This window comes from Pseudomonas sp. B21-015 (assembly GCF_024749285.1).
Lineage (GTDB): Bacteria > Pseudomonadota > Gammaproteobacteria > Pseudomonadales > Pseudomonadaceae > Aquipseudomonas.
In genome coordinates, this window is the sequence record NZ_CP087196.1 from 2,918,578 (window position 1) to 3,841,323 (window position 922,746).

The window sequence follows — 922,746 nt, forward strand, 5'->3', positions numbered from 1 at the left end:
GTGCCGGAGTTCTCCGCTGCACGACGCATGCTCGACCTGGGCGGTGGCCCGGGGCTGGTGGCCATTGCCCTGGCCCGGGACAATCCGACGCTCACCGGCGAGGTGTTCGATTTCGCCCAGACCGTGACCGTGGCTGCGGATAACATTCGTCGGGCCGGTCTGGAGGCGCGTCTGGATGTACGTGGTGGCGATCTGGCGAGCGATCCGATCGGTGAAGGCTACGACCTGATCTGGTGTTCCTCGGTGCTGCATTTCGTCCCTGACATGGCCGCCACCCTGGCCAAGATCCATGCGGCGCTGCGCCCTGGCGGGGTACTGGTCAGCGCCCATGCGGAAATCCCCACAGACCCGGAGCAAGCGCGGCGGGTCATGCCTTATTACCTGTCGATGCAGATGCTCGGACGCCCGGTGACCTACGCCGGCGGCATGAGCGAAGCCTTGCAACAGGCCGGTTTCGTCAATATCGACAGTTACCCCGAAGTGGCTTTCGCCATGACCCCGGTGTCGGTGCTGGTGGCGCGTCGGAGTACCTCATGAACCGCCAGAGCGACGCCGGCGCCTGGCGTCTGCAACTGCTCTTTGGCTGGCTGAGTTTCGTGCTGGCGGTGCCGAGCATTTATCTGCTGCTCGGGTTGCCGCTGGTGATGCGCGAGCACGGCTGGTCCGGCACCGATATCGGCCTGTTCCAGCTGGCCGGTTTGCCGGCGGTGTTCAAGTTTCTGCTGGCCTTGCCCGTGCAGCGCTATCGCTGCGAACGCGGGCATTACCGAATCTGGGCGCTGGTGCTGTGCCTGTTGCTGGCGCTGTTGCTGGTAGTGGTCAGCCAGCAGGCGATCACGGCCCATCGTGGGTACCTGTTTGGCCTCGCGTTCGCCGCCGGGGTGCTGGCGACCTGGGCGGACATCCCGGTCAATGCCCTGGCGATCAAGTTGCTGCCCGAGTCCCAGCGGATTCGTGCCGGCGGTGTCCGCTCGGCGGCGCTGTTTCTCGGCGCCATTGTCGGTGCCGGAGTGATGTTGCTGGTGCACAACCGCTGGGGTTGGCAGGCGCCATTTCTGTTGATGGCTGCCGGCCTGTTGCTGGCGTTGCTGCCCCTGGCCTGGTTGCGCGAAGGCAGCGTCGAGAATGCAGCGCCGATCAGGCCCTCTCTGGCCGACTGGTCGGGCTATTTCCGCCAACCCGGTGCGCGCCTGTGGACCTGGGTACTGCTGAGCAGCTTTCCCTTTGTCGGCGCCGCCTGGCTGTACCTCAAACCCTTGCTGCTGGACCAGGGCATGGCCGCGCAGCAAGTGGCCTTGATTGCCGGCGTTGGTGGCGGCGTGGTGGGGGCCCTGGCCAGCTTGCTGGGTGGTCGCCTGATTCGGCGCCTGGGGCCGGGGCGGGCGATTCCGCTGTTCATGGTCTGGTCCTTGTTCGCTCTGCTGGCGCTGACAGCGGCGGTGGGGTTGCAGGCCGGGATGATCTGGCTGGTGGCGGCGGCTTTTGTGCTGGCCACGGCCATGGGCGCGGTGTCGACGCTGGTCTTCGCCCTGATGATGTTTTTCTCCCGCGAGCATCGGCAAGCCGCCGACTACGGGCTGCAAGCCAGCCTGTTCGTGCTGACGCGCCTGCTGGTGCCGATTGCCGCCGGGGTGCTACTCGACCACGGCGGTCATGTGGGGATGCTGGCCGGTCTGTCCTTGGCGATGTCCGTGGTCTGTGCGCTGGCCCTGGTGGCCCGGCGTTCGATCGCGGCGGCCACGGCCGGCCTTTACAAGGAGGCGCCAACAAGGCGGTTGGCGCCCCGTCCGGTTCGAGCAGAGGCCCATGGGCCTCAGCCACGAGCCATTCAATCGTAAGTCTGACTTGAGTAAGGATGAGTTAATGAAGGCAACCTTAGGTATCTGTCTGGTTACCCAGGCCGAGCCTCTGATCGAGGATGTGACCTTTGTCATCGAGCAGTTGCAGGCCGGCTTGCAGCCGCCTGCCACTGCCGCTGACTGGCCACTGACGATCGGAGGCTGCGAAGAGATGCACCGGGCCCTGGGGCCGCGGCCCCGCAGCGAGGCGGTGCTGGAAGCCCTGATGGTCCAGGCCAGGAGCTATCTGCAGGGTGGCCCGGCAAATGCCGCTGCGCTGCCCGATCTGTGGTTGATGACCTTCGAATCGGTCGAGGCGGCGCAATCGCGGTTGCGTCACCTCGACCCGCGACTGTCGAGCGAGCTGTTCATTCTCGACCTGAGCGAGCAAGCCCAGGCCGGCGTCGAAGACCCTTTCGACGAGCTGATCGCCGCCGCGCCCAACCCGCGCCTGTCGCCTCATTCGGCGCTGCTGTATTGCGCCTTGTCGGCCTTGCCGGAATGGATGAACCGCATCGGTGGCAATCGCCATCTGCGGGTAGCGGGGGAGGATCGCGCGGCGCGGCGTGCGGACTTGTTGCGGATCGTCCTGGATCACCTGGAACATGCCTACTTCAACCGTCTGCTGGCGCGCTCCATCAGCGGTCCACTGCTGTCGGTGAGCCTGGCCACGGAAGTGACGCGCTTTATGCGCAGTCGCTGGCAGGAGCGTTGGGACTTTCATTCCTACACCGGTTCCATGGTGGCCGGGATGATTCAGTCCATGCAACAAAACGTCGCCGGCACGGGCGTGCGTTGCCTCAGTGGTTGCAACGAACACAGCCTGGCGGTAAGCGCCATGGCTGGCTGGCAGCTGTTTGGCCGGGCCTACGTGATCACCGTGACCTCGGGCATGATCGATGAATTCCGTGGCACCCTGGCCAACCTCAAACGTCTTGGTGCGCCGGGGCTGATCATCTGCGCCGACAGCCCGGAAAGCGTCTGGTACGCCTTCCAGGGCACCCATGACGGTGACAACGATGGGCGCCGGGTGATCGAGGCCAAGGGCCTGCGCCAGGTGTTCATCCGCAAGGTCGAGGAGATCGGTGCCTGCCTGGAGCAGGCCTTCGCCATGCTTGCCGAACGGGCCGAACCGGTGTTCATCCTGGCCACTCAAGGGGTGCTGGAATCCCGGCCTCTGGTGCCGCTGGATGTGCGCCTGCCCGAGCCGCCAGCGACCCCGGCAACCCAGCTCAGCAGCACCCAGATCGAGGCGCTGGATCAGGCCCTGGACCTGATCAACCACCAGCCGCTGCACCTGCTCTGGCAGTGCGGCAAGCTCAGCGATCAGCAGCGGCAACGGGTGCACGCCCTGGCTGAACGCGGCGCCATCGGTCTGGCCGACAGCATCACCCAGCCCGGCAGTGTCGGCCCTTACCACGAGGGACGACGGGTACCGCACTATCTGGGGCCGTTGTCGTTGTATGGCTTCAGCCGACGGGTCTATCAGTTTGTGCACACCGACCACGAGTTGAACGGGCCGCAAAGCCATTGCGTGTTCTTCCTGAAGGGCAAGGTCGATCAGGCCGCCACGCCGTTCTCAGAAGGCAAGCTCAAGCGTCAGTTGCGGGTGGTGCAGGTCAACCATGAGCCACGGCACCTTTCGCCGTTTACCGACCTGGCGCTGGATGTGCCGCTGGATGTGTTCCTCGATCACATCGAGAGGGGGTTGCAGGTCGAGCCACAGATCCTCGCCTTGCGTCGCGCCAAGCTTGACGTGCTGTCGGCCACCAGCGAGAGCGTGGCGGCGGACCACATCGAAACCCTGCCGATGACCTCCAATTACTTCTTCCACCGCTTGGGCAACCTGGTGCGCGAACTGATCGAGCAGCAGGACTATCGCTATGTTGGCGTCTATGACGTCGGCCGCTGTGGCATCTCGGCGATGCGCAATGTGCCGCGCACCGATCCGGGTTTTTCCGGCTGGTACGGGCGCGCCCTGATGGGCGATGCGCTGATGGCCTTGCCCTATATCGCCATCACCGGCACCGGCAATGTCCTGGCTTTTATCGGCGACGGCGCCCGGGCGCTGGTGCCGGATATCGAGGCACGGCTGGCCCAGGGGCTGGCCGAGGACCCCGAGGCGGCGAAGCGCAATGTGACCCTGTTCTACCTCACCAACGGCCTGTTGTCGCTGATCCAGACCTACCTTGACAAACGCTACGCCCACAATGGCGCACAGCAGGTTTCGGTGACCAGTGCCGCACCGTTGGCGGCACCGCTGGAGCGCGTCGGGCCGATCAGCCTGCACCGCGAACGCCTGGTGAGCTTCGATGAAGCACGCCTGCGCAGTGCCCTGACGCGCCCCGGACAATTGAATATTTTCGACGTGTTGTTGGCCCATAACTCGGAAGGCGACGGCTTGAGCCTCGTCTCCGAAACCGCCTGGAACCGTCAATGAACCTGCACTCAGGACAGCCCCCCATGAAATTCGGTTTTATCGCCCACCCAACCTCCATCGCCCTGCAACGTCAGGTGAAGATCATCGACCTGTTGGACCGCACCCTCGCCGAACAGGACCGTGGTTATCAGGCCCGACTCTGGCAGCCGCGCAACCTGGTGCCGTTCGCTGACTTCGGGCGCATCGTCAGTGCCAGCGGCGCGACCTGCGAAGGCATCCTGCATTACCTGCCGCTGACCGCCGAGCAAATGCTCAGCCAACCGCGAACCATTGCCGGACGCGTACTCGAAGGCGTGCAAAGCCTGAAAGAGCAGGGCGCGCAATTGGTTGGCCTGGGCGGGTTTACCGCCATCGTCGGCAATCGCGGTTTGCAGACCCTGGACCGTAGCGGCGTGCCGGTGACCACCGGCAACTCGCTCACGGCCTACGCCGCCTACAAGAATGTGCTGGAAGCCATGGCCCGCCTGGAAGTGTCGCCGGCGGACAGCGAAGTGGCCGTGGTCGGTTACCCCGGCTCGATTGCCCTGGTCATCGCCAAACTGCTGGCCCGGGACGGTTGCCGCCTGCGTCTGGTACACCGTGGCAGCGCCGAACAGGGCCGCGAAAGCCTGGCGTATCTGCCGGCGCAAATGCACGGCCAGGTACGCATGACGGCGGACATCGACAGCTGTTACGACGAGGTGCGCTTCTACGTCGCCGCGACATCCAGTGGTGGGGTGATCGATCCCTATCGGCTGGCACCGGGTTCGGTGGTGGTGGACGCCGCGTTGCCGCGCGATGTGCTGCCGTTCCAGCATGATCGCAAAGACATCCTGATCATCGACGGTGGCCTGGTGTCGGCCAGTGAGGCCCTGCGCTTCGGCACCGAGACCCTGGGGCTGGCACCGAAGAAATTCCTCAACGGCTGCCTGGCGGAAACCCTGGTGCTGGCCCTGGAGGGGCGTGCCGAGGCGTTTTCCATCGGCCGCGAACTGCCCGAGGAGCGGGTGCTGGAGATCGGCCGGATCGCCGAGTTGCATGGTTTCTCTCCATCGCCCATGGCTTCCTATGGCGAGCGTCTGCGCGAAGAAGATTTCCAGGCCTTGCGCCGTTTCCATCGACGGCCCACGGCAACCCCGACCGCCGACCAGCCGGCCGCGTTGCGCGCCGAAGCCTTGCGTTGTTTTGGCGAGCACATCAATCCGGTGTTGCGCGAGTTCTATCAGTTCAACCATATCGAGCGAGTGTTCACCCACGGCAGCGGTTGCTGGCTGACCGATCTGGACGGTGGTCGCTACCTGGATTTCGTCGCCGGTTATGGCTGCCTGAATACCGGGCACAACCACCCGCGGGTCAACCAGGCGTTGCAGGCGTACTTGCAACAGCAGCACCCGACCTTTGTCCAGTACGTCTCGGTGCCGCTGCAAACCAGCCTGCTGGCGCAGCGTCTCAGCGAGCTGGCGCCAGGCAACCTGGAGCGGGTGTTCTTCAGCAACTCCGGCACCGAGGCGATCGAGGCCGCGTTGAAACTGGCCATGGCCGCCATGCGCCGCCCACGGGTGCTGTATTGCGACAACGGCTATCACGGCAAGACCCTGGGCGCGCTGTCGGTGACCGGCCGCGACAAACACCGCGACCCGTTCAAGCCGCTGTTGTCGCGCTGCGATTCGATCCCCTTCGGCGACCTGGCCGCGTTGGAGGCGGCCTTGAGCCTGGGCGATATCGGCGCCTTTATCCTGGAACCGATCCAGGGTGAGGGCGGGGTGATATTGCCGCCGGCGGGCTACCTGAAACAGGTCCGGGAGCTGTGCAGCGCCCATGACTGCCTGTTGATTCTCGACGAGATCCAGACCGGCCTCGGGCGTACCGGCAAACTCTTCGCCTGCGAGTGGGAGGCGGTGGTGCCGGATATCCTGGTGCTGTCCAAGTCCCTCTCCGGCGGCGCCGTGCCCATCGGCGCGACCCTGTCCAGCGCGGCGCTGTGGGATCGCGCCTACGGCAGCATCGATACCTTTGCCTTGCATACCTCGACCTTCGGCGGCGGCAACTTCGCCTCGGCCTCGGCCCTGGCGACCCTGGACGTGATCGCCGATGAAGACCTGGCCGGCAACGCCGCGCGGGTCGGCGGGCAACTCAAGGAGGCGCTGCGCGAGGCGGTCAGCGGTTACCCGTTCATCCGCGAGGTGCGAGGCATCGGGCTGATGATCGCCATCGAGTTCGAGTACAGCTTCCACGGAGGGGTCGAGGCGTTCGTGCGTGAGTTCGCCAGCCGTATTCCGGGGAATGCGGCGGGCACTTATCGCATGCTGTCGGGCAAGGCCAAGCGGCACATCGAGGAGGCCATCAGCGAGGTGGAGAAAAACTTCGAGGAGATGTTCGTGCTGCGCTTCGTCAGCAAATTGTCGAGGGAGCATGGGGTGCTGACGTTCGTCACCGCCAACAACAACCGAGTGATGCGCATCCAGCCGCCGCTGGTGCTCAGCGACGCTGAGGCGCGGCATTTTGTCGAGGCGTTCAGCGCTGTGTGCAAGGACATGTCGACCTTCCTCGCCTGAGTCAATTGACCGCCCATGAAAGCCCTCGAAAGAGGGCTTTCATCTATTCGTCATAAGTTACCGACGATTGTTTAAATGCATACAAAAACGTGGCTTCTGAATATGAAAATCCGGGGCCGTTGAATTGATTAATTGAAGTTGCTGCCTGAGAATCGGTTGCATTCAGTAACAGAGATTCACCATGAAACTTCCTGCTCTTGTAGAACCCGTTGCAAGCCTAAGTAATGAAGAAATAACCCGCTACAGTCGGCACTTGTTAATTCCCGATGTCGGCCTTGAAGGCCAGCGTCGCTTGAAGAGCAGCAAAGTGCTGGTCATCGGTGCGGGCGGCCTGGGTTCACCGGCCTTGTTGTATCTGGCGGCGGCCGGCATCGGCACTCTGGGTATCATCGATTTCGACCGGGTGGACGAGTCCAATCTGCAACGCCAGGTCATTCACCGGGTGGCCACCGTCGGCCAATTGAAAGTTGAAAGCGCCGCCGCGGCGATCAAGGACCTGAACCCCCATGTGCAGGTCAACCTCTACGACCAGCGCCTGGAACCGGAAACAGCAGTGCAGTTGTTCAGCCAGTACGACCTGATCCTCGACGGCACCGACAACTTCGCCACCCGCTACCTGGTCAACGATGCGTGCGTGCTGGCCAACAAGCCCTATGTCTGGGGTTCGATCTTCCGCTTCGAGGGCCAGGCCTCGGTGTTCTGGGAAAACGCCCCCGGCGGCGTCGGTCTCAATTACCGCGACCTGTACCCGGAGCCGCCCCCCCCTGAACTGGCGCCATCCTGCTCGGAAGGCGGGGTTCTGGGCATTCTCTGCGCCTCCATCGGCGCGATCATGGCCACCGAGGCGGTCAAACTCATCACCGGCATCGGCGAAAGCCTGCTGGGGCGCCTGATGGTTTATGACGCCCTGGAAATGTCCTACCGGCAGATGCCGCTGCGCCGTTCACCCGGGCGCCAACCGATTATCGCCCTGAGCGATTATCAGGCGTTCTGCGGCCTGACCGCGCCCAAGGGCATGCAGCCTTCGGACATTCCGTCCATCAGTGCCCGGGAGCTGCAAGCCTTGCGCGAACGTGGCCAGGATGTGCTGCTGATCGATGTGCGCGAGCGTACCGAGTGGGACATCGTACGTATCCAGGGTGCCCAGCACATCCCCAAGGGACCGAATACCGCCGCGCTGATCGAGACCCGTTTCGGCAAGCACGCCAACCTGGTCCTGCACTGCAAATCCGGGGCGCGCTCCAAGGCCGTGTTGCTGGAATTGCAGCAATTGGGCTTCAGCAATGTGCGCAACCTCGAGGGCGGCGTACTGGCCTGGGTGCGGGACGTCGAGCCGACGTTGCCGAGTTATTGAGCGCAGGCGGGGCGAACATGTTGAGTATTCGTGCCGGCCTGCTGGAGGCCATGCTGGAGCAGGCGCGACGGGATCATCCGCTGGAAACCTGCGGCATCATCGCCGCGCCCGCTGGCGCCAGAACCGCCGAGCGGCTGATCGCCATGGACAACGCGGCGCGCTCGCCGACCTTTTTCAGCTTTGCACCGAAACAGCAATTGTCGGTCTGGCGTGAACTGGATGAGCGGGACGAGGAGTGCCGGGTGATCTATCACTCCCATACCGCCAGCGCGGCCTATCCCAGCGCTGAAGATGTGCAGTACGCCGGTGACGCTTCGGTGCACTACGTGATTATTTCAACCCTGCCGGATATTGATGTGGCGGTGCGCAGCTTTCGAATCGTTAATCGTAAAGTTACCGAAGAAAGTATTCATGTCGTGCGCTGAAACTGGATGTCGGCACGGCGTTAAACAAGATCAATTAATTAATAAAAACAGCCTTATTCAGGCTCAGGGAGTTCTGCATGTCGATTTCCGTCATGGTGCCAACTTTGTTGCGCTCTTTTACTCAAGACCAGAAGCGCATCGAAGTTCAGGGAAGTACGGTGCTTGAAGTGATCGAACAGATGGAACGGGAGTACCCCGGCGTTAAGGAACGGCTGATTGGCGACGGTCAGGTGCATCGTTTCGTGAACATCTACGTGAACGATGACGACATCCGTTTTGCCGACAATCTGGCCACCCCCCTCAAGGCCGGTGATGCCATCACCATCCTGCCCGCGGTTGCTGGTGGTTGATTGCTGACTGATCGTTCCGGGCCTGCGCGGCGTACCTCACCCGAGGCCGTCCGCGCAGGGTTATGCAACCACTCTGGCGAATGTTTTATGTCCCGTCTTTTACATGGATGTAGCCTCAGCGGCTCCTTTGCCTCTTCACCTGCCGGGTTCGCCCCGCTGACCGCGTCACTGCGCTACCAGGCGACGACGCTGGGCCTGAACCCACAGACCACAACCGACGATCCGGCACACGGAGGGTTGAGCTTCACCCTGCATCACCCCGATCTGCAACCGCTCACCGGGCTGATTCATGGCTGGCCCGACGGCAGTTGCGCAGGTATCACCGAACACACCGTGCAGGCGGCCTGCGGGCTGATGTCGGTGCATGGCCGGGCCAGCGGCAAGGCCCAGGGGTTGGGGGTGGATTATGTCTCGACCCTGAGCGCCAGCCTGGCCCTGCAAGGTGCGTTTGCCGCAGCGCTTGGGCAGTTGCGCGGTGGCGACTTCAGCACTGTGACCACCTCCATGGCCGCGGCCGGGGTGCTGGGCATTGCCCAGTACCTGGCGGGTGCGACCGCGGGTGCCGAAGCCGAACGCCTGTTGCCGGGTGCCACGTGCGCGAAGAATCGTCCGCCGTTTGTCTCGGCCGATGGCGTGCACTTCGAACTGGAAACCCTGGACGCTGAACCGTGGCGGCGCTTTTGGGCGGAGGTGGGCATCGACGGCGAGCAGGCCGGGCAGGGCTGGAAGGCCTTTCTGCTGCGCTATGCCAAGGCTGTTGCGCCGATGCCGGCGATGTTTCGTCAGGCCTTGGCGCGCTTGTCCATGGCACGGATCAGCGCCCTGTGCGACTTGAGCGGTGTTGCGCTGTGCCCGATGCGCAGCCTCGCCGAGCGTCGGGCTGACCGCGATCTGCCGGGTCAGTTAGAGCAGGGCCCCTGGGCCTTCGACGCTGTCAGCGCGGGCGGCAAAGCAATGCCTGACCTGGATGGGCAAATACTGCCCTTGAGCGGCCTGACGGTGATCGAGTCGTGCCGGCGGATCCAGGGCCCGCTGGCCGGGCACCTGTTGGCGCTGCTGGGGGCCGAGGTGATCCGCATCGAGTTACCCGGTGGCGATCCGTTGCGCGGTATGCCGCCTTGCGTCGATGGGGTGTCGGTGCGCTTTGACGCCCTCAATCGGCACAAACAGGTCCGTGAGCTGGACATCAAATCCGCTGCCGGCCGTGAAGAGTTGTACGAGCGGGTCAGGGAGGCTGATGTGTTCCTGCACAACTGGGCGCCGGGCAAGGCCGCCGAACTGGCCCTGGATCGTGCCGATCTGATGCGGGTCAATCCGGGGCTGGTGTACGCCTATGCCGGCGGCTGGGGCCATGACCGGCCGGGCGAATCGTTGCCGGGCACTGACTTCGTGGTCCAGGCCTGGTCCGGCGTTGGCGAACAGATCGGCCTGACCTCGGCGACGCCGGGCGGTTCGCTGTTCACCGTGCTGGATGTGCTGGGCGGGGTGGTCGCGGCCCAAGGGGTCAGCGCTGCGTTGCTGCATCGCGCGCTCAGCGGGCAGGCGGTACGGGTCGACAGCTCGCTGCTCGGCGCCGCCAACCTGTTGTGCGCGCAACAACTTCAAGGGACAGGCACCGCCGAAATCAGTCTGCTCAAGGGCGTGTACCCGACCCAGACCGGGCTGCTGGCCATCGACTGCCAGACCCCGGCCCAGCTTCAGCAACTGGAAATTATCCTCGCCTGCGATCTGCACAGCGACCCCGAGGGGCGTGACGGGCTGATTCACAGCGCCTTGGCGTCGCAGTCCGCCGCTACCTGGCAACAGGTGCTGGGCGACGCCGCGATACCGGCCGCCGTGGCCGTAGAAGACCTGTCGCAGCTGGCTGAAGACAGGCGATTGAAGACGTGTTTAAGCGTGAATACCTATACCTCGGTCAACGCTCACTGGAGTTTTCGATGAATAGCGCAGGCATTATTGATCTGGTCCCCGCTGATGTTCGCAGTGTTTGGGAACGCGACGGCACTTACCCCAACCGTTCGGTCTATCAACTGTTCCGCGAGCACGCGCAGCGCGCTCCGCAGAAACCGGCGGTGCTCTCGCCCGAAGGCACACTCAGCTATGGCGAGTTGCATGACGCGGCGCTGCGCATGGCCGCGAGCCTGCGCGCCGCTGGCATCGTCGCCGGCGATGTGGTGGCTTATCAACTGACCAACAGTTGGCGCAGCTGCGCCATTGACCTCGCCGCCGCGGCCCTGGGCGCGGTGGTCGCGCCGTTTCCACCGGGACGCGGCAGCCTGGACATCCAGGCCCTGGTGCGCCGTTGCGATGCGCGGGCGGTGATCGTTCCGGCGCAGTACGCCGGCATCGATCTGTGCCAGGTCATCGAGGCCCTGCGACCGAGCCTGTTGTCGCTGCGGGTGCTGATCGTTGAAGGTTGCGTCCGGGACGGCTGGATGAGTCTGCACGACATGCTCCAGGCCGAGCCGTTGACGCAAGCGCAATTGCCCGAGGTTTGCCCCAACTCGCCGGTGCGCTTGCTGGTGTCTTCCGGCACCGAATCCGAACCCAAGCTGGTGGCCTATTCGCACAACGCCCTGGTGGGCGGGCGCGGGCGTTTCCTGCAGCGCGTCCACCCCGAAGGCGAGACCTTCCGCGGGCTGTATCTGGTACCGCTGGGCTCGTCCTTCGGTTCCACTGCGACCTTTGGCAGCCTGTCCTGGCTCGGCGGTTCGATTGCCGTGCTGCCGCAGTTTGACGTGGGGGCGGCGATCGAGGCCATCGAGCAGCTGCGTCCGACCCACATACTCGGGGTGCCGACGATGCTCCAGCGCATCGCCGCCGACGCCCGCCTGGAACAGGTCGACAAGTCCAGCCTGTTGGGGCTGATCTGCGGCGGTTCGCTGATTGATGAAGTGACCGTGCGCCGCTGTATCGAGGCTTTCGGTTGCGGCTTTATCAGCCTCTATGGTTCGGCGGACGGGGTGAACTGTCACAACACCCTGGACGATGCCCAGGACGTCGTGTTTTACAGCGTCGGCCGGCCCAACCCGGCGGTGTGCGCGATCAAGATTTGCGATGAGCAGGGCATTGAATTGCCCCAGGGCAGCGTCGGCGAAATCAAGGCCCGGGGCCCGCTGAGCCCGATGCAATACGTCAACGCTCCGGAACTCGACGCGCAGTACCGCGATGCCGAAGGTTGGGTCAACACCGGCGACCTGGGCTACATCGACGCCGACGGCTACCTGATCCTGGCCGGGCGCAAGAAGGACATCATCATCCGTGGCGGCGCCAATATCAGCCCGGTGCAGATCGAAACCCTGGCCACCGCCCACCCGGATGTGGTCAGCGTCGCTTGCGTGGCCGTGCCGGACCCGGACCTCGGCCAGCGGGTGTGCATCTGCGTGACCCTGCGCGACGGCGCGCCGCGCTTCTCCCTGAGCGAACTGACCGACTACCTGCGCGAGCAGGGCCTGGAGGTCAACAAACTGCCAGAGTACCTGCGCTTCTACCGGCAGCTTCCGCTAACCCCGGCAGGCAAGATCGACAAGAAATCCCTGGCCGCCGAAGTGGCGTTTCTCGAGTGCGGGGCGGGCATCGCATGTTGAGTGCACAGCCATTGGCCGCCGCCCGGGACAACGCCGAGTTGGCCCGGGCGGTGCGGCGTTTTGTCGACGAGCGCATTATTCCGCTGGAGACCGAACTGGCGGCGGAGCCCCGACAGGCCGCCGGGCTTCTTGCCAAGCTCAGCGCCGAGGCACGGGCCGCCGGGCTCTGGGGCAGTTTTTACCCTCAGGCCCTCGGCGGGCGTATCGCCAGCCTGCGCGACTACCTGGCGGTGGCCGAACAGGAGGGGCGTTCCGAGTACGCCCCGGCGATTTTCGGCGACGATGCCACTCTGGATCTGCACATGCTCACCCGGCATGCCAGCGAGGACATTCGCCAGCGCTTTCTCGCGCCGTTGGCCGCGGGGACGCTGGTTTCCAGTTATGGCATGTCCGAGCCTGACAGCATCGGTTCGATCCCGGCAACCCTGAACAGCCACGCCGAGTTCGTCGATGGTCATTGGGTATTGAACGGGCGCAAATGGTTCATCTGCCGCGCCGAGCGCGCGGCCCTGGTCACGGTGATTGCCCGCACCGGCGCCGGCCCTCTGGAAAACGGGCTGTCGATGTTGCTGGTGCCCAGTGATGCGCCGGGCTTTCGGGTGGAGCGGCCGTTGTCGATCCTCGGCCGGTTCTCCGGTCAGGGCGAGTTGTCCTTCGATCAGGTGCAGGTCCCGCCGAGTCATGTGTTGGGGCAATCGGGGCAGGGTCTGGCGCTGATGCAGGAACGCCTGGGGCTGGGGCGGATATTGCGCTCGGTGCACTGGCTGGGCCTGGCCCAACGCTGTTTCGATCTGATGTGCGCACGCATCCACTCGGCCCGTGGCCAGCAGGCGCGGCTGGCGGATAAACAACTGGTGCGCCAGCGGGTATTCAAGGTCTATCAGGCCATTGCCAGCGCCCGCGCGTTGCTGCAGGACGCTGCCGGTAAACACGATGCCGGGGTGGCCAACAGCATCGAGGTCAACATCGCCAAGGTCGCGGCGTCCCAGGCGTTGAGCGAGGCGGTGGATTCGGCGATTCAGATCATGGGCGCCGAGGGCCTGAGCGAGTGGTCGCCACTGTCGGGGATTTACCGCACCGCACGCACCACCCATATCCTCGACGGCACTGACGACGCGCTGATCAGCGCGGTGGGTCGGCAACTGCTGGACAGTTGCGACGATGCGGGGCTGGATTTCGACTGGCCGTCGCGGGTACCGGGAGCGGGCCGATGACTGAGCAAAACGCCCCGCATGGCTGGTGGTTGCGGGGGGTACTGACCGCGGCGATGGCCTTGCCGATGCTGATCTTCTACGCCGTCGGCACCCTCGGCCCGTCAATCGTCGCCGACCTTGGCGTGCCAACCCATTGGCTGGGCTGGCTGATCACCAGCGCTTTCGGCTTTGCCGCGCTGTTGTCGTTATGGGCCGGGCCGCTGGTCAACTGGCTGGGCACTCGACGGGCCATGGCGGTGTTGTTCTGGAGCACGGTGGGCGCCTATGGATTGCTGGCGAGCCTGCCGGGCTTCGTCGGTGTGGTGCTGGCCCTGGCAGCGTGCGGGATTGCCCAGGCGCTGGCCAATCCGGTGACGAATCTGCTGATCGCCGAGCGCGTCGAACCCCGGCACAAGGCGGCGGTTGTCGGCTTGAAACAATCCGGGGTGCAGGTCTCGGCGCTGTTTGCCGGTTTGCTGCTACCGACACTGGCGGTGAGTTTTGGCTGGCGTGGGGCATTGGCGAGTTTGCTGATACCGGCCTTGTTGCTGGCGTTTCTGGGGCCGCGAGTGGCCCCCCGGGAGCATCAGGGTAAACCGCTGAGCCTAGCCGTTGCCCGACCCAACGGGCGGCTGGCGCTGTTGATGAGTGTGCAACTGTGTGTGGGCATCGTGCTCTCGTCGTTCGTGACCTATCTTGGGGTGTTCGCCGCGTGGCAGGGGATGCCGGCGACCTTGATCGGCGGCCTGATCGCCGGCTTCGGCGTCATGGGCATTGTTGCGCGGGTTTTCCTTACGCCTTTGGGCGCGCGCATGACCGATGAGTCCTGGTTGTTGCTGGTGTTGTTGTTGCTGTCGAGCCTGGCCTTGTCGCTGACCTCCCTGGCCGCGCCGGGCAGTCACTGGGCCTTGTGGGCGGGTGCTCTGGGCATGGGGCTGACGGCGGTGGCGACCAATGCCATCGCCATGAGCATGGTCTTGCGCGACCCAGGCTTCGGTAGCCCGGCGCCGGCCGCGGGTTTGCTGTCGGTGGGTTTCTTTGGTGGTTTTGCGCTGGGCCCGCCGTTGTTCGGGCTGGTGCAGAACGGGCCATGGGGTTTTGCCAGCGCCTGGCTGGCGCTGGTCGGCGTGTTGCTGCTCGGCTGTCTGCTGTGCCTGTTGTTGACGCGGGTTCGGCAGCGCCAGAGAAGCAGCGCTGTGGAACCGTCCGTGAGGGTGGTCAAATGAACGCTTTCGAGGTTCCGGATCAGCCCCTTGAGACCGCTGAAGTTCGGCGCGCCATCCAGGCCATCTTCACGCGACTGGAGCAGATCGACGCCGCTTGTGGCCAAGGCTTTCCCCTGTATCGCACGGGGGACAGCGAGGCATGGAAGGTGTCTGCCAGCGGCTCCTGGCTGGGCGGGTTCTGGGCTGGTCTGTGGTGGTTGCGAGCCCATTGCACCGGGCGCCGGGCGGATCTGCAACAGGCGCTGTGCATCGCCGAGCGGCTACGGGACAAGCTCGACAGCGATACCCATCATCGCAGCCTGATTTTCTGGTACGGCGCCGGGTTGGGCGCACGCCTGTTGGCCAACCCCCAAGCCGAGGAATTGGCGGAGCAGGCGGTGCAACGCCTGGCCCGGGCCTTCGATCCGGTGCTGGGTTGCATCCCCCTCGGCCGCGAGATGGGCGGCGGTGAGCACGGTGACAGCCGTTTGAGCATCGATCCGCTGGCCGCGACCTTACAGCTATTTACCCTGAATGCCGAGCCACGGTTGTTGGGGCTGGGTCGCCAACAGTTGCAGACCTCCTTCCGTGCCTGTGCCGGCGCGGACGGTACCTGGAGCAGCCATGCGCGTTTTGACCTGGGGCAATGGCAGGTCGGTGACGCCCCGGGCAATTGGTCCCGGGGGCAGGCCTGGGCCATGCTCGGCCTGGGTACGGGCGCCCGCTTGTACGGTGCGCCGTTCAGCAGCGATGCCGAAAGGGCAAGCCAGTACTGGCTGCACAGCCGGGGCTTGTCCGTCCCGGCCAATCGCCTGGATCAGCCCCAGGGACCGAGCGACCCTTGTGCCGCGGCGATGGCGGCATTGGCCCTGCAAGGGCAGGCGGTGGGGGCCGTCGAGTCGGCGTTGCCAAGGCAACAGGCCGGCCAGTTACTGGCAGCGATCGTGCGCAGCGCCGACTTCGAGGATGGGCGATTTATCGGCCATTGCTATCGCACCACGGCAACGGTGGAGCAGAAGGTCGAATCGGTGTGCGGCAGTTTCTTTCTGTTGGCGGCGCTGCTGGCCTGGACCGGGGAGATCGACCCGCGCTGGATCTGAGAAAAGGGCGTGCGCGTGGTCGTCAATCCTTCATAGCGAGGCCCTGACCACCAATGGGCAATCAACGGGCTGGGCTCCCGATACCTCCAAGGCCTCGATCAGATGCCGGGCAGCCTGGCGACCGATCTCGTAGTACGGCAGTTGCACCGTGGTCAGTGGCGGGATGAACAGTTTGGCGATACCGATCATGTTGTCGTAGCCAAGCACCGCGACATCGTCGGGAATTTTCAGGCCTCGGCCCAACAGCAGCTGATAGGCACAAAAAGCAATGCGGTCGTTGCCACAGATCAGCATGTCGAATTGGGGACGACCTTCGATGATGTGCCGGTCGAGGATGGCTGCGGTTTCACCATAGGCGTCATGATCGGAAAGGTCATATTGCAGGAGTGCGTCAGGCGTCAGCCCGAATGCCTGGCAGGCACGTTGCAGGCCTTGTTGTCGCAGCCCCCAGGCCAGACTCTGTTTTGGCAGATTGATACACAGAGGGCGCCGATAGCCTTGGCTCAACGCGTGATGGACGGCTCGATACTGCCCCATCTCGTCGTCTGGCACATAACTGACCAGGTGACTGTCATCGGCCAGGCAATTGGCGAGTACCAGGGGTTTGCTCTTCAAACGCTCGGGAATGCACACCTGGCGCAACCCCATGGCGCTGAAGATCAACCCGTCGGGACGGTGCGACAACATCAAGTCGATGTTCTGGTCGGTGGGCGGATTGCTCAACAGGTTGAGGATAAATACATTCCAGCCGGCTTGCTGCGCGGTCTGTTCGATGGACAGCAGCAACTCGACCGCGAACGGTGTGGTCGCGGTGTCTAGCGCGAACACACCGATGGTTCGCGACTGGAGGTTGTCGCCTCGCATCCTGCGCGCCGACAGGCTCGGTACGAATTGCAGTTCGTCAATGGCGCGACGCACCCGCTGAAGGGTTTCGGCGCTCAGTTTTTCCGGATTGTTGAGCGCTCGAGAAACCGTCATCAGGGACACGCCGGCCAGCTGTGCAACATCTTTCACTGAAGTCATGCGAGGTGAGGCCGGTCAGGTTGACGAAGAATCATGACACAGGGTCCGGGCTTTTCGCGACTCGAATGCGCAACTCACAGCCATCCCGAGGCGAGCGACCATGCCCGGCGAATGGAGACGCGCCCGCCACTCCCGCAGGCAAGAAGCTTCACCCCCAGACTGTCGGGACGGGGATAGAGGCGACTGCTGAGGCTGAAGCATCCGTTTTCGTCGAACACCTCGATGGATGAGCGATCAAGAAATACACGCAGTTCCAGTCGCTCCAGTGTCGGGGCTATCGGCACGCTGCGCTGACCTGCGACTTGCGCACCCGAGCGGCTGCGATCAAGTACCAGGCGCTGCAGCGACGCATCGTAGTAGAGCAGGGTTTCTTCATGGCCATCGTCGCTGCAGCGCAAGGCGATTCCCAGATGCCCGTCGACGTAGTCGAGCAAATCCAGACTCACATGGATTTCGAGCATATCGCCCTTCACTTGCGGCACCCGCCAGGCTCCCGCCTCATCCCACCAGGGTGTGCTCGGCATTGACGCCTTGCGCAGAGCGGTGAGTTCACGTGCCGGGTACACGCAAAGGCGGTCTGCGTGCAGTTCAAGTTCACGCGGCAATCCGAGCATGCCGCACCAGTGATGGGCCTGGCTCGGCATCGGGCTTTCCCACATGTCGAGCCACGCCCAGACAAGGCGCCGACCATCGGCGGCCAGCAGTGTTTGCGCGGCATAGAAATCGTGGCCGTTATCCAGCTCGATAAAAGGCCCGCCCGTGAAATGCCATTCACTGTCGAGTCGGCCCACTCTGTAACCTGTCTGGTACTTGTTGAGCCGTTCGTAACCCTTGGGTTGCATGCCCTGGGGGGAGTACAGCAGCACATCGCGTCCGTTCAGTCGGAACAGATCCGGGCACTCCCACATATAGCCATCGCCCTCACTGCCGCTGGACACATAGTCGAGAAACTCCCAGGTATGCAGATCCGTGGAGCGGTACAGCGGGAGCAGCGGCACATCGCCCAGACGTGCCCCTGCAATCAGATACCAGTGGTCATCTTCCTTCCATACCTTGGGGTCACGAAAGTGCATGATCGTGTCTTGCGGCGCGGTCTCGATGACGGCGCCATGCTTGACGAACCGGATGCCGTCGGTACTGGTCGCCAGGCACTGGACTTGACGGATCGAGCGCTCGTCGCCCACATCCCCCAGCCAGGTGTGCCCGGTGTAGATCAGTGCCAGGGTATCCCCACACACCACCGCGCTACCGGAAAAACAGCCGTCACGGTCGAAGTCGTCGCCAGGCGCCAGCGCAATCGGCAGATGCTGCCAATGGACCAGATCGGCACTCTTGGCATGCCCCCAATACATCGGGCCCCACTTCGCTTCGAAGGGGTGGTGTTGATAGAAAACGTGATATTCGCCGCGAAAGTACACCACCCCGTTAGGGTCATTCATCCAGCCTGCCGGGGGGGCAAGGTGATAACCGGGTCGGTAATCGTGGATGACGCGAGACAGGCCATCACTCAGCGCACGCTGCGCCAGGTCAAGGGAAGAAGACATTGGATCGCTCATGGTATTCAAAGGCAAGGTCATAGGGCGTGTACTCGTACCGAGCGCAGAGAGACGCCATCGGGCACGGTTTCGGTGTGTGGGTGACGCCTCAAGGCCGTGCCGTCGGCGTCGAACAGGTGCAGGTTGTCGATGTCCAGCTGCAGCTCGACCCGATCGCCCGCCTGCCATCCGGCGTTGACCTCACAACGACAGATCAGTGGCTCGTCCTGACCTGTCTCGAGGTGCACATAGGTTTCGCTGCCCAGATATTCGACTCCGGTCACGACGATGCCGGCGCCCTGCGCCGGCTTGAGCGACACGTGCTCCGGGCGAATCCCCAGGCTCAGCGAGGTGCCCGCCGCCAGGTTCGAACTGTCGAAGGGCAGAGACGTCATACCCAATACGAGGCTATCGACCAGACTGGTTTCGCCTGGCGCCTGCAGGCGCGCCTGCAGGAAGTTCATTCTCGGCGAACCCAGAAAACCGGCGACAAAGCGGCTGGCCGGGCGCTCATAGAGTTCGCGCGGTGAGCCGACCTGCTCGACGCGACCGCCATTGAGCACGACAATTTTGTCGGCCAGGGTCATCGCTTCCACTTGATCGTGGGTGACGTAGATCATGGTCGAGCCCAGTCGATCATGCAGCCGGGCGATTTCGTTGCGCATCTGCACCCGCAAGGACGCGTCCAGGTTGGAGAGCGGCTCATCGAACAACAAAATGTCCGGCTCTCGCGCCATGGCTCTGCCCATGGCCACACGCTGACGTTGCCCACCGGACAATTCCTTTGGCTTGCGTTGCAGCAGTTTGTCCAATTGCAGGATTTGCGCGGTTTTCAGCACTCGCTCGCGCAGGCTGGTCTTTTCGGTCTTGGCCAGTTTGAGGCCAAAGCTGATGTTGTCGTAGACGCTCATGTGCGGGTAAAGCGCATAAGACTGAAACACCATGCCGACGCCACGCTCGCGCGGTTCCAGGTCGTTGACCCGGCGCCCGTCGATCAGCAGGTCGCCGCCGCAGATCGAATCCAGTCCGGCGATCAGTCGCAGCAGGGTTGATTTTCCGCAGCCCGAAGGGCCAACGAACACTACGAATTCACCCGCCGCAATCTCCAGGTTGACGTCACGCAGAATCCGCGCGCCGCCCAATTGTTTGTTCACTTTATCCAGTTTCAACTTGATCACGATGCTGTTCCTTGTAGTTGTCGGGCATCAACCCTTTAACGCGCCGGCAGTGAGACCGGAAACGATTCGGCGCTGGAAGATCAGCACCAGAATCACCAGCGGGACGGTGACCAGCACCGAGGCGGCCATCAACAGCCCCCAAGGCAGCTCATGGGGGCTCCCGCCGGAAATCAAGGCAATGGCTACCGGCACCGTGCGTTGGGTGTCGGTGAGGGTGAAGGTCAGGGCAAACAGGAACTCGTTCCACGCCGCGATGAAGGCCAATAAGCCAGTGGTGACCAGGGCAGGCCAGAGCAGCGGCAACAGCACGCGGGTCAGCGTGACCCATGGGGACGCGCCATCCATGATTGCCGCTTCTTCCAGTTCATGAGGCAATTGCCCCATGAACGTGGTCAGCACCCAGACGGTGAAGGGCAGGGTGAAAATCGTGTAGCTCAGGATCAACGCCCAGGAGGTGTTGTACAAGCCCAGGGCGCGGATCACCTCGAACAGCCCCGACAGCACCGCGACCTGCGGAAACATCGACACGCCAAGGACCATCATCAAGACCGTGCCGCGCCCACGAAACTTCACCCGGCCCAAGGCATAGGCGGCGGTCAGACTGAGGAACAGCGCCAGTGTCACCACGCTAAGCGCGACCACCAGTGAATTACCGATAGCCCGCAGGAATGAGGCTTGGTTGAGCACCGCCGCGTAATTGGAGAAGTCGGGATTTTTGATCCAGTAGCTCACCTCGAACAAGGCGCTGGACGGCTTCAGCGACGTGACGATGGCGTAGTAGAAAGGGAAAACCGCATACAGCAGCAACACCCCGATCAGGCACCAAAACCCGAGGCGCAACAGTGCTTTTTTCAGTAGGCGCAGGTTCATGACCGGACCTCCAGTTGACGGCGTCCGAGGTAGAGATAAAGCATGGCGATCACCGCAACGACCAGAAACAGCAGGGTCGAGGCCGCGCTGCCGTAACCGACGTCCTGGAACTCCACCAGGTGTTGGCGGGCATACACCGACATGCTCATGGTGCTCGACGAGTTCGAGGTCAGCACATAGATGACGTCGAATACCCGCAGCGAGTCGAGGATGCGGAAGATCGCCGCCACCAGCAGTGCAGGCATCAATAGGGGAAGGGTGACACGCCAGAAGACTTTCAGCGGATGAATGCCATCGACCCTCGCGGCTTCGTAGCAATCGCTCGGCAACATCTGCAGGGCCGCCAGCATCAGCAGCGTGACAAACGGCACGGTCTTCCAGACGTCGACGAGGATCACTGCCCACATCGACAGGTCCGCATCGGCCGTCCAGGCCAGGGGTGCGTCAATCAGGCCGAGGCTCAGCATCATGTGATTGATGATGCCGAACTGGTCGTTGAGCATCCATGACCAGATCTTTGCCGAGACAATGGTCGGAATCGCCCAGGGAATCAGAATCATCGCCCGCACCAGAGAACGGCCGGTGAACTTGATGTTGAGCAGCAACGCCACCAACAGTCCCAGTACAACTTCCAGTCCCACCGACACCACGGTGAAATGCAAGGTGTTGCGCACCGAGTTCCACCACTGAGGATCGACCAGGATGCCCGACCAGCTGGAGCCGTTGTGGAACAGATAATTGCTCAGGCCGACGAAGGATCCGCCACCGGTGTCCGACAGACTGGCGTCGGTCAGGCTGAACCAGAATGTGCGCAGTAGCGGCCAGGCTGCCACCAGGGCCAGACACAACAGCATCGGCGTCAGAAACAGCCAGGCAGCGCGTACTCGGCGACGTTGTACGGGCGTTTCCCTGGTGAGCAGAAGCTCGTCACAGGGGACATGGGTAGTAGAGACAGACATGGTGATTTTCTTCCTTGTGGCTTACCAGTTCCGGCGTTTGATGCGCGTGAGTTCGCTTTCCAGTTCGGCCAGCGCCTGATCGACAGGCAACTCGCCCGCCAGCACGCCATGCACTCGATCGAAGAACGCATTGGAGACCCGTGGATAGCGATCGGCAGTGATTGAGGCGGGGCGCATCACCCCATCGTTGAGAATGCTGTGCAGCTGAGCGTAATAAGGCATTGCCGCGAGCAGTTCAGGATCTTGATACAGCGACTCGATAACCGGGTTATAGGCGCCTATCAGGGCACGCCGTTTTTGCTCTTGGGCAGTGGTCAGGTAACTCACCAGCTCTGCGGCAAGTTTTGGATGGGCGCTGTAACGCGATACCGCCAGGCCCCAGCCACCGAGGGTGGATGCATGGCTGCCGGCCTCGCCGCCGCGGGGCAGGGGAGCGACTCCGACCTTGTCTTTTACAGCGCTGTCCTTGCTTTGTACCAGGGCCCAGACATACGGCCAGTTACGCATGAACAGCGCATTTCCCGACTGGAATACGCCACGGCCTTCTTCCTCGGTGTAATTGAGCACGCCACGCGGGGAGATGTCTCCTACCCAGCTTTTCGCCAGGGTCAGCGCCGTTCGCGAGGCCTGGCTGTTGACCACGATGTCGCCTTGTGGATTGACCAACCCGCCTTGCGGTTGGCTGCTGATCCACTCCAGCGCATTACACGTCAGGCCCTCGTAGGCGCGCCCCTGAAAGATGTAGCCCCAGGCGTTGGGGTTCCCGGCAGCGCGCTCGGCCGTTTGAATATTCCTGGCGGTAGCGGTCATTTCCTCCCATGTCTGGGGAACCTGTTGGTTGTACTTCTCGAGCAAATCCTTGCGGTAATACAGCAGGCCCGAGTCGGTGAACCACGGCATCGTCACCAACCGCCCGTTCACCGTGGCGTTATCCACTTGTGCCTGGAAGTAGCCCTGGGTCGCGTTGGCGGGAAGCACCTCGCGCAGATCCATCAGGTGTTTGGCCAGCATTCCCGGCCACACCATATCGATTTGAATGATGTCGATGTCGCTGGACTGCGCACTGAGGATCTGTTGGTAGAACGACAACCTCTCGGTCGCCGAGTTAGGCGTGGAAACCACCTCAACGTTATTGCCTGTCTGTTTCGACCACGCCTCGACAGCCTCCTTGCAGAGTTGTAATTCCGCACCCACCGCACCGCAGGAGATCGTCAGATCGGCTGCGCTCGAGAGAGATGGAAGCCCGGCACAGAGGGTAAGCAGTGCTGCTGGAAGGAGAGATTTCAGCTGTTTCATAAAGCCCTCTTTATTTTTGTTTTAAGAGAAGTTAACGTTAACATCGTCAAATGTAGCAGCGAAATTGCCATGAGGCATCCCTTTTTTTTGTTGATTTGCACAATTCACAACTCACGGAAAAAAGCTCGCTCGCAGGACAAAACAATAAAAACAAAACAGGAAATCCCCATGCAGAAAGCATCAAGCTGGCTACTCGCAGGTGTACTCGGCACCTCGGCGGTGAACTCTCAGGCCGCGACTCTGGAAGAGCGCATGGCTGCATTTGAAGCCCGTGCCAGTGCCGCGGAAAAGCGTGCGGCCGCCGCCGAACAGCAAACCCAGGCGCTCGCCAGGGAATTGCAGCAGATCAAACTCACCACTCCCGCCTTGCAGCCCGCCGCGTCCACTGCGGCAGCCAATGTGGCGCCCACTTTGGATACCCGGCTGGCAAAACTCGAAGCCCGTCAGCAAAGCATGGAGAAAGAGGGCAGTACAGGACACCTCACCGACGGGTTCAGCTTCAAGGGTTACGCTCGCTCCGGATTGCTGATCAACGATGGGCTGGGTGGTGGGCGTGGCGGCCCTTACACAACCCCGGCCGGTTCAGTCGGTGGCGCCGTCGGGCGACTCGGTAACGAAGACGAGACCTACATGCGCATCGACTTGTCGAAAGAAGCCTATGCGCAGAACGGCACCCATTCCAAATTTACGGTTTCCATCGCCGACGGCGTGGAAAGTTCCAATGACTGGACGGCCGACGAAAGCAATTTGAACGTGCGTCAGGTATTTACCGAACTCGATCATCTGGCCGCTTTCAAGGGCAACTCAGCGTTCGAAAACTCCACCCTGTGGGCAGGCAAGCGATTCGATAGAGATAACTTCGATATCCACTGGCTGGACTCGGACATCGTCTTCCTGGCGGGTACGGGAGGTGGTATCTACGATGTGCAAATGAACAAGAACTGGCGCTCGAACTACTCCCTGATCGGGCGTAACTACGGGGACTTCAGTGAGGGCGGTGTCAATGCCGATGTGGAAAGCTACATCCTGACCTCCAACCAGTTCTTCGATAATGGTCAGTGGCAGTGGATGTTCAATGGCATCGGTTCGAAGAAAAACGACTTTGGCACTCGCACCAATGAAGCGGGCCTGACGCCTGCGGATTCCGGCTTGCACAGCATGCTGGCCAATCACCAGAAAAACTTTTTCGGCAGGGAAGGCTTCTTCAAAACGGCACTGCTCTACGGGCAAGGTCTGGGGGCAGAGGTCAAGAACATCGGCTCGGATGGCGAGCTGATCGACGACGCCCGCGCGCTGCGTCTGGCCCTTTACGGCGAGACGCCCATTGCACCGGGCTGGCGCATCGGCCCAAGCTTGCTGGCCGAACAAAGCAAGGACAGATACGTCAAGGGTGACGATTACCGCTGGATGACCCTGAACGTGCGGTTGGCCAATGAAATCAACAGCAATTTCGAGATGGCCTACGAAATGAGCTGGCAAACCATGAACCTCGACCCAAAAGGCTACCTGCAACGTAATGCGGTCGACGGTAACTTCTGGAAGTTCACCATCGCCCCGACATTCAAACCCGACGTTGGAGACCTGCTCACACGTCCCGAATTGCGAGTGTTCGCGAGCCTCATGAACTGGTCTTCGGACCTGGACCGATACAGCACCTCTGATAACTTCGGCAAGTCGGACTTCAACGCCGGTGGTGTATGGCAGTACGGCATACAGATGGAAACCTGGTTTTGATCTCCGCGTTATCGGCGACAGGCTGCGTGCCGTAACCCAGGCCGCCTGATGGCTGCTCCGCCGAGGCTCAAAAGGTCTGCCCCATGGAGAATTGGAACACTTGGGTGTCGGCGTCTTCGGGCTTTTTGACCGGAAACGCCAGGTTGAAACTCAAGGGCCCCATGGGGCTGTACCACGTGACGCCGACCCCGACGGAACTGGCTAACTGGCCGAGGTCGACACCGTCGCAACCCTGGGTGGTACTCAGGTAGCACTTGTTGGAGTAGACGCTGCCGACATCCCAGAACACCGAGGTGCGCAGGGATTTGTTGTCTTTGATGAAGGGCATCGGGAACAGGTACTCCACCCCGCCGGTGATAAGGATGTTGCCGCCCAATGCATCGGTGTCCCGATCGGAGTAATACGCCTGGCCGGCACTGGCATACGTGCCGGTGGCCGGGGTGTTGCGCGGGCCGAGGGTGCCGCTTTCAAAGCCACGCACCGAACCCTCGCCACCGGCGGTGTAGTTTTCATAGAAGGGCAGGCCATCGGTTGAGCCGTAGCTGTTGCCATAGCCGAGCTTGGTGTGGAAACGCAGCGAAGTGGCGTCGCTGACTGGCAGGAACGTCTGCCCGGTGTAATCGATCTTGTAGAAACTCAGGTCACTGCCAGGCACCGTCACCATCAGGTTGAGGTTCTGCGAATGCCCGCGAGTGGCCAGCACGCCCTTGTTCAGGGTCGATTCCGACCAGCCGAGGTTGGCCTTGAAGTTGTTGAACTCCTTGCCCTCGCGGTCGATGAAATCGTAGATCTCGTCGGCGCTGTAGGTGCCTGGCTCGATGCTGTCATGTTGCACGGTCAGGCCGAAACTCAACCGTGAGGTTTCATTGATCGGGTAGCCGAGTGTGGTGCCGGCGCCATAACTGTTGATGGAATAGTACGAAACCCCGTCATCGTAGTAGTCGCTGTAGTCGGTGGCGTTGTAGAACAGGTTGTAGCCCAGGCTCACCCCGTCCGGCGTGAAGTAGGGGTTGGTAAAACCGAAGTTGTACTTGCTTTGGTATTCCGAGCGGGTCAGGCCCAGGCTGGCGTAGTTGCCGGTGCCCAGAAAGTTGTTCTGAGTGATCGAACCCCCGAGGATCAGGCCGGCGCTCTGGGAGAAACCGACGCTGGCGGTAATCGAACCGGAGGCCTGTTCTTCGACGCTGTAGTTCACGTCAACCTGGTCGTCGACACCCGCCACGGCCGGCGTCTCGACGTTGACTTCCTTGAAGAAACCCAGACGTTCCAGGCGCGTCTTGGATTGATCGATCAGGTAGGTCGACGCCCAGCCGCCTTCCATCTGACGCATTTCACGGCGCAGCACTTTATCGTCGGTCTTGGTGTTGCCACGGAAGTTGATGCGGTTGATGTAGGCACGCTTGCCCGGGTCGACCACGAAGGTGATATCGACCGTGTGGTCGTCATTGTTCGGGGTCGGCACCGCGTTGACATTGGTAAACGTGTAACCCTCGTTACCCAGGCGACGGGTGATCAAGTCCGAACTGGTGGTCATCAGTTTGCGCGAGAACACCTGGCCTTTCTGAACCAGCAGCAGGGATCTGACCTGGTCTTCAGGCACTTTCAGGTCGCCGCCGAGCTTGACGTCACGAACGGTGTACTTTGCGCCTTCGTTGATGTTGACGGTGATGTAGACGTGTTTCTTGTCCGGGGTGATCGACACCTGGGTCGAGGTGATATCCATGTTGATATAGCCGCGATCCAGGTAATAGGAGCGCAGGCGCTCCAGGTCGCCGGAGAGTTTCTCGCGAGCGTACTTGTCATCGTTCTTGAAGAACGACAGCCAGTTGCTGGTCTTGAGGGTGAATTGATCGATGACGTCTTCATCAGGAAAGACAGTATTACCCACCACGTTGATGTGCTGAATCGCCGCGACAGAGCCTTCGTCGATCTTGATTTTCAGGCCCACACGGTTGCGCGGTTGCGGGATTACCTCGGCATCGACCGACGCCGAGTAGCGGCCCTGAGCGACATATTGGCGCAGCAGTTCGTTACGCACCCCTTCGAGGGTGGCGCGCTGGAAGATCTCGCCTTCGGCCAGGCCGGATTGTTTGAGGCCCTTCATCAGGTCTTCGGTGGAGATCGCCTTGTTGCCTTCGATCTCGATACTGGCGACCGACGGACGCTCGACCACCGTGATAATCAGGACATCACCGTCGTGCCCCAGTTGGATATCCTGAAAGAAACCGGTCTTGAACAATGCACGGGTGGATTCCACCAAGCGGCGATCATCCGCTTCATCGCCGACGTTCAACGGCAAGGCACCGAACACGCTGCCGGCGGAAACCCGCTGCAGGCCGTTAATGCGAATATCGGAAATTTTGAAGCCTTGGGCGTGCGCAAGAGTGGCATTGAGCAGCAGTGCAGCCGAGCAGAGCAGGCGCGAAAAATTCATCAAGATCTTATCCAGAACACATCGACAAGCAGCGTAGGCGGGCGCGGATATCTCACAGCAAGACGAGTTACCGCGAAGCGAGCAGGCTGGTGGAGGTGAAGCATAAAAGCTCGGTGCGTTTGGTGCGGTTAACCAAGTGTCAAGTTAGGTAAAGGTTGACCGGGGGCGATGACGCTGTGCGGTGCAAGGGCGATAATGCGCGGGCCCCCACTCAAGAGCCCGCCAATGATCTGCGTATTGCTAGTCGACGATGACCAGGAACTGACTGGAATGCTCAGCCAATACCTGGAGCGTGAAGGCTTCGAGGCGACGGCCGTGCACACGGGCGAGGAGGGCGAGATTCAAGCGCTGTCCGGGCGCTACAGCATTGTGGTGCTCGACGTGATGCTGCCGCGGCTGTCGGGTATCGAAGTGCTCAGGCGCATTCGTGCCGTCAGCCAGGTACCGGTGGTGTTGCTCACGGCCCGTGGCGACAACATCGACAGGATCACCGGCCTGGAACTGGGCGCCGATGACTATGTGCCCAAGCCCAGCTCGCCAGGGGAACTGGTAGCGCGTTTGCGGGCAATCATGCGCCGGGTGCAGCCGGCGGATCAGCCCACCACCGAAGTGATCAGGACCGGCCCGCTGGTCTTGTGGCCCGGCAAGCGCCAGGCCCTGTGGCAGGGGCGCGAGCTGGGGGTGACCAGTACCGAGTTCAGCTTGCTTGAAGAACTGGCCCGCTGTGCCGGGCAGGTGGTGAGCAAGCAGGATCTGTCGCTCAATGCCTTGGGCTGTCCCTTGACCCGCTACGACCGGCGCATCGACGTGCACATCAGCAGCATTCGCCAGAAGCTGGGCCCACGCCCCGACGCCAAGGCCTGGATTCAGAGCGTGCGTGGCCTCGGTTACCTGTTGATCGCCGAATGATGAAACCCAGCCGGTTGTTCTGGAAACTGTTCCTGGCGTTTTGGCTCGCCACCAGCCTGACGTTTCTGGTCGGGTTGGGCATTCTGGTGCTGGGCAATCACGGGCCTGGCGATCCTCACCTGGAGGCCATCCTGACCAGCGAGGAACAGTTGCTGCGACAGTTTGGCGTCGAGTCGGGAAGGCAATTTCTGGCAGTGTGGCGGCACCCCGGTGACGAAACCATTGGTGTTTATGACAGTGCCGGTCAACGGGTGGCTGGGTCGCCGGTTCCGCAGCCGGCCTTTGAACGATCGGTCATCAGCAAGGACGGTCTGACCCTGTCGCTCAGATCCTCACAGTCCCTTGGCAAAGAAGGTGACCGAGGGCCGGGGCGTTCGATTCCGCTGATCATTGGCACGGTGATGAGTGCGCTGTTCAGCGGGTATATGGCGTATTACCTGGCGTGGCCGTTGGCCTATCTCAGGCGGGCGATGAGTGACGTGGCCCAAGGGCGCTTCGAAACCCGGGTCAAGCCGATGATGGGCGGGCGCCGCGATGAAATCGTCGATCTGGCCGAGGACTGCGACCGGATGGCCAACCAGTTGAAACTGTTGGTGGAGGCCCAGCAAGACTTGTTGCACGACATCTCTCACGAACTGCGCTCACCGCTGACGCGCATGCAAGCGGCCATCGGGCTGTTGCAGCAGGATCCGGCCCGACAGGAAATGGTCGAGCGCATCCAGCGCGAATCGGTGCGCATGGATACGCTGATCGAGGCGTTATTGACCCTGGCACGCATGCAGGGCCGGCCCGAGAGTATCGAGCGCGAGCCACTTGATATCATCGAGTGGCTGGCGATGATCGTCGAGGACGCTCAGTTCGAGGCGGGAATGAAAGGTTGCCGGGTCAGTCTGCAGGCGTGCCCGGCCTTTGTCAGCCGGGTCAGCGGCGAGTTGCTGTATCGGTGTTTCGAAAACGTCATTCGCAACGCGGTACGCCATACCAGGCCGATGACAGCGGTTGTTGTGTCGGCTGAGGTCAATCTCGAAGCAGACTGCCTGACAGTACGGATCACCGATCAGGGGCCGGGTGTTGAAAACGAGCGGCTGCAGAGCATCTTCCACCCCTTCGAGCGCGGCCTGAACGAGGCCAGTGCCGGTTTCGGCCTGGGCCTGGCGATTGCCTCAAGGGCCGTGGAAATGCACGGCGGCACGATCGTGGCGCGCAACGAGCCGTCCGCTGGGCTGACCGTGGAAATCAGCTTGCCCCGTCAGGCGTGATCTTTACACGATATTACATTGGCTTGACGGCTCTGTACGCCTCGCCTCAGTAGACTTCCCGCTCAAACTTACTCAGCGTTTGCTGATGTTTTAGCGTGGAGGTGGTCATGTTTCTGGTTCATAAAAAGGGCTTCGTTTCCGGCAAGAAAATGGTCGACGGGCTGGTGCCCTACGACTTCTTTTGCGAAGACAATCCGGCCATCAACCTGTTTGTGTTTACGGGCTCCACCGCGAAAGGCAAAACGGTCGAGGAACAGACACTCTGGGGCTTTACCCGTCTGGAGCGTTTTGAGGCGCTGACGGGCACCCTTGTGTCGAACAAAAAGAATGAAGGCTGGTTTCAAACGGTCAATGTGCTCACCGGGCCTGCCCAGAACGGCACCCTGAGCGTGAAGTTTCAGCGGGTGCTGAAAATCATCAAGCATGCCGATGTATCGGGCCGTGTCGCCAGCAAGGCGCAGTACGAGATCCACACGGATGAAGGCGACACCTACTTCACCCGCCAGCCGGCAGCGGCAGACAGCGCGCAAACCGTCATCTATGCGGCGGATCAATAACCCGTTAGCTAATAGTTGGGAGGGTATTTACTGGAAATACGTCGCATCATACAATGAGAATCATTACTACTAACTCATCGAGTGCGACGTCTTGAGCCAACCCCACCCCTTTGCCCGCCGCAAAGTCTTCATGAAACACGCGTTGCCAACACTCTCCTGCGTCATGTTTGTCAGTCCTTTGTGGGCACAGGAAGCCATTGAACTGCCGAGCACTGATATTCAGGCAAGCCGCGTCAGCCAAGACACGAGCTACACCACCTCCCAAGCCAGCACGGCGAGCAAAAGCAATGTGCCGATCAAGGAAGAGGCGCAATCGATCAATGTGGTCACTCAACAGACCCTGGCCGACTATCAGGTGCGCTCGCTGGGCGACGCCATGAAGTTCGTCAGCGGCGTCAGCCAGGGCAATACCCTGGGCAATTCTCGGGACTCGCTGGTCAAGCGCGGTTTCGGCACCAACGATGACGGCTCGATCCTGCGCGATGGCGTGCGTTCCAATATGGGGCACAACTTCAGTGCTACCACGGATCGTATCGAAGTGCTCAAAGGGCCTGCTTCGATGCTGTACGGCGCGCTGGAGCCCGGCGGATTGATCAACGTGATCAGCAAGAAGCGTGAATACACCCAGAGCACAACCCTGAGCGGCTCGGCCTATAGCGAAGGCGGCGGCACCCTGGCGGTGGACACCACCGGGCCGCTGGGGGATACGGGCCTGGCCTATCGCCTGATTGCCGAACGCGGCCATGAAGATTACTGGCGCAACTACGGTGTGAATGAGAGCACCTTGGTCGCGCCATCGCTGACCTGGACGGGCGAGCGCGCCAGCCTGACCCTTAGCTACGAATACAACGATTATTCCAGCCCCTTCGACCGCGGCACCGTGTTCACCAACGGTCATCCGGCGGACATCGACTACGACAAGCGCCTCGACGAAAAATGGGCGAAAAGCGTCGGTATCCGTGAAGTGGCCACCGCGCGTTTCGAGTATCAGCTGAGTGACGACTGGAAAACCCGCGTCACCTACGGCTGGAACAACGACCGCTACAGCCTCTCGATTGCCCAGCCGAGCTCGTTGACCGGCAACAATCTGCGACGCGCTGCCAACGGCGCTCACTACGACGATGAAACCCGCTACGCCAGCTGGGATTTCATCGGCCAGCAGGAACTGTTCGGCCAGCGCCATGACCTGCTGGTCGGCGCGGACACCGAAGCGTCCGACCAATTCCGCGGCAAAACCTACCGCAATACCGCGCAATCGGGCTTCAACATCACGTCGCCGGTTTATGGTCGTCTGGCCGAGCCGAGCCTCGTCAGTGCCACCCAGAGCGACTTGAGCAACCAGCTGACTTCCAGCTCCGTGTACTTCAAGGATAACTGGCACCTCGATGACCGTTGGATCCTGGTCCTCGGTGGTCGCCAGCAGCATTACGATCAGTACAGCGATCAGGGCCGCGGCCGCAGCTACACCGTCAACCGCGACGATAACGGCGACGCCTTCGTGCCGTTTATGGGCCTGGTCTACAAAGCCACCGATACCTTGTCGCTGTACGGCAACTACAGCCGTTCGTTCAAGCCCAATACCCAAGTCGACGATGCTGGCAACACCTTTGATCCGGAGGAGGGCCGCAGCTACGAGGTCGGCGCGAAATACGACCCGCTGCCGGGGCTGAACATCAACCTTGCGCTGTTCGACATCGAAAAGAAAAACGTCGTGACCACTCAGACGGTCAGCGGCGTCAGCCTCTCGGAAGCCGCAGGCAAGGTCGGTTCACAGGGCCTGGAACTGGACATCACCGGGCGTGTGGCCGAGCGCTGGGACCTGATCGGCACCTACGCTTACACCCACACGGAAATCCTCGACGATCCGGATGACGAAGGTCACCGCCTCGCCGATGCGCCGAAGCACACCGCAAGCCTGTACCTCACGCATCACCTGAACGTCCCTACAGAGTTCGGAGCCTGGCATACCGGCGCCGGTGCGCGCTACGTCGGCGAGCGGGCCGCGAACAACGCCAACGATTTCTGGCTAAGCAGCTACACCGTGGCCGATGCGTTCGTGCGTTGGGAGTCGCCGATGTTCGGGTACAAGACCTCGCTGCAGTTCAACGTCGACAACCTGTTCGACAAACAGTACTACCCGTCCTCCACCGGCAGCCAACTGGCGGTCAATGTCGGCGAGCCGCGCACGGCACGCCTCAGCGCCAGTGTGACATTCTGATCGCACTGCCTTGACGTGCTGTCCCGTTCTGCCGGTGTAGCTGGTGGAACGGGGCGGTGGTCCTTCTCAATTTCGACGACGTTTCAGGTGTCGGCGAGCTGAAACCGATAACCCACCCCATACAACGATTCGATCGGATGCTCCCCCGGGCAGGCCTGTTCGAGCTTGCGCCGCAGATTACGGATGTGGCTGTCGACCGTGCGATCGGTGACCACCCGGTGATCGGAGTAGATCCGGTCGAGCAACTGATCCCTGGAAAACACCCGTCCCGGAGAGCGGGCGAGGGTGTTGAGCAGGCGCAGTTCCAGCGGTGTCAGGTCCAGCGCGATGCCGTCGAGGGAAGCCAGGTATTGCTCTTCGTCAATCTGTAGACGCGGTGGTGCAGTCGTTAAAAGCTGCGGGCTGCGCCGCAGGATGGCTTTGACCCGGGCCACCACTTCGCGGGGGCTGAAGGGTTTGCAGATGTAGTCGTCGGCGCCCAGGTCCAGCCCGAGCAGGCGGTCCACTTCCTCGACGCGGGCGGTGATCATAATGATCGGCACGGCACTGAAGCTGCGCAGTTCCTTGCACACTTGCAGACCATCGCGGCCAGGCAGCATCAGATCGAGCAGGATCAGTCGCGGCTCGCGGGCACGTACCGTCGGCACCACCTCCAGCCCGTTGTCCAGGCACTGGGTCGTATAGCCGGCGGCGATCAAATAGTCGCGCATCAACGCGGCCAGTTTGGGTTCGTCTTCGACGATCAGGATCGGGCTGTCGTTGGCCATGGTTCAGGCGTTCCGTGGCAGGCGCAGGGTCAGCCAAAGGCCACCCAAAGGCGAGTGATCGGCACTGAGGCTGCCGCCGTGGGCCAGGGCGATGCTGTGACAGATGGCCAGCCCCAGACCGGCGCCACCACTGGCGCGGTTGCGTGAGGTTTCACCGCGGTAGAAACGCTCGAACAGCCGTGGCAACTGATCTGCTTCCACCCCGGGGCCGGAATCAAGGAAATCGATGCGTACGACGTCGCCATCGCTGGCCGCGCGAATGCGCAGCACACCGCCCTCATCGGTATAACGCACGGCGTTTTCCAGCAAATTGCCGAACAGTTGTTGCAAGCGCTTGGGGTCGGCCTCCAGCCTTGGCGGTGGTGTCGGCAGCTCTAGCTCCAGTCGCAGATGCCGGGCATTGCAGCGTTCCTGGAACATTGCCACGCAACTGCCCAGCAGCTCGTTGAGATCGCATTCGCTCTTGCGGTAGGTCAGCGCGCCCACATCGGCCAGGGACAGTTCATACAGGTCATCCACCAGTTTGCTGAGCATGCCGACTTCGCCTTGCAGCGATTTCATCGAGGATTGATCGAGGGTGCGCACACCGTCTTCGATGGCCTCCAGCTCACCGCGCAATACCGACAGCGGGGTGCGCAATTCGTGGGAAACATCGGCCATGAACTCCCGGCGCATTTTTTCGTTGCGCTCCAGCGTATACGCCAGCTGATTGAAGTCACGGGCCAGCTGACCGACCTCGTCATTGGAGGACACTGCCACCCGGTTGCTGTATTCGCCTGCGGCCAGTCGGTGCGTGGCCGCGGCCACTCGCTTGACCGGGTCAAGCAAGGTGCGGGCGATCCACCAGGCGATCAGCATCGCCAGAAGCAACGAGAACACGCCCACGGCCAGACTGGTGCGCAACAGGTACAGGCGAAAGCGTTCGCCGCCCGCTTCGGTCACGTTCTGGAACGGCGTCACCGCCAGCCAGCCGACGGTTTTGCCGGCGACCTCGATCGGGCGCATCAGGGCGTCGTCGGCAATCGCCGCGTAGCCTATGACGAGTTGCTTTTGCGGGTCCAGCAGGGCGATGCGAAATACCGCGCCGGTCAGGTCGGACGTGGGCAGGTTCGGCCGCTGCGGGTCGGTGAAATCTACGCCTGGCTCCGGACGCATGAGCTCGAACCAGCGATCCGGCTGGTTGCGCAGGAATTCCCAGCTGCCTTCGCGCTCGTAGGCGTTGGCAAGGCGCGGCAGCACCGGCGTCATGCGCACCAGGGCCTGTTCGTTGAGGTAGTCGAGAAAACCTTTGCCAAAGCTCCAGCCGTTGGCCACCCCCATGCTCAAAATGACAAACAGCACGCTGGCCAGTACGGCAATAAACAGCTTGGTGGAAATGCTCAGTTTCATGGGCTCGGGCAGGTCGGTGAATGGCCCGCCCATTTAGGCCCTGACGCGACGAAGATTCAAGCTCGCGGGGCAATCTTCAATTTTCCTGCACATTTGCCTCGCAGTATGGCGCCTGACTTGCTCCATCCCGTCTTGCAGAGGCATTTATGTCGACCAAAATATTCGCCAAATCCCTGGTGACCGCCGCGGTTCTTTTTTCGTTGATCGTGCTGCTCGTGTTGAGCGGTTGCTCCCCGGGTCAATCCGCGCCAGTGATCGAACCGCCCAAAGTGTCAGTGATCACGGTGCAGCCCAAAAGCCAGGCGCTGACCACGGAGCTGGCCGGGCGCACGCAGGCGTTCATGGTCGCCGAGATTCGCCCGCAGGTCGGCGGTATCGTCCAGCAGCGGCTGTTTGTCGAAGGTGCCGAGGTCAAGGCCGGGCAGGCGCTCTATCAGCTGGACGCGTCCTCTTACAAGGCCGCGTTGGCTGAAGCGCAGGCGACTCTGGCCAAGGCTCGCGCCACGTTGAAGTCGGCTCAGGCCACCGCCAAACGCGATGCACAGTTGGCGAAGATCGATGCCATCAGCCAGCAGGACAACGAGGATGCCCAGGCCAGTCTGCTGACCGCCGAGGCTGAGCTGCAAGTGGCCCAGGCCGGCGTGGATACCGCGCGCATCAATCTGGCCTATACCCGCATCAGCTCGCCGGTCAGCGGACGCATCGAAACCTCGACGGTCACCCCCGGTGCGCTGGTGGTGGCCAATCAGGACAGCGCACTGACCACGGTGCAGCAGTTGGACCCGATCTACGTTGACGTCACGCAATCGACCACCGAATTGCTGCGCCTCAAGCGCGACCTGGCCAGCGGCGTGCTGCAAAGCAACGGCGAGGGCGAAGCGCGGATCAGTCTCAAGCTCGACGACGGCAGCACCTACGCCCATGAAGGTCGCTTGAAATTCAGCGGGGTCAGCGTCAATGAGGGCACCGGCACCGTGACCCTGCGGGCGGAAATCGCCAACCCGGACCGGCTGTTGCTGCCGGGCATGTATGTGCGGGCGGTGCTGGAACAGGCGCGGGACGATCAGGCCATCCTGATTCCGCAGCAGGCAGTGACTCGCAGCGCCAGTGGCGTGACGTCGGTGTTGCTGGTGGTCAACGGCAAGGTCGAGCAACGCGTGCTGACCATCGACCGCGCCGTGGGCAACCAGTGGTGGGTCACCTCCGGCCTGACGGCGGGTGATCAGGTGATTGTCGAGGGCGGGCAGAAAGTCCGGGTCGGTGCCCCGGTGCTGGCGCAGAACCCCGGCACTCGCAGCCGCACGCTGCACTCGGCGCCTACCGCCATTGCGCAGGAGGGTTGAGCATGGCGCGGTTCTTTATCGATCGACCGATTTTTGCCTGGGTCATCGCCATCGTCATCATGCTTGCCGGGGCCTTGTCGATCAGCCAGTTGCCGCTGGAGCAGTACCCGGACATCGCGCCGCCGACGGTGCGGATCTCCGCCACCTACACCGGCGCCTCGGCCAAGACCGTGGAAGACTCGGTGACCCAGGTCATCGAACAGCAGATGAAAGGGCTGGATAACCTGACCTACATGTCGGCCTCCAGCAGTTCGGCGGGCAGCGCCAGCATCAGCCTGACCTTTGCCGCCGGCACTGACCCGGATGTGGCGCAGATGCAGGTGCAGAACAAGCTGCAACAGGCCGAGTCGCGACTGCCGCAATCGGTGCAGAGCGAAGGGCTGACCGTGACCAAGGGCGGTTCGGACTTCCTGATGATCGCCGCCCTGGCCTCCGACAACGAGAGCGTCACCGGTACCCAGATCGGCGACTACATTTCCAGCACCTTGCTGGACCAGATCAGTCGCATCGATGGCGTCGGCGACGTGCAAACCCTCGGTTCGGGATATGCCATGCGCATCTGGCTGGACCCGGCCCTGTTGGAAAAGTACGCGCTGATGCCGTCTGATATCAGTAGCGCCCTGGAAGCACAGAACACCGAAGTGTCCGCCGGCCAGCTCGGTGCCTTGCCAGCGGTGGCCGGGCAGCAACTGAACGCCACTATCAGTGCCCGCAGCAAGCTGCAAACCGCCGAAGAATTTCGCAACGTCGTGGTCAAGTCCACCAGCAAGGGTGCCGTGGTGCTGCTGGGGGATGTCGCGCGGGTCGAACTGGGCAGTGAAAGCTACGACGTGAGTTCTGCCCTCAACGGCAAACCCGCCGCCGCCATGGGCGTGCAGCTCGCCGCCGGGGCCAATGCCCTGAGCGTGGGTGAAGCCGTGAAGGCCAAGCTCAAGGAGCTGGAGCCTTTCTACCCAACGGAAATGCAGCTCAAGAACGTGATCGCTTACGACACCACACCCTTTGTCAGCCTGTCCATCGAAGAAGTGGTCAAGTCCCTGGGGGAGGCCATCGTGCTGGTGGTGCTGATCATGTTCCTGTTCCTGCAGAATCTGCGGGCCACGCTGATCCCGGCGATCACCGTGCCGGTGGTGCTGTTGGGCACCTTCGGCGTGCTGGCGCTGTTCGGCTATTCGATCAATACCCTGACCATGTTCGCCATGGTGCTGGCCATCGGCCTGTTGGTGGACGATGCCATTGTGGTGGTGGAAAACGTCGAGCGGGTGATGGGCGAGCAGGGGCTGTCGGCCCTGGCGGCGACGCGTCAGTCCATGGCGGAAATCACTAGCGCGCTGATTGGCATCGCGCTGGTCCTCAGCGCCGTGTTTATTCCCATGGCGTTTTTCGGCGGTTCCACCGGGATTATCTATCGGCAGTTTTCGGTGACCATTGTGTCGGCGATGTTGCTGTCGGTGCTGGTGGCGATGACGCTGACGCCAGCCTTGTGTGCAACCTTGCTCAAGCCGTCCGATGCCCTGGGCCATGGCGCGCAAAACGGCTTCTTCGGCTGGTTCAATCGCAGTTTCGAACGCAGCGCCAAGCGCTATCAACAATGGGTGGGCGGCATTCTTCAGCGCGGGCGTCGGAGCCTGCTGGTGTACGGGGTGATTCTGCTGGCAATGGGCGCAGGTTATGCCAGCCTGCCCACCTCGTTCTTGCCGGATGAAGACCAAGGCATCCTCATGGCGCAGATCCAGTTGCCGGTGGGCGCCACCGATAGCCGCACTCAGGCGGTGATGAAGCAGTTCGAGGGCTACATGCTTGAACAGCCGGAAGTCGAGGCGCTGATCAGCATCAGTGGCCTGGGCATGGGCGGCAACAGCCAGAACACCGGCCGGGCTTTCATCAAGCTCAAGGACTGGAGCGAGCGATCGGGGAAAGGCCAGGATGCGGCCTCGATAGCCCAGCGGGCGACCCAGGCGCTGGCGAGCATTGGCGATGCCAACGTGTTTGTCATGCAGCCGCCGGCCGTGCGCGGCCTGGGGCAAAGTTCGGGTTTTGATCTGCAACTCAAAGACCTCGGTGGTCTGGGGCATGACGCCCTGGTCGCCGCGCGGGAGCAGTTTATCGAGTTGGCGAAAGAAGACCCGCGACTGCTGGGGGTACGCAGTATTGGTCTGGACGATACACCGCAGCTCAAAGTCAGCATCGATGATCGCAAGGCCGGCGCCTTGAGCCTGAGCACCAGCGACATCAACGCCACCTTGTCCACGGCGTTGGGCGGCACTTACGTCAATGACTTCCTCAATCAGGGCCGGGTGAAGAAGGTCTACGTGCAGGGCGAGGCCTCGGCGCGCATGCAGGCGGCCGACCTGGAGCATTGGTTCGTGCGCAACAGCAACGATGAGATGGTGCCGTTTTCCTCGTTCGCCAGCAGTTCGTGGAGCTATGGCTCGCCGTTGCTGGAACGTTACAACGGCAACGCCTCGCTGGAGGTGGTTGGCGATCCGGCGCCGGGGGTGAGTTCCGGGGTCGCCATGGACGCGGTGGAAGCGATCATCAAGCAACTGCCCGAAGGCATCGGCTACGAGTGGACCGGGCAGTCTTATCAACTGCGCCTGTCCGGCTCCCAGGCACCGCTGCTGTACGGGATATCGGTGCTGTTTGTGTTCCTCTGCCTGGCGGCGTTGTACGAGAGCTGGTCGGTGCCGTTCTCGGTGATGCTGGTGGTGCCGCTGGGGGTGGTCGGCGCGGTGCTCGCGACCCGTTTCAGTGGTTTGAGCAATGACGTGTACTTCCAGGTCGGCCTGTTGACCACCGTGGGCCTGGCGGCGAAGAACGCGATTCTGATCGTCGAGTTCGCCAAGCACCTGCAAGAGCAGGGCAACAGCCTGCGGGACGCGACCCTGACCGCCGTGCGCCAACGCCTGCGACCGATTCTGATGACGTCTTTAGCCTTCATGTTCGGCGTGTTGCCACTGGCGTTGAGTTCCGGCGCCGGTTCCGCCGGGCGCCAGGCCATCGGCACCGGTGTGCTGGGGGGCATGTTCAGCGCCACGGTGCTGGGGATCTTCTTTGTGCCGTTGTTCTTCGTGCAGATCCGTCGCCGTTTCGGTCGCGTATCCACCGCATCGACCGCCCACCCAACCGTCCAGAAAGGTGATGCATGATCAAGTTTCATTGGCCATTGTTGGCCGCTCTGGCGTTGCTCAGCGGCTGTATCAACCTGGCGCCGCAGTATCAGCGCCCCGAGGCGCCGGTTTCCGGGCAATGGATGCCGGCGACCCGTATGCCTACAGGCGATGCGGCGGCGGATATCCACTGGCAGCAGTTCTTTACCGACAGTCGCCTGGCGCGCTTGCAGACCCTGGCCCTGACCAACAACCGTGACTTGCGTCTGGCCAGCCTGAACATCGAAAAGGCCCAGGCTCAATACCGCATTCAGCGGGCGGCGGCGTTTCCCGCCATCGATGCCGGCGTCAGTGGCACACACAGTCGCACACCAGGCTCGGTGTCCAGCAGCGGCGCGGCGAGTACCAGTCATGAGTACAGTGCGCAACTGGGTTTGAGCAGCTACGAGCTGGATGTGTTCGGGCGGGTGCAGAACCTTCAGGACGAAGCGCTGGAAGACTACCTGGCGCTGACCGAAACCCGGCGCAGCACCCAGATCAGTCTGGTGGCGGAAGTGGCCACGGCCTGGCTGACCCTGGCGGCGGACAACGAGCGCCTGCAACTGGCCGAAGAAACCCTGCGCAGTCAGCAGGCAACCTACGAACTGACTCAGCGCAGTCACGCCTTGGGTGGTTCTTCCGGTCTGGCCCTGGCCCAGGCGCAAACCACCGTGGAATCGGCCCGGGGCGATGCGGCGGTCTACGCCAGTCAGATTCTCCAGGACCGCAATGCCTTGCGCTTGCTGGTCGGCAGCGATATACCCGATGAGCTGCTGCCCGGCGCCAGTCTGCAATCGGCCGCGCTGCTGGTTCAGGTGCCGGATGAGTTACCGTCCAGTCAGTTGCAACGGCGCCCGGATGTCCTGGCCGCCGAACACACGCTGAAGTCGGCCAACATCGATATCGGTACGGCCCGTGCGGCGTTCTTTCCGAGCATCAGCCTGACCGCCAATGCCGGTTCCGCGAGTTCGGCCTTGTCCGGTCTGTTCAAGGCCGGCAGCGGCGCCTGGACCTTTGCCCCGAGCGTCAGCCTGCCGATCTTCGATGCCGGCAGCAATCGTGCAACGCTGGATGCGGCCAGGGTCGAGCGTGAAATCCAGGTGCAGACCTACCAGCAAACCCTGCAGACAGCCTTCAAGGAAGTGGCCGACGCCTTGGCGGTACGCAGCACCCTGGACCAACGTCTTGAAGCTCAGCAAGCCTTGACCGACGCCAGCCGTAAAAGCTTTGAACTGGCCGACGCGCTCTATCGCGGCGGCTCGCAAAGTTACCTCGAAGCCCTGGACGCCCAGCGTTCGTTGTACAGCGCGCAACAGGACTTGATCACCCTGCGACTGGCCGAGCAGAGCAACCGGGTAAGTTTGTACAAGGTGTTGGGGGGTGGCTGGAATTAAAGGTTGATGCCAGCCACGGTTGCCCTACAAACCGCTTCCAGGCCCAGAGATACCCAACCCTCTGAGCCTGGCAGCAGCGCTACTGCGTTTCCAACAACAGATGCACCTCTATGGTGGGGTTGCCCATTAGCTTCTGCGGGAACCGATCACCGATGAAGTCCTTGTTCACGGGTTCGACCCAGACGCTCAGCTGGCCGCCCTGTACAGCGGTTATCGGCAGTTTGAAATCGAAGTGGGCCAGGGCGTTGGCCACGCAGTTGGCGCATGTCTGAACCTCCACGGGCTGAAACAGTGCTTTGGAGGCGATGGTCTTTCCATCCTTCTGCAAGTGCACCGAGAAGCTGCCGGGGATCTTCAAGCGGTTCACGCCGCTGACCCGTACGTTGACCTGGTCGGCTTCGACCGAGAACCCCCTGGACGCAGCGAGCGTGCGCTGGGTCTTGGGCAGGAAGTCTACCGGCGAGGCCGCCGCTGGGGGGGCGTAGTCGACGTCGAGCTGATTCACCGAGTCAATGATCGAGAGCGTGTTCAGTTCCGGTGGGTTGCTGGTGAACGGGTTCAGGGACTGTAGCGCGGCATCGTTGAAGATCTGATAGCTGAGGGGATCGGATACGCCGTTGATGGTGGTGAGCAGGCCATGCAGGTCGGTGGCCCCCATCTTCTTCTGCCATTCCCAGAACAGCCTGTCCCAGTTGCAATGGAAGAACCAGAACACCGGGTCGAAGGCCGCCACTTCCTGATGCTGCATGGTCAGGCCGATTGAGTTGTGGCCACTGTCATGGGCGGCAATGATGGTGTCGTAGTCGGCATCGGACCAGTAACCGTGAAAGTCTTCCCAGTCAGTCTTGCTCATGGCCCGATTGATGTCGGCAGTCACGCCGTATTGCACAAGGTTCTGGGCAATCTGGTCATAGTCAAAACGTGTGGTGACGTAACCCTCGGGATACTTGGGGCCTACCGCTTGCGGCAGTATGTACTGGTCGAAGGGCGGGCTCTTGAGTACGTCGGGGAAGGGCGTGGTGATATCCCAGTAGGGCAGGGTCACGCTCTCGCAGCCGGGCACCGACCTCAGGGCGTTTTCGAAGCTGATCAGATAGGCCCGGTGCCAAGGGTTGTAGCCCGGCACATGGTGCATGCAATACGTATTGGGGGCTGGCAACCAGTGGTATCCGGCCTGCACGAAATAGCTGTTCGGGTCGCTGGGATCCTTGTCCAGGAGGGCGGAAAACGCTTTCTTGAGCAGATCGAGTTCGTAGCTGGACAGCGTGGTGATGTCCTTGCGGACCCTGCCGACAGGTGCCGCGACGCTGAACAGGGACCTGGCGGCGAAATTCGTTTCGGTGGCGTTGGCGGGGGGCGTTCCCTTTGGGTAGCCATTGTTCATCCAGTTGAGAAAGGTGCCCACCCAATCGGCAGGCCAGGGATTGCCGCGCGGCATGTTGCCCGCCGCTACCTGTTGATAGATGTTGCCGGCGTGGTCCATCATGACGTTGTAGCTGGCCAGATCAAGGCCTAGCCTGGCCATGTGTTCTCTGTCTACGGAGGTAAACAGATCGCGGATCTGCCCGTACCAGGTGGGGTTGGTGACAGGGGCTGTTGTGGAGGTAAGCGTCATGACCGACTCCTTGTCGTCAATTTTCGTGCAAAGGGATCGCCCATCAGTGCTGGTGGGTGTCCGACGGTTGATTCGAGGCGTGCTTCATACCTGCCATGCCAATGCCGCCGCCCTTGGCATTGAGGTCTGGAACGATCTGGATGTTGGTCATCATGCCGCCGTCTTCGTGGTCGAGGATGTGGCAATGGATGACGAACTCACCGATGTAGCGGTCGTAGTGCGTGCGCACCAGAACCTGGTAGTCGTTCTGCACAAAGAGGGTGTCCTTGAACTCATGCCACATGCCGCAGTACTGGTTTTGTAGCCCCAGCTCGTCGGCCGGCACCAGGCACTCGCCGTTGGGGCCGAAAATGCTCTTGGGTTTCTCGCCGGGTTTGGCGTAGAGCACGTCCATCACCTGGAACGGGTTGACGTGAATGTGAAAAATGTGGGGTTCGCCCTGTGAAGTCAGGACCCAGTCGTCTGTCGTGTTGACCTGGCGGGTGAAGTCGATGCGGTCCGGGTCATAAGACTTGTAGTTGATGAAAAATCCGAACGCACCGGTCCAGGGATCTCCCGGCTTTTGGGGGGCTGTGGCTGGCGGCGAGGGCGGGAAGGGTGGATGGCCGATGAAGAAGTCGACCTTCTGGATGTCGTCGTTGATCACCGCGCTCTTCAGATCATCCATCCCGCGCCAGGGTTTCAGGTCGCCGGTTCGCAGTCCTTCGAGGGCCGCGACAGGGAGCGATTTGTCCGCTTTGTTGGCGTCGTACAGCGCTTGCTGGATATAGCTTTGCGGATCGTCTGTCACGGCCTTGCCGCCAGACACGATGACCGTGGCCAGCAATTGAGTTTCGTTCGGGCCTTGGCCGCCCGGGCCGCCTTTGGGGCCGGCATTGGCGCGTTCAGCGGGTGTCGCCGCCTGGTTCAGCACACAGTAGGTGCCGTCGCGGGGGAACATGAGCAGCACATCACTGCGATAACCGGGTTGCAGGAAGTTGCTGCCGATGCCGCCGCTCACGCTCTTTTTGTTCACGCCGATGGGGCGGATCGCGGTGCGCGTGAGTCCGTCGGCGGCGATCTCGAACTGAGGCACGAGTTCGACCGGCTTGCTGGTGTCCGGCACGGTCGCCGGGCACAGGTCGGCGATCATGGCGGCCTGTTCCTTCGGCGTACCGCTGAGCACACCTTTCAGCGCGAGCAGGGCTTTTGGACTGGTTGTATTCATGGGCACGATCTGCAGGTTCACAGTGTCGTGGATACCCCCATGAATGAAGCGCCAGCGTTGTATTTCTCCCGCGGCGATGCCCTCAAGCGTCGGCTGGACCACGCCGTTGATGCTGGTGAACCGACCGCTCTCGTCCCAGACCGTGGCCGAGGAGAGCTGCGCATCGAAGTCTTCCACCACGCCTGTTTTCCCGCTGGGGCACGTCCAGGTGCCATCCTTCTGCATGATGTCTCCCTTGTCGTCGAAGCAGGCATAGGGGATTTGCTGGAACAGAAAGACCTGCTCGGTAATGGGGCGTCCCGAAGCGTCTTTGAGAATGGTGTCGATGTCTCCTGGCTTGCCACCGGTGTAGGGACGGTCGCCGCGGACGATCAGGGCCCCCGCGGCACCGCTGGCGACTTGCAGCGCAGTGGAGCCATGTCGATGGGCGTGGTACCAGAAGGTACCCGAAGGGTGATCGGTGGGGATGTTGACCTCGTACTCGAACCTGGTTTGCGGAGCAATGTTCAACAGCACGTTGTCACTGTTGCCCGAAGGCGAGACGTGCATCCCGTGGTAATGCAGATTGATCGTGTTGAAGCAGCCCGGCTTGCCATTCGCCGGGTCGCCTCCGCCCGGACAGCTTGGATCGTTTTTTTCCAGTTGGTTGTCCAGGTGCACACGCAGGGTGTTGCCCGGCCGCACATCGATGAGCGGCCCGGACAGGCAGCCGCCATAGGATCGCAGTTTGACCTTGTCTTTCGCGCCATCGGGATTGCCCGGGTTGTAGATCTGATTCTCGCGTTTCTGGACTTGCAGGTTCAGCTCGACGGTTTGACCGTCGCGGGTGATGTCGCCCGCGGGGTTGCAGCCTGTTTTCTCAAGCGCCAGCTCGTTCGCCTTCAGCGTGCCCGGAGGTCCTTTTTCAAGGAGTCTGGGCGGTGCCAGGAAAGGTTGTGGAGCAAGTTCGGCGAGTGCTGCCGAGGATGTCGTACAGACCATCAGCCCGGCCAAGACCATGCGAAGCAACGTCATGTTGTTCTCCCTGCGCCATTGCGCGAATGAATGCGACAGCCTGTTCGGCCGCGTGTCCTTTGATCATCTGACTTTCGTGGGGACCGGCATCAACCCTGCGGTTGCTGCACTTTTTACGGCGGACAACCTTTGCTCTTGAGCACTTGCGTGACGGTCTCGGCCATGCCGGAAAATTCACACGTGCTGCCGGCGCCAGGGGTATAGACAGGTGGCCGGGCGACGGAGGGATCGCCGCGGGTGAAGGGAGGACAAGGGTTGTACTGGAGGGTCAGTTGCACCTTTTGGGCAACGACGTCGCTGGAAATCAAGGCGATGATTTTCAGCGCCTCATCCAGTCCCGACGAGATGCCGTCGGTGATGCGTTGTCTGTCGACGACGTAACGTGGATGACCTCCACGGCGCATGGCCTGGCTGTTGCGACAAGGCGAAGCGGCGGATTTTGCCGTCTCGGTCTGCGAGGGTGCGCTGCTGGCGTACCGTCCTGGTGCGGGCATGGCTCCCTCCTTGGGGAACACCGCGCGGCGAACGCGTTTGCGTCGCCAAGTGATGAAGCTTCCTGCTAATCAGCGATGCGATGCCCGGACGGCAAGACCGGAGGTCCTGCTGCCCGGAGCCAATGTCCTGCGGGGCAGCTCTGGGGAGCATAGCCCGCACCCGTTCACGTGCAAGGTGTTTTCGTCGGCTGGTAGCCGTGCTTTTCAGAGCGGCACCCGACGCAGTCGACCGCTCAACGGGACGACGTTGTCGTCTGGCGTGGGCAGTGGCCGGCCGGCTAATCCCATGCCTTCGCTCACCAGTACCGCCCCCTCCAACAGGCACAGGTTGGAAGGGGTATCCAGGCCGCGGGCGAGCACGGCGACCTGGGCGGTTTGCAGGTTGCAGCTCAGCAGTCGCCCCGTGAAACGGGTGAAGCCTCCATGCAGTGGTTCGCCGTTCCAGTCCGGCGGCAAGGGTTGCTGAAGGCGGTCGCACAGCTCCAGGACCAGTACATTCCCCTTCGGGCACAGCGCCAGTCCGGTGGGCAGTTGCAGGCCGCGAATCAGGATCTCGATCTGCCCGCTGGCAGGCCAGACCCGAATCACCTGGCCGGCCTTATCGGTAAAGTCGATGCCCTTGCGCGAGGGGTCGCCCTGCAGCTCTCCGGAGAACAGACTGATCAGCACGGCGTCTGTCGCCGGTTCGTACACCAGGGTCACGGGGACGGCTTCCTGGCCCTGGTCCAGTTCGGGCAACTGGACCAGCACATGCTCGTCCTGTCCTGTGGTGAACTCCACCAACTGGTTGGTATCGGGTTTGACCGCCAGCCAACTGCGACGGGTCGGGTGATAGCACAGCGCATTCAGATTGCCACGGCTGTGAAACACCGGTTCGGGCGGTGTGAATTGCAGGTCCAGCAGTTTGGAACCTTCGACGTAATCGGTCTGGCTGACCAGACAGCGCCCGTCACCACAGGCGATGTCCGACAGCCCCATGATTTCATCGCGCAGCATGCGGGCCTGCATGTTCATGGCGCGAAAACCTTGCGCCAGTGTTTCGCGGGGCAGGTAGGCGCCGGGCCTGTGCGGATCCGGCCGAAGTCGACTGATGCGGCCGCTGAAGGGCTGGTCCGGCAGGCCCGAGCCGGCTTCGGTCAGCAGCAGGCTGCCATCGGCCTGCACACAAATGCCCCGAGGGTTCAGCAGGCCCTCGGCGATGATCGTGCTCGGGCGCAACGTTTCAGTCGGTTGCGCCGGGATATGAACGGGAACGGGCATAAGGTCTCTCTCCATGGACAAGGGGGCACGACTACTGCGGCGGTTGCCACGGTTCACCAGTGAGATACGCCCGGAGCAGTGCCCGCTGGCAGGGCGACATCGAGCGCACCACGGGCATGAACAGGGTGGTGCCTTTGTAGGCGTCCGAGGTGCGGGCGAGGATGGGGTTCTTGGCGCCCATGACCGCGTCGGGCTGATTGAGCGGGATGTAGCGCGACATGGCGGGGAAGGCCAGGTAGTGAAAACGCAAGACGTTCGGGTACATCAGCTCCCAGGTGATGGTGGTGCCCGCGGGGATGCCGAAGTCGGTCTGTGCGTATTTGCGAAAGCTGGTGAAGTAGCCACCGTTTTTAAAGCCATTGATCGCGTAGGTCAGCGCGACAAAGCCCGCTTGGGCGGCAGTACCCGGTTTGACGGTGACAGGGAAACTGACTGCGAGCTGGCCGGGTTCTACGGTCAGCGAGGCCGGAAACTCGAGGAAATTCCAGTACTGCGGATTTTTGTATACCGCAGGTGGACTGGCTTTCAGGTCGATTTCGGTGGCTTTGGTGACCGGGACGCCCAGACACCTCACCTGCAGGGTGATCGACAGGCCATTGGGGTAGTCCTCCAGATAAACGTTGCGCTGATCGGCATACACCCGATAAGTCGATTCGATTGCGTTTAGCGTGGTTTTGGCAACTTCGTCGGGTGCGGTGATGGCCAGCTCGTTGGTCCGCGCCGCTTCCTGTTGGCTAGTACTCAGGGGCAGGTCGACGATGCCGCCATACACGTAGTAGTTGAATAACGGACTGGTTGTCGGGTCGAGGGTGGTCAGGGTGGTTGTGCCTGCAGAGATGGTGACGAGACCGTAATCCGCGTTGGGCCCGATGGGGCTGGTGATGTCGTCTCTGACGGCCCTGAAGGTTTGCTTCGGGATGACGTTCACCATGTCGATGCTCAGGATGCCGCTGTCGCCCAGATCGGCATAGCCAGTGCTCTTGGTGCTCTGGTTGACCAGCTGCCGGCCCGGCTGACAGTTCTTCGGTTCGTCCGCGAAAGCCGGAGCCAGTGTACCGATGACCCGGCCGATGCTCGGGTTGGGGGTGTATCGGCCGGCGGCGTAATCGGCATCCAGTTGCTCGGTGGTCATCGTGGGGCACATCTCGAACATGACAAAGCGCAGGACAATGCCTGTCGCACCCGGCGCCTGGATGATCGATCGCAGGCCACTGCTGTTCTCGTTCCAGCTGACGATGCTGCTCAGGGGAAAGGTCAGCTGAAACGTGCCGCTGAGGCGGAAAGAACCCGGCGCATCCATCTCCTCTGGCTCCAACACCCGCTTTTTGACATCCAGGCTGCTGCAGACCGTGTTCGCGCGAATCAGCAATTGGATGTCGCTGTTACCGCCAATTTGCAGACCGCCAACGAATATCTGGGTGGTGTTTGTGGCGGTGGGGTCCAGGTCCACCATCATCGGGCCGGAAACGGGGCCCTGTCCGGTCACCGGGTCCACCGAGCCGAGCAGATAGACCGGCTGGCCCACCATATCGCCGGTGGTGCTGATGCTGCCCGGATTACCCTGGGAACTGATCAAGGCGTTCTGCATGTCGACGACGTGCTGCCCGTAGTGATTCCAGCCGCCGGCGGTGTAGTAGTCGCCGTCGGGCGCGTTGATCATGTTGTTCAGCTGATCGTCGGTGTAAGACTGGGCACTCGGTGCCAGGGTCGAGGTGGTCAGGTCGAAGAGCGGCCATTCCTCATCACCGTCGTAAGGGATGGTGGGTGAGTTGTTCGGCAAGCTGACGTCCGTGCGGATGCCGCCCCAGAAATTCAGCCGTGGTCCATTGAGTATGCTCATGATCTATTCCTCGTCCTTGGTGGTTTTGCCGACAGGCGCATTGGCGAATTTGAACAGGTAGGAGTAATCGGACTTGTAGGGGCTCTTGACCGGTGTCGCCATGGAGTGGCAATTCATGCAGCTGCTGTTGGGCTGGATGTAGCTCTCCATGGTCACGTTGGCCGACAGGGAGGGTGTCGGCTGCCCCAGTGGGTTGCTGGGGTTGTCCGGCATCAGCGGGCGTTGTGTGGTGATGAGCTGGTAGTACTTCAGCACGCTTCTTTGCAGGTCCGGGTCGGTGCGGTAGTTGGTGTTGACCCCGTTGGTGACTTCGGCAATCGGGGTGACCCGGTTCAGCGGGTTCGGTGTCTGGAACGTGGTGCCGGGTTTGGGCACGCAGACCAGATGCGCGCCCTGAGTCTGCCAGTCGCAGGGTGATTGGTTGAGGGAGGCGGCGGGGGCGGCGGGGTTGAAGTAGGAGTAGGCTGTGCCGGATGTTGGCTGGTCGACCCACTGGCCGTTCACCAACGCCTTGGGCGCAACGTTGTCGATCTGCTCGAAAGTCGACCAGATCCACTGGGGATAACCGTTCGCCTTGGTGATGATGTGCAGGCCCACCAAACCCAGGTAAGCCTCGGTGACGCCGGTGCGCTGGCCTTGGTCGTCGAACTTGGCCACGCGCGCGAGCATGGTCAGGTAGTGACTGGCGTTGTCGTTGGGGGTGAGGATGCGCCAGCTCGATTTGACCTCGATGACCCCATAGGGAAAGTTGATGTTGTTGGCTTTGGAAACGACATCGGCGTTATAGAAGCTGTTGTCGACGATGTAGTTATAGGACGTCTCGTTGGCCGAAATGTCGTAGTAGGTCGGGTTACCGGCCTGGTCGATCAGCCAGCCGCCGACAGCCTGGTCGACGGCATTCACCTGAGTGCTGTTCTTCAGCGCGGCGATATTGATGATGCCCAGGCTTTTGGCGGTCTGCGGGGTATTCCACGGGCCAGGATCGGCCCCCCTCGGCAGAAAGATTTCCTCCACGGTCTTGTAGGTCTGCCAGACGGTGTAGCCGGGATCCCCAGGCTGTTTGGCGCAGTCCGGATCACCTCGCTGCCCATCCTGTGCGGGCCAGTTCAAGGCGATGAACATCTGCCAGCTGTATTGATCGAACAGGTCCTGACTGGCCGTGGCGGCCGGCGCGGTGCTGGGGGGTTGGCAATTCAGGTTGCTGGTCTGTGTCGACGGCATGGCCTGTTCCCGGGCCAGTGTCGGCAGACTGGCCAGGCCCAGTAGCATCATGGTGAGACTGAGTGTGGTTTTCATGGCGATCCTTCGTCGTTGTTCAGGGTTTGCGCTGCATGAGCTTGTTCCACTGCGCCTTTTGGCCGTTGCTCTGTGACGCCGGTGGCTCGAACAATTGGCAGGGCGGCGGATTCGCCGGGCACATGGCGGCCACCTGCGCCCAGGTCTGGGCCGGGTCCGGTTTGGCGATGCGGAAGTTGGTGTAGTTCTGGCTGACGATGGGGGCATTGGCGACGCTGGTGTCACCGGAGAAAAAGAACGACTGGGGATGCCGGTAGGGCGGTTGTCCCGACGGTTTTTTGTAGAAGGCATAGCCGAACAGGATCGGACCTTGCGGTGATTCGAGGTCCAGAGCGTAGGCCTGCACGCTGCCATCGAGGTTTTTGCTGCGCTCGGCGCTGTAGGGCAGGTGCTGGATGAAGTCTTGCCGCGGCGGATGATTCATCGGCGAAAACATGCAACAGGCCGGCATGTCTTTGGGGCGGTCTTGCGGGTAAGTCAGGAAGTACGCCTTGTTGCCCAGGGACACGAAGGAGCAGGTGTAGTTGTTGTTCTTGATCGGGAAGATCGGCAGGCAGTATTTCTCGTAGTGCTCCATCATGGCGCCGAAACCGTCGCCATCCGGCGGGATGTAGGCGGTGTCGTAGTAGCTGGTGCCTCGGGAGACGGTGTAGTCCGCCGGGGTGAGTGTTGTGGGTGGATTGCTGTAGGGCGGCGGGTTTTTCTCGTAGTTGTGCATCACCCGGTACATGGTCCAGTCGCTGATCCAGTACGCCGGGAAAAACGGATCGGAAGGGTCGCCCGGTGCTCGTTTAGCGATGCAATTGCCGTTCTGTTCATTGCACCCCTCGGTGTTGTGCACCCCCATGGTGAAGTACACGGCGCCGCTGTCCGCCTGGGCGAATAGAGCTGGGCTGAGCAGCAGGGTCAGCAGCAACAATCGGTTCAAGATGCTGGCTTTCATATGACACTCCTGTGAAGTGCCGGGTGACAGGCTCGTCACCCGGTGGTCCTGCGTGAGCGTTGTTGTTATAGCCTTACTCGTAGTCGCTCATGTCGAGCGGGAAGGGTGGGTATTTCTGTTGCACCAGGGCCTGCGCCCAGAGCTCCAGTACTGCGCGTCGGCTTTGTGACATGTCGCGGGTGATGGGCATGGCGAGTGTGCTTTCTTCCTGGTACTCCTTGCTGATCAGCACAATGAGTTGGTCGACGGCACCCTCTATCCGTTCCAGCGAATTGAGCGGCATGTATTTGCTCATGATCGGGTACAGGTAATAGAAGGGCTGCAGGATGCGCGGGTAGATGAAGCTTTCCCATATCAGGACCCGGGCATCGGGTTTCGTGCAGATCTGGTTCCATTCGTCGACAAAATCCTGCTGCATTTGGGGCTCCAGCGGCAGGACCCGCAACGGTGCGAGGAAGTCTGTATAGGCGCTCATGTAGTTGAAGCTGAAAGGGATCTCGGGCGGCTGCTCACCTTCCTGCACGAAGAAACGCAAGATCGGGAAGCCCGGAGCCTGTGCCTTGACGGTCAGTCGTGCGATGCCATCGGCGTCGGTCTGAATCTGCGTCAGGCAGTAGTGCACGGTGCTGTTTGGGGGATCCTGAAGAACACCCTCCATGAGGATGGGGTTGTCGAACGACAGGCAGGGGCTCAGGGCGACCGAGCCGGCTGTCGGCAGGTATTTCTGATAGCTCACCGGTCTCCCGGTATCGGTATCATCTGCGGCCTGAGTTGCCATGAGCCGACGGCCAGCGCCCTCGGTCACCAGGCTTTGTACCGCGCAGGTACCGGTAAATTGCGGCAGGTTGGAGCTGTTGTTGGCGCGATTTTTCGGATGGTCTTGGAACAACGCAAAGTCGGCCGGATTGCTGAACGCCAGATAGTAATCAGTCGTGCACATCATGTAGGCATTGCCATACTCCGCCACCGATAACACGGTGCCGGCCGGTGCCGGCCGGCCGTCATATTGCACCATGATCTGCAGCGTCTTGCTGTCGCCCACGTCGATGAAACTTGCGCTCTCAACCACTTCGGCCGTCCACATCTGCTGGGTCGCGGCTTGCAAGGGGGTTGTTCCCTCCAGTTGCAGCTCCAGCGATCCGGTTTGCAGCTTTTTCTGCGCGTCGGCGCTGAGTGGCAGGTCAAGGATGCCGGAGCGTTTGTCGAACGCCGCCTGTTGATAGTCCTCAAAGCCAAAACTGGCCAATGGGGTGAATTGTCCGTCCTGGCGTATCCCCAGTTGGTAGTTGCCGGCATCGTATTTTTCGGCCACCGGGATGTCGGCTGCCTTGTCGATCGGATAGCACGGGAAGGTGTTGGTGAGGTCCAGCGACAAGGTATCGCCATGGGCCTGTGCCGAGATCACGCCCAGCGTCATTGGGGTGGCTTTGGCACCGGGTTTTTGAAGAGGCACAGCCTTGCCGGGGACCAGACGCCGACCTGCCGGTGCGGTGGGGAACTCGTCGTCAAACCACAGGCCCAGGGTGCCTACGGTGCGGCTGTAGGCGGGGTTGAAGAAGATGCTGGCGACGTTATCCAGTCCTTTCTGGTACATCTCTTGTACATAGGCCATGTCCGTCGGGGTGGTGGAGTGGGAGTTGATGTAGGGGTAGTTGTTGAAAATGCCGTTTCTGTCGTAGCAGGTCAGGTAGGTGGAAAACCGGAACATCAGGCCTTTGGCTTTTTGTAGTTCCATCTGTTCCTGGAGGTTTTTCAGCAGGGCCGAATTGCTGATCGCCCAGGTCAGGTTTTCTTTCGGGAAGCAGGTTTGCCAGGTGGTGGTCACATAAATCAGGCCACCCAGGTTTGCCCAGTTGAAGTTCAGGAAGCGATCGAGCATCCGGTGTTGACGCTTGAGCGTCAGGCCGCATTGATCGTCGCCCAGCACCAGTTTGTCGAAGTACAACGCTGTGAAGGTGTTCTGCCAGGGGCTGACGTCGACAAAGCGGGCCGGAGTGGGGCCCTTGCTGCCAAAGGGATTGCCGAGCAAGTTGTAGCTCTGGTTAATCAGGGCATCCTGATCAACGTACCCGCCGGTCGGGAGTTCGCCGCCGATGATGACGGACTGGGTCTGGTTGTAGCTGACGGTGCCACAGGCGTTGTCACCGAACAGGTTCCATTCTCCGGGGATCATCGTTGGAGGATTCTGTTTGACATTGCCCGGCACCTGCGTGACGTAGTCGGGCGCTTCGTGTAACACCCGAGGGGCGATAGTCCAGGGCATCAGTGTGCTGGCGGCATTCTCTGGCGTGATGTTGTAGTAATCAAGAAACCGCCAGTTCATCTGCATTTTTACCGCATCGTAGAGCGGGTACATATCGTTGTTGTTGGCCGTCGGCGGGTTCCAGAACATGTGGCCGTTGAGGTAGATACGGGGGAAATTCAATACGCTCATGTCATGCTCTCCTTAGCGTTGCCACTGGGCGCGTTTGAGCGACCAGACGAAGTCCAGTTTGTTGTAACCGGTGAAGGCCGAGTCCGGCAGGGCGGCGGTGGGGTAGACGATGCCGCCCTGTTCTTTCATGGCGAAATTGAAGTAGCCCTTCTTTCTCGAGTACGCGGCGGTGTCATGGCAGGCAAAGCACGACGACTGGCTCTGAAAGGCGGACTCCAGCTGAGAGTTGGCCAGCAAGGTCGGGTTGGTTTTGGACTGGACTGCGATCAGTTCGTACTTCGACAACCCGGGATATTGAGCCTGGAATTGGCTATTGACGGGCTTGGCAGCGGCTGTCGGCCCGGTGCTGTTGGTTATCGGGGTGGGCGGGATGGCGTTGGTGACGGTGTACTTGCTGTTGTTGATGTTTTCGAAGGTGGTCCAGACCCAGCCGGGATTCAGCTTGTTGACGACGTGCAAGCCGCTCAGCGCCGCATAACCGACCTGGTAGTTGCCGTCTTGCAGGTAATAGGCCTGGCCGATGTAGTAACCGTCGTTTTCCAGTGTCTGTTTGTAGGTCGTGTCGGAGCCGATCCACAGCCAGGCGGATTTCAACTCCCAGGCGGTGGAGGGGAACTCCAGGCTGCTGGTCAGGGCAGCCTGGCCGTTCATGTTGTAGACCTGGCGTTGCACGATGTAATCGAAAGTTCCCTCGCCCATCAGCAGTTGAAAGCGCACGGGTTGGCCAATTTCTGTCGTCGGCACCGCACCGCCCATTTCCAGAATCAAGCCATCGACCTGTTGCGTGGCGTTGATGTTATGGAAGGTTCGGGACAGGTCCATTCCTTGTGTCTTCTTGGCTTTCGTCAGCACGGCGTCCGGGGGCGGCACGGGCGTGCCGTAGGCGGCGGGCTTGGCACCATCGGCCAGGTAGACCTGGTCGGAGGGCTTCATGGATTCCCACTCGCGGTTGGGGCTCCCCGCGGCGGCGGGCTGGTTCAGGCAGACGAACCAGTTCCAGGCCATGGTCTCGGGACTTTGCGCAAACGCAGTCCGGGTCTTGTCGACGTCTCCTTCAAACTGCAGGAAGTTGTTGCAGTCAAAGGTGTTCGTGCTCTGAGCCTGAGCCAAACCGGCCAGGGCAGTCAGAACTGTTATAGAAATGGCTCGCCGCATGGAAGCTCCTTGGCATTGGCCGGGTCGGTGTGTGGGTGCCCCAGGAAGTGTTCCAGGAGCAGTTGCTTCACCGCCGTGGCCGCAAGGCGCTGGGGCAACGGCAGATCGCAATTGGTGATGAGCAGCGGGCCGGTCTGTTCGCTTTCGGGCAGGCGGCCATGGCTGCCACGGACCAAACGGGTGTCCAGCGGAATCAGGTCCATGTAGTAGCGAAAACCGAGTTTTTTCTGCAGCAGGCGACGCGCCACTTTCAATTTCGGGAAGCGAATGGCCGGGTCGATGAACAGCTCCAGTGGGTCGTAGCCAGGCTTGCGATGGATGTCCACGGTGCGGGCAAAGTCGGGTGCCTTGCGATCGTCGAACCAGTAGTAGTAATCGAACCAGTAACCCGGCGCGGCCACGGTCACCAGCTCGCCGCTGCGCGGATGATCCAGCTGCCAGGTCCGTTGTTCGGCTTTATCCAGCACCTGCTCGATGCCGGGCTGGCGTTGCAACAGCGCTTTGACGCGAGGTATGTCTTGCGCCTGCTTCACGTAGATATGAGCAATCTGATGATCGGCCACGGCAAAGGCCGCGCTGGCGCCGGGGTCGAGCAACTCCCAGGTCAGCGATTGGCGCACCTGCAACAAGCCTTCCGAGCGCAACAGCCGGTTGATGGAAACAGATTGCTGTACCGCTTCGATCCCGTACTCGGACAGCAGCATCACCGCCGCGCCTTGCTCCTGGGCAAAGGTCAGCAGGCGACCGACTTCACTGTCGATGGCCCGTACCTCGTCGGCAATCGACGGATGATCAGGGCCCAGTCGCTGCAGGCTGTAGTCGAGATGGGGCAGGTAGACCAATTGCAGGTCGGGCTGATCGAGCTGGAATTCGGCGATGGCGCAGTCGACGATCCAGCGGCTGGATGCGATGCCGGCCGCCGGGCCCCAGAAGCTCGGAAAAGGGAATTCGCCGATCTGCTGCTCGATACGCTCGTGCAACGAGGCCGGTGTCGAATACAGGCCGAACATTTTGCGGCCATCAGCCGGGTAGTGAGGGCGTGGGGTGATGGCGGCATCCACGTCCGCATACATGTTGTACCACCAGAACAGCTGGCTGCAGCGAAACCCGGGGAGCTCACGCTTGAGCTGCTGCCAGACTTTTTCACCCTGGATCAGTGCGTTGGGTTGCAGCCAGAAACGCACTTCGGCCTGGTCGCGAAAATACCAGCCATTGCCCACAATGCCGTGTTCCGACGGCGACAGACCGGTGAGGATCGAGGACTGCACCGTGGACGTGACGGCCGGAAACACCGGTTGCAGGCTGGCCATTTTGGCCGTTTTCAACAGGGCATTGATGTGCGGTGTCGCCGGCCCCAGCAGCGCCGGTGTCAGCCCGACCACGTTAATCAGCAGCAGCGGTTGACGCGGTTGATCAGAGGGCATCGGCGTACGCCTCCCACGATTGGGGTTGCAGCAATTTTCGCTGCCGCAATTGGTCTTCTACCCAGTGCAGTTCCGCAACGATTCCCTGGAGTTGGGCGTGCTCGGTAGTGGGCCGCAGTTGGGCGGGCAGGACACCCCAGCTGTAGGTTTCCACTTCCAGCACAGGACGAAAATCCCCATGGTCTGCGAGAAAGTCGAAGGTCTGCGACAGGGCGATCTGGCTGCCGCTGAGCTCCGGCAGCAGCAAGTGTTCGCTGAACAGCGGAATGTGGAAATGAATCCGCAGTTCGGGGTATTGCCCCAGGTTGTTTGCGCAATCCTCTAGCGCTGCGGGAAGGTCGGCCCAACCCGATAACCGCTCCTGCGCATCACGGGCTTTGACTTGATGCAGGTAGGTGGTTTCGGCGAAGTCGCTCAAGGTTTTGAGGACGTGTTCGCGTCGGTTGTCGTTTTCAGCGGGCAGGCGACAAATCAGCGCGTTGGACAGCTGAATCTTGCCGACGGGCACTCGGGCCTGACGCAGCTTTTCCAGCGACTGATAGCAGTGCTCGAAGACCACGGCCTGGTGGCAAACATCAAAACACAACGCCAAATAGTCATGGTGCGGGTCCGTGGCTTGCCAGCGGTGGAAGAAGGCGATGGCCTGGTCGGTGTTTTCCAGCACGCAGTCCGGCTCCATCTCCAGGCAGAACACGATCTTCTTGCCTGTCTCCAGGTGCAGCCTGGCCAGCGAAGCGGTGAGTTGGCGCAACAGATGCTCGGCACGCTGCTGTAACTGCGGGTTCCAGTTGGCGGCGTAGCCCAGCGGCACGGTGGAAATTACACCCTGGGGACAGTCCGGCGGCAGGGCATCGGCGAGGATCCGCGCCAGATTCAGGCTGTACGCCAGCCGTTCAGACTCGGCCCAACTCGGCAAATAAACCTCGGCTTTCACCGCGCCCTGATGAAACTGGCCGTAGGGAAAGCCGTTAAGGGAGGTCAGGCGCAGCCCGCTGCGTTGCAGCAGGTCCAGGAAGTCCGCGCGAGCCGATGGCTGCTGTAATTCGGCCGCGGCGAGGGCGCTGATCCACAGTCCACTGTCCTGCTCGTCCAGCCCGCGCAGTGTTCGCACGCCCTGAAAATGCTGTTCGATGGATGACCGTAGCCCCGCCAGGTCACGGGTCGGGTGCACATTGCTGCAATAACCGACCTGCGCGGCAGCCCAACCCGTGCCGGCACTCATTTGATCACCGGTTCCTGGCCGCGCAGGGCGGAGTTGTCCTGCCACTGCCGACGCTGGTCGATGGGCAGCGGAGTGCTGACGAGGGCTTTGTCCAGTTGGCCGCTTTGGGCAAAAAAGTCCACGGGGTTGTGGAACAGCACCTGTTCGACCTGGGCTTCACTGAACCCAGCAGCCAGCATCGCCTCGCCCGTTTTTGGCACCTTGAGCGGGTCGCTGATCCCCCAGTCGGCGGCACTGTTGACCACCATCTTCTCAGTGCCGTACTCCTTCAACAGGGCGACCATGCGCTGTTCCGACATCTTGGTGTTGGGGTAAATGGAGTGGCCGCGCCAGCAGTCGCTGTCCAGCACCAGCGGCAGAGTCAACTCGTTGAGGTGGTCGATGATCACCAGATGCTCGGCAATCCCCACTTCGCGAATCACCGCCAGGGTGCGTTTGGTACCACCGATCTTGTCGCGGTGCGGAGTGTGCACCAGCACCGGCAAATTGAATTGTTTGGCCAGCTCCAACTGAGCGGCGAGAAAGCGATCTTCCTCGGGGGTGATGTCGTCGTAGCCGATTTCGCCGACCGCCACGACGCCGTCTTTCACCAGGTAGCGCGGCAGAATCTCCAGCACTTCATTGGCCACCGACAGGTCATTGGCCTCCTTGGGGTTGAGGCCGATGGTGCAGAAGTGATGGATGCCGAACATGCTGGCGCGAAAGCGTTCCCAACCCAACAGCGTGTCGAAGTAGTCAATGAAACTGCCGACACTGGTCCTGGCCTGGCCCTGCCAGAAGGCCGGCTCGATCACCCCGGTGATGCCGGCGGCCGCCATGTTCTGGTAGTCATCGGTGGTGCGGCTGACCATATGAATATGCGGGTCGAAGTACTTGAGCATGGTGAATCCTCGTCAAGGGGCGGGAGCCGTTGTGCGTTAGTTCAGTGGGGGGGCGGCCAGATGCTCGTGCCATTCCGGTGGCAAGCGTTGCTGCTGGCTCAGGTTGACCAGGCGCTGGCGTTGCGCCGGGCTGAGCAGGTCGAAGGCAATCACCCGGGGCAATCCCGCGGACACCGTTCGTTCGGCTGCGAGCTGTTCGTCCAGCAGGTCGAGGGCCAACTGGTTGAGGGCGACGCTGTGTCGTTGGGTCAGGCCGATCAGGCGTCGCACGTCGAGCCCCATGCCCAGCGCCTTCAACACCAGTTGGTGGAAGGCCCGTTCGCTGTAGTGACGCGACGGGTAGAGGGTGTCCAGGGCGAGGGCGGCGAACACCTGGCTGTTACTGGTTCGCCCGGCCTGCAATGCCAACTCCACACAGAGCCCACGGCTATCGAGCCAGTCGAGGGCCTTCAAGGTGGCGATCTTTTCCTGATCGTCGCCCCACAGAAACAGCTGGCGCAGCAAGGGCAGTTGCCCGGCGAGGGGTTGTTGCTCCAGGACCTGAGCCAGCAACAACGCCCGCGCCAATTGGACCTGATTCCAGCCATTACTGTCGGGCAGTGCCGACGCCTTGAGGCTGCGCTTGCACTGGCTGCTCAAGAGCGCCGCGGTGTTGGCGTCCGGGCGTTGGTCAAGCTGCTCCTGCGCCTGACGCCACCATCGCAACTCAGCATCATCGAGCTGCTGAGTGAGGGCCAGGCGTTGTTCGGCGAGGCAGTCGTGGCGCATTTCGAGGGCCGCCGATGGCGGCGCAGCGACGTCCATGTTCATGTCGGTTTGATCCAGCGCTGGAAGTGTGGAAGCAGGAAAAACACCAGAACACATAACAGGCTGCCCAGTGGCTGGTTGGCCACGGCCAGCACCAGGGCATCGAACAGCGGCAGGGCCGCCAGGCCAGCGCCGATAAAGGCACGAACCTGCCGTTGCTGCGGGTTGGCCAGGTTGTGCCAGTAGTGCCAGCCCAGCCAGCCAAGCCAGAGCATCAGCACGGGCCAGAACCAGACATTGTCGGAATAGATCGCCAGCGCCAGTGGGCTCAACATCAGGAGTAGAGGGAGGCGGCTGAGCAACTGGTTGCGATGTTCCTGGCGGGCCAGGTAGGTCAGGCCGCTGATGTAGACGCCGAGCAACATGGCGCAGAGCCAGATTGGCTCCGGTGGTACCGCCAGGCTGGCCGCCGCCGTGAGGTAGAGGGCCGAGCGGCAGGCGCCCATCAACCAGACGCTATGGGCGTATTTCTTGTGCAGCAGGTTGTAGCCGAGAATGCAGCTCACCAGCAGGGTGACGCTGCCCAGCAACCAGTGCGGCTGGTCGATCAGCCGGCTCAGGCCCAGCACCGAGGCCGCGGCCAGTATCAGCAACAGCACAGTGGCCAGCCCCACTTGCTGGCGGCTGACCAGGCCCAGGGTGATGGGACGGGGGTTATGGTGTTGTTGGTCCCAGTCGGCGTCGAGCCAGTCATTCAATAACATGCCGGCCAGATACAGCAGCGACAGTGCGGCCAGCAGCAGGATCCACACCAGCGACGACGGCGGCGCCAGGGCACCGGCGCTGCTGGCCAGCAGGGCGGCGGCCAGGGTGTTGGTCCACACCGTGGGCAGGTTGGATACCCGGCCGAGGGTCATCCAGGTCTTCAGGTTCAGCGGTGTCTGGCTCATTGCGCGCAGCCCTCGCTCAAGCCGAGCACCGGGTCGATGCGGGTGGACAGCCGTTGCAGTGCTTGCTCCATCCGCGCGGCATCGATTTCATGCAGGTCCACCGACTCGCCAATCCGGCTGAGCATGGGGATGGAGAGTTGCCCGCCCAAGTGTTGGCGGAACTCCTCCAGCCCGAGCAACACCTGCGAGCGTCCCTGTGCATCTTTCAAGGCCAGTTCCGGCGGGCACAGGCTGAAGCCGAGCTTGAGCAGCAGGTTCAGAACCCGTTCAGTGTCGGCATCGCTCAACAGCCCCAGGGCATTGGCATAAAGGCCATCCAGGGCCATGCCCACCGCCACGGCTTCACCATGGCGCAGCCGGTGTTGGCTGAGGTTTTCCAGTTTGTGCGCGGCCCAGTGCCCGTAATCCAGTGGTCGCCCGTTACCGCGTTCGAAGGGGTCGCCGGCACCGGTGATGTGCGCCAGGTGCAGTTCGGCGCAGCGGCGGATGGCATAGCGGCTGGCCGGGTGATCGAAGTGGGCGAGGGCGTCGGCCTGTTGCTCCATCCATTGGAAAAACGCCTGGTCCTTGATCAGCGCCACCTTGACTGCCTCGGCCAACCCGGCGATCTGGTCACGGCGGGTCAGACTGGTCAGCAGCTGGAAGTCGTTGATCACCGCGGTGGCGGGGTAGAAGGCGCCCAGCAGGTTTTTCTGGCCGAAGGCATTGATGCCGTTTTTCACACCGATGCCGGCGTCGTTCTGCGCCAGCACGGTGCTCGGGATGCGGATCAGGCGAATGCCACGGTGGAAGGTGGCGCAGGCGTAGCCCACCGCATCCAGCACCGCGCCACCGCCCAGGGCCAGCACATAGCAATGCCGGTCCAGCCCATGGTGCAGCATGTCGGTGTACAGCTGCTGCAACACCTGTGAGTCCTTGCTCAGTTCGCCGGCCGGCACCGCAATCGGCGCGGTCTGCAACCGCAGGTCCGCCGCATGGGCAGCAAAGTAGGCATCAATCTGTTGCAACAGTTGCGGGGTGCTTTGCAACAGGTGTTCATCGGCGAACACCAGCACCGTCACCGGGCCCCTGTGCTGTGGGGTGAGTCGTGCGGTGAGTTGGTGATGCAGGCAAGGATTGGACGGATCGAACAGGTGATCGGTAAACACCACCGGATAGTCGAAACGGACCTCGAAACGTCCATGCAGCGGTTGCTCCGCGTTGTGCCGACGCAAGGTCTTGAACAGGCTATACCCGGCGATAAACAGCCCGGGCAATACCATGCTGGCGAGAATGGTCACCAGCAGCGCGTTCTGCTCGACGAGGAAGGTGCCGATCACGCTGTAGGCCAGCGCCAGGCCGGCATTGGCCAGGGTAGTGACCAACACAAATGCGCGCAGCGGATAACGTTGCATACCAGCGGCCACCACCGAGGTTTCCGCCAATACCGGCACGCCGCGCAGGCAGATCAACGACAGCGTGCCCAGCCGATACGCCAGCTGCCCAGGTTGGCGCTGATGCAGGCCCAGGCGGCCAGACAGCAAGCGAAAATAGCCGGCCCCCAGCGCATAACCCAGCCCGGCACCCAGGCACAGGCCAATGAAAATCACCAGGTAGCCGCCAAGACTGCCCAGCATGGCCACGGCCAGCAGCGCGACCATGCTCGAAGGTACCGGCAGCACCACGTCCAGCGCCAGCAGGGCGATCAGCAACAGCGCCAGGTTGAGTTTCTGGGAAGGCGTGGAGGGCAGGTACAGGTTGAGATGGTTCAGGAAGTCCTGGATCTGTTGTTCGAACAACAGAAAGCTGACGATCACCAGGCCCGAGAAGCAAAGCAATGAAACCCAGAAATGTCCGGCTGGCCCTTTTTGCGAGAACGCACGATACCCACGGCTGCGCTTCATCAAGCATCCCTCTTCATTGTCATGACTGATTCCGTGTCAGTAACTAAAAGCAGCGTCTGGTGTGTTTTAGATCAATGGACTCTCTCGCCTGAGGGGCTGGTTTATGTACGGTTTGGTTGCGCCTGTAGAGATAGTTCTGAACTTAGACGGTCGTGGTGTTTTTGCAAGGTAGCCTGATGGCAATCTGACTTTTTTCACCTGCGTGAACGCGACCTTGTAGCGGCAGTCGAGCTTGCGAGGCTGCGTTCGGCTGCGCAGCAGTCGTAAAACCAGACATTGCGATGTATCAGGCAAATCGCGTCAGCCGGATTCACGACGGCTTCGCCGCCGAACGCAGCCTCGGCAGCTGCTACAGAGCGCGCGTCGCGGCTATCGATGCTCCTGAGTCAATGTTAAAAAATGTTATTTTAAAAAAATACTTCACATAATCTGATCATTGGAGGGGGGGAGTGGGGGTACGCCTTGGCCAAGCCTCGGTGATCCTGGCCAGGCAATATGGTCTGGAAACGGTGGTGTCATGGATCATGGGTGCGAACAAGCCGAGCCAGCACATCGTTCAGGCCATCGGCGCGCGTCTGTGGGCGCGCCTGCCGAATATCGCCCGATTCGGTGAAACCCGTGCCGATGTCCTGCTGTTTGGCTTGCCGCTCCATGAAGAGCTCTCGAGCCCGCTTGTATGGTAGGACTTGAAGGGAGGAGGAGGGACAAAGCCCGATTCTGACTGTTGACGCAGTACAGATCCGTGGGAGATTTCGCCCCTCCTCCTTTCACCCAAGCGCCGATAAAGAATGCATCTGGCTAGACCGACGATAGGAACAAGCCTGCGCCTCTGAGTGAGCCCTTCAAGTGTTCAAAACCATATCCCGGAGGAAATACAATGGCAATGCCGGTTTCTGTCACACAGCCGATCGTAGGCGTGGATGTCGCCAAGAACGAACTGGTGATCTATCGCGCCGAACTTGACCTGCTTGAAGAGATTCCCAACAACAAAGCAGCCATCAAGACGTGGTTGAAGGCCTTGCCAGGGACAGTCGCGGTAGCTATTGAATCGACCAATATCTATCACCTGGAGTTCGCTGATCTGGCCTATGAGGCCGGCTGCACGATTTACATGGTGGGTGGCTATGAGCTCAGCCATTACCGCAAAGGGGTGAATGTCCGTGCCAAAACCGACGCGCTGGATGCCAGGCTGCTCGCTCGCTATCTGAAGAACGAAGGTGATGATCTTCATCCATGGACCCCGCCATCACCGCTGTACCGCCAGCTCCTGAGCCTCTTCCGTCGTCGCGCAGCCTTGGTTCAGGCGCGGGTCGGCCTGGTGCAAAGCTGGGCGAATGAGCCACTGTTGAAGACAGCTTTTGCCGAGCAAGTGAAATCCATGCAGCAGCTTGAGGCGCTGGTCGAAAAGACGATTAATAATCATCTGAAGGAAGCCGGCTTGCTCGGTCAGTTGAAGCGTTGCGTGAAAGTTGAAGGCATTGGATTTTTGACCGGAGCCCGCTTGCTCACGGCGTTTCAGCGGGGCGACTTCAGAAACGCGGATGCCTTTATTGCCTTCCTGGGAATGGATCTGCGCGTGTCGAAGTCAGGACAAAAGGATGGTCGTCGGAGTCTGACCAAGCGAGGTGACCCGGAAGCCCGCCGGCTTTTGCACAATGCAGCCATGTCGGCCAGCCGTACGCCTGCCTGGAAAGGCTTTTACGAAGAGCAAAGAGCTCGGGGCTTCAGCACCACTCAGGCGCTGGTGATACTGGCTCGCAAGCTTGCTCGGATCGTATTCGCTCTGCTGAAAGGGCAGAGCGAATACCAACCAAAAGCCGGTTGAGGGCTTCCCCTCAACCATAGAATCTCCCACAGGGGATTTCGGTTGAGCGTTTAGCGTCACTATGCAGGGGTCAGTCTGAACGCCGGGTTGTCCGGGTTATAGCCTTTCGCGGCGAGCGCGGTTTTCAGCTTTTTCTCCAGCGAGCCGCTGCTGCGATCACTCAGCGCCATTTCGATGATGGCTGCTCGTGACGTGCCATGACTGGTCGACTCACCCTGGACCGATTCTGCATAGGCAGGGCCTCGACACTGGTAAAGCGCGATTGCACGGGATTCATCCACGCACCTCACGCCAGCCTTTGATCCAGTCGATCAGCGTCGCGATTTCGCGCATCAATACCGCAACGCTCACCTTTTCCCGGGCGATGCTTTGATAGGCAAAATACAAACCGCTGCCGGCATCCCAGCCGAGGCCCGGACCGGCGCTGACGAGGGGGTTGAGTGCGCCGCCCAGCAAGCGCTGCAAGGGCAGGTCTTTTGGCGTCTCGAGCAAACCGATCAGCAGCAGGCGCTGGTGAGGGTCATTGCATGCCAGCTTCAGTGGATAGGTGTCATCGATGATCAGATCGCACATTCCCCGGGCGTCGAACGCCAAGGGCTGCATCTCGAGGGCGGTGGAAAGATCTTTGAGCAAGGTTTTGTAGAAGAGGCCACTCATGGCTTAACCCGTAAATGATGGACATAGGGGCTAAGTGGTGCGGCGGGTGCTGTCGGTTTCGTTATTGCGGCAAATAGCTCTTTTGTATACGTGCCAGGGTGCCGTCTTTGCGAAGCGTTTCAACCGCCTCGCGCAAGTCTTGCACCAGTTGAACGGAGCAAAGTTTGGAGCACGCCAGATAGAGTTCCGCTCTGCTCATGACGGGGCTCATCCGCAGTTTTTGTTCCGACACCTTCGTCCAGATGTATCGACTCTCCGGGATACCATTGAACCAGGCGTCGATGCGACCTTTCAGGAGCATCTGCGCGGGGTTGTCGCCAATGGTCAGCGGGTAGATCTGATCATCGCTGAAGCCTTGCGTACGCAGGATTTCCTCCTGAGCACTGCCCAGGCCGACGCCGATCACCCGGTAGGTTTTCTTCGCTTGTTCGAAGCTTTCCACCGGCCGCTCAAGGCTGAAAAAAGCGCGCTCCATGGGCATGATCGACGCGATCCAGGTGAAGCGATCCTCACGTTCTGGCGTGCGTGACAAGGGCGCGATCAGCATATCCTGCTTCTCGCTGACGTGTTTCTGCGATCTGGCCCAGGGCAGCCCATGGACATGAGCGACATAGCCGGCGTTGGCGATGGCCGTCAGGACGGCTTCTCCAACCATGCCGTGGCCTTGGGAGCCATCGACGAACGTCAGTGGCGGAGCATCCGGGATATACAGTTCGAGCGGCAAGGATGCGCCACACGCGTTATAGGCAATCAGCAGCGATGCTGACAGACAAAACCCGCAAAGCGCCTTTGGATAGGCAGTTAATACCCGTGAGCTCGCGCTCATGGTTGATCGTTCAGGCATTGAAGGTAAAAGGGCGCCACAATTCACCAGTGGTGTTGATCACAGGGATGATGAGTCTGTTTTTCTATTGGATCCGGTACGGACACGGCATTCTACGCAGACTTTTGGCGGGGGCACATCCTCCCGCAGGTGAATGTGTCAGGCGGGAGCCGCGACCCTATGGCAGGGTCGCCTGTTACTCGTTGGTCAAACCTCTATTTGCGCAATCAGTGCGCACAGATACGCAGGCCCCCTCTCACCGATCGCGTTGCGCAAAGTCCTCTCGCTTGCCGTGACCGCGTTATGGTTGGCTGCCCGGCAAAATCGATACACCAGATCCACGGTTTTTTGCGGGTCCGGCGCCTGCTGTGCGTGCGCATCACAATGGGCAAGCAGCAGGTAGCGCAAGGTCAAGGTCTGGATGGCCAGTGTGGTCGCCCACTCGGTCAGGCTCACGCCGTAATCGACCACGGCACTGGTACTGGAAATGAACGGAAAACCCGTGCGAGTCATTTCGGCGGCAATGAAACGCTTCAGGATCGGCTCGCTGCAGGCTATTGACGGTTCATATTCTGCCGCCAGATTGGGTAGCTCTTCGGCCCAACCGGCATAGGGTAACGTTGTCAGCCGAGCGGCGATCCAGTGCAGGCGCAGCAATACCTGGCCGGTGGACAGTTGCGACGACAGCGCCATCTGCAACACAAAGCCGACCACTGAACGCCATTGCGACGAGTCCAGGCCCGCAAACGCCTGGTTACTGGCCCCGTAAAGATGGAAGTCGTCTTGTTGGCTTTCCTCGATATGGTACGGGTCATCGCCATACAGCCCCAGACGGGCAATATCCGGGCAGCTCAAGGTCGCAGACTTCACCAGTGCGCCATTGATCCGGCGATACATGCGCGGGTAGTTGGCACAGGTATCGGTGAGTACCTGTTCGCCCTGCTGCGCATGAGCGAGCAAGCACCCCAAGCGGTAGAGGTCTTGCTGGCCGAAGCCCGGCCGGCGTTTGTGGAGTGGTTGCGAGTGGTCAACCAAATGATCAACCTCGAAGAACGAATGAACCAGAAGGCGGCGGCGCAAGCACGCGATGTCGCGACAAGCTTCGACGCGCTGAAGTGGGCGCTGGCACTCGGCGTGATTCTGCTCAGTGCGGTGATGGCATGGCTGCTGACGCGTAGCATCACGCAGCCACTGCGCCAGGCTTCAACGCTGGCCCAGGATATTGCTTCCGGTAATTTGTCCGGGGTGGTCAATATCAAGGGATGCGATGAGCTGGCAGGGTTGCTCAATGCACTGGTCGGCATGCAATCGAGCCTGAGTGGCACGATCAGGCTCATCTCGGACACGGCAGACAAAGTCGCCATCTCCGCAGAACAGATGCAGGCGGCTACCGAGAAGAATACGCAGCACATGCACAAGCAGAGTGATGAAGTGATCCAGGCCGCCACGGCGGTCAACCAGATGAGTACGGTCGTCGATGATGTGGCACGCAATGCCGCGTCGACTTCAGATTCATCGGTCATCGCCAATCGCTCTTCCCGCCAAGGGCGGGAGCAGGTGCTTGCAACAGTCGGCGCGATTCAGAATATGGCCGATGAATTGGGCCAGACCTCGGTATTGGTCCTGGGGCTGGCCGATAAAAGCCGGGAAGTCGGCCGGGTGCTGGATGTGATCCGTAACATTGCCGATCAAACCAATCCATTGGCACTCAATGCTGCCATCGAGGCCGCCCGTGCCGGCGAAAGTGGCCGAGGTTTCGCCGTTGTGGCGGACGAGGTGCGGGCTCTGGCACACAGAACCAGAGCGTTGCAGGCTCAGAGATCAAGCACCAGCATTGCGCTTCTGGAGCGTGAGCAGCAAGGTGTGAATTGATCATTGAGGGCCTGTTCCTCCTCGGTCAGGAACAGGTCGCGATGCTCCGGTTCGCCGGCCAGGACGCGAGTCAGGCAAGTGCCGCAGATGCCTTGTTCGCACGACATGGGAATGTCAAAGCCTTTGCCCAGCAGCACATCGATCACCCGGGTGTCGGCGGGAATCGACAGCACCTCGCCGGTACTGCTGATTTTCACTTCAAAGGCGCCATCCGCCGAATGATCCATCGGTGCGGCGCTGAAGTATTCACGGTGCAACCGCTCCTCGGGCCAGCCTTGGGTGCGGGCGCTGGCCAGAATGTACTCCATGAATCCCCCCGGCCCGCAGACGTACAGGTGGGTATCCGGCTCGGGGTTTGCCAGCACTTCGGCAGCTTGCAGCTTCTGCGCATCGGTGCCGCTGTCGTAATGAATCTGCACTTGCCCGGCAAACGCTGCCTTCGCGAGGCGCTCACCGAAGGCGGTACGCTCCGCTGAGCGAGTGCAGTAATGCAGCGTAAAATCGGCACCGATGCTGGCGAGTTTTTCGGCCATGCAGAGGATCGGCGTGACCCCGATGCCACCGGCGAACAGCAGCGTGCGGCGAGCATTGTGGCGCAGTGCAAAGAGGTTGCGCGGTTCACTGATCTGCAATACGTCGCCGACCCTGAACTGCTCGTGGATATGGCGCGAGCCACCCCTGGAGTCAGCATCCTTGAGCACCGCGATCTGGTAGCGATGCTGCTCGTGGGGAGGGTTGCACAAGGAGTACTGGCGGGTCAGTCCATTCGGCAAATGCACATCGATATGCGCGCCGGCCTCGAAGGCGGGCAGGGCGCCTCCATCGGCCAGTGCCAGTTCAAAGCTGCAGATATCCAACGCTTCGGTGTGTCTGGCGACTACTTTTACTTCGAGCATGGCGGCACCTGTTGAAAGATCCGTTAGGGGGCTGACTCAGGCGCTGGCGATCAGCGTCGAGGGGGCGGTCGGTCCGGCGGCTGTTTCCTGGGCGATGTACCTGTCAAGGACGCGCCGCGCCTGCACGCCACCGGCATCGATATTGAGCTTGAGCAGGCTGCGCTCGGGATGCGCGAGCAAGTTCTGTTGCTGGCGTTCGAGCATTTCCAGGTCTTCGGAGAAGATCTTGCCCTGGCCTTCGCGGATGCTCTCGGTGAGCGCTTGGTCCTGTGGGTTGAAGTTGCGCGCCATCCCCCAGAAGTACCAGATCGAGGTGTCGGTTTCGGGAGTGATGAAGTCAACCACAATGCTGGCGGCCTTGTGGGCGGGGTCGGCGTTGTAGCCACCTTTACCGGCGTGCGCTACACCGACTTCGATCATCACGTGGCTGGGAGGGGTGAAGCGGCAGATCTGCCAGCGGTCTACCGGAACGTCGTCGGCCAAGCCGTTGCCACGCAGGGCCATGCGCCAGAACGGTGGTGCGCCGATGTTTTCCATGTGGCGACTGGTGACCACCAGGTCGCCGTCGACAGTGGTCTTGGGCGCGGCTTCGTCGATTTCCTTTTGACCGATGCTGCTGGCATGGACGTAGGTCTCGTGGGTCAGGTCCATGAGGTTGTCGATCATCAAGCGATAGTCGCAGTTGATGTGAAAGAGCCCGCCGCCGTAGGCCCAATCCGGGTGGTCGGCCCATTCCAGAGGGTGAATCGAGGTGGGGTCGGCAAGGGCCTGGTCACCGGTCCAGACCCAAATGAAGCCGTAGCGCTCTTCAACGGCAAAGGCGCGGATGGCGGGGAAACCACGGACACGCTGCCCCGGCATTTCCAGTGTTTTTCCGTCACAGCCCATGGTCAGGCCGTGATAGCCGCAGATCAGCTTGCCGTCCTCGACAAAACCCAGAGACAGCGGAGCGCCACGGTGTGGGCAGAAGTCTTCAAGGGCCGCCACACGACCCTCCGGGCCACGGTAGAAAACGATTTTCTCACCACAGATCTGCCGGCCCAGGGGCTTTTCCTGGATTTCATCGGGCGTGCAGGCAACGTACCAGGCATTTCTCGGGAACATGATGAAGGTCTCCTTGGGGTATTTGTTTTTATTGGCTCAATAGTTATATATGGTAACTATGTTCGTCAACCTAAAGCCCGGGCCGATGTCAACGACCCAGGTGCCGAAGAAGAAAGGCGCTGATCTGGTCCAGTGCGCGGCGGGCTTCTTCGAGTTGATCGCCCATGCTCTGGAAGACATGAATCATCCCCGGCCAGACGTCCAGGTGTACCGCCACTTCGGCGGTGGCCAGGCGGCTGGCGAGCCGGGTTGAGTCGTCCAGCAGGCATTCCCGACTGCCGACCTGGATCAGCACTGGCGGCAGGCTTTGCAGGTCGCCGTATAGAGGGGAGGCCAGCGGATTCAGTGGCTCGGCGCCCTGCAGATAGGTGTCGGACATCAGGGTCTTGCCAGCAAGCGGGCCGAGCAATGGATCTCGATCCTTCTGCAAGTTCCAGGACTCACCGGTCTGAGCCATGTCCACCCAAGGCGACATCAGTACCGCAGCCGCCGGCAGCGGCAAACCAGCGGCCTTGGCGGCCAGCATCAGGGCCATGCACAGACCGCCGCCGGCACTGTCGCCGGCCAGTACCAGGTGCTCGGCGCTCACACCTTTTTCGAGTAGTGCGCGGTAGACCCCCAGAGCGTCCTGTATGGCGGCCGGAAAAGGGTGTTCCGGAGCCAGGCGGTAATCGATGCAAAGGGTACGAATCCGGCTGCGGGCCGCCAATTGGCTGATGAGCGGGCGATAGGCCCGGGCACTGCCGAATGAGTAGCCTCCGCCATGCAGGTACAGCAACACGAAGTCAGGCCGGGTATCGGTGGGAATGGCCCAGAGCCCGCTGACGCTGGCCAGGCTGGCGGACTCGAAGGTCACGCCCTCGGCACAGGAGGCGGCACCGAAGAGCTGTTCGGCCTGTTGACGTTGTTGATCGGTCGTCAGCGAGCTGAGGGGGGGCAGTTTGCTGAGTTGTTCGATGAGGCCGTCGATGTTGTTGTTAGGGGGCATGTGGTCTCCGGGGCGCGCTTTGTGGGTTAAACAAGTTAGCTGTGATAATAGTTAATTGACATAACTAAATTAGCAAGATAATTTCGCTTCATCCACAGCGAACAACAACAGAGGGTGTGTGAAATGAGCAATTACGAAGGCCGTTGGCAGACCGTTAAGGTCGACGTCGAAGAGGGCATCGCCTGGGTCATCCTGAACCGACCGGAAAAACGCAATGCCATGAGCCCGACCCTGAATCGGGAAATGGTCGAGGTGCTCGAGGTGCTTGAGCAGGACGCGGATGCCAAAGTGCTGGTGTTGACCGGTGCCGGCGAGGCCTGGACGGCGGGGATGGACCTCAAGGAGTATTTCCGTGAGGTCGATGCCGGGCCGGAGATTCTCCAGGAGAAGATCCGTCGCGAGGCGTCGCAATGGCAATGGAGGCTGCTGCGCATGTACAGCAAGCCGACCATCGCCATGGTCAATGGCTGGTGTTTCGGCGGTGGTTTCAGCCCGTTGGTGGCGTGCGATCTGGCGATTTGCGCCGACGAGGCCACCTTCGGCCTGTCGGAAATCAACTGGGGCATTCCACCGGGCAACCTGGTCAGCAAGGCCATGGCCGACACCGTAGGCCACCGTCAGTCGCTGTACTACATCATGACCGGCAAGACCTTCACCGGGCAGAAGGCTGCCGAGATGGGGCTGGTCAACGAGAGTGTGCCGCTGGCGCAGTTGCGTGAAGTCACCCTGGAACTGGCTCGGAACCTTCTGGAGAAAAATCCGGTGGTGCTGCGCGCCGCGAAGATTGGCTTCAAGCGTTGCCGCGAGCTGACCTGGGAGCAGAACGAGGATTACCTGTATGCCAAGCTTGATCAGTCACGTCTGCTCGATACCGAAGGCGGACGCGAGCAGGGCATGAAACAGTTCCTCGATGACAAAAGCATCAAGCCCGGCTTGCAGAGCTACAAGCGCTGATCGCCTTCCCCGGGCGCATCCCGGGGTTGACCAAGCTGTTCGAATAATCACAAAAACAAGCTGTTCAACAAGGTCATAACAAGCACAAGGTAGCGGCCTGGCGCCGCAATGCGCTGCAGATGTCCCGCTCTTGCGAGCCGGCATGAATCGCAGCGCGACCCTTGATGGAGGAAGGCGAAGTGAGTGTCGAGCCCCAATCGCAGTCGGTTTTGTCCACCGCTGCCCAGCCGATTTACCGCCGCGTATCCATCGGCCGTGCACCGATTCAGGTGCGCGAGGATGAGAGCGGCATCCTGCATATGCAAGCGTTGGAGCCATTGAGTCCGCTGCCTCAACGCTTGCTGGATCGTCTGGTGCACTGGGCCAGTATCTGCCCGGAAAAAACCTTTATCGCCGCGCGTCAGCAAGGGGGAGAGTGGCGGCACATCAGCTATGCGCAGATGCTTCAGAGCACCCGAGCCATTGCCCAGAGCCTGCTCGGCTACGGGTTGTCCGCCGAGCGGCCGCTGGTGATTCTTTCAGGCAATGACCTGGAGCACATTCAGTTGGCCTTCGGTGCGATGTACGCGGGCATTCCCTATTGCCCGGTGTCGCCGGCCTATTCCCTGCTGTCGAAGGACCTGGCCAAGCTTCGGCATATTGTCGACCTGCTGCAGCCGGGGCTGGTGTTCGCGGCCGACGCGCAACCGTTCCAGCGGGCCATTGAAACCCTGCTAGCGGATAGCGTTCCCCTGATCTTCACCCAAGGCCGATTGGCCGGTCGCCCGTGCGTCTCTTTCGACAGCCTGCTCAGTGAACCGGGGGGCGCCGAGGCCGATGTGGCGTTCAGGGCGACCGGGCCTGACAGCATCGCCAAGTTCCTGTTCACCTCCGGTTCGACCAAGCTGCCCAAGGCGGTGCCGACGACCCAGCGGATGCTCTGTGCCAATCAGCAGATGCTCCTGCAGACCTTTCCGGTGTTCGGCGAAGAGCCGCCGGTACTGGTTGACTGGCTGCCCTGGAACCACACCTTCGGTGGTAGCCACAACGTCGGCATCGTCTTGTACAACGGTGGCAGTTTCTATCTGGACGACGGCAAACCGACGGCTCAAGGGTTCGCCGAAACCTTGCGCAATCTCAAGGAGATTTCACCGACGGCTTATCTCACGGTGCCCAAGGGCTGGGAGGAACTGACGCGCGCGCTGGAGAACGACGGTGAGTTGCGCGAGCGCTTTTTTTCCCGGATCACCTTATTCTTTTTTGCCGCCGCCGGGTTGTCGCAAAGTATCTGGGATCGGCTCGATCGGGTTGCCGAGGCCCATTGTGGCGAACGCGTGCGCATGATGGCCGGGCTGGGCATGACTGAAGCCGCGCCTTCTTGCACCTTCACTACCGGACCGTTGTCGATGGCCGGTTACATCGGGCTGCCGGCACCAGGCTGCGAGGTCAAACTGGTCCCGGTGGATGGCAAACTCGAGGGCTGTTTCCGTGGCCCGCATGTCATGGCCGGGTACTGGCGCAACCCTGAACAGAACGCCGAGGCGTTCGATGCACAAGGCTATTTCCGTTCGGGTGATGCGCTCAAACTGGTCGATGTAAACAACCCGCAACTGGGGCTGATGTTCGACGGCCGCATCGCCGAGGACTTCAAGTTATCGTCGGGTGTGTTTGTCAGCGTCGGCCCGTTACGCAATCGTGCGGTACTGGCGGGTGGGCTGTATGTACAGGATGTGGTGGTCGCCGCGCCTGATCGAGAGTGCCTGGGATTACTGGTTTTCCCCCGGTTGGCGGATTGCCGGACACTGGCCGGACTGGCCCGCGATGCATCGGATGCCCAGGTGCTGGCGGCAGCGCCGGTGCGCAACTGGTTCTCCCATTGGTTGCACCGCTTGAACGACGAAGCCACGGGTAACGCCACGCGGCTGCAATGGATCGCTCTACTGGTGGAGCCACCTTCGATCGATCTCGGCGAGATCACCGACAAAGGTTCGCTCAACCAGCGAGCAGTCCTGCAATGGCGTGCGGCGAAGGTCGATGCGCTGTATCGCGGTGAAGACGACAGCCTCATCTACGACGGTAACGGTTTGTAGCCGTATCAGCTGAGCCTGTGGGAGCGGGCTTGCTCGCTCCCACCATGGGATCCTCACTCAGCGTTTTCGTTGTGATAAACCTTGTGCAGCAACGCCAGCAACTGCTGGCGTTCGACCGGACTCAGGCTTGAGGTGGCGGTGATGTCACTCTGGGCTGCGATCTCCTTGAGTTGTTTGAGGAGTACTTCCCCGGCTTTGCTCAAAAAGATGCCGTACGAGCGCTTGTCAGGTTTGCAACGAACCCGCACCGCCAGGCCACGGCTTTCGAGCTTGTTCAGCAACGTAACCACTTGTGGCGGCTCAATGGTCAGTGCGCGGGCCAGATCGGTTTGCATCAGCCCTGGCTCACTCTCGATGATCACCAATGCAGAGAACTGTGCCGGGCGCAGGTCGAACGGGCGAAAGTCTTCGATCAACTGCTGGAACATTTTCAATTGCGCGCGGCGCAGGGCATAGCCAATCAGCGAATCCAGAGAAGCGTCCAGTGGAACGTTCTCGTCAGGAGCGGCAAGCGCTTGGGTGGTGGCGCCAGGCTTTCTGGGCATGAGGTGAGAATCCTTGAGCTTCATAGTTAACATCGTTAATCATTTTCGCACTGTTCACCGTGCACTGACCAGCCTGAATCAGGCCGAGGCTTGTCGGTACTTCTTCAGTCGGTAAGCAAACTGCGCGCGGCTCAGCCCTAGCAGTCGCGCGGCGGCGGCGAGATTGCCTTCACTCTTTTGCAGCGCTTCGTCGATCAGGCGCGACTCAAGCCCTTCAATGGAGAAGCCGTGTTCCAGGCGAGCCAGGGTTTCCAGCAAGGCTGGATGCGGCTGTGTGCCGGCGGGACTTTGGTCGATTGCTGCGAGGCTGCCATTACCGTCCAGAGAGTACGCCTCCTGCGGCATGGGTTCGTTGCGAAACAGGTGGACCAGATCGATGGCTTGACCGTCTTCGCTGGCGATCAGGCCGCGCTCCACCAGGTTTTGCAGTTCCCGTACGTTGCCCGGGAAGTCATAGCGCAACAACACCTTGAGCGCGCGCATGGTCAGCCCGGCGGGCTTGCGGGCATAGGCCTGACAGAAGCGCCGCAGGAACGCGTTGACCAGCAACGGGATGTCGTCGCGACGTTCGCGCAGTGGCGGCAGGGTGATGGGGTAGACGTTCAGCCGGTAGAACAGGTCCTCGCGAAAGTCTCCCGCCGCCACGGCCTTGCGCAGGTCGACATTGGTGGCCGCCACCACCCGGACGTCAACCTTGATCGGCTGACTGCCGCCGATGCGCTCGATCTCGCGCTCTTGCAATGCACGCAGCAACTTGCCCTGGCCCGGCAGGCTCAGGCTGGCGATTTCGTCGAGGAACAGGGTGCCGCCATGGGCGCGCTCGAAGCGTCCGGGGCGCGAATGGCTCGCGCCGGTATAGGCGCCGCGTTCGACACCGAACAGTTCCGCCTCGATCAAATTGTCCGGGATCGCGGCGCAGTTGAGGGCCACGAAAGGCGCTTGATGGCGGGGGCTGAACTGGTGCAACTGACGGGCGAACAACTCCTTGCCGACCCCGGACTCGCCGCTGAACAGCACCGTGGCAGGCGTCGGCGCAACGCGCTGCAAGGCGAGGGTCGCGGCGTTGAAGGCTGCGCTGGCGCCAATGGGTTTTTGCCCGCCGGATAGTTCGCTGTCGTCGTCCTGGGGGGCGGGCGCCGGGGCTGGACGTTGTCTGGGGGCGACGCCGGAGGGCGAGGCGGTGAGATAACTCAGGTCCTGTTCGACATCGCCCCATTGCTCGGCGGTCTTGCCGATCACCCGGCAGCACTCATGGCCCATGCCCCGGCATTCGGTTTCACGGAAGATCACCAGACGGCCGAACAGCCCGCTGACATAACCGATGGCATAGCCCAGTTCGGTCCAGCACACCGGGTCCTGACCGATCCCGTACGCGGCGATATGTTCATCGGCCTCACAGGAGTGGTGCCAGAGGAATTCACCTTCGTAGAAGCCTGAGTCGGCGTCGAATTTGAAGTGCAGGGGTTCGACCTTGGTCATGCCTTCGAGTGTATGCAGACGCGTGCCGGCCGAGAAAATGGCCGCGGCGTCGGCGTCTGGCCAGCGCTCGCGGATCAATCGCGCATCCCGTGCGCCGGACAGATAGCCGGTGCGGGTAAACAGACCGCGGGTTTGCTCCAGCCCCTGGCGGTCGATGATCTCCCGCCGCAGCGCGCCGAAGGATGAACTGTGCAACAGCAGCATGCGCTGGTCGTTGAGCCAGATACGTCCGTCGACGGGGGAAAAGAACAGGCACTCGGCTAACTCGGCCAGGGTCGGTGAGTTGCCCTCGGCCAGTTGCGTGCTGTCTCCTCGGGGCGAGAAATGCTCATCCTGCACCGTGAGATGAGGAAGCAGCGAATGGGGATTATTCATTGTTATGCCCCTGAGCGAGTCGACTGATCGAAATGATCAGTTAGCAAAACAGTTATTAAACATAACTTTATCATTTGGACAAGTGGCGGGATGCCACCCCTGCGCCGAACACCTTGTCCTATTTGTCAGTGCTCCTCCCAAGCCAGCAGGCCAGAGCCTTCGCCACCTAAAGCGCGGCGCAATGCAGAAAGTCGGCACAGCCCTTGCTCTACAGCTTTCACGACGCAGACGACCTACATCGTTTAGTAAGGCCGCGTCAGGCAATTACAAACACAAGAGCCGGGAGACCGAAATGTCGGTAAGTGAACCATCTGATTTTCTGCGGGACGAGCTGTGGTGCGAGCGCATCTTCAATGGCGACTGGATACGTCCTTTGGGCGGCAGCAACAGCGTCATCGAACCGGCCACCGGTGAGGTGCTGACCGTCACAGGTTTGGCCGATGCGGCGGACATCGCGTTTGCCAGCCTGAACGCTGCCCGTGCTCAACCGGCCTGGGCGGCCTTGGGGCCACGGGAACGCGCCGGGATCTTTCGCAAAGCCGCAGCACTGGCCCAGCAACACTTTGCCGAGCTGGCGCTGTACATCGCTCGGGAAAGTGGCGGCAGCCTGTTCAAGGGTGAACATGAAGTCCGTGAGGCGATCGTCTTGCTGCATCAGGCTGCCGGCCTGCTGTCGCAGCCCCATGGCCTGGTCCTTCCCAGCGAGGCGGGACGTTTGTCTTATGCGCGCCGGCTGCCCCATGGCGTGGTCGGGGTGATCTCGCCCTTCAACTTTCCTCTGGTGCTGTCCCTGCGTTCAGTGGCACCGGCGCTGGCGGCCGGCAACGCCGTGGTGCTCAAGCCCGATCCGCAGACCCCGGTCAGTGGCGGTTTCATTATTGCCCGGTTGTTCGAGGCGGCCGGTCTGCCCAAGGGGCTGTTGCAGGTTTTACCGGGCGCCGCAGTGGCCGGTGAGGCCCTGTGCCGCGACCCGCATGTCCGGATGATCGCGTTCACCGGTTCGACGGCGGCCGGGCGCAAGGTCGCGGAGGTGGCCGGGCGTCATCTGAAAAAAGTCGCCCTGGAGCTGGGCGGCAAGAACTCGCTGATCGTGCTCGAGGATGCCGATCTCGAGCTGGCAGCCAGCAACGCCGCGTGGGGTGCCTGGCTGCACCAGGGCCAGATCTGCATGGCCACCGGACGCATCCTGGCCCATGAGTCAATCGCGCAAGAGCTGATTCGCCGGCTGGCAGAGAAGGCACGGGCGATCACGGTCGGCAATGCCGCTCGTGGCGAGGCGGTACTGGGGCCTTTGATCAACAAGCGGCAGTTGCAACGCGTGCATGAAATCGTCACCGAGAGTGTGAAGGCCGGGGCAACTCTGGAAGCCGGCGGCGAGTTTGAACGGCTCTTTTACCAACCGACGGTACTTTCCGGCGTGCGCCCGGGCATGCGCGCATTCGACGAGGAGATCTTCGGCCCGGTCGCCACGGTGGTGAGTTTTGCCAGCGACGAGGAAGCCATCGAATTGGCCAGCCACACCGAATATGGCTTGTCCGCGGGGATCATTTCGCCTTCGGTCGGGCGCGCGATGGCGATTGGCGAGCAACTCAATTGTGGTCTGCTGCACATCAACGATCAGACGGTGGCCGACGAGTGCATCAATCCATTCGGCGGACGCGGCAGCTCGGGAAATGCCGGCAGCGTTGGCGGCCCGGCCGACTGGGACGAATACACCCAATGGCAATGGGTGACGGTCAAGGACACCGCGCCGCGCTACCCGTTCTGACGGGCCAGCTTTTTTACCGGGGCCGACGAGATGGGTCGGCCCACCGAGTGCACAAAAATAATAAGAGGACTCAACATGAAACTCGACAACAAGATGGTGCTGGTGACCGGAGTCTCCTCGGGTATCGGCGCCGCCACTGCAAACCTGCTGCGCGCCCACGGCGCCCACGTGATTGGCGTGGATCTGAAGGCCCCGCACATGACCCTGGACGGTTTTGTGCAAGGTGATTTAAGCAGTGCCGAGAACATCGACCGGCTATTGCCGCAGTTACCGGCACGGATCGACAGCCTGTGCAATATCGCCGGGGTGCCGGGCACCGCAAACCCGCAACTGCTGGCGAAGGTCAACTACCTGGGGCTGCGTCACCTGAGCCGCGCATTGCTGCCGCGCATCAACGCTGGCGGCAGCATCGTCAATATCGCCTCGATCCTCGGCGCCGAGTGGCCGTTACGCCTGGAACAGCACAAGGCGTTGGCGCGCATCGAAGAGTTCGCCGCCGCGCAAGCCTGGCTGGCCGAGCACCCGGTACCGGACGAGACCTGCTACCAGTATTTCAAGGAAGCCTTGATCGTCTGGAATTACCTGCAGGCCCAGCCCTGGTTTCTCGAACATTCAGTGCGCATGAACAGCGTGGCGCCGGGCCCGGTGTTCACACCCATCCTCGGCGACTTCGTGAGCATGCTCGGTGAAGCACGGACCCAGGCCGATGCCCATCGCATGAAACGCCCCGGTTATGCCGATGAGGTGGCGGCGGTGATCGCTTTCCTGTGTGCCGACGAGTCGCGCTGGATCAACGGCGTCAACCTGGCAGTCGATGGCGGACTGGCCTCCACCTACATCTGAAACGCTGTGGTGAGGGGGCTTGCCCCCGTTCGGCTGCGAAGCAGTCGTAAAACCGGCACACGAGTCTCTTGAGAGAACTCGTTGCCTGAATTCAGGGCCGCTGCGCGCCCCAGCGGGGCAAGCTCCCTCGCCACACGTGCAAAGCCATGCCAAAAAATAAAAATAATGAGGAGCGTCCATGAACAACGTTAAACGTTGCTTTCGTTTCAAGCATTGCGCCCTGTTTCTGGCGTTATGCAGCGCAGGCGTGATGGTCGAAAGGGTCGAGGCCATGCAAATGGAGCTCGGGGATTCCGACTGGAAACTGCGTTGGGACAACACCATCAAGTACAGCCAGGCCTGGCGTCTGCAAGGTCAGGACAGCCGATTGGTCAACGCGCCGACCGCCAACGGCCTGTACCCCTCTATCCAGAGTCAGGGCGATAAAAACTTCAGCAGCGGCCTGGTCTCCAACCGTCTGGATCTGTTCTCCGAAATGGACCTCAGCCGGAAAAACTATGGGCTGCGCGTGAGCGGCGCGGCCTGGTACGACGATATCTATAACCAGGACACCGACAGCAGCGAGCAAACCCATTTCCTCAGTGAAACCCGCAAGCTCCACGGTCGCGACGCTGAAATTCTCGACGCCTTCGTGTTCCTGCGCGGTGACCTGGGCGAAGACTCCCAGGGCGTGGTGCGTCTGGGGCGGCACAGCCTGATCTACGGTGAAAGCCTGTTCTACGGTGGCAACGGCATCGCCAATGCCCAAGGCCCGACCGATGTGGTCAAGTTGCTCAGCGTGCCGGGCACCCAGTTCAAGGAGATCCTGCGTCCGGTCAATCAGATCTCCGGGCAGTTGCAGATCAACCCGCAGTTGTCGGTGGGTGCCTACTACCAGTTCGAGTGGGAGCGCTCCAATCTGCCCGGTGCCGGCAGCTACCTGAGCGATGTCGATGCTATCGGCTACGGCACCGGTTCGCTGCGCGAAGTGTTCGGCAACGACACGGTGAATGGCGGTGATTTGAAACCGCGAAATTCGGGGCAGGGCGGTATGCAGATTCGCTTCAAACCCACCGGGACCGAGCTGGAGCTGGGTTTCTATGCCGCGCAGTATCACGACAAAACCCCGATTGGCCTGTATGCCTACCTCGACGGTGCAGCCGCGGCGGCCACCGGGTTGCCGATCCTGAGTTCCTATCGTCAGGTCTACGCCGAAGATATCAAGACCGCCGGCGTCAGCTTCTCCACCGCTTATGGGCCGTTCAACTTTGCCGGTGAAACCTCCGTGCGCTGGAATGCGCCGCTGGTGAGCAACCTGCAAGTGGTGACCCCAGGCATGGAGGCCGATGGCGGCGATGACTCACTGTTTGCCCGGGGCAAAACCGCTCACGCCAACCTGTCGGCGATTTACCTGCTATCGCCGACGGCTTTCTGGGACGGCGGCTCGGCACTGGCCGAACTGGCGTGGAACCGCACCCTGAGCGTCACCGAGAACGCCGCCGCGCTGGATGCCAACACCACCCGCGATGCCACGGCGCTCCGGGTATTGGTGGAGCCTGCGTACTTCCAGATTGTCGACGGGATCGACCTGACCGTGCCGATCGGCATGGGCGTGGTGCTCGACGGGCGTTCTTCGGCGGTCAACAAGTCAGGCTTCGGCAATACCCATTCCGGCGACTGGAGTGTCGGGCTCAAGGCCACCTACCTGCAGCGCTGGGATGTCGGCCTCAACTACGTGAACTTCTTCGGCGCACCGAAAGCCGGGCTGCGCGAGGACGGCAATTTCAGTTACGGGCAGTCGCTGGCCGACCGCGACTTCGTCTCGCTCTACGTGAAAACCTCATTCTAATAAGGTGGATTCGCCATGCAGAACAATGCTTTCCTGAACACTTGCGTCCTCACCCTGGCCCTGGCTGGCATCAGCCTGGCGCAGGCAGCGGTATCGCCTGAGCAGGCTGCACGTTTGAAGTCTGAACTGACGCCTCTTGGCGGCGAGCGCTCCGGCAACGCCGATGGCAGCATCCCGGCCTGGGATGGCGGCTACACCAAGGCCGCGCCGGGCTACAAACCGGGTGACAAACGTCCTGATCCATTCGCCGGCGAGAAGCCGCTGTATTCGATCAAGGCCTCGAACATGGAGCAGTACGCCAGCGTGCTGGCCGAAGGCACCAAGCTGCTGCTGAAGAAATACCCGGACTATCGCCTGGACATATACCCGACCCATCGCTCGGCGGCAGCCCCGCAATGGGTGTATGACAACACCAGCAAGAATGCCACCCGTGCCACGCTGGATGTGGAAACCGAAAAAGTCGCCAGCGCCTATGGCGGCATTCCGTTCCCGATCCCGGAGAACGGCGCGCAAGTGCTGTGGAACTACCGGTTGTCCTGGCAGGGCGGCGAGACCATCAGCTCGCCGTTCGATACCTGGCTGATGACCGCCGGTGGCAAGAAGGTCCAGGCGACCCGAGCCCTGTTCAGCTATCAGTTTCCCTACTACTCGGAAAGCGGCAGCCTGGAAAATTTTGCCGGCAAGTACCAGGTTGGCAAGCTGCTGACCGAACTGCCGTCATCCAAGGCCGGCGAAGGCTTGATGACCCATTGGGACATGGACCCGGCCAACCGTGCGGCCTGGCAGTATCTGGTCGGTCAGCGCCGGGTACGCCGAGCGCCGAACATCGCCTACGACACCCCGGACTTCGTCACCTCTGGCGTCGGTCTGTTTGACGAAGCGTTCATGCTGTTCGGGCCTACCGACCGCTACGATCTCAAGCTTGCGGGCAAGAAAGAACTGATCGTCCCCTACAACAATAATCGCGCTGGCCTTGCCAAGAGCGACGACTTGGTCAAACCGAACTTTCTCAATCCTGATCTGGTGCGCTGGGAGAAGCATCGGGTCTGGGTGGTCGAGGCCACGCTCAAATCCGGCAAGCGCCATGTGGTGCCGCATCGAACCTACTACGTCGACGAGGACTCCTGGCAGATCCTGATGGTCGACGGGTATGACGCCCAGGGCAAACTGGGACGGCAGATGTATTCGCTGACGCTGCTGGCGCCAGACCTGCCGGCGCTCACTGCGCAAGTCATGTGGGGCAGCTACAACCTCGATACCGGCGCCTACTTCCTTAACTCTTCGAGCAACGATCTGGCGGTCCAGTACCAGACGATCGCAAAACCTTCAGCTTCCTATTACACACCGGACGCCATGGCCAACGAAAACATGCGTTGAACCATGGAGCGCCGTGACGAGCGAAAAGCTCGTCGCGGTCGCTAGCGATTTTCCAGGCAGGATAAAGACATGAACGTTGAAAAAATCTTTGCGAGTTTTGGTCTGCGATGGAGTGCCTGCGCGCTGGCGTTGTGTCTGTTGGCGAGTACCTCCATCGCTGCGCAGGCCGTGCCGTTCGCGGTACTGCAGCAGCCGGCACTGCCGACCGCCAAGGCCGCGCGTGCGGTATTGCTTGGGTTGGCCCGGGCTGGAGAGCGCCTGGTGGCGGTCGGCGAGCGCGGCATCGTGCTGCTCTCGGATGACTCTGGAATGACTTGGCGCCAGGCCCGTGTGCCGGTCAGCGTCAGCCTGACCGCGGTGCAATTCGTCGATGCCGAGCAGGGCTGGGCGGTCGGTCATCTGGGCGTGGTGTTGCACACCGAGGACGGTGGCGAAACCTGGCACAAGCAACTCGACGGTGAGCGTGCCGCCGCGCTGGCGGTGCAGGCCGCGGAGCGCGATGCCGATCAACCGGGCGGTGCCAGCAACCTTGCGCAGGCACGGCAGATGCTCGACGACGGGCCGGATAAACCGTTTCTCGACCTGTACTTCAGTGACCGCCTGCATGGCTACATCGTTGGCGCCTACAACCAGATCTATCGCACCGACGACGGCGGGCAAAGCTGGCGGCCGTGGATGCTGCATGTGAACAATCCGCAGGGCCTGAACCTGTATGGGATCCGCGCTTCGGGTAACGACCTGCTGCTGGTGGGGGAGCGCGGTTTGCTGTTGCGATCCTCCGATGCCGGGCATTCGTTCCAGGCCCTGAAGTCACCTTATGAAGGCAGCTTTTTCGGTGTGCTCGGCACTCGCGGCGGAGCCTTGATTGCCTATGGTTTGCGCGGTAACGCCTGGTGGTCCGATGACCGTGGTGGCAGTTGGCGACGGCTCGACACCGGCATCGAATCAACGTTGGCGAGCGCCATCGAACTGCGCGATGGCAGCCTGCTGTTGGCCAGCCAGAGCGGTGAATTGTTGTTCAGCCATGACCAGGGTCGCAGCTTCGACAAACGTCAGAGCCGTAGCGGCGGGACGGTCGCCGCCCTGCAACAGGCGGCCGACGGCAGCCTGGCCAGCGTCGGTTTGAGTGGCGCGGCGGCTGACCAGGACCCGCGGGCCTCCGGCAAACCTTGAAACTTCACGGTGTAGCGCTAGCGGGCCATGGCCCGTGCAACAGGAGTCAGACTTGAAAGACGACAAAACCCAAACCGTGATCGGCCGCCTGGAAGACTTCGACCAGGCGTCGGGCAACTTCGCTGAGCGGATGATCTTCAATCATCGGCCGCTGGTGATCCTGCTGTGTCTGCTGGTGACCCTGGTGCTCGGCTGGCAAGCCACGCGCATCGGCATCAATGCCAGCTATGAGAAGACCATCCCGACCGGCCACCCCTATGTCGCCAACTTCCTGGAGAATCGCAGCGAGCTGAGCGGCCTGGGCAACGCGTTGCGAATCGCCGTGGAGGTCAAACAGGGCAGCCTCTTCACCAAGGACTACCTCGACACCCTGGCCCGGCTCAACGACGAGCTCTATCTGCTGCCGGGTGTCGACCGGCCTTACATGAAATCGTTATGGACCCCGACCACGCGCTGGACCGCCGTGACCGAGGAGGGGCTCGATGGGGGCACCGTGATCCCCGACGACTACGATGGTTCGGCGGCCAGTATCGAACAGGTGCGAACCAACGTCGCCCGTTCCGGTGAAGTGGGTCAACTGGTGGCCGGTAACTTCAAGTCCAGCGTGATCTTCGTGCCATTGCTTGAAATCAGTCCGCAGACCGGCAAAGCCCTGGACTACGGCGAGTTTTCCCGGCAGCTGGAAGCCCTGCGGGACAAATACCAGACCGATGACCTGCGAATCCACATCACCGGTTTCACCAAGATCGTCGGCGACCTGATCGAGGGGCTGACCCAGGTCTTGTTGTTCTTCGTGATGGCGGTGCTGGTGACTGTGGTGGTGCTTTACGGCTACACCCGCTGCGTGCGCAGCACTCTGGTGGTGGTGACCTGTTCGCTGGTGGCGGTGCTCTGGCAGATGGGCCTGCTCGCGATGCTGGGGTATGAACTGGACCCATACTCGGCGCTGGTGCCGTTTCTGGTGTTCGCCATCGGCATGAGCCATGGCGCGCAAAAGATGAACGGCATCATGCAGGACGTCGGTCGCGGCACCCACCGGGTGGTGGCCGCGCGTTATACCTTTCGCCGCCTGTTCGCCGCCGGCATGACCGCTTTGCTCTGCGATGCGGTGGGTTTCGCGGTGTTGCTGCTGATCAACATCCGGGTGATTCAGGATCTGGCGATTACCGCGAGCCTCGGCGTGGCGGTACTGATCTTCACCAACCTGATTCTGCTGCCCATCCTGCTCAGCTACATCGGGGTCAGCCCGGCAGCGGCGCAACGCAGCCTGAGTTCGGAAACCGCCGAGTTGCAGGCGCAGATCAAGCATCCGTTGTGGCGTGTGCTCGATTTGTTCACCCAACGGCGCTGGGCCATTGGCGCCATGCTGGGCGGCCTGCTGCTGGCTGCGTTCGGTTTTGCCGTGAGTCTGCACCTGAAAATCGGCGATCTCGATCCCGGCGCCCCGGAGTTGCGCGCCGACTCGCGCTACAACCAGGACGCACTGTTCATGACCCGCAACTATGCGGCCAGCTCGGATATTTTCGTGGTCATGATCAAGACGCCGGAAGATCAGTGCACGCGCTACGCCAGCCTGTCCGCGGTGGACGCGTTGGCCTGGCGACTGGAGCAACTGCCAGGCGTGGAGTCGACCACCTCGATGGCGGCGCTGAGCAAGATCGCCACGGCCGGTTACAACGAAGGCAACTTCAAATGGTATGAGCTGATCCCCAATGACGGTGCGCTGGGCGCAGTGCAGACCAGGGCCCCGCGGGAGCTGTTCAATCAGGGCTGTTCGATGCTGTCGCTGTACGTTTACCTGGCCGATCACAAGGCCGATACCCTGAATCGGGTGGTGGAGGCCAGCGAGAAATTCATCAGCGAGCATCAGGTGCCAGAGGTCAAGTTCATGCTGGCCGCCGGCAGCGCCGGGATCGAAGCCGCGACCAATATCGTGGTGAAAAAATCCATGCGCGAAATGCTGTTCTGGGTCTACGGCGCGGTCAGCCTGTTATGCCTGGTGACCTTCCGCAGTTGGCGCGCAACCCTGTGCGCGATGCTGCCACTGATGCTCACCTCGATTCTTTGCGAGGCGCTGATGGTGGGTCTGGGCATGGGGGTGAAAGTGGCGACACTGCCGGTCATCGCACTGGGCGTGGGCATTGGTATCGACTACGCACTCTATGTCTTGAGTGTGATCCTGGCTCGAATGCGTGCCGGTGACACCCTGGCTCAGGCGTATTACCAGGCACTGTTATTCACCGGCAAAGTGGTCTTGCTGACCGGCATGACACTGGCGGTCGCGGTATCGACCTGGGCCTTCTCACCGATCAAGTTCCAGGCCGACATGGGCATCCTGCTGGCCTTCATGTTCCTGGTGAACATGCTCGGCGCCTTGATCTTGCTGCCGGCACTGGCCTGGTGGCTGCTGCCGCAGAAGGTCTTTGCAAAGAAGCCTGAAACGAACCTGCTTGCGCAGTTAGTCAAGGAGCGTTGAAGGGCTGAGGTAATGCCGGTCAGTTAAGCGCAATCCTATGTGGGGGCGCTTAAGTGAGCAGCATTATGGTCGGATGCCGAGCTTTATGGGGGCTGCAATTCTTGCAGGCAAAAAAGAGCCTCGAGGCTCTTTGATGGGGAGGAAGTAGAGCCCAGAGGCTCAAGATGCGCATGAAACAAGTGGTGAGCTTATTGGGGTTCAGTTCACCCACCACCTACGCAACGGCTTTAACCTCCAACCGCTGCGTATCATCATCGTAGGAAGCCACGGGTTCGCGCTCAAGTACCATTAGTCTAATCCCCCCGGCCATGACTCAACGTCAAAAGATCGCAGCCTTCGGCAGCTCCTGCATTGGAATCGCGTACACCCGTGAAATATCGGGGCGGGCACAAATTCTGTGAGCTGCCGAGGGCTGCGATCCTTTGATCTTCAATTAACCCTGCCTGAACACCAACGCCTTCAACCCGCACTCAACATCGGCATCGGGAAACTCCGGCGGATTGTCCAACCGCTGCTCAAACCGCAGGCTCGGCGCTTCGCGGGTAACGCCGTCGATGAGAAAGTCCGCACCAAAGGCCGGGTCGTTCATGCAGGCCAGTACCGTGCCTTGCGGGCTGAGCAATTCCGGCAGACGGCGCAGTACGCGCTGGTAATCCTTGGTCAACAGAAAGCTGCCTTTCTGAAAGGACGGCGGGTCGATGATCACCAGGTCGTACGGGCCCTTGCCGATCACCTTGCCCCAGGACTTGAACAGGTCGTGGCCGAGAAAACTCACTTTGCTCAGGTCGTGCCCGTTGAGCCGGTGATTGTCGCGACCACGGCTCAGGGCCGGGCTGGACATGTCCAGATTGACCACCTGCGACGCCCCTCCCTCGATGGCCGCCACCGAGAAGCCGCAGGTATAGGCGAACAGGTTCAACACCCGCTTGCCATGCGCATTGGCCCGCACCCAATCACGGCCGTAGCGCATGTCGAGAAACAGGCCGGTGTTCTGTTTGCGGCCCAGGTCCACCCGATAATGCAAGCCGCCCTCGGTGATCGTCATCTCGTCGATTGGCTCCCCGAGCAGCCATTCGCTGGTGCTTTCCAGCAGGTAGCGATGTTGCAGCAGCAAGGTATGCGCGCCGGATGTCTTCCACGCAGGCGATTGCGTGATCGCCATCAGCCGCTGCTTCAAATCATCCAGTTGCGCCGCTTGCGGTTCCTTGAACACGCATACCAGGACCACGCCCTGCAGCCAATCGACGGTCAACTGTTCCAGTCCCGGCCAGCAGCGGCCACGGCCGTGGAACAGCCGACGGGTTTCTGCGGGGGCGTCCGCAAGCGCGGTCAGCAAATGGTCGTGAAGGACGGAGAGGGCGTCTGGGTTCATCGGGCAAGGTCGGCAAAGTAGAAGGGGCGGCATTTTAACCACAATTATGCGCTGACAAACGGTCGTGTTTGTCGGCCTGGACGCAGAATGTCCAAGTCAGGTGTATCAAAAATGAATTTCCGCGCAGTCCACTGCTCATACCTGTAGGGGGCGGGTTTGGGCCTGCGAAATCATTTACGTAATCAGGGAGTGGCACAGTCATGAGTCCAGTATCGACGGCGGGCAAACACTTGTCTGACGATTTGATTCTTGTGGTTGAGGACGACCCGTTGATCCTGGAGTTTCTTTGCGAAATTCTTCAGGAAGAGGGCTTTGCGGTTGAACCGCAGGTCAGCGCGGATGCTGCGTCGCAGTTTCTGGAGCAACACGCTCCGCAGGTGGGACTGCTGCTGACGGACATCACCATGCCGGGCAAACTCAATGGCGCGGACTTGGCCAATCAGTTTGGCGACCGTTGGCCAGACAAACCGATCATGATCATGTCCGGCTTCGAAACTCCGAAAAGTGCCGGGGTCAAGCACCCGGTTTCGTTCATCAAGAAACCCTGGGCGGTGGGGCAGTTGCTCGATTGTGTGCAAAGCGCCTTGCAGTCGAGCCGCACCTTGTAGGAACTGCCGCAGGGGTGGTGTACATTGGCCGACAATACTTGCCTGGTTCTTGCGAAAGGAAGTCGCCCTTTGTCTGTGAACACATCCCTGCTCAACAGGTCATACCGAGCCTTCTTGTTCGATATGGACGGCACCGTCCTCAACTCGATCGCCGCCGCCGAGCGGATCTGGACGATCTGGGCCCTGCGCCACGGCGTCGATGTCGAGACCTTTCTGCCGACCATTCATGGCGTTCGCGCGATCGACACTATCAACCGTCTGGCCTTGCCCGGGGTGGACACTGAAGCTGAAGCCGCATGGATCACCGAGGCGGAAATCGACGATGTGGAGGGGGTTGTCGAGGTGTCCGGCGCGGCGAGTTTCCTCAAATCGCTGCCCGCCAACCAATGGGCCATCGTTACCTCCGCGCCACGAGCGCTGGCCCTGCGCCGAATGGCGGCGGCCGGTATTCCCGAGCCGGATGTGATGGTCACCGCCGAAGACGTCAGCGCCGGCAAACCCGACCCTGCGGGCTATCGGTTGGCCGCCCGTCGACTGCAAGTGGAGCCCGCCGAGTGCCTGATCTTCGAAGATGCCGCCGTCGGTATTCGCGCAGGCGAAGCGGCGGGTGCCAACGTCATGGTTATCACCGCGACGCATGTCCATCCGCTCCAGACCCCGCATGCCACCCTGGCCAGTTATGACGTGGTCGAGGCACGAGTGGATATCGACAACCAAATCAGCCTGTACACAATCTAATGTGGGAGCGAGCAAGCCCGCACACAGTTGATGGTGATCGGTCAGTAAACCCCGGGAATCAATCGCCAGCTACGGGCGCAGTAAGCCTCGTATTCACTGCCGAACTGCGCATGTAACAGGGCTTCTTCGGAGCGAATGCGTGCGATCAGCGGGATCAACGTCAACGCCACCAATAGCAACCCGACACCGGAACGAAAAGCCAGCGCCCAACCCACGGCATTGATCAGCAGGCCCAGATAGCTAGGGTTGCGCACGTTCCGATAAATCCCGTCGGTGACTAGGCGGTGCCCCGGTTGAATCGCCACCAGTCCACTGAAACGTTTGCCCAGCACAAACACCGGCCACATCCGCAGCGCGCCGCCGCCGATGAACAGCAGCGCCCCCAGCCAACGTACGCCCTCACCACCGAAGGTCCAGACGTCGATCCGGTCGGTGTAGGCCGGCAGATACCCGCTCAACAACCCAAGCACCCCGAAAACCGGCAGCACCCAGCGATTGGCCCGGTCTTCACGTTCACCGGAGCTCAGGTTGCCCTCGCTGAACAAGGATAAAATTGCCATCACCAGGGTTGCCAGCGCAATGACCACCAGCGGCGGGTGGGAGAAAAAAACCGCCAACCCGCCCAGCCCGAACACCGCGAGAGCGAGGTAGGCAAGGGTGGTGGTGAGGGTGAAAAACGCGAGTTTGGCCGAAATTTTCATGACTGACTTCGCAAAAAGGGCATATGACCAGTGTAGGAGCTGCCGAAGGCTGCGATCTTTTGATCTTTCGGGCGGTGTTGGTAGGTGCAAATCAAAAGCAGAATCAAAAGATCGCAGCCTGCGGCAGCTTCTACGGGGGGCCGCGCGTTATGAGGACGGTAGTCGTGAACTAAGCTTGGATAAGGATGAGCCTGTCCGTTCCCCCCCTGGCTTGTTGAAAGATCTCAACGAGCCGGTGCTGCCACAAGGAGCACACGATGCTTCACATCAGAACGCCTCTGATTCTGCACCCAGGCCTGTCGACCCCGGCCCGGCGAATCTGGCTCAAGCTGGAAAACCTGCAACCCAGCGGCTCGTTCAAACTGCGCGGCATGGGCCTGCTGTGCAGCCAGGCAGCGGAGCAGGGCAAGCGCAAAGTCGTCTGTCCTTCCGGTGGCAACGCCGGTTTGGCCACCGCCGTGGCCGCCGCCAGCCTTGGGCTGAAAGCCTGCATTGTGGTGCCGAACACTACCCCGGAAACTACCCGCGCCAGGATCAGGAAAGCCGGTGCCGAGGTGATTGTCCACGGCAAGGTCTGGGACGAAGCCAATCAACGGGCGAAAGAACTCGCACAGGGTGCGGACACCGAATATGTGCCGGCCTTCGATCACCCGGTGTTGTGGGAAGGACACAGCACGATGATCGATGAAATCCTCGAGGACTGTCCTCAGGTCGATGTGTTGGTGACGTCGGTGGGGGGCGGCGGATTGCTGGCGGGTCTGCTCACCGGACTGATCCGTCATCAGCGCATGGATTGTCGAATCGTTGCGTGCGAAACCCAGGGCGCGGCGTCTTTCGCGGCCGCCGTCAGTGCCGGGCACCCGGTCAGACTGCCGCGTATCGACACCGTCGCCACATCACTCGGCGCGGCGCAAGTGGCCGCCTGGCCGGTGCAGCACATCCTTGATTTTACGCACGAATGCGTGGTGCTCAGCGATGATGAAGCGATCATGGGGGTGGTTCGTTACGCCAACGACCTGCGGCAGTTGGTCGAGCCGGCGTGCGGTGTTTCATTGGCGGTGGCGTACCTCGACCACCCGGCGATTGCCGACGCCCATGATGTGGTGATTGTGGTGTGCGGCGGCGTCAGCATCAGCGCGCAGTTGGTTGCCGGCTGGGCACGCCTGTCCGTCGGGGTCGAGAAAAACAGCGCTGAAGCAAAGTAGGGCTGGAAACGCTATCCAGCCCCTATCGCTTACGTTTGCAGACGTTAGTTACCTGCTGAAATGCCTTCCTGAACGAGGATCGCTCTGGCCAGGTCTTCGTCGCTGGCCTTGAGGCCGGGATGATTTTGGCGAATTTCCTTCAACACCGACTCCAGGTAAACGCCACGGATCGTACCGCCACTGGCGACGAAACTGGAGGCGTCATCCCGGGCGGGAATGGCCATTTTGTGATCCTTGAACGTCGAATACAGCGATGCGGAAACCCCGGCCGAGGTGGCGACATCGCCCGCATCCACACGGGCCATGGCCGAACCAAAGGGCAAACAGAGCACGAGTGAAGAGACTAATAGCAGACGGCGCATGACGGTGTCCTCTGAAAGCGTGAAGCGTAAAAGAATTACCACATATTTTAGGATTCCTGGTGGCGGTCAGGAGTTCCCTGGCGAAGTCATGTATGCACCAGCGGCACGTTCACCCGTCAGTTCGGTCGTCATGCGATCCGTAGCAGCCTTCGGCAGCTGCTACGCAGATCGTTTGTAACGGTGATGTGGTCATGATCGCCCGTTAACGAGGATTCCGGTGATCGGCGGCTGCGATGCCGATCGCCACGGGGCTATTCTTGGCAATGCGCCCATCGACATGGGAGACCTCTGATGATCAACGTACGCACTGCCCGCATGCTCACCGATTACAGGCGCTGGGCCGATCAGCGACTCTTCGACAGCCTCATGGCGCTGCCACCTGAGGAGCTCAACCGCAAACGGTTGTCGGTGTTCAACAATATGATCGGTACCTTGAACCACATCTACGTGGTGGACTGCATCTGGCAAGCCCACCTGGAGGGCCGGGGGCACGACTTCAAAACTTCCCATGACCTGCTCCATACCGAGCTTGCCGAGCTGAGAATGGCGCAACAGGAGATCGATCAATGGTTCTGTGGATGGAGCTCGGCCCAGACCGATGACTCGTTGGATGAACCCATCGAATTCACCTCCGTGTCGGGGGAAAACGGGGTCATGAGCGCCGGTGCCATGCTGTTGCACGTGGTTAACCACGCCAGTTATCACCGGGGCTGGGTGATCCAGATGTACTTCGAGATTCCGGCGATGCCGCCGATCACCGACCTGTCAGTGTTTCTGCGCGAGGTGCCAGGGTATTGAGTCTTGGGGCCTAAGCAAATCCTGTGGGAGCGGGCTTGCCCGCGATAGCGGAGTGTCAGGCGACATAATTTTCTCTGTCAGGCCGCCATCGCGGGCAAGCCCGCTCCCACAGGTTATGTGTCAGTTCAGGAGATTTGGGTCAGGCCTGAGAAATCAGGCTCTGCCGGCAATCGAGCACCAACTGCGCGCCACCCAGCTCGCTGCTGCCCACTTCCAGCGTAAACCCATGCAGGCTGACAATCGCCGCGACGATCGACAGCCCCAGCCCGAAACCGCTTTGCGGGTTGCCACCTTCGGCGCGATAGAAACGCTGAAACACCGCCTCACGCTCGGCCAGCGCAATGCCGGGACCGGAGTCGAGCACTTCAATCCGCGTGTGCCCAGCGTCATTCACCCCACGCAAAATCACCTGGCCACCCGGCGGCGTGAACTTGATCGAGTTGCTCAGCAAATTCGCCACGGCCTCGAACAACAGCGCCCGGTCACCGTTCAGTCGGGGCAGGGATTCGGGCAGTTGCAGTTCAAAGGTCAACTCACCTTCTTCCGCCAGCGGCAGGTAAAAGTCATGCAGCTCTTGCAGCAACGGCACCGGGTCCAGTTGCACGAAACCCGAACGACGCTGGCGATCTTCCAGCTCGGAAATCCGCAGCAAGCCACGAAACCGCGCCATCAAGGTATCCGCCTCGCCGAGCACGGAATCCAGTTGCACGGCCAGCGTCGATCCGTCATCGGCCTGCTGCTGAATCCGGTACAGCTGGGCCCGCAGGCGCGTCAGCGGCGTGCGCAGGTCGTGGGCGATGTTGTCGCATACGCCCTTGACCTCGTGCATCAAGCGCTCGATGCGTTCGAGCATGGCGTTGACGATGGCGGCGAGCATGTCCAGCTCGTCGCGGCGATTGGACAGTGGCAGGCGTCGGGTCAGGTCGCCGGCGACGATGGCTTCGGCGCAGGCCTGGATCGCCCGGATCCGCCGCAGCGGGCGCCGCCTTAACAAATGCCAACCGGCGATGCCGGGCAGAATGGTCAGCGACACGCCCCACAGCAGCGCGTGCAGGATGATCCGGGTCACGGCAAACAATGAACCGTTTTCCCGCACCAGCACCAGCCAGCGCCCGTCCAGGGTGCGGGTCGCCACGGCGTCGCAGCTGTCGGAGGGCAGGGTCGGGTCGTCGGACTCGGCGCAGTCGCCAAGCATGTGAATCTTGCCGTCCAGCGGCAGGCCTTCGGGGATCTGGCGCAGGGCACCGCTGAGGTAGCGCTGCTGGTCATCGAACAGGCCATAGGCATCGATGCCGCGAATGTCGAAGGTCATGCTGGCGGCGAGGGCGTCCACCAGTTGCTCGCCCTGGAAGCGTGAAAACAGATGCTGACGTTGCATCAGCGAATGCTTGGCCAGGGTGTCGAGGTAGCTGGACACCTCGTAGTACATCACCCCCATGAGAATCCCGCTCCAGGCCACGAACAGCGAGCTGTAAAGCGCCAGCAAGCGGCTGCTGGAGGAGCGCCAGCCTTTAGAGGGGTTCAGCAATGACATAACCCGAGCCTCGCACGGTCCGAATCAGTGGGACTTTGCCTGGCGGGTCGATCTTCTTGCGCAGACGGCCGATGTGCACGTCGATCAGGTTGGTGCCAGGGTCGAAGTGATAACCCCAGACTTCTTCGAAAATCATCATCCGCGACAGAATCTGCCCGGTGTTGCGCATCAGAAACTCCAGCAACTTGTACTCGGTGGGCAATAGCGTCAGCAACTGGCTGTCGCGGCTGGCTTCGTGGCTGATGAGGTTCAGCTCCAGATCGGCCACGCGCAATGTGGTGGCCTGGGCCGTCACGGTGTTCTGCCGGCGCAGCAAGACTTCTACCCGGGCGGCCATTTCATCGGTGGCGAACGGCTTGGTCAGGTAATCATCGCCGCCGGCGCGCAGGCCGCGAACCCGTTCATCAACGTCGGAGAGGGCGCTGATCATCAGGATCGGCGTGGCCACGCCCATGGTGCGCAGGGTGGTGACAATCGCCAGGCCATCGAGCTCCGGCAGCATGCGGTCGAGGGTGATCAGGTCGTAGTCGCCGCTGACCGCACGCGCCAGGCCTTCACGGCCATTGTCGACCCAATCCACGTCAAGGCCGTGGCTACTCAGTTCGGCGACGATTTCCCGGGCGGTCACAGCGTCGTCTTCGATGGTCAAGATGCGGGTCATAGGGCTTGCCTGATAATCGGTTCAATACGAGGTGGAACTCATTTTGCCAAGAATTACGCGCGGCTTTTTAAATTAACTTTCATGTTGCCTCGTGAGCCTGGCTGGAACGTTGATATCATCCGGCCATAACTCTAAAGGGAAGCTGCACTGTGCGCACTTTAATGGTTCGTGGCTGGATGCCGATGTTGCTGCTGTTGTTGTGCATGTTCGGCTCATCCGCCTGGGCTGCCAACACGCCGTGTTCAGGGAAGAAGGGCGGTATCGATCGTTGCGACGGCGATCTGTTCCTGTGCAATGACGGCTCCATCAGCGGCTCGAAGAAAAGTTGCTCGGCGATGTTTGGCAGTAAAAGCCAGGCGCGACCGCAGACCCTGTTACAGGATACCGATGGCTGTGCCTGCGGCACCGGTACGTTTTGCACTGGGCCAAGAGGCGGGGTGTATTGCCTGACGCCCAGCGGCAACAAGAGTTACAAGCGCAAGTAGTTCGTTTGCAGCCAAAAAACGCTTAGCGCAATGCTTGGCGACGATGTTGCCTGCCATGCCGTTTTCACGAGCGAGCCTGCTCCCACATTAGCCCGTGGTGTTCGCAGATGTGTGTGCGCCCCAAAACCCCTGTGGGAGCGGGCTTGCTCGCGAAAACGGTCTGCAGTCGTCACGATGCTGGATAGGACGCAGGCGTTTTCACTGGCCTGGATCAATATTTCCTTCGGCGATGTTCCCTAACATAAAAGATCCAGCCCCATCGCTGATGTGCTGTCGGAGTACCCGCGCAGACCTTCTCGTTATTATCAGGTGGCCCGCAAGGTGTAGTGCAGCATGGAGCTGAAGAATCTCACCTGAACCCTTCACGGATGATCAATCGCAATGCAACGCTTAGACAGAACCTTCGATATCCAGCCGCTGATGCAGGCGGATTTGACTGTGCGCATCAATGGCCAAACCGTCAGCGCCGCCATCGGCGAAACCGTCCTGACGGTCATTCAATCACTGGGCATTCGCCAGGTGGCCCGTAACGATCACGATCAAATCAGTGGTGCCTATTGCGGCATGGGTGTGTGCCAATGCTGCCTGGTGAAAGTCAATGGTCGGCACAAACGTCGCGCCTGCCAGACGATCGTGCGTGAGGGCATGAGCGTCGAAACCCAGGTCAACCGTATCGCCGGGCAGGAGGTGTCATGAGCCTGCGTCCGGTGATCGTCGGCGGCGGGCCGGCGGGTATGGCCGCGGCCATTGAACTGGCCCGGCACGGTGTGCGCAGCACCTTGCTTGAAGAAGCTTCGCGGCTCGGTGGGGTGGTCTATCGCGGCCCCTTGCGCGATAACGTTCAGCTCGACTATCTGGGGCCGCGCTATTCAGAAGCGCTGGCCAAACTGCATGGGGAGTTCCAGGATCAGTCGAGCCTGATCGATGTGCGCTTGAACCATCGCGTGGTCGGTGCCGAAGGCACTCGCGCACTGGTGCTGCTGGACGCCGATGAGCGTTTGCAAGAGGTCGAGTATCCGCAGCTGCTGTTGGCGGCCGGTTGCCACGAACGCAGCGTGCCATTCCCCGGCTGGACCTTGCCCGGCGTGATTCTACTGGGTGGTTTGCAGCTGCAGATCAAGAGCGGCGTCGTTAAACCCCAGGGGCCGGTAGTGATCGCGGGCACCGGCCCGTTGTTGCCGCTGGTGGCCTGCCAGCTGCACGCGTCGGGGGTGAGCGTCGCCGGGGTTTACGAGGCGTGCGCGTTCGGCAAGATCGCTCGGGAAAGCCTCGCGCTGTTGAACAAGCCGCAGCTGTTTCTCGATGGCTTGAGCATGCTCGCGTACCTGAAACTGCACGGCATCCCCATGCACTATGGCTGGGGTGTGGTCGAGGCACAGGGCGAGGGTGAGTTGAATTCAGTGACCGTTGCGCCGTACTCCAGTACCTGGGAGCCAGACCTGAGCCGCGCCGTACGAGTGGCCGCGCAAACTCTGGCGGTCGGCTACGGCTTCATTCCACGCACCCAACTCAGCCAGCAAATGGGCCTGAACCACGGCTTCAGCGATGACGGCTATCTGCGGGCCAGTGCCAATGTCTGGCAGCAAAGCAGCGAGCCCCACGTGCATCTGGCCGGTGACATGGGCGGAATTCGCGGTGGGGAGGCGGCCATGCTCGCGGGAAGGATTGCGGCCGTGTCGATCCTGCTGCAACGGGATGTGATGGACGCGGAACTGGCGCGGGTCCGGCGTGACCGTTACCTGTCGAAACTCAAATCCATCGTGCGTTTTCGCGCCGCCGTCGACCGCTACACCGAACGGGGCGCCGGGCAGACCGCTTTGCCGGCCGCCGACACGGTGATCTGCCGCTGTGAGCACGCGACTCGTGCCGACATCGATCGGGCGCTGGAGCAGGGCGTGCAAGATCTGGCCAGCCTGAAAATGCGCACCCGTGTGAGCATGGGCGATTGTCAGGGGCGCATGTGTGTCGGGTATTGCTCCGATCGTTTGCGCGAAGCCACCGGGCGGCAAGACGTGGGCTGGTTGCGACCGCGGTTTCCCGTCGACCCGATTCCTTTTTCAGCGTTCCAGTCTGTCGGCACGGAGGCCGCAAGTCATGAGTAAGTTCTACGACGTGGTCATCGCTGGCGGCGGTGTGATCGGGGCGTCCTGCGCCTATCAATTGTCCAAGCGCAAACACTTGAAAGTCGCGCTGATCGACGCCAAGCGTCCCGGCAACGCGACTCGCGCTTCGGCCGGCGGCTTGTGGGCGATCGGTGAATCGGTGGGCCTGGGGTGCGGGGTGATCTTCTTCCGCATGATGTCGGCCAATCGCAAGCGCGAAGCCCAGGGCGCGGCAGTGGCGGTGGATTCCAGCACGCCGCACATCCTGCCGCAGTCGTTCTTTGATTTCGCCTTGCAGTCCAACGCGATGTACCCGGATTTACACCGGGAGTTGCAGGAAAACCACGGGATGGATTTCAAGTTCGAGAAGACCGGATTGAAATTCGTGATCTACGACGATGAAGACCGGCTCTACGCCGAGCACATCGTCGCTTGTATTCCGCACCTGGCGGATCAAGTGCGCTGGCTCGATCAAGCGGCGCTGCGCGAAGCCGAGCCGAGTGTCAGCCATGAGGCGAGGGGGGCGCTGGAGTTTGTCTGCGACCATCAGGTCAGTCCGTTCCGCCTGGCCGATGCCTATACCGAAGGTGCTCGGCAAAATGGCGTGGATGTGTATTTCAACACCAACGTCACCGGCGTGCTGCACCACGGCGCGCGGGTCAGCGGTGTGCAGACCGCCGAGGCCGGAGTGTTCCATTGCGACACGTTGATCAACGCCGCCGGCGCGTGGGCCGCCGACCTCAGCGAGCAGGCCAGCGGGATTCGCATTCCGGTGAAACCGGTGAAAGGCCAGATCCTGCTGACCGAGCGCATGCCGAAAATCCTGCGCGGCTGCCTGACCACCAGCGATTGTTATGTGGCGCAGAAAGACAACGGCGAAGTCCTGATTGGCAGCACCACCGAAGACAAGGGGTTCGACGTGACCACCACCTACCCGGAAATCAGCGGCCTGGTGCAAGGCGCGGTGCGCTGCATTCCAGCACTCGCCGACATCAATTTGAAACGTTGCTGGGCGGGGTTGCGTCCTGGCTCGCCGGACGAGCTGCCGATTCTCGGGCCGATGAAAGGGGTAGAGGGTTACCTGAATGCCTGCGGACATTTCCGCACCGGCATCCTGACTTCGGCGATTACCGGCGTGTTGCTGGACAAACTGGTGAATAACGAGCCGTTGCCACTGGATATCACACCGTTTCTGGCGGATCGGTTTGAAGTGGCGCCGCAGATCGGACTGACGGAAATGCAAATGGCCTGACCTCAACCTCACCACAGACGCGCGAGTGCTGTGGTGAGGGCACTGGCGCGGTCACTCTTTAACGCTCATGAACTCCTTGGCCCAAAGAATGTAGTCTTCCGGCTTTGTATAGGTATGAGTCAGTTCGGTCGCGTTCAGGTCGCAGGCCTGGGTGAAAATCTGGCGTTGTTCGCGCAGGCTGTCGTAAGTGGCTTTGATGGCGGCGAAATAGGCGCCATGGCCGTCGATCGTGACGCGTACGCCCAATTCGGCCAGGCGTTTGTCGTCACGCAACAGCGGGTTGCCGTAGGTGACCAGCATCAGTGGCACGCTCAGGTGCTCGGCTATCTGCTCCAGTTGGTCGAAATCCTGCACGCCCACCATGCAAATTCCGTCGGCCCCGGCCTGCTGGTAATGCCGGGTGCGGCTGATGATTTCCTGGATCGGCAAGATCCCCGCGTTGGTGCGGGCGATGATCGCCATTTCCGAATCTACGCGGGCTTCCAGTGCCGCGCGAATCTTGCCGACACCTTCGGCAACCGTGATCAGATCGGTGGACTTACGGCCGAATTGCGCCGGCAGCAGGGTGTCTTCGATGGTCAGTGCGGCTACACCGGCGCGTTCGAGCTCGACAATGGTGCGCATGACGTTGAGCGCGTTGCCGTAGCCGTGGTCGGCATCGGCGATGACCGGCAATTGCGCCACTCGGCCGATGCGGGTGGCCTGTTCGGCGAACTCGCTGAGGCTGATCAAGGCAAAGTCGGGGGCGCCCAATACCTGCAACGACGCGACCGAACCACCGAGGATCCCCACTTCAAAACCCAGGTCGGCGGCGATGCGTGCCGACATGGGGTCGAAGACCGACGCCGTGTGATAGCAGGTGTCGGAAGCCAACAGTTGGCGGAAATTACGGCGTAAATCTTGATGAGACAGCCTGGACATATGAGTTCCACCATACAAAGGAATGGAAGGGCTTGAGCAAAGGTGTCAACGCCGAAGGAACAAAAGGCTATCACGCGGGCGGGTAAAGAATGATGACGAATTTGCAGGCGAGGTGGACGCAAGATCAAAAGATCGCAGGCTTCGCCAGCGCCTACAGGGTGTTCAACGATCCAATGTGGGTGGGTGTTGTCTCGAAGAATGAACGACATCCCAATGCAGGAGCTGGCGAAGGCTGCGATCTTTTCCGATCACGCCGCCACCGCCTGTTGCTGCTGGTTGAGCAGCGGCACCGCGCGCACCGAGTTGCCGGGTTGCAGTTGCAGGCGCTTGGCGGTGAGCCGGTCGACGATCAGGTTGTTGCCCACTTGCCGGGCACGGGCGGCGGTGATACGGCAACTCTCGAGGCGGCGGTTGTGGATCAGCCATACCGGAGCCTGATCATCGGGCGTGCCGATGGCCAATACCAGCGGTTGGCTGTCACGCACGGTGCGGATTCTCGATACCGGGGCTTCGATCACCGGGCCTGCGTCGAAGATGTCGATGTAACCCTTATGGGCAAACCCCTCGGCGGTGAGGATCTTCAGCGCAGGTTCGGTGTTCGGGTGCGGTTTGCCGATCACCGCCTGGGCCTGTTCGGTGAGCAGGCAGGTGTAGAGCGGCTGGCGCGGCATCAGTTCGGCGATGAAGGCTTTGCTGCCCAGCCCCGACAGGTGATCGGCATGGCTGAAATCCATCTTGAAAAAGTGTCGGCCCAAGCTGTCCCAGAACGGTGAACAGCCCTGTTCGTCGGCGCTGCCGCGCAGTTCGGCAATGAGCTTGTCACCGAACAGGTGGGGGAATTCGGCGACGAACAGCAGGCGCCCCAACGACAGCAGTCGACCGTTACTGCCGTGACGTTGATCGTGTCGCAGAAACAACGAGCAGATTTCCGATTGCCCGGTCATTTCGTTGTTCAGGAACAAGGTGGGGATCTGACGCTGAATGCCCAGGTCTGGTGACGAGCTGACCGTCAGCCCGACCCGGTAGTTGTACCAGGGCTCCCGCAGGCCGACAGCCCCCAGGAGCGCACTGACGCCGACCACTTGTTGATCGTCGTCTTCGAGTACAAACAGGTAGTCGGCATCCGCGCGCTCGACCTGTTCGGCGAAGGTCCGCTGGGTCCAGCGGACTCGATGGGCCAGGCGTTCTTCGTTGGCCGGCAGGGTGGTGAACCCGGGGCCGGCCCGTTGCACCAAATCCAGCAAGGCGGGCAGGTCGGTGACTCGAACCGGGCGGACAATCATGATGCAGCTCCTTCTTCGCGCCTGTTCGGGCGCTGTCGTTGGGCACGGGGCCGATGGCGGCTCACAGGGCGATCAACCGGATCTCAGCGGCGTCGGTCACGTTCAGGGCCGCGCACATCTCGGCGCTCAAGGTCACGGGTTGCCCGGCGTGGTAGTCCAGCTCGGCGACGATGGCGCGGTAGTCCTTCAACGAATCATTGCTCACCAGATAACTGCCGCGGGCATCGATGGCTGAGCCCGTTTGCGCCGTACCGATATGGCTCTGGGCGATGGAGCGAATGCTTGAGGTGCGGGCATACAGTGTCGGGCCGCCGTCGAACAGGTCGATGTAGCTGCCGGTCTCGAAGCCTTCGCGTTCCAGAATGTCGAAGGCCTCCTGGCCATCGGGGTGGATTCGACCGATGCAATCTTGCGCAGCCGGCGGCAGCATCGGCACGTAGATCGGGTATTGCGGCATCAGTTCGGCAAGGAATGCCAGGCTCTGCAGGCCGCAAAGCCGCTGGGCCTCGACGTACGGCAGGTCGAAGAAATGCTTGCCCAGCGCATCCCAGAACGGCGACTGCCCTTGTTCGTCGCTGTAGCCCACGATCTCGGTAATCACCGCTTCGGCAAAGCGCGTCTTGTGGGCGGCGATGAACAGCAGCCGCGCCCGGGACAGCAACTCGGAAAATGGCGTGCGTTCCAGCGCCGGGTCGATATGGAAACTGCACAGCAATGAATGGCCGCTGAGGTCGTGACACAACGACAACGCCGGCACCCCATGCTCGATGTTCAGCTCCCGTGAGGCGCTGGTGAAATGGCGGTTGCGCAAACTGTAGAACGGCTCGCTGAAACCTGCGGTGGCGAGGATTTCCGAGCAACCCGTCAGACGGCGGGTCGTCAGGTTTTCCAGCACGAAGAAATAGTTCTCCGGGCCGTGACTCTGGACGTCTTTTTCGAATGACGCGCAGGAGCCAAGAATTTTCTCGCGCAGGTGTTCGGTGTCGTCTGGCAAGGACGTGACTCCCACCAGGCTGTCACGCGCCAGTTGCTGCAACTGGGGCAGGTCGGCTAACTCGACTGGACGTAAGACCAGCATGGACATACTCCTGTATCAAAGGGTTCGGCGGCTTGCACCGAACCTGACTATCACTGTCGGTTTCCACGCATTAAATCGGCACTCGCCTGAATTCATGTCAGACGTTGCTCTTTTTCTTGTCAGCCGTTGCTTGGGTCGGGCAGTACCGTACTGGCACCCTGTCTGTTGAGGAAGAACAGATAGACCAGGCCCAGGGCAATCCAGATCAGGCCGAGTTTCTGTGCATCGACGCCCATGTTGTACATGATGGCTGCGACGATGATGAAGCCGATGACCGGGCAGACCAGGTGACGGATCACCTGGCCGGACTTCTGCCGACGCCAGTAGTAATTGATCACGGTCAGGTGCAGCAGCATGAAGCCGCTCAGGGCGCCGAAGTTCACCAGAGAGGTGAGGGTGTCCACCGAATTGATGAACAGGTAGCAGATCACCAGCGACAGCACCGCCACCAGATAAATGCTCAAGTACGGCGTGTTGTGTGTCGGGTGCACTTTGGCCAGCACTTTCGGCAGTTTGCCGTCCCGGGCCATGCCGAACAGCAGACGCGAAACCGCCGCTTGCGAGGTGATAGCGACCGCCACGCCCCAGGCCAGCGCGGTGGCCACGGCGGTCAGGGTTGCCAGCCAGCTGCCAGCGGCGATTTCGGCGATTTCATAGAACGCGGTGTCGGCGGACTTGAAGCCCAGGCCGGCGGCCAGGTCGGTGGCAATCCAGGTCTGCACGACGAAAATCACGCCCATCACCAGTAGCGTGATCAGCGCAGCCTTGCCGACGCTGCGGCCGGGATCGCCCTTGATCTCTTCGGCGAGGGTGGAAATCGCATCGAAACCGAGGAACGACAGCACCGCGATCGACACCGCTTGCATCAGCAAGGCGAAGTTGAACGTCTCGGGGTTGTACAGCGGCGCCAGGGTCAGTTGACCGTTGCCGCCGCCGCTGTGCAGGGCATTCCAGGCATAGAACAGGAAGATCCCCAGCACCACCAGTTGCGCCAGTAGAAAAACGATGTTCATCCGCGCGGTGAAGGTGATGCCCCGCAGGTTGACGAAAGTGGCGCTGACCAGAAAGGCCAGGATGAAGCCGACTTTCGGGATGTCCGGGTAGAGGTGATTCAGCGCCATCGCCGCGTACACGTAGAGCAGCGGTGGAATCAGCAGGTAGTCGAGCAGCATCAGCCAGCCGGCGATAAACCCGACATGGGGGTTGAGGCCGCGTTGTGCGTAGGAGTACACAGAGCCCGCAATCGGAAAGGCCCGGGCCATGCTGCCGTAACTGAGGGCCGTGAACAGCATCGCCACCATGCCGATGATGTAGGCCAGCGGCACCATCCCCGGTGCTTCGGCGTTGACGTAGCCATAAACACCGAACGGCGCGATGGGGATCATGAAGATCATCCCGTACACCACCAGGTCCGTCAGCGACAGGCTACGTTTCAACTCTTGCTTGTAACCGAATTCTTCAATTTCCATGAAGCCCTTCTCCTTGATATGAAAGCAGCTGCACGCTGCAAGTTTGAAGCTGTTTCTATAGCAGCGGTGCCAGATAGCCGGTCCAGCGACCGACGTCTTCGGGCGTGCGCAGCAGATCGTTGCGCACCTCGATCAGCACCGAGTCCAATCCTCGGGCGTCACCGTGAACCGGCACGGTCATGTCACCCCGCGGATCGACTTTGTATGGCTGATTACCGACGACTTTCAATGGATGTCGACTCAGCCCCTCAATCACTCGCTGGGCGTACTCCCTGGCCTGCCCGTACAACACGCCGACTTCCATCGGCCGTGGCTGGCCGAAATAAATTGGCGTGAAACTGTGAATCCCCACCACTCGTACCGGCCGACCGTGCGCCACACGGGCGTCGATCAAGGTTTGCAGGCGTGCATGAAACGGCTTGAACAGGCAGTGCCGGCGGTACTCGCGGGTGGCCTCGTCCAGATTCCGATTGCCCGGCACCTGATAAATCTCACTCTGCAACGGAATGCTGTCCGGCGCATGGCGCGGGCGGTTGAGGTCGACCAGCAGCCGTGAATAATTGGCCGCCAACAGGGTCGCGCCCAGTGCTTCGGCCAAACGCTCGGCCAACGCCAGGGCGCCGATGTCCCAGGCGATGTGTTCGCGGGCGGCCTCATCGCTCAGGCCCAGGTCATTTAACTCGGCCGGGATAAAACGACTGGCGTGTTCACACACCAGAATCAGCGGGTGCACGGAGGCTTCCCGGCTCAGGGTGTACGCAGGCTGGGTGTAGAGGCCCCGTTCGGCGGATTCAGTACAGGCGCGCATAGTGCTCGCAGAGGGTGGCGGACGAGAGCTTTTCCGTCAGCGTCAGTTCCTCGGTTTTCAGGGCGAAGTAAGTGTCCAGCAAGGCGCTTGGCAGGGCTTCGATCAACGCTTCGCTGTGGCGCAGGCAATCCAGGGCCTGGGACAAGGAAGCGGGCAGGGCGACGATGCCGCGGGCCTGGCGTTGCTCTTCGTTCAGCGAGTCAGGGATTTCATCGGTGATCGCGTTCAAGGCCAGGCGCTGCTCGATACCCAGGCGCCCGGCGATCAGCAACACGGCCATGGCCAGGTGCGGCGAGGCCGTGGCGTCCATGGCGCGAAATTCCAGGTTGTATTGCGCCGCCACGGCTTTGTCGCCCAGGCTCACCGTCGGGCAGATCCGCAGCGCCGCTTCGCGGTTGCGTTGGCCGAGGCAGGCGTAGGAAGCGCTCCAGTGATGGGGCCGCAAGCGTTCGTAGGAAACCGGTGTCGGCGCGGTAAAGGCGCAGAGCGCCGGCAAGTAATGCAGAACACCGGCGGCCCAATGCTGGCCGAGGGTCGACAGGCCGTTGGTGGTGCCGGCGTCATACATCACCGGTTGGCCGGCCAGGTCCTGCAGGCTCATGTGCAGATGCACGCCATTGCACACGGCATGCTCGGACGTCTTGGGGGCGAAACTCAGGTCCAGGCCCATTTGCCGGGCGATCTCACGGGTGATCTCACGCACGTTCACCGCGCGGTCGGCGGCGGCGACGCCGAGGGCCGGGCGGCAGGTGATTTCGTACTGGTGTTTGCCGTATTCCGGCAGGAACATTTCCGGCTCCACACCGCCGGCACGCAGTGCACTGAGCAGCCAGCCGCCGAATTCGGCACCCTGGCGCTGGGCCTGCAGGGAAAATGCCAGGTGCTCCGCCGCGCCGCTGCCGAGATTGAATTCATGTTCGAACGCGGCGTTGACCTGCAAGCCCAACTCGTCGCGATAACGTTCCACTTCGTTGCGCAACAGCGTACGCGGGCAGGTGCCCCACGGGCGGCCATCGGTTTTACGAATGTCGCCGTGAATGAAGTCCAGCGCCGGGGCATTGGCGTCCGGGCCGTTGTTGACGGTCACGCGACTGCTCAAGTCGGGAATCAACCGTAAATCCCCATAAGCGCCCCATGGGTTGCCGGAGGCGATGATGTCTTGTGGGGTCAGGGCGCTGTTGGCCGGCACCCAGCCGCAGCCGGCCACTTGATAGGCATCGAGTTCGTCGGTGGGAAAGGAGCGGCCGCGTGTCACGCCGATCAGGTCGGTGGTGACGATCGTGGTCATGGGCAGCGGCGACAGGCGTTCATTCATGGCTGCATCTCCTGCAACCGGCTGAGCACGGTCTGGGTGTCGGTGATCCAGCAGTAACCCTTGATGGCGTTCAGGCAGGCGTGATGCCGTTGTTCGGTGTAGGTGGCGCAGGCGTCTTCGACCAGCGTCACCAGATAGCCACGGTCGGCGGCGTCGCGCACGGCCATGTCGACGCATTGGTCGGTAACGATGCCGGCGATGATCAGATGGCGGGTTTCCAGGTTGCGCAGCACGTAGTCGATGCTGGTGGAGTTGAACACTCCGGAAGAGGTCTTGGGCAGCACGATTTCGTTTTCGAGCGGCGTCAGGTCATCGATGATCTGCGCTTGCGGGCTGCCCTTGGGCAGGTGCATGTCCGAGAGTTTGTGATCCAGCGAGCGGTCGCGGCCATCGGCGGTGAGGCTTTCGATGAGCGTGTGCAACACGTTTTGCCGGGCGCCGCGAAAGGCACTGAGCAGCCTGCGTTGATTGGGCACTACCTGCATGTGGGCGCGGGTCAGAAAGTAGTCGGCATCTGGCGCGTTGAGGTGCGGGTCGAATTGCGGTTCGAGCCAGGCACGCTGCATGTCCACCAGCAACAGCGCGGTGTGGTCGGCGGTAAACGGCAAGTCTCGGGGTGAGTGGTGGGGGAGTGCGAACATCCTTATTTTTCCTCCAGCAGATGGGTGTCGAAATCGGCCCGCAGGGCGTCGATGCCTTCCAGGCGATCGGCCAGATCGGGGCTACGCAGGGCCAGGCAGGCAATCAGCGCTTCAACCTGGGCCAGCGCCGGCACCATCGAGTCGAAGGCCGACGCCGACTCTACCGGTGCGCTGATGATCAGGTCGGCTATTTCCCGTAGCGGTGATGCATAGATGTCGGTGAACAGCACGATTCGCGCATGTCGGCTCTTCGCGGCATTGGCGACCCGCAGGGCCTGGGACTGGTAGCGGCGATAGTCGAAGACCAGCACCACGTCCTGGCGTTGCACGTCGAACAAGCGGTCCGGCAATTGTGCGTTGTCTTCCAGGGCGAAACAGCCGGGCCGCAGCAGGCGCAGATGGTTGAGCAAGCAGTGGGCGAGGAAACTGCTGAAGCGGCCGCCGAAGCAATGGATCTGATGGCGGCTGTCGAGCAGCCACTCGACCAGAATTCGTACATCTTCGGGTTGGGTCAGCGCCTGGGTGTCTGCCAGTGCCCGATGGCTGTGCGCCAGATAGTGGCTCCAGGGGTCGTCTTTCTTGAGATGGGCGCGAGGTTGCAACAGGGTACTGGGGGAGCGCAGGCGGTGGTCCATGTCACTGAGCAAGGCTTCCTGAAAGTCGGCGTAACCGCTGAAGCCAAGCTTTTTTACCAGCCGCACGATGGTCGGGTCGCTGACGCCGGCGTGTTCGGCCAGACGTGACATCGGGCCCAGTCCGTTACGCGGATACTGGTCCAGCAAGGCTCGTATGACTTTGCGTTCCGATGGTGTGAAGTCCAGGCCGGGATCGGTGATCAGGTCTCTGAGAGGGGGCATCCGGGCTCCTGCTGGATGAGTGTGTCGATTTTATTTCATAAATCGCTAAAACAGTATTTATGTAACGTGCGCTACATGTCTAGCGAATTTTTGTGTGGATTTTCAAAGCACTGAAATGGAGCGAAACCCCTGTGTATATTGGGCTACGCGGATATCGACTGACCTTGTAGGACATTGCCCATAGTCGTGTGAGATATCGACCCTGCCAGTCAGTTAAGTGAAGACCAAGCCCCCTCGCCACAGGTTCTGCACTTGGCACGTACTTTTCAAACTGACTGGCATTAGGCTGCGAGCCTGATCGGCCGGTGGAAACGAAACGCGCCGGGTGGCGCTTCTTACGGCACAATGAGTCGGTTACTGGCGGCCTCGTGCCGCTTTTTCTTTCCGTCGACAGAGTGATCTTCCGTGCAGGCGACCCGCTTGACCCTGATTTGCCACGCTCGAACCGTCGCACAGAAACTGGCGCGTTTTCCTACGAATGAGCCCGTGGAAATGGATTGGCAATCGGCGAAAGGCTCGCGCTGCAGGCAGTTCAAGCGAGCGCCACGTTTACTCTGCGGCCCGGAACTGCGGACTCGGCAAACCGCTGAGCTGTATGGTGACAGCGTGGAAATTGTCACGGCGCTGGAGGAGTGCGATTTCGGACGCTGGAAAGGCACGTCGATCGACGACCTGCAACAATCCGAGCCCGCGACGCTCCAGGCCTGGCTCGATGACCCGGCCTCGGCGCCCCACGGTGGAGAATCGGTGGTGCAACTCGGTGAGCGTGTGGCTGCGTGGTTGAAGACCCTTGAGGCGACACCGGGGCATATCGTTGCCGTCACCCATCCGTTTGTCATTCGCGCTGCGCTGATGCAGGTGTTGCAGGGCGCGGCATTCAACCAGATCGACGTCGAGCCGTTGTCGGCCATCGAGTTGCGGTTCAACGGTCACTGGCGGCTACGCTTGTTGGGCTCTGACCCTGAAGGAGCGCTTTGATGAAAAAACTGTTGGTTATCGGTGTCGGCGCCGGCAACCCCGACTACATCACAATGCAGGCGGTGAAGGCACTGAACCGGGTCGACGTGTTTTTTCTCATGGACAAGGGCCAGAGCAAAGACAAACTGATCGAGCTGCGCCGCGAGATCTGCGAGCGCTATATCACCGATCGTGACTACAGCTTTGTCGAAGCCCATAGCCCTGAGCGCGAGCGCGGGGATGTGGACTACAACGCCAGCGTCGAAGACCTGAACCGCGCCAAGCAGCAGACCTTCGAGCGGCTGATCAACGAGGAAATGACCGACGACCAGTGCGCCGGTTTTCTGGTGTGGGGCGATCCGGCGTTGTACGACAGCACCCTTCGGATCCTGCAGGCGATTCTGGCGTCAGGTCGTTGTGTGTTCGAGTTCGAGGTGATCCCTGGCATTACCAGCGTGCAGGCGTTGGCGGCGCAGCATAAGGTGGCGCTCAATCGCATCGGTCACTCGATTGAAATCACCACCGGCCGGCGGTTGGCGGCCGGGCAGGTGAGCGATGCCGACAGTGTAGTGGTGATGCTGGATGCGCAAGATGCCTACCATCAGGTGGCCGATCAAGAGACGGAGATTTACTGGGGGGCTTACCTGGGAACACCGGATGAAATCCTGATCCACGGCAAACTCAAAGACGTGGCAGATGAGATTGAGCGGGTGCGCAAGGCGGCGCGGCTGGCGAACGGGTGGATCATGGATACCTACCTGTTGCGCAAGCCTTGAACGCCGCAACGTGATGGTCAGTGCTCTTTGGCTTTCCTGATCCTGATCAAAATGAACAGCAGGATACACAGCGCGAGCGGGGTCATGGCCAGCATGGCGTCTCTGGCGGAAATGTCCGCGCCCATGGTGTGCAGACCCGAGTAGAACAGCTTGAACAGGCTCAACAAGTAATAGGTGATGGCGATAATCGACAGGCCTTCGACAGCGCGCTGGATTTTGATTTGAGTATCGGCGCGGGCGTTCAGGCTCTTCAGGATTTCCGAGTTCTGCTCTTCCATTTCGACCTGTACCCGGGCCTGCAGCAGGTCTCCGAGGTTGGCCACGCTTTTGGAGATGAAACATGTGGGCGGGCTCGTTGAAATACAGAGAAGGGCGCGCGTGCAACTCGTTGTGCAGGGGCAGTCTTTGCGGATGCATGCTATCGATGCCATGTTGGAGTTGTTTGTTCTTGGGACTGGGTGCCCAATTCCCGAGTCACAAACAAACCCCGACCATCGACCAATGCCAGTCAGTCAAGCGCAACTCATGTGGGCGGGCTCCTTAAGGCAATGCGGATGTAGGGCCCGAGCCCGGCACGGGATGCACAGCACCGTTGTGAACTATTCTTTTCAAGTGGCTCCTTCAGGAGTTGATTTGAATCGAGGCCTACGATTGCCGATGGGCGGTGATCGGCGTCGAGGACTAACCTGTCTGGAGACAGATCATGAGTCAGTATCAACGCTTATTACTGATCATCAACCCGCTCCTGCGTCATTCTCCTGCGATCAACCAGGCCGCTGCCGTGGCCAAGGCCAGCGGGGCGAGCTTGCACATTGCCGCGCTGATTCCGTCGTTGGACATTCTGTCGTTGCTTGAAGAAGGCGACCGGAAAATGGCTCGGGCAAGCTATCTGCAGGAACACCGCGACTGGCTCAAGGAGCAGGCGCAAAAGATGCAGGGCAGGGGGATCAAGGTCACCACCGAAGTCGCCTGGGCCGACAATATGCGCCAGGACATTCTTGATCACGTCACGGAAATGCAACCCGATCTGTTGATCAAGCAAGTGCAGCATGAGCCCGTGCTCAAGCGCGCGTTCTTTACGCCACTGGACTGGCGTTTGTTGCGCCATTGTCCGGTGCCGGTTTATCTGGTCGGTGCCGAAAGCCATGCCCTGCCGCAGAAGGTGGTGGCCGCGGTTGATGTTACAGATACAGAGCCTTCTAACAGCGAGCTCAATGACCGGATCATCCTGCAGGCTTCCAGCCTTGCGATGCAGTGCAATGCCGAGTTGCATCTGCTGTACGCGTGTGACATTTCGGCCGCTTTTCTGGCGGATATAGGCGGTGGTCTGCCGCTGGCGGAGCTGACCAGGGAGTTGCGCAGCGACCTGGAAACGTCATTTCTGAAGCTGGCCGCCCGGTTCGGTGTGCCCCCTGAGTGTCGGCATTTCATCATGGGGCAACCTGTCTCGGTGCTGAGTGAGTTCGCCCACGAGCATCAGGTGGATGTGGTGGTGATGGGCAGAGCTCAGTACAGGGGCCTGGAGAGGCTTCTCGGCAGCACGACGGAACATATTCTGTATCAGGTGCCTTGCAGCGTTCTGGCGGTGTAGTCACGAGCATCCTTGCCAAGGTTGGCTCGCCCGTTTTTGGGGCCCCGCCCCAGGGAGGTTTTCAGATGAATCATAGTCCTTCATTGCAAACCATCTTGCATGACCGGGTTGATGCCGGCCGAAGCCTGGTGGAGCCGTTGCGTAAATACGCTAAAAGAGCCGATGTCATCGTCCTGGCCTTACCCCGTGGCGGCGTCCCGGTCGCCTATGAAGTGGCCACGGCCCTGGAGGTTCGCCTGGACCTGATGCTGGTCCGCAAGCTGGGGGTGCCGTCCCACCAGGAGTTCGCCATGGGCGCCATTGCCAGCGGTGGCATACAGATCGTCAATGACGATGCGCTGCGGGCCAACGGTATCGATCAGCGCACGCTCGATGGCGTGGTTGCGCGGGAAACGCAGGAATTGTTGCGTCGCGAGCTCGTATACCGGGCCTCGCGCATGCCTGTGGCACTCAAGGATCAGGTGGTGATCCTGATCGATGATGGCCTGGCCACAGGGGCCACGATGATGGCCGCGATACAGTCCGTGCGCCTGCAAGCGCCGTCGCGCATTGTCGTTGCCGTGCCGGTGGCACCGCTTGAGACGGCAGAGGCGCTGCGTGACGAGGTGGACGAACTGATTTGCCCGCTCATCCCCGATTGGCTGATCTCGATCGGCCATTGGTACACCGACTTTACTCAGACGTCGGACGAAGAGGTCATCGATCTTTTGCGTCGGGCCTGGCAGAGAGAATCAGCGATGAAATGAGGCAAACTGCTGGCCCCCAGATCTGCGCTTCGTTGTCAAACTCGCTTTCTTTTCAGAAGGTTAGGCATTGGCGATATGCGGACTTTGGTGTGGATGGCTGCAACGTTTGTCCTGGTGGCTTTCTCGCTTGGGGCTCAGGCAAAGGAACTGAGCAAGAACTCTCGCTATATTTGCAGCTGGGGCGCGGAAATAGCCGAGGGCGCGCAAGCCTCGAAGCTTTCCGGGCTTACGCTTTACGGGGCACGCAGAAAACTGCAATCGCGCAAATTTCCCCGGCCGTGGATGCGCATGACAGCCATGGGGATCACGGAACAAACCTATAACAGCTCTTCGCGTCTCAAGCCGGCCGGCATCAAGCAAACGTATTACGAGCAATGCATCAACCATGAATTGGCGCAACGGTAGTCCGCCACCGCTCTGCATGTGCACCTAGCGCGGGTTGTAGGCGCTGCCGCAGGCTGCGATCTTTTGACTTTGGTGCCTGTTCAGGTAACGAGTGGCCCGTTGGAAAGATCAAAAGATCTCAGCCTGCGGGATATTTGCAGTCGACCACGAGGTGGAGCAGGCCTTGGTCTTGCACTCGACGGCGCCGTTCGCCTATGGTTTCAACGCGAAGGACGGCTTCTTGAAGCCGTTGCAGGTCGTGACATCAATTTTTTGTTTCGGAGCCCATGATGAGTGCTATTTCCCCTGCGGTTATTGATGACCTGGCGCCCGATGGTGTGCTGCGTGCGGCGATCAATTTCGGCAATCCGGTGCTGGCGCAGCAGGGTCGGGACGGAACTCCCCAAGGCGTCTCGGTGGCGTTGGCAACGGCTCTGGCGCAAGAGCTGGGCGTGCGTCTGGAAATGATCACGTTCGATGCCGCCGGCAAGGTGTTTGCCGCGCTGGAGGAGGGCGCATGGAACATCGCGTTCCTCGCCATCGAGCCGGTGCGTGAACAACAGATCGCGTTCAGCGAGCCTTACGTGATCATCGAAGGCACCTACCTGGTGGCGGCCGATTCGGCTTATACAGCGGTCGATGATCTGGATCGGCAAGGATTGCGCCTGGCGGTCGGCAAGGGCGCGGCCTACGACCTGTTCCTGACCCGTACCTTGAAACAGGCGCAACTGGAGCGGGCAGAAACGTCCGCCGCCGCCGTCGACCTGTTCTTCGACAAAGGCCTGGATGCGGCGGCGGGTGTGCGCCAACCGCTGGAGAAGGTCGCCGCCGCTGATCCACGTTACCGGGTCCTCGAAGGCGCCTTTACCGCCATACGCCAGGCGATGGCCGTACCCCGCAAGCGTGAAGCGGGGGCGGCCTATGTGACGGCTTTCGTCGAGCGCAAGAAGGCCGAAGGATTTGTCCACGCCGCCTTGCTCGAGAGCGGGCAGGCCGATGTCACGGTGGCGCCATAGGTTGGCGGCTTGGATGTCCGGATGTCACAGGCTGTTATCTGGACGCCGGCGTGAACTCAACGCGGGTCATGGGGGGGGCGAGGGCTGGCGGAACCGTTGCGCGATGTCATCCGCAAACGGATAGAGCGAAAACCAGGGCCTGGCTTCGTCGATCACCCGCTGGAATGACGGTCGCTGTATCAACCGGTCGAAATAGGCGCTCAAGTGCTGGTAGTCGTCGGGGAACGGCAATAGCGTGCAGGCATAGAAAAGTGCCGGGGCCGCGGCGCAGTCGGCCAGGCTGAAGTCCGGGCTGGCCACCCAGATTCGGGACGCCATCCGGCGCTCGAGCATTCTGTACGCCGTTTCTAGCGTGGCCCGTTCTCTGGTCAAATCACCGTTGGTCGCGTGTAGTCGATCGCTGACAATCCGTTGGATCGGTGTTTGTAGATAATGGTCGAAAAAGCGGTCCCATAACCGCACCTCCAACGCGGTCTCCCAATCGTCCGGAAGCAGGCGCTGTTCACCTGGATACAGTCGATCCAGGTACTCGATGATGATGATGCTGGACTCCGGCAGATCACGTTGCCGAGCAGGGTCGCGAATAACCGGGAATTTTCCGATTGGCCACAGAACCTGAAGCTCTGCGCTGTCGGCAGCGTCTGCGAGATCGATGATTCTTCTTTCGAAGTCGGTCCCGTTTTCGTAGAGCGCGATGAGCACTTTATGGCAGTACGACGCCAGCGGATGGTAGTAAAGCGTCAGCGACATTTTTCAAGGCCTCGTTGGACGTGAGGGGCGGGCCGCACAAAGCTGTAAGCCCTGAGATGAAAAAGGCGGGGGGCAATTAACAATCATAGGCGGATGTCGGCAGAGCGTCTGGGCCGTCACTTTCAAGCGTGCGTGCTTGTACGCGGGAAAATCCCTGCTTAACTGAGAACCACTGGTCGGTTAGTGACTTATTGGTCATGGCGCTCATCTCAGCGCCCTTGTACCGTTGTTGGTTCGTGCTGTCAGGCTTGACCGGAGGACGCCGGGTAGCCGATCACGCTGTGTGCCTGATCCAATTTGTTCAAGGAATAGAATGAAATGATGCTGAAGACTGCCATCGTCGAGATTGGTAAGAAGTACAAGGTTTATACCGAGCACTATCTCAACACCGCCGCTGACAAGACCATCATTCTGGTCAATGGCTCGTTGGCAACGACCGCATCCTTCGCGCAAACGGTGCGCTACCTGCGGCCACGCTTCAATGTGGTCCTCTACGATCAGCCCTACGCCGGTCAGTCGAAACAACACAACCTGCATGACCAGCCGATCCGCAAGGAAGACGAGGCTGAAATACTGCTGGAGTTGATCGAGCATTTTTGTGCACAGCATGTGCTGTCCTTTTCCTGGGGCGGGGCGGCGACCCTGGTGGCACTGGCTCAGCGGCCGCGCCTAATCGAAAAGGCAGTGATCAGTTCATTCGCCGCGCGGATCAACACGCCGATGCGTGATTATCTGGAGAGCGGGCGGGACTTTCTCCAGGCGTGCGATCGTCGCAATGTCGGGCGTTTGATCAACAGCACGATCGGCAAGCACCTGCCGTCACTGTTCAAGCGTTTCAATGAACGCCATGTCATCAGCCTGGACGAACACGAATACCGGCAAATGCATTTTCACGTCAATGAGGTGCTGACCCAGGACACTCACTGCTACGTTTCCTGTGCCGACGCCATCGAAATCCCGCTGCTGTTTATCAACGGCGAACGGGATGAGTACACCTCGGTGGAAGATGCCCGTCTTTTTGCAGCTCATTCCCGTCAGGCTCAGTTTCAGACCATCAAGAACGCCGGGCATTTCCTCGATATGGAACACCCGACGGCCTGGCATGACACCCAGCAAGCCTTGCTGGGCTTTCTGCAGCCGGCCTCCAAGGTGCCGAGCCAGCCCCGTGACTTGGCTTTCAGTAGCAAATCGTCAGTGATTCCGCCTCTTCGGTCAGCTAGCTGGGTGCGGCTTTAACTGGCGCAGCAACTCGATCTGATCCGCCGGGACCCGCGTGCGCAGGGCTTTATACAATGCGCGGGTTTCAAGCAGGTTCCAGACCCGCAGCATGGTTTCCAGGGCGTCCAGTGGCTTGCTGATGAAGTCCTTGGCGCCGAGCGCCAGTGCGCGCAGGCGGGTATCTCGGGTGGCGTCGGCGGTGAGCACGAGGATCGGCAGGTATTCGCCGGCCGGGATGCGCCGGTTGAGCTGTTCAAGTACGGCGAAGCCGTCGAACTCCGGCATGTGCAGGTCGAGAATGACCAGGTCAGGCTCGAAGCCGTTGAACAGGTCCAGAGTTCGCAGTGGCTGGGTGCTGCTCAGTACGTTGCTCAGCCCCTCGCGGACAAGCAGCTGCTCCATCAAATCGAGATTGGGCCGTTGGTCGTCGATGATCAGAATGCGCAGGTCGGTGTTCACACGGGCTCCGGTAGGTGCTGGTCAAGATGGGCGAGGAATGAAGGAATGTGAATCGGCTTGGTCAGCACCGCGGTCGCTCCCGCCTCGAGCAAGGCCAGGTGAGTGAGGTCGCTGGCATCGGCGGTGATCATCAGCACTGGAATGGCACGGGTGATGGAGAACTGACGCAAGCGTTGCAGAACGTTGAAACCATCCAGGTCCGGGAGTGCCACGTCCAGCAGAATCAGTTGCGGTGCATGTTGACGGGCCAGGTCCAGGCCCATTTGCCCTTGCATGCTTGAGAGTAACTGGATGTGCGGTCGCCGTTGCAACAGGGTTTCGATCAGGGCCAGGCTCGACAGATTGTCTTCGATGCACAGCACTTTGCCCAGGTAATCGGGGGCAGCGCGGGCGGAAGTGGCCGTAGGGGCGCTGATTCGTGCAGTCGCGGGCTCAGTGGCTGGCTGCAGGCGCACGAAGGGCAGCTCCAGGGTGAAACTGGAGCCTTCGCCGGGCCGGCTTTTGACCGTCAGGCTACCGTTCATCATTTCCACCAGACTCTTGCTCAAGGCCAGGCCCAGACCGGTGCCTTCCACGTTTGGATCGGACTCCAGGCGCTCGAACGGTTTGAACAGTTGATCCTGTCGATCGGCCGCAATGCCCTTGCCGGTATCGCAGACCGACACGGCAATTCGTTGTTGAAGAACCTTGACCTCAATGTGCACCCGACCCTGGGGCCGGTTGTATTTGATGGCGTTGGACAATAGGTTGAGCAACACCTGAACCAGGCGTTGCCGATCGGCGACGATCCCGCTGTCGGCGGTTAGCATCGGCAGTTCACTCAGATGGACGCCGGCGTCGCAGGCCATGGGGGAAACCAGCGTCAGGGCTTCTTGCAGCACCACCGCCAGGGGCACGGATTCAACATTCAGTGGCAGGCGCCCGGCCTCGATCTTGGCGATGTCCAGCACTTCGTTGATCAGGGTCAGCAGGTGTTTTCCGGCCCGCAGGATGTGACCGATCTGCGCTCGTTGCCCCTTGGGTGAATCCATCTCCAGCAGTTGCGCGAAGCCGAGAATGGAGTTGAGGGGGGTACGCAGTTCGTGACTCATGCGCGACAGAAACTCGCTTTTGGCGCGGCTGGCGCGCTCCGCCTCTTCCCGTGCGGTGCTCAGCGCGATCTCGGCCGCACGGCGGTCGGTGATGTCGCGGGTAATCTTGGAGAATCCACGCAAGGCACCACTGCTGTCGTATTGCGCGGTAATCACCACGCTGGCCCAGAAGCGGCTGCCATCCTTGCGGCAACGCCAGGCCTCTTCCATGTAATGGCCATTGCGAGTGGCCTCGCGCAGCGCCATGTCGGGATGCTGCGGGCACTCTTGCGGCAGATAAAACATCGAGAAATGCTGGCCGACGATCTCCTGTTCCGTATAGCCCTTGATCCGTTGGGCGCCCGCATTCCAGCTGGTCACGAAACCTTGTGTATCGAGGGCGAAAATACCGTAGTCCTTCACCCCGTCGATGATCAACCGCAAGCGTTCTTCATTGTCGCGTATTGCCCGTTCACGTTCGGCCAGCAACAGCCCGGCTTCGACCAGACGCGTACCCAATTGACCAATTTCATCGTTCTCCGGAGGTTGTGGCAGCAACGGCTGACCGAGTGCCAGCCGTTGTGCGTTGCCCTGAACCTGCTGCACCCGGGCGACGATGCCCTTGGACAGGAACAGCACCGCCACAATGGCACCAAACAGCCCGCAAACGGCAGCCAGCAGGGTGGAGAACAACAGGCGTTGTCGAGTGGAGGCCGCTGCTGCGGTGCGTTCGGCCAGCAGGGTGTCCTCGAGGGTGCGCATGGCGCTGATGCGTTCGCGTAACTCGTCGAGGATGTGCTTGTTGCTGATCAGGATGGTGGTGATCGACTCAGGAGTAGCGTTGCGATCATCCAGCAGTTCTACCAGGCCCTCGACCTTGGTTTCGATCAGCGGCGTGATCGCTTCCAGATGCTTGCGCACCCGCTCATCGCGAACGTTGCTGTCCAGTCGCTGCAAGGCCGATTCGATCAAGGGTCTGGCTTGCCGATAACCCGGCAGGAAATCCTCGCGGCGCGTCAGCAGATAGCCGCGCACGCTGGCGGCGGCCTCGGCGAGCAAGGTATGTACGGTCTGGATATCACCCTGTACCAGCAGCACGCGGCGCACGTCTTCCTCCGCGCGAGCCGTCTGGCGCTCGGTGGTGTAGATCAGCACCAGCGAGAGCAACAGAATCACCAACGGCAGGGAAATCACCACGAGGGCTTTGCCGCGTAACGGCAGATCGGCCCAGCGGCGGGCGTTTGACGCTTTCATGACTGGGTCACCAGGCCCAGAGCAATGCCACGCACAGCGGCCTGGGTGCGGTCGGCGGCGCCGAGTTTGCCAATGACCCGTTCCACGTGGGCTTTGGCCGTGCCGGTGGTGATGCCGAGTTCTTCGCCGATTTCACGGTTGCTCATGCCGTTGGCCACCAACCCCAGTACCTGGCGCTCCCGCGGGGTCAGGGCATCGGAGGCCACGCCGCTGGCATTGCGCTCGGTCATGCGGCGCAGCAATTGGGCACTGACTGAGCTGTTGAGGGCTTGCTCGCCGGCGGCGACACGTTGCAACGCGTCGATCACCTCGAGGCGGCTGGCATCCTTGAGCAGATAGCCCACGGCGCCGGCGTGCATGGCGGCTTCAAGGTGGTCGGGGCTGTCGTCCATGGTGAACATCATCACTTTCAGGGCCGGCAGGCGCTCTTGAAGCATGCGTGCCGCGCCCAGCCCGTTGAGCACCGGCATGCGGATGTCGAGGATGACGATGTCGGGTAAAAGACGCTCACACAGGTCCAGCGCTTCCTGGCCATTGCAGGCCTGGCCGACCACTTCGAATTGCGTCAGGCCGGCCAGCAACGAGACAAAGCCGGTGCGCGTGACTTCATGATCGTCCGCGACCACCAGTCGTATAACGTGAGTCATTGAGGGGGTCCATTCAGGCCAGAAGGGACGGTGGCGCGCAGTTGCGTTCCGCCGTGCGCATGGCTGATGCAGGTGAAATCACCGCCCAGCAGGCTCGCGCGTTCCTGCATCGCGGCAAGCCCCAGGTGCCGGGCGCCGCAGGTGTCGAGGGGTTGTTCCATGGCAAAGCCCTGGCCGTTATCGTCCACCCGCAGCGAGGCCTGGCCTTCGTGCAGCTCCAGCGCCAGCACGACGTGGCTGGCCTGCGCGTGTTTGAGAATGTTGTTGATACCTTCCTGGGCAATCCTGAACAGGGCGATCTCCACCTGGCTGGGCAAGCGTGCTTCGCAACGCGCATTCCAGCTGACTTTGATCCCGGCTTCGCGCAGGCGATCGGCCTCTTTGTCGACCGCCTTCAGCAAGCCAAAATCGTCGAGCACCGTCGGGCGCAGGCCGCTGATCAATTGCCGGCCTTCACCCACGCAATGTTGGGCCAAAGCAAGAATCGTTTGTAAGTCCGCGCCGAGTTCGTCGGGCAGTGACGGGCAGCGGCCGGCAAAACCTTGCAGGCGCTGATGCAGCCCGGCAAGGGTTTGTGCCAGGCCGTCGTGCAGGTCGTAGGCCATGCGTTTGCGTTCGTCTTCCTGTGCTCTGAACAGCCTGTGGACCAGATCGGACATGGTGCGTTTGCGCGCCACCAGTGCGTCCAGCAAGCGCTTGTTTTCCAGGTGCGCGGCCAGCAGGGTGGCGAGTAATTGCAGGGATTCGAGGTCTTCGGTGTCCGGTGCACTGATGCTGACGCTGTTGGCCAGCACCAGCGCACCGAAGGCCGTGCCATCACCGCCGCGCAAAGGCACCCGCAGCACATTGGGCAGGACCGCGCTCGGCTGCTCCTGCCATTGGGGGGTGCTCATCGCGGTATCGGCGAGGCGCGCGAGATTGTCTAAACGCTCGCGGCTGCCTTGACTGGCGGTGGTCCTGACTTGCGCATCCACGTCCCATTCCAGCAGCAGCGCGTGGTCCATCGCCAGGAAGGCACAGGCCCGTTGCAGCACGCGTTGGCGCATGGCCTCGGGAGCCAGTTGGGTCAGTTCCTGGCCGGTATCCACCAGCAGCCGCAGCCGCGCGGCGCGACTTTGCGACTGCCGATACTGGGTACGAATGGCCAGGGCGCTACCGGGGTCATGATCAGGGTTTTGCATGGGCAGGTTCCGGCGCGGGCACGCCCGTTCGGGCAGGGGCGTCATTAAACCTTGTTAACGGGGCAGGGCGCTATCTGCCGAATGGCATAGGCAAATGGCTCCGGTTGGCCGATGGCGGGCGGCGTTCCGGACGGCACAGTGAGCCCATCGACCACCATTGGAATAGCGCAATGACATTCAAGACCTCAACCATCGCCCTGTTGTTCGCCCTGACCGCCCCGCTGGTTCAGGCATTGGAAGCGGTGCCTTACGTTTACAGCAGCGTGGCGCAGCAACCCACCAACGTGAAGGATCGTGAAATCGCCGCCCTGTTTGACCATTGGAACAGCGCGTTGAAGAGCGGCAATGTTCAGAGCGTGGTCGACCTGTATGCGCCGAACGCCGTGCTGCAACCGACGGTTTCCAATCAGGTGCGCACCACGCCGGCACAGATCAAGGACTACTTCGATCACTTCATGGCGCTCAAGCCGGTGGGCCAGATCAACTTCCGTGAGATCCGCCCATTGGGCGCCAACGTGGCCATGGACAGTGGCGTCTACACCTTTACGTTGACCGAAGCCGATGGCAAGACTCGTCAGGTGCAGGCGCGCTACACCTTTGTCTATGAGCAGGTGGGCGGTCAGTGGAAGATTCTCAACCACCACTCTTCGGCGATGCCGCAAACGCAGGTGTTGCACGCAGGGAAATAAAAAGAGGATGTGCAAGACTGACGGAGCCCAATGCCAGTCAGTTAAGCACAAGCCCGCACAGGTTCCGCATCACCGACACGGCCCACTTTGAAGTGGGCCGTGTGCGTTGTGCTCAGTTCAACGCCAGGTCGTCCTCAGGCTGCTGACCGCGGGCCTGCGCCGCGCGTTGCAACCGGCTGGCAATCAGAGTGTTCTTCAGCAGATAGGCAATGGTCATCGGCCCGACGCCACCGGGCACCGGGGTGATCGCACGGGCGACGGTACGGGCGCTGGCGTAGTCGACATCGCCCACCAGACGGTTGCCGGACTCGTCGGTAACTCGGTTAATGCCAACATCGATCACCACCGCGCCGGGCTTGAGCCAACTGGCGTCGATCAACTCGGGCTGCCCCACCGCCGCGACCACGATATCCGCCAACCGACACAACGCCGGGGCATCGACACTGCGCGAGTGCACCACGCTGACCGAACAGTTGGCCTGCAATAGCAAGGTCGCCATCGGCTTGCCGACAATGTTCGAACGACCGATGACCACCGCGTGCAAGCCGCTCAAGTCAGTACCGCAGGTTTCGTACAACAGGCGCATACAGCCGCTGGGCGTGCACGGGGTCAGAACCTCGATGCCTTGCACCAGCCCACCGACGTTTTCCCGATGAAAACCGTCCACGTCCTTGATCGGGTCGATGGCATGAATCACTGCCTGCTCATCGATAGCGGCGGGCAAGGGCAGTTGCACCAGGATGCCGTTCACCGCGGGATCGGCATTGAGTTGTGCAATCAGTTCCAGGACCTGGACCTGGCTGGCGGTTTCCGGCAGGCGGTATTCAAGGGAGCGGATGCCGACTTCCTTGGCGCGCAGCAGTTTATTGCGTACATACACGTGGCTGGCCGGGTCGTCGCCGACCAACAGGACCGCCAAGGCGGGATAGATCTGCTGGCCGGCCAGGGCCAGAACCTCTTCCCGGACCTCGTCGAGAACCTGGGCAGAGATGGCTTTGCCGTCGATATCGCGGGCAAATGCGGGGGTGCTGCTGATCAAAAGAGCCACCGTTGTCTTGATTGAAAGGGGTGAAGTGATCACCGCGTCTTCGCGCGCCGATGATCCATCAGAGACATGCAGGCAAGGGGGCTCAGATTATCAGGTGAGGGCAGGCGAATACGACAAAAGATCACATTCTGCCGCTACAGGGATCGCATTTGATCCTCCTTGCGGGTCAAGATCAGACTCAACAGCACCGAAGTCAGAATGATCCCGCCAACAACGGCCAGCGACCATTCAACCGGCATGTGAAGCCACGGCATCAGCGTCATCTTGGCGCCAATGAACACCAGCACGATCGCCAAACCGTATTTGAGCAGGTGGAAGCGGTCAGCCATGTCGGCCAGCAGGAAGTACAGGGCACGCAGGCCCATGATCGCGAAGATGTTCGACGTGAATACAATGAACGGATCGGTGGTGATGGCGAAGATCGCCGGGATGCTGTCGACCGCAAACATCAGGTCGCTGGCCTCGATCAGCACCAGCACCAGAAACATCGGCGTCGCCCAGTGCCGGCTGTCTTGCACCACAAAAAAACGCTCGCCATGAAACCCGTTGGTGACGCGCAGATGGCTGTGTATCCAGCGCAATAAGGGGTTTTTATCGAGGTCAGGCTGCTGATGGGCGAATACCAGCATCTTGATCCCGGTGATAATCAGGAACACACCGAACACATACAGCAGCCACGCGAACTGAGACACCAGCCACACACCGGCGAGAATCATCGCCCCACGCATCACGATTGCCCCGAGCACACCGTACAGCAACACTCGGCGCTGCAGCTCTGGCGGTACGGCGAAGTAGCCGAAAATCATCACGAAGATGAACATGTTGTCGATCGACAGCGACTGCTCGATCAGATAGCCCGTGAGGAATTCGAGGACTTTGCGCTGGGCGATTTCGGGCCCGAACTCGCCATTCAAGTACCACCAGAGCAATCCCGCGAAGGTCAGCGTTAGCGCGCACCACGCAATCACCCAGCACGACGCCTCGCGCACCGATACCCGATGCGCCTTGCGCCCGCCGAAAACAAACAGATCCACAGCCAGCATGGCGATGACGAAGACAATGAAGGTGACCCACATCCAGAGTTCACCGATGTTCAGGGGTTGCATGTCGTTCTCCCTGTCTGGACTTGTTCTGGAGCCGACAGAGTCATGCTAGCGGGGAGATTGCCGCGAAGGAAAATCGAATATTCTTTATCAATAATTCGTTATTTACGAAGTGTCGCTGATAATTCTCAGCGCGATGCAGCTCTGCAGGCGGAAAAGTTGCAAGGCTGCTGGGGGCATGCCGGCTCCCATAATAGAAAACTGGCATTCCACAAAAGGCGTTCTTTTATCCTTCTTGCGAGCGGTTATTGACCGCTGCATGCACTTTTATAAAGCGCGATGCCATAAAAACGTGCACCCGCCGCGAGCCGTGCACCGAGTTTTCTCCTCTGCCAGTGTCCACATCCGCTGTTGCCGACGATCCACGCGACCACTTCTGAAAGACCGTCCTCTCCCGCCAGAACACGCCTATCCCAAGGTCGCCAAGCCTATTCGCCAATTGTTCAGTCGTGAGGTTTTCAGCGCGAGTGAAGTATCAAACGGCCGGCTGGCACAAAGACTGCATTGATCACCTCAGGTCCATCGAAAACAGATGGACAGCCCACTCGATCAACGAGGATCGACCGGCCGAGCAGGTCGTGGGCAACATCGGTGGATCAGGCGAAGGCGCCAGGTCGAACACCGCGAAGAACAGGCAAAGACGCCTGAAACCGAGAGGTTTCAGGCGTTTTTTTTTGCTTTTTTAACCGTGATTGGCTTTGGCTGGGTGCTTACTATGAATTCCAATGTTGCCGCATTGAACAAACTGCAAACACTGATCGTGATCGGCAATGGCATGGTCGGACATCATTGTGTCGAGCAGCTCATCGAGCGCGGCGCCCTCGAGCAATACCGCCTGCATGTCTTCAGCGAAGAGCCGATGCGTGCCTACGACCGTGTGCATCTGTCCGAGTATTTCAGCGGTCGCGATGCCGAGTCGCTGGCCCTGGGCGAAGCCTCCCTGTACCAGACGCCAGGCGTCACCTTGCATCTGGGCGTGCCGGTGCTGGAAATCGACCGCGCCCGGCGTCAGGTGATCACCGCACAAGGCTGCGTCGCTTACGACAAACTGGTGCTGGCCACCGGTTCTTATCCGTTTGTGCCGCCTATTGAAGGTGCAGAAGGCGACTCGCGCCTGGTGTATCGCACCCTTGAAGACCTCGACGCGATTCGTGCCGCGGCAGCCAATGCCCGGCGTGGCGTGGTGGTCGGCGGTGGCCTGCTCGGCCTGGAAGCCGCCAATGCCCTGAAAAGCCTGGGCCTGGAAGCCCACGTGGTGGAGTTCGCCCCGCGCCTGATGCCAGTGCAATTGGACGAGCAGGGTGGTTTGGCGCTGAAGGCGCAAGTCGAGCGGCTCGGCGTAGGTGTGCACCTGTCCCGTGGCACGCAGTCGATCAGTGCCGGCGAGCAGTACCGCTACCGGATGAACTTTGCCAACGACGAATTTCTCGAAGCCGACCTGATCGTGTTCTCCGCCGGTATCCGCGCGCAAGACGCGCTGGCCCGCCAATGCGCGCTGGACATCGGTCCGCGTGGCGGCGTGGTGATTGATGACCAATGCTTGACCTGCGATCCGAATATCTACGCCATCGGCGAGTGTGCCGCCTGGAATGGCAGCCTTTTCGGTCTGGTCGCCCCCGGTTACCAGATGGCCCGTGGCGTCGCCTCGCTGCTGTGCAATCAAGTGGCGGAGCCGTTCCAGGGTGCCGACATGTCGACCAAGCTCAAACTGCTCGGCGTCGATGTCGGTTCCATCGGTGATGCTCACGCCCACACGCCGGGTGCACGCAGCTATCAGTTCATCGATGAAGCCACGGCCAGCTACCGTCGCCTGGTGGTGGATGCTGACAGCAAGCGTGTGCTCGGCGCGGTACTGGTCGGCGACAACAGCTATTACGACACCCTGCTGCAATACATGCAGAACGGCATTGCCTTGCCGTCGGAACCGGCCAGCCTGATTCTGCCATCGTCCGCCGGGGCGCCAACCCTGGGCCCGGGCGCGTTGCCCGAGTCGGCAACAGTGTGTTCGTGCCATAACGTCACCAAGGGCTCGATCTGCTCGGCCATCGATGGCGGCTGCACCGACCTGGGCCTGCTCAAATCGCAAACCAAGGCCTGCACCGGTTGCGGCGGTTGCGCGGGGCTGCTCAAGCAAGTGTTCGAGCACGAACTGATTGCCCGTGGCGTCAGTGTCGACAAGAGCCTGTGCGAACACTTCGCCTACACCCGTCAGGAGCTTTATGCGCTGGTGCGGGTAGAAGGGGTGATCACCTTCGAAGAACTGCTGGCCAAGCATGGTCGTGGTCACACCGGTTGCGACGTGTGCAAGCCGGCGGTGGGCTCGATCCTCGCCTCGTGCTGGAACCAGCCGATCATGGACGCTTCGCTGGTGCCGTTGCAGGACACCAACGACACTTTCATGGCCAACATGCAGAAAAACGGCACCTATTCAGTGGTGCCGCGCATCGCTGGCGGTGAGATCACGGCCGACAAACTGATCGCGATCGGCGTGGTCGCGAAGAAATACGACCTCTACACCAAAATCACCGGCGGCCAGCGGATCGACCTGTTCGGCGCGCAGTTGCATCAGTTGCCGGACATCTGGTCCGAGCTGATCGAGGCCGGTTTCGAAACCGGGCACGCCTACGGCAAATCGACTCGCACTGTGAAGTCTTGCGTGGGCAGCACCTGGTGCCGTTACGGCGTGCAGGACAGCGTGAAAATGGCCCTGACCCTCGAGGATCGCTACAAAGGCCTGCGGTCGCCGCACAAGCTCAAGTTCGCGGTTTCTGGCTGCACCCGTGAATGTGCCGAGGCGCAGAGCAAGGACGTGGGCGTGATCGCCACCGAGAACGGCTGGAACCTCTATGTGGCCGGTAACGGCGGCATGCGCCCGCGTCATGCCGAGCTGTTCGCCACCGACCTGGACGATGAAACCCTGATCCGTTACATCGACCGGTTCCTGATGTTCTACATCCGCACCGCCGACAAATTGCAGCGCACCTCGGTCTGGCGCGAAAGCCTGGAGGGAGGCCTGGATTACCTCAAGGACGTGGTCATCAACGACAGCCTGGGCCTCGGCGCAGAACTCGAATCGCAGATGCAACTGGTGGTCAACCGCTACGAATGCGAATGGGCCAATGCCCTCAAAGACCCGGAAAAACTCAAGCGCTTCCGCACCTTCGTCAACGATCAACGCCCGGACCCGGACATCCATTTTGTTCAGGAGCGTGGTCAGCGCCGGCCGATCATGGCCACCGAACTCAACCTTATCCCTGTCACCGAGGAGAATGCCTGATGAGCCAGCCCACTACCCAGCGTGTCGATGCCCTTGCCGCCGCGGCCAATGCCCAAGCCTGGCAGGCGGTGTGCAGCCAGCAGGATCTGGTCAGCAACTCCGGTGTCGTCGTCTGGCTCGACGGCGCCCAGGTGGCGCTGTTCTATCTGCCGCAGGCTGAAGGTCGGACCCTCTACGCCATCGACAATCATGATCCGCAATCCGGCGCGAATGTTATCGGCCGTGGATTGATCGGCAGCCTCAAGGGCGATCTGGTGGTGGCGTCGCCGATCTACAAGCAGCATTTTCGTCTTGAAGACGGCAGTTGCCTGGAGTACCCGGAGCAGCGCCTGCGGGTCTGGCCGGTGCGCCTGAATGCCGGGGTCGTGGAAGTCGCGGCGGCTTGAGCGCCGCCCTGAACCGTATCGGAGAACGTTGATGAAAACAGCCGCACAGTTACTGAAACTGAAAGTCGTGCAAAACCAGCAGGTGCACAGCATCGCACCGGATCAGATGGTCCTCGACGCACTGAAAATGATGGCCGAGAAGAACGTCGGCGCGTTGCCTGTCATCGAAGACGGGCGGGTGGTGGGCGTCATCAGCGAACGCGACTATGCGCGCAAGGTGGTGCTACAGGGCCGTTCTTCGGTCGGTACGCCGGTGCGCGAGATCATGAGCGCACCGGTGGTGACAGCCGACAGCCAGCAGAGTATCGAGCGCTGCATGGCGGTCATGACCGACAGCCATTTGCGCCATCTGCCGGTGCTGGAGAGCGGCGAACTGATCGGGCTGTTGTCGATCGGCGATCTGGTCAAGGAAGCCATCGTCGAGCAGGCCGATTTGATTCGCCAGCTTGAGCACTACATTCGCGGGCATTGAGCCCGCTGCATCGCCCGAATCACAAGGTCAAACGCGAAAAGGTATACCGCAGGTCGAAAAAATCGGCTCAAGTGGAAATAAGCCTCAGTAACCGGTTGAAACAGTCGATAACCCTAACAGCAGGCAACTAGCCGACCACGCACATGCCGCCAGGGGAATCACCGAGTGTCCATAAAATTACGTTTGATCTTGTTGATCGGCACCAGTTTGCTCACCGCCCTGATCGTGAGTCTGGTCAGCTATGTGGGCAATACCCGGATGGCTGAAGCGGTGAATGACAACGAGGTCAGCATGACCGCGCTGCGCAACCACCTCGAAGCCGACATGATGCACGATGCGCTGCGCGCCGATGTGCTGTCGGCGATGCTGGTAGGGTTGGGCAAGAGCCCTAGCAGCAAGGCCGAGGTGCGCAGTTCACTCAATGAGCATGCCGCGCATTTTCGCGAGATGCTCGGTGACAACCTCAAGCTGCCGGTCAACGACGCCCTCAAGGCCGCGCTGGACAAGATCAAGCCCAGCCTCGATACGTACATCAGTGCCGCCGAGCGCATTGTCGGGCTGGCGCTGGATGATCCGGATTCCGCACAGCAGCAACTGGGCACGTTCAATAACGCGTTCAGCCAACTGGAAGACCAGATGGCCACCCTCAGTGAGCTGATCGAAACCAACACCCAACAGACCAGCGCGGGCACTCGGCAAACCATCAGCAGTGCCAACTTCACCCTCGGCGCCGTACTCATTGCCAGTTTGTTGCTGCTGCTCGCCCTTGGACGCTCGGTCATCCTGAGCATCATGGGGCCGTTGCAGATTGCCAGCCGGATTGCCGAAAGCATCGCCCATGGCAACCTGAGCGAACCTATCGTCGAGCCCACTCGCAAGGATGAAGCCAGCACGTTGATTCGCAGCCTGGCAACCATGCAGCGCGACCTGCGCGGCATGATCGAGGTGGTTCGCAGCAATGCCCATGGCGTGAGTGGCATGAGTCAGCAGTTGAGCAGCGGCTGCCATCAGGTCGCGGGTAGCAGCCAGCAGCAAAGCGTCGCCGCCAGCACCATGGCCGCGGCGGCCAGTGAAATGACCGCGAGCATCGAGGAAATCACCCGGCATGCCGAGCGTGCACTGAACATGGCCAACCAGGCCGAGGAATTGGCGAAGGACGGTGGTCGGGTGATTCATCAGGTGGTCAGCGACATGGACGGGATTGCCCGTTCGGCGCAGCAGTCGGCCCAGGTGATCCGCACCCTGGACAAGGAGTCCGAGGGGATCTTCAGCATCATTCAGGTGATCAAGGGCATCGCCGATCAAACCAACCTGCTGGCGCTTAACGCCGCCATCGAGGCCGCCCGCGCCGGCGAGCAGGGCCGTGGTTTCGCCGTCGTCGCCGATGAAGTGCGCAGCCTGGCGGGACGCACCAGCGCCTCCACCCAGGAAATTGCCGCCATGGTCGCGCGCATCCAGCAAAGCACCCGTGAGGCGGTCAGCAGCATGGAGGCGGGCGTTGCGCAGGTCGACAAAGGCATGGCAGTGACCGCCGACGTCGAGCGCGCCATCCGCGAAATCCTCCAGGCCACGCTCAACACCACTGAGTTGGTCAATGACATCAGCCGCACGATCGGTGAGCAGAGCCTGGCCAGTAACGAAATCGCCCATCAGGTGGAAATGATTGCCGGCATGTCCGAAGGCAACAGCAAGGTCATCAACCAGACCGCCTCGACCACCGATGAGCTGTCCACCCTGGCTGGACAGCTCTCGCAATCAGTGGGTCGTTTTCGCCTTTGAGGCATTGGCTGGCCCTGTTCCCGGGGCCAGTCAACTCATCCAGTTGCCGCCATCGACGTTATAAGTCTGCGCCACGATGTAATCGCTCTCGGCCGATGCCAGGAAGATCGCCATACCGACAAGATCGTCTGCCGTGCCCATGCGCCCGTACGGTACTTCCTGTCCCGCCAGTTTTTTCTTCTCCCCGATCGGCCGGTTTTCATAGCGGGCGAACAGCGCATCGACGCCATCCCAATGCTCACCGTCCACCACCCCCGGCGCAATGGCATTCACGTTGATGCGATGGGGAATGAGATTGAGCCCGGCCGATTGCGTGAGGCTGATTACCGCCGCCTTTGTCGCGCAATACACCGCGACCAGCGCTTCACCGCGCCGCCCGGCCTGGCTGGCCATATTGATGATCTTGCCGCCGTGGCCCTGGCGGATCATCTGTTTGGCCGCGGCCTGCAGCGTGAACAGGGTGCCGGACACGTTGATCGAGAACAGCCGTTCGTAGCTGTCTCGAGCAATGTCCGTAATCGGTGCGAGATCAAACAGTGCTGCGTTGTTGATCAGGATATCGAGCTTGCCTGCGGTTGCGATGACCGTGTCGAGGGCTCCGTCGATTGATTGCTGGTTGGTAACGTCCATCTCCACCGCATAGGCATTTGGACCCAACTCAGTTGCCGTGGCTTGCGCACGCTCCAGGTTGATGTCTGCGATCGCAACCGTAGCGCCTTCGCGGATATAGGCTTGCGCGAACGTTCTCCCGATCCCTCTGGCGGAGCCGGTAATAAGGGCGCTTTTTCCTTCCAGACGTTTCATTTTTTCCATCCATTCGTAAGAGCCTGTTGAGGGCATTGCAGTGTGTGAAGCCCCCCCCTGTGGAAGCGGGCTTGCTCGCGAAGAGGCCGGCACATTCAACATCGATGCCGCCTGACCCAGCGCTTTCGCGAGCAAGCCCACACACACACACACACAGTGATTGCATCAAGCCGTCGCTACTTGGGATAACCGGCGGGTTTCATCTCGCGTTCGGTGATTTGCTGGGCAGAGGACAGCACGGCGGACAGAAAGAGCGCGCTTGGAATGTTCTTCATCGTGTTCTCCGCTCTGCGCCTTGGGCGGCAGAAGCTCTTATTTTTGTTGTAATCCACGGTGCGAGTCATATCCGCAACGGGATGACCACAGGATTACAGCTACCCAAACGGTGAACAAATGAATGGCGTACGCGGCGCTGATACTTGTTTGACCGTGGAAAAAAGTATCAGTGGGCGTCATGTAGCGCGCTAGGCACCGGGTGTCGTTAGTGTGAGTCTCATGTCGGCGTCCTGAGACTTCGACTCGTCCCAGGCTTCGCGCTACCTTGATAAAACCAACAAAAACGGAATCGCCAGGGTGATGAACCATCACGTAACCGCAGACAAGCCGCCAGCGCTTGAAGTCATTCTGAACGAGCCGCAGCACAGCTTTCGTTCCTGGGCAAAGGGGAGGTGATTGCCGGCCGTGACGTGGTGTTGCAGTTCGATGGTCAGATGCTGATGCAACTGCGCGACAAGGTTCCTGAACTCAGCGAGTTGCAAAGCCTGTTTCGCCAGGCGGCGCAGGGCATCGAGTTTCACGGTGTTACCCGCAAAAAAACGGCCCGACTGCTGGAAGACATCGGCCGGTGCCACGGGGTGCAGCGGTTGTGCCTGTTCCTGTCGTTGTTGCAGTTGCTGGCATCGGCCCCTGACAGCGAGAGACAGACGCTCGCCAGCCTGCAATATGCGCCCATGCTCGATGCGTTGACGGCCCAGCGCATGAGCATTGTCTTCGACTACATCCTGAACGACCTCGCTTACGAGCTGCGGATGTCGGTCATCGCCCAGCGTCTGGATATGAACGAACCGGCCTTCTCCAAATTCTTCAAGCGCGCCACCGGCCACACCTTCGTCGACCTGACGCGAAAACTACGGGTCCAGCGTGCCTGTCGTTTGCTGGCGCAAAGCAGTTTCAGCGTTGCCGATATCTGCTTCGAAGTGGGTTATGCCAACTTGTCGAATTTCAATCGACACTTTCGCCACGAAATGCATGAGACGCCCAGTGAGTATCGGCAACGGTTGCAACGGGCGGTGGCGGTCGGACATTGAAGGTGGAAACAAGATCAAAAGATCGCAGCCTTCGGCAGCTCAAGGATCGATGTTCACCGAAATATCGCGGAGGAACGCCGCCCTCTGTAGGAGCTGCCGAAGGCTGCGATCATTTACGGCCATTCCCGCGATAACGTATCTGGAATTATTTTCCTCCAGTTCTTGACATGCCTTTCGATCCAGTCCAGAATTGCGTCCATTCCTGATTCAGGAACAAGAAAACCCCTTAGATTTCAAAGGGTTGGAAGCTAGATTAGAATCTTGTTTCCAAGTGCGAGTTTACACGTTTGATGTTGCGCTACAGAACATCAGATGTTTGAGGCCGAATAGCAAAATGGTTATGCAGTGGATTGCAAATCCACCTACGCCGGTTCGATTCCGACTTCGGCCTCCACTTTAAACAAGCTCCGTAGATCCATGATCTACGGAGCTTTTTTATTTTCGCTGTCCTGCAAGATTTAGTCTTGAAAAGGATCTTTGCGAACTTGCTTCACCGGGGCGGGATGTATATATTTCCCCCTCTGTTGCACAAGCGTCGGAACTGCCAGATCGTATTGGTCAGTCTCCAGACAGCTTTACCGCGCTACCGCCCGAATGGCGAAACTGGTAGACGCATGGGACTTAAAATCCCCCGCTCGTAAGGGCGTGCCGGTTCGATTCCGGCTTCGGGCACCATGAATATCAAGGGCTTGCATGACATACCTCATGCAAGCCCTTAGTTCTTTTTTCCGCAATCAAAAAAACTTTTCCGCAATTCGCGACCGTCAGTCACTTCGTAGGGGTTACCTTCAAGCCCTTTCGCATTCGGATGTACTGCTCTGTCATCCCAACGGTTGTATGTCCCAACTGGTCCCGAGCTTCGCGGATGCTCCCTGTTGACTCCTCTTTGTCCGTTGCCGCTTTTGCTCGTAAGTCCCGCATCTGAAATTCTGCTTTCGGAATCCCGGCTGCCTCTCTGGTGTCATCAAACCTTTTCCTGAGCATGCTCGTCGTCATCGGCTGTCCAGAATCGATTACCACCAGGCGTGTTGATCTGATTTTGTGGCCAGCCTTTCGAGCCATGATTCGGTCTATTACGATTTTGAGCTCTCCAATAATCTCGATCCTTCGTTTGGCACCAGTCTTTCCCTGCTGGACGGAAAGCTTTCCGTCTTTTATGTCTCGCTCATCCATCTTCAACGTGTCGGCCACCCTTTGACCTGTCAGATAGAACAGATCCAGTGCATCTCTCAATGGCTGATCGGCATGCTGATAGGCTTTGGCAAGTACGTCGTCTTCGACGTATACGTCGCGACCAGTTTCCTTATTGCCCTTTACCCCGGCGCAAGGATTTGCCAGAGATGTGTAACCATTCTCACGAGCAAAGTTCCAAATGGAGCTGAGTAACGCTTTTTCTCGATTCGCACGAATAGGTGCTGTTTTTCCCCGATGACGAAGGTACTGACTGACATGCTTTGGTTCGATTGCCTCAAGCGGGGCAGGCGGATCGTTGAAAAACAACAGAAGGTTTTTTAGTTCGCGCGCATTGTCCTTTTGGGTGGCATGGGCTTTGGTTGGTACGACCTCCTTCATATAGAGCTCGGCAACGTAGGCAAAGGTTAATACTTCTTGCGTTAATGCCTGAGATACACGGCTTTTCTCCAGTTTTGCGTACTCTAAGATGGCAAGGCCATAGTCAGTGCCCAAGGGGATTTCCTTGCGCGGTTTTCCACCAGTGTCGTACAGGTAGTAGGTTGTTTTGCCGCGCTTTCTTTCACGCAAGCGGGGAATACTCCCCGGCTTCGTTGGTCTTCGTCCCATCTATCCCACCAAACGTGGCTGCCACTTCGGCGTTTCCGATGCGGTGGCAGTTAGTCCTGTCAGCGCAGAAGTAACGACGCAGGGCCATCCATTCCTTTTTATGGTATGGCGGATACCATTTCGCTTTAAAACAGTTATCTGACCTGCTTTGGTTTTGGCGCCGGTCAATTCGCATACCTGCTCATGGCTTAGAAACTGGATAGTCATGCTGCCTCCTTGCTAGGTCCTAAAGCGTGCCTCAAATGTGCTTGCAGATCGGTGTGTTCGTCGTCTAAAGCCGGCGACAGGCTTCCAGCCATCGCAAGAGCCTGTTCGCGAAGGGACCGAGCATCACGTTCAAGTTTCTTCCCGGTACGAAAGGCGCTGAAGGTCTTGGCCGCGATACGTAGCAACTCGCTGATGGCGATCAACGCCTGGTGCTCGCCCGGGCCGAAGAGCGGACCTGCTTCAAGTCGTTTGCAGGTTTGTGCCAGACGCGTGTGATCGGCACGGATGAACTGCAGGGAGGCCTGAAGCTCGCGGATGGTTTTGGCGCTTGCGGCGCGCTGGATGTCTTCACCCTCGCGAAGGCCGGTCTCCACACCATTGCTGCGGCCCATGATGTAACCGCCCCAAAGCAGCAGGGCGGCCAGAACTATCAGGGTGACGAGTGCACCGATTTGTATTGGGGTCATCATGTGGTGTACTCCTGGGATTGTCGTTGGCTGGTGGTGACAGCCGTCAGTGGTGTGGGGGCAGCATGGCGTTGGCCGTCCTGCTGTCGCTGCATGTCTTCATCAGCCTTGTAGGCGCGTATGTCGATCAGCGAGGCAACGTGGCGGATGTGCGCGTACTTCAGCGCCTTGCGGCTGGTGTCCAATGTGGTGATCGGAAGCTGGATTCGGCCGCTGTTGATCTCCGTCACGAACGACTGTTCGTTGAGGTTGCGAAAGTATTGCTCGCGTACTTTTTCCAGCGGGATCAGGACGTCACCGAAGATGCGATAGAGCAGTTCGACGGTGGCCGATTCGGGCGCCGGATGCAGGCGAAGCGGATTCTGTGCAGCGTTACTCATGGCCTTGTCGAGCCTCCTTGCGTTGTTGTCGTGCCGGGTGGTTCCAGGCGTTCAGGCAGTGGCGTCTGGTCAGCTCGCGCAGATGTTCGGGCACTTCGAGAAGCGCGGCGTTGCGCTCCTCGCGTGTGCGCATGGCGACGATCTGGCGGGCGTACTCCCTAGGCCACGTCACGGCGGTCTGCCGGGATGGCAGGAAGATCGATGTCCAACTGGTCCGCCAGCCAGCGGATGCCGGCTTGCTTGACTCGTGTCGACTGGCTGTACTGCATGCCGTATTTTTCGTGATACCACTGGCCGTCTTTGACTCGCAGGTACTCACAGTCACGGGTGGGGTATGTCGGCAATCGACGTTCGTTGAGCAGACCTTTTTCCTGCAGGAGAGCAATCAGTTGTGGCCGGGTTAGGCCGAGCTGGGTTGCGGCTTGAGCAAGAGTGCGTTCCATGACTTGCTCCTCATGCCGCGTGCGCTGCAGGGGTTGCCGCTGCAGCAAGGTGGTTGATGGACTCGGTGACCTTGCCGTAGATCTCGACATCGGAGCCGCATGCGGTGAAGCACCTCGTGCGTGGGCTCTTTTTGCCAATGCTGAGGATGGCGGTGACGCAGGTGAGCGTGTGCTGGCGATGCACAACGACATGCAAAGGAACATCGAAGCCCATGTCGAGGCTCAGCACGCCGCCAGTGCGAATCAGCTCGAATACGCGCTGCTTGTCCTGGACTTCAAAGCGGCCGTATTGGCGATCTGCGTGCGGGCGATGCACTGCGTCGCTGGTGTTGCTCGCGTCGAGCGGACCGTTGGCGATCTCTTCGATGAAGTCGGCCAGCTTGAGGTGCATTTTCTTGTCGTTCTGCAAGGTCAGCGTGTGGCGTTCGCTGCCCAGTTCGACGACAAAAGTGCTTTCCACTGTGCCGCGCTCAGCCTTGAGACGGAATGCCAGACATTCACGCTTGGGCGCTGTTCGCAGGACATGGTTGAAGGTCTCGGTCAGGTTAACCTGGGCGTTGAGCAACTGCAGGGTGCGGTTGTCGATCTTGTACTTGATCATGCCGCGTGCCCTCCATCGTTCGGATCGAGAGGAGAGGGCTGGCAAGTTTTGGCAACAAGCTTGGGTTTGCTGTTATGAATGACGACCAGACAGCCCGTGGCGAGCTGCAGCTGTTCGATCAGTTTGCGATTGCTGACGCATGCCGGATGGACATGCAAGGTTGCGGTGGTGCGCATAGGTGTTGCCTCGCTCTGTGGTAAAGAGTGAGGCAAATATCACGCAGTGTGCTTGTTTGTGTCAACACATAATGTGATTAAAATAGTGCGGCACTGTGTAGAAAGCGTGATGACTTCAGTATTCCGCCTACGAGATGGATTTCCTCCACCTCTTGTTCTGCTATATGAAGAGTTTCTTGGTCGGTATTGACGCTATCCAACCGGTACATTCCGTCGCGGAGATAAATAAACTCTTTGATCATGGCTTTGCCGGAGGATGTTCGAACTATGACCTCGTCACCGCTACTGAAGCGTTTGTTCGGCTCTATAAGCACAAACTCGCCATTCTTGATGCGGGGCATCAGGCTATCGCCCATGACTCTTATGCCATAGGCATCTGGGTCATCGCTATGTATGTTTAGGTAGCCTTCACCTTGACCAGGTGGCGGTTCTACCGTGTCGAAGAAGCCCTCATTCCCCAGCTGTGCGTTTGATAGCACAGGCACCTTTCCATCCTTAGCCCAGCCTACAAGGCTGCTAACAGGTTGGTCTTTGTCTTTCGATCTTCCGTAGTCCCTCACAAGACGGTCTTCAGACCGAATCCGACCTTGAATGGCGTCTGAGTACGACTCGACGTCGGAACGATTTTTTCCTGCTACCAGGTCTGGAAAAGACACTCCCAGTGCTGTCGCTATCTTTTGCAAGTCGTGGAGGTTGGGCTGGCGAGCCCCTTTCTCGTAATTACCTATCCGAGACTGGGATTCCCAGCCGCAAGCGTAAGCAAGGGCTTGTTGGCTCATGCCCTTGGCTTTGCGGTATTGCTTAATACGTGCGCCGAGTGTGTTCATGTGCTTTTTTTACCACGCTATGAAATTATTTATCATCACTTTGCGTGTTGAAATATCTACGATTCGTGATTAAGATGGCTGCGGCTAATTGGAGGGCATCATGAATCTGATCGCTGAACATCGAGAGAAAGCTGGGATCAAGCAAAAGGAACTCGTTGTAGCTCTTGGGTGGACTCAGGCACGTATAAGCAATTACGAAGCAGGACGTCGAATCGCAGGACTTACGGAGTGCAGAGCCATAGTCAGAGCGCTCAATAAGTTAGGAGCGCCGTGCAGTCTTGATGACGTATTTCCTCCGGAAATGGAAGAGTCCCAAGCCGCATAGAAAAAAGGCGACCCAAGGGTCGCCCAGTTTCTCCCGACAGCATCACCACAATGCAGTCGGGTCGCGATGTCGGAAGGCGAGCACACCACATGCCGCCGACTTTCATCGCGTTTCCAAGGCTCGGAAGCCTTGGTGTTGCTGCCGTTCTTACCACAGAGCTGGCAGCTGTTGCGCCAGGGGTGAACAACGGATTGTTCGCTCCGGCACGGTGCCGGTGTTGGTCTTACGAACCTAGCCGGCGTTTGGGCCTCTCCAGACCACGCGGCAAATGTATCACCAACGTCTGTCGCGCGGCACTGGCAACTTTTAGGATTAATGCCATGAGCCGAATTGCTCTCAGTTCTCTGGAACGGGCGCAGCGGGAAATCCTGCCGCTCGATTTAGCGCTTTACCATGCTGCTCGGGATTACCCGGGCGGTGCCGCCGCCATCGCGGCTACCACCGGCCGCAACCCGACCACGCTGCAGCACAAGCTGTCGCCGACCCATCCAAGTCACGCGGTCAACATTCAGGAGTTCGGCGAGATCCTCGAACTGACCAAGGATCGCCGCATTCTCGATGCGGTGCATGCGCTGGTCGGCGACACGATCTGGCAGGAGCTGGCCGACACCTACACCAATGACATGCCCGAAACCCTCACCACGGGTATCGCCGAATACTTCCGGCAGGTTGCGGATCTGGCCGAGACCTGGGCTAAGAGCATCGGCGACGGCGTCGTCACCGATCAGGAACTGGCAGCGATTCGTCTGCAGGTGTTCCGTGGCATTCAAGGGCTGCTGGGTTTGTTCAACCGCGCCACCTACGTCAACCAGACGACGCGAGGTGCTGACTGTGGCTGACATCGCCGATTTCGCCAACGATCTGGTGCAGGAACGCATCGATCAGGCCATGGCCGCGCGCAGCGCTGCCAAGGCAGAAAACGCTGCTCACTCCTTGCTGTTCTGTGAAGCCTGTGACGATCCGATTCCGGAAGCTCGTCGCTTGGCCCAACCGGGTTGCTCGCAGTGCATCAGCTGTCAGTCTCTCTCCGAACGAGGGATTCAGCATGCTCGATGAGGTATTTGGGCAATTCGCCGATTACGGTCTGGAGCCGGCGCAGCCGCTGGTGTTCGGCAAGCTGACCCGCTGCAAGACATCGCAGGACAAGGGCAAGGAAAAGAACGGCTGGTACGTGGTCCACGAGCAGCGCACGGAGAAGGGCGACACGCTGATCTTCGGCGCCTTCGGTGACTGGCGTTCGGGTGAGACGCAGAAGATCAAGGTCAAGGCCGGGCGGATGTCGCCGGAAGAGCGTGAAGTGATGCGCGCTCGCCAGGAAGAAGCCAAGCGCCGCGCCGCGGAAATAGCGAATAACGCTGCGCGGCGGGCCGCGAAAAGGGCGCAGGGTTTGTTCGAGCGCATGCCGACTACCGGGCGCAGCGACTACCTGGACCGCAAACAGATTGTCGGTATCAAGGTGCGTTATGCGCCGCGCACCGGTGCGGTGCTGGTGCCGATGAAGAACGCTCGCGACCAGATCATGGGTCTGCAGGTGATCTTCCCGAGCAAGCAGGAAGACACCGGCCGCGACAAATCCTACTGGCCATACGGGATGGCGAAGGAGGGCACGTTCCACCTGCTCGGTCCGCACCCGGAGCCGGGCGAGCCGGTGCTGGTTTGTGAGGGCTACGCCACCGGCGCCAGCCTGCACATGGCGACGTCGCTTGCCGTGGCCGTGGCCTTCGATGCGGGCAATCTGTTGGCCGTGTGCAAGGCCATGCGCGAACGCTTTGCAGGCTGCCCGCTGATCATCTGCCGCGATGATGACTGGAAGACCACCAAGCCCAACGGCGATGCGTGGAACCCGGGCGAGGAGAAGGCCAGCAATGCTGCCCTGATCGTCGGTGCTCAAGTCGTTGCGCCGATCTTCTCGATCGAGCGCCATGATAAGTGGACCGACTTCAACGACCTGCACGTCGCCGAAGGTCTTGAAACTGTTCGCCGACAGGTGCTGGCCGTGGTCCGTCCCCCGGCGGCCGGTGGCTGGAAAGATCAGCTCGCTCGCAGTGAAAGCGGCGCCCTCATCGCGCACATGCAGAACGTCGAACTGATCCTGGCTCACGATGAGCGCTGGGCCGGGGTGATCAGCTACAGCGCGTTCAGCTCGAAGATCGTCAAGCTGCGTGCCGCGCCGTATGGCGGTGGTACCGGCGAGTGGGCCGACATCGATGACGTGCGCGTGATGAAGTGGCTCGCGCAGCAGTACAACCTGCGTGTGAAGTCCTCGCATGTGATCGAGGCCGTCAGTGTCGTGGCACACGACCACGCGTTTCACCCGGTGCGCGAGTACCTGAAAAAGCTGGAATGGGATCGCGTGCCGCGTCTCGAAGCCTGGCTCACCGACGTAATGGGTGTACCGGCCTGTGACTACACCGCCAAGGTCGGCAAGCGCTGGATGATCTCCGCCGTGGCGCGGGTGATGAAACCCGGCTGCAAGGCCGACTCGGTGATGATCCTCGAAGGTGCGCAGGGCGCCGGTAAGTCGACCGCCATGAGCGTACTCGGCGGTGAGTGGTTCATGGACACGCCGTTTGCCCTCGGCGACAAGGACGGCTTTCAGGCGATCCGTGGCAAGTGGATCGTCGAGCTCGGCGAGCTGGACAGCTTCAACAAGGCCGAAAGCACCAAGGCCAAGCAGTTCTTCTCCGCGTCCACCGACACCTACCGCGAGAGCTATGGCCGCAGAACCATGGACGTGCCACGCCAGTGTGTGTTCGTCGGCACCACCAACCAGGACGAATACCTCAAGGACGCCACCGGCAACCGCCGGTATTGGCCGGTTGCCTGTACCAAGGTCGACGTGGCGTTGCTACGCGAGATCCGCGACCAGCTCTGGGCCGAAGCGGTGTTCTGTTACGAGGCCGGTGATCTCTGGTGGGTGACGCCGGACGAAGCGCCGATGTTCGCCGAAGCCCAGGATCAGCGTTTTGTCGTGGATGAATGGGAAGGTCCAATCCTGACCTGGCTGGAGGAATCGCAGATCGGCGAGACCGCCACCGGCAGTGAAGTGATGAGCCAGGCACTCAAGCTCGATCCCGGGCATTGGGGCAAACCGGAGCAGATGCGTGTCGGCGCGATCATGCACCGGCTGGGCTGGCGACGGTTCCGGTTGGGCGCCTTGAGCAAGAGCGGCCAGCGGCCTTGGGCGTACAAGAAACCGGAGCATTGGGGCAGGGCGCCTGCGTTGCAACGGGACGAGTTCGAGGAGCCGTGCTTCGATGATTAAGGCAATCGATATGGCCCTCAAACAATGGGCGCAGGAGCTGCACAGCGACGAGGTGGCGGCCGGTTACTCGGGCGGCAACATGGTCGCGATGATGATGGAGAGCGGTGGTCAGCTCGTGCGCGGCAGGCGCGGGAGCAGGGTGCCGCTGGAAGCCTCTTTGGACATCGAGCGCATCGTCAAGAAACGCCTCGCTCCCGAGTTGATGGCGGTGGTGCGAGTGCATTACTGCCAACCCGATGCGCCCTTGGCGGCGCGTCTGGCGCAGAGCGGCTGCACGCGCAACATCTACTACCAGCGCCTGCATGACGCCCACATCGTGGTCGAGCACTTCCTCCTGGGGGAAGCGGCTTGATCGTGGGCATCCCTCTGGCTCACGCCGTCCCACCGGCCTGCCTCCGTCCCACTGCCTTTTGCGGTGGTGGGACGGGCGCAGGCCGCGTCGTTGTTGGGCTGTCCCACCGTCCCACCTTTTTCATGCCTCCCGCCCGTGTGTGCGTAGCGGGTACAGGTACGCGCGTTTACGCGCACGCGTGCTTTTTAAATTTCTCTCTTTACACGAGAAAAGAGAGAAAAAAGTAGGACGGTAGGGCAAAGCCCCAATCTGCGGGGCTTTCAGACGTCCCACCTAGTTGCAGAGAGGTGGGACGCATGGGACGCCACCAAAGCAAAAGACAGCCGGGATAGATATTCACCGACATTCGCCAGCCGTTCACCGGGCGTAACCCACACATTCACCGGATGGCATTAATACGGTCTTGCTGCCACCAGAATCGACCTGTAAAAAGGGGCCATCTTCGATGGGTGCGACCGCAAAGCGCGGTAGGCAATCCACCACCTGACCCCGCCATTGCGCCGGGTCTTTTTGTTTAAGGGGCAGGGGAATGACGAACGAGCAACAGGCACTCGCAGAGACGCCGATCTGGTTGGTGATTGCCCTGTCATTGGTTGGCGGCGTGTCCGGCGAGATGTGGCGCGCCGACAAGGATGGAGCGCGAGGCTGGGCGTTATTGCGCCGCCTCGCACTTCGCTCCGGTGCCTGCATCGTCTGCGGCGTGTCAGCGATGATGTTGCTGTTCGGCGCGGGCCTGTCGATCTGGACGGCGGGTGCCCTGGGTTGCCTGACCGCGATGGCCGGCGCGGATGTCGCCATCGGCCTGTACGAGCGCTGGGTGGCTAAGCGGCTGGACCTGAGCGAGGCCGAGCCGAAGGCATGAGCCGGGGAGGCCGGGCGGGGCGCCGATTTTTACGGGTCCTCCCTGAAGGCCGCCCCCTACACAGGTTATCGAACTCGCGGATTCTCTCTAGCTGAAAGTTTTGCAGGGATGTCCGTCTTTCCAAATGGAAGACGTCACTCAGCACTGATAGCGATCACGTATGTGTTGGTTGTAGTAGGAGCCTTTCGACACAGCGGCTATCAACCCATTGTGTATGGCCACTGGGACATTGCAGAAATCGTAAGAGTGACCTTGTTCAAAGCGGATCCTCATTCGTCTCGTTGCTGGATCGTAGCCAACGGCGGCCATCGCACTGGAACGCACGGCAATCATTTCCATAACATCTCTCCCCCTTTGACAGATCGTCATCAGATACTAGTCGAGCGAAGCGGATCTGCAGCCCAGGTCATCGAAAAGGCGCCGGGGACCCTGAAGACTTTGAAAGGACACGGGGTCGGAAACCCGCGGGATCGTGTTAGTGGCTGGTCCGCCAGGTTACTGAAATTTCAACCTTTGAAATCTTGAAAAAGCTCTTTGAAAAAGTCGCTGAATACGAAGGGCTGGTTTCGCCTGACTCTGTTGAAAAAGTAGCTCCTCTGTCTGGCCTGCGGCAAAATTCGGCATTGGTCACCAGGGAAGCGCACAGCATCTTCGCTAGCGTTTTGGTGGAGTGTCGCAAAGCTGTAGAAGCCAGTGATCGAGGCGGCGCGAATCTTTATCTGGGTACATTCCTAATTGATGAGCGGTGAACACCAACTGGTTAAACGACGTGTGATGGTTCCACTAGGCGTGGATCAAGGCCTGGCAGGCTGACACAGCTCGTGCCGGCCTGCCGGTCTTCAAGCCACGCTCAGCGGCTGACCCCAGCGGTTATGACCCGTAAGTTGCGGGTCTTCGCCCGGGCAGCGCTCGGAGCTCATGCGGGCTTTCTTCTCCACATCGCAACCGCACAAAGCGCAACTGGCCCGGGTCTTCATCAGCTTGTGCAGAGCATTGGCGGCGCTGCCTGAGGACCTCAGGTTGGGGCAGGCAAGGCAAGCCCCCAAGCGCTGCTCGAGCACCTCGTCGTCCACTACTGAAAACCCCACCGTACCCCAGCGCGCTAATGCACCTGAGGCCTCCTTCATCAATTCCAGTGTGCCTTTGCCGGACCCCGCTTCCTGCGGCGGCGAGCCTACCGGGTTGGCAAGCAAAGTCGCAAGGAACACCGGTGTCCGACGGCAGATCAGCAGGTTGCGGGCATACTCCTCGGACTGCAGTGCCGCGATCAGTACCTTGGGCGCAACCGGGGCCTGCAACTCGAGAATGTCGGCCAACTGCCGACAGCCGTCCTCGATGGAGCGCAGGCGGATGCCGGCAATGGCTTGTAGTTCGCTCATGCTGACAGCCTCCCAGGCTACTTATGCGACATGAAGCTGAAGCTGGCGCTGTTCTGCTCCCCGAGCACCGAGCCGCCCGCCGACCAGACATCGGTCAGGTAGACATTGAACTCTATGTTCAGCGGCGACTGCACATGCAGGACTACGACAGAGGCGGCCTGGGGGCTGATCTCCGCCGATAGCACCTTGGGCAGCCTGACGCCGGGGGCCTGGCTGTTGGGCGGTGTGAACTTGAAGTTGTACAGATCCTTGACACTCAAGGGGGCGATGTCCTTGTTGAAGTTCAATTCCAGGCGCAACTGGTGCGGGTCGGAACTGTCCGGATCAGCACTCAGTAGGGCCAGGTCGTTACAGGCGCAGGGCAGCACACTGCCGCCGAAGATGCCGGTGTTGATCGAGCCGATGCGACACTTGATCGAAGGATCATTGGCCAGGTTGTCCGGATTGCCGACGGCATTGGCCGGCGAGATGTAACCGAAGACGGCCTTGATCTGGTCCAGCGAGTTGTTGAATAGGTCGTCGGAATCGAGGAAGAAGACTTCGCGGAAGATCGATGAAACCGCGTAGAAGTCAGCCGCCGCCGCATAGGTGAAACCGTCCTGGTCTTTCGGCGTGCTGCCCAGGAGCCGGGCAATGCCCTGGGCGATGATAAATTTGTAGCCATCAGAATACAGGCCGTTGAGCCGGGTGATTTCTCCGCTGATGACCAAGTGCTGCTGCCCGTACATCTCGAACCCGTAGGTATTGAAGTTGGGGTTGGCCGTGTCGACCAGAATATTGATCGAGGGATAGAAGGCCTTGAACACTTTGAGCAGGTAGTTGACGGCGTCGATGCCTGAATCGCTGGTCAGGTCGAGGAAGCTCGCCTTCTTGTTGTTGACTATGTCGCTGGCCTGGGCGTCGGTGAGGAACTGCGCCGCACCGGCCGGAATATACATACCGCCTTCGGGATTGAAGGCGCTGAAGCCCTGGGGCAGGGCGACATTGGACAGGATCTCGCCGCTCTTCAGCGCCGAGGCGCGGGTCACGGCCAGATGCGGATTGGCGGCGGCGAACGCCTTGCTGCCGAATGCCGGGCTGGTTTCCGGGGCGTCCATCAAGCCCATCTTGATCAGCTCGTGCTGATTGATCTGCAGGCAATAGTCGCCGGAGACCACGCCAGCTGAATTGATCAGATGGCCGTTGAGCGAACCGTTGAAGTGCATATCGGTGGCAATGTGATGTAGACCCTTGTCCCAGGTGCCGGACAGGCTGCTGAGGATGTCCAGCGGCGTGCCCTCGGCGCTCATTAGCTGATCCTTGTGGGGCACCAGGCGATCTGCGCGTTTAAGCTTGCCACTGGCGAGAAAAAACAGGTGATCGACGGAGGCGATTAGCTGCTTGTTCCCCGCAAATTCGATGAACATCATAGTGTTCTTCCACCCGGCGTCGCTGCCACTGGAGAACTTCACCGACCCGGTTTTCCACGACAGCTGGTGTGCGTTCCAGTCACCGACCGTGACGGCGTCGCCAATGGCGAACTGCTCGATGGCCTTGACCCCTTCCGGAATGGCGATCGGCGTGCCATTGGCCAAGCACGAACAGCAACAAAAACAGGTCTGAACACGGTAGTTCCCGGGGCAATAGTAGTATTCCCCGTCGGGATCGTAGGTCGGTTCTATGATGTCGTTGGGATTGTTTGGGTTGACACATTGTGCGGTCGACACCGGGTATAGCGGGTGCCCTTGGCCGTCGGTGTTGCAGGTACTATGGAAGGTGTCTGTTTCGGTGAAGCTGTCACAATGCTGCGTGGAACAGACTTTGTTCTTTGGGTTCACGTGTTGCACGGACTCCGCGCATCCGGGAAAAATCGATCCCATTTCTATCTCCTTTAGTTCCGGTGGACGATCCGTTGAAAGACAACTTTCGGTTGTGTGCCGTATAGCAACTCATCAATTTGCGCTTACGCAACTGGGTAAGGGCTTGCCAAATATGCCCGAGGTGATTGCGTTGAACCTACAATGGATACCTGGATTGGCAGCTAGGTTTCCCGGGGCGGGCGCTTGGTTCGGGAGCGATATGCCTTCCAGGAATAGGGTTTTGAGTTGGGTTTCGATTCCGCTAGGCAGGTCGCTGTTGTCGGAAGCAGAAAGGAACACATACGAGAGCAGGGTGCCGGTGGTGTAGTAGTCGGCCACCCCTACATAGCTCAGGCCGTTGGCATCCACCGGGGGCTGGCCGCTGAAGCGAGCCACGCATTGCCCGACGATAAAGCAGAAGGCTTCGTAGTAGAGGCTGGCAATGCGCACCAGGGCGCCATGTACCACCACCTTCTTCCGGTTATCGATGTAGACGAAGCTGCGCGCATTCGGCGTCAGGTTGGCCCAGTCTAGGTAAAAGTCGATATCCGGATAGGCCTCCTTGAAGGTACGGAAGATTTCCTCCATCAGTTGCGGCACCACCCGGTCATCGACGGATCGGGCCGGTAACCGTGCCAGGTCGCTGGCCTGGGCATCGGTCACGAACTGTGCGTAGTTGCTTGCGAGGTTGGGAATGCTCGCGCTGACAGCAATGCTCAGGGTGCTGGTTGCCACCAGCAGTGGTGTGCCTTCGCCCTGGCCGCTTTCGTACGCCTGGAACTGGTACTGCGCCGACATCGCGATGGCCGGCAGCTCAATCGCCAGTTGGCTTTTGGCCAAGGCCGCGGCATCCAGGTCCCAGCTGGCGCCGCTCTGCAGGCAGGTTAGGGTGGCGGTGGACACTGAGTCGGAGACCCGCCAGTTGAGCTGCACACTGTCTCCGGGAGCGCCCGCGCTTTCAGTGGCCCAGAACGCAGCGATTGCCGGATTGACGGTGATGGGATAAACGCTGGACTGGAAGGTGAACGAGGTGTCCGCATCTTCAGCGGCCTTGACGTGCAGGTAATAGACACCGGACGTCTCGACGGCGTCCAAGGTGTAGATATAGGTGCGCGCCGGGATGTTAACTATCGTGGTCCGGCCACCGACGCTGTAGCTGATGCTGTAGTTTGCCAGATGTAGGTTCTGGCCGGTCCACACCAGGGTCACGCTGTCGCCTTGGTTGATGATCGGCGTGGCGCTGTAGAAAGCGCTGAGGCGGAAGTTCTGCGGGAACTTGGGCACCGCCAGGGAGCCGCGATTGGCTCGCGGCTCGCCGCCCACCTCGATATGTTCGGTGATGGCGATCAGCGCCGTGCCGACCATGGGACTGACCGTGAGATCAAAGACGAAAATCAACCCGTCACGCCCGATGGTGTAGGGCGCGTCCGGCGACATCGAGAACTTGCCGCCGCTTGGGCTTGGATGCGACCAGCCATCGGGCAGGCTCGGTGTAGTGGGGGCCAAGCCGTTGGCGATGTCCCGCGCTCCGGTGCCTTGGGTCAGCACGAAGTCGATGCCCTTCAAGGTCAAGGGCGCCCCGGCATTTGACACGATGATGGTCAGGCGCGCGGTATTGCCCGCTTGCAGCACACCCGGTTCAGTCAGGAACGAATAGGACAGTAGAAGTTCACTCATCGGCGGCATTCCTATCGAGATGGGTCAGAAACCTCAGCCAGCCGTCCTGAACGACCATGGACGGCGCTGACAATTGGGCGTTGGGCGAGCTGAAGTCCACTGCACTGGAGGAGAACTGTGTGGTGCTGGAATGGCTGATCCACGACCATTCGCCGTTCTGCTCCGCCAGGCGTGGGATCTGGATCGACGCCGCCGAGGTCAGCAGGGAGCCCACGCTGAAGGTGATCTCCATATTGCTCAGGGTGCTTTCGAAAAGGCGGTTGGGCAGCGAGATGTCCTTGACCGGCAGGATTCCGGTGCTGCCGTGCAGCGTGCCCCTAGGGTCCATCAGCAGCGTGACGAAGGCCGGACTGCCATCGGCCGTCAGCGACAGATAGTTGCCGGCCTTGCCGCCGATCGGCTTGACGTAACTCGAGCCGGCGTCCAGGCCGTCGGGGTAGTGTACTGAGTTGAAGGCCTGGAAGGCTTCGTCGGCGTAGTAGCCGATCAGCCCGTCTTCGCGCACGGCCAGGCTGCCTAGGCGCAAGGCGAAGGCGGTCTGGCCCACGGCGTTGTCATTGGTGGCGAAGGTGTCGGCCCAACTCTGGTTGGTGTAACGATCGCCCGCCAGCTCCAGCGCCAGTTTCAGGCGTAGCACCGCCAGAGGCCGGCCGATCAGCACGGCTAGGTCCGGGTCGGTGCGCGGGCCGAGCGGGTCCACCAGCCATAATGATTCGTCGATTACCTTCAGGAAGTTGTCGAAGGTGCCGGCGGCTTGTCGCTGTGCCGCCATCAGGCCACTGACCACGCCGCGCAGATGCAGATTGGGAATCTGCTCCGGGTTGGTAATGGGGTTCGGGCTGTCGGGCGCCGGGAACCAGGCGACCATCTGCCGGTTGAGGTCCTCGCGCACCTCGCCTAGCAGTTGGCCCTGTTGGTCATAGATGACCAATGCCGCGTCCAGATGGTTGGGCAGGACCCAGCCGCACACTGGGTTGGCATCGGCCACCAGGCCCACTTCATTGGCGTCCTTGTCGGCGTCCACCCAGCGCATCGCCAACTGCCCGGACTGCACCAGGCCGAAGGGCTGTTGCACGAATTGCGCAGGTGTGTAGTCTCCGACAGCGATGTTCGGGTTGGCCGGAGTGACTTGCCTGGAGCGTATGGGGGTGAAGGCAGAGGTCTTGCCGCCCGTAGGGTTGTTGTTGGCTCGCAGCAGGCTGACGGCCTGGCCGAAGCTGTCGATCACCTCGATATCGTCGATCACGAAAAAGCCGCCCATCTGCGGGAAGAACGTCGGCGAAACCGGGCCGTAGTCATAGTCCTGGTCGCCTTTACTCGGGTCGGGCGCGCTCTGGTACTGGTTCTGCACCAGGGCGGCGATCTCGCCAATAGGGGGCCAGGACTGGCCCGCCGAGCGTGTCGCGAACTCGCCATGCAGGCCGCTCAGGCGCTGCGACATCACCCCCCAGGAACGGATCGCCTTGAGTAGGGCATCGAGTTTTTCCAGCTTTGGCTGCGGGGTTCTGGATTTGCCAATGTAGTCGCGCAGGCGGTTCTCGAAGTTGAACACCGAGTGTGACGACAGCACCGTGCGGCCGCTGTAACCGACCATCAGGCGCTCATCCAGGTGTACGCCGGTCCAGTTGTAGTCGTCGCCGTCGAACTGCCATTCATTGCGATTGAAGTGCCACGGCGAGTTGCCATCCTTCTGGCTGTAGGTGGGGAACCACTTGACGCTCCACTCCAGGAACAGTGGATTCCACGGCTGCACCCAGGGCGCCACGGACAGCGCCAAGGGCGCCTGGGACTGGGTATCGGCCCAAGAACCCCGGGCGATGGCGGCGCCGATATCGGCCGGCTGTACATTGCCCATGAACAGGTTGTTGGCGATGTTCGGCCAGTTCGCCGGATCGAGGAAAAAAGCCTCCTTACACAATGCATACACCGCCGGCGGGATGCCCGGGTTCGCCAGGGGCAGGGGGATCAGAGCCGCCGCGTTATCGGCGGTCACCGTCTTGCCGTTGATGCTCAGGCCGCTGACGATCTGCGCCAGGGTGCGGCACACCAGTGCCTGGCTGGAGCTGTCGTTGTCGGGGTTGGCGATACCGGAAACCACTAGCACCGGGTCGTTGGGATGCCAGTAGCGGGGCGCGTTCTTGGGCTTGAGCAACAGCGAGGTCGGCAGCTTGAGCACATTCCGGGCGTATTCCTCGATCGCCTCCGCGTCGCTGTAGAGTGGGACGCTACCGCTGCTGAATGTTACAGCGATGCTTTGCTGCAGCTGTTGGATCTGGCTGACCAGGGCCTGGCACTCGGGGGAGCTAGGGTCCAGCGCGCTGGCGATCTGCGCCATGTTGTCGGGCGGGTTGGCCGGCCCCAGGCCCAGCACGTTGTAGTTCTGGTTCTTCCACCAGCGCGCATACAGCGTCCATTGCAGCGACACCAGCTGGCGCTGGCTGGCATTCAGTGCGGCCTGGGCTTGGTTCAAGGCCGCGAGGCCCGCAGCGTAGTCGGCGATATCCGCCGGTTCGCTGGCATTCAGGGCCGCGCCGTTCACTTCCCGGGCGCGGATCTCCCAGGACTGGCCGCCGGGGGTGGCGCCGTAGCGTGCCTGGCGCGCCTTGTCCGCCACCAGGGTGCGCCCGCCGACTTGGTCCAGGGTGTCCAGCGAGCCGTATTGCAAGGCCTCCAGCAGCGTCAGGTCTAGGTCCTGATCGCCGCTGGTCACGCCGACCAGCGCCGCCAGGGCCTCCACCGAGGTATTACCGATGGCCACCTTGACGCCCTCGCCAATGTTGTCCGGCACCTGGGTCTGATTGCCCGAGGGCATGATCGCGGTCTGCCAGACCAGGGAATGGCGCATGCCATGCACTATGCAGCGGGTAGCCAGCAGCCCGGTGTATTGGCTGAGGTCGGAAACCCCGGCAATGGCCCAGTTCAGGTTGTCCAGTTGCGCGGTGAAGGCGGCCAGCTGTGCGCTTGAATCATGCAGCGGGTCGTAGTCCGGGTTGGCGTACCAGCCGGCTACCAAATAGCTCAAGGCGGTGTTTTCCGGCAGGTTGGCGGCATCGCCGTCGACAAAGCTGAAGACGTTCTGCGCCGCCGGCGCATAGGCGCAGAAGGTCACATCGCCCGGCCCTATGGCGCGCAGGAACATGGCGTCGCCGGCGGCGCTTTCGCTCCAGCTGGCGCTGAGCCGTTGGGACTTGCCGATCTTGGTCACGGCATTGGGACTGCCCAGGTTCTGCGCCTTGGGGTCGAGAAAGGACATCGAGCCCGCGCTGGCGTTCAGGTAGTCGCTCTCGATGATCCAGGAGGTCGGTTCGACTTTGCTCGCGCCGTGTTGGAAGCGGATCACCAGCCAGCGGTTGGGTACCTCCGGAAAGCTGATCTGCGCATCGCTGACTGCCAGGTACTCAAGGTTCGCCGTATCTTGCTTGAGTTCGATGAGGTAGTGCCGTGCGTTGGCCCAGTCGATCAACTGCCAGCCGTCGTTGCCGGTGTCTGCCTGGGGGGCCACCGAGACGCCGCTGATCGCCAGCGCTAGGCCATTGTTGCTGAAAGCGGCGAGCAGGTCGCTGCTCAGCTGGTTCTTGTCCAGGGCACGGGTAATGGCGGCGACCGCCGTGCCGATGCTGAACAATACTGCTCCTGGCCGGCCATGCTTCAAGGCCTGGGGCAGTTGCCAATGCAGATGGATGCCCTGTTTCGGTGAGTCGCCGCCGTCCTGAAATGGCGCCGGCGTCGGGCTGTCCATGTTGTTGACCAGGTAATTGTAATTGTTCCGCCAGCGCCGGAACTTGCTGCCGTTGAGCACCGGCTGATTCACCAGCATGACCTGCAGCGCCATGGGGATCAGCAGTTGGGTCGTCCCTGTCATCGTTTTCACCTGGCCGTCTGTGCCTGATTGGTAAACACCATCTGCTCGGGCACTTTGACCAGCTGCAGCGCGAGCTCCGCGGCATTCAGCGTCGTCTTGCCCAGCTTCGCGGCGAGTGCCGCGTTCAAGTGCTTGATGTTCAACACGCGCTCGGACTGCGGGCCGCGAAAGTCCGCCACGCTGTCCAGGGTATAGATCACGTCGGGCAGTACCTCGCCGTTATGTGGATCGCGAAGGGCGATTTCCAGCGTCTGTTGCACGGGTTCCACGCCGAAGCACAGGCCCTCGCTGGGCTGGTCGAATTCGATCCAGGCCGGCGCATCGGGAAACAGGCAGATCAGCACGTTGGGCGACAGCCGGTCCAGCCGCAGAATCTGCATGCGATCGATCCCCAGCGGCGCGCCATCGTCATTCTTGCCGACGGCCCGGTAGCCTTTGATCTCTATCCCCGGGTACTGCACCAGTACGTCGGAACGCAGGAGGAAGCCGGCGATCACCCCATCCGTCGGGTCCTTCTCGCTGGGGGGCAGCCCCAGCAGTCGTTCGCGAATGCCCAGCGTTAGTCGGTCGAGGGCATCGCGGATCAGGTTCTTGGTTATCTTGTAGTAGTGGCTGTCCTTGGACGATTGCACACCGATGCTCATGGCCCCGTCGACCAGGCTGTCGATCCAACTGCGATCGAGATAGAAGAAGCGGATGGATTCGATCGGCAGCAACCGCGGGTCGGCCACCAGGTGATCGAAAGGCACGTCATACAGCAGCGAGGTGCGCGCCAGCCATTCCACTATGGTTTGCAGCTCTTGCCCCTCGACGTCATTGAGCAGCGCCGCGACTTGGTCGTTCTGCAGGAGCTTTTGCAGCTCCTTGAGCAGTTGTGGCGGCAGCTCCGTCTCTGCGTTCAGGCTGCTGGGCGGCGGCGTGAAGCTCACTGGATGGGTATTGAGGTTGGGCGCGATCAGTTGGGAAAAGTCGTCGAGCATGAAGTCCAGGAAGCCCTCGGTAATCAACTGATCGTGGAAAAACTGGTTGATGTCTCCATCGTAGGTGTCGAAGAAGTTCTGCAACTGGTCCTCCTGCGCCAGGTTCGCCAGCAGGTCGATGATGTGGTTCAGCTTGCGCCGCCAGTCCGTGAGGCTGGTGGCAAAGGCGCGATTGCTCAGGGCCATGAGCCGGCCGGTCTGCCAGGCCACCGAATACGAGAGATCGAACAGGCCGGTCTGAGGATCGAAGATCACCGCGTCGGACGCCGACCGGAACGTCTGCATTTCGGCACCACGGGTGAACTGCTCGGGTTTGCACGGCGCCAGGGGGCTGCGGTACCAGGACAGGGTTTTGTCGCCATAGAGCGCGTTGTACAGCAGCGGCACATAACCGTTGCGCAGGGCCTTGCTGGCAATCTTGCCGGGGGAGCCGTCCCGGGCCTCGGCCTCGGGCGTGACCGGCAGGTGCAGGCTCAGGCCGGTGTTCTGCTGGCTGCCGGCGGACACCAGGTTGAGCATGAAACTGCTGAAGCTTTCGCCGTGGTCGGGCAGGCAGGTGAACGACCAACTGTACAGCGAGATCAGCCTGACACTGATAATGCCCGCGGGGAACTGCGCACCCTCGGCAAGATAGGGCTTGAAGCCTTCCAGCGACACGAGGTGGAGCAACTGCCGGGTGGGCTGGTCCGGGTTGATTGGGAAGCGGTTGCCGACGATCAGCGAAAACCAGCCCGAGTGGGTCATGTCGAGGATTTCCTTGTGCTCCATGTTCACCTGGCGCACATGGGCTAGGCTGCACAGTTCGCTGCTGGCCGGGGCGTCGCTGTCGAGGTGAGGCACCAGGGACAGGAAGGTCGCGGTGGTAATGTCGATGGTGCGTACTATGTCCGTGTCGCTCTGTCCGTGATCCAAGTGGGCGATCTTCGGGCCCAGCAGCCCGCCGTTGTCGAGGTTGCGCACCTCCGCCAGTGGCAGTGCCGCCGCCAGAGTCTGGGAGGGCGCGGCGACGCTGTTTTGCGGCACGCTGATCTGCGTAGGGTCCAGCACCAGCAATGCCATCCACGGTGCACCGCTGGTATCGCCCGGTTCCAGCAGGTGCTCCCAGGGCAGGGCGCGCTTGTTGAGGACGATTTGCGGCAGGTCGTTTTCGAACTTGCCGCTGCTGCCATTGGCTGGAAACACCGATTGCACGTCCTTTTCCGCCAGGCTGAAGCGTGGCGCCTGCACGGAAAAGTTCTGTGTGCGTTGCAGCTGTTGTTTTTCTGACCCGTAGGCCAGCTCCTGGGTAAAGGCGATGTTGTAGTCGCCGGCCATCAACGGCGGCACTATTTTGTCGAAGAACTCGATGGTGCCTGGTTCAAGGTCGGCGCTGCGGCGAATAGGAGTGGCACTGTTCATCTTCTCTCTCATTCCACTTGTGCAAGGGCCAGTGGGCCGATCAGCGGATCGGTGGCGAAATTCGACTGCGCATCAAAGCCGCTCAGGGCCTCGTCCAGCACGGCAAAGCCGCAGAGGCCGTTCAGCGCCGCGACTATCTGGGTGCGTGCGGCCGTGGTCTTGGCGATGGCCGGGTTGATCACCGCGCTGCGCGCATCCCGGGTCACTACGGCGCTATTGGGCACTGGCGCCGCGCTGGCCGAGATCGGCAGCCAGGGCAGGGTCGAGCTGCCTGCGGGGTAGAGGGTGAAGTAGGTGAACGCCTGGACAATGTCGATCAGCCCGGTATGCGCCGGCTGGTAGGTGGACAGTGCGGACAGTCCCTGGACCCCTACCAGGCAGCCGTCGATCAGCTTGGCGTTGGGGTCGACGTTCGACGGCTGGTCCACTGGAGCGCCCCACAGGGCTTGCGGCAGGGCCCGGTTAAAGGGGCGCGGCGCCTTCCAAGTGATGGGGTTGCCGTCTTCCGAGGTGACGATCAGGCTGGCCACCGAAGAATTAATACTGCCAACCCGCATCGGTCGAATCGCCAGAGGTCCCGCCTGGGACTGCAGGGTGTTGTCGGCCATGCTGAGCTGAGTCATGGGCACGGCCGAGGTGGCATCGAACACGAACTCGTCGGCGCGCACCAGCCAGCGAATGCTGCCATCGCTGTCCTGCACCTGGTTTAACAGGCCATTGCTCACCGTCAGGTGGCACAGTTCGGCCTGCATCTCGGTGTTGCGGGCTTGGTCCTTGGCCGAGAGCGCTGCGCTTTGCCTGGGCTGGGCTAGCATCGCCTTGAAGTCGCTCCAGCCCAGTTGCTTATCCCCCGCGCTGTCGCTGGCGCCAAAGGGCACGCTGAAGGAGATGATCCACAGGTGGATATGCACGATACCGCCCGTGGGCGGACCATGCAGGGCCACGGTGGCGCCCAGCTCGAAGTGCAGGGTGGTGCTGACGAACAGGAAGTGCACGTGGTAGGAGACGCCCACGTCGACGCCGATGCCCGCGGTGAAATAGAAGGGTTTCCAGTAGATCAGGAAGTCCGCGTAGGCGGTGAACCAGGCTCGCAGGTTGCCCGACTGATAGACCGCCTCAAGCCCGCCGCCGGCCATGATGCATGAGGGTGTCAGGGCAAAATAGGCGCCGCCCTTGATCAGTACCTCGCTGGATACCGGCCAGTTGAAGCCCAACCGGGAAACCACAGGGTAGTAGTCGGGCTGCTTGAAGGCCGGGTGATAGCCGCCGACGGCGAAGACGAAGTCACCGGCATGGTCGTTGTTGCCGAACCAGCTATAGAAGGCGAAGCCGCCGGTCAGATGGCAGTTCTGATCCAGCACATAGGAGTTGGGCGACAGCACCGCTTCGGCCTTGAACAAACCGGCATCGGGCTGGAACACCACTTCAAGATCCAGCTCGACATAGCCATAGGTCACCCCCGTGGGCGGGAAGGAGCCGTAGGATTTGCCCAGGACCAGGATCTCGAACTCCTTGCCGACCTCCAGCACCGCCACCACATTGGAATGGATCAGTTCGAAGGAGGTGAACTGGATACCGGCAGCAAACCAGTACTCCCCCAGGTCGGGCTGGATGTATTTGTTGACCTTGGCCAGCACGTTCTGCAGCTGCGACGCTGCAGGCAGGCCACCGCCCGGCAGGCCCAGTTGGGACGGATCGTTGAGCCCCGCCAGCAAGGGGAAGGTACCGACTTCCGACACCGCCGGTGCCTTGACCGAGCGGTTGTAGCCAAAGCCCGCCGACAGCCCAGTGACGAAGAACGCGGGTGGCCCGCCTAGCGCATGGTCGAGGAAGGCGAAGCCGAACAGTGAGTTGTCGGTATGGCCATTGCTGGCGATCGAGGTGAATGAGCCCAGCGCCATCAGCGCCAGATCCGCAGTGCGGATCTGCAACGCGCCGTCGTATTCCGGGCGGCCGTTCTGCTCACTGATCAACAGGCCGCCTTCGATAGTCAGTGCCGCCGTGGAAAAGGCCACGTCCAGCCCCTTGAGCCCCATCTTGATGTCGTCGAAGCTATTCAAGCCGAAGATCGGCACCGTCGCCGACAGTCCGCTGAGTTCGACGCTGAAGGCCGAGGTGGCGAGGCCCGCGTCGAGCAGCACCTGAATCTCGTCGCCGATGCAATTGAAACCGATACGGCCGATATGGATGGGCCCTATGGATTTCTGGATGTTGATCCAGAAGATCGACCCCGGCGGCACGTTTTGCGGGGTGGCGCCACTGTCCGGGGCGGCCACCAGAGCTTCAGAAACCGGGGGATTGGCCGAGCCGGACAACGGCAGCTTCAGATGGCTGATGGTATTGCCACCCAGCACCAGCGTCAGCTCCAGTACGAACTGATCATTGTCGGTCTGGTCGGCACCGCCGATCGAGTGCTCGAAGGCCAGTTGGAAGTCCTTAAGCACCACAGCGGTGTCGGCGAAGTCCTGATTCACCAGCGGCAAGTGCCGGGAGAGCACCAGGTCTTCGACCTTGAAGCCACCCTTGACCTTCAATCCCTGATCGTCGTATAGCCCGAAGAACAATGTGCCCGGCAGAATGACCGGTGATACCTCGACCGAGGCAATGGTCGTCTGGTCCGCCGTTGTCAGCTTGGTGGGGGTTGCCATCCTTGGAAGCTCCTGATTGTGCGCCGCCTGGTGGTTTGCAGGTTATGCGTCGTATTTGATCCAGCCACCCCAGCCGGGCACCCGCGGGAAGCCGGTGGCGCCAAGCCAGGGGTAAACCGGAGGACGTCCGGCGTAGACCGTTGCATTCAGGCGTGTCGCGAGTTCCCGACCGAGGCTGCAGCAGCCCAGGGGCAGGGCGCTGAAGCAGATCATCAGCTTGATAATGGGCGCCCGCCCCTGAGCCAATCTGATGTTGGTGAGGTAGTTGGTCAGGTAGGCTTGCCCGGCAAGAAACTGGGCAAAGTCTGCCTTGGCCATGGGCCGCGAATAGTCCACCCGGTTGCCTAGCGTGTCGAAGTGGGTCAGGGCTGGAAACACGAAACGCCCAATGCCGTGCACGCCGAGCACCACATCAGCCCTGCGGGCAGCCGCCGGGGCTGCGCCGCCGACGTCCTCCAGCCAGAACAGCCGTTCACGGCGGCCTATATAGTCATTGTCCATCTTGCTGAATTCGTCCCATTTGACCAGGGCCACGGACAGCCCCTCATTTGGCGTTGCCGCAGCGTCATTGAACTTGGTTGCGTAGACCGCCATCGACCAGCCTGGCAGGGGGGCCGGGTACCCGAGGTTGGGATTGGGCAATGATGTCGCATTGTTCATGACCATAGGTTGCACGGCGGCCAGGCCGTTCAGGGCATGCAGGTTGGCATCTGCCAAGGACAGCGGCACCGGTAGGCAGGCGCCGCCGCTCAGGCCGCCCATGAACTGTAGGCCGCAGCCCATGGCGCCACCGCCTAGTCCTCCGATGGCGCCACTGGTCAGGGCTAGTGGGTCGTTGAAATCCAGCTTGCCGGTCTTCGCGTAGTTCTTCACCAAGGCTGCCACTACCGCGCCGCCGCCGGCGCCCAAGGTCAGCACCGAACCGGTCATGATCAGCCGCAGTTTCTGGATCCGCGCCGATGGTGAGGCCCCACGTTGCGCCCACCCGGCAAAAAGCTTGTTACCGAGCAAGGTAGAAATGAAGGCACCGGAGAAACCACCGGCGAAGCCCGAAATCAGATCCCACTGCACCTCGTCGGCATTCAGGTTCTGCAGCATGCCGAACAGCCCTTGCGAGATACCCGCCGCTACGCCGCCGACCATGGGCGAGGCAATCAGTCCGGTGCCGAAACTCAAGACCCCGGCCACGCCGATGATCAGGGTCGTCACCCCCGACAGCGCCGCGGCCACGCCCACCCGCCAAGCCGGGGGGGCCGCGGCCAAGGCCAGCTCGGTGGCGACGTCGGACGCCGCCAGGCTCATCAGCGCGAGATCGGCGGCGGTGCGGGGAGGGTTGACCTGGGTCGACGAGCCATTAATCAGGGCCACCAGCGTTGCCGGGGCACCGGTGAACTGGGCGAGGCTTTGCGGGTCGCTGAAGACTGCCTGGAACTCGCTGGCTTTGCCCTGTACTTCAAAGGCGACAAAGCCCAGCAAGGCCCCCAGGAAAGCGATCAGGTCCACCACGGCGAACGTCTTGCCGGGGAAGTAGTGCGCGTAGAGAGCATTGAAAAAGGCGTTCTGCACGGGTTGTTGCAGGTAGTCTTTCAAACCCAGTTGACCGATCAGTGAGGAGAACTGCCCAGAAGCCAAGACCCCGTGCAGGGCGTTCATGGCGTCATCGATCTTGAACAGCTGGAAAAAATCGCTGATCACGCTGGAAAACGGCTTTGATCCGGACACCGCCTGCAGCAGGTCGCTCACCCCCATGTTAGTTAGCGAGACCAACTGTTTGGCATTCAACAGATTATTGAAGGGTTCGAACAGCTTGCCCAGGGCTTCAAAGGGGTCGATGCCATCGCCGCTGACCCGCACCTCCAGCGCGGGCATCGCCAGGGCTTCAACCGGCGGCGGGGAAAAGGCATCAAAATAGCCTTGCACATTCAACTGCCGCAAAAACAGCCGGCGCAGCCCTGGCCCCGTACCCGCGGCGCTGGCGTCAGCGGCGCTCGCCGAACGGAGCAGCTCGACGGACGCCGCCGAGACACCCTGATTATGCTGGGCAATGAAGGCGGTCAACGGCTTGTCGAAAACCTTGTCCAGATTCTGCTGCTGGGTTTTTATCTCGGCGCCAAGGGCCTTCAGAACCTTCTCGCTCGCGGTTTTTTCAATGGCCACGGCCATAGCGGGCAGTTGATCACAGAGGTTGTTGAGAAAGGTGGCGATGGCGTTCTTGGCAGCGATCACCTCGGACAAGGGATCGTCGGCCGCGGAGGAGGCCGCAAGCTGCACCGGCTGCGCCTGCGGCGTGTTGACCTGGACATATTGCAGGGCCTGATCAGCGGTACTGACCAGCACGCCATCGCCGGTGTGGGTGATCTTGCTGATGGCCGCGGTGGAGCTGATGAGTGTGCGAAAAGCCCTCAGGCGCAGGCTCTGGGTGACGATCAGGTGCTGGCTGTCTTGCACCTGCGCATGCAGTACCTTGTGGCGTTCGCCATCGGCCACCACTAGGCACAAATGCACCGTGCCCGAGTCAGGTCCCGGCGCCTGGGTGCAGGAGATGACTCTGGGATTTCCAGGTTCGAGGCTGATCCGGATGGCCGGCCGGGCCGTGGCGGCAGATTGCATCCAGAGCAGCCCGTCCTGAGAGTTGAAAAGGTACTCACTTGTCTCAGCAGCATAGGCGGCCATAGTCGTCCTCCAGTGACAGTTGCTTTGCGTCCATGCTGCCCTCGCACAAGCGTGAGCTGGCCAGTTGCCTGCAACTCTAGACGCTAGCCTTCGCTCGTCAAGCGTCGCCAGGACACGGCCCGATCTAGCGGCAAGAGGCGGCAGAGCGTTACGGACGAGGCCCGGCGATTGAGGTTGAGAAAAATGAAGCACTTAGCCCGATAGCAGGCTTTGGTGGGCATGGCAGTAATCGCTGGATGGAATAGCGATTCGCTAGTGCAATCGCAAATGGGTATGTTTGAGCCAAACCGTTTAGTAAAGCCAGAATCGCCTAAAAGTGGCAGGCCAAGATTGCTTCATTGACATTCAGATCCCGTCTTTCGGCAAAGCCGGGGTCGCCCGCAAATGCGCCGCAGCAGTGTTGTAAGTGCGGCGCGCTAGATAACGTGCCAAGAATTGACACTGGCTAGAAAAAATTAAGTGGCGGCCAGTGGCTACTTCTTCCTCGTGTGTCTACGCTGGAACGTGATCACGAAGAAGCACGGGCGCAACAACAGCATGTAGTGATTCGTAAAAGATTAAAAAAGGAGAACAAAAAATGGAATCGTTGCTTACAGTGCTCGGCCTGCTATTTTTTATGTTGCTCGTACTGGCTGCATCGGTCGAGGCAATTTTGGAAATGTTTCGTGGATTGCTTGAGTCGATAGGTATCACATTTCTTAAGGGAAAATACTCTGTAGAAGACGCCCTCAAGCTTGCTGGGGAGTTTGCGTCAGGAGATGACGCCATAAAAACAAAACTAGAAGCTGTTAAAGGTGTTGCGCAGCAGCTAGGCGCCAAGGTTTCAACAAGAATAGCAGAGCTTGAAACCCTAAAAGCAAATATTTCCAGCACTGCCGGAGTTCCAGTGGCGGATGCTGCCGCTATTTTGAATAAAATAACAACGGAGGTGCAAAGAGCTCTCGATAGTAGCGAAAGTACACGAATATTCATCTTGCGTCTGTTGCCCCAAAGGTACGTTTCTGAGCCACTAAACAGCTTTTTCTCCAAGTACATTCTTACCAAAATGGTGAATTTTCACTACTTGTTGTTATTAATAAGGGTATGATCAGTGTTTGAGTTGGCGCGAGATGAGGTGATAAAAATTGTGCCTGTGGCCTCTGCTGCACTAATTGCAGTACTAGGCTGGGTTGCTACTTATTTTCACAAGTGGCATTTCGACAAAAAGGCCAGTAAGCTAGACCGTGTTAACAAGCAGCTGCGTGAGCTTTATGGTCCACTCTATGCCATACTTATGGCTAATAATGCCACATGGGAAGCTTTTTGGAAGAATTACAGGCCGTCTCATGGTAAAAATAGTTACTTTGGCAATAACGTAAATGTTACAGACGAAGAAAAGGAAGTTTGGCGGAATTGGATGGAAAATGTTTTCGAGCCTTTTAATGCAGAAACAGAAAAGTTAATACTGAAAAACATAGATCTTTTAGAGTCAGATCATATCCCAAACTCTTTTATCGGTGCCTTAGCGCACATTGCCGCCTACAAGGCAGTCCTATCAAATTGGCAAAGGTCTGATTTTTCAAATCATGTGTCAGTGAATGAGTGGCCAAGCCAGGAACTACTAGCCACAGTAAAACCAGAATACGAAAAGCTGCGCGCACTCCAAAGAAAATTGATGGGGGCGTAAAAAAGCGCCCAACGCAGCTATAGCCTTAGCATGCGTACAGGTGCATGCTCCACCCTCGCTGACAGCTACATGCCAACCGTTACCAGTATCGGTGAAGGTGGGACGGAATATCTATTTGGTCGATTTCTGCCCGTCTAGACAGACAGCAATCGGTCCAGAGTGTGTAAAAACGCTTTCGCAAACCCTTGCTATGATTTCTGAGGATTTCATCGCAGGGACCGCCCATGAAGCGCTTTATCCAAGGTGAACATCGAGGCCAAGGTACCTTCCTTCCGGAGAGCCTCGACGATTACGTCAGCGATACCAATCCGGTGCGCGTAGTCGACGTCTTTGTCGACGAACTCGACCTGGTCAAACTGGGTTTCGAGGGCGCCATACCGGCTGATACTGGCCGGCCTGCTTACCACCCCGCGATCCTCCTGAAGATTTACATCTACGGCTATCTCAACCGCATTCAGTCGAGCCGGCGCCTGGAGCGAGAAGCCCAGCGTAATGTCGAATTGATGTGGCTAACCGGGCGTTTGATGCCGGACTTCAAGACCATCGCCAACTTCCGAAAAGACAACAGCAAGGCCATCCGAGGCGTCTGTCGCCAGTTCGTTGTGCTGTGTCAGCAGTTGGGACTGTTCGGAGAACATCTGGTCGCCATCGATGGCAGCAAATTCAAAGCAGTCAACAACCGCGACCGCAATTTCACCAGCGCCAAACTGAAGCGGCGAATGGAAGAAATTGAATCGAGCATCAATCGTTACCTGACGGCACTCGATGCTGCCGATCGGCAAGAACCAACAGCTTCCGAGCCCAGTGCTGTGAGGCTGGAAGAGAAAATCGCCAAGCTCAAAACTCAAATGAAAGAGCTTCAGGCGATCGAAATCCAGCTCAATGAATCTCCGGATAAACAGGTCTCACTGACCGATCCAGACAGCCGCTCCATGATGACGCGCGGCACGGGAATCGTCGGCTACAACGTGCAAACAGCGGTCGATACCCAGCACCATTTGATCGTTGCCCATGAGGTGACCAACGTCGGTTCTGACCCGATCAACTCAGCTCGATGGCCAAGCAGGCCCGCGAAGCGATGGCGTCAGAAACGCTTTCGGTAGTGGCTGACAGAGGTTACTTCAAAAGCGAAGAAATCCTGGCTTGCCACGATGCAGGTATCACCGCCTATGTGCCCAAGCCGATGACCTCTGGAGCCAAAGCAGACGGGCGTTTCAATAACGATGCCTTCATCTATGACGCGGCAAAAAACGAATACATTTGCCCGGCTGGAGAGGCGCTGATCTGGCGCTATACCAACGTTGAAAAAGGCCTGACGTTGCACCGTTACTGGAGTTCAAAATGCCGGGGTTGCGCAATGAAACCGCAGTGCACACCGAGCACGGAACGGCGGGTTCGACGCTGGGAGCATGAAGCCGTCCTGGAGGAAATGCAGAACAGGCTGAGCAACGCGCCGGACATGATGCGGATCCGAAAACGGACTGTTGAGCATCCCTTCGGGACGCTCAAACAATGGATGGGTGCAACGCACTTCCTGTCGCGCAAGCTCAACGGGGTCAGTGCAGAGATGAGTCTGAACGTGCTCGCCTACAATTTGAAAAGGGTCATGAAAATCATCGGCACCGCTGGTTTGATGAAAGCGTTAGCGGCGTAAAAACCGCTCTTTTTGCCCCATCCAAAGGACTTTCAGAGGTTGTTGAGCCGTTTAGCTGTTCCTCAAAACGTCGTGATGTTGATCAGTTTGCGAAACGAAAGCACAGGCTGCTGACGTCGATACAGAAAACTCAATCTGACGTTTTTACACACTCTGGGCCAAAAGCGGTCATCCAAAATGCTAATACCTGCCACACAGGAAGCAGCGACTCTAACTCCGTGCAGCGTTCAAGCTGCTTGTGGTAAAGGCTATGTGGAAGAGCCGACTCTTCGCTCTGAGTTAACGAAAAGCCACTCTCACGAGTGGCTTTTCTTTCTGCAGATTACTCTGAGCAGGGCGCGTCACAGCAGGGACTTCATACCGAGTACGATGCCGCAAGCGAGTGCTCTCGCATCTGTCGATACCCCCAAATAGTTACTAGCAATACAGCGGCTCCGGCTGCCAGAGCAACGCTAAACCCATAGCGAGCACCTTCCATATCCACGAGTTGGCCCGACGCCGCAGCACCCATCGCCACCCCAACATTCAAGCCTGCCAGTAGCCAGGTCATGCCTTCGGTCAATTGTCGTTCCGGCACAATTCGCTCAACCAAGGACATTGCCACAATCATGGTGGGCGCAAAGAATAACCCGGCCACCAACACTGCTCCCGAGAGGCTGGCAATGTTACCAGCCATCAACAAGGGCAGTGTCGTTGCGGCAGTTGCAAGGCCACCCAACAGCAAGAGTTTGTGCAACGGCGTTTTCAGTTTTAGCGCACCGAACAACAAGCCCGCGGCGCACGAGCCGATGGCGTAACAGGACAACACAATACTGGCCGCCGCCGGACTGCCCATTTGTTCAGCGAACGCGACACTCACGATATCGACCGTTCCAACGATGACGCCCATCGCGACCATCAGCAATGTTAATAGTCGGACGTCCGCCAGACGAAAGATTGAGGTTGTTCGCGTGCTCTTTTGTTCAGCGGATTCTACTGGCGGATCGGTGGATACTTGTGCTGCCAAAGCAAGTGCGCCAATCGCCAGCAGTACAACTGCCGCTAACGGTCCTGCCTGGGGGAAGACGGCCACACTCAAACCAACAGAAATCGGGGGGCCTGCAATAAATGTCACTTCGTCCAGCACGGTTTCGAGTGAGTAAGCTGTTTGCAGGTGCGGCTTGCCCCTGTAGATCGCAGTCCAGCGAGCGCGGACCATGGCCGACATGCTCGGCATGAAGCCCGCTAACACAGCGGCCACGAACAAAGTCCAATCGGGCGTATGCCAGTAAGTACAGGCAAGCAGTAGAAGAATACCCAAAACGCTGATACCAGCAGACAAGGGCAGTACCCTGCGCTGACCGTATCGATCCACCATGCGTGAAACTTGCGGTGACATCAATGCATACGTCAGGACGAAGGTGGCAGAAACCGCGCCTGCCAGTGCGTAGCTGCCCCGCAACTGCGAAAGCATGGTGATGATGCCGATACCTGTCATGGGGAGCGGCAAACGGGCGAGGAGGCCTGCCAGGGAGAATCCCTTGGTGCCGGGGGCTTGGAACAGTATTCGGTACGGATTGGCCATGCTCGATACTCCTTATCGAATGAGTTCAGCTTGTCGGGGCGTCGCTGAACTGTGAATATACATTCACTGCGTATGATTAAAATCCTATAATCATACGCAGTGAATGTAAATGGCTTGTTGGTCTGGGAGATATCATGGTTCGACGTACACGCGCTGATATGGAAGAAACACGTACCACGCTGCTGAAGACCGCGCGCCAGGTTTTCAGCGAACATGGATATGCCGAAACGTCCATGGATGATTTGACAGCGCTGGCTGGCCTGACGAGGGGCGCGCTTTACCATCATTTCGGCGACAAGAAAGGTTTACTCACGGCTGTGGTCGCTCAAATTGATGCGGAGATGGACACGCGGCTACAAGTGATTTCGGACAGTACAGACAACGCATGGGAGGCTTTCAGAGACCGCTGTCGCATGTACCTGGAAATGGCACAGGAGCCTGAAATACAGCGCATCGTATTGCGGGATGCGCGCGCTGTTCTGGGTAGCTCCCCACCAGAAGCGCATCGGCACTGTGCAGCCTCCCTACAAAAGATGCTTGAGCAACTGATGCTGCAAGAGACGGTTGTACAAACCGATCCCGAAGCATTGGCGATGCTGATCCATGGTGCCTTGTGCGAAGCAGCATTCTGGATCGCAGAAGCTGAGCCAGGTTCAGGCAGGCTGTTGCAGGCCCTGGGGGCACTTGAGCTTCTGCTTAAGGGCGTCCGTAGCTGAAATCAGGAGCATAGGGGGCGGAGCCCAGTGTGGGTAATACAGTGCGGTTGATAATGGGGTGTTCTTCCCAGACGACGAATTCTTCATGGAGTTTTCGTGGTAGAGCAAAAAAGAAGGGCGTAATCATTGCATCAGCATCACACCGAAGTGGCCTAACACCGATATCCATCTAGACGCAGATGGCAACATCTACATGCGAAAAGAGAGCGGTACTGACGTAGACAGGTTGAAAGAGTGTCAATGGGGCCGAGCCAAGCCTTAGGTTGATGCCTGTGTTGCGGGCTGAAGTAAGCTGGCTGCTCGCTCACACCAAAGAACTGTCATCCTGCGCGGCGGTAAAACGGAGGGTAAGAGCGAGTGAATTCTACGGTATGAGTCGTCCTTGATTTAGTAGACACCTCCGACCGGCGGCTAATGGCTGACTCCGGCCTGTTGTGACCGGCAGAAGTCGACCACAAGCAGTCGGTGGACAGGCTAGTGGCAAATAGGTGGTGTCCTGCTACCCTCTTTACCGTAGTCGGGCTTGCCGTCACCCCAGTCGCGTTTCCCCCCGATAGATCTCGCGCTTACCGCGACAAGATCGCGACAAGATCGCGACAAGAAACCCGACATGGCATTTCACCTAATTGTAGTTAGGCATTCAAGGAGAAAGTATGTCGACGCATTTAGACACACTGGCATTCAGTTTTTTCAAGCTTTTCGCGCAATATGAATACGCATTGAAAGCAATGCAGTTTGCTCGTTCTGGTTCCGGTGGCCAAGCAGAGCCAGATTGGGATAAATTTTCTAATGAAATTGGACTCTTGGTATTGGGCGAAGCGAGCGAAGATCTCACAGGTGCTATTAATTATCTATTCGAGCACCCGCCTAAGAAGCAGGTGATCTACGAGGGAGCTCTTTCTTGGCAAGAAGTACCAAACAACGAAAGATCACCACAAGTACTTTTCTCCCACATCAGAAGAGTTAGAAATAATTTATATCACGGTGGTAAATTCAATGGTCGGTGGTTTGACCCGGATCGTAGCGAACAGTTAATTGGTAAATCCTTAGTCGTGCTTAGAGCGCTACAAGAAAAGCATGCTGAGTTGGCTGAGGCTATTCATGGCAATCATGCCTGACAAACGGTTCAAGACGTTCGCTTCGCTCACTCGGGACCGCGTTCCGCGGCCCCTTAACCTGAACGTTAGCCTACAGAGAGAGTGTTAGGATAGCGCCATGAAATCTCGATGCCCTAGCTGTGGTTGTATCGCAGACAAGCTTCCGCCAAGCCTTAGGTGTCCTAAATGCGACGATTTTTCCCACGACTGGCTGATTTATGATTGGGAAAGCTTTGCTTCAATGAAGCGTCGACATATTAGATATAACCTATTCATTATTGGCATAGCTCTAATTAATTTATTTGTGGCGATCACCTTGAAATCAACAGATGCGTTTCAATGGTTGTTCAGCTTATTATTTATTCCAGCCATTATCAGTTTGTTTTATTGTCGAAAACAGCTTGAAAGTGAATCGGAGTATGAGGGGCATAGAGGCAGGGCTTTACTTTTCTGGCTTTTCGGTTTCGGGAGTATCTAAAGCGGCTAACAAGTCGTATATGGACTCTCCCCGCACTTGGTAAGTTTCCAACCCTTGTCGTCAGAGTGATTACATTCGTCTATCTGGCCGGTGTTGGGCTTGCTCGCCCTGGCCACTCTGTAGTTCGCGCAACGGGGGCCAGTCGTTCATGGACGATGGCAGGTAGCTTCCAGCAGTGAACGACCGTAAAGGGCCGTTATCTGCCTGTTGCATCTCTGCCGCCTACTAGTCAAGTCGGACGCAAGTGATGGTCAGCACACCGGGTGGAGTCAGTGACGACAGAAGGACTAGCTCACCTCGTACGCATTACTCGGCTCAGTCGGATTGGTCAGGATCACTTTGTCCCAACGATGATTGAGGAGCGGAAAGGTTCGGAACTCCTCCTTTTCTTCATCACTTAGCCCATGGCTAATATAATCCAGAAGAACAAGCCACCATACTTTGTACTTTTGGCGATAAGGCGCGATCTTTTCTTCTTTTTCAGTGATCACGATTGCCAAGTTACGGTGGAGCTCGGACAAGACAAATCCGCCAGCATCAAGGTCAATTACAGAGCCCACCCGAAATGTTGAAGGTAAGAGCTGGCCCGCTCGCTTGAGGTCAATTTGCATGGTAGGTGTGACCTGAATCTTTCGGGGAAGACACTCTGGCTCCCGAAGGAATTCTTCAAGAGAGCGCCGAATTTCCGGTGCAAGCTTTCCCCATGGTTGCAAAGGGCGACTAATTTTAAAACGGACAAACCATGACTCCTGAGGTGGAGTGGGGCCGATCGTATCCAAGAGCTTTTCTATACCTTGCCAGATAGGAATGGACACTTCCTCTAAGCCTTGCTTTTTCCCCGACTTAATGACGTGGTTCTGATTAAGGCGGCGTACTTCGACAGCGATACTTCCGTTGATAAGGAAGTCAGGTGGAACTTTTCCATCAGGCTCGTGGACTACATTCTTGTAGCCAAGCGAGTTAAGGTACTGTTTAGCGAGGATTTCGTCCTGATTCATAAAAGTATCTCCCTTGAGTCACCATAGACAGAAATCGTACCACTCTGCTCGATCAATTCCGACATCAGACCAAGCAGCTATTCATTCACCAAAGCAGGCGCTGACCACGGATGGAAATCGCCTCTATACAGGTAATTCGAGGTCCGGCGCAGGGCCATATACGGGAGGGGGGGCGGATTGGTCGTTGCTCCGTAACTCGCCACCAGGCAACGTAACCTAGACAGTTGGTGCTGCTCGATAAAGCCATGGGTAGGGGAGGTCAAAAGTCTGGAGCCTTCGCCTCAAAGACCGGTCCCTGCCGGTTTCAACCATAAATTCGTAGTTTTTTTGGAAAATCGCCGTCTTGGATGAGCATGAGGGAGTGCCGGGAGGTGCTGCGTCAAAAGTCTGAGCGTTCGCAGTATCGGCTTGCGCGCCCAAGCTATTTTTCAATTCTCTTCAAAATTTGCATTCCTAACCACCATCCCAAAACGGGGAGAGCGATTATGATCACAAGTGCCACCTTGCGACGGCGAAACGGGGGGAGGGCGTCGGCACGATAAGCGACCGGCTTGGAGGCGGAGAAGACGAGGGTACTTCCCGTTTTAGGTATACGTTTAGGTATACATACTGAGATGAATAATAGATAAATCCAGTAAAATAGCGGCCTTTAGGCGGTATGTTCGACCCCGGCTTCGGCACCATCTAAAATCAAGGGTTTGCGGGCGAAAGCTGATGCAAACCCTTGTTTGTTTCTGGTCAGCTATTTTGGAGTTGGTCCGCAATTCACTTGGCAGGAGTGACTTTCTTGCCCAAGCGATTACGGATGTATTGCTCTGTCATCATCACGGTCGGATGCCCAAGTTGATCTCTCGCCTGCATGATGTCACCAGGAGACTACGCCGCGCCGTTTTGGCCACCAGAGCCGATAGCGACCGTAGTTGTGGCTGATCCTGAGGCCCGATCCGCCCAGCAGTGTGAACGATGGCTAGGCCAAATCATGATGGGGGGAGGGTTATGTCGGTGTGTGCCTGAAGCCTTACCAGTTCAGCGGTTGGAACAAGAGCGCCCCAAACTTTGCCTTGCTGCGACCACGGTGATTGATCGGGAGTGGGGTTATGAAGGTGTTGTTGATCGGGGTGATAGTGGCACTGGTGGGATGTGCCAGCCGGGAACCGGAAGTGCGCTGGCTGAGCGTCGGCAGCGCATTGGATACGAGCGGGACCTGATTGCAACGGCTGACGCCTGCCGCAATATTCAGGCGGGCTGGTAGTGCTCGGCAGCGTGCATTGCCAAATAGGCTTTGAGGTTTTCGTCACTGCGCTTCGAGATTTGACCCAACGCATGCTCAACGAATTGTCGGAATCACCAACGATGACCAGCATCATGTAAGATGCTGGTCACGTAGTGCATGCGCTTGAAGTTATTCAACGCATTTTTTGATGTTATTGATTGTTTGATGCGAGCGGTTTAAGAGTTTGACCACGATCTTTTACAAGGTTGTCTTCTATGACGATTTGACTGTCAAAGGCAACGTAATAGATGCCTGATTGGGCGTGTCCTTTTATAGCCATCAAGTAACCTCTTGGATCGTTACGTCCCCATGTGTCACCGCTGCCGGGCTCTAGTGGGTAATAATTGTCACTGCCGCCTCCTGCCCATACGCTGACTGCAACTTGAACCGTTCTGCTTGCTCCGTTTGTGATCGAGATGCTCATATTTATATCCTTTTTGGATTGAGTATTCCATGAGTTGGCTCCCTATTTTTAAAATATAGATGCAGACTTGCCACTGCTACAGAAAAATCAGTAGTTAGGTTAACTCATTGAAACTTTCATGTATTACAGATATTTTTATTGATCAGTGTTGGGTGTGTGAGTTCGTGGGTTAACATTTTTTATCTTGTCTCAAGTTGAGGCAAGAATTCAGTCAAGCCTGTAAACGCGCAAATGCAAGGTGCCCTCACCTTTATGAGTTGACGATTCCGACGAGTGGTAAGGCCTTACCGATCGTCAGCGACCAATTGAGCAATTACCTTATTATTCGGATACTGTGTTTATATCCAGTCTCGAGCAAGAAATGCATTTCCTGATTGCGCCCATGAGAGAACGCGGCGTCGCCAGATCCCAAAGGGATATAGCCAGTGCCGAGCCTGTCACGGGCGATATCATTTTCTCCAGTGCGCCGTCTGACATCCTCAAAAGAACGTCCAGCGCCGTGTCTCTGCGACATGGTGCCCTGGCCAGGTGATGTGCCACCGCTTCGACCGCTTCTTGATGCTCGTCTGACCAGAGGTCGAGAATGTTCTGTACGCGCAGTCTTGGTACTGCAGGGAGATTTGATTGTTTTCGGTCGGCAGAACGCCGAACCACTGCAGGAATATCCAACGCTAAGTTGTTGATACATCAATAGCTTGCATTGGTTTTACGCTCTTGTAATTGCGTCTTGAACGGTAAAGTGCTGTTTGAAGCCCATGCTTTGAGCTGAGCCTCGGGGAATGATTTTGTGATGCCGTTAAATATTCGAGTGTAAATCGGAGTCTTGGCCCTGCCGAGTATGCCGGCTGCATATAAGTATTCTGAATACATCCGCTTCGGACTTCTGATGCTTGACAAAAAGCGCAATGTTGAGATATCAGTGTATATTTCGGCCTTAACTAGATCTACTCTACGATCAGGCAGACTGAAGTTTTTCTCGATTTTTAGATTCTTTGCGTGCATAAGTTCATGATAAAGAAACAATACTTGTAAAGCCCAAAACAATGATTCGCTATCTTCTTGGCTAATGCCGGATGGGGTTGAACCAAAAAGTATAGCGCTCTGTGGCGGTTTTCTAGGTCTGCTTCTGCACTTCTGCACTTCTGCACTTCTGCACTTCTGCACTTCTGTCCGTAGCAGTAATGTTGATAAAGTTGATGTACTTGCAGATGTCAAGGTTCGCTTCTTTCAGCTGATCAAACACAGCCTTCATTACCAATGGTTCGCTTTGAGGTTGCATCTTTTATCCTTTAGTTGAGTCGGTTCTTCCCAGTGTCTTAGCTTTTTCACCGGCATTGATTTCCCTTGCGGGCGAAAGCTGATGCAAACACTTGTTTGTTTCCGGTCCGCTATTTTGGATGGCTTGAGCAGGCAAAATCCGAAGGGTCGAACCGATCGGTCGTGTCCATCCGAATACTTCGCAGGCCCACCGTTTCCAGGTGTGATGCGTATAGAGGCTCCGAAAAATAACTCATCAGGATGGAACGACGGCGTGCGCCGATGGCGTTCAGACTGCCCGCATGCACTAAATCCACATCAAACACCAGGATGTCACCCGCGGAGCCTGAAAGCTGCACAGACCGGGACTCGTCATTGAAGTCGAATGGCGGCTCTCCCTGGTCAGGGCGGTGGCTGCCGGGAACGATACGTGTTGCGCCGTTCTCGGAGCCATAGTCGTCGAAATAAGCCAGGGCGTTCACAATGTCGCCTGGCCGCAGGGCCGACAAGTCGCGGTGCAGCTGCTGATGACCGCCACCTGCAAGGGGCTCGCGACCCTCCACCTGCGAGAGGAAGAACCGTTCTCCAATCAACTCACCAACCACCGCCAGCACCTCCGGCAGACGACACACAGCCTGAACCTTCGAATCAGCGTCCAGCAGCGAATGGCGCCAATCCATGCCACGCGGCACTGGCCATTGGTCCGCCGGCTTCACGCCCGCATCGAACACGGCACGAAGGTCACCCAGCCACTCGGCCGGGATCGCTCGACGAAGCAGCGCATAGCCATCTCGATGGAGTTGCTCGCGGTCAGTCATGGATTCCTCAACTCCCTTACCACCAACGCGTCTTGCAGAACGGCCCGAAGCCAGGCAACAGCATCGGGCAATTCAGGCACCGTCCCTGAGCAACTGGCTGAACGCCTCCAGTTCACTTTTCTCCACATCGGAAACCAGCACGAAACGCATGTGGTTGGCTTGCCAGGATACTACGTTAAAGCCACGAATCGTCTGGGTCTGCCGCGGCTTGTCTGCCTCCGGCATGGGCAGGATAAACACATTGATGATGTGCCTGGCCCTCCCGTAACTGAGGGCTGCCGTGGTCTGGTGTTGTAGATAATCCAGCCGCCCGCCCAGTAATGGAAATCCCTGCGCCGAGTAATCGAATACCGGCGGCGAGAAGTCGAGTTTGCCGGTGAACCAGGGCTTCACGGTGTGACGGTCGGAGGACGCCACATCGTTCAGATGCTCGCCCATCAACGAGCGGACATGGCTGGAGACCGCCTCGTCCATCAGCGGTTGTTCGCTGCCCGGCGTCATCACATAAAACACCACCGCCAACGATGCCGGCGCCGGGTAATACGGCGCCTGGCGCTTCACACTGACCTTCAGCAGTTTCACTTCATCATGCAGCCGCGCGCACTCGGCGCATGCGGCCAGATGCGCAGCCACATCCGCAGCCGTCGCAGGATCGAGTTCCTGATCCAGATAGCCATGCCGAAACCAGGCCTTGGCGTTGCCATCGGCGAAACGCTGCAAAAAGCTGAAGGCGCGCAGGGCGCTTTCCTGCACGACATCGCGTGCGGCGCTGTCGTTGCCGGTGAGCCAGCGCGCGAGGTTGTAAGCGGCGTCCAGATGGGGCGCAATCAGTTCCTCAAATCGCTTCATAGTGGTTTCCGCACCGTCACCCCCTTTTATAACCGTGATGCGTCGTCATTTATTCCCTGAAAAAATTTGTTTTGCGGCGCGGAATAAACACTCGTCCCGCAAGGTTTACCTCGTGTCAGCTACATCACTGTAGTCCGCCAGCGAGGACCCTACCGATGGACATTCAATCAAAACACCCAGTGCGCACCGACGGCTTGCTGAACCCTGACCGCCGAGCGCTGCTCAAGTGCTCGGCGTGGGCCGGGGCAGGGGTAATCTGGGCCCTGAGCGGCGGCATTCCCAGGGCCTTTGCGCTGGATGAGGCAGGCAATGTCGCCGACCCCAAGGCACTGGCCAGCACGTTTCACTTTGTGCAGATCAGCGACTCGCACATCGGCTTCAACAAGGAAGCCAACCCGGAGCCGGCAAAGACGTTACAGGTGGCGATCGACAAGGTCATCGAGCTGCCAAAACGGCCGTCGCTGATCCTGCATACCGGTGACATCACGCACCTGTCCAAGCCTGAGGAGTTCGACACTGCGGCACAGTTGCTCAAAGGCCTGCCGTCCACCGTGCATTACGTGCCGGGTGAGCACGACACTCTCGACGAGGGCGGCGGCAAGCTTTACCTGGAGCGTTACGGCAAGGGCACCAAAGGTAATGGCTGGTACCGCTTCGACGACCACGGCGTGCATTTCATCGCGCTGGTCAATGTTTTCAACTTCCAGGCTGGCCATGAAGCCACCCTTGGCGCCGATCAACTGGCCTGGCTGGCCGATGATTTGCGGGCGGTGACGACCAGTACACCCATCGTCGTGTTTACCCACATTCCGCTGTGGACGATTTATCAGCCGTGGGGCTGGGGCACCGAGGACGGTGATCAGGCGATCGCGATGCTGCGCAAGTACGGTTCAGTGACGGTATTGAACGGGCATATCCATCAGGTCATCCAGAAGGTCGAAGGCAACATCACCTTCCACACCGCCCGTGGCACGGCCTATCCGCAACCTGCACCGGGTGCGGCACCAGGGCCGATGACGGTGGCTGCCGATCAATTGCGCAATTATCTGGGGATCACCGATGTGCGAGCGACACAGGGCGATCATCCGCTGGCGCTGATTGATTCGACACTGGTCTAGGGGAGGGCGGTCAGATGAAAACGCGACTGTTGGCGGTGGTGTGCCTGATGCTGTCGATGCCGGCGTGGGCTCAAGAGGTGAAGATCGATATCAAGGCGTTCATGATTGAACCCAAGGATTTGACCGTGGCCGTGGGCACCAAAGTGACGTGGGTGAATGATGATCAGATTCCGCACACGGTGGCAGAAACCCACAAGGTGTTTCGCTCGGGGGCGCTGGATACGAATGACAGTTTTTCCTGGGTGTTCAATACGCCGGGAGAGTTCGAGTATTTTTGTGCGCTGCACCCGCAGATGATCGGGAAGATTGTGGTCACCCAGTAAACAGAGGGCGCTGGAAGGTCAATAGCCGTGTAGGGCAGCGTTGCGCAGATGATCGAAAAAATGCAAAAACGATCCGCGCGGAGGCAGCAGAGAAAGCCAAATCCCGGAAATGACAAAGCCCTGAATAATCAGGGCTTTCATTGCACGTCACTTGCTGCGCCCGAGTCATAAGCCAGGCACGGCCAAACGTGTCAGTTACACAAATGGCTGGCCAGTAAAACCACGCGGCAGTCGTTGCAAACCGGGCATCTCGATCAGCCGTTGCATCCAGGCTGCGCGCCAGTCACTGGCGGTGTGGGTGGCTTTGGCCTTGCGTGCGGCCCGACGTGCGGCGTTGCGTTCGTCTTTGCGCGCTTCTTTGAACGCGTCGGTGTTGCGGCAGCTTCTGCATTTAACTCGAGTCAATATGCTGCTTGAGGTCAGGTTGCTGCCTTTGTGCCCGCAGGCTAGGTGCCCGCCGACTTTGAAGTGAGTGACCATGAGACATCTCCTTCGTGATGTGTAAACGTTCGACACCCGGCGAATGAGGGCGTTCGATCGCGGTACAGCAGGCAAAAAAATGGCCCGCATGCGGGCGGGCCAGGGGGGTTCTTCAAAGGAGCAAGTGAACTGTAGGAGGTGGCTTGTGAAGGCGGTGTGAAATGGGCGAAGGGTCCGCAAAAAAAATCGGCAAACTGGGCAATGCCAGTCAGTTAAGTGCCCGCTCCCACAGGTTCAGCAGCTTGACTGACTGGCATTAGGCAAACCGGGTAGCACATGGCGAGCAGGCAGGCATATGCCTGGTGACGACGATGTCACCGTTCAGGTGTCCTGAATCGGGCTCTGCCCCTGGTTTGAGTACCTGGGTCGACTCATCTGAACCGAGGCAGCGGCGGCTCGACAGGTTTGAGCGCAGACAGCGCGCTGCGAATCTGCGGCGTGTCTTTCTCGATGTCGTTCAGACGATCGCGAATCCTGAGGGCTGTCGGGTGCCCCCCTTGATTATCGACCCAATCGGCGATCTCCTTGCACGCGGCGGCAAGGCGCGCCTGACGGGAGTCAAGCAGGGTGAGCAGAGTGGCGATGGATTCTTTCTCGGACATGACAAACACCTCCGTTCAAAGAAATCGGCTAAAGGGCAACAAAAAGCCCGCGGGGGAGCGAGCTTTCTGCCGATGGGTCGCTGGTCCTTCAGCTCCTTCAAGTATAGACCCGAAAAATGGAAGGGGCCGGCTTCAGGCCAACCCGTGCGACGCCTGCGAACTGACCGCGTTAAGCCTGCGACATTCGCGTTCGGCGTCCTCTTCAAGATCGAAGCCGTCACCGATGAAACCACGAGTGCGGGTATCGACGATGCGATACCAGACGACGGTGTCGGATGGCGGGTTATCGGCTTCTCCGGCCCGGCGGCCATGAACGATGATCTTGTTGCAGCGTTTCACAACGAAAATGTCTTCCATGGCGTCACCGAAGCTATTCGTGTTCAGATCAAGCATAGAAGCCCGTTGCGATCATGCAAAAAACTGGCGGGGCAGTTCGTCGGTTCAGTACGCCTTTGAATACGTCTCGGCGACGGGGTCAGGCCAACACCGCCACCGCTTTGATCTGCGCCCAGAGTGGCTGGCCGGGGTGCACGCCCAATTGGTCCCGGGAGTAACGGGTAATCCGCGCCAGCAGCGGTGTGCCAGCCGCGTTCAGGCGGATCAGTACGTGGGCGGCGTTGTCGGCGCCGATTTCACTGATCACCGTGACCGGCAGGCGATTGAGGATGCTGCTTTGCTCGACGCCTTGCAGGCTCAGGCTGACATCCCGCGCCTGGACCTTGCAGCGCAGTGCCTGACCCTCAGCCATCGGCGAATGGGCGACCCGAATGCTCAGGTCCGTGTTGGGCAGTTGCAAGGTCAACAACTGGTAGTCGGCGTCATAAGCGCTGACGTGTCCTTCGATCACCACGCCGGCGTCGTCGCCCAGGGCCAGCGGCAGATCGAGCCGGGCCAGGGTTTCGCCGATGGGACCGCTGGCCAGGGCCTTGCCGTCGCTGAGCAGGACGAGGTGGTCGGCGAGCCGCGCGACTTCATCCTGAGAATGGCTGACGTACAGCACGGGGATGTCCAGCTCATCGTGCAGTCGTTGCAGATAAGGCAGGATTTCGTTTTTACGCTGGGTATCGAGTGCCGCCAGCGGCTCGTCCATCAGCAACAGCTTCGGGCTGGTGAGCAGCGCGCGAGCGATGCCGACCCGTTGGCGTTCACCGCCCGAAAGGTGCTGCGGATCACGGTCGAGCAAATGGCCAATCCCCAGAAGCTCAGTGGCGTGGGCCATGTCGACCCGACGCTGTTGGCGAGGGATGCGCTTGAGGCCGAACTCAAGGTTGGCCCGCACCGATAGATGGGGAAACAGACTGGCTTCCTGGAAAACGTAACCCAGGGCGCGTTTATGCGGCGGGACGAAAATCCCCTTGTCGCTGTCCTGCCAGACTTCATCGTTGACCTGAATAAAACCCTGCTCGGCCTGTTCCAGACCGGCGATGCAGCGCAGGCAGGTGGTTTTGCCCGAGCCGGAATGACCGTAAAGCGCCGTCACCCCGCGGCCGGGCAGTTGCAGGTCGACATCCAGGGCGAACCCCGAATAACTCAGTTTCAAGCGCGTTTGAATCATTGATCAGCTCCAGACCGTTTTGGTTTTACGGCTGGAGTAAAGCGCCAGCAACACCGCAAAGGAGAACACCAGCATCGCCCCGGCCAGCCAATGCGCCTGGGCGTATTCCATGGCTTCGACGTGATCGTAGATCTGCACCGAAACCACGCGGGTCTTGTCGGGAATGTTGCCGCCGATCATCAGCACCACGCCGAACTCGCCGACAGTGTGGGCGAAACCGAGAATGGCCGCGGTGATGAACCCGGGGCGGGCCAGCGGCAGAATCACGCTGAAGAACGTGTCCCAGGGATTGGCGCGCAAGGTCGCGGCCACTTCCAGTGGGCGTGTGCCGATGGCGGAAAATGCATTTTGCAGCGGTTGGATCACGAACGGCATCGAGTACAGCACCGAGCCGATCACCAGCCCCGCAAAACTGAAGGTGAGGGTGCCGAGCCCCAGCGACTGGGTGAAGTGGCCGATCCACCCGTTCGGGCCGAGGGCCAGCAACAAGTAAAAGCCAATCACCGTGGGCGGCAGCACCAGGGGCAGGGCGACGATCGCCCCGACCGGGCCGCGCAGCCAGGAACGGGTGCGCGACAGCCATAACGCAATCGGAGTGCCGATAACCAACAGGATGACGGTCGTCAGGGACGCCAGTTTCAGGGTCAGCCAGATGGCGGAATAATCGGCACTCGATAGCGTCATTTAGAGTTGGTAACCGTAGGACTTGATGACTGCAGCGGCTTTCGGACCTTTGAGGTAGTCAACCAGTGCCTTGGCGGCCGGGTTGTCCTTGCCCTTGTTGAGGATCACCGCGTCTTGTTTGATCGGGTCATGCAGGTTGGCCGGAACGATCCATGCCGAACCGCTGGTGACTTTGCCGTCTTTGTAGATCTGCGACAAGGCCACAAAACCAAGTTCGGCGTTGCCGGTGGAGACGAATTGGTAGGCCTGGGTGATGTTCTGGCCTTCCACGATCTTGTCTTTGACCTTGTCGGTCAGGCCCTGCCTGGCCAGTACCTGAGTGGCAGCCAGGCCATAAGGCGCTGCTTTCGGGTTGGCGATGGACAGGTGCTTATATTGATTGTCGCTCAGCACCTTGCCCTTGGCGTCGACGTAACCTTCCTTGGCCGACCACAGCGCCAGGGTGCCGATGGCGTAGGTGAAGCGCGAGCCCTTGACAGTGTCGCCTTCGGTCTCGAGTTTTTGCGCGGTGGTGTCGTCCGCCGAGAGGAACACTTCGAACGGTGCACCGTTCTTGATCTGGGTATAGAACTGACCGGTTGCGCCATAAGCGGCCACCAGTTTATGCCCGGTGTCTTTTTCGAAGTCGGCAGCGATGACCTGGATTGGCGCGGTGAAGTTGGCGGCGACGGCGACCTGGACTACATCCGCCTGGGCGGACCCGAAAGCGAACAGGCTGAACAGGCACGCGGGGACAAAACGTGAGGCACGAACGATCATGGAACGGCTCCGTGGTAGGCGAGTGCAACGAGGGACGAAACGCTATATAGCGGAATATATAGCGAATTGCCTGTAAACGGAACTTGCCAGATACAGAGTACAAGGAGGGCTGGACCTAACGCTGGTCGGTATAGGCGCGGAACCTGTGGGAGCGAGCCTGCTCGCGATGGCGGCAGCAAAGCCAACATTGATGTCACCTGACACACTGCCTTCGCGAGCAGGCTCGCTCCCACATGGATTGCGCTTAACTTGCCGGCATTAGGGTTAGCCCCTTCAGGGTTTAGCGGTGAGTCAGTTTGGCCAACGCCTCATCCGCCAAACGCCGGGTCAACTCGGCCGAAGTCATTTCAACACCCAGCGTGAACGCCTGCCCGGCCCAAAGGCTGCTGAAATCCTCTTCTGCCTTGGCCCGCAAGGGCATCAGCGCGCCGCCCGCCAAGGGGAAGGCCGGTGCCTTGGCGCACATCGGCCCCAGTTCACGCATCACCCGATTGAGAATCCCCCGCGCCGGGCGCCCGGTGAAAATGTTGGTGACCGCCGTCTCGCTTTCCTTGGCCGTGCGCAACGCCTTGTGGTGAGAAGCGCTGATCTTGGCCTCCGGGGTGAACAAGTAAGCCGTGCCCACCTGGGCCGCCGAGGCGCCCAGCAGAAAAGCCGCCGCGACGCCCCGCGCATCGCCAATCCCGCCCGCCGCAATCACCGGCACTTTCACCGCGTCGACGATCTGTGGCACCAGCGCGAAAGTCCCCACCTGGCTGCTCAGTTCATCACTGAGGAACATCCCCCGGTGGCCACCGGCCTCGTAACCCATGGCGATGATCGCATCGCAGCCATGCTGCTCCAGCCAGATGGCCTCTTCGACCGTAGTGGCCGAGGAGAGAATTTTCGCCCCGGTGGCTTTTACCCGAGCCAGCAAGGACTTTTCCGGCAGGCCGAAGTGAAAACTCACCACTTCGGGACGAAACTCTTCGATCACTTCGCAGGCTGCATGATCGAATGGCGCACGATTGGACACCGGTGTCGGTGCGTCGAAATCGACACCCAGTTCCCGGTAGTAGGGTTCCAGCAGATTCTTCCAGTCCTGGGCGCGTTGCTCATCGGGTGACGGAGGTTGATGGCAGAAGAAGTTGACGTTGAACGGGCGCTGGGTATGTTGGCGAATCGTTTTCAGCTCCTCGCGCAACTGCTCGATGCTCAGCATTGCAGCGGGCATTGAGCCCAGGCCGCCAGCGTTGCTCGCCGCAATCACCATGGCCGAAGTCGTCGCGCCCGCCAGGGGGGCCTGGATGATCGGCAGCTCGATCCCGAGCAGGTCAAGAATACGGGTATCTGGCCATAGGCTCATTTGCAGTGTTCTCCGACGTCGAAACAGGGCAGGGACGGTAGAAGCGAATTTGTATCAGTAATGACTGACGCAAGGCCAGTTGAGTTTTGGGGAATGGCTTAAAGTCGGGTGCGGTGATGTGCTTCCATGTGTTATTTCAGCGGCACGACAACTGAGCGATTCCATCGGGAGGCAGTGATGTTCAAAGGCATATTGATCGACAAAGACGACAGCGGTTACCGGGCCACACTGCAAGAGATCAATGACAATCAATTGCCCGAGGGCGATGTGACGGTGCGTGTGGCGTACAGCACGCTGAACTTCAAGGATGGCCTGGCGATCACCGGCAGCAGCCCGGTGGTGCGCAAATTCCCCATGGTGCCGGGGATCGATCTGGCGGGCACTGTCGAAGTCAGCAGTCATCCGGACTACAAGGTGGGTGATCAAGTCCTGCTCAATGGCTGGGGCGTGGGTGAAGGACACTGGGGCGGATTGGCGCAGAAAGCTCGCCTGAATGGCGATTGGCTGATCCCGCTGCCCAAAGCGTTCACCGCTGCGCAAGCGATGGCCATTGGCACGGCCGGTTACACGGCGATGCTGAGCATCCTGGCGCTGGAGCACAACGGCGTGAACCCCGAGCAGGGCGAAGTGCTGGTGACGGGCGCCAATGGCGGCGTAGGCAGTTTCTCCATCGCGCTGCTGAGCAAACTCGGCTACCGCGTGGTGGCGTCCACCGGCCGCACCTCGGAGCACGACTACCTCAAGCAATTGGGCGCCAGTGAAATCATCGATCGCGCCACGCTGTCCGAGCCGGGCAAACCGTTGGCCAAGGAGCGTTGGGCAGCGGTGATCGACTCGGTCGGCAGCCACACACTGGCCAATGCTTGCGCCAGCACCCGGGCCAACGGTACCGTCGCCGCCTGTGGCTTGGCCCAGGGCATGGATTTTCCAGCCTCCGTCGCGCCGTTCATTTTGCGCGGTGTGACCTTGGCCGGCATCAACAGCGTGACCCAACCCAAAGCCAAGCGGATACTGGCCTGGAATCGTCTGGCCAAGGACCTGGATTTCGCCTTGCTGCCGCTGATCAGCCACGAAATCGGCTTGAGCGAAGCCATCGACGCTGCGCGGCGCTTGCTCGCCGGCCAGTTGCGCGGTCGGGTGGTGGTCGACGTCAATCGTTGATCATCTCAATGCCAATCAAACAGACAAACTGTAGAAACAAGGAAACATCGACAATGGATGTAAAACTGCGTGAAGTGCTGCCCTTTAGCGTCTCGGGTTTGCAGGTGCGAACCCTCAATGCCGCCGAGCAGCAGCCCGATACCGCGCGTATCGGCCCGATGTGGGAACAATTTTTCGTTGAGGACATTTTCGACAAGATCGCCCACAAACAGCCGGATTCCTTCATGTACGGCGTCTATTCCAACTACGAGTCCGATGCTTCGGGCCCGTTCGATGTGACGGCGGGTGCGGCGGTCACCGCGCCCTCCGAAGACTTTGCGCTGGTTCAGGTTGAGGGCGGCGATTACCTGGTGTTCAGCGCCAAAGGGCCGATGCCCGATAGCGTCATTCAGACATGGGGCCTGGTCTGGTCTTACTTCGAGGATAACCCGCAGGTTCGCCGCAAGTTCGCCACGGACTTCGAGGTCTACACCGGCCCGGAGTCCGTGGCGGTCTACATCGGCATTCAGGGCTCAGCCGCGTTTTCACGTTCCAGTAACTGACGCTTGCGCTCCACGCCCCAGCGATAGCCCGACAGGTTGCCGTCGCTGCGCACCACGCGATGGCAAGGGATCGCCACCGCCAGGCTGTTCGCGCCACAGGCCTGGGCCACGGCGCGTACGGCTTTCGGTGCGCCGATGCGCTGAGCGATATCGGCATAACTGGCGGTGCTGCCAGCGGGAATCTCCCGCAAGGCTTGCCACACCCGCTCCTGAAACGCCGTGCCGCGTACGTCCAGCGGCAAATCCAGGCCGAGCGCCGGGGCTTCGATAAAACCGACGACCTTGGCGATCAACTGCTCGAACTCATGATCGGCACCAATCAGGTTGGCGCGTCGAAACTTGTCCTGCAGATCACAGACTAATTGATGCGGGTCGTCCCCCAGCAGGATCGCACAGACGCCGCGCTCACTTTGTGCCACCAGAATCGCCCCGAGGGAACACTGGCCGACGGCAAAACGAATGTCGTTGTTCTGCCCGGCCGCGCGGTAGTCGCCGGGTTTCATGCCCAGCAATTGATCCGCCGCCTCATAGAAACGGCTGTTGGAGTTGAAGCCGGCGTCATACAGCGCGTCAGTGACCGTGCCGCCGTCTGCCAGGCGTTCGCGAACCTTGCGCGAACGCTGGGCGGTGGCATAGCCCTTGGGTGTCAGGCCGGTGATGGCCTTGAACACGCGATGGAAGTGGAAACTGCTCAGGCCGGCCGCGTCCGCCAATTCATTCAGCGCCGGCAACGTTTCGGCGGATTCGATGTGACGGCACGCGGCGGCCACGGTCACGGCGTGTTGTGCGGCGACATCGCTTTGATCCTTCGCGGCCCGTTTGCTGGGGCGATAACCCGCCGCCTGGGCTTGCTCGGCCGTCTCGAAGAACTCGACGTTCTGCGGTTTCGGCAAGCGTGCCAGGCTGCTGGGGCGGCAGTAGATGCCGGTGGTTTTCACCGCATACACAAACTGCCCGTCGGCGCGGGGATCGCGTGCGACCACGGCGGCCCAGCGAGGATCGTTTTCGGTGGCGATTGTTGTCGATTGAGTTGTCATGGCTTCATGTCCGTTGACCCGTTTCATGCAGATTAAACAGCGGGTGCAGGCACCGCACTCCGGGTCTTGCGGTCGAATTCGAAAGCTTCATCCCGCGGTACGAAAGGTGAAGTTGATCCGTTGTTCGCCCAGTCGCGGATGTTGGCCATCCTTGATCGGCAATACGCCGTGATAGCGTAAACGGTCCACGCCACCCCAGACCACGATATCGCCGTGCAACAGCGGCACTCGCTGGCTTTTGGCGCTGCGTTCGAAGCCACCGAACAGGAACGTCGCCGGCAACCCCAAAGACACCGACACGATGGGGGCCGCGTAGGAACCTTCGTTTTTGTCCTGATGCAATGACATCCTGGCACCTGGAACATAGCGATTGATCAGGCAGGAATCCGGTACGAAATCCATAAATCCCGCCTCTCGCGCCGCTGCTTGGGCCAGTTCGAAAAACACCTCGGGCATTTCAGGCCAGGGCGCGCCGGTCTGCGGATCGTTGCGGGTGTACTGGTAGCCGCTGCGGTCGGTTGTCCAGCCCCAGGTGCCGCAACTGCTCAAGGCCACCGACATGGTAAAACCGCCGGGCGTGATCATCTGCCGAAAGGGCGCCGCTGTCAGAACCGCCTCCAGTGCCGGCAGCAACCGGTCGAGCCAGGGCAGGGCAAAGCCTCTCAGAACGCAGGATTGTTCGCCGATCTGCTCACGCCGGGGCTGCTGCTCGGGTTCGGCGTCGGCAAACAGATCGAAGGTGATTGGGCTCATGGGGTCATAACGCATCGTGAAAGATGATTCCAAGGGTATGCCGTTTTCCACTGTGCAGGCGACTCACCCCGTGACGCATGGTCACTCGGTAATAACCGCGAACGCCTTTTACCGGGCGCAGGTTCACGGCAAAAATCAACGCATCGCCTTTCTTCAGGCCGATGACTTGCGGGCGTGACTGCATCCGTGGACGTTGTTCAGTCAGCACAAACTCGCCGCCGGTGAAATCTTCCCCTGGTTCTGACAGAAGAATCGCCACTTGCAGCGGGAAGACATGTTCGCCGTACAGATCCTGATGCAAGCAGTTGTAGTCCTGCGGGCCGTATTGCAGCAACAAGGGGGTCGGGCGTTCCTGACCGGCGGCATGACAGCGCTGCAGAAATGCTTCATGCGACTCAGGAAAACGGGTCGGCAGGTCCATGGATTCGTACCAGCGATTGGCGATTGGAACCAGTCGAGGGTAGAGCGCACGGCGCAACCGGGCCACCGGACCCGGCAGCGGGTATTTGAAGTATTTGTACTCGCCACGGCCAAAACCGTGGCGAGCCATCACCACTTTCGATCGAAAGGTCTCGGGCCGGTCGTACAGGGCGCTGATTTCATCGCAGGTTTCATGGCTTAAAAGCGACCTGATGATCGCGCAGCCATCCTGGTCGAGTTGTTGCTCGAGCATGGCCCAGTCGAGGGCATCGTCGTGAATCGGGTAAGTAAACAAGGGCTCTGACTCCTTGACCAAAAGGTCGAGGCGGCCAGCTTAGTGAGCGCTGCGGGAGTGGACACTCCGGTGCTTGCGGTCGAATTTCAAGGCTGGGAGCAGACGTCCATGTTGTCGCTCCACAGGGTGTTACAGCGCTTTGCTTACGCTGATTTCACTGATGACGTCTTCTGTCTGGCCATGAATGACGTCCAGTGCTGCCTTGGCTTCTTCTACCGTGCCGTTTTCAAGCTGGGCAAATTCGAAGCGGCGCTCGCCGTTGAGTTTATATTTGATGACGTACTTGGTCGTTTGGGCCACGGTCATTTCTGCCTGTATTCGTGTGGGCTCAGCTCAGTTTCGAGCTGGAGCGGCGGATGATCTTGATCGAGTGCGTCAGGGTCGGTTTGCGGGTCACGCTGATCGGCCGGCGGTTGACCGTGTCGATGGTGATGTTCCAGAAACCGGTGCTCGGCGCGGTGATCCGGGCTGGGAAGGTGTCGAAGGCGCCGCCGTGGTAAGTATGACGACCGCCGTTCTTGAAGCTGCGGAAGTTGGCGTCGTTCATCAAGCGGATGTTGCACATTTGGGAGCACTGGATGACGACGATGTCGTCTTCGTTGAGGTGCTCGCGCTGGTGGATAAATTTCATGAGGCGCCTCCAGAAGGGCTTTTTCTACAAAATCAAAACGATAGCATGGGCGATTGGCGCAGTTTATCAGCCCGAACAGGTTATTATCTGGCTGTCGGGGTTCGCTTTGACAATTAAAAACAGTTATTCGGAATTCTATGAGCGATAAAAGCAATGAGCCTCGGAGAAAAACAGCAGTTGTGCTGTCGGAGGGTCTTTATCGGAGGTTTTGTATGAAGTGGGGTGTTCTGGTCGTGCCGTTGGCATTGGCAGTGGGTGGATGTGCGACGGTCTCGGACATCAATGAGTCGCTGCCTACCATGAGCGTGATTTCAGGCAAGAAGCCCCATGAGTACGCGAAGTGCCTGGAGGAGAAACTGGCCGATAGCCGTGGAGCCCTGCAAGTCGAGCCGCAGAAGGACGGCGTGCGGGTTATCGTGCCGCAGAAGTTTTCCTCGGGGCCGGCAGCGGTGTTTGACATCGAAGACCGCTCCGGCGGCAGCAGCATCAAGCTGCATGAACGCATCTCCAACGTGCCCTTGCGCCCATGGGATGTGCGCAATGCCGCCACCGCGTGCATATCCGGCTGATAAACTACCCCCGGTCAGCATCGATGCCGTCAAAGTCGCGCTTTGACGGCATTGTCATTTCTGGAGTCGAGCATGAAGCGAGAACAGGTGCGGGAGCGCCATGCAGAGGGTCATATCTCTGCCACCCATGTGATTCAGAACCCGGCGAATCCGGGAGAATGGATCGTGTTTTTCAAGAAAAGCGCCGGGCGCAGTTATTTCCTGGTGGATGACAACGATGAAGTCGAGTCCTTTAGCCGCCTCGACGAATTGATCGAGACCGTGCGCGGGCTCGGGATCAAGTTCGCTGAAATCCATATATAGGGCAGGGGGAAGCCCTAATGCCGGTAAGTCAAGATACGGAACCTGTGGGAACGAGCGCGAAGAATGTACCGCGGTTTTTCAGGTATTACGCGTCATCGTTCTTCGCGGGCAAGCCACGCTCCCACAGGATTTGCGTAGCTCAAGTTTCTTGATTTATCGGTATTGGGAACCCTACTTGCAGACCACCACCACGCTGCGGTTTTTGTAATTGCCGACGTCGACGCCCAGGGTCTTGTCGCTTTCCCTGGTCGACGGTGTGCCGTCGGTACCGACAATCCGATAGCCGGTGCCGGCGCAAGAGGCATCGGCTTTTTCGTAGCAGCTTGCCCAGTCGTTGGCCTCCCCGGAACAGTCGATGCTCAGGCCTTGTTCGCCATTTTTCAGGTAAGTCGTTTCGGACGTGGCGCAGCCGCTCAGGGCCAGTACCGCAATCAGTGGCAAAAATCTATTCATGTCGTGGTCGTCGTCAAGTGATGGGGGCTAAATGCTGTGACAGCGGCGGCCGCGAAAGATTATAGCTAATGGCCACTTCGCTGGCGGCAATCACAAAAAAGCCCTGCACAAAGGCAGGGCTGCGGTCATGTCTGGTTCAGCTCAAGACTTGTCCTTGCCACGACGCTTCGGGGCTGGGTGTTCGAGCTCCAATACGGATGCTACTTCAATCGCCAACGCCTCGGTCGGGAAAGGCCCGGCAATATTCTCGCCGCTTGCACTGTCTACCCACCACTGGCCGTCTTTCGCCTGATTGATCAGGAACCCGTTGACACTTTTTGCTACCGACATCTATCTGCCTCGTTGGCTGGTTCAATCGGGCAATGATAGCGCCAAATGCCCGCAACGGGTGCCGAAGGGCGTAGGGTGGGGCAGATTGTGTTTCGGCTGATGGTCGTGCAAATCTGCCGATCTCTGCTATCTATAAGAGGTTATGCAGATTATCTGCGGAACTATCCATCAGAATATTTCTCTATGATGGCATCGGTTAGCCAGTGCGGGGCATTGTAAGGTGCACGCCGCCTGATTAGACTGCGCCGAAACTCGTACACACAGCCCTTTCAAGGACTTATATGATCAAGAAATGCTTGTTCCCAGCAGCCGGTTACGGTACTCGCTTCCTGCCAGCGACTAAAGCCATGCCCAAAGAAATGCTGCCGGTGGTAAACAAGCCACTGATCCAGTACGGCGTCGAAGAAGCACTGGACGCTGGGTTGACCGAAATCTCCATCGTTACCGGTCGCGGCAAGCGCGCCCTGGAAGACCACTTCGACATCAGCTACGAGCTGGAAAACCAGATCAAGGGCACCGACAAGGAAAAATACCTGGTCGGCATCCGTAAACTGCTCGACGAGTGCTCGTTCTCCTACACTCGCCAGACCGAAATGAAAGGCCTGGGCCACGCGATCCTGACCGGTCGTCCACTGATCGGCGACGAACCCTTCGCCGTGGTGCTGGCGGACGACTTGTGCGTCAACCTGGAAGGCGACGGCGTACTGACCCAGATGGTCAAGCTGTACAAGCAGTACCGCTGCACCATCGTGGCGATTCAGGAAGTTGACCCATCAGAAACCAACAAGTACGGCGTGATCGCCGGCGACCTGATTGGTGATGACCTGTACCGCGTACGCAACATGGTTGAGAAGCCTGCCCCTGAAGATGCGCCGTCGAACCTGGCAATCATTGGCCGTTACATCCTGACACCGGATATCTTCAAGCTGATCGAAGAAACCGAGCCAGGCAAAGGCGGCGAAATCCAGATTACTGACGCCCTGATGAAGCAAGCCAAAGACGGTTGCGTGATTGCCTACAAGTTCAAAGGCAAGCGTTTTGACTGCGGTGGCGCTGAAGGCTACATCGAGGCAACCAACTTCTGCTTCGAGAACTTCTACAAGACGGGTAAGGCTTACTGATAGCGCCTGAGCTGCTTGTACTGAAAAGCCACCTTCGGGTGGCTTTTTCATTTTCCGGTCCCATATCGTTTGCGATACTTGCCCAAAGGACACCCGCAGGTATGCTGGTGACCTGCCGAGGAGATATAAATGGCCTACGATTTTGACTTGTATGTGATTGGCGCCGGTTCCGGCGGTGTTCGGGCTGCGCGGTTTGCGGCCGGTTTTGGCGCGAAAGTCGCTGTGGCCGAGAGCCGCTACCTGGGCGGTACGTGTGTAAACGTCGGCTGCGTGCCGAAAAAATTGCTGGTCTATGGCGCGCACTTCGCCGAAGACTTCGAGCAATCGCAAGGTTTTGGTTGGACCCCGGGTGAGGCGAAGTTCGACTGGGCGACGCTGATCGCCAACAAGGATCGCGAGATCAATCGCCTGAACGGCATCTATCGCAATTTGCTGGTTAACAGCGGCGTGACCTTGCATGAAGGCCACGCGAAAATCGTCGATCCGCATACCGTCGAGATCGATGGCGAACGCTACACCGCCAAAAACATTCTGATTGCTACCGGCGGCTGGCCGCAGATCCCGGAGATTCCGGGACACGAGCATGCGATCAGTTCCAATCAGGCGTTCTTCCTTAAAGAGCTGCCCAAGCGCGTTCTGGTGGTCGGTGGCGGTTACATTGCGGTGGAGTTTGCCGGGATTTTCCACGGGCTGGGGGCCAAAACCACACTGCTGTATCGCGGTGATCTGTTCCTGCGTGGCTTCGACGGTGCGGTGCGCAAACATTTGCAGGAAGAGTTGACCAAGCGCGGCATGGACCTGCGATTCAATGCTGATATCGAGCGCATCGACAAACAAGCCGATGGCAGCCTGAAGGCCACCCTCAAGGATGGTCGCGAGCTGGAAGCAGATTGCGTGTTCTACGCCACCGGTCGGCGTCCGATGCTCGACAACCTGGGGTTGGAAAACACCGGCGTCAAACTCGACAAGAAAGGTTTTGTCGAGGTCGATGAGCAGTATCAAACCGCAGAGCCATCGATCCTGGCCCTAGGCGATGTGATCGGTCGAGTGCAGCTGACGCCGGTCGCGCTAGCGGAGGGCATGGCTGTAGCCCGGCGCTTGTTCAAGCCCGAGCAATATCGCCTGGTGGATTACAAGATGATCCCGACCGCCGTGTTCAGCTTGCCGAACATCGGCACGGTCGGCCTGACTGAAGAGGAGGCGCGAGAAGCCGGACACGATGTGGTGATCTTCGAAAGCCGATTCCGGCCGATGAAGCTGACCCTGACCGAGTGCCAGGAACGTACCCTGATGAAGCTGGTGGTGGACGCCAAGACCGACAAGGTCTTGGGTTGCCACATGGTCGGCCCGGATGCCGGTGAGATCGTTCAGGGGCTGGCGATTGCCCTGAAGGCGGGCGCGACCAAGCGCGACTTCGACGAAACCATCGGCGTGCATCCGACGGCCGCTGAAGAGTTCGTCACCATGCGCACGCCAGTCGGGGGTTAATCGCCTTTTTGCGGCGTTGATGTGTCTGGCCCTGTCGCAACGACAGCGGCCAGGCGCACGCTTTCATCCAGGCTCGCCTGCAACTTGATCAGTTCAACTTCCAGCGCTTTGTTGATGTGTGACTGTTCGTCGATGTTCTGCTTGAGTGACTGGCTCTCCAGCAAGGCAATGCGCAAGCGTTCCTGGAGGAGGGTGCGTTCACTGTCGATACGGTTGACCTGTTCCAGCAGCTGATCCTGTCGGCTGTTGGTGTGCTTGAGTTGCTCTTGCGACAGGCTCAACTCCCGCAGCGTTCCGCGGTTTTCCGTCAGTAAGCGCTCGTTATCGCGATGCAGCTGGGTGATTTCATCCTGGCGAACCAGTGCGCTTTGCTGCGTCTGGCGCAACTCCATCTGAATCTGCTGTACCTGACCTTCGTGGCGGCGCTGCTCCTGCTCGCGCTGATCTTTGACGGCGTTGCGATAGTGTTCCAGCGCTTCGCGGGCGTGCAGATGCTTTTCTTCCAGCGAGCGGATCTGCTCGTCCTTGTCCTGCAAGCGTAATTCGAAATCCGCCAACGCCTGGTTCAGGCCGGCGTTGCGGGTTTGCTCGGTTTGCAGCATGGAGCGGGTGTCTTGCAGCTCCGTCGATTCCTGGGTCAGCGCCAGGCTTTGAATTTCGTATTGCTGCTGCAATTGGGTGTTGGTCTCGCGAGCCTCGTGCAGCTGGGTTTCCAGTTCTTTTCGTTGTTGCTCGAACTGTGCGCGCGCCTGGTCGATGGGCTCTTGCGCCTGCTCTTTCAGGCGTTGCGCCAGCCGCGACACCAGGCTTGTCAGCTCATCGTCGATAGGCTCGGAAGGTGCTTGCGCGGGTTCGGCACCGTCATCGAGCTCCTTCATATAACGATGGATCGTGGTTTTTGAGCCGGTATTGCCCATCTCGATTCGTACCGCGTCGATGCTCGGGTGTTCGCCCCGGGCAAGGATCGCCGAGCGTGCCGCCTGCACCAGTGCCTTGTTTACGCCGCCACGTGCCATGTGTTCTCCTACGATTTGATACTGTGGTACGTACCACTAATATGCGCAATGTACCACGGCACGAATAAACTTAAAATATCGTGATCCATCATGCGGGATATACTGGTATTACCCCGCGTGATAAACCTGACAGCGGGTTTTCAAACACTCACGCGGTACGTTTTCGAGAACTGAGGCCATGACCGAGCTGGATCGCTACCTGCAAGCCGCCACTCGCGACAACACCCGTCGCAGCTATCGCGCGGCCATCGAACACTTCGAAGTCAGTTGGGGCGGGTTCCTGCCGGCGACCGGCGATAGCGTGGCACGCTATCTCGTGGCTCACGCGGGCGTGCTGTCGATCAATACCTTGAAGTTGCGCTTGTCCGCGCTGGCGCAGTGGCACAACAGCCAGGGATTTGCCGACCCCACCAAGGCGCCTGTGGTGCGCAAAGTGTTCAAGGGTATTCGCGCACTGCACCCGGCCCAGGAAAAACAGGCCGAGCCGTTGCAGCTTCAGCATCTGGAGCAAGTGGTTGCCTGGCTGGAGCAGGAAGCGCAAACCGCCAAGGCACAGGGCGATCAACCGGGTTTATTGAGGGCCAGGCGCGACACGGCGCTGATCTTGCTGGGCTTTTGGCGCGGTTTCCGTAGCGATGAGTTGTGCCGTGTGCAGATTGAACATGTGCAGGCCAGCACCGGTTCGGGCATCACCCTCTACCTGCCACGCAGCAAGAGCGACCGCGAGAACCTCGGCCAGACATACCAGACGCCGGCCTTGCAGCGCTTGTGTCCGGTGCAGGCCTATATCCAATGGACTACTGAAGCAGCGTTGGTCCGCGGGCCCGTGTTCCGGGCTATCGACCGCTGGGGCCATTTGAGCGAGGAGGGCTTGCACGCCAATAGCGTGATCCCGTTGTTGCGTCAGGCACTGGAGCGCGCCGGCATTGCGGCCGAACACTACACCAGTCACTCCTTGCGTCGTGGCTTTGCCACTTGGGCCCATCAGAGCGGTTGGGATTTGAAGTCGTTGATGAGTTACGTGGGCTGGAAGGATATGAAGTCCGCCATGCGCTATGTTGAAGCCAGCCCGTTTCTCGGGATGACCCGCATCGCTGAAAAGCCGTTGATGCCGTAGATCACATTTTCTTCTATTAATACGCTCTGCTAATAGTGAAAACCAATCAGTAGCATCATGTTTGCCAATGAGCCATCCGTCCGTCGAGTAGGTAAAGTTCACTCCATCAACTTCTTAACCCCTGACGGAGAGTCAACGATGCCTATCATCAACAGCCAAGTTAAACCGTTCAAAGCTACCGCCTACAAAAATGGCGACTTCGTACAAGTGTCGGACGCTGACCTGAAAGGCAAGTGGTCTGTCGTTTTCTTCTACCCGGCTGACTTCACCTTCGTTTGCCCGACCGAACTGGAAGACCTGGCTGACAACTACGCCGAGTTCCAAAAACTGGGCGTCGAAATCTACAGCGTTTCCACCGATACCCACTTTGCCCACGCTGCCTGGCACAACACTTCGCCAGCCATCGGCAAAATCCAGTACACCATGATCGGCGACCCGACTCATGTCATCTCCCGCAACTTCGACGTGCTGATCGAAGAAGCTGGTCTGGCTGACCGTGGCACCTTCGTGATCAACCCGGAAGGCCAGATCAAAATCGTTGAACTCAACGACGGCGGTGTAGGCCGCGACGCTTCCGAGCTGCTGCGCAAAATCAAGGCTGCCCAGTACGTTGCTGCTCACCCAGGCCAGGTTTGCCCAGCCAAGTGGAAAGAAGGCGAGGCCACTCTGGCTCCGTCCCTGGACCTGGTCGGCAAGATCTAAGTCTGTGACGCGCTTCACCAGGGCGGAACTCCGCACCTCTTAAGTAAGCTGCACCGCCCTCAAAAACGCCCGGGCGAGATTCGCTCGGGCGTTTTTTTATGTCTGATCAAAAGAATAGGAAATCGCCCGTATGTTGGACGCCAATCTTAAAGCCCAGTTGAAATCGTACCTGGAACGGGTCACCCAGCCGATCGAGATCGTCGCATCCCTCGACGACGGTGCGAAATCCCAGGAAATGCTCGCGTTACTCAAAGACGTTGCCAGTCTTTCCACCCAGATTACTTTGCTCGACAACGGCGACGATGCGCGTAAACCATCGTTCTCGATCAACCGCCCGGGTGCCGATATCAGCCTGCGTTTCGCCGGCATCCCGATGGGTCACGAATTCACGTCCTTGGTGCTGGCCCTGCTGCAAGTCGGCGGCCATCCATCGAAGGCCAGTATCGAAGTGATCGAACAGATCCGCTCGCTCAAAGGTGAGTTCAACTTCGAGACTTATTTCTCGCTGTCCTGCCAGAACTGCCCGGACGTGGTCCAGGCGTTGAACCTGATGGCCGTGCTGAATCCGAACATCCGTCACGTCGCCATCGACGGCGCGCTGTTCCAGGCTGAAGTCGACGAACGTCAGATCATGGCCGTGCCAAGCGTTTACCTGAACGGTGTGAACTTCGGTCAGGGCCGCATGGGCCTGGAAGAAATCCTCGCCAAGATCGACACCAGCGGCATCGAGCGTCAGGCCGAGAAAATCAGCGCCAAGGAAGCCTTTGACGTGCTGGTCGTCGGCGGTGGCCCGGCCGGTGCTTCGGCGGCGATCTACGCTGCTCGTAAAGGCATTCGCACCGGTGTGGCGGCGGAACGTTTTGGTGGTCAGGTGCTCGACACCATGGCCATCGAGAACTTCATCTCCGTGCAGGAAACCGAAGGGCCGAAACTGGCCGTGGCGCTGGAAGAGCACGTCAAGCAGTACGACGTGGACATCATGAACCTGCAACGCGCCGACAAGCTGGTGCCGGGCAAAAATGGCGAACTGCACGAAATCCATTTCGCCAGCGGCGCTTCCTTGAAAGCCAAGACCGTGATCCTCGCGACTGGCGCCCGGTGGCGTGAAATGAACGTTCCGGGTGAGCAGCAATACCGCAACAAGGGCGTGGCGTACTGCCCGCACTGTGACGGTCCGCTGTTCAAAGGCAAGCGTGTGGCGGTGATTGGTGGCGGTAACTCCGGCGTCGAAGCGGCCATCGACCTGGCCGGGATCGTGTCCCACGTGACCCTGTTGGAGTTCGACGTACAACTGCGCGCCGACGCGGTGTTGCAGCGCAAGTTGCACAGCCTGCCGAACGTTACGGTGATCACCAGTGCGCAAACCACTGAAGTGACCGGCGACGGCCAGAAGGTCAACGGCCTGCGTTACAAGGATCGTCAGTCGGACGAGTTGCGCACGGTCGAGCTGGAAGGGATCTTCGTGCAGATCGGCCTGTTGCCTAACACCGATTGGCTCAAAGGCACTATCGAGCTGTCGCCGCGCGGCGAGATCATCGTCGATGCCCGTGGTGAAACGTCGATGCCCGGCGTGTTCGCGGCGGGTGACGTGACCACCGTGCCGTACAAGCAGATCGTGATTGCGGTGGGCGAGGGCGCCAAGGCCTCCCTGAGCGCATTCGATCACTTGATCCGCACTTCGGCACCGGCATGATCCGACGCTGAGAACACAAAACCCCATGAGCGATCATGGGGTTTTTTATGTCTTGCACATTGGATATTGGGTGGGGCTTACAGCGGGGCCGGCTGAATGATCTCGACCCAGTAACCATCCGGGTCCTTGATAAAGGCCAGGCTCTTCATGCGGCCGTCGTTCAGGCGTTTCTGGAAGTCGCAGCCCAGCGCCTCGAAGCGTTCGCACGCGGCGCGAATATCCGGCACCGAAATGCAGATATGACCGAAACCGCGCGGGTCGGTATTGCCATTGTGGTAGGTGAAATCCGCGTCGTTCTCGGTGCCGTGATTGTGGGTCAGTTCGAGAATGCCGGGGATCGATGACATCCACTCGGTGCGAACTGCGGCATCGGCCGGGATCTGGTTTTTATCGACCAGCGCCAGGAAGTACAGGCTGAACTCGGCTTCCGGGAAATCGCGTTTTTCCACCAGCGAAAAACCCAGGACGCGAGTGTAGAAATCCAGGGATTGGGTGATGTCCTTGACCCGCAGCATGGTGTGGTTGAAGACGAACTTCTGGGTGGCGGTATCGGGTTGGGCGGTCACGCCGGGAAAGGTATTGAGTTCGTGCAGGCTCATGGGCCCTCCGGAAAATAAGTGGGGCTACGCAATGATACGCAAGGGCTCTGGCATCGCCAAACCAAAACCGCACGCTTGCCTGACAGCCGGGCGAGGCTCAGACTTTGCGCCTCAATTCGTGAGTGTTCATTGCAATGATCCGATTCTGTCAATCGATGTTCGTCCTGATGTGTTTGCTTTCAGGTGTTACCGCCGCTCATGCGGAGGCACCGGTCGTGACCTGGCCCAACGGATGGACCGTCGAGGCCGTTCCGCAAGACGAGGCCAAGCCACAGGTTTCCCGGCAGCGCGCGGTAAAAAATGGTCAGGACGGTACACCGGTAATGGTGATGGAGTTGACCATGACTCAAGTGGAAAGCGGTCACCAGGTGAATCTGGAGGGTGTGTTGCTGGAAATGCGCAAGTCGGTGCAGAAGGATTTTTTCCAGGGGGGATATCAGAGCGTTTGCACCCAAATTCACCCGACTACCTTGAGCCGGCTATCGGCGCTGGAAACTACCTGCACGATTACGCAGAACGGTCGACATGTGCTGTCTCAAACATTGGTCGCTGCGGTGGACGCCGATAAGGCCTATGTTCTTTCCTACGCGGGGCAGGCTGAGGTTTATAAAGCAAGTCAGGACGACATAGAGGCTGCTCGAAACAGCTTGAAACTTTAGTTTGAGGTTTACGTATCCGCAGATTTCAGCACGCTCGGCATTTTTTAGATAGCCAAAGGGATTAAGCAAAAAGTTGGTCGGCATGTAACGAGTTGATCGACGACTATCGTTGCATTTAGACACCACCCATGAAAAAGCCCTGCATTGGCAGGGCTTTGTTATTGCCGTGAGTGCTTAAGCACGCAGCCAGGAATCAACGGTGGCTGCACCGTATTGTTCCTTCCAGGCTTTCAGGCCACGGTGGTTGCCGCCCTTGGTTTCAATCAGTTCACCGGTGTGCGGGTTCTGATAAACCTTGACCACACGAGCGCGGCGGGTTTTAGGTGCTGCTGCCTGCTGCAGGCCGGATTTTGCCGGGTTCGGATCGAGGATGGCGATGATGTCACGCAGGCTCTTGCCGTAGGTTTTCATCAGCCCCTGGAGCTTTTCTTCGAATTCGATTTCTTTCTTGAGCCCGGCATCGTTCTTCAGCGATTCCAACTGCTTGAGCTGTTCTTGAAGGGCCTTTTCAGCTGCACGGAATTCAGCGAGTCTGGACAATATCTTTACTCCAATAGTGTGTTTGGCTGATACCAACCGCAAACAAAGCTATAAGCCAAGAGCCTTGAAGCGACTCGGTGATAATGGCTCACCTGCCTATTTTGCACAGGTATGAAAAATTGTAGTAGTTAATCGACCAAGAGTAAATCCTGACTTTTCTTCATGTAACAAGAGTAGTCTTTTGATTCAATTTGGTGCTCATCATCATGATCTCGGCGCTTAAAGTGGTTAGTTAATGATCACTTAATGCACTAATCAATTCTGCGCCGGGCATCGGCCGACCGAACAGATAACCTTGCAGGAAGTTCACTCCGTTGCCGCTTATGCCGCTCAGCGATCATTCAGGCTCGAAGCCAGTTTGATAAAGGCCAGCGTTGCAGGTGATGACTGACGCTGATCGAGGACCGCCAGGCCAACCTGGCGACTGATCGGTGGTGACAGCGGTTTTTTCACGTAGCGACTGTCGTTGTCGTCAGGCAATGACCCTTCGGCGACGACGGTCAGGGCATCGCCACGGCCTACGGTGTCCAGCGTGCTGAGCAACTGCGAGCAACGATAGCGAATGTTCGGCGTCAACCGCGCCGCATTGAATAACCGCGACACCAGTTCCGAAGACCCGGCTTCGGTCAATACGAAAGGGTCGTGGCACAAGTCGCTCAGGCTCAAGCTGTCGCGACCGGCCAGCACATGACCGGCAGGCAGCAACGCGACCATCTGGTCCTCGATCAGTGCAACGGTGTCGAAACGCTCTTGGGGCAACACCACAAAGCCGATGTCGATACGCCGCTCTTCCAGCCACTGGATCACCTGGCGGTCCGGACCTTCGTCGATGTGAACCTCGATGCCAGGGTGGGCGGCGCGGTAATGCTGCAAGATTCTCGGCAGCAGTTTGATCGATGAGGTGGGGCCGAACGAGCCGATGCGCAGGGTGCCGCGCTTCATTCCACGGGCATCGGCCGCTTCCTGGCGCAAGGTGTTGGCCAGCCCGAGCATCGCCCGGGCGCGCAACAATAGCTGCTGGCCGATGTCACTCAGCTCGACCTGGGACTGATGCCGACGCAGCAGTTCGACGCCCAACTCCTGTTCCAGCGACTTGAGCGCGTGGGAGACCGCGGATTGAGAGATTCCCAAACGATGGGCCGCCGCCGTGAAGCCGCGCAGTTCGGCCACCAGCGAGAAAATCTCCAGCTGAGTCAGGGTCATGAGTATTTACTCATTTTACGATGATCAATCATTAGTCAAATGATACGCCATGTGCCCAGTTTCTGGTGGTGGAGACTTATGACTACGTGTGAACAGACCCTTTCGAGTCCTTCGGATGTATCGGTTTATCTAAAACTGGCGGCGGTCACCATGATCTGGGGCGGGACGTTCGTCGCCGGGCGGTTTCTGGCCGACAGCCTCAGTCCGTTGTTGGCGGCGAGCCTGCGGTTCTTGCTGGCGAGCATGGCGTTGCTGCTATTTGTGCTGTTGGCGCGGGTGCCTTTGGTGCGGCCCAGCCCTCGGCAATGGCTGCAATTGGCGCTGCTGGGTTTTTTCGGGATCTTTTTCTACAACCTGTGCTTCTTTTATGGGTTGCATTACATCAACGCGTCACGGGCGTCCTTGATCGTGGCGCTGAACCCGGCAGTGATCGGCCTGGCGTCGTGGTTGTTGTTCAAGGAGCGACTGAGCGGGGCGAAAGTGGCCGGGATCGCGATCTGCATTGCCGGTGCCAGCCTGGTGATTGTCAGCCGCAATCCGCAGCTCTTGGCCGGCAACGCCGATGCCTGGATCGGCGATCTGTTGATCTTCGGCTGTGTGCTCGGCTGGGGCATTTATTCGCTGTTCTCCAAAGAGCTGAACCAAACGCTGGGGCCGGTGCAGACGGTGACGTATTCGATTTTGCTGGGCACGCTGATGCTCTGGGTGACCAGTGCCGTGCGGGGTGAGCTGAGCATCGCGGCGCTCACCGAACTCGGCACGCAACAGTGGTTGAGCCTGATGTACCTGGGCGTGCTGGGTTCGGCGTTGGCCTACATTGGTTATTACGACGGTATCCGCAAAATCGGCGCGACGCGTTCGGGCGTGTTCATCGCCCTGAACCCGCTGACGGCCGTTCTCCTCGGCGCATTGTTGCTGGGTGAGCAACTGACTCTGGCGATGTACCTGGGGGGCGGGCTGATCCTGGCAGGGATTTTTCTGTGCAACAAACCGCTTGCGCAAGCCACGAAAAGGGGGATTTTATAAGAAGGCGGACAAACTGATTTACGCTGTGTAGAATCCAGTTACGCATATAAGAATAATCGTCTTCTGGCAGCAGAAGCCTCGCCCGCAAAAGCCTTGGGTCGACAATGAAGATATTTGGGTTTCAATTGATCTACGGTGACTTCCTCGCCCGCAGCGTACGGGGCATCTCCTGCGCGCCACCCGCCGGTCTCAGCATTGCTAGCAACTAACATTCGTTAATTGATAAAAATGATGAGGCGCCAAAATGGCAGATTTATACGAAAACCCAATGGGCCTGATGGGCTTTGAGTTCATCGAATTCGCATCGCCGACCCCGAACACCCTGGAGCCGATCTTCGAGATCATGGGCTTCACCAAGGTCGCGACCCACCGCTCCAAAGACGTGCACCTGTATCGCCAGGGCGCGATCAACCTGATCCTCAACAACGAACCCCACAGCGTGGCCTCGTACTTCGCGGCCGAGCACGGTCCGTCGGTGTGCGGCATGGCGTTCCGCGTCAAGGATTCGCAAAAGGCCTACAAGCGAGCCCTGGAACTCGGCGCCCAGCCGATCCACATCGAAACCGGCCCGATGGAGCTGCATCTGCCGGCGATCAAAGGCATCGGCGGCGCGCCGCTGTACCTGATCGACCGTTTTGGTGAAGGCAGTTCGATCTACGACATCGACTTCGTGTTCATCGAAGGCGTGGACCGCAACCCGATCGGGGCCGGTCTGAAGATCATCGATCACCTGACCCACAACGTGTATCGCGGTCGCATGGCCTACTGGGCCAACTTCTACGAGAAACTGTTCAACTTCCGTGAAATCCGCTACTTCGATATCAAAGGCGAATACACCGGCCTGACCTCCAAGGCCATGACCGCGCCGGATGGCATGATCCGTATCCCGCTGAACGAAGAATCGTCCAAGGGCGCCGGGCAGATCGAAGAGTTCCTGATGCAATTCAACGGCGAGGGCATCCAGCACGTGGCGTTCCTCAGCGACGACCTGATCAAGACCTGGGATCACCTGAAAAGCATCGGCATGCGCTTCATGACACCGCCGCCAGACACCTACTACGAAATGCTCGAAGGCCGTTTACCGAACCACGGCGAGCCGGTCGATCAACTGCAAGCGCGGGGCATTTTGCTGGATGGCTCGTCCGAGGCGGGCGACAAGCGTCTGCTGCTACAGATTTTCTCGGAAACCCTGATGGGGCCGGTATTCTTTGAGTTCATCCAGCGTAAAGGCGACGATGGCTTTGGTGAGGGTAACTTCAAGGCACTGTTCGAATCCATCGAGCGTGACCAGGTTCGTCGGGGTGTGCTCTCCACTGACTAAGCTGGTTCAGCTGTAGAAAAGCCCGGTCAGCAGCAATGCTGGCCGGGCTTTTTTGGGCTGACGCAGCCCGCGCACAGGAGGCGTCATCGCTTGGCTTATCGTCGAAGACGCATCAAATGCTTGAACCCTTCAAACACCAACACCACCACCGCCAGCCAGATCGGAATGTAGGTCAGCCATTCGCCGGCCTTGATGCTTTCCCCCAACAGCAACGCAACGCCGAGCAACAGCACGGGTTCGACGTAACTCAACAGCCCGAACAGGCTGAACGGCAGCAGCCGGCTGGCTATGATGTAGACCACCAGTGCTGAAGCGCTGATCACGCCGAGCAGCGGAATCAGCAGCGACAGCCACGGATGTTGGTCGAAGACGCCGAAGCCTTGTTCACCTCCCAGCACGAACCAGAGCGCCACCGGCAGCATCAAGGTCATGTCCAGCCAGAGCCCGCCGAGGTTGTCTGTTGCAAGGTGCTTGCGCAGGATGAAATAGATCGGATAGCCGACCACCACCAGCAAAGTCGCCCAGGAAAAACCGCCGACCTGATACAACTCATTGAGCACGCCGAGACTGGCGAAGAACACGGCTATTGTCTGCAGGTAGGAAAGACGTTCGCCATAGGCGATTCGCCCGGTCAGGACCATGGACAGCGGCAACAGGAAATACCCGAGCGACACATCAAGGCTATAGCCGTTGAGCGGCGCCCACATGAATAGCCAGAGTTGCAGGCCCAGCAGCGTTGCAGAGCCGATCAGGCCGATGATCAATTTCGGCGTGTTGATCAGCCGGCCAAGCAGCTCCACCACACGCTTCCATTCGCCGGACACCACCATGAACACAGTCATGCACGGCGCGGTCAGCAGCATCCGCCAACCGAAGATCTCCACGCCGCTCAAGGGTGAAAGCAGCGAAGTGTAGTAATACATGACGGCAAACAGCATCGAGGCTGTGACCGATAGAGCGATGCCTTTAGACAAACTGCCCTCGCGAGGTTGAACGTGAAACGGGTGCGGAGGATACGTGGTTTTCGAAGCGAATATTGTCCGAACGATCAACACCCAACGAGTGTGGCAGAAGCACAGGCAAATGGTGGATGCAAAACCGCCATCGCGGGCAAGCCCGCTCCCACAGTTGATCGTGATTGACTGTAGATCTGGCGGGCCACACAAAACCCTGTGGGAGCGGGCTTGCCCGCGATTAATCTCAAGCCGTACGCGGTTTACGACCTGACACAAAGTGGCTGACGTCATTGAACCCCGGCGTCGACGAATGCCCTGGTGTCACCAACGAATCAATAAACGCCTCGTCCTCAGCCGTGATCTTCACTGCCTGCGCCTTGGTGTAGGCGTCCCACTGTTGTTCGGTGCGCGGGCCGACGATGGCCGAGGTGACGGCGCTGTTGTTCAGCACCCAGGCAATGGCGAACTCGACGATGCCCACGCCACGACCCTGGGTGTACTCCTGGATCTGTTGGGCAATGCGCAAGGACTCGACCCGCCATTCGGTTTCCAGAATGCGTTTGTCCTGGCGACCGGCGCGGCTGTTGGCGTCCGGTGTCACATCCGGCGCGTACTTGCCGCTGAGCACACCGCGCGCCAGCGGACTGTAAGGCACCACGCCCAGGCCATAGCTTTGCGCGGCGGTGAGCTGCTCGGTTTCCGCCTGACGGTTGACGATGTTGTACAGCGGCTGGCTGATGACAGGCCTGTCGACACCGAGTTTGTCGGCGATGCGGATGACTTCGGCGATACGCCAGCCACGGTAATTCGACAAACCCCAGTAGCGGATCTTGCCCTGGCGGATCAAATCGCCGATGGCAGACACCGTGACGTCCAGCGGCGTGTCGTGGTCTTCGCGGTGCAGGTAATAGATGTCCAGATAATCGGTGCCCAACCGCGTCAGGCTGGCGTCGATGCCGTTGAACAGGTGCTTGCGGCTCAGGCCGCTACGGTTCGGCACGCCGTCCACCGGGCCGTAGCCGACCTTGGTGGCGAGTACCCATTCGTGGCGGCGGCTGGCGATCGCTTCACCGACGATCTCTTCGGAGCGGCCGTTGGTGTAGACGTCCGCGGTGTCGATGAAGTTGATGCCCTGGTCCCAGGCCTTGTCGATGATTCGCAGGGAGTCTTCGGTGCTGGTCTGTTCGCCGAACATCATGGTGCCCAATGTGAGGGTCGACACCTGTAAACCCGAATGACCCAGCGTGCGATAGCTCATGAGGAAATCCTTTTACCGGTCAGAAAGGCCTAATCAAATACCAGAACCGTGGCCGGGAGCAATCTGAATTATCGGCTCCTACGCTGGATAGGTGGCAATAAACAGCAATGTTTAAAAGGCATCGATGGATGCTCTCAGAGGCTACGCATTCTTGCGCCGTTGCCTACGACTGCGCCAGAATCCGCCGGCTAGTGCGCCTTGAGCCCGGGCTATATCGTTTCCTTGTCGCTGAAAAACAGCGATCGGGTTTGGTAGCCCGGGTCTCTATTTTCAAAGCACGACCTTTCGCCGAGATTTTTCGTCTCGTCTTTATGGTGGTCATGCGCAGGGCGCCTTCGGGCGCGCCGTTTTCCTGGAGCCCGGTCTACCAACCTGCGTCTGGCCACCACCCTTCGTTTGGTAGCGAGAGTGATGGCTCCTTTTAAGTGCTTTAGGAGTTTCATCTATGTTCAAACCAACGCCAAATCCTCCGGAAACAGACGACGTTTCCCCCTACGAATCCCTCGATTCCAAAAAACTCCACGAAGCCGCCGACCGCGCCCTCGACCACTACCTCAAACCCCCAACTCCCCAAGACACCAAGCGCAAACCCAGCACCATTTACCATGTCGGCGCGAAGGTCGATAACGAAACCCTGCTGGTCAACGCCTGCGAATCCCTGGCGTCAGCGAGCGTGATGCTCAGTGAGTTCGCCGGGTTGATGGATATGCCTCATCGCAACATGATGCTGGGGATTCAGCAGGTGGTCATGCTCGGCGAGTTGGCGGTCAACCGGGTGCTGGATAACCTCGATCCTCAGAACTGAGCGATCCACTGTGGCGAGGGAGCTTGCTCCCGCTCGGCTGCGCAGCAGTCGTAAAACCAGCGAATGCGGTTTATCTGATGCATCTGGGTTGAATGGTTTTGGGGTCGCTTCGCAACCCAGCGGGAGCAAGCTCCCTCGCCACAAAAGCATTTGCATATGCCCGAAATGAGAAACGGCCCGAAAGGGCCGTTTTTGTTTTTGCTGAACCTTAAACCCGCAACGTCCGCGTCATCCGCAACGCCAGCAAACTCCCGCAAACAATCACACCCGCCAGCAGATACAACGCCGCATCGGTCGAACCGGTGCTGTCCTTGACCCAACCCACCAGATACGGGCTAAGGAAACCCGCCATCTGCCCCATGGAGTTAATCAACGCCAACCCACCGGCAGCCGCACCGGCGCTGAGCATCGCCGTCGGCACCGGCCAGAACATCGGCAAACCGGTGAGGGCGCCCATGGTGGCGAGTGTCAGCCCGAGGATGGCGATGGCCGGGTTGGCGGCGAAGTTCACCGCGATCAGCAGACCGACTGCGCCCATCAGCATCGGCACCACCAAATGCCAGCGACGCTCTTTGCGCAGGTCCGCCGAGCGACCCACCATCAACATGAACACCGCCGCCAGCAAGTACGGAATCGCGCTGAGCCAACCAATCACCAGGTTATCGCTGAAACCCAGGTTCTTGATGATCGACGGCAACCAGAAGTTGATCGCATAGACGCCGCTCTGGATGCAGAAATAAATCAGGCCGAAGGCCCAGATCGCCGGGTTTTTGAACACCGCGCGCAGGGAGTCGGTGGTGGTTTTCGGTTTGCTGGCCAGGTCTTCTGCGTGATCGGCCTCAAGCACCGAACGCTCGTAAGGGGTCAGCCACTTGGCGTTGGCGTAACTGTCGCTGAGCAGGAAGTAGGCGAGGGCGCCGAGGATCACCGTCGGAATACCTTGCAGCAGAAACATCCACTGCCAGCCGGCCAAACCTGCCTGGCCGGCGCCGAAGTGGTTGAGGATCCAGCCGGAAAACGGGCTGCCGAGCAGGCCGGACACCGGGATCGCCGACATGAACAGCGCCATGATGCGGCCACGGCGGAACGTCGGGAACCACTGCGAAAGGTAGAGCACCACGCCGGGGAAGAACCCGGCTTCGGCGGCACCGGTGAAAAGGCGCAGGGTGTAGAACTCGGTGGGTGTGGTGACGAACAGCAGGCAAGTAGAGAGCATGCCCCAAGTGATCATCATCAGCGCGATCCAGCGTCGCGGGCCGAATCGGGTCAGGGCCAGGTTGCTCGGTACGCCGCACAGTACGTAGCCGATGAAGAAGATTCCGGCGCCTAGGCCGTACACGGTTTCGCTGAATTTCAGCGCGTCGAGCATCTGCAGTTTGGCAAACCCGACGTTCACCCGGTCGAGGTAGTTGAACAGGTAGCAGATGAAGATGAAGGGAATCAAACGCAGGGTAATGCGTTTGTAGACGGCGTTCTTGTCGTCAGCGTTGGCCAGGGTAGCTGTGGCGCTCTGTGACATGGCGGGCTCTCTCTTTATTATGATTTTTTGCGATGCGAGGGTAACGTTGATCGCCCAGTGAGTCTCGGCCACCCCTTGGGTGGTTGTCTTTGTGCCTGAGCACAGGGTTTGCGACCAAGGCCTGTGCGGGTGAACAACCCGCTCCATCACGTTTTCAAGGACCCGCGCTATGTTCGAACTCGATCACGACCTGGCCCAGGACATCGTCGACCGGGCGATGGCCATCCTGCCGTACAACGTCAATGTCATGGACAATCAGGGGCTGATTCTCGGCAGCGGCGAGCCGGAACGCATCAACACCCGCCATGAAGGCGCGCAACTGGTGCTGGCCAACGGGCGCGTGGTGGAGATCGACGCGCAAACCGCGATTCACCTCAAAGGCGTGCAGCCGGGGATCAACCTGCCGCTGTTACTCGATCGGCGTTTGATTGGTGTGCTGGGTCTCACCGGCGAACCCGAGCAATTGCGCACCTACGCCGAACTGGTGCGCATGACTGCCGAGATGTTGGTGGGCCAACGCAATCAACAGGCCGAGCAGCAATGGCGGCGCCAGCGTTGCGACGATCTGCTGGCGCTGCTGCTCAGCGAAGCGGGGGATTCGCCGCGGTTGCTGGACGAAGCGCAGCAACTGGGGCTCAAACCGCGGTTGACGCGGGTGCCGTACCTGTTCGAGTTGGGCCTGGAACACGGCCCGGGCCAGACCGTCGAAGCGCTCAGCGCCTGGTTGATGTCGCGCTACCCGGACAGTTGGTGCGTGAGCTCGGCCAAATCTTCGTTGCTCTGGTGCCGACCGGCCACGCCTGCGGTCGAGAACGAGCGGCTGCTGGAGAAACTCGATGGCCTGGGCTGGAACATTTTACGCATCGCCGTGGGCGGGCAGGCTGATGGATTGTCGGGGTTGCGCCGCTGCTATCGGCGGGTCGGTGATTTGCTGGCCTACGGACGTGATGTGTTGCCGCACTCGCGTTTGCTGACCCTGAACCGTTATCGGTTGCCAGTGATGCTCTGGCGGCACCGCAACGACGATGCGCTGGATGAACTGCTGCGGCCGCTGCGCAAAGTCATCGCCAAGGATGGTAACGGCCAACTGCTGGCGACCCTGCGCAGTTGGTGCGAGCACGACGGCCAGAGCCAGGCCTGTGCCGATGCCCTGGGCATCCACCGCAACAGCTTGCGTTATCGCATGGAGCGGATTGCCGAGCTCAGCGGCGTTGATCCGCTGAAGCTGGACGGGATGCTCGCGCTGTACCTCGGCGTCCAGCTCCTGCCCCAGGCAGACGCCAACCCATGAATCACACAATTCCCTGTGGGAGCGGCGGTGCGGCGATCCGACTTACCCGCGAAGAAGCCATCACGTCCAACATGCTTGGTGACTGACACACCGTCATCGCGGGCAAGTCGGATCGCCGCACCGCCGCTCCCACAATGATTTGTGGTGGTGCACAGATTTGTGAACGACGCTGCATCCGCAGGGTTTTGTGGAAATGAACAATAATCCTCATGGCCGCTTGTGCAACGGACCGGCGTTATTGTTCATGGCGGCTGGCAGCATGGATGCATTGGAACTGGAGAATTCGCATGAAAATCGTCATCGCCCCCGATTCGTTCAAGGACAGCCTGAGTGCCCAAGGTGTGGCCGAGGCCATTGCGTTGGGATTGGCGCAAGTCTGGCCGGACGCGCAATTGCTCAAGTGCCCGATGGCTGACGGTGGGGAAGGCACGGTCGAGTCGATTCTGGCCGCGTGCGATGGAGAACTGCGCCGCACCCGTGTTCGCGGGCCATTGGGTGCAACGGTCGATGCCGCTTGGGGCTGGTTGCCGCAGAGCCACACTGCAATCATCGAAATGGCCGAGGCCAGTGGTCTGCAATTGATCCCGCCTAACCTGCGCGATGCGTGCACCAGCAGCACCTTCGGCACCGGTGAATTGATCCGCGCCGCGCTGGATGCAGGGGCGCAACGGGTGATTCTGGCGATTGGTGGCAGCGCCACCAACGATGGCGGCGCCGGGGCAATGCAGGCCCTGGGTGTGAAACTGCTGGACGCTCAAGGCCAAACCCTGGCGCCGGGCGGTCTGGCCCTGGCGCAACTGGCCCGTCTCGATCCGAGCGACATCGACCCGCGTCTGGCCAAGGTGCGCTTCGACATCGCCGCCGACGTCGATAATCCGTTGTGCGGCCCTCACGGCGCGTCCGCGATTTTCGGCCCGCAGAAAGGTGCGTCGCCCGAGCAAGTCCTGCAACTGGACCACGCTCTCGGGCATTTTGCCGAGCTCTGCGCGCAACCCCTGGGCAACGACGTGCGCGATGAACCGGGCAGCGGCGCGGCGGGTGGCTTGGGGTTTGCGGCGAAGGCGTTTCTCGACGCGCAATTCCAGGCCGGTGTGGAAGTGGTCGCCGAACTGGTGGGGTTGGCCGAAGCGGTCAAAGGCGCCGACCTGGTGATCACCGGCGAAGGTCGTTTCGATGCCCAAACGTTGCGCGGCAAAACGCCGTTTGGCGTGGCGCGCATTGCACGCCAGCACGGTGTGCCCGTCATTGTCATCGCCGGCACCTTGGGCGAGGGGTATCAGGCCCTGTACGAGCATGGCATCGATGCGGCCTTTGCATTGGCGAGCGGGCCGATGACATTGGAGCAGGCCTGCGCCGAGGCACCGCGTTTGTTGCGTGATCGCGCCAGTGACATCGCACGGGTTTGGCGGGTGGCTACCCGAAGCAATTGAACACCGCAGCGCTTGTGGGAGCGAGCCTGCTCGCGATAGCGGCGGGTCAGCCAATATTGATGTTGAATGTGCCGCCGTCATCGCGAGCAGGCTCGCTCCCACAAGGGCTGCATCTCGCGTGGCATGTGTTTCACCGCTGAAACACTTCTGTTCCCCATGGAAAATATTTCTCCAGCCCTCTGCAAAAAACCTCAACTGCGGCCGATACAACGAATAGGCGGACACACACCTATTACAACAGTGGCGCCAAACTGAAAGGCACGCGCCATCGCCCGCCCGACAGTGATCACGGCAAGGATGCTCGCCGCTTCAATTACCGAGATCATCCTATGTCACTGCGTAATCTGAACATCGCGCCTCGAGCTTTCCTGGGTTTCGCCTTCATTGCCTTGCTCGTTATCGTGCTGGGTGTGTTTGCGGTGAGCCGCATGTCGATCATCCGACAGGCCTCCGTGGACATGCAAAGCAATCAGCTACCCAGCGTCGGCTTCCTGGGCACCATGACCGAAAACGTGCTGCGTCTGCGCATTCTCTCATTCCGGGTTCTGGTGAACCGTGAGCCCGCGAGCCTGCAAGAAGCCGAAACCCGAATCGGGGTGCTGGTGGACAAGGTCAAGCAAGCGCAGGCCGGTTATGCGGCATTGCCGGCTGACGGTGAGGAAGCGGCGTTATTCAAGACATTTTCGGTCACGCTGGACAAATACCTGCAAGCCGTGCGCGAGATGACGGATCTTTCGCGGCAGAACAAACTGGAGGAAATGCGCAACCTGATCAATACCCGGGTCAAGGAAGGCACCGATCAGATGGGCGAGCAGTTGAACAAGCTGATCGCCATCAACAAGGCTGACGCGACGGCGGCCGACGTCGAGGCCAACGAGCAGTATGCCTTTGCCACCAACGGCATCATCGTGGTCTCGGTGGTTGCGGCCTTGATGACCGTGCTACTGGCCTGGCTGTTGACCCGCAGCATCCTCACGCCGCTGAACCGTGCTGTGCTCGCAGCCGAAACCATTGCCGGCGGCAACCTGAGCAAAGTCATTGAGGTCGACGGCAACGACGAACCGGCCCGTTTACTCGGCGCCTTGTCCGCCATGCAGACCAACCTGCGCAAAACCATTGAGCAGATCGCCGGCTCCGCGACGCAACTGGGTGCGGCCGCTGAAGAACTCAGCACCGTGACGCAAGAAGCGTCCCGTGGCCTGCAACAGCAAAACAACGAAATCGAACAGGCGGCCACCGCCGTCAACGAAATGACTGCCGCGGTGGAAGAAGTGGCGCGCAATGCGGTGTCGACTTCAGAAGCCTCGAACCAGTCGACCCAGGCGGCACACGAAGGTCGTAACCGGGTGGTGGAAACCGTCGACGCCATTCAGACCATGACCCACGACGTGCGAAACACTGCGCTGATGATCGAGGGCCTGGCCGCTCAGGGGCGCGACATCGGCAAAGTGCTGGACGTGATCCGCGCCATCGCCGAGCAGACCAACCTGCTGGCCCTCAATGCCGCGATTGAGGCCGCCCGTGCCGGGGAGGCCGGGCGTGGCTTTGCGGTGGTGGCGGACGAAGTCCGGGCGCTGGCCCATCGCACCGCGCAATCGACCCAGGAAATCGAGAAAATGGTGGCCGGCATTCAGAACGGTACCGGTGAAGCGGTTTCGTCGATGCAACAAAGCAATCAGCGCACCCAAAGCACCCTGGAAATGGCCCGCGCCGCAGGTGTCGCCCTGGAGCAGATCACTCAATCGATTCAGCTGATCAACGAACGCAACCTGGTGATCGCCAGCGCTTCGGAGGAACAGGCTCAGGTGTCCCGTGAAGTCGACCGCAACCTGGTGAACATCCGTGACCTGGCCACCCAGTCGGCCGCCGGTGCCGATCAGACCAGCGCCGCCACCCACGAACTGTCGCGGCTGGCGGTAGATTTGAACGCAATGGTGGCGCGTTTCGTGATTTGAGATAGGGTTGAGACTGGACCTCGCGCGTTAGGAGAAGTACATGCGCTATTCAGCCTTGACCCAACGAATCTCCGGTGACGGAGCGGCAGCCTGGAAGATTCATGATCGAGCGCTGGAGCTGCGAGAGCAGGGCGTCGACGTGCTGCTGCTGTCGATCGGCGATCCGGATTTCGACACCCCGCTGCCAATCATTCACGCCGCCATCGACAGCCTGCTGGCCGGCGACACCCATTATTCGGATGTACGCGGCTCCCACACACTGCGCAGCAGCATCGCCCGCCGTCATCAGCAGCGCAGCGGCCAGGAGGTGGATGCCGATCATGTGATCGTGCTGCCCGGTGCGCAGTGCGCGGTGTATTCGGTTGCGCAGTGCCTGCTCGATCCGGGTGATGAAGTGATCGTCGCCGAGCCGATGTACGTCACTTATGAAGGGGTGTTCGGCGCCTGCGGGGCTCGCGTGGTGCCGGTGGCCGTGCGTCCGGAGAATGGCTTTCGGGTCGAACCGGCGGATGTCGCGGCACTGATCAGCCCTAAAACCCGGGCTATTCTGCTCAACAGTCCGAACAATCCTTCCGGTGCCAGCCTGTCGTTGAAGAGTTGGCAGGCGTTGGCTGCGTTGTGCATGCAGCATGATCTCTGGCTGATCAGCGATGAGGTCTACAGCGATTTGTTATTTGAAGGCGAACACATCAGCCCGGCCAGCCTGCCCGGCATGGCCGAGCGCACGGCGACCGTCAATAGTCTGTCCAAATCCCATGCCATGACCGGCTGGCGAGTGGGTTGGATGATCGGCCCCAAACCGCTGGCCGACCACGTGATGCATCTGTCGTTGTGCATGCTGTTCGGGATTCCGGATTTCGTCCAGAACGCCGCGCAGGTGGCGCTCGATAAAGACTTGCCTGAAGTGGCGCTGATGCGCGAGGAGTATCGCCAGCGCCGTGATCTGGTGTGCGCGAGCTTGAGCGGTTGCCCGGGCATTCGGCCGATCAAGCCCGATGGCGGGATGTTCGTGATGGTCGATGTGCGCCAGACCGGCCTTGGTGCCCAAGGTTTCGCCGAGCGCTTGCTGGAAGGTTATGGTGTGTCGGTGCTGGCCGGTGAAGCCTTCGGGCCAAGTGCGGCGGGGCATATTCGCATTGGGCTGGTGGTGGATCAGGTGAAGCTGGCGGATGCGTGTCAGCGGATTGCCTTGTGTGCGGTGGATTTGTTGCAAGTGCGGCGGGCTTGAGGGATTTGTGTTGTTTGGGCTGGCCTCTTCGCGAGCAGGCTCGCTCCCACAGGGGATCTGCCTTGGGCACAAATTCGGTGTGCGCCGCAGATCCAGTGTGGGAGCGAGCCTGCTCGCGATGGCTATCTGAAAAACACCAAATCCCTTAACCCTTCCACGCTCGCCCATTCACCAGATTCATCGGCCGCTCCCCAGCCAACGCCGCCAACAGATTATCCACCGCACACCGGGCCATGGCCTCCCGTGTCTCATGGGTCGCCGAACCGATATGCGGCGTCGCCACCACGTTGCTTAACTGCAACAGCGGCGAGTCATGGTTCAGCGGCTCACGCTCGAACACATCCAGCCCGGCAGCGCGAATCCGGTTCTGCTGCAATGCCTCGATCAGCGCCGCTTCGTCCACCACCTTGCCCCGGGAAATGTTGATGAAGATGCTCTGCGGGCGCATCAAGGCGAACTCCCTGGCGCCGATCAGCTTTTCGGTTTCGGCGGTCAGCGGCAAGGTCAGGCAAATGAAATCGGCCTGCTGCAACAACTCGGTCAGGCTGCGGTATTGCGCATTGAAGCGCTGTTCCACCGCCGGTTTCGGCGAATGGCTGTGATACAGAACCGGCATGCCAAAACCGAAGTGCCCGCGTTGCGCCAACGCCTCGCCAATCCGCCCCATGCCGATGATGCCCAGCGTTTTGCCGTGCACATCGCTGCCGAAATGCGCCGGGCCGATGTTGTGGTTCCACTGGCCGGCGCGAACCATGTTCGCCAGTTCCACCACGCGCCGGGCGCTGGCCAGGATCAGCGCGAAGCCGGTGTCGGCGGTGGTCTCGGTCAACACGTCGGGGGTGTTGCTGAGCAAAATCCGCCGTTCGGTCAGGTAGCCGATGTCGTAGTTGTCGACGCCGACGGACACGCTGGCAATGGCTTCCAGGTTCGGCGCCAGATCCAGTAACCCGGAATCCAGTTTCAGGCTGGCGCCGAGCAACCCTTGGGCGCGGGGCAGGGCGTGGCGCAGCTTGGCCAGGCCCTCGGCGTCGAGGCTGTCGATCAACGTCACCTCGGTCTGCTCATGCAGGCGAGCCATCAGCAGTGGCGAGAGTTTCTTGTACAGCACCACCTGTTTTTTCATCGTCGTCATATCAACATCCATTCAGGAATGAGTCGCCATCGGCCGGGCCGTCGCAGCCTTGGCCACGCCCCGGTCACTGGCGCCGGGCTTGAGGAAAATCGTCAGCACCACCGACAGCAGCAACGCGCCGCTCATCAGCAGATAGGACGCACCGGGCGATCCGGTTGAGCTGTTCAGGTAACCGACCAGATAAGAGCCGCCAAACGAACCGAGTGCGCCCATGCTGTTGATCAACGCCATGGCGCCACCGGCCACGTTGGCCGGGAGGATTTCCGGGACGATGGCGAAGAACGGGCCGTACGGGGCATACATGCAGGCGCCGGCAATCACCAGCAGGGTGTAGGACCACCAGAAATGTTCCGCGCCCAGGGCGTAGGAGCCATAGAACGCAATCGAGGCGATCAGCAGCGGTGGCCAGACAAAGCGTTTGCGCTTTTGCAGTTTGTCCGAGCCCCAGGACACCAGTAGCATGCCGATCACCGCCGCCAGGTACGGCAACGCCGACAGCCAGCCGGCCTCGATCATGTCCATTTGCGCGCCGGCCTTGAGGATCGACGGTAGCCACAGCACGAAACCGTAGACGCCGATGCTCCAGCAGAAGAACTGCAAGGCGAGGATGATCACCTTCGGCGAACGGAAGGCTTCAGCGTAGTTTTTTACCGCTTTGATGCCGACTTGCTCGGCGGCCAGGGCGCTTTCCAGGTCCTGCTTCTCCTGGTCGTCGAGCCACTTGGCCTGAGCCGGACGGTCATCGGCCAGACGCCACCAGATAAACGCCCACAACACTGCCGGCAAGCCTTCGATGATGAACATCCAGCGCCAGTTGAAATGCTGGATCAGGTATCCCGACACCACCGACATCCAGAGCATGGTCACCGGGTTGCCGAGGATCAGGAAGGTGTTGGCGCGCGAGCGTTCGGCACGGGTGAACCAGTGGCACAGGTACACCAGCATCGCCGGCATCACCGCGGCTTCGACCACCCCGAGCATGAAGCGAATCACGATCAGCCAGTAGGCGTTGGAGACGATCCCGGTCAAGGTCGCCAGGCCACCCCAGAGGATCAGGCTGACGAAAATCAGCTTCTTCACGCTGTGTTTCTGGGCGTAGATCGCGCCCGGGATCTGGAAGAAGAAATAGCCAAGGAAGAACAGCGCGCCGAGCAGGGAGGACAGGCCTGGGGTGATCATCAGGTCCTTGGCCATGCCGGAGGCGGCGGCGAACCCGTAGTTGGCGCGGTCCAGATACGCCAGGCTGTAGGTGATGAACACGATGGGCATGATGTACCACCAGCGGCGGGTGGCCAGTGTTGCGGTTTTCATAGTGGTGCTCCTGAGCTTGTTGTTTTTGTCGCAGCAGGTAACGGTTTTAAATCTTCAGTGACTATGCGGGCCTCATCGCGGGCAAGCCCGCTCCCACAGGATTTGCGCGAATCCCTGTGGAAGCGGGCTTGCCCGCGATGGCGGCCTCGAATTCAACGGATAACTCCCTTCGATCGGGCAACCCCTCCATATCCCCACGGCTCTGCACCGCGCGGCTGCCGATCCAGTTGGCACGCTGCACGGCGTGGGCAACGCTGTAGTTTTCCAGCAGGGCGCTGATCAGGCCGACGGCAAATCCGTCACCGGCACCGACCGTATCGACCACTGTTTTCACGGGTACGCCTGCAACGAAACCTTCATCGTGATGCGTGCGGTAATACGCGCCGTGCGGGCCAAGCTTGATCGCTACGGCTTCAACGCCCTGGTCGAGGTAAAACGCCGCGATGTCGGCGGGGTCTTCGAAACCGGTGAGCAAACGCCCTTCACTCAAACCCGGCAGCACCCAATGGGCGAGGGCAGCGAGGCGGTTGACCTCGGTGATCATCTGTTGCTCGCTGGCCCACAGACTCGGACGCAGGTTGGGGTCGAACGACACGCTGCGCCCGGCATCGCGCAGGCGGGTCATCAGTTCGAAGGCCATGTCCCGGGCCGATGCAGACAGCGCCGGGGGAATGCCCGTGGCGTGCAAGTGCCGGGCCTTGAGCAGCTCCGGTGCAATCGACCGCACCGACAAATGACTGGCCGCCGAGCCGCGCCGGAAGTATTCGACAACCGGATCGCTGCCATCATCGGCGCGGGATTTGAGCTGGAACCCGGTAGGGTGTGCCGGGTCGATGTCGACATGGCTGCAATCAAGGCCTTCTTTTTTCAGCGCATCGATGACGAACTTGCCGAGAGAGTCCGCGCCAACCCGGCTCAGCCAGGCGACGTTAAACCCCAACCGCGATAAGCCAATGGCGACGTTGCTGTCGGCCCCGGCAATGCGTTTGTGGAACTGGCCGACGTCGGCCAGTTCACCGTGCTGCTCGGCGACGAACATCGCCATGGTTTCGCCGAACGACAGGATATCGATCTCAGACATGCGCAGGCTCCAGGCAGGATTGACCGAGGCGGGCGAGGGTGGCGACATGCTCGGTGGTCAGTTGCACCAGGTCGTCACCTTGCAGTGGATATTCCGCCGCACGCATCACGCACTGGGGCATGTGTTGCAACAGTTGTCCCCACAGATGCAGGTCGCTGGCGGCCGGTGGCACCGCCACCCGTTTGCCGTCGGCCCGGCGCGCCACCGCTTTGCAGTGCACATAACCGACGTGCCGACCGAGCAACCGCGCGGCGCTGGCGGCCGACTGGTCCTGCCATTGCCAATTGCCGATATCGAAGGTCATTTTGATCGGCAGGTTGTGTTGCTCGACGTCGGCGAAGAAGCGCTGGAAGGGTTCGATTCGGCCACCGTGCAAGGTCTGGTCGTTTTCCACCAGCAACTGTACCGGGCTCTGTTTCAGCTGAAGGGCCAGCGTCTGTAGATCGTTGTTGTCGGTGAAATAACCCAGGGAGACTTTCAGCCATCGGGCGCCGAATGACTCGGCGCGCTTCAGGGTCCAGAGCAGTTCAGGGTTGGGTGTCGAGTGCCCGGCCAGCCACAACTCCAATGGTGAGGAATACACGCTTTCGAGGCCCTTGGATTGGCTGGCATCTGCCAATTGTGCAGGGACTTCGAGGGTCAGCAGCTCTTCGCGCCATTCAATGTGTGTGGCGCCGGCAGTGGCCAGCATCTGGACGAAACTGCCTTGGCCGCGTTGGCGAACAAGGTCTGCGCCGTAGCTGGACAGGCTGATGGAAACGGGTGGTTTGTTCATCGTTATGCACCTCTGAAACCGGTTTCATTTTTAGTCAAAAAAATTTGGTTTGCGTTATGTGGTGATTTTCAGGGCCCCATCGCGGGCAAGCCCGCTCCCACAGGTTATGTGAACGCCACAGATCCTCTGTGGGAGCGGGCTTGCCCGCGAAGAGGCCCGAACATTCACCGAAGATTCCCCAGGGTCGACCCCCGAACAATCAACCGCGCCGGAAAATCCAAAGTCCGCGCCGGCCCGTCATCACCTCGCAAGCGCCTGAGCAAACACTCAAACGCACTCGCGCCAATCTCCGCCGTCGGCTGGGCGAGGGCGGTAATCCCGCTGCCCACCAGCGGGTACCAATCCAGATTATCCAGGGCAATCAGCCCGACATCCTTGAACAGATTGCACTTCAACTCACGCAACGAATGGGTGCTGGCCAGCGCAGCGATACCGTTGGCGCAGAACAGCGCTTTCGGGCCAGGGCCAGAGGTTTGCAGAAAAGTTTTCAAGTAGCCGGTCAGGTCGCTGCCCGTTTCGACCACCGCGCCTGAGAGCGCCGGGCGCTGCGCAATCTGAGCCTTGAAACTGCTGACCCGCTCGATCCGCGAACTGGTGCCGTCATAAGGCTCGGTCACCAACAGCACATCGCGATAACCGCGTTCCTCAAGGTGGGCAATGGCGATCTCGACGGCAGCCGGATTATCCAGCCCCACCAGGTCGCTATCGAGCTGCTCGACCTTGCGATCCACCAGCACCATGGGCATTTCGCGATGCAGTTCGCGCAGCTCATCCCGATGGTGGCCGAGGGTGTTCACGATCAAGCCTTCGATGTTGTACGAGCGCAGCAACGCCAGGTGTTGGCGCTCCTGCTCGTCATCGCGATCGGTGTTGCACACCACCAGGCTGTAGCCGTGCTGACGGCAGGCGGTTTCCACCCCGTGCATCACGGCAATCGAATAAGGGTTACGGATATCGGCCACCAGCATGCCGATCAGGCGGGTACGCCCGCGTTTCAGGCCGCGGGCCATCTGGTTCGGGCGGTAGCCCAGTTCGGCAATCGCCTGTTCGATGCGCAAGGCAATGGCATCGGAGAGCAGGGCGCGGTCATCGCCGATGAAGCGCGAGACGCTGGCCTTGGAGACCCCGGCGTGTTCGGCGACGTCGAGCATGGTCACGCGGCTGCGTTGGGCGGCGGAGAAATCGTTCACGGTGGGTGTCGACCTTGTTATTGGAACTGAGTTTGTCTGGTTCTGAAACCGGTTTCAGATAACAACAGATGACTGCGAATCGTCAAGACATGGAACCCGACACAATGATTGGAACCGGGTAAAACAGACAAACGGTAGTTCTACCTGTCAGAACTGACAGTTGGAAACATTAACTAACAAGCGTCTAATTTCCCCGCCAAGCAACAAAAAACAACGAAGCCAATACCCGAGCAATCCACATCAATCGGTGAGAAAACTATGACCCCGATGCCGTTGAAACAATACCGCGACATTGCCAACGGTCCACTGGCGAAGCCGCTTTCCGTGGAGGGCGTTGACGATACCGACCTGGAAGGACATATCTCTCGCGAGATTCTGCGTAACGGTACTCGTATCGTCATTCCTTACTGGAGCGAACCAGAAGACGACGATGAACTCTGGGTGATGTTGCGTCAGAACGGTGTGGTAAACAGGCTCTACACAGTCTTTTATCCAAAACCACTGAGCGTTTCTTTTTTATATTTCGATTTGACGTCACAACACTTGGCAGCCGATGGCATTGCGTGGGTGTATTACAAAGTCTGGAAAGGTTCGGGTGGTAATGATGACCCCTCGCCCGAAAGACAACTCACTATAGATCACACACCGCTTTTAACTTTGGAAGAGCCGATGTTCCCTCACGCCACACCTTGGGGGTATCTGAATAACAACACGAAGCCGCCATTGACAAGTGGCGCCACAGTTGCAATGCCCGCTTCTACTAATGTCGCCTTGCCCGGGGATTTGGCTAAGGTTTATTGGCAGGGGTATCCGAGTCTGAATGGCAGTGGTGTACCGGTGCCGGAAACTTATGGCGTGTGGGATCGGCTGTTGTCCGAGCAGGATATAAAAAACGGATATGCGTTAGTTGTACCGTTTGAGCCGCACATAAGAACGCTATTTGATAATGACTCGGCAGTTGTTACATGTAAGTTGTTCAGGTCGAAGCGACTTATTGCAGAATCAAAAAAAGGCTTGGTGAAAATTGACAGGGTAATACCTGGTGAAAGTGGCCCGTCCGGGCTTAATGAAGGAGATAGGGAAATGACAGCACAAGAGAAGTTACCACGGAAAGTAAGGGCCAACCCTCCGAGGATCGGTGAGGAATAGATTGGTATACAGGCGACATCCGTTAGCGTCGACAAGCTGGCTGATGAGTCTATAGCGATCAGTGTTCTGGATTCGGGAGAGATGACTTTCAAGTTGGCTCGTTTCACCGAGGAGGATGATCTCGATGAAGTGGATGTTTACTTTGCAAAAACAGGCGACGCCATGGCGCTGCTGAAAGGTTTCATTCCGCTTGGGCCGATCGCTGGCCGTGATCCGGTTGCGATGGAGATTAAGGTTCCGACAGATGAATTCAAAGAGCTATCCCAGCCGGCTACCCCCACGGGCTATCAGGTGCAGTTGGTCGTTTACAAAGGTAGTGCCGGTAACGACGACCCTTCGAACATTGTAACGTTCAACATCGACCGTACTGCGCCGTTTGAGGTCAAGTATCCGACACGCAAAAAGAATCCACCGACGCCTGCTCCCACCTTTGTCAATGCCCCGGTGGATGCTCAAAGGCTTGTCAACGAAAACTGGATAAAAGATCCTGCGAACGCGGATTTAAAATTCACTGTGTTTGTCGGTTATCCATTGCGTCGTCTTGATGATGAACTTCGTGTTTTTCTGACGTCGGGCAGTGTGAAGCTAGAGGTGTTCAACGGTACCGTTAACGCTGCTGGCGAATTCACGGTACCCAACACTGTATTGCGCGATCTCCCGAATGGGCGGGTCACGATCTCTTATAATTGGACAGACCTGCCTGGGAACTTTAGTGAAAATTCCGTTCCAGCTGCCGTATTAACTCTCGGGCTGGCGTTGGATCCTAAACTGAACAAAGGACCTTTGGTTCCGAAAACCGATCCGAATCGAACCACGCCGATCTATCTGGACGACATGGTGGCCAACGATGTGTTTGCGATTGTCGAGCGCGCGTCCATTGATAATGCGGAGCCGGGCGATCAGATTACTGTCTATGCCGAGGATCCGAATGATGTGACGAATTTCGTGGGCTTTGGTACTCAACCACTTGCAAGTGTGGATTTGAGTTTTCAGCTCACTTACAAAGATAAACTTGAAAAAATCTTTGATTCGTCGACCGAGACCAAAAAAATCAAACTCTGGTTCGAACTCACCCGGGGAGGGGAAATGTTTTCTTCGCCAGATACCTACATCTGGCTGGCATTTGATCACGCAGGGGGAGTCAATCCGGCTTTACCTGACTTGACGAACCCCGACGCCGTGTTGCCCGTCGTCACCGGAGCTTCCAAAACGCCAAACGAACTACTCCCCGGCGATCGTGACCAATCGGGCGAATTCAAAGTAACTCTAAAACTTACGGATCCAGCTATTACGTCAGCGGAAACAGCCAAGTGCTATTTGAATAATCAACTTGTGGGTGAATTTTCACCTTTTGTTGACGCGGTAGAGTTCAGTGTTCCCATCAGCGCTGACATTATATCCAGACTGCCCACTCCCACGGTTCCAGCCTATTGGACGATTCAGAAAACGGGCGTTGACAAGAACGTAATCAAGTCCTTGCCCGAGACCGTGAAGGTCAATGGCAAGAAAATTGATTTGTTGCCGCCGACCATCAGGATCCGCAACCCTGCGGTCAAGAATCAAATCGATTGTTATGCAATGAACAATGCCACTACCAACTGGCGACTTGCGGTGACCATCCCCAAGGATCCGGTCAATCTGCCGCAAGGGAAAATCATTACGGTGCATTTTGCAGCCTACAGTGATGCTGCTGGTAATAATTTGATTTCCGACACAGAGGATTCCCAACCTTATACCATCCAGGCCGCCGGGACTGTTGACGTTGCAAGTGTTGCCAGTGCAGCCGTATTCAAGGCAGCTCAGCCGCGTCTGGGTACAAGGGCATTTGGCAAGTATTGGTACACAGCCGATATCGGCGGTTTGCAAACTTCGGTGCCGATCATCAAGCCGCTGGACACGATTACTTCCAGTGGTGAGTACTGTGACCGGTTGGCTGTTCCTCCAGCCACGCCTTGATAATTAGATATTGAAAGAGGTCTATCGCGAGGGAGATTAATTTCTCTCGCGATATCGATATTTTTCTGTGAAGTAGCAAGCCATAAATCCCATCGATTTGCAGATAATTCCTACTGGGCCGAGGAATATTCCTACATCTAACTTTCAGATTGCTGATTAGTCTGTCAGACGTTTTTTGGGGCGATTTTTCGTTACGTCAGAAAAATCGCTTTCGGATTTGTTTGCAGTGCGGAGTTCTCATGCCCCTACCATCAAGTTTCAAACATTGCAAAACTACAGGATGCTTGTTTACCGCAATTGTCCTCGGCACACCCGCGGCTCACGCCAGAACACTTCTTCCTGGTGAAAGCGCGACTATTACCAATCCACCTGCGCCAGAGGCATGGGTGGTATCCCAAGGTGGGACACTAACGATCAACGGTGCCAGCGCTCTGTCGATCAGTTCGCAAAATGCCACTGTCATTTTCGACGGTGGTCAAAGTGCGCGGATCGAGGGCCGTGAGGGTTCCAGGCTCGCACTGACAGGTGCGACAGTGAACAGCGCATCGGGCAGAGGAGCCATTGCGCTTAGTGACAGCTCTGCCACTATCGATAACAGCACCATCACCAGTACCAACAGTTTTGGACTTCTTCTGGGACGTAACATCAATACTCCGACATCGTCCAGCGCGACGGTTACGGGCAATAGTGTAATCACCGGCGCTGCTGGGGGCGCGAATGCCGTGGGTTTTGCGGTGTTGAACCTCGAAAACTCAACTGTTCGTGGCACCCGTGCAACCAGCTACGGCGTCCAACTGGGCGGCGCAACACTCTCTGCGACGGGCAGCACCATTTCTGGCGGGCTGGATGGCCTGCAAATCATCACTGACAATACCGGTGTCAACGCCAGCACCGTCACGCTGAACAGTACCCGCGTGACGGGGGAGACTGGCTCGGCGATCGTATTGGGTTCATCCGGCAGTGCCGGAACCGTCGCGAATATCGAAGTGCTCGGCGGTAGCGAGTTGATTGCCGGCAACGGTACGTTGTTACAGGCGAGCAACCGCTCCACGGCCAACCTTAAAGTAGATGCCAGTGCGTTGAGCGGCAACGTCGTTGCCGATACCGGCAGCACGGTTGCGCTGCTGATGCAAAATGGGGCTTCCCTTGACGGTAATTTGCAGAACGTCACTCAGACCCGGCTCGATACACGCAGCACCTTGAACGGCAACGTGCAAGCGGTAGCTGGCACTGGAGCCACGGTCAGCCTCGACAATGGATCGGTGATCGACGGCAACCTCGACAACGTCTTCAGCTTGTCGTTGAACAACGGTAGCACCTTGACCGGCGACGTACTCACAGACGCCAATGGCAGCGTAGTGCTGGACAATGCCTCGGTGCTGACGGGGCAAATCAACAACTCCACCCACTTGAATATCAACAACGCCGCACAATGGGTGTTGACCGGCGAGAGCACTGTGCAACGTCTGGTGCTGAATAACGGCGTGGTGCGCATGGGCACGAACGAGCAGTTCCAGCAACTGAACGTAGGCGACCTTTCCGGCAGCGGCACCTTTGTGATGGGCACCGATTTGGGCAACGGCAACACCGACTTCCTGAACGTGACGGGCAACGCGAGCGGGCAACATCAATTGCAGATTTCTGCGACTGGCACCACCCCGGCCACTGCCGAACCGGTGAAAATCGGCAATATCGCCGCCGGCGATGCGAGTTTTTCGCTGGGCACGCGTGAAACCGTGGACGCGGGTACATTTGTATACCGGCTGGCAAAGGACGGTCAGGGGCTGTACCTGAGTCCGGACAAGGAAACGGTGAGCACTTCAAGTAATACGGCACTGGCTCTGGCGGGCAGTGCGCGTAGTGTGTCGAATGCCGAAATGGCCATGCTCAATGATCAGATCAGTGATCGAGGGCTCAGCGCCCGGCCTGATGCATCGCTTCGCGCGGCCAGCGACAGCAACACCACTGCGCTGAGCAACAATGTCTGGGTTCGTACTTACGGCAATCAAACCAATGTCGATAACGCCTATGGCGATGGCTATACCCAAAACCAGACCGGTATCACCGGCGGTGCCGATACATTGGTCGAGCTTGGCGGTCGCTCGTGGGTGTTGGGCGGGTTTGTCGGGAGCAGTCGTACCTACATGGATCTCAAATACGGATCCAGCGCCACCGTCGACAGCCTGAATGCCGGTGTTTACGGCAGTACCTTCGATGTTGAAAGTGGTGTGTTCGTCAACGTCATGGCCAAGATCAACCAGTTCGACAACAAGGCAAAAGTCACCATGAGTGACGGCACGCGGGCCAAGGGCGACTACAAGGCTTTGGGCGCCAGCGGTTCGGTGGCCGTGGGCAAGCATATTCGCCTGGAGGACAACTACTTTGTCGAGCCGCAAGTCCAGGTTGCTGCCGGTGCCACTCAAAGCGACAGCTACCGACTCGACAATGGCCTGCAAGTCAAAGCCGATACCATGCGTTCATTGCAGGGCAAGGTGGGTGTCAGAGGCGGGCGTGTCATAACCCTCGACAATGGCAGCCTGCTGGAACCCAGTCTGTCGTCGGCGGTTAATCATGAGTTTGTGAACACCAATGAGGTGAAAATCAATGACGACCGCTTTGATGATCACCGCGCCAGTAGTTCGATCGAGTATGGAGCGGGTTTGAAATGGACACCGGCTCAACGCAACTGGCAAGTATCCGGCCAGGTCGGTGGCAGTAAAGGCACCACTGTCAGCCAGGAGTGGAGCGGTAGTTTGAGAGTGAGCTATTTCTTCTGATGAACGTTGTTTCTATGAAATGACCTAAAAAATGCCCCCGACAATAGTGGGGCATTTTTTTTGCTTTCTGATTGAGTCGAGATCACGCCAGTGGCAGCCATCAGCCAAACAGGCCCGCCGCGATATTGATCGAAAACCCGAGAATCGCCGTGTTGAACAGGAAACCGATCAACGACTGCGCCAGCACGATTTTGCGCAAGTCGCGGGTGGCCACACCTACGTCCGCCGTTTGCACGGCCACGCCGATGGTGAACGAGAAGTACAAAAAATCCCAATAATCGGGCTTCAACTGCCCCTCGGCAAACCGCAGTGCAGGCTCCTTGCCTTCCCAGGTGTAGAACAGCCGCGCGTAATGCAGGCTGAAAATCACCCCGATCAGCAACCATGAGCCGATCACCGTCAACCCGGTGAAGCCGTAGTGCAACAGCCGGTGATAAGTGTCCAGATCCTTGCTGTCCGCCAGTTGGAGGGTGATGGCGGCGAGGCTGGCCAGTGCAGCCATGCTCACGGTGAACAGCACCAGCCCGGCGTTCTCGTCCTCGACTTCGGCAATGCGTTTCACGTCATCGGCTTTGGAGCGCATCGTCAGCCAGACGATCAGCACCAGATACGTCCAGACCCCGGCGTTCCAGCCGATGAGGATTTTGCCGAGGATCGAATCGGCTGGCGCCAGAATGCCCACCGCGATACCGAACGTGGCAGCGGCGGACAGGCGAGGGTGGGTGCGGGCGAGTAGGGGCATGGAGGCTCGATGCGTCTGGGCTTTGCAAACACCATAGCCCAGCGCAGACTGTTGTGACCACAAAGCTGAATCCAATGAGATCGAATGTGGGAGTGGGCTTGCTCGCGAAAGGGCCGTCACATTCAACATTGACATTGATTGACACGCCGCCCTCGCGAGCAAGACCGCTCCCACAGTTGATGAGTGTTTGGTCAGGTGTTTTTATGGCGTTTGCGCACCAGCTTCATTACCACCACAAAAAACACCGGCACAAACACCACCGCCAGGGTTGCGGTGATCATCCCGCCGATCACCCCGGTACCGATGGCTTGCTGGCTCGCCGAACTGGCCCCGGTGGCAATGGCCAGCGGCACCACGCCAAGAATGAACGCCAGCGACGTCATGACAATCGGCCGCAACCGCAGGCGCGCAGCTTGCAGGGTGGCGTCGATCAGGTCGTGGCCTTCGTCGTACAGGCTTTTGGCGAACTCGATGATCAGGATCGCGTTCTTCGCCGACAGGCCGATGATGGTGATCAGCCCGACCTTGAAGAACACATCGTTGGGCATCCCGCGCAGGGTCACGGCCAACACGGCACCGAGTACCCCCAGCGGCACCACCAGCAGCACCGACGTCGGAATCGACCAACTCTCGTACAGCGCCGCCAGGCACAGGAACACGATCAGCAGCGACAGCCCGAGCAGAACCGGTGCCTGGCTGCCGGACAAGCGTTCCTGCAACGACAACCCGGTCCATTCCTGACCCAACCCCGCCGGGCCTTGCGCCACCAGCCGTTCGATTTCCGCCATGGCTTCGCCGGTGCTGTAACCGGGTGCCGGTTCACCGGAAATGCTGATGGCCGGGTAGCCGTTGTAACGAGTCAACTGCGCTGGGCCCTGGGTCCAGTTGGCCCGGACGAAGGCCGACAACGGCACCATTTTCTCAGCGTTATTGCGCACATGAATCTTCAGTAGATCGGCCACCTGACTGCGTTGATCGCCTTCGGCCTGGACCACCACCCGTTGCATCCGCCCCTGGTTGGGGAAGTCGTTGATGTAGGCCGAACCCACGGCGGTGGACAGCACGTTGCCGATGTCGGCAAAGGAAATGCCCAACGCGTTGGCTTGCTTGCGGTCGACTTCCAGTTGCACCTGTGGCGCTTCGGCCAGGGCGCTTTCGCGCACGTTCATCAAGATCGGGCTCTTCTCGGCGGCGGCCAACAACTGGCTGCGCGCCTGCATCAGCGTGGCATGGCCGAGGCCACCACGGTCTTGCAAGCGGAACTCGAAACCGCTGGACGTGCCAAGGCCATCGACCGGCGGTGGCAGCACTGCAAAGGCCACGGCGTCCTTGATCTGGCTTAGAGCCATGTTGGCCCGGTCGGCAATCGAACTCGCCGAGTCGTCGCTGCCCCGATCTGACCAATCCTTGAGCGTGGTGAACGCCAACGCGGCGTTCTGCCCGCTGCCGGAGAAGCTGAAACCGAGAATCACCGTGCTGTCGCCGACGCCCGGCTCGGTGGCATTGTGGGCTTCGATCTGCTCCACCACATTAATTGTGCGGTTCTTGCTCGCGCCCGGTGGCAGTTGAATGTCGGTGATGGTGTAACCCTGGTCTTCCACCGGCAGGAACGAAGAGGGCAGGCGACTGAAACACAAGCCCAGACCGACCAGCAGCACGCCGTAGATCAACAGGTAACGACCGGTACGCTTCAACGCATAGGCGACCCAGCCCTGATAACGCTCGGTCAGTTGTTCAAAGCGCCGGTTGAACCAGCCGAAGAAGCCGCCCTTGGCGTGATGCTCGCCCTTGGCAATCGGTTTGAGCAGCGTTGCGCACAGTGCCGGGGTCAAGGTCAGGGCGAGGAACGCCGAGAACAGGATCGACGTGGCCATCGACAGCGAGAACTGTTGGTAAATCACCCCGACCGAGCCCTGCATGAACGCCATCGGAATGAACACCGCCACCAGCACCAGGGTGATGCCGATGATCGCGCCGGTGATCTGCTTCATCGCCTTGCGCGTCGCGTCCTTGGGCGACAGGCCTTCGGTGGCCATGATCCGTTCGACGTTCTCCACCACCACAATCGCGTCATCCACCAGAATGCCGATGGCCAGCACCATGCCGAACATGGTCAGCACGTTGATCGAGAAGCCCAGCGCGAGCATGGTCGCGAAAGTCCCCATGAGCGCCACCGGCACCACCAGCGTCGGAATCAGCGTGTAGCGGATGTTTTGCAGGAACAGGAACATCACCGCAAACACCAGCACCATTGCCTCGCCGAGGGTATAGACCACTTTGGTGATCGAGACTTTGACGAAGGGCGAGGTGTCATACGGGATCTTGTATTCGACGCCGGCCGGGAAGTAGCGCGCCAGCTCATCCATCTTCGCCCGCACCAGCGTTGCAGTGCTCAGGGCATTGGCGCCCGGCGACAGTTGCACGCTGACGGCGGTTGACGGTTTGCCGTTCAGCCGCGTGGAGAACTGGTATTCCTGACTGCCGATCTCGACCCGCGCCACATCGCCGATGCGCACGGTGGAGCCGTCAGGATTGGCCTTGAGCACGATGTCGGCGAACTCTTCAGGTGTCGACAACTGGCCTTTGACCAGAATGGTCGCGGTGATTTCCTGCGCGGTGCGGGTCGGCAAGTCGCCGATGCTGCCGGCGGAAACCTGAGCATTTTGCGCAACGATGGCGGCGTTGACGTCAGCCGGGGTCAGGTTGAAGCCGATCAGCTTCTGCGGATCGATCCAGATCCGCATCGCCCGTTCGGCACCGTACAACTGGGCCTTGCCAACGCCGTCCAGGCGCTTGATCTCGTTCATCACGTTGCGCGCCAGATAATCGCTGAGCGCTACATCGTCGAGCTTGCCGTCGCTGGAAGTGAGGGTGATCAGCAACAGGAAACCGGCGGAGACTTTCTCCACCTGCAAGCCCTGCTGGGTGACGGCTTGCGGTAAACGTGACTCGACCGCTTTGAGGCGGTTTTGCACATCGACCTGCGCCATCTCCGGATTGGTTCCCGGCTGGAACGTCGCGGTGATGGTGGCGCTGCCGAGGCTGCTCTGGGATTCGAAATACAGCAGGTGGTCGGCGCCGTTGAGTTCTTCCTCGATCAGGCTGACCACGCTTTCGTCCACGGTCTGCGCCGAAGCGCCCGGGTAGGTGGCATTGATTTCGACTTTCGGTGGCGCGACGTTCGGGTACTGCGCCACCGGCAATTGGCCAATAGCCAGCGCGCCGGCCAGCAGGATAAACAAGGCGATCACCCAGGCGAACACCGGGCGGTCGATAAAGAACTGCGGCATAAAAAAGCGTCCTGCTTACTGACCAGAAACCTGGGCAAGTGGAAGAGGGGTGTCGTCGATCTGGACTTTTTCACCGGGGCGCGCATGTTGCAGGCCTTCAGTGACGATGCGGTCGCCGGGTTTGAGACCGCCGGTGACGATCCAGCGATCGTTCTGCACCGCGCCCAGTTCTACCGGTTGCTGGGCGATCCGCTGTGCGGCGTCGAGCAACAGCACTTGGGCAACGCCGGCGCTGTCACGCTGGATGGCCCGTTGCGGCACGCTGATGCCTTGCTGATTGAATGCTTGCTCCAGACGCACGCGAACGAAGCTGCCTGGCAGTAGGTCGAGGTCGGGGTTGGGGAATTCGCTGCGCAGAATGATCTGACCGGTGCCCGGGTCGACAGTGATGTCGGTGAACAACAACTTGCCCGGCAATGGATAGAGGCTGCCGTCGTCCTGGATCAGCGTGGCTTTGGCCTGACCTTGGCCCACTTCCTTTAACTGGCCGGAGCGGAACGCGCGGCGCAGGTCGTTGAGTTCACGGGTCGATTGCGTCAGGTCGGCGTGGATCGGGTTCAATTGTTGAATCAGTGCCAGTGGCGTGGTTTCGTTCTGCCCGACCAGCGCGCCTTCGGTCACCAGCGCTCGGCCGATGCGCCCGGAAATCGGCGCCGTGACGGTGGCGTAACCCAGGTTCAGCTTCGCCCGTTCCACGGCGGCTTTGTTGGCGGCGACATCGGCGGCGGTCTGGCGGGCATTGGCTCGGGCGTTGTCGTAGTCCTGAGCGCTGATGGCGTTGCCTTCGATCAACTGGGCGTAGCGCTGCTCTTGCAATCTGGCCTGGAACGCATTGGCCTCGGCCTTGCGTAGCGCGGCTTCGGCGCTGTCCAGGTCGGCCTTGAACGGTGCCGGGTCGATACGGAATAGAACGTCGCCTTTTTTTACGTCGCTGCCTTCGCGAAAGGAACGTTGCAACACCACGCCGGCGACACGGGCGCGGATTTCGGCGATGCGCGGGGCGGCAATTCGACCGCTCAATTCGCTGCTGATCGACAAGGGGCTGGCTTCGATGGTTTCGATGCGCACTGTGGCAAGCGGGGCCTGTTCTTCGGCGATCGAGGGCTGGTCACAAGCGCTCAGCGTCAGCGCCAGTGCAATCAGGCTGAGCCGGGCAAGCAGATTCTTTGACATGGAAATACCCCAATAATGACCGCTCTTATCCTACGGGGGGCCGGCGAGGGTAGCGGTGAAGCTTTGTAGGCGCTGTGTGAAATTGTGTAAGGGTTTTGCTCATGGGCGTGTGAGGGCGTATATCCTTGGCGGCTTGATTCCTTTGCGCCTGGTAAATCGCTATCGCGAGCAGGCTCGCTCCCACAGTGGTCCGGTAGTGTTCACAGAATTTGTGTCCACATGAAATCCCTTGTGGGAGCGAGCCTGCTCGCGATGACGGTCTATCCGGCGCCACCGTCTGGAAACACCCATGCCCAACATTCTCCTGGTCGAAGACGACACCGCGCTTTCCGAACTGATTTCCAGCTACCTGGAACGCAATGGCTATTCGGTCAACGTGATCAGCCGTGGCGATCACGTGCGCGAACGGGCGCGGATCAATCCGCCGGACCTGGTGATCCTCGATCTGATGCTGCCGGGGCTCGACGGCTTGCAAGTCTGCCGCTTGTTGCGGGCCGATTCGGCGACCTTGCCGATCCTGATGCTCACCGCCCGCGACGATAGCCACGATCAGGTGCTAGGCCTGGAAATGGGCGCCGACGACTATGTCACCAAACCCTGCGAACCACGGGTGTTGCTGGCACGGGTGCGGACCTTGCTGCGCCGCAGCAGCCTCAGTGAACCGCTGACCGCCAACGACCGCATCCTCATGGGCAACCTGTGCATCGACTTGTCCGAGCGCACCGTGACCTGGCGCGAGCAACTGGTCGAGCTGTCCAGCGGCGAATACAACCTGCTGGTGGTGCTGGCCCGGCATGCCGGCGAAGTGCTGAGCCGCGACCAGATTCTGCAACGCTTGCGCGGTATCGAATTCAACGGCACCGACCGCTCGGTGGACGTAGCCATCTCCAAGCTGCGACGCAAGTTCGACGACCACGCCGGCGAGGCGCGCAAGATCAAGACCGTGTGGGGCAAGGGCTATCTGTTCAGCCGCTCCGAGTGGGAATGCTGAACCCATGTTCAGAATCCTGTTTCGTCTCTATCTGGTGACCATCGTCTCGTTCAGCGCGGCGATCTACCTGGTGCCGGACCTGGTGATCCAGGTTTTCCATGAGCGTTTTGTCACCTACAACCTCGATTACTCCCGAGGTTTGCAAACGCTGATCGTCAAGCAGTTTCGCGCGGTGCCTGTCGAACAGTGGCCAGCGCTGACGGCGGAGATGGACAAGGAGTTCCAGCCGCTGCACATCGTGCTGGCCCGCAACGACGACGCCGAATTCACTCCGGACGAACGTGAACGCTTGCAGCGCGGTGAGAATATTGTGCGCATCGGCGACTGGGGCTGGCGCACCCTGGCTGTGGCGCCATTGAACGAGCGGATGGTGGTGGAAATGGTCGTACCGCCGGACCCGACGGACGTCAGTTGGTTGTACTGGAGCATCAACGTGCTGATCGGCGCGACCATGCTGGCCTGTCTGTTGCTGTGGCTGCGCCCGCACTGGCGCGACCTGGAGCGCCTCAAAGGCACCGCCGAACGCTTCGGCAAGGGCCACTTGAGTGAGCGCACGCAGATTTCCCCGAGTTCCAACATCGGCAGCCTGGCCAACGTCTTCGACACCATGGCCGGCGATATCGAAAACCTGCTCAACCAGCAGCGCGATCTGCTCAATGCGGTGTCCCACGAACTGCGCACGCCGTTGACGCGGCTGGATTTCGGCCTGGCCCTGGCGCTGTCCGACGACTTGCCAGCCACCAGCCGCGAACGTCTGCAAGGTCTGGTCGCACACATTCGCGAACTGGATGAGTTGGTGCTGGAACTGCTGTCTTACAGCCGATTGCAAAACCCGGCGAGCTTGCCGGAGCAGGTCGAGGTGTCGCTGGATGAATTCATCGACAGCATTCTGGGCAGCGTCGATGAAGAGCTCGACTCACCGCAAATCGTCATCGATGTGCTGCTTCATGGCCAGCTCGAACGCTTCTCGCTGGACCCGCGATTGACCGCCCGGGCGATCCAGAACCTGCTGCGCAACGCCATGCGCTATTGCGAAAAACGGATTCAGATCGGTGTGCAGGTGTGCCCCAAGGGGTGTGAGATCTGGGTGGACGACGACGGCATCGGCATTCCGGAAGAAGAGCGCGAGCGGATTTTCGAGCCGTTCTATCGGCTGGATCGCAGTCGGGATCGAGCCACTGGCGGGTTTGGGCTGGGTTTGGCGATCAGCCGCCGGGCGCTGGAAGCGCAGGGTGGAACGCTCACCGCGCAAGCGTCGCCCCAGGGTGGGGCGCGGTTCCGACTTTGGTTGCCGACATCGGTTTAACGCCTGTCCTGGAGTCACTCCTTTGCGGGTTTTACTCGATCCAAATGTAGGAGCGGTATAAGTCGCCATGCAGGGGGGGCAACGGGGGCAAGCCCCCTCGCCACAAGGCATCACCAGCCACAGTTTTTTGAGTGTTCAGTCGAGTAATTCGGTTGACTCAATCAACCCGACCCCCGCCACCTGCATCCGCTCAATCGCCGCCGCCAGCGAGCCTTCCAGATCAATCGCCCGACAAGCATCCAGCACCACAAACGCATTGAACCCCGCCGCCCGCGCATCCAGCGCGGAGAACATCACGCAGAAATCCAGTGCCAGCCCGACCATGTAAACCGTGTCGATGCCGCGCTCTTTCAGATACCCGGCCAGGCCGGTGGTCGTGGTTCGATCCGCCTCCAGAAACGCCGAATAGCTGTCGATGTCCGGGTTGCAACCCTTGCGGATGATCAATTGGGCGTGGGGCAGGTCCAGTTCCACATGGAATTCGGCGCCGGGCGTGGCTCGCACGCAATGCTCAGGCCAGAGTGTCTGCTCGCCGTAAGGCAACTGAATCACATCGTAAGGCTTGCGCCCCGGATGGCTGGACGCGAACGAGGCATGGCCCGGTGGGTGCCAGTCCTGAGCAATGATGACCTGCTTGAATTGACGGCCGAGACGGTTGATCAGGGGCACAATCAGGTCACCTTCCGGCACCGGTAGTTGACCGCCGGGAATGAAGTCGTTCTGGACGTCGATGACCAGTAAGGCCGCGCGTGAAGAAATTGGCATGGGTAGGTTCCTCCTTGGAAAGTCAGGCGCAAGCGTAGTGACAATTTCGCTCATGCGCTAAGCCGGCTTCGCAATAATTTCGGTGGTGCGGCCAATCGCGAGCAGGCTCGCTCCCACAGGGGATGTGTGAACGCCGCAGATCCAATGTGGGAGCGAGCCTGCTCGCGATAGGGCCGGCACGGACACCATGGAACTCAGACCAGTCCCGCATTTGGCCGAACCGCTGCCTTACTGCCTGCACGGATGCCTTGTTATAGTTCGGGCCTCATTCTCTGCCGGGTAAAGGATCACTGCCATGTCTCAATACACCGCCTTCAGCGTCGAACTGGCCGATAACATCGCCCATGTGCAGATCAACCGTCCGGAAAAAATCAATTCGATGAACGCCGCGTTCTGGAACGAGATCATCGAGATTTTCCAGTGGGTCGACGATACAGACGAAGTCCGGGTGGTGGTGCTCAGTGGCGCCGGCAAGCATTTTTCTTCCGGCATCGACCTGATGATGCTGGCCGGTGTGGCCAACGAACTGGGCAAGGACGTGGGCCGCAACGCGCGCCTGCTGCGTCGCAAGATCCTCGCGCTGCAAGCGTCCTTCAATGCCGTCGACAACTGTCGCAAACCGGTGCTGGCGGCGATCCAGGGGTATTGCCTGGGCGGCGCCATCGACCTGATTTCGGCGTGCGACATGCGTTACGCGGCCCAGGACGCACAATTTTCCATCAAGGAAATCGATATCGGCATGGCGGCCGATGTGGGCACTTTGCAACGCTTGCCGCGGATCATCGGTGACGGCATGCTGCGTGAACTGGCTTACACTGGTCGCACCTTTGGCGCCGATGAAGCGCGCAGCATCGGTCTGGTCAATCGCGTCTACAGCGACACCGCCAGCCTGCTTGAAGGCGTGATGGGCATTGCCCGTGAAATCGCCGGCAAGTCGCCGATTGCCATCACCGGCACCAAAGAGATGATCAGCTACATGCGCGACCATCGCATCGACGACGGCCTTGAATATGTCGCCACCTGGAACGCCGCCATGCTGCAATCCTCCGATCTGCGCGTGGCCATGGCCGCCCATATGAGCAAACGGAAACCCGAATTTCTGGATTGATTAACCATGACTTTACGCTGGACCACCGCAGTACTGGACACCGATCAACCCGGCGGCTGGGCCGTGGCGCGCAGCCCCGAAGGTTTTTTGTTCGATGACAATGGCGCGCTGTTTCCACGGGAATGGCTCAAGCGTCAGGACTTGTCGGTTCTTGCCGAGCACGGCATCGGGCACCTCGATGGTGAACCGGTCTACCTGCTGGAGCTGCGCAGTCACAGCGAAGTGCCGGGCTGCAACTGGAAAGGCCTGCGGGCGTTCATGCTCGAGGGCGATCACACCGTCTACAAGATGCTCGGCTATGCCGCGCAAATCGGTACCTGGGCCCGCGAGCATCGCTTTTGCGGCAACTGCGGGCTTGCGATGATCCAGGTGCCGCGTGAACGGGCGATGTACTGCGAGCCGTGCGATTTACGCCACTATCCACGGATTTCACCGAGCATGATTGTGCTGGTGACCCGTGGCGACGAGGTTCTGCTGGCCCGTTCGCCACGCTTTGTCACCGGGGTCTACAGCACGTTGGCGGGGTTTGCCGAGCCGGGTGAGTCGGCAGAAGACTGCCTGATTCGCGAGGTTCGCGAAGAGGTGCAGATCGAGGTCAAGAACGTCCAGTACATGGGCAGTCAGTGCTGGCCGTTCCCGCATTCGATGATGCTCGGTTTTCATGCCGAGTACGCCGGGGGCGAGATTGTCTGTCAGGAAGACGAGATCGAAGACGCCCAGTGGTTCAACGTACGCGAACTGCCGCCGTTGCCGGCATCACGCTCGATTGCCCGTTACCTGATCGACGTTTACGTGGCGCGGCGCTTAGGTCACGCTGAACCAGTGCTGCCAGGCTAAGCGCACGGTCAGGCCGAGCACCACGGTGATGAACACCGGGCGAATGAATTTCGCACCGCCGCTGATGGCGGTGCGCGCGCCGAAGAAGGCGCCGACCATCACCGACAGGCCCATGCTCAGGCCGATGATCCAGTCCACCTGGCCTGACAAGATGAACACCGACAGCGCCGCGATGTTGCTGACGAAGTTCATGCTGCGCGCCACGCCGCTGGCCTTGACCAGGTCGATGGGGTAGAGCAACAGGCTGCTGACGGTCCAGAACGCCCCCGTTCCCGGGCCGGCCACGCCGTCATAGAAGCCGAGGCTGAAGCCTTGGGTCGATTGCCACTTTTTCTTGATGGGTGCGTCGCTGTCCAGCGGCGCTTTCGGCGTGCCGCCGAACAGCAGGTACAGGCCGCAGGCGAAAACGATCACCGGCAGCATCTTGTTCAGCCATTGCGCGGGCAAGTAATGAGCGACGATGGCACCGGTGAGTGCACCGATTAACGTGCCGACGATGGCGTGCATCCATTGCCGTGGATGGAACAGCTTGCGCCGGTAGAAGGTGAAACTGGCCGTGGCCGAGCCAAAGGTCGAACTGAGTTTGTTGGTGCCCAGCACCAGGTGCGGCGGCAGGCCGGCAGTCAGCAGCGCCGGGGTGGTCAACAGACCGCCACCGCCAGCGATGGCGTCGATGAAACCGGCAATGAAAGCGACGAGAGCCAGAACGGCCAGGGTAGTGAGGTCAACACTGAGTTCGAAGGGCATGGAATGGGCTTATTCGGCAGGTCGCAGAAGAGGGCTGCGGGGAAGGGGCGGTATCTTACCCATATCCAAACTCTGCGGCGACCGGTCTGCCATCATCGCGAGCAGGCTCGCTCCCACAGGGGATCTCTTACATAGCACAGATCAATGTGGGAGCGAGCCTGCTCGCGATGGCTTACTGGTAGGCGCTACATCACTTTCGGTCGAGCCCATTACCGATCTGCCACACAAACGGCGGTTCAGTCCCGTTAATCGCCCAGTCCCCGACAATCCGCGCCTTGTAGATCAGCGGATTGTGCGACGACACGGTTCGCGCATTGCGCCAATGCCGATCCAGCGATTTGCCTTCGCGCACATCCGAAGCCCCGAGTGCATTGAACAGCGCCGTGGTCGCCCGCTGGATCAATTCCGCGACTACCACCTGAGCCCTGGCCGATTCGATTTCCGCCGCCACATTCGCCGCCCGTTCCTGCGCTTCATCCCCCGAGAACCGCGCCAGATAAGCCCGCTGCGCCGGTTGCGCAGCTTTCAGGGCACTGGCTTCGGCGGCATATACCCACGCCGCCACTTCACCGACAACCTGCTGCACTTGTGAATCCTCGCTGACCCGCTGTGCATTGCCATGGCTGTAGATGCGCTTGCGCTCGCGCACCTGATAAGCCACATCACGTAACGCGGCGCGGCCAATCCCGGCCAGGGTCGCCAGCAGCACCAATTGATAAAACGCCGTCTGGTATTTGAAGCGGGTGGCGAAGTCGATGATGTTCTCGGCGTCCACCTCGGCCTCGATAAACCGCGAGGTGCCGCTGCCAGTGGTGCGTTGGCCGAAGCCGTCCCAGTCATCGCTCTGCACAATCCCCGGCTGGCGTGTGCGGACGGCGGCAATCACATCGCCGCCGGTATCGCTGCGCTGGGCATAGACGTCGATCCAGTCGGAGAAAAGGCTGCCAGTGCTGTAGAACTTTTCACCGTTGAGCCGCCACTGATCGCCGTGGGGCGAGACTTTGGTGATCACATCGCCGATCGCCACGGTGCCGATCTCGGTCCAGGCATTGCCGACGATGTCACCGTCGACAAAGCGTTTGAACCACAGATCCCGGCCCGGCCCCGGCGGTGAGTTCAAGCGGTCCTCGACAAAGGCGAAATGCCCGCGCAGGGCCTGGGGCACGTTGGAATCGGCTTCGGCCAGTTCGATCAGCAGCTCGAACAATTGCGGCAGGGACGCACCGCCACCGCCGTATTCAACCGGCACCCGCACGGCGCCGAAGCCAGCCTCCTTGAGCCATTGAATCGGCTCGTAAGGCAGGCTGCGGGTCTGTTCGCGCTCAACGGCACCGGCGGCAATGTGCTGGAAGATCGGCCGGAATCGCGCGGCCAGCGCTTCGTAGTCAGTGCCAATGGACAGCGGGTTGATTATTTGGTGTTCGGTCATGGGACAGCTCCTTGGAACGGCAGTGAGTGTCATAGGGGATTGCACGGTCCATGCCGACATTCATAGTCCTGTCATTGCGGGTTGGTATGTGGGTTATCCCCACTGCAACTGTTGCCGTACCAACAGTGCATCAGCAAATTGCTTCAGCTACAACCGAATTCCTGTGGGAGCGAGCCTGCTCGCGAAGGGGCCATCAGACTCAGCATGGATGTTGGCTGAGACAGCGCTTTCGCGAGCAGGCTCGCATTTCACTTGGCTTAAGGCGGTCGTGTCACAGCGCTGGCACGGTTGCTGCTCTGGCTAAAGACTTCCCTGAAAACCCGAGGACATGTCAATGAGTCAGCAAGCCGTCAAATTTGCCTACTGGGTGCCGAACGTCAGCGGCGGGCTGGTGGTCAGCAAGATCGAGCAGCGCACCCACTGGGGCATCGACTACAACCGCAAACTGGCGCAACTGGCCGAAGAGGCCGGGTTCGAATATGCCCTGACCCAGATTCGTTTCACTGCCGGTTATGGCGCCGAGTTTCAACACGAATCCGTTGCCTTCAGCCATGCGCTGCTGGCCGCGACCAACAAACTGAAAGTCATCGCGGCGATCCTGCCGGGGCCATGGCAGCCGGCGCTGGCGGCCAAGCAACTGGCGACCATCGATCAACTCACCAACGGCCGGGTGGCGGTGAACATTGTCAGCGGCTGGTTCAAGGGCGAGTTTCAAGCCATCGGTGAACACTGGCTGGAGCACGACGAACGTTATCGCCGCTCCGAAGAATTCATTCGCGCGCTCAAGGGTATCTGGACCCAGGACAATTTCACCTTTCGCGGTGACTTCTACCGCTTCGACAACTACAGCCTCAAACCCAAGCCGCTGGGCCAGCCGGAAGTCTTTCAGGGCGGCAGTTCCCGGGCGGCACGGGACATGGCGGCGCGGGTTTCGGACTGGTACTTCACCAACGGCAACACCCCCGAGGGCATCAAGGCCCAGGTCGACGACATTCGCACGAAAGCATCCGCGAATAATCACGCGGTGAAGGTCGGGGTGAATGCTTTCGTCATCGCTCGCGACACCGAAGAAGAAGCACGGGCGGTGCTGGCGCAGATCATCGACCAGGCCGACCCGGAAGCGGTGAATGCCTTTGGCGATGCGGCGAAGCAGGCGGGAAGGGCGTCGCCCGAGGGCGAGGGCAACTGGGCCAAATCGACCTTTGAGGATCTGGTGCAGTACAACGATGGCTTCAAGACCAACCTGATCGGCACACCACAACAGATTGCCGAGCGGATCGTCGCGTTGAAAGCGGTGGGCGTGGATTTGGTGCTGGCGGGGTTTCTACACTTTCAGGAAGAGGTTGAATACTTCGGGAAGCGGGTGTTGCCGTTGGTGCGGGAGCTGGAGGCCAAAGTGGCTATCAAGCATCAGACCGCGGTCGCCTAAACACCATAAGACCTGTGGGAGCCGGGCTTGCCCGCGATGACGGTTTCACATTCAACAAATAAGTCGTCTGTGACATCGCCATCGCGGGCAAGCCCGCTCCCACATGGATCTCGGTGAGGTTACAGGCCCAGGTCGGACAAGCCCGGGTGATCATCCGGCCGACGACCCAGCGGCCAGTGGAACTTGCGGTCGCTTTCCTTGATCGGCATGTCGTTGATGCAGGCATAACGGTTGTACATCAAGCCGTTCTCGTCGAACTCCCAGTTCTCGTTGCCGTAGGAACGGAACCAGTTGCCCGAGTCGTCGTGCCATTCGTAGGCATAACGCACGGCGATCCGGTTGTCGCCATGGGCCCAGAGTTCCTTGATCAGCCGGTAGTCCAGTTCCTTGGCCCATTTGCGGGTCAGGAAAGCTTTGGCTTCTTCGCGGTTGTGGGCGAATTCGGCGCGGTTACGCCACTGGGTGTCCAGGGTGTAGGCCAGGGACACCCGTTCCGGGTCGCGGGAGTTCCAGCCGTCTTCGGCCAGGCGAACTTTCTCGATAGCGGATTCACGGGTAAACGGCGGCAATGGCGGACGAACTTCGGCAGTAGACATATAAAGTCTCCCTATCAAATTAACGTTCAAACACGTTGTCGGGCTTATCAGAAGTGTTACAGGTCCAATAACTTTCGCGCCATGCATTGCGCATTATCGGCGGCACTGTGATCACCCATCACAAGCGCTACGGTAATGGCACCGTCGATCAGGATCAGCAGCTGCTTGGCCAGCGTCTGCGGGTCTGTGGCGCCATGTTCGGTACAGAGCTCGCGCACGTAGTCGAGCAGCTTCTGTTTGTGGTCTTTGGCGACCAGGCGAACCGGGTCTTGCGGGTCGCCGGTTTCGCCGCTGGTGTTGATGAATGCGCAGCCACGAAAGCCCTCTGAGGCGAACCAGGCCTTGAGCACGGTAAACAGGTTGAGGAGCCGCTCGGCCGGGGTTTGCGCCTTGCCGACTTCGCTCCGATACCAGTGCATCCAGCGCACATCACGGCGTTGCAGGGCCGCGACGACAAGCTCCTCCTTGTTGGCGAAGTAGCGGTAAATACTTTTTCTGGAGACGCCGGCGGTTTTCACCAGAAGATCCATGCCGGTGGCAGCGATGCCACTTTTGTAGATCAACTTTTCGGTGACATCCAGAATGATGTCGCGTGTGTCGTTGCTAGTGATTTCGTTCATGTGGCCAACAGTAGAATGATCGTTCTCCTTGGTCAAGAAATTATTTGTGGTGACTGTGAAGTTGCCGTCGCGAGCAGGCTCGTTCCCACATTTGAAATGCATTCCCCTGTGGGAGCGAGCCTGCTCGCGAAGGGGGCTTTACAGACACTAACAAGACCCAAGGCAATCCATGGTGTAAGCTCTCGGGTTCTTCGGATTCGACCTTTTGCGAGCCCTATGCCGTCGCTTTTCAAACGCTCTCTGCTGCCTAAACTGCGCAGTTTTCCGCTGACCGCCGATGCCGTCACCATCCTCTCTGGCGCTGCCGAGTTCCGTCGTTGCCTGCTGGAACAAATCGCTCAGGCAACCCGGCGTATCTACATCGTCGCGCTGTACCTGCAACAGGATGAGGCCGGCCAGGAAATCCTCGATGCCCTGCACGCCGCCAAACTGGCGCGTCCGGAATTGGACGTGGTGGTGGTTGTGGACTGGCTGCGCGCCCAGCGCGGCTTGATCGGCGCCGGCAAGCAGCCGGGCAACTCGGCCTGGTATCAGGAAACCACCCGCACCCACCACAGCGTTGTGCCGGTGTACGGCGTGCCGGTGCAGACCCGCGAGTTGTTCGGTGTGCTGCATTTGAAGGGCTTCGTGATCGACGATTGCGTGATTTACAGCGGCGCGAGCCTGAACAACGTTTACCTGCACAAATTCGACAAGTACCGCTTCGACCGCTATCACCTGTTGCAGAACCAGGCGCTGGCCGATTCCATGCAGCACCTGATTCAGCACGGTCTGATCACTTCCAAAGCGGTACATCGCCTCGACCTGCCGAACCTGCCGACCACCCGCAGCCTGCGCCACGACATCGGCGACCTGCGCAGCCGTCTCAAGCACGCGGCGTATGACACCACGGCGGGCAGCACGGCGAAGGGCGGTTTATCGGTCAGTCCGTTGCTCGGGGTGGGCAAGAACAACCCGTTGAGCCGGGTGATCTGCGAGCTGATCGCCAGTGCGCAGCATCAGCTGACCATCTGCACGCCGTACTTCAACCTGCCGCTGGCGGTGACCCGGGAAATCAATCGGGCCCTGGCGCGGGGCGTGAAGATCGACATCGTCGTCGGTGACAAGACCGCCAACGATTTCTACATTCCGCCCAGCGAGCCGTTCAAGGTGATCGCGGCGCTGCCATACCTGTACGAGATCAGCCTGCGACGCTTCGCCAAACGTCATCAGCGCAGCATCGACAGCGGCAAGCTGAACCTGCATTTATGGAAGGATGGCGACAACACCTATCACCTCAAGGGCATGTGGATCGATCAGCGCTACACCTTGCTGACCGGCAACAACCTCAATCCGCGGGCGTTCCGTCTCGATCTGGAAAACGCGTTGCTGATTGATGATCCGCAGGGCGAGTTGCTGGAGCCGCGTGGCAAAGAGCTGGCGGAGATCTTCCAGCACACCCAGCGCATTGAGCGGTATCAGGATCTGGAGACGCTGCCGGATTATCCGGCGGGGGTGGCCAAGTTCCTCAAGCGCGTGAGTCGGGTGCGGATCGAACGGTTGTTGTATCGGATTTTGTAAGGGGTAACACGGCGGGGCGGGTGTGTTGCCGGTGAGTACGCCTTCGCGAGCAGGCTCGCTCCCACATTGGAATTGTGATCGACATAAATCTTCGCGGGCAAGCCCGCCCCCACAGGATTTAGGCTGCCCACAGGGATCTGCGCCGGGCTGGTGGCTGCGCTAATATGCCCACCACTTAAACAAGAACAAGGCTCGCCACGGTCAATGTCGGAAAAAGACACCATCTCCATTCAACTGGTGCGTGAGGCGCTGTTGCAAAGTTGCGCCCCGGGCGCTGCCACCGAAGAGGTGTTGAACAAGGTCGACATCGATCCGGCGTTGCTGGAAACCAACGACGCCCGTGTTCCAGCCACCGCCTATGCGCGCCTGTGGCGATTGCTGGCGCAGCGCCGGGACGATGAGTTTTTTGGCATGGACCCGCGCAAGCTCAAGTCCGGCAGCCTGGCGTTTCTGTGTCGCTGCTCCATGGTCCAGCCGAGCCTGGCCGCCGGGCTGACCTCGGGCCTGAGCTTTCTGTCGTTGATGCTTGAACGCCTGCCCGCACAACTGGTTCGGCAGCAAAGCCTGGCGGAAATCGTCCTGTTGGAGGACGACGAAGACCCGCGCCGCGCCTTCACTTATTTCACTTACTGGATGATCGTCCACGGCGTGGCCTGCTGGCTGGCGGGGCGGCGGATTCCGATCCTGGCCATCGAGTTGCGCTGCCCGGCGCCGGATTTTTGCGATGACTATCGGGTGATGTTCTCCGAGAACCTGCGATTCGACCGGCCGCGCACGCGGATGATTTTCTCGGCCGACTGCCTGGATTTGCCAATCAAGCGCAGCGCCGAAGAGCTCAAGCGCTTCCTCGCCCATGCGCCGGCCAATATCCTCGTCAAGTATCGTGATCCGGAGAGCCTGGCCAGCCGGATCAAGCACGATCTGCGGCAACTGCCCGCCGAGCACTGGCCGGAAACCGAGGCGCTGGCGCAGCAACTGTGCATGTCGGCCTCGACCCTGCGTCGACGCCTGGCCGAAGAAGGGCAGACGTATCAGGGGCTCAAGGACAGCGTGCGCAAGGAACTGGCCATCGTCTGGCTGGCCGAGCCGGCCATCAGCTTTGCTGAAATCGCTACACGTTTGGGGTTTGCCGATGCCAGCTCGTTCTACAAGGCGTTTCGCAAGTGGTCGGGGTCTAATCCGGGACATTATCGGAGTTTGATTCTTAACGAACCCAGTTGATCCGGATTCTGTGGTGCCTGGTCTGGTGCCTTCGCGGGCAAGCCAGCTCCCACAGTGATATGCGGTGACCATAAATGTCGTACACGCCGTAAAACCTGTGGGAGCGGGCTTGCCCGCGATGGCGGTCATCCGGGCGCCGCATCCTTCAGCCCTTGGCCAAACCAGTCACACAACTTGATAGCTTTGACCATTGTCCCGTTCCCCGCGCAGAGCGAGTATTTCCCAGTTATTTACGGTTCCCCAACCTAATAAAAATACACAGGGACTCTGGCAATGCGCGATTATTTGTCTGCCACGTCACAGTTCAATTATCAGCACGCCGTCGATGCCGCGCTCACGGGGTCGTTGAGCGCGCTCAACGCCTGCGTCGAATGTTGCGACCGGCATGCCTTGCCGGGGCGCATCGCGCTGTTCTGGGAAGGCCGCGACGGCGCCAGCGCGACCTACACCTTCAGCGACTTGCAGGACAAAGCCGCGCGCTTCGCCAATTTCCTGTTGGCCCAGGGCGTGAAGAAGGGCGATAAAGTCGCCGGCCTCCTGCCACGCAATATCGAATTGCTGATCACCGTGTTCGCCACCTGGCGCATCGGCGCGGTCTATCAGCCGCTGTTTACAGCCTTCGGCCCGAAAGCCATCGAACATCGCCTCAACAGTTCCGGCGCCGCAGTCGTAGTAACCGACGCGGTCAATCGCCCGAAACTCGCTGAAGTGGCCGACTGCCCGACCATCGTCACCGTTGGCGGTCCCAAGGGGCAGGGCATCGTGCGTGGCGATTTCAGTTTCTGGGCCGAACTGGCCAATTATTCCCCTGAATGCGAACCGGTATTGCTGACCGGTGAAGACCCGTTTCTGCTGATGTTTACCTCGGGCACCACCGGCCCGTCGAAAGCACTGTCGGTGCCGCTCAAGGCCATTGTCGCGTTCCAGAGTTACACCCGTGACGCGGTGGATTTGCGCCCTGAAGACGCGTTCTGGAACGTCGCCGATCCGGGCTGGGCCTATGGCATTTATTTCGGCGTCACCGGCCCGATGTCGATGGGGCATCCAATTACCTTTTACGATGGCCCGTTCACCCTCGAAAGCACTTGCCGGGTGATCAACAAATACGGGATCACCAACCTCACCGGTTCACCGACCGCCTACCGTTTGCTGATTGCCGGTGGCGACGATTTCGCCCGTTCGATCAAGGGCAAGCTGCGCATCGTCAGCAGCGCCGGCGAGCCGCTGAACCCGGAAGTGATTCGCTGGTTCGCCGATAACCTCGGTGTGGTGATTCATGACCATTACGGCCAGACCGAACTGGGCATGGTCCTGTGCAATCACCACGGCCTCGACCATCCGGTGCACGTCGGCGCCGCCGGTTTTGCCTCGCCGGGCCACCGCATCGTGGTGCTCGACGAGGAATACAAAGAACTGGGCGTCGGCCAGCCGGGCATTCTGGCCATCGACCGTACCCAATCGCCGATGTGCTGGTTCAGCGGTTACGAAGGTGCGCCGACCAAGGCCTTCGTCGGCAACTATTACCTGAGCGGCGACACCGTGGAATGGAACCCGGACGGCAGCATCAGCTTCGTCGGCCGCAGCGACGACGTGATCACCACCTCCGGCTACCGCGTCGGCCCGTTCGACGTGGAAAGCGCACTGATCGAACACCCGGCGGTGGTCGAAGCCGCGGTAATCGGCAAACCCGACCCGGAGCGCACCGAGCTGGTGAAAGCCTTTGTCGTGCTCAGCCCGCAATACCGCGCTGAGCCTGCGTTGGCCGAAGAGCTGCGCCAACACGTGCGCAAGCGTCTGGCGGCGCACGCTTACCCCCGCGAAATCGAATTTGTCAGCGAATTGCCGAAAACCCCAAGCGGCAAATTGCAGCGCTTTATCTTGCGCAACCAGGAAATCGCCAAGGCTCAAGAGGCCAGCGCGAAGAACGTTTCAGCTTGAATCCAAGGAAACAATGATGCAGATCGAAAACAAGATTTTTCTCGTCACCGGCGGTGCATCCGGCCTCGGTGCCGCCACTGCGGAAATGCTGGTGGCGGCTGGCGCCAAGGTGATGCTGGTGGACATGAACGCCGAAGCCGTCGCGGCCCAGGCTGCACGTCTCGGCGCGCAAAGCGTGGTGGCGGATATCAGCAACGAAGCAGCAGCCGAAGCGGCGGTGCAGGCGACGGTCAAAGCGTTTGGCGGCCTCAATGGTCTGGTCAATTGCGCCGGCATCGTCCGTGGCGAGAAGATCCTCGGCAAGAACGGCCCCCATGGGTTGGCCAGTTTCAGCCAGGTGATCAACGTCAACCTGATCGGCAGTTTCAACATGCTGCGCCTGGCGGCGGCGGCGATTGCCGAAACCGAAGCCGATGAAGACGGCGAGCGCGGCGTGATCATCAACACCGCGTCGGTCGCGGCCTTCGACGGCCAGATCGGCCAGGCCGCGTACTCGGCCTCGAAAGGCGCGATTGCCAGCCTGACCTTGCCCGCCGCCCGTGAACTGGCACGCTTCGGCATTCGCGTGATGACCATCGCACCGGGCATTTTCGAAACCCCGATGATGGCCGGCATGACACCGCAAGTGCGCGAGTCTTTGGCCGCTGGCGTGCCGTTTCCACAGCGATTGGGCAAGCCGGGCGAGTACGCCGCGCTGGCCAGGCATATCATAGAAAACAGCATGCTCAACGGCGAGGTGATCCGTCTCGACGGTGCCTTGCGCATGGCCGCCAAATAAGGAGTATTTGTCATGACACTGTCCAACGATCCGATTGTTATTGTCAGCGCCGTCCGCACCCCGATGGGCGGTTTCCAGGGCGAACTGAAAAGCCTGACCGCGCCGCAACTGGGCGCCGCCGCGATTCGTGCTGCCGTAGAGCGCGCCGGTATCGCCCCTGAGTCCGTAGAAGAAGTGTTGTTCGGCTGCGTGCTCTCCGCCGGCCTCGGTCAGGCCCCGGCGCGGCAAGCGGCACTGGGCGCCGGGCTGGATAAATCGACCCGTTGCACGACGCTGAACAAAATGTGCGGCTCGGGCATGGAAGCCACGATCCTGGCCCACGACATGCTGATCGCCGGCAGTGCCGATGTGGTGGTCGCTGGCGGCATGGAAAGCATGTCCAACGCCCCGTATCTGCTGGACCGTGCCCGCAGCGGTTACCGCATGGGCCACGGCCGGGTGCTCGATCACATGTTCCTTGACGGTCTGGAAGATGCCTACGACAAGGGCCGCCTGATGGGCACCTTTGCCGAGGATTGCGCTGAAACCAACGGCTTCAGCCGCGAAGCTCAGGACGCCTTTGCCATCGCCTCGACCACCCGCGCGCAGCAGGCGATCAAGGACGGCAGCTTCACGGCCGAGATCGTGCCGCTCACCGTGACCGTCGGCAAAGAGCAGGTGCTGATCAGTCACGACGAACAGCCACCGAAAGCCAAGCTGGACAAAATCGCCTCGCTGAAACCAGCGTTCCGCGACGGCGGCACCGTGACGGCGGCGAACTCCAGCTCGATCTCGGACGGCGCGGCGGCACTGGTGCTGATGCGTCGTTCCGAAGCCGAAAAACAAGGCCTGAAACCGCTGGCGGTGATTCACGGCCACGCCGCGTTTGCCGACACACCGGGGCTGTTCCCGGTGGCACCGGTGGGCGCGATCAAGAAGTTGATGAAAAAAACCGGCTGGTCCCTGGACGAAGTCGAGTTGTTCGAAGTCAACGAAGCCTTCGCGGTGGTGAGTCTGGTGACCATGACCAAACTGGAAATCCCCCACGAGAAGATCAACGTCCACGGCGGTGCCTGCGCTTTGGGTCACCCGATCGGTGCTTCTGGCGCGCGGATCCTCGTGACCTTGCTCTCGGCCCTGCGCCAGAAAGGCTTGAAGCGCGGCGTTGCAGCGATCTGCATTGGCGGCGGTGAAGCCACGGCCATGGCTGTGGAGTGCCTGTACTGAGGCTAATGGGGCGCAACCTGTGTGTGGGGCTTTTGTGGCGAGGGAGCTTGCTCCCGCTGGGTCGCGAAGCGGCCCCAAAAGCTTTGCGACTGCTGCGCAGTCGAGCGGGAGCAAGCTCCCTCGCCACACAAGCCCGCTCCCACAGGTCTTGCGTTTCAACTCGATTTTTAAGGACTTGGCATGATTCCCAATGACGAACAACTTCAGATCAGCGACGCGGCCCGGCAGTTTGCCCAGGAACGGCTGAAACCGTTCGCCGCCGAATGGGACCGTGAACATCGCTTCCCCAAGGAAGCCATCAGCGAGATGGCCGACCTGGGTTTCTTCGGCATGCTGGTGCCGGAGCAGTGGGGCGGTTGCGACACCGGTTACCTGGCCTACGCCATGGCCCTGGAAGAAATCGCTGCCGGCGATGGCGCCTGCTCGACCATCATGAGCGTGCACAACTCGGTGGGTTGCGTGCCGATCCTCAAGTTCGGCAACGACGACCAGAAAGAACGCTTCCTCAAACCGCTGGCCAGCGGCGCGATGCTCGGTGCGTTTGCGCTGACCGAACCGCAAGCCGGCTCCGATGCCAGCAGCCTGAAAACACGCGCCCGGCTGGACGGCGATCACTATGTACTCAACGGCTGCAAGCAGTTCATCACCTCCGGGCAAAACGCCGGGGTGGTGATTGTGTTTGCGGTGACCGACCCGACTGCCGGCAAACGCGGGATCACCGCGCTGATCGTGCCCACCGATTCGCCGGGCTATAAAGTCGCGCGGGTCGAAGACAAGCTTGGCCAACATGCTTCCGATACCTGCCAGATCCTCTTCGAGGATGTGAAAGTCCCGGTGGCCAATCGACTGGGTGAGGAGGGCGAAGGCTACAAGATCGCCCTGGCCAACCTCGAAGGCGGCCGCGTCGGCATTGCCTCGCAATCGGTGGGCATGGCCCGCGCCGCGTTCGAAGCGGCCCGCGACTACGCCCGTGAACGCGAGAGTTTCGGCAAGCCGATCATCGAACACCAGGCGGTAGCCTTCCGCCTGGCAGACATGGCCACCCAGATCGCCGTGGCCCGGCAGATGGTGCATTACGCGGCGGCATTGCGCGACAGCGGCAAGCCGGCGCTGGTCGAAGCGTCTATGGCCAAGCTGTTCGCTTCGGAAATGGCCGAAAAGGTCTGCTCCTCGGCGTTGCAAACCCTTGGCGGTTACGGTTACCTGAACGACTTCCCGCTGGAGCGGATCTACCGCGACGTGCGGGTGTGTCAGATCTACGAAGGCACCAGCGACATTCAGCGCATGGTCATTTCGCGCAATCTTTGAGAAGGAGCCCACCTATGAACTACGAAACGATTCTGCTGGAAACCCACGGTCGCGTTGGGCTGATCACCCTCAACCGTCCGCAAGCGCTGAACGCGTTGAATGCCCAACTCGTCAGTGAACTGAACCACGCCCTCGATGGCCTGGAAGCCGATTCGAACATCGGTTGCATCGTGCTGACCGGCTCGAAAAAAGCCTTCGCCGCCGGTGCCGACATCAAGGAAATGGCCGAGCTGACCTACCCGCAGATCTACCTCGACGACTTGTTCAGTGACAGCGATCGCGTGGCCAACCGCCGCAAGCCGATCATTGCCGCGGTCAACGGTTTTGCCTTGGGCGGTGGTTGTGAACTGGCGTTGATGTGCGACTTCATTCTGGCGGGCGACAATGCCAAATTCGGTCAGCCGGAAATCAACCTCGGCGTACTGCCTGGCATGGGCGGCACCCAGCGCCTGACCCGTGCAGTGGGCAAGGCCAAGGCCATGGAAATGTGCCTGAGCGGGCGTTTGATTGATGCAGTGGAAGCGGAGCGTTGCGGCATTGTGGCGCGCATCGTGCCGGCGGATGAGCTATTGGAAGAAGCATTGAAAGTCGCGGCGCTGATTGCCAAGAAGTCGCTGCCGATTGCGATGATGATCAAGGAAAGCGTCAACCGCGCCTTTGAAGTCAGCCTGTCGGAAGGTGTGCGCTTTGAACGCCGGGTGTTCCATGCGGCGTTTGCGACGCAGGATCAGAAGGAAGGGATGGCGGCGTTTATTGCCAAGCGTGAGGCGGAGTTCGTCGGCAAGTAACCCACACTGATCGTTCCCACGCTCTGCGTGGGAACGATCATGTCTGCGGCGACGCTCTAGACCAGGTAGTGCTTGAGCTCCCGGGCAATCACCATCCGCTGTATCTCGCTCGACCCTTCATAAATCTGCGTGATCCGCGCATCCCGGTAGTAACGCTCCACCGGGTAATCCTCCAGATACCCGTACCCGCCATGAATCTGTATCGCCGACGAGCAGACCTTCTCGGCCATCTCGGATGCAAACAGCTTGGCCTGTGAAGCCTCCGACAGGCACGGCTTGCCAGCACTGCGCAAGCGCGCGGCGTGCAGGATCAGCAAGCGCGCGGCGTTCAACCGGGTGTGCATGTCGGCCAGCATGTTGGCGATGCTTTGGTGCTCGATGATCGGCTTGTCGAACTGCACCCGATCCCGCGCGTAGGCCAGCGCCGCTTCGAATGCTGCCCGGGCGATGCCCAAGGCTTGCGCGGCGATGCCGATGCGGCCGCCTTCGAGGTTGGAGAGGGCGATGGCCAGGCCTTTGCCGCGTTCACCCAGCAAATTCGCCTCGGGAATCGTGCAATTGTTCAGGGTGACAGCGCAGGTATCGGAAGCGCGGATGCCCATCTTGTGTTCACTGCGGTCGACGATGAACCCCGCTGTTTCGGTCGGCACCAGGAACGCCGAGATGCCGCGTTTGCCCAGCTCCGGATCGGTCACGGCGAAAACGATCGCCAGTTTCGCCCGTTTGCCATTGCTGACGAATTGCTTGGCGCCGTTGATCACCCACTGGCCGTCGCGCAGTTCGGCGCGAGTGCGCAGGTTGTGGGCTTCGGAACCGGCCTGGGGTTCGGTGAGACAGAAGCAACCGATGGCCTGGCCGCTGGCAAGGTCCGGCAGCCATTGCTGTTTCTGTTCTTCGGTGCCGTAATTGAGCACCGGCCCGCAGCCCACGGAGTTGTGGATGCTCATCAGTGCGCCAGTGGCGCCATCACCGGCGGAAATCTCTTCCACCGCCAAGGCGTAGGCCACGTAGTCGACATAGGTGCCGCCCCATTCCTCGGGCACCACCATGCCCAGCAGACCCAGTTCACCCATCTTCGCCACCAGACCGTCATCGATCCAGCCAGCCTTTTCCCAGGCCTGTGCATGGGGCGCGATTTCGCCGCGGGCAAAATCCCGGGCCATGTCGCGGATCATCACTTGCTCTTCGCTCAATTCGATATCGTGCATGGCTCAGCTCCAGCTTGGGTCGTACCCGGTGAAAAAACTCGCGACGTGCTCGGCGTCCAACGCCTGCAAGGTCGGCGGGTTCCAGCGCGGGTTCTTGTCTTTGTCGATCAGCAAGGCGCGCACGCCTTCGATCAGGTCACCGCGTTCGAACCACTGGCGATCCAGGTGCAGTTCGAGGGCGAAGCACTGTTCCAGGCTCAGGTGCCGACCGCGCCGCAGCATTGCCAGGGTCACGCCCATGGCCAGCGGTGAACGGCTTTCCAGCAAGTCGGCGGTGGCCATGGCCCACTCGTGGCTGTCGGCGACGGTCACTGCACGCAGTTGTTCCACCATACTCGGCACATCGGGCAGGGCGAAGAAGTGATCGATAGCCGGGCGCAACGCAATCAATGGCGCATCGGGCAGTTGTTGCACGGCGAGTTTCGCCAGCACACCTTGAAGATCCTTGAGCGGCGTGTTGTGCCATTCGAGGTGATCGAGTTGCTCGTCCAGCGTGCCCAGTTTTTCGCTTTCCAGGTACCAGTCAGCGAGGCCGCAATAGAGCGCATCGGCGGCGCGAATCTGTACGCCAGTGACGCCGAGATAAATACCCAGCTCACCGGGAACGCGTGGCAGGAAGTGGCTGCCACCGACATCCGGGAAATAACCGATGGCCACTTCCGGCATCGCCAGACGGCTGCGCTCGGTGACCACCCGCAAATCGGCGCCTTGCACCAGCCCCATGCCACCGCCCAGCACAAAGCCGTCCATCAAGGCCAGGACCGGTTTGCGATAGTGATGGATGGCAAGGTCGAGGGCGTATTCCTCGACGAAGAAGTCTTCGTGCAGGGTGTCGCCGCTTTTGAAACTGTCGTACAGCGAGCGAATATCGCCGCCGGCACAGAACGCTTTCTCACCGGCACCGCGCAACACCACCGCGCGCACTTGCGGATCTTGTGCCCAGGCATCGAGCTGCTGTTGCAGGCTGCGAATCATCTTCAGGGTAATGGCGTTGAGGCCGGCGGGGCGATTGAGGGTCAGGTGACCGATGTGATTGCGAACCTCGGCCAACACTTCGTTTTGCGTGGCATCCATGGGCTGTGTTGTCGGGGATGAAACCTGAGCAGTCATCACTAACTCCCTGCTTTTATTGTTCTTTATAGAGAAGCTCGCGCGCGAGCGATGCTGGATCGTATCAGTGCAAATTTGTGATGTACAACCGGGATACGTGCAGGTGCTGCTTGCATTTTTACCTTAACGTAAAATCAAAAGATCGCAGCCTGCGACAGCTCCTACGCAATCGGTGCTCATATGTGAATACGGTCAATGTAGGAGCTGCCGCAGGCTGCGATCTTTTGATCTTTCCTTTGATCTTTAACCCCCCCTCCGACAATCAACGACAGAATCGGCTGTGAAAGGCCTTCGTTCAGCGCACTTGAGCTGTCTGAACAGGGACTTACGACACCCGTGCCGTCCGGGCAATTGGCATTCTGGCAATCCATTTCAAGCACTTGCGATCAAGAGCCTGGAACGGACTGCACCCCGACGACTGATTAGACCCAGTCGAAAACAACAACAAATACGGCTGCGGTGAATACCGCATCGACTCTCTGCCCCTGTCAAAAAGTGTGGTGCGGCGCAGGCGCCAAGCCGCGATAAATCCAAATAATCCGGGACTCTAGAAGATGAACATCAAATGGCTGACCTTACCGGCATTGGCTTTGCTGTGCTGCTCCACCGGAGCCAGCGCCAAAGAGTGGAAAGAGCTGCGATTCGGCGTCAACCCCAGTTACCCGCCGTTTGAATCCACCACCGCCGATGGCGGCGTGCAGGGGTTTGGCGTGGACCTGGGCAATGCGATTTGTGCCGAGCTGAAGTTGAAGTGCGTGTGGGTCAGCAATGACTTCGACGGGCTGATCCCGGCCCTGAAGGCGGGCAAGTTCGACGCCATCGAATCCTCGATGACCGTCACCGACGCGCGCAAAAAACAGATCGACTTCACCGATCGCCTGTATGCCGGGCCGACCGCCATCGTCACCCGCAAGGATTCCAGCTTGTTGCCCACTGCCGAATCGCTGCGGGGCAAGACCATCGGTTACATGCAGGGCACGATTCAGGAAACCTATGCCAAGGCCAAACTGGGGCCGGGCGGGGTGAAACTGCGCGCTTATCAGAATCAGGATCAGGTCTACGCCGACCTGGTTTTCGGGCGCCTCGATGCGTCGATCCAGGACAAGCTGCAGGCGCAGATGAGCTTTCTGACGTCGCCGCAAGGGGCGGACTTCCAGAACAGTGAAGGCATCAGCGACCCATTGGTGCCGTCGGAAATCGCCATCGGCATCCGCAAGGACAACGAAGAGCTCAAAGGCATGCTCAATGCCGCCATCAAGGCCCTGCATGAAAAGGGCATCTACGCACAGATCCAGCAGAAGCACTTCGGCGATCTGGACCTCTACAACAACTGATCCTCGCGCCCCGAGCGCTGCGTCCTGGTAACAGGCGCAGCGCTTGAAAGCGGGCGCCTCAAGACAGGTGACTGGCGTGAATTCCTTCCTGAATCTGATCGGGGTCGATCTTTCGGCCCTGCAAGGCTATGGCCCTTTGTTGCTGCATGGCACCTGGGTCACCCTCAAATTATCGGCGCTGTCGCTGCTGGTGAGCATGGTGCTGGGGTTGCTCGGCGCGGCGGCCAAGCTGTCGCCGCTGAAAATGTTGAACCTGCCCGCGACCTTCTACACGACGCTGATTCGCGGAGTGCCGGACCTGGTGCTGATGCTGCTGATTTTCTACAGCCTGCAAGGCTGGCTGAGCAGTCTGACCGAGGCGATGGACTGGCCTTACATGGAAATCGATCCATTTGTGGCCGGCGTCGTCACCCTCGGCTTCATCTACGGCGCGTATTTCACCGAGACTTTTCGCGGGGCGATCATGAGCGTGCCACGCGGCCAACAGGAAGCCGCCGCCTGCTTTGGCCTGAACCGCTGGCAGCGTTTTCGCTTCGTGGTCTTTCCGCAAATGATGCGCTTCGCCTTGCCGAGCCTGGGCAACAACTGGCTGGTGCTGCTCAAGGCCACGGCGCTGGTGTCGATCATCGGTTTATCGGACCTGGTCAAGGTGGCGCAGGAGGCCGGCAAAAGCACCTTCAACATGCTCGATTTTCTGCTGCTGGCGGGGGCGCTGTACCTGCTGATCACCAGCGCGTCGAACTACGTATTACGAGTGCTCGAACGGCGTTATAACCAGGGCGTTAGGGGGATGGCGCGATGATCGAGTTGATTGCCGAATACTGGAAACCCTTTCTGTTCAGCGACGGCTACAACCTCACCGGATTGGCGATGACCTTGTGGCTGCTGGTGGCGAGCATTGTGATGGGGTTCTTCCTGTCGTTGCCATTGGCGATCATGCGCACTTCGCGCTGGGGCCTGCTGCGCTGGCCGGTTCAGCTGTTCACTTATGTGTTTCGCGGCACGCCGCTGTATATCCAGTTGCTGATTTGCTACAGCGGGATCTATGGCATCGCTGTGGTCCGCTCGCAACCGCTGCTCGAAGCGTTCTTTCGCGATGCGATGAATTGCACCTTGCTGGCGTTCACGCTCAACACCTGCGCCTACACCGTGGAAATCTTCGCCGGGGCGATTCGCAGCATTCCTTACGGTGAGATCGAGGCGGCCCATGCTTATGGCATGAGCGGCTGGCGCCTGTACCTGCGGCTGATCCTGCCTTCGGCGTTGCGCCGGGCGCTGCCGTATTACAGCAACGAAGTGATCCTGATGTTGCACGCCACGTCGGTGGCGTTCACCGCGACCATCCCCGACATCCTCAAAGTTGCCCGTGACGCCAATGCCGCGACCTTCATGACCTTTCAGGCCTTCGGCATTGCCGGCCTGCTGTACCTCGCGCTGTCGTTCGGGCTGGTCGGCGCGTTTCGTCTGGCAGAGAAGCGCTGGTTGAGCTTCCTCGGGCCGGCGCACTAATTCCTCTTTTCATCCAGGGCAGCGTCGCAGCAGGCGCTGCTGGAGACTTATGCATGTACAAACTCACGGTTGAAAATCTGTACAAACGTTTTGGTGACAATGAAGTGCTCAAAGGCGTCTCGTTGAACGCACGGGCCGGCGATGTGGTGAGCATGATCGGTGCCAGCGGTTCGGGTAAAAGCACCATGCTGCGCTGCATCAATTTTCTGGAGCGGGCGGACGAGGGCGCCATCGAACTGGACGGTGAGCGCGTCATCACTCGCTCGGGTGCTGGCGGCATGCGAGTCGCCAACCCGGCGCAGTTGCAGCGCTTGCGCACGCGTCTGGCGATGGTGTTCCAGCATTTCAATCTGTGGAGCCATCTGACCGTACTGGAAAACATCATACTGGCGCCGTGTCGGGTGCTGGGCGTGAGCCGCAAGGCAGCCGAAGAGAGCGCGCGGGCGTATCTGGACAAGGTCGGTTTGCCGCAACGGGTGGCTGATCAATACCCGGCGTTTCTGTCCGGCGGGCAACAACAGCGCGTGGCGATTGCCCGGGCGTTGGCCGTGGAGCCGGAGATTCTGTTGTTCGACGAGCCGACCTCGGCCCTCGACCCGGAACTGGTGGGCGAGGTGCTGAAGGTGATTCAGGCGCTGGCCGAAGAAGGCCGGACCATGTTGATGGTGACCCACGAAATGGGCTTTGCCCGGCAAGTCTCCAGCCAGGTGTTGTTCTTGCATCAGGGGCGGGTCGAGGAGCAAGGTGATGCAACCATCCTCGACCAGCCAAAGAGTGAACGTTTACAGCAATTCCTATCGGGTCGTTTGAAGTGAGGCAAGACGTACATGGCGGATATCCGCGATCTGTCGATCGTGCTTGATCGTATCGATCAGGCAATTATCGAAGTGCTGCGCCACGAAGGGCGCATCACTTATCAAAAGCTTTCCGAGCGCGTACACCTGACGCCCAGGCCGTGCCTGGAACGGGTGCGCAAGCTCGAACAGCTCGGGGTTATCCGTGGCTACGGGGCCATTCTCGATGAAAAAAAACTGACCCCAGGCCTGTCTTTGCTGGTGTTGGTTGCGCTGTCGAATCAAAGCGGGCGGGCGGCGCAAAAGGCTTTTGAGGCCAAGGTTCGTGGTTGTCCGCAGGTGCTGGAATGCCGCTTGATCAGCGGCGCGTTCGACTACAGTTTGCGCATGCGATGCCGGGACATGGAACATTATCGGGTGCTGACCGAAGTCTGGTTCGACGACCCGGAGTTGCACATCGACAAACTGGTCAGCCATCCGGAGCTGGCGATGGTCAAGACCTCGATGGAGTAAGTGCGACCGTTAAGATCAAGATCAAAAGATCGCAGCCTTCGGCAGCTCCTACGAAATTGGTGTTCATACGCACAAATGGCGGTGAACCGGATCGGTGTTCATACGCAAAAAGTGCGGTGAACACGGTCCATGTAGGAGCTGCCGAACGCTGCGATCTTTTGATTCTGGCTCTCGCCGAATCGGCTGAACGTTTCTGAATTTTCAGCCGTTTCCATCACCCTCCATTCCCTTAACAACCGGGTTTTTCCATCACCGAAACAGACAATGAGTACCTCTCAACCCTCATTGAATCTGTGCCCATGCAAACCACCAATACCGTTTTGATGATTCGCCCGACACGTTTCTCGTTCAATCAGGACACGGCGGCGAACAACCGTTTCCAGCGCCCGGCCGATGTGTCCGAGGACGTGCAGCTCAAGGCCTTGCAAGAGTTCGATGGCTACGTCGCCGCGCTGCGCAGCCACGGCGTCGAAGTGCTGGTGCATAACGACCTCGAAGCCCCGCACACCCCCGATTCGATCTTTCCCAACAACTGGTGGAGCAGCCACCCCGACGGCACGTTGGTGCTGTACCCGATGCAAGGCCACAACCGCCGTCTGGAGCGCGATAAAGGTGTGCTCGACTGGCTGCGGGACGAATACCGCGTCGAGCAGTTGTTGGACCTTTCCAGCCTGGAACAGCAAGAAGTGTTCCTCGAAGGCACCGGCAGCATGGTGCTGGACCGACAGCAGCGGATTTGTTACGCCGGCTATTCCACGCGTACCCACGCTCGGGCGCTGGATCAACTGGTCGACCATTTGGGTTACGAGCTGTGTGCCTTCAATGCGGTGGACCGCCAGGGCGTGGCGATTTATCACACCAACGTGATGATGAGTGTCGGCACCCAGCTGGCGATTGCGTGCCTTGCCTCCGTCACTCGTCCGGATGAACGCCTGGCCCTGCGCTCACGGCTGGAAGACAGCGGTAAAAAGGTGATCGCTCTGGACTGGGCGCAGCTGGAGTCGTTTGCCGGCAACATGCTGGAAGTCCACAACGCTGCGGGCGAACCCTTGCTGGTGATGTCGCGCGCGGCCTGGCAATCGCTGGATGTCGCTCAGCGCCGTTTGATCGAAACCCACACCACGCCGCTGCCGGTGAACATCGACACCATCGAACGCATCGGCGGCGGCAGCGCGCGCTGCATGTTGGCCGAAGTCTATCTATCTAAACGTCAGTCCCAACCTGCCCAGGAGCAAGTGCGATGATCGTCCGTCCTGCAACACCAGCAGATTTGCCGGCCCTGTTGGCCCTGGCCCAAAGCGCCGGAACCGGTTTGACCACCTTGCCGGCCGATGCGGCGCGCTTGACCCAGCGCCTGGAATGGGCGGCGAAAACCTTTGCAGGCGAGGCCGAGCGCGGCGATGCCGATTACCTGTTTGTGCTGGAGAACGACCAGCAAGAAGCGGTCGGCATCTGTGCATTGGCGGGTGCCGTCGGTCTGCGCGAGCCTTGGTACAACTATCGATTGGGCCTGTTCGTCGCCGCGTCGAAAAACCTCGGAATCAATCAGCAACTGCCTACGTTGTTCCTCGGCAATGACATGACCGGCCACTCGGAACTGTGTTCGCTGTTTTTGCATGCCGATCACCGCAGCGGTCTGAATGGCCGCTTGTTGTCGAAGGCGCGGTTCCTGTTTCTGGCGGAGTTTCGTCAGCACTTCGGTGACAAGGTGATCGCGGAGATGCGCGGTTATTCGGATGAAGAGGGTGTATCACCGTTCTGGGAAGGTTTGGGGCGGCACTTCTTCAAGATGAATTTCGCCGACGCTGACTACCTCACGGGCCTTGGCAACAAAACCTTCATCGCCGAACTGATGCCCAAGTTTCCACTGCCGACCTGCCTGTTGCCTGAGGCGGCGCGCGCGGTTATCGGTCGCGTGCACCCCAACACCGAACCGGCACTGGGCATGCTCAAGGCTGAAGGGTTCGAGCACCGGGATTACATCGATATCTTTGATGGCGGGCCGCTGATCGAATGCGCCACTGGCGACATCCGTGCGGTGCGCGACAGTCAGGTGTTGCAACTGAGCATCGGTACGCCAGGAGAGCAGGCGGCGACGTACCTGATTCACAACCGCCAGTTTGCCGAATGCCGGATTACCGCTGCTCCCGCGCGCGTCGCCGCCGGGACCTTGATCGTCGATGCGCAAACGGCGAAAACGTTAGGGTTGAGTGCCGGGGCGTCGGTGCGTGCGGTGAGCCTGGCGGTGCCGGTGCGGCAGCAATCGGCTGCGTAGATAAACCGTAAAAGCAAAAGATCGCAGCCTTCGGCAGCTCCTACAGGACCGGTGTTCATGCGCAAAAACTGCGCTAAACATGGACCTTGTAGGAGCTGCCGAAGGCTGCGATCGTTTGATCTTTCTTTTGATCTTCAACCCTTGCTGGAAAACACATCCCCGATGCTGCGCCGCTTGGCATGCAACTCACAGGCATGAATCAGTTGTTCGAGGTCTTCGGGGGTGACGTCGTAGAACGCTTCCATGTCGGTGAGGGCCAGTTTCAGATCCGCGGCAGTGATCGCCTGGCTGGCGGGGACGGGCATCATCGGCACCGGCTCAGCGGGACGTTTTGGGTAACGAATGCGCGTCAGGTTGTTGTACGCCAGTGCGCTGAACAGCATCGTCGAGCCACTGAGCATCACCGGGCCGAGGGCTTTCCAATCCAGGGCAATGGTCGCCGGGTCCGCCAGCACCAACAGCAATGCCAGCGCTCCGGCCGGCGGGTGCAGGCAACGCAGCCAGCACATCAGAATCAGCGACATGCCCGCCGCCAGGCAGGCGCTGCCGAGGGTGCGTCCGAGCACGTGAGCGACCAGCAACGAGACCACCCCGGCGCTCAAATAGCCGCCAAGTATCGACCAAGGCTGGGCGAGGGCGCCCGAGGACACAGCAAACAGCAATACTGCGGATGCACCCAGCGGACCGATCAGGTGCTGCGCCACTTCCATGCCAAATACCTGACTGCAGAGCCAGACGCTGAACATCGTTCCCAGCGACATGCCGATAGCGGCGCGGCTCCATTCTGAAGGACGGGTATTGATGGCGGCAGGTAACCAGCGAGCGAACATGAGGCAAACGATCCGTAGAAAAATCGAGGCAAAAAAAAAGGCTTAGCTGGGAGACCCAGAAAGCCCTTGAAGTAGTTCCAACTATTGGGGGAGGAACGCCGCACAGTGTGCCGATCATTCCAGATACTGACAAATTCATATTAATGCAGTTTCAGTGCATTATTTTTGCAGTATAGCCACCCGCCGACCACTCATGAAGCAGAGGAAACCGCCCATCGCCGTCAACGCACTCAGCGCATAGAACATGGTGGGCGCAGGCGAGTGCATCAGCAGGAAGCCGCAGATCACCGGGCTCAGCGCACCGCCGAGGGCCGCGAGGTTCTGCGCGCCGTAGTAGCTGCCACGCAGTTCTTCCGGGGCCAGGGTGTCGACGAAGAGGAACTCGGCCGGGTAAATGATCATTTCACCGAGGGTGAAAATGAACATCGCCACGCACCAACTCACGAGGCTGTCGGCCAGGCTGAAACCGATCAACCCGAGGATGAACAGGCTGGTGCCACCGGCAATCCAGTAACGCAGTTGTTCACGTTTGAGGAACCGGCCGATCTGGTATTGCAGCAAGATCACGCTGATGGCGTTGCAGGCGAGCAGGGCGGCCATGGTTTCCAGCGCTCGCTTGGAATCGTGGGTCACCAGCAGGTATTGCGACAGGTACAGGGTAAAACGACCGTGCACCACGGTGCTGAGCAGGCAGCCGCAGGTGAACATGATCAGTGTGCGGTCGTTCTTCAGGGTGATCAGGGTTTTGAGAAAGCTCTGTGGCTGGCCGATGGCGGGTGTCTGGGCCGGGTCTTTGGGAATCCCGCTCATCAGGAAAATACTGAAGAAGGCGATGCCACCGGCAATCAGGAACGGCGCCAGCGGCTGCACCCCGGCGATCACCACACCGAGCATGGGACCGGTGGCGTAGCCGATGTTGGTCAGGGTGTAGCGCAGCGAAAAGGCTTTCGCGCGCTGACCCACCGGCAGGTTTTCGCTGAGAATCGCCTTGGACCCGATCAGGAACAGCGCCGAGGCGGTTTCGGTGATCACCAGGGTGGCGGTGGTCAGGTACAGGTTTTGAGCGAAGGTCAGCAACACGAAGCCGATGGCGCTGGAGAGCATGGCCAGGATCAGCAGTCGACGCTTTTCAAGGCGGTCGATGATGTAACCGCCATAAAGGGCGAGCAGGGTGGCGATAAACACCGCGATGCCCAGCAGCAGGCCGACGTCCTGTTGGTTGAGGCCGAGTTTGTTGCTCAGAAACAGGGTGAGCAACGGGCTGGTAATGGCGCGGCTGACGACGATGGTCAGCGAAACGATCATCAAGCGGCGAATGACGAGGGAGTAAGTGGCCACGGTGGGGGCAAATGTCCTTATTCAGATTCTGTGGTATCGACGCGATACCGAGTTGCTGCCAATCGCGGGCAAGCCGGCTCCCACAGGCTTTGTGTCGAGCATTTAATCGTGGCTCGACGTGAACCTTGTAGGAGCGAGGCTTGCCCGCGAAGAGGCCCGCACAGACATCGCAACATTCAAGTCTGCCACCGATTCAAGCGCTTCCAGCCGCCACAACTGCGCAAGCAATTCTTGCACTTGCTGTCGCGGCATCACCCGCCCCGCCAGGCTGAAAAACTTCTCCTCCAGCGCCTCATCGCTCAGCGGATTCCCCGGCGCACCCAACGGCACCTCAACACACAAACTAGCGTGCCGACCATCCACGGTCTGAACGCTGACCACAGGCTCGCCATCCTCCGACAGTTGCGGGTCGACTTCAAGGCGAATGCGCGACATCCAGTGTGCAATCCGCGGGTGGTGGCGCTGTTCGTCGTCGTAGGCCTCCAACCGGCAATGACCATGGACCAACCGGGCCGCGAGGGCATAAGGCAAGCTCATCTGCGCCGCCGCCAGGCCGTTGATGTCCTGACCGCCACACATGTCTTGCAGGAATCCGCACAACGAAACCTCAACGCCCTCGACCTGATCCGCGCTGACCTGCAATTGATTCAGCAACAGGCCCAATGCATCGATCGCCGAATGCGTTCCCCGGCATGCCGCGTAGGGTTTGAGCGAGCAGCGGGCGAGTTTCCAGACCTGCCCCAGTTCGGCATCCAACGCCTCAGGCACGGCGGTATCCGCCGCTAGGGTCTTGAGAAAACCGCCCCAGACATCATCGAACAATTTGGTCGGCCCAGTGATGCCTTGTTGAGCAAACCGCGCCGCCAGCAATCCACCTTCGGCGGCCCGACCGCTGTGGAGTTTTTTGCTTTGCGAGCCGTCATGGATGAAGGCCCAAAGACCGCCACTGAAGCTACCGGCGATGCCCAGGGCCGCCAGGGTTTGCTGTGCATCCAGCCCCAGAATTCGCGCGCTGGCCGCTGCCGCACCAAACACCCCGCACGTCGCCGTGGAGTGCCAACCGGCGCCGTTATGGGCCGAGTAACTGCCGCAGGCTTCGAGCACCCGACGGCCGATTTCGTAGCCGATCACTATCGCGGTGATCAACTCGCGGCCACTTACCGGTGTTTCAGAAACCGATAGCTCAGACATCGACACAGCGGCCATCACCGCCGGCAGCACCACTGCGCCGGAGTGGTCGCAGCCGCCGGTGTCGTCCAGTTCCAGGGCATGCGCGGCGATGCCGTTGAGCATGGCGGCCTGCGCCGCGCCGACCCGCTGATCAGTGCCCCAGATCAGCGTGCTGCCGGCTTCACCCTTGAAGACCTGACGCGCTTGTTTCGCCACGTCGCTGTCAGCCCCGGCCAGCGCCGCGCCGAAGGTGTCGATAATGTGCCGCCTGGCTTGTGCGACCAACGCGGGTGGTAAATCTTCAAAGCGAGTATCGACGCAAAACTGCGCCAGCCGCTCCATCCGCATCACCCCATCGTAGGCGCTGCCGAAGGCTGCGGTCTCTTGATCTTTCATACGCCGTAATCCCGATAATGACGTTCGTACACCGCCGCCGGGTGATCCTCGCTCACGGGCGCTGCCGACTCGGCCCACCATCGGGCGACCTCGGCCCCGGTGGCGATCCAGACGTCGTCGTGCTGTTGAATGCTCTGCAGCAATTCCCGCAACACGCCGATCCGTCCCGGCGTGGCGATGATTTCCGGGTGCAGCCGCAGTACGTAACACAGCCCGAACCGATGAAACCCGGCGAAGTCCATTTGCAGGTTGCCCAAGGTGTGGCTGTAGGAGGCGATGCGCGATTGCGCAGGCGGCACCGCCGGGCTGAGGTTGAAGGCGAAGTAGGGTTCGTCTTCCAGTTCGTAGTGCAACGGCAGCTCGATCACGTCGCATGCCGTCGGGTGAGCGAAGGGCAAATCATCGCCGCGCCATGACGAATCCCAGCGAATGCCGTGATCGCGCAACGCCTCGATGAAGCCCGGCGCACCGTTGCCGGCGGGGATGCGAAAGCCTGTCGGACGTTGACCGGTCAGCGCGCTCAAGGCCGAGCAGCCCTTGGCGACTTCGGCGCTTTGCTCGGCCAGCGTCAGGTTGTCGTAGTGCTGATGGCGATACCCGGCGCAGGCAATTTCATGCCCGCCGGCCAGGATCGCCCGGATGTGCTCCGGGTTTTCCTCGGCGACGATGCCGGGAATGAACCAACTGCTGGAAACGCCCAGGGCATCGAACAATCCGAGCAAACGCTCGACACCGCGTTGCGTTCCGTAGCGCCACACCGATAAGGTCTTGTCGCGCCCGGCGACTTCCGGAGCCTGGGTGAGAATGCCGTGGATGTCGTTGTAATCGACGGTCAGCACCACGGCACAGCGGTAGCCGTCAGGCCAGACAGTGGAATCAGCCATGGTGATGCTCCTTCAGCCACCAGTGGGCGACGTCGCGGCAGGTGGCGAACCAGACGTCGTCGCGTTGGCGCATGTGTTCGAAGAGTTTTTCCAGCAACAGGATGCGTCCCGGTTTGCCGGTGATCTTGGGGTGGAACAGGGTGGTCAGGCACAGCCCTTCATCCATGGCGCCGTCGAACTCGCGGCACCAGTTGTCGAGGGTCAGCGCGTAGCTGGCCGTGCGGTCGAGCCCCGAGGGAAAGTCTGGCGCGCGGGTGTAGGCGAGGGAGGCATAGTCGTCCATTTCCCAGCGACCGGGGATTTCCACCAACGGCGTGTCGAAACCCGGCACTTTCACCAGGTACGGCCGGTCGTCGCCGCGCATGCTGCTGGAATAGGTCACGCCGGCTTCCACCAGCATGGCCGGGGTTTCGGCTCGCCAGTCGCCGGATGGCGTGCGAAAACCTTCGGCGCGGATGTTCAGGTATTTCCAGAACACCTCGCGGGATTTGTTCATCACGTCCTTCTGCTGCTCCAGCGTCAGGGCGTAAAAGGATTCGTGTTTGTAGCCGTGGTACGCCACCTCATGCCCGCGCTCGACAATCGCCTGGCACTGTTTCGGCCAGTTTTCCACGACCCAGGCCGGGACGAAAAACGTGGTCGGGATCCGGAACTCATCCAGCACGTCGAGAATCCGCGGCAGCGCCCGATAGGGGCCGTAACCACCAAAACCGAAATACTCGGGCTTGCGCCAGATCGAGCCGTTGAGCATCGCATCACCGGTCGGGCCATCAAGGTCGAAGGCCAGGGCGAGGCAGGCTGTGTGCTGGTCCGGCCAGGTCGGTTGTAGCGAGGAGGACATGTGGTGCTCCAACTATTTATAAGTAAACGCCAGACCCTGTGGGAGCGAGCTTGCTCGCGATGAGGCCGGTACATTCAACATGCGTGTCGCCTGACAGACCGCTATCGCGGGCAAGCCCGCTCCCACAGGTTTTTCGGTTGGCCACAAAATTGTGATCGACCCGGGTTCAGTGTGGGAGCGAAGTTTGCTCGCGAAGAGGTCGGTACATTCAACATCTATGTCATCTGACAGACCGCTATCGCGAGCAGGCTCGCTCCCACAAAGGCATCACACCGATCCATTATTTCCCGGCGTTAATGGTCACGGTCTTGATCGCGCCCAGTTCCAGGTCCCACTTCTTCAGGATCGCCTGGTAGCTGCCGTCATCGACCATGCTCTGCAACGCGACTTTCACCGCTTCACTCAGCTCAGGCTTTTTCTTGCTCACACCCAACCCGGTGAACTGCTTGGAAATCGGCAGGCCCACGGTTTTGTACATGTCCTTTTCCTGGGTCTTGAGGTACGGCAGGGTTTCGCTGCCCTGCATGGCCGCGTCGATGCGGCTCTGGCGCAGCTGTGCGCGGGCGTCGGCCGAGCCTTCGGTGCCGATCACGTTGATCGCAGGCTTGCCGGCGGCTTCGCAGTTGGCCTTGCTCCACGCGGCGATTTCCGCCGGGAAGGTCGTACGTCGGCTGGTGCCGACTTTCTTGCCGCACAGGTCGATGATCTCGTTCGTTTCCTTGTTTTTCTGCAAGGTGTAGAACTGCGGACCGCTGGTGAAGTAGTCAACGAAGGTCACACTGGCCTGACGCTCGGCGGTGTCGGTCATGCCCGACATCACCATGTCCACGCGGTCGGTGGTCAGCGCGTTGATCATTTGCTCGAAGCCGGTTTCCTGCCATTTGATCTTCACGCCCAGACGTTCAGCCAAGGCGTTGCCCAGGTCATAGTCGAGCCCTGTAAGGGTGTTGGTGGCCGGGTCCTTGAAATCCATCGGCGGGTAGTTCGGCATGATTGCCACAACGACCTCGCCTTTGTCCTTGATGCTGGCCGGTAGCTCGGCGGCCCAAGTGAAACTGGAAGCCATAACGCCTGCGAGTACTGCGGGGATAACAAAATTCTTCATGGTCGTTCTCTTATGAGTGTTGTGAGGTCCGCTCTTGGTTTACGAGCCAGGGCCTAGGTTCGAACGGCAGAAATGAAGCTTTGGGTGCGTGGGTTTTGCGGACTTATTAGTATTTCTTCGGGGCTTCCAGCCTCCACGATCTGCCCGCCGTCCATGAACACCATGCGGTTGGAAACCTCGCGAGCGAAGCCCAGTTCATGGGTGACGACGATCATGGTCATGCCGGTCTGCGCCAGATCTCGCATTACCGACAGCACCTCACCGACCAGTTCCGGGTCGAGTGCCGAAGTGGGTTCATCGAACAGCATCAGCTTGGGTCGCATGGCCAGCGCGCGGGCAATCGCCACCCGTTGTTGCTGGCCGCCCGACAGTTCGATCGGGTAGCTGTTGCGCTTGTCGGCCAGGCCGACGCGCGCCAGCAATTCCAAGGCTTCTTCGTGCGCTTCTTTGGGCGAACGCTTGAGCACCTGGCACGGCCCTTCGATGATGTTTTGCAGCACGGTCATGTGCGGGAACAGGTTGAAACGCTGGAACACCATGCCAGTGGCGAGGCGCTGGCGGGCGATCTGCGACTCGTTGAGCTCGTGCAGCTTGTTGCCGGCGATGCGGTAACCCACCAGTTCGCCGTCGACCCACAGGCCGCCCTTGTCGATCTTTTCCAACTGATTCACGCAGCGCAGCAGGGTGCTTTTGCCGGAGCCGGACGGGCCGATGATGCACAGCACTTCGCCTTGCTCGACCTCGATGTTGATGTCCTTGAGCGCGTGGAAATGGTCGTAATACTTGTTCAGGCTCACGGCCTTGACGATGCTTCTCATGTGGGGGCTCCTCAAGAACGCTTGCCGGCGCCGCGAGCGAAACGACGCTCCAGACGGCTTTGACCAAAGGACAGGACGGTGACGGTGGCCAGGTACCAGATACCGGCGACGATCAGCAACTCCATCACGCGGGCGTTGGCGTAGTAGATGTTCTGGGCGTTGTAGAGCAGTTCCGAGTACTGGATGACACTCGCCAGGGACGTCATTTTCACCATGCCGATGAACTCGTTACCCACCGGCGGAATGATGATCCGCATGGCCTGGGGCAAGATGATCCGGCGCAGTGCTTGCAGGCGCGGCATGCCGATCGACTTGGCGGCTTCGTACTGCCCGGTGTCCACCGAGAGCAGACCGGCGCGCACCACTTCGGCGGTGTAGGCGCCCTGGTTGATGCTCAAGCCGAGGAGGGCGGCCACGAACGGCGTCATCAGGCTCACGGTGTCCATTTCGAACAGGCCGGGGATGCCGATGGTGGGGAAGATCAGCGCCAGGTTGAACCACAGCAGCAGCTGCAAAATCAGCGGCGTACCGCGGAACAGCCAGGTGTAGGTCAATGCCACATAGCGCAGGATCGGGTTGGCCGACATGCGCATGATTGCCGTGATCACCCCGAAGACAATACCCAACGCCATCGCCAGCACTGCCATGACGATGGTATTGAGCAGGCCCCACATAATGGCCTGTGAGGTGAGGAACTGGCCGATGTACGACCATTCGATCTTGCCTTCGGCGAAGGCCCGCACCAATCCTATGATCGCGATGACTATTACGGTGGCGAAAAAAATCCGTCCGTAGTAACGCCGTGGCACGTGCTGGTACTGGGTGATATCGAACTGGTTTTCCGCCAGTTTGCGCTCCGCCTGGAGTCGTTCTGCCTGAGTCTGGCTCATGTTGTTTCTCCGTACGCCGCGCTCAATCAAGACGGCGCGTGTTGTCTTTCATTTCCAACACAATCCCTGTGGGAGCGGGCTTGCCCGCGATGGCGGCATTACATTCAACATCAATGTTGGCTGACACTTCGCTATCGCGGGCAAGCCCGCTCCCACAGGTTTGGTGGCGTTGTTTCAGAGACGAAAACCCTGATAGTTCTCGGTCCATTGCTGCTGCGCAGCGAGGGCGGTTTTCAAACGGCCGATCTGCTCGCGCACCTGTTGCGGCGCGGTACCACCCCAGCCACTGCGGGCGGCGATAGCGGCTTCGAGGGTCAGGCTGTCACGCACTTCAGGCTTGAGGCGCGGATCGATCTCGGCCAGCAGCGCCGGGGACGCTTCCCACAGTTCGATGTCGTGCTTCTCGCAGGCCTGGACCAATGCGCCGGTGATTTCGTGAGCTTCCTTGAACGGCACGCCGCGCACCGCCAGCCAGTCGGCCACTTCGGTGGCGAGGGTGAAGCCCAACGGTGCCTGACGACGCAGCTCTTCAACGTTGACCTTCATGGTCGCAACCATCCCGGCCATGGCCGGCAGCACCAGCAGCAGGGTGTCGACGCTGTCGAGCACACCGTTTTTGTCTTCGCTGAGGTCACGGTTGTAGGACAGCGGCAGGGATTTGAGGGTCGACAGCAGACCGGTCAGGTTACCGATCAGGCGGCCTGCCTTGCCTCGGGCCAGTTCGGCGATGTCCGGGTTTTTCTTCTGCGGCATGATCGAACTGCCAGTGGCGTAGGCATCGTCCAGTGCGACCCAGCGAAACTGCCGCGACGACCACAGGCAGAATTCTTCGGCGAGGCGAGAAATGTTGATCCCGAGCATGCTGGCGATAAACAGGAATTCGGCAACGTGATCGCGGCTGGCCACAGCGTCGATGGAGTTTTCGCAAACACCGCTGTAACCCATTTCCTTGGCCGATTGCTGCGGCAGGCGAGCGATGGCGGAGCCGGCCATGGCCGCTGCACCGAGTGGCGACAGCGAGGTGCGCACATCCCAGTCCACCAGACGCTGCACGTCGCGCAGCATCGATTGGGCGTGGGCCAGCAAGTGATGAGCGAAGACGATCGGCTGGGCCTGTTGCAGGTGAGTGAAGCCCGGGCAGATGCTTTCGACGTGTTGCTCGGCCTGCTCCACCAGTGCCTGCTGCAAGGCCAGCACTTCAACGGCCAAAGTACGGACGTGATCACGCAGGAACAGCCGCAGGTCGTTGGCGGTCTGGTCGTTGCGCGAACGGCCGGCGCGCAGCTTGCCGCCCAGTGCGCCGAGGCGTTCGGTCAGCAGGCGCTCGATGAAGGTGTGGACGTCTTCGTCGTCCAGCGTCGGCGCGATGCTGCCGGCACGGAAGTCATCACCGATGCGTTCCAGAGCGTCGAGCATGGTCTGGGTTTCCTGCTCGCTCAACAGCCCTGCGCGCTGCAATTCCCGGGCATGCGCCTTGGAACCGGCGAGGTCGTACGGGGTAAGGCGGAAGTAGCGCTCGGGGCAACGGGACAGGGCCGCGAGAGCTTCGGAAGGGCCGCTCTTGAAACGGGCACCCCAGAGACGGTCGGTGGTTTGAGACATTGTTGTTTTCCTCGTCATTGCTCGGAAGTTAAAAAATCGGGTGTCAGGCCAAAGAGCTTTGCCAGCAAGCCGGATCGCCGCACCGATCGCGCCTACAGGTCGAAAAGATTCAACCGGGCGTGGTTAGGCCAAAGCAGTTTTCAAGAGGGCAGTTACGAAGTGGCGAGAGCTGATCGAGGTGTCAGCTTTTAATAGTTCGAAATCAGTGAGTTGGCACTGATCTGTTGAATTTATTAACGGTTGCCAAGCCTTGTTTTCTGTGTTCATTATTATTGGTCGGCTATGTTTTTGTTGTTGGACACAGATTGTTGAATAGGGCACCTGAGGTAAATAAGCATTATGGAAACCCCACTTTCCAATTCTGGAAACCCGCCGCCAAAAACGGTACATCGGGCACCACTGGCCCTCAGCGGTCTGGACTTCAAACTGCTCAAAGTGTTCAAGGCCGTGGTCGAGGCCGGTGGTTTCAGTGCCGCCCAGAACGAACTGAATGTGGGCCTGGCGGCCATCAGCAAACAGATTTCCGACCTTGAAATCCGCATCGGCATGCGCCTGTGTACTCGAGGACGAGAGGGGTTTCATCTGACCGAAGAAGGGCGTCTGGTGTATCAGGCCTCGATTGATTTATTTGCCTCGGTCGACAACTTTCGTGATCGGCTTAGTTCGGCGCAGAACGAACTTATTGGCGACCTTGGGGTAGGCGTTATTGACAATACGATCACAGATTCAAGTTCGCCGTTAGTTGCTGCGCTTAGAAAAATAAATGAAGAGTCACCGAAAGTAAGGTTTCAAATTCAGGCATCTCAATTAGATGAGGTGGAAAGAGGCGTCGTCGAGGGACGGTTAGTGGCCGGGATCGTGCCGGTTTATCAGAAAAGAGAGGAGTTCGATTACTTCCCGCTCTATGAAGAGCGCTCGTACGTGTATTGCGCCGTCGGCCATCCTCTGTTCTCAATGCCAGAGGCGGACATGGGCGGCAATGTGCTGGAGGATTACGAGTGCATCAACCACCGCTACGCGATCCATCGGGACAAACTGAATTTTGCCCGCTACGACAGCTTTTCGGCCTCGGCGACTCAAGTGGAAGCCGTGGCGCTGCTGGTCAAGACCGGCCGTTTCGTGGGTTTTCTGCCCGAGCATTACGCCGCAACCCTGGTGGCCCAAGGACAGTTTCGGGCGGTGCGGCCGGACCTGATCAACATCGTCACGCCGTTCAATCTGATCCTGCGCCACAACACCGTGCGCAGTCCGCTGGTGAAGGCGTTTGCCCAGGCGTTGGGGGTGGATTTGAAGGCGCCGGCTTGAGGCTAACGCAGCTTCAAACGCATCGCACAGCGTCGCTCCCCTGGCAAACCGTGGTTGATTTCGTTGTTCAACACCGACGTTAAACGTGGGCCGATTTCAGCCGGGCTCAATGTTTCAAAGCCGAACCGCCGATAAAACGGTTCATTCCAGGGTAAGTCGCGAAACGTGGTCAAAGTCAGAGAGTGGAGTTCTCGTTTGTCTGCGTGTTCGAGTGCCGTTAACAACAACTTGCGGCCAGCGCCCTGGCCCTGAAACTGTTGCCTGACAGACAGTTCATGAATATGTAGCTCCATACCGGGCTTTATGTAGGAGCTGCCGCAGGCTGCGATCTTTTGATCTTGATCTTCAGCAACATCGAAGCGGCCAAAAAATCGCGACCTTCGGCAGCGCCTACAAGGGGGGCGTGTGCAGCAACACGAAATCGTTTTTATCGAAACGCCCACTCAACACTGGTTGCAAGTTGCCCAGGCGAGTGCCTTGCAGGGCCTTCAGGTCGTTGCGGTCCATCATCAACCAGGCCGAGCCGGGCAGGGCCTCCAGTTCCTGAATGGATTCTGTGAACACCGGTTGCAAATCCTGCTCGATATTGACCATGAACTTGATCGCCTTGGCGTCCTTGCCCATGCCGTGCAGCACCAGCGGCGCCGGGTCTTTCTGTACCTGTGCGAATGCCGCTCGACTGAAGGTTTGTGTGTCGTAAAGCTGACGCTCGACCGGTTCAAATACCAGGATGTACACCGACCACAGTGCCAGAACCGCGCAACAGGCCAACACCTCGGCCCGCCAGTGGGTGCGGAACCACGCCGTCAGCGCGATGATTTGCAGGGCTGCAAGCACGATCAATACCGGCACGAAGGCAGGCGGTTGTGCTGGCAGACGCCACAGAGCGATCAGCAATGCGACGATCAACACCCCCGGAATCAACAACCATAGCCCTTGCATCAAACCCCGCAACCAACCGAACACCCGACCCTGTGCCACCTGAAACGGGTACGCCGCAATGATCGCCGCCATGGGCAGCATCGGCAGCAGGTAACGGGCTTTTTTCGCTTGGGGAATCGATAAACCAATCATCACGATCAACCCGGCTGCCGTGCAGTATTGCAACAGGCGCAATGCCGGACCGGCCCGCCGTGGGTTCGTCAGCCAGACCGCGGCCAATGCCAGCAGCGCCAGCGGATAGGCGAGCGCATAGTTGCCTAACGACGCGGTGAAGTAATACAGCGAACCACTGACGCCTTCACTGCCGTCCATGCGCCCCATGAACTGCATGCGCACCACGTCCTGCATAAAGGCCGTTCCACCACTGGCTTCGGCCAGCCACAGTAATGCGCCGACGCACACCGGCAGCAACACCGCCGCCAACAGACCGAAACCGAACAACCGCGACCACTGGCGATTGAGCAGGTAGTAGCTGCACAGCATGCCGGTGGGGATTACCAGCCCGATCGGCCCGCGAATCCCGAAACCTAATAACAGTAACGCAAAGATCAGCGGCCACCGACGGGGCATTGCGAAATGATCAGCGGCGTACCCAAGGTAGAACACCGAAAAGGCGACGGCCGCCAGCATCAGGTCCTGGGACACGGCACGGGTTTCAGTGACAAACGTACTGGTGAGCAACATCAGCGCGATGCTCAGCAGCGCCCAGCGTGTGGAGCAGGGCGCGAGCAACCGGTACATCAACGTGACGATCACCGCGGCGCCGATGGCGCTCGGCAACCAGGCGCTGAGGCTGTTGACCTGCCCGAACGGCAGCGACAGCAACCAGACGAACAACGTCGACAGCGCCGAGTAATCAGCATAGGGCTGGCCATAGGTGGTCGGGAAAAACGACGGCCCGTGGCGCAGCATCTCCTGGGCGAACAGCACGAACCGCGAATCGAAACCGATCGCCGTTTGCTGATACGCCCCGGCGATGAACAGCATCAGCGTCAGCAGCCCGAACCCTAAGGACTGCCGACGAATGCCGGGCGATACCGCACTCACGCGACGACTGAGGCCGCTGGCCATTGCTGATGGGGAATCGGTAACTTGCACGATTCACCGCGGCCCATCGGGAAGTACAGGAAACCGCTGCGGGCCAGGCGCTCGGCGTCGTACAGGTTACGCCCGTCGAAAATCACCGGTGCATTGAGACGTTGCTGGATCAGGTCGAAGTCCGGCGCCTTGAACTGCTGCCATTCGGTGCAGATGATCAACGCGTCGGCCCCCGTGAGGACCGATTCCGGCGTGCCCATGAGCATCAGCTTCGGTTCGTCAGGATAAAGGTGTTGGGTTTCCTGCATGGCTTCCGGGTCGAACGCCCGCACATTGGCCCCCGCAGCCCACAGCGATTCGAGCAGCACCCGACTCGGCGCATCGCGCATGTCGTCGGTGTTGGGCTTGAAGGCCAAGCCCCACACGGCGAAGGTCTTGTCGCGCAAATCACCCTTGTAGAAGGCATTGATACGTTCGAACAGTTTGTGTTTCTGCCGCTGGTTGATGGCTTCCACCGCTTGCAGCAGGTCGCTGTTGCAATGGGCTTCTTCGGCGCTGTGAATCAGTGCGCGCATGTCCTTGGGGAAACATGAGCCGCCGTAACCGCAGCCGGGATAGATGAAGTGGTAACCGATGCGCGAATCGGCACCGATGCCCAGTCGTACCGATTCGATGTCGGCACCCAGGTGTTCGGCCAGTTCGGCGATCTGGTTGATGAAGCTGATTTTGGTCGCCAGCATGCAGTTGGCGGCGTATTTGGTCAGCTCGGCGCTGCGCAGGTCCATGAACATGATGCGGTCATGGTTGCGGTTGAACGGTGCATAGAGGTCACGCATCGCGTCGCGCACCTCATCGCCTTCACAGCCGATGATGATGCGGTCCGGGCGCCGGCAATCGGCCACGGCCGAACCTTCTTTCAAAAACTCCGGGTTGGAAACGATATCGAACTGCAATTGCCGGCCGGCCTTGAGCAGGTACTTTTCGATATGGGCGCGCAGCGTATCGCCGGTGCCCACCGGCACCGTGGATTTCTCCACCAGGATTACCGGCTGTTCACGATGACGCGCCACCGCTTCACCCACGGACAACACGTATTGCAGATCCGCCGAACCATCCTTCCAGGACGGCGTGCCGACGGCAATGAACAGCACCTGGCCATGTTGCACCGCGAATTTTTCGTCCGAGGTGAAGTGCAGCCGCTTGGCTTCCAGGCTTTCACGCACCAGGCTGGCCAGCCCCGGCTCGAAGATGCTGACGTGGCCCTGTTGCAGCAACGCAACTTTTTTCTCGTCAATGTCCATGCACACCACGTCATGGCCGACTTCAGCCAGGACGGCAGCTTGCACCAGGCCAACATAACCGCTACCAAATACACTGATTTTCATGAAGCACTCCTGATAGTGGGCGCGCGAGCAGGTCGAGAGTTGATAGTGATAACGCCGAGGATGACCAGCGCCACCCCCAGGGTTTTTGAAAGACTGAAGGCTTCGTTGAACAACGGCAGGCTGGCAGCCAGCACATACACCAGCGCGTAGCTGATGCTCAGCAGCGAATAGGCCCGGCCCAGGGGCAAATCCCGCAGGGCGGCGAGCCAGGTAAGCATCGACACGGCATAGGCGAGAATGGCGGCCAGCACGACGGCCACGGCGGACACATTGATGCTGCCGTTGCTCAAGGCAGGTAACCATTGTTCGGGATGCGGCAAGCGGGTCATGCTCCAGCGCATGCCCAACTGTGCGGCGCTGCCCAGCAACACGCTGCTCAGCGCGAAGGCGAGTCCGCGACGCAGGCTCATGCCTGCTGCCCCAGCAACGCCACGCCACCGATCACCAGCGCCACGCCCAACCAGTGACGGCGGTCGATGACTTCGTGAAAGACGAAACGGGCGACCAGTGTGATCAGCACGAAATTCAGGCTGAGCATGGGATAGGCGATTCCGACTTCGAGACGCTGCAACACCAGCAACCAGACCAGCAAGCCCAACCCCAGAGAGACGAGCGCCAGCCACAGCCAAGGCGAGCGCAGTTTCTCGCCCCAGCCCAAGGTCTTGCCACGCCAGCTTTCCACGGCGTACTTCTGGGCGATCTGGCCCAGGCAAGTCAGCAGGCAGGCGGTCAGTAGCAGCAACAGGCTCATGACGCGTCCCGAGGGAAGATCAGAATCACCAGGTTACCTTGTTCATAACGTTTGCCATCCTTGGGCAGCCGTTCGATTTCTTGCAGTTCGTCATCCCCCTTGACCCGCATCACCACGCCGACCGAGCCACTCTGGCGCGCTTCGCGCATCCACTGTTGTACGTCATTGAGGTCGACCCGCCGTTGTATGCCGTCAGGATAGGCAAGGCCATATTTCAATTCTCCTATCGTGTTGTACAACGCCACGTCGGGGCGTTTCAGGCGCCAGGCCAGGGCTGAGGCGGCGCCCAAGTCATTGCTCAACAGCTTGCCGGTCTGCGCCAGCTCCTCGACGTGTTCGAGGATGAACTGATCAGGCATCTTGTTCGCCACCACCGAGTCGGGCAGCCCGGCCGGCAGCAAGCCGATCAGCAGCAAACTGCCAAGCGCCGGTGCCGCCCAGCATTGCAAAGGGCGGAAGGCTTGCAGGAGGTTGGCCATGATCCAGCCGATCAACCCGATGAACACCAACACCAGGTTGTGCAGTTCGTGGGTGTACAACGGTTTTTTCAGTTGCAGCCAGACCAGCGCAATCAGGACGATCAGGCCCAGCGTCAGGTTCAGCAGGCCATTGATCCCCAGCACTCGGCCCTGCTCCAGCTTCAGACGATCCGCCAGGGTATGACCCAGCAGCAACGCCAGGGGCAGCAGGCAGGGAATGATGTAGGTCGGCAGCTTGCCGTTGCTCAAGCTGAAAAAAACCAACGGCATCAGCAGCCATAGCAGCAGGAAAGCGATACTGGCTTGACGCCGGGTCTGCCAGGCCTGTTTCAGCGCCGATGGCAGCAACGCCGCCCATGGCAGGCTGAACGCCACCAGCAGTGGCAGGTAGAACCACCAGGGGGCATCGTGTTGGGCGTCATCCCCGGCGAAGCGGCGAATGTGTTCGTGCCAGAAGAAGAACCGCCAGTAATCGGGTTCCTGTGAGTGCACCGCCAGGGCCCAAGGCAGGCTGACTGCGATGGCCACGACGATCGCCAACGGGCCGTAAACCAACAGTTCACGCCAGCGTTTTTGCCAGAGCATCCAGGGCAGGGCGACCAGCACTGGCAACAGCCAGGCGAGAAAACCCTTGGTCATGAAGCCCATGCCGCAGGCCAGCCCCAGCACCGTCCAACCGAGCAGACGCGGGCCACGGTTGACGCTGTCCAGCGCAAACCACAAAGCCACCAGACTCAGATTGACCCAGAAGGTGAATTGCGGATCGAGGTTGGCGTAACCCGCCTGGCCGGCAATCACGGTGAAGCTCATGTACAACAGCGCGCAGGCGAAACTCTTGCGCGGCTCGTTCCACAGCCGGTGGGCGATCAGGTAACACAGCAACACGCTCAGCCCGGTGCTCAGCACCGAGGCGATACGCACGCCAAACAGATTGTCGCCAAACAGCGCCTGGCCGATGGCGATCATCCAGTAGCCCGCGATCGGTTTTTCGAAGTAACGCAGGCTCATGAAGTGCGGCGACACCCAGTTACCGCTCAGGAGCATGTCCTGGCTGATCTGGGCGTAACGGGTTTCGTCGGGAATCCATAGGCCGTGAGAGCCCAGCGGCAACAAGTACGCCAGCGCCAGAACGACCAGTAATAACGGTAATGCCCAGGGTTTGCTCATGCGCCTTGGACCCCTAGCCAGCCTTCACGCCCCTCAAGGGTGCCGCGTACGACCCGGCCCTTCGGCAAAGTGGCGGGGGCCTCGGGCAGCAGATCGCCCAAGGGTTGGAAGTGAATGTCACGTTGGCGAGCATCGGCCAGTAGCTGGCGAAAATCGTTGGCCATCAGAATCCCTTCTACTTCGGCATGGATAGTGTAGACGTTGAGTTTTTGCGGGGAAAACCGCTCAAGAATGAAGGTGTTGAAGTCTTTGGCTGCGACGGTCGGGCCGACCACCTCATCGAAGGTCGGCAGGTCCACCGGAATCTGCGGTGCCCCCGAACTGCCATCGGCCAAGGTCGGCCGGAACAGGCCCTGGCCTCGACAATCGCTGTTGTAGCGAAAGCCGAAACCCTGCTTGGCCTCGATCACACGCTCGTCCGCACGCCAACCGGCAGACGCCGAGCATTCGACTTTTTGCCCGAGGATGTCACTGAGGCTGTCGACGCCACGGCGAATCTGCTCGATCAGTTGCGCCTGGCTCCAGCGTCCGGCATTGGCCTGCCAGCCGTGGTGATCCCAGGCGTGCAGGCCGACTTCATGCCCGGCCGCCTGGGCCTGACGCATCAGGTGCCCGAGGTCGCGACCGATCGGTTTGCCCGGCCACGCGGTGCCGGCTAGCAAAATGTCCCAGCCATACAGGCCGGCAGCATTGGAACGAAGCATCTTCCAGAGAAACTGCGGACGGATCAGGCGCCACAAGTGGCGCCCCATGTTGTCTGGTCCGACGCTGAAGAAAAACGTCGCCTTGACCTGTGCTTCATCGAGCATTTCGAGTAACCGAGGCACCCCCTCACGGGTGCCTCGGTAAGTGTCGACATCGATTCGAAGGCCTGCCTGCGTCAACGTTTTTTGTCCGCGATTTCGAGCATGGCTTCGCGCAAGAAGAAGTCCAGCGTGTTGCCGATGGTCTCGCTCATCTCCACCGTAGGTGCCCAGTCAAGCAGACGTTTGGCGTTGGCGATGCTCGGTTTGCGGTGAGACACGTCCTGATAGCCCGTGCCGTAAAAAGCCTTGCTTTCCACATCGCGGAACCCGGCGAATGGCGGGAAGTTGTCACGCAGCGGGTGAGCATCGAACTGACGCAGCAGTTCTTCGCCCAACTGGCGAATGCTGGCTTCGTTGTCCGGGTTGCCGATGTTGATGATCTGACCGTTACAGGCGTCGTTGTCGTTGTCGATGATCCGCGCCAGGGCTTCGACGCCATCGGCGATGTCGGTGAAGCAGCGTTTTTGCTCGCCGCCGTCGAACAGGCGAATCGGCGTGCCTTCCACCAGGTTCAGGATCAACTGGGTGATGGCCCGGGAACTGCCGATGCGCGCCGAGTCCAGACGGTCCAGGCGTGGTCCCATCCAGTTGAAAGGGCGGAACAGGGTGAAGTTCAGGCCTTTCTGGCCGTAAGCCCAGATCACCCGGTCGAGCAGCTGCTTGGAGATCGAGTAGATCCAGCGTTGCTTGTTGATCGGCCCGACCACCAGGTTGGAGCTGTCTTCGTCGAAATTGGCGTCCTGGCACATGCCATAGACTTCGGAGGTCGACGGGAAGATCACGCGCTTGTTGTATTTGACGCAGTAGCGAACCAGTTTCAGGTTTTCTTCGAAATCCAGTTCGAATACGCGCAGCGGATTGCGGGTGTACTCGATCGGCGTGGCGATCGCCACCAGTGGCAGGACCACGTCGCATTTCTTGATGTGGTATTCGATCCACTCCGAGTGGATGCTGATATCGCCTTCGACGAAGTGGAAATTCGGATGGCTGCGCAGGCGCTCGATGGCGTCCGAGCCGATGTCCAGGCCGTACACTTCATAGCGGTCGTCAAGCAGCAGGCGCTCGGACAGGTGATTGCCGATGAAGCCGTTGACGCCAAGGATCAGCACTCGGGTGCGACGCGGTGCACGGCCCGATTCGGCGCCACGCAGCACCGAGCCATCGACCAGCCCCAGTTCGTTGGCCAGTTGCGGGCCGCTCAGGTACAGACCGTTGTCGTTACGCTGGCCGGCGTTGATCACCAGCGAGTCTTCACCGCAGGCGATCCGCAACGGATCGACGCTGATGACCCGGCCCGGGGCGTGGCCTTCGTTGCCCTTGACGACGTCGGCGCTCCAGACAATCAGCGTGTGCTCGCCCACGGCACAGAACGCACCCGGGTAAGGCTGGGTCACGGCACGCACCAGATTGAACAGCTCTTCGGCGGGGTTTTTCCAGACCAGTTTGCCGTCCGCCGGGGTGCGACGGCCAAACACCGTGGCTTTGGATTCGTCCTGTGGGGTTTCGCTGGTGTTGCCCTGAAGCAGTGCGGGCAAGGTGTCGCGCAGCAGATCGCTGGCGGCCAGGCGCAATTTGCCGTGCAGGGTCAGCGCGGTGTCGGTGCGCTCGATCGCCACCCGTTGCTGGGCGATGATTGCGCCGGCGTCGGCACGTTTGACCATGCGGTGCAGGGTCACGCCGGTTTCGGTTTCACCGTTGACCAGCACCCAGTTGGCCGGTGCCCGGCCACGGTAACGCGGCAGCAACGAGCCATGCAGGTTGAACGCGCCTTTGCTGGCCGTGGCCAGCAGCGGTTCGCTCAGCAGATTGCGGTAGTAGAACGAGAACAGGTAATCGGGGTTGAGCTTGCTGATGCGCTCGATCCACAGTGGGTGATTGGCGTCTTCCGGGGCGTGTACCGGGATGCCTTTGCGGGCGCACAGTTGGGCAACAGAGCCATAGAAGGCGTTTTCCTTCGGATCATCGGCGTGGGTGAACACGGCGGCAATCTCGAAACCCGAGTCGAGCAGGGTTTCGATGCCGGCACAGCCAATATCGTGATAGGCAAAGACAACAGCTTTTACACTCATGCGAGAACCTGACCTGAAGAAGTGGAAGTGAGACCGTCAACGGTGACAACGGGAGCAGGGGCAGCGGGGGTGCTACGCAGAACCTTTTCAATGAAGAACCGTGGGCGTGCCCGAACGTCGCTGTACATGCGGCCCAGGTACTCACCCAGCAGGCCCATGCCGATGAATTGCCCACCGGTGAAAACGAACAGCACGGCGAACAGGACGAACGTACCGCCGCCGGCCCAGCCGGCACCGAAAACCAGGCGCAGCACAACCAACGCGATGGCGAACAGCACGCCGAGTGCCGCCATGCCGAAACCAACGATACTCAGCAGGCGCAGGGGCGTAGTCGTCATGCAGGTGATCAGGTCGAACATCAGGTTGATCAGGCGCATCGGGCTGTATTTGGATTCGCCGTGTTCGCGCTCGGCGTGGGTTACCAGAATTTCGGTGGTGTGCCGGGCGAAGCTGTTGGCCAGGATCGGGATGAAGGTGCTGCGTTCGCGGCAGGCGAGCATGGCGTCGACGATGGTCCGGCGATAGGCGCGCAGCATGCAGCCGTAATCGGTCATGGCGACGCCGGTGGAGCGCTGCACGGCCAGGTTGATGAGCTTCGACGGCCAGCGACGCAAGGCCGAGTCCTGACGGTTGTTACGCACTGTGGCAACCACGTCGTAGCCCAGTTCGGCCTGAGCCACCAGCCGCGGGATTTCTTCCGGCGGGTTCTGCAGGTCGGCGTCGAGGGTGATGACCACATCGCCCTTGCACTGTTCGAACCCGGCCATGATCGCCGCATGCTGGCCGTAATTGCGGTTGAGAATGACCGCCACCACCGGGCTGCACTCGCGACTGGCAGCGTCCTCGAGGATTTGCGCCGAGTTGTCGCGGCTGCCGTCGTCGACCAACACAATTTCGTAGTCCTGGTGCAGTTGCTGGCACGCCGCTTCGGTGCGCCTAAGCAACTCGGGCAGGCTGTCTTGCTCGTTGTAGACCGGGATGACGATTGATACGCAACGGATCGGATAAGGTTTCACAGGCTTCTGTCCAGTGTTTTTTCAATGGCGCCGACGACACGATCGACATCGTCGGTGGTCATGTCGGGGAACAACGGGATCGAACACAGCCGCGCCGAATTCCATTCGGTGTTGGGCAGGTAGATGTTGGGGAAACGCTGGCGGTAGTAGGTGTGCAGGTGGGTAGCGATGAAGTGAATGCCGGTGCCGATGTTCTGTTCCTGCAAGGCCTTCATGAACGCCTTGCGGTCCAGCCCGCAACGTTCGGTGTCGATGCGCAGGATGAACAGGTGCCAGGCGTGCTGCTGGGCATACGCTGGAATGGCCAGCGGTTGCACCGGCAAGCCTTCGAGGCGTTGCAGGTAGGTCTGGGCCAGTTCCGTGCGCTTGGCGTTGATCGCGTCCAGACGTTCCAGCTGCACCAGGGCGATAGCCGCGTTGATGTCGGCCAGGTTGTACTTGAAGCCGGGCTCCATCACCTGGGCCTGGGGTTTGCGGCCGTGGGTCAGGCGGTCGTAGGCGTCGACGCCCAGGCCATGAAACTTGAGCATGCGCACCCGAGTGGCCAGCGCTTCATCATCGCTGACGAACATCGCGCCTTCGGCGCAGGTCATGTTCTTGATCGCATGGAAGGAGAAGATCGCCGTGCCCTGAGCACCGACGTGCCGACCTTTGTAGAAGGTGCCCGCCGCGTGAGCCGCGTCTTCGATAACAGCGATGCCGTGTTTGTCGGCCAGTGCGTAGAGCGGATCGAGGTCGAATGCCGCGCCGGCGTAATGCACCGGAATGATGGCCTTGGTGCGCGGCGTGATTGCCGCTTCGATGCTCGCCAGGTCGCTCATCAAGGTGCCGCGATCAACGTCGACGAAAACCGGCGTCGCGCCGAGCAGGCAGATCATGTTGGCGGTCGACACCCAGGTCTGCGACGGTGTGATGACTTCGTCGCCGGGACCAATGCCCAATGCCAGTAACGTGATATGCATGCCACCGGTGGCCGAGGACAATGCGACGGCATGCCGACAGCCGACATAATTGGCGAAGTGTTCTTCCAGTTGCAGGTTTTTCGGCCCGGTAGTGATCCAGCCGGAGCGCAGTACTTGCTCTACCGCAGCAATTTCTTCCTCGCCGATACTGGGGCGAGAGAAGGGGAGAAACGCCTGACTCATGGGCACCTCGGAACTGAAAAAATAAATAGCCTGGCAGGCGAAAATGTTGGATCCAAGATCAGCGTAGACGATAAAAAAAAAGCGGCATCAAGCAGTTGCCAGAAATTAGTGATAAATCACATTGCTTGATTTTTCTTGTCGTGACCGGCAGGTTCGACGCTATCAAGGCGCCATCTCGTATCCATTGAGGTTAAGCGCGATTTTGTGAAAGGAACATGAAAACCCGGTAGGTGATTCGTTTATTTGAAACCCATACAGGCACTGTTCAGGCTTCTACCGTTTATCGCGCTTTTTGTAGGAGAGGGCGTACAGAAGTGTCCGCCTTAATGGACTTGTGCTGCGTTGCTTAGTTGTTTTTTGAACAGTTTTTATTCAAGGCGATTTCGTTTGACTGACCTGTTACCGATTCAATCGCTTAATAACCAACCCGTTAACCCCAATGCCAGTCAGTCAAGACGCGGTCCATGTAGGAGCGGGCTTAAGGTTCGCTCAGTACATGGGCATGGCCGATGGTCGACACATGAACCTCGCTGCCAGCGGGTGGCGCGTGCATGCCGGAACTGCGCACCAGCAATGAACGACCCGGGCGTTCTGCCGCTGCCAACGACTGCAATTCCACGGTCAAGGTGCAGGTGTTACCCCCGAAATCGCATTCGGTGACCACACCGCGACAGCCGTCCGATTGCGCCAGCCCCTGGGGTGCGCTGGTCACCTGAAGTTGCTCGGGGCGCAGCATGATTTGCGCTGATTTGTTATTTCTGTGGTTGTTGACCGGTATACGACCCAGATCGCAATGGGCCCAGCCCGCTTCGATTCTGGCCGGCATGACCACGGCATCCCCGAGAAACAGGGCGGTTTGTTCATCGTCGGGATAGCGGTAAAGGTCCAGCGGATGACCGGATTGCACTAACCGGCCCTGACGCATCACCGCCAACTGATCGGCGAACGACAATGCTTCACTTTGATCGTGCGTCACCAGAATGGTCGTGACACCGGCGTCTGCCAGAAGCCGTGCGACCAATTTGCGCATGGCGGCGCGCAAGCCGGTATCGAGCGCCGAAAACGGCTCATCCAGCAACATCAACCGTGGTTGTTGCGCCAGGGCCCGGGCCAGCGCGACACGCTGTTGCTGGCCACCGGAGAGTTCATGCGGCCAACGCTTGGCCATGCTCGAATCCAGCGCCACGCTGTCCATCAACTCAGCGACACGTTCCTGCTTGGCAACGCCCTTGGCCGCAAGCCCGAAACCGATGTTGGCGGCTACGGTCATGTGCGGGAACAGTGCGCCATCCTGCGGAACATAGCCGATCAACCGCTGATGCGCGGGTACCTCGTGGGTGCTGTCGACCAGCATCTGGCCATTGAGCGAAAGGCTGCCCGAGTCCGGGAATTCGAAACCGGCGATCATTCGCAGCAAGGTGGTCTTGCCCGAACCGGACGGGCCGACGATAACCGTACGGCTTCCTGTCGGTACCGACAGGCTGATGTTCTCCAGGGCTCGGTGAGAACCGTAGGACTTGCAGATCGAGTGGAGTTCAAGAGCGTTCATCGGCCAGCCGTGCGTTTGGATTGGTGATAAAGAAGTCCGGTCAACGGAAGCGACAGCAGAATCATGAGCAAGGCATAGGGCGCAGCGGCGGCATAGTCGATTTCACTGGTCATTGCCCAGAAACCGGTGGCCAGGGTGCGCGTGCCATTGGGGGCGAGCAGCAGGGTCGCGGTCAACTCATTGCTGACCGCCAGAAACACCAACGCGGCGCCAGCGGCAGCACCGGGTGCGGCCAGACGCAGAGTGATCAGCCACAACGCCCGACCGGGCGAACGGCCGAGGCTGCGGGCCATGTTCTCCAGCTCCACCGGCGCCTGGGCGATGCCCGCGCGCAAACTCACCAGGGCGCGGGGCAAAAACATCAGTAAATAAGCCAGCAGCACCGTGACGGTGGTCTGGTAAATCGGCCGGGCAAAATGAATCGTCAGGGTCACCAATGCCAGCGCAACGACAATTCCCGGCAACGCGCTGGTAATGTAGTTGCAGCTTTCCAGCACGCGCTGCAACGGGCTCGGCGAGCGAATCGACAGCCAGGCAATCGGGATGGCCGCGCAGGTGGTAATGAGTGCGCCGGCAGCTCCGAGCGTGAGCGTTTGCTGTAGCGCCGGCAGAAGTTCGCTTAAGTGCCAGACTTGCGCGCCACCGGCTATCAGCCACTTGCCAAGGGTGACCAACGGCACACCGAGTGCCAGAACACAGGTCATTCCTTGCAGCATGAGCGCGAGCAGGGTGGTGCGTACATTCAGGCGCACGATCCTTTGTTCGCGCGCGCTTCCCGACCCGACCCGGGCGTAACGCGCCGTGCCGCGGGCAGCCGACTCGGCCGTCAGCATGGCCAGGCAGCAGAGTGCGAGGACGCCGGCCAGCATATGGGCGGCAGGCCCGTTGAAGGTGGACTTGAACTGATCGAAGATGGCCGTGGTGAAGGTGTCGAAGCGGATCATCGCGTACAGACCGTACTCGGCCAGCAGGTGCAGCCCCACCAGCAAGGCACCGCCGCAGATGGCCAGGCGCAATTGCGGCAACACCACGCGAAAAAACACTGCCCAGGGCTTGAGCCCCAACGACTCGGAGACATCTTCGATGGCCGGATCGAGCCGGCGCAAAGTCGCCGCTATCGGTAGGTAAAGAAACGGGAAATAGGCGATGACCGAAACCAGAACGCCGGCAAACAGCCCATGAATTGGTGGGACCAGGCTGACCCAGGCATAGCTGTGTACGAATGCCGGTACCGCCAGCGGCGCCGTCGCCAACAGCGACCACCCGCGTCGTCCCGGCATGTTGGTGCGTTCCGTCAACCAGGCCAGGGCCAGCCCGAGTGCGATGCACAAGGGAATGGTGAGCAACACCAGCAACACGGTGTTGATCAGCAACTCGCCGACGCGTGGGCGCCATACCAGCGTCACAAGCGTCGCCCAGCCTGTCTGCACCGACACGCCGATGACGAAAGCAATCGGCAGTAACGCCAGCAACGACATCAGCACCGACAAACCAATCACCCATGCGCCACCGCGGCCCGCGAAGACACCGCGAGAACGTGCGCGCAAGTTTGCAGAGGTCGGCGCAACGACCTCTGCCGGCAGAGTTTCGGGAAGCAATTTAGAGCAACCCGGCCTGGGTCATCAGCTCTACCGCCTTTTTGCTGTCGAGTTTCGAGACGTCGACAGTCGGGGCGTCGAGTTGCTGCAACGGTACCAGTTTCGGATTGGACTCTGCGTTTTTGCCCACGGCGTATTCAAACGAGTTGCCAGTCTTGAGGATCGCCTGGCCGTCTTTGCCGGTAATCCATTTCAGGAAGGCCTGGGCCTGTTCCTTGTGTTGGCTGGAAGCCAGAACACCGCCACCGGACAGGCTGACGAAGGCACCTGGATCCTTGTGTTTGAAGTAGTTCAGCGAGGTGTTCTTGCTGTTTTCGCCAGTCTTGGACTGATCGACGAAGCTGTAATAGTGATAGATCACGCCGCTGTCGATCTGACCTGCATTGACCGCCTTGAGCACAGCGCTGTTGCCCCGGTAGGCAGTGAAGTTGGTTTTCATGGCTTTCAACCAGTCGAGGGTAGCGGCTTCACCCTTGAGCTCCAGCACGGCGGCGACGATGGCCTGGAAGTCGGCACCGGCCGGCGAAGCGGCCCAGCGGCCTTTCCAGTTCGGCGCGGCGAGGTCCATCAGCGATTTTGGCAAGTCCGCTTCGGCCAGCTTGCCCGGGTTGTAGACGAACACCGTGGAGCGTGCGGCAATCCCTACCCATTTGCCATGCGCCGGACGATAGGCCGCGCCCACTTGTTCCAGCGTGGTCGGCGCAACCGGTGCAAACAGCCCCGCGTTGTCGACCAGCACCATGGCCGGGGAGTTTTCGGTCAGGAACACGTCGGCCGGGGAGCCTGCACCTTCCTGCACGATCTGATTGCCCATCTCGGTGTCGTCGCCATTGCGCACGGTCACTTTGATGCCGGTTTCCTTGGTGAAGCCTTCGACCCAGGATTTGGTCAGGCTTTCGTGTTGAGCGCTGTAGACCACGATACCGTCAGCCTGCGCGGCGGCATACACGTGACCGGCGCTGAGGAAAGCAGTGGTCAGCAATGCTTTTTTAAGGAACGAGGGGATGCGGGAAATCATTCTGTAGACGGCTCCTGTTTTTTTAGTCAGCACGCGCGGATTCACTAGCGGAACAATGCGAATCATTTGCATGTTTGAGTCGCCGCGAATGTAGAGCGCCAAATGAGAAAAAAACGTCAAAAAAACCTTTAATAGATGTCATTTTGATTTCAACGGAAAAACCCGAACCGACGCTGTAGCGGACAAATTTCCAACGATATTGTCGATCAGAATAAGGTTTTCTGTAGGGAGGACCACGTCAGGGTTGGCTTAGCGGGAATATCAGAATCTCCAGGTTGCCGCGCTGGTAACGCTTGCCATCGATGGGCAACAGCTCGACTTCCTGTATTTCCGCGACACTGTTAACCCGCATCACCACGCCGACCGCGCCTTTTTTGCGGGTCGTCCCAGGGGCGGCGGGGTGGGGCAACAAGTTATTGGACGTCATGACTCGACCTTGGCACAGAAGGAGGTTATTCCGCTCGGTGCACGCTTGAACTAGCGAAACTTCTTACATAAAGCAACGCAATAACGATTTGGACTACAGAAGTTACGCCAGCCATCTAATGGTTACGGACTAGTTATAGTCCGCCCGAACAAAAACACTTTCTTGGTATCGACGTTTCTTGCCACGGTTATTGTTTCAAGGCTTTATCGTGCAACAGCGTCTGCCAGTCAGTGGCATTCACAATGCCGAGTACCTGAGGTTGCCCATCGGCGGTAATTTGCACGAACAAGGCACTGCCATACTCACTGGTCGTCGCGTGCTCGAAACCGGTCTGGGCTTCGAAATCGCTGATGCAACCGCTGTGCGTGACCAGCACCAGATTTCGATGGGCTTGCTTGTGCGCCACCACATCGTTACGCAGGGTTTTGCCACAACTGACCAGCCAGTCCTGGGTAACCGCGTCTTTGCCGAACATGTAGTGCGAGGTTTGCGCCGTGCGGGTAGCCGGGCTGCTCAACACATCGGTCTGCGCCATGCCCAACTGCATAAAACCTTGCCCCACGGCTGTTGCGGCAGCACTGCCGATTTGAGTAATGCCGTCGGCGGGGCCAAGGCACGGGTTGCCGGAGCGGTCGCAACGCTCGGCATGACGAACCAGCGCCACCACTTCACCGGCTTGCCAGCGATGGACCAGACTGCTGGTCACTCCGGATCCGGCAGTCCCCAGATTGACCGGAGATCTGGGCCACCAGACAAACCCCATCACCAGCGCGGCGATGACCAGAGCCGCCGCTACTGCAACCAGTTTGATGAGCCGCGATGTAATGATTCGTGCCGTTGGCAGTTTGCGCGATACATAATTAACCACGTTTTGTTCATCCGTCGGTACGCAATAGAGAACAACTTTCAAATACGACCCTGCGTAACAACGCTTGAAGGGCAATGGAAAGACACTAGTTCAAGGCAGGTGTCGGAGTAGTGAAAGGGATGTGAAAATTTTGCGTAGAGGAATTTAACTGCTTATTTGGTTGGTTGGTTGTTGCAACACTTGTCTTGTACACCACGTACAGTGGTCGCCGGGTGGACCCATCAGCCGGAGAAGGACGAACTGTTTTTCATCCAGGACGGCCCGGGGGCGATGGCGCTGGATACAGAACTGGCGGCGCTTGCACCGGGTTTTCAGGAAATCCTCTACGCGGGTACGAAGTACTACGCCATGGTGAACATGGTGGGCGGTCGCAAATACGTTTTGTTGCGAGACCGGCGAAGCGTCGAACAGCGTGAACAGGTGCTGTTCTCGGTGGTGGTCGTCGGGTTCGTCTTGAGCAGCCTGCTGGCGGTTGTGTTGGGGCGGTTGCTGGCCAGGCGCGTGATGGCGCCAGTCATTCGTCTCGCGCGCCAGGTACGTCATCGCGATCAGTTGCTGGAAATGGACCCTGCGCTTCATCCCGACTATGCGGTTGACGAAGTGGGAGAGCTGGCGCTGTCCTTCGATCAGACCCTGGGCCGGTTACGTGAGGCGCTGGGCCGGGAAAAACGCATCGAGTTCATCTACGACGACGAACACATTTCGTCGGATCGCCATAACGTGACGTTCCTGCAATCGGTCATGGGCAATTTGCTGCGCAATGCCTGGCATTACACCGATCACGGCTACATCCGCCTGACCTTGCGGGCGCACGGCTTCAGCGTCGAAGACAGCGGCATAGGCATCCCGAAAGAAAAACGCCAAGCGATGTTTCAACCCTTCGTTCGCGGTGACGAGCGCCGGGGAGAAGGCCTGGGGTTAGGTCTTTCATTGGTCCAGCGGATTTGTACCCATCAGAATTGGCGAGTGGAACTCAGTAGCCTTCAGCCCAACGGCTGTTGTTTCACCGTCGAGCTGGAAGGCGCCTGATGACCGTTATTTGACCGCCGGACAGTTTCTCGATGTGCTGGCGACGGCTTGGCTGATGGTGGCAGCCAAGCGTTTCACATTGTTCTGATGGGCCACCACCAGGTCATCGATACTCGCGCCGGAAGGGGTCTGCAAGGTGCTGCGGCAGGTGACCGATGCGGCATCGCCTTCGCCGAGATTGCGCAGGCGCCATTTGACGTCGATCAATGCGTACTGACCGGGTATCGAATCAAAACGCTGAACCTCCAGTCGCAACGATACTTTGCGCTGCGGGTTACTGTTGACCAATTGATCGACCAGGGCACTGCGCAATTCATCCGACAGGCTCGCGCCCCACCATTGTGTTTCGAGGATTGCCAGGCCGGCGTTGCCCTGACGAATGACGATCTGCGGGCGGTCGACCTGGGGCGGCACTGTGATGCTTTCGATCTGGATGTCCGCTGCGCCGCTTGCACCACTCGGATGAGCCGGGGTCAGGGTGTGGAATTGAATCGGATCACTGCGGCAAGCGGTGAGCAACAACAACGCAGTGACCAGCGTGATCTTCAGCGAAAAAGCCATGGTGTAGCTCCTGTGGTCAGTTGCGCGGTGGCCCTTGCAGATCCATCGGCGCGGCATTGTCGGGGCGGCCGCGAATCAGCGATTCCGGATGCCGGCCCATGTAGTCCAAGAGTTCACGCAACGAGCGCGACATGCGTCCGAGTTCGTCCAGGGTCTGGCTCAGTTGTTCCCTTTGCGGTGAGTCCTCGGCGAGGGTCGAACTGGCCGATTGCAAGGTCTTGCTGACGTCCGCCAGGGTAGTCTGCACGCCGGGCAGGGTCCTGGCGTTGAACTGTACGAGGCCCTTGCGCAGTTCGACGAGGTTGCTGTCGAGGTTGCCGGCAATGCGTTCGATGGGCAGTTGGTTGATCTTGTTGATCATGCTCTCGAGTTTTTCCTGCAACTGCTCGAGGCTGCCGGGAATGGTGGGAATAACGACGGGGCGGGCGGTCGGATCGAACACGACTTTCTCTGCTTTGGGGTAGAAGTCGAGCGCGATGTAAAGCTGACCGGTCAACAGATTGCCGCTGCGGGCCTGGGCTCGCAGGCCGTTGTCGATGAAGCTGCCCATCAGTTTTATGCTGGCGGCTTCGTCATTGGGATCATGATTCAAGGCCTTAAGCATCTTGGTGTGGGCCTGGCCGAGTCGTTGCGGGTAGATCACGATGCCGACATTGAGCGGAAAGCTGCGTTTCTTCGCGTCGAAGTCCAGATTGATCGCCACGACTTTGCCAATTTCGACGCCGAGGAATTCCACCGGTGCATCGACCTTGAGCCCGCGCAAGGCCTGATCGAAACGCAGGCTCAGGTACTGTGCCTTGCCGTTGGGCGGGGCCAGAGCGGTTTGCTCATCCTCGAACAGGTCGAAGGTATTATCCTCGACGGCCGCTTGATCGTTGGGGCTGTATTCCGGCGCGCGGAACGCGATGCCGCCCACCAACAGGGCCGACAGGGACTCGGTCTTCACCGCAAAACCGTTGGCGCCAACATTCACATCAATACCACTGGCGTTCCAGAACCGCGTATTTTCGGTGACATAGGCATCGTTGGGCGCGTGGACGAAAACTTCGATGTTCACCCCTTTGCCGTCGGCATCCAGCGCATACGCCACCACTTGCCCAACCGGGATCTTGCGGTAATAAACGGGGGAGCCGATGTCCAGCGAGCCGAGGTCCTGAGTGTGCAGCATGAAGCGTTTGCCCGGCTCGCCATAGGTAATGGGCGGCGGGTTTTCCAGCCCCGTGAAGTGTTTGGAACGGGCATCGGCCTGGCCGATGTCAGCACCGATGTAATCACCCGAGAGCAAGGTATCGATGCCCGAAACGCCGCCGGCACCGATACGCGGCCGCACGACCCAGAACTGCGAGTCTTTACGAGTAAAGCTTGCAGCCTGTTTGTCGAGCTGGATCGTGGCGTTGACGCTTTTCTGGTCGCCGCTCAGTTTCACCTCCGAGACATGGCCGATGACCACGTTGCGGTATTTGACCTCGGTCTTGTTGGCCGTGAGACCGCTGCCAGTCTTGAACGTGACAGTGATGGTCGGACCTTCCTGCATCCAGCTGTGCACCACCAGGGAAATGCCCACCAGCACGGCAACGATCGGCACGATCCACACCAGCGACACGCTGAAGCGACGGGTCTTGATAGCGGCCTGGCCGGGGGCTTGCGGCACGTCAGTGGCTTGGGACTTCATCCGTGAGCTCCTCATTGGGTGGGTTGTTCAGCTCTGTATCCCAGATCAGCCGCGGATCGAAACTCATCGCCGACAGCATGGTGAACACCACCACCAGACCAAAGAACAGAATGCCCTGGCGCGGTTCGATATCGCCCAGGGCCTGGAATTTCACCAGTGCCGCGACTAGCGCGACGACAATCACGTCGAGCATCGACCAATAGCCGATCAGCTCGACGAAACGGTACAGCTTCGAACGTTCCTTGCGAGCCCAAAGGCTGCCGCGTTGCACCGTGATCAGCAACAGGGAGAGCGCAACGAACTTGATGCCCGGCACCGCGATGCTGGCGATGAAAATGATCAGGGCAATGTCCCACGCACCGTGCGCCCAGAACTCCAGCACACCGCTCATGATGGTGCTGTCGGAGCCGTTGCCGAACAGACTGGTGTTCATGACCGGCAATAGATTGGCCGGGATATAAAACACCAGTGAGGCCAGCAAATAGGCCCATGTGCGGGTCAGTGAGTTGGGTTTACGGGCATGCAGTGGCGCGCCGCAGCGTTCGCACTCTTGAGGTTGATCGGTCATGTCACAGGCCATGCCGCAGCTGTGGCACAGGCACAGGTTGAGTTCGCTGGCGAGCGGCGGCCTGTTCATAGCCTGTCCCACAATTCACGCACATCGCGCCCGGCGATGCGGATCAGCAACAGGCTGAGGACGGCCAGGGCAAACAGGCCGATGCCGGGCAGCACATCCAGCAACCCGGCGAGTTTGAACACCGCGACCATGGCCCCCAGCAGGCAGACTTCCAACATGCTCCAGGGCCTGAGGGTTTCCAGCCAGCGCATGCACAGCTTGAAGCCGGGCGAGCGTCGGGAGGTGAGGGCGAAGCTCAACACCCAGATCAGCAGGAGCAGTTGGAACACCGGTGCAATGATGATGGAAATCGCCGCCACCAGTGCAATAAAAGTAATTGGCCCCTGGCTCAGCGCCACCACCGAATCCCAAAGTGTCGCACTGTTTTTCATGCCCTTGAGGCTGATGCTCATGACCGGATAGAAATTGGCGAAAGTCCACAACACTGCCGCCGTGAAGCTCAGCGCCAGACGCTGTTGCACCGACAAGCCGTTGTAGCGCTGAAGCACGCCGCCGCAGCGGGTGCAGAGGGCTTTTTGATGTTTGGCGAGCGTGACTTTTTCATACACGCAGTCGCAGTGCTCGCAGATGATCAATGAGTCAGTCGTCGCCATGGGCCGCACTCGCCGGGTGGCAGAAAAGTCAGAGCACCTCCTCAATATAGAAGTGACTTGCGATTGAGCAAATTAAATGGCTGTTCAAGAGGATGGGGGCATGAAGTCTGATCGACCGCGTCATCGTTCTTCGCGAGCAAGCCCTGACATTCAACCAATAACGTCGCCCTTGCAAAGGGTATCCCCCTTCAGCCAAGCAATTCACGCAGGCGATACCAAAACATGCCAAGGGCCAGCAGCGGCGAGCGCAGGACTCGTCCGCCGGGAAAGGTCATGTGCGGCACGGCGCTGAACACGTCCAGCCCCTGGCTGTGCCCGGCGTGAATCGCTTCGGCCAGCAGCCGTGCGCACCAGTGGGTCACGTTCAGGCCATGGCCGGAATAGCCCTGGGCGTAGAACACGTTCGGGTACTGGCTCAAGCGTCCGGCCTGGGGGAAGCGGTTGGCGGTGATGCCGATCTTGCCGCCCCATTGATAGTCGATGCGCACATCCGCCAGTTGCGGGAAGACCTTGAGCATTTTCGGCCGCATGTAGGCACCGATGTCCACCGGATCGCGCCCGGAATAATGGCAGGCACCGCCGAACAGCAAGCGTCGATCCGCTGAGAGTCGGTAGTAGTCGAGGCCGACTTTCTGGTCGCACAGCGCCAGGTTCCGCGGGATCAATTGCGCGGCAACCTCAGGCGCCAAAGGTTCGGTGGCGATGATGTAGCTGCCCGCCGGCAGCACCTTGCCGCTCAGGCGCGGTTCGAGCTCTTCCAGATGCGCGTTACACGCCAACACCAGACGGCCGGCGCGTACCGTGCCGCCCGCGCAGCGAACCTGCACGGTGCTGCCGTGGATCAACTCCAGCACCGGGCTCTGCTCGAAGATCCGCACCCCGAGGGCTTGCGCCAGCCGCGCTTCGCCGAGCACCAGATTGAGCGGATGCAAGTGGCCCGAGCCCATGTCGATCAGGCCGCCGGCATAAAGGTCCGAGCCCACCACTTGCTGGCGGAGTTGCTTGGGGCCGACGAGTCGGGTTTCATGGGCGTAACCCAATTCGGCGAGACTTTGCAGTTCAGCCTTGAACGCCGCGAATTGCGCCGGGGTATTGGCCAGCTCGCAGAAGCCCCAGCGCAGGTCACAATCGATCTCATGTTCACGGATGCGATTACCCACCAGTTCCACGGACTCGATGCCTGCACGCTCCAGATAGCGCACGCCTTCCTCGCCGACATAACGGGCGAAACCGCTGACGTCATGGCCGATGCCTCGGATCAACTGCCCGCCGTTACGACCGCTGGCGCCCCAACCGATCCGCCGGCCCTCCAGCAGAATCACCGAGAGCCCGCGCTGCGCCAGTTCGATCGCGGTATTGACCCCGGTAAAACCGCCGCCGACCACGCAAACATCGGCCTCAAGGTCCGAGTCCAGTGTGGGGCAGGGCGCCATGCCATTGGCCGACGCCGCGTAATAGGAGCGGGCATGTTGGTTGTCGTATTGATTCATTGGTTGGACTTCACTTTGCTCCAGGAACGGGTCATCAGACGCATGATCGCCTGGGGCGGGGTGGTGGAGATGTAAAGTTTGTCGAGGACAGACTGCCGGGATCACTTCATCGGCCGAGTCCATCATCGACACGCCGCATTGGCTGAGTTTCTTCAGGTTTTCGGGTTCGAAAAACACGGCCCAGGAATCGATGTGATCGATGCCCAGCACTTGCTTGACTTTGTCGACGTTGTAGCCGATGCCATTGGTGCCCCACAAATAGGGCACGGAATGCGCGTTCTGCGGATCGTTTTTCTCCAGCAGCGTCAGCAATTTCGGGTCGAGGTTTTTGAAGTTGGGCAATTGCGAGCGATCCAGCTTGAGGAACGCGCCGGCCTTTACCTGGCGCGCGAGAAAGTGGTTGGACGGCACCACCACGTCATACCCGGTGCGGCCGGCGAGCAGTTTGCCCTCCAGGGTTTCGTTGGAGTCGAACACGTCGTAGATCACCTTGATCCCGGTTTTCGCCTGGAAATCGGCGAGGGTGGTGTCGCCGATGTAATCGGTCCAGTTGTAGACGCTCACACTTGGCTGAGCCTGTGCTGCAGTGCTGAACAATACCGCCAGCGCGACCGGAACCACGGATTTCAATAAACGCATATCGACACCTCTTTGAGTTATTCGGTTATTCAGGTGGTGTTCTCTCTGTGAGCGCGGGGTTTTCAGACACTGAGCAGCAGGAACTCGCGCTCCCAGGAACTGATCACGCGTTTGAAATTTTCGTGCTCGGCCCGCTTGACCGCGAAATAACCCCGGACGAATTTGCTACCCAGGTAACGCTCGATGGTTTCGCACTCTTCCATGCGGGTCAGGGCGTCCTCGATGGCGGTCGGCTCGATGGCCCATGGAATGACGTAAACCGCGTCGGCAGCAGGTTTGCAGACCATGTCGATGTCAGCAGGATCGAGCAGGTCGTAGTAGATGTCGTCGTCGACAAAGTCCCCGGTTACCGTTTGCAACAGCACACTTTCCGGCAGGCGCATGCCTCGCCCATGCAAGAACTTGTTGGTGGGTGCAATCTTGCCGCGAGCAATGCTGGTCAAGTCGCTGACCACACACTCGACCTCGGTAATCTTGTGATCTTTCAGCCACGTGAACAGCTGATCGAAAGGGGCATTCACAAAAAACCTCATCGTTGGTTCGATTAACGCCGGGAAGGGCGGCTTCATCCACCGGACACTTCCCCTGTGGCGCGTTGACGACTATCTTGGGTGAGCCGTGGCGTTCCATCTATCCACTTTAAGCAGCACGAAAGCGCACCAAACGAGTGCGTAAGGTCACCCCATGACAGCGTGCAATCCGTTACAGGTTCAAGCCTTCAACACCGCCGACGTGGCCGAGCAGATCCGCGCCACACCGGGTTGGGTGCAGTACTATCAGCAGATACCGGGATGTCGCCCACGCATTGGCTACGCTTGCGCCGGCTCAACAGTGCGCGCCGTGAGTTGCTCAGCCGTACGGCCAGCGATACGACGGTCGCGCAAGTGGCGATGCACTGGTCGTTCTGGCATTTGGGGCGGTTTTCCAGCAGTTATCGCGCGTTATTCCAGGAACTTCCCAGCCAGACGCTCGCTCGCAAATACAGCGGAGGTCATTATGAGTCGGTTACCGTCTTTTAGTCTGTGTGTTGTCATGTCGATGGCCTATACGCAGGTTCAGGCCGAAACGGTCGTGCCCTTGAAGGGGCAGAGCTCGCAACAAATCCAGCTGGACATCAACGATTGTCGCAATGTCGCGGCGAGTCAGAGCGCCTCAACTGCGCCACCCTCGGGCGGGCGACTGCGGGGTGCGGCGGTGGGTGCTGCTGCCGGGGCTGCGGGCGCTGAGGTGCGAGGACGTCAGCATGACGAGTTTTACGATCGGGTCGACGACGATGTGAAGCAGGAATATCGCCAGAACCGTGCCGGGCAAACCGCGGCGGCGGGCGCGGTGGTCGGTGGCGCGCGCCAGCGTCAGGAACGCCGGGCGCAGCAAAAAACCAGCGCGGCGACCAGTTCAACCGCCTATACCAGTTGCCTGCAAGGGCGGGGTTATCAGGTAACGCCCTGAGCACCAGGCGTTCGCTGCCGCTGTTCGATCAGGTGAACCATCAGGTCGGCATACAGCGTGAGGGCGATAAACAGCGCCATGCGCACGACGAAGGCGGTATAGACGTCCTTCCCCACGATACTGTCCTGAACCGACTGGCCCAACAGGATGATCAGCGTGACCAGGCTGTTGAGCCAGAACCCCGGGGTTTGTCGAGTCGGGCTCAGGGCATAGAGCTTGCGCGCCAACAGCAAGCCGAACAGCAGCATCCACAGAAAGAACATCCACAGGTGCACAAACAGGCTGAGCGCGCACCAGAACACAATGGCCAACAGTCCACCCATCAAGGTTGAACCGAGCAGTTCACGACCGGCATTGCGCGTCGTTACCGTCGAACTCTGCTGACCAAGACTGACCGCTTTCAAAATGATCGGCAGATAACTGGCCGGGTCAATCAGCGCCAACAGGAACGCCGGCATCACGATCAGGGTGGCACGCAGCGCTATCCTGGGCACTTCCTGCGCCGGCATCGCGCTGGCGGCGGGTGGGGAGGGCGCATTGGCCGGGTCGGGAAACAGCCAGTGACTGAACGCCACGACGATGACGGCGAGGATCAAGCCCTTGACCAAGGCACCGATGACCATTATCGCCAGATCGAACTCGGCGACGCCGGCCGAGGAAATCATGGTCAGGCCAATGATCAGAAAGGTCACGATCAAAGTGTTGCCGCCGCGTAGCCCAAAACCAAAGGCCAGGAACAGACTGACACCGATCAGCAGCACGCCGCTGAGGGGGTAATAGCGCAGGACCGGGATCAACAACAGGCCGATGCCGGTGGTCAGCATCGCGACCAGCGCAAGCACCAGTCCGGCCTTGAATGGCAGAGGCTTGTTAAGCGTGGCCAACAGCAGCACGGCGAGTACCGGCGCAATGAACGGGATCGGTAGCGCCAGGCCGAAGCTGACGGCCAGGCACAGCGCCGTGCCGATGGCGAGACGCGGCGCCCGTTGGAACCTGGGCGGGTGATCAGTAGGCATAAGACAACCAGCTCATCAGCCAAAAAAACAGGCGTCCCAAGGGATTCAGCGGATTATTTTGCGCAGGGAAGGCCATGACTTCGGCCTGGCCCCCGGCACGAATGGCGCGACTGTCACGTAGCACCTGCATGGCCTCGGCAGAAAACTCGATGATCACCGGGAAACGTTGCGCCGGACGCAACCAGTCGCGGCTGTTTTGCACACTGGGCAAGGTGCCCGGCGCCGGCGTCTGCCCCACGCTGACACCGTAGCCGACACTGCGCACCCGCCCTTCGAAGACCTCGCCCGGCAGCGCGTCCAGCACGATCGCCACCGGGGTCCCGGGTTTGACCCGCCCCAGGTTGTTCTCGGTCATGTCCGCGCTGATCCACACATCGTGAATGGCAATCAAGGTCATGGCCGGAGTCCCGACCGCGGCGAATTGACCGACATCGGTACGCAGATCGGTAATCAGCCCCGCCGAGCGCGCGCGGACCTGGGTGTTGGCCATGTCGAGTTCGGCTTTTGACAACGCGGTGGCGGCGCTACGCAACAGCGCGTTGTCTTCCTCGCTACCGCCTTCCTGTTCCCGTGCGCGTTGAACTTCGGCACGGGCCGCGGCGACCTGGCTGACGGCCTGTTCACGGCTGGCCCGTGAGCCTTCAAGCAGGCGCACGGAAATGGTTCCCCGGTCTTGGCGATACAAGCTTTCAAGGCGTTCGTTATCCTGCCGGGCCTTGAGTTCATTGGCTTGGGCCGCCCGTAACGAGGCTTGCGCGGAGGCAATGCCGGCGGTGCTGGCGCCGATTTGCCGGCGGGTAGACTCAAGATCAGCGCGTGCGCGGTCGGCGGCTATTTGATAGGGCTGCTGATCCACTTCAAACAACACATCGCCTGCCTTGACGTCCTGGTTGTTGCGCACGTTCACGCGGATCACCCGACCGGCCACTTCGGCCGCCACCGGAATGACAAAGGCCCCCACCCGAGCCTGTTGCGTATAGGGCGTGAAACGGTCAGCCGACAAGTACCAGGCCAGGCTCAGGACAATCAGCAGCATCACCCATTTGATGCCTTTCTTCGCAGGGTCGGCAGCCGGCTCGGGCGCTTTGGGGGAGGGCGCCTCGGCGGCGGGTGGCGAGGGTTCACTCATCGGCTTTGACCTTGTCTGACGAAGGATAGGATGCTCGCAAAGGGGCCGGTTCATTCAGCAGGTTGCCCCAGTCGGTGCGGTGTTCCATTTGCTGGCGGGTGCCTGGATCGACAGTCGGCCGGGCGCTGTACCAGCCGCCGCCAAGGGCTTTGTACAGGGCGATCAGGTTGCTCACCGCATTGCTGCGGCTGAGTAGATAATTGTCCTGCTGTTCGAGCAGTGCGCGTTGAGCATCGAGTACGCGCTGGAAGTCCGAATAACCTTCCCGGTATTGGGTGCTGGCCAGGCTCAACGAGCGCTTCGCGGCGACCTGCGCCTCCCGCAGGATGCGCTCGCGTTCCAGTGATTTGGTCAGGCCGCTGGCGGCGTCATCGGCTTCCCGTGCGGCCTGGCGGACTTTGTCGCGATAAACTTCGATCAGTTGCTGCAACCGTGCATCCTGTACCCGCACGTTGTTGCTGATCTGACCGTGGTCAAACAGGTTCCAGCGCAAGCTGGGGCCGCCGACCAGATCCAGGCTGTTGGAGGTGCCGTGCAGTGAGTCGGTTGTCCAGACGATGCTGCCGAGCAAGGTCAGCGACGGATAAAAGTCTGTTTCAGCGACACCGATCAGTGCTGATTGGGCGGCGACATTGAGTTCGGCGGCGCGTACGTCCGGTCGACGCAACAGCAGGCTGGCCGGCACGTCTTGCAGCACGGCCCGGTCAACCAGCGGAATCAGCCCCTGGTTCTCCAGCAGTTGGGGCAGGGCGCTGGGCGGCTGTCCGATCAGCACGGCCAACGCGTTGCGGGTGCGCAGTACTTGCCCCTCAAGCTCCGGGATGCTGCTCAAGGTGCCCAGATACTGGGTCTTGGCTTGTTGCAAATCGAGTTCGGCGCTCTGGCCACTGTTGAACAGTTTCTCGGTGATCTCAAAGTTGCGCTTTTGCTGCTCGGCGTTCTCTCGGGCGACGCGTAAACGCGCTTCGCTGGTGCGCAGCGAGAAGTAAGTGTCGGCCACCTGAGCGCGCAGCAGTACCAGTGCGTCTTCATAGTTGGCTTGAGCCGCGAAGTAACTGGCATCGGACGACTCGATGGCCCGACTGAAACGCCCCCAGAAGTCCAGTTCCCAACCGATGTCAAAGCCCGCACTGTGCTGCCAGAAATGGCTGTCTTGCGGGTTACTCCCGCCGGATTGCTGGCGGTTGAAGTACAGGCTGTCGGCGCTGGCCTGTTGCAGTTGCGGATAGCGTCCGCTTTGGGCAATCCCCAACTGGGCACGGGCTTCCATGACGCGAAGGCCGGCAATTTTCAGGTTTGAATTGTGCGCATCCGATTCGGCAATCAGCGCGTCGAGGACCGGGTCGGCGAACACTTGCCACCACTGGCGAACATCGGGATTGAGGCGTCTTTGGCTGGCCTGTTCGAGCGCAGGGCTGCTCCAGTGTTTTGTCCACGCCTCGCCGGGCGCCTGGAAATCCGGCCCCAGACGTACGCAGCCGCCAAGGCCCAGGGCACCCAGCAGAAGCAGCCGAACCGTACGCGTCAGCATCGCTGCACTACAAGTAGGTCACGGGAAAACCTCATCCGAGCGTCCCCAAATATTGAATGCCCTTTGAGCTACACAAACCCTGTGGGAGCGTGGCTTGCCCGCGAAGAATGCGCCGCGGTTTTTCAGGTATTACGCGTCATCGTTCTTCGCGGGCAAGCCACGCTCCCACAGGTTGTGCGTCTTAACTTACCGGTATCAGGGCTTGAACCGATTCGCTTAGGTTAGTACAGCCCGGACAAACACAAGGTCATATTGGACGATCATGGAACCGACCAACTGCTACGCTTCTGAAAGCTATTTATTCGGGCCAAAAAGAGAAGGGTACGAAGACCATGAGCAGCCCCCAGGACAACATTGCCCCCAGCTCCACCGGTTGGCGCTTCAAAGCAGGCATTGCGATACTCAGTTTGACGCTGCTCTCCTGGCTGATGGTGCCACTCGCCGCCGCCGCGGATGTGCCCGGCCCAAAGATCGCGGCACTGACAGGCATCCTGTTTATCAGCAACAAGATTCTGTTGATCCTCGCCATTGCGGTCATGGGCAAGTCCGGTTTTCAGCAACTCAAACGCAGCGTGTTTGGTTACGTCTCCACGCTTGCACCGACCGCCGACCTGGAAGTAGGCCCGTTTCGCCATAGAATTGGCATGGTGATGTTTTGCCTGCCACTGATCTCATCGTTTCTCGAACCTTACGTAGACACGCTTTGGCCTGGGCTGAGACCGAACCTCTGGCAAGCCCAGGCGTTGGGCGATGCCATGTTGATCGGCAGCTTTTTCGTATTGGGCGGGAATTTTTGGGAGAAGGTCCGTGCCTTGTTTATCCGCACGGCGCGTGTCGTGAATACCAGTACAGTGTGAATCGTAAAACACCACCGGGAGCATCTGCGCAATGACAAAAGAGGGACTCGATACACACAGGCCTGATGCTCTGGCAGTCGTCGCCGCACTCAACCTGGAACCCCACATGGAAGGCGGTTTCTACCGCAGAACCTTTCAGGCGGATCACCGCGCCATGGTTGAAACCGAGGGCGGTCGGCGTTACTTGCTGACCTCCATCTATTACCTGTTGACCAGGGATTCGCCGATTGGCCACTTTCACCTGAATCAATCCGACATCGTGCATTACTACCATCTGGGCGACCCGATTCAGTACAGCCTGATTTCCCCGGACGGCACATTGAAAACCGTGGTGATGGGCAGTGATGTTATTGCGGGGCAGTGCTTGCAGCTGCATGTGCCGGGCGGCGTCTGGAAGGCTTCGCAACTGATGGATGGCTCGGCGGGCTACGGCTTGATCAGTGAAGCCGTATCACCGGGGTTTGATTACGCGGATATGGAGTTGGGGACCCGGCGCAAGCTCGGCGAATCGTTTCCCGAGCATTCGCAATTATTTGAAAAGCTGACCCAGGATCAGGGGGCAGAAATGATCCCGTGATCGATCGCGTATTTTACGAGGGCGGCGGGTTTGTCGATGTTGAGCTTGCGGCGGATGCTCAGGCGATGGGTTTCCACCGTCCGGACACTGATGTCCAGCTCGCGAGCCATTTCCTTGTTGTTCAACCCCTGAACCATCTTGTACAGCACCCGGCTCTCGCGCGGTGTCAGTTCGTTGTCGGTACTTTTGTCGGCGATGAGCCGTTGCGCAATTTCGGCACTGTAGAACGTCCCGCCACTGACAATGGCTTCGATTGCCGCAATGATTTCCCGCGAAGGCGCGTTCTTCAGCACATAGCCGCTGGCACCCGAGCGAACGGATTCACTGACGTATTCATAGTTGTCGTACATGCTCAGCACCAGCACTTTGAGCGACGGGTACTGGCTGCGTAACAGCCGGGTCAGCTCAAGCCCGTTGATGTCCTTCAGGCTGATGTCGACCAGCAACAGATCCGGCTGGCAGCGCCCGACCATCTCAATGGCATCGGCGCCATTCTCGGCTTCGCCCACCACTTCCAACGGCGTCATGACCCCCAGCAGCGATTTGATCCCGTCGCGGACCAGGGAGTGATCGTCGACCAGGGCGACGCGGATCGGGTAGGGCAGGTTCATCGCAGGCATTCACTCTAATTGTCATAGGGGTGAGTCAGCGTTCTGTAGCGGGCAGTTTCATTGGCAGCAGCACGTCCAGCTCACTTCTTCCTGGCATTGAAGTCAGGTCGAATCGACCGCCAAAATGCTCGACACGTTCACGGATATTGCGCAGGCCAATGCCGGCGTGACGACGCTCGACCTGGGCGACGTTGAAACCGATGCCGTCACATACCGTGCCATTGATGATGGCGTGCGGTGCGCGCCTGCCGTTGGCCTGGAATGGTTACGCAAGGCGGTTTGCGAGTACATCGAGGACGAATACGGTCACGAGCAATGGGTACTCGACGACATCGCCGCCTGCGGTGGTGACAAGGATGCGGTGCGAGATGGCCGTCCATCCTTGCCGATCGAGCTGATGGTCAGTTTCCTCTACGACCTGATAGCCCGGGACAACCCGGTCGGTCTGTTTGGCATGGTCAACGTACTTGAAGGCACCAGCATCGCCCTGGCCACCCATGCCGCCGGGATCAATCACTTCGCCATGCTCGAACAGCTGGATGACAGTGATATCAACGCGATGCTGGCGGTGAACATCAGCGCGCCGATCTGCCTGACCAAAACCTTGCTGCCACTGCTCAAGCAAGCCGAGAGCGCGATGGTGGTGAACGTCGGGTCGACCTATGGCTCGATCGGCTATCCCGGTTATGCCAGTTATTGCGCCACCAAGTTCGCTCCCCGCGCCACCTGAGCATGATCGTCTTTTCGAGCGTTTCTATAGCCGCAAAAATGATCAGGGGGCAGGGCTGGGACTGACCATCGTGCAGGCCATCGCGGCCCGCTTGGGGGGACAGATCCGATTGGAGAATCGCAGCTCTGGAGGTCTGCGGGCCACCTTGGAAATCTGGCGATTTTAGCCTGAGTGTTCACATTTAAAGCGAAGCTTTTGGTCAAACTACAAGCGCATGATGCAAGTTTTGGCGCATTGCGGCCAGAGCCACCTATGCTCTGAGCAAGGTCATCGATAAATGTCAGCTGGAGCATGGTCTGGCTCGGCGATATGCCGTTGGGACAGAGCAAACCCACATCAGGCACACGAACTTCCGGTCAGTTCGATAATGCCTGGATTCAAGCCATTTGACCGGAAACATGACCTGGCGCTTCTGACGCCCTGCAACCGAAAAAATGACTTAAACCATGGAGCACACACCACTATGAACTTGTCCCGAAAACTGTTTATTGGCGCTGCACTGGCCAGCCTGCTACTGGGCGGTTGCACCTCGAAAGTCACCGAGCGTGAGCAGTATTCCGGCTTCCTGTCCAACTACAACAACTTGCAAGAGGTCACCACCACCAGCGGCGAAAAAGCCATGCGGTGGGTGAGCCCGTCCTGGAATCCAAATGCCTATAACACCGTGGCCTTCAACAAGCTGGAGCTCTACCCGGCGCCCAAGCCGAACGAGCGGGTTAACCGGCAAACCCTGGACGAGTTGCAGAACTACATGACCAGCAAGGCCAAAGGCGTTCTGGGCCAGAAATATCGGGTTGTGTCGAGCGCAAAATCAGCACCTGCCGGTTCAAAGACCTTGATCATGCGCGCGGCGATCACCGGGGTGAATGCCGAAAACGAAGGCATGAAGTGGTATGAAGTGGTTCCGATCGCCGCCGTCGTGGGAGGTGTTTCCGCTGCCAGTGGTCATCGTGATCAGGAGACCACTCTGTTCATTGAGGCGGAGTTTGTCGACGCCAGCAGCAACCAGACCGTGGCCAAAGTCGTGCGCAAGGTCTTTGGCAGCACACTGGAAAACACCAGCCAGAAAGTCACCACCAAGGATTTCAAAGTGGCGATCGACAAGCTGACCAGTGATTTGCAAGCTTTCATCAAGTAACTGAAAGCAATGCGTCAGCAGGTTTTTTGAGATTGGGCGGAGAAAGATCAGAAACCCGCTGCCATAGCTTAAGAAAATGACACCGGGATTCGTTGTCGTACCTATCACCCCTCATGCAGAAGGATCGCTTCTGCATGAGGGGAGCAACGACTTCATCCCGGCGTGGGCAAGCCTCGCTACTCCTGATCAGCAGTGACCATCTTCCAACTGTCATCTGGATCAAAGCGCTTCATCGACTGAGCCAATTTTTCACTATTGGGTCCCAAGTCTTTTTCGAACACCTGTCCTTCATGACTGATCATAAAACTCATCACCCCGGTGTCATCGTATTTTGCCGGCCAGGCGATCAGTGCAAAGCCTCGGCTCATCTTGTCACCGATGTAGTAGCTGTAGGCGCCACCAGGTGCCGAAGGACCTTGGCCATCGAGGATGCGGAAGTGGTAACCATGCCAGTCTTCGCCGGCAATGGTATTGCCGAACGAGGGACCTAACGGGCTGATCTGACCGCTATCGTCGTCTGCCCAATAGAGTCCATCGTGCTTGCCGGGGGTGCTGAAGAGATTCTGCGCGTACTCGAGTGCGCCATCGCCATCACGATCCACTGACGCATAGTCCATCTGGGCATCATGATAGGTCAGCACCGATTGCAATGCGGCGAGTTCATTGCGGCCAATTCGACGCGCACGGACTTCAGCGCTACCGGCCTTGATGTCGAAGTGCCAACCGTTTGCGCTTTTTATCATGGGTATGGGCAGTATCCAATGATCACTGCCGACCGAAAGGATCGCCTTGCGGTCGTTGGTTTTTTCAATGGCGTGTTGCTCGCGGTATTGCTTCAAAAACGCATCCACATCACTGCGCTGCACGCCATTACGCGGAATGAAACTGCGCCATTCATGACCCAGCAGCTCTGTCAGGCGTGCCTGATCGACATGTTCCGTGCCCAGTGCTTCGACGAACGCTTGAGCGGCCTTTTCGGGCGTTGTAAATGCCTGCTGTGCCGTAACAATGCACGACCACGCCAGGCCGGCAACTATCGCCAGGACATGGGGGAGCAAGCCCATGAGTGCCTTCACTCGAGGATTTTTTTTCAACGACGGCCCCCCCTTTGACGCGCAGGTGGATTGGACGGCCGACTGACCTGATGGCTGGCTGGTCGCGAGGCGCTGGGGCGCTGGGCGGATGCCTGGCTGGCCCGGCCACGACTGGCTTGTGCGTTGACCTGGGACGGTGAACGCGCGCCGGCGAATGCATTGTTGCGAGCACTGCCTGGACTGGCGGATGGCTGTTTTTTCGTTGTTTGGCGTGCCTGCGTGTTGCTCTGTGCGCGCTGACTCTCCCGAGTGTTTCTGGCAGTGTTCTGGCTCCTGTCAGACGACTTCGGTCTGTCTGTACCTGCTCGATTGCCAGCCGAGATACCGGACTGGGCATTGCGCGCTGAATCACGGGCTTCGCGGTTGCTGGTGGCAGGTCGTTCGATACCGTGCTTGTCCATTGAACCACGGGCTTTTTCACGGGCCTGGGCTCGCTGAGCATTGTCCCCTCGATAGGCCTCACGCTGATTGGCGCCGTCCAGTTGTCGGCCGTACTGTTCGCGGCTCCTGCTGTCTCGATAGGGAACGCCATCGCGATGAGCGGCGTTGTGCTGCCACTTGTTCTGATTATTGGTGATCTGATTATTGCGATTGATGTTGTTGTAGCGTTCGACGTTGATGTCGACATCGTTACCGCCCCAGTTACTTTCACCCCACAACGAGCCGATGATAGCCACACCGGTACCAAACGCCAGCCCAGCCATCAATGCTGAACCTGGGTAATAGGCTGGCGGCGGTGGATAGTACGCGGGAGGCGACGCCGGATAGGGCCAGGTGCCGTAGGTTGTTGTCGGGTTATAACTGGGTACGTAAACCACCTGCGGATCAGAGGGCTGAATGATGATAGTGGAGGTGCTGCCGGCAGAGGCCGGTGCCGCGACAGGCTGAACCGTCACGTTCTGATATTGATTGCTCTGCAGGTTGCCAGCTGCTTGCGCCTGATGACGCAAACGTTGCACGCCCACCATGACATCGTCAGGCTGCGCCAGGAAGGCGTCACCCAGGCGTTGCACCCAGACGGGATCCTGTCCCAGCATTGCCAGAACTTGTGGGAAGGCGACCAGCGACTGCACGCTCGGATCCCAGGGCTGGCTCGCCACTTGTTTGACTGCATCATCGCCCTTGGCGTCCGGGTGTGCTTTAGACCAAGTTACCGCCTCGGCGACTTCTCCGGGGTACGTGGTGGCCATCAGTACCTGGGCCAGCAGCGGGTCCGGGTAAAGCGCAATGGGAGCCAGCACTTGATCCAGCTGCTCTTGGGTAAACACGACATCTTTGTTCGGCGTCGTGACGGGCGCTGTATTGCCAGCTTTTACTGTCGCGGTTGGGGTCGCATCCAATGACTGCGCCAGACAGGAAGATCCGCTCAAAAACAGGGCAGCTGACACCGCGTAAAATAATGGAATGTGCATTGCACCCCCATGTGATCAGGCAGGTTGGTCAAACAGAGAATCCGGTTTATTCGAAGTGTTCGGGATTGACCGGGTCCCCCGACTTCCTGTTCATCTGTACTCGCACATCTTCGAACATCAAATCGTAGTGCTTGTGAATCGAGCCGATGTTGCTGTACGCCTTGGGAATGCCGTACTTCTCGGCAATTTTCGTCACATTGCTGGCGAAGTTGTAGGCCTGATCCTTGGGCAGGAAGAACGGTTCGTTCAGCGCCTTGTCCTGGATGCTGCCATGCATGGTGAACAGCATCCCTTTGCCTTCCTTAGGGTCCTGGCTGACTTCATAGTCGATATACACGTCGTAGCTGACATCATCCTTGTTCAGCGCATGACGCTCGATGTGCAGGTGACCGGGTTCGAACGTGGCCATTGGCGTTTTCTCCTTCGAAGGCAGTGGAAAGGGGGCAGACGTTATATCTGCCCGCCGTGTCTTTATAGGTAGAGGATGCCGGGTTTCTCCGTACTGATACGAGTGCCGGCCTTGCCCTGGACGATCGCTTCGATGTCCTGGAGTGAGCCGATTACCGCTACTTTTCCAGTATGGCGGGCGAACTCGCAGGCCGCCTGGACCTTTGGCCCCATGGAGCCAGCCGCGAAACCGAGTTTTTCCATTTCATCCGGGTGCGCCTGGGCGATGGCTTTCTGGGTCGGTTTGCCAAAATCGATGAACGCCGCGTTGACGTCGGTGGCGATCACCAATAGATCGCTTTCAAGCTGTTCGGCCAGCAGCGCCGAGCACAGGTCCTTGTCGATCACCGCTTCCACGCCTTGCAATTTGCCGCTGGCGTCGTACATCGTCGGGATGCCGCCACCGCCGGCGCAAATCACGATGCTGCCTTTGTCCAGCAGCCACTTGATCGGGCGGATTTCGAAGATGCGTTTGGGTTTCGGGCTGGCGACCACACGACGAAACTTGTCGCCGTCCGGGGCGATGGCCCAGCCTTTCTCGGCGGCGAGTTTCTCCGCTTCAGCCTTGGTATAGACGGGGCCGATGGGTTTGCTGGGCTTCTGGAACGCCGGGTCGTTGGGGTCGACTTCGACTTGGGTCAGCAGGGTGGCGAACGGGACTTCGAAGTCCAGCAGGTTGCCCAGTTCCTGTTCAATGATGTAGCCGATCATGCCTTCGGTTTCAGCGCCCAGCACGTCCAGCGGATAAGGGCTGACTGAGGTGTAGGCCGCCGCTTGCAGCGACAGCAGGCCGACCTGCGGACCATTGCCGTGAGCGATCACCAGTTGGTTGCCGGGATGGACCTTGGCGATCTGTTCGGTAGCGGTCCGGATGTTGGTACGCTGGTTGTCCGCGGTCATGGGTTCACCCCGGCGGAGCAGGGCGTTACCGCCCAAAGCAACGACGATACGCATAATGCAGTCCTTCTCAGCAGAGGTTGCGGGCGATTTGGCCCCGGTTGGAACTCGGTCAATGTGGGACTTTGTTCCTGCAGGAGGAACCGGATCGATCCTTAGAGATCAGCCAGGGTCGACACCAGAATCGCCTTGATGGTGTGCATGCGGTTTTCCGCTTGCTCGAAGGCGATGCAGGCGGGCGACTCGAACACGTCGTCGGTCACTTCGATGCCGTTGCTCAGGTTTGGGTATTGCTCGGCAATCTCTTTGCCGACCTTGGTGTCGCTGTTGTGAAAGGCCGGCAGGCAGTGCATGAACCTGGTGCGCGGGTTGCCGGTGGCTTTCATCAGGTCGGCGTTGACCTGGTACGGCAGCAATTGCTTGATACGCTCGCCCCAGGCGCCCACGGGTTCCCCCATCGATACCCAGACGTCGGTGTGGATGAAGTCCACACCTTTGACCGCAGCTTTCGGGTCTTCAGTGAGGGTGAGGCGCGCGCCGCTTTCCTCTGCATATTTTTTACAACGGGCCACCAGGTCATCTGCCGGCCAGAGGGCTTTTGGCGCAGCGATGCGCACGTCCATGCCCAGTTTGGCGCCGATCAGCAGCAGCGAATTGCCCATGTTGTTACGCGCATCGCCGAGGTAGGCGTAGCTGATTTCGTGGATCGGTTTGTCGCTGTGTTCACGCATGGTCAGCACGTCGGCGATCATTTGCGTCGGGTGGTATTCATCGGTCAGACCGTTGAACACCGGCACGCCGGCAAACTTGGCCAGCTCTTCGGCAATTTCCTGCTTAAAACCCCGGTACTCGATGGCGTCGAACATCCGTCCCAGCACGCGAGCGGTGTCCTTCATGCTTTCCTTGTGACCGATTTGCGAAGAGCTCGGGTCGATGTAGGTGACGTGGGCACCCTGGTCATGGGCGGCGACTTCGAAGGCGCAACGGGTACGGGTCGAGGTTTTTTCGAAGATCAGCGCGATGTTGTTGCCTTTGAGGTGCTGCTGCTCGGTGCCGGTGTATTTGGCGCGTTTGAGGTCGCGGGAGAGGTCCAACAGGTAACGCAATTCGCGAGGGGTATGGTGTTCCAGGCTCAGCAGATTGCGGTTGTGAATGTTGAAAGCCATTTTCGATCTCCTTTGATTTCGGTTGTCCCCTCGGCCGCACTCGATAAGTGGGCCGAGGTGGGCAAATTAATAGTCGATAGGGTCGCGAATGATCGGGCAGGTCATGCAGTGGCCACCGCCACGCCCGCGACCGAGTTCGCCAGCGGTGATGGTGATGACTTCTATGCCGGCCTTGCGCAGCAGGGTGTTGGTGTAGGTATTGCGGTCGTAACCGATGACCACGCCCGGCTCCACGGCCACCACATTGTTGCCGTCGTCCCATTGCTCGCGTTCGGCGGCGAAGCTGTTGCCGCCGGTTTCGACGACACGCAGGGCGGGCAGGTTAAGGGCCTGGGCTACGGTGTCGAGGAAGCTGGTTTCTTCACGGCGGACGTCGATGCCGCCCGGTTTGCTGTCGTCAGGGCGCAGGCTGAAGGCGACGATCTGCTTCACCACTTCGGGGAAGATCGTGACCAGGTCGCGGTCGCAGAAGCTGAATACGGTGTCCAGGTGCATCGCTGCACGGGATTTCGGCATGCCGGCGACGATCACACGCTCCACCGCTTTGTTCTTGAACAGGTTGACCGCTAATTGACCGATGGCCTGGCGGGACGTGCGTTCGCCCATGCCGATCAACACCACGCCGTTGCCGATCGGCATCACGTCGCCGCCCTCAAGGGTGGCGCTGCCGTGTTCCTGATCCGGGTCGCCGTACCAGATCTGGAAGTCGGTGCTGGTGAACTGCGGGTGGAATTTGTAGATGGCGGTGGTCAGCAGGGTTTCCTGACGGCGTGCCGGCCAGTACATCGGGTTGAGCGTCACGCCGCCGTAGATCCAGCAGGTGGTGTCGCGGGTGAACTGGGTGTTGGGCAGCGGCGGCAGAATGAAGCTGGAATGACCGAGAAATTCGCGGAACATCTGAATGGTCTTGCCGCCGAAACTGTCCGGCAGGTCATCGGCGGAGACGCCGCCAATGAGGAATTCGGCAATCTTGCGCGGCTCCAGGCTGCGCAGCCAGGAACAGGTTTCGTTGACCAGCCCAAGGCCGACCGAGTTGGCGGTGATCTTGCGCTCCAGAATCCAGTCCAGCGCTTCTGGAATCGCGACGATATCGGTCAGCAGGTTGTGCATTTCCAGCACGTCGACGTTGCGTTCGCGCAACTTGGTAACGAAATCGAAATGGTCGCGTTTGGCCTGGGCGACCCACAGCACATCATCGAACAGCAGTTCGTCGCAGTTGTTCGGGGTCAGCCGCTGATGAGCCAGGCCGGGGGAACAAACCATGACTTTGCGCAGTTTGCCGGCTTCGGAATGGACGCCGTACTTAACTTTCTCCTTGGTCATTGCCGTGTTCCTCCAGATGACAAATTATTCGGTGGTTAAAGGGTCAGGAAGCCGTCCTGCCGTCTGTAGGCAGCCACCGGAGCGGCGGCGAAAATAAGCTTCTCGACGTTGGTGAAACCGGTTTGATGACTTCAAGCCTGGCCTTGGCGAACAGGATCGCGCCGGGCACATACAGCCGGGGGGAACCGATCATCGAACCGCCCACCCAAGCAACCAGTGCGCCGAGTTTCGATTTTTCGGTGGATTCAGACATTGCATGACTCCAATGCAGGGCAAAAAAACAGGTTAAGTTCGTTAACTGTTCAATCAACTGCCTTAGATCAATAGCATGGCAACGTTTTATTGCTAACTACACTTACCCACCTTCAATAAAAAATGCACTGTTAAAGCGGTATTTAAACGCTAGTTTACTTTCTTGTTTTGGCAAGTATTTATTTCTGCTTTCTGGGTGTCGCGATCTTATTTGTAATTAGCGGAAAAACAGAGGGTTTGTCCGCCTCCATATAGTGATTAGCTATAAATAAAAATGACCTTAATTCAATGCCAATAGCTAAGCGTTATTACGCTTCGCTTGTTAAATTAAAACAATTATATGACGTTCCCGCAGTAGCAGTCGCACTAGGCAGAGCGAGCTCAGCACGTCGCAGGCCGTCCATTTTCTGGTGATGACGCGGGGTCAAGGAGGCGGCGCACATCAAGAAAACTCCAAGGGGGGAGGGCATCTCCAGAAAGTCCGCGTCTGTCATGCTTTTATTTGTTCAATAAAAACCATCGTGGCGGGCCTTTTGCGGCAAACAAATCACCAAGTTTCTATTTCATGCTTACTTTTTTGTCATAGACCTTGCCAGTCTTGATAGTTGCAAGTCTTACCCAATAAACCTTTGCTTGAAAAAGTAATCATTCATGCCCGATGCGTATGAATTAAGAGTCGCCGGAGGGCTGAGGTGCTTTGTGACTATTAAGTAGTCTGATGAGGGCAAAAATTAAGAGCATGCCAATGTTTTGTTTTTCTTTTTCCAAGTCGTTAAAAGGCCACGCTGCCTGCCCGCACGATAGCCAGTGCGAACTTGGCCACGATGACGCGGGCTAGCAAATTTTGTCTTACCGAGCCCGATATCTAAGGTAGCGCATAGACCTTGAACAGTTTCTTGGCCGTGTCGCCGACGCCTCCCAGGTGGTTGTCGTATGCCTGCTCAATCTCGCCTGATCGGTACATTTCACTCAGCGTGGTGTCGACCAGCAAACGGAAATTTTCGTCGTCTCGATCCACCGTCATTGCAGTCGGTGCGTACTCAAAAATACGCTCCAGTAGAACCAGATTTCCTGCGAAGTACTGTGTGCTGAGGCGATTCTGGAGCATTATGCGTTCAGCGAAAAAGACATCGGCTTTGCCTTCGTCAAGCAGTTTAAGGCCTGCGTCAGCGTTCTCGACCGTGACCAGGGTCGCCACCACACCGAGTAATTTCATCTTCTCACGGATCCAGTCCTCGGTGATTTCGCCAGCGGTAGCGGCATAGGTTTGGTTGGACAGCCCATGGTTGATGGTCGCTCGCCAAGTCGGCCCGGTATAGGCAACTTTTCCGTTAAGTACATTGAGCAACGCTTCTGGTGCGTCCTTACGCACCACTGCCGACAGGCCGGCCGTGTAGATCGGCACCGAGTAGCTCACAGTCTTGCGCCGCTCCAGTGTGGGCAGTGTCGGTGTACAGAGTATGTCGACCTTGCCCGAGCTGACGGCATACGCCTGATCGGTGTTGGTGACGGGCTGGTAGCGTATTTGCAACCCGGGCAAACCCAGTTCGGTCTTGACCTTGTCGGCGATTTTCAGACAAAGATCAATGGCATAACCGCTGACTCTATCGCCCGCCTGGGAGCTAAAAGGTGCATAGCCTGGCAGATAGCCGAGGGTGAAGGTGTTACTCGCCCGCACGCGTTCAAGGGTATTGGCATCGGCCAATACAGGTACCAGCGTGAGCAGGCTGGCGAGCAGCAGGTTGTTGGCTTTGGTCAGTTTTACGTTCATATCCTGGTTCCCCGAATTCAGATGTCTGTGCAGTCCTGAAGACAACGGCTAAGGATTGCCGGCCCTGGTCTGAACGGTTTGAGTCTCACCGACAAAACGCTTGGCGAGGAAGCCATAGAGCAGGTAGCCGAATGCAAGGACGAGGGTGCCGCCGAACACGGCGTCTTTGCCGCAGGCATACAGGGCGTATAAGGAATAGGCCACGGCAACCAGTAACAATGACGTGTTGCGGGTGTATATGCTTGCACTGACGTTGGCTTTGTACATCATGACCAGCAAGCCGGTGGCCGCCGTCACGTAGGGGATCAGGTTGGTCACTGCCGCCAGGCTGACGAGCTTTCCGAACTGGGCGCTGGCATTGGGCGAAATGGTCGACAGCGCCATCAAGGTCTGCAATACACCGCAGACGAGCATGCCGACAATGGGCGCATCCAGCGCGCTGACCTTGCTGAACAGTTTTGGGAACATTCCCTGGTCAGCCGTCATCTTGGCCGTTTGCGCCAGGGTGAACTGCCAGCCCAGCAGCGAACCAACACAGGCCATCACCGCCAGCGCCATGATGATGTTGCCGACTGTAGGGTTGAACATGTGCGCATAGACGAGCGCGAAAGGGGCCGATGAATTGGCCAGTTCGGCATTGGGTATGATGCCCTGAATCACCGTCGTCGACAGCACATAGACCACGGCCGCACCCAGCGTGCCGAGCAGGCAGGCCAGCGGCACGGTGCGTTTGGGATCTTCCACGGCATCGGAGGCTTGCGCGGCCGACTCCATGCCGAGGAATGCCCACAGGGTCAGGGGAATCGCCTTGCTGATGGCTTCGGAGATGGGCAGGTTGTTCGGGTTCCAGGCGGCAGCCAGCACATCAGGCTTGAACCAGAACCAACCGATGATGCTCAAGCCGGCCACCGGGATGATCACACCCCAGACGGTAATCGCACCGATCTTGCCCGTGATGCTGGGGCCACCAAAGTTGGCCACGGTGGTTAACCAGAGCAAGCCGACCGTTCCGATGAACAGCGGAATGGCGCCACTCCCCAGCCAGGGTACGAACGATGTCATGTACCCCACTGCGGAGATGGCGACCGCCACGTTGGCGATGGCCAGCGAAAGGAAGTACAGGTACGAACAGAGGAAGAACCCTGATTTGGCGTGCGCCTCTTCGGTGTAGGCGGACAACCCGCCGGAGCGCGGACAGTAGATGCCGCACTGGGAAAAGCAGTAGGCGATGGCCATGGAGCCTATGGCGGTGACGATCCATGACAGCAATGAAACGGCACCGAGTTGGGCCATGCTCGTCGGCAACATGATGATGCCCGACCCCATCATGTTCACCGTCACCAATGTGGTGAGCCCCATGAGGCTCATTTTCTTGCTTGAGTCGGCCATCGGAAACTCCTTGATCTGCGCAACGCATTGACCCTGAGTCCGGCGTTTGACTACTCGTCGGGTAAGGGGTTGAACCTTAGTTTTTGACCACATAAACCTTGTAGGTTGGCCGACCCGAGCTGTCACGCTCGATCTCCACCCCATGATTGTCATGTTCGAAGCCCGGGAAGTGGCCATCGAACAGTTCCATCGCCAACAAGTAATCGACGATGGCCTTTTTATCGGCACCCGCTTTTTCTCCGGGCATCATCAATGGAATGCCCGGCGGATAAGGCACGATCTGCACGGCCACGGTTCGATCGAGCATGTCGCGCACGGCGATCTGCTCGATATCGCCTTTTACCAGTCTGGCGTAGGTGGCCCGAGGCGAAGCGACCGGGTCCGGCAGCAAGGTGTAGGCCGCATCCATGTTGTGCAGCATCTGCGAGCTGATCATGTCCCGGTGCATGGCTTCGGCCAGGTCCTTGAGCCCCATGCCGCTATAGCGCTCGGCGTGGCTGAGGACCAGGTCGGGCAGGACCTGCTCCAGCGGTGTGTTGCTCTCGTAATGTTTCTTGAACTCCATCAAGCCGGCGATCAGCGAGCCCCATTTACCTTTGGTCACGCCAAGGCTGAACAGCACGAGAATTGAATACGGCTCGGTTTTCTCAACCACGATGCCGCGACTGGAGAGGAAGGACGACACTAGCGGCGCGGGGATACCGCTGTCCTCCATCTGGCCCTCGAGTGTCTGGCCAGGTGTCAGCACCGTGACCTTGATCGGGTCGAGCATGCAGTAATCAGCACCCAAGTCACCGAAGCCATGCCAACTGGCTGTCGGTTTGAGCACCCAGGCGTCGCCGTGATGCAGAACTTCAGGGTTGAGTTCGGCGAAAGGAACACCGTTGACTTCATCCGGTTGCCAGACACCAAACCACCAATCGTTGCCATCGCGCTCACGTATCTCATCGCTCAGGCGAGCCATGGCCTGGCGAAAGGCGATCGCCTCGTCGATGGACTCATCAGTCAGGTAGCCCCCCGCGTCATCCATCATTTTCGACGAGACATCGATCGAGGCGATGATGCTGTACTGCGGTGACGTCGAGGTGTGCATCATGAAGGCTTCGTTGAACAGAGCCGGCTTGACCTCAACTTTGCCCGAGCGGACATGGATCATCGAAGCCTGTGAGAGCGCCGCCAGTAACTTGTGGGTAGAGTGGGTGACTGTGACGGTGGCATCGTCGGGGTGGCGTTCGCCACGGTGCATGCCATAGCGGCCCTCGTAAAGCGGATTGAAGCGCGCATAGGCATACCAGGCTTCGTCGTAGTGGATGCGATCGACGCTCTGGCTCAGCTCGCGGGTGGTGGTTTGCACGTTGTAGCAAAGGCCATCGTAGGTCGAGTTGGTCAGCACCGCGAGCACCGGGGGCGTTTGTTTATCGCTCACCAGCGGGCTGTCTGCGATTTTCCTGGCAACTGCAGCCGGCGTCAGTTCTATAAGGGGGACCGGCCCGATCAGGCCCCGAGCATTGCGCCTTGGACGCAAATACAGCGGCACCGCCCCAGACATATTCAACGCATAGTTCAACGACTTGTGGCAGTTGCGATCGACCAGCACGGCATCGCCGTCGGTCACTGCTGAATGCAGGACGATCTCGTTACTCGCCGAACTGCCTCCGACCGAGAAAAAGGTGAAGTCGGCACCGAACACCCGGGCCGCGAACTTTTCCGCTTCATCTATGGGGCCTGAGTGGTCATTCAACGAGCCCAATTGGCCGACCGAAACACTGAGGTCGGAGCGAAGCATCTGCTCACCATAGAAGTCGAGGAACGTACGCCCGACAGCCGTTTTCATGAATGCCGTGCCGCCGGTATGGCCAGGGGTGTGCCAGGAATACTCGTGCGTATCGGCAAAGTTGACCAGCGCGCCGAAGAACGGCGGCAGGATGGTATCCAGGTAACGGCGGGCTGCCGCTTCTATGCGCCCGGCGATGAATTCGGCGCTGTCTTCAGGCTGCCAGATAAACCCGTCAATGCACTCGATAAATGCCAACGGAACCCGGCTCTGATGGGCTTGGCTCATCCCCAGCATGATCGGCAGTTGAGCCGTTCGCCGGCGCATCAGCTGGATAAGTTGCAGGGCCTGATCAGGCGCGTTCTCACACAGGCCCCATCCAATGATCGCGCAGCAGTAGGTCGAATTTGCCTTGATGGCGATTTCGGCCTCATCAAGAGATCTCACCCATTCAACTGCCACTTCATTCTCGTGCAGCGCTGTGGCGATGGATTGGACACTGCGCACCAGAATGTTGTCGTCGGTTTCCAAGGCATCAGCCACGATCAACACGGGGTAGCGCTGCGCCAGGTCGGCGGGTAACCGTGTTTGCGAGCGACTCATGGGCGTCTCCTTTAGAAAGTGGCTGGCGATGCATCAGGTTTTGAGTACGTAGCCATAGGCACTGGTGCGTCCGCCTTCCTGCTTCAGATAAACGCCTTGCAGTTCCGGTGTGAAGCCGGGCAAGCGGTTGATGCCATCCTCAAGCGCCAGGAAATACTTCAATACCGCGCCACCCCATATTTCGCCGGGCACCACGCAAAGGACACCCGGCGGGTAGGGCAACGCGCCTTCGGCAGCAATGCGTCCATCGGCTTGTGCCAACGGCACCAACTCGACATTGCCGCGGATGTATTCGATCTGCGCCGCCTGAGGGTTCATCGCCTTTTTGGGAAAGTGCTCCTTTCGGAACATGTCTTTCTGCAGTTGCTGAACATTGTGGCTGCGGTAGAGGTCGTGCATCTCCTGGCAGAGCTGGCGGATCCTGTAGTCGCGATAACGTTCCTGGTACTGCTCGTAGATCGCCGGAAGCACCCTGCTCATGGGGGCATCATCATTGATGAAACGTTCGAAGCGCGTTAACTGCGCGGCGAGATGGCTCATTTTTGCCCAATCTTCGGCGGGTGTAAGCAGAAACAGAATCGAGTTGAGATCGCATTTCTCAGGAACGATGCCGTTCTGCCGCAGGAAGCTCGCCAGGATGCCGGCATGGATACCAAAATCGGTGTAGCTGCCGTCGACGGGGTCAATGCCAGGTGTTGTAAACAGCAACTTGCAGGGGTCGATGAAATATTGTTTGTCGGCATACCCGGGGAAGGCGTGCCAGCGATCCTTCGGATGAAACTCGAAAAACCGAACGTCGTTGGCGATCTCATCGGTCGGGTAGTCCTGCCAGGGGCGACCATCGATGGTGCCCGGTACGAATGGGCGGATCATGGTGCAGGCTTCCATGATCAATTTGCGCGCATTGATGCCGAACTTGACGCAGTCTTCCCACAGGCGCAGGCCGCTGCGGCCAGCATGGATGCGCGCATTGACATCCAGTGACGCAAACAGCGGATAGAACGGGCTGGTGGAGGCCTGAGCCATGAAGGCATTGTTCACTCGAGCATGGTTGCAGTAGCGTGCCTGACCCTTTATGTGCCGGTCCTTTTTGTGGATCTGTGAGGCCTGGGAAAAGCCGGCTTGTTGCTTATGCACCGATTGAGTGACGAAGATACCGGGGTCGTTCTTGTCAAGATCGAGCAGTAGTGGCGAGCAGTCCTTCATCATCGGTATGAACTGTTCGTAACCGACCCAAGCCGAATCGAAGAGAATGTAGTCGCACAGCTGACCGATTCGATCGACCACCTGGCGGGCGTTGTAAATAGTGCCGTCATAGGTGCCGAGCTGGATAACCGCCAGACGAAACGGACGCGCCAGCGTGGCCTTGTCTGGAGCGACCTCGTTGATCAGCTCACGCAGGTAGTCTTCCTCGAAGCAGTGGGCGTCTATTCCACCGATGAAACCGTAGGGATTGCGCGCGGTTTCCAGATAAACCGGTGTGGCACCCGCCTGGATCAGGGCGCCTTGGTGAACGGACTTGTGGTTATTGCGATCGAACAGGACCAGATCGCCCGGCGTGAGCAAGGCGTTGCTGACGACCTTGTTGGAGGCCGAGGTACCGTTGAGCACAAAGTAGGTCTTGTTGGCGTTGAACACTTTGGCGGCATGTTTTTGTGCAAGCAGCGCAGGACCTTCGTGGATCAGCAGATCGCCGAGCTTGACGTCGGCGTTGCACAAGTCGGCGCGAAACAGTGTTTCGCCAAAGAAGTCGAAGAATTGTCGGCCGACCGGATGCTTGCGAAAGAACTGGCCGCCCTGATGGCCTGGGCAGGCAAACGTCGCGTTGGCTACTTCGTAGTACTGCTTGAGCGCATTGAAGAATGGCGGGAGGAGGGTGTCTTCATAAGACTTCGCAGCGGTTTCGAGTTGGTGTCCATAGTGATCGAGGTTGTTTTGCGATAGATCGAAAACACCATTTACCTGCAGCAGCACGTCTTGCAGTTGCTTGTAGATGTCCAGGGCACGATTGCCGCCGTCCTGGGAGACGACCAGAAAAATCGGGATATCGAAACCGGTACGTTTAATGGTTTCCAGCGCGCCGGCCAGCACATCGTCTCGGGAAACCACAGCTACCGCCACGTCGGTAAAGTCGGTCTGGTCGAAGGGGACAATTTCTCGGCCCGTACGGAAGCAATCACGAACCGAGACGCTGGCGGCAATTTTCAAGTAACTCACAACATTCCCCCAAGCCGGTGCGAGGGCACCTGCATTTGAGCGCTGTCAATATGTGGGCTACTGCAAAAAGCCCTGATCTAAATATTTGGCAATATTGGGTATAGACTCATCTTGGCCAGTCGGGATTTTTTTCTTCACTGCCCGAGAAGCCTTGTGTATCAATCCTGAGAAAGCTGCTTTAGCGAGTGAGGTACATCGTGCTGATCGAGAGGCGGACTGGAGGAAATCGTCTCCGACCACAGAGGATGATGTGTAATCATTTCCAGAGAGTGCGGAGCATTAATTCGCGAATTCAATCTCTCGACAAACGACTCAGCTCCATCAAGGCTGCGAAAGCTCGCCACCCACAGGCCCATGTGAACCCTCCAGCGATTCTGCGCAGGGTTTTGTTCAATATAAATCTTCATTTGACGCGTTCCAAAAATGCAGAGGTCAGTCGTCCTGACGTGTGCAGGCTCATCCCTTTGCTTTCTGTGTACGGTGTACGCTGGCGGTGAGCAATCCATGGCGTTGCATCGTTGCGTGTTTGCCAGCGTGTACTCGCTCAACCGGCAAATTATTGATCTATATCAACCATCCTGGCCTGTTTGCCCGCTGCCTAATACCGTATGTCGGACAGCAACTGTCCAGCTCGATACGTGCTCTGTATACGCAGCGACGGGGCGATCGAGACCACAATTTAGAAGCGCTCTAAAAGGGGGAAACGAGCTTACGGAGAGCGGAAGAGTTGAGTGTTATTGTTAATGATGGTTTGTATGATTTCTACCGAACCATTGATGGCGAATTGAACCTCCATGCAAACGAGTAAAAAACCCATCAAGCGTAATATGGGATCAATCCCTGACTCTCTGTTGCTTTCATAATTAAGTCTGAAGCGCGCAAACAGCACCAAAGAATTATAGAAGTTGAAAGAAAAATCAATGGTGGGGCTGTTAGCAATGCCCAGGACGGAAAAGTCGTGCTGTGTTTAATGGTGGCAGAAGCACTTATGTAGTAGGTGAGTGTCATGATAATAAAGACATACACTGCAGTCAGGAGTGCCTGTTTGTTTTTTTGTTCTCGACTAAGCCCTTGGGAAAGGGCTAGAAAAAGCGCCACGGTGGTAGGGGGGTTGATCAATGGCAGCAACGCCAGCAGCCCAAGAATGATCGCGTCGAATAAACTGTCCATGCTTGGAGATCCTGCAAATAGCTGAAAATTCCGCATATCGCCTACACCCGTACGTTGGCTGGTTGTTGCGGCGGAGAACCGGTCACCAGCGTGGATGTGACCTCCGTCGACATGCTGGCCGAGTTGGACGAAACTTTGAATGAGGCGGGTATCAAGTTGTGCGTGGCCGAGATGAAGGACCCGGTCAAGGACAAGCTAAAACGATTCGGGCTTTTCGCGCGGTTTGGCGAATCGGCGTTTTTTGTAACAATAGACGATGCCGTCGACAACTATCTCGTGATTCATCCGGCGGATTAGCCACCTCCAGTTCCACGCGGAATTGTTTTAGAGAAGTTTGGCGCAAGCTAAAGATTGCTTTGAAACAGATTAGTCATAACCAAAAAGAATAGATAATTTGCTTTTGCATTGCATTTGGTTATTTAAGCGAGATAGGGCAGACCTAGCCTCAAGAGGACTTGCCAGCCTTCAAGAGAGCCTGGAAAGCCTTCCCAGTGGCTTGTTCAGCCTCCTGGGTGAGAACTGTCATAAGTGCTGGTTAGTTTCTTCCTTATTTGCCGGATCCGACGGATCATCTAGCAAGCTTGATATTTTTTTTCAGGCAGTTAACTTGGTGGCTTTGTTCGCCGTCAGATGGCAAAACTGTGCATCTGAATTTGGCGAATTCCACTAGGTTGGCTCCAATGGGTGTGGTCTTGATTTGAGCTAGAAGTTTGGCGCTTGCGGACCGTTCACGTTCCCTTTGGGATTATCAGAAGACCCAAATATAAGTGCGATGATTGCAGCCCAGCCATTTTTCCATTCGGTACGGAGCTGCATGCATTTTTTCCATCAACGGTGGACGCAACGATGTTGTTTCTGGGGAACGGCATTCAAGCGCAGTAACTGACGCCATGCTGTGCATGACTGCGAGGATGGAGGCTTTGCCAGGCTTCAAATCTGACCGCCAGAGCTCCTCAGCTCCGCATATTACACATCGCATAATGTATATTATGTTAAATGATGTGTCAGAGCGGAACTTTTACAAAATGTCCATTTTTACGATCCTATGACTATTTTTCCAAGAACCTGTGTCGCGTTGAAATTCATGGCCTTACCCTGCATTCCTCTCAGCTAGCCTAGACTAACCGTCCACTGACCAGTGTCGCGTACCATTCAACGTCTACACTCACTGCTAACAAATCCAATATTACGATGCTGGTATCCACATGGCGTCACCGTTTGTCCCTTTCCCAATTTTCTGCCCTTACGCTGAATAGCGTCCATCAAGCCTCAGTCAATTTCCAAAAAATGCCGATGTGATCGCTAAGCTGGAGGCTGTCACAGCTTCCAGCCGTCCATTTGTCAGCGCTTGACTGCCAACGATATCTGGCATGGTTGGCGCATAGCTGGAATCCTGAGCAAGCTTCTGAGGCTTACTATTTCGAAACCACACACTTCGAGCGCCTTCTAAACTGGAGCTTCTCTCAAGGCATTTCATTATTGGATTTAGAATCCAATGGTCTCCTTCAGTACGCGTCCTTTTTCTGCAATCCGCCGCCTGACTGGTGCACTACGAAAGCATGTTCAAAATTCCTCGCGGATCCATTGGAGCGTTACCAGAACTGGATGATCAACCCTGACTGGCGGCCGTTCCTTTCGTTACCTCGTGACGCATCACGCCAACTTGGTCTCGCGCAGGCCGTTCTGAATAAATTCTATGACTTTTATTATCATGAAATTTCCTCAAGCCGATCCATACCAATCCTCAAAGGTAAGTCCCTGCACTCGAAGAATTCGCCAAAATTGACAGATTATGAAATGGATTGGTATCTGAGTAATCTTCAAGACTTACGTTACAGTGAGTCCTACAAAATAATCACGCTTGTATATTTTGCACTCGCTAGGAGTTCAAGGCTTAAGCGACGGCGATTGATAGGCACGCGGAGTAGCCCTGGATTACGCAACCAATTTTCTAAAAACTTTGATGGCAAATGGGGAGAAACGCTACCAGGAGGTGAATTCAAAGCCTTGGGTAAACAATTCACCTTGATTTTTGAAAGATATCTGAGGCATTTGGGGCTGGATCCTGAAATGCCGATACCTCCACACAGGCTGTTTGCGACATCACCTGACGGGAAATTTGCGAGGAAATGCAGAGAAGAACTGATCAGAATGGCCCTCAAGTCTGAGGATCTCCAGATCAAAGAGGCTGCAGAAAAATTCCAATACCTCACATTTTCTACCTTGCGAAGATCCTCAATCTTCTAACCAAACTCGTATTCCATGCAGTGGATATCGTTGATGGAGAAGAAATACGTGCCCTCCTCCTCTTTCTTTCCTAGCATGAGCGTTAGGCGCGCCACCACGCCCCCATGAGCTGTAATTACGAAGTTGGAGGCAACGTGCGTGGTGCGCTGGACACGATCAGAAAAATGAAGAGTTCATCAACATGACGCTAGCTGTGTTGATGGTACCGAATTGACCTTGCTTCCGTAGGTGGTAGAAACAGTAGACAGTCACACCACTGGCGGTTTCTGGCCCAGAGTGTGTAAAAACACAATCGCAGCTCGCCCTTCACAGGCTAGGTGCCAGTCGCTCGGTCATACGTTCTCATTATCCGATCGGATAAACGAATACCGATCGATATCAGACCTAAGCTGCCAACCTTGACTGTGCCAATAGTTAGCAGCTGTTACATTGTTCTTGAAAACGTCAAGATGACATTTAAGTATTCCGTATTTCTCAAGACTCGAAAGACAGCGCTCTACCAACGCATTTGCTATGCCTTGCCGCCGATACCGAGGAAGGACAACCAAATGTTGCAAATATCCTCTGCGGCCGTCGTGCCCACACATGATGCAACCGCAAAGAACGGCTCCGACTTCAGCAACGAAGCTCATCCCGGGATTTCGCTCTAAGTATTTCGAGGTTGACTCACGAGAGTCGGCATCACGGAAGGAAACGCCTGGGGTACGCCTCATTAGATCGATGACCGCATCGTAATCGTCTATGGTCATGACACGGATGTTGAACATTGATTGAGCCTGGCTTTGTTAACTGTCTGGCCCAGCAGACTAGCAGAAGCAGCTTTGATGTTGCTGCGCTGATTCGCGGTATTGAGGCTTAGAATAGTCAGCATTTACACAGGGATCGTCCATGAAGCGCTTCATCCGTAAGCGTCTGGCAAAGCCATCTGGTCATCCCTGCGAAACCAGGACATAGGGTTTGACTCCGGTGGTAGGGCCAATGATGGTGCAGTAAGTGGCCCTCATGCGACACTCCCCGCCCTACAAATCAGGGAGAGTGTTGACATGGTGCGTTTGCTTGCAGTTTCAGGGAGTCTTCGCGAGGCCTCCTCCAACTCAGTGCTATTGCGTGCAGCTGAGGTTCTCTGTCCCAAAGGGCTGTCGATAGCGCATTATCACGAGGTTGGCCAGTTACCTCATTTCAACCCGGACTTCACGGAAACTCCTCCTGAATCCATCATGGGCTTACGCTTCAGTATCGCCCACGCGGACGGCGTTCTGATCTCTTGCCCTGAGTACGCTCGCGGAATTCCCGGCTCATTCAAGAATATGCTGGACTGGCTCGTTAGCTCTGAGGAGTTCCCAGGCAAACCCGTTGCTCTTTTCAACGCTTCACCTCGGGCTTCGCACGCGCAGGCGGCACTGCGGCTGGTTCTGGAAACAATGTCGGCTTGTATCGTGGAGGAAGCATCAATATCCGTAAATTTGCTTTCCACGGAATTGAGTGCAGATACCATCGCAAATGATCCAACGATCCGCCCACTGATTGTTTCCGCACTTGAAGCATTCAAGCAGCAAATTGTAGTGGTCTAATGAAACCGGACACCCATTTAGGCGAGAATGCTCGCCAGATAGAGGTGTCTGATGACCAAACAACGTCGTTCCTTTTCCGCTGAATTCAAACGCGAGGCCGCAGGCCTCGTGCTCGATCAAGGCTATAGCCATATCGAAGCCAGCCGCTCGCTTGGGGTGGTCGAGTCCGCGTTGCGTCGCTGGGTTAATCAACTCCAGCAGGAGCGCAGCGGCGTGACTCCGCAGAGTAAGGCGCTGACGCCTGAGCAGCAGAAAATCCAGGAATTGGAAGCTCGAATCGCTCGCCTTGAACGGGAGAAATCCATTTTAAAAAAGGCTACCGCGCTCTTGATGTCGGAAGAGCACGAGCGCACGCGCTGATTGATCAACTGAGCCCCCAAGAGCCGGTTGATTGGCTTTGCGCAGTCTTTGATGTCACTCGTTCGTGTTACTACGCCCACCGCCTCAGGCGCCGAACTCCAGACGTTGAGCGGCTGCGGTTGCGCAGCCGGGTTAACGAACTGTTTACGCAAAGTCGAAGCGCCGCCGGTAGCCGCAGCATCGTGTCGATGATGCAGGAAGACGGCGAGCAAATTGGGCGGTTCAAGGTGCGAGGCCTGATGCGGGAACTGGAGTTGGTCAGCAAACAACCTGGATCACATGCCTACAAACAAGCGACGGTTGAACGGCCTGACATTCCGAACATCTTGAATCGAAAGTTTGATGTGCCGGCGCCGAATCAGGTCTGGTGTGGCGACATCACCTACATCTGGGCTCAAGGGAAATGGCATTACCTGGCTGTCGTTATGGATCTTTACGCGCGCCGAGTGGTGGGCTGGGCGCTGTCGAACAAGCCGGATGCGGATCTGGTCATCAAGGCGTTGGACATGGCTTACGAACAGCGTGGCAGGCCTCAAGGACTTCTGTTTCACTCGGATCAGGGCTCGCAATATGGCAGCCGCCAGTTTCGCCAACGGCTCTGGCGTTACCGCATGCGCCAGAGCATGAGCCGTCGTGGAAACTGTTGGGATAATGCGCCGATGGAGCGCGTTTTTCGCAGCTTGAAAACTGAATGGATACCGACCGTGGGCTACATGACGGCTCAAGAAGCGCATCGAGACATCAGTCATTATCTGATGCATCGGTACAACTGGATTCGACCGCACCAGTTCAACGATGGGCTGGCCCCAGCTCAGGCCGAGAAAAAACTTAACGTCGTGTCCGGGATTAGTTGACCACTACAAATCGATGGCAAAAAAAGCGGGCTATCTTCACAGAGATTCCGCTAGTTAAGTCGATAGTAAGCGTTTGGGCGGCGGTGGGTGGGTGACGGTGCCTAGTTATGTGGCAACAATTCAGCGATTTCACTAGCCCGCTGCGTCGGCAGTGAGATTACCGAGCTGCTGCCGCAAAAATGGGGACTTTTAAGTTGAAACGGCCTGATTCAATCCAGACGGCGACATAAATAAGCGTGGGTCTGATAAGGGAACTCAATGGTCTCACGCCCGCGCAGAGCCGGATGGGTCTGAATCAAAGTCATCAGTTGATCGGCCACCACCTCTTTCTCTTCGGATGGTAGAGCCGCGATGAAGCTCACTGACAGGAAGCGATCCAAGATGACAGACTTGGCGCTGCCTGAATGGATGTAATTAAAGCAGGTCAATTCGGGCTCCGAGAAGTAGCCTCTCTTGAACGGTAGTCGCCAGTCTCCAGTATGAAAGCGTGGGGTATCGCCTTCGTAGGGAGTGATGATTTTAGTGATGGCAGCCACCCAGTCCACTGACTCATCACGCACATTCCAGATTAGTCCGAGCCGGCCGTCCGGTTTGAGCACTCGGTGAATCTCACTGAGCGCTGTTTCATTCGCGAACCAGTGGAAGGCCTGGGCGCATATGAGCGCCTGCGCCGCTCCAGCCTCGAGGGGAATAGATTCGGCCGTTCCCTCCAGAATCTTAGCGTCCGGTAGATGCTTGGCAAACTCGATTCGCATAGCCTTGACCGGCTCGACGGCAATGACATCAATTTCCATTGAATCCAGCAGTCGAGTGAGCTTGCCGGTACCGGCTCCTAAATCAATAACCGTCGATCCAGGGCTGATGTCCAACGCATCTCTAAACCATATACGTATTTCGCTTGGATAGTCCGGGCGCCCCTGCGTATAGGTACTGGCTTCTGTTGAGAAACCTACCTGAGCAGCCTTATGAACAATTGTCATTTCCAGCGACCCTCTATGTGAATGAGCGATACACACATTATGCGGCGTGTTTAGATCATCACCCACATACGTCGTCACTGTCAGCAATCACACTGCATATCTTTGTCAGGCAACACGTGATTGGCGGACGCTTACAAAGCACCGTATCAGGACGCCGTAAAGGTATTTTCCATCGGCCAGCGCATTTCCAAATGTTCAGTCAAATAATTCATAAAAGCTTTGACCTTGGGTGTGATGGCGGCGCGCTCCTGGACGCATACATAAATATCGAGCGGTTCAGCGTAGGCATAAGTTGAAGCGTGGCGATGTTCAAACAGAGGAACGAGTTGGCCACTTTCGATATAGGGCGCCGCCACGAACTCCGCCAAACGGGTTATTCCCGCGCCGCGGATGGCCATTTGGGCTAGAGCGTCAATATCGTCGCTGATTGCGGTCGCATTGAGAGTAGCGTCGTAACGTTGCCCATCCCGGATAAAACCCCAACGTAGAAAGCGTCCGTCTAGCGGGTAGCGAAACGCTAGACAGGCATGGTGTTGGAGTTCTTCAGGATCGCGTGGCCAGCCGACTCGTTCCAAATAGATGGGTGACGCGCAGATGATAAAAGGGACTGAAACAATCTTGCGAGCGACGATCCCCTCTTCTAGTTGTGGTTTTATCCGCAGGCTCAGATCAATGCCTTCTTGAATATGATTAATTTTGCGATCTGTGGTTGAGAGTTCAAGTGTCAGGCGTGGGTAACGTGCAGCGAAGCCGGCGATTAGTGATGCCAACACATGCCGCCCGAAAGCGGAGGTAGAAGCGATGCACAGTCGCCCTTGGAATTGAGTCTGCGCGCTGGTGATCGCGCTTTGCGCCGATTCGAGATCACGCGCTATGCGTTTCACTTTTTCGTAGTACACCACGCCGTTTTCGGTTAACGCCATGCTACGCGTGGTGCGCTGGAGAAGGCGCGTACCTAGGTGGGTTTCCAAGCGATTTATGGTCTGGCTAATGGCTGCCGCACTGACGCCCAGGGTTTTGGCCGCGCCCACGATGGAGCCCGCTTCAACCACCTTGATAAAGCTAGCAATCGCCCCTAACAGGTTCATCTTTGTCCCAGCGAGAAGAGTCATTCATAAGATTTTGTTTATAAAGCAACCACTGCTAGCCGTCTAGTTGCTAATTTTTGATCTTGCTATGGTGTTCATCACCTATCAATCGAAGATCAAAAAGGTCTGATATGAATCCAAAAACATCCTCTAAAGCTCTATTTTTCAACCAGCGTAAGCTCTCGGTTCGCGCTACGCCTTATGTTTTCGCACTGTATATGGCCACAATCATGGCACTCTTGATGTCATTCGTGATCACTGCGGCAAATTCCGGTATTGAGATCGATTACCTAAGTAATGCGCTGCACGCCTATAAATTGGCCATGCCAGTGGCATTCCTGTGCATACTCGTCGTTCGCCCCATTGTGCTCAAACTGGTGTCTTTGACTGTACACCCACATCGTTAAGGGCGGCCGCTTGCGGCCCAATTGATGGGGCGTTGTGGACAACCCTATTGGGTCGACTGTTGCCGGCCGTCACAGGTCGGAATCGACCCAAAGCTGCCCTTCATGGAGGGCAGCAGTCGGCCAAAAGCGGACGGTTCCCGAAAAACATCATTGAAAGCATTTTGCTACTATGGGGCGCTCTTGCCCATTAGCGCGACGTAAACCTTAGGTTCTTCCATGTTCGACAGAAGCGACTTTGATCAACTCTCCAGTGAGCAACTGACTTTTTGGACAGCGCACAATCGTTGCCCCGGTCTCTATTACGTCGTTTATCCAGGAATCGCTTTTCGAAGCGAGGAATCTCAGCAGTGCATCAGGGTAACTCGTGCCCGCAAGCGGCAAGGGGAGAACGGATTAAATTTCTGGCTTTTCGCGGAATGGATGGATTGGCGGCCTGGAGGAGAAAGTTATTTCCCAGGATACGTTTCCGACGCTCAGTTTGAGGAAATCTCTGAAGCTGTTTTCAATCAGATGGTTGCGGATCAGGCGATCGGATTGATCGCTCCGCTCCAACAACCGCTGCATGAGTCGACCGGTTTTGTAGGAGCGCTATTGATGTACTCAATGAAAACGGAATTCATCGTTTCGCTGTTCGCAGAGTATGAAGATGAGTACATCCATTTCTATTGGGACACGACTTCATGAGCGGCAGCTAAGGGTCGATGACTGCCTGTCACCACCGGCAGCAATGGGCAGCTCTCTGCCGATCATGTTGACTAAGCGTGCTGGTAAAATCCGATGGAATCGGTGGTCAGATCCAATGCAAACGCCTGGTCAAGTGCAATGCAAACGAGTGGTCAGTACCGATGCAATCAGGTGGCCAAGTGGAGTGCAATTTCGCAAACAGATTCCTAGCAAATGTAAGCGTTCTGTCTAGCAGCAGCTTTGGCTGTAAGCGATGGAGGGCTCAGCGCTGCCGGGATTGAAATAAAGCTGTTCATCACGCGACCCAAAGTGTGGCTTAGGCGGACTAGCTTTAAGTAGTGGACGCGGGTCATGCGAGCTTGATGGCTCCGCCTTGGATATCGTCGCGCGCCATTCGCAAGTCATTGGCGTCTTGGTTGAGCCGGTGAATCATATTGAGCAACCGCTGACGTAGCACTTCGTCTTGGAGCTGCTCAGCAGCACGCATCACATCAAGCGCCGCTGCCTCATTGTGGGTGGCAACGGCGTCGAGCAGTTTGCGCATGCTTCTTGATGGTCGATTCATCTCCAACTCCCTGGATTTCAGTGACGCGAATCATATGGCCAGAATGCTTCGTCAGTATTTCAGCTGCACGAACTGGCTTGAATCACCGGCTCCGGCATCATTTGATGCTAGCTGGAGGGACAACCTGAGGGGGCGATTACGCTTGTAGCAACGTAAGCGGGTGGCGAATACATCTTTCGACCTTCAGACAAAGACGTTTGTGTCAGCGTAGGTAGATACATGCCATCAGGAAGGCGTATCCGTAAGGATCTTCATATGAGTGGCGTGATCATCATTTAATAGCTGGAAGCCGCAACTTACATAAAATGCGGCTCCGCTTGAGGTATCAGTGGAAAGACGTACAACACGAAATCGTCCAGCGGCGTATTCCAAAAGTTGGTTTACCAAGGATCTTCCAATGTTCTGCCCCCTAGATGACCCTGAGACATAAACCCTCCGTAACCTGCCGATGTCCTCCTGAGCATACGGGTCAATTGAAAGGCCTCCAACTCCCACCAAAGAACCGTCCAGATAGGCGGCCATGAGGCATTCGCCAGGTGCATCGAAGCGATTCTCTCCTGTATTCCATTCGGTGATCAGGCGTGTGAGGAATCTGAATCCCTCCAGGCTCGCCTCTTTTTCCAGCGCCAGAATCTGCTGGGGAAGCGCCATGACTTGCTTGATTTCTACCTGTTGCACTCGATGTCCTTGAATTGAAAGTATGTGGACTGCTAACGCACCTTATACTTACGAACGAAAGCGTTACCCCAAAATTAGTGCCTAATAATGTCCAAGGCTAGCGTGCAGCGGTAGGCTCAAATATTCAAACAGTTGGGTGCCATTGGTGCGGTAGCAGTTGATCGACCTCACTGGCTCGGTGTGTCGGTAGCCGCGTCAGCACATCTTTGAGATAGGCATACGGATCATGCCCATTCAGCCGCGCAGACTGGATCAAGCTCATGATCGCCGCCGCCCGCTTACCGCTGCGTAGCGACCCGGCGAACAACCAGTTCGAGCGTCCAGGTGCCCATGTAGTGGTCTAATGAAACCGGACACCCATTTAGGCGAGAATGCTCGCCAGATAGAGGTGTCTGATGACCAAACAACGTCGTTCCTTTTCCGCTGAATTCAAACGCGAGGCCGCAGGCCTCGTGCTCGATCAAGGCTATAGCCATATCGAAGCCAGCCGCTCGCTTGGGGTGGTCGAGTCCGCGTTGCGTCGCTGGGTTAATCAACTCCAGCAGGAGCGCAGCGGCGTGACTCCGCAGAGTAAGGCGCTGACGCCTGAGCAGCAGAAAATCCAGGAATTGGAAGCTCGAATCGCTCGCCTTGAACGGGAGAAATCCATTTTAAAAAAGGCTACCGCGCTCTTGATGTCGGAAGAGCACGAGCGCACGCGCTGATTGATCAACTGAGCCCCCAAGAGCCGGTTGATTGGCTTTGCGCAGTCTTTGATGTCACTCGTTCGTGTTACTACGCCCACCGCCTCAGGCGCCGAACTCCAGACGTTGAGCGGCTGCGGTTGCGCAGCCGGGTTAACGAACTGTTTACGCAAAGTCGAAGCGCCGCCGGTAGCCGCAGCATCGTGTCGATGATGCAGGAAGACGGCGAGCAAATTGGGCGGTTCAAGGTGCGAGGCCTGATGCGGGAACTGGAGTTGGTCAGCAAACAACCTGGATCACATGCCTACAAACAAGCGACGGTTGAACGGCCTGACATTCCGAACATCTTGAATCGAAAGTTTGATGTGCCGGCGCCGAATCAGGTCTGGTGTGGCGACATCACCTACATCTGGGCTCAAGGGAAATGGCATTACCTGGCTGTCGTTATGGATCTTTACGCGCGCCGAGTGGTGGGCTGGGCGCTGTCGAACAAGCCGGATGCGGATCTGGTCATCAAGGCGTTGGACATGGCTTACGAACAGCGTGGCAGGCCTCAAGGACTTCTGTTTCACTCGGATCAGGGCTCGCAATATGGCAGCCGCCAGTTTCGCCAACGGCTCTGGCGTTACCGCATGCGCCAGAGCATGAGCCGTCGTGGAAACTGTTGGGATAATGCGCCGATGGAGCGCGTTTTTCGCAGCTTGAAAACTGAATGGATACCGACCGTGGGCTACATGACGGCTCAAGAAGCGCATCGAGACATCAGTCATTATCTGATGCATCGGTACAACTGGATTCGACCGCACCAGTTCAACGATGGGCTGGCCCCAGCTCAGGCCGAGAAAAAACTTAACGTCGTGTCCGGGATTAGTTGACCACTACACCACGGCTCTGCTGCAGCCCAAATGAGCGAATTTACCCCTTATCTCGGCATAACCCCCAAGAGATCCAGCGGCTTGCCAAACGAAAAGTCAGGCACTAAGGTAGCGCCCTCTAACGACTGGCCCCGGACTTTGGGTGAGCGGTAGCGGCTACAGACAAAAAATCAGATGGCAGCGCACCCTCCTTTGGCGAGTACTTCATCGCACAAAGATAGCGCTGTCTCACTGTCAAGGTGCCTGAGACTCGATAGAGTTTTCCTTGAAAGTAACAATCACAAGAAAGAGGAAGCCCGTGATGACGAACGCTAGTGCTAGCGCGACTGTCACCAACAGTTTGGCAACACCCCACACCCAACGGATGAGCACCTACGTGTTCGCGCTGTTTTTCATCCTCGGCAGCATCACCAGCCTTAACGATGTCCTGGTGCCAAAACTCAAGCACCTCTTCAGCCTCAGCTATACCGAGGCCATGCTTGTGCAGTCGTCATTCTTTTTTGCCTATTTCATTTTCGCCATACCCGCAGGCCTGCTCATTTCGCGAATCGGCTACATGAGAGCGGCCGTCCTCGGGTTGCTGCTGATGGCTGGTGGATGCCTGCTCTTCATTCCTGCCACCCAGTCCGCATTGTTTCCAGCCTTCCTCGGCGCCCTCTTTGTGCTTGCGATTGGCGTGACAACCGTTCAGGTCGTTGCGAACCCGCTGCTTTCACTGCTCGGAACCGCCGCAATGGCCCCTAGCCGCCTCACACTCGGCCATGCGTTCAATTCGCTGGGAACCACGGTCGCACCCTACCTGGGTGCCATACTGATCCTGGGCTCCCTCAATGCGGTAGATACCTCCGCATTGTCGCCAGCAGAACTGACGTCCTTCCTGTCGCAGGAAGCCAGCGTGATCAGCAACACCTATGCAAGCATTACGCTCTTCATCTGCATCGTCGCCTTGATCGTCTGGCTGAAAAGAAATGAGCTGCAACCGTCAACAAGACCTGAACGTCTCAATCCACTCGCTGCGCTCGACCTTCTAAAGCAGCCGCGCTTTGCACTCGGCACCGTTTGCATATTTCTCTATGTCGGAGCCGAAGTCACGATTGGCAGTCTCATCACCGACTACCTCATGCTGCCGACAACCCTGGCCCTTCCCGCCGAAGCCGCAGGCAAGCATGTTGCCTTCTATTGGGGTGGCGCCCTGGTTGGCCGCTTTATCGGCTCGGCGCTGATGCGCACTTTCGCTCCCGGGAAACTGCTGGTCTTTGCCGCCACGGCAGTCATTGTGCTGTTGACGATCTCTGCCACCACACAAGGCGTTGTTGCCGGATGGTCGCTGCTGGCCGTCGGGCTGTTCAACTCCATCATGTTTCCGACGATCTTTACCCTTGCGACCGCAGGGCTCGGTCATCGCGCGGCAGAAGGTTCGGGCCTGTTCTGTTGCGCCATTGTTGGCGGGGCATTTATTCCGCCATTGACAGGGTATGCGGCCGACCTCTCGACGCTCGCGCTGGCGTTGAGCGTGCCAGCGACCTGTTATGCCGGCATCGCAATCTACGGTTGGTATGCCCGCGCTCCGAAGCACTAGCATTCCCTGGCGCGCGGCTAGCCCATTGGTCAGTCCCGGTAACGAGATAGGACGCTCAGACCGTGAGCAGGGCTCTCTTCATCCCAGGCCATTGGCTTCCAAGAAGGCGAAGTAGTCGTACAGACGACGTCCGTAGGCTTCCCAAGTCAGTTCTCAGACATCACCTCACGGCTGCGCCTGAAAAGTTGTGGGGTGGATTCAGCTCTTCGGTCGGTATGGCTTTCGACGCAGCGGGTAATCTCTATGTTGCGGAATGGAGCGCCGAACGTGTATCCAAGATCAGTCTGAGCGGCAAGCATTCGATCTTTCCAGAAGGTCTTCTCGAACCCTCTGGCATGGCGTGATGCCCGTGTGTATACAAATAAACAGGTGAGAAATATGATTAATATTCGTGAAGCTACTAAAGCCGACCTAGATGTTCTACGTGAAATCGGCTGTGAGACCTACCAAGAGCATTTTTCGGACATCTGGTCTCTCTCCGGCATGCAGGACTTCCTTAATCAAGACTTTTCCCCTAACTCGCTCGGCAAATCACTCGAATCCTCCGCTTGCCATTTGTGGCTTATAGCCTCAGACGAAAGCGGTAGGGTCGTAGGCTTTTCCAAAGTTAACTGGTCAACGCCTGCGCCTTTAACTGGCGAATTGGGCGCGGAGCTTCAAAAAATTTACTTTCTCAAATCCGAAGCAGGACGAGGTTATGGGAAACAACTCTTGCACTTCATTTGCAGCCGAGCGATAGAGCGCGGAGAACGCTTGCTGTGGCTTGACGTACTCAAGACCAACTCAAATGCGCGGCGATTCTATGAGGGTTTCGGTTTCCAAGAAATCGGTGAAATCCCTTTCAAAACTGACCTGGTTGAAATTGGAATGGTAGCAATGGCATGTGAACTTTCCCGATAGGCATATTCGATGACCTCCCTGTCGGTTGGTTGTCATAAGCGACAACGCGGAAAAAGCCAGATGACTTTACCGGACACTTACGACGATCGGGGGCTCAGGCAACGATATGCGCCGCTGTTGGTAGTTGGCTTCATGGCTGGCAAAAGCTATTTTCCTGGTAACTGTCCGGCCGATTCAGAAGAAAACTCACCGCGCAGCGCTCTCAGCCTAGGGGCAGGTAGCCAGAGGCCAACCGACGCGCGCTGCACGCAGGAGGCTGGCCTTAACAACCAAGCGGTGAAATGGGGCAATAACGAAGATGTAGGCCCGACCTAGACGGTTGTGGCACTGGACCACGGTTGAAACAACGAGTTGGCGACTGCCTTCTGGCTCTGCCTCTCCAGAACATAGGATCGATATCCGGAAGTCGAGGTGCTTGTCGTCCTCTCCCAACACGATTTCAGTCTGGTTCGTGCTGTAGACCTTGAAGATTCCAATCCGATTAGCAAGTGATGCCAAGTGTTTGGCTGTCTTGAGACCGAAACAGGCAACGATAGTGTCTCGGACTTTCATGAGCCATCCGATCCAGGATGGCTGGTGGGAAAAGATGAATCGAGCCAGCAAATCTGGATTGCTAGATGTGCCCGCAGGGAGCCGAATCGCAAAAGCATCCGCTAGGTTCATCGACTTGTAAAAGTGGGAGATGCCGGACCTCGAGGGGACTGGCACGGAGGTAATGAGCTCGAACTCTCTGGGCATCGGGGATCTCTCCTGAGATCTAACTACTAATTAGGCGGCATGCCATGTCACGTTTCTTGTTGCAATGGCTTGTCGTATGACACGCCTCGTCGCCCTGTCAGTGCTCTTCTAGTTTAGAAGTGACGGTTACCGACTTTCAAGCCGGACAGGGACAACCGCGCTCACTGCTCATTCCCAAGCACACGAGGTATCTGCATAGTGGAGGATGAGGTCCAGAGCCTCGCTGAGCGAGCATGGATTAACTGGATGTTGTTGAGGCGCCAACTTCTCCTTGTCGGATACTGAGCCCGATCAAGGCATCATAGAGCTCTTGCTGCCCAGCTGGCAGAACAGGGAGCAACGTCGCACGGCGCTTGTCGACATCGAACCAGGATTCAACCAACCATCCCACCAGATAGAGCGCCGAAAGGCATCCGCCAGCGGTTGCAACGTTCCCCTGGCATACAAGAGGCTGGTCCATGGGCTCAAGTCCCAGAGCTTGCAAGCCCGATCGTGCATCCGGGTGTGTAGTTGCCTGGCCGCTGAGCAGCCCAAGCCGTTCGAGAATGAAAGCTCCGGCGCATATGGAGCCGATTCGCTGGCGTCTGGAGTCAAGTTCAAACGACGGCAGGAAATCTGGGGCGGCAAGTGCAGCGGGTACCCCTTCCTTGCCGCTGACGAACAATACCGCGTCGGCACTATTGGCCTCGGAAAGCGGACCGTGCACCGAAACAGGCAGGCCGTGCGCCGATCGCACGATAGAGCTAGAACCCAATATTCGGACGTGCCAGTCCTCAGTGTTGCGGCCTAAAATGTCCCACATCAGGAATAGGTCGATATCAGTGAATTGGTCGAAAGCAACCAGAACGATTTTCTTCAAGGCGAGCTCCATGAAAAGTGCTGGCGTGCAAAACGCAACGGCCATCTTTGCTGGTGTTCGCAGCGTATCAATCGGTTGCGCACCATACACAGTCTGTATGGCGCTAAATATGGAGCGAAATAGCTGGTGAGAAAACTAACTCGTAACCATTGGATCGCGGCTGGTTTTGAGGCCCTCGACCAAATAGGGCATATTGGCGTTTCGGCCGAGAGTCTATCGCGCCGATTGAATGTGACCCGCGGATCGTTCTATCACCATTTCCGCAATCGCGAAGACTTTGTCCGCACCTTGCTGGCCGCTTGGGAAGAAGACTACACGGAGCGCATGCTCGCTTATGCGGCGCAGGGTCGTAGCGCGGGCGAAACCTTGAAACGCTACTTGAGTATTGCCGCTGAGAAACAACCTGGGCGGGAAGTTTCCATCCGAGCCTGGTCGCTGCACGATCCGTTGGTAGGCGAGTTCCAGCAGCGTGTTGACGCAAGACGACTGGACTTCGCGATACGGACGTGCCGCCGCTTGGTCCATATGCCAGGTGAAGCAGAAGTGATTGGTCAGGTGGCCCATCTGTGCCTGATTGGTGGTCAACAGGCAGGGCTGCGGCGTGATGCCGCTCGCTTCAACAGTCTCCTGCATCGAGCCTTTTCACTTTTCGAAAGGGCTCTTCCACCGTGGCGGGCCTAAGTCATGTGGAGCACGACCAATCATGGCCTTTTACACTTGTGGATCATGTGGAGCATTTCCTCCGGCTAGCACCGAAGATGAGACCTGAGATCGAGTTTTTTAAAGCACGCCAAAAATCCAACCTCAACGGCAGCTAAAATCTCGACAGCACTCAATTCCTTCACCGAATGGCTGCTTGAACGCCATTCCCTTCAAGGCAAGCCGCCTAGCTAACGCGATCTACCAATCTCCAGCTCTAGTGCACGCCATTGGTCTCCCACAGCACCATCCTCACCATCGACGGCAACCGTGACAGCACTACGGGCAAGATCGACGGTTGGTTCAACGGCTACATTCCCGGCGAAGCTGGCTACGACTCCAACGTTACCCTCGACAGCGTCGAGATCAAGGATTGCTCCGGGTACGGTTTCGACCCCCACGAGCAGACCGTCAACATGGTCATCAAGAACAGCGTGTCCCACGGCAACGGCCTGGACGGCTTCGTTGCTGACTTCCTCAGCAACAGCACCTTCGAAAACAACATCGCCTACGACAACGACCGCCACGGTTTCAACGTCGTCACCAGCACCCACGATTTCACCATGACCAATAACGTCGCCTACGGCAACGGCGGCAATGGCATCGTGGTGCAACGCGGCAGTGAGGACATCCCCTCCCCCACAAACATCACCATCACCGGTGGCGAGGTGTACAGCAACGGCGCCGACACCATGACCGGCGGCGATGGCAACGACACCTACTATGTCGACAACGCCGACGACGCCGTGATCGAGATCAACAGCAATGCGGTGTCTGGTGGGATCGACAGCGTGCACAGCAACCTGGCGGCCTACACCCTCGGCAACAACGTCGAGCGTCTGTATATCGATAGCACTGGCGCCGCCAATGGTACGGGCAACGCGCTGGACAACACGCTGTTCGCCGCAGTCGACGCCTTCACCTTCATCGGCAGCAGCGCCTTCGACCCTGCCAACGCCACCGGCCAACTGCGCTTTGCCGATGGCATTCTCTACGGCAGTGTCGATGCCGACGCCACCCCCGAGTTCGAAATCCAATTGGTGGGCGTCCAGGAGCTGCACACCAGCGATTTCACAGCCTGAGTCAAGCTCGCCCACAGGGGATTTGCAGTGCCCGAAAGATCAAAGACCAACACAGACAAAGTCGGGGTATAGATGTGTCAGGGCGGAACTTGGACCAAAACCACCGCCGCCCTTCCCATCATTTACCCCAAGGAATGAGCAAGAGCGTGATGAACTGCTACACAACTTTCTAGGTGGGACTATAGATCGTTTGCTGGAAACGGGGCGCAAACGTTATCCAGCCTTACCCTGTAAAGTAGTGGTAGACGTCTGACTGATTTTCTCCTCACACCATAGAGGTAACGCAGCATGAACCGACCGTCTGGCGCCGATACTGGACCAAGCGGTATGGCAAGTTCTGAGCACTGACTTACACTGCGATACACCAATGCGAACAGAATAACTGTTCAACGCATCGATAAATCCCACGGCAATCCGGGCATCACGTAATGATCTGGGTGAAGCCAACATGAAAACGGTCACGGCCCTTTTCACCTGTCTACTCGCTGCCAGCGTGTGCGCGGCGGCGAGCACCTGTGTCAAGGCTGCGCCAACCTTCAAGACCAGCTTCGATTGTGCCGAGACAAAGGCGTCCGTCGAAAAGCTGATCTGTCGCGATCCGCAACTGGCGCAGATGGATATCGAACTGACGCGTCTTTATCGCCTCGCGCTCACGGATGAGCATTCAGTGCCGCGTCCAGACAAGGTCATGATCGACCAGCAGTTCTGGATCGATGCCCGCAATCAATGTGCCTCCGAGCCTGCGCCCAAGGCGTGCACGATCCGCAGTTATGCCGAGCGCGCGCACCAGCTGCGCCAAGGCTCGGCCATTGTGAGAACCAAGGACCCAGACAGACTCACCGAAGGCCCATTGGCTTTTCGTTGTACAGGGCTTAACTCGCTGATTGCCGCTACCTTCTTTACCACGCAGCCTGGTGTCGTGTACCTGAAATGGGCAAATACCTCGATCGTCCTGAGCCAGGAACAGAGTGATTCGGGAACCCGATACACCGGCAAGGATTACCAGGGGAACTACAGCTTCTGGCAAGACGGCAACGTGGTCCTTTTCCAGAAGCCAGGCTCAGGGCAAATGAGTTGTACGGCCGAGCCGGTCGGCTGAGTTCTCTGGCTGGACGCTTCAGCACGCCGGCTTACTGCTTTGTCCGCCCCGGAATGGCGATACGACTGGTCGTTTTGACCTCACGCAACGCAAGACTTGATTGGATAGACGCTATACCGAGCTGTCGCCTCAATACGCTCTCGACAAAGTCACTGTAACTCACCTGGTCGACCATCCTGGCGTCCTACATCGCTTATCGCAAAGCAAGACCCGATCTTCATGCACAATCTCGGTACAAAATGCCTGGTGGCGTGCCGATGGCGTGGTTCTCCCTCGCATTCCTTGCATTTGTGCTGTGCCTGCTTGCCCTTCGGCCAGACACCCGCCTTGCACTGTGCGTGATGCCCGCATGGTTCATTTGGTTGGCAATCGCCTACCAATTCTCACATTTCAGGAGCAGGAACCAGGCCAGCCACGCGGCCGGGCAACACAGCTGAAGTCAATGCATGGCCATGGATTGGCCATAGCTCCATTGCCCACCAGAACCCGCACGCAAAAAAAAGCCCCGCGACCGAATGAGGCACGGGGCAAAAAATTGGTTGGTTGCGGCCAACCAAAGGAGCATTTTTAAAAGCGGTTACAGGCATTCCTGCGCGGCACGTTCGAAACTCGAAGGCATGAAGTTCGACGCCAGCAAGTGGCGCTCATACAAAAACACCTTGCCGCCGTTCGGGGCTTTGTAGGCTTCCAGAACGTTGTCCGCGGCGACTTTGCTCGGCACCACGATCCGGTAGCCGCGTTGGGTTTGCGAGACGGTCGGGCTCAGTGCGCTGCCTTGCAACTTCGGCACCACGCAATCAGCGTACTCGGCAGGCGTTTTTTTCGTCTGCAAGGTCAGCGTCGGGTTGTTCGGCGCGGAGGCGCAACCAGAGAGCAGCAAGGTGGCGAAAGCCATGGCAGGAACAAATAAAGGGCGCATCGGTGAAGTCCTGAAATAAAAGTCTGTTTCGTTGAGCAACGGTTCGGCGTCACGGTCGCTGTCGTTGCGGTTATGGTTTTGGTGTCTAGCCAGCGGTCACCAGGGCCTTGAGTGAGTGATCGAACTGCTTCAAGGCGCTTAGTTGCAGGTCGCGTTGCTGGTCAATCTGAGCGGCAATCTCGGCTGCAGCTCTGCTGTGTACCCAGACCGAAGGCATTTGTTTCTCGACGGCGCCTTCGGCCTTGCCGATGTATCGCAGGTTGGCGTCGTAGAACCGCGCGGCGAAACGGGCCTCGACCTGACTGTTGCGTTGGGTCAGCAGGCGGTTATGCGTATCGAGCATCACCACCACGTCCGGATGGGCCCGCACCAGTGCATCGAGGTTGTCGTAGACCGTGACGGACAGGAACTGCTGCTGCAACGAGTTCATCAGCCAGTCAATTGCCAGCTCCGGGTCGGAGCTGTTGATGAACGCGTCACGAATCCGCGCATCCAGCGCATCGCGCGCGCCGTTCACCGCCACATCGTGGTAACGCTCAAGGTATTGCAGGTTGTCCTGGGTGTTTTCGCTGTACAGCACACCCACGGTTTGCGAATGCTGCAACCCGGTGCTGGCGCCGGCGATGGGCAGAAAATGGCACGATTGGGCGTCGTCTGCGCAGGCAGTTGCAGCAGTAGCAACCCCGCCCATCAACAGGGCGACAATTGCCAGTCGGGTCAATGTCTTCATCGCGCAAATTCCTTGAGCAGCGTCTTCGATGGAGGCGATTTTCCGCCTTTACCTGACCAAGCAGAACTTGCGTTTCTTGATTGTCACTATTACTTGAACCGATAGTTGCGCCGCGTGCAGATTGCTCACACTCAATCACAACGACAAAACACGGCTTCAGTTCTTGCGTTCGCTCTTTCCTCCAGGTGCCTCCTCGATCACGCGACGCTCAGCTGATTTCTACCCTGCGACTTTGCCGAGTAAAGCGCGCGGTCTGCACGACCGATCAGTGACTTGTCATCAGGGTCGTTGCCGTCGGCGACATAAGTCGCCACCCCCAGGCTCACGGTCACGATCCCGAACGGACTCGCCAGGTGCGCCAATCCCTCGGCCGCGATACCCGACAGGATCGCCTCAGCCACCGTGCGAGCTCCAGCCCCGTCCGTATTGGGCATCACAATGGCTATTTCTTCTCCGCCGTAGCGAGCAGTCATGTCACCTGGACGACGGACACAGTGCTTGATCGCCTGACAAATCACGCGCAGACATTCGTCCCCCGCGAGATGCCCGTAGTGATCGTTGTAGCGTTTGAAAAAATCCACATCGATCAAGATCAGTGACAGAGGGCTTGCGAGTCGCTTGGAGCGTTTGAGTTCGATAGCCAGAAACTGATCGAAATGGCGGCGGTTGGCGAGACCGGTGAGCGTGTCCTCACTGGCGAGAATCTCCAGTGTCTGATTAAGCTCGATCAGCGTGGTCTGGGTGGCGAGTAATTTATTCTCTGCCCGGATACGCCGACTGATGTGGGAAATCAACCTGCGCCCCAACGCAACCAAGAGTCCCAGTAGCAGCAACACCACCGCGACAGATTGTTTTGTCTGGCTCAACCATGCTTGCATCGCCTCGGCCTGGCCCACCGCTACCGTCGTCACGATGGGGTATTGGTCGCTTCTCTTGAACGCATAGAGGCGATGGACACCATCGACTGTCGAAACAAAGTCCGCGGTGCCTGATGAGGCGTTGCGCAAGTACTCGGAAAATATGGGCGCACGAGACAAATCACGACCGATGTCTTCCACCTGAAAGGGATACCTCACCAGCAGGCGCCCTTCGCCTGAGGTCAGACTGATCGCGCCGAATTGCCCCACGTGAATGCTTCGATAAAGTTTGAGGAAGTGCTCGAGACTGATAGTTGCGGCGATCACCCCGGCAAAACTTCCATCGGGATGATCGATGCGTCGACTGACCGAAATCACCCAGGCACATGTGGCCCGGCTGAGAATCGCCGGGCCGATAAATATGCCGCGATCCGGAGTGTCGCGGTGATGCTGGAAGAACGCACGATCCGCGTTGTTGCTATTGGGTAAAAACGGCTTGCTGGTCGAGAATACCCAGTCCCCTTGGGCGTCATACAGCACCACGCTATTCAATTGCGGGAGTGCATCCATCTCTTGCTCAATCAACAGGCTCAGCCGTTCGAGCTGCTGCGGGCCACTGCCGTCTTTCTCGATCCTTTCAGTCAGGCCCAGCAGTAGCACTTCACTTTGCTTGAAGGTGCCCTCGGTGTAAGTGTTGAGTGCATGGGTCAGATTCAATGTGTCGGTTCTGATATCACTCAAGGTGTTCTGTCGGGCTGTCCATATTTGCCAGGCCGTCAGCAGCACCACCGATACACACACCAGGAAGATCAGGAAAGTGGCAAGTCGAAGATCACGTTTCAAGGGAGTACCGGGCGGTTGAATACACTTGTGTCAAAGGCTTGCGCATTATAGAGGGCTTTCGCACAGCACTGCTGATGCATGGAAAGGTCAGACCTACTCAATGTTGCCTTGCGCCGGGAATGCCTCCACCCTCAGCTTCTCCATCACCAGCTCAATGAAAGCCGATACCGCCAACGGCAGATGTGGCGCACGGCGGATATGCGTACGACTTTGACTCCTCGGGTGTACCCGGTCGGCGTAGGAGCTGCCGAAGGCTGCGATCTTGAGGCCCCATCGCGAGCAGGCTCGCTCCCACATATGACCGCGTTCTCGGGGTGGATACGGTTCAGTGTAGGAGCGGGCTTGCCCGCGAAGGCGTCCGTCGTTACACCGCTAAACAGCAGTCTTGAACCCCTCCTCCCGCTGCAACGCCCGAGCCTGGATCACATCCAGTATTGCGCAACCTTCACGCGTCAGCAGGTGCACCGCCCGGGTGACGCGGGTCAGGTCGCAGTCGGAAATGCCTGTGAGGTTGAGGCTGGACAAGGTGTCGGTCAGATCGCGAACAACAGTAAAGCGGTGCATGGCGCAGGCGGCCAAGTCGCTGAGTTCTTTGTGGGTGTTGATGAAGAGCACCGGGGTTTCGGCGTCATAGGTGTCGATGGGGAGGTAACGTGGCATGACTTGGTCGTACATTGATGTAACTCCTGTAATTAGAGCTACCACCATTCGCGGCCAAACGAAGAAGGTGGCGGCCGTACGCGGGTTGGCCGACCGGACAGGAACCGGCACACCCGAAGGTGTCCCACGCACAGCCGCCATAACACAAAGGTGTTGGCTAGCTGAACGTTCCTGTATCCGACCGGCCAAGGTCGTTCGCGGTGTTTTCCGCGAGCCCGAACTATAGGGGTCGATACCGAAACGCGGCAACAGGGTACGTTGTAGGAAACGTCTTGGAAAGTTGTGCGCCACAAAGTTGATCGTTCCTACGCTCGCGTGGGAACGATCAACACTCAATCATCCTCATGCAATTTGATCCCGCGTTTATGCAGCAGGTACGGCACCAGCAGCACCAACAACGTCAACACCAGAACCGACGCCGCAATCGGTTGTGTCACAAATATCATCCAGTCGCCCTGACTGATGGACAAGGCGTTGCGCAGTTGTTTTTCCGCCATCGGGCCCAGCAGCATGCCGACGATCACCGGGGCGACGGGGAAGTCGAAACGCCGCATCAACACCCCGGCCCAGCCGATGCCCAGCATCAGAAACAAGTCGAACGTTGAGTGGCGCATGCCGTACACGCCGATGGTGGCGAACACCAGAATCCCGGCGTTCAGGTACGGTCGTGGAATCTGCAGGAGTTTGACCCACAGGCCCACCAATGGCAGGTTCAGCACCAGCAGGATAGCGTTGCCGATGTACAGCGAAGCCACCAGCGTCCAGACCAGGTCGCCCGAGGTCTGGAACAGCAACGGCCCCGGTTGCAGGTTGTAGTTCTGGAACGCGGCCAGCAAAATCGCCGCCGTGGCGGAGGTCGGTATGCCCAGGGTCAGCAGCGGCACCAGCGAACCGGTGGCGCTCGCGTTGTTGGCCGCCTCGGGGCCGGCAACCCCCTCGATGGCGCCCTCGCCTTTGCTGGCCGCGAACTCTTTCGGGTACTTGCTGAGTTTGCGTTCGGTCGAGTACGACAGAAACGTCGGAATCTCCGCGCCACCGGCCGGAATCGACCCGAAGGGAAAACCGATCAAGGTGCCCCGTAGCCACGCGGGAATCGAGCGTTTCCAGTCGGCGCGGGTCATCCACAACGAGGTCAGGCGATGTCGGCTGCCCGTTTCTTCCTTTTGGTAGAGCACGCTGTACAAGGCTTCACCGACGGCAAACAACCCGACCGCGACGAGTACCACTTCGATGCCATCGACCAGCTCGGGCACCTCCATGGTGTAGCGGGCAATGCCCGAGGTCGAGTCCAGGCCGATCATGCCGATGGTCAGCCCGATCCCCAACGAGACAAAGCCGCGCAGCATCGATGCGCCGAGCACCGCCGACACCGTAGTGAATGCCAGTACCAGAATCGCGAAATACTCCGCCGGCCCGAACTTCAGCGCCAGTGTGGCAACGAGTGGAGCGAACAGCGTCAGCAAGATCGTCGCGATGGTGCCGGCGACAAATGAACCGATAGCGGCTGTCGCCAGGGCCGGGCCTGCGCGCCCGTTGCGGGCCATGAGGTTGCCTTCCAGGGCCGTAACCATGGAAGACGACTCTCCGGGGGTGTTGAGCAGAATCGAGGTGGTCGAGCCACCAAACTGAGCGCCGTAATAGATGCCGGCGAACATGATCAGCGCCCCGGTAGGATCGACCTTGGCGGTAATCGGCAACAGCAACGCGACAGTCAGCGCCGGTCCGATTCCCGGCAAAACACCGATCGCGGTGCCCAGCAGACAGCCGATAAAACCCCACATCAGATTGATCGGCGCCAACGCGGCACCGAAGCCGGTTGCCAGACTCGAGAGAATGTCCACCTTGTCGACCTCCTTCGGCCCGGATCAGATCCAGGCGTTGATCAAGGGCGGAAGGGAAACCCCTAGCCCGGCGGTGAAAAGCCAGTAAATCGGCAGCGTCAGGGCGATACCGATGGCCAGGTCCCGCACCGGGCTGCGACTACCAAAACCGCGTGCCGAACAGGCAAACAGCAGTGCAGCGGCCAATACGAAGCCGATGTAGGAAATGAGCAAAGCGACGCCCACCAGCCCCGCTGTGACCCAGGTCGCCCCGGCCTTGCCGCCGGGTTGAGCCTGGGTAGTCTCGTGGTCGTCGGAAAGGTTGCGAAAACCACCGGTGAGCGCCTGATAGCACAGCAACAGACCGACGACGCCCAGAAACGCCGCGACGGCGTAGGGATAGACGTAGGCTGCCATAATGACGAAGCCCATCTCGGGAGGAAATCGCGAGGCGCCGAACGCCAATACCGCGCTGATGGCGACTACAGCGACGCCAATTGCCAGTTGGGCCGGCATGACTTTCCAGCGCCCGGCCATCTCAAAGCAGCCCGACTTTGACCAGCATCGCCCGCAGGCGCCCATGTTCTTCCTCGACGAACTTGCCGAAGTCATCGCCGGTCAGAATGCTCGGTGACCATGCATTGGTTTTTACGTTTTCTTGCCAAACAGTACTTTTGGTCGCGGTCAGGACGGCTTCGGTCAGTTCTTTGCGCTGTTCAGGCGTCAGGCCCGCTGCGCCGTAAACGCCACGCCAGTTGCCGATCGTCACGTCGTAGCCAGCCTCTTTGAGGGTCGGCGCATCAATGCCTTCAACGCGGTTGGGCGCGCCGATGGCGAGTAAACGGAATTGTTTGGACTGGACGTATTTGGCAAGCTCGGCGTAGCCGCCGGTGATCACCGTGATGTGGCCACCCAGCACCGCGGCGACGACTTCGCCGCCACCGGCGAAGGCGACGTAATTCACCTTGTTGACAGGGACGTCCATTTTGCTCGCCAGTTCGGCGATGCCAATGTGGTCGATCGACCCCTTGGAGCCACCGCCCCATTTGATGCTGGACGGGTTGGCTTTGAAGTCCTTGATCAAATCATCCAGGGTTTTGTACGGGGAGTCGTCGCGTACGGCGATCACGTTGTATTCGGTAAACAGCCGTGCGATCGGTGTCACGTCCTTCAAGGTGATTTGCGGTTTGTTCTGCTCGATGGCCGCGACCATGATCGCGCCGACCACAATCAGGGCATTGGCGTCGCCCTTGGTGCCGTTGGCAAATTGCGCCAACCCCAAGGTGCCACCGGCGCCGCCCTTGTTCTCGAAGGTCGCGGACTTTGCCGTTTTCGCCTCGACCATGGCTTTGCCCAGGACGCGTGCGGTCTGGTCATAACCACCACCGACCGAGCCCGGGGCCATGAACTTGACGGTGTCCAGCGCAAAAACCGGTGATGCAAGCGCGGCGGCGGTAACTAAAACGGCGAGGTTGCTGCTGAATCGACGGGCCAATGCAAACATGAGTCGTCTCCGGATAGCTGTTCTTGTTGTTTTCGATCAGGGAAGAGCCCCTGTTCGTTGAACATGCGTCTGGAATAAGCGTAGGTCATAGTTGTGTTTGTTGGTGTGCTTTCAATGGTCTGTCTGCCCCTAATGCATGACAACTGCAGGCCTGTGGCGAGGGGGCAACCCCAATGCCGGTAAGTTAAGGTGCGCAAACTTGTGGGAGCGAGCCTGCTCGCGATGGCGGACTCACATTCAACATTTCTATCAGCTGATACACCGCTATCGCGAGCAGGCTCGCTCCCACAGGGATTGCGCCTGTCCCTGTGTTCTACCAAATGGCGGAAGGCAGCCGGAGTCGAACCTGCCCGGGAACGGATGCCGTCCCCAACCGGGTTTGAAGCCCGGCCGCGCCACCGGGCGCGATTGCCTTCCTTGATCTCAGTCTGTTGCTTGTTGAGCCAGTGCATTGTCGAGCCGAATGTGGCGCCGGTCGCCAAAGCGTCGGGTCAGGCCGAGCCGGTCGAAGTACTCAAGAATCTGAATGCTGCGCTTGCGCCCCAGGCCCACGGCATCGCGAAACGCGGCGACCTGAATCACCGGCTCATCGCTGGCCAGTTGCACCAGCATAGCCGCCAATCGGCGCACCAGCGTGTCGGTGTAAAACAGGTCACGGACCACTTGATGCAGCAGCCCCAACCGAGCCATCTTGCGCAGCAGCAGGCGCACGGCGGCCTCTTCATGGCCCGTCGCTTTAGCCAGATCACGCACCCATGGCGGATCGAAACCCGCTTGTTCGAACAGCGGCTGCAACTGTAGCCACAGGGTTTCGTCGTCCTCGCTCAAACGCACTTGATGATCGGGTAAATGCAGCCATGGGCCGCTGGCGGCAATCGCACCGCTGGCCAGTAATTCGTCGAGCAGGCTGACAAAGGTCGGCCGGTCCAGCGCGGTGCCGGCGAAACGACGCAGGCGATCCCTGTCCGGTCCCATTTGATCCGGCTCGAGTTGATGAAAGCGTGCGAGGCGCTCCAGCAGCGGTGCTTTCAGGGCTTCCCAGCGCACAGCACTGAACAGTAACGGCCCCTGCCGCGTCTCGATCAAACGCACGTCATCGGGCAACACCCAGGTTTCGCGTGGACGATTGAACTGGCGCTCCAGACGCTGCGGATCGAGGCCGGTGTCGCTGTTGGCCAGCAGCGCCGGCAGTGCGGCTTCCAGGCTGGTCGTGGTGGCCAGCGCTTGTAGCTGTGCCAATCGCTCGGGGCTGCGGCGGTGTCGGGCCGGGGCGAACGGGTCCAGTACCCGGCCACCGCCAAGGGTGCGTTGCGCACTTTGGTCGCGCAGGATCAAACGGTCGCCCTTCACCGCCAGCATCGGCGCGCTCACCAGCAGTTGCGCGAACATCTGCTCCCCCGGTGCCAGGCTGGCGCCCTCCAGCAACGCCACGCGCCCGGTCACATCCTGAGTACCGAGGTGCACGTGCACCGGCTGAAAGTGCTCGAAGCTTCGCGCCTCGCTGGCCAACAAGGTCATCTCGATATCCAGACGCTGGGTCGGCGCATGCAGCCATTCAGCCAACAGCCAGTGACCACGGTGAACCTGCTCCAGGGCTAAACGGTCGGCACTCAGGTTCAGCGCAACGCGCTGCCCGGCCGTGGCGCTGTCGGCTGCCTGATTTTGCGCATGCAGGCCTCGCACCCGTACGGGTTTGCCCAGCGGGCTCAACATCAGCGTATCGCCCACGGCCACCAGGCCGGACAACGCGGTGCCGGTCACCACGATACCGGCGCCGGCCACGCTGAAAGCCCGATCAATCGCCAGACGAAAGCCGCCACTGACGCTGCGTTGAAGCACCTCATGTTGCGCATCCAGCAAGGCCTGCCGCAGTGTCTCGATACCCTCGCCGGTCACGCTCGACAGCGCGATTCGCGGCGCGTCGGCATAAGGTCCCGGTGCGAGCAAAGCTTCGATCTGTTCCCGGACGGCTTGCACACGAGCAGGATCGACGCGGTCGCATTTGGTAATCGCAATCAGTGCCCGAGGAATGCCCAGCAACTCGACAATCGCCAAGTGTTCGCGGGTCTGGGGCATGACACCGTCATCGGCCGCCACCACCAACATCACCAGATCAATGCCCTGAGCCCCGGCCAGCATGTTGTGGGTGAAGCGCTCATGACCGGGTACGTCGATAAAACCGGTCAGGGCGGCGCCCGGCTCCAGCGCCGCGTAGATATAGCCGAGGTCAATGGTCATGCCGCGTTCGCGTTCTTCCCGACGACGGTCACCGGCCTGCCCGGTCAGTGCCTGGAGCAAGGAGGTCTTGCCGTGATCGATGTGCCCCGCCGTGCCGACAATCACCCGTCCCGGCCCTCCTCCTGCAACTGATCGAGTTGCGCCAGCCACGCGGCTTCGTCGTCGAGTTGACGCAGGTCCAGCCACAATCCGTCGTCATCGATGCGACCGAGCACGGGAATCGGCAGCTGACGAAACGCCGCCTCCAGCCCCAGCAATCGTCGCCCGCGCAGACGTTTGGAAACGTTGGGCCGCAGGCATAACGCAGCACTGGGCAGTCGCGCCACCGGTTGGCTGCCGCTGCCGATCATGCCCAGCGCCGGCACCGCGCTGACGCTCCAGCCATCGCCTAACACCTGCGCCAGTGACGGTTGCAGGCGTTCGGCCTGGGTGAGAATGTCGGCTTGAGGTCGGGTCAGCAGGCGCAGGCTCGGCAGGCGTTCGGCCAACCGATCGGGATCGCGGTACAGCGCCAATACGGCTTCGAGGGCGGCCAGGGTCAGTTTGTCGACCCGCAATGCACGCTTGAGCGGATTCTTCTTGATCCTGGCGATCAGGTCTTTGCGGCCGACAATCAACCCGGCCTGAGGCCCGCCGAGTAACTTGTCACCGCTGAAAGTGACGATGTCCGCACCATCGAGCAGCGCCTGACGCACCGTCGGTTCGGCAGGCAAACCCCAGCGAGTCAAATCCAGCAGGCTGCCGCTGCCCAGGTCTTCGAGCAGCGGCAGCCCGTGGCGGTGAGCCAGCGCCGCCAACTCAGCCGTCGGCACTCTCGCGGTGAAGCCTTCGATGCTGTAATTGCTCGCGTGTACCCGCATCAGCAGACCAGTGCGCGGGCCGATGGCGGCCTCGTAATCCCGGGCATGGGTGCGGTTGGTAGTGCCCACTTCGTGCAGCCGCACCCCGGCGCGGGCCATGATGTCGGGAATGCGGAAGGCGCCGCCTATTTCGATCAGTTCACCACGGGAAATGATGCCTTCCTTGCGCGCGCCCAGGCTGTTGAGGGCGAGCAACACGGCGGCAGCGTTATTGTTGACCACAGTCACCGCTTCGGCGCCGGTCAGCTCGCGAATCAGCCCTTCAATCAGGTCGTCCCGGTCACCGCGCTTACCGCTGTGCAGGTCGAATTCCAGATTGAGTGGATAGCGGGCGGCCAGTTGCATGGCTTCAATGGCTTCTTCCGGCAACAACGCGCGGCCGAGGTTGGTGTGCAACACGGTGCCGGTGAGGTTGAATACCCGACGGATCTGGCTGCGATGCTGGATCGCCAGACGCTCACCCGCCCTGCCCGCCAACACGTCGGGGGCGATTTCAACAGCATTGAGTTCACCTTTGAGCACCGGTTCGCGCAAGTCATCGAGCAGTTGCCGCAGGCCGGCCAGCAGCGCGTCATGCCCATAACGTTCGGCCAGCGGTTGGCAGGCGGGATGGCGCAGCAAGCTGTCGATGGAGGGCAGCCGCAAGGCTTGGCTGGCGGAGGGTGCAGACATCAGAGGCTCCTGGAAGCGATTGACTGTCGCGTCTGAGTGTAGCCGCTGGGCTCATAGGGATAGGCTTAGGGGGATAAGCTCAAAGGGATGAGCTCAGTCACCTCCCGGTGCCAGCATCAGATTCGGCGATGGGCGCTGGTAGCCTTCCTGCTCCAGGCGCATGTCCAGCATCAGACTGGACAGGTCCGCCGAGAGTGCTTCGGCTTCGGCGTCGTTTTCCAGGTAGATCAGTTTCAGGTAGCTGTTGCAGCCGGGGCAGACTTCCGCTCGCAACGGTGCCTGATTGGCGGCATGAAGGTCATCCTCGAAGCTGACGTATTGAAGCCCCTTGCTCTGTTCGCAATACACGCACTTGACCCGTACCGCATGCCATTCGCAGGCGCACAACGAGCACACCAGATAACGCAAGCCGTTGTACTTGCCGCGATGACGAATCACTCCGGCCATCGCCGGCGAACCGCAGGCCGGGCATTGGCTGAGGCTGTCGCCGCGCTTGAGTTCAAGGTTCGGTGAACTCAGCAGCCAATGGCTCCAGGCCGCTTGCAGCGCTGCACCGAGGAACGGCACCAGCGCTGCCGGCAGCATTGAATACTGGCCGCTGACCAAGGCAATTGCCCACGCTTTGAGCAGGCCTGGGTTGGCACTGCGCAACGTCGCCACGGCGTTTTCTACCGCTGATTGTGGCGGTGGCTGATAGCGTTGCAACAAGGCTTCAAGAAAGGGTAGCCAAACATTTTCGCGCACCAGACTGTCGGCGGCGAACGGTGGCAAGCCATGTTCCACGCACACCCGAAGACGTTCGGGATCGGGCATGGCGGCCACGGGCGGATCGTCCATCAGGTGCTGCTGGACGTGACACAGTCCGGCAACCAAACGCAGGTAATCCGCCAATGGATGCCCATCGGCCAGGCGTTCCAGACGCAGCGCGCGCAAGGTGAACAAGTTATTCGGTGGCCGGTACAGAAACGGCGGTGAACTCGCCGCCGCTTCTATCTGCCCAGGCTCGAGGATCGTGGCCAAGGGGTCATCCTTTTTTGGTGATCGGTCGCTCAGGCGTTTCGTCTTGGGTCACTTCCCGGTACCAGAGCTCATGGTGTTTTTTCGCCCAGGCGCGGCTGACCCTGCCACGCACCATCGCGTGGACCGAACCGCGAATCCAGATACCCGCATAGATGTGGACGATAATGCTCAGCACCAGGATGAACCCCGCCAGCGCATGCAGCAGCATCGCCCAGCGAATACCGGTGATGCCGAAGTACGCGCTGAACCAGGCACGCCAGATCACCAACCCGCTGAACAACAGCACCAGCATGCAGATCAGCAACACCCAAAACAGTAGCTTCTGCCCCGGGTTGTATTTGCCGATCGGCGGCACGCCCTCCTCCTCGTTACGCATGACAGTCCCGACGCGCCTGAGCCACAACCGGTCGTTGGCGATGAAGTAATTCGCCCGCCAGAAACTGAACACCAGGCCGAGGAACAGCACAAACATCGCCACGCCCATGTACGGATGCAAGATGCGCGTCCACGAACCGCCGCCAAACAGGTTGCTGAGCCAGAACAACCCTGGATGAAACAAGGCCAGCCCCGACAGCGCGGCCATGAAAAACACAATCGCCACCAGCCAGTGATTGGTGCGCTGGTTGGAGGTGTAGCGCAGGATCGGTTTGTCGTTCACGGCCTGTCCTCCCCGCCGGGTTTCGTCGGATCAAAGGTGTGCACCGATGGATCGAATTCATGCACCGCTGGGTCGACGATGACTGGATTTTCGTCTTCCTCGACCAGTTGCGGCCCGACGCGCACATAGTGGAAGAACCCGGCCAGCACCGCCGCGCCCATGGCCAGTAACGCCAGGGGTTTGCTCAGGCCTTTCCACAGGTCCACCAGTGGACTGATCGCCGGGTGATCCGGCAGCCCGGCATACAGCCTGGGCGTGTCGGCATGGTGCAGCACATACATGACGTGGGTGCCGCCAACCCCTTCGGGATCATACAAGCCGGCGTTGTCGAAGCCGCGGTTCTTGAGGTCGACGATGCGTTCGGCGGCGTGTTCCTTCATGTCTTCCTTGGTGCCGAAAACGATGGCGCCGGTCGGGCAGGTTTTCACGCAGGCCGGCTCCAGCCCCACCGCCACCCGGTCCGAACACAGCGTGCATTTATAGGCCTTGTGGTCCTTTTGCGAGATGCGCGGAATGTTGAACGGGCAACCGGTGATGCAATACCCGCAGCCGATGCAGTGGTCCTGATCGAAATCGACGATGCCGTTGGCGTGCTTGATGATCGCGCCGGGGCTCGGGCATGCCGCCAGGCAGCCGGGTTCGGCGCAGTGCATGCAACCGTCCTTGCGAATCAACCATTCCAGGTTGCCGGCGTCGGTTTCATGCTCGGTGAAGCGCATCAGGGTCCAGGTGTCTGCGCTGAGATCGTGAGGGTTGTCATAGGTGCCGAGGTTGTGACCAACGTCGTCGCGCAGCTCGTTCCATTCCGAGCAGGCGACCTGGCAGGCCTTGCAGCCGATGCACTTGGTGGTGTCGATCAGCTTGGCCACTTCCTCTTGCGTGCGCACCGAGGGCGGCACGGTGGTGGTGGCCGAGCGGGCGATGATGTCTTGGCTGGCCATTTAGATTTTCTCCACGTTGACCAGGAATGACTTGGATTCCGGGGTCTGTGTGTTGCCATCGCCGAGGAACGGCACCAGGGTGTTGGTCAGGTAACCGTGGCGGGTGGCGCCGGTGAAGCCCCAGTGCAACGGGATACCGATCTGGTGCACCACCTGATTGTTGACCTGCAGCGGACGAATCCGCTTGGTCACCACCGCCACCGCTTCGATATGCCCGCGCTTGGAACTGACCCGCACCCGGTCACCGGCAGCGATGCCCTTCTCCTTGGCCAGCACCTCGCCGATTTCGACAAACTGCTCGGGTTGGGTCACCGCGTTGATCGGGCAATGCTTGGTCCAGAAGTGGAAGTGTTCGGTCAGCCGGTAGCTGGTCGCCGCATAAGGGAAGTCCTTGGCCTGCCCCAGGGTGTCCCAGACCGAATCGAAGATCCGCCCGGCCGGGTTGCTGGTCGCCTGCTTGTTGTTGGGGTGCATCGGGTTGATGCCGATGGGCGTCTCGAACGGTTCATAGTGTTCCGGGAACGGCCCTTCGTTCATCTTGTCGAGGGCGAAGAAACGTGCCACGCCTTCGGGGTTCATGATGAACGGGTTCATCCCGGCTTCCGGCGGCACATCAGCCTTGTAGTCGGGCACGTCGGTACCGGTCCAGACCTTGCCGTTCCACCACACCAGCCGTTTGTTCGCGTCCCACGGTTTGCCTTGAGGGTCGCTGGAGGCGCGGTTGTAGAGAATCCGTCGGTTCATCGGCCAGGCCCAGGCCCAGCCCAGGTTCTGCTTCATGCCGAAAGGATCGCTGTTGTCACGCCGGGCCATGTTGTTGCCCTGCTCGGTCCAGCTGCCGCAGAAAATCCAGCAACCGGACGCCGTGCTGCCATCGTCCTTGAGTTGGCCGAAACCGGACAACTGCTGACCGGCCTTGACCACCGCGCCCGAAGCGTCGGTGACATCGGCGATGGCGTAACCGTTGAATTCTCGGGCCAGCTCTTCCGGCGTCGGGTCATCCGGTACCTTGTAGGGCCAGTCGAGCTTGAGGATCGGCTCGGCCCAGGCACCGCCACTGGCCTGGTAACGCTTGCGCAGACGCAGGAACAGCTCGGCCATGATCTTTATGTCTGTGCGCGCCTGTCCCGGGCCATCGGCGCCCTTCCAGTGCCATTGCAGCCAGCGACCGCTGTTGACCAGTGAGCCGTTTTCTTCGGCAAAACAGGTGGTGGGCAGGCGGATGACTTCGGTCTGGATGTTAGCTGTTTCCACATCGTTGTAAGGCCCGACGTTGCGCCAGAACTCCGAAGTCTCGGTGGCCAGCGGGTCCATCACCACCAGCCACTTGAGTTTGGCCAACGCCTTCATCACCCGGTTCTTGTCCGGCAAGGCGGCGATCGGGTTGAAGCCCTGGCACATGTAGCCATTGACCTGGCCCTTGCCCATCATGTCGAACATTTTCAGGATGTCGTAACCGGGAATGTCCAGTTTCGGCAGCCAGTCGTAACCCCAGTGATTCTCGGCGGTGGCATTGGCGCCATACCAGGCTTTCATCAGGCTGACATGGAACTTGCCGTAGTTCTGCCAGTAGGACATCTGCCCGGGACGCAGCGGTTTGAGTGCGCGCTTGGCGATGTAAGCGTTGTAGTCCTGTTCGGCCTCGGCCGGCAGGGTCAGGTAACCAGGCAACAGGTTGGACAGCAAGCCCAGGTCGGTCAGGCCCTGAATGTTGGAGTGCCCACGCAAGGCGTTGACGCCCCCGCCCGGCATGCCGACGTTGCCCAGCAGCAGTTGCACCATGGCCGCGCTGCGGATCATCTGCGAACCGATCGAATGCTGGGTCCAACCCAGGGCGTAGAGAATCGTCATGGTCTTGCCCGGTTGCGAGCAGGTGGCGATCTCTTCCCAGATTTTCTGCATCGCGTCCGTGGGCATGCCGCAGACCTGACTGGCCAGCTCCAGGGTGTAACGGCTGTAATGCTGCTTCATTAATTGGTAGACGCAGCGTGGGTCTTGCAAGGTCGGGTCGACTTTGGCAAAACCGTCCTCGCCGATTTCGTAGCCCCAGCCGGACTTGTCAGTGTAAGTACGCTTGCTCGCGTCGTACCCGCTGAACAGCCCGTCCTCGAAACCGTAGTTGGCCTTGACGATGAACGACACGTCCGTATAGGCCCGCACGTATTCGTGCTGGATCTTGTCTTCGGTCAGCAAGTAGTTGATCAGCCCGCCCATGAAGGCAATGTCGGTGCCGGTGCGGATCGGCGCGTAATAGTCCGCCACCGAGGCCGTACGGGTGAAACGCGGGTCGACCACAATCAGCCGCGCCTTGTTGTGGGCTTTGGCTTCGGTCACCCATTTGAAACCGCAAGGGTGCGCTTCTGCTGCGTTGCCACCCATCACCAGAACCAGATTCGCGTTGGCGATATCGGTCCAGTGGTTGGTCATGGCACCACGGCCATACGTCGGGGCAAGACTTGCCACCGTCGGGCCATGTCAGACACGTGCCTGGTTATCGAACCCCAGCATGCCGAGACTGCGAATCACCTTGTGGGTGATGTAACCCGCTTCGTTGGACGAGGCCGACGCCGCGAGAAAACCGGTGGTCAGCCAGCGGTTCACCGTTTGCCCCTGGGCGTTCTTTTCGATGAAGTTGGCATCGCGGTCGGCCTTCATCAGGTCGGCGATGCGATCCAGTGCTTCATCCCAGGAGATTCGTACCCACTCCTTGGTGCCGGGCTTGCGCATCTGCGGGTACTGAAGACGGCTGGGGCTGTGAATGAAATCGAGCAGGCCCGCGCCTTTGGGGCAGAGGGTGCCGCGATTGACCGGGTGGTCGGCATCGCCTTCGATGTGGATGATGCTCTGGGCGACATTCTTCGCATTGTCGCCCTGGCTGTACATGATCAAGCCGCAACCGACCGAGCAGTACGGGCAGGTGTTGCGGGTTTCATGGGTATGGGCGAGCTTGAAATGACGCACTTGTTCGGCGAAGGCTGGCATCGGGGCCATGCCCAGCGCGCCGAGGCTTGAGCCCGCAAGGCCGATACCTGCGACCTTGAAGAACTGACGACGGTTGAGGTCCATCGTGCACTCCTGATCAGGTGGAAACCCGGTGCGTTGGCCGGATTTTTCTGGACGATCACGGTGACGGCAACGGAACTACCGCCACTTTAAACTGTAGACAATGCTGTTTTGTGCTGTGGAAAAACCGACCGTCGGGTAATACCGCAAGCCAGCCGGACACACAATTAATGTGGGAGCGAGCCTGCTCGCGATAGCGGTTGGCCAGGCAACATCAACGCTGGCTGTGATGGCCTCATCGCGAGCAGGCTCGCTCCCACAGAGGTTGGCGCTTATCATGGCCACCGGATTCACCCCCGCCTTTTATGAGACTGAGCATGACTTTCGATTTTGATCAGGTGTTCGACCGCCATGGCACCGGCAGTACCAAATGGAGCCGTTACCCGGCCGACGTGTTGCCGATGTGGGTCGCCGACATGGATTTTGCCGCGCCGCCAGCGATCATCCAGGCCCTGCAACAACGCCTGGAACACCCGATGCTCGGTTACAGCGTGGCCCAGGACAACTTGCGTGACGCCATCGTCGCCGACTTGTGGAACAAGTACTCCTGGCGCGTACAGCCCCAGGAGCTGATCTTCCTGCCGGGTGTCGAGTCGGGTTTCAACATGGCCCTGCATGCGCTGGTTCAGCCGCAGCAGAACGTGGTCGTGCAGACGCCGAATTACCCGCCGCTGCGCCATGCGCCGGGCCACTGGCAGTTGAACAAAGTCGAACTGGACTTCGACGTGTTGGCCGATGGTACGTATGCCACGCCACTCGATGCCTTGCGCCAGGCGCTGCAAGGTGGCGGCGCGTTGCTGCTGAGCAACCCGCATAACCCGCTGGGCAAGGTCTTCCCCCGCGAAGAACTGCAAGCAGTCGCCGACATCTGCCTGGAGCAGGACGCCTGGATCATCTCCGACGAGATTCACGCCGAACTGTGCTTCGACGGGCGTGTGCACATTCCGATCGCCTCGCTCAGCCCGCAAATCGCCAAACGCACCATCACCCTGATGTCGGCGAGCAAGGCTTACAACATCGCCGGCCTGAAGACTTCGTTCATGATCATTCAGGACGCGGCGCTGCGCCATCGGGTCAACAGCGCCCGCTGCGGCATGGTCGACAGCGTCAACCCGTTGGGCATGGAAGCCACCCGCGTCGCCTACAGCGAAGGCGGCCCATGGCTGAACGGGCTCATGGCCTACCTGCAAAGCAATCGCGATTATCTGGTGGAGGCGGTTCGCACGCGGTTGCCGGGCGTGACCATGAACATACCCCAGGGCACTTATCTGGCGTGGCTCGACTGCACGGCGCTGGGGCTGGACAACCCGCAGCAGTTCTTCCTTGAACAAGCGAAGGTCGGGCTGAGCGCGGGGCTGGATTTCGGCGATAACGCCCGGCAATTCGTGCGCCTGAACTTCGGCTGCCCACGGGCGCTGCTGGAGGAAGGGATCGCGCGGATGGAGCGTAGTTTGCGTAACCGCTGACTCCTGCGGCAACAACGATCAAATGCAGGAGCTGGCGTAGCAGCTCCTGCGTCGTCGTCCACGCTTTCTGGCAAGTCACCGCGTTGCATCAACGGCAGTCTTGACCGTCCACCAGCGCGGCAGCAATTGCTTGACCTTGCTCTCACCAAACCGGTCATCGATCAGCATCACTACCCCTTGATCCTGCCGGGTGCGGATCACTCGCCCCGCCGCTTGCACCACTTTCTGCACACCCGGAAACAGGTAGGTGTAGTCATAACCGGCCCCGAAAATCGCCGCCATGCGCTGTTTCATCTGTTCGTTGACCGGATTGAGTTGCGCCAGCCCCAGGGTGGCAATGAATGCACCAATCAACCGCGCGCCGGGTAAATCGATGCCTTCGCCGAATGCTCCACCCAGCACCGCAAACCCTACGCCCTGACTATGGACGGTGAATTGATCGAGAAACGCCTGACGCGGCCCTTCCCCCATTCCCCGGGACTGCGACCACAGCGTGATGTGCGGATGCCGTTCGGCCAGCAACTGGGCCACTTGCTGCAAATAGTCGAAGCTGCTGAAAAACGCCAGATAGTTGCCTGGGCGCTGGGCGAATTGTTTGGCAATCAGCTCGACGATGGGCTCAAGGGACGCCTGACGGTGGACGAACCGCGTGGAGATCTGGCTGACGATGTGCACATGCAGTTGATCGGCGTGAAATGGCGATTCGACGTCGATCCAGACCGTGTTCGTCGGTGTTCCCAGCAAATCGGTGTAATAGCGCTGGGGGCTCAGGGTGGCGGAAAACAACACCGTGCTGCGCGCAGCGGTCAGGCGCGGGCGAATGAAACCGGCGGGCACCACGTTGCGCAGGCACAGTTGCGACAGGTTGCGTTTGCGCTCGAGGTCGCGCTTGCTGATGTCGAACAGGAAATGCTCATCGAACAGTTCAGCCACGCGGCCGAATTGCAGCACGTCGAAGTAAAAATTCTGCAATCCGCTGTCCAGGCCTTGGGGATGATCGTTCAGGTAGTCGCCGATGCTCGCGCAGCATAAGGACAGCGCCTGAAGCAGTTTTTCCGGGGCTTTGTCGTAGGCCTGATAGGGGCCGAGTTGCTGATCATGCAGAGCATTCCATTCACGATTGACCCGTTGCAAGGATCTCTTCAGTGGCTCAGGCGCGGTTTTTCGCACGCTGTTCAACGTTGCCTGGTCGAGGCTGGCGCTGTACATCTGCCGACCGCGCTCCACCAGATTGTGGGCTTCGTCCACCAGCACCGCGACGTTCCAGTTATTGGCCTGGGCCAGCCCGAACAGCAACGCGCTGAAGTCGAAATAGTAGTTGTAGTCGGCGACCACCACGTCCGCCCATCGGGCCATTTCCTGGCTCAGGTAATAAGGACAAACCTCGTGCTGCAGGGCAACTTCGCGCAAGGCACTCTGGTTCAGCAGGCTCAATTGGCGAGCGGCCTGACGCGCGGCCGGCAGACGATCATAAAAACCCTGGGCCAACGGGCAGGATTCGCCATGGCAGGCCTTGTCCGGGTGCTCGCACGCCTTGTCCCGGGCAATCATCTCGAGGACTCGCAAGGGCGGAGCGGCGGCGCTGTCGAGGATGACCTGAGCCGCATCCAGCGCCAATTTGCGCCCCGGGGTTTTCGCCGTGAGGAAAAACACCTTGTCCAGTTGCTGCGGCGCCAGGGCCTTGAGCATCGGGAACAGCGTGCCGATGGTCTTGCCGATCCCGGTCGGCGCCTGGGCCATCAGGCAGCGACCGGTGCTGACCGCCTTGAACACCGATTCGGCCAGATGCCGTTGGCCGGGTCGAAAATCGGCATGGGGAAATGCCAACCGTTGCGCCGCCAGATTACGCCCCTCGCGATGGGCCATTTCCTGCTCGGCCCAGTGCAGGAATAACCCGCAGTGGCGCTCGAAGAACCGCTGCAAGTCGGCGGCGCTGAAGGCCTCGACCAGACGGGTTTCCTTCTCGCTGACGATGTCGAAGTACACCAGCGCCAAGTCGATCTGCGCCAGATCCAGTTTCTGGCACATCAACCAGCCATAGACTTTCGCCTGCGCCCAGTGCAGCTGTCGGTGGTTGGCCGGTTGTTTACTCAGATCGCCACGGTAGGTTTTGATTTCTTCGAGGCAGTTTTGCGCCGGATCGTAGCCATCCGCCCGGCCTTTCACGGTCAAGGTTCGATACTGGCCCTCGAGCGCGACCTCATTCTGGTAACCCTCGCTGCGTCGTGACGCGACGGTGCGATGCCCGACGATGCCTTCCAGCGCGGTCGGCGACGGGGTGAAACGCAGGTCGAGGTCGCCGACCTTGGCGGTGAATTCACACAACGCCCGCACCGCGATGCTGTAGCTCAAGCGCCCTGCTCCGCCCATTGCACGTAGCAAACGGCAATAGGCATCTGGTGCTCGTGACAAAACTCCAGCCAGCGCAATTGATTGTCTTGCAGGCGATCGCCGGGGCCTTTGACTTCGATCATTCGGTAGGTTTTGTGTTGCGGCCAGAACTGGATCAGGTCCGGCATGCCGGCGCGGTTGGCCTTGATGTCGAGCAGCAGTCGATTGAACCAGTGCTTGAGGTGTTCGGCGGGTAGACAGTCGAGCGCCTGCTCCAGCAGTTCCTCGCTCAGCACGCCCCAGAATACGAACGGTGACTGCACGCCCCACTTGGCGTTGTATCGCTCGCGGATGGTCTGGGCGTAACGCCCGTCATCAAGTTCATCGAGGCAGGCCTGGAACAGATCCGCGCGCCGCGCATGGAAATCTTCGTTGTGCAGGTCCACGGGCCCGCGCTGGAACGGGTGGAAAAACGCCCCCGGCAACGGGGCGAAGATCGCCGGCCAGCACAGCAGCCCGAACAGCGAGTTGATCAGGCTGTTCTCGACGTAATGCACCGGCGCCGACTCGTCCGCCAGGTGCGCTTGAACGTAATACTCCACCGACAACGCCGGATCGTGCCGGGGCAATTGTAAGTCCAGACGCTGCATGGCCCGCGGGGCTGGCCGCTTGATCGGCGGCCCGCCCAGTTTGCGCCGCAGTCTGGGCAGCACACGCAATAAATGCTGATGCTCGGTGGCGCTTTCCGGGGCTTGCTCGGCGTGTGCGGCCAAATCCATGGCCAGTTGAAATTCACCACAGCGCTCCAGCACGCGAATCAGCCGCAGACGCGCGCCGGGGTAGGCGCAATCGCGGTAGAGGCCCAGGGCGGTGGAAAAATCCGCGAGGCGTTCGCAGTGCTGAGCGATCTGGAACAGCAGCTTGCCCCGACGTCTTTGCAGCCAGGGATTGGCGAGTTCCAGTCCGTTGATCTGCTCGACGATCGCCGCCACGTCCTCACCGGCCTCGAAACGCTGCTGACAGCTGTGCAGGAACAGGCACGCGTCGACGTCCTCGCGACTGCGCAAGCCTCGGGATTCGGCGCAAAACTCGACTTTCTCGTAGGTGTAGATGCCAAGGTCGGCCAGAACGAACTCCGACCAGTCCTGGTAAAGGTTGCCGAAGAACATCAGGCGCAGGCGGTCGCACAGGCCCATGATGGTCAGGCTGAATAATCGGTCATCCAGTGCCGGGCACCACTGGGCAAAACGTTGCGCTTGGCGAAACTGCTCGCTCAGGGCCGGCAGCCAATCGCTCTTCTTGCCTTTCGGTTGATCGATGGCTGCGCCAAAACACTGGAGAATCTCGGCCTTGAGCAGCACTTCGAACACCTCCTCGATGGGCAATGGCAACTGATCATCGATCCAGCCCAATGCCAGCAGCGGCGCCGCGGCGCTGGCGATGTCGCCGATCTCGACGTAACTCAGTTTGCCGGCCCTGAAATGCACGCCCTTGCGCATCACCATTCTGACCAGCAAGGCCCGGGGCTCGCGGGGCAGCCGATTGAAGTCGCGGATGAAGTCCTGTTCTTCGATGCTGAGTACATCGGCATAACGATGCTCAAGCCAATCAAGCACTTGCATGAAGTTGTTCAAGTAATAGAACGGGTCGTCGAGAGGATTTACAATCACGGGCAAAAGGGCCATGGCTAGCGAACACTGGTTATGCGTACAGATACCAGCTATGCCCCACCCGGTGCAAACGGAAAAGGATCAGTGGCGACGCTATTCGGCAATTTTCGGGTGACCATCGAACTTTCTGCCATTCCATCGCACCAACCGCGTTAGAAGCACAGTGACGATTGACCTCAAGCGAGGCGTTCGCGCTGTTTTTATTGAGTGATGTGAGGTGTGTATGAATTTCAAGACTCTGGGTTTGCCCCTGGCGGCAGCGGCCTTTTTGGCCCTGGCCGGTTGCTCGACGCCAACGGTCGTGACCCTGCAGAACGGCACCCAGTATTTGACCAAGGACATGCCGAACACCAAGGGCAAGGACGGTTTCTTCGAGTTTGAAGATATTTCCGGAGCGAAGGTGAAAGTCCGCGCCGATGACGTGGCCACGGTTCGCAAGGAGGACTGATCCTCTGAGCGGGCTACCCATCATGCCGGTAAGTTAAAACGCAGAACCTGTGGGAGCGGGGCTTGCCCGCGAAGAACGATGACGCGTAATACCTGAAAAACCGCGGTGCTTTTTTCGCGGGCAAGCCTGTTGTGGTCCAGTTTTTTTGGACCGTCCTGTAGGAGCCAGGCTTGCTCGCGAAGAGGCCCTTACCGGCGCCGCATCACCCTCAGGCGATCACAACCCCACTTCCGGACAAACTGTCCAGCCCAACCCCCACCAGGGTCACCGAATCACTGCCAAACGTCAGCAACGTATCCTGCCCCACCGCCGTGGCATGGGCCCGGTAGTCGTCGTTCGGCGCAACGCCCTGAACCCCGAGGAACACCAGTTTGTCGTTGGCTTGATAGCCCACCACCCGGTCCTGGCCAAACGCGCCGCTGAACAGGAACGTATCGACTCCGCCGCCCGACTCCATCAGGTCATTACCCGCGCCGCCGACAAACACGTCGTTGCCGGTGCTGCCGAGCAAATGGTCGTTGCCATCGAGGCCAAACAGCCAGTCGCCCGTTGCGTGGGCCTTGAGGGTGTCGGCTCCGGTGGTGCCCTTCACGCTTGAGGCGTACTGGGTCAGGTTGCTACCGACGGAGAGGCCATTGGCGGTGACGCTGTGGGTCACGTCATCCTTGAACACGCCCCAGAGAAACCCCGGCTCCTTGGTGACGATGCTGCCGATGTCACGGGTGATGCTGATGCCGCCATTGGCATCGCGCACGTACAGGTTGCCGGCACCGTCATTGGCAAAGACGAAGTTCTTCACCGACTGCTGCAGGTCCAGCACGTTGCTGCCCTTGCCGCCCAACAGGATGTTGTAGCCACCGCCATCCCTGAAGGTGTCGTTACCGTCGCGACCTTCCAGGTAGTCGTTGCCTTTGCCGCCCTGGATCAGATCACTGCCGTCGCTGCCGATGATGAACGTGCTGCCTTTGTGGGTTTCGGCGTTGCGGTTCAAGTCCTGGACCCAGGTGTTGCTGCGCGCCGGGTCCGAGAGGTTGGCGACGATGATCGTCGAATCCTTGCTGGTCAGGTCGTAGAACGTCGACTCCAGCACCCGGGTCATGCCGTCGCCGTAACCGGTGGGCAAGTGCGAGATCCAGGTGGGAATGTTGAGGATGGAATACGGCAGCACGTTCCACGCCGTCGAGGCGTAGTGGTCGTTGAAGCTGACGATGTTATCGGTCGTCGAATCCTTGGCGGCATCGTGCACGCCTACCGAGGACAGGTTGAACGACGAGCCATCGAGGGCACGGAACACCGGGTCGTTTTCATAACCGATGTTCAGCACTTTGTCGTTGCTGCTTTGGGTCGGCGAGGCGTAGGCGATGTAGTTGGAATCCTGGTAGAACCCTGACCATTTGTTGCTGCTCAAGTCCGCCAGGCTGTTGACCGCCAACCCGCCGAGGCTGTGGCCGCTGACCAGCACGTCCTTGCCCGACAGCCCATTGGCCTGGGCAAATGCCGCGACGTTGCCGAGCAAATTGCCGAAGGCCTCGCCCACGTAGTTTTTCGCGTAATCCTTGGGCCCCAATGCCGCCAGCAAATCGTTGATCACATCACCGATGGAGTCGCCGATCTGGATTTCTCGCGGGCCGCTGGTGCCGCGAAAGGCGATGCCGATTTCGGTGAGATGGCCCTGGGCGTCGTACTTGCCAAGGATCTCTACTTGAGCGCTGGTGTAACCGTCCTTCTCGCCGAAGAAGGTTCCGCGAGCGTCGGTCTTGCCGTCATAGCCCAGTTGCGCGGCGGTGATCGGCGTCCAGCCGGCTTTTTGCACGGCGTCGAGTGCGGCCTTTTCCGAATCGGGGTTCCAGGGAATGCCGGGGATGACCCCCTGGGAATCGGTGCCACCAATCAGCGCGGTGACCAGTGTTGCCGGCAAGCCCAGGCCGAAACCGTTTTGCTGGTAACCGGTGGCGAAACCGTTGTCGAGGTTGTGATAGGAATACAGCGTGATCGCCATGGCGTCGCTGAACAACGCCTTGGAGTCTGCTGTATCAAAGTTTTTGTAGTCATACACACCCATTGGTATTGCCTCTCTCTTTGTTGGAATTGTCAGAGATAGCTCACAACCAGGACGCCTCACTGACGAGACGCCCCGGAGCATTCAGTGCATGCAGCCTTTACGCAAACGTAATTCCCGAAGCCGAAAGATTATCCAGACCTACGCCCACCAGCGTTACGGCGTAATCGCCAATCTTGAGCACAGTGTCATTGCCGGCCTGGGTCGCATGCTGGGTGTAGTCATAACCCTGCCCCGCGCCCTGGACGCCCATGAACACCAGTTTGTCGCTGCCCTGGTAGCCATTGATCGCGTCGAAGCCGAAGGCGCCGCTGAACAGGAAGGTGTTGTTGTCGCCGCCCGAGGCATGCATCACGTCATTGCCCGCGCCACCGACGAAGGTCACATGGCTTTTGTCGCTGCGCAGCAGATCGTCGCCGGCGTTGCCGAACAGCCAGTCACCGTCGACGCTGGCCGCCAGCGTATTGCCATAGGCGTCGCCGTTGAGCGAATGGTTGTAGTGCGTCAGTTCGCTGCCATTGAGCAAGCCATTGGCGGTGACGTTGTAGGTGATGTCTTTGCTGCCCCACCACGAACCCGACTCCTTGCTCACCAGCGCGCCGATGTCGCGGGTGATGCTGATGCCGCCGTAGGCGTCACGCACATACAGCGTGCCATCGCCGTCATTGGCAAAACTGAAGTTCTGCAGCGGTTTTTGCAGCTCGAAGGTGTTGCTGCCCTTGCCACCCAGCAGCAGGTTGTAGCCGCCGTCATCGCGGAAGCGGTCGTTACCATCACGACCTTCGATGAAGTCATTGCCCACGCCGCCCTTGAGCAAGTCATTGCTGTCGGTGCCGATGATGAACGTGCTGCCGGTGTGCGGCTCACCGCTGCGGCCCAGGTCTTCGACCCAAGTGGTGCCTCGGGACGATTCCGACAGATTGGAAACGATCAGCGTCGAGTCCTTGTCGGTGAGGTCATAGAAGCGCGAGTCGATCACCCGGTTCAAGCCGTCGGCATAGCCCAACGAACCGTGGGCCGACCAGTTCAGCGGATTGAGAATGCTGAACGGCACCAGGTTCTGCGCGGTGGAGGCGTATTGGTCATTGAAGTTGACGATGTTGTTGGTCGCCGAATCCTGGTGACCGTCGTGCTTGCCCAGCGAGCCACTGCTGAAGGTGGTGCCGTCGAGCACGCGAAACACCGGGTCGTTTTCGTAGCCGATGTTCAGCACGTTGTTGCCGGTGGCGCTTTGGGTCGGCGAGGCGAAGGCAATGTAGTTGGCGTCCTTGAAGAAGCCGCCCCAGTTATTGCCGCTCAACTCCGCCAGGCTGTTGACGCCCAACCCGCCGAGGCTGTGCCCGCTGACCAGCACGTCCTTGGCGCTCAGGCCGTGGGCGATGGCAAACGCGGCGACGTTTTTGAGCAAGGTATCGAAGGCGTTTTTCGCGTAGTTCGTCGCGTAATCCGCCGGGCCGACTGCGGCCAGCAGGTTGTTTTTCATGTCGCCGAAGGTGTCGCTATACCCCAGGCCGCCGGTGCCACGAAAGGCGATACCGAGGCCGATCAGCTTCCCTGCCCCGTCGTATTTACCGAGGATTTCGGCTTCAGCGCTGGTGAAGCCGTCCTTCTCGCCATAGAAGGTGCCTTGAGGCCCGACCTTGCCCTGATAGCCCAACGCTGCCGCGCCAATCGGTGCCCAAGCGGTTGCCGGCAATGGCTGGCCGGTGGGCGTGTACGCGTAGAGCGTCAGCGCGATCGCGTCGGAGTACAACGCCTTGCCGGCCTCACTGCCGGCATTTTTATAATCAAACAGTCCCATGTGCTTGCTTCCTTTGCGTCAAATCAGAACTGCCAGTCCAGGGTCAGGCTCACACCGTGGTCCTTTTTCCGGGAGCCGAGCATTAGTTGCGTTGCCAAAATCCCTGTGGCTCGAGGCCTGCCCAATCCTGTCAGTCAAGGTGCGGGACCTGTGGGAGCGGGCTTGCGGCTACTGAGTTTTCGGGCCTTGGCCGAACGCCTCATCCACCTTGGCAAGGTCCTGCTCGCTCAAGGTGCCGGCGTAGTAGTGCAATTTGGTCCAGGCCATCAAATAGTCGTAGCGCGCCTGGGCCAGGTCCCGGCGGGTGGTAAACAGTTGTTGTTCGGCGTTGAGCGCATCGAGGTTGACCCGTTCGCCGCCCAGAATGCTTTGCTTGGTCGAGACCACCAGCGCTTCGGCCGACGTCAGGGCCTTCTGATAAGCCCGCAACTTGTTGACCCCCGACAGGCAGGCGCTGAACTGGCGGCGCAACTGGATCAAGGTTTCCCGGGTCTTGCCGTCCAGTTCGTACTCAGCCTGTTCCATGGTGCGGCTGGCCTGCCGGGTCGAGGCCGAGACGCCGCCACCGGCGTACAGCGGCATGTTGACTTCGATGCCGATGGTGTTGGTGTCGTAGCGCTGGTTATAGGTGTTACCGCTTTCCGATTCGTTCTGGCGCATCGAGGCGTAGGCGTTGACTTTCGGCAGGTGCCCGGCGCGGTTGCGCTCGACCTCGTAGCGCGCCACTTCCACCGCCTGACGCTGGGAGGCCAGGTTCGGGTTGTTGGCCACCGCCATCTCGTGCCAGGTGTCGTAATTGGCCGGTTGCAGGGTGAAGGTCTGGAAGTTCTGGTCCAGTGGCGTCAGGTCGCCAATGTCGATGGCGGCTACGCCAATCAGGGCGCCCAGTTCCCGCAGAGCTGCATCCTGTTCGTCACGCGCCTCGATTTCCTCGGCGGTCGCCAGTTCGTAACGGGACTCGGCTTCGAGGATATCGGTGCGCGTGCCCTCCCCTTGGCGGAACATCTGCTCGTTCTGCTGAAACTGCTGCTCGAAGGCTTTTTTCTTCGCTCGCGCAATGTCGATCTGGTCCTGAGCGAACAACGCCTTGGTGTAGTTCTCCAGCACCCGAACCAGCAGCTCCTGGCTCTTGCCCCGGAAGTTTTCATCAGCAAACAGCGATTGCGCCACGCCTTTGCGATACGCCGCGTAAGCCTCGTAATCGAGCAATGGCTGTTGCAAGGTCAAGGTCGAGCCGTAGCTGCTGTAGTTGCGATCTTCACTCTGGCTGTTACCGCGGTCATTCAGTTGCGTGACCTTGGAGGAGTTACGGCCCTTGTTGTAGTTGTAACCCAGCCTCGGTAACAGCCCGGCGCGGCCGATGGCACGGTTTTCAAGGCCCGCATCGCGCTCCTTGATGGCACCGAGGAACACCGGATCATTGCGTAAGGCTTGCTCGTAAATGTCGAACGGTCCCATGGCCATCGCGCTGTTGCACGTCAGCAACCCCAGGGTCGCTGCGAGCAGGGAAAGCTTTTTCATACAACCGAACATCCTTATTCCTCGGTCAACGCGGAGCCTGCCCGGTCGAGCAGCGGTTTGAACAAATAGTTGAGGAGTGAACGTTCACCGGTGCGCACGAACATCTCTGCCGGCATGCCGGGTTTGATCACCAGGCCGTTGAGTTTTTCCATGGCCTGATCGCTGACGCTGCTGCGCAGCACGTAATACGGCGCACCGGTTTTCTCATCGACCATCTGGTCGGCGGAGATCAGGCTGACTTCACCCGGCACTCGCGGGGTGCGGCTCTGGTTGAACGCGGTGAACAGGATGTCCACCGGCAAGTGCGTGCCGACTTTGTCGATCAGGTTGATCGGCAAATGCCCTTCCACCTCAAGACTCGTGCCTTGCGGGACGATCTCCAGCAGGGTGTCGCCCTGGCGCACCACCGCGCCTTCGGTGTGAACCCCAAGGTTGACGGCGATGCCGTCGGCGGTGGCGATGATTTCGCTGTGTTGCAGGTCGAAGCCGGCGGAAGTCAGTTGCTCTTCCAGGGTCACGCTTTTGAGCTGCGCGTCGGCCAGTTGGCTGCGCACTTCCTTCTGGTATTCCTCGCTGTGCTGTTGCAGCTTCAGCCGGGATTCGAGGATGCCCTGCTCCACCCGACCGCTTTCGCCGGTGTTCTCGGCCAGCTGTTGCTGCACTTGCGACAGCTGACGCTGGTATTCCATCAAGCGGTTGCGCGGGATGTAGCCGTTGTCTGCCAAGGGCTGAAGATTGCTCAACTGTTGTTGCAGGGAACTGGCCTGGGCCGTCAGGTCGGTGCGCGCGCGGCGCATGCCGGCCAGTTGCGCGCCGGCACCTTCGATGTTCGCGCGCAGGGCGGCTTGCTCACGGAAAAAGGCTTCGCGACGGCTGCTGAACAATTGCCGTTGGCCTTCAAGCACCAGGGCCAGGCGCGGATCAGGATCGTTGCTCAGTTCGGCGGGGAAATTCACCTGCTTGAGGTTGTCCCGTTCACTCTGCCAGCGCGCCAGGCTGGCCCACGCCATGCGGTATTGCGCTTGCAGCGATTGCACGTCGGCGGCGACCTGGGTCTGGTCGAGGCGGAACAGCGGCTGGCCCTGCTTCACCACTTGCCCTTCGCGCACCAGAATCTGGCTGATCACGCCGCTGCTCATCGATTGCACGGCTTTGCGCTTACCCGAAACGACCACGGTGCCCTGCACCGGAATGCCTTGATCGAGCGGCGCCAGGCTCGCCCAGGTGAAAAAACTGCCGGCGCTGACAATCGCCAGAATCCAGCCCATGCGGGCGAAGAAACGGGCGTCGCGCTCAGGGCGTTCGGCAATGTAATCGTGTTCCATCGTCGCTTCGCTGTCGTTGTTCATGCGTGCGCTGCTCATACACCCGAATTCCTGGTCGTGGGCTGATACTGCCGGCTCATGCTGAGCCCGCCCGGTGCCTGCGCGGCTTTTTCACGTGGTGGTTCCTGATTGGCAGGCTGATTGCCCGACAGGGCCTTCAGCACTTCCTGGCTTGGGCCGAAGGCCTGCAAGCGACCTTCGTTGAGCACCAGCAACTTGTCGGCCTGGGCCAGGGCCGAAGAACGATGGGTGACCAGAATCACGCTGGTGCCTCGGGCCTTCATGTGCGCGATGGCGCCAGCCAGTGCTGCTTCGCCGACGGTGTCGAGGTTGGAGTTCGGTTCATCCAGCACCACCAGGCTCGGGTTGCCGTACAGCGCGCGAGCCAGGGCCACACGTTGCTTCTGGCCACCGGACAAACCGCTGCCGTCCTCGCCAAGCACGGTGTCGTAGCCCTGGGGCATGCGCAGGATCAGTTCATGGACGCCGGCCTGTTGCGCGGCTTCGACGACTTTTTGCGGATCCGCCTCACGGAACCGGGCGATGTTTTCGGCGATGCTGCCGCTGAACAGCTCGATGTCCTGGGGCAGATAGCCGATGTAAGGACCGAGGTCGTCGCGGTTCCAGCGATGAATGTCCGCGCCGTCGAGGCGCACCGTGCCGCCCAACGTCGGCCAGACGCCGACCAGCACCCGTGCCAGGGTCGATTTACCAGACCCGGAAGCCCCGAGCACGCCCATCACCTCTCCGGCGCCCAGGTTGAAATTGACCATGTGCAAGGTCGCTGCCCGTTGCCCTGGCGGGCCGGCGCTGACTTGCTCGAACGTGATCTGGCCTTTCGGCGCCGGCAGCGCCATGGCCTCGTCACTCGGTGGAAAGGCTTGGAGCAAGGCGTCGAGCCGGCGGTAAGCGAGTTTGGCGCCGCTCCATTGTTTCCACACGGCGATCAACTGATCGATGGGGCTCAGCACCCGGCCCATCAGGATGGAACCGGCGATCATCATCCCGGCGGTCATGTCGCCCTTGATCACCAGCAAGGCGCCCAGCCCCAGCACCAGGGATTGCAGGCACAGGCGCAGGGTTTTGCTCAGGGAACTGATGACCGCGCCGGTGTCGCTGGCCTGATTCTGCAAGCCGAGAAAACGCGAGTGCACCTCAAACCAGCGCTTGCGCAACGCGCCGAGCATGCCCATCGCCTGAATGGTTTCGGCGTTATGCAGGTGACTGGTGGCCAGTTGGCTGGACTTCTGGGAAAAACCCGCGGCTTCGCCCAAAGGCTTTTTGGTCATGGCCTCGTTGAGGCAGGCCAACCCGATCAGCAGCACCGCGCCTGCGGTGGCCAATACGCCGAGCCAGACATTGAACAGAAAGATCACGAACAGATAGACCGGAAACCACGGGGCATCGAAGAAGGCAAACAGCGCCGGGCCGGTGACGAATTGGCGAATGTGGGTCAGGTCGCCCAGCGATTGCCCAGCGTTGCCCTCGCCTTTGAACAGGTTGCGCTCGAAAGCGGCCTGATACACCCGCAGGTTGAAGCGGCGCTCCAATTGGCTGCCGATACGGATGACGATGAAGCTGCGCACGATCTCCAGCAGCCCGATAAAGGCAAAGAACCCCACCACCATCAACGACAACATCGCCAGTGTGGTTTCGTTTTGCGAAGACAGCACCCGATCATAGACCTGGAGCATATAAATCGACGGGACCAACATCAGCACATTAATCAACGCGGTAAAACACCCGACGCTGATCAGGATGCTTTTATAGTCGCCCAGTGCCTTGAATAACGGTGCAGTGGCCGGGCTCTTCGCCATCTTCATTGGTTTTTCCTGAGATGTTATTCCTCGCCTTACTTGGCGAGTTTCCAGTTAACTGTCCGCACACGGGCCGAGACATTCTTTTGCCGGTTATCGCTGACACATCCATAACAACGCTTATATTCTTTAAAGAGTTCCAGTTATTGATCGGCTGCTTATAACTGCAACAATGGGCTTTATATTCAGCGCCTGATGCCGGTCCGGTTGTTTTCGCCTAATGCGCTTCGCGCTTGAGCGTAATAATCAGGCCCGACTTCAAGGTACTTTTATAAAGCCCCTCATGCTGTCGGCTGAAGAACACTATTCTTGAGCCTTCTTTGCCGGTCACGGCAATGCCATCCGGTTCCGGAAACCAGCCAATCGCCGACTCGTTCAGCCAGGCGCCGAGGCAGTCGGCCCCCTCACCCAGGGTCTGGTTCGATTTAAGCTCGACCGTGCATACATTCGACGGCTTGTCTTGTAGCGCCTGGGACTCCGCCGAGTCTTGTGCGGTGTTCAAGGTGGCCTGCCATTTCCCCGCGAGTTCCGATGGGTCGGCTAATTTCAGACTGCGTGCCATGGCTGCATCTCCAAGAAACATCATCAGCGTCGCCAACAGCCACGCGGTTGCTTTGTAGGTAAAAGCGTTATGGATCATAGGGCGTTTTACTCTGGGTTGTAGCCTTGGCACCTGCCGTTCAAGGAACAGAGCGCGGCGCGTCAGGCGCCGCCCTCTTTTTTGCCTTGAATCAGGCCACGATGTCCGAGTACGCCGCCTGGCCAACGGTGCTGACCAGGAAGTCAGCCACGCCGTGCCCGGAGAAGTCCACCGACAACAGGCTGTTGCCGCCCGAAGTGGTCAACACTGCATCGCCTGCCGCACCGGTGAACGAATTCACGAAGTGCAGGCCCGCACCGTTGGTGATGCCGGTCAGGTCAATCTTGTCCAGGCCACTGACGAAATCGAGGATCTGGTCGACGGCACCTGGCTTGGAATCGCTGCTGGCCGCGAACACGAAGGTGTCCGAACCCGAGCCGCCCCACAGCTTGTCGGCACCGCCCGCGCCGTAGAGGATGTCGTTGCCGGCACCGCCCTTCAGCTCGTTGGACACGCTGTTACCGATCAACAGGTCGCTGCCCGAACCGCCAACCGCGTTCTCGACGGTGACGCCCTTGGCGATGGACACGTTGCCCACCAGGCCGCCAACGTCGGAGAACGAGGCTTCATTGAGGTTGATCTTCTGGTTCTGGGTGAAACCGGAGAAATCCAGGGTGTCCTTGCCGCCCGCATCCCACACCGAGAACACGACTTTATCCGACGACGAAGACGCGCTCAGGAAGTCGCGACCGGCATTGGAGTTGAAGCCGTAGGTGGTGTCACCCGTACGGGTGGTGGTGTTGGCACCGTAGAGTTTCTGGATGGCGGCGATATCGTCCATCAGCGGGCCGGAGGAATAGGCTTCCACGCCGCCCTTGCTGAAGTTCTGGTCGGTATTGCTTTCACTCCAGTAACTCATGACGCTGTAGCCGCGGGTGTCTTGCCCGTAAGTCGCGTCATTGTAGGTCGGCGTGCCTTCACCGGCGTTGTAGTCGCCGGGGTGAGCCAGGCCCAGAGAGTGACCGATTTCGTGAGTCAGGGTCTGACGGCCGTAGTTGTTCAGGTCCGGCGTCTTGTTCGGCGTGTAGCTGCTGTTGGTCAAGTACCAGGAAGTACCGTCATAACCTGCCCCTGTGCCAGGCAGATAGGCGAATGCCGCCGCGCCGTCCTGACCGCCGCTGTAGTTGCCAAAAGTCATGTGACCGTCGCCGCCAGTGGTTTTTTCAGTGAAGGTGACGTTGGCCACGTCGGCCCAGGATTGCATGGCGAGCACGGCCTGGGCTTTCTGTTGTGCATTGAACTGGCTGAACCCGGTAATGCCATGCTTGTTCATGGTGCTCGACGAGGCCGAGGTCAGGAACGTATAGGTCAGTTCGATTTTGCCGCTGCCGTCCTTGTCCTGGTAGGCAGCCCCGTCGCGCAGCAGCTGGGTAGCGGCCTCGTCGACGGAGAAGGAGGGTTTGCCATTGACCGTGAGATTGCCGCCCCGATCATACTGATGGCTGAAACTATCGATCTGGTTGTAGGCGGAACTGGGTGCAGCCAGCGCTTGCAATGGCGCAAAGGCCTGTTCGGCAAGATCAATAGCGTTGTCTTTTACTTTCGACATAAACACACTTCCTTGTTTAGCAATGGAACAGTTTTTGTCCGATACGACAATCTCTGGCGAGATCGTCCTATCACTCGCCCAATGAAGGCGTATAAAAACTGACACAATTCAAAATCAAACGTCTACGTTTTTTTTGACGTCAAATTGAACTATTCCAGACAACCCCCGTAAACAGTGCGTGCGCTGTCGAAATATTGTTTGTAGTTCAGGGTTTCAACCTGATTGTCTGACAATCTTCTATTTAAATATTAAATAGAAATAAGTTGTTTTTTGTTGAGGCGTTCTCGCTTTTCGGACCAGTTAATATAAGTGCCAGTGCATTGCCATCAACTAATTAAACGTTCAGTTAGTTGTAGTGGTGGCCAGGGACAGTGCTCCGTGACTACACGGGAAAATACCGGCACCGCGCGTCACATTTCCCGCAGCCGAAACGGGCCTCAGACCATCCTCGCCATCCCGAGCTGCTAGAATCATTACGCCTTGGCCGCTGATCAGCGCTGCCCGACCGTCCCCTTCCCTGGCTCCGTCGCAGCCTCCGAGCTGCCAAAGCCCCTGTCTCCTGATCTGGAGGTATCCCATGAGTGGCAACACCGAACTCACTACATTCACCGGCTGGGCCGCAACGGCCCTTTCACATCCTCCTCCTGCCGAACCGCTCGATCGTGATAGCCCTTCTGCCACAAACGCCCGCTTCGCCCTAGCGCCTGATTAACGGCCAGACTACTTCGGGACTTGATTCGACACATCAGCTCGGGCAGCGTTTTATCCCGAAGTTCTACCAAACAGTGCATAGGGTCTGGCATCACCACCCAAGTCAAAAAGTCGTCCGGGCGTCAATGACCAACGGGATGCCCGGCGATGCTGGTCTTTGGCCGAAATGCCGGTATCTCATGACCTGCGTCAAAAAAATTGAACCAATCGCTAAACGGACTGAAAAATTCCACATGATTTTCACATCCGGGTGCTACTTTTAAAGGCAGTCACCGGTTGAGCCATTGAAGGCTCTTCCCTCCTAACATGAGCTAAAGGAAGCGCTCGATGAAGAAGGTGGGCAACACATGAATCAAGGCTCATTCAGTAAGGTCACTTTTCCAAATGCCTGCCAGCTGATGCGCTGGCATTTTCATCCCATGGGTTTCGAGGCGACCATGGATGCGCCGGGCAGCATGGTTGCCCGCCTGTTCGATCGCGCCAGTGGCGAAACCATGATCGCCATTGCCGGTATTCCTTGTGCAACGGTCATGAATGCTGCCGATGTAGAACGGATAATCGAAGCCGTGGAAGATGAACTGGAGACGTTCATTCCACCGGCGGCGCTCGGGAATTACGCCTGACAGTCGCTGTTCCACAAAACCTGTGGGAGCGGGCTCGCTCGCGAAGAGGGAGTATCACTCGACATTGATGTTGCCTGGCACACCGCCTTCGCGAGCAAGCCCGCTCCCACATGGATTGCGCTTAACCCATCAGCAACAGGGCCTGAGCCAGATCGGCGCGCAGGTCTTCGACATCCTCGACCCCCACTGACAAACGCACAAGCGCATCGCTGATACCGAGCTTCGCGCGGGTTTCTGCCGGGATGGTGGCGTGGGTCATGATCGCCGGGTGCTCGATCAGGCTTTCCACCCCGCCCAGGCTCTCGGCCAAGGCGAAGATCCGCACACTCTCCAGGAAACGTCTGGCACCAGCCAGGTCGCTGTTCAGCTCGAGGGAAATCATCCCGCCGAATCCGCGCATCTGCCTCCGCGCCAGTTCGTGCTGCGGGTGCGATGCCAGGCCCGGATAAAAAACGCGCGCCACCTGCGGTTGCCTCTCCAACCATTGCGCCAGCTCCAGCGCGTTGCTGCAATGGCGCTCCATGCGCAATGCCAACGTCTTCACGCCGCGCAGGGTGAGAAAAGCGTCGAACGGTCCGGCAATCGCCCCCACCGCGTTCTGCAGAAACCCCAGGCGCTCGCTCAGTTCGGCATTCTGCCCGACCACCGCGATGCCGCCGATCACGTCGGAGTGGCCGTTCAGGTACTTGGTGGTCGAGTGCAACACGATGTCGAAGCCCAGTTCCAGCGGACGCTGGATCCACGGGCTGGCAAAGGTGTTGTCGGCCACACAGATGATGCCTCGCTCGCGACAGATCCGCGCGACGGCGGTGAGATCGGTGAGGCTTAGCAAAGGATTGCTCGGCGTCTCGACCCAGACCATTCGCGTGTCGTCCTGCAGCGCCGCTTCGAAGGCCGCCAGGTCCGTCAGTTCGACGAAACTGAAGCGATGCCCGGCGCTGCGTCGGCGCACCCGTTCAAACAGTCGGAAAGTTCCGCCGTACAGATCATTGCCAGAAACGATGTGCGCGCCAGCGTCGAGCAGCTCGAGCACCGTCGCGATCGCCGCCAGCCCGGAGGCGAAGGCAAACGCCTGGGTGCCACCCTCAAGGTCCGCCACACAACGCTCCAGGGCAAAGCGCGTCGGGTTGTGCGAGCGCCCGTAGTCGAAGCCCTTGTGCACACCGGGGCTCTGCTGCGCATAGGTGGAGTTGGCGTAAATCGGCGGCATCAGCGCCCCGGTGGTAGGGTCCGGCGTCTGCCCGGCATGGATCACACGGGTGGCGAAGCCGCGTGGCGCGACGGTTTCATCGTGCTGGCTCATGCGAGGGATCTCCGCAAGTGATTGAGCATGTCGACACGAGTAATCAAGCCGTGAAAGCCCGAGGTGTCGGCGATGATCGCCACCAGCCCACGATCGAGCACCGCCTCCAGTTCAGCAAGACTGGCGCCGGGGAGCAGGGTTTCGAGCTTGTCGGTCATCGCGCTGGTCACGGTCATTCGGAAGTGCGTAGCGTCTTCGTGCACGCCAAGCAGAATGTCAGACTCGTCGATCACCCCGACCAGCCGCTGCCCATCCACCAGCACCGGCAGTTGCGATACATCCGCCAGGCGCATGCGCTGGAACGCTGTGAGCAAGGTGTCGTCCGGCCCCACGCTGACCACCCGGCCATCCTCGAAGCGCCGGGCGATCAGGTCACGCAAATCGCCGTAGCGCTTGCGCGCAAGCAGACCCTGATCGTTCATCCACTGGTCGTTGTAGATCTTCGACAGGTAGCGGGTGCCGGTGTCACAGACGAAACTGACCACCCGCTTCGGCTCGGTTTGCTCGCGGCAGTAACGCAATGCCGCCGCCAGCAAGGTACCGGTCGAAGAGCCGCCAAGAATGCCTTCGGCGCGCAGCAGTTGGCGGGCATGATCGAAACTTTCCTCGTCGCTGATCGAATAGGCGTGACGCACGCTGGACAGGTCGGCAATCGACGGAATGAAATCCTCGCCGATGCCTTCCACCGCCCACGATCCGGGCGTGCCGAGGGTGCCGCTGCGGCTGTACTCGGCCATCACCGAGCCGACCGGATCGGCCAGTACCATTTCCAGGTTCGGCTGTACGCGGCGGAAGAAACGGGTGAGCCCGGTCAGCGTGCCGGCCGAACCGACGCCGACGACGATGGCATCCACATCATGCTGGGTCTGCGCCCAGATCTCCGGCGCGGTGCTGCATTCGTGGGCCAGCGGGTTGGCCGGGTTGTTGAACTGATCGGCGAAGAAGGCGTCGGGAATGTCTTTGGCCAGCCGCGCAGCGACGTCCTGGTAATAATCGGGATGGCCCTTGCCGACGTCGGAGCGGGTGATGTGCACCTCGGCGCCCATCGCCTTGAGGTGCAGGACCTTCTCGGTGGACATCTTGTCCGGCACCACCAGCACCACCCGGTAACCCTTGGCGCGGCCGACCAGTGCCAGACCCAGACCGGTGTTGCCAGCGGTGGCCTCGACGATGGTGCCGCCAGGGCGCAGGCGACCATCGCGCTCGGCGGCGTCGATCATCGCCAGGCCGATGCGGTCCTTGATCGAACCGCCGGGGTTCTGCGATTCGAGTTTGAGAAACAGTGTGCACGGACCGGTATCGAAGCAGCTGACACGCACCAGTGGCGTATTGCCAATCAGTTCGAGCACGGCAGGACGGGAGTCGTTAGGCATGTCGTCACCTCGCTGCGGATATCCGCACTGGATGGACAGCGACCTGCGGCCAGCCAAGCGCGCCAGTCGCAAGCAAAGTCTCGCTTGGACCATAGGCCGGGATTGCGCCCCTCGCAACTTTTCGCAGCCAGTCGGTAGCGTCTCTGTGGCGAGCGAGCTTGCTCGCGCCGGGTCGCGTAGCGGCCCCAAAAATCCGAGAACCATTGCCGATTTTTGTGAGTGCTGCGCACTCAAGCGGAAGCAAGCTCCCTCGCCACGGGTTCTTCTGACTCAAGACTCTCTTAAGGGTCAGGCCAGCACTTTTCCTTGACGGTGATCGGCAAAAAACACTTTGCCCTTGCCGATCCTATCGGAGGCCTTGGGCATATTCACCGCCTGGGTATCCTGGCCATCGACATACCAGTAGCAATGGCTCACCGCGCGGGTGATGCCCACGTAGGCCAGCCGCAAAATCTCGTCTTTCTGCGCGCTGTCGTAGGGCTCGCTGTCGCCGGCCTTGCCGAGTCCGGCCATGCGATAGACCTGGTTCTTGTAAGGCGAGCTGGTCAGATGCTGGCAATCGCCCAGCAGGAATACCGCATCAGCTTGCAGGCCCTTGGCGCTGTGATAGGTCAGTTGCTTGAGCCTTCGCGCGTCGTGCGGCAAGCTAGAATCCACATTAACTACGGACTGAATATGCTCTTCTATCAATGACTTATCGCTACTTTTTCGATAAAGCATCAAGATTGAATCGCCTTTTCTGTAGTGCTCGATCAACCGCTGGGCCATGCCCTGGTCATCCCGATCGAGAACGTTCACCGGCAACAGCGCCTTGGGCTCGCCGCTGGCCTTGGCCTTCTTGCCGGCGATTGCCGGTGCCGCGCGGACGATATGCTCCGCCGCGTCGATGATGTGCTGATGGCTACGGTAGTTGTCGCTGAGCATCACCTTGGTCGTGCTCGGCGACGGGAACGCCTTGTTGAACTCCATGAAGTAGGTCGGCGAGCTACCGCGCCAGCCGTAAATCGACTGCCAGTCGTCCCCCACACAAAGCAATGACGAACGTTGCGCGCCGCGCCCCACATGCATGGCCGGGCCACGACTGCGGATCTCGGCCAGGCTGGCGCGGATCCAGGAAACGATCTGCGGCGACACGTCCTGAAACTCGTCAATCATCAAGTGCGACATCGGCCTGAGCAGCTCATCGCTGAGCAGCTTGAGATTCTCCGGTGAGTGCTCGCTGAACAGGGCAAACATCCGGTTGTAGGTCATCACGGGTGGCGATTGATCCAGCAGATGATCTTCCAGCGCTCGCCAGAACAGGCTCAAGGCCTCGAAGAAAAACCGGTCCGGATCATCCTTGGCGAAACTCATCTGGCCCACGGCACTGGGCACATCCAGGCCGAGGTTTTCGATAAACCCGGCAGCCGCGACAAAACAGTCCAGCAACGGCGCGGAACCGAGCTCGCCCTTGACCTTGTAATCAAAGCCCGGCCCGGCGCTGGCGTCGCCGGCAAGAGAGGCCAAAACACGCTTTGAAGACTCGTAACTATCAAACCATATCAATGGCTTACGACAGAAAGCTTGAAACAGGGTGCGTTTTACCGCCCATTCCGCGCGCACGGTAAGTTTGGCATTCGGACGGCTGACCTGCGGGTTTTCCCGAGGGTCGAAACCCAACACCACCCAGGCATCCAGCGCCGGAATGTAACCGTGGCAGTGAAAGGTCGAGCCGTTGATGTCGAAGGTCTGGCGATTCGGCTCGATGCCCTTGATTGGCCAGGCACCCGCGCGAAACCACAAGTCCTCGATGGTGTCGCACAGCTCTTCATCGCGCTTGGCGGCGAGCTCCGTCACTGCCATGCGCTTCTGCACGTCCGGGTGATCACGCTCCAGCTCCTTGAGCTGCAAGGCATGACGAGACAAAGGCTTGATCAACTCGCGAAAGCGCTCATCGCGGGTGTACAGGCTGTGATAGCAGGCATTGAGTTGCTGACGCTGGGCGTCATTGATGCGCAGGTCGAAGGGATTGCTGTCGACCTCCTCATCGCCGCCCTGCACACGAAAGCTGAGGTTTTCGAAGGCTTGCAGCCGCTCGAAACCCGGCAGGCTGCGAACCATCGGCAGGATACGCGAATGGAAAGTGCGCACCAGATCGCGCGCCTCTTTAAAGCTGATTCCCCGGCCCCATACTGCAAACAGCTCGATCAGCTTGTTGATGAAGTCCTTGCGCGACTCCCGGGTGAAGGTCACCACGGTCATCGAACTCAGCTCAAACCCCAGGTAGTGGCTGAGCAGCAGGATTCGCAGCACCAGGGTGGTCGACTTGCCCGCGCCCGCCCCGGCGATCACCGAAGTCGACGGTGTGTCGCTGAAAATCATCTTCCATTGGGCAGCGCTCGGCTGGGCATGCGCGGGCAGCAGCCTAGCAACGTCGGCCTTCATGCGTTTTTTCAGCTCAGCGCTCAATGGCAGGCGCCAATCGTCGAACAGATTGTCATCGACATTGGGCGGTCGATGCTCGGTTGAGCGCGAGTCGCGGATCAGCAGAACCTGCCGACCTTCCTCCAACCCCTCGAGCTTGCCTTCCTTATAGCCGTACTCCACACCGGCGCTGTGGCCGCTGCGAAAACCGTCGGCTTGCCCGTGCAGCCAGGACGCACGGTGTTGCGCGCGCAGGCGGGTCAGGCCGTGGCCAAAAAACCGGGCGGCCAGGCGCTTGAGCAACGGCATCTCGGCCAATGGACGAAGTTCGGGAGGAAGATCGGGGGTGTGTTGCGGCACGCTGACGGACTCCAGGGTGTGAGGCTGTTGAGGGCTATGGTGTCTGCATTTGCCGTTGAGTTCTAGTAAAATGCTTACAGGTCATTGGCTTATGCGATGAAGTGAACGTTGGATGAGAACGTTTCGAGGTTATTAAATATCGACTTTCCCGATTGGATTCAGGCAATTTTTACGCTTTTTATCGATTATTACCTGATAGATGATGCTTGCCATCAACCACCGGTTCTCGTTTTGTGGCTCAGGCGTTCTGCCCCATGACGAACCTTTTCAGGAGACGATCATGCTTGAACTCAGACCTTTCAACTCGCTGGGCGGCGCGCACCATGGCTGGTTGGATGCCCATCACCACTTTTCGTTCGCCGAGTACCACGACCCCAAACGCATGAACTGGGGCAACCTGCGGGTGTGGAACGATGACGTGATTGCCGCCGGTACCGGGTTCCCGCAACACCCGCACCGGGACATGGAAATCATCACCTACGTGCGTGAAGGCGCGATTACCCACCAGGACAACCTCGGCAACGAGGGCCGTACCGAAGCGGGCGACGTTCAGGTCATGAGCGCCGGCACCGGGATCGCTCACAGTGAGTACAACCTGGAAACGACCGAGACCCGGATCTTTCAGATCTGGATCATCCCCAACGAAGCCGGTTCGGCACCGTCGTGGGGCGCCAAGCCATTCCCCAAAGGCCAGCGCGAAGGTTTCGTGACCTTGGCCAGCGGCAAGGCCGGGGACGATCAAAGCCTGCACATTCGTGCCGATGCGCGCCTGGTGGCGGCCAACCTGAAAGCCGGGGAAACGGCGGAATACCGCCTGGACAATGGACGTCGCGCTTACCTGGTGCCGGCAACAGGTGTCATTGAAGTCAATGGCTTGCGTGCACAAGCTCGAGACGGTGTCGCGGTTGCCGATGAGCAGGTGTTGCGCGTGACGGCGATTGAGGACAGTGAGATCGTGTTGGTGGATGTGGCTTGATGCGGTAAATGCAGGACAAAAAAAGGGGCGACCGTGGATGGTCGCCCTTTTTTATTCATTTTTCATTGTGGCGAGGGAGCTTGCTCCCGTCCGGCTGCGAAGCAGTCGCAAACCCGGCGATGCAGTATGCCTGACAGATCGCGTCGCCTGATTTGAGGGCCGCTTCGCGCCCCAGCGGGAGCAAGCTCCCTCGCCACAGAGCCCTCAATCACTTCGCAGAAATTGCGCCATCCACCAGTGTCTGAGCCTCGGCCACCAGTTGCTTGAGGTGATCGTCACTGACAAAGCTTTCTGCGTAGATCTTGTAGATATCCTCAGTGCCCGACGGCCGTGCCGCGAACCAGCCGTTCTCGGTCATGACTTTCAGACCGCCGATGGCCTGGTCGTTGCCCGGTGCGTGGCTGAGGATGCTCTGGATCGCTTCGCCCGCCAGTTGAGTCGAGGTGACCTGGTCCGGCGACAATTTGCTCAGCAGCGCTTTCTGCTCAGGATTTGCCTTGGCATCGACCCGTACCGAGAAAGGTTCGCCCAGTTCATCGGTCAATGCACGATAAGCCTGGCTTGGATCCCGGCCCGTACGAGCAGTCATTTCGGCGGCCAGCAGCGCTGGAATCAACCCGTCCTTGTCGGTGCACCAGACCCCGCCGTCCTTGCGCAGGAACGACGCGCCGGCGCTTTCTTCGCCGCCAAAACCGAGGGAACCGTCGAACAGACCGTCGGCAAACCATTTGAAGCCGACCGGCACTTCGTACAGACGGCGGCCCAGACGTTTGGCAACGCGATCGATCAAGCCACTGCTGACCACTGTTTTGCCCACGGCCGCATCGGCGCGCCACTGTGGACGATTCTGGAACAGGTAGTCGATCGACACCGCGAGGTAATTGTTCGGTGCCAGCAAACCACCGGACGGGGTCACGATGCCATGGCGGTCGTGGTCAGGGTCGCAGGCAAAGGCCACGTCGAAGCGCTCCTTCAGACCGATCAGGCCTTGCATGGCGTGGCTGGACGATGGGTCCATGCGGATCTGCCCGTCCCAGTCGACGGTCATGAAACGGAACGTCGCATCAACCTGTTTATTCACCACTTCCAGGTCCAGGCGGTAGTGCTCGGCAATCGCCGACCAGTAGCGCACCCCTGCTCCACCCAGCGGATCGACACCCAGACGCAGCTTCGCATCGCGGATGGCGTCGAAGTCGATCACGTTGATCAGGTCGGCGACATAGGTGTTGAGGTAATCATGACGATGGGTGGTGCTGGCCTTCAGGGCCTGTTCGTAGCTGATGCGTTTGACGCCGGCGAGCCTGGCCGCCAGCAGCTCGTTGGCCTTGGCTTCGATCCACTTGGTGATGTGGGTATCGGCCGGGCCGCCGTTGGTTGGGTTGTACTTGTAGCCACCGCTTTGCGGCGGGTTGTGGGACGGCGTGATGACGATGCCGTCCGCCAGGCCCGAGGTGCGCCCACGGTTGTAGCAAAGAATCGCATGGGAAATGGCTGGCGTCGGGGTGTACTCGTCGCCTTCGGCGATCATCACCGTCACGCCGTTCGCCGCCAGCACTTCCAGGGCGCTGGCACCGGCCGGCGTGGACAACGCGTGGGTATCGATCCCGACGAACAGCGGACCGTCGATGCCCTGGGCTTCGCGGTACAGGCAGATCGCCTGGCTGATGGCCAGAACGTGCCATTCATTGAAACTCAGGTCGAACGAGCTACCTCGGTGTCCGGACGTGCCGAAGGCGACACGCTGGGTAGAAATGGCTGCATCGGGCTGGCCGGTGTAATAGGCCGTTACCAGTCGCGGGATGTCGACCAACAGTTCTGCCGGTGCCGGTTTGCCCGCAAAAGGACTGAGTGTCATGCAAAACCTCTGAAAGAGAGTGGTTCGGGAATAGGGATGCAGTTTACTGACAGTTTGACCGTAGCGCGATGTTATCGAATGTCAGGTATCGAGGATGTTTGGCGTCCCGGTTCAATCGATCGATTCCAGGCGCAAGGCATCTCCCAGCAGCCCCAGTGCGGCGATGAGGTCGTGATCGTCGCCGAACGTATGACTCAGGCGCAAGTGCTGCCCGTGCAGGCCATGCAGGCTGAACAACTCCCCCGGCGCGATGACCACTTGCTGCTTGAGCAGTCGCTGGAACACTCGATGTACATTGACCTGGCGCAACGAGCGGATCCAGATCGTCGCCCCGCCCCGGGGTTCGACGAAGTGCAGCGCGTCAGGCAGACGCTCTTCGAGCAACTGGGTCATCTGCACCATGCGTTCCTTGAGCAGTCGACGCAACACCTGCAGGTGTTGATCGATACGTCCGTTGCTGTACAGCCGTGCGATGGCTTTCTGACGAATCAGCGACAAACGGAAGGCACGCAGCAAGAAGTGCCGTTGCAGGTCGGCGCGCAGCCGTCGCGAAAGCACATAGCCATAGGGCGCCTCCGACCCGATGATTTTCTCGAACGTGGAAAACACGATCAGCCGGTCAGGGTCCAGCAGATCGCGAAACCGCAGGCCGTTCGGCTCGAATTCGAGTTCGCCGTAACAATCGTTTTCCAACACCCAACTGCCATGTCGCTCCAGCAGCCGTGCGGTGGATTGCCTGTTGCTGTCAGGCGCCACACTGCCCCTGGGCATGTTCAGTCCCGATGAAAGCATCACCAGTCGCACCCGCTCGGTCTCAAGCAAATGGTTCAATTGCTCAAGATCCAGACCGCCATTGGCTTGCAACGGCAATTCGATCACCTTCACATCCGCGCCCTGGAGCAGGCGCAGAATCACCCAGTCGCACGGCGACTCGACCACCACTACCGTGTCTTTGAGGCCAAGGGCGGCGATCAATATTTCCAGGACGCCACGCAGGTCTGCGCCGATATAGACATCATCGGCATGCCAGCAGCGTGTCGGCGAAGTGGTGTAGCGCGCCGCGAGGGCTGTGCGCAGCTCCAGCTCGCCGCAGGGTTGTGAAGGCGGTTGTGGCTGGCGCGGATACTGGCGCAGCAATTCTCGCTCCAGCAACAACAACGGGCTATCCAGGGGCTGTAACAACGCCGGCTCATCGGCGCTCAGCACCAGCATGCCAGGACGTCTGGCGTTGACATAGACCGTTTCGAGCAGGTCCTTGCCGCTGCCGGGCATGCCGACGGAGGACACCGGTAGTGCGTAATAGCCCGACTTGGCGACTGAATAGACGCGCCCTTCCTTCTCCAACAGCGAATAATCCATACTGCATACAGTAGAACGTAATCAAAAAGACCATGAAACTCAATTAGATCAAGGTCTAGAAGCGATAAACGTACTCAATCTGTACGCTTTTTGTGTAAAGACAAAAAGCCCCTAACACGAACTCCGACTAGAAGTGTAAAGACATGGCATTGAGGATCAAAGACTACAAAGCTAGGGACGGGAGCCGGTTCTCATTGCTCATGGATACGGAGGGGGATGGGTTTCCACTGTACTTCCCAACTGCTTACATCAGCATGCGTTTGGCCAGCCTTACGGCAAATACGCAGCGGGTGAACCTGTACTGCCTGAAGAAGCTGTACGACTGGGCGAACGAAAAAAAGATCGACCTGGATCACCGGTTTGCGACGAAGAAGCTGCTCACGGTGCCGGAGGTGGAATCGCTTGTGCAGTCGCTGTCGACCAACACGAAAGAGCTGGATGGCACCAGAATCAAGGGCGCGCGCGTTAGCTACTACCTGGACATCCTGATCGACTATCTCGGATGGTTATTCGGACACTGGATTAAAGACTCGAATTCAGAAGAGAACAGGTTCCTTATCGAACGCCTACAAGCAAATTTAGCTGAGCGCAAACCTAAGAGCGGCTCGAAGTCACAAGCTAAAAGGCGGCGCATCGCCAAGAAGCTAACTGATGAGGCAGATACAGCACTGCTGGAGCTATTCGAATCGTTCGACGATAAAAACCCAGAAAATCCAAAAAAGGAAAACCTGGAATACGGCACCTCAAAGATAGAGCCAGTATCGAATTTCAAGCATGGGCTCGCGTTTCGAAACGCATTGGCCCTCAGGATCCTTTACGACATCGGCATCCGTCTTGGTGAATTGCTGAGTTTAAGATATTCAGACTTCATCCCGGCGTCGGCCGGAGAACACGCTTACATCAGAATTGAGCGCAATCACGACGACGAATTCGACCGACGGATCAACCAACCCGTGGCCAAAACACTCGGCCGCACCCTCCCGATCTCCGAACAACTTGAGCAGATGATGTTCACCTATTTGGGAACGTATCGTGCAGAGATACCAAACGTCGGCTTTGATGATGGTTCATTCATCTTCGTCAACCACAAGGGCGGACGGAATCAGGGCCGTGAAATTGAGATTGCAACGTTTCGGTCTGCGCTGGCGGTGATCATCAGTCGCGACAAGAGACTCAAAGGGTTACACCCTCACCTCCTTCGACACCACTGGAACTACCGTTTCTCGCAAGACTGCATCAAGCGGGGATTAAGTGACCAGAAAGCCCGGGAGGAACGAGAACACTGGATGGGGTGGGTCGCTGGCTCTCAGTCTGCTCTCGACTATGACTTGCGAAGTATTCAACAGTCCGCCAACGAGCACGGGCGTGCGATCGCGTCGGACACTGCAAGAAACAAATCGGATCGCAAACGGCCCACTAACAACAGAAATGGGATCGGTGATTGAGAAAGCATCTATTGGAATAGATATCACTTTTGCGAGAGCTCGTTACTTGCAGCCATAGCCGCATTCAGTCTGGTGCCGAACTCCCCTCGCCCGACAACTAAACATAAAAACATAAAACATAAAACATAAAACATAAAACATAAAACATAAAAAACAAATTACCGGACGCCTGCATAATGAACGCAAAAACAGAAATAGCTGACGAACTGACGCAGCCTCTAGACTTCGAAGACCCGAGACAAGATGACCTCGAACTTCTAGAGGAGTTCGACCGTAACCAAGCAAAGCACGCAGGTGCATATTCCGTCGAATTTATTCACAAAAAGGTGATAATTGCGGGAGCCTATCATAAGAACATCACATGCATTATGAAATTGGACAGCCAGACTCTAATTGGCTTCAAATCCACAGTCCAAGCAATCGCTCAAAGTGGTTCACGTGGGCCGCTTACACTGAGAAGCAACATCGGGACGCTCGAAAAAGCCTTGCGAGATGTTCCAACTAAAAAATTTACGCCAACGAGCTTTCAAAACCTGATCAAAAATAAAAGTAACTCGGCCGCTAATATACTTCGATTGTTTTTGAATATCTGGTATCGGCTGGGCTATCCAGGGCTGACCTCAGAAACAATCGATGCGGTAAACTTTTTGAAACGCCCCGCCTCCCGCTCACGTGCAAGGATAACTTCTGACGACCCTACCGAAGGCTGGTATACATCTCAAGAATACGACGATCTAATTGACACTTATTGGACGGATTACGAGAGCGACAAGGTTGGTTTGCGTGATACTACGGCATTGTTGCTCAACGGCCAATATGGCAGGCGCGGCATTCAATTAGCAACTCTTAAGGTCTGTGATTTTCAATGTGAAGATGAAACTGACGGTATCTCGGGAAAGCGGGTCAGCTTTCCTGGCGCTAAAGACAGGCACGCAGAAGAATGGTTTCGCGGATCGAAATTTGAGACCCACCCGATGGGCGATGACCTTTGGGATTTGTGCCAACTGCAAATAAAAGGCACTATATCCGACCACGAAAGATTATTTCAGTGCGAACTTACTCCATTTGAACGCAATCAGTTACCATTTTTTCAGAAAAATCCGAAAAAGTTAGTATCCCTCAAAAACAACCGATCTCAGTTATTCTCGGATAGTAGTTGTTCAACATCTCCTTTACATCTCAGGCCCGGCGGGATGGCAATTATTCTCAGCAATAATAAAGGCACTCCGGTCATTTCCCAGCGCACGGGACAGCCAGTGCGTCAGTTTGCTTACCGGATGAGGTATACGCGTGCTAGACAACTCGCACGTTTAGGAGTGCCACGCGTGACTCTGCAGTATTGGTTGGGACAAGAGTTTGAAAACTCACTAGAGCACTATTACAACGATCCAGCTGAAGACGCCCGATTGTTGAATGACGAAATGCAGATAATTCTGGGGCCACTTGCTCAAGCATTCTCTGGCTCGATTCGCGATAAAGAATCTGACGCCACACGGGGTAATGACCCATCTAGCAGAGTTGAGTTGGATGGACGGCACAGTGTCGGTAGCTGTGGCGAGCACGGTTTTTGTTCAGCATCAGTGCCCATTCCTTGCTACCGCTGCTCCAAATTTGAGCCATGGGTCGATGCTCCACATGACGAAGTTCTCATCAGGCTGATTGAGCGCCAAGAGGAGGAAAACAACATTAATTTACCGAGCAAGGCAAGACGAATGCTCGTCCCGTTGCAGCTGGATAAGGACATCGCAGCGGTAAAGCTCGTGATCAAGTTGTGTGATGCCCGAAAACAAGAGCTCAACAAACAAGAATCCAATAAGTAACGAAACGATTAATCGAAGAAAAATATTCCGAATAAGCGCCCAAGTAGTCCAGAACACTCTTCACGAAAAACACATCATGCGACTGAGAGCGAGTGAGACAAACATGACCAATACGATCCCATTTCGGTCGAAATCCCAGTTAACCAACCAAAAAAATTTGGCAAACTACATCCACCTGGCTCAAAATATCAGTCCAGTTTGGAAAAATTTACCTGGTTTTTCGTGGAGTGCTAACATCTGGAACACCCCGCGCGGTTTACTTCGCTTCATGAAATATGGCATAAAATTGCACGCAAGAGCGCTGCCCATGCCGGCACAGCAATTTGATTCAGGCTACATGGAGTTTGCTAAGGCTTATCTACTCAATAGCCGGCGCGGCGATCCCACAAAAGCATTCCGCGTAGACTATCTTGCCGTACAGATTGTTGGTGCAGCTCTGGTTGAGGTGGATGGCTATGCAGACATAACCCGGTTATCTCCGCTGCATCTTGAGAAAGCGGTTGATATTATCAAAAAGAGAAAGAAGGGTCAGCTTAACGCAGCAGTGGCCCTCAAAGCTCTTGTGCGTGTAGTGGCACAGCAGAATATCACCTCTCATAGCCTCAAATACTGGGAGCATCCGTTCTCAGTCAAGGATTTAGCAAGGGATGAAGAACCTACGAAATCCTCTCTTCCAGATGACGACGCACTGCTGGCGTTTGCAGAAATTTTCTCTCGGGGTTACCACGGCGAGCTTGATGATGAAGCAGCTTATGTATCAAGCATCACCGCGATTCTGTTGTCGGTGCCTATGCGCATCGCGGAGAAAATGCGCCTGCGGCTGGACTCATTGAAATCAGAAACAGACAAACAGGGCGTTATCCAGTGGTACCTACACTACTACTCTACCAAAAATAAGAAGATGGTTACGAAGGGTATCCCAGCGGTAATGGCAGATCATTGCCGAGAAGCGTTTAAGCGCCTTGAAAATATTACGAAAGAAGGTCGTAAACTAGCAATTTACCTTGAGAGCGGATCGACTGCGTTTTTTCCACACCCTGGAGTACCGGATGTTCCTAGAGACCAGATTCTGACACCGCAACAAGTCTCGGCGGCGCTCGGTCGACCGTCAATTGCATCTGCAGAAACTTTGATAAAACACCTCACGGGTTCTTACGAGCTCGGAATGTGGACGCTTGATAAGCTCTGGGAATTGATTCGCGCCTATAACATGCGCAAGAATCCATTCTTTCCTTATCAGGTAAACCCTGACCTCTATCCCGTCAAACCACCGAAAATGTCGGAGTCATTACTCTGCTTCCTGAAATTTCAGCTGGGTGAATTCAGAACCACCAGCCCCGCGCTACTCGCGCCGACTAACCAGCATCACTACTCCAAACGCGTCGCGCCCAGCAAGGTGAGTTCAGTCAATGGCAAGACTTATGAGTCTTTTTTGAGCCGGCACGGATATCCCGACACCTCGCTCAGATCGCACCAGCTGCGTCACTTTCTGAACACGGCAGCCAAAGAGGCGGGCCAAAGCATCGAGTTCATTACGCACTGGAGTGGTCGAGCCTCGGTCAAACAGACTCGCGACTATATCCACCAAGACCCTAGACGGGAAGCCCGCAAGCTGAGCGAAAGCCTCATCCCTGTTGCAGACGTGACTCCAGAGCCTATCACCGCCGCTGAATACGACGTTCGCGACAAAGGCCCAATCATCGCAACGCGTTACGGCATTTGCATGCACGCCTGGACAACGAGCGCCTGCCAGAAGTCAGGTGATTGCCTCAACTGCTCTGATCTTTTGCACTGCAAAGGGCACAAAAACTCGCTTCAAGCCGTAAAGGTTGAACGGGATCATGTGGCGGAGAACCTAGGAGCAACGCTTAAAGAGATCGAGGCAGGAAATCGACCTGCCACGCGCTGGGTAGATACTCATACTCGCTATCTGGAGAGACTGAACCAAATCGTGGCCATGCACGAAAACCCGGACATTCCAGATGGCAGCCCTGTGCAGATGGTGGGCAAAGACTTCACGCATGCGAAAAGAATTTTGGCTAAAAAGCAGCCGCAGCTCGACAAAGACAGCGTAGTCACTGACATTCTGGACGACATCTATGACGACGACCTGCGGCTTTGCCTCAACGAAATGATGGGAACGAACTGACATGCCCCGCGCCTTCACTCCCAAAGAATTGAAAGCGATCACCAACCTCATCAGAGATTGGCCGATCGACAAAAAGCTGACTTGGGATGCCATCTGCAAGTCTTCGGAATCGGTGTTGGATTTCGTCCCCACGCGCCAGGCGTTTGCAGACAAGCCGGCGGTGATCAACGCCTACAAAATCCGAAAAGCCGCCATCACGTCTAATCGAGACAGGCTCGCGAGCATTCCAAAGCCGAAGAGCCTCACCGCTGCGGCGGAGACGATTGCGAGGCAGCAAGCTCAGATCAATCAGCTGAAGAATGAGCTGCAGGGAATGGCGGATATGGCACGACGGTTTATTCACAATGCGGTGCTTCATGGCTTGAAACGCGAAGATCTGAACGCGCCTCTGCCCAAGCATGATCGCAAGGAGTAAAGCGCTTTGCCCTGATGTAGTTTTCAATGACCGACGCCAGCAGTGATGGGATGGCCTCACTCACCTGGCTCACCTCAATGCCCGTACTCACCCATCGTCAGGGTCGTTTCACTACATAGGTATGATGCTGGTGAGTATTGGGCAGCATCGACGGCACGAGCACATGAAGCCAGGGCGTTCAGATGCCTGATTCTCCCATTAACGAGCAACGGCTAGACCTGATGAAAAAGAATCAAATCTCAATGGAAGAATGCGTAGCGCAGTATTTGAGCGACAAGAAGGATTGCCTGCCTTCTCTATACACATGGAAATTCACTAGCAGCATAGCGACCGAAAGATTCGGGATTTCGTTTTCAGGCCAAACCTTGTTCGACAAAGTGATGGAGCTGAAAAAATCATTACGGCAACAGGTCGCATCGAGCACCTGTACCGTCAGGCAGGCTGAAATCGCGATGTACTTTATTAAGGAATGGGGTGGGATACGGCGTTTTACCAAGGTTAACGAAACGCTCGCACTCTTCAGCGGACTCAAGGGCTCGCCGGTTGCCCCTCAGCGGTTGAAGATCCCCTTCCAAGGCATAAGCAGCTGGTCGAAGTGGGCTTCGATCGTGTGTCCCGACTGGGCCTGTATCTATGATACTCGTGTCGCATACTCCCTGAATGCCATCAATTACCTGGCCGGTGCCAACCAACTGATTTTTCCGACGCCGCCCGGTCAAAATTCGCGCCTCAAGATGTTGGATGTCACCACCCTGCTTTTGAGCCAGCGGCTTCAAAACGGTGAAAGCAGTGATCCGGCTAAAGTGAGAATCAAGCATCTAATCCCGAAAGCTGACACCTACCTGAAATACTTGGCCCTATTGCGCGGAGTCAGCACAGCGTTATGGGAGGATCCGGGTCGTATTCATGAGGTGGAGATGCTGCTGTTCGCTCTGGCCGATGGAGAGATCTACAACGACGTGTTCGAGCGACTTTCAACAGATTCACCCATGCTTTAGGAGGTCGTAAGCCGAGCTTGCAATGATTTCGTTTTGCCTAATGCCGATCTTCCTGAATCGGCGCTGGGCACGATTGGACAGCGGCTTGGAAAATATATGGCCTGGCCCTAAAGCCAGATAGTGTTTGACGGGAGATCTGGACGGAGTAGCGGCACTGTTCGCGGGCAGCGCTCCATGCCCGCCTGCCTCTTTAAAGCCGACAGCGAATGGTGATTCCAGTCCCATAGACATCACGCCGATGGTACGAGCAGAGAGAATCGTTTTTTGACCATGACTTCGGGGTGATCGGCTGCGTAACTTGTGAGAGGATTTCTCGGTATCCCATCGCCGAGTAAAGCACCATGATTGCTGCGTTCAACAGTACTGCGCTACACCGTAGAAAAGATCCTCCCAAACGTTCAGTTTACCTATCGCTTGTCGCCGCATCCCCTTGCATGGCACTTGCAGCATTATGGAATCAGGGAGACCTGACGGTTGTCAGCGCATCAATCACACTGTCGGTGGCTGCCTACCTATATTTGCGCCTAGAGACGATTCAAAATTGTTTCCGACCAGCATGGGCAAAGGAATATGAATGGAAGCTTGCGAAACTCATGGCGCAACTTTCTTGTGAAGGGCTCTCTGCAGTAGAGCGTCAGAAGCTACTGAATCGAATAGACGACCTCAAAGACCGCTATCATCTGGTGACCTCGTCCCAGGTGACCTACCGCTGGATCAAGCGCCAAGCCTATGCAATGCTTTTTATCGCCAGAATTCTGCGCCTCAACATTCGCTAGCGATGTAGAGCTTCACGATGAACCGTCGTGAAGCTCTACAAATCAGGGCAGCATTAGACCTGAAATACTGACTGTCTCTGCGTTTGCTGAGCGTACTTTTACGTTCTGGTGATTGAGTTTACCAGCAAGCAACTGAATTACTGCGCATGCTACGGGCAGTCACTGACCTATCAAACACAAGGGCGCTAAATTGTGAAGTTTGAAGATATCCTGGGGAAGCCCCAGGAACGCGAGCACGCTGAAATCACCGATATCTCTGTTTTGATCCCTAGTAGCGCGATCGCTCATCTGGAGATCGCTTTGGAGAGCCAATGGACACCAGCAGAGAAAGGCTGGATGTACCGTGTTGATGCAGCTAATCCTGCAATCCCACTGCTGCGCCACGTCCACATTGCAAAAAAACAACACACCGCTTCAAAGGACATGCAGGTCTCGTGGAATGTGGACGGTACCCGGCATGACAAGAAATCATTTAACAAGAAGATCGGCCAGCAGAACTATGTCCGAAATCTAGCAAAAGAGGCGCTCAAGCTGGACTGGTCAATCAGCCTAGAAAGCAACGGCACTATTGCACAGAGTGGCTCGATCATAGGCGACAAACCTACGTTTTCCGAAGACGGCTCGGAAGCCTACATCCAGTTTTCCCTGCGACAGCCCTGGCCGAAAACCTTCGACTGGTAACTCGGATTCGCAAGCTGAACGATCAGCGACAAGCTACGACTCTCCTCATTGGCTTGGTGCTGTTAACAATTTCGGATATTTGGGCGGGCTATGCGTCTGGCACTGAGACGCTAATCCTGTGGGTCGCCAGAGGGTATGAAGTTCCGTTTTACCTGTATCTGGCCTTAGCTATATTCACCCTGCCCGTCTTTACGATCCTTAAGCCTTGGCCCCGGGCCTATGCCTATCATCCGCGTCTACGCAGACAAAAGGATCAAGAGCGAAAGGAGCTGTATAGCTCAGATGGGACGACGCGGCTGGGATAACCCACTCTGATGATGCGGGCGTTATGAGGGAGCGTTGCCCTGATGCGCTCACTGTTTCATCACCCGCTCACGCTACCTGCACATTGAATCGAACAGAGGTCACTACGTCAGAATCTAAAAGTTCGACGATCCAATCTGGGCCTCGGGACGTCTTACGAAGCTGTTTGAAGTGAATTTCAGGGGCCTGCCTAGAGCGCAGCGGGCCCATTAGCACCTCACATTCATCCGTGCTGACATCGTATGACCCGAGGACAATAAAGGCCCATGTCTTCACGATGGACGCTCGTGAAGCGTTATGAAAATCAAAGAATCATCGGCCTGCAGCACTCATTTCTCGAACGTATTCTTTTAGTGCATCGATGCCGTGTAACAATTCATCTGAGTGAGCGAGCCTGTGACAGTTGGCACATAGCAGAGCCAGATCCTCCAACTTGGTCTTACCCTTGTGATTTTCATGAGACAGTGGAATCTGATGGTGACACTCGATGACCCGGAAACCAGCCTCGCCATAAACTGCGAAGAAATCGATAGCGCAGGCTTCACATTCAAGCTTTCCGGTTTGATCGAAACGCTCCCACTTCAAACGCAGCGAGAGGCCTTTAACCCGTTCACGCCGACGATGCTGGGTCAGCCGTAGAGAACCTTCCGCGTACTCTTGGGAAGCTAGACCATCCATTGACTGCAAGAATTTGAAACGAAGCGCTGTGACTTGATCAGATTTCGCGGCCAACCCGGGCAAATCACCTTGGTTGTAGAAATCAAAATTTCTCAGGACATGAACGAACACCTTGGTTGAGTCCTCATCAAGTGAAGCGTCTCTCCATTGGTCAGAGCAAACCTTCCCGTCAGGCCCCTGCCCGCCACACCGATCATGAGAAGGGCACGACTTCAAACACTCCAAGTGATCTTGCAGGTGCCAGCCTTCCTGACCGGGCATCACTGAATCCAAAATCTGCTGTTCTTTCTTCGTTAACTTTACGGCCTCTTGAACCTGCATTGGTATCTCCGTGAACCTGCCAGATCGATCAATAGTCCATTGTGACTATGTCGCTTCTTCATTCAACCACTCGCTGTTTAAATCAGATAAACCGACACCATTTGACCGCTAGAAAAAAATCCTTCGCCCTGATCTCACTCCTGATGTGTTGAAAGAGTCGGAGTCTTTCACGCCGAAGGCCGCAAGGCGTACGAGCGCTCCAGAACTTTCTCTGCAGAAAATCGTCCACCTTTTCTTGGTCAACCACTTCCACCCGTATAACTCGCAACAGCTCCTTCGGAATATGCTGCGTGATAACGACTCTCCACGGATTGAAATCGATACAGGACGCTGGGGGAAGCGGCGTATACGATCTCGGGTTGCCTCTGACCGCAGGGGCCCCATACCAGGCGACCACAATGTCCACGCCTGTTTTAGTCATGTTGCCGGCAAGACTCGTCTGCTGACTCCAAAGATTCATGCAGGCGTCCCCATTCAGAGGGTCTCCACTCACAGGGTTGAAATAACCATCGTGCAGGATGCGTAGCGCACATTCGATGCTCGTCCTGTGCCGGTAAATGGCGGTCGGTTTCAGAGCCATTTGCAATCCTCTTCTGCTCCGAAGACAAGCCGTGACTGGGCCATGAGCAATGCTCCTAGTTTTTTCGTCTGACTGCATTGGCTAGTCTTCCTTCCACCAAGATAGGGCCGGAGAAAACCAACGAAGGACGAGCTTCGCATATTACTGAGAACACTTCGTAAATCAGCAAAGATCAGTGTCGCGCTGGCAGCGAAGCGAGCATTTGTGGATGAGCGTACTTGGCGTTCTTGGGAAACCCTTAACGGAGCAACGTATGACCGCCAGCCATCCGAAAAAGCACTATGGAGCTTTTTTCAACGCTCCGGAATTGAGATGCCTCAAGAGTTCAAGACGCGTACGAATGGCCAACCACTGGGGCGGGCGTTGTCGATTGCCACCTACAAAGGCGGTGTTGGCAAATCCCCCATTACAATTAGCGTGGCGGCACGGCTGGTTGAACAAAATTTCAAGGTTGCCGTTGTCACTGACGATGGCGTGTTTCGTGGAATAACCAATGCCGGTCGAGGGCCGTCCACTGGATCCCTAGTCAGCAAAATTGACTTCTATGACGAGCGAGACCTCAAAGTCTCACAGACAGAACTCAATAAATTGAAAAAGGAGATCCGTGACAATGTCACTAGCCTGCCGGAGGAGGAACAGCATATTGGCAAAATCATCTATAGCCATCTTATCGAAACGTTAGAACGAAATAACCATGCCACCGAGAATCTCAGCGACATAATCACTCGATACGACTTTGTTTTTCTCGACATCAACGTGAACATTGAGCTTATACGACGATATGCAGACTTAGTTGCAGTTATTCTCGACAGTGATTGCTACTACTCTATCCAGAGTGGTCAGGCGTTCGTCACCGCTTTGAGAGCAATAAGGTGTCGTAGGGTTGCGCCCTCGTATTTCGGGTTGGTTACCAACTGCGACGTCGGCGGGGTCGGTAGTGAACTGGAGGAGTTCGTCGGAGACCTGGCCGACCTGAACGATGAAACCCATGAGGAGCTTAGGCAAGCCAAGCGTGCGGAGTACCTGCGTCGTGAGCGTATTTACCAAATGATCCGGACGTTGGACTTCCCGATACTCTCGACCGAAATGACGGCCTCATACAAAGTCGCGATTGAACATTACAATGAGGGCCGGGAGTTCTTAGAGGGGTTTTGCTATTTCCATTCTTTTGCGGACGTAGCCCCGAATTCGCACGCCGCTGGGGAAATTCGGAGACTGGCAGAAGAGCTAATCAACAGTCGGTTGTAAATCTCTGAACTCATGCTGCCATTTAGACGAACTCAAAATGCAAAACTGTCAATTTATCAGCTTCAATCCCTGACCATTCAATCGCTTTGTGACCACATCTTACTAGCATGCGGAGGGCGATCCAATGCTCATATGAAAAGTAGCTGCGCCAACTTTTGCTACACCGGCATGATCACAAAAAAATAATAAAAGATCGATCAAATGTCTGAGCTAGTAATTATCTCCCACCTAGATTTCTTGAAACCAAGACCGCCTAATTCTCTTCAGATCGAGATCCCATGGTAAGTATGCCGTTGCCGAAAAGCTCACAAGTGCCGCCGAGCAAATTCTCGGGCTGTAGGAGGAGAACAAACGGCTGAAAAGTGAGTTACCGCTTATGACTGAAGCGGCTCAGATATTCATTCACAATGCTGCGTTAAACGGATTGACTCGGGGGGAAACTAATGAACCCCATTCCCAAGCCAGACAGAAAAGGTTAGCCAGGCGAGGTAGCGATCAACCACGACACACCGTTAGCTTTTTCGACCCGAACGGTTCCAGCTCATCCGTGAGCTGGAACCGTTAGATTTAAGTTTGAAGTATTGTTAGAAAATACTCACCACTTAGTCACACAATTAAATCCCTTAAAAAAGCAAGATCATCGACGCACTGACTGCGCCTTAGAGAAAATGAAGGGAATCGCAACAAAGAACAAAACACTTAGAAGTGAATCCACATAGGTTTTGTCATAATACAACCAGACAGAGGTTGCCCCCATCGGAATGCAAAAAACAACGAACACAAGCATAGTTATTGCAACAAACATTCGATCCGTCACTTCTTTAAAATAATCCACCAGCGGTGAAATCAAGGTGGCGATAAACTCAGCGACAAGCAACAAAGGAATATAGAAAAATGCCGAAATTAGAAAAAAAGCTAACTGAAGATTGGTTTTCCCGACAGGGATAGCAGGGAGATATTCTCCAATAAAGCGAGCACTACTGAGGTAAACCTCGCCACTTGCGAACAGAGCCTTAAACAATGGGGGCGTGGAAATCGAAAGATAAAGCATTCCGAATGTCACAAAATAAAAAACAAACTTGAACGCTGTTTCGTCAGCCTTTTGACGATTTTTTACTCGTCGATCTGACTCAACCGGCTGAACCGATTCAATTGACTCAACGACTGCATCTCTGTGCCTTGGAGCAGGCTCCGGAATAGAGTGCTTACTCCTCCCCCTCCACAAAAACACAATACCTGCATAAATGAATGACGCCACAACATTGAGCACTAGACTCCAGATATCACCAGCCATAAAATCTTCTTAACTATTCAACGGTTAAAGTCACTCCCCCAAAGACCCTAGAACCTCTGGGCACAAGTCACCGGTAAAAAGCGCTACCTTAGACCAAACCATATTAAAACCAAATAGCCACCATCTCAACTTTTTTAGCGAACAAATGTACTTTCTATGACCAGTAATTTCGTGACAGTTTATGGATACGGCTCACGCTCAGAATGGTCAACATAGCCAAGTCATGACTTCGAAAAATTGATTCGAGGCCACTCCCTTGCGCCGGAATAGGTGAAAAGCCCAACTAAGCCAAGCGCAACTAGGATCTGTTCATGGATATGGAGGACATTGTCGACTTCTCGTGGTTTTGCCTTCAATTGCCCTGAAGTGCTGAGAGAACCCGTACAATCAATTCTGAGAACCGCCTCCCTCAAATAGCTCCCCTTACGCGCCTTGAACGGCAGGCCCTGCGGTTGTTGTCGCGGTCGACTCGATGACCAAAAAATATACGGCCTGGAAGCGGTCAATGAGCGACTAGCTAATGAGATCGCACCCCTCACCTGGGCATCCAAAAGTGGGCCAACATTTGAACATGAGTACCCATCCCGCTACCCAAAGTCAAAACGCATGCACCTGAGTCAGCGCACGAAGATCCCTACTGCTCCTTTGGCAGCGATCACCATGAGCGCTGGCAACCCTTCAATGCTCATCTGGCGATGCAGGGTACTCAGCAAGTTTTCGTCGAGCTCACTAGGGCGAGCCGGACATCCATCGGGATGAGAATGCCATTCGCCCACATAATCCACCATGCCAGTAGTACGCTTATGTACCACCTCCAGCGCCTCTGCCTGGCCTTCTTGCCCTCTGACGAAATGCTTTGGACTGGCCTCGCTGTCTGGCGGCGCCGGCAGTACATCAACAATGACTATCGTTTTCGTTTTCAGATCCGTGACGCCGAGGATAGCGCCACCCGTTTCGTTGGGCAGGGCCTTCTGCCGAGCGACGTACAGTTTCTGAACAAGTGACTCGTCGTACTTCACAGTCCATCCAGATGATTGCGCCGTATGCACTTGCGCGATGTCGATCTCATGAGCGGTAACTGACCCGGATTGGTCATCCGATTCCCAGACACATATCCTGGCCTGCGGCTTGGCCACCGACTGCCGAAGCTGCCTGGAGAGAATCCCCGCATGACCATGAATGGACTCCCCCGACATCCTTACCGAAATGTCACGGCAGCCACCCCCCACCCAGCGATCCCCCAGAGGCCGGGCCAAGTGCTCATGACCCCAATCGCTTTCCAGTATCGCTCGGTAGTACTGCCCCTCCAGACCATCGATGCGCTGAAGCCTGTCCTGATCTTCGAGAATCATCACACTTGAGAGCCCTGAAGGCGTAACGAACAGGCTCACGGTGCGGGGAGCTTCTGGCCTACGGGCGAGCTCACGTGGTACATCCAACGTAGTCGTCACATCCACCACGATTTCCGCAGTTCTCAATGACGAAGCGATCTCATCGGCATCCTCAAGTATGCCTTTGGCAATCGCCTTGGGTGGATCCCAGTTCGGAAAGGTCGCAACAGCCAGATCCCTCACGACGTTGACCTTTGGCAGGCCAACGAATGAATCAAACGCCACATGGCGGCATAGATTGTGAGGCAGCACCCGATCAGGGTCTAAGAATGTCCACCGCCCCCAGCCTTGGCGAACCCATAGATCAGCCAACACGCTACCTAAGGCCCCTACCCCGGCCAGGACGCCTTGGATGTCACTTTTCTCCTCAGGGGTGCCCGATAGATCACGAGCGGCGTGGGCTGTGAGAGCCGTCCGAACCTCTACCGACCAGAGCGGGATGAATCGCCAGGTAGTACTGCCAGTTCCACCGATGACTACGCTACGGTGACTCAATCCTTTCGAATCGGGCGGCCCCAACATATCCAGGGCCGTTGCGAGGTCAAACAGAGAGACGTTCAGCATGTACCCAGCTACGTCAAAGCGTTCAGCCTCACCGTCGCGTACGCGCGGAATCCAGACAGTGATGAGGATACCCTGGCCTTGGGCGGGCGCAGCAGAAACACCGCCTTCAACGGCGTCATAAACGGTCGAATGAAGTGACTCATAGAGGTCACTGCCCCAGCAGACGAGTTGATCGTGCAGATCACCCAAGGTCTCTGGATAGCCAGCCAACGTTGGCGATTCCACGGGATTGACCACCATTGAGACCATCCTGACCATCTTCGACTGGTCGCCCGGCTGAGTGGGATCTGCCCTCAAGATGATCGAATCACCTACATCCACTTTGCAGATGGTCAACGTGTTGCTATCTGACTTTGCGTAATCGGTATAGTTGGAAGGCAGGATGAGCTGGTAAGGGCTCATGTAAAAAAGCTGCTCAAGCGGCTGATCATCCCTGTGCAGCTTCAACAGCGCAGACTCTCGCAGCCACCAGAACATTCGAGCGATGAAACGCTCCGGCGTCCAGGTTCGCTCGACCGTCGACCAATTGCTGTCGTACAGGCACAGCACCCTAGCCCCGCCTGGGGACGGCGGATGCTGGTGCGACAGCACAGGGAAGTCTTTGCGCAGCGTGTAGACCAGCACTGGCACGCGGTAGGCGGGGTTTACACCAACCGCCAATCGCTCGCGTCGCCTGATTCCGGCAAGATTGCCCGAATCCACTGTACCGTCCCCGGCATCGATGACGATGTATTCGCTGATTTTCGTCCCTGTCTTGTCCTTCCTGATTTCTCGAACATCAGTGTAGGGACAAGCCCGTAAGGCTTTTAGCAGTGCCTGGGTCTGGGGATAGAGGTGATCCTCCCCTGACCCGGCCCACGCCTCACCGAGTTCGTAGTAATCGATCATCTGCATTTGCCCGCGCGTGGCGGAATCGACGCCGCCACGGAACTCGGTACCGCACCGGCAAGCGCAGCAGCAACGGCCAGCAGTTTGACCTTACCATCCGACCGAACCTCGAAGTCCATGCAAGCTTTCTCACCGAGATCCCCCGTGCAAGAGAACCAACCATCTACTTCTTCCAGGATGCCCTGATACTCCCGCTTCGCCCGGATGCAGGGCGGGTCGCAATCATCGTCGAGAATCTCAACACTGCTGGAAACGATCGTTGCGCCATTGCGCGCCTGGCTCAGGGCTTGACGGGCATCCCAACTAACCTTGGCGTTCTGACCCTTGCCCGACCAGCTGTCCCACGAAAGCGTGTGCCAGGAGCAGTGGTGCGGTGCCAGGAGCAGATCATATTCAAGCACCTCGGGCGTGGACTCGTAATGACTCCACATCCGCTCCCAGATCAATACCTCAGCGTCACCGCCGACAAGGAATTTGGTTTTGGTTTGCGAGTAAGCATACGGCGAGATCTGAATGTTCATGATCACGCTCGATTCGTTTTTCGTTAGCTTTTCTTCAAGATCCGCATCATCTTCGTGCGGTGCCGGTGCAAGCAGATGCGAGGTGAAATACTGCGAAAGGTTTTCACCCGCAACCTGGCTGAAAGTCTGCCCGGCTTTCACCAGGATTGGGCCAAGGTCGTCAGTCTTCCCTTGGTTGTCTTCGCCCATGATGCGAATTCGGTTCCCATCACCTGCGTTCAGGTAGGTACGCCAGTAGGTTACTCGCCGCCGCGCTTCCTTATCGAAAGCTTTCGCGTCGTCACAGAGGATGTGGTTCTTCGAACTCCGACGGAATACCAGAGGCGACGACCACATTTCACGAATCAAAATCCGTCTCTCCCAACGATTCTTGCCGTCGTCGGGGTAATCCGCAGGATCGCCAAGCCAGAAGTGTTGTCTCAGACCAGCGCAATGGTCTTGGTCAGGGTGACTCAGGAGGAAGGCGTTGACGAATGGGCGATCTTTGGCATCCCACTGCAGCCGCTCCCGCAATGCCCTGCCCACGTCAGGAGTGTCATCGTCCGGGTTGTCCGCTGCTTGGCGGATCCGCGAGTCAATCAGAATGGTGGTGACAGACGTATCGGCCAGCCGAATCAACGTCATGTCACCGGTACCTACTTGGAAAAACGTCACCTTGGCAGCCATATATATCCCTCCCCGGGCATTGCGCCATCTTTGAGAAACGCTACAGATACGATAAGATACGTATAGAAACTCAACCCGTCTATATACTATGCGAATATTTTTTATACCCATTACCGACCAGGCTGATTTCAAATGACTGTTACCGCTACTCGTACCGGACGCTGGGGCCAGGAGCGCCGCCTTGAATTCATCGACTTTCGGCTGCTGTGGGAGCGAAAACTCAATCGCTCAGACCTGACCAGCTTTTTTGGGATTTCTGTTCCCCAAGCGTCACTGGATTTCGCGACTTATCAGGAGCTCGCCCCTGAAAACATGGCCTATGACCGAACGCTGAAAGCGTACGTGGCAGGCCCTGACTTCAAACCCGTTCTGACCAACCCGGATCCAGGGCAGTATCTGAATGAGTTACTGCAGCGCGGCATTGGCAATATTGCCCCCACGGATAGCTTCATAGGTTGGGCGCCCCCAGTTGCAAGCTTGCCCTCCCCCACGAGGCAGGTTGATCAGCAGATCTTGATCAAGCTGATTAGGGCACTTCAGGTAGGCGAGGCCGTGGACGTCGACTATCGATCAATGACCAATTTCGATGAGCCCGCCTTTCGGACGATCCTCCCCACATCGTTTGCCCATGACGGCTTCCGTTGGCACATCCGCGCCTTCTGCTTCAAGTCAGGGCTCTTCAAGGATTTCGTTCTAGGTCGCATCAATGCCCTGAAAGCTTCGTTCGCCCCACCTTCGGAAGTGCCAGAGGACGTTGAATGGGAGACCGTCATTGATGTGGTCATCGGGCCGAATCCGAGCTACCCGCCTCAAAAGCGAAAGGCGATCGAGCACGATTACCAGATGGTGAATGGTGAAGCTCGGCTTAGAGCCCGCAAGGCACAGTTGTATTACCTGAACCGTCGACTGAACCTAAATGAGAAGCCAGGCGATCCGGTCAGTGAGCATCAGCAAATCGTGATGCTTCGGATAGAGAATGCTCACAAGGAGTCAGCAGTAGATGAGTGAAGTAACTGCAGCCAAGCCAAAGAGTGATCTGACGATCCTCATCATCCTGTATCTGTTAGCGCTCCTGGTTTTCGCTACCTACTCCATAGGTGCGATGGCTCTGGGTTGGCTTTCTGAACCCTATAGGCCGCTGAGAGTGCCTTTGATGTGCGGCGCGATCGCCTACGTTGGTGGAGCCCTGTACTGCTTCCGCGCTATTTACCTCAACAAGTGCGTTTACAAGCGCTGGGATCCGGACTGGCACGTCTGGTACTTCATTCGCCCCATCACGAGCACAATCGCCGGCGCGGTAAGCTACCTCTTCTTGAAAGCAGGCTTGTTGGTACTGGAGTCGACCGCGAACGCAGGAGCAAGCGAAATTGGATTTTTCGCACTGGCCTTCATAGCCGGCTTCAACGTCGACAAGTTTGTGGCGAAAATTGAGGAGGTCGCGAAGGCGGTTTGGGGTATTGATAAAACGCGTAGCGGGCAGGCCAAAGCTGATCAGGCCGAGTCCGCCAAAACGGCTTCCCATACGACGCCTCAAGCCTGACCTTGCTTCTGGGTTTGGAATCTAGGGCGACCGCCCCCTCCCTGCCACCCGAGATTTGGCATGGGCGCTCAATCGTGCGCTCATGCTTGGGAAGCGGGCAACTCTTCTTGCGCCATCCCTGAGTAGGGCTCGGTGTAGGGCTGCGGCCCGGCTTGGTGATGGAGCACGCCGTACGCGACGGCGCTACATAATGGCAAACAGCCATTCCGTGATAGTATCCGCCCCCTGCCAAAACACTCCACTAGACCGCTCGAACGTTACCAACGTCACGTAAGCGGCTTGCAACCTCCACCTGGATCAACCTTCGAGCTCTGCGCGTTCTGCGCGCATGCCCTAGGAAATTCATGTGCAGGGCAGTGAATGGGCCCCCATCTATCAACCAGACCTGATAAGTCCAACATGACAAGCTCAATGGAAGATGCTGTTGAAAAGCGCGAAGCCCCCTTCACTTCGGGCGGCGCAAACGACGAGCTGTTCGAAAGGGTAGGTGCTCACGAGCAGCTGCCCAAATCGCCTGTGTTCTTAGCGCTTCAGGGCGGCGGCGCCAAGGGCATCGTCCATATTGGCGGCATCGCTGCACTGGAAGAGCTCAATTTCGACATCCGGGCAGTATCGGGCACCTCCGCAGGATCAATGGTCGCCGCGCTGATCGCTGCTGGTTTCAATTCCAAGGATCTAGTCGACCCTGACGGCAAAAAGCACTTTTTTACAGGCAAACTCTTCGGCAAAGAAAAAGGCCAGCTGAATTATTCGAAACCGACACATCTATTTACCCGCCTGGGTTGGTTTACGATCAAGTCTGCCGTGCTACTCGGCAAAGCGCTGAAGATCTTTTCGCCTTGCCCTGACGACTCAGAACTAGCAACGACCGACAACTGGGCCTGGCGAATCCTCATCGCAGCCTTGGTCTCCTGGGGCTTTTTTGAAACGTGGCCCATGCCGTTTTGGCCTCTGGTAGCCACCGGGGTTGGTGTAATCGGCTTCGTCATCTGGGCACTGGTCGGCCTTACGACGGTGCACAAAGTCCGGGATTTCATCGACGCTGCGATCGCCTTCAAACTCAAGGAAAACGGCAAAACCCACAAAAACAAGAACATCACGTTTCGGGATATGCACAATGCTGGCTGCATCCCCCTAAAAATTATTGCTACAAACAAAAGCTCCGAGAGACTTGAGTACTTTTCGCACGGTCGCACGCCTCGGGTGACAGTAGCAGATGCGGTGGCGGCCTCGATCTGCCTTCCCATCATTTTCAGGCACTGGAAATTCAACTTCTTTCGTCATACGCCGACCGGCGTTGAGAAGGTCTATGGGAAATTCCTCGATGGCGGACTCGTATCGAACCTACCGGCCTGGGCATTCGATGAAGAAAGACTTAAGCAAGCCGACGCCACCACCGTGGCATTCAGCCTTGAAAGTCCTGCTCCGAAGGATAAAATGCATTGGCTGCTATCCATCGCTAATACCGTGGTCAATGGATCAGGAGAGATCCATACCCGGGCAGCTGGCTCAATGGCGACCGTTGCGCTTCCGACCACACTGGATCTCCTGGATTTCGATGTGTCTGCCGAGGACGTCTATGCTGAGGTAGATAAGGCCAAGGTCAAAGCTTTGAAAGACGTCGGTAACGAGCTCATTCACGCTCCGAACACGTTGAGCAAGGGAGCGAAGGACATCCACGCTATCCTTGAGCAGATCCTCAACGAAGAGGGACGCAATTTCGCCAGGAAAGTCCCACGCTATAGATTGAGGGTCGCATTGGGCGCTCAGATTGGCTACTCCACCTCGGACATCACCTTTGTCTTCGACCATGGTTATGACTCCGGCGATCCTGATCGGTACGCAACCGTTCCTTTGAGGGGTTCCTACGCCGGAAACGCCTGGAGCCAAAAAGAGGCGTATGCGACTGGCGAACCACACGATGAGCCGATGATGGAAAATGCTTGGCCTGCGATGAACTGGATGGTCTGCATTCCGTCATACCCCAAAGACAAGGTGTGCATCGCTAACCGGTATGGTGAACAGATCATCCGAGGATCACGGGACAAAATCCGTCCATGTATCATCAAAATTGATTGTGATATGCCAATTCGAGATAGCCGTGACGCGTACGAAAAGTTCCTTGACTTTTTGACAAAGGCTCAACGCGCCGTGCATGATTATGCTAACGACGTTGGAATTGCAAATTACGTGCAGGGCCAAAACAAATGGAAATAAAACTCCGCATGCCAGGCGGCACCGTCATCTCTTCGGACTCGAAGAAACGAGTTATTGCGAAAAAATCGGCTGCTGATACCGCTTCTAAATATATAGAAGAAATCAGAGAAACAGCCAGCGAAGTGCGTGAACTCATTCGCCAAAGCAATGAACTAGACGAGCTTGAAAAACATCTCGATCAGGTGGGTTACGCAGAGTGGGTCAAAAGTGGCGACAAGGAAAGGTTTTATGAAATCATGAAGACGCTCAACTCAGGCGCTGCCACGGCACGCGAGTATTGGGAAGAACGTCACAGCAGCCCAAATCATCGAAAAAACCGGGTTCATTCCACATCTTCGAAGCCGAACAAGAAGATTGAAAACGATTACGGGCCGTAGACCGTAGTCAGGGTATCTGGGGCCCCATGACGAATGGCGCTTCAGTGCTTGCTTGAAGCTCTTCTATGCTGCCGGTCATTCTGTGCTGCGCTGAGCATACATGTCACCCATGTCTACTTTGGCTGCCCGCGACTAATAGACTTAAGGCCCTTCACACTAAACCGTTCAACCATGCACAATTTATATTAAGAGCTTGCTATCTTTAGCGAAAGCATAGCCGTCAGTGGTGGCAATAGGAATATTGTATAAGCTGAAGAGTACGGCGTGCTTGTCTATATTGTTCTGTGCCCGGTATGACATAGCACCTCACATCAATTGCTAAAATCAACAACTCCGATGAACCTGGATTAATGTTGAGACATTGCATAGCGGTTCAATAAACTCGATCGAGTCATCACAACCCCAGATCATTTTGCAAACAAAGCTCTGCCAAGTGCTGAGGAACATCGTCATTTTCAACCCATAAGGCTAGGGCTTCATACGTCAGGGCGTACCAAAGCACGCGTGGGATAATGATATTTTTTCTAAGTGTTCTATCTCCATCGATCTGAATAGGCCATCCAAGCGTGTAGCGAAGAGCGTTCAAGGCTTTTCTAGGCAATCGTGTTCTGCCTTTATAATCTGTTATTTGGGCGGCTGGAAAACGAAACCTACCGTAATATTTGCATTTTTTCATGCCGGCTCTAATAAGGCCCATGAGCTCCTTTTGCGACCTTTCATGAGAGACAACCGTCCAAATTTTAAGGATGTCCTCGTCGAGAAACTCTTCCCTCACTCCAAGATCAGGAAAGTAACGACGCCTGTGTTTATCCCAGGAGGGGCGACTCGGATGCCAGCAGTCGTTCAACAAATCCCAACAGGACTGGTGATTGCTTGGATGAGCTGGTGATTGCACTTCGGCTAGATATGAAATTGGGGTGAGTACAGTTTTCATGGAAAATCCCGTTTTATTCCAGCATAGGGAGTGCGCATTACCAGGGTCAATGCCTCTTCTTTTGCATTTTATTAACCAAAAATGCCAAGGAGGCCATTGGAAGGGTTTTACAGGGATGGTTCTATTCAAATAAACCCGACAGAAGTCTCACCTGCTTTAATGGCACTCTATCCCGCGAAAACGGATAACCAATATTTGCCATAAAGATGCTGCTGATACCAGCCCCGTTACAATCGTATGGACTATTGCTACGCCATCACCTAACCTCGGATGCGCCATTCCCGGCTAAACAAGGAGGTATCGATGTCTGTCTATATGGTTACATGGAATCTCAACAAGGAACGCGGCAACTACGATCAAGCTCGTCGAGCGTTCATCGCGCATTTGGAGCGTTACCCAAACGTCAAAGACTCGGGACTGGAAACTGTGCGGTGGATTGATAGTAATGCCACTCCAGAGCAGGTCAATGATGATCTTAAGCTTAAACTCGACAACAACGATCGCATCTTCATCACCAAAGTGAACAATGGAGAACGTCAAGGTTGGCTTGATAAGAGCGTCTGGGATTGGATCAATGCACGAGCCTAAGGTCTTGGGCAGATAGAGCCTTGGCAATCGCCAAAGTGAATGCCCTCCCACAAAGGCAGGTGCTTGCTTGTACCTGCCTTTTACCCAATGTACCGTGGAGGGCGATGCCCACTGACCTAGCATCCTGCGCAGACCATTCTTGCCCAGAACGAGCAGCGCTTTTTCTCAAAGGTTTCTACCCTGGGGCAACGGAGCTATTTATCGGCCAACTGGCAGTGAAGCAGAATCTGGAGTCGACGGAAATTGGATTTTAGTGATTGCAGCAGTAGCCGCGTCCACTGCGTTAGATTTCGCTTTATCCCAAGACGCTTGGTCAGCGAACATCCAGACGAAAATTGCAACGATCACAGCAGTCGGAAACAGCCACGTACTCAGCGCGCTGATCCAACCAACTCACGAGCCACCAAACCAGTGAGCGAGCGCAAGCATTCGCGCTTAGCGGCGTATCGTAACCACCAACATTTCTGACAATGGACTGGAGTTTGCTGAATGGAAATTTCACGGAGCACGATGTACGAGCTTTTTGAAGAGGCATTCACCCGCTTCCTGATCAAAGACGCAGCTAGCATCAGAGACAATACTGCCGAAAGAAATCTCTGCGGTCGGCTCGCAATGCAGTTCGAAAATTTGCTTCCCTCCTACAGCCTTGAAGGTTACTGCGCAGATCCTGAGTACAACAGAAAGCAAGGTGGGCAGATCAAGACTGTCCTATTGGACAATACGGAGGTGATCAACGTCACCTGCGATCTCATCGTGCACAGTCGTGGAGAGAAAGGACGAGATAATCTGATCGCCATTGAAATGGCCAAGCCCGACAAAACTGCTGAACAGATACACTCGGATAGGCTACGGCTTATGGCTCTCACCAAAAAGAGCTTTGACGATGTCTGGTCATATGACGGTGTCACTCATCCCGAGCACGTCTGTGGATACATGCTGGGGGCGTTCATCATGGTCGATCGCATCAATCAGGTTGCATCGGTTGAGTTCTTCGAAGATGGAGCGCCGAAGGCTAACAGGCGAGCATTTGCTTTGTAGCTTGTCTGACCCGACGGCAACGCTCCTCCGAGTATGGATGGGCTGCCGACGTTGAGGGTGAGTGAAATGCAGAGCTGATGACGCAGATGGAAATCGGCGCTTTCCGCGAAATGGGTTGGCCGGGCGCATAAAACATCCCGGCCCGACAACCATAGCGTTAATCACTGCGCCCCCGCTTCTACCGTTGCAGGCGCTCCAAGAGTTGCTCCCAAAAGAATTCAGCAGCCCCCTCTTGGCTCAGTTTGTTCGCGCGCCCTGAATAGCGCCCCCCCCCATCAGCGTCTTGAAATAGATGGCCTGATCGTCAACCTCGACCGACAACGCCTCGTTGTATCCGTTGCTGGAGATCTGGTCGGAATAGGTAATGCTGTTTCGATCGAAACTTTCACCGATAGCGATGGTAGAGCCGTTTGCACTCCCCTTTAGCTGCGGCTGAACCGTGAATTGAATTTGCTTCTCCCCGGCACCCACTCCCCCGTCCCCTACTCTGACAAACGCGATTAACGTAGTACCTGGGCCATGAGCAATGCTCCTAGTTTTTTCGTCTGGCTGCATTGGCTAGTCTTCCTGCACCAGGCTAGGGTCGGAGAAGAGCAATGAAAGACGAGCTTCGCATATTACTGAGAAAGCTTCGTGAGTCAGCAAAGATCAGTGTCGCGCTAGCGGCGAAGCGAGCATTTGTAGATGAGCGTACCTGGCGTTCCTGGGAAACCTTGAAGGGGGCAACGTATGACCGCCAGCCATCCGAAAAAGCGCTATGGAGCTTTTTTCAACGCTCTGGAATCGAGATGCCTCAAGAGTTCAAGGCGCGAGCGGATGACAAACCACTCGGGAGGGTATTGTCGATTGCTAGCTACAAAGGCGGCGTTGGCAAATCCCCCATCACGATCAACGTTGCGGCACAGTTAGCGGAGCAAAACTTCAAGGTCGCGGTTGTCACAGACGACGGCGTATTTCGAGGGATGTGCAACGACGGTCGAGGGCCAGCCCCTGGAACCCAAGTCAGCAAAATTGACTTCTATGATGAACTCGACCTTATAACCTCGCAGGCGGATCTCAAAAAAATGAAAAAAGAGATCCGCGACAACGTCACCCACCTGCCCATTGGAGAACAGCAGATGGGCAGATTTCTCTATGGCCATCTTATCAATGCGGTTGAACGCAAGGCTCTAGCCACCGAACGGCTCAGCGACTTGATCATTCGGTACGACTACGTTTTTCTGGATATCAACGTGAAGACCGAACTGATACGCAGACACGCCGACTTGGTGGCGATTGTTTTGGACAGCAACTGCTACTACTCAATTCAGAGCGCCGAGGCGTTTCTCGCAGCTTTGAGAGCGATCAAGTGCCGCAAGGCAGCGCCGGCTTATTTCGGGCTGATTACCAACTGCGATGTGGGTGGGGTCAGCAGAGAACTGCAAGAATTCGTAGGCGACCTGCCCGGTTTGAGCGATGAGATTCGTGAAGACCTTCAGCAAGCCAAGCGCGAACATTACCTTCGCCGTGAGCGCCTTCATCAAATTATTCATGCGCTGGATTTGCCGATGCTGACAACTGAAATGACGGCATCTCACAAGATCGCCATTGAGCTTTACAATGAAAGTCGAGATTTTTTGGATGGATACTGCTATTTCCATTCGCTCATAGATGTAGCCCCGCACTCACATGCTGCCGGGGAAGTCCGACGGCTGACAGATGAGCTGATCAACTCTCGAATGTAAAGCACTGGGCGCGCCTTGCCGCCTGGTCGTACTCAAAATATATAACTGCCATATTGCTCAACTTTGAAGAATGCTTATGTAGCCGTTTTGCGACTGCACCCTAATAGGCTTGCAAAAAAAATGCGGGATGTGAAACATTTGCTGGGGAGCTTCTTGGGCACTTTTCTAACGGTCTGCTTTGTAGACCGCTCAACCGGTCAAAAGCTCCAAGGGGACTGGTTACAAAAATGCGAGCACTCTGCGCCATCACTCAATTTCGTTGAGCTACCTTTTGAGGTGCTGGATGGTGATCTGATGATTGGGTGATTCGGGGAGTTGCCTTACGAGTAGGTTGAGAGTCCGAATGAGCGTTGCTCTCCCAAGTCTCGCCATGACTCAAAGTCGTGACATCTCGCGATAATCTACAGATGTAAAACTCTCCCGGATCACCACCTAGCAATACCCTCCTCTCCCCTAGATTACCTATCTTAGGAAACTACCCCGCCGTTCCTCAGCCGAATGTTCTAGGAAATCCTGTCCCCCACCTGATTGCCAGCCTGACCAAGGAGGAGTGGTTTGCTGACGGATTTTGTTGCATCCGAGGCGTGAAAACTCAATCCAGCTCAGTTACTCTGAAAGCACGTAGTGGCACACCCCCCCTATTAAGCCACTATCAATCTGGAGATCGCACATGGGTAAAATTGCTGCTGCGTTGACAGTTCTGATTGGCGTTTTCGGCTTTGGATTGGCAGAGGGGCCTCAGGCGGCTCAAACGCCTCTATTTATGGCGATCGTGGCCAGCACCATGGCGCTCGCTGCCTTGATACATATCTACGGGCCTCCACTAGCCGACTAAAAAGACTGCTCGTATCGACTCCTCAATCCAGTGCAGAAATGAGGGGATTGAGCTCTATGGCCACCAAATCCACTGGCAAAATCGCATCGAGCCCAACTCGACGTCATCCAAGGACTGGAGGTACGCCATGGCTAATCTCTACGCACACAAACTCTGGTCAGCATACAGAGAACGGATCATCATCCTCGATGACGGGAGATGTGTGGAGTGCGGGCGTTCAAGGGACGAAGTTGTCCTGCAGGTTCACCATAAACGCTACATCAGCAACCGCAAACCCTGGGAGTACGAAACGTCTGATTGCGAAACGTTGTGTCGAGGTTGCCATGCAAAACACCATGGCGAAATACGACCGGATACAGGGTGGGAGTACGTCGGCGAAGAAGATCTTGGCGATCTGAGCGGCAACTGCGAACTTTGCGACAATGCCATTCGCTATGTGCACTACATACAACACGAGCACTGGGAGCAGATGGGGGTTGGAACGCATTGCTGCGACAATCTCACAGGGACAAGAGAGGCCGCTGAAGGGAGGCGACGTCTTGGGCGTTACAGGCGATTCATGTCATCGACAAAATGGACTGGTGGCAGCGACTTCTTGAACACCAAACACAACGGGCTCACTGTCGCGATCGTGCCAGATCAACAAAACTACAAACTGATCATCAATCATGTATCTGGACGAAAGAGATTCGCCAATGTGCTGGACGCTCAAAATTTTGCGTTCGACTTTATTGATAGCGGTGCAGCAGCTGAGTTTTCCAAAAAACAAAAAACGGACAAGAAGAAGCGCTGAACCTAGAACGATGCTTTCAGGACAAGGCGCTTCCTGTTGAGCTATGTCTTGCCGCAACAAATCCCCGCATGGCAACCATCGCGGCAACCAACCTCTACGCAAACCAATACCCGATGATTTGCTGAGCTTCATCAATGCCGGGTACGCCAACGACGACTTGCATTTAGACAATCCGAAACCAACCATCCTTCTCCATACAATCGACACTGAAGCCCCCTTTTGCTATGGCCACCAAATGTTGGCACCCGATAGTCTATTTGCTCACACCTGACGTATGCTCCATCTGCTGGGCGACACCTCCTAACCAAGCGAATCGGCCCCTGGAGTTTATCCGCTGCGCCCGTTCAGTCTCCGTTGAGGTGAATTCAAAAATAAACCAGAACGGAAGCTGAGTTATGAAGCTGTGCAGTCTGCAAGTGAGCAATTTTCAGTCCTTTGGCCCGGCCATGATGGAGATCTCTTTCGAGGACGTGACGTACCTTTTGGGCCCCAATGGCTCTGGTAAGACTGCTGCCCTGCAGGCGCTCTGCCGGATGTTTGCGTTTGAACCCAATTTAAGGCGAATCCGACGTTCAGACTTCCATGTCCCCGTCGGGGAAAAAGAGCCACCGGAGCAGCGAGAGCTTTGGCTGGAGGCGGACTTCACATTCGAAGAAACACAGAATGATGATGACGACGACACCGTCCCTCCATTCTTCAACCAAATGGCTTTGCGTTCAGTGGGTGAAGTCCCACGATTACGTTTTCGCCTAGAAGCAACGATGTACGAGGATGGGGAAATTGAAGAACGGTTCCTCTTCGTCACAAAAGTCGATGAGGAAGATAACCCCACCGCAACATCGACAGTACCTAAGCGGCATCGGGACACTATCCACCTCCACTACCTTCCTGCACGGCGCGATCCATCCGACCATGTTGCCTACGGTGCAACTGCTCTTCTTGGCCGACTCCTGCGCGCCGCCAACTGGAGCGATGATCGAGAAACGGTGAGGGAGCTTACCGAGCAAATCACCGAATGCCTGACTGAAAACGAGTCGGTACAAGCGTTAAGTTCAAGCCTTAGCACTGCCTGGCAGCGTTTGCACAAAGGTAACTTTTTCGCCTCGCCTCGCCTGACGTTCGAAAACTCAGAGATAGAAGCGCTGCTCAGGCACTTGTCCGTATCCTTCAGTCCGGGACACGGAGAAAACCAGGTGGACTTCGTTCGCCTGAGTGACGGTCAAAAGTCCATGCTCTACCTCTCCCTGGTTCTATCCACTCTCGCAGTCGGACGGGAGGTGAGATCAGGAGTAAACACCTCCTTCGATCCCCATAAGCTGAAGCCACCGGCGTTTACAATTTTGGCGGTGGAAGAACCAGAGAACAGCTTGTCACCGCACTACTTGGGGCGAATCGTCAACTCACTCAAATCCTCGGTAGGTGTTGACGCACAAGCTTTGATCGCAACCCAGGCACCTTCCATGCTGCGGCGGGTAGAGCCTGAGCATATCCGGTACCTTCGACTGAATGAAGACCGGTGTACCCAAGTCACAAAAATCCGGTTGCCCCCGAAGCGTAGCGACGCCTACAAGTTTGTCAGGGAGGCCGTACAAGCCTTTCCAGAGGTGTACTTCGCGCGCTTGGTTGTGCTCGGAGAAGGAGATAGCGAGGAAATCGTGCTTCCCAGGATCCTCCAGGCTAAGGGCGCGCCGGTCGATGAGTTCGCCGTTGCTATCGCTCCGCTAGGTGGTCGCCATGTAAACCATTTCTGGCGACTGCTTTCGGAGATCGGCACCCCGTACATTACGCTTCTGGATCTGGATGTAGGCCGCCATCAGGGCGGCTGGGGGCGCGTGGGATATGTAAGGAATCAGCTTGACAAGTTTGCACCCGAGCACAGCCTGCCTAGCCATTGGGCGCGCCATGAATGGGATGATCCCAAGGCACCGGTACGAACACACCACAATTTCAAAACCGGCGAAGCGAACCTAAATCTTTTTTCCGAGCTCGAAAAGCGGAACGTCTTCTTCTCTGCCCCTCTGGATCTCGATTTCGCGATGCTGTGCGCCTTCCCGGAGGCGTTCGAAGCCGAGGCAATTCCTGCCAGTCCGAAAAACTACGTGTCAGTCCTTGGAGACAGCCACTTCAATCCTGGTCAGTACAGCGAAGCAGAACAAAACTGGTTCGCCGCTTACCACAAACTCTTCAAATTGAGCAGCAAGCCTGCGGCGCACCTGGACGCTCTAGGGAGGCTTACCGACGAGGAGCTCCTTGCTGGGTTGCCTGCCTCACTGAACCGATTGGCGGACAAAGTCATTGCAAGACTTGAGGAGTCGCCGGAATGATCAAACCCGAGCAGTGGGTGCCCTCGGCGGGCATCCGGCTGGAGCGAAACGCCTGGGAGGTTATTCGGGAGAGAGACAAATCTGTAGTGTTGACTGCTGGGCCTGGCGCCGGAAAAACCGAGGTGCTTGCTCAACGCGCAGATTTTCTACTTCGTACAAATAGCTGCCGCTATCCGAAGCGAATCCTTGCGGTTTCGTTCAAAACGGATGCAAGCAGAAACCTCAAACAGAGGATACAGCTTCGCTGTGGCTGGGACTACGCTTCACGCTTTGACAGCGTCACGTTCCATGGTTTTGCCAAGCGAATCATTGACCGCTTTCGTCCTGTCTTAGTCGACGAGGCGCTGAGTCAGGACTACGAAATCGGCTCAGAGTACATCGCGGGCAATCAAATTACGTTCAAGCATCTACTGCCGTTTGCCATTCGGATCGTGAAAGAAAGCAAGATCGCGCGCAATGCGATACGAAAGACGTATTCGCACGTGTTCCTCGACGAGTTTCAGGATTGCACAGCAGAGCAGTACGAGCTGATCAAGCTGCTGTTCCTCGACACACCGGCCATTCTGACAGCAGTCGGTGATACAAAACAAATGATTATGGGGTGGGCGGGAGCGCTGGAGGGCATCTTCAAAACCTACGCTGATGACTTCGGAGCGCGTCCATTAAGGCTTTTCCGAAATTTCCGATCACAGCCAAGCCTGCTACGTATGCAGAACGATGTCATCCGGGAAATCGATGCATCTGCCGTGATGCCGGATGAGCTCATTGAAGGCAACGGTGGGGAAATTTTGGCCGGCCATTTTCAGAACTCCACTGAAGAAGCTCAAGCCCTGGCAAACCTCGTCCACCACTGGATCACGGTCGAGAGAGTCCCGCCTAGTGAAATCGCAATTTTGATGCCTCGTCAGATCGAAGAATATGGCGAATCGCTGATGGAGCAGCTCTCGCTCAAGGGCATCCCGTTTCGAAACGATCACGATCTTCAGGACTTTCTCAAAGAGCCTGCGGCACGCCTTGTGATCGACTATCTGACCTGCCTTTACGGCGAAGGCGATGCGCAAGCCTGGTCAAGGTTGATGGAGCAATTCGCTCCCTTTGAGGACGACGACAGCCGGAGCAGTGCTCATCGGATATTCGAAGAAACCTATCGCGCACATGCCAGGCAAATCAAGAAAGCCCGCCATTCAGAAACCCCGTACTGCGCTTGGTGGGAGCTGACATCTGAGCTTCTCAAAAAACTGGGATCCTCAGCCCTGACTGCACTCTCAGCAGATTACCACTCGAAGCAACGCTTGGTAGAGGTTGTCCGGGAGACCCGAGACCGCATCAAAGCTCACTTAGCCGTCAAGCCTGAGCTACCAAAAGCGTTGGCACGCCTCTCGGACGATGCGGCAGTGCGGTTTCTCACCATGCATAAAAGCAAAGGGTTGGAGTTTCATTCTGTGATCGTCGTCGGCGTCGAGACCCAGACGTTCTGGGGGAAGCTTGCCGAGGAGCGTTGCGTATTTTTCGTTGGTATTTCGAGGGCAAAACAGCGGCTCGTCCTGACCACGGCTGATTTCCGGTCACGGCCAAAATGTACAAAAAACAGGTGGGACGAGCGCCGAAGCCCTCACGGCGAGTTTGTGAGCTACGTCACTCGACACCTCACTCAGCCAAACAATGCCTACTGAGCCCTTTCTATGGGCCAAGCAAACATAGGTCAGGCTGGAGTGTTCAGGCTGATGTAATTCACACTTGGAGAAGTAATGCGCTGGTAGGTGGAGTGAGCGGTACCACCGCCTGGGAGCTTCGTTCAACCTTCCAGTAATGCCGAACTCGTCAGACAGGAGGGGCTGATCATTCGAGGGAAACGCTCCGACATAATGGTTTGAACGAACGCTGGTGCCTGGATGACTCCTGGCAGCTCACACATAATTCTGCTACGAAATAGGGCCCCTTCTCACAGCTCAAGGACATTACTATGGAACTCGTCACCCTAGCCCACATCACGCTGAACCGAATTGGATCTGCAAATGCGTCGGGCTTTGGATTTGGAGGTCATCGAGAGCGCAAATTCACCACAGAGGTTGCCGATTCTACAATCGCAACACTGCAACAGATTGTGGTTGAGATCGCCGAAGCGAATGGAGAGCTTTCAGGGGCGCTACACAACCTTTGCGAGGAGCAAAATTATGGCTATCAAGCGGGCCAAGTCGTTTTCAACGTTCAAGGCATAAATACACAGTACAGTACGCCCTATGCAGTGTGCCAGGCGTTCCCAGCCCTCAAGATCGGCAACCGCTACTTCCAGCTTGAAGAGATTGAAACCAAAGGGAGTACATTCTTCCGCCCAGATGCCGAAGATTAAGCAGCCGGCAGCCGAATAGTAGCCAACGCTGACTCAATGACAGGTCTTACAACGAACGGCTGCGAGGCCTGTCATTGCCCTGATCCCAATGAGACCGCTATCAAAGCGAGGGCTCACAAGACAGGCATCGAACAAGGCTACATTGATAGCTTTCTCGCAAAGCGGAACATCACGTCATCGAGCCAGCGGCTGTAAGCGCCCGCAGAGGCGGGAATCATCAATTGGCGCGCTTCCAAGTTCTGCTCTGAGCGGTGTGGCATCGACATGCTGGTGACCGACCCCACCGGAGGTTCAGCAAACACTTTATAGGCCACGCCATACAGTCCGAGTTGGAGCCATCCACCTTTCCCCTCGCTTAGCAGCTCAAATGCTGCAAGTGCCGCCGCCCTAACACGAGATGGAGAAATGTAGTACGAGGCGAAGGAATTGCCGGTCGATGATGGGTTGGTCAGGGAGATCGACAACCAACTCATTCCACTATCATGATGTCTCCACACAAGACCTTTGGTATCCAGCCCCGTCAAATCAGCGTTGTCAAAATCATCGTAGCCTGCCTTGAGGCCACTCAATCCTGCCTGGCAAAGCTTCAAGAAAAACGCCTCGTGCTGCATATGGGCCGCGCGCAGACTACCTGCCAGCTTAGGCTGCGGCAGGAAAGCGAGCTCCAGGCGCGTTTCATCACTCTGGAAACCCCACCGACTGTTGTTTGGTCGCTGCTGAAGCTCACGAACGAAGTCTTGCTCAGAAATGGCTTCACGGTTGACAGCCATCTGGCTGAGCGCACGGACAATGCCGTCCGACAGCTCCTGCTCATTGGTAAAGGTCACACGGAACAGGCCTTCAACGTAGTCGGATACTTCCCAGCGAAAATCTTGCTGCTTCCCCTCAACTGGCAGCTCTTGCAGAAATGCCAGAATTGGCTTACCAGCAGCTTTTGCTCGACGGAACTCCTGCTGGGTCACCGATTCCCCGCTGCTGGTTTGATATCCGAATTCTGCCCCAAGGATGAGCACCACGACATCCGCCTGATCGACCTCCGTCATGCATGCCTCTTGGGAGGAATAAGGTCTTGCGCCAAAGCCCTCGCACATCACTGGAGTATGGCCAAGCAGTGAAACTGCTTTTTTGGCAGCAGCACGATATTGCTCAAAATCGCGTACAACGGAACTGACGAACACCTTCATAGAAATCCCCCAGTAAATGCCTGCGCGCCCCTTATCGTAGAAGCATAGCGATCATACCGCGTCTGGCTGACGTGTCGTGTCACTGCAACCACCTCCTTTTCCTTGCCCTCTCAGCGAGCGAAACCGCTGTTGTGAAAAAAAGAGGGCTTTTGATCAGCGTCCATGACCTAGCTTGCATTTTCCATGTATGAGAACAAGGGTGTATATGCAGTGCTGCTTGGATCTGGGGTTTCTCGTTCTGCCGGGATACCCACGGGCTGGGAAATCACGATGGAGCTGGTCAAGCAGGCAGGCATCGCCTCGGGCGCGGGCGAACAAGAGAACTGGCTTCTGGTTCGAACCCTCTAATAGCTGAGTCATCGCCCGGATAGACGAGTACTCGCCCCCTCCTCCAGACGAACATTACCAACAAGCTGGTTTAGCACGACACAATTAATGCAGTCGGCAGAGCCTGATCGCAATAGATCAGGCTCTGCCGATTGCCGTCGACTACCGACAGCGGACGCTAATGCAACGTGAATACGTCACGTCGAAAGACAACGTCTTGGGCGCCCTTCGCTTACCCCATTAAGCTTCAGTCCGAAAATCTTCTGGCTGATGAAAAACTATGGCCACATCGTCGCAAGACGTTTCATCGGCCATTCTTATAGGCGGCACCTTTAGGCGCTCGACGATGACCGTTGTGAAACCCGGCAGATCAGGTACGTCGCCATCGCCAAAGTGCGGATGACACAGAACGCCGCCGGGATTCAGAAGACGCTTCATCCGCCTCGCCGTATCACTGCGCTCCTCTTCAGCTCCCTGCTTATTTGGAGAGTAATCAAACGGATCACAAAATATGAAGTCGTACCGTTGATCAATGGTGAGCTGCTTCCAATCTCCACAGTGGGGATGCACAGACGGATTTGCCTCAGCAAAACGCTCCAGGTCTTGGTAGACGGCCTTTTCGATCTCAACAATATCGTGCTGGGTAGGCTTCATATGCTCCTGTATGAGACTGGCCGAGATGCCTAGCCCGAAACCAATTTCCAGCACGGTCGCAGGATTGAGGTAGGCAAGTCGAAAAAACAAGGCCTTGAAGTACTCCTCTTCGGTACGCGACATGACCACCTGACCATTCCAAACGAGCACGTCTTCATTCTTTTCGTCAAAATCCAACTCGATCGAACTCATAGGGTTCTCAATTATGCCGCCTGCCTGATCCTTGGACTGACCAATCCTGTGACGAATGACGTCAGGGCATTGCGATGGGGATTCATCGTGAGTGGTTAACGCCGTCAGAGCCGACCACAGCCTTCTCGATTCTTTCGGCGATCGGCCTACGCCATATCAACACAAGCTGAGAGTCATCAGGCCCTGTCGCATCGACAAAACCAGCGTGCTCAGCCGCCTTGCGAGATGCCGTATTGGATTTGCGCATATGCGCATAAACGACATCGTGTTGACTGAGTCCACAGCAGCGCTGGTAGGCAATGCGACCGATCTGACGCCCCTGACTGGGCCTGTTCAGAAATACGTGAAAAGACGCGTGTTTGCCACGGATAGAATCATCGACAATATTGATGTAAGCGGCACCTGCCCTCCTACCATTGACCAATATGATCCAAGCCTCTCCTCCTGGCCCACCTCCTCGCTCACGAGAACCCGGGCTTTTGACTAACTCGATATCGTCTGCGCAAACAGGGCCCAACTTTGATTTGGCTTTTCCTGCAGGAGGGTTAAGCGTCTGCCGCTTGGCTACTTTCGCTTTTGTGCCGCTCAACGATCGAGCCATGGCGACTCTCCCAAGCCGAGAAGTAGCCGATCGCAACTTTGAGCCCAGAACTCCGCAGGGAAGAAACCTGGAGAAAACGCAATCACGATATCTGCAAGACGATCCACCAGGCTGTGCCGTTGCAATGCCTGGGCTAACTCATCAATACGATTCAACACATCCGGTAACGGGCAGTTCAAAGGACATGGATGCTCAACCGAATCACTGTCGCCGTCATACCTATTGCAGAAGTAGTCCATGTCAATGTGAAGCAAGATGGCTGCTTCACTCCCTTCTAGCCCCTCAAGCCAAGCGTCGAGATCATCAGTGAATCGATAACGCCCGCGCCCCACTCCGTTCTCAACAGGAATAAGCGAAACCGCAGGACGATTCTCACCGGGACTCAGCAACGTATCTGCCAGCAGTTCCAGATTAATCATCGAATCGTGTGTACCGATGCATTTGGGGCCTTGGCAAAGATGCCGCACATCTGTTGCAGGCGCGTAGTGAAGAAAGGGCGTCAAAAAACTACCCATTCCCAAAGCGCCGCTCATGATCGCTCTCGTTACCGTGCTGGGCTGACGCAAATTGACGACCTGTTTTTCGATTGGATCGATCCAACCGTCAGCATGTTCAAAGAGTCGAGGCGCACCTAGATCTTTATGGTCATCGACATGAAGCACGGTAACTTCGGAATGCTGCGGATGCCTGGCCAACCACTCGCTCCAGCTTTCCAGTGTCCATGTATCATTCAACGACAGCAGCACCCGCCCCCTGCGTTTACGAGCGGCAGCCATATCTTGACAACGCAAATCACCACCCCACCACGCAAGGCCATCGTTGAGCAGAGGGTCGATGTAGCGATACGGATCATCCGACCATCCCAACGCCAAACTCCAGAGGTCGCCGGCCTGACTGGCTATTGCATCTTTATCGCAGAAATAGTCCCGAAGCTGAGCATGTCTTTGTTGTGGGTCAAGCGACAGTCGGGACAGTGGAATGGTGATCGGCGGACTCATAGGACTCTGTCCCTTCCTGGGCGGCACGGTTCAATATGTCAACAAGGCTCAGCCCGACCTGCGTCAATGGACACTCCTTCAGCGTGGCGAATGCCTGCTTCAGGTGCAGATCGGTGTCTTCTATTTGGTTTATCGCGCGCGAGCTGAGGTTCACTGGCCCGTGGTCACGCACATAAATCCAGAAACGCCTGAGCTCTACAAAAACGAAGACTGCATGGAGCAGCCCAGAGGGCGGTCGCAAGTCCTCTCTCCAAGGAGACACTACTTGGGCAGATGTACACTCGACAGTCGGCGCGTATCGCTCCAGGAGATAGAGTTTTTGGTGACGATACTCATGGATCAATGAGTCCGCCAAATCGTACGGATCAATCAATCCCTCACCTTGAGAAATCGACACGTAGAGTGCGCCAGGAACGGAGTTGTCACTGAACGATACGATTTTTTTTGGATCTGCGGTGGGATCACGAACAAATTGAACAGCACTGCATGCTGCCAATATCTCGGCCGCGAGCTCTGGACGCCAAGCTTTAACGATCGCCATGGCACACTCAACAAGTTCTTGCCCGGCATCCACAAGCTCATCGCCTTCGAAGAAAATAGCGTCTCCGAATGGAGCCCTCAGCCATCGGTCATCACGACCAACATCAAGGTCAGCACCATCCTTTTTCTCACCAGCCAGTGCAAGCAACAGATCCAGATAGACCGGGCTAACTGCAACGGGCTGACCGTCCACTGCCAATAAGGTGTGCCCTCGGTTCTGAGCCACTACCGCACTCGACCATGCGACAGCACCTGGATGAACTGCCACAGACTCAAAGGTGGCACCATCCATTGATTTAAGCTGCGTGGCTCGATTGTCCTGCGCGAACAAACTCAACGCCTCGTGCAGACGCTTAACCGCCTCCTCTCGGGCACCGCAACACAGCCAATCCAAGTGAGGTCGGGAGGTCTCGGCCAGTTCGAAACGGGTCAAGTCGAATGAGTCAGGAAGCGACAGTGTGGGCTCCTCAAGCAAATCGGAAGAAAGATGCTCCTTCAGACGATTGTTGATGTGCGAGACCAACCGCTTCATTTCGTTGCAGTACACCGTTGGATTACTAAAGCCATTCTCATCGAAGCGATGAGGAAGTGAGCCGCCGCCACAGATTTCTACGATTGCACATGACTGGCAAGTGGCTGACAGACCATCCTTGCGCAAATAACGCCGATGCTGCTCGATGGAAGGTGAAAGAGCCACCTCAGCAATGGGCGTATCTGACACTGTTCCTCCGAGCTTGGTCGCTCCATCCTGGGTAACTTTCAAAACGTCCAGATCGTGATAGCTGCCGTCAGTCTCAATCGACAACAAGCTCACGTCACCAAAGCCAAATGCATCAGTACCTGAGGGCAGCCCTGCACAGACATCGAGCAGAGCCTCAAAGGTTCTCAGTGGGATGTGCGCATATTGGTCGAACCAGACATCAAATGCATTGACAAGCCAATTCTCGTACAGACCTGGGTCTTGGTTGCGTCCTGGAGGTGGGCGAAGCCAGTGGGCGTCGGGTAACAGGAAATCCAAACGCGGGATGCTGAATTGATCAAAATATTCAAACAGCTCATTTGCGCTTATCGAAGCGTCCACCACAGCAATGACACCCGCGAAGATCGACGGATACTGCTGCAGACGCTTGAGTGCCTGCTCCGTCTGATCAAAACTCGAACGCCCCTTTCGGGTCAGACGATGTTTGTCGTTAGCAGACTTGGGGCCATCGAGACTGAGCGACACACCGATGTCAGCTTTCTCAAGGATGCCCAGTGCCTCGTCAGTCAACAACAGACCATTCGTCTGCAGGCTGACATCAACAGAAATGGTACAGGCCTCACGCAGAAGTTGCGCAAAATCCGCTAGTGCTTGAGCACCTGCCAACAAGGGCTCACCACCATGGAAAATGACTGCACAGCGCTTCAGATTAGTCTGAAGTACGTACTCCGCGAGTTGTCGGGCAAATGCCTCGCGATGTTCAACGGAGAGAAGTTTGGGCATGGAGCGCCAACTCTGATCCGCGTGGTGGTAGACATAGCAGTAATCGCAATCAAGGTTACATCGCGATGCCACTTTTACCAGAAACGACGAAAACTTAGCGGCGTCCATGCAGACGACTCACGAACGGTTATGGCGGTGATGCAAACGATCATAACTGGTGATGACTTGACTGGCATCCGATTCAGTCAACACGCGCGAACGCAGGCGTTGGATTGCCGGATTGGTGCTCTGCACCTTTGCCAAGCTGTTGCGAATTGTCGACTGAGTCGACTCTTCGATCTTGATTGCTGTAGACGACATCACATACTCCTTGACCTGTTGAAGTACTATCAGCATGGACGATGGATCCAAAATTTCAAGGACTACTTTAAACCTTTTAACAATTGAATAAATCCAAACCGACTGGAGAAACTTAAGAGCAAATTTGATTGTTTTTCGAAGATTTTCGCCGACATGCCCCTTCACACCTTGGATCACATCCAGTGATAGCTAGTCACGGAAGGCTTGCCCTGCAAGTAGCCATCGACGTAGATCAGTACAAGGCAGTGAAACAGCCAACCTCGCCCCTCCCAACTACAGTGGGAAAACTCCCACATGGCCGGCTCGGATCGTGAACCGTGGGCCGCCCCTCGATGACTACAAAGTGCAGACTTCCCCCCGCTGCACTGCACTTGATCTGTAGGTACAATTCTTCAACAAGAATCCGCTTAGGCCACAAACATCGCACCGTCGGGTATAACGATAGCTACCGTTGGAGCCAAGCTCTATCTACCGGAACCGCCTAGAGCCGACGCGCTGGCCGACGGATTTCTTCCCGTATACATTTTTCGTCAGGGCCGTTGGCGACGGAACGACATCCCAGCAGTCCAAGGACTTGTCCACGTGCCGGCTTGCTTTTTCGTACGCACGGACTTTGCCTTCCTTGCGATCAACGTACCAGTAGCAGTAGGTCACCGCTCGGGTGATGGCCACGTAAGCAGTGCGCAAGGCCTCGCTACGCTGAGAGGTATCGAAGCCGCAGGGGTCGGCACCGCCCATCTTAGCCTGCCTGAAAATGTCGTTCTTGAACGGCGAGGACGTGGTCATCTCACAGTCGCCCAGCAAGAACACAGCATCAGCCTGAAGGCCCTTCGAAGCATGGTACGTCAGTAGCTTCAGGTCATCCTCTCTGTCGTCCTTCTTCGCCTGATTGATGAGGCCTGCCAAGTTCTTCTCAACGACCTCTTTGGTACGTCCAACCCGATAGAGAACCAGGATTGAGCGACCTGCTTCGTAATGCGCTTGCGCAGTTTCGCACAGGTGGATGTAGCTCAAATCGCGCATCTGGACGGGAACCTTGTTGCCGATTACCCGAGGGTTGGCCGCTTTGCCCTGCTTGTTATTGAAGCCTCCCGTTCGCTTCACAATGGCCTCTGCCGCATCGATGACCCATTGATGAGAGCGATGGTTTTCCTGCATAAATACACGTGTCGACGGAGGCGCCAAAAAGTGGTTGTCGAAGTCCATGAAGAACTGGGGTGAGCTGCCTCGCCATCCATAGATGCTTTGCCAGTCATCCCCCACGGCCATCAGCGAAGCGTAAGCTGGAGGCCCATCTGTTTGAACCGGCAAACTCCTTCGTTCGATCTCGGCAAAAGTCGCCCTGACCCAGGAGATGGTATTCGCGCCAACGTCTTGGAACTCGTCGATAAGTAATGTCGACATTGGCTGTAGGACGCCATCGGGCACCACCTGCAGGTTTTTCGCGCCTCTTTCGCTGAACATTGAAAACATCTTGTTGAAGGTCAGCACTGGGGGGCTCATCACCCTAAGCTTTTCATCCAGTGCCACCCAGTAGCGGCCAAGGGCTTTAAAGAATGCCCGGTCAGGGTCATCCTCCATAAGCTCCATGGCCTTGATCGCCGGAATCACATCTAATCCCAAGTTCTCGATAAAGGAAGCCGCCGAGTAAAACGCTTCCAGGATGTACTGGGATGAAATCTCACCGGTTATCTTGTACCGGAATTTAGGACAGGCATTTGCCAGGTTCATGATCGCATCGACAGATGCGCCGGCATCGGTGTAGCTGTTCAGGAAGATCACAGGCTTCGAACAAAAAGCCTGAAACAGGATGCGCTTATCGGCGACATCCAAGGTGAGGTAAGGCCAGCGGTCAGGCTCAATCTTCAAGTCGCGAGGTTCGTCCTTATCCACACCGAGAATGACGTAGGCACCCAACTGGGGAATGGAACCGTTAGAGTGGAACGTCTGACCGAGCAGAGTGATCTTTTCGCGTGTCGGAACCACCCCCGCTATCGGCCAGCGACCAGCTGACTTCCACAGCCCCTCCAGTCTGAAACACAACGCGTCGTCGATTTGTTCCATCTGCGCGACCTTGTCCTGTCGCGCCTTCGCATCAGCGCTCTGCGCGTCCAAGCGCTCCAAGTAGATGGCTCGGCGTGCTAGCTCGGCAATAAGGTCTTTGAAAATTGGGTCGCTGTCGTACAAATCCTGATAGCACTCGTTCATCAGACTGAGCTGCTCAGGTTTGAGCTTCACCTGGAACATGGAGCCGGCCTTTTCTTCCTCGTCGTTTTTTAAGTCCAGGAATTCGAAGGCCTGCGCTTTCTCCAAACCAGGAATACTGCGCGTGAAAGACAATATTCGAGAGTGGAAGGTACGCACGATGTCGAGGGACTCTTCCTTCGAGATGTCGTAGCCCCACTGTTTGAAGACCTTGCGCACCTTGCCGGCGAAATCCAGTTTGGATTCTTTGGTGAAGGTAATGACAGTAAGGCTTTCAAGATGAATACCGAGGTAATGGTAGAGGACGAGAAGACGTAGCACCATGGTCGTTGACTTGCCGCTTCCAGCACCAGCTACCACGGATGTTGTCGGCGTTTTAGACAGGATCATCTTCCACTGATCTTCGGACGGCTTATCCTTCAACAACCGGGCAAAATCAGCCCGGATCTCGCCTTCCAACTCAGGCGTAATCTGGAATGTCCAATTCTTGAAAAATGTTGGCGGCTTTACCCCGGGCTCCCCCGCTATTGGAATTGGCCCGGGTTGCAGTTCAACGATCAGTTTGCCGTCTTCGAGCCCCTTCTTGTGGCCATTGTTATAGCCCAGCAAGTATCCTTCATCGTGACCGAACTTATGGCCAACGCGCAAGGCTGACGCCTGCTGAATTCCCCAGCGATCCAGAAGCTTGTCGAACAGCCTCAGCATGAAGCCTTTAGATATGCGAGGGTCAACTGCCTCCAAACGCGCAGTTGGGTTAAAGCGAGGATTAGTATTTACGTCCACTGAAGATAAAGCTCCTGTACGCCGGGCCCGGCTTCTCTAGCTAGGGGCACTCGGAGTGCTCCGAAATTAGGAAGCCTACCACCAGGAGAGAAAATTCCTAAAGTCAAGATGCTTAGCGCGTCAGCTCCGCCGGCGGCAGCCGATGTGCGCTTTGATGCGAATGCCGATTTAGCGCGCGAGTGAGATTGAGTACCTGCAGCCAAATTTGTTTTCGATACTGATAGCTCCGAACGCGTTCAACTGCTAAGAGCCAACCGCTCCACCAGATCAATCACATCCTTGCGATCCTGCTCTTTCAACAAATGAAAGCACTGCAGCAAATGAGCCGTCTCGTCATCCTCACAATAGAAATACGACACTGGCAGATTCAGGACAGCAGCAATCTGCTGCACGATGCCCTCCCCTGGCTGGTGAACACCTTTCTCATATTGATTCATCCGAGCTGATGCAGAGGCGGGTTCGATTCCTGCTTCTATCCCCAAGCGCTCTTGAGAAAAACCCCTTGCTTTGCGTGCCTCTTTTAAACGTCTGCTGAACGTCGTCATTTCTCTTGCCGCAAAAGACAAGAGAGTCTTAGATTCGCTTTGACGATATACTAAGTATTCCTTAGTATTTGGCAGAAATATCCTTTTGCCATCACTCTAAGCGCACGGACAGGGACTCAAGATGAAGGAAATGCAAATCACAGATGGCCGGCTCGACGAAAAATCGCGAGGCTTCGGCGGCAACATGATCAGCTATCACTACTGGAAAATTGACGGCAAGAAGCTCGAAACCCTCGAAATCCCAGATGTGCTAGATGCTCATGTAAAGGCGGGTGATCGGGTTCGAGTGACATCTCAGCTAGGCAAAGACAAGGTCGCCAGAATTTGGGCCATCCAGATTGAGGGAGAGCCGGTTCGTTCAGTCGTTACCATTCCCTTCATTGCAGTGTCGATGGGTCGGCTAAGCATCTTTCCGTTGATGGTCGCAATTTTTACAATCTTCGTAGCCTATGGCTTTTGGCAAGCCAGTACGCATCATGGAGGTTTCCATGGGACGAGTTATCAAATGGGCTGGATCGCGCTGAATCTATTCGTCGCGTACAGGTACATGATTAAGCCTGTGCGAAATATCACGCGCGGCATCAAGGTGTTTCGAGAATATTGCGCCAAGGCCCCAGCATCGACGTCGACCGCCAACTGATACCGAACGAACGCCGGTGAGTCTCCCGAGAACCAGAAAATGAATTACGTCGAGTTGGTTCAGCACCAAGCCGAGCTTGTTTTTGGCAACAAAGAGAAAGCCGACAGTTGGCTGAACCAACCGAAAACCGGTCTCGGAGGTAGCACACCATTGGAGCTCGCTCACACTGAAGCAGGATACAAACTCGTAAAGGCTGAACTTGAAAAACTCAGTCACGGATTTGCCTGCTAGTTCCAGCTCCCCCCTCCAAGCCCAAGACTTAACATGATTGTTTTTGATCTCAACACAAACAATGCCGAAGCCCTGCTCAGACACGTTGAAGCATTAAAATCACCTTCGAAGAGCTCAAGAGTGGCATTTAGAACGCCAACAAGCGCGCAAATCTGATCGCTCTCTCTGCGATGCTCAACCGCCCCCCTTCGTCCTCCGCGCCAACGTTGCAGGCGACATGCGCAAGTGCTGACGCAGCTGATTCACCGTCATGTCGAGAGTCCCTGCGAGCCGTTTGTAAAACACAAAAGGGAGACCTGGTGAACAAGCTCATGAAGTCTAGCGCTGCGTGATGGCAGTCCAATCGTTGCCCAAATACCTGATCGAACAGACTCGACTGGATTATATTTTTGGTTGATGAGTCCATACCCACCTCAAGGGTTTTCAATCATCCAATCATGACAGAAGTTGCTCAATAGGCATGATCCGTACGCTTAAGCAACAGGCCATTCCATTGATCGCAGCCTTTATCGATTCGACATAATCTATATAGCCGATGGCTATTTCTGAATAAACCTTACAAATAAATAGCTCCTCTGGACATCTTTTAAACAGATACTTGACAAGCCGCAAGAATGATCTTTATTGACAGTAACTGTACGAAACACTGCATCCATTCATGCCCAGTCGTCTCAACAGTCATAGCAATTACGATACAGGCACCCATTATTCGAGATAAAACTCTTAAACACCAAATTTTTTCAAGTTTGGAAACTTCATACTACTTGACGATGTGGTTTAGAGGAGTAGACGCTATTGAACACCTTCTCATCACGTTACTCAGCATGCAAGGAAAGACCTTCCGCAAAATTAGAAATATTATTTCAACGATGGTTATTAGGGCTGTTGCTTTTACTGATGTGTGGGAACACGTTGGCTGACCTTTCAAAAACTGAAACGCCCCAAGAGTTCGTTATGTGGCTTGGGGCGAACGACGCTCATGGGGAAATTATCAATGGCGTCGCGCCAGCCGATCCTTCCAAGTGGAAATCGATTTTTCTCTCAAAAAAGAATGGTTCTTGGTGTACCGCTTTCGCTGTTGGGCCGCGCACAGTCATGACAGCGGCACACTGTGTTCCAAAAGATCAGCAAATAACGCTAAAACGGCCCAGTAAAGTCGATTTGATAGCACAGTGCAAGATTGCCCCATCGTATCCGACCGACCCCACCGCTGACTATGCCCTGTGCAGTTTAGGTGAAGACATTAGCGCCGGGCCTTATGAAACTTTGAACAGAAAGTACGACAAACTTATACCAGGCACGAGAGTACTTCTAACTGGTTATGGGTGTAGGCAATTCGTCAACCAAAGCGAACAAGATTTCTCCACAGGCATAGTGACCTACTACTCCAAAGCTGAGGGAAACTATGGAGTACTGGGGGGAGGTGCCTCTGTCTGCTTCGGAGACAGCGGTGGGCCAGCATTTGTCGTATCCAATGATGATGTTGCGAATCGAGTCTTAATCGGCTTGAATTCTCAACTCTGGAGTGACGGAATGACCTCACTTTTATCGCTGATACCAACAGATGTCGAATCGTTTTTTCAAGATTTAAACACCAAGGGTTGGATTATATGCGGCATTACACTTACAGCTAGAAAATGCCGCCATGAATAGCTTCATCAAAAAACTCATCGGACTGATAATTATTTTCTTAATGCTAGGCAGAGGACATGCCGACGAGTTTAAAATTAGCTTACCAACCATAACAGTCGCTCCCGCTCGCACAAATTCGTCAGAATCGACAAGAATACTTGCCGAAATAGCAAAAGCAACCCCAGTTCAGATGCGAAAAGGGGAAAACCCGATAAACTTAATACGAGATCGTTGCGGAGTAGTAAACAAAGACTATTTGCCTATATTTCAGGAGGCAAATCCCGGCACTTCTTTAGAAAACCTTACCAAAGACACCACCATATTTCTCCCAGCGTGTTTCATTGTAGCTCCACAAAAGATAGTTTTAGTAGAAAAAGGAGATAGCTTAGCAATTATAGCAAACAAGTATTTTGGGTCAGCGGGAAGTGAAACGCTCTCCAAAATAATAAACGCCAACAAGAAAAAGATAAGTTGTGAAGAAACTTTTAATCCCTTTATTGATAGATCACCGCCAAGCGTGTTCGATCGTTGCATCATTAAACCTGGACAGGAGCTTATGCTGCCCAACGTGCCTATTTCAGCAAATTATTTGGTGAAAGAGAGTTCTCTAGATGAATTCATACAGCAAAAAGATCGGCTTTCGATCAGTCTTCGGAATGACTCCCCCAGCTCTGATCGTCCTGGCATATTATCGTCATCGGAGGAGTTAATAGCTGCTGCAGAAACAAGCTCAGCGCCAGAAGATCAATGCGCCGAAAACGAAGCAAATCTACCGTATCCCAGAAATGAGCTTATCAAGCTACTTGAATCAAATAACATATCGCGTGATCTTGCTATTCAAGCTGGTGAAACAGTTATAAGCGGTACCGCAATAGTCGTGATAGCAGACACCGGATTATCGGGCTTCGACACGCCGGCATTTCCAAGGTTGGCTTTCCGTACGAAATCGCCTTCAGGTTATGATTCAGGTGCAAATCGAAACTATGGGATTAATGTTTACAATCAAAAACTGGAGCCCACAGAGATTAAAGAATACAACCGGTATGGCCATGGCACTCATATAGCTGGGATAGCCCGAGGGGGCGTAAACCTAACTAACAGCGAGACAATTTTTTTCTCAAAACGTATTAAGCTTTTAATCGCTGCAATGTTAGACATCAGGCTGGCTTCAGTGCAACCCTTAACATACTCAGCGACAACTCCATCAGGCGGAATTATAAATGCTGCAAACTATGCATCCCGTGAAAGTGCAAACATACTTAATGTCAGTTTTACTTCCAACGTACAAATCAACGGATTAGCAGACGCCATTCAAAAAAAGGAAAACCTATTAGTTATCGCGTCTGCCGGAAACACCAAACGCAACACCGATTTCATTAGTGATGTATTCCCATATAGTTACGGCGGCGTTAATACTGACAGTCTTGCGCCAGACCATTTTATTATAGTCGCAGCGAGCCAACAGAATGGAAGGCTTGCTCCTTTTTCCGCTTACGGGCGAAAGAATGTTGACTTGGCCGCGCCCGGATGTCGCGTGGAGTCCAATAACGTTGACGGCGGATCTATCACTTTCAGTGGAACTTCAGAAGCAGCTCCAAGTGTTTCATTTACTGCGGGCTTACTGTATTTCGAAGGCATAAGTCAAGCGCGAAAAGTAAAGGCCAGAATAATTTCCAGCCTTGACCGCTCTGCTTACCTCGAAGAAAAAGTGGCATGGGGTGGAAAACTTAATATCATCAAAGCCTTGAGCGTCTATCAAGATGTTCTTGAATTAAAATCATCACCAGGTCAGCTTCTCTTCGGTCGGCTCCCAAGAGAGCCTATTACTAGAATGCATTGCGGAACGACTTCTATTGAAGTCCAACAAATAAGTAAGATTTATCGAAATCAAGATGTACCTAAAGATGGATTACATATCCTGCTTAAGGGAGCAGACGGGTATGTCAAGCAAGAACCGCAGGACTGCAAACCTGCGAATATACGCTTCACTTTTAAAGTGCAAGGAGAAAATGAGCCTAGAGTCATTGATTGGGCAGACGTGTTGGACTTCATACCTAGCTATTATACATTCGACGAAACTTAGCTTAACAAATCAAACAGCAACATTAATCGACAAGAAGGATGCGCCATGAATATTTCCTCAGGAACAAGTTTAAGTTTACTCTGCGCAGCTATTTTACTAAGCGGCTGCGCATCGCCTTTGGTGAAGTATGGTCAAATCAAGGGGCCGGATGAAACAGGTTTAACGAAATTTAGCTTTTCAGAGTCAGTTATCAAGTTCAGTTTAAAAAAAGGCCCTGCGCCCTCTTTTGTTGTCGAAGGCATTGATATCGTATCAGTACCTGTTCCAGAGACTAGCGGCAACCGGTATTATGTTTCAGGCACATCGGCTTGGGAAAATTGGGGGGTGGAAACGCTTGGAGTTCCTGCTTATCGGGGGGATACGCCGCTTATTAAAAGCATCGCTTTGACCACTGAGGACAAACGCATGTCATTGATGGAAAAAACGATAGGTGCTGCAGGTAAGGCTCTTCCATTTTTAGTTTCCGCCACGGAAATCTCTTCGGCAAAACTTCCAGACGGAATAGCGATCCAACCTTTATTGGAGGCTTGCGATGGTGCCCCATCTCGCTGTATGGCAAATATTACATTCAATGAAGCGAAAGATTATATGGCAAAAATTAACATTGGTCGTATCCCGTTGGATTCATTTCCTCAACCCATAAAAAATGACTCAATCTACAAATCCGGATCATTTTTGTATTCGGCCTGCAGACAAGTTGATATTCAGTTGTATTTTAAAACCAGTAATGGTTTTGATAAAGTCGCGGAATCGACGGTTATGGTAGCTGACTCAAACTTCGTTCAGACTCTTGCATTTCCACCCAAGGGCACTGTGACTGCGGGCGCCTCCTGTGGTGCCACTGCAACAGCTGAGCCCTCGGGCCTCCCCAACGGAATGGACTACATCGATACTTTCCTTAGCTCAGCGCAAACATTCGCAAAGGCTAAGAAAGATGCAAAAGATGCAAAGGCGGCTAAAGAGGCTAAACAATAGCTATAAAGAAGCTGCCAGAGCTGAAGGGTTAGTCGGAACAGTATAACTGCGATTCATGCTCTGGCGCATCGGTAGCGCCAGAGCGCTGGCAGGCCGAGATCAAGTAGTAAATGCCCCTCGCTAGTAAGCGTCCAGCCAACACACCTTCCGAACTCCAGCATTAAGGGCGATGGTGTCCGCGTATTTTAAGTGGACACCATTTTTAGCCTTTAAGCGGACGCCCATGCCACAAGAACGCCGTTCCTACTCCAAGTCTTTCAAGGCCCAAGTCATCGCCGAGTGCGCGCAGGTTTTCTAGATTGGCGTGCCGCCTACGGCGGATGGCTGTCGTAAACTGCCCCCACACCCCCCGCGATGCGGATCTCGGCCCTGGAGAGCTTTCATCCTGCTCGCCCGCGCGCTCCGCTTGCAGGAACTGGCCTCAGGGCACTGCCTATGAATTATGGCCTTGATAGCGGCAGCGCCTTGCCTCTCAAACCTGGAGCCTAGCCGGCAACTCCATCCATTCTCTCGCAGCGTTCACATCACCTTCGAACAAGTCAAGGGCTTCTTGAAAGACGGTGATCAAGGCGACTAAGCGATCGCTTTCTACTGTGTTGAATCGACCTGCTTTTGCCCTACGCGCCAACGATGTGGACGAGATGCAAATAGCCTTAGAAATGCCCCCTCGCGCCAGGCCAACTGGGCTATGAGTCAAACCCGCTTGGATTTGCCGACGGCAGCGTACCAATGTCCATATCGGACGAAGCAGTCGAACATGATTAACCGTTACTCAGTAGCGGTGTATGGAAGTAGCTACTACGCTGGAAATACTGACAATAGGCCAGCATCGAACCAGGGATGGGGATTGAAATGAAGATTCCAGTAGTTTCGTCGTGGTGGACTTGGCTGGTGCTCACCGGCCTGTTGACCACAGGCTGTGGCACCCCGCCCAAGGCACCTAATCTGGATTTCAGCAGTAAAAACCTAAATCATGAATTTGGTGTCGAGCGACGACCTGTTGCAGGCCACCCCCCCAACCTTGGCTTAGCGCTCGCGGGCGGTGGCACCAAGGCTTCGGGGTTTTCCATTGGTATACTCAAGGGGCTGGTGTCGTCCGGCCAGATGGAACACGTGGATGTTATTTCCTCGGTATCTGGTGGCAGCTACGCCGCCTACTGGTATTACGCCCGCCTGGTTTTCGACGATCCGACGTTTGAGCAAAATAAGCCAACCCCTGTTGCATTCCAACAAGCACTCTTTCTTGATTGTTTCCCTTCGCGTTACATGGAAATCTTGGGTGTCAGCGGAACATCGGAGGAACCCTGGCTTGTAGGCCAACCTCTACCCTGCCCACCTCAAAACAATTCGAATCTGCTTAAAATTGCAGGGGATGATCAATTTGAGACCGACGAAAAGCGCCAGCATACCCAACATCAATATGACCTGCGCCTGACTGCGTTAAATCGACCTGAATTAGGCAAAGATCCTTACCGCGTCCAAAATGCCTTACGGGGCTACCAGGACATTTTCAGCACAGGGCTGAACATGTTTGGCGCCCATGCCTTCGACTACACCACCACCGAGGATGACCAGCGCTTTACTAATGAAACGCTGGAAATGGTTCCACTAGAAATCGGCTCGATTGTTCTTAACGCGTTAGCCAATATTGTCTTTGATTGGAACATCAATCTCTCAAGCACGCAGCACGCTTACGCCAAAGGCATCGCACGCACCTATGGTGCCAGCCCACCTAATTGTGATGAAAAAGACGACGCCTGCATTACGACGATGTACGGCACCAGCGTCCGATTGGAAGGCGATATTGAGCAAGCTAGATCTCTAAGTTATACCCAACTTCAGAGGGCTTATGAGGTAAAGGGCGCGCCACTATGGATCATCAACGCTACCGCTGGGGAGGATCGCAGCGTGTTCGACGTTGGTAAGCAGCAGCAATTTTTCCTTTCCGCCTTCGAGGTTAATTCTTACCAATACGGTTCAGGGCTGTACGGGCATCGGCCAGGTACTTTAGCGGGCCTGACACCTGCCAAAGCCGTCGTGTCGTCCGCAGCCTTCCTCGATTCCCAGCAGAAGGTGCTGACCGAGCCGCCCGAGCGCAACGTCCTAAATGCCCTACAAAAAATTGCAGCGCTGGACTGGGGTCTTTCATTTCCTAATCCAAACAACAGCAGCCAAACCATCTATGGAATGCACTACCTTTTGCCCTTCCCGCTCTACCATGTCGAGCGCTTGGGCGATGCCAAACATTCAACCTTCATTCACCTGTCAGACGGCGGCATGTCAGAGAATCTTGGCGCCTATGCACTCGTGCGCCGAGGCGTCTCCAACCTGATCATTTCCGACCATGCGCAAGACCGCGAGGGTTGGATGGCTGACATCTGTCGACTAAAGGATGGACTCGCAGACCAAGGACTGACCCTGCTGTTGCCTGGTTTGAGCAGTCTGGATAAGCAGTGCAAAATCGTGAAGTACGAACTCACCGGTTACGACATCTACGCTTGGGAGCACCCGGTATTGGTCGGCTGTATCGTTTCCACAGCGCTGGCCAATTCGGACTGCGAGAACCTTCCCGCCAATCTCATCAAAGATCAGTACGCCGCTCACCTGTTCTTGATCAAACCCGCCTTGGGGACGAAGTCGATGCGGGTTCAGTTGCAATCCATCAGCGACGCCTGCAGCCAAGGCAGTAATAAAAATTGTCAGGGAATCGTACGCCATGCGTGCACCACACCTAATGGGGCGAAAGACAGTCCTATGTGGCAAGGCGCCCCGCCCCCATCCTGTGAGGTGTATGCGTTTATCAGCAAAAACTTCGGCAATAGCGATGGCATGGCCAGCGACGGCTGTCCGAACTATCCGCAGTTCGGCACCGTCGCCCTGACAATGGACTCATCGCCCTGGATCTATGGCGCCATGCGCGATCTTGCAGCCTATTACTCCAATCGTGTCAGTTGGTTCTTCGCCGAAGGGGGCGCCGTCAAAGAAGATCGCTTCCTCGAAGAATTGCGTTACCAGCGTCGCAATGCGATGCCTTTGCTAGTGGATGCCAAGTTGCGTAGACCGGGGGCAACAAAATCATGCGAGTTCAAAGCACCGAGCCAGACAATGAAATCTACTTAGCAATGACGTAAAGGGGCATGAGTCGAGGGTTGTCCTTTACATGCCCAAGGGCCTTCGCGGGGTTCCGGTACTGCCCCAGCGCTCCCCGCCAAGCAACCCAGCATACGGGAAAAAACTTCAATCATCGTTTCCACTTTTCAAGCAGGTGAGCTGCATTGTTTACGACTACAACCTAAAACTAGGCACGCTGAATGAAGGGTTTCAAAGTTCAATCAGGGTGCATCCACAAAAGACTTTCCAATTCATTAGCTACCTCCAGAACCTCGATTGCGGCAAGAGAATGAGGAGCAATATCCATGACAGTATCGAAATAACAAAAATAATTTTCGACAGCAGACTGCTCATCATCATACCGATCAATTCGATACTCATAATCCGACGAAAACCTTGAACGTAAATAAGGTACGTCCAACTCCAAAAGTTTTTTGTAATTCCTAGCACCGAAATCCGAACGCCACACAAGGAGCTCATTCATCTCGTCTATTTCAGGAGTCTCTCTCTCACAAAGGCCTACAAATTTAGGCGCCGGGGAAAGGTTGGTTAGTAACATGTATATCGCACTCATCACTCCGCCATTTAATTCGCGCATTTTATTGCAATAGCTCTGAGTGCTGGAGTACGCAAATGGGCAAGACAGATCCACCAGCAACGCAACAAGATCGGATTTTATAAGTGTTTGAGCGAGGTTACGATTGATATCCAAAAATAAGACGTCATATTTTTTCTTTAATTCGTCGAACTCCATCGTAGAGGCCTGCTTTCGTGACAGCGTGTCTATATCGTCCCTGCAAACTAAATAGGAAGCATCTTGCTGGTTTTTTTCTATAGCTTGCTTGAGCCTTTGCGTCTCCCCCGCATACATGATGACATCAGACTCATCATAAAAGTCGAGCAAAGCTGCAGCCCTCCCCAAAGCCTTCATGCCAGCTTTTTCACTTTCGCTATAGCTACGATACACCGGATCGTTGGTTACGACGGCAACTTTGAAGCCCTTTGACGCGAATGAAGCTGCCACCGCAATCGTAATCGGCGACTTACCCACCCCTCCCTTGTAGGCCGTCACACTTACAACCTTTGCGGACGGCCAAAACATCCTATGAGCGCGAAGAAATTTATTAAATATTTCAGATGGAATTGATATATGGGACTCCAAATCCTTGGGCGCCTCATATCCCTGCCAAGTACGAAAACTCCTTTCTACCGATTCTGCCGCGCTTTTAATCGAAATCTGTTTTGACAGTCTCAGCTCCTTCAGTTCCTCGGGCTTAATTACTACACTCATACTTTCCCTCCTTTATTTCTGCTTAGACTATACTTCAGCCAAACATTCGCATAGGTGAAACGGCCTCCTATTGACAAACCTAAAATAATATTGACTCACCTGGCTAAGCGAGTCCAGCCACTGCAATGTTGAAGTCACCGAGTGGTTCCCTGCGAAGATGGACAGACAGCCGTTGCTAGATTTTCTAGTCAGTGGAAGGCCAGAGCTTTGCGAGCTGAGCCAAATGAAGAAAGTAAAAGCCTGGCTCCGCTCACAACCGAGCTACTGGTTGGGATGGTGAGAAACTGTCAATTTGACACTTTCGCCGTGTTGGAAGAAATTGATGATCCACCTCTGCACCTACAGCCCAAATTATCGACATGATCGATTTGATTTTCACCAACCGGCCACTGACTCAGTCGATTACTGGGTGCTGGTTTCCTGATAGGAGTAACAAATTGCTGACTCGCCCCGATAAAGACGCGCTTCGTGCGATGCTGGAATCTCAAGTTCAAGAAAAACTGCAGCACAACCCTGACGCGGTGACTACTTATGCAGCCAAGCCTGAACCGGAACGAAAGCCATACACCAGCAAGCCAACAGTTCAGGACAAGGCATTTCACAAGGAGCTAGAGCAGATGCGTGCGGATGCTGAAGCCGGAGTGATACATAAACCGGTGCGCGAGCCGATGGACGATGGTGAGCCTAGCCTTGCGCTCGATGATTACCCACGCTTAAGAGAAGCAGGCTCTGCATCAAATCAATAGTGATTTCTCAATGCCTGCCATGCGGTGATCGATAAGCTAGGATGAGACATCACGACCAGTCGCAGTCACGCCTGAACACCGAACAACTCACTCACAGCCTTACTGGTATCTGCCAGCAGTTTAAAACAGTGACGAAACAAACTCAGCAATCGGCTCCGGTAACAGGTCTTGAGGGTGATCCCCTCCTAGAGTAGCCAGCCCACTGCTGCCCTTGATAATCCCAGAGCTAATGACGTCGCCAGTTTGAACCCGTATGACTTCGACTTTGATTTCTACTTTGTCAGGGATCATCGACCATTCTGTCGCTCGATCCTCCCAGTGCAGGATGGTTGGGAAGATCAAGATGTCTTGATCTGCGCGCTGAGCTTGGGCAGCGGCATCCTCAAAATTTTCAGCCAAACCGCCAATGCGCACCAGACGGGACTTGGCGCTCGTGGCGTTGTAAATGATCTTCGTAGTGTTACGACCAGAGCCGCTGTAAACGTTATCACCGTATTGGCCGTCAGCAGGTGTCGTGACAAAGATCCGCTCGCTTGCCGTAATACGTGCTGAGCCATTTTGTTGTGGTGACCAGCGGTGTGAGTCCGCGCAACCAGAGAGCACGGCAATTAAGGCGAGAGTCAGGAGAATGCGCATCAATACATCCTTGTAAGGGCCTGCATGGCATTTAGAGATCAAAGGAATATAACAAAGCTCCCTGTGCGCAGTGAGGAAACCTACGCGCAGCCAGGACATGCTTGTGAATCTCAGAGCCGGACGGATTGGCACGCCCCTCTGACAAGGATGTACATCATGCTCTCGCATGCGGATGGATACGCATCGCTGGATGTCGTATAGCGGTTATTAGCCGCCCTACGATCAAGCGGGCCATCGGGCACACGACTGAGGCCGTGTCCTGGAGTAATGAAGCCCACGTGAAATTCAGAGATTCAACTGACAACCGCCCCCTTGGGGCCACTGGCAATAAGTGCGGCGCCACAGGCGGTTTTCATGCCGTCCAGAGCGATGGGCGTGCCATCGACGGTGTAGGTGCTACTGCCCTCGGCAATCGGGAAAACCCCTTTGCACAACGGGCAACTGACCTTGTGACCGACCCCAGCAATCGGCTTGCCGTTGAGGTCGGTTCGGGAGAAAGCTTCGAGCACCTTGCCACCGTGTGTGGTGGAGTCGCCCAAGCGAATTGCGTCTTTCATGTTGTCACTCCTTTGACCAGGTTATTCAGCCATCCAGACGTCTTCGTACCCTTGGGTATCGATGATGAATTTTGCGCCTGTTGGCAGGCATAGATACTTAATGACCAGCGGCAGCATTTCACTCACATGATGAACGTGAATCGGCTGGTAAAAATCAGTCGCTGCTGAATATTCACCGCAGTGAATGAACCAACTGACATCTCCCCCTTCCGGCAGCTCCATTCGGGTGCCGTAGACAGGTGTTTTCCCGAGCGACTCGATGGCGATAGCAATCATCTCTTCGGGTAGAAACACTCCCATCCCGTATTTTTCGCAGATCGCTTTCTGCGCGGCGTTGGGATATACCCGTTCATGTTCGCTCACAGCCACTCCTTGCTTGTCGATCCGATGCCATTCGATTGCGGACTTGGGATTGTCAGTCTTCAAGCCACCAGTTCAACAGCGTCTCGTCATCATCGTCATCCAGATTTTGATAGATGTTCGCGTAATACCATTGAATCCCGGTTCTATCGCGAAACCGATCAAAAAACTCATTGATCTTGTCCATCCCATTGCCCGCAGGTACGGCCAACGAAAGATTGCCCTCAAACACACCATCCAGCGTGCCACCGAGCTCGCATCTGACATCGCTTTCAAGCCCGGCGATGTCCTCAGCAGGGATATAGTCGGCGTAGATGTGGATGCAGAAATTGCCGCCTCGCTCAAGAACTACCGCATGAGTGTTTCTATCCTCGATGGAGATGACGTCTCCTCGGGCCATATTGAGCGCCAGACCTGGTGAGGACAGCAGCTCATAGGTTGCAGTACCCAACTGACGAGCCGGGAGTTCCTCGAATACTGGATCTTCGTCGCTGGTGCCTGCAAATACTTCAATAAGCATAAAGTTCAAGAACCGATGTACTTGTAATAAAGAGAAGGCTGCGAATCTGTTTCCGATACCGCTATATGGAGTATCGCTTCGCTGGGTTTTCCGTCAGCAAAAAGGACATATTCCAACCGAAGCGCACCATCGTCTGTTTCGTAAACATCAACAAACGGCCGTTGCTTTCCACGCGACTCAAAAACCTCCCTCTCGGGACAGATTGATACCTTTGTACCTCTATCAAAGTAATCGTCAATGGCTTCGTAAATTTCGTCAGCCACTACGCTAGAAATCCCGAAATCGCATTGCAGTGCCTGAGAATCACGCTGGTTGATCGCAATGACGAGCTGCTTGACCTTCACGAAGGCTCGCAGTCCGTAAGCAAGCCGCCCGGAGTTCACTGATGATTGCAACTGCGTCAACCTTTCACACTCAAATTGGCTTGATAGCCGACCAAAGCACGCTTTTCAAAGGCGTAAAGTTTACTCCTTTAATATCTCTTGCAAGCTCTTTGAATTCACGCGAGCAAATAAGCGTATTACTTCCTGAAATCAATCCCTTGAATTTGAACAGATCACGCTTGAACCCTGGAGGCAGCACTAATTTTTTGAATCTGAAAACCAACCCATCCTCTTCTATAAAAGTAGAAGCAGGATCGGTCTCCGAGCGCGCATCTAGCTCTTCAAAAAGTACGGCATTGTAGCTTTTGGATGAAATAGTTCCCCCACCTTTGGAAACCACCTGAATGGGCACCGCGTCAGTAATACCTACGTCCAGATCGCTGCAAATAGACATAAAATCATCACTGACTATGTAGAAACGCGCCACACTGCGTATATCGAAATCATAGAACTTATCTTTAGAAATAAGCACCATACCTTCTGGATAGGGCGTGTGCGTTTTGTAATGAATCTTCTCCGCATACCACGGAAAAAATCCATACTCGACACCTTTGATATCTGAGTAAAATTTATCGTAAAGATCTGCCTGCAAGAAGCCAGCCGGGCAACCAGATTCTTCCTTCTGAGAAAGCACGTAATGTTCCATTCCACTCACAATCGTCGATAATGGTTGATGGCTCAGTCGCCTCAACCTTTAACATCCCACGTCAAACTTTTATCAGCTGCCTCATGTGCAGAAAACCACATCAGCGTCTATTGGGCAGCTTCTTTATCAACATTTAACATGGCTGATTTTTATATCCAATTGGCAACCCGGATTTTTACCTTTCAAATTCGTCGAATCCCAGACCAGACAACTGTTTCCAAAGGGGTAAATTCAATACCCTTGAAATCGGTCGCCAAATCCTTGAACGACTGAGAGCAGATCAGGCTATCACTACCTGAAACAAGTCTCTTGTATTTGAAAACATCTAGCTTCCAATCATCAGGGAGGATTAATTTCTTGAACCTGATGGGCCTACCATTTTCTTCGACAAACGTAGAGGCCGGATCGCAATTTGTCCGAACATCCATCTCATCGAACAATACAGCATTGTAATTTTTTGAAGAGATACGCTTGCCCGCCTCGGAAACGACCTCAATTGCAACACTGTCAACAATTTTCACATTAAGGCTATTACAAGCAGCCAAAAACTCATCACTTACTACATAAAAAAATCGGGAAACACTACGAATATCAAAATCATAGTACTTATCCTTAGAGATCAAAACCATGCCTTCGGGAAACGGTGTACGTGGCCCGGGCTTCCCTTTTTGCGCATACCATGGGAAAAACCCAAACTCAACGCCCTTTGTATTGGGATAAAACTTATCAAAAAGATCGGCATAGATAATACCTATAGGGCAGCCAGAGTCTTCCTTTTGAGAAAGCACATAATAATTCATGACGTACAACTCCTTATTCATCGAACTCGACGTTGTTTTGTTCCAGGCACAGACAAACTCGCTCTTAGTCTGGATTGGATTGCTGAAATCTGGGAGCGAGCCTGTGCCTTATCGATATCGCCAGAATCATAGTCATCACGAACTTTTTCAACCATATTTTCAACCATTGGCGTATAGACCCTACCATGCGACCCACAATGGTAAAAAACACGCTTGGTTTTCTTGGCCTGATCAGCACTGTCAGGCATCAACAGACCGTTTTCCTTTTTATCGCGTTCTCCACCCATCCCAATATCCGAGAAGAAGCTGGCTTGCCGTCCCCACACTTCCTCGGGGATGAGGTGATGCGCCTGCATTTTGTCATGGGCTTTGCCACCCAATGCCCGATTGAGCGTGCTACTGCATAGTCCATTCGGATCGACCCACTGGGTCGGGCTGATCACATACTGATAGAAGTTGATACCGCCGGCGTATCCGATTGGATCACGAGACACGAAGCGACCGACGCTAGGGTCGTAGTACCGATGGCGGTTGTAATGCAGCCCAGTCTCATGATCGTGATACTGCCCTTGGAAGCGGATCGGGTTATTCAACCCTTGTTGCTGGGCCGAGGATGAGCGTTGTTCAATAGCTTGCCCCCACACCTTGTACTGCGCGCTCCATACCATTTCACCCTGCTGGTCGGTAAGTTCTTGTGGCGTGCCGAGGTGATCGCATTGATACCACGCGATCGCCTCAAACGGTTGAGGAACAGGCGCGTGATTCCACAGTGGATCCTCGTCCGGTGTATAAACATCACCGTAAATGGGTTGAGGCACCAAACGAATAGGCTCGTGACTTAGCGCCTGTACCACTGGATTGAATGTACCGGGCTCAAAAACGTAATGAACAGTGCGTCCGGTATCACCATCCAGCTGAGCGGGACTGCTCTCCCACGCCAGATTGTCACCGTCCCAACCGAACATCGTGAAGCCGCAACCATACTCACGTTGTTTGCGTGCATGTTCATTACGATTCCACAGAGATCCGGCCTCTGGACGATGCTTGTAGTGCGCTCGGGAGTTTTTGTGCAGGCGGCGACCGAGTGGGTCGTAGGCATAATCCACCGCCAGACGGTCATCTTCGAAATGCACTAGGCGATCGAACAGATCCCATCGCATCTCGCACACACTGCCATTACTCCAACGCTTGACCTGATTTCCGCGCTCGTCGTACTCGTAGTGCGTGCCTGTGTACTCACGCAACAAGTTATTGAGAAGTTTGCTGCGCACGGGCTCCTGATCCAGGGGCCTGCGGATATCAAAGGCTTTTTCATCCAGAAGGTTGCCGGCTGGATCGAAAGCAAATGTTTCGACCCCAAGCCGCGTGACGGCACTGATTAAACGACCTACAGGATCATAGCGATAGGACAGTGGGCCTCGACGACCATCATTGATATCCGTCAGTTGACCGGCAGCATCGTATTTGTAGTCGCGCTTGAGCAGCACGGACTTGTCATCACCACGTTCCAGCATCTGCTCTTGCAGTCGTCCGGCGGGATCCCATTTCTGCGTTTGCAGCAGGCGGTTCCCTTGGTGACGGGCGACTTCGCGATGTAAGTCATCGCGCTCGAAACCGGCCAACTCATGATCGTCCAGACGCAAGCCCAGTAAGTGTCCGCTACCGTAAGTCAGCCAGCTGACACGGTGTCCATCGGGGCGAACGGTGGCAACCCGCTGATTGAGTGCATCGTACTCGTGCTGCCATACGGCGACCATCGGGCTTTCCAGGCCCAGATAATGTTGGTGTTCACGCAGTATGTTGCCCGCCGGATCATGAAACCACTGCAGGCGGCTGTCGGCATTGCAAGCCATGATCAGTTTGCTATTGCCGTCGTAATTGAAAGTTTCGCTCTGCTGCTGTTCACCCAAAATGGCTCGACGTTCAACCAAACGATTCATTGAGTCAAAACGAACCTCGACGCAATGCTCTCCATTGTAGATTTTCGCAAGTCGACCAGTTTCGGGTTCATACAAGTACCGGGTTGAGCGCCCATCAAAAGCTGCTTCTTCCAGCAAGCGGCCGACCGGGTCATAGCTGAAGTGGGCGCGCCGCTCATTCTCGTTTTCCAGCGCAACCAGACGTCCTAGCTTGTCCCAGCGATAACGAACGGCATGCTCCAGCGCATCGACCCGCTCGGCAATCAATCCTGCCGCGCTGTACTTCCATGTCGTGCAACGATCTAGACCATCAACATGAGTCAGCAAACGGCCTTCCGCATCGCGCTCAAAACGCTCTTCGGTCTTGTCCGGATGCTTGATCAACATCAGTTGCCCGGCTTTGTACTCGTACTCAGTGCTCTGGCCGGCGGCATCTGTGAAGCAAACCATTTGCCCACGTTCGTTGTACTCCCAGGCACTGGTCTTGCCTGAACAGTCGACGTACTCCACCAGTTGCCCGGAAGTGTTATAGGAGAGTTTCTTTTCATTGCCGTTGGCATCCTTGACTGCGGTTGGCATCCCGGCCGGGTTGTAAGCGTATTCAGTCTTGTTACCCAGTGGATCGACGCTCTCAACAAGATTGCCTGAGTCGTCATATGCTCTTGTCCACTGGCCCCCCTCAGCATCGCTGATCTTGATCAGTTGATCGTGATCGTCGTAGGCAAAGTGCACTACCGTGTCATCTGTACGGATATGCTCAAGAAGATTGCTTCGTTCGTCATAGCTGTAGCGATCCGAGCGACCATCGGCACGGACGTGACGGATCACGTTCTTGGCGTTATCACGGAAGAACCAATCGGAGCGATCATCTGCGTGCCGGATGCGGTAGGTATAACCAAGGCTGTCAAAGTAGTGCCAGGTTTCGTGACCGAGCGCGTCAGTGACGTACACCAGACGAATGTTTTCATCCCATTCCAGACGCGTATCGAAACTGCCGTCGTCAGCCCACTCGCGAACAGCCTTGGCGTCAGCACCGTAGCCTTGCCATTGCAAATTCATACCCCGGCCAGTTCGGTCGGTGTAACGGGTGATCAGGTGATGTTGATACTGATAACGCCAAGCAGCACCATTTTCATCTTGTGCCTGTACCAGATCGCCCGCCGAATCGTAAACATAGGAACACAGCTGACGCAGAGGTTCCCCGTCACGAATTTCCCAGAGACCGGTCAAACGTCCTAGTTCATCAATCATTGTCCCGAGATGCAAATGTACTTTGCTCAGATCCCCCTCATAGGTAATCAGGTCGGACAGAATCGTCCGATTACCGTGGCGGTGTTCGTAATGCAGCATGATGCCGGCGCCGCTTCGCAACTCCACACCGGCCAGCAAAAACTGCTGGCCACGACGTACGTAGGTTTCCTTGCGTTCAAAACCACGGCAGAGCAACAGTTTGTCGTCACTTACCCGGACAACAGTGAGATTTTCAATGGCGTCATAGTGAAACAGGTCGACTTTGGGCAACGGAAAGTCATGGCTGCGGCCATCCGCATCATGGAACTGCAAGGCACCGTCGATGAGGTCGAATCGTGTTGTGAATGAAGTGATCCATCGTGCACCCAAGTCGCCAAGGTCATAAGCACCCAGATCCGAGCTGTAGATACGCGTCCACTCGATCGGGAACGGGCCGGCCAGATTGAAATCCGTATGAGCAATACTTTCAGAACCGATTGCAAAGCTGATGCTGTCGCAAGTACCTGGACAGGTACCATTTTTTTCAGCATTAGGCTTTTTCTTCGCCGGTACTTCAGTCTTCCTAACTTCGGTTCTGCCCTCGCCCGCCCGATGCTTGGCCTGGCTCGTTCCGCCGACCTTCACGTGACCAGCGACACCACGCCTGTTACGCAGATTCCAGGCTTCGACAGCCTTGGCCAACACGATCAGGAGCGCACCGATAGAAAACGGCATGTTCGGATTGCTTAGTTTTTTCAGTTGAGCCCGTAATTCCGGCCCCATGGCAACCAGTTTGGTCGTCTGATCGTGAACCAGTTTCTTGGCTTCGTTAGGCAACAGATGCTTTGCAGCGCTATTGACTGCTCCTTTTCCGGCCGCCTTATAGACGTCCCAGGCTGCATCGAAAATATTGCTGATGGCCTTGCCGGGATCGTGCAGGAGTTGCCCTCCCACACCGGTCATTCTTTTCTCTGCTCGATTGAGGTCAGCACCCGCATCAAGATCAGCGTCGACAACAGCGTTCAGTCCCTTGGCAATCTGCGTCAGGAACTCTTCACCTTTTTGTCCAGCTTTATCCAGCAGATCCGGCAAGGAGGATTGAGCCGTCTTAACGAAGTTATCAATCTCACCAACAATGGTCGCGTTTAAGTGACCGGCAATCACGTTGATCAACGCATCGCCCAAGAGAGCCTTGCCGGCGACCCTCATTTCCTGCCTGACCAGATAAAGCGTCGGTCGAAGGCTCATGCGGGCGGCAGCCATATTCGCGGGTACAGGAATTACACCGATAAGGTCGATGCCAAGGCTGACCCAATCCAGCGGATCACGCTTTTCACTCCGAGATAAAACGGCAATGTCATTCAAGACGTCGACCAGCGCCATGATATTGCCGACTACCGGCAGGGCTCCGGCGAAATACTTGATCCGCTCAAGCGTTACATAACCACCACTGACTTCCTGCAGCCATGCATCGAACTTGGCAGCATCGCGTCCGACATCCGCTACTTGAATCTGATTGAGCGGTACGACCGCGACTTGGGACTCTCGGTTTTGAGTTGCGCTTGCGGTAGTCATGACAGCATCTCACTTGCGATCAGCCCAGGAGTTTTGAGCGAAGGTTTAGGCAACGTTGGCGCCGGCAAACTCGGCAACTTGCCCGCCTTGTTCGCCGCCCCGAGGATCCCCGACGCACTCGGCATGGCTGCGCTCGCCAGTTTCGGCAGCCCGGCTACCCCACCCTGCACTGCGCCTTTCACTTGCTGCGCCGTTTGCATCGCGCCCTGCGCGGTCTGCACGCCCCCCATTCCGGTCTGTGCGAGCTCCTTGCCCTTCTCCAACATGTCCCAGTTCTTGCTTGGCAGCACTTGCGCCACCATGGCTTGCACCTGGTTTGGCACGGCATCGGCACCCGGTGGGTTCAGCGGCCATTCCGGCTTGCCGATGTAGCTGCCGTCACTCCAGGTGTCCACCGGATCCTTGCCGAACAGCACGCGAGCCGGGCCCGGTGCGGCGCCGGAGACGCTGGCAAAACCCTTCGCATCAAGCTTGCCCTTGATGCTCTTGCCCAAGGCGTCGATAACTTCGTAATCGCCTTCCTTGATGCCCTGGCTCCCGGCGTACTGGTTGAATAGTTCGAGGTTGCCCTTGCCCGGTTTCGGCGGCTCGGGGAAGACCCCCGCCAGACTTTTCGCCCCTGTGTAGGCGAAGTTCGCCGCGTGGGCCGTGTATGGCCCAGACGTCGCGTGAGTAATTCCGCCGGCGTTGTATGTCGTGGCGCTGCCACCGCCCTGGATCACCAGCTCAGTCTTGGCGGTAATGGTGATGCGATTGGCATTGGCGGTAATGTTGAGTTTGGCCAGCAGATTGATGCTGTCCTTCAGCGCCCGCACATCAATGTCGCCGGACGCCGCCACCAGACGCCAACCCATGCTCTGCACGAACAGGCGCATACCACGGCTGGCACTGGCCAGGAGGCGTTTGCCGATCGACAGACTGGTGTGACCGGTACTGCTCAGCGCCAAGTGCTCGCCGGTAGCGATGTGGCTGGAGCGCGGCGTGGTGAGCGCGATGCCGGCAGGACTTGCCAGTACCAGATGCGGCTCTATGAATTCCGGAAATTCGTTGGCCGTCATGTTTGCCGGGCCGCTGCCGAGCACGCCTTGGTGCTGGGCGTGCAGCGCCTTGGCCACGTCATCCTGGTCGCCGGGTTCCTGGGCCTGCAGCTCTTTGGCCTGCTGGGCAAAGCCGTCCTGCTGATCGCTGGCGGTGGCCAGGCGCTCTGCGGTTTCCGGCAGATCCTTATGGTGCTTGGATTCATTTGGACGCGGCTCGGTCGTGATCAACAATCCCGCACCTGCACGCACTGCGCCGTGGCGGTCGGTGCGCAACTCAAAACCCTCGCCGCGCGGCTGACCACCGGACGGACGTGGATGAGTCAGGTAACCAAGGTTGATCGCACTCGCACCGTGATCGCTGCGCAGCGCAATGCTGATCTCGCTGGTGGTGTCGTCGATACGCAGTTCGTTGGCACGACTGCCCTTGTATTCCTTGCTCTTGACCGTGGCCAGCGTCTTGAAATCCGGAAGCTTGTACGGCGGCAGGTTCGCGCCGTGGTAAAGGCAACCGGTGATCAGCGGCTGATCGGGATCCCCTTCGAGGAAGGTGATCAGCACTTCCATGCCTATTCGCGGAATATTGATCGAACCAAAGGTCTCGGCGGCCCAACTGGAGGCCACACGCATCCAGCAACTGGTCTTGTCGTCGTGTTGACCTTCGCGATCCCAGAAAAACTGTACCTTCACCCGACCGTATTGGTCGCAGAAGATCTCCTCGCCTTCCGGGCCGGTGACCACGGCGCTTTGCGAACCAAGAACTTTGGGTTTCGGGTGCTCCAGTGGCGGACGGTACGGAACGTCCCATGGGATCGCGCTGAAACGGTTGCGATAGCCCTGGTGGAAATCGTCCTTGAGGTCGGTAGTGTCGCTGGTCACCGACTCTTCCAGCACTTGCGGCTGCTTGCCTTCGTGAAAGATTTCGGTGAGCAGCCACAGGTCGTTCCACGTCGGATTGGCGTGGTCGGTCAGGGCGAGAAAGTGGCCGGTGACCAGGATCGGTTGGTCGCTGTTGCCCTCGGCCAAGCGGTAGTCGCTGCGATGGCGTTCCAGCGCACGATTGGCCAGATGCCGGCCACGGTCGCGATCCACGAAACGGCCCGGGTAGTCGTAATCTTCCAGATCCGGTTTAGCGCTGCTCTTGGCATCGCTTTCCAGCTCGATCTTCGGTTTGACGAAATCGTAATCACGCCGCGTGGTACGGCTGGTGCGCGTGGCCAGGCGCAGCCCGAAACGCTTGACCACCGGTTTGTCTGCCACCAGGCCCGAGTCCTGCTGATAGGCCACGGGCGCCAGTTTCGGGAACACCGTCTGGTCATCGCCGAAGGTCAGTTTGTGGCCGCTGGCGGTGTGCTGGAAGTGGTAGTGAATCCCCTCCTCCTCGCACAGGCGCTGGACGAAGTGCAGATCCGTCTCGTCGTACTGCACGCAGTAGATGCGTTCCGGATATACCGCACTCAGTTGAAAGTGGTAATCACTGGCCAGGATGCCGTGTTCTTCAAGCACCTGGCTGATGATTTGCTGCACGGTCATCTGCTGGAAAATTCGCTGATTGACCCGATGCGCGAGGTACGCCAGTTGCGGGCGCAGGGAGATCCGGTAACGGGTCAGACGCTTGCCCGCCTCGCCCTGGGCGACGCTGTAGACCAGTCCGTGAATGCCCGTTCCGCTCGGCGAGAGCTGAAGGAACGCCAGTTTGTGCAGCACGCTTTCGAGGTTGATCGAGGCCTTTTCACTGACCAGTTCCAACTCGAATTCAAAGGGGGTGTTGAGTGCCTCCCGACCGGTGAACGACAGCACCTGGAAATCGCTGTCGACGCCATCGATGGTCAGATTGAAATGAGGCTGGTTGGCCGGTGAGAACATCCCTTGTTCCTCGCGCAGTGCTGCGGCGCACGCCGATCTCGTCAGGTACGGGGCACGCAGAAAATTCGTTGGGTGAACGCCGCCCCGGTCAGCCGCGCTGGCCGGGGCGATACAACCATCAGTCGCGATTAAACGACTGGAACACGCCAATCATCGGAGCCCGAAGTACCGGAAACTTCGTGAGTCCAGGTGATTTTGCGATAGGTGAACTGCACTTCTTCCAGGTGGGTGAAGTGCGCGTTTGACGGATCCTGGCAGTTGTGCATTTTGTTGTTGATGGCGACGATGATCGCGTCTTCCAGTTTGGTGGTGTAGTAGTGCTCTTGGGTACCTTGAGCCGAAGTGCGGTACCACTGGATAACGATTTCGCTCATGCGCTCGCCAGAGGTCAGCGCCGCTTGCAGCAGTGGCGAAGACTTGTCGTAGACCTTGGTGATCACGACTGGTTTGTGTACACGCTGGCCGGTCGGTTGGCCGGACTGTGGGTCACGCGGGATGATCACGTCGTGGCTGAAAGCCTGAACCATGACCTGGTCTTCGTGACCTTCCTGGTAGGTGTTGCCAACGGAGTCGGCGGTGAACGCGCCGGCAGTGATCAGGCCTTGTTTCTCGCCGGTAACGGACATGTACGCTGGTGTAGCCATGAGTGCTCTCCTTGCTGATGGATGGGGGCGCGGTAGGTGGGATTACCTGACAGGCGACCAATTGCTGTCAAAAAATGCGCCAACTTTTATCCAACCCTTATAAACCAAGGGTTTGGTGAGGTTTTTTCTGCACAAGCGGCGAAATTGGCGAAAGAATTTATCGAAAAGTGCGCAAGAAGTTGCGCAGTGGTGTGCAAGAAGTTGCGCACTTGGCTGGAAGCCTTGAAATACTTGGGGTGTAGAGATTTATCGAGGGGAAGTGACGGGGCAAGTGCGCAAGAAGTTGCGCACTTCCGAAGTGACCTGTCGGCTCTTCTCGCGGATGGCAAAAATACTAACAAAAAATGGTCAATGGCTATCTGATGACGTGGCTGCTTCCGGCAGAAGCTACTTCTTGTTGTGACTACAGCCCCATGGGCGACTTAAGGAATTTAACTACAAGCGTCCATGCATGGTTCGTTAATTCTGCAGCCTTAGGTGCCTGGCTAGACACCTGAAGGTTTGACTCAGTATCGTCGTGCGGTCAGCCAAGACTCGACAGTGCCTGTTCGATCTTTACGATTTATCCACATTCTTATACTGCTACGCTGTCCTTTTCCACGGAGGAATCGCGATGCCAAACTTTGATCTGCTCCCTTCCCTGCTATTCAAGATCAACGAAAATCAGCAAGCCCTTGAGGCTGCCATCATGGAACTGACGCTCTGGGTCGAGCAACGTGGATCGGGTGAGATTGGAGGCAACGTGCGCGGTGCGTTGGACACGATCAGATCAAATGAAGAGTTCATCAACATGACGCTCGCTGTGCTGATGACGCCGGAGTGACTCGTTTGCGAAGTCGATACCGCATTACCTTATCGCAGAAAAAAAGGGCTCTCGAAGGGCCCTTTGTTTGTACTCAAACAAAACTCACTTGGTCAGCCAAGACTCGACGGTATCGGAACCATATTTTGCTTTCCACTCCTTCAGAGTCTTGTGATTGCCGCCTTTGGTTTCGACGACTTCGCCGGTGTTTGGATTTTTGTAGATTTTGACTTGGCGCGGCTTACGTGTGCCGGATTTTGATTCGGCTACGGGGGCACGACGACCAGCTTGTGGATCAAGTAGATTGATCACGTTTTTCAAGCTGTAGCCGTACTCACCAAGCAAAGCGCGCAGTTTGCTCTCAAACTCCATTTCCTTCTTCAGGCCGGAATCGCTTTTCATGGACTCAAGCTCCGCCAGTTGGGCGGCCAGTTGCTGTTCAAGCTTGCGGTATTCAGCCAGACGAGACATCGGTAATTTCCCTCAATTTGGATAACACGTGGTGTAGGGACACATGATAGATTGTTTTACAGTCCCAAATCTCTGTGGAGTTGGTCTTCTTGGATCACTTCAGTTGCGTGCCCACCCTTCACCAGATACCACTGGAGCTGAGAGCGTAGGTGGTCTTTGAGTCGAGACCGCAGTTCAAGGTAACCAGGAACATCAATACAGTATTCAGGATGAAGCCCTCGTTGCCGCAGAACTGCACGCAGTACCTGAACACCTAGCGGGCCAATGTCGGAGGCATACAATCGCACTAGAGGATCAAATCCCGGATGCCTCTTGAAGCTATCCACAATTCGCTGAATTAATGCTTCAAACGTTTTGGCATCGCATGTTTGCTGAACCGATAGCCACACTTCAGATTCGAGTTCACTATGCATTCACACCTCTCTCCTCGCCCACCAGGAGCTCCCATCCAGATGTTGTACGACATGGGTATTTTTTCAAAAAATTGGATCGTTGTTTGAAATCAAACTGGAAAGCAGCGGCTTACGCCGCGAAGGGGCGATTTTGCTATGCCCATAGGGCGGTCATACGTCAGCGTCAGCAGGATACATCGCAAGAAAAGGCCAGAAGCAGGAGCACTGCAAAAGCAAAAATCACATCGTTTTGCCAGAAGGGTCGGTGAAAGGTGGAGCGCCGAGATCCCTGCTTTTTGGTTGCTCTCAAATATAAAGATCCGTCGCTCAAAAAAATTTTCAAGGGGCCTCCTGAAAAAATATTTCTGTTGACACGATCGGAGCAAAGAAAAATACGTTCCGCTCTACCGCCTAACTCTGTGTAAACGACAGAACTGCGATAGGCTGGAGCTTGGGCATAACCGGACGCTTCCTCAATCATCCGGCCTGTTACGTGCCCCGAGTTCGTGGCTGCTCAGGTCAACCGAACTTCTCTATCACTGATTTGAACAACGTATCCCGGTAGAAAAAACATCCATAGTCTAAGCTTTCGATCACTGGAGTGACTGTGACAGCTAGCGCTGTAGGGTTCGTTGATGGGCATTTTTTCCGATCAGTAGCGCTGCGTAGTCCATAGTTCTAGAGATGCATTTATCGGATACTGCCATTGCGCCAGCCCCCACCTTTCAAGGTTGAAATACTCATGGCAAGGAAGAAGGCAAAAAACTCTACCGGCACCGGCATCCTGATCATTTTTGCACTGGCTTTTGGTGCATTCGCTTCGATCCCGAAGAATGCATGGATCGCTATTGGCATCGTCGCTTGCATCGTCGCCATTATGTGGTTGTTAGCCACTCGCACTAAACGACAGCTTGAACAGATTCAAAGGTCTGCTTCAGCGACAACGCACCTGCGGGAGCCGCGAAGTAAAGACGTGACCTTCTCCATGCATGAGGTTTCGTCGAGCAATATGTCTGAAGAACCCTCCGAATTTTATACCGTCCAACTCGGCGCCCCCCCTTCCGCCTCCTTTAAAATTCCAGACGCAAGCAAGCAGAAATCCGATACCCGCTGGGTTCCGGCGGGCGAATCGGTCACTGTGTCTGGTTTTTCACTTCCCAGTGGAATGCTCTATGTAGGAAGCGCACTGGGTCGATACGATGCGCAAGAACCATCACTGATCAATCCCAAACTGCGGATAGCCAAATCGTACGTTGATATCGAAGAACGGCTGATGCCCTACTGGCCGAGCTTTCATTCCATTTCGCCAGAGGCTCGGCGCGGATACCTGCAGTGGCTAGAAGGCGGACGTCGTGATCCGCTGGCAGACACCGGCTATGTCTTTTTATTTTTTTATGGCCTTGAGCGCCGTGCACTCGTTGATGCAGTAAGCGATCCGCAGGTGAAGGCGGAGATTCCTCTGATCACCAAAGAAGTCCAGCGACTTCTGAATATCTATGGAGAGAATCGGTCATTCAGGGGGTACGCGGAGGGTTTCTTGGATTACCTGAGCAACCACACGGTTAATCCTAGTCAGTACCTTGGCCCACCTCCGGATGTAGTTGCTTACGGCTACGAAATGCCGCTTCCACTGCGCATAGGGTTAGGGCAACACGCCTCCAACAAACGACCACTTGATGCCGACTGGGCATTGGCATGGGCACTAGCCGACCCCAACATCAGCAAGCGCACCCCGGTAACTCGGTGTAAGGATGTCTTCGCTGCATTGTTCAAACTCAAGTACGCGAGTACCTACCCTACCGGGCTAATCCTCGCGCAAAACAAGACCAAGCTTAAAGCAAGCTATCGACCGGCTTCCGCAGTGTTAATGGCACCCGCAGTTAACCTGGGGGATCTTCCTGATGTCATGGCTACTTCAGGAACGCGTAAAAGCCTGCAATTGATTGTTGAGCTTTGCACCAGCGAGTTGGAGCCCTATAGCCGCTATCTGGGCCGAAACCCTGAAAGCGCAGAAGCGCTGGAGGGCCTTTTGCAGCTTCCTGTCGCGCTATGGCCGGCGCCGGCCCGTGCAGAATTGGACGATCTTCAACACAGGATCGGTGATGACCTGATCGCCATGAGTTTTGGCGAACTCGCTGGACGGTTCAAGAGCGCAGGGGCTTTGTCTCGCGACAAAGTACTGGCACTTGCCCGCGCGCTGGAGTCACTCCATATCGGTATGGAACCTGACGTTCTGGCAGGCAGTAAAACACCGAAAGCCGAAGACCAAATTGCATTGTTCGTGACCCAACCAGAAGACGGATCACTGCGAGCTTCGGCGGCCTATAACGCGGCCTCGGTCACTCTTGACCTAGCCAGTGCAGTGGCATCTGCCGACGGGGATACTTCAAATGAAGAAGTCACAATGCTGGGTCAGCACATTGACTCATGGAGTCACCTGAGTGTTGCCCATCGCAAACGTCTCAAGGCGCACTTACGTATCCAAATTCAGCAACCTCCAACACTCGCAAGTTTGAAGAAAAAGCTCGACCCATTGACCGTCGAAGCAAAGCGCGCGATTGCCAGCTTCCTGGCCCACCTCGCACAAGCCGATGGCACCGTCAGCACATCTGAGGTGAAGCTTCTGGAGCGAGTGTATAAAGCGTTGCAACTGGACAGTCAGCTGCTCTACAGCGATCTTCACGGTGCTGCATCCGGAGCAAGGATTGCATCCGTCATACCACCCGCCAACACCACTCAGTCCGAGCCTGGGGTGCCCCTCCCAGTTAACGCCACGCAAGGGTTCGTGCTCGATCACGAGCGAATTGCTGAATTGCAACGAGAAACAGCTGAGGTATCCGCCCTACTTGCTCAGGTGTTCACTGATGACCAGGTTGAGGAATCTGAGCAGCTTGTTGAGGATGTCGAATCGACTTCAGTGTCGAGTGCCGACGTTGCGGGTCTCGACTTAGAACATTCGGCGTTCCTACGCCTATTGGTCTCACGTCCAGAGTGGAGTCGATCTGAACTTGAGTCCGCTGCGAGCGACATGGAGCTAATGCTCGATGGTGCTTTGGAGCAAATCAACGACATGGCCTTTGACCGCTTCGATATGCCCATCACCGAAGGTGATGATCCCATCGAGATCAATAAAGACATTCTGGAAGAGCTAGCCTTATGACCACTATCAGAGCCAAGGATCGCGACGCGGTCATCCAATCGCTACGCGCCGGCGTCGTTCCTCGTGTCGGCCAACATTTGATTCAGGTCGGCCGGGTGGGCGAACTCGATGCGCTGATCACCGACGTTAACCGCCTAGTTGAAAGCGGTTCGGCATTTCGCGTCGTGATTGGTGAGTACGGCGCCGGCAAGACGTTTTTTCTCAACCTGGTACGAGCCATTGCGATGGAGCGCAAACTCGTAACCATGCACGCTGACTTAAACCCCGATCGCAGGCTGCATGCCACTGGGGGACAGGCACGCTCACTCTATTCCGAGCTGGCCAAGAACATGTCGACACGCACAAAGCCTGACGGTGGGGCTATGCAAGGCATCGTCGAGAAATTCATCTCCCAAGCCAAAACAGAAGCCAAGGCAGCGGGTACTGACAGTGAGAGTGTCATCCGTACACACCTTGCTGAATTGACCGAGATGGTCAACGGCTACGATTTCGCTGAAGTGATCGCTGCGTATTGCCGAGGTTTCGAGGACGGCAATGAGCAACTCAAGGCTGACGCCATCCGCTGGCTGCGTGGTGAGTTCACCACCAAGACCGATGCGCGTGCAGCTCTGGGGGTGCGAACGATCATTGATGACGCCTCCGTCTACGATCAGCTCAAGCTGCTGTCGAGATTCGTAAGACTTGCGGGCTTCGGCGGTCTGATGATCTGCCTTGACGAGTTGGTAAACCTTTACAAGCTGGCAAACACACAAGCTCGAAATGCTAACTATGAGCAGATCCTGCGTATCCTCAATGATTCGTTGCAAGGATCGTCTGAGGGGCTTGGCTTCGTATTGGGCGGTACTCCCGAGTTCTTGATGGACACTCGCCGAGGCCTCTTCAGCTACCCTGCCCTGCAATCGCGACTAGCCGAAAACTCGTTTGCAAAAACAGGGCTGGTGGATCTTTCGGGCCCTGTTATTCGCCTAACCAGCCTCACCCCTGAAGACTTCTATGTATTGCTTCAGAAGCTTCGTCATGTCTACGCAGGCGGCGATGCTGAAAAATATCTACTGCCTGACGAAGCACTCCCACTGTTTATGGCGCATTGTAACCAGCGCTTGGGTGAAGCCTACTTCCGTACGCCGCGCACCACTATCACTGCGTTCATCAATCTGCTGGCCATCCTGGAGCAAAACCCGGGAGCTAACTGGCGGACGCTGCTGGGAGGTGTCGAGATAGCCAAAGACCTCGGCGGAGAAGAGGACACGAAAGTCGACGCGGACGATGAACTTGCCACCTTCTCACTCTGAGTCATCGGGTTTCGGCCAGCTAGAACCCCGTATTCAGCGATGGATTTGGGCTGAAGGCTGGACGTCCTTGCGTGACGCCCAAGAATGGGCAGTACCTGTTCTAGTGGACGCAGACCAGGATGTCATTATCTCTGCCGCAACAGCGGCGGGGAAAACCGAGGCTGCGTTCCTCCCCATTCTCACCCATTTACTCAACCACAATGACCCTCCCGGTTCCGTGCTGTACATCAGCCCCCTCAAGGCCTTGATCAATGATCAATGGGGCAGACTCAGTCGTCTTTGTGAGCAATTGGAAATTCCTGTAGTCGCCTGGCACGGGGACATCTCATCGAGCAAAAAGCACCGATTTCTGAAGTCGTCGGAAGGTGTGTTATTGATCACCCCTGAGTCCCTTGAAGCACTGTTCGTCAATCGAGGCTCAAGCCTAGCTGGAGTTTTCCAGAACCTGCGTTACATCGTCATTGATGAGCTACATGCCTTCATCGGTAGCGAACGAGGCAAACAACTGCAGTCCTTGTGTAGTGGTCTAATGAAACCGGACACCCATTTAGGCGAGAATGCTCGCCAGATAGAGGTGTCTGATGACCAAACAACGTCGTTCCTTTTCCGCTGAATTCAAACGCGAGGCCGCAGGCCTCGTGCTCGATCAAGGCTATAGCCATATCGAAGCCAGCCGCTCGCTTGGGGTGGTCGAGTCCGCGTTGCGTCGCTGGGTTAATCAACTCCAGCAGGAGCGCAGCGGCGTGACTCCGCAGAGTAAGGCGCTGACGCCTGAGCAGCAGAAAATCCAGGAATTGGAAGCTCGAATCGCTCGCCTTGAACGGGAGAAATCCATTTTAAAAAAGGCTACCGCGCTCTTGATGTCGGAAGAGCACGAGCGCACGCGCTGATTGATCAACTGAGCCCCAAGAGCCGGTTGATTGGCTTTGCGCAGTCTTTGATGTCACTCGTTCGTGTTACTACGCCCACCGCCTCAGGCGCCGAACTCCAGACGTTGAGCGGCTGCGGTTGCGCAGCCGGGTTAACGAACTGTTTACGCAAAGTCGAAGCGCCGCCGGTAGCCGCAGCATCGTGTCGATGATGCAGGAAGACGGCGAGCAAATTGGGCGGTTCAAGGTGCGAGGCCTGATGCGGGAACTGGAGTTGGTCAGCAAACAACCTGGATCACATGCCTACAAACAAGCGACGGTTGAACGGCCTGACATTCCGAACATCTTGAATCGAAAGTTTGATGTGCCGGCGCCGAATCAGGTCTGGTGTGGCGACATCACCTACATCTGGGCTCAAGGGAAATGGCATTACCTGGCTGTCGTTATGGATCTTTACGCGCGCCGAGTGGTGGGCTGGGCGCTGTCGAACAAGCCGGATGCGGATCTGGTCATCAAGGCGTTGGACATGGCTTACGAACAGCGTGGCAGGCCTCAAGGACTTCTGTTTCACTCGGATCAGGGCTCGCAATATGGCAGCCGCCAGTTTCGCCAACGGCTCTGGCGTTACCGCATGCGCCAGAGCATGAGCCGTCGTGGAAACTGTTGGGATAATGCGCCGATGGAGCGCGTTTTTCGCAGCTTGAAAACTGAATGGATACCGACCGTGGGCTACATGACGGCTCAAGAAGCGCATCGAGACATCAGTCATTATCTGATGCATCGGTACAACTGGATTCGACCGCACCAGTTCAACGATGGGCTGGCCCCAGCTCAGGCCGAGAAAAAACTTAACGTCGTGTCCGGGATTAGTTGACCACTACATTGATGCATCGAGTCGAACTTGTCGTAGGGCGTCAACTCCCCCGAGTCGGACTATCCGCGACGCTAGGCGACAAGGAAATGGCATCGGAGTTTCTACGCCCTGGAAGCGCCGACAGAGTGACAAAGATTGAGTCTAAAAACTCAAACCAGACACTCCAGGTGCAAGTACGCGGTTACATCCAACCGCCCATGAGCGACCTCAGAAAGATTTCCGTCCAGTCCTCTGAAGAGGAAGGCGATGAAGACGAAACGGAAAACAAAGCAAGCCCTGACTTTGCGATCGCCGACCATCTCTACAAGGTTCTGCGAGGAAGCAATAACCTGATATTCCCGAACAGCCGCCAGCAGGTTGAATGGTACGCAGACCAACTGCGTCGTCGCTGCGAGAAAGACGGTGTCCCCAACGAGTTCTGGCCTCACCACGGTAGCCTTTCAAAGGACTTGCGTGAGCAGGCTGAGCACGCGCTTAAAGCGGGTAACCAGGCGGCATCGGCAATCTGCACCACGACGCTTGAACTGGGAATAGACATCGGGAGCATCAAGACAGTGGTGCAAATTGGCCCCCCTCCCTCGGTGGCGAGTCTACGTCAGCGCTTAGGTCGTTCGGGAAGACGCCCAGGAGAGAATGCGGTACTGCGAGCGTACTGCAAAGAATCGCCACTCAAAGATGGATCGAGCCTTTCCGACCAACTGCGCCAAGGCCTGGTACAGACCATTGCCATGGTTCGCCTGCTGATTCGAGGGTGGTTCGAACCTCCGAGAGCCCAAGGCGTTCACGCCTCCACCCTGGTTCAGCAAATCCTTTCCATCATTGCCCAGTGTGGAGGCGCATCAGCGGCAGATCTTTGGAAAAGCTTGATCGCCGAAGGGGCTTTTTCCAAAGTCGAAAGATCCGACTTCGTGAGGCTGCTCAGGTCATTGGGAGAGCATGAACTCATTGTTCAAGACAGTTCGGGATTGTTGCTTCCCGGGACGGTTGGAGAGCGTCTGATAAACCACTACGAGTTCTACAGCGCATTCACCAGCGATGAAGAGTTTCGCCTCGTGTGTGATGGGAAAGCCCTGGGGTCAGTGCCAGTAAGCCGCCCGCTTACCAAGGATCAACGAATCATCTTTGGCGGGCGACGATGGCAAGTGCGTGACGTTGATCTCCAGGCCAAGGTTATTATTGTTACAGCCGCACGCGGCGGTGCTCCTCCCCAGTTCGATGGTTTGGGTGCAATGGTGCATGACACCGTCCGTGAAGAAATGCGCGCAGTGCTGGCGGATACTTCGCCCTGCCTGTTTATTGATCGCGGAGCTCAAGAATTGCTCGACGAGGCACGGAAGACATTTGTCTCATTAGGCCTCGGTGAACACTACATCATCGAGTCGGGCGGTAAGTGTTATCTGATGAGCTGGCTCGGTGATCATGCCAACGATGCACTGCGTCTGTTGCTCAATCATGTAGACCTATCTTGCGATAACGCAGGCCTTGCCATTGAGATTGACGCAGACATCAGTCGAACCCAAGCAGCGCTGGAGGATGTTGGTAGATTGGATGCAGGTGATCTCGATTCGATTCTTGCGAATGTGGAGAACATGCTGCGCGAGAAATGGGATTGGGCATTGCCGGAGTCATTGCTGATGAAGTCGTTTGCGTCTATATCGCTGGATATCTCGACTGCTATCGCTTTTGCGCAAAGCCAATCTACGGCTAAGCAGAATGGCGTGGCCACGCCGTAGATGCGTTTCAAACCCGTTTCGCGCTCACACGCGGCCTCTATGTAGGCCCGAGCAGCGTAAGACGTTGGCGCAGGAGATTCGGTAAATACAGAACATTCAACACGCCGACAACTTCATTTCTGCTACTGAAGCAAAGCGAAAACGTTTAGTGGGCTGGAGGCTCCCAACTCTCAAAATGCTTCAGTGCGTTCAAGTCTCCGATTAACTCTCTCGCTTTGGTCAGTCGCTCTAGAACAGCTTTACGATCGGCATCCCCCAACCTCTGTGCAGATTGCTCGATGTCATCAAAGAAGGCGCGGATACTGTTCACCTTCGCCCAAGTCTCAATCACAGACTCAAGCCGATCACGGCTTTCCTGGATCACCTTGAGTCGGCGCTTTTCCTCTTCTTGTCTGCGCCTCTCCTCACACTCCAATAAAAACTTGTGATGCTCTCGCTCGCTCCGTTCACGCTCGACTTCGACTTTGTTGGCAAGCACCGGAGCCTCAGCAATCAACAATTTGATGATGCCAGCAGTTTTGTTGACTAAGTCACCAGGCTTGTCCTCAATCCAACGACGTACCCATTCTGCGCGGTAGTAGGGAGAATAAACCTGCAGGCAAAGACGGCCAGTAGGCATGTCTTTGCTCATTACCCAACCATCATGAAATGGAGATCGTCGTTGACTCATGGGAAGCGAGCTCAGTCGAACATATTGCTTACCGACACTTTTCACTGGCACGTATTCACTGACTTCGTAGATGGTCAGCCCGAATTGGACATTTCCAATGTGAACCTCAGTGGGTCGCTGCGGCTTCCAGAGTGGAGGATGAACGTACCTATTCGACTCCTTTTCTCGGTGATCCACGGATTCACGATTCATGTATGTATCGGCATTTGAGAGCGCTACGGAAAAACCTTTTTCCATCAGCGCCAAGTACAGCTGATTGGCAAAGTCCACGGCACGAGTGAGTCCGGTACGGCTCACAATGAGATCGGCCATAGAGCGTTTTGTCGGTCGCAAATAACCATTTTCGCTTTCCCTCGCCTTCAAGAAATGCTCTTCGATACCCAGCAACAATGGGTGTTTCCGAGGTAGCTTCACATCTATGTTATTTTTCCGCCGACCCAGCTTCCGGGGTGCTTTCGGTAGGGCCTGTGAAACCTTGAGAGGCGTGCCATTTCGACTCCAGGCAATGAGAGTGCCTGGCAACGCCGTTGGTAAAGGTGGGCGAGGCTTTCCTTTGCCCGCCGCAACCTGAGCCCAATACCCCACTGGCGGTCGAGGTACATTCAGGCTGGAATAGACCCGAGCCAGGTAGCTGGAAGAAACACCATATCGTTCCCCGATTTTAGTCATCGGCATCGACCAGGCTTGTTCGTACAGCGACTCTCTTGTCACAACGTCTTCGGAGGAGTCATCGGCTGGAATGTTTGATTCTGGCGTGTCTTCCATGGATAGGCGCTTCGAAAAAGGTGATCTGGAAGTAGGCTGCTGCTAAGTCATCCTAGCCTAAACGTTATGACGATCCGATGCGGCAATAGGCTGAGTCATTGACCGATTCACACCCGCGCTACGCTCGCTGCCTCAAATGAAAAGCATTCGAACGCAGAGGAAACGAGTGAGCAATCTGCGCAACTACCAATAGTTGATTCAAAGCTGCAATGCTCGCTTCACGCGCGCGTCCATCCAGTAAAATTCGGTGCACCCAATTGCCCTTATGCTGATAGCGTAGCCAACACGAACCGCGAACTGATCTACATATACCGTGATAAGGAATCAATGTTGGAAGCCGATCTAAAGACCTTATGGCAACGCGAGCGAAAACGGCGCGACATACTGTGGACGCTAGAGCGCTTACGCCCTGGTGCTAAAGAAGCAAAACCATTCCTTGCCGAGCTCGAAGATATCGATCACCAGGATCTCAAAAACCCAATCGGTGATGCCCATTCGATGTCGATTGATGAGTTGCGCGAACGAGTCCCAGAAACACCATTCCAAGGCAGCGATGGTCACCCTTTCGTTATCGTACTCGACCAGCACATCCCACAACCTTGGCATGCACGATTCGAAGCGGCTAGTGCCTTATCTACCCGGCTCCCAGAAGGAAACTACGCAAGTGATTGGCGGCGATTTTTACGCGTGTGGCTGCGGGAAATGGAGCACCTCAAAGCTCACCGAGAGTGGAGTCAAAATGATCGAGTTTGATTTGAACACAAACGACTGTGAGGCGCTGTTGCGGCACTGCGAAAGCTTTGTCCCTGAGGGTGATGACCCAAGGGAGAAGCGTCGCTTGCTGGCGGGCTTAGAGGCCCTTCGAGAGGCGCTGATCGAGCATCTTAAAGAGAACGTTTTGTAAGAACAGGGACGACAAATTTTGGGGCAACGTACTGCCAACGTTAAGTGCCTGGCGGAGGCAGCACCAAAGCTGCCGAAATATCTGTTTCATGGGTTCGATGGCTTGCTTCAAATGAGCTCATTTGCAGTCATCTGAGGGTGACCAATTTTTATGGTCAAGACATCGTACGCTGAGCCAGCGTTCCCCTCCTAAAGTCCCTGTCAGCCCACAAACCTCGCAGGTCGACATCGACCTCTCTTCTGCAGCGGCAACCGCTTCACGGCACGCCATATCACCGCCGGCATAGTAGAAACGCAATCCGCCGAACTTTTCCTTCACCTGACGCACCCGGATTTGAGGCACCTCAGGATGAGCATCCAAATGACTTTTCAGCGTGCCACACAGCTCATCGATCAAATCCAACCATCCTGGCAGACACGCGATTTCGCGAAGAGGCGCGCTTGAAAAAAACTCCGGATATCGATCACGCAAGATCGGCAACAGATTTTCAACCATAGGTCTTCTCTACTCGCTTTATGTCAGCGGATATTGCCTCAACAGCGGGCAAGCTCACATGCTTGCGCGCGCCTCGGCCGGCCAAGATGAAGATCGTATGTTTGCTTTCAAAAATGCAGCCATCAAATGACCGTTGAAAATCACTGAGAATGCTGTCGCCAGGCTGGAGTTTGCTCTGGCTATCGAACACCGCTGCTTGGGCATACAAAAGAGTTGCCTCAAGGCCTTGCGCTTTGATTTCGCGATCTTGAGAGTCCGGGAGCATGACATCCAATAACATCCAACGTCGTACGATGCAAAAAGGCTTTTCTCCGAAGGTATCAGCGGCCAGTTCGATCAACTCATCGTCGCCAAGCGTTGAACCCCCAAGTGGTTGTGCTGGCCCAAACAGTAAATCGCCTAAAAGGTCTGTGTCCGTAACGCTTGCGTTCATAATCGTGCTTTAACCTGCCCTTAACGCGAGTATCAGATCATCAGTCATTTGCCCGATCCCCATTGCCACCTGGATAACTCGAAAGCCTTTTCGCGCCACGTAGCCGTATCCGCAGATCGCTTAGTGATAAATGCGGTTCATGTAGACGTTGTGGCCGCCAGGCGCCCAACTGATCACTACATAGCGGCTGCCTGCCACCGTTTCAAACAATGAATAACCTTCGACGAAGACGACGGTCGTTATCCGGGACGTCCGCATACTCGCGCCCTCCCGAAACCGCCCCGTGCTGTCGCCATAGATCGTTCCCATCAATACGGGTGGACTGTCGACGGCTGCAAACAAAAACGCGGTGATGGGCATTCCGAAATCCTTCTCCATTGCCTCGGCGACTGCTGCCGGAATGGACAATTCACGCTGTTGCTCAATCATCAAGCAGCTCGCCTGCATGGTCAGCCTGCTTACATTTGTCGTCGCCTACTCCACACATCGTTCGTCTCCCCTATCTTTTCAACATAGAACTGAGCCGAGCCCGCTTACGGCCCATGGGTAGGCGCGCATTCAGGAAAGGTCAATTACAAAACCGTGATCGAAACCCGTCCGTTCACCTGGGTAACCTCTAGGGTTCGAGACCACACGACAGCCATCCAGCGTGATATCAACCGCCCGGTGGGTATGTCCAAAAATCCAAAGATCCGCTTTATTCAGAAGCTCGTGCCAACGGTTTGAGTAAGCAGCACTCAAATGCCCTTCATGTTTATCACCCATTACTTCAGGGATGGGTGCGTGATGCGTAACGACCACAGTTTTGCCATCGAATGGCTCATCAAGCTCCTTGGCCAGCCAAGCGAACGACGCGTAGTTTCGACTGATGAGGTCGGACGGGCGCAGCCGGCGATAGTTTTCTCCAGTGCGAATGACTCGAAAATCAGTCATCCAATCCCATGCGGTTTGGGTTGCTGCAACGATGTTCCCGCTGGACGTAAAATCAGTCCAACCCGTTGCGCAAAGGAACCGTGTTTGGTTCCAAATGAAGGTCTCGTTTTCTAAACATGAACGTGTGACGAAGCTCCCTTCTTCATCTTTCGCAACGTGTGATCAATGTGGCCGCCATAAAACTCATGATTGCCACACACGTAAATCACGGGGCAAACAAATACTTCATTCGCCCACTTCACCCCTCTCGCTTTGACATCAATATCCCCGGCTAGCACGACCAGATCGTAGTCTCCTGATACAGGTAAGAAAGGAGAAAATTCGTTGTGCAGATCTGAAAGCACGTAAAGCTTCATCTGTATTTCAATCTCGATTTACAGCTAAATTGATGGAGCAAATAAAAGGGGGCGGGACTGAGCTCTCGCAGAGTTTTAATCCGCAAACGAGCCAAGCGATCCACTCGTATGAATATATACATTTGAGTGGATCATGGCAATCACGGCATACAACTCTGTTTTTACGGAACGAAAAAATGTCTGTGCGCACCGCATTCGCCGTAGCACTGAAGCTTTTGCGAACAAAGCGTGGCCTCACACAGCATGAGCTGAGCAAAAAGGTCACTCAGTCGCATGTAAGCCGCATCGAAAATGAAATAACCTCCCCCAGCCTCGAAGCTATCATTGAGCTCGCCAGAGTTTTGGAGCTCAGCCCTGTTGCCCTCATGGCACTGGTGTGTGGTGCACAAGACGAACTGAGCGCGGGCGATGTCCTGAAAATCGCTGAAAAGGATCTCCAGGATATGGCGCTGCTGCAGGCTTCGATTCCGCTGGAAATTGAGGATATGCCTCACCCTCGCGTTACCGCTGCGGCAAAAATGCGAGAGGAAGTTCAAGCGCTCAAAGAACAAGGCCTTTCGCAGGCTGAAATCGCGAGGGAGCTGGGGATGGCAAAGACTACAGTTCAGCGTCATTGGCATCGTTCGGGCTGATCTTTTTTCTTGCTAACACCCCTCACCCGCCGACCGCTCCAGGCGATCATCGAACCACTGCTATGCTTTGCTCTCCATCCGAACGGAGTCGAGTCATGGTCGAGCAATATTCCCTCCCCGACGTACTTGCAAGAATGTACGAAAACCAACTGGCGATCGAAGCTGCGCTGATGGAGCTCGTCCTTTTGGAGGAGCAGCGCGGATCATCTGAGGCTGGTGAGAATGCGCGTGCAGCGCTTGTAAGGATTGGCGAGAACGCCGGGCATATCAAGCAGGGGATTGCGAGGTTGGGGGGAGATGCGGGCACTTCTGCGTAGTAAGTTCTAATCTTTTCCAAGCTTCCATCGCCCGAATAGTGCAGTACACCGTACTAGTACAACGCGCTCATTACACCGACCAAAAGCTCTCCCCCTGACCGCTGAAATCGTAACGCGGCATCATCATGGCCCAGCTAGACTCACAATCCATGCGGATCAGGATGTGAACGCGTGTCGCGAAGCCCTCCCCCGCAATCTCGCTAGTCGTGTACATAGAAGTCGGGGCGAAATCAGCGATTCAGCGCTGGGTGCACTGGAAAAAGGAGGCTCCATGTCTGTTCTGCAGGAAGTCTTGTTGTGGACGAAAGGATTGCCGGCTTGGCAAGGAGACTGTGTAAGGCGCCTGTTGGGACAGGAGACTTTGACCCAACAGGATTTCGAGGATGTGCTCGCCCTGCTCAAATCAGCGCACGGAATCACTGACCCGGAAGGACGCATCCCCTCGCCGCTGAGTGAAGATCAAATCCCTGCTCCAATAAAGCCAACTACACACATTGAACTGCATTCAGTGAAAAATCTTGTTAACGTCAACGCGATCGCACCGGAACACAGCTTGGCATTTTCGCCTCAGGGGTTGACTGTAATCTACGGGGGCAATGGCTCAGGTAAATCAGGGTACTCCCGAGTACTGAAACGAGCATGCCGAGCACGGGATCAGTCAGAAACCATCTACCCTAATGCTAATCACCCCCTTCCAGCGGATGCGAATGCTCGGGCCACCTTCAGCATCGGCGTAAATGGTGTCAGCAGCGATGTGCTGTGGACTGACAACCAGCCCGCTCCAGCGGAGCTTTCAAGCCTTTCAATATTTGATTCTCGTTGCGCGAATGCATACCTCGTCAATGAGGCGGATTACTCCTATGTCCCTCATGGGCTGGATGTTTTTGAACGACTCGCCGCGCTGCAGCAACAGTTGAAAACAGCGATTGAACAGGAGCAGAGAGAACACTCCGTAGACCTCTTCGCCTACTCACCGATGCAAGGGCCGACGGCAGTTGGAAGGATGATCGCTGCCCTTTCTGCCAAGACCAATCCAAACTCTGTTCAAACGCTTGGCACCCTTTCAGATGATGAGCTAACCCAGCACACAACCATCGGCAAAAGTCTTCAGGAGAATAATCCCAAAGAAAAAGCCAATCAGCTGAAACGCCTGGCTCAACGAATATCCGTGATTACTGGGAACGCACTGAACAAATCGCCACTGATCGACCACAACGTTGAGCAAGCCCTCAAGCAATCAGTTGAGGATTACAAAACAGCAAAATCTGCGGCCGAACTCGCCGCAAATAAATTCAAAGAGCAACAAAACCTACTGCCAGGAACTGGTGGTGATGCGTGGCGGGAGCTTTTCGACGCGGCACGCAAATTCGCGCTTGAGTCCCACCCAGGCCAGGACTTCACATCTCTCGATCCGACCAGTCCATGCCCACTGTGCCAAGAAACGCTCAATGAAGGCGCTGCGCGGCTCGCTCGCTTTGAAGAGTTCATCCAAGAGGAGGCTGACAAGACATCTCAGGCCCGTCGTAAAGAAATGGTTGGGAAGTACACACCGCTTACGACGCTGGATGTGACGATCGGGCTCGATGAGGCCACATGGGGAGAAATCCATACGCTGGCCCCAAAGGTCGCCACGGATTGTCGGGAGTTTGAGCGAGCACTAGGTGAGCGCCGTGACCAGATAGTCGCCGCAGTAAAATCGAGCAACTGGGCGGATATCCCCCCTCCCCCTCAAAACCCCTCAGCTGACTTGCAGACACTGGCAAACCAACTCAACCAACAAGCTCTCAACCTTGAACAAGCGTCCGATGAATTGGCAAGAATTCAACTTCAACAAACGTACGCTGAATTGGAAGCGCGCGTGTTGCTGAGCAAGGTAAAAGATGCAGTCATAAACTCCATCTCCCGGATGACCCATGTGGCGATTTTGGCAAAATGCGTCACTGCGCTTAGGACAAATGCCATCTCAACCAAAGCCACTCAGATTGGAGAGACCGTAATCTCCACGTCGCTCCAGGACGCTCTTAATGCTGAGTTCAAAGCGCTAGGTGTAGGAGGCCTTCAGGTAGCCCTCCAGAGTCGTTCAGGGCGAGGAAAAATGCTGCACAAGCTCAAGCTGGAACTACCACAGAGTCGAAACCCGAAAGACCTACTCAGTGAAGGTGAGCAAAGAGCCATTGCATTAGCATCATTTCTGGCCGAGGTTGGGCTCAGTGAAAGCACAGGGGGCATCATCTTGGATGACCCGGTTTCCTCCCTGGATCACCGGCGTCGAGAGCGTGTCGCAACCAGGCTAGTTAAAGAAGCGATGCGTAGGCAGGTAGTCGTTTTCACCCACGATATCTACTTTCTTTGTGTTTTAGCGGAGCAGGCAGATTCGGCTGGTGTCACCGCATTGACCCAAAGCATCGCTCAACGTACAGAAGGATATGGTGTCGCAACACCGGAGCTTCCTTTTGAGGGCAAAAATACGACTGGGCGCATCGCATCGTTGAAAGCTCGGCACCAGCACATTGCAAAGCTATTCAGATTGGGTGAAGAGGACGAGCACCGCAGGCAAACCGTCGAGGCATACTTCCTCCTTCGAATGGCATGGGAACGTGCAGTCGAAGAGGTGCTTTTACGACGCGTCGTCCTACGCTTTCGCAAGGGTGTAGAAACTCAACGACTGTCCGAAGTCATCGTTGATGACAATGACTACCTGCAGGTAACTGCCGGGATGGGCAAGTGCTCCAATTATGCTCATGACAAGGCAATGGCTGGCGGCGTAGCGGTACCGGATCCAGAGGAACTGCTGTCTGATATTCAGGCCTTGGACTCCTGGCGTACCCAAATCGAAACTCGCAGCACTGCAACAAGTCGCGCCAGGAAATCGGGTACCCCTTCTCCGCCTATTGCGCCTACAGTGGAGGCCAAAATGGAAGGCTAGCCCTGTCAAAACTGGCTCTTCGAGGGCCTAACCATCAAATTACTCAATGTGGGCTCAATGCTCACGCGTCCTTGAGGATGCAGTTCATAGCGCCTGGTAAACCCGCAACATTCCACCATTCTCCAGACGTACATGTGTAAAGCTTCAAGCAGTCACGCCGACAGAATAGGATCATGCCCACGCTCCGCGTTTACGAGGATGCCTGGATTGGAAAAGCTGAAAACTTTAAGGAGAGCGTGTGGACGGCCAGAATTCGCTGAACAATCAGCTGATCATTGTTTCAAAAGACGGCAAGGTAGAGCACAAGATTTCGGGACAATTACGCACCGTCAGGGAGAAAATGCTCAATGCCCCCCCCCTAGATTGGGTATCCATTCTTACGTCCAAAGCGGTGGAACAAGTTCTCAATACGATCGCAGAAGTCGATAATGTCTCGGTCGTCAGTGCACAAAACGCTGACGATCTCGAATTCCCACCAGGTCACCCGCGAGAGCGATTGGTTTATGCCAAGCATCCCGCTAAATCGACCATGTACTTCCCCTTGGCAACGTTTCATAGATTTACCTTCGAGCACAAATTCGCTGAAGTCATTCGCTTGCTGGCTGCGCTAGGTGCATCGAGTATCCAGGCGGAACACATCAAAGGTTTCGGGCGAGAGTTCGCGGCCAATCTGGCAGGTGCTTTTGCAGCTACAGGCGAGTCAGCAACCATGGAGGCTGGCCATTCACGTAATGACAACTCACGACTGCTCTTTACCTCAACCCTTGAAGGGCATGCTTCGCCGGCCATCCCGGATGATCTTGTCTGGTATCCCTTCGAACCAATGTGGCAGACGATTGCTAACAACCGGACAAAGCACAATCTCAAGCAGTTCTCGTTAACGCTGACATACACCGAAGACTTCGGCATCAATGCTGGCCTAAAGGCCCAACTCAATAAAGCGTCACTAGAGATCGGTGGCAACTTTGAAGAGCACCAGAGCACTGTGTGGTCGCTCTCGGGGGACTTTGGTTAGACGGGTCTTGCTGTCGATTAAATGTAGCTGGAGGCGGTAAGGAGCAAGACAACGAATTTAGGTTTTTCTCCCCTCTTGCCCGTCCACTGAGTCATTCCGTCTTCCTGTCTACAACATTAGAATTTCTGCAACCAATGTTTAAGGGACATGCCTACAATTGAATGTAAAAACATCTTTAGTTTCATATCAAACGACAGGACTGTTCACTGCCTCAAAGCAGGAACCCAATGGCATAGCCGCCATCTACCACGCGAATCTCTGCTGACAGGCGGGAAAATTCTCTTATTGGCTTGTCGACATCATTCTAGAGGGATAGGCTTGCGAGCTGATTTCTATAACTAGGGCTGAAAACGCCCCGCTGGCTTAAGGCGCTCGTGAGGTTTAGATGATGGATTCCGAAAAGCAGTTAATCGTAAAAATACCAGCCGCCCTTCAGTCTAAAATCGACAGCGGTGATTACGAATTAGAAGGGTATCGAGTTCGTAACAAATCAGGCAGGATCGTCGCCAACCTGAAAGCATTTGATACTCCAGATCACCTTCATTTTTCTCCGCAGATATTTGTTAGTTTCGAACAATGCTGCTTTATCTCTAATAATGCGGTGTCCGACACACTGCAGCGCGAATTGGAATCTGCCAGGGCGGAGCGTTCATCCCTAGAAACCAAAATTGACACTGTACTGGAACGACAAACGGGAGACCTCATTGCTTTAACTTCAGAGTTCAATGAGCACTTCACCAGCCTAAGAGAAAGAAATAGACTAACGGATGAAAAAACTGTTTTTGCTTCCGGGGTTAAAGCTGCCGCCGCTCTTGCTAACAACCTTGACAGCTATATAAAGGAATATTTGGATAGCGTTGAGGTGTGGTTTGGGCCAGCATCCGAAAAAATAAAATATGGGGAATATCAAAAAAAAGAAAAGACCAAGTGGAACACCGTAAAGGAAAGCAAATTCAATCGCTTCGCCCAGTTCGACATCAATCACATTGCGTACTCATTCCTCAGCATAATAAACAACTTAAACATTCTACATATTGCTTTTAATGAAGAAGTCCATTCCAGATACGAAAAAAACCTTCAAGAGCTGGAAAAGCGATTAAAAACCCTGCTGAAAAAACTCATTCTCGGCCTAGGTGAAGAGCGAGATATTTTCTCAATTATGTTTGCATCTGACAAACCTAGCTCCTACAAAAAAATTGACGTTTCGCGCATCCTGAAACACGAAACATCCATATCATTAGATAACTTGATAATACGTTCCTACGCTAACGAAAATGAAATAAAGCGTGATTTTGAGCGAGTTGAATCAGTGATAGACATTATAGATATTCTTGATGAAATCGAAAATCTTCGAGCTCGTGCCACCTCACTCGAATCGGTTGAGCTATCAAATTCTACCGAAGTCAGTACACTAAAAAATACTCTCTTTGAGAGAACTTAATCCTTTTCCTGAATGTGATGGCGAACTGACCACGCCATCACTGCCTTCTTGGCGTTCTTTTGGATAGGCCTTCGAAGTCATTAATAAGCTTAGGCCAATCACTATGCTCTGAGACTCACCAACCAACATTTAATGGATCCACCTGCCGCCTAGTCCACTCATGAAAACAATGGTCAATAGCCACCTAGACCAGGCTCCTTCGACACTCACTTACCGATCTCTAAGATGCCGTTCCTGATCATTATCCCGAGCCACCCCGTCTGCAGGGGCTTCAGTTCGCAAGGAAACTCTCACACCATGATTACGACCGCCTCCGGAGCCATGGATCACTACCGTTGGTCGCCCATCGGCAGGACGATAAACAGGTTCCACGTGCGCTATTCCCTCTGTATTCGTCGCGATATCCACTGCTAGGAAATCCGTCTCACCATCGGCTCCAGCTGCAGATTGTTCCATCCTGTTTTTATTGATGAGAGCTTTGGTTTCGTCACGAATCTTATCGGCTAAGGTATCGAACGCACTTTCCAATTCAGCTCTTTCATCTCCGCTCACGCCTGACTCAAGCTCCTCGCCCAAACGCCTTAGCTCTATCCCGTCAGCGATCATGTCTCGGATTTTCCCCTTGCCAAAATTCGGTGACAAAACCTTATCAAGCTTGGCATTAATCCGATCAATCTCAGAGTCGCTGATCACTTTGGAAGATCCGTTCGCAAAACTGATTTTTAAAGCCATGTGTTAGCCCCTTGGGCATACCGCGCTAAATTCATATTTCCAGTATAGCGCTCAGCGGTGAGGATAATGGAAGTGCAGAATTCGCTGTACAGCTCCTCAAAATCGGGTGACGCTCGATCGAAAGCCATATTGCAGTCGATGATGAACACGAACGGGCGTGCCCTTCTACCTGGTCGCGGTTTAAATACGATAGGTAGGCAGAGAATCCACGTCCTATCTGACCACGATGACGAAGAAAGTGTGAAGCGTGGTGGATTACCACTTCTTAAGTCGTCGGCAATGACTTCCTTTCCGCCCCACGCAGCGCCTGCATGACTATCCTTGAGCAGCACTGTCAACTGTCCATCAGGATCATCCTTGCGATAACCGTAGGTAAACGCTGTCGACAGCGTCTTCATGGAGCTACCACGCTGCACCGCAATTGCCACACGTAAACGATTTTTTGCAAGCCCACGAAAAAGTGAGCCCTGGAAAAGCGAGAACACGGTTTGCAGCTCTCCATACAAACCACGCACAGCCGCTTGCAGGACTGACGGCCCTCGAAGCGCGATGGAGAGCTCTTGCCTAACCCTGTTTCGGGCATTAGCGACCTCTTCATAAACATCGTTCGCTGGCAGATCAAAATCAAGTAGTGTTGCCCTCGTAGTCAGCGCTACAGTCAGAATTTTGTTAGGCGTCCGTGTATGGACTTCACTTGATCCATTGACCACCGTACCTGTAAGCGCTGCGAACCAGAACTTGTTGTTTACCGGCGACGGGGGGGACAAGCTCAAGGCAATCGTGGGCACTCCTGGGTGCAGCAGCCTTTCCTCATCCAAGGCCCAGGCTGGAAGATTCGATACAAGCCCTCCATCCAAAAATGTCCCCGTCATCGGTAGGTCATTGAAAGGTGTTTTTCGGGTGAATTTCAGCCTCTTTGGCTTGAAGATGATTGGTAGGCAGATAGAAGCTGCGACGGCATCCGCTACTGCAACATCAGGTGTCCGCTCAGCGCAGAAAAGCTCAAGACTCTCTGTGGCTGTATTAGTGGCGATGATCTTGAGTGGTGGACACCCGACCCGTTCCATGTCCTCAAAAGTGATATTGCATTCTTTCTCGATACCTACTTCTCGCAAGCGCTCGCTCAGCTTTCTTGCCAATGTTAAGTCGATGATTTTTCGAATATTTCGTACAGAAGTGAGCCCCCACAACGCCCAAACCAAACAGGTGATCAGCAACCCCACAACCCAAGGGGCGGCATGAACTACTAGTCGCCACAGACCAGTTGAATAGGCATTGAAAGCCTCAGGCATTTCCACCGCCACCCAGATTAGAGCACCGAGAGGAAGACCAAAGAGGAAGCACCACCAAAGCATCAAGCCCCACATTTTAGTGAACGGGGACAGAATTCTCTTGAGCAATCCAGGGAACGATTTAAACAAATATAGAATCAGCCAACCTTGGAGCGTGAAAAGCTGGGTGGGTTTGCTATAAGGCAAATCGCCCTTCTTCTTCCCAAAAGGAGGACGAAGGAAAATGTGCTTTTTCTCTGTGGGATCCGCAAGATCTCTTCCCGAGTAACCTGCAGCCACCAGCGCAGCCGCGATAGATCCAGCCGACGTACCTGCGATACCTTTGATGACAAGTTCTTCTTCTTCGATCGCGATCAGCCCACCGGCGTGAGCAATACCTTTTGCACCGCCCCCCTGCATAACCAGAAAGATTTCTTTAACGTCGTGTTGCGTTTCGATTTCATCAGTCATCTTGGATGGAAATGCCTTTTTCTGGATTGTGGCGGCTATATGCTCGGCCCGTTCAGAGCCAAGAACCTAAGGACAATGAAGGTTTTCCAATTCTGCTCTGGATACTTTCACGTAAGCGCCAAGGGGGGCGAAGCTGCCGAAACGACGTCGATTGGATGGATGGGATGAAAATTTTGACCCTGCAAAATGACTATCACCGCCAAATACCGGGCGGCCTGGTTTAGCCAAGATTGAGCAGGTAAATTCAAGGTGGCCATCATAATACTGGCAGTCGCAGCGATGCTCCAGCGTCTTGCTTCAATACGACAACCGCAAATCTGCCGATCCGTGCAATTTACGTATCGTTTTCTAATAGGAACTAAGGACTCAACGACCATCGCCGTGGGACTGAATCACCGTAAAACACCTGATGGAGACCCTTCAGGATCAGTCGGCATGCACTCGAATTTACGTCTTATTAAAAGTGTAAACAGGAGAGCCGAAATACAGCCTATTTTTACATTTTTGTAGATATGTTGATCAGGAATGCGAAAAAGCGCATTGCGGGATCAGATATCACGGGGATTGGTGGCAAATTATTATTTTTTACAGGGTCGTTGACAATCGGGAGTATCTAGGCGTACTGGATGGTCGAGATCGACACATTCAGACGGTCCGCCAACTGTCGCAACGAAGGCAGCCGCACGCGTGCATCACTGCCCGGCTCATTGATCAGGTTATTCAGGTAACGGTACACCGCCTGGTACGCAAAATCGGTCTCTCGTGATCCTTTCATGGGTAATGGCCGAACACGCTACAAACGCCGAGATGCATCCTTGATGAATCCGTCAAACCAGGCACGTTCACCGGCCCGTCGACCATTCGCCCGTCACGGCCGTTTCATTTTCAGGGTCGATCACTTCCGCGTGCACACCCACGTCGCCGCCTCCCGTGTCAGGCGCCCCGCCCTCATTGCGAACCACCGACCCCATGCGGTAAAGCTTTCCGATCAGACTGACCGGCAACCCGCTGACATCAACCATCCACTGCAGAACCTGCTCGGGCGCCGAATTGCCCAGCATTGCCCGGTGCAAATCCGGCAACGCCACGAGCATGCCGGGGTGGCGCTGACGGAGAAAATGCTCAAGCGCCGCGCCGTTATCGACAAACGGGGCGAAGAGCAGACACACCAGTTGGGCTTCGCTCAAACCGAGGTTCTTCTGGGCCTCGGCCGCCGCCAATTCGCGCTGGTCGGCCATTGTCAGCGGATTGCCAAAGGCCTCCATTGCCTGCTCGCAAAAGCGCTCGGGCAGCCGTTTACGACGCATCATCACCAGCGCCCGCTGCACGTACTCGCCGACACCCGACTCGTAGGTGCGACCGTGCACAAAGCACGCTTGCAAGCCCCGAAGGTGCGCGCAGATCGACGGGCTGACGTAGTCGTTATCACTGAGTTGAGCGGTCAGTTCGTCAGGTTGAAACCCGAGGAAGTCGGTGAGCAGCGGCCAGCGCTCCTCCAGATTGCTGACCAGCATGTCGTGAATGTCGATGAAGGTCGTGCGACGGCAGGCTTCAAAACAGTCGGCGGGACGCCATGCAACCTGAGCAGAATCAGGATAAAACTCGCGATAGCAGTCGCTACCCAGCTCATCGAGCCGTGCGAACAACCCTTCGTAGCCCGTTTCATTACGATTCGATGCCTTGAGCCCCGCCTTGGCCGCAGCACGGTTCAAGCCGTCGAGAAACTGCGCCTGCCGACGGGGTGTATCGCTACTGACCCATACATCGACGCCCCTGTCCCAGCGGGCGATTTGCCCATAAAACTCGCCGGTTGCCAGGTACCCGTCATCCCACAGATCGAGTGGTCCGTCCCAGCTGCGACGGTGCCCGACCATCAGCAGATTGAGCCGATTCGACTCGCGACCGGCTTCGGAGATCGGCGCCAGGTGGTTGAACGGCAGCACCTCGCGATTGTCGACCATCAACACTTCGACCCGAGGATCGTCGTAGAGGAACAATGCACTGCAGCTGCGATGGATGTTTTCCAGGGCGGTAGAGGACGTGCCGTTCAAGCGCAACGTCGCCACACGCAACTGGAACGTTGCCGGTGCCCGGCCGGCGATACTCAGCTGCGCGGCGCGCAGCAGCGCCAGTGTGTAGCAGCTGTCGCGGGATCCGGACTGGACCGCCAGTACCTTGTAATCACCGATACGCTCCATACCTCCGGCGGACACCACCAGGCGCTGAATCATCAGTTGCAATGCCGTGCGCTCGGCGCGAGAAAAAAAACTCAGCAAGCGCTGCAGTACTTGTTGATAAACATAGTTCATTGCCTGTTCATGGGTATGGGTCATCATTGTTTACCTGTTACTCATAAGTTCGATGCCACGCAAATAATGGTATGTACCGCGCGACGGGTTGCCTGTCATGAATGGAGTGCCGGGGTTAGTGTCGAATGCTAGCACTTAAGCTTTGCGTAATTATTTGAAATGATTGCACATCACGGATACCCCAGACAGGGCAAGGTCGTCGCAATGCCCCGTAGAATGGGCGTGTTGCGCTCGCACGGGATTTCCTAGGAAATTTCCGACAACATCCCACAGACATGTAACACAAGAAATAAAGAAAGAAGTTGCCAGCAAATGCATGACAACCGAGGGAGGCGAAACTATTTGTTGAACATGTATTGCCAACATGCATTGAGAAGTTTCAAGCTGATACCCAGCCATGACTCTTTCCTTGAGATGAAATAATCATTCAATTATCAGGGCTTATATGATGATTAGAAGATACAGATCGAGAGCAAAAACCAGTTCAGTTGCTGAACCGGCCCACTGACTGATCAATGGGATGTCTCATTTGGGAGGTGTTGCGAGCAGCAGAGTCCGTGCTGGCACGGACTCTTGGAGGCGCTTATACAAAAAGGCTCATGCAAAGGGCTTAGGCAGGTTCGACCTGAAGGGCGACCCGTTCGCGACATGGGCATTCGTCCATATAGCGGTGCGCTTCGACAAACTCGGAAAACGGAAAGACCCGAGTCTTGAGCGGCAGCAGCACACGATCGGCAGTCAACTGGTTGATGTCGCGCAGAGCACGTTGCAGTGCAGCCTGATCCTGGATAATGCCCAGTTCCGGTTTGCCGGTGAAGTTGCCGATGCAGTGCACGAAGAATTGAATGTTTTTCTGGAACGCTGCGCAGGCCGGGAACGGCGTCTGATTACCCCCTTGCAGGCCATAGAGCACCAGGCTGCCGCGAGGTGCGAGCACATCGCCGAGCATCGACATCTGCGGCCCGCCAAGGCCATCGAACACCACGTCGACGCCGCGGTTATCGGTGATCTTGTTGATCTGCATCAGCAGATCCTGTTCTTCGGTGACGATGACTTTCTCGGCACCCAGGGACAGCAGGTATTCACGTTCTTCCGCGGATTTGGTCGCGGCAATCACGCGCACGCCGAGAGCTTTGCCCAATTGCACGAACGACGGCCCGGCGCAATGACTGGCGTCGGTCACCAGAGCGAATTGCCCGGGCTTGACGCGCGCCAGATCGGCATAAGCAAAATAGGCAATCAACAACGGCGTGTAGTGCACGCTGGCTTCGATCGGGCTGAGCACGTCCGGATAAGAGGTCAGTGCCGAGCGCGGCAGAACGATCTGTTCGCCGTAGACCGGATAGTCGTTGGGGCTTTCGGCCGGGAAACTGGCGACCTTGTCACCGACAGCCAGGTCATCGACACCCTCGCCAAGCGCCGTGACCACGCCGGCCATTTCATGACCCAGGCCTGAAGGCAGGCGAGCATGGGACGAAGCCAGGTTCTGGCGCCAGAGAATGTCGTACCAGCTGATGCCAATCGCCTCGACACGCACCTGCACTTCGCCCGGCGCAGGCAGAGCGGCCGCATGCTCTTCGCATTTGAGCACCTCGGCTGGACCAAACTTGTGAAAACGGATCGTGCGGGACATCGCAAACCTCGTCAAAATAACCTCTAATGCCCTGAACTCTATCTGGGCTTTCTACCCAAGACCATCAGTGGCCATTAATAGTCGACATGCCTGTCATTGATTCCGCAGCGACGGCGACATCATCCAATGCCGTAAAAACCGAAGCAGCCTTCCAAGGAAAACTGAATTACCCTGTGCAGAGTACCAGTCTTTCCCCGTAAGATTCACGCCGGCCATTGTTCTCATATGGTCGCTCACGTCAAGTTTGCTGAATCTGCCAGGACTCCAGATGAATCGTAATGACCTGCGTCGTGTCGACCTGAACCTGTTGATCGTTTTCGAAACACTGATGCACGAACGCAGCGTGACCCGCGCCGCGGAGAAGTTGTTCCTCGGCCAACCGGCCATCAGTGCGGCGCTCTCGCGCCTGCGCGGGCTGTTCGATGACCCGCTGTTCGTGCGCACCGGCCGCAGCATGGAACCTTCCGCCCGAGCGGTGGAAATCTTCGCCCTGCTCTCGCCGGCCCTGGACTCGATCTCCACCGCGGTCAGTCGTGCGGCGGAATTCGATCCGGCGACCAGTAACGCGGTATTCCGCATCGGCCTGTCGGACGATGCCGAGTTCGCGTTGCTGCCAATGCTGCTCAAACGGCTGCGTGCCGAGGCACCGGGCATCGTGTTGGTGGTGCGTCGCGCCAATTACATCCTGATGCCGAACCTGTTGGCCTCGGGCGAAATTTCCATTGGTGTCAGCTACACCGCCGACCTTCCGGCCAACGCCAAGCGCAAAGTACTGCGCCGCAGCATGCCGAAACTGTTGCGGGCCGACACCGTGCCGGGGCCGTTGAGCCTGGATGATTTCTGCGCCCGCCCTCACGCACTGGTTTCGTTCGCGGGTGACCTGAGCGGCTTTATAGATGAAGAGCTGGAGAAACTGGGGCGCAAACGGCACGTGGTGCTGGCGGTGCCGCAATTCAACGGGTTGAGCACACTGATCAGCGGCACCGATATCGTGGCCACCGTCCCGGATTACACCGCCGAAGCGCTGACCGCGGCCGGTGGCGTTCGGGCGGAAGACCCGCCGTTGCCGGTGCGCAGTTTTGAATTGCACATGGCCTGGCGCGGGTCGCAGGATAATGATCCGGGTGAGCGGTGGTTGCGGTCGCGGATTCAGATGTTTTTTGGCGACCCTGAGAGTCTTTAGGCGTCGTCTGGCAGGCTGTTCGGCTGATCATTTCTGCCTTTCCACAAACCATGGAGCTCCATTCACTTCCAGTGGATTGCTACATTGGGGGCATATTTGAGGGCATGCTTTGGATGGTTTGAAAAGGATGCCCCCAGCCTGAGGCCAAGCAGGCTATTGATGAGGATGGGTGGACTGAGGGAGATATGAACCCTCGACCCTACCCCGTAAAAACAACCGAAACGCATCGAGTCGTCGAGAGCTACTCCGCTTCGCTACATTTACCCGGCGAACCGTCGCATTCATTAGAATCAAGCGTTTTACTTTCCTTATATTTATTTATGAATTTCTTACTTTCCGCCCCCCAGTCATTTTTATGCAAGAACCAATCATCCGAGAGCGCAATATGAGTGAGATTCCGCATAGCCCTATCGAAATCAGAGAACAGATCATCGACGACATTCAATGGAAGTTCAACTCTAACCAGATGAGAGCTGGTCGCAGTTTGCGGTGCCACCTGGAGCTCTGGCGCAGTGCACCCAACGCCCAGTGATCCAAGTGATGAGCAAGCACTTAGCAGTGGTAAGGCCAGCAATGAAACCAGTTTGTATTTCAGCGACCCTTGCATCTAACGCCCCTTAAAAGGGCGCGCAGCTTAAAGCGCAATGGCGCATCACACTAGCTTGCCTTTTAAAGAAGGTGTGTCCAATCATGGCTGAAATCCGGCAGCGCTCATGCGCTGCAAGCTGCCAGGAACATCCGTGGTCTCGTATCTTCCCTGAGAGACGTACGAAAGATCTCGAAACGTTCCAGACAGTCTTTGAAGCGAAGTCTCAATTATGGCCAACTGGCACCACTGCCCTTATCTCTCCTTTCGCTTCAGCAATGAACTCCGCTTCCCAGCTTCATTGCATGCTCGGTCCTTGGCGATCTTAAATTTTATTTAAAATCAAAATACTCAATCATCATTCTCATTGGCGTCATCATATCCACTTTCAAGAATCCCAGCACCTCAAAAAACCATGAAAGATTATCTCCCATTACAGAAACATCATCTTCATCATTTGACAGCAGGCAGATAGCTAGCCGCGCCAGTAATACGTCCTTATCTTGAAAGTCACGTATTGCGCCTTTCTCATCGATTTTCGCCCACCAAACCGAAGCCTCGGCCTTACAGGCTTCAATTGGGATCTTGCCATTTACATAGTCTTTTGCAAGACGCAAAGGATCATTCTCACAATCAGAGAATTTGATACCCAATGCATCCACAACCTTGACCAAAAATCCGATCTGTTGCTTAAGCGCTTCGCGATTGTCAGATGGCCGAATAATCGCGCCAACGTTATATTTCTTAAAATCAATTTGATTCATACGACGTTAACCTTGAAATGTTGTAAAAGGTCGGCACACGAGGAGCAAGGAGCCTTGTTTGTGCCATGACCATTTCCGGAACCACCAATATTAACGGTCCGAATGGTTCCTCCAGCAGGATCAATGCCTGCATTCATAGCTTTATCCAAGCAAACCACCTCTGCGCATCCGCCGTGCCATTGGGCGCGTTTATCTGCTGGCGTACCCATCAGCCCCGCCGTTACCTGGGAATTATGCGGCACTTCTTCACCGCTTACACCCGTAATAACGTGGTCTCCTTGGCGAAACTCAGATGCCGCCCCAGATGTTTTCCCTCCTGCTACCGCTGCGTCTGCTGCACCCTCGGCAGTGTTGGTTTTTTTGGAGCCAGATGTAGTGCCTTTTCGAGACAGTCCCAAAGCATCGGTCCAACCTGTCGGATTCGGTGCGTACTGATAAAGGTTCAACCCGGCATCGTAACTGAGCGGATCCTTACTGATGAACCGCCCTACCGTGGGGTCATAGTACCGATGTCGGTTGTAATGCAGTCCCGTCTCATGATCATGATATTGGCCCTGGAAGCGTATAGGGTTCATCACCCCATTCTGCCGCGCCCATCCTGAGTGCTGTTCCGTCGCCTGCCCCCATGCCTTGTATTGCGCAGCCCAAGCCACGCTGCCTTGATAGTCAGTCAGTTCTTGGGGCGTACCTAAGTGATCGCACTGATACCAAGCCAACGCATCAAACGGTAACGCGCTAGCCTTGTGATTCCACAGCGGATCTTCATCAAGGCTGTATTCACCACTGTAGTCCGGCTGGCCCATGAGGTTGATCGGTGCGTGGCGCACAGCTTGAGCGACCGGGACGAAGGTGCCTGGTTCGAATATGTAGTGAACCGTTCGACCCGGTTCACCATCGGCCTGCGCTGAGCTACTTTCCCAGGCGAGGTTGTCGCCGTCCCACCCATACAAGGTGAAACCGCAACCCAGTTCTCGCTGTTTGCGAGCATGCTCATTACGGTTCCAGAGCGAACCAGCTTCCGGACGCTGTTTGTAGTGTGCAAGGGAGTTTTTGCGCAGGCGCCGCCCCAAGGCGTCGTAAGCAAAATCGACGGATAATCTTGAGTCCTCGAAATGCACCAACCGATCAAACAGATCCCATTGCAGGTCACTGCGCTGACCGTTATGCCAACGCTGGATCTGGTTGCCGCGCTCGTCATAATCGTAGTGGGTGCCAGCGTACTCACGCAGCAGGTTGTCGACTAGCTTGCTTCGCGGTGGCGTTAAATCCAGTGGACGGCGAATTTCATTCGTTTTTTCGTCAAGTAGGTTACCTGCCGGGTCAAAAGCGAACGTTTCTACGCCTTGACGTGTAGTCGCGCTAAGCAGACGACCGACCGGATCATAACGATAAGTCAGAGGGCCACGGCGGCTATCATTGATGTCGGTCAGTTGGCCTACAGCATCGTATTTGTACTCGCGCTTGAGCAGGGTAGATTTGTCATCGCTGCGCCCCAAAACCTGTTCCTGCAAGCGCCCTGCCGGGTCCCAGCTTTGGGTCTGCAGTAGATGGTTACCTTGATGACGGGCAATTTCGCGGTGTAAATCATCTCGCTCATAGCCGACCAGTTCGTGCTCATCCAGGCGCATGCCCAACAAGTGACCGCTGCCGTAAGTGAGCCAACTGACGCGATGCCCGTCCGGGCGAATGGTGGCTACACGCTGGTTGAGCAAGTCGTACTCATGCTGCCAAATCGCGACAGTGGCTTTTTCAAGACCGAGGTAATGCTGGTGTTCGCGCAGCAAATTACCCGCTGAGTCATGGAACCAATGCAGCAGACTGTCGGTGTTCTTGGCCAATACCAAACGACCGTTACCATCGTAAGCAAAGTTCTCGACTTGTGATTTTTCCCCCAAAGTAGCGCAACGTTCAGTCAAGCGCCCCATCGGGTCAAAGCTCATCGAAATCACACGTTCGCCATTGACCGATTGTGCCAAGCGCCCCGTGACAGGGTCGTACTGATAGCGTGTGCTCCGCCCATCAAAGCCGCTTTCTTCCAGAATGCGACCGACCGGGTCGTAATTAAAATGCGCGCGTTGCTCGTTTTCGTTTTCCAGGGCCGTTAACCGACCGAGACGGTCCCAGCGATAGCGCAAGGTTTGCTCAGCGGCGTCGACGCGTTCGGCAATCAGACCAGCAGCGTTGTAGCTCCATGTCGTGCAGCGATCCAGTCCATCAACATGGGCCAGCAAACGACCTTCAGCGTCGCGCTCAAAACGCTCCTCAGTCTTGTCCGGGTGCTTGATCAGCACCACTTGCCCGGCCTTGTAATCGTATTCGGTGGCGTTTCCGGCAGCGTCAGTAAAGCAGATCATCTGCCCAAATTCGTTGTACTCCCAGGCGCTGGTCTTGCCTGAGCAATCAACGTATTCAACTACTTGCCCGGAATCGTTGTAGCCCAAGGTCTTTTCGTTGCCGTTGGCATCTTTGATCGCCGTAGGCAGACCTGACTTGTTGTAGGCGTATTCGGTTTTGTTCCCCAGTGGGTCGATGGCTTCGACTAGATTGCCCATGTCGTCATAAGCCCTTTGCCACTGGCCACCCTCGGCATCACTGATCTTGATCAGCTTATCCTGGTCGTCATAGGCGTAATGCATGACGGTATGATCGGCGCGGGTATGCTCAAGCAAATTACCGCGATCGTCATAACGGTAACGGTTGGTGCTGCCATCGGCTTGTACGTGGCGCACGACGTTTTTTGCGTCGTCACGGAAAAGCCATTCCGAGCGTCCGTCAGCATGGCGAATGCGGTAGGTGTAGCCAAGGATGTCGTAGTAGTGCCAAGTTTCGTTGCCGTGGGCATCGGTGACGTAGGTCAGACGAATGTTCTCGTCCCACTCCAAACGCGTGTCGAAACTGCCATCATCGGCCCATTCACGGATGGCTTTCGCGTTGGAGCCCTGCCCGTCCCACTCAAGGTTCATACCTCGGCCGGTACGGTCGGTGTAACGAGTGACCAGGTGATGCTGATACTGATACGACCAGGCCGAACCGTTCTCATCTTGCCCCTGAGTCAAATCGCCATAAGCGTCGTACTGATAGGCGCACAATTGGCGATGCGGTACGCCGTCACGAATTTCCCAGATACCGACCAAGCGGCCTTGACCATCAAGCATCGTGCCCAGGTGCGAATGCACTTTGCTGATGTCGTTTTCCTGATACGTGATCAGGTCTGAGAGTACCGACTGCTCGCCATGGCGATGCTCATAATGCAGCATGACCCCGGCGCCATTGCGCCGCGAAATGTTGGTCAGCACATAGCGTTGGCCAAGGCGTATGTAGGTTTCCTTGCGCTCAAAACCGCGGCACAGTAACAACTGATCTTCGCTGGCACGAATCAGCGTGACGTTCTCAATGGCGTCGTAGTGGAACAGACCGACTTTGGGTAAAGGATAACTGTGGTCGCGACCGTCAGCGCCGTAGAACGTCAGGCCATCATCCACGCAATCAAATCGTGTGGTGAATTCGCTGATCCAACGCGCACCGAGCTCGCTATGGTCGAATGCCCCCAGGCGAGAATTGTAGGTGCGCGTCCACTCAAGAGGAAAAGGACCCGGAAGGCTGAAATCGGTATGGCTGAGGCTTTCAGAACCCAGAGCAAAATTGATGCTGCGACGAGTGCTGGAGCAAGCGCAGTTTTTATCCGGGTTGGGCGCATGCGCTGCCGCAGCCTGTTGACCGGTGGCGCCTAGGCCGCCCTCTGAGGCGGTGTGATTCGCCTTACTGGTCTTGTCCGGTTGAACGCCCGCACTCTGGCCGTGGGCATTACGTTTACGCCAAAGAGTGACGGCAGTGGAGAGGGTCAGCAGTAACCAGCCAATAGAGTTCTGAACTGACTCATCATCGAGCTTGCTCAACTGACTACGTAATTCAGGCCCCATTGCGCGGAGTTTTGCTGTCTCAGTGACCACCCGTTTCTTCACATCATCAGGTAGCAGATTATCCGCCGCACTGTTGGCCAAGCCCTTGCCTGCAGCCTTATACGCACTGGCAGCCGCTCCGAATATATTGTCGATCGCCGCGAGTGGATCGTTCAGAAGTTGGTCGCCAGCGGTGCTGAGTTTTTGACTGGCGGCCTGCGCGTCGCCTTTGGCGTCGAGTTTACCGTTGGCAACCGTTTCCAAGCCTTTGGCAATCTCGTTGATGACGTCTTCACCGAGCTTGCCGGCGTCCGCCAAGATACCGGGTAGCTTGCCTTTGGCTTGTGCGACAAAGTCATCGAGAGTACCAACGATGGATTCGTTCAAGTGCCCTATCAAGACCTCAATGACCGATGAACTAAGCAGTACCTTGCCGGAGGCTTTCATCTCCTGACGCACAAGAAACAGCGTTGGACGCAAAGTCATGCGCGCCGCCGCCATCGCCGGTGGCAACGGCAACACACCGATCAGGTTGATACCCAAGCTCGCCCAAGCAAGCAGATCTCGTTTCTGCGCATTCGACAAAGTAACGATGTCACCCAAAGCGTCGACCAACGCCATGATGTTACCCACTACGGGCAGTGCTCCGGCAACGTTTTTGATCCGGTCAAGCGTGACCACACCACCACTAGCAGACTGTAGCCATGCATCAAATGTCGCTGCACTGCTTGCGACATCCTTGATGTCGATAGCATTGAGTGGAACGATGGCTACCTGGGGTTCACGTTTGTTTGCAACAGCAATATCAGTTGTCATGAAAGCGTCTTACCGGCCAACAGGCTGGAGTTTCGAAGATGTATTGAAAGGCGCGGGTCCTCGTCGAGTTCGCGATTCGAGATCGCAGCCTCATGAGGCCGAAGCAATAATTTGGGTGATTCAGCTAACAACCGCGCCTTTCGGGCCACTGGCAATAAGCACAGCACCGCAGGCGGTCTTCATGCCATCCAGCGCGATTGGCGTGCCATCGACGGTGTAGGTGCTGCTGCCCTCGGCAATCGGGAAAATCCCCTTGCACAACGGGCAACTGACCTTGTGACCGACCCCGGCAATCGGCTTGCCATTGAGGTCGGTTTGAGAGAAGGCTTCGAGCACCTTGCCACCGTGGGTGGTGGAGTCCCCCAAACGAATAGCGTCTTTCATTGCGTCACTCCTTTGACTGAAATCGTTTCCGTTGTCATGACAGCATCTCACCCGCCAACAGGCCCGGGGTTTTCAAGGAAGGTTTTGGCAGACTCGGTGCAGGCAGGCTCGGCAAATTGCCCGCCTTGCTCGCCGCCCCCAGAATCCCCGACGCACTCGGCATTGCCGCACTCGCCAGCTTCGGCAACCCGGCTACACCGCCCTGCACCACACCCTTAACCTGCTGCGCCGTTTGCATCGCACCTTGTGCGGTCTGCATCGCACTCATCCCTGTTTGCGCCATGTCCTTACCCTTCTCCAACATGTCCCAGCTCTTGCTCGGCAACACCTGTGCGACCATCGCCTGCACTTGGCTCGGCACGTCTTCGGCCCCCGGCGGATTCAACGGCCATTCCGGCTTACCGATGTAACTGCCATCGCTCCAGGTATCCGCCGGATCCTTGCCGAACAGCACACGCGCCGGCCCCGGCGCAGCGCCGGCGACACTGGCGAAACCCTTGCCGTCGAGCTTGCCCTTGATGCTTTTGCCCAGCGCATCGATGACTTCGTAATCGCCGTCCTTGATGCCCTGACGTCCGGCGTACTGGTTGAACAATTCCAGATTGCCCTTGCCCGGTTTCGGCGGTTCCGGGAACACCCCGGCCAGACTTTTCGCGCCGGTGTAGGCGAAATTCGCCGCGTGTGCGGTGTACGGGCCGCTGGTGGCGTGGGTGATGCCGCCGGCGTTGTAGGTGGTGGCACTGCCGCCGCCCTGAATGACCAATTCGGTCTTGGCGGTGATGTTGATGCGGTCGGCGTTGGCGGTGATGTTGAGTTTGGCCAGCAAGTTGATGCTGTCCTTCAGCGCCCGTACGTCGATGTCGCCGGAGGCCGCGACCAGACGCCAGCCCATGCTTTGCACGAACAGGCGCATGCCGCGACTGGCACTGGCCAGCAGGCGTTTGCCGATCGACAGACTGGTGTGGCCGGTGCTGCTCAGCGCCAGGTGTTCGCCGGTGGCGATGTGGCTGGAGCGCGGCGTGGTCAGGGCGATGCCGGCCGGGCTGGCGAGCACCAGATGCGGTTCGGTGAACTCGGGAAATTCGTTAGCGGTGAGGTTCGCCGGGCCACTGCCAAGCACACCTTGGTGCTGGGCGTGCAAGGCCTTGGCGACGTCGTCCTGATCGCCGGCCTCCTGAGCCTGAAGCTCTTTAGCCTGAGTGGCGAAACCGTCCTGCTGATCGCTCGCAGCGGCGAGGCGCTCGGCGGTTTCCGGTAGGTCTTTGTGGTGCTTGGATTCGTTTGGACGCGGCTCAGTGGTGATCAACAATCCGGCGCCGGCACGCACCGCACCATGGCGGTCGGTGCGCAACTCGAAACCTTCGCCACGCGGCTGACCGCCGCTCGGACGCGGATGGGTCAAATAACCGAGGTTGATCGCACTGGCACCGTGATCACTGCGCAGCGCAATGCTGATCTCGCTGGTGGTGTCGTCGATACGCAGTTCGTTGGCGCGGCTGCCCTTGTATTCCTTGCTCTTGACCGTGGCGAGGGTCTTGAAGTCCGGCAGTTTGTACGGTGGCAGATTCGCGCCGTGATACAGGCAACCGGTAATCAGCGGCTGATCGGGATCGCCTTCAAGGAAGGTGATCAACACCTCCATGCCGACCCGCGGGATGTTGATCGAGCCAAAGGTTTCGGCGGCCCAGCTCGACGCGACACGCATCCAGCAACTGGTCATGTCGTCGTGCTTGCCTTCGCGATCCCAGAAGAACTGCACCTTCACCCGGCCGTACTGGTCGCAATAGATCTCTTCGCCTTCAGGGCCGCAGACCACCGCGCTCTGGGTGCCGAGGACTTTCGGTTTCGGGTGATCGAGCGGCGGACGGTAAGGCACGTCCCACGGGATGGCGCTGAAGCGGTTGCGGTAGCCCTGGTGGAAATCGTCCTTGAGGTCGGTGGTGTCGCTGGTCACCGACTCTTCGAGCACCTGCGGCTGTTTGCCCTCGTGGAAGATTTCGGTGAGCAGCCACAAGTCATTCCACGTCGGGTTGGCGTGGTCGGTCAGGGCGAGGAAATGTCCGCTGACCAGAATCGGCTGGTCGCTGTTGCCTTCGGCCAGACGATAGTCGCTGCGATGGCGTTCCAGCGCGCGATTGGCCAGGTGTTTGCCGCGCTCGCGATCGACGAAACGGCCCGGGTAATCGTAGTCTTCGAGGTCCGGTTGGGCGCTACTTTTGGCATCGCTTTCCAGCTCGATTTTCGGTTTGACGAAGTCGTAATCGCGCCGCGTGGTGCGGTTGGTGCGGGTGGCCAGACGCAGGCCGAAGCGCTTGACCACTGGTTTGTCGGCGACCAGTCCGGAGTCCTGCTGATAGGCCACTGGCGCCAGTTTCGGGAACACTGTCTGGTCATCGCCGAAGGTCAGCTTGTGGCCGCTGGACGTGTGCTGGAAGTGGTAGTGAATCCCCTCCTCCTCGCACAGGCGCTGGATAAAATCCAGGTCCGACTCGTCGTACTGCACGCAGTAAATGCGCTCGGGATAAATCGCGCTGAGCTGGAAGTGGTAATCGCTGGCGAGGATGCCGTGTTCTTCCAAGACCTTGCTGATGATCTGCTGCACGGTCATCTGCTGGAAGATGCGCTGGTTGACTCGATGCGCGAGGTAGGCCAGTTGCGGGCGCAGGGAAATTTTGTAGCGGGTCAGGCGCTTGCCCGCCTCGCCCTGGGCGATGCTGTAGACCAGCCCGTGGATCCCGGTACCGCTCGGCGACAGCTGGAGAAACGCCAGTTTGTGCAGCACGCTTTCGAGGTTGATCGAGGCCTTTTCGCTGACCAGTTCCAGCTCGAATTCGAACGGCGTGTTGAGGGCCTCACGACCGGTGAACGACAGGACTTGGAAATCGCTGTCGATGCCATCGACGGTCAGGTTGAAATGAGGCTGGTTGGCCGGTGAGAACATCCCTTGTTCCTCGCGAAATGCTGCAACGCGCATTAGTCACGAAGGACTGACGCGAAAAATTCTTTAAAGAAGAAGTGAACTCGACCAGCGGAACTGGTCGAGTGGTACAACGATCAGCCGTAATTAAACGACTGGAGCACGCCAGTCATCGGAACCCGAAGTACCGGAGACTTCGTGGGTCCAGGTGATTTTACGGTAGGTGAATTGCACTTCTTCCAGGTGGGTGAAGTGCGCGTTACCTGGATCCTGGCAGTTGTGCATTTTGTTGTTGATGGCGACGATGATCGCGTCTTCCAGTTTGGTGGTGTAGTAGTGCTCTTGGGTGCCTTGCGCTGAAGTGCGGTACCACTGGATAACGATTTCGCTCATGCGCTCGCCGGAAGTCAGCGCTGCTTGCAGCAGTGGCGAAGCCTTGTCGTAGACCTTGGTGATGACCACTGGCTTGTGCACACGCTGACCGGTTGGCTGACCGGATTGTGGGTCACGCGGGATGATCACGTCGTGGGTAAAAGCCTGAACCATGACCTGGTCTTCATGACCTTCCTGGTAGGTGTTGCCAACGGAGTCGGCGGTGAATGCGCCGGCAGTGATCAGGCCTTGTTTTTCGCCGGTAACCGACATGTACGCTGGTGTTGCCATGGGAGGTGCTCCTTGCTGTATCAGTGGATGAGTCATAGGTGAAATCACCTAAGAGACGGCCATTTGCCATCAAATTACATGCCAACTTTTTTTGGGCCTTATAAACCGGGGCTTGCGAGCGTTTTCCTTGCGAAGGCTGGGATAAATCCGCAGAAAATAATCGAAAAGTGCGCAAGTAGTTGCGCAGTGGTGTGCAAGAAGTTGCGCACTTGGCTGGAGACCACGATCTACTTGGGCTGTAGCGATTTATCGAGCCAAATATGCGGAACAAGTGCGCAAGAAGTTGCGCACTTTCAAAAAAGGCCCCCCACACATCAACGGATGAAATATTGATGGTGCCAGGGCATAACTGAATCGCTCTTGGTTTCGTAGACACCTCCAAGCCCAGTAAACCAATTACAGGGATGCAAATATTAGGTCGAACACAGCCGATCGGAGTTGCTGTTCTCGACCGAGAGCGGATTAGCTGGTCCTTGATGAGCCCTGCCCCCTCCCGCCAGATCCGATGAGGAGTTACACTGAAAGCCATCGACGACCACCCTGCTCCGCCTCAGAGATCGCCAATCTCGATCGCCCGCATATCCCACGCTACGGGGAGCAAAACTGGGGGCATATTTTAGTTTTTCCGACCTGAAAATACTGCCCTAGAGCCTAGTCAAAATGTTTTTTGGCGACCCTGAGAGTCTTTAGGCGTCGTCGGACAGGCTCTTTATCTGATCATTTCTGCCTTTCCACAAACCATGGAGCTCCATTCACTTCCGGTGGATTGCTCCATTGGGGGCAAAGCCCTGCGCATGGTGCCCGCCATCGAAGCCAGCACGATGCTGGACCCAGCGGAGCCTTTTGGCGGCAAAAATCCTCGGGGATAGGCCGCCAGTTCGGCAGCGCTTTCGTTGATGATTACTTCGAGCTGAAGTCGTTGATGATTCGCTACTGAGCCCAACCTCGACATTTTTCGATTTTTATGTAACGGCTTTTGCAACTCTGGCGATCAAACAACGCTAGAGTACTTGCTGTCTCACATAAGGAATTGACAGATGTTCATTGGACGACTCGCCGAACTGACCGGCTGCACTCCAAAAGCCATTCGACTGTACGAGCAAATGGGCCTGATCAACGAGCCGGAGCGTGAGGGGCGGTATCGCCTCTACAATGCTCATCACTTGGAAATCGTCCACCTGATCCGCAAAGCGCAGACTGCCGGGTTCAAGCTGGCCGAGATGAACCCGCTGATTGCCGCAAAAAACAAACTGAAGTCATTTCCGCTGGCGTTGGCCAACCAGGCCGTCGACGACAAGCGCCGCCAGGTCCAGGACAGGATCGCTGAACTGCAGGCGCTTGATCTTCACTTGATTGAACTCAAAAGCGAGATGAACTCAATGTTTGCGCCTCGCCCTGTGGCGGGTTTTCATAAGGTTGATGCGCTTGTCTGTACAGATAAGCAAACGCTTGCCTCAAAGCCACTTCAGGCGGCCGAGGGTTGAAGCCCAATTCATGTTTCGCCTTGGTGATGTTGTATTCCTGCGCCACGTTGTGAAACAGGCGCACCTGGCTCAAGAGTAGCTGGGCGGGCTTGCCGACTAATTGCGCCCAGCGCTCCTGGAGCCAGGCCACGCCCAGCAATAACCAGCGTGGCGCTGAGACAGGCTGGCGATACCCGGGAGCTTGGGTGTTGGCGGCCTCGATCAAATCGCTGAGCGGCGACGAATGCTCATTGGCCAGGATATAGCGCTGCCCCGGCCGGCCCTTTTCGGCAGCGAGTATCATCCCGTCTGCCACATCGCGAACATCCACGAAGTTGAAGCGAAACCCCGGATCAAACGGCATCTGCCGCTGCCGAACCGACTGAAGAAATCCCATGGTATCGGTGAGGTGAGCAGCATTGGGGCCAACCATGGCCGAAGGTAATACCGACACCATGTTCACCCCCAACGTCTCAGCGCACTGCCAAGCCGCCTGCTCGGAAAGTATCTTCGATTTGTAGTAGGCGTTTTCGCTTTCCGTATTCCAGTGCGCCTCATCCAGCGCCGTACCATCATGACCGACGGCGGCCACCGAACTAACGTAGACCACACGCTGCACACCCGCCCGTGAAGCGGCTTGCAGCACACGCCGCGTGCCTTGAATATTCGGCTCGACAATCTCGGCCTCCGGGTTGCGAGCCCAGTGCTTGAACACGGCGGCCACTTGAAACAGCACCTCCACGCCCTCCAGCGCCTTGTCCAAGGCCGCACGGTCCAGCAACTCGGCATACACCAACTCGCAGTCCAGCCCGGCAAAGGGTGTGTGGTTACATATGTCACGAACCCCGGCTCGAACCCGATAGCCCTGACCGAGCAGCGCTCGCACCAAAGTATTGCCCAGATGGCCGTTGGCACCTGTCACCAGACATAAACTTTTCACAGGAACTCCTTGTTGGCAGCGCGCCAGAGTGGGCGCTGGGAAAAAGCATACGAGGTGTCCCATGGGGCAGAGTCAAGTACCCATTGGCACGTTAGTTTCAGTTTTAGATTTCAGCATCTCGGACACCTCTAGACACGTTTATAGTGAGTATTTAGCAAAGTATTATTTGCGGGGCAGTTATGACACGGCGGTTTTCCAAGTCTCTGTTAAACGCTTGTCAAATGCTGACTGGGCCATCAGAACAGCATTTGAATGATTGAGGCTCCAGTCGTATAACGCTCGAAATGCCCCCCTCAGTGTTTGCCCCAATGGGGTGATGCTGTATCCACCGCGATCAGCGCGGAGGGGATGACGCGGCGTGGAAGGGAGTCCACTGAAAGCCAGCCAAAGCCACACTGGTGTTATCAGAAATCGCCATTCATGATCGCTAGCACAGCCGGTGCAAGTGGGGGCAAAAATGGGGGCATAACTCTTTTTTTCCCACCTGAAACAATCGTCCTAGAGCCCAGGCAAAATGTTTTTTGGCGACCCTGAGAGTCTCTGAATGGGCTGACGCGTCAGCCCATCTGATCAAACGCCTGAGCCAAATCCGCACACAGATCCGGCGCATGTTCGACCCCGATGTGCAGACGAATGAGATTCAGGGTTACGTTTTCTCATTCGAGCGTTTCCCTGGCCATTGGGCTGAGTACCAACGGGGGCTGCCACGCCCGCATTTGTTCCTGGGTGTGGGCGCCGATGCATTGGTGTCGGATTGCTTGCAGGCGAATATCGAATGCCACTTGGGCATCGTCGGACCGAGCTCGTTTGATCTCCATCCTTTGAGTCTCCTTATTGAGCATATATTGCGTAGTAACCTGTTCAATGGACGAAGTCCGCCTGCGATCTGATTCTTGATTCAATTAATGGTATTTTCGGCAAATGAACATACTCCGCAGTGTCATTTGTTTCGCAATACTTCTCTGCACTGGCTGTGCAAAAACGGCCAGCATTCCACCCGCCGACCTCACGTTATCGTCTTTCGGGCTTGGCCCCAGCAATTTGTTCACTGCCCGCTTTAGCTCCACTGTGGATTTGCAGAGCGCTTTCAATGACTACGAAAAGTCCAATCAACTCACACCTACCCTGATCTGCTCTCTCAATCGAGACATGGAATTTTCATCGGAGCATTCAATAGATATAAAAGCCGAAGGACGAGTGACCGCGAACAGTAAAGCCAAACCCAATTACAAGTTTTCTTCCGAGCTCATCTTTTACTACACCAATCCGAATGGGACTCAACGCGACTTGAATGACTATGACACCATCAAGCCCCTGCTTGCGTCGCAAATTTCAATTCCATGCAAAGTCCGCATCACCGCCTATGGGTATAAAGCCTATTACACTAATACGTTACTCATCCCCTCCAGGCTCATGATTGAGCAGATGTTTAGATAAACATCGTAAAAGACTGGGCGATTGAACACGACGCTCAGGACTTGCGGTTGATCGTCTGGCCGTTCAATGTACGCGCTGCGCGGATGTACGCCGAGTTCGGGTTCGAGAGCCGCGCGTTCGAAATGGGAGTGCGCCTCACGGCGGATCGAAGTTCTCCATCAGTTGATCCAGTCAAGGAAGATAAAAACAATGAAAAAAGCTTTCGCCTCCCTGCTTCTGATCTGTCTCTCCGCCCACGCACTCGCTGATGGCAACCCTATCGGCTTCCAGTCCTCGACCCTGCCAGACGCGCACAACGAGCGTGCGCTGGAGATGGTCGTCTGGTACCCGAGCGCAACCTCTGCCAAACCGCAATTGATCGCCGACAGCCCGGCGTTCGTTGGTGCCCTCGCCGTACGCAATGCGCCAGCGGCTGCCGGCGAACATCCGTTGGTGGTGCTCTCCCACGGCTTCCGTGGCAACTGGGGCAATCAGGATTGGCTGGCCAGCACACTCGCCCACCGAGGCTACATCGTCGCGGCGGTCAATCATCCGGGCACCACCACCAGGGATCGCAACCCTGAAGCGGCCGCCCAGTTGTGGCAACGACCTGCCGACGTGAGCCGGGCCATCGATGCGGTCATGGCTCAGCCGGAACAGTTCGGCGCGGTCGCGAAGCGTCGAATTGCAGTGGTCGGTCATTCCCTCGGCGGCTGGACCGCGCTGGAAATCACCGGAGCACGCTTCGATCCCGAGCGGTTTGCCCAAGACTGCAAGGCGCATCCGCAGTTGGCCAGTTGCCGCGTTTACCAACAGATCAACCCCGGCAGCATCCCAGAGTCAAAGACTCGATTAAGCTCTGACCTGAGCGACAAACGCGTCACCGCCGTTGTCTCGCTAGACTTGGGCCTGTCACGCGGGTTGACCGATGCGAGCCTCGCGGCGCTGCCGGTTCCGGCACTGGTGATCGCGGCGGGCGTGCCCTCTGAAGACCTTCCCGCGCAGTTGGAGTCCGCCGACCTGGCCAAACGGCTACCGCATGCCTCGACGCGCTACGTCGAGATCAGCGACGCCAGCCACTTCAGTTTCTTGTCGCTGTGCAAACCGGGCGCGGTGAAGTTGCTCGAATCAGAGGCGCCGGGGGACGGCATGATTTGCCTGGATGGCGACGGCGGGCGATCACGTGAGGTGATTCATCAGCAAGTGACGTCGCTGATTACTGAATTTCTGGGCCCGGCACCTCGTAATGAGCGGTAGCCTCACGTCGGTAGGTTTTTGACTATCGTATTCCAGCATATCGACCTGCCGAAGCTGCCGAAACAGGCTTTTCCCTATTTCGGCAGGCCATAACTGTGCCCACTAACTGCCGGGCTACCACGCAGGCGAGTTCGTCCAACGCTCCGTAGGAGATCTGTCGGCCACTGATGGTCAGCGCAATCTTGTCCGGCATTCGCTCGGCGTGGTCTTTTATATAGTCATGTAACTGTTTCATCTGGCCACCTCGCTACCATCCGCCAAGGTTGACGACGAAGCGCCGTCTACCCTGTTCGCCTGTACGGCTTCGTTATCCTTGGGGACGAGCAGCACAATGGCCCCCACGATCACTTCGAAAATCCCGGCACCGACAATCACCAGGCCGGTTTCAAAACGGGCATACAGCGCAGCACCGCAGGCACCGGCAATCAGAATCGACGCACCCAGCGTGGCAAAGCGCAGCCTTGCCAGCCCGGCGATTTCGCTTTGCCTGAACCGGGTTTGAATGAGCAGAATGAATGAGATGTCGATCAGTGGCCCGCCGAGTGCCGCAAGACTTGCGCCGACCATCATCCCCGTCAAGACATGTTCCGGTGGCAGGTACAGCACGGCCGCACCGATGATCGCGATGCCCAAGCCGTTGACCACGGAGCCGAAGGTAAACCCGTGATACAAGCGACGGATCTGCAGATTGCCCACAACAAAAATGGAGATCAGGTTCCCTGCCCCGTATGCCCCCATGATCAGGCCGTAGGCAGCAAAACCCTGTACGCCGAATCCCTGGATATCGTATTTGACGACGGCCAGCGCCATGCCGATCGATATACCCACGCTCCAGGCGACATTGCCCAGTCCCGCACACACATACACCGCCTGCATCTGGCTGCGTCCCGCAAGACTTCTCCAACCGGCGGTAAATCCGGCACGCCGGCTTGTTGCCTTGACAGGTTGGCGCGGCAACGTTTTGCCCAACTTCATGACCGCCCACGCAGAGATCAGGAAGGTGATGCTGTTCAGGGTAAACAGATGCTCGATCGGAATCAGCAGCGTAATCGCCGCCGCCAGCATTGGCCCGATCACCCGGGCGACCCGGATGATCGCATCGAACAGCGCGTTGACCGATTGCAGCTGGTCCGGCGCCGCGGCAATCCGCGGAAGACTGGCGCGCAGCGCCGGCTCGAACAATGAGTTGACGATCATCATGAGCATGAGCGGCACCGCCAGCATCCACAGACTCATGATGCCGAGCCCCCAAGCCAGCACCGGAATCAAGGCAAGCCCGGCCCGCGCCAGGTCGGCGCCGATCATCGTGCGACGGTGGTCCCAGCGCTCTGCCCATATCCCCCCCAGCAAAGCACCTGCCAACGCGGCGGCACCGCGTAAAGCACTGAGCCAGCTTGCATCGGTTCCTGCGATCTGTACCGCCATCCAGGCGATGGCTATCGCGAAGAGTTCGTCACCGATCGAAGAGAGCGCCAACCCTCCCCACAGCAAGGCTACGGGCCGCTGAAGCAACGGCCTGAACAATTTCATATCATCAACTCCGCACAGTCACTCAACAGTCTGAAAAAAGCCTGTCGTCTCGTTACTCGCTGGTTGGAAACGACTGGCCCGTCGAACAGGCAGTCCATTTCGGAACTCAGTACGAAGAGGCACTCTGATTGTTTATAGAGTGGCGCTCGGTGCCTGCGAGGGGAGGATTGAAAACGCTGACCAGAATTAAGGTCCGTGAACTTTCCACCACGCAGATAGTGACGATCATGTTTGTCCAGAACGTACATATCTCCCGGACGGATTGCATGGATGGTGCCCTCCATGTCTTCGATTTCGCCCTCACCACCGATGCAATAGCAAGCCTCGAGATGATTGCGATAATGAAGCAGCGATTCCGTACCGGCTCGAACCACCGTGTGGCAAATGGTGAAGCCGACTCCGTCCTGCTCTGTCAGCAGGCGGTGGCTAGTGTCGACGAAAAAGTCGGTTTTCTCGACATCGCGAATGCTACGAACAAACATATTCAGTTCCTTTTGAATAGTTGGACTGACCGCTTCATAAGTGCGAGGCAAACACAGCGGCCGCGTCGGTAAACGCTAAACAGGTAACGCAGAGGCAGACTTGCGCACAGCAAAATGTTCGACAGTTCGTTTGAGGCGCCCACTCTAGGGAGTAGCGCTGTCTTTCGTAAGTCAAATGAAACACCAACCCTGATCAAGGACAAATCACAATCAGATAACAGGATGCTTTCCTACAGGAAATGCAGGAAATCTTGTCGAAGGACGTGCCTGTGGCACGCATGCCATTACGGCAGACCAGTCATTCCCTGACCCGGTTGTTGCTCCCTGAAGAGGCCTGATCCTACGTGGAAGAATTTATGGGTATCAACGGGCTTTTCCGACTGTTTCAACGCAGGCGACGGCACATTCGAGGTCCACACGCTTAGGTAGACTCTCCGAGTTGGCGCTTTCCTTGACGTAAGAGGCCGTATGCGTTTCAAGCCAATCCCTTACACTCCCTGCAACACTGATTTGTCATCATTTCATTTGATAGCCCACCAATGGAAGGTGCATGCTAGAGGGCTCGCTTCGGTCTTATATCATTCCGAATGATAGTTACCTTTGCTTCATTCGATTCGTGCCATACAACCCCGCCAAGCATCATCCGCCCATTCTCAATAAATTGGCGGATGCTTCCATGGAACAGTCACTCAAACATTTGCGCTTCCCCTTGGCCCTGTTGGCCGTATTGGTGATGAGCGCCTGCGGCAAGACCCCGGACGCTGCCGCCACCATGCCCGCGGCCAAAGTCAGCGTAGCCAAGGTGCTGGAACAACCGGTCAACGAGTGGGACGAATTCACCGGGCGCCTTGAAGCGCCGGAAACGGTAGAGATTCGTCCACGGGTCTCCGGCCAGATCGATGACGTGGCCTTCACCGAAGGCGCGCTGGTCAAAAAAGGCGACCTGCTGTTCCAGATCGACCCGCGCCCCTTCCAGTCTGAGGTCCGCCGCCTCGAAGCTCTGGTTGCCCAGGCTCGTGCCACGGCCACCCGCAGCGAAAACGAAGCTCAGCGCGGCGAACGTCTGCGTACCAGCAACGCGATTTCCGCCGAACTCGCCGACTCGCGCACCAGCGCGGCTCAAGAAGCCCGCGCCGCCGTCGGCGCCCTCCAGGCACAACTGGACCTGGCCAAACTGAACCTGAGTTTCACCCGCGTCACTGCGCCCATCAGCGGCCGTGTCAGCCGTGCGGAAATCACCGCCGGCAACCTGGTGACCGCCGATACCACCGCGCTGACCAGCGTGGTCTCCACCGACAAGGTCTACGCCTACTTCGACGCCGACGAGCGTGTGTTCCTCAAATACACCCAGCTCGCCCGCCAGGGGCAACGCGGCGCAACCACGCCGGTTTACCTGGGCCTGTCCAATGAAGACGGCAACCCGCACCAGGGCCAGATGAACTTCGTCGACAACCAGGTCAACCCGAAGACCGGCACCATCCGCGGTCGCGCGGTGTTCGACAACAGCGACGGCACCTACACCCCTGGTCTTTACGCACGCCTGAAACTGGTGGGCAGCGGCACTTACTCCGCCATGTTGATCAATGACGAAGCGGTCGGTACCGACCTGGGTAAAAAGTTCGTGCTGGTGATGGATGCCGACAACAAAACGACTTACCGCCCCGTCGAGTTGGGTCCGAAGATCGAAGGGCTGCGCATCGTGCGCAGCGGCCTGAACAAGGACGACACCATCATCGTCAAGGGCTTGCAACGGGTTCGCCCTGGCTCACCGGTCACCCCTGAAGTGATCCCGATGGCCAGCAAGGAAACCCTCGCGGCCCTCGCTCAACAACGACAAGCGCTGGAAGCCAGCAACCTGCCCCAAGTCGCACCTGCCAAGGTCGCGCCGGGCACGGTTGTGAAACTGGCTGCTGCGACTCCACGCGGTTAAGGGACAATTACTCCGATGAATTTTTCCCAATTCTTCATTTCACGGCCGATCTTTGCAGCGGTACTGTCGCTGCTGATCCTGATCGCCGGCGCCATCTCGCTGTTCCAGTTGCCGATCAGCGAATACCCGGAAGTCGTGCCGCCGACCGTTGTGGTCCGTGCCAACTTCCCGGGCGCCAACCCTAAAGTCATCGGTGAAACCGTGGCCGCTCCTTTGGAGCAAGCCATCACCGGCGTCGAGAACATGCTGTACATGTCCTCGCAGTCCACCGCTGACGGCAAGATCACTCTGACCATCACCTTCGCCCTGGGCACTGACCTGGATAACGCGCAGGTACAGGTTCAGAACCGCGTGACCCGGACCGAGCCCAAACTTCCCGAGGAAGTGACACGCATCGGTATCACCGTGGACAAGGCTTCGCCCGACCTGACCATGGTTGTGCACTTGACCTCGCCGGACAAACGCTACGACATGCTCTACCTGTCCAACTACGCCTTGCTCAACATCAAGGATGAGCTGGCGCGTCTGGGCGGTGTCGGTGATGTGCAGCTGTTCGGGATGGGCGATTACTCGCTGCGGGTGTGGCTTGATCCGAACAAGACCGCTTCGCGCAACCTGACCGCCACCGATGTGGTCACCGCGATTCGTGAACAGAACCGTCAGGTCGCCGCCGGTGCCCTGGGCGCTCCGCCAGCACCGAATGCCACGGCGTTCCAGCTGTCGGTCAACACCCAAGGCCGTCTGGTTTCCGAGGAAGAGTTCGAGAACATCATCATTCGTTCCGGCGAAAACGGTGAAATCACTCGCCTGAAAGACATCGCTCGCGTCGAACTCGGCTCCAGCCAATACGCCCTGCGCTCGTTGCTGAACAACCAGCCAGCAGTGGCGATCCCGATCTTTCAGCGCCCTGGCTCCAACGCGATCCAGATCTCCAACGACGTTCGGGAGAAAATGGCCGAGCTGAAGAAGAACTTCCCGGAAGGCATGGACTTCAGCATCGTCTATGACCCGACAATCTTCGTGCGCGGTTCCATCGAGGCGGTGGTTCACACCCTCTTCGAAGCGCTGATCCTCGTTGTGCTGGTGGTGATCCTGTTCCTGCAAACCTGGCGCGCCTCGATCATCCCGCTGGTGGCGGTGCCGGTTTCGCTGATCGGTACGTTTGCCGTGATGCACCTGTTCGGCTTCTCGCTGAACGCCCTCTCGCTGTTCGGGCTGGTACTGGCCATCGGTATCGTGGTCGACGATGCGATTGTGGTGGTGGAGAACGTCGAGCGAAACATCGGGCTGGGATTAACGCCCGTAGAAGCCACCAAGCGTGCGATGCGTGAAGTAACCGGCCCGATCATCGCGACGGCGCTGGTGCTGTGTGCGGTGTTTATTCCGGCTGCGTTCATCTCCGGCTTGACCGGGCAGTTCTATAAACAGTTTGCCCTGACGATTGCGATTTCGACCGTGATCTCGGCCTTCAACTCGCTGACTTTGTCGCCGGCGTTGGCCGCCGTGTTGCTCAAGAGCCACGACGCGCCGAAAGACCGCTTCTCCAAGGTTCTGGACAAGATCTTCGGTGGCTGGTTGTTCCGTCCGTTCAACCGCTTCTTTGACAAGGCCAGCCATGGTTATGTCGGCACCGTGGGTCGGGTTATCCGCAGCAGCGGTATCGCTCTGCTGGTGTACGCCGGCCTGATGGTGTTGACGTTCTTCGGTTTCTCCAACACCCCGACCGGTTTCGTACCCGGCCAGGACAAACAATACCTGGTGGCCTTCGCGCAACTGCCGGACGCCGCGAGCCTGGACCGTACCGAAGACGTGATCAAGCGCATGTCCGACCTGGCCCTGAAACAGCCTGGCGTGGAAAGCGCCGTGGCCTTCCCGGGTCTGTCGATCAACGGTTTCACCAACAGCCCGAACGCCGGCATCGTGTTCGTCACCCTGAAGCCTTTCGACGAGCGCAAGGATCCGAGCATGTCTGCCGGTGCGATTGCCGGTGCATTGAACGGCCAGTACGCCGGGATCCAGGAAGCCTACATGGCGATCTTCCCGCCGCCGCCGGTACAAGGCTTGGGGACCATTGGCGGTTTCCGCCTGCAGATCGAAGACCGGGGCAACCTGGGCTATGACGAGCTGTACAAAGAAACCATGAACATCATCACCAAAAGCCACAGCGTGCCGGAACTGGCCGGTCTGTTCACCAGCTATACCGTGAACGTGCCGCAGGTCGATGCCGCCATCGACCGGGAAAAAGCCAAAACCCACGGCGTGGCCGTCAGCGACATCTTCGACACCCTGCAGATCTATCTGGGCTCGCTGTATGCCAACGACTTCAACCGCTTCGGTCGCACCTATCAGGTCAACGTTCAGGCCGAGCAGCAGTTCCGCCTCGAATCGGACCAGATCGGTCAGCTGAAAGTGCGTAACAACCGAGGCGAGATGATTCCGCTGGCGACCTTCATCAAGGTCAGCGACACCTCGGGGCCAGATCGTGTAATGCACTACAACGGCTTCATCACCGCGGAAATCAACGGTGCGGCAGCCCCCGGCTACAGCTCCGGCCAGGCCGAGAAAGCCATCGAGAAACTGCTCAAGGACGAATTGCCCAACGGCATGACCTACGAATGGACCGACCTGACCTACCAGCAGATTCTGTCCGGCAACACGGCCCTGTTCGTGTTCCCGCTCTGCGTACTGCTGGCGTTCCTGGTGCTCGCGGCTCAATACGAAAGCTGGAGCCTGCCACTGGCGGTGATCCTGATCGTACCGATGACCCTGCTGTCGGCCATTACCGGGGTGATTGCCTCGGGCGGCGACAACAACATCTTCACCCAGATCGGCTTGATCGTACTGGTGGGACTTGCGTGTAAGAACGCGATTCTGATCGTCGAGTTTGCCAAGGATAAACAGGAAGAAGGCCTCGGCCCGCTGGCAGCGGTACTGGAAGCTTGCCGTCTGCGTCTGCGGCCGATCCTGATGACCTCCTTCGCGTTCATCATGGGTGTTGTGCCTCTGGTCTTCTCCAGCGGTGCCGGTGCCGAAATGCGTCATGCCATGGGTGTGGCGGTGTTCTCCGGGATGCTCGGGGTGACCTTCTTCGGTCTGTTGCTGACGCCGGTGTTCTACGTACTGATTCGCAACTTTGTGGAGCGCGGTGAGCAACGCAAAGCGGCCAAGGCGCTGAAATTGGAAAAGCAACTGGAGGCGCAACAATGAGCCTGAAAGCCTTCCTGCCGAGCCTTCTGGTACTGGCACTGAGTGCCTGTGCCGTCGGCCCGGATTACAAAACCCCAGCCACCGAGGCGGCCAACATCACGGCCGCCACCGATGGCAGCGCCGGTCAGAAGAACTTCGACCGCGCCCGTTTCGAAGGCATCTGGTGGCAGCAGTTCGAGGATCCGACCCTCAATCAGCTGGTGACGCAATCCTTGCAAGGCAACCGTGATTTGCGCGTGGCCTTTGCCCGCTGGAAAGCGGCCCGGGCGATTCGTGATGACGCCAGCAATGACGCCATGCCGACCATCACCAGCCGCGCCAGCAGTGATTTGGCCAAAGGGCAGATTCCCGGCCAGACCACTAAACGCGTCAGCAGTGAACGCTATGACCTGGGCCTGGACATGGCCTGGGAACTGGACTTGTTCGGTCGCATCCAGCGCAACCTGGAATCCAGCGACGCTGAACAGCAGGCGGCCGAAGCCGATCTTTACCAACTGCAAGTCACCATGATTGCCGAACTGGTGGACGCCTATGGCCAACTGCGCGGCGCGCAGTTGCGGGAAAAGATCGCCCTGGCGAACCTGAACAACCAGCAGGAGTCGCGCAAGATCACCGAAAGCCTGCGTGATGCCGGTGTCGGCGATCAACTGGACGTAGTCCGCGCCGATGCACGCCTGGCGTCTGTCGAAGCCAGCGTGCCGCAACTGCAGGCCGAACAGGTGCGTCAGCGCAACCGCATCGCCACCCTGCTGGGTGAGCGCCCGGACAAGCTGACCGTCGACCTGAGTCCAAAAGACTTGCCGGCGATCGCCAAAGCCCTGCCAATCGGTGATCCGGGCGAACTGCTGCAACGGCGTCCGGACATCCGCAGCGCCGAACGCAAATTGGCGGCCGCCACCGCCCGTATCGGCGTGGCCAAGGCTGATTTGTTCCCACGGGTCAGCCTCAGCGGCTTCCTCGGCTTTACCGCCGGGCGCGGTTCGCAGATCGGCTCGTCGGCAGCCAACGCCTGGGCACTGGGCCCAAGCATTACCTGGGCGGCGTTCGACCTGGGCAGCGTGCGCGCCCGTTTGCGCGGCGCCGATGCTGAGGCCGAAGGCGCCCTGGCGACCTACGAGCAGCAAGTACTGCTGGCGCTGGAAGAGTCGGAAAACGCCTTCAGCGATTACGGCAAGCGTCAGCAGCGCCTGGTCTCGCTGATTCGTCAAAGCGAATCAAGCCGCGCCGCTGCCGACCTGGCCGATATTCGCTACCGCGAAGGCACCGTGGACTTCCTCGTGCTGCTCGATGCTCAACGTGAGCGTTTGGCGGCAGAAGACACCCAGGCCCAGGCCGAAGTCGATTTGTATCGCGGCATTGTCGCGATCTACAAAGCCCTCGGCGGCGGCTGGCAGCCAGAGACGGTCGCCAGCAAGTAATGATTTAAGAGCTCCTTTGGTTGGCCGCAACCCAACCAAATTTTTTGCCCCGCGCCTCATTCGGTCGCGGGGCTTTTTTTTGGCTGCATGCTTGTTGAATCCACCACATTCCCTTGTGGGAGCGGGCTTGCCCGCGATGACGATTGCACATTCAGCATTGATGTTGGCTGACCCACCCTCATCGCGGGCAAGCCCGCTCCCACAGGGTTAGCGGTGTTCTTGAGTCTCGCGGCTTTCCAGGATTGTCACGGTGGCCGTGGTCCCGGCACGCAGGCGGTTTTTAGCGACATAGTCGGCGTCGATCTGAATCCGCACCGGCACCCGTTGTGCCAGCTTGACCCAGGTGTAACTGGGGTTGATGTTGGCCAGCAGGCGACTTCCCGGGGAGTTCTCGCGGTCGGCAATCGCAAAAGCGATGCTTTGCACGGTGCCGCCGAAGGTCTCGCCGCTCATCAACTCTACCCTGACCCGGTCGCCCTCCTCGATTCGTGGCAGCTTTGTTTCTTCAAAGTAGCCGCTGACATAAAACGAGTCGCTGTCCACCAGCGCCAACAACGCGCCCCCGGCAGTGGCGTAATCACCCTGACGCGTCAGCAGGTTGGTCACGTAACCACTGACAGGCGCTGCGACCCGCGTGCGCTGCAAGTCCAGCTCGGCCTGAGTCAATGCGGCGATCGCCAGTTGCACGTTGGCTTGTGCCAGGCCCAGATTAGCCTGATTGCGCAACAGCTCAGCCTGCGCCACAGCCACTTCGGTACTGGATTTTTCCCATTCTTCGCCGGAGATCGCGAAGCGCTGCTTGAGGGTTCGACGGCGATGCTCTTCGCTTTGCCGCTGTCTGAGCAGCGCTTCGCTGGCGACAATCGTAGCTTCAGACTGGCCAAGCGAGGCTTTCGCGACTTCCACCGAACGTTTGGCATGCTCCACTGCCAGCGTGTAACGAGCCGGGTCGATCTCCAGCAACAACTGGCCCTTCTCAACATGCTGGTTGTCTTGAACACCCAGGCTGACGATGCGCCCCGAGACATCGGCGGACAACGTCACCACATCGGCGCGAACCCGTGCATCCCGGGTCCAGGGTGCGCGGGTGTAATGCTCCCAGGCGAACCAGCCGAGGATGAAGGCCAGCACTACCACTGCCAGGGTCGCGAGTCGGGCAAGGATCGTCTTCAAGGCATCAGGCTCCCATCACCAGGACCAGGGTTGCGCATACGCAGGCATATAACGCGCCTTCGAACAGGGCTTCATGCCAGACGAACCGCAGCACGCCAAAGCGGCGCAAGATCCAGTCCAGCAGCAGGAAAATCGGCAGGGCCAGCAGTAAAGCCTGAGCAATCGGCGGCAAGTAGACGCCACCCAATTCAAAATCAATGGGCAAGGGCTGGCGCTCCTTCCGTTTGGGCGGGTTGAAAGTATTGGCGATGTCGCTCCAGAAACGACACCACGATCAACAATGCCACGCGCATCCTGAATACCGACCACAGGTGTTCATGAACGTCCAAATGCAAGTCGTCCAATTCATCGCCCAAGACACGCAAGTTTCCGAGCAGCGGCTCGAGGTCAATCCCGGGGCGCCCGGCGATCAATCGTCCGGTCTCCCGGACGGCAGCCAGCAAACGGTTTTGTTGTTCTGTACTCAGCAACGTGTTGCTTTGCCCCTGTTGCCTGAGCTGGTTCAAAGCCACACCCAGTGCCATACACCCGAGGCTGACTTCGAACAGCTCGCTGGAATGCTTGTCGTTGGTAGCCGGCAATAGCCCCAGCATCATGGTCAGGCGATCGACCATGCGGCTTTCAAACGCAAATTGCTGTTCATCGGTGGCCGGCGTCTTCAGCAAAGCGTAGACCTGTTCGCAGTTTTCATTGAACAGCCGGTGTATCCGCAAAACGGGCCTGAACGGAAAGATCAAGGCGTAGACACTGAGCGCCAGCGCGGTTGCGCTGATATACGCACCGGCAAACTCGAACCACGCAATGGCACTGTTTTGGCCAACTCCTGCGTTTTGAGGGCCCAGCAACAGCATTGTCGTCAGTCCAAGACCAATGCCTGTGCCCGTGGTTGACGGACTGGACAGCCCCACCGCGACGGCATACAGCAATGGGGCAAGCAACAAGGCGAGTAACTCGAAGTTACTGATCATCGGTATGAGCAGGAACAGATAGAGCGCCGACACCACCAAGGCCAGACCCAGCCCCCTGGCAAAGCTTTGCGCGGCCAGCAACGGCCGCGGAAAAGTCGCCATCAGCGAACAGAGAATCCCCACCACAATCATGCCGCCACGGGCACCGTCCCAAGCGGTCTCGATCCAGATCAGACCGGCCACCAGCAACGCGGCAAATGCCCGGATTGCATTCATTGCCGCCAATGTGAAGTCCAGATGCAGCGGATTTTCCTGGCCAAGGAACACGCAACTGGCTTCACGCCCTTCCTGGATCGCGTCGCTCAGTTCCAGAACATGCCCCAGTTGCTCTAACATCCGTGCCTGCTCCCAGCGCAGTGCCCAGGCCAATGAACGCAGGGTGGCAGGCATCGTCTCGGTGAGTTGTTCGGCCTTGTAGGCCTGGTCATCGAAGCGCTGTTGCAGTGCGGCGAAATGGTGCCGTGCCTCGCTCGACAGTGAACGCCCTTGCAGGGCCAACTCATCGAGAAACGCCAGTTCTTCGGCGCGCAAACGTTGTATCTCTTCCGGCAACGCGCCTTCCCAGCGTTCAGTGAGCAGTAGCCGCTGGTGACGCAAGGCCGTCAACCGCGAAGTCAGCAGCACCAGTTGATTGCCCAGCAGTTGCACCAGACTATTGGCGCTGCGCAACCGTGGCGCATCGTAATATAAATGCCGACGTACCCCCTCCAGAGCGCTGATTGCACCGAGCAGCTGCATCTGCCGCCGATGGAAATCGGCCTCACTTTCTTCGGTTCGGATGACGGCGGCAGCGTGGGTCGCGAGCAGCTTGATGACCTGATCGATCTTGGCGAAGTAATCCCGCGCCACCGCTTCCGGCCGCGCCGTGAGAAGGCTGACCACGCACACGCAAGCCACCGCCAAAAGCGTCTCGGTCACACGAGTGACCGCCAGCAGGAACGTGCCCTCCTGATCGGGCACCGCCAGCAGCGCCACGACTACCGCCGTGTACCCGCTCAGAACAAATGCCTGGGAACTGGTGTAGCGCAACAGGGTGCCGCCGGCGGTACAGAATGCCAGCCACAAGGCCAGGGTGAGGATGAAAGGCAGGGGCGCCTGAGGAAAGATCGCCATGATCAACACCGCCACCACCGCTCCGAACGTGGTGCCGATGACCTGGCCAAAGCTTCGGGCCAGGGCCATGCCACCCAATGGTTGGCTGACGATGACCACCGCCATGATCGACCACTTGGGCTGTTCAAGGTCGAACAGGAAGGCCAGATACAGCGTCAGCAGGCCGGCCACAATGGTCCTCAGGGCGAACAGCAGTACCTCTCGCCCAGGGTTGAGGATCGCCTTGAAGTATTGAAGCAGCGGTTGCATGGGAGCGCTCATCGAGTCCTATCAGCAAGCGTAGTCATTGCTGCAGGGCCTCGACAGGTTTCAGTGCCGACAAAACCTGTAGGCAAACTCGCCGATGGGCACGCTTATTTTGATAGACCCCGTCGATTACTCTGTCAGCCATACCAATTGGAGAACGATCTGCCATTGTGCGCACACTGGAGCGCGAAGTGCTGGCAGCGCTGGGGCACACCGATTTGCCACCCGCTCTCGAACCCGACGACTACGTGCTGAATTGAGTCAGGGTTTGACTCACAGCCCTGCCTGACCGAAGCTGGTGACTTTGCAAAAGCCCGCCAGCTCCCGGATTCCTGCATGCCTCAGTCCCGCCGCTATCTGCTCCTCAGCCTCTGCGTACTGCTTGCCCTCGCCCTCGCCTGGTTTTTCCTGCGTAGCACGACACCTGTGGTGCCGGAGGCAATCAGGCGCGGCTACAGCGAAGCGCTGACCCAGGCACGCGCGGGGCAACCGGGAGCGGCGCGGGTCCTTTACCAGCAATTGAGCCGCCCTGACCTGTCAGCCAAGCGCCGCGTCTGGCTGCATGCCGAACTGCCCAACTACCCCAGCCCCCAAGCTCTGAAACTGGCGGATGCGGACCTGCAACATCCATCGGCGGATGTGCGCATCGCGGCCATCAAAAGCGTCGGCGGGCTGGTGCCCAATGGGCAACGCAGTCTGTTGCTGGGGCCCTTGCTCGATGACAGCGACCAAAGCGTCCGGTTTGCGGCGGTCAACGCCTTATTGGGCCTGTCCCCGGATGAGCTGGGGTTGTATTTCGGGCCGTTGGAGCAAGCCATCGACGCTTGGGAACAGGTCCTCAAGCGTCAGCCGCAAAGCGCTGAAACCCAGTACCAACTGGCGCGTCTGCATTTGCACAATGCCGAACTGAAGGACGCGCAGCAGGCACTGGAGCGCACCTTGCAACTGGCGCCCGGCAACCTGCCGGCGCTGGTGATGCAGATCGAAGTGCTGGATAGACAGGGCCAAAGCGATGCCGCCAGGCAGTTGTTGGCGAAGCAGTTAAAGGCCCAGCCCGATTCGGCCTACCTGCAACATGCGTTGGGGCTCTGGCTGCTGCACCACGGGCAAAGTGAGTTCGCCCTGCTCGGGCTGTCCAAAGCTGTGGAACTGGAGCCGGACAACAAGGACTACCGTTACGACCTGGCCACCACGCTGCATGGCGAGCAGGAGCTGGAAGCGGCGCAGAACCAGTTGCAGGAAATCGTCCAGCGCCACCCGGCCGATCGCAAGGCGCGCGTGCTGCTGATCAACTACTGGAAGGAAAGCGGGCAGTTGCAGAACGTGCAGATCCTGTTGGCGCAGCTGGAGCAGCTCAATCCGGATGATCCGGCGTTGCAGCAAGGGCTTTAGATCAAGATCAAAAGATCGCAGGCTGCGCCAGCTCCTACAGGGCCGTGCGGTCAGGATTGATCCGTGCGACGCAGCTTCAGGAGAGCATGTCCTGCATGATCTGCTGCAACACATCCAGATCGAACGGCTTGCCCAGGATCGGCGCTTTGCGGGTGATCGGGCTGTCGGTCTCGCGGATTTCCTGCGGGTAACCGCTGATAAAGATCACCTTGAGCTCCGGTCGCAACTTCACCGCAGGTTCGGCGATCTGTACGCCAGAAATCCCGCCCGGCAGGCGGAAGTCGGTGATCATCATGTCCAGGTGCGGCTTGCTCGCCAGAATTTCAAAGGCTTGCTCGCCGTTTTCGGCTTGCAGCACCCGATAACCCTCACCCGACAAATAAGCAGACAACACCATCAAAATCGAAGGGTCGTCCTCGACGATCAGTACCACATCTTGCGCATCTTCACTCATGGAAAGCCTTTGTTCGGTCAATTGCTGCTGATACGACCGTATGGTCACACAGAGGTTGCGTTTATCGGGCTGTTTTCCTGCAGCGGCAGACAAACGCGAAACAAGGCGCCTTCGCCAATCCGGCTCTCGACAGTGATGGAGCCGCCATGGGCGGCGACAATCTGCTGCGAAATAAACAGCCCCAGGCCCAGGCCCGCCACAACGGTCTTGGCGGAAACCCGCTCGAACTGCTGAAAAATGCGCTGCTGATTCTCTTCACTGATCCCGATACCGCGATCCTGAATCTCAACCCGCGCTTGCCCGTCGTGATTGTACACGCGTACGTCGATCGGATTCCTGGAGCCATAACGCAACGCATTGGTCAACAAGTTGGAAATCACTTGTTCGATACGGAACTCGTCCCAGCTGCCCACCACGGGCTGGTCGGCGGTCAAGGTGACCGATGAGGCTGCGGCCTCGACCTGGGGTGCGAAGTTCTGCAGGAGATTCTTCACCAGTTGCACCAGGTCAAACCGACTGGGGCGGATCGACAGCTTGCCGGTGCGGATCCGTGACACATCGAGCATGTCTTCGATCAGGCGGATCAGGCTTTTGATCTGCCGCTCGTCGCGATCGACCATGGCGTGCATCTTGTCCAGGGTGAACGCCGCGGCGTTCGCCCGCGCCAGATGCATTTTGCGCAGCTGGGTTTCCAGAATCAGGCCATTGAGCGGCGTACGCACCTCATGAGCGACGATGGACATGAAATCGTCACGCATGCGCACCGCTTGCTCCAGCTCATTCCGGGTGGTTTGTAACTGTTTGAGCAGCGCCTCCTGCTCACGCCGACTTTGCTCCAGCGCTTCGACCTGCTGCTTCATCGCCTTGCTCTGGCGATACAGGTCGACGAAGACATTGACCTTGCTCTTGACCGCGTGAACATCCAGCGGTTTGTACAGGAAGTCCACGGCCCCGCTTTCGTAGCCCTTGAACGCGTAATTCAGCTCGCGGCCGGCCGCACTGACGAACACAATCGGGATGTTTTTGGTTTTTTCCGTGCCGCGCATCAATTCGGCCAGTTCAAAGCCGTTCATGTCCGGCATCTGCACATCGAGAATGGCCATGGCGAATTCGTGTTGCAACAACAGCGACAACGCTTCGTCAGCGGACAGGGCTTTATAGACGATACGGTCCTCACGCCTGATCAAGGCCTCGAGCGCCAGAAGGTTCTCCGGCAGGTCGTCGACGATCAGCAATTTGGCCTGAATGTTACTTGGCATGCGATTCGTTCCAGCTCGACAAGCAGACGGCCGAGGCGCCGATCACGATAACCTCTACAGAAGACAAACCTGCACTGTTCATGATTTGCGGTAGATCCGCTCTGGTTTGACCAACGGATCAAACTGATTGCCGTAGGCCGAGAATTCCAGGGTTTCCTTGCTGCCCAGTGCCAGAAAACCCCGATGACAAAGGGATTCGTGAAACAAGCCAAAGGCGCGATCCTGAAGTTTTTTATTGAAATAAATCAATACATTACGACACGAAATTAATTGAGTTTCCGAGAACACACTGTCGGTGGCCAGGCTGTGATCGGCAAAGGTCACGTTGTCACACAGGCTCTTGTCGAAAATGGCGTAGCCATAGGCCGCCGTGTAGTAGTCGGCGAACGAACGCTGACCACCGGCCTGCTGATAGTTGTGAGTGTAGGCCCGGACATTCTCCATGGAAAAAATCCCCTGCCTGGCTTTATCCAGCGAGCGCGGGTTGATGTCAGTGGCATAGAGGATGGTGCGCTCCAGCAAGCCCTCTTCGCGCAGCAGAATCGCCATCGAATAGACCTCCTCGCCGGTGCTGCAACCGGCGATCCAGACCTTGATCGACGGATAGGTCTTGAGCAGTGGCACCACTTCCTGACGCAGGGCGAGGAAGTGTGAAGGGTCGCGAAACATTTCACTGACCGGGATCGTGAGCAATTGCAGCAGTTGCATGAACGCGGTCGGGTCGTGCAGGACCTTCTCTTGCAGCGCCGAAATGGTATTGCACTCCAATTGGCTCAACGCATGACTGACCCGACGCTTGATCGACGCGCCGGAGTAATCGCGAAAATCGTAGCTGTACTTGAGGTAGATCGCCTCGATCAACAACCTCAACTCGATTTCGGGATTGCGCTCCATTAGATGCGTTCCATCTTCGGTAACCACACTCTAATCAACGAAAAGAGGCGATCCAGGTCGATGGGCTTGGCCAGATAATCGTTTGAGCCGGCCTGCAAGCAGCGCTCCTGATCGTCCTTCATGGCCTTGGCCGTCACTGCGATGATCGGCAGCTTGCGCCAGCGCGGATCCTTGCGGATTTCGAGGGTGGCTTCGAAACCATCCATTTCCGGCATCATCACGTCCATCAGCACCAGGTCGATGTCCTCGACTTCATTCAATCGCTCGATCGCTTCACGGCCATTGCGGCCAATGACCACGACGGCGCCCTTTTGCTCCAGTGCACTGGTCAGGGCGAAAATGTTGCGTACATCGTCATCCACCAGCAGCACTTTGCGCCCCTCGAAGACCTTGTCGCGGCTGCGGGCGGTCTTGAGCATCGTTTGGCGTTCATGGGACAACCGCGATTCGACTTTGTGCAGAAAGAGTGTCACTTCATCCAGCAACCGCTCGGGCGAGCGCGCGCCCTTGATGATGATCGAACGTGAATACTTGCGCAGCTCGGCCTCTTCGTCCCGGGTCAGGTTGCGCCCGGTATAGACGATCACCGGCGGGAACGAGCAGATATCCTCGGTGGACATGCGCTTGAGCAAGTCGTTGCCGAGCATGTCCGGCAGCTTCAGGTCGATGATCATGCAGTCGAAAATCGTGGTGCGCAGCAGGTCGAGTGCATCCTGCGCCAGGCCGACGGCTGTGATCTCGATGTCTTCGTCGCCGATCAGTCGGGCGATGCTGTCGCGCTGCACATTATCGTCTTCGACCAGCAATATGCGTTTGACCTTCTGGGTCAGCCTGGCTTCGAGGCGGGCAAACACCTCCTTGAGCTCCTCGCGCGTGGTCGGCTTGACCGCGTAACCGATGGCGCCCATGTGCATGGCGGTCTCGACGCGGTCTTCGACCGAAATCACGTGAACCGGAATATGCCGGGTTTCGGCCTGTTCTTTCAGACGCTGCAATACCGACAGCCCGGAATGATCCGGCAGGCGCATGTCCAGCAGGATCGCATCGGGAATGAATTGCCTGGCCAGGTCGTAGCCTTCATCGGCACCGTGGGCCACCAGGCACTGATAACCCAGTTCATGGGCCAGATCGTAGAGGATGTGCGCAAAGTCCGGCTCATCCTCCACCACCAGGATGCAACGAGTGGCGAATGGCGCGTTGTTGCGATCATCGTCGAAGCGCGGAATGTCGACGTCGGCAACCAGCGGCACAGGCGCGGCAACCTCGGCGCTTTTCGATATAAGAGCCGGCACGGCCACCGGTGTGGCTTTCATCGTTTCGACAGGCGTATCGCCCGGTTCGACGTAGTGCTGCGGCAAGACCAGGGTGAACACGCTGCCCTGCCCAGGCGTGCTGGTCAGGCTGATGGAGCCGCCCAGCAACTTGGCCAGATCACGGGAAATCGACAGGCCCAGGCCGGTACCGCCGTAACGACGGTTGGTGGAGCCATCGGCCTGACGGAAAGCTTCGAAAATGCTTTCCTGCTGCTCGGGCGCGATGCCGATCCCGGAATCGCGGATGATAAAGGCAATGCCGTCGCCCGGCACAGCGGCGACGCTCAGGCTGACGGTGCCCTTTTCGGTGAACTTCACCGCGTTGGACAGCAGGTTCTTGATCACTTGCTCCAGACGCTGGCGGTCGGTGAACACCAGCAGCGGCGCATCGGCCTGCAACTGGACCTCAAAATCCAGTTTCTTGTCTGCGGCCAACGGCTGGAACATGCCATGCAGACCTTCCACCAGGCGCTCGACGCTGGTGTTCTCCGGACGCACGTCGAGCTTGCCGGCCTCGACCTTGGAAATGTCGAGAATGTCGTTGATCAGGTTGAGCAAGTCGTTGCCGGCGGAGTAGATCGACTCGGCGAACTTGACCTGCTCGGCGCTGAGGTTTTCCTGCGGGTTTTCCGCCAACAGTTTGGCCAGAATCAGCGAACTGTTCAGCGGCGTGCGTAGCTCGTGGGACATGTTCGCGAGGAATTCGGACTTGTACTTGCTGGAGCGCTGCAACTCTTCGGCACGCGCTTCGAGCTCAACCTGGGCCTGATTCAATTCGGTGTTCTTCAGGTCCATGGCATCGCGTTGCTCGGCCAGTACCTGCGCCTGTTCGGCAAGTTGCTCGTTGGTTTGCTCCAGTTCGATTTGCTGGGCTTCCAGGTGAGCCTGGGACTTCTTGAGAATCCGCGATTGCCCTTCCAGTTCTTCATTGGCGGTCTTGAGCTCTTCTTGCTGAACCTGTAGCTCTTCGTTGAGTTGCTGGGTTTCGGCCAGCACCTCCTGCAAGCGCTGGCGATAGCGAGCCGCCTCTATCGAGGTGCCAATGTTGGCGGCAATCAGTTCAAGCAGTTCGACGTCACGATCCGTCAGCGGCCGCAGGAACCCCAGCTCAATCACACCGTTGACCCGGTCATCGTCGCTGGTCGGCGCCACCAGCACGCTATGTGGCAAACCTTCGCCCAGGCCGGAGCTGACTTTGAAGTAGTCGCCCGGCACGTCATCAAGACGAATCAGGCGCGCCTGTTGCGCCACTTGGCCGACAATGCCTTCACCACTGTAAATCTGCTGTTCAAGCGCCTCCTGTTCCCGGGAGAAACCATAAGACGCAATGCGCTTGAGGCCACCATGCTCCTCACGGACATAGATCGCCGCGACGGCAGTGCCCAGATATTGTGCGCAGAACTGCAGAATGTTGCGCCCCAACAGATTGAGGGATAACTGCCCCAGGACTTGCTCGGCCAGTTCGGTCTGGCCGTTGCGCAACCAGGCTTGCTGCTCCAGGCGCTGGGCGCTGGCCTGTTGCGCGGCGAAGTTGGCACTGTAGCTCTGGGACAGGTTGAGCAAATCCCGGCGGCCAATGTAGGCCAGCAACCCGCTGATACCGGCCACGAACAACAGATAAAGGGCGATGCTCCAAATCGTGGTACGACGCACTTCCTCGTTGCGCGTGGCACGCAACTGCTGCTCCATGTCGATCACGTCTTCGAATTGCTTGCGAATCTCATCGGTCAGCCGCTTGCCACGCCCGGCCTTGATTGCGCTGCGGTAGTCACCGCTTGCGCGCTGCAAATCGATCAACGATTGCGCGTAATTGGCCCATTCCGTGTGCAAGGCCTGGAGCCGGTGCAGGCGGTCGGTCTGGACCGGGTTGTCTGCGGTCAGTTCGAGCAAGGTATTGAGGGCGACCTCTATTCTTGGCTTGGCCGTCTCATAGGGCTCAAGAAAATGCTCGTCGCTACTGAGCAGGAAGCCGCGCATTCCGGTTTCCAGATCAACGGTCAGCTTGATCGCCTCATTGGCATTATTGATCACCCGGTCGGTGTGCTGGACCCACTGGATCACCGACAGCAGGTAGGTGATCAGCGAAATGAAGAAAACCGCGCTGATAACGCCGACACCCAACGGCAGGCTGACGTTGCGGCTCAGGAGTTTACGGAATCGTTGCTCTTCAACCGAAGACGCTGAGGTCATGGGGTAGCCTTGTCGAACTGTTGAAAGCCATCGAGTCTGCCCCAAAACGGCCGAGCCGATCCATTTTTCTGACATGCTTTTCGGCAAAATCCTGCATTTCACTGCCCTGGCGCAAAGGAGCGGCTACTCTGTGCGGCTCTTGTGCGGCTATTGTTTTTTGTAGCGCGTCGGGAACTTGTAGTGATCCGTCACTTAATCCTGCAAAAAGCCCGGCGATTTCGATCGACGCCATCGCAAATTCAACTTTTGAGAGCCCCACTATGCCCACCAACGCTTCCACCATTCTAGTCGTCGAAGACGATGCCATCGTGCGCATGCTGATCGTCGATGTGCTGGAGGAACTGGAGTTCCGGGTGCTTGAGGCCGATGGCTGTGAAAAGGCGCTGGAGTTCATCAACGACGAAGACCAGGACATCGATCTGATGATGACCGATGTCGGCTTGCCGGTGATGGACGGTCGTGAATTGGCCAAGCAGGCGCGCCTGCTGCGTTCCGAATTGCCGATCCTGTTCGCCAGCGGCTATGCCGAAAGCATCGAGGTGCTTGACGGCATGTATTTCATCGGCAAGCCATTCTCTATCGATCAGTTGCGGGACAAGGTCAAGAGTATTTTGCCCTCTCTCCCTTTATTCACGCCTGACCAATAACGCGACTCAAGCACTCGGGCGTTTGCGTTTAGCCTCCTGCCGCTCTCGGAAAGCGATGATGTCATTGACATCCACTTTAGCCGGTGGTCGTGCAGGCGTCGGAGTAGTGTCTGGCACAGGCGGCACGGCTTCCTGCTCGGCCACCGCCTCGTTACCAAAATCGACGCCAGCAAGTCCGTTGATATCAGTCAGCGGCTGGCGGAATTTATTTCCCACGTCTCGACCACCGCCTTTCAATGGATTGATCTCACTCGCCATGATCGCTCGATTGATCGCTTTGGGGTTGGGAGTGAACCTCCCGGTCTTGTCATAGGCGCCGAGAATCAAGGCAGGCGGTAGATCGACGGCATAGTTGATTTCCAAAGGAGGCAGTTGTTTCAACCCGGAGTCGGGGCGAAACGCTAGTTCGGTATTGGCATACAGATGGAATCCCTCCAACTGACGAGCATCGATGAAATAGGTGTAGCCGCCTTTTTGGCCACCATAGACAAAGGCACCTGCGCCGTCTTTTTTGTAAAAAGCCGAGGTCGAAATCCCGGCGCCATCAAGATCGAGTGCATCGTGAGCACCTCCATAGCCACCTTTGAAGCCGTTGACCTGGTTGAGATCCCTGATTGGTGTGCGTTGGGTAAACCCTTTTTCAAAGATTACCTTCGGGTCGCGCATGTCCCCGCGGAACACGAAACCTTGATAGACAAAACCTTTTTCCGGCCCGGAAAGTCTCACCACCTGTGAGTTCGTCGCGAGGGACTGCGCCACATTAGGCCCGCCCGCCAACTCTGACAGATAGCCTGCGACAAGCACCCCCTTACCTGCCTCCGGTATTTCTTTGCCAGCAGTACTCGTCAACTGATGGCTGATGCTGCCTGCGGGTCTGCGCACCAACGAGGGTCTGTTGCTGCGCTTAAGCGTTTCGAGCACTCGGCGGCTGATGTTTTTCTTGGCCGTGATGGAAAGGGCTTTACCCAAAAGTTTTTCCGCAATGGGGCCGGCGAGTTCAGACAGAACTCCGATCGCTGCGTTGATCCTCAAACGTTCCGCCTCGGAAGGGTCATCAGAGATTTCGGCACGGATCAGATCAGTTGCCGATGCCCCGATTCCCAACAGGAAGGGAATCAGCATACGAATCGGTGCAGACACCCAGGCCGCCGTTCCTCCGGTAGGGATCGAAACCGCGAACGCAATGCATTGCAGCAGATACCCGGCAACTTCCAACGCAATATCGGTCATACGCTCGGCGTGGGTTGATACCAATGTATCGATGTCCGCCAACGCTCGTTCGATCTGCCGGTCGAAAAGGTCTTTGCCAATGTCAGTGCTGGATCGAAATACAATCTCTCGATAGTTTGGGCGCGTCGCGAACAGGGGAAATTCCATTCCCCGATATTTGAAATCACGGACGTAAGGTTTTTGTTGCGCGCTCAACGGAACACCCTTCAGCAGACGCTTTTGCAGTTCCGGATGGTTTTCCAGAAACCTTCCGCGCTCGTCATGCCCGGCGGGAAATTCGATGGCAGCACTGTCTTCGCCCAGAAAAAACAACACGCCGCGACCCAGATTGCTGCGCCCGATAAACACGGCGTTATCGACCTCAAGATCCGGATCGCTGTGCAAGTTAAGAAGGCGCGCAGGGATCAAGCCTTTGAGATACTCAAAGGCAATCATCCTGTCTTCCATTGAGCGAGCGTCACTCTTGATGAACTCTACGACCAGCTTGTTGAGTTCGGCTTTTTTTAACAGTCGCCCAAAAGCGTGCGCCGCAGGATGCTGTAAGCTTTCGGCAACATACTTTTTGAAGTCAGCCTGATAGTCGGCCCCCTCAAAAGTCTTTACAAGCTTGGCAGGATAGTAGGAAGGCCATTGTATTTCAGAGTACCCACTGTCTTTGAGCACACGATAATGATAGCCGGTGCATAGCTCTGCCAATGTAAATGTTCTCTCCTTCCAGTTGGCGGGATCTTTTTCGGCTTTAAGCATGTCACTGCGATTGGGTTGCTTAGCCTCTATATATTTAATCAGCACTTCTGAATCATGCTTTATCCGCGACCTGTTTTTTTCGTCAGGCACTAGCGCTTGCACAGTCTCATCAATGCGATCACGAATAAAATATGCAGGATCAAAGCTGGCTGGGTCAGCGACGACCGAACAGCCATGCAATATTTCGTCACTCAGATCGTTCACATTAACACCATCAACATCTCTTTCATCGAGCGAACCGATTTCGAATGTTCTGGCTTTCGCCATTGGCACAGGCTCTTCCTCCTCCAGATCACTTAGAGGGTCCAGCAGCCATAGAAGCGAATATTGATCTTCGGCATCATCGCAAATACCAGGTAAATCCATTTTCATCACTTATTCCTGCGAGCAGCAACAAAGCACGAACTGCACTTTTCCATTACTGCAAGCCAGGCACAAGCGTAATCATCCCCAACCAAACAATAAACCGTGGAGATGTTATTAATATTTACAACGCAACCAAAAACCTTAGTTGTATTTTTCGATCTGCATGCAATGACGATAAAAAAACGTACTGTTCGCAACCGGCGACAGCGGCGCTTCAGTTAAAAAACAATAACTCAGATTTCCCAACACTTGAAAAATACACTTACACAGAAATTCTTGATAAACGCAAGACAACAAAAGAGGATCCACCAAACATAAAACCCAAAACAAATGGATTTATCATGACCCACAAGCTTGCAAACTCTCCAACTCAAAGATACTTGTCCAGATCTATTCCCTATACCGCCACTCAAGACAATCACATTCAAAGCGACAACAATGAACGAATGGAGGTTGTATATAAGCTAAATCAGCGCAGAGAAAACCTTACCCCGTCGCAAGCAATCACGCTGGAAGGCGCCACCGTCTCCCTGGAGTCCGGGTCGACGCTTGAAGACGCTCTGCAACCCGGCAGGGAACTGCTGAAAAAAATGTCCGAACAAAGCGCCTTCAAAAAACTGATGGCCACCCTCAAATTTCCCGAGCACTCACTATTCGAAGTCACTTCCGAAGGTGAAATAAACGCAAGGTATTCAGGCAAAACACTTGGCTTTGCGAACGCATTCAAACTTGCACCGGATCTGAAAGATGATCTTCATGCATTGGTTGAAATGGCGCAATTGACCGGTGGTGTCATCTCTCTCGCTGACCACGTCGAGTTGGCGCAATGGCTGAAATTCCATGGTTACACCATTCCCCGAACCGCCGCCGAAGGTTCCAGGCTGACAGCATTCATGGAGCTGAAGCCTCCAGTGAGTCCACCGCTTGGCAACTTTTGGGAAATGATCAAAGCCGGGGGCGACAATTCAGTCACTCTTTCTGCGGTTCAACGCAGTGAGTTCCGTAAACTCATCACCAGTTACATCAAGGATCAGTCGCTACTGGAGCATCTGTCGAATAGCATTTTTGGCGGGCGGTCTACCCCCTTCAAACGCTCGGAGGCTGAGGACGTTCTTGAAAAACTGACGTCCAGTCCCATCGCCTTTGACTGGGCCAACGCCTTCGTGCGGGATCTGGGCTGGTATGGAGCGCAAGAAAACCAACCCCAACCCGATGAGTCGCTCAAGCAAATGATGCTGACTTCGCTCTTGCTCAATCTTCATCCGGGAGTCGGTGAGCAAGAGCCTCGCAATCATGTGGCAGGTTTCAACTTATATGCTGTCGAGCACATAGAGAAATCCTTCGCCGATGTCCAAACGGAATTCGAAAGGCACCTGATCGAGAACCACCGGATTACCGAAAAAAATGCGGCACTGGCCGCTCACCTGTTGCTGGCAGAGGCCGCACCGGAATTTCTGGTAAGAGAGCTGCCTCCCACCCTGTCATTGGGCACGCCGCAATGGGTCGAATTTTGCCGGATCGTCGCGGTGCAGGAAATCATAGAGCCGGGATCGACGCGCTCGATGACTTATGCGCAGCTACACCAACTGTCGAAGTTTGACGGAGTCTGTGAGTCGCGAAAGACGCTCGACGCTCTGGCTGCCGTGGATCCGGTGATTGATTGGGCGTTACTCAACAAAATCGTCACGCCGGATGACGTAGAGAAGTCGGTCACGGACTCGCTTGAAGTGGCATTAGGTGCGTACGCCCGACATGCAAAGACGCTTGCCGAAACGGCCGAAACATTGTCTCGCCCTCTGCCGACTCGCAAAAGCGTCGCACTGGACATCCTCACGCAGGTCGCCAAAGGATGCACCTATCTTGAAAAAGACGTCCTTCACCAGAAGAAGAATCGACCGCAGCAGGACATTTTCGCCACCCCGTTTCCCGTATCGCCCGTAGAACTGCACATGTCCAATGATCTGGCGACCGGTGACTGGGATCTTAAGGATGGCGAAAGCATCTACAGAGCGTTTCCCCACATGCTCCCAAACCTGATTGCTCCTGATGGTGAGTTCTACCGTCAGTTCAATCGCGACTATGTGACCCATGTACAAGCAATGAACATGCATGTGAAGCAGGCGTTTTCATCAATGCCACTGCCTGATCGGACACGCCTGCTAAAAGGCAAGGTGACGATGTTCGCCGTAAGGCCGTCAGTCGCGAAACTCCACTCGATCACCAGCCTTCCCACGAATCCCATAGCGTCGACCATTGACGCGATCCTGAAAGTGACCGGGCGCAAACCGACAGAAAGTCATAAGGAAATAGATGAGGCAAAAGGTCGCTACGGGGTAGTCATCTGTTCACACTTCGAAGGTCGAGTGACGTGTTACGAATTATTCACCTTGCACGGAACCTGCCGTGAAAACACCAGGCTGGCAGCGCTTATCCAAGAGGAAAACCTTTTAAGCACAACCGTTCGCAGCAGTGAGAACAACTACTCCGCTCCCGCGAAGGTGCTTCAGCTACCCACGAACATCGAGTGTTATACCCATGGGGTCACACCCGGCCTCGTCAACGTCAGTTCTGGTGTGATCGAAAAAATCGGTGAGTTGTCAGCGTCTCCACTGGCGCCAGAAATCAACGGTTATTACCAGAGTTTCTATTCGACAGAGTTCGACTCATTGGTGAACTTCGTCCTCAAGCACAGGCCAATCGCGACCTACGATGAATTGGTGAGAGAGTGCTGGGGACAGACCAGGATGGAGGCATTGCGCGTAAAACGGGAAAAGGATCTGGATACGTTTCTCAATTTTGTCGTGCCCTTCAAATCCTGTATCGAAGACCTGAGCTCAGACGATCTGGATCGACAACTCCAAGGGGCGGCAGCCTGTACTTTAGAAGCCGCGATGACCGTTTTGTTAGTCGTCGGAGCCGTCGCTCAGATTGCCAGCCTGGCCGCCAAAAGCATGAGCATTGCTACCAAGGCCAGCAAGATCGCTTCGACGGGATTCGGATTGGTAAGTAACCTGTTCAATCCGCTGGACGGAGCATCCGACCTGCTTTTACATGGCGCAAAACTGTTGCGCAAAACGTGGCGCAGCAGCGTGGCCGCCCTGGATAACGCGATTTTCGACGCGCGTAAATGGTCAGGCGTAACGCCACACCGCCAACTGGCCGCAACTGTCGACCCTGACACTATTCGCCTGGGAACCTGGCGTCCCGCGCAAACTTCCCAGGATACCTTCCAGGTATGGGGTATACGCCGTAATGACGAATGGTACGCGCTGAACCGATCGGGCGAGTCTTGGGGAGCCAAACTGAAGGGCTTTGAATTCAAACTTAAACTTTCCACCCCACACTGGCATAAAGTCATGCCTAAAAGCTACGCTCGCACAGTTATCAAGGAAGGTTTACCACTCGCCAGCAGAAGAGTAGACGACGCCATCAACGTATTGAATGACCCAACGCTGATTCAGGAATCGAATGCGGTTCTTGACCTTCTGCTTGCGAATGACTCTGCCGCAACCCGAAGTACTTACCGCGACTACCTGCTTGCAGTCAAAGAAGATCTTTCAAATATCAAACCCGGCAACTTCATCCTCGACAGCGGTAAAGACAGCGACGCAGTAGCCGAGCTGCATTGGGGGCTCTACAACGATTGGAAGACCGGCAACAAGGCGCAAAATACCAATCACGAATTCATCCGGGTCTACAGCAACAACTTCAACGAAGCTTATCGCAGGGATCATTTCAACCCAGGCACCACTGCCGATACTTTCGTTCATGAGGTTTTCCACGGCTCGCCGAAAACCAAAGATTTCGCCTACGCCGAACACAGCGGAATATTTCAGCGTGGCTCTCAGCAATTGGACGTAAGTCCGCTTCTAAATCTCGCCAACGGCAAGTTATCCATGGGTCTGCCGAGTTTTCCAAATACCAACTACAACCGCGGCACAGCGTTTAAGAATGCCGACTCGTTTGCATTGACGACATCGCTGCTAAGTCAATTAAAGACCAACAAGCAAGCGTATCAGCAGAATATAGCGACCATGAAAGCGGCACTCAAAAATGCCGACCATGGATACATCAGCGGGCAGACACTGGTAAAAATCAACATTCTTTGAATTTCAGACGTACCGAGTTTCTGAAACAGGGCGCATGCGACCACTACTGTACTGTGGTTTAATTGCGCCCTTTTTTGTCCCCTCGCTTGCTGCAAAGGATCACTGGTCATGACTCAGCCTCCCGTCACCAAAGTCCTGGTCATCGGTTACGTCTGGCCCGAGCCCCGTTCTTCAGCGGCCAGCGGGCACGTGATGCAAATCCTCGAGACTTTTTTGCAGCAAGGCTGGGACATCACCTTCGCCAGCCCAGCAGGCCCCGGCGAGCACAAGGCCGATCTGACCGAGCTGGGCATCCGCGAAGTGCCGATCGAACTCAACAACAGCAGTTTCGACACCTTCATCGGCGAACTGGCGCCGGACATCGTCCTGTTCGACCAGTTCATGATCGAGGAGCAGTTTGGCTGGCGCGTCGAAAAGCGCTGCCCCGACGCCTTGCGCGTGCTAGAGACCTCGGACCTGCAAAGCCTGCGGCATGCCCGGCATCAGCGGCTCAAGGAGCGCTTGAAGGCCAGTGACGACGCCAACGATTTCAGTGAGTTATTCGCCCCTGCATTGCGTGAAGAATTCGAGCTCATGGCCGATACCGATCTGGCGAAACGGGAGATTGCCGCGCTGTATCGCTGTGACTTGAATCTGATGATCTCCGAAGTGGAGATCGAGTTGCTGGTCGAGCAGTTCAAATTGCCCCGCACCTTGTTGCACTGGTGTCCGCTGATGGTCGATCCACCGAGCGTGCCACCGGTAGCCTTTGAACACCGGGCGCAATTCCTGAGCATCGGCAATTTCCGTCACGCCCCCAACTGGGATGCGGTGCTCTGGATGAAGAATACGATCTGGCCGCTGATCCGCCAGCAACTCCCCACTGCGCAGTTACACATCTATGGCGCCTATACGCCGCCGAAAGCCACAGCACTGCACAATGCGGCCCAGGGTTTTCATGTAATGAACTGGGCAGAAGATGCATTGCAAGTCATGTCTGCAGCCAGGGTGTGCCTGGCGCCCTTGCGCTTCGGTGCCGGCATCAAGGGCAAACTCGTTGACGCGATGCTCACAGGCACGCCAAGTGTCACGACACCCATTGGTGCAGAGGGCATGCAAGGCGATCATCCGTGGCCCGGTGCTGTTGCTCAAAGTGCCCAGGCGTTCGCGGACTGCGCGGTTCAGTTGTATAAAAATGAATCGGACTGGAGACAAGCGCAGTTATTAGGGAAAACACTGCTGAGCGACCGCTATCAACAATCAATGCATGGCGTGGCACTCGTTGAAAGACTGCGCGATTGCCTACAACGCCTTCCCCAACTAAGACGGGACAACTTCACCGGCAGCATGCTGCGTCATCACTCGCACAAAAGCACTCAATATATGTCGCAATGGATTGAGGCAAAAAACCGAACTTTATAAACCTCAAGCTTCATGACTTACATACTTGGCATCACACCAAGCCTGGCCAACACCAAAACAATCAATTAAAACTTCCTGCCTGCGCCACTTCACCAACTAAAACGGTGGCGCTCTTAATTATCCACGCAGGAATACTTACATGAATAACGATAAACCAGATCACTTCTCGCCCCATAACTGGATGACAGTAACACCGGCCATTGACAACTTATCGCTGTTGGAACTTACACTGCCCGGCACTCACAACGCCGGGAGCGACTGGAAAGCCTCCTACCCGCTGCTGAGCCCCCCTCGTCACTGGCTCGCGTGCCAGCACGATTCTTTTAATGCCCAGCTTCGCCATGGCTCCCGCGCGCTCGATGTCCGTTTGATCTGGGAACCCAAAGCCGTGGGGCTCGGAAAGTTTCGTGTTCACCACAACGGCCATCGCAACTCTCGAACACTCGGTGAACTTATAACCGATATCAAAGCGTTTCTCGGCCAGAACCCCGACGAGTTCATTATCGTAGACTTTCACGAATTGCAAGGTGACTCATTCGATTTCGCTTACTTCAACGCCACGATACTTCAACTGCTGGGAGATCAAATTATTCCAGCACAAAATCGGCATCTCAGCCTGGGCCAACTGAAAGAGATCAGCGCGAAACAACGCGTATTGGTCGCTGCGCCGCCAGACAGTGCGTTGGATCGACGCGTATTTCTCGAGCGAATCAGACACAAGTGGATCGGCAACACCATCGTCGGCTCCGCTGACCTGCAGCAATACATTGTCGAGGTGCTGAAATACCCGCCAGGTACATGGGCACCATGGTCGCTTTCCGCCACCAGCTACAGTGTGCTCGGCGGGCCAGTCGACATTCACACAGAGCTCGATAAATGGTTTGACCCTCAAAACAGCGACTGGGCGATAAAGTGCAACATCATCAACGTCGACTTTATTGAAGAGAGCAAAATTGTTTCCTGCTGCCGAACCGTCAACTTGAAAAAAGCCAGCCAGAAAATCAACTAGCCATCGCAATATCAGGTGGCCATATTTGTGGATATATTTCCATGGCTGGCAATGCTGCCGTGCACTTCTATGCTGGGTCATGAAACGGATGGGGCATGCAGCCACATCCACCCCGTGAATTTCTTCGGCCCACGGATGGGGCGAAGTCAGCGACAAGGAACTGTCATGACCCGCAGCACTGCAATCACGTTCGACAAGCAGAAGTGGATGAGCAACGTACCGGATATCGACCGGTTGAAGCTGACCGATATCGTCTGGCCCGGCACGCACAATGCCGGCATGGACAAAAGAGCCCCCAACCATGAGGTGGTGATCGGCAATTGGACGACCTGCCAGAACGATTCCTTTGCCTGGCAACTGGCCAACGGGGCTCGGGCGTTCGATATCCGGCTCGGTTGCGTCGCCGGCCCGGAAGTACCGGTTTTCTACTTTCATCACAACGGTTATCAGTCCCACCGCATCCTTGATGAGCTGGTCGACGCGGTGACGACATTCCTCGATCAAAATCGGGACGAGTTCATCGTGCTCGACTTCCACCAGTTGGGTGATGGGTCGAAGCCTTTCGACTACAAGCAACTCAATGATTTTCTGATGCGCCGCCTGGGCACGCGTCTGATTTCTGCCTCGGATGGATTGAGTACTGTGGAACAGCTCAAGCGCGCCAGTTCGAAGCGCCGCATTGTCATGGCAGCACAGATGAAACCTGGGCTGGACAGTGAGTATTTCTGGCCGCGAATTCCTCACAAGTGGAATGGCAAGGTATTCAGCGACACCAGCGATCTTCAATCCCATATCAAGACCACCCTTGCAGAGGCTCCTTACGAGACTTTCCTCTGGTCGTTGTCGGCGACCTGCTACTCGGCGCTGGGCGGTCCGCAGCACATCAAAAACCATATCGATGACTGGTTTCATTCTTCCCGCGACAGGGTCACCCGGTGCAGCATCATCAACACCGATTTCTTTGACGAGTCGCAAATCGTCCGCTACTGCTGGATCGCCACCAGCATGAAAGCGGTTTATGGCCATAGATTGCATGAACGGCCATAAGCGATAGTCGCGGCAGGCTGGCACAGCAGGCGCGGAACGAGGCATGATCCGCTGGCGATAACAAGAAAAGTGTCCTGACATGACCCGAACAGCCCGCGTGACAGACCCCTCCTACGAGTTGATGGATGACCATAACGGGTTGTCCATCATCTACCGCCAGCACGGTTTTCCCTGCCCGTTGGTGCGCTGGCATTTCCATAAGGAATACGAGCTGCACCTGATCGTCGCCAGCTCCGGCAAGGTATTCATCGGTGACTACATCGGTAACTTCTACCCGGAAACACTGTTCCTGACCGGCCCCAACCTGCCCCACAACTGGATCAGCCAGGTGGCCGAAGACGAAGTGGTGCCCAAGCGCGACATGCTGGTCAACTTCACTGACGAGCTGTTCGAAAGCGGCCATCAGGTGTTCGCCGAACTCAAGACCCTTGCGCCTTTGCTGGAACGCGCACAGTACGGCATCGAGTTTCGCTGCAAGCGCACCATCCGCCAGGCCATGACCTTGATGCAGCGCATTGCCGATACCCAGGGCATGACCCGGCTCGGGTATTTTTTCATTCTGCTGGAGTTGCTGGCGACGTCCGATGACTATCAGTTGCTTTCCGGTGCCACGACCCCGCAATTGGCCGATGAACACAATATCGACCGTACCAACCGGGCGGTGGATTACATCTTTGCTCATTACGCCCGGGAACTGCCTCTGGAAGAAGTCGCCGAGCACTTGGGTCTGACCCCGACCTACTTCAGTCGCGTGTTCAAACAGGCCACCGGGCGCTGCTTCATCGAGTTCGTCAATCGCCTGCGCATCAGCAAATCCTGCGAGCTGCTGGCCGATGGCAACAAGCCGGTGACTGATGTGTGTTTCGAGTCGGGCTTCAACAATATTTCCAACTTCAACCGGCGTTTCCAGCAACTCAAGGGCATGACGCCGTCGCACTACCGGCGGTTGGTGGTGCAGCGGCTGACCGAGCAAAACCTGGGTTAACGCAATCCATGTGGGGGCGGGCTTGCTCGCGAAGGCGGCGTGTCAGGCGGCTTCGATGTTGAATGTGCCGGCCTCTTCGCGAGCGAGCCCGCTCCCACAGGTGGTGCACCTCAAGTACAGGTTTCAAGCCTAAAACCTGTACGAATTCAATTGATGCAGACGGCTGAAAAGCCGTGCCATGCACCTCTGCCCCTCAACCTCAGTGCAAAATAGTATCGATCACAGTGCGATGGATGATTTGTCAGCCCATCGATTGAAGGCTGTAATCAGTGCACATTCTTCCTTGCGCAGGAAGACACAAAAACAATAACTGTCCTTCTGTGACCCGCCCGGTGCAGAAAAGGAGTGCACGATGCAACCTTCTGTAAAAGCTCTGCTTGCTCTTACCTGCATGACCCTCAGCAGCGTCAGCCTCGCCGCCCAGACCCTGACCATCGCCACCGTCAACAACAGCGACATGATCCGCATGCAAAAGCTCTCGAAAACCTTCGAGGCCGAGCATCCGGATATCAAGCTCAATTGGGTGGTGCTTGAAGAAAACGTCCTGCGCCAACGCCTGACCACCGACATCGCCACCCAAGGCGGGCAGTTCGATGTGTTGACCATCGGCATGTACGAAGCCGCACTCTGGGGCGCCAAGGGTTGGCTGGAGCCGATGAAGGATTTGCCGGCCAGCTACGCCCTCGACGACGTTTTCCCTTCTGTGCGTGAAGGCCTGTCGGTCAAGGGCTCGCTCTACGCCCTGCCGTTCTACGCAGAAAGCTCCATCACCTATTACCGCACCGACCTGTTCAAGGACGCCGGGCTGACCATGCCCGAACGCCCAACCTGGGAACAGATCGGCGAATTTGCCAGCAAACTCACCCATAAAGATAAAGAACAGTACGGCATATGCTTGCGCGGCAAGGCCGGCTGGGGCGAAAACATGGCGCTGATCACCACCGTCGCCAATGCCTTTGGCGCACGCTGGTTTGATGAGAAGTGGCAGCCGGAATTCACCGGGCCCGAGTGGAAGAACGCGCTGAACTTCTACGTCGACACCATGAAAAAATCCGGCCCACCGGGTGCTTCCAGCAACGGCTTCAACGAAAACCTCGCGCTGTTCAATAGCGGCAAATGCGCGATCTGGGTCGACGCCAGCGTTGCCGGCTCGTTCGTTACCGATAAAACCCAAAGCAAGGTCAGCGACCACGTCGGCTTTACTTACGCACCCCACCAGACCACCGACAAAGGCTCGGCGTGGCTCTATTCCTGGGCGCTGGCGATTCCGACCAGTTCCAAGGCCAAGGACGCGGCGAAAACGTTCAGCGCCTGGGCCACTTCCAAGGAATACGGTGCCCTGGTCGCGGAAAAAGACGGCATCGCCAACGTGCCGCCAGGCACTCGCGCCTCGACCTACACCGAGGCCTACATGAATGCCGCGCCGTTCGCCAAGGTGACGCTGGAATCGCTCAAGGCAGCCGACCCGAGCAAGCCGAGCGCCAAACCGGTGCCCTACATCGGCATCCAGTTGGTGACCATTCCTGAATTCCAGGCCGTGGGCACCCAGGTCGGCAAGCTGTTTTCGGCCGCGTTGATCGGCCAGACCACGGTTGACCAGGCCCTGACCGCCGCCCAGTCAACCACCGAACGTGAGATGAAGCGCGCCGGTTATCCCAAGTAACCAGCGCAACCCGCTCCCGCCTTCTGTGGGAGCGGGCTTGCCCGCGATGACGGCCTCACATTCAACATTTTGGGTGACTGATACACCGCCATCGCGAGCAAGCCCGCTCCCACATTAGATCTTCATAGGTCTGCATGAATCGGTTCTGATCGCCATGAATACTTCAACCACTGTCAAAGCTCACATGGACATCCCCCAACCGGTGCGTAAAAGCCGGTTGACCAACCCCGGCTGGTTTCTGGTCAGCCCCTCGGTGGCGTTGTTGCTGCTGTGGATGATCGTGCCGCTGGGCATGACCGTTTACTTTTCAATGATCCGCTACAACCTGCTCTACCCCGGTGAAAACCAGTTCGTAGGGCTGGAGAACTTCAGCTACTTCCTGAGCGATTCGGGTTTCCTGCCCGGCGCCACCAACACCCTGTTGCTGGTAGGCAGCGTGTTGCTGATCAGTGTGGTGTTCGGCGTGTTGATCAGCGCGTTGCTGGAGGCCAGTGAGTTTCTCGGTCGCGGCATCGTGCGGGTGATGTTGATTTCGCCGTTCTTCATCATGCCCACCGTCGGTGCGCTGATCTGGAAAAACCTGATCTTTCACCCGGTCTCGGGGATTCTCGCCTACATCTGGAAGCTGTTCGGCGCGCAGCCGGTGGACTGGCTGGCACACTACCCGCTGCTGTCGATCATCATCATTGTGTCCTGGCAATGGTTGCCCTTCGCGATTCTGATTTTGATGACCGCCATGCAGTCCCTCGACCAGGAGCAGAAAGAAGCCGCGCGCCTGGACGGTGCAGGTCCCATCGCGATTTTCTGGCACCTGACCCTGCCGCACCTGGCCCGGCCGATCGCAGTGGTGGTGATGATCGAAACCATCTTCCTGCTGTCGGTGTTCGCCGAAATCTTCACCACCACCAACGGTGGCCCCGGTTACGCCTCGACCAACCTCGCCTACCTGATCTACAACCAGGCGCTGGTGCAGTTCGACGTCGGCATGGCGTCCGCCGGTGGTTTGATCGCGGTGGTGATAGCTAACGTCGCGGCCATCGTGCTGGTGCGGATGATCGGCAAAAACCTGACAGACAAAGCCTGAGGCCTGCGCCATGACTCTTCAACAATCCCGTCGCCTGCAAAGCCTGCTGCTCGGCACTCTGGCCTGGGCCATCGCGATCCTGATTTTCTTCCCGATATTCTGGATGGTGCTGACCAGCTTCAAGACCGAAATCGACGCGTTCGCCACGCCGCCGCAGTTCATCTTCACGCCGACGCTTGCGAACTACCTGCACATTAACGAGCGCAGCGATTACTTCAGCTTCGCCTGGAACTCGGTGGTGATTTCCTTCAGCGCCACGGCCCTGTGCCTGCTGATCGCGGTGCCGGCGGCCTACTCGATGGCGTTCTATGAAACCCAGCGCACCAAAGGCACGTTGCTGTGGATGCTCTCCACCAAAATGCTGCCACCGGTGGGCGTGCTGATGCCGATCTACCTGCTGGCCAAGAGCTTTGGCCTGCTGGATACGCGAATCGCGCTGATCGTGATTTACACCCTGATCAACCTGCCAATCGTGGTCTGGATGATTTACACCTACTTCAAAGACATCCCCAAGGACATTCTCGAAGCCGCACGTCTGGACGGCGCCACGTTGTGGCAGGAAATGGTCCGGGTGCTGCTGCCGATCGCCAAAGGTGGCCTGGCTTCCACGGTGTTGTTGTCGCTGATCCTGTGCTGGAACGAGGCGTTCTGGTCGCTGAACCTGACCTCGTCCAAGGCCGCGCCACTGACCGCATTGATTGCCTCGTACTCAAGCCCTGAAGGTCTGTTCTGGGCCAAGTTGTCGGCGGTCTCGACCCTGGCCTGTGCGCCGATCCTGATCTTCGGCTGGATCAGCCAGAAACAATTGGTTCGCGGCCTGTCGTTTGGCGCAGTGAAATGAAAGTCCCCGGATCCTGATCTGACACAAAACCCTGTGGGAGCGGGCTCGCCCGCGATGACGTCGGCAAATTCAACCTGGATGTCGGCTGCTAAATCGCCATCGCGGGCAAGCCCGCTCCCACAAAAAGCTCACCAGGCGCAATTGAATTAACTCAAGCGGAGGCCCCCATGGCCAACCTGAAAATAAAAAACCTGCAAAAAGGCTTCGAAGGCTTTTCCATCATCAAGGGCATCGATCTGGAAGTGAACGACAAGGAATTCGTGGTATTCGTTGGCCCATCGGGTTGCGGCAAATCCACCCTGCTACGGTTGATCGCCGGCCTTGAAGAAGTCAGCGGCGGCACCATCGAACTGGACGGCCGCGACATCACCGAAGTCAGCCCGGCCAAGCGCGACCTGGCGATGGTGTTCCAGACCTACGCCCTGTACCCGCACATGAGCGTGCGCAAAAACATGTCGTTCGCCCTCGACCTGGCCGGTGTAGCAAAAGCCGAAGTCGAGAAAAAAGTCGGCGAAGCGGCGCGCATTCTGGAACTCGGGCCGATGCTGGAGCGCAAGCCGAAACAGCTGTCCGGCGGTCAGCGTCAGCGCGTGGCCATCGGCCGGGCCATCGTGCGTAACCCGAAAATCTTCCTGTTCGACGAACCGTTGTCCAACCTCGACGCCGCCCTGCGGGTGCAGATGCGCCTGGAACTGTTGCGCCTGCACAAAGAACTGCAAGCCACGATGATCTACGTGACCCACGACCAGGTCGAAGCCATGACCATGGCCGACAAAGTCGTCGTGCTCAATGGCGGCAAGATCGAGCAAGTCGGTTCGCCACTGGACCTGTATCACCAGCCGGCCAATCTGTTTGTCGCCGGTTTTCTTGGCACACCGAAAATGGGCTTCCTCAAGGGCAAAGTCACCCGCGTTGACAGTCAAAGCTGCGAAGTGCTGCTGGACGCCGGCACCCGCATCACCCTGCCGCTGAGCGGTGCCAACCTGAGCGTCGGCGGCGCAGTGACGCTGGGTATTCGCCCGGAACACCTGGAGCTGGCGCAAGCCGGCGACTGTACGCTGCAAGTCACCGCCGATGTCAGCGAACGTTTGGGCAGCGACACCTTCTGTCACGTCCTGACGTCTTCCGGCGAAGCCCTGACCATGCGGGTTCGCGGCGATCTGGCCAGCCGTTATGGCGAAACCCTGAGCCTGCGCCTGGACGCCGGACACTGCCATTTATTCGATGCCAACGGTGTGGCGCTGACCCGCCCTCTGCGCGCCGCAGCCTGATTCGAGAGCCTGTGATGAAACTGAATAAACACAACCTCAACCGCCTCGCCCCCGAGGTGGCCCTGCCCGCCTACACCCTGAGCGACACCCGCCAGGGCATCGCGCACATTGGCGTCGGCGGTTTCCACCGCGCGCATCAGGCGTACTACACCGACGCCTTGATGAGCACCGGCGAAGCATTGGACTGGGCCATCTGCGGGGTCGGCCTGCGCGCCGAAGACCGCCGCGCCCGGGACGATCTGCAAGAGCAGGATTACCTGTTCACCCTGTTAGAACTCGGCGATAGCGACGACAGCGAAGTGCGGGTCATCGGCGCCATCCGCGACATGTTGCTGGCCGAAGACAGCGCCGAGGCGCTGATCGACAAACTCGCCAACCCCGAGATCCGCATCGTCTCGCTGACCATCACCGAAGGCGGTTACTGCATCGACGACAGCAACGGCGAGTTCATGGCGCACCTGCCGCAGATCCAGCACGACCTCGCTCACCCGAACGCGCCGAAAACCGTGTTCGGTTTCCTCTGCGCCGCGCTGGCCAAACGCCGTGCGGCCGGCACGCCCGCGTTCACCCTGATGTCCTGCGATAACCTGCCGCACAACGGCGCGGTGACCCGTAAAGCCCTGCTCGCGTTCGCTGCCCTTCGCGATGCCGATCTGCGCGACTGGATCGAGAGTCATGTGAGCTTCCCCAACGCCATGGTCGACCGCATCACACCGATGACCAGCACCGAACATCGTCTGCAACTGCACGACAAACACAACCTCGACGACGCCTGGCCAGTGGTCTGCGAACCGTTTGTGCAGTGGGTGCTGGAAGACAAATTCGTCAACGGTCGCCCGGCCTGGGAAAAGGTCGGCGTGCAATTCACCGACGACGTCACGCCTTACGAAGAGATGAAGATCAAACTGCTCAACGGCAGCCACCTGGCCCTGACCTATCTGGGCTTTTTGAAAGGTTACCGCTTCGTTCACGAAACCATGAATGACCCGCTGCTCGTGCGCTACATGCGCGCCTACATGGACCTGGACGTAACGCCGCAACTGGCGCCGGTGCCGGGCATCGATTTAACCGAGTACAAAACCACGCTGGTGGCGCGCTTCTCCAATCAGGCGATTGCCGATCAGCTGGAGCGGGTGTGTTCGGACGGCTCATCGAAGTTTCCAAAGTTCACTGTGCCGACGATCAATCGTTTGATTGCCGATGGCCAGGAGACCAAGCGTGCGGCGCTGGTGGTGGCGGCGTGGGCGCTGTACCTCAAAGGTGTGGATGAGAATGGCCACGCCTATTCGATTCCCGATCCGCGGGCGGCATTCTGTCAGGCGCTGGTGGCCGATGATGCGTTGATCACTCAGCGGTTGCTGGAGGTTGAGGAGATTTTCGGGACGGCGATACCGCGTTCTCTGGAGTTCGTCGAGGCGTTCGAATGGTGCTGTAACAGCTTGCGGGAGGTTGGGGTGGCGCGGACGCTGGAGCGGGTGTTGGCGTAAGAATGGTGGTCAATTGACCGCCGTCATCGCGAGCAGGCTCGCTCCCACATTAGATCGTTGTCGAACACAAATCCTGTGTCCTCTAAACATCTCCTGTGGGAGCGAGCCTGCTCGCGATTGGGCTCACTGATATCGACCTGACGATCCAAGGATCTTCCATGGCAAACCAACAATTATTCCTGGGCATCGACTGCGGCACCCAAGGCACCAAAGCCGTCATCCTCGATGCGCATAGCGGCCAGGTCCTCGGCCAAGGCGCCGCCGTCCACAGCCTCTTCAGCGGTGCCAGCGGCCGTCGCGAACAAGACACGGCCCAATGGCTGGAAGCCTTTACCCTCGCCACCCGCCGCGCGCTGTTTGCGGCGGATGTGGACGGTCAGGCCATCCTCGGCATCGGTGTTTCCGGCCAACAACATGGTTTGGTCCTGCTCGACGATCAAGGTCAGGTACTGCGCCCGGCCAAGCTCTGGTGCGACACCGAATCCACCCCGGAGAACGACCGCTTGCTCGCCCATCTGGGCGGCGAAAAAGGCTCTCTGGAACGCCTCGGCGTGGTCATCGCGCCTGGCTACACCGTGTCCAAACTGCTCTGGACCAAAGAACAACACCCGCAGGTGTTCGCCCGGATCGCCCGCATTCTGCTGCCCCATGACTACCTCAACTACTGGCTCACCGGCCGCAGTTGCAGCGAGTACGGCGACGCCTCAGGCACCGGTTATTTCAACGTGTGCACCCGCCAGTGGGACTTGCAACTGCTGCGCGACATCGACCCCACCGGTCGCCTGCAAGCCGCACTCCCGGAACTGATCGATGCCCACCAGCCCGTCGGCACGATCCTGCCGAACATCGCCGCGCATCTGGGCATCAACCCCAAGGCGCTGGTCTCCAGTGGCGGCGGCGACAACATGATGGGCGCGATCGGCACCGGCAATATCAAGCCCGGCGCGATCACCATGAGCCTTGGTTCCTCGGGGACGGTTTACGCCTATGCCGAACAACCAAATGTCAGCCCGGACGCCTCGGTCGCAACGTTCTGCTCCTCCAGCGGCGGCTGGCTGCCGCTGATCTGCACCATGAACCTGACCAATGCCACCGGGGCGATTCGCGAGTTGTTCGAACTGGATATCGAACCGTTCAACGCCTTGGTCGAGCAAGCGCCGATCGGTGCCGAAGGCGTGTGCATGCTGCCGTTCCTCAATGGCGAGCGCGTTCCCGCCCTGCCCCATGCCAGCGGCAGCCTGCTGGGGTTGACCATGACCAACCTGACCCGGGCCAACCTGTGTCGTGCCGTGGTGGAAGGCGCCACCTTCGGTTTGCGTTACGGGCTGGACCTGCTGCGCAAGAATGGTTTACAAAGCCGTAGCATCTGCCTGACCGGCGGCGGCTCGAAGAGCCCGGTGTGGCGGCAGATCGTCGCCGACATCATGAATACGCCGGTGATTTGTACCGAACACAGCGAAGCCGCGGCCCTTGGCGCAGCGATTCAGGCGGCGTGGTGCAAATCCTGGGCAAACGGGCATGAAGACAGCCTGGCCGATTTGTGTGAGCGCTGCGTAACGCTCGATCCGGCCAGTGAAACCTTACCGATTGCAGAAAATGTACTGGCCTGTCAGCAGGCCTACGAACGCTATCAACAGCATGTCGCAACCCTTTAAAGAGCGAAAACTATGTATCTGGTGTGTGGTGAAGCGCTATTCGATTTCTTCAGTGAAGACGATGCCAGCGGCCTGGCGTCCAAAGTGAATTTCAAGGCGATTGCCGGGGGCTCGCCGTTCAACGTGGCGGTCGGTTTGCGCCGCTTGGGCGTCGATGCCGCGCTGTTTGCCGGGCTGTCGACCGACTACCTCGGCCGACGTTTGCAGCAAGTGCTGCAGGATGAAGGTGTGCGCCCGGACTACCTCGTGGACTTTGCCGCGCCGACCACGCTGGCAATGGTCGCGGTCGGCGCCAATGGTTCACCCCATTACAGCTTTCGTGGCGAGGGTTGCGCTGACCGGCAATTGAAGCTGGAGCATCTGCCAGAACTGGGGCCTGAAGTCCGCGGCTTGCACATCGGCTCGTTCTCGTTGGTGGTGCAACCGATTGCCGATACCTTGCTGGCGCTGGTTCAGCGGGAAAGCGGCAAGCGCCTGATCAGCCTCGACCCGAACGTGCGCCTGAATCCCGAGCCAAACATCGAGTTGTGGCGTTCGCGGATTGCCACCCTGGTGGAGCTGGCCGACCTGATCAAGGTCAGCGATGAAGACTTGAGCCTGTTGTACCCCGAGCAAGATCCGCAGCGCGTGATCGAAGGCTGGCTGGAGCATCGCTGTCAGTTGGTGTTCCTGACCCGTGGCGGCGAAGGCGCAACGGTGTTCAGCCGTCGTCATGGTTCGTGGTCCGTACCGCCTGTCAATGTAGTAGTCGCCGACACTGTCGGCGCCGGCGACACCTTCCAGGCGGCGCTGATTGCCTGGCTCACCGAGCAGCAACTGGATTCGGTCGACGGTTTGCATCAGTTGAGCAAGGAGCAGATCGAAGCCATGCTCAGGTTCGCCGTTAGCGCCGCCGCCCTGACCTGCAGCAAGACCGGGCCGGATTTGCCATATCGGCGGCAGTTGGGCTGAAATCCGCGCCCCACATGCCTCCTCTGCCATTGCAGGTCCTGAATTCAGGACCTGCCGTGGGTGCTATATTTTTCGTCTCTTATATTTTCTAGATATATCGTTATTACAATTTAAAGATACACCCTGCAACATCGAGCCAGGCAAAAGACAATCGGCTATTGACAACTTTATATTTCCCACTCCAACAATAAAATTTATAACACTTCATAATTGCAGTTATTCCAAAAAAATAAATACAAGCAATTGACTGCACCAACGACTTCAACTCCTTGACCTCTTCCACCTTTCCAGCACCACTGTTTCTGATTCCATATCAGAATCCTATCTTATTGAATTATATTAACAAAACAGATGGTCACAGCAGGTTTCTGCCGAGTCAACCCAACTGTCGCAGAAGAGGAGACTGGTTAATTAAAAATATCCTGACAGTCACTTGACCGTTACTTGCCTTCAACTAATATCTTTTCCACGCACAGCGCAGGTAAGGATAATTGTTGTGCGCCATCCTTATACCCCCACAACAGGAAAAGGAACTCCAACATGGAAAGTGTCGCTATCTCAGCTGCCCAAATTAACTGGAACGGCGGACAACGCATTACGCTCACCGCAGGTGATACAGCCACCTGTACCGCGCTTAGCCCCGGCCAGCTTTATGGCATCTTTATCTACAACTCTGCTCAAAATGACACCAATTCAACTGTCTCCGTAAACTGGAGCAATAGCCTGCCGCCCGTACAGATCACAGTCCCTGGCACCACGGCCAATGCAGGCCTGGCATCATTGGGTTTTGTCTCGGGCACCGATACTCAAACCATTTCGGTTTCACTGCCCAGCAACAGCGGTAAGTCACAGGTGGAAATCTGGCTGGGAAGTGTCAGCATGCCGACCAATACATCGGGGCTGACCAATTATCCGCTGCCGGCCGATGGTGAGCAGCATCCGTTCAACAAGTACTCCCGTTACTATGCGGTACCCCCCTCGAAATGGATGAACCTGACGATCACCAGTACCATTACACAGTTCCTCTCCTGCCAGTTCCGTGAGGCGCAAGCGACCGTGTTCGTCGTCAATGAGACTTCAAACGGCCTCCTTGCCAATCAGGTTACCAACATTGGGCCTACTGCCAGTGCGGCTGGGAACGTCAAGATCGTTTACTCGCAGATCCAGAGCATTACCAACAATCTGCAAGGCGACGGTACGCAATGGGTGTGGATGGATGCGGACAGCACGCAAAACTCTCAAAGCGCGACCATTTCCTTGCAATCGCTTTGAATTTTCTAGCTGAGTAATAAAGGAAGGCCCCACTCCGTGGGGTCTTCCTTTTATCTGGCGTAACGACCAATCGCCTCAAGAAATGCCCGTATTCATTGCGCAAAACCTCGGTTATAGGGGAAAGCCTGATACCCGTCAGCCCCCGGACCTACGGCATTTCAGCCTTGAACGTGACCCCTTAATGCTGCACCATCCGCGCCTGCTTTTTCAAAGGACGGAACTCAAGGCATGCTGGACGCGAACGCAACCCATATCTCCCTCACGCTCGAAGGCGTTTCCGTCGACCTGCAGGTGCTCAGTTTCGTCGGCCGCGAAGCCCTCAACCAGCCGTTCTGTTTCGACATCGAACTGGTCAGCGCCCGTCCCGACCTGAAGCTCGAAGAGCTGCTGCACAAGCCCGGTTGCCTGACCTTCGGCGCCACCGGCCAGGGCAAAATCCATGGCTTGGTCTATCGCATCGAGCAAGGCGATTCCGGCAAAAGTCTGACCCGCTACAGCATCAGCCTGGTGCCGCAACTGGCCTACCTGCGACACAACCACGACCAGCAGATTTTCCAGCAGTTAAGCGTGCCGAAAATCATTGCCCAGGTGCTCGAAGCCCGGGGCATTTTGGCTGATGCCTACAGCTTCCAGCTCGGCGCCATCTACCCCGAGCGCGTGTACTGCGTGCAGTACGACGAATCCGACCTGCACTTCATCCAGCGCCTGTGCGAAGAGGAAGGCATTCACTTCCACTTCCAGCACTCGGCCAGCGGCCACAAACTGGTGTTCGGCGATGACCAGACGGTGTTCCGTAAACTGGCGCCAGTGAGCTACCAGCAAGACTCCGGCATGGCCGCCGAAAAACCGGTGATCAAGCGCTTCAACCTGCGCCTGGAAACCCGCACCACCCGCGTCAGCCGCCGCGACTACGACTTCGAAAAACCACGCCTGCTGCCAGAAAGCGCGGCCAAGAGCGCGTTCGCCCCGGACCTCGAAGACTACGACTACCCCGGCCGCTTCACCGACCGCGCACGTGGCAAGCAACTGGCAACCCGCGCCCTGGAACGCCATCGCAGCGACTACCAACTCGCCGAAGGCAAAGGCGACGAACCGACCCTGGTCAGCGGCCACTTCATGGCCCTGAGCGAACACCCGCGCGCCGAGTGGAACGACCTCTGGCTGCTGCTGGAAATCGTCCACGAAGGCAAACAGCCGCAAGTGCTCGGCGAGAACATCACCAGCGACGTCACCGACAGCAAGGACGACTTCCACCAGGGCTACCGCAACCGCTTCCTCGCCACCCCGTGGGACGCGCATTACCGCCCGGCCCTGGAACACCCGAAACCGCAGGTGCTGGGCAGCCAGACCGCCATCGTCACCGGCCCCGCGGGCGAAGAAATTCACTGCGACGAATACGGCCGGGTCAAGGTTCAGTTTTTTTGGGATCGCGACGGCCAGTCCGATGACAAAACCAGCTGCTGGCTGCGCGTCGCCACCGGCTGGGCCGGCAACGCCTACGGCGGCATCGCCATCCCGCGAGTCGGCATGGAAGTGCTCGTCACCTTCCTCGAAGGCGACCCCGACCAACCGCTGATCACCGGCTGCCTGTACCACAAGGAAAACGTCGTCCCCTACGACCTGCCGGCCAACAAAACCCGCAGCACCTTCAAGACCCTGAGTTCACCGGGCGGCAAGGGCTACAACGAGTTTCGCATCGAAGACAAAAAAGGCGCGGAACAGATCTACCTGCACGCCCAGCGGGATTGGGATGAAAACATCGAACACGACCAGAAAATTCGTGTCGGCAATGAACGGCATGACACGGTCGAGGCCAACGTGTTCAGCGAGTTCAAGGTGGAAGAGCATCGCCTCACCCACCTGGACCGCAAGACTGAAGCGCGGGCGGATGATCACCTCACTGTCGGCGTGACTCAGCATGTGAAGGTGGGCACGGCGCAGTTTGTCGAGGCGGGTCAGGAGATTCACTACCACGCTGGGGAGAAGGTGGTGGTTGAGGGTGGCATGGAGCTGACGGCCAAGGCTGGCGGGAGCTTTGTGAAGATTGATGCGGGTGGCGTGACGATTAGTGGGGCTGAGGTGAAGGTGAATTCGGGTGGCGGGCCGGGTGCGGGTACGCCTGCTGCGCCGTTGTTGCCGGGGCTGATGAAAATAGCCGATGCAGATAAACCAGGGTTACCTCTTGAGGCATTGATAAAACAGAACATCCTTTTTCGTCGTACCCGTTCCGGTGTATGTGAAGTTTGTGAGGCCGCTAAAGCTACCAAGGGAGTTCAGTAATGACTGCACTCCAAAATCCTCATGGCTATCTACTGATCGATGGTGCTCGCTTTGATGACGCGGTGACATGGTTAGTGAGAAATTATCCGGGCCACCGCTTTATGCCCTTACTACAAAAGACTGCTTATGCACCTATCGCTGAAGCAGGCCCGATCATTCTAGACGCCCCTACCGGAAGCGCTGCTCAGCACGCCTGGTTGCAAGGAGAGGAAAATCTCATCAACGGCGTTTGGCTACAAACCCAAAGTCCGATGGCTGAAATAGTCAGAATTTTGCAGCGTCGAATAAGAATCTACTCTCCGGAACGACAGGAATACTGGTTGAGACTGGGCGATGCACTTCCATTGCGTCATGCATGGCTATCAGGTGCTAGCTGGCCACCAGGTTTTTGGTTCGGAATAGAAAGCGTTTGGTTACACCATGAGTCTATGGTGCAACGAGCCTGGACTAATGACTTTCCCCACATTGACAGTGCACCTGCCGACACAGGAATCGACGCTCAGATTGTCCTCGACTGGCCACTGCTCAAAGCGCTGGCAACCGAAACGGAAACCCCGCAGGAGGCGGTGTAATGACTCAAGCAACGGCTGCAAAACCGGACTTCAAACCAGCGGCGTGCCCATTAATTACCGCAGTAGTCCCGTTGCGCTATGCAATAGGGCCTTCACGCGGCATCGACGTCAGCGCATTTGCTTTGCCCGCTGTCAGCGGTAAGTTCCCAGAATTGGGCGAGGACAATAGCGCGACCCGCGACAAGGCACTTAACTATACCGCTCGGTTGCTCCGCGATGGTTGGTTGTATGTCTGGCAATCGTCACCGGAAAAGTTGATTGAGTTCAAAGTTGACAAAGTGTTATTGCAGGAAACGGGTCGCGGCGGAAAGGTCATTGATACGTCATCAAAACCTTATCTGATGCTACCAGCCGGCACTCCTGCGATGCTTTCGTGGTCGCCCTCGAAATGGAGTGATAAACAGTTTTCAACCGCTAAAGCTCAAGCAAAAGTCCGTACACGTGTAATGCGCAGTTTCACTCCTGGCGCTGCCCCCGCTAGCGGTAAGGCTGCAAGCATTCACGAAAGTATCGGCGACTATATGGAGCCGATAGGCTTTAAATGGAGCTGTGTCCCCTCGACCAAGAACAAACCAAACTGGTCTTCGATGCTAGATGACATGAAGCGCTGCGAACAACAGGCATATGTTATGGCAGACGATCCTTGGGGAGTTTGGCTGGACTTGGCGGCCATGATTCGATCACAGCAAAGTGTTTTTGATCAGCTTCGCAAAAAGCGCTCCGAGGATTGGGCGATGGCGGGCGCTCTAAAATCCTTGGCAGATAACGATGCAAAAATTAAAGAGCAGCTCCCCTCAATAACTCGTTACAAGGAAGTAAAAGCTGCGTGGGAGGAATTGGATTCCGAGGAGACACGATATAACGAAGATCGCCGTCGCCTGACATCAATATGGAACGACTGGCTGAAAACTTTCCAGAGCAAAGGCCCTTCGACTCTGGATACCGCCGCGGGGCAGTTCGACATCACTTTACCAGATCCCCGCATGGCTCTTGAGGTGAACTTTGCGGCTGCATGCCTAGGCCCGTCGAGTTGCAGTCTTAGCGCAAAAGCCTTAGGGGGCGCTCTTGATCCTGACAAACAGGAAGCTGGGCAACCATGGTTACTTTGGGTTGTGCTCGGTCTAAGTAAGCGCTTAGCCATTGCAGATATTAAATCAATTATTGATCTCTCCGATGGAGTCAATGATAACGCTTCGGGTCTGGCTAAAGCATCAGCCAAGGTAGGCAGAGCGCTAGCACTAGCCTCCGCGATAAATAAAGGCGCTGAAAAACTGGCAACGCATAGCCCTGCAAAAGTTCAAGAAGCTCTAATGCTGGCACTGTCACCGGTTGTAGGTGCTCATCTGCAACGTTTGGCATCGGAGCCCGACAATATTGCTAAAATATACTTCAGCGCCGCAATGGGTCGCAGCCAGCAAAGATTAACTGTTGGACAAACAAATTCGAAACAAATCGGGGAATGGCTAAGTGACTTAATGGGCACAAACACTTCCCCTCAAACTAAAACACCCACTATAACCGCTCCTGCAGCAGTGGCGGACGCTTTGCCATTCTACGCTTTAGCGCCACTGAATACAGCGGGAGCAACCAACACCAAACTCAGCTCTATCGCAGATCTAGTTAAAAACGAAAGCAGCTTAAATAACTTGTTAAATCTTAGTAAAAGCGCTCTGGACAACGCCCCGATCAAATGCGTCGTCGCAATTGTTGCAGCTCTTAACCTTAGATCAGCCACTAACGACGCCTGGAACACCCCATCTGCAAAAACAGTTATTAACTCATTAGGCGGCACTTTCGGCATGGCAGCTGCTTCTGCAGCAATCTGGCAGAAAGTAGCGGAGACAAACTGGGAAGCTGCGGTATCAGCTTCTGGAAAAGAGTCTTCTGTTGCACGCATCGCCTTAGCAGATGCATTAGGGCTAAGTTGGAAGGCCGCAGGATTTCAAACTCTTTCTGCCGCAGTAGACATTGTCGCATATGGATTGGATGCGTTCGAAGCATATCAGTCAGGCGACTATGACACTGCAAGCATTAACGTAGGGCTAAGTGCCGCATCAACAGCAAATATTGCCCTTTACGTAAAAACATTTCGGGCACTACGTGCAGCAAGGGCAGCTGTAATCGCCGGAGACGCCGCGGCAATCGGAAGGGGTGTAACACAAGTTCCTCATATCGCTTTTAAAGCATTAGGAATAACCATTTTGATCGTAGGAGGGATCGTCGCGAGATTGTACACACAGGATACGCCTCTAGAAAAATGGATCAAAGGTACAAAGTTTGGAATAAGCCCCGCCGACTGGTCCAGCGATTACACAAAATCAATGACCGAGTTCTACAAAATAATATTCCCAATCAGCTTAGATGCCTATCGACTGAGCGAGTTAAACCCTTACAAAGGAATGGTAGAGAGCACATATGTATTGCTTCGGCTACCAGGAAAGGAAACACTTACTGACGGCATGATTAAATTTGATGGCGAAGAAGTATGGGGTGGGATTTTTGGCTTGGGTGGCAAACACGAAAAAGTGTCTTGGAGTGGAAACAGTTTTGACCTTCATGCTGGAACCCGGGTAACTACAGAAGCAGGAACCGGCACCTATAGGCGCGTATACCATATAGATCTTGAAGGGCGCGCATTGAACAGTATAAAAGGTAATCTCACCTACTCACCTTTGGATGGCTTGAGTTTACCCCCTATCGAAATCAAGGAACTAGCATGGCTCTGAAAGACCTCATAGCACAGGCAGTGTCAAAATATGGAAAAACATCTAACATCACTCTGCAACCCAACGAAAGCACAGGGCAACCGCCGCTTGAATTATTTATTACAGATGAACACACTACCAATTACTTAACTCTACAAATGGCAGGAGATGCTGATCGGGGAGGTATAACCGGAATGGCAGCAGGTGTTGGCTCATTGGCCAGTCTGGTTCTTGCCTTGATGATGATGTTAAAAGGGCGCTGGGATTTAGTTGGGCTATGCTTTTTTTTAGGGGCTGCGATGTTTTTTGTTCCGTTTTTTTTGGAAACAAGAAAGCCGTTACCCTTGCCCATACTTTTTAACCGCCGAACTCGAGAAGTCTATTTTGACAAGGCTGGCGAGCTTTTTCATACCCCTTGGGATGATATCCAGGCAATTGCTTGCGAATTTCAAATGACCGGAATTTACACCGGAAGCATAAACAATGCATCCCTAGAAATCTTAGTAAAACGGTTGGGAGAACCGGAATATTTAGCCATGGTAAGTTTAGGTTCTCCCATGGGGAAAACGCTAAACATGCAAAAAAGCTTTTGGGAGTATATCCGCAGTTACATGAACAACGGCCCGTGGTTCGATAAAAACGGAAAACATACCGATTCGGACGAATTCGTTAGAAGTCAACTGTCGAGCAACATCAGGAAATCAGACTTCCTGGCTTATTGGAAAAAAACAATCACGGACAAAAAACTTCAGTCTGAAGGCAGCAATTTCCTTAGCGCATCAGACGCCTTCATGTTTATTGGGCATCTTATTTTTTACCCAACCAATGCGATACAAGATTTTACATACGACTATGCAAAGCGTAAAACGCGAAATCTCTGGCCCGAAATTGTTACCGAGAGATTAAAATCTGATGGACCTACGACGCGCCTCATAGATCTTGAGCGTGAGCGTGGACTGTCGGTTTGAATCACGTTCGATAACAAATGACACACCTGTTCTATTTATCCAAATCACACCATATAAAGAAGTTTCTTGATCTGACACCTCAAGACGTTTACGGCTCCGCCATCCAGGCGCCCAAACATAAAGTCAAAATGGATCGCTGGATAGCGAAAAAAAAAGAATGCCAAGATCACGATGATTTTTTAACGAATAGCAGTGAGTTGAGAAAGGCTTATTTTCAGAAAAGAAATTCTCCAGCGCCCCGCAAACAAGCCAGCGTCCACAGGAGACTGGCTTGTTTGTAATGCTGTGACGTCAGACCGGCGCTTTCCAGCCCATCATCCGCTGCTGCGCAACCTGCGGCAGATCGCAACCATCCTGGGTCAGCAGATAAAGCGCATGAGTAATGTGCGGAATGTCCCGAACATCGCCGTGCTTGAAGCATAGGCAGTGGAGTGTTTCAAGTAACTGGCTGGAGGCACGGATGCGCTGCAACGCGGCTTCGAGAATATCTGGGGGATTGGCTTCTGTGTCGATCACCAAGGGATTTGAGTCGGTAACATTGCTTTTGATTGAACGGTAGCGTTCGGGGAAAGGGTTTATCGTTGGCATAGTAAGCTACTCATCTGTTTTGAAGTAACCGCCAGCACCGTGACCAAACGATGGGAGGCGGACTGTGCACAGGCTTGGTCAACCGAGAACAGTAACTCAGCTCGCCCGAAGGCGTCCTGCACACAGCCGCCACAACGATGCGCCATAAGGACATAGATGTCCGTAAGGCGAATCATGGCACACATATGTGCACTGTTCTCAGGTGACCAAACCTGTTCGCTGATTTTGCAGCGATGCCTAACAGTAAACGCTGGATGCCGGTTGGCGAAAGACGACAAGGCGCCCTCGCTTGTAGGAACGGGATGAAGATTTCTAAGGTTTATTCCGTGTAAATCGGAAGGATGGAGTTAAGGCGCTCTCCCGACTTGCCTCATAAATATTTTGATTTTCTGCGGCGAGCTGTTGCAAGACCTGGCCGGATTTGCGCCTTGAACGCGGCCGCCTATTCCTGCACCATCCGCGCCTGCTTTTTCAAAGGACAGAACTCAAGGCATGCGGGACGCAAACGCAACCCATATTTCCCTCACGCTCGAAGGCGTTTCCGTCGACCTGCAGGTGCTCAGTTTCGTCGGCCGCGAAGCCCTCAACCAGCCGTTCTGTTTCGACATCGAACTGGTCAGCGCCCGCCCCGACCTGAAACTCGAAGAGCTGCTGCACAAGCCCGGTTGCCTGACCTTCGGCGCCACCGGCCAGGGCAAGATCCATGGTTTGGTCTACCGCATCGAGCAAGGCGATTCCGGCAAAAGTCTGACCCGCTACAGCATCAGCCTGGTGCCACAACTGGCCTACCTGCGACACAACCACGACCAGCAGATTTTCCAGCAGCTCAGCGTGCCGAAAATCATTGCCCAGGTGCTCGAAGCCCGGGGCATTTTGGCTGATGCCTACAGCTTCCAGCTCGGCGCGATCTACCCCGAGCGCGTGTACTGCGTGCAGTACGACGAATCCGACCTGCATTTCATCCAGCGCCTGTGCGAAGAGGAAGGCATTCACTTCCACTTCCAGCACAGTGCCAGCGGCCACAAACTGGTGTTCGGCGATGACCAGACGGTGTTCCGCAAACTCGCGCCAGTGAGCTACCAGCAAGACTCCGGCATGGCCGCCGAGAAGCCGGTGATCAAGCGCTTCAACCTGCGCCTGGAAACCCGCACCACCCGCGTCAGCCGCCGCGACTACGACTTCGAAAAACCACGCCTGCTGCCAGAAAGCGCGGCCAAGAGCGCGTTCGCCCCGGACCTCGAAGACTACGACTACCCCGGCCGCTTCACCGACCGCGCGCGCGGCAAGCAACTGGCAACCCGCGCCCTGGAACGCCATCGCAGCGACTACCAACTCGCCGAAGGCAAAGGCGACGAACCGACCCTGGTCAGCGGCCACTTCATGGCCCTGAGCGAACACCCGCGCGCCGAGTGGAACGACCTCTGGCTGCTGCTGGAAATCGTCCACGAAGGCAAACAGCCGCAAGTGCTCGGCGAGAACATCACCAGCGACGTCACCGACAGCAAGGACGACTTCCACCAGGGCTACCGCAACCGCTTCCTCGCCACCCCGTGGGAGGCGCATTACCGCCCGGCCCTGGAACACCCGAAACCGCAGGTGCTGGGCAGCCAGACCGCCATCGTCACCGGCCCGCCGGGCGAAGAAATTCACTGCGACGAATACGGCCGGGTCAAGGTTCAGTTTTTTTGGGACCGCGACGGCCAGTCCGATGACAAAACCAGCTGCTGGCTGCGCGTCGCCACCGGCTGGGCCGGCAACGCCTATGGCGGCATCGCCATCCCGCGGGTCGGCATGGAAGTACTCGTCACCTTCCTCGAAGGCGACCCCGACCAACCGCTGATCACCGGCTGCCTGTACCACAAGGAAAACGTCGTCCCCTACGACCTGCCGGCGAACAAAACCCGCAGCACCTTCAAGACCCTGAGTTCACCGGGCGGTAAGGGCTACAACGAGTTTCGCATCGAAGACAAAAAAGGCGCGGAACAGATCTACCTGCACGCCCAACGCGACTGGGACGAAAACATCGAGCACGACCAGAAAATTCGCGTCGGCAATGAACGGCATGACACGGTCGAGGCCAACGTGTTCAGCGAGTTCAAGGTGGAAGAGCATCGCCTCACCCACCTGGACCGCAAGACTGAAGCGCGGGCGGATGATCACCTCACTGTCGGCGTGACTCAGCATGTGAAGGTGGGCACGGCGCAGTTTGTCGAGGCGGGTCAGGAGATTCACTACCACGCTGGGGAGAAGGTGGTGGTTGAGGGTGGCATGGAGCTGACGGCCAAGGCTGGCGGGAGCTTTGTGAAGATTGATGCGGGTGGCGTGACGATTAGTGGGGCTGAGGTGAAGGTGAATTCCGGGGGTGGGCCGGGTTCCGGCACCGGAATCGGCATCCTCGCCCCGCTGATTCCAGGCCTCGCCGCTGCCGACATCGCCGGTCGCCTGATGAAAGAAGCCAAGGCCAATCCGACCTGGCTGGAATTGAACCTGCATTACGACAACCTTGAGCCCGTACCGGGCGCGTCCTACCGTGTTGACTTTGCTGATGGGTCGACGCGCGAGGGAGTGCTGGACGATGACGGCTTTGCTCGCTTGGAAGATGTTCCGAAAGGACCGGCCAAGGTGTATTACGGCGAGGATCCAAGGCCATACAGCCGTGAAAACGTCACGGTCGTGCAGAACTCTGACGAAAAGGTTAACGCAGATTTACGCAAGCTCGGCCTGGACCCGGACCAGGTTGATTTACAAGCATTGGTGGAGAAAGCCGCAGGGAGGCTGTCATGAGTGACAAAGCAGTTGAGAGCGCAAACGAAGGTGGCGAAGACCGTAGCGCCGCCTACCAGGAAGCCGCGGTAGAACTGGCAAAAGGCATCGCGCTCGGTGCCGTGCCCTTTCTTGGTCAGGCCATCGACGCCTACGACACCATCGAATCCTCCATCGTCCTCTACAACGCAGAGTCGACGGCAGGTAAGGAAGACGCGCAATTTGACCTGCTGATGGCCGTCATCGGCTGGATTCCAGGACCGGGTGACGGGCTGAAGAAGAGCCTGCGCATCGTCAATAAAGACCCGCAACGCTACGCCCCGGTACTGTTCGACCTGCTCCGCTTCGTACTGCAAGAGTGCGGGATCAAAACCAGCCCGGAAGAACTGCTCAAGCAGATATTCGACGCAGGAAAGCTGCGTGCCGAACTCGATGAGATCATCACCGGCGTAAAAGGCTCGTCTACTTTCCAGAGCCTTCCAAACTGGGCGAAAACGGCGGTCGTCACGGTACTCGCCACCTCTCGCGACAACATGCCGGCCATGGTGGGGATTGTTGAGAAGCGGCTGGTTAAATGGAAGGGGATGCAGCGTAATAGCTCTGGGAGGGCATCAGGTAGCAACAGCTCAGCACATATTAAAAAACCTGCTGCCAAAGATTCCAGTGTAGGGCTTCAAGGCAAGGATGGTGCAAGTGGCACCGCCACGAATAAGAGCGACAAAACCAAACTTGGTCTTAGTTCCACCCATGATCTTACTAATGAAGGCTTGGGTGTTAGCGGCGAACATATTGCAGATTACATGTGTGCAGAAGTATTAGGTTGGGGCAAGGACTGGGACGGTCATGATCAAGGAGTTATTGGGAAATGGCTAAAAGGTAAACCAGATGCCGAAAAACTGGGGAAAATCTCCAAGGGTGGCAGCAGTAAATTATGGAACGTACTTTATAAATTAACGGACGCGGCAAACGGCACCGGAATCGATGCAGTCTGGCACGCAACCCCTGATACCAATGATCACAAAAAATTTGCCATTGTAGAAGCAAAAGCCAGTCGCAACGAAGATGCGCCTAAATTCATGAGAAAAAAAGGTAACACTCGCAAGCCGAACATCACATCGAAACTTGGTGTTAATGGACCCGACGCATCAACGTTGTTAGAGCCCATTGAAGACGAAGCAACAAACAGTGGCAAGAACAGCGGAACGCCTCAACATAGCGGAAAGCGGACACCACACCCCACTGGAAAAAAAGACAAACCCAAGGTAAGCGGAAAAACTGTAATTGTACAAATGAGCGTAGAGTGGATCGCAAAAAATATTGGCAAGGCCGTACCTGAAAACTTAGTTGATGATGTTAAGTACTCATACAGCCGGCATTTATTTTACACACCTCTTTATCTAGCCAGCGCTGAGCAGCACGCCAAAGCACGGTTTGAAAAATCAGACGCGGCGTCTCACGCAGAACACAATGCGTTCCACTATGAAGAGCAGGCTGTCAAGGCCGCTGTAAACAAACGTAAGCGTTCTTTAACGAAAAAACACGGAACTCTAGACTCTCTAAAGATCGAGGCATAGATACATGATCAGAAGACAGCAATTTCTTACCGAAAAAAGGTACGAAAATTTCATCAGCAACTATAAAAAGTCATTCGTGTTCTGGAAAGACAAACTCTTCCAAGCAGATTCACAAGAACAAGAAAAATCTGTCAGGGCTAAACATTTCCAAACGCTCTATCTAAAAAATATTATGATGCTTTATACTGCGGGCGAAGAAATTAAAAATTTATCAGCCCCATTGGAAACTTTAATAGAGAGCTATGAAGAGCTACAAGAAAAACTAGCCCACTACGAACAAATTTCCAACATCACACCTCTAACGATCGATGATTGGGTTGACGAATATGAAGAGTGCCTGCAAGTGATAAGCTTGTGCATTCTTTTGCATAGAACGGACCTTTTAAAGCGATTCGTCTTTCTAATAGACAATGCGGGCTACGCTGGCACAGATACACTATATGAAGATCTGCTGATAAAAGTCCTACCTGATCGCAAAGATGTCGACCAGTGGTATCACGACGTCTACACATTACTAATTCAAGCTATTTATGCTGAAGAAAAGAATAACGCATCAAAACTCCTCAAAGAATACTGTGCCAGTTGGTATCCAGCCTTTGAGCAAGCACCTTGGCACGATACACACAGTGACGGTGACGAAGGAAGTTATGTAGGGTACTGGGCGCTCGAGGCGGGAGCTATTGCCTTCTTGTATGGGATCGACGACAGCAAAATTGACCATATGGTTTATCCAAAGGACTTGGTCGAATATGCGAGAAACTATCAGCCAAGCAATCGCTCTCAGATTGCTCGTGTAGATGCGGGACAACCCTGCAGCAAAACTGGTTATTGGTTTACACCGGCAAAAGCAGAGTCTCGTCGTCACTTTAATCAAGGAGATATAATGCCAGGGTTCAGTGAATCCCATTGGGGCGATACTATTTGGTATTGGTCGGGAGAATAGTGATAAGGGCGACAGATTGATTTGGCCTCATCCAGTCATTAGTCAGATGGGCGGACAACCGCCCATTGAATCATGGTGAAAGCCCCTACTTCACAGAACAACCTCCCCCCTTTGCTGATATCTATGAAAAACAAACGACAAAAATTTTTTAGTGAAAATCATTACAAAAACTTTCAAAGAGAGCATGACGAAGTACTCGATTTTTTGAAGACAAACACCTTTGAATCCGACTCTCCCGAAGAAGAAGCAGCTCTTCGCTCCAGGCATTTACAAAGGCTTGCACTGGACAGGCTTCTGGCAGCTTATACGGCAGGGGAAGAAATAGATTCTTTAATACCACTCCTTGGTGACCTGATTGACAAATACGAAATCAGACAGGTCAAGCTCGAGGAACACGAGAATCTTCCTGACATTTCTCCACTAGCAATTGATGACTGGCCTTACCAATATGAAGAATGTGTACAGGTCATAGGTTTTTGCATATTACTACATAGCACCGACCTCCTTAAACGCTTCGTAAAGTTAATAGACAACGCAGGCTATGCTGGCGGCGACACCCTATATGAAGACTTACTTACAAAGTTGCTGCCAAATAGGCACGATATAGATCAATGGTTTCACGATGTCTACTCACCTTTAATTCAAGCTATCTATGCAGACAGCAAAGAAAACTCCTCCAAACTTCTGAGTGAATATTGCAAACAATGGTATCCAGCATTCAAACAAGCACCTTGGCATGACACTCACCTGCAAGGAGAGAATGGAAGTTATGTTGGTTATTGGGCTATCGAGGCCGGAGCAATCGCATTTTTATACGGCATAGACGACAGTAAAATCGATCACATGGTCTATCCGAAAGCATTGATCGAGTACGCTCGAAACCATAAAGGCGATATTGGCTCCCAGGTTAATCGTATTATTGCTGGTGAACCATGCAGCAAAACAGGTTACTGGTTTACCCCGGCTCAAGCCAACTCAAGACGCCACTTCCAACAGGGCGAAATCATGCCGAGTTTCAGTGACTCGAAATGGGGCGATACGCTTTGGTATTGGTCGAGTGAAGAATAATAACGGGACGAATTGACTTGACTTCAGCCGGATGGGCGAACAATCGCCCATCGATCAGTCAAACAAATTCGCCCCCCCTGAGGGATATAGTCAAATGAAAAACCTTCTGATCAGCATTGGATTTGTAGCGCTCAGCATTCAGGCACTTGCAGCTCAACCGGAGTTAAAGACAGCAAACTATTGCGAATTAGCAGGCCCCCAAAATTCTATTTCACTGTTACGCAGTTCTCCGATTGAAGACTCTTACGTCTATAAAGTCCGCTACGCTCAAGAAACGAAATTCATGTATGCCGATTCAGATGAGTCTCGGGGCAGCGAAGTGCAGTGGCAATGTGTTTCCGATCAGAAAAGTGCAAGCGTACTCGTGGTTTCGGGTGAATTCACTTCAAACTTTCTACAGGGTGCCTTGTTTTATTTCGACTCAGCGGACGAAAAAATAGAAAGGGTCGATTTCGCTGAAAGAAATCATCCTCGCTGGGTAAAAATATCTGCAAAGGGTGCTCAAGTCATTTTTGAGAACACAGGCAATGAAAGCTCAAGCAAATATTTGAGCTATGGAAAACACGGGGCCTATCTTGAACTATCCGAGTTTCCAGCGACCTCTGCTGAAGCGGGTGAAAAGCTGATTGATCTGAACAACGCCAAACAGTGAAGCGCCATTTTATTCCAGTTTAATCATTACCATCGGACATCTAGCTTCAAAGCCTACCCCACAAGAGGCAGGCTTTTCTGAAGGTGCAGCGTCAGACCGGCGCCTTCCACCCCATCATCCGCTGCTGAGCAACCGTCAACAGATCGCAACCATCCTGAGTCAGCAGATAAAGCGCATGGGTAATGTGTGGAATGTCCTGAACATCGCCGTGCTTGGCGGGAGCTTTGTGAAGGTTGATGCGGGTGGGGTGACGATTAGTGGGGCTGAGGTGAAGGTGAATTCTGGTGGCGCTCCTGGCGCGGGTACGGGAATCCAGATTCTCGCTCCGATTATCCCGGGAGCGGCCGCAGCCGCTATTTCGGGGCAACTGTTGAGCACCCCACCGGTTGGAAAACTCAACGCCACCGCCGATTCGACACCACCTGCGGTGGAAGAAGAGCTTGAAGAAGAGGAAGAAGAAGTCGAGGTGGAAGACATCACCTTGCGGGTTGGGGTGTTCTTCGATGGGACGGGCAACAACCGTAGCAACAGCGAACGTGTCTATGGCTGTTTTGCCCCAGACGTTAACTTGCAGGAAATGGCGGAAGATATTCGCAAGTACTGCGCATCTTACGGATACGACGGCAAGGGGAGTTCCCCGGACAACAGCTACGGGAATGACGTCAGCAATGTGGCCAGGCTGTATGACCTTTACATAAACCAAGTGGATGAAGCACTGCCCGTCGATGCGGAAATGGCGAGCTTGTCAATTTATGTGGATGGGATCGGCACTAGCAGCACTGGGGAAGATTCCGTTTTTTCGCAAGGTACAGGCATGGGGGCGCAGGGGGTCAGGACTCGGGTTGAAGAAAGTCCAGCGAAGCTTGTTGAAGCGATCACAACTTTCCAGGACAACAATCCGGATAAACGGGTGAAAAAGATCGAGTTCGACATTTTCGGCTTTAGTCGTGGTGCTGCAGCCGCACGGGACTTTGCCAACGAAGTACTTAAGGGTGAAAAAAGTATTCTCGCCAAGGCGCTACCTGCTGGCTCTCCGGCATTAACCGATACTTTTAAATGGCAAGTCCAAGCAGATGTCTCGATCAATTTTATCGGTATCTACGACACGGTCGCGGCCATCGCGAATCCCCTGGTTGGAGATTTCTCCGGTCATAACGCTAGGAACCCCGGGCTCAACATCTTTCTGGCTCCTGATGTCGCCAAAAAAGTCGTCCATCTGGTCGCCCGAAATGAGCGGCGTTACAACTTTTCCCTGAACAGTGCCGGAGCGGCCGATATTGTCCTGCCTGGCGTGCATTCCGACTTGGGTGGTGGCTATTTACCGAAAGCCACGGAACGCGTACTAGTCAGCAAACCGCGAAGAAGCGACGTTGCACTCCCAACCCCGCTCACCGAAGCCAACAGCTACAAGCTTGCCCAACAGGACTTGCGACGGCTTCTAGACCAAATGGCCCAATACAACCTTCCTCTAGAGCTGAGAACGTGGGAAGTCCCATTCACCAGCCAGGACAAGAACGATCGAACCCGGAAAAAACATGTGTATGCGGCGGTGAGTAGCCAGCGCGAGGTTCGTAGCGATCTGTCTTTGATCTACTTACGTATCATGCGTGAGCTCGCTGTAGAAAATGGCGTGCCATTTGGCGAGATTGACGAGGAGGAACCGAGACTCGCACTGCCTAGCGAACTCGTTCCAATCTCTAAAAAGCTTATGGCCTACGCATTGGGTAAAAGCCCTACAACTGGGTTGAGTTCGCAGGAGGAAGAGCTACTTTTCCAACGCTATGTTCATCTGTCCGACAATTGGAATGCCGCCAAGAATTTGAACAATAGCGATCTAGACGTGGTCTTCATCAACCGCCCTACCGACAACTCTCTGCGCGTGGTGCATCCTAATGAGTAAATATTTACGTATATTCATCGTCGCGTTCTTACTCAGTGGCTGCACACTCGCCAACAGCGAATCCTTGCCTTATGACGCGTGGCGCTTGGGTTTTTCGGCCCCCAATTACATGGAGGTCTGGATCGAAACAGCTGATGTGGTGGATGTCCAAGGACAGGTCTATCGACGTGCCATGAGTGGCAACTCTGCAATACAAACACCTCCCAACAACTCTGGAGATCCCAAAGGCTGGCCTGAAAGACCAGGTTGGGGTAAGGGTAAATACGTGACGGGAGCGGATCTGCCGAAAAAGATCTATGTCCGCTGGCAATCACTGGTCGAGCCGCAAACCTACAAGATGGCTATCGATATACCCGAGTCAACTAGGGAAATCATGCGTAAGGGTGAAAAAACTTACTGTGCTGCCACCGGAAAATGGATGACGGGCTATCGCAAAGCGATCGTTGTAGGCCTTGCCCCCGGCGGCATTGCCAAAGTCTGGGTACTCGGCCCTTGTCTGACGCCAATCGAAGTCACGCGAGTACAAGCCGAGGTTGATCCACGTGGGCCATATGAAGGGGAATCTGGAGGTCATCACCGTCCCCTTTCGGCAATTTCAAAAGCCTATATCGAAAAGTTTGGCGTGCCGTATGGCTCTTGGTAGCAGCAGTGCCCGACATTCCAGATGAGTAACTTCCTGCGTATCGCCGTCGTTGCGCTCTTGCTCGGTGGCTGCTCGCTCGTTGATAGTCGCTCTTTGCCCTATGACGCATGGCGCTTGGGTTTTTCGGCCCCCAATTACATGGAGGTCTGGATCGAAACAGCTGATGTGGTGGATGTCCAAGGACAGGTCTATCGACGTGCCATGAGTGGCAACTCTGCAATACAAACACCTCCCAACAACTCTGGAGATCCCAAAGGCTGGCCTGAAAGACCAGGCTGGGGTAAGGGTAAGTACGTGACGGGAGCGGATCTGCCGAAAAAGATCTATGTCCGCTGGCAATCACTAGTCGAGCCGCAAACTTACCAGGTGGCTATCGACATACCCGAGTCGACCAGGGAGCTCATGCGCAAAAAAGAAAAAGTTTTTTGCGCTTTTGATGGCAAATGGATAACAGACTACCGTGAAGCGTTAGTCGTGGGCCTTGCTCCTGGTGGCATTGCCAAAGTCTGGGTACTCGGTCCCTGCCTGCCGCCAATCGAAGTCACACGTGTAAAAGCCGAGATTGATCCACGCGGCCCTTACGAAGGTCAGTCAGGGGGCGAGTACGACACGCTCTCCGACATATCCAAAGCCTATGTCAAAAAATTTGGTGTGCCATATGGCTCTTGGTAGCAGAAGTGTTCGACATGCCTAATGAGTAACTTTCTACGTATCGCTATCGCCGCAATCTTGCTGAGCGGTTGTACTGTCGCCAGCAGCCAGTCAATACCCTACAAGTCCTGGGACCTGGGGTTCTCGGCCCCCGACTACATGGAGGTTTGGATCGAAACAGCCGATGTCGTCGATATTCAGGAACAGGTGTATCCACGTGCGGTGAGTGGCGTCGCGTCAATGCAAGCGCCTCCTAACAACGCTGGCGATCCACGAGGCTGGCCAAAAAAAATAGCCATCGGCGGTGGCAAGCGTGTGACAGGGGCCGACTTGCCCAAACAGATCTATGTCCGTTGGCAGTCGCTGGCCGAACCGCAAACCTATCTGATGGTGATTAAAATCCCCGAGACGACTCGGGAGCTCATGCGCAAGGGTGAAAAAGCTTTCTGCGCTGCCGATGGCAAATGGATCACCGGATATCGTCAGTCAATCGGTATAAGGCTGATTCCCGGAGGTATTGCCAGAGTCTGGGTAGGCGGTCCTTGTATGACATCCATTGAAGTGACGACGGTAAAAGCCGTGATTGATCCGCGTGGCCCGTATGAAGGTAAATCTGGAGGTCACTACCGGCCCCTTTCAGCGGTTTCCAAAGCCTATGTCGAGAAGTTTGGCGTGCCGTATGGCTCCTGGTAGCGAGAGTGTTCGGCACTCCTAATGAGTAATTTCCTACGTATCGCCATAGTCGCGTTTTTGCTCAGCGGTTGCTCACTCGTTGATAGCCGCTCTTTGCCGTATGACGCATGGCGCCCGGGTTTCTCGGCACCCAATTACATAGAAGTCTGGATCGAAACAGCTGACGTCATAGATATTAAAGGCCAAGTCTATCGACGAGCCATGAGCGGCGTCTCTGCGATACAAACACCTCCCAACAACTCTGGTGACCCCAAAGGCTGGCCTGAAAGACCTGGCTGGGGTAAGGATTCCGCTGCTTGAGGATCTAATAGAAAAATACGAAACATGGCAAAACAAATTGGCCATCTATGAACAGGCGCCCAAAATATCTCCACTCGCAATAGATAAGTGGTCGGATCAGTATGAAGAATGCGTACAAGTCATAGGATTATGCATCCTGCTACATCGAAAAGACCTTCTTGGTCGATTTGTAAAACTCATAGACAATGCCGGCTATGCAGCCGATGACACGTTATATGAGGATTTACTTTGCAAGGTACTACCTGATCGACATGATATAGATCAATGGTATCACGACGTCTATTCGCCGTTAGTGCAGGCCATCTATGCAAAGACGAAAGAAGATGCCACCGGTTATCTTGAAACATATTGCAGCGAATGGTACGACGCATTTACACAGGCACCATGGCATGACACCCATTTACAGGGAGAAGGTGGCAGCTATGTTGGGTATTGGGCTATAGAAGCGGGTGCAATAGCGTTTTTATACGACATCGACGACAGCAAAATCGATCACATGGTTTACCCCAAAGACCTGGTTGAATATGCCAGGAGCCGCGCAAACACGTAAACTCTACCCTCTTCAAGAAACGGATTTCGGATTCAACGCCATGGAATTGCAATTCACCATTACTCCCGAGCACACCGAGATCAGGATCGGCGAGCTGCTGGAGCGCGAAATGCTCAAGCATGATCAACAGCAGGCCCGACTATTGAGCTATGTCGCACGCTTGCAGGATCGTTTGCTCGCGCCCCTGCTGTTTGTCCTGTGCCTGGCCGGCGGCATGCTGGCGATCTATTTCCCCGAGCGTCCGCTCACCCCCCAGAAGATTATTTCGATGGTGCTGTACGGAGTGATCTTTATGGTGGTCTGGTGGTTCTTCTCCGGTCGACTGCTACGCCGCCTGCAAGCACGTCTCGCCGCCAGTCATGCCAAGCCACGCACGACTTTTCGCATCACGAACCGGCACCTCATCGAAATCAAATTGCGCAATAACCTCAGGGCCGCTGAAGGTGCTTATCGGCTGCTGTTCGACGATGAGGGCTTCAGCCTGATCAATACCAAAGGCAGAGCCGCCAAAGGCGAGTTGGCCTGGGGAAAGATCGTGCGCCTCAAGGAGACGCCTGACTTCTACTCCGTGGCTTCTGCCGAACTGGATCGTAAGGGCAAGTTTTATCACATCCCCAAACACAGCGATGTCATGGACGCGGACCAGTATCAGAAAGGCTTGAAGCTGTTTTTAAGCCGGGTACCCGATTCGGGTCATTTGACGGTTGGCAGGTCTTGAACGTTGGGCCAGCAAATAAATCTCTGCCTTTTAAAAGTTGCCGCCATGAACAAACGACAAAAATTCTTTAGTGAATATCAGTACAACAAGTTTTTGAAAGAACATGACGATGTGATTGAGTTTTTCAAGACAAACACCTTTCAGTCTGACTCACCCGAAGAAGAGGCGACACTTCGCTCAATGCATTTCAAGCAGTTGGCACTGGACAGGCTTTTAGCCGCTTACACGGCAGGTGAGGAAATCGTCTCTCTCATTCCTTTGCTTGAAGATCTCATAGAAAAATACGAAACCAAACAAGCCAGGCTGGCGGAGTACCAGCGCAGTCCTGACATATCGCCGCTCGCGATAAGCGATTGGCCCCACGAATTTGAAGAATGCGTACAAGTCATAGGCTTCTGCGTTCTGCTGCATCGCATTGATTTACTTCAACGCTTTGTATTGCTGATAGACCGTGCAGGCTATGCTGGCGACGATACGCTCTATGAAGATCTGCTGATCAAGGTGTTGCCGAACAGACACGATGTGGACCAATGGTTTCACGCGGTCTACTCACCTTTGATTCGGGCCATTTATGCAGACAGTAGAGAGGACGCTGCCCATTATCTTAAAAAATACTGCACGCAATGGTATTCCGCATTCAAACAGGCGCCTTGGCATGACACTCACTTACAGGGAGAGGATGGGAACTACGTCGGTTACTGGGCGGTAGAAGCAGGAGCTATCGCATTTCTATATGACATCGACGACAGCAAAATCGATCACAGGGTTTATCCCAAAGATCTCGTTGAATATGCCCGACACCAAAAAGCCTCGAATGCATCGCCCTCGGGCATTTAGCTTCAAAGCCTGCCCCACAGGAAGCAGGCATGTTCCAATAGGCGTCAAGCAGGCGCTTTCCAGCACAACATCTGCTGCTGCGCAACCTGCAACAGATCGCAACCGTCCTGCGTCAACAGATACAGCGCATGGGTAATGTGCGGAATGTCCTGCACATCACCGTTCTTGAAACACTGGCAATGAAGCGTTTCCAGCAAATTACTGGAAGCACGAATCCGCTGTAGAGCGGCTTCGTGAATGTCTTGGGGATTGGCCTGGGTGTCGATGACCATGGGGCTTGAATCGGTAACGCTGCTTTTGATTGAGCGATAGCGATCGGGAAATGGATTTATCGTTGGCATAGTAATTAATCGCCAGCACCGTGAACAAACGTGGAGCCGGCTGTGCACAGGCCTGGTCAACCGCTAACACCCCAACGGCTCGCTCGAAAGCGTCCTGCACACAGCCACCATTGCAACGCACTACGAGACGTAGAGGTCCGCAGAGCGAATGATGGCACAGATATGTGCAGTGTTAGTCAGGTGGCCCAACCTGATCGCTGATTTTGCAGCGATGCCAAACAGTAACCGCTGGAAACCAGCCGGCGAAAGACGACAACACGCCCGAGCCTGTAGGAACGGGACGAAACTTTCTCAGGATTTATTACGACTCACGGGCAGTAATGTAGGACCCGACAACCGAAGGGATTCACCCCGAATGCCAACACCATGGAAGTACATCATCGCGGCACTGCTAGCCGCACCGGCCTGCGCGCAACCGCTCCAGACCATCCTCACCTGCCCTTTAGCCGACAGCACACACGTCTCGCTGCTGGCTGAATCGGATGTGGAAGGACAACGTTTGTTCATAGAACTCGACGGAAAAACCCAAATCGCTTTTACCGACATGCCCCAATCCGACTTCATCGGCCGGATTGTCCTGGCAAAGTGTGCTGCCTCCAGTTTGATTTTCGCCCTCGAATACGGCTCGCCGTATATGAAAGGCGTGGTTCTGCGCAAGAATCCAGTCAGCCACACGGTCGAGCGAATCGATTTTGCCGAGAAGGCGCTGCCGCGCTGGCTGTATCTTGGACGAGAGCAGATCCGGCTGGTCATTCCTAATATTGGGTATGAAGTGTCGGCGAAGTTTCTGGTCTATGACTATGTCGCTGGAAAGGGTCAGCTGGAAGGACCCGCTGGTTTAGAGACGCCTCCAGATCGACGTGGATTCAAGGTTGTGCGCCTCAAATAGCAACACCCATTAGCCCGCTACTTAACCTTCGATTAACCCCACGGTCCAAAGCTTTACTGGACCGCACGCCCTCAGTTGCTTCTGACGCCCAGTGCGGCAGTTTCGACGCTCTTCCGTCGAGCTGACTTCCTCTGCACTGGAGACTCATCATGAACACTCGAACACTACTGATCACCACCGCCCTCGCCTGCACCGCGTTCGCCGGTTTCGCTCAGGCCAACGATACATCGTCGTCCCAGGCCGTGCCCTATCGCTACGGTATGCCGTTGCATGTGGGCAAGGTCATTTCCATGACCGAACCGTCGACGCTGGACTGCAAAGTGATCACGGCTGACATGAAGTACGTCGATAGCACCTCGGGCAAGCCTGCGGAAATCACCTATCGAAGAATGTCTGACGCGTGCAGTTATCAGAACTGACAGAGGGTTCTGATTCGGCACTGGGTGGTAGGCCTGCGAGGAATCTGACGCTATGCTCTGGCGTTCTCTCACTGCCGCAAGGATTCGCCATGCAGTTCTCGTTTCGCACGCTGTCGACGTTCACCGCCACGCTTTGCTTTCTGCTGGCGCTGGTCTGGGGTTTGATGCCGCAAGGGTTGCTGGCGATCTGGAGTATCGAGTACTCGTCCGCGGCAGGTTTTGTGGCCCGGCGCAGTGCGGTGCTGTTCGCCGCGTTGGGGGTGATGTTTTATCTCGTGCGGCAGACACCGCCCTCGGCGGCGAGAAGCGCCATGTGCAGCGGCTTTATGGTGGGTTGTTTCGGTTTGGCAGCGCTGGGCTTCGGCGAATGGCTCAATGGTCATGCCGGGCCGGGTATTTTGCTGGCGATCCTGGTGGAGTTGGCGCTGGGCCTGGGGTTTATCCAGACCCGGCGCGTGTCGGTCGAACTGGGTGAAACGGCCGGTTAATGGGCTTTTGACGTTGGGTGCAACAGCTGGCTGTGCGTATTGTGCTCAAGGTCGGTGCGTAACTCGGCGATCAGATTATTGATTTCCCGACACCCGTTGAGGCGATGGGCGTCTATGCCGGTGACGCACAGGTCGAGATGGTCAGTCTCGCCGTCCGAAAACACTTTGACGGTCATCGACAGGTCCGGCGACAGCGTGCATTGGCAGCGTTTCGGAAGAAAACTGCTTTCAACGATATTGCGTAGTTCCAAGGCAGAAAGAAACATGGCCACCCTCTCGGTAATGTGAGATTGCCAATCAAAAATCAATGTCGGTCGGAGCTCAGATCGCCCGTTCTTTTTTGTTCCGTGCGGGTCTCATCGTTCCAACGTCCGACCGTTTTCTTGTTTCAGCGCTGACTCAATAAGCATGGCGGTCAGCTCAAGACAGCTTCAGCATAAAACATGCCCAGAATTTCGCTCTGCACCTCGTCGGCGAATCAAGGATTGGCGAGGATGGCTATAAAGCGACTCGTGCAAAATGCAAGAAAGGACTTTTTCCAAACCTGCATTTTGCATACACCCCGATGTCGGGTCTGTATTGACTGAGGACGGCGGTAAGCATGCGGTCCACTCATCCAGTATCCGCTGACTCCACACACACGCAAGGCCCCATAATGGGTGCTTTGCCCCATAACACGACCGTCGGGCTGATAGTTGCTCTACGTACCCAAGGACGTCGAAGTGAGCCTTTTTTTGCGTCCGCTGCCAGCCTGCCCCTGGCGCCTGGGCCTCCTCACGCCAGGGCGCCGTTCAACGCGGCACGCTCGGCCACATGCCGCAAGCTGTCGAAATTGATATTCGCGCCGGAGTCGATGGCCACCAGGGTCTGCCCCCGTGCGCCGGTGCGTGCCACGTACTGCTTGATCCCGGCCACGGCCAAGGCGCCGGAAGGTTCGGTGATCGAGCGCGTATCGTCGTAGATGTTCTTGATCGCGGCGCAGAGTTCGTCATTGCTGACGGTCAGCACTTCATCGACGCAAAACTGGCAGACCTCGAAACCATGGGCGCCGATCTGAGCGACGGCCACGCCATCGGCGAAGGTGCCGACGGTTGGCAGCACAACTCGCTCGCCGGCCTGTAAGGCCGCCTGCAAACAGGCGGAATGTTCCGACTCGACGCCGATGATGCGCACTTCAGGGCGCAGGTATTTGATGTACGCGGCGATACCGGCGATCAAGCCGCCCCCGCCCACCGGAATGAAGATCGCGTCCAGCGGCCCTTGGTGCTGGCGCAGGATTTCCATGGCGACGGTGCCCTGCCCCGCGATCACGTCCGGGTCGTCGAAGGGCGAGACAAAGGTGCGGCCGGTTGTCCGTGCCAGGTCCAGCGCATATTCCAGGGCAAACGGAAAACTCTCGCCATGCAACACCGCATCGGCTCCCCGACTGCGGACACCCAGCACCTTCAATTCCGGCGTTGTGCAGGGCATGACAATGGTTGCGGCAATCCCTAACTCGCGGGCCGCCAACGCTACGCCTTGGGCATGATTGCCCGCCGATGCGGTGATCACGCCACGGGCCTTCTGTTCATCGCTCAGGTGCACCAGCTTGTTGTAGGCGCCACGGATCTTGAAGGAAAACGTCGGCTGCAAGTCTTCGCGCTTGAGCAGGATCTGATTACCCAACGCCTCGGACAAGGCCGGTGCCGCTTGCAACGGCGTGCGCACGGCGTGCGCACGGCGAGTTCGTACACCGGCGCGGCGAGGATTTTTTTCACGTAGTGCTCTAGCAAGCGCTGCTGGGCGGGGGTGCTGCTCATGGTCGTCTCCTGACTTTGATCGGAGCCCCAGAGACAGAAAGTAAAAACCCGCCTCTAGGGCGGGTTGGGTGCTGCAGTCGTGAGCTAGCCCGCCAAATAAGGAATGGCGGTAATAATGCTTGGCTGGCAGCGCAATACGGTGGAAGTCATGGCTGGAAATTAGCCGGACGCTGATGGCAAGTCAATGGCCAATTTTCGAAGAAGCCCTGTTGCTGAGACTCAGATCTGATCCGGACACGATGGTGATTTTGGGATAGCCACCATCACCTCGCCAGGCGCTTGAGGCCAATCACCATCACCCCCGCCCCGAGCATCATCGCCGTCAGAAACAACGGATAGGAAACCCACCACGGCGTGCCGGCGGTCATCATGCTGAATTCGGACATGCCGCCAATACTCGCAATCAGGTTCAACGGCAAAAACACCACGTTGATCAGGGTCAGTTTGCGCAGCAGGTTGTTCATGCTGTTGTTCATCAAGTTACCCCGGGCGTCGATCAACCCGGAGAACACCGTGGAGTAGATTTCCGCCTGTTTGTAGCACTGGTTGTTTTCGATGATCAGGTCGTCGATCAAACCAATGGCTTCAGCGCTGAAGTGTTCCTTCGCCGCATGATTACGCAGCCGGGTCAGGACCGCGCCGTTGCTGTGAATGGCGTTGATGTAATAGATCAGGCTTTCGCTGAGGTTGAACATCTGGATCAGGTGCTGGTTCTGCATCGAAGCATTGAATTTTTGCTGTAACTCCCGGGCAACCATCTTGATCACCTTGAGGTGGCCCAGATAGTGATGAATGTTGTTGAACAGCAGGTCGAGCAACACATCCAGTGGCGTCTTCAGTGACTGCCGCGTGCCGAGGCCGCTGAGCGGCGAGTCGTCGGTGGCGATCACCAACAGACGCCCCGGGGAAAACAGCAAGCCACAGGATGACACTTCGAAGGCCAGGCTGCCGCCACCGGAGTAGTTTTCCGGACGCTTCCAGATCAGGAACAGGTTGTCGGGGTGGAACTCGATGCGCGACACCTCATCGGGGTCCAGGGCGGAGGCCAGGGCGTGTTCATCGAGCTTGAAATGGCTGTGCAACAAGTCCCGCTCCGCCGCATCGGGGTTACTGAACAGCACCACCTCGGCGTCCAGCCGTTCGACCGCTTGCAGCGCGCCGTGGCTCAGTTCAAAGCTCTTGATCATCGGCCGCTCACCAGGCCTGGCCGCGGCGTTTGAGCTCCAGCCGACGGACAAACTCTTCCAGCACCAAGGAATACAAATCGTCCTGCAAGTAGGCGTCTTCGATGCCGGCGTCCATGTTCGGGTTGTCGTTGACTTCGATCACCACCACTTTGTCGCCGGACTGTTTGAGGTCGACGCCATAGAGGCCGTCGCCGATGAGATTCGCGGTTTTCACCGCCAGTTCAACCACCGCTCGCGGCGCTTCGTGAACCGCCAGGGTACGGCATTCGCCGTTGATGTCCTGGCCTTTGGCCTTGTGGTTGTAGATCTGCCAATGGCCCTTGGACATGAAGTACTGGCAGGCAAAGATCGGTTTGCGGTTGAGCACGCCAATGCGCCAGTCGTATTCGGTGTAGAAGAATTCCTGGGCCAGCAGCAACACCGAGTGCTCGAACAGTTCGGCAGTCGCCTCGAGCAAGGCTTGCTGGCTTTCGACCTTGATAACGCCCTTTGAGAAACAACCGTCGGGTATCTTCAGCACCAGTGGAAACCCCAGACGCTCGCCTACCCGCTCGAAATCCTCCGGTCGTTCCTTGTAAAGGATTTCAGTGGCGGGCATGCCCAACTGATGGCTTTTGAGCAAATCAGTCAGATAAACCTTGTTGGTGCAGCGCAGGATCGACGTCGGGTCATCCATCACCACCAAACCCTCGCTCTCGGCTTTTTTGGCGAAGCGGTAGGTGTGATTGTCGACGCTCGTTGTCTCGCGGATCAGGAGCCCGTCGTATTCGGCAATTCGTGCGTAGTCCTTGCGTTCAATCAGCTCGACGTCGATGCCTAGCGTCTTGCCGACCCTGACGAAGTTGTCCAAAGCCTTGGGATTGGAGGGCGGCAATGCTTCTTGCGGATCGTGCAGAATGGCCAGGTCATAACGGGCCAATCGCCTGGAGCGCGGCATGCGCCAGATCTTGCGACTGAAACTGTCGAGCGCATTAGCGAACTGATCTTCCTGATCGTCACGCAACTTATGCAAGGCGCCAAACTTTACACCTTCGATGTGCCAACCGTTAGTTCGTCGAAACTCAACTAGCAATATCGGACAAGGAAAAACCTCAAACAACTGTCGAGCCAGATCCTGTAATGGCTCGATAGCGGTTTTGCCGAAGTAAAGTGTCAGGGTAAACCCTTCGGTATCGCTGTAAAGGTGATGACTGAGGGCCTTTTCCAGGGTTTTATCCAGATCATCCAGGGCCAGGCCATACAGGGATTTTCGGGTCAGTTCGCTGATGGTCCGCACCGACGGAATAACCTTGTGCCCCCGAGCTTCGGCCAGCAGCGAGCAGTAATAGCCGTGCCCGAGGTACTTGTAGCTGCGGCACAGGTTGATCACCTGAACCCGCTTGCCCTGCTCGTTGTCGCGGGTCTGTTCGAGGTATTCCTGGGCGGTGACGATGTCTTCACTGGGAAAGTAGGAGGCCCAGTCTTCCTTGCGTTCGACGATGATCATCAACTGGCTGGAAGTTCTGATCGAGCTATTTAAATAGTTTGCAGAAGTTATTGCTGTCGGCAAAGTTTGCTCGGATACTTCGCGCCAATGACCTTGTACCGCTGACATAGTGATTGATCCGTTGGAGAACAAGACCTTTCCTATTAAGCACGAACTTTTTCTAAAGTCCCGTTTCGTTACGCAACTTTTACGGCGGTCATATGAATACTGTTTTTCGCCTGGCGGTCATTGAAGATTTGCCGGCACTGCTGGAACTCGAACAGCAATGCTTCACCACGGATCGGCTCAACAGTCGCAGCTTTCAATGGATGATCACACGGGCTCATGGGCAACTGCTGGTGGCCCAATGTGGGGGGCTATTGCTGGGTTATGCGGTGGTGCTGTTTCACCGGGGCACGTCACTGGCGCGCCTGTACTCGATTGCGATTGCCCTTGATGCTCGCGGCAATGGACTGGGCAAACAATTGCTCGAACGTGTCGAGGCCTGCGCCCTTGAGCATGACTGCGCCTACTTGCGACTTGAAGTGCGCATCGACAACCCGACGGCGATTGCGCTGTATGAGCGCAACGGTTACCGGCGTTTCGCATTGATCCATGACTATTACCAAGACCATGCCGACGCGCTGCGGCTGGAAAAACGTATCCTCCAGCACCGCGATTCGCGCAACATCAAGGTGCCTTATTACCCGCAGACCACCGAGTTCACCTGTGGCCCGGCCTGCCTGCTGATGGCCATGGGCGCGCTGCAAGACGATCGAGCGCTGGAGCGTGGCGAAGAACTGCAAATCTGGCGCGAAGCGACCACTGTGTTCATGACGTCCGGCCACGGTGGTTGCAGCCCCCAAGGCCTGGCGTTGGCGGCATGGCGACGAGGATTTCGGGTGCGTCTGCAACTGAGCATGGCCGGGCCGTTGTTTCTTGACGGAGTGCGCGATGAGCATAAAAAAGACGTAATGCGCTTGGTACACGAGGAGTTCACGACGCAGTTGCAAGCCACTGACGTCGAACGAGTGATCGGCGGACCACTGGATCTGCCACGGTTATTGCACGATGGCGGACAGCCGCTGGTATTGATCAGCAGCTATCGCCTGACCCGCTCCAAGGCGCCGCACTGGGTGATCGTCACCGATTGCGATGAAGAGTTCGTCTACCTGCACGATCCGGATGTGGATCACAGCCAGCATCGTCAGCCGATGGACTGCCAACACTTGCCGGTCAGCCATGGGGAATTCGACAAAATGTGCAGTTTCGGACGAGGCAAGCTGCGGGCTGCGGTGATTCTCTACCGGCGTGAGTAAACCTGTGGCGAGGGAGCTTGCTCCCGTTCGAGTGCGAAGCAGTCGATTGCATGGGGGGCGCTTCGCACCCCAGCGGGAGCAAGCTCCCTCCCCACAGGTTATGCGTTTTACTTCAGGCCAACCTTGTACAGCCCCCCGTCATCTTCATCGGTCAATACATACAGATACCCATCCGGCCCCTGCCGCACATCGCGAATCCGTTTGTTGAGCTCACCGAGCAACCGCTCTTCGTGAACAATTTTGTCGCCGTCGAACTGCAGGCGGATCAGTTCCTGGTTCACCAGTGCACCGATAAACACGTTGTGCTGCCAGGCCTTGAAGCGATTGCTGTCGTAGAAGGCCATGCCGCTGAGGCCAGGGGATTTTGCCCAGACATGGTGTGGGCCCACGGTGCCTTCGTAGGTCTCGCCCTTGGCCTCCGGGATCGGCAGGCCGGAATAGTTGATGCCATGGGTTGCTATCGGCCAGCCGTAGTTCTTGCCTCGTTCGATAATGTTGATTTCGTCGCCGCCCCGGGGGCCGTGCTCGTTTTCCCAGAGTGTGCCGCTCCAGGGGTTGAGCGCCGCGCCTTGCGGGTTGCGATGGCCGTAGGACCAGATTTCCGGGCGCACGCCTTTTTGCCCGACGAAGGGGTTGTCCTTCGGCACCTTGCCGTCCGGATAGAGCCGCACGACCTTGCCTTGCAGTTTGTCGAGGTCCTGCGCCGTGGGCCGGTCGTTATTCTCGCCCAGGGTGATGAACAGATAACCGTCGCGGTCGAACACCAGCCGCGAGCCGAAGTGATTACCGACCGAGAGTTTTGGCGCCTGACGGAAGATCACGTTGAAATCCTTGATGGCCGTCAGGTCTTCCGACAACCGTCCGCGACCGACCGCCGTGCCGGCCTTGTCGCCCTCACCGCCCCCTTCGGCGTAAGACAGATAGACCATGCGGTCTTGCTTGAAGTCGGGCGACAACACCACATCGAGCAAACCGCCCTGCCCCTTGGCCCAGACCTGAGGCACGCCGCTGAGCGGGGCCGAGAGTTTGCCGTCGGCGCCGACCACCCGCAGGTTGCCGGGCCGTTCGGTCACCAGCATCCCTTGGCGGTCGGGCAGAAACGCCAGGGCCCAGGGGTGTTCCAGCCCCTCAACGATCGGCGTGACCTCAAGGGTGCCCTGCTCGCTTTTCAAAACCAGGGGCGGCGCCCCGTAAACGGGCGCCATGGCTGTAAACAACACGCTGGTACAGAAGGTGGCCAAGAGGGTTTTACGCAACATGCACGATTCCTTTTGTCGTCAAAATGGCGGGCAAGACCTCTGCCCTGCCGTTCAACGGTTGCTGGTGTCTGCGTCCCGATGAGGCGGGTTGGGAATGAATTTCGGTGGGCTGGCCGGCGCCGGTCGACCCTGCGGATAGCGATTGCCGATACCGCCGTTATCGAGGGTTGGCGGCCGTGGCACAGGCGCCGTGTTCGGCCCGCGGATCACCGGGATGCCGGGTTGCGTGCCTTGCATGCTGTTGGGATTGGCCCGGCGGATCGGGCTGTTGTAAGGATTGTTGTTGGCGCCGCCCGGCAGGTTCTGGGCCAGCAGCAACGGCGAGGACGGCGCTGCGGTGTTTGCCAGCGCCAAATGACTCAGCACGCCACTCAATGCCAGCGCAATGACACCGAACACACATCGGTTCATGGAGACCTCTCAAAATGAGCGCGCGACGCTTCATGGATGAATAGCGCCACGCTACGCCTGGGGTTCGGATTTGTTAACCAAAACCTCTTTCAGAAGATGTAACACGAGTTGACCGCACCGCCGATCCGCCCGCAGCACCGGGCCGCAACCGACTGAAACTTTTGCCCTTGGCCACAGGTCACCTGAACATCAATCCACTGACGAGAGCACGGCGATGGCACGGGCAATCTGGAAAGGCGCGATCAGTTTCGGCCTGGTGCACATCCCCGTGGCGCTGGTCCCGGCAACGTCTTCCCACGGGATCGATTTCAACTGGCTCGACAGCCGCAGCATGGAGCCAGTGGGCTACAAGCGCATCAACAAAGTCACCGGCAAGGACGTCACCCAAGCGCACATCGTCAAAGGGGTCGAGTACGAAAAGGGCCGCTACGTGGTGCTCAGCGAAGAGGAGATTCGCTCGGCCCATCCACTGTCGACCCAGACCATCGACATTTTTGCCTTTGTCGACAGCGAACAGATCCCCCTGCAGAACATCGACACGCCCTACTATCTGACGCCAGATAAACGCGGCGGCAAGGTCTATGCGCTGTTGCGCGAGACCCTCAGCCAAACCGACAAGGTCGCCCTGGCCCGCGTTGTGTTGCATACCCGCCAGCACTTGGCGGCGCTGATGCCATTGGAATCGGCCATGGTCCTGGTGTTGCTGCGCTGGCCCGCCGAGGTTCGCAGCCTGGCTCAACTGGAACTGGGCAGTGACGTGACCAGGCCGGATCTGGCCAAAGGTGAACTGGAGATGGCCAAACGGCTGGTGGAGGACATGAGCGCCGACTGGACGCCTGAGGAGTACCGCGACAGCTTCGAAGACAAGATCATGGCGCTGGTCGAGAAGAAGGCGAATGAAGGCCAGATCGAAGATGTTGAAACGGCGACGGGTGAAGAGGCGCGTAAAACGGCGGATGTTATAGATCTGACTGAACTGCTCAAACGCAGCCTTGGCGGTAAGGGCACCGGTAAAACGGCCAGTAAAGCCAAAACGACCACAGACAAAAAAGCCACGAAGCATTCTCGTGGCTGACCGGTCACTGAAGTATCCATTGTTATGCGGTGAGAATACTGGCCTCTTCGCGATGGCGTTATGCGCCGCAACACAAAACTCAGATCAGAATAAAAATCGCCAGCACCCCACCAAAAATCGCCCACTTCTCAAGGTAGTAACGGGTACGGTTACGCTTCTTGAGCGCTTTGCCCCGCAGGCGAACCTTGTAGATTCTGGTGAACAAGCGGTTGATGGCACCGGTCTTGTCGTCCGCATCGTTCGGCGCGCCCGCGGCTTCCATCACCGTACGGCTGAACCAACGGTTGAACGCCGTCGCCCAGCGATACTTCATCGGCCGTTCGACATCGCAGAACAGGATGATGCGGTTCTGCCCGGTGGTGTTTTCAGCGTAATGAATGAACGTCTCATCGAACATCACCGCTTCGCCGTCGCGCCAATGGTAGTTCTCACCATCGACGTTAATGTAGCAACCGGCATCGTTCGGCGTTTCCAGCCCCAGGTGATAACGGTACGAACCGGCATACGGATCGCGGTGCCGGACCAGTTTGGAACCCGGTGGCAACTCGGCGAACATCGCCGCCTTGATCGAGCCAATGCTTTGCACCAGTTCAGTGGTGCGCGGGCAGAGCTTGGTGGCCGACGGGTGACTGTCGCCGTACCACTTCAGATAAAAACGCTTCCAGCCACTTTTGAAAAACGAGTTGAAACCAACGTCGTCGTACTGATTCGAACGCTTGATCTCCCCGGCCTTGAGCAAATTCCGGCCTTCGGCGCGAATTTCTTCCCAATGAGCCTGCAAAGGGCTCAGGTCGGGAAAGTCCGCCGGATCGAGATAAGGTTTGCTGGGAATTTTCGAGAACAGATATAGAACGCAATTGATCGGCGCCAGAAACGTCGAGTGGTCGCTCAGTTGGCGACCCAGCTTATGCCGTACCCGACCGCGCAGATGGACATAGGCGATGGATAAAACATAAATAGCGGCAATGATAAGTTTCACGGAAGTCGTCACACGTTAAAAGTGAACAAACTGCGTCCCGATGGCGCGTTCTTGAGCCATGCCGACCGTCGGCATGGGTACGAAAGGTGGCATTCTAGCCACAGTTTGTAACCAATAGTTAACCTTCAACTGTGAAAATGTGTCCACTGATGCCGCCAAAACGCCCGTGCGGCCTTAACGCCCTATCGTTTAAAGAGCCAGACCAGTACAATCGCCGCCAAACATTACGCGCCCCCCTTGGTTGATGACGGGATAAACCCCGCCTCAGCGCACTTCGACTCGGGCCAAGCGCTCCACATGCTGCTGTCCACTTATTGCCAGATGGACCTTCCGCTTCTGACCGGGATGTATTTCCCGTGGTCGGCATTGTCGGAAACGGGTACTGAATCGGTACTGCCGCAACCCTAGCTACTCTGAATGCTCCGCAGGATAAACCTTTGATTTCTACAGCTAACATCACGATGCAGTTCGGCGCCAAGCCGCTATTCGAAAACGTTTCGGTCAAATTCGGCGCGGGCAACCGCTACGGTCTGATCGGCGCCAACGGTTGCGGCAAGTCGACTTTCATGAAAATCCTCGGTGGCGACCTCGAGCCGTCCGGCGGCCAGGTCATGCTCGAGCCGAATGTGCGTCTGGGTAAATTGCGCCAGGACCAGTTCGCCTACGAAGAATTCACCGTGATCGACACCGTGATCATGGGCCACGAAGAGCTGTGGAAGGTCAAGGCCGAGCGCGACCGCATCTACTCGCTGCCGGAAATGACCGAAGAAGACGGCATGGCCGTGGCCGAGCTGGAAACCGAATTCGCCGAAATGGACGGCTACACCGCCGAATCCCGTGCCGGCGAGTTGTTGCTGGGCCTGGGTATCGGCATCGAGCAGCACTTCGGCCCGATGAGCGAAGTGTCGCCGGGCTGGAAACTGCGCGTGTTGCTGGCGCAGGCGCTGTTCTCCGATCCTGAAGTGCTGTTGCTCGACGAACCGACCAACCACCTGGACATCAACACCATCCGCTGGCTGGAAAACGTGCTGACCCAGCGCTCCAGCCTGATGATCATCATCTCCCACGACCGTCACTTCCTGAACAGCGTGTGCACCCACATGGCTGACCTGGATTACGGCGAACTGCGCCTGTTCCCGGGCAACTACGACGAGTACATGACCGTGGCGACCCAGTCCCGCGAGCAACTGCTGTCGGACAACGCCAAGAAGAAAGCGCAAATCTCGGAACTGCAATCGTTCGTCAGCCGCTTCTCGGCCAACGCCTCGAAAGCCAAGCAGGCCACTTCCCGCGCCAAGGCGATCGACAAGATCCAGCTGGCCGAGGTCAAGCCTTCGAGCCGTGTGAGCCCGTTCATCCGTTTCGAACAAACCAAGAAGCTGCACCGTCAAGCGGTCATCGTCGAGCGCATGGCCAAAGGTTTCGACGGCAAGCCGCTGTTCAAGGACTTCAGCTTCCAGGTTGAAGCTGGCGAGCGCGTGGCGATCATCGGCCCGAACGGGATCGGTAAAACCACCCTGCTGCGCACTCTGGTCAATGAACTGACCCCGGACGCCGGCACCGTGAAATGGACCGACGCCGCAGAATTGGGCTACTACGCCCAGGACCATGCTCACGACTTCGAAGACGACTGCAACCTGTTCGACTGGATGGGCCAGTGGACCCAGGGCGGCGAGCAACTGGTGCGTGGCACCCTCGGCCGCATGCTGTTCTCCAACGATGAGATCCTCAAGTCGGTCAAGGTCATCTCCGGTGGTGAGCAAGGTCGCATGCTGTTCGGCAAGCTGATCCTGCAAAAGCCGAACGTGCTGGTGATGGACGAACCGACCAACCACTTGGACATGGAATCCATCGAGGCGCTGAACCTGGCGCTGGAGAACTACCCGGGCACGCTGATCTTCGTCAGCCACGACCGTGAGTTCGTATCGTCCCTGGCCACTCGCATCATCGAGTTGAGCGCCGATGGCGTGATCGACTTCAGCGGCACCTATGACGACTACCTGCGTAGTCAGGGTGTGTTGATGTAAGGCGGCTTCTGGCTGCAAGTAAAAAGCCCTGTCCTGGTGACAGGGCTTTTTGCATTTCTGGGCCAATGATTTTTGTGGTGCTGAAACCTTCGCGAGCAAGCCCGCTCCCACAGGGGGTCCGGGGAGCTTATTGATCTGCGGTTTGCATGCCGGCCCGGCTCGGTTTGCCCAGGGCATGGGAAAAGAAACGTCCGGCTTCGGAGATCAGGTTGCGGTGAATGTCCTTGCGGTCGACGCCGTCGGCATCGGTGCACAGCGCCGGCATGGTGGCGATCTGTTCATCGTTGCACGGCGCCAGGAACACGAAGTGCCCTGCCCCGGCCAGCAATTTGAAATCCGGTGCGGTCGGCAGTTTGCGCGCCAGGGCTGCAGCGTTTTTGTCGAACGCCACCAGTTTGTCGCCATCGCCGCTGTATAGCAGCACCGGCACATGCACGTCGGCCAGGGTGTGACGGCCGAATTTCAGACTCAGCGGCGCCATCAGCAGCAAGGCATGCACTCGCGGGTCTGGCACCGGCTGCAAGTCATCGCGGTCGATGATCAGTTCACCTTGCGTGTTGCAGGCATCGTGATCATCCGGGCGCTCCTGGCAATAACGCCGCAGACGATCCAGGTCCGGGGTGGCGCCGGACAGAATCAACGCCGTCTCACCGCCCGCCGAATAGCCAATCACCCCGACTTGATCGGCATTGACGAAGGGCGCGAGCATACGGTCGCCCAACGTCGCGGTAATGGCTTCGGAAATCTGGATTGGCCGCCCGTAAAGGTTGCTCAAGGTGCCTAGACGGCTGTGGTCTTTGGAGTTGTCGCCGGGATGGATCACCGCCACCACCACAAAGCCCTTGCGTGCCAATGAGGTGGCGAGGTCGTGCAAGGCCAGCGGGGTTCCGGTGTTGCCGTGAGAGAGCATCAGCATCGGGAAGCGTCCGATGGCGACTTTGGTGTCTTCACCGGCTTCGACCGTGTAACCCTCGAGCTTGCTGGAATGCTCCCTCTCACTGGACGGGTAAAAGGCGATGGCACGCATCGGCTTCAAGTCCAGCGGATCGAGGAACGTCATCTCATGGAAGCCGACGCTCCAGTGAGGATACGGCGCAGGCGCGGTGTGCACTGAATTCAGGCTGCCAAGCAGGCAAATCAGTAGCGTTGCACAAAGACGCACCATGGGATGCCCCACCTTTATTACCTGACCGCAGATATTAACCCTCGACTGCATAACCCGGGCCAGAAACTGATCACCGCCAGAAACAAAAAACTCCGTACCTGGCCGTCACGATGACCAGAATACAGAGTTTCAGTGGTATTGCCTGAGCTGTTTACGACTTTTACGCAAGCCTTACGCGGCAGCGAACAATTGCTCGCTGATCTGCACGTGGGCGTCGCTCATGGCTTTGGTGCGCACGTCATCACCGTAGGCCAGGCCATGGGCGCGGACGAACTCGATGTCGGTGATGCCGAGGAAACCGAACAGCACCTTCAAGTAGTCTTCGTGAGCAGTGCCGGTCGGTTGGCCTACATGCAAACCGCCAGACGTCGAAACGATGACCACTTTCTTGCCGCCGCACAGGCCTTCAGGGCCGGCTTCGGTGTAGCGGAAGGTCTGGCCGGCCACGGCGATGCGGTCGATCCAGGCCTTGAGTTGAGTCGGGATGGTGAAGTTGTACATCGGCGCTGCAATCACGACGGCATCGGCGGCGATGAATTCGGCCAGGGCCTGCGCGCTCAGCTCGGCTTCATGCTGTTGCGCGGCGTTGCGCAGTTCAGCGGCGGTACCGGCGGCGACCAGGGTCGTGGCGGAGAAATGGCTGATGGCATCGGCGGCCAGGTCGCGGTAAGTCACCACAACGCCAGGCTCCGCGGTTTGCCAGGCTTTGACGACTTCACCGCTCAACTGACGGGAAGCCGAGTTATCACCCAGAATGCTCGAATCGATATGCAGTAATTTCATGTGGGATCTCCAAGGTGAGGATCGCCACCCGGCGATCTGATGGAGACAATCCTACCGACGAAACCAATAGCTGATTAGTCGGCAACAATGCGATAGTTTGTCCCACTGATAGAACAGTTGGATTTAAATCATGCAAGACCTCAACGACCTCTACTATTTCGCCAAGGTGGTCGACGCCGGTGGCTTCGCGGCGGCCGGGCGTTTGCTGGGGATTCCCAAGTCCCGATTGTCACGACGCATCGCCGAGCTGGAAGAACGCCTGGGCGCGCGCCTGCTGCAACGCACCACCCGCCAACTCAACCTGACCGCAGTGGGCGAGCGCTACCTGCGGCATTGTCAGGCCATGCTGCTGGAAGCCGAGATGGCCGACGAAGCGGTGGCCAGCATGTCCAGCGAACCCCGGGGGCGACTGCGGGTGTCCTGCCCGGTGGGGTTGGCCCACCACATCTTGCCGACGGTGATCAGCAGCTTTCTGGAGAAATGCCCTCAGGTTCAGTTGGAGGTCATGATGCTCAACCGTCGGGTCGACCTGGTGACCGAAGGCGTCGATGTTGCCTTGAGGGTGCGGGAACTGGGCGATGAAGATCCCTTGCTGGTCACCCGCCGCTTACGTCAGGCGCAGACCGTCATGGTCGCCAGCCCGGCGTTTCTTCGTGAGCGGGAGATCAAGTCGCCGGACGATTTGAGAAACGTGCCGATACTGGGTGCCCTGGAAGCCGATCGCCTGGTACATCTACGTATGCTCGACCAGCAGGGCAAGGCCTGTGACATGACGTTCGAAGCCCGATTGGGGATCGAGGACTTTATCGTGCGCAAGACTTGCACCCTGTCCGGGCTGGGCTTCACCATATTGCCGATGATGTATTGCGAGCAGGAACTGGAAAACGGTTCGCTGGTGCAATTGCTGCCCGACTGGTCATTGCCGGGCGGCTGGTTGCAAGCGGTCTACCCTCATCGACGCGGGGTGATGCCGGCGGTGCGCGCCTGGATCGACCATTTGATCGAATCATTCAATGCCTGTGGGGACCGACTGCTATGAAGGCAAGACCAATGAGCGAAGAGGACGTCGCGCAATTCTGCCTGGGGCTGCCCGGCGCGCGGGAAGATTACAAGTGGGGGGGTGTGCGGGTGTTCTCGATTGCCGGGAACAAGATGTTCGCCTTGCAGAACCTGCGGGGACAGTCCCTGGCCTTCAAGGTCGACAAGGACCTGTTCCTGGGCCATTGCGACCGGCCAGGCATTCACCCGGCGCCGTATCTGGCCCGGGCTCAGTGGATCATCATGGAAACGCCCTACCCGCTGGGCACCGAAGAGCTGCGAGGCTTGCTGCAACGTTCCCACCAACTGGTGGTGAGCAAGTTGCCCAAGCGCACGCAGGTCGGCTTGCTGCTTTAAAGACCTTAGAACAGCGCGAGCAGATGAGCGCCCAGAAACAGCTGGTCGATCCAGAACACCTGATGCATCAGCACGATGAGCCAGAACACCAGCTGAAACGAAACCTTGCGGGTCTTGTGCCGAAATACTTGCTGGGCCAGCAAGGCGCCCGGCCAACCACCCGCCAGCTCCACCGCGTGCAAAACGTTCTCCGGCGTGCGCCAGCTGTCGGCGCGGGCCTTGTGCTTGTCGCTCCAGTACAGGAAAAACGCCAGCACGCTGACGATGCCGTAGGCCGCCAGGGGAATCACCGACACCCCGCGCAGCCACAGCGACACCGAGCCAAACAACGGCACTGCGCACAGCGCAACGAATACCAGCAGTTTCAGCCGCAGGTTTTGAATGGCGCCCCCGGACTTGCGTCCGGGGTTGTTGTTGCGCGCACTGGCATCGGTCATGGCTTGACCGCTGTCCAGTCGACCCAGCCGAATTGCCAAGTGGCCAGGATCACCAGACCGAACGCAATGCGATACCAGGCGAATGTCGCGTAGCTGTGGCTGGCAATGAATATCAGCAGAGCCCGAACGGCAATCATCGCAAAGATAAACGCAGTGACGAAGCCGATGGCGAATACCGGAAAGTCCGCTGGCACAAACAGATGGCGGTATTTATAGCCTGAGTACACCGCCGCGCCGACCATGGTTGGCATGGCAAGGAAGAACGAGAACTCGGTGGCCGTCTTGCGCGACAACCCGAACAGCAAACCGCCAATGATCGTCGAGCCGGAACGCGAGGTCCCCGGAATCATCGCCAGGCATTGGGCGAAGCCGACTTTCAGGGCGTCTTTCCAGGTGATGTCGTCGACACTTTCAGCATGCACTTCATGCTGACGGCGTTCGGCCCACAACATGACAATCCCGCCCACGACCAATGCGGTGGCCACGGTAATCGGGTTGAACAGGTATTTGTGGATCAAGTCGGCGAAAATCACCCCCAATACCACCGCCGGCAGGAAGGCGATCAACAGGTTCGCGGTAAAGCGTCGAGCGCTGGGCTGCGTCGGTAAACCGATGACCACGTCGAAGATCTTGCGGCGAAACTCCCAGACCACCGCCAGAATCGCGCCGAGCTGAATGATGATGTTGAAGGCCATGGCGCGCTCACCGCCAAAATTGAGCAAATCCGCCACAATGATCTGGTGCCCGGTACTGGAAATGGGCAAGAACTCCGTCAGCCCTTCTACAACGCCTAAAATCAATGCCTGAAAGGCCGTCCAAAGATCCATCAATCCCCCAAGAAGCAATACCCCCAGGCATGCTCCATTAATATTTTTAAGCGTTCATTGCGATCAGCGTAGCTGACATGCCGCGCGCACAAGATCCCCACAAAACCGTAAAAATTCCGTGAAAAACAAACTGGAACTCAGGTTTTTTCGCGTGGGGCCGAAATCCTATCAGACACGCCTTGTTTTCGCTGCCGCGTAATAGGACCTGAGTCGCATAGGCCCAATCGACAAAGTGTGGTTGGATGCTGGCGATCGTTTATGACAAGAACAAGAAAACGGAGTAACAGCGTATGAACAGCTTGCGCAGTGTGTCGATCAGCCGACGCTTGTGGCTCATCTTGATCGTGGCCGTGGTGATGCTATCGACGTTGGGCGTGTTGATGCTCAAGCAGATTCACGACGACCTTTATCAGGCCAAGGCCCAAAAGACCCAGCATGTGGTGCAGACCGCCAGTGGCATCCTTACCTACTACCACGGCCTGGAAACTGCCGGCACCCTCACCCGTGACGCCGCGCAAAAGCAGGCACTGACCGCCGTGCGCGGTTTGCGCTACGACCAGAATGACTACTTCTGGATCAACGATCTGACGCCGGTCATGATCATGCACCCGACCAATCCGAAACTTGAAGGCCAGAACCTGTCGACGATCCGCGACCCCGACGGTTTCGCGCTGTTCAACGAGATGGTCGCCATCGCCAAGGCCAAGGGTGCCGGCATGGTCGACTATCGCTGGCCGAAACCGGGTGCCAGTGCCCCGGTAGAGAAAACCTCCTACGTCAAACTGTTCGAGCCCTGGGGTTGGGTGATCGGCTCGGGCGTGTACATCGATGACATGCAGGCCGAGTTTTATGCGCAGGTCTGGAAGGCGTTTTTCGTCGGCCTGGTGATAGCCCTGATCATGGCGCTGCTGGTGATCATGATTGCCCGCAGCATCGTGCGCCCGCTGCAGGAAACCGTGAACGCCATGGCCAACATCGCCAGCGGTGAAAGCGACCTGACCCGCAGCCTCGATACCCACGGCCAGGACGAAGTCACGCAACTGGCCCGGCACTTCAATGCCTTTACCACCAAACTGCGCCTGGTGATCGGTCAGTTGCAAGTGTCCGCCGGCGCACTGGGCCAGTCTTCCAGTGAACTGGGCAACGATGCCGCGCAGGCGCAGCAACGCAGCCAGCAGCAATCTCAACAGATGGAACTGGTGGCGACCGCGATCAATGAAGTGACCTACGGTGTGCAGGATGTGGCCAAAAACGCCGAGCACGCGGCCAGTGAAATGCGCAATGCCGAGTCCCAGGCGCAGCAGGGGCAGGTCAATATCGATGGCAGCTTGCAGCAGATCGACAAGCTGTCTTCGACCATCGATCAAGCCGTCGAAGTGATTCGTACGCTGGCTGCCGAAAGCACGCAGATCGGCAGTGTCCTGGAGGTGATCCGCTCCATCGCCGAGCAAACCAACCTGCTGGCCCTCAACGCGGCCATCGAAGCCGCCCGGGCCGGTGAGCAGGGTCGAGGGTTTGCGGTGGTCGCCGATGAAGTGCGGCTACTGGCCCAGCGCACCCAGAAGTCGACGGCAGAAATCCAGTCGATGATCGAACGCCTGCAAAGCCATTCCGAAGCGGCGGTCAAGGTGATCGGCGACAGCAGCCGTGCGTCACAACTGACCATCGAGCAGGCCGGTCTGGCCGGCGCCAGCCTGAATGCCATCGGCCAGGCCTTGCGCAACCTCAACGGGTTGAACGCCTCGATTGCCAGCGCGACCTTGCAGCAGGCCCATGTGGTGGAAGACATCAATCAGAACGTCACCCAGGCCGCGGGGTTGTCCCACAGCACGGCATTGGCGGCCGAGCAATCGAGCGTGGCCAGCGTTCACCTCAAGGAACTGAGCGAGCAGTTGAACGGGCTGCTCACGCAGTTTCGGGTCTGATCACTTTCAGTAGGGGCAACTGACCCGGCCAGTTCGGAACACCAGTCGCCCCATCGCGAGCAGGCTCGCTCCCACACTTAATCGGCGTTGCTCATTTTTTGTGAGCATCACTGAGCCAATGTGGGGGCGAGCCTGCTCGCGATGAACGATAACGCGGTTTTTCCGGGTACAATTCGCCCCCCTCATTTCTACGACACCAAGGAACCTCCATGTCCGGGCTTGAACTGTTTGCCGCCGCCCTCGGCGTGATCGCCGTCTGGTTGACGGTCAGACAGAACCCCTGGTGCTGGCCAATCGGCCTGGTCATGGTGCTGCTGTATAGCTGGATTTTTTTCGAGGTGAAGCTGTATTCGGACATGCTGCTGCAAGTGATCTACGCCGCCTTGCAGCTCTACGGCTGGTGGCAGTGGACCCGTGCGGGCGCGACGCATGACGGGCGGCAGGTCAGCCAGCTCGATGGACAATCGATAGCGCTCGGTCTGGCCGTCGGCGCGGTCGGCAGTCTGCTGCTGGGGGCCGCGATGGCCCACTGGACCGATGCCGCTCAGCCCTGGCTCGATGCGGCGTTGACCGGTTTCAGCCTGGTGGCGCAGTTATGGATGGCGCAAAAACGTCTGCAATGCTGGCCGCTGTGGATTGCGCTGGACGTAATCTTCGTCGGCCTGTTCATCTATAAAGCGCTGTACCTCACCGCCGGCCTCTATGGGGTGTTCGCAGTGCTGGCGGTGCAAGGCTGGCGGACGTGGCGCGCCGACCCGGCATTGCGCACATGAAAGTGCTGGTACTCACGGGCCCCGAATCCAGCGGCAAGAGCTGGCTGGCCGCCGAACTGCAACAGCACTTCGGCGGCGCTCTGGTGGGCGAATACGTACGCTGGTTCATTGAGCAGAAGGCGCGAGACACTTGCCTGGCCGATATCCCCGACATCGCTCGCGGACAGCTGCAGTGGGAAGATGACGCCCGAGCCTTTCAGCCGCCGCTGCTGATTCTCGACACTCACTTGCTGAGCAATATGTTGTGGAGCCAAACCCTGTTTGGCGATTGTCCGGCCTGGCTCGAACAGGCGTTGCTGGCTCGGCATTACGACCTGCACTTGCTGCTGTCTCCCGAACTCGTCGACTGGACCGACGATGGCCAGCGGTGTCAGCCCGAACTGGATGAGCGCCGGGCCTTTTTCAACGCGACCCATGCATGGCTGGAGCAGCATCGACAGCCTGTTCAAGTGATTCAAGGCCATTGGGCTGAACGCCGGGCCCAGGCGTTGCAAGCCGTTACTTTGCTGCTTGGGCGCTAATCAGAACCTGTGGGGAGCTGACGGGCACTGGCCAATACCCCCAGTATTTGTTGCAGTATTTTTTCTAATGCGTCCGTTTCTGAAACACACCTCCCCTCTCAAACAGCCTGTTTCAACCCCATTCATCATCTTGTCATGCCATGTGTTAACGCGCTGGTACACCACAGCGCAAACCCTTGGATCCGGAGCTTTACCTTCCCTTCAGCCCGTTGCAGCACCCTGCGTTGTCTCAGACCTGAAACAGCTCAATCATCGATCCACTGCGCTTGATCGATAACCCTTTGAATCAAAACAATTATCAAAAAGCGGCACGGCTTTCGCTCTCTCCTTCACAAGGCTGACTAGGGCCAGCCGCCAACAAAGAAGGAATCGCCGCCGTGGGGACATTTGATAACAGCATCTATAGCCTCCTGTTGATCGGATGCGCACTAGGCTCAAGTGTCTGCCTGCCTGTACAGGCTGACAACGGCATCATTATTATCAAACGTGATGTCCAACCGCGCATGGCAACGCGAGCGCCGGTGATTCCCGACCCTAGCCCCACAACCGCCAATGCCAACCCGTCCAAACAAGTCCTCAGGCAAACGAACGAATTGAGCGACGGCGACTTTGCCAGCGTCGCCAGTGGTGCAGGCATCTCCCGCCTGGTCACGCAAAACACCAACAACCTGAGCGGCAATCTCACCAACCAGACCCAGCTTTCCAACCTCCCCGCTGGACGTTCGGGAAATTCGGGCAACGGTATTGCCAACATGGTCAACTCAAACATCCAGCAAGGCCTGGGTGCTCTGAGAGTCGTAACGGGAGACCGTTAAGATGAATCGTATGCTGCTGATGATTGCCATGTTTTGCAGTGCATCGACCTTTGCCCACCCCCCCGTCATCAATAACGCCGAAATCGACGGTTCGGGCATGCAGTACCAGGGCAACCTCACCGTCAACCAGGCTGCCGGCGATCTGCAGCAACAGGCCAACGCCCGGGCCATCGCCGTTGGCCATGGAGCCAGCGCGACCACGCAGATTCGCCAACGGCTGCGGACGGAGGTCGACCCCAGGATCGATGCTCGATCCAGCATTCAAGGCGACTCCTTCAGCAACGGCAGTGGCGCTCTGGGCGTCAACCAGAGCGCGGGCGCCAGCAACCAGCAAGCCAACGCACTGCGTATCAGCATCAGTGCCCAGCCGCAAAGTATCGACGACAGCGTCCTCATGCAGCAGAACGTGGCGCTGATCAACAACTCCGATCCAACTGACTCTGCACCAGGCAATCGCCAGGTCGCTACCAGCGATCAGGCCTTCACCGGTAGCCGTGGGGTGATCCAGTTGAATCAGAGCTCCGGGGTGGGAAACCGAACGGCCAACACCCTGAGCGTACGGGTCATGGACTGACCCAAACAGGTAGAAACAACACTTAACCTAAAATAAGTACGGAGAATCACCATGAAACCTTCGATGGCACTCAAGCCTCTGGTTTTCGCAATTGCTGCGGTCATGGCTGTTGCTGTACAAGCTGGGCAAAACGATCGGCGTGACAATGACCACCACCATGGCCAGAACAATGGCCATCACACCCCTCCTCCAACAAAGATCCCTGTCTATGCGACGGCCAATGCATGGGATAACCAGAGCAGTACCAACAACCGCATCCGTAACGAAGGGACGATCAACGAAGCTGAAATGAACAGCTCTGCCACAGGCGCCAGCGGCAACGTCGGCGTCAACGTGGCTGCAGGTAGCGGCAACCAACAAGACAACGCGGCCGCCATCGCAAATGCTGCCTCAAACTCCAGTCAGGACAACAGCTTCGTGTTCGGCACTGCTACAGCCACCGCCGATGTCACGCAATACAGCAACAATAACAGGGTCAACAACTTCGGTAGCACAGCCTCTGCCGTTATGAGCGGATCGGGGAATAGCGGCAGCGGTAACATGGGTATCAACATTGCTGGCGGCGACCTCAACCAACAGAAAAACACCATGGCGATTGCCAACACCAATGCCCCGCTCGGTAACGCAACAGCCACCGCCTCTGCCGATCAACAAGGTCCTGGCCTGGTAGTGAATAACAACGCCGATCGGACGTACCGCCTGGATACGATGACAGTTACCAACTCGGCCAGCGGTAGTTTCTCTCGCGATAAATCATCCGAGGCTAGCGGCAGTAGAAGCGCTTCTTCGAGCTGGGACGCGAGCGGTTCCAGGAGCTCTGATGCCAGCGGTACCAAAAGCGTTGATATAAGTGGTTCTCGCAGTAGTAATGCGAGCGGTTCTAGCAGCAGTAATGCGAGCGGTTCTTCGAGTGCTTCTTTGAGTGCTTCCTTGAGCGCTACTTTGGACGCTACTGCGGCGGCTGCCAGCTCCCGTACCTTCAATAATGGCAATGGCGATCGCACCCGCAGCAGGACTGCCGACGCATCGCTTAACGCATCGATTGATGCAACGCTTGACGCATCGAGAGACAGATCGTACGACAGATCGCGCGACTCCTCGTACGACAGATCGCGCGATTCCTCGTTTGATAAATCGTACGATAAATCATACGAGAAATCGTCTGCCTCCTCGTACGAAAAATCGGGCAGCAAATCGTCCGAATCTGCGTACGACAAAGCGAAAAGCTACAGTGAAAGCAGCTCATATGATTTGAGCAATACCTACACCTATCAAGTGCTGACTCCAACTGGCTGGGCAAATCCTGTGACCAACACTGCAACCCTGAGCGGTTCGGTCAATGGTGGCAGTGGCAACCTGGGCGTCAACGTAGCTGCCGGGGTGGGTAACCAACAAAGCAACTCGCTGGCCATTTCCAACAACTCGTTCTAATTGCTGTCTCTGGAGGCCCCCTTACGGGGGCCTGTTTCAACACAACCAGAAGGCGTCCTACCATGCGCATTATCATCGCCTTGGCATTTTTGCTTTGCGCGGCCAGTGTGAGCGAGGCTGCACAAATGCCGCTTTCCGTCCTGCCAGGCGGCGCGGTGGTGTATAAGCCGATCCAGAGCATGCGCGAGCGTAAGTTTGCCGACCTGGTGCAACAAAAAACCGACTTCAGTTGCGGCGCAGCTGCGCTGGCGACCATATTGCGCCAGGCCTATTGGCTGGACGTGAATGAAGAGCAGATTATCGAAGGCATGCTGGCGCACTCCGATCAAGATCTTGTACGCGTCCAGGGCTTCTCCATGCTCGACATGAAGCGTTACGTGGAAAGTATCGGCATGCGGGCCCGTGGCTACCGGGTAGCGCCGGATACGTTGAGCGAAATCAGAATTCCGGTTGTGGTACTCCTGGATATCCGTGGCTACAAACATTTTGTGGTCATGCAAAGAGTCCATAAGGGCTGGGTATATATCGGGGATCCGGTACTCGGCCATAAACGCTACAAAGTCGACGACTTTGTAAAAGGCTGGAACGGCATCATCTTTGCTGTCATCGGTCAGGGCTACGACAAAACCAACGCGTTGCTCGACCCACCCATGCCACTAACCGCCAAGAACCGCATCAACACCTTCAGCCCGGTGCAAGACGCAGAGTTGATGGATTTCGGATTCATCCAAAGCGACTTCTTCTAATGACAAGGAGCACGACGCTCCCGGAGCATCCAATGAAGACTCCAATCTGGCTAGCCGTGGCTTGCCTGGCCGCCAGCCTGCCGACCCAGGCACAGACATTCAAACCGATTGAATTGAAGGATCAGGAATTGGCAACCCTGCGAGGCCGCTATGTCATGCCGGGACGGATCATCAGTTTCGGCATTGTCATGACCAGCAGTTGGCAAAATGCCAACGGTGAAGTGATCGGGGCAACTTCCTCGATGCAAATTCAACAATCAACCATCAAGCCACAGTTCTATGTGTCGATGATCGACGAAAAAGGCGATGGCTCAGCGCGTTCGCAAAGCACCGGCACCGGTACCGTCACTGGCGGCAGCGGCCTCAACAGCACCGAAGGCGTCACTCAAGTCGTGCGTGCTGCCGGCGACCATAACACTGCCTACAACAACGTTGAGATCAACGTCACAAAGGCTAGCCAAGCGCCAGCAACGCAACAGCAGGGCCAGGCGTTGGCCACAGGCTCGACGTTGGTCGGCGCCAATGGCGCGGGTTCGTTGAGCGTTTCCTCGACCGGTACGGGTGTGCAGCTCAACATCGTGGCCAACAACAACCAGGGCAGTACCGTACAACGCCTGGCCCAGGGCGGGCTGATGCAGAACACGACGTTGCTCGGCGGTGGTAACCAGGTCCGCAACCTCACATCCCTCAATGTCGTGCTGCGGGACAACGTATCTACAGCCGGGTCGCTGAACGGCAACCTGGACCAACTCAAAGGTCTTCGCACTCAAGGATTCTGATCTACGCTCAGTGTCATCAGATGTAGTCAGATAAGGGACGGCTAACCCATGCACCGATCGTTGACGTTCAGAGCTATCGTTTGTTTGAGTAGCCTGGCCCCGGCCACACTGCTGTACGCAGCACCGGACCCCCAGGTTGAAGTACTAAAACAAGAACTCATGGAGTTGAAACAGCGTTACGAAGCACAACAGAACGCGCTGATGGTACTCGAGCAACGCGTTCGCCAAGTCGAAGAAACACCTGCAACACCTGCTCCCAAACGGCTGACCAAATCCCCCGCAGAAACGGTCAAGGGTGGCCAGACTGTGGCCGCCGGTGCGCCGGGAACCACAGGCAGTTCATACGGCCAATCGCTCAAGGATGATTCGGAGCCTGCGCAAAGCGTTTCCAACCTGTATGACGAAGCCAGCGGGTTCTTCGGCGGCGGCAAGTTCAGCGTCGAAACAGGCCTGACCTATACCCACTACGATACCCGTGCACTGACGCTCAACGGCTTCCTGGCACTGGATGCGATTTTTCTCGGCAACATCGATATCGACCGTATCAAGGCGGATAACTGGACCCTGGACCTGACCGCCCGCTACAACGTGGCACAACGTTGGCAGTTCGACATTAACGTTCCCGTGGTTTATCGCGAATCAACGTACTCCTCCGGTGGTGCCGGTGGCGCAGGCCCGGTGACGTCGGACGCAACCGTTACCCGCGACCCGACCATCGGCGATGTGAACTTTGGCGTTGCTTACAAGTTTCTGGATGAGTCGGCCAACCTGCCCGACGCGGTCGTTACACTGCGCGTCAAGGCGCCAACCGGTAAAGACCCTTACGGCATCAAGCTGGTCCAGGCCGCGAACAACGATAACCTCGCGGTACCCGAGGACTTGCCTACCGGTAATGGTGTCTGGTCGATAACCCCGGGCATCTCGCTGGTCAAGAGCTTCGACCCTGCCGTGCTGTTCGGCAGCCTGGCCTACACCTACAACATGGAAGACTCTTTCAGCGACATCAGCCCTCAGGTCAACTCCAAGGTGCCCGGGGACGTGAAACTGGGCGATTCCTGGCAGGTCGGCGCCGGCATTGCATTCGCCTTGAACGAGAAAATGAGCATGTCGTTCTCGTTCACCGATCAGTTCGCCCGCAAGAGCAAGATCAAGCCGGACGGTGGCGATTGGCAATCGATCTCCAACAGCGATTACAACTCGGCCAACTTCAACATCGGCATGACCCTGGCAGCAACCGATAACCTGACGATCGTTCCCAACCTGTCCATCGGCCTGACCGACGACTCGCCAGACTTTTCCTTCAGCCTGAAATTCCCGTACTACTTCTAACCGTTTCACCCCAATGGAAAAGGCCCGCTGCGACGGATGTCGCAGCGGGCCTTTTCGTTTCACCCGCCCTAGCGGATCTGGTGCTTGTGCAGCAATCGGTAAAAAGTCGGCCGCGATACGCCCAGGACTCTGGCGGCGACGCTCAGATTGTCACTGTGCCGGTTCAACACATCGCATAGCGCCTGACGCTCGGCGCGGGTCTTGTAGTCTTCAAGGGTGCCCATCGGCGTAGCAGTGGCGTGTTGACTGATCAACCCCAGGTCTCGCGCCTCGATCTGCCGCCCTTCGGCCAATACCAGCCCACGACGTACCCGGTTGGCCAATTCGCGGACATTGCCCGGCCAGTCATGCTTGCCCATGGCGATCAGCGCGTCTTCGCTGAAACTGCGAGGACGACGACCGGTTTCATGGCTGTAAAAGTGGGAAAAGTGGTTGGCCAACATCAAGAGATCGCCATGACGCTCACGCAGCGGCACGGTGACCACTTGCAGGACGTTCAAGCGGTAGTACAAATCTTCGCGAAAGCGTTTCTTCTCAATGGCCTCCTCAAGATCGACGTGTGTCGCCGCCAATACCCGCACATCCACCGCAATAGGCTGATGCCCGCCGACACGCTCGACGTGTTTTTCCTGCAGAAAGCGCAGCAGATTGGCTTGCAATTCCAGGGGGAGATCACCGATTTCATCGAGAAACAGCGTTCCGCCGTTGGCCGCTTCGATCCGCCCGACCTTGCGCTGATGGGCACCGGTAAAAGCCCCCTTCTCGTGACCAAACAGTTCGGACTGGATCAAGTGCTCGGGGATCGCGCCGCAGTTGATCGCCACGAACGGGTTGCTGTGACGCTGGGACAGTCGATGCAGGGCTCGGGCGACCATTTCCTTGCCGGTCCCGCTTTCGCCGCGGATCAGCACCGGAGATTCGGTGGGCGCCAGTTTGCTCAACAGTTTGCGCAATTCGCGAATCGGTTTGCTGTCGCCGAGCAGTTCGTGTTCAGGCTGATCGATATGAACCGTGCTCTGGCCGCGCAGGCGCGCCATGCCGAACGCTCGCCCCAGAGTGACCTGAACCCGTGAGACATCGAACGGCAAGGTATGAAAGTCAAAAAACCATTCACAGACGAAGTCCCCGACATTCTGCATTCGCAGGACTTCCTGATTAAGCACGGCGATCCATTCGGTACCGCTACGGGTGATCAGTTCCTTGACGGCCTCCGGGCGCTCCAGATGAAAGGGCTGCAAACGCAACAGGCCGACGTCGCAGGTTCGTTCGGCGGCGTTTTCCAGGGTACAGCTGTCAACATCCCAACCCACAGCGCGTAAACCCGGCAGCAAACGGTGACAGTCGTCGCAAGGATCCACTACTAACAGACGTCGTAAGGCAGGCGCTTCGATCATGACTGTTCCTTGGCGCCAAATTATTAGGAAATATTATCAAAAACAGTCATTTGGCGGACTTGGCTGTAACACTAGCAAAATATTGACGCGGGCTTGTATCGATTGCTTATAGGGTTATTGGCCTATTAGTTATAAGTATTTATTTGGTTAGTTGCCTAACGAGTTGAACCTTTCATTCAGCTTTCAGAAACAGTCTGAATATCGAAGCCATGAAAGAAAGTTGAAAATTCTTTTGATTGTGTGTGACCCAACCCCCGGTTGCGGGCATCAGTACAAGTAACCAGCCGAACGGTAAGCCCAACCGACGGCACATCACTTGATTGGGCATACAGAGAGAAGATCCCATGAACGCCCCGCTCCGTATCAACGAAGCTCTTTTGATTGCCGACCGCGCATTCCAACCCTTTCAATGCGTGGCATGGGCACCACAAGACGGTAATGGCGAGCTCAGCCTGACCGTCATCGATCGCACTAACACTCGCATCAGCCGCAAACAAATTCCAAGCAGCGCCTATTCCGATCCAGAGCAACTCGCACACTTGCTGGAACAAACCCGCGCCGAGCTGAGCGAGGAAGGTTACACGCTGCAATCGTGGTCCATGCCGCACTAAGCGTTTTCGCGGATTACCGCTCGGTAATCCGCGTCCCCTCTTCCCCCCTTAGTTGACGTTTTTTACAGTCACCCCCCATCTGTTTCATCTTCTAACTCGTCAGATTACCTGGCAGGCTTGTCAGTGGTTCGAAAAGACACTGTTCTGGCACAAAACGCCCTGCCTCCCGAGAGTAATGGCAGTTGTGCATCAGCGCATTCAGGGATTGAATGTTCTGCTCATGCAGTCACCCTCCGGGCACCCGGACAAGGACGACTGGCAAGGAGATGCGTGCATGTCACTCCAGACTGCTTTTGCCTTACCTGCAACCGTCCATGGTGCAGGGCAACTCGATACGCGTTTCGCTGGCACCGGCAAGACTCAAGTGTATTTCGCCGGCAGTACTTCCAGCATGGCCAATGGCGTCGCGATTGACCACGCCAGCCGCGTGCTGGTAGCGGCAAAGGTCGGCACGCCGGGTGGCAGCCGCTTTGGACTGGCCCGCCTGCTTGAGGACGGTTCGGCGGATCTGGCTTTCGGCAAACAAGGCAGCGTCATCGGGCAGTTCGCCCACGGCTACGAGGCTATGGCGGGCACGGTGCGGGTGCTGGCCGACGGGCACATTCTGGTGGCCGGTCTGCACTACGAAAATGCTCACCGTACGCTGCCCGCCCTGGCGATGTTTGATCCGCAAGGCTGCCCGGTCCAGGGTTTTGGTGAGCATGGCCGCTGCGTGGTGCGCCTGCCGGGGAATCTTTCCCAGGGCGCTCGCGACGCCTGGTTGCCGCCCGGTGTACCGGGCACCGAAGCCTGTGATGCCTGTGTGCAGGACGACGGTCGAATCCTGCTGCTGGCCAATCATCGCTTCGAACTGGCCGATCACGTCGGCATGCTGATACGGCTCAACGCCGACGGCTCGCTGGACAGCACCTTCAACGGACGCGGTTTCGTCATGGTCCGGCACTTGCTGATGAACACCTGGCTCAACAACCTGATGGTGCAGCGCGATGGCCGAATCCTGGTCGGCGGATCGATCAATTTTCCCGAGGAGGGTTTGCTGGCGCGCTATCACACCGATGGCCGGCTGGACGACGGTTTCGCCGTGGAGGGTTTCATGACCTTCAAAGTACAGGGCCACAGCGCTCAGGTCTGCCAGATCGTCCAGCACGAAAAGGGTCATTTGCAGTGTTTTGGCAGCAGTCGTGACCCGATGCACTGCCTCGCATTAAACGTTCACAGTAACGGCCGACCCGACATTCGCTGCAATCGTGGCCAGCCAAAACTGTTGCAGGTTGGCCACAGCGGCTGCCAGTGGACCGCCGCCCAGGTACAGCCGGACGGCCGTGTGCTGACCGTCGGTGCGACGGTTGGCGGGGGCGAAGCCGATTTCATTCTCGCCCGGTATTTACCCAATGGGCCGTTGGACCGCAGCTTCGCCAATGGCCTTGGCTGGGTTCGCACACGCCTGAGTCGCGGTCCGGACACCGCCACTTCATTGGCCGTGCAGGCCGACGGTTGCATCGTCGTCGGCGGCCATTCGCTGGACGGAAACTACCGCGCGGTCGTCGCGCGATATCAACACTAGGCCGACATCTTATTCTTGGACTTGATCTTCCCTTGCGCTTACGGCAAGTTGCGCGCTACTTAATACAAGGAGTAGCCGATGTCCGGCTCAATGGCCCAAGCCTTCGCGCACAACTTTCTCGGGCACTCACCCCGCTGGTACAAGGCGAGCATTGTCGGTTTCCTGATTCTCAACGCTCTGGTGTTGTGGACGATCGGCCCGGCGGCGGCCGGTTGGCTGTTGGTGTTGGAGTTCATCTTCACCCTGGCCATGGCGCTCAAGTGTTACCCGCTGATGCCCGGTGGGTTGCTGCTGGTCGAAGCACTGCTGCTGAAAATGACCACGCCCCAGGCGCTGTATGACGAGTTGGTGCACAACTTCCCGGTGATCCTGCTGCTGATGTTCATGGTGGCGGGGATTTACTTCATGAAAGACCTGCTGTTGTTTCTGTTCTCGCGCCTGCTGCTGGGGGTTCGCTCCAAGGCGCTGCTGGCGTTGATGTTCTGTTTCCTGTCGGCGTTTCTGTCGGCGTTTCTCGATGCCTTGACCGTGACTGCCGTAATCATCAGTGCGGCCGTGGGGTTTTATTCGGTGTATCACCGCGTCGCCTCGGGCAGCGATCCGCGTCATGACAGCTCATTCTGCGATGACCAGCACTTGCCCACTCTCCACCATGCCGACCTCGAACAGTTCCGCGCCTTCCTGCGCAGCCTGCTGATGCACGGCGCGGTCGGCACTGCGTTGGGCGGTGTGTGCACGCTGGTCGGCGAGCCGCAGAACCTGCTGATCGGCCATGAAATGGGTTGGCACTTCGCCGAGTTCTTTCTGAAGATCGCTCCGGTGTCGTTGCCGGTGCTGGCAGCGGGCCTGGTGACCTGCGTGCTGCTGGAGAAACTGCGCTGGTTTGGCTACGGCACGCTGCTGCCGGACAACGTGCGTACGGTGCTGGCCAACTACGCCGCCGAAGACAACGCCGAGCGTACTTCGCGTCAGCGCGCTGCGTTGCTGGTGCAAGGGGCGGCAGCGCTGATTCTGATTGCCGGGCTGGCGTTTCACATTGCCGAAGTCGGCCTGATCGGTTTGATGGTGATCGTGCTGATCACCGCGTTTACCGGCATCACCGACGAGCACCGCCTCGGCAACGCCTTCAAGGACGCCATGCCATTCACCGCGCTGCTGGTGGTGTTTTTCGCAGTCGTGGCGGTGATTCACGATCAGCAACTGTTCACGCCGCTGATCCAGTGGGTGCTGGCACTGCCGGCCGATCAACAACCGGGCATGTTGTTTATTGCCAATGGCTTGCTGTCGGCCATCAGCGACAACGTGTTCGTGGCGACCATTTACATCACCGAAGTGAAGCAGGCGTTCATCTCCGGCCACATGAGCCGCGAGCACTTTGAAGCCCTGGCGATTGCGATCAACACCGGAACGAATCTGCCGAGCGTGGCGACGCCCAATGGCCAGGCGGCGTTCCTGTTCCTGCTGACCTCGGCGATTGCACCGCTGATTCGCTTGTCGTACGGGCGGATGGTGTGGATGGCGCTGCCTTACACCGTGGTGATGGGGATTCTTGGTTGGTACGCGGTGAGCTACTGGTTGTAACAGCCCCTACAGTCTGTTGTGTGTTCAGTGTTTGAGGATGTATCGCTCGATCGCCAGGGCCGCGCCGTCTTCGGTATTGGCCCCGGTCACTACATCGGCCTGACGCTTCACCGCTTCTTCCGCCTGCCCCATGGCAATCGACAACCCAGCCCGATGAAACATCGCCGGGTCATTGCCGCCGTCACCGAGGGCAGCGGTCTGTTCCAGCGGTACACCGAGAAACTCGGCCAGTGTCGCCAGTGCCTCGCCCTTGTTGGCCTGCATTGCGGTCACGTCCAGATAGACCGGTTGTGAACGCGACACCTGCGCCTGCCCTTCGACATTGGGCAGCAACTGCGCTTCCAGTTCGATCAGCAGTTCGGTGTTGTTGCTGGCGGCGACGATCTTGTCGATGCGGGCCAGGTAAGGCTCAAATGTCTCGACCACCACCGGCGGATACCCCAGGCCGTGCTGCTCTCGCGGGACCATCGGACCGTTCGAATCCTTTAACAGCCAGTCACCGCCACTGAACACCCAGACTTCAATGTCCGGCTGATCGGCAAACAGCGTCAATGCTGTCAGCGCTGCGGTTGCCGGCAAATAATGCGCAACCAGCACACTGCCGTCCGGGTTGACGATCGTGCCGCCATTGAAGGCCGCCGTCGGCAGATCGACGCCCAGGGCTTCGATCTGCTGCAACATGGCTTTGGGCGGACGCCCGGTGGCCAGGCTGAACAGTACGCCGGCCTCGCGCAAGGCGCGGACCGCCTCGATCGTGCGCTGACTGAGGCTGTGATCGGGCAGCAACAACGTGCCGTCCATGTCACTGAGCAGAAAACGGATGGGTTGTTGCGTGACGTCACTCATCCGAGGCTATGCCAGACGCGACCGTCGCGGGTCAGCAGCTCGTCAGCGCTCTGTGGCCCGTCTTCGCCGGCCGCATAGCTCTGCAACGTCGTGTCCTGCTGCCAGGCGTCGAGGAACGGCTGCACGGCGCGCCAGCCGTTCTCGATGTTGTCGGCACGCTGGAACAGCGTCTGATCGCCGGTCAGGCAATCGTAGATCAAGGTTTCGTAGCCGGTGGACGGCTGCATTTCAAAGAAATCCTTGTAGGCAAAACCCAGCTCGATATTGGCCATGTTCAACGCCGGCCCCGGCCGTTTGGCCAGCAAGTCGAACCACATGCCCTCGTTGGGCTGGATCTGGATCCGCAGATAGGTTGGCTGCAACTCTTCGACCTCGGTATCGCGGAACTGCGCATACGGCGCCGGTTTGAAGCAAATGACGATCTCGGTGTCGCGCACGCTCATGCGCTTGCCGGTGCGCAGGTAGAACGGCACGCCGACCCAGCGCCAGTTGTCGATCATCACTTTGAGCGCGACATAGGTTTCGGTGGTGCTGTCGGGTGCTACGTTGGTTTCCTGACGATAACCGGGCAGCGGATTGCCATCGATCTCGCCGGCGGTGTATTGGCCACGCACCGAGTTGGCGCGCGCTTCCTCGGTCGACCAGGGGCGGATCGCGCCGATGACTTTGGCTTTTTCGCCGCGTACCGCATCGGCGCCAAAGGCGGCTGGTGGTTCCATGGCCACCATCGCCAACAATTGGAACAGGTGATTGGGCACCATGTCCCGCAGGGCGCCTGTGACTTCATAAAAACTGCCACGGGTTTCCACGCCGACGGTTTCGGCGGCGGTGATTTGTACGTGGTCGATGTAATGGTTGTTCCAGAAGGCTTCGAACAGGCTGTTGGAGAACCGGCTGACCAGAATGTTCTGCACGGTTTCCTTGCCCAGATAGTGATCGATCCGGTAGATCTGCTTTTCCGTCATCACGTTGAGCAAGCACGCGTTCAAGGCTTCGGCGGTGTACAGGTCGGAGCCGAAAGGCTTTTCGACCACCACCCTTCTGAACGCGTCGGGGGTTTCTTGCAGTAATCCGGCAGCGCCGAGACGCCGCACCACTTCGCTGAAAAAGCGCGGTGCGGTGGCCAGGTAGAAAATCGCGTTGCCGGTGCCGCTGGCGGCGATTTTCGCCGCCAGCGCGTCATAGGTGCGTTCATCCAGAAAGTCGCCCTGGACGTAGCTGATGTGTTTGGCCAATTTGGCCCACAACGCCGGATCAAGGGCGTGATCGCCCTTGCCGACCTTGGCCGCCACTTCCGCCCGAATGAAATCTTCGAGCTTTTTGGCGAAGGCTTCGTCACTGATGGCGTTGTGATCAACGCCGATGATCCGCAGTCCATTCCCCAGCAAACCGTCGCGACTCAGGTTATACAGCGCCGGCATCAGCAGGCGCTTGACCAGATCACCATGGGCACCGAACAGAAACAGCGTGGTGGGCGGTGCGGGTTCTGCCTTGGATTTCCTGCGGATCACGTGGGTCATTTTTTCGCAGTCTCCACATGGCCGCCAAAGCCGAAGCGCTGGGCCGAGAGAATCTTGTCGCCAAAGGTGCCTTGTCCGCGCGAACGGTAGCGGGAGAACAGCGAGTTCGACAGCACAGGTACGGGCACCGATTGCTCCATGGCGGCCTCGATGGTCCAGCGGCCTTCACCACTGTCAGCCACGGAGCCTGAATAGCCGTCGAGTTTCGGATCGCTCGCCAGGGCGTCGGCGGTCAGGTCGAGCAGCCAGGAAGACACTACGCTGCCACGACGCCAGACTTCAGCGATGTCGGCAACGTTGAGGTCGAAGCGCTGATCTTCGGGCAGATTGGTGCTGGCCTTGGTCTTGAGAATGTCGAAGCCTTCGGCGAAGGCCTGCATCATTCCGTATTCAATGCCGTTATGGATCATCTTCACGAAATGCCCGGCGCCGGCGGGGCCTGCGTGGATGTAACCGCGCTCGGCACGATCGTCATCGGACTTGCGGTCCTTGGTGCGAGGAATGTCGCCCAGGCCCGGGGCCAGGGTTTCGAACAGCGGATCGAGACGCTTAACGGTCTCGGCATCGCCGCCGATCATCATGCAATAACCACGCTCCAGGCCCCAGACACCACCGGAGGTGCCGACGTCGATGTAGTGCAGGCCTTTTTCCGACAGGGTTTTGGCCCGACGGATGTCGTCCTTATAGAAGGTGTTACCGCCGTCGATGATGGTATCGCCGGCTTCAAGCAAGGTGCTCAGGGTGTCGATGGTGTCTTCGGTCGGTGCGCCGGCGGGCAGCATGACCCACACTGCACGCGGTTTGGCCAGGCCGGCGACCAGGGCTGGCAAATCGGCGACGCCGGTGGCGCCTTCTTCGGCCAGGGTGTCGACAAAGGCGGTATTGCGGTCGTAAACAACGGTGGTGTGGCCGTTGAGCATCAGGCGCCGCGCAATATTGCCGCCCATGCGGCCCAGTCCAATAATCCCGAGTTGCATGTACTGATGCTCCCTACTACGAATAAAGTGTGTCAAAGGTTATAGCCCAACGCGACTAGTGAAAGTTAGTCCAGAGCGGCGGGATGAAGTTTCCGGGCATTGTGCCCGATCCTGATTGATAACGTCGGGAATCGCACCGAAGACACAACGACCATGAAAAATAAAAAAGTTCCCTTCAGGAGCAAAAGAAATCAAAATCGGCGCCGATAGTAAGTGAGCACCCGATTTCGGGAGCCGACTTACAGTTGATACCGCCATTTGCGAGGTGAGCAATGGGCACCGTACATACAGCACTGCCAGCACAAACCCTTTACGTCACGATCCGTCGCGATGAACTGCGCCAGTTGAAAGACGAGCGCGATCAGTTGAAACGGGAAGTCGCGCAATTGCGCCTGCTGACCCAAGGCAATCAGGCTCAGCCCTTGCCCGTCACCCAACGTGCTCCCCACGCCTGATCCCCTCGCTTGAATCGGAAACGGCCGCCGCTGTTTCCGATCTGCTGAAACCTGCCAGCTCCGGCAACTCACAAAGTTTTCACATCTGCTTGTTGATACTCCGGCTCATTGTGGCCGCTCGGTATCCGGGCGGCGTTTGTTCGTCTGCGACAGGGAGAGTGCCGACGGCCGAAGTGATCATCCGGCGGGAGTGTTGAATGGCTTTGTTTAAACGCAGCAAAACGTCTGCGAATGGTTTCGACTGGGCAGGATTTCTCTGGTTATTTCTGTTCTTCTGGTATTTTTCCGGCATCACCCAACTGCTGATTCAACTGACGGGCACCTCCGGTTTTAGCGGGTTCCGCCAGGCCTTTGTGATGAGTGCCGTCTGGCTGGCGCCGATGCTGTTGTTTCCCAAACAAACCCGTGTGATGTCCGCGCTGATCGGCATGGTGCTGTGGGCCTGTTCGATGGCCAGCCTGGGTTATTTCTTCATTTATCAGCAGGAATTTTCCCAGAGCGTCATCTTCATCATGTTCGAATCGAACGTGTCTGAAGCCGGCGAGTACATGACCCAGTATTTTGCCTGGTGGATGGTGCTGGCGTTCCTCGCCCACACCGCGTTCGCGTATTTCCTTTGGACCCGCTTGCGCCCGGTGTACCTGCCACGCGCCCAGGCGCTGATTGCAGCGACGGCGATTCTGCTGGCCGTGATCGGTTACCCGCTGATCAAGCAGACCGCGCGCACCGGCAGCCTGGCGGACGGCTTCGAGAAATTCGAAACCCGCATCGAGCCCGCGGTGCCGTGGCAGATGGCCGTGGCCTATCACCGTTACCTCGAGACCCTGGTCGGCATGCAAGATATGCTCGACAGCGCCAGCAAGATCCCGCCCCTCAAGAACCTCACCGACTCGATGGCCAACCAGCCGGCGACCCTGGTGCTGGTGATCGGCGAGTCCACCAACCGTCAGCGCATGAGCCTGTACGGCTACCCTCGGGAAACCACCCCGGAACTGGACAAGCTCAAGGACCAACTGGCGGTTTTCGATAACGTCATTACCCCACGCCCCTACACCATCGAAGCGTTGCAGCAGGTGCTGACGTTCGCTGACGAAGAAAATCCGGACCTCTACCTGACGACGCCGTCATTGGTCAGCATGATGAAGCAGGCGGGTTACAAGACTTTCTGGATCACCAATCAGCAGACCATGACCAAACGCAACACCATGCTCACGACCTTCTCCGAGCAGGCCGACGAACAGGTGTACCTGAACAACAACCGCAACCAGAACGCCGCCCAGTACGATGGCGATGTGATCGAGCCGTTCAACAAGGCGCTGGCCGATGCAGCGCCACGCAAACTGATCGTCGTGCATTTGCTCGGCACGCACATGAGTTACCAGTACCGTTATCCGTCGACGTTCAACAAGTTCACCGACCGCAAAGGCGTTCCGGACGGCGTGCGTGACGATCAGGTGCCGACGTACAACAGCTATGACAACGCAGTGCTGTACAACGATTTCGTGGTGTCGAGTCTGATCAAGGACTACGCCAAGGCTGATCCGAACGGTTTCCTGCTGTACCTCTCCGACCACGGCGAAGACGTCTTCGACTCCGCTGACCACAACACCCTGGGCCGCAACGAGAACAAGCCGACCGCGCCGATGTACACCATTCCATTCATGGCCTGGGCTTCGCCGAAATGGCGTGAAAACCATGACTGGAGTTTCGCCGCTGACCTGGGTCGGCCGTACAGCAGTTCCCAGCTGATTCACACTTGGGCTGATCTGGCCGGCCTGAACTTTGATGAGCTGGACCGCAGCAAAAGCCTGGTCAGCGACAGCTTCAAGCCTCGGCCATTGATGATCGGCAACCCTTATGAGCGTGAGCAGCGGCCGTTGATCGATTTCAGCCTGATGAAAACCAAGGGCGCGCCTGTCGCTCCGGCGGTCGTTCAGCAGTAGTTTTTGAGGGGGGCAGAACCTGTGGGAGCGAGCCTGCTCGCGAAGACGCCGGTACAGTCAACATTGATGTTGCCTGACCCACTGCTTTCGCGAGCAGGCTCGCTCCCACAGAGATTGCGGATGGCGGACTAAAGCGCTTTGGTCCAGAACAGCATCCGGCCGTGCGCCGGGTCGAACATGCCTGGCGAAAAACCGAATTTGCCATAAGACGCCTGAGCCACTGGATTGCCTTCCAGCACTTCCAGGGTGATTTTGCAGCAGCCGCGCTGGCGTGCGATGTCCTCGACCTTGTGCAGCATCTTCTGACTCAGCCCCAACCCGCGAAACTTCGACACCACAACCACATCGTGCACGTTGACCAATGGCCGACAGGCAAAGGTCGAAAAGCCTTCGAAGCAATTGACCAGCCCTGCCGGCTCACCGCCGACAAACGCCAGTACGCTGAAGGCATGGGGACGTTTGGCCAGCTCCCCCGGCAGTTGTTGCAATCTATCGACGGGTAACGGGTGACCGCCGCCCATCGGGTCTTCGGCGTAGTGGTTCAATACAAGACAAATCGCCTCGGCATGCACCGGGTTCGAGTAGCTGGCCTGAAGCACTAGAATTTCTGCGGATTCCATTTCCACCCTCGATCACACATAAAGTTGCCCCAGCTCGCCTCTTGCGCACTGAAAGGTCCTGCGACCTTATCGCGAGCGCCGGGGTGCCGACAACCGGATCCTCTCGCCCCGTTGCACCTCCTCCCGGGCATCAAGTCTGGGCAAAACGTTTTAGCTGCATTTCCTGCAAACGGCTGAGGGTGCGGCGGAACGGGAATTCCAGATAGCCCTCGGTGTACAACGCCTCCATCGGCACCTGCGCCTCGAGGTACAGCGGCACCTTGCGGTCATAGCATTCGTCCACCAGGGCGATGAACCGCCGCACGCCGTCGTCATGCACCGACAACTGGGGCAACTCGCGATCCCCCGCCGCCACTCGCTCGACACCGTCTTCAGTGCCACGGGCGATGCGCCCTTCACGCTTTTGCGCGCTGAGGTTGGGTACCTCACTCAGCACAATAGCGGTGAAGGTGTCGCACAGGGCCATGAAGTCCATGGCGGCAAAAGGCTGCTCGCAGAGTTCGGCGTAGCGGCACCAGAGCACGGTTTGACTGGCCTGCATGACACTGACCGAACGGTAGCCGATCTTCACCGGATCGCTGGACAGCGACTGGCCGACGGTCAAGGCCTTGAACACTTCGCCGAGGGCGCCGGGCTGACCCGGCACGTTCACCCAGTAACGCTGCACACCGGCGCCAGGGTGCAGACGATGATCTTCCCCGCCATCCACCGCAATGACCTGCATGTGTTGCTTGATCGCAACAATGGCCGGCATGAATCGGTCGCGGTTGAAGCCGTCGGCGTACAGCTGATCCGGTGGTTGGTTGGAGGTACACACCACTACCACGCCCTGCTCGAACATCACCTGAAACAGACGCCCGAGAATGATCGCGTCACCGATGTCGTTGACGAACAGCTCATCGAAACACAGCACCCGTACTTCCTGGCTCAATTCGCGCGCCAGCGTGTTCAACGGGTCGGCGGTGCCGGTCAATTGAAAGGAACGCTGATGGACCCAGCCCATGAAGTGATGAAAATGCTGACGCCGAGCCGGGACGCGCAGGGTTTGGTAGAACTGATCCATCAACCAGGTCTTGCCCCGCCCGACCGGCCCCCAGAGGTACACGCCGGTGATCGGCGTACGGCCTTCATGCAAGGCTTCGTGGCATTTTTGCAGCGCCCACACGGCGTGTTCCTGGGCTTCGTCCTGGACGAAGCCCTTCTGCTCGATGGCGTGTTGCCAGGCGCTTAAGGGAGAGTCGACATTCATGCGCGGCAGTATAGGCAAATCGCAATTCATGTGGGAGCGGGTTACAGAGAGATGTCCAGCCGGGCGATCTTGCCCTGCTCATTGAGGCGGAACGTGTAGCGCAGTTCCAGCGGGCTACCGGGAAAGGTGCCGGAGATCAGGTTGTGGACCAGCACTTTGCCGGTGCGCAGCTGAACGTCGAGCACCTCGACCCGGGGTTGGTAACGTTGTGCGGTGTCTTGCATCCATTGAGCAATGGCTTGCGTGCCGACTTGATGCTGCCCCTCATCGAACACATTGGCATTCTCAGCGAAAAAACTGGCGACCCTCGACGTGTCGCGAGCATTGGCGGCAGCAATGTAGGCGGCGATGGCAGGGGCCAGTGAAGAGGCTGGACTGGACATGTTTACGGCTCCTTGTGAGTTGATTCTGGAGCCATGCTAAAACAAGCCTGTGTCAGTTCTTGTCAGGAGTGAAACGCCCTGCTTCGTCCAGTTGCATCTGCTTGCGCCAGGTGCGCAACAGGTCGCTGCGCCGCCCCGGGTAACGTTCGCCCTGTTCAGTGGCGGCCGAGATCCGGTCGGTGCGAAACGTGCGATAGGCGCTGCGTAACTCACACCAGGCGACAATGATCCGCACCTCGTTGAGAAACCCCAGGGCCAGTGGCCAGATCAGCCGCTGACTGGGCACCTGATTGGCGTCCGCGTAATCGAGGTGCAGCTTGGCCTGATCGCGGATGGCCTGGCGAAACACATTCAAGGGCACGGCATTTTGCGGGTAGCCACAACCTGGTGGGCCCGGCAACACCGTCGGGTTGCGCAAGGCATCCTGGGCCGTCGGGTCGAGCACCGCGGCGATTTTTGCCAGGGCATCGGCCGCGGCTTTGCTCAAGACCTCATCGCCACGCTGATCCACGTAACGCAAACCGAGCACAATGGCTTCGGTTTCATCGGCATTGAGCATCAAGGGCGGTAGAAACAAACCGCTGCGCAACACATAACCGATCCCCGCTTCGCCAAAGATCGGCGCGCCGAGCGCGGTGAGTTCCGCGATGTCGCGGTACAGCGTGCGCTCGGAAATCTCCAGTTCGCTGGCCAATGTCGCGGCAGTCACCGGACGACTTTTGCCCCGCAGCACTTGTAACAAGGTCAGTAAACGAGTGGTTCGTGACACGGTCGGCAGGCTCTTTCCTGAAAAGTCGCCGGAGCTTAGCAGAGGCTGCTGCCAGAAACTGGCAGGAGTGATCTCGCTCCAAGAGCCGAACACAACTCAAATGTGCGAGCGGGCTTGCTCGCGAAAGCGGTTTAACATCTCACACTTATATTGGCTGACACTCCGCCTTCGCGAGCAAGCCCACATTTTGGTTTGCGCGTTACCGATCGACCTTGTGTTTAGCCGCATACAGACACAGCATCTCCGGGTTTGCGGCTGCTGCGCAGCCGAACGGGAGCAAGCTCCCTCGCCACAGGTTTTGTGTATGCCCCTCTGTACCGTTTAGCCCCGATTTACGGCCTCGACGGCCGATGGGCCTGGGCGGTGCCTGAAGTGTTGCGCGAGTTGCCAAAGGCGCTGCACACCATCTTCGAATCGCCAATCACTGTCCGTGCGTTGTGCGCTATCGTGCTGAATATCTTCCTGCCCGAGAGCCTGTCCATGCGCAGATTAATCGTCCTGTCCTTCCTGCTGCTCTCCCTCGGCGCCTGCGCCCTGTTCCCCAGTCGCGATCCGCTGCACATAAACGTGGTCGGTATCGAGCCGCTGCAAAGCCAGGAACTGGAAGTGCGTTTCGCGGTAAAACTGCGCGTGCAAAACCCCAACGAAACCGCGATCGCCTACAACGGCGTGGCGCTGGACCTGGAAGTCAACGGCCGACCACTCGCCTCCGGCGTCAGCAACCAGTCGGGCTCGATCCCACGGTTCTCCGAAGCAGTGTTAGTGGTGCCGGTGAGCATTTCGGCGTTCACGGTGCTGCGTCAGACCCTGGGGTTGAGTCAGACGCAGACCCTGGACAATCTGCCCTACGTACTGCGCGGCAAGCTGGCTGGCGGCGCGTTCGGTACCCTGCGTTTTGTCGATCGCGGCAAGCTCAGCCTGTCGGGTTCGACCTCCGGCACCTGGTAACGCCCCGTTATGTAACGGGGTAGATCACCTGCGTCACACAATGCTTGAGACCTTCTATGTGCCAGTTGGCCCACAGTCGGGTTTTGCCGTTGCCGCCCTCATCCGGCTCTATCGCCAGCCAGTTTCGAGCGGCAATCAGGTAACGTCCCCTTGTGCCGATGGGCAACATGGTTCCGGTGATGGCGTAGTCGATCTGTTCCTGGTGCCCGCCAATGGACTCCAGAAATTGCACCGCCAGCACCGGCGGCGAAGGATGCACGACCCCGGTCGAAATCAATTGGTAGATCGTTCCTGCACCATCGACGTTATGCCGGGACAACTTCGATTCGATCACACAGGCCCCGGCCACATGAACATCACCGGACACCAGCGTAACCTTGCATGACTCGGCATTGGCGAAATCCAGCAGCCGCATGATCAGCCGCTTGCGTTCGTCTCGGTGGGGCTGGCTTCGCCAGTGGTCGCGCAAATCGTCCTCAAGCTCCTGTTGCCCCGACATCAGGTCCAGCGCCTTTTCGGCCGCCTGCAAATCAAGGTAACCCACGGGAATACTCGACATCAGCAACAGGTGCTTGTGCGCCTTGACCTTGTCCAGCCAGGCATAAATCGCATCCCAACTGAGGGGCGAAATCACCCGGGTCTGTTGAGCCCGTGGAGTCGTCAAGTCCGGCGCGCGTTCGCTGCGCAGGTCGGGAACCAACAATGCCAACTCGCCCAGGCCGGTGAACCCCAGGTGAAAGCCGTCGGCGGTACCCGGAATCGCGCAGGGATGCGTATCAGCGGACGGTTTGAGGTGCGGATGGGTCTGGATCAGTTGCTGCTGGAAAATCCTGAAATAGCGTTTGGCCGTGGCAAACAGCCCCTGGAACACCGGACTTGAATGCAGCATCTCATCGTAGGAACCCCAGCCGTCGATGATGTCATGGTCATCCCACATCATCACCGTCGGGATGGCGCTGAATAGCTTCGCGACCTCAGGCTGTTTCCAGCACTCCAGGTAGAGCCTGGCGAAAAACTTGTCCAGATCTGCTTCGATCACCTTGGTGTAGACGGCCTTTTGACGATCGGCGAAAGGTTTGGCAAACCATGCTTTCATGGACGACACGCTGCTGCGCATGTCGTCGCTGTAAAGCTGATCGCCACCCATCAACAGCAGGTGATAGGGCTTGCTTTGATGAACGCCCCACATGTGCTCCCAACGCTCGTTGTTCCTGTCCACCTTCTCCATGTCCTTGGGGTCCGAGAAGCCGTTGCACGACACATACGCGATGCGCGGCGACTGGCCCTTGGCCGGAACGACAAAGTTGGCCTCTGCCCCCTCTATGTTGATCGTGTAAGTGGTGGCAACGGATTTGTCTTGCGGTGTTTTGAAATCAATGCGCCAGACGCGGTGCTGAGGATTGAGCAGCGGGATATCGGCGGTGGCCAACGGTTTGCCGGCAGTGACACCCTTGGGCACCTTCACGCTGGGCGATGACCCGCCCAAGGGTAGAACCACCAGAGCCGACACGTTATAGACACTACTGTTGATGCCACGAAACTGCAGAATCGGGCCGAGTAACACACTCATGGGCAGTCCATCCATTGACGGGGGTATAAACGCCTAGAGACTAGACGACAATCACGCCCCCACCAGATTTATGTGTTGAACCGCACGCCCGGTTTGGCTCGCTCATCCACCGTCAACTCAAACACATCCGGGCGCGCGTAGTGCCCGACCACGTCGTAGTCGTATCGGGCGCGGATCAGGTCATCGGTGTCGATTTCAGCGGTGAGCAAACCCGCCTCGCCACGCAGCGGCCCGGCGAGAATGTCGCCCATGGGGCCGACAATCACACTGCCACCGGCAATCAACGGGCGCTGCGCCGGCCAGTTGGCGATGTCCACGCCCAAGGCTTGCGGTGAGTCTTGCACCTGACAGGCGCTGACCACAAAGCAGCGGCCTTCATGGGCGATGTGGCGCATGCTGACCTGCCACATTTCCCGCTCGTCCACGGTCGGCGCGCACCAGACTTCCACGCCTTTGGCGTACATCGCAGTACGCAGCAACGGCATCATGTTTTCCCAGCACACCACCGCGCCGATTCGCCCGACCTGGCTGTCGATGACCGGCAGAGTCGAGCCATCGCCCTGGCCCCAGATCAATCGCTCGGTGCCGGTGGGCATCAGCTTGCGGTGTTTGGCGACCAGCCCGGCCTGCGGATCGAAGTACAACGCGGTGCAGTACAAGGTGCTGCCCGCGCGTTCGATCACACCGATCACCAGATTGGCCCCGGTGCGGGCCGACAAACCGGCCAGGGCCTCGGTCTCGACACCGGGCACGTCGATGGCGTTGGCGAAATACCGCGCAAACGCTTCACGACCTTCCGGCAGTCGATAACCCAGTTGTGTACCGAAGCCCTCGCCTTTGGGGTAGCCGCCGAGCAATGCTTCAGGCATGACCACCAGTGCGGCGCCGGATTCGATAATGGCGTTTTCCCAGGCAAGAATCTGTTCCAGGGTGTCGGCCTTGCCGCCGGGCAAGGCACCGATTTGCAGTGCAGCAACGATGGACTTGGGCATCGCGGTAACTCCGTCAGTAATGAGGTGTTGCTCATTCTCCGGCGCCACAGGATCATGAATAAAGCCCTGCTCACTGCTGAATGATATGAATCAAATGAATATCGCCTGCGTCGATCTCAATCTGCTCAAAGTCTTCGAAGCCCTGCATGAGGAATCCAGCGCCAGCCGTGCCGCGCTGCGTCTGGGTGTGACGCAATCGGCGGTCAGCGCGGCGTTGCGCCGATTGCGAGAAGTGTATGGCGATCAGTTATTCGTGCGCACGGGTCGAGGTCTTGCGCCGACGCTCAAGGCCAATCAGCTGAAACCGGTGGTCAGCGATGCACTGAACAAATGCCGACAGAGCCTGGCGATGGTCGATCCGGCGGCCCACCATTACGACGGACGCTCAGTGACGGTGGGGTTGTCGGATGATTTCGAAATCGCCTACGGCCGCCGATTGATCGAAGAGATCGCTCGCTGTGCGCCGAAACTGCGGCTGATCTTTCGCCAGACCCATAGCCAGATCGTCGCCCAGGCCTTGATGGAGCGCAGCATTGATCTGGCAATCACGGCAGGCGGGTTTGCCGAGCGTTTGCTCAGTCGTCAGGTGCTGGGTGAAGGGGGTTATCTCTGCCTGGCGGATCCCCTCAGCCTGGCCGATGGGCAGCAGACCCTCAGCCTTGAGGACTTCGTCGCCCGCGAGCACATTCTGGTGTCATCGGGCGGTTTTATCGGGATTACCGATGAAGGTCTGGCGGCGTTGGGATTGAGTCGGCGGGTCTGCGCATCGACCACGCACTTTGCCGCGTTGCCGTATCTGCTCAAAGGCAGTCAGGCGGTGGCGACCATTCCGGCCCATGCGGCCCAAAGTATCGCCGCGCTCAGCGGGCTGGTGCTACTGCCCTGCCCTTTGGCGCTGCCGCGTTACCCGATCGAACTGGGCTGGCGCACCAGTACGCAGCTCGACCCGGTGGTGTTGAAAGTGCGCGAGGCGATTGTCGCGATCTTTTCCCACCCGTAGGAGCCGAGTAGTGTCAGGTAGAAACTTATTTAGCGGCCATCAGGCGATTGACTTCACTGCGCACCATGTTCGCGAACTCCGGGGGCGACATACCGTCGAGTTCGGAACGCACCCACTCGGCCCATTTGCCTTTGCGCTTGGCGCGTTCACCGAACAACCGCGCGGCTTCGCCCTTGGCTTTGCCCAGGTTGTTTTGCCAGAGTTCGAACAGACGGGATTTTTCATCTTCAAGCGCCGCGCGCTCGGCAAGGGGTTTGTCGGCCAGATTGAAGCTCATGGGAGTTACCTGCTGCGTAAAATAGGCGACATCTTACACTGTAGGAGGAAATGTCCTGTGCTGGATTTTTCTTCAGGGTTGAGTCACCACGCAAAATGGCTGCAACTTTTTCAGCCGCGTCAGACTCCATTGTTCACTGTCCATTCACCTGCAAGGAGTACTCCAATGGCCCGAAAAACCGTCGATCAAGTCGCCGAGGATCAAATCAAGGATCAAGTCTTCAGCGAACTTCAGGCCCTGATCGAAGAGTCGGAAAAACTGCTGAAAAGCAGCGCTTCACTGGTCGGTGAAGAAGCTGACACCCTTCGCGGACAAATCGCCCAGAAACTCCAGCAGGCCCGAAGTTCAGTCTCCAGTGTTCGTGACCGGACCCAACCTGCGGTCGACGCCACCGAAATCTACATCGGCGGTCATCCTTGGCAAACCGTGGCCATCTCCGCCGGATTCGGTCTGGTGGTCGGGCTGTTGTTGGGCCGACGTTGAACCTGTGGGAGCGGGCTTGCTCGCGAAGGCGGCGGCACAGTCAACATTGATGTCGCCTGACACACCGCTTTCGCGAGCAAGCCCGCTCCCACATGGATTGCGTTTGACTCTCCAGGGCTCAAAGCCCCGCCAATTCCCGCAGATTCGCCAGCGTCTGTACATCGAGCGGGATGCCTTGAGCACCAGACTTGGCGCGCTGCTGGTGACGCCGATCACCCGGTAAACGCTTGAGCCCCACACCGTGCATCTGCCGGACCAGTTCCTGGCTGCGTTCGGCAAAGTTCTGCCCCGCCGACTTGCTCGGATCGATCACGATCAGCAGTTGACCGGTCCAGGGGGTTTTGGCACCCGGATGGTTCGACCAGTCGAACTCGAAAGAAAAATTGCCGCCGGTCAACGCCGCCGCCAACAGTTCCACCATCATCGACAGCGCCGAACCTTTATGCCCGCCAAATGGGAGCAAGGCGCCACCCTCGAGAATCGCTTTCGGGTCCTGGGTCGGCTGGCCCAGGCTGTCCACACCCATGCCTGCCGGCAAGCGCTCGCCTTTGCGGGCAGCGATCTGTACATCGCCATGGGCAATGGCGCTGGTGGCGAGGTCGAAGACGATCGGATCACCGTCGGCCCTGGGCGCGGCGAAGGCAATCGGGTTGGTTCCGAACAGCGGGCGATCAGCGCCGTGCGGCACCACGCAGGTCATGCTGTTGACCACACTCAGTGCCACCAGCCCTTCTTCGGCAAACGGCTCGACGTCCGGCCACAAGGCGGCGAAATGGTGGGAATTGCGGATGGCCAACACCGCAATACCGGCGCTGCGGGCTTTTTCCACCAGCAATGGCCGCGCCGCCGCGAGGGCCGGCTGGGCGAAACCATTGCCAGCATCGACCCGGACAAACCCCGAGGCCACGTCCTCGACCACCGGCACGGCCTGACCATTGACCCAGCCGCTCTTCAGCGTCGACACATAACCGGGAATGCGGAACACACCGTGACTGTGAGCCCCGTCGCGTTCGGCACCGGCGCAGTTGAGGGCCAGGGTTCTGGCGACGTCGGCTGAGGTGCCATGGCGCTGGAATATCTGCTCGAGCAATAGAACGAGCGCGTCGAAATCGAGGGTTTGGGTGTTCGAGTTAACGGCCATTTCAGGCGATGCGGTCATCTGAAGCTCCGGTTTTATTATTGGGTATGGGCAACAGGTCAAACGAGGTTGCGGGCAACCCGAAAAAGTCGTCGATTAAGCGCTGTTTTACCGGCGTCCTGTCAAGCCTCCAGCAAAGGATCGAGTCAAGCAATATGTACCGCACCCGGGCTTTGCATTGGCCCTACTGTTTTCCCTCGACCCAGCAACCTGCGATCACCATTCATCGCAGCCCATCGAGGACAAACCATGACTGCTCCCCCGCTGCCGTATTTTTTCGACGAGGCAGAACGTGCATCCAATGCAAAACAACCCGGCGAGCGCGAGAAAGCGCTGAACTTCACCCTTGATGACCTGAAATGGTTGAAGGGTGGTGTTTATCTCGCCACCCACGAGGCTCGCACAACCCAAAAGGCTGCGATGCAGATAGATCGGCTGATGTTGCAGATGTCCGCCGGACCCGACATTCCATTGGCCGGTGCGTTTTGCATGAGTCGTCCCAACAAAAGCGAAGTCATCCTCTATACACCCTGGAAAGGCCTCGTCAAATTCGCCGACATGACCGACCTCACAACGCAACTCGAGAGATGGCTGAGCCAGGCCAGCGACCAGCAGGCGCTGCTGCGTTACCTCTCCATCGAACAGCGTTCGACTGCATCGGCAACCACGGGCTTGACGGTGTCGACGCAAAAGATCGAGGGGGCGGCGTTTCAGGACCAGGAACAGACCCTCGACCGCAACCAGACGCAGAACATCCAGACGATGCTGGCCGAACTGGTGAAAATGCCGTCGCTGCAGTCGATGCTGGACGAGACACTCAAAATCGCCCTGGCCAAGCGTTTTCCCAAACTGGACCAGCGCCGTACACAACTGGACAGTTATATCGACAGCGCTTCTCCCGCCTCCGATACCACCCACCCGCAAAACCGGCGCAAGCTTTCTTCGCTGTCTTTGAGCGATGCCCTGCTGCACGTCTACCTGACCAATCAGTGGCCGGATGGCGATATCAGAACCTTCTCCAACCCAGGCCACGGTGTGAGCAACCACGCTGACAACCAGGCCTGGGAACGCGAGATAAAAGAGATCGCGCAAAGCTTCACACCCCGCCTGCAGAGTCTGCTCGAAACCTTCTGGAATGCCCCCATGAGCGACGGGCAGTCCCGTTCCGACTTTTTCGCCGAGAGCCTGCGAGATACCTATCATGTGGATCTTCTGCTAAAGCGTCAGCAAGGTATTTTGACCACCGCTGAATATCTGGAGTTGATGAGCGTCAGCGGAGCCGAGCCTGCCCCAGAACTCCCGCTACGGGTCGAGAAAGTACGCGTCAGCGCGCTCTATAAACATTATGTAGAGCTCGCGTCCACCTTTATGAGCGGCAACTCGGACACCTTGGGCTACCTGTACACCCACTCCTCAGGCATCCAGGCCAGTACCGATCTTGCAGCGATAAAAGACACGGCGCTGGCCATGCTCAGAAGCGAGGGTCACGAGGACAATCTGCTCAATTTCATGTCCCTCGACGAACGCGACACCTTCCTTTCGCTTGAGCCGCAGGAGCGTCTGATCATTGGAGAACCGATTACCGGCCAAGTATTTGAGCAACTCATTGAAGATGTCCGCGCCAAGCAACTGCAGAACCTGACATACGCCCTGAGCCGGTACCGGGAAAGCGAGGGCACGCTCAATGTACATGCGTTGCTCGACAAGGCGCTGGATGTACGAGGCCTGATCGACAATCGCCTGTTGACCGGCGATGCAAACGGCCGCTGGAGCACCCGGGCCGATCAGCGTTGGAGTGCGCGACCGGCCACCGTGCGTGCAGAATCGGCAAAAGAACAACTGGCAAGTCTCTCCACCGTCAAGCAGGCACTCGAGCATCAGCTTGATCAACACCCGTCCATTTCGGTTACAACGTTCGCGGCGGCACAAACCCTCGCTCGTTCGTCTCTTGAGCAACTGCAACCCAAGTTTGTGCATACCTTGAGCACCGCATTGCGTAGCGAGCACAAACTGCTGGGCGTCGCCCGCGCGCTTGGGACGACGGAACTGGCGATGATCAAAACACTGTTCGAGACGCCGGTCCGGCTGCAACGCGGTGCTCTGAACGGGTTTCTGCCGGATGTCTTTTCCCTGGCACTCAAGGCCGACGACACCAGTGACGTGCTCAAGCTCGCCAGTTGTTTTGTACTCACCGAGCGCGGCGGTCAGGACCCGACCCACTCCGGCAAGGCGATTCTATGGACCCCAGCCTCGGGATTCGAAGCCTTTACTTCCCTCACCCCGCTGCTGACAGCATTCAAAAAACGTTTGCAGAGCGAGGACGATCGCCCAGCGATTCTGGAGAATCTCGAAAGAAGCCAGCGAACATCAGGGCGTACCTTTACCCTCGCGCCATTACAGTTGATTCATGAGGATTTTCTGGATCACATACAAAAACCATTCGTTCGGCTGGATCAAATCTCGGTCGAACGCGCCTTGGCCTCCTCACTGCCCGCACCGACTCTGAAAAATCTACTGAACCTGGTGGCATTGCACACACCGAAGACAGGGCTACGTCGGGCAACAGACCTCGCACGCTCTCTGGCGACCCAACAAAAACTTCCGGTATGGTTGGCCAAAGCGTCCATACAGGATCAGGTACTGCATGCAGAACTGCTTCAGCAATACCTGAACAATGCCAAGGACGATAAGGATTACCTGACCGGCGTGCGCTCTCTTGAACGCACGGCACAGTTCGAGTTGAAAAAGCTACTCAAGGCCGATCGACTGGACATTGATCCGGACAACGTCCAGGTGCAGGTTGCCTCGCCCCTGACATCTGGCGCAAAGACGCTGACGCTGTCGGCTTTTGCATTGACTCACTTTCATGAACTGGACAATGCCGACTTCAAGCTGGTGTCACTCACCTCCACCGCCGTCCCGGCCAAAATGGACAAGCGTTACATCAAGAGCCTGATACGAAAGCTGGATGTCGGCCAGCTTCAGCAAAAAATAGTGACGGCAGCGTTTGCCGAAACCAATACGAGTGCGAAAGCCTCCCGGCAGCTGTTCGCCGCACAATTACCGTGGCAACTGTTGCACTACGCGCATTCGCTAAAACTGCAGGAACGCCTGAGCGAAACCGGGTTCGACTTCATTCGGCAAGTCATGGACATGCCCGATGCAATCGCCCGCGAGGCCGTCGACGGTGCGAATGCGATAATCCGTCCACTTGAGATCCTCTACGGTAAAGGTCTGCCGTCGATCAAAGTACCAGGCATTTATTTGATCGGCCCCAAACCGAACACGGCGGGACCACAGGTGCTTATCGCGCCCTATAGCCCTGGCCATGGAGTGAAGGAATATGAAAACGAACATCTGTTGCTGACGGAGCTCAAGTCACAAGGCCCACTGCACAGTTGGGTGCGCAACAGTCTGTCGCATACTGACCGCACGCATTACGACAGCCATGTGACCAGTACGACTGCGTCCGGCGAAGTCAATCTGGCCTCCAAACCCATCAGGGGCGATCTGTTCAAGCACCTGTTCAACGCAAATGTCGAATGCCTGGCGCGACTGCTGGGCACCCAATCCTTGAAGGACGCTCAGGGCGACTGGGAAACCATAAAACGCGTATTGGGTGACGCTCCTGAACAAGCCTTTACGTTCCTGCTGGGCAAGCTGGCCTACCCGACTGTCGTGTGGCACAGCTATAGCGATTTCAAGGCGTCTGCAGAGGACCTTCAACAACACAAATGGGGGCCGGCGATAAAGTCCTTTATCAGCGGCATAGCGCAACTGGCGATGTTGCGCCAGTCAATGGAAAGCCAGGCAGAACCCTCGGCGGCGGCAAGTGAGCCTTCCCCCCCTCCAACCAGTGCCAACCTTCAATGGCGGGACATCGCCATTACCGATCCGGTACGCACAGGGTTGCAGAGCCGCGAGCACGTTGATGCCGACCTCGGCTCAATGACCCGGGACGCCACCCTTGGGCTCTACACACACCCGACCACAAAGAAAAAATACGCTCCGGTTGAAGGAAAGGTCTATCCACTCGAAAAACGCGGCAAGCGCTGGCGCATCAGTAGTTCGGGCAGCGATGGCCCCTATGTCGTGCAGAACGCTTCAAAGCAGTGGGTGCGGGAGCCGGAGGACACGCAAGCTCGCCAGTACAGTTTAAGCAAGCGGCTTAAAACATGGTCCGCTGTCCGGGATGGGATGAACGTCGAAGCCAATGGAATGGCCGAAATACGCAGGCTCTTCCCTGTACGGGCCCGGCTGATCGATGAAAGCCTTGACTTCGCGACCACCTATGCCTGGAACAGCTTCCGCAACCTGCAACTGTTGAAAAAAACAGGCGACACAGAGACACCGGTCCATCAACTGATCAAGAGGTTTCTAGATGTACCGGCGATATTGCCCGCGCATGTGGCGAAGATAGAGAAAGTCGTAGAAGAAATCCTCAGTGCCCTGGTGGACCCGACGCTCAGGAACGAGAAGTCGAAACGCTTTGTTACTGGAAGAGTTCATGAACACCGGGACATTACATTTGGCTTCACGATCCCTGTCGACCAGGAGAAAAAAATCTATCTGGCAGAGAAGTTTTTTATGCCCTATCTGGATCACTACCGTAATTACCTGACCGATGCCTCTTTCCCGATCCGTGCTCACGCCCGTGCAACGACGTTGATCCACGAGCTGTCGCATGTGATCTGTAACGCGGAGGATATCGTTTATTTGGATTGCGGCAGACCGTTTGTCGATCTGATTGATACCACCACGACCCGTGGCGCCAAGCTGAGCAGGACGTTGACGCAGGCTCAGGAGGCGCTTTCAAACCATACGCCTTTATACGAGCTGTTCACCGTTTTGAATGCCGAAACAAACGTGTGGGAAGACTTTGGTAAAACCAGCCATGAGAACACCGATTATCTACATCAGCAGATTTTGAGCCTGACCGGCAAAAAGACATTGGCCGAAGCACGCACGCATTTCAAAAAGGATGCGACGGCGAGACTGGCGGTCCAACTGGCCAACGCTGACTCCATCGCCTGGCTTATCACTCATTTGGGACGCCAGCTTCACGTCGACACGCCCTGAAACGCGGTGACAGGGCACTGGCGCAACGTCAGTGCCCTGCAAAATAGTTTCGACTTTGATGGGGAAATGCCATGACGGTTGTTCTCGCAGACTTGCCCTCAAGGTTAGAATGCAGGAAATCAGGATGAGTCAATGACCGACCACTCTCTCTCGCAAGCCCAATACGACGCCATCACCGATGCCGCTGCGCACTGGTGTATGCGGCTGCACGCCATCGACTGCACGGCCGAAGAACGCCTGGCGTTCGAGCAATGGCGTGATGCTCATCCGCTGCATGCCTTCGAGTACGAAGCCATGCTGGAGATCTGGGATGTTGCGGGGGATTTACCGCGTCCCGAATCCGCCGCGCCGGCTGTTCGGGTCAAACCGACAACGCCCTGGCGCACCTTCGGTATTGCCGCCACCGTCTGCGCCCTGGCGCTGCCACTGGCGGCGTATACCGGATGGAACCTGGGTTGGCTGCCCAATGCCTATCAGCATTTCGAGGCGACCGAGAATGTTCGTCAGGTCACGCTAAGCGACGGCAGTCAGGTTGAACTGAACCTGGGCAGTGAACTGACGTTCAGCAATTACAAGGATCAACGTCGTGTCACGCTGAAAAAAGGCGAAGCCTTCTTCAGCGTCAGCCACGACCTGCAGCACCCGTTCATTGTCAGGGCGGGCGACGGCAGGATTCGCGTCACCGGCACCCAATTCAATGTCTGGATGTATGAAGACCAGGTCCGCGTGAACCTGATCGAGGGTTCCGTGCTGGTGACCAGTAACGATGCCCTGCCCGGCGACGGTCTACGCCTGGAACCTGCGATGCAGGCACGTTACAGGCACGGCGACTTCACCCCGCAAATCAGCCAGACCTATGCCAACGATCAGTCGCTGGCCTGGCGCAGCGGTAAGCTGGTGCTTGATAATCTGGCGCTGACCGACGCCCTGCCGTTGATCAATCGTTATCTGAACAAACCGGTGATGCTTGCAGACCACAGCACCGGTTCGATTCGCCTCGGCGGTATCTACAACATCAAAGAACTCAATAACCTGGTGGCTTCGCTGCCCAAGGTGCTGCCGGTCTACCTGACCCGCAACCAGGACGGCAATCCGGTCCTCAACTCGATGCCTCAACAAGCCCCAAAAAGCTGAAGGCCGCCACCCTTGCGGGGTGCGGCCTTCATTTTTCATTTAAACGCCATCGCTATTACTGCGCGGCGATCTTCCCCGCTTTTTCATCCTGCTCGCGGATCGTCTGAGCCTGGTACTGCGGATCAGCCGTGATCTGCTGCTCGGTGAACGGCAACACACTCAACTGTTTCTTCGAAAAGGCCTGTGTCTGGTCCCGGGAATACTTCGACGCCGGGTCGCTGGACAACGAGAATGCCAGCAACCCCTGAACCTGCGGCCCCTTGTCATCGAACGTCACCACCTGCAAATAGCTGGTGCCACTGACGACTTCACGTTTGCCGTCGGTTCTCGGCACGCTTTGAATGGCGTTATACACCCCCAGCGTGCCCGGCCCACCGTGGATCGGCGTTTGCTCCCCGCCACTGCTGGCCACCTGGATATCGCCCCAGCGGCTGTCAGCCTTCAAGCCAAGGGTTTTGACCTTTTCTACCGAGGCCAGCATCGCCGTCCGGACCGCTTTGGCGACTTTCGGCCGTTCGATCGCCAGGCCACGTGGAGTGTGTTGCGGGTCCTTCGGATCGAACGCTACACGCCAGAGGTCAGGGATTCGCTGCAACGGCACCATGACATTCTGAAAGTGCACAAAGCCCAGCCCACTATCCAGATTCACACGGTGATCCCACGCCTTGAGGCTGGCACACAGCGGCGTCAGCGTCGGCGCATCGGGGCCGAGGTCCGCGGCACAGAATTGCAGCAGGTCCGGCATCACCAGGGCTGCCTGATACACCTGATCGTCCATCACCATGTGTTGCAGATCCGCCGCAGCGACAGGGCCGACCTTGTTCAAACTGCCCAGGCGCTCCAGTGCGAAACGCGAACGCAGCCCCAGTGGCTGGTTGTCCTGACTGATCAACGGCGAGAAACCGGTGAGCGGTTGTGCCGGGTTGGCCATCCAGGCCGAATCGTTGGAGTGCTGCACAAAATCCTTGCGCAGCAGTTGCGGCAATTTGTCTGCCGCATAAATACCTTTTTGCGCGGCGTGCGGGTCGATGTCCCAGGCGCAGGCGCTGTTGGAGCCATCGAGCAGGATCATCTGTAATCCGGCCCGTGGATCGCTGCATTTTGCCAACTTGTCGGCACTGACGTTCGGCACCACCGACAGGTTCATGTAAAGCGTCTGCCCCTGATCGTCCACCGCCAGGGTATTGACCCACGGGATCCCCTGAATCTTGTGCACCGAGGCCTGAAAATCCTTGAGGCTGGCGGCACGGTTCATCGCGGACCACTGCTGCAAGACACGGTCGTTATCCAGGTTGGCATCGCGCAGGCTGTAGGCAAACTGGTTGTTCCAGTCCAGTTTTCCGGGCCATTGCACAATCGGGCCGAATTCCGAGCTATAGACCACATGGGAAATCTGCCGGGTGTGGCCATCGGGTTGCTTCACGTTGACTGTCAGCGTCTGCTTTCTCATCGGCAAGGACTTGCCATCCAGCAAGTAACGGGTCGGGTCCTTTGGATCGAGTTGCAGGCGATACAGGGTGAAGTGCTTGGACGAATCCACGGTGTGGGTCCACGCCAGGTGCTGGTTGAACCCGATGTTGATCATGGGCATACCTGGCAACGCAGCGCCCATGACGTCCAGTTTGCCGGGAATGGTCAGGTGCATCTGATAGAAACGCATCCCGCCCACCCAAGGGAAATGCGGGTTGGCCAGCAGCATTCCGCGGCCGTTGAACGAGCGCTCACTGCCGACCGCCACTGCGTTGCTGCCGCGATCCAGAGCGAACCGTTGCAGGCGCGAAGCCGCCAGCTGGAACGACGCCGGTTCGCCTGCCACATGAGCGACGGCTTTAGGCGGGGTGGCGCCGGCCAACGCTTCGGCAAACTGCCCCACGCCGCCTTCGACCAGCAGACGGCGGGTCAGCTTGACCACGTCCTGGGGGGTAATCGCGCGCACCCATTCCCCCTGGCATTGCTGCGGCAACCCCTGCACCCGACGCTCTGCCAACGAACGGTTGTAACCCGCCACATAACCTTCGATGAGCTCACGGACTTCAAGCGTTTGCGCCTGCCAGAAGGTGGAGACAGCCAGTGGCGTGTTCAGCCAGCTGAAAAACAGATCGCTGGCCAGGTTCCCGCGCTCTTCGACCGTCAACAGGTCCGGGCCAAAATACCGTGAACGCTCGCCATTGACGGTGACGATCTCATTGGCCAGCAAGCACAGATTGTCCTGAGCGTAGGCATAGCCGATGCCGTAGCCGAGCCCACGCTCGTTTTCGGCCCGAATATGTGGCACGCCGAAACCGGTTCGACGAATGTCGGCCGTCGCTTGCTCTGGCTGGCTACGCGCGTTTGCCGCAAGACTCAGCCCCAGAAACACACCCGCAAGGCTCAACCTTGTTAACTGCCTGGAAATAATCACGCTCGCTCCTGATCGAAAAGACGTCTGACACGCAATGCGCCTCCCCTGAAAACGAAGCAAGCGGCAAAAATTTAAGCCTTTCAGGTCGCCCCACGCCCATCTCACGGGTTGCTGACGTAACGGCGACAAATTTTCTACATACGGTTCTTCATTATTTCCCTGCTCGTTCGTCTTATTGGTTAAGAGCATCCATCACATTGTCCTGATCAGGCTCTGAAAAGGAGTTTTTGCATGTACAACCCGCAACTGCCAACGGACGGTAGCCATGCGCCAAAGAACACCTCGATGGGTTCCGGCGTTTTCAATCAACAGACCGAACGCCACGGCAACGAACGGATCAGGTTTCTGCTCAAAAGCTTTGGCCTGCGAACCAGCCTGATTCGCCTGAAAGTCATCGACGCCTTGCTGACCGCCGCCGAAAGCGACCGCAGCCTGGGCGTGCGCGGCGTGCACAGCCACTTGCTGGACCTGGACATTCCCCTGTCCTTTCTCAGTGTCCGCGAAGTGTTGAAACGCTTGTGCGGTGAAGGCGTGATTACCCTCAACCCAGACAAAAGCTACAGCCTGCATCCACAGGCTGCCGCCGTCCTTTATAGCGAGCCATCCGGCCGGGGGGCGTCGCTCAAGGCTTGACCTTGCGACGCATCACGCCATTGATGACCACCACGACCACCGCCACGCCAATGGCGATGTACTGGAACAGCTTCTCTGTGATGATCCCTGCGTTTTGCAGCCAGGAGAGGCCGAACATGATCCCCAGTACCACCAGGGAGATCAGAATCGAGTATTTCAAACGTTGCGACTGGGTCATTGCGGGTTCCTGAACCAAAAAATGTATCCGGTTTGCATCCGGCTGCTTACCAAGCCTCTACCGTTGCGTGGGAATGAGGGGCTGCAAACGGGGTCTCATGTTACAGCCGATGAAGAGTTTTGACTTCATTGCGGCGATAACCATGAGGATTTTGAAAATGCTCCGTCGAATCACACTGCTGATTCCCCTGCTTGCGCTCCTGACCTTGAGTGGCTGCATCATTTTCCCCCACGGCGGCTGGCATGGCGGCCACCATTATGACCGTGGCGGACCGGGCTACTATCAGCATCGTTAACGTTAAATTACTTTCTTTACGAGTGAAAAACTTACCACTCGCCGAAGAACTTATCCTACAAGCCGTGTACAAATGCCTGCTCTATAACGGGCATTTTGCTTATAGGACTATTCTTATTCGACTGTAATTTTATTTACAAAGCCCCACTCTTTTTTTCCCTAAACTTCCAGCCAGACACATAACGAAAGATATGGAAACTTTTAGCCTCAAATAAGCCCATGAAATTATTCATGAACCATGACTACTCTTGGCCTGCTGCCTTATCAAACTTCCAGCACCAACAGGAACGTCATGCACAAGCCTTTGATAGATATAAGCCCGCCTCGATTACTTGGGTTTTGTCTTGCAATCACTCTTTTCGAACTTCTGACTTATATGGCCAGCGATATGATCATGCCGGCCATGTTGACTGTAACCCATCAACTGGATGCCACCCCGAACCACGTTCCTTATGCCTTCAATCTTTACTTGATTGGCGGCATTCTTCTGCAATGGCTTATCGGTCCGCTGTCCGATCACTTCGGTCGTCGCACGATGCTGCTCATCGGTTGTGCGGTGTTCTCTCTGGCCTGTGCCTCAGCGTTCCATGTGCAGAGCATCCTTGCCTTCAACGGCTTGCGCCTGATTCAGGGCATGGGGTTGGGATTCGTCATCGCTGTCAGTTATCCAGCCCTGCAAGAAGTTTTCTGCGAAGCCGACGCGGTAAAAATCATGGCGTTGCTGGGGAACGTTGCGCTGCTCTCCCCGCTGCTCGGCCCCCTGCTCGGCAGCCTGGCACTGGAATGGCTTTCCTGGCGGGAGTTGTTTTTAGTGTTGGGTGTCGGCGGCGCGACGGTCTGGCTCGGGCTTTACCTGTTCATGCCGGAAACCGTGGGCACCTTGCGCCATGACGGTCAACAATTGGCTGCTGTGCCCTTTGAATGGGGCGGCACCGTGCGCCGATACGCCGCTTTGCTCACCAACACGCCATTCCTGAGCGCTGCCGTCGCCCTGGGACTCATGAGCCTGCCGTTGATTGCCTGGATCGGCTTGGCGCCACTCTTGCTGATCCAGAGCCAGGGGCTTTCTCCTCTGCAGTATGGCCTGTGGCAAATCCCGGTATTTGCGGCCGTCATTCTCGGCAATCTGATACTCAACCGATTGATTGCCAACACTGAACTGCCCCAACTGATCCGATACGCGCTCTGGCCATTTTGCGGCGGGCTCATTGCCTTGGTCGCCATCACGTTCACCGGCGCTTCAACGGTACTGCTGATCAGTGGCCTGTCGATATATGCCATCGGTCTTGGCATGAGCAATGCCGCGCTGTACCGGCTTGCCCTGTTTTCCAGCGACGACAGCAAAGGCCTGGTCTCGGCCATGATCGGCATGCTCTCCATCGCCGTCATGGGTAGTGGCGGCTCGATTCTCGCGGCACTGGGTGCCGCTGACAGCCTTGAAGCCTTCGCCCTGATGGCCGGTCTCATGGGGCTCTTGTGCCTGTTGCCCTTGCGACTGTTTCTGCGGCGCTCTCACATCGCGCTGGCCGTCTGACACCACCCAATAGGTCTTTTGATGATCCATCTACCCCACACCGATGCGCTTTGCGCGTTAACGCAACCCTATTGTCTGGACTCCGTGCCGGAAGGCCTGTTCGACCGGGCCATGGGCGAAATCAGCCTGTTTCATTGCCATCACACGCCTGGATACGAACGCTGGCTGAACGCCAATGATCTCGATGCCCACGCCCTGGAAACACTGGATGACTGGTCAAGGCTGCCACCGATTTTTGCCAATTACTTCAAACGTCACTTGGTGTTCGGCCCTACAGGCGAAGACGCGCTGGAGCTGACATCGTCCGGCACCAGCGGCCAGAAGAGTCGCATGCGCTACGATCATCGCAGCATGGCCGCGGCACAAGGCATGGTAAGCCACATTTTCCGGCATTACGGCTGGGATACCCCGGACAGCCCCTGCAATTACCTCCTGCTGAGCTACGAGCCCGAGTCTGCCATCACGTTGGGAACGGCCTACACCGATCAGTTTCTTTGCAGCTATGCCCCCGTCAACCGAGTCGTGTACGGCTTGCGCGTCACCGGCAAAGGCCACGAATTCGACCTTTTCGGTGTGATTCGTGCCTTGCAGGAGTTTGCCGAAGAAGGATTGCCCGTTCGCATTCTCGGTTTTCCGGCGTTCCTTTCCCATGCGCTTCAACGCATGGAGGACACCTGTGTGGCCGATTTGCAGTTGCCTGCCCAGTCACTGGTGTTTCTGGGGGGTGGCTGGAAAACCCAGGCAGCACAGGAAATTCCCCTGCATCGGTTGTATGCCCGAATCAACCGGCAATTGGGTATCGACCTGTCCCGCTGTCGGGACGGTTACGGCGCCGTAGAGCATGCCGTGCCCTATATCCAGTGTGCCCACCATCATTTTCATGTACCGATTTACTCGAAGGTTTTCGTGCGCAACCCATCCTGTTTCACGGTCCAGCCATACGGCCAGCGTGGCTTGCTGGAGTTCGTCTCACCGTACATTTCGTCCAGCCCTGCCCATGCTGTGGTCATGGGCGATCTGGCGTCATTGCACCCCGGCACAAGTTGCGGATGCGGCCTGACGACCGATTGGTTCGAGTTGCATGGACGTGCCGGCACCACCACCAGTCGCAGCTGTGCCATGGCCGCTTCTGAACTGATCGGAGGCGTTTGATATGTACCTGATCAATGGCCAGTTGCGTGACGACGTCACCCCGGAAAGCGCCCTGGAACTCCTTCGGAAATCATTGCCTCGACTGCTTTCTTCACCGATCGATAGCGACACCGTCATCGAGTCCGCCGCTCACTTTGCCACGCAGTTGCAAACTCGTAGCCTGGATCTGTCCCTCGACGATGATCAATACCAGGGGCTCATCGATTTCTGCCAACGCAGCAACCTGAGCACTAAACTTGAGCGGGAACTGGGCCAGCAACCGCGTTCGCTGCGACGCATCGATTACCGCCAGCCGAGCTTCGAAAGCTGGCATCCGTTGGGGCTGGTGGTGCATATCACCCCGGGCAATGCGCCGATGCTGGCGTTCTGCGCGATCCTCGAAAGCCTGTTGGCCGGCAACATCAACTGGCTTCGCCCCAGCTCCAGCGATCAGGGTTTGACCGCGCGGTTGCTCGCCGCGCTTGCGCGGTGCGACACCAGCGGCAGACTGGCCGAATTCGTAGCGGTTCTGCCGGTGAACACCTCTTGCATCGCTCAACTCTGCGCCAAGGCCGACGGGGTATCCGCCTGGGGCGCAGAAACGGCGCTTAAAGCGATCCGTCAGCAAATCCCGGCCGGCTGTCGCTGGATCGATTGGGGTCACAAGGTCAGCTTCGCCTATCTGTCACCTGACGCGGCGACCCCTTCGGCGCTCGACGCGTTGGCGGATGAAGTCTGCCTTCTGGATCAACAAGCGTGCTCCAGCCCTCAATGGGTACTGGTGGACAGCAACGATCCGGTGGTCCTGCGCGACCTGGGAGAACGTCTGGCCGAAGCGTTCAAACGCCGCGCCCTCCACTGGCCGGCGTTGGTGCCGACAGACCAGGAAGCTTCGGAAATCACCACTCGCACTGCCATGGCGCAGCTCGATCAATGCTTCAACCATCAGACCGGTCAGGTGTGGGCCGGTCCCGGATGGCGTGTCATCTGGGAGCATCACCAGACGCTCGCGCCGTCGCCGCTGTTTCGTACGATTCTGCTCAAACCAGTGCCGCGGTCTCTGCTCACCGAAACGCTGCAGCCCTGGCGCGCTGTCCTGCAAAGCTGCGCGTTGATGTGCCCCTTGGCAGAAACCCCCGCGCTCGTTCGAACATTGGTCAATGCCGGCGTCAGCCGCATTGCGCCTTGCGAGTCGATCCATGACGGCTACGCCGGTGAGCCCCACGATGGCGTCTACGCACTGTCGCGCCTGAGTCGCCGTCTATCGGTGAGTTTGCCCCCGGATGTCTTGACGGGCCGTGCAACGCTCGACCCGGTTCCGTCTGCCCCCGACAGGGCCCATGGCCCGATCATGGACAAAAACGCCTTCACGACCCAGCCAATCGGCCCAGAAGCACAGCTGTACTTCCGCTCCGGCGGTAGTAGCGGGACCCCGGCCCTGGCCGGTTTCAGCTATCGCGACTTTCAACGGCAAATGCGTGCCGCAGCGGATGGCATGTTCTGCGTCGGGCTCGATCCGTCACAGGACCGGGTGATGAACCTGTTCTACGGCGGCAACCTCTATGGTGGTTTTTTCAGTTTTTCAAACATTCTCGAGCAGATGGACGTTGTGCATTTGCCCATGGGCGCGCCCCAGGACGATGACTTTAGCGAAGTCGCCCGACTGATCGTGGAGCAGCGTGTCAACGTGCTGATCGGCATGCCCAGTACGCTGCATCGCTTGTTCCTCAAAGAGCAGGCCCGACTTCACGCCTATGCCGGTATCGGCAAAGTATTCCTTGGCGGCGAGCATCCGGGAGAGGCCAGCCGGCGTCTGATGGAAAGCTGTGGGGTGTCGACGATTCGCTCTGCCCTTTATGGCTCCGTCGATGCAGGCCCCCTGGGGCATGCCTGTCGGGCAACGGCGGACGGCGTGTTTCACTTGATGTGCGAAACCCAGCATCTGGAAATCGTTCAGCTCGAACAGGATGTGCCGGTGCAGGCCAATGAGATCGGCCGCCTGCTGTTTACGTCCCGCGCCCGGCAAGGTCAGCACGTGCACCGATATGACATCGGCGACACCGGGCGCTGGATACCTGGAGCCTGCCCGTGCGGACTGGAGACGCCACGATTCGAACTGCTGCAACGGCACGGCAAACTGGTGCGGATTGGCACGGAATTCATTTCCCCTTCGGCGCTGGAACACAGCGTGGCAATACCGATTCAAATTGTTCTGGACCACACCGCCGACGGGATCGAACGAATGCGCGTTCTAGCGGATGCGGACCCCGCCTGGGTACACGAAAGGCTGCTGACTCACGAAGCCTTGGCGAATGCGGTGAGTTCTGCACTTTTAGTTGTGGAAGTGACAGCGTGCGCCGAACACTCATTCACCCGAAACAAACACAGCGGAAAAAATCCATTAGTTATCGACCGACGAAAATAAAAACAAACAACGTTAGCTATGTTCTTTTAATCAAGATGCCTGATATAAAAAAGAGACCCCAGTGAAATCAACCTGCTTGTTTGAACAACTAGTTCGTCATGTACGACAACACTCAAACTTTTACGGCAAACACCTGAAACATTTGCCCACGGAAGGTTTTACTTTAAAAAACTTACCATTAACCCATGCGGCCGACTATTGGGCCGGCAGCAACGATTTGGGTCATTGGCCGGTTCTGACCGCAAACGTCGACGATGCGCTGGTGTTTAAAACCGGAGGTTCGACCAGTCAGGGCAAGCTTGCGGTTTACTCCTACGAGGAATGGCAAACACTGGTCAGTACCTTCGGAAGCAGTCTCTCCTCTCAACTGAACAAGGGTGACCGGATCGCCAATCTGTTCTTTTCAGGGGATCTCTACGCCAGTTTTCTGTTTATTCACGACGCCCTGGCCCATGTCGGGCAATCCATCTGTGAGTTTCCGTTTACCGGAGACGTCGAGCTGGACGTACTGGCAGATGCCATCGCACGACACCAGATCAACGTTCTGGCCGGAGTGCCGGCACAGTTACTGCGATTCGCGGCCTACCTGGCGCAGCATCGGCGGGTGTTATTTGGGGTCGAGACGCTGCTGTATGGCGGCGAAAGCCTGTTTGCCCCGCAGCTGGCAATCCTCGGCGAAGTGTTCCCCAACGCCCGCATCGCCTCCATTGGCTATGCCAGCGTAGACGCCGGGCTCATAGGCGCCAGCGATCGCGACTGTGCATTGGGCGAGCATCGGGTATTCGAACAGCAAACCCTGCTGGAAATCGTCGATGAACACACCGGTGAAGTGATTGAAGAATGCGATCGCACCGGGTTGTTGGTACTGACCAACCTGACACGCCGGCTCATGCCGCTGCTGCGCTATCCGGTGGGCGACCGTGCCTGTTGGCGTGAACCGACCGCAACCCCGAGGCGTAAATTCGCCCTCAAGGGACGTAGCGCTCACAGTCAACGAATACGAGTAGGTGTGCTGTCGCTGTTCACCGAAGAAATACACGAGATCGTTCAGCGTGTAGCGCACAGCGAGCAATGGCAATTGCTGATCGAACAGGCCGGCCCCAAGGATCTGTTGAGCGTGAAGTGGGTGCCCGAACCTCAGTTACAAACCGTCGAGCCGGTGCGTCGCGCATTGTGTGAAGCGCTGCTTGCCCGCTACCCCGCCATCGACGACCTGAGCCACGAAGGTCTGCTGGAGTTGCGGGTACTGCCCTGCGCAACCACAGACCTGGAGCTTCATCCTCGCTCGGGCAAACAACTGCGGGTGCTGGATTTGCGAGTGTATGACGTTCCCCCACTGGAGTTCGCGTGATGACCCGGTTGATAGTTCGCGCCTACCGTCCCTCCGACGCCGGTGCGGTGAGCCGGTTGTTCCGAGAAGTCTACGGCGATCATTACGCTCAGCCAGATGTCTACTTGCCGGCCATGATCAGCCAGCACAACGCCGAGGGTCGCTGGCAATCGATGCTGGCCGTGGACGACGCCCGCGTCCTCGGGCATGCCGCGTTGCGACTCGAAACGCCTTCGAATACCGCGGAGCTGGCCCTCAGCGTGGTGCATCCCGCCGCCCAGGGACAGAGTCTCGCAACCCGTCTGAGCCGCGAGTTACTGAGGCAGTCAGGTGCTCTGGGGCTCAAGAGCGTCTCGATCAAGCAAGTGACCCACCACCCCTACACTCAACGCATGGCAGAAAAAATCGGCTTCTACAGTACAGGACTGCTTCCTGACTACGTCCCTTCGCCATTCGCTGAACCACTGCCGGAAACCATTGTGATGGGCTGTCACATGATCGACGGACACACCCGTCCTCTCCCCGACATCCCTTGGCCCGAAAGCTGCCGGACGTTTATGCAGCACCTGTGCTCGGTGTTCGGAACCCATCAGGACAAGGCGTCACCACCGGCGATGCCCTTGCAAATCAAGCAACACCAACATCGGTACGACATTGTGATTCAGCGCTTGAACAGACACTTGCTCGAGCAGCTCTGGCGACTGCCCAGTCACTGGCTGCTCTCGGCCAGACTCGAACTGTCCCGGTACTTCGCCCGGGATCTGCGCAGATTTTCGGCGCTGGGCTTCGCCTTCACCGGCCTGATGCCCATGCCGGGCGACAATGGCTGGTTCGCCCTGTTTCATCGAGGTGCCCAGTCTCGATCCCTCAACCTGCACTGCCCACACATGCAACAGTTACATGACAACTTACAGCTGAACGCCAATACCACGAGCACACACAGTAGCGCCAAAGCACTGAATGCAGTGCGCTCAGCCGCTTGAGTCCTTTCTATAAAAACCATTAGCCGACTGCGTGCAGAGCTCCACCATCCAGTCGACGAATACTCGCACCCGCCGGGACAACTGCCGGTGAGGAGGATAGAGCGCCGTCAGCGGCATACCTGGTGGCGGCACATCCTTCAGGACCTCGACCAAGCGCCCCTCCTTCAACTGGCGGGCAACGTGATAGTACGGAGCCTGGACCAAACCATATCCCGCCTCACACGCCGCCAGATAACCATCGGTGCTGTTGACCGAAACGTGCTTGGGCAAGTCGATCAGCCGCCGCTGGTCATCGACTACAAATTCCAGTCCGTAGCGTTTGCCAGTGCTATTGGAAAAGTATTCCACCATCTGGTGATCCTTCAGATCCTCCAGACACAGCGGCGTCCCGAGACGCTGCAAGTATTCCGGGCTGGCACAGGTGACTTGATCCAGCGTGACCAGCGGCCGCGCCACCAGTGAGTCGTCAAGGGGCGAGCCCCCCCGCAACACGCAATCGACGCCTTCGCGAATCAGATCCACAGGCCGGTCATTCAAACCGATCTCCAGCTCGATCAAGGGATACCGGGCTGTGAATTGCGGCAATGCCGGGATCACGATCAAACGCCCCACCCCCGCCGGCATATCCACTCGCAGCAGACCTTTGGGGTTGTGACGAGCAGCGGAAAATACGGCCTCGGTCTCATCCAGATCCGCCAGCAACCGTACGCAACGCGGGTAATAGGCGGCGCCATCGAGCGTCAGGCTGATCTGCCGGGTGGTGCGTTGCAGCAGCTGCACGCCCAGATGCGCCTCAAGTTGCTTGATCAGAATGGTCACCGACGCCCGGGGCAATTGCAGGCTGTCCGCCGCTTTGGCAAAGCCGCCCAGTTCGACGATTCGGGTGAACACACGCATGGCGTTGAAACGGTCCATTGCTTTGGCTTACCGGCTGATTATTTAGAAAATGCAAATAGTGATAGCAGTTTTAGCCGGTTTATCTTGTTTCTGTCGAGGTCAACAATGGGATTTCAATTCACAGGGAGCTGATGTCATGCAAACACGTCAACTGGGCAAAAACGGTCCGCAAGTGAGCGCGATCGGACTGGGCTGCATGGGCATGACCGATTTCTACACCACGGGCGTGGACACCCGCGAAGCCACGGCAACGTTGCACCGCGCGCTGGAACTGGGGATCAACCTGCTCGATACGGCAGACATGTACGGCCCACATACCAACGAAGAGCTGATCGGCAAGGCCATTGCCGGCAAGCGTGACCAGGTGTTTCTGGCCAGCAAGTTCGGCATTGTCCGTGACCCGTCCAACCCCGGTGCACGGGGCGTCAACGGTCGACCGGAATACATTCGCGAGGCGATTGACGGCACCCTCAAGCGCCTCGGCGTGGAAACCCTGGATTTGTATTACCAACACCGCATCGATCCGCGGGTGGCCATCGAGGAAACCGTCGGCGCGATGGCAGAGCTGGTGAAGGCCGGCAAGGTGCGTTACCTGGGGTTGAGTGAAGCATCGGTCGTCACGCTGGAGCGAGCGAACAAGGTTCATCCGATCAGCGCACTGCAAAGTGAATATTCGCTGTGGAGCCGCGATCAGGAGGAGAACGGTTGCCTGGCCGCGTGCCAGCGCCTGGGCATCGCCTTCGTCCCATACAGCCCTTTGGGTCGGGGTTTTCTCACCGGGGCACTGAAAAGTCCGGATGATTTCGCGGCGGACGACTACCGTCGTTTCAGCCCGCGTTTTCAAGGGGAAAACTTCGCGAAAAATCTGTTGCTGGTGCAACAAGTGCAGGGCCTGGCCGCAGAAAAAGGCGTGACTGCCGGCCAACTGGCACTGGCGTGGGTGCTGGCCCAAGGCGACCACCTGATCCCGATTCCGGGGACCAAACAGCGTAAATACCTGGAAGAAAATGTCGCCGCGCTGGACGTGAAGCTGAGTCGCGAAGAATTGCACGCTCTGGAGGCAATATTCCCGGCGAATGCCACCGCAGGCTTGCGCTATCCGGAAGAGGTCATGAAGTTGCTCGACCGATAAGTGGTCCCCGGCCCTGTGGTGAGGGGGCTGGCGATGCGGAACCTGCGGGAGCGGGCTTGCTCGCGAAGACGGCGGCACAGCCAACATTGATGTCGCCTGACACACCGCTTTCGCGAGCAAGCCCGCCCCACAAGGGTTTACTCAAGGCTGTATTACCCGGAAACAATCTCGTATCTCCTCTCGGCTGAAAAGGGTCAAAATGCATCTTTTTTGGCCGCAACCCGAGACGAAATCCCCATGCGAACCCACCTGCGTCTGGCCGCCCTGAGCGCCCTGTTCATTTCCTCCCTGGCCCAGGCCGCCGACTTGATCCCCATCGAAGTTCACCGCGATGCCAACTGTGGCTGCTGCAAGAAATGGGTCAGCCATCTGGAAGCCAACGGCTTCAAGGTTGAAGATCATGTCGAAGCCGACATGAGCCAATTCAAACAACAACACGGCGTTCCGCCTCGCCTCGCGTCCTGCCACACCGGCTTGATCAACGGCAAATTCGTCGAAGGCCATGTACCGGCCGAACAAGTGCTGGCCTTGAGCAAGCGTGACGATCTGTTGGGGGTTGCCGCCCCCGGCATGCCCATGGGCTCGCCCGGCATGGAAATGGACGGCATGAGTGATGCCTACCAGGTGATCGGCCTGAAAAAGGACGGCACTGACGTGGTGGTGGCGGACTACCCTGCCCATTGATGTTGGGTGCCTACATCGGGCTGTTTCTCGCGGCGTTCGGTGCCGCGACCCTGCTGCCCTTGCAGTCCGAAGCGGTGTTGGTGGGGCTGTTGCTCAGCGGCCAGTATGGGCTCTGGTCGCTGCTGGCAGTGGCAACGCTGGGCAACGTGCTGGGCTCGCTGCTGAACTGGTGGCTGGGGCGCGGCATCGAGCGGTTCCGCGACCGACGCTGGTTTCCAGTCAGGCCTCGCCACCTCCAGCAAGCCCAAAAGCACTATCAGCGCTACGGTCATTGGTCCTTGCTGCTGAGCTGGGTGCCCATCATTGGCGACCCACTGACGCTGGTGGCCGGTGTCATGCGCGAACCGCTGGGGCGTTTCCTGGTGATCGTGACCCTCGCCAAGGGCGCCCGCTATGGTGTGCTGGCCCTGGCCACGCTGGGCTGGATGGGTTGAACGCGGCCTGGAAGACTGGAAAACCCTCGGCGTGCCGTATCGCACGGTTGATCAATGGTATGAGCGCGAGCTGAACGTGACCGCGCAAGGTATCCACGACTACCAACGCACCACCTATTACGATGGCCGCTGGAAGCCCGAGTTTGACCGCTGGGTGGACATGTACGCAGGCCTGGCCAAAGGACCGGGCAATACAGCGGTGGCGTGGAACTCGGCACTGATTTACGACATGATCTTCACACAACCGGTGTACTACGAGTTCAAGGACCTGAAAGTGCCGACCCTGCTGCTGATCGGCACCTGCGACACCACAGCCATCAACAAGGACATCGCTCCGCCCGAGGTCAAGGCGAAAATCGGTCATTACGACGTACTCGGCAAGCATGTGGCGAAGCTGATCCCGCAGTCGACCCTGATTGAATTCCCGGGCCTTGGCCACGCGCCGCAGATGGAGGAACCGGCGAAGTTCCATCAGGCGTTGCTCGACTGGCTGAACAAAACCAATCCCGTTCGTTGATGAGGTAAGGCTGATGGCGGTGAAAATTGCGGTGATCGATGACTGGCAGGGCGTAGCTCGCGACGTGGTGGACTGGTCGGTGCTGGACACCATCGGGGAGGTGAGTTTTATCCATGACTACCCCGCCGACAACGAAACCCTGGCCGAGCGTCTGGGCGCATTCGAGGTGATCTGCGTGATGCGCGAGCGCACCCGGTTCGACGAAGACCTGCTGCGCCGCTTGCCCACACTCAAACTGCTGGTGACCGGCGGCATGCGCAACGCCGCCCTGGACCTGAAAGCGGCTGCCGCGCTGGGTATCCAGGTCTGCGGCACCGACAGTTACAAACACGCCGCGCCCGAACTGACCTGGGCGCTGATCATGGCCGCGACCCGCAACCTGGTGAATGAAGCCAATGCCTTGCGCGCAGGTTTTTGGCAACAAGGCCTGGGCGGTGACCTGCAAGGCAAGACGCTGGGGATCCTCGGCCTGGGCAGCATCGGTCAACGGGTCGCCCGGTTCGGTCAGGTGTTCGGCATGCGGGTAATTGCCTGGAGCGAAAACCTGACCGCCGAACGGGCTGCCGAAGTCGACGTGACCTACGTCAGCAAGCAGGAACTGTTCGAGCAAGCCGATGTGTTGTCGGTCCATCTGGTGCTCAGCGACCGCAGCCGAGGGCTGGTGGACGCTCAGGCACTGGACTGGATGAAACCCACGGCATGGCTGGTCAATACTGCGCGCGGGCCAATTGTCGATGAGTCGGCGCTGATCAAGGCGCTGCAGAAAAAACGCCTGGCGGGCGCTGCGCTGGACGTGTTCGAACACGAGCCGTTGCCCCGCCATCATCCCTTTAGAACGCTGGACAATGTGTTGGCCACACCTCATGTCGGGTATGTCAGCCGGCAGAACTACCAACTGTTTTTTTCGCAGATGATCGAGGACATTCAAGCCTGGGTGGCCGGGGCGCCGGTTCGGACTCTGAACTAAGACCGCGTTATCGTTCTTCGCGAGCAGGCTCGCTCCCACAGGGGTTTTGTGTTCGGTGCAGAGCAAATGTGGGAGCGAGCCTGCTCGCGATGAGGCCCTCAAACCCACCACCACTTCCTGCACCCTGCGCACTGCAATGGTGCAAACACCTGTTTCACCGCGCCCATTTCGGTGACTTCCCGGTGCCGATTTGACCCACACCCAAAAACAAACCTGCCCTTCGTCGGTGCGCTTCCCCGCAAAGCCCTGTGCTTGCATCTTCTCTCAACCGATTGTCGAACAATCTCCCCAGTTGACGAGCCCCGCTCTAGGTTCTGGCCTAGACTCATTTTCGCGGGGTAAAACCGGCCGGTCATTCGGTGAAAAAAATAGAAACTTTTGATGCCGGCTTCGGGTCAGGTTAAAGGTAGGGCCACAGCGACTGGTGCATTCCTTGCAACAGCCACTCCACCCATTCTGCTTCAGCGCATGGGCAGCGTTTGCTCACCGATGCGTAGCGCGTTTGCGCCCGGTCACGGATTTGGCCACGAACACCGTTGGTGCCCGGCCTGGAATTAGATCAACAACACGGGGAGATCCATATGATCAGTACGGCGTTAGATATTCAGGGAGAGCGTGCTCATCAGCAGGTCGGCGAAACGAACGCCGTGGAGGCTCTTACCGCCAAATCGGTCAGCGTACCCGTCACCAAGACGCTGGCACCGGTAGCCAGTCAAAATCCCAACAAGAAGAAAGTCCTGTTCGTCACCTCGGAGATTGCCGATCTGGTGAAGACCGGTGGCCTGGGCGACGTTTCCGCCGCGCTGCCACGAGCCATGGCTCACTTGCACGACGTCCGGGTGTTGATCCCCGGTTACCCGCAAGTGCTGAACAGCGAAAATCCGATTCATATCATCGGTGAACTGGGCGGGCACGCCGCGTTGCCGCCCTGCAAGATCGGGCGCATGGACATGCCCGACGGCCTGGTCATTTACGTGTTGATCTGCCCTGAACTGTACCAGCGCGAAGGTTCGCCCTACGGCGCCAACAACGGCCGCGACTGGCCGGACAACCATATTCGTTTCGCCCGGCTGGGCCTCGCCGCAGCCGATATCGCCGCCAACCTCGCACAAATTCACTGGTGCCCCGACCTGGTGCACGCCCACGACTGGCCTGCCGGCCTCGCGCCCGCTTATATGCACTGGCGCGGGCAACGCACCCCGACCCTGTTCACCATCCACAACCTGGCGTACCAGGGCGTGACCAGCCTCGGCTCGTGCCCGGAACTCGGTATCCCCCTGCATGCCTTGCAACAGGAAGGCATGGAGTTTTACGGCAAGATGTCGTTTCTCAAGGCCGGCATGGCCTATTCGAGCCACATCACCACCGTCAGCGCCACCTATGCCCAGGAAATCACCACGCCGGCCTTCGGCTGCGGCCTCGACGGCTTTCTCGCCGCCAAGACCCAGCAAGGTCTGCTCAGCGGGATTCCCAATGGCATCGATGAAAGCTGGGACGCCGCTACCGATCCGCACCTGTTCCACCCTTTCGGCATCGGCGATTGGGACGGCAAAGCGATCAACGCGACGCACGTTCGCCGACTGTTCGGCCTGGAAGACTCCGAAGGTCCGCTGTTCGCCGTGGTCTCGCGGCTGGTCTACCAGAAAGGCCTGGACCTGACCGAAGCGGTGGCCGAATACATCGTCGCCAATGGCGGGCAAATCGCGATCATCGGCCGTGGCGAACCGGAAGAAGAACAAGCCATGCGTGAGCTGGCGTTGCGCGTCCCCGGGCAAATCGGCGTGCACATCGGCTTCAATGAAACCGACGCCCGCCGGATGTTCGCCGGCAGTGACTTCCTGCTGATGCCTTCGCGTTACGAACCTTGCGGCCTGAGCCAGATGTACGCCCAGCGTTTCGGTTCATTGCCGGTGGCGCGCAATACCGGTGGCCTGGCCGACACCATTGAAAACGGCGTGACCGGTTTCCTTTTCGACGAATCCACCGTGGAGAGCTATCGCGAAGCCCTGAGCCGCGCGTTCAAGGTGTTCGCCTTCCCGGGCCTGCTCAACGCCATGCGCTGCCGGGCCATGGCGGCGCCCTTCAACTGGTGCAAGGCGGTCGAACCCTACGCCGAACTCTATGAACAACTGGTGGCTAAAGCGCTGGGCAAATCGGGCAAACAGTAAGAGGTTTTCAACGATGCCGTTACGGACCCTTGAGACCTGGCCCCACGGCGCAATCATGCTGGACGCAGAGCACACGCGTTTTGCCTTGTGGGCGCCAGATGCGTTTTACGTCAGTCTTGAACTGGAAAACGGACAATCCCTGCCGCTGCTGCCTCAGGCCGATGGCTGGTTTGTGATCAATACCCGCTGCCCCGCAGGAACCCGTTACCGCTACAACATCGATGGCGAGCTTACGGTGCCGGACCCAGCCTCCCGCGCCCAGGCGGGCGACATCGGCAGCCACAGCGTGGTGGTCGACCCCCTCGCTTATCGGTGGCAACAAAGCACCTGGCAGGGCCGGCCATGGAATGAGGCGGTGATCTACGAGCTGCACGTCGGTGCACTCGGGGGGTTCAGCGAGGTCGAGCAACATCTGGCGCGCCTGGCCGAGCTGGGCATTACTGCCATCGAACTGATGCCGCTGGCGCAGTTTCCCGGCGAGCGCAATTGGGGCTATGACGGGGTTTTACTTTACGCGCCTCAGGCCTCCTACGGCTCCCCCGAACAACTCAAACACCTGATCGACACGGCCCATGGTCATGGCCTGGCGGTGATTCTCGACGTGGTCTACAACCACTTCGGCCCGGACGGCAATTACCTGCATCGCTACGCCCAAGGCTTTTTCCGCGAAGACCAGCACACCCCGTGGGGCGCGGCCATCGACTTCCGGCGGCGCGAGGTGCGCGACTTCTTCATCGACAACGCGCTGATGTGGTTGCGGGAGTACCGCTTCGACGGCCTGCGTCTGGACGCGGTGCACGCCATCGAAGACCCGGACTTCCTTCAGGAACTGGCGCAACGGGTTCGCCAGCAAACCGACACGGCGCGGCACGTGTGGCTCATGGCGGAAAACGAGCACAACCAGGCCAGCCTGCTGGAGCAAGGTTTCGACGCGCAGTGGAATGACGACGGCCATAACGCCCTGCACGTTTTGCTCACCGGTGAAACCGACGCCTATTACGCCGACTACGCCGAAAACCCCACCGAACAACTCGCCCGCTGCCTGAGCCAGGGTTTCGTATTTCAGGGCCATATCACCCGCCACGGTACGCCACGCGGTGAGCCGAGCGGTCACTTGCCGCCCACGGCCTTCGTGCTGTTTCTGCAAAACCACGACCAGATCGGCAACCGCGCCTTTGGTGAGCGCCTGCATCAACTGGCCCGGCCTGATGCCCTCTACGCCGCCACCGTGTTGCTGCTGTTGTCGCCGATGATTCCGCTGATGTTCATGGGCGATGAGTTCGCCGCCGAGCAACCGTTCCTGTTCTTCACCAGCCACCACGGTGAACTGGCGGAGTTGGTGCGCGAAGGACGACGCAATGAGTTCGCGGCCTTCAGTGCCTTTGCCGACCCGCACAAGCGCGAGCAAATACCCGACCCCAACGCGACGCAGACCTTCGAAGTCTCGCGGCCGAAGCTGACCGCCACCCGGCAATCGCCGGTTTACGCCCTGTATCGCCAACTGTTGCAGATCCGCCATCAGCACATCATCCCGCACCTGCCGGGCGCCCAGGCCCTGGGTGCGCAGGTACTGGCCGAGGGCGCGGTGACGGCACGCTGGCGGCTGGGCAATGGCAGTCAGCTGCGCATTGACCTGAACCTCAGCGACGCGCCCGTGGTCCACACCCCACAGGCCAACGCGACGCGGCTGTTCGAATACCCGCCGCAATCGGCCGACCTGTTGGATCAGGGCACACTTGCCCCGCATTGCGCGCTCGTCAGCCTCACGGCCGCAGCCCCTTTGCTACCCCCGGATGGAGAGCGCCCATGAGCGATGCACAACTGGAAATACTGGCCGGCCGAGCAGGCCTGGCCGTCGACTGGATCGACGCCAATGGCCGCCCACAAAAAGTCGCCCCGGCGGTGCTGCGCTCAGTGCTGGCCGGGCTTGGCCACCCCGCCGACACCGCCGAGGAAATCGACGCCAGCCTGCTGCAACTGCAGCAGGTGCAACAAACCCGGCACCTGCCGCCGCTGCTGACCTGCGACGTGGGCGTCGGCCTTAATCTGGCCCACTACTTCGCACCGCAAACCCCATGTGAAATTCATCTGGAAGACGGCTCACGGATCAACCTGAAGCTGGATGACAACGCTGTTTTGCCCGGGCTGGTGCCGGTGGGTTATCAGCACGTCAGCATCGGCGATCAATCCTTCACCCTCGCGGTGGCGCCCGAGCGCTGCTACAGCGTCGGCGACGCCGTTGACAGTCAAAACCCGCGTGCCTGGGGCCTGAGTGTGCAGTTGTACTCGCTGCGCCGTCCCGGCGATGGCGGTTTCGGCGATACCCAGGCCCTCGAAGATCTGGCCCGGGTGGCCGGCGAACGGGGCGCCGAAGCGTTGGCGATCAGCCCGCTGCACGCGATGTTCAGCGGCGACACCCAGCGTTACAGCCCTTACTCGCCATCCAGCCGTTTGTTCCTCAATAGCCTGTACGCGGCGCCCGGTGCCATTCTCGGTGAACGCGCCCTGCGCACCGCGATCGACGCCACCGGCCTTGGCGCTGAGCTCAAGCACCTCGAAGCACTGCCGCTGATCGACTGGCCCACCGCCGCCGAAGCCAAGCACCGCTTGCTCGAAGCCTTGTACGAAGGGTTCACCCACGGCGAACACCCCTTGCATGCCGACTTCAGCAGTTTCCGCCATGCCGGCGGCGAAGCGCTGGAAAATCATTGCCGCTTCGAAGCGATTCAGGAAGCCCGTGCGCAGCGCGGTGAAAACCTCGACTGGCGCGCGTGGCCCGAGCAATGGCGTGACCCGCGCAGCACCGCTCTTGCGCATTTTGCCGAAGAAAACTCGTCCCGCATCGGTTACTACGCGTTCTGCCAATGGCTGATTGCCCGCAGCCTGGAGCGCGCCCAGAGTGCCGCCCGCAGTGCCGGCATGGGCATCGGCCTGATCGCCGACCTCGCGGTGGGCGCCGACGGCGGCGGCAGCCAGGCCTGGAGTCGCCAGGACGAATTACTCGCCTCCCTGACCGTGGGTGCACCACCGGACATCCTCAACCGCGCGGGCCAGGGCTGGGGCATTTCCGCGTTTTCCCCCGAAGGCCTGGTGCGCAACGGCTTTCGCGCGTTCATCGAAATGCTGCGGGCCAACTTCGCCCATGCCGGCGGCCTGCGCATCGATCATGTCATGGGCCTGCAACGACTGTGGGTGATCCCCAACGACGCACCGCCCAGCGACGGCGCCTACCTCTATTACCCGGTGGACGACCTGCTGCGCTTGCTGACCCTCGAATCCCATCGGCATCAGGCCATCGTGCTCGGCGAAGACCTCGGCACCGTACCCGATGGCCTGCGGGAAAAACTCATCGCGCGCTCGATCCTCGGCATGCGCGTGCTGCTGTTCGAACAGGACAACACCCACTTCAAGCCGATTCTCGACTGGCCGGACAACGCCCTGGCAACCACCAGTACCCATGACCTGCCGACGCTCAATGGCTGGTGGCATGGCCGCGATATCGATTGGAGCGCTCGCTTGGGCCTGACCGACGCCACGGGTGAAATCGAATGGCGCCACCATCGCGAACGCGAGCGCGAAGGTTTGCGTCGGGTATTGAGCCAGGACCCGCAGAATTTTCGCGAAGAGTCCCATGAAACCGATCAGGTGCTCGACGCCAGCGTCCGCTTCCTCGGCCATACCCGCGCGCCGCTGGTGTTGCTGCCGCTGGAAGATGCCCTGGGTATCGAACAGCAGGCCAACCTGCCCGGCACTACCGACAGCCATCCCAACTGGTCCCGCAGGCTACCTGGCGACAGCGAAGCCCTGCTCGATGATCCGGACGCCGCCCGCCGCCTGGAACTGCTCGCCTGCGCGCGACTTCAGGCGGCCGAGCGTGACCAATGAAGCAACCGCTCAACCCACCGCTGCGGGCGACCCTGCGGCTGCAATTTCATAAAGACTTCACCCTGGATCAGGCGATCCCGCTGGTGCCGTACTTTGCCAGTCTGGGCATCAGCCACGTCTACGCTTCGCCGCTGCTCGCCGCCCGCGCAGGCTCCATGCATGGCTACGACGTGGTGGACCCGACCACGGTCAACCCTGAACTGGGCGGCGAAGCTGCCTTGCGCCGTTTGGTCGCTGCGTTGCGCGAACAGCACATGGGGCTGATCCTCGACATCGTCTCCAACCACATGGCCGTCGGCGGTGGCGATAACCCCTGGTGGCTCGACTTGCTGGAATGGGGACGACTGAGCCCTCACGGCGAGTTCTTCGACATTCAATGGCACTCACCCGACCCGTTGATGGAAGGCCAGTTGCTGCTGCCCTTCCTGGGCAGCGATTACGGCGTCGCCTTGCAGAACGGCACCCTGCCCTTGCGCTTCGATGCCCGGCGCGGTGCCTTTTATGTCGAGCACTACGAACATCACTTCCCGATTTGCCCCACGAACTACGGCGAACTGCTCAAGACGGATGATCAATTGAATGCCGAACAGGCTGAGCGGCTCAAATCCCTGGCGGACCGCTTCAGTACCTTGAGCTATCAGACCGACGCCTACAGTCTGGCGATTCCACTGAAAATGGAGCTGCGGGAACTGGCCAGCGATCCGGCCGTTCTGCACGCCATCCAGCGCACGCTCGGCACCTACGACTCGCTCAACCCCGAGGGCTTCCAGCGTCTGCACACGCTGCTGGAACGCCAGAGTTATCGCCTGGCCAGTTGGCGCACCGCGGCGGACGATATCAACTGGCGGCGCTTTTTCGATATCAACGAACTGGGTGGCCTGCGCGTCGAACGTCCAGCGGTGTTCGAAGCGACCCATGCAAAAATCTTCGAGCTGGTGGCCGAAGGCCTGGTCGACGGACTGCGCATCGACCACATCGACGGCCTCGCCGACCCGCGCGGTTACTGCCGCAAACTGCGGCGCAGGGTCGATCGCCTGTCGCCGCAGCGGCACCTGCCGATCTACGTCGAGAAGATCCTCGGCGAAGGCGAAACCCTGCACCGCGACTGGTGCGTCGATGGCAGCACCGGTTACGAATTCATGAACCAGTTGTCGTTGCTGCAACACGACCCCGAAGGCGCCCGGACCCTGGGTGAGCTCTGGAGCCGGCACAGCGAACGGCCCGCCGATTTCCGCCAGGAAGCGCAACTGGCGCGCCAGCAGATTCTCAACGGCTCGTTGGCCGGGGATTTCGAAAGTGTCGCCCACGCCCTGTTGCAAGTGGCCCGGGACGACCTGATGACGCGGGACCTGACCCTCGGCGCGATCCGTCGGGCCTTGCAGGAATTGATCGTGCACTTCCCGGTGTACCGCACTTACATCAGCCCCTTGGGCCGCTTTGCTCAGGACGAGGCGTTTTTCCAGCAGGCCATGGACGGTGCAAGGCAAACCCTTGGCGAAGCCGACTGGCCGGTGCTCGACTGCCTGGCCGGCTGGCTCGGTGGCCAACCCTGGCGCAAACACCCAATGGGCCGCCCACGCAAACTGCTCAAGCATGCGTGCGTGCGCTTCCAGCAACTGACCTCACCGGCGGCGGCCAAGGCGGTGGAAGACACCGCGCTCTATCGCTCGGCGGTGCTGCTGTCGCGCAACGATGTCGGCTACAACACCGAGCAGTTCAGTGCGCCGGTTTCCGACTTCCATGCTGCCTGCGTCAATCGCCTCGCCGAATTCCCCGACAACCTGCTGGCCACCGCGACCCACGACCACAAACGCGGCGAAGACACCCGCGCGCGGCTGGCGGTGTTGAGCGAACGCAGCGCCTGGTATGCCGAACAGGTCGAACACTGGCGAAACCTCGCCGGCGAACTGCGCACCGACCCCGGCGCGCCCTCAGCGGGCGATGAGCTGATTCTCTATCAAGCGATCCTCGGCAGTTGGCCACTGGAACTGCGCAGTGACGATCAAGTGGCGCTCGAGGACTACGCCAAACGTATTTGGCAGTGGCAACAAAAAGCCCTGCGCGAAGCCAAGTTGCAAAGCAGCTGGAGCGCGCCAAACGAGGCGTATGAACAGGCGACCCACGGGTTTCTCGAGCGTCTGCTGCTGAGCCCCGAAGGCCAGCCACTGCGTGCGGCCATCGGTGCGGCCGCGCAGAGCATTGCCGCACCGGGCGCGCTGAATGGATTGGCGCAAACCTTGCTGCGAATGACCGTGCCGGGGGTACCGGACCTCTATCAGGGCAACGAGTTCTGGGACTTTACGTTGGTCGATCCGGACAACCGTCGGCCGGTGGATTACGCCAGCCGCCAGCAGGCCATGCACAAACGGTTGGAGCTGCCCGATCTGTTGGCGAACTGGCGTGACGGGCGCATCAAGCATGCCCTGGTTGCCCAGGTGTTGAACCTGCGTGCCGAGCATGTCGAGCTGTTTCAAAAAGGGACTTATCAAACCCTTGAAGTGATTGGCAGCCAGGCTCACCGGGTACTGGCGTTTGCGCGGGAATGCCAGGGAAAACGGGCTATCGTGATCGTACCGATACGCTGTGCCGAACTGCTGGAAAACAGTGCCGATCCACAGGTTGATGCGCCCCTGTGGGGCGATACCCGAGTCAAATTGCCATTCGCCGCCCCTGAAGAAAATCTGAAGGGACTTTTTGCAAGCGTCGCAGTCACAAAACACAGGGAACTAATGGTCAGCGCCGCGCTGGGGGCTTTCCCGGTCAATCTCATTATCCAAACGACCCAAGCTTGAGTTCAGTTCAGGAGCATTGCGATGAGTACCGACGATAAACGCATCCGCGAATTTGCCTATCAAATCTGGGAATCCGAAGGCAAACCCGTAGGCCAGGAAAAACGCCATTGGGAAATGGCCTGCAAGCTGGCCGAAGCCGAAGCACTGGCGCCCGGCAAGTCAGCGAAAGCGACCGGCAGCAAAAGTGTCGGCAACAAGTCCGTTGCCAGCAAGCCCGACGGCAAACTGGTCAATGCCAAGGGCATCGAAGCCACACCCAAAGCCCGTGCCAAGCCCAAAGCCAAACCCGCCGCAGCTTCGGCAGTGACTCCGCCGGGCGAAAAAGCCACCGTAAAAAAGCCTCGCGCCGCGCGTAAACCGCCCGCGGTCTGACGCTTCACGGCCTTGTCCTGATTGACTTCGTGGCGAGCCCTCTCGCCACCGAGAGCGCATTCGCCCTCAAAAAAACGTTGCAGGAGCAGCTATGACCAGTCCAAAGAAAACCGCGCCCGAACCTCGTGCCGAGGCTTCGCGAATCCGTGAAGGCTTGCCCTTCCCGCTAGGCGCGACCTGGGATGGCCTGGGGGTCAATTTCGCGCTGTTTTCGGCTAACGCGACCAAGGTCGAACTGTGCATCTTCGACGATGCCGGCGAGGTGGAACTCGAACGTATCGAATTACCGGAATACACCGACGAGATCTACCACGGCTACTTGCCCGATGCCCACCCGGGCTTGATCTACGGCTATCGCGTGTACGGTCCGTATGACCCGGCCAACGGTCATCGTTTCAACCCCAACAAGCTGCTGATCGATCCCTACGCCAAGCAATTGGTCGGTCGATTGAAATGGTCCGAAGCGTTGTTCGGCTACACCATCGGCCACCCTGATGCCGACCTCAGTTTCGATGAACGGGACAGCGCGCCCTTCGTGCCCAAATGCAAAGTGATCGACCCGGCTCACACCTGGGGCCACGACCATCGGGTCAGCGTGCCGTGGGACAAGACGATCATTTATGAGACACACGTACGCGGTTTCAGCATGCGTCATCCCTCCGTCCCCGAGAACCTGCGCGGCACCTTCGCCGGGTTGATGGTCGATGACGTGCTGGAACACATCCGCAAACTCGGTGTGTCGACCGTGGAATTGCTGCCGATTCATGCCTTCGTCAATGACCAGCACCTGCTGCACAAAGGCATGACCAATTACTGGGGTTACAACAGCATCGCCTTCTTTGCCCCGGACCCACGCTACCTGGCCAGCGGCAAGATCGCCGAGTTCAAGGAGATGGTCGCGCACCTGCACGAGGCCAATCTGGAAGTGATCCTCGACGTGGTCTACAACCACACCGCCGAGGGCAACGAACAAGGCCCGACCCTGTCCATGCGCGGCATCGACAATGCCTCTTACTACCGCCTGAGACCCGACGACAAGCGCTACTACATCAACGATTCCGGCACCGGCAACACCCTGGACCTGAGCCACCCGTGCGTGCTGCAAATGGTCACCGACTCCCTGCGTTACTGGGCCACGGAAATGCACGTGGACGGCTTCCGCTTCGACCTGGCGACCATTCTCGGCCGCTACCACGACGGTTTCGACGAGCGTCACAGCTTTCTCGTGGCCTGCCGGCAGGACCCGGTGCTGCGCCAGGTGAAAATGATTGCGGAAGCGTGGGATTGTGGCCCCGGTGGCTATCAAGTCGGCAACTTTCCGCCGGGTTGGGTTGAGTGGAATGACAAATTCCGCGACACCGTGCGCGCGTTCTGGAAAGGCGACGACGGCCAACTCGCCGACTTCGCCAGCCGCATGACCGCGTCCGGTGAGATGTTCAACCAGCGTGGCCGTCGACCGTATGCCTCGGTGAACTTCGTCACCGCCCACGACGGTTTCACCCTGAACGACCTGGTGTCGTACAACGACAAACACAACGAAGCCAACGACGAGAACAATCAGGACGGCAGCAACAACAACCTGTCCTGGAACCATGGCGTCGAAGGTCCGACCGACGATCCCGAGATCAATGAACTGCGCCAGCGCCAGATGCGCAATTTCTTTGCCACGCTGCTGCTGTCCCAGGGCACGCCGATGCTGGTAGCCGGCGACGAATTCGCCCGCACCCAGGAAGGCAACAACAATGCTTATTGCCAGGACAGCGAAATCGGTTGGGTCAATTGGGACCTGAGCGAAGACGGCAAGGCTCTGCTCAAGTTCGTCAAACGCCTGATCAAATTGCGCCTGGCCTATCCGATCCTGCGGCGCGGGCGCTTCCTGGTGGGCAATTACAACGAAGACATCGGCGTCAAGGACGTGACCTGGCTGGCCCCGGACGGCAGCGAAATGTCCAACGAGCAATGGGAGGAAGGCCACGGTCGCTGCCTGGGCATGCTGCTCGATGGCCGCGCCCAGGAAACCGGCATTCGCCGCAAGGGTGCCGACGCGACCCTGCTGCTGGTGGTCAACGCCCACCATGACATCGTCAATTTCCTGCTGCCGGAAGTGCCTGACGGCGGTTTCTGGACCTGCATGATCGATACCAATCAACCGTCGATTCGAGGCCAGGAACACTTCGAATTCGGTCGCCAATACTCGGTCACCGGCCGTTCGCTGCTGCTGTTCGAATTGCAGCATGAGGAAGAAGAGTGAAAACGAGGCAATCCCTGTGGGAGCGAGCCTGCTCGCGAAGGCGATGGCACATGCAGCATTGATGTGACTGACAGACCGCTATCGCGAGCAGGCTCGCTCCCACAGGGTTTTGCTGATTTTTTGCGAACCCCGACACAGCCAGGGTTAAAAAAACCGCATCAGACCAAAGGCTGGGGCGACGAATAGCGTTTCATGGGCAATACTCTGCCCGCGGCAATCCAGGGTTCGGAGCGCTGCACATTGCTATCTACCCCGCCTTCACGGGTTTGCCAGGCTTGCTCCCCCGCAAGCATTGCGCATGACTGAGGGCAAGACTGAACAAGGACGTAGCGCCTATGAAAACAGTTTCCATCAGCGAAAACAGCTTGCCCGCGCAGATCTGGAACAGCGCCGCGCAACTGGACAACATTCCCGTCATCAACACCGAAACGCTGGTCCCGGCCGGCGCCCGCGCGGTGGTGATCGCCCCGCATCCCGGCGATGAAGTGGTGACCTGCGGTGGCCTGCTGCAACTGCTGTGCGTCCTCGGTCATCCCCTGCAATTGATCTCGATCACCGACGGTAGCGCCAGCCATCCAGGCTCGCGACAGTGGTCGGAAAAACGCCTGAGCGTGTTCCGCCCCCAGGAAAGCGTCGAAGCCTTGCGCCGGCTCGGGTTGCCGATGCACAGCCTGAAGTGGATTCGCGGCGGCTTCACCGACAATGCGCTGGCCGAGCGGGAGTCAGAGTTGACCCAATTCATCGTCCGCTACCTGCGCCCCGGCGATGTGGTGTTCAGCACCTGGCGCGAAGACGGCAATGTTGACCACGACGCTGTCGGCCGGGCCAGCGCCCGGGCTGCGGCCCTGGTCGGTGCGACGCTCAACGAAGTACCGGTCTGGGCCTGGCACTGGCCGATGCGCGATCACGGGCTGATCCCCTGGCATCGCGCGCGCAAGGTGCGCCTCGACACCTGGACCGTCGCGCGCAAAAGCCACGCCACCTACGCCTACGCCAGCCAACTCGACGGCGAACCGGCGATCGGCATCGCCCCGATGTTGCCCCGGGTGATTCTGGAGCGCATGCGGTTGCCGTATGAAATCGTGTTTGTCTGAATGACTCGAAGATTTTTCTTGTGGCGAGGGAGCTTGCTCCCGCCGGGCTGCGAAGCGGCCCCAAAATCATTGCGACTGTTGCGCAGCCGAACGGGAGCAAGCTCCCTCACCACAAAAGCACCCTTGCCACAAATCACGCTGAGCTGCTCGCCCACGCATCAGTCGCATAGATACAGCAGCCCTGATTCAGAGGAGTGAACGTGACCAGCGATGCCGAACGCCAAGCCGTCGAATCAGTGCCATCGAACACGCCCCCGGCGATTCATCGACTCAGAGTGCTGACGGTCAACACTCACAAGGGCTTCACCGCCCTCAACCGACGCTTCATCCTCCCGGAATTGCGTGAAGCGGTACGCAGTACGTCGGCGGACCTGGTGTTTCTACAGGAAGTGGTCGGTGAGCACGACCGGCATTCCTCCCGTTACAACGACTGGCCACCAACCTCGCAATACGAGTTCCTGGCCGACAGCATGTGGAGCGATTTCGCGTACGGTCGCAACGCGGTCTATCCCAACGGCCACCACGGCAATGCCCTGCTGTCGAAATACCCGATACGCGAATTTCGTAACCTCGATGTCTCGATCACTGGCCCCGAGCGGCGCGGGTTGCTGCACTGTGTGCTGGATGTGCCGGGCCATGCCGAGGTGCATGCCATTTGCGTGCACCTGAGCCTGCTGGAAAGCCATCGACAACTCCAGCTCCAGTTGCTCTGCCTGTTGCTCGAATCGTTGCCTGACGATGCTCCGGTGATCATTGCCGGCGACTTCAACGACTGGCAGTTACAAGGCAACGCCGCCCTCGCCCGACGCGACTACCTGCATGAAGCCTTCGAACGCCACCATGGCCGGCCGGCGAAAACTTACCCGGCGCGGTTTCCCCTGCTGCGCCTGGACCGGATCTACCTGCGCAATGCCAGTAGTCATGAGCCGCGCATACTCGGCTACAAGCCCTGGACGCACCTGTCGGATCACTTGCCGCTGGCGGTGGAGGTGCGCCTGTAACACCGTCAAGCGACAGGCGCCAGGAATTGCCGCGCCCAACAGAAAAAATGACCGTAATAACGTGCCGGACTTGCTCATGAATTTTGCACGGGTGATCCGTCGCGCAACCGATAGCCCACTACCTAACACGTCTGGAGCGCACCTTTCAGAATGATTTTTCGCACAAACAACAACTTAGATCTGCGCCAAAAATCAGTCACTTACAGAACCAAAATTAGCAATACCACTTATCGGCCATTTTCTTGACGTGACGCCATCGGTCTTCTTAGCTAGTCCTTACTACCCCCGGAAATCCATCAGGGGCAAGCCTCCAGACACCCGTAAAAACGGGCGGGTCGGACCTTGCCTCAATCCATTCGGTCGCCCCTCATTCGGGGTAGGAGAGACGCCACAGCGAGATACGCATGCGATTGCAAGGCAGACCCCCATGAGAACTTCATTCACCCCACAAGAGATAAAAATTACTTTTTGCGTTGTCTCGGGTTCATTCCTGCTGTGCTCATCCATGGAGGTGCGAGCATCGCCCGCCGAGGATGAAACAACCCTCTGGTACAACCAGGAACCGCCGACACTCACCTTGCCCTTCGGCTTCGCCACCTATCCCGACCGTTTACACAACTCACGCCTGACGATCGAAGACACTGCGCCTTCGGCCTGGGACTACGTCTATGGGGCGACATCGCGGCAGGCCCAAACCGATTATCTGGCCCAGGGCACAATTCCCGGCGCCAGCGAACTCAAAGGCCCGGCGCTCCTGACCGTGCAAAGCGCCAGCGGCAATACCCAACGGGTCGGACTGATCGGCGGCACCGCTCAATTCCAGGGCAACGACAACGGCCTGCTGACCAGCCGCGCCCTCGCCGACCCCGGTAATGACACGCTCAACCTTCAAGGCCAAAGCCTTGGTGCCTATTGGAGCTTGACCGGGCCGCAAGGCTGGCACGTAGATTTGTCGGCCAGCGGTGGCCGGGTCAGCGGTTACAGCCGCAACGACCAGGGCGCGCGGCAAGCCGCCGAGGGCAGCGCGGTGACATTGTCGGTGGAAGGGGGCTTCCCCATCGGCCTGAGCGATAACTGGGTGGTCGAACCCCAGGCGCAGTTGATCAATCAACGCATCACGCTGGATACGCCGTACGCCGGCTCCGGCAACGCCTCGTCCAGCGACGTGAACGCCTGGAGCGGACGGGTCGGGGCACGCTTGAAAGGCACTTACGATATCAACGGCCTGCCGGTCGAACCCTATGTGCGGACCAACCTGTGGCACACGGTGTACACCGGCAACACCGTCAGCCTGGATCAGGTCGACAAAATCAGCAGCAGCCGCAGCTCCTCGTCGGTGGACGTGGGTCTGGGGCTGGTGGCCAGAGTGACACCTTTGGTCAGCCTGTATGTCAGCGCCGATTACAGCAGCAATGTGGATGACAATGATTTGAACGGGTTGATTGGCAGCCTGGGTGTGCGGATGCGGTGGTGAGAGTATGCCTTCAAGACGTGCTTTGTTCGGACCGGCCTCTTCGCGAGCAGGCTCGCTCCCACATTTGAAATGCATTCCTCTGTGGGAGCGAGCCTGCTCGCGATAGGAGCGACGCGGTGTTAAATCAACCCTCCGGCCGCAGGATCAACACCGCCAACGGCGGCAAATTCAACACCAGCGAAAGGGCCTGCCCATGGCTCGGCTCTTCCTCGGTGAACACCCCGCCACCGTTTCCATAATTGGACCCGGCATAAGTGTCGGCATCGCTGTTGATCAACTCGACCCAGCGCCCGGCAAACGGCGCGCCGATGCGGTAGGACTGACGCGGCACCGGAGTGAAGTTGGCCACCACCAACACCGGCCTGCCCTCCTTGCTCCAGCGCAGCCAGGCGTAGACGCTGTTGATCGCATCGTCGCCGATCAACCACTGGAAGCCTTGCGGGGCATCGTCCTGATCGTGCAGCGCCGGCTCTTCGCGATACAGCCGGTTCAGGTCACCGACCAGTTTGCGCACCCCCTGGTGTTCCGGGTATTGCAGTAAATACCAGTCCAGTTGCTGATCGTGATTCCACTCACGCCACTGGCCGAATTCGCAGCCCATGAACAACAGTTTCTTGCCAGGATGCGTCCACATGAAACTCAGATAAGCCCGCAGGTTGGCAAACTTCTGCCAGCGATCGCCGGGCATCTTGTCGATCAGCGAGTGCTTGCCGTGAACCACTTCGTCATGGGAAATCGGCAGGATGAAACGCTCGGACCAGGCATACACCAGGCCGAAACTCAGCTCGTTGTGATGATGGGCGCGGTATACCGGATCTTGCTGAATGTAATGCAGCGAATCGTGCATCCAGCCCATGTTCCACTTATAGGCAAAACCCAGTCCGCCCTGTTGCGTGCTCTGGCTGACACCCGGCCACGCGGTGGACTCTTCGGCAATCACCAGCGCGCCCGGTGCTTCCAGGGCCACTACATCGTTGAGATGGCGGACGAAATCGATGGCTTCCAGGTTTTCCCGACCGCCGTGACGGTTGGGCACCCACTCGCCGGCCTTGCGCGAGTAATCGCGGTACAGCATCGACGCCACCGCGTCGACCCGCAGGCCATCGACGTGGAAGTGCTTGAGCCAGTGCAACGCCGACGCCAGCATATAACCGTGCACCTCGGTGCGGCCCAGGTTGTAGATCAGCGTGTCCCAGTCCTGGTGAAAACCCTCCATCGGGTTGCCGTACTCATACAACGCAGTGCCGTCGAACTGTGCAAGGCCGTGGGTATCGGTGGGGAAATGCGCCGGCACCCAATCGAGGATCACGCCGATCTCGGCCTGGTGACAGGCGTTGACGAAGGCAGCGAACTCATCCGGCGAGCCGTAACGGGCGCTCGGGGCGAATTGCGACAGCAGTTGATAACCCCATGAGCCACCGAACGGATGTTCCATGATCGGCATCAGCTCGATGTGGGTAAAACCCAGCTCCTTCACATAAGGAATCAGCCGCTCGGCCAACTCGGGCCAGGTGTACTGACGGGCGACTTCGCCCAGGTCATCCAGCTCGCATTGCCAGGAACCGGCGTGCAACTCGTAGATCGACAACGGTGCGCTGGTTCGCTGACGCTCGCCCCGTGACTGCATCCAGGCCTGGTCCCGCCAGTCGACTTTCAGCGGTGAGGCGACTTTCGACGCGGTGTCCGGCGGCAGCGTGGTGGCGAGGGCCATCGGATCGGCCTTGAGCGGCAGAATGCCGTGAGTACCGAGGATTTCGTATTTGTAGGCCTCCCCCGCTTGCAGGCGCGGGATGAACAGTTCCCAGACACCGGTAGGATGGCGCAGCCGCATCGGGTGCCGGCGACCGTCCCAGTTGTTGAAGTCACCAACCACCGACACCCGTTTGGCGTTCGGCGCCCATACGGAGAACCGCACGCCATCCACTCCATCGACCGTCTTCATCTGCGCGCCAAGGCAACCACTCAGATCACGGTGATTACCCTCGGCGAACAGGTACAAGTCCATCTCGCCGAGCAACGGGCCGAAGCTGTAAGGATCTTCTGACGTTTGTTCGCCGCCGGCCCAACGGGTACGCAGCAGATAAGGTTGCGCCCGATCGAAGTGGCCGACAAACAGCCCCGGTGTCTGGATCGCCTCAAGATGGCCGAGCTCTTCCCCGGAGTCCTTGGCCAACACCTGCACGCTTAACGCGTCCGGCAGATAAGCGCGAATGAATTGCCCGCCATCGCCATCGCCATGGGGGCCGAGTATTGCAAAAGGATCGTGATGTTCGGCACGCACCAGTGCGTCGATGTCCCGCGCCCTGGGCAACATTGCCTCTTTAGCGTGACCCTGTTCCTTGTTCGAGAAACTCATGACTACTCTCCACCAAGATCGGAAAAGGGTTTAAGCCCACTCAATAGTCCATATAAACCGTGCAACGGCACGGGCAGCCAAGTGGGGCGATTTTCAGCCTCATAGGCCACCTCATACGCCGCCTTCTCCAGACCGAACAACGCCAGCGCAGCGTCCTCGCCTTCAGGATCTTGCCATGCATGAGCAAGACTAGCTGCCGCCAGCCGATAAGCGTCGACAAATGATTGTCGCGCCTCTTTCAAATAACGCTCGGCGACGCGTTGACGCGCCATCCGGGCGTCGGGGGTGTTGTCGACATTCTGCACATTGATCATCATCGCCGCGGCGTAATCGAAGGAGCGCAACACGCCGCTGACATCTTTATAAGGGCTGTGTTTGCCCCGGCGTTCATGCAGCGGTCGCGCCGGTTCACCCTCAAAATCGATCAGGTAGGCATCACCCTTGATCACCAGCACCTGCCCCAAATGCAAGTCGCCATGGACGCGAATGCGCAATCCGCCAGCCGCCTTTTTCCCCAGTTCCTGAACATGACTGAGGATGGCTTTTTTGTTATCCAGCAATCGACCGACCAATGCCTGGTCCACCGCGTTCAGTTCGGTTTGATGCTGCTTGAGCAACTTCAGCGCGTGCTCCAATTGCGCCGTCACATCCTTGGCCGAGGCCAGGGCATCTTTCTGGGTAGTGACCTGTGGCGCAAAATCCGGGTCGGCACTCGGGGCCGCCAACACCTGATGCATTTCCCCCAGGCGCTGGCCAAGCATGCCGGCGAAATCCTTCAGTTCGCCGAGGGCGTTGTAGTGCTGCTCCTGCTCGGACACGGCATTGGCGAGTTCGTCGCGAAGCGCCCGTTCGAGGTTGTTCTGCGTCCATTCCCACGCATCGCCCTGATTACTCAAATAGCCTTGGGCAATCATCAACAGCGTGTCCTCGCCCGCCGCATCGCGACGTATCACCGCCCCCAGCAGCGGCGAAATATTGGCAAAACCGGCGTGGGTCAGGTAGGCGCTCATTTCCAGTTCCGGGTGCACGCCTGACGCGACCTTGCGGATCAGTTTCAGCACCAGACTGCCGCCGATCACCACCGAACTGTTGGATTGCTCGGCGGACAGGTAACGCACCTGCGACTCGGCGCTCAGGCCCAGTCTGGCCAACTCTTCGGTAGGTTCGAAACGGATCTCGCCGCCATCAGACGGCAACACCGTGCCGGCCTGCATGCCCTGCAACACCGCATGAACAAAGCTGTCGAGGCTGAAGGCGTCGGTGATCAAGCCGACCTGCCGACCGCGCCGGACCCTGGCCAGCGCCAATTGCTGCGGCAACGCCGCGCCGACCTGCTCCTCGGAGATAAAACCGAATGGCAACTGATAGCGGCTGGTCTGACCGCCGCTGGTGACGTCGATTTCACCCAACAACACCGGATGCTGCGGGTCGCCGAAGCGCACGCCGTAGGCGAGGTTGACGCTATCAATGGTGCCGTCCTTGCCAGCGAACCAGCGACGGTTCTGCAACCAGTTCGGCAGAATGCTCTGCTCCAGCGTGTGGCGGGACGGCGCTTCGAGCAGCTCTTCCATGCGTTTCTTCAGCACCAGGGTGGTGAAGTCCGGCAGGCTTTGCGCTGGCTCCACGTGCCAACTCGGCATCTGGTTTTCCGCCGCAAGCCCGAACCAATAGAAGCCGTAAGGCGCCAGCGTCAGCAGGAAATTCAACTGGCCGATCGGCGGGAATGCATTGCCGCCGAGCATCTCCACCGGAACCATGCCGACGTATGCCGACAGATCCAGTTCCGCCGCTTGCGCGCTGCGGGACACGTTGGCCACGCACAAAATAATCTCGTGTTTGCCGTCCGGACCGGTGAATTCGCGGGTATAAGCCAGAATCCGTCGATTGCTCGGCGAGAGCATCTTCAACGTCCCGCGACCGAAGGCCTTGGACTGCTTGCGCACCGCGAGCATGCGCCGGGTCCAGTTCAACAATGAATGAGGGTCGCCGGCCTGGGTTTCGACGTTGACCGACAGGTAGCCGTATTGCGGGTCCATGATCGGCGGCAGCACCAGGCTGGCCGGGTCGGCGCGGGAGAACCCACCGTTACGGTCGATCGACCACTGCATCGGTGTGCGCACACCGTCGCGGTCGCCGAGGTAGATGTTGTCGCCCATGCCGATTTCATCACCGTAATACAGGGTCGGCGTGCCGGGCATCGACAGCAGCAGGCTGTTGAGCAATTCCACGCGGCGACGATCGCGCTCCATCAACGGCGCCAGACGCCGGCGAATCCCCAGGTTGATCCGCGCCCGACGGTCGGCCGCGTAGTAATTCCACAGGTAATCGCGCTCCCGGTCGGTGACCATTTCCAGGGTCAGCTCATCGTGGTTGCGCAGGAAAATCGCCCACTGGCAGTTGGCGGGGATTTCCGGGGTCTGACGCAGAATGTCAGTGATCGGGAAGCGGTCTTCCTGGGCCAACGCCATGTACATGCGCGGCATCAACGGGAAGTGAAAGGCCATGTGGCATTCGTCGCCGTTCTGGCCGCTGGCATCGGTGTTGCCAAAGTACAGCTGAGTGTCTTCCGGCCACTGATTGGCCTCGGCCAGCAACATGCGGTCGGGATAGTTTGCGTCGATCTCGGCACGGATCTGCTTGAGGACATCGTGGGTCTCGGGGAGGTTTTCGTTGTGGGTGCCGTCGCGCTCGATCAGGTACGGGATCGCATCCAGGCGCAGACCGTCGATGCCCATGTCGAGCCAGTAACGCATCACCGACAGCACCGCTTTCATGACCTGCGGGTTGTCGAAGTTCAGGTCTGGCTGGTGGGAATAGAAACGGTGCCAGAAGTACTGACCGGCCACCGGGTCCCAGGTCCAGTTGGACTTTTCGGTGTCGAGAAAGATGATGCGGGTGCCGTCGTATTTCTGGTCGTCATCGGACCAGACGTAGAAGTCGCGGGCCGCCGAACCGGGCTTGGCCTTGCGCGCGCGCTGGAACCACGCGTGCTGGTCCGAGGTGTGGTTGATGACCAGTTCGGTAATCACCCGCAGACCGCGTTTGTGGGCCTCGGAAATGAAGCGTTTGGCATCGGCCATCGTGCCGTAGTCAGCGTGCACGCCACGGTATTCGGCGATGTCGTAGCCGTCGTCACGTCGTGGCGAGGGGTAGAACGGCAACAGCCAGATGGTGTTGACGCCCAGATCGGCGATGTAATCGAGTTTGGCGATAAGGCCGGGAAAGTCGCCGATCCCGTCATTGTTGGAGTCGAAAAAAGACTTAACGTGAACCTGGTAGATCACCGCATCCTTGTACCAGAGCGGGTCCTTGATGAAGGTGGCTGACCTGGGTTTCTTCGCCATTTGAAACTCCTGTTAATACTAGAGAACGCCTTGGCCGAGATCGTTCCCACGCTCTGCGTGGGAACGATCATGACGGTGCGGTAATCCTCCAAATCCCGAACGGCAGATGCCACGGTTCGATCCGCATGAACTGGTACTTACCGTGCCAGGTCCAGCGATGGCCGCTCATCAAGTCTTCACCCTGGGTGCTGGCGTCGTCAGGCAGGCCCATTTCCCACAGCGGCAATTCGAAATTCGCTTCCTGGGCGTTGTGCGGATCGAGGCTGACGGCCACCAGAATGAAATTGCTGCCATCAACGCTGCGTTTGCCGAAGTACAGAATGTTGTCGTTCCAGGCGTTGTAGACCTTCAGGCCCAGGTGCGTGTGCAACGCCGGGTTCTGCCGACGGATACGGTTGAGCTGGGCGATTTCGGCAATGATGTTGCCCGGCGCGTTGTAATCCCGTGGGCGGATTTCGTACTTCTCGGAATTGAGGTACTCCTCCCGCCCTGGCACCGGCGCCGCTTCACACAGTTCGAAACCCGAATACATGCCCCACAGCCCGGAGCCCATGGTCGCCAGCGCGGCACGAATCAGAAAGCCGGCACGCCCGGACTCATGCAGGAACGCCGGGTTGATGTCTGGCGTGTTGACGAAAAAATTCGGCCGGTAGCATTCCCGCCATGGCGACTCGTTGAGTTCGGTGAAATAGGTCGCCAGCTCGGTCTTGGTGTTGCGCCAGGTGAAATAGGTGTAGCTCTGGGAGTAACCGACCTTGCCCAAACGCGCCATCATCGCCGGCGTGGTAAAGGCTTCGGCCAGGAAGATCACCTCGGGGTACAGCGCTCGCACATCGGCGATCAGCCACTGCCAGAACGGCAACGGTTTGGTGTGAGGGTTGTCGACGCGAAACAGCTTCACGCCCTCCTCGACCCAGCCCACCACGATGTCCCGCAACTCGGTCCACAGGCTGGGAATCGCGTCCACGGCATAGAAATCGACGTTGACGATGTCCTGGTATTTCTTCGGCGGGTTCTCGGCGTATTTGATCGTGCCGTCCGGCCGCCAGTTGAACCAGCCCGGATGTTGTTTGAGCCACGGGTGATCCTGGGAACACTGAATCGCAAAGTCGAGGGCCACTTCCAGCCCATGCTCGGCGGCGGCCGCGACCAGCCGGCGAAAGTCCTCGCGGCTGCCCAGTTCCGAGTGAATCGCCTCATGCCCGCCCTCTTCGCTGCCGATGGCGTAAGGGCTGCCCGGATCGTCAGGGCCGGCGGTCAACGAATTGTTCGGGCCTTTGCGGTAGCTGCGGCCGATCGGGTGAATCGGCGTGAAGTACAGCACGTCGAAGCCCATGTCCTGGATCATCGCCAGCCGCGCATGCACATCGTTGAAGGTGCCGTGACGGGCCGGGTCATTGGTGATCGAGCGCGGAAACAACTCATACCAACTGGCGAACTGCGCCAACTCCCGCTCCACGTCCACCGGGTATTCAGGGCTCAGGCTCAGGAAGGGACGATGGTCGGCCCGGGCCATCAAGTCCGCGCTGTGTTGGTGCAGAAACAAGGCGACCTGCTCGGTTTCGAGCAGACTGGACAGCTCATGGTGCAACGCCGCCAGTCGTTCGCTGAGTTGGCCGTCGCTGCGTTCGGCCGCCTGCTGGACGTGAGTGCGCCCTTCCTGCAACTCCAGGCTGACCGAGACGCCAGCAACGTGCTTTTTTTCCAGCTCATAACAAAAGCTGGCGTACTGATCGATCCAGGCTTCGAGACAGAACGCATAGCGGCCCTGCTGCTCGACACAGAACTGGCCCTGCCAGCCGTTATTGCCCAACTCGGCCATCACCTCGCTCTGCCAGGTGTCGTCGCCCTCGGCACGCCAGCGAATGCGCACGGCCAGTTTGTCGTGACCGTCGGCAAATACCTTGCTGGTCACCACCACGTCCTGGCCGACCACGGCTTTAACGGCGAATTGCCCGCCATCGAGGGTCGGCATGGTGTTTTCAATCACGATCCGCGGCAGCAGTAAGGCCTGCGACAGCGGTATATGGGGGTTGTAGCTCAGCTCTGTGGGTTTTTCAGCAGTCATCGAGCATCTCTCCTTTACGCCCCAAGGACGCTCTTGTGCCTGGTCGTCGTTCACGCGGAGCGGTCTGCCCCGACATGAACTCACTTAAGTTCCGAGCCGCAGGCACCGGTAAAAGTTCAGAGGGATTTGCCAAGTCTTTCGGGGAATCAAATTCCCCGCGTACAGGTCAACCCACTTAAGCACGACTCACGCCATCTGCCACTGTAGACGGTCGTGAACCCATGAACCGATGGGCGGGGGCGGTCCTTTTACAGCAGGGTGCCCGCCATTAATCGGTTGCACAGAACGATAACCGACAGATGGGTCCTAACCCTTAAGAATCCGTAGAAAAGGGACACCCCCATGACCGTGCGCATCGACAACCAGACCTGCTTTTTCATCACCGAGAACAGCGAAGAAATTCGTCTTTGCCCCGATGTCACCATCATCACCGACGGGGAAAAATCCATGTCGGCGGTCGACCTCGACGGCCAGCGCTTCTACATCACCGAAGCAGAAGCCGATGCATTGACCGTAGCAGGCGCCGTGGACGGTCGCCGGCACTTGAAGGCCACGGACAGTGATTCGGTGATTTGACTGACCCGCACAATACACGCCGCAAACACCTGTCACAGGCGTTTGCAGCCCGCCCTTGCGGGTGCATCAAGTTGTCGCAGGCGGGTGCGGGCAATCCATCTGATCCGCTTTTTATTGCGTTAGCTGAGTCTGTTATGCAAACAGATCGCTGGTCATAGTGCTCAGGCCTGATGGAGGCTGATGAGCGAAAGACCATGAGCAATAGAATCCCCGTCCGAACCGTTGAGCCTGCCTCATTTATAAAAAGCAATGAGTCTTTGCGTCCAAAGATAAAGGCCAAGTCCAGCGACAACCTGATCCACACCCGCAGCTTCACCGGTTTGTTCCGCACCCTGCGCATGAGCGGCGCGGGGTTTCTGTTTCTGCTGTTCTTCGGCACGGTGTGGCTGAACTGGGGTGGTCGCCAGGCGGTGCTCTGGGACCTCTCCGAAAGCAAATTCCACATCTTCGGCGCGACCTTCTGGCCACAGGATTTCATCCTGCTCTCGGCGCTGCTGATCATCGCCGCGTTCGGTCTGTTTGCGATCACCGTGTTCGCAGGCAGAGTCTGGTGCGGCTACACCTGCCCGCAGAGCTCCTGGACCTGGATCTTCATGTGGTGCGAAAAAATCACCGAAGGCGAACGCAACCAGCGAATCAAGCTGCAAGCCGCTCCCTGGGGCCTGAACAAACTGCTCCGCCGCTCGGCCAAACACACCTTGTGGCTGGCGATCAGCCTGCTCACCGGCTTGACCTTTGTCGGCTACTTCACGCCGATCCGGCCCTTGGCCGAAGAACTGCTGACCTTGCAAATCGGCGGCGTCAGCCTGTTCTGGGTGCTGTTCTTCACCGGGGCCACTTACATCAATGCCGGTTGGCTGCGCGAAGCGGTGTGCATGCACATGTGCCCGTATGCGCGGTTCCAGAGCGTGATGTTCGACAAGGACACCCTGACCATTTCCTACGACGTGGCCCGCGGTGAAAACCGTGGCCCACGCAAACGTGAGGTGAAACCTGCCGAGGTCGGACTGGGTGATTGCATCGACTGCCAATTGTGCGTGCAGGTCTGCCCGACCGGCATCGACATCCGCGACGGCTTGCAGATGGAATGCATCGGTTGCGCCGCCTGCATCGATGCCTGCGATTCGATCATGGACAAAATGGGCTACGCCCGTGGGCTGATCAGCTACACCTCGGAGCATCAATTGCAAGGTGGCAAGACCCACCTGCTGCGCCCGCGGCTGATCGGTTACACCATGGTGCTGCTGGTGATGATCGGCGCCCTCGCCCTGGCGCTGGTGGAACGGCCGATGGTGTCGCTGGACGTGAGCAAAGACCGTGGCCTGTTCCGCGAGAACAGTGAAGGCCAGATCGAAAACATCTACAGCCTGAAGGTCATCAACAAGACCCAGCAACGTCAGGATTATCAATTGACGCTGGTCGATGGCGACGGCTTCCAGTTGCAAGGCAAGACCGAACTGAGCCTGGCCCCCGGAGAGATCGTCGACGTACCGGTATCGGTGGCGATGACCACGGAACGGCCGAGCAGCAGCTCACAGACGATCAGTTTCAAGATTGTCGACAGCGATGAGCCGGACATCTACAGCGTGGCCAACAGCCGGTTTGTTGCACCGATGAACCGTTGAGCCTTTAAGATGCAGTCCTTTGTCAGATGCGGTCCCCTGTGGCGAGGGAGCTTGCTCCCGCTGGGGTGCGAAGCGCCCCCAAAATTTTACGACTGCTACGCAGCCGAGCGGGAGCAAGCTCCCTCGCCACAACAGTGCACAAACTTGAATAACTTCAAACCGGGCCTTCGATGAAACGCTACGAAAAATTCGCCGACGACATCGCTGAACTGATCCGCTCCGGCGTTCTCGGCCCCGGCCAGCGGGTGCCGTCGGTGCGCTACGCCAGTCAGACCTACGGCGTCAGCCCGTCCACGGTGTTCCAGGCCTATTACCTGCTCGAACGTCGCGGCCTTATCCGCGCCCGGCCGCGTTCCGGCTACTTCGTCAATGCGCATGCACCGAGCCCGTTCTCGGAGCCGGTGATCAGCAGCCAGGTCAACGAGTCCACCGAAGTCGACGTCAGCGAGCTCGTGTTCTCGGTGCTGGACTCGATCAAGGACCCGACCACCGTGCCCTTCGGCTCGGCCTTCCCCAGCCCCACGCTGTTCCCGCTGCAACGGTTGTCCCGCTCACTGGCCAGTGCCGCCCGGGAGATGGACCCGCGCATGGTGGTCACCGACATGTCACCGGGCAACCCGCAGTTGCGCCGACAAATCGCCCTGCGCTACATGGTCGGCGGGCTGATGCTGCCGATGGAAGAACTGCTGATCACCAACGGTGCGCTGGAAGCACTGAACCTGTGCCTGCAAGCCGTGACGGAGCCTGGCGATCTGGTGGCCATCGAAGCCCCGGCGTTTTACGCCAGCCTGCAAGTGCTGGAACGGTTGAAGCTCAAAGCCGTGGAAATTCCCGTCCACCCGCGAGACGGCATTGACCTCGGCGTATTGGCGCAAACCCTGGAACGGCATCCGATCAAGGCCTGCTGGTGCATGACCAGTTTCCAGAACCCCATGGGCGCGACCATGCCCGAGGCGAAGAAGCAGGAACTGGTGGAGCTGCTGCGCAGCCATCAGGTGCCGCTGATCGAGGATGACGTTTACGCCGAACTCTATTACGGCCAACAGGCGCCAAAACCGGCCAAGGCTTTCGATACCGAAGGGCTGGTGATGCACTGCGGTTCGTTCGCCAAGAGCCTGGCCCCCGGTTACCGCATCGGCTGGGTCGCCGCCGGGCGCTATGCGCAGAAGATCGAACGCCTGAAACTCATGACCTCACTCTGCGCCTCGATGCCCGCCCAGGCGGCCATCGCCGATTACCTGCAACACGGCGGCTACGACCGACACCTGCGCAAACTGCGCTACGCCCTGGAAGAACAGCAAAGCGCCATGCTCGCCGCCATCGCCCGCTACTTCCCGGCCCAAACCCGCGTCAGCCAACCGGCCGGCGGCTACTTCCTGTGGCTGGAGCTGCCACCGCAGATGGATTCGCTGAAGTTGTTCCAGATGGCATTGGCGCAAGGGATCAGCATTGCCCCAGGGCCGATCTTTTCACCGACCCAGCGGTTCAGGAATTGTATTCGGTTGAATTACGGCAGCCCGTGGACTGAGGATTCGGAAAAGGCAATGGAGACGTTGGGGAGGATTGTGCGGTCGTTCTAAAGGCTCAATGGCGTCTGAGCTATCGCCTTCGCGAGCCCGCTCCCACAGGGGGTCGGTGGTGTTCACAAATGATGTGTTCACCAACGCCCCCTGTGGGAGCGGGCTTGCTCGCGAAGAGGCCAGATCAGACAACAAAGCATCTTAACGATTAACGCCCACCACCGAGGTCGACGAAAGTCCCGGTCGCATACGACGCTTTATCCGACAACAACCACACAATCGCCTCCGCCACTTCATCCGGCCGCCCACCGCGCGCCATTGGTATTGCCGACTCAAGCTTGCTGACCCGGTCCGGATCACCGCTCAAGGCATGGAAATCGGTGTAGATGTAACCTGGGCGCACGGCGTTGACGCGAATCCCCTCGCCCGCCACTTCCTTGGACAGGCCGATGGTGAAGGTGTCCAGCGCGCCTTTGGACGCGGCGTAGTCGACGTATTCGCTGGGCGCTCCCAAGCGAGCAGCGACCGACGATACGTTAACGATGCTGCCGCCCTGCCCGCCGTGTTTGGGCGACATGCGCAAAATCGCGTGTTTGGCACAGAGGATCGGTGCCAGGACGTTGGTTTTGAGGATTTTCAGAATACGGAACTCAGACATTTCGTCGATCCGCGACTTTTGCCCGACGGTGCCGGCGTTGTTGACCAGTGCGGTGACGCGGCCCAGCTCGGTGTCCACCCGGTGAAACAGTCCGATCACTTCGTCTTCGATGCTGACGTCGGCGCGCACCGCGATGGCTTGGGCGCCGAGCGCACGTACTTGCTCGAGCACACGTTGTGCCGCCTGTTCGTCGGACTGATAGTTGATACAGATCCGATAGCCAAGCTCTGCGGCCAACAGGGCCGTGGCGGCGCCGATTCCGCGGCTGGCGCCGGTGATGACGATGACTTTGTCCATGCTGGCTTTCCCCCATTTGAAGCGTAAGCAGTCGGGGCCAAGGATAACCGCCATCGGCGGGTTTTGCATGGGCCTGCGTCAACCCTGTGGCGAGGGGGCTGCCCCCTCACCACGGGGGGCCATCAGCTGGTAGTCAATTGCTCCCCGCGGTGAATGTCGATCATGAAGCGATCGGCCGGCAGCGGGTGCCCGAGCAGGTACCCCTGCAACGAGTCGCAGCCCAGCTGAGTCAGGAAGTCTTGCTGGACATCGGTTTCCACCCCTTCGGCCACGATTCGCAAGCCCAGCGCCTGACCAAGGGCGACGATGGCCGAGACGATAGCCGCGTCGTCGCTGTCGTGCTCCAGATCGCGGACGAATCCCCGGTCGATCTTCAGCTCATTGGCCGGCAAACGCTTGAGGTACATCAAACTCGAATAGCCGGTACCGAAGTCATCGATGGACAGGTCGACGCCCATTTCCGAGAGTTCCTGCAGCACCGTCATGCTCGCATCGGCATCGTTCATGGCGGTGGTTTCGGTGATTTCCAGGGTCAGGCTGTTGGCTGGCAAATGATGAGTCGCCAAGGCTTTGGCAACGCTCTGGACCAGCCCTGCGTGGCAGAACTGCAAGGACGACAGGTTCACCGCGATGCGCCAGTCGGTGTAGCCGAGCACGTACCACTCGCGCATCTGACGGCAGGCTTCATTGAGCACCCACTCGCCAATCGCAATGATCAGCCCGGTCTTTTCCGCCAGGTCGATGAACGTGTCCGGCAGCAGCATGCCCTCGGTCGGGTGCATCCAGCGCAGCAACGCCTCGGCACCGACAGGGCGACCGTTGGCGGCATCGAACTTGGGCTGATAATGCAGGCAGAACTGCCCGTGCTCCAGCGCCGCGCGCAGATCCTGCAGCAGCTGCAATTGCTTGCGGGCGTTGCTGTTCATCGAGGCGTCGAAGAAGCTGTAGCCGTTTTTACCGCCGCCCTTGGCGTGATACATCGCCGCGTCGGCGTTCATCAACAGTTCCTGAGCGCTCTGGCCGTTGCCCGGATACAGGGCGATGCCGACGCTGGCCGAAATCTGCAAGTCATGTTCGGTCACCCGGAACGACCGCGCGATCAACCCGACCTGGCGTGCGGCGAGGTTCAGCGCATCGTTCGGCTCATTCAGGCGCACCAGCAGCACGAATTCGTCGCCGCCGATCCGCGCCAGGGTGTCCTGGCTACGCAAGTCTTCACGCAGGCGCAGTGCAACTTCGCGCAACAGCTGGTCGCCCATGTGATGGCCGAACGCATCGTTGACCGGTTTGAAGCCATCCAGATCAATGAACATCAGCGCAAAACAGCCACCCTGATCCTGCACTTTCGACATGGCCTGATCGATACGGTCGGCGAGCAGCATGCGGTTGGGCAAACCGGTCAGGGTGTCGTGCAGGGCCAGTTGAGTGAGTTCGCGGTTGGCCTCTGTCAGCGAGCGAGCGAGGTCAGCGGTGCGAGCCTCCAGGCGCGCATCGAGGATCGAGGTCAGCAAGGCGATGCTCAATACCGCCAGAGTGGTGATCAGCACCAGGCTGTCCAGACCCTTGCCGTTCAAGCCACGGATGGCCGCGCCACAGAAACTGCCGTCGGCAAAGCGCGCCGCGGCCATGCCGGTGTAGTGCATGCCGACGATGGCGATGCCCATGATGATCGCGGCACCGCCACGGATCAAGCGAACATACGGTGCGTGCCGACGCAGGCGGAACGCGATCCATAACGCCGCGCCCGACGCGCCGACGGCAATCAGCAGCGATGCACTAAACAGGGCGGGGTCGTAATCGATGCCCGGCTGCATGAGCATGGCGGCCATGCCGGTGTAATGCATGGCACTGATGCCAGCGCCCATGACCAGTGCGCCGAACGCCAGTTGCCAGGCTGGCAGTCGTGGCTGACTGACCAGCCACAGGGCAAAGCCGCTGGACAGGACTGCGATCAACAGCGACAGCGCCGTCAGGGTGGCGTCGTAACCCAGATCGATTGGCAATGTGAAGGCGAGCATGCCGATGAAATGCATCGACCACACGCCGATGCCCATCGCAAAAGCGCCGCCCGCCGTCCATAGATGCACGGCTCGGCCCGTGGCCGTGGCGATGCGGCCGGTGAGGTCGAGCGCAGTATAAGAGGCCAGTATCGCCACGCAGAGCGATATGAAAACTAATGTAAGGGAATAGCTACCGATGAGCATGGGACTTCTCGCAACGCCCCCGCATCCGTTCTCGGGGAGCAAAGTCGGAGATTGTACTGATTCCGCGGATGAACGCACTCACAAAGTAATCAAAAGGCCATCAAGTCGATGAAACGTTTGTGTAATCGTTGCACAGGGTCGCAATGACGACAGGGGCCGGCAAGTCAAGCCCGCTCCCACAGGTTTTGCACCTTGACTGGCTGGTATCAGGGCAAGCCCGCCACAGAGTAGGGTTATTGCTTGTCGCTCACTTGAAGCTGCCCGTCCCACCCGCCTCCCAGCGCGGCAATCAACTGCACGCTGGCGATCAAGCGGCTCTGCAACAAGCTCAGTACATTACGCTCGTTACTCAACGCCGTGGCCTGAACCACCACCACGTCCAGATAAGCGATCAACCCGGCCTTGTACTGATTCCGGGTCAAGCGAAGGGACTCGCGCGCCGCATCCAGTGCTTCCTGGCGCACGACGGCTTCGTCTTCCAGCACCTTGAGCTGCACCAGGTAATTTTCTACCTCGCGAAAGCCATCGAGCACGGTCTGGCGGTATTTGGCGACAGTCTCGTCGTAGGCCGCTTCGCTGCGGTCGACTTCCGCCGAGCGCTGGCCGCCGTCGAACAGGGTCATGGCCAGTTGCGGGCCGACCGACCAGAAGCGGTTCGGCAGGCTGATCCAGTTGGCGTAGGTGCTGCTGCTATAACCGCCGTTCATGCTCAGGGTCAGGTCCGGGTAATAGGCAGCCTTCGCCACGCCGATGTTGGCGTTGGCGGCCATCACCGAGCGTTCGGCGGCGGCAATGTCCGGGCGGCGTTCCAGCAACTGCGAAGGCAGGCTCAGCGGCACCTGCGGCAATGCCGGGATGTCCCGGGTTTCGGCCAGGCTGAATTCAGCGGGCGGCAGGCCGATCAGCACGGCAATGGCGTTCTCGAACTGCGCGCGCTGCCAGATCAGGTCGACCCTCTCCGCCTGAGTGGTTTTGAGCTGAGTGGTGGCCTGAGCCACCGCATCCTTGCCGGAGACACCGGCGCGGTACTGGTTCTCGGTCATTTTCAGCGAACGCTGATAGGCCTCGACTGTCGATTCCAGCAGGCGTTTCTGTTCGTCGATCACCCGAAGTTGCAGGTAGTTCTGCACCAGCTCCGATTGCTGGCTCAGGCGCATCGCTGCCAGGTCGGCAAAGCTCGCCTCGGCGTTGGCCGTGTCGGCTTCCAGGCCTCGGCGCAATTTGCCCCAGATATCAGCTTCCCAACTGACCCCGGCCTGTGCCGAGTAAGTGTCACGGATGCCGCTGGAGGAACTGCTCAGGCTGGAACTGCTGCTGCCGGTGCCCTGGCTGGAGCGGTTCTTGCTGACGGTCAGGTCCACCGTCGGGAAAAATGCCCCCCGGGCGCTGCGCACCAGGGCCTGGGCCTGGCGGTACTGGGCTTCGGACTGGGCGACGGTCTGGTTGGCGCTGTTGAGTTTTTCAATCAGACCGTTGAGCTGCTGATCGCCATACAGCTCCCACCAGGCACCGCGCGCCAACGAATCGCTGGGGTTGGCCTGACGCCAGCCGGCCGCCTCTTTGTACTGCGCAGGTGCGGCGGCTTGCGGGCGCTGGTAATCCGGGCCGATGGCGCAGGCGCTGAGCATCGCCACGCACAGCGACAGGCTCAGCAAACGCGAGCCTCGGGCCGTGATCAGCGGTGCAGCCAGGTTGAGAAGCGAACGGTCAGTCATAGCGGAGTTTCCAGAGCAGCATCGGTACGCACCCCACGCCAATGGTTGAAGCGATGGCGCAGTTTGTCGAGATAGAGGTAAACCACCGGGGTGGTGTAAAGAGTCAGCACCTGGCTGAAGACCAGCCCGCCGATGATGGTCAGGCCCAGCGGCTGACGCATTTCCGCCCCTTCGGCCCGGCTCAGCAACAACGGCAAGGCGCCGAGGATTGCTGCCAGGGTGGTCATCAGAATCGGCCGCAAACGTTGCAAACAAGCGCTGCGGATCGACTCCAACGGTTCCAGGCCTTGGTGCCGCTCCAGTTGCAGCGCCAGGTCGATCATCAAAATGGCGTTTTTCTTCACCACGCCGATCAGCAGAAACAGCCCGAGCAAGGAGATCAGGCTGAACTCACCGCCCAGCACATAGATCGACAGCAGCGCGCCGACCCCGGCCGACGGCAAGGTCGAGAGAATGGTCAGCGGATGAATGTAGCTTTCATACAACACACCCAACACCAGATAGACCGCCACCAGCGCGCCGAGAATCATCCATGGCTGGCTTTTCTGGGCGGCGGCAAAGGCGTCAGCGGTGCCGGCCATTTTCGCGATCACATCCTCCGGCAGACCCACCTTGGCAATCGCCCGCTCGATGGCGGCGCTGCCCTGCTCCACCGTCACGCCTTCGGCCATGTCAAAAGCAATGCTTTCCGAAGCGAACTGGCCTTCGTGGCTGACCCGGTCGTCTTCCAGGCTGTTTTCGTAATGGGCGATGGTCGACAACGGAATCCGCGCGCCGTCAGCCGTGATGACTTTGACCTGATTCAGGGTAATCGGGTCCTGAGCGTATTTCGGATTGACCTCCATCACCACCTGATACTGGTTGAGGCTGTCGTAGATCGTCGAAATCTGCCGCTGGCTGTAGGCGTTGTTCAGCACTGCCGTGACCATGTCCATGTCGACGCCCAGACGCTTGGCCTGATCGCGATCGACAATCAACGTCACTTGCTGGGCGCCACGGCCTTCGCGCGCATCAATCGCCGTCAGCTCCGGCAGCGCCTTGAGGGCGACGACGACTTTCGGATACCACTCGCGCAACGCACCGAGATCGCCGCTTTGCAGAATGTAGGAATACTGCGAGGTGGTCTGTTCACGGCCGCCGCCAAATTGCAGGTCCTGATCCGCCATCAGCATCAACTGTGCACCGGGCACCTTGGGCATTTCCTTGCGCAGGCGCTCGATGACTTTCTGGGCGGACAGGTTGCGTTCCTTGATCGGCTTGAGCCGTACCAGCATGAAGGCGTTGTTGGTGCCGTTGTTGCCACCGATGAACCCGGCGACACTTTGCACCGCTTCGTCCTTGAGCACGGCGCGGCGGAAGATTTCCATCTTCGGCTGCATCACGCTGAACGACAGCCCATCGTCGCCGCGCACGAAACCGATCAACTGGCCGGTGTCTTGCTGGGGCAGGAAGGTTTTAGGAACAACAACATACAGCGCGATATTGACGCCAATTGTCACGAACAGGCTGAGCAAGGTCAGCCGACGGTGACGCAGCACCCAATCAAGGCTGGTGGCGTATTTGCCGACCATCCACTCGTTGGTCCGCTGGCTCCAGCGTTGCAGGCGGTTTTCCTGACCCGGCGTGTGCGGCTTGAGCCAGCGGGCGCAGAGCATCGGTGTCAGCGTCAGCGACACCAGCAACGACACCACGATGGCCGCCGCCAGGGTGATGGAAAACTCGCGGAACAGGCTTTCGATGATCCCGCCCATGAACAGGATCGACAGGAACACCGCCACCAGCGAGACGTTCATCGACAGCAGGGTGAAGCCGACTTCCTGGGCCCCGAGGTACGCGGCCTTCATCGGCGGCACGCCCTTGTCGATGTGCCGGGAAATGTTCTCCAGCACCACGATGGCGTCATCCACCACCAGCCCGGTGGCCAGGATCAGCGCCATCAGCGACAGGTTGTTCAGGGAGAACCCGTAGAGGTACATCACCGCAAACGTGCCCACCAGCGACACCGGCACCGCCAGGGTCGGAATCAGCGAGGCACGGAAGTTACCAAGGAACAGGAACACCACCAGAATCACCAGCGCCACGGCGATCAGCAGGGTCATTTCCGCTTCATGCAGGGTGGCCTTGATCACCGGCGAACGGTCCATCGCCAGGTTCAGCTTGACGCTGGCCGGCAGCACGGCCTGCAACGCCGGCAACTGCGCCTTGATTTCGTTGACCGTCTCGATGATGTTGGCGCCGGCCTGGCGGTTGATCACCAACAACACCGCCGCGTCATCGTTGAAGAACCCGCTGTTATAGCGGTCCTCGACGCCGTCGCTGACCTTGGCCACATCCTTCAGGCGCAGGGCCGCGCCGTCCGCGTAGTGAATGATCAGCGACTCGTAATCCTTGGCCTTTTCCAGCTGATCGTTGGCCTGGACCTGCCACAGCCGCTGGCCGTCTTCGACCGACCCCTTGGGCCGGCGCACGTTGGCGTTGGCGATGGTGGTGCGCACATCGTCCAGCGCCACGCCGTACTGGTTGAGCGCCTGAGGTTCGAGTTCGATGCGCACCGCCGGCAACGAGCTGCCACCGATCTGCACTTCACCCACGCCCTGCACCTGGGACAGGCTTTGGGACAGAATGGTCGAGGCCAAATCGTAGAGCTGGCCTTTTTCCAGTACATCCGAGGTCAGCGACAGCACCATGATCGGTGCCTGGGACGGGTTGACCTTCTTGTAGGTCGGCATGCTGCGCATGCCGCTGGGCAGCAAGTTGCGCGAGGCGTTGATTGCCGCCTGCACTTCCCGCGCCGCGCCGTTGATGTCGCGGTCCAGGTCGAACTGCAAAATCACCCGGGTCGAGCCCTGGCTGGAACGGCTGCTCATGGTGTTGACCCCGGCGATGGCGCCGAAGGAACGCTCCAGCGGCGTGGCCACGGTCGAGGCCATGACCTCCGGGCTCGCGCCGGGCAAACTGGCCTGAACCACGATCACCGGGAAATCCATCTGCGGCAACGGCGCCACCGGCAACAGACCGAAGCTCACGCCGCCCAGCAACATGATCGCCAGGCTCAGCAACATCGTCGCGACCGGGCGCTTGATGAAAGGTCCAGACAGGTTCATGGCTGCTCTACCGGGTCCACGGACTCGGCCTTACGGCCCCAGCGCCGCCCGAGGCGGTCGAAGTACAAGTAAATGACGGGGGTGGTGAACAGCGTCAGCACCTGACTCACCAGCAAGCCACCGACCATCACCAGACCCAAAGGCTGGCGCAACTCCGCGCCGGAACCGGTGGCCAGCATCAGCGGCACCGCGCCGAACAACGCAGCCAGGGTGGTCATCAGAATCGGCCGGAAGCGCAGCAGCGCTGCCTGATAGATCGCGGTTTGCGGGTCCATGCCCTGATTACGTTCAGCCTCGAGGGCGAAGTCGATCATCATGATCGCGTTCTTTTTCACGATACCGATCAGCAGGATGATGCCGATGATCGCGATCATCCCCAGGTCATTGCCGCTCAACAGCAACGCCAGCAAGGCGCCGACCGCCGCCGAGGGCAAGGTCGAGAGAATGGTGATCGGGTGAATGTAACTCTCGTAGAGCACGCCGAGCACGATGTACATGGTCACCACCGCCGCCAGAATCAGCAGCAAGGTGCTCGACAGCGACGCCTGGAACGCTTCGGCCGCGCCCTGGAACTGGGTCTGCACGCCAATCGGCATGCCGATGTCTTTCTGCACCTGATCGATGATCTGCACCGCATGCCCCAGCGCCACGCCGGGCGCCAGGTTGAATGACATCATCACCGCCGGGAACTGGCCGATGTGGGTGATCGCCAGTTGCGCCTGACGCTCCTCGACATGCGCCAGGCTGGACAGACGCACCTGCCCGCCATCGGTGGTCTTGACGTGAATCTGGTTCAGCGCATCCGGGCCGATCTTCTCGCCGGACTGCGATTGCAGCACCACGCGGTACTGGCTGGCCTGGGTGTAAATGGTGGAAATCTGCCGCTGCCCGAAGGCGTCGTACAGCGCGTCGGTGATGTTCGACACGGATACGCCGACCCGCGACGCCGCATCGCGGTCGATCACCAGATAAACCTGCAAGCCTTTGTCCTGCAAGTCACTGGCGACATCGGTCAGTTCCGGCCGTTGGGCCAGCGCTTCCACCAGACGCCCGCTCCACAGGCTGAGTAACTCGGCATCCGGCGACGACATGCTGAACTGGTACTGCGTGCGACTGACCCGGTCTTCAATGGTCAGGTCCTGCACCGGCTGCATGAACAGGCGAATGCCGATCAGCTTGTCCAGTTCCGGTTGCAGGCGCGCGATCACGTCGGTGGCACTCAGGTCGCGCTGGCTGTGGGATTTGAGGTTGATCAGCAGCCGACCGCTATTGAGCGTCGAGTTATCGCCGTCGACCCCGATGTAGGACGACAGGCTCTCGACCGCAGGGTCAGCGAGGATCACCTTGGCCAGTTGCTGCTGGCGCTCGCTCATCGCAGCGAAGGAAATCGACTGCGGTGCCTCGGAAATCCCCTGGATCACCCCGGTGTCCTGCACCGGGAAGAAGCCCTTGGGCACCACCATGTACAGGAACACGGTCAATGCCAGGGTGCCAATAGCCACCAGCAGCGTCAGCGGTTGATGCTTGAGAACCCACTTTAACTTGCGCCCGTAAGCCGCGATCATCCAATCAATTGCCGCGCCGCTGGCTCGGTAGAAACGACCTTGCTCTTCCTCCTTCGGCTCACGCTTGAGCAACCGCGCGCACATCATCGGCGTCAGGGTCAGGGATACCACCAGGGAAATCAGGATCGCCACCGCCAGGGTGATCGCGAACTCGCGGAACAAGCGCCCCACCACGTCCGCCATGAACAGCAGCGGAATCAGCACCGCGATCAGTGACAGGGTCAGGGAAATCAGGGTGAAGCCAATCTGCTTGGCGCCCTTGAGCGCGGCTTGCAGCGGGCTGTCGCCCTCTTCGATGAATCGGGAAATGTTCTCCAGCATGACGATCGCATCGTCCACCACGAAACCGGTGGCGATGGTCAGCGCCATCAGGGTCAGGTTGTTGACCGAGAACCCTGCGAGGTACATCACGCCGAAGGTGCCGATCAACGACAGCGGTACGGCCACCGACGGAATGATCGTGGCGCTGGCCCGCCGCAGGAACAGGAATGTGACCATCACCACCAACGCGATGGCGATCAGCAATTCGTGTTGCACGTCGGTGACCGAGGCGCGGATGGTCTGGGTGCGGTCAGTGAGCACCGTGACGTCGAGGCCGGCCGGCAGGTTGTCGGTGATGCTCGGTAGCAAGGCCTTGATCCGGTCGACCACCTCGATGACGTTGGCCCCAGGCTGACGCTGGATATTCAGCAATACCGCCTGATTTTCATTGGCCCATGCGGCGAGGCGTTCGTTTTCGGCGCCGTCGACGATTTGCGCCACGTCCTTGAGCCGCAACGGCGCGCCGTTTTTGTAAGCGAGGATCAGGTTGGCGTAGTCCTTGGGGGAAGTCAGCTGATCGTTGGCGTCGAGCATCGACACCCGGGTCGGGCCGTCGAAGTTGCCCTTGGGCTGGTTGACGTTGGAGGCGCCGATCAACGTGCGCACGTCCGACAGGTTCAGGCCGTTGGCTGCCAGCGCTTCGGGGTTGACCTTGATGCGCACTGCCTGACGCTGACCGCCGGCGATGCTGACCATGCCGACACCGCTGATCTGGGCGATTTTCTGCGCCATGCGGGTGTCGACCAAATCATTGAGTTTGGGTAACAGCATGGTTTTGGAGGTGATGGCCAACGTCAGCACCGGGGTGTCCGCCGGGTTGACCTTGTTGTACACCGGCGGCGCCGGCAAGTCCTTGGGCAGCAAATTGGTCGCGGCGTTGATCGCGGCCTGCACCTGCTGCTCGGCGACGTCCATGTTGATGTCGAGGCTGAAACGCAGGGTCAGCACCGAGGCGCCACCGGAACTGGTCGAGGCCATCTGGGTCAGGCCGGGCATCTGCCCGAACTGACGTTCCAGCGGCGCGGTCACGGCGCTGGTCATGACATCCGGGCTAGCGCCGGGATAGAGCGTCATGACGCGAATGGTCGGGTAATCGACCTGGGGCAATGCCGACACCGGCAGCAGCCGATAAGCAATCACGCCGGCCAGAATAATGGCCAGCATGCTCAGGGTCGTGGCGACCGGGCGAAGGATGAACAGCCGCGAGATGTTCATGCGCCGCCCTTTTTCGCCTTGTCGGTGGCCGTCGCGTCAGGTGCAGTGGCGGCCGACTTGCCTTGCAGGTGTTCGGTCGGGGTGGTCGGCACATCCTTGCTGTCGTTGACGACTTCCACTTCACTGCCGTCCTTCAGGCGGTCGGTGCCTTCCAGTACCACTCGATCACCGACGGACAGTCCTTCGGTGATCACGGTGTTTTCACCGTCACTGGCGCCGACTTTCAACTGACGGATCTTGACCTTCTTGTCGCCGTCCAGGGCATACACGAACGTGCCGTTGGTGCCGAACTGAATAGCGGCCGAAGGCGCGAGCACCACGTCTTTGAGGGTGTCGGCCAGCAGGTGGACGTTGACGAACTGATTGGGGAACAGCGCTTGATCGCGGTTCTCGTAGCGGGCCTTGAATTTCAGAGTGCCGGTGGTGACGTCGATCTGGTTGTCCAGGCTCTGCAACACCCCAGTGGCCTGCAATTTGGTATCACCACGGTCCCAGGCTTCGGCGGGCAGTTTGGCGCCGGTGCGATAGCGGGTCAGCACGACGTCCAGGCTGTTTTCCGGCAAGGTAAACGCCACGCTGATCGGTTGGGTCTGGGTGATGATCACCAGCGCCGTGGTGTCGTTGGCCGTGACGAGGTTGCCGACGTCCAGCTGACGCAGGCCCACACGCCCGGCGATCGGGGCGCGGATCTTGGTGAACTCCAGATTGAGCTTGGCGTCGTTGACTGCCGCCTGATTGGTCTTGACCGTGCCCAGGTACTGGCCGACCAAGGCTTCGGCGGTGTCCAGGGTTTGCTTGGCGATACTGTCTTCGCGGTACAGGTCGCGATAGCGCTCAACATCGACCTGGGCGTTTTTCAGTTGTGCCTGATTCTGCAACAAGGTGCCTTCGGCCTGGAGCAAAGCGTTCTGGTACGGACGCGGGTCGATCTCGGCCAGCAGGTCGCCCGCCTTGACCATTTGCCCTTCCTCGAAATAGACCTTGACCAGTTCGCCACCGACGCGGCTGCGCACATTGATGGTGTTCAGCGCCGTGACTGTGCCCAGCGCCTTGTAATACAGCGGAAAGTCACCTTTGACCGCCGGCGCCACCCGCACCGGGACCGGCCCGCTCGCCCCGCCGAACCCCGGACGCATCCCCCCCGACCGACCGGTGTGCCCGGCAACGGCTTTCTGCCCTGCGCTCTCCTTCGGGCTGCTGCCTGCGGGCCAGAATTTCCAGCACAGGCCGGCGATGACCAACAGGACCAGCAGGCCGAACAGCCAGTGACGGGGATTGCGGGAAGCGGAGGATTGCATGGAATGATCAACCATTGGGCGCGTGCGCTTATTTCTACGGGAGGCTGAACGATAAGCACTGGCGGGTATTAAGCAAAGCGCCTTTACCGGCAATTTACCTTTGGCTTACGTAACAGGAGGTTTATCTAAGACACTGAAGCACAAATGAAAACGGCCTGGACAGAGGGGGCGTTCTCAATCAATTACCCCACCGCGCCGGGTCTGCTGTTGTGCAGGGCAAGGCGCGAGAAGCGTGGTTGGGTCATTCCAAATAAGCTTCGAGCAACGCAGCCCTGCACAACAGCAGGCCCGGCCCTTCGGGTTGTGCCTTAAAGCGGGCCGGGCTGCGTTGCAGGCCTTGGAAAGGGAACAACCATTCCCAGCGGCCTGCGCCTTGCCTGGCCCGCTTTAAGGCGACAACGCGGCGGGGAAATTAACTGAGAACGCCCCCTAGGCCGTTAACAATTGTAAAAGTAGACTTATTTCAGAACGGCAAGTGCTGCATCGTAGTTCGGCTCTTCAGCGATTTCCTTGACCAGTTCGCTGTGCAGCACGTTGTCGTTTTCGTCCAGCACCACGACGGCACGGGCGGTCAGGCCTTTGAGCGGACCATCGGCAATCGCCACGCCGTAGTTCTCGATGAACTCGGCACCGCGCAGGGTCGACAGATTCTGCACGTTTTCCAGGCCTTCGGCGCCGCAGAAGCGGGCTTGGGCGAACGGCAGGTCAGCGGAGATGCACAATACGACGGTGTTGGCCACGTCGTTGGCCTGGGCGTTGAACTTGCGCACGGAGGTGGCGCAGGTTGGGGTGTCGACGCTTGGGAAGATGTTCAACACTTTGCGCTTGCCGGCGAAGCTCGCCAGGGTCACGTCGGACAGATTGCCGGCAACCAGGGAAAAGGCTGGCGCCTTGGAACCGGCTTGTGGCAATTGGCCGTTGACTTGAACCGGGTTGCCTTTAAGAGTGACTTGAGCCATGAACGGAGTCCTTCTGAACGTTGTTGTAGAGAATTTTGACGAGGCCGAAGTTAACCACGAAATTGTCTGACGACCTATGCCCAGACACAAATTGTGATGTGTTGTCGCGCAAACTGGATACAAGCATCCCAACAAAGCTTACAAACACTGCATAACCCTGTGGGAGCGGGCTTGTGTGGCTAGGGAGCTTGCTCCCGCTCGACTGCGCAGCAGTCGCAAAGCTTCTGGGGCCGCTTCGCGACCCAGCGGGAGCAAGCTCCCTCGCCACAAAAGCCCACAGGATTGCTATCCGAGCAACCGCAACATATTGCGGTGCCGCGCCACGAAAATCCGCCGCATGTAGGCATTCACCAGCAACCCTTCACTCAAAGCACCGCCAATCGCCGCATAGGTCACACGGTCGGTGTACAGCGTACCGCCCTCGCCCGCCGCCACCCGGTGTTCATGACGAAAGGCACGCAGCGGCCCCTTGAGCATTTCATCGATAAAATGAGTGTCACTGACTTCACGGATCACCACCGTCCAGTTCGACGGGATGACGTTGAACATCCAGTGTCGAAAACGGAACTGACGGCCGGCTTCGATGCGCAGGCTGTTCAGGTCGATATCACCCAACGGTGTGACCCGTTCCGGGAAGATCTTCGGGAAATTCAGGCCTTCCAGGCAGAAGTCCAGGACTTGTGAGGGCGTTCGGTCGGGGATCAGGGTGGTGAGTTCCAGGACGGGCATAGGCAGTGGCATTGCAATGGCCAGAGAACTCGCAGACTACCATTACACTAAAATCCTACCTATCCCCCTACAGGGACACGGGGTATCAGGCCGGTTCTTAGCGATCTCTTTTAGCCGCGTTGTCGATTTGGCGCCTGGCCATTCGACTAGGCAGTGAGTCACTCAAATCCAACGGAGACAAGACCATGCGATTCATGATCATTGTAAAAGCCAGCCCCGACTCCGAGGCCGGCGTGATGCCCAGCGAAGAACTGATGACCGCGATGGGCAATTACAACGAGGAGCTGGCCAAGGCCGGCATCCTCATCGATTGCGATGGCCTGCAGCCCAGCAGCAAAGGCGCCCGTGTGCGTTTCTCGGGAGATAAACGCACAGTGATCGACGGCCCTTTCATCGAAACCAAAGAGCTGATCGCCGGCTATTGGCTGTGGCAGGTGAAGTCGAAAGAGGAAGCGATCGAGTGGGTCAAGCGCTGCCCCAACCCGATGCCGGGTACAGAAGCCGAGATCGAGATTCGCCAGGTGTTCGAAGCCGAAGATTTCGGTGCCGAGTTCACACCGCAATTGCGGGAGCAGGAAGAGCGAGTGCGCGCGCAGGCGAAGAAGTGCTGAAGCACACCTGAAACACCTGACATACCGTAGGAGCTGCCGAAGGCTGCTCCTACGCGCGGTTCAACATTCAACAATGATGTTGACTGACAATCCCACTTCGCGAGCAAGCCCGCTCCCACGGGAGATTGTGTTTGGCAGGCAAGCCAAGGCTCACTCGATGTTTCTTGTTCCCTTCATAAGACGTTCACATAGGCGCAATACATTAGTGCGGATTGATTAACGCCTCATCAATCTGCGAGCCGAATACGCGATGTTGCCTGTTATCGAAATGGAAGCAGCTTTAAAAAACGGAATTCCAAAGCCCCCTGATAGTTGGGTGGATAAAAATAAAGCAGGGGTTTACAGGCTCTCTAATGACGTTGAGATCAACGTTCGATTTTTATCTCCAACGGATATTCCCTCGCTGCTTGAACTAGAGCAAAGGAAATGGGAAAGCGATCAGCGCGCCGATGTCTCCATGCTGGCATCCCGGGTCGCCTCCTTCCCTGCATTGAGTATCGGCGCTTTTTGCACGCGCACGGGGACTGCGCTGGCGTCGTTGTTCATGAAACCCACCCGGCACGACATCATCAGCAAGTGCCCGACGTGGCAAGACTGTGCGAGAAAACAGCATGGCGATGAGTCCGCAAAAACCGGTGTGCTGTTTGGCATCAGCCTGAGCAGTGTTGATCCAAAAGCGGCGCAAGCGATTTTCGAGTTCTTTTGGCCCCATGCGCTGAAGGCGGGATGGTCAGACATCTATCTTGGCTCGCCGGTCCCGGGTCTTCGTAACTGGATCTCGAAGAATCCCGATATTCCGGTAGCGCAGTATGTGCGAGGTGAACACAAGGGCCTGCCACTGGATCCGCAACTGCGGTATTACTTCAAAAAAGGCTTTCGCAAGATCGTCGCCATCAAGGACAACTACTTCCCCCATGAGCCTTCGCTGGATTTCGGCGTGCTGATCCTGGGTAAAGTGCCACTCTCCGGCCTTTCCTTTATCTGGAAGAGAGTCCCGCTGCCTTGGCTGCAGCGCATGAAAAAACTGCTCTTCGTGTATTTGTGAACGCCTCTCTAACAGTAGAAAACGCAGCACCTGCGCTCGGCCGCGACAGGCGTTTCTGGCGGCTGGCGTTTTCTTACTTTGGCTCGGGTCTGAGGAGGCTGTCGAATGTTTAAGCAAGCAAAACCTTTGGGTAGTGTCTGTAGCAGCTGCCGCCAGGCTGCGTCCGGCTGCGAAGCGGTTGCAAAGTCAGGCGCTGCGGTATTGCAGACAAACCGTGCAAGCAGGACTTGCGACTGCTTCGCAGCCGAACGCAGCCTTCGGCAGCTGCTACAGGCCGCCTTTCATTCATCGCGCTCCAACCTGCCCAGCTATCTGTTCCTGGCACTGTGTGTCTTGAATACGGCGGCGATCGCCTGGCTGGCTGCGCACGAGGCGTTCGGATGGCTGGCCATTGCTCCGCTGATAGTGCTCCAGGCGATCCTGATGATTGGTGTTCAGGAGATCAAGCATCAGTCTGTGCATCGTCAGTTCCTCGTTGGCACGCGTCTCAATGATGCAGTGGGTGTGTTCGCGGCGGCCATTTTCGCCGCCAACTTCGTGGGCTACCGCTACTTTCACCTCGAACACCATCGCAAAACCTGCCAGGCCGATGATCCCGAAGGGCTGATGTACAAACAGACATGGCGAACACGCCTGATCAGCCTGCTGGGTGCCGTGGAGCAACTATGGATTACCGTCACCACCAATATTATTTCCCGACGCTACACGCCCCCGCGCGCGATCTGGCGCTGGCGTTGGAACAACGCCTTGATCGTCGTATTCGTCGCGGTGCTGGCGTTAGGCATCTATGAGGTGCCTCGACAAGTCGTATGCGCCTATCTGCTTCCGTATTGCATTTTTGCCTGGCTGGATTTCTGGCTGACGCAGGCCGAGCACTATGGCGTATCAATCTCGGCTCAAGGCTTGCGCCGCGCGCCCTCTGAAATCACGACGGATTTGTATCTGCCAAAGCCACTGTCCTGGCTTGTCCTGCATCGCTCGCTGCATCGCACTCACCATGACGCGCCGGCGACCCGCTGGTTCCATGCGCACGCTCAATCGATAGCTCTGGCCAAAAGCAAGCCAGGCAGCGTGACAGACCTACCCACCTTCTTTGCGACCTGGATGCGACTCGGCCCCCGACTCTGGAAGTAAGCGATGACAAACACAACGATCGAACCACGGCACACAAACACTGCCGAGGACAGGCACCGCATCAACACTGTGGAACGCGACAATAGCGGCGAAGCCGCCCTCTTCAAGCCATTCTGGAACGACACATCGATCAAAACCTACCTGTTCGATGCCTGTTCGGTACTGCTGCCTGCCGGTGAACAATTCGTGATTTCGGTGGTGGAGTCATCCGCTTTGCGCTTGCAACAAACGTCGGCGCTTGCCGAACGCTCGCGCAGTTTCGTGGCAGAGGAGCGGTCCCATCAGCGAGCGCACAGGCTGTACAACCAGCAACTGGAAAACCAGGGGTTTGAAGTCAAGAAGTTCGAGCACATGATCGAAAAGGATCTCGAGGCCCTTCGATCGAAATTGTCACTCAAGGCGCAACTGGCGTTGGCTGCCGCGTTCGAGCACGTGACGGCCGTCATGTCCACCGCCGCCTTGCGTAGAAACGGCTTGCTCTCGGTCAAGGAGTCGCCGCAGACACGCCTATGGCGGTGGCACTGCACAGAAGAAGTCGCCCACCAGCACGTCACCACGGATCTGGCGCGGGCGCTGGGCATACCCTATTGGCAGCGGATCTTCTATTTCCTGGCGGCATCGGGGCTCATGGCGTTCGATGTCATTCGCCACATGCACAGTTTTGCCCGCCTCGACATCGCCCGTGGCCGCGTCAGCTCGAAGGAAGTACGGCGTGCTGCGGGCAGCTTGCTGTTGCGCGATGGCGCCAATCTGGCGTCGATGGCCATCGGATGGGCCGCCTACTTTCTTCCGCTGAAACGAAGGGATTAGTTCGATAAAAGAGCGGCATGATCAGACGGTTGACGCGCCAACCACCTGCTAGAGTAAAAAAGCCGCCATTTGAAAAACGACCACTGCATTCCCCTTGGTTTCGGCGGCAATGGCCAGCCACCCTTCACGCTGTTGGCCGGACTGAATGTCACCTTCAGAAAATGAGGAAACGTCTATGAATGGTTTGCTTCGCGCTGCAGCATTCAGCCTGATGGCGTTTTTCGCAAGTTGTGGAGTCGGGGCTCAGACAGTGCAAAGTCATGCGGCGCCGATTGCGCTCACCGTCACACCGGCCGATATCCAGGGGGATAGCCAAAGCGATTGATCGTTCCCATGCCTGGGAACGATCTTGCGCGAACAATAAACCCGCTTTACTTGGACTTGAACTTGACAAACGACTGATTCAAGTCCGAAGCCCAACCATCGATCACGTTTTTCACGTCATCGGCCTTCATCACCTGAGCTTCGTTCTCCAGCGGTTTGCCGGTGCCCTTGCGCACCACCTGGGCGATGACTTTGTTGGTGCTGCCATCGAGAAACACCGCTTCGGTGGCCAGATTGGTTTCCTGATCACGTATGCCGCTGGCAGTGCTGACTGCCGCCGCTACCAGGGCGATCGGGATCACTTCATAAGGCTTGAGGCCTTCGGTCTTGCTGCTGACGGCGGTAATCGCCGCACGCACCACGATCACGCCAGGGCCGGGGCCGCTGGCCAGTGGCAGGGATTTACCCAGTTCGCGCTTGAGCGCCTGATCGTAGTAGCTGGTGATACCGTTCAGCGTGGTCTGAGGGATTTTCACTGTCGGTTGCGGTTTTGGATAGATCTGGGTCGGCTCGATGTAGGCACTGGTGTATTTGTTGATGTTGAGCTTGGGATCGACCCAGCGCATCACCACGACGCCCGATGGCGATTTGGCTTCCTTGAGTTGACTGTAGTCCTTGAGAAAGCCGGAGTACTGGTCTGGCTCGACGACTTTGCTGGCGCAACCCACCGCCCCGATCGAGGCGATGCACAGTGTGCTCATCATTAACGCAAGCTTCATGCTTTAACTCCTGTCAGAAGGACGGCAACGGTATTGCCTACGGGAGTTACAGGTATAGCTAATGCCCGGTTTTTGTATCAAAAATCACAATGCGGCAATATTCAAAGGCCCCTTCGCGGGCAAGCCCGCGAAGACATCAGCTCAAACAACACGGAACCTGATCCGCAAAAGTCTCGTCAATCACCACGAAGACCCGCTTTTCGCGGCCAACTCCCGTCGACTGTTGGCCCGCATCGCCTTGATCAACGACACCGTGCCCACCAGGATAATCACGGCGCCGAACAGGAAGTCGATGGTGTACAGCTGGAAGTCGTTCAGCGGCCCCACCAGAAACACCCGGATCGCACCGATACTCACCAGCGTCGCGAGAAAATCGATGCCCGGCTCGTCGCGATAGAACACATGCAGCAACGGCAGGCACATCACCAGCAACAACAGCAGCACAATCACCTTGAACGAGCCTTTGCGCTCGACGCTGAACGCGCATTCGTTGGCGCCGTAGGGCTTGTAGTCGTCCTCGCTGATCAGCGAGTTTTTCTCGTTGATGTACTCGACACGGTTGTACTTCTGGATGGGTGTGAAGGTGTTGGACATCTCCATATTGGTGGTGATGTGCCTGAACGTCAGGTCAGTGCGTTCATTGCCCTTGAGGATGTACAACACCGGCTTGTAGCCGTAGCGATAGGTGTCGAACGGAAAGTCCGTCGCCCGCCCTTGGACGCCGATGGGTCTGGACTCAAGTTCGGCGTAAGCACTCTTGTTGACCGAAGACAGGTTGCGACTCAAAGGTTTGATCTTGACCTGTTCCATGAAAATCGGTGGGATGCTGTAGAACAACTGCATCGGTTCCATGCGCAGCCGCAGTTCGTTGCGGCCGAGGTCATAACGATCAAAGGTTCGTTCAGAGACAACCACCGCGCCCGAGAGCATGAACTCGCCGTGAACGTTGTTGGTGATGCGTAGCGACAGTTGATCCTTGCCTGACCCGCCGGTATCGCTGGCCGGCGGCGTGCCGCACCAGGCGTAGCTGTCGAAGATGTCCCCGAGCTGGCCGTTACGGTTCTCTTTCAACACATAAAAGTAACCGCCCCACAGGGCCAGCATCAGCAACAGCGCTATCAACCCTAAAATCTTCTTGCCCGCGCCCAAACCAGACTCCTTTCTTTACCGACTCCTTATGAGGCCCGGACTCTACCAAAATGCCATCACTGCCCCAAGCAAAAATACCCGGACAAGGAAGATCCCTATGATGAGGGCCCTGGCCCAGTCGGTTAAGGTGCGAAACCTGTGGGATTGCGCTTGACTGACGGGTATCGGGATCTTCAACGCCGCCGAAACAGCGGCCTGGGCTCAATCACCGAACGCCCATACAACACGCTCATCCCCGCCAATCCCTTGAGCGCATCCTCAGCGGACTTGTCTTCGCGCACGGCAAAACTGTCGAAGCCGCATTGGCGCATGTGGCTGAGTTGATCGCGCAGTACATCGCCGATCGCGCGCAATTCGCCCTGCCAACCCAAACGCGTACGCAACAGATAAGCCTGGCTATAGGCGCGTCCGTCGCGAAAACTCGGGAAATCCAGGGCAATCAGCGGCAGGTCGGGAAACCACGGCACCAGGTTTGTCACTTCGTCATCAGGGCCGAGCCAGACGCCTTCGAGCGCTGTTGTGGTGTCGGCATTAAGCGCCAGCCAGCGGGGTAACGGCAGTATCAGCGGTCCGCCCGGCAACTCATCCGTAGTTTCACGAATCAATTGCCATGGGTCGTCGCGCACCCACTCGGCGACACCCTCTCGTACGCGCAGCAGATTGTTCATGCCGACACCTCCAGCACTTTCGGGTAAACCCGTTCCTTGAACGGCTCCAGGCCGATGCGCGCCAAGGTATCGACGAACAGCTCCTCGCTCTCGCGATAGCGCACGAAGGTGCCAATGATCCGTTCAACGACATCGGGCACTTCGGCGGCGTTGAAGGACGGGCCGATGACCTTGCCCAACGTGCTGTCCTTGCCCTGGGCGCCGCCGAGGGTGATCTGGTACCACTCGCTACCGTTCTTATCGACCCCAAGAATGCCAATGTTGCCGATGTGGTGGTGGCCGCAGGCGTTCATGCAGCCAGAGATGTTCAGGCTGATATCGCCCAGGTCATGCAGGTAATCCAGATTCTCGAAGCGCGCCTGAATCGCTTGTGCGATGGGGATTGATTTGGCGTTGGCCAAGGCGCAGAAGTCGCCGCCGGGGCAAGCGATGATGTCAGTCAGCAAGCCGATGTTGGCGCTCCCCAGGCCTTGCTCGCAGGCCTGATACCACAGAGCATAAAGGTCAGCCTTGGGCACGTCCGGAAGGACGATGTTCTGTTCATGGGCGATGCGGATTTCGCCAAAACCGAACTGCTCGGACCACTGGGCCACTGCCTCCATTTGCTCGACGGTGACATCCCCCGGTGGCGAGGCAGTGCCCGGTTTGGTCGACAGCACCACGCTGGCGTATCCCGGCACCTTATGCGGCTGAACGTTACGCGCCACCCAACGGGCGAACGCCGGGTGCTCGGCCAGGCGTGTGCCGAAGTCCAGGTCGGTATCGGCCAGTGAATGGTAGTCGGGTGGCACAAAGGCACTGGCGACACGCTCATATTCGACATCGGTCAACTGCGCCGGGCCGTCCTTGAGGTATTGCCACTCTTCCTCCACTTCCTTGGCGAAGGCTTCGATACCCAAGGCTTTGACCAGGATCTTGATCCGTGCCTTGTACTTGTTATCGCGCCGCCCATGGCGGTTATAGACCCGCAGCACCGCCTCGACGTAAGACAGCAGGTGCTGCCACGGCAAGCCCTCGCGAATCTGCAACCCGAGGATTGGTGTGCGCCCCAGCCCGCCGCCGACGATCACCCGCAACAGCATTTGCCCGCTGTCATCGCGATAAAGATAAAGGCCGATGTCATGCATCATGATCGCCGCGCGATCCTGCTTCGCCGAGCAGATGGCGATCTTGAATTTGCGCGGCAGGAACAGGAATTCCGGGTTGATGGTCGACCATTGCCGCAGGATCTCCGCCAGCGGACGCGGGTCCATCAGTTCGTCCGCCGCGACGCCGGCGAAGGCTTCGGTGGTGATGTTGCGCACGCAGTTGCCGGAGGTCTGGATCGCATGCATTTCCACCTGGGCCAGGCGTTCGAGGATGTCCGGCACCTGGGTCAGTTCGATCCAGTTGAACTGCATGTTCTGCCGGGTGGTGAAGTGGCCGTAACCACGATCGTAATCCCGGGCGATGCTCGCCAGGGTGCGCATTTGATTCGCGCTCAGCGTGCCGTAGGGAATCGCCACGCGCAGCATGTAGGCATGCTTTTGCATGTACAGGCCATTCTGCAAACGCAGGGGCAGGAACTCTTCTTCACTCAGTTCCCCGGCGATAAAACGTTCGACCTGATCGCGAAACTGCGCAACACGCTCGAACACCAGCGCCCGGTCATAGTCATCGTACTGATACATGTGGCTGCCACCTCATCAGGATTATCGGGCCCTTCGGCTAATGCCAGTCAGTCAAGGATTTGAATACCGCAATCCATGTGGGAGCGAGCCTGCTCGCGATGACGGTTGCACATTCAACACATGTGCTGCTTGTCAGTCCGCTATCGCGAGCAGGCTCGCTCCCACAAGGTCTGCGCCTTAACTGGTCGGCATCAGGCTCTGCGGCTCGTTTTCGAGGTTGCAACTATGCGGCAGCAGCGCAGCACGTTACAGATTCAGCTAAACACTAAAAAACCGTATCAGAATGCGGCGTATGGCCGCAGGATCGCATCGCATCTGATCCGCATAAACTCGGTTTTTCTGAGACTGTTTTGTTTCCGATGGGGTTTCTACAGTTCATGGCATGCCAGACCGGGTGGCCTGGCAAGACTTTGCAACCGTGGAAGAACTGACCATGAGCACAGCAACAATCGGACAGCCCTATAACTATAAGGTCGTCCGCCAATTCGTCGTGGCAACCGTGGTATGGGGTGTCGTCGGGATGGCGATGGGGGTATGGATCGCTTCGCAACTGGTGTGGCCCGAGATGAACCTCGACCTGCCGTGGACCACCTTCGGCCGCTTGCGCCCGCTGCACACCAGCCTGGTGATTTTCGGCTTTGCCGGCAGCGCGCAATTCGCCGCCAGTTATTACGCGGTGCAGCGCACCTGCCAGGTACGGCTGTACTCCGACAAGCTCGCCGCATTCACCTTTTGGGGCTGGCAATCGGTGATCGTGGTGATGCTGATCACCCTGCCGCTGGGCTACACCACCACCAAGGAATACGCCGAGATCGAGTTCTCCGGCGCGGTGTGGATGACGGTGGTCTGGGTCGCCTATGCCATCGTGTTCTTCACCACCGTGGTGCAACGCAAGCCCCATCACATCTACGTCGGCAACTGGTTTTTCGGTGCATTCATCGTGGTGATCGCCATGCTGCACGTGGTCAATCACCTGTCGATTCCGGTGGACTGGTTCAAGTCGTATCCGGTGTACTCCGGGGCCACCGACGCCATGGTGCAATGGTGGTACGGGCACAACGCGGTGGGGTTCTTCCTCACCACCGGCTTCCTCGGGATGATGTATTACTTCGTGCCGAAACAGGTCGGGCGGCCGGTGTATTCCTATCGCTTGTCGATCATGCACTTCTGGGCGCTGATCACCCTGTACATCTGGGCCGGCCCCCACCACTTGCACTACACCGCGCTGCCGGACTGGGCGCAGTCGCTGGGCATGGCGATGTCGCTGATTCTGCTGGCGCCGAGCTGGGGCGGGATGATCAACGGCATGATGACGCTCTCGGGCGCCTGGCATAAATTGCGCACCGACCCGATCCTGCGCTTTCTGGTGCTGTCCCTGGCCTTCTACGGCATGTCGACCTTCGAAGGGCCGATGATGGCGATCAAAACGGTCAACGCCCTCTCCCACTACACCGACTGGACCATCGGCCACGTTCACGCAGGCGCCCTCGGCTGGGTGGCGATGATCACCTTCGGCGCCATTTACCACATGGTTCCGAAAGTCTTCGGCCGCACGCAAATGCACAGCGTGCCGTTGATCAACCTGCACTTCTGGCTGGCGACCATCGGCACCGTGCTGTACATCGCCTCGATGTGGGTCAACGGCATCACCCAGGGTTTGATGTGGCGCGCGATCAACGACGACGGCACGCTGACCTACTCGTTCGTCGAAGCCTTGCAGGCCAGTCATCCGGGGTTTGTGGTGCGCTTTGTCGGCGGGGTGTTCTTCCTCAGCGGCATGTTGCTGATGGCCTACAACGTGTGGCGCACGGTGCGGGTGGCGGACGTGAAGATGGCCGAACTTGAAGCGCAGTTTGCCTAAGGCAAGGAGCCTGACATGATCGAGATGGTGTTGAATCTATTGGGTGTTTTTGGGCTTTGGCTCGCAGTGGAATATTGCCTGAAACACCAGACCGCCGAGAGCCTGGACGATGCCAGCCTGATTCCGTTTGCCGATGACCCCGAGGTGGCGCGGCGGGTGGAACTGGCCACGGGCAAAACCGTGAAAGCGGTGGCACCGGAAGAGGTGAAGCCGGGTTGGGGCAACCTCGAAATCTGAGGCACACCCAACCCCCTGTGGGAGCGGGCTTGCCCGCGATGGCGGTTTAACATTCAACATTTGTATCGACTGACACTCCGCAATCGCGGGCAAGCCCGCTCCCGCAGGGTTGAGTGTCGATCACATGGGCATTAACTCCGCTCGCGTGGAATCAGACTCTGCAGTTGCTGCGCCAGGAAGTTCGCATCGAAGGCAAAGGTATCCGGGTCTTTCAAACCATTGGTCTTGCGCCACTGCCAACTGCTGGACGGTGGCAGGCACACCAGCGAAATGCTGCCATAACGCGCGGCGGTCAAGCCCATCACGGCCAGGGAAATCTGCCCCCCCGCGCCCATCACGTCCGGCACGAACTCCACCGGTTTGCCGGCGATGACGATGCTCAGTTTTTCGGTCTTGAACGTCGACGTCTCGACCGGCACGCTCGACCCGGACGCGACATACGCCTCGCGGCTCACCTCCAGCAGGTTCGGCGCCAGGACCGGTGCCAGCCACTGCTGGATCTGATCGAACAACTCACCAATGCGCGTCGCCCACACGGCCGATTGCGACTCAAACAGTTGCTTCTTGTGCGCTTCGCTTTCTGCGTAGTGGCGAAGCATCTCGCCCAGTTGCTGTACGTCATCCATTGCGGTGTTCCTTTGGTTGAAGCGGTGCTGCGGACTTTGAGCATGGCAGATGCGCGCCACAGGCGTACGACTAAAAGCGTAAACGGTATTGGCGGGGGGTCATGGCCAAGTGTTTGCGAAAGGCACTGCCCATGTGGGACTGATGGGCGAAGCCGACATCCAGCGCGATAGCGGCCAAGGGTAGATCAGTGCGTTCGATCATCCTTCGTGCCGCCTGAAGTCGCACTTCAATGAGGTAAGCGTGGGGCGTCAGGCCGATAGCCCGGGTGAAATCGCGCAGAAAACGCAGTTCGTTGTGCCCGTAGGTGGCAGCCAATTGTTCCAGTGTCAGAGGTTGCTGGAACTGCTCGGCGATCTGCTCCATGACTCGGGCGAAGGCCTTCGGCGTGGCACGCTGCGTTGTATCGGCTTTCGCATTCGCTACACCCACCAGAGCCACGGCACATTGCTCAAGGGCCAGCACGTCGGGTTGCGTGGCGAGCAACTGACGCCGTACCTCTCGCGCCAGGGCCAGCGCACGTCGATTGCCGCAAGACTGCACGCGATGGGCCACGGCGGGTAACTGTTCGCAGGCAAACGGCTCGTTCAGCCGCATCAGCAGATACTCACCACCGGTGGCCGATTCGGAAAACACTTCCACGCCGACCGGCGTGTACGCCAATACACCTGGCCAGGTATCGAAATCCGTCCGTCGGTCAGAATCGATCGCGTGCACGCCTTGCTGACGCTCCAGCGTCACCCCGAGGGTTTGCGACTGTGCCGGATCACGGGCGCTGTACGCCGCACGGGGCAAGAGTTGCAAGCAGACTTTGCCGCCCGGCAGGTACTGGCTCAGCACACCGGGCATGTGAAATTTTCTGATAGATCGGTACAAGGATCCACTGGACACTCTCTTGCAAGGGTTTGCCATTCACAGGAGCACGACATGCGCACCATCGGCCTTATCGGCGGCATGAGCTGGGAGTCCAGCGCCGAATATTACCGCCTCATCAACCAGCAAGTACGCGATCGCCTGGGGCCATTGCGTTCGGCGAAATTGCTAATGTACAGCGTCGACTTCGGCCCTGTCGAACAGGCCCAGCACGCCGGGCGCTGGGACGATGCGGCGGCGATTCTGGTGGATGCCGCGCGACGGCTGGAGACTGGCGGTGCCGAGTGCGTGGTGCTGTGTACCAACACCATGCACAAGGTGGCCGGGCAGATTCAGACGGCGATCGATATTCCGCTCCTGCACATTGCCGACCCGGCCGGTCAGGCGGCACTGGACGCCGGTGCGCTGCGGGTGGGGTTTCTGGGCACTGCATTCACCATGGAGCAGGACTTTCTCAAGGAGCGTCTGACGGCCAAAGGCCTGACGGTGCTGGTGCCGGAGGCCGAGGAGCGTCAGGCCGTGCACCGGATCATCTACGATGAGTTGTGCGTCGGGCTGATCAGCGAGGCCTCACGCCGGGTCTATCAACGGGTAATCGAATCCCTGACCGAACGCGGCGCCCAGGCAATCATCCTCGGCTGCACCGAAATCGGCCTGCTGATCAAACCCGAACACAGCGCCCTGCCCTTGCTCGACACCACCGAGCTGCACGCACAGGCGGCGGTGGCGTTCGCGTTGGGCGACTGACTCAATCGGCTTTGGCCTGATGCCGGCCAAGTCAAGCCACGCTCCCACAGGATTTTCGTCGCTCAAATTACTGGCATTGAGCCGAGGGCGTGCGACGCAGGCGCGCCATGCTCAGGGTATCGACCAGCCGACCGTCACGCACGGCGTAATCGCGAAACAGGCCTTCGGTCTCGAAGCCGAATTTCTGGTACAGCCCGATGGCGGCTTCATTGTCGGCGTACACCGACAGCTCGACCCGTTGCAGGTTCATCCAGTTATCGGCGATGTCCAGCGCTGCTGCCAGCAGTTTCGAACCGACGCCCTTGCCCTGCCACGCCACGGCGACCCCCATGCCGAAGCTGCCGGCGTGGCTGCGACGGATTCGCGAAAACTGCTCAAGGCCAATGTTGCCGATGACCGAGCCCTGGTGCAGCGCCACCAGTTTCACCGCGCGTTCGTTGTCCGCCATCAGGCGTTGGCGCCAGACCTCGGTGGACTGAAACGGCATTTGCAGCACCTGCCGGGCCACGGCCGGATCGTTGTAGAGCGCGGTGATGCCCTCGATGTGGGATTCGTTGAAACGTTCGAGGTGAATGGCGGGGTCGTGGTCGGGCATGGCGGTGTTCGTCCTTGATCGGTGTGTGGCCGATCACTCTAAACCGCGATCCCCATGAGTGGCGAGATCAAAATGTGGGAGCGGGCTTGCTCGCGAATGCGGTGTGTCATTCAACATCCATGTCGACTGAATAACCGCTTTCGCGAGCAAGCCCGCTCCCACATGGATCTGTGTCAATTCTGGATCCGCAGTGCTGCGATCTTTTGATCTTGATGGCAGGCTACTCAAACCACTCCCGCCGCTCGCTGAAGGTGTTGTGGATCAGCTCGACGATCCCCTGCACTTCGGCCTCATTCCGGGAGTCGGCATTGACCGCCATCCACACCTGGCGCTGCATCGGTTGGTGGAAGAGCCCGGGCAACGCCAACAACCCCCGGTCGAACTGGCTCATGTAGTGCGGTAGCAAACCGATGCAGGCGCTGCAACGGATCATCTCCAGCATCAGCTCATAGGAATGCAACTGCACCACCCCCGCCAGGCGCTGCTCCAGCAGACTGTTCCACGGCCCGAAGGCGGCGACCTGGCGGTGCTGCTGCCATTGCACCAACATGAAATCGGCCAAGTCACCCAGGCTGTCCGGCCGGGCCGCGACCCGCGAATAACGCTTGGCGATGTGCGGCAGATAGTCCAGCCGCGCGAGTCGCCGGGGTTCGCTGACGGCGAAACTGGGGCCTGGCAACGGCGAATCGGTGCCCGCCAGCCACACCACCACATCGGCGCTGATGGCTTGCAGGGACAGTTCGCTGTCCAGGGAGATGATGTCCAGGCGCACGCTGGCATTGCGCCGCAGCAGCGAGACCAGGTCGCGCCCGAGGATGTCATGCAAGATTGACTCGGCGACGGCCAAGCGAATCAATGGCTGTTCGATCACCGGCAAATCGCGTTCATGGGCCAGGGCAATCAACTGCGCCTGAAGCTGCAAACCGTCGCGGCTGAGGGCAAAGCCATTGCCCGAATGGCTGAACAGCGAACACTGCAGTTGTGCTTCCAGTTGCGCCAAATGTTTACGCAACTGGGTCGACTTGATGTTGAGGCTGCGGGCCGCTTGCATGAAACAGCCGCAACGGGCGCTGACCCTGAAAGACTGCACCAGCAGCGGATCGATTCCGGCTATCCGTGAGTGCAAGGATGGGTTCTGTTCTACGGGCCAACGGTACTCGGCCACGCCCTGACGCCCGGTGGATTCCATGAATGACATTGATGACTCCCTGTCTGTCGATCTGTCCTTGAGCGTTCATCCTGCTGACCGTTCATGAACCTGATGTGACAGCCGGAAAAAACGGATCAGCCGTCCAAGGCGCGGAACCTGTGGGAGCGGACTTGAATCAACCGCCGGGCGCTTGTCGAAAACTCACTGCCAGACGATTCCAGCTGTTGATGGTGCTGACGGCCATAGTCAGGTCAACCAGTTCGCCTTCGCTGAACTGCGCCCGGGCCAGTGCGTAAACGTCATCGGGCACATGGCTTTCCGCAAGCAGGGTCACCGCTTCGGTCCAGGCCAGGGCCGCCCGCTCCCGAGGGCTGAAGAAGCCGCTGTCGCGCCAGACCACGACCGCATACAGCCGGCGATCGGTCTCGCCGAAACGGCGCGCGTCCACCGAGTGCATGTCGGTGCAGAAGGCGCAGCCATTAAGCTGCGAGGCACGGATTTTGATCAGGTTCAACAAGGCCGGCTCGATGCTCAGGTCGCGGGTCAAGGCCTCCATGGCGATCATGGCTTTCATCGCTTTGGGCGATGCGTTGTAGTAGTCCAGGCGGGAGTTCATGGGGCGACCTCGCGGATAGGATAGGTGACTCCAAGGTAGAGGCTGCCCCACGATCGTCACAGGTCCAATTCGACGAAAAAGCCGTGGACCGCCCGGTAAAAGGCCAATCGGAGGTTTTTCGCCCACGCAACTTCTGCACGGCCGTGCATGCGGGTAATCTGGCGCGACGCACAGTCGCCTCAACGCCCAGGAGCCCCGCCGGTATGGAACTTCATGTTGTCATCAACGGCCGCAAGGACCTGGCAGGCCAGTTGTACCGGCAACTGCGCAGCGCCATCGAGTCCGGCCGTCTGGCAGCCGGGACGCAGCTGCCGCCCAGCCGTTTGCTGGCTGAACAACTGGGAATTTCGCGCAAGACCATTTCCGACACGTATGCACAACTGACCTACGAAAACTTCCTCACCGGGGTGATCGGCAAAGGCACTTACGTCAATGCCCGGGCGGCGAAAATCGTCCGCAAGCAGAGTCATTCGGAGCTGGCCAGCTTTGAGGTCATTGAAAGCTGGCGCAACCTGCCAACATTCTTGCGCCACCCGACGCTGGAAGGCTCGCTGCGTTACGATTTCATCGGTGGCGCCACCGGGAAAGGCCAGTTTCCGCAGGACGATTGGCGCCGCTGCACTTCCCATGCCTTGCGCCAGATTGCCGGTTCCAAGGGCTTCTACAGCCTGCCCGAAGGCTTGCCGGCGCTTCGCAATGCGATCGCGCGGCACATCGCGTTTTCCCGTGGGGTCAATTGTCAGGACGAGGACGTGGTGGTGTGCAACGGCGCGCAGCAGGCGCTGGACCTGATTTCCCGGGTGTTGACCCAACCGGGCAGCCTCGTGGCCATGGAAGACCCCGGTTACCCGCCCGCTCGTCTGTTATTCGCAACCCATGGCGCGACGGTGGTCGGCGTACCGGTGGATGCGCAAGGCATTCAGGTCGAGCACATTCCCGATGGCACCCGGCTGATTTACGTCACCCCGTCCCACCAGTTCCCCTTGGGCATGCCCATGAGCCAGGCCCGGCGCGAAGCCCTGCTCGCGCGCGCCCACGAACTGGGGGCGATCCTCATCGAGGACGACTATGACAGCGAATTCCGCTACGAAGGCCGGCCCACCAACTCGCTGCAAAGCCTGGATCAGCGCGGCATCGTTGCCTACGTCGGCACCTTCTCGAAAACCCTGTTGCCAGAGTTGCGGCTCGGGTATGCGATTTTACCGCCGGCGATTCTCGAAGCGGTGATCCGCGCCAAACAGCTCACCGACATGCACACCTCCACCCTGCCCCAATGGGCGCTGGCCAAGTTCATCGCCGAGGGCTGCCTGCTCAAGCACATCCGGCGCTGCCATACGATCTACGCCGGGCGCCGGGAGCGGATTCTGGCGCGCATGGCGGGCGACCTTTCGCCGTGGTTCGAGGCGGTGCCGACCACGGCCGGGTTCCACATGGCGGTGCTGTGCAAAGTGCCGGTGGATATTCCATTGGTGATCGAATTGGCAAAAAAAGTCGAAGTGGGGCTCTATGCCCTGGACGGTTTCTATTACCAACAAGCGCCACGGGCCGGGCTTTTCCTGGGGTTCGGGGCGATCGAAACCCTGGACATCGACATCGCCCTGGACCGTTTGCGGGACATTCTGCAGCAGGTCGGCTGACAGATTGGTCTGCGGCTTTATCCAGCGATTGGCTATTGGCGGCCTGGGGGGGCAGGCCTATCCTTGATGGGCGTTATCCCTCAATGAGCAGGATTCGTCCGGCCTGATTCAGGAGTGTGAACAATGCCCAACGAAGTGATCAACACCGTAAAGGTGCAGGCTGCCGCCGGCCGCTCGGACGAACTGGGTCAGCAACTGCAAAAGATTGTCGATACCCTGCGCGAACTTCCGGGCTGTGACTCCTACATGGTCGACCGCTGCCCCGAGGACGACACCTGCTGGACGGTCAGCGCTCGCTGGCAATCGGAAGCGGCCATGCAGGCGCATTTCAACTGCCCTGAAGCGCAAGGCTTTATCGGCCTGATCGACAACCGACTGGCCAACGCCGTCGACTTCGACAGTTTTCCAATCGTCTGACAAACACCTGTGGCGAGGGAGCTTGCTCCCGCTCGTCTGCGCAGCAGACGTAAATCCGGCGAACGCAGTCTGCCTGGTCCTGCGCGTCCAGCGGTTTTGGGGGCCGCTGCGCAACCCAGCGGGAGCAAGCTCCCTCGCCACAGTTCATCGCCCTTTAGCCCTGCGGCGCTCTGTGATTGGCCCCCTCACCTTCCCGAAAACTGGCTGTTTGATTGCCCGATAGCGCGCCCTACTGTGGTCCCTGACGACTCACCACCTCAGGTAATCAACCATGAATGCGCTTCGTTTTTTTGCTGCCCCTCTCGCCGCCCTGACGCTGTGCGTTTCAGCCTCGGCTTTCGCCCACGAAACCGCAGCCCCGACAGAAAAAGTCACCATCCTGCAGGACCAGATGCTGAAAAACGCCCCCGGCAAAAAAGCCTTGATGATCGAAGTCGATTACCACAAAGCCTTCAGACAAAAAAAAGCCCCATCTCTTTCGAGACGGGGCTTTTTCATTCAACGCCTGATCAGGCAACCGGCTCCAGCTCGGCGCTGGCAGTCGCGTTGGCATTGGCATTGGCAGGCACCACCGCCTGACCGCTCAACGCCAGGTCCAGCAACTCACGGTTGGCCACCGCATACATGGCATAGTCAGTGCCGCTGGCGGCACGGATTTCCACCAGCATGGCGCGCCAGCGTTCGATCATGCCTTCGTGCTCTTCCATCCACAGCGCCAGGCGTGTTTCCACGTCCTGGGTGCCGTCGCCCTGTTGCAGGACAGAGATGGTGATCGCACGTTGTTGCCAGTCGACGTCATCGCGGAACGCTTCACGGGCCAGGGCCTGCCAGTTGTTTTCAACCGGCAGGGCGCTGATCTGTTGCAGGTACCAGGTGATGTCCAGCGCGCTGCCCACGGCGAAGTAGGCCTTGGCCACGTCCGCTGCGTTCTGGCCGGTCACATCCGAAGCTTCGATGATCGGCAGCAAGGTGTACAGGTGAGTGGTGCCTGCAACCATGCGCGCCAGCAACTCAGGTACGCCAGCCGCGACGTAAGCCTGATAACGGGTCTGCCAGCCTTCGCGGGTAGGGCCTTCCAGCAGTTCGTCGAGCTTGAGGCCCAACGCCGCCAGGTGCGGACCGAAGTGTGCGACGTCACGGGCAGCGTTCTGCTCATTGCGACGGCTGCGCAGGAACCAGCGTGTAGCACGCCGGCCCAGACGCATCAGCTCGTCCATCAGCTCCAGTTGCACGTCAGCGGAGACCTGGTAGTCCAGGGCCTCGATCTGACGGAACCAGTGTGGGAGATGGAAAATGTCACGCACGATCACATAAGCACCTGCCACGTTCGCCGGGCTCATGCCGGTCGACTCTTTGAGTCGTTGAACGAAGGTGATGCCCATGTGGTTGACCAGATCGTTGGCGATCTGAGTGCTGACGATTTCACGCTTCAGACGGTGACGGCGCATGGCGTCGGAGAACTTGCTCACCAGGGTCGGCGGGAAAGCGGTTTCCATGTCGCGGGTCAGGTAGTCGTCGTCCGGCACCAGGGAGTTGAGCAGCGCTTCCTTGAGGTCGATCTTGCTGTAGGAGATCAGCACCGACAGCTCGGCACGGGTCAGGCCATGGCCCGCCGCGACGCGTTCAGCCAGTTGATCTTCGGCCGGCAGGAACTCGATGGCGCGATCCAGCTTGCCGCGACCTTCCAGATCGTTCATCAGACGCTTGTATTCGGCAATTCGCGGCAAGGCGCGACGGGCTGCCAGGGACAGTGCCTGAGTCTGCTTGTAGTTGTTGCCCAAAACCAGACCACCGACTTCGTCGGTCATGCTCGCCAGCAACTGGTTACGTTGCTTGTCGGTCATGTCGCCGGCCTGAACCACTTCGTTCAGCAGGATCTTGATGTTCACTTCGTGGTCGGAGCAGTCCACGCCACCGGCGTTGTCGATGAAGTCGGTGTTGGAACCGCCACCATTGAGGCCGAATTCGACACGACCCAATTGGGTCATACCGAGGTTACCGCCCTCGCCCACGACTTTGCAGCGCAGTTCGTTGCCGTTCACGCGCAGTGCATCGTTGGCCTTGTCGCCGACATCGGCGTGGCTTTCGCTGCTGGCTTTGACGTAAGTACCGATACCGCCGTTCCACAACAGGTCTACCGGCGCCTTGAGCAAGGCGTTCAGCAGTTCGGTCGGGGTCAGCTTGTCAGCCTGAATGTCGAAGCGCTCTTTCATCTGCGGGGAAATCGCGATGCTTTTTGCGCTGCGCGAGAAGATCCCGCCGCCTTCGGACATGATGCTGGTGTCGTAGTCCGACCAGGCCGAACGCGGCAGGTCGAACAGGCGCTGACGCTCGGCGAAGCTGTTGGCAGGCTCCGGATTCGGGTCGATGAAGATGTGCAGGTGGTTGAACGCGGCCACCAGTTGCAACGTCTCGGACATCAACAGGCCGTTACCGAATACGTCACCGGCCATGTCGCCGACGCCGACTACAGTGATGCTGTCTTTCTGAACATTGATGCCGCGCTCGCGGAAGTGGCGTTGTACGCCGACCCACGCGCCCTTGGCGGTGATACCCATCTTCTTGTGGTCGTAACCGGCCGAGCCGCCGGACGCAAAGGCGTCGCCGAGCCAGAAGCCGTAGTCGATGGCGATGCCGTTGGCGATGTCGGAGAAGGTCGCAGTGCCCTTGTCCGCCGCCACCACCAGGTACGGGTCATCGTCGTCATGACGCACGACGTTGGCCGGCGGTACCAGCGCGCCGTCTTTCAGGTTGTCGGTGATGTCCAGCAGGCCCGAGATGAAGATGCGGTAGCAGGCGATGCCCTCGGCCGCGATCTCGTCACGGCTGCCGCCCAGTGGCAGGCGACGCGGCAGGAAGCCACCCTTCGCACCCACTGGCACGATGACCGAGTTCTTCACTTGCTGGGCTTTTACCAGGCCCAGGACTTCGGTGCGGAAGTCTTCTTCACGGTCGGACCAGCGCAGACCGCCGCGAGCCACGTTGCCGAAACGCAGATGCACGCCTTCGACGCGAGGCGAATAAACGAAGATTTCGAACTTCGGAACCGGCTTCGGCAGCTCTGGAATCTGGTGCGGGTTGAACTTGAAGCTGAAGTAGGACTTGTTCTGACCGTTGGCGTCGGTCTGGTAGAAGTTGGTCCGCAGGGTCGCTTTGATCAGGTCCAGGTAACGACGCAGGATGCGGTCTTCGTTCAGCACCTGGACATCGTCCAGTGCCGCCAGAATCGCGTGTTCCAGACGTTGCTGCTTGTCTTCCAGATCGTCACTGGCCAGCTTGCGCGCCAGGTAGAAACGGGTCTTGAACAACCGGGTCAACTCGCGAGCGATGTCAGTGTGGTTGTTCAGGGTGCTGGCGATATAACCCAGGTCGAAGCCCAGACGGATCTGCTTCATGTAACGGGCGTAAGCACGCAGCAGCGCCACATCGCGCCATGGCAGGCCGGCGGTCAGTACCAGACGGTTGAAGGCATCGTTCTCGGCATCGCCACGCACGATGTGGACGAAGGCGTCCTGCAAGGTGTCGTTGAGTTGCTGGATGTCGAGTTCCAGGCCTTCGGCGGCGGTGAACGCGAAGTCGTGAATCCAGAACTCACGGCCGCTGTTGTGGCGCAGGCGATACGGGAACTCACCCAGCACGCGCAGACCAAGGTTTTCCAGGATCGGCAACACGTCGGACAACGCCAGCGGGGTATCGGCGTGATAAAGCTTGCAGTGTAGCTCGCGCTGACCGGAGACCTGACCCAGTGGCTGATAGAAGCTCATCACCAGCGGATTGGATTCTTTCAGGCTCAGCAGGTGCTGCATGTCGACCACAGCCGAGTGGGCGGCGAAACGCTCGCGGTAACCGGCCGGGAAGCCTTTCGGGAAGTCGGCCAGCACGTTGGTGCCCTGGGCTTCGCCGAAGCTCTCGACCACCAGGCTCGCGTAGTCGTCCTGCCAGCTGCGGCAGGCCTGCACCACTTCTTTTTCCAGCAGAACCGGGTCGATGTCCAGACGGTTCTTCGGGTCGACCCGCAGAATCAGCTGCACACGGGCCAGCACGGATTCGGAGAAGAAGGTCCAGAACTCGCAGTCCGAGGCTTTCAGGCGATCCATCAGCACTTGCTGGATCTTCTGGCGCACCTCGGTGGAGTAGATGTCACGCGGCACGTAGGCCAGGCAGTAGCAGAAACGGCCGTACGGGTCTTTGCGCAGGAACACGCGGATCTTGTTGCGTTCCTGGATCTGCACGATCGACATCACGGTGGTGAACAGCTCGTCCACCGGGGTCTGGAACAAGTCGTCGCGCGGCAACACTTCAAGCACCTGGGCCAATTCCTTGCCCAAGTGAGCCTTGGCCTGGAAGCCCGAACGCTGTTCGATGATCTCGACCTTGCGACGGATGTAAGGAATGACCCGCACGCTTTCGCCATACACCGACGAGGTGTACAGGCCCATGAAACGGCATTCCTTGATGACCTTGCCATCGGCATCGATCTGGCGGATCGACACGTAATCCGGGTAGGCCGGACGGTGTACACGGCTTGGGTGTGCAGCCTTGGCGAACGACAGCGGCGTCGGTTCGCGCAGGTAGTTGACGGCGTAGTCTTCGATGCGCAGGTCATCGACGGTCAGGCCGGCACGCAGCAGCTTGGTCAAGCCGAGGAACGAGTTCTGGTCATATTCGATGTGACCGCCGTTCTGGTCCTCGCCCACCACGAACTCTTCGTAGCCCAGGAAGGTGAAGTGGTTGCCCACCAGCCATTCCAGGAAGCTCTTGATTTCGAATTTTTCGTCGGCGTCGACGATGAACTGGCTGTTGTCGATGCCTTCGATCATCTCCTGGACCTTGGCTTTCATCGGTTCGAAATCGGCGACCGCGACGCGGACTTCACCGAGAACCTGCTCCAGCTCTTTGGTCAGGACATTGAGTTCGGCCGTGTTGGCGCAACGGTCGATTTCCAGGTACATCAGCGATTCTTGCAGAATGCCTTCGCCCTGGGTGCCCTTGGGCAGGATTTCCAGCAGCTCGCCCTTGCTGCCGCGACGCACGCTCAACACAGTGGTTTGCAGGGTATGAATGCTGTAGCCGCGGCGGTTCAGTTCGGTACGCACCGAGTCCACCAGGAACGGCAGATCGTGATGCAGCACTTCAACCGCGGTGTGGGTCGACTGCCAGCCGTGGCGTTCGTAATCAGGGTTGTAGACGCGCACTTGCGGATGCGCGTGATCGAAGCGCTCAAGCAGGCGCCACGCAGAAAGGGTGCAGCCGGCGAGGTCGGACAACCGACGCTGGGTCAGCTCGTCGAGGGAAATGATGCCGAAGAATTGTTCGGCGAACAGCGCCACTTGTGGCAGTGCCTGTTCACTGATGTGCTGCGCCAGTGCCGCTTGCAGTTGGTGCTGGAAGTCGGCCTTGCTGGCTGCGGTGAAGAACGCCATCTGTGGTACTCCGCTTGGGCTTGTTATTGATGGAAGCGTCGCGTGCAAACCCCTTTCGGGGCAATCCGTCACCCTGTTCCTGAATCTCGGGCAGAGGAAACAGAATGACAGGTGGGTGAAGCTGGACGAGACACTCAGGTCACATTCACCTTCCATTGAATGGGCATCTGCAAAAACAACTGCCGGGCTACCCTCTCGAAGCTACCATCGCAGCCATCGACAATGCCCTTACGGGTGCTCATCCGTTGCGCAGCTTAACGAGTGCGGCAAGGGCCGTGCTTGCAGCGCTGCGACATATTCGGTCATCGGTACGTAACTCGCGGCATGTGCCTCGAACAACACTAGCAGTCGTGCAGGAAAATGGGGGCTTTATGCCCGGTTTTACGGCACTTGCGTACCAGGAATGACTGGAACGCATCGGATATTCACAACACATCCTCTGACACTCAGTCGAGCAGAAATTTCCGAGGGCTGGCAGAATTGTCTTTTGTCGCGTTCACCACGCTCGCCGAGCCAGGATTTTCCCATGCAAATGACAACCGACCTCTTGATCGTCAACCCGTGCGATGACGAAGAAGACAATCTGGCCATGCTCTGCTGCACCAGTGCCGAGGGCGAACTGTTCCTGATGAGCCGCTTTCCCGATGAGGACGAGCTGGAGATCATCTTCCACGACAAGCCTTCGGCACTGGATGGCGTGAAAGTCACCCTCAGCCCTGACCGCCTGCTGATCGAAATCGCCGCCGTGGACGCCGATGCGCTGGATGGCAATGATTCGCTGGAAATCCTGCACAGCACCGATGCGCAGGATCTGGCTGAAGTGGAAGAAACCTTGCAGAACATCCTTAAAGGCACCGGCACTTACATCAGCCAGCTCTAAGCCTTGGAGTCTCGGGTGCCTGAACCTGCCTCATCGCGAGCAGGCTCGCTCCCACATTTGATCGCATTTTCATATGAGAACCCGGTCACCTGTGGGAGCGAGCCTGCTCGCGATGAGGCCAGCCAGATCACCACCCTGTCCCTCGCCTACAAATTTCCAACAGATTTACCCAACAATTCCCGCACTTTGCACAAAATGCCGTTAGTCGGCGCCCCCCGCGATGGATTAAAGTAACGCCCCCAGCCCTGGCGTTATTCGAACGTCTTCGGTCACCCTTTCCAGGAACAGTCATCGATGGAACATCGTGAAGCGCTGCTCGCGCTGCGAACCTTTCTTTCAACGCAGATTCTCGGCCAGGAAAAACTCATCGAGCGTTTGCTCATCGCCTTGCTCGCCGACGGCCACATGCTGGTCGAGGGCGCTCCGGGGCTGGCCAAGACCAAGGCCATCAAAGAGCTCGCCGAAGGCATCGAAGCACAGTTCCATCGCATCCAGTTCACCCCCGACCTGCTGCCGGCCGACATCACCGGCACGGAAATCTATCGCCCGGAAACCGGTAGCTTCGTGTTCCAGCAAGGCCCGATCTTCCACAACCTGGTGCTGGCGGACGAAATCAACCGTGCCCCGGCCAAGGTCCAGTCGGCCCTGCTCGAAGCCATGGGCGAACGCCAGGTCAGTGTCGGGCGCAGCACCTACGAGCTGTCGCCGCTGTTTCTGGTCATGGCCACACAAAACCCCATCGAGCAGGAAGGCACCTACCCGTTGCCCGAAGCCCAGCTCGACCGCTTTCTGATGCACGTGAAAATCGGCTTCCCCGACGCCGCCGTCGAACGCCGGATTCTGCAACAGGCCCGCGGCGAAGCGCTGCACGGTGAAACCAAACCCGAACGCCGGGTCAGCCAGCAGGCGATCTTCGCCGCGCGCAAGGAAATTCTCGGTTTGTACATGGCCGACGCCGTGGAGGAGTACCTGGTGCAACTGGTCATGGCCACACGCATCCCGGCCAAGTTCGACCCGGAAATGGCCGAATGGATCGCCTACGGTGCCAGCCCGCGCGGCTCCATCGCCCTCGACCGTTGCGCCCGTGCCCACGCCTGGCTCGCCGGTCGCGACTTCGTCAGCCCGGAAGACATTCAGGCGGTGCTGTTCGATGTGTTGCGCCACCGCATCATTCTTTCCTTTGAAGCCGAAGCCGCTGGCATCGACCAGGACCGGGTGGTCCAGCGGATTCTCGACGTCGTAGCCGTCGCTTGACCCCCATGAACGCCCTCCTGCCGCCCGAGCCGGGCATCCGTGTCAGCCTCGCCGAGCTGATCGAGATGCGCCATCGCGTGCGCGAAGTCCAGCTGTTTTCCACGCCGAGCCAGCGCAGCCCACTGATCGGCCTGCACCACTCAAAACTGCGCGGGCGCGGGGTGGACTTCGATCAGGTGCGGGTCTATCAGGCCGGCGATGACGTGCGCAGCATTGACTGGCGTGTCACCGCCCGGACCCAGGAACCGCACACCAAGCTGTTCCATGAAGAACGCGAGCGACCGATCTTCATCATGGTCGAACAGAGCTGCCGGCTGTTTTTTGGCTCCGGGCTGATGTTCAAGTCGGTGCTCGCCGCCCAGGCGGCGAGCCTGATTGGCTGGGCCGCGTTGGGCCATAACGACCGGGTCGGTGGGCTGGTGTTCGGCGACGACGAGCACTACGAGATCAAACCGCGACGCAGCAAACAGAGCCTGCTGCAATTGCTCAACCGGCTGGTGCGGGTCAATCAGTCGCTGCACACCGAACGCGAGCCGGACCGCGGCGCCTTCGGCATTGCCTTGCGCCGCGCCCGGGAAGTATTGCGCCCCGGCAGCCTGGTGATCGTGATCTGCGACGAACGCGCGTTGTCGGACGGTGCCGAGCAGCAACTGAGCCTGTTGTCGCGCCATTGCGACCTGCTGCTGCTGCCCGTGTCCGATCCGCTGGATCACGCCCTGCCCGCCGCGGGGCTTTTACGCTTCGCGGAACGGGGTGCGCAGCTGGAACTCGACACGCTGAATTTCGACTTGCGCCAGGCCTATCGCGCACAAGCGGAAGCGCGCATCGACCGCTGGGAGCTGCTGGCGCAAAAGCTGCGGGTGTTGCTGATGCCGTTGAGCACCCAAAGCGAAATGGTCGAGCAATTGCGCGAATACCTGAACCCACAACGTCCGGGGAAAGGTCGATGAGCAGCCTCGATCAACTGCAACCGCTGATTTCCCCGCCACCGATCGGCTTCTGGCCACCGGCGCCGGGCTGGTGGCTGCTGCTGTTATTGCTGCCATTGATCGGTTTCGGCCTGTGGCAGTTGCGCCGTTTCATCCCGAACAAGCGCCCTGTCGTGCGCGCCGAACAACCGCTGGACCCGGTGCGTCTCGCCGCCCTGGCCGAGCTCGCCCGGATGCCCAAGCCCTACGACGGCGCCCCGGCCGGTGCCTGGCTGCAGCAACTCAACGGCTTGCTCAAACGCCTGTGCCGCAACCATTACCCCTACAGCCAGAGCCATACTCTTAACGGGCGCAAATGGCTGGCGTTCCTCGACAACCGCTGCCCGGCCGCCGGCCTCACGCGCTGGATGGTGCTGGTGGAAGGCGCCTACAAACCCGAATGCAAACTCGACGACAAAGCCATCGCCGGCCTGACTCAAGCCGTCGACACCTGGATTCGCAAACATGTTTGAGTTCGCCTGGCCGTGGATCTTTGCCCTGCTGCCGCTGCCCTGGCTGATGCGGGTGCTGCTGCCGGTGGCCGACAGTGGCGAGCCGGCGCTCAAGGTCAGCTTCCTCAGCGACCTAGAAGGCCTCGCTCGCCGCCGCGCCCGGGCCAACCTGCCGGCCTGGCGCCAGCAAGCCCCGTTCATTTTGCTGTGGCTGTTGCTGCTGATCGCCGCGGCGCGCCCGCAATGGCTCGGCGACCCTCTACCGATTGCCGCCAGTGGCCGCGACCTGCTGGTGGCGGTGGACGTGTCCGGCTCGATGGATTTTCCCGACATGCAGTGGCAGGACGAAGACGTCAGCCGACTGTCATTGGTGCAGCATTTGCTCGGTGATTTTCTCGAAAGTCGCGACGGCGATCGCGTCGGGTTGATCCTGTTCGGCAGTCAGGCCTATCTGCAAGCGCCGCTGACCTTCGACCGACACACCGTGCGGGTGTGGCTCGACGAAGCGCGGATCGGCATCGCCGGCAAGAACACCGCCATCGGCGACGCCATCGGCCTGGCCCTCAAACGCCTGCGCCAGCGCCCGGCACAAAGCCGCGTGCTGATTCTGGTCACCGACGGCGCCAACAACGGCGGCGAAATCGATCCGCTGACCGCCGCACGCCTGGCGGCTAATGAAGGCGTGAAAATCTACCCGATCGGTATCGGTGCCGATCCGGAACAAAGCGGCACCCTGGGCTTCCTGGGCACCAACCCGAGCCTGGACCTCGACGAACCCGCCTTGAAAGCCATCGCCGAAGCCACCGGTGGCCAGTATTTCCGCGCCCACGACGGCCAGGAATTGCAGGCGATCAAGCGCACCCTCGACAAACTGGAACCGGTGACCCAGCAACCCACTCAGGCCCGCCCGGCCCAGGCGTTGTATCACTGGCCGTTGGCGATGGCGCTGCTGTTGAGCATGCTGCTGGTGATCCGCGAGCGCTGGCCGGATAACCCGTTGCAACGGCTGTTTACCAAGGAGCTGTTTACAAAAGAGCGGTTTCTGCAAAAGCAACTGCCCGACTGGCGTCAGCGGCTCAAACGCCTGCGTCTGCGGAGGCGTCGATGATTGCCCTCTGGCCGCACTGGTTCCGCCCCTGGTGGCTGCTGTTGTTGCCGTTGCTGGGCTGGTTGCTCTGGCAACTCTGGCACCGGCAGAAACGCGCCGGCCGCTGGCAAATGATTCTGCCACCGGCCTTCCATGCCGCGTTGCTCAGTGGTGGCAGCGGTCGCGAAAGCAAACTGCCGTGGGTTGCCCTGGGCCTGGCCTGGGTGCTGACCGTGCTGGCTCTGCTCGGGCCAGGTTGGCAGCGAGTGGAACAAACCAGCCAGAAACCCGCCGACCCGCTGGTGGTATTGCTCGAGCTGACCCCGGAAATGCTCGCCACCGACGTTGCGCCGAACCGGCTGGAACAGGCCCGGCGCAAACTGTTCGACCTGCTGCAAAACCGCAGCGATGCGCAGACCGCCATCGTCGTCTACGCCGGCAGCGCTCACACCTTGGTGCCGCTGTCGGATGACCTGTCGACCAGCCGCAATCTGCTGGATGCGCTCAAGCCGTCGCTGATGCCTCAGGCCGGTCATCGTGCCGATCTGGCGGTGACCAAGGCCCTGGCGCTGCTGGATCAGGGCGCCCTCGGCCAGGGCCGGGTCCTGCTGATCGGTTCGTCGCTGACGGAACAGGAGCGTCAAGGGATTCGTCAGGCGCTGGACGACAAGTCCACGCAATTTCTGATGCTCGGTATCGGCACCGCCGAAGGCGCGCCGGTCGCGCAGGACGACGGCAGTTTCCTCAAGGATGACCAGGGCGCGATTCTGGTGCCCCGTCTGGACGGCCCCAGCCTGAAAGCCTTTGCCAATGGCGTGGGCGGACGTTATCGCCAGGCGCGCCTGGACGATGCCGACCTGCGCGGCCTCGGTCTGCTCGACGGCCCTCGGGATCTGCGTAACGACGGCCAGACGTTGCGTCTCGACACCTGGGCCGATCAGGGGTATTGGCTGCTGTTGCCGCTGTTATTGCTGACCGCCTGCGCCGGACGCCGCGGTTGGCTGTTCTGCCTGCCGCTGCTGTTCCTGCTGCCACAACCCAGTTACGCCTTCGATTTCGAAGACTTGTGGTTGCGACCCGATCAGCAGGGCCTGCATTTGCTCAAACAAAAACGCCCGGCCGAGGCCGCACTGCATTTCGAAGATCCGCAATGGCAAGGTGTGGCGCTCTATGAGGCTGGCGATTTCAGTGGCGCCGCCCAGCGGTTTGCCGAAGGCAACGATGCGCATGCCCACTACAATCGTGGCAATGCCCTGGCCAAAAGTGGTGAACTGGAAGCAGCGCTGGATGCTTACGAACAAGCGCTGGAACTTCAACCGGATCTGCGCCCGGCCCTGACCAACAAGGCACTGGTGGAAAGCCTGCTCAAGCAGAAAACCACCGCGCCGCCCGTTGAGCCGGATAAAACCGCCGCTGACGAAACCACCACACAAGAACCGCCACCGGACAGCGCCACTCAGCCGTCGAACAAGGGTGAGCCGAAAACCGACGCCCAACAGACCACGCCGGACGCCGGGCAGCCACCCACGCCCCCCCCGCAACCGGGCGCCAATGAAGTCCCGGGCAGCGAGCTGGAGGATGAACAAAGCACCAGGCCACCACGGCGACCGGCCAGCGACAGGCTCGAAGGCGAACAGCGCCAGGCGCTGGAGCAATGGCTGCGCAAGATCCCGGATGACCCCGGAGAACTGCTCAGACGCAAATTCTGGTACGAACAGCAACAACATCAGGATCAGGGAAAAACTCGATGACCCGCTTCACCGCCTTCTTGCTCGCACTGCTGCCCGCCCTGTTGCTCTGCACCGTTCAGGCCCAGGCGGCGGGGCTGGTCGCCAGTGTCGATCGCAGTCGCCTGAACTCCGGGGAGACGGTCGAACTGACCCTGGAATCCAACGACGTGACCCAGTTTGGCAAACCCGACCTGGCGCCGCTGGAGCCGCTGTTCGAAGTACGCGGCACCCGCCAGGTCAACCAACTGAATACCCTCAACGGCAACACTCAGGCGACCACCCGCTGGATCATCACCCTGCTGCCCCGGCAGAACGGCAGCGTGGTGATTCCGTCGCTGCAACTGGGCGACGCCCAGAGCCAGCCGATTACCGTGCAGGTGATCGAGAGTGAAACCCAGAACATCCGCAACACCCTGGCATCGGTGTTCATCGAAGCCAGCCTCGACCAGAGCAGTGTCTATGTGCAGGCTCAGGCGATCCTGACCTTGCGCATTTACCATTCAGTCGCCCTGTATGACGACAGCAGCCTGACCCCGTTGCAGATTCCCGATGCGCGCATCGAACAGCTGGGCGAGCCGCGCACCTACGAGAAAGCCATCAACGGTTTGCGCCATGGCGTGATCGAAATGCGCTACGCGATCTACCCGCAGCACAGCGGCGTATTGACCATTCCGGCGCAGATGTTCAGTGCCACGCCGGTCGATACCCAGCCGTCCCAGGACGCAACACCCCAAGGGCCGAAACCGGGCAAGCTGATGCGCGTCAGCTCCGCCGAGATCCCGCTGACGGTCAAGGCCAAACCCGCTACTTACCCAGCCGATGTTCCCTGGCTGCCGGCCCGCAGCCTGAGCCTCGGCGAAAGCTGGAGCCCGGAACCGGATCATGCGCAGGTCGGCGATTCGCTGACCCGCAGCCTGACCTTGAACGCCGAAGGCCTCGCCAGTTCCCAACTGCCACCGTTGCCCGCCACCGAAATCAACGGCCTGCGGCGCTACCCGGATCAACCGGTGCTGAGCAACCAGAGCGGCGAACGCGGCTTGATCGGCAGTCGCGAGGACCGCGAAGCCCTGGTGCCGACCCGCACCGGCGCCATTGATTTGCCGAGCGTTGAAGTGGTCTGGTGGAACACCTTCGAGGATCACCTGGAGCACAGCAGCCTGCCGGCCCGCACGCTGCAAGTGGCGAGCAACCCGAGCCTGATCGTCGACACCCCGGCGGGAGGCCCGCAGGTGATGCCCGGCGCCACCAGCGAAGCCCTGTGGTGGAAGCTCAGCACCGTGATCCTGGCCTGCACCACCCTGCTGGGCTTCGGCCTCTGGTGGCGCGCCCGCTCGCAACCGGCGATCCTGCGGGCGGCGCAGACCGGCCCGAGCCCACGCACCCTGCTCGACGACCTCAAACGCGCCTGCCAGGCCAACGACCCCCACGCCACCCGGCAGGCCCTCGACGCCTGGGCCCGGCAACAGCCGGAAACCCTGGCCGACATGGCCGCGCGCTTCGTGCCGCTGTCCGATGCCCTCGATGGCCTGAATGGCGCGCTCTACAGCGAAACCGGCCAGTACTGGCAAGGCGAGGATCTCTGGCGCGCGATTCGTGCAATCCCGACGGCCGAAGGGGTTCAAGACCTGGTTGGCGATACTGGGTTGCCACCGCTCTATCCCAAATAAATCAAAAGATCGCAGCCTTCTACATTCCCGACCTTTTGCCAGTAAACTCTCCCCTCTTTAGCCGCCATCATTTTCCTCGCGGCCATCACCTTATTTTGTTGCGGAGTACGCCTTGCGTCTGTTTCACACCTCCGACTGGCACCTTGGGCAGAACCTCCACGGCCAGGAGCGCGATTTCGAGCACGCCTGCTTTCTCGACTGGCTGCTGCGGCAACTGAAGCTGGATCAGCCCGATGTGCTGCTGATCGCCGGCGATATCTTCGACACGGTCAACCCGCCGGTCAAAGCCCAGGAACGCCTCTACGACTTCATCGTCAGCGCCCACGAACAGCAGCCTTTGCTGACCATCGTGATGATCGCCGGCAACCACGACTCCGGCTCACGAATCGAACTGCCCGCGCCGTTGATGCGGCGCTTGCGCACCCACGCCCTCGGTCGCGTGCTGTGGCTCGATGACGGTCAACTGGATGCCGAACGCCTGTTGCTGCCGTTGCCTGATGCCAGCGGCGAAATCGTTGCCTGGTGCCTGGCCCTGCCGTTCCTGCGCCCCGCCGAAGTGACCGGCGCGCATTTGGGCGATAACTACTTGCGCGGCATCGGTCAGGTTCACGAATGGCTGATCGAAGCGGCCAACGCCAAGCGCAAACCGGGCCAGGCGTTGGTCGCCATCAGCCACGCGCACATGGCCGGCGGCTCGGTGTCGGAAGACTCAGAGCGCAGCCTGATCATCGGTAATGCCGAAGCCCTGCCCGCCGGCCTGTTCGGACCGAGTATCAGCTACGTAGCCCTGGGGCATTTGCACAAACCGCAGAAGGTCAACGGCGAAGAACGCATCCGCTACAGCGGCTCGCCGATTCCATTGTCATTCTCCGAGATCAATTACCAGCATCAGATCCTCGACATTCAACTCGATGGCGAAACATTGGTCAGCGTCGAACCACGTCTGATTCCGCGTTCCGTCCATTTGCAACGCCTCGGCCCCGCGCCATTGGCGGAGGTCCTGCTGCAACTGGCCGACCTGCCCAACATCGACCTGCTCGCCGATATCCAGCGCCAGCCGTGGCTGGAAGTGCGGGTTCGTCTCGATGAACCGCAACCGGACCTGCGCCATCAAGTGGAAACAGCGTTGCAAGGCAAAGCCGTGCGGCTGGTGCGGATTGCCGCCGAATACGCCGGCAACGGCAGCCGCGACGGCGTCGATGACGGCACAACCTTGATCGAACTGGATCAGCTTTCGCCCCAGGAACTGTTCAGCCGCGCGTGGCAGGACAGCTACGGCAGCGAGGTCGACGAGCAAACGCTCAAGGACTTCGCCGAGCTGTTGCAGGACGTGCAGATGGAGAGCGAGCAGCCATGAAAATCCTCGCGATCCGCCTGAAAAACCTCGCCTCCCTGGCCGGGCCGTTTGAAATCGACTTCACCGCCGAGCCCTTGGCCAGTGCAGGCTTGTTTGCGATTACCGGGCCCACTGGCGCCGGTAAAAGCACCCTGCTCGACGCGCTGTGCCTGGCGCTGTTTGGCGCCGTGCCGCGCCTGAACAACACCGGCCGCGATGCCAAGGTCCCCGACGCCGATGGCGAAATCGGCACCGGCGACCCGCGCACCTTGCTGCGTCGTGGCACCGGTGAAGGCTATGCCGAAGTGGATTTCGTCGGCATCGACGGTCGCCGCTATCGCGCTCGCTGGGAGGCCAACCGCGCCAGGGAAAAGGCCGGCGGCAAGCTGCAAGCCAGTCGTCAGAGCCTGCGCGACATCGATCAGGATCAACTGCTGGCCAGCCAGAAAGGCGAATACAAAGCTCAGCTCGAAGCCGCGCTGGGCCTGAACTTCGAACAGTTCACCCGCGCCGTGTTGCTGGCCCAGAGTGAGTTCAGCGCCTTCCTCAAGGCGGACGACAACGACCGCAGCGAGCTGCTGGAAAAGCTCACCGACACGGCGCTGTACACCCGCCTCGGTCGCCGCGCCTTCGACAAGACCAAAGAAGCTCGCGAAGCCCATAAGCTGTTGCAGGATCAGGCCACCGGGGTCACGCCGCTTTCCCCCGAAGCTCGGGCCGAGCTTGATGAGCGTTTCAACGATGCCCAGCAGCAACTCAAGGTCCAGCAGGCACAGCTCAAACAGCTGGAGTTGCAACACACCTGGCTCAAGGAACTGAGCCGGTTGCAGGACGCGCAACAGAGCGCCACCGAGCAACTGCACTGCGCCCAACAAGATTGGAACAATCTGGCCGGCGAGCGCTTGAAGCTGACCCGCCTGGAACAATTGGCCCCACAACGGCATCAATTCGCACGCAAGACTGAACTCACCGCCCAGCTCACACCGCTGGCGGCGCAGATTCAGCAGCACACGCAACAGCAAACCGGGCTGACCGAACGACAGACTCAACTCGAACAGAGCCTGAGCACCGCCCAAACGGCGCTGACCCAAGCGCAAAGCCAACACACCGCCAGCGCGCCACTGCTGCGCCAGGCTTTCGAGGAGCAAAGCACCCTCGCCCGCCTGGTCAAGGATGCCACCCTCAGTGCCGACCTCAAGCAGCAGGCGGAACAGGCCTGCACTCAGGGTCAGGGCACGATTCAGGGTTTGCTCGGCCAGCAGAAACAGGTCGCCGAACGGTTGCAGCGGATTGCCGGTGAGCTTGAACAAAGTGCTCATCTGGCGCCGCTGAGCGATGCCTGGAGCGCCTACCGCGATCGCCTGCAACAACTGATGCTGATCGGCAATCGCCTGAACAAGGGTCAGGCCGAACTGGCCGCTCTGGAGCAAAGCGCCGCCCGCGCTGCCGAGGAACTGGCCACACAGCGCCAGAGCCTTGAAGTGCTGTACAAAGAGGCCGGCGCCGAGCCCGAGGCAGTGGCCGAGCAGATTCAGATTCTCGGCAGTTTGCTTCAGGACAACCGCAAGCAATTGCGGGCTTTTGAAGAGCTGACGCGACTGTGGGCCAGCCAGCAGGAACTGGACAAGCGTGGCGCCGAGCTGCAACAGCGGCAACAGGTAGCGCTGCAAGAACGAGATCGCTTAACCCGCGAAGGTGGCGAAGCAAAGGCTGAATTGGCAGTTGCCGAACAGACCCTGACCGTCACCCGCGAACTGCTGGAGCGTCAGCGACTTGCGCGCAGCGAAAGCGTTGAACAATTGCGCGAACAACTGCAGGACGATCAGCCCTGCCCTGTATGTGGCAGTGCCGAGCACCCTTACCACCAGCCAGAAGCACTACTGCAAAGCTTGGGTCGTCACGATGAAAACGAGCAGGCGAACGCCAAAAAAGCCGTCGATCTACTCAATGAAAAAGTCATCGATCTGCGAGCACAATACAGCGGAATAATCGCTCAACTGAAAGAGCTTAAACAGCAGCAAGAACAGCTCGCGACTCAGCAACAAGGCCTGACACCGAGCCTCGAAGCACACCCGCTGTCCGCTCAACTGCTGGCCCAGGACGCAAGCAAACGCGATGCCTGGCTGACCCAACAAAGCAGTCAGTTGAACCAGAGCATCACGCAAGACGAACACCGGCAAACCGCCCTGCTCACCCTGCAACAGGATGCCGCGCGCCTGGCGCAGCAACTGCGCAGCGCCGAAGCCGCGAACCAACAGGCGACACAACACCTGCTCAACCAGCAACGCGAGTTGAGCAGCGATCGCCAACGCCTGGACGAAGAACTGACGGCGTTCAGCACCCTGCTGCCAGCCGAGACGCTCGAAGCGTTGCGCAACGAACCCGCCGCGACCTTCATGCAGCTCGACCGGCAGATCGCCCAGCGCCTGGAACAACTCGACCAGCAGCGCGATGAACTCGGTGAACAGCAACAACGCCAGCAGACGCTGGACAAAGAACAGTACCAACAGCAGACCCGCACCCAGCAACTGGACACCGCACAACAGCAGTTCACCGCGCTGGCCGGACAGCAACAGGCTTGCCAGGAAAAACTGACTCAGCTGCTGGGCGAACACGCCAGCGCCGAACAGTGGCAGCAGCAACTGGATCAGGCCGTCGAGCAGGCGCGTAGTGCCGAAGCGACGGCCAACCAGGAACTGCAAACCGTGCGCACGGGGTTGGTGCAGCTGGCCGCCGAGCTCAAGGCACAGCAGGAACGTGCGCAGGCCCTGGAAACCGAAGACCGCGAGTTGAGCGGCAAGATCGCCGACTGGCGCGCGCAGCATCCAGAGCTGGACGACGGCGGACTGGAAGATCTATTGAGCGTCGATGATCAACAGGTCAGCGAACTACGCCAGCAGTTGCAGCAAAGCGAGAAAGCCATCGAGCAAGCCAAGGTGCTGTTGCAGGAGCGGGACCAGCGCTTGCTCGATCATCAGGCGCAGCACAACGGCAATCTGCACGCCGAACAACTGGCCACGGCGCTTGCCGAGCTGCAAAGCCTGTTCGCCGCCAGCGAACACCGCTGCGCCGAATTGCGCGCCGAACAAGCCGAGGATCAGCGTCGGCAGAACGCCAATCAGGCGTTGGCGCAGCAGATCGCCAATGCCTACGCCGAGTACCAGCGCTGGGCACGTTTGAATGCGCTGATCGGTTCGGCCACCGGCGACACCTTCCGCAAAATCGCCCAGGCCTACAACCTCGACCTGCTGGTGCATCACGCCAACGTTCAGTTGCGGCAACTGGTGCGGCGCTATCGCCTGAAACGTGGCGGTAGCATGCTCGGATTATTGGTGATGGACACCGAGATGGGCGACGAACTGCGCTCGGTGCATTCGCTGTCCGGCGGCGAAACGTTCCTGGTGTCACTAGCCCTGGCGCTCGGGTTGGCGTCGATGGCGTCGAGCACGCTGAAAATCGAATCGCTGTTCATCGACGAAGGCTTCGGCAGCCTCGATCCGGAATCCCTGCAATTGGCCATGGACGCCCTCGACGGCTTGCAGGCGCAAGGGCGCAAGGTCGCGGTGATTTCCCATGTGCAGGAAATGCATGAACGGATTCCGGTGCAGATTCAGGTCCACCGCCAAGGCAACGGCCTGAGTACGCTGGAGGTGAAATGAATACGCTGTATTCGTTCCGCCGTTGCCCTTATGCCATGCGCGCACGCATGGCCCTGCGCTATTCAGGGGTTGAGGTGAATATCGTCGAGGTCAGCCTCAAGGCCAAACCTGCCGAAATGCTCGCGCTGTCGAGCAAAGGCACAGTGCCGGTGTTGAGTGTGGATGGGCGGGTGATCGATGAGAGCCTGGAAATCATGCGCTGGGCGCTGGCGCAGAACGATCCGCAGGACTGGTTGCTCAAGGATGATCCGCAAGGACAGCAACGCAGCGCCGCACTGATCGAAGAGAACGATCAAGTGTTCAAGGTGCACCTGAATCGCTACAAGTACGCCGAGCGCTATCCCGAGCAGCCGATGGCGTTTTATCGCGCCGAGGGCGAGGTGTTCTTGCGCAAACTGGATGAATTGCTGGAGGGGCGCGACTACTTGCTGGCCGGGCACCCCAGCCTGGCAGATATCGCGGTGATGCCATTCGTGCGGCAATTCGCCCATGTGGATCGCGAGTGGTTCGGGCAGACGCCTTATGTGCGATTGCAGGCGTGGTTGCAGCGGTTTCTGGAGTCAGAGTTGTTTACCGGCGTGATGGCAAAACAAAAGTAAGAGCATTCCATTGTGGCGAGGGGGCTTGCCCCCTCACCACAATTGACCTCATATGCTGGGGATTCAGGCCAATACCGAGCACATCCCCAACGCCGAGCAATCCACCTGGAATGGCCCGAAGAATTCGCTATTGGATTTGCTCGGCGGATTACCCGCCAGCAGCTCCAGGGCCTTGGCAGTCTGGATGTTGTGGGCGATGTTGTGGTTGCATTCGATGGCGCGTGCCACCGACCCCGCCGAGCCCTGCCCGATCCCCAACAACGAAGCGCCATTGGTCATGAACGCCAGGAAGGCGATGACCCAGAGTCCGCGTCCTTTCATGCCCCTGCCACTCCCGCCACGTCGGCGTCATCAACCACCGCGTTTTGAGCGCGGTGTTCGAACTGGATGCCGGGATAAGCGACCTGAATCGGTGCTTGAAGGCTGTGTTGCGATTGGGTGGAAAGGCTGACGAGCAACACCATGGCCAAGTAAAGACCAATGGCCAGGTACGCGCCGTGTTTGGCAGAAGTGAGAATTGCGCTGGCCATGGTGTTCTCCGTGGGCATGTTTCAGTGCCCACAGAATCGATCAAAAAACAGAAGATAACTAGCGACCTTTATGCATAGTAGCTATCAGTTTTATTGATCATGAACCCAGCGTGTTTCAGTCCTCGATAAAGCTCATCAAGCGCTCGCGGGCCGCCTCAGGCTCGTTGGAAACGGGCTCGGCAGCCGACAGAATCGGGGTGGAATAGAGAAACAGGAGAACCACTGCCAGACGCATCGCCATGCTGTCGATCCTTATTGGGGAAGGAGTCAAAAAATCAGCGTCAAATTTAAACTCATGGCCATGTGATATCAAGCAATACATTGATAGCAATATGATGCTGTCGTAAACACGTTATGCAGGAGCGACATCACTTCGGGGCTTTTCGACGCCTTACAGGTCGATCGGCAAGTGACTTCGCTCCTGCATAAAAGGTGCAGGGCTGACATTTCAGTGTTGGGTTTTGTGATCCAGCGCGGCGTAGAAGTTGGCGCTCTGTTGCAGGTATTTCTGGGTGTAGCTTTGGGTGTGGGATTTTTTGTCGCTGATTTCAACGTTGGCACTGGCGGGCAGCGCAACGGTCGCGGAGATAGCGGAAGCGGCGATGACAGAGAAGAGATTGAAGTTCATGGCGGTATTCCTCGATTCAGTTGGCTTGCTTGCCCGGTTGGGCCCTGAAGCAAACTTAACTCCCGAGGGTCGGCGCCTTGAAATGCTTTGTAGCATTAGCCGATATCAGTCTCATTAATAGAAGGTTGCAGGCCCCATCAACCGGGGCCTGCGGCCTATTGACGCAGCAGGAACTTGAGATCGCTGGGGGCATCCATCGGCAGTTTCTGCACGGTTTTGCCCAACAGACCGGTCTTGGCATCGCGCTCGACGACGACAATCTGGTTGCTCTTCTGGTTGGCAATCAGCACGAACTTGCCACTGGGGTCGAGGCTGAACTCGCGCGGGTGATCACCGTCCACCGAGCGGCGTTGAAGCTCCTTGAGGTGGCCGGTGGCCGGGTCGATGGCGAACACCAGCAACTGATTGGCGGTGCCGCGGTTGCTGACGTAAAGGAACTTGCCGTCGGCCGAGGCGTGAAGCGCAGCCGCAGCCTTGCCCGATGTCGGCAGACCCGCCGCCAGATCGACCAACTGCGTTTGCTCGAGTTTGCCGTCCTTATAGTCGAACACCGCCACCTGCGCACTCATTTCCATGGTCAGCCAGGCGTGTTTGCCATCGGCGCTGAACAGCAAGTGTCGCGGCCCGCTGCCGGGTGGCAACTGGACGGATGCAGGTTTGGCGGCGGTCAGCGGCAGCTCCGGATTGGCCTTGGGGTCGAAGCGATAGACGAAGATCTTGTCCGCCCCCAGGTCATTGGAAAACACGTAGTGGCCATCCGGCGAAGAAACCACCGAATGCACGTGCGCCGACATCTGCCGCTCGGGGTTGACCCGGCTGGACGGGTGACTGCTCATCTGCACCACCGGTTTGAGCGTGCCATCGGCGCCCACCGGTAACACCGCCAGGGTGCCACCCGGGTCTTCAGCCACCGAGTAGTTGCTGACAAACAAATGGCTGGCATCACCGCTGACGCTCGAATGCGTCGGCTCGTTGCCCAGGGTTTGCACCTGATTGATCAGGCTCAGCTCATGGGTCTTGGGGTCGATCGCATAGCTGCTGACACGCCCTACCGGATCGGCCTGACCGGGGCCGTTTTCGTTGACCGCGAACAGGCGCTGTTGATCCTTGGACACGGTCAGCCAGGATGGGTTGGCGCTCTTCACCACTTGCAGGGGTTTGGCGTCGATCTGCCCGGTGCGGCTGTCGAAGTTCAGGCGATAAATCCCCTGGCTCTGGCCGGCGGTGTACGACCCCACCAGCAACTCGTAGCTGTCGACCGGCGCTGCCTGCACGCCCATCGCGCCAACGCTGCCGGCGATCAACAGTGGCCAGAAGTTACGCATCCTCATTCGTTTCGTCCTCGTCGTCACCACCGCCGAACGCTTCCATGGGCACCAGCCGGTGCTCGCCGGAATCACCGGTGATGATCCAGCTCTTCAGGCCAGGATCGAAAGTCGCCGCCGCGATCTGCGCCACGCTGAACTCCCAGCGCTTGAGCGCCCGACCGTCCATGCATTCGATGTGCAGGTTATCGTCTTCATCGAGGGAAAATTCGAAGGCGTGCAGCCCGTCGATCTCCAACATGTCGCAGTGTTCAAGGGCTTCGATCAAGGTGTTGGTTACGGCAGTCATGGCAGTCAATCTTTGAATGGGAAAGCCGCAATGATAGCTCATGCACTAAAGGATCGTTCCACTGGTCCCTGTGGGAGCGGGCTTGCCCGCGATGGCGGCAGTACAGCCAACATCGCAGTGACTGCCAGATCGCTATCGCGGGCAAGCCCGCTCCCACAGGGTTTACGCTCACCGTTAGAGAGCATCGCGGGACGGCTTGCCATCGACCAGGCGCTGGATGCGCAGCGGATTGCCATTCTTCAACGCTTCCGGCAGCAGGCTGTCGGGGTAATTCTGGAAACACACCGGGCGCAGGAAACGGTCGATGGCCAGGGTGCCCACCGAGGTGCCGCGCGCATCGGAAGTCGCGGGGTACGGCCCGCCATGCACCATCGAATCGCAAACTTCCACACCGGTCGGATAGCCGTTGAGCAGGATCCGTCCGACCTTCTGTTCCAGCAATGCCGTCAGCTCACCAAAGCGTTCGAAGTCCGCCGGCTCACCGATAACGGTCGCCGTCAGCTGTCCGTGCAGGCCATTCAACGCGGCACTGAGTTGCGCCTGACCCGCCACTTCGACGAACACCGTGGTCGGGCCGAATACTTCCTCTTGCAGCACTTCATCGCCATCGAGCAACAGGCTGACATCGGCCTTGAACAGTTGCGGCTGCGCCTGATTGCCTTGTTGCGGGTTGCCCGCCAGATGCTCGATCTTCGGATGCGCGAGAAGCTTCTGCAGGCCTTTGCCATAGCTGCTCAATGTGCCGGCGTTGAGCATGGTTTGCGCCGGCTGATCGCCGATCAGCCCGGCCACCTGTTGCACGAACGCGCTGAACTGCGGCGAACAAATGCCGATCACCAACCCTGGATTAGTACAGAACTGACCACACCCCTGGACCACCGAAGCCGTGAGGTCACGGGCGACGCTTTCAGCACGAGTTTCCAGCGCCTGCGGCAACACGATCACCGGGTTGATGCTCGACATCTCGGCGAACACCGGAATCGGCTGCGCACGTGCCGCGGCCATGTCGCACAGCGCACGACCACCCTTCAGCGAACCGGTAAAGCCGACGGCTTGAATCGCCGGGTGTTTGACCAGCGCTTCACCCACCCCGCCGCCGTAGATCATGTTGAACACACCGGCCGGCATGGCGGTTTTCTCGGCGGCGCGGATCACGGCGTCAGCCACCCATTCAGCAGTTGCCATGTGGCCACTGTGAGCCTTGAACACCACCGGGCAGCCGGCGGCCAAGGCTGAAGCGGTGTCCCCCCCAGCCGTGGAAAACGCCAACGGAAAGTTACTCGCACCAAACACCGCTACCGGCCCCAGGCCAATTCGGTACTGACGCAGGTCCGGACGCGGCAATGGCTTGCGCTCAGGCAGCGCCCGATCGATCCGCGCCCCATAGAAATCACCGCGCCGCAGCACCTTGGCGAACAAACGCATCTGGCCGCTGGTGCGACCACGCTCACCTTGAATCCGTGCCGCCGGCAACGCCGTTTCGCGGCAGACCACCGCCACGAACTCATCGCCCAGGGCGTCCAGCTCATCGGCAATCGCATCCAGAAACTGCGCGCGGCGCTCAGCGCTCAGGCTGCGATAGGCCGGGTACGCAGCAGCGGCAGCCTTCGCGGCGGCGTCGACCTCATCAAGGGTGGCCTGATAAAAATCGTGGGGCAAGGCCTCGCCGGTGCTGGCATCGACGCTCTGGAGTTTGACGGTGCCGGTAGCGCTGCGCTGGCCGCCAATGTAGTTGTGACCAAGAATCCGGGTCATGGGTGTCTCCTTAAAGTGTGCCAACGGTGCCGGGCTCGAACGCCGCTTCAACGGGCGCAATGCCGTTGATCAACGGCGCGCCGAACTCGGCCTGGCTGATCTCGAACACATCACCCGGTTGGGTGCGAATGCCGTCGGCGAAGGACAGGGTCGCGGTGCCGAAGAAGTGAATGTGCACGTCGCCGGGGCGCAGGAACTGGCTGTACTTGAAATGGTGATACTCAAGGTTTGCCAGGCTGTGACACATGTTCGCTTCGCCGCTGAGGAACTCGTTCTGCCACAGCACCTCGCCGGCGCGCAGGATGCGGCTGGTGCCTGCCAGATGCCGAGGCAATTCACCGACCCGAAGTTCCGGGCCATAGCTGCAACTGCGCAGTTTCGAATGGGCCAGGTAAAGGTAATTCTTGCGCTCCATCACGTGATCGGAAAACTCGTTGCCCACGGCGAAACCGAGGCGATACGGTTTGCCGTCGTGGCCGATGACATAGAGGCCGCTGAGTTCAGGTTCTTCACCTGCGTCTTCAGCGAACGGCGGCAGCGGGAACGGTTTACCCGGTCGCACGACGATGCTGCCATCGCCCTTGTAGAACCACTCCGGTTGCACACCGGCCTGCCCTGTCGCCGGTTTGCCGCCCTCCACGCCCCACTTGAAGATGCGCATGGTGTCGGTCATGGCGGCTTCGTCGCCGACCTGTTGATGCATTTTGTCCCGGGCCGAAGCGCTGCCCAGATGAGTCAGGCCGGTGCCGCTGACCAGCATGTGCGCCGGGTCCGGGTGATCCAGCGGTGGGAGGATTTGCAGATTGGCCAGCAGCGCTGAATAGTCGTGACTGATGCCCAGGCCCAGGGTTTTAACCTGTTGCTCAAGATTGACACCCGCCTCGATCGCCGCCAGCGCCAGATCCCGCACCGAGCGCGCACTCTGCACTTCGCGGACCAGGCCGTCCTCGACCACGCCGACGCGGCGTTCGCCGTTACTCAATTCGAACTGAACTAAACGCATGATTTTCTCCAGTTAACGCAAAACTTCAAAACAACGCAGGACCCTGTGGGAGCGGGCTTGCCCGCGATGACGGCGGCACATTCACCATTGATGTGCCAGGCAGATTGCAATCGCGGGCAAGTCGAATCGTCGCACCGCCGCTCCCACAGGGTCGGTGGTGAGCGCTTATTTCGTGTCAGGTGCGGGTGGCCCCACGCGCACTGGCCGCAAATTCATCGGCCGGCAGCAAATGCTTACGCTCCAGCAGCCGATAAACCACGCCGGTCAAGACCAGGCCGAACACCATCACGCAGGACAGGAAGTACAACCCCGAAGCCAGATTGCCGGTGTATTCCTTCAGCGCACCGATCACGAACGGGCCGATGTAGCCGCCGAGGTTGCCCACCGAGTTGATCAACGCGATCCCCGCCGCCGCACTGGCGCCGGCGAAGAAGCGCCCCGGCAAGGTCCAGAACACCGCCGTGCAGGAAAACAGCGCGAACGCCACCAGGCACAGCGCCGCCAATTGCAGCACCGGCACCGACAGCCAGGCGCTGAGAAACAGACCGATAGCGCCCAACACATACAACACCGCCAGATGACCATAACGATCATTCAAACGATCGGAACTGCGCGGAATGATCAGCAAACCGATGATCCCGAAGATGTACGGCACCGACGACACGAACCCGGTCACCAGGTCCGTACCACCGAACTGCTTGATCAACGTCGGCAACCACAGACCCAGGCCGTAGATGCTCAGGGTCACCGGCAGATAGAACAGCGCCAGCAGCAACACCCGTTTGTCCTTCAGCGCATGCAGCGGATTGCCGTGACGGGTCTGACCGTATTCCTCCAGGTCCTTTTTCAGCTCGCCGGTGAGCCAGTCCTTCTCCGTCTGGTCCATCCATTTCACCTGTTGCGGGCCGTCCGGCAAGTAACGCAGCACCGGCCAGGTCAGCAAGATCGCTGGCGTACCGATGACGATGAACAGCCACTGCCAACCGTGCAGCCCAAGCATGCCGTCCATGCCGAGCAAGCCGCCGGACACCGGGCCGGTGATCATCATCGCGATAGGCTGGGAAAGGATGAACAGCCCGAGAATCTTGCCGCGATGACGAATCGGGAACCATTGGGTGATGTAGTACAGAACGCCCGGAAAGAACCCGGCTTCGGCCGCGCCGAGCAGAAAGCGCATCACATAGAAGCTGTTCGGTCCCTGGACGAACGCCATGCCGATGGTGATGGCGCCCCAGGTGAGCATGATCCGCGCGAACCAGCGCCTAGCGCCGAAGCGGTCGAGCATCAGGTTGCTGGGGATTTCCAGCAGGAAGTAGCCAATGAAGAACAGCCCGGCACCGAGCCCATAAGCCGCGTCGCCCAGGCCGATGTCAGCGCCCATGTGCAGCTTGGCGAACCCCACGGCGGAGCGATCCACATAGGCGATCAGGTACAGCAGGATCAGGAAGGGAATCAGTTTCAGCGTGATGCGACGGATAAGCCGCAGTTCCTGGCTCATGAGTTCGGTCTCCGATTGTTGTTGTTATAGAACCTCGGGGGACGCCTCTCACGGAATACCACCAGGGCCATCCCTCCGTTGAAATCGACTATATAGTAATACTATTTAACCAACAACACTTCCAAACACCCGGAATAGCGCTTATGTTACGCCATAGCTAGAACAATATAGTCATACAATAAGAGAGCCGATCATGTCTGATAAGAAACCCACCCTGCGCTCCGCCCAATGGTTTGGCACTGCCGACAAGAACGGCTTCATGTACCGCAGCTGGATGAAGAATCAGGGCATCGCCGACCACCAGTTCCACGGCAAGCCGATCATCGGCATCTGCAACACCTGGTCGGAACTGACCCCGTGCAACGCGCATTTCCGCCAGATTGCGGAGCACGTCAAACGCGGAGTGATCGAAGCGGGCGGCTTCCCGGTGGAATTCCCGGTGTTCTCCAACGGCGAATCGAACCTGCGCCCCACCGCCATGCTCACCCGCAACCTGGCGAGCATGGACGTCGAGGAAGCCATTCGCGGTAACCCGATCGATGGCGTGGTGCTGCTCACCGGCTGCGACAAAACCACCCCGGCGCTGCTGATGGGCGCGGCCAGTTGCGACGTGCCGGCGATCGTCGTCACCGGTGGGCCGATGCTCAACGGCAAACACAAGGGCCAGGACATCGGCTCGGGCACGGTGGTCTGGCAGCTCAGCGAACAGGTCAAGGCCGGCACCATCACCCTCGATGATTTCCTTGCGGCCGAAGGCGGAATGTCGCGCTCGGCCGGCACCTGCAACACCATGGGCACGGCCTCGACCATGGCCTGCATGGCCGAAGCACTCGGCACTTCCCTGCCCCACAACGCGGCGATTCCGGCGGTCGATGCGCGCCGTTATGTACTCGCTCACATGTCCGGCATGCGCGCGGTGGAGATGGTTCGCGAAGATTTGAAACTGTCGAAGATCCTCACCAAGGAAGCCTTCGAAAACGCCATCCGGGTGAACGCTGCCATCGGCGGTTCGACCAACGCGGTGATCCACCTGAAAGCCATCGCCGGGCGCATCGGTGTCGAGCTGGACCTGGATGACTGGACCCGCATCGGTCGTGGCATGCCGACCATCGTCGATCTGCAACCGTCCGGGCGCTTCCTGATGGAAGAGTTCTACTACGCCGGCGGCTTGCCCGCGGTGTTGCGTCGCCTCGGCGAAGCCAACCTGATTCCGAACCCGAACGCCCTCACCGTCAACGGCAAAACCATCAGCGAGAACACCAGGGACGCGCCGATTTACGGCCAGGACGAAGTGATCCGCACCCTCGACAACCCGATCCGCGCCGACGGCGGCATCTGTGTGTTGCGCGGCAACCTGGCGCCACTGGGTGCGGTGCTCAAGCCCTCCGCCGCGAGTGCCGAATTGATGCAACACCGTGGCCGTGCAGTGGTGTTCGAGAACTTCGACATGTACAAGGCGCGGATCAACGATCCGGAGCTGGACGTGGATGCCAACTCGATTCTGGTGATGAAGAACTGCGGCCCCAAGGGTTATCCGGGCATGGCCGAAGTCGGCAACATGGGGTTGCCGGCCAAACTGCTGGCCCAGGGCGTGACCGATATGGTGCGGATCTCCGACGCACGTATGAGCGGCACCGCCTACGGCACGGTGGTCTTGCATGTGGCACCGGAAGCCGCCGCCGGCGGGCCTTTGGCGGCGGTGAAGGAAGGTGACTGGATCGAACTCGACTGTGCCAGCGGCCGTCTGCACCTGGACATCCCCGATGCCGAACTCGCGGCGCGCATGGCCGACCTGCAACCGCCGCAACAGTTGCTGGTGGGCGGCTATCGCCAGCTGTACATCGACCATGTGTTGCAGGCGGATCAGGGCTGCGACTTCGACTTCCTCGTGGGGTGCCGAGGATCCGAGGTACCGCGTCACTCTCACTAATCACCACAACCCCTGTGGGAGCGGGCTTGCCCGCGATAGCGGTGGATCAGTCGCCATCAATGTTAAACGTGATGGCCCCATCGCGGGCAAGCCCGCTCCCACATATTGATCTTCATCTGATTCAGGACCGTGCTTGCTCTGGCGACCGTCCTCGCCGCGCCTGCTATCATGCGCAGCACCTCCATCGCACAGGATCGCGCCGTTCCCCATGGATTACCGCAAACCCTCCGACCGCAAAAGCATGCACTCGCGCATCGTCCAGGAACTGGGCATGCAGATCGTCTCGGGACGTTTCAAGCCGGATGACAAACTGCCCGCCGAAGCCCTGTTGTGCGAGGAATACGCGGTCAGCCGGCCAGTCCTGCGCGAAGCCACCCGAGTGCTGGTCGCCAAGGGCCTGGTGTATTCCCGTCCGCGGGTCGGCACGGTGGTCAAGCAGCGTAAGGAATGGCACATGCTTGACCCGGACGTGCTGCACTGGCTGATGCAAAGCAGCCCGCAAAATGAATTCTTTGATCTGTTGACCAGCGTGCGCAGCATCATCGAACCGGCCGTCGCCGCGTTGGCCGCGCAGTTCGCCACCGAGGAAGACATCGCCTCCATCGGTGAAGCCTACCAACGCATGGAAGCGGCGCCGACACCCGAAGCCTTGCTGCAACCAGACCTGGATTTCCACAGCCGAATCGCCGACGCGACCCACAACGACTTGCTGGCAAACCTGTGCAACATGTTGTCGGTGGCGATTGCCGAAGCCTTGAAGCACTCCAACCAACGGCCGAATCTGCACGAACTGGCGTTGCCGCGGCACAAGGCGATCCTGACCGCTATCGAGAATCGTGATGCGTTGGGCGCACGGCATGCGACGCTGGTGCAACTCGACGATGCGCGCAGTGCACTGAATGTGGTGCTCGGCACCGATCCCTCATAACCACCATTGAACCTTGTGGGAGCGGGCTTGCCCGCGATTACGGAGTGTCAGTCGATATAGATGCTGAATGATCCGCCGCAATCGCGGGCAAGCCCGCTCCCACAGGGACTGATGTGAAGTTTGAGATGAAAAAAAGCCGCAACCTCAGGTTGCGGCTTTGTTGTTTCAGCGACCGGTCAGTGAGCGAACAGCGAGTTGCCCTTCTGCCCCGCCAGTTTCTCTGGTTTGATCAGGAACCGCGCCAGCGCTGGCAGCAGCCACAACGCGCCGAACATGTTCCAGAGCAGCATGAAGGTCAGCATCAGGCCCATGTCGGCCTGGAATTTGATGGCCGAGAAGATCCAGGTACACACGCCAATCGCCAGGCACAGACCGGTGAACAGCACGGCTTTACCGGTGGACTTCAGCGTCTGGTAGTACGCCTCTTGCAGCGGCAGGCCAGCACGCAGGAAGCTTTCCAGACGGCTGTAGATGTAGATCCCGTAGTCCACGCCAATCCCCACCCCAAGCGCCACCACCGGCAAGGTCGCGACTTTCACGCCGATGCCCATGAACGCCATCAACGCGTTGCCAAGGACCGAGGTCAGTACCAGCGGCAGCACAATGCACAAGGTCGCCGCCCAGGAGCGGAAGGTGATCATGCACATGGTTGCGACACAGATGTACACCAACACCAGAATGGTCAGCTCGGAGCGTTTGATCACCTCGTTGGTGGCCGCTTCGATCCCGGCGTTACCGGCGGCGAGGATGAATTCCAGGCCTTCCTTGTTGTTCTCCTTGGCGAAGTCCTGCACCGAATGCACAACGCGGTCCAGGGTTTCGGCCTTGTGGTCATTGAGGAACACCAGCACCGGCGCCAGGGAGCAATTGTTGTTGTACAAGCCATCGGCACGGGCGATGGAGTTGTTCAGCACGTCCGGGTTGCGCGACAGGGTTTCCCATTTCAGGTTGCCCTCGTTCATGCCCTTGATCATCTGCTTGGACACGGTCACCAGCGAGATCGCTGACTGCACGCCTTCGGTGTTCTGCATCTTCCACATCAGCTCGTCGATCGGTGCCATGGCCTCATAGCGCGAGCAACCTTCAGACTTGGTCTTGACCATCACCACCAGCACGTCGGAACTGGTGGAGTAGTTGTTGATGATGAAGCTGTTGTCCTTGTTGTAACGCGAGTCCGGACGCAGTTCCGGCGCGCCCTGGTCGAGGTCGCCGATTTTCAGGTTCTGGCTGTACCAGAGGCCTCCACCGAAGGCGATCAGCGCCAGGGCAATGGAAACCGGTGCGACTTTCGGGCTGGCAAAGTTCGACAGCAGGCGCCAGAACGGATGCTCGCGGTGCGCGTCTTTCTTGCTGCGGTCGACGGCGCGTTTGCTGATACCGACGTAGGAAATGGCTACCGGCAGCAGGATCAGGTTGGTGAACACGATCACCGCCACGCCGATCGACGCGCCGATGGCCAGTTCGCGAATCACCCCGATGTCGATGATCAGCAGCGTGATAAAGCCCACCGCATCCGCGAGGATGGCGATCATTCCCGGCAGGAACAACTGGCGGAATGTGCGGCGTGCCGCTGTCAGCGCGTTTTCCGCCTCGCTGGACTGCAAGGCGATGCCGTTGATTTTCTGCACGCCGTGGGAAATCCCGATGGCGAAAATCAGAAACGGCACCAGCATCGAGTACGGGTCGAGCCCGAAGCCGAAGAAGTGCATCAGGCCGAGCTGCCAGACCACCGCTACCAACGTCGTACTCAACACCGCCACGGTACTGCGCATGCAGTTGGTGAACCAGTACAGCAAAATCAGGGTAATGACGAAAGCGACGCCGAAGAACATCACCACCATGACCAGCCCATCGATCAGGTCGCCGACTTTCTTGGCGAACCCGACGATGTGGATCTTCACGTTGGGGTTCTGGGCTTCGAATTTGTTGCGGATCTTGTCTTCAAGTTCGTGAGAAAACTTGCGGTAATCCAGTGCCAGCAACTTGCCCTGGTCCTGCGGGTCCGGGTAGGACTCCAGCAGCGGGATGTCGACGATGCTCGACTTGAAGTCGTTGGCCACCAGCCGCCCGACTTGCCCGGACTTGAGCACGTTATTGCGCAGCAGGTCGAGGCTTTGCTGGGAGCCGCTATAGCTCTGGGGGATCACTTCACCACCGGCGAAGCCCTCCTCCGTCACCTCGGTCCAGCGCACGCTCGGGCTCCACAGCGACTTGAGGCCGGAACGGTCGACGCCGGAGATGTAGAACACCTCGTCGTTGATCTGGCGCAGGGTCTCCATGTACTCCCTGGAGAAGATGTCACCATCAGTGGCTTCCACGGAAATCCGTACCGTATTGCCCAGGTTCGCCAGATCGTTGCGGTGCTCCATCATTTTTTCAATGAACGGATGCTCGAGCGGGATCATTTTTTCGAAACTGGTGGACGGCCGGATCAACGTCGCCTGCCAGAACAGGAAAATACTGACCAGCAGGCAGATGACGATCACCGCCGGGCGGTTGTTGAAGATCAGGCGTTCAAGAAACGTCGCCTTGTCCTGATGAGGAGTGCTTAAGGATGTCATAGACCCGCCTTCTTATTATTTGCCCGGCTCATTTGGACGACCCGTTTTTTCCATTCTCTGCGCCCGTTGGCGAAGTGACGCGAACGCCGCCCTGGCCTGCCAGAATCAGATTACCGTTGCCCGCCGCCGTGACCGCCGAGACGGAGATGCGATCCGGGCGGTTGAACACGCTGAAGGTTTCGCCGTCGTCGCTGCTGCGGATGATGCTGCCGCCGTTGCCGACAATCACGATGGAGCCGTCGTCGAGCAGCGTGGCACCGGACAGGCCGAACTCCAGCGCGCCCCGTGCAGCCTTGAGCTCGACCTGCTCCCAGGTGCTGCCGAAATCCGTGGAGCGGTAGAGATTGCCCCGCAACCCGTAGGCCAGCAACGTGGCCGGTTGCGCGGTGCCGATCACGCCGAACAGCGAACCTTCGTACGGGCCTTCAAGCTTTTCCCAAGTCTGCCCTTCATCGCTGGAGCGGAACATGCTGCCCTGCTCGCCAACGATGAAAATGCCGGAATCCTTGACCGCCGCAATGGCGTTGAGGTGGTACTGGTCTTCGTTGTCGAGGCGGTCGCTGACGTCTTCCCAGTTTTTACCGCCGTCGGTGGTTTCCAGCAACGCACCGTAAGCGCCCACGGCAAAGCCGCTGTTGACGTCCTTGAACCAGACGTCGAGCAGCGGCGATTCGCGTTTCAGGTCTTCGAATTGTTTGGTCCAGGTGATGCCGCCATCTTCGCTGGCGAGGATCTGCGCGTCATGGCCGACGGCCCAGCCGTGTTTGTCATCGACAAAAAATACTGCCGTCAGCAGTTGCCGGGTCGGCACCTTGGCCTGGGTCCAGGTCGCGCCCTGGTCGTCGGAATACAGAATGTGCCCGCGATCGCCGACCACCACCAGGCGTTTGCCGGCGTGCACGACATCGAGCATCAGGCCTTTGCTGGCCTTGGCGGATTCAACGGAATAAACCACGTCGGAGGCTGGTGCGGCGGCGGCCAACACAGGCGCCGAAAGTACGGCACAGCTCAACAGCGAGAGCGCTGTAGCCAGCAACGCGAACCTGCGTAACGCCAGCGGGCGGCAAATACTCACACCCATGACAGGCTCACTCATAGACCTTCCCCCATTATTATTGTTAGGTCGTTCAACCTTTCAGGGCGCCGTAAGGGGTGCTCGCCGGGATTGCCCTATTCAGAAGCATAGTCCTGAAACCCGCAATCCAGAGCGCCCCTTCGGAAGCTGGCTTATCCTATCGGGGTTTGGAAAGGTCTGACAATCGACGCCACGTTATGTTTTGTTAACTGGAGGGGATATGGGTTGTGGGTGAATGAGGAGGTATTCGGAGGGGTGTAGTGGTCAACTAATTCCGGACACCTCGATAGGAGGTTTAGACGCCATTGCCCGTTCGTAAACGGTCGGTGGCAGATATCCCAGTTTCGAGTGCAGCCGCTCGTTGTTGTAAAACCCAACGATGTATTCAGTGATGTCACGTATCGCTTCGGCGTGGTTGGCGTAATCACGCCGCCATACCCGCTCCATTTTCAAACTCAGGAAGAAGCGCTCCATCACTGAGTTGTCCCAGCAATTACCTTTACGGCTCATGCTTTGCTGCATTTCATTTCTTGCCAACAGCGCTCTGTAGCTTGCGCTCGCGTATTGGCTGCCACGATCCGAGTGGGCGACCAGACCCGGTGGTGGTTGACGCTGAGCAATCGCCAGTTGCATTGCACTACACACCAGCTCAGCCGGCATGTTCGGGGCCATGGACCAGCCGACTATCTTGCGTGAGAACAAGTCCAGCACCACGGCCAGGTATAACCAGCCGCTTCGGGTCCGGATGTAGGTAATGTCTGCCACCCAAGCTTTGTTTACTGCGTCAGGTTCAAATTGGCGATTCAATACATTTTCAGCAATCGGCAGGTCGTGGTTGCTATCTGTCGTATGCACAAACTTACGCTTCCAAGCCGAACGCAGACCGTTGGCACGCATCAAGCGACGAATTTTATAAAGGCCTATTTCCATGCCCTTGGCGTGCAACACTTTACGCAACGGACGACTGCCATAACAGCCGCCACTTGCGGCAAACGATGCCTTGAGTTGCAGAGCCATGGGACAAATTGATGTTGGCACTTCAGCACGTTTGTTGGCTTCGTAGAACCCGGATCGACTGATGCCCAGCAGCCGACAGACATGCGCCACCGAATAAGCCTTCTGTTGCAGCTGCCGAACCAAGCGATACGTTACTTCAGCTCGCGGGCAAAGAAGGCGGTAGCCTTTTTTAATACATCGTTATCCATCTTGAGCTGGCGATTTTCCTGCTCCAACTGCCGGATACGTTGTTGCTCAGCAGTCAACGGTTTGCCGATTCCGACATCTCCCAGCTGTTCAGCCTCGTACTGCTGCACCCAGCGCCGGACGGCGGTCTCACCAATATTCAGGTCGCGGCAGACCTGCGGAACGGCCAGTCCCTGGTCCTTGATCATCTTTACCACTTGCAGTTTGAAGCTGTCGTCGAATGTTCTGCGTTTGCCAGTCATGAAAAAATCCTCGATAGATGCATTCTCCACCTATCGAGGTGTCCGGGGAAATTAGACCACTGCAGTTTGGGGTTTGGGGTTTGGGGTTTGGGGTTTGGGTGCATATCCGTTGCTGCGGTAACGGCGGCTGGCGGTTTCGCTCTTACAGCGAGTCACTTTGGAAAAGCCCCAAAGTAACCAAAGGGCTCTTGCCCCTTTCGTTCGGTGCCTCGCCCGGGCTCGGCATGCCCTCGCTCCGGTCCTGCTCCGTGGGCCCGCCGCCATCGGCCATCCATGGCCGGGGGCGGCTAACCCGGCATCCATGCCGGGTTGCCCACTGCGCAGAACCGGAACGAAGCCTCTCGAGGGGGCGGTGCGTCAAGATCAAAAGCTGCAGGCGAGCTAACGCTCGGCCTGTTGAGTGGTGAAAAGCAGAGCGGATGTGCTCTGATTTTTTGTGTGAGCTGGCTTGTCGGGTCGCCGCATCGCTGCGATGGCGGCCTGTCAACCGACCAATCTTCCCCCGGATGTACCCAGTCCAACTGTGGGAGCGAGCCTGCTCGCGAAGCTGTTGATCTTGCTGTTGCTGTTGCTGTTGCTTTGGCTTTTGATCTTGATCTGTCTGCCCCTTTCCCAGAGGCCGAACGCAGGTATTGCGCAGGGGGCACCGCGGCAAGGATGCCGCGGTAGCCGCCCCCGGCCATGGATGGCCGATGGCGGCGGGCCCCCGGAGCAATGCCGGAGTGAGGGCATGCCGAGCCTGGGCGAGGCACCGAATGGTGGGGCAAGACCTTTTGGTTACTTTTGGGGCGTTTGCCAAAAGTGACCCGCTGTAAGAGCGGAACCTTAAGTGGCCATTACCGCAGAAACGGATATGTACACCATCAAAAATCCCGGTCGGCTATCAGGCCGCCTTCGCGGGCAAGCCTCGCTCCTACAGGGTCCGTGTGAACCCTGCAGGAGCAGACCAAACTCAGGCCAGGCTTTTGCTGACCACTTCAAACACGTCGCTGGACAGTTGCCCCGACGCACGAATCCGCTCCAGTTCGCCTTTCATCAACGCCTGACGGGCACTGTCGTACTTGCGCCAGCGCGTCAGCGGTGCCAGTTGGCGAGACGCGATCTGCGGATTGAAGCCGTTCAACTCGATCACCAGATCCGCCAGGAACCGATACCCGGAACCGTCAGCCGAATGGAAGTTGATCAGGTTCTGCCCGGCAAACGCACCGACCAGTGCCCGCACCTTGTTCGGGTTCTTGATCGTGAACGCAGGGTGTTGCATCAAGGCTTTGACCCGTGCCAGACCACCCGGCAACGTGCTGCCGGCCTGAACGCTGAACCACTGATCCATCACCAGCGGATTGTCCTTGAAGTGCTCGGCGAAGCTCGCCAACGCCGTGGCTTTCTGTTCTTCGAATGGCGAATTCACCAGTACCGCCAATGCGGTCAGGCGTTCAGTCATGTTGTCGCACGCCTCGAACTGCTCAAGGGTTGACGCCAAGACTTGCGGCTTGCCGCTGAGCATCAGGTACGACAGCGCGATGTTTTGCAGCGCGCGGCGGGCAAAATGCTCAGCCTCGGCCACATACGGAGTCTTTTTCGACAGATCGCGATTAGCTTCATAACGCTGCCACAGCGGTTCGAACAGATTGTCCGCCAGCTGCTTGCGAGCAAATTCGCGAGCGGTATGGATGGCCTCGACATCAGCCACTTCGCTGATTTCGGTCAGGTAGGCTTCGCTCGGCAGCGAAAGCATTTCCGCAACCATCGCCTGATCCAAAGTCTCGTCGGACAGCACGGTACGCAGCGCTGCAACCAGACGCTGATCCAGTACCAACGCTTCACCCTTCTGCTGCTGGGCAATCAGCTCTTGCAACACCTGCACCGACAGTTGCTGACCGGCATCCCAGCGGTTGAAGCCGTCGCTGTCGTGCTGCATCAGAAACATCAGTTGATCGCGGTCGTACGGGAAGCTCAGCTTCACCGGCGCCGAGAAGCCACGCAGCAACGACGGCAGCGGCTTTTCAGCCATGTCGACAAAGGTGAAGGTCTGCTCGGCTTCAGTCACCGAGATAACCCGCGAAGTGCCCTGAGCGCTGGCTTCGCCGGACAGACGCAATGCAATCGCCGCGCCTTTCGAATCAAGAAGCCCCAGCTCCACCGGAATCACGAACGGCAGTTTTTCCACCTTGTCCGGGGTTTCCGGGCAGCTCTGGCGGAAGGTCAGGCTGTAGGTTTGCGCAGCGGCATCGTAGGACTCGCTCACCACCAGACGCGGTGTGCCGGCCTGGCTGTACCAGCGTTTGAACTGGGTCAGGTCGACACCGTTGGCGTCTTCCATGGCCTTGATAAAGTCGTCGCAGGTCACGGCCTGACCGTCATGGCGTTCGAAGTACAGGTCGCTGCCTTTGCGGAAACCGTCAGCCCCGAGCAAGGTGTGGATCATCCCGACCACTTCCGAACCCTTTTCGTACACGGTCAGGGTGTAGAAGTTGGAAATCTCGATGAAGCTGTCCGGGCGCACGGCGTGGGCCATGGGGCCGGCGTCTTCGGCGAACTGGTGGGTGCGCAGATACGCCACGTCCTGGATGCGCTTGACCGTGGCCGAGTTCATGTCGGCGGAGAACTCCGAATCCCGGAACACGGTGAAGCCTTCCTTCAGCGACAACTGGAACCAGTCGCGGCAGGTCACGCGGTTGCCCGACCAGTTGTGGAAGTATTCGTGGGCAACGATCGCTTCCACCCGTTGGTGCGCGGCGTCGGTAGCGGTCTCGGCGCGGGCCAGCACGGCGCTGGAGTTGAAGATGTTGAGGCCCTTGTTCTCCATGGCGCCCATGTTGAAGTCGTTGACCGCGACGATCATGAAGATGTCCAGGTCGTACTCGCGACCGTAAACCTCTTCGTCCCAGCGCATCGACTTTTTCAGGCTGTTCATGGCGTGCTGGCACTTGTCGATGTTTTCCGGCTCGACGTAGATACGCAGCGCCACGGAGCGCTCGGTCATGGTGGTGAAGGTGTCTTCGACGCACCACAGGTCACCGGCCACCAGCGCGAACAGGTAAGCCGGTTTCTTGAACGGGTCTTCCCAGGTCGCCCAGTGCCGGCCGTCTTCGCCGGGACCCGAGGCAATCGGGTTGCCGTTGGACAGCAGCACCGGATAGCTGTGCTGCTCGGCCACCACGGTGGTGGTGAACGTGCTCATCACATCCGGGCGGTCGAGGTAATAGGTGATCTTGCGGAAACCTTCGGCCTCGCACTGGGTGCAGAACATGGTGCCGGATTTGTACAGGCCTTCAAGGGCGGTGTTGGTTTCCGGGTGGATCCGGACACTGGTGTCGACCGTGAAGCTTGTGCTGGTCGGATGCAGGGTCAGATGATTCTCGGTCAACTGGTAGTCGGTGGCGCTCAGTTCCCGGTCGGCCAACGTCACCGACAGCAGGTCGAGTTGCTGACCGTCCAGCACCAGCGGCGGCAGGCCCGGGCCACGCTCGGGATTGCGGCGCATCACCAGTTGCGCATGGACCAGGCTGTGGTCCTCGAACAACTCGAAGGTCAGGTGCGTCTCGTCGATCAGGTACTCGGGCGCCTGATAGTCCTTCAGGTAGATCATCTTCGGTTGTTCGGTGCGCATGCTGGAATCCTTACTGATGCACGGCGAGCTGGTAGGCCGTGTATTTACGAATATTGATCACGCCGGTGTCGAAAATCAGGTACTGGCCCTTGATCCCCAGCAGCGTGCCTTCGGCAATCGGGTTCTTGTCCAGGTTGAAGCTGACGATTTTGGCCGGGTATTGCTCGACCGGATAGCGGATTTCGAGCGGTTCGACATCGGTAATGGTCTGGATTGCCTGTAGGCCAAATCGCTCCTGCAAGCCTTGCAAACCGTCCGCACAGCTTTCAAACAGCTGATCGCGAACCTGCGCCAGATCCACCGCCACCGCATCGCCCTTGAGTAAAGCACGCCAGTTGGTCTTGTCGGCGACCTGGCTGCGGAACAGGTCTTCGACGAAGCCCGATTGCTGGCGGGTCGAGACGCGCACGATCGGCAACGCCTGGCTGGCGCCCTGATCGAGCCAGCGGGTGGGCAACTGCGTGGCGCGGGTGATGCCGACCTTGATCCCTGACGAATTGGCCAGATACACCACATGATCGGTCATGCAGAATTTTTCGCCCCACTCGGGCTCTCGGCAAGTACCTGCGTCGTAGTGGCAACGTTCCGGGCTCATGATGCAGATGTCGCACTGCGCCAGCTTGGTCATGCACGGGTAGCAGTAACCCTGGCTGAAACTGGTTTTGGTCTTGCGTCCGCAATGGGTGCAGTGGATCGCCCCCAGATACTCCAGGCGCACCGTAGTGCCGATCAACGGATTGACCGGCACCTCGGCGTCGCCCAGACGAAAAGCGTACTGCACGTTCGGCCCGTCAAGACGCGCCGACATTTTGCTGATTGCACCGCGGCCAATCTCGATCAATGGATGGCATCCGATTTGAACAGAATGTTCGGCACTTCGATCGACTTCGACGCGCACTCCTGCGGGCCCATGTAGCCGGTGCGCTGTTCCTCGGGCAGGTTCTGGATTTCCCAGGCGATCATCGCTTGCAGGGACAGTTCGCGTTGTTCGGCGGTGAGCTTGCCACCGTCCGACCATTTGCCGATCTCCACCGCCAGTTTCAGGCTCTGGTAGATATCCGGGGTGATGTTTTTGATCATTTCGTTAAAAGAGGACATCAAGGGCTCCGCGCTCTTCATTCATAACTGTTTAGACGGCCAGTTTACGGCGGTTGTACAAACCGCCCAACAAACCGGTGAAGCATCCGATGAGTAACCCGCCAACGTGGGCCGCATTGGCAATCTCGCCGAAGCCGATCATCGAGACCAGCCCCGACAGGCACAACAGCAGCCACACCAGCATCATCACCAACACCCCACGGGGCAGGCGATAAGCCGGGTTCGGCGACAGAATCTGGAAGATCCAGCAATGCCCGAGCAGGCCGTACAGCACCCCGGACAACCCGCCAAACAGGGTCGGGCCGCTGAAAAAGAACTGGGCATAGTTGGACACCAGGCTGAACAACAATGTCAGGCCGATCAGGTTGATGCTGCCCTGACGCGACTCGATGCGCCGCCCCAGCTCCCAGTACCACATGCCATTCATGGCCAGGTGCAGGATGCCGAAGTGGATCAGCATCGGCGTCACCAGACGCCACCACTGCCCCGCCGCCAGGCTGTCGGCCAGTGGTGTGAAATGGATGTATTCGCCGACCACGCGGAAATCGAGAAACGTCAGCCAGCGCATCGTCTCGAGGTTTTCGCCAAGCAGCGTCACCGCGCCGACGATCAGGCTCAACAACAGCACGAACGCCGTGGCCTTGCTGTGGCGCAACTGCTCGACGAAGCCCGGACGCTGCGGGGTCTGCGTCACCGGGATATCCAGTTGCTGATCCGGGTCGCCGGCCGGAAAGCGTTCGTACAACGAGCGCACGTCTTCGCTGATGCTGGCCGACACCCACAGCACCTGCTCGCCCGCCTCTTCGCTGACCCGATGGGGCACTTGCATGCGCTGCAGCAGTTTGACGAACCCGCTCAAATCCACCGCCAGCGGCAGACGCAATACCGCCACCGCCGTCATTGCAGCAACTCCGGCCGCTCGACATCGACCCAGACAAATTTATGCGGGTCGAGACGGGTTTCCTGGTCCAGACGATAAGCGACCAGTTTGCCGTAGAGCACCGCGCTGTAATCCAGGCACGCCAGGTTCGGGCGGATCGGCGCCGGTTTTCCGCTGCGCCAGTAGTGGCCGACGAACAACATCGGCTCATCGACGCCATAGCGCAGCAAGTTGTCTTTTTCTATGGACGACAGCGGCGTGCGGGCCACCGGCTCAGGCAAGGCGTCGGGTTGGAACACGATGTCTCCGTAGGTTTGCGGGTCGTCTTCCCAGAACTTGGTGCGGAAAAACGAGCGCGTCAGGCCGTCGCCGCTGGTCATGGTCAAGCCGTGGGGCAAGCGCATGTCGGTGCCGCGCAACAGGCGATCGAACACGGTGCAGGCAAAACTGCCCGGTACTGCGGAGGCCTGGAGGAAGTGTTCATCGATGCAGCCATCGGGGAACAACCCGCGCAACGGCTCGATCAGGCCGGCATCCCAACAGGCATGCACGACGCGAAAGCGTCCGGCATCGACGAACAATGGCAGTTCATAGAACCATTGCAGGAAGTCATGCCAATCTTCGGGATGATCTTCGAACTGGGCCAGGGTTTCCTGAAGCAGGCGCGCGTGGCGCGGCGTATGTTCACGCACGAACTGCTTGCCACTGCCCGGCAACGCCGGGGTGCTCCAGCCGAGCGCGTTGAATTCATGGTTACCCATGATGCACAGCGCCTGACCGGCCTCGACCATGTCGTGGACGATGTGCAGCGCCTCGCGAATCCGCGGGCCACGGTCGATGATGTCGCCAAGGAATACCGCCATGCGCGACGGATGCCGCCAGACGCCAGCCTGTTTGTGGTAACCGAGCCGGTCGAGCAAATGCTCAAGGGTCAGAGCGCAACCGTGCACGTCACCGATCAGGTCGTAGCTACGCGCGGGATCGAGCATCAGTCGCCTCCACCACCCAACTTGCTGCCCCAGCCGAGCTTGGTCCGGCAGACTTCATAGTAGTTGTGGTCGAGCGGATGAATCAGCCGCAGCTTCTGTGCTTTCTTGCTGACGGTGATGGTGTCACCGGGCGCGCAGGTGAAGTGATTCTGCCCGTCACAGGAGACTTGCGGGTAAATCTGCATATCTTTGGACACAACGATTTTCAGCTCACTGTTGCCATCGACCACAATCGGCCTACCTGACAAGGTATGGGGGTACATCGGCACAATCACAATAGCGTCGAGCTTGGGATGCATGATCGGGCCACCCGCTGACAAGGCGTAGGCGGTGGAACCGGTCGGCGTGGCGACGATCAGGCCGTCGGCCTTCTGGCTGCAGACGAACTGGCCGTCGATGTACAACTCGAATTCGATCATCCGCGTCGATTTGCCGGGATGCAGCACCACGTCGTTCAGCGCATCGCCCTGGCCGATGGCCTCGGCGTGGCGCCGGACTTCGGCTTGCAGCAGGAAGCGGTTTTCCACCAGATAGTGGCCGTCGAGCACTTCGGCGACTTTGACTTCCAGCTCATCGGGGCGGATATCGGTGAGGAATCCCAGGCTGCCACGGTTGATGCCGAGCACCGGAATGTTGTGCCGGGCCAGCGCCCGGGCCGCGCCCAACAGGCTGCCATCACCACCGACCACAATCACCATGTCACAGACTTCACCGAGCATCTTGCGCGACGAGGTTTGCAGGCCATGGCCGGGCAGGACTTCGGCGATGGTGTCTTCGAGGATCACGTGCAGGTGACGATCGAGCAGAAACCGTTTCAGTCGGCGGACGGTATCCAGCACCTGAGAACTGCCCAGGCGACCGATGATGCCGATATTACGAAATTGCTCCATGGGGCTCCTATTGGGACGCGGGGGCCTGCGACGGCGAAAAACACGATTATGGGCGAAAGCGCGGCGTAGACAAAACCCTTTCAGCCACGACTTAAGAGGCTATGCTCGCAGAATGATCTTATTCCCGGACTTGCTCCAGTTACCTCACCAGTTGCGCCACCCTGAAGTGCGCGACCTGGCCTGGGTCATCCTCGCGCCGCCGATGCTCAGCGTCACCCCGTGGCCGCAGCGTCATCCATTGGCCGGCAGCGATTGGGTGCAGGCGCCGGAGCGCCTGGAACACTGGCTCAGGCAACTGGATCGCGACAGTTACGACTTGCTGCACTGGCTCGCCCAGGCCAGGACCCGGCGGCTGGGCTTGTACTACGAGCGGCTGTGGCAATACGCCGTGCGACACGCGCCGGGCATCGAGCTGATTGCCGCCAACATGCCGATCCGCCGCGAAGGGCACACCCTCGGTGAGCTGGACATGCTGCTGCGTGATCGCGACGGCGTGCATCACCTGGAACTGGCGATCAAGCTCTATCTTGGGCCACAGAACGGTGACGGCCATGACGCCGCGCAGTGGCTCGGACCGGGTTGTCACGATCGGCTGGACCGAAAGCTGGAGCACTTGAGCCGGCATCAATTGCCGATTTCCGCGCGGGCGGAAAGCCGTGAAGTGCTGGCGTCGCTGGATATCCAGCAATTCAGTGCGCACCTGTGGCTGGGCGGTTATCTGCTCTACCCATGGCCGGGACAGGCCGAACCACCGAGCGGCGCGCACCCTCAGCATTTGCGCGGCAGCTGGCTGCATCAGAAGGACTGGGCGGACTTTGTCGTGCAGCGCCCGTTCGGTCGCTGGCAACCCCTGCCCCGCCATGCCTGGCTGGCGCCTGCGCACTATCCCGAGGAGCAGACCTGGAACGCTGAACAGCTGAAGGCGTGGCTGAGCGATCTGGACCCGTTGGCACCGGCGCAATTGATGGTGCGACTGACAGAGAATGCCAAAGGGGATTGGGAAGAAGCCGAGCGGTTGTTTCTGGTTTCCGATCTTTGGCCGAATGTGCCGGGCAGTGGTTGAGTTTTTGTGGTGAGTGGACGGGCCCTTTCGCGGGCAAGCCCGCTCCCACGGGGATTGTGGCTGGCCACAAGAATTAATCAGCGCCACATGACGGGGTCATAGCTTTTTATGCTGCTCGACCCACTGCGCATACGCATCGATGAACTTCTGCAAGAACGGCCTGACCGACTCCGACAACTTGCCCGCCTCGTCGAATGCTGAACCGGCGCCGCCCAGATAGGCTTCCGGCTGCTGCATGCACGGGACATTGAGAAACACCATGGACTGGCGCACGTTGTGGTTGGCTCCAAACCCACCGACGGCCCCCGGTGAAACGCTGATCACCGCACCCGGCTTACCGTTCCAGGCGCTCTTGCCATAGGGGCGCGAACCCACGTCGATCGCGTTTTTCAACGGTGCCGGAACCGAACGGTTGTATTCCGGGGTCACGAACAGCACCGCGTCGGATGAGCTCACTTGTTGTCGGAAAGTGCTGTAGGCTTGCGGCGGTGACTCGCCATCGATGTCTTCGTTGTAGAGTGGCAAATCGCCGATCTCGACGATATTCAACTTCAGATTGGCAGGCGCCAGCTCGGCCAGCGCCAGCGCGACCTTGCGGTTGATCGACGCTTTTCTCAGGCTGCCGACCAAAACGGCAATCTCGTAGACGTTGCTCATGGAAGATTCTCGACTGTCCGATGGGAAGAGCTTCTAGTTATAGATGATCAAATGACGATTCAACCAGCGGGCGACGGAAAATCGCCGCCCCTGACAATTTTTTTCCTGTAGGAAAACTTACTTCGCCCAACCACGGTCTACAGAACCGCAAATTGAGTGATTTATCTCCAGAGGTTCTAAGCAGATGGCAGCAGTACTCGTCGGTCAGTTCCATGCAAGAGACGCGGAAGGCCGCGTTTATTCCGTGCATGAGTTCCAGGAATCCACCCCGTCGCACGACGGCCTCGCCGGCTCTGCGCCTGTTACCACCTATAAACTGGCCATTGGCGACCGGGTCAACAAACTCGACGACAACGCGTTTGTGCTGGTGCAATCGGGCGTCACCCTCACCCGCGAACCTGAAACGAACGTCGCTTCATAACCCGCTGTTATGAGCAGAAGTCATATGCCCGCACTTGAGTTAGGATTCAGTGACTGACTCCCTCACCTGCTGAACATGGACTTCACGCATGCGTTTACGTCATATCGAAGTGATCCAGGCGCTCTTGCAGACCGGTCACCTGGGGACCGCCGCCGAATGGCTGCAGTTGCCGGTGGCCGAGGTTGAACGCACGCTGCGTGACGCCGAGGATCAGTTGGGCTTCATGCTGTTTGCCAGCGTGCGTGGCCGTCTGCAAGCCACGCGTGAGGCGCGGGAGTTACAGGTCGAGATTGCCCGCGTCTACGAAGCCCTTGAGCCGGTCCAGCGACTGGCCAGCAGCCTCAAGCAATATTTGGCCCCACCCCTGCGAATCATCTGTACCCCGCCTCTGGCGCAACAATTGTTGCCACAGAGCATCGCGGCCCTGCGCCGACGCCTCCCCGACGCACCTTGCACCCTCCTGAGCCAGCCGACCCGCGAGATTGTCAGAAGCCTGCTGCTGCGTGAAAGCGATCTGGGCCTGAGCTTGCACGACCCGGACCACGACGACATCCATTGCCAGGTCATCGCTCAAGGCAAACTCCAGCTGCTGGCGCCCCATGGCTGGCTGCAACCGAAACAGAAGTACATCTCGCTGCAAGACCTGGCCGGTCAGTCGATGGTTGGCCTGGAAGGTCACGACCCGCTAAGCCCGGCGCTGGACACCAAGCTGCATGCGTTGCGCCCTTCCCCGGTCATCCAGACCCGGGTCCAGACTCATCAAATGATGCGCAGCATGGTCGAGGCCGGTGAAGGCCTGGCCATCGTCGACCCGTTTACCGCCCTCGGCGCCAAATCGGCCGGGCTCGACGCCTGCCCGCTGGCGCCTGCCGTACCGATCAGCGTCTATGCCTTGAGCCTGAAAAACGTCGAGCCCTCCTCGGCGATTCAGGCGCTGCTGGACATCATCACGGAACAAGCCGTGGCGATGCTGGCGAGCTGAGCGGGTTTTCCAGCGGGTTATCGAACAACCGATACCAGAACAATGCCACTTCGGCGGTGTTCGGGTCGATCCCGCGATAGCGCAGATGATCGGTCCCGCCGACCACATAGCCGCACCGCTCATAAAGCCGGCAGGCCCCCAGGTTGTTGTTCTGGGTTTCCAGCATGATGCCCGGCAGTTTCTTCTTGCGGCTCCAGAACTGCGCCACGTCCAGCAGCGCCTTGGCCACACCATGACGGCGTGCCGGAGCATGCACCGCCAACTCATCGATATGAGCGAAACCGTTCCAGTTGGTGCTGACCACCAGATGCCCCACCGGCTCGTCGTCCAGATAGGCCATGAAAATCTCGCTGTCGGCGGCATCGCGAAAACTGCTGAACTCCTCGGGATCGATGCCATAACACTTGCGGTACGGGGTAATCGGCGTCACTGGCCACTGCGCCACCGGCTTACCGATTTCGGCGGCGCCGTAGGCGGCGACTTCAAAACTGAAATCACTGCCCCAGATATAAGCCGCAAAGCCCTCATCGGCGACACGCACCGACAGGCCTGGGTATTTGGGATTCATGACGGGTTGCATACTCGCAAAGGTCCTCATTCCTTGATGCAATCGACGGTGTAGTGCCGTCCATTGCCCTCATCTTCGTGTTGCAAGCCATGCACATCGGCGACAAACCCGGGGAAGCTACTGTCGAATGTACGGGCAAACTTCAGGTAATCGATGATCGAACGGGTCGACTCGGTGAAACGCTCGCCGGGCATGATCAACGGGATCCCCGGCGGGTATGGCACCAGCATCACCGCCGCGATCCGCCCGTCCAGAGCATCGATCGAAACGGCCTCCACTTCACCGCGTACCAATTGATCATAGGCGTCCGCCGGCTTCATGGCGACTTCCGGCAGCACCGTGTACATGCGTTTGAGGTGTTTGGCCGTGGCGTTGCTGCGATAACAGGCGTGCAATTGATCGCATAAATCGCGCAAGCCCATGCCTTGATAACGGGCGATATTCTGTTGTGCCACGCACGGCAGGCAGGTGGCCAGGCTGACGTTGGCGTCGTAACTGCGCTTGAACTCCAGCAACTCGGTCAGCAGCGTGCTCCATTTGCCCTTGGTGATGCCCATGGAGAACAGCACCAGGAACGAATACAGCCCGGTCTTTTCCACGACCAGCCCACGCTCCCAGAGGAATTTGCTGACCACCGCCGCCGGAATCCCGTGCGCGCTCAGGGCACCGCCCGCCGTCAAACCCGGCATCACCAGCGTGACCTTGATCGGATCAAGCAGCACGTAGTCGTCGGTCACGCCGCCAAAGCCATGCCAATCGGCATCGGGTTGCAGCAGCCAGTCCTGGCTGAGCACCCGCTCGATGCTTTCCACCGAGGGCGGCTGCCAGATGGAAAACCACCAATCATCGGCGGCGATATGCTGGCGCAGATTGGCCAGGGCCCGGCGAAAGCTCAGGGCCTCGTCGAACATTTCCTGCAACAGCGAACGACCGGCCGGCCCTTCCATCATCGCCGAGGCCACGTCCAGCGAAGCGATGATGCTGTACTGCGGCGAAGTCGAGATATGCATCATGAACGCTTCGTTGAAACGGTCGCGATCCAGTTGCCGCGCACCTCCGTCCTGAACGTGAATCATCGACGCCTGGCTGAACGCCGCGAGCAATTTGTGTGTGGAGTGAGTGGTGAACACCAGCGGGCTGTCTTCGCTGCGGGAAGTGCCCATGCCGTAACGGCCGGTGAAGAACTCGTGGAACGCCGCATAGGCAAACCAGGCCTCGTCGAAATGCAGCACCTCGACGCTATTGCCCAGGCTCTGCTTGATCAGTTCGGCGTTGTAACAGAGGCCGTCGTAAGTCGAGTTGGTCACCACCGCCAACTTGACCTTCGGCACGCGGCCCTGGGTCAGCGGGCTGGCGTCGATCTTGGCCTGGATCGACTCACGGCTGAATTCACTCAACGGAATCGGGCCGATAATCCCCAGCTCATTGCGCTCCGGGCACAGGTACAGCGGGATCGCGCCGGTCATGATGATCGCGTGCAACACCGACTTGTGGCAGTTGCGGTCCACCAACACCAGATCATCCCGGGCCACCATGGAATGCCAGACGATCTTGTTGGCGGTCGAGGTGCCATTGATCACGAAAAAGGTGTGATCGGCGCCGAAGTTGCGGGCCGCTCGAGCTTCGGCTTCCGCCAAGGGACCGGTGTGATCGAGCAGCGAACCGAGTTCCGGCACTGACACCGACAAATCCGAACGCAAGGTGTTTTCCCCGAAAAACTGGTGAAACGCCTGCCCCACCGGGCTCTTGTGATACGCCACGCCGCCGCCATGGCCTGGCGTGTGCCAGGAATAATTGGAGTCGGCGGTATGTTGCACCAGTGCCTTGAAGAACGGCGGCAACAAACCGTCCAGATACTTGCGCGCCGCGCGGGCGACCTGACGGGCGAGGAAGGGCACGGTGTCTTCGAACAAATAGAGAATGCCGCGCAGTTGATTGAGCTCAGCCATGGCGTCGGCCGGGGCGTTTTCCAGCGTTACCTGCTCGCCCAGGGCGAAGATCGGCAGGTCTGGTGCCCGAACCCGTGCCAGACGGATCAACTCGGCCATGTTCTGTAGAAGATGAGAATGGGTGCTGGCGTCTTCGGCGGCAATCAACATGCAGGAGAGGCCATGATGGGTCGAAGCGACCAGACGCCCCTCGGTGTAATCGACCGCCGAAACGATACTGAAACCTTCCTGCTCCAGTTCCCGGGCGATGCCACGCACACGATCACCGGCAACGGTGTCGGCCTTGATGTCGCGGTGGACGATCAGGACCGGGAATTTCAAATCTTTATACATGAGGCTCGGCGTCCTGAAGCGGCAGACCGTGGCCTGCCAATAACCTCAGGGTAGAGGGTTGGAGCGCATGTGGCGAGCGGGATGCCCTGAAGTGGGTTGGCGGGCGCACTATCATGTGGCCGGCAATCTCAACATTCAGAATGATTACCTGTGGCGAGGGAGCTTGCTCCCGCTGGGCTGCGAAGCAGCCCCCTGAATTCGCTCAGATACACCGTGCCGGCAGGATTTGCGACTGCTGCGCAGCCGAGCGGGAGCAAGCTCCCTCGCCACAAAAACCCATCAAGATCAGGCCTGAGCCTTGGCCTCGGCCAATTGCTGCCACAGCGACGGGGCGCCGGCGGATTTGGCGATGGCTTCGAGCCGCGCAACATGCTGGGCCAGATCCTCTTCACTGGCACGGATGATCCGGGCCGGCTGACGATCGGCCGGCAGGCGACGGATTTCGGTGGCGGAGTTGTCCGCGCCTTCGCCCGAACCATTGCCATCGGACGCATTACCGGCCAGCGACAGGCTGGTCTGGCCGCCGGTCATGGTCAGGTAAACGTCGGCGAGAATCTCGGAGTCGAGCAAGGCGCCGTGCAGTTCACGGCCGGAGTTGTCGACGCCATAGCGTTTGCACAAGGCGTCGAGGCTGTTGCGCTGCCCCGGGTGACGTTCCCGGGCCATTATCAGGGTGTCGAGGATCGTGCAGTGTTGCGTGATGTCCGCGCGATCATGATGGCCCATCAGGGCAAATTCGTTGTTGATGAAGCCAACGTCGAACGCCGCGTTATGGATGATCAGCTGCGCGCCCTTGATGAACTCGAAAAACTCATCGGCCACTTCAGTGAAACGCGGCTTGCCCACCAGAAATTCGTTGGTGATGCCGTGGACGCCGATGGCGCCTTCGTCACTCTCGCGATCCGGTTGCAGGTAAACATGGAAGTGCCGGCCGGTCAGGCGCCGACCGATCAACTCGACACAACCGATTTCGATAATCCGGTGGCCGTCGGTCACCGGCATGCCGGTGGTTTCGGTATCGAGTACAACGGATCTGGTGGCCATCAGTGCTCAGCTCTCAACGGGTCAATCGTGCAAAAACGGCGATGTTAACACGCTCGCGGGGTCTTTCAGGTACACCGTGTTGCGCCCAATCGCGAGCAGGCTCGCTCCCACATCAAACGGGGGGCGCACACTGAATTTGTGCTCCATGGAGATCAAATGTGGGAGCGAGCCTGCTCGCGATTGGCCGCGCCACGGTGCCACGTCGGAATCAAGCCTGCTTGTACCCGCGCACCTCATCCACGCCACGGTTGGCCAGTTGGTCGGCCCGTTCGTTGCCGTGATGGCCGATGTGCCCGCGCACCCATTTCCAGGTGACGTTGTGGCGGTTGACCTGTTCGTCGAGCAGCTTCCACAGGTCGGCGTTTTTCACCGGTTCCTTCGCCGCGGTTTTCCAACCGCGCTTCTTCCAGTTGGCCATCCACTCGTTGATGCCTTTCATCACATATTGGGAGTCGGTCACCAGCAGCACGTCGCAGGAGCGTTTGAGTTCTTCCAGGCCACGGATCGCGCCCATCAATTCCATGCGGTTGTTGGTGGTGTTGGCTTCGCCGCCCCAGAGTTCTTTTTCAACGCCCTTGCACACCAGCAACGCGCCCCAGCCGCCTGGGCCAGGGTTGCCCTTACAGGCGCCATCGGTGAAGAGTTCTACGCTATCGCTCATGCCAATCTATCCAGAAAATGCGGTGGCTCGCCGATCGGTGACCGACGATGCCCGAGGCCGGGGCATACCCGACCGGGAATATAAAAAGTGTATTACGGCTCAAGGTGACGACGGTTGACCTTGGCCATCGGCAGCGGAATCAGCTTGCCCATCGGCTCGCGTCGTTCCTGACGCACCGGCCGCAGGCCCACCACGATCTTGCGCGCGACTAATAAATAGAAGCCGCCACCCGACAATTGCCAGTCACCGGCCTTGCGTTCCCAACCGGCCAGACGGGCTTGCCAGGCAGGCGACGCAAGCGGCGGACGATAGCACCCGAAGCGGCGTTTCTCCAGCGCGAAGCCCAGCAGGTTCAACCAGTCACCGACCCGCGACGGCGAAATGCAGCGGGCCTTGCGCAAGGCGTCATGAGCGAACACACGACGCAGGCCCCAACAGCTCCAGGGGTTGATCCCGATAATCAGCAGATGCCCGCCGGGGCGCACGCTGCTCGCCGCTTCACGCAGCAAACCGTGGGGCGACAGGCAGAAATCCAGCCCATGCTGCAACACCACCACATCGGCGGCGTGCTCGCTCAACGGCCAGGCCTGCTCTTCGCAAACAATCTCGACCCCCGGCAATGGCGCACCGAGCCGTACATTGCGCTGGACCTGCGGCGCCGACGGTGGCGTCTGCGCCGAGGGGCCGTAATGCACCAGGTAGCCGCCGAAGAAGCGCCCCAACTCGTCTTCGAGCATGCGCCGTTCTTCGTCCAGCAGAAATTGCCCGATGGGGCCGGACAGCCATTCACGGGCCGCGCTGATCAATGCCAGCCAGTCAGGATCAGCCTGAGCGAACGCTTTATCGGTCATTGCATTCTCCAAAGCGCCAGGAAGTTCTAAGATGCACCATTGTTTTCCGCTTGGCGAATCCGACGATGATACAGATCAGTGCCCTGCCCGCGTTCACCGACAACTACATCTGGTTGCTACAAGACCACAGCACCCAGCGCTGTGCCGTGGTCGATCCGGGCGATGCCGCGCCAGTACAGGCCTGGCTCGCGGCACACCCGGGTTGGGTGTTAAGCGATATTCTGATCACTCATCACCATCATGACCATGTCGGCGGCGTCGAGCGGCTGAAAAAAGCGACAGACGCGACCGTCTATGGCCCGGCCAGCGAAACCATCCCGGCGCGGGACGTGGCCCTCAAGGACAACGACCGCATCAGCGTGCTGGGCTGGGACTTCGAGGTCATCGAAGTGCCGGGCCATACCCTCGGGCACATCGCCTTCTATCGCCTGGGCCATTTGTTTTGCGGCGACACCCTGTTCGCCGCCGGTTGCGGACGCCTGTTCGAAGGTACGCCCGAGCAAATGCATCACTCGCTGAGCCGCCTCGCGGCGCTGCCCGAAGACACGCTGGTCTACTGTACCCACGAATATACCCTGAGCAATCTGAAGTTTGCCGTGGCGGTCGAACCGGGTAACCCCGATACCCTCGAGCGGCTGGCCAACGTCACCCGACAACGGGAAGCCGGAACCATGACACTGCCTTCGACACTGGCGCTGGAAAAGCTCACCAATCCGTTTTTGCGTACCGGCGAAACATCCGTTAAAGAAAAAGTGGACGAACGGAACGGAACCAATAACCGGGCTCCGGGTGCGGTTTTTGCTGCTCTTCGGGCTTGGAAAGATACGTTCTAAGCAGCCTGCCCGGTGGTACAAAAATTCTGAATGGTTGACCGCAGGGGGTACGCTTTCTAGAATCGCCCGACATTTTTGCCCGGAACTTACTTCCAGCCAATGTCGTCATCTACTCGCAAAGCCATCAATTCAGACGCATTGACCCGCCTGGCTCAAGCCATCGCGGTGGCTGTGTCCGCCACTTTGGCGGGCTGTTCCAGCCATGTGCCGCAGACCGACGCGACACACACCCCGAATATCGCCGCTCGAGCCAAGCAAAAACCGATCTGGCTCAGCGAAAAACCGACACCGCAAATTCCACAGGACGTCTGGGAGCGCATGCGCCAGGGCTTCCAGCTACAGGACAACCTGGGCGTCAACCCGCGCATCGAACAACAGCGCCTGTGGTTCGCCAGCAATCCGTCCTTTCTCGAGAACGCTGGCGAACGCGGCAGCCTCTACATTCACTACATCGTCGAGCGCCTTGAAGAACGCAACATGCCGCTGGAGCTGGCGCTGTTGCCAGTGATTGAAAGCGCCTACAACCCGATGGCCTATTCCCGGGCCGACGCGGTGGGTCTTTGGCAATTCATCCCGTCCACCGGGCGTTACTTCAACCTGCGCCAGACCCGTTTCTATGATGGCCGTCGCGATATCACCGCGTCGACCACCGCGGCCATGGATTACCTGACCCGCCTGCACGACATGTTCAACGGCGACTGGCTGCTGGCCCTCGCGGCCTACAACGCCGGTGAAGGCACGGTCAGCCGGGCCATCGAGCGCAACGAACGACTCGGCCTGCCGACCGACTACTGGAACCTGCCGCTGCCAGCGGAAACCCAGGCCTATGTGCCTAAGTTGCTGGCCCTGTCGCAAGTAGTCCTGGCGCCCGAAGCCTATGGCGTGAACCTCAACCCGATCGCCAACGAACCGTACTTCCAGGTCGTCGAAATCAACCAGCGCATGGACCTGTCCAAGGTTGCCGCGGTGGCCAATATCGACGAAGACGAACTGTTCCAGCTCAACCCGGCCTTCAAGCAACGCACCACCATCGACGGCCCCCAGCATCTGCTGGTGCCGACGTCCAAGGCGCAACTGCTGACCGCCAGCCTGTCGACCATGCGCCCTGAGGAGCTGATCAGTCAGCGACCGCTCAAACCGGTGTTCGAAGGTGCCGACGACAGCGAAATCGCCAGCCTCAAGCGCGCTTACCGGGTCAAGCGCGGCGACAATCTGGCTACCATTGCCAAGACCAACAAGGTCGACGTCAAAGACCTGCAACGCTGGAACAAGCTGAACGGCAAAAACCTCAAGGTCGGCCAGACCCTGGTGATGCAGGACACCACCAAGCGCAGTTCCGGGCGCGTCAACACCGTCGTGGCGGCGAACAGCAAAGCCGGCAGCAAGGCAGACAAACAGAAGCCGCAGACCCAGTACAAGGTCCAGCAAGGCGACTCGTTGTACATGGTTGCCAAGCGCTTCAACGTTGAAATGCAGCACCTCAAGCGCTGGAACCCGCGGGTTGGCCAGGCGCTGAAGCCGGGGCAGATGCTGACGGTTGCTTCGCCGCATTAAACAGCACGCCCTGTCGAGGGGCTTTGTGGCGAGGGAGCTTGCTCCCGCTGGGTTGCGAAGCAGCCCCAAAACCTGAAACCCGGTAATTTCTGACACGCCGCATACTTAGGTTTACGACTGCTTCGCAGCCGAGCGGGAGCAAGCTCCCTCGCCACAGGTTCTGCGATCCGCCGGACTATCACCTCACAATTAACAACGCATTAAGCCCCGTCTTTTTCCTGTCGATACAAGCTGTTACTGTACGGCCCACAAAGCCCAAGCCGCCTGGATCGGATCTCTGACTTGAAGCGTCCCCTCCTCCTTTTCCTGATCAGCCTGGCCTTGAGCGCCTCCGCAAGCGCGACGATCAGCGAAAGCCACGGTTATGCGCAGTTCGGCACGCTCAAGTACCCGGCCAGATTTACCCACTTCGACTGGGTCAACCCGCAAGCGCCCAAGGGCGGTACGTTGCGGGTGATGGCGTTTGGCACCTTCGATACGCTCAACCCTTACACCTTCAAAGGTTCGAGCCCGGTTTCCACCGCCAACTTCCTGCAATACGGCATCAACGAACTCAACGAACCGCTGATGGTCGGCACCGGCCAGTACGCGCCGTCCGGCGACGAGCCGACGTCCAGTTATGGCCTGATCGCCCAATCGGTGGAATACAGCGAGGACCGCAGCTGGGTGGTGTTCAACCTGCGCCCCGAAGCGCGTTTCCACGATGGCACGCCGATCACCGCCTACGACGTGGCGTTCTCTTACCGTCTGCTGCTCAAGGAAGGTCATCCGCAATACCGCACCAACCTTCAGGAAGTGTCGCGGGTCGACATCCTCAATCCGCAACGCATCCGTTTCGTCTTCAAACGCTCCGGCAATCCCCTGCTGATCCTGCGGCTGGGCGAGTTGCCGGTGTTGCCCCAGCATTACTGGGAAGGCCGCGACTTCAAGGCCACCACCTTCGAACCGCCATTGGGCAGCGGGCCGTATCGCATCACTTCAGTAACGCCCGGCCGACAGATCGTCTTCGAACGGGTCAAGGATTACTGGGGCAAGGACCTGCCGGTCAATCGCGGCAAGTACAACGTCGATCGCATGGAAGTCGAGTTCTACCGTGACAGCGACGTGGCCTTCGAAGCGTTCAAGGCCGGTGAATTCGATATTTACATCGAACACCAGGCGAAGAACTGGGCCAACGGCTACAACTTCCCGGCCGTGCGCCGTGGCGATGTGATCAAGGCGCAAATCGCGCATCAGATTCCAACCCAGAGCCAGGGCCTGTTCATGAACACCCGGCGACCCACCTTCGCCGAAGCCAAGGTCCGCGAAGCGCTGGGGCTGATGTTCGACTTCGAGTGGACCAACCGCACGCTGTTCAGCGGCGCTTACAAGCGCGCCATGAGTTATTACCCCAACAGCGAGTTCTCCGCCACCGGGCTACCGGTCGGTCACGAATGGCTGTTGCTCAAGCCCTATCGCGATCAGTTGCCCGCCAAGCTGCTCACCGAGCCGTTCAGCCTGCCGCAGACCGAAGGCCGCGGCATTCCACGGGAAACCCTGCGCAAGGCCCTGAGCCTGCTCTCCGAGGCCGGCTGGAAGCTCAATGGTCAGCGACTACAGAACGCTATTGGCCAACCGCTGCGCTTCGAGATCTTGCTGGTCAACCCTAATCTGGAACGCATTCTTCAGCCTTACGTCGAGAACCTCGCCAGCATCGGCATCGACGCACGGCTGCGCACGGTCGATCGCGCCCAGTACAAACAGCGCCTCGATCAGTTCGATTTCGACATGATCCTGATGACCCTCAACCAGACCCTCAGCCCGGGTCTGGAGCAATGGCAGTATTTCCACTCCAGTCAGGTCGGGGTCAGAGGCAGCAAGAACTACGCAGGCATCGCCAACCCGGTGGTCGACCACTTACTCGAACAACTGCTCGCCGCCCAGACCCGTGATGCACAAGTCGCCGCCGGCAAGGCGCTGGACCGGGTGCTGCTGTGGCAGCACTTCATCATTCCCAACTGGTACCTCAATTATCACCGCCTGGCCTACCGCAACCGGTTCGCCTTCGTCACGACGCCGCCCTACACTCTGGGCCTGAGCGCGTGGTGGCTGAAATCTTCGGAGAAAGATCAATGAAACCCGTACGCGCCCTGCTCTTGCAGGCCAGCGGTCTGTTGTTCGCCGGGCTGGCCAGCGCCGCCCCGCAACATGCCCTGACCCTGTACAACGAGCCGCCGAAATACCCGGCCGATTTCAAACACTTCGATTACGTGAACCCCGACGCGCCCAAGGGCGGGATCTTCCGTGAGGCCGGGTTCGGTGGCTTCGACAGCCTCAATCCGTTCATCAACAAAGGCGTGCCGGCCGACGACATCAGCATGATCTACGACACCCTGACCAAACAGGGTCTCGATGAGCCGTTCACTCAATATGGCTTGATCGCCGGCAAAATCGAAAAAGCCCCGGACAACAGCTGGGTGCGCTTCTACCTGCGTCCCGAAGCACGTTTCCACGACGGCCACCCGGTGCGTGCCGAAGACGTGGTGTTCAGCTTCCAGACCCTGATCAAGGACGGCGCCCCGCTCTACCGCGGCTATTACAGCGATGTGGAAGAAGTGATCGCCGAAAACCCGCTCAAAGTGCTATTCAAGTTCAAGCACAAAAACAATCGCGAACTGCCGCTGATCCTCGGCCAGTTACCGGTACTGCCCAAACATTGGTGGGCGACCCGCGACTTCAACAAGGGCAATCTGGAACTGCCGCTGGGCAGCGGCCCGTACAAGGTCAGCGAAGTGAAGGCCGGACGTTCGGTACGCTATGAACGGGTCAAGGATTACTGGGGCAAGGACCTGCCGGTCAATCGTGGCTTCTACAATTTCGACGTGATGACCACCGACTACTACCGCGACAACACCGTCGCGCTGGAAGCACTCAAGGCCGGTCAGTTCGACTACTGGCTGGAATCGGTCGCGAAAAACTGGGCCAAAGCCTACAACATTCCGGCGGTGACCGAAGGTCGGCTGATCAAGGAAGAGATCGCCAACAGCAAACCCACCGGCATGCAAGGCTTCGTGTTCAACCTGCGCCGCCCGGTGCTTCAGGATGTGCGCGTGCGTCACGCGCTGACCCTGTTGCTGGACTTCGAATGGACCAACAAACAACTGTTCAACGGCGCCTACGCGCGCACCCGCAGTTTTTTCGAAAACTCGGATATGGCCGCCACCGGCCTGCCGGACGCCGATCAACTGGCGATCCTCGACCCGTTTCGCGGCAAGATCCCCGAGCAAGTGTTCAGCGAAGCGTTTCAGAACCCGGTGACCGACGCCAGCGGCATGATCCGCACCCAACAGCGCAAAGCCTATCAACTGCTGCAAGAGGCTGGCTGGCGAATCGTCGACGACAAGATGGTCGACGCCACCGGCAAACCGGTGACGATCGAATTCCTGCTGGCCCAGACCGAACTCGAGCGAGTGCTGCTGCCGTTCAAACGCAACTTGAGCGACCTGGGTATCGATCTGCTGATTCGCCGGGTCGACGTCTCGCAGTACGTCAATCGTGTGCGTTCACGGGACTTCGATATGATCGTCGGCAGCTTCCCGCAGTCCAGTTCGCCGGGCAACGAACAGCGCGAGTTCTGGACGTCTGCCGCCGCCGACAAACCTGGCAGCCGCAACTCCATGGGCCTGAAAGACCCGGTGGTGGACCAATTGGTCGAGCAACTGATCAACGCCGATTCGCGTAAAAGCCTGGTGGCCCACACCCGTGCGCTGGACCGCGTGCTGCAATGGGGCTATTACGTGATCCCTAACTGGCACATCAAGACTTGGCGCGTGGCTTACTGGAACCACATCGGCCATCCGAAAATCTCACCCAAGTACGACGTTGGCACGGATACCTGGTGGGTCAAGCCCGCCACAAAACCTGCGGTAGAAGTCGAAACCAAACTGCAAGCCGACCCTGCGGGCACGGAGTAATCAGATGCTGGCGTATATTTTTCGGCGACTGCTGCTGATCATCCCGACCCTGCTCGGCATTTTGCTGATCAACTTCGTGATCATCCAGGCCGCCCCCGGTGGGCCGGTGGAACAGATGATCGCCAAGCTCGAAGGCTTCGAAGGCGCCACCAGCCGCATTGCCGGCGGCGGTGCCGAAGTGTCGGTGGCCGGCTCGGCGTATCGTGGGGCGCAAGGCCTGGACCCGGCGCTGGTCAAGGAAATCGAGCACATGTACGGCTTCGACAAATCGGCGCCGGAACGCTTGTGGATCATGATCAAGAACTACGCCACCCTGGATTTCGGCGACAGCTTCTTCCGTGACGCCAAGGTCATCGACCTGATCAAGGAAAAGATGCCGGTGTCGATCTCCCTCGGGCTGTGGAGCACGCTGATCATGTACCTGGTGTCGATCCCGCTGGGGATCGCCAAGGCGACGCGACACGGTAGCCACTTCGATGTGTGGACCAGTTCGGCGATCATCGTCGGCTACGCGATCCCGGCGTTCCTGTTCGCCATTCTGCTGATTGTGGTGTTCGCCGGCGGCAGTTATTTCGACTGGTTCCCGCTACGGGGCCTGACCTCGAACAACTTCGATGAGCTCAGCACCGGCGGCAAGATCCTCGATTACTTCTGGCACCTGGCACTGCCGGTGACCGCACTGGTGATCGGCCATTTCGCCACCATGACCCTGCTGACCAAAAACAGCTTCCTCGACGAAATCAACAAGCAATACGTGGTCACCGCCAAAGCCAAGGGCCTGACCCGCCACCGCGTGCTCTACGGCCATGTGTTTCGCAACGCCATGCTGTTGGTGATCGCCGGTTTCCCTTCAGCGCTCATCGGCATCTTCTTCACCGGCTCACTGCTGGTGGAGGTGATCTTCTCCCTCGACGGCCTCGGTTTGATGAGCTTCGAAGCAGCGATCAACCGCGACTACCCGATCGTCTTCGGCGCGCTGTTCATCTTCACTCTGCTGGGGCTGGTGGTGAAGCTGATCGGCGACCTCACGTACACCCTTGTCGATCCGCGCATCGACTTCGAAAGCCGGGAGCATTGAGATGAGCCTGTCCCCTCTCAATCGCCGACGTTTCGAACTGTTCAAGGCCAATAAGCGTGGCTGGTGGTCGTTGTGGCTGTTTCTGATTCTGTTCGGCGCAAGCCTCGGCGCCGAGCTGATCGCCAACGACAAACCGCTGGTGGTGCATTACGACAACACCTGGTATTTCCCGGCACTCAAGCGTTACCCGGAAACCTCGTTCGGCGGCGAATTCCCGCTGGAAGCCAACTACAAGAGCCCGTACATCCGCGAACTGCTCAAGGCCAAGGACGCCTGGGTTTTGTGGGCGCCGATTCCCTACAGCTACCAGAGCATCAACTACGACCTGAAAGTCCCGGCCCCCGCGCCGCCGTCCGCCGATAACCTGCTGGGCACCGATGACCAGGGCCGCGACGTGTTGGCCCGGGTGATTTACGGCTTCCGGATTTCGGTGCTGTTCGCTTTGACGCTGACCATTCTCAGCTCGATCATCGGCGTGATCGCCGGGGCCTTGCAGGGTTTTTATGGCGGCTGGGTCGATCTGGCCGGGCAGCGTTTTCTGGAGATCTGGTCCGGGTTGCCGGTGCTGTACCTGCTGATCATCCTCGCCAGCTTCGTGCAGCCGAACTTCTGGTGGCTGTTGGGGATCATGCTGCTGTTCTCGTGGATGAGCCTGGTGGATGTGGTGCGCGCCGAGTTCCTGCGCGGGCGGAATCTGGAATACGTTCGCGCGGCCCGGGCGCTGGGCATGCGCAATGGTGCGATCATGTTCCGCCACATTTTGCCCAACGCCATGGTCTCGACCATGACCTTCATGCCGTTCATCCTGACCGGCGCCATCGGCACCCTGACCGCACTGGACTTCCTTGGCTTCGGCCTGCCACCGGGCGCACCGTCCCTGGGTGAACTGGTGGCCCAGGGCAAATCCAACCTGCAAGCGCCGTGGCTCGGCATGAGTGCGTTTGCGGTGCTGGCGCTGATGTTGAGTCTGCTGGTGTTCATCGGCGAGTCCGCTCGCGATGCCTTCGACCCGAGGAAGTGAAATGAATCAGGACAATCTGATCGAAGTGCGCGACCTGGCCGTCGAATTTGTCGTCGGCGAGCACGTTCAGCGGGTGGTCGAAGGCGTCAGCTTCGACATCAAGCGCGGCGAAACCCTGGCCCTGGTGGGTGAAAGCGGCTCCGGTAAATCGGTGACCGCGCATTCGATCCTGCGGCTGCTGCCCTACCCGCTGGCCCGGCATCCGTCCGGTACCATCGAGTATTCCGGGCAAAACCTGCTGAGCCTGAAAGAGAAAACCATCCGCCACATCCGCGGCAACCGGATCGCGATGATCTTTCAAGAGCCGATGACCTCGCTCAATCCCCTGCATTCGATCGAGAAGCAGATCAACGAGGTGCTGGGCATCCACAAAGGCCTGACCGGCAAAGGCGCGACCAAGCGCACGCTGGAACTGCTGGAGATGGTCGGCATCCCGGAACCCGAGAAGCGTCTCAAGGCCCTGCCCCACGAATTGTCCGGCGGCCAGCGCCAGCGGGTGATGATCGCCATGGCCCTGGCCAATGAGCCGGAACTGCTGATCGCCGACGAACCGACCACCGCGCTGGACGTGACCGTTCAGTTGAAAATCCTCGAACTGCTCAAGGAATTGCAGGCCCGTCTGGGCATGGCGTTGTTACTGATCAGTCATGATTTGAACCTTGTGCGAAGAATTGCGCATCGCGTATGTGTCATGCAGCGCGGTTGCATCGTCGAACAGGCATCGTGCGAAGAATTGTTCCGCGCGCCGCAGCATCCGTACACTCGGGAACTGCTGGCAGCGGAGCCGAGCGGCAAACCGGCGACCAACGTGATTGGCCCGCCATTGCTGCAGGTCGAGGACCTGAAAGTCTGGTTCCCGATCAAGAAAGGCTTTCTGAAAAAGACCGTCGACCACATCAAAGCGGTGGACGGGATCAATTTCAGCCTGCCCCAGGGCCAGACTCTGGGGATTGTGGGAGAAAGCGGTTCCGGCAAATCGACGCTCGGCCTGGCGATATTGCGGCTGATCGGCAGCAAAGGTGCGATCCGTTTTGAAGGCAAGCAGCTAGACTGCCTGACGCAGCACGAAATTCGGCCGCTGCGACGGGAAATGCAGGTGGTGTTTCAGGACCCCTTCGGCAGCCTGAGCCCACGGATGTGCGTGAGCCAGATCGTCGGCGAAGGCCTGCGGATCCACAAGATGGGCACCGAGGCCGAACAGGAACAAGCGATTATTGCGGCACTCAAGGAGGTAGGTCTGGACCCGGAAACCCGGCACCGCTACCCCCATGAATTTTCCGGTGGGCAACGGCAGAGAATCGCCATTGCCCGGGCATTAGTGCTAAAACCGGCGTTGATTCTGCTGGACGAGCCGACTTCGGCCCTCGACCGGACCGTGCAACGCCAAGTGGTGGAGCTGCTACGTTCACTGCAAACCAAGTACAACCTGACGTATCTGTTTATCAGCCATGACCTGGCTGTCGTCAAAGCGCTGAGCCACCAGCTGATGGTGGTCAAGCATGGCCAAGTGGTCGAACAGGGAGACGCGCAACGTATTTTTGCCGCCCCCCAACATCCGTATACACAGCAGTTGCTGGAGGCCGCTTTTCTGGCACCAGCCACTGCGCAATAAACCTGAAAGAGAGGAGCAACACATGGGTTTTCTCGCCGGTAAGCGCGTACTGATCGTCGGTGTCGCCAGCAAGCTGTCCATCGCATCCGGCATCGCTGCCGCCATGCATCGCGAGGGCGCTGAGCTTGCCTTCACTTATCAGAACGACAAACTCAAGGGTCGTGTCGAAGAGTTCGCACAAGGCTGGGGCTCGAGCCCTGAACTGTGCTTCCCGTGCGACGTGGCCAGCGATGCAGAAATCGCCAAGGTCTTCGAAGAGTTGAGCAAGAAGTGGGACGGCCTGGACTGCATCGTGCACTCCGTCGGCTTCGCCCCGGGCGACCAACTGGACGGCGACTTCACCGAAGCCACCACCCGTGAAGGTTTCCGCATCGCTCACGACATCAGCGCCTACAGCTTCGTGGCCCTGGCCAAGGCGGGTCGCGAAATGATGAAAGGCCGCAATGGCAGCCTGCTGACCCTGTCGTACCTGGGCGCCGAGCGCACCATGCCTAACTACAACGTAATGGGCATGGCCAAGGCTTCCCTGGAAGCTGGCGTACGTTACCTGGCCGGCTCCCTGGGCCCGGACGGCACTCGCGTCAACTGCGTATCGGCCGGCCCGATCCGCACCCTCGCCGCTTCCGGCATCAAGAACTTCCGCAAAATGCTGGCCGTCAACGAAGCGCAAACTCCGTTGCGTCGTAACGTCACCATCGAAGAAGTCGGCAACGCCGGCGCCTTCCTGTGCTCGGACCTGGCGTCCGGCATCAGCGGTGAAATCATGTACGTAGACGGCGGCTTCAACACCACCGCCATGGGCAACATCGAAGAGTGATCTTCGGTTAGCCGCTAAAAACCCGCCTCTTCAGGCGGGTTTTTTTATGCCTGCCATTTCAAAATCGATGCAACCCCCCTGTGGGAGCGAGCCTGCTCGCGATAGCGGTTCGTCAGTCGATACATGCCGTGCATCTGACATTGTCATCGCGAGCAGGGGATGGTGTTCAGTCGTCGATTTGTGTCAGACACCGGGCAAACAGCTGCTGGATCGGCTGCATCCGCTGGCTATAACGCTGCAACAGCACGATCTCCCGATAGAACGTCAGTTCGCCCAACTCAATCACCCTCACCCTGGCGCCATGTTCAAGCCACAGCCCGGCCCTGGGCAACAATGAAACGCCCAATCCGCACTCAACCATTTTCACGATAGCTTCCAGCTCATCCAGCTCCAGAGCTACCCGCACATCAATCTGCTGCTCGCGCAAAAAACGCGTCACCAGTCGCCCGCCAAATGAATTGCGGTCGTAGCGTACGTGGGGGTGGTTGACGAGTAACTGCAGCGGGTCGTCCTCCTCAAGATCTACCGGCACGATCAGCACAAACGGCTCCCGGCGAATCACTTGCACCGATAGTTCCTTGGGTAATTCAAACGGCGGCTTGATCAGAATCGCCAGGTCCACTTCCCCAGTGTCCACCTGGCTCAACAGGCTCAGGGATACCCCCGGCACCAGTTTCGCCTCCAGCAATGGCGCCTGTTGCCGAAGGCGCAACAGCGCCCGTGGCAACAACCCGGTCTGGACGGTGGCCACCGCGCCGATCTTCAATTCGCCACGAAACTCGCTGATGTCATCACTGACGGCCATGCGGTTGAAGGTTTCGAGAATTTCCTGAGCCATCGGCAACGCTCGCTGCCCCGCCGCATTGAGGAGGGCCTGACGTCCAGTGCGATCGAACAGACGTATGCCCAACGCCTGCTCCAGATTGCGGATCTGCGCGCTGACCGCCGACTGAGTCAGGCCGATGTGCATGCCTGCCGCAGCGAACGTGCCATGGCGCGTCACGGCAATGAAAGTTTTCAGTTCCCGCAGCATACGGCTCCCCAATTGATCGAAATAATTTGAGCTCGCTGCAAAAACTATCGTCTTTCAATCAAAAAGCACAGGACTAAACTCAGTCTTAACTCTCAACCCGTCGAGGCATGTCCGATGCAACTGTCCCCTTTTCACTTAGCCATCCCGGTTTACGATCTGGCCGCTGCCCGGCGCTTCTATGGTGAAGTGTTCGGTCTGGAAGAAGGTCGCTCCAGCGATCACTGGGTCGATTTCAACTTTTTCGGCCATCAACTGGTGATTCATCTGGCCCCGAAAAACGCTTCTCAGGAAGCTGCCCATACCAACGCCGTGGATGGCCACGACGTACCGGTGCCGCATTTCGGTGTGGTATTGGGGATGGAGGAATGGCAGGCGCTGGCCGAACGCTTGAAAGCCCTGGGTACGCACTTCGTGATCGAGCCGGGTATCCGCTTTCAGGGATTGGTGGGCGAACAAGCCACGATGTTTCTCTTCGACCCCTGCGGCAATGCCTTGGAGTTCAAGGCGTTCAAGAACATCGACCAGTTGTTTGCCAAATGATCCGCCCGTCCCTTGACGCTACTGCCCTCAGCGAAGCGGTGGTCAATGGCGATACAACCGCTGCCGCCATCGCCGACGCCTTTCTTGAACGCATTCAGGCGCACGAGCCGGATATCCAGGCCTTCGTTTCGTTCGATGCCCGGCAGGTTCGCGCCGATGCGGCGCAAAACAATGGCCGTGGCCTGTTGGCCGGCGTACCCGTGGGCATCAAGGACATCTTCGACACCGCTGCCTATCCGACGCAATTCTATTCGCCCATCTATACCGGCCATCAACCGTCCCGGGATGCCCACGTAGTGACGCTGCTGCGCCAAGCCGGAGCACTGATGTCAGCGAAGTGCGGCTACCGGATGAGTTTGCCGGTGTGTTCGACGATCATCAGTTGATCAACGATTGCGAAGGTGCCCGCTCGCTGGCGAAGGAGTTCCAACAACACCGGACACAATTGAGCCCCTCGACACTGGCAATGTTCAATCGAGCGGCGGCGACAACATGGGAACAGGAATCCGCCGCCAAGAGCCGTTTGGCAGCCCTTGCACCGCAACTGAATGAGCTTTGCCAACCCTTCGACGCGATGCTCGGCGCCTCATGCGGGATGGTCGCGCCGGTGGGCCTGGAAAGCACCGGACCGTCGGATTTCATCAAGTTCTGGGGAGCGTTCGGCTGGCCGCAGGTGAATATCCCGCTGCCTCGCGCCGAAGCGCAACTGCCGACCGGACTGCAGATGATCGGGCGGTTCAGGCACGACGGCTCGTTATTGCGAACGGCATCCCGAATTGCAGCGGACTTGCGGGGCAGCCCTCAAAACTCAACCTGGCCTTGATGACGAACCTCATCAAGCGCCAGCATCAGGCCATCGACTGTTTTGTGATGGTCGGGATCGAATTCGATTTGCGCGACACTGAAGCGAATGTCATAGCCACGATGCACCGTGGCATTGCGCTCATCGAGCATTTCTTCGAGCCGCGTCCTGATCGCGACGATCTCCACCGCGTTGGCGCCGGTCAACAAAGCGGCAAACTCATCACTGCCCAACCGGCCGATCACATCGCTTTCACGAAAGGCGATACGCAGCACATCGGCGAAGGTTTTCAGGGCATTGTCGCCCTCGGTGCGGCCATACAGCCGGTTAATGCGCTTGAAGTGATCGAGGTCGAAAAACAGCAGAGTCGCGGGCTTGCCCATCTGCTGACAGGCCTCCAGCCCCAACCGGGCCAGGGCCTCGAAGCCATGACGATTGGAAAGCAGCGTCAACTCATCCATGCTCGCCATCTGCACGCCCATCAGCTCTTGCTCGGCCTTGCGCGACAAGTTGCGCAGTACCTCGCGATCCTGCACTGCACTATCGAGCGCGTTCGGCGTGTGCATGTCTGCGCCAACGCCGGATTTGACCGGTTTGTCTGGGGTTAGCATTACTCACTCCCTTGATGGATATGAACGTTAGAGTCGTTCACACCTGGTTTGACTCCCTATAAACCCGCCGCTGGTCAGCTACCCGCCACCGGACACGGCCCTCCAGCGTCCGCCCAGCGTTTGAACTGGGTGACAAAGATGTCGTGAGGCACCGGCACCGGCGCCCGCCCCTCACCCGGATTCCAGCCCCAGAGCACCAGCTTGTCGTCACTGACATGCTTGATCAACGCCGCGAAATCACGATCGCCATTACTGGAGCGATCCTTGATCATCGCGCACAACTTGTCGGCTGGCAGACCGATCCAGGCCATTTTGTGCGCGGCCGGCGGCAGGCTCCAATGCGGCGCCCCGGGCGGAGCATGAGGGCCATAGCTGGCCGGCGGATTGCTCTCGGCATGGCACGTAGCGCACGGCAAACCGGCAGCCCCCTTACCGTCCATCCCGCGAACCACACGCATCGCATGAGGATTGCCGGCATCGAATTGCAACGGCGAATCACCGGGAATATGACAGTTCTGACAACGCGGGCTCTGGAACACCTTCTGCACCGTCTCGAACGCCTTCACCGCCTCCTTATCGTCAGCGAACAGGTCCGAGGCATAGCCACTCAGCCCGATCAGCACCACTGCGCCCAGAACCAGATGTCGTCTCATCTCACACCCCCGACAGTTGCAGCGGCAGTTCCCGCAGACGCTGCCCGGTCAGGGCAAACACCGCATTCGCCACGGCCGGCGCCACGGGCGGCACCCCGACCTCGCCGATGCCGCCGGGTTTATCGCTGCTGGGGACGATATGCACCTCGACCACGGGCATCTCGTTCAAGCGCAGTACCTGATAGTCATGATAATTGGACTGCACCACCTGACCGTCCTTGAACGTCAGCTTGCTGTGCAAGGTAAATCCGAGACCGAAGGTGATGCCTGACTCCATCTGCGCGGCGATGCTCTGCGGGTTGACCGCAATGCCGCAGTCCACCGCGCACACCACCCGATGCACACGAATCGCCAGGTTGTCCTGCGACACCTCGGCCACCTGGGCGACATAACTGCCGAAAGACTCATGCACCGCCACGCCCAATGCGTGGCCGTCCGGCAATGGCGCTTTCCAGTTGGCTTTCTCCACCGCCAGATTCAGCACGCCCAAATGCCGTGGATGCGCCTTGAGCAAGGCTCGTCGGTACTCCACCGGATCTTTGCCGGCCGCCTCTGCCAGTTCATCGATCAACGACTCCATGACGAATGCGGTGTGGGTGTGCCCCACCGACCGCAGCCACAACACGCTGACGCCGGTTTGCGGTGAATGCAGATCGACCTGGTGATTGGCCAGACCTTCAAGATAAGGACTGTCGGCCACGCCTTCGACCGAGGTTTTGTCGACGCCATCCTTGACCATGGTCGCCGCGAACGACGTACCGGTCAGGATCGACTGCCCGACCAGCACATGCTTCCAGGCCATCGGCATGCCGTCGGCACCCAGCCCGATGCGCGCCTGATGCAGGAACGCCGAGCGATAGTAACCGCCGCGAATATCATCCTCTCGGGACCAGACGGTTTTCACCGGCTCGCCCGCCGCCTTGGCGACATACACGGCTTCGCTGACAAAATCCGAGGTCGGGTTGGCCCGACGGCCGAAACCGCCGCCGAGGAATTGGGTGTGGATTTCGACCTGTTCGGGTTTGAGCCCGGTGATCTTCCCCGCGATCATTTGATCAAGGGTCTGAAACTGTGTGCCAGTCCAGATTTCGCATTTATCCTTGGAGATTTTCACCGTGCAATTGAGCGGTTCCATCGGCGCGTGGGCCAGGTACGGCACGCTGTATTCGGCCTCAATCGTCTTCGCCGCTTTACCCAGCATCGCCGCCGCATCACCGGCCCGGCTGGCCGAGGTGCCGGGGGTGGCGGCGAGTTTACGGAAGCTTTCCAGCAGCTGTTGGCTGTCCAGTCCGGCGTTCGGCCCCAGGTCCCATTCGACCTTCAGCGCATCGCGCCCCAGCTTCGCCGCCCAATAATGATCGGCAATCACCGCGACCCCCGTGGGCACCTGCACTACTTTGTGCACGCCCGGCACCGCCAGCGCTTCAGCGCCTTCGAAGGATTTGACGCTGCCACCGAACACCGGTGGGCGAGCGACCATCGCCGTCATGAGCCCGTCGAATTGCACGTCCATGCCGAACTTGGCGCGCCCGGTGATTTTCTCCGGGGTGTCGAGGCGCTTGGTGGGTTTGCCGATGACCTTCCAGTCCTTGGCTTCCTTGAACTTGATCGAGGCCGGGTCCGGCGCCGGCAGCTTGCCGGCGTCATCCGCCAATTCACCGTAAGTGGCGCGCTTGTCGCCGGCGATGACCACCCCCGACTCGGTGCGGATCTGCGAAGGTGCGACGTTGAATCGCTTGGCCGCCGCCTCGATCAACATCAAGCGCGCCGCCGCTCCGGCCTGGCGATAGCGATCGAACTCCATCCAGGTCGAGGTCGAACCGCCGGTGATTTGCATCCCGCCAAACGCCGGCAGGCCATAGTCGGCGGCCGAGGCCGGTGCATGTTCGACACGGATTTTCGACCAGTCGGCGTCCAGCTCTTCGGCAATCAACATGGTCAGGCCGGTCCAGATGCCCTGGCCCATTTCCGAATGGCCGAGCAGCACGGTGATGCTGTTGTCGTTGCCGATGCGTAAAAAGGCATTGGGCGCGAAGACATTGCCTTGATTCTCGGCGCCCAGAGCAAAGCGATTGGCACCCGGAATGACAAACGCCACCACCAGACCGCTGCCCAACACTGCACTGCCCTTGAGAAAACCGCGACGTGAGACAGGGTTGATTCTGTTCATGGGTCAGCTCCCTTCGATGAGGCATCAACCGATCTCGGCGGCGCGTTTGACCGCGGCGCGAATTCTTGGGTAGGTGCCGCAGCGGCAAATGTTGCCGGACAGCGCCTGGTCGATGTCGCTGTCGGTGGGCTTGGGGATCTTTGCCAGCAACGCTGCCGCCGACATGATCTGCCCGGATTGACAATAACCGCACTGGACCACATCGAGCTCGGCCCAGGCTTGTTGCACCGGGTGCGAGCCGTCGCTGGACAGGCCTTCGATGGTGAGAATTTTCTGCCCGTGGGCCACTGCCGTGGCGGGGGTGATGCAGGAGCGCAGCGGCGCGCCGTCGACGTGTACGGTGCAGGCGCCACACTGGGCCATGCCGCAACCGAACTTGGTGCCCGTCAGGTGCGCAACATCGCGCAGCACCCAGAGCAACGGCATGTCCGCCGGGACATCCAGTTCCTGGTCCTTGCCATTGATGTTAAGGGTCAGCATGGCGGGTTTCCTCAGACTCACGGTGTTCTGAAGGGGCGCCTCTGCCGCGACGCCATTATTTTTCTGTAGGAGCGAGCGGTGCGGCGATCCGACTTGCCCGCGAAGAACGATAACGTGGGGTGACAGAAATGACGCCCTCGCGAGCAAGCTTCGCTCCTACAAGGTCAGCGGGATTACGCGCGCCTTGGGTTATCCCTACAGCTAAGCGCAATTTGACCCACAAGCCATGTTCATCGACCACCGGTCGCACGAAGGCCATCGCCGGTACAAGACAAGACACTAGACCCTCGGTTTGAGCAGGATCCCGGTGTAGCGCGTCAGGAACAGGCCGAAAGCAACACACCAAAGCAGCGCCGACAGCCCCAGCCCAACCCCGGAAAACGGCACGACAAACACTCGGCACACGCCGGCAATCACCAGCAAGGCAAACCCCAGAACCACCGTTTTCGGGGGCTGCAACAATCGCCCGGTATGACCGAGGCTGACACGAGCAATCATTGCCAGAATCAACCCGCCGATCCCGCCAACCGCCAGGGAATGCGTGGCCAGGCTCTGTTGCGGCATCACGCCGACGTGCCACAGCGCCATGGCCGGTGCTGCGATCGCCAGCCAGGCATAGGCCAGATACAACGACCAGAGCAGCGGTACTCGCCAAATTCCCCGATCATGCCAGCGCCACAGACGGGCCAGGTGCAAACCTCCCAACAGCAGATACAACGCCGCCAGCCAAAGACGGGGGACATCATTCAAACCGACGGCGGAAGACACCGCCGCCAGCAATCCGCCCAGCAGCAATATCCTGGTGGGCAATGGATGAGTCGGTGGCGCAGTGGAACGGTTCAAGCCACGCTGGATGAAGAACGGAATCACTCGCCCGCCGATCACACTCATCAACGCCGCCACCAGCCACAATGCCGCCAGCACACCACGCCGTTGCAACCCGATGTCATCGGTTGCGATCCCCCACAACGTCATCGCCTGGCAGCCCGCCATCAGGACAATCACCAATAGAATCGGATAATTGTCACGTTTGCCGGCCGCGACCAAATCCCGTCCAAGCACCCACGCCAGCAGCGGCAGGAAAGGAATCTGCAAGACCAGCAAGAAGGTAGGAGGCATCGGCATCAACCAGGCCAGCCGCGCCAACAGCCACACCAGCAGCAGACCGATCAAGGGCCCACCGCGCAGCCCCGGACGCCCTGTCCAGTTCGGCACCGCTGTCAGCAGGAATCCGGCGATGATTGCGCAGGCAAATCCGAAAGGCATTTCATATCGGTGCCAGGCCAGCATCCCGCCAATCGGTTGCGCGCCAGGCAATCGGCCGTACAGCCAGAGCGCCCAGATGGCCAGCGCCACCGTAGAAAAACCGGCTCCAGCCAAAAAGAACGGTCGAAATCCGAGACTGAAAACCGGAGCGGCGACGAGTTTGCGCATCTCAGGCCACCACGCTGAAGAAATCGAACATTGTTCCGTACTCCAGAAGAGATCAGTTATACGGTGAAACATCACGTCTCGTGCCAACTTATTTGTTCAATTAAATCAATATGCTGCGACAAGTGAAGTCAATACGACTGCACCCGAAAGCAGTCATAACGACTCAATAGAGTCATAACGACTACATCGATAAACACAGCAGTCGGGCCAGTTGTCGATCTACGGCGCCACCCGTCGACGACGGACTGACTACGCTGATAATCCAGCGTGCTCAACCTGCCGAGGACAACCGCCATGCAACGCTTTCCAAAACTCACCCCCTGCCTGTGGTTCGACGATCAGGCCGAAGCGGCGGCGAAGTTTTATTGCTCGATCTTCGATCACTCGAAAATCACCGCCATCACCCATTACGGCAAGGCCGGCCAGGAAATCCATGGCCGCGCGGAAGGTTCGGTGATGACCGTCAGTTTCGAGCTCGATGGCCAGACCTTCACCGGACTCAATGGCGGGCCGGTGTTCACCTTCAACGAAGCGGTGTCGTTCCAGGTCAATTGCCATAACCAGGAGGAAGTCGACCACTTCTGGGGCAACCTGTCTGCCGGAGGCCCTGTGCAGGCGCAGCAATGCGGCTGGCTGAAGGACAAATTCGGCGTGTCGTGGCAAATTGTGCCGGTGGCGCTGATGCACATGATGCAAGACGCCGACACGGCAAAATCCCAGCGTGCCATGCAAGCGATGTTGCAGATGAAAAAGCTCGACATCGCCGAACTGGAACGAGCCTTTGCCGGCCAGAGCTAATACACTCGGTTGCTGGCCTGTCGAGGACACCGAGATGAAGCACACCGTCGCCAAAGTTGCAGACAAAGCCCCGCGCTTCTGGCGTGAAGACGCTCTGCCCTTCATCGAAGCCCGTTCCATCGCCGACGGTCGCGAGGTCTGCTACGCCCGGCATTCCCACGAACACTTTTCCATTGGTGCGATCACCGCCGGGCGCAGCACCTACCTCCACGAACAATCGGAGTTTCAGGTCAGCGCCGGCACCGTGGTGTTGATGAACCCCGGCGATGTACATGCCTGCAATCCGATCGACGACCAGCCCTGGTCGTACCTGATGTTGTATGTCGAAACACCCTGGCTGACCGATTTGCAGCATCAGCTCGGCTTCAGCCAGGACTCGGCGTTTCGCCGGTTTTCCGTCACCCACAATCGCGACGTCGAGCTGTTCGCCGGCCTGAAGCACTTGTACGAGGTGTTGGTCGATCCACAGCACGACGTGCTGCGTAAACACAGTGCGGCGGTAGAGTTTTTCACCGAGGTGCAACAGCGGCTCAACCCCATCGATCAACCGCTGCGCGAACCCAATTTCAAGCTGGAACGGGCCGCCGACTATATCCGCGACAACTGCACGCACCTGCTCAAGCTCGAGGACATTTGCGAGGCGGCGCAACTGTCGCCGTCCTACCTGATCCGCGCCTTCAAGCAGCATTACGGTATGACGCCTCATGCGTTCCTGATCAACCGACGCATCCAGTTCGCCCGGGACCGACTGCGCAGCGGCAGGTTGATCGCCGATGTGGCGCTGGAAGCAGGGTTTGCCGACCAGGCGCATTTTCAGCGCGCATTCAAACAGCATCTGGCGGCGACACCGGGGCAGTATCGCGGCTATCTCATCCTCCCTCGCCACAAGCCTTGATGGGTGGAACTGCCACAAAAATCCCTGTGGGAGCGGGCTTGCCCGCGATAGCGGTAGTCCATTCGACATCATTGTTGGCTGACCAGACGCCATCGCGGGCAAGCCCGCTCCCACAGGGAAAGCATTGGCAATAAGAGTTGTGCCGGGAACCAACATCGCAAACTTACGGCAACAGCAAATACACCGCACTTACCGCCAGCAACAACGCCATGCCCCGGTTGAACAACCGCATCCCCGCCGGATTGCTCAGGTAGCCACGTAAAAACGTCCCGGCATACGCCCAGCAACCCACCGACAGATAGCAGATCACCAGATACACCGCCGCAAACTGCCATACCAGCCGCGCTTCGCCATCGGCGACAAACGCGCCCATTCCCGCCACGCAGGCCAGCCAGGCTTTCGGGTTGAGCCATTGCATCACCGCGCCATACAGCATCGACGGTGCCCGCCCCGACTCTTTGGCATCGAGATGACCGTTGTCCGTGGCCAATTTGAAGGCCATGAATAGCAGAAACGCCACCCCGGCCAGTTGCACCACTCGGGTCATGAACGGCCACAACTTCAGCACCTCATGTAACCCCAACCCCATCAACACCAACAACAGCACGAACCCCAGCGTCGCCCCGGCCACATGCCGTTGACTGGCGCGAAAGCCGAACTGCGCCCCGGAACTCAACGCCACAATATTCACCGGCCCCGGTGTAATCGAAGCCGCCAGGGCAAACGCCGCCATGGAAAGAATCAGACTCATTGCATACCTTCTTCAATTCTGTTGAACCAGGCCTCAAGGTAATGAGGCGCCTGAACGCCGTATTGAAGAAAACACCCCTCTCCTGTCATTCGCAGTGGGTACCCCAAACCTCGCGGCCTGATAATCGCTGCGAAAGTTGTAAATCTTGAGGGCTCCTGTGCGAGTGGTGTCTATAATTCTCCAGATATCGGCCCCATTGGTCAGTGAATACAAATGCCCGCAGATGACGATTCGCTGCCCGGTTCTGAAATTCTCTTCGACGAAGCTGAATGTGGCTTGCTGCTTACCGCAGAAAATGGCCAGATCGCACAGGTCAACCTCACCTTCTGCCGCTGGATTGGCTACCGCAGGCAGGAGCTGCTCGGTCGTCACATCCAAGACCTGATGAGCCCTGAAGGGAGGACGTTTCATCGGACGTACTGGGCGCCCCTTATGCAAATCCAGGGCGTGATCGCTGACGTCAAATTCGATCTCGTTCACTACAACGGACATTCAATTGCGATGATGCTCAGCGCCATCCGTTGTGAGAGTTCTGCTGGCATATTTCATGAAATGACGCTGTTCAAAGCCGTAGATCGGCAAAGGTACGAGCGCGAGCTGCTCAATGCCCGAATGCTCGCCGAAAGACATTTGGCAAAACACCTCAAGGATCAACGGGTAATGGATATTACCCAAGACAAGCTGCGCATCACTTACGCCGCGGCGGAAGACAGGGCCCTGTTCGCCGAGCAGCTTATCGGGATTGTCAGTCACGACCTGCGCAACCCCTTGTCGGCGATAAAAATGGCCACGGAACTGCTGGGCCGCAGGGAGATGGACACTAAACAGGCACAAATACTTGGCCACATCACCCACTCGGCAGAGCGCGCACAGCGTCTGGTGGCTGACCTGTTGGATTTCACCTTGACGCAGGTCGGGCGAGGTATCGCGGTCCTGCCCAAACCCGTCGATCTACACGAACTGGTGGCCGACTGCCTGGACGAATTGAGCCTGGCGTTCCCCGGGCATGAGTTGACCCACCTGCGTGATGGGCAAGGTGACTTTACCGCCGACAGTGATCGGCTCTATCAACTCATCGGCAACCTGGTCGCCAATGCAGTCGCCTACGGTGCTGCCGATAGCGGAGTCACCGTCTCTTCGTGCATCGAAGATCGAGCAGTCATTATTACAGTGCACAACATTGGCACCCCCATACCGCCGGAGTTGCTCAAGGACCTGTTCGAACCGATGATCCGTGGCAGTCATGACAATGCTGAACTTAGAAGCGTCGGGCTGGGCCTGTTCATTGTTCGTGAGATCGCAAGGGCGCACGACGGCGACGTGGCTGTAACGTCTTCTCTAACGAGCGGAACGACATTCACTGCCACCTTTCCTCGCACCGTAAAAACCAACGAAGATCCCCTGTAGGCGCTGCCGAAGGCTGCGATCTTTTAAACCGCCGAAGATCAAAAGATCGCAGCTTTCGGCAGCGCCTACGGTCGTTGCAAGACTGTCGCGATGCGCCTTGTGGCGGGCCTATACTTTAAAAGTCGGCACATTCGATGCGACTCGATGTATGGGGTGGCGCGTCGAGTGATCGTTCACGCAGGCCACGGCCTGCCTTCGTCGTAGGGAGGAGAAGATCATGGCGCGTAAATACATCGACTGCCGCGAGTTTCCAAGCGATTCCAAATGCTCGGTCGCCCTGTCCGCAGACTCTGAAAATGAACTGCTCGAGGCCGCTGCACAGCATGCGGTCAGTGTTCACAAGCACACCGACTCACCGCAACTGCGTGCTCAACTGAAAACGATGTTTCACGACGGTACACCCCCTGTTGAAGCACCACGTCCCGCGTAGGAGCTGCCGAAGGCTGCGATCCTTTGATGTTGATCTTCAGCGGTATGGGTGAACATAAAAAGGGACAGACCACGACTTAAGGCAAATGCCGAACAATCGTGGTGTGTCCCGTGCGTCCCCCACTCTGGGCCAAAAGAGGCCGGTGGTCGTTGCATTTCCCGTGTCGCCGGCCTTTGGCTAAGCTGAATACATCGGGACGAACTGAAACCTGAGGGATAGCGGCCATCAGCGGATCTGGATTGGCATCAAGACGGTAACCCCCAAAGGAGACGACCATGTATGCGGTTATAAGAACCTACCTGGGTGCTGGAGCAAAGCAGCTTTTCGAGCTTTTGGAAGAGCGCAACGCCGACGTCGAAGCGACCCTGCGCACAGTGCCTGGCCTCGTAAGCTACACACTGCTGAATACGGGGGATGGCGGTACGTCGGTGACTGTTTGCACGGACAAGGCCGGCAGCGATGCGAGCTTGAAAGTCGCGCGCGACTGGATTCAGAAAAACGCCTCGAATATCCACGCCAACCCGCCGATCGTGACGGAAGGCCCGGTTATTGTGCAGATCAAATAGTGCGCCCTTGCGATTGATCTCACCGTTTTTATGCCTGACACAACCTCAATGACGAAGGAAATTCCCTGTAGGGGCTGCCAGTTTGTGTGCCTTGGTTGTGCCAGTCAGGAACCTGTGGGCGCGGGCTAACTGACTGGCATTGGCATTGGCATTGGCATTGGCATTGGCATTGGCATTAACCAACCTGGCACAAGTGTACGGCGATTTGCATCCACTGCTGTATGGGCCAAGCCACTCGTCACTCATGATAAAAATAGGGCTCTGGTTACTGGAGCCCCGTTCATGGACCTCGCCACCCTCACCCTGTTTCTCCCGGCCTGCTTCGCTCTGAACATGGCCCCCGGCCCGAACAATCTGCTGTCGGTCAGCAACGCCACCCGTTACGGTTATCGTCGCGCCTGTGTGGCCGGTGTCGGTCGCTTGCTGGCGTTTGCCGGAATGATCGGCCTGGCCGCCGCCGGGTTGTCGGTAGTGCTGCAAACCTCGGAATGGCTGTTCTATGCGATCAAGATCGTCGGCGCCGCTTACTTGTTGTACCTGGCTTGGCAACTGTGGCGCGCCAATCCCGAGGCCGAGCAGCACATCACCGGCAAGTCTTTGGGAGTCCTGGCCCTGGCGCGGCAGGAGTTTCTGGTGGCGGCGGGTAATCCCAAGGCTATTTTGCTGTTCACCGCATTCCTGCCGCAGTTCGTCGACCCGACTCGACCGATTGCCGCGCAATTCGTCGTGCTCGGTGCGTTATTCCTGCTGCTGGAATGGATCGCCATCAGCGCCTATGCCTGCATGGGCCTGCACATGCGCCGCTGGTTCGCCGAACCACGGGGCAAGCGGATTTTCAATCGCTGCTGCGCGGGGTTGTTGTCGGCGGCGGCATCAGTGTTATTGATGGCACGACGGGCCTGATCTTTCGGACCTGCACAATCGATGTAGGGTTCTCTATCGATTTCCAGTACGAATTCTCTGTCGATTTTCCGGTGGAGGCGCCAAGCGACGCGGCTTATGCTCAACCCATGAACCTACAAAACGCTGTGCTTCCGCCCCACGCCGAGATGGTTCGCGCCATGCTCGAACGCGACACCGCCTACGAGGGGGTGTTCTTTACCGCGGTCAAAACCACCGGCATCTTCTGCCGCCCCAGTTGCACGGCGCGCAAACCGAAGCCGGAAAACGTCGAGTTCTTCGCCCATGCCGATGAGGCGATGTCGGCGGGTTATCGGGCCTGCCTGCGGTGCAAGCCGCTGGACGCCGCAGCCATCGCGCCGGACTGGGTGCAGCGACTGCTCACATCCGTGGACGCCGATCCCGACCTGCGCTGGACCGATGCCCAGTTGCTCGCCGAAGGCATCGAGCCGCTGAAACTGCGTCGCTGGTTCAAGCAGCATTTCGGCATGACCTTTCACGCCTGGCTGCGCAGCCGACGCCTTGGCATCGCCCTCGGTGGCATCAAACAGGGCGAATCCATCGACAATGCGGCGTTCGACTCCGGCTACGAATCCCTGAGCGGCTTTCGCGATGCGTTTCAAAAGTCGTTCCATATCACGCCCGGCCGCGCCGCCCACAGCGAGCCACTGCTGTTCACCCGGCTGACCACACCGCTGGGGCCGATGATCGCCATGGCCGAACAGCGTGGGCTGGTGCTGCTGGAGTTTCTCGATCGACCGGCATTGACCAGGGAAATCGAAGAACTGCAGAACCGTTACGGCTACGCCGTGGCACCCGGTCACAACGGGCATTTGCAGCAGATCGAAGAAGAACTCGCGCAATATTTCGCCGGCAAACGGAGCGAGTTCAACGTGCCACTGCACCTGCCCGGCAGCGTTTTCGCCAAACAGGTATGGGCCGAACTGATGAAAATCCCCTACGGCCAAACCAGCACTTATGGTGCCATCGCAGCACATCTGGGCAAACCCGGCGCCAGTCGCGCCGTGGGCATGGCCAACGGACAAAACCGTCTGGCGATTGTGCTGCCCTGTCATCGGGTGATCGGCGCAGACGGTTCGTTGACCGGCTATGGTGGTGGGCAACCGCGCAAGGCCTTTCTACTCAGACTGGAAAGCGCCGCGGTGCAAATCACCCAACAACTCGCATTCTGATCACTCCACCGTTTATTCAATAACAAGTCATAAGGAAGGACATTCGATGGACACACTCGACACTCAATTCCATCAACTGCACCAGAGCGGCCTGCTGATTCTGACCAACGTCGCCGACGCCACCGGAGCGCGACTGGTGGAACAGCTGGGCAGCAAAGCCGTCGCCACCAGCAGTGCGGCGGTGGCCTGGGCTCACGGTTATCCGGATGGCAACACCTTGCCGCTGGAACGGCTGGTTTCCACTGTCGAGTCCATCGCCCGGGTCATCAGCGTGCCGTTTAGCGTGGACATCGAGGCGGGTTACTCCGATGACCTGGGGCGAGTGGCGGAGGTGATCGACGCCGTCATCGCCGCCGGTGCCGTGGGGATCAATATCGAGGACGGTGCTGCCCCGCCCGAGCTGCTGGCCCGCAAAATCGAAATCGCGCGCCAGGTCGCCAATCGCCGGGACGTGAAGCTGTTCATCAACGCCCGCACTGACGTGTACCTCAAGGGCCTGGTGCCGGCCGAAGATCGCGTGGCAGAGACGCTCAAGCGGGCCGCGTTGTATCAGGCGGCCGGTGCCGACGGGTTGTTCGCCGCTGGCGTCACGGCGGCGTACGAGATCGACGCCCTGTGCCAGGGCACCACGCTGCCGGTGAACGTGCTTGGCTTCCCGGGCCTGCCTTCGCCTGAAGAACTGCAAGCTCTCGGCGTGCGCCGTTTGAGCGCAGGCTCAAGCATCGCCGAATTCCTCTACGGCGCCATGGCAGGCCTGGCCAAAAGCTTTCTGCAAACCGGCACGCTCGACAGCAGCCACCTCAAGGCGTTCACCTATGGTCAAGTGAACGCCCTGCTGGCCCCGACCGGGAAAGTTTGACCGCAAGCAATGGAGTGCGACGCCGCGGGGGGGCGACTAATCTTCCCGCAGTCACCCGCCCCTCAGGATGCTCCATGCCCGACACCTATCAACTGGCCAGCGAATTCCTCTCGGCCCTCGATGCCGACTGGCAACGCCACATCAGCGCCATCGGCCCCTGCCTGCATCAGCCCCATGCGGCTCGGGATCCTTATGAGTCGCTGGTGCGGGCGATTGCCTATCAGCAACTGCATGCAAAGGCCGGTGATGCGATTGTCGGCCGGCTGCTGGCGTTGTTTCCCCAGAGTACCTTCCCAAGACCCGAGCAAATTCTGGCGACCGACTTCGAACAGATGCGTGGTTGCGGCTTTTCCGCCAGCAAGATCGCGACCATTCAAGGCATCGCTCAGGCGGCTCTGGACGGGGTGGTGCCGGATTACGCCACGGCGCTGGCCATGGACGATGAAGCGTTGATCGAGCGCTTGATGACCTTGCGCGGGGTAGGTCGCTGGACGGTGGAAATGCTGCTGATTTACAGCCTGGAGCGGCCGGACATTTTACCCGCCGACGACTTTGGGGTGCGTGAGGGTTATCGGCGGTTGAAAGGGCTGGAGGTACAGCCGACGCGTAAGCAGATGATTGAAATCGGGCTGGCGTGGCGCCCTTATCGGACCGTGGCGGCGTGGTACTTGTGGCGGGTGCCCAGCCGGTAGGCCGCGTTATCGTTTTTCGCGAGCAGGCTCGCTCCCACAGGGAATTTTCTGTGCACACATTATGTGTGAACACTGAAGATCAAATGTGGGAGCGAGCCTGCTCGCGAAGGCGCCAGACCAGCCACCATACATTCAACTGTCCAGAAACGCTTACCATCCCAAGCCCAATCGGAGGTCCCCATGCAGCTCGAAGGCTCCTGCCATTGCGGCGCGGTGTCGTTCAGCCTGACCAGCGCCCACCCCTACCCTTATCAGCGTTGCTACTGCTCGATCTGTCGCAAGACCCAGGGCGGTGGCGGTTATGCGATCAACCTGGGGGGAGATGCCCAGAGCCTCAAAGTGCGCGGTCGCAAGCACATCGCGATTTACCATGCGCGGCTCAAGGACGAAGGCGATAAACGCGCCCGCCACAGCACCGCCGAGCGGCATTTCTGTTCCCTTTGCGGCTCGGGTTTATGGCTGTTCAGCCCTGAATGGCCGGAGCTGATTCACCCGTTTGCCTCGGCCATCGACACTCCCTTGCCGGTGCCGCCGGAGCACACCCATCTGATGCTCGGCTCCAAGGCGCCGTGGGTGGAAGTCGAGGCGCATCCGGGCGACCAGCAATTCGACGTCTATCCGGAAGAGTCCATCGCCCAATGGCATGAGCGCCTGGGGTTGAGTCGTTAGGCCGTTTTGCAGGTGGCGTACCCCCAATCTCACGCCGCTACCGGCACACCGCTGTGAAAGCGAAACTCCACATCCGGCGACTCGATCAACGCCTGCTCGGCGTCACGAACCTTGTCGATCACCTGGGCGATGTCCTTGGCGTCACCGTACTGATAGGCCAGTTTCAGGTAACCCTGGAAATGCCGCGCTTCGCTTTTCAGCAGACCGAAATAGAACTTGCCCAGCTCTTCATCCAAATGCGGCACCAGCGCCTCGAAACGCTCGCAGCTACGGGCCTCGATGAAGGCGCCGACCACCAGCGTGTCCACCAGTTTCACCGGTTCGTGGCTGCGCACCACTTTGCGCAGGCCCGAGGCGTAACGCCCGGCGGACAACTGACGCAGCTCGATCTTGCGCTTTTTCATCAGGCGCATGACCTGTTCATGGTGCACCAACTCTTCCCGGGCCAGACGCGACATCAGGTTGATCAGGTCGACGTGGGAGTGGTACTTGGCAATCAGGCTCAACGCCGTGCTGGCCGCCTTGAATTCGCAGTTTTTGTGGTCGATCAGCAGGGTTTCCTGATCCGCCAGCGCAGCCTGGACCCAGCCATCGGGCGTGCGGCAGCCGAGGAACTCGTGAATTTCGGGAAGGATCATGGGGCTCACGGATAAAAGGTTCAAAACGAAGGGCGCCGATTATACCGGCCTGCCGACAGACCACCAGCCGCGACCGTTGATGTGCATCAAGTCGCGAATGCCCGACCAGCAACTATAGTTGTCCAACGCAGTGATTTTACCTTCCTGGAGATCCCGATCATGCAAGCCATTCGCAGCATCCTGGTGGTCATTGAACCCGAACACTCGGAAAGCCTGGCGCTCAAACGGGCCAAATTGATCGCTGGCGTGACCCAGGCTCATCTGCACCTGCTGGTCTGCGATAAAAAGCACGACCATAGCGCGATGCTCAGCGTGCTCAAGGCCGCCCTGCTGGAAGACGGTTACAACGTCACCACCGAACAAGCCTGGAACGAAAGCCTGCACGACACCATTATCGATGTGCAGCAGGCCGAAGGTTGCGGGCTGGTGGTCAAGCAACATTTCCCCGACAGCCCGCTGAAAAAGGCCCTGCTGACCCCGGCGGACTGGAAACTGCTGCGCTACTGCCCGACTCCGGTGCTGCTGGTGAAAAACGCCAGACCCTGGACCGGCGGCGTGATCCTGACGGCCATCGATGTCGGCAACCTCGACGGCGAACACCGCACCTTGCACGCCAGCATCATCGACCATGGCTACGACATTTCCAGCCTGGCCAAGGCCCATTTGCACGTGATCAGCGCTCACCCATCGCCGATGCTGTCGTCGGCCGACCCGACGTTTCAGCTCAGCGAAACCATTGAGGCCCGCTATCGCGAGCAATGCAAAGCCTTTCAGGCCGAGTTCGACATTGATGACGACCACCTGCATATCGCGGAAGGTCCGGCGGATGTGTTGATTCCGTACATGGCCCATAAGCTGGGGGCCTCCGTGACGGTGATCGGCACCGTGGCCCGGACCGGGCTGTCGGGGGCGTTGATCGGTAATACGGCGGAAGTGGTGCTCGATGCGCTGGAAAGCGATGTGCTGGTGCTCAAGCCGGATACGGTCATGGATCATCTGGAAGAGATCGTGACCCAGCATTAAGCAAGATCAAAAGATCGCAGCCTTCGGCAGCGCCTACATGGATCGCATTCCCCTGTAGGAGCTGCCGAAGGCTGCGATCTTTTGACTTTAAAAATCAGCCGCCGAAAGCATCCTTGAGAAACCCCGGCGCAATGTAGCGCTGGTAATGCGCTTCAGACAGCAGGAAAAATTCCCGATCAATGGCATCGCGCAGTTCCGGCAGGTTCCAGTCGCGGAACTCCGGCAGCAGCACCATCCCGTAGGCTTCAAGATTGTTGATGACCCGCGCGCCCCGGGCAATCAGTTGATAAGCCCAGCAATATTCCGACTGATGCGGCACAAAACGAATCTTGCGCTGCTCCAGCTGCAGGCGCAGCAACGCGGGATCGAAAATTTCCACCTTGCTGGCCATCACCTGCGACAACAGTTGCTCAAGACGCAGCCACACCGCGCGTTTTTCTTCCTCGTTGTAACCGTTCCAGTGAATCACTTCGTGGTGAAAACGCTTGCAGCCACGGCACACCAGATCACCGTAAACAGTTGAGCAGAGGCCGACGCAGGGGGTCTTGATGGTTTGATTGGGCATAGGTAGGCAAAACACGGGAAAGCAGAACAGGCCAGCATGTTAGCCCTTTGTCTAACATTCATCACCCCTCAAAGTTTTGGGGCGAACTTACCTTTAAATTTTTTTTGCCGTAGAATCAGCCAGCCTTTTAAGGCGCCAATGTCCGTTAGAAGCTGTTTTCAAAGCGTCACGAGCACAGTCGTTCCTTCAGAGCGGTGTTGGCGAAGGGTTTTTCCAGCGGGGAAAAGCCCAACGCCAACCCTCATCAGCTCCCCGTTCTGCAGGCGTAAAACTTTGAAAGCAGCTTCTGTAAGGAATTGCCGGTAATTCTGGCTAAGTGGCCCAAAACGCCACGCAGCGCATGAGTACGGCAATTTCGGGATGAGCGTCCCGGACACCCATTTGGGACCACTGATGAGGGTAATAACTGTGCTTGAAGCCTACCGCAAACATATCGAAGAGCGTGCAGCACTGGGTATCGTTCCCCAGCCGCTTAACGCCGAACAAACTGCAGGCCTGGTCGAGCTGCTGAAGAATCCCCCGGCGGGCGAAGAAGCCTTCCTCGTTGACCTGATCACCAATCGCATTCCGCCAGGCGTGGACGAAGCAGCCTATGTAAAGGCCGGCTTCCTGTCTGCCCTCGCCAAAGGCGAAGCAAAATCCCCTCTGATCGACAAGAAACGCGCTGTTGAACTGCTCGGCACCATGCAGGGCGGCTACAACATCGTGACCCTGGTTGACCTGCTCGACAGCGCCGAACTGGCCCCTGTCGCTGCCGCTCAACTCAAGCACACCCTGCTGATGTTCGATGCCTTCCACGACGTGGCTGAAAAAGCCAAGAACGGCAACGTTCACGCCAAAGGCGTTCTGCAATCCTGGGCCGACGGCGAGTGGTTCAAGAACCGTCCTGTGCTGGCCGACAAGATCAGCCTGCGCGTGTTCAAGGTGACTGGCGAAACCAACACCGACGACCTGTCCCCTGCCCCTGATGCCTGGTCCCGCCCGGACATCCCGCTGCACGCCCTGGCCATGCTGAAAATGGCGCGCGACGGCATCGTGCCGGACGTACAAGGCGTCACCGGTCCGATGAAGCAGATCGAAGAAATGCGCGGTCAAGGCTTCCCGATCGCCTACGTCGGCGACGTCGTGGGTACCGGCTCTTCGCGTAAATCGGCCACCAACTCCGTACTGTGGTTCTTCGGCGACGACGTTCCTCACGTGCCGAACAAGCGTGCCGGCGGTTTCTGCTTCGGCAGCAAGATCGCTCCGATCTTCTACAACACCATGGAAGATGCTGGCGCACTGCCAATCGAATTCGACGTCACCAACATGAACATGGGCGACGTGATCGACCTGTACCCGCATGCTGGCAAAGTCTGCAAACACGGCACCGACGAAGTCCTGACCACCTTCGAAATGAAGACCCCGGTGCTGTTGGACGAAGTTCGTGCTGGCGGTCGTATCCCGCTGATCATCGGTCGCGGCCTGACCGACAAGGCCCGTGCCGAGCTGGGCCTGGGCCCTACCGATCTGTTCAAACTGCCTGAAGCACCTGTCGACACCGGCAAGGGCTACACCCTGGCACAGAAAATGGTCGGCAAGGCCTGCGGTCTGCCAGAAGGCAAAGGCGTTCGTCCTGGCACCTACTGCGAACCGAAGATGACCACCGTCGGTTCTCAGGACACCACCGGTCCCATGACCCGTGACGAACTGAAAGACCTGGCGTGCCTGGGCTTCTCGACCGATCTGGTGATGCAGTCCTTCTGCCACACCGCGGCTTATCCAAAGCCGATCGACGTGACCACCCACCACACCCTGCCTGACTTCATCATGACCCGCGGCGGCGTTTCCCTGCGTCCGGGCGACGGCATCATCCACAGCTGGCTGAACCGCATGCTGCTGCCGGACACCGTCGGTACCGGTGGTGACTCCCACACCCGTTTCCCGATGGGCATTTCGTTCCCGGCCGGTTCCGGTCTGGTTGCGTTCGCCGCCGCCACCGGCGTTATGCCGCTGGACATGCCGGAATCGATCCTGGTGCGCTTCAAAGGCAAAATGCAACCGGGCGTCACCCTGCGCGACCTGGTTCACGCCATTCCTTACTTCGCGATTCAGGCTGGCCTGTTGACCGTGGAGAAGAAAGGCAAGAAGAACGCCTTCTCCGGCCGCATTCTGGAAATCGAAGGCCTGGACAACCTGAGCATCGAGCAAGCTTTCGAGCTGTCCGACGCTTCGGCCGAACGTTCGGCTGCCGGTTGCACCATCAAGCTGTCGAAAGAGTCGATCACCGAATACCTGAGCTCCAACATCACCCTGCTGCGCTGGATGATCGGCGAAGACTACGGCGATGCCCGTACTCTGGAACGTCGTGCTCAAGCGATGGAAGCCTGGATCGCCAACCCTGAGTTGATGGTTGCCGATGCTGACGCCGAATACGCTGAAGTCATCGAAATCGACCTGGCCGACATCAAAGAGCCTGTGCTCTGCGCACCGAACGACCCGGACGACGCCCGTCTGCTGTCCAGCGTTGCTGGCGAGAAGATCGACGAAGTGTTCATCGGTTCGTGCATGACCAACATTGGTCACTTCCGCGCTGCCGGTAAGCTGCTGGATCAGGTCAAGGGTCAGCTTCCAACCCGTCTGTGGCTGTCGCCGCCGACCAAAATGGACGCTCACCAGCTGACCGAAGAAGGCTACTACGGCATCTACGGCAAAGCCGGCGCACGCATGGAAATGCCAGGCTGCTCGCTGTGCATGGGTAACCAGGCACGCGTAGAGCCGAACTCCACCGTGGTGTCGACGTCGACTCGTAACTTCCCGAACCGTCTGGGCGATGGCGCGAACGTTTACCTGGCTTCGGCCGAGTTGGCGTCTGTTGCTTCGATCCTGGGTCGCCTGCCGACCGTCGAGGAATACATGGAGTACGCTGGCAAGATCGACAGCATGGCGGCCGATGTTTACCGCTACCTGTCCTTCGACCAGATCGCCGAGTTCCGTGAAGCTGCCGCGAACGCCAACATCCCGGTCGTTCAAGCCTAACGCTGCAAAGCCATAAAAAACGCCGCCCATCGTGAGATGAGCGGCGTTTTTTTATGCCTGACGGCAAACGCCCAGCTACGCTTTGCCTGATAACGGCACCAGGACGGCGTGCCACGAGGCCTCACAGGCCTCAACTCAAGGAGGAGTCATGCGGGTCATCCTGATTGCCATCGGTTCGGCCGAAGACATTTTCCCCTTCATCGGCCTGGCCAATGCGCTGCACCTGCGCGGCCATCGCGCGACCCTGTGCAGCCTGCCGGCATTCAAGGCCACGATCGAACAGTACGGGCTGGAATTCGAGCCGTTATCCCGGGAAACCACCGGCGACACGCCCCGCCTCCAACGCTCGAAAAGCGCTTTGGCGGTGCAGTGGCATACGTTCTCCAGCTTGCTCGAGCCGACCTTTGACTACATCGCAGCGCGGCGCCACGAGGACATCGTGGTGGTGGGCTCGTTTTGGGCGCTGGGCGCACGTGTTGCCCAGGAAAAATTCGGCATTGCCTACCTTTCGGTACAGATTTCACCGTTCTTGCGCGAGATCCACCGGCTGGCGCTGGACCAGCTCTGCGCCCCACGGCTCAACGCCCTACGAGCCAGAAAGGGCCTGGACGGGACGGTCCAGCACGTTATCAGTCAATGGATGCATTCGCCGGAGGGCGTGATCAGCCTCTGTCCCGAGTGGTTCGCACCAAGGCTGGCCGATGCGCCGGCAACGCTGTGCAAGGCCTGCGAAAAAGCCGTTGCGGCCATCGAGCACTGTCATCAGCGAAGCAAAAGTCGCCTGAACAGGCATTCGAACGGGACGATCAACCGGGGCAGCCTCGATTGATCGCCCGCTGTTTCAGGCGGTGAGCGAGTAGATCAACGCCGAAATGGCCACCAGGCCCACCAGCGTCACGAAGACGTTGGAGGCTTGGCCACGGTAACGAGCCATGGCCGGCACCTTGCGGATCGCATACATAGGCATCAGGAACAGGATCGCCGCGATGATCGGGCCACCGAGGGTTTCGATCATGCCGAGAATGCTCGGGTTCAGGGTCGCGACGATCCAGCAGACCACCAGCATGAACGCGGCGGTCAGGCGGTCCAGGGTCTTCGGCGCCGGGCGTTTGCCGCTCTTGACGATCAGGCCCTTCAAGCCTTCGCTGGCGCCGATGTAGTGGCCCAGGAACGACTTGGAAATGGCCACGAAGGCAATCAACGGCGCCGCGAAGGCGATGGTCGGGTTGCTGAAATGGTTGGCCAGGTACGACAGGATCGACAGGTTCTGCGCCTTGGCCTCCGCCAGTTGCGCCGGCGAAAGAGTCAGCACGCAGCTGAAGACGAAGAACAGCACCATCACCACCATCAACACGTGGGCACGGGACAGGATCTGCGAGCTGCGCTCCTGGGCATGCACGCCGTAGCGACGCTTCTGGTCCACCGCGAACGCCGAAATGATCGGCGAGTGGTTGAACGAGAACACCATCACCGGAATCGCCAGCCACAAGGTGTGCAGCAGCGCCGACGACTCAGGCAGCGTGGACGCGGTGCTGAGGATGCCGCCACTCCAGTGAGGAATCAGGAACACCGCCAGGAACAGCAACGCGACGATGAACGGATACACCATCAGGCTCATGGCCTTGACGATCACTTGTTCACCGCAGCGCACCACCGCCAGCAGGCCGAGAATCAGCACGAACGACAGCACGGCGCGCGGTGGCGGCATGATGTGCAGTTGATGCTCGAGGAAACTGCCCACGGTGTTGGTCAGGGCCACGCTGTAGATCAGCAGGATCGGGAAGATCGCGAAGAAGTACAGCAACGTGATCAGCGCACCGGCCTTGATGCCGAAGTGTTCTTCCACCACTTCGGTGATGTCCGCGCCTTCACGGCCGGACAACACAAAGCGGGTCAGGCCACGGTGTGCGTAAAAGGTCATGGGGAACGCCAATACCGCCAGGATCAGCAACGGCCAGAAGCCGCCCAGCCCCGCGTTGATCGGCAAAAACAGGGTACCGGCCCCGATGGCCGTACCAAACAAGCCCAACATCCATGTGGTGTCATGGCGATTCCAGCTTGCAAGGCTCGCTGGTGTCGCCGTTACATAGCGTTCGCCGACGCTATTGGCCTGATCATTCATCCTGCTGGATCTCCGTTTTCCGGTCACTTGTCACCCGGTCAGGACGAGTCGGAAAAATCCGACAGGCAGCGCCCTGACCGAAACAGGGGCGCGATTGTCCGGGATTAATCAGCAGAAGCAAAGGCTTAGCTGAGCAACGGTTGTGCGGATCAGATGGGGTCGGCGCGGCGCGCTCTATGTAGCAGCTGCCAAAGGCTGCGTTCGCTGTAGCGGCCTCGCAGGCTCGACAGCTGCTACAGCTATTTCATCGCGGACAAACCCTCTCCATCTGCCGCGCTCTGATCTAGTGTTGTATCTAAGAAGTTCGCCGGTATCGCCAACGCCTGCACGAGTGCTTGCCAACCAATAGCCTATGACTGTGGGCCATTGCCAATTCGCTCTGGAGTCAGCAATCTGACGCGACGTTCAAGCCCCGACACTCCGCTGCCCACAGGAGCCCAGCATGACCGCAACTGTTCTGGTACTGGTTGAAACCATCAATGACTACCTGCCGATTCTCGAACGTCAGGGGTTTCATTTGATCCTGGCCCCAACCCCGGCCGAGCGCGCCGCCGCCATTGCCCGACAGGGCAGTCAGATCGAGGCGGTGCTGACGCGCGGCCCATTGGGCCTGTACGCCAATGAAATCGCCGACCTGCCCAACCTGAAGATCATCTGTGTGATCGGCGCCGGCTACGAACACGTCGACCTGCAAGCCGCCGCCGACCGTGGCATCACCGTCACCAACGGGGCTGGCGTCAATGCCTCTTCTGTCGCCGATCACGCCATGGCGTTGTTGCTGGCGCTGGTGCGGGATATTCCTCGAGCCGATGCCGCCGTGCGTCGGGGCGAGTGGCCGAAAATCATGCGCCCTTCCCTGGCCGGCAAACGCCTGGGCATCCTCGGCCTCGGGGCCGTCGGCATCGCCATCGCCAAACGTGCGGCCAACGGCTTCGACATGAACGTTAGCTACCACAACCGCCAGCATCGCAGCGACGTGCCCTATAGCTTCTGTTCGACGCCTACCGAACTGGCACGCCACTCGGATTTTCTGATAGTCGCCGCACCCGGCGGGCTCGGCACCCAACACCTGATCAACAGGCAGGTGCTTGATGCCCTGGGGCCCAACGGCTTCATCGTCAATATCGCCCGGGCCAGTGTGATCGTCACGGCGGACCTGATCAGCGCGCTCGAACAGCGACGGATCGCCGGCGCCGCGCTGGATGTCTACGATCACGAACCCCAGGTGCCGGACGCCCTCAAGGGGTTGGCCAACGTGATTCTGACCCCCCATGTCGCCGGATTGTCCCCGGAGGCCACCCAAGGCACCGTGGAACTGGCCGGCAAAAACCTGACGGCGTTTTTTTCCGGTCAACCGGTACTCACCCCCATTGCTTTACCGCCGCCGTCGGCGGCCGCCCGGCTTCACTAAAGAACGCCCAACAGCGTCCAGAGTCGCCGGGATTCGGCATCAGCGCTGATCAGCTCTCCCAGCAGCTCACTCAGGGGCTTGTTGCCCCACTCCACGCCCCGTTTGATCAGATAGGGAACCGGGCTGTGGGGTTCGGTGCGCGCCAGATAGTCAGCGATCAACAGCAATTGCCGGTACGCCTCTTCACGATTCGCCGGCTCGCTGAACACTTGGGGCGCCGGGATGACTTCCGGCACCGCAGCCGGGCTCGATGCCGCCACCGCAGGCGTTTCGACAGGCGCCGGGGTCGGTTTTCGTGGATGCATGGCGATGAACTCCTGAACCAGCGTCAACAATGCTTTGATCACGTCTTGCAACGCTTTGAAGCCCGGGGCCTGGTTGCCGAGCCAGGTATCACTCCAGTTGTCCAGGCGTTGCAGGTGTTGCAGGCTCAGCAACAGGCTGCCCTGGCTGCGCAACCAGAATGACAACGGAGTGGCGCGAATCTGTTCGGTGAGTTTTTTCTGTTCGTTGCGGGCGTTCTCGGCCGAGGTCTTGGCCGCTTTACTGTCGCTGGCCAGCACCTGTTGCAACTGCAAGCGGCGCCAGGCATCCAGACAGAAGCCATCGAATTCTCCGTTGTGCGAATCGAACAGCGGCACTCGGGTCAGCAACACTTCGGTGTAGCGTCGCGCCAGCCATTCGAGCGGTATCACTCGCCATGACTGGTCGCCATCCTCAGCCTGCGGGTGCAGGTGCTCGGGATAGCGCTCGCATAACCCGGCAACCAGCGCCAGGCTGCCCGGTAAGCCTTCGAGCCCGTCCTGATGCAGCCAGGCCTCCCCCAGCCAGGCGCTGAGCATCAAATCCTTGCTGCGTTCGAGCAGCAGGCTCGTGGCCAGCTTTTCCAGTTCCGGCCACTGGGCACGCTTGATCGACGACTGCCACACCCCCGTCGGCAAACTGGTGTCGTCCTCACGGCGCAGTTCGCGCAATCGGTCGAACTCAGGCTCATAACGCAAATCCTGACCACAAGGCGCCTCCTCGCTGATCGGTTCGAGCAGTTGCGCAATCAGTTCCGGCAACGGTGTTGAAGGTTGATTCACAGGCCCTCCTCCTCATGGGATTCAATGGCTGCGGTCGACCGCGTCACCATGAACGGTGAACGCGGGGCCCGGGTCGGCAGGGGCTGAACGGACAGCGGCAACTTCGAGCCCTGGGTCATCAACGACAGGCGCACGAACATCAGGGTTTGCTCCGCGGTGGTGGTGCTGGCCTGCGTGGTCACGGGCAGGCGCAAGGTCAACGGAAAGTCCGTGTAGTCCATGTTCGGCTGGCGCTGCACCGATACATGCGAACGCATCAAGCGCAATAACGACCATGGACCGCTGTACTCCCATCCCGCTTCCAGGTCCCGCACCACCAGGCTCGGCTGTAACGGATCGTTGGCCGGGCGCTGGTAGCCATTCCTGGCCCAACGCAAGGTCAACCGGATCGGTTGGCCGACCATCCAGCGCAGGTTCTGCTGAGCCTCGCCGGGGTAGTTGATCTGTTGATTGCCGGCATTCAAGCCCCAGGCAATCACCTGATCGGCACCGCGTTCTTCCTCTCGGTCGGTGCGCCAGCGCACGTCCATCTCCACTCCCAGCACACCGCTCTTGTCGCGCACGAACATCGGCCCCAGCCAGGTGCTGGCTTGCTTCAGGCGATTGAGAAAGTCTTCGGCGGCCAACCGTTCCGGGGTCTGGCTCAGCAGCAATCCGGCCTGCGCCACCGGCAAACGCTTGTCGATCAGCTCCAGCAAATGCTGAACCCTGGCCGGGTCGGCGTCGGTAGCCTGAAGGCCGTTGGCAAACGGAAAGCGATCCGCCAGATACTGGTTGAAATAGTTGGCCAGCTCGTTCCACGCCGCCGCGGCCTGTTGCTGTTGCAGGAACTGGCAGCGTTGCATGGCGGTTTGTTGCAGATCCACCGCCCGCAACGCCAATGTTCCGCGCCCGCCGGACAGGTTGGCGGTTTGCAGGATCTGGCCACAGGACGCGACGTCCATTTCGATGAAATCACGGCTCACCAATTGCTCGATCTGTGCCGGCGAACTGGCGGGGTTCTGCTCTTTGTATTTGAGCAGTTCGTCGTTGAGCGCACTGAACTGCGTCACGCGTTCATAATCCAACGCCGAGAGATTCTGTTGCTGGACTTTCAACCATTCCAGCGCCGAGGTGCGTCGTTCGGTGATACCGAGCATGGTGTTGAATTGCTGATTGAGGCTCAGTTTCAAATCCTGCACGTCGCTGGCGCCATACAGTTGCAGGCCGAGGTTTTTCGAGCCGTCCCACTGGCTGATTTCGGTGCGCCCGCTGAACAGCGGCTGAGCGACGATTTCGTCGAGGCCGCTGACGATTTCGGCCAGGGCGCGGCGGTTCAAGGCCGTTTGCAAACGCGTGGCCAGATCGCTACGACGCACCTCGATAAAGGCTTTCTGCAAGGCAATCGCCTGGGAGGCCTGCACATTGAAGACGCCTCTGTTGGCCTGCGCATTGTGCTCACGCAGGCTCGACAACATCGCCTTGACCACCGCGCCTTCGGCCGCTTGCAACAAGGCGCCACGATACGCCGGGGGAATGCGTGGCAACTCTTCGGCGGCGTAACTCTTGTAGCTGGCGAAATAGTTCAGCGCACTGTCGAGGTCGTCGCCATCAACGCCCTGCCCCTGGCCATTCGGGGCTTCGGACCGATCCGCCTGTAAGGCGATGGCCACGAAGTCACGTTTGAACAGCGCTTGCACCGCGTTGTTGAGCTGCACCACATGTTCCTGCAAGACCAGTTGCCCGCTGCCTTGCTGAATCAATAAATTATCCCGGGAGCCGGCCTGGACGATCCATTGATCACGAAAGCTCTGTTGCAGCTTGGCCGCCTGCATTTCCAACTGTTGTTCCAGTTGCGGTCCGAGCAAGGCGCTTTTGCGCACGTTGTCCAGCAACTCGCGATAGCCAGGCACCAGATCCTGCCCTTTGCCACGGCCCCACGCCGAATTCGTCAAGCCGATCACGGTTTGCAGGTCATCGACCAGTGCTCGCAAATCCTCGAGCTCGGTGAGGGAGTTGCCACTGCCGGCTTCCAGCCGTTCCAGATGCAGCTTGAGATAACCGGCCTGGCGCACGAAATTGTCGGCCAGGAAATATTGGTCCAGCCAGCGCTCCATGAGCCCGAGGAAATTTTCCTCGATCACCGGGCGCTCGACGGTCAGATCCAGCGGTCGCAAGTCGCTGCCGTCAGCATCGAACAACGCCCGGTTGTAAAAACCGGCGCGGTGCAACGTGCCGACGTTGAGGTTCAGCGACAACGCGTTGTTGCTCAGCAACACCAGGTCTTCGAGGGGGGCCTTGGGATTGTTCAGCGCCTGACTGAACCACTGGTTCTGCTGCTCCAGACGCACCGCACGCTCCACCAGATCCTTGGCCTTGACGTAGTTTTGCCATTGGGCAGGATCTTCGCTTTCGACGTTGCCCCGTCGTTCGGTGTTGCGGATGGTCTTGAGTTGCGCCAGCTCCGCGCTCAACAGGTCGCGCAACGGCAACATCAAATGGCTCTGGGCGGTCAGGCGCAACTCGCTCGCCAACTGCGCATCCAGTGAAGAGAACCAGGAGGTCGGAAATACCACTGAAGTGAAGCTCCAGCCCGGCGCCTTTTCCAGCACTCGCCAGAAACCCTGGACGTTGCGCCGGGTCGACTCCAGCCGATGAGATTCATCGGTGACCGCCGCGTAGTTTTTCTGCGCCCCCTGCAGCAGGCGCGACAGTTCATGGGCCTCCTTGACCGAATCCTGCCAGACCCACAGCATGCCCGCGCCCCAGACCAACGCAACCACCAGCGCCACCCCGCCGGTCACGCGCTGCCAGCGCTGACGCAGGCGTAACAGGCGCGGCACCACCAGCGCCAGACCGCGCTCGGCGACCACCCGCCGCTGCCACAATTGCCGGGCGAAGGCGCTCTGCTGCAACACGGTGTCGTAGGCCGAAAACCCGTCGATGGCGTCGTCCGATGGCTGGTTGGCGGTAAAATAAACACCGCGAAAACGCGGGGCCTCGCCTTGTGCATTGCCCTGGAAAACCGGCTCCAGCAGGCTTTGCAGATTGCGCCGCAACGCTTCGAAACGTTCCGGCAAGCCATACAAATCGACGCTTAACTGCCCGGACAAGGCGCCGATTTCGATGATCGATTCCGCCAGGGCCCGATTGACCTGATCCAGCGCCTGATCACTCCATTGCGCCTGCCAGACCGCATCCGCCCCGTGGGGCGAGGACCAGCCCAGCGTGCGTTCGCGGGCCTCGACCGGCAGCGCGGTGATCAACTCCTGAAAGCCCGGCAACTCTTCCATGCCGGTAATGACCACGTACACCGGCAGGCTCAAACCGAAGCGTTGCAACAAATCGATAAAGCGTCTACGCGCCGCCAGGCCGAGGGCCGCCGCCTGCTCGGCATTGCCCAGCCGACTGATCGGCACCGTCCAGATCACTCCGTCCAGCGGACGTTGACTGCGCAAGCGCAGGATCAACCCCAGCAAGCGCCACCAGCCACCCCGTTGCAGGTGCATGCCTTCATCCGGCAAAAACAGCGCCTGGGGCACCACCAATACCGCCCCTTCGGGGTCCGACCACCAGCGACCGAACCAACCCGGTTTGTCGGTGGGCTGCAAACGCCACTGGGTGCACAGCTGGGTGCCCTGGGTTTCGTTGCCGAGCATCAGCAGCCATGGAATCTGATAACGGTCCTGGGTGCCCTGCTCCTGCTCCATCTGTCGCACCGCCAGGTAAAAACTGCGAATCGCCGCCCCGCTTTGCGTGCGCAACCACCAGACCGCCACGGCGACAATCGCCAGCACCAACAGCACGGCGATGATGAGGCCGATAATCCCCAGCGTGCTCATGAGTCTTGCTCCGAGGTGGCCACCGAATCGGTCAGTTGCAAGACCGGTTCGAGCTCCTGGCGAATGTCACGCCAGAACAACTGCCCCAACCCGGTCAGCAGCAGGACCACGGCGAGAATCCCCAGGCCCAGGCGAAAACCGTCGGGCAACGAAAGTCGTACCGGCAATTGCAGCGGCGTCACCGCCGAAGGCTGTTCGAGCCGGGCACTGACATCGGCATAATCCGCCTCGTGCTGCCAGGCAAACGTGAACAGCGCCAGGCGCCATTTTTCATGCTGGGCCTGATTCTGTTCGCCCCGCAGCCGCCCCTGAAACCCCAGCACCAGGCACTGCAAATAGACATTGGCCAGATCGCGGGTAGTGGGAACCTGCTCGTCCAGCAGTTCCTTGATGGCCAACGGTATCCGCTCGCCGGCCTGACGGCTGGCGTACATCCGCGACTCCAGGGGTTTTTCCTGCCAGGCCGACTGGCCCGGCCACGGCGTGAACAGCAAGGTTTCATCGACCAGCGCGACAAAGGCGTAGACCAACGCCTTGACTTGCTCGGCGGCGGCATCACCGACTTTGGCGAAGGCCGTTCGCCAGAGTCGTTGGGATATTTGCGTGGACAGTTCGACCACCGCGTCCACCAGCGCCTCGTCTTCGCTGTCCTTGGGCAACTGGCTCCAGTCCTGGGACCATTGCTGCCAGGCCTGACGAAAAGCACTGCTCAGCGGCGCTTCGTGGAGGCCTCGTGTACCCGTCCCGGCATTCCCCTCAGACATATGACGTTCCTTCCTTGATCAAGCACTTTCACTCGCCTGGGCCACAAACAACACCACTTGCCATGGACTGCTGACCAGCCTGGAAGCCGGCGCGGCAATCAGCAACGGCAACTGCCCGTCGAACCATTGGCCTTCGGCCGTCACCACGAACAACCGTGTATCGTCACCGACGCTGTAGGCCACTTGTTCATTGCGACTCATGGCCTGATGGGACAAACCGCTCATGCGCTGACGGCTGAGCAGCGCGATGTGCGGCTGCGACGCAATGATCGCCCCGCTCAGCCATTCGCTGGCGGCCTGCTCACTGGCACCGTTGGGCATGCGCAAACCGATGACCAGCCGTTGGCTCGGCTGGTCGTCGGGCAATTGAATCGAGAAGAACTGTTCGCTGCGTTCGAATGCCAGGCTGCGATAACCGGCGCGGATCAGTTCGAGGGTCTTTTCCAGCCAATCGAGTACAGCTTCATAACCGCGCTGCAGTTCAAGAAAATCCAGCGGGGCGAAGGCCGGAACCCCGGCCAATGGATCGAGCGCCGACCAGGCGCCGGCCAACCCCAGCAACAAGCCATACAACGCCTGCGGCGTGGCCACTCGACTGTTCAGCAGGCCTTCGACTTCCGGCAGCCGCGCCCAGAGCGCGGTCAACTGGCGCCGAATTTCCATCGCGTCGTCCTGATTGCCGGCCTGTTGCGCCTGGCGCAAACGACCGGCCAGGAACATGCATTTCTCCCGCGCCCTGGCGCACAGCCCCGCCACGCGGCGACCCACGACCGACTCGGGCAACAGGCACGGTGTCGGCGGTGTGTAAGGCAACTGAAGAAAGCCGCCACCTTCCTTGCGAATCCTCAGCAGCGGCAGGCAGACGGAATCCGCCTTGTTCAGTTGCGTGCACAAACGCGGGTTCGGACGCCAGACGGTGATCGATTCGGGGGACTCGCCACTGGTGAGGTCCGGCAATGCGTCGCCAACCACCGATTGCAATCGCCCCTTGAGCGGCAGCAATTGCCCGGCGCGCCACAGCGGACTGATTGCCAGGTACACGGTGACGGTGGCGTTGTCCGTGGCGTCGATCGCTTCACTGATGTCGAGCTCCAGCATCGGCCCCACACCGGCCTGCAGATTGACCGGCAAACCGTCCGGCAAGGTCGCCTGCACATTGATCAATCGTACGAGCCCGGCGCTCAATGCCGAAGGATCGAACTCAACGCGAGTCACGCCCCAGAACCACGGATTACAGGCCTGGGCGAAATGCGCCACCAGCGCCTCGGCCCGCAGCCCTTGCAACTGAAAATGCTGGGGCAATAACTGCATGCCCTCATGCCAGCAAACCGCGTCAGGTAGCAGACTCATACGATTCCCTTCGACCTCTCGTGGCGCCGCGCAAAAAAATGGGCGGCCTGACTTGAACACCGCAGCCCCTGTGGGAGCGAGCCTGCTCGCGATAGCGGTGGGTCAGCCAACATGGATGCTGAATGTACCGCCGTCATCGCGAGCAGGCTCGCTCCCACAAGTTTGCGCACCTCAACCTCTGTGTTCAGTTCGGGTGATCGCTGACCAGCGTCATCTCGCGACTGTCGAACTTGAGCCAGGCGTTGCTCTGATCGTCCAGCCGTAACCGGTGTGCTCCGGGAGTGTTATAGCTGGCGAAGACTAAAAGTCCAGCCGCCCGCTTGCCCCCCAGCGGGAAGGGTTGTTTGTCGATGAATTGACCGGGTACCAGCTCCAGTCCCCAGACCGTCATCAGCTGCCGGTAGTCGCGCTGGAACTGCTCGCGTTCGGCGAACCACTGGCGGGCGGTGATGCCCGACAACTGCCTGAGCAGATCCACGTCGTTCACCGCAATGAAGTCCACCGCGATCGGCGTGTCATCGTTGGCGCGGGGCGCGACGTCCAGCGTCAGGTTATCGAGGTCGACACGAGGCCCGAACAACGAACACCCGGCGAGCGACAGCAGCACAAGCAAAGAAAAAAGACGTGTGTACAAATTGAATTTTCCTTTTCTCGACACGGTCCAAAATTGTTTTTTGTTTGCTTTTTTATAGACCTGTTCTAGCGTCTTGGGTAGTTCGGTCGGCACGACGAATGTGGAAGGTTCGTCAAAGGAATGACAGGTCCTCTGCCCTCCCTTTCTAACCTACGGTCCAGTAAGGGAATGCGATGAAACGGGCCTCCCGATGCATTGCACCCGCCTCATGCATCGGAGTCAGCCACCATGGCAGAAAGTACTCAGCACAAGCTAGACAGGGTTCGCCCACCCCGGGTGCAAATCACCTACGACGTCGAAATCGGCAACGCGATCGAGAAAAAAGAATTGCCGTTGGTTGTCGGTATTCTTGCCGACCTCTCCGGCAAACCTCTCGAACCACTCCCGAAACTGAATGAACGGCGCTTCACCGAAATCGACCGCGACAACTTCAATGAAGTCCTCGCCTCGATCGGCCCGCGCGCCACCTTGCAGGTCACCAACACCCTCAGCGGCGATGACAGCAAACTCAACATCGAGTTGAACTTCAAACACATCGATGACTTCGACCCGGTCAAGGTGGTCGAGCAAGTCACTCCGCTGCGGCGCCTGTTCGAAGCTCGCCAGCGTCTGCGCGACCTGCTGACCAAGCTCGACGGCAACGATGATCTGGACAAGCTGTTGCGTGACGTCATTGCCAACACCGAGGGACTGCAAGAGATCAAGTCGGCCCGTCCGGAAGCCGCCGCGCCTGCCCCCGCAGGCGATGCAGAAGTACCGACCGAACCACAAGCTTGATCGTTCATCCACTTAGGGAGAATTCGCCATGCCCGCCTCATCCGCCGCCCAGAGCCAAGCCAGCGACAGTGCAGCCCAGACCTTGTCTCTGCTCGATGAAATAATCGCCAAAGGCCGCATGGCCCATGACGACAGCCAGCAGGATTACGCCCGCGACATGCTCGCGGAATTCGCCACCCAGGTACTCGACGAAGGCATGGCCATCGACAAGGACACCGTGGCGATGATCAACGACCGCATCAGCCAGATCGACGAGTTGATCAGCGCTCAGCTCAACGAAGTGTTGCACCACCCGGACCTGCAAAAACTCGAAGCGTCCTGGCGCGGCCTGCACATGCTGGTGCAGAACACCGAGACCAGTACCCGGCTGAAATTGCGCCTGCTCAACGTGACTCAAAAAGAGTTGCAGAACGACCTGGAAAAAGCCGTCGAGTTCGACCAGAGCGCACTGTTCAAGAAGATCTACGAAGAGGAATACGGCACCTTCGGCGGCCATCCGTTCAGCCTGCTGGTGGGTGACTACACCTTCGGCCGGCACCCGCAGGACATCGGCCTGCTGGAGAAACTCTCGAACGTCGCCGCGGCCGCTCACGCGCCGTTCATTGCCGCTGCCAGCCCACGGCTGTTCGACATGAACAGCTTCACCGAACTGGCGGTGCCGCGGGATCTGTCGAAAGTGTTCGAGAGCCAGGAACTGATCAAATGGCGCTCGTTCCGCGAAAGCGAAGATTCGCGCTACGTGTCGCTGGTGCTGCCGCACTTCCTGCTGCGCCTGCCTTACGGTCCTGATACGTCGCCGGTGGAAGGCATCAATTACGTCGAAGACGTCAACGGCAGCGACCACGGCAAGTACCTGTGGGGCAACGCCGCGTGGGCCTTGTCGCAACGGATCACCGAAGCCTTCGCCAAATACGGCTGGTGCGCGGCGATTCGCGGTGCCGAAGGTGGTGGTGCGGTGGAAGGCCTGCCGGCCCATACCTTCCGCACCACCTCTGGCGATCTGTCGCTCAAATGCCCGACCGAAGTGGCGATCACCGACCGTCGTGAGAAAGAGCTCAACGACCTCGGCTTCATCGCCCTGTGCCACAAGAAAAACAGCGACGTGGCGGTGTTCTTCGGCGGCCAGACCACCAACAAATCCAAGCTGTACAACACCAACGAAGCGAACGCCAACGCGCGGATTTCGGCAATGCTGCCGTACGTGCTCGCAGCCTCGCGCTTCGCGCACTACCTGAAGGTGATCATGCGCGACAAGGTCGGCAGTTTCATGACCCGCGACAACGTGCAGACCTACCTCAACAACTGGATCGCCGACTACGTGCTGATCAACGACAACGCGCCGCAGGAGATCAAGGCGCAATACCCGTTGCGTGAAGCCCGGGTGGATGTGACCGAGGTGGCCGGCAAACCGGGGGCCTACAAGGCCACGGTGTTCCTGCGGCCGCACTTCCAGCTCGAAGAGCTGACCGCGTCGATCCGCCTGGTCGCGACCCTGCCGCCACCGGTAGCTGCCTGACCGCTGAAACCTGTGGCACCACTGGAGTCTGTGGCAGCACTGAAACCTGTGGCGAGGGAGCCTGCTCCCGCTGGGCTGCGAAGCGGCCCCAAAAACGGGACTGCTGCGCAGTCCAGCGGGAGCAAGCTCCCTCGCCACAGGTTCAGTGTTTGGCTTAACAGATTCAGTGTTCGGCTTAACAGGTTCAGTGTCCGGCTTAATTGATTGGCATTGGGTATTCACCCACTTGTCTATAGCGATTACTTTCAGGAGTTTCATGCGATGGATGCAATCATTCTCGACCTCGGCGGCGACATCAAAGGCGATAGCCTGCTCGAGGGTTACAAGGACAAGATCGAAGTCATGTCCTACAGCCACAACGTGGCGATGCAGGTGACCAACGACGTCAGCAACTCGGAGCGGACCTCCGGCAAGCCGCACATCGGCGAGTTCACCCTGACCAAATTCGTCGACAGCTCGACGCCCTCCCTCAACGAGTATTGCTGCGCCGGCAAACCGATCCCCGAAGCCAAGATCACCATCGGCCGTAACGCCGCCGAGGGCAGTGGCCAGCTGATGCCGTTCATCATCTACACCCTGACCAACGTGGTGCTGTCCAACGTCAGCGTCAGTGGTGGTACGGGTGGCAAACCGGTGGAAACCATTTCCCTGAACTTCACCAAGATCAAATGGGAGCTCACCGCCCAGAAAGACGACGGCACCAAGGAAGGCACGGCCGCCTCGACCTGGGACATGGCCGCCAACAAACTCATCAAAGCCAAGTAAGCGGACGCGTCGGCCATGGCAGGCACCGGCATTGTTCCGCCGTTGTTCGAGCGCCTCGCCGCAAGCGAGGTCGACACCGTGCAGGTGTTCGATCGCCAGGGGTTGCTCGACTCGGTGCACACGGAGTTGCTGCGGCTGTTCAATACCCGACGCGGCCAACGCCCACTGACCTCTCCGCCGAGCATTCTCGACTACGGCATCGCTGACTGGACCGCCTTGCAACAGCAGCGCAGCGATGACCGTCGTCAGTTGGCGCGGGAAATCCGCGAGGCGATCACCCATTTCGAACCGCGCCTGCAACTGGGCGAGGTCGAGGTCAATCCGGTCCCCGGCCATCCGCAACAACTGAGCATTCGGCTACTGGGCGAGTTGCGCAGCGGCCAGCAGCACTGGCCCGTGGCATTTGTCATCGAGAAGGCCAGCCATGGCCTTGAGGTGCGTCATGAGCGACTCGATTGACCCGCAACTGCTCGATTACTACCAACGCGAACTGACCTGGCTGCGCCACGCCGGGAGCGTTTTTGCCGAGCGTTATCCCAAGGTCGCCAGACGCCTGGAACTGTCCCCCGGTGAATGCCCCGACCCGCACGTCGAACGCCTGCTCGAAGGTTTCGCCTTGCTCGCGGCACGCCTGCAACGGCGGCTCGACGACGACTACGCCGAATTCAGCGACGCCTTGCTCGAACAACTTTATCCGTTGGCCATGCGGCCGCTGCCGTCCTGCGCGATCGTGCAGTTCGAGCCGGACCCGAGCAAGGGCAACCTGGACGATGGTTACCCATTGCCACGGGACACACCGCTGTTCGTCACCACCAGCAAAGGCGAGAGCATCCACTTTCGCACCAGCGCCGCGGTTCGACTGTGGCCGGTGGAAATCAACGAAGCGCTGTTGCTGGGCAGCGACGAAGCCCAGGCCCTGACCGGTGTGGCGCAGGCGCGCTCAGCCCTGCGCCTGAGCCTGCGTTGCCTCGGTGAAAGCCAGTGGTCGACGCTTACCATCAAACAGTTGCGCGTGCACCTGGCTGCCTCGCCGGTGATCAACGCCTGCCTGTATGACCTGCTCGGCGCCCATGCCGTGAAGGTGCTGGCCGGACCGGTCGGCAGCGTGCCGAAAGTGCTGGCGGGGCTGCCAGATATCGTCGGCTTCGCCAGCGACGAAGTGTTGTTGCCGGACGAGGACGGTGTGCATCCGGGCATGCGCCTGCTCGCCGAGTACTTCGCCTTTGCGGACAAATTCAACTTCTTCGACATTCCATTGGCCGGCGCCACCAGCGACAGCCAGACGCTGTACCTGTACATCGTCTTCGACCGCGCCCCGGCCAACCGCCTGCACCTTCAGGCCAGCGACTTCGCCTTGGGCTGTGCGCCGGCGATCAACCTGTTTCCACGAACCTCGGAGCCCCTGCGCCCGGACGGTACCCGCAGCGAGTATCGCCTGATCGCCGACAGCCACCGGGAAAACAGCGTCGAGATCCACAGCATCCGGGGGATGCGCGCCAGTTCCGCCCAGGGCGTGCAACGGGTGCCGGCTTATTACGGCAGTCAGCATGGCGGCACCGACAAACAGTGCTATTGGCACGCGCGACGGGTCAGCGGTATGACCCCGAATCGCCTGGGCACCGACTTGATGGTGAGCCTGGTGGACACCCGGCTCGACCCGCTGTCCGAGGCCAACGAATACAGCCTCACCGCCGAACTGCTGTGCACCAACCGGCATCTGGCCCAGAGCCTGCCGGCCGGCACGCCACTGGGCTTCGAGCGACCGGGGCCGGTGGCCTGGGCCCGGTTGCGCAACCCACCCAGCCCGCAAAGCCTGCCGCGCCTGGACGGCGAGTCCCGTTGGCGGCTGGTGTCGCAACTGACCCTCAATCATCTATCACTGGTCGAGGGGCCGCAGGCGCTGGATGCCCTCAAGGAAATCCTCCAGTTGCACAACCTGCGTGACGAAGCCAGTGCCCTGCGGCAGATCGAAGGCTTGCTCGGCCTTGGCTGTGAACGGGTGATCGCCCATGTCGGCGAAGATGCCTGGCGCGGCTGGCGCAATGGGCTGGAAGTTCAGCTGCAACTCGATCCGCAGCATTTCGTCGGCAGCAGCGCGGTATTGTTTTCAGCAGTGCTGGCGCAATTCTTTTCACTCTATGCCACCGCCAATCGCTTCGTGCGCACGGTACTGGTCCAGTCAGACAAGGAGGTCAAGACATGGCAACCCCAAGCCGGCATGCCGCTGTCCCTCTGAGCCTGAGCCAGAAGCTGCGGCGCGATCCGCAGGCGTTCGAGTTGCTGCAAGCGTTGCTGCTGCTGGAGCGCGAACACCCGCAAGCCGAATCCCTGGGCAGCGGCACTGCCCCTCAAGCGGAAGCCTTGCGCCTGCGCGGGCCGTTGACGCCGCTGTTTTCCGCCAGCGAAATCGAAAACCTGACCCAGGAAGCGGGCCAGCCACCGACGCTCACGACTCCAGTGTTTGGCCTCGGCGGACCGGACGGCCCCCTGCCCTACGCCTATCAGGAATGGCTGCAACAACGCGCCCGGGCCAAGGATCATGCACCGGCCGAGTTCCTCGACCTGTTCCAGCATCGTTTGCTCAGCCTGCTGTACAAAGTGATGCGCAAACACCGGATTGCGGTCGGCTTCACAGCCCCCGGCGCGTCGCCGGTACAGGCGCAACTGCGGGCGCTGACCGGGTTGTTGCCCAAAGCCTTGCAGGAACGTCAAGCCGTACCCGACTCCGCCGTACTGGCGTGCAGCGCGCTGTTTGCCGACGGTCGTCGCTCCCTGGCCGGTTTCGCCGCGATCGTGCGCGAGCACTTCGAATTGCCGGTGGCACTCAGCGCCTACGAAGGTGCCTGGCGGGAAATTCCGCCCGCCAGTCGCAGCCGCCTGCAACCGGGTGGGCGCAATCTGCAACTGGGCCGCAGCGCCGTGGCCGGCACCCGGGTCTGGGATGAACATGCCGGCATCCGCCTGAGCCTCGGCCCGTTGACCTCGGCACAGGCAGCGCGGTTTCTGCCGGATGGCGAATCCCATCCGGCGCTGGCCAGCCTCAGCGCGTTGTATTTCGGCCCCGATCTGGATTGCACGCTGGTGCTGTTGGTGCGTGGTGCCAGCCCGATGAAACTCGGTCGCCAGGCGCCGCCCTTGCTCAGCTGGAACGGCGGCCTGCAACGCCAGACCAGCCTCGCCGTGCAACGGATCGAAACCCGCCTTCGTCAGCTGGAGATCACCTGAACATGGAACTGGCCAGCCTGATCGGACGCCTCAACCCGGACAACCGCCGCGCTCTCGAACGGGCCGCGCAACGCTGCCTGCAACGGGGTCATCATTACGTCGAAATAGAGCACTTGTTGCTGGAACTGCTGGACATCGAGGGCGGCGACTTCGCCTGGCTGCTGCCGCGCTTCGGCCTGGAGCGCGATGCCCTGACGGCGGAAATCAACAAGGCCCTGGAACTGTTCAAATCCGGCAGCACCCGTACCCCGGCGCTCTCGGCGCAAACCATCGGCCTGCTCGAAGACGCAGTGGTTCAGGCCAGCGTGCTCGGCCTCGAGAGCATCCGCTCGGGCTTGCTGCTGCTGGCCTTGCTCGACCGCGACGAACGCCGCAGCCTGCTGCTCAACAGCGCCTCGTCGCTGTTGAAAATTCCCCGGGAAGCCTTACGCAACAACCTGCTGGAATGGACCGAAAGCTCGCGCGAACACGTCGGCGGCACACGTCCTGCCAATGCCGGCAAACCGCAGCCGAAGCAGGACTCGGTGCTCGATCAGTACACCCAGGACCTGACCGCCGACGCCCACGCCGGGCGCATCGATCCCATCGTCGGCCGCGACGGCGAGATTCGCCAGTGCATCGACATCCTGCTCAGGCGTCGGCAGAACAACCCGATCCTGGTCGGCGCGCCGGGGGTGGGCAAGACGGCAGTAGTCGAAGGCCTGGCCCTGCGGATTGCCGCCGGCGATGTGCCGCCGTCATTGCAGGAAGTCAGCCTGCGGGTACTCGACCTCGGTCTGTTACAGGCCGGCGCCGGGGTCAAGGGCGAGTTCGAACAGCGGCTCAAAGGCGTGATCGACGCGGTGCGCAGTGCCGACAAACCGATCATTCTGTTTATCGACGAAGCCCACACCCTGATTGGCGCTGGCGGCGCGGAAGGCGGCAGCGACGCGGCCAACCTGCTCAAACCGGCGCTGGCCCGTGGCGAGTTGCGCACCCTGGCCGCGACCACCTGGCTTGAGTACAAAAAATACTTCGAGAAAGACCCGGCCCTGGCCCGGCGATTTCAGTTGGTGCAGGTGGAGGAACCGGACGAAACCACCGCCGTGGAAATGCTCCGTGGCGTGGCCGCAAAACTGGAACAGCACCACGGCGTGCAGGTGTTGGACGCGGCGATTCACGAAGCGGTGAAACTGTCCCATCGTTACATTTCCGGGCGCCAATTGCCGGACAAGGCCATCAGCGTGCTCGACACCGCCTGTGCCCGGGTCGCCCTCGGCCAGCACGACGTGCCGCCACCGCTGGAAAGCCTGCGCCATCGCCAGCAGAGCCTCAAAGACGAAGTCGAACGCCTGCGTCGTGAACAGGCCACCGGGCTCGATCACCGTGAACGCATCACCCTGCTGGAAACCGAATCCGTGGGTAACGTGCAGGCCATTCGCGACCTGGAAATCCGCTGGAACGAAGAACGGATCGCCGTGCGCGAACTGCTGGAAACCCGTCGCGAATTACTCACCTTGAGCGAACGCGCCGACAACGACAAACCGGACGAAGCCACCGACAGCCGCATCGATCATCTGGCCGCCGAGCTGGTACGGCTCGAGGCCGGTCTGGACGCCATTCGCCAGGACGACCCACTGGTGCCGGAACAGGTCGACGGCAAAACCGTGGCCGCCGTGATCGCGGGCTGGACCGGCATTCCAGTGGGTAAAATGCTCGCCGACGAAGCCCACGCCGTGCGCACCCTCGGCCAGCGCATGGGCCAGCGAGTGATGGGCCAAAGCACCGCGCTCAACACCATCGCCCAACGCCTGCAAGCCTACCGCGCCGGCCTCACCGACCCGCAAAAACCAGTCGGCGTATTCCTGCTGGTCGGCCCCACGGGCGTGGGCAAAACCGAAACCGCTTATGCGTTGGCCGACGCGCTGTACGGCGGCGAACGCAACCTGATCAGCATCAACCTCTCCGAATACCAGGAAGCCCACACCGTCAGCCAACTCAAAGGCGCCCCTCCCGGTTATGTCGGTTACGGCAGCGGTGGCGTACTCACCGAAGCGGTGCGCCGCAAACCCTATTCGGTGGTGCTGCTCGACGAAATCGAAAAGGCCCACCCGGACGTGCTCGAAGCCTTCTACAACGTCTTCGACAAAGGCGTGATGGAGGACGGCACCGGGCTGGTGGTGGACTTCAAAAACACCGTGATGCTCGCCACCAGCAACGTCGGGGCTGAGTTGCTGCTCGATACACCGGTCGCGCAACTGGGCACCGATGCTTTCAACGAAGCGCTGCATAACGTGCTGCTGAAAGCCTTTCGCCCGGCGTTTCTGGCGCGCATGACGGTGGTGGCGTATCGGCCGCTGGATGAGATGACGCTGGAAGGGATTGTGTTGGCGAAGCTGGAGAAACTGCGCGGCCGGTACAAGGCCGCGACCGGCAAGCAGTTTGAATTTGACGCAGGGATTGTCCAGGCGGTGTTGGCCAAGTGCAGCGCGGCGGGTGCAAGGGATGTTGAGAATGTGTTGATGACGCAGGTGACGGGGAAGTTGGCGGAGTGGGTGTTGGAGTAAGTCCCGCCCATGAAGCCAAAGAGCAACTTCGAGCTACAGAGAAACTGAATATTTGAAAAGCAGATCAATCTGAATTACCGAAGGAGCCCAGCATGCCAATCACCATCGTTATCGGCACAGGTATTTCGTCAGCCGCCTATCTCCTGTCTGTCAAACAGTATCTAAAATCTGTGAATCAGACATTAGGTGCCGTTGGCGTGGTGGGCGGCGCCGATCTCTGGCAAAAAATGAGTCACGATCACGCCATGGGACAACCCAGGCAACTGCTGACCGGGAACCTGCTCGGTCACGGTCGGGAAGACCGAGGATTTACCTCTGCTCAACTTTCAGAGCGAAGTTTCCTGACCGCAGGACAATTTTCGCAAACCATACAACACTACCTGACCCGCCATTCTTGCGCCCAGCTACCTGATTCATATATCTCTCGAATTACCAAAGAAGGCTCAAAGTATTTGCTGACCACTCATGTCGAAGGCGAAATCGGCGGAACCATTGTCTGCGACAACGTCATCTTCGCGCCGGGGCCCGGCCCGGCCCGACCACTCGCTACCGAAGCGGGAAATCTGTCGGAAGAAGACATCAGAGGCTTCGGCAATTGCGTGATCAAAGGCAATGATTTCATGTCCCCGGATTGGGCAACGCCGCTCAGTCTCTCACCGGAAAAAACTACCGTTGCGATATACGGTGGATCTGCGACTGCGGCCTGGGCTGTAGAGCTGGCCGATATACGAAGAATGAATGTGATTTGCTGGTTCACTCGCCCAGGACGTGGCGACACCGCCTGGAACACAGAGGCCAGGTTCAGCGAAGCGTTCCCGGCGGGCGACAGGAACAACACGGTGCAGGAGCATTTCGCAGGCGTTCGATGTGTTTACAAGTTGATGCGCATAGAACGAGTGGAAAGTTCGACCAAGCTGCGACTGGTCTTCGAGCGATCGGATGGGCATGTAGTTATTACACTTGTCGATCTTCTGATCTATGCCCTGGGTGCCGAGCACACACTCAGGCAAGGGGTGAGAGGTGTACTGGCGCCTGAGCTTGCCGCGAACCTCGTGGCCTTTTACGACAGAAACCTTGCCATCAGTTCAGTACCCTCATTATTGGCGATCGGAACTACAGATCGCTCATTAATGGTCATTGGGTCGGCTATGAGCAGTGCCGCCGGGTTTACCGGAAGCGCTCTACAACTACAAGGCGACGCCAGCCGAACCATTGCCGCACTGGCCAACTACAAAGACATCAGCAATACCCTTCCCGCTGCGGCCAGGCCCACAGAGGGGATTGCCATGGTCATGGCAGGCGTTGAAGCACTGAACGAATTCGTACCGGCAACACCCGTGAGGGGAGGAAGAACGCGCACGTATTTTACGCCCCGATTAACGACCAGTGACGGAGAACTGCCTAGAGGCTCAGCGAACCCGGATGCCTACCAATCCTCCACCCATCACATCGACTTCGAATGGGACATCAACTTCAACACCAGCAATCGTACACAACTGGCTGTTTATATTGCTCAGACGACAGACCTTTCACCCTTTGCCGCTAACCTGGCCGTGGCGTTGATTGTATATTTAAGGACCCGCCCCGAGAGCGTACGGGGGCTTAGCGATCCACAAGTAACGACTATTATCCGCTGCGCTGATGCGATCTATAAAAAACTGGTCGAATTGAACCATGACCTTGATGCGCAATTGTTGCACTTCGACAAGATATGGGGCCCCGAACAGCATGTCGCCAACTGTGTTGGATATGTAACCACTACAGCGGAGTGGAAAATGTACTGGCGCAGCAAGGGAATAGTGTTGGCATGAATGCCGGGCAAGCAAGTCACTTGCTTGAAACAAGATGCAATAGAAGGGGCAGTCTTTTAACGACGACGCTGACTCATTGACCACCTGAGGCCATTCAATGCCCCGCACCACCGACAGCAACACCAGCCTCTCCCTCACCGCCGCTTCGCTGTCGGCGCTTTACCCTGAGTCGCTGTCCGGCGAAGAAACCCTCAATGCGCTGGGCACGCAAACCCTCAACGGCCTCAACGACGGCGCCTCCCTCACCCTGACCACAGCCGTCGCTACGCATGTCACCACCACCCTGCACAACGACGCCCTGACCCGCCCAATGGACTCACTGGTCGCCGAAATTCGCCAACTCCCCGCCGACGCCACTGCCGAGCGCTATCAGCTTGTTCTAAAGCCATGGCTCTGGTGGCTGACCCTGGCCAGCAACAACCGCGTGTTCCAGAACCTCAGTACCTCGGACATCGTCACCACGATTTTCAAGGCTCACGGTTTTACCGATTTCCTGCTGAAGCTCAGCGGCAGTTACACCCCGCGCGAATACTGCGTGCAGTACGGTGAAACCGATTTCGTTTTCGTTTCGCGGTTGCTGGAGGAAGACGGGATTTTCTGGTTTTTCACTCATGAGAGCGGTAAGCACACGCTGGTGTTGGGTGACAGTAACGATGCGTTTGTGCAGATCCCCAACGGGCCGAAGGTGAATTATCTTGGCCAGCAGTTGGGCGAGCGTGAACTGCACGGCATTCGCTCCGGGCAGGTCTGCGTGCAAGCGGTGGCCGGTGTCTATCGGGCGACGGATTACGAGTTCACCACCCCGTCCACTTCGCTGTACGGTCAGGCCGAAGCGGTGGCCGGACCACGCTCGATGTACGAGCATCCGGGTGGGTACAACGCCAAGGCCCGGGGCGATGCGCTGACCAAGCAGCGGGTCGACGGATTGCGCAGTCAAGAGAAGCGCTTTGTCGGTGAGAGCGACTGCCGCTGGCTGGTGCCGGGGCACTGGTTCACCCTCGCCGGGCACGATGATTCAACGTTGAATATCGATTGGGTGGTGACGGCGGTCACTCACGAAGCCAGCCATGACAGTTATCGCAATCGCTTCGAAGCGATCCCCAAAGCCACGCCGTTCCGCCCGCAACGAACCACGCCAAAGCCGCGAATGCACACACAGACAGCTATTGTCGTTGGCAAGTCGGGCGAAGAAATCTGGACCGACGAATACGGCCGGATCAAGTTGCAGTTCCCCTGGGATCGCGACGGCAAGAACGACGAAGCCAGTTCCTGCTGGGTCCGGGTGGTGTTGCCCTGGAGCGGCAAGGGTTTTGGTATGCAGTTCGTCCCGCGCATCGGCCAGGAAGTCATCGTGACCTTTATCGACGGCGACCCGGATCGACCGTTGGTGACCGGTTGCGTCTACAACGGTGACAACGCCCTGCCCTATGCGCTGCCGGCGAATCAGACCCAGTCGGGGATCAAGACCCAATCGTCCAAGGGCGGAGGGGGTTTCAACGAGTTGCGCTTCGAGGACAAGAAGGATGCCGAAGAAGTGTTTTTGCAGGCGCAAAAGGATCTGAAGATCAACGTGCTCAACGACACCACCGCCACCGTCGGTCATGACGAAACCCTCACCGTACAAAATGCCCGCACCCGCACGGTGAAAGAAGGCGACGAGACCGTCACGCTGGAGAAAGGCAAACGCAGCGTGACCATCCAGACGGGCAGCGACAATCTCGATGTGAAGGACAGTCGTACGGTAACCGTGGGCGCTGACCAGACCCATAGCACTGGGGGAAATTACACACACAAGGTCACCGGTGATTACAGCCTGACGGTGGACGGCAACCTGACCATCAAGGTGACCGGCACCCTGACCCTGCAAAGCGGCGGCAGTTTCACGATCAAGAGCGGCGCCGATCTGGCGGCCGAGGCCAGTACTTCGATCAGCCAGAAGGCCGGCACGTCCCTGAGCAATCAGGCTGGCACCTCGCTGGAAAACAAGGCCGGCACGACGATGACCAACGATGCCGGAATCAGCCTGACCAACAAGGGCGCCGCTTCGCAGACCGTGGATGGCGGCGGCATGCTGACCATCAAGGGTGGTCTGGTGCAGGTCAACTGACAAGGAGAACCCATGGGCATCACCCCGCTGGACTTGCAGCAGAACGATAAACAGCTCAAAGGTCGCTTGCTCGATGGCCAGCTCGACGGTGCGCTGCACATCAAGGATGACGGACGCGCGCAGGCTGATTTGCACTACAGCCAGGGCGAACTGCAAGGCACCACTCTGCTCTACCACCCCAATGGCAAGGTCTCGGCGCAGCTACCGTTTGTCCGTGACAAGCTGCAAGGGATCGCCAGTTTCTATGCCCCCGAAGGCGGGCTGCAGCGCAAGGCGACTTACCGCCGAGGGCTGCTGCATGGCGAGGCGTTCAATTACTTTCCCGACGGCCAACTGGCCGAAGCCGAGTTCTACCGCGATGGTGTGCGCGAGGGCCGGTATCAGCGCTTTCATCCCAATGGCAAACCCGCCGTCGAGGCCCGTTATCTCAACGGCCAATTGCTCGAACCGGAACAGGGCTTCGCCGCCGATGGGCGACCACTGGACGCCGAGGGCAAGCCGATTTCGAGGGTGCGCTGGTGGTTCAGGCGCTGGAGCGAGCCTGCCCAAGCCTGAAGCCTTGTTTTGGCTGAGATGCCCCCATCGCGGGCAAGCCCGCTCCCACAGTGATCACTGTTGTTCACACATACTGCATTCACAGGAGATCCCCTGTGGGAGCGGGCTTGCCCGCGATGAGGCCCTCACATCCAGCATCAATGTCGCCCAACATACCGCCTTCGCGAGCAGCCCACTCCCACAGTTTGATCGTGTGAATCAGGGAATCAGCATCTGCATTTGTCCCGGCATCACAATCTTGATCACCCCGGCCCAGTTGCACATCAGGGTGCTGTTGGCATCGATGGCCGGCATGCCGCCCAGCAGCAGGGTCGGCGCACCGCCGGGGATCCAGGGGGTGGCGGTGGCGGGAATGCACGGCATCGGCGTCAGTACGCCAAGTGCTGCAGCGGTAGCCGCGGCGACCATCGGGTTGGCCATGCTCATGCACGTGCCGAACGGCATGACGTTCACCAGCGGAATGTGGTCCATGATGTTCGCCGCCGGCATCCCCCCGGTCATCGTGCGGTTCACCGGCAGCACGTTGAGTACCGCCGGCGCCGCGCCGAAACTGCATTGCAGGGTCGCGGTGGAGCAAACTTGCGGACAGCCCATGTCGAATCTCCTTCCTGGAAGCGGTGCTCCCTGAACCATAGTCCGCCGAGCCTGTTCGCGCACATCAGGAACGCTGATTATCCGGCAACACGCTAACCTATAAGACCGTGCCGCGCTTGTGGCCACCCCGGCGCGCCATTAGATTAGCCAATGATGTCTGGCCTCCAAAATAAGCAGAAGGGATAAGCATGGCGCTTACTGACCAGTCCACCCGTATCCGCACCGGCGAAGAACTCGATGCCAGCCTGATCGATCCGTACCTCAAGGCGCACATTCCGGGCCTGAGTGGCTTGCCTGTGATCAGCCAGTTTCCGGGCGGTGCGTCGAACCTGACTTACCTGCTGGAATACCCCGAACAGGAGTTCGTCCTGCGTCGGCCACCGTTCGGCCACAAGGCCAAGTCCGCCCATGACATGGGCCGTGAATTTCGCATCCTCAATCAGCTTCGGGACGGCTTTCCCTATTGCCCCAAAGCCTACGTGCACTGCACCGATGAGTCAGTAATCGGCGCCGAGTTCTATGTGATGGAACGGGTCAAGGGCATCATCCTGCGCGCCGAACTGCCGCCGGAACTGGGGCTTGATTCAGCGAAGACCGAAGCCCTGTGCAAAAGCTTCATCGACAAGTTCGTGGAATTGCATCGGGTCGACTACAAGGCCTATGGCCTGGGTGACCTCGGCAAACCCGAAGGTTATGTTGCGCGGCAAATCAAAGGCTGGAGCGAGCGCTACGAAAAAGCCCTGACCCCGGATGCGCCGAAGTGGGAAGCGGTGAAGGCCTGGCTCAACGACAAGATGCCGGCCGATCACCCGACGTCGAGCATCGTCCACAACGATTACCGCTTCGACAACGTGATCCTCGACCCCGACAACCCGATGCAAATCATCGGCGTGCTGGATTGGGAGCTGACCACCCTCGGCGATCCGCTGATGGACCTGGGCAACACCCTCGCCTACTGGATCGAGGCCAATGACCCGGCGCCGGTGCAACTGATGCGCCGCCAGCCAAGCCACGCCCCCGGCATGCTGACCCGCCGCGAATTCGTCGATTACTACGCCGAACGCTCCGGCATCCAGATCGACAATTTCGACTTTTACTACGCCTACGGCCTGTTCCGTCTGGCCGGCATCGTGCAGCAGATCTACTACCGCTTCTTCCATGGTCAGACCCAGGACAAACGCTTCGCGCAGTTCATTCACATGAACAAACTGCTGGAGCAGATGAGCCTGCAAGTCATCTCGAAATCCAGCCTCTGATCACGGCCGCTGATCGGGCCCAAAAACAAGGAAAAATCATGTCCAAGACTCAGTTGTTCGACCTCGACGGCAAGATCGCTTTCGTCTCCGGCGCCAGCCGCGGTATCGGTGAAGCCATCGCCAAACTGCTGGCGCAGCAAGGTGCCCATGTGATCGTTTCGAGCCGCAAGCTCGACGGTTGCCAGCACGTCGCCGACGCGATCATCGCCGCCGGCGGCAAGGCCACCGCCATCGCCTGCCACATCGGTGAAATGGAGCAGATCACCCAGGTCTTCGCCGGTATCCGCGAACAGTTCGGGCGCCTGGACATTCTGGTCAACAACGCCGCGACCAACCCACAGTTCTGCAACGTGCTGGACACCGACCTCAGCGCCTTCCAGAAAACCGTCGACGTGAACATTCGCGGCTATTTCTTCATGTCGGTGGAAGCCGGCAAGCTGATGCGCGAACACGGTGGCGGCAGCATCATCAACGTCGCCTCGATCAACGGCATCTCGCCGGGGATCTTTCAGGGCATCTACTCGGTGACCAAGGCAGCGGTGATCAACATGACCAAAGTCTTCGCCAAGGAGTGCGCGCAATTCGGCATTCGCTGCAACGCCCTGCTGCCGGGTCTGACCGATACCAAATTCGCTTCGGCGCTGGTGAAGAACGACGCCATTCTGAAAACCGCGCTGCAGCAGATTCCGCTCAAGCGTGTGGCGGACCCGAGTGAAATGGCCGGTGCGGTGTTGTATCTGGCGAGTGATGCGTCGAGCTACACGACCGGGGTTTCGCTGAATGTGGATGGCGGGTTCTTGTCCTGATCCGGTTCTGCGAATAAACCGAAGGCAGCCTAAGGCTGCCTTTTTTGTTTCCCATGTGTGCACACCATTTCCGACGCTTCTATCGGATCCAGCACGAGAATATTTATTCCACTATTTGCATATTGGGAATATTTATTCCATAAGTAGCCCTCCTGAATATAAAAACCCAAAGGACCCCGGCTATGCGCGAACTCGGTATCGGACTCATCGGCACAGGTTTCATGGGCCGCGCCCACGCCTTGGCCTTTCGCAACGTCAGCGCTGTTTTTGAATTACCACTGAAGCTCAAACTCACCGCCCTCGCTGACGCCGATCCGCAGCGCGCCCGCCACTGCGCCGAGAGCTGGGGCTTCGATGCCGCGCACAGCGACTGGCAACAGCTGATCAATGACCCCAAGGTCAACCTGATCGCCATCACCACCCCCAATCACCTGCACTATCCCATGGCCATGGCCGCCCTCGCCGCCGGCAAACCGGTGTACTGCGAAAAACCGCTGGCCGTGAGCCTCGAACAAGCCAGTGCCATGCGCCTTGCCGCCAAAGCTGCCGGCGTGGTGACGCGGGTCGGTTACAACTACCAGCACAACCCGATCATCGGCCTGGCTCGGGATTTGATTCAAAACGGAGCGTTGGGGCAGATCATCAATTTCCAGGGCGAGTTCAGCGAAGACTTCATGGCCGATCCCCTATCACCCTGGTCCTGGCGCTGCGACGCCGATTACGCCGGCGGTGCCTTGGCAGACCTGGGCAGTCACTTGCTGGCCATGGCCCGTCATCTGCTGGGCGATGTCGAGGCGGTGTGCGCGGACACCCAGACCGTGCACGGGCAACGCCCCGTTACGTTGGGCGGTCAGGAACGACGCGAGGTCGCGGTCGACGATCAGGTCCACGCGTTGCTGCGGTTCGCCAACGGCGCGCGCGGGACATTCAGCAGCAGTTGGCTCAAACACGGTTACAAGAATCACCTGAGTTTTGAAATCAGCGGCACCCAGGGCACCCTGGCGTTCGATCAGGAACGCTTGAATGAACTGCGGCTGTATCGCACGGGGCAAGGCGGCTTCCAACGGTTGTTGGCGGGGCCGGACTTGCCGGGTTACGCCGCCTTCAGTCCGGCGCCGGGGCACCAGTTGGGTTACAACGAACTCAAGACCCTGGAAGTGCATGAGTTGGTAATGGCGCTGGCCGGCCTCGGTCAGGACGGAACGGATTTCGAGCAGGCGTGGGAAGTCGAACGCCTGGCGACGGCGATTCGTTTGGCGGCACGCGAGTCGCGGTGGGTCAGGATCGAGGAAGTCTGACCTGCTACTCAAGCCACACCCGCCGGTCGCACATCGCGCCGGTACACCTGACCCGGCTTACTGAGTGACGCAACGGGTCAGGGTCGTGGTCCGGGTCACCTGCCCCTCAGCCCTCATATCACCCTGCACATCGGTACTTTCGGTGGTCGAACAGGTACGAACCGGTGTCGGTGGCGGCGCAGCGGGCGGTGGAGGCGGCGGACTGGCGCAACCTCCCAGAATCGCCACACAGAGTGCGAGCGACAGTGGCGAAAAAGCACATTTCCCAAGACTGTTCATAGGCTGACCCACGGTAAGTAATCGACATTTTCCGCGACACAAACCACACCGCGAACCTGCGGACCGGTCACAGAAAAGAAATACCCTCGCATTCCTTATAGCCCAGACACCCACCAATGCCAGAAAACACCGGATAGACCTCAACGAATTATCCCCTGTGAGCGCACACTCACAGCTCAACAGCGAAAAGCTTCGCTCCAGTTGCATTCGCAATTGCGCCAGATAAATCATCCGGCCCACCTTGACCGCGACGCACGATCGACCGCGTGCCTGATCTGTTCGCTACCCATGTGGCTGTTCCTTTAGCTGCATCGAAGAGGACGCGATACCGGGCCAAAGTCTCGTATCGCACCCTGACAGCCTAAAAAAACACGCCCTGCCCAACACATGAATTTGCACCACCGCCAATGGAGCATTTGCACCTTTTGGCTCTGCAATTTGAGGGGGTCAACAGGATGACGATTGAGGATTCGGCTTTGTGACGCGGGTACCCAAAAAGCAGCCCTATGCTCAAACAGAAAAGAGTGGTTTAGTGCCCGCTCCTTGCCCGTCTGGAGAGTTGCCATGATGCTTGATTCGCTTCACTTCACCCCATGGTCCGCTTTGGCCGGAGGTGCACTGATCGGTCTGTCCGCCAGCGTCATGGTGGTGGCCAACGGACGGGTTGCCGGGATCAGCGGACTGTTAGGCAGCCTGCTTGAGCGTCATGATTCGGGGCGGGGCGAAAAAACCCTGTTCCTGCTCGGACTATTGGCGGCGCCGTTGTTGTGGGCGTTGTTTCATGTGTGGCCGGCCATCGAATTCAAAACCGGTACCGTGGGCCTGATCGTCGCCGGATTGTGTGTCGGCGTCGGCACTCGTTATGGCTCCGGATGCACCAGTGGCCACGGCGTGTGCGGTATCTCGCGCCTGTCACCGCGCTCCATTGCCGCCACCTTAAGCTTCATGTTCGCCGGCTTCGTGACGGTGTTCGTCCTGCGCCACCTGCTGGGGTATTGAACATGCGCAAACTGACCGCGTTCCTCGCTGGCCTGCTGTTCGGCATCGGCCTGTTGCTGGCAGGCATGGCAAACCCGGCCAAAGTGCTGGGTTTTTTGGACATTACCGGTGTGTGGGATCCCTCCCTGGCGCTGGTCATGATCGGGGCCATTGCCGTGGCTTGGGGACCGTTTCATTGGGCCATCAAACAACCGACGTCTTTGCTGGGGGCCCCCATGCAGTTGCCGATCAGCCGTGAGCTGGATCGGCGCCTGATCGGTGGCAGCCTGCTCTTCGGAGTCGGTTGGGGCATTGCCGGCATCTGCCCCGGCCCAGCGCTGGTGTTGCTACCGACGGGCCACTGGCAGGCCTGGGTGTTTGTCATCGCCATGCTGGCGGGGATGCTGATATTCAAAGCGCTGCAAACCCGCCGCTGAGCATCCCGCCAACACAATGAGGCCATCGAACAACCGATGCCTCAAGCCGCTTGCTTGCCACTGGCAATCGCATCCGAAGCCGCCAGCATCGCCCGCAACAACACCGCACAGCCGGCTGCCAGATCATCCGGCGCGGCGTTTTCGATTTCGTTGTGGCTGATGCCGCCTTCGCAGGGCACGAAGATCATCCCGGCCGGGCCGAGTTCGGCGAGGAAGATTGCGTCGTGCCCTGCCCCGCTGACGATGTCCATGTGCGACAGACCAAGCCCATGAGCGGCGCCGCGTACCGCTTCGACGCAGCCCTTGTCGAAGTACAGCGGCGGGAAGTCAGCGGTGGGTGTCAGTTCGAAGGTCAGGCCGTGTTCCTCGCAGGTGGTTTCGATGACTTCGCGGACTTCGGCGATCATTGAATCGAGTCGCGTCGGTTCCAGATGACGGAAGTCCAGGGTCATGCGCACTTCGCCGGGAATCACGTTGCGCGAACCCGGGTAGGCTTGCAGGCAGCCGACTGTACCGCAGGCGTGGGGTTGATGGCCGAGGGCGGCGCGATTGACCGCGCCGACGATCACCGAGGCGCCGACCAGAGCGTCCTTGCGCAGGTGCATCGGCGTCGGGCCGGCATGGGCTTCGACGCCGCGCAGTTTCAGGTCGAACCATTTCTGCCCGAGGGCGCCCATGACCACGCCGATGGTTTTGCGCTCGTCCTCAAGAATCGGGCCTTGCTCGATGTGCGCCTCGAAATACGCACCGACGGCATGGCCGCTGACTTTGCGCGGCCCGGCGTAACCAATGGCGTTCAGGGCTTCGCCGACGGTCACGCCCTCGGCATCGACCTTGGCCAGGGTTTCTTCGAGGGTGAATTTTTCCGCGAATACGCCGGATCCCATCATGCACGGGGCGAAGCGCGAACCTTCTTCGTTGGTCCAGACCACCACTTCCAGCGGCGCTTCGGTTTCCACGCCCAGGTCATTGAGGGTGCGCAGCACTTCGACCCCGGCCAGCACGCCGAAGCAGCCGTCGAACTTGCCGCCGGTGGGCTGGGTGTCGATGTGGCTGCCGGTCATCACCGGCGGCAGGTTCGGATTGCGGCCGGGCCGACGGGCGAAGATGTTGCCGACCGCGTCGATGCTGACGGTGCAGCCGGCCTCCTCGCACCAGTTCACGAAAATGTCCCGGGCCTGGCGATCGAGGTCGGTCAGGGCCAGCCGGCAGACGCCGCCCTTGACCGTGGCGCCGAGCTTGGCCAGCTCCATGAGCGACTGCCACAGACGGTCGCGGTTGATGTGCTGATGGGTGGACTGCAGAACGTCTACGGCAGCGTTCATGATGATCTCCTCAGTTTTTCTTCTGATAGTTCCCACGCTCTGCGTGGGAGTTCATCCATGGACGCTCTGCGTCCGCTTCTGGGACGCGGAGCGTCCCGGGCTACATTCCCACGCAGAGCGTGGGAATGATCAAACAGCCGATTTCACGGCAGTAGGACTCGGCCGCATCACACTCAACCCGTAATAAATCAGCCCACCAAGGGCCGAGCCGGTAAACCAGCCGTAGCTGTAGAACCAGCTGAACGCATCGCTGCCCAGCGACAACAGTGTCAACACCACCGGCACACCAAACGCGATAAAACCGAACCAGTTCCACGCCGGATAAACGTCATCGCGGTAGAGGCCGGCCAGGTCCAGTTGCTGTTTCTTGATCAGGAAATAGTCCACCACCATGATCCCGGCGATCGGCCCCAGCAGGCTCGAATAGCCCAGCAACCAGTTGGAATACACCGTCTCCAGGCTTAAATCCGAGACGATCAACCCGAGCTTCTTCAACAGTTCATGGGCCATCAGCGCCAAGCCGACCAACCCCGTGAGAATCACCGCTTTGGTGCGGTTAATGATCTTGGGCGCAACGTTCTGGAAGTCGTTGGTCGGCGACACGATGTTGGCCGCGGTGTTGGTGGACAACGTGGCGATGATGATCAGCGCCATGGCCAGGGCGACCCAGACCGGGCTCTGGATATGACCGATCAACGTGACCGGATCAGAGACAGTGACGCCCACCAGTTTTACCGAAGCGGCCGTCATCACCACGCCGAGGGAAGCGAACAGGAACATGGTCAGGGGCAAGCCGATAATCTGCCCGACGATCTGATCCTTCTGGCTTTTTGCGTAGCGACTGAAGTCCGGAATATTCAGCGACAAAGTGGCCCAGAACCCGACCATGGCGGTCAGCCCGGCGGCAAAGTAACTGACCACGCTGGCCCCTTCAGGACGCTTGGCCGGGATCGCCATCAATTCGGTCATCGATACGTTCGGCATCGCCCACACCAGCAGCCCCACGCCCACCAGCACCAACAACGGTGCCGAGAGGGTTTCCAGCCATTTGATCGAGTCCGCGCCGCGAATCACCACCCACAGGTTCAAGGCCCAGAACACCATGAAGCCGATCACTTCACCGGTGCCGCCGAGGGCTTTCCAGTCATCGAACACCGACCCGAGAAACAGGTGAATCGCCAGCCCGCCGAACATGGTCTGGATGCCAAACCAGCCACACGCCACCAAGGCACGGATCAGGCACGGAATGTTCGAACCGAGGATGCCGAAGGATGAGCGCAGCAACACCGGAAACGGGATGCCGTATTTGGTGCCGGGAAAGGCGTTCAGGGTCAGCGGGATCAGCACGATGATGTTGGCGAACAGAATCGCCAGCAACGCTTCGCCGACGGTCAGGCCGAAATAGGCAGTGAGCACGCCGCCGAGGGTGTAGGTCGGTACGCAGATCGCCATGCCCACCCACAGCGCGGTGATGTGCCATTTGTTCCAGGTTCGTTCGCGCACCTTGGTCGGTGCCATGTCGTGGTTGTAACGGGGACTGTCGAGGACGTCGCTGCCGGCTTCGAGCTCAAACAAGCCGTCGCGCTCGGTCACTTGCGATCTGATCTGTTGCATGGCCGCTCCACTGTTCTTTTGATTATTTTTGCTCATCAGGGGCTGGCGCGAGTGCGCAAGCCGGACGATGGCCGGAGAAACTGACAACTTTTATGGCCCGGCCAAGGTGTCAGCGGCGGCATCAATAAACGTGCCGGGTGCCCCGCTTACGCATCGGGCAGTGCCATAAAATTTCGCTAACCAACTGATCTTAATCAGCTTTATTTATCCAACTATTGAATCCGCGGTGAGTTGCCATGCCACTCAGGCCGAATGCCAGGCAAGTTGTCCGAACAGTCAGGACTCAATCTGGTGCGTCGATCTTTTTTGCAAGGTTGCGCATCAACCATAGACCATCCTCAAGCGGCTGATTTCACATAGAAAATCTTGACCATATTTCTAACCTGTCAAGTGCGTCAAAATGGTGAGAGCTCTCACCATTTTGGTGATTTTCAATTTTTATCGTTATTTATCAATTAGTTAAAACAGTAATAAGCTTATAAAAAATATTCTTGCTCAATCCGCTAACTGCAGCTAGCGTCTATTCTTGACAGCGCTGACAGGAATACACCGATTGGCGTCTGCTTCCTATAAAACATTTAGAACCGGCATCAGTCGGTCAATGCCTGCGAGGAACTCGGAATGTCTCTGTTGATCCGTGGCGCCACCGTTATTACCCATGATGAAAGTTATCGCGCCGACGTCTATTGCGCCGACGGCGTGATCAAAGCCATTGGTGAAAACCTCGATGTTCCCGCCGATGCGCAAGTGCTCGACGGCAGCGGCCAATACCTGATGCCCGGTGGCATCGATCCGCACACGCACATGCAGCTGCCCTTCATGGGCACCGTGGCCAGCGAAGATTTCTTCAGCGGTACTGCGGCGGGGCTTGCCGGCGGCACCACCTCGATCATCGACTTCGTGATTCCCAACCCGCAGCAATCGTTGATGGAGGCGTTTCATCAATGGCGCGGCTGGGCGGAGAAGTCTGCGTCGGACTACGGCTTTCACGTCGCCATCACCTGGTGGAGCGAACAGGTTCGCGAGGAAATGGCCGAGCTGGTCAACCATCACGGAGTCAACAGCTTCAAGCATTTCATGGCCTACAAGAACGCGATCATGGCCGCTGACGATACGCTGGTGGCGAGTTTCGAGCGTTGTCTGGAATTGGGCGCAGTGCCCACCGTGCACGCGGAAAACGGCGAGCTGGTCTATCACCTGCAACGCAAGTTGATGGCCCAGGGCATCACCGGGCCGGAAGCGCATCCGCTGTCGCGGCCTTCGCAGGTGGAAGGCGAAGCTGCGAGTCGGGCGATCCGCATCGCCGAAACCCTCGGCACGCCGCTGTACCTGGTCCATGTCTCGACCAAGGAAGCCCTCGACGAAATCACCTATGCCCGCGCCAAGGGCCAACCGGTTTACGGCGAAGTGCTGGCCGGGCATCTGCTGCTGGACGACAGCGTTTACCAACACCCGGACTGGCAGACCGCCGCCGGTTACGTGATGAGCCCGCCCTTCCGTCCTCGCGGCCATCAGGAAGCCCTTTGGCATGGCCTGCAAGCAGGCAACCTGCACACCACCGCCACCGACCACTGCTGCTTCTGCGCCGAGCAAAAAGCTGCCGGTCGTGACGACTTCAGCAAGATCCCCAACGGCACCGCCGGTATCGAAGATCGCATGGCCGTGCTCTGGGATGAAGGGGTGAACAGCGGGCGCTTGTCGATGCAGCACTTCGTTGCCCTCACCTCCACCAACACCGCGAAGATCTTCAACCTCTATCCGCGCAAAGGGGCGATCCGTGTAGGTGCCGATGCCGATCTGGTGCTGTGGGACCCGGAAGGTACACGGACGATTTCAGCCAAGACTCACCATCAGCAGGTCGACTTCAACATCTTCGAAGGCAAGACCGTGCGCGGCGTGCCGAGCCACACCGTCAGCCAGGGCCGAGTGGTGTGGGCCGATGGTGATTTGCGGGCCGAGCGTGGTGCCGGGCGGTATGTCGAACGGCCGGCGTATCCGGCGGTGTTCGATTTGCTGAGCAAGCGGGCTGAGATGAACAAGCCAACGGCAGTGAAACGCTGAACCTGTACTCCCGGACCTGATCGTTCCCACGCTCTGCGTGGGAATGCAGCCCGGGACGCTCTGCGTCCCATTGGAACGCGGAGCGTCCCCTGAGGCATTCCCACGCAGAGCGTGGGAACGATCAGCCCATCAGAGGCAGCACCTCAAAAAACATGAGGCCTTAAACCGTGATCAAGACCCTGAACCACCTCCCGCATCCCCATGAGGACGCGGCCGCCCTCGCCGGCCATTTCACCGACCTGGCACCACCGCTAAACGACCGTCAGGCGCATCTGGAAGCCTCGCGCTGCCTGTATTGCTACGACGCGCCGTGCGTGAATGCCTGCCCGAGTGACATCGACATTCCGTCGTTCATCCGCAATATCCATCAGGAAAACGTTCAGGGCGCGGCACAGAAAATCCTCTCCGCCAACATCCTCGGCGGCAGTTGTGCCCGGGTCTGCCCGACGGAAATCCTGTGCCAGCAAGCCTGCGTGCGCAACAACGCCCAGGAATGCGCGCCGGTGCTGATCGGCCTGTTGCAACGCTATGCCGTGGACAACGCCCACTTCAGCGAACACCCGTTCCAGCGCGCCGCCGCAACCGGCAAGCGCATTGCCGTGGTGGGTGCCGGCCCAGCCGGTTTGTCCTGCGCGCACCGCAGTGCCATGCACGGTCATGACGTGGTGATTTTCGAGGCGAGGGAAAAGGCTGGTGGCCTTAACGAATACGGGATCGCCAAGTACAAGCTGGTGGATGATTACGCGCAGAAGGAACTTGAATTCCTGATGGGGATCGGCGGCATCGAGATTCGCCACGGGCAGAAGCTCGGCGACAACCTGACCCTCAGCGAACTGCATCAGCAATTCGACGCGGTGTTCCTCGGCCTCGGCCTGGCCGCCAGCAAACAGTTGGGGCTCGCTCACGAAGATGCCCCCGGCCTGCTCGCCGCCACCGATTACATCCGCGAACTGCGCCAGGCCGATGACCTGACCCAACTCCCCCTCGCTGACCGCTGCATCGTTTTGGGCGCCGGCAACACCGCCATCGACATGGCCGTGCAAATGGCCCGCCTCGGCGCCCGGGATGTGAATCTGGTGTACCGCCGTGGCGTTGAAGACATGGGCGCCACCGCTCACGAACAGGACATCGCCAAGGCCAATCAGGTGCGACTGCTGACCTGGGCGCAACCGCAAGAAGTGCTGCTCGACGATAAAGGCAAGGTGCGCGGCATGCGCTTCGCCCGCACCCGGTTGGTGGAAGGTCGCCTGCAAAGCACCGGCGAAACCTTCGAACTGGCCGCCGACGCGATCTTCAAAGCCATCGGCCAGGCCTTCGATGCCGGCGCCCTCGCCGATCCGCTGGCCCGTGAACTCAAGCGTCAGGGCGATCGAATCCTCGTCGACGAACAGCTGCGCACCAGCATTCCCGGTGTGTATGCCGGCGGCGACTGCACCAGCCTCGATCAGGACCTCACCGTGCAAGCCGTGCAGCACGGCAAGCTGGCTGCCGAGGCCATCAACGCTCAACTCATGCTCAACGTGGAGGCTGCGTAAATGGCCGATCTCTCGATTGTTTTCGCCGGTATCAAAGCCCCCAATCCGTTCTGGCTGGCGTCCGCGCCGCCCACCGACAAAGCCTACAACGTGGTTCGCGCGTTCGAGGCTGGCTGGGGTGGCGTGGTCTGGAAAACCTTGGGTGAAGACCCGGCAGCGGTCAACGTATCGTCACGTTACTCGGCACACTTCGGGGCTAATCGGGAGGTGCTTGGTTTCAACAACATCGAGCTGATCACCGACCGCTCCCTGGAAATCAACCTGCGGGAAATCACCCAGGTCAAAAAGGACTGGCCGGATCGCGCGCTGATCGTGTCGTTGATGGTGCCCTGCGTCGAAGCGTCGTGGAAAAACATCCTGCCGCTGGTGGAAGCCACCGGGGCCGATGGCATCGAGCTGAATTTCGGCTGCCCCCACGGCATGCCGGAACGGGGCATGGGTGCGGCGGTAGGCCAAGTGCCGGAATACGTCGAACAGGTCACCCGCTGGTGCAAGACTTATTGCTCGCTGCCGGTGATCGTCAAGCTCACGCCAAACATCACCGACATCCGCGTCGCCGCCCGTGCCGCCTACCGGGGCGGGGCTGATGCAGTGTCGCTGATCAATACCATCAACTCGATCACCAGCGTCAACCTGGAACGCATGGTCGCCAATCCCGCCGTCGGCAGCCAAAGCACCCATGGCGGTTATTGCGGCTCGGCGGTGAAGCCGATTGCGTTGAACATGGTCGCCGAAATCGCTCGCGATCCGCAGACCCAGGGCTTGCCGATCAGTGGCATTGGCGGGATTGGCAGTTGGCGCGATGCGGCTGAATTCATTGCCCTGGGCAGCGGCTCGGTGCAGGTGTGCACGGCGGCGATGCTGCATGGTTTCCGGATTGTCGAGGAGATGAAGGACGGTTTGTCACGCTGGATGGACAGTCAGGGCTACGCCAGCGTGTCGGAGTTTTCCGGGCGTGCGGTGGGCAACACCACGGACTGGAAGTACCTGGACATCAACTATCAGGTGATTGCCAAGATCGATCAGGAGGCGTGTATCGGCTGCGGTCGCTGCCACATCGCTTGCGAAGATACCTCGCACCAGGCGATTGCGAGCCTCAAACAGGCGGACGGGACGCATAAGTATGAAGTGATCGATGATGAGTGCGTGGGCTGCAACCTGTGTCAGATTACCTGCCCGGTGCAGGATTGCATCGAGATGGTGCCGATGGATACCGGCAAGCCGTTTCTGGATTGGAATCATGATCCGCGCAATCCCTATCATGTTGTCCTTTAAACCCTGCGGCGCCTGAACGGACGCCATCGCGGGCGAGCCCGCTCCCACAGTGATTTATGTCGTACACAATTTCCGTGTACACCTAGAACCCTGTGGGAGCGGGCTTGCCCGCGATGGGGCTCGCCGCTGCACCGCACAACTCAAGGCTCCAACCCAATCCCACGCAATATCACACTGGTCACCGTCTGCACCGCCCGCTCGAACTGCATGTCCGACAGCGGCTGGTGATCGTTAAGAATATTCACCTGGTGATCGAAGTCAGCGTAATGCTGGGTCGAGGCCCAGATCATGTACAGCAGGCTGGAAGGTTCCACCGGCAGGATGCGTTTGTCGTCCACCCATTGGCGAATTTTCGCTTCTTTCATCTTGGCCCAGTCGTACAGGCTGGCGTCCAGCTTCTCACCCAGGGTCGGCGCGCCGTGGATGATTTCGTTGGCCCAGACTTTCGAACCGTAAGGCCGGCTGCGGGAATGGTTCATCTTGGCGCGGATGTAGCTGCTGAGCACCACTCGCGGGTCGTCGAACATCTCGAAGCACAGGGCGTCCTGCTTCCAGACCTCCAGCAAACCCAGCAGCACCGCGCTGTACAGCTCGCTCTTGGTGCTGAAGTAGTAATGCAGATTGGAACGCGGCAGTTGCACTTCGGCGGCGATGTCGGCCATGGCGGTGCCGCCGAAACCTTTTTCGGCGAAGACTTTTTCGGCCCCCAGCAGAATTTTTTCGACGTTACTGCGACGAATCTCGATCTTGTGATTGCCCATGAGGGCTCCCTGACAACAGCGTTGGTCAAGACTAGCATCCGCTCTGGATCGGGGCGACAGGGGAAAACGAAACTTCGTACGCAGGTCTTGTGGCAGGTAAACTGGCCGCCTCTTTGAACCTGCCCCTGAGGTCTTCACGATGTTGCTCAAGAACGCCCTGACCGCCACCGCCCTCCTCGCTTCGATGCTCGCTGCCTCTTCGGTGTTTGCCCACGCACACCTGAAAAGCCAGACCCCGGCGGCCGACAGCACCGTCAGCGCGCCTGCAGAACTGCGCCTGAAGTTTTCCGAAGGGGTTGAAGCGGCGTTCACCAAAGTGACGATCAGCAAGGACGGCGCCGACGTGCCGGTGAAAAACCTCGCCACCGAAGGCAGCGACAAGAAAACCCTGATCGTCACCCCGGCCGCGCCGTTGGCCGCCGGCGACTACAAAGTCGAATGGCATGCCGTGTCGGTCGACACCCATAAGAGTGAAGGCGCCTATCGCTTCAAGGTCGGTCAGTAATTCATGACCGATGCGTTGGTGCTGTGCCGCTTTCTGCATTTCACCGTGGTGCTGATGCTGTTCGGAGCCTGGGTGTTCAGGCCTTTACTGCTGGGCCGTGAAACAGCGTGGCTGGATCCGTCGCTGGCGCGAGTGACCCGCTGGCTCAGCGCGGTGGCGTTGCTCAGCGGCGCTGGCTGGTTGTTGCTGATCACCGCCAGCATGGCCGACTCCCCAGGCGCGGCATTCGATCCGGAGACGCTTGGCCTGGTGCTGGGCAATACTTTTTTCGGCCAGGTCTGGCGCTGGCATCTGCTGCTCAATCTGTTGCTCATGGTTCTGCTGCTGACGCCCTGGCACTCCAGCGTGCCCTTGCGCATCGGCCTTTCCAGCCTGCTGCTGGCAACCCTGGCCCCGGTCGGTCATGGCGCCATGCTCGATGGCCTGCAAGGCCAACTGTTGATCCTCAACCAGATTATTCACCTGGCCTGCGTCGGTGCCTGGCTTGGTGGGTTGATGTTGCTGGTGATGATCTTGCGCCAACCAGACGATCATCCCTTGAGCGCGATACTGCAACGCTTCAGCGGGATCGGTTACGCGTTGGTGGCGGGGTTGGTGATGACCGGCCTGATCAACGTGCGGGTGTTGACCGGCGTGTTCTGGCCGACGCCGTTGCTGTCCGGGTTTGCGCTGATCCTGTTGATCAAGGTTGTGCTGGTGATCGGGATGCTGGGGTTGGCGCTGTTCAATTGGCTGCGGGTCAAGGATTGCCAGCAGCGCCTGGGACAGTTGCGTGCCAGCGTCATGCTGGAGTGGTTGCTGGGGATTGGCGCGGTGGCGGCGGTTTCGCTACTGGGCACCCTGCCCCCGATGATCACTGCCTGAACACAAATCCAATGTGTGCGGGCTTGCTCGCGAAAGCGGCCCTCCAGTCAACAATGATGTTCCGGTATGCCTTGCCGGTCGCGCTGCTGTCGTTGGTGTCGACCGGGTCCATGATCCCCACCGCCACCCGCAAGCCGTCCATCATCGGGGTGCGATAGGTAATCTGCGACGTCGGGAACGGGTACGGATAACCGCTGCCGATGTTGCCGAACGACACCCCGCCGCCGTCCACCAGGCCCAACGTATCGCTGACCTGACCATAACCGGCCAGCAGTTCGTCGAGCAGGATGTTGAAGCGGGCAAACAGGCCTAAGTCCTTGCCGATCAGCACCTCGCCCCACTCTGGATTGGCCACCGTGCCGTAGAACTGCCGCACGTCGATGGCCGTGTCGGTGCCGTTGGTTTCGCTGTCGTTGATGGTCACCCAGAACGAGGCGCGGGCGCCGAGCTTGAGGTCATCGACCTGCTTGCCCATGTTGAAGCCCAGGTAGTTGGGCACAAACCCCATCTTCACCCGCGCCTGGCGCCGGTCATACTGCTCGCCAGCCCGGTCCACGTCGCTGTTCACGTAGAAGGCGTTGATGTAGCCATCCGTGGAGAACGTGGTCTGGTCCTTGTCGTACAGCATGATCTCGGCCTCGGCCATTGAGCTCAGGCCCAGGGACGACAGGCTGGCGATGAAGGCCGGCAAGAAACGACGCTTGAAGTTCTTATTGTTGTGCATGACGCGCTCCGCAACGGGGGACTTGATGTCGGAGGCGATTATCGAAAGCTGACCGGCGGCGTCATACGCTGCCTTGGGGGCGGTTGTCAGGTACTTTGAGTTGGCCGGTGACGCGCGGCAAATTCGGTGTAAGACCGGCCGTTGACGAGGCCCGAAACTTAGGGTGTAAGCCTGTGAAGCAGACTGGCGTCCACAGGAACCGGTGTCTGCTAGGCCACCGCTCTAAACAGCATGTAGACGGCGATCACCACGCAGACGCTGGCAAAGCCCATCTGCAACCCTCGGGCCGGCACCCACGCGCAGAGCTTCCGACCGAAGATCATCCCGACGATGCTGGCGACAATGAATGACCCGCCCAAACCATCGATCCGCACCCCGGCGTGAAACGCGCCGATCACGCCGATCACCGAAATCAGACTGATCACCATCAACGACGTGGCCACAATCCCACGCATCTGCACATCGGTCAGCTGCTTGAACGCCGGCACAATCAGAAAGCCGCCACCGACCCCAAGTAGCCCCGACACCACGCCGGTCACCGCGCCGAGTGCCGCCAGGGTGGCGGTGCATTTGGCGGTCCAGGAAAAGCGCCCGGTCTGCTGATCGAGCATGCAATTCTTCTGGCCCCAGTTGGCGTGGCCGTGATCGCTCGGGCCGTCGTCGTGCTTTTCCCGGCGCAGCATCCGCCAGGCCACCATGACCATCAGCAGACTGAACAAAACCATCAGGCTCTTTTCCGGCAACTGATGGGCGAAGTAGATGCCCACCGGCGAAAACACCGCGCCGAGCAAAGCAATCAACAACGCCGCGCGATAGCGCACCAGGCCATGGCGCAAACCGTCGATCGCACCGATCGCCGCCGCACTGCCCACCGCAAACAGCGCCACCGGCGCTGCCTGAGTCATGGTCAAACCCAGCCCCAGCACCAGGGCCGGCACCGCAAGAATACCGCCACCAGCACCGGTCAAACCGAGCACCAGGCCCATGACCAGGCCAAAAAAACTTGCCAGCAACATAGAACACTCGTGATCCAAAAAAGCCGGGAACGCCCGGTATCGATTGAGTGACAGGATAGAGCCCACACAGTTTTTTTCATTAATTGAATTGATGCGGGACTGGTCAACCCAGGGAAAATGAAACTACCCTCAAGACTTATCCAAGAAGAAACGGCCACCATGCCTGCGTTGATTGAAGCCTTCCTCGACCCCGTCTCGTCGACCTACAGCTACGTAATCTACGAGCACGCTGGCGGGCACTGCGCGATTGTCGATCCGGTGCTGGATTACGACCCCGCCGCCGGGCGCACCGCGACTGTGCAGGCCGACAAGATCATCGCCTTCGTGCGCGAACACCAGCTTGACGTGCAATGGCTGCTGGAGACCCACGCCCATGCCGACCACCTGTCGGCCGCGCCGTATCTGCGTCGGGAACTGGGGGGCAAGATTGCGATTGGTCAGTCGATCAGCAAGGTTCAGGGGGTGTTCAAGACGCTGTTCAATCTTGAACCGGGATTCAGGGTCGATGGTTCGCAGTTCGATCACCTGTTCGCGCCGGACGAGTCATTTCGCATTGGCAACCTCAAGGCCACGGCCCTGCACGTTCCCGGTCATACCCCGGCGGACATGGCTTATTTGATCGACGGCGATGTGATTCTGGTGGGCGATACGTTGTTCATGCCGGACGTCGGCACTGCGCGCTGCGACTTTCCTGGTGGCAACGCCAACCAGATGTTTGCCTCGATCCGCAAACTGCTGGCCTTCCCCGCCAGCGTGCGGCTTTACGTGTGCCACGATTACCCGCCCACGGGCCGCGCTCCACAATGCCAGAGCACGGTGGGTGAACAGCGCAAAAGCAACATTCATATTCACGATGGTATCGACGAAGCCACCTTCGTCGCCATGCGCACCCGACGCGATGCCGGGTTGGGCATGCCGACGTTGTTGTTACCGGCGATTCAGGTGAATGTGCGGGCGGGGAATCTGCCGCCGGCGGAAGACAATGGCGTGACGTACCTGAAGATCCCCCTGAATCAACTCTGACCCTCGATCGTTCCCACGCTCTGCGTGGGAATGCATCCCGTGACGCTCTGCGTCACATCCGGAAGCGGAACGCGGAGCGTCCCTGGCGGCATTCCCACGCGGAGCGTCCCTGGCGGCATTCCCACGCGGAGCGTGGGAACGATCATTCAGTTGGCCAACGTCAATCCATTCGCCGGCAACGGCAACGCCGTCTTATACCGCACCTGCTTGAGCGCAAAGCTCGAACGAATGTTCGCCACCCCCGGCACCTTGGTCAGAAAGTCCATCATGAAGCGCTCCAGCGACTGAATGGTCGGCACTAGCACGCGGATCAGATAGTCCGGGTCGCCGGCCATCAAATAGCACTCCATCACTTCCGGGCGATCCGAGATCGCCTCTTCGAAATGCTGCAACGCCTCCTCCACCTGTTTCTCCAGGCTGACGTGAATGAACACATTCACATGCAGCCCCAGCAGGTCGGCATCCAGCAGGGTCACTTGCTCACGAATCAGCCCTAATTCTTCCATCGCCTTGACCCGATTGAAGCACGGCGTCGGCGACAGGTTCACCGAGCGCGCGAGGTCGGCGTTGGTGATGCGCGCGTTCTCCTGAAGGCTGTTGAGAATGCCGATGTCGGTACGGTCCAGTTTGCGCATGAGACAAAACCACCTGTTTTTTATGTTTATGCAGATTTTTTATCCTCAAATGATCTCCAGCGCAACGAAACACAGAGAAATATTCTTCTTGGCCCGGCCTATGATTGTTGTAGGACAAGATTTCTTTTACCGAAGAATGACTGCCAGCTCACTACAAGAAATTCACAAGATCGAGCGTAGAAGCCATGAACCAAGCGTACGAACCGCTGCGCCTGCACGTTCCCGAACCATCGGGCCGCCCCGGCTGCAAAACCGACTTCTCCTACCTGCATCTGACCGACGCAGGCCTGGTGCGCAAACCCCCAATCGACGTTGAACCGGCCGACACCGCCGACCTGGCCAAGGGCCTGATTCGCGTGCTCGACGACCAGGGCAATGCCCTGGGCCCATGGGCTGAGGGCGTACCCGTCGAGATCCTGCGTAAAGGCATGCGCGCCATGCTCAAGACGCGGATTTTCGACAACCGCATGGTGGTCGCCCAGCGTCAGAAAAAAATGTCGTTCTACATGCAGAGCCTTGGCGAAGAAGCCATCGGCAGCGCTCAGGCCCTGGCCTTGAATATCGACGACATGTGCTTCCCCACCTACCGTCAACAAAGCATCCTGATGGCCCGCGAAGTACCGCTGGTGGACCTGATCTGCCAACTGCTGTCCAACGAGCGCGATCCGCTCAAGGGCCGTCAGCTGCCGATCATGTACTCGGTCAAGGATGCCGGCTTCTTCACCATTTCCGGCAACCTCGCCACCCAATTCGTTCAGGGCGTGGGCTGGGGCATGGCCTCGGCGATCAAGGGCGACACCAAAATCGCCTCGGCCTGGATCGGCGACGGCGCCACCGCTGAATCGGACTTCCACACCGCCCTCACCTTCGCCCATGTGTACCGTGCGCCGGTGATCCTCAACGTGGTCAACAACCAGTGGGCAATCTCGACCTTCCAGGCGATTGCCGGCGGTGAAGCCACGACCTTCGCCGGACGCGGCGTCGGTTGCGGCATCGCCTCCCTGCGGGTCGATGGCAACGATTTTGTCGCGGTGTACGCCGCCTCTGCCTGGGCCGCCGAACGCGCACGCCGCAACCTCGGCCCGACCATGATCGAATGGGTCACCTACCGCGCCGGCCCGCACTCGACGTCTGATGATCCATCCAAATACCGTCCTGCCGACGACTGGAGCCACTTCCCGTTGGGCGACCCGATTGCGCGACTCAAGCAGCACCTGATCAAAATCGGTCAGTGGTCCGAAGAGGAACACGTCGCCGTCAGCGCCGAACTGGAAGCCGAAGTGATCGCTGCGCAGAAAGAAGCCGAGCAGTACGGCACCCTCGCCGGCGGCCAGATTCCGAGCGCCGCGACCATGTTCGAAGACGTCTACAAAGAGATGCCGGAGCACTTGAAGCGCCAGCGTCAAGAGTTGGGGATCTGACATGAACGATCACAACAATAATATTCAGTTGGAAACCGCCATGACCACGACCACCATGACCATGATCCAGGCCCTGCGCTCGGCCATGGATGTGATGCTTGAGCGTGACGACAACGTCGTGGTGTTCGGCCAGGACGTGGGCTATTTCGGCGGCGTGTTCCGTTGCACCGAAGGCCTGCAGAACAAGTACGGCACCTCCCGCGTATTCGACGCGCCAATCTCCGAAAGCGGGATCGTCGGCGTCGCCGTGGGCATGGGCGCTTACGGTTTGCGGCCGGTGGCCGAGATTCAGTTCGCCGATTACGTCTATCCGGCCTCGGACCAGATCATTTCCGAAGCCGCCCGCCTGCGCTATCGCTCCGCCGGCGAGTTCACCGCGCCGATGACCCTGCGCATGCCGTGCGGCGGCGGCATCTATGGCGGTCAGACCCACAGCCAGAGCATCGAGGCGATGTTCACCCAGGTCTGCGGTTTGCGTACCGTCATGCCGTCCAACCCTTACGACGCCAAAGGCCTGCTGATCGCCTCCATCGAAAACGATGACCCGGTGATCTTCCTCGAACCAAAACGCCTGTACAACGGCCCGTTCGATGGCCACCACGACCGTCCGGTAACCCCGTGGTCGAAACATCCGGCCGCACAAGTGCCGGACGGCTACTACACCGTGCCGCTGGACGTCGCCGCCATCGCGCGTCCGGGCAAGGACGTGACCATCCTGACCTACGGCACCACGGTTTATGTGTCACAAGTCGCCGCTGAAGAAACCGGTATCGATGCAGAAGTCATCGACCTGCGCAGCCTGTGGCCGCTGGACCTGGACACCATCGTCAAATCGGTGAAGAAAACCGGACGTTGCGTGGTTGTTCACGAAGCGACCCGTACCTGCGGCTTTGGCGCCGAACTGGTCGCTTTGGTGCAAGAGCATTGCTTCCACTACCTGGAAGCGCCGATCGAGCGCGTCACCGGTTGGGACACTCCCTACCCGCACGCGCAGGAGTGGGCGTATTTCCCTGGCCCGTCCCGTGTGGGCGCGGCTTTGCATCGGGTTATGGAGGTCTGAATGGGCACGCACGTTATCAAGATGCCGGACATTGGCGAAGGCATTGCAGAAGTTGAACTGTCGGTGTGGCACGTCAAAGTCGGCGACATGGTCGTCGAAGATCAGGTGCTGGCCGATGTCATGACCGACAAGGCGATGGTCGACATCCCTTCGCCGGTGCATGGCAAAGTCATTGCGCTGGGCGGCCAGCCGGGCGAAGTCATGGCGGTCGGCAGTGTGCTGATCAGCATTGAAGTCGAAGGCGCGGGCAACGTTAAAGAGTCGGCTCAACCTGTCGCAGCTAAAGAAGCACCGGTTGCGGCGCCTAAAGTTGACGCCGTGGTTGAAAGCAAACCTGTCGCTGCCGCCGCGCCGCGCCCGGCCACTTGCCAAGGCCCGATGGTTGCCCGCGCGGCCGATGAGCGTCCGCTGGCCTCCCCGGCGGTGCGCAAGCATGCACTGGACCTCGGCATTCAATTGCGTCTGGTGCGTGGCACCGGCCCCGCCGGGCGGATTCTGCACGAAGACCTCGAAGCTTATCTGGCTCAGGGTCAGTCGAACGCATCGACCGTCACCGCCGCTTACGCCCAGCGCAACGACGAAGAGCAAATCCCGGTGATCGGCATGCGCCGCAAGATCGCTCAGCGCATGCAGGACGCCACCCAGCGGGCCGCCCACTTCAGCTACGTCGAAGAAATCGACGTCACTGCCGTAGAAGAACTGCGCGCACACCTGAACGAAAAACACGGTGCGACCCGCGGCAAGCTGACCTTGCTGCCGTTTCTGGTCCGCGCGCTGGTAGTGGCCCTGCGCGACTTCCCACAGATCAACGCCCGTTACGACGACGAAGCACAAGTCATCACCCGCCTCGGCGCGGTGCATGTGGGCGTCGCCACGCAAGCCGACATCGGTTTGATGGTGCCGGTTGTGCGTCATGCCGAAACCCGCAGCCTGTGGGACAGCGCTGCGGAAATCTCCCGTTTGGCAACCGCCGCGCGCACTGGCAAGGCCAGCCGCGATGAGCTGTCCGGTTCGACCATCACCCTGACCAGCCTCGGCGCCTTGGGCGGCATCGTCAGCACCCCAGTGCTGAACCTGCCGGAAGTGGCGATCGTCGGCGTGAACAAAATCGTCGAACGGCCGATGGTCGTCAAAGGCCAGATCGTGATCCGCAAGATGATGAACCTCTCCAGCTCCTTCGATCACCGCGTGGTCGATGGCATGGACGCGGCGCAATTCATCCAGGCCGTGCGCAGCCTGCTCGAACAACCCGCAACCTTGTTTGTGGACTGATTATTAATGGAGCGGACATGCAGAATTTGAACACCACGCTGCTGATCATCGGCGGCGGCCCTGGTGGCTATGTAACGGCGATCCGTGCTGGTCAACTGGGCATTTCAACCATTCTGGTGGAAGGCGAATCGTTGGGTGGCACCTGCCTGAACATCGGCTGCATTCCGTCGAAGGCATTGATTCACGTCGCCGAACAGTTCCATCAGACACAGCACCACAGCCAGTACTCGGCGCTGGGCATCAGCGTGTCGGCGCCAACCCTGGACATCGGCAAGAGCGTCGAGTGGAAGGACGGCATTGTTGATCGCCTGACCACCGGCGTCTCGGCGCTATTAAAGAAGCACAAGGTCCAGGTCATTCAAGGCTGGGCCAAGGTGATCGACGGCAAAACCGTCGAAGTGGGCGATACGCGCATTCAGTGCGAGCACCTGGTGCTGGCCACCGGTTCAAAAAGCGTGAACCTGCCGATGCTGCCGATTGGCGGGCCGATCATCTCCTCCACCGAAGCCCTGGCGCCGAAAAGTGTGCCGAAACGACTGGTCGTGGTCGGTGGCGGTTACATCGGTCTGGAGCTGGGGATTGCTTATCGTAAGCTCGGCGCCGAGGTCAGCGTGGTCGAGGCGCAGGATCGTATTCTGCCGGCTTACGATGCCGAACTGACCCATCCAGTGCACGAAGCACTCAAGCAACTCGACGTGAAGCTTTACTTGAAGCACAGCGTTGAAGGCTTTGATTCACAAAAAAATACTCTGCAAGTTCGTGATCCGAGCGGTGACATCCTGAATCTTGCAACCGATCAGGTGCTGGTGGCCGTCGGTCGCAAACCCAACACTCAGGGCTGGAATCTCGAGGCCTTGAACCTGGACATGAACGGTTCGGCGATCAAGATCGACAACCGCTGCCAGACCAGTATGCGCAACGTCTACGCCATCGGCGACCTGAGCGGCGAACCGATGCTCGCCCACCGGGCCATGGCTCAGGGTGAGATGGTTGCCGAACTGATCAGCGGCAAACACCGCGAATTCAACCCGACCGCCATCGCCGCCGTGTGCTTCACCGACCCGGAACTGGTGGTGGTCGGCAAGACCCCGGACGAGGCCAAGGCTGCGGGGCTGGACTGCATCGTGTCCAGCTTCCCGTTCGCCGCCAATGGCCGGGCGATGACGCTGGAGTCGAAAAGCGGCTTCGTGCGGGTCGTGGCGCGGCGAGACAATCATGTGATTGTTGGCTGGCAAGCGGTCGGTGTGGGCGTGTCTGAGTTGTCGACGGCGTTCGGTCAAAGCCTGGAAATGGGCGCCCGGCTGGAAGACATCGCCGGCACTATCCATGCGCATCCGACGCTCGGTGAGGCAGTGCAAGAAGCGGCGTTGCGTGCTCTTGGTCACGCGCTGCATCTGTAACCTGGACCTGAGTGATCGTTCCCACGCTCTGCGTGGGAACGATCAGTGCGAGAGAGATCGCATTCCGGGCTGCGAAATGGGTCCGGAATGAAGTATTGTTGTCCCCATCCAGAAAAATGTCAGAAGCCTTGAACCGTTTCGACGGTTGTTAAGTGATAGAGGGTGTCATGGGTAACGAAAGCATCAATTGGGACAAGCTGGGTTTTGACTACATCAAGACAGACAAGCGCTATCTGTCGCACTGGCGTAATGGCGAGTGGGACAAAGGCACCTTAACCTCTGACAACGTGCTGCACATCAGCGAAGGCTCCACTGCCCTTCACTATGGCCAGCAGTGCTTCGAGGGCCTGAAGGCCTACCGCTGCAAGGACGGTTCGATCAACCTGTTCCGCCCGGACCAGAACGCCGCACGCATGCAACGCAGCTGCGCGCGCCTGCTGATGCCGCAGGTGTCCACCGAGCAGTTCGTCGAAGCGTGCAAGGAAGTGGTGCGCGCCAACGAGCGTTTCATCCCGCCTTACGGCACCGGCGGCGCGCTGTACCTGCGCCCGTTCGTGATCGGCGTGGGTGACAACATCGGCGTGCGTACCGCACCCGAGTTCATCTTCTCGATCTTCGCCATCCCGGTCGGCGCCTACTTCAAGGGCGGCCTGACCCCGCACAACTTCCTGATCTCCAGCTACGACCGCGCCGCCCCACAAGGCACCGGCGCGGCCAAGGTCGGTGGCAACTACGCCGCCAGCCTGATGCCGGGCTCCCAGGCCAAGAAGGCGCATTTCGCCGACTGCATCTACCTGGACCCGCTGACCCACACCAAAATCGAAGAAGTCGGCTCGGCCAACTTCTTCGGGATCACCCACGACAACAAGTTCGTCACCCCGAATTCCCCTTCGGTGTTGCCGGGCATCACCCGTCTGTCGTTGATCGAGCTGGCCAAAACCCGTCTGGGCCTGGAAGTGGTTGAAGGTGACGTGTTCATCGACAAGCTGTCCGACTTCAAGGAAGCCGGCGCTTGCGGTACCGCTGCGGTGATCACCCCGATCGGCGGCATCAGCTACAACGACAAGCTGCACGTGTTCCATAGCGAAACCGAAGTCGGCCCAGTCACCCAGAAGCTCTACAAAGAGCTGACCGGTGTACAGACCGGCGACGTCGAAGCGCCAGCGGGCTGGATCGTCAAGGTTTGATTTGACGCGACTGTCCGTGTGAACACAAAAGCCCGGCCTTCACGTTGAAGGCCGGGCTTTTTTTCGTCCGCGTTTCGCACAAAACGTCACTAGACTTGCCACGTGCAACAGCCATCAACAGGTGCCACCACAACCATGGGCAAACTCTGGCGGAAGTATCTGGCCTTGCTGGACACCGACTTCACCACGCAAGTGTTCGACAACATCAAGAACCTGCTGGTGTGCGCCCTGCTGTTCGCGGCGGGCACCAACGCGTTGCAAAGCGGCCATCAGCTGTTTATGGGATTGCTCGCCTCAAGCCTCGCCGGCTGGGGGTTGATTGCAACGTCGGCACTGCTGATGCTGCTCAACATCAGCGACGGCCTGCGCCGGCTGTCCAGGTTGCCGTATCACACGGCGTTCCAGATCATCCTGTGTCTGGTTTACCTGGTGCTGGCGGTGCGGGTGGTGGAGATCGTCTGGGATTTCAGGGCGTAACAGTCACGGCACGAGGTGTTTGCCAACGCAGCTCGTCCTGAGCAATATGGGCAAACAACCACTCCACGAACACCTGTGTCTGCGCCGTCACGTCCGGCGCAACACCGTAGTAATAACGCGGCAACGGCATACGCAACTCGGGCAACGGGCAGATCAGGCGTCCGCTCGAAATGTGGGTGCCCAGCAACGAGGTCGGGCACAGGGCGATGCCCTGTCCATCCACGGCGGCCTGAAGCGCCAGGTGCATGTGATCAAACTGCCGGGTTTTCTGAGCGGCTGGCTGGCTTTGACCAAAGTGCATGGCCCAATTGTGCCAGTCTTCGCGACGCGCCTTGGCGGTCAGTAACGTGTGCCGGCTCAGCGAAGTGAGGTCTTCAAGTGGCAGGCGCTCGATCAGCGATGGCGCCGCGACCAGCACTAGTTCGTCTTCGAAGAGCGCTCGCGCCTCAATCGCCGGTTCCCAGTCGTCACGACCACGGCGAATGACGATATCGAAGCCGTCGCGTGCCTGATCGGGTGCCTGGGTTTGGGTGATCACCTGCGGCTTGATGTCTGGGTGCTGCGCAATGAAATCCGCCAGCCTGGGCGTCAGCCAAAGCATGGCAAAGGATGGACGGACATTGATCTTCACGGTAGGCCGCGAGGCATGTTGCTTGAGCGCAGCGGCGGCGTTGGCGATCTGCGACAACCCGGCGCTGACCTGCTCATAAAAACGCTGGCCGGCCGGCGTCAGCACCGATTGACGGATACGCCGCTCGAACAGCAGCACACCCAGGTACTCCTCGAGCAATTTGATGTGCCGGCTAACAGCACTGTGGCTGACATGCAGCTCTTCGGCCGCCAGGCTGAAGCTCTGATGACGAGCAGCAACGGCGAAGGCGCGAACAGCATTAAGCGGCGGTAGTTGATTTATCATGCGTCTAATTTAGTCACCTATACGCTTTAATTAAAGCGTTTGTCACGCCACCGTCGTCACGCCAATCTGCCAGCACGCAGCCAACGGCACCTGACGGAGCAAGACATGAATAGCTACGGACTCTTTATACTTTTCGCCACCCTGACCATTTTGAGCCCGGGGCCTGGCGTGGTCCTGACCCTGTCCAACGCGGTGCGCCACGGTTGGACGGGAGCGGTGCCGGGGATTCTGGGGATTGCGTCAGGGGCGTTTGTCGTCGCCGCCGTCAGCGCCACCAGTGTCGGCCTGATACTCAGCACCTCCGCGAACGCCTTTACCGCATTGAAATACGCAGGAGCAGCCTATTTGTTGTACCTGGGCTACAAAAGCTGGCGCTCGGATCGCTTCAGCGCGCTGCTTGAAACGCGGCCCTCAAGCCCCGGCTATCGCTTCCTTGAAGCGGCTTCGTTACAGTTTCTGAACCCCAAGGCGGTGTTTTTCTTTCTCGCGGTGTTCCCGCAATTCATCGACACTTCGGCGCATTTCTACACCCAGTTCTTCAAACTGGTCGCCTCTTACGCCATTCTGGTGATCCTGGTGCATGGCAGCTATGCCTTGCTCGCCAATGCCGCCAAAGGCTGGTTGTCGAGCCCCAAGGGTTCCTGGCTGGCCGCGAAAGTTTCGGGCGTGACCTTCGCAGGCTTTGGCGTGCTCATGGCCTCGGCCAGTCGCTAAGCCACGGGCCTTGCGATCGAGCGGCGCCTGTTCTCGGTGGGCACGGGTTCTGCGGTCGTCACCTGATCCGGCAACTCAACGGCGAACCGGCCACTGAGTTCCTTGCGCCCCACCGCAGTTAACGCCAGTGCCCGACTGTCCAGGTCCTGCGTCACCCATTTGCGCTTGATCGCCGTTTGCAGCAACGCCGCGCCCAAGGCACCGCCCAGGTGCGGTCGGCGCATGCTCCAGTCCAGGCACGGGCAGGCGAAGCGGCGGCGCAAAGTGCCGAGGTCTTTGACGTCGATGCCCAACCCGTCAAACAACGCTTCACCGCTGTCGCTCAGTCGATAAACCTGCTCATCGGTTTGCAGTAACCACCCCGCGTCGATCATCCGGTCATGCAGCACCACTGCCAACGTACCGGCCATGTGGTCGTAGCAGGTGCGGGCGAATTGCAGACGGTCCGGGGTGCGCGGGTTGAATGTTGGCGCGGCGTTCTGGCCGATCACCATCAGTGCTTCGAGTGCCTGGGCCACACGTTTGTCCGCGAGGCTGTAATAGCGGTGACGACCCTGAACGTGCAAACGCACCAACGCCAACTCCTTGAGTTTTGCCAAGTGCGCGCTGGCAGTCGAGGCGCTGACTTCGGCAACCGCCGCCAGCTCGGTGCTGGTGCGGGCGTGACCGTCCATCAGCGAGCAGAGGATTTTCGTCCGCGCAGGCTCGGCAATCGCTGCGGCCACTTGAGAGACGCCGATGTCGTGTTGTTCTGCGTTCATATTTCGCTCCCGGACGAATCAAGGCCCTCTCGGACTGGAGATAGTAGCAACACTTTCCAACCACCGATAAGGCTGCGACCCATGGACCCGATCATCGCTGCGACTCATGCCGATCCCTACCCCTACTACGCACAATTGCGTACCGAGGGTGGATTGGTTTTTCATCAAGGACTGAAACTGTGGGTGGCCAGCAGCGCCCGAGCCGTTGCCGCCGTGCTGGCGCATCCGGACTGTCATGTGCGGCCGGCCCATGAGCCGGTGCCCCGATTGATTGCTCAAGGTATGGCCGGAAAAGTGTTCAGTCAGTTGATGCGGATGAATGAAGGCGAGCGGCAGCGCTGCCCGAGGGCGGCGATTGAGCCAGGGCTGGCGTTGATTGATGTGAACGAGGTTAACGCATTGGTCGGCGCTCGCTTGATCACCCCCGGCGCCGACGGGTTGTACGCAGCGATGTTTCGCGGGCCGGTCTGTGTGGTGGCGGCGTTGCTGGGGTTTTCTCCGGCTCAGGGCCGGGCCATCAGCGAGCTGACAGCGGACTTCGTCGCCTGCCTGTCGCCCCTCAGCGATCAGGCGCAACTGGAAGCCGCCCATGTCGCGGCGGAACTGCTGAAGGGTTACGTCATCGAGCTTCTGGACGACCCGAGCAACCGCAGCGCCCTGCTCGCCGGTATTCGGCAGCGCTTCGCGGCGACATCGACCGACCCTGAAACCTTGATCGCCAACCTGATCGGTTTGTTCTCCCAGACCTATGAAGCCACCGCCGGGCTGATCGGTAATGCATTATTGGCGTTTAGACGAAACCCACCGTTCGATTCGACTCACGTTGACGACCTGATCGCTGAAGTTCAGCGCTTCGAACCGTCGGTACAAAACACCCGCCGCTTCGTCGCCGCACCGTGCGAAATCGACGGCATAGGCCTGAACCCCGGCGACGTTATTCTGGTGCTGCTGGCCTCGGCCAATCGCGATCCGCAGCTTAATGACGATCCCGATGCGTTTCTGCTCGACCGTCCGAACCGTCGCAGCCTCACTTTCGGCACGGGCCGTCATCAATGTCCGGGGCAGGTGTTGGCCTTGAGCATTGCCCGCGCGACGCTGGTTGAGATCCTGGCGATGAAACCTGATTTGGGCCGGTTGACCTGGCACTACCGCACTTCCCTGAATGGGCGCATTCCTTTGTTCACTGATCTGCCGAACGCCTGACAGACCGCGTCATGGTTCTTCGCGAGCAAGCCCGCTTGTATGTTTAGACTTGAGGGGTGGGCTTGCCCACGATGACGGCCTGACAATCAACGCATCATTTCTGGCCTGCGCAACAGGCCACATCGCCTTGTATCGCGGTAACAGCGGATCAGGCCTTCCAGCAAAAACAGTTGTTGCCATGAGCCCCCTCGCCACAAATGCAAAATTGCACCCTACTTGACCACCCGTTTGCATTGCACATGACCACCCATTTGCATTGGACTTGACCAGCTGTTTGCATGGGACTTGACCACATGCTTTGAATGGATTCCTCAGAGTATGAGAATTTTGCTCTCGGCCATTTTCAGATCACAGTTGGGTAACTGCACCGACTTGCCCCCATTTGCATTCGATCTGACCAGTCATGTGCACCGTAATTGACCAGCAAGATTCGTGGAGACGTGACCGGCAGAGAGCGGCCAATAGTGGACAGTCACGCAATTGCCCTCCCTGCTTCATAGCGCAAGTGCTCTGCACTGGATAACGTGCTTCGGACCAAGGTGGCGGTCAGTCTTCATGTGCGAGAGAGCGGGACAACTCGCCATAAGCGTTAGCTTGATCCAACAGCGTCTTAGCTTTTGTTTCGAATACTTGAATATGCTCTTCGGTTGATGTCACGCGAGGGTAGATGCAACTCACCCTCGTTCCTGGCGCTAACTTGAACTCACCTCAGAAACGGCAGGGGTGCCTTGGCCGCACGAATGGCAGCGATCCGGTAATCCGCTTCCGGCAGCAAGTAGGCAAAGAAAAAACCGGCTGTTTCCAGTTTACTGGCGCGCAGTGGATCGCTGTCGGGTAACAACCGAGAGACACGCGCCGCTCGAGACCAGGAATAAGCCAAGAGGGCCACGCCACACAAACGCAGAAAATCGCCAGCAGCCCGATATGGGTATTCGCCCTCCTCGACGGCCAGGTCACGTATCTCTATTTGCAAACACTCGAGTTTATTGCAAAGCAGCACCAGCTCAGCGCAAAAGCTGGCGGTTTCGCAGGTCTGCCCAGCTTCTTCGCGCATAACCGCCAACAATTGGCCGAAGGCGCGGCCTTCATCGCCCAGCACTTTGCGTAGCAGCAGATCATTGGCCTGAATTTCGTTACTACCCTCATAAATCATTGCGATGCGGCTGTCGCGCAGGGTCTGCTCAATGGCAAATTCGGTGACGTAACCGTAGCCACCGAATACCTGCAAGGCGTTGCTGGCCAGACGAAAACCCTGTTCGGTGAAAAAAGCCTTGATCACCGGTGTCAAGAGCTCCGCCAGTTGCAAGGCACCCTGCCGAGTGACCAGGTCCGGGGCATGTTCGGCCTGATCGAGCAAATGTGCAGCCCAATAACCGACGGCTCTCATGCCCTCCGCGTAGGCCTGTAACTCCAGCAAAACGCGACGCATGGCCGGATGATAGTGAATGGGGTCGACAGCTTCGGCCGCAACGCTGACAGGGCGATTGGGCGCACGCATTTGTTTGCGCTCCAGTCCATACGCATAAGCGTTCTGCCACGCAGACTCGGCATGTCCCAGGCCCTGCAGGGCGACATGCAATCGCGCCGAGTTCATCATCACGAACATCGCGGCCAAACCACGATTCGCCTCGCCAATCAGCCAACCCTGAGCGCCGTCGAAGACCAGCGAACAGGTGGCACTGCCTTTGATGCCCATCTTGTGTTCGATACCATCGCAGCGCACCGCATTGGCATGAGCGTCATCCAGGCGTTTGGGTACCAGAAACAGCGAAACACCACGACTACCGGTGGGCGCCCCGGGCAATCGGGCCAGCACCAGATGCAGGATGTCCTCGGTCAAGTCATGTTCGCCTCCGGAAATGAATAGCTTGCAGCCGCTCAGCCGATAACTGCCGTCGCTCTGCGGTTCGGCGCGGCAGCGCAGCAGGCCGACGTCGCTGCCAGCCTGGGGTTCGGTCAGGCACATGGTAGGCAGCGCCTCACCACTGACGATCTGAGGCAGATAACGGTCCTTGATCCACTGCGGTGCGTGGGTCTTGAGGCACAGGTAAGCGCCATGGGCGATCCCCGTGTACATGGCCCAACCGTGGTTGCTGGCGTATAGCATTTCCTGCAATGCGGCATCGAGCAGTTGCGGCAGCCCCTGGCCACCGAAGGCTTCATCACAGGCCAATGCCGGCCAGCCACCTTCGGCGAAAGCTCGATAAGCCTGTACAAAACCATCCGGAGTACTGACCCGGCCATTGTCGAAGCGGCAACCTTGGCGATCGCCGCTGCTATTGAGCGGCGCCAATACATCCGAGCTGAAACGTCCGGCCTCTCCCAGCACCTGGAGTGCCAGCGGCAAGTCCAGAGCCTCAAATGCAGACATTTGACTCCATGCCCGGGGAGCCTGCAGCCAATGTTCAAAGATAAATTGCATGTCGCGCAACGGCGCCTGGTAGTGCCACATGGCAAACCTCGTGTCGTTCAAAGGGAAAAAACACCGCCAGGGTTCAGCCGCGAAAATCCGGGTTCTCGATCAGCACGGCCATGCCCTGCCCGCCGCCGACACAGGCGGCGGCGATGCCGTAGCGCCGGTGTTGCTCGCGCAATTGCCGCGCCAAGGTCAGCACCAGACGCAGGCCGGTGGCGGCCAATGGATGCCCCAGCGCGATTGAACCACCCCGGCGGTTAAGCCGCTGGCTGTCCAGCTCCAGCGCCTGGGCCACCGCCAGCACCTGCGCGCCTTGGGCCTCGTTGATTTCGAACAGGGCGATATCGTCCTGGGCCAGGCCACTGCGTTGCAGCAACAACTGGATCGCCGGCACCGGGCCGATCCCCATGAACTCCGGTGCCACACCGACCACCGCAGTGGCCAACAGGTGCGCCAGCACCCGACGCGCACTCATCGAAGCTCGACCGACCAGTGCGGCCGCTGCGCCGTCCACCACCGCACAGCTGTTGCCGGCGGTTTGCACACCCTCGGAGTGAATCGCCTGCAGCCTGGCCAGCGCAGGTAGATCGGTGGGCCGGGGATGGCTGTCCTCGGTGACCGCTTCACATCGGCGCGGCAGGGTTATACCTCGTGGCTGATAGCCCTCCAGTCCAAACACCTCATGACCCACGGCGACGATTTCATCGCTGAACCAGCCGCTGGTCTGCGCCTGCAGTGCCCGTTGGTGACTGTCGAGGGCATAGCTGTCCACCGCTTCGCGGCTCAGGCCGTGACGCCTGGCGAGATTTTCCGCCGTGGCGATCATGTCCAGGCCCGGCGCCGGGTCGTACAGCGCCTCCCACAGAAAATCCTTGAAATCCACCGGCGCCCCGAGGCGAAACCCGCCCCGGTGGGTGTAGGCGGCAATCGGATTGCGCGACATGGACTCGGCGCCCACACACAGCGCCAGTTGCGCGCCCCCTTGCAGCTGCTCGCCGGCCTGGCGCAACAGCTCGAAACCGGTCGCGCAGATGCGCTGCACCGCCAGGGCCGGCACCTGTTGCGGCACCCCACTGTAGAGGCCGATATGGCGTGGCAGCATGTAGGCGTCGAAGCTGGCCTGGGCCATGGAGCCGGCCAGCACCGTATCCACTGCCCGCGGATCGAGCCCGGCACGGGCCAACACTTCGCGACCGACCTTGATGCCCAGGTCGATGGGCGATACCTGGGCCAGCGCGCCGCCGACGTCGACCCAGGGCGTGCGCACGGCTTCAAGAATCGCCACATCATTGAAGGACGAGTATTGCCCCCGGCCACTCACGACCGCGGCCCCGCGCGCAGGATCGACGGGTCTTCACCGCGATACAGCGCCTCGACCTGGGCCGCACGCCATTGCAGGACAGCGCGCTGGTTGATCGAGCCTTTGTCGGTGATTTCACCACGATCGATGGACGCGGGCTCGTCGAGCAACGCGATCCACTCCAGGCGACTGGCGTTGCCGCTGGCGTCGCGATTGAGCCGCTGCAACCAGTCGGCGAACAACTGGCGCACCGGCGCGCTGGCCAGCACCTGGGCATCGCTGGCACCGGCATCGAGCCCCGCCAGTCGGCGGCATTCGTACATCCGTGGGAACACCAACGCGCCAAGGCATTCACGATCCGGTGCAGTCACCACTAGGTCCTGGACATAGGGCGAGCCCTCCAGCACTGCTCGATTGCGCAGCGGGCCGACACTGACGAACACCCCGGAAGACAGCTTGAAATCTTCGGCGATGCGCCCATCGAACATCAGCCCCAGTTGCGCGTCATCCGGGTCGGCAAGCTTGAGCGCATCACCGGAACAGTAATAGCCCTGTTCGTCGAACACCTCGGCGGTCTGCCGGGGTAAGCGCCAGTAACCGGGCATGATGTGCGGCCCACGAAAACGCCCTTCCAGCTTGCCGTCCTTGGGCACCAGGCGGACCTCGCAACCCGGCGCCGGCAGGCCGATGTAACCGGCCATCGACAAGGGTCCGGTGGTAAAGGTGCAGGATGGCGCGGCCTCGGTCATGCCCAGCCCTGCCATCATGCGGATACGTTCGCCGCAGTGTTGTTCGGCGACCCGGTCCAGGCGATCCCAGACGCTTTGCGACAGCCCGGCAGCGGCGAAGAAAAACAGGCTGACGCGCTTGAAAAAACACTCCCGCAGCTGCGCGTCCTGTTCCAGGGCCGAGACCAGTTCTTCCCAGCCCTTGGGCACAGTCAGGTATGCAGTGGGTGAGACCTCCTTGAGGTTGCGCAGGGTCTGGGCAAATCCCTGGGCGGTCGGTTTGCCGTCGTCCAGGTAAAAACTGCCGCCGTTGTAGAGCACGATGCCCAAGTTATGGCTGCCGCCGAACGTGTGGTTCCACGGTAGCCAGTCCACCAGCACCGGAGATTCTTCACCGAACACCGGAAACGTCTGCAACAACATCTGCTGATTGGCGCAGAGCATGCGCTGGGTGGTGATCACGGCCTTGGGCAGCCGGGTCGAGCCGGAGGTGAACAGAAACTTGGCGATGCTGTCCGGGCCGGTGGAGGCAAAAGCGGCTTCGGCCTCGGCGCCGCCCGGTTGTTCGAGCAGGCTGGCAAAGCTCGCCTGGCGACGACCCGCAGCCTCGCCACGGACGCTGATCAGTGGCGTATCGGCCGGCAGCACGGCGTCGATGGCGCGCTGGTACGCCGGGGCGTCACTGACGAACACCAGGCCCGGTTGCAGCAGGTCGCACACGTGGCGCAGCTTGGAGAAGTCCTGGGACAGCAGCGAATAGGCCGGCGACACCGGGCAGTAGGGAATGCCCGCGTACATGGCGCCGAAGGCGACTTGCAAATGCTCGATGTCATTGCCCGAGAGCAGCACCAGGGGCTTGTCGGCCGACAGGCCATAACCCAGCAGGTTTTGCGCGATTGCGCGGACACTGTCGAGCATTTGCGCGTAACTCACCCGATGCCATTCACCGTCGTCCTGGCGGGCGGCGATAAAGGTCTGCTCGGGACGCACCCGGGCCCAATGCACCAGACGGTCGAGCAAGCGCACGGGCATCTCGGCCAATGGCTCGAGGGAGCGCATGTGCAGTTCGCCCTGCTGCTCGGTCACCTCGACCGCCGCGCAACCGATGGACACGGGGCGATAGCGCGGTGCGCTGGCCTGGGCATGGGCTTGTAGACTGAATTCGGAACTCAAGTGCTTGTACTCCGTCGAGGCACGCTGAACCCGAGCCACCCGCAGGTGACTCATCGATAGCGTGGCAGCCGTTGGCTGCAGCCTTGTTATTGTTATTTCGGTCTTGCACGCGGGCGACTCGCTTTCAGGGAAGTCGATGCCCGACGTGGCGAAGCCTGTTCAGATCGGGTAGTGCCGCGGCCCATTCTGCAAGGTGACCCAACGCAATTGAGTGAAATGCTCAATGGATGCCTTGCCACCAAAACTACCGTAACCGCTGGACTTGACCCCGCCGAAGGGCATTTGCGCCTCGTCATGCACGGTCGGGCCATTGATATGACAGATGCCTGACTCGACCCGTTGGGCCAAAGCCAGGGCACGCCCGGTATCGCGACTGAAAATCGCCGCAGACAAACCGAACTCAGAGTCGTTGGCCAGGTGCAACAACGCTTCATCCCCCTCACCGCGCAGCAACACGGCGACCGGACCGAAGGATTCCTCGCGGTACAGGCGCATGCTCTCGTTGACGCCGTCGAGCAGGGTCGGCTGTAAAATGCTGCCGTCCAGTTGCCCGCCAACCACCAGTCGCGCGCCCTTGGTCAAGGCGTCGTCGATCAATCCCTTAATGCGCATACCGGCGCTGGCGTCCACTAGCGAACCGAGCACCGAACCGGCGTCCGCAGGGTCCCCTGCGCGCAGCGTTGCAACCTTGGCCGCCAATTTCGCGACAAAGGCGTCGGCAACCTTGGCATCGACGATCAGACGCTCGGTGGACATGCAAATCTGCCCCTGATTGAAGTAGGCGCCAAAGGCGGCCGCCTCTACCGCAGCATCCAGGTCGGCATCGTCGAGCACCAGCAGCGGCGCCTTGCCGCCCAGTTCCAGCAACGCCGGCTTGAGGTGGCGCGCCGAGAGTTCGCCGACGATGCGCCCGACATGGGTCGAGCCGGTGAAATTGACCCGGCGCACCGCCGGGTTGGCGATCAATCGCTCGACAATCGCCGGGGCATCCTCAGGTGCGTTGCTGATGACATTGACCACGCCATCGCCCAGGCCTGCGTCCTGCAACACCTGACCGATCAGGCGGTGCACCGCAGGACTGAGCTCGGAGGCCTTGAGCACCACGGTGTTGCCGCAAGCCAATGGCATGGCGATAGCGCGGGTGGCGAGAATCACCGGGGCGTTCCAGGGCGCGATGCCCAACACCACGCCGCAGGGTTGGCGCAGGGCCATGGCGAAACTGCCAGGCACATCCGAGGGGATGACTTCGCCATTGATCTGCGTGGTCATCGACGCCGCTTCCCGCAGCATGTTGGCCGCCAGCCGCACGTTGAACCCGTACCAGTTGGCCATGGCGCCGGTCTCGCCCGCCGCCTCGATGAACTCGGCACTGCGCGCCTGCAATTGCTCGGCCGCCTTGAGCAACCGGGTGCGGCGTTCATTGGGGGCCAGGGCAGCCCAGGCGGGAAACGCCTTCTGCGCAGCGGCCACCGCAGCGTCGGCATCTTCCAGGGTGGCGGCGGCAACCCGCGACACCAACTCGCCGGTCACCGGGTTACGGCGTTCGAAGGTTCGACCGTCGCGGGCGGCGCACGACTGGCCGCCAATCAGCAGGGGCACGTCCAGCATGGTGATTCCTCTTTATAGTCTTTGTCGGGAATGCATAAGAACGGTGTAAACGCAGTACCGGGGCGCAGCCGCGCCCGGCTACTTACCGCAGAACCTCAGCGTTTGTACGCTTGCAGGCCCGGCTTGATGCTCTTGTCGTCAAGGAATTGTTTCATGCCCTGCTCACGACCGCCTTCGGTGTCGAGCAGGCGCGACTGATCGAGCTTGGCGTACAGGTAATCCTCGTTCTGCTCCCAGGTCAGTTCGCGGCAACGTTTGAAACCATGCTTGGCCGCACGCAGCACCACCGGGTTTTTCTCCAGCAGGTTACGCGCCAGCTCCACAGTGACTTCACGCAGTTGCGCCAGCGGTACGCTTTCATTGACCAGGCCCATCTCGGCGGCTTTCTGCCCGCCAAAGGTCTTACCGGTCATGATGTAGTACAGCGACTGGCGATGGCCCACGGTGTCGGCCATGGCCTTGCTCACCAGGTTGCCTGGCGGGATGCCCCAGTTGATTTCCGAAAGACCGAAGGTTGCTTCGTCGGCGCAGATCGCCAGGTCGCAGGCCACCAGGGGGCTGAAGCCACCGCCGAAGCACCAGCCGTTGACCATGGCAATGGTCGGCTTGGCGTACATGCGCAACAGTTTCCACTGCCATTGCGAGGCTTCGCGGCGGATTTTTTCCTGAAGGATCTCCGGGCCGGCGTCCACTTCGCGGAAGTACTCCTTGAGATCCATGCCCGCGGTCCAAGCTTCGCCCGCACCGGTCAGCACCAGGACACCGGCGTCCGGGTCCTGCTCGAGGGTTTCCAGGACATCGATCATCTCGCGGTTCAGGGTCGGGCTCATGGCGTTGCGCTTTTCCGGGCGGTTGAGAATGACCCACGCGATGCCTTCCTCGATTTCCACTTTGACCGTTGTCCAGCGACCTTCGTAATTGCTCATGACGATGCTCTCTTGCTCTTGATGTGAAGATGACTGGAAATTAAACCGGCAAATTAGTTATGTCAATTAACCATTAATAAAATTAACCGGTTTCCCGTTGCGCAGAGCCCCAACTGTCCGAACGCCGCCGATATTGGCCGTAGCAATCACCGCCCAACGTCGGCAAAATAGATAGCCTTGTTAACTCAAAATCCCCAGGACTCACCTGCAATGGCCAAGCCCTCCCCCCTCGCCGAGTCGATCGAGGCACCCTCGAGCAACGCCGAGCTGCAGGCACCACTCATTTCGGCGTTGAACGACCTAATCGGCTACGCCATGCGCCGCGCACAACTCAAACTGTTCCAGAACCTGATCGGCCGCCTCTCGGCCCACGATCTGCGACCCGCGCAGTTCTCGGCCCTGGCGATCATCAACCAGAACCCCGGCCTGATGCAGGCCGATCTGGCGCGGGCACTGACCATCGAGCCGCCCCAGGTGGTGCCGCTGCTCAATAAACTGGAAAGCCGTGCACTGGCGGTGCGTGTGCGTTGCAAGCCGGACAAGCGCTCCTACGGGATCTTCCTCAGCAAGACCGGCGAGACCCTGCTCAAGGAACTGAACCAGATCGCCGCGCAAAGCGACCTGGACGCCACCGCGGCACTGGACGATCAGGAACGCGAAGAGCTGCTGCGACTGCTGAAGAAGATTTATCAGGAGTGACGCACGCCCCCAAGGGGCGTGCCGGTGAGAAGCCTGCAGGCCTGCGGGGTTACCAGATCGGCAAGGTGTAGGTCACCAGGAAGCGGGTCTGGTTTTCATCGCGGAAGGCCGCGCCGCTCGGGAAATCGTTGCGGTAGATCGCCTTGCGCGCCACCAGTGCGACGTTTTTCAGCGGACCGCTCTGCACCACGTAGCCCAGCTCCATCTGGAACTCGCGCTCCTTGCGGTCCTCTGCGTTGAAGGCTGCCAGCTCGATATTGCCACCGCGCAGATAACGCAACCGGCCCCTCAGCCCCGGCACTCCGGACGCGACGAAGTCATAGTCATAGATGGCCTGCCACGTGCGCTCCTTGGCGTTGAGAAAGTCCGACGCCATGGTCAGCTCGCTCATGCCCATCAACTCTGTGCCGGAGATGTAGGGCGTCGCCGATTCGCCACTGGAATGCATATAACCGATGCCCAGCTTGTGTCCGCCGTAACGGTAGCTGAACAGCCCCGAGACGTTGCGATTGTCCACTTCACCGCCCTTGGCGCTGCCATCCTCGCGACTGAAAAAACTGCGCAGGTCACTGGTCAATGTCCCACCGCCCAGGGGCAGGTCATGCAGCAAGGCAAAGGTGTGCTGTTGGTACAAGTCGGCCACTTCTGCGTGGTAGGCACGCAGGCTCAGCGTCTTGCTGACCTGGTAATCACCCCCCAGGTAGGCCATGTGCGAGGTCGTGGCAGTGGCGTTGAAACGCCGGTTGGGCGACGCGATGGTCATCGCCTCATAGTTGGTGGAATTGCGCTTGTCGATGCGATCGATATAGCCGGTGTTCAGCGTCAGCCCATCGAAGTCCCTGGAGCTCAGGATGGTGCCGCGAAAGGTTTGTGGCAGCAGTCGCGAGGGGCTGGCAAAGGCAAACGGCAAGAAGATCGACACGTCCCCGGACTTCACCGTGGTCTGGGCAAAACGCAGCTTGGCGGTCGGGGCCAGGCGCGAGTACTCATCCGCCGCCCGATTGTCGCTGGCCGACACCGGCAACAACTCGGTGCCGCTGCGATCCGGCGCGGAGTCGAGCTTGACCCCCAGCAGCCCGCGAACGTCCAGGCCAAAACCCAGCGGCCCTTGGGTAAACCCCGACTCCATGTTCATGATGAAACCCTGGGCCCACTCCTGGGCGGCGGTCTTGGCGCCATCGTCCTTGTATTGGCGGTCCAGGTAGTAATTACGTAGGGTCAAGGTGCCATGGCTGTCTTCGATGAAGCCCCCGGCGCGAAGCTGTGTGGGTAGAACGCTCAAGCCGAGCAGCGCCAGGACCAACCCTCGGTTGATACCGGGCACACAGGTGGCTGACGCCGTCGCAACGTCGTGCGTGGGGAGATTTGGCATGTTCGATTTCCATTTTTTATTGTTGTTTGTGCCGCCAGCAGAGCCCAGTGCAGCCGGCTTCGCGGACAGAGAATGGAAACAGCCAACGACCCCTGTCAATGGCGATTGATCGATAATCGAACATTAATATTGTTATCTATTTTTAATATGATTGCCTTATCTAGATCTTAGTAGATGATTTATAAGCCTTATTTGCTGTTTTTTTGCAATTTTCGATGGACAGTTCATTTTTTAGTTATCTTTGTTATCTTATTCGCCAGCAGCCATCTTCAGCGTACCCGTGCGATGGGACGGCTCGACTCCACAACAAAAACAACAATGAGGTTCCACCCATGGACAGCCCTTTGCGTCGCTCGACGCTGACAATCGCTTTGTGCTTTATCGTTGCGCTAATCGAGGGTTTCGATCTGCAGGCCGCCGGCACCGCTGCCGCCGGGCTGCGCCAGAGTTTTGCCCTGGACCCGAAGATGATGGGCTGGGTGTTCAGCGCCGGGATCATCGGCCTGCTGCCCGGGGCATTTTTTGGCGGCTGGGTCGCCGATCGCATCGGCCGCAAGAAAATCCTCGTCGGTGCCGTGCTGCTGTTCGGCCTGTTTTCCCTGTGCACGGCCTACGTCGAGAGCTACTCCAGCCTGTTGCTGGTGCGCTTCATGACCGGTTTGGGCCTGGGCGCCGCCCTGCCCAACCTGATCGCCTTGTGCGCCGAGGCCGTGAGCGAACGCAACCGCGGCACCGCCATCAGTGTCATGTACTGCGGCGTGCCCCTGGGCGGAGCGCTCGCGGCGGTGGTGGCGATGTTTTCCAGTGAACACTGGCAAACCACCTTTATCATCGGCGGCCTGGTGCCCTTGCTGGTGGTACCGCTGATGGCCCTGCTGCTGCCCGAATCCACTGCCTTCCGCCAGCAACATTCAGCAACTGACAGCCTACGGCCATCCACAGCACAGGCGCTGTTCGGCGAAGGCCGCACACGCAACACCCTCGCCTTGTGGCTGAGTTACTTCTTCACCTTGACCGTGATGTACATGCTGCTCAACTGGCTACCTTCATTACTGCTGGCACAAGGCTTCAGCAAACCCCAGGCGGGCATGATCCAGATGCTGTTCAACATTGGTGGCGCCCTCGGCTCGCTGCTCGGCGGCCTGCTTCTGGATCGTTGCAACGGCCTCAAGGTCGTGCTGTTCGTGTATGCCGGGTTGCTGATGGCGCTGGCTGGGGTCGGCCTGTCGATCGGTATCGTGCCGATGGCGATCGCCGGGTTTGCCGCCGGGTTGTTCGTCATGGCTGCGCAACTGGTGCTCTACGCCCTAGCGCCGCCGACCTACCCGACCGCAGTGCGCGCCACCGGAGTCGGCGCGGCCGTGGCGATCGGCCGCTTGGGCTCGGTGGCAGGCCCCTTGGCCGCAGGGCAAATCCTTGCTGCCGGTGCGGGCACCACTGGCGTGCTGCTGGCGACGTCACCAGGGCTGGTGATCGCCGCCCTGTCGATCCTCACTGTGATCGCCCGCTCCAGTTCGACCGCCGAAGTGCAACTGAAGACCGCCAACTAAGCGGGCTTATCTCCACATAAAAGAGGCAGGTAAGCAGTAGGAGGTGAAATCCCCCAGCGACGGTCGCAACTAAACCGTCGCTTTCCGGCCCAGATTGTTTAAAAACACATTCGTGAACCATTGCGATGATTTCTGAGGAATTCATCGCAGGGATCGCCCATGAAGCGCTTTATCCAAGGCGAACATCGAGGGCAAGGCACCTTACTTCCCGAAAGCCTCGACGACTACGTCAGCGATACCAATCCGGTGCGCGTAGTCGACGTTTTTGTCGATGAACTTGACCTGGGTAAGCGGGGTTTTGAAGGCGTCATTCCCGCCAATACAGGGCGACCTGCATACCATCCCGCTCTTGCTGAAGATCTACCTCTACGGCTACCTCAACTGCATTCAATCAAACCGTCGAATGGAGCGAGAAGCCCAGCGCAACATCGAGTTGATGTGGTTGACTGGTCGCGTGATGCCAGACTTCAAAACCATCGCCAATTTTCGCAAAGACAATGGCAAGGCAATCCGCGGGGTCTACCGTCAATTTGTGGTGCTGTGCCAGCAACTGGGATTTTCTCGGAAGCGCTCGCTGCCATCGATGGCGGCAAGTTCAAGGCGGTCAACAATCGGGATCGGAATTTCACCAGTGCCAAGCTTCGACGGCGATTGGAGGAAATTGAATCCAGTTTCAATCGCTATCTGACCGTACTTGATACCGCAGACCGTCAGGAGCCTTTGATTGCCCAGGCCAAAGCCGAACGTCTCCATGACAAGATCGCGGCCTTGAAACCCAAAATGCAGGAGCTCAAGGAAGTCGAGGTACAGCTAAACGAAACGCCGGAAAAACATATCTCGTTATCCACGCGTCAAACCCCCAAGTCGTACCATGATCTTTTTCAACCTAAAGCGGACACCTGTGAACGCCTGCTTTTGGCCGAGAGCTGCACACGTGAACGGCAGCTAATGAGGACGACTAGCCTGACTCAGCTCCCTCACCCAGAAGAGCCTCACGCAAGTGTCATGGAATGATCCATTCGGATGCATGCGCAGTCTGGCGCGGTAAACAACCTTCATCCAGGCAAGGCATCGCCTTCGGCAGCGGTACATCAAGTCCCTCCTGCCACGATCAGGATCAAAATGCTTCATTCAAAAGGCATAGTCGTGGTCAGTTGGCTGGCAGAAAGTGCAGCGGGATGTTCCGCTTTCCTGCGAGACCTACTGCGATGTCTCGCATCGACTCCATATGGCTCGCTACCGAGCCCATGGACATGCATGCCGGCACCACCTCACCTTCCCTAGTAGCGACACCGGCCCAATCCGCAGATCGAGCCAGAGTTACGTTGGCTTTAGGCGAGCTTTGCAGCTACCTCGGCAACGCGCTTTCCTAGCAATTTCGCAGTCTCTAGATCGCCAGAGCGCGGAGCTTCCTCTGGAGAAGCGTCCGAAGGAGAAACTGCCAGAGCACCCGCAAATCCGGCAGTCCAGTTGATGTCATCAGGGCCATGTGCCTTGGTATTTGCGGGCATGAGACCTGTGCCTACCCAAATCTGGCCGTGCTGTTGAGAAAGTGTCCAAAAGTATTGAATCGTCGAATACTTATCACCGTTCACAGAAGCTGAGTTAGTGAAGCCCGCTGCCACTTTGTTTTTCCAAGCTTGACCAAACCAAGGTTTTGATGATGTGTCCGCAAATTTTTTGAACTGCCACGCAGGGCCGCCCATGTATGTAGGGCTGCCGTAGATGAGAGCGTCAGCGCTGCTGATTTCTTCCCACGCGTTCTCCGGGAGATTGCCCTCGGAGTCGATTGCGTAGATTTTGGCATCCGCAACCGACGCGGCGCCTGCCAGTACGGCTTCTGCTTGCTTGGCTGTATGGCCATAACCGCTAAAATATACGATGGCAACTGTTGTCATAACGGGTTTCCTTGAGAGAGTTACTGATTAAGGTTTGATAGCGCTACAGTAGTTTTCTGACTCATCAGGTTTCTGCGGGAAACTATAATTGCTGAGTGTAAATACGGGAAGATGGTTTCTTGTTCGTGATCTGGTTACCTTGAGGAAACCAGATAGAACGCGCTACGGTTTAAGGTACTCCGGTCGTGAGAAATTTTTCTCCCGATTTAATGATGAGTAAGTGTTTCTTTTTTGTGAAAAATACTCCGCAACTAGTAACCTTTCTTGAACGCTTTCATGAAAACCACGAAGTTGGATCTGAACTCGGAAAATAGTTGCAGACCCTTTGCTCATTCGCCATGGTGGTAAAAAGGAAAGGGTGGCTTTGGCTAAATTATTTTTTCCAGTTGTTGTTCTAGGTTGGAAATGTTCTGGTCGTAGGCTTTTTGAGCGGTCAAGACTGCGTTGGCATTTTCTTCAGCCCAGCTAAGTGTAATTGAGACAGCTTGGGAAAGTGTTATGCCAAGAGGTGTCAGAGAATATTCGACGGTGATTGGCACTGTCGGATATGCTTGCCTGTGAACCAAGCCATCTCGCTCCAGACGCTTCAGCGTCTGGGAGAGAACCTTTTGCGAAAGCCCTTCGATCTGCTTCAGCAGCGCGTTGAAACGCCACTTCTTCTCATGCAAAAGGCCCAGTATCAGGATCGTCCACTTGTCAGCAATTCGCTGGAGGATGGCCCGGGTTGGGCATTCGGAAACATATGGATTCCAAGGTGATTGAGTGCTCATAGACGAAGGTCTCGGGGTGAGGTACATGCAGTGGCCATTCAAGCATCTGTCTATGATAGCCGATTCGGGTTTTGGTAGTATTTTTTGGATGTCAGGTATCTTTATTATACCAATAGGCGCTGAAGCACCTGGAACTGCCCATCGCTACGGGTAGCGTCCAGTATTGGGCAGAGTGGCGTTACACGGACTTGTTTACTAGATGCGTGCTTCTGGTGATGGCGTTTTTGCTGATGAAAGGCCTCTAAAGGGCAAAATATTTTAATATTACGGATTAGCAAGCGTTCACCACCTCCGTCCGATACGACAGAAAACCCATGATTTTCGTCTTGCTACGATCAGAGATCCAAGAACTGCTTCGGGGAGCTTTTCCTTGCTCTACCTGAATAAGCTAAAAGTCCAAGATTTCTGTCCGCGCAGAGGCAAGTAAGATTCTGGTATGTACATCATTGTTGTGGCTCCGGCAATTTGCTGAGGTGCACCGTTGGGCGGCCACCGCGCAGATATAGGCAGACGCGGTAGCGGCATAGGGGGGCTTCACTCCGGGAATGAGCGCTTGTACCGGCGTTTCATCGGCGTGCACCAGGCTGTGTCTTAAGGCGCCATGTACCGTTTCATGCTCATGCTGCTCGGGTCGATACTCGACATCCATGCCTTCGCTGCTGGTGCCTGCTCAAATGATTTCATTGAAGCATCCGCGTCCTTGGTGGATTTCCAGTGAACGATCACAACCCACTGACCGTCTTGGCCAGAAGCCGACTCTCTGGACAAAAAGCCGGGCTGCTTGGAAACGTGTTGAACCTCGATCTGCTTATCAATTGCGGAAAACTCTTTAGGGCTGACTCCAGGCTTAAGCTTTGCAGTGACTACCTCTATGACCGGCGACGCCTCCTCCGCTTGCGCTGCAGCTGCGATGCTGGCCAAGGCCATGAAAGCCGAAAAGAAGAGTGTTTTTCTCATTTTGGTTTCCTTCATTATGGAATTACGGTAGCCAACAAGCAGGCAGCTATAGTCGTTCGAGCGCTTTCGCTGGCAGGCTGCGGGTTGGCCAATTAGCCAGCTGGTTTCTTTCAAAAAATAATTTTAGCTCATCGAGCGCATGAATAGTAACTCGCACATGGGAGACTATAGTTGCTCGGATAGAAGTCGGGAAGTAGTTACCCTGAGGTAAGTAGGCTGCTTGGTTTAAGGAGGCTTCTTGACGGCCTTAAATGATATGGAGCGTTATAGTCAGCCGAAATCTGTATGCGTCCATGTAATACACCTCGTCGCAACGTTGTTGACCGCCAGGGTGGTGCCCACGCTGATCTTTCCGTGATTACTGGTAGATTTCAGCAACGTCATTTACGAATGACAGTGTAAAGCTCTGCATCCAAAGGGGTGCTTGCCGCTTCATTTCCCTGGTTCAGGGCGGCTACGACCAGGGTGAAATGAGCAATCCCATCGCGGTCTGACAGACTTCAGGGGGGTAACGATGGTTGCCACCCCCTAAAACCTGCTGCCACCCAGCTTTGTTATTGCTTAAGCTGCCAAGCTGTAGTGCTGGCAGCTGCCTTGAACTTCGCACGGCTTTCCGGTGTGGCCGGTGGTTCTGAATCGCCAAAAATGGCTTTGAGCCAGTGGCCATCGGTAGGGTTCGGAAAGATGATGAACTTGCGGCCAAACTGCTCCTTGTCTTCAGTCATAAGGCAATTACGTTGTTTAACGTCACCGACCGAACTGGATCTCTTCATAGGGGTGCGAGAGTAGGTACAACTGAGATGGAAGTTAAAAAGTGAGCCTTCTCTACCAAGATCCAACAATGAGCCATGAGGAAGCGACGAGGCTTCTAGCTAGCGACGTAGAAACCAACGTTGTCGCCGCATTGATTTCTATCGGCCTGAATGAGCAAGACAAGGCCTGGGCTCAGAGCACCTGCCTGAAGTACCTCGAGAGTGAGCCCGAATCGGTTGCAGCATCTGCCATCACCGCGCTCGGCCACATAGCCCGCAGACATGCTGACCTGGACATGGGTGCCGTAATCCTGGCCCTTGAGAAGATGAAGGAAAAATTCCCCTCCCTGGAAGGAACTGTGACGGACACCCTTGATGATATTGAGACATTCACCTGACTTGCCCATCAGCAAAGGGAACTGACCGTGAACCGGGCGCTGGACAACACCGATCCGCAGTAATAGCCGATCAGGTCTTCAGCGTAAAAAACCCGCTGCCTCCTCACAGAGACAGCGGGTTTTGTCGTCTCAGCTCACACAACCATCAATCATCCCGCGTCAACACTTCCAGCAATTCAATCTCGAAAATCAGATTCGAATTCGGCGTAATCGCCCCCATAGACCGCTCGCCATAGGCCAGATTCGCCGGCACCAGCAGCTTGCGTTTACCGCCGACCTGCATGCCCATGATTCCCTGGTCCCAGCCCTTGATCACCCGCCCCGTGCCAATCACGCACTGGAAAGGTTTACCCCGGCTGTAGGAGGAATCGAATTCGGTGCCGTCTTCCAGCCAACCGCGATATTGGGTGGTGATCAGCGCGCCTTTGACGGCGGCTTTGCCGTCGCCCACTTCAAGGTCGATTACCTGCAACTCATCATTCATTACATTCACTCTATCTGTGCGCTTGCCCGAGCGGGCTTGATGGGCGCCGTTTTCCCAGAAATGCGGGCTATTGGCAAGCCGGGTCGATTAACCCGCTCCCTCCTTGGGTTGGCCAAAAGGAATGCCGTTAAAGGTATGGGTGCAACAAGGGCAGTAAGGGGTCATGTACTCAGCCGTCAGTTCAGGATTGACGATCTGCAGACAGCCCTGATCATCGACATACAAACCGCTGAAATAGCTCGACTCCCCCAGCCGCACCTGCTCCTGCCTGTCCTTTTCATGCAGGGCAACCATCCAGAACACCGGCTCAGATCGATCCAGGCGAGCCACCGCTTCGCTAAAAACCTCATCCCATTGCCGGCCGACGCGGGACAGCAGGAACCGGAACAATGGTGTGTAATCGAATCCATGCCGACGAGTGCCATGCATCGAACCGCGTGACGACTCACTGTGGGTTTCGGCTTTGGTATGGCGCTGATGCCGGTACTCACCCGAGTAATCATTCAGCCGAACACCCCAGGTACGAGTGTTGATCTTGCGGTAGAGGGGTTTCTTTTCCAACGAGTAGCTCCTGACATCCAGTCACTCAAACACCTATGCGTTTTACTCGAACGGTGGACAATATCAATCAGCCCGCCGTGGCTGATTGTTTCAGACGGTTTGAAGTGGCACTGGCGTAATACTGAGATCGCCATCGCGAGCCTGCTCGCGATAACGGTGTGTCAGCCAACAACGTCGTACGTTCATGGCTGACGCGTCTCGTCGCAGCCTTTATCCTGTGCGCCCCCGCCGTATCGAGTTTTTGGAGTTTCCCATGCCCCACGAAGGTAACCTTTTACAAGCCGCTGTCGTCTTTTTGTTCGCGGCGGTGCTGACCGTCCCCTTGGCCAAGCGCCTGCAATTGGGGGCGGTGGGAACGATCATAAAACTGCGCCGATCCCAATGTAGGAGCTGCCGGGTACACCCGTGGAATTGAAGGCGTACACCAATCTGATCTGCCCCCAAAATGTTGGACGGTCTATTGCCACACAACCATCAATCATCCCGCGTCAACACTTCCAGCAATTCAATCTCGAAAATCAGATTCGAATTCGGCGTAATCGCCCCCATCGAGCGCTCGCCGTAGGCCAGATTCGCCGGCACCAGCAGCTTGCGTTTACCGCCGACCTGCATGCCCATGATTCCCTGGTCCCAGCCCTTGATTACCCGCCCCGTGCCAATCACGCACTGGAAAGGTTTGCCCCGGCTGTAGGAGGAATCGAATTCGGTGCCGTCTTCCAGCCAACCGCGATATTGGGTGGTGATCAGCGCGCCTTTGACGGCGGCTTTGCCGTCGCCCACTTCAAGGTCGATTACCTGCAACTCATCATTCATTACATTCACTCTATCTGTGCGCTTGCCCGAGCGGGCTTGATGGGCGCCGTTTTCCCAGAAATGCAGGCTATTGGCAACCGTTTCGCTCTGTATCCGGCAGTGGTCGTGAACCAGGCTCTGTACGAAAACTGCCTGATCACCACTCGGCGACTTTTCGTACAGCCCCTAATTTACACAACAGGACTTATGTAACCCGACAATACGCCGATACCGTGCAGCGGCACGGAAGCACCGAAGCAGCACTTACTCCATAGAAGGCAGGATCCTGAACAATGTTTGAACTGTTTGAACACATCTGGCGCAGCGTCCATTCCCCGGGCTACTTCCCCAACGTACTGGAGTGGATGATCAATATTCTCCTCAACCCGTTCATGGTGATTATGAGCCTGATGGTCGGAGCGCTGGCCGGTAAATGGTGGAGAGCCATCCCCTACGGAAGCCTCATTTGTTATGTGGTGTTCCTGAGCCGGTCGTCATTCTATCGGTGGGAGAGCATTTTCCCCGTAGCCGGCCTGCCTGCACTGTTGATTGATGGCGCACTGCTGGCCCTCCTCGGCTTCTATTTGAAAGGCGTACTCAGAACCCGCTCAGAAGCAAAACCCGAAGGCCATTGGTTGCGCTGGCTTTATCAAAGCCTGAAGGTCGTCATGCTGACAGTCATGGTGATGTTCTGGGTACTCGTCGTGCTGTTTGTCGTGACCTTCACCGTCTCGGTCGCTACCCAACCGTCAGTGGCACACTGACCCACCTCCTGCTTGCCAGGGTCTGTACGAAAAGTCGCCGAGTGGCGATCAGGCAAGGCAAAAACAGGCGAAGAAGCGGAGTTTACGGGTTGTAAATGAGCACTCCGAGCCTGTTTCTAACGCAGCATGATTGACACGCAGGCAGTTTTCGTACAAAGCCTTAATATACCGGCCACCTCCCCCACGGTTCGATACGCCATGAGCGCAATTCCTCAATGAGTCAGCTCTGGATCGATATCACGATCGGCTCACTGACCTTTGCGCTGATCATCGCGCTAATCTGGCGCGATCGTTCGCTGCAAAAGCAGTTGGCCGAGTGCCGTGCGCTGATCGACAGCCTCACCGAGGGACAAAGCATCCATCAGGAAGGCGACGCCGAACGCTTCAAACGCAGCCAATACTTCGCCCGCATCGGCACCTGGGATTGGGAGGTCGATACCGACAAGCTTTATTGGTCGGACGCGATCTACGGCATGTTCGGGTTCAAGATCGGCGAGGTGACGCCCACCTACGCACTGTTCTGCGCCTGCGTGCACCCGGACGACCGGGTGAAGGTCCGCGCCGGAGAACTGCGTTGCCTGGAGACCGGCGAGAACCATGACGAGGAATACCGCGTGGTCTGGCCGGACGGCAGCATCCGCTGGCTGCGGGAAACCGGCAACGTGGTCAAGAATGCCCATGACGCAACGATCAAGATGATGGGCGTCGTACGCGACATCACCGAAGAAAAAGCTTCCGCCAGTTACCTGCAACACCTGGCCCATTACGACCCGTTGACCGGTTTGCCCAATCGCCTGGTGCTTGAAGAACGCCTGTCCGATGCGCTGGAACAGGCCCGCATCAGCGCCACGCGAGTTGCCTTGGTGTTTGTCGACCTTAATGGTTTCAAGGCAATCAACGACCACTATGGCCATGCGGCCGGCGACCGCGTGCTGATCACCACCGCGACACGCTTGAAGAAGATTCTGCGCTCGACCGACACCGTCGCACGAATCGGTGGTGATGAGTTCGTGGTGATCCTCCAGGGTCTTCCCCAAGGCAACAGCCTGCAAGACGAAGCCCGCAGCATCTGCCAGAAAATCTTCGTCGAACTCGCACCACCGGTGACCATCGGCAACGACCAGCGCCACATCGGCAGCAGCCTCGGCGTGGCGGTGTTCCCGGACCATGCGCCGAGCATGGACCGGTTGATTCACATTGCCGACCTGGCGATGTATGAGGCCAAGCGCAGCGGGAATAATCAGTATCGGTTGGGCGGTCAGACGGTGAGCCGGGTCTGATGCAGGCGCCTCAGATCTTGAACTGTTTGACCAGGACTTCGAGGCCGCGCCCAATGCCGTGGAGGTCATTGACCGTCTGCACGCCACGCTGGGTTTCATCGGCAACACTGTCGATTGCCCGGGCGATTTGATGCACGCTGCGGTTGATCTCCTCCGCCACCGAAGTTTGCTCCTCCGCAGCACTGGCGATGTGCGCGTTCATGCTGTTGATAGTGGCGATTAATTCGACGATGTTGCCCAGCCACTCACCGGCCTGATGAGCTTGAGTGCTGGCGCCCTCCCCGGCTTCACTGGATTGACGCATCGAGGTCACGACGGTGCTGGTGGCTCGCTTGAGGCGCTCGATCATCGCCTGGATTTCCTGGGTGCTTTGCTGGGTGCGACTGGCAAGGGCACGCACCTCGTCGGCAACCACCGCAAAACCTCGCCCGGCGTCACCGGCACGGGCGGCCTCGATGGCCGCATTCAGAGCCAGGAGATTAGTCTGTTCGGCAATCGAACGAATGACATCAAGCACCGTGACAATCGCCGAAACATCGCTTTGCAGGCTGTCCAGAGACACGCCGCTGCGTCCCAGGTCCGACGTCAGCCCCTGAATACGCGCAATGCTGCCATCGACCACTTGTCGGGCGCGTCGCGTCTGCTGATCGGTTTCGATGGCTGCGTCCGATGCACTCTGAGCACTGACCGCCACTTCCTGCGCCGCCGACGACATTTGATTGATCGCCGCCGCTACTTGATCTGTCTCCTGACGCTGCTGCTCCATGGCCAGGTCCATGTGCCGGGTCTGATTGGCCACTTGCCCGACAGCGTTGCTCAATTGCCCAGTCATTGCCGCTATTTGACTGACCAACCCGTGAATTTTGCTTATAAAAGCGTTGAATGAACCGGCCAACTGGCCGAACTCATCCTGGCTACCGACGGGTAAGCGTCGGGTCAAATCCCCCTCACCGGCAGCAATCTCGTTAAGACTGTCGCGGATCAATGTCAGCGGTCGCAGGCTGGCATTGACCAATAGCAGCGCCAATACGCCAATAACTGCCAGCAACACCACGGCCACAATGACGATCCCGTAAACAATACTGCTCACCCGCCGGTCAATGTCCGCACGAACCTGCGCCACCTGGATTTCAATGCTGTCCAGATTGACGGCAGTGACCACTACCATGTCCCATTTGGGCAGGAAAAAACTGTAGGCCAGTTTCGGCACTACTTTGTCGGTATTGACCAAGGACCCGGCGTAGTTGACGTAGTGAGAGTCATTCTTTGCTGCCGCGACCATCTCGCGGTTCAGATAAACCCCATCGCGGTCCTTGCGATCGCTCATGTTGGTGCCCACCCCATCGCTGCTTTCACCGCGAAACAGGCGCACGACTTGACTGTCATAGCCGATGAAGTAGCCGTCATCGCCATACTTCATTTTCGACAGTTGGCTGATAGCCAGGGCCCGACTTTGCAGGTCGCCACTGTTTGCGTTGTTATACAATCCTGCTATGGAGCTTCGAGCGATGCTTGCATAATCTTCGAGCCTGGCCCGACTCTCGGCCAGCAACCGATCGCGGGTTTGCGTGACTTCCCGATCCGCCAATGACAGTAGAATCTTGCTGGTGGTGATACTCAGTACCACTGCGAACAACGCCACGGGCAGTAACGTGAGCAGCAGTATTTTTCGTTTAAATGACATATCCAGGTTCCTTCGCCAAGCGATCTGCACGGCTAACTGAAAAGGCGCTCGCTGCCTGCTGCGAGCGCCTCGGTGCCATTACCAGAGAGCAATGTCGTAGGTGAAATAGATCCGATTGCTGTCACGTCCGCGCGCGAAGTCCGAACGGTAGACATAGTTGCGCAGTTTCACGCCAAGCCCCTTGAATGTGCCGCTCTGGACCACATAGGCCAGTTCTGTGTCGCGTTCGGACTCTTTGATATTGGTGTCGGACTTGCCATCGTTGCCTTTGAGATAACGGGTCATGAACGTCAACCCAGGCACGCCCACCGGTGCAAAGTCGTAACCGTAACTGAGCATCCAGGTCTTCTCGTCCTCTTCGATGAACTTGCCGATGCCGACGTTGCTGAACGAGTACACCGTCGCACCGCTGACGTACGGCAGCCCGGCGTCACCGCTGAGTTGTTGATAACCGCCACCAAAGGTGTGCCCCGCCACCGCGTAGGACAGCTGACCGCTGAGCATGTCGTTATCGATTTTCGAGGCGTAGGCACGGCCCGCGTCATTGCTGTTGAAATAACGCAAGTCGCCGGTCAACACCCCGGGGCCCAATGGCAGATCGTGCTGGATGCCGGCGAAGTTCTGGCGATAGAAATTCTCCAGTTCACCGTAGAAGTAACTCAGACGGGTGTTCTTGCCGAGTTTGTAATCACCACCGGCGTAGGTGAAATCGCCACCTTTGTCGCCTGAATAACCGTCAGGAACGATCGACACGCTGTCGGTCGAATCGCGCAGTTTGAATCGGTCCAGATGACCGCCAGTCAGGGTCAGGTTTTCGATGTCGGTGCTGCTGACTTGTCCTCCCTCATAGGTTTGCGGCAGCAAACGCGCATCGTTATAGATCAGCACCGGAGTTTTGGGCAGCAGGGTGCCGTATTTGAGGATGGTCTTGGCCAGTTTGACCTTGGCCGCAGCCCCGGCACTGGCGAACTCGTCGGCGGCACGGCCGTCATCGTGTACCGGCAACAGACCGGTGCCACTGCGGCCACGCCCGGAATCGAGTTTGACACCCAGCAGGCCCAATGCGTCGACCCCGAAACCGATAGTGCCGGGGGTGAACCCCGACTGGAAATCCAGCAGGAAACCCTGGGCCCACTCGGTGCGCTCACTTTTGGCGGTTCTGGCGGAGCGCGCGCTCAAGCCATGTTCATCGCGAAAGTTTTCGTTGAAATAGACGTTGCGCAGTTGCAGCTTCAACTTGCTGTCGTCGATGAAATCACTCGCACCGGCAGTGGCCATCGGCAACACACCCAGAAGCGGAAGAAGAGCCCTGCGAGTCAGAAAGTGGGTCATGTCGAACTACTCATATTGTTGTTTTAAGGATGCACGAGACCGCGCCTCCGCCATCGGCACGTGAAGCTCTGTCAAGTGGCGAGTCAGGGATGAATCAGGAGAACAGCGTCAAGGCGCCCGTCAGCAGGGCTAAAGCTGTGATTACCAAGGAAGTGAGCACCGCCCATTTGACGGTGGCGCGCTGGAAGTCGCCGAGGTCGCGATCGACCATCCCCACCAGCAACAGGGTCGAGGCCACCAGCGGGCTCATCAAGTGCACCGGTTGGCCAAGAATCGACGCCCGGGCGATTTCCACCGGGTCGATCCCATAGGCTGCCGCCGCGTTAGCGAGGATCGGCACCACGCCGAAGTAATAAGCATCATTGGACAGCACGAAGGTCAATGGCATGCTGGTGATCGCCACCACCAACGGGAACAGGTGCCCCCAGGACGGTGGAATCCAGTCCACCAGGGTTTGCGCCAGAGCGTCGACCATTTTGGTTCCGGAGAAAATCCCGGCGAAGATACCGGCCGCGAATACCAGCAGCACCACGGTCATGGCGTTGCCGGAGTGCGCGAGGATGCGTTCTTTTTGAATGTCCAGTTGCGGGTAGTTGATCATCAGCGCCAGCACGAAGCCAATCAGAAACAGGATTGCCGAGTGCATGAGCCCCATCACCAGCGCGACCATCACCGCAGTCACCAGCAACAGGTTGACGTAGGCCAGTTTCGGGCGCTTGTGCGGCGTATCCTCAAGAATCGCCTTGATGTAGCAATCGCCGCCACCGCTCTGCAGTTGGGTATTACCGATGCGTTTACGCTCGGCGCGGCCCAGCAGGAACGCAGTGAACACCACCCACGCGGCACCACCGATCATGGTCGGCAACAACGGAACAAAGTACGCCCCGGCATCCAGCCCCAACGCGGCAATCGCCCGGGTCGCCGGGCCGCCCCAAGGGGTCATGCCGCTCATGATGCTCAACGCCAGCATTGAAATGGTCGCCAGAATCATCGGGTTCATACCGATGCGCTTGTACAACGGCAACATTGCCGCGCAGGTGATCATGTAAGTGGTGGTGCCGTCACCGTCCAGGGCGACCGTCAGCGACAGCAGCGCAGTGCCGACCGCAATTTTCATCGGGTCGCCGTTGACCCGCTTGAGAATCTTGCGGATCAGCGGATCGAACAACCCCGAGTCGATCATCAAACCGAAAAACAGAATCGCGAACAGCAGCAGTGCCGCCGACGGTGCGACCATCTTCAGGCCGTCGAGCATCATTTTGCCGGTGGTCCCACCAAAGCCACCGATCACTGCAAAGACAATCGGAACAACGGTCAACGCAACGATGGGTGACAGACGTTTGGTCATGATCAGGAAGGTGAACACAACCACCATGGCCAAGCCGAGTAAGGCGAGCATAGGGCAACTCTCTTGTTGTTATGGAATGCGTGGCCGACGCGCAGGCGAACGACCCCGAGCCCGCCAGACGACGCGATCAGCGACGCCCGGTGGGAGGTAGTAAAAAGGTTAGGTTGTTGAAGCGGCTGCGCGATGCTAGAGGTGACCGGTGGTCCCGATGCGGTCCCAGGTTTGATCCTCACCCGGGGCAGCCGGTTTTTTACCGTCCAGGGTATCGAGCAGGACCTGACGGTCGCAGGCGTTCTCGGAGATTGAGATCACCACCGTCGCCACGGCATTGCTCGCCAGGCTGGTCAGGGCTCGCGCCTCAGACATGAACCGGTCGATCCCGATCAACAGCGCCAAGCCTGCCAGTGGAATGTCGTGCATCACCGTGAGCGTGGAAGCGAGGGCCACGAAACCGCTGCCCGTCACCCCTGCCGCGCCCTTGGACGACAGCAACATGATCGCCAGCATGGTCAAGGTTTGGCTCAAGGTCAGATCAATGTTGCAGGCCTGGGCAATGAAAATCGCCGCCAGCGACAGGTAGATTGCCGTACCGTCGAGGTTGAACGAGTACCCCGTTGGCAACACCAGCCCCACCACACCCTTGCTGCAACCCAGCGCCTGGAGTTTTTCCAGCATGCGTGGCATGACCGGTTCGGTGGAGGACGTGCCCAGCACCACCAGGAACTCTTCGCGCAGATAACGCAGCAGCTTCCAAAGGCTGAAGCCGTGGGCGCGGCAAATGCTGCCGAGCACCACGAAGACGAAGAAAGCGCAGGCGATGTACAAGGTCATGATCAGCTTCGCCAGCGAACCCAGCGAGGTGATGCCGTACTGTCCGACGGTGAACGCCAGTGCCCCGAAGGCACCGATCGGCGCGAATCGCATCAGATAGGAAAAGATCTTGAAGACCATCTGCGACGCCGCTTCCAGTACATCCAGCACTGGCTTGCCGCGTTCGCCCAGGGAAGACAGGGCGAAACCGCACAGCACCGCGATAAACAACACCGGCAGTACTTCGCCTTTACTGAATGCACCGATAAAGGTGTCAGGGATGATGTGCATGAAAAACTCGACCACCCCAAGCTTCGCTGCGGACTCGGTGTATTGAGACAAGCCCGCTGTGCTCAATTGGCTCGGATCGATGTTCATGCCCACGCCTGGTTTGAACACGTAGACCGCGACCAGGCCGATGATCAGGCTGACCACCGTCAGACCGAGAAACAGCAGCATGGTTTTGCTCAGCAAGCGACCGAGGGAGCGTTTGTCGCTCATCCCGGCGATGCCGATGACGATGGTGCAGAACACGACCGGCGCAATCATCATTTTGATCAGTTTGATGAAGGCATCACCCAGCGGCTTGAGGGTAATGGCCTGCTGGGCCCAGAAGTGCCCGACCACAACACCCAGCAGCACGGCGCAGAGGATCTGGAAATAGAGCGATTTAACAATTTTCATGGCATCACCCATTTTTTAGAATTGTTCTGATGCAAAAACTGCAGTGACTGCGCGGGAAGACTACCCGGCGAGCCGTTGGGAAACCGGGGCATATACAAAGCCGGAAAACAGCCTTCGGGCGGTACGAACAACAGAGGCGCGGATTGTCTCACCGTTCTCACCGGTGTAGGACAAGACGACATCGATGCCGCCGCTCGGATGCTCGATTCGCACCTGTTGCAGACGCGGCCCGCCGGTATTGCCGAGCATCTGCGCGACCACACTGCCTTCGCTGACACAGGCCGTGGCCAGACCGATGGAGCCGGTAATGGCCAGCGCACGGTGACAGTTGTGCGGCATGAAGTAGCGAACCTGAATCGTGCCGCCGGCCTTGGCCTTCGATACCAGCACCGGCTTGGGGATGACCTTGTCGCTGACATCGCCCAGCCCCATAGCCATGCCGGCCCGCAAACGCAGGGCTTCGAGGCGCTGCAGAAAGTCTTTGTCGGCGTCCAGCTCGGCCGGAGTTTCATCGCCGCGTTTGCCCAAGTGACGCGCCTCGATGATCAGCATCGGCATGGCCATGTCGATGCAGGTCACCGGAATGTCGTCAAACCAGTCCTGGGTGCTGCCGGTTGGAAACAGCTTGCCGGTCTTGCTGCCCGCCGCGTCAAGGAATGTCAGTTGAACCGGTGCCGCGCTGCCAGGCACGCCATCGATGGCGGTGTCGCCTTCATAGCTGACTTTGCCGTTTGGTGTCTGCACATCAGAGGTGACGAAGGTGCCGGTGTTGAGATTGCGAATCCGCACGCGAGTCAGTTCATCGGTCGCCTTGACCAGGCCCTGCTCGATGGCAAACGGCCCAACCGCACAGAGCATGTTGCCGCAGTTCGGGGCGGTATCCACCCGACGCTGGGACACCATGACCTGAACGAACAGGTAATCAACATCAGCGTCGGGATGCAACGACGGGCTGACGATGGCGACCTTGCTGGTCTGCGGGCTGCCGCCGCCGATGCCGTCGATCTCCAGTTCGTGACCGGAGCCCATCACCGAGAGCAATATTTCATCGCGCTCTTCAATCGAAACAGGTAGATCCCAGGCGAGAAATACCGGTCCCTTTGAGGTACCACCGCGCATCAGGACACAAGGAATTCGTTGCATGGCCACTAGCTCTTGTTAATCAATCGGGGTAATTGATGTCTTGCAAACAAGAGTGACAGGGATGTAATTGTGTTTCCAATGCAAAGATCGGAGCAATTATTGCGCTTCACAAAAGAAAGTTTTAACGTTCAGAACGCAGTTCAACGCCCTTCCCGACGAGATAAAACATGGAATACGAGCTCCAGGACATCCGATCTTTCGTGAAAATCGCCGAATTGGGGAGTTTTCACGAGGCTGCCGACGCACTGCATCTGTCACAACCGGCCTTGAGCCGACGGATAAAAAAACTTGAGGAGGGTTTGGGGACTACGTTGCTCGACCGAACCACGCGCAAGGTCAGCCTGACCAGCGTCGGCCGCGATTTCCTGCCCAAGGCTCGCCGATTGCTGGATGACTTCGACGACTCGATCCTGAACATCCGTGAGCTGGCCGAACGGCAAATCGGTCAGGTGACCCTGGCCTGCATTCCAACCGCTGCGTTTTACTTCCTGCCGTCGGTGATTCGTCTTTATAACGAGCGCTACCCGAAAATCCGCATCCGTCTGCTCGACCTCAGCGCCAATGAAGGGCTCGAAGCGGTGTTGCGGGGGGAGGCCGACTTCGGCATCAACATGATGAGCGGCCAGCACCCGGACATCGAATTCGTTTCACTGGTCAACGAACCCTTCGTCCTGGCCTGCCGTCGTGACCATGAACTGGCCCAGCGGACGTCCGTGACCTGGTCAGAACTGAGCGATTACCGGTTGATTGGCGTCGGACGCCTGAGCGGCAACCGCATGTTGCTGGACCACGCCCTGTCGGGCCTGAGCTGGCGTCCGCAGTGGTTTTATGAAGTGCAGCATTTGTCCACCTCGCTGGGCATGGTCGAAGCCGGGCTTGGGGTTTCCGCCATGCCTAGCCTCGCAATGCCAGCGGCGGATCACCCAACACTGGTGAGCATTCCGCTGACTGACCCCGTCGTGAACCGGACACTCGGCCTGGTGTACCGTCGGGGCGCATCGTTATCGCCGGCGGCGGAGAAGTTCGTTTCGATCCTGCTCGAACAATGGCCCCACTGAGCCGTGAGCTCGATCAGCAACCTCCTTGCTGACTGAAAGGACGCCAGCCTTTATCCTGACGCCCCGCTGAAAATCGGGCGGGCGCCGCTCTCGCCTGCCACACCCTGGAGTTTCGCCATGCCCCACGAAGGCAACCTGTTGCAAGCCGCTGTCGTCTTTTTGTTCGCGGCGGTGCTCACCGTGCCCTTGGCCAAACGCCTGCAATTGGGGGCGGTGCTCGGCTATCTGTTTGCCGGGGTGATCATCGGGCCGTCGGTGCTGGGCTTGATCGGCAACCCGCAAAGCGTCAGCCACATCTCCGAACTCGGGGTGGTGTTGTTGCTGTTCATCATCGGTCTTGAGCTGTCGCCGCGACGTTTGTGGGTGATGCGCAAGTCGGTGTTCGGCGTGGGCCTTGCGCAGGTGCTCCTGACCGGTTCGGTGATTGGCGTACTGGCGTTGTTCGTGTTCGGCCAATCCCTGAACAGTGCCATCGTGTTGGGCCTGGGCCTGGCGTTGTCGTCCACTGCATTTGGTTTGCAAAGCCTGGCCGAGCGCAAGGAACTGACCAGCCCTCATGGGCGGTTGGCGTTCGCGATTTTGCTGTTCCAGGACATCGCCGCGATCCCGCTGATCGCGATGGTGCCACTGCTGGCCGGCGGCGATCACACCACCAGCGCCGCCGAAGATTTGAACCATGGTTTGCGGGTTCTGGGCAGCATTGCGGTGGTGGTGATCGGCGGGCGTTATCTGTTGCGCCCGGTGTTTCGCGTGGTGGCCAAGACCGGTCTGCCAGAGGTGTCCACTGCCACCGCGTTACTGGTGGTGATCGGCACGGCGTGGCTGATGGACCTGGTCGGCGTGTCCATGGCACTCGGCGCGTTCCTCGCCGGTTTGCTGCTGGCGGACTCCGAATACCGCCATGAACTGGAAGCGCAGATCGAGCCGTTCAAGGGCCTGCTGCTGGGGCTGTTTTTCATCAGCGTCGGCATGGGTGCCAATTTGAGTCTGCTGCTCAGTGCGCCGGTCGTGGTGCTGGGGCTGACCGTGCTGCTGATCGCCCTCAAGCTGCCGTTGCTGTTTGTGGTCGGCCGACTGGCCGGGGGGCTGGGCAAGGTCAATGCGATTCGCTTGGGCATCGTGCTGGCGGCTGGTGGTGAATTTGCCTTTGTGGTGTTCAAGATCGGTCGGGATCAGGGCTTGTTCGAACCGCGCCTGTACGACTTGCTGGTGCTGACCATCACCCTGTCGATGGCACTGACACCGCTGTTGTTGCTGGCCTGCGCACGACTGGTCAAACCCAAGGTTCAACCGGTAGAGGTGCCGCAGAAGTTTCGCGAAATCGACACCGACACACCGCGCGTGGTCATTGCCGGCATGGGCCGTATGGGGCAGATCGTTGCGCGGATTCTGCGGGCGCAGAACATCAAGTTCGTCGCCCTCGACACGTCGGTGGAAACCATCGAACTGTCCCGCAGCTTCGGCGGCGTGCCGCTGTTCTACGGTGACCCGATGCGCCCGGAAATCCTCAGCGCGGCCAAGGTCGAGCAAGCGGAGTTTTTCGTGATCGCCACCGATGATCCAGAGACCAACATCAAGACGGCCGAGCTGGTGCACAAGCTCTATCCGCACATCAAAATCATCGCCCGCGCCCGCAACCGTCAGCATGTGCACCGGTTGGTGGATGTCGGGGCTGAAGCGGTGCGGGAAACCTATTACTCCAGCCTGGAAATGACCCGGCGGACCCTGGTTGGACTAGGGTTGACCCAGGCCCAGGCAGATGCGCGGATCAAGCGTTTCACCCATCACGATGAACAGGTGCTGGAAGCCCAGCACGCGGTGTATGACGATGCGGCCAAGCTGATGCAGACCGCTCAGGAAGCGCGTGCGGAACTGGCAAAACTGTTTGAGTCGGATCAGTTGGAGGAGGAAGCGGGTAAGGTTTGAACCGGATCGTTCCCACGCTCTGCGTGGGAATGCCGCCATGGACGCTCTGCGTCCGCTCTTGAAATGTGACGCAGAGCGTCACGGGATGCATTCCCACGCCGAGCGTGGGAACGATCACTTGGCAAGGAACCCACAATGGCTGACCAAACCTCCCCCGCCCTGAAGGAAATCTTCAACGCCGAACGCCTCGCGCACATCGCCACCGAGATGACGGCGGTCTACCCCGAATTCGATGCCAAGGCCTTCCTGAAACTGGCCAAAACCGGTCTGACGGAGTTGTCAGTCATGCAACGCATGGCCCGCGTCAGTGAATGCCTGCACGCGGTATTGCCACTCGGTTATGAAGAATCCCTGGACGTTCTGCGCGCCCTCGCCCCGCGCCTGAACAGCGCCTTCGTCAGCATGTTTTTGCCGCATTACGTCGCGACCTACGGCGCTCATACGTTCGATCTGTCGATGAATGCGCTCAAATATTTCACAGCCTTCGGCTCATCGGAATTCGCCATCCGGCACTTCCTGCGCAGCGATATCGAACGCTCGTTGGCGCTGATGCACGATTGGTCGCTGGATGAAAACGAACACGTCCGGCGCCTGGCCAGCGAAGGCAGCCGACCACGCCTGCCATGGTCGTTCCGCCTTGAGCCGGTCCAGGCCGACCCGACACTGGCGGCTGCGATCCTCGACAACCTCAAGGCCGACGACAGCCTCTACGTGCGCAAATCCGTGGCCAATCACCTCAACGACATCACCAAGGATCATCCCGAGTGGGTGCTGGCGCTGATCGAGGGTTGGTCACTGGAAAACAAGCACACAGCGTGGATCGCCAGACACGCCCTGCGCAGTTTGATCAAACAGGGTAACAAGCGGGCGCTGGCAATCATTGGCGCGGGCGGCACGCCCGAGGTTGAAATCATTGACGTGAAGGTCGAACCGGCGGTGATTCGCCTGGGTGAGAAAATCACCCTGTCTTTCAGAGTGAAGTCCACGGTCCCGGACAGTCAGCGATTGGTGATCGATTACGCTATCGATTATGTCAAAGCCAACGGCAGCACCTCGGCAAAGGTGTTCAAACTTAAAGCCCTCACACTGTCCGACAATGCCAGCGAAGCCATTAGCCGCAGTCAGCACATCAAGGAACTGACCACCCGCAGGCACTATGCCGGCCAGCACGCGGTGCACATTCTGGTAAATGGCGAACGCTTGGCCAGCACCCATTTCCGAATTATCGCTGACGCTCATTGACCCCCACACCAGAGCCCCCCGGCAGCATGCGCGTGAGCGTGTTGTCGCGGACCCAATAGTGATGGAGCAAACCCGCCGCTGCATGCAAACCAATCAACCAATAGCCGGTGCTGCCGAGCAATTCATGCCAATGCTTGAGTTGCTTGGCCAGCACCGGATCAACCGCCACGGGCGCCGGCAGGAAAAACTCGAAATACGGCATCGGCTTGCCACCGGCGGCCAGCATCAACCAGGCCAATAGCGGCGTTGCGATCATCAGTACATACAACGCCAGGTGCATGAGGTGCGAGGCGCCGGTTTGCCAGGTTGGCGGGGCCGGGGTAATCGGTGGCCGAGGCGTGAGGCGCCCGAGCAAGCGAACCCAGACCAGCGCAAAAATGCTCAACCCGAATACGCCGTGCAGCCCCAGAAACAGGCCCTTCAAGGCATGCCCACGGGGCAGCAATCCTTTGATCTCGATGCAACCATAAACGCCGACGAACAGCGCCAGCATCAGCCAGTGCAAGGTAATCGAGAGTTTTCCATACCGATGTACTGCTGAATCTCGGGTCATACAGTGCCTCGTGGAGATCAGTGGCGGCTGCCGACTCAGTCGTGCAGCCCGGATCCGGTTTCGTCGAACCGACCGGCGCCACCCTGCCCGTCCAGTCTTAAGACAATCTGAAGGTCCACCTTCAGACTCCGTTAAGAATTGCCTTTGATACTCCTCCCAAACTTACTCAGGGAGGCGTTCTTGCCCATGCCCGATTTCGACTGGAACATCCCTCTGCCCCTGCACTTCGGCCAAGCCGAAACCCCGCAGATGAGTCTGGCCAGAGCCTTGCCGGACGACCCCCAGCGTCCGGTCTTCGAAGCTTTTATCCAGCAGCGTTTTCGAAAGGCCCACGGCGCCGACATCCGCCAATTCATGCCGCAGCTGTTCGGCATGAACGATGCGTCAGGCACGCTGTGTGCGGTGGCTGGCGTACGACTGGCCGGTGCCGACTCCTTGTTTCTGGAGCGTTATCTGGACGAGGCAATCGATCCGCTGATCAGCGACGCTGCCGGCCAACCCGTGGACCGGGCCGGTATTGTCGAGGTCGGGAACCTTGCCGCCAGCGATACCGGCAGCGCTCGTCTGAGCATCATCGCCATCACCTACCTGTTGGCCATGGGCGGGCTGGAATGGGTGGCGTTCACCGGCAACATCGGGCTGGTGAACAGTTTTCATCGCCTGGGCTTGAAGCCGGTGACACTCTGCGCCGCCGATCCTGCGCGGCTGGGCGACGACCGTCACCACTGGGGCAGTTATTACGAGAGTCAGCCATGGGTGCATGTCGGCAACATCCGCGCCGGTTTCATCCATTTGCGCAACATCGGTCTGTTCAATCGCCTGGGGTTGCCGGCGTCCCTTGAGGAGCCCAGCCATGTCGCCTGAAATGGAGCGTTTCAAACAAACCCTGCGCCATCACGCCGAACACAAAAGCAGCACGATTGCCTTGTGGGGCGATCAGTTGAAACTGGACTACGCCACGCTGTACGCCGAGGTCATGTATCGCCAACAGCGTCTGCGCGATGAGCACGTCAAAGTGGTCGCGCTGGCCCTGGACAACGGCACCGAGGCGATGCTCTGGGACCTGGCCGTACTGTTCGAAGGCCTGACCTGCCTGACGTTGCCGCCCTTCTTCAGCCCGGCTCAACGCAGTCATTGCCTGGAACAGAGCCAAGCCGAACGGGTGATTGCCGAACCGGAACTGGAAGCCGAACTGCAGGCGGCCGGCTACGAGAAGACCGGCGAATTCTGGAGTCGCACCTTCAGCGGTCCGAACCGGATACCCGAAGGCACCGCCAAACTGACCTTCACCTCAGGCACCACCGGTACGCCCAAAGGCGTGTGCCTGAGCGCCGAAAGTCTTTTGCGGGTGGCCCGTGAACTGGATCAGGCGAGCAAGCCCACCCATCCGCGGCATCACCTGGCGCTGTTGCCCCTGGCGATTCTGCTGGAAAACCTCGGTTGTTATGCCGCGTTGTATGCCGGTGCGACCCTGAGCGTGCCAAGCCAGAAAAACCTGGGCATTCAGGGTGCCAGCGGTGTCGATGTGCCGCGGTTGCTGGGGTGTCTGGCCTCCCGCGCGCCCGAGAGTTTGATCCTGGTGCCACAGTTGCTGCTGATGTTGGTCAGCGCCGCCGAGCAAAAAGCGTTCAACCCCCAATCGCTGCGATTTGCCGCTGTGGGCGGTGCGCGGGTTTGCGAAGAACTGCTGCATCGTGCGCAACGCATCGGCATGCCGGTATACGAGGGTTACGGGTTGTCGGAATGCGCGTCGGTGGTGTGCCTCAATCGCCCGGGAGCACACCGCCCCGGCAGTGTCGGTAGGCCCCTGCCCCATGTCGGGATTCGCCTGGCCGACGATGGCGAAGTGCTGGTCAAGGGCTCGACCCTGCTCGGCTATCTGGGGCAAGCGCCCTACCACGATGAATGGTGGCCGACCGGCGATCTCGGTGAGTTCGACCCGGAAGGTTTTCTCTACCTCAACGGGCGCAAGAAACATCAGTTCATCACCAGTTTCGGCCGCAACGTCAACCCGGAATGGGTCGAAGCCGAACTCACTCAGCGTCGCCACATCGCTCAGGCGTTCGTCTACGGCGAAGCGATGCCAACCAACCACGCCCTGCTCTGGCCCCATCGGCCGGACTGCACCGACGACGAACTGACCGCCGCCGTGGCCCAGGCCAACGAGGCCTTGCCCGATTACGCCCAGGTTCATCACTGGACCCGTCTCGATCAACCGTTCACCGCCGCCAACGGCTTGCTGACCGCCAATGGCCGACCGCGCCGCGACGCCATCGTCGAACGTTACCGGGCGCAGCTCACTGAATCCGTTTTTTCCGAGGAATCCGCATCATGAGTTTTTTCGACACCCTGCAAGAAGCCACCCTGCAAGAACGCCACGAGTTGTTCAACCTGCCGATCATCCGCGATGCCCTTGAGGGTCAGGTCAGCCTGGACAGCTACCGTGCCTTCCTCGCCCAGGCCTACTACCACGTACGCCATACCGTGCCGTTGATGATGGCGTGCGGCGCACGTCTGCCGCAGCGGCTGGAATGGCTGCGCAAAGCGGTGTGCGAATACATCGACGAGGAATACGGCCACGAGCAATGGGTACTCGACGACATCGCGGCCTGTGGCGGCGACAAAGAGGCGGTGCGTGACGGTCGTCCATCGCTGCCGATCGAGTTGATGGTCAGCTTCCTCTACGACCTGATTGCCCGAGACAACCCGGTCGGCCTGTTCGGCATGGTCAACGTGCTGGAAGGCACCAGCATTGCCCTGGCCACCCACGCGGCCGGCAGCATCCGCGAACGCCTGGCGCTGCCAGAAACCGCCTTCAGCTACCTGAGCTCCCACGGCTCGCTGGATATCGAACACATGCAGACCTACCGTCGGCTGATGAACACACTCGAAGACCCGGCGGACCAAGCCGCGGTGATTCATGCCTCGAAGGTCGTGTACAAGCTCTACACCGACATGTTCCGCGGCCTGCCCCGCGATGGGGAGAATCTGCATGCGCCCGTCTGAGGCTCGCGTGGTGTTGACCGGAGCCAGCGGCGGCATCGGTCTGGCCATCGCCAGCACCCTGTGTGCCAGTAATGCGCAAGTATTGGCCGTGGCCCGGAACCGGGAGTCGCTGGAACCCTTGCTCGAACGCTACCCGGAGCAGTTGCGTTGGGTCGATGCGGACCTGACCTTGCCCGACGACCGGCGCAAAGTGCTGGCCGCGGCCGAGGCCATCGGCGGTATCAACCTGCTGATCAATGCCGCGGGCGTCAACCATTTCGCCATGCTCGAGCAGCTCGATGACAGCGAGATCAACGCCATGCTGGCAGTGAACGTCAGCGCGCCGATCTGCCTGACCAGGCTGTTGCTGCCGCTGCTCAAGCAGGCCGAGAGTGCCATGGTGGTGAACGTCGGCTCGACCTACGGCTCCATCGGCTACCCCGGTTACGCCAGCTATTGCGCCACCAAGTTTGCCCTGCGCGGCTTCTCCGAAGCCCTGCGCCGGGAACTGGCCGACACCCGGATCAGCGTGCTTTACGTTGCCCCTCGGGCGACCCACACCAGCATGAACAGTCCGGCGGCCCAGGCGCTGAACGATGCGCTCAAAGCCAATGTCGACGACCCGCAAACCGTTGCCACGGCGGTCATCCACGCGATTGCCGGTGACCGGCGCGATTTGTACCTGGGCTGGCCGGAACGCTTTTTCGTGCGCCTGAACAGTCTGTTGCCGCATCTGGTGGACCGTGGCTTGCGCAAGCAGTTGCCGCTGATCCGTCGCCTCAGTCAGAAGCCCGATAACGAGAGCCTCAAACCATGAAAAGAATCGTCACTTGCTTGCTGCTCGCGGCGTTGAGCCAAAGCGTCTGGGCGCTGGACGCAGCCGATCAGCAGCGCCTCAATGGCATTCAGCAAAGTTGGGCGCACATTCAATATGAATTGCCCGCCGAACAGCGCACTGCGGCCTTCGAAAAACTCGCGACCCAGGCCTCGGCGTTCACCCAGGAACGCCAATCCCTGGCCGAAGCGTGGATCTGGTCCGGCATTGTCACCAGCAGTTGGGCCGGAGCCCAGGGTGGCCTCGGCGCCCTGAGCAAAGCCAAGGCCGCCAAAGTCGATCTGGAGAAAGCCCTCACCATCGATCCCAAGGCCCTGCAAGGCTCGGCCTACACCAGCCTTGCGGCGTTGTATGATCGCGTGCCCGGCTGGCCCATTGGTTTCGGCGATGCCGACAAGGCCGAACAACTGTTAAAGCAGGCTTTGCAGCTGAACCCGACCGGCATCGACAGCCTGTACTTCTGGGGCGATCATCTTTACCGTCAAAAGCGCTATGGTGAAGCCAGGGAAGCACTGCAAAAAGCCCTGCAAGCGGCACCGCGTCCTGGTCGGGAAAGCGCCGATGCCGGGCGCCGCAAAGAGATCCAGGCGTTACTGGTGGACGTGAACAAGAAACTCGACTGACAGGAGTCCGTGTGCGCTTATTACTGATAGAGGATGACGTAGCCCTTGGCGAGGGCATTCATCAGGCCCTGGGTCGTGAGGGTTACACCGTCGACTGGCTGCAGGACGGTAGCAACGCCTTGCATTCACTGCTCAGCGAAACGTTTGATGTGGCCGTGCTCGACCTCGGCCTGCCGCGCATGGACGGTCTGGAAGTGTTGCGCCGCTTGCGGGCCAGCGGCTCGAACCTGCCGGTACTGATCCTCACCGCCCGGGATGCCACCGAAGACCGCATCGCCGGGCTGGATGCCGGCGCCGACGATTACCTGATCAAGCCCTTCGACCTGGCCGAACTCAAGGCTCGCCTGCGGGCCTTGTTGCGCCGTAGTGCCGGTCGCGCCCAAGTGCTGATCGAACACGCCGGCATCAGACTGAACCCCGGCACCCAGCAAGTCAGTTATCAGGGTGAGCCGGTGGCGCTGACGCCCAAGGAATATCAACTGCTCCATGAATTGCTCTCGCCTCCGGGCCGGGTCATGACCCGCGATCACCTGATGCAACTGCTTTACGGCTGGAACGAAGAAGCCGAAAGCAACACCCTGGAAGTGCATATCCATCACCTGCGCAAGAAGTTCTCCACCGACCTGATCCGCACCATCCGCGGGGTGGGTTATCTGGTGGAGGAGCGTCGATGACTTCAATCCGGCGTCGCACCCTGACGCTGATCATCGGCCTGATGCTGACAGGCCTGGCGATCATCAGCGTGTTCAACCTGCACGACAGCAATCACGAAATTGCCGAAGTCTACGACGCCCAACTGGCACAGAACGCCCGACTGCTGCAGGGTGTGATGCGCATGCCGCTGGCCAGCAGTGAACACGCCGAACTGTATCAAGCGTTCAACAAGGCCTTGAGTGAAGCGGTGCCGAGAGTCGATGGTCATCCCTATGAAAGCAAAATTGCCTTTCAGGTGTGGAATCGAAAGGGCGAAGTGCTGGTGCACACCGCCAGTGCGCCCCCCTTCACGGCACCGCCGACGAAATCCGGTTTCAGCGATGTGGTGGATCTGCACAACCGCCATTGGCGGGTGTTCATGCTCGAAGACAAACAGAATGATCTGCGCATCTGGGTCGGTGAACGGGACGATGTGCGTGCGGACCTGGTAGACCGGATCGTGCGCCATACCCTGTGGCCCAATGTGCTGGGCAGCCTGATACTGGCGGCCATGGTCTGGCTGGCCATCGGCTGGGGGCTCAAACCCCTGGCCGATATGGCAGCAACGTTGCGGGCACGGCACAGCGGCTCTCTGGAGCCGTTGCAACTGACCCCGTTGCCCAGCGAACTGGAACCGATGCAAGCGGCGCTCAATCGCATGCTCGCGCAAATTCAAGAGGTGCTTGGCCGTGAGCGGCGCTTCATCGCCGACGCCGCCCACGAATTACGCACGCCGCTGGCCGTGTTGCGGGTGCATGCACAAAACCTGCAGGAGGCTGGCACGGAACAGGAACGTCGTGAGTCCCTCGCGTTTCTGATTGCCGGGGTCGACCGCGCCAGCCGTCTGGTCAATCAGTTGCTGACCATGGCGCGTCTCGAACCCAAGGCCGTGGCGCCGTTGCTGCACAGCATCGACTTGAGTGAAACCGTACGCGCCAGCCTGGCCCAGCTCACACCCTGGCTACTGAGCAGGAACCTGGAACTGGCTTTCGACGCCGAAGACCGGCCTTTCAAAGTCCTCGCCGATGCCGGCGCCATCGATATCGCCCTGAATAACCTGGTCACCAACGCGGCGAATTTTTCGCCGGAGCATGGCGTCATCACCGTGCAACTGAGCCAGGACGACGGGTTCTACAACTTGAGCGTCCAGGACCAGGGGCCGGGCATCGACGAAGCGGATCGCGCACGGTTGTTCGAACGCTTTTACAGCCGTGGAAATACCGGAGGCGCGGGCTTGGGGCTGGCCATCGTCAACACCATCGCGACGCGGCTGGGTGGGCGGATTACCCTGGTCAATCCACCGGAAGGCGGGCTGCGGGCGACCCTGTCGATTCCCGCCGGCCAGAACCACAGCCCCCTGCAACGGACCACCCGAGAGCTGCCGCCCAATGGCTGAATGGCCACCGAAACACAATTCTGCTCGTGGCCGTGAACAATCTGTGGCGAGGGAGCTTGCTCCCGCTGGGGCGCGAAGCGGCCCCAAAAAAGGGACCGCTGCACAGCCCAACGTCAGTTATCCACTCACCCCAGCAGCCCGCACCTACTTGGGCAGATCAATCTTATCCAGCACCCGGTTCGCCGTGATCTCCGCCACCATGATGCTGTTTGAAATGCCCAGCAGGGCGTAGCGCGACCCACCTTCCAGATGATCCACCAACTGATGGACCATCACATCGACCGAGGCCAGCGTCTCGACCAAAAAAACCATCAGGGTTTCGTTAGTAGCCTGCGAGTTCACGGAAAATAGGGTGCTGGGCGTGCGTGCGGCGGCTTTGATGTCGGCATTCGACGGGAAGTGGAAGTTCAGAGCCCGCTCGGCGGCCTCATTGAGCTTCTTTGAATCGGGTTCGTACGGAGACACCGGATCGGTGTCCGGCGGATTGGGCGTAGGTTTGATCATGGTGAAACTCCTGATTGTTCATTAGGAGCTACCGACATCACTTGCAGATGATGGGTGGCAGCTATGTGCGGGTCTGCAAGACCGGGAAACCAGGAACCCGGCAGATCCGAAGATCTCCCGCACAAAGCCGCCATTTCGCGGACACAAACGAGCGTCCGCTGACAGGGCTATGCGACTGGTATTCCGGCGGGCTTGCAGACCCGATCACTGATGAGCAGTGACAGGAATCAAGTTACCGAGCGGCCCCTAGACGCACAAGCCGGCGGATTCTGTCTTACGTGTAGGGGATGGCGCAAGGCGTTGTAGCCCTTAGGTGGTAACGGCAAGCTTCATTTAAACGATCGCGATTTTTCTTGTTTAAATTGACTGTGGGCTAGGTTGGCGAACTCGCCAAATAATATGCAACCAAAGCATTAGCATGCCCATGCCCCATACCGTGTTCAGCCTTCAGCCAAGCCACCATTTCCATATGTTTCTTAGCGCTCACTGTTCCGAGCAGATCCAGCCAGTGGCTGATGGGCTGGCCATATTTTTTCTCGATTGACGGGAAGTACGACGCCGGGCCTTTCACTTTTGTATCTTCGGTCATGCTGCAAGCTCCCTTGTTCGCGGCGGAGTATCGGTGGACGCTCCTTGTCTTCATCCCACGAATTGAAGGCCAGGACGGCTGCGCTGTCCAGCGGGAACAAGCTCGCAGAGCATTTGGGAAATGAATCTGACACTCTCCCAAGATCAAAAGATCGCAGCCTTCGGCAGCTCCACCTATCCCTGTAGGAGCTGCCGAAGGCTGCGATCTTTTGATCTTTATCCCATCAACAACCCCTGCTCGCGCTCACACAACTCCACCACGTAATCCCACAACACCCGCAGCCGCACGGACTTGTGCAGCTCGCGCCGCGTACTGATCCAATAACTGCGCTGGATGCTTTCATCCGGCAGCAACGGCACCAGTTGGGGATCGGCGCTGGCCATGTAGCACGGCAGCACGGCGATCCCCAGGCCCGAGCGCGCGGCCTGTTGCTGGGCGATGACGCTGGTGCTGTGGAAGACCACCTGGGGGTTGCGACAGAAGCTGTTGAGGAACATCAGCTCCTGGCTGAACAGCAAGTCGTCGACGTAACCGATCCACGCGTGGCGACCGAGGTCTTCGCGGCTGCGCAGGGGTGGAGAACGGTCCAGATAGGCCTGGCTGGCGTAGAGCGCCAGTCGGTAATCGGTGAGTTTGCGGGTGACCAGCATGTCGGCGGCCGGGCGTTCCAGATGAATGCTGATCTCGGCTTCACGGTTGAGGATGCTGACGAAACGCGGCACCGCCACCAACTCCACTTCCAGTCCTGGATAGCGTTCGAACAGCCCATTCATGCGGCTGGCGAGGAACATGATGCCCAGCCCTTCCGTCACCCCGACGCGGATCTTGCCCAGCGGTGCGGTGGATTGGGTGATTTCTTCCTGAGCCAGCAGCGCGACGTTTTCCATGGCTTCGGCGTGTTTGAGCAGCGCTTCGCCGGCCGGGGTCAATTCGTAGCCTTGGGCATGCTGGACGAACAGCGCGGTGCCTAGGCTTTTTTCGATGGCTTCGATGTGCCGGGCCACGGTGGCGTGGGTCGTGTTCAAACGGCGAGCGGCGGTCAGCAAGCGGCCGCTGCGCTGCAATTCGAGAAAAAACCGCAGGTCATTCCAGTCGAACATGAGCCATCCTTGACGTTATGCCGTTAACGACGCTGTTTAAAAACGCACAGCAGCTGCGCAAAAACTAACATTCTTTTAACGAAAGCTAACAACTAGGATGACCGACAACAAGAACAACAATACGAGGTCAGGGATGCAGACTTCCCTTGATGAATTCGACTACATCGTGGTCGGCGCCGGGCCGGCCGGTTGTTTGCTGGCCAATCGACTGTCGGCCAACCCGCAACACCGGGTGCTGCTGCTCGAAGCCGGCGGCCGCGACAATTACCCATGGATTCACATCCCGGTGGGCTACCTGTTCTGCATCGGCAACCCGCGCACCGACTGGTGCTTCAAGACTGAAACGCAGCCGGGCCTGCAAGGCCGCGCCCTGAGCTACCCGCGCGGCAAGGTGCTCGGCGGCTGTTCCTCGATCAACGGCATGATCTACATGCGTGGCCAGGCCGGCGACTACGACGGCTGGGCGGCCGAGGGCAATGCCGGCTGGAGCTGGCAAGACGTGCTGCCCCTGTTCAAACACAGTGAAAACCATTTTGCCGGCGATTCGGAATTTCACGGCGCCGCCGGCGAATGGCGGATCGAGCGGCAGCGGCTGTCGTGGCCGATCCTCGACGCTTTCCGCACGGCGGCCGAGCAAAGCGGCATCGCCAGCATTGATGACTTCAATCAGGGTGACAACGAAGGCTGCGGCTATTTCCAGGTCAATCAGAAAGCCGGGATCCGCTGGAACGCGGCCAAGGCGTTTCTCAAACCGATCCGCCAGCGCGCCAATCTGACGGTGCTGACCGATGTCGAAGTGGACCGCGTATTGCTGGAAAACGGCCGTGCCTCGGCGGTCAACGCGCGCTGGCAAGGCCAGGCGAAAACCTTCAAGGCGCGCAAGGAAATCATTTTGTGTGCCGGCTCCGTCGGTTCACCGGGCATCCTCCAGCGTTCCGGCATCGGCCCTCGCCCGCTCCTGCAAAAACTGGGCATCGGTGTTGCCCATGAGCTGCCCGGCGTGGGCGGCAACTTGCAGGACCACCTGCAACTGCGGCTGATCTACAAACTGGAAAACGCCCGCACCCTGAACCAGATCGCCGGCACGCTATTGGGCAAGATGGGCATGGGCCTGCGTTATCTGTATGACCGCAGCGGCCCGCTGTCCATGGCCCCAAGCCAACTCGGCGCCTTCGCCCGTTCGGGACCGGAGCAGACATCGGCGAACCTCGAATACCACGTGCAACCGTTGTCGCTTGAGCGTTTCGGCGAACCGCTACACGCCTTCCCCGCGTTCACTGCATCGGTCTGCGATCTGCGCCCGCAAAGCCGTGGCCGAATAGACATTCGCTCCGCCGACCCGCGGGAAGCGCCGCTGATTCAGCCCAACTACCTGAGCCATCCCGAAGACTTGCGAGTGGCGGCGGACGCCATCCGCCTGACCCGCCGCATCGTCTCCGCGCCCGCCTTGCAAGCGTTCAAACCGGTCGAGTACCTGCCCGGCGACAGCTTGCAGAGCGAAGAGCAATTGCACGAAGCCGCCGCGCGGATCGGCACGACGATTTTCCACCCGGTGGGCACCTGCCGGATGGGCAACGATGCGGACGCGGTGGTCGACGCCGAGTTGCGCGTGCACGGCATCCCCGGCCTGCGCATCGCCGACGCCTCGATCATGCCGCGCATCACCTCGGGCAACACCTGCTCGCCGACGTTGATGATTGCCGAAAAAGCCGCGCAATTGATCCTCAACCCTGTTGTAAACACCAACCCTGTGGGAGCGGGCTTGCCCGCGATAGCGGTGTGACATTCAACATTACTGTTGACTGAACCGCCGCCATCGCGGGCAAGCCCACTCCCACAGGGATTGCATTAGATTCACGGACATCGAGCATCACCCCCTACAAGGAACACGCAACACCAGTGGAACAACAAAAATAATCACTGTGAGGGATACCGATATGTCAGAACATGTTCAGTCTTTAGAAGCCGTCCGCAGCGCTGGCACCAGTCAGGAAACCCAGAAAGTCATCTTCGCCTCGTCCCTCGGGACGGTGTTCGAGTGGTACGACTTTTTCCTCTATGGCGCCCTCGCGGCGGTTATCAGCAAACAGTTCTTCGCAGGGGTCAACGACACCACGGCGTTCATCTTCGCGCTCATGGCCTTTGCCGCCGGCTTCATTGTGCGGCCGTTCGGTGCGCTGGTGTTCGGACGGTTGGGGGACATGATCGGGCGTAAATACACGTTCCTCGCGACCATCGTCCTCATGGGCGTGGCAACGTTCTGCGTTGGCTTGCTGCCGACTTACGCGAGCATCGGCATTACCGCGCCGATCATCCTCGTGGTGCTGCGCATGCTTCAGGGCCTGGCGTTGGGCGGTGAGTACGGCGGCGCTGCCACTTACGTGGCGGAACACGCGCCGATCGGCAAACGCGGTTTCCACACCAGCTGGATTCAGTCCACCGCCACCCTCGGTCTGCTGCTGTCGCTGCTGGTGGTGCTCGGCTGTCGCTACTTCACCGGCGACCAGTTCGAAGTCTGGGGCTGGCGCATTCCGTTTCTGTTTTCGATCGTGCTGCTGGGCATCTCGACCTGGATTCGCCTGAGCCTGCACGAGTCGCCTGCGTTCGTGAAAATGAAAGAGGAAGGCAAACTCTGCAAGTCACCGCTGCGCGATTCCTTCGGCAAATGGGACAACCTTAAAGTGGTGCTGATTGCCCTGTTCAGCATCAATGCCGGGCAAGCGGTGACCTTCTACGCGGCGCAGTTCTACGTGCTGTTCTTCCTCACCCAGTTCCTGAAAATGGACCCGGCCCTGGCCAACAGTTTGCTGATTGTCAGCGTGATCATCGGCGCGCCGTTCTTCATCTTTTTTGGCTGGCTGTCGGACAAGGTCGGGCGCAAACCGGTGCTGATGATCGGCCTGTTGCTGGCCACCGCGCTGTACTTCCCGATCTTCAAGACCCTGGCCCATTACGCCAACCCGGCCATCGACCAGGCCAGCCGCCAGGCACCGATCACTGTACTGGCCGACCCGGCCACCTGCACGTTCCAGTTCGACCCGGTGGGCAAGGCGAAATTTGATAGCCCGTGCGACAAGGTCAAAACCTTCCTGGTCAAACAGGGCCTGCCCTACAACAGCGAAGCAGCCCCGGCCGGCAGCGCCGTGCAGGTGAGCGTCGGCGAGGTGAAAATAGACGGCTACGATGAAGCGGCCCTGCGCGGCGCAGTGACCCTGGCCGGCTATCCGTCGCAAGCCGACACCCAGCTGATCAACAAGCCGATGATCGTGGCGCTGATCGTCGCGCTGATCATCATCTCCGCCATGTGCTACGGCCCGCTGGCGGCGCTGATGGTCGAACTGTTCCCGACCCGCATCCGTTACACCTCGATGTCCCTGCCCTACCACATCGGCAACGGCTGGTTCGGTGGTTTCCTGCCGACGGTGTCGTTTGCCCTGGTGGTGTACACCGGGGATATTTTCTACGGGCTGTGGTACCCGGTGGTGATTACCGGGGTGAGCCTGGTGGTGGGGATGATGTGTTTGCGTGAGACGAAAAACGTGGACCTCGATAAAAACTGATGTGAGTAGCGGAACCTGTGGGAGCGGGTTTGCTCGCGAAGGCGGTAGCACAGTCAACATTGATGTCGCCTGACACACCGCTTTCGCGAGCAAGCCCGCAGGGATTGCGACACCACAATGTTCTCTGCAAATCAGGTATCGAGCACCTCAAACGTCACTTCTTCAGGATAGAACGCCACATACCCGCGAATCTGCGCGACTGACACCTTGGGGTCCTCATAACTCCATACCGCATTGGCGCCTTCATGCCCGGGAATTTGCAGGCTGAAATAACTGGCATCGCCCTTGTACGGGCAATAGCTGGTGTGGTCGGTGCGGGCGAAATACTGTTCGGCGATGTCCTCCCGCGGGAGGTAGTACACCGGAGGATAATTGGCCTCATGCATGACCAGCGTCCGATCGGAGGACGCGACTTGAATGCCATGGAATTTCACCACCACACAGCCGGGTTGCGGGGTGATAGCGATGGGCTTACCGGGTCCGGGGGCTTTCATGAAAGGGTTCCTCCCTTGCTGTTTCGCGGTAACCGCGATCCATCAGGTATACCTCATGTTCCGGAATCAAGGCGGTTACACAGCCAAACGGCAGCAACGCCTTCGCCACACGCGCCAACGCCCTGGGCGCCCGCTACTTGCCATCCTCGATTTTGTATTCGTGCGGCGTCCAATACCTGCCCTTTGGGGGCTGCACGTTGTTTTTGGTGTAGTAGTCGTACCAAAACATCGCCGTCGCCCAGATGGCTTCCGGGCTCGACGCCCGGGTTTCGAGCCCTGGGGTCAAATCCAGCCCTGCGCTGGCGTAGAGGGTTTCCAGCATGCAGGCCGACGGCAACCCAATCCCGTCATGTATCGGGTTCGGGGTGCGCGCCACGCCCCAGGAGAACGCGAGCCAGCGTAATACGTGCTCCAGCGCATCCACGTAGGCGCGTCCTTTCTCGAACTGGTCGAGTTTGCTCAATACTTCTTTCTGCGATTTGGGTAACGCAATGACTGCAATGTTTTTCCAGTGGTCGGGGTCTTCCAGGTGCTGGAGAGGCGTCTCGACCACGCCGTTGCGCTCGGACGCAAACATACCGGTTTCCGGCTGGAACAAGGGCACGTGGAGAATGCTGGACTGTGCAATGCCTTTAGGGGAAACCTTGAGAAACGCCGAGGTGGACCAATAAGACGGCAACATGTCGAAGCGCAGGTGCGACTGACCGATTCTCAGACGCCACCCCAGCGTATCGGTGGCCCCCAGCAGCAACACATAGGATTGATCGGTGTTTTTTTTGTCGACCAGTTCGGTGATCGCCCTGCCAATCCATTCAACGTTGTCTTCTTTACCCTTGCGCCGTAGTTTTTGTATCTCGGGGTTGGATCTGGATACGGTTGTATATTTGGCGGACATGACTCTTCTCCAGCAGCGATGGCTTCAGGTATTGAGCAACGTAAATGGACCGACTCGAGTGGCAGGCGAAGCGGGTGCGGTGATGGGGTGGTACGTGACGTTCAATTCCACACCAAGCCCCAGGCAGGAAAACTCAAGAATCGCCACCTGGTTTCCACTCCCGTCTTGCTGCTTGACCGGGCAAAACGACTTCACACCGATGTAGGGCGGAGCCCGCTCGGCTTCAGGATGAAGAGGCCAACGTTTTCGTTCGCCGAAAATACTTTTCAGATAATCCTTGAGTCGCGCCACCTGATCGGAACCCGGGGTGACCAGCAGACTCGTTGGCGAACAGATGACTTCGGTCAGGGTGATTTGCCCGCGCTTGACACAGTTGGCCTGTGCGACACGGCTCCAGTGCACGTCCCCGGTCAGAAAAACCACCTGAATGCCGTGCTGTCCCAGCCGCTCGAGCGTTTCGATAATCACTTTGAACTGTCCCTTGTAATTGGACAGTTCGGCATCGCCCATCTCATCAAAGAACGGCGTTTTGACCAGTAGCGCCTGCCCGGTCGACAGCACGCCGATTCGAGGTATCCCCTGGTTCTGACAATCGATCAGTTCGCTTGCCCACTGCTTCAACGCCTGTTCGGCCTCCTCTGGCATCAGGCCGAAAGGGTCGTTGAAGTCTTGCTTGCGATGACTTCGGGTATCGAGAAACAGCATGAACAACGGCTCGATGTCCACGCGCAGCCAAGGCTTCTGCGCAGAGCCTCCCACCTGGTAGTCCTGGAACATCTCGAGCGCCGCATCGGCCCAGATGTTCACACCGCCACCGGGGGTCGGGGCTGTCTGGGTACCCCTTTTCCAGAACTGAGGCCAAGGGTAGTTATTCCAGAACTCATGATCATCCGGGAGGCAGACGGCGGGCGCTTTGGCCAGTGCAGACTGAAGACCCGCCACCTCCTTGAACGTAGATGTCCAGTTGCGTTGATATTTTTTGGAAATAACCTGCCGCAGTTCATCTTCCGTTGTCGGCAGGGTCTCGAAGGGCAGTTGATCGAGGTAGACCTGATCACCCGCGAACAATGAAATATCAGGCCTGACGGGCAGGCTCTGGATGAACCGCCCTACATTCGCCTTGTCGGTTTCAACGCAATAACAGGAAGAGAGCAGAATCTTGAAGCTCCCTTCCATTTTTTGCGGCACCTTGGCCGGCAAGGAAAAAACCCGCAGAGCGCAGGGTTCGAAACCAGCACCCGCGCGGACCACAATCTGATGCTCGCAACCAGCGCCCCTGGTTTCGAAGGTAAAGAGCCCCTGATAGTTGAGATACCCCTTGTCCGGCGTTCGGTCCCGGATGGGGTGAAGCCCATCCATCGTGACCGGCAAACACGGCGCGCCATCCACGGTAAATTCGACGGCTGGCGGTTGGGCCACGCCAAACACCCCGACCCACAATTTGATCTCGTCGAGGGCGCCAAGCACTGGGCGAGCCATCAAATATGCCATTACCGCTCCTTGGGCCAGAGGCTCGAATGCAGAGAAGTCCGATCTCGCTGCTTGCCGTTGATTAAAGCAAAGACCGGCAGGAACACAACGCGGCCAGCCTTCCAGAATGAGCGCGCAATCAATCGCAACGCATAAGCTGTACATCCATACAGATAAAGATTGCTCCAACGCTCATCAACCGCCATTCTGTGCACCTCTCGGTCCTTGAACGACGATGGTGGTTATGCGGCTGTACCTCTGTGAAAAACCTTCCCAGGCCAAAGACATCGCGGCCGTGCTCGGCGCCAGACGCCGGGGCGACGGCTGCTGGCTGGGAACGGACGTCACGGTGACCTGGTGCATTGGCCATCTGCTGGAAACCGCGCCGCCGGATGCCTATGACGCGCGTTACAAGCGTTGGGTGCTGGCGGATCTGCCGATCATTCCCGAGAAATGGAAGATGACCGTCAAACCGCGCACGGCCAGCCAGTACAAGGCGGTCAAACGCTTGCTCGGCGAGGCGAGTGAACTGGTGATTGCCACCGACGCCGACCGCGAAGGCGAGATGATCGCCCGGGAACTGGTGGAGCATTGCCGGTATCGCGGGCCGATCCGGCGGCTGTGGCTATCGGCGCTGGACGATGCGTCGATCCGCAAGGCGCTGGCGGCGCTCAAGCCCGGGGCCGAGACGTTCAGCCTTTATCATTCGGCGCTGGGGCGATCCCGGGCCGACTGGTTGATCGGGATGAACATGAGTCGGTTGTTCACCCTGCTGGGGCGTCAGTCCGGCTATCAGGGTGTGTTGCCGGTCGGTCGAGTACAGACACCGACCTTGCGTCTGGTGGTGGATCGCGACCGCAGCATTGCCGATTTCGTCCCGGTGCCCTACTGGGCCATCGAGGTGCAACTGCTGCACGACGGCACCACGTTCACGGCTCAATGGCGGGCGGCCTCCGATGCTTGCGACGATCAGGACCGTTGCCTGAATCAGGCGCTGGCCCAGACAGCGGCTGCGGCCATTGGCAGCGCGGCGAGCGCTCGGGTGATCAAACTCCGCACCGAACGCATGCGCGAAGTCGCGCCTTTGCCGTTCGACCTGGGCACCTTGCAGGAAGTCTGCTCGAAGAAGCTTGGGCTCGGCGCTCAGGAAACCCTCGATATCGCCCAGGCGCTGTACGAAACCCACAAAGTCATCACCTACCCACGCAGCGACTGCGGCTACCTGCCCCTGAGTCAGCACAGCGAAGCCCCGGGCATTCTGGCGGCGCTCCGGCAAGCGGACCCAACCCTGAACGCCCTGCACGATCACCTGGAGCCCCAACGCCGCTCACGGGCCTGGAACGACGCCAAGGTCAGTGCTCACCACGGCATCATTCCAACGGCCGCGGCGAAAAACCTCGACCGTCTGGTGGGCAAGCAACGGGCGGTCTACACCCTGATTCGTGCGCGTTACCTGGCGCAGTTTCTGCCCAACCATGAATATGACCGGACCCAGGCCGACTTCGACTGTGCCGGTGAAGCCTTGCGCGCCGTGGGCAAGCAGATTGTCGAACCCGGCTGGAAACGCGCCCTGCCCGAAGCCCTCGCGCCTGCCAAGGGCCGCGAAGTACCCGCGCCGCAGACACTCCCGGCGCTGGCCGAAGGGTGTGACTGCGCGGTGGCCGACGTGAAGCTCAAGGACCTCTGGACCCAGCCGCCCAAGCCGTTCACCGAGGGTGATCTGATCAAGGCGATGAAAAACGTCGCCAAACTGGTGGAAGATCCGCTACTCAAGCAAAAGCTCAAGGACACCACCGGCATCGGCACCGAAGCCACCCGCGCGTCGATCATTCAGGGCCTGCTCGACCGAGGTTATCTGGTGAAGAATGGCAAGGCGCTGGCCGCGACGCCGGCGGCGTTCAGCCTGATCGATGCCGTGCCGCGAGCGATTGCCGATCCCGGAACCACGGCGATCTGGGAACAGGCGCTGGACATGGTGCAGAGCGGTGAAATGAGCCTGGAAGAGTTCGTCACCAAACAGGCTGCGTGGATGAGCAAGCAGGTGGCACGTTGCGCCGGTCTGAACCTGACCATCAGCGGGCCGGCAAGCCCGGCCGGGCGTGGCGCCACCCCCTGGAAAAACAAGCGCAAGCCCGCCAAGCGCAAGCCCTCGACCGGCACCAAACGCGCGGCAAAACCGGCAAGCAAGGCTTGAGGACAGTTCGAGCGAACCTGAATGGTCTAGTGTTCTTCATGTCCGGCAATAGCCCCCATGGCAGTCGGTCAAGCCCAATCCATGTGGGAGCGAGCCTGCTCGCGAAGGCGGCGGCACAGTCAATATTGATGTCGACTGACACACCGCTATCGCGAGCAGGCTCGCTCCCACAGGTTCCGCCCCCTAACTGACAGGCATCAGGCAACAGCCCTGCTTTCTGCAAAGGTACAACCATGGCGACAATCAGGAGCCAGCCCTCAATAGAACTGCATGCCGCCCAGCGCGACGAACTGGAAACCATTGAAAACCTGATGCAGTTCTACACGTACGACTTCAGCGAATGGCTGCCGCTGAAACTCGGGGAGCATGGTTTCTTCAACATCCAGCCCAAACCGGACTACTGGCGCAACCCGGCAACCAGGCCGTTTCTGATCAGGGTCGACGGCGAGTTGGCAGGGTTCGTGACCGTGGATAACGAGACCCATATCGTCGGCGCCGAGCACAACATCGGCTACTTTTTTCTCAGTCGCCGCTTTCGTGGCCAAGGCGTCGCGAAGTTTGTCGTCTCTGCCCTCTTGAGCCGGTTCCCCGGTCAATGGCAAATTTTCCACATCGATGCCAACCAACCTGCGCGGCTGTTCTGGGCCAGGGTGATACCCGACCTCACGAGTGCCGAGTTCACCCTGCATCAGCTGCTGGTGGACGGTTATCCCTGCACCGTTTACCGCTTTGAAAGATCGCAGCCTTCGGCTACGCCTACCCCGGCCCCGTAGGAGCTGCCGAAGGCTGCGATCTTGACGATTCCAGCGACGCCACAGCCCTCCAAGCGCTAGCCATGCCGATTTTCTAATGCCAAAACCACTTTGTCCGACAATATGTAGTGAGCAAAAATAATCACTACAAAACCGTTGACGCCTCCGATTTGCCCTTGCATGATGCAGACGTCTCCCCGATCGGGAGTACAGGCAACACGTTTGAGCAAGCTCGTCTGACCGCCGAGCTGTTTTTCCCGGATACACGCTGCCCACAAGGCAGATTGAAGAAGCTGACCTGGCCTGAACGTCCAGTACAAGGACGAGAAGCGCTGGCGATCAATCCTCATGAAGCTTGTGGCCGACCCTGAAAACGTCGGCAGTGGCCTCCAGGTTTTCGCTGCTTCTCTTCGTTGTGACGCTATTGCGTAGCAGTTATTCAACACGACTACATGCAACAGATGCGCGACCCCGTCGTATTGACGGTCGACCGCTGACGTCCTGGTTTCGGTGCCAGGGATCAACTAACCGATGGGCTACCTGTATTAGCGAATCAACTTTGAAAGATCACCAAATGGTCAAGGGGCTTACAATGAATCTGAACAATCAACCTACTGTCGAAGAACTGGCTCGCTTGTTCGCTGCGCAAAAAGACAGCCAAGACAGTCATATTCTGTGGATCAGCAAATCGGGCCAGGTTCATATCGACTGCCTGTCGCCCCACGCCCACGAAGAAGCGTTCGACCAGAACAACCAGAACCTGCTCGCCCGACTGAAGATGTACCGTCGCGGCCAGGGTTATGTCGGCAAGAAAGCCGCGGCCGACAAGGACTTCATCGGCAATGTGCTGCAAACGCTGAAACAGGCGTGGGCTTCGATGCAGAACCAGAACGAAGTACGGGTGATTGATCGGTTGTACTGATCTCTCCCAAACACAAGAAGGCCCCGCTCGTTTTATCGAGCGGGGCCTTCTTGTGTTTGTGGCGCATGCACCTCTAACCTCACGCTGAGTCAAAAGAACACAGCTATGGTTAACACAGCGCTGGACATCGGTTTATCCGCTGGAGGTCTGCGATGAAAAGAACCCTGACATTCATGCTACTGGCATTGGCGAGTGCGGCCCATGCGAACAGCGTCCCCGGCGTTCCCGCCTTCGATGTGGACTGCCCCGGGAAAATCATGGTCCACGCCGACCAGGATGGCCCGGTGATGATCAACAGCAAAGAAGCCCAGACCAAAATGATCAACGATCGCCTTTTCGAGGCCAAGGGGCCGGACGTGACGATCTCGATCAGCATCGCCGATGACGACTCGGTCGCCGTGACCTACACCAGCAAGAAAGGCGGCAATGGCATCTGCCAGTCAGTGGATGATTGATCTACTGAGTGGCGCTGCCAGACATCACCAGGTTCGCGAACGCCACTGACGCGGCACTGTGATAGTTGTTCTTCCTGCGCAGCAATGCCGCGTCGCGCCGGGGGGCTTCGCCCTGTAATTCAATCCGGCGCAATGCCCGTTCCACGGTGGCGATGGGCTCTGGAAGGATGGTGGCCATCGGCGTGTGACGAATGACCTCCAGCAACGTACTCACCGAGTTCACCTCGATCGCCACCTTGGGCGTGATGTTCTGTTGCCGAAAATATTCGTCGATGGAAGATCGGGTGATGAAGTCCGGTGTCAGCAACGCGAACTCCAGCTGCGCCATCTCCTTTGGCAGCAGCGGGCTCTGGCGCTCGTACAACGGATGACCGTTCCCGACCATTACGCCCAGGGTCTCGACAAACGCCGGCAGGCACTCGATGTCGGGGCTCCTCACCGGGGTAAAGGCAATGGCGATGTCCAGCGAGTCGTCGAGCAGCCCGGCCTCGATGTCGTCCATCGATAGCTCGAAAATCTGCAGATGGATGTTCGCAAACTTCGCCACGTAGTCGCGCACCAGCGGCCCCACCAGATACGCCATGAAGGTTGGCGTCATGGCCAGTCGCAAGGTGCCGCGAGACAAGTCCTTCACGTCATGCAGCGCGCGTTTCCCCGCTTCAAGCTCCACCAACACCCGACGAGCGCATTCGATGTAGGCCTGCCCCGCATCGGTCGGCTTGACCGTGCGCGAGGTGCGGTCGAACAGGCTGACGCCCAGGGTGTCCTCCAGTTGCCGGATCTGCTGGGACAGCGTCGGTTGAGAGACGTGTAACGCCTCAGCGGCACGGGTGAAACCGCCGTGGTCGGCGACCGCCAGCAAGTAGCGCAAATGTCGGAGCAGCATGGGCACACCATCTATAGGCAGAACTTATGCAAAGCATTGTATATCGATCTTGGACGCTATGAATAAATCGACCGAAGATGGCTCCACTTTCCAGCCACAACCGATAGGAGTCACACCATGCAACAGTCCCACGCTTACCAGGACCCAAGTCTGGCCCTGACCACGTCGATCCTCGATGCCAAGGCGCGCAAAAATCTGTCCTGGCAGGATCTGACCGACGGCACCGGCCTGGGCCTGGCCTACGTCACCGCCGCCCTGCTCGGCCAGCATCCGCTGCCGGAAGCCGCCGCCAAAGTGGTCGGCGAGAAACTCGAGCTGGACGCCGACACCGTGGCCCGCTTGCAGATCATCCCGCTGCGCGGCAGCCTCTCCGGTGTTCCGACCGACCCGACCATCTACCGCTTCCACGAGATGATCCAGATCTACGGCACCACCCTCAAAGCGCTGGTTCACGAGCAATTCGGCGACGGCATTATCAGTGCGATCAACTTCAAGCTGGACCTGAAAAAGGTCGAAGACCCGGAAGGCGGTTCCCGCGCGGTGATTACTCTGGACGGCAAGTTCCTGCCGCTGCGTCCCTTCTGAAACAACCCAGTCAATTCAGGTGCGGAACCTGCGGGCTTGCTCGCGAAGAGGGAGTGTCAGTCAACACTGATGTCGCCTGACACACCGTTTTCGCGAGCGAGCCCACATGGATTGCACTTGACTGATCAGCGATTAGGCATCAGCCCCCCTCACTCATTGCAAGGAAGTCAGCCATGAAAGCGCTCATCGAAGGTTTATTGAAGTTCCAGAACGAAGCCTTCCCACAACGTACCGACCTGTTCAGACACTTGGCCACTACCCAGCATCCCGGCACCCTGTTCATCACCTGTTCCGACAGCCGCGTGGTGCCGGAACTGCTGACCCAGCAAGAGCCCGGCGAACTGTTCGTGGTGCGCAATGCCGGCAATATCGTGCCCTCCTACAGCCCGCATCCCGGCGGTGTGTCGGCCACGGTCGAATATGCAGTCGCGGTATTGGGCGTGACGGACATCGTGATTTGCGGGCATTCGGACTGTGGCGCAATGACCGCCATTGCCCAGTGCAAATGCATGGATCACCTGCCCGCCGTCAGCGGTTGGCTGCAGCACGCCGAGTCGGCCAAGGTGATCAACGAATCCCGCCCTCATGCCAGCGACGCGGCCAAGGTGAGTTCGATGGTGCGGGAAAACGTGATCGCCCAACTGGCGAACATCCAGACCCACCCGAGCGTGCGCCTGGCCCAGGAAAAAGGCCTGCTGAACCTGCATGGCTGGGTCTATGACATCGAGACCGGTTCGGTCGATGCCCTGGATGCCGACAGCCGCACGTTCGTGTCGCTGGCCGAGCACCCGGGCACCTGCGCCGTTTATGGCAAAGCGGTCGAAGCCGCCTGAAGGGTCATTTGTCGTCCGTCTTGGCTGACGATTGTGGCCGACGCTCAGGAGTGTCTTCGGCATTGGGCGCTTCTGGAAAATGTCCTGGTGTGAACACATGAGTAAGCAATTCGCTGGCATCGATGTCGACGACACCAGGCACCGAGCGAGCCAGAGCAACAGCCTGCTCACACTGCCGATGGGTGTTGACGCGACCGTTCAATGCCACCCTGCCCGCATGGGTTTTGACATGGACATTCAGGCCAAGGGTGGATTCAGCCAATGCCAGGGCCGACTTCACCCTGGCGGTAATCCACGTGTCGTGAACGACCGTTTCCAGGTCATGAGAGTAATGTTGAAAGGAATGAAGTTTCATGGCGCAACCCTCCCTCACGTAATCAGAGGCACTGCCCGTCCCCACGCAGACACGGACATACATTAAGTATAGTGCGGACGTTGCAGTCGAGGGGGCAGCCCCTAATGCCGGTAAGTTAATAAGAGCGACGAAAATCCTGTGGGAGCGTGGCTTGCCCGCGAAGAATGCACCGCGGTTTTTCAGGTATTACGCGTCATCGTTCTTCGCGGGCAAGCCACGCTCCCACAGGTTTGCGTGGCTGTTTTGGAGTACCGTCTCAGCGTTTGACCGACAGATCCGTCTGGGTCATGCGGCTACGAATCGTGAACACACCATCGCCCGAGAGAATCGCGCTACGCGCAAACAGCCGGCCGCTCTCCCAGTTCGAAAGCCCCAGTTCCGGCTTGTTCAGCGCGTACTGTCCGTCGACCCAGCGGGTAATCCCGTTGCCGACAAAAGGCGCGTTGACCGCGTTGTAGAAACGCTCCTGCGCCAACGCATCTTCACTGATCAGCGACACGGTGAATTGCGGGCTGTAACGGTTGAACAAGGCGATGGCCTGGTCCAGGTCGTCGACGACTTGCAGGCTGACTTCCGGGGTTTCTTCCCATTCCCACTCGCGGCCCAATTGGGCCTCGGGCAGCGGTTCGGCCAGCGCTTCGGTCTGATAGCCTTCGGCGCGGTACACCTCAACGCTCGCGGTCCGCCAATCGCCAGGCAAATGCTGTTCGCTGCCCTCGACGATATGTAGCTTGCAGCCCTGGCCCCGTGCGGTGCCGGCCTGTTGCAGTGCGTCGAGAAACAGCGGCACCAGTTCGCCAGCGCGCTCGCGCTGGATCAGGCAAACGTTCAGGGTGTTGCAGACTTTGCGGTCCAGCGAGTTGCGCACCACGGCGGCAAAGCGCTGGGCGTCGGCGTGTTTGTCGGCGATCAGCCAAGCACCACCGGTGCCGTGCAGGCTGACGGCGGTACCAGCCTGTTGCGCGATGCTGCCCAACTGGCTGACCGCACGTCCCGAACCACGGGCCACGGCCAGCGACAAGCGCCGGTCGGCGAACATTGCCCAGCCGGCGGCGTGATTGACGCTTTCGACCAGTGACACCGCGCCGCTCGGCAGCCCGGCGTCGGCCAGTGCCGGATTCAACGCATGGGTGACGATGGCCTGGGCGGTGCCCAACGCGTCGCTGCCAATGCGCAGCACCGCCGTGTTACCGGTGCGCAATACACCGGCGGCGTCGGCGAATACATTCGGCCGGCCTTCGAATACAAAAGCGACGATACCCAGCGGCGACACCACTTGCTCGACTTTCCAGCCGTCGTGCTCGACGCAGCTCACGACCTTGCCACGGGTGGCCGGAGCATCGCGCCAGGCCCGCAGGCCTGCGATCATGTCGCCGCGCATGCGTTCATCGGCCAGCAACCGTGTGGTGGATCGCCCGCGCGCCTTGGCTCGCTCGATGTCGGCCAGGTTGGCGGCCGCAATCAAGGCCCAGCATTCCGGGGTTTCCAGGCGCTGCGCAAAGCGATCGAAGAACGCGCTGATGGCGTGATCCGAAACGCTGGACATCGCGGCGAACGCCGCTTCGGCGCGCTCGATGGCGACCGCCGCCGCTTGCTGGTCCGCCACCGGGATCAGCAACAACTCGCCGCTGACCTGCTCCACCAGAAGATGGTCGCCGGGCTGAAAGCGCGCCGCCAGTTCGGGGCTGACCACAGTGACACGATTACCGGCAAAAGGGATCGGCGTGCCAGCGACTAGACGTTCGAGCGCAAGAGACATGAAACGGTTTCACCATGCAGGAGAGCGGCCAGAAAATGTATAGGAAAATCCGTGGAGCGTCATTCACTGGGGCGCAGTAGCGGTTACTTTTTAGCAAGTCGAAATACATCTTGCTCCAGGCGATTGCGCCCCTGTTTGCGCCACCTGGCGTTCGCGTCATAGACCACCAGCAGCAAGGGCTCTTCTACGCCCGCGGTGCTGACAAAGGTCAGTCCTTCGGCATGATCGCGGCCTTTATCCTCTCCTTGCCCGTAAGGAACCTCCAGGACCGGCGTCAATTGTTCACTGAAGACAAAACTCTCGCCTGTTGGCCTGGCGCCGTCGAGCCATCGAAATACGCTGACAGGCCCGTCGAGGTTCATTGTCGGCCCGGCCAGGATCAACATGTCGTCACCATCGATGCATAAGTCCCTGACGCCGAGTCCGCCCAACTGGAGAAAATGTTTTCGATATTTTCGCCCCCCAGGCCCGATTTTTTTCAGCGTCAGCGTGTGGACGGCCTTGGGATGGTCTTCCGGTTCGATCTCCAGAACAATGGTCCAGCCCCGCAGCACAGGCCCTCGCAACCCGATAAAAACACGCTTGCCGTTGATCTCGAGACCTTCGGTATCGAACCCGTTGTCCTTGCCGGGAATGTGCAGAAATGCCCCTACATGCTCGTCATCCTTGAGCTCATCGAGCAATTCGTTACCCAGTTGATTGCCGGCCAATTGGGCGGCAACTCGATCATCGCTGGCGGGGCTCCTTACCAAAGTGAACGTCCCGTTTTCTTCGACCACCGGAATCCGGGCCAGGAGAAAACGATTGCCATCGCTGCTGACAGTTGCCAGACGCGCGGCGTTTTTCTTCAGGGACTTGGTGCTGTCGGGCTTTTCCCGTTTCAGGCTGTGAGAACCCACAATCCAGAGATACCCTGTGTCGCGGTCGTAGCTCATGCCTTCCAGGTCTGCTTCAACGAATTCTTCGCCAATCGTCGGGATGACCGGCAGGACTAACAGGGACGCCAACGAGAACTGTTTGTGCTGGTCAAACAGAAATTCGCCCGCACCGACGGGCTCACGCAGGGTGAGGCGCTCCAGGCTCAAGGATTCATCATTGGCGACCCACAGGGTATTGCCTATCTGGACTACGGCAGACAACCCTTTGCGCAAATGCGTGTCATTGAAGACTAGAAGCGCGGAACCGAACTTCACCATGAAGTCACCCGCTCCTTCACCCGCTCGGGTGAGTCAAAGAATGCCTGCTTCACGGTAGCGGTCATCGAGCGCTAGTCAAGACAGGCCATCAGAACACCGACCAGCCGATTCGCTGACTCAGCAACTCCAGCGCCGCCATGCCAGCGAGGGAGTTGCCGGCGGCGTTCAATTCCGGAGACCAGACGCACACCGTGAATTGCCCCGGCACTACCGCGACGATGCCCCCGCCCACGCCGCTCTTGCCCGGCAGACCGACGCGATAGGCAAAGTTGCCCGCTTCGTCGTACAGCCCGCTGGTGGCCATGATCGAGTTGACTTGCTGGGTCTGACGGGCGCTGAGGATCTGTGCGCCGCTGTGTTTGCAGAAGCCGTCGTTGGCCAGGAAGCAGAACGCCCGGGCCAGATCCACGCAACTCATGCGCAGCGCGCAATGGCTGAAATAGCTGCGCAGTACCGCTTCGACATCGTTATGGAAGTTGCCGAACGACTGCATCAGGTAAGCCATGGCCGCGTTACGCGCGCGGTGCTGGTACTCCGACTCGGCGACCTTGCCATCCACCATGACGTTCGGGTTACCGGACAGTCGGCGGACAAAATCGCGCATCGACAACGCCGGCGCGGCAAAGCGCGATTGATTGATGTCGCAAATCACCAGCGCACCGGCGTTGATGAAGGGATTGCGCGGGCGCCCGCGTTCGAATTCCAGCTGCACCAGCGAGTTGAACGGCTGGCCGGACGGCTCGTGGCCCAGGCGTTCCCATATCGCTTCGCCGGAATGCTCGATGGCCTGCACCAGGCTGAACACCTTTGAAATACTCTGCACCGAAAACGGCGTATCGACGTCTCCGGCGCAAAACAGCTCGCCGTCGTTGCCATACACGGCAATGCCCAACTGATTGGCCGGCACCGTGCCGAGGGCAGGAATGTAGTCAGCCACTTTGCCCTGACCGATCAACGGTCGGACTGCGTCAAGGATCTCGTTCAACAGCGCTTGCATGCCGGGTTCCGAAGTCTCGCCCCATGGGATTGCGGGGACACTGTCGCTAGACGTCGCTGGTCGACGTCGGATCACAGTTTTGTATAGGAATGTATCTGTCACGGCCCGGGATACACCAACTTGCACCGGGCGACCTTTCAGACATACCACCCACACACCCGATTGAAACACTCCTGCCATCCGCTGACCACCGGCAAACCGGGTCGGCCCATGCTCAGGAGTGTTGTCATGATAACTCAAGTCCCCCGTTACCGCGGCTGGTCACTGTTTGGCCTGCTGTTCTCGGCAATCGTCATTCGGCTGCCGGGCAAGATCGCGCTGAAGTACAAAAGGCCCGCCAGAAACACACCATTGACCGAATAAAACCTCAACACCACCCACAATGAACTCCCGGAGCTCAAGCCCATGAACACCTCTATCTCATCGGCCGTCCAAGGCCTGCACCTGACCCTCGACCGTGCCGGCAGCTGGATCGCCCCCCTCACCCTGCGGCTGTTTCTGGCCTGGGAGTTTTTCGAGTCAGGCCTGGAAAAATGGAACGGCCAGAACTGGTTCGCCGACCTCCAGGACCGCTTCCCGTTTCCCTTCAACCACGTGACCGCCACGCTGAATTGGGAACTGGCGATGTGGGCCGAACTGATCTGCGCCCTCACCTTGCTGGCAGGCCTTGGGACGCGGCTCTCGGCGATTATTCTGGTCGTGGTCACTGTCGTCGCCACCGCTGCCGTTCACTGGCCGGACGATTGGTCTACATTGAGTGAACTTGCCCAGGGTTATGCCATCAGCAACAAAGGCCACGGCAACTTCAAACTGCCGCTGATCTACCTCGCAGCCCTCATGCCGTTGTTGCTCTCGGGGGCCGGCAAACTCAGCATGGACGCGTTGTTGGCTCGACTCTTCTGGCGGCGCAGTCACCGCTGATACGCCAGCGTCTCGATAACCCACCCAACTTGTGTAAAGGAGCCATCATGAGCGTAACCACCCAATGGATCGAGATCAGCAGCGCCGAAGGCGCATTCGGCGCTTACCTGGCTATCCCACACACCCGTAAAGGGCCGGGGATCGTGCTGATTCAGGAAATCTTCGGCGTCAACGAGCACATCCGCTCGGTCGCCGAGCAATACGCCGCCGACGGCTATCTGGTCATAGCGCCGGACCTGTTCTGGCGCCACGGCCACCGTATCGAACTGGGCTACGACGAAGCCGGCTGGAAACGTGCCGTCGAGCTGATGAACGCCACCGACCGCTACAAGGCCCAGGCCGACATCAAACTGGCCATCGACGCCCTGAAGGCGCATCCGGGGTTGGACGGCAGGATCGCTTCCATCGGTTTCTGCTTCGGCGGCATGCTGTCGTACAACACCGCAGCCAACGGTTTCGTGGACGTGGCAATCGCCTACTACGGCGGCGGCATTCAGAACCAACTGGATCGGGCCGGTGAAATCAAGGTGCCTACGCTGATGCACTTCGGCGAACAGGACAGCCACATTCCCATCGATGCCGTGAAACAAATCGCCGAGCGTTTCGAGTTCAACGACGACGTCGATATCGAGGTTTATCCGGGGGCCGAACATGGCTTCAACTGCTCACACCGTGACAGCTACAACCAGCGGGCGGCGGCTGAGGCGCATGGCAATACGTTGCTCTTTCTCAGCCAGAACCTTTAAGGGCTGATCGCCGGGGTTAGCGACATGAACAATCGGTGAGCATTCAACCCCGGAAGCGAACATGGACAAATACCTCTCAAAGCCCAGACCGACCTCACTGCGTATCCCCTCCACGGTCTGGGCCCTGGGTTTTGTCAGCCTGTTCATGGACCTGTCTTCGGAGCTGGTGCACAGCCTGCTGCCAGTGTTTCTGGTCACGACGTTAGGTGCGAGCGCATTGACCGTCGGGGTGATCGAGGGCATCGCCGAGGCGACCGCGATGCTGATCAAGATATTCTCCGGCGCCATCAGCGACTTTATCGGCCGGCGCAAAGGCTTGCTGTTGATGGGTTATGGTCTGGCGGCGTTGTCGAAGCCACTCTTCCCCCTCGCGCAGTCGGTAGACTTGGTGTTCACCGCACGCTTTCTGGACCGCATCGGCAAAGGCATCCGTGGCGCGCCGCGCGATGCGCTGGTCGCCGATGTCGCACCCGCCGAAATCCGTGGCGCCTGCTTTGGCTTGCGCCAGTCGATGGACACCGTGGGGGCGATTCTTGGGCCGGTTCTGGCGATCGTGTTGATGCTCTGGCTCGGGCAGATCCATCTGGTGCTGTGGTTTGCGGTGATCCCGGCGGTGATATCGGTGGCGCTGATTGTCGGCGGGGTCAAAGAACCGAGCGATGGTGCTGGCGAACGCGCCTTTCGCTCGCCCATCCACTGGAAGGTTCTGCGTGAGTTTTCACGCAGTTATTGGTGGGTGGTGATCGTCGGCGGGCTCTTCACCCTGGCCCGTTTCAGCGAGGCTTTTCTGGTGTTGAAGGCACAGGAAGCAGGCCTGACGGCCACCTGGGTGCCGATGGTGATGGTGGTCATGTCGCTGCTTTATGCGGTTTCCGCCTACCCGGCCGGCTGGTTGTCCGACCGGATCAGCCGCACCAAACTGCTGTGTGTCGGCATGGGGCTGCTGATCCTGGCGGACCTGCTGCTGGCGCAAGCGGATTCAATCATGACCCTGCTGCTGGGCGTTGCCCTGTGGGGCCTGCACATGGGTTTCAGCCAGGGCATTCTCGCGACGCTGATCGCCGACACCGCGCCCGAACAGCTCAGGGGCACGGCGTTCGGCCTGTTCAATCTGATCAGCGGCGTGTGCCTGTTGATCGCCAGTGTGCTGGCCGGCGCGCTGTGGCAGACCTCAGGCTCCGCCAGCACCTTCGTTGCCGGGGCGGTGCTGGCGGCTGCGGCGCTGTTGTTGCTTGTGCTGCGCAAGCCCTGATGCCGGTCAATCAAGCCGCGACGCCGGCCTGCAGGCCTTTCAGTGGGTCCAGACCGCCCATTCGACCGAGACCCGTCACGCGTGAACGCGCAGCAACCCTCGCGTTTTCTGGTAAGCGCAGACGAACCCGTGACGGACTTGAATAACCTCGAACCCGATCTGCGAGCGGGTCGCGCAGAACCTGCAACGGCTGCGGGGCAAGCGTCATCTGTCCCTGGACGCCCTCGCCCGGTAATGCGGTGTGAGTCGGGCCATGCTGGCGCAGATCGAGTCCGGACGCAGCGTGCCGTCGATCAAAGTGCTGTGCAAAATTGCCAAAGGCTTGAAGGTATCGGTGGCGGCGTTTCTCGAGCACCGGGCCTTCGAAGGTGTGGCCGTGCTGTCGGCGAGCCAGAGCAAACGCCTGGTCAGCGCCAACGGAACCTTCGTTAGCCGCGCCCTGTTCCCGTTCGACGTGGCACGCCAATCGGAATTTTACGAACTGCGCCTGAGCCCGCTGGGCGAAGACCGCTCCGAGGGGCATGGCCCCGGTGTGCAGGAAAACCTGGTGGTGTGGCAGGGCGTACTGGAAATCAGCGTCAACGATGAACGCTACTTGCTGTCCACCGGCGACTCGATCCTGTTCTACGCCGATCAGCCCCACCGCTATCGCAACCCTGCCGACAGTGAAGCCGTGGCTTATCTGGTGGTGACCTATCCGGAACGCCTGGACTAAACACCTGAAGCCCGCTTGTATAGTAGGACTTGAAGGGAGGAGGAACAAAGCCCCCGTAACCATAAGGTCGCGGGGGCTTTTTTGTGCTGTTGCAGGGATCAGCAGGTGCAGCACATCATTGGCATTGGCATCTGCATGGCGTTCATCATGGTCTAACTCCCTAAACGATTCGATAGTTGGACGAAGCTGATGGGGCGGATTCTAAGGACTGGCAAAGGGACGACAAGATGATGGCCGAGCAGCAGGATTTGATGTTGAAACCGCTCTGGTTTGGGCTTTGAACTTATTCCACAAGTGCAGCAACAGAGGTTTTTTTGATCTTTTATGGCCGTCGGACAGCCCCTTATAGTGGCCAGCTGTTCACTTAAGAGAACTCCGAAGAAGACTTCCTGATTTTGGCAAAACACAGACTCCACCCGCCGAGTTTTCCGATGAAGCAAATGACTTTCGCCGATGCCGAGTACGCTGGCAAACGCAAGCAGACCCGTAAAGAGTAGTTCCTGATCGAGATGGATCAGGTGGTGCCCTGGAAGGGCCTGATTGCTTTGATCGAGCCACACTATCCGAAGGGCGAAGGTGGCCGTCCGGCGTATCCGTTGATGGCGATGCTATGTGTCCACCTGATGCAAAACTGGTTCGGCTACAGCGATCCAACGATGGAAGAGGCACTGTACGAGACTACTATTCTGCACCAGTTTGCTGGGGTGAGCCTGGAGCGTGTTCCCGACGAAACCACCATCCTCAACTTCCGTCGCCTGCTGGAAAAGCACGAGCTGGCGGCAGAGATTCTGGGCGTGATCAATGGCTATAGTTCTATGACTTTCAGTCGATAGCGTGGAATGACAGCTACGAAGTACCGATAGTCTTTATAAGAGAGTAAAAATGAACGTCAGGACAATGAACCTCGCTCCAAGGGCTGCGGTATTTTTCTCACTCATTATCCTGGTGGTTTTTGCACTGGGCATTGTCGCTGTGCTGCAAATGGGCAAGCTCCGAGAGTCCGAACAAGATGTAGAAAACAATTGGATGGCGAGTGTTCGTGAGATCGGTAAGATGAAGGCGGGTACCTTGCGTCTGCGCTTGGAAAGCATCCGCACTACTGTGACAACCGAAGAGCAGAAACGGCAAACCCAAATCGCTGCCTTGAGCGGCTATCGAAACGCTCTCCAGAGCACCCTCACCAATTATGTTCCTTTGATCTCGGGGCCGGCGGAGCGGGAGCTGTACCAGGCGGTCGCAACCGATGCGCAGGAGTACTTCAAACTGCTGGATGGGTTGGAGCCGCTGCTGCGAAGCGGTGATAATGCCGCTGCAATCGCTTTGATCAATACCCGCATCGCCCCTATGACCAACTCCCTGCAGGATAAGATGGACAAACTCTCGGACTTCAACGACGAGGGGGCCAAGCGTGCGGGTATCAATGCCTCGTCTGTCTACGGCAGTGGCGTGACGCTGGTGATTGCCCTGCTGGCGGCTACCGTGCTGCTCACCATCGTGCTGGCCACCGTGCTGACCCGCAGCATCACTTCGCCGATCAGTGATGCTCTGGCAGTGGCTGAACGCATCGCCGGCAGTGACTTGTCCAGGGACATTGGGGCCAGTGGCCGCGATGAAGCCGGTCGCCTGTTGGCAGCACTGTCGAAGATGCAGGCGAATCTACGGGAAACCATCGCCCACATCGCCGACTCCTCTACCCAACTGGCTTCGGCCTCGGAAGAAATGATGGCGGTGACGGAAGACGCCAGTCGCGGGCTGGTGCGGCAGAACGACGAGGTCAATCAGGCGGCCACGGCGGTGACTGAAATGAGCGCCGCAGTGGACGAGGTCGCACGCAATGCCGAAGCCGCCGCGCAATCTTCCCGCGAGTCCATGGAGTTCACCCGCTCCGGTATCGAGAACGTGGCGCAGACCTTGAAAGCCATCGAAGGCCTGGCCGGCAACGTGTCCAGCACCGGTGAGCAGGTCAAGGCCTTGTCCAGCAGGGCGCAGGACATCAGCAAAGTGGTTGAAGTGATTCGGGCCATTGCCGAGCAAACCAACCTGCTGGCACTGAACGCGGCCATCGAAGCCGCGCGCGCCGGCGAACAAGGACGCGGGTTCGCGGTGGTGGCCGATGAAGTACGGGCACTGGCCCACCGAACCCAGCAGTCGACCCAGGAAATCGAGCAGATGATCACGGCGATTCAGGCGGACTCGACCCAAGCGGTGAGCGCGATGAACATCAGTACGGAGATGGCCAACAACTCGATCTCAGTGGCGCAGAATGCGGATGTTTCGCTCAAGCAGATCGCTCAGGCCATTACCCAGATCAACGAGCGCAACCTGCTGATCGCCACCGCCTCTGAAGAGCAGGCCCAAGTGGCCCGTGAGGCCGACCAGAACCTGACCAGCATTCGCGAGCTGTCCATCCAGAGCTCGGCGGGCGCCAGCCAGACCGCCAGTGCATGCGGTGAGATGGCCAATCTGGCGACTGAGCTGAATCGCTTGGTTGCGCGTTTCAAGGTTTAACAGCCGCTTCAGTCTTGGCCTGCGGCCGCCCGACGTTAATCACCCTGACGTCGGTCGGGCCGCTGGTCTGTATTCGATCAATGAACAAGACCGTAGGAATCTTGAGCGGTTATTGCCCTTGCCCTGTCCGCCACTGAATGACCTCCAACACCGCACAACTCTCCCGGGTGAGCAGGTGGCAGCAGCTGGCCCCACTCTGAAAAAGACTTTCATCTCTGGTGAAATACCCCTTCTCCCACGAATCGAACGGTTGAGCCCCGATGAAACAGATGTCCTTCGCCGATGCCGAGTACGCCGGCAAACGTAAGCAGACCTGCCGCGAGCGCTTCCTGATCGAGATGGATCAGGCGGTGCCCTGGAAGGGCCTGATTGCCTTGATCGAGCCACGCTATCCGAAGGGCGAAGGCGGCCGTCCGGCGTATCCGTTGATGGCCATGTTGCGGGTTCATCTGATGCAGAACTGGTTCGGCTACAGCGATCCGGCGATGGAAGAATCACTGTATGAAACGACGATTCTGCGCCAGTTCGCGGGATTGAATCTGGATCGGATTCCCGATGAAACGACGATCCTCAACTTCCGGCGTTTGCTGGAAAAACATGAGTTGGCGGGCGGGTTTTTGCAGGTCATCAATGGCTATCTGGGGGATCGTGGTTTGATGCTGCGCCAAGGCACGGTGGTCGATGCGACGATCATTCATGCACCGAGTTCGACCAAGAACAAGGACGGCAAACGAGATCCCGAAATGCATCAGACGAAGAAAGGAAACCAATATTTCTTCGGGATGAAAGCGCACATCGGCGTCGATGCCGATCTGGGCTTCTGCGCAAACGGGCCTCTTCACATCTGCGAAGGCCAGTTATGTGATTCACCTTGGCATTCCTTGCACCAACGTATAAAAACTCGGCCTGTGGATCGATAAAGCGAGTGATCAGCCAGGGACAGGCAATGCGGTCGATCTTCGGTCGTTCACGGGTAATCCACCTCATGGGACACCTCCTGCCTGGCTCAGCAGGCTGGGTGATCTGGCAGGCCCAATGCCCGCCAGAGATCGTTAATCAATTCGTGCTCTCTAGCGCAGCAGATGCACGGCCAAGCCGGCGAGCGCACAGGCCATCAGCACCTGAATGACGCCACGCTTGAAGCGCAACAGAGCGATTGCCGCTGCAATGGCGATGAATGCAGAGGGCCAATCAAGGTTGCCGCTGAAGCCCTTCGGCCACAGCACGTGATAACCGAAGAAACACGCCAGATTAAGAATCACGCCGACCACCGCCGCTGTAATGGCAGTCAGTGGTGCAGTGAACTTGAGTTCGTTGTGGGTCGATTCCACCAGCGGTCCACCTGCAAGGATGAACAGGAACGAGGGCAGGAAGGTGAACCATGTCACCAGGGCGGCGGCGACAGCCCCAGCCAGAAACACATGATCGGCACCGAAAACCTGCAAAACATAAGCACCTATGAACCCCACGAAGGCCACCACCATGATCAGTGGCCCTGGCGTGGTCTCCCCCAGCGCCAAGCCATCGATCATCTGAGTCGGCGTCAACCAACCATAGTGACCGACCGCGCCCTGGTAGACATACGGGAGCACAGCGTAGGCCCCGCCAAAGGTGAGCAACGCGGCCTTGGTAAAGAACCAGCCCATCTGGGTCAAGGTACCTTCCCAGCCAAAGAGTGCGGTCAGGAGTCCCATCGGCAATGCCCATAACGCGGCGCCGATCAGTGCGAGCGACGTCAGTTTCAACCAACTGAAACGGGCATGCTCCGGAGGCGGGGTGTCGTCATCGATCAAGGTCAGGCCGAAGGACTTTTTGGCGGCGCTATGGCCGCCGGTTCTGAACTTTTCCGGAGCCAGGCGACCACCGAAGTAACCGATTAATGCCGCCCCCAACACGATCAGCGGGAAGGGAATATTGAACGCGAAAATCGCGGTAAACGACGCCGCCGCTAGCGCCCACAGCCAATTATTCTTCAATGCCCGAGAGCCGATCCGATGCGCCGCCTGCACCACAATGGCTGTCACAGCAGGCTTGATCCCATAGAAGAGTCCGGCCACCACCGGTACTTCGCCAAAGGCGATGTACATCCACGACAAAGCAATCAGGATGAACAGTGAGGGCAGCACAAACAGCACCCCGGCAATCACGCCTCCCCAGGTGCGATGCATCAACCAACCGATGTAGGTCGCCAGTTGCTGAGCCTCTGGCCCAGGCAGCAACATGCAGTAGTTGAGCGCATGGAGAAAGCGTCGTTCCGAGATCCACCGCCGCCGTTCTACCAGCTCCTGGTGCATGATCGAAATCTGCCCTGCCGGCCCACCGAAACTGATAAAGCCAAGCTTCAGCCAGAACCAGAATGCCTCACGCAAACTGATTGCCTCCGGCCTCGGTAGATCCTCTTCAACCGCTGATGCCAACACCTTACTCATTGGGTTGTTCCTCTTTCACAAACTCGGCAAGCAGGCCATCGAAAATGGCGCTCGCAGCAGCCAGCAAATGGTCGTCGTGGCTAATCGTTTCGCGTAGACCTGCCAGTACTCGCTCGATGCCGGCAGCCTCCACTGGCTGAATCCCGCCGACATCAAGGTAATGCACTAACGCCGCGATGCGGTTCAGGCCGGGCTCTTTAAGTTCAAAGCTGGCTTGCAAGGTTTCGAAGGTCACACGGTTGCCGACATGACTGAAAGTCGCCTCATCGAAGTCAAAACCCAGCGAATCGGCCGGACAGTCCTGCGGGCTGTCCAGCCAGAGAATCCGAGCGTGGGGATCGATGAAGCGCCGAATCATCCAGGCACATGCCAGGCGGTCAACCCAGGGACGCTTGCGGGTTGCCCAGACACGACCTTGATAGTCGCCACGGTTGAGTGCCGTTACCGGCTGGTCGCGGCTACGGGGTTCATCGGCAGACAACGCTCTGCTGACGGCCGTCTCAAGCTCCTGCAAAGCGGCGTCTATCTGCTGCTTCGGCTTACCTGGGAAGTAATCGATGTGGGTCAGCTGATCGTAGGTCTTGCGCAGTTTGCGAATGTGTTTGGCGGTGGCCGATGCGTTTTCAGGATGGAGCTGCCCGCGGCATTCTTCGATCTCTGCACGTAGCTTGCTGTAGTCATCACTACGGTCGAACAACTCGACAAAGCGCTGACCCTCCTGATCGACGACGGGCAGGATGTAAGCGGTGCCATTGATGGCCAGGATGTCGCGCTCGACAGACGCCAGAGCTTCGCGACAGACACCGGTATCAGGCAATAGATAGGCACCATCGCGCAGAACCGCCGCACCTGAAGCTTTCAGAGCACGCCAGGCTCGCATGCGCTCGGTGGCGTTCGCGGTGGGTAAACCAAGAATCAGTGCCAGCCAATTTTCCATGTAGTGTCAGCTATTTATTTTGTAGTATTTATTACGCTAACTTCTATTTTGGCGTTTGGAAAGCCGTCCTTTTGAACCAGCACCTGAAGGCTCAGCGACCCAGACTATCTGCCAATCTCCTGGCCTGCCGAGTCGCGGCTTCACGCGCACTGAGGTCAACGTCTTCCCCCTGGATGGTTTTCTCTACAATCACCGAGTGCACATCCGTCACGCCGATAAATTGCAGCCAGGCTTCCACGTAGGGCTTCTGAAAGTCGAAGCGCTCTGCCGGCGTGATCGACTGCGCCGAAAAATCCAGGCCACGGGCGTACATCACCACGGCGGTTTTGTTGTGCAGCATGCCTTCCAGACCGCGCTCCGGGTCGAAGCTGAACAGGATGTCTTTCTGCGACACCAGGTCGATGAAATGCTTGAGTTTGTACGGGATGCTGAAATTCCACAGCGGTACGGACATCACCAGCACATCTGCGCTGTGCAGGTGAGCGGCCAGATCTTTCAGCGTATTCCAGGCGTCTTGTTGTACCGGGGTCAAGGGAGTGCCATTGAGTCCGGCGTATTTGGCCTCCATGGCCAGATCATTGAATTCCGGCAACGCCATGTTCCAAAGGTCGAGGGTGATGATTTCGGTGTCCGGGGTGTTTTCCTGATAGCGCGCAATGAAGCTGCGGGCGACTTCAAGGGAGGCTGAGCGCTGTTTGCGCGGGGAACATTCGATATGCAGAAGAGTAGTCATGGCACGCCTCGGGTGGTGGGAGATTGGGGGGCGGCAAACATTGCAACATAGTTTTATTTGGAATATAAATCACAAATAAATAAGCCATTAATCACAGATCAAACTATGTTCGATACTTTGCTGCTCAAGACATTTGTCACGGTCGTCGATGAAGAAGGCTTCAGCCGTGCAGCCGAGAAACTGCACCTGACCCAGTCTGCGGTCAGTGGCCATGTGCGGCGACTGGAAGAACAGATTGGTAAACCCCTGTTGAGGCGTACCACCCGTTCCCAGCAACTGACGCCCGATGGCGAGCGTCTGGTCGCTTATGCGCGCACGATCCTCGCGCTGAACCGTGATGCCTGGGCAGAACTGACACGCACGCCGTTTCACGGGCGACTGCGGATCGGGGTATCCGAAGACTTCGTCGAATCGAGATTAATGCGCACTTTTCAGGATTTCGCGGCGCAGTACCCTGGGATGGAGATCGACGTGCAGGTGGGCATTCCGGGCATGTTGCTGGCCTTGATGAAGCAAGGGCATCTGGAGTTGGTCATCGGTTCTCTGTGCGAAACCAGCGACGCGGGGCTGCTGCTGTGGCAAGAACCACTGGTGTGGGCCTGGTCGGCGCAGCCCGTCACCCCGTTACCGACGCCGTTGCCGCTGGCCCTGTTCCCCGAGCCATGCCCTTATCGCGAGATAGCGCTGACACGGCTGGCTCGGGCAGGGATCGCCCAACGAACGGCGATGTTGTGCAGCAGCACGGCCGGATTGCGAGCGGCGGCACTGGCTGGCTTCGCGGTAGCACCCATGCCAGTCAGTCAGTTGGGGCAAGGACTGGCGGTTCTTGGCGTAGAACAAGGATTGCCGGATTTGCCGGATGCGCAGTTTCGGTTGTTCAGCGCTCCTGAAGCGGATCAGGCGATTGTGGCAGCGGTCACTCAGCTCATTGTGGAGTACTGCTCCACGCGCAGGGCTTAAGAATTATTTTGAGGTCTTGGGTTTACGGTCGTCGGTTATTTAAGCAGCGGTGTCCTAGAACTTTTCTCTATTTATCGGTCTATGTGGACAGGCACATCCTCGGTAAGCGCGACCTCGCAGGCTTCCCGCACTCAGATGGCCACACGTCCATTGTCAATCAGAGGTTGTCTTTGCTCATGAAATTCCATGACCCACGGATGGTGCTCTTCGGCCTGTTCGCGCTCGCGACAGTGGGCTCGGCATCAGCAACACAAATGAAGACCTCAACCCCTGCTTTCGCAACTGAAGTCACAACCGTTCAGGCTCCGGTCGAAGCCGCCGGCAACCCTTGGCCAACGTTGGCCAGTATGGCTGGCAAACAGCCAGGTCCATTGCTGGCCCATGACGACCGATACTGGCATGACGACCGTTGGCACGATCGTAGAGACGATTGGCGCCGAGACGACTGGCGTAGAGAACAGTGGCGTAGAGAGCAGGCCCGTCGAGAAGCTGAACGCCATCGTTATTGGGAACGCCACGAGGATCGGCCCATGCGGCACCGTTACGAGGACGATCACCGCTACTATCGTCGCTAGTGCGAAGCCACGAGATTAATCCGCCTGCAACACGGGCGATGCTCCGCCAACCTGCGACACCAGGTCTCAAACCGGCCTGAAATAGCAGTGATCGCCCATCAGGTTGTAGATATCAGGCTGAAAACGTGGCGGAACAGACGGAAGTCTGACCATTCAATGCGACGGTCGAAGCTGGACCGTCGCCGCCCCCCAGAAGACCACTCAGAAACTCAACCGCGCACCAGGTAGGCTCCCAACGGAACCCGATGCCGCAGCTTCTTGCATTTGCCGGGCGGGGGCTGATGCCCGGGCGGGCGATCAGGAAACCAGATTCGGCATTTACCCGGAGGCGGCCAATGACCGCGGGGAATCTCAACTTCGTCGTACGTGGGCGTTGGCTCGGCGGAAGCCACTTGCAATTCTCCTTCGGGCATTGCGCGAGCGAAGTTGCCAGCGTCGCGCCCGGAGTCCGGAGTGGTTGCGGCCATTTCTGCTTCGCGGAGCCTTTGGGCCTCCTCTTCGAGCCCCTTCTGTACTGCGACCTGGTCCTCTTTGGTGTTGGGTGAGGTACTCGAAGCCTTGGCCTGCTGCGCCGCCTGGATCAATTGGAAGTTGCGGTTGCGTAACTGTAGGTTGCTACCAACCCTCATGTTCGAGCGCACCGCCAACGTTTCAGCCTGCTCGTACTGCCCCTGCTGAAGACGCAACACACCGAGGTAATGCAGCGTCGCGGGATTGTTCGGCTGAATATGCAGGGCGCGCTCCAGCGTGGCAGCGGCTTGGTCCAACTGGCCATCTCCATACTGCCGCGAAGCGGTTTCGATCAGGGTGGTTGATGCGCTGTTACTTTGCGAGGACGCCCTTCGCTCGGCAGCAACCGAACAAAGCGACGCGACGGCGCAGAACGCCAGGATAAGACCCGGCAGAAAAATCTTGGTTGGCATCAGGGGTGGACTCGGCTGATCTCGGACGGCACTGTCGTAAAACAGGCCACCAGCGCTGCTCGGCATCTGCGATACAGGGCCCTCATTGACCGGGCCAGTACCCTGAAGTTCCCGCTGCTACGGCCACTGCCGGGATCCGCAGGTCACCGCAACCGGTATCATTTTTTACCTGGAATTTTAAGCTGGTATCATTCAAGCACTGACAAACCGAGCAGAAAATATGAATCGTCGTAAAAAAATAAATCAGTTATTAAAGGCTAATGCCAAAAAGGCCAGCGCCAAATTGGCACCGAAAAGCAAGACTAAATACATTAGCAAAGCGGACCGATTGAAGCTGGCGGCTGAAGCCGGTCAGGACTCAACCATTTCCGCTGAGAGCTGATCTATGTGGCTTAAGCGCCATCGGAATTTACATATTTGATTGATGTATTCATTCCGATGGCACGTAGCGCGAGGGAGCGGCCTGGCCATTTATTCAAGCCGAAGCTGGTTCGCGGCTATGAATCCAGATTCCCCGGGTACATTTGACTGGACGCTTTTGGCCGATTCTGTTGAAAAAGTCGGTTCGCCCAAAACGCTCGAATATTGATGGGTGAAAACACCTCTTTTGCACGCTGCTACGTCAAATCTGAGTCCAATCTCTTCTGCGCAAAACACGGACTTCAATCTCAGACGCGTACTTTTCTGCCATGACTACCAAAGCCGACTTTTTCAACAGAACCCTTTGCAGACATTCATGACGTCCCGAGAGGGCAAAGCGAGCGGCTTGAACCACTTGTTAGGCTGGAATGCTAAAGTTGGATTAGAACGGAGACTACGGATTTACTCTGTCGAAGGACACGAAGGACCATTTCAAGCTGGCTGTGCTGTCATGCGAGGACCGCAACCATGAGGTTTAGATTTGATCCATTCCAGATGCGCCCGCACCCCATTGCGTTGATCAATCGTGTGGAGCGCAGTCGAGTCGACAGGCTTTTCCGCGACTACGTCGAAGCAAGGTTCGCTTATGGACAGAGGACTTTGCCCTGTGCCATAGCGAGGTATTTCCGGCGTCGTGCGCGGCGCGATGCCCATGAGGAAATGAAGCTCATCGAAGCATTACGCCACTGACTGCAGTGCTGAAAGGAGCTTATGGCCATTGCACGTCGTATTTGGAAGAAAGTTCTTCAAGTACCGCATTGCGAAGTTCGTCGCAGGCCCCTACATGGTCAAGATCGGGGCCACCATTGCTCATTGTGTCAATTTCCCAATTGCGTTCAGGAAAAGAGACTTTTCGTAGACGCTCGACTCTGCAAGTGCGAGCTTTATGTGGCCAACGACTCACCAATTCATTGTTGATCACATCAATAAGTTGAGCCTCGGGAATTTGCTGCTTTGCCATGACGAGCTCTCCGGTGATTTTTCCATGGAACACTTCATTCCGGCACTAGTCTCTCCGGCTACTTTTAGCCGACTCCTGCCTGCCACGTTCATAGCCCCTCCCCCAAAAGCCGAAGTTAAAAACGCGACGTAGACGACCCTCGGCTCAACGCAACTGAAGTTTCCAAACCGCTGCAAGCTCATACGCAGCCTTATCAGGCAACACCGTCGACCCACTACGACGAACCGTCCCGGCATGGTCGGCCAGCCCTTCGACGAGCGCAGCCCATTCCGGTCGCGGGTCTTTGACATAGTCCCAACCCAATCCCAGCCACGGGCATCGCCCACCGATCCAGGCCTGCACGGCCGGGGTCGCTTGCATGACGTAGTCAGGGAGCGCGGGTGCATCCGGTCGGGGTTGGCGCTCCTTGACGGCCGGCACGTGTAACTGCAGAGCGCCATTCACCTCGACGGTCACCTGCATCGCCCCGAGTAGCGCGATGTCAAAGGGCACCGGCTGGCTATGGGCAACATAAAAATACGCCATGCGACGGATGCTGTCGTAGTCGGCAACGGCACGATACAGGTAGGCGCAAATCACACCCAACATGGGATCAGCATGCTTTTGGTTCCGCAGGTCTGCGGCGAGCCGGTCGATGCTGTCGGCTCGAAGCCGGCCGGCGGCGAAATCGTCGATTGAACCGAGCATCCCTTGATAGCTCTCGGGAGCATTGCGCGTGCCATAGGCCTGGAAAACGTCGCCGGCGGTGCTGGGTGCCACGACGGCGTACAGGTCATCGTACGGAACGACCGGTGTAAATGTGCCATCGGCCAACTCGACCAACACCGGTATCCCCTGCGGATCGCCTTTGATGCGGAACGTCTCGAATCCGGGCGTTGCGCCGAGTCGCTCGATCGGCTCCCGGGACAAAATCCTCGCTTGATTGCCCCAGACGATCACGTTCGCCCGGCCTGGATCGTTGACCTGCTCCAGCCTGCGCCGAACCTCTCCAGCCGCGGTCTTGCGGACATCGGCAGCCGCATCTGCCTCAAGCCGATGAACCAGTGCCTGTGCCTTTTGCGTTTTTTCAGGCGTGTGAGCGGTCTGGTGCCGCAGCTCAAACAAATCCTGGAGTAGTTCCTTACTGTCGTCGGGGATGGTGATGAAATGGTCCGCTGGAACCGCCAGATCACGCCCCTTGAAGCCAAAACCGGGGCCGAGAATTTGCTCCCGGAAATCCGTGTCGGTATGCACCCGCTCAAGAATTTGCTCGGCGGAACCCGGTGCGCCAGCCGCCTCGACCGCGCCCTGGGTGGTGGCATTCCCCGTACGCGGCCAGGGCTGCAACTCGGCAGCGCCCTGCAAGGGGCTTGCGGTGTTGTAGAGCACGGCCGGTTCCGGATCGACCAGGCACTGCGGGTTGAGCTTCAGGCGATACTCTTTCGCGCGCTCGGTGGTGCGCGACCGCACGCATCTGCCCAATGTCTCCGTGGTGATCACACCATCGCTGATGGCGGCCGGCTCGATGCCCCAGAGCGCGTCGGCGATCACGCCAGAAAACACACACTTGCCCGGAGCGCCGGACATCGGATCAGACACCATATAGCCGAGTTGTCCGTCCTGGCAGGAGGCCAAGTGATCAAACCTGGGGCTGTCAACTTTCGTGCCCTGCACGACGATCCCGCGCACGGCATCAAGGCGCATCAACTCGATATTCCTCGGTGCTTCGCGACACGCATCGGTAATCAGCGTGATGCGCTGGACGCCGTGCAGTAACAACTCCTCGTAGAACCGGTCGGCACCAACACAGTACTTCGAGCGCAGGGAATCGCTGAACAGCCACAAGATCGAGCCGAAATCCCCACTGGTGAGGCCATGACCGCAAAACGCCAGGATCAACTGCTCGACCACCTCGGCCCCGCTCGGAAACAGTTCATCGACCGCTTGCTGCACCCGCTCACGGGTGACTGGAATGTCGCCAGCGAGGCCATCGTCGACGATTCTTACGTTGCTGGCACCGAAGCCCGAGCCAAGCGCCCAGTCGCCAATTGAACGGGCGGCGAGCACGGCTCCGTCCAGGTACGCGAAGCGCAACGCCTGGTTTGAGGTCGGGGTCAGCGTGCTGACCCCGATCGCCAGACAGGCCCGCCTAGTCATGCGGGCGCGCCGCCTTTCGCGCAATGAGGACAGTGTAGAGGTCAAGTCGGGGGGAAATCGCCGGCCAACGCCAGCGCGGCCGATCGGCTGGGGTGAGGCGTTCAGTCAGCATCATTGCACCTGCAAACAGCATGATCGGAATGTGCCACGCCCCGCCAAGCAGTGGCACCAGCATCCAGGCCCAACACGAAGCAATGCACCAGCCCCCATGCGTCATGCCGAAGATCAGGCAATCCCTGTCGGCAGCCCAGCCGAAGAGACCGATCCGCCGCATCCGGTGGCCACGATTGAGCGCCGCGCGGTGCCACGGGCTGGCACTCCACAGCGTCGCAATGAGCAGTGCACCGGCAAGCGCAGCCTCTGCGACGGTGAACTGCAACAACAGCGCGAGGACTGTCAGGATCGGTCCGGCGGCCATCCATAGCGCGCCGTAACCGAGCAGGAACCCGACTGACGCGCGCAGGCGTCTGCGTGGCAGGCTGGAGCGCCAGACATGCATGAGCGGCATTGCCAGCAAGGGCGGCATCATCGCGACAAGCATCAGCGCCCAGTCAGCCAGCAGGCGGTTCAGTGGATTCAAGGCGAACTCGGCCTCCAACACGGTGGGCCAGAGCGTGACGATAGACAGCCCCTCTACGGAACTGCAGAAGGTAGGGTGCGCAACGTTCCCGGCGTTGTAAACCGAAAGGGCCAGACCGAGCCCGGCCGTCGCGAAAAGCAACGGCCAAGGCGCCTGGGTGAAGTTGCGCAATACCGAACCTAGCTGCATGAGCGGGTACTCAACTCACGACGCCACTTCGCTTGAGAACGCTGATTCGGTCCACCGTCACGGGCTTGGCTTCCGATATCTGCTCGCCCGGAACGAGGGTCACACGCAAATGGTTTGGATCGAAGTCGCCAGCATCCGTCAGCCGCTGGGCCAGCTCGGTGATGTCGATCGTATAGCCAAGCCCGTTGCCGCCGTGGCCGCCGTCTGGCCGCGAGGCGACGTTCAGGCCGAACAGCGTCAGGCTGCCGGCATGGCACTCGGGATGGAGTTGCGGATCGACGCCTTCCGGCAGATTGACGTACACCTCCAGAAGAGGAGAAGGCGCGGAGCCGCGCACCGATTCAAGCGCCAGGTAAAGCCGGGTCACCTCCTTGCCCGCCTCCATGGCGCCCATCGCGGCGATGCCGGCGGTGGTGGCTTGCTGGTCGAGGTCGACCTGCGTGCGCACTGGCGCCCCGCCAACCCTGACGACCGATGCATTGGCACCGATTGGTTCGATGCTTTGTTGGTCCGGCGCACCCATTTTGACCCGTGCCACAGCCTCTGCTCCAGGTGTTACACCGGTGCCGATGCGCAAGTCAGCATAGCTACGGTGTAATTTGCCATCCTTCAGTGTGTCGCGGCCGGAGAACTTCATTCCAGGGGCCGCGCCGCCGGGCACCGGCATGATGAAGGTACGGTCAGCCGGACCGTTGAGCCAGCGTGGATCGCGAACCATCGTCTTGCCCGACGTGTTCATCCACGCTTCCCAGAGCCGGTCGATGTTGCAATGGTGCAACCAGAAGATCGGGTCCAGGCCCGCCAGGTACGGATCGGCCATGAATCCCCTGTCGCCGCCGATCAGACGATGCACCGTATTGTGCGGGTTGTTCTCCAGATCGCCGGTCCAGCGGGCGAACTGAACGAAATCGCCGGTGACTCCGCCGCCGAAGCCGATGCTTCCATCATTGCCGACCTGGAAATCGTTCTCCTCCATGGCGGCAAGGCTGAACGCATCGCGTGGTCCCGGCCGCAAGGCAGTCAGCCCCTCTCGACGGGGATATTTGCTGAGCGGGTTTGGGCTGCCGTCGGGCAAGGTTTCTTCCAGGAAAGCATCCGGAACACGCCGCGCATCCGGGTTGCCGCTGTTGAGGTAGTTCCAGTACGGAAGCGCCCAATCTTCGCCGGTCAGCTCCTTCACTTTCGCGGCGACGATCGCCTCGAATGCAAACACATAGCCGCGGTGCCAGGAAAGGAAGTACCAGCTGCCGTGCTGGCACTGACTGCCGTATGTCTTGTTGGTGAGATCCTGCGGAATCGGGTCGTCCTCACCGAGGACGTTCTCGTCAATCCACAATTGCCGATCGAACCCGTGGATGGCGCCCAGAAACTTCCAACTGTTGCGATCGGTTATCGGCAGCTTGTCCAGTTCGCGCATTGCCAGCGCATAGTTGAGCAAGACTTTGTTCCATCCGGAGCCAAGTGTCGCGACATCTTGTCGAGCCGTGTTCATGAACGCACCCTCCCTTGCAGCATTTCGCTGGGGTGGCGACTGTGTCGTCACACCGATCGCAATCCTTTGCAGCTCACGACTTCATGTTGACGGCTGAACTGCGCTCACGAGGCCCGCTGAGTTGCGGTGACGCGTACCTCTGCGAAATTCAGTATAGAAGCTCGGCAAAAATGTCATCGTGAATTCACATGATATTTGCCGCAAACGATGAACGGCGGTCAATGGGTGCAGGTACTGATGGAAGCGCTTCAAGGCTAAAGGTTTGGTGCAGAACCTGTGGGAGCGGGCTTGCTCGCGAAGAGGGAGTGTCAGTCGACATCATCGTTGTCTGACACACCGCTTTCGCGAGCAAGCCCGCTCCCACATGGATTTGCGCTTACATCTCAACCTGCGTGCCCAGCTCGATCACGCGATTGAGCGGCAACTTGAAGTATTTGAGGTTGCTGTTGGCGTTCTTCAGCAAAAACGCGAACAGGCTTTCGCGCCAACGGGCCATGCCGATACGCTTGGTCGGAATGACCGTCTCGCGGCTAAGGAAATACGTGGTGCGCATCGGACTGAAATCCAGCTCTTTCAAATGGCACAGACTCAACGCCAGCGGTACGTCGGGCTCCTCCATAAAGCCGAAGTGCAAACTCACGCGAAAGAACCCTTCACCATAAGCCTCGATCTCGAATCGCCGATCCGCCGCCACACGCGGGCTGTCTTCGGACACCACGGTGAGCAACACCACCTGCTCGTGCAGCACCTGGTTATGCAACAGGTTGTGCAACAGGGCATGAGGCACCGCATCAGTCCTGGCCGTCAGAAATACCGCGGTCCCCTGCACCCGATGAGGTGGTTGCGAGCCGATGCTGCTGATGAACAACGGCAGAGGCAGAGCGGTTTCGTCCAGTCGCTCGACCATGATCTTTCGACCGCGTTTCCAGGTGGTCATCAAAATGAACAGGGCAATACCGGCAATCACCGGGAATGCACCGCCCTGGAAGATCTTCGACGCATTGGCGGCGAAGTACAGGCTGTCCACTATGAGAAAACCCAACAGCATCGGAATGGCCAGCCAACGAGGGGTTTTCCACAGCAGCAATACGACGGCCGAGGACAGAATGGTGGTAATCAGCATGGTCCCCGTCACCGCCACGCCATAAGCCGCCGCCAACGCACTGGACGATTCAAAACCGATGACCAGCAACACGACGCCAACCATCAGCGCCCAGTTCACGATGCCGATGTAGATCTGCCCCTGCTCCTGACTGGAGGTGTGCTGGATAAACATCCGGGGCACATAACCCAGCTGGATGGCCTGGCGAGTCAGTGAGAAGGCCCCGGAAATCACCGCCTGGGAGGCGATGATGGTGGCCAGTGTCGACAGTGCGACCATCGGCAGCAGCGCCCAGCCAGGTGCCAATAGATAGAACGGATTACGTACTGTTTCCGGGTTCTCGAGGATCAGCGCGCCTTGGCCAAAGTAGTTGAGTACCAAGCCCGGGAGCACGAGGATGAACCAGGCACGCGCAATCGGTTTGCGACCAAAATGGCCCATGTCGGCATACAGCGCTTCAGCACCGGTCAATGCCAACACCACAGCCCCCAGAATGGCCACGCCAATGCCCGGATGAAGCACAAAAAGTTGCACGGCCCAAGCAGGATTGAGCGCTTGCAGCACTTCCGGGCGTTGCAGGATGCCGTGAATACCGAGTGCGCCCAACACCACAAACCACAGCACCATGACCGGGCCGAACAGAATGCCGATACGCGCCGTGCCATGTTTCTGGATCAGGAAAAGCGCTACCAGGATGACCACTGACAGCGGAACGACCCAATGCTCAATGCCATCGAACGCAAGCTGTAGCCCTTCAACCGCAGAGAGTACCGAGATGGCCGGGGTGATCATGCTGTCCCCGTAAAAAAGCGCCGCGCCAAACAGGCCGAGCAATACCAGCACCCAGCTCATTTTGGGATACGGTGCCGCGGCCCGACGTGCCAATGCCGTCAAAGCCATGATGCCTCCCTCGCCCTGGTTGTTGGCGCGCAGGATAAACAGCACGTACTTGATCGAGACGACCCAGATCAGTGACCAGAAGATCAACGACAGAATGCCCAGCACACCGTCTTGATTAGCCTGGACACCGTAGTGACCGGCGAACACTTCTTTGAGGGTGTAAAGCGGGCTGGTGCCAATATCCCCATAAACCACGCCCACCGCGGCGACGAGCAAACCCACTCCCGAGGTTCTGGAATGGGTTTCTTCTTGGGCAGGGATCACTGTTTCACTCACGGGTAACTTCTCTGAAATTGAGAGGAAGAAATTGCATGCCCCTTCGGGCAAGAGGGGTTGCGGGGTCACGGGGTTGGCGTTTCGACTCGGCTGCCATGAGCTCCAACAACTTGATAATGAGATTAGCCCATTGCGTTGTCATGCCGTCCGGCAAAAGGTCACTGCCCCAGAGAAACAACGACGCTGAACCCCTCAGGTCAACCAGGGGACGAAGGCGTGCAGGCCTGTCGATGATCAAAAAAACGCGGCAAGTATCGTCGCGGGGGAGAATATCTACCGTAAAGAAACCGTAAAAAAGCACGGGCAAGCCCGAATACCAGGCAGTTACGCTTCCACAGGTTCTGCGGCTTAACTGACTGGCGGGTGAAGCCCCATCAAATTTCTTGTGCGCCAAGCAGACCATAACCGAGGCGTTTCCCACCTACCTTGCCGTCCCGCCACCAGGTTTATAAAACAGAAACTTCCGGGTCTCGGCCGTCTTGGTGTACTCCTTCGCCCAGTCGGGCTTCACCGTTCTGTCGTGGAAATACAAAGCACCATGGGTGCGGTCCGTGAGCTGCTTGTTGAGTGCCTTGCGCGCGATTTCCTTGGCGAGGACATATTCGTCGTCCTCGTTGACCTGATCCGAACGCCCGTCGCACCACCACGAAAACTGGCAGGCATGCTTTTCAGAACCTTGCTTGACCACGGCGCACACCGTATCCGGAAAACCCTCATGGCCCAGCCGGTTCATGACCACGCTGGCCACAGCTTCCATGTCGGCATCTGTCACCCCTTTGGCTTCCCAATAGATGCTGCGTGCAAGGCACGTAATGGCATCGTCCAGCGGCGCGGCGCCTGCCGGATCGACTGCCTGCGCTTCAGAGGTGGTGATGGTCTCGGACTTGGGCACCGGAACTTCACTGCCCTTCTCCGCCGCTTTCTGCTCCAGGACCTGCGCCTTGTCTTCGGCCACTTCCTGCTTTTGCTCTTGGTCGGTCGCCAACACTTGCCCGCACAGAAGGATGATTGCGTAACCGGTGGCTACCCATTTTAATCGCATGATCGACCCTTCCGATAAAACCGGCCTGAGCAATGAAACGGCGCCGTTGTAGCACTGACCTGGGTAGATTGTAGTCGTCGCAAGTCATTCCCACCGCCTGACAAGAAACGGCATGTCGAGGCGAAAAGGCATTGCGTCGAGAGGGGGGAAATCGCGCATCATGGGCGAAGGCGGCGTTCTCAATGAGTTTCCCCGCCGCGAAACCAATTGAGAACGCCCCCCTAGTCCATTCAAGGGAGATTTTCATGCGCAGCCTGTCATCCATTTTGCATCTTGCCGCGTTGTCATTCGGGCTGGTGTTCAGCGTCACCGCGTCGGCGGCCGATGAAAAGCAACTGGTCGAATCAATCAACGTTTACCGCAGCCAGGTGCAGCGCTGCGGCGGCCAGGCGTCTTCTGAACTGCCGCCGCTGGCGAGCGATCCGCGTCTGGTCCTGTCCGCCAACAGCATTGGCGACTTGCAGCAGGCGCTGGCCCGAGCGGCTTATCCGATGGTCAATGTGCAGGCAATCAGCTTGTCCGGCCCGCGTGATGCACCGTCCGCCATGAAGGCGATTCAGGAGAGCTTCTGCCAAGTGGTGCTGGACCCGCAATTCGTCGACGTCGGCGTCAGCCGGGACGGCCGTGAGTGGCGCATCGTGCTGGCGCGTCCGCTGTTGACCGGGCGCCTTGGCGACTGGCAGGCGGAGGGCCAAAAACTGCTCGAAGCGATGAATAGCGCCCGCACGCAAGCGCGCCAGTGCGGTGCCCAATCCTTTACCGCCACGACGCCGCTGACCTGGAACGCCACGCTGGGGACCGCAGCCGAGACCCACAGCCGGGCCATGGCCAACCATAACTTCTTCGATCACAAGGACCGCGACGGCCGCACGCCGGGTGATCGGGCCGAATTGGCGGGTTACGCCGGCCAGCAAGTTGGTGAGAACATCGCCGCCGGGCAAGACACCGTGCGCAAGGTGGTGGATGGCTGGCTGGCCAGCCCGGGCCATTGCGCCAACCTGATGAACCCACAATTTCGCGAACTGGGCGCAGCCTATGCGGTGGACCCGAAGAGTGACGCGGGCATTTACTGGACGGCGATGTTTGGTACGCCGTGAAGGCCTGAACCGCCTTTTGAAAAAGGAATCGCCAGTGACTGATTGGGCTGGTGGTGCATCTGCTGCGCTAGCGCCCGACAAGACAATCAATGACGTTGCCGCTGTAGCTCGGTCTTCAGCCAGAGGCTGGCCGGTTGCATGCCGGCCGGACAGCGCACTTCATAGGCGCGGCCACTCATGCTGCTTTGGGTGGCCGCCAGTTCAATGAAGTCTTCTGCGCTGTTCACCCTGTCCTGTTCATCCAGATACTCCAGCTTCTTCTCCAGATGCGCCCGGGCCTGAGGGCCTTGGTATTCGCTTCCGTTGCGCACGAACCGGCACTCACTGTGCTCGACAAAGTCCAGCAAGCCGTTTATTTCCTGAGTGGCTTGAGGTGGGGTTTGTGCCTGCGCATTGAACACCATGGCAGTCAGGCCGATACCCGCCGCGATCAGCCATTGAGTGAGGGGCGCAGCAATAGGCCCGGTCAGCATTCGCATGGTTATTCCTCAGGAGGAGGTTCAGAGCGGTAATGACCCCGCTCTGAAGCCGGGCGATCAAGCGTCAATCGTCGCCCTGGTTGTCATTGTCGTCACGGTTGCGATGTCGACGGCGATCATCACGACGATCGTAATCGCGGTCATACCCTCGATCATCACGGTAATCATAGCCACGGTCATGGTCGCGACGGTATTCACGGTGATCCCGATCGTACCTGTCTCCCTCTTCCCAGTAAGGCCAGCAGCCTCCCAGCAGGAGAGTACTTGCAATGGCCAGGGTCATTATCGCGGTGCGCTTCATTTGAACGTCCTAAAAGGTCAGGGCTGCGGGGATGAGGTGACGCTACAGCGAATTCAATCGCAGTGCGTTCAAACCCATAGGTACGACCTTTCAGCCGATCAATGATTCAGTTATCGCCGGGCGTTACAGCGTTCTTTGGCTGTTACCGATGGTCCTCGCTTTTTCGATGGCCCAGTCCATCGCAGCTTCCATGTCCAGCAGATGCGGCGACGGGTGTTTGTCCTCAACAATGACCGAGCCGTCCGGCCGGTAAACACCGATGAACATCTCCAGCGAGCCGTCTCTCAGTATCTTGGTTTTAACCTCAATGCTGCATCCGTTCGACAGCGTTTCCGAGTGGATCATATGGCGCTCAGTCATGGCTGCATTCCTCCCGTCGTTGCTATCAGCGTAACCCATGCAGCTGAGCTGCGATGACGCTCAAGCGTCTGCCTGTACCACCTCGATCCCCAGTTTCTGGTAATCCTCGACGTTACCCGAGGCCACATGACGTTCGGTGATCAGCGTATGCACCCGGTTGCAAGGCGCCACCACGAAGGGTTCCACCGCCCCCAGTTTGTCTGCGGTGGTGACGGCAATCACGTGGGAGGCACTGGCGAGCATCGCCTGCTTCACCGGCACCTCATCGAAATGCAGCGAGCTGAGGCCGACTTCCGGATGAATGGCGCAAACGCCGGTGAACACCAGGTCGGCCTTGATGCCCTCGATCAGCCGCAGGGCTTCATGCCCGCTGGAAGACATGGTTGCGGGGTTGAGCTGACCACCGGCGACGATCACCGTGATGCCTTTGTATTCAGCCAGGGTGATCGCGATCATTGGCGAGGCGGTGATGGCCGTGATGACAATGTCGCAGGGCAGCGAGCGCGCGATCTGCAGCGTGGTGCTTCCGGAATCGAAAATCACGATCTGGCCATCCTTGACCCGGCGTGCGGCCAGTTGGGCCAGGCGGGTTTTCACCTCATCGGTTTCGCTGACCCGGGTGAAGTAATCCTTGCCCGTGTCCTTGGGCCGCGGCAGCGCCCCGCCGTGCACCCGCTGCACCAGCCCGGCGCTGGCCAGCTCCGATAGGTCCCGGCGAATGGTGTCTTCGGACACGGCGAAATGCTGGCTCAGCTCGCCGGCCATGACCTTGCCGTCGCGTTCGAGGATCAGGAGGATTTTCTGGCGGCGCAGCTGGGGGAGTTCGGCTGAGGGATGCTCGGCTTGCATGGTTATGCCTGTTTTTACGTGTTTGTGCGAGATTAGCCAAAGCACTGGCTAAACACAATCGCCGAGGGCGTTGCCAGCCAGTAAAGCCAATTTCAGCCGTAACGCCCTCTTTGTAGCAGCTGCCAAAGGCTGCGTCCGGCTGCGAAGCAGGCGTGAATCCGGCTCATGCGGTCTGCCTGATATACCGCTATTTATGATTTTACGACTGCTTCGCAGCCGAACGCAGGCTTCGCCAGCTGCTACGGGTGCGGTGTGATGGCGCTGATAACCCGCTTGTTATCTGCCCCCGCGAACACGAAAAAGCCCGCACAAGGCGGGCTTTGAAAATCGAGTAGGTGGCCAGTGCTGGTCTCTGGCTTACAAGGTTTATCGGGCCTCTCACAGAACAGGATTTTTAGCTTTAGGCTGTTCTGCCTCACACGGCATAAGGGCTGGATCTCAGCGCGGAGATCTTTCTAACCGTGTACCCTTGGGAGCGCGCCCCACGCTTCCTCGCTATCCCTTTGCGCATCAGTCTGCGTCTTCACCTACATGTTCAGAATAGCAAATCGTTCGAAGCCCGGGCCGGGCTTTTTAGACCGATTCTTTTCAAGGGGAATGATGGGAGAATGGAAAAATACTAACGCCGCGCTGACGAAGTACAGACGGCGCGATTCACACCGAATTCACAATGAACGCCCGCAACCATCGATGCGCCGGATCGCGATGGCAGCGCTCCGGCAGCATTGCCACCAGATCGCGTCCCCGGTGCTGCCGAGCGCAGCCCGGCCAAGGCGATCGCCCCGAAAAAAGCATCAGCGGGGCGCCACCCAGACGCTTCGGGTGATCTACGTGACCATGGTCTACGGCCCGATCGCCGCCTGGCTGGTGGAACTCTTCCCGGCGCGCATCCGCTACACCTCGATGTCGCTGCCCTACCACATCGGCAATGGCTGGTTCGGCGGCTTCCTGCCCACGGTGGCGTTCGCCATGGTCGCGGCCACGGGTGATATCTATTACGGGCTGTGGTACCCCATCGTCATCGCCGTGATGACGGCCATTCTCGGCACCTTCTTCCTGCCGGAAACCAACGATCGGGAGATTCATCACGCATAAGGTGGGCCTACCCTCTCCTGCCAGGGAGAGGGCAATCCTCCACGGTTCAAAGCGGCCAGTCGTGATCTCGGAAAAAATCGGGGCGATTCATGTTTCCTCGACTAGGGTTGTCAAGGTCCTCCCATGGAAGAAAATTGTGAAAAGGATGCCTGCTGCCGCCATCGCATTGACCGTGTTATTCGCGCTGTCCAATACCGTGTCTGCTGAAACACCCGCGCTTGATGAGGCCCGCACACTCATTGCCAAGGCACATATAGGCGGTAACCTCTCCACCCTTGCACTGTCGGCCGCGCAGAGAACAGTCACCTACGTGACGATCGCTTCAAAGCTGGGAAGCACAAAGGCACGCAATGCCGTGTCCGACGAAATCAATGCATTGCTGCCCAAGTATCAGCCTGAATGGGACGAGAACCTTGCGCGGGCCTATGAGAAGTCATTCTCTCGAACAGAGTTGGCATCACTCGCCGCTGAAGGCCACGCTTCAAAATACGCGAGCAAAGTGAAAGAACAGCAATCGGAAATTGGTGCAGTGATGCAGTCGACCTCCGAACCCATTCTGATTGCTCTTGTCACCGAGGCGCTTAAGGCGACCCTGGCCAAACACACCCCGTAGCATTGGCAGCGATGGCGGCGTAGGAGCTGCCGAAGGCTGCGATCTTTTGATCCTGACGTCGGCAAATCCCGGAGTGATCGGCACCCGCTACGAACGCAACACCCCCATCGCCCGCCGATACTTCTCAACGCGCTCCAGATCCTCCCAGGACGGTTGGGCAATCCGCGACAAGTCGCTGTTCTCTTCCAGATCCGCCAGCTTCACCATCCGCCCGATCGGGTTCTGCGCCGCGCGCTCAACGAACGCTTCGTAGGACTCGCCCGGCACCTTGGTCACCGACGCAATCGCCGTCAGCACCGCTTCGCTGAAGCCTTCCTTGCGCAGATCGTCGAGGCTGATGCCGCAGTCCTCGACTACATCATGCAACACCGCGACGATGCGCTCTTCCAGCGTGTTCACCCGCAGCATGACCTTCAGCGGATGCAGGATGTAAGGCGCGCCGCCCTTGTCCACCTGTCCCTCATGCGCTGCGGCGGCGATGGCAATGGCGCGTTCCAGTGTCTGGCTCATGGGATTCTCCTCGGGTTAAACGCCGTAACGGCCAGTGAAATGAATGTTGCGTTTGAACCATCCGGCAATCGCCTTCCACCGCCCCACAGACTTGGCACCCTCGACGTGGCGTTCGAGAATCATCGACACCACCATCGCCTGATCGACACCCGGATGACCATCCACCAACTCAGCGACCCAACCACAACCGGACTTCTGCAAATGCAGACGCCACTCACCCGGCCAGGCCTCAAGCTCCGACGCCGCCAACCACGCTGCCCCACCCTGCTCGCAATGGCCGCCACCGATGGACTGTTCGAAACAAAAAGGCGTGTCCGGCCGGGAAAGGTCGATGTGGAAGAGGTAGATGTCCTGGATTTTGTGCTGCGGCGTGGGGGCGTTGTTGCGGCTGCCGATTTCGATCATGGGCGTGTTCCATCCTTGGTTTCTCGTTGGCTTTCAGTCTACGACGGCGGCGACGCTGAACGGAAGCAAGCATCCTCACCCGCGAAAATCCCGCGCCTGATCATTCGACGAAGGCTCGGCCAGGATTTTGAAGTCTGCAAAATATGTAGGAAACAACCGTTTGTGGCGAGGGAGCTTGCTCCCGCTGGGCTGCGAAGCAGCCCCAAACCCTGCTAGCCATTTTCCTCAGACACACCGCAACACCCGGTTTTACTGCGTTTGCGCCATAGAACGAGGAAAAGCCACTTTGCGAAATGACCATCCGAGCGTCCTACACCCCGGTTGCGGCCGTCGAATGAAAACTCTGGCAAAATTCGCCCGCGTTTCATTTCATGGCGGTTGTGCGTGGGAGACTTTCGAGTCTGCCGGGTTTAGGTCATCTCTCGGTCTGCGAACCCGCGTACAGCTGCCACCCAATTGTTTCGCAGCGAAAAGGTGGCACCTCTATTTACTTGCTTAGAGAACTACCAATGACCACGAACAACCCGCTCCGCCGCTACACCCCCATGTCCCACTTCGCCACCGACCACCCCGTCCTCCTCATCGACGCCGACGCCCCACTGCGCGAACTTCACAGCTGCCTCAGCGAACGCCTCAACGCCGTCCTCAAATACCTCAACCTCATGGCCTGCACCAGCCTCCCTGACTACGCCGAAAACGACATCAACACCGTCACCAACATCGCCCGGATCATGGTGCAGGACGTGAGCGATGTGTTTCAGGTGATTGAACAGCGTGGGTTCGATACGCCTAAGGGGCAGTGACCAGATTCGAGTCGTAAAAAAACCCGCATTGCTGCGGGTTTTTCAGCCTATGGCTTCGCTAGATCCCCCTTGCACTGATCCAAGCGGTCTTCATCTGTCTCGACTCCTTTCTCGGTGTCGATGTTCCCGTTCAAGTCGAGATAGATGTCGGTGTTCGGCCATTTTGGCGTGATGCTCACACAATGATGGCGCCCCTTGTCGCCCCACCAATCCAACTGCATGAAAAAGTCTTCGTCTGGAAATATAAAGCCGTTATCCGACGTACCACCTCCGGGCTGCATCCGTCCCTTGTATATCCGATGTTGCACGTTCCAGATGTACTTGAGTTCTTCCTTGCCGTTTTCGGCGTAATGAACCGTTACTGTCGGCTCAAGAATGGTCTGTCCTACAAAGAACAATATTGGGAGCAACGGAATGCACAACAACCACGCACATCCAGATCGTCCTTTATTCACATACGTGGTCGTCAATCCCTTCTCCCCAGTTTTCTGGTGCTATTGCCAATACTTCATCCATGATCATCTTCGCTGTTACCCCACCGTTGGGGTGCTCGTTGGCCAGCTTCACGCCGATACTGATAGATACCCTATCAGCAACGTCGTCCCATGATCGTAACTCTGTCCATGGACTGGCTGTTGCGTGGGGACCGGGCAGTTTCCAATCCTCTCGGGGCTTTTTTATCCACTCCTCGCCCTTCCTCAGGGTATCCGAGACGACTTGCTCAGCCCCGGCGCCGTCCAGCAACACGCTTTCAGATAGTCCGCCGATGATTCCGACATATCCATAATGGATATTCGACCAGATATCGTAGAAGTACATGTACTTCCCTTGCTTGTGCCAGAAGGTGCCAAATAGCGCTTTCAGCTTGGGCTTGTGATCCCACTCTTGATTCTGACCCACTTTCTTAGTCCAGATAGCTGCTGCTGCGGCTTTCTGCGCCTTTGCGATGCTGCCGTAATTCGGTGGTCCGCCCAGACGGGCAAGCAATGGCAGTTCCGCAAACTGCTTTGCCGCCACGTCGGGATCGTAGTCAATGAGCCTTTTCATCTCTAACACGGCCGGGTCATGAATGTTGCGATTCATTTCATCAGCGATATAGCTGGCCAGCTCTTCCATTTGGTCGGGATGATTGCAAACGACAGGCTCCGGTTTCTCGGCTTCCTGTTTTTTGGGTGCAGCATTCGGGTCCACAAGAGCATTGGCAGCAGTGGCCTTCTCTGTCAGCTTCGAATCAGCCAGCAGGGTAGCCATGCGTTCATCATCAACTGTGCCATCAGGACGGATTGCTCCCAGAACAGCGAAGTTGATGATCGACGCACCGGGATCGGTTCCCATAATAAACCCACCACCAACATCACCTGACCCGGTGATGATTGTTCCGCCATGACTGGTGGGGCTGCCCAAGTGAGCCATGGGCCGCCCGTTCACTTGAATGGAAGGAAAACCGGTGGTGATAACGGCACCACAACCACAGGTATCGCCTACACGAGCTGAGCCCATGAAGTTGATATTCGTGTCAGCGCTGGCTGAGGCAATAGGGGTAATACCGTGACCTGGCATTGGGCAGACGTGCTTGTCACCCAGCCGTGCAGAAGAAATCATGCAGCTTCCTTGTTCGTCCTTGGGAAATCCCGGCCTGAGGCAGGGGCAGAATGACGTTACTGAGGAAATTGATCGCCGGATGTAGGACACGTCCTGAAATCCATGCTCCGTTTCCCCGCTCCATGTCATTGCTGGGGCGCGAAGGACAACTGCTCTGACATAAGGTTATGAAGGGTAGCCGTTCGCCTATGGGGAGTTCGCCTGCTCTGCAGCTTTTCACTAATCCCTCAGAATGACTACTTTCAATCGATCACAGCCAAACGGTCTAAGCTCATCCGTTCGGGACCTTATCTCGCTTCAGACGGCCCGCTATTTGGGGCGAGTCAGCTTGCTGGTGGATGGAGCATTTCGACTATGCGCGTCTCGTTTCATGGTCAACTCTCGCCGCATCTCCCTCGCGTACGCTTGGAGACACCATCATGATCCGCATCCTGCTGACCACTCTTATGCTGCAGCCCTAAGCACCCCGGCACACGCTGAAATGACTCCCTTCCCTGCCTCCTTCCGCACTCAGAACATCCCACTAGAAGACGTCACCCTCCACGTCCGCATCGGCGGCAAAGGCCCAGCCGTGGTACTGCCACATGGATTCGGCGACACCGGCGATATGTGGGCGCCGCTGGCCGCCGATCTGGCCCGGGATCACACAGTCGTGGTGCCAGACCTGCGCGGCATGGGCTTGTCGTCGATCCCGGACAGCGGCTACGACAAGAAGACCCAAGCCGCCGACATCCGTGCGGTATTGGCAGCACTGGGCATCGAACACTCGGTGGTCATCGGCCATGACATCGGCACCATGGTCGCCTATGCCTATGCCGCGCGTTATCCGCAACTCACCGTTCGCCTGGTGGTGATGAATGCGCCCGTGCCGGGCATCCCGCCCTGGAACGACATAGTCCGCTCACCGATGCTTTGGCACTTCGACTTTGGCGGCCCGGATGCTGAGCGCTTGGTCGCCGGTCGTGAGCGCATTTACCTGGACCGGTTCTGGAACGAGTTCGCGGGCGACCCCAGCAAGGTGGATGAAGAAACCCGCCAGCATTACGCCGCGCTCTACGCCCGCCCCGGCGCCATGCGCGCAGCCTTCGCCCAGTTCCGCAGCATTCGTCAGGATGAAGCGGACAACAAGGCTTCGATGGCGACTCGGCTGACGATGCCGGTGCTGGCCGTCAGCGGTGAAAAATCCTTTGGGAGCAATGAAGCGATCGTAATGCGCAATGCGGCGGACAAGGTCACGGAAGTGGTGATTCCGGGGGCAGGACATTGGCTGATGGAAGAAGCGCCAATGCAGACTGTTCGAGCGATTCGTGATTTCATCACGCAGTAACGGAGGGGCATTGGCTTCTGGACTTCATGCCAACAAATCCCTAGCTTAACTTGCTCCGAATACCCGCAGAGACGGATATGCAACAACCCATTCGAAAACTAACGCTAGCGAATATCGATGCCATAACGGAGGTTTTTTATCGTGATTTGGCCGTTATCGGACAATCGATTGCAGGAAAAACCGGCTTGCCCTTAATGCTTTCAATGAAACGCGATCGCCTGGGTCATGGGCCTTACCCCGGCGTATCGTTATTCGAGGCCGCCAACCGGATCATGTCCGATCTTGTGATTCTTCACGGTGTTGCAGCCCTGCTTAAGGACAAGCACTTTCCCTTCGACGAGTACACCGTCGAGTTTGGAAACGAAAACCACAACGACTTTGATATCTATGCAAGTTCGACGGGCGTGAGCCTGGCGGGAGAAGCTTTCAACGTTGCACCATCCTTCTTCCAAAATAAAAAAAGCTCGGCTCTGAATAAGTTGCGCTCCAAAGCTCCCGACGTAACCTATCGAGTCGTCATGTTCAATGCCGAGGCGGTACGAAAGGGTTACGCCGGGCGCGGCAAGGATGGCATTTATCATGTCGTCGTCGATATCACATCAGGGGCCGTCGCCGTTTCTCCAAAACCCACTTGGAACGTTTTGGTGTAAAGATGACGGGGCTATTTTCCAGCTACATAAGCCCGTCCATTTCTGCTCAGGAGCGGAGCCTTTCGAGGCGGTTCCAGCTGTAATTCGTTATGCACCAGCCTCCCTGACTACGCCGAAAACGATATCAACACCGTCACCAACATCGCCCGGATCCTGGAGCAGGACGTGAGCGATGTGTTTCAGGTGATTGAACAGCGCGGGTTCGATACGCCGTAAGCGTCTGCCCGACCAGCATCTTGGTGAGCTGATTTGAGCTGATACAGGAATCAGCTCACCAAAGCTGCGGCATGAAGATTGAAGCCTCTTGATCAGCGTTCACACTGATGGTCGCGGATGAGGTCCGGGCCCTGGCCAAGCGCACGTCCGACTCCGGGGAAATCGACCAGTTGCTCAACACGCTCGGCAGCAAGAGCCAGGAAGTTTGTAAACGCTCCATGAACCCCACATTCAAAGCGCTTAGCTGATCCCGGATGCTGTGCTCCCGATTCCCTCAGGAGCCAGCCCGCCATGATGCGACCCGATGCTAAAGTCGAAAAAGTCTATCTCTACCCCAAGCCCGTCGACTTTCGAAAATCCATTGATGGCCTGGCGGCGCTGGTCGAACTGGATATCAAAGTCGCGGTATTCGACCCTGTGCTTTTCGTCTTCCTCAACAAGCCACGCAACCGCGTGAAGATTTTGTATTGGGGTGTGTCACGAACGCTGGCGTAAGCCAGCGATGCTCTATCAAAGATGGGAGTAGGCCTCCCGGAGTCTGCTTGCAGGAGCTGGCTTCAAACCGCCCGGTGCTGCTGCGTTCAAAAGGCGTGGTGGTGAGCGACCGTTGGAAAAGGCGCCGATAACGGCGTCAGGTACGTATTGAGAAGATGAGCGAAAGCAAACCGTCCGAAGACGCATCGTTAAATATTCAAGTGCTGTCAAAACTGAGGTCGCCCAGTAGCCTCAGGACCAGTCTGGAGGATACCTGTCTACTGTCCAGATGGCAGCCGGTGTATAGGCAGCATGAGCTCAATACAGGCTTTGATAGGGAACGTGAGAACCTCGCCTTTGATGCCAAGGGAAATGACAAGCGGCTACCACCGCAAGGAAGAATACCGATGCAAAGGTCGAGGGGCGGAGCCATTCGTAGTAGTGATGAAGTTCTTGTAATGAGAATGGAGCGAAGGGATGGCGTTGCCCAGCTCGCTTGTGTCGTCAACCGGCTTCGGCGGGGAGGAGCGGCATGAGTGCAGCAAAGTCGTACAGCATTTCCAAACTGACAGTTTGGGAGGCCTTCCAGCGAGTGAAAGCCAATCGAGGAGCCGCTGGGATAGATGAACAGTCTATTGCCCAGTTCGAGCAGAAGCTGCAACGCAACCTGTACAGGGTTTGGAACCGGATGTCATCGGGCTCCTATTTTCCGCCCGCGGTACGGCAGGTGGAAATTGCGAAGCAATCAGGAGGCAAACGCAAGCTGGGTATTCCAACAGTCGCTGACAGGGTGGCTCAGACAGTGGTCAAGCTTCTTGTAGAACCTGGTCTGGACAGGCTGTTTCATCCGGACTCCTATGGATACCGGCCTGGAAAGTCAGCCAAACAAGCGGTGGAGATCACTCGCAGGCGCTGCTGGAATATGAATTGGGTGGTGGAGTTTGATATCAAAGGGGCTTTTGATCACATCGATCATGAACTGCTGCTCAAGGCGGTTAGGCATCATGTGAAGGATGACTGGATTGTGCTGTATATCGAGCGGTGGCTTAAAGCGCCGTTTGAAATGGCTGATGGTATTCAGGTACCGCGTGACAGCGGTACACCCCAAGGTGGGGTGATCAGTCCTTTGTTGATGAATCTGTTCATGCACTATGCATTCGATGCCTGGATACAACGGACGTTTCCGGGCTGTCCATTTGCACGCTATGCCGACGATGCGGTGGTTCATTGCCGCAGTGAAAAGCAGGCATGCGAGGTCATGGCGGCAATCAAGGTGCGCTTGGAGGCGTGCCTGCTGACCCTGCACCCGGATAAGTCGAAGATTGTTTATTGCAAGGACAGTAACCGTAAAGCTGCTTACCCAAGCACGCAGTTCACGTTTCTGGGATTTACCTTCCGGCCACGGGTGGCATGGGGCAATCATGGGCGCCGTTTTACCAGCTTCCTGCCCGGTGCGAGTAACGAGGCTTTGAAACGGATGCGTCAACAAACTCGCAGCTGGAATATCCAGCGGCAAACACCGGCCAGCCTTCTGGAGTTGTCAAAGCAGTACAACTCCACGCTTCGTGGGTGGTGGAACTACTATGGAACTTTCTACAAAACGGTGATGCGCAGGGTCTTCAATCACTTTGACTTGAAGTTACAGCGCTGGGCCCGTCAGAAGTACAAACCACTCGCGGGGCACAGGCGCCGCAGTGCTGACTGGCTCAACCGGATGAAGAAGGCCTGTCCATCGTTGTTCGTGCACTGGCATGTCTATGGAAATGAGGTTCGACCGGGCAACGGGAGCCGTATGAGTTGAGAGGCTCACGTACGGTTCTGCGAGAGGCTGAAGGTGAAACTCCTACGGCCTACTTACCAACGCAACGGCTTCTGCCTCTGGCTCAAGCGCCTCGAATCCGAGCGCTTCAAAACATCGCCCGATGCCACTGACGAGGCGATTGTTCTGACCGTGCAGGAACTGAACTGGCTACTGGATGGTTTTGATCTCTGGCGCAACCGCCCTCATCAGGTTTTGACACCGCGATACGTGGCCTGATTCGGTATAATCCAGGGCATGATTTCCATGCCCGAAAATATCCCCGATGATCCTGAATTGCTCAAGCAGATGCTTGCGAAGATGCAGTCCAGAGTCGGTTTCCTCGAAGAAGAAAATGCGCTGTTGCGTCAGCGCCTGTTCGGACGCAAGTCCGAGCAAACGGTTGATCCGGCAACGCCGCAGTTGGCCCTGTTCAATGAGGCGGAAAGCGTCGTCGAGCCCATTGATGAAGCGGCAGAAGAAGAGGCTGTTGCGCCGACCCAGCGACGTGGCAAACGCAAACCGCTGCCGGCCGATCTCCCCCGCATCGAAGTCATCCACGAACTGCCCGAACATGAACTGACCTGTGCCTGCGGCTGCCGCAAACACGCCATCGGCGAGGAGCTCAGCGAGCAGCTTGAAATCGTGCCGATGCAAATCCGCGTGATCAAACACGTCCGTAAGGTCTACGGTTGCCGTGCCTGTGAAACGGCACCGGTCACTGCGGACAAGCCCGCTCAACTGATTGAAAAAAGCATGGCCAGCCCAAGCGTGCTGGCGATGCTGCTGACCACCAAATACGTGGACGGTTTGCCGCTTCACCGTTTCGAAAAAGTGCTGGGCCGCCATGGCATCGATATCCCGCGCCAGACCTTGGCCCGCTGGGTTATCCAGTGCGGTGAACACTTGCAACCACTGCTGAATTTAATGCGCGACCAGTTATTGGAAAGCCGCGTCATCCACTGCGATGAAACCCGCGTGCAGGTGTTGAAAGAGCAGGATCGGGAGCCCAGCAGCCAGTCCTGGATGTGGGTGCAAACCGGCGGCCCACCCGACAAACCAGTGATCCTTTTCGACTACTCCACCAGCCGGGCTCAGGAGGTGCCGACGCGCCTGCTTGATGGCTATCGCGGCTACGTGATGACCGATGATTACGCCGGTTACAACGCGCTGGGCGCGCAGGAAGGAGTGGAGCGTTTAGGCTGCTGGGCGCATGCACGGCGCAAATTCGTCGAAGCGCAAAAAGTGCAGCCCAAAGGCAAGACGGGTCGTGCGGACATCGCGCTGAACCTGATCAACAAGCTTTATGGCATCGAGCGCGACCTACAGGCCGGCAACGACGGCGAGCGAAAAACCGGTCGTCACGCGCACAGCCTGCCGGTGCTGGCTCAGTTGAAAAGCTGGATGGAAAAGACCCAACCCCAGGTCACCGCTCAAAACGCCCTGGGCAAAGCCATCAGCTACCTGGCGAGCAACTGGAACAAACTTGAGCGGTACGTCGAGGAAGGCTATTTGCCAATCGACAACAACCCTGCCGAAAGAGCCATCAGGCCCTTCGTGATCGGAAGAAAGAACTGGTTGTTCAGCGACACGCCCAAAGGTGCGACGGCTAGTGCCCAACTTTACAGCTTGGTCGAGACCGCCAAAGCCAACGGCCAAGAGCCCTATGCGTGGCTGCGTCACGCACTTGAGCGCCTGCCGACGGCTTCTTCGGTTGAGGATTACGAAGCTTTACTGCCCTGGAACTGCTCGCCGGTATCGCGTAGTTAAACGCGCTATCCATCTTGCTGGCTGGTAGGGTTTACGGTGAGCTTAAAGAATACGAGCGGAGCAACGATCATGGAATACGACGATAAACTGATTGAAGAAGCCGTGCTGGCCCTGTTGGCAACCTTCAGTTTTGATAACGGCAATGCTTGGAAAGGGTTCGACTTCGAGACCATGAGCCGATTACATGAACAGGGTTTCATCAGTAATCCGGTGAACAAGAACAAATCGATTTGGTTAACGGCTGAAGGGTTGGAGCGAGGTCGGCAGATAGCCGACCGGTTGTTTGGGGTAGGAACCCAAGGGGAGCATGTATCCGAGTCGGATACCTGACTTCATACCACGGCCATCCGGTAGGTGGGATTTATGGATCGCATACGGAAGTTTCGCAGAAGATGGACAGTTGCCTGGACCTGTCGCGTGCCAGCGTGTGCTCGATCGAGAGCGCACGTGACAGCTTTGAACGCATCCAGTTGTCGGTCAATTAAGTCCGGGATCAGAACCTGCAGATATCGACGGCGGCGGACGAACAGCACAGCGTGGCCGAAGAGATCAATCGGCATATCCAGCAGATCTACGAAGAGGCGCGGCTAGTCGAAAGCCTGGCCAACTCCGCGCAAGAAGACTCAGGCCGGCTGTCGCACCTCTCGAATGAACTGAACGGGCTGGTGGGGCGCTTCAAGTCGTAGGGGCATTGTGCGGTGTTGTGGTCAACCCATGGGGACTCCATCGGCGGAGTGGTTTGATGCGTTTCAGCTTGATAGTGAAAGAAAAGGTGGCAGGTCTATTTATCAAATAGATCTGTCACCTTTTTTTCGTTTTTAATCTTAGAAAAGTGATCTGTTCTTTTGCTCTTGGCGCCGAGCTTCTTTAGCCTCACGCTCCTCCCTCGCAAATTTTTTCATTTCCTCATAAAACTTTGTTGAATTTATTCTGAGATTCCACATATGGCCGATCGCGACTGTTGTAGCAATGACCGTGGTGGCTCCAGCCCAAGCTGTTTTATTCTGAGCAACCTTGCCTAATATAAAGTAGCAGGGCCAAAGTTCCGGAAAACTCACACCCAGCTCGAGCAACAATGTATATCCAAAAAGGAATGCACCTGCAATAAGCAGCCCCAATATTGAAAACATTCCCAAATAATACATTATGGATGACGAAACTATCCAGGCACGCTTGGTAAAAGCAGGAACAACAAGGATTACACCAAGCAACCTATAACCGATCACTTCAGCAACATTGTTATACCAATGAGGAAGAAAGGGGCGAAGAAGGTATGAAATCAACCATATGGAAATTATCACTTTTACCGATATTACTACTACATCCCACCACATTTACGGCTCCTCAGTATACAGCCATAGACATAACAAAGCATAATGAAGAGGTGGCAGATCCGTACAAACCGATCCGCCCCTCACTTTACTCACCACACATTCACTGATTTACACAAGTGCGAAAAACCCGTTCCTCACACCCACCAAACTGCATAACTACTGAATAAAAGTCAGGTGATCTGAATCTTTTATTTTGTCAGTGCAAGGTGGTTCTAACGAAAAGCCCAACTGGACTTTTGCACCGTTCGAGCCCTCGTAAAGCGGGAACTTCCACCCTTCGCACTCACCTTCTGTCACATTAAAAACCACATAGCGATTAAGCGTGACAGGTCCTTTAAAACCTGCATCTGTGTAGAAACCTTCGAACTGATAAGTTTTAAGCTCCGGCTTTTCACCTGATTCCGATGTGCCTTGCTCTTTAACATATAAGTGCCCCGAGTACTTCTCAGGCCCCAGCTTTCGTTCAAATACGTAGTATTTACCCTCACCCAAAAGGCTGACATCTACATCTTCGACCAGCGGTTGATGGATCGAGCCGTACAAAATGTAGCCCCCCGCAAGCAAAGCAACCACTGCTAAAGCAGCGCCAATACCAAATTTACTCATATAACCTCTCCTTGTTTGTGTACATCATTATCGTTAATTGCTGCCGAACGTGGCCAGCAGGGATGGCACTTATCATGTCGTCATCTATACACATGAGGGGCGTCGCAGTTTGCCCCCCACTCAGAACGTGTCGAAGAAAAGATGACAAGTCTATTTTCTAATTAAATAGATCCACCCTCTTTTCGCCTACCTGTTTTTTGATGGGGTCGTAAGCTTCGTTGACCAGTATCTTTCCATCGTGACGGAAGACGCAGAGTGCGAGGGGGGGCGAATGCGTTGTGCGATCATGAAGTAAAATCCATTTACTTTTAAGAATTCCTGTAGCAACTCCGAAGGCTGCTACAGGTTTACGTCTATTTCAGATATCAGAAGTTAGCCGGCGTATTCGCACTAATAATCTCCGCCTCATTCGCCCCAATATTGCGAAACCGATGCGGCAGCGTCGTCGGAAAGTAATACCCATCCCCGGCATTCAACACACTGATCTGCCCATCCACCGTCAGTTCAACAGTGCCACGGGTTACGAGCCCGCACTCCTCCCCTTCCGCATGCACGATCGGCTCTTCACCAGAGCTGGCCCCAGGCGCGTACTGCTCGCGCAAAAGCCGCATCTGCCGACTCGGCACCGAAGCCCCGATCAACAACAGCCGCAACCCATGACGCCCCAGATCCGGCTGTTCATTGGCGCGGAACACGTATTGATGCTCGCGAGGCGGTTGGTCGAAGGTGAAGAAGTCTGCCAAAGACATGGGTATGCCTTCGAGCAGTTTTTTGAGGGAGCTGACGGAGGGACTGACGCGATTCTGTTCGATCAGGGAGATGGTGGCATTGGTGACGCCGCTACGCCGGGCCAGCTCGCGCTGGGACAGCTTGTAGCTTTCGCGTACTAATTTGAGTCGTGAGCCCGTGTCCATGACAGCCTTATGTGAGAACGACTTAAGGGGTAATGGGGGGTGGGTGGCGGGCGACTGGTGGCCGCGGATCACGCCGTTTCCCGTCCAGGAACCGTGGAAGGCGGGTATTAAATCACGTTTGTTGGTGTTGCTCAGCAGGTTCGATAGGCGGCTGGATAAAACGGCCGTTGGCACTGGTCGTAGTGCTGAAACTGTGGGAGCGGGCTTGCTCGCGAAGAGGCCATCACATTCAACATCAACAGTGACTGACCCACCGCTGCACGGTCAAGCTGAGTTTCGGGCGCTTTTTTTGTGGGCCTATGAAGAAACCAGCGGCCATTCGGCCAGCGCCCGATACCGGCCTTTATGGGATTCGAACAGCGTGAAACGATCAGCACGCAGAAAAAACTCTGGCGGCGTAGCGGATTCAGGAACCGGCGCCCGGTAGTCGCGCATCAGGGTCAAATGCGGACGAAATTCCCGGCGGCTGTCTTCAAAGCCGAACGGCAACATCGCTTGCTCCAGCGCATACACCAACCGCAGCAACTCCGGTGCTGCCTGCGCGGGCGCCAGCAACAAAACCCCGGACCGACGCCAGACGTCCAGTCGATCAAGCATCACCGTCAACGGCACGCCAGACGTGCGGACATTGGCGGCGGCCTTGCAGATACCCGCTATCTGCGCCATACCCACCGCACCGAGAAACAGCAGGGTCAGATGAAAGTTTTCCGCTGGCACCGGGCGCCCGACATTCAGCCCCAGCGCGCTGCGCCATTGGGCGATGGCCCGGCGTTGTTCGGGGGCGCAGTTCAGGGCGAAGAACAGCCGCTTGAACGGCTCACGGGTTTCATCGCTCATGTCGGGCACCTCAAGGCTCGGGGACCCTTTGATTTTACAAAGGGATACCACGCCAGCAAGCGCATTTCTGGCAGCTGCCGGCATGCGCGTTATAGTTGAAGCAACCGAATCGACGGGAGGGCGCCATGCGTCAGGTCATCAGCAAAGAGCCATGGTGGGCCGTACCACCGAAGCCCGGCCAGGATGAGTCCGAGCTGGAATGGGGCTGGCTGGTTCATTACAACGAAGGCGAGCCGCGCTTCGAGTTCATCAAGGAGCGGCCGTCGGACAGCGAGATTCGCAACCGCAAAAGCTGCAGGACCACCCCGACGCCTGAGTGATCCTGCGGCGTCTTCAGGCTTTGACGAGCATATCGAAACCGCCAAAAATCGCCCGCTGGCCGTCGAACGGCATCGGATTGACGTCCGGCTGCATCCGCGGATCGCTCATGAATTTCGCCATGCCGGCATCTCGGGTGACCTTGTCCGGCCAGACGATCCAGGAAAACACCACGGTTTCGTCTTCCTTGAGTTTTACCGCCATGGGAAACGAGGTCACTTTGCCATCGGGCACGTCGTCGCCCCAGCATTCGGCGAGGCTGAGTGCGCCGCTTTCCTTGAAAATCGCGGCGGCGGACTCCGCGTGTTGCTTGAATTTTTCGCGGTTGGCTTTGGGTACTGCCGCGACGAAGCCATCAACGTAAGCCATGATCGTTCTCCTCGGGTTATGGGTTGATCTGCTGGGTAGTCGATTCGGCGTCGCTCCAATCGACAGATCCCGCACCCAGGCCGACCGATGGTTCGACGGGCTGTGCGACAGGCTGGGCCAGGCTGCCCTCGATTTTCCCGGCCATGTACAGCGTTCCGGCCATGACGCCAGTGGTGGGGTTTTGCACCAGCTTCAACCACGCCTTGTCGAATGAATCACCCAGACTACTGCGGATCAGCGCCTCGCTATCGGGCCGGTCGTTGGCCTGAATAATCGCGCGCACCCCCGCCACCCCCACGGAAATCAGCGCCCCGGCCAGTTTCCCCGCCGCTGCCGCCACGGCACTGGCCGCGCCGCGCGGGGCCATTTCGGCTTCCATTCGTTGGCTGGCGCGCTTGGCCACTGGCGCCATGCCGGCGTCCGTCGAGGCAATGCCCTTCTCACCGCCCGCCGCGTGGATCTTGTCGATCAGCGCCGCGTAGGCCGGCAGCGTACTCAGCGGCTCGCTGTGCACCACCTGATACAGCGAAGCGTCACGGGCAGGCGGCGGGCCCAACGCAATCGCCGGAACTTTCTGGACACGCGCGTTGAGCTGCGCCATCGGCACGCCATGACGCTGGGAGATGACCTGAAGTTGCTGGCCGAGCTGCTGCACGTAAAACGCTGTCGCCTGCCCGAGGATCTCGTCGGGATCGATCTCTACCGCCACCGGTTTCAGCACTTTCCGGTGATATTGTTCCAACAGATAGGCCGCCAGGCGTTTGGCCGAGGCATCCTGTTCGCCCCCGGCGCTGATGGCGTACCAGCTGACCTTCAACGATAGCCATTCCTGGGTCCAGTAGCTGCTGAACCACGGAATGAAGACTTCTTCGGTCTGTTCGTGAACCCGCGTGCGCCAGTGCTCCATGGACCCACGGGCGTAGACCCTGGCCTGTTCGGTGGCCTGCTGCGAAGCCGCGACAATTTCCTGGTCCACCTGCTGCCAGGTGCTCTGGGAAACTATCACCGGCGCCACGGCTACCGGGGCACGCGCAGACGTGACGCATCCCGCCAGTACCACCAACACAGCGACGATCAGCGAACGCAGGTTCAAGATCGCGGGGTCCTACAGTCTGCGTCGGACGGAGTGTTCGGCGCTCAAGAACGTACTGATTTGAGTATAGGTCGGGGACGGGGCCCGTCCGTCAGGAAGAGTGATGGCGCCCTCAAAAATTTCATTGCAGGCTCGAAGGCAAACATCGCACCTGTGGCGAGGGAGCTTGCTCCCGCTGGGGCGCGTAGCGCCCCCAAAACCTGCCACCGCGGTGATTCAGATAGATCGCAACAGTCCGTTTTGCGACTGCTTCGCAGCCGAGCGGGAGCAAGCTCCCTCGCCACAATGGATCACCAGAATCCCGATTTCTGTTGCCACCATCATCCACGTCGATATTCACCATCGCCGCGAATGCCTTCCGCAAAAAAACCGTCAGGCGCAGGATCAACCCATCGCCACTCACACCCCGCATCGGAGGGGCACACCATGTTGATCCATCTCCTGACTTGCCTGGCCTTGACGGCCGTGACCCTGACCCTGTTTTCCCGCTTCGTGCTGGATAGCGGTCAAACCGAGGAGTCGACATCATGATTTATTCCGTCAGCCTCGCGTTCAGCTTTCCGGTGTTCGGCAGCAACTACTATTCGCAGCAGGTCGTTTCTCGCAAAGCGCTCGCATTGGTATTCGACAAGCACTTCGAGACTTTGCTGATGCCGGCAGCGACCAACCACTTCAGTAACGAAGTGGTCGGGCTCAACGATCAATTCCGCTTTTTGAATGACGTGCTGGTTGAGCATCTGCTGGAGACTGAAATGACTCAGCGTCCGTCACGGTCGGCACAAGCGTTCACCTTCTGACAGGATGGGCAATGCGGGTTGATGGCGGGTCAGCGCGGGCCGCCACCGGGACCACCACCGAAACCTCCAGGATGGCCAAAACCACCACCACCACCACCACCACCACCACCACCACCACCACCACCACCACCACCACCACCACCACCCGGCGGGAAGAACATCCAGCAGCCGGACAGGGACGACAACAAGGCGACGACCACTGCCATTTTTACAACTTTGTTCAACATCATCACTTCACTCTCTGTTTAGGCGAGAAAAACAACCTTTCTCGCCCTTTCAGACAGTGTTTACCGGGCTTTGAGCACCGAACCAGTGTAAAGAATGGGTAATGGTTGTATCGGAAACGACTCATATTCCACAGCGTTTTCAGGGGCCGGCCCTACAGGCGATTGCCGACCCTCCTTGCTGCGGCGCGGCCCCAAGCCTTTCTCAAACTGCGGCAGTCACGCTCGCTGCTTCTGCAAGAGTCTTGATACAAAACCGTTTTATAGCCGCAGACTTTCATTCAGGCCGGCGCACTGCCCTCACCTTCCCGCTGTTGCCGCCGCCACAGAAAAACCGATCGTGGCCATCGAACTCAAGCCCCGACACCCCGACGCCCGCCGGCATCTGCACACTCTCCAAGACCTCGCCCGTGGCCGGATCGACGCGCAACCGTGCGCGATGGGATTCATCTGCGGGTTTCATTCGAAAGGCTCGCACAATCAGCATTTCTCTCGGCACGTCGACAGGCCATGCCTCACCCAACGCTCGGGCAAGCGCGAACAACGCCGGACGCCGGGTGAGTGATACCGACGAGCCGCCGGCGTGTCGAGGATGCGCGAGGCACTTTCGACCTCGGCGGTGAGTGCCGGGATGTCCGCGCGTTGCGCGGCACGCTCGGCCCGATCAGCGGCGTTGACCCAATCGCCGTGGGCCTGAAGTATCTCTCGCGCGGCGTCGAGCGATTTCGCCGGCCAGCCAAGGTCACGCGAGGCCAGCGCGATCTCGGCCTCGGCGACGACACACCGTGCCCGGGCCATGGCCTCCTTCGGACCAAAGGCCCGCGCTGCGCTACGCACCAGCGCCTTTGCTCGCACAAGGTCGCCCAGCTGCGCCATCGCGATGCCTCGAAGCGCGAGTGCAGGTGCGTCGTTGCGCAGGGCTATGCGGTTCAGCGCGCCGAGGGGATCACCCGTCGCGAGCGCCTGCGCTGCTGCGGTGATCAGCGAATCCATGTGAATCGCGCCACCTGCCCCCCCACCGTCCGATGTTCGCTGATCAGTCTATCTCAGGGCTGCGCAGCCGCACGCCGGGTTTTAGGGCCGCTTCGCGACCCAACGGGGGCAAGCCCCCTCGCCGCAGAGTTGGCGTCCGTGACTCAGTAATCGACCCAGACCCCGCCGAGGTCCGCGGAATGGACACAGCGTTCGACCCAGCGCACACCTTCGACACCGGCATTGATATCCGGATAACGCAGCGTCGCCAGTTGTTCATGATCGCCGCGGTTGGCGGCATCCATGGCCAGGGCGAAGCGGTAATAGAGGTTGGCCCAGGCGTCGAACAGCCCTTCCGGGTGCCCGGCACCGATCCGGTCATCAAGCAACGCATGGGGATGCAGATAACCCATCCCGCGCTCCAGCACCTGAGCGGGTTGGCCCTGGACTTCGAATGACAACTGGTTTGGCCGCTCGTCCCACCATTCAAGGCTGGCCCTGGAGCCGATCACCCGAATTTTCTGGCCATGCATGGAGCCGGCGTTCACCGCGCTTGACCATAAACTACCCATGGCCCCGCCTTCGTATTCCATCAAGGTGTAGGCATTGTCCTCCAGCGGCGCGCGGCTTTTGACAAAGCTCTGACGCGAGCACAACAGCCGTTTGATCTTGAGGTCGGGCAGCATGACTTCCGACAGGTACAGCGGGTGAGTGCCTACGTCTCCCAGCACATAACTGGGGCCGGCGAAGCGCGGATCGACCCGCCATTTGGTCGCCTCGCTCTGCGCCTCGACCGCTTCACAGTGGAAACCATGGGCAAACTGCATGTGCACCATGCGCACCTCGCCCAAATCGCCCCGGGCAATCATTTCCCGCGCCTGCTCGACCAGCTGATGCCCGGCGTAGCCGTAGGTCACCCCTACCACCCGGTTTCGGGACAATGCGATGTCCTTCAAGGTTTGCGCTTGCTCAAGGGTGAAGCACAACGGTTTTTCACAGACCACATGCAGCCCCGCTTCCAGAGCGGCCTTGGTGATTTCAAAGTGGGTGCCATTGGGCGTCGCCACGGAAATGGCCTGGATGCAATCCGCCCGCCCCGCTTCCCCTTCAATCAGACTGCGATAGTCGGCATAACACCGCTCGGGGTCGACCCCCAGTTGCACACCAAACTCCCGACCGCGTTGCGGGTCCAGGTCGAAGGCGCCGGCCACCAGTGCAAACGACTGGTCGCGCAGCGCCGCCGAACGATGGATGTAGCCGATCTGACTGTCACGCCCGCCGCCCACCATCGCCCAGCGGATCGGTTGAGGAATACGCTTGCTGCCATTGATCATCGATAAGTCCTTCGCATGAGGGGAATTCAGAAACCTGCCCGAGACAGGTAGGCACGGCTGGCAGCCACATCGCACAGACTGCCATGGGCGTTACGTGGATCACGTTCTTGCTCGACGGTGATGTAGCCCTGGTAACCGATCTCGGTGATCAGCTCGCGCAAGGCGCCGTAGTCGATGACACCCTGGCCGATCGGGCACATCACGCCTTTTGCACACGCGGCGAAGAAGGTGATGTGTTCGCCCAGTACCTGATCGAACACGGCCTGATCGATGTCTTTGAAATGCAGGTAATCCAGGCGGTCCGCGTACTGACGCAGGGTCTGCACCGGGTCCATGCCGGCGTAGTACAGATGGCCGGTGTCCAGGCACAGGCCGGCCACTTCACAGGGGATGTCTTCGACCAGTTGGGCCAGTTCGTCAGCGAACTCGATGTAGCCCCCGGCGTGCGGATGAATCACCGTGCGAATGCCGTATTCCGTCCATGCCAGCTCAGCGATGGCGCGGATGTGGGCCATCATGCCGCGCCAGGCATCCGGCGCCAGGCGCGGTGCGCGGTCGGAATGCCCGGCGGTGTAATCGCGTTCCTCATGCCCCCAATCGATGACCACCAGACAAGGCATGGCAAAGCGTTGCCCCGGCTCCAATGGAATCGCCGGCAATTGCTTGAGCAACGCACAGATATTTCGGGTTTGATTCAGCAGGCTGGGCAGATTGGCGGGGTCGACCAGGTCGTCGAACACCGTGCCGGCCACCACGTGCAAGCCCTGTTCGGCCAGTACCGAGCCCACCGCCACAGCATCCAGTGGAAGGTAACCGTATGGCCCCAATTCGATGCCGCGATACCCCGCTTGCGCCGCTTCGCCAAGGACCTGTTGCCACGCCGGCAGATGAGGATTGTTGACGTCGTCTACGCCCCAGCAACAAGGCGCGGTGGAGATGTGGAGGGTCATGTCAGGCTCCGTTGATTATTGTTATGAGTGGCGTTGTTTCGCTCGCAGAAATCCTAAAGCGGGCAGGTCCATGGCTGCTATAGTCCTTCGGAGATACCTGTCAAAACCCGTCAAAAGTTTCAGATAGGCTTTCATTTCATGTCAGAGCTTTCTTCGTCAGAACATTCCTTGTCAGAAGCCGGCAACCCGGTCGGCCGCCGTTCAACCATGGAAGACGTGGCCCTGGCCGCCGGGGTGAGCCTGTCCACCGTGGACCGGGTGATGAACCTGCGGGCCAATGTGCGTGCCGATACCGCGCAACGCATTGCCGAAGCCGCCGCTCGATTGGGCTTCTATGGGCGTAACGTGATCGAGCAACGGGTATTGCAGCAGCGCCCGACCGTGCGGTTGGGGTTTCTGCTGCAAAAGCGTGGTGTGGCGTTTTATCAGGGACTGGCCAAGGCCTTGGCCGAAGCCGCGACGGCCAGTGTTCGAGCTCAGGTTCGGGTGATGATCCACTACATCGACGACCTGGCCCCGGCCGCCACCGCAGAACGCATCCTCAAACTGCAAGGTGAAGTCGATGCCCTGGGTGTGGTGGCCGCCGATCATCCGGCCGTACGCGAGGCCATGGCGCAGCTGCGAGCGGCCGGTATTCCCGTGGTCGCTCTTGTGTCCGAGCTGAGCGCCTCGGCCGGTGCCGGTTATGTCGGTCTCGACAACCGCGCCATGGGCCGTACCGCCGGCTGGTTCATCAAGCACCTGGCAGCGCAACCGGGGCCTGTGGCCGTGATGGTCGGCACTCAGCGCTTTCAGTGCCAGGAACTGTGCGAAATGAGTTGGCGTTCTTTCTTGTCGGAACAACCCCAGGATTGGGAACTGCTGGCGACACGCATGACCCTGGAGGATGAGGAATTCGCCTATGCCGGCACGCTCGATCTTCTGACCAGCCAGCCTGATCTGGTCGGCCTGTATGTCGCCGGCGGCGGTATCGAGGGGGTCATCAACGCCCTGCGCGAACTGAAAACCCAGCACATCGCGCTGCCCGTGGTGGTGTGCCACGACTTGACCGCCATCACCCGCGCTGCCCTGCGTGACGGCATCGTTCAAGCCGTGCTGTCGCATCCTGTCGAGGCACTGGCGCAAACGGCGGTCAGGGCCATGGTGGACGCGGCGATAGACCCATCGTCGGACAGTGCAGCGAAGTTCATGCTTTCGTTGCAGATTGATGTGGCTGAAAGTGTTTAGTGGCGGGCTGGCGACAGCCCCCTTATTCCCAGGTACGACGTACTCTTTGTAGCAGCTGGCGAAGCCTGCGTTCGGCAGCTGCTACAAAGAATGCGTCGCGACTGAAATTGCTTAAGTGAGCAGCATTGCGCCAAACAGGCGGTTATCTACCTCAACTGCCGCAAAGGTACACAAATCGGTATGGCTTACTTCACCCTGTCAAGCGGGTCAGTAGCCCGCGTTGTCCAGTTCGGTTCATCAAGCTCCGCTCACCGAAACTTGCGCACAGCAACAGTAGGCTAAGCTTTCAGCAGCTCATTGCTCACGATGCTCGCGTCTGCAGGTTTTGGTTTTTTCTGGAGAGCGTCTGCAACAGCTATCTCAGACAGGTCCAGATCATTCATGCAGGACTGACGCGATGACCGAGCCCCTCCTCAGTTTCGAAGCACTCCACCATAACGGGTGGAGTGGTGCCTTGCGTTAGCTGACTTACACGGCAGAGGTATTACCGAGCTGTTGCACTAACTCCATTGCAAATTTTCCCGAGCCCACCGACCAGTCTGAATAGTCGTTTTCATGCATGAAGATGAAAAGGTCTTGCGGGCGAACCTGTGCTTGAGCGCCAAGATTGTCCGCAATTTTTTTGTATAGCTCCCGCTTCATCGCATCGCTGCGACCTCTACGCATCGTTATTTCAATCACTATCAACTGGTCGGAACGCGCGACGCGATTAAAGGTACGGCTGTAAAAAAATTGCTCCGGATCGTAGTCCACCACCAGATTGAACAGTTCATCCTGGGGCATACCGATGCTATCCACCAGCGCTTGGTGTATGCCGTCGACGATGCGCTGGCGTTGCTGCGGGCCAGTGCCTTTGATGACGGCTGTTCGAACGAATGGCATGTGAGACTCTCTCAATTTATTTTGGATAGGCGCTTACCACCCCGACAACCCTGGACAGGTAACCAGGCATGCGGACAGTGAGGGGATTTTCCAAAACCGGGATGGGGTTGGAAATCGATTTATGCGCCCGAAGTAATTGAGTTAAAGTCACTTGATGAAACGTCGTCTCCCCCCATTGAATGCACTCCGCTCTTTCGAGGCCGCTGCCCGGCTGGGCAAAATGACGTCTGCCGCCGATGAGCTTTCTGTCACGCCCGGAGCAGTGAGTCGCCAGGTACGCCAGTTAGAGCTGAGTCTCGGGGTGGAACTGTTCGAGGGGCCGAAAAACAAACCGCAGCTCACCGCTGCCGGGAAAGAACTCCTGCCGGAGTTGACGGCTGCGCTGGATCGGATCGAGGCCGCCGTAGGCCGAATCAGAGATACCGCGACGGGTATTCTGGACGTGTCTTGCTTCAGCACGTTTACGGTCAAGTGGTTGATACCCCGTCTTTTCGATTTCAATGCGAAGTACCCTGATATCAAGATTCGCTTGAATTCCTTTGTCCACACCACCGATCCGGACCGAGACCGATATGACGTGATGATCACTGCCGAGCAGGGGGCCGTTGAGGGTCAAAAGAATACCCTCCTGCTGTTTCCTGAAAGGTTGGGCATCGTGTTATCACCCGCGTTATCCGCACGAATCCAACTCACCGAATTAGATTCCATTTTCTTGCATCCGCTGCTCCATACCAAGACTCGTCCGAATGCCTGGACCAGCTGGAGTGATGCGATTGGATATCAGGCTAGCGCGCCGGCCGGTGCGGAGTTTGAGCACTACTATTTCACATTGGAGGCGGCAATTGCCGGCCTGGGGATTTGTGTCGCCCCTTGGCATCTGGTGGCCGACGACATTCGACTTGGCCGTTTACTGGCACCGTTCGGTTTCCACCAAAGTCACTACGCCTATATTGCCAGGCGAAGTCCGGAACCCAACAAGAAGCTGGACCTGTTCTGCACCTGGCTGGCGTGCCAGGCCGAACAGGACAGTTTCCCAGGCTCTCTCTACGGTCAACCGCCTCATCAGTTTCAGAGCGCAGAAGTGTTCGGCGAATGACAGAGGGCCATGGGTTCTCCGATACTGTCGCGTAATGCAGTGCAACGAGAACCGATATGAAACCCCATTTTGAGAGAAATGATGTCTCTGAGCCCAAAATCCAGCGTAATGGAAACATTCACCGCGCCCCCCATCAGCAGCCGGCGGTAACAGCATGATCGAAGTCACCGAGGTTTCCATTGCCCAACTGCGTGCTGCGCTCGAATCGGGCCAGACAACGGCGGTGGAGCTGGTCCAGGCCTATCTCGCCCGGATCGATGCCTACGACGGACCCGACACGCCCACCGCCCTCAACGCGGTGGTGGTTCGCAACCCCGATGCGATCAAGGAAGCGCAGGCGGCCGATGCCCGTCGGGCCAGGGGCGAAACGCTGGGGCCGCTCGATGGCATCCCCTATACGGCCAAGGACAGTTATCTGGTGAAGGGGCTGACCGCTGCCTCTGGAAGTCCCGCCTTCGCCAACCTGATTGCTTATCGCGATGCGTTCACCATCGAACGGCTTCGCGCCGCCGGCGCGATCTGCCTGGGCAAGACCAATATGCCGCCGATGGCCAACGGCGGCATGCAGCGCGGGGTATACGGCCGTGCCGAAAGCCCCTACAACGCCGACTACCTCACTGCCCCTTTCGCATCGGGCTCATCGAACGGCGCCGGTACGGCAACCGCCGCCAGTTTCGCGGCATTCGGCCTGGCGGAAGAAACCTGGTCGAGCGGTCGCGGGCCTGCCTCGAACAATGGCCTGTGCGCCTATACGCCTTCGCGCGGGGTGATCTCGGTGCGCGGCAACTGGCCGTTGACGCCGACGATGGACGTTGTCGTACCGTATGCCAGGACAATGGCGGACCTGCTCGAGGTGCTCGATGTGGTGGTGGCGGATGATCCCGACACACGGGGCGATCTGTGGCGGATGCAACCCTGGGTGCCCATTCCGAGTGTCGCTTCGGTGCGTCCCGCTTCCTACGGGTCGCTGGCCGCCAATACCGATGCGCTCGCAGGAAAGCGCTTCGGCGTTCCCCGCATGTACATCAATGCGGATCTCGATGCGGGCACCAGCGATGCGCCTGGCATCGGTGGGCCGACGGGCCAGCGAATCAACACCCGCCCCTCAGTGATCGGGCTATGGGAGGAGGCTCGCAAGGCACTCGAAGCGGCCGGTGCAGAAGTGGTCGAGGTCGACTTCCCGCTGGTCTCCAATTGCGAGGGGGATCGTCCTGGTGCACCGACGGTGTTTAACCGGGGCCTGGTGTCCAAAGAGTTCCTTCACCATGAATTGTGGGATCTGACGGCTTGGGCGTTCGACGATTTCCTGCGGGCCAACGGCGATCCAAAACTGAATCGCCTGGTCGACGTGAACGGGCCGCTGATTTTCCCGCACGATCCGGGGACTCTACCCAATCGCGAGGGCGAACTGGCCGCGGGTATGGACGAATATGTGCGGATGGCCGAACGCGGCATCACCCCTTGGGACCAGATCACCACGGTGCCTGACGGACTACGCGGCCTTGAACGGACGCGCCGAATCGATCTGGAGGAATGGATGGATCGGTTGGGGCTCGACGCGGTGATCTTCCCGACGGTAGCCGACGTTGGGCCGGCGAATGCCGATGTCGATCCGAAGTCTGCGGATATCGCGTGGAGTAACGGCATCTGGGTCGCCAACGGCAATCTCGCCATCCGCCACCTGGGGGTACCCACGGTCACTGTGCCGATGGGCGTCATGCCAGACATCGGCATGCCCGTCGGGCTGACCTTTGCCGGGCGTGCCTATGACGATTCGACGCTGCTTCGCCTGGCTTCGGCGTTTGAGTCGACGGGGGCGAAACGATTGATCCCTCCTCGAACCCCATCATTGTCGGGCGGCAAAAAATAGAAATGGCGGGATTGGGGCAGCACACGTTCCAATCCCGCTCGGTAACGGCAAGTCAGAGCCGGGCGGCGGCAACAGGTGTTTGCCAGCCGTCCCCCTTCACGCACTCATCCAGAAACCTCACCACCGTCCCTATGCAGCCGACCCGCTCCTCGACATGAGGCATATGGCTGGAGTGCTCGAACAACGCCCAACGCACGTTCGGGACCTTCTCCAGATAGGGTTTGACCACCGTCGGTGTTGCTTCATCGTAGCGACCGGAAATCACCAACGTCGGTACGTTGATGTGCTGCAAGCGGTCGACAATGGTCCAGTCTTTCAGGCTGCCTATCACATGAAACTCCGTCGGCCCGCTCATGGCGTGGTAAACGGTGGGATCGGCATCGACCTGGGCAAAAGTACGCGCCACCTCATCGGGCCAGGGAATGACGCGACATACATGGTTGTCGTAAAAAACCCTTGAAGCTTCCTGATAGGCAGCCGCTTGAAAAGTCCCGGCCTGTTCGTGCTCCAGCAATGTTTCATGTACGCCGGCGGGCAGTAGCTTACGTAAACGGTTGGCCTCCTGAACCCAGACACGCATGTCCGAAGGGGAATTGGCGGCGATCAAGGCCCGTAGCCCCGCAGGTTGCCGTACGGCGTGTTCGCTGGCGAGCATGCCGCCCCAGGATTGCCCCAGGAGCGCGTAATTGTCGCTGATTTCCAGATGATCCAGCAGGTTGTCCAGCTCCTCGAGAAACAGCGCTACGTTCCAGAATGAAGCGTCTTTTTCCGGTAGGTGGGTCGAGCGGCCGTTACCCAGTTGATCGTAATGAACCACTGGATACCCACTCGCGGCGATGTCCTTGAACGCGTCGACGTAATCATGCGTGCAGCCCGGACCGCCATGCAGAATCACCAGTGGCGTGCTCTTACCGTCGAAGTGACCCGTGACGCGATACCAGGTCTGATAAAGACCAAAAGGTGCGAAGCCTTCGCGTATTCCGATAGATTCCATTTCTGCGTGCCTTCCCTGAAAAACCGTACGGCACACGATAGCGGGATCAGACCTTCGACATAACTAGAGAAATAGATAGGTTTTTGCCCTATTTCAGCTATCGAGCAACCGATAGTGGGTGGCCCGAACCACGGCCTGGACCCGGTTCTTGGCACCGAGTTTATGCATGGCCGAGGTCAGATGGAGGGTGATAGTGGCCAATGAGCGATTCAGTTGGTCGGCAATCTCTGCGCCGGTCAGGCCCTCAGCCGCCCATTTAAGGCACTCGCGTTCACGCTTGGTCAGGTGAATGGGAGGCGAATGAGCCTCCTTGCCCAGCAACGGATAGGCCGCTTCCTGCAAGGCGTGGGAAATCAGGCTGAAATCTGCCAGGGTCTGCCGGGCATCGCGCAGGACGCTGGCGCTGCTACCGATACGCAGCCCCGTCAAGGAAGCAAAACCGCCTCTGGGCAGATGAATCGGGACCGATACCCCACAGGTCATCTGCAAGTCTTCCAGATAGCTCACCACAGGTGCATGGGACTGACCGATGACCGGCTCCAGCAGGGTGTCAGTCCCGGGCTTGTAGGACCAGACAAAGGGTGAAACGCAATTGAGTGCCACCTGCTGAACAGGGTCGATCTGGTAGTAACCCTCGGTACACCAACGCGTATGCCAATCGGCTGGAGTGTTGCGCAGCTTGAGCACCGAGGGCGTGATCAACTTGCCTTCGTGGTCCAGCGGCACCGGGCTGTAGTCGTACACCAAGGCATCAAAGCCCAGCTCGTTGGCCAAGAGCAAGGCGTTGTCCATCTGCTCATCCAGGCTCTTGCCCGATAACAGACGGGGATTGAGGTCTGATAGCTTGGTCTGCATCCATTGTGCTCCCTAAACAATTTCAATCCTGAAATTCAGCACGTAGAATGCCACGCCTCCGCGAGGGACTGCCAGATAAAACCTATAACAAATACTAGCTTTTGGGCTCATGACTTACTCAGTAAGGTTGAGCCATTTGGCCAGCATCCGAACCGGTCAGCATCATAAAGGGAGTATTGCGATGTGGCGTGAAGTCGAACCGGATCAGCAATATAACGTCGAGGTCGACGGCCACAATCTGGTGGTCTACAGCTTTGGCGAGGGCGATGAAGTCCTGCTGTGCCTCAATGGCGGCCCGGGGCTTCCCTGCGATTATCTGCGTGACGCCCATGGCTGGCTCAAGGACAAGGGGCTGCGAGTTGTCGCCTTCGACCAGCTCGGTACTGGAGCGTCTGACAGACCCGAAGACCCGTCCCTCTGGGACATCACCCGTTATGTCGCTGAGGTGGAAACCGTCCGTCAGGCCCTCGACCTGGGCCGAGTGCATTTGATGGGGCACTCCTGGGGCGGCTGGCTGGCGATCGAATATGCCATTTACCACCCTCACGCACTCAAAACCCTGATTCTGGAAAACACCGTAGGCGATATCCCGCACCTGTCTCAGGAACTGGAGCGTCTGCGTGGCGCCCTGGGCAGCGAAACCGTGGCCATGATGCAACGCCATGAAGCCATGGGCACCCTCGATCACCCGCAATACCAAGCGGCTATTACCCTCCTCAACTACCGTCACGTCTGCCGCCTGGACGAATGGCCGGCACCCGTCACGCGCTCTCTGGGCGACTGGAACATGGGGCCCTACACGACCATGCAGGGGCCAAACGAGTTTCTCTACATCGGCAACCTGAAAAACTGGAACCGGCTCCAGGAAATGGCCGATTTCACGATGCCGGTGTTGATTACCACCGGCCAGCACGACGAACTGACGCCCGCCTGTGCAATGCGCATGAAAATGGCGCTCAAGGATGTCGAGTTGCATGTGTTCCCCAACAGCAGCCATATGCCGTTCTACGAAGAACCTCATGCCTACTTTCCGGTGTTGCTGGATTTCCTCCAGCGGCACCGAGGTTAGTCGATGAATCTGTCGCGTTACCGTTTCATCCTGTCACGGCCTCTGCAACTGCTGCCGGTGCTGTTCGGCATCAGCCTGATCACGTTTGTGCTGGTGCGTTCGATTCCAGGCGATCCGGCACGTGCCCTGCTCGGCTCTCGCAGTACGCCGGAGGGGCTGATCAGGATTCGCGCTCAGTTCGGCCTCGATCAGCCGCTGTGGATGCAGTATTTCTACTTTCTTGAAAATCTGTTCAAGGGCGATCTCGGCCAGTCGTTGCTGTACAAGGTCGACGCCTTGAAGCTGATCAGCACACGAATCGAGCCCACGCTGTTTCTGGTGCTCGGCAGCGTGCTGCTGGCGCTGTTGATCGCCGTACCGCTGGCCACCGTTGCGGCCCGTAACAAGGGCGGCTGGGGCGACAATCTGATCCGCCTGTTCACCACCGCCGGCCTCGGCATGCCGGCGTTCTGGCTGGGGATCATGTTGATCCTGCTGTTCAGCGTGCAGCTGGGCTGGTTCCCGGTTTCCGGCTATGGCCGCAGCTGGCCGGACAAACTGCACCACATGCTCCTGCCCTGCCTGACCATTGCGCTGGCATTGTCGGCAGTGTTGGTGCGCAATCTGCGGGCGAGCATGCTGATGGAGTTGCAAGCCGACCACGTCACGGCGGCCCGAGCTCGCGGCCTGTCTGAAGACGCGGTGTTTCGTCGACACGTGCTGCCCAACTCGCTGGTTCCCGCGGTCAACTTGCTGGCGGTGAACATCGGCTGGCTGATCAGCGGCACGGTGGTCATCGAGAGCCTGTTCGCCATTCCCGGAATCGGCCAGTTACTGGTCCGTGGCATCTTCACCCGTGACTATATGGTGGTCCAGGGCGTGGCGATGGTGCTGGCCTGCGCCACCGTCGCAGTGAATTTTCTCGCCGATGTGGTCACGGTAGCGATCGATCCCCGGGTGAACATCCGATGAGCAGTCAGGCTACGATTGCCCCCCGCCTGAACCTCGGCTTCGGTTTACACAACCGTCGTTTGGCAATGGGCCTGGGGTTGGCAATCCTGCTCGGCTGGCTGTTGCTGGCGATCTTCGCACCCTGGATCGCGCCCTTCGATCCAATCGCCCAGAACACTGATATCCGCCTGCTGGGGCCCAGCCTGGCCCACCCGTTCGGGACCGACAATTTTGGCCGCGACGTATTGTCTCGAGTGATCTGGGCGGCCCGCGTCGACTTGCAGCTGGCGGTCATCGGGGTGATCTTCCCGTTTTTGATCGGCACCTGTGTCGGGGCTTTGTCCGGCTACATCGGCGGGCGTTTCGACACCGTCTGCATGCGCCTGATCGATATCATCCTGGCCTTCCCGTTCCTGGTGTTGATGCTGGCGATCATGGCGATCCTCGGCCCCGGCCTGATGAGTTTCTATATCGCCATGGCACTGGTGGGCTGGGTGTCCTACGCACGGTTGATCCGCTCGCAGATCCTGATCCTCAAGGAAAGCGATTTTGCCCTGGCCGCCAAAAGTCTGGGTTTCGGCCATGGGCGCATTCTGTTTCGTCACTTGCTGCCGAACGCGATGTTCGGCTCGATCGTGTTTTCCATGTCCGATGCGGTGCTGGTGCTGCTCAACGGCGCGGCGGTCAGCTACCTCGGCCTCGGGGTTCAACCACCGACGGCCGAATGGGGCACGATGGTCGCCGAAGGCCAGAGTTTCATCACCTCCGCCTGGTGGATCTGCACCTTCCCGGGGTTGGCGATCGTCACCCTGGCCATGGGCTTCAGCCTGCTGGCCGACGCTGTCGCCGAGCACCTGGGTGAACACTCATGAGTACGCCGGTGCTGAAGGTCGAGGAACTGAGCGTCATTGCCCGTAACGGCGAACACGAGGTGACGCTGGTGGATCGCTTGTCATTCGACCTGGCCGAGGGTGAAATCCTCGGGTTGGTGGGTGAAAGCGGCTCCGGCAAAACCCTGGCCTGTCGCGGTTTGATGAGGCTGTTGCCGTCGCCGAATCTACGAGTGGAAGGCACAGCCGTGCAGCTGGCCGGGGAAAATCTGTTGCGTCTGGACGAAGCCGGCATGCGCCGCATGCGTGGGCGTCAATTGGGGATGATTTTCCAGAACCCCAATAGCCATCTCGATCCGTTGATGCGCATCGGCGAGCAGATTGGCGAAGGTATTCGTCTGCATCAGGGCGCCAGCAAGCCTGAAGCCCGCGCCCTGGCCATCGACGTACTTCGGCAAGTGGGCATTCCCGATCCGCAGCGGCGGGTCGACAGTTACCCTCACGAATTTTCCGGTGGCATGCGTCAGCGGGCGATGATCGCCGTGGCCTTGGGTTGCAATCCGAACGTGCTGATCGCCGACGAACCGACCACCGCTCTCGACGTCACGGTGCAAGCGCAGATCCTGCGCCTGCTGCTCGATCTGCGCGACCAGCGTGGCCTGTCGATCATCATGATCACCCATGACCTGGGCGTCGTTGCCCAAACCTGCGACTCGATTGCAGTGATGTACGCCGGACGCTTGTGCGAGCACGGCAACAAACACGAGGTACTGGCCCATCCGCGCCATCCTTACACCGCTGGATTGATCGACTGTCAGCCGGCCACCAGTCACGGTCACGCATTGCTCAAAACCATTTCCGGGCAACCGCCCCTGCTCGATGCCCTGCCCCATGGGTGTCGCTTCAATCCGCGCTGCCAGCAAACCGGCAGTCGATGCGTGTCACTGATGCCGGACCTGCAAGCCGTTACTTGCGAACATCGCATCGCTTGCCATTACCCCTTGGCCGTCGGAGGCCGCTCATGACGCTGCTCAAGGTCAAAGATCTGCATGTGCGCTTCGCCGCGCCTGGCACTGGCCTGCTGGGCATGAACCGGCAATGGCTGACCGCGGTCAATGGCGTTTCGCTGACCCTCGCGGCCGGTGAAACCCTCGGGCTGGTCGGCGAGTCGGGCAGCGGTAAAAGCAGCCTGGGTCGGGCGATCCTGCACCTCAATGAGATTTTCGCCGGACAGGTGTTGTTCGATGGCGTCGACATGGCCCACGCCGGAAAAATCGACATCGAGAAGCTGCGTCATGAGACAGCGATGGTTTTTCAGGACCCTTACGCTGCCCTAAACCCACGCCTGAGCATCGGCCAGACCCTGGCGGAGGTGCTCCGGGTACAACGCAAGGTGCCAGAACCGCTGATTGCCGCACGAGTCGATGAGTTGCTGACCCTGGTCGGTCTGCGCCCCGAGTTGGCCAACCGCAAACCGCGTGCCTTGAGTGGTGGCCAGTGCCAGCGTGTCGGGATCGCCCGGGCGCTGGCCGTGGAACCGCGTCTGATCGTCGCCGATGAATGCGTGGCCGCGCTGGACGTGTCCATCCAGGGGCAGATCATCAACCTGCTGCTGGAGCTGCGCCAGCGCATGAACCTGGCGATTGTGTTCATCGCCCACGATCTGGCGATCGTTCGCCGGCTCTGTGATCGGGTGGCGGTGATGTACCTGGGCAAGATCGTCGAAGAAGGCCCGGTGGAAGAAGTATTCCGCTCCCCACGGCATCCTTATACCGCCGCACTGATCCAGTCGATTCCGGAAATCGACCCAACCCGGACGCTACCCAGCGACCCTCTGCCCGGTGAACCGCCCAGCCCTTTGCAACTGCCATCCGGATGCGCCTTTCACCCGCGCTGTCGCTACGTTCGTCCCACTTGTAGCCAGGTGGCGCCTCCTACACGTCAACTCGAAGCTCGCCGTTACGACTGCGTGCTCGAGGAGCCGCTGCTTTAAAAAACAACCCACTCATCAAGAAGGAGTTTGACCATGAGATCCAGGCATTTGAAATTGCTCGCCGCGGCCACGTTGACCGCTTGCACTCTAGCCAGCGGTATTGCTCAGGCGGCGGGTGTACTCACCATCGGTTGCCGTGAAGAAAGCACCACGTTCGACCCGATCAAGAGCGCGCAAAACCGCGATACCTGGGTGTTTTCCAATGTCTACGACACACTGGTCCGGGTAAACAAGGCCGGCAGCAAGATGGAGCCCGGTCTGGCTGAAAGCTGGAAAGTCTCCGACGACGGCCTGACCTACACATTCAAACTGCGCTCGGCGAAATTCTCCGACGGCTCGCCGATTACAGCCGATGATGCAGCGTTCAGCCTGCTGCGTATTCGCGATAACAAGGCCTCGCTGTGGAGCGATGCCTACAAGCTGATCGACACGGCGAAAGCCGCCGATCCGCAGACTCTGGTGGTCACCCTGACCACCCCGTCGGTGCCGTTCCTCTCGCAACTGGCCTCGCCGACCGTGTCGATTCTCTCGCAAAAGGCCATGACCCGCATGGGCGAGGATGCCTATGCTCAGGAGCCTGTGGTGTCAGGGGCATTTTTTGTCAAAGAGTGGCTGCGTGGCGATCGCGTGAAGCTGGAGAAGAACCCGCACTTCTGGCAGGCCGACAAGGTCAACCTGGATGGCGTGGAGTGGATCTCCATTCCAGACGACAATACCCGGATGCTCAAGGTGCAGGCAGGCGAGCTGGACTCAGCGATTTTCGTACCGTTTTCGCGGGTCGATGCGCTGCGCAAGGATCCCAACCTGACCATCCACTCCGACCCTTCCACTCGGGAAGATCACCTGTTGATCAACCATGAACACGGATTGCTGGCCAAGCCTGAAGTACGTCAGGCACTGGACATGGCTATCAACAAGAAGTCGGTGGTCGATACCGTCACCTTCGGTCATGGTCAGGAGGCTTACTCCTACATCCCCAAGGGCTCGCTTTACCATTATGCAGACAACCTGAAGCGTCCGTTTGACCCGGCCAAAGCCAAGCAGATGCTGACCGATGCCGGCGCAGCGGGCATGAAGCTGAACTACGTGGTCAACGCCGGTAACGAAGCCGACGAGCAGATTGCCGTGCTGGTTCAACAGCAACTGGCAGCCGTCGGTGTGACCGCGACCCTGCAAAAGGTCGACCCGACCCAGAGCTGGCAGATGCTGGTCGACGGTGATTACGACCTGTCCGTGATGTACTGGACCAACGACATCCTCGACCCGGATCAGAAGACCACGTTCGTTCTGGGCCACGATACCAACATGAACTACATGACCCGCTACAAGAACGACAAGGTCAAGAATCTGGTGTCGGCTGCCCGGGTAGAAGCAGACCCGATCAAGCGTGAACAGGTCTATGTCGACTTGCAGAAGATAGCCAAACAGGACGTCAACTGGATCGACCTTTACTACAGCCCGTACATCAACATTTCGCGCAAGAACATCGAACACTTCCAGCAAAATCCACTGGGGCGTTTCTCTCTCGAGGAGACTGTAAAGAACTAAGGAGCGTTGCGCTGGAGCAAGCAGCTCCAGCGCAATCAGTGATTACCCATTCGAGCTCACGATTTTTTCAGCAGGTCGTACAAAACACTGCTCGATAACCGTTGCCCCCCACTGCTGCCCCTCTTGCTCCTGCTCCAATCTAAAACCAAAGTCTTCATACAGTTTACGAGCCACATCAAGGCCCTTGAACGTCCAAAGCCGCGTCGCGCAAAAGCCGTGTTCGTCACAGAACTTTATGGCTTCAGCCAACAAGCGTTTGCCTGCGCCCTTGCCTCGCGCCGAGTCATCAAGAATGAAACAGCGCAGAATCGCTTCACCGCCCTCTCCTTCGCCGTCTATAGCAATGGAGCCGACCATTCGCTGGCCGTCCAAAGCCACCCAAACCTCGTTGCGTGGATTGTGCAAACGCCCCATCAACTCCGCCATGTCCGATGCAACCAGACTCTCGAACGGCTGGCCGAAATTCGAATGCCTTGCGTAGTAGTCGGCATGCATTTGCACAATGCGGCCGATGATTCCGGGTCGGTAGCCCCGAGCGATGTCCAGCTGCATCGGCGGTGGCGGCGCTGTACCGAGTCTGTGGGATTGCAGGGCGACGGCATAGTTGGCGATGCCCTCATTCACGGCCTGCTGTTGCTCGCTCGTCAGGTACGTCATGGCCGCGCCCACCTGCTCCCTGGCGAACGAATCAATCGCTCGCAGGGTCTTCTTGCCCTGCACCGTGAGTCGCAGTTTCTTTGAGCGCGCATCCTCCTCGTGTGGAATTTCTTCGATCTCGCCGGCCTCAATGAGCTTGCGCACCATCCGGCTCACGGAGGACTTTTCCAGGCCGAGAAGCGCCACAAGTTCCCCTGCCGTCAGCGAGTCCCGTTCCCCAATCTCCACGATGGTGTGAACGGATGAAGGCGGATAGTCCGTCGCAGCCAGCGTGGCCTTCATGAACCCCAACTCTCGCACCAATAGACGCGACGCCGAACGGACTTGGTTAGTCAAGTCTGATTGAGAATGGATCATGGAAATCACCCCGAACGAAACGACCATTTAGTTGTATAGCACAACTAAATACTCGTCAATTGAGGCCGGTCCCTTTCTCGGTTTCGAGTCGCCAAAACTTGCACACAGCAGCAGTAGGCTAAGCTTTCAGCAGCTCATTGCTCACGATGCTCGCGTCTGCAGGTTTTGGTTTTTTCTGGAGAGCGTCTGCAACAGCTATCTCAGACAGGCCCAAACCTTTCATGCAGGACTGACGTGATGACCGAGCCTCTCCTCAGTTTCGAAGCACTCAAGCGCGCCGCTGCCGCCGGCGAAATCGATACCGTGCTGGTCTGCATGGTCGATATGCAGGGGCGACTGGTCGGCAAGCGATTCCAGGTCGAATTTTTCATCGACAGCGGTCATGAAGAAACCCACTGCTGCAATTACCTGCTGGCCGACGACATCGACATGGAACCGGTGCCGGGTTACGCCGCTGCCAGTTGGAGCAAAGGCTATGGCGATTTTGTGCTCAAACCCGACATGGCCACGTTGCGTCGCGTGCCGTGGCTGGAATGCACGGCGCTGGTGCTCTGCGACGTGCTCGATCATCACCACAGAAAAGACCTGCCCCACAGCCCGCGGGCGATCCTGAAAAAACAAGTCGAGCGACTGCGCGAGCGCGGCTATACCGGCATGTTCGCCTCTGAACTGGAGTTCTATCTGTTCGACGAAAGTTACCAGGCAATCCACGAGCGCAACTACCACCAGCCGAAGACCGCCGGCCACTACATCGAGGATTACAACATCCTGCAGACCACCCGCGAGGAGCCGGTGCTGCGGGCGATTCGCAAACATCTGCAAGCATCCGGCATTCCGGTGGAAAACTCCAAGGGCGAATGGGGGCCGGGTCAGGAAGAAATCAACATCCGTTACGCCGATGCCATGACCATGGCCGACCATCACGTCATCATCAAACACGCCTGCAAAGAGATCGCGCAACTGCAGGGCAAGGCAATTACGTTCATGGCCAAGTGGCGCTATGACGCCGCCGGCTCCAGCAGCCATATCCACAATTCGCTGTGGGACAAGAATGCCAAGAAGCCGCTGTTCTTCGACCCCAAGGCTGAGTTCGGCATGTCGAAACTGATGCGTTCGTGGGTGGCCGGGCAGCTCAAATACGCCAACGACATCACCTGTTTTCTCGCGCCCTATATCAATTCGTACAAGCGCTTTCAGGCCGGCACCTTCGCGCCGACGCGGGCAGTCTGGAGCCGGGACAATCGCACCGCGGGCTTTCGTTTGTGCGCCGAAGGCAGCAAGGCCATCCGCATCGAATGCCGCATCGGCGGTGCTGACCTCAACCCCTACCTGGCCTTCGCCGCCCTGATCGCCGCGGGCCTGGCCGGCATCGACGAGAAGCTCGAGCTCGCGCCACCCTTCGAGGGCGATGCCTACGTCGATGAGCAGTTGCCTGAGGTGTCGAAAACCCTGCGCGAGGCCTGCGCCGCCCTCAAGGCTTCGAGCATGTTGCGCGAGGCGTTCGGCGATGAAGTGATCGACCACTACGTGCACACCGCCGACTGGGAACAGAAAGAGTACGACCGACGGATAACCGACTGGGAACTGCAGCGCGGCTTCGAGCGCTATTGAGTACGCTATGACTGCGACAGTGCAACTCATCTCACCGGTCGATGGCCGGGTCTACGCCGAACGCCAGTGTGCCAATGCGGTACAGATCGAGCAGGCGCTGGTGGCGGCCGCAACCGCCCAGGCGCAATGGAAACGCCGGCCACTGAGCGAACGTGCCGCCTTTTGCAACGCTGCCGTGGACGCGATGCTGGCGATGCAGGCCGAGATCGTGCCGGAACTGGCCTGGCAAATGGGCCGCCCGGTTCGCTTTGGCGCCGGCGAATTGCGCGGGTTTGAAGAACGTGCCCGGCACATGATCGCCATCGCGCCTGAAGCTTTAGCAACGCTGGAGCCCGCGCCTGTTGCGGGTTTTCAGCGCTGTATCAAGCGCGAACCGCTGGGTACGGTGCTGGTCGTCGCACCGTGGAATTACCCCTATCTGACGGCGGTGAATACGATCATCCCGGCGCTGATGGCCGGCAACAGCGTGATCCTCAAACACGCTACACAAACGCTGCTGGTCGGTGAGCGTTTCGCCGAGGCCTTTCGCCGCGCCCATCTGCCTGAAGGGCTGTTTCATAACCTGGTGCTCAGTCATGTCTATACCGCGGCGATCATTACCTCCGGACGCGTGCAGCAGGTGAACTTCACCGGCTCTGTCGATGGCGGCACGGCCATGGAACACGCGGCCGTCGGAGGCTTCCTCGGCATGGGGCTGGAGCTTGGCGGCAAAGACCCGGCCTACGTCCGGGCAGACGCCAACCTTGAGCATGCGGTGGAGAATCTGGTGGACGGCAGCTTCTTCAACTCCGGGCAGAGCTGCTGCGCCGTCGAACGTATTTATGTCGATAAAAAAATCTACCCGGCGTTTGTCGAGCGCTTCGCCGCCTTGACCCGCCAATACGTGCTGGGCAACCCACTGGACGAAGCCACCACGCTCGGCCCGCTGGTCACACCGGGTGCCGCTGAGTTCGTTCGCGGGCAGATCGCCGATGCACTGGCACAAGGGGCCAGGGCACTGATCGATCCCAAGGACTTTCCCGCCGACGCACCGGGCAGCGCCTACCTCGCACCGCAGGTATTGGTGGACGTCACCCATCAAATGGCGGTGATGCGCGAGGAAAGCTTCGGCCCGGTGGTCGGCATCATGCCGGTGGCCAGCGACGACGAAGCCATCGCCTTGATGAACGACAGTGAATTCGGGCTCAGCGCCTCGATCTGGACCCAGGATCTGACCGCCGCCGAATGGATCGGCAACGAGATCGCCACCGGCACCGTGTTCATGAACCGCTGCGATTACCTGGACCCGGCCCTGGCCTGGACCGGAGTGAAGAACAGCGGGCGCGGCATAACGCTGTCGCGCCTTGGCTATGAACACCTGACCCGCGCGAAATCCTTTCATCTGCGCCACGAGATCTGAGCCATGAGCCTGACCGCGAACTGGAACTACCCCACGAGCATCCGCTTCGGTGTCGGCCGCATCGCCGAGCTGGCCGAGGTCTGCCGCAGTCAAAATATCCAGCGACCGCTGCTGGTCACCGACAGTGGCCTGGCGCGTGCGCCGATCGCCACGGCGGCGCTGGAATCCTTGCGCGCTGCCGGCCTCGGTGTAGCGCTGTTTTCTGACCTCAAGCCCAATCCGGTTGAAGCCAACCTCGCGGGAGGGCTCGACGCCTGGCGCGCCGGCCAACACGATGGCGTGGTCGCCTTTGGCGGTGGCAGCGGCCTGGACATGGGCAAGCTCATTGCCTTCATGAGCGGCCAGACCCGACCGGTCTGGGATTTCGAAGACATCGGCGACTACTGGACACGCGCCGACGAAGGCAACATCGCCCCGATCATTGCGGTGCCAACCACCGCGGGCACCGGTTCCGAGGTGGGCCGTGCAGCGGTGATCATCGACGAGCGTACACACACCAAACGCATCATTTTCCATCCGAAGATGATGCCGCGTGTGGTCATCAGCGACCCGGCCCTCACCATCGGCATGCCGGCAAAGGTCACCGCCGGCACCGGCATGGATGCGTTTTCCCATTGCCTGGAATCGTACTGCGCTCCCGGTTTTCATCCCATGGCTGAAGGTATCGCGGTGGAAGGCATGCGGCTGGTAGCCAATGCCCTGGTACGGGCGGTACACACCCCCTCCGACCTCGACGCGCGCGCGCAAATGCTGGCGGCGGCCGCGATGGGTGCCACCGCTTTCCAGAAAGGCCTGGGGGGAATGCACGCCCTCTCGCATCCGGTGGGCGCCCTGTACGACACCCACCACGGCATGACCAATGCCACCTTCATGCCCTATGTGCTGAAGTTCAATCGCCCGGCCATCGAGGAACGCATCACCCGTCTGGCGGCTTATCTGCGCTTGCCCTCCCCGGGCTTCGACAGCTTCCTGGCCTTCGTCCTCAAGCTGCGCAAGGACATCGGCGTACCCCATACGTTATTTGAGCTAGGGGTGGATGATCAGCAGGCCGATCTGATCGCGGACATGGCGATTGTCGACCCCTGCGCCGGCGGCAATCCGCTGCCGTTGACACGAAATGGCGCGGCAGAAATTTTCGCAGCGGCTTATCACGGTCGTCTTTAGAACGGCCACCGCATGGATGGTTTTTATCCATTAGACGCAGGAGCAGTAAGACAGGGGGTTGAAGACAGTCCCATTCGGCAACGCATAACGCGGATGGCTATGTATCAAAACCTGACAAGGCACACATTATGAGTCCTGTAAGCCAACCCGGCGCCACCGCGCCACAAGACGACGACCTCAAGGTGTTGCACAGCATGGGCTATGCCCAGCAACTCTCGCGACGCATGGGCGTTTTCTCCAACTTCGCCATTTCCTTTTCGATCATCTGCATCCTCTCGGGTGGCATCAACTCGCTGGCACAGGGCACCTCGGGTGCAGGCGGCGCGGCAATCGGTATCGGCTGGCCACTGGGGTGCCTGATTTCCGGGGTTTTCGCCATGGCCATGGCGCAGATTTCCTCGGCCTACCCAACCGCTGGCGGCCTCTATCACTGGGGCTCGATTCTCGGTAACCGCTTCACCGGCTGGCTGACGGCCTGGTTCAACCTGTTGGGATTGATCACGGTGCTCGGCGCGATCAACGTCGGCACTTATTACTTCTTTTTCGGAGCCTTCGGACCGACCCTGGGCATGCAAGACACGATCACCACACGGGTCATTTTCCTGGCGATCCTGACCGGCATCCAGGCCTTGTGTAACCACTTCGGCATCGGCCTGACCGCCAAGCTCACCGACTTCTCGGGCTATTTGATCTTCGCCACGGCAACCGCGCTGACCATC

783 protein-coding genes, 3 tRNA genes and 50 pseudogenes (2 of these 836 cut by a window edge) are annotated in these 922,746 nt (G+C 58.6%); 413 read left to right on the top strand and 423 right to left on the bottom strand.

Going from position 1 to position 922,746, the window contains the following annotated elements; translation table 11 throughout:
• The 12 genes from LOY38_RS12915 to LOY38_RS12970 form a co-directional block, all read left to right on the top strand.
• Positions 1 to 537: the 3' portion of an acetylserotonin O-methyltransferase gene (locus LOY38_RS12915; RefSeq protein ID WP_258700342.1), read on the top strand. The gene continues 504 nt to the left of window position 1, outside the view; 537 of the gene's 1,041 nt are visible here — the last part of the coding sequence; its start codon lies beyond the left edge, outside the window; the stop codon is at positions 535 to 537.
• The gene (locus tag LOY38_RS12920) at positions 534 to 1,838 is read left to right on the top strand and encodes an MFS transporter (protein WP_258700343.1); all 1,305 of its coding nucleotides are present in this window, start codon (positions 534 to 536) and stop codon (positions 1,836 to 1,838) included. The genes LOY38_RS12915 and LOY38_RS12920 overlap by 4 nt, the downstream gene beginning before the upstream one ends.
• Before the next feature lie 25 nt (positions 1,839 to 1,863).
• A complete protein-coding gene (locus tag LOY38_RS12925; protein ID WP_258700344.1) occupies positions 1,864 to 4,278 on the top strand; it encodes a decarboxylase in 2,415 nt (804 codons plus the stop codon).
• 23 nt (positions 4,279 to 4,301) lie between these two features.
• The gene (locus LOY38_RS12930; RefSeq protein WP_258700345.1) at positions 4,302 to 6,812 is read left to right on the top strand and encodes an aminotransferase class III-fold pyridoxal phosphate-dependent enzyme; all 2,511 of its coding nucleotides are present in this window, start codon (positions 4,302 to 4,304) and stop codon (positions 6,810 to 6,812) included.
• 181 nt (positions 6,813 to 6,993) lie between these two features.
• On the top strand, positions 6,994 to 8,166 hold the full coding sequence (moeB, locus tag LOY38_RS12935; protein WP_258700346.1) for a molybdopterin-synthase adenylyltransferase MoeB: 1,173 nt from the start codon (positions 6,994 to 6,996) through the stop codon (positions 8,164 to 8,166).
• Between the two features lie 17 nt (positions 8,167 to 8,183).
• Positions 8,184 to 8,591, top strand: a complete 408-nt coding sequence (locus LOY38_RS12940; protein ID WP_258700347.1) for a M67 family metallopeptidase — start codon at positions 8,184 to 8,186, stop codon at positions 8,589 to 8,591.
• Between the two features lie 77 nt (positions 8,592 to 8,668).
• Positions 8,669 to 8,941 (top strand): MoaD family protein, encoded by a 273-nt coding sequence (locus LOY38_RS12945; RefSeq protein WP_258700348.1) that lies wholly within the window; start codon positions 8,669 to 8,671, stop codon positions 8,939 to 8,941.
• Between the two features lie 87 nt (positions 8,942 to 9,028).
• Entirely contained in the window at positions 9,029 to 10,882 is a 1,854-nt protein-coding gene (locus LOY38_RS12950) for a CoA transferase (RefSeq protein WP_258700349.1), read from the top strand.
• Positions 10,879 to 12,528 carry a class I adenylate-forming enzyme family protein gene (locus LOY38_RS12955; protein ID WP_258700350.1) on the top strand — a complete coding sequence of 550 codons (1,650 nt, stop codon included), beginning with the start codon at positions 10,879 to 10,881 and terminating at the stop codon, positions 12,526 to 12,528. The genes LOY38_RS12950 and LOY38_RS12955 overlap by 4 nt, the downstream gene beginning before the upstream one ends.
• Positions 12,522 to 13,742 carry an acyl-CoA dehydrogenase family protein gene (locus tag LOY38_RS12960; RefSeq protein WP_258700351.1) on the top strand — a complete coding sequence of 407 codons (1,221 nt, stop codon included), beginning with the start codon at positions 12,522 to 12,524 and terminating at the stop codon, positions 13,740 to 13,742. The genes LOY38_RS12955 and LOY38_RS12960 overlap by 7 nt, the downstream gene beginning before the upstream one ends.
• A complete protein-coding gene (locus tag LOY38_RS12965) occupies positions 13,739 to 14,947 on the top strand; it encodes a CynX/NimT family MFS transporter (protein WP_258700352.1) in 1,209 nt (402 codons plus the stop codon). Before LOY38_RS12960 ends, LOY38_RS12965 begins: the two co-directional genes overlap by 4 nt.
• Positions 14,944 to 16,026 (top strand): glucuronyl hydrolase, encoded by a 1,083-nt coding sequence (locus LOY38_RS12970; RefSeq protein ID WP_258700353.1) that lies wholly within the window; start codon positions 14,944 to 14,946, stop codon positions 16,024 to 16,026. The genes LOY38_RS12965 and LOY38_RS12970 overlap by 4 nt, the downstream gene beginning before the upstream one ends.
• Before the next feature lie 30 nt (positions 16,027 to 16,056).
• Here the strand turns inward: LOY38_RS12970 and LOY38_RS12975 are convergent, their stop codons facing one another.
• The 6 genes from LOY38_RS12975 to LOY38_RS13000 all read right to left on the bottom strand — a co-directional run bounded on the left by LOY38_RS12975 (position 16,057) and on the right by LOY38_RS13000 (position 22,887).
• Positions 16,057 to 17,049 carry a LacI family DNA-binding transcriptional regulator gene (locus tag LOY38_RS12975; RefSeq protein ID WP_258700354.1) on the bottom strand — a complete coding sequence of 331 codons (993 nt, stop codon included), beginning with the start codon at positions 17,047 to 17,049 and terminating at the stop codon, positions 16,057 to 16,059.
• A gap of 74 nt (positions 17,050 to 17,123) precedes the next feature.
• A complete protein-coding gene (locus LOY38_RS12980; RefSeq protein WP_258700355.1) occupies positions 17,124 to 18,626 on the bottom strand; it encodes a glycoside hydrolase family 32 protein in 1,503 nt (500 codons plus the stop codon).
• On the bottom strand, positions 18,623 to 19,762 hold the full coding sequence (locus LOY38_RS12985) for an ABC transporter ATP-binding protein (protein ID WP_258700356.1): 1,140 nt from the start codon (positions 19,760 to 19,762) through the stop codon (positions 18,623 to 18,625). The genes LOY38_RS12980 and LOY38_RS12985 overlap by 4 nt, the downstream gene beginning before the upstream one ends.
• A gap of 27 nt (positions 19,763 to 19,789) precedes the next feature.
• Positions 19,790 to 20,632 carry a carbohydrate ABC transporter permease gene (locus LOY38_RS12990; RefSeq protein WP_258700357.1) on the bottom strand — a complete coding sequence of 281 codons (843 nt, stop codon included), beginning with the start codon at positions 20,630 to 20,632 and terminating at the stop codon, positions 19,790 to 19,792.
• Complete coding sequence (locus tag LOY38_RS12995) at positions 20,629 to 21,591, bottom strand: carbohydrate ABC transporter permease (RefSeq protein ID WP_258700358.1); 963 nt, start codon at positions 21,589 to 21,591, stop codon at positions 20,629 to 20,631. The genes LOY38_RS12990 and LOY38_RS12995 overlap by 4 nt, the downstream gene beginning before the upstream one ends.
• A gap of 21 nt (positions 21,592 to 21,612) precedes the next feature.
• Complete coding sequence (locus tag LOY38_RS13000) at positions 21,613 to 22,887, bottom strand: ABC transporter substrate-binding protein (RefSeq protein WP_258700359.1); 1,275 nt, start codon at positions 22,885 to 22,887, stop codon at positions 21,613 to 21,615.
• Between the two features lie 168 nt (positions 22,888 to 23,055).
• Here LOY38_RS13000 and LOY38_RS13005 point away from each other — a divergent pair, with 168 nt between their 5' ends.
• Positions 23,056 to 24,621, top strand: a complete 1,566-nt coding sequence (locus LOY38_RS13005) for a carbohydrate porin (RefSeq protein WP_258700360.1) — start codon at positions 23,056 to 23,058, stop codon at positions 24,619 to 24,621.
• A 67-nt stretch (positions 24,622 to 24,688) separates the two neighbouring features.
• On the opposite strand, the gene bamA is transcribed toward LOY38_RS13005, so the two are convergent.
• Positions 24,689 to 27,055: an outer membrane protein assembly factor BamA gene (gene bamA, locus LOY38_RS13010; RefSeq protein ID WP_258700361.1), complete on the bottom strand. Its 2,367-nt coding sequence runs from the start codon at positions 27,053 to 27,055 to the stop codon at positions 24,689 to 24,691.
• A gap of 225 nt (positions 27,056 to 27,280) precedes the next feature.
• On the opposite strand from bamA, the gene LOY38_RS13015 reads away from it, so the two are divergent.
• From LOY38_RS13015 to LOY38_RS13030, 4 genes are all read left to right on the top strand, one after another.
• A complete protein-coding gene (locus LOY38_RS13015; RefSeq protein ID WP_258700362.1) occupies positions 27,281 to 27,964 on the top strand; it encodes a response regulator transcription factor in 684 nt (227 codons plus the stop codon).
• A complete protein-coding gene (locus LOY38_RS13020; protein ID WP_258700363.1) occupies positions 27,961 to 29,223 on the top strand; it encodes an ATP-binding protein in 1,263 nt (420 codons plus the stop codon). Before LOY38_RS13015 ends, LOY38_RS13020 begins: the two co-directional genes overlap by 4 nt.
• A gap of 107 nt (positions 29,224 to 29,330) precedes the next feature.
• Positions 29,331 to 29,780: a hypothetical protein gene (locus LOY38_RS13025; protein WP_258700364.1), complete on the top strand. Its 450-nt coding sequence runs from the start codon at positions 29,331 to 29,333 to the stop codon at positions 29,778 to 29,780.
• A 130-nt stretch (positions 29,781 to 29,910) separates the two neighbouring features.
• Positions 29,911 to 31,998 carry a TonB-dependent siderophore receptor gene (locus LOY38_RS13030; RefSeq protein WP_408980627.1) on the top strand — a complete coding sequence of 696 codons (2,088 nt, stop codon included), beginning with the start codon at positions 29,911 to 29,913 and terminating at the stop codon, positions 31,996 to 31,998.
• Positions 31,999 to 32,081: 83 nt separating this feature from the next.
• On the opposite strand, the gene LOY38_RS13035 is transcribed toward LOY38_RS13030, so the two are convergent.
• Positions 32,082 to 32,765, bottom strand: coding sequence for a response regulator (locus tag LOY38_RS13035; RefSeq protein WP_258700366.1), 684 nt, complete (start codon positions 32,763 to 32,765; stop codon positions 32,082 to 32,084).
• Positions 32,766 to 32,768: 3 nt separating this feature from the next.
• Complete coding sequence (baeS, locus tag LOY38_RS13040; protein ID WP_258700367.1) at positions 32,769 to 34,187, bottom strand: sensor histidine kinase efflux regulator BaeS; 1,419 nt, start codon at positions 34,185 to 34,187, stop codon at positions 32,769 to 32,771.
• 113 nt (positions 34,188 to 34,300) lie between these two features.
• On the opposite strand from baeS, the gene LOY38_RS13045 reads away from it, so the two are divergent.
• The 3 genes from LOY38_RS13045 to LOY38_RS13055 are packed head-to-tail and all read left to right on the top strand — an operon-like array spanning position 34,301 to position 40,040.
• Positions 34,301 to 35,497, top strand: coding sequence for an efflux RND transporter periplasmic adaptor subunit (locus tag LOY38_RS13045; protein ID WP_258700368.1), 1,197 nt, complete (start codon positions 34,301 to 34,303; stop codon positions 35,495 to 35,497).
• A 2-nt stretch (positions 35,498 to 35,499) separates the two neighbouring features.
• A complete protein-coding gene (locus LOY38_RS13050) occupies positions 35,500 to 38,646 on the top strand; it encodes an efflux RND transporter permease subunit (RefSeq protein ID WP_258700369.1) in 3,147 nt (1,048 codons plus the stop codon).
• Complete coding sequence (locus tag LOY38_RS13055; RefSeq protein WP_258700370.1) at positions 38,643 to 40,040, top strand: efflux transporter outer membrane subunit; 1,398 nt, start codon at positions 38,643 to 38,645, stop codon at positions 40,038 to 40,040. The genes LOY38_RS13050 and LOY38_RS13055 overlap by 4 nt, the downstream gene beginning before the upstream one ends.
• A 79-nt stretch (positions 40,041 to 40,119) precedes the next feature.
• Here LOY38_RS13055 and LOY38_RS13060 read toward each other — a convergent pair whose 3' ends face one another.
• The 15 genes from LOY38_RS13060 to LOY38_RS13130 form a co-directional block, all read right to left on the bottom strand.
• Positions 40,120 to 41,655 (bottom strand): tyrosinase family protein, encoded by a 1,536-nt coding sequence (locus LOY38_RS13060; protein ID WP_258700371.1) that lies wholly within the window; start codon positions 41,653 to 41,655, stop codon positions 40,120 to 40,122.
• Between the two features lie 43 nt (positions 41,656 to 41,698).
• Positions 41,699 to 43,876: a multicopper oxidase family protein gene (locus LOY38_RS13065; RefSeq protein ID WP_258700372.1), complete on the bottom strand. Its 2,178-nt coding sequence runs from the start codon at positions 43,874 to 43,876 to the stop codon at positions 41,699 to 41,701.
• Positions 43,877 to 43,989: 113 nt separating this feature from the next.
• A complete protein-coding gene (locus tag LOY38_RS13070) occupies positions 43,990 to 44,370 on the bottom strand; it encodes a hypothetical protein (protein WP_258700373.1) in 381 nt (126 codons plus the stop codon).
• A 204-nt stretch (positions 44,371 to 44,574) separates the two neighbouring features.
• Entirely contained in the window at positions 44,575 to 45,630 is a 1,056-nt protein-coding gene (locus tag LOY38_RS13075; protein ID WP_258700374.1) for a hypothetical protein, read from the bottom strand.
• Positions 45,631 to 45,661: 31 nt separating this feature from the next.
• The gene (locus LOY38_RS13080; protein WP_258700375.1) at positions 45,662 to 47,470 is read right to left on the bottom strand and encodes a hypothetical protein; all 1,809 of its coding nucleotides are present in this window, start codon (positions 47,468 to 47,470) and stop codon (positions 45,662 to 45,664) included.
• 3 nt (positions 47,471 to 47,473) lie between these two features.
• Positions 47,474 to 48,766 (bottom strand): hypothetical protein, encoded by a 1,293-nt coding sequence (locus tag LOY38_RS13085; RefSeq protein WP_258700376.1) that lies wholly within the window; start codon positions 48,764 to 48,766, stop codon positions 47,474 to 47,476.
• Between the two features lie 19 nt (positions 48,767 to 48,785).
• Positions 48,786 to 49,709 carry a hypothetical protein gene (locus LOY38_RS13090; protein ID WP_258700377.1) on the bottom strand — a complete coding sequence of 308 codons (924 nt, stop codon included), beginning with the start codon at positions 49,707 to 49,709 and terminating at the stop codon, positions 48,786 to 48,788.
• A gap of 73 nt (positions 49,710 to 49,782) precedes the next feature.
• Positions 49,783 to 52,143 (bottom strand): hypothetical protein, encoded by a 2,361-nt coding sequence (locus LOY38_RS13095; RefSeq protein WP_258700378.1) that lies wholly within the window; start codon positions 52,141 to 52,143, stop codon positions 49,783 to 49,785.
• A 12-nt stretch (positions 52,144 to 52,155) separates the two neighbouring features.
• Positions 52,156 to 53,298: a hypothetical protein gene (locus LOY38_RS13100; protein WP_258700379.1), complete on the bottom strand. Its 1,143-nt coding sequence runs from the start codon at positions 53,296 to 53,298 to the stop codon at positions 52,156 to 52,158.
• Positions 53,277 to 54,722: an alkaline phosphatase family protein gene (locus tag LOY38_RS13105; RefSeq protein WP_258700380.1), complete on the bottom strand. Its 1,446-nt coding sequence runs from the start codon at positions 54,720 to 54,722 to the stop codon at positions 53,277 to 53,279. Before LOY38_RS13105 ends, LOY38_RS13100 begins: the two co-directional genes overlap by 22 nt.
• On the bottom strand, positions 54,712 to 55,944 hold the full coding sequence (eboE, locus tag LOY38_RS13110) for a metabolite traffic protein EboE (RefSeq protein ID WP_258700381.1): 1,233 nt from the start codon (positions 55,942 to 55,944) through the stop codon (positions 54,712 to 54,714). The genes LOY38_RS13105 and eboE overlap by 11 nt, the downstream gene beginning before the upstream one ends.
• Entirely contained in the window at positions 55,941 to 56,825 is an 885-nt protein-coding gene (locus tag LOY38_RS13115) for a TatD family hydrolase (RefSeq protein ID WP_253422584.1), read from the bottom strand. Before LOY38_RS13115 ends, eboE begins: the two co-directional genes overlap by 4 nt.
• A gap of 36 nt (positions 56,826 to 56,861) precedes the next feature.
• Positions 56,862 to 57,635, bottom strand: a complete 774-nt coding sequence (locus LOY38_RS13120; RefSeq protein WP_258700382.1) for an EboA domain-containing protein — start codon at positions 57,633 to 57,635, stop codon at positions 56,862 to 56,864.
• Positions 57,632 to 58,522, bottom strand: coding sequence for a UbiA family prenyltransferase (locus LOY38_RS13125; protein WP_258700383.1), 891 nt, complete (start codon positions 58,520 to 58,522; stop codon positions 57,632 to 57,634). Before LOY38_RS13125 ends, LOY38_RS13120 begins: the two co-directional genes overlap by 4 nt.
• Positions 58,519 to 60,405 (bottom strand): 3-dehydroquinate synthase, encoded by a 1,887-nt coding sequence (locus tag LOY38_RS13130; protein WP_258700384.1) that lies wholly within the window; start codon positions 60,403 to 60,405, stop codon positions 58,519 to 58,521. The genes LOY38_RS13125 and LOY38_RS13130 overlap by 4 nt, the downstream gene beginning before the upstream one ends.
• Positions 60,406 to 60,854: 449 nt before the next feature.
• On the opposite strand from LOY38_RS13130, the gene LOY38_RS13135 reads away from it, so the two are divergent.
• Both LOY38_RS13135 and LOY38_RS13140 read left to right on the top strand, forming a co-directional pair.
• Positions 60,855 to 61,088, top strand: coding sequence for a hypothetical protein (locus LOY38_RS13135; RefSeq protein ID WP_258700385.1), 234 nt, complete (start codon positions 60,855 to 60,857; stop codon positions 61,086 to 61,088).
• A 194-nt stretch (positions 61,089 to 61,282) separates the two neighbouring features.
• The gene (locus LOY38_RS13140; protein ID WP_258696476.1) at positions 61,283 to 62,230 is read left to right on the top strand and encodes a transposase; all 948 of its coding nucleotides are present in this window, start codon (positions 61,283 to 61,285) and stop codon (positions 62,228 to 62,230) included.
• A 59-nt stretch (positions 62,231 to 62,289) separates the two neighbouring features.
• On the opposite strand, the gene LOY38_RS13145 is transcribed toward LOY38_RS13140, so the two are convergent.
• The 4 genes from LOY38_RS13145 to LOY38_RS13160 all read right to left on the bottom strand — a co-directional run bounded on the left by LOY38_RS13145 (position 62,290) and on the right by LOY38_RS13160 (position 64,745).
• Positions 62,290 to 62,511 (bottom strand): T3SS effector HopA1 family protein, encoded by a 222-nt coding sequence (locus tag LOY38_RS13145; protein ID WP_258700386.1) that lies wholly within the window; start codon positions 62,509 to 62,511, stop codon positions 62,290 to 62,292.
• Positions 62,504 to 62,887, bottom strand: coding sequence for a type III secretion system chaperone (locus LOY38_RS13150; RefSeq protein WP_258700387.1), 384 nt, complete (start codon positions 62,885 to 62,887; stop codon positions 62,504 to 62,506). Before LOY38_RS13150 ends, LOY38_RS13145 begins: the two co-directional genes overlap by 8 nt.
• A gap of 61 nt (positions 62,888 to 62,948) precedes the next feature.
• Positions 62,949 to 63,713, bottom strand: a complete 765-nt coding sequence (locus tag LOY38_RS13155) for an ABC transporter substrate-binding protein (RefSeq protein WP_258700388.1) — start codon at positions 63,711 to 63,713, stop codon at positions 62,949 to 62,951.
• 204 nt (positions 63,714 to 63,917) lie between these two features.
• Complete coding sequence (locus LOY38_RS13160) at positions 63,918 to 64,745, bottom strand: hypothetical protein (RefSeq protein ID WP_258700389.1); 828 nt, start codon at positions 64,743 to 64,745, stop codon at positions 63,918 to 63,920.
• Here LOY38_RS13160 and LOY38_RS13165 point away from each other — a divergent pair.
• Positions 64,653 to 65,510 (top strand): annotated as a pseudogene (locus LOY38_RS13165) (methyl-accepting chemotaxis protein); the annotation flags it as partial. The gene LOY38_RS13160 and the pseudogene LOY38_RS13165 overlap by 93 nt on opposite strands.
• 14 nt (positions 65,511 to 65,524) lie before the next feature.
• Here LOY38_RS13165 and LOY38_RS13170 read toward each other — a convergent pair.
• The 3 genes from LOY38_RS13170 to LOY38_RS13180 form a co-directional block, all read right to left on the bottom strand.
• Entirely contained in the window at positions 65,525 to 66,478 is a 954-nt protein-coding gene (locus LOY38_RS13170; RefSeq protein WP_258700390.1) for a PDR/VanB family oxidoreductase, read from the bottom strand.
• 36 nt (positions 66,479 to 66,514) lie between these two features.
• Positions 66,515 to 67,582, bottom strand: a complete 1,068-nt coding sequence (locus tag LOY38_RS13175; protein WP_258700391.1) for an aromatic ring-hydroxylating dioxygenase subunit alpha — start codon at positions 67,580 to 67,582, stop codon at positions 66,515 to 66,517.
• Positions 67,583 to 67,670: 88 nt separating this feature from the next.
• Positions 67,671 to 68,570 (bottom strand): alpha/beta hydrolase, encoded by a 900-nt coding sequence (locus LOY38_RS13180; RefSeq protein WP_258700392.1) that lies wholly within the window; start codon positions 68,568 to 68,570, stop codon positions 67,671 to 67,673.
• Positions 68,571 to 68,693: 123 nt separating this feature from the next.
• Between LOY38_RS13180 and LOY38_RS13185 the strand changes: the two genes are divergently transcribed.
• Positions 68,694 to 69,524: a p-hydroxycinnamoyl CoA hydratase/lyase gene (locus LOY38_RS13185; RefSeq protein ID WP_258700393.1), complete on the top strand. Its 831-nt coding sequence runs from the start codon at positions 68,694 to 68,696 to the stop codon at positions 69,522 to 69,524.
• A gap of 164 nt (positions 69,525 to 69,688) precedes the next feature.
• Positions 69,689 to 71,593: a feruloyl-CoA synthase gene (locus tag LOY38_RS13190; protein WP_258700394.1), complete on the top strand. Its 1,905-nt coding sequence runs from the start codon at positions 69,689 to 69,691 to the stop codon at positions 71,591 to 71,593.
• Between the two features lie 53 nt (positions 71,594 to 71,646).
• On the opposite strand, the gene LOY38_RS13195 is transcribed toward LOY38_RS13190, so the two are convergent.
• Complete coding sequence (locus LOY38_RS13195; protein WP_258700395.1) at positions 71,647 to 72,138, bottom strand: MarR family winged helix-turn-helix transcriptional regulator; 492 nt, start codon at positions 72,136 to 72,138, stop codon at positions 71,647 to 71,649.
• 78 nt (positions 72,139 to 72,216) lie between these two features.
• On the bottom strand, positions 72,217 to 73,992 hold the full coding sequence (locus tag LOY38_RS13200) for a sigma-54-dependent Fis family transcriptional regulator (protein ID WP_258700396.1): 1,776 nt from the start codon (positions 73,990 to 73,992) through the stop codon (positions 72,217 to 72,219).
• Between the two features lie 292 nt (positions 73,993 to 74,284).
• Here LOY38_RS13200 and LOY38_RS13205 point away from each other — a divergent pair, with 292 nt between their 5' ends.
• From LOY38_RS13205 to LOY38_RS13230, 6 genes are all read left to right on the top strand, one after another.
• Positions 74,285 to 75,760 carry a benzaldehyde dehydrogenase gene (locus LOY38_RS13205; RefSeq protein ID WP_258700397.1) on the top strand — a complete coding sequence of 492 codons (1,476 nt, stop codon included), beginning with the start codon at positions 74,285 to 74,287 and terminating at the stop codon, positions 75,758 to 75,760.
• Positions 75,761 to 75,835: 75 nt separating this feature from the next.
• Positions 75,836 to 76,603: a coniferyl-alcohol dehydrogenase gene (locus tag LOY38_RS13210; protein ID WP_258700398.1), complete on the top strand. Its 768-nt coding sequence runs from the start codon at positions 75,836 to 75,838 to the stop codon at positions 76,601 to 76,603.
• 178 nt (positions 76,604 to 76,781) lie between these two features.
• Complete coding sequence (locus LOY38_RS13215) at positions 76,782 to 78,431, top strand: DUF1302 domain-containing protein (protein WP_258700399.1); 1,650 nt, start codon at positions 76,782 to 76,784, stop codon at positions 78,429 to 78,431.
• A gap of 15 nt (positions 78,432 to 78,446) precedes the next feature.
• Positions 78,447 to 79,808, top strand: coding sequence for a DUF1329 domain-containing protein (locus tag LOY38_RS13220; RefSeq protein ID WP_258700400.1), 1,362 nt, complete (start codon positions 78,447 to 78,449; stop codon positions 79,806 to 79,808).
• Positions 79,809 to 79,877: 69 nt separating this feature from the next.
• Positions 79,878 to 80,981: a YCF48-related protein gene (locus LOY38_RS13225; RefSeq protein ID WP_258700401.1), complete on the top strand. Its 1,104-nt coding sequence runs from the start codon at positions 79,878 to 79,880 to the stop codon at positions 80,979 to 80,981.
• A gap of 52 nt (positions 80,982 to 81,033) precedes the next feature.
• Positions 81,034 to 83,457: an RND family transporter gene (locus LOY38_RS13230; protein WP_258700402.1), complete on the top strand. Its 2,424-nt coding sequence runs from the start codon at positions 81,034 to 81,036 to the stop codon at positions 83,455 to 83,457.
• A 433-nt stretch (positions 83,458 to 83,890) separates the two neighbouring features.
• Here LOY38_RS13230 and LOY38_RS13235 read toward each other — a convergent pair whose 3' ends face one another.
• On the bottom strand, positions 83,891 to 84,829 hold the full coding sequence (locus LOY38_RS13235) for a class I SAM-dependent methyltransferase (RefSeq protein WP_258700403.1): 939 nt from the start codon (positions 84,827 to 84,829) through the stop codon (positions 83,891 to 83,893).
• Positions 84,830 to 85,029: 200 nt separating this feature from the next.
• Between LOY38_RS13235 and LOY38_RS13240 the strand changes: the two genes are divergently transcribed.
• Positions 85,030 to 85,437 (top strand): response regulator, encoded by a 408-nt coding sequence (locus LOY38_RS13240; RefSeq protein WP_258700404.1) that lies wholly within the window; start codon positions 85,030 to 85,032, stop codon positions 85,435 to 85,437.
• A 69-nt stretch (positions 85,438 to 85,506) separates the two neighbouring features.
• Entirely contained in the window at positions 85,507 to 86,175 is a 669-nt protein-coding gene (locus LOY38_RS13245) for an HAD-IA family hydrolase (RefSeq protein WP_258700405.1), read from the top strand.
• 41 nt (positions 86,176 to 86,216) lie between these two features.
• Here LOY38_RS13245 and LOY38_RS13250 read toward each other — a convergent pair whose 3' ends face one another.
• Complete coding sequence (locus LOY38_RS13250) at positions 86,217 to 86,876, bottom strand: isoprenylcysteine carboxylmethyltransferase family protein (RefSeq protein ID WP_258700406.1); 660 nt, start codon at positions 86,874 to 86,876, stop codon at positions 86,217 to 86,219.
• Positions 86,877 to 87,133: 257 nt separating this feature from the next.
• On the opposite strand from LOY38_RS13250, the gene LOY38_RS13255 reads away from it, so the two are divergent.
• Positions 87,134 to 88,081, top strand: coding sequence for a pyridoxal-phosphate dependent enzyme (locus tag LOY38_RS13255; protein WP_258700407.1), 948 nt, complete (start codon positions 87,134 to 87,136; stop codon positions 88,079 to 88,081).
• 44 nt (positions 88,082 to 88,125) lie between these two features.
• Here the strand turns inward: LOY38_RS13255 and LOY38_RS13260 are convergent, their stop codons facing one another.
• Entirely contained in the window at positions 88,126 to 88,443 is a 318-nt protein-coding gene (locus tag LOY38_RS13260; protein WP_258700408.1) for a DUF2388 domain-containing protein, read from the bottom strand.
• A 291-nt stretch (positions 88,444 to 88,734) separates the two neighbouring features.
• On the opposite strand from LOY38_RS13260, the gene LOY38_RS13265 reads away from it, so the two are divergent.
• On the top strand, positions 88,735 to 89,241 hold the full coding sequence (locus LOY38_RS13265; RefSeq protein ID WP_258700409.1) for a DinB family protein: 507 nt from the start codon (positions 88,735 to 88,737) through the stop codon (positions 89,239 to 89,241).
• A 139-nt stretch (positions 89,242 to 89,380) separates the two neighbouring features.
• Here the strand turns inward: LOY38_RS13265 and LOY38_RS13270 are convergent, their stop codons facing one another.
• On the bottom strand, positions 89,381 to 90,775 hold the full coding sequence (locus tag LOY38_RS13270; protein WP_258700410.1) for a HAMP domain-containing sensor histidine kinase: 1,395 nt from the start codon (positions 90,773 to 90,775) through the stop codon (positions 89,381 to 89,383).
• Entirely contained in the window at positions 90,753 to 91,436 is a 684-nt protein-coding gene (locus LOY38_RS13275; RefSeq protein ID WP_048397077.1) for a response regulator transcription factor, read from the bottom strand. The genes LOY38_RS13270 and LOY38_RS13275 overlap by 23 nt, the downstream gene beginning before the upstream one ends.
• A gap of 161 nt (positions 91,437 to 91,597) precedes the next feature.
• Between LOY38_RS13275 and LOY38_RS13280 the strand changes: the two genes are divergently transcribed.
• The 4 genes from LOY38_RS13280 to hcnC all read left to right on the top strand — a co-directional run bounded on the left by LOY38_RS13280 (position 91,598) and on the right by hcnC (position 95,275).
• Positions 91,598 to 91,921, top strand: a complete 324-nt coding sequence (locus tag LOY38_RS13280) for a hypothetical protein (protein WP_258700719.1) — start codon at positions 91,598 to 91,600, stop codon at positions 91,919 to 91,921.
• Positions 91,922 to 92,302: 381 nt separating this feature from the next.
• Positions 92,303 to 92,617: a (2Fe-2S)-binding protein gene (locus tag LOY38_RS13285; RefSeq protein WP_258700411.1), complete on the top strand. Its 315-nt coding sequence runs from the start codon at positions 92,303 to 92,305 to the stop codon at positions 92,615 to 92,617.
• Positions 92,614 to 94,023 (top strand): cyanide-forming glycine dehydrogenase subunit HcnB, encoded by a 1,410-nt coding sequence (gene hcnB, locus LOY38_RS13290; RefSeq protein ID WP_258700412.1) that lies wholly within the window; start codon positions 92,614 to 92,616, stop codon positions 94,021 to 94,023. The genes LOY38_RS13285 and hcnB overlap by 4 nt, the downstream gene beginning before the upstream one ends.
• A complete protein-coding gene (hcnC, locus tag LOY38_RS13295; protein WP_258700413.1) occupies positions 94,016 to 95,275 on the top strand; it encodes a cyanide-forming glycine dehydrogenase subunit HcnC in 1,260 nt (419 codons plus the stop codon). Before hcnB ends, hcnC begins: the two co-directional genes overlap by 8 nt.
• A gap of 51 nt (positions 95,276 to 95,326) precedes the next feature.
• Here hcnC and LOY38_RS13300 read toward each other — a convergent pair whose 3' ends face one another.
• From LOY38_RS13300 to LOY38_RS13335, 8 genes are all read right to left on the bottom strand, one after another.
• Complete coding sequence (locus LOY38_RS13300; RefSeq protein WP_258700414.1) at positions 95,327 to 96,196, bottom strand: oxaloacetate decarboxylase; 870 nt, start codon at positions 96,194 to 96,196, stop codon at positions 95,327 to 95,329.
• Between the two features lie 248 nt (positions 96,197 to 96,444).
• Positions 96,445 to 97,479 carry an arginine N-succinyltransferase gene (astA, locus tag LOY38_RS13305; RefSeq protein ID WP_258700415.1) on the bottom strand — a complete coding sequence of 345 codons (1,035 nt, stop codon included), beginning with the start codon at positions 97,477 to 97,479 and terminating at the stop codon, positions 96,445 to 96,447.
• A 61-nt stretch (positions 97,480 to 97,540) separates the two neighbouring features.
• Positions 97,541 to 98,557 carry an arginine N-succinyltransferase gene (locus tag LOY38_RS13310; protein WP_258700416.1) on the bottom strand — a complete coding sequence of 339 codons (1,017 nt, stop codon included), beginning with the start codon at positions 98,555 to 98,557 and terminating at the stop codon, positions 97,541 to 97,543.
• Between the two features lie 119 nt (positions 98,558 to 98,676).
• Complete coding sequence (locus LOY38_RS13315; RefSeq protein WP_258700417.1) at positions 98,677 to 100,026, bottom strand: APC family permease; 1,350 nt, start codon at positions 100,024 to 100,026, stop codon at positions 98,677 to 98,679.
• Between the two features lie 55 nt (positions 100,027 to 100,081).
• Entirely contained in the window at positions 100,082 to 100,834 is a 753-nt protein-coding gene (locus LOY38_RS13320) for an N-formylglutamate amidohydrolase (RefSeq protein ID WP_258700418.1), read from the bottom strand.
• Entirely contained in the window at positions 100,818 to 102,149 is a 1,332-nt protein-coding gene (locus LOY38_RS13325; RefSeq protein ID WP_258700419.1) for a glutamine synthetase family protein, read from the bottom strand. The genes LOY38_RS13320 and LOY38_RS13325 overlap by 17 nt, the downstream gene beginning before the upstream one ends.
• Positions 102,146 to 102,790, bottom strand: coding sequence for an isochorismatase family cysteine hydrolase (locus LOY38_RS13330; RefSeq protein WP_258700420.1), 645 nt, complete (start codon positions 102,788 to 102,790; stop codon positions 102,146 to 102,148). Before LOY38_RS13330 ends, LOY38_RS13325 begins: the two co-directional genes overlap by 4 nt.
• Positions 102,791 to 102,792: 2 nt before the next feature.
• The gene (locus LOY38_RS13335) at positions 102,793 to 103,647 is read right to left on the bottom strand and encodes a MurR/RpiR family transcriptional regulator (RefSeq protein WP_258700421.1); all 855 of its coding nucleotides are present in this window, start codon (positions 103,645 to 103,647) and stop codon (positions 102,793 to 102,795) included.
• A 405-nt stretch (positions 103,648 to 104,052) separates the two neighbouring features.
• On the opposite strand from LOY38_RS13335, the gene LOY38_RS13340 reads away from it, so the two are divergent.
• Entirely contained in the window at positions 104,053 to 104,625 is a 573-nt protein-coding gene (locus LOY38_RS13340) for a histidine phosphatase family protein (RefSeq protein WP_258700422.1), read from the top strand.
• Positions 104,625 to 105,380, top strand: a complete 756-nt coding sequence (gene cobF / locus LOY38_RS13345) for a precorrin-6A synthase (deacetylating) (protein WP_258700423.1) — start codon at positions 104,625 to 104,627, stop codon at positions 105,378 to 105,380. Before LOY38_RS13340 ends, cobF begins: the two co-directional genes overlap by 1 nt.
• 17 nt (positions 105,381 to 105,397) lie before the next feature.
• On the opposite strand, the pseudogene LOY38_RS13350 reads toward cobF, so the two are convergent.
• Positions 105,398 to 105,709 (bottom strand): annotated as a pseudogene (locus LOY38_RS13350) (DUF3422 family protein); the annotation flags it as partial.
• A gap of 374 nt (positions 105,710 to 106,083) precedes the next feature.
• On the opposite strand from LOY38_RS13350, the gene LOY38_RS13355 reads away from it, so the two are divergent.
• The 4 genes from LOY38_RS13355 to LOY38_RS13370 all read left to right on the top strand — a co-directional run bounded on the left by LOY38_RS13355 (position 106,084) and on the right by LOY38_RS13370 (position 109,117).
• Positions 106,084 to 106,971 carry a universal stress protein gene (locus LOY38_RS13355; RefSeq protein WP_258700424.1) on the top strand — a complete coding sequence of 296 codons (888 nt, stop codon included), beginning with the start codon at positions 106,084 to 106,086 and terminating at the stop codon, positions 106,969 to 106,971.
• Between the two features lie 65 nt (positions 106,972 to 107,036).
• The gene (locus tag LOY38_RS13360) at positions 107,037 to 107,717 is read left to right on the top strand and encodes a phosphoribosyltransferase (protein WP_258700425.1); all 681 of its coding nucleotides are present in this window, start codon (positions 107,037 to 107,039) and stop codon (positions 107,715 to 107,717) included.
• 75 nt (positions 107,718 to 107,792) lie between these two features.
• Entirely contained in the window at positions 107,793 to 108,122 is a 330-nt protein-coding gene (locus tag LOY38_RS13365) for a hypothetical protein (RefSeq protein WP_258700426.1), read from the top strand.
• Positions 108,123 to 108,391: 269 nt separating this feature from the next.
• Positions 108,392 to 109,117, top strand: a complete 726-nt coding sequence (locus LOY38_RS13370) for a transporter substrate-binding domain-containing protein (protein ID WP_258700427.1) — start codon at positions 108,392 to 108,394, stop codon at positions 109,115 to 109,117.
• Between the two features lie 66 nt (positions 109,118 to 109,183).
• Here the strand turns inward: LOY38_RS13370 and LOY38_RS13375 are convergent, their stop codons facing one another.
• Positions 109,184 to 109,867 (bottom strand): glutathione S-transferase family protein, encoded by a 684-nt coding sequence (locus tag LOY38_RS13375; protein WP_258700428.1) that lies wholly within the window; start codon positions 109,865 to 109,867, stop codon positions 109,184 to 109,186.
• Positions 109,868 to 110,185: 318 nt separating this feature from the next.
• Here LOY38_RS13375 and LOY38_RS13380 point away from each other — a divergent pair, with 318 nt between their 5' ends.
• Positions 110,186 to 111,103, top strand: a complete 918-nt coding sequence (locus LOY38_RS13380) for an alpha/beta fold hydrolase (RefSeq protein WP_258700429.1) — start codon at positions 110,186 to 110,188, stop codon at positions 111,101 to 111,103.
• Here LOY38_RS13380 and LOY38_RS13385 read toward each other — a convergent pair.
• The 4 genes from LOY38_RS13385 to LOY38_RS13400 are packed head-to-tail and all read right to left on the bottom strand — an operon-like array spanning position 111,080 to position 115,696.
• Positions 111,080 to 111,544 (bottom strand): response regulator, encoded by a 465-nt coding sequence (locus LOY38_RS13385; RefSeq protein ID WP_258700430.1) that lies wholly within the window; start codon positions 111,542 to 111,544, stop codon positions 111,080 to 111,082. The genes LOY38_RS13380 and LOY38_RS13385 overlap by 24 nt on opposite strands.
• Positions 111,541 to 113,868 (bottom strand): ATP-binding protein, encoded by a 2,328-nt coding sequence (locus tag LOY38_RS13390; RefSeq protein ID WP_258700431.1) that lies wholly within the window; start codon positions 113,866 to 113,868, stop codon positions 111,541 to 111,543. Before LOY38_RS13390 ends, LOY38_RS13385 begins: the two co-directional genes overlap by 4 nt.
• Positions 113,865 to 114,515, bottom strand: coding sequence for a response regulator transcription factor (locus tag LOY38_RS13395; RefSeq protein WP_258700432.1), 651 nt, complete (start codon positions 114,513 to 114,515; stop codon positions 113,865 to 113,867). Before LOY38_RS13395 ends, LOY38_RS13390 begins: the two co-directional genes overlap by 4 nt.
• Entirely contained in the window at positions 114,512 to 115,696 is a 1,185-nt protein-coding gene (locus tag LOY38_RS13400) for a sensor histidine kinase (RefSeq protein ID WP_258700433.1), read from the bottom strand. Before LOY38_RS13400 ends, LOY38_RS13395 begins: the two co-directional genes overlap by 4 nt.
• 170 nt (positions 115,697 to 115,866) lie before the next feature.
• Between LOY38_RS13400 and LOY38_RS13405 the strand changes: the two genes are divergently transcribed.
• Positions 115,867 to 116,385, top strand: a complete 519-nt coding sequence (locus LOY38_RS13405; protein WP_258700434.1) for an SgcJ/EcaC family oxidoreductase — start codon at positions 115,867 to 115,869, stop codon at positions 116,383 to 116,385.
• Positions 116,386 to 116,497: 112 nt separating this feature from the next.
• On the opposite strand, the gene LOY38_RS13410 is transcribed toward LOY38_RS13405, so the two are convergent.
• Both LOY38_RS13410 and LOY38_RS13415 read right to left on the bottom strand, forming a co-directional pair.
• Positions 116,498 to 117,424, bottom strand: coding sequence for a bifunctional 5,10-methylenetetrahydrofolate dehydrogenase/5,10-methenyltetrahydrofolate cyclohydrolase (locus LOY38_RS13410; protein ID WP_258700435.1), 927 nt, complete (start codon positions 117,422 to 117,424; stop codon positions 116,498 to 116,500).
• A gap of 143 nt (positions 117,425 to 117,567) precedes the next feature.
• Entirely contained in the window at positions 117,568 to 118,539 is a 972-nt protein-coding gene (locus LOY38_RS13415; protein ID WP_309475876.1) for a TerC family protein, read from the bottom strand.
• Between the two features lie 712 nt (positions 118,540 to 119,251).
• Here LOY38_RS13415 and nirB point away from each other — a divergent pair.
• From nirB to LOY38_RS30325, 5 genes and pseudogenes are all read left to right on the top strand, one after another.
• The gene (gene nirB, locus LOY38_RS13420; RefSeq protein WP_258700436.1) at positions 119,252 to 121,813 is read left to right on the top strand and encodes a nitrite reductase large subunit NirB; all 2,562 of its coding nucleotides are present in this window, start codon (positions 119,252 to 119,254) and stop codon (positions 121,811 to 121,813) included.
• A complete protein-coding gene (gene nirD / locus LOY38_RS13425; protein ID WP_258700437.1) occupies positions 121,813 to 122,199 on the top strand; it encodes a nitrite reductase small subunit NirD in 387 nt (128 codons plus the stop codon). The genes nirB and nirD overlap by 1 nt, the downstream gene beginning before the upstream one ends.
• Before the next feature lie 31 nt (positions 122,200 to 122,230).
• A complete protein-coding gene (locus LOY38_RS13430; protein WP_258700438.1) occupies positions 122,231 to 122,671 on the top strand; it encodes a CBS domain-containing protein in 441 nt (146 codons plus the stop codon).
• Between the two features lie 165 nt (positions 122,672 to 122,836).
• Positions 122,837 to 123,592, top strand: a pseudogene (locus LOY38_RS30320) (MCP four helix bundle domain-containing protein); the annotation flags it as partial.
• Between the two features lie 132 nt (positions 123,593 to 123,724).
• The gene (locus LOY38_RS30325) at positions 123,725 to 124,450 is read left to right on the top strand and encodes a methyl-accepting chemotaxis protein (protein ID WP_408980628.1); all 726 of its coding nucleotides are present in this window, start codon (positions 123,725 to 123,727) and stop codon (positions 124,448 to 124,450) included.
• Between the two features lie 30 nt (positions 124,451 to 124,480).
• Here the strand turns inward: LOY38_RS30325 and LOY38_RS13440 are convergent, their stop codons facing one another.
• Positions 124,481 to 125,254: an L-iditol 2-dehydrogenase gene (locus LOY38_RS13440; protein ID WP_258700440.1), complete on the bottom strand. Its 774-nt coding sequence runs from the start codon at positions 125,252 to 125,254 to the stop codon at positions 124,481 to 124,483.
• Between the two features lie 576 nt (positions 125,255 to 125,830).
• On the opposite strand from LOY38_RS13440, the pseudogene LOY38_RS13445 reads away from it, so the two are divergent.
• From LOY38_RS13445 to LOY38_RS13455, 3 genes and pseudogenes are all read left to right on the top strand, one after another.
• A pseudogene (locus tag LOY38_RS13445) lies at positions 125,831 to 126,561 on the top strand (helix-turn-helix domain-containing protein).
• Positions 126,562 to 126,881: 320 nt separating this feature from the next.
• A tRNA-Cys gene (locus tag LOY38_RS13450) sits at positions 126,882 to 126,955 on the top strand.
• Between the two features lie 194 nt (positions 126,956 to 127,149).
• A tRNA-Leu gene (locus LOY38_RS13455) sits at positions 127,150 to 127,236 on the top strand.
• Between the two features lie 93 nt (positions 127,237 to 127,329).
• Here the strand turns inward: LOY38_RS13455 and xerC are convergent.
• The 9 genes from xerC to LOY38_RS13500 form a co-directional block, all read right to left on the bottom strand.
• Positions 127,330 to 128,361 carry a tyrosine recombinase XerC gene (gene xerC / locus LOY38_RS13460; RefSeq protein ID WP_258700441.1) on the bottom strand — a complete coding sequence of 344 codons (1,032 nt, stop codon included), beginning with the start codon at positions 128,359 to 128,361 and terminating at the stop codon, positions 127,330 to 127,332.
• Positions 128,362 to 128,568: a DUF4224 domain-containing protein gene (locus LOY38_RS13465; protein ID WP_258700442.1), complete on the bottom strand. Its 207-nt coding sequence runs from the start codon at positions 128,566 to 128,568 to the stop codon at positions 128,362 to 128,364.
• The gene (locus LOY38_RS13470; RefSeq protein WP_258700443.1) at positions 128,565 to 129,038 is read right to left on the bottom strand and encodes a hypothetical protein; all 474 of its coding nucleotides are present in this window, start codon (positions 129,036 to 129,038) and stop codon (positions 128,565 to 128,567) included. Before LOY38_RS13470 ends, LOY38_RS13465 begins: the two co-directional genes overlap by 4 nt.
• Positions 129,035 to 129,415 (bottom strand): pyocin activator PrtN family protein, encoded by a 381-nt coding sequence (locus tag LOY38_RS13475; RefSeq protein WP_258700444.1) that lies wholly within the window; start codon positions 129,413 to 129,415, stop codon positions 129,035 to 129,037. The genes LOY38_RS13470 and LOY38_RS13475 overlap by 4 nt, the downstream gene beginning before the upstream one ends.
• On the bottom strand, positions 129,408 to 129,587 hold the full coding sequence (locus LOY38_RS13480; RefSeq protein WP_122707920.1) for a hypothetical protein: 180 nt from the start codon (positions 129,585 to 129,587) through the stop codon (positions 129,408 to 129,410). Before LOY38_RS13480 ends, LOY38_RS13475 begins: the two co-directional genes overlap by 8 nt.
• Entirely contained in the window at positions 129,574 to 129,858 is a 285-nt protein-coding gene (locus tag LOY38_RS13485; protein WP_258700445.1) for a phage antirepressor KilAC domain-containing protein, read from the bottom strand. The genes LOY38_RS13480 and LOY38_RS13485 overlap by 14 nt, the downstream gene beginning before the upstream one ends.
• A gap of 10 nt (positions 129,859 to 129,868) precedes the next feature.
• Complete coding sequence (locus tag LOY38_RS13490; protein ID WP_258700446.1) at positions 129,869 to 130,459, bottom strand: hypothetical protein; 591 nt, start codon at positions 130,457 to 130,459, stop codon at positions 129,869 to 129,871.
• Entirely contained in the window at positions 130,456 to 130,635 is a 180-nt protein-coding gene (locus LOY38_RS13495) for a hypothetical protein (protein ID WP_258700447.1), read from the bottom strand. Before LOY38_RS13495 ends, LOY38_RS13490 begins: the two co-directional genes overlap by 4 nt.
• 77 nt (positions 130,636 to 130,712) lie before the next feature.
• Positions 130,713 to 131,462 (bottom strand): XRE family transcriptional regulator, encoded by a 750-nt coding sequence (locus tag LOY38_RS13500; RefSeq protein ID WP_258700448.1) that lies wholly within the window; start codon positions 131,460 to 131,462, stop codon positions 130,713 to 130,715.
• Between the two features lie 100 nt (positions 131,463 to 131,562).
• Between LOY38_RS13500 and LOY38_RS13505 the strand changes: the two genes are divergently transcribed.
• The 6 genes from LOY38_RS13505 to LOY38_RS13530 all read left to right on the top strand — a co-directional run bounded on the left by LOY38_RS13505 (position 131,563) and on the right by LOY38_RS13530 (position 136,266).
• Positions 131,563 to 131,787, top strand: coding sequence for a helix-turn-helix transcriptional regulator (locus LOY38_RS13505; protein WP_045123078.1), 225 nt, complete (start codon positions 131,563 to 131,565; stop codon positions 131,785 to 131,787).
• Between the two features lie 320 nt (positions 131,788 to 132,107).
• Positions 132,108 to 132,626, top strand: coding sequence for a phage regulatory CII family protein (locus LOY38_RS13510; RefSeq protein ID WP_258700449.1), 519 nt, complete (start codon positions 132,108 to 132,110; stop codon positions 132,624 to 132,626).
• Positions 132,619 to 132,843 carry a TraR/DksA family transcriptional regulator gene (locus LOY38_RS13515; protein ID WP_108224846.1) on the top strand — a complete coding sequence of 75 codons (225 nt, stop codon included), beginning with the start codon at positions 132,619 to 132,621 and terminating at the stop codon, positions 132,841 to 132,843. Before LOY38_RS13510 ends, LOY38_RS13515 begins: the two co-directional genes overlap by 8 nt.
• Entirely contained in the window at positions 132,833 to 135,052 is a 2,220-nt protein-coding gene (locus LOY38_RS13520) for a VapE domain-containing protein (RefSeq protein ID WP_258700450.1), read from the top strand. Before LOY38_RS13515 ends, LOY38_RS13520 begins: the two co-directional genes overlap by 11 nt.
• A complete protein-coding gene (locus tag LOY38_RS13525) occupies positions 135,045 to 135,404 on the top strand; it encodes a hypothetical protein (RefSeq protein WP_258700451.1) in 360 nt (119 codons plus the stop codon). The genes LOY38_RS13520 and LOY38_RS13525 overlap by 8 nt, the downstream gene beginning before the upstream one ends.
• Positions 135,405 to 135,933: 529 nt before the next feature.
• Positions 135,934 to 136,266, top strand: a complete 333-nt coding sequence (locus tag LOY38_RS13530; protein WP_192351856.1) for a phage holin family protein — start codon at positions 135,934 to 135,936, stop codon at positions 136,264 to 136,266.
• A 138-nt stretch (positions 136,267 to 136,404) separates the two neighbouring features.
• Here the strand turns inward: LOY38_RS13530 and LOY38_RS13535 are convergent, their stop codons facing one another.
• From LOY38_RS13535 to LOY38_RS13545, 3 genes are all read right to left on the bottom strand, one after another.
• Positions 136,405 to 136,635, bottom strand: a complete 231-nt coding sequence (locus LOY38_RS13535; protein WP_309475877.1) for a KTSC domain-containing protein — start codon at positions 136,633 to 136,635, stop codon at positions 136,405 to 136,407.
• Between the two features lie 470 nt (positions 136,636 to 137,105).
• Complete coding sequence (locus LOY38_RS13540) at positions 137,106 to 137,645, bottom strand: hypothetical protein (protein WP_258700452.1); 540 nt, start codon at positions 137,643 to 137,645, stop codon at positions 137,106 to 137,108.
• Between the two features lie 17 nt (positions 137,646 to 137,662).
• Entirely contained in the window at positions 137,663 to 139,054 is a 1,392-nt protein-coding gene (locus LOY38_RS13545) for a hypothetical protein (RefSeq protein WP_258700453.1), read from the bottom strand.
• Between LOY38_RS13545 and LOY38_RS13550 the strand changes: the two genes are divergently transcribed.
• Positions 139,044 to 139,247 carry a hypothetical protein gene (locus tag LOY38_RS13550; RefSeq protein WP_258700454.1) on the top strand — a complete coding sequence of 68 codons (204 nt, stop codon included), beginning with the start codon at positions 139,044 to 139,046 and terminating at the stop codon, positions 139,245 to 139,247. The genes LOY38_RS13545 and LOY38_RS13550 overlap by 11 nt on opposite strands.
• A gap of 329 nt (positions 139,248 to 139,576) precedes the next feature.
• On the opposite strand, the gene LOY38_RS13555 is transcribed toward LOY38_RS13550, so the two are convergent.
• The 5 genes from LOY38_RS13555 to LOY38_RS13575 are packed head-to-tail and all read right to left on the bottom strand — an operon-like array spanning position 139,577 to position 152,721.
• Positions 139,577 to 141,160, bottom strand: coding sequence for a hypothetical protein (locus LOY38_RS13555; protein ID WP_258700455.1), 1,584 nt, complete (start codon positions 141,158 to 141,160; stop codon positions 139,577 to 139,579).
• The gene (locus LOY38_RS13560; protein ID WP_258700456.1) at positions 141,153 to 145,022 is read right to left on the bottom strand and encodes a hypothetical protein; all 3,870 of its coding nucleotides are present in this window, start codon (positions 145,020 to 145,022) and stop codon (positions 141,153 to 141,155) included. Before LOY38_RS13560 ends, LOY38_RS13555 begins: the two co-directional genes overlap by 8 nt.
• A gap of 5 nt (positions 145,023 to 145,027) precedes the next feature.
• Entirely contained in the window at positions 145,028 to 147,400 is a 2,373-nt protein-coding gene (locus LOY38_RS13565; RefSeq protein WP_258700457.1) for a hypothetical protein, read from the bottom strand.
• An 8-nt stretch (positions 147,401 to 147,408) separates the two neighbouring features.
• Positions 147,409 to 150,048, bottom strand: coding sequence for a DUF6603 domain-containing protein (locus LOY38_RS13570; protein ID WP_258700458.1), 2,640 nt, complete (start codon positions 150,046 to 150,048; stop codon positions 147,409 to 147,411).
• Between the two features lie 42 nt (positions 150,049 to 150,090).
• Positions 150,091 to 152,721, bottom strand: coding sequence for a hypothetical protein (locus LOY38_RS13575; RefSeq protein WP_258700459.1), 2,631 nt, complete (start codon positions 152,719 to 152,721; stop codon positions 150,091 to 150,093).
• A gap of 577 nt (positions 152,722 to 153,298) precedes the next feature.
• Between LOY38_RS13575 and LOY38_RS13580 the strand changes: the two genes are divergently transcribed.
• The 3 genes and pseudogenes from LOY38_RS13580 (at position 153,299) to LOY38_RS13590 (ending at position 156,041) form a co-directional block, all read left to right on the top strand.
• A complete protein-coding gene (locus LOY38_RS13580; protein ID WP_258700460.1) occupies positions 153,299 to 153,808 on the top strand; it encodes a hypothetical protein in 510 nt (169 codons plus the stop codon).
• Between the two features lie 3 nt (positions 153,809 to 153,811).
• The gene (locus LOY38_RS13585; RefSeq protein ID WP_258700461.1) at positions 153,812 to 154,387 is read left to right on the top strand and encodes a hypothetical protein; all 576 of its coding nucleotides are present in this window, start codon (positions 153,812 to 153,814) and stop codon (positions 154,385 to 154,387) included.
• A gap of 224 nt (positions 154,388 to 154,611) precedes the next feature.
• Positions 154,612 to 156,041 (top strand): annotated as a pseudogene (locus LOY38_RS13590) (IS1182 family transposase).
• A 355-nt stretch (positions 156,042 to 156,396) separates the two neighbouring features.
• Here the strand turns inward: LOY38_RS13590 and LOY38_RS13595 are convergent.
• A complete protein-coding gene (locus tag LOY38_RS13595) occupies positions 156,397 to 157,605 on the bottom strand; it encodes an MFS transporter (RefSeq protein WP_258700462.1) in 1,209 nt (402 codons plus the stop codon).
• Positions 157,606 to 157,739: 134 nt separating this feature from the next.
• Between LOY38_RS13595 and LOY38_RS13600 the strand changes: the two genes are divergently transcribed.
• Together LOY38_RS13600 and LOY38_RS13605 are read left to right on the top strand one after the other, a co-directional pair.
• Positions 157,740 to 158,321, top strand: coding sequence for a TetR/AcrR family transcriptional regulator (locus LOY38_RS13600; RefSeq protein WP_258700463.1), 582 nt, complete (start codon positions 157,740 to 157,742; stop codon positions 158,319 to 158,321).
• A 653-nt stretch (positions 158,322 to 158,974) separates the two neighbouring features.
• The gene (locus tag LOY38_RS13605) at positions 158,975 to 159,439 is read left to right on the top strand and encodes a hypothetical protein (RefSeq protein WP_258700464.1); all 465 of its coding nucleotides are present in this window, start codon (positions 158,975 to 158,977) and stop codon (positions 159,437 to 159,439) included.
• A 744-nt stretch (positions 159,440 to 160,183) separates the two neighbouring features.
• Here the strand turns inward: LOY38_RS13605 and LOY38_RS13610 are convergent.
• The 6 genes and pseudogenes from LOY38_RS13610 to LOY38_RS13635 all read right to left on the bottom strand — a co-directional run bounded on the left by LOY38_RS13610 (position 160,184) and on the right by LOY38_RS13635 (position 165,515).
• A complete protein-coding gene (locus LOY38_RS13610) occupies positions 160,184 to 160,894 on the bottom strand; it encodes a hypothetical protein (RefSeq protein ID WP_258700465.1) in 711 nt (236 codons plus the stop codon).
• Positions 160,895 to 161,659: 765 nt separating this feature from the next.
• Positions 161,660 to 161,770: pseudogene (locus LOY38_RS30330) on the bottom strand (integrase); the annotation flags it as partial.
• A gap of 548 nt (positions 161,771 to 162,318) precedes the next feature.
• The gene (locus LOY38_RS13620; protein ID WP_258700466.1) at positions 162,319 to 162,591 is read right to left on the bottom strand and encodes a hypothetical protein; all 273 of its coding nucleotides are present in this window, start codon (positions 162,589 to 162,591) and stop codon (positions 162,319 to 162,321) included.
• Positions 162,592 to 163,278: 687 nt separating this feature from the next.
• Positions 163,279 to 163,806 carry a hypothetical protein gene (locus LOY38_RS13625; RefSeq protein ID WP_258700467.1) on the bottom strand — a complete coding sequence of 176 codons (528 nt, stop codon included), beginning with the start codon at positions 163,804 to 163,806 and terminating at the stop codon, positions 163,279 to 163,281.
• A gap of 173 nt (positions 163,807 to 163,979) precedes the next feature.
• Positions 163,980 to 164,666, bottom strand: a complete 687-nt coding sequence (locus LOY38_RS13630) for a phytanoyl-CoA dioxygenase family protein (RefSeq protein ID WP_258700468.1) — start codon at positions 164,664 to 164,666, stop codon at positions 163,980 to 163,982.
• 72 nt (positions 164,667 to 164,738) lie between these two features.
• Positions 164,739 to 165,515, bottom strand: a complete 777-nt coding sequence (locus LOY38_RS13635) for a zf-HC2 domain-containing protein (protein WP_258700469.1) — start codon at positions 165,513 to 165,515, stop codon at positions 164,739 to 164,741.
• A 155-nt stretch (positions 165,516 to 165,670) separates the two neighbouring features.
• Here LOY38_RS13635 and LOY38_RS13640 point away from each other — a divergent pair, with 155 nt between their 5' ends.
• Together LOY38_RS13640 and LOY38_RS13645 are read left to right on the top strand one after the other, a co-directional pair.
• Complete coding sequence (locus LOY38_RS13640; protein ID WP_258700470.1) at positions 165,671 to 166,633, top strand: metallophosphoesterase; 963 nt, start codon at positions 165,671 to 165,673, stop codon at positions 166,631 to 166,633.
• A 14-nt stretch (positions 166,634 to 166,647) separates the two neighbouring features.
• A complete protein-coding gene (locus tag LOY38_RS13645; RefSeq protein WP_258700471.1) occupies positions 166,648 to 166,956 on the top strand; it encodes a cupredoxin family copper-binding protein in 309 nt (102 codons plus the stop codon).
• A gap of 18 nt (positions 166,957 to 166,974) precedes the next feature.
• Here LOY38_RS13645 and LOY38_RS13650 read toward each other — a convergent pair whose 3' ends face one another.
• The 8 genes from LOY38_RS13650 to LOY38_RS13685 form a co-directional block, all read right to left on the bottom strand.
• Positions 166,975 to 167,097, bottom strand: a complete 123-nt coding sequence (locus LOY38_RS13650; RefSeq protein ID WP_258700472.1) for a hypothetical protein — start codon at positions 167,095 to 167,097, stop codon at positions 166,975 to 166,977.
• Positions 167,098 to 167,151: 54 nt separating this feature from the next.
• The gene (locus LOY38_RS13655) at positions 167,152 to 167,436 is read right to left on the bottom strand and encodes a hypothetical protein (RefSeq protein ID WP_258700473.1); all 285 of its coding nucleotides are present in this window, start codon (positions 167,434 to 167,436) and stop codon (positions 167,152 to 167,154) included.
• Between the two features lie 371 nt (positions 167,437 to 167,807).
• Positions 167,808 to 168,038 carry a hypothetical protein gene (locus tag LOY38_RS13660; protein WP_258700474.1) on the bottom strand — a complete coding sequence of 77 codons (231 nt, stop codon included), beginning with the start codon at positions 168,036 to 168,038 and terminating at the stop codon, positions 167,808 to 167,810.
• A gap of 132 nt (positions 168,039 to 168,170) precedes the next feature.
• On the bottom strand, positions 168,171 to 168,431 hold the full coding sequence (locus LOY38_RS13665; RefSeq protein WP_258700475.1) for a hypothetical protein: 261 nt from the start codon (positions 168,429 to 168,431) through the stop codon (positions 168,171 to 168,173).
• Positions 168,432 to 168,513: 82 nt separating this feature from the next.
• Positions 168,514 to 169,593 (bottom strand): molybdenum ABC transporter ATP-binding protein, encoded by a 1,080-nt coding sequence (modC, locus tag LOY38_RS13670; protein ID WP_258700476.1) that lies wholly within the window; start codon positions 169,591 to 169,593, stop codon positions 168,514 to 168,516.
• A gap of 3 nt (positions 169,594 to 169,596) precedes the next feature.
• A complete protein-coding gene (gene modB, locus LOY38_RS13675) occupies positions 169,597 to 170,277 on the bottom strand; it encodes a molybdate ABC transporter permease subunit (protein ID WP_258700477.1) in 681 nt (226 codons plus the stop codon).
• On the bottom strand, positions 170,278 to 171,036 hold the full coding sequence (gene modA, locus LOY38_RS13680; RefSeq protein WP_258700478.1) for a molybdate ABC transporter substrate-binding protein: 759 nt from the start codon (positions 171,034 to 171,036) through the stop codon (positions 170,278 to 170,280). It lies immediately after the preceding gene.
• 280 nt (positions 171,037 to 171,316) lie between these two features.
• Positions 171,317 to 172,381, bottom strand: a complete 1,065-nt coding sequence (locus LOY38_RS13685; protein ID WP_258700479.1) for a nitronate monooxygenase family protein — start codon at positions 172,379 to 172,381, stop codon at positions 171,317 to 171,319.
• A 177-nt stretch (positions 172,382 to 172,558) separates the two neighbouring features.
• Between LOY38_RS13685 and LOY38_RS13690 the strand changes: the two genes are divergently transcribed.
• The gene (locus LOY38_RS13690) at positions 172,559 to 173,542 is read left to right on the top strand and encodes an MDR family oxidoreductase (RefSeq protein ID WP_258700480.1); all 984 of its coding nucleotides are present in this window, start codon (positions 172,559 to 172,561) and stop codon (positions 173,540 to 173,542) included.
• 53 nt (positions 173,543 to 173,595) lie between these two features.
• A complete protein-coding gene (locus LOY38_RS13695) occupies positions 173,596 to 174,084 on the top strand; it encodes a GyrI-like domain-containing protein (RefSeq protein WP_258700481.1) in 489 nt (162 codons plus the stop codon).
• On the opposite strand, the gene ada is transcribed toward LOY38_RS13695, so the two are convergent.
• The 5 genes from ada to LOY38_RS13720 all read right to left on the bottom strand — a co-directional run bounded on the left by ada (position 174,048) and on the right by LOY38_RS13720 (position 177,220).
• Positions 174,048 to 175,121: a bifunctional DNA-binding transcriptional regulator/O6-methylguanine-DNA methyltransferase Ada gene (gene ada / locus LOY38_RS13700; protein WP_258700482.1), complete on the bottom strand. Its 1,074-nt coding sequence runs from the start codon at positions 175,119 to 175,121 to the stop codon at positions 174,048 to 174,050. The two genes, LOY38_RS13695 and ada, sit on opposite strands and share 37 nt — an antisense overlap.
• Before the next feature lie 87 nt (positions 175,122 to 175,208).
• Entirely contained in the window at positions 175,209 to 175,889 is a 681-nt protein-coding gene (gene alkB, locus LOY38_RS13705) for a DNA oxidative demethylase AlkB (RefSeq protein WP_258700483.1), read from the bottom strand.
• A complete protein-coding gene (locus LOY38_RS13710; RefSeq protein WP_258700722.1) occupies positions 175,879 to 176,547 on the bottom strand; it encodes a 2OG-Fe(II) oxygenase in 669 nt (222 codons plus the stop codon). The genes alkB and LOY38_RS13710 overlap by 11 nt, the downstream gene beginning before the upstream one ends.
• Before the next feature lie 171 nt (positions 176,548 to 176,718).
• Positions 176,719 to 176,895: a hypothetical protein gene (locus LOY38_RS13715; RefSeq protein WP_258700484.1), complete on the bottom strand. Its 177-nt coding sequence runs from the start codon at positions 176,893 to 176,895 to the stop codon at positions 176,719 to 176,721.
• A gap of 22 nt (positions 176,896 to 176,917) precedes the next feature.
• Positions 176,918 to 177,220 carry a DUF1883 domain-containing protein gene (locus LOY38_RS13720; protein ID WP_007900033.1) on the bottom strand — a complete coding sequence of 101 codons (303 nt, stop codon included), beginning with the start codon at positions 177,218 to 177,220 and terminating at the stop codon, positions 176,918 to 176,920.
• Between the two features lie 212 nt (positions 177,221 to 177,432).
• Here LOY38_RS13720 and LOY38_RS13725 point away from each other — a divergent pair, with 212 nt between their 5' ends.
• Positions 177,433 to 177,789: a hypothetical protein gene (locus LOY38_RS13725; RefSeq protein WP_258700485.1), complete on the top strand. Its 357-nt coding sequence runs from the start codon at positions 177,433 to 177,435 to the stop codon at positions 177,787 to 177,789.
• A gap of 72 nt (positions 177,790 to 177,861) precedes the next feature.
• Positions 177,862 to 178,092 (top strand): hypothetical protein, encoded by a 231-nt coding sequence (locus LOY38_RS13730; RefSeq protein ID WP_258700486.1) that lies wholly within the window; start codon positions 177,862 to 177,864, stop codon positions 178,090 to 178,092.
• A gap of 171 nt (positions 178,093 to 178,263) precedes the next feature.
• Here LOY38_RS13730 and LOY38_RS13735 read toward each other — a convergent pair whose 3' ends face one another.
• Positions 178,264 to 178,545: a hypothetical protein gene (locus LOY38_RS13735; RefSeq protein ID WP_258700487.1), complete on the bottom strand. Its 282-nt coding sequence runs from the start codon at positions 178,543 to 178,545 to the stop codon at positions 178,264 to 178,266.
• A 141-nt stretch (positions 178,546 to 178,686) separates the two neighbouring features.
• On the bottom strand, positions 178,687 to 178,875 hold the full coding sequence (locus LOY38_RS13740) for a hypothetical protein (protein WP_033055162.1): 189 nt from the start codon (positions 178,873 to 178,875) through the stop codon (positions 178,687 to 178,689).
• A 281-nt stretch (positions 178,876 to 179,156) separates the two neighbouring features.
• Between LOY38_RS13740 and galU the strand changes: the two genes are divergently transcribed.
• Together galU and gorA are read left to right on the top strand one after the other, a co-directional pair.
• On the top strand, positions 179,157 to 179,996 hold the full coding sequence (gene galU, locus LOY38_RS13745) for a UTP--glucose-1-phosphate uridylyltransferase GalU (protein WP_258700488.1): 840 nt from the start codon (positions 179,157 to 179,159) through the stop codon (positions 179,994 to 179,996).
• A gap of 129 nt (positions 179,997 to 180,125) precedes the next feature.
• On the top strand, positions 180,126 to 181,484 hold the full coding sequence (gene gorA / locus LOY38_RS13750) for a glutathione-disulfide reductase (protein WP_258700489.1): 1,359 nt from the start codon (positions 180,126 to 180,128) through the stop codon (positions 181,482 to 181,484).
• On the opposite strand, the gene LOY38_RS13755 is transcribed toward gorA, so the two are convergent.
• Entirely contained in the window at positions 181,481 to 182,500 is a 1,020-nt protein-coding gene (locus tag LOY38_RS13755) for a DNA-binding protein (RefSeq protein ID WP_258700490.1), read from the bottom strand. The genes gorA and LOY38_RS13755 overlap by 4 nt on opposite strands.
• 178 nt (positions 182,501 to 182,678) lie before the next feature.
• Here LOY38_RS13755 and LOY38_RS13760 point away from each other — a divergent pair, with 178 nt between their 5' ends.
• From LOY38_RS13760 to ahpF, 3 genes are all read left to right on the top strand, one after another.
• A complete protein-coding gene (locus LOY38_RS13760; protein WP_258700491.1) occupies positions 182,679 to 183,617 on the top strand; it encodes a site-specific integrase in 939 nt (312 codons plus the stop codon).
• Positions 183,618 to 183,755: 138 nt separating this feature from the next.
• Positions 183,756 to 184,319 (top strand): alkyl hydroperoxide reductase subunit C, encoded by a 564-nt coding sequence (gene ahpC / locus LOY38_RS13765; protein ID WP_095079203.1) that lies wholly within the window; start codon positions 183,756 to 183,758, stop codon positions 184,317 to 184,319.
• Positions 184,320 to 184,449: 130 nt separating this feature from the next.
• Positions 184,450 to 186,012, top strand: coding sequence for an alkyl hydroperoxide reductase subunit F (gene ahpF, locus LOY38_RS13770; protein ID WP_258700492.1), 1,563 nt, complete (start codon positions 184,450 to 184,452; stop codon positions 186,010 to 186,012).
• A gap of 77 nt (positions 186,013 to 186,089) precedes the next feature.
• Here the strand turns inward: ahpF and gloA are convergent, their stop codons facing one another.
• Positions 186,090 to 186,611 (bottom strand): lactoylglutathione lyase, encoded by a 522-nt coding sequence (gene gloA / locus LOY38_RS13775; RefSeq protein WP_258700493.1) that lies wholly within the window; start codon positions 186,609 to 186,611, stop codon positions 186,090 to 186,092.
• Positions 186,612 to 186,745: 134 nt separating this feature from the next.
• Here gloA and LOY38_RS13780 point away from each other — a divergent pair, with 134 nt between their 5' ends.
• Positions 186,746 to 187,270 carry a DUF4946 domain-containing protein gene (locus tag LOY38_RS13780; RefSeq protein WP_258700494.1) on the top strand — a complete coding sequence of 175 codons (525 nt, stop codon included), beginning with the start codon at positions 186,746 to 186,748 and terminating at the stop codon, positions 187,268 to 187,270.
• A 174-nt stretch (positions 187,271 to 187,444) separates the two neighbouring features.
• On the opposite strand, the gene LOY38_RS13785 is transcribed toward LOY38_RS13780, so the two are convergent.
• Both LOY38_RS13785 and LOY38_RS13790 read right to left on the bottom strand, forming a co-directional pair.
• A complete protein-coding gene (locus LOY38_RS13785; RefSeq protein WP_258700495.1) occupies positions 187,445 to 187,810 on the bottom strand; it encodes a histone-like nucleoid-structuring protein, MvaT/MvaU family in 366 nt (121 codons plus the stop codon).
• A 330-nt stretch (positions 187,811 to 188,140) separates the two neighbouring features.
• Positions 188,141 to 189,013 carry a LysR family transcriptional regulator gene (locus tag LOY38_RS13790; RefSeq protein WP_258700496.1) on the bottom strand — a complete coding sequence of 291 codons (873 nt, stop codon included), beginning with the start codon at positions 189,011 to 189,013 and terminating at the stop codon, positions 188,141 to 188,143.
• Between the two features lie 78 nt (positions 189,014 to 189,091).
• Between LOY38_RS13790 and LOY38_RS13795 the strand changes: the two genes are divergently transcribed.
• Entirely contained in the window at positions 189,092 to 190,039 is a 948-nt protein-coding gene (locus LOY38_RS13795; RefSeq protein ID WP_258700497.1) for a DMT family transporter, read from the top strand.
• Between the two features lie 244 nt (positions 190,040 to 190,283).
• The gene (gene hppD / locus LOY38_RS13800) at positions 190,284 to 191,360 is read left to right on the top strand and encodes a 4-hydroxyphenylpyruvate dioxygenase (protein WP_258700498.1); all 1,077 of its coding nucleotides are present in this window, start codon (positions 190,284 to 190,286) and stop codon (positions 191,358 to 191,360) included.
• A 95-nt stretch (positions 191,361 to 191,455) separates the two neighbouring features.
• Here hppD and rarD read toward each other — a convergent pair whose 3' ends face one another.
• Together rarD and LOY38_RS13810 are read right to left on the bottom strand one after the other, a co-directional pair.
• A complete protein-coding gene (gene rarD / locus LOY38_RS13805; protein ID WP_258700499.1) occupies positions 191,456 to 192,334 on the bottom strand; it encodes an EamA family transporter RarD in 879 nt (292 codons plus the stop codon).
• 226 nt (positions 192,335 to 192,560) lie between these two features.
• Positions 192,561 to 193,574, bottom strand: coding sequence for an aldo/keto reductase (locus tag LOY38_RS13810; protein ID WP_258700500.1), 1,014 nt, complete (start codon positions 193,572 to 193,574; stop codon positions 192,561 to 192,563).
• A gap of 445 nt (positions 193,575 to 194,019) precedes the next feature.
• On the opposite strand from LOY38_RS13810, the gene LOY38_RS13815 reads away from it, so the two are divergent.
• Positions 194,020 to 194,379 (top strand): DUF6124 family protein, encoded by a 360-nt coding sequence (locus LOY38_RS13815; RefSeq protein WP_258700501.1) that lies wholly within the window; start codon positions 194,020 to 194,022, stop codon positions 194,377 to 194,379.
• A gap of 208 nt (positions 194,380 to 194,587) precedes the next feature.
• Here LOY38_RS13815 and LOY38_RS13820 read toward each other — a convergent pair whose 3' ends face one another.
• Positions 194,588 to 195,898 carry an MFS transporter gene (locus tag LOY38_RS13820; protein ID WP_258700502.1) on the bottom strand — a complete coding sequence of 437 codons (1,311 nt, stop codon included), beginning with the start codon at positions 195,896 to 195,898 and terminating at the stop codon, positions 194,588 to 194,590.
• 169 nt (positions 195,899 to 196,067) lie between these two features.
• On the opposite strand from LOY38_RS13820, the gene LOY38_RS13825 reads away from it, so the two are divergent.
• From LOY38_RS13825 to LOY38_RS13840, 5 genes and pseudogenes are all read left to right on the top strand, one after another.
• Positions 196,068 to 197,189: a sugar diacid recognition domain-containing protein gene (locus tag LOY38_RS13825; RefSeq protein WP_258700503.1), complete on the top strand. Its 1,122-nt coding sequence runs from the start codon at positions 196,068 to 196,070 to the stop codon at positions 197,187 to 197,189.
• A gap of 287 nt (positions 197,190 to 197,476) precedes the next feature.
• A complete protein-coding gene (locus tag LOY38_RS13830) occupies positions 197,477 to 198,619 on the top strand; it encodes a glycerate kinase (RefSeq protein ID WP_258700504.1) in 1,143 nt (380 codons plus the stop codon).
• Between the two features lie 329 nt (positions 198,620 to 198,948).
• Positions 198,949 to 199,716: pseudogene (locus LOY38_RS30335) on the top strand (MCP four helix bundle domain-containing protein); the annotation flags it as partial.
• Complete coding sequence (locus tag LOY38_RS30340) at positions 199,711 to 200,574, top strand: methyl-accepting chemotaxis protein (protein WP_408980629.1); 864 nt, start codon at positions 199,711 to 199,713, stop codon at positions 200,572 to 200,574. The pseudogene LOY38_RS30335 and the gene LOY38_RS30340, both read left to right, overlap by 6 nt.
• 40 nt (positions 200,575 to 200,614) lie before the next feature.
• Positions 200,615 to 201,802 carry a pyridoxal phosphate-dependent aminotransferase gene (locus tag LOY38_RS13840; RefSeq protein ID WP_258700506.1) on the top strand — a complete coding sequence of 396 codons (1,188 nt, stop codon included), beginning with the start codon at positions 200,615 to 200,617 and terminating at the stop codon, positions 201,800 to 201,802.
• A gap of 145 nt (positions 201,803 to 201,947) precedes the next feature.
• Here LOY38_RS13840 and LOY38_RS13845 read toward each other — a convergent pair whose 3' ends face one another.
• The 5 genes from LOY38_RS13845 to LOY38_RS13865 all read right to left on the bottom strand — a co-directional run bounded on the left by LOY38_RS13845 (position 201,948) and on the right by LOY38_RS13865 (position 207,291).
• Positions 201,948 to 202,925: a D-glycerate dehydrogenase gene (locus LOY38_RS13845; protein WP_258700723.1), complete on the bottom strand. Its 978-nt coding sequence runs from the start codon at positions 202,923 to 202,925 to the stop codon at positions 201,948 to 201,950.
• Positions 202,926 to 202,946: 21 nt separating this feature from the next.
• Complete coding sequence (locus LOY38_RS13850; protein WP_258700507.1) at positions 202,947 to 204,245, bottom strand: MFS transporter; 1,299 nt, start codon at positions 204,243 to 204,245, stop codon at positions 202,947 to 202,949.
• Positions 204,246 to 204,306: 61 nt separating this feature from the next.
• Entirely contained in the window at positions 204,307 to 205,326 is a 1,020-nt protein-coding gene (locus tag LOY38_RS13855; protein WP_258700508.1) for a sugar kinase, read from the bottom strand.
• Entirely contained in the window at positions 205,319 to 206,101 is a 783-nt protein-coding gene (locus LOY38_RS13860) for a sugar phosphate isomerase/epimerase (RefSeq protein ID WP_258700509.1), read from the bottom strand. The genes LOY38_RS13855 and LOY38_RS13860 overlap by 8 nt, the downstream gene beginning before the upstream one ends.
• Before the next feature lie 164 nt (positions 206,102 to 206,265).
• The gene (locus tag LOY38_RS13865; RefSeq protein WP_309475878.1) at positions 206,266 to 207,291 is read right to left on the bottom strand and encodes a LacI family DNA-binding transcriptional regulator; all 1,026 of its coding nucleotides are present in this window, start codon (positions 207,289 to 207,291) and stop codon (positions 206,266 to 206,268) included.
• 258 nt (positions 207,292 to 207,549) lie between these two features.
• Between LOY38_RS13865 and LOY38_RS13870 the strand changes: the two genes are divergently transcribed.
• From LOY38_RS13870 to LOY38_RS13880, 3 genes are all read left to right on the top strand, one after another.
• Positions 207,550 to 208,440 (top strand): hypothetical protein, encoded by an 891-nt coding sequence (locus tag LOY38_RS13870; protein ID WP_258700510.1) that lies wholly within the window; start codon positions 207,550 to 207,552, stop codon positions 208,438 to 208,440.
• Positions 208,441 to 208,521: 81 nt separating this feature from the next.
• Positions 208,522 to 210,396 carry a hypothetical protein gene (locus LOY38_RS13875; protein WP_258700511.1) on the top strand — a complete coding sequence of 625 codons (1,875 nt, stop codon included), beginning with the start codon at positions 208,522 to 208,524 and terminating at the stop codon, positions 210,394 to 210,396.
• A gap of 239 nt (positions 210,397 to 210,635) precedes the next feature.
• On the top strand, positions 210,636 to 213,173 hold the full coding sequence (locus tag LOY38_RS13880; protein WP_258700512.1) for an autotransporter outer membrane beta-barrel domain-containing protein: 2,538 nt from the start codon (positions 210,636 to 210,638) through the stop codon (positions 213,171 to 213,173).
• A gap of 100 nt (positions 213,174 to 213,273) precedes the next feature.
• On the opposite strand, the gene LOY38_RS13885 is transcribed toward LOY38_RS13880, so the two are convergent.
• From LOY38_RS13885 to LOY38_RS13895, 3 genes are all read right to left on the bottom strand, one after another.
• Complete coding sequence (locus LOY38_RS13885; protein ID WP_258700513.1) at positions 213,274 to 213,915, bottom strand: DUF1345 domain-containing protein; 642 nt, start codon at positions 213,913 to 213,915, stop codon at positions 213,274 to 213,276.
• A gap of 191 nt (positions 213,916 to 214,106) precedes the next feature.
• The gene (locus tag LOY38_RS13890) at positions 214,107 to 217,205 is read right to left on the bottom strand and encodes an efflux RND transporter permease subunit (protein WP_258700514.1); all 3,099 of its coding nucleotides are present in this window, start codon (positions 217,203 to 217,205) and stop codon (positions 214,107 to 214,109) included.
• Positions 217,206 to 217,220: 15 nt separating this feature from the next.
• Complete coding sequence (locus tag LOY38_RS13895; protein WP_258700515.1) at positions 217,221 to 218,378, bottom strand: efflux RND transporter periplasmic adaptor subunit; 1,158 nt, start codon at positions 218,376 to 218,378, stop codon at positions 217,221 to 217,223.
• A gap of 289 nt (positions 218,379 to 218,667) precedes the next feature.
• On the opposite strand from LOY38_RS13895, the gene LOY38_RS13900 reads away from it, so the two are divergent.
• Both LOY38_RS13900 and LOY38_RS13905 read left to right on the top strand, forming a co-directional pair.
• Positions 218,668 to 219,369, top strand: a complete 702-nt coding sequence (locus tag LOY38_RS13900; RefSeq protein WP_258700516.1) for a response regulator transcription factor — start codon at positions 218,668 to 218,670, stop codon at positions 219,367 to 219,369.
• A 4-nt stretch (positions 219,370 to 219,373) separates the two neighbouring features.
• Positions 219,374 to 220,675, top strand: a complete 1,302-nt coding sequence (locus LOY38_RS13905; RefSeq protein ID WP_258700517.1) for an ATP-binding protein — start codon at positions 219,374 to 219,376, stop codon at positions 220,673 to 220,675.
• Between the two features lie 135 nt (positions 220,676 to 220,810).
• Here LOY38_RS13905 and pncA read toward each other — a convergent pair whose 3' ends face one another.
• Positions 220,811 to 221,440, bottom strand: a complete 630-nt coding sequence (pncA, locus tag LOY38_RS13910) for a bifunctional nicotinamidase/pyrazinamidase (protein ID WP_258700518.1) — start codon at positions 221,438 to 221,440, stop codon at positions 220,811 to 220,813.
• 295 nt (positions 221,441 to 221,735) lie between these two features.
• Here pncA and LOY38_RS13915 point away from each other — a divergent pair, with 295 nt between their 5' ends.
• Both LOY38_RS13915 and nudC read left to right on the top strand, forming a co-directional pair.
• A complete protein-coding gene (locus tag LOY38_RS13915) occupies positions 221,736 to 222,548 on the top strand; it encodes a crotonase/enoyl-CoA hydratase family protein (RefSeq protein ID WP_258700519.1) in 813 nt (270 codons plus the stop codon).
• 6 nt (positions 222,549 to 222,554) lie between these two features.
• Positions 222,555 to 223,385, top strand: coding sequence for an NAD(+) diphosphatase (gene nudC / locus LOY38_RS13920; protein ID WP_258700520.1), 831 nt, complete (start codon positions 222,555 to 222,557; stop codon positions 223,383 to 223,385).
• Here the strand turns inward: nudC and LOY38_RS13925 are convergent.
• Entirely contained in the window at positions 223,353 to 224,132 is a 780-nt protein-coding gene (locus LOY38_RS13925; protein WP_258700521.1) for a TSUP family transporter, read from the bottom strand. The two genes, nudC and LOY38_RS13925, sit on opposite strands and share 33 nt — an antisense overlap.
• Before the next feature lie 190 nt (positions 224,133 to 224,322).
• Positions 224,323 to 225,561, bottom strand: coding sequence for an acyl-CoA dehydrogenase family protein (locus tag LOY38_RS13930; RefSeq protein ID WP_258700522.1), 1,239 nt, complete (start codon positions 225,559 to 225,561; stop codon positions 224,323 to 224,325).
• A 328-nt stretch (positions 225,562 to 225,889) separates the two neighbouring features.
• On the opposite strand from LOY38_RS13930, the gene sfnG reads away from it, so the two are divergent.
• Complete coding sequence (gene sfnG / locus LOY38_RS13935; RefSeq protein WP_258700523.1) at positions 225,890 to 226,990, top strand: dimethylsulfone monooxygenase SfnG; 1,101 nt, start codon at positions 225,890 to 225,892, stop codon at positions 226,988 to 226,990.
• Positions 226,991 to 227,109: 119 nt separating this feature from the next.
• On the opposite strand, the gene LOY38_RS13940 is transcribed toward sfnG, so the two are convergent.
• Both LOY38_RS13940 and LOY38_RS13945 read right to left on the bottom strand, forming a co-directional pair.
• Entirely contained in the window at positions 227,110 to 227,586 is a 477-nt protein-coding gene (locus tag LOY38_RS13940; protein WP_258700524.1) for a nuclear transport factor 2 family protein, read from the bottom strand.
• A gap of 56 nt (positions 227,587 to 227,642) precedes the next feature.
• Positions 227,643 to 228,206, bottom strand: coding sequence for a TetR/AcrR family transcriptional regulator (locus LOY38_RS13945; protein ID WP_258700525.1), 564 nt, complete (start codon positions 228,204 to 228,206; stop codon positions 227,643 to 227,645).
• Positions 228,207 to 228,422: 216 nt separating this feature from the next.
• On the opposite strand from LOY38_RS13945, the gene pssA reads away from it, so the two are divergent.
• From pssA to LOY38_RS13980, 7 genes are all read left to right on the top strand, one after another.
• Positions 228,423 to 229,766 carry a CDP-diacylglycerol--serine O-phosphatidyltransferase gene (gene pssA, locus LOY38_RS13950; protein ID WP_258700526.1) on the top strand — a complete coding sequence of 448 codons (1,344 nt, stop codon included), beginning with the start codon at positions 228,423 to 228,425 and terminating at the stop codon, positions 229,764 to 229,766.
• Between the two features lie 204 nt (positions 229,767 to 229,970).
• On the top strand, positions 229,971 to 230,987 hold the full coding sequence (locus tag LOY38_RS13955) for an AraC family transcriptional regulator (RefSeq protein ID WP_258700527.1): 1,017 nt from the start codon (positions 229,971 to 229,973) through the stop codon (positions 230,985 to 230,987).
• Between the two features lie 273 nt (positions 230,988 to 231,260).
• Positions 231,261 to 232,925 carry an AMP-binding protein gene (locus tag LOY38_RS13960; protein ID WP_258700528.1) on the top strand — a complete coding sequence of 555 codons (1,665 nt, stop codon included), beginning with the start codon at positions 231,261 to 231,263 and terminating at the stop codon, positions 232,923 to 232,925.
• 16 nt (positions 232,926 to 232,941) lie between these two features.
• Entirely contained in the window at positions 232,942 to 233,703 is a 762-nt protein-coding gene (locus LOY38_RS13965) for an SDR family NAD(P)-dependent oxidoreductase (RefSeq protein ID WP_258700725.1), read from the top strand.
• Positions 233,704 to 233,715: 12 nt separating this feature from the next.
• A complete protein-coding gene (locus tag LOY38_RS13970) occupies positions 233,716 to 234,909 on the top strand; it encodes an acetyl-CoA C-acyltransferase (RefSeq protein ID WP_258700529.1) in 1,194 nt (397 codons plus the stop codon).
• Between the two features lie 180 nt (positions 234,910 to 235,089).
• On the top strand, positions 235,090 to 236,217 hold the full coding sequence (locus tag LOY38_RS13975) for an acyl-CoA dehydrogenase (RefSeq protein WP_258700530.1): 1,128 nt from the start codon (positions 235,090 to 235,092) through the stop codon (positions 236,215 to 236,217).
• 14 nt (positions 236,218 to 236,231) lie between these two features.
• Positions 236,232 to 237,005, top strand: coding sequence for an enoyl-CoA hydratase (locus LOY38_RS13980; RefSeq protein WP_258700531.1), 774 nt, complete (start codon positions 236,232 to 236,234; stop codon positions 237,003 to 237,005).
• Between the two features lie 56 nt (positions 237,006 to 237,061).
• Here the strand turns inward: LOY38_RS13980 and LOY38_RS13985 are convergent, their stop codons facing one another.
• Both LOY38_RS13985 and LOY38_RS13990 read right to left on the bottom strand, forming a co-directional pair.
• On the bottom strand, positions 237,062 to 238,213 hold the full coding sequence (locus LOY38_RS13985; RefSeq protein ID WP_258700532.1) for an acyl-CoA dehydrogenase family protein: 1,152 nt from the start codon (positions 238,211 to 238,213) through the stop codon (positions 237,062 to 237,064).
• Between the two features lie 3 nt (positions 238,214 to 238,216).
• Positions 238,217 to 239,323: an enoyl-CoA hydratase/isomerase family protein gene (locus LOY38_RS13990; protein ID WP_258700533.1), complete on the bottom strand. Its 1,107-nt coding sequence runs from the start codon at positions 239,321 to 239,323 to the stop codon at positions 238,217 to 238,219.
• A 554-nt stretch (positions 239,324 to 239,877) separates the two neighbouring features.
• On the opposite strand from LOY38_RS13990, the gene LOY38_RS13995 reads away from it, so the two are divergent.
• The 7 genes from LOY38_RS13995 to astA (LOY38_RS14025) all read left to right on the top strand — a co-directional run bounded on the left by LOY38_RS13995 (position 239,878) and on the right by astA (LOY38_RS14025) (position 245,748).
• A complete protein-coding gene (locus tag LOY38_RS13995; protein ID WP_258700534.1) occupies positions 239,878 to 240,657 on the top strand; it encodes a transporter substrate-binding domain-containing protein in 780 nt (259 codons plus the stop codon).
• A 76-nt stretch (positions 240,658 to 240,733) separates the two neighbouring features.
• On the top strand, positions 240,734 to 241,459 hold the full coding sequence (locus LOY38_RS14000; protein ID WP_258700535.1) for an ABC transporter permease: 726 nt from the start codon (positions 240,734 to 240,736) through the stop codon (positions 241,457 to 241,459).
• Positions 241,456 to 242,166: an ABC transporter permease gene (locus LOY38_RS14005; RefSeq protein ID WP_258700536.1), complete on the top strand. Its 711-nt coding sequence runs from the start codon at positions 241,456 to 241,458 to the stop codon at positions 242,164 to 242,166. Before LOY38_RS14000 ends, LOY38_RS14005 begins: the two co-directional genes overlap by 4 nt.
• 53 nt (positions 242,167 to 242,219) lie before the next feature.
• The gene (locus tag LOY38_RS14010; RefSeq protein WP_258700537.1) at positions 242,220 to 242,981 is read left to right on the top strand and encodes an ABC transporter ATP-binding protein; all 762 of its coding nucleotides are present in this window, start codon (positions 242,220 to 242,222) and stop codon (positions 242,979 to 242,981) included.
• 12 nt (positions 242,982 to 242,993) lie between these two features.
• Complete coding sequence (locus tag LOY38_RS14015) at positions 242,994 to 243,473, top strand: Lrp/AsnC family transcriptional regulator (RefSeq protein WP_258700538.1); 480 nt, start codon at positions 242,994 to 242,996, stop codon at positions 243,471 to 243,473.
• A gap of 299 nt (positions 243,474 to 243,772) precedes the next feature.
• Positions 243,773 to 244,717, top strand: coding sequence for a citrulline utilization hydrolase CtlX (gene ctlX, locus LOY38_RS14020; RefSeq protein WP_258700539.1), 945 nt, complete (start codon positions 243,773 to 243,775; stop codon positions 244,715 to 244,717).
• On the top strand, positions 244,714 to 245,748 hold the full coding sequence (gene astA, locus LOY38_RS14025; protein ID WP_258700540.1) for an arginine N-succinyltransferase: 1,035 nt from the start codon (positions 244,714 to 244,716) through the stop codon (positions 245,746 to 245,748). The genes ctlX and astA (LOY38_RS14025) overlap by 4 nt, the downstream gene beginning before the upstream one ends.
• A 134-nt stretch (positions 245,749 to 245,882) precedes the next feature.
• Here the strand turns inward: astA (LOY38_RS14025) and LOY38_RS14030 are convergent, their stop codons facing one another.
• The 9 genes from LOY38_RS14030 to argH all read right to left on the bottom strand — a co-directional run bounded on the left by LOY38_RS14030 (position 245,883) and on the right by argH (position 255,622).
• Positions 245,883 to 246,578 (bottom strand): HPP family protein, encoded by a 696-nt coding sequence (locus LOY38_RS14030; protein WP_258700541.1) that lies wholly within the window; start codon positions 246,576 to 246,578, stop codon positions 245,883 to 245,885.
• 159 nt (positions 246,579 to 246,737) lie between these two features.
• Entirely contained in the window at positions 246,738 to 247,916 is a 1,179-nt protein-coding gene (locus LOY38_RS14035; protein ID WP_258700542.1) for an MFS transporter, read from the bottom strand.
• A gap of 102 nt (positions 247,917 to 248,018) precedes the next feature.
• Positions 248,019 to 249,482, bottom strand: coding sequence for an MmgE/PrpD family protein (locus LOY38_RS14040; protein ID WP_258700543.1), 1,464 nt, complete (start codon positions 249,480 to 249,482; stop codon positions 248,019 to 248,021).
• Positions 249,479 to 250,366 (bottom strand): polysaccharide deacetylase, encoded by an 888-nt coding sequence (locus LOY38_RS14045; RefSeq protein ID WP_258700544.1) that lies wholly within the window; start codon positions 250,364 to 250,366, stop codon positions 249,479 to 249,481. The genes LOY38_RS14040 and LOY38_RS14045 overlap by 4 nt, the downstream gene beginning before the upstream one ends.
• Entirely contained in the window at positions 250,359 to 251,207 is an 849-nt protein-coding gene (locus tag LOY38_RS14050; protein WP_258700545.1) for a polysaccharide deacetylase, read from the bottom strand. Before LOY38_RS14050 ends, LOY38_RS14045 begins: the two co-directional genes overlap by 8 nt.
• Before the next feature lie 280 nt (positions 251,208 to 251,487).
• The gene (locus tag LOY38_RS14055; RefSeq protein ID WP_258700546.1) at positions 251,488 to 252,312 is read right to left on the bottom strand and encodes an ABC transporter substrate-binding protein; all 825 of its coding nucleotides are present in this window, start codon (positions 252,310 to 252,312) and stop codon (positions 251,488 to 251,490) included.
• A gap of 53 nt (positions 252,313 to 252,365) precedes the next feature.
• A complete protein-coding gene (locus LOY38_RS14060; protein ID WP_223484254.1) occupies positions 252,366 to 253,130 on the bottom strand; it encodes an amino acid ABC transporter ATP-binding protein in 765 nt (254 codons plus the stop codon).
• 11 nt (positions 253,131 to 253,141) lie between these two features.
• Entirely contained in the window at positions 253,142 to 254,020 is an 879-nt protein-coding gene (locus tag LOY38_RS14065) for an amino acid ABC transporter permease (protein ID WP_105346141.1), read from the bottom strand.
• Between the two features lie 174 nt (positions 254,021 to 254,194).
• Positions 254,195 to 255,622 (bottom strand): argininosuccinate lyase, encoded by a 1,428-nt coding sequence (argH, locus tag LOY38_RS14070; protein ID WP_258700547.1) that lies wholly within the window; start codon positions 255,620 to 255,622, stop codon positions 254,195 to 254,197.
• Between the two features lie 339 nt (positions 255,623 to 255,961).
• Here argH and LOY38_RS14075 point away from each other — a divergent pair, with 339 nt between their 5' ends.
• A complete protein-coding gene (locus tag LOY38_RS14075; RefSeq protein ID WP_258700548.1) occupies positions 255,962 to 256,927 on the top strand; it encodes a LysR family transcriptional regulator in 966 nt (321 codons plus the stop codon).
• Positions 256,928 to 256,929: 2 nt separating this feature from the next.
• Here LOY38_RS14075 and LOY38_RS14080 read toward each other — a convergent pair whose 3' ends face one another.
• The 15 genes from LOY38_RS14080 to LOY38_RS14150 form a co-directional block, all read right to left on the bottom strand.
• On the bottom strand, positions 256,930 to 257,370 hold the full coding sequence (locus LOY38_RS14080; protein WP_258700549.1) for a GNAT family N-acetyltransferase: 441 nt from the start codon (positions 257,368 to 257,370) through the stop codon (positions 256,930 to 256,932).
• Positions 257,318 to 258,940: a glycosyltransferase family 39 protein gene (locus tag LOY38_RS14085; RefSeq protein ID WP_258700550.1), complete on the bottom strand. Its 1,623-nt coding sequence runs from the start codon at positions 258,938 to 258,940 to the stop codon at positions 257,318 to 257,320. Before LOY38_RS14085 ends, LOY38_RS14080 begins: the two co-directional genes overlap by 53 nt.
• Positions 258,913 to 260,292 (bottom strand): UDP-glucose/GDP-mannose dehydrogenase family protein, encoded by a 1,380-nt coding sequence (locus LOY38_RS14090; RefSeq protein WP_258700551.1) that lies wholly within the window; start codon positions 260,290 to 260,292, stop codon positions 258,913 to 258,915. The genes LOY38_RS14085 and LOY38_RS14090 overlap by 28 nt, the downstream gene beginning before the upstream one ends.
• Positions 260,289 to 260,702: a 4-amino-4-deoxy-L-arabinose-phosphoundecaprenol flippase subunit ArnF gene (arnF, locus tag LOY38_RS14095; RefSeq protein ID WP_258700552.1), complete on the bottom strand. Its 414-nt coding sequence runs from the start codon at positions 260,700 to 260,702 to the stop codon at positions 260,289 to 260,291. Before arnF ends, LOY38_RS14090 begins: the two co-directional genes overlap by 4 nt.
• Positions 260,699 to 261,043 carry a 4-amino-4-deoxy-L-arabinose-phosphoundecaprenol flippase subunit ArnE gene (gene arnE / locus LOY38_RS14100; RefSeq protein WP_258700553.1) on the bottom strand — a complete coding sequence of 115 codons (345 nt, stop codon included), beginning with the start codon at positions 261,041 to 261,043 and terminating at the stop codon, positions 260,699 to 260,701. The genes arnF and arnE overlap by 4 nt, the downstream gene beginning before the upstream one ends.
• Positions 261,040 to 262,689: a lipid IV(A) 4-amino-4-deoxy-L-arabinosyltransferase gene (gene arnT / locus LOY38_RS14105; protein ID WP_258700554.1), complete on the bottom strand. Its 1,650-nt coding sequence runs from the start codon at positions 262,687 to 262,689 to the stop codon at positions 261,040 to 261,042. The genes arnE and arnT overlap by 4 nt, the downstream gene beginning before the upstream one ends.
• On the bottom strand, positions 262,686 to 263,573 hold the full coding sequence (gene arnD, locus LOY38_RS14110) for a 4-deoxy-4-formamido-L-arabinose-phosphoundecaprenol deformylase (protein ID WP_258700555.1): 888 nt from the start codon (positions 263,571 to 263,573) through the stop codon (positions 262,686 to 262,688). Before arnD ends, arnT begins: the two co-directional genes overlap by 4 nt.
• Positions 263,570 to 265,564 carry a bifunctional UDP-4-amino-4-deoxy-L-arabinose formyltransferase/UDP-glucuronic acid oxidase ArnA gene (arnA, locus tag LOY38_RS14115; protein WP_258700556.1) on the bottom strand — a complete coding sequence of 665 codons (1,995 nt, stop codon included), beginning with the start codon at positions 265,562 to 265,564 and terminating at the stop codon, positions 263,570 to 263,572. Before arnA ends, arnD begins: the two co-directional genes overlap by 4 nt.
• On the bottom strand, positions 265,561 to 266,580 hold the full coding sequence (arnC, locus tag LOY38_RS14120; protein ID WP_258700557.1) for an undecaprenyl-phosphate 4-deoxy-4-formamido-L-arabinose transferase: 1,020 nt from the start codon (positions 266,578 to 266,580) through the stop codon (positions 265,561 to 265,563). Before arnC ends, arnA begins: the two co-directional genes overlap by 4 nt.
• Entirely contained in the window at positions 266,577 to 267,725 is a 1,149-nt protein-coding gene (gene arnB / locus LOY38_RS14125) for a UDP-4-amino-4-deoxy-L-arabinose aminotransferase (RefSeq protein ID WP_258700558.1), read from the bottom strand. Before arnB ends, arnC begins: the two co-directional genes overlap by 4 nt.
• A 478-nt stretch (positions 267,726 to 268,203) precedes the next feature.
• Positions 268,204 to 269,274: an ABC transporter ATP-binding protein gene (locus LOY38_RS14130; protein ID WP_258700559.1), complete on the bottom strand. Its 1,071-nt coding sequence runs from the start codon at positions 269,272 to 269,274 to the stop codon at positions 268,204 to 268,206.
• Positions 269,271 to 270,752, bottom strand: a complete 1,482-nt coding sequence (locus LOY38_RS14135) for an ABC transporter permease (protein ID WP_408980630.1) — start codon at positions 270,750 to 270,752, stop codon at positions 269,271 to 269,273. The genes LOY38_RS14130 and LOY38_RS14135 overlap by 4 nt, the downstream gene beginning before the upstream one ends.
• 121 nt (positions 270,753 to 270,873) lie before the next feature.
• Positions 270,874 to 271,890, bottom strand: coding sequence for an iron ABC transporter substrate-binding protein (locus tag LOY38_RS14140; protein WP_258700561.1), 1,017 nt, complete (start codon positions 271,888 to 271,890; stop codon positions 270,874 to 270,876).
• 238 nt (positions 271,891 to 272,128) lie between these two features.
• Positions 272,129 to 272,317, bottom strand: coding sequence for a hypothetical protein (locus tag LOY38_RS14145; protein WP_258700837.1), 189 nt, complete (start codon positions 272,315 to 272,317; stop codon positions 272,129 to 272,131).
• A 187-nt stretch (positions 272,318 to 272,504) separates the two neighbouring features.
• Positions 272,505 to 273,185: a histidine phosphatase family protein gene (locus tag LOY38_RS14150; protein ID WP_258700562.1), complete on the bottom strand. Its 681-nt coding sequence runs from the start codon at positions 273,183 to 273,185 to the stop codon at positions 272,505 to 272,507.
• A 180-nt stretch (positions 273,186 to 273,365) separates the two neighbouring features.
• On the opposite strand from LOY38_RS14150, the gene LOY38_RS14155 reads away from it, so the two are divergent.
• On the top strand, positions 273,366 to 274,214 hold the full coding sequence (locus LOY38_RS14155; RefSeq protein WP_258700563.1) for a HAMP domain-containing sensor histidine kinase: 849 nt from the start codon (positions 273,366 to 273,368) through the stop codon (positions 274,212 to 274,214).
• Positions 274,215 to 274,220: 6 nt separating this feature from the next.
• On the opposite strand, the gene LOY38_RS14160 is transcribed toward LOY38_RS14155, so the two are convergent.
• The 7 genes and pseudogenes from LOY38_RS14160 to LOY38_RS14190 form a co-directional block, all read right to left on the bottom strand.
• Positions 274,221 to 274,775, bottom strand: a complete 555-nt coding sequence (locus LOY38_RS14160; protein ID WP_258700564.1) for a membrane integrity-associated transporter subunit PqiC — start codon at positions 274,773 to 274,775, stop codon at positions 274,221 to 274,223.
• Positions 274,776 to 274,791: 16 nt separating this feature from the next.
• Positions 274,792 to 276,447, bottom strand: a complete 1,656-nt coding sequence (locus tag LOY38_RS14165; protein WP_258700565.1) for an intermembrane transport protein PqiB — start codon at positions 276,445 to 276,447, stop codon at positions 274,792 to 274,794.
• The gene (locus LOY38_RS14170; RefSeq protein ID WP_258700566.1) at positions 276,428 to 277,084 is read right to left on the bottom strand and encodes a paraquat-inducible protein A; all 657 of its coding nucleotides are present in this window, start codon (positions 277,082 to 277,084) and stop codon (positions 276,428 to 276,430) included. The genes LOY38_RS14165 and LOY38_RS14170 overlap by 20 nt, the downstream gene beginning before the upstream one ends.
• Complete coding sequence (locus LOY38_RS14175) at positions 277,081 to 277,677, bottom strand: paraquat-inducible protein A (RefSeq protein ID WP_258700567.1); 597 nt, start codon at positions 277,675 to 277,677, stop codon at positions 277,081 to 277,083. The genes LOY38_RS14170 and LOY38_RS14175 overlap by 4 nt, the downstream gene beginning before the upstream one ends.
• 188 nt (positions 277,678 to 277,865) lie before the next feature.
• Positions 277,866 to 279,806, bottom strand: coding sequence for an FAD-dependent oxidoreductase (locus tag LOY38_RS14180; RefSeq protein ID WP_408980612.1), 1,941 nt, complete (start codon positions 279,804 to 279,806; stop codon positions 277,866 to 277,868).
• Positions 279,807 to 279,868: 62 nt separating this feature from the next.
• Positions 279,869 to 280,009, bottom strand: coding sequence for a hypothetical protein (locus LOY38_RS30345; RefSeq protein WP_408980631.1), 141 nt, complete (start codon positions 280,007 to 280,009; stop codon positions 279,869 to 279,871).
• An 18-nt stretch (positions 280,010 to 280,027) separates the two neighbouring features.
• Positions 280,028 to 280,339 (bottom strand): annotated as a pseudogene (locus tag LOY38_RS14190) (glutamine synthetase); the annotation flags it as partial.
• A 246-nt stretch (positions 280,340 to 280,585) separates the two neighbouring features.
• Between LOY38_RS14190 and LOY38_RS14195 the strand changes: the two are divergent.
• Both LOY38_RS14195 and LOY38_RS14200 read left to right on the top strand, forming a co-directional pair.
• A pseudogene (locus LOY38_RS14195) lies at positions 280,586 to 280,825 on the top strand (helix-turn-helix domain-containing protein); the annotation flags it as partial.
• A gap of 13 nt (positions 280,826 to 280,838) precedes the next feature.
• Positions 280,839 to 281,255, top strand: a complete 417-nt coding sequence (locus LOY38_RS14200; protein ID WP_258700569.1) for a YMGG-like glycine zipper-containing protein — start codon at positions 280,839 to 280,841, stop codon at positions 281,253 to 281,255.
• On the opposite strand, the gene LOY38_RS14205 is transcribed toward LOY38_RS14200, so the two are convergent.
• Genes LOY38_RS14205 through LOY38_RS14215 form a run of 3 tightly spaced genes read right to left on the bottom strand, consistent with a single transcriptional unit; the run spans position 281,240 to position 284,931 of the window.
• Positions 281,240 to 282,271 carry a DUF2955 domain-containing protein gene (locus LOY38_RS14205; protein WP_258700570.1) on the bottom strand — a complete coding sequence of 344 codons (1,032 nt, stop codon included), beginning with the start codon at positions 282,269 to 282,271 and terminating at the stop codon, positions 281,240 to 281,242. The genes LOY38_RS14200 and LOY38_RS14205 overlap by 16 nt on opposite strands.
• Entirely contained in the window at positions 282,261 to 283,400 is a 1,140-nt protein-coding gene (locus LOY38_RS14210) for an HlyD family secretion protein (RefSeq protein ID WP_258700571.1), read from the bottom strand. Before LOY38_RS14210 ends, LOY38_RS14205 begins: the two co-directional genes overlap by 11 nt.
• Positions 283,393 to 284,931 (bottom strand): efflux transporter outer membrane subunit, encoded by a 1,539-nt coding sequence (locus tag LOY38_RS14215; RefSeq protein WP_258700572.1) that lies wholly within the window; start codon positions 284,929 to 284,931, stop codon positions 283,393 to 283,395. Before LOY38_RS14215 ends, LOY38_RS14210 begins: the two co-directional genes overlap by 8 nt.
• Before the next feature lie 332 nt (positions 284,932 to 285,263).
• On the opposite strand from LOY38_RS14215, the gene LOY38_RS14220 reads away from it, so the two are divergent.
• Complete coding sequence (locus tag LOY38_RS14220; protein ID WP_258700573.1) at positions 285,264 to 285,788, top strand: transporter suffix domain-containing protein; 525 nt, start codon at positions 285,264 to 285,266, stop codon at positions 285,786 to 285,788.
• A gap of 31 nt (positions 285,789 to 285,819) precedes the next feature.
• Complete coding sequence (locus LOY38_RS14225) at positions 285,820 to 286,365, top strand: cupin domain-containing protein (RefSeq protein ID WP_258700574.1); 546 nt, start codon at positions 285,820 to 285,822, stop codon at positions 286,363 to 286,365.
• Here LOY38_RS14225 and LOY38_RS14230 read toward each other — a convergent pair.
• Both LOY38_RS14230 and LOY38_RS14235 read right to left on the bottom strand, forming a co-directional pair.
• Positions 286,341 to 286,976 (bottom strand): response regulator transcription factor, encoded by a 636-nt coding sequence (locus tag LOY38_RS14230; RefSeq protein WP_258700575.1) that lies wholly within the window; start codon positions 286,974 to 286,976, stop codon positions 286,341 to 286,343. The genes LOY38_RS14225 and LOY38_RS14230 overlap by 25 nt on opposite strands.
• A gap of 34 nt (positions 286,977 to 287,010) precedes the next feature.
• Positions 287,011 to 287,184, bottom strand: a pseudogene (locus LOY38_RS14235) (histidine kinase); the annotation flags it as partial.
• A gap of 1 nt (position 287,185) precedes the next feature.
• On the opposite strand from LOY38_RS14235, the pseudogene LOY38_RS14240 reads away from it, so the two are divergent.
• The 5 genes and pseudogenes from LOY38_RS14240 to LOY38_RS14260 form a co-directional block, all read left to right on the top strand.
• Positions 287,186 to 287,484 (top strand): annotated as a pseudogene (locus tag LOY38_RS14240) (iron-containing redox enzyme family protein); the annotation flags it as partial.
• A pseudogene (locus tag LOY38_RS14245) lies at positions 287,458 to 287,697 on the top strand (SDR family NAD(P)-dependent oxidoreductase); the annotation flags it as partial. The pseudogenes LOY38_RS14240 and LOY38_RS14245, both read left to right, overlap by 27 nt.
• Positions 287,698 to 287,704: 7 nt before the next feature.
• Positions 287,705 to 287,872 (top strand): annotated as a pseudogene (locus LOY38_RS14250) (ATP-binding protein); the annotation flags it as partial.
• A 61-nt stretch (positions 287,873 to 287,933) separates the two neighbouring features.
• Positions 287,934 to 288,122: pseudogene (locus LOY38_RS14255) on the top strand (transporter); the annotation flags it as partial.
• 47 nt (positions 288,123 to 288,169) lie between these two features.
• Entirely contained in the window at positions 288,170 to 288,844 is a 675-nt protein-coding gene (locus tag LOY38_RS14260; protein ID WP_258700576.1) for a DUF3313 domain-containing protein, read from the top strand.
• Between the two features lie 176 nt (positions 288,845 to 289,020).
• Here the strand turns inward: LOY38_RS14260 and LOY38_RS14265 are convergent, their stop codons facing one another.
• The 13 genes from LOY38_RS14265 to LOY38_RS14325 form a co-directional block, all read right to left on the bottom strand.
• Positions 289,021 to 289,908 carry a DUF2950 domain-containing protein gene (locus LOY38_RS14265; RefSeq protein WP_258700727.1) on the bottom strand — a complete coding sequence of 296 codons (888 nt, stop codon included), beginning with the start codon at positions 289,906 to 289,908 and terminating at the stop codon, positions 289,021 to 289,023.
• A gap of 26 nt (positions 289,909 to 289,934) precedes the next feature.
• Positions 289,935 to 291,350, bottom strand: coding sequence for a DUF3300 domain-containing protein (locus LOY38_RS14270; RefSeq protein ID WP_258700577.1), 1,416 nt, complete (start codon positions 291,348 to 291,350; stop codon positions 289,935 to 289,937).
• Positions 291,351 to 291,396: 46 nt separating this feature from the next.
• Positions 291,397 to 291,759 (bottom strand): DUF5064 family protein, encoded by a 363-nt coding sequence (locus LOY38_RS14275; RefSeq protein ID WP_258700578.1) that lies wholly within the window; start codon positions 291,757 to 291,759, stop codon positions 291,397 to 291,399.
• A 62-nt stretch (positions 291,760 to 291,821) separates the two neighbouring features.
• Positions 291,822 to 292,751, bottom strand: a complete 930-nt coding sequence (gene arcC / locus LOY38_RS14280; RefSeq protein WP_258700579.1) for a carbamate kinase — start codon at positions 292,749 to 292,751, stop codon at positions 291,822 to 291,824.
• A 98-nt stretch (positions 292,752 to 292,849) separates the two neighbouring features.
• Complete coding sequence (locus LOY38_RS14285) at positions 292,850 to 293,860, bottom strand: ornithine carbamoyltransferase (RefSeq protein ID WP_258700580.1); 1,011 nt, start codon at positions 293,858 to 293,860, stop codon at positions 292,850 to 292,852.
• Positions 293,861 to 293,926: 66 nt separating this feature from the next.
• A complete protein-coding gene (gene arcA, locus LOY38_RS14290) occupies positions 293,927 to 295,183 on the bottom strand; it encodes an arginine deiminase (protein ID WP_258700581.1) in 1,257 nt (418 codons plus the stop codon).
• 43 nt (positions 295,184 to 295,226) lie between these two features.
• Entirely contained in the window at positions 295,227 to 295,436 is a 210-nt protein-coding gene (locus LOY38_RS14295; protein WP_408980613.1) for a hypothetical protein, read from the bottom strand.
• Between the two features lie 864 nt (positions 295,437 to 296,300).
• Positions 296,301 to 297,206 carry an amino acid ABC transporter substrate-binding protein gene (locus LOY38_RS14300; RefSeq protein WP_258700582.1) on the bottom strand — a complete coding sequence of 302 codons (906 nt, stop codon included), beginning with the start codon at positions 297,204 to 297,206 and terminating at the stop codon, positions 296,301 to 296,303.
• Positions 297,207 to 297,254: 48 nt separating this feature from the next.
• Complete coding sequence (gene potE / locus LOY38_RS14305) at positions 297,255 to 298,595, bottom strand: putrescine-ornithine antiporter (RefSeq protein ID WP_258700583.1); 1,341 nt, start codon at positions 298,593 to 298,595, stop codon at positions 297,255 to 297,257.
• Positions 298,596 to 298,671: 76 nt separating this feature from the next.
• On the bottom strand, positions 298,672 to 300,972 hold the full coding sequence (locus LOY38_RS14310; protein ID WP_258700584.1) for an Orn/Lys/Arg decarboxylase N-terminal domain-containing protein: 2,301 nt from the start codon (positions 300,970 to 300,972) through the stop codon (positions 298,672 to 298,674).
• Positions 300,973 to 301,005: 33 nt separating this feature from the next.
• Positions 301,006 to 303,189, bottom strand: a complete 2,184-nt coding sequence (gene speF / locus LOY38_RS14315; RefSeq protein ID WP_258700585.1) for an ornithine decarboxylase SpeF — start codon at positions 303,187 to 303,189, stop codon at positions 301,006 to 301,008.
• Positions 303,190 to 303,347: 158 nt separating this feature from the next.
• The gene (locus LOY38_RS14320; RefSeq protein ID WP_258700586.1) at positions 303,348 to 303,596 is read right to left on the bottom strand and encodes a hypothetical protein; all 249 of its coding nucleotides are present in this window, start codon (positions 303,594 to 303,596) and stop codon (positions 303,348 to 303,350) included.
• 409 nt (positions 303,597 to 304,005) lie between these two features.
• Positions 304,006 to 304,359, bottom strand: a complete 354-nt coding sequence (locus tag LOY38_RS14325; protein WP_258700587.1) for a MarC family protein — start codon at positions 304,357 to 304,359, stop codon at positions 304,006 to 304,008.
• A 37-nt stretch (positions 304,360 to 304,396) separates the two neighbouring features.
• Between LOY38_RS14325 and LOY38_RS14330 the strand changes: the two are divergent.
• Both LOY38_RS14330 and LOY38_RS14335 read left to right on the top strand, forming a co-directional pair.
• Positions 304,397 to 304,656: pseudogene (locus LOY38_RS14330) on the top strand (STAS domain-containing protein); the annotation flags it as partial.
• A 1,077-nt stretch (positions 304,657 to 305,733) separates the two neighbouring features.
• A complete protein-coding gene (locus LOY38_RS14335; RefSeq protein WP_258700588.1) occupies positions 305,734 to 306,606 on the top strand; it encodes a hypothetical protein in 873 nt (290 codons plus the stop codon).
• A gap of 332 nt (positions 306,607 to 306,938) precedes the next feature.
• On the opposite strand, the gene LOY38_RS14340 is transcribed toward LOY38_RS14335, so the two are convergent.
• Entirely contained in the window at positions 306,939 to 307,373 is a 435-nt protein-coding gene (locus LOY38_RS14340; RefSeq protein ID WP_258700589.1) for a GNAT family N-acetyltransferase, read from the bottom strand.
• A gap of 276 nt (positions 307,374 to 307,649) precedes the next feature.
• On the opposite strand from LOY38_RS14340, the gene LOY38_RS14345 reads away from it, so the two are divergent.
• Positions 307,650 to 308,177: an NADPH-dependent FMN reductase gene (locus tag LOY38_RS14345; RefSeq protein WP_258700590.1), complete on the top strand. Its 528-nt coding sequence runs from the start codon at positions 307,650 to 307,652 to the stop codon at positions 308,175 to 308,177.
• A gap of 51 nt (positions 308,178 to 308,228) precedes the next feature.
• Positions 308,229 to 309,391, top strand: a protein-coding gene (locus tag LOY38_RS14350; protein ID WP_258696306.1) for an IS3 family transposase whose coding sequence is annotated in 2 segments (ribosomal slippage) — positions 308,229 to 308,484 and positions 308,484 to 309,391 — 1,164 coding nt in all. Because the reading frame shifts where the segments join, the coding sequence is not laid out codon by codon here.
• Between the two features lie 209 nt (positions 309,392 to 309,600).
• Here the strand turns inward: LOY38_RS14350 and LOY38_RS14355 are convergent.
• The gene (locus tag LOY38_RS14355; protein WP_258700591.1) at positions 309,601 to 310,371 is read right to left on the bottom strand and encodes a class I SAM-dependent methyltransferase; all 771 of its coding nucleotides are present in this window, start codon (positions 310,369 to 310,371) and stop codon (positions 309,601 to 309,603) included.
• Between the two features lie 146 nt (positions 310,372 to 310,517).
• Positions 310,518 to 311,459 carry a LysR family transcriptional regulator gene (locus LOY38_RS14360; protein ID WP_258700728.1) on the bottom strand — a complete coding sequence of 314 codons (942 nt, stop codon included), beginning with the start codon at positions 311,457 to 311,459 and terminating at the stop codon, positions 310,518 to 310,520.
• Positions 311,460 to 311,590: 131 nt separating this feature from the next.
• On the opposite strand from LOY38_RS14360, the gene LOY38_RS14365 reads away from it, so the two are divergent.
• Together LOY38_RS14365 and LOY38_RS14370 are read left to right on the top strand one after the other, a co-directional pair.
• A complete protein-coding gene (locus LOY38_RS14365; RefSeq protein WP_258700592.1) occupies positions 311,591 to 311,866 on the top strand; it encodes a DUF2798 domain-containing protein in 276 nt (91 codons plus the stop codon).
• Positions 311,867 to 312,082: 216 nt separating this feature from the next.
• Positions 312,083 to 312,550 (top strand): hypothetical protein, encoded by a 468-nt coding sequence (locus LOY38_RS14370; protein ID WP_258700593.1) that lies wholly within the window; start codon positions 312,083 to 312,085, stop codon positions 312,548 to 312,550.
• Positions 312,551 to 312,899: 349 nt separating this feature from the next.
• Here LOY38_RS14370 and LOY38_RS14375 read toward each other — a convergent pair whose 3' ends face one another.
• From LOY38_RS14375 to LOY38_RS14385, 3 genes and pseudogenes are all read right to left on the bottom strand, one after another.
• Complete coding sequence (locus LOY38_RS14375) at positions 312,900 to 313,115, bottom strand: hypothetical protein (protein ID WP_258700594.1); 216 nt, start codon at positions 313,113 to 313,115, stop codon at positions 312,900 to 312,902.
• Between the two features lie 225 nt (positions 313,116 to 313,340).
• Positions 313,341 to 313,793: a GNAT family N-acetyltransferase gene (locus LOY38_RS14380; RefSeq protein WP_258700595.1), complete on the bottom strand. Its 453-nt coding sequence runs from the start codon at positions 313,791 to 313,793 to the stop codon at positions 313,341 to 313,343.
• Between the two features lie 124 nt (positions 313,794 to 313,917).
• Positions 313,918 to 314,124 (bottom strand): annotated as a pseudogene (locus tag LOY38_RS14385) (transposase domain-containing protein); the annotation flags it as partial.
• 64 nt (positions 314,125 to 314,188) lie between these two features.
• Here LOY38_RS14385 and LOY38_RS14390 point away from each other — a divergent pair.
• Both LOY38_RS14390 and LOY38_RS14395 read left to right on the top strand, forming a co-directional pair.
• A protein-coding gene (locus LOY38_RS14390) for an IS3 family transposase (protein WP_258696306.1) occupies positions 314,189 to 315,351 on the top strand; the annotation gives its coding sequence in 2 pieces (ribosomal slippage) (positions 314,189 to 314,444 and positions 314,444 to 315,351; 1,164 coding nt in all).
• 301 nt (positions 315,352 to 315,652) lie between these two features.
• The gene (locus tag LOY38_RS14395; protein WP_258700596.1) at positions 315,653 to 316,930 is read left to right on the top strand and encodes a sugar MFS transporter; all 1,278 of its coding nucleotides are present in this window, start codon (positions 315,653 to 315,655) and stop codon (positions 316,928 to 316,930) included.
• Between the two features lie 32 nt (positions 316,931 to 316,962).
• Here the strand turns inward: LOY38_RS14395 and LOY38_RS30195 are convergent.
• Positions 316,963 to 317,080, bottom strand: a pseudogene (locus LOY38_RS30195) (site-specific integrase); the annotation flags it as partial.
• A 228-nt stretch (positions 317,081 to 317,308) separates the two neighbouring features.
• Here LOY38_RS30195 and LOY38_RS14400 point away from each other — a divergent pair.
• Complete coding sequence (locus LOY38_RS14400) at positions 317,309 to 317,830, top strand: GNAT family N-acetyltransferase (RefSeq protein WP_258700597.1); 522 nt, start codon at positions 317,309 to 317,311, stop codon at positions 317,828 to 317,830.
• Between the two features lie 207 nt (positions 317,831 to 318,037).
• Here LOY38_RS14400 and LOY38_RS14405 read toward each other — a convergent pair whose 3' ends face one another.
• Together LOY38_RS14405 and LOY38_RS14410 are read right to left on the bottom strand one after the other, a co-directional pair.
• Entirely contained in the window at positions 318,038 to 318,568 is a 531-nt protein-coding gene (locus LOY38_RS14405; RefSeq protein ID WP_309475879.1) for a DUF2867 domain-containing protein, read from the bottom strand.
• Between the two features lie 238 nt (positions 318,569 to 318,806).
• Positions 318,807 to 319,427 (bottom strand): DJ-1/PfpI family protein, encoded by a 621-nt coding sequence (locus tag LOY38_RS14410; protein WP_258700598.1) that lies wholly within the window; start codon positions 319,425 to 319,427, stop codon positions 318,807 to 318,809.
• Positions 319,428 to 319,553: 126 nt separating this feature from the next.
• On the opposite strand from LOY38_RS14410, the gene LOY38_RS14415 reads away from it, so the two are divergent.
• The 3 genes and pseudogenes from LOY38_RS14415 to LOY38_RS14425 all read left to right on the top strand — a co-directional run bounded on the left by LOY38_RS14415 (position 319,554) and on the right by LOY38_RS14425 (position 322,307).
• A complete protein-coding gene (locus LOY38_RS14415; protein WP_258700599.1) occupies positions 319,554 to 320,108 on the top strand; it encodes a TetR/AcrR family transcriptional regulator in 555 nt (184 codons plus the stop codon).
• 269 nt (positions 320,109 to 320,377) lie between these two features.
• Positions 320,378 to 320,812, top strand: a pseudogene (locus LOY38_RS14420) (right-handed parallel beta-helix repeat-containing protein); the annotation flags it as partial.
• Positions 320,813 to 321,656: 844 nt separating this feature from the next.
• On the top strand, positions 321,657 to 322,307 hold the full coding sequence (locus LOY38_RS14425; protein ID WP_258700600.1) for an MliC family protein: 651 nt from the start codon (positions 321,657 to 321,659) through the stop codon (positions 322,305 to 322,307).
• Between the two features lie 31 nt (positions 322,308 to 322,338).
• Here the strand turns inward: LOY38_RS14425 and LOY38_RS14430 are convergent.
• Positions 322,339 to 322,476: pseudogene (locus tag LOY38_RS14430) on the bottom strand (Lrp/AsnC family transcriptional regulator); the annotation flags it as partial.
• Here LOY38_RS14430 and LOY38_RS14435 point away from each other — a divergent pair.
• Positions 322,469 to 322,744, top strand: a pseudogene (locus LOY38_RS14435) (amino acid transporter); the annotation flags it as partial. The pseudogenes LOY38_RS14430 and LOY38_RS14435 overlap by 8 nt on opposite strands.
• 140 nt (positions 322,745 to 322,884) lie before the next feature.
• Here the strand turns inward: LOY38_RS14435 and LOY38_RS14440 are convergent.
• From LOY38_RS14440 to fdnG, 14 genes are all read right to left on the bottom strand, one after another.
• Positions 322,885 to 323,226 carry a hypothetical protein gene (locus LOY38_RS14440; protein ID WP_258700601.1) on the bottom strand — a complete coding sequence of 114 codons (342 nt, stop codon included), beginning with the start codon at positions 323,224 to 323,226 and terminating at the stop codon, positions 322,885 to 322,887.
• A gap of 85 nt (positions 323,227 to 323,311) precedes the next feature.
• Complete coding sequence (locus LOY38_RS14445; RefSeq protein WP_258700602.1) at positions 323,312 to 323,956, bottom strand: ATPase; 645 nt, start codon at positions 323,954 to 323,956, stop codon at positions 323,312 to 323,314.
• 197 nt (positions 323,957 to 324,153) lie between these two features.
• Positions 324,154 to 325,656: a sensor domain-containing diguanylate cyclase gene (locus LOY38_RS14450; RefSeq protein WP_258700603.1), complete on the bottom strand. Its 1,503-nt coding sequence runs from the start codon at positions 325,654 to 325,656 to the stop codon at positions 324,154 to 324,156.
• A 372-nt stretch (positions 325,657 to 326,028) separates the two neighbouring features.
• Positions 326,029 to 326,331 (bottom strand): hypothetical protein, encoded by a 303-nt coding sequence (locus LOY38_RS14455; protein WP_258700604.1) that lies wholly within the window; start codon positions 326,329 to 326,331, stop codon positions 326,029 to 326,031.
• A 317-nt stretch (positions 326,332 to 326,648) separates the two neighbouring features.
• Entirely contained in the window at positions 326,649 to 328,157 is a 1,509-nt protein-coding gene (locus LOY38_RS14460; RefSeq protein ID WP_258700605.1) for a tripartite tricarboxylate transporter permease, read from the bottom strand.
• Between the two features lie 24 nt (positions 328,158 to 328,181).
• The gene (locus LOY38_RS14465; protein WP_258700606.1) at positions 328,182 to 328,673 is read right to left on the bottom strand and encodes a tripartite tricarboxylate transporter TctB family protein; all 492 of its coding nucleotides are present in this window, start codon (positions 328,671 to 328,673) and stop codon (positions 328,182 to 328,184) included.
• Between the two features lies 1 nt (position 328,674).
• The gene (locus tag LOY38_RS14470) at positions 328,675 to 329,640 is read right to left on the bottom strand and encodes a tripartite tricarboxylate transporter substrate binding protein (protein WP_258700607.1); all 966 of its coding nucleotides are present in this window, start codon (positions 329,638 to 329,640) and stop codon (positions 328,675 to 328,677) included.
• 321 nt (positions 329,641 to 329,961) lie between these two features.
• Positions 329,962 to 330,057, bottom strand: a tRNA-Sec gene (locus tag LOY38_RS14475).
• Positions 330,058 to 330,063: 6 nt separating this feature from the next.
• Positions 330,064 to 331,983, bottom strand: coding sequence for a selenocysteine-specific translation elongation factor (selB, locus tag LOY38_RS14480; protein ID WP_258700608.1), 1,920 nt, complete (start codon positions 331,981 to 331,983; stop codon positions 330,064 to 330,066).
• Positions 331,980 to 333,410, bottom strand: coding sequence for an L-seryl-tRNA(Sec) selenium transferase (selA, locus tag LOY38_RS14485; protein WP_258700609.1), 1,431 nt, complete (start codon positions 333,408 to 333,410; stop codon positions 331,980 to 331,982). Before selA ends, selB begins: the two co-directional genes overlap by 4 nt.
• A 93-nt stretch (positions 333,411 to 333,503) precedes the next feature.
• Positions 333,504 to 334,430 (bottom strand): formate dehydrogenase accessory protein FdhE, encoded by a 927-nt coding sequence (gene fdhE, locus LOY38_RS14490; protein ID WP_258700610.1) that lies wholly within the window; start codon positions 334,428 to 334,430, stop codon positions 333,504 to 333,506.
• A 4-nt stretch (positions 334,431 to 334,434) separates the two neighbouring features.
• Positions 334,435 to 335,088 carry a formate dehydrogenase subunit gamma gene (locus tag LOY38_RS14495; protein WP_258700611.1) on the bottom strand — a complete coding sequence of 218 codons (654 nt, stop codon included), beginning with the start codon at positions 335,086 to 335,088 and terminating at the stop codon, positions 334,435 to 334,437.
• Positions 335,085 to 336,029 carry a formate dehydrogenase subunit beta gene (gene fdxH, locus LOY38_RS14500; protein WP_258700612.1) on the bottom strand — a complete coding sequence of 315 codons (945 nt, stop codon included), beginning with the start codon at positions 336,027 to 336,029 and terminating at the stop codon, positions 335,085 to 335,087. The genes LOY38_RS14495 and fdxH overlap by 4 nt, the downstream gene beginning before the upstream one ends.
• Positions 336,030 to 339,095, bottom strand: coding sequence for a formate dehydrogenase-N subunit alpha (gene fdnG / locus LOY38_RS14505; protein ID WP_258700613.1), 3,066 nt, complete (start codon positions 339,093 to 339,095; stop codon positions 336,030 to 336,032).
• 314 nt (positions 339,096 to 339,409) lie between these two features.
• Here fdnG and LOY38_RS14510 point away from each other — a divergent pair, with 314 nt between their 5' ends.
• On the top strand, positions 339,410 to 340,558 hold the full coding sequence (locus LOY38_RS14510; protein ID WP_258700614.1) for a MalY/PatB family protein: 1,149 nt from the start codon (positions 339,410 to 339,412) through the stop codon (positions 340,556 to 340,558).
• A 75-nt stretch (positions 340,559 to 340,633) separates the two neighbouring features.
• Here LOY38_RS14510 and LOY38_RS14515 read toward each other — a convergent pair whose 3' ends face one another.
• Entirely contained in the window at positions 340,634 to 342,910 is a 2,277-nt protein-coding gene (locus tag LOY38_RS14515; RefSeq protein WP_258700615.1) for an ATP-dependent DNA helicase, read from the bottom strand.
• A complete protein-coding gene (locus tag LOY38_RS14520; RefSeq protein ID WP_258700616.1) occupies positions 342,907 to 344,574 on the bottom strand; it encodes a VRR-NUC domain-containing protein in 1,668 nt (555 codons plus the stop codon). The genes LOY38_RS14515 and LOY38_RS14520 overlap by 4 nt, the downstream gene beginning before the upstream one ends.
• A gap of 208 nt (positions 344,575 to 344,782) precedes the next feature.
• Here LOY38_RS14520 and LOY38_RS14525 point away from each other — a divergent pair, with 208 nt between their 5' ends.
• On the top strand, positions 344,783 to 345,007 hold the full coding sequence (locus LOY38_RS14525; protein WP_258700617.1) for a YgdI/YgdR family lipoprotein: 225 nt from the start codon (positions 344,783 to 344,785) through the stop codon (positions 345,005 to 345,007).
• Between the two features lie 208 nt (positions 345,008 to 345,215).
• On the opposite strand, the gene LOY38_RS14530 is transcribed toward LOY38_RS14525, so the two are convergent.
• From LOY38_RS14530 to LOY38_RS14565, 8 genes and pseudogenes are all read right to left on the bottom strand, one after another.
• Positions 345,216 to 347,069 (bottom strand): polyurethanase, encoded by a 1,854-nt coding sequence (locus LOY38_RS14530; RefSeq protein WP_258700618.1) that lies wholly within the window; start codon positions 347,067 to 347,069, stop codon positions 345,216 to 345,218.
• A gap of 97 nt (positions 347,070 to 347,166) precedes the next feature.
• Positions 347,167 to 348,867, bottom strand: coding sequence for a polyurethanase (locus LOY38_RS14535; RefSeq protein ID WP_258700619.1), 1,701 nt, complete (start codon positions 348,865 to 348,867; stop codon positions 347,167 to 347,169).
• A gap of 168 nt (positions 348,868 to 349,035) precedes the next feature.
• Positions 349,036 to 350,400 (bottom strand): TolC family outer membrane protein, encoded by a 1,365-nt coding sequence (locus LOY38_RS14540; RefSeq protein ID WP_258700620.1) that lies wholly within the window; start codon positions 350,398 to 350,400, stop codon positions 349,036 to 349,038.
• Positions 350,401 to 350,402: 2 nt separating this feature from the next.
• The gene (locus LOY38_RS14545; RefSeq protein WP_258700621.1) at positions 350,403 to 351,752 is read right to left on the bottom strand and encodes an HlyD family type I secretion periplasmic adaptor subunit; all 1,350 of its coding nucleotides are present in this window, start codon (positions 351,750 to 351,752) and stop codon (positions 350,403 to 350,405) included.
• Positions 351,749 to 353,536, bottom strand: a complete 1,788-nt coding sequence (locus tag LOY38_RS14550; protein ID WP_258700622.1) for a type I secretion system permease/ATPase — start codon at positions 353,534 to 353,536, stop codon at positions 351,749 to 351,751. Before LOY38_RS14550 ends, LOY38_RS14545 begins: the two co-directional genes overlap by 4 nt.
• 211 nt (positions 353,537 to 353,747) lie before the next feature.
• Positions 353,748 to 354,170: a protease inhibitor Inh/omp19 family protein gene (locus LOY38_RS14555; RefSeq protein ID WP_258700623.1), complete on the bottom strand. Its 423-nt coding sequence runs from the start codon at positions 354,168 to 354,170 to the stop codon at positions 353,748 to 353,750.
• Between the two features lie 91 nt (positions 354,171 to 354,261).
• A complete protein-coding gene (locus tag LOY38_RS14560; protein WP_258700624.1) occupies positions 354,262 to 355,719 on the bottom strand; it encodes a serralysin family metalloprotease in 1,458 nt (485 codons plus the stop codon).
• 629 nt (positions 355,720 to 356,348) lie between these two features.
• A pseudogene (locus LOY38_RS14565) lies at positions 356,349 to 356,537 on the bottom strand (transposase); the annotation flags it as partial.
• 240 nt (positions 356,538 to 356,777) lie between these two features.
• Here LOY38_RS14565 and LOY38_RS14570 point away from each other — a divergent pair.
• Positions 356,778 to 357,053: a DUF1652 domain-containing protein gene (locus tag LOY38_RS14570; protein WP_258700625.1), complete on the top strand. Its 276-nt coding sequence runs from the start codon at positions 356,778 to 356,780 to the stop codon at positions 357,051 to 357,053.
• Between the two features lie 121 nt (positions 357,054 to 357,174).
• Here the strand turns inward: LOY38_RS14570 and LOY38_RS14575 are convergent, their stop codons facing one another.
• The 3 genes from LOY38_RS14575 to LOY38_RS14585 form a co-directional block, all read right to left on the bottom strand.
• Entirely contained in the window at positions 357,175 to 358,356 is a 1,182-nt protein-coding gene (locus tag LOY38_RS14575; protein WP_258700626.1) for a cystathionine gamma-synthase, read from the bottom strand.
• A complete protein-coding gene (locus LOY38_RS14580; RefSeq protein ID WP_258700627.1) occupies positions 358,353 to 359,729 on the bottom strand; it encodes a pyridoxal-phosphate dependent enzyme in 1,377 nt (458 codons plus the stop codon). The genes LOY38_RS14575 and LOY38_RS14580 overlap by 4 nt, the downstream gene beginning before the upstream one ends.
• 288 nt (positions 359,730 to 360,017) lie before the next feature.
• A complete protein-coding gene (locus tag LOY38_RS14585) occupies positions 360,018 to 362,492 on the bottom strand; it encodes a UvrD-helicase domain-containing protein (RefSeq protein WP_258700628.1) in 2,475 nt (824 codons plus the stop codon).
• A gap of 280 nt (positions 362,493 to 362,772) precedes the next feature.
• Between LOY38_RS14585 and LOY38_RS14590 the strand changes: the two genes are divergently transcribed.
• Complete coding sequence (locus tag LOY38_RS14590) at positions 362,773 to 363,468, top strand: pirin family protein (RefSeq protein WP_258700629.1); 696 nt, start codon at positions 362,773 to 362,775, stop codon at positions 363,466 to 363,468.
• Between the two features lie 208 nt (positions 363,469 to 363,676).
• On the opposite strand, the gene pgm is transcribed toward LOY38_RS14590, so the two are convergent.
• Together pgm and LOY38_RS14600 are read right to left on the bottom strand one after the other, a co-directional pair.
• Positions 363,677 to 365,323 carry a phosphoglucomutase (alpha-D-glucose-1,6-bisphosphate-dependent) gene (gene pgm / locus LOY38_RS14595; RefSeq protein ID WP_258700630.1) on the bottom strand — a complete coding sequence of 549 codons (1,647 nt, stop codon included), beginning with the start codon at positions 365,321 to 365,323 and terminating at the stop codon, positions 363,677 to 363,679.
• 111 nt (positions 365,324 to 365,434) lie between these two features.
• Positions 365,435 to 366,676 (bottom strand): annotated as a pseudogene (locus LOY38_RS14600) (aminotransferase class I/II-fold pyridoxal phosphate-dependent enzyme); the annotation flags it as partial.
• Positions 366,677 to 366,825: 149 nt separating this feature from the next.
• On the opposite strand from LOY38_RS14600, the gene LOY38_RS14605 reads away from it, so the two are divergent.
• The 7 genes from LOY38_RS14605 (at position 366,826) to LOY38_RS14635 (ending at position 374,966) form a co-directional block, all read left to right on the top strand.
• On the top strand, positions 366,826 to 368,127 hold the full coding sequence (locus LOY38_RS14605; protein WP_258700631.1) for a site-specific integrase: 1,302 nt from the start codon (positions 366,826 to 366,828) through the stop codon (positions 368,125 to 368,127).
• A gap of 176 nt (positions 368,128 to 368,303) precedes the next feature.
• Entirely contained in the window at positions 368,304 to 369,947 is a 1,644-nt protein-coding gene (locus LOY38_RS14610; protein WP_258700632.1) for a hypothetical protein, read from the top strand.
• A gap of 103 nt (positions 369,948 to 370,050) precedes the next feature.
• Complete coding sequence (locus LOY38_RS14615; RefSeq protein ID WP_258700633.1) at positions 370,051 to 372,096, top strand: hypothetical protein; 2,046 nt, start codon at positions 370,051 to 370,053, stop codon at positions 372,094 to 372,096.
• A 1-nt stretch (position 372,097) separates the two neighbouring features.
• Positions 372,098 to 372,511: a hypothetical protein gene (locus tag LOY38_RS14620; RefSeq protein ID WP_258700634.1), complete on the top strand. Its 414-nt coding sequence runs from the start codon at positions 372,098 to 372,100 to the stop codon at positions 372,509 to 372,511.
• Between the two features lie 182 nt (positions 372,512 to 372,693).
• Positions 372,694 to 373,509, top strand: a complete 816-nt coding sequence (locus LOY38_RS14625; RefSeq protein ID WP_258700635.1) for a hypothetical protein — start codon at positions 372,694 to 372,696, stop codon at positions 373,507 to 373,509.
• A gap of 341 nt (positions 373,510 to 373,850) precedes the next feature.
• The gene (locus tag LOY38_RS14630) at positions 373,851 to 374,285 is read left to right on the top strand and encodes a hypothetical protein (RefSeq protein WP_258700636.1); all 435 of its coding nucleotides are present in this window, start codon (positions 373,851 to 373,853) and stop codon (positions 374,283 to 374,285) included.
• A gap of 192 nt (positions 374,286 to 374,477) precedes the next feature.
• The gene (locus tag LOY38_RS14635; RefSeq protein WP_258700637.1) at positions 374,478 to 374,966 is read left to right on the top strand and encodes a DUF6367 family protein; all 489 of its coding nucleotides are present in this window, start codon (positions 374,478 to 374,480) and stop codon (positions 374,964 to 374,966) included.
• 615 nt (positions 374,967 to 375,581) lie between these two features.
• Here LOY38_RS14635 and LOY38_RS14640 read toward each other — a convergent pair.
• Positions 375,582 to 376,268 (bottom strand): HNH endonuclease, encoded by a 687-nt coding sequence (locus tag LOY38_RS14640; RefSeq protein WP_258700638.1) that lies wholly within the window; start codon positions 376,266 to 376,268, stop codon positions 375,582 to 375,584.
• Between the two features lie 784 nt (positions 376,269 to 377,052).
• On the opposite strand from LOY38_RS14640, the gene LOY38_RS14645 reads away from it, so the two are divergent.
• Positions 377,053 to 378,096 carry an AAA family ATPase gene (locus tag LOY38_RS14645; protein ID WP_258695829.1) on the top strand — a complete coding sequence of 348 codons (1,044 nt, stop codon included), beginning with the start codon at positions 377,053 to 377,055 and terminating at the stop codon, positions 378,094 to 378,096.
• A 637-nt stretch (positions 378,097 to 378,733) separates the two neighbouring features.
• On the opposite strand, the gene LOY38_RS14650 is transcribed toward LOY38_RS14645, so the two are convergent.
• The 3 genes from LOY38_RS14650 to LOY38_RS14660 form a co-directional block, all read right to left on the bottom strand.
• Complete coding sequence (locus LOY38_RS14650; protein WP_258695830.1) at positions 378,734 to 379,390, bottom strand: hypothetical protein; 657 nt, start codon at positions 379,388 to 379,390, stop codon at positions 378,734 to 378,736.
• 617 nt (positions 379,391 to 380,007) lie between these two features.
• Positions 380,008 to 382,233, bottom strand: a complete 2,226-nt coding sequence (locus tag LOY38_RS14655) for a Mov34/MPN/PAD-1 family protein (protein ID WP_258695831.1) — start codon at positions 382,231 to 382,233, stop codon at positions 380,008 to 380,010.
• Positions 382,230 to 383,420, bottom strand: coding sequence for a metallohydrolase (locus LOY38_RS14660; RefSeq protein WP_258695832.1), 1,191 nt, complete (start codon positions 383,418 to 383,420; stop codon positions 382,230 to 382,232). Before LOY38_RS14660 ends, LOY38_RS14655 begins: the two co-directional genes overlap by 4 nt.
• A gap of 132 nt (positions 383,421 to 383,552) precedes the next feature.
• Between LOY38_RS14660 and LOY38_RS14665 the strand changes: the two genes are divergently transcribed.
• The 4 genes from LOY38_RS14665 (at position 383,553) to LOY38_RS14680 (ending at position 387,554) form a co-directional block, all read left to right on the top strand.
• Positions 383,553 to 384,428: a WYL domain-containing protein gene (locus tag LOY38_RS14665; RefSeq protein ID WP_258695833.1), complete on the top strand. Its 876-nt coding sequence runs from the start codon at positions 383,553 to 383,555 to the stop codon at positions 384,426 to 384,428.
• Positions 384,421 to 384,960: a hypothetical protein gene (locus LOY38_RS14670; protein WP_258695834.1), complete on the top strand. Its 540-nt coding sequence runs from the start codon at positions 384,421 to 384,423 to the stop codon at positions 384,958 to 384,960. Before LOY38_RS14665 ends, LOY38_RS14670 begins: the two co-directional genes overlap by 8 nt.
• Positions 384,961 to 385,371: 411 nt before the next feature.
• Complete coding sequence (locus LOY38_RS14675; RefSeq protein WP_258695835.1) at positions 385,372 to 387,177, top strand: patatin-like phospholipase family protein; 1,806 nt, start codon at positions 385,372 to 385,374, stop codon at positions 387,175 to 387,177.
• Complete coding sequence (locus LOY38_RS14680; protein WP_258695836.1) at positions 387,168 to 387,554, top strand: hypothetical protein; 387 nt, start codon at positions 387,168 to 387,170, stop codon at positions 387,552 to 387,554. The genes LOY38_RS14675 and LOY38_RS14680 overlap by 10 nt, the downstream gene beginning before the upstream one ends.
• A gap of 394 nt (positions 387,555 to 387,948) precedes the next feature.
• Here the strand turns inward: LOY38_RS14680 and LOY38_RS14685 are convergent, their stop codons facing one another.
• Entirely contained in the window at positions 387,949 to 388,488 is a 540-nt protein-coding gene (locus tag LOY38_RS14685; RefSeq protein WP_258695837.1) for a hypothetical protein, read from the bottom strand.
• Between the two features lie 303 nt (positions 388,489 to 388,791).
• Here LOY38_RS14685 and LOY38_RS14690 point away from each other — a divergent pair, with 303 nt between their 5' ends.
• Entirely contained in the window at positions 388,792 to 389,076 is a 285-nt protein-coding gene (locus LOY38_RS14690; RefSeq protein WP_258695838.1) for a hypothetical protein, read from the top strand.
• Positions 389,077 to 389,565: 489 nt separating this feature from the next.
• On the top strand, positions 389,566 to 390,114 hold the full coding sequence (locus tag LOY38_RS14695; RefSeq protein WP_258695839.1) for a hypothetical protein: 549 nt from the start codon (positions 389,566 to 389,568) through the stop codon (positions 390,112 to 390,114).
• A gap of 237 nt (positions 390,115 to 390,351) precedes the next feature.
• Here the strand turns inward: LOY38_RS14695 and LOY38_RS14700 are convergent, their stop codons facing one another.
• Positions 390,352 to 390,669: a hypothetical protein gene (locus LOY38_RS14700; RefSeq protein WP_258695840.1), complete on the bottom strand. Its 318-nt coding sequence runs from the start codon at positions 390,667 to 390,669 to the stop codon at positions 390,352 to 390,354.
• A 41-nt stretch (positions 390,670 to 390,710) separates the two neighbouring features.
• Here LOY38_RS14700 and LOY38_RS14705 point away from each other — a divergent pair, with 41 nt between their 5' ends.
• The 6 genes from LOY38_RS14705 (at position 390,711) to LOY38_RS14730 (ending at position 398,140) form a co-directional block, all read left to right on the top strand.
• Entirely contained in the window at positions 390,711 to 391,838 is a 1,128-nt protein-coding gene (locus LOY38_RS14705; RefSeq protein WP_258695841.1) for a ParA family protein, read from the top strand.
• Positions 391,839 to 392,508: 670 nt separating this feature from the next.
• Positions 392,509 to 392,673 carry a hypothetical protein gene (locus LOY38_RS14710; RefSeq protein ID WP_258695842.1) on the top strand — a complete coding sequence of 55 codons (165 nt, stop codon included), beginning with the start codon at positions 392,509 to 392,511 and terminating at the stop codon, positions 392,671 to 392,673.
• 127 nt (positions 392,674 to 392,800) lie between these two features.
• Positions 392,801 to 393,466: an HNH endonuclease gene (locus LOY38_RS14715; RefSeq protein ID WP_258695843.1), complete on the top strand. Its 666-nt coding sequence runs from the start codon at positions 392,801 to 392,803 to the stop codon at positions 393,464 to 393,466.
• Positions 393,467 to 393,861: 395 nt separating this feature from the next.
• Positions 393,862 to 395,790: an ATP-dependent endonuclease gene (locus LOY38_RS14720; protein WP_258695844.1), complete on the top strand. Its 1,929-nt coding sequence runs from the start codon at positions 393,862 to 393,864 to the stop codon at positions 395,788 to 395,790.
• A complete protein-coding gene (locus LOY38_RS14725) occupies positions 395,787 to 397,463 on the top strand; it encodes a UvrD-helicase domain-containing protein (protein ID WP_258695845.1) in 1,677 nt (558 codons plus the stop codon). Before LOY38_RS14720 ends, LOY38_RS14725 begins: the two co-directional genes overlap by 4 nt.
• 290 nt (positions 397,464 to 397,753) lie before the next feature.
• Positions 397,754 to 398,140, top strand: a complete 387-nt coding sequence (locus tag LOY38_RS14730) for a hypothetical protein (protein ID WP_258695846.1) — start codon at positions 397,754 to 397,756, stop codon at positions 398,138 to 398,140.
• Positions 398,141 to 398,277: 137 nt separating this feature from the next.
• Here the strand turns inward: LOY38_RS14730 and LOY38_RS14735 are convergent, their stop codons facing one another.
• The 8 genes from LOY38_RS14735 to LOY38_RS14770 form a co-directional block, all read right to left on the bottom strand.
• A complete protein-coding gene (locus LOY38_RS14735; protein ID WP_258695847.1) occupies positions 398,278 to 399,324 on the bottom strand; it encodes a DUF4062 domain-containing protein in 1,047 nt (348 codons plus the stop codon).
• A gap of 567 nt (positions 399,325 to 399,891) precedes the next feature.
• Positions 399,892 to 400,497: a class I SAM-dependent methyltransferase gene (locus LOY38_RS14740; RefSeq protein ID WP_258695848.1), complete on the bottom strand. Its 606-nt coding sequence runs from the start codon at positions 400,495 to 400,497 to the stop codon at positions 399,892 to 399,894.
• An 82-nt stretch (positions 400,498 to 400,579) separates the two neighbouring features.
• A complete protein-coding gene (locus LOY38_RS14745) occupies positions 400,580 to 401,098 on the bottom strand; it encodes a GNAT family N-acetyltransferase (RefSeq protein ID WP_258695849.1) in 519 nt (172 codons plus the stop codon).
• Positions 401,083 to 402,096, bottom strand: a complete 1,014-nt coding sequence (locus LOY38_RS14750; protein ID WP_258695850.1) for a hypothetical protein — start codon at positions 402,094 to 402,096, stop codon at positions 401,083 to 401,085. The genes LOY38_RS14745 and LOY38_RS14750 overlap by 16 nt, the downstream gene beginning before the upstream one ends.
• The gene (gene yhhB, locus LOY38_RS14755; protein ID WP_258695851.1) at positions 402,053 to 404,227 is read right to left on the bottom strand and encodes a cyclophane-forming radical SAM/SPASM peptide maturase YhhB; all 2,175 of its coding nucleotides are present in this window, start codon (positions 404,225 to 404,227) and stop codon (positions 402,053 to 402,055) included. Before yhhB ends, LOY38_RS14750 begins: the two co-directional genes overlap by 44 nt.
• Before the next feature lie 9 nt (positions 404,228 to 404,236).
• On the bottom strand, positions 404,237 to 404,419 hold the full coding sequence (yhhA, locus tag LOY38_RS14760; RefSeq protein ID WP_258695852.1) for a YhhA family cyclophane-containing RiPP: 183 nt from the start codon (positions 404,417 to 404,419) through the stop codon (positions 404,237 to 404,239).
• Between the two features lie 468 nt (positions 404,420 to 404,887).
• Entirely contained in the window at positions 404,888 to 407,407 is a 2,520-nt protein-coding gene (locus LOY38_RS14765) for a UvrD-helicase domain-containing protein (RefSeq protein WP_258695853.1), read from the bottom strand.
• A gap of 236 nt (positions 407,408 to 407,643) precedes the next feature.
• A complete protein-coding gene (locus tag LOY38_RS14770; protein ID WP_258695854.1) occupies positions 407,644 to 407,952 on the bottom strand; it encodes a helix-turn-helix domain-containing protein in 309 nt (102 codons plus the stop codon).
• Between the two features lie 121 nt (positions 407,953 to 408,073).
• Between LOY38_RS14770 and LOY38_RS14775 the strand changes: the two genes are divergently transcribed.
• Together LOY38_RS14775 and LOY38_RS14780 are read left to right on the top strand one after the other, a co-directional pair.
• Positions 408,074 to 408,592, top strand: a complete 519-nt coding sequence (locus tag LOY38_RS14775) for a hypothetical protein (RefSeq protein WP_258695855.1) — start codon at positions 408,074 to 408,076, stop codon at positions 408,590 to 408,592.
• A 39-nt stretch (positions 408,593 to 408,631) separates the two neighbouring features.
• Entirely contained in the window at positions 408,632 to 408,823 is a 192-nt protein-coding gene (locus LOY38_RS14780) for an MbcA/ParS/Xre antitoxin family protein (RefSeq protein WP_258695856.1), read from the top strand.
• Positions 408,824 to 408,997: 174 nt separating this feature from the next.
• Here the strand turns inward: LOY38_RS14780 and LOY38_RS30350 are convergent, their stop codons facing one another.
• Positions 408,998 to 409,108 (bottom strand): hypothetical protein, encoded by a 111-nt coding sequence (locus tag LOY38_RS30350; protein ID WP_408980513.1) that lies wholly within the window; start codon positions 409,106 to 409,108, stop codon positions 408,998 to 409,000.
• Positions 409,109 to 409,618: 510 nt separating this feature from the next.
• Between LOY38_RS30350 and LOY38_RS14785 the strand changes: the two genes are divergently transcribed.
• From LOY38_RS14785 to LOY38_RS14800, 4 genes are all read left to right on the top strand, one after another.
• Positions 409,619 to 410,476 carry a S1 family peptidase gene (locus LOY38_RS14785; protein WP_258695857.1) on the top strand — a complete coding sequence of 286 codons (858 nt, stop codon included), beginning with the start codon at positions 409,619 to 409,621 and terminating at the stop codon, positions 410,474 to 410,476.
• A complete protein-coding gene (locus tag LOY38_RS14790) occupies positions 410,469 to 412,538 on the top strand; it encodes a S8 family serine peptidase (RefSeq protein ID WP_258695858.1) in 2,070 nt (689 codons plus the stop codon). The genes LOY38_RS14785 and LOY38_RS14790 overlap by 8 nt, the downstream gene beginning before the upstream one ends.
• A 45-nt stretch (positions 412,539 to 412,583) precedes the next feature.
• Entirely contained in the window at positions 412,584 to 413,513 is a 930-nt protein-coding gene (locus tag LOY38_RS14795) for a hypothetical protein (protein ID WP_258695859.1), read from the top strand.
• 852 nt (positions 413,514 to 414,365) lie between these two features.
• The gene (locus LOY38_RS14800) at positions 414,366 to 416,633 is read left to right on the top strand and encodes a patatin-like phospholipase family protein (RefSeq protein ID WP_258695860.1); all 2,268 of its coding nucleotides are present in this window, start codon (positions 414,366 to 414,368) and stop codon (positions 416,631 to 416,633) included.
• Positions 416,634 to 416,841: 208 nt separating this feature from the next.
• On the opposite strand, the gene LOY38_RS14805 is transcribed toward LOY38_RS14800, so the two are convergent.
• Positions 416,842 to 417,915, bottom strand: a complete 1,074-nt coding sequence (locus LOY38_RS14805) for a ParA family protein (RefSeq protein ID WP_258695861.1) — start codon at positions 417,913 to 417,915, stop codon at positions 416,842 to 416,844.
• Between the two features lie 359 nt (positions 417,916 to 418,274).
• Between LOY38_RS14805 and LOY38_RS14810 the strand changes: the two genes are divergently transcribed.
• Positions 418,275 to 418,661, top strand: coding sequence for a hypothetical protein (locus tag LOY38_RS14810; protein WP_258695862.1), 387 nt, complete (start codon positions 418,275 to 418,277; stop codon positions 418,659 to 418,661).
• 120 nt (positions 418,662 to 418,781) lie between these two features.
• Here LOY38_RS14810 and LOY38_RS14815 read toward each other — a convergent pair whose 3' ends face one another.
• The 10 genes from LOY38_RS14815 to LOY38_RS14860 form a co-directional block, all read right to left on the bottom strand.
• Complete coding sequence (locus LOY38_RS14815) at positions 418,782 to 419,297, bottom strand: DUF4823 domain-containing protein (RefSeq protein WP_258695863.1); 516 nt, start codon at positions 419,295 to 419,297, stop codon at positions 418,782 to 418,784.
• Positions 419,298 to 419,590: 293 nt separating this feature from the next.
• Positions 419,591 to 419,854, bottom strand: a complete 264-nt coding sequence (locus tag LOY38_RS14820) for a PAAR domain-containing protein (protein WP_007920142.1) — start codon at positions 419,852 to 419,854, stop codon at positions 419,591 to 419,593.
• Between the two features lie 21 nt (positions 419,855 to 419,875).
• Positions 419,876 to 420,217, bottom strand: a complete 342-nt coding sequence (locus LOY38_RS14825) for a hypothetical protein (protein ID WP_258695864.1) — start codon at positions 420,215 to 420,217, stop codon at positions 419,876 to 419,878.
• A 52-nt stretch (positions 420,218 to 420,269) separates the two neighbouring features.
• Positions 420,270 to 420,734 carry a DUF4265 domain-containing protein gene (locus LOY38_RS14830; protein ID WP_258695865.1) on the bottom strand — a complete coding sequence of 155 codons (465 nt, stop codon included), beginning with the start codon at positions 420,732 to 420,734 and terminating at the stop codon, positions 420,270 to 420,272.
• 5 nt (positions 420,735 to 420,739) lie between these two features.
• Positions 420,740 to 421,078 carry a hypothetical protein gene (locus LOY38_RS14835; protein ID WP_258695866.1) on the bottom strand — a complete coding sequence of 113 codons (339 nt, stop codon included), beginning with the start codon at positions 421,076 to 421,078 and terminating at the stop codon, positions 420,740 to 420,742.
• Between the two features lie 70 nt (positions 421,079 to 421,148).
• The gene (locus LOY38_RS14840) at positions 421,149 to 421,763 is read right to left on the bottom strand and encodes an Imm43 family immunity protein (RefSeq protein ID WP_258695867.1); all 615 of its coding nucleotides are present in this window, start codon (positions 421,761 to 421,763) and stop codon (positions 421,149 to 421,151) included.
• Between the two features lie 182 nt (positions 421,764 to 421,945).
• Positions 421,946 to 422,563 carry an Imm43 family immunity protein gene (locus tag LOY38_RS14845; protein WP_258695868.1) on the bottom strand — a complete coding sequence of 206 codons (618 nt, stop codon included), beginning with the start codon at positions 422,561 to 422,563 and terminating at the stop codon, positions 421,946 to 421,948.
• Between the two features lie 17 nt (positions 422,564 to 422,580).
• Positions 422,581 to 427,287: an RHS repeat-associated core domain-containing protein gene (locus LOY38_RS14850; RefSeq protein ID WP_258695869.1), complete on the bottom strand. Its 4,707-nt coding sequence runs from the start codon at positions 427,285 to 427,287 to the stop codon at positions 422,581 to 422,583.
• A complete protein-coding gene (locus LOY38_RS14855) occupies positions 427,284 to 430,190 on the bottom strand; it encodes a type VI secretion system tip protein VgrG (RefSeq protein ID WP_258695870.1) in 2,907 nt (968 codons plus the stop codon). Before LOY38_RS14855 ends, LOY38_RS14850 begins: the two co-directional genes overlap by 4 nt.
• A gap of 128 nt (positions 430,191 to 430,318) precedes the next feature.
• Complete coding sequence (locus LOY38_RS14860; protein ID WP_192351915.1) at positions 430,319 to 430,834, bottom strand: Hcp family type VI secretion system effector; 516 nt, start codon at positions 430,832 to 430,834, stop codon at positions 430,319 to 430,321.
• A gap of 36 nt (positions 430,835 to 430,870) precedes the next feature.
• Here LOY38_RS14860 and LOY38_RS14865 point away from each other — a divergent pair, with 36 nt between their 5' ends.
• The gene (locus LOY38_RS14865) at positions 430,871 to 431,197 is read left to right on the top strand and encodes a hypothetical protein (RefSeq protein WP_258695871.1); all 327 of its coding nucleotides are present in this window, start codon (positions 430,871 to 430,873) and stop codon (positions 431,195 to 431,197) included.
• A gap of 250 nt (positions 431,198 to 431,447) precedes the next feature.
• Positions 431,448 to 431,657: a hypothetical protein gene (locus tag LOY38_RS14870; protein ID WP_258695872.1), complete on the top strand. Its 210-nt coding sequence runs from the start codon at positions 431,448 to 431,450 to the stop codon at positions 431,655 to 431,657.
• 84 nt (positions 431,658 to 431,741) lie between these two features.
• On the opposite strand, the gene LOY38_RS14875 is transcribed toward LOY38_RS14870, so the two are convergent.
• On the bottom strand, positions 431,742 to 432,107 hold the full coding sequence (locus LOY38_RS14875; RefSeq protein ID WP_258695873.1) for a histone-like nucleoid-structuring protein, MvaT/MvaU family: 366 nt from the start codon (positions 432,105 to 432,107) through the stop codon (positions 431,742 to 431,744).
• A gap of 56 nt (positions 432,108 to 432,163) precedes the next feature.
• Complete coding sequence (locus LOY38_RS14880) at positions 432,164 to 432,520, bottom strand: hypothetical protein (RefSeq protein WP_258695874.1); 357 nt, start codon at positions 432,518 to 432,520, stop codon at positions 432,164 to 432,166.
• Between the two features lie 721 nt (positions 432,521 to 433,241).
• Between LOY38_RS14880 and LOY38_RS14885 the strand changes: the two genes are divergently transcribed.
• The 5 genes and pseudogenes from LOY38_RS14885 to LOY38_RS14905 all read left to right on the top strand — a co-directional run.
• Entirely contained in the window at positions 433,242 to 435,659 is a 2,418-nt protein-coding gene (locus LOY38_RS14885) for a TerB N-terminal domain-containing protein (RefSeq protein ID WP_258695875.1), read from the top strand.
• A complete protein-coding gene (locus LOY38_RS14890) occupies positions 435,656 to 436,951 on the top strand; it encodes an ATP-binding protein (RefSeq protein WP_258695876.1) in 1,296 nt (431 codons plus the stop codon). The genes LOY38_RS14885 and LOY38_RS14890 overlap by 4 nt, the downstream gene beginning before the upstream one ends.
• Positions 436,926 to 437,468 (top strand): annotated as a pseudogene (locus tag LOY38_RS14895) (DEAD/DEAH box helicase); the annotation flags it as partial. The gene LOY38_RS14890 and the pseudogene LOY38_RS14895, both read left to right, overlap by 26 nt.
• A 64-nt stretch (positions 437,469 to 437,532) precedes the next feature.
• Positions 437,533 to 438,694 (top strand): annotated as a pseudogene (locus LOY38_RS14900) (IS3 family transposase).
• A 5-nt stretch (positions 438,695 to 438,699) separates the two neighbouring features.
• A pseudogene (locus LOY38_RS14905) lies at positions 438,700 to 440,427 on the top strand (helicase-related protein); the annotation flags it as partial.
• Between the two features lie 145 nt (positions 440,428 to 440,572).
• On the opposite strand, the gene LOY38_RS14910 reads toward LOY38_RS14905, so the two are convergent.
• Positions 440,573 to 441,862, bottom strand: a complete 1,290-nt coding sequence (locus LOY38_RS14910) for a hypothetical protein (protein ID WP_258695877.1) — start codon at positions 441,860 to 441,862, stop codon at positions 440,573 to 440,575.
• Between the two features lie 327 nt (positions 441,863 to 442,189).
• Here LOY38_RS14910 and LOY38_RS14915 point away from each other — a divergent pair, with 327 nt between their 5' ends.
• Positions 442,190 to 442,615 (top strand): hypothetical protein, encoded by a 426-nt coding sequence (locus LOY38_RS14915; protein ID WP_258695878.1) that lies wholly within the window; start codon positions 442,190 to 442,192, stop codon positions 442,613 to 442,615.
• Positions 442,602 to 442,766 (top strand): hypothetical protein, encoded by a 165-nt coding sequence (locus LOY38_RS14920; RefSeq protein WP_258695879.1) that lies wholly within the window; start codon positions 442,602 to 442,604, stop codon positions 442,764 to 442,766. Before LOY38_RS14915 ends, LOY38_RS14920 begins: the two co-directional genes overlap by 14 nt.
• A 117-nt stretch (positions 442,767 to 442,883) precedes the next feature.
• Here the strand turns inward: LOY38_RS14920 and LOY38_RS14925 are convergent, their stop codons facing one another.
• The 4 genes and pseudogenes from LOY38_RS14925 to LOY38_RS14940 all read right to left on the bottom strand — a co-directional run bounded on the left by LOY38_RS14925 (position 442,884) and on the right by LOY38_RS14940 (position 444,983).
• Positions 442,884 to 443,261 carry a hypothetical protein gene (locus tag LOY38_RS14925; protein ID WP_258695880.1) on the bottom strand — a complete coding sequence of 126 codons (378 nt, stop codon included), beginning with the start codon at positions 443,259 to 443,261 and terminating at the stop codon, positions 442,884 to 442,886.
• Positions 443,254 to 443,694 (bottom strand): DUF6957 family protein, encoded by a 441-nt coding sequence (locus tag LOY38_RS14930; RefSeq protein ID WP_258695881.1) that lies wholly within the window; start codon positions 443,692 to 443,694, stop codon positions 443,254 to 443,256. The genes LOY38_RS14925 and LOY38_RS14930 overlap by 8 nt, the downstream gene beginning before the upstream one ends.
• A 120-nt stretch (positions 443,695 to 443,814) precedes the next feature.
• Positions 443,815 to 444,123, bottom strand: coding sequence for a hypothetical protein (locus tag LOY38_RS14935; protein WP_258695882.1), 309 nt, complete (start codon positions 444,121 to 444,123; stop codon positions 443,815 to 443,817).
• 129 nt (positions 444,124 to 444,252) lie between these two features.
• Positions 444,253 to 444,983 (bottom strand): annotated as a pseudogene (locus tag LOY38_RS14940) (metallophosphoesterase).
• 176 nt (positions 444,984 to 445,159) lie between these two features.
• On the opposite strand from LOY38_RS14940, the gene LOY38_RS14945 reads away from it, so the two are divergent.
• The 5 genes from LOY38_RS14945 (at position 445,160) to LOY38_RS14965 (ending at position 451,314) form a co-directional block, all read left to right on the top strand.
• Positions 445,160 to 445,615, top strand: coding sequence for a helix-turn-helix domain-containing protein (locus tag LOY38_RS14945; RefSeq protein ID WP_258695883.1), 456 nt, complete (start codon positions 445,160 to 445,162; stop codon positions 445,613 to 445,615).
• Positions 445,616 to 445,710: 95 nt separating this feature from the next.
• Positions 445,711 to 445,932: a hypothetical protein gene (locus LOY38_RS14950; protein WP_258695884.1), complete on the top strand. Its 222-nt coding sequence runs from the start codon at positions 445,711 to 445,713 to the stop codon at positions 445,930 to 445,932.
• A 271-nt stretch (positions 445,933 to 446,203) separates the two neighbouring features.
• Positions 446,204 to 448,858 carry an AAA family ATPase gene (locus tag LOY38_RS14955; protein WP_258695885.1) on the top strand — a complete coding sequence of 885 codons (2,655 nt, stop codon included), beginning with the start codon at positions 446,204 to 446,206 and terminating at the stop codon, positions 448,856 to 448,858.
• A 238-nt stretch (positions 448,859 to 449,096) separates the two neighbouring features.
• Positions 449,097 to 449,873 (top strand): hypothetical protein, encoded by a 777-nt coding sequence (locus LOY38_RS14960; protein WP_258695886.1) that lies wholly within the window; start codon positions 449,097 to 449,099, stop codon positions 449,871 to 449,873.
• A 385-nt stretch (positions 449,874 to 450,258) separates the two neighbouring features.
• Positions 450,259 to 451,314, top strand: coding sequence for a hypothetical protein (locus tag LOY38_RS14965; protein WP_258695887.1), 1,056 nt, complete (start codon positions 450,259 to 450,261; stop codon positions 451,312 to 451,314).
• 210 nt (positions 451,315 to 451,524) lie between these two features.
• Here the strand turns inward: LOY38_RS14965 and LOY38_RS14970 are convergent, their stop codons facing one another.
• The 5 genes and pseudogenes from LOY38_RS14970 to LOY38_RS14990 form a co-directional block, all read right to left on the bottom strand.
• On the bottom strand, positions 451,525 to 452,046 hold the full coding sequence (locus tag LOY38_RS14970; RefSeq protein ID WP_258695888.1) for a hypothetical protein: 522 nt from the start codon (positions 452,044 to 452,046) through the stop codon (positions 451,525 to 451,527).
• The gene (locus tag LOY38_RS14975) at positions 452,037 to 453,788 is read right to left on the bottom strand and encodes a patatin-like phospholipase family protein (protein WP_258695889.1); all 1,752 of its coding nucleotides are present in this window, start codon (positions 453,786 to 453,788) and stop codon (positions 452,037 to 452,039) included. Before LOY38_RS14975 ends, LOY38_RS14970 begins: the two co-directional genes overlap by 10 nt.
• Before the next feature lie 616 nt (positions 453,789 to 454,404).
• Positions 454,405 to 454,563: pseudogene (locus tag LOY38_RS14980) on the bottom strand (PLP-dependent aminotransferase family protein); the annotation flags it as partial.
• 67 nt (positions 454,564 to 454,630) lie between these two features.
• A complete protein-coding gene (locus LOY38_RS14985; protein WP_258695890.1) occupies positions 454,631 to 456,121 on the bottom strand; it encodes a hypothetical protein in 1,491 nt (496 codons plus the stop codon).
• Between the two features lie 586 nt (positions 456,122 to 456,707).
• Positions 456,708 to 457,730: a zinc-dependent alcohol dehydrogenase family protein gene (locus LOY38_RS14990; RefSeq protein WP_258695891.1), complete on the bottom strand. Its 1,023-nt coding sequence runs from the start codon at positions 457,728 to 457,730 to the stop codon at positions 456,708 to 456,710.
• Between the two features lie 268 nt (positions 457,731 to 457,998).
• Between LOY38_RS14990 and LOY38_RS14995 the strand changes: the two genes are divergently transcribed.
• The gene (locus LOY38_RS14995) at positions 457,999 to 458,913 is read left to right on the top strand and encodes a LysR family transcriptional regulator (RefSeq protein ID WP_258695892.1); all 915 of its coding nucleotides are present in this window, start codon (positions 457,999 to 458,001) and stop codon (positions 458,911 to 458,913) included.
• A gap of 241 nt (positions 458,914 to 459,154) precedes the next feature.
• On the opposite strand, the gene LOY38_RS15000 is transcribed toward LOY38_RS14995, so the two are convergent.
• The 6 genes from LOY38_RS15000 to LOY38_RS15025 all read right to left on the bottom strand — a co-directional run bounded on the left by LOY38_RS15000 (position 459,155) and on the right by LOY38_RS15025 (position 468,942).
• The gene (locus tag LOY38_RS15000) at positions 459,155 to 459,520 is read right to left on the bottom strand and encodes a hypothetical protein (RefSeq protein ID WP_258695893.1); all 366 of its coding nucleotides are present in this window, start codon (positions 459,518 to 459,520) and stop codon (positions 459,155 to 459,157) included.
• Positions 459,521 to 459,831: 311 nt separating this feature from the next.
• The gene (locus tag LOY38_RS15005; protein WP_258695894.1) at positions 459,832 to 460,263 is read right to left on the bottom strand and encodes a hypothetical protein; all 432 of its coding nucleotides are present in this window, start codon (positions 460,261 to 460,263) and stop codon (positions 459,832 to 459,834) included.
• Positions 460,260 to 464,978, bottom strand: coding sequence for an RHS repeat-associated core domain-containing protein (locus LOY38_RS15010; protein ID WP_258695895.1), 4,719 nt, complete (start codon positions 464,976 to 464,978; stop codon positions 460,260 to 460,262). The genes LOY38_RS15005 and LOY38_RS15010 overlap by 4 nt, the downstream gene beginning before the upstream one ends.
• A 120-nt stretch (positions 464,979 to 465,098) precedes the next feature.
• Positions 465,099 to 465,362, bottom strand: coding sequence for a PAAR domain-containing protein (locus tag LOY38_RS15015; protein WP_258695896.1), 264 nt, complete (start codon positions 465,360 to 465,362; stop codon positions 465,099 to 465,101).
• Between the two features lie 34 nt (positions 465,363 to 465,396).
• Positions 465,397 to 468,303, bottom strand: coding sequence for a type VI secretion system tip protein VgrG (locus LOY38_RS15020; RefSeq protein ID WP_258695897.1), 2,907 nt, complete (start codon positions 468,301 to 468,303; stop codon positions 465,397 to 465,399).
• 123 nt (positions 468,304 to 468,426) lie between these two features.
• The gene (locus LOY38_RS15025) at positions 468,427 to 468,942 is read right to left on the bottom strand and encodes an Hcp family type VI secretion system effector (protein ID WP_007949952.1); all 516 of its coding nucleotides are present in this window, start codon (positions 468,940 to 468,942) and stop codon (positions 468,427 to 468,429) included.
• A gap of 779 nt (positions 468,943 to 469,721) precedes the next feature.
• Here LOY38_RS15025 and LOY38_RS15030 point away from each other — a divergent pair.
• Positions 469,722 to 469,879 (top strand): annotated as a pseudogene (locus LOY38_RS15030) (aldehyde dehydrogenase family protein); the annotation flags it as partial.
• Between the two features lie 100 nt (positions 469,880 to 469,979).
• Positions 469,980 to 470,288, top strand: a pseudogene (locus LOY38_RS15035) (MerR family transcriptional regulator); the annotation flags it as partial.
• A gap of 13 nt (positions 470,289 to 470,301) precedes the next feature.
• On the opposite strand, the gene LOY38_RS15040 reads toward LOY38_RS15035, so the two are convergent.
• Entirely contained in the window at positions 470,302 to 471,345 is a 1,044-nt protein-coding gene (locus tag LOY38_RS15040) for an NAD-dependent epimerase/dehydratase family protein (protein WP_258695898.1), read from the bottom strand.
• Positions 471,346 to 472,049: 704 nt separating this feature from the next.
• A pseudogene (locus LOY38_RS15045) lies at positions 472,050 to 472,163 on the bottom strand (GNAT family N-acetyltransferase); the annotation flags it as partial.
• A 103-nt stretch (positions 472,164 to 472,266) separates the two neighbouring features.
• On the opposite strand from LOY38_RS15045, the gene LOY38_RS15050 reads away from it, so the two are divergent.
• Together LOY38_RS15050 and LOY38_RS15055 are read left to right on the top strand one after the other, a co-directional pair.
• Positions 472,267 to 472,782: a hypothetical protein gene (locus LOY38_RS15050; protein WP_258695899.1), complete on the top strand. Its 516-nt coding sequence runs from the start codon at positions 472,267 to 472,269 to the stop codon at positions 472,780 to 472,782.
• Positions 472,783 to 472,971: 189 nt separating this feature from the next.
• Positions 472,972 to 474,018, top strand: a complete 1,047-nt coding sequence (locus LOY38_RS15055) for an alpha/beta fold hydrolase (protein WP_258695900.1) — start codon at positions 472,972 to 472,974, stop codon at positions 474,016 to 474,018.
• A 231-nt stretch (positions 474,019 to 474,249) separates the two neighbouring features.
• Here the strand turns inward: LOY38_RS15055 and LOY38_RS15060 are convergent, their stop codons facing one another.
• Together LOY38_RS15060 and LOY38_RS15065 are read right to left on the bottom strand one after the other, a co-directional pair.
• Complete coding sequence (locus LOY38_RS15060; RefSeq protein ID WP_258695901.1) at positions 474,250 to 475,548, bottom strand: MFS transporter; 1,299 nt, start codon at positions 475,546 to 475,548, stop codon at positions 474,250 to 474,252.
• Entirely contained in the window at positions 475,545 to 476,030 is a 486-nt protein-coding gene (locus LOY38_RS15065) for an ectoine synthase (RefSeq protein ID WP_408980515.1), read from the bottom strand. Before LOY38_RS15065 ends, LOY38_RS15060 begins: the two co-directional genes overlap by 4 nt.
• A gap of 676 nt (positions 476,031 to 476,706) precedes the next feature.
• On the opposite strand from LOY38_RS15065, the gene mexE reads away from it, so the two are divergent.
• The 3 genes from mexE to LOY38_RS15080 are packed head-to-tail and all read left to right on the top strand — an operon-like array spanning position 476,707 to position 482,585.
• Positions 476,707 to 477,960, top strand: coding sequence for a multidrug efflux RND transporter periplasmic adaptor subunit MexE (gene mexE / locus LOY38_RS15070; protein WP_258695902.1), 1,254 nt, complete (start codon positions 476,707 to 476,709; stop codon positions 477,958 to 477,960).
• A 15-nt stretch (positions 477,961 to 477,975) separates the two neighbouring features.
• Complete coding sequence (locus LOY38_RS15075) at positions 477,976 to 481,167, top strand: efflux RND transporter permease subunit (protein WP_258695903.1); 3,192 nt, start codon at positions 477,976 to 477,978, stop codon at positions 481,165 to 481,167.
• The gene (locus tag LOY38_RS15080; RefSeq protein ID WP_258695904.1) at positions 481,164 to 482,585 is read left to right on the top strand and encodes an efflux transporter outer membrane subunit; all 1,422 of its coding nucleotides are present in this window, start codon (positions 481,164 to 481,166) and stop codon (positions 482,583 to 482,585) included. The genes LOY38_RS15075 and LOY38_RS15080 overlap by 4 nt, the downstream gene beginning before the upstream one ends.
• A 207-nt stretch (positions 482,586 to 482,792) precedes the next feature.
• Here LOY38_RS15080 and LOY38_RS15085 read toward each other — a convergent pair whose 3' ends face one another.
• From LOY38_RS15085 to LOY38_RS15095, 3 genes are read right to left on the bottom strand one after another with little or no spacing between them, the layout of a single operon-like run.
• Positions 482,793 to 483,758, bottom strand: a complete 966-nt coding sequence (locus tag LOY38_RS15085; protein WP_258695905.1) for an HlyD family secretion protein — start codon at positions 483,756 to 483,758, stop codon at positions 482,793 to 482,795.
• Positions 483,759 to 483,762: 4 nt separating this feature from the next.
• Positions 483,763 to 483,963, bottom strand: coding sequence for a DUF1656 domain-containing protein (locus LOY38_RS15090; RefSeq protein WP_258695906.1), 201 nt, complete (start codon positions 483,961 to 483,963; stop codon positions 483,763 to 483,765).
• Positions 483,953 to 486,100: an FUSC family protein gene (locus tag LOY38_RS15095; protein ID WP_258695907.1), complete on the bottom strand. Its 2,148-nt coding sequence runs from the start codon at positions 486,098 to 486,100 to the stop codon at positions 483,953 to 483,955. The genes LOY38_RS15090 and LOY38_RS15095 overlap by 11 nt, the downstream gene beginning before the upstream one ends.
• Before the next feature lie 146 nt (positions 486,101 to 486,246).
• Here LOY38_RS15095 and LOY38_RS15100 point away from each other — a divergent pair.
• A pseudogene (locus LOY38_RS15100) lies at positions 486,247 to 486,345 on the top strand (bestrophin); the annotation flags it as partial.
• Positions 486,346 to 486,421: 76 nt separating this feature from the next.
• Positions 486,422 to 487,477: a tetratricopeptide repeat protein gene (locus LOY38_RS15105; protein ID WP_258695908.1), complete on the top strand. Its 1,056-nt coding sequence runs from the start codon at positions 486,422 to 486,424 to the stop codon at positions 487,475 to 487,477.
• A gap of 76 nt (positions 487,478 to 487,553) precedes the next feature.
• Here the strand turns inward: LOY38_RS15105 and LOY38_RS15110 are convergent, their stop codons facing one another.
• The 5 genes from LOY38_RS15110 to LOY38_RS15130 form a co-directional block, all read right to left on the bottom strand.
• Positions 487,554 to 487,931: a response regulator gene (locus LOY38_RS15110; protein WP_007905602.1), complete on the bottom strand. Its 378-nt coding sequence runs from the start codon at positions 487,929 to 487,931 to the stop codon at positions 487,554 to 487,556.
• A 44-nt stretch (positions 487,932 to 487,975) separates the two neighbouring features.
• Entirely contained in the window at positions 487,976 to 489,190 is a 1,215-nt protein-coding gene (locus LOY38_RS15115) for a hybrid sensor histidine kinase/response regulator (RefSeq protein ID WP_258695909.1), read from the bottom strand.
• 78 nt (positions 489,191 to 489,268) lie between these two features.
• Positions 489,269 to 490,084 carry a protein-glutamate O-methyltransferase CheR gene (locus LOY38_RS15120; protein ID WP_258695910.1) on the bottom strand — a complete coding sequence of 272 codons (816 nt, stop codon included), beginning with the start codon at positions 490,082 to 490,084 and terminating at the stop codon, positions 489,269 to 489,271.
• Positions 490,084 to 493,587, bottom strand: a complete 3,504-nt coding sequence (locus LOY38_RS15125; RefSeq protein ID WP_258695911.1) for a response regulator — start codon at positions 493,585 to 493,587, stop codon at positions 490,084 to 490,086. Before LOY38_RS15125 ends, LOY38_RS15120 begins: the two co-directional genes overlap by 1 nt.
• On the bottom strand, positions 493,565 to 493,870 hold the full coding sequence (locus LOY38_RS15130) for a hypothetical protein (protein WP_258695912.1): 306 nt from the start codon (positions 493,868 to 493,870) through the stop codon (positions 493,565 to 493,567). The genes LOY38_RS15125 and LOY38_RS15130 overlap by 23 nt, the downstream gene beginning before the upstream one ends.
• On the opposite strand from LOY38_RS15130, the gene LOY38_RS15135 reads away from it, so the two are divergent.
• Positions 493,848 to 494,234, top strand: coding sequence for a response regulator (locus LOY38_RS15135; protein ID WP_258695913.1), 387 nt, complete (start codon positions 493,848 to 493,850; stop codon positions 494,232 to 494,234). The two genes, LOY38_RS15130 and LOY38_RS15135, sit on opposite strands and share 23 nt — an antisense overlap.
• A 6-nt stretch (positions 494,235 to 494,240) precedes the next feature.
• Here the strand turns inward: LOY38_RS15135 and LOY38_RS15140 are convergent, their stop codons facing one another.
• Complete coding sequence (locus LOY38_RS15140; RefSeq protein WP_258700730.1) at positions 494,241 to 496,577, bottom strand: hypothetical protein; 2,337 nt, start codon at positions 496,575 to 496,577, stop codon at positions 494,241 to 494,243.
• Between LOY38_RS15140 and LOY38_RS15145 the strand changes: the two genes are divergently transcribed.
• The 17 genes from LOY38_RS15145 (at position 496,460) to LOY38_RS15225 (ending at position 521,877) form a co-directional block, all read left to right on the top strand.
• Positions 496,460 to 500,686, top strand: coding sequence for a hypothetical protein (locus tag LOY38_RS15145; RefSeq protein ID WP_258695914.1), 4,227 nt, complete (start codon positions 496,460 to 496,462; stop codon positions 500,684 to 500,686). The two genes, LOY38_RS15140 and LOY38_RS15145, sit on opposite strands and share 118 nt — an antisense overlap.
• Before the next feature lie 108 nt (positions 500,687 to 500,794).
• On the top strand, positions 500,795 to 502,087 hold the full coding sequence (locus LOY38_RS15150; protein WP_258695915.1) for a glycosyltransferase: 1,293 nt from the start codon (positions 500,795 to 500,797) through the stop codon (positions 502,085 to 502,087).
• Positions 502,088 to 502,226: 139 nt separating this feature from the next.
• Positions 502,227 to 503,096, top strand: a complete 870-nt coding sequence (locus LOY38_RS15155; protein WP_258695916.1) for a phospholipase — start codon at positions 502,227 to 502,229, stop codon at positions 503,094 to 503,096.
• 165 nt (positions 503,097 to 503,261) lie between these two features.
• On the top strand, positions 503,262 to 504,143 hold the full coding sequence (locus LOY38_RS15160; RefSeq protein ID WP_258700731.1) for a phospholipase: 882 nt from the start codon (positions 503,262 to 503,264) through the stop codon (positions 504,141 to 504,143).
• A gap of 79 nt (positions 504,144 to 504,222) precedes the next feature.
• On the top strand, positions 504,223 to 505,128 hold the full coding sequence (locus LOY38_RS15165; protein ID WP_258695917.1) for an AraC family transcriptional regulator: 906 nt from the start codon (positions 504,223 to 504,225) through the stop codon (positions 505,126 to 505,128).
• Positions 505,129 to 505,480: 352 nt separating this feature from the next.
• Positions 505,481 to 506,791, top strand: coding sequence for a sugar ABC transporter substrate-binding protein (locus tag LOY38_RS15170; protein ID WP_258695918.1), 1,311 nt, complete (start codon positions 505,481 to 505,483; stop codon positions 506,789 to 506,791).
• Between the two features lie 154 nt (positions 506,792 to 506,945).
• Entirely contained in the window at positions 506,946 to 507,875 is a 930-nt protein-coding gene (locus tag LOY38_RS15175) for a carbohydrate ABC transporter permease (RefSeq protein ID WP_408980516.1), read from the top strand.
• 10 nt (positions 507,876 to 507,885) lie between these two features.
• Positions 507,886 to 508,716, top strand: coding sequence for a carbohydrate ABC transporter permease (locus tag LOY38_RS15180; protein WP_140668699.1), 831 nt, complete (start codon positions 507,886 to 507,888; stop codon positions 508,714 to 508,716).
• Positions 508,717 to 508,883: 167 nt separating this feature from the next.
• Positions 508,884 to 509,987 carry an ABC transporter ATP-binding protein gene (locus LOY38_RS15185; protein WP_258695919.1) on the top strand — a complete coding sequence of 368 codons (1,104 nt, stop codon included), beginning with the start codon at positions 508,884 to 508,886 and terminating at the stop codon, positions 509,985 to 509,987.
• A gap of 14 nt (positions 509,988 to 510,001) precedes the next feature.
• Positions 510,002 to 511,474 carry a mannitol dehydrogenase family protein gene (locus tag LOY38_RS15190; protein ID WP_258695920.1) on the top strand — a complete coding sequence of 491 codons (1,473 nt, stop codon included), beginning with the start codon at positions 510,002 to 510,004 and terminating at the stop codon, positions 511,472 to 511,474.
• 158 nt (positions 511,475 to 511,632) lie between these two features.
• Positions 511,633 to 513,129, top strand: coding sequence for a xylulokinase (gene xylB, locus LOY38_RS15195; protein ID WP_258695921.1), 1,497 nt, complete (start codon positions 511,633 to 511,635; stop codon positions 513,127 to 513,129).
• 12 nt (positions 513,130 to 513,141) lie between these two features.
• Positions 513,142 to 514,080, top strand: a complete 939-nt coding sequence (locus LOY38_RS15200) for a carbohydrate kinase (RefSeq protein ID WP_258695922.1) — start codon at positions 513,142 to 513,144, stop codon at positions 514,078 to 514,080.
• A 540-nt stretch (positions 514,081 to 514,620) separates the two neighbouring features.
• Positions 514,621 to 515,352, top strand: coding sequence for a hypothetical protein (locus LOY38_RS15205; protein WP_258695923.1), 732 nt, complete (start codon positions 514,621 to 514,623; stop codon positions 515,350 to 515,352).
• A gap of 228 nt (positions 515,353 to 515,580) precedes the next feature.
• The gene (locus LOY38_RS15210) at positions 515,581 to 517,632 is read left to right on the top strand and encodes a type VI secretion system tip protein VgrG (protein WP_258695924.1); all 2,052 of its coding nucleotides are present in this window, start codon (positions 515,581 to 515,583) and stop codon (positions 517,630 to 517,632) included.
• Positions 517,632 to 518,204, top strand: a complete 573-nt coding sequence (locus LOY38_RS15215; RefSeq protein WP_258695925.1) for a DUF4123 domain-containing protein — start codon at positions 517,632 to 517,634, stop codon at positions 518,202 to 518,204. Before LOY38_RS15210 ends, LOY38_RS15215 begins: the two co-directional genes overlap by 1 nt.
• Positions 518,204 to 520,930: a toxin VasX gene (locus LOY38_RS15220; protein WP_258695926.1), complete on the top strand. Its 2,727-nt coding sequence runs from the start codon at positions 518,204 to 518,206 to the stop codon at positions 520,928 to 520,930. Before LOY38_RS15215 ends, LOY38_RS15220 begins: the two co-directional genes overlap by 1 nt.
• A complete protein-coding gene (locus LOY38_RS15225; RefSeq protein WP_258695927.1) occupies positions 520,921 to 521,877 on the top strand; it encodes a DUF6708 domain-containing protein in 957 nt (318 codons plus the stop codon). Before LOY38_RS15220 ends, LOY38_RS15225 begins: the two co-directional genes overlap by 10 nt.
• Before the next feature lie 291 nt (positions 521,878 to 522,168).
• Here the strand turns inward: LOY38_RS15225 and LOY38_RS15230 are convergent, their stop codons facing one another.
• Positions 522,169 to 522,465, bottom strand: coding sequence for a hypothetical protein (locus LOY38_RS15230; protein ID WP_258695928.1), 297 nt, complete (start codon positions 522,463 to 522,465; stop codon positions 522,169 to 522,171).
• 492 nt (positions 522,466 to 522,957) lie between these two features.
• On the opposite strand from LOY38_RS15230, the gene LOY38_RS15235 reads away from it, so the two are divergent.
• From LOY38_RS15235 to LOY38_RS15295, 12 genes and pseudogenes are all read left to right on the top strand, one after another.
• Positions 522,958 to 525,249, top strand: a complete 2,292-nt coding sequence (locus LOY38_RS15235; protein WP_258695929.1) for a type VI secretion system tip protein VgrG — start codon at positions 522,958 to 522,960, stop codon at positions 525,247 to 525,249.
• Complete coding sequence (locus tag LOY38_RS15240) at positions 525,246 to 526,802, top strand: hypothetical protein (protein ID WP_258695930.1); 1,557 nt, start codon at positions 525,246 to 525,248, stop codon at positions 526,800 to 526,802. The genes LOY38_RS15235 and LOY38_RS15240 overlap by 4 nt, the downstream gene beginning before the upstream one ends.
• 4 nt (positions 526,803 to 526,806) lie before the next feature.
• The gene (locus LOY38_RS15245) at positions 526,807 to 527,745 is read left to right on the top strand and encodes a PoNi-like cognate immunity protein (RefSeq protein ID WP_258695931.1); all 939 of its coding nucleotides are present in this window, start codon (positions 526,807 to 526,809) and stop codon (positions 527,743 to 527,745) included.
• Positions 527,746 to 527,868: 123 nt separating this feature from the next.
• Complete coding sequence (locus tag LOY38_RS15250; protein ID WP_258695932.1) at positions 527,869 to 528,813, top strand: PoNi-like cognate immunity protein; 945 nt, start codon at positions 527,869 to 527,871, stop codon at positions 528,811 to 528,813.
• 94 nt (positions 528,814 to 528,907) lie between these two features.
• Entirely contained in the window at positions 528,908 to 529,465 is a 558-nt protein-coding gene (locus tag LOY38_RS15255; protein ID WP_258695933.1) for a hypothetical protein, read from the top strand.
• An 814-nt stretch (positions 529,466 to 530,279) separates the two neighbouring features.
• Positions 530,280 to 531,365: a T6SS phospholipase effector Tle1-like catalytic domain-containing protein gene (locus tag LOY38_RS15260; protein WP_408980632.1), complete on the top strand. Its 1,086-nt coding sequence runs from the start codon at positions 530,280 to 530,282 to the stop codon at positions 531,363 to 531,365.
• Positions 531,358 to 532,008, top strand: coding sequence for a DUF2931 family protein (locus LOY38_RS15265; RefSeq protein WP_258695934.1), 651 nt, complete (start codon positions 531,358 to 531,360; stop codon positions 532,006 to 532,008). Before LOY38_RS15260 ends, LOY38_RS15265 begins: the two co-directional genes overlap by 8 nt.
• A gap of 21 nt (positions 532,009 to 532,029) precedes the next feature.
• Positions 532,030 to 532,680 (top strand): DUF2931 family protein, encoded by a 651-nt coding sequence (locus LOY38_RS15270; RefSeq protein WP_258695935.1) that lies wholly within the window; start codon positions 532,030 to 532,032, stop codon positions 532,678 to 532,680.
• Between the two features lie 21 nt (positions 532,681 to 532,701).
• Complete coding sequence (locus LOY38_RS15275) at positions 532,702 to 533,352, top strand: DUF2931 family protein (protein ID WP_258695936.1); 651 nt, start codon at positions 532,702 to 532,704, stop codon at positions 533,350 to 533,352.
• A 286-nt stretch (positions 533,353 to 533,638) separates the two neighbouring features.
• Positions 533,639 to 534,202, top strand: a pseudogene (locus LOY38_RS15285) (PoNe immunity protein domain-containing protein); the annotation flags it as partial.
• Entirely contained in the window at positions 534,177 to 534,920 is a 744-nt protein-coding gene (locus tag LOY38_RS15290) for a YcxB family protein (RefSeq protein WP_258695938.1), read from the top strand. The pseudogene LOY38_RS15285 and the gene LOY38_RS15290, both read left to right, overlap by 26 nt.
• Before the next feature lie 45 nt (positions 534,921 to 534,965).
• Complete coding sequence (locus LOY38_RS15295; RefSeq protein ID WP_258695939.1) at positions 534,966 to 535,757, top strand: PoNi-like cognate immunity protein; 792 nt, start codon at positions 534,966 to 534,968, stop codon at positions 535,755 to 535,757.
• Between the two features lie 44 nt (positions 535,758 to 535,801).
• Here the strand turns inward: LOY38_RS15295 and LOY38_RS15300 are convergent, their stop codons facing one another.
• Complete coding sequence (locus LOY38_RS15300) at positions 535,802 to 536,098, bottom strand: hypothetical protein (protein WP_258695940.1); 297 nt, start codon at positions 536,096 to 536,098, stop codon at positions 535,802 to 535,804.
• Between the two features lie 355 nt (positions 536,099 to 536,453).
• On the opposite strand from LOY38_RS15300, the gene LOY38_RS15305 reads away from it, so the two are divergent.
• The 3 genes from LOY38_RS15305 (at position 536,454) to LOY38_RS15315 (ending at position 537,894) form a co-directional block, all read left to right on the top strand.
• Positions 536,454 to 536,987 (top strand): hypothetical protein, encoded by a 534-nt coding sequence (locus tag LOY38_RS15305; protein ID WP_258695941.1) that lies wholly within the window; start codon positions 536,454 to 536,456, stop codon positions 536,985 to 536,987.
• Positions 536,988 to 537,136: 149 nt separating this feature from the next.
• Positions 537,137 to 537,406: a DUF2790 domain-containing protein gene (locus tag LOY38_RS15310; protein ID WP_258695942.1), complete on the top strand. Its 270-nt coding sequence runs from the start codon at positions 537,137 to 537,139 to the stop codon at positions 537,404 to 537,406.
• A gap of 89 nt (positions 537,407 to 537,495) precedes the next feature.
• A complete protein-coding gene (locus tag LOY38_RS15315) occupies positions 537,496 to 537,894 on the top strand; it encodes a hypothetical protein (RefSeq protein ID WP_258695943.1) in 399 nt (132 codons plus the stop codon).
• Here LOY38_RS15315 and LOY38_RS15320 read toward each other — a convergent pair.
• The 4 genes and pseudogenes from LOY38_RS15320 to LOY38_RS15335 all read right to left on the bottom strand — a co-directional run bounded on the left by LOY38_RS15320 (position 537,891) and on the right by LOY38_RS15335 (position 542,366).
• Positions 537,891 to 538,160: a DUF1652 domain-containing protein gene (locus tag LOY38_RS15320; RefSeq protein ID WP_258695944.1), complete on the bottom strand. Its 270-nt coding sequence runs from the start codon at positions 538,158 to 538,160 to the stop codon at positions 537,891 to 537,893. The two genes, LOY38_RS15315 and LOY38_RS15320, sit on opposite strands and share 4 nt — an antisense overlap.
• 526 nt (positions 538,161 to 538,686) lie before the next feature.
• Positions 538,687 to 539,693, bottom strand: a pseudogene (gene ilvA, locus LOY38_RS15325) (threonine ammonia-lyase, biosynthetic); the annotation flags it as partial.
• A 263-nt stretch (positions 539,694 to 539,956) separates the two neighbouring features.
• Entirely contained in the window at positions 539,957 to 540,880 is a 924-nt protein-coding gene (locus tag LOY38_RS15330) for a magnesium transporter CorA family protein (RefSeq protein WP_258695945.1), read from the bottom strand.
• A gap of 7 nt (positions 540,881 to 540,887) precedes the next feature.
• Positions 540,888 to 542,366 (bottom strand): RimK family protein, encoded by a 1,479-nt coding sequence (locus LOY38_RS15335; protein ID WP_258695946.1) that lies wholly within the window; start codon positions 542,364 to 542,366, stop codon positions 540,888 to 540,890.
• A 200-nt stretch (positions 542,367 to 542,566) separates the two neighbouring features.
• On the opposite strand from LOY38_RS15335, the gene LOY38_RS15340 reads away from it, so the two are divergent.
• A complete protein-coding gene (locus LOY38_RS15340) occupies positions 542,567 to 543,664 on the top strand; it encodes a peptidase C39 family protein (RefSeq protein WP_258695947.1) in 1,098 nt (365 codons plus the stop codon).
• Between the two features lie 107 nt (positions 543,665 to 543,771).
• Here the strand turns inward: LOY38_RS15340 and LOY38_RS15345 are convergent, their stop codons facing one another.
• A complete protein-coding gene (locus LOY38_RS15345) occupies positions 543,772 to 544,923 on the bottom strand; it encodes a PQQ-dependent sugar dehydrogenase (protein ID WP_258695948.1) in 1,152 nt (383 codons plus the stop codon).
• 51 nt (positions 544,924 to 544,974) lie between these two features.
• A complete protein-coding gene (locus LOY38_RS15350; RefSeq protein WP_258695949.1) occupies positions 544,975 to 545,334 on the bottom strand; it encodes a hypothetical protein in 360 nt (119 codons plus the stop codon).
• A 214-nt stretch (positions 545,335 to 545,548) separates the two neighbouring features.
• Here LOY38_RS15350 and LOY38_RS15355 point away from each other — a divergent pair, with 214 nt between their 5' ends.
• On the top strand, positions 545,549 to 546,409 hold the full coding sequence (locus LOY38_RS15355) for a Ku protein (protein ID WP_258695950.1): 861 nt from the start codon (positions 545,549 to 545,551) through the stop codon (positions 546,407 to 546,409).
• A gap of 79 nt (positions 546,410 to 546,488) precedes the next feature.
• Here LOY38_RS15355 and lpxO read toward each other — a convergent pair whose 3' ends face one another.
• The gene (gene lpxO, locus LOY38_RS15360) at positions 546,489 to 547,388 is read right to left on the bottom strand and encodes a lipid A hydroxylase LpxO (RefSeq protein ID WP_258695951.1); all 900 of its coding nucleotides are present in this window, start codon (positions 547,386 to 547,388) and stop codon (positions 546,489 to 546,491) included.
• Positions 547,389 to 547,825: 437 nt separating this feature from the next.
• On the opposite strand from lpxO, the gene LOY38_RS15365 reads away from it, so the two are divergent.
• Positions 547,826 to 549,415 (top strand): ABC-F family ATPase, encoded by a 1,590-nt coding sequence (locus LOY38_RS15365; RefSeq protein ID WP_258695952.1) that lies wholly within the window; start codon positions 547,826 to 547,828, stop codon positions 549,413 to 549,415.
• 127 nt (positions 549,416 to 549,542) lie between these two features.
• Here LOY38_RS15365 and LOY38_RS15370 read toward each other — a convergent pair whose 3' ends face one another.
• On the bottom strand, positions 549,543 to 550,580 hold the full coding sequence (locus tag LOY38_RS15370; protein ID WP_258695953.1) for a dienelactone hydrolase: 1,038 nt from the start codon (positions 550,578 to 550,580) through the stop codon (positions 549,543 to 549,545).
• A 171-nt stretch (positions 550,581 to 550,751) separates the two neighbouring features.
• Positions 550,752 to 551,363 carry an FMN-dependent NADH-azoreductase gene (locus tag LOY38_RS15375; RefSeq protein ID WP_258695954.1) on the bottom strand — a complete coding sequence of 204 codons (612 nt, stop codon included), beginning with the start codon at positions 551,361 to 551,363 and terminating at the stop codon, positions 550,752 to 550,754.
• A gap of 130 nt (positions 551,364 to 551,493) precedes the next feature.
• On the opposite strand from LOY38_RS15375, the gene LOY38_RS15380 reads away from it, so the two are divergent.
• Positions 551,494 to 552,402, top strand: coding sequence for a LysR substrate-binding domain-containing protein (locus LOY38_RS15380; RefSeq protein WP_258695955.1), 909 nt, complete (start codon positions 551,494 to 551,496; stop codon positions 552,400 to 552,402).
• The gene (locus tag LOY38_RS15385) at positions 552,399 to 552,758 is read left to right on the top strand and encodes an MmcQ/YjbR family DNA-binding protein (RefSeq protein ID WP_258695956.1); all 360 of its coding nucleotides are present in this window, start codon (positions 552,399 to 552,401) and stop codon (positions 552,756 to 552,758) included. Before LOY38_RS15380 ends, LOY38_RS15385 begins: the two co-directional genes overlap by 4 nt.
• Positions 552,759 to 552,763: 5 nt before the next feature.
• On the opposite strand, the gene LOY38_RS15390 is transcribed toward LOY38_RS15385, so the two are convergent.
• Together LOY38_RS15390 and LOY38_RS15395 are read right to left on the bottom strand one after the other, a co-directional pair.
• Positions 552,764 to 553,195, bottom strand: a complete 432-nt coding sequence (locus LOY38_RS15390; RefSeq protein WP_258695957.1) for a DUF1294 domain-containing protein — start codon at positions 553,193 to 553,195, stop codon at positions 552,764 to 552,766.
• Positions 553,192 to 554,022, bottom strand: a complete 831-nt coding sequence (locus LOY38_RS15395) for an undecaprenyl-diphosphate phosphatase (protein WP_258695958.1) — start codon at positions 554,020 to 554,022, stop codon at positions 553,192 to 553,194. Before LOY38_RS15395 ends, LOY38_RS15390 begins: the two co-directional genes overlap by 4 nt.
• Positions 554,023 to 554,312: 290 nt before the next feature.
• On the opposite strand from LOY38_RS15395, the gene LOY38_RS15400 reads away from it, so the two are divergent.
• From LOY38_RS15400 to LOY38_RS15440, 9 genes are all read left to right on the top strand, one after another.
• A complete protein-coding gene (locus LOY38_RS15400) occupies positions 554,313 to 555,947 on the top strand; it encodes a methyl-accepting chemotaxis protein (RefSeq protein WP_258695959.1) in 1,635 nt (544 codons plus the stop codon).
• A 209-nt stretch (positions 555,948 to 556,156) separates the two neighbouring features.
• Positions 556,157 to 556,720: a nicotinamide riboside transporter PnuC gene (gene pnuC / locus LOY38_RS15405; protein ID WP_258695960.1), complete on the top strand. Its 564-nt coding sequence runs from the start codon at positions 556,157 to 556,159 to the stop codon at positions 556,718 to 556,720.
• Positions 556,717 to 557,241 carry an AAA family ATPase gene (locus tag LOY38_RS15410; protein ID WP_258695961.1) on the top strand — a complete coding sequence of 175 codons (525 nt, stop codon included), beginning with the start codon at positions 556,717 to 556,719 and terminating at the stop codon, positions 557,239 to 557,241. The genes pnuC and LOY38_RS15410 overlap by 4 nt, the downstream gene beginning before the upstream one ends.
• A 377-nt stretch (positions 557,242 to 557,618) precedes the next feature.
• Positions 557,619 to 558,056, top strand: a complete 438-nt coding sequence (locus LOY38_RS15415) for a hypothetical protein (RefSeq protein WP_258695962.1) — start codon at positions 557,619 to 557,621, stop codon at positions 558,054 to 558,056.
• Position 558,057: 1 nt separating this feature from the next.
• On the top strand, positions 558,058 to 558,630 hold the full coding sequence (locus tag LOY38_RS15420; RefSeq protein ID WP_258695963.1) for an adhesin: 573 nt from the start codon (positions 558,058 to 558,060) through the stop codon (positions 558,628 to 558,630).
• 51 nt (positions 558,631 to 558,681) lie between these two features.
• Positions 558,682 to 560,061, top strand: a complete 1,380-nt coding sequence (locus LOY38_RS15425; protein ID WP_258695964.1) for a heme utilization protein — start codon at positions 558,682 to 558,684, stop codon at positions 560,059 to 560,061.
• Positions 560,062 to 560,123: 62 nt separating this feature from the next.
• Positions 560,124 to 560,807: a C39 family peptidase gene (locus LOY38_RS15430; RefSeq protein ID WP_258695965.1), complete on the top strand. Its 684-nt coding sequence runs from the start codon at positions 560,124 to 560,126 to the stop codon at positions 560,805 to 560,807.
• Positions 560,808 to 560,839: 32 nt separating this feature from the next.
• Entirely contained in the window at positions 560,840 to 561,586 is a 747-nt protein-coding gene (locus tag LOY38_RS15435; protein ID WP_258695966.1) for a hypothetical protein, read from the top strand.
• A gap of 48 nt (positions 561,587 to 561,634) precedes the next feature.
• A complete protein-coding gene (locus LOY38_RS15440) occupies positions 561,635 to 562,915 on the top strand; it encodes a hypothetical protein (protein WP_258695967.1) in 1,281 nt (426 codons plus the stop codon).
• Between the two features lie 68 nt (positions 562,916 to 562,983).
• On the opposite strand, the gene LOY38_RS15445 is transcribed toward LOY38_RS15440, so the two are convergent.
• Complete coding sequence (locus LOY38_RS15445) at positions 562,984 to 564,309, bottom strand: sigma-54 dependent transcriptional regulator (RefSeq protein ID WP_258695968.1); 1,326 nt, start codon at positions 564,307 to 564,309, stop codon at positions 562,984 to 562,986.
• Positions 564,310 to 564,653: 344 nt separating this feature from the next.
• Between LOY38_RS15445 and LOY38_RS15450 the strand changes: the two genes are divergently transcribed.
• The 3 genes from LOY38_RS15450 (at position 564,654) to nhaB (ending at position 568,065) form a co-directional block, all read left to right on the top strand.
• Positions 564,654 to 564,920 (top strand): hypothetical protein, encoded by a 267-nt coding sequence (locus LOY38_RS15450; RefSeq protein ID WP_258695969.1) that lies wholly within the window; start codon positions 564,654 to 564,656, stop codon positions 564,918 to 564,920.
• Between the two features lie 274 nt (positions 564,921 to 565,194).
• Entirely contained in the window at positions 565,195 to 566,484 is a 1,290-nt protein-coding gene (locus LOY38_RS15455; RefSeq protein WP_258695970.1) for a hypothetical protein, read from the top strand.
• Positions 566,485 to 566,562: 78 nt separating this feature from the next.
• Positions 566,563 to 568,065 (top strand): sodium/proton antiporter NhaB, encoded by a 1,503-nt coding sequence (gene nhaB, locus LOY38_RS15460; RefSeq protein WP_258695971.1) that lies wholly within the window; start codon positions 566,563 to 566,565, stop codon positions 568,063 to 568,065.
• A 24-nt stretch (positions 568,066 to 568,089) separates the two neighbouring features.
• Here nhaB and LOY38_RS15465 read toward each other — a convergent pair whose 3' ends face one another.
• The 3 genes from LOY38_RS15465 to gnd are packed head-to-tail and all read right to left on the bottom strand — an operon-like array spanning position 568,090 to position 571,408.
• On the bottom strand, positions 568,090 to 568,911 hold the full coding sequence (locus tag LOY38_RS15465; RefSeq protein WP_258695972.1) for an HAD family hydrolase: 822 nt from the start codon (positions 568,909 to 568,911) through the stop codon (positions 568,090 to 568,092).
• Positions 568,908 to 570,431: a glucose-6-phosphate dehydrogenase gene (zwf, locus tag LOY38_RS15470; protein WP_258695973.1), complete on the bottom strand. Its 1,524-nt coding sequence runs from the start codon at positions 570,429 to 570,431 to the stop codon at positions 568,908 to 568,910. Before zwf ends, LOY38_RS15465 begins: the two co-directional genes overlap by 4 nt.
• Positions 570,428 to 571,408: a phosphogluconate dehydrogenase (NAD(+)-dependent, decarboxylating) gene (gnd, locus tag LOY38_RS15475; protein ID WP_258695974.1), complete on the bottom strand. Its 981-nt coding sequence runs from the start codon at positions 571,406 to 571,408 to the stop codon at positions 570,428 to 570,430. Before gnd ends, zwf begins: the two co-directional genes overlap by 4 nt.
• A 272-nt stretch (positions 571,409 to 571,680) precedes the next feature.
• Here gnd and LOY38_RS15480 point away from each other — a divergent pair, with 272 nt between their 5' ends.
• Entirely contained in the window at positions 571,681 to 571,863 is a 183-nt protein-coding gene (locus LOY38_RS15480; RefSeq protein ID WP_008069248.1) for a DUF6026 family protein, read from the top strand.
• Between the two features lie 197 nt (positions 571,864 to 572,060).
• Complete coding sequence (locus LOY38_RS15485; RefSeq protein WP_258695975.1) at positions 572,061 to 573,806, top strand: phosphoethanolamine transferase CptA; 1,746 nt, start codon at positions 572,061 to 572,063, stop codon at positions 573,804 to 573,806.
• Positions 573,807 to 573,934: 128 nt separating this feature from the next.
• Here the strand turns inward: LOY38_RS15485 and LOY38_RS15490 are convergent, their stop codons facing one another.
• The 4 genes from LOY38_RS15490 to LOY38_RS15505 form a co-directional block, all read right to left on the bottom strand.
• Positions 573,935 to 574,426, bottom strand: coding sequence for a GNAT family N-acetyltransferase (locus tag LOY38_RS15490; RefSeq protein ID WP_258695976.1), 492 nt, complete (start codon positions 574,424 to 574,426; stop codon positions 573,935 to 573,937).
• A 130-nt stretch (positions 574,427 to 574,556) separates the two neighbouring features.
• Positions 574,557 to 575,675, bottom strand: coding sequence for a cell division protein ZapE (gene zapE, locus LOY38_RS15495; protein WP_258700733.1), 1,119 nt, complete (start codon positions 575,673 to 575,675; stop codon positions 574,557 to 574,559).
• Between the two features lie 41 nt (positions 575,676 to 575,716).
• Complete coding sequence (locus LOY38_RS15500) at positions 575,717 to 576,058, bottom strand: nuclear transport factor 2 family protein (RefSeq protein ID WP_258695977.1); 342 nt, start codon at positions 576,056 to 576,058, stop codon at positions 575,717 to 575,719.
• Between the two features lie 52 nt (positions 576,059 to 576,110).
• Positions 576,111 to 576,827 carry a YafY family protein gene (locus LOY38_RS15505; protein WP_258695978.1) on the bottom strand — a complete coding sequence of 239 codons (717 nt, stop codon included), beginning with the start codon at positions 576,825 to 576,827 and terminating at the stop codon, positions 576,111 to 576,113.
• A gap of 480 nt (positions 576,828 to 577,307) precedes the next feature.
• Here LOY38_RS15505 and LOY38_RS15510 point away from each other — a divergent pair, with 480 nt between their 5' ends.
• On the top strand, positions 577,308 to 577,775 hold the full coding sequence (locus LOY38_RS15510) for an LEA type 2 family protein (protein ID WP_258700734.1): 468 nt from the start codon (positions 577,308 to 577,310) through the stop codon (positions 577,773 to 577,775).
• Positions 577,776 to 577,782: 7 nt separating this feature from the next.
• On the opposite strand, the gene LOY38_RS15515 is transcribed toward LOY38_RS15510, so the two are convergent.
• Together LOY38_RS15515 and LOY38_RS15520 are read right to left on the bottom strand one after the other, a co-directional pair.
• The gene (locus tag LOY38_RS15515; RefSeq protein WP_258695979.1) at positions 577,783 to 579,345 is read right to left on the bottom strand and encodes an alkaline phosphatase D family protein; all 1,563 of its coding nucleotides are present in this window, start codon (positions 579,343 to 579,345) and stop codon (positions 577,783 to 577,785) included.
• A gap of 68 nt (positions 579,346 to 579,413) precedes the next feature.
• On the bottom strand, positions 579,414 to 580,337 hold the full coding sequence (locus LOY38_RS15520; protein WP_258695980.1) for a carbon-nitrogen hydrolase family protein: 924 nt from the start codon (positions 580,335 to 580,337) through the stop codon (positions 579,414 to 579,416).
• An 85-nt stretch (positions 580,338 to 580,422) separates the two neighbouring features.
• On the opposite strand from LOY38_RS15520, the gene LOY38_RS15525 reads away from it, so the two are divergent.
• Positions 580,423 to 581,337: a LysR family transcriptional regulator gene (locus LOY38_RS15525; protein WP_258695981.1), complete on the top strand. Its 915-nt coding sequence runs from the start codon at positions 580,423 to 580,425 to the stop codon at positions 581,335 to 581,337.
• A gap of 25 nt (positions 581,338 to 581,362) precedes the next feature.
• Here the strand turns inward: LOY38_RS15525 and LOY38_RS15530 are convergent, their stop codons facing one another.
• A complete protein-coding gene (locus LOY38_RS15530) occupies positions 581,363 to 581,614 on the bottom strand; it encodes a hypothetical protein (RefSeq protein WP_007937833.1) in 252 nt (83 codons plus the stop codon).
• Between the two features lie 165 nt (positions 581,615 to 581,779).
• Between LOY38_RS15530 and LOY38_RS15535 the strand changes: the two genes are divergently transcribed.
• On the top strand, positions 581,780 to 582,097 hold the full coding sequence (locus tag LOY38_RS15535) for a YqjD family protein (protein WP_258695982.1): 318 nt from the start codon (positions 581,780 to 581,782) through the stop codon (positions 582,095 to 582,097).
• A gap of 118 nt (positions 582,098 to 582,215) precedes the next feature.
• Here the strand turns inward: LOY38_RS15535 and LOY38_RS15540 are convergent, their stop codons facing one another.
• Positions 582,216 to 583,256 carry an Ldh family oxidoreductase gene (locus LOY38_RS15540; protein ID WP_258695983.1) on the bottom strand — a complete coding sequence of 347 codons (1,041 nt, stop codon included), beginning with the start codon at positions 583,254 to 583,256 and terminating at the stop codon, positions 582,216 to 582,218.
• 228 nt (positions 583,257 to 583,484) lie between these two features.
• On the opposite strand from LOY38_RS15540, the gene LOY38_RS15545 reads away from it, so the two are divergent.
• Complete coding sequence (locus tag LOY38_RS15545; RefSeq protein ID WP_258695984.1) at positions 583,485 to 588,314, top strand: dermonecrotic toxin domain-containing protein; 4,830 nt, start codon at positions 583,485 to 583,487, stop codon at positions 588,312 to 588,314.
• 132 nt (positions 588,315 to 588,446) lie between these two features.
• Complete coding sequence (locus LOY38_RS15550; protein ID WP_258695985.1) at positions 588,447 to 589,448, top strand: FecR family protein; 1,002 nt, start codon at positions 588,447 to 588,449, stop codon at positions 589,446 to 589,448.
• Positions 589,449 to 589,503: 55 nt separating this feature from the next.
• Here the strand turns inward: LOY38_RS15550 and LOY38_RS15555 are convergent, their stop codons facing one another.
• The gene (locus LOY38_RS15555) at positions 589,504 to 591,849 is read right to left on the bottom strand and encodes an acylase (RefSeq protein WP_258695986.1); all 2,346 of its coding nucleotides are present in this window, start codon (positions 591,847 to 591,849) and stop codon (positions 589,504 to 589,506) included.
• Between the two features lie 231 nt (positions 591,850 to 592,080).
• Between LOY38_RS15555 and LOY38_RS15560 the strand changes: the two genes are divergently transcribed.
• Complete coding sequence (locus tag LOY38_RS15560) at positions 592,081 to 592,482, top strand: fe2+ zn2+ uptake regulation protein (protein WP_258695987.1); 402 nt, start codon at positions 592,081 to 592,083, stop codon at positions 592,480 to 592,482.
• Here the strand turns inward: LOY38_RS15560 and LOY38_RS15565 are convergent.
• Positions 592,472 to 592,660, bottom strand: a complete 189-nt coding sequence (locus LOY38_RS15565) for a hypothetical protein (protein ID WP_223486845.1) — start codon at positions 592,658 to 592,660, stop codon at positions 592,472 to 592,474. The genes LOY38_RS15560 and LOY38_RS15565 overlap by 11 nt on opposite strands.
• A 157-nt stretch (positions 592,661 to 592,817) precedes the next feature.
• Between LOY38_RS15565 and LOY38_RS15570 the strand changes: the two genes are divergently transcribed.
• The 6 genes from LOY38_RS15570 (at position 592,818) to LOY38_RS15595 (ending at position 600,357) form a co-directional block, all read left to right on the top strand.
• Positions 592,818 to 592,955: a hypothetical protein gene (locus tag LOY38_RS15570; RefSeq protein ID WP_258695988.1), complete on the top strand. Its 138-nt coding sequence runs from the start codon at positions 592,818 to 592,820 to the stop codon at positions 592,953 to 592,955.
• A gap of 291 nt (positions 592,956 to 593,246) precedes the next feature.
• The gene (locus LOY38_RS15575; protein ID WP_258695989.1) at positions 593,247 to 594,488 is read left to right on the top strand and encodes an MFS transporter; all 1,242 of its coding nucleotides are present in this window, start codon (positions 593,247 to 593,249) and stop codon (positions 594,486 to 594,488) included.
• 21 nt (positions 594,489 to 594,509) lie between these two features.
• Positions 594,510 to 595,640 (top strand): acyl-protein synthase, encoded by a 1,131-nt coding sequence (locus LOY38_RS15580; RefSeq protein WP_258695990.1) that lies wholly within the window; start codon positions 594,510 to 594,512, stop codon positions 595,638 to 595,640.
• Position 595,641: 1 nt separating this feature from the next.
• A complete protein-coding gene (locus LOY38_RS15585) occupies positions 595,642 to 598,044 on the top strand; it encodes an aldehyde dehydrogenase family protein (protein ID WP_258695991.1) in 2,403 nt (800 codons plus the stop codon).
• A gap of 61 nt (positions 598,045 to 598,105) precedes the next feature.
• Positions 598,106 to 599,395 (top strand): phenylacetate--CoA ligase family protein, encoded by a 1,290-nt coding sequence (locus LOY38_RS15590; protein WP_408980517.1) that lies wholly within the window; start codon positions 598,106 to 598,108, stop codon positions 599,393 to 599,395.
• Positions 599,395 to 600,357, top strand: coding sequence for a GNAT family N-acetyltransferase (locus LOY38_RS15595; RefSeq protein WP_258695992.1), 963 nt, complete (start codon positions 599,395 to 599,397; stop codon positions 600,355 to 600,357). Before LOY38_RS15590 ends, LOY38_RS15595 begins: the two co-directional genes overlap by 1 nt.
• On the opposite strand, the gene LOY38_RS15600 is transcribed toward LOY38_RS15595, so the two are convergent.
• Positions 600,346 to 601,272 carry a LysR family transcriptional regulator gene (locus LOY38_RS15600; RefSeq protein ID WP_258695993.1) on the bottom strand — a complete coding sequence of 309 codons (927 nt, stop codon included), beginning with the start codon at positions 601,270 to 601,272 and terminating at the stop codon, positions 600,346 to 600,348. The two genes, LOY38_RS15595 and LOY38_RS15600, sit on opposite strands and share 12 nt — an antisense overlap.
• Positions 601,273 to 601,390: 118 nt before the next feature.
• On the opposite strand from LOY38_RS15600, the gene LOY38_RS15605 reads away from it, so the two are divergent.
• The 14 genes and pseudogenes from LOY38_RS15605 (at position 601,391) to LOY38_RS15670 (ending at position 620,025) form a co-directional block, all read left to right on the top strand.
• Positions 601,391 to 602,386: an aldo/keto reductase gene (locus LOY38_RS15605; RefSeq protein WP_258695994.1), complete on the top strand. Its 996-nt coding sequence runs from the start codon at positions 601,391 to 601,393 to the stop codon at positions 602,384 to 602,386.
• 237 nt (positions 602,387 to 602,623) lie between these two features.
• Positions 602,624 to 603,070 carry a DUF411 domain-containing protein gene (locus LOY38_RS15610; RefSeq protein ID WP_258695995.1) on the top strand — a complete coding sequence of 149 codons (447 nt, stop codon included), beginning with the start codon at positions 602,624 to 602,626 and terminating at the stop codon, positions 603,068 to 603,070.
• Entirely contained in the window at positions 603,070 to 603,504 is a 435-nt protein-coding gene (locus tag LOY38_RS15615; RefSeq protein ID WP_258695996.1) for a YqaA family protein, read from the top strand. Before LOY38_RS15610 ends, LOY38_RS15615 begins: the two co-directional genes overlap by 1 nt.
• Positions 603,505 to 603,508: 4 nt before the next feature.
• Positions 603,509 to 604,021 (top strand): annotated as a pseudogene (locus tag LOY38_RS15620) (alpha/beta fold hydrolase); the annotation flags it as partial.
• 13 nt (positions 604,022 to 604,034) lie between these two features.
• Entirely contained in the window at positions 604,035 to 604,988 is a 954-nt protein-coding gene (locus tag LOY38_RS15625) for a D-2-hydroxyacid dehydrogenase family protein (RefSeq protein ID WP_258695997.1), read from the top strand.
• A gap of 581 nt (positions 604,989 to 605,569) precedes the next feature.
• Complete coding sequence (gene glgA / locus LOY38_RS15630; RefSeq protein ID WP_258695998.1) at positions 605,570 to 607,156, top strand: glycogen synthase GlgA; 1,587 nt, start codon at positions 605,570 to 605,572, stop codon at positions 607,154 to 607,156.
• Between the two features lie 13 nt (positions 607,157 to 607,169).
• The gene (gene treZ / locus LOY38_RS15635; RefSeq protein ID WP_258695999.1) at positions 607,170 to 608,966 is read left to right on the top strand and encodes a malto-oligosyltrehalose trehalohydrolase; all 1,797 of its coding nucleotides are present in this window, start codon (positions 607,170 to 607,172) and stop codon (positions 608,964 to 608,966) included.
• Positions 608,963 to 611,041 (top strand): 4-alpha-glucanotransferase, encoded by a 2,079-nt coding sequence (gene malQ / locus LOY38_RS15640; protein ID WP_258696000.1) that lies wholly within the window; start codon positions 608,963 to 608,965, stop codon positions 611,039 to 611,041. The genes treZ and malQ overlap by 4 nt, the downstream gene beginning before the upstream one ends.
• On the top strand, positions 611,038 to 613,833 hold the full coding sequence (locus LOY38_RS15645; protein WP_258696001.1) for a malto-oligosyltrehalose synthase: 2,796 nt from the start codon (positions 611,038 to 611,040) through the stop codon (positions 613,831 to 613,833). Before malQ ends, LOY38_RS15645 begins: the two co-directional genes overlap by 4 nt.
• A 21-nt stretch (positions 613,834 to 613,854) precedes the next feature.
• A complete protein-coding gene (locus LOY38_RS15650; protein ID WP_258696002.1) occupies positions 613,855 to 614,205 on the top strand; it encodes a DUF2934 domain-containing protein in 351 nt (116 codons plus the stop codon).
• Between the two features lie 91 nt (positions 614,206 to 614,296).
• Entirely contained in the window at positions 614,297 to 616,456 is a 2,160-nt protein-coding gene (gene glgX, locus LOY38_RS15655) for a glycogen debranching protein GlgX (RefSeq protein WP_258696003.1), read from the top strand.
• A gap of 335 nt (positions 616,457 to 616,791) precedes the next feature.
• Positions 616,792 to 617,550 carry a PIG-L deacetylase family protein gene (locus tag LOY38_RS15660; protein ID WP_258696004.1) on the top strand — a complete coding sequence of 253 codons (759 nt, stop codon included), beginning with the start codon at positions 616,792 to 616,794 and terminating at the stop codon, positions 617,548 to 617,550.
• A gap of 200 nt (positions 617,551 to 617,750) precedes the next feature.
• A complete protein-coding gene (locus tag LOY38_RS15665) occupies positions 617,751 to 618,551 on the top strand; it encodes an endonuclease/exonuclease/phosphatase family protein (protein ID WP_258696005.1) in 801 nt (266 codons plus the stop codon).
• 427 nt (positions 618,552 to 618,978) lie between these two features.
• Positions 618,979 to 620,025 carry an autotransporter outer membrane beta-barrel domain-containing protein gene (locus LOY38_RS15670; RefSeq protein ID WP_258696006.1) on the top strand — a complete coding sequence of 349 codons (1,047 nt, stop codon included), beginning with the start codon at positions 618,979 to 618,981 and terminating at the stop codon, positions 620,023 to 620,025.
• 124 nt (positions 620,026 to 620,149) lie between these two features.
• Here the strand turns inward: LOY38_RS15670 and glgB are convergent, their stop codons facing one another.
• The 3 genes from glgB to LOY38_RS15685 all read right to left on the bottom strand — a co-directional run bounded on the left by glgB (position 620,150) and on the right by LOY38_RS15685 (position 627,793).
• Positions 620,150 to 622,381, bottom strand: a complete 2,232-nt coding sequence (gene glgB / locus LOY38_RS15675) for a 1,4-alpha-glucan branching protein GlgB (RefSeq protein ID WP_258696007.1) — start codon at positions 622,379 to 622,381, stop codon at positions 620,150 to 620,152.
• A gap of 2 nt (positions 622,382 to 622,383) precedes the next feature.
• Complete coding sequence (gene treS, locus LOY38_RS15680) at positions 622,384 to 625,725, bottom strand: maltose alpha-D-glucosyltransferase (RefSeq protein WP_258696008.1); 3,342 nt, start codon at positions 625,723 to 625,725, stop codon at positions 622,384 to 622,386.
• A gap of 67 nt (positions 625,726 to 625,792) precedes the next feature.
• Positions 625,793 to 627,793 carry an alpha-1,4-glucan--maltose-1-phosphate maltosyltransferase gene (locus tag LOY38_RS15685; protein WP_258696009.1) on the bottom strand — a complete coding sequence of 667 codons (2,001 nt, stop codon included), beginning with the start codon at positions 627,791 to 627,793 and terminating at the stop codon, positions 625,793 to 625,795.
• Between the two features lie 342 nt (positions 627,794 to 628,135).
• On the opposite strand from LOY38_RS15685, the gene LOY38_RS15690 reads away from it, so the two are divergent.
• The 3 genes from LOY38_RS15690 to mapR all read left to right on the top strand — a co-directional run bounded on the left by LOY38_RS15690 (position 628,136) and on the right by mapR (position 631,574).
• Positions 628,136 to 628,369, top strand: coding sequence for a DUF3203 family protein (locus LOY38_RS15690; RefSeq protein WP_258696010.1), 234 nt, complete (start codon positions 628,136 to 628,138; stop codon positions 628,367 to 628,369).
• A gap of 194 nt (positions 628,370 to 628,563) precedes the next feature.
• Positions 628,564 to 629,994 (top strand): cytochrome c oxidase accessory protein CcoG, encoded by a 1,431-nt coding sequence (gene ccoG / locus LOY38_RS15695; protein WP_258696011.1) that lies wholly within the window; start codon positions 628,564 to 628,566, stop codon positions 629,992 to 629,994.
• Between the two features lie 170 nt (positions 629,995 to 630,164).
• Positions 630,165 to 631,574 carry a GntR family transcriptional regulator MpaR gene (gene mapR, locus LOY38_RS15700; protein WP_253554767.1) on the top strand — a complete coding sequence of 470 codons (1,410 nt, stop codon included), beginning with the start codon at positions 630,165 to 630,167 and terminating at the stop codon, positions 631,572 to 631,574.
• Positions 631,575 to 631,722: 148 nt separating this feature from the next.
• Here mapR and LOY38_RS15705 read toward each other — a convergent pair whose 3' ends face one another.
• From LOY38_RS15705 to LOY38_RS15740, 8 genes are all read right to left on the bottom strand, one after another.
• Complete coding sequence (locus tag LOY38_RS15705; RefSeq protein WP_258696012.1) at positions 631,723 to 632,469, bottom strand: SDR family oxidoreductase; 747 nt, start codon at positions 632,467 to 632,469, stop codon at positions 631,723 to 631,725.
• A gap of 122 nt (positions 632,470 to 632,591) precedes the next feature.
• Positions 632,592 to 634,673 carry a bifunctional diguanylate cyclase/phosphodiesterase gene (locus LOY38_RS15710; protein ID WP_258696013.1) on the bottom strand — a complete coding sequence of 694 codons (2,082 nt, stop codon included), beginning with the start codon at positions 634,671 to 634,673 and terminating at the stop codon, positions 632,592 to 632,594.
• A gap of 233 nt (positions 634,674 to 634,906) precedes the next feature.
• On the bottom strand, positions 634,907 to 636,388 hold the full coding sequence (locus tag LOY38_RS15715) for an efflux transporter outer membrane subunit (RefSeq protein WP_258696014.1): 1,482 nt from the start codon (positions 636,386 to 636,388) through the stop codon (positions 634,907 to 634,909).
• Positions 636,385 to 639,492, bottom strand: coding sequence for an efflux RND transporter permease subunit (locus LOY38_RS15720; RefSeq protein ID WP_258696015.1), 3,108 nt, complete (start codon positions 639,490 to 639,492; stop codon positions 636,385 to 636,387). The genes LOY38_RS15715 and LOY38_RS15720 overlap by 4 nt, the downstream gene beginning before the upstream one ends.
• Positions 639,489 to 642,593, bottom strand: a complete 3,105-nt coding sequence (locus LOY38_RS15725) for an MdtB/MuxB family multidrug efflux RND transporter permease subunit (protein ID WP_258696016.1) — start codon at positions 642,591 to 642,593, stop codon at positions 639,489 to 639,491. The genes LOY38_RS15720 and LOY38_RS15725 overlap by 4 nt, the downstream gene beginning before the upstream one ends.
• A complete protein-coding gene (locus LOY38_RS15730; protein ID WP_258696017.1) occupies positions 642,590 to 643,906 on the bottom strand; it encodes an MdtA/MuxA family multidrug efflux RND transporter periplasmic adaptor subunit in 1,317 nt (438 codons plus the stop codon). Before LOY38_RS15730 ends, LOY38_RS15725 begins: the two co-directional genes overlap by 4 nt.
• A 443-nt stretch (positions 643,907 to 644,349) precedes the next feature.
• Positions 644,350 to 644,850, bottom strand: a complete 501-nt coding sequence (gene tpx / locus LOY38_RS15735) for a thiol peroxidase (protein WP_258696018.1) — start codon at positions 644,848 to 644,850, stop codon at positions 644,350 to 644,352.
• 285 nt (positions 644,851 to 645,135) lie between these two features.
• Positions 645,136 to 645,579, bottom strand: a complete 444-nt coding sequence (locus LOY38_RS15740; RefSeq protein ID WP_258700736.1) for a polyketide cyclase — start codon at positions 645,577 to 645,579, stop codon at positions 645,136 to 645,138.
• 185 nt (positions 645,580 to 645,764) lie between these two features.
• Here LOY38_RS15740 and LOY38_RS15745 point away from each other — a divergent pair, with 185 nt between their 5' ends.
• The 5 genes from LOY38_RS15745 (at position 645,765) to LOY38_RS15765 (ending at position 649,504) form a co-directional block, all read left to right on the top strand.
• A complete protein-coding gene (locus LOY38_RS15745; RefSeq protein WP_258696019.1) occupies positions 645,765 to 646,190 on the top strand; it encodes a YciI family protein in 426 nt (141 codons plus the stop codon).
• Positions 646,191 to 646,440: 250 nt separating this feature from the next.
• A complete protein-coding gene (locus LOY38_RS15750; RefSeq protein ID WP_258696020.1) occupies positions 646,441 to 647,235 on the top strand; it encodes a hypothetical protein in 795 nt (264 codons plus the stop codon).
• 105 nt (positions 647,236 to 647,340) lie between these two features.
• The gene (locus LOY38_RS15755) at positions 647,341 to 648,369 is read left to right on the top strand and encodes a fatty acid desaturase (protein WP_258696021.1); all 1,029 of its coding nucleotides are present in this window, start codon (positions 647,341 to 647,343) and stop codon (positions 648,367 to 648,369) included.
• A 69-nt stretch (positions 648,370 to 648,438) separates the two neighbouring features.
• Positions 648,439 to 649,179, top strand: coding sequence for a metal-dependent hydrolase (locus LOY38_RS15760; protein WP_258696022.1), 741 nt, complete (start codon positions 648,439 to 648,441; stop codon positions 649,177 to 649,179).
• Positions 649,180 to 649,354: 175 nt separating this feature from the next.
• Complete coding sequence (locus LOY38_RS15765; protein WP_258696023.1) at positions 649,355 to 649,504, top strand: hypothetical protein; 150 nt, start codon at positions 649,355 to 649,357, stop codon at positions 649,502 to 649,504.
• 46 nt (positions 649,505 to 649,550) lie between these two features.
• Here the strand turns inward: LOY38_RS15765 and LOY38_RS15770 are convergent, their stop codons facing one another.
• From LOY38_RS15770 to LOY38_RS15785, 4 genes are all read right to left on the bottom strand, one after another.
• Positions 649,551 to 650,222 carry a DUF3313 domain-containing protein gene (locus LOY38_RS15770; protein ID WP_258696024.1) on the bottom strand — a complete coding sequence of 224 codons (672 nt, stop codon included), beginning with the start codon at positions 650,220 to 650,222 and terminating at the stop codon, positions 649,551 to 649,553.
• 180 nt (positions 650,223 to 650,402) lie between these two features.
• Positions 650,403 to 651,371 carry a hypothetical protein gene (locus LOY38_RS15775; protein WP_258696025.1) on the bottom strand — a complete coding sequence of 323 codons (969 nt, stop codon included), beginning with the start codon at positions 651,369 to 651,371 and terminating at the stop codon, positions 650,403 to 650,405.
• A 173-nt stretch (positions 651,372 to 651,544) separates the two neighbouring features.
• On the bottom strand, positions 651,545 to 652,039 hold the full coding sequence (locus LOY38_RS15780) for a DUF934 domain-containing protein (protein ID WP_258696026.1): 495 nt from the start codon (positions 652,037 to 652,039) through the stop codon (positions 651,545 to 651,547).
• Positions 652,036 to 653,709, bottom strand: coding sequence for a nitrite/sulfite reductase (locus tag LOY38_RS15785; protein WP_258696027.1), 1,674 nt, complete (start codon positions 653,707 to 653,709; stop codon positions 652,036 to 652,038). Before LOY38_RS15785 ends, LOY38_RS15780 begins: the two co-directional genes overlap by 4 nt.
• Before the next feature lie 433 nt (positions 653,710 to 654,142).
• Between LOY38_RS15785 and ccoN the strand changes: the two genes are divergently transcribed.
• Together ccoN and LOY38_RS15795 are read left to right on the top strand one after the other, a co-directional pair.
• Positions 654,143 to 655,570 (top strand): cytochrome-c oxidase, cbb3-type subunit I, encoded by a 1,428-nt coding sequence (gene ccoN, locus LOY38_RS15790; RefSeq protein WP_258696028.1) that lies wholly within the window; start codon positions 654,143 to 654,145, stop codon positions 655,568 to 655,570.
• 15 nt (positions 655,571 to 655,585) lie between these two features.
• Positions 655,586 to 655,807 (top strand): cbb3-type cytochrome c oxidase subunit 3, encoded by a 222-nt coding sequence (locus LOY38_RS15795; RefSeq protein ID WP_258696029.1) that lies wholly within the window; start codon positions 655,586 to 655,588, stop codon positions 655,805 to 655,807.
• 131 nt (positions 655,808 to 655,938) lie between these two features.
• On the opposite strand, the gene LOY38_RS15800 is transcribed toward LOY38_RS15795, so the two are convergent.
• On the bottom strand, positions 655,939 to 656,433 hold the full coding sequence (locus tag LOY38_RS15800; protein ID WP_258696030.1) for a hypothetical protein: 495 nt from the start codon (positions 656,431 to 656,433) through the stop codon (positions 655,939 to 655,941).
• Between the two features lie 70 nt (positions 656,434 to 656,503).
• The gene (locus tag LOY38_RS15805) at positions 656,504 to 657,280 is read right to left on the bottom strand and encodes a helix-turn-helix domain-containing protein (RefSeq protein ID WP_258696031.1); all 777 of its coding nucleotides are present in this window, start codon (positions 657,278 to 657,280) and stop codon (positions 656,504 to 656,506) included.
• A gap of 78 nt (positions 657,281 to 657,358) precedes the next feature.
• Here LOY38_RS15805 and LOY38_RS15810 point away from each other — a divergent pair, with 78 nt between their 5' ends.
• Positions 657,359 to 658,051, top strand: a complete 693-nt coding sequence (locus tag LOY38_RS15810) for an aspartate/glutamate racemase family protein (RefSeq protein WP_258696032.1) — start codon at positions 657,359 to 657,361, stop codon at positions 658,049 to 658,051.
• A gap of 67 nt (positions 658,052 to 658,118) precedes the next feature.
• Here the strand turns inward: LOY38_RS15810 and LOY38_RS15815 are convergent, their stop codons facing one another.
• From LOY38_RS15815 to LOY38_RS15825, 3 genes are all read right to left on the bottom strand, one after another.
• The gene (locus tag LOY38_RS15815; RefSeq protein WP_258696033.1) at positions 658,119 to 658,646 is read right to left on the bottom strand and encodes a GNAT family N-acetyltransferase; all 528 of its coding nucleotides are present in this window, start codon (positions 658,644 to 658,646) and stop codon (positions 658,119 to 658,121) included.
• A gap of 220 nt (positions 658,647 to 658,866) precedes the next feature.
• Positions 658,867 to 659,844: a LysR family transcriptional regulator gene (locus LOY38_RS15820; RefSeq protein ID WP_258696034.1), complete on the bottom strand. Its 978-nt coding sequence runs from the start codon at positions 659,842 to 659,844 to the stop codon at positions 658,867 to 658,869.
• A gap of 127 nt (positions 659,845 to 659,971) precedes the next feature.
• Positions 659,972 to 660,412, bottom strand: coding sequence for a carboxymuconolactone decarboxylase family protein (locus LOY38_RS15825; RefSeq protein ID WP_258696035.1), 441 nt, complete (start codon positions 660,410 to 660,412; stop codon positions 659,972 to 659,974).
• A 203-nt stretch (positions 660,413 to 660,615) separates the two neighbouring features.
• Here LOY38_RS15825 and LOY38_RS15830 point away from each other — a divergent pair, with 203 nt between their 5' ends.
• From LOY38_RS15830 to LOY38_RS15840, 3 genes and pseudogenes are all read left to right on the top strand, one after another.
• On the top strand, positions 660,616 to 662,049 hold the full coding sequence (locus LOY38_RS15830; RefSeq protein ID WP_258696036.1) for a PLP-dependent aminotransferase family protein: 1,434 nt from the start codon (positions 660,616 to 660,618) through the stop codon (positions 662,047 to 662,049).
• Between the two features lie 123 nt (positions 662,050 to 662,172).
• Entirely contained in the window at positions 662,173 to 662,466 is a 294-nt protein-coding gene (locus tag LOY38_RS15835) for an antibiotic biosynthesis monooxygenase family protein (protein ID WP_258696037.1), read from the top strand.
• 271 nt (positions 662,467 to 662,737) lie between these two features.
• Positions 662,738 to 662,908 (top strand): annotated as a pseudogene (locus LOY38_RS15840) (cupin domain-containing protein); the annotation flags it as partial.
• A gap of 67 nt (positions 662,909 to 662,975) precedes the next feature.
• Here the strand turns inward: LOY38_RS15840 and LOY38_RS15845 are convergent.
• Positions 662,976 to 667,889, bottom strand: coding sequence for an NAD-glutamate dehydrogenase (locus LOY38_RS15845; RefSeq protein ID WP_258696038.1), 4,914 nt, complete (start codon positions 667,887 to 667,889; stop codon positions 662,976 to 662,978).
• A 526-nt stretch (positions 667,890 to 668,415) separates the two neighbouring features.
• On the opposite strand from LOY38_RS15845, the gene LOY38_RS15850 reads away from it, so the two are divergent.
• The 10 genes from LOY38_RS15850 to LOY38_RS15895 all read left to right on the top strand — a co-directional run bounded on the left by LOY38_RS15850 (position 668,416) and on the right by LOY38_RS15895 (position 681,521).
• Complete coding sequence (locus LOY38_RS15850) at positions 668,416 to 668,769, top strand: hypothetical protein (RefSeq protein ID WP_258696039.1); 354 nt, start codon at positions 668,416 to 668,418, stop codon at positions 668,767 to 668,769.
• Positions 668,770 to 669,063: 294 nt separating this feature from the next.
• Positions 669,064 to 670,023: a MoxR family ATPase gene (locus tag LOY38_RS15855; RefSeq protein ID WP_258696040.1), complete on the top strand. Its 960-nt coding sequence runs from the start codon at positions 669,064 to 669,066 to the stop codon at positions 670,021 to 670,023.
• Between the two features lie 5 nt (positions 670,024 to 670,028).
• Positions 670,029 to 670,973, top strand: coding sequence for a DUF58 domain-containing protein (locus LOY38_RS15860; RefSeq protein ID WP_258696041.1), 945 nt, complete (start codon positions 670,029 to 670,031; stop codon positions 670,971 to 670,973).
• Complete coding sequence (locus tag LOY38_RS15865) at positions 670,970 to 671,464, top strand: DUF4381 domain-containing protein (RefSeq protein ID WP_038984065.1); 495 nt, start codon at positions 670,970 to 670,972, stop codon at positions 671,462 to 671,464. The genes LOY38_RS15860 and LOY38_RS15865 overlap by 4 nt, the downstream gene beginning before the upstream one ends.
• Positions 671,457 to 672,551, top strand: coding sequence for a VWA domain-containing protein (locus tag LOY38_RS15870; protein WP_258696042.1), 1,095 nt, complete (start codon positions 671,457 to 671,459; stop codon positions 672,549 to 672,551). The genes LOY38_RS15865 and LOY38_RS15870 overlap by 8 nt, the downstream gene beginning before the upstream one ends.
• Entirely contained in the window at positions 672,548 to 674,281 is a 1,734-nt protein-coding gene (locus LOY38_RS15875; RefSeq protein ID WP_258696043.1) for a VWA domain-containing protein, read from the top strand. Before LOY38_RS15870 ends, LOY38_RS15875 begins: the two co-directional genes overlap by 4 nt.
• The gene (locus tag LOY38_RS15880; protein WP_258696044.1) at positions 674,278 to 675,927 is read left to right on the top strand and encodes a BatD family protein; all 1,650 of its coding nucleotides are present in this window, start codon (positions 674,278 to 674,280) and stop codon (positions 675,925 to 675,927) included. Before LOY38_RS15875 ends, LOY38_RS15880 begins: the two co-directional genes overlap by 4 nt.
• Positions 675,928 to 676,039: 112 nt before the next feature.
• Positions 676,040 to 677,284: an exonuclease SbcCD subunit D C-terminal domain-containing protein gene (locus LOY38_RS15885; RefSeq protein WP_258696045.1), complete on the top strand. Its 1,245-nt coding sequence runs from the start codon at positions 676,040 to 676,042 to the stop codon at positions 677,282 to 677,284.
• Positions 677,281 to 680,922, top strand: a complete 3,642-nt coding sequence (locus LOY38_RS15890; RefSeq protein ID WP_258696046.1) for an SbcC/MukB-like Walker B domain-containing protein — start codon at positions 677,281 to 677,283, stop codon at positions 680,920 to 680,922. The genes LOY38_RS15885 and LOY38_RS15890 overlap by 4 nt, the downstream gene beginning before the upstream one ends.
• Complete coding sequence (locus LOY38_RS15895; RefSeq protein ID WP_258696047.1) at positions 680,919 to 681,521, top strand: glutathione S-transferase; 603 nt, start codon at positions 680,919 to 680,921, stop codon at positions 681,519 to 681,521. The genes LOY38_RS15890 and LOY38_RS15895 overlap by 4 nt, the downstream gene beginning before the upstream one ends.
• 63 nt (positions 681,522 to 681,584) lie before the next feature.
• Here LOY38_RS15895 and LOY38_RS15900 read toward each other — a convergent pair whose 3' ends face one another.
• The 9 genes from LOY38_RS15900 to LOY38_RS15940 form a co-directional block, all read right to left on the bottom strand.
• Positions 681,585 to 681,842, bottom strand: coding sequence for a hypothetical protein (locus LOY38_RS15900; protein WP_258696048.1), 258 nt, complete (start codon positions 681,840 to 681,842; stop codon positions 681,585 to 681,587).
• Entirely contained in the window at positions 681,839 to 682,051 is a 213-nt protein-coding gene (locus LOY38_RS15905; protein WP_258696049.1) for a hypothetical protein, read from the bottom strand. The genes LOY38_RS15900 and LOY38_RS15905 overlap by 4 nt, the downstream gene beginning before the upstream one ends.
• 115 nt (positions 682,052 to 682,166) lie before the next feature.
• Entirely contained in the window at positions 682,167 to 682,292 is a 126-nt protein-coding gene (locus LOY38_RS15910) for a hypothetical protein (RefSeq protein ID WP_258696050.1), read from the bottom strand.
• 207 nt (positions 682,293 to 682,499) lie between these two features.
• Positions 682,500 to 682,679, bottom strand: coding sequence for a hypothetical protein (locus tag LOY38_RS15915; RefSeq protein WP_019650041.1), 180 nt, complete (start codon positions 682,677 to 682,679; stop codon positions 682,500 to 682,502).
• Between the two features lie 155 nt (positions 682,680 to 682,834).
• A complete protein-coding gene (locus LOY38_RS15920; RefSeq protein WP_258700737.1) occupies positions 682,835 to 684,004 on the bottom strand; it encodes a lactonase family protein in 1,170 nt (389 codons plus the stop codon).
• Complete coding sequence (locus LOY38_RS15925) at positions 683,997 to 684,293, bottom strand: DUF5629 family protein (RefSeq protein ID WP_258696051.1); 297 nt, start codon at positions 684,291 to 684,293, stop codon at positions 683,997 to 683,999. Before LOY38_RS15925 ends, LOY38_RS15920 begins: the two co-directional genes overlap by 8 nt.
• A 174-nt stretch (positions 684,294 to 684,467) precedes the next feature.
• Entirely contained in the window at positions 684,468 to 686,048 is a 1,581-nt protein-coding gene (locus LOY38_RS15930) for an aldehyde dehydrogenase (NADP(+)) (RefSeq protein WP_258696052.1), read from the bottom strand.
• 10 nt (positions 686,049 to 686,058) lie between these two features.
• Positions 686,059 to 687,051, bottom strand: a complete 993-nt coding sequence (araD1, locus tag LOY38_RS15935) for an AraD1 family protein (RefSeq protein ID WP_258696053.1) — start codon at positions 687,049 to 687,051, stop codon at positions 686,059 to 686,061.
• Positions 687,052 to 687,226: 175 nt separating this feature from the next.
• A complete protein-coding gene (locus LOY38_RS15940; protein ID WP_258696054.1) occupies positions 687,227 to 688,549 on the bottom strand; it encodes an MFS transporter in 1,323 nt (440 codons plus the stop codon).
• Positions 688,550 to 688,742: 193 nt separating this feature from the next.
• Between LOY38_RS15940 and LOY38_RS15945 the strand changes: the two genes are divergently transcribed.
• Positions 688,743 to 690,479: an IlvD/Edd family dehydratase gene (locus LOY38_RS15945; RefSeq protein WP_258696055.1), complete on the top strand. Its 1,737-nt coding sequence runs from the start codon at positions 688,743 to 688,745 to the stop codon at positions 690,477 to 690,479.
• A 208-nt stretch (positions 690,480 to 690,687) separates the two neighbouring features.
• Positions 690,688 to 691,407, top strand: coding sequence for a FadR/GntR family transcriptional regulator (locus LOY38_RS15950; protein ID WP_258696056.1), 720 nt, complete (start codon positions 690,688 to 690,690; stop codon positions 691,405 to 691,407).
• Positions 691,408 to 691,583: 176 nt separating this feature from the next.
• On the opposite strand, the gene LOY38_RS15955 is transcribed toward LOY38_RS15950, so the two are convergent.
• From LOY38_RS15955 to LOY38_RS15995, 9 genes are all read right to left on the bottom strand, one after another.
• Positions 691,584 to 693,968, bottom strand: a complete 2,385-nt coding sequence (locus LOY38_RS15955; protein ID WP_258696057.1) for an RND family transporter — start codon at positions 693,966 to 693,968, stop codon at positions 691,584 to 691,586.
• Positions 693,969 to 693,996: 28 nt separating this feature from the next.
• Positions 693,997 to 695,064 carry a YCF48-related protein gene (locus LOY38_RS15960; protein WP_258696058.1) on the bottom strand — a complete coding sequence of 356 codons (1,068 nt, stop codon included), beginning with the start codon at positions 695,062 to 695,064 and terminating at the stop codon, positions 693,997 to 693,999.
• Between the two features lie 243 nt (positions 695,065 to 695,307).
• Positions 695,308 to 696,488, bottom strand: a protein-coding gene (locus tag LOY38_RS15965; RefSeq protein WP_258696059.1) for an IS3 family transposase whose coding sequence is annotated in 2 segments (ribosomal slippage) — positions 695,308 to 696,224 and positions 696,224 to 696,488 — 1,182 coding nt in all. Because the reading frame shifts where the segments join, the coding sequence is not laid out codon by codon here.
• 952 nt (positions 696,489 to 697,440) lie between these two features.
• A complete protein-coding gene (gene pepN, locus LOY38_RS15970) occupies positions 697,441 to 700,098 on the bottom strand; it encodes an aminopeptidase N (protein ID WP_258696060.1) in 2,658 nt (885 codons plus the stop codon).
• Positions 700,099 to 700,108: 10 nt separating this feature from the next.
• Positions 700,109 to 700,939 (bottom strand): DUF2797 domain-containing protein, encoded by an 831-nt coding sequence (locus tag LOY38_RS15975; RefSeq protein WP_258696061.1) that lies wholly within the window; start codon positions 700,937 to 700,939, stop codon positions 700,109 to 700,111.
• The gene (locus LOY38_RS15980; RefSeq protein WP_007937782.1) at positions 700,936 to 701,196 is read right to left on the bottom strand and encodes a YeaC family protein; all 261 of its coding nucleotides are present in this window, start codon (positions 701,194 to 701,196) and stop codon (positions 700,936 to 700,938) included. The genes LOY38_RS15975 and LOY38_RS15980 overlap by 4 nt, the downstream gene beginning before the upstream one ends.
• Before the next feature lie 31 nt (positions 701,197 to 701,227).
• Positions 701,228 to 702,097, bottom strand: coding sequence for a rhomboid family intramembrane serine protease (locus tag LOY38_RS15985; RefSeq protein ID WP_258696062.1), 870 nt, complete (start codon positions 702,095 to 702,097; stop codon positions 701,228 to 701,230).
• Positions 702,094 to 703,068 (bottom strand): metallophosphoesterase, encoded by a 975-nt coding sequence (locus LOY38_RS15990; protein WP_258700738.1) that lies wholly within the window; start codon positions 703,066 to 703,068, stop codon positions 702,094 to 702,096. The genes LOY38_RS15985 and LOY38_RS15990 overlap by 4 nt, the downstream gene beginning before the upstream one ends.
• Positions 703,065 to 703,955 carry an NAD(+) kinase gene (locus LOY38_RS15995; protein ID WP_007988608.1) on the bottom strand — a complete coding sequence of 297 codons (891 nt, stop codon included), beginning with the start codon at positions 703,953 to 703,955 and terminating at the stop codon, positions 703,065 to 703,067. Before LOY38_RS15995 ends, LOY38_RS15990 begins: the two co-directional genes overlap by 4 nt.
• Positions 703,956 to 704,067: 112 nt before the next feature.
• Here LOY38_RS15995 and LOY38_RS16000 point away from each other — a divergent pair, with 112 nt between their 5' ends.
• Positions 704,068 to 705,018, top strand: a complete 951-nt coding sequence (locus tag LOY38_RS16000; protein WP_258696063.1) for a DUF1853 family protein — start codon at positions 704,068 to 704,070, stop codon at positions 705,016 to 705,018.
• Positions 705,019 to 705,114: 96 nt separating this feature from the next.
• Here LOY38_RS16000 and LOY38_RS16005 read toward each other — a convergent pair whose 3' ends face one another.
• Positions 705,115 to 705,675, bottom strand: a complete 561-nt coding sequence (locus LOY38_RS16005; protein WP_258696064.1) for an NADPH-dependent FMN reductase — start codon at positions 705,673 to 705,675, stop codon at positions 705,115 to 705,117.
• A gap of 184 nt (positions 705,676 to 705,859) precedes the next feature.
• Between LOY38_RS16005 and LOY38_RS16010 the strand changes: the two genes are divergently transcribed.
• Together LOY38_RS16010 and LOY38_RS16015 are read left to right on the top strand one after the other, a co-directional pair.
• The gene (locus LOY38_RS16010; RefSeq protein ID WP_258696065.1) at positions 705,860 to 706,096 is read left to right on the top strand and encodes a hypothetical protein; all 237 of its coding nucleotides are present in this window, start codon (positions 705,860 to 705,862) and stop codon (positions 706,094 to 706,096) included.
• 88 nt (positions 706,097 to 706,184) lie between these two features.
• Positions 706,185 to 707,078: a LysR family transcriptional regulator gene (locus LOY38_RS16015; RefSeq protein ID WP_258696066.1), complete on the top strand. Its 894-nt coding sequence runs from the start codon at positions 706,185 to 706,187 to the stop codon at positions 707,076 to 707,078.
• Here LOY38_RS16015 and LOY38_RS16020 read toward each other — a convergent pair.
• The 5 genes from LOY38_RS16020 to LOY38_RS16040 all read right to left on the bottom strand — a co-directional run bounded on the left by LOY38_RS16020 (position 707,044) and on the right by LOY38_RS16040 (position 712,484).
• On the bottom strand, positions 707,044 to 707,658 hold the full coding sequence (locus tag LOY38_RS16020) for a GNAT family N-acetyltransferase (RefSeq protein ID WP_258696067.1): 615 nt from the start codon (positions 707,656 to 707,658) through the stop codon (positions 707,044 to 707,046). The genes LOY38_RS16015 and LOY38_RS16020 overlap by 35 nt on opposite strands.
• 14 nt (positions 707,659 to 707,672) lie before the next feature.
• Positions 707,673 to 709,928, bottom strand: coding sequence for an Orn/Lys/Arg decarboxylase N-terminal domain-containing protein (locus tag LOY38_RS16025; RefSeq protein ID WP_258696068.1), 2,256 nt, complete (start codon positions 709,926 to 709,928; stop codon positions 707,673 to 707,675).
• Between the two features lie 285 nt (positions 709,929 to 710,213).
• On the bottom strand, positions 710,214 to 710,972 hold the full coding sequence (gene dnaQ / locus LOY38_RS16030) for a DNA polymerase III subunit epsilon (protein ID WP_258696069.1): 759 nt from the start codon (positions 710,970 to 710,972) through the stop codon (positions 710,214 to 710,216).
• A 208-nt stretch (positions 710,973 to 711,180) separates the two neighbouring features.
• Positions 711,181 to 711,633 carry a ribonuclease HI gene (gene rnhA / locus LOY38_RS16035; protein ID WP_003180633.1) on the bottom strand — a complete coding sequence of 151 codons (453 nt, stop codon included), beginning with the start codon at positions 711,631 to 711,633 and terminating at the stop codon, positions 711,181 to 711,183.
• Between the two features lie 92 nt (positions 711,634 to 711,725).
• Positions 711,726 to 712,484, bottom strand: a complete 759-nt coding sequence (locus LOY38_RS16040) for a class I SAM-dependent methyltransferase (protein WP_258696070.1) — start codon at positions 712,482 to 712,484, stop codon at positions 711,726 to 711,728.
• A 65-nt stretch (positions 712,485 to 712,549) separates the two neighbouring features.
• Between LOY38_RS16040 and gloB the strand changes: the two genes are divergently transcribed.
• The 8 genes from gloB (at position 712,550) to fabI (ending at position 723,352) form a co-directional block, all read left to right on the top strand.
• Positions 712,550 to 713,317 (top strand): hydroxyacylglutathione hydrolase, encoded by a 768-nt coding sequence (gloB, locus tag LOY38_RS16045; RefSeq protein ID WP_258696071.1) that lies wholly within the window; start codon positions 712,550 to 712,552, stop codon positions 713,315 to 713,317.
• A gap of 99 nt (positions 713,318 to 713,416) precedes the next feature.
• Entirely contained in the window at positions 713,417 to 714,871 is a 1,455-nt protein-coding gene (locus LOY38_RS16050; RefSeq protein WP_258696072.1) for a transglycosylase SLT domain-containing protein, read from the top strand.
• 306 nt (positions 714,872 to 715,177) lie between these two features.
• Positions 715,178 to 716,986, top strand: coding sequence for an extracellular solute-binding protein (locus tag LOY38_RS16055; RefSeq protein ID WP_408980633.1), 1,809 nt, complete (start codon positions 715,178 to 715,180; stop codon positions 716,984 to 716,986).
• Positions 716,983 to 718,824, top strand: coding sequence for an extracellular solute-binding protein (locus LOY38_RS16060; RefSeq protein WP_258696074.1), 1,842 nt, complete (start codon positions 716,983 to 716,985; stop codon positions 718,822 to 718,824). The genes LOY38_RS16055 and LOY38_RS16060 overlap by 4 nt, the downstream gene beginning before the upstream one ends.
• A 4-nt stretch (positions 718,825 to 718,828) precedes the next feature.
• Positions 718,829 to 719,902, top strand: coding sequence for a microcin C ABC transporter permease YejB (locus tag LOY38_RS16065; RefSeq protein WP_258696075.1), 1,074 nt, complete (start codon positions 718,829 to 718,831; stop codon positions 719,900 to 719,902).
• A 1-nt stretch (position 719,903) separates the two neighbouring features.
• A complete protein-coding gene (locus LOY38_RS16070; protein WP_258696076.1) occupies positions 719,904 to 720,923 on the top strand; it encodes an ABC transporter permease in 1,020 nt (339 codons plus the stop codon).
• Between the two features lies 1 nt (position 720,924).
• The gene (locus tag LOY38_RS16075; protein ID WP_258696077.1) at positions 720,925 to 722,535 is read left to right on the top strand and encodes an ABC transporter ATP-binding protein; all 1,611 of its coding nucleotides are present in this window, start codon (positions 720,925 to 720,927) and stop codon (positions 722,533 to 722,535) included.
• Positions 722,536 to 722,557: 22 nt separating this feature from the next.
• Positions 722,558 to 723,352: an enoyl-ACP reductase FabI gene (fabI, locus tag LOY38_RS16080; protein ID WP_253424056.1), complete on the top strand. Its 795-nt coding sequence runs from the start codon at positions 722,558 to 722,560 to the stop codon at positions 723,350 to 723,352.
• A 166-nt stretch (positions 723,353 to 723,518) separates the two neighbouring features.
• Here fabI and LOY38_RS16085 read toward each other — a convergent pair whose 3' ends face one another.
• Positions 723,519 to 724,385 (bottom strand): LysR family transcriptional regulator, encoded by an 867-nt coding sequence (locus LOY38_RS16085; RefSeq protein ID WP_258696078.1) that lies wholly within the window; start codon positions 724,383 to 724,385, stop codon positions 723,519 to 723,521.
• Between the two features lie 114 nt (positions 724,386 to 724,499).
• Here LOY38_RS16085 and LOY38_RS16090 point away from each other — a divergent pair, with 114 nt between their 5' ends.
• Complete coding sequence (locus LOY38_RS16090) at positions 724,500 to 724,925, top strand: VOC family protein (RefSeq protein ID WP_258696079.1); 426 nt, start codon at positions 724,500 to 724,502, stop codon at positions 724,923 to 724,925.
• Positions 724,922 to 725,748: pseudogene (locus LOY38_RS16095) on the top strand (amidase family protein). Before LOY38_RS16090 ends, LOY38_RS16095 begins: the two are co-directional and overlap by 4 nt.
• Here LOY38_RS16095 and LOY38_RS16100 read toward each other — a convergent pair.
• From LOY38_RS16100 to LOY38_RS16120, 5 genes are all read right to left on the bottom strand, one after another.
• Positions 725,727 to 726,338: a GGDEF domain-containing protein gene (locus LOY38_RS16100; RefSeq protein WP_258696080.1), complete on the bottom strand. Its 612-nt coding sequence runs from the start codon at positions 726,336 to 726,338 to the stop codon at positions 725,727 to 725,729. The pseudogene LOY38_RS16095 and the gene LOY38_RS16100 overlap by 22 nt on opposite strands.
• Positions 726,339 to 726,412: 74 nt before the next feature.
• On the bottom strand, positions 726,413 to 726,991 hold the full coding sequence (locus tag LOY38_RS16105) for a hypothetical protein (protein ID WP_258696081.1): 579 nt from the start codon (positions 726,989 to 726,991) through the stop codon (positions 726,413 to 726,415).
• A 1-nt stretch (position 726,992) separates the two neighbouring features.
• Positions 726,993 to 729,161, bottom strand: coding sequence for a xanthine dehydrogenase family protein molybdopterin-binding subunit (locus tag LOY38_RS16110; RefSeq protein ID WP_258696082.1), 2,169 nt, complete (start codon positions 729,159 to 729,161; stop codon positions 726,993 to 726,995).
• A 24-nt stretch (positions 729,162 to 729,185) separates the two neighbouring features.
• Positions 729,186 to 729,641 (bottom strand): (2Fe-2S)-binding protein, encoded by a 456-nt coding sequence (locus LOY38_RS16115; RefSeq protein ID WP_007937751.1) that lies wholly within the window; start codon positions 729,639 to 729,641, stop codon positions 729,186 to 729,188.
• Positions 729,642 to 729,920: 279 nt separating this feature from the next.
• Positions 729,921 to 731,075, bottom strand: coding sequence for an NnrS family protein (locus LOY38_RS16120; protein ID WP_258696083.1), 1,155 nt, complete (start codon positions 731,073 to 731,075; stop codon positions 729,921 to 729,923).
• A 294-nt stretch (positions 731,076 to 731,369) separates the two neighbouring features.
• On the opposite strand from LOY38_RS16120, the gene LOY38_RS16125 reads away from it, so the two are divergent.
• Together LOY38_RS16125 and LOY38_RS16130 are read left to right on the top strand one after the other, a co-directional pair.
• The gene (locus tag LOY38_RS16125; RefSeq protein ID WP_258696084.1) at positions 731,370 to 731,873 is read left to right on the top strand and encodes a VOC family protein; all 504 of its coding nucleotides are present in this window, start codon (positions 731,370 to 731,372) and stop codon (positions 731,871 to 731,873) included.
• A 34-nt stretch (positions 731,874 to 731,907) separates the two neighbouring features.
• On the top strand, positions 731,908 to 732,768 hold the full coding sequence (locus LOY38_RS16130; protein ID WP_258696085.1) for an AraC family transcriptional regulator: 861 nt from the start codon (positions 731,908 to 731,910) through the stop codon (positions 732,766 to 732,768).
• Positions 732,769 to 732,931: 163 nt separating this feature from the next.
• Here the strand turns inward: LOY38_RS16130 and LOY38_RS16135 are convergent, their stop codons facing one another.
• Complete coding sequence (locus tag LOY38_RS16135; protein WP_258696086.1) at positions 732,932 to 733,519, bottom strand: LysE family translocator; 588 nt, start codon at positions 733,517 to 733,519, stop codon at positions 732,932 to 732,934.
• A 213-nt stretch (positions 733,520 to 733,732) separates the two neighbouring features.
• On the opposite strand from LOY38_RS16135, the gene LOY38_RS16140 reads away from it, so the two are divergent.
• The 8 genes from LOY38_RS16140 (at position 733,733) to LOY38_RS16175 (ending at position 740,235) form a co-directional block, all read left to right on the top strand.
• Complete coding sequence (locus LOY38_RS16140; protein ID WP_258696087.1) at positions 733,733 to 734,926, top strand: PAS domain-containing sensor histidine kinase; 1,194 nt, start codon at positions 733,733 to 733,735, stop codon at positions 734,924 to 734,926.
• Positions 734,927 to 735,143: 217 nt separating this feature from the next.
• Positions 735,144 to 735,356, top strand: a complete 213-nt coding sequence (locus LOY38_RS16145; protein WP_205889300.1) for a DUF1059 domain-containing protein — start codon at positions 735,144 to 735,146, stop codon at positions 735,354 to 735,356.
• A 275-nt stretch (positions 735,357 to 735,631) separates the two neighbouring features.
• Entirely contained in the window at positions 735,632 to 735,922 is a 291-nt protein-coding gene (locus tag LOY38_RS16150; protein WP_258696088.1) for a hypothetical protein, read from the top strand.
• A 282-nt stretch (positions 735,923 to 736,204) separates the two neighbouring features.
• Positions 736,205 to 736,825: a LysE family translocator gene (locus tag LOY38_RS16155; protein ID WP_258696089.1), complete on the top strand. Its 621-nt coding sequence runs from the start codon at positions 736,205 to 736,207 to the stop codon at positions 736,823 to 736,825.
• A gap of 107 nt (positions 736,826 to 736,932) precedes the next feature.
• Positions 736,933 to 738,015 carry a bifunctional transcriptional activator/DNA repair enzyme AdaA gene (locus LOY38_RS16160; RefSeq protein WP_258696090.1) on the top strand — a complete coding sequence of 361 codons (1,083 nt, stop codon included), beginning with the start codon at positions 736,933 to 736,935 and terminating at the stop codon, positions 738,013 to 738,015.
• Between the two features lie 46 nt (positions 738,016 to 738,061).
• Positions 738,062 to 738,874, top strand: coding sequence for an isocitrate lyase/phosphoenolpyruvate mutase family protein (locus tag LOY38_RS16165; protein WP_258696091.1), 813 nt, complete (start codon positions 738,062 to 738,064; stop codon positions 738,872 to 738,874).
• 74 nt (positions 738,875 to 738,948) lie between these two features.
• Complete coding sequence (locus tag LOY38_RS16170) at positions 738,949 to 739,566, top strand: DNA-3-methyladenine glycosylase (protein WP_258696092.1); 618 nt, start codon at positions 738,949 to 738,951, stop codon at positions 739,564 to 739,566.
• A 180-nt stretch (positions 739,567 to 739,746) separates the two neighbouring features.
• Positions 739,747 to 740,235 (top strand): GFA family protein, encoded by a 489-nt coding sequence (locus tag LOY38_RS16175; protein WP_258696093.1) that lies wholly within the window; start codon positions 739,747 to 739,749, stop codon positions 740,233 to 740,235.
• Between the two features lie 29 nt (positions 740,236 to 740,264).
• Here the strand turns inward: LOY38_RS16175 and LOY38_RS16180 are convergent, their stop codons facing one another.
• Positions 740,265 to 740,873, bottom strand: a complete 609-nt coding sequence (locus tag LOY38_RS16180; RefSeq protein WP_008010271.1) for a tRNA-(ms[2]io[6]A)-hydroxylase — start codon at positions 740,871 to 740,873, stop codon at positions 740,265 to 740,267.
• 159 nt (positions 740,874 to 741,032) lie between these two features.
• Here LOY38_RS16180 and LOY38_RS16185 point away from each other — a divergent pair, with 159 nt between their 5' ends.
• Entirely contained in the window at positions 741,033 to 741,896 is an 864-nt protein-coding gene (locus LOY38_RS16185) for a universal stress protein (RefSeq protein WP_258696094.1), read from the top strand.
• Positions 741,897 to 741,990: 94 nt separating this feature from the next.
• Here LOY38_RS16185 and LOY38_RS16190 read toward each other — a convergent pair whose 3' ends face one another.
• Positions 741,991 to 742,461 carry a DUF1289 domain-containing protein gene (locus tag LOY38_RS16190; RefSeq protein WP_048394589.1) on the bottom strand — a complete coding sequence of 157 codons (471 nt, stop codon included), beginning with the start codon at positions 742,459 to 742,461 and terminating at the stop codon, positions 741,991 to 741,993.
• Positions 742,462 to 742,869: 408 nt separating this feature from the next.
• Here LOY38_RS16190 and acnB point away from each other — a divergent pair, with 408 nt between their 5' ends.
• Together acnB and LOY38_RS16200 are read left to right on the top strand one after the other, a co-directional pair.
• Positions 742,870 to 745,479: a bifunctional aconitate hydratase 2/2-methylisocitrate dehydratase gene (acnB, locus tag LOY38_RS16195; protein WP_258700739.1), complete on the top strand. Its 2,610-nt coding sequence runs from the start codon at positions 742,870 to 742,872 to the stop codon at positions 745,477 to 745,479.
• A gap of 148 nt (positions 745,480 to 745,627) precedes the next feature.
• The gene (locus LOY38_RS16200; RefSeq protein WP_258696095.1) at positions 745,628 to 746,308 is read left to right on the top strand and encodes a glycosyltransferase; all 681 of its coding nucleotides are present in this window, start codon (positions 745,628 to 745,630) and stop codon (positions 746,306 to 746,308) included.
• A gap of 12 nt (positions 746,309 to 746,320) precedes the next feature.
• Here the strand turns inward: LOY38_RS16200 and LOY38_RS16205 are convergent, their stop codons facing one another.
• A complete protein-coding gene (locus LOY38_RS16205; protein WP_258696096.1) occupies positions 746,321 to 747,601 on the bottom strand; it encodes a serine/threonine transporter in 1,281 nt (426 codons plus the stop codon).
• 442 nt (positions 747,602 to 748,043) lie between these two features.
• Between LOY38_RS16205 and LOY38_RS16210 the strand changes: the two genes are divergently transcribed.
• Positions 748,044 to 749,012, top strand: a complete 969-nt coding sequence (locus tag LOY38_RS16210) for a 2-hydroxyacid dehydrogenase (RefSeq protein ID WP_258696097.1) — start codon at positions 748,044 to 748,046, stop codon at positions 749,010 to 749,012.
• Here LOY38_RS16210 and tssA read toward each other — a convergent pair.
• The 5 genes from tssA to LOY38_RS16235 form a co-directional block, all read right to left on the bottom strand.
• Positions 749,009 to 750,097 carry a type VI secretion system protein TssA gene (gene tssA, locus LOY38_RS16215; RefSeq protein ID WP_258696098.1) on the bottom strand — a complete coding sequence of 363 codons (1,089 nt, stop codon included), beginning with the start codon at positions 750,095 to 750,097 and terminating at the stop codon, positions 749,009 to 749,011. The genes LOY38_RS16210 and tssA overlap by 4 nt on opposite strands.
• On the bottom strand, positions 750,094 to 753,918 hold the full coding sequence (locus LOY38_RS16220) for a type VI secretion protein IcmF/TssM N-terminal domain-containing protein (protein ID WP_258696099.1): 3,825 nt from the start codon (positions 753,916 to 753,918) through the stop codon (positions 750,094 to 750,096). The genes tssA and LOY38_RS16220 overlap by 4 nt, the downstream gene beginning before the upstream one ends.
• Complete coding sequence (locus LOY38_RS16225; protein WP_258696100.1) at positions 753,915 to 754,682, bottom strand: DotU family type IV/VI secretion system protein; 768 nt, start codon at positions 754,680 to 754,682, stop codon at positions 753,915 to 753,917. The genes LOY38_RS16220 and LOY38_RS16225 overlap by 4 nt, the downstream gene beginning before the upstream one ends.
• An 18-nt stretch (positions 754,683 to 754,700) precedes the next feature.
• A complete protein-coding gene (gene tssK / locus LOY38_RS16230; RefSeq protein WP_258696101.1) occupies positions 754,701 to 756,032 on the bottom strand; it encodes a type VI secretion system baseplate subunit TssK in 1,332 nt (443 codons plus the stop codon).
• A gap of 184 nt (positions 756,033 to 756,216) precedes the next feature.
• Positions 756,217 to 756,666: a type VI secretion protein gene (locus LOY38_RS16235; RefSeq protein WP_258696102.1), complete on the bottom strand. Its 450-nt coding sequence runs from the start codon at positions 756,664 to 756,666 to the stop codon at positions 756,217 to 756,219.
• Positions 756,667 to 756,894: 228 nt separating this feature from the next.
• On the opposite strand from LOY38_RS16235, the gene tssB reads away from it, so the two are divergent.
• The 10 genes from tssB to LOY38_RS16285 all read left to right on the top strand — a co-directional run bounded on the left by tssB (position 756,895) and on the right by LOY38_RS16285 (position 769,968).
• On the top strand, positions 756,895 to 757,443 hold the full coding sequence (tssB, locus tag LOY38_RS16240; RefSeq protein ID WP_258696103.1) for a type VI secretion system contractile sheath small subunit: 549 nt from the start codon (positions 756,895 to 756,897) through the stop codon (positions 757,441 to 757,443).
• A gap of 28 nt (positions 757,444 to 757,471) precedes the next feature.
• The gene (gene tssC, locus LOY38_RS16245; protein WP_258696104.1) at positions 757,472 to 758,959 is read left to right on the top strand and encodes a type VI secretion system contractile sheath large subunit; all 1,488 of its coding nucleotides are present in this window, start codon (positions 757,472 to 757,474) and stop codon (positions 758,957 to 758,959) included.
• A gap of 261 nt (positions 758,960 to 759,220) precedes the next feature.
• The gene (locus LOY38_RS16250; protein ID WP_258696105.1) at positions 759,221 to 759,724 is read left to right on the top strand and encodes an Hcp family type VI secretion system effector; all 504 of its coding nucleotides are present in this window, start codon (positions 759,221 to 759,223) and stop codon (positions 759,722 to 759,724) included.
• Positions 759,725 to 759,739: 15 nt separating this feature from the next.
• Entirely contained in the window at positions 759,740 to 760,183 is a 444-nt protein-coding gene (tssE, locus tag LOY38_RS16255) for a type VI secretion system baseplate subunit TssE (RefSeq protein WP_258696106.1), read from the top strand.
• Entirely contained in the window at positions 760,167 to 761,960 is a 1,794-nt protein-coding gene (tssF, locus tag LOY38_RS16260; RefSeq protein WP_258696107.1) for a type VI secretion system baseplate subunit TssF, read from the top strand. The genes tssE and tssF overlap by 17 nt, the downstream gene beginning before the upstream one ends.
• On the top strand, positions 761,924 to 762,949 hold the full coding sequence (tssG, locus tag LOY38_RS16265) for a type VI secretion system baseplate subunit TssG (RefSeq protein ID WP_258696108.1): 1,026 nt from the start codon (positions 761,924 to 761,926) through the stop codon (positions 762,947 to 762,949). Before tssF ends, tssG begins: the two co-directional genes overlap by 37 nt.
• Positions 762,950 to 762,951: 2 nt before the next feature.
• Positions 762,952 to 765,495 carry a type VI secretion system ATPase TssH gene (gene tssH, locus LOY38_RS16270; protein ID WP_258696109.1) on the top strand — a complete coding sequence of 848 codons (2,544 nt, stop codon included), beginning with the start codon at positions 762,952 to 762,954 and terminating at the stop codon, positions 765,493 to 765,495.
• Between the two features lie 92 nt (positions 765,496 to 765,587).
• A complete protein-coding gene (locus LOY38_RS16275; RefSeq protein ID WP_258696110.1) occupies positions 765,588 to 767,306 on the top strand; it encodes a hypothetical protein in 1,719 nt (572 codons plus the stop codon).
• A gap of 97 nt (positions 767,307 to 767,403) precedes the next feature.
• Positions 767,404 to 769,413 carry a type VI secretion system tip protein VgrG gene (gene tssI / locus LOY38_RS16280; protein WP_258696111.1) on the top strand — a complete coding sequence of 670 codons (2,010 nt, stop codon included), beginning with the start codon at positions 767,404 to 767,406 and terminating at the stop codon, positions 769,411 to 769,413.
• 12 nt (positions 769,414 to 769,425) lie between these two features.
• Positions 769,426 to 769,968, top strand: a complete 543-nt coding sequence (locus LOY38_RS16285) for a toxin-antitoxin system YwqK family antitoxin (protein WP_258696112.1) — start codon at positions 769,426 to 769,428, stop codon at positions 769,966 to 769,968.
• 198 nt (positions 769,969 to 770,166) lie between these two features.
• Here the strand turns inward: LOY38_RS16285 and LOY38_RS16290 are convergent, their stop codons facing one another.
• The gene (locus LOY38_RS16290; protein WP_258696113.1) at positions 770,167 to 770,562 is read right to left on the bottom strand and encodes a DUF4280 domain-containing protein; all 396 of its coding nucleotides are present in this window, start codon (positions 770,560 to 770,562) and stop codon (positions 770,167 to 770,169) included.
• A 188-nt stretch (positions 770,563 to 770,750) separates the two neighbouring features.
• Between LOY38_RS16290 and LOY38_RS16295 the strand changes: the two genes are divergently transcribed.
• The 5 genes from LOY38_RS16295 to LOY38_RS16315 all read left to right on the top strand — a co-directional run bounded on the left by LOY38_RS16295 (position 770,751) and on the right by LOY38_RS16315 (position 775,616).
• The gene (locus tag LOY38_RS16295) at positions 770,751 to 771,818 is read left to right on the top strand and encodes a phosphotransferase family protein (RefSeq protein ID WP_258696114.1); all 1,068 of its coding nucleotides are present in this window, start codon (positions 770,751 to 770,753) and stop codon (positions 771,816 to 771,818) included.
• Positions 771,819 to 771,856: 38 nt separating this feature from the next.
• The gene (locus LOY38_RS16300) at positions 771,857 to 772,624 is read left to right on the top strand and encodes an SDR family oxidoreductase (RefSeq protein ID WP_030130434.1); all 768 of its coding nucleotides are present in this window, start codon (positions 771,857 to 771,859) and stop codon (positions 772,622 to 772,624) included.
• Between the two features lie 182 nt (positions 772,625 to 772,806).
• Positions 772,807 to 773,922, top strand: a complete 1,116-nt coding sequence (locus LOY38_RS16305; protein ID WP_258696115.1) for a Gfo/Idh/MocA family protein — start codon at positions 772,807 to 772,809, stop codon at positions 773,920 to 773,922.
• Between the two features lie 843 nt (positions 773,923 to 774,765).
• Positions 774,766 to 775,200 (top strand): YeeE/YedE family protein, encoded by a 435-nt coding sequence (locus LOY38_RS16310; protein WP_408980521.1) that lies wholly within the window; start codon positions 774,766 to 774,768, stop codon positions 775,198 to 775,200.
• A 2-nt stretch (positions 775,201 to 775,202) separates the two neighbouring features.
• Entirely contained in the window at positions 775,203 to 775,616 is a 414-nt protein-coding gene (locus tag LOY38_RS16315) for a DUF6691 family protein (protein ID WP_258696117.1), read from the top strand.
• 41 nt (positions 775,617 to 775,657) lie between these two features.
• Here the strand turns inward: LOY38_RS16315 and LOY38_RS16320 are convergent, their stop codons facing one another.
• Both LOY38_RS16320 and LOY38_RS16325 read right to left on the bottom strand, forming a co-directional pair.
• Positions 775,658 to 776,941, bottom strand: coding sequence for a Zn-dependent hydrolase (locus LOY38_RS16320; RefSeq protein WP_258696118.1), 1,284 nt, complete (start codon positions 776,939 to 776,941; stop codon positions 775,658 to 775,660).
• 129 nt (positions 776,942 to 777,070) lie between these two features.
• Positions 777,071 to 778,555 carry an NCS1 family nucleobase:cation symporter-1 gene (locus tag LOY38_RS16325; protein WP_258696119.1) on the bottom strand — a complete coding sequence of 495 codons (1,485 nt, stop codon included), beginning with the start codon at positions 778,553 to 778,555 and terminating at the stop codon, positions 777,071 to 777,073.
• Between the two features lie 621 nt (positions 778,556 to 779,176).
• Between LOY38_RS16325 and hydA the strand changes: the two genes are divergently transcribed.
• The 3 genes from hydA to preA all read left to right on the top strand — a co-directional run bounded on the left by hydA (position 779,177) and on the right by preA (position 783,426).
• Positions 779,177 to 780,616: a dihydropyrimidinase gene (gene hydA, locus LOY38_RS16330; RefSeq protein WP_258696120.1), complete on the top strand. Its 1,440-nt coding sequence runs from the start codon at positions 779,177 to 779,179 to the stop codon at positions 780,614 to 780,616.
• A gap of 167 nt (positions 780,617 to 780,783) precedes the next feature.
• On the top strand, positions 780,784 to 782,151 hold the full coding sequence (locus LOY38_RS16335; protein WP_258696121.1) for an NAD(P)-dependent oxidoreductase: 1,368 nt from the start codon (positions 780,784 to 780,786) through the stop codon (positions 782,149 to 782,151).
• Positions 782,152 to 783,426, top strand: a complete 1,275-nt coding sequence (preA, locus tag LOY38_RS16340) for an NAD-dependent dihydropyrimidine dehydrogenase subunit PreA (protein ID WP_258696122.1) — start codon at positions 782,152 to 782,154, stop codon at positions 783,424 to 783,426.
• Positions 783,427 to 783,566: 140 nt separating this feature from the next.
• Here the strand turns inward: preA and LOY38_RS16345 are convergent, their stop codons facing one another.
• The gene (locus tag LOY38_RS16345; RefSeq protein WP_258696123.1) at positions 783,567 to 784,187 is read right to left on the bottom strand and encodes a TetR/AcrR family transcriptional regulator; all 621 of its coding nucleotides are present in this window, start codon (positions 784,185 to 784,187) and stop codon (positions 783,567 to 783,569) included.
• Positions 784,188 to 784,326: 139 nt separating this feature from the next.
• Here LOY38_RS16345 and copC point away from each other — a divergent pair, with 139 nt between their 5' ends.
• Together copC and copD are read left to right on the top strand one after the other, a co-directional pair.
• On the top strand, positions 784,327 to 784,692 hold the full coding sequence (gene copC, locus LOY38_RS16350; RefSeq protein ID WP_258696124.1) for a copper homeostasis periplasmic binding protein CopC: 366 nt from the start codon (positions 784,327 to 784,329) through the stop codon (positions 784,690 to 784,692).
• Positions 784,693 to 784,695: 3 nt separating this feature from the next.
• Positions 784,696 to 785,556: a copper homeostasis membrane protein CopD gene (gene copD, locus LOY38_RS16355; RefSeq protein ID WP_258696125.1), complete on the top strand. Its 861-nt coding sequence runs from the start codon at positions 784,696 to 784,698 to the stop codon at positions 785,554 to 785,556.
• Between the two features lie 91 nt (positions 785,557 to 785,647).
• On the opposite strand, the pseudogene LOY38_RS16360 reads toward copD, so the two are convergent.
• Positions 785,648 to 786,280: pseudogene (locus tag LOY38_RS16360) on the bottom strand (porin); the annotation flags it as partial.
• 209 nt (positions 786,281 to 786,489) lie between these two features.
• The gene (locus tag LOY38_RS16365) at positions 786,490 to 787,296 is read right to left on the bottom strand and encodes a sulfite exporter TauE/SafE family protein (RefSeq protein WP_258696126.1); all 807 of its coding nucleotides are present in this window, start codon (positions 787,294 to 787,296) and stop codon (positions 786,490 to 786,492) included.
• Positions 787,297 to 787,455: 159 nt separating this feature from the next.
• Between LOY38_RS16365 and LOY38_RS16370 the strand changes: the two genes are divergently transcribed.
• On the top strand, positions 787,456 to 788,319 hold the full coding sequence (locus tag LOY38_RS16370; protein ID WP_258696127.1) for an MBL fold metallo-hydrolase: 864 nt from the start codon (positions 787,456 to 787,458) through the stop codon (positions 788,317 to 788,319).
• A 146-nt stretch (positions 788,320 to 788,465) separates the two neighbouring features.
• Here the strand turns inward: LOY38_RS16370 and bkdR are convergent, their stop codons facing one another.
• Positions 788,466 to 788,954: a Bkd operon transcriptional regulator BkdR gene (gene bkdR / locus LOY38_RS16375; RefSeq protein WP_017339472.1), complete on the bottom strand. Its 489-nt coding sequence runs from the start codon at positions 788,952 to 788,954 to the stop codon at positions 788,466 to 788,468.
• Positions 788,955 to 789,139: 185 nt separating this feature from the next.
• On the opposite strand from bkdR, the gene LOY38_RS16380 reads away from it, so the two are divergent.
• From LOY38_RS16380 to LOY38_RS16405, 6 genes are all read left to right on the top strand, one after another.
• Positions 789,140 to 790,375: a 3-methyl-2-oxobutanoate dehydrogenase (2-methylpropanoyl-transferring) subunit alpha gene (locus LOY38_RS16380; RefSeq protein WP_008005369.1), complete on the top strand. Its 1,236-nt coding sequence runs from the start codon at positions 789,140 to 789,142 to the stop codon at positions 790,373 to 790,375.
• Position 790,376: 1 nt separating this feature from the next.
• Positions 790,377 to 791,435, top strand: coding sequence for an alpha-ketoacid dehydrogenase subunit beta (locus tag LOY38_RS16385; protein WP_258696128.1), 1,059 nt, complete (start codon positions 790,377 to 790,379; stop codon positions 791,433 to 791,435).
• Complete coding sequence (locus LOY38_RS16390; RefSeq protein WP_258696129.1) at positions 791,436 to 792,707, top strand: dihydrolipoamide acetyltransferase family protein; 1,272 nt, start codon at positions 791,436 to 791,438, stop codon at positions 792,705 to 792,707.
• Between the two features lie 17 nt (positions 792,708 to 792,724).
• Positions 792,725 to 794,107 carry a dihydrolipoyl dehydrogenase gene (lpdA, locus tag LOY38_RS16395; RefSeq protein WP_258696130.1) on the top strand — a complete coding sequence of 461 codons (1,383 nt, stop codon included), beginning with the start codon at positions 792,725 to 792,727 and terminating at the stop codon, positions 794,105 to 794,107.
• A gap of 167 nt (positions 794,108 to 794,274) precedes the next feature.
• Entirely contained in the window at positions 794,275 to 795,294 is a 1,020-nt protein-coding gene (locus LOY38_RS16400; protein ID WP_258696131.1) for a branched-chain amino acid aminotransferase, read from the top strand.
• Between the two features lie 135 nt (positions 795,295 to 795,429).
• Entirely contained in the window at positions 795,430 to 795,771 is a 342-nt protein-coding gene (locus tag LOY38_RS16405; RefSeq protein WP_258696132.1) for a hypothetical protein, read from the top strand.
• Here the strand turns inward: LOY38_RS16405 and gcvA are convergent.
• Positions 795,761 to 796,687, bottom strand: a complete 927-nt coding sequence (gene gcvA / locus LOY38_RS16410) for a transcriptional regulator GcvA (RefSeq protein ID WP_258696133.1) — start codon at positions 796,685 to 796,687, stop codon at positions 795,761 to 795,763. The two genes, LOY38_RS16405 and gcvA, sit on opposite strands and share 11 nt — an antisense overlap.
• A gap of 105 nt (positions 796,688 to 796,792) precedes the next feature.
• Between gcvA and LOY38_RS16415 the strand changes: the two genes are divergently transcribed.
• Positions 796,793 to 797,401 carry a LysE family translocator gene (locus LOY38_RS16415; RefSeq protein WP_258696134.1) on the top strand — a complete coding sequence of 203 codons (609 nt, stop codon included), beginning with the start codon at positions 796,793 to 796,795 and terminating at the stop codon, positions 797,399 to 797,401.
• Here the strand turns inward: LOY38_RS16415 and LOY38_RS16420 are convergent.
• The gene (locus LOY38_RS16420; protein WP_258696135.1) at positions 797,398 to 798,162 is read right to left on the bottom strand and encodes a helix-turn-helix transcriptional regulator; all 765 of its coding nucleotides are present in this window, start codon (positions 798,160 to 798,162) and stop codon (positions 797,398 to 797,400) included. The genes LOY38_RS16415 and LOY38_RS16420 overlap by 4 nt on opposite strands.
• Before the next feature lie 81 nt (positions 798,163 to 798,243).
• Here LOY38_RS16420 and LOY38_RS16425 point away from each other — a divergent pair, with 81 nt between their 5' ends.
• The gene (locus LOY38_RS16425) at positions 798,244 to 799,365 is read left to right on the top strand and encodes a cytochrome P450 (protein WP_258696136.1); all 1,122 of its coding nucleotides are present in this window, start codon (positions 798,244 to 798,246) and stop codon (positions 799,363 to 799,365) included.
• Between the two features lie 703 nt (positions 799,366 to 800,068).
• On the opposite strand, the gene LOY38_RS16430 is transcribed toward LOY38_RS16425, so the two are convergent.
• From LOY38_RS16430 to LOY38_RS16450, 5 genes are all read right to left on the bottom strand, one after another.
• Complete coding sequence (locus LOY38_RS16430) at positions 800,069 to 801,817, bottom strand: acyl-CoA dehydrogenase (RefSeq protein ID WP_258696137.1); 1,749 nt, start codon at positions 801,815 to 801,817, stop codon at positions 800,069 to 800,071.
• Between the two features lie 43 nt (positions 801,818 to 801,860).
• Positions 801,861 to 803,102 carry a thiolase family protein gene (locus LOY38_RS16435; RefSeq protein WP_258696138.1) on the bottom strand — a complete coding sequence of 414 codons (1,242 nt, stop codon included), beginning with the start codon at positions 803,100 to 803,102 and terminating at the stop codon, positions 801,861 to 801,863.
• A complete protein-coding gene (locus LOY38_RS16440) occupies positions 803,099 to 804,982 on the bottom strand; it encodes a feruloyl-CoA synthase (RefSeq protein WP_258696139.1) in 1,884 nt (627 codons plus the stop codon). The genes LOY38_RS16435 and LOY38_RS16440 overlap by 4 nt, the downstream gene beginning before the upstream one ends.
• Positions 804,983 to 805,141: 159 nt before the next feature.
• Positions 805,142 to 806,590, bottom strand: a complete 1,449-nt coding sequence (locus tag LOY38_RS16445) for an aldehyde dehydrogenase (RefSeq protein WP_258696140.1) — start codon at positions 806,588 to 806,590, stop codon at positions 805,142 to 805,144.
• 95 nt (positions 806,591 to 806,685) lie between these two features.
• Positions 806,686 to 807,516, bottom strand: coding sequence for a p-hydroxycinnamoyl CoA hydratase/lyase (locus tag LOY38_RS16450; RefSeq protein ID WP_138965462.1), 831 nt, complete (start codon positions 807,514 to 807,516; stop codon positions 806,686 to 806,688).
• Positions 807,517 to 807,726: 210 nt separating this feature from the next.
• Between LOY38_RS16450 and LOY38_RS16455 the strand changes: the two genes are divergently transcribed.
• Positions 807,727 to 808,215: a MarR family winged helix-turn-helix transcriptional regulator gene (locus LOY38_RS16455; protein WP_258696141.1), complete on the top strand. Its 489-nt coding sequence runs from the start codon at positions 807,727 to 807,729 to the stop codon at positions 808,213 to 808,215.
• Positions 808,216 to 808,264: 49 nt separating this feature from the next.
• On the opposite strand, the gene LOY38_RS16460 is transcribed toward LOY38_RS16455, so the two are convergent.
• A complete protein-coding gene (locus LOY38_RS16460; RefSeq protein WP_258696142.1) occupies positions 808,265 to 809,587 on the bottom strand; it encodes an OprD family porin in 1,323 nt (440 codons plus the stop codon).
• A gap of 332 nt (positions 809,588 to 809,919) precedes the next feature.
• Here LOY38_RS16460 and mhpT point away from each other — a divergent pair, with 332 nt between their 5' ends.
• Together mhpT and LOY38_RS16470 are read left to right on the top strand one after the other, a co-directional pair.
• Positions 809,920 to 811,137, top strand: coding sequence for a 3-(3-hydroxy-phenyl)propionate transporter MhpT (gene mhpT, locus LOY38_RS16465; RefSeq protein ID WP_258696143.1), 1,218 nt, complete (start codon positions 809,920 to 809,922; stop codon positions 811,135 to 811,137).
• Positions 811,138 to 811,296: 159 nt separating this feature from the next.
• Positions 811,297 to 811,983, top strand: a pseudogene (locus LOY38_RS16470) (transposase); the annotation flags it as partial.
• A 485-nt stretch (positions 811,984 to 812,468) separates the two neighbouring features.
• Here the strand turns inward: LOY38_RS16470 and LOY38_RS16475 are convergent.
• The 4 genes and pseudogenes from LOY38_RS16475 to LOY38_RS16490 form a co-directional block, all read right to left on the bottom strand.
• A complete protein-coding gene (locus tag LOY38_RS16475; protein ID WP_258696144.1) occupies positions 812,469 to 813,035 on the bottom strand; it encodes a flavodoxin family protein in 567 nt (188 codons plus the stop codon).
• Positions 813,036 to 813,403: 368 nt separating this feature from the next.
• Positions 813,404 to 813,805, bottom strand: coding sequence for a helix-turn-helix domain-containing protein (locus tag LOY38_RS16480; RefSeq protein ID WP_258696145.1), 402 nt, complete (start codon positions 813,803 to 813,805; stop codon positions 813,404 to 813,406).
• Between the two features lie 591 nt (positions 813,806 to 814,396).
• A complete protein-coding gene (locus LOY38_RS16485; RefSeq protein ID WP_258696146.1) occupies positions 814,397 to 814,762 on the bottom strand; it encodes an antibiotic biosynthesis monooxygenase in 366 nt (121 codons plus the stop codon).
• 554 nt (positions 814,763 to 815,316) lie between these two features.
• Positions 815,317 to 815,532: pseudogene (locus LOY38_RS16490) on the bottom strand (acid phosphatase); the annotation flags it as partial.
• Positions 815,533 to 815,576: 44 nt separating this feature from the next.
• Here LOY38_RS16490 and LOY38_RS16495 point away from each other — a divergent pair.
• A complete protein-coding gene (locus tag LOY38_RS16495) occupies positions 815,577 to 815,912 on the top strand; it encodes a hypothetical protein (protein WP_258696147.1) in 336 nt (111 codons plus the stop codon).
• Between the two features lie 145 nt (positions 815,913 to 816,057).
• Here the strand turns inward: LOY38_RS16495 and LOY38_RS16500 are convergent, their stop codons facing one another.
• Both LOY38_RS16500 and LOY38_RS16505 read right to left on the bottom strand, forming a co-directional pair.
• Positions 816,058 to 816,396: an FKBP-type peptidyl-prolyl cis-trans isomerase gene (locus LOY38_RS16500; protein ID WP_258696148.1), complete on the bottom strand. Its 339-nt coding sequence runs from the start codon at positions 816,394 to 816,396 to the stop codon at positions 816,058 to 816,060.
• An 87-nt stretch (positions 816,397 to 816,483) separates the two neighbouring features.
• The gene (locus LOY38_RS16505; protein ID WP_258696149.1) at positions 816,484 to 816,957 is read right to left on the bottom strand and encodes a hypothetical protein; all 474 of its coding nucleotides are present in this window, start codon (positions 816,955 to 816,957) and stop codon (positions 816,484 to 816,486) included.
• Between the two features lie 253 nt (positions 816,958 to 817,210).
• On the opposite strand from LOY38_RS16505, the pseudogene LOY38_RS30355 reads away from it, so the two are divergent.
• Positions 817,211 to 817,309, top strand: a pseudogene (locus tag LOY38_RS30355) (hypothetical protein); the annotation flags it as partial.
• Positions 817,310 to 817,431: 122 nt separating this feature from the next.
• Here LOY38_RS30355 and LOY38_RS16510 read toward each other — a convergent pair.
• Positions 817,432 to 817,770 (bottom strand): FKBP-type peptidyl-prolyl cis-trans isomerase, encoded by a 339-nt coding sequence (locus LOY38_RS16510; protein ID WP_258696148.1) that lies wholly within the window; start codon positions 817,768 to 817,770, stop codon positions 817,432 to 817,434.
• A gap of 281 nt (positions 817,771 to 818,051) precedes the next feature.
• Here LOY38_RS16510 and LOY38_RS16515 point away from each other — a divergent pair, with 281 nt between their 5' ends.
• Both LOY38_RS16515 and LOY38_RS16520 read left to right on the top strand, forming a co-directional pair.
• Positions 818,052 to 818,513 (top strand): hypothetical protein, encoded by a 462-nt coding sequence (locus tag LOY38_RS16515; RefSeq protein WP_258700740.1) that lies wholly within the window; start codon positions 818,052 to 818,054, stop codon positions 818,511 to 818,513.
• Between the two features lie 215 nt (positions 818,514 to 818,728).
• Complete coding sequence (locus LOY38_RS16520; RefSeq protein WP_258696150.1) at positions 818,729 to 819,793, top strand: sensor domain-containing diguanylate cyclase; 1,065 nt, start codon at positions 818,729 to 818,731, stop codon at positions 819,791 to 819,793.
• Between the two features lie 10 nt (positions 819,794 to 819,803).
• Here LOY38_RS16520 and LOY38_RS30360 read toward each other — a convergent pair whose 3' ends face one another.
• The 6 genes and pseudogenes from LOY38_RS30360 to LOY38_RS16545 all read right to left on the bottom strand — a co-directional run bounded on the left by LOY38_RS30360 (position 819,804) and on the right by LOY38_RS16545 (position 826,794).
• Positions 819,804 to 820,625 carry a methyl-accepting chemotaxis protein gene (locus LOY38_RS30360; protein WP_408980634.1) on the bottom strand — a complete coding sequence of 274 codons (822 nt, stop codon included), beginning with the start codon at positions 820,623 to 820,625 and terminating at the stop codon, positions 819,804 to 819,806.
• 36 nt (positions 820,626 to 820,661) lie between these two features.
• Positions 820,662 to 821,477 (bottom strand): annotated as a pseudogene (locus LOY38_RS30365) (cache domain-containing protein); the annotation flags it as partial.
• A gap of 78 nt (positions 821,478 to 821,555) precedes the next feature.
• Positions 821,556 to 822,809 carry an OprD family porin gene (locus tag LOY38_RS16530; protein WP_258696152.1) on the bottom strand — a complete coding sequence of 418 codons (1,254 nt, stop codon included), beginning with the start codon at positions 822,807 to 822,809 and terminating at the stop codon, positions 821,556 to 821,558.
• Positions 822,810 to 822,903: 94 nt separating this feature from the next.
• The gene (locus tag LOY38_RS16535) at positions 822,904 to 824,208 is read right to left on the bottom strand and encodes a CitMHS family transporter (RefSeq protein ID WP_258696153.1); all 1,305 of its coding nucleotides are present in this window, start codon (positions 824,206 to 824,208) and stop codon (positions 822,904 to 822,906) included.
• 135 nt (positions 824,209 to 824,343) lie between these two features.
• Positions 824,344 to 825,663, bottom strand: coding sequence for a dicarboxylate/amino acid:cation symporter (locus LOY38_RS16540; RefSeq protein ID WP_309475850.1), 1,320 nt, complete (start codon positions 825,661 to 825,663; stop codon positions 824,344 to 824,346).
• Between the two features lie 48 nt (positions 825,664 to 825,711).
• Complete coding sequence (locus LOY38_RS16545) at positions 825,712 to 826,794, bottom strand: 4-oxalomesaconate tautomerase (RefSeq protein WP_258696155.1); 1,083 nt, start codon at positions 826,792 to 826,794, stop codon at positions 825,712 to 825,714.
• Positions 826,795 to 826,961: 167 nt separating this feature from the next.
• Between LOY38_RS16545 and LOY38_RS16550 the strand changes: the two genes are divergently transcribed.
• From LOY38_RS16550 to LOY38_RS16560, 3 genes are all read left to right on the top strand, one after another.
• Positions 826,962 to 827,852: a LysR family transcriptional regulator gene (locus tag LOY38_RS16550; RefSeq protein WP_007895093.1), complete on the top strand. Its 891-nt coding sequence runs from the start codon at positions 826,962 to 826,964 to the stop codon at positions 827,850 to 827,852.
• 117 nt (positions 827,853 to 827,969) lie between these two features.
• Positions 827,970 to 829,778, top strand: coding sequence for a monovalent cation:proton antiporter-2 (CPA2) family protein (locus LOY38_RS16555; RefSeq protein ID WP_258696156.1), 1,809 nt, complete (start codon positions 827,970 to 827,972; stop codon positions 829,776 to 829,778).
• 135 nt (positions 829,779 to 829,913) lie between these two features.
• Positions 829,914 to 831,020: a DNA alkylation repair protein gene (locus LOY38_RS16560; RefSeq protein WP_258696157.1), complete on the top strand. Its 1,107-nt coding sequence runs from the start codon at positions 829,914 to 829,916 to the stop codon at positions 831,018 to 831,020.
• On the opposite strand, the gene LOY38_RS16565 is transcribed toward LOY38_RS16560, so the two are convergent.
• Positions 831,001 to 831,573 (bottom strand): cytochrome b, encoded by a 573-nt coding sequence (locus LOY38_RS16565; protein ID WP_258696158.1) that lies wholly within the window; start codon positions 831,571 to 831,573, stop codon positions 831,001 to 831,003. The two genes, LOY38_RS16560 and LOY38_RS16565, sit on opposite strands and share 20 nt — an antisense overlap.
• Before the next feature lie 186 nt (positions 831,574 to 831,759).
• On the opposite strand from LOY38_RS16565, the gene LOY38_RS16570 reads away from it, so the two are divergent.
• The 7 genes from LOY38_RS16570 to LOY38_RS16600 are packed head-to-tail and all read left to right on the top strand — an operon-like array spanning position 831,760 to position 838,105.
• Positions 831,760 to 832,437: a thermostable hemolysin gene (locus LOY38_RS16570; RefSeq protein WP_258696159.1), complete on the top strand. Its 678-nt coding sequence runs from the start codon at positions 831,760 to 831,762 to the stop codon at positions 832,435 to 832,437.
• Entirely contained in the window at positions 832,427 to 833,908 is a 1,482-nt protein-coding gene (locus tag LOY38_RS16575) for an AMP-binding protein (RefSeq protein ID WP_258696160.1), read from the top strand. Before LOY38_RS16570 ends, LOY38_RS16575 begins: the two co-directional genes overlap by 11 nt.
• Positions 833,905 to 834,579, top strand: a complete 675-nt coding sequence (locus tag LOY38_RS16580) for a TenA family transcriptional regulator (RefSeq protein WP_258696161.1) — start codon at positions 833,905 to 833,907, stop codon at positions 834,577 to 834,579. The genes LOY38_RS16575 and LOY38_RS16580 overlap by 4 nt, the downstream gene beginning before the upstream one ends.
• Positions 834,566 to 835,375, top strand: coding sequence for an SDR family oxidoreductase (locus tag LOY38_RS16585; RefSeq protein WP_258696162.1), 810 nt, complete (start codon positions 834,566 to 834,568; stop codon positions 835,373 to 835,375). Before LOY38_RS16580 ends, LOY38_RS16585 begins: the two co-directional genes overlap by 14 nt.
• A complete protein-coding gene (locus LOY38_RS16590; RefSeq protein WP_258696163.1) occupies positions 835,372 to 836,016 on the top strand; it encodes a tetratricopeptide repeat protein in 645 nt (214 codons plus the stop codon). Before LOY38_RS16585 ends, LOY38_RS16590 begins: the two co-directional genes overlap by 4 nt.
• Positions 836,017 to 836,027: 11 nt before the next feature.
• On the top strand, positions 836,028 to 836,690 hold the full coding sequence (locus LOY38_RS16595) for a response regulator (RefSeq protein ID WP_258696164.1): 663 nt from the start codon (positions 836,028 to 836,030) through the stop codon (positions 836,688 to 836,690).
• Positions 836,687 to 838,105: an ATP-binding protein gene (locus LOY38_RS16600; RefSeq protein ID WP_258696165.1), complete on the top strand. Its 1,419-nt coding sequence runs from the start codon at positions 836,687 to 836,689 to the stop codon at positions 838,103 to 838,105. The genes LOY38_RS16595 and LOY38_RS16600 overlap by 4 nt, the downstream gene beginning before the upstream one ends.
• A gap of 144 nt (positions 838,106 to 838,249) precedes the next feature.
• On the opposite strand, the gene LOY38_RS16605 is transcribed toward LOY38_RS16600, so the two are convergent.
• The 3 genes from LOY38_RS16605 to LOY38_RS16615 all read right to left on the bottom strand — a co-directional run bounded on the left by LOY38_RS16605 (position 838,250) and on the right by LOY38_RS16615 (position 840,298).
• Positions 838,250 to 838,609, bottom strand: a complete 360-nt coding sequence (locus LOY38_RS16605) for a DUF6124 family protein (RefSeq protein WP_258696166.1) — start codon at positions 838,607 to 838,609, stop codon at positions 838,250 to 838,252.
• 373 nt (positions 838,610 to 838,982) lie between these two features.
• On the bottom strand, positions 838,983 to 839,198 hold the full coding sequence (locus LOY38_RS16610; protein WP_258696167.1) for a DUF4287 domain-containing protein: 216 nt from the start codon (positions 839,196 to 839,198) through the stop codon (positions 838,983 to 838,985).
• Positions 839,199 to 839,413: 215 nt separating this feature from the next.
• A complete protein-coding gene (locus tag LOY38_RS16615; RefSeq protein ID WP_258696168.1) occupies positions 839,414 to 840,298 on the bottom strand; it encodes a LysR family transcriptional regulator in 885 nt (294 codons plus the stop codon).
• Between the two features lie 133 nt (positions 840,299 to 840,431).
• On the opposite strand from LOY38_RS16615, the gene LOY38_RS16620 reads away from it, so the two are divergent.
• A complete protein-coding gene (locus tag LOY38_RS16620) occupies positions 840,432 to 842,081 on the top strand; it encodes a GMC family oxidoreductase (protein WP_258696169.1) in 1,650 nt (549 codons plus the stop codon).
• A 154-nt stretch (positions 842,082 to 842,235) separates the two neighbouring features.
• Complete coding sequence (locus LOY38_RS16625) at positions 842,236 to 843,858, top strand: MFS transporter (protein ID WP_258696170.1); 1,623 nt, start codon at positions 842,236 to 842,238, stop codon at positions 843,856 to 843,858.
• Between the two features lie 131 nt (positions 843,859 to 843,989).
• Here the strand turns inward: LOY38_RS16625 and LOY38_RS16630 are convergent, their stop codons facing one another.
• From LOY38_RS16630 to LOY38_RS16645, 4 genes are all read right to left on the bottom strand, one after another.
• On the bottom strand, positions 843,990 to 844,352 hold the full coding sequence (locus tag LOY38_RS16630; protein WP_258696171.1) for a DUF427 domain-containing protein: 363 nt from the start codon (positions 844,350 to 844,352) through the stop codon (positions 843,990 to 843,992).
• A gap of 133 nt (positions 844,353 to 844,485) precedes the next feature.
• Positions 844,486 to 845,247, bottom strand: coding sequence for a hypothetical protein (locus LOY38_RS16635; protein ID WP_258696172.1), 762 nt, complete (start codon positions 845,245 to 845,247; stop codon positions 844,486 to 844,488).
• A gap of 24 nt (positions 845,248 to 845,271) precedes the next feature.
• Complete coding sequence (locus LOY38_RS16640) at positions 845,272 to 846,738, bottom strand: alkaline phosphatase D family protein (protein ID WP_258696173.1); 1,467 nt, start codon at positions 846,736 to 846,738, stop codon at positions 845,272 to 845,274.
• Positions 846,738 to 846,923: a hypothetical protein gene (locus LOY38_RS16645; protein WP_258696174.1), complete on the bottom strand. Its 186-nt coding sequence runs from the start codon at positions 846,921 to 846,923 to the stop codon at positions 846,738 to 846,740. Before LOY38_RS16645 ends, LOY38_RS16640 begins: the two co-directional genes overlap by 1 nt.
• 38 nt (positions 846,924 to 846,961) lie before the next feature.
• Here LOY38_RS16645 and LOY38_RS16650 point away from each other — a divergent pair, with 38 nt between their 5' ends.
• The 4 genes from LOY38_RS16650 (at position 846,962) to LOY38_RS16665 (ending at position 851,040) form a co-directional block, all read left to right on the top strand.
• The gene (locus LOY38_RS16650; protein ID WP_258696175.1) at positions 846,962 to 848,911 is read left to right on the top strand and encodes a DNA topoisomerase III; all 1,950 of its coding nucleotides are present in this window, start codon (positions 846,962 to 846,964) and stop codon (positions 848,909 to 848,911) included.
• 233 nt (positions 848,912 to 849,144) lie between these two features.
• Positions 849,145 to 849,684 (top strand): GNAT family N-acetyltransferase, encoded by a 540-nt coding sequence (locus LOY38_RS16655; RefSeq protein ID WP_258696176.1) that lies wholly within the window; start codon positions 849,145 to 849,147, stop codon positions 849,682 to 849,684.
• 571 nt (positions 849,685 to 850,255) lie between these two features.
• Positions 850,256 to 850,585: a hypothetical protein gene (locus LOY38_RS16660; RefSeq protein ID WP_258696177.1), complete on the top strand. Its 330-nt coding sequence runs from the start codon at positions 850,256 to 850,258 to the stop codon at positions 850,583 to 850,585.
• Positions 850,586 to 850,737: 152 nt separating this feature from the next.
• On the top strand, positions 850,738 to 851,040 hold the full coding sequence (locus LOY38_RS16665) for a hypothetical protein (RefSeq protein ID WP_258696178.1): 303 nt from the start codon (positions 850,738 to 850,740) through the stop codon (positions 851,038 to 851,040).
• A 1-nt stretch (position 851,041) separates the two neighbouring features.
• On the opposite strand, the gene cynR is transcribed toward LOY38_RS16665, so the two are convergent.
• Complete coding sequence (gene cynR / locus LOY38_RS16670) at positions 851,042 to 851,926, bottom strand: transcriptional regulator CynR (protein ID WP_258696179.1); 885 nt, start codon at positions 851,924 to 851,926, stop codon at positions 851,042 to 851,044.
• Between the two features lie 117 nt (positions 851,927 to 852,043).
• Here cynR and cynS point away from each other — a divergent pair, with 117 nt between their 5' ends.
• Both cynS and LOY38_RS16680 read left to right on the top strand, forming a co-directional pair.
• Complete coding sequence (cynS, locus tag LOY38_RS16675) at positions 852,044 to 852,511, top strand: cyanase (RefSeq protein ID WP_258696180.1); 468 nt, start codon at positions 852,044 to 852,046, stop codon at positions 852,509 to 852,511.
• Positions 852,512 to 852,684: 173 nt separating this feature from the next.
• Positions 852,685 to 853,344: a carbonic anhydrase gene (locus tag LOY38_RS16680; RefSeq protein ID WP_258696181.1), complete on the top strand. Its 660-nt coding sequence runs from the start codon at positions 852,685 to 852,687 to the stop codon at positions 853,342 to 853,344.
• Between the two features lie 4 nt (positions 853,345 to 853,348).
• Here the strand turns inward: LOY38_RS16680 and LOY38_RS16685 are convergent, their stop codons facing one another.
• The 4 genes from LOY38_RS16685 to glsB all read right to left on the bottom strand — a co-directional run bounded on the left by LOY38_RS16685 (position 853,349) and on the right by glsB (position 857,651).
• On the bottom strand, positions 853,349 to 853,699 hold the full coding sequence (locus LOY38_RS16685; RefSeq protein ID WP_258696182.1) for a BON domain-containing protein: 351 nt from the start codon (positions 853,697 to 853,699) through the stop codon (positions 853,349 to 853,351).
• A 256-nt stretch (positions 853,700 to 853,955) separates the two neighbouring features.
• Positions 853,956 to 855,458, bottom strand: coding sequence for an aldehyde dehydrogenase family protein (locus LOY38_RS16690; protein WP_258696183.1), 1,503 nt, complete (start codon positions 855,456 to 855,458; stop codon positions 853,956 to 853,958).
• Positions 855,459 to 855,541: 83 nt separating this feature from the next.
• Complete coding sequence (locus LOY38_RS16695; protein ID WP_258696184.1) at positions 855,542 to 856,654, bottom strand: DUF3616 domain-containing protein; 1,113 nt, start codon at positions 856,652 to 856,654, stop codon at positions 855,542 to 855,544.
• A gap of 88 nt (positions 856,655 to 856,742) precedes the next feature.
• A complete protein-coding gene (gene glsB / locus LOY38_RS16700) occupies positions 856,743 to 857,651 on the bottom strand; it encodes a glutaminase B (RefSeq protein WP_258696185.1) in 909 nt (302 codons plus the stop codon).
• A 228-nt stretch (positions 857,652 to 857,879) separates the two neighbouring features.
• Here glsB and LOY38_RS16705 point away from each other — a divergent pair, with 228 nt between their 5' ends.
• From LOY38_RS16705 to LOY38_RS16740, 8 genes and pseudogenes are all read left to right on the top strand, one after another.
• A complete protein-coding gene (locus tag LOY38_RS16705; RefSeq protein ID WP_258696186.1) occupies positions 857,880 to 858,014 on the top strand; it encodes a hypothetical protein in 135 nt (44 codons plus the stop codon).
• 42 nt (positions 858,015 to 858,056) lie between these two features.
• The gene (locus tag LOY38_RS16710; RefSeq protein WP_258696187.1) at positions 858,057 to 858,572 is read left to right on the top strand and encodes a DoxX family protein; all 516 of its coding nucleotides are present in this window, start codon (positions 858,057 to 858,059) and stop codon (positions 858,570 to 858,572) included.
• Positions 858,573 to 858,619: 47 nt separating this feature from the next.
• The gene (locus LOY38_RS16715; RefSeq protein WP_258696188.1) at positions 858,620 to 859,318 is read left to right on the top strand and encodes a dienelactone hydrolase family protein; all 699 of its coding nucleotides are present in this window, start codon (positions 858,620 to 858,622) and stop codon (positions 859,316 to 859,318) included.
• Positions 859,319 to 859,379: 61 nt separating this feature from the next.
• Positions 859,380 to 860,570, top strand: a complete 1,191-nt coding sequence (locus LOY38_RS16720) for an MFS transporter (RefSeq protein WP_258696189.1) — start codon at positions 859,380 to 859,382, stop codon at positions 860,568 to 860,570.
• Positions 860,571 to 860,708: 138 nt separating this feature from the next.
• A pseudogene (locus tag LOY38_RS16725) lies at positions 860,709 to 861,285 on the top strand (helix-turn-helix domain-containing protein).
• Between the two features lie 500 nt (positions 861,286 to 861,785).
• A pseudogene (locus LOY38_RS16730) lies at positions 861,786 to 862,094 on the top strand (transposase); the annotation flags it as partial.
• A gap of 73 nt (positions 862,095 to 862,167) precedes the next feature.
• Positions 862,168 to 863,793: a methyl-accepting chemotaxis protein gene (locus LOY38_RS16735; protein ID WP_258696190.1), complete on the top strand. Its 1,626-nt coding sequence runs from the start codon at positions 862,168 to 862,170 to the stop codon at positions 863,791 to 863,793.
• Between the two features lie 260 nt (positions 863,794 to 864,053).
• Positions 864,054 to 864,611, top strand: a pseudogene (locus LOY38_RS16740) (IS5 family transposase); the annotation flags it as partial.
• 70 nt (positions 864,612 to 864,681) lie between these two features.
• Here LOY38_RS16740 and LOY38_RS30205 read toward each other — a convergent pair.
• From LOY38_RS30205 to LOY38_RS16760, 4 genes and pseudogenes are all read right to left on the bottom strand, one after another.
• Positions 864,682 to 864,780, bottom strand: a pseudogene (locus LOY38_RS30205) (chromate resistance protein ChrB domain-containing protein); the annotation flags it as partial.
• Between the two features lie 83 nt (positions 864,781 to 864,863).
• Positions 864,864 to 866,222 (bottom strand): chromate efflux transporter, encoded by a 1,359-nt coding sequence (chrA, locus tag LOY38_RS16750; RefSeq protein ID WP_258696192.1) that lies wholly within the window; start codon positions 866,220 to 866,222, stop codon positions 864,864 to 864,866.
• Entirely contained in the window at positions 866,215 to 867,159 is a 945-nt protein-coding gene (locus LOY38_RS16755; RefSeq protein WP_258696193.1) for a chromate resistance protein, read from the bottom strand. Before LOY38_RS16755 ends, chrA begins: the two co-directional genes overlap by 8 nt.
• Before the next feature lie 91 nt (positions 867,160 to 867,250).
• The gene (locus tag LOY38_RS16760; RefSeq protein WP_258696194.1) at positions 867,251 to 867,892 is read right to left on the bottom strand and encodes an FMN-dependent NADH-azoreductase; all 642 of its coding nucleotides are present in this window, start codon (positions 867,890 to 867,892) and stop codon (positions 867,251 to 867,253) included.
• A gap of 105 nt (positions 867,893 to 867,997) precedes the next feature.
• On the opposite strand from LOY38_RS16760, the gene LOY38_RS16765 reads away from it, so the two are divergent.
• Together LOY38_RS16765 and LOY38_RS16770 are read left to right on the top strand one after the other, a co-directional pair.
• Entirely contained in the window at positions 867,998 to 868,852 is an 855-nt protein-coding gene (locus LOY38_RS16765) for a LysR substrate-binding domain-containing protein (protein WP_258696195.1), read from the top strand.
• Between the two features lie 176 nt (positions 868,853 to 869,028).
• Positions 869,029 to 869,427, top strand: coding sequence for a hypothetical protein (locus LOY38_RS16770; protein WP_258696196.1), 399 nt, complete (start codon positions 869,029 to 869,031; stop codon positions 869,425 to 869,427).
• 209 nt (positions 869,428 to 869,636) lie between these two features.
• Here LOY38_RS16770 and LOY38_RS16775 read toward each other — a convergent pair whose 3' ends face one another.
• A complete protein-coding gene (locus LOY38_RS16775) occupies positions 869,637 to 870,350 on the bottom strand; it encodes a tetratricopeptide repeat protein (protein WP_258696197.1) in 714 nt (237 codons plus the stop codon).
• Positions 870,351 to 870,570: 220 nt separating this feature from the next.
• Here LOY38_RS16775 and LOY38_RS16780 point away from each other — a divergent pair, with 220 nt between their 5' ends.
• Entirely contained in the window at positions 870,571 to 870,732 is a 162-nt protein-coding gene (locus LOY38_RS16780; protein WP_258696198.1) for a DUF2986 domain-containing protein, read from the top strand.
• Between the two features lie 747 nt (positions 870,733 to 871,479).
• On the opposite strand, the gene LOY38_RS16785 is transcribed toward LOY38_RS16780, so the two are convergent.
• The 6 genes from LOY38_RS16785 to LOY38_RS16815 form a co-directional block, all read right to left on the bottom strand.
• Positions 871,480 to 871,731 (bottom strand): hypothetical protein, encoded by a 252-nt coding sequence (locus LOY38_RS16785; RefSeq protein WP_258696199.1) that lies wholly within the window; start codon positions 871,729 to 871,731, stop codon positions 871,480 to 871,482.
• A 144-nt stretch (positions 871,732 to 871,875) separates the two neighbouring features.
• Positions 871,876 to 873,867: a hypothetical protein gene (locus tag LOY38_RS16790; protein ID WP_258696200.1), complete on the bottom strand. Its 1,992-nt coding sequence runs from the start codon at positions 873,865 to 873,867 to the stop codon at positions 871,876 to 871,878.
• Complete coding sequence (locus tag LOY38_RS16795) at positions 873,860 to 874,636, bottom strand: DUF2182 domain-containing protein (RefSeq protein ID WP_258696201.1); 777 nt, start codon at positions 874,634 to 874,636, stop codon at positions 873,860 to 873,862. The genes LOY38_RS16790 and LOY38_RS16795 overlap by 8 nt, the downstream gene beginning before the upstream one ends.
• Positions 874,637 to 874,646: 10 nt before the next feature.
• Positions 874,647 to 876,128: a tyrosinase family protein gene (locus LOY38_RS16800; RefSeq protein ID WP_258696202.1), complete on the bottom strand. Its 1,482-nt coding sequence runs from the start codon at positions 876,126 to 876,128 to the stop codon at positions 874,647 to 874,649.
• A gap of 376 nt (positions 876,129 to 876,504) precedes the next feature.
• Positions 876,505 to 878,406 (bottom strand): potassium transporter Kup, encoded by a 1,902-nt coding sequence (locus LOY38_RS16810; RefSeq protein ID WP_258696203.1) that lies wholly within the window; start codon positions 878,404 to 878,406, stop codon positions 876,505 to 876,507.
• 421 nt (positions 878,407 to 878,827) lie between these two features.
• A complete protein-coding gene (locus tag LOY38_RS16815; RefSeq protein ID WP_258696204.1) occupies positions 878,828 to 879,448 on the bottom strand; it encodes a cell wall hydrolase in 621 nt (206 codons plus the stop codon).
• Positions 879,449 to 879,693: 245 nt separating this feature from the next.
• On the opposite strand from LOY38_RS16815, the gene LOY38_RS16820 reads away from it, so the two are divergent.
• Complete coding sequence (locus LOY38_RS16820; protein WP_258696205.1) at positions 879,694 to 880,545, top strand: CAP domain-containing protein; 852 nt, start codon at positions 879,694 to 879,696, stop codon at positions 880,543 to 880,545.
• Positions 880,546 to 880,631: 86 nt separating this feature from the next.
• On the opposite strand, the gene LOY38_RS16825 is transcribed toward LOY38_RS16820, so the two are convergent.
• Positions 880,632 to 881,024, bottom strand: coding sequence for a DUF5329 domain-containing protein (locus tag LOY38_RS16825; RefSeq protein ID WP_258696206.1), 393 nt, complete (start codon positions 881,022 to 881,024; stop codon positions 880,632 to 880,634).
• Here LOY38_RS16825 and LOY38_RS16830 point away from each other — a divergent pair.
• Positions 881,023 to 881,430 (top strand): hypothetical protein, encoded by a 408-nt coding sequence (locus LOY38_RS16830; protein WP_258696207.1) that lies wholly within the window; start codon positions 881,023 to 881,025, stop codon positions 881,428 to 881,430. The two genes, LOY38_RS16825 and LOY38_RS16830, sit on opposite strands and share 2 nt — an antisense overlap.
• Positions 881,431 to 881,448: 18 nt before the next feature.
• Here LOY38_RS16830 and LOY38_RS16835 read toward each other — a convergent pair whose 3' ends face one another.
• The gene (locus LOY38_RS16835) at positions 881,449 to 881,685 is read right to left on the bottom strand and encodes a hypothetical protein (RefSeq protein ID WP_258696208.1); all 237 of its coding nucleotides are present in this window, start codon (positions 881,683 to 881,685) and stop codon (positions 881,449 to 881,451) included.
• 60 nt (positions 881,686 to 881,745) lie between these two features.
• Positions 881,746 to 882,534 carry a DeoR/GlpR family DNA-binding transcription regulator gene (locus tag LOY38_RS16840; RefSeq protein WP_258696209.1) on the bottom strand — a complete coding sequence of 263 codons (789 nt, stop codon included), beginning with the start codon at positions 882,532 to 882,534 and terminating at the stop codon, positions 881,746 to 881,748.
• 813 nt (positions 882,535 to 883,347) lie between these two features.
• On the opposite strand from LOY38_RS16840, the pseudogene LOY38_RS16845 reads away from it, so the two are divergent.
• Together LOY38_RS16845 and LOY38_RS16850 are read left to right on the top strand one after the other, a co-directional pair.
• Positions 883,348 to 883,629: pseudogene (locus LOY38_RS16845) on the top strand (MFS transporter); the annotation flags it as partial.
• A gap of 145 nt (positions 883,630 to 883,774) precedes the next feature.
• Positions 883,775 to 884,242 carry a hypothetical protein gene (locus LOY38_RS16850; RefSeq protein ID WP_258696210.1) on the top strand — a complete coding sequence of 156 codons (468 nt, stop codon included), beginning with the start codon at positions 883,775 to 883,777 and terminating at the stop codon, positions 884,240 to 884,242.
• 87 nt (positions 884,243 to 884,329) lie between these two features.
• Here LOY38_RS16850 and LOY38_RS16855 read toward each other — a convergent pair whose 3' ends face one another.
• Both LOY38_RS16855 and LOY38_RS16860 read right to left on the bottom strand, forming a co-directional pair.
• Positions 884,330 to 884,752 carry an HD domain-containing protein gene (locus tag LOY38_RS16855; protein ID WP_258696211.1) on the bottom strand — a complete coding sequence of 141 codons (423 nt, stop codon included), beginning with the start codon at positions 884,750 to 884,752 and terminating at the stop codon, positions 884,330 to 884,332.
• 15 nt (positions 884,753 to 884,767) lie between these two features.
• Positions 884,768 to 885,157, bottom strand: coding sequence for a hypothetical protein (locus LOY38_RS16860; RefSeq protein ID WP_258696212.1), 390 nt, complete (start codon positions 885,155 to 885,157; stop codon positions 884,768 to 884,770).
• Between the two features lie 509 nt (positions 885,158 to 885,666).
• On the opposite strand from LOY38_RS16860, the gene LOY38_RS16865 reads away from it, so the two are divergent.
• A complete protein-coding gene (locus LOY38_RS16865) occupies positions 885,667 to 885,960 on the top strand; it encodes a fructose-bisphosphate aldolase (RefSeq protein ID WP_258696213.1) in 294 nt (97 codons plus the stop codon).
• 47 nt (positions 885,961 to 886,007) lie between these two features.
• Here LOY38_RS16865 and LOY38_RS16870 read toward each other — a convergent pair whose 3' ends face one another.
• Positions 886,008 to 886,430 (bottom strand): hypothetical protein, encoded by a 423-nt coding sequence (locus tag LOY38_RS16870; RefSeq protein WP_258696214.1) that lies wholly within the window; start codon positions 886,428 to 886,430, stop codon positions 886,008 to 886,010.
• Entirely contained in the window at positions 886,408 to 887,562 is a 1,155-nt protein-coding gene (locus tag LOY38_RS16875; RefSeq protein ID WP_258696215.1) for a polymorphic toxin type 44 domain-containing protein, read from the bottom strand. The genes LOY38_RS16870 and LOY38_RS16875 overlap by 23 nt, the downstream gene beginning before the upstream one ends.
• 419 nt (positions 887,563 to 887,981) lie before the next feature.
• Between LOY38_RS16875 and LOY38_RS16880 the strand changes: the two are divergent.
• From LOY38_RS16880 to LOY38_RS16920, 9 genes and pseudogenes are all read left to right on the top strand, one after another.
• Positions 887,982 to 888,889 (top strand): annotated as a pseudogene (locus LOY38_RS16880) (alpha/beta fold hydrolase).
• Positions 888,890 to 888,966: 77 nt separating this feature from the next.
• A complete protein-coding gene (locus tag LOY38_RS16885; RefSeq protein ID WP_258696217.1) occupies positions 888,967 to 889,539 on the top strand; it encodes a hypothetical protein in 573 nt (190 codons plus the stop codon).
• Positions 889,540 to 889,629: 90 nt separating this feature from the next.
• A pseudogene (locus LOY38_RS16890) lies at positions 889,630 to 889,755 on the top strand (fructose-bisphosphate aldolase); the annotation flags it as partial.
• 291 nt (positions 889,756 to 890,046) lie between these two features.
• Entirely contained in the window at positions 890,047 to 890,250 is a 204-nt protein-coding gene (tnpB, locus tag LOY38_RS16895) for an IS66 family insertion sequence element accessory protein TnpB (RefSeq protein WP_233081557.1), read from the top strand.
• Positions 890,251 to 890,761: 511 nt separating this feature from the next.
• Entirely contained in the window at positions 890,762 to 892,030 is a 1,269-nt protein-coding gene (gene ltrA / locus LOY38_RS16900) for a group II intron reverse transcriptase/maturase (protein ID WP_258696218.1), read from the top strand.
• A gap of 33 nt (positions 892,031 to 892,063) precedes the next feature.
• Positions 892,064 to 892,267: a transposase gene (tnpB, locus tag LOY38_RS16905; protein ID WP_258696219.1), complete on the top strand. Its 204-nt coding sequence runs from the start codon at positions 892,064 to 892,066 to the stop codon at positions 892,265 to 892,267.
• Positions 892,268 to 892,285: 18 nt separating this feature from the next.
• The gene (gene tnpC, locus LOY38_RS16910) at positions 892,286 to 893,797 is read left to right on the top strand and encodes an IS66 family transposase (RefSeq protein ID WP_258696220.1); all 1,512 of its coding nucleotides are present in this window, start codon (positions 892,286 to 892,288) and stop codon (positions 893,795 to 893,797) included.
• A 69-nt stretch (positions 893,798 to 893,866) separates the two neighbouring features.
• Entirely contained in the window at positions 893,867 to 894,127 is a 261-nt protein-coding gene (locus tag LOY38_RS16915) for a DUF6429 family protein (RefSeq protein ID WP_258696221.1), read from the top strand.
• A 35-nt stretch (positions 894,128 to 894,162) separates the two neighbouring features.
• A pseudogene (locus tag LOY38_RS16920) lies at positions 894,163 to 894,483 on the top strand (chemotaxis protein); the annotation flags it as partial.
• Positions 894,484 to 894,621: 138 nt separating this feature from the next.
• Here LOY38_RS16920 and LOY38_RS16925 read toward each other — a convergent pair.
• From LOY38_RS16925 to thpR, 4 genes are all read right to left on the bottom strand, one after another.
• Positions 894,622 to 895,131 carry a hypothetical protein gene (locus tag LOY38_RS16925; protein ID WP_258696222.1) on the bottom strand — a complete coding sequence of 170 codons (510 nt, stop codon included), beginning with the start codon at positions 895,129 to 895,131 and terminating at the stop codon, positions 894,622 to 894,624.
• Positions 895,132 to 895,287: 156 nt separating this feature from the next.
• Positions 895,288 to 895,737 (bottom strand): hypothetical protein, encoded by a 450-nt coding sequence (locus LOY38_RS16930; protein WP_258696223.1) that lies wholly within the window; start codon positions 895,735 to 895,737, stop codon positions 895,288 to 895,290.
• A gap of 365 nt (positions 895,738 to 896,102) precedes the next feature.
• A complete protein-coding gene (locus LOY38_RS16935) occupies positions 896,103 to 896,651 on the bottom strand; it encodes a cupin domain-containing protein (protein WP_258696224.1) in 549 nt (182 codons plus the stop codon).
• 297 nt (positions 896,652 to 896,948) lie between these two features.
• Positions 896,949 to 897,488 (bottom strand): RNA 2',3'-cyclic phosphodiesterase, encoded by a 540-nt coding sequence (thpR, locus tag LOY38_RS16940; RefSeq protein WP_258696225.1) that lies wholly within the window; start codon positions 897,486 to 897,488, stop codon positions 896,949 to 896,951.
• A gap of 125 nt (positions 897,489 to 897,613) precedes the next feature.
• Here thpR and LOY38_RS16945 point away from each other — a divergent pair, with 125 nt between their 5' ends.
• Positions 897,614 to 897,808, top strand: coding sequence for a hypothetical protein (locus LOY38_RS16945; protein ID WP_007938782.1), 195 nt, complete (start codon positions 897,614 to 897,616; stop codon positions 897,806 to 897,808).
• Between the two features lie 13 nt (positions 897,809 to 897,821).
• On the opposite strand, the gene LOY38_RS16950 is transcribed toward LOY38_RS16945, so the two are convergent.
• A complete protein-coding gene (locus LOY38_RS16950; RefSeq protein WP_258696226.1) occupies positions 897,822 to 898,175 on the bottom strand; it encodes a DUF1428 domain-containing protein in 354 nt (117 codons plus the stop codon).
• A 16-nt stretch (positions 898,176 to 898,191) separates the two neighbouring features.
• Positions 898,192 to 899,268, bottom strand: coding sequence for a hypothetical protein (locus tag LOY38_RS16955; RefSeq protein WP_258696227.1), 1,077 nt, complete (start codon positions 899,266 to 899,268; stop codon positions 898,192 to 898,194).
• 527 nt (positions 899,269 to 899,795) lie between these two features.
• On the opposite strand from LOY38_RS16955, the gene LOY38_RS16960 reads away from it, so the two are divergent.
• Positions 899,796 to 900,065 carry a hypothetical protein gene (locus LOY38_RS16960; protein WP_258696228.1) on the top strand — a complete coding sequence of 90 codons (270 nt, stop codon included), beginning with the start codon at positions 899,796 to 899,798 and terminating at the stop codon, positions 900,063 to 900,065.
• A gap of 29 nt (positions 900,066 to 900,094) precedes the next feature.
• Here LOY38_RS16960 and LOY38_RS16965 read toward each other — a convergent pair whose 3' ends face one another.
• The 5 genes and pseudogenes from LOY38_RS16965 to LOY38_RS16980 all read right to left on the bottom strand — a co-directional run bounded on the left by LOY38_RS16965 (position 900,095) and on the right by LOY38_RS16980 (position 903,545).
• Entirely contained in the window at positions 900,095 to 900,295 is a 201-nt protein-coding gene (locus LOY38_RS16965; protein WP_258696229.1) for a hypothetical protein, read from the bottom strand.
• A gap of 271 nt (positions 900,296 to 900,566) precedes the next feature.
• Positions 900,567 to 900,716: pseudogene (locus LOY38_RS30210) on the bottom strand (glutamine cyclotransferase); the annotation flags it as partial.
• A 53-nt stretch (positions 900,717 to 900,769) separates the two neighbouring features.
• Positions 900,770 to 901,282: a hypothetical protein gene (locus LOY38_RS16970; RefSeq protein ID WP_309475851.1), complete on the bottom strand. Its 513-nt coding sequence runs from the start codon at positions 901,280 to 901,282 to the stop codon at positions 900,770 to 900,772.
• A 143-nt stretch (positions 901,283 to 901,425) separates the two neighbouring features.
• Positions 901,426 to 902,595: a Gfo/Idh/MocA family protein gene (locus tag LOY38_RS16975; RefSeq protein ID WP_258696230.1), complete on the bottom strand. Its 1,170-nt coding sequence runs from the start codon at positions 902,593 to 902,595 to the stop codon at positions 901,426 to 901,428.
• A 26-nt stretch (positions 902,596 to 902,621) separates the two neighbouring features.
• Positions 902,622 to 903,545 carry a sugar phosphate isomerase/epimerase gene (locus tag LOY38_RS16980; RefSeq protein ID WP_258696231.1) on the bottom strand — a complete coding sequence of 308 codons (924 nt, stop codon included), beginning with the start codon at positions 903,543 to 903,545 and terminating at the stop codon, positions 902,622 to 902,624.
• A 207-nt stretch (positions 903,546 to 903,752) separates the two neighbouring features.
• On the opposite strand from LOY38_RS16980, the gene LOY38_RS16985 reads away from it, so the two are divergent.
• Positions 903,753 to 904,772: a LacI family DNA-binding transcriptional regulator gene (locus LOY38_RS16985; RefSeq protein ID WP_258700741.1), complete on the top strand. Its 1,020-nt coding sequence runs from the start codon at positions 903,753 to 903,755 to the stop codon at positions 904,770 to 904,772.
• 468 nt (positions 904,773 to 905,240) lie between these two features.
• Here LOY38_RS16985 and LOY38_RS16990 read toward each other — a convergent pair whose 3' ends face one another.
• Positions 905,241 to 905,654 (bottom strand): tautomerase family protein, encoded by a 414-nt coding sequence (locus LOY38_RS16990; RefSeq protein WP_258696232.1) that lies wholly within the window; start codon positions 905,652 to 905,654, stop codon positions 905,241 to 905,243.
• Positions 905,655 to 905,808: 154 nt separating this feature from the next.
• Between LOY38_RS16990 and LOY38_RS16995 the strand changes: the two genes are divergently transcribed.
• On the top strand, positions 905,809 to 906,750 hold the full coding sequence (locus LOY38_RS16995) for a LysR substrate-binding domain-containing protein (protein WP_258696233.1): 942 nt from the start codon (positions 905,809 to 905,811) through the stop codon (positions 906,748 to 906,750).
• A 154-nt stretch (positions 906,751 to 906,904) separates the two neighbouring features.
• Positions 906,905 to 908,620, top strand: coding sequence for an amidase (locus LOY38_RS17000; protein ID WP_258696234.1), 1,716 nt, complete (start codon positions 906,905 to 906,907; stop codon positions 908,618 to 908,620).
• A 52-nt stretch (positions 908,621 to 908,672) separates the two neighbouring features.
• Here the strand turns inward: LOY38_RS17000 and LOY38_RS17005 are convergent, their stop codons facing one another.
• Positions 908,673 to 909,614, bottom strand: coding sequence for a proline iminopeptidase-family hydrolase (locus tag LOY38_RS17005; protein WP_258696235.1), 942 nt, complete (start codon positions 909,612 to 909,614; stop codon positions 908,673 to 908,675).
• Between the two features lie 93 nt (positions 909,615 to 909,707).
• On the bottom strand, positions 909,708 to 910,469 hold the full coding sequence (locus LOY38_RS17010; RefSeq protein WP_258696236.1) for a LuxR family transcriptional regulator: 762 nt from the start codon (positions 910,467 to 910,469) through the stop codon (positions 909,708 to 909,710).
• A gap of 181 nt (positions 910,470 to 910,650) precedes the next feature.
• On the opposite strand from LOY38_RS17010, the gene LOY38_RS17015 reads away from it, so the two are divergent.
• From LOY38_RS17015 to LOY38_RS17040, 6 genes are read left to right on the top strand one after another with little or no spacing between them, the layout of a single operon-like run.
• Complete coding sequence (locus LOY38_RS17015; RefSeq protein ID WP_258696237.1) at positions 910,651 to 911,538, top strand: proline iminopeptidase-family hydrolase; 888 nt, start codon at positions 910,651 to 910,653, stop codon at positions 911,536 to 911,538.
• Between the two features lie 3 nt (positions 911,539 to 911,541).
• Entirely contained in the window at positions 911,542 to 912,489 is a 948-nt protein-coding gene (locus LOY38_RS17020; protein ID WP_258696238.1) for an ABC transporter permease, read from the top strand.
• Positions 912,486 to 913,340: an ABC transporter permease gene (locus LOY38_RS17025; RefSeq protein ID WP_258696239.1), complete on the top strand. Its 855-nt coding sequence runs from the start codon at positions 912,486 to 912,488 to the stop codon at positions 913,338 to 913,340. The genes LOY38_RS17020 and LOY38_RS17025 overlap by 4 nt, the downstream gene beginning before the upstream one ends.
• Positions 913,337 to 914,323, top strand: coding sequence for an ABC transporter ATP-binding protein (locus LOY38_RS17030; RefSeq protein WP_258696240.1), 987 nt, complete (start codon positions 913,337 to 913,339; stop codon positions 914,321 to 914,323). The genes LOY38_RS17025 and LOY38_RS17030 overlap by 4 nt, the downstream gene beginning before the upstream one ends.
• A complete protein-coding gene (locus LOY38_RS17035; RefSeq protein ID WP_258696241.1) occupies positions 914,320 to 915,291 on the top strand; it encodes an ABC transporter ATP-binding protein in 972 nt (323 codons plus the stop codon). Before LOY38_RS17030 ends, LOY38_RS17035 begins: the two co-directional genes overlap by 4 nt.
• Before the next feature lie 33 nt (positions 915,292 to 915,324).
• Positions 915,325 to 916,839, top strand: a complete 1,515-nt coding sequence (locus LOY38_RS17040; protein ID WP_258696242.1) for an ABC transporter substrate-binding protein — start codon at positions 915,325 to 915,327, stop codon at positions 916,837 to 916,839.
• Between the two features lie 42 nt (positions 916,840 to 916,881).
• On the opposite strand, the gene LOY38_RS17045 is transcribed toward LOY38_RS17040, so the two are convergent.
• Complete coding sequence (locus tag LOY38_RS17045) at positions 916,882 to 917,853, bottom strand: helix-turn-helix domain-containing GNAT family N-acetyltransferase (protein WP_258696243.1); 972 nt, start codon at positions 917,851 to 917,853, stop codon at positions 916,882 to 916,884.
• 237 nt (positions 917,854 to 918,090) lie between these two features.
• Here LOY38_RS17045 and LOY38_RS17050 point away from each other — a divergent pair, with 237 nt between their 5' ends.
• The 4 genes from LOY38_RS17050 to LOY38_RS17065 form a co-directional block, all read left to right on the top strand.
• Positions 918,091 to 919,464, top strand: a complete 1,374-nt coding sequence (locus tag LOY38_RS17050; RefSeq protein WP_258696244.1) for a glutamine synthetase family protein — start codon at positions 918,091 to 918,093, stop codon at positions 919,462 to 919,464.
• Positions 919,465 to 919,471: 7 nt separating this feature from the next.
• A complete protein-coding gene (locus LOY38_RS17055; protein ID WP_258696245.1) occupies positions 919,472 to 920,863 on the top strand; it encodes an aldehyde dehydrogenase family protein in 1,392 nt (463 codons plus the stop codon).
• A 3-nt stretch (positions 920,864 to 920,866) separates the two neighbouring features.
• Complete coding sequence (locus LOY38_RS17060; protein WP_258696246.1) at positions 920,867 to 922,027, top strand: iron-containing alcohol dehydrogenase; 1,161 nt, start codon at positions 920,867 to 920,869, stop codon at positions 922,025 to 922,027.
• 128 nt (positions 922,028 to 922,155) lie between these two features.
• Positions 922,156 to 922,746, top strand: partial view of an amino acid permease gene (locus tag LOY38_RS17065; protein ID WP_258696247.1) — the 5' portion only. 975 nt of this gene lie beyond the right edge of the window; the window shows 591 of its 1,566 coding nt (coding positions 1-591); the start codon lies at positions 922,156 to 922,158; its stop codon lies beyond the right edge, outside the window.

Coding starts and splice junctions, on each gene's coding strand:
- LOY38_RS12920 (WP_258700343.1), top strand. CDS start 534: ATGAACCGCCAGAGCGACGCCGGCGCCTGGCGTCTGCAACTGCTCTTT.
- LOY38_RS12925 (WP_258700344.1), top strand. CDS start 1,864: ATGAAGGCAACCTTAGGTATCTGTCTGGTTACCCAGGCCGAGCCTCTG.
- LOY38_RS12930 (WP_258700345.1), top strand. CDS start 4,302: ATGAAATTCGGTTTTATCGCCCACCCAACCTCCATCGCCCTGCAACGT.
- moeB (WP_258700346.1), top strand. CDS start 6,994: ATGAAACTTCCTGCTCTTGTAGAACCCGTTGCAAGCCTAAGTAATGAA.
- LOY38_RS12940 (WP_258700347.1), top strand. CDS start 8,184: ATGTTGAGTATTCGTGCCGGCCTGCTGGAGGCCATGCTGGAGCAGGCG.
- LOY38_RS12945 (WP_258700348.1), top strand. CDS start 8,669: ATGTCGATTTCCGTCATGGTGCCAACTTTGTTGCGCTCTTTTACTCAA.
- LOY38_RS12950 (WP_258700349.1), top strand. CDS start 9,029: ATGTCCCGTCTTTTACATGGATGTAGCCTCAGCGGCTCCTTTGCCTCT.
- LOY38_RS12955 (WP_258700350.1), top strand. CDS start 10,879: ATGAATAGCGCAGGCATTATTGATCTGGTCCCCGCTGATGTTCGCAGT.
- LOY38_RS12960 (WP_258700351.1), top strand. CDS start 12,522: ATGTTGAGTGCACAGCCATTGGCCGCCGCCCGGGACAACGCCGAGTTG.
- LOY38_RS12965 (WP_258700352.1), top strand. CDS start 13,739: ATGACTGAGCAAAACGCCCCGCATGGCTGGTGGTTGCGGGGGGTACTG.
- LOY38_RS12970 (WP_258700353.1), top strand. CDS start 14,944: ATGAACGCTTTCGAGGTTCCGGATCAGCCCCTTGAGACCGCTGAAGTT.
- LOY38_RS12975 (WP_258700354.1), bottom strand. CDS start 17,049: ATGACTTCAGTGAAAGATGTTGCACAGCTGGCCGGCGTGTCCCTGATG.
- LOY38_RS12980 (WP_258700355.1), bottom strand. CDS start 18,626: ATGACCTTGCCTTTGAATACCATGAGCGATCCAATGTCTTCTTCCCTT.
- LOY38_RS12990 (WP_258700357.1), bottom strand. CDS start 20,632: ATGAACCTGCGCCTACTGAAAAAAGCACTGTTGCGCCTCGGGTTTTGG.
- LOY38_RS12995 (WP_258700358.1), bottom strand. CDS start 21,591: ATGTCTGTCTCTACTACCCATGTCCCCTGTGACGAGCTTCTGCTCACC.
- LOY38_RS13000 (WP_258700359.1), bottom strand. CDS start 22,887: ATGAAACAGCTGAAATCTCTCCTTCCAGCAGCACTGCTTACCCTCTGT.
- LOY38_RS13005 (WP_258700360.1), top strand. CDS start 23,056: ATGCAGAAAGCATCAAGCTGGCTACTCGCAGGTGTACTCGGCACCTCG.
- bamA (WP_258700361.1), bottom strand. CDS start 27,055: ATGAATTTTTCGCGCCTGCTCTGCTCGGCTGCACTGCTGCTCAATGCC.
- LOY38_RS13015 (WP_258700362.1), top strand. CDS start 27,281: ATGATCTGCGTATTGCTAGTCGACGATGACCAGGAACTGACTGGAATG.
- LOY38_RS13020 (WP_258700363.1), top strand. CDS start 27,961: ATGATGAAACCCAGCCGGTTGTTCTGGAAACTGTTCCTGGCGTTTTGG.
- LOY38_RS13025 (WP_258700364.1), top strand. CDS start 29,331: ATGTTTCTGGTTCATAAAAAGGGCTTCGTTTCCGGCAAGAAAATGGTC.
- LOY38_RS13030 (WP_408980627.1), top strand. CDS start 29,911: ATGAAACACGCGTTGCCAACACTCTCCTGCGTCATGTTTGTCAGTCCT.
- LOY38_RS13035 (WP_258700366.1), bottom strand. CDS start 32,765: ATGGCCAACGACAGCCCGATCCTGATCGTCGAAGACGAACCCAAACTG.
- baeS (WP_258700367.1), bottom strand. CDS start 34,187: ATGGGCGGGCCATTCACCGACCTGCCCGAGCCCATGAAACTGAGCATT.
- LOY38_RS13045 (WP_258700368.1), top strand. CDS start 34,301: ATGTCGACCAAAATATTCGCCAAATCCCTGGTGACCGCCGCGGTTCTT.
- LOY38_RS13050 (WP_258700369.1), top strand. CDS start 35,500: ATGGCGCGGTTCTTTATCGATCGACCGATTTTTGCCTGGGTCATCGCC.
- LOY38_RS13055 (WP_258700370.1), top strand. CDS start 38,643: ATGATCAAGTTTCATTGGCCATTGTTGGCCGCTCTGGCGTTGCTCAGC.
- LOY38_RS13060 (WP_258700371.1), bottom strand. CDS start 41,655: ATGACGCTTACCTCCACAACAGCCCCTGTCACCAACCCCACCTGGTAC.
- LOY38_RS13065 (WP_258700372.1), bottom strand. CDS start 43,876: ATGACGTTGCTTCGCATGGTCTTGGCCGGGCTGATGGTCTGTACGACA.
- LOY38_RS13070 (WP_258700373.1), bottom strand. CDS start 44,370: ATGCCCGCACCAGGACGGTACGCCAGCAGCGCACCCTCGCAGACCGAG.
- LOY38_RS13075 (WP_258700374.1), bottom strand. CDS start 45,630: ATGCCCGTTCCCGTTCATATCCCGGCGCAACCGACTGAAACGTTGCGC.
- LOY38_RS13080 (WP_258700375.1), bottom strand. CDS start 47,470: ATGAGCATACTCAATGGACCACGGCTGAATTTCTGGGGCGGCATCCGC.
- LOY38_RS13085 (WP_258700376.1), bottom strand. CDS start 48,766: ATGAAAACCACACTCAGTCTCACCATGATGCTACTGGGCCTGGCCAGT.
- LOY38_RS13090 (WP_258700377.1), bottom strand. CDS start 49,709: ATGAAAGCCAGCATCTTGAACCGATTGTTGCTGCTGACCCTGCTGCTC.
- LOY38_RS13095 (WP_258700378.1), bottom strand. CDS start 52,143: ATGAGCGTATTGAATTTCCCCCGTATCTACCTCAACGGCCACATGTTC.
- LOY38_RS13100 (WP_258700379.1), bottom strand. CDS start 53,298: ATGCGGCGAGCCATTTCTATAACAGTTCTGACTGCCCTGGCCGGTTTG.
- LOY38_RS13105 (WP_258700380.1), bottom strand. CDS start 54,722: ATGCCCTCTGATCAACCGCGTCAACCGCTGCTGCTGATTAACGTGGTC.
- eboE (WP_258700381.1), bottom strand. CDS start 55,944: ATGAGTGCCGGCACGGGTTGGGCTGCCGCGCAGGTCGGTTATTGCAGC.
- LOY38_RS13115 (WP_253422584.1), bottom strand. CDS start 56,825: ATGCTCAAGTACTTCGACCCGCATATTCATATGGTCAGCCGCACCACC.
- LOY38_RS13120 (WP_258700382.1), bottom strand. CDS start 57,635: ATGAACATGGACGTCGCTGCGCCGCCATCGGCGGCCCTCGAAATGCGC.
- LOY38_RS13125 (WP_258700383.1), bottom strand. CDS start 58,522: ATGAGCCAGACACCGCTGAACCTGAAGACCTGGATGACCCTCGGCCGG.
- LOY38_RS13130 (WP_258700384.1), bottom strand. CDS start 60,405: ATGAAGCGCAGCCGTGGGTATCGTGCGTTCTCGCAAAAAGGGCCAGCC.
- LOY38_RS13140 (WP_258696476.1), top strand. CDS start 61,283: ATGGCAATGCCGGTTTCTGTCACACAGCCGATCGTAGGCGTGGATGTC.
- LOY38_RS13150 (WP_258700387.1), bottom strand. CDS start 62,887: ATGAGTGGCCTCTTCTACAAAACCTTGCTCAAAGATCTTTCCACCGCC.
- LOY38_RS13155 (WP_258700388.1), bottom strand. CDS start 63,713: ATGAGCGCGAGCTCACGGGTATTAACTGCCTATCCAAAGGCGCTTTGC.
- LOY38_RS13170 (WP_258700390.1), bottom strand. CDS start 66,478: ATGCTCGAAGTAAAAGTAGTCGCCAGACACACCGAAGCGTTGGATATC.
- LOY38_RS13175 (WP_258700391.1), bottom strand. CDS start 67,582: ATGTTCCCGAGAAATGCCTGGTACGTTGCCTGCACGCCCGATGAAATC.
- LOY38_RS13180 (WP_258700392.1), bottom strand. CDS start 68,570: ATGCCCCCTAACAACAACATCGACGGCCTCATCGAACAACTCAGCAAA.
- LOY38_RS13185 (WP_258700393.1), top strand. CDS start 68,694: ATGAGCAATTACGAAGGCCGTTGGCAGACCGTTAAGGTCGACGTCGAA.
- LOY38_RS13190 (WP_258700394.1), top strand. CDS start 69,689: ATGGAGGAAGGCGAAGTGAGTGTCGAGCCCCAATCGCAGTCGGTTTTG.
- LOY38_RS13195 (WP_258700395.1), bottom strand. CDS start 72,138: ATGCCCAGAAAGCCTGGCGCCACCACCCAAGCGCTTGCCGCTCCTGAC.
- LOY38_RS13200 (WP_258700396.1), bottom strand. CDS start 73,992: ATGAATAATCCCCATTCGCTGCTTCCTCATCTCACGGTGCAGGATGAG.
- LOY38_RS13205 (WP_258700397.1), top strand. CDS start 74,285: ATGTCGGTAAGTGAACCATCTGATTTTCTGCGGGACGAGCTGTGGTGC.
- LOY38_RS13210 (WP_258700398.1), top strand. CDS start 75,836: ATGAAACTCGACAACAAGATGGTGCTGGTGACCGGAGTCTCCTCGGGT.
- LOY38_RS13215 (WP_258700399.1), top strand. CDS start 76,782: ATGAACAACGTTAAACGTTGCTTTCGTTTCAAGCATTGCGCCCTGTTT.
- LOY38_RS13220 (WP_258700400.1), top strand. CDS start 78,447: ATGCAGAACAATGCTTTCCTGAACACTTGCGTCCTCACCCTGGCCCTG.
- LOY38_RS13225 (WP_258700401.1), top strand. CDS start 79,878: ATGAACGTTGAAAAAATCTTTGCGAGTTTTGGTCTGCGATGGAGTGCC.
- LOY38_RS13235 (WP_258700403.1), bottom strand. CDS start 84,829: ATGAACCCAGACGCCCTCTCCGTCCTTCACGACCATTTGCTGACCGCG.
- LOY38_RS13240 (WP_258700404.1), top strand. CDS start 85,030: ATGAGTCCAGTATCGACGGCGGGCAAACACTTGTCTGACGATTTGATT.
- LOY38_RS13250 (WP_258700406.1), bottom strand. CDS start 86,876: ATGAAAATTTCGGCCAAACTCGCGTTTTTCACCCTCACCACCACCCTT.
- LOY38_RS13255 (WP_258700407.1), top strand. CDS start 87,134: ATGCTTCACATCAGAACGCCTCTGATTCTGCACCCAGGCCTGTCGACC.
- LOY38_RS13260 (WP_258700408.1), bottom strand. CDS start 88,443: ATGCGCCGTCTGCTATTAGTCTCTTCACTCGTGCTCTGTTTGCCCTTT.
- LOY38_RS13265 (WP_258700409.1), top strand. CDS start 88,735: ATGATCAACGTACGCACTGCCCGCATGCTCACCGATTACAGGCGCTGG.
- LOY38_RS13270 (WP_258700410.1), bottom strand. CDS start 90,775: ATGTCATTGCTGAACCCCTCTAAAGGCTGGCGCTCCTCCAGCAGCCGC.
- LOY38_RS13275 (WP_048397077.1), bottom strand. CDS start 91,436: ATGACCCGCATCTTGACCATCGAAGACGACGCTGTGACCGCCCGGGAA.
- LOY38_RS13280 (WP_258700719.1), top strand. CDS start 91,598: ATGGTTCGTGGCTGGATGCCGATGTTGCTGCTGTTGTTGTGCATGTTC.
- LOY38_RS13285 (WP_258700411.1), top strand. CDS start 92,303: ATGCAACGCTTAGACAGAACCTTCGATATCCAGCCGCTGATGCAGGCG.
- hcnB (WP_258700412.1), top strand. CDS start 92,614: ATGAGCCTGCGTCCGGTGATCGTCGGCGGCGGGCCGGCGGGTATGGCC.
- hcnC (WP_258700413.1), top strand. CDS start 94,016: ATGAGTAAGTTCTACGACGTGGTCATCGCTGGCGGCGGTGTGATCGGG.
- LOY38_RS13300 (WP_258700414.1), bottom strand. CDS start 96,196: ATGTCCAGGCTGTCTCATCAAGATTTACGCCGTAATTTCCGCCAACTG.
- astA (WP_258700415.1), bottom strand. CDS start 97,479: ATGATTGTCCGCCCGGTTCGAGTCACCGACCTGCCCGCCTTGCTGGAT.
- LOY38_RS13310 (WP_258700416.1), bottom strand. CDS start 98,557: ATGCTGGTCTTACGTCCAGTCGAGTTAGCCGACCTGCCCCAGTTGCAG.
- LOY38_RS13315 (WP_258700417.1), bottom strand. CDS start 100,026: ATGGAAATTGAAGAATTCGGTTACAAGCAAGAGTTGAAACGTAGCCTG.
- LOY38_RS13320 (WP_258700418.1), bottom strand. CDS start 100,834: ATGCGCGCCTGTACTGAATCCGCCGAACGGGGCCTCTACACCCAGCCT.
- LOY38_RS13325 (WP_258700419.1), bottom strand. CDS start 102,149: ATGAATGAACGCCTGTCGCCGCTGCCCATGACCACGATCGTCACCACC.
- LOY38_RS13330 (WP_258700420.1), bottom strand. CDS start 102,790: ATGTTCGCACTCCCCCACCACTCACCCCGAGACTTGCCGTTTACCGCC.
- LOY38_RS13335 (WP_258700421.1), bottom strand. CDS start 103,647: ATGCCCCCTCTCAGAGACCTGATCACCGATCCCGGCCTGGACTTCACA.
- cobF (WP_258700423.1), top strand. CDS start 104,625: ATGAAAAAACTGTTGGTTATCGGTGTCGGCGCCGGCAACCCCGACTAC.
- LOY38_RS13355 (WP_258700424.1), top strand. CDS start 106,084: ATGAGTCAGTATCAACGCTTATTACTGATCATCAACCCGCTCCTGCGT.
- LOY38_RS13360 (WP_258700425.1), top strand. CDS start 107,037: ATGAATCATAGTCCTTCATTGCAAACCATCTTGCATGACCGGGTTGAT.
- LOY38_RS13365 (WP_258700426.1), top strand. CDS start 107,793: ATGCGGACTTTGGTGTGGATGGCTGCAACGTTTGTCCTGGTGGCTTTC.
- LOY38_RS13370 (WP_258700427.1), top strand. CDS start 108,392: ATGAGTGCTATTTCCCCTGCGGTTATTGATGACCTGGCGCCCGATGGT.
- LOY38_RS13375 (WP_258700428.1), bottom strand. CDS start 109,867: ATGTCGCTGACGCTTTACTACCATCCGCTGGCGTCGTACTGCCATAAA.
- LOY38_RS13380 (WP_258700429.1), top strand. CDS start 110,186: ATGATGCTGAAGACTGCCATCGTCGAGATTGGTAAGAAGTACAAGGTT.
- LOY38_RS13390 (WP_258700431.1), bottom strand. CDS start 113,868: ATGAAAGCGTCAAACGCCCGCCGCTGGGCCGATCTGCCGTTACGCGGC.
- LOY38_RS13395 (WP_258700432.1), bottom strand. CDS start 114,515: ATGACTCACGTTATACGACTGGTGGTCGCGGACGATCATGAAGTCACG.
- LOY38_RS13400 (WP_258700433.1), bottom strand. CDS start 115,696: ATGCAAAACCCTGATCATGACCCCGGTAGCGCCCTGGCCATTCGTACC.
- LOY38_RS13405 (WP_258700434.1), top strand. CDS start 115,867: ATGACATTCAAGACCTCAACCATCGCCCTGTTGTTCGCCCTGACCGCC.
- LOY38_RS13415 (WP_309475876.1), bottom strand. CDS start 118,539: ATGCAACCCCTGAACATCGGTGAACTCTGGATGTGGGTCACCTTCATT.
- nirB (WP_258700436.1), top strand. CDS start 119,252: ATGAATTCCAATGTTGCCGCATTGAACAAACTGCAAACACTGATCGTG.
- nirD (WP_258700437.1), top strand. CDS start 121,813: ATGAGCCAGCCCACTACCCAGCGTGTCGATGCCCTTGCCGCCGCGGCC.
- LOY38_RS13430 (WP_258700438.1), top strand. CDS start 122,231: ATGAAAACAGCCGCACAGTTACTGAAACTGAAAGTCGTGCAAAACCAG.
- LOY38_RS30325 (WP_408980628.1), top strand. CDS start 123,725: ATGGCCGCGGCGGCCAGTGAAATGACCGCGAGCATCGAGGAAATCACC.
- LOY38_RS13440 (WP_258700440.1), bottom strand. CDS start 125,254: ATGAAACGTCTGGAAGGAAAAAGCGCCCTTATTACCGGCTCCGCCAGA.
- xerC (WP_258700441.1), bottom strand. CDS start 128,361: ATGGGACGAAGACCAACGAAGCCGGGGAGTATTCCCCGCTTGCGTGAA.
- LOY38_RS13465 (WP_258700442.1), bottom strand. CDS start 128,568: ATGACTATCCAGTTTCTAAGCCATGAGCAGGTATGCGAATTGACCGGC.
- LOY38_RS13470 (WP_258700443.1), bottom strand. CDS start 129,038: ATGATGACCCCAATACAAATCGGTGCACTCGTCACCCTGATAGTTCTG.
- LOY38_RS13475 (WP_258700444.1), bottom strand. CDS start 129,415: ATGAGTAACGCTGCACAGAATCCGCTTCGCCTGCATCCGGCGCCCGAA.
- LOY38_RS13485 (WP_258700445.1), bottom strand. CDS start 129,858: ATGGAACGCACTCTTGCTCAAGCCGCAACCCAGCTCGGCCTAACCCGG.
- LOY38_RS13490 (WP_258700446.1), bottom strand. CDS start 130,459: ATGATCAAGTACAAGATCGACAACCGCACCCTGCAGTTGCTCAACGCC.
- LOY38_RS13495 (WP_258700447.1), bottom strand. CDS start 130,635: ATGCGCACCACCGCAACCTTGCATGTCCATCCGGCATGCGTCAGCAAT.
- LOY38_RS13500 (WP_258700448.1), bottom strand. CDS start 131,462: ATGAACACACTCGGCGCACGTATTAAGCAATACCGCAAAGCCAAGGGC.
- LOY38_RS13505 (WP_045123078.1), top strand. CDS start 131,563: ATGAATCTGATCGCTGAACATCGAGAGAAAGCTGGGATCAAGCAAAAG.
- LOY38_RS13510 (WP_258700449.1), top strand. CDS start 132,108: ATGAGCCGAATTGCTCTCAGTTCTCTGGAACGGGCGCAGCGGGAAATC.
- LOY38_RS13520 (WP_258700450.1), top strand. CDS start 132,833: ATGCTCGATGAGGTATTTGGGCAATTCGCCGATTACGGTCTGGAGCCG.
- LOY38_RS13525 (WP_258700451.1), top strand. CDS start 135,045: ATGATTAAGGCAATCGATATGGCCCTCAAACAATGGGCGCAGGAGCTG.
- LOY38_RS13530 (WP_192351856.1), top strand. CDS start 135,934: ATGACGAACGAGCAACAGGCACTCGCAGAGACGCCGATCTGGTTGGTG.
- LOY38_RS13535 (WP_309475877.1), bottom strand. CDS start 136,635: ATGACGATCTGTCAAAGGGGGAGAGATGTTATGGAAATGATTGCCGTG.
- LOY38_RS13540 (WP_258700452.1), bottom strand. CDS start 137,645: ATGAGCGAACTACAAGCCATTGCCGGCATCCGCCTGCGCTCCATCGAG.
- LOY38_RS13550 (WP_258700454.1), top strand. CDS start 139,044: ATGAACATCATAGTGTTCTTCCACCCGGCGTCGCTGCCACTGGAGAAC.
- LOY38_RS13545 (WP_258700453.1), bottom strand. CDS start 139,054: ATGATGTTCATCGAATTTGCGGGGAACAAGCAGCTAATCGCCTCCGTC.
- LOY38_RS13555 (WP_258700455.1), bottom strand. CDS start 141,160: ATGAGTGAACTTCTACTGTCCTATTCGTTCCTGACTGAACCGGGTGTG.
- LOY38_RS13560 (WP_258700456.1), bottom strand. CDS start 145,022: ATGACAGGGACGACCCAACTGCTGATCCCCATGGCGCTGCAGGTCATG.
- LOY38_RS13565 (WP_258700457.1), bottom strand. CDS start 147,400: ATGAACAGTGCCACTCCTATTCGCCGCAGCGCCGACCTTGAACCAGGC.
- LOY38_RS13570 (WP_258700458.1), bottom strand. CDS start 150,048: ATGGCAACCCCCACCAAGCTGACAACGGCGGACCAGACGACCATTGCC.
- LOY38_RS13575 (WP_258700459.1), bottom strand. CDS start 152,721: ATGGCCGCCTATGCTGCTGAGACAAGTGAGTACCTTTTCAACTCTCAG.
- LOY38_RS13580 (WP_258700460.1), top strand. CDS start 153,299: ATGGAATCGTTGCTTACAGTGCTCGGCCTGCTATTTTTTATGTTGCTC.
- LOY38_RS13595 (WP_258700462.1), bottom strand. CDS start 157,605: ATGGCCAATCCGTACCGAATACTGTTCCAAGCCCCCGGCACCAAGGGA.
- LOY38_RS13600 (WP_258700463.1), top strand. CDS start 157,740: ATGGTTCGACGTACACGCGCTGATATGGAAGAAACACGTACCACGCTG.
- LOY38_RS13605 (WP_258700464.1), top strand. CDS start 158,975: ATGTCGACGCATTTAGACACACTGGCATTCAGTTTTTTCAAGCTTTTC.
- LOY38_RS13610 (WP_258700465.1), bottom strand. CDS start 160,894: ATGAATCAGGACGAAATCCTCGCTAAACAGTACCTTAACTCGCTTGGC.
- LOY38_RS13620 (WP_258700466.1), bottom strand. CDS start 162,591: ATGAGCATCTCGATCACAAACGGAGCAAGCAGAACGGTTCAAGTTGCA.
- LOY38_RS13630 (WP_258700468.1), bottom strand. CDS start 164,666: ATGACTGACCGCGAGCAACTCCATCGAGATGGCTATGCGCTGCTTCGT.
- LOY38_RS13635 (WP_258700469.1), bottom strand. CDS start 165,515: ATGAAGCGATTTGAGGAACTGATTGCGCCCCATCTGGACGCCGCTTAC.
- LOY38_RS13640 (WP_258700470.1), top strand. CDS start 165,671: ATGGACATTCAATCAAAACACCCAGTGCGCACCGACGGCTTGCTGAAC.
- LOY38_RS13645 (WP_258700471.1), top strand. CDS start 166,648: ATGAAAACGCGACTGTTGGCGGTGGTGTGCCTGATGCTGTCGATGCCG.
- LOY38_RS13650 (WP_258700472.1), bottom strand. CDS start 167,097: ATGAAAGCCCTGATTATTCAGGGCTTTGTCATTTCCGGGATTTGGCTT.
- LOY38_RS13655 (WP_258700473.1), bottom strand. CDS start 167,436: ATGGTCACTCACTTCAAAGTCGGCGGGCACCTAGCCTGCGGGCACAAA.
- LOY38_RS13660 (WP_258700474.1), bottom strand. CDS start 168,038: ATGTCCGAGAAAGAATCCATCGCCACTCTGCTCACCCTGCTTGACTCC.
- LOY38_RS13665 (WP_258700475.1), bottom strand. CDS start 168,431: ATGCTTGATCTGAACACGAATAGCTTCGGTGACGCCATGGAAGACATT.
- modC (WP_258700476.1), bottom strand. CDS start 169,593: ATGATTCAAACGCGCTTGAAACTGAGTTATTCGGGGTTCGCCCTGGAT.
- modB (WP_258700477.1), bottom strand. CDS start 170,277: ATGACGCTATCGAGTGCCGATTATTCCGCCATCTGGCTGACCCTGAAA.
- modA (WP_258700478.1), bottom strand. CDS start 171,036: ATGATCGTTCGTGCCTCACGTTTTGTCCCCGCGTGCCTGTTCAGCCTG.
- LOY38_RS13685 (WP_258700479.1), bottom strand. CDS start 172,381: ATGAGCCTATGGCCAGATACCCGTATTCTTGACCTGCTCGGGATCGAG.
- LOY38_RS13690 (WP_258700480.1), top strand. CDS start 172,559: ATGTTCAAAGGCATATTGATCGACAAAGACGACAGCGGTTACCGGGCC.
- LOY38_RS13695 (WP_258700481.1), top strand. CDS start 173,596: ATGGATGTAAAACTGCGTGAAGTGCTGCCCTTTAGCGTCTCGGGTTTG.
- ada (WP_258700482.1), bottom strand. CDS start 175,121: ATGACAACTCAATCGACAACAATCGCCACCGAAAACGATCCTCGCTGG.
- alkB (WP_258700483.1), bottom strand. CDS start 175,889: ATGCGTTATGACCCCATGAGCCCAATCACCTTCGATCTGTTTGCCGAC.
- LOY38_RS13710 (WP_258700722.1), bottom strand. CDS start 176,547: ATGCTCGAGCAACAACTCGACCAGGATGGCTGCGCGATCATCAGGTCG.
- LOY38_RS13715 (WP_258700484.1), bottom strand. CDS start 176,895: ATGACCGTGGCCCAAACGACCAAGTACGTCATCAAATATAAACTCAAC.
- LOY38_RS13720 (WP_007900033.1), bottom strand. CDS start 177,220: ATGAAATTTATCCACCAGCGCGAGCACCTCAACGAAGACGACATCGTC.
- LOY38_RS13725 (WP_258700485.1), top strand. CDS start 177,433: ATGAAGTGGGGTGTTCTGGTCGTGCCGTTGGCATTGGCAGTGGGTGGA.
- LOY38_RS13730 (WP_258700486.1), top strand. CDS start 177,862: ATGAAGCGAGAACAGGTGCGGGAGCGCCATGCAGAGGGTCATATCTCT.
- LOY38_RS13735 (WP_258700487.1), bottom strand. CDS start 178,545: ATGAATAGATTTTTGCCACTGATTGCGGTACTGGCCCTGAGCGGCTGC.
- LOY38_RS13740 (WP_033055162.1), bottom strand. CDS start 178,875: ATGTCGGTAGCAAAAAGTGTCAACGGGTTCCTGATCAATCAGGCGAAA.
- galU (WP_258700488.1), top strand. CDS start 179,157: ATGATCAAGAAATGCTTGTTCCCAGCAGCCGGTTACGGTACTCGCTTC.
- gorA (WP_258700489.1), top strand. CDS start 180,126: ATGGCCTACGATTTTGACTTGTATGTGATTGGCGCCGGTTCCGGCGGT.
- LOY38_RS13755 (WP_258700490.1), bottom strand. CDS start 182,500: ATGGCACGTGGCGGCGTAAACAAGGCACTGGTGCAGGCGGCACGCTCG.
- LOY38_RS13760 (WP_258700491.1), top strand. CDS start 182,679: ATGACCGAGCTGGATCGCTACCTGCAAGCCGCCACTCGCGACAACACC.
- ahpC (WP_095079203.1), top strand. CDS start 183,756: ATGCCTATCATCAACAGCCAAGTTAAACCGTTCAAAGCTACCGCCTAC.
- ahpF (WP_258700492.1), top strand. CDS start 184,450: ATGTTGGACGCCAATCTTAAAGCCCAGTTGAAATCGTACCTGGAACGG.
- gloA (WP_258700493.1), bottom strand. CDS start 186,611: ATGAGCCTGCACGAACTCAATACCTTTCCCGGCGTGACCGCCCAACCC.
- LOY38_RS13780 (WP_258700494.1), top strand. CDS start 186,746: ATGATCCGATTCTGTCAATCGATGTTCGTCCTGATGTGTTTGCTTTCA.
- LOY38_RS13790 (WP_258700496.1), bottom strand. CDS start 189,013: ATGACCCTGACTCAGCTGGAGATTTTCTCGCTGGTGGCCGAACTGCGC.
- LOY38_RS13795 (WP_258700497.1), top strand. CDS start 189,092: ATGACTACGTGTGAACAGACCCTTTCGAGTCCTTCGGATGTATCGGTT.
- hppD (WP_258700498.1), top strand. CDS start 190,284: ATGGCAGATTTATACGAAAACCCAATGGGCCTGATGGGCTTTGAGTTC.
- LOY38_RS13810 (WP_258700500.1), bottom strand. CDS start 193,574: ATGAGCTATCGCACGCTGGGTCATTCGGGTTTACAGGTGTCGACCCTC.
- LOY38_RS13815 (WP_258700501.1), top strand. CDS start 194,020: ATGTTCAAACCAACGCCAAATCCTCCGGAAACAGACGACGTTTCCCCC.
- LOY38_RS13820 (WP_258700502.1), bottom strand. CDS start 195,898: ATGTCACAGAGCGCCACAGCTACCCTGGCCAACGCTGACGACAAGAAC.
- LOY38_RS13825 (WP_258700503.1), top strand. CDS start 196,068: ATGTTCGAACTCGATCACGACCTGGCCCAGGACATCGTCGACCGGGCG.
- LOY38_RS13830 (WP_258700504.1), top strand. CDS start 197,477: ATGAAAATCGTCATCGCCCCCGATTCGTTCAAGGACAGCCTGAGTGCC.
- LOY38_RS30340 (WP_408980629.1), top strand. CDS start 199,711: ATGCAGACCAACCTGCGCAAAACCATTGAGCAGATCGCCGGCTCCGCG.
- LOY38_RS13840 (WP_258700506.1), top strand. CDS start 200,615: ATGCGCTATTCAGCCTTGACCCAACGAATCTCCGGTGACGGAGCGGCA.
- LOY38_RS13845 (WP_258700723.1), bottom strand. CDS start 202,925: ATGAAAAAACAGGTGGTGCTGTACAAGAAACTCTCGCCACTGCTGATG.
- LOY38_RS13850 (WP_258700507.1), bottom strand. CDS start 204,245: ATGAAAACCGCAACACTGGCCACCCGCCGCTGGTGGTACATCATGCCC.
- LOY38_RS13855 (WP_258700508.1), bottom strand. CDS start 205,326: ATGTCTGAGATCGATATCCTGTCGTTCGGCGAAACCATGGCGATGTTC.
- LOY38_RS13860 (WP_258700509.1), bottom strand. CDS start 206,101: ATGAACAAACCACCCGTTTCCATCAGCCTGTCCAGCTACGGCGCAGAC.
- LOY38_RS13870 (WP_258700510.1), top strand. CDS start 207,550: ATGACCCCGATGCCGTTGAAACAATACCGCGACATTGCCAACGGTCCA.
- LOY38_RS13875 (WP_258700511.1), top strand. CDS start 208,522: ATGACTTTCAAGTTGGCTCGTTTCACCGAGGAGGATGATCTCGATGAA.
- LOY38_RS13880 (WP_258700512.1), top strand. CDS start 210,636: ATGCCCCTACCATCAAGTTTCAAACATTGCAAAACTACAGGATGCTTG.
- LOY38_RS13885 (WP_258700513.1), bottom strand. CDS start 213,915: ATGCCCCTACTCGCCCGCACCCACCCTCGCCTGTCCGCCGCTGCCACG.
- LOY38_RS13890 (WP_258700514.1), bottom strand. CDS start 217,205: ATGCCGCAGTTCTTTATCGACCGCCCGGTGTTCGCCTGGGTGATCGCC.
- LOY38_RS13895 (WP_258700515.1), bottom strand. CDS start 218,378: ATGTCAAAGAATCTGCTTGCCCGGCTCAGCCTGATTGCACTGGCGCTG.
- LOY38_RS13900 (WP_258700516.1), top strand. CDS start 218,668: ATGCCCAACATTCTCCTGGTCGAAGACGACACCGCGCTTTCCGAACTG.
- LOY38_RS13905 (WP_258700517.1), top strand. CDS start 219,374: ATGTTCAGAATCCTGTTTCGTCTCTATCTGGTGACCATCGTCTCGTTC.
- pncA (WP_258700518.1), bottom strand. CDS start 221,440: ATGCCAATTTCTTCACGCGCGGCCTTACTGGTCATCGACGTCCAGAAC.
- LOY38_RS13915 (WP_258700519.1), top strand. CDS start 221,736: ATGTCTCAATACACCGCCTTCAGCGTCGAACTGGCCGATAACATCGCC.
- nudC (WP_258700520.1), top strand. CDS start 222,555: ATGACTTTACGCTGGACCACCGCAGTACTGGACACCGATCAACCCGGC.
- LOY38_RS13925 (WP_258700521.1), bottom strand. CDS start 224,132: ATGCCCTTCGAACTCAGTGTTGACCTCACTACCCTGGCCGTTCTGGCT.
- LOY38_RS13930 (WP_258700522.1), bottom strand. CDS start 225,561: ATGACCGAACACCAAATAATCAACCCGCTGTCCATTGGCACTGACTAC.
- sfnG (WP_258700523.1), top strand. CDS start 225,890: ATGTCAATGAGTCAGCAAGCCGTCAAATTTGCCTACTGGGTGCCGAAC.
- LOY38_RS13940 (WP_258700524.1), bottom strand. CDS start 227,586: ATGTCTACTGCCGAAGTTCGTCCGCCATTGCCGCCGTTTACCCGTGAA.
- LOY38_RS13945 (WP_258700525.1), bottom strand. CDS start 228,206: ATGAACGAAATCACTAGCAACGACACACGCGACATCATTCTGGATGTC.
- pssA (WP_258700526.1), top strand. CDS start 228,423: ATGCCGTCGCTTTTCAAACGCTCTCTGCTGCCTAAACTGCGCAGTTTT.
- LOY38_RS13955 (WP_258700527.1), top strand. CDS start 229,971: ATGTCGGAAAAAGACACCATCTCCATTCAACTGGTGCGTGAGGCGCTG.
- LOY38_RS13960 (WP_258700528.1), top strand. CDS start 231,261: ATGCGCGATTATTTGTCTGCCACGTCACAGTTCAATTATCAGCACGCC.
- LOY38_RS13965 (WP_258700725.1), top strand. CDS start 232,942: ATGCAGATCGAAAACAAGATTTTTCTCGTCACCGGCGGTGCATCCGGC.
- LOY38_RS13970 (WP_258700529.1), top strand. CDS start 233,716: ATGACACTGTCCAACGATCCGATTGTTATTGTCAGCGCCGTCCGCACC.
- LOY38_RS13975 (WP_258700530.1), top strand. CDS start 235,090: ATGATTCCCAATGACGAACAACTTCAGATCAGCGACGCGGCCCGGCAG.
- LOY38_RS13980 (WP_258700531.1), top strand. CDS start 236,232: ATGAACTACGAAACGATTCTGCTGGAAACCCACGGTCGCGTTGGGCTG.
- LOY38_RS13985 (WP_258700532.1), bottom strand. CDS start 238,213: ATGCACGATATCGAATTGAGCGAAGAGCAAGTGATGATCCGCGACATG.
- LOY38_RS13990 (WP_258700533.1), bottom strand. CDS start 239,323: ATGACTGCTCAGGTTTCATCCCCGACAACACAGCCCATGGATGCCACG.
- LOY38_RS13995 (WP_258700534.1), top strand. CDS start 239,878: ATGAACATCAAATGGCTGACCTTACCGGCATTGGCTTTGCTGTGCTGC.
- LOY38_RS14005 (WP_258700536.1), top strand. CDS start 241,456: ATGATCGAGTTGATTGCCGAATACTGGAAACCCTTTCTGTTCAGCGAC.
- LOY38_RS14010 (WP_258700537.1), top strand. CDS start 242,220: ATGTACAAACTCACGGTTGAAAATCTGTACAAACGTTTTGGTGACAAT.
- LOY38_RS14015 (WP_258700538.1), top strand. CDS start 242,994: ATGGCGGATATCCGCGATCTGTCGATCGTGCTTGATCGTATCGATCAG.
- ctlX (WP_258700539.1), top strand. CDS start 243,773: ATGCAAACCACCAATACCGTTTTGATGATTCGCCCGACACGTTTCTCG.
- astA (WP_258700540.1), top strand. CDS start 244,714: ATGATCGTCCGTCCTGCAACACCAGCAGATTTGCCGGCCCTGTTGGCC.
- LOY38_RS14030 (WP_258700541.1), bottom strand. CDS start 246,578: ATGTTCGCTCGCTGGTTACCTGCCGCCATCAATACCCGTCCTTCAGAA.
- LOY38_RS14040 (WP_258700543.1), bottom strand. CDS start 249,482: ATGAAAGATCAAGAGACCGCAGCCTTCGGCAGCGCCTACGATGGGGTG.
- LOY38_RS14045 (WP_258700544.1), bottom strand. CDS start 250,366: ATGGCTGATTCCACTGTCTGGCCTGACGGCTACCGCTGTGCCGTGGTG.
- LOY38_RS14050 (WP_258700545.1), bottom strand. CDS start 251,207: ATGTCCTCCTCGCTACAACCGACCTGGCCGGACCAGCACACAGCCTGC.
- LOY38_RS14055 (WP_258700546.1), bottom strand. CDS start 252,312: ATGAAGAATTTTGTTATCCCCGCAGTACTCGCAGGCGTTATGGCTTCC.
- LOY38_RS14060 (WP_223484254.1), bottom strand. CDS start 253,130: ATGAGAAGCATCGTCAAGGCCGTGAGCCTGAACAAGTATTACGACCAT.
- LOY38_RS14065 (WP_105346141.1), bottom strand. CDS start 254,020: ATGAGCCAGACTCAGGCAGAACGACTCCAGGCGGAGCGCAAACTGGCG.
- argH (WP_258700547.1), bottom strand. CDS start 255,622: ATGTCTCAAACCACCGACCGTCTCTGGGGTGCCCGTTTCAAGAGCGGC.
- LOY38_RS14075 (WP_258700548.1), top strand. CDS start 255,962: ATGGAAACCCCACTTTCCAATTCTGGAAACCCGCCGCCAAAAACGGTA.
- LOY38_RS14085 (WP_258700550.1), bottom strand. CDS start 258,940: ATGGCCAGCGGCCTCAGTCGTCGCGTGAGTGCGGTATCGCCCGGCATT.
- LOY38_RS14090 (WP_258700551.1), bottom strand. CDS start 260,292: ATGAAAATCAGTGTATTTGGTAGCGGTTATGTTGGCCTGGTGCAAGCT.
- arnF (WP_258700552.1), bottom strand. CDS start 260,702: ATGAGCCTGCGTCGCGGACTCGCCTTCGCGCTGAGCAGCGTGTTGCTG.
- arnE (WP_258700553.1), bottom strand. CDS start 261,043: ATGAGCCTGTTGCTGCTACTGACCGCCTGCCTGCTGACTTGCCTGGGC.
- arnT (WP_258700554.1), bottom strand. CDS start 262,689: ATGAGCAAACCCTGGGCATTACCGTTATTACTGGTCGTTCTGGCGCTG.
- arnA (WP_258700556.1), bottom strand. CDS start 265,564: ATGAGTGTAAAAGCTGTTGTCTTTGCCTATCACGATATTGGCTGTGCC.
- arnB (WP_258700558.1), bottom strand. CDS start 267,725: ATGAGTCAGGCGTTTCTCCCCTTCTCTCGCCCCAGTATCGGCGAGGAA.
- LOY38_RS14130 (WP_258700559.1), bottom strand. CDS start 269,274: ATGAACGCTCTTGAACTCCACTCGATCTGCAAGTCCTACGGTTCTCAC.
- LOY38_RS14135 (WP_408980630.1), bottom strand. CDS start 270,752: ATGTCGTTGCTGGCGTTACTGCCGATTGCTTTCGTCATCGGCGTGTCG.
- LOY38_RS14140 (WP_258700561.1), bottom strand. CDS start 271,890: ATGATTTCCCGCATCCCCTCGTTCCTTAAAAAAGCATTGCTGACCACT.
- LOY38_RS14145 (WP_258700837.1), bottom strand. CDS start 272,317: ATGACGTCCAATAACTTGTTGCCCCACCCCGCCGCCCCTGGGACGACC.
- LOY38_RS14160 (WP_258700564.1), bottom strand. CDS start 274,775: ATGGCTTTTTCGCTGAAGATCACGCTGGTCACTGCGTTGTTGTTGCTC.
- LOY38_RS14165 (WP_258700565.1), bottom strand. CDS start 276,447: ATGAAGTCCCAAGCCACTGACGTGCCGCAAGCCCCCGGCCAGGCCGCT.
- LOY38_RS14170 (WP_258700566.1), bottom strand. CDS start 277,084: ATGAACAGGCCGCCGCTCGCCAGCGAACTCAACCTGTGCCTGTGCCAC.
- LOY38_RS14175 (WP_258700567.1), bottom strand. CDS start 277,677: ATGGCGACGACTGACTCATTGATCATCTGCGAGCACTGCGACTGCGTG.
- LOY38_RS14180 (WP_408980612.1), bottom strand. CDS start 279,806: ATGCGTTTATTGAAATCCGTGGTTCCGGTCGCGCTGGCGGTATTGTTC.
- LOY38_RS30345 (WP_408980631.1), bottom strand. CDS start 280,009: ATGGAAGAGTGCGAAACCATCGAGCGTTACCTGGGTAGCAAATTCGTC.
- LOY38_RS14200 (WP_258700569.1), top strand. CDS start 280,839: ATGTCGATGGCCTATACGCAGGTTCAGGCCGAAACGGTCGTGCCCTTG.
- LOY38_RS14205 (WP_258700570.1), bottom strand. CDS start 282,271: ATGCCTACTGATCACCCGCCCAGGTTCCAACGGGCGCCGCGTCTCGCC.
- LOY38_RS14210 (WP_258700571.1), bottom strand. CDS start 283,400: ATGAGTGAACCCTCGCCACCCGCCGCCGAGGCGCCCTCCCCCAAAGCG.
- LOY38_RS14215 (WP_258700572.1), bottom strand. CDS start 284,931: ATGCTGACGCGTACGGTTCGGCTGCTTCTGCTGGGTGCCCTGGGCCTT.
- LOY38_RS14220 (WP_258700573.1), top strand. CDS start 285,264: ATGAGCAGCCCCCAGGACAACATTGCCCCCAGCTCCACCGGTTGGCGC.
- LOY38_RS14225 (WP_258700574.1), top strand. CDS start 285,820: ATGACAAAAGAGGGACTCGATACACACAGGCCTGATGCTCTGGCAGTC.
- LOY38_RS14230 (WP_258700575.1), bottom strand. CDS start 286,976: ATGAACCTGCCCTACCCGATCCGCGTCGCCCTGGTCGACGATCACTCC.
- LOY38_RS14260 (WP_258700576.1), top strand. CDS start 288,170: ATGAACTTGTCCCGAAAACTGTTTATTGGCGCTGCACTGGCCAGCCTG.
- LOY38_RS14265 (WP_258700727.1), bottom strand. CDS start 289,908: ATGGGCTTGCTCCCCCATGTCCTGGCGATAGTTGCCGGCCTGGCGTGG.
- LOY38_RS14270 (WP_258700577.1), bottom strand. CDS start 291,350: ATGCACATTCCATTATTTTACGCGGTGTCAGCTGCCCTGTTTTTGAGC.
- LOY38_RS14275 (WP_258700578.1), bottom strand. CDS start 291,759: ATGGCCACGTTCGAACCCGGTCACCTGCACATCGAGCGTCATGCGCTG.
- arcC (WP_258700579.1), bottom strand. CDS start 292,751: ATGCGTATCGTCGTTGCTTTGGGCGGTAACGCCCTGCTCCGCCGGGGT.
- LOY38_RS14285 (WP_258700580.1), bottom strand. CDS start 293,860: ATGGCTTTCAACATTCACAACCGCAATCTGCTGAGCCTGGAACACCAT.
- arcA (WP_258700581.1), bottom strand. CDS start 295,183: ATGACCAAGGAGAAAGTTAAGTACGGCGTCCATTCCGAAGCCGGCAAA.
- LOY38_RS14295 (WP_408980613.1), bottom strand. CDS start 295,436: ATGTCTGAATCCACCGAAAAATCGAAACTCGGCGCACTGGTTGCTTGG.
- LOY38_RS14300 (WP_258700582.1), bottom strand. CDS start 297,206: ATGAACGTAAAACTGACCAAAGCCAACAACCTGCTGCTCGCCAGCCTG.
- potE (WP_258700583.1), bottom strand. CDS start 298,595: ATGGCCGACTCAAGCAAGAAAATGAGCCTCATGGGGCTCACCACATTG.
- LOY38_RS14310 (WP_258700584.1), bottom strand. CDS start 300,972: ATGAGTCGCTCGCAAACACGGTTACCCGCCGACCTGGCGCAGCGCTAC.
- LOY38_RS14320 (WP_258700586.1), bottom strand. CDS start 303,596: ATGAAGATTTATATTGAACAAAACCCTGCGCAGAATCGCTGGAGGGTT.
- LOY38_RS14325 (WP_258700587.1), bottom strand. CDS start 304,359: ATGGACAGTTTATTCGACGCGATCATTCTTGGGCTGCTGGCGTTGCTG.
- LOY38_RS14340 (WP_258700589.1), bottom strand. CDS start 307,373: ATGTTCAACATCCGTGTCATGACCATAGACGATTACGATGCGGTCATC.
- LOY38_RS14345 (WP_258700590.1), top strand. CDS start 307,650: ATGGTGCGTTTGCTTGCAGTTTCAGGGAGTCTTCGCGAGGCCTCCTCC.
- LOY38_RS14355 (WP_258700591.1), bottom strand. CDS start 310,371: ATGACAATTGTTCATAAGGCTGCTCAGGTAGGTTTCTCAACAGAAGCC.
- LOY38_RS14360 (WP_258700728.1), bottom strand. CDS start 311,459: ATGAACCTGTTAGGGGCGATTGCTAGCTTTATCAAGGTGGTTGAAGCG.
- LOY38_RS14365 (WP_258700592.1), top strand. CDS start 311,591: ATGAATCCAAAAACATCCTCTAAAGCTCTATTTTTCAACCAGCGTAAG.
- LOY38_RS14370 (WP_258700593.1), top strand. CDS start 312,083: ATGTTCGACAGAAGCGACTTTGATCAACTCTCCAGTGAGCAACTGACT.
- LOY38_RS14375 (WP_258700594.1), bottom strand. CDS start 313,115: ATGAATCGACCATCAAGAAGCATGCGCAAACTGCTCGACGCCGTTGCC.
- LOY38_RS14395 (WP_258700596.1), top strand. CDS start 315,653: ATGACGAACGCTAGTGCTAGCGCGACTGTCACCAACAGTTTGGCAACA.
- LOY38_RS14400 (WP_258700597.1), top strand. CDS start 317,309: ATGATTAATATTCGTGAAGCTACTAAAGCCGACCTAGATGTTCTACGT.
- LOY38_RS14405 (WP_309475879.1), bottom strand. CDS start 318,568: ATGCCCAGAGAGTTCGAGCTCATTACCTCCGTGCCAGTCCCCTCGAGG.
- LOY38_RS14425 (WP_258700600.1), top strand. CDS start 321,657: ATGAAAACGGTCACGGCCCTTTTCACCTGTCTACTCGCTGCCAGCGTG.
- LOY38_RS14440 (WP_258700601.1), bottom strand. CDS start 323,226: ATGCGCCCTTTATTTGTTCCTGCCATGGCTTTCGCCACCTTGCTGCTC.
- LOY38_RS14445 (WP_258700602.1), bottom strand. CDS start 323,956: ATGAAGACATTGACCCGACTGGCAATTGTCGCCCTGTTGATGGGCGGG.
- LOY38_RS14455 (WP_258700604.1), bottom strand. CDS start 326,331: ATGTACGACCAAGTCATGCCACGTTACCTCCCCATCGACACCTATGAC.
- LOY38_RS14465 (WP_258700606.1), bottom strand. CDS start 328,673: ATGGCCGGGCGCTGGAAAGTCATGCCGGCCCAACTGGCAATTGGCGTC.
- LOY38_RS14470 (WP_258700607.1), bottom strand. CDS start 329,640: ATGTTTGCATTGGCCCGTCGATTCAGCAGCAACCTCGCCGTTTTAGTT.
- selA (WP_258700609.1), bottom strand. CDS start 333,410: ATGTCTGCACCCTCCGCCAGCCAAGCCTTGCGGCTGCCCTCCATCGAC.
- fdxH (WP_258700612.1), bottom strand. CDS start 336,029: ATGGCCAGCCAAGACATCATCGCCCGCTCGGCCACCACCACCGTGCCG.
- LOY38_RS14510 (WP_258700614.1), top strand. CDS start 339,410: ATGACTTTCGATTTTGATCAGGTGTTCGACCGCCATGGCACCGGCAGT.
- LOY38_RS14520 (WP_258700616.1), bottom strand. CDS start 344,574: ATGGCCCTTTTGCCCGTGATTGTAAATCCTCTCGACGACCCGTTCTAT.
- LOY38_RS14525 (WP_258700617.1), top strand. CDS start 344,783: ATGAATTTCAAGACTCTGGGTTTGCCCCTGGCGGCAGCGGCCTTTTTG.
- LOY38_RS14530 (WP_258700618.1), bottom strand. CDS start 347,069: ATGGGTGTGTATGACTACAAAAACTTTGATACAGCAGACTCCAAGGCG.
- LOY38_RS14535 (WP_258700619.1), bottom strand. CDS start 348,867: ATGGGACTGTTTGATTATAAAAATGCCGGCAGTGAGGCCGGCAAGGCG.
- LOY38_RS14540 (WP_258700620.1), bottom strand. CDS start 350,400: ATGTTCGGTTGTATGAAAAAGCTTTCCCTGCTCGCAGCGACCCTGGGG.
- LOY38_RS14545 (WP_258700621.1), bottom strand. CDS start 351,752: ATGAGCAGCGCACGCATGAACAACGACAGCGAAGCGACGATGGAACAC.
- LOY38_RS14550 (WP_258700622.1), bottom strand. CDS start 353,536: ATGAAGATGGCGAAGAGCCCGGCCACTGCACCGTTATTCAAGGCACTG.
- LOY38_RS14555 (WP_258700623.1), bottom strand. CDS start 354,170: ATGATCCATAACGCTTTTACCTACAAAGCAACCGCGTGGCTGTTGGCG.
- LOY38_RS14560 (WP_258700624.1), bottom strand. CDS start 355,719: ATGTCGAAAGTAAAAGACAACGCTATTGATCTTGCCGAACAGGCCTTT.
- LOY38_RS14570 (WP_258700625.1), top strand. CDS start 356,778: ATGAATCAAGGCTCATTCAGTAAGGTCACTTTTCCAAATGCCTGCCAG.
- LOY38_RS14575 (WP_258700626.1), bottom strand. CDS start 358,356: ATGAGCCAGCACGATGAAACCGTCGCGCCACGCGGCTTCGCCACCCGT.
- LOY38_RS14580 (WP_258700627.1), bottom strand. CDS start 359,729: ATGCCTAACGACTCCCGTCCTGCCGTGCTCGAACTGATTGGCAATACG.
- LOY38_RS14590 (WP_258700629.1), top strand. CDS start 362,773: ATGCTTGAACTCAGACCTTTCAACTCGCTGGGCGGCGCGCACCATGGC.
- pgm (WP_258700630.1), bottom strand. CDS start 365,323: ATGACACTCAGTCCTTTTGCGGGCAAACCGGCACCGGCAGAACTGTTG.
- LOY38_RS14605 (WP_258700631.1), top strand. CDS start 366,826: ATGGCATTGAGGATCAAAGACTACAAAGCTAGGGACGGGAGCCGGTTC.
- LOY38_RS14610 (WP_258700632.1), top strand. CDS start 368,304: ATGAACGCAAAAACAGAAATAGCTGACGAACTGACGCAGCCTCTAGAC.
- LOY38_RS14615 (WP_258700633.1), top strand. CDS start 370,051: ATGACCAATACGATCCCATTTCGGTCGAAATCCCAGTTAACCAACCAA.
- LOY38_RS14620 (WP_258700634.1), top strand. CDS start 372,098: ATGCCCCGCGCCTTCACTCCCAAAGAATTGAAAGCGATCACCAACCTC.
- LOY38_RS14625 (WP_258700635.1), top strand. CDS start 372,694: ATGCCTGATTCTCCCATTAACGAGCAACGGCTAGACCTGATGAAAAAG.
- LOY38_RS14630 (WP_258700636.1), top strand. CDS start 373,851: ATGATTGCTGCGTTCAACAGTACTGCGCTACACCGTAGAAAAGATCCT.
- LOY38_RS14640 (WP_258700638.1), bottom strand. CDS start 376,268: ATGCAGGTTCAAGAGGCCGTAAAGTTAACGAAGAAAGAACAGCAGATT.
- LOY38_RS14650 (WP_258695830.1), bottom strand. CDS start 379,390: ATGGCTGGTGATATCTGGAGTCTAGTGCTCAATGTTGTGGCGTCATTC.
- LOY38_RS14655 (WP_258695831.1), bottom strand. CDS start 382,233: ATGATCGATTACTACGAACTCGGTGAGGCGTGGGCCGGGTCAGGGGAG.
- LOY38_RS14660 (WP_258695832.1), bottom strand. CDS start 383,420: ATGGCTGCCAAGGTGACGTTTTTCCAAGTAGGTACCGGTGACATGACG.
- LOY38_RS14665 (WP_258695833.1), top strand. CDS start 383,553: ATGACTGTTACCGCTACTCGTACCGGACGCTGGGGCCAGGAGCGCCGC.
- LOY38_RS14670 (WP_258695834.1), top strand. CDS start 384,421: ATGAGTGAAGTAACTGCAGCCAAGCCAAAGAGTGATCTGACGATCCTC.
- LOY38_RS14675 (WP_258695835.1), top strand. CDS start 385,372: ATGGAAGATGCTGTTGAAAAGCGCGAAGCCCCCTTCACTTCGGGCGGC.
- LOY38_RS14680 (WP_258695836.1), top strand. CDS start 387,168: ATGGAAATAAAACTCCGCATGCCAGGCGGCACCGTCATCTCTTCGGAC.
- LOY38_RS14685 (WP_258695837.1), bottom strand. CDS start 388,488: ATGAAAACTGTACTCACCCCAATTTCATATCTAGCCGAAGTGCAATCA.
- LOY38_RS14690 (WP_258695838.1), top strand. CDS start 388,792: ATGTCTGTCTATATGGTTACATGGAATCTCAACAAGGAACGCGGCAAC.
- LOY38_RS14695 (WP_258695839.1), top strand. CDS start 389,566: ATGGAAATTTCACGGAGCACGATGTACGAGCTTTTTGAAGAGGCATTC.
- LOY38_RS14700 (WP_258695840.1), bottom strand. CDS start 390,669: ATGCAGCCAGACGAAAAAACTAGGAGCATTGCTCATGGCCCAGGTACT.
- LOY38_RS14705 (WP_258695841.1), top strand. CDS start 390,711: ATGAAAGACGAGCTTCGCATATTACTGAGAAAGCTTCGTGAGTCAGCA.
- LOY38_RS14710 (WP_258695842.1), top strand. CDS start 392,509: ATGGGTAAAATTGCTGCTGCGTTGACAGTTCTGATTGGCGTTTTCGGC.
- LOY38_RS14715 (WP_258695843.1), top strand. CDS start 392,801: ATGGCTAATCTCTACGCACACAAACTCTGGTCAGCATACAGAGAACGG.
- LOY38_RS14720 (WP_258695844.1), top strand. CDS start 393,862: ATGAAGCTGTGCAGTCTGCAAGTGAGCAATTTTCAGTCCTTTGGCCCG.
- LOY38_RS14725 (WP_258695845.1), top strand. CDS start 395,787: ATGATCAAACCCGAGCAGTGGGTGCCCTCGGCGGGCATCCGGCTGGAG.
- LOY38_RS14730 (WP_258695846.1), top strand. CDS start 397,754: ATGGAACTCGTCACCCTAGCCCACATCACGCTGAACCGAATTGGATCT.
- LOY38_RS14735 (WP_258695847.1), bottom strand. CDS start 399,324: ATGAAGGTGTTCGTCAGTTCCGTTGTACGCGATTTTGAGCAATATCGT.
- LOY38_RS14740 (WP_258695848.1), bottom strand. CDS start 400,497: ATGAGTTCGATCGAGTTGGATTTTGACGAAAAGAATGAAGACGTGCTC.
- LOY38_RS14745 (WP_258695849.1), bottom strand. CDS start 401,098: ATGGCTCGATCGTTGAGCGGCACAAAAGCGAAAGTAGCCAAGCGGCAG.
- LOY38_RS14750 (WP_258695850.1), bottom strand. CDS start 402,096: ATGAGTCCGCCGATCACCATTCCACTGTCCCGACTGTCGCTTGACCCA.
- yhhB (WP_258695851.1), bottom strand. CDS start 404,227: ATGGACGCCGCTAAGTTTTCGTCGTTTCTGGTAAAAGTGGCATCGCGA.
- yhhA (WP_258695852.1), bottom strand. CDS start 404,419: ATGTCGTCTACAGCAATCAAGATCGAAGAGTCGACTCAGTCGACAATT.
- LOY38_RS14770 (WP_258695854.1), bottom strand. CDS start 407,952: ATGACGACGTTCAGCAGACGTTTAAAAGAGGCACGCAAAGCAAGGGGT.
- LOY38_RS14775 (WP_258695855.1), top strand. CDS start 408,074: ATGAAGGAAATGCAAATCACAGATGGCCGGCTCGACGAAAAATCGCGA.
- LOY38_RS14780 (WP_258695856.1), top strand. CDS start 408,632: ATGAATTACGTCGAGTTGGTTCAGCACCAAGCCGAGCTTGTTTTTGGC.
- LOY38_RS14790 (WP_258695858.1), top strand. CDS start 410,469: ATGAATAGCTTCATCAAAAAACTCATCGGACTGATAATTATTTTCTTA.
- LOY38_RS14795 (WP_258695859.1), top strand. CDS start 412,584: ATGAATATTTCCTCAGGAACAAGTTTAAGTTTACTCTGCGCAGCTATT.
- LOY38_RS14800 (WP_258695860.1), top strand. CDS start 414,366: ATGAAGATTCCAGTAGTTTCGTCGTGGTGGACTTGGCTGGTGCTCACC.
- LOY38_RS14805 (WP_258695861.1), bottom strand. CDS start 417,915: ATGAGTGTAGTAATTAAGCCCGAGGAACTGAAGGAGCTGAGACTGTCA.
- LOY38_RS14810 (WP_258695862.1), top strand. CDS start 418,275: ATGATCGATTTGATTTTCACCAACCGGCCACTGACTCAGTCGATTACT.
- LOY38_RS14815 (WP_258695863.1), bottom strand. CDS start 419,297: ATGCGCATTCTCCTGACTCTCGCCTTAATTGCCGTGCTCTCTGGTTGC.
- LOY38_RS14820 (WP_007920142.1), bottom strand. CDS start 419,854: ATGAAAGACGCAATTCGCTTGGGCGACTCCACCACACACGGTGGCAAG.
- LOY38_RS14830 (WP_258695865.1), bottom strand. CDS start 420,734: ATGCTTATTGAAGTATTTGCAGGCACCAGCGACGAAGATCCAGTATTC.
- LOY38_RS14840 (WP_258695867.1), bottom strand. CDS start 421,763: ATGGAACATTACGTGCTTTCTCAGAAGGAAGAATCTGGTTGCCCGGCT.
- LOY38_RS14845 (WP_258695868.1), bottom strand. CDS start 422,563: ATGAATTATTATGTGCTTTCTCAAAAGGAAGACTCTGGCTGCCCTATA.
- LOY38_RS14850 (WP_258695869.1), bottom strand. CDS start 427,287: ATGACTACCGCAAGCGCAACTCAAAACCGAGAGTCCCAAGTCGCGGTC.
- LOY38_RS14855 (WP_258695870.1), bottom strand. CDS start 430,190: ATGTTCTCACCGGCCAACCAGCCTCATTTCAATCTGACCATCGATGGC.
- LOY38_RS14860 (WP_192351915.1), bottom strand. CDS start 430,834: ATGGCTACACCAGCGTACATGTCCGTTACCGGCGAGAAACAAGGCCTG.
- LOY38_RS14870 (WP_258695872.1), top strand. CDS start 431,448: ATGCCAAACTTTGATCTGCTCCCTTCCCTGCTATTCAAGATCAACGAA.
- LOY38_RS14875 (WP_258695873.1), bottom strand. CDS start 432,107: ATGTCTCGTCTGGCTGAATACCGCAAGCTTGAACAGCAACTGGCCGCC.
- LOY38_RS14880 (WP_258695874.1), bottom strand. CDS start 432,520: ATGCATAGTGAACTCGAATCTGAAGTGTGGCTATCGGTTCAGCAAACA.
- LOY38_RS14885 (WP_258695875.1), top strand. CDS start 433,242: ATGGCAAGGAAGAAGGCAAAAAACTCTACCGGCACCGGCATCCTGATC.
- LOY38_RS14890 (WP_258695876.1), top strand. CDS start 435,656: ATGACCACTATCAGAGCCAAGGATCGCGACGCGGTCATCCAATCGCTA.
- LOY38_RS14910 (WP_258695877.1), bottom strand. CDS start 441,862: ATGGAAGACACGCCAGAATCAAACATTCCAGCCGATGACTCCTCCGAA.
- LOY38_RS14915 (WP_258695878.1), top strand. CDS start 442,190: ATGTTGGAAGCCGATCTAAAGACCTTATGGCAACGCGAGCGAAAACGG.
- LOY38_RS14920 (WP_258695879.1), top strand. CDS start 442,602: ATGATCGAGTTTGATTTGAACACAAACGACTGTGAGGCGCTGTTGCGG.
- LOY38_RS14925 (WP_258695880.1), bottom strand. CDS start 443,261: ATGGTTGAAAATCTGTTGCCGATCTTGCGTGATCGATATCCGGAGTTT.
- LOY38_RS14930 (WP_258695881.1), bottom strand. CDS start 443,694: ATGAACGCAAGCGTTACGGACACAGACCTTTTAGGCGATTTACTGTTT.
- LOY38_RS14935 (WP_258695882.1), bottom strand. CDS start 444,123: ATGATTGAGCAACAGCGTGAATTGTCCATTCCGGCAGCAGTCGCCGAG.
- LOY38_RS14945 (WP_258695883.1), top strand. CDS start 445,160: ATGTCTGTGCGCACCGCATTCGCCGTAGCACTGAAGCTTTTGCGAACA.
- LOY38_RS14950 (WP_258695884.1), top strand. CDS start 445,711: ATGGTCGAGCAATATTCCCTCCCCGACGTACTTGCAAGAATGTACGAA.
- LOY38_RS14955 (WP_258695885.1), top strand. CDS start 446,204: ATGTCTGTTCTGCAGGAAGTCTTGTTGTGGACGAAAGGATTGCCGGCT.
- LOY38_RS14965 (WP_258695887.1), top strand. CDS start 450,259: ATGATGGATTCCGAAAAGCAGTTAATCGTAAAAATACCAGCCGCCCTT.
- LOY38_RS14970 (WP_258695888.1), bottom strand. CDS start 452,046: ATGGCTTTAAAAATCAGTTTTGCGAACGGATCTTCCAAAGTGATCAGC.
- LOY38_RS14975 (WP_258695889.1), bottom strand. CDS start 453,788: ATGACTGATGAAATCGAAACGCAACACGACGTTAAAGAAATCTTTCTG.
- LOY38_RS14985 (WP_258695890.1), bottom strand. CDS start 456,121: ATGACCCATACCCATGAACAGGCAATGAACTATGTTTATCAACAAGTA.
- LOY38_RS14990 (WP_258695891.1), bottom strand. CDS start 457,730: ATGTCCCGCACGATCCGTTTTCACAAGTTTGGTCCAGCCGAGGTGCTC.
- LOY38_RS14995 (WP_258695892.1), top strand. CDS start 457,999: ATGAATCGTAATGACCTGCGTCGTGTCGACCTGAACCTGTTGATCGTT.
- LOY38_RS15000 (WP_258695893.1), bottom strand. CDS start 459,520: ATGCAAGGGTCGCTGAAATACAAACTGGTTTCATTGCTGGCCTTACCA.
- LOY38_RS15005 (WP_258695894.1), bottom strand. CDS start 460,263: ATGAATCAAATTGATTTTAAGAAATATAACGTTGGCGCGATTATTCGG.
- LOY38_RS15010 (WP_258695895.1), bottom strand. CDS start 464,978: ATGACAACTGATATTGCTGTTGCAAACAAACGTGAACCCCAGGTAGCC.
- LOY38_RS15015 (WP_258695896.1), bottom strand. CDS start 465,362: ATGAAAGACGCTATTCGTTTGGGGGACTCCACCACCCACGGTGGCAAG.
- LOY38_RS15020 (WP_258695897.1), bottom strand. CDS start 468,303: ATGTTCTCACCGGCCAACCAGCCTCATTTCAACCTGACCGTCGATGGC.
- LOY38_RS15025 (WP_007949952.1), bottom strand. CDS start 468,942: ATGGCAACACCAGCGTACATGTCGGTTACCGGCGAAAAACAAGGCCTG.
- LOY38_RS15050 (WP_258695899.1), top strand. CDS start 472,267: ATGAACATACTCCGCAGTGTCATTTGTTTCGCAATACTTCTCTGCACT.
- LOY38_RS15055 (WP_258695900.1), top strand. CDS start 472,972: ATGAAAAAAGCTTTCGCCTCCCTGCTTCTGATCTGTCTCTCCGCCCAC.
- LOY38_RS15060 (WP_258695901.1), bottom strand. CDS start 475,548: ATGAAATTGTTCAGGCCGTTGCTTCAGCGGCCCGTAGCCTTGCTGTGG.
- LOY38_RS15065 (WP_408980515.1), bottom strand. CDS start 476,030: ATGTTTGTTCGTAGCATTCGCGATGTCGAGAAAACCGACTTTTTCGTC.
- mexE (WP_258695902.1), top strand. CDS start 476,707: ATGGAACAGTCACTCAAACATTTGCGCTTCCCCTTGGCCCTGTTGGCC.
- LOY38_RS15075 (WP_258695903.1), top strand. CDS start 477,976: ATGAATTTTTCCCAATTCTTCATTTCACGGCCGATCTTTGCAGCGGTA.
- LOY38_RS15080 (WP_258695904.1), top strand. CDS start 481,164: ATGAGCCTGAAAGCCTTCCTGCCGAGCCTTCTGGTACTGGCACTGAGT.
- LOY38_RS15095 (WP_258695907.1), bottom strand. CDS start 486,100: ATGAGCGCTCCCATGCAACCGCTGCTTCAATACTTCAAGGCGATCCTC.
- LOY38_RS15105 (WP_258695908.1), top strand. CDS start 486,422: ATGCCTCAGTCCCGCCGCTATCTGCTCCTCAGCCTCTGCGTACTGCTT.
- LOY38_RS15110 (WP_007905602.1), bottom strand. CDS start 487,931: ATGAGTGAAGATGCGCAAGATGTGGTACTGATCGTCGAGGACGACCCT.
- LOY38_RS15115 (WP_258695909.1), bottom strand. CDS start 489,190: ATGCCAAGTAACATTCAGGCCAAATTGCTGATCGTCGACGACCTGCCG.
- LOY38_RS15120 (WP_258695910.1), bottom strand. CDS start 490,084: ATGGAGCGCAATCCCGAAATCGAGTTGAGGTTGTTGATCGAGGCGATC.
- LOY38_RS15125 (WP_258695911.1), bottom strand. CDS start 493,587: ATGACCTCAGCGTCTTCGGTTGAAGAGCAACGATTCCGTAAACTCCTG.
- LOY38_RS15135 (WP_258695913.1), top strand. CDS start 493,848: ATGCCCACCAACGCTTCCACCATTCTAGTCGTCGAAGACGATGCCATC.
- LOY38_RS15130 (WP_258695912.1), bottom strand. CDS start 493,870: ATGGTGGAAGCGTTGGTGGGCATAGTGGGGCTCTCAAAAGTTGAATTT.
- LOY38_RS15145 (WP_258695914.1), top strand. CDS start 496,460: ATGTTCTGGCTTTCGCCATTGGCACAGGCTCTTCCTCCTCCAGATCAC.
- LOY38_RS15140 (WP_258700730.1), bottom strand. CDS start 496,577: ATGGATTTACCTGGTATTTGCGATGATGCCGAAGATCAATATTCGCTT.
- LOY38_RS15150 (WP_258695915.1), top strand. CDS start 500,795: ATGACTCAGCCTCCCGTCACCAAAGTCCTGGTCATCGGTTACGTCTGG.
- LOY38_RS15155 (WP_258695916.1), top strand. CDS start 502,227: ATGAATAACGATAAACCAGATCACTTCTCGCCCCATAACTGGATGACA.
- LOY38_RS15160 (WP_258700731.1), top strand. CDS start 503,262: ATGACCCGCAGCACTGCAATCACGTTCGACAAGCAGAAGTGGATGAGC.
- LOY38_RS15165 (WP_258695917.1), top strand. CDS start 504,223: ATGACCCGAACAGCCCGCGTGACAGACCCCTCCTACGAGTTGATGGAT.
- LOY38_RS15170 (WP_258695918.1), top strand. CDS start 505,481: ATGCAACCTTCTGTAAAAGCTCTGCTTGCTCTTACCTGCATGACCCTC.
- LOY38_RS15175 (WP_408980516.1), top strand. CDS start 506,946: ATGAATACTTCAACCACTGTCAAAGCTCACATGGACATCCCCCAACCG.
- LOY38_RS15180 (WP_140668699.1), top strand. CDS start 507,886: ATGACTCTTCAACAATCCCGTCGCCTGCAAAGCCTGCTGCTCGGCACT.
- LOY38_RS15185 (WP_258695919.1), top strand. CDS start 508,884: ATGGCCAACCTGAAAATAAAAAACCTGCAAAAAGGCTTCGAAGGCTTT.
- LOY38_RS15190 (WP_258695920.1), top strand. CDS start 510,002: ATGAAACTGAATAAACACAACCTCAACCGCCTCGCCCCCGAGGTGGCC.
- xylB (WP_258695921.1), top strand. CDS start 511,633: ATGGCAAACCAACAATTATTCCTGGGCATCGACTGCGGCACCCAAGGC.
- LOY38_RS15200 (WP_258695922.1), top strand. CDS start 513,142: ATGTATCTGGTGTGTGGTGAAGCGCTATTCGATTTCTTCAGTGAAGAC.
- LOY38_RS15205 (WP_258695923.1), top strand. CDS start 514,621: ATGGAAAGTGTCGCTATCTCAGCTGCCCAAATTAACTGGAACGGCGGA.
- LOY38_RS15210 (WP_258695924.1), top strand. CDS start 515,581: ATGCTGGACGCGAACGCAACCCATATCTCCCTCACGCTCGAAGGCGTT.
- LOY38_RS15215 (WP_258695925.1), top strand. CDS start 517,632: ATGACTGCACTCCAAAATCCTCATGGCTATCTACTGATCGATGGTGCT.
- LOY38_RS15220 (WP_258695926.1), top strand. CDS start 518,204: ATGACTCAAGCAACGGCTGCAAAACCGGACTTCAAACCAGCGGCGTGC.
- LOY38_RS15225 (WP_258695927.1), top strand. CDS start 520,921: ATGGCTCTGAAAGACCTCATAGCACAGGCAGTGTCAAAATATGGAAAA.
- LOY38_RS15230 (WP_258695928.1), bottom strand. CDS start 522,465: ATGCCAACGATAAACCCTTTCCCCGAACGCTACCGTTCAATCAAAAGC.
- LOY38_RS15235 (WP_258695929.1), top strand. CDS start 522,958: ATGCGGGACGCAAACGCAACCCATATTTCCCTCACGCTCGAAGGCGTT.
- LOY38_RS15240 (WP_258695930.1), top strand. CDS start 525,246: ATGAGTGACAAAGCAGTTGAGAGCGCAAACGAAGGTGGCGAAGACCGT.
- LOY38_RS15245 (WP_258695931.1), top strand. CDS start 526,807: ATGATCAGAAGACAGCAATTTCTTACCGAAAAAAGGTACGAAAATTTC.
- LOY38_RS15250 (WP_258695932.1), top strand. CDS start 527,869: ATGAAAAACAAACGACAAAAATTTTTTAGTGAAAATCATTACAAAAAC.
- LOY38_RS15255 (WP_258695933.1), top strand. CDS start 528,908: ATGAAAAACCTTCTGATCAGCATTGGATTTGTAGCGCTCAGCATTCAG.
- LOY38_RS15260 (WP_408980632.1), top strand. CDS start 530,280: ATGGGGGCGCAGGGGGTCAGGACTCGGGTTGAAGAAAGTCCAGCGAAG.
- LOY38_RS15265 (WP_258695934.1), top strand. CDS start 531,358: ATGAGTAAATATTTACGTATATTCATCGTCGCGTTCTTACTCAGTGGC.
- LOY38_RS15270 (WP_258695935.1), top strand. CDS start 532,030: ATGAGTAACTTCCTGCGTATCGCCGTCGTTGCGCTCTTGCTCGGTGGC.
- LOY38_RS15275 (WP_258695936.1), top strand. CDS start 532,702: ATGAGTAACTTTCTACGTATCGCTATCGCCGCAATCTTGCTGAGCGGT.
- LOY38_RS15290 (WP_258695938.1), top strand. CDS start 534,177: ATGCCAGGAGCCGCGCAAACACGTAAACTCTACCCTCTTCAAGAAACG.
- LOY38_RS15295 (WP_258695939.1), top strand. CDS start 534,966: ATGAACAAACGACAAAAATTCTTTAGTGAATATCAGTACAACAAGTTT.
- LOY38_RS15300 (WP_258695940.1), bottom strand. CDS start 536,098: ATGCCAACGATAAATCCATTTCCCGATCGCTATCGCTCAATCAAAAGC.
- LOY38_RS15305 (WP_258695941.1), top strand. CDS start 536,454: ATGCCAACACCATGGAAGTACATCATCGCGGCACTGCTAGCCGCACCG.
- LOY38_RS15310 (WP_258695942.1), top strand. CDS start 537,137: ATGAACACTCGAACACTACTGATCACCACCGCCCTCGCCTGCACCGCG.
- LOY38_RS15315 (WP_258695943.1), top strand. CDS start 537,496: ATGCAGTTCTCGTTTCGCACGCTGTCGACGTTCACCGCCACGCTTTGC.
- LOY38_RS15320 (WP_258695944.1), bottom strand. CDS start 538,160: ATGTTTCTTTCTGCCTTGGAACTACGCAATATCGTTGAAAGCAGTTTT.
- LOY38_RS15330 (WP_258695945.1), bottom strand. CDS start 540,880: ATGATCAAGAGCTTTGAACTGAGCCACGGCGCGCTGCAAGCGGTCGAA.
- LOY38_RS15335 (WP_258695946.1), bottom strand. CDS start 542,366: ATGATCATCGTCGAACGCAAGGAAGACTGGGCCTCCTACTTTCCCAGT.
- LOY38_RS15340 (WP_258695947.1), top strand. CDS start 542,567: ATGAATACTGTTTTTCGCCTGGCGGTCATTGAAGATTTGCCGGCACTG.
- LOY38_RS15345 (WP_258695948.1), bottom strand. CDS start 544,923: ATGTTGCGTAAAACCCTCTTGGCCACCTTCTGTACCAGCGTGTTGTTT.
- LOY38_RS15350 (WP_258695949.1), bottom strand. CDS start 545,334: ATGAACCGATGTGTGTTCGGTGTCATTGCGCTGGCATTGAGTGGCGTG.
- LOY38_RS15355 (WP_258695950.1), top strand. CDS start 545,549: ATGGCACGGGCAATCTGGAAAGGCGCGATCAGTTTCGGCCTGGTGCAC.
- LOY38_RS15370 (WP_258695953.1), bottom strand. CDS start 550,580: ATGGTGCGTCTTTGTGCAACGCTACTGATTTGCCTGCTTGGCAGCCTG.
- LOY38_RS15375 (WP_258695954.1), bottom strand. CDS start 551,363: ATGAAATTACTGCATATCGATTCGAGCATTCTGGGTGATAACTCGGCT.
- LOY38_RS15380 (WP_258695955.1), top strand. CDS start 551,494: ATGCAAGACCTCAACGACCTCTACTATTTCGCCAAGGTGGTCGACGCC.
- LOY38_RS15385 (WP_258695956.1), top strand. CDS start 552,399: ATGAAGGCAAGACCAATGAGCGAAGAGGACGTCGCGCAATTCTGCCTG.
- LOY38_RS15390 (WP_258695957.1), bottom strand. CDS start 553,195: ATGACCGATGCCAGTGCGCGCAACAACAACCCCGGACGCAAGTCCGGG.
- LOY38_RS15395 (WP_258695958.1), bottom strand. CDS start 554,022: ATGGATCTTTGGACGGCCTTTCAGGCATTGATTTTAGGCGTTGTAGAA.
- LOY38_RS15400 (WP_258695959.1), top strand. CDS start 554,313: ATGAACAGCTTGCGCAGTGTGTCGATCAGCCGACGCTTGTGGCTCATC.
- pnuC (WP_258695960.1), top strand. CDS start 556,157: ATGTCCGGGCTTGAACTGTTTGCCGCCGCCCTCGGCGTGATCGCCGTC.
- LOY38_RS15410 (WP_258695961.1), top strand. CDS start 556,717: ATGAAAGTGCTGGTACTCACGGGCCCCGAATCCAGCGGCAAGAGCTGG.
- LOY38_RS15420 (WP_258695963.1), top strand. CDS start 558,058: ATGAATCGTATGCTGCTGATGATTGCCATGTTTTGCAGTGCATCGACC.
- LOY38_RS15425 (WP_258695964.1), top strand. CDS start 558,682: ATGAAACCTTCGATGGCACTCAAGCCTCTGGTTTTCGCAATTGCTGCG.
- LOY38_RS15430 (WP_258695965.1), top strand. CDS start 560,124: ATGCGCATTATCATCGCCTTGGCATTTTTGCTTTGCGCGGCCAGTGTG.
- LOY38_RS15435 (WP_258695966.1), top strand. CDS start 560,840: ATGAAGACTCCAATCTGGCTAGCCGTGGCTTGCCTGGCCGCCAGCCTG.
- LOY38_RS15440 (WP_258695967.1), top strand. CDS start 561,635: ATGCACCGATCGTTGACGTTCAGAGCTATCGTTTGTTTGAGTAGCCTG.
- LOY38_RS15445 (WP_258695968.1), bottom strand. CDS start 564,309: ATGATCGAAGCGCCTGCCTTACGACGTCTGTTAGTAGTGGATCCTTGC.
- LOY38_RS15450 (WP_258695969.1), top strand. CDS start 564,654: ATGAACGCCCCGCTCCGTATCAACGAAGCTCTTTTGATTGCCGACCGC.
- LOY38_RS15455 (WP_258695970.1), top strand. CDS start 565,195: ATGTCACTCCAGACTGCTTTTGCCTTACCTGCAACCGTCCATGGTGCA.
- nhaB (WP_258695971.1), top strand. CDS start 566,563: ATGTCCGGCTCAATGGCCCAAGCCTTCGCGCACAACTTTCTCGGGCAC.
- LOY38_RS15465 (WP_258695972.1), bottom strand. CDS start 568,911: ATGAGTGACGTCACGCAACAACCCATCCGTTTTCTGCTCAGTGACATG.
- zwf (WP_258695973.1), bottom strand. CDS start 570,431: ATGACCCACGTGATCCGCAGGAAATCCAAGGCAGAACCCGCACCGCCC.
- gnd (WP_258695974.1), bottom strand. CDS start 571,408: ATGCAACTCGGGATTATTGGACTGGGCCGCATGGGCGGCAATATTGCG.
- LOY38_RS15480 (WP_008069248.1), top strand. CDS start 571,681: ATGGGCACCGTACATACAGCACTGCCAGCACAAACCCTTTACGTCACG.
- LOY38_RS15485 (WP_258695975.1), top strand. CDS start 572,061: ATGGCTTTGTTTAAACGCAGCAAAACGTCTGCGAATGGTTTCGACTGG.
- LOY38_RS15490 (WP_258695976.1), bottom strand. CDS start 574,426: ATGGAATCCGCAGAAATTCTAGTGCTTCAGGCCAGCTACTCGAACCCG.
- zapE (WP_258700733.1), bottom strand. CDS start 575,675: ATGAATGTCGACTCTCCCTTAAGCGCCTGGCAACACGCCATCGAGCAG.
- LOY38_RS15500 (WP_258695977.1), bottom strand. CDS start 576,058: ATGTCCAGTCCAGCCTCTTCACTGGCCCCTGCCATCGCCGCCTACATT.
- LOY38_RS15510 (WP_258700734.1), top strand. CDS start 577,308: ATGCGCAGATTAATCGTCCTGTCCTTCCTGCTGCTCTCCCTCGGCGCC.
- LOY38_RS15515 (WP_258695979.1), bottom strand. CDS start 579,345: ATGAGTGTGTTACTCGGCCCGATTCTGCAGTTTCGTGGCATCAACAGT.
- LOY38_RS15520 (WP_258695980.1), bottom strand. CDS start 580,337: ATGCCCAAGTCCATCGTTGCTGCACTGCAAATCGGTGCCTTGCCCGGC.
- LOY38_RS15525 (WP_258695981.1), top strand. CDS start 580,423: ATGAATCAAATGAATATCGCCTGCGTCGATCTCAATCTGCTCAAAGTC.
- LOY38_RS15530 (WP_007937833.1), bottom strand. CDS start 581,614: ATGAGCTTCAATCTGGCCGACAAACCCCTTGCCGAGCGCGCGGCGCTT.
- LOY38_RS15535 (WP_258695982.1), top strand. CDS start 581,780: ATGGCCCGAAAAACCGTCGATCAAGTCGCCGAGGATCAAATCAAGGAT.
- LOY38_RS15540 (WP_258695983.1), bottom strand. CDS start 583,256: ATGACCGCATCGCCTGAAATGGCCGTTAACTCGAACACCCAAACCCTC.
- LOY38_RS15545 (WP_258695984.1), top strand. CDS start 583,485: ATGACTGCTCCCCCGCTGCCGTATTTTTTCGACGAGGCAGAACGTGCA.
- LOY38_RS15550 (WP_258695985.1), top strand. CDS start 588,447: ATGACCGACCACTCTCTCTCGCAAGCCCAATACGACGCCATCACCGAT.
- LOY38_RS15560 (WP_258695987.1), top strand. CDS start 592,081: ATGTACAACCCGCAACTGCCAACGGACGGTAGCCATGCGCCAAAGAAC.
- LOY38_RS15565 (WP_223486845.1), bottom strand. CDS start 592,660: ATGACCCAGTCGCAACGTTTGAAATACTCGATTCTGATCTCCCTGGTG.
- LOY38_RS15570 (WP_258695988.1), top strand. CDS start 592,818: ATGCTCCGTCGAATCACACTGCTGATTCCCCTGCTTGCGCTCCTGACC.
- LOY38_RS15575 (WP_258695989.1), top strand. CDS start 593,247: ATGCACAAGCCTTTGATAGATATAAGCCCGCCTCGATTACTTGGGTTT.
- LOY38_RS15580 (WP_258695990.1), top strand. CDS start 594,510: ATGATCCATCTACCCCACACCGATGCGCTTTGCGCGTTAACGCAACCC.
- LOY38_RS15585 (WP_258695991.1), top strand. CDS start 595,642: ATGTACCTGATCAATGGCCAGTTGCGTGACGACGTCACCCCGGAAAGC.
- LOY38_RS15595 (WP_258695992.1), top strand. CDS start 599,395: ATGACCCGGTTGATAGTTCGCGCCTACCGTCCCTCCGACGCCGGTGCG.
- LOY38_RS15600 (WP_258695993.1), bottom strand. CDS start 601,272: ATGGACCGTTTCAACGCCATGCGTGTGTTCACCCGAATCGTCGAACTG.
- LOY38_RS15605 (WP_258695994.1), top strand. CDS start 601,391: ATGCAAACACGTCAACTGGGCAAAAACGGTCCGCAAGTGAGCGCGATC.
- LOY38_RS15610 (WP_258695995.1), top strand. CDS start 602,624: ATGCGAACCCACCTGCGTCTGGCCGCCCTGAGCGCCCTGTTCATTTCC.
- LOY38_RS15615 (WP_258695996.1), top strand. CDS start 603,070: ATGTTGGGTGCCTACATCGGGCTGTTTCTCGCGGCGTTCGGTGCCGCG.
- LOY38_RS15625 (WP_258695997.1), top strand. CDS start 604,035: ATGGCGGTGAAAATTGCGGTGATCGATGACTGGCAGGGCGTAGCTCGC.
- glgA (WP_258695998.1), top strand. CDS start 605,570: ATGATCAGTACGGCGTTAGATATTCAGGGAGAGCGTGCTCATCAGCAG.
- treZ (WP_258695999.1), top strand. CDS start 607,170: ATGCCGTTACGGACCCTTGAGACCTGGCCCCACGGCGCAATCATGCTG.
- malQ (WP_258696000.1), top strand. CDS start 608,963: ATGAGCGATGCACAACTGGAAATACTGGCCGGCCGAGCAGGCCTGGCC.
- LOY38_RS15645 (WP_258696001.1), top strand. CDS start 611,038: ATGAAGCAACCGCTCAACCCACCGCTGCGGGCGACCCTGCGGCTGCAA.
- LOY38_RS15650 (WP_258696002.1), top strand. CDS start 613,855: ATGAGTACCGACGATAAACGCATCCGCGAATTTGCCTATCAAATCTGG.
- glgX (WP_258696003.1), top strand. CDS start 614,297: ATGACCAGTCCAAAGAAAACCGCGCCCGAACCTCGTGCCGAGGCTTCG.
- LOY38_RS15660 (WP_258696004.1), top strand. CDS start 616,792: ATGAAAACAGTTTCCATCAGCGAAAACAGCTTGCCCGCGCAGATCTGG.
- LOY38_RS15670 (WP_258696006.1), top strand. CDS start 618,979: ATGAGAACTTCATTCACCCCACAAGAGATAAAAATTACTTTTTGCGTT.
- glgB (WP_258696007.1), bottom strand. CDS start 622,381: ATGAGTTTCTCGAACAAGGAACAGGGTCACGCTAAAGAGGCAATGTTG.
- treS (WP_258696008.1), bottom strand. CDS start 625,725: ATGGCGAAGAAACCCAGGTCAGCCACCTTCATCAAGGACCCGCTCTGG.
- LOY38_RS15685 (WP_258696009.1), bottom strand. CDS start 627,793: ATGACTGCTGAAAAACCCACAGAGCTGAGCTACAACCCCCATATACCG.
- LOY38_RS15690 (WP_258696010.1), top strand. CDS start 628,136: ATGACCGTGCGCATCGACAACCAGACCTGCTTTTTCATCACCGAGAAC.
- ccoG (WP_258696011.1), top strand. CDS start 628,564: ATGAGCAATAGAATCCCCGTCCGAACCGTTGAGCCTGCCTCATTTATA.
- mapR (WP_253554767.1), top strand. CDS start 630,165: ATGAAACGCTACGAAAAATTCGCCGACGACATCGCTGAACTGATCCGC.
- LOY38_RS15705 (WP_258696012.1), bottom strand. CDS start 632,469: ATGGACAAAGTCATCGTCATCACCGGCGCCAGCCGCGGAATCGGCGCC.
- LOY38_RS15710 (WP_258696013.1), bottom strand. CDS start 634,673: ATGCTCATCGGTAGCTATTCCCTTACATTAGTTTTCATATCGCTCTGC.
- LOY38_RS15715 (WP_258696014.1), bottom strand. CDS start 636,388: ATGACTGACCGTTCGCTTCTCAACCTGGCTGCACCGCTGATCACGGCC.
- LOY38_RS15720 (WP_258696015.1), bottom strand. CDS start 639,492: ATGAACCTGTCTGGACCTTTCATCAAGCGCCCGGTCGCGACGATGTTG.
- LOY38_RS15725 (WP_258696016.1), bottom strand. CDS start 642,593: ATGAACATCTCGCGGCTGTTCATCCTTCGCCCGGTCGCCACGACCCTG.
- LOY38_RS15730 (WP_258696017.1), bottom strand. CDS start 643,906: ATGGTTGATCATTCCATGCAATCCTCCGCTTCCCGCAATCCCCGTCAC.
- tpx (WP_258696018.1), bottom strand. CDS start 644,850: ATGGCTCAAGTCACTCTTAAAGGCAACCCGGTTCAAGTCAACGGCCAA.
- LOY38_RS15740 (WP_258700736.1), bottom strand. CDS start 645,579: ATGCCCGTCCTGGAACTCACCACCCTGATCCCCGACCGAACGCCCTCA.
- LOY38_RS15745 (WP_258696019.1), top strand. CDS start 645,765: ATGCGATTCATGATCATTGTAAAAGCCAGCCCCGACTCCGAGGCCGGC.
- LOY38_RS15750 (WP_258696020.1), top strand. CDS start 646,441: ATGTTGCCTGTTATCGAAATGGAAGCAGCTTTAAAAAACGGAATTCCA.
- LOY38_RS15755 (WP_258696021.1), top strand. CDS start 647,341: ATGTTTAAGCAAGCAAAACCTTTGGGTAGTGTCTGTAGCAGCTGCCGC.
- LOY38_RS15765 (WP_258696023.1), top strand. CDS start 649,355: ATGAATGGTTTGCTTCGCGCTGCAGCATTCAGCCTGATGGCGTTTTTC.
- LOY38_RS15770 (WP_258696024.1), bottom strand. CDS start 650,222: ATGAAGCTTGCGTTAATGATGAGCACACTGTGCATCGCCTCGATCGGG.
- LOY38_RS15780 (WP_258696026.1), bottom strand. CDS start 652,039: ATGAACAATCTGCTGCGCGTACGAGAGGGTGTCGCCGAGTGGGTGCGC.
- LOY38_RS15785 (WP_258696027.1), bottom strand. CDS start 653,709: ATGTATCAGTACGATGACTATGACCGGGCGCTGGTGTTCGAGCGTGTT.
- ccoN (WP_258696028.1), top strand. CDS start 654,143: ATGAGCACAGCAACAATCGGACAGCCCTATAACTATAAGGTCGTCCGC.
- LOY38_RS15795 (WP_258696029.1), top strand. CDS start 655,586: ATGATCGAGATGGTGTTGAATCTATTGGGTGTTTTTGGGCTTTGGCTC.
- LOY38_RS15800 (WP_258696030.1), bottom strand. CDS start 656,433: ATGGATGACGTACAGCAACTGGGCGAGATGCTTCGCCACTACGCAGAA.
- LOY38_RS15805 (WP_258696031.1), bottom strand. CDS start 657,280: ATGCCCGGTGTGCTGAGCCAGTACCTGCCGGGCGGCAAAGTCTGCTTG.
- LOY38_RS15810 (WP_258696032.1), top strand. CDS start 657,359: ATGCGCACCATCGGCCTTATCGGCGGCATGAGCTGGGAGTCCAGCGCC.
- LOY38_RS15815 (WP_258696033.1), bottom strand. CDS start 658,646: ATGCCCGACCACGACCCCGCCATTCACCTCGAACGTTTCAACGAATCC.
- LOY38_RS15820 (WP_258696034.1), bottom strand. CDS start 659,844: ATGTCATTCATGGAATCCACCGGGCGTCAGGGCGTGGCCGAGTACCGT.
- LOY38_RS15825 (WP_258696035.1), bottom strand. CDS start 660,412: ATGAACTCCCGCCTGGACTACTACAACGCATCGCCCAAAGCGATGAAA.
- LOY38_RS15830 (WP_258696036.1), top strand. CDS start 660,616: ATGGAACTTCATGTTGTCATCAACGGCCGCAAGGACCTGGCAGGCCAG.
- LOY38_RS15835 (WP_258696037.1), top strand. CDS start 662,173: ATGCCCAACGAAGTGATCAACACCGTAAAGGTGCAGGCTGCCGCCGGC.
- LOY38_RS15845 (WP_258696038.1), bottom strand. CDS start 667,889: ATGGCGTTCTTCACCGCAGCCAGCAAGGCCGACTTCCAGCACCAACTG.
- LOY38_RS15850 (WP_258696039.1), top strand. CDS start 668,416: ATGCAAATGACAACCGACCTCTTGATCGTCAACCCGTGCGATGACGAA.
- LOY38_RS15855 (WP_258696040.1), top strand. CDS start 669,064: ATGGAACATCGTGAAGCGCTGCTCGCGCTGCGAACCTTTCTTTCAACG.
- LOY38_RS15860 (WP_258696041.1), top strand. CDS start 670,029: ATGAACGCCCTCCTGCCGCCCGAGCCGGGCATCCGTGTCAGCCTCGCC.
- LOY38_RS15865 (WP_038984065.1), top strand. CDS start 670,970: ATGAGCAGCCTCGATCAACTGCAACCGCTGATTTCCCCGCCACCGATC.
- LOY38_RS15870 (WP_258696042.1), top strand. CDS start 671,457: ATGTTTGAGTTCGCCTGGCCGTGGATCTTTGCCCTGCTGCCGCTGCCC.
- LOY38_RS15875 (WP_258696043.1), top strand. CDS start 672,548: ATGATTGCCCTCTGGCCGCACTGGTTCCGCCCCTGGTGGCTGCTGTTG.
- LOY38_RS15880 (WP_258696044.1), top strand. CDS start 674,278: ATGACCCGCTTCACCGCCTTCTTGCTCGCACTGCTGCCCGCCCTGTTG.
- LOY38_RS15890 (WP_258696046.1), top strand. CDS start 677,281: ATGAAAATCCTCGCGATCCGCCTGAAAAACCTCGCCTCCCTGGCCGGG.
- LOY38_RS15895 (WP_258696047.1), top strand. CDS start 680,919: ATGAATACGCTGTATTCGTTCCGCCGTTGCCCTTATGCCATGCGCGCA.
- LOY38_RS15900 (WP_258696048.1), bottom strand. CDS start 681,842: ATGAAAGGACGCGGACTCTGGGTCATCGCCTTCCTGGCGTTCATGACC.
- LOY38_RS15905 (WP_258696049.1), bottom strand. CDS start 682,051: ATGGCCAGCGCAATTCTCACTTCTGCCAAACACGGCGCGTACCTGGCC.
- LOY38_RS15910 (WP_258696050.1), bottom strand. CDS start 682,292: ATGGCGATGCGTCTGGCAGTGGTTCTCCTGTTTCTCTATTCCACCCCG.
- LOY38_RS15915 (WP_019650041.1), bottom strand. CDS start 682,679: ATGAACTTCAATCTCTTCTCTGTCATCGCCGCTTCCGCTATCTCCGCG.
- LOY38_RS15920 (WP_258700737.1), bottom strand. CDS start 684,004: ATGCGTAACTTCTGGCCACTGTTGATCGCCGGCAGCGTTGGCGCGATG.
- LOY38_RS15925 (WP_258696051.1), bottom strand. CDS start 684,293: ATGACTGCCGTAACCAACACCTTGATCGAAGCCCTTGAACACTGCGAC.
- LOY38_RS15930 (WP_258696052.1), bottom strand. CDS start 686,048: ATGACCCGGATTCTTGGTCACAACTACATTGGCGGCCAGCGCAGCGCT.
- araD1 (WP_258696053.1), bottom strand. CDS start 687,051: ATGCGTTTAGTTCAGTTCGAATTGAGTAACGGCGAACGCCGCGTCGGC.
- LOY38_RS15940 (WP_258696054.1), bottom strand. CDS start 688,549: ATGAGCCAGGAACTGCGGCTTATCCGTCGCATCACGCTGAAACTGATT.
- LOY38_RS15945 (WP_258696055.1), top strand. CDS start 688,743: ATGTCTGATAAGAAACCCACCCTGCGCTCCGCCCAATGGTTTGGCACT.
- LOY38_RS15950 (WP_258696056.1), top strand. CDS start 690,688: ATGGATTACCGCAAACCCTCCGACCGCAAAAGCATGCACTCGCGCATC.
- LOY38_RS15955 (WP_258696057.1), bottom strand. CDS start 693,968: ATGACATCCTTAAGCACTCCTCATCAGGACAAGGCGACGTTTCTTGAA.
- LOY38_RS15960 (WP_258696058.1), bottom strand. CDS start 695,064: ATGAGTGAGCCTGTCATGGGTGTGAGTATTTGCCGCCCGCTGGCGTTA.
- pepN (WP_258696060.1), bottom strand. CDS start 700,098: ATGCGCACCGAACAACCGAAGATGATCTACCTGAAGGACTATCAGGCG.
- LOY38_RS15980 (WP_007937782.1), bottom strand. CDS start 701,196: ATGTCCTCTTTTAACGAAATGATCAAAAACATCACCCCGGATATCTAC.
- LOY38_RS15985 (WP_258696062.1), bottom strand. CDS start 702,097: ATGACGGCGGTGGCGGTATTGCGTCTGCCGCTGGCGGTGGATTTGAGC.
- LOY38_RS15995 (WP_007988608.1), bottom strand. CDS start 703,955: ATGGAGCAATTTCGTAATATCGGCATCATCGGTCGCCTGGGCAGTTCT.
- LOY38_RS16000 (WP_258696063.1), top strand. CDS start 704,068: ATGATCTTATTCCCGGACTTGCTCCAGTTACCTCACCAGTTGCGCCAC.
- LOY38_RS16005 (WP_258696064.1), bottom strand. CDS start 705,675: ATGAGCAACGTCTACGAGATTGCCGTTTTGGTCGGCAGCCTGAGAAAA.
- LOY38_RS16010 (WP_258696065.1), top strand. CDS start 705,860: ATGGCAGCAGTACTCGTCGGTCAGTTCCATGCAAGAGACGCGGAAGGC.
- LOY38_RS16015 (WP_258696066.1), top strand. CDS start 706,185: ATGCGTTTACGTCATATCGAAGTGATCCAGGCGCTCTTGCAGACCGGT.
- LOY38_RS16020 (WP_258696067.1), bottom strand. CDS start 707,658: ATGCAACCCGTCATGAATCCCAAATACCCAGGCCTGTCGGTGCGTGTC.
- LOY38_RS16025 (WP_258696068.1), bottom strand. CDS start 709,928: ATGTATAAAGATTTGAAATTCCCGGTCCTGATCGTCCACCGCGACATC.
- dnaQ (WP_258696069.1), bottom strand. CDS start 710,972: ATGGCCACCAGATCCGTTGTACTCGATACCGAAACCACCGGCATGCCG.
- rnhA (WP_003180633.1), bottom strand. CDS start 711,633: ATGAGCGATAGCGTAGAACTCTTCACCGATGGCGCCTGTAAGGGCAAC.
- LOY38_RS16040 (WP_258696070.1), bottom strand. CDS start 712,484: ATGACCGATAAAGCGTTCGCTCAGGCTGATCCTGACTGGCTGGCATTG.
- gloB (WP_258696071.1), top strand. CDS start 712,550: ATGATACAGATCAGTGCCCTGCCCGCGTTCACCGACAACTACATCTGG.
- LOY38_RS16050 (WP_258696072.1), top strand. CDS start 713,417: ATGTCGTCATCTACTCGCAAAGCCATCAATTCAGACGCATTGACCCGC.
- LOY38_RS16060 (WP_258696074.1), top strand. CDS start 716,983: ATGAAACCCGTACGCGCCCTGCTCTTGCAGGCCAGCGGTCTGTTGTTC.
- LOY38_RS16065 (WP_258696075.1), top strand. CDS start 718,829: ATGCTGGCGTATATTTTTCGGCGACTGCTGCTGATCATCCCGACCCTG.
- LOY38_RS16070 (WP_258696076.1), top strand. CDS start 719,904: ATGAGCCTGTCCCCTCTCAATCGCCGACGTTTCGAACTGTTCAAGGCC.
- LOY38_RS16075 (WP_258696077.1), top strand. CDS start 720,925: ATGAATCAGGACAATCTGATCGAAGTGCGCGACCTGGCCGTCGAATTT.
- fabI (WP_253424056.1), top strand. CDS start 722,558: ATGGGTTTTCTCGCCGGTAAGCGCGTACTGATCGTCGGTGTCGCCAGC.
- LOY38_RS16085 (WP_258696078.1), bottom strand. CDS start 724,385: ATGCTGCGGGAACTGAAAACTTTCATTGCCGTGACGCGCCATGGCACG.
- LOY38_RS16090 (WP_258696079.1), top strand. CDS start 724,500: ATGCAACTGTCCCCTTTTCACTTAGCCATCCCGGTTTACGATCTGGCC.
- LOY38_RS16100 (WP_258696080.1), bottom strand. CDS start 726,338: ATGCTAACCCCAGACAAACCGGTCAAATCCGGCGTTGGCGCAGACATG.
- LOY38_RS16105 (WP_258696081.1), bottom strand. CDS start 726,991: ATGAGACGACATCTGGTTCTGGGCGCAGTGGTGCTGATCGGGCTGAGT.
- LOY38_RS16110 (WP_258696082.1), bottom strand. CDS start 729,161: ATGAACAGAATCAACCCTGTCTCACGTCGCGGTTTTCTCAAGGGCAGT.
- LOY38_RS16115 (WP_007937751.1), bottom strand. CDS start 729,641: ATGCTGACCCTTAACATCAATGGCAAGGACCAGGAACTGGATGTCCCG.
- LOY38_RS16120 (WP_258696083.1), bottom strand. CDS start 731,075: ATGCGCAAACTCGTCGCCGCTCCGGTTTTCAGTCTCGGATTTCGACCG.
- LOY38_RS16125 (WP_258696084.1), top strand. CDS start 731,370: ATGCAACGCTTTCCAAAACTCACCCCCTGCCTGTGGTTCGACGATCAG.
- LOY38_RS16130 (WP_258696085.1), top strand. CDS start 731,908: ATGAAGCACACCGTCGCCAAAGTTGCAGACAAAGCCCCGCGCTTCTGG.
- LOY38_RS16135 (WP_258696086.1), bottom strand. CDS start 733,519: ATGAGTCTGATTCTTTCCATGGCGGCGTTTGCCCTGGCGGCTTCGATT.
- LOY38_RS16140 (WP_258696087.1), top strand. CDS start 733,733: ATGCCCGCAGATGACGATTCGCTGCCCGGTTCTGAAATTCTCTTCGAC.
- LOY38_RS16145 (WP_205889300.1), top strand. CDS start 735,144: ATGGCGCGTAAATACATCGACTGCCGCGAGTTTCCAAGCGATTCCAAA.
- LOY38_RS16150 (WP_258696088.1), top strand. CDS start 735,632: ATGTATGCGGTTATAAGAACCTACCTGGGTGCTGGAGCAAAGCAGCTT.
- LOY38_RS16155 (WP_258696089.1), top strand. CDS start 736,205: ATGGACCTCGCCACCCTCACCCTGTTTCTCCCGGCCTGCTTCGCTCTG.
- LOY38_RS16160 (WP_258696090.1), top strand. CDS start 736,933: ATGAACCTACAAAACGCTGTGCTTCCGCCCCACGCCGAGATGGTTCGC.
- LOY38_RS16165 (WP_258696091.1), top strand. CDS start 738,062: ATGGACACACTCGACACTCAATTCCATCAACTGCACCAGAGCGGCCTG.
- LOY38_RS16170 (WP_258696092.1), top strand. CDS start 738,949: ATGCCCGACACCTATCAACTGGCCAGCGAATTCCTCTCGGCCCTCGAT.
- LOY38_RS16175 (WP_258696093.1), top strand. CDS start 739,747: ATGCAGCTCGAAGGCTCCTGCCATTGCGGCGCGGTGTCGTTCAGCCTG.
- LOY38_RS16180 (WP_008010271.1), bottom strand. CDS start 740,873: ATGATCCTTCCCGAAATTCACGAGTTCCTCGGCTGCCGCACGCCCGAT.
- LOY38_RS16185 (WP_258696094.1), top strand. CDS start 741,033: ATGCAAGCCATTCGCAGCATCCTGGTGGTCATTGAACCCGAACACTCG.
- LOY38_RS16190 (WP_048394589.1), bottom strand. CDS start 742,461: ATGCCCAATCAAACCATCAAGACCCCCTGCGTCGGCCTCTGCTCAACT.
- LOY38_RS16200 (WP_258696095.1), top strand. CDS start 745,628: ATGCGGGTCATCCTGATTGCCATCGGTTCGGCCGAAGACATTTTCCCC.
- LOY38_RS16205 (WP_258696096.1), bottom strand. CDS start 747,601: ATGAATGATCAGGCCAATAGCGTCGGCGAACGCTATGTAACGGCGACA.
- LOY38_RS16210 (WP_258696097.1), top strand. CDS start 748,044: ATGACCGCAACTGTTCTGGTACTGGTTGAAACCATCAATGACTACCTG.
- LOY38_RS16220 (WP_258696099.1), bottom strand. CDS start 753,918: ATGAGCACGCTGGGGATTATCGGCCTCATCATCGCCGTGCTGTTGGTG.
- LOY38_RS16225 (WP_258696100.1), bottom strand. CDS start 754,682: ATGTCTGAGGGGAATGCCGGGACGGGTACACGAGGCCTCCACGAAGCG.
- tssK (WP_258696101.1), bottom strand. CDS start 756,032: ATGAGTCTGCTACCTGACGCGGTTTGCTGGCATGAGGGCATGCAGTTA.
- tssB (WP_258696103.1), top strand. CDS start 756,895: ATGGCAGAAAGTACTCAGCACAAGCTAGACAGGGTTCGCCCACCCCGG.
- tssC (WP_258696104.1), top strand. CDS start 757,472: ATGCCCGCCTCATCCGCCGCCCAGAGCCAAGCCAGCGACAGTGCAGCC.
- LOY38_RS16250 (WP_258696105.1), top strand. CDS start 759,221: ATGGATGCAATCATTCTCGACCTCGGCGGCGACATCAAAGGCGATAGC.
- tssE (WP_258696106.1), top strand. CDS start 759,740: ATGGCAGGCACCGGCATTGTTCCGCCGTTGTTCGAGCGCCTCGCCGCA.
- tssF (WP_258696107.1), top strand. CDS start 760,167: ATGAGCGACTCGATTGACCCGCAACTGCTCGATTACTACCAACGCGAA.
- tssG (WP_258696108.1), top strand. CDS start 761,924: ATGGCAACCCCAAGCCGGCATGCCGCTGTCCCTCTGAGCCTGAGCCAG.
- tssH (WP_258696109.1), top strand. CDS start 762,952: ATGGAACTGGCCAGCCTGATCGGACGCCTCAACCCGGACAACCGCCGC.
- LOY38_RS16275 (WP_258696110.1), top strand. CDS start 765,588: ATGCCAATCACCATCGTTATCGGCACAGGTATTTCGTCAGCCGCCTAT.
- tssI (WP_258696111.1), top strand. CDS start 767,404: ATGCCCCGCACCACCGACAGCAACACCAGCCTCTCCCTCACCGCCGCT.
- LOY38_RS16285 (WP_258696112.1), top strand. CDS start 769,426: ATGGGCATCACCCCGCTGGACTTGCAGCAGAACGATAAACAGCTCAAA.
- LOY38_RS16290 (WP_258696113.1), bottom strand. CDS start 770,562: ATGGGCTGTCCGCAAGTTTGCTCCACCGCGACCCTGCAATGCAGTTTC.
- LOY38_RS16295 (WP_258696114.1), top strand. CDS start 770,751: ATGGCGCTTACTGACCAGTCCACCCGTATCCGCACCGGCGAAGAACTC.
- LOY38_RS16300 (WP_030130434.1), top strand. CDS start 771,857: ATGTCCAAGACTCAGTTGTTCGACCTCGACGGCAAGATCGCTTTCGTC.
- LOY38_RS16305 (WP_258696115.1), top strand. CDS start 772,807: ATGCGCGAACTCGGTATCGGACTCATCGGCACAGGTTTCATGGGCCGC.
- LOY38_RS16310 (WP_408980521.1), top strand. CDS start 774,766: ATGATGCTTGATTCGCTTCACTTCACCCCATGGTCCGCTTTGGCCGGA.
- LOY38_RS16315 (WP_258696117.1), top strand. CDS start 775,203: ATGCGCAAACTGACCGCGTTCCTCGCTGGCCTGCTGTTCGGCATCGGC.
- LOY38_RS16320 (WP_258696118.1), bottom strand. CDS start 776,941: ATGAACGCTGCCGTAGACGTTCTGCAGTCCACCCATCAGCACATCAAC.
- LOY38_RS16325 (WP_258696119.1), bottom strand. CDS start 778,555: ATGCAACAGATCAGATCGCAAGTGACCGAGCGCGACGGCTTGTTTGAG.
- hydA (WP_258696120.1), top strand. CDS start 779,177: ATGTCTCTGTTGATCCGTGGCGCCACCGTTATTACCCATGATGAAAGT.
- preA (WP_258696122.1), top strand. CDS start 782,152: ATGGCCGATCTCTCGATTGTTTTCGCCGGTATCAAAGCCCCCAATCCG.
- LOY38_RS16345 (WP_258696123.1), bottom strand. CDS start 784,187: ATGGGCAATCACAAGATCGAGATTCGTCGCAGTAACGTCGAAAAAATT.
- copC (WP_258696124.1), top strand. CDS start 784,327: ATGTTGCTCAAGAACGCCCTGACCGCCACCGCCCTCCTCGCTTCGATG.
- copD (WP_258696125.1), top strand. CDS start 784,696: ATGACCGATGCGTTGGTGCTGTGCCGCTTTCTGCATTTCACCGTGGTG.
- LOY38_RS16365 (WP_258696126.1), bottom strand. CDS start 787,296: ATGTTGCTGGCAAGTTTTTTTGGCCTGGTCATGGGCCTGGTGCTCGGT.
- LOY38_RS16370 (WP_258696127.1), top strand. CDS start 787,456: ATGCCTGCGTTGATTGAAGCCTTCCTCGACCCCGTCTCGTCGACCTAC.
- bkdR (WP_017339472.1), bottom strand. CDS start 788,954: ATGCGCAAACTGGACCGTACCGACATCGGCATTCTCAACAGCCTTCAG.
- LOY38_RS16380 (WP_008005369.1), top strand. CDS start 789,140: ATGAACCAAGCGTACGAACCGCTGCGCCTGCACGTTCCCGAACCATCG.
- LOY38_RS16385 (WP_258696128.1), top strand. CDS start 790,377: ATGAACGATCACAACAATAATATTCAGTTGGAAACCGCCATGACCACG.
- LOY38_RS16390 (WP_258696129.1), top strand. CDS start 791,436: ATGGGCACGCACGTTATCAAGATGCCGGACATTGGCGAAGGCATTGCA.
- lpdA (WP_258696130.1), top strand. CDS start 792,725: ATGCAGAATTTGAACACCACGCTGCTGATCATCGGCGGCGGCCCTGGT.
- LOY38_RS16400 (WP_258696131.1), top strand. CDS start 794,275: ATGGGTAACGAAAGCATCAATTGGGACAAGCTGGGTTTTGACTACATC.
- LOY38_RS16405 (WP_258696132.1), top strand. CDS start 795,430: ATGGGCAAACTCTGGCGGAAGTATCTGGCCTTGCTGGACACCGACTTC.
- gcvA (WP_258696133.1), bottom strand. CDS start 796,687: ATGATAAATCAACTACCGCCGCTTAATGCTGTTCGCGCCTTCGCCGTT.
- LOY38_RS16415 (WP_258696134.1), top strand. CDS start 796,793: ATGAATAGCTACGGACTCTTTATACTTTTCGCCACCCTGACCATTTTG.
- LOY38_RS16420 (WP_258696135.1), bottom strand. CDS start 798,162: ATGAACGCAGAACAACACGACATCGGCGTCTCTCAAGTGGCCGCAGCG.
- LOY38_RS16425 (WP_258696136.1), top strand. CDS start 798,244: ATGGACCCGATCATCGCTGCGACTCATGCCGATCCCTACCCCTACTAC.
- LOY38_RS16430 (WP_258696137.1), bottom strand. CDS start 801,817: ATGTGGCACTACCAGGCGCCGTTGCGCGACATGCAATTTATCTTTGAA.
- LOY38_RS16445 (WP_258696140.1), bottom strand. CDS start 806,590: ATGCTGGACGTGCCCCTGCTGATTGGCGGCCAGTCGTGCGCCGCCCGC.
- LOY38_RS16450 (WP_138965462.1), bottom strand. CDS start 807,516: ATGAGCAATTACGAAGGTCGCTGGACAACGGTCAAAGTGGAAATCGAG.
- LOY38_RS16455 (WP_258696141.1), top strand. CDS start 807,727: ATGGCCAAGCCCTCCCCCCTCGCCGAGTCGATCGAGGCACCCTCGAGC.
- LOY38_RS16460 (WP_258696142.1), bottom strand. CDS start 809,587: ATGCCAAATCTCCCCACGCACGACGTTGCGACGGCGTCAGCCACCTGT.
- mhpT (WP_258696143.1), top strand. CDS start 809,920: ATGGACAGCCCTTTGCGTCGCTCGACGCTGACAATCGCTTTGTGCTTT.
- LOY38_RS16475 (WP_258696144.1), bottom strand. CDS start 813,035: ATGACAACAGTTGCCATCGTATATTTTAGCGGTTATGGCCATACAGCC.
- LOY38_RS16480 (WP_258696145.1), bottom strand. CDS start 813,805: ATGAGCACTCAATCACCTTGGAATCCATATGTTTCCGAATGCCCAACC.
- LOY38_RS16485 (WP_258696146.1), bottom strand. CDS start 814,762: ATGAGAAAAACACTCTTCTTTTCGGCTTTCATGGCCTTGGCCAGCATC.
- LOY38_RS16500 (WP_258696148.1), bottom strand. CDS start 816,396: ATGAATGATGAGTTGCAGGTAATCGACCTTGAAGTGGGCGACGGCAAA.
- LOY38_RS16510 (WP_258696148.1), bottom strand. CDS start 817,770: ATGAATGATGAGTTGCAGGTAATCGACCTTGAAGTGGGCGACGGCAAA.
- LOY38_RS16520 (WP_258696150.1), top strand. CDS start 818,729: ATGAGTCAGCTCTGGATCGATATCACGATCGGCTCACTGACCTTTGCG.
- LOY38_RS30360 (WP_408980634.1), bottom strand. CDS start 820,625: ATGACTGGGCAATTGAGCAACGCTGTCGGGCAAGTGGCCAATCAGACC.
- LOY38_RS16530 (WP_258696152.1), bottom strand. CDS start 822,809: ATGACCCACTTTCTGACTCGCAGGGCTCTTCTTCCGCTTCTGGGTGTG.
- LOY38_RS16535 (WP_258696153.1), bottom strand. CDS start 824,208: ATGCTCGCCTTACTCGGCTTGGCCATGGTGGTTGTGTTCACCTTCCTG.
- LOY38_RS16540 (WP_309475850.1), bottom strand. CDS start 825,663: ATGGGTGATGCCATGAAAATTGTTAAATCGCTCTATTTCCAGATCCTC.
- LOY38_RS16545 (WP_258696155.1), bottom strand. CDS start 826,794: ATGCAACGAATTCCTTGTGTCCTGATGCGCGGTGGTACCTCAAAGGGA.
- LOY38_RS16550 (WP_007895093.1), top strand. CDS start 826,962: ATGGAATACGAGCTCCAGGACATCCGATCTTTCGTGAAAATCGCCGAA.
- LOY38_RS16555 (WP_258696156.1), top strand. CDS start 827,970: ATGCCCCACGAAGGCAACCTGTTGCAAGCCGCTGTCGTCTTTTTGTTC.
- LOY38_RS16560 (WP_258696157.1), top strand. CDS start 829,914: ATGGCTGACCAAACCTCCCCCGCCCTGAAGGAAATCTTCAACGCCGAA.
- LOY38_RS16565 (WP_258696158.1), bottom strand. CDS start 831,573: ATGACCCGAGATTCAGCAGTACATCGGTATGGAAAACTCTCGATTACC.
- LOY38_RS16570 (WP_258696159.1), top strand. CDS start 831,760: ATGCCCGATTTCGACTGGAACATCCCTCTGCCCCTGCACTTCGGCCAA.
- LOY38_RS16575 (WP_258696160.1), top strand. CDS start 832,427: ATGTCGCCTGAAATGGAGCGTTTCAAACAAACCCTGCGCCATCACGCC.
- LOY38_RS16580 (WP_258696161.1), top strand. CDS start 833,905: ATGAGTTTTTTCGACACCCTGCAAGAAGCCACCCTGCAAGAACGCCAC.
- LOY38_RS16585 (WP_258696162.1), top strand. CDS start 834,566: ATGCGCCCGTCTGAGGCTCGCGTGGTGTTGACCGGAGCCAGCGGCGGC.
- LOY38_RS16590 (WP_258696163.1), top strand. CDS start 835,372: ATGAAAAGAATCGTCACTTGCTTGCTGCTCGCGGCGTTGAGCCAAAGC.
- LOY38_RS16600 (WP_258696165.1), top strand. CDS start 836,687: ATGACTTCAATCCGGCGTCGCACCCTGACGCTGATCATCGGCCTGATG.
- LOY38_RS16605 (WP_258696166.1), bottom strand. CDS start 838,609: ATGATCAAACCTACGCCCAATCCGCCGGACACCGATCCGGTGTCTCCG.
- LOY38_RS16610 (WP_258696167.1), bottom strand. CDS start 839,198: ATGACCGAAGATACAAAAGTGAAAGGCCCGGCGTCGTACTTCCCGTCA.
- LOY38_RS16615 (WP_258696168.1), bottom strand. CDS start 840,298: ATGTTCGACTGGAATGACCTGCGGTTTTTTCTCGAATTGCAGCGCAGC.
- LOY38_RS16620 (WP_258696169.1), top strand. CDS start 840,432: ATGCAGACTTCCCTTGATGAATTCGACTACATCGTGGTCGGCGCCGGG.
- LOY38_RS16625 (WP_258696170.1), top strand. CDS start 842,236: ATGTCAGAACATGTTCAGTCTTTAGAAGCCGTCCGCAGCGCTGGCACC.
- LOY38_RS16630 (WP_258696171.1), bottom strand. CDS start 844,352: ATGAAAGCCCCCGGACCCGGTAAGCCCATCGCTATCACCCCGCAACCC.
- LOY38_RS16635 (WP_258696172.1), bottom strand. CDS start 845,247: ATGTCCGCCAAATATACAACCGTATCCAGATCCAACCCCGAGATACAA.
- LOY38_RS16640 (WP_258696173.1), bottom strand. CDS start 846,738: ATGGCATATTTGATGGCTCGCCCAGTGCTTGGCGCCCTCGACGAGATC.
- LOY38_RS16645 (WP_258696174.1), bottom strand. CDS start 846,923: ATGGCGGTTGATGAGCGTTGGAGCAATCTTTATCTGTATGGATGTACA.
- LOY38_RS16650 (WP_258696175.1), top strand. CDS start 846,962: ATGCGGCTGTACCTCTGTGAAAAACCTTCCCAGGCCAAAGACATCGCG.
- LOY38_RS16655 (WP_258696176.1), top strand. CDS start 849,145: ATGGCGACAATCAGGAGCCAGCCCTCAATAGAACTGCATGCCGCCCAG.
- LOY38_RS16660 (WP_258696177.1), top strand. CDS start 850,256: ATGAATCTGAACAATCAACCTACTGTCGAAGAACTGGCTCGCTTGTTC.
- LOY38_RS16665 (WP_258696178.1), top strand. CDS start 850,738: ATGAAAAGAACCCTGACATTCATGCTACTGGCATTGGCGAGTGCGGCC.
- cynR (WP_258696179.1), bottom strand. CDS start 851,926: ATGCTGCTCCGACATTTGCGCTACTTGCTGGCGGTCGCCGACCACGGC.
- cynS (WP_258696180.1), top strand. CDS start 852,044: ATGCAACAGTCCCACGCTTACCAGGACCCAAGTCTGGCCCTGACCACG.
- LOY38_RS16680 (WP_258696181.1), top strand. CDS start 852,685: ATGAAAGCGCTCATCGAAGGTTTATTGAAGTTCCAGAACGAAGCCTTC.
- LOY38_RS16685 (WP_258696182.1), bottom strand. CDS start 853,699: ATGAAACTTCATTCCTTTCAACATTACTCTCATGACCTGGAAACGGTC.
- LOY38_RS16690 (WP_258696183.1), bottom strand. CDS start 855,458: ATGTCTCTTGCGCTCGAACGTCTAGTCGCTGGCACGCCGATCCCTTTT.
- LOY38_RS16695 (WP_258696184.1), bottom strand. CDS start 856,654: ATGGTGAAGTTCGGTTCCGCGCTTCTAGTCTTCAATGACACGCATTTG.
- glsB (WP_258696185.1), bottom strand. CDS start 857,651: ATGCAAGCGCTGTTGAACGAGATCCTTGACGCAGTCCGACCGTTGATC.
- LOY38_RS16705 (WP_258696186.1), top strand. CDS start 857,880: ATGATAACTCAAGTCCCCCGTTACCGCGGCTGGTCACTGTTTGGCCTG.
- LOY38_RS16710 (WP_258696187.1), top strand. CDS start 858,057: ATGAACACCTCTATCTCATCGGCCGTCCAAGGCCTGCACCTGACCCTC.
- LOY38_RS16715 (WP_258696188.1), top strand. CDS start 858,620: ATGAGCGTAACCACCCAATGGATCGAGATCAGCAGCGCCGAAGGCGCA.
- LOY38_RS16720 (WP_258696189.1), top strand. CDS start 859,380: ATGGACAAATACCTCTCAAAGCCCAGACCGACCTCACTGCGTATCCCC.
- LOY38_RS16735 (WP_258696190.1), top strand. CDS start 862,168: ATGAACGTCAGGACAATGAACCTCGCTCCAAGGGCTGCGGTATTTTTC.
- chrA (WP_258696192.1), bottom strand. CDS start 866,222: ATGAGTAAGGTGTTGGCATCAGCGGTTGAAGAGGATCTACCGAGGCCG.
- LOY38_RS16755 (WP_258696193.1), bottom strand. CDS start 867,159: ATGGAAAATTGGCTGGCACTGATTCTTGGTTTACCCACCGCGAACGCC.
- LOY38_RS16760 (WP_258696194.1), bottom strand. CDS start 867,892: ATGACTACTCTTCTGCATATCGAATGTTCCCCGCGCAAACAGCGCTCA.
- LOY38_RS16765 (WP_258696195.1), top strand. CDS start 867,998: ATGTTCGATACTTTGCTGCTCAAGACATTTGTCACGGTCGTCGATGAA.
- LOY38_RS16770 (WP_258696196.1), top strand. CDS start 869,029: ATGAAATTCCATGACCCACGGATGGTGCTCTTCGGCCTGTTCGCGCTC.
- LOY38_RS16775 (WP_258696197.1), bottom strand. CDS start 870,350: ATGCCAACCAAGATTTTTCTGCCGGGTCTTATCCTGGCGTTCTGCGCC.
- LOY38_RS16780 (WP_258696198.1), top strand. CDS start 870,571: ATGAATCGTCGTAAAAAAATAAATCAGTTATTAAAGGCTAATGCCAAA.
- LOY38_RS16785 (WP_258696199.1), bottom strand. CDS start 871,731: ATGGCAAAGCAGCAAATTCCCGAGGCTCAACTTATTGATGTGATCAAC.
- LOY38_RS16790 (WP_258696200.1), bottom strand. CDS start 873,867: ATGACTAGGCGGGCCTGTCTGGCGATCGGGGTCAGCACGCTGACCCCG.
- LOY38_RS16795 (WP_258696201.1), bottom strand. CDS start 874,636: ATGCAGCTAGGTTCGGTATTGCGCAACTTCACCCAGGCGCCTTGGCCG.
- LOY38_RS16800 (WP_258696202.1), bottom strand. CDS start 876,128: ATGAACACGGCTCGACAAGATGTCGCGACACTTGGCTCCGGATGGAAC.
- LOY38_RS16815 (WP_258696204.1), bottom strand. CDS start 879,448: ATGCGATTAAAATGGGTAGCCACCGGTTACGCAATCATCCTTCTGTGC.
- LOY38_RS16820 (WP_258696205.1), top strand. CDS start 879,694: ATGCGCAGCCTGTCATCCATTTTGCATCTTGCCGCGTTGTCATTCGGG.
- LOY38_RS16830 (WP_258696207.1), top strand. CDS start 881,023: ATGGTTATTCCTCAGGAGGAGGTTCAGAGCGGTAATGACCCCGCTCTG.
- LOY38_RS16825 (WP_258696206.1), bottom strand. CDS start 881,024: ATGCGAATGCTGACCGGGCCTATTGCTGCGCCCCTCACTCAATGGCTG.
- LOY38_RS16835 (WP_258696208.1), bottom strand. CDS start 881,685: ATGACTGAGCGCCATATGATCCACTCGGAAACGCTGTCGAACGGATGC.
- LOY38_RS16840 (WP_258696209.1), bottom strand. CDS start 882,534: ATGCAAGCCGAGCATCCCTCAGCCGAACTCCCCCAGCTGCGCCGCCAG.
- LOY38_RS16850 (WP_258696210.1), top strand. CDS start 883,775: ATGCCTGCTGCCGCCATCGCATTGACCGTGTTATTCGCGCTGTCCAAT.
- LOY38_RS16855 (WP_258696211.1), bottom strand. CDS start 884,752: ATGAGCCAGACACTGGAACGCGCCATTGCCATCGCCGCCGCAGCGCAT.
- LOY38_RS16860 (WP_258696212.1), bottom strand. CDS start 885,157: ATGATCGAAATCGGCAGCCGCAACAACGCCCCCACGCCGCAGCACAAA.
- LOY38_RS16865 (WP_258696213.1), top strand. CDS start 885,667: ATGACCACGAACAACCCGCTCCGCCGCTACACCCCCATGTCCCACTTC.
- LOY38_RS16875 (WP_258696215.1), bottom strand. CDS start 887,562: ATGATTTCTTCTGCACGGCTGGGTGACAAGCACGTCTGCCCAATGCCA.
- LOY38_RS16885 (WP_258696217.1), top strand. CDS start 888,967: ATGCAACAACCCATTCGAAAACTAACGCTAGCGAATATCGATGCCATA.
- tnpB (WP_233081557.1), top strand. CDS start 890,047: ATGATGCGACCCGATGCTAAAGTCGAAAAAGTCTATCTCTACCCCAAG.
- ltrA (WP_258696218.1), top strand. CDS start 890,762: ATGAGTGCAGCAAAGTCGTACAGCATTTCCAAACTGACAGTTTGGGAG.
- tnpC (WP_258696220.1), top strand. CDS start 892,286: ATGATTTCCATGCCCGAAAATATCCCCGATGATCCTGAATTGCTCAAG.
- LOY38_RS16915 (WP_258696221.1), top strand. CDS start 893,867: ATGGAATACGACGATAAACTGATTGAAGAAGCCGTGCTGGCCCTGTTG.
- LOY38_RS16925 (WP_258696222.1), bottom strand. CDS start 895,131: ATGTGGTGGGATGTAGTAGTAATATCGGTAAAAGTGATAATTTCCATA.
- LOY38_RS16930 (WP_258696223.1), bottom strand. CDS start 895,737: ATGAGTAAATTTGGTATTGGCGCTGCTTTAGCAGTGGTTGCTTTGCTT.
- LOY38_RS16935 (WP_258696224.1), bottom strand. CDS start 896,651: ATGGACACGGGCTCACGACTCAAATTAGTACGCGAAAGCTACAAGCTG.
- thpR (WP_258696225.1), bottom strand. CDS start 897,488: ATGAGCGATGAAACCCGTGAGCCGTTCAAGCGGCTGTTCTTCGCCCTG.
- LOY38_RS16945 (WP_007938782.1), top strand. CDS start 897,614: ATGCGTCAGGTCATCAGCAAAGAGCCATGGTGGGCCGTACCACCGAAG.
- LOY38_RS16950 (WP_258696226.1), bottom strand. CDS start 898,175: ATGGCTTACGTTGATGGCTTCGTCGCGGCAGTACCCAAAGCCAACCGC.
- LOY38_RS16960 (WP_258696228.1), top strand. CDS start 899,796: ATGATTTATTCCGTCAGCCTCGCGTTCAGCTTTCCGGTGTTCGGCAGC.
- LOY38_RS16965 (WP_258696229.1), bottom strand. CDS start 900,295: ATGATGTTGAACAAAGTTGTAAAAATGGCAGTGGTCGTCGCCTTGTTG.
- LOY38_RS16970 (WP_309475851.1), bottom strand. CDS start 901,282: ATGGATTCGCTGATCACCGCAGCAGCGCAGGCGCTCGCGACGGGTGAT.
- LOY38_RS16975 (WP_258696230.1), bottom strand. CDS start 902,595: ATGATCAATGGCAGCAAGCGTATTCCTCAACCGATCCGCTGGGCGATG.
- LOY38_RS16980 (WP_258696231.1), bottom strand. CDS start 903,545: ATGACCCTCCACATCTCCACCGCGCCTTGTTGCTGGGGCGTAGACGAC.
- LOY38_RS16985 (WP_258700741.1), top strand. CDS start 903,753: ATGGAAGACGTGGCCCTGGCCGCCGGGGTGAGCCTGTCCACCGTGGAC.
- LOY38_RS16990 (WP_258696232.1), bottom strand. CDS start 905,654: ATGCCATTCGTTCGAACAGCCGTCATCAAAGGCACTGGCCCGCAGCAA.
- LOY38_RS16995 (WP_258696233.1), top strand. CDS start 905,809: ATGAAACGTCGTCTCCCCCCATTGAATGCACTCCGCTCTTTCGAGGCC.
- LOY38_RS17000 (WP_258696234.1), top strand. CDS start 906,905: ATGATCGAAGTCACCGAGGTTTCCATTGCCCAACTGCGTGCTGCGCTC.
- LOY38_RS17005 (WP_258696235.1), bottom strand. CDS start 909,614: ATGGAATCTATCGGAATACGCGAAGGCTTCGCACCTTTTGGTCTTTAT.
- LOY38_RS17010 (WP_258696236.1), bottom strand. CDS start 910,469: ATGCAGACCAAGCTATCAGACCTCAATCCCCGTCTGTTATCGGGCAAG.
- LOY38_RS17015 (WP_258696237.1), top strand. CDS start 910,651: ATGTGGCGTGAAGTCGAACCGGATCAGCAATATAACGTCGAGGTCGAC.
- LOY38_RS17020 (WP_258696238.1), top strand. CDS start 911,542: ATGAATCTGTCGCGTTACCGTTTCATCCTGTCACGGCCTCTGCAACTG.
- LOY38_RS17025 (WP_258696239.1), top strand. CDS start 912,486: ATGAGCAGTCAGGCTACGATTGCCCCCCGCCTGAACCTCGGCTTCGGT.
- LOY38_RS17030 (WP_258696240.1), top strand. CDS start 913,337: ATGAGTACGCCGGTGCTGAAGGTCGAGGAACTGAGCGTCATTGCCCGT.
- LOY38_RS17035 (WP_258696241.1), top strand. CDS start 914,320: ATGACGCTGCTCAAGGTCAAAGATCTGCATGTGCGCTTCGCCGCGCCT.
- LOY38_RS17040 (WP_258696242.1), top strand. CDS start 915,325: ATGAGATCCAGGCATTTGAAATTGCTCGCCGCGGCCACGTTGACCGCT.
- LOY38_RS17045 (WP_258696243.1), bottom strand. CDS start 917,853: ATGATCCATTCTCAATCAGACTTGACTAACCAAGTCCGTTCGGCGTCG.
- LOY38_RS17050 (WP_258696244.1), top strand. CDS start 918,091: ATGACCGAGCCTCTCCTCAGTTTCGAAGCACTCAAGCGCGCCGCTGCC.
- LOY38_RS17055 (WP_258696245.1), top strand. CDS start 919,472: ATGACTGCGACAGTGCAACTCATCTCACCGGTCGATGGCCGGGTCTAC.
- LOY38_RS17060 (WP_258696246.1), top strand. CDS start 920,867: ATGAGCCTGACCGCGAACTGGAACTACCCCACGAGCATCCGCTTCGGT.